Consider the following 922,746-nt stretch of genomic DNA (forward strand, 5'->3'; position numbering starts at 1 on the left):
ATGTAAGGTAAAGCGTAATCATCTGTAGTTTGTGAATCGTTAACAGAGAAGTTTGTATGTCTCATATTTAAAGGTTCTAAAATATGTTCTGTAGTGTATTGCTCCCACGTTTGATTTGTAATGTTTTCAACAATGTAGCTAATTGTTGCATACATTAAGTTGTTATATAGAAATGCAGTCCGGAACGGTGCATCAAGTGGTAAATGTTTTATTTTTTCAACGAGATCTTTTCGAGATAAGGAAGAACTGTACCAAAGAGCCTCATGACGACTCACTCCAGTTCGATGAGAAGCTAAATCCCGTCCTGTAACTTGTGAGCTAGCAAGTAGTTCAGATAAAGTAAAGTTAGGTATATAAGACGGGACAGGAGCATCCCAATTAAACTTTTTTTGCTGTGCTAACAAGCTTAATGAAAGTGTACCAAACGCTTTCGTTGAGGAACCGATTGCGAATCGAGTATTCGGTGTAACAGCCTCTTTTGTTTCCATATTACGATAGCCGAAACCTTCTGAAAGAATAACTTCACCGTCTTTTATAACAGCGACAGCAACACCAGGAACATTTAAATCCTTCATCATTTTTTCAACCGTGGTTTGTAAAGAAGTCATAACAGGTGTTTCAATTTTAGACATATTTCTAACCTCCAAATATAAATTTTGATCTACCGCACTATACTTTCGGTAATAGAAAATGAAAACCTTTTAAAATATGGAAAGTTAATAATTTTGTAAGAATTAGCATAAGAAATTTTATTAATTAAGATTATTAAATTTACCATTTTTCATGTTATGATAAATTCCATATACGATTGAAAGAAGGTTTTCCTACATATGAAACATGCTGAAAATGAATACTTAAATTTATGCCGCCATGTAATGGAACATGGTACGAAGAAAGAAGATCGTACAGGGACAGGAACTGTATCTGTATTTGGATATCAAATGCGTTTTGATTTGAGCAAAGGATTTCCTTTATTAACGACAAAAAGAGTACCATTTCGCCTTGTAGCAAGTGAACTACTTTGGTTTATGAAAGGTGATACAAATATTCGCTATTTATTGCAGCATAATAATAACATTTGGAATGAATGGGCGTTTAAGAGCTGGGTAGAAAGTGATGAGTATACTGGTCCTGACATGACTGATTTTGGTCTTCGCTCACAACAAGATGAAGAATTTAAAGTACAGTACGATGAGCAAATGGAATTGTTTAAAAAGAACGTTTTAGAAGATGATGAGTTCTCAAATAAATATGGTTATTTAGGAGACGTTTACGGTAAACAATGGCGTGCTTGGAAAACGACAGCTGGTGAGACACTTGATCAATTAAAAGATGTAATTGAAATGATTAAAAAAACACCAGACTCACGTCGTTTAATCGTTTCTGCTTGGAATCCTGAAGACGTACCGAGTATGGCATTACCGCCTTGTCATACATTATTCCAATTTTATGTAGCGGACGGAAAACTTTCTTGTCAGCTATATCAAAGAAGTGGTGACATATTCCTTGGAATTCCATTTAACATCGCAAGTTATTCACTACTAACACATTTAATTGCACATGAATGTGGTCTTGAAGTAGGAGAATTTGTTCATACAATTGGAGATGCACACATTTATACAAATCATTTTGAACAAGTAGAAAAGCAATTGGCACGTGAACCACGTCCATTCCCGAAACTTACATTAAATCCAGATGTGAAATCTGTGTTTGATTTTGAAATGGAAGATTTAACGATTGAAGGATACGATCCGCATCCAGCAATTAAAGCACCGGTTGCAGTATAATTGTAGAGGAGATGAAAAAATGATTGTTTCATTTATGGTCGCGATGGACGAAAATAGAGTAATTGGTAAAGATAATAATTTACCTTGGCGTTTACCGAGTGAATTACAATACGTGAAGAAAACAACGATGGGCCACCCGCTTATTATGGGAAGAAAGAACTATGAAGCGATTGGTAGACCACTGCCTGGAAGACGTAATATTATTGTAACTCGTAATGAAGGGTATCATGTTGAAGGCTGTGAAGTTGTTCATTCTGTAGAAGAAGTATTTGAACTATGTAAAAATGAAGAAGAGATTTTTATTTTTGGCGGAGCGCAAATTTACGATCTCTTTTTACCTTATGTAGACAAGTTATATATAACAAAAATCCATTATGCATTTGAAGGAGATACATTCTTCCCAGAAATGGATATGACAAATTGGAAAGAGATTTTTGTAGAAAAAGGTTTAACGGATGAAAAAAACCCGTATACGTATTATTACCATGTATATGAGAAGCAACAATAATAAAAAAGATTGATGTGAGAATTCACATCAATCTTTTTATTTATATTCACCAATATAAGTTTATAGATGAGATTCGATAGTGCTATAATGATAGGTAGCATGTAAAAATGCTAAAATTTTCAAAAGTACTAATATAGAAAGAGGAGGAGAATCGATTGAGAAAGATATGGGGGATTCTTTTTCTTTGCTTAACATTCATGTTAGTTGGATGTGGTAAAGAAGAAAAACCACAAGAAGCGTTTGATACATATGTAAAAGCGTGGAATAAACAAAAATTTGCAGATATGTATGATCAACTATCAAAAAATGCAAAAAAAGATATTTCAAAGAAAGAGTTTACTGAGAAATATGAAAAAATTTATTCTGGTATCGAAGTGAAAGACTTAAAGGTAGAAACAGGGGAAGTAAAAGAAGATAAAAAAGATGAAGGTCCTGTTCCTTTTAAAGTAAGCATGGATACAGTTGGTGGTAAAATCACATTTGGTCATGAAGCAAAAATGGTAAAAGAAAAAGATGGAGATAAAGAATCTTGGAAAATAGATTGGACTCCTGATTTTATTTTCCCTGGCATGACGAAAGATAGTAAAGTGCGTATGCAGACAACACAGCCAAAACGTGGTGAAATATACGATCGTAATGGAAAAGGTCTTGCAACGAATGGGAAAGCTTCTGAAATCGGATTGATTCCTGAAAAGTTAGGCGATACTGCTCCGCAAACGAAAGAAACAGTAGCGAAGTTATTAAATACGTCTGTAGAAGAAATTGATCAAAAATTAGCTGCTAAATGGGTAAAACCAGGGTATCTCGTACCAATTGGAATTTTGCCTGAAGGGGCAACACAAAATACGTACATTGATTTACCAGGTGTTTCAACAAAACCTGTAAATGTTCGTACATATCCGCTAGGGGAAGCGGCAGCTCATCTGACTGGTTATATTGGAAAGGTAAATGCTGAAGATTTAAAAACGCTACAAAAGAAAGGCTATCAAGCTGATGACCCAGTTGGTAAAGCTGGCTTAGAGCAAGTATTAGAGGAAAAGCTACGCGGTAAAAAAGGTGGCCGTGTCTTTGTAGAAGATGCGCAAGGAAAAGAAATTAAAAATTTAGCAAAAACAGATGCTGTTGATGGAGAAAATGTAACTTTAACTATTGACAGTGTTGTTCAAGAAAAAACGTATAATGAAATGAAGGGCGAAGCTGGTTCAAGTGCAGCAATTAATCCGAAAAGTGGAGAAACAATTGCACTAGTAAGTAGTCCAGCATATGATCCTAATATAATTGCACGAGGGACATCGAAGGCACAACGCGAAGCTTGGAATAATGATCCGAAAAAACCAATGACAAATCGCTTTACACAATTGTCGGTACCAGGTTCTGTATTTAAACCTATTACAGCTGCAATTGGTCTTGAAACGAAAACGATTGATCCAAAAGAAGAGTTGAAAATTGAAGGATTAAAATGGACAAAAGATTCTTCTTGGGGTAATTACTATGTAACGCGTGTGAAAGATGCAAATCCGATTGATTTTGATAAGGCGATGAAATACTCGGATAATATTTACTTCGCACAAGAAGCTTTAAAAATCGGAAAAGACAAGTTTATGAGTGAAGCGAAAAAATTCGGATTCGATGAGAAACTACCAATTGAATATGGATTCCCTGCTTCTAAAATTGCAAATGACGGCATTAAAAATGATATTCAAATGGCAGATACGGGATATGGACAAGGACAAGTATTAATGACTCCTCTTCATTTAGCTTTAACGTATGCGCCGATTGTAAATGATGGAACGATTCCGTCACCGTATATTATTAAAACAGATAAACAACCAAAAGCTTGGAAAGAAAATGTAATTTCTAAAGGAAATCAGGATATATTAAAAACTGCAATGACGAAAGTAATTAATGATCCAGATGGTACAGGGAAAATTGCTAAAATTGATGGTATGACTCTTGCTGGAAAAACAGGTACAGCGGAATTAAAAGTATCAAAAGAGGCCGAAGGAAAAGAACTAGGTTGGTTCGCTGCATTTGATTTAAATTCACCAGATATGGTCATTACAATGATGATTGAAGATGTAAAAGGTAGAGGCGGGAGTAATATTCCAGCTGAAAAAGTAAAACATGTATTTCAAAAATAATATGTAATAGAAGGCTATCTCTATAAGTTGTAGAGGTAGCCTTTTTATACGAAAGAATTCTTAATATCTGTATACTAAATTTTAAGGAAACAAAGTAAATCATTAACTTACGAAAAAAAAGTAGCTATTTTTTATTGACATTGATTAAAACTTTTTGTATTATACTTACATAATGTAAGTTATTAACTTTTAAAAAACAAATCTTGAATTAAAGATAAAGAGAAAAAAGGGAGAGAATACAATGACAAAAGTACTATTTATCACAGCAAATCCAAATTCAGCAGAAGGTTCTTTCGGAATGGCAGTAGGGGAGGCTTTCATCGAAGCTTATAAAAACGAACATCCACAAGACGAAGTTGTAACAATTGATTTATTCAACACTACAGTACCAGCAATTGATGCAGATGTATTTGCTGCTTGGGGTAAATTTGCAGCAGGTGAAGGCTTTGAAGCTTTAACTGAAGTTCAACAACAAAAAGTAGCAGCAATGAACACAAACTTAGAAACATTTATGAATGCAGATCGTTATGTATTCGTAACTCCAATGTGGAACTTTAGCTATCCACCAGTAGTAAAAGCATACTTAGATAACGTAGCAATCGCAGGTAAAACATTCAAATATACTGAAAATGGTCCAGTCGGCTTATTAGAAGGTAAAAAAGCACTTCACATTCAAGCAACAGGTGGCGTATATTCTGAAGGAGCATACGCAGCTGTAGACTTCGGTCGCAATCACTTAAAGACTGTATTAGGATTTGTCGGTGTGAATGATACTGAATATATTGCAGTTGAAGGTATGAATGCAAACCCTGAAAAAGCACAAGAAATTAAAGAAGCAGCAATTGCTAATGCTCGTGAATTAGCAAAACGTTTCTAATATAGAATGCTTAAAAAGTCCGAACACTTGCTGTTTGGACTTTTTTTCTTCTTTTTCCTTCGTTTGTCTAGTATAATGAAGGTCGGAATGATAATAGGTGGGGGTTCTGTATGATTCAAACGTTTTTTAAAATCTTTTATTTAATTTTAATCGTAATTGCGATTACACCGAGAATGTGGCGTCTTAAAAGACAAGTAAATACGATGGCGCCAAAAGAAAAAGACAATGCTGTGTATAAAACGACAAATTGGTTTGGTAAGAAAATGGTACGTGTAGCTGGAGGGGCAGTAGAAGTGAAAGGACTTGAAAATGTTCCGAAAGACAAGCCAGTACTAGTTGTAAGTAATCACCAAAGTAATATGGATATCCCTGTTTTACTAGGTTACTTAAATAAACCAATTGGATTCGTTTCAAAGGCAGAGATTAAAAAGTTCCCAGTTGTACCAACTTGGATGGAACTTATGAATTGCGTATTTATGGATCGTAGCGATCGTCGTCAATCTCTTCAAGCGATTAAAGATGGAATTGAACTATTAAAGAATGGACATTCTATCGTAATTTTCCCTGAAGGAACGAGAAGTAAGGGCGGCGAAGTTGGAGAGTTTAAGGCTGGTAGTTTTCATCTTGCAGTAAAGTCAGGTGTAGCAATTTTACCTGTAACGTTAGATGGTACATATAAGATGTTTGAAGCGAATGGAAATCGTATGAAGCCAGCTCATGCAACAGTAACAATTTCTAAGCCGATTACACCTGAAGACTATGCGAATATGGATATTAAAGAATTAACGAAGCATACACAGGAAGTTATCGCATCACAATTACATAAGTAATAAAAAAGGATTCAGCTTATAGTAAGCTGAATCCTTTTTTATTATGCTGTAGGTAAGACATAAAAGAGTACACAGAAGAACATCATCGCACTACCACCTAAAACGAACAGGTGCCATATGGCATGGTTGAAAGGTAGCTTTTCCCAAAGGAAGAATATAGCTCCGACAGAATATAAAATTCCACCTGCTAAAAGTAGTGAAAAACCATGTCCAGTTAGATTTTCATAAAGTGGTTTAATGGCAACGATTATGAGCCAACCCATAATGATGTAACATAAAGTTGAAGCCTTTATAAAGCGACGTACAAAGAAAATTTTGAAGACGATACCTCCGATTGCTAGTGTCCATATTATAGCAAGCAACGTCCATCCTAATGGGCCACGAAGTGTAATAAGTAGAAAAGGAGTATACGTGCCAGCAATCAATAAGTAAATGGCTGAATGATCTAAAATAGTAAATATTTTTTCTACTTTAGGATGATGAATGCTATGTAGCAATGTTGAAAACAAGTACAGTAAGAACATGCTTACACCATAAACAGTAAATGCAACTACAGCTGATGCGGTACCGTGCTTAGAAGCATGAATAATCAATATGATTAAGGCAGGGATGCTTAAAATGGCACCGATACCATGTGTAATTGCATTTGCAATTTCTTCTTTTACAAATTGGGTCATTCGTGTCATTTTTTCAGTCATAATGCAAATCCTTTCTACTATCATAAAATAATATGTCATTTCCCTTACCATATCATACACAAGAGCAATAGAAAATGAAATTTGTATAATTGATTATATTTTTGAATTTTTTTGACAAAAGACAATGGATTTGTTGACGTTTTCAAACTTTTTTGACAAAATAAAATTATGTAATAGTAGGACAAGGAAACTACTAATAAAGGGGATGGGGAAATGTTTTCAAATATTGGCTTTCCAGGGTTAATTTTAATTTTAGTAGCAGTACTCATTTTATTTGGACCTAAAAAATTGCCGGAAATCGGGAAGGCTTTAGGGGAAACGTTAAAAGAGTTTAAAAAATCAACGAAAGAATTGACAGATGATGCATTTCAAGAGAAGGAAAAGAAAGAAAAAATGTAGTGTATTTTCCTTGTAATGGATAAATAAAGTGTGGTGAACGAGATGGAAGATCGGGAAATGAGCGTAGTAGAACATATTGTTGAGCTTCGAAAAAGAGTAATATATACGGTGTTATCCTTTGTACTATTTTTAATTATTGGATTTACTTTTACAAAGGATATTTATTTTTGGCTTGTAAAAGATTTACCAATGAAATTAACTGTTCTCGGTCCAAGTGATGTATTGTGGATTTTTTTCTCGATTGCTACAGTATTTGCTATCGTTTGTACAATTCCTTTTGCTGCTATACAAATTTGGTTATTTGTAAAACCGGGTTTACATCCAAATGAACAAAAGATGACAATAATGTATATACCGGTATTGTCTATATTATTTCTCGCAGGTTTATGTTTTGGATATTTCATTGTAATGCCGTTTCTATTTCACTTTTTAACTACGATAGGTAATGAAATGTTTAATACGATGTTTACGACAGAAAAGTATTTTCATTTTGTACTTAATTTAACAGTTCCATTTGCTGTGATTTTTGAATTGCCAGTCGTTGTAATGTTTTTAACTAGTATTGGAATACTTACGGCGGAATTTTTAATAAAAATAAGAAGGTATGCTTACGTAGCATTAATTATCATTGCATCTTGTATATCACCGCCAGACTTTTTATCTCATAGTTTAGTTGCAGTGCCGCTTATTTGTATTTATGAAGTAAGTATTGCGTTATCAAAGGTTGTTAGTAAGAGGAAAAAGAAAAGAGAAGAAATGCAGTCGAAAAGTGCCTCGTTATAAAGGCACTTTTTTATTTATTTGTTATACTATAGCTATAAACGTATACAATATATAGAAGAAAAAAATTATAGAATCTCCAAAATTTAGACAAACTTTGCGCTTTTATAAGCTTATACTAAATGTATTAAACAATTGATGGATAATGAGATTCCCGTCTCAGAGATATTTAGGACGGGAAGGTGAATTAGGTGGAGATGAATAGAGTATAAATCTTCTAGCCATAAGGATTACAGAAATCATATAAGTCTGATTTTACTCCACTTTAAACAACGTGTTACAGCGCAAAGTAGAGGAAGTTCAAAAATCCAATGAAAAAGAGGATTGATATTGTGATTACGAAAAGTTTTTATTTCACTCATTCAACAGGGGATTGCATTAAAATATTCGAAATCCCTGTCCTACAGGCACAGCATCCATTATCGTTTCTAATTCAGTCTCGTCTTCAATTATTTATTGCAAAAATTCAAAAACAAAAACACCCAAGATTTTCGTATTCTTTCCGTGAATATTTACAAAATTGTTTGAAGTGGAATGATTATTTAAATGTATATAAAACAAATACCCTTGAAAAAAATGCATGATACGAAGTACGGACAGGGTTAGTAAACTCTGTCTTTTTCATTTTAGATATGAAAATATAATTAATTTGATGAAATTTCGTTCCAAATTGTTGAAAGCAATGGGAATACTAGTATAATAACAAGGAGAGCGTATTGGAAAGGGAAGAAGTATAGTATGCAAAAAATTAAAATTGTAACAGATTCAACGGCAGATTTATCACAAGACGTAATCGAAAAGTATGACATTCATGTTTTACCATTATCAATCTCTGTAAATGGACAAACATATTTAGATCGCGTTGATTTACAACCTGACGAATTTATTGAAGAAATGATTAAATCAGAGGAATTACCAAAAACATCACAACCAGCTATGGGTACATTTGTAGAAATGTATGACAAGCTAGGGGAAGATGGAAGCGAAGTCCTTTCTATCCATATGACAAGTGGAATGAGCGGTACTGTAGCAACTGCAAATAGCGCTGCATCAATGACTGATACAAAAGTAACAGTTGTTGATTCTCAATTTATTACACATGCTTTAGCATATCAAGTAATTGAAGCTGCAAAAATGGCAAATGACGGACGCTCACTAGAAGAAATTTTAAAACGTGTAGATGAAGTAAGAAAGAATACTCGTTTATATGTAGTAGTGGATACATTAGAAAACTTAGTGAAGGGTGGACGTATCGGTAAAGGAAAAGCGTTTATCGGTTCGCTACTTAATATAAAGCCAATTGCTAGTCTTGAAGAAGGTGTTTATAATCCTGTAACGAAAGTTCGTAGCCAAGGCCAAATTGTAAAAACATTAGCTAAGTTATTTGAGCAAGATACGGCTGGAAAAGTCGTAAAAGCTGTTGCAATTCCGCATGCGAAAGCAATTCCTTTAGCTGAAAGTATGAAAGCGGCGGTTGAAAAAGTGAGTGGATTTGCTCAATCAGAAATTTTCTATACAACGCCTATTATTAGTACTCATACAGGTCCGGGCGCAATCGGATTTATGTATTTAGCAGAGTAATAAAAAAGCTACTTGAAAATATATTTCAAGTAGCTTTTTTATGTAAATAGAAAGTAAGAAATAAGAAGAGCTACACAGGCACTACCGCTAATGATATAGCGAGTCTGTAAATATTCATTCATAGAAAACACCCTTTATCCCGCTATTTGCGGACAGTAAAACTCTCTACCTCAAATTTAGCTGGAGCAAAGAGGTTAGGTAGCGGGCTGCCCGTAAAAGCTTGATTGGTGAAGGCAAATAATCAGTGGGGATGAAGAAATCCCACTAATTAAAGTTTCACTATAGGATTTTCTATATTATATGTTGGATATAGAAAATCAGTCATTACGTTACACATGTAAAGTTTCAATTTTTTCGTTTATTTGCTTATCATTTGTTGCGTTACTATAAATAAAAGTTTGACCTAAAAAGAGTACATGCAGTTGTTCCCACGGTAACATGCGCAAATTCCAATTATTTCGAAGTCTAGTTATTGCTTCACGAGGTGTTTCATCGGCGAGTGCAAAAGCTCCGTAATGCATTGGTATAAAATGTGTAGCGTTTAAATCTAAATAAGCTTGCACGGCCTCTTCAGGTGAAACATGAGATACTTTCATAAACCATTCTGGTTCATAAGCGCCAATGGGCATAAGAGCAATATCAATTAAAAAGCGTTCACCAATTTCTTTGAAACCTTGGAAATAGCCACTGTCGCCACAAAAATATATGGTTTCCATAGTCGTTTCATTATCAATAATCCATCCGCCCCAGTGAGACGTATTCATATCAAATAAGAATCTTCTCGTCCAGTGCTGAGCAGGTACGAAGTGAAAAGAAACTTCGTTAATTATCGTACTTTCCCACCATTTATACTCTTCTACATGTTTAAATTTCTTACGAGTAAATAATTTTTTTAATCCAATAGGTACAAGATATAGAACATCATCATTCAACTGACGAAGAGTTGAAAAATCTAAATGATCATAATGACCATGTGAAATAAGGACAATATCAATTTTAGGTAGTGCTTCTATAGAGAGTCCAGGTTCTGTAAGTCTTGGAACTAGCTTTAATTTATTAGCCCATACTGGATCTGTTAATATATTAAGTCCATTCGTTTGGATAAGAAAAGTGGAATGCCCAATCCATGTGATAGTCGTTTTTTCAACATTACTTTGCAAAAATGCACTTTGTTTAACGGGTGATTGTTCTACTAAGAAAGAAAAATCTTTTTTGTTTTGCTTTCGTTCTTTACGCCAGCGTAAAAAAGAGCGAATTGATTTTTTTGTACTAACATTATCCATATTTTCATAGCGCTTTGCCATGAACATCACCTCATTTAAAATCGTTGTATTTGTATTGTACCGAAATGTTGTTAAGGAATACAGTGTAAAACATGGATTAATGTTTAAGGAATTGTTAAAAAATAGGGAGAGGTATTTACAAAAGTAACAATAAAATTAGTTTTATCACTTTTATTTAGAGAAATAATAGTAAAAAAATATATTTTGTCTAGTAATTCGCTTGAAATAAAGAAGTAACATACGTAAATTCGTACGATTTCGTGAACAAATGTAGTAAACAATTTTCTCGTAGTGTTAACTTTTGTTATTATAAACATAACCTATTTAAATTTAGGATAGAGAAAAGAGGTTTATAAATGAAGCGTTATCAAAAAATAATTGGTCTTATGGTTGTATTTTGTCTCTTTGTACTTGCTGGATGTAGTGAATCAGGTTCAAAGCTTCGTAAACCATTAAATTGGGATTTAGAAACCTTCCAATTTACAAATCAAGATGGAAAGCAATTTGGTACAAAAGATTTAAAAGGGAAAGTTTGGGTTGCAGATTTTATGTTCACAAATTGTCAGACAGTTTGTCCACCAATGACTGCAAATATGGCCAAGCTTCAAAAGATGGCAAAAGAAGAGAAATTAGACGTTCAGTTTGTTTCATTTAGTGTAGATCCAGACCTTGATAAGCCAGAAAATCTGAAAGCTTTTATTCAAAAGTTTACAGAGGATACTAGTAACTGGAATTTATTAACGGGGTATTCGTTAGAAGATATTACAAAGTTTTCAAAAGATAATTTCCAATCACTTGTAGATAAGCCGGAGAACGGTCAGGTCATGCATGGTACATCATTTTATTTAATTGATCAAAACGGAAAAGTAATGAAAAAGTATAGTGGCATTAGTAATACGCCATACGAAGACATTATACGTGATATGAAGCGATTAGTGGGTTAAAAATAAGGGTGCATAGCACCCTTATTTTTTTGCATTAGTCTATTGATAAAATGTCATGTTGCTGGGGAAGTTTCGGCGCCCGAATTTCTAATACGCCGTTTTGATAAGAAGCTTTTGCCGCTTTTTTATTAATTGAATACGGCAATTTAATCAATCTTGATGCTTCTGAAATGGAACGTTCTCGGCGATAATAGTTATGGGATGTTTGTTCTTCTTCCTCTTCAAGTATCTCTTCTTTTACAGAGACTTTTAAGTATTCACTTTGTATTTCAATTTGGATTTGTTCTTTTTGTATACCTGGTAGTTCAGCTGTAACAACGAGTTCTTCACCAACTTCATATAAATCTACAGGGAATGTTAATAAACGGTTTCCTTTTTGGAAAAAATGATTTAAATCAGCGATTACATTGCGAAGAGGTGTTTGCTCGAAGAAATCATCAATTTGCTTTAAGTAATTACGAACCGGTGGGCGAGAAGAATCTTTTTTTTCTTCACTCATGGTATTCCCTCCTAGAAATCAATTTGCAATATCATATGACAAAAGCGGAGAAAGGTGAGTGCCTAGTTTTCATGTTTTCATAAAAAATTGTTAAAAATGTGAAATGGAGTGATTTTTTTATAGTTTTTGGTCGCCATATTCAGTTGATTATGCTAGTATAAATAGGGTTGATATAGTAGTATAGAGACAGAATGAAAACTGAAAGAGGGTAAGAAGTATGTGTGGTTTTGTAGGATGTTTATGTGAAAACCCTAGAGAGTTTTCAGAAACAGAAAAACATCAATTTGAAAATATGAACACGATGATTTTCCACCGTGGTCCAGATGACGAAGGATATTTTCGTGATGAACATGTACAATTTGGCTTCCGCCGTTTAAGCATCATTGACTTAGAGGCAGGACATCAGCCGCTAACTTATGAAAATGATCGATATGTAATTATTTTTAATGGTGAAATTTACAACTATGTAGAATTACGTGAAATGTTACTTGAAAAAGGTGCAACGTTTGCAACGCAATCTGATACAGAAGTTATCATTGCATTGTATGCACATATGAAAGAAAAATGTGTAGACTACCTTCGTGGTATGTTTGCATTTATGATTTGGGATCGTGAAGAAAAGAAACTTTTCGGTGCACGTGACCACTTCGGTATTAAACCTTTATACATCGCACAACAAGGTGATACTACATTCTTCGCATCTGAGAAGAAAAGTATTATGCATGTGATGGAAGATAAAGGCGTTAATCCAACGTCACTACAACATTACTTTACGTACCAATATGGTCCAGAGCCAGAAACTTTAACAATTGATGTTAATAAAATCGAGCCTGGTCATTATTTCGTAAAAGAAATCGGTAAAGAGATGGAAATCCATCGCTACTGGAAACCTTATTTCAATGCTTCAAGTGCAACGAAAGAGGAGCATATCCAAGCAATTCGTGATGTGTTATATGATTCAGTAAAAGTGCATATGCGTAGTGATGTACCAGTAGGTTCATTCTTATCTGGTGGTATCGATTCATCTATCATCGCTTCTATCGCAAGAGAAATGAATCCAAATCTTTTAACATTCTCTGTTGGTTTTGAGCAACGTGGTTTCAGTGAAGTTGATGTTGCGAAAGAAACTGCTGAGAAATTAGGCGTTAAAAACCATAACGTATTCATTTCAGCGAAAGAATTTATGGATGAGTTCCCAAAAATCATTTGGCATATGGATGATCCTTTAGCTGATCCAGCAGCTGTACCATTGTACTTCGTTGCGAAAGAAGCACGTAAACATGTAACAGTTGTTCTTTCTGGTGAAGGCGCAGACGAGCTATTTGGTGGTTATAACATTTACCGTGAGCCAAACTCACTAAAAATGTTCTCTTACATTCCTAGCCCAGGTAAGAGCGTTCTAAAAGCATTAAGTGGTGCTCTTAAAGAAGGATTTAAAGGTAAGAGCTTCCTAGAGCGTGGATGTACACCAATTGAAGAGCGTTACTATGGAAATGCTAAAATCTTCCGTGAAGAAGAAAAAGCTGAATTAATGAAGTATTACAATGAAAGTGTTAACTATATGGATATCACGAAACCATTGTATAACGAGATTAAAGATTATGATGATGTAAGTAAAATGCAGTACATTGACATGTTCACATGGCTACGCGGTGACATTTTATTAAAAGCTGATAAAATGACAATGGCAAACTCATTAGAACTTCGTGTACCGTTCTTAGATAAAGAAGTATTCGATGTTGCATCTAAAATTCCAACTGAATTTAAGATTGCTAACGGAACTACGAAAGCTATTTTACGTGAAGCAGCACGCGGAATCGTTCCAGATCACGTATTAGATCGTAAAAAACTTGGATTCCCAGTACCAATTCGTCACTGGTTAAAAGACGAAATGCATGATTGGGCTATAAATATTATAAACGAAAGTAAGACAGAGCATTTAATCGACAAACAGTATGTATTAAACTTACTGGAAGCACATTGTGCAGATAAAGGCGATTATAGCCGTAAAATTTGGACTGTACTTGCGTTTATGGTATGGCACCAAATTTATGTTGAGCATAAATACGATACGAATAAGTTCCATGAAGAAACAAAACGTGCGTATAGCTTAGTTTAATTAGAAAAACCTTAAGATCGCATACGGTCTTAAGGTTTTTTTCATAAATAGGAAGTATTATTGATACAATAATAGTAAAAGGATGGACAACATATGATTACGTTTGAGAAAGTTACTGTAGAAAATGAAAGCGTTGTTAAAGAAATGTTTAAATCGCATAGTTTAGGTGAGAAAAAGGTACAGTACTGTGTGAAAGTTGATGATACATATATTGGTGTAATAGATTATAGTGTACAAGAGGAACGGGCTGTTTTATCACAGCTAATTATTCATTTTGATTACCAAGGTTACGGTTATGGTACAAATACGTATTTTACATTTGAAGAAATGATGAAACAAAGAAATGTGAAAGAAATAAAAGTGCTACAAGAGAAATTAACAGAAAAGGCGAAGTCTTTCATAGAGAGTTTTGGTTTTGCTTCAGAAGATGAAGAGTATGTAAAGAAAATATAACGATGATTATTTATGCGATACAATAAATATAAGGCAGGTGGATGTATGACGATGACTTCTGGTCTTGTATTAATTGGAGGGTGCTTTATAGTAGCAGAATTATGTCATATAATCATTCGGAAAAGAATGAGTAAGAAAAAAAAGCCGTATGAATTACAATACATCCCTGTCTTTTTCATTATGTTTTGTATGCTTAGTACATTACAAAATTTAATGAACTTTCCACCACTTGTAAATGTTTTTTTAAAGTTTGGTTTACTTTATAGTGGTGTTGGAATAGCACTTTTATTTATTTTATTTTGCATACGTTATGTTCACTATCAATCGTATATATTTATTTTAAATTGGTTAAAGCAAGATGATAGAAACCGCCTTACATAAGGCGGTTTTTTTATTTGCAATTGTAACAGAACCTGTACATTTCACATAAAATAGGACGAGTAGAAATGCAAACATATTACAAGAAAGGGGCGGGGCAATAAAATGAAACTTGTTATAGACGCAGGGCACGGTGGATATGATTCTGGTGCTGTTGGTAATGGTTTAGTAGAAAAAAACTTAACACTTCAAATTGCTAGACGCGTTCGAGACATTTTAACGGTAAATTACCCAATTACAATTAAAATGACACGTGATAGTGATGTGTTTATTTCTTTATCTGAACGTGCTAATATTGCTAATGCTTTCAGTGCGGATTATTTTATTTCATTTCATATTAATAGCGGCGGGGGTACAGGTTTTGAAAGTTATATTTATAATGCGTTATCCAATAGCAGCACTGCATATGCAAAGCAACAAAAAATGCATACAGCTGTCAATCCTGTATTAACAAAATATGGTCTTCGTGATCGAGGAGCAAAAAAAGAAAATTATGCGGTATTAAGAGAAACCACAATGGATGCAATTTTAACTGAGACTGCTTTTATTGATACAGCGTTTGATGCAAATTTATTAAAAAATCCACAATTTATTGAAGATCTAAGTCAAGCGTATGCAAATGGAATAGCAGCTATTTTTGGAGTAGCTCCAAATCCACAACCCCCTAACCCACAACCGACACCTCAAACGAAGGGAATCGCTTATATTCTTGGGAAAAATGTAAATTTAAGAAATGGTCCATCAACTTCTTCCTCAGTTATTCGTCAATTAAATTCTCCAGAATCTTACGTTGTATATCAGGAAAGTAACGGATGGCTAGATTTGGGGAATGGGCAATGGGTGTATAATGATCCTTCGTACATTAATTTTGTAAAGACAAGCAATAGTGATGGAAGCCCGATTGGGGTTGCATATATACAAGGGATGAATGTAAATTTAAGAAGTGGTCCATCAACTACATCTGCAGTTATCCGCCAATTAAATTCTCCAGAATCTTATTTAGTATATATAAATGAAAATGGTTGGTTAAACCTTGGTGGAAATCAGTGGGTATATAATGACCCAGCGTATATTAAATATACTCAATATTAGGAATTAAAATGATAATGCAATATGGATGCGTATCCTTGTTATGTATAACAAGGATACGCATTTTAATAACAACATTTATTTTCATACTTATGCACTATGTTTTAAAAAGAAACATTAGAAAAGCGGATAGAATCTAAATAGTATATATTAAAAAAGTTTTCTTATATACATTGACAATGTATATAAGATACATTAATCTTTAAATGTTAATGATAATCGATTTCATCTAGGGAGGACATATGATACATACTAAAAAACTAATTATGTTCTGCATTATGATACTCATGGTTGTAATTGCAGGATGTAGTAAAGAAGAGAAAAAAGAAAATAATATATCAGCGAAAGCAAAAGATTCATATACGGTAAAGCATGCAATGGGTGAAACGACAGTAAATGGTACACCTAAAAAAGTTGTTGTTTTAACAAATGAAGGCGCAGAGGCTCTCCTAGCTGTGGGCGTAACGCCAGTGGGGACTACGAAACCACGTGCTGGTGATGAATGGTATCCTCATTTAGCGAAAGAGTTAAAAAACACGGAAGTTGTAGGAACTGAACGTGATATTAATTTAGAGGCTGTAATGAAGCTTAAGCCAGATTTAATTATCGGAAATAAAATGCGTCATGAAAAAATATATGATCAGCTAAAAGAAATCGCACCAACTGTTTATGCAGAAACATTACGCGGTGATTGGAAAGAAAACTTTACACTTTATACAAAAGCTGTAAATAAAGAAAAAGAAGGGCAAAAAGCTCTTGATGATTATAAAAAACGCATTGAAGGAATGAAAGAGAAGTTAGGCGATAAATTGAATTCTAAAGTTTCTATTATTCGTTTCGTGCCAGGTGATGTTCGTATTTATCAAAAAAACTCATTCTCGGGTGTTGTTTTAAATGATATTGGATTTAAACGACCACCATTACAAGATAAAGATGATTTTGCGATAAAAGGAATTACAAAAGAGCAGATTCCAAATATGGACGGAGACTACTTATTCTATTTCACGTCTGATAAAGATGTAGATAAGAATAATGAAGGAAATTCGTTAGCGAAGGAATGGACAGAAGATCCACTCTTTAAGCAACTACAGGCTTCTAAAAATAATAAAGTATTCCAAGTAGATGAAGTGATTTGGAATACAGCAGGTGGTATTGCAGCTGCAAATCTTATGTTAGATGATATTGAAAAATATTTTCTGAAGTAAATGAATAGTCGAGTGCATCCCTTTAAATAAGTGATGCACTTTTTTGTTTGTTAAAATACAGAAAATTCCTTCTTTTGAGTGTAGATAAGTTGTACAATTAAAACAATCATGTGATAAAGGAGTGGGGAAGAATGAAAGCTACTCATAAAGATTGGATTTTATTTAACGGAAGAATTGTAAATACGAAGGAAGAACAGCCGATGATTCCATTAGAGGAGAGAGGCTTTCAATTTGGTGATGGTATATACGAGGTATTCAGACTATATGACGGGAAGCCACATTTATTAGATTTACATTTAGAACGATTCTTTAACTCTATGGCAGAAATAAAACTAATTCCACCATTTACGAAGGAAGAATTAGTAGAAGAGTTATATCAAATGATTGAAAAAAATCAGTTTCAAGAAGATGGGAATGTATATTTACAAATATCAAGAGGTACACAACCGCGCAATCATGTATATGAATCAGATTTACAACCGACATATTTTGCAAATCTTGTTTCGTTCCCAAGACCAGTTGCTTCAATGGAGGCAGGGATTAAGGTGACAGTAGAAGAGGACATCAGGTGGAAGTTTTGCCATATAAAATCTTTAAATTTGCTTCCTAATATCATGATCAAAAACAAAATAAATGAACAAGGGTATCAAGAAGCAATATTAGTACGAGATGGTATTGTGACCGAAGGGTGTCATTCCAATTTCTTTATCGTGAAGAATAATAAGTTGATTACACATCCAGCGGATTATTTCATTTTACATGGTATTACACGTCACTACGTAATTACATTAGCGAAAGAGTTACATATCGATGTAGAGGAACGAGAGTTTTCATTACAAGAAGTATATGACGCTGAGGAGTGCTTTTTTACAGCGACGCCACTTGAAATATTCCCAGTCGTTCAAATTGGTGATGAACAGTTCGGGGCTGGTGAAAGAGGACCAATTACGAAAAAACTACAAGCTGCATACGAAGAGAGTATTCGTTTGTTTAAAGTGACAAATTAATCATGAAGAAAAAAGCTGGTATTCTTCCGGCTTTTTTTCATGATATAATTCAAGCATAGGACAAGTTTTGAAAACGCTGTAAAAAGGGGATTTAATATATGAATTATGAAGATTTTAAAGAAGTAATTCACGGAAGACGAAGTGTTAGAAAGTTTACAGATCAAGAAGTATCTACTAATGATATAAAAGAAATAATTGATTGTGCTCGTTACGCACCGAGTGATACGAATTCACAAACGTGGGAATTCTTAGTTATCATGAATCGAGAGAAGATTAAAGAAATTGAACAAATGACATGGGATGCATTACATAAACTTGCGGCAAAAGCAGCAGAAAATGGAGAAGAGAAAGCAGGGAAATTACTTACACGTTCTTTCGGACCATATGCAACAGCTTTCTCGGAGGCACCAGTATTAATTGTATGTTTGGCAACACCATATGAATCAAAGTTCCGTGAAAAGATATTTGATCCAATTGCTTTTGTTCCAGATTCCGTTTGGGAAGAAGAAGGCATTAAGAGTAGCTGTTTAGCGGCACAAAACTTAATGTTAGCTGCACATGCAAAGGGACTTGGTACTTGTCCAATGACAGGGCCAGTATTGCTAGCTCAAGATGAACTGCGCCAATATTTACAAATTGCGCCTGAAAAACAAATAAATATGGTTATTTCACTCGGATTTCCGAAAGATAAACCGAAGAAACTTCCAAGAAAAGAAGTAGATGAGATTACAACGTTTGTTTTTTAATTGCTGTATAGAAAAGACATTGAACTAACAATGTCTTTTTATTTTTGAGGGTATGTAATTCATATGTTGGGCTAAAATGATAGATAAGAGGGAATTACTATTTATTTCATAAAAAAAATTAATGTTCTATTAAGGAAAGTATGATACATTAATCGTGAGCAAGATTCTATTTGTTCATGAAAGTGTTGAAAGTAGTCTCAAAATTTAAAAGTTATTTTTGTATAATAAATTATAATGAAGTTACAGGGGGATGAATTTTGAAAAAATTCATAATCACTGGATTGTCTGTATTGTTATTAGTTGGTTGCGGTGCTCCACAGGAAAAAGAGGACGCGCAATCAAAACAGGAAGAACAAGTTGTAAACGCAAGTGATGAGAATATGGTTGTATTTCCTGAAGGAGCAATGTCAATTGGAGAAGGGAAAGTAAAAGTTATTACTCCAGATGGTACTTCTGAAAACGGCAATATACCGACTGTATTCATCAAAAAGGATACGTTAATTCAGCAAGTTGAATTAGAACTTTCTAATTTTCAAAGTGATAAAGAAACATTCGTATTTGTAGATCAAATGTATACAGATAAACATCAAGTAACTAGTACAACGCAGACAACAGTGCAGTTAAAAGAAAAAACGCTGGAAACAGGTAGTCATACAATTACTGCAGTTCAGTATGAAAACAATGACCCGAAAGGAAAGGTTATTAGTTTTAATCAAGCAACATTTGAGACAAAACCTGCGTCTTAACAAGAATAAAAAGTACATTACTCAAAAAGTAGTGTGCTTTTTTGTTTGGACTAGAGTGTGCAAGAGTGAATAACTTATTTCATTTTCTAATACGATTAAATAGGAAGTAATCACTTGTTACTACTATGACAGAGAAAGAGGTTGAAGATGTGAATCGGTGTATTCGTATCGTCTTGATTAGTATGATGATGGCAGTATTTTGGTTTACGATACAAGAGATGATTCAAGCTACGCTCAATTATCAAATTCATGACTTATCAATAGGAGCTATTTGTTTTACCATTGTTTATCTATTATATCCCGCACTAACGGGCAGTAAGACCTTACCTTAAAACTCGGTATAGGTGAGGAGATTAGGTGGGAGATCAACTGCCTGTAAATGCACGATTGATGAGGGCTGATAATCATTGGAGATGAACAAACTCTCCAATGATTAAAGTTTCACTTTATGATAAACTCGGATTAAGGTGAGTTTTGCAAGAAAAATGTAGGTATTTCATTTGAAATGTCGAATAGTACATACGATGTCGTAATAACAAATTTTCTATTGTTTACTGTGAAACAGGAGAAGGAGAGATAGTAATGAAACGAGCTCTTATAAATATTGATTATACATATGATTTTGTAGCTGAGAAAGGCGCTTTAACATGCGGGAAACCAGGACAGGAAATTGAGAAGGAAATTGTACATATAACGAAGCAATATATTGAAAATGGAGATTACGTTGTCTTTGCTATTGATAAACATGAAGAAAATGATGTATATCATCCAGAATCAAAGTTATTCCCGCCTCATAATATAGCTGGTACAAATGGAAGAGATTTGTTTGGTGAATTACAAGATGTGTACGAAACATATAAAAATGCAGAGAATGTATATTACATGGATAAAACACGGTATAGTGCATTTGCAGGAACAGACTTAGAGATGAAGCTAAGAGAAAGAGGAATAGCAGAAGTTCATCTTGTAGGTGTTTGTACTGATATTTGTGTTCTTCATACAGCAGTAGATGCTTATAATAAAGGGTTTAAAATTGTAGTTTTTGAAAAGGCGGTTGCATCTTTTAATGCACAAGGGCATGAATATGCACTTGGACATTTTAAGTCATGCCTACATGCAGAAGTGAAGTGAAAAAAGAGGCCTTTAAAAAAGGTCTCTTTTATTTGTCCTTGTTCATTGAAAACAGCTACCGCAACGCCTAATAAATTGAGTGGTCTTGATCCGACAACTTCTCTAATTTCTTCGATATACCCCATTGTAGGTAACCTCATTAAGGAAAAATAAGAGCATATAAACTATTCGTTATTATATAAATATATTCCTCTTTATAAATGTAAGAGATGTCAAATATCTCATGTGTTTTATTTGGTAAAATATACATCAAAAAAGGTCAAACAAAAACTTTGACCTTTTTTGACCAAATGTTATAATAAAGGCAGAAAGAGATAATCTTTCATTCATAAATAATAAGGAGGAAAAAATATGCGTAATTTATTTCCAGAGATAACAAAACGTCAAAATGGTATTTTTGATTTTGGGCCTTCTTTATTAGAAGGGATGACAGATGCTTTCTTTAAGCCACTGAACATGGATACTTTTAAAGTAGATGTTCATGAGCAATCTGATAAATATACTGTGAAAGCAGATTTACCAGGTTTTCAAAAAGAAAACATTCAAGTTGATTTTGAACAAGATGTATTAACGATTCAAGCAACTAATCATAATGAAGTAGAAGAAAAAAATGAGAATGGCACATATATTCGTAAAGAACGTTCTATAGGTTCTGTAACTCGACGCTTTAGTTTTAAACAAGTTGAGGAAGAAAATGTTAGAGCAAATTATAAAGATGGCGTACTGACAATTGAATTGCCAAAATTGAAAGAAGAAAAAAGTAGTAAGACAACAATTAATATCGAATAAAAGAGCTGATAAATTCAGCTCTTTTTTTACGTAGTTAATGAATAAGTGAGTTGAAATCGTAATGAGATGAATAAAGTTTTAACGTATAAAAAAATTTCACGATTTGCTCCCCCTTAGGTTATTAAAAAGGGTATATTTAAAGGGAAAGGAAAAAGAACAGCTAGACATACTGTTTAAAGTGAATTAGTAATAGAGTCAAAATACATAGTAAGGGTAGCGGCATTTTAGATTAGGATAATAGATTTTTCTGGAACAAACTTAGGCGATTATGAATTTTTTAATTAGTAAGGAAGTGGTTAAATGAGCTTATTAACGTATACGGAAGAATTTTTTAATTATGTAAGAGAGTTTTTACTTTTAAGATTTTTACTATTTGCTTTAGTTTTAATCATTATTTCTTTTGTAATAAACCGTATTATTGATTGGTTTTTTAGGAAATCAAGCTTTTTTGATGAAGAGATAGAGCAGACGATTCAAAGTGTAATTCGATCTATTTTTAGATATATCATTATCATCAGTCTTATCATATATTTAATTAGCCAATTTGTAGATATAAAAAGTATTATTGCAGGTGCAGGGATAGCTGGAGTTGTCATCGGTTTTGCTGCACAACAGATGCTAAAAGATGTTATATTAGGCTTTGCAAGATTAGCGGACAAAGAGTTTCGGGTTGGTGATTTTGTAACTTTTAACGGAACAAATTCAGGAACTATTGAAGAGATTAGTATTCGTTTTATGCAAATTCGTGAATGGTCAGGAAAACTACTTACCATCCCGCACGGAGAGATTAGAACGATACAAAATTTTAATAAAGGATGGATGCGTGTAATTGAACGCATCACGGTAAGTTATCAGGAAGATCCAACAAGAGTGAAGGAATTGTTAGAAGAAGTATGTGTTATATGCAATGAAAAATTGAATCAAACTCTTTATAGAGTAGAGGATGAGGCTGTTGAACCATTTAAATACGTCGGTGTTACAGACTTAAATCCTAACTTGAAATATGTTGGCTATGAATTTTGTATTACAGGTTTAATAAAGCCAGAAGATTATTTTGAAACTTCTAGACAAGTAAGATTTGAATTAATGTCTATGTTCCATAAAAATCAAGTGCAAATGCCAGCAGCGAATATGGTTGTTACTACTGAAGGTTTACAGCATATCCATGGTGGACAATCTTTATCGGACAGCTAAAGTAGAATCGTTTGTTAACAAAAATTCTGCTTCCAACATTGGATAGAATAACAATAATAAAATGATTGATATAAAGAAAGGGCTGAAGGAATTCGGTTCTTTTTTTATTTATAGAATTTAGAAATTTCTTAATGTTATAATTGTAGTTGGTGATGAGAATGAACTTTGAAGAAAAAGAGATGCGTCGTTTAGAAGCATTAAAAGAAATTGCTGAATTATTAAATGAAGCAACAAACTTACAGGATATGTTAGAAAAAGTGTTGCATACATTGTTACAAGTAATGAATTTACAAACAGGGTGGATATTCTTTATTGATGAAAGTGGAAAGCACAGTATGCTTGTAGACGAAAATTTACCAGAGGCTCTTACGTGGCAAAAGAAGAAGCCGATGTGTGAAGGAAACTGTTGGTGTGTAGAACGTTTTGTGAATGGGAGATTGGAAAAAGCGACTAATATTATTGAATGTAAGCGAATAGAAGATGCAATTGAATGTAATTGGGGAGAGACAGAAGATGTTACACATCATGCGACAATTCCGCTTAGGTCTGGATCAGAAAAATTTGGTCTACTAAATGTGGCTGCACCTCATAAGACTCATTTTTCTGAGGAAGAGTTAGCATTATTAGAATCAATTGCATTTCAAATTGGAACGACAATACAACGTATTCAATTAGTTGAGAAAGAACGTAAATATGTAGTGGTAGCGGAAAGAAATCGACTTGCACGTGATTTACATGATTCAGTAAAACAATTGTTATTTTCTATTATGCTAACAGCGAAAGGTACTCTGAATATGACGCAAGATAGAGAATTGCAAGAGATGTTAAGTTATATTGGGGAATTATCACAAGAAGCATTACAAGAGATGACGCTATTAATTTGGCAATTAAGACCTGAAGGATTGGAGAAAGGATTAGCAGAAGCAATTCAAAATTACGGGAAGTTATTAGGAGTTCAAGTGGAAGTTCGAATTGATGGGATGGTTTCAATGGGGGATGAAATAGAAGAAGTTTTATGGCGTATTAGCCAAGAGGCGCTACATAATTGTAAAAAGCATGCTTCGTGTGAAAAGGTACATATTCTTTTGAAAATAGAAAATAACCAGTTACATTTTTACATAGAAGACAATGGAATAGGATTTATACAAGAACAAGTAAGGGAATCAGCACTTGGCCTGAAAAGTATGAAGGAACGTATTCAGTTAATGAAGGGATCGTTTCAAATTATAACAGAGCTGAAAAAGGGTACAAAAATAGAAATTCAATTGCCGATTTGAAGGGGAGAATAAGGTTGAAGATTAAACTGCTACTAGTTGAGGATCATCATATCGTTCGAAGAGGACTTGTATTCTTTTTGAAAACGAGAGAAGAATTTGAAATTATTGGGGAAGCGGAAAATGGCGAAGAGGCATTACATTTCGTGCAAAAAGAAAGACCAGATGTCGTACTAATGGATGTATCGATGCCGAAAATGGATGGAATTGAGGCAACAAAACGTCTAAAGCAATATGATGAGACAATAAAGGTACTTATATTAAGTAGTTTTTCAGAGCAAGATTATGTTATACCAGCACTTGAAGCTGGAGCAGATGGTTATCAATTAAAAGAAGTACAACCTGAGCAACTTGTCGCTTCTATTATTGCAGTACATCAAGGAAATGCGAATTTTCACCCGAAAGTAACACCTGCATTAATGGGGCGTTCTGCAGTAAAGAAGGAAGTAGAAAATCCTTTTTCAATGTTAACGAAAAGAGAGCAAGAGGTACTTCGCGAAATTGCGAAAGGAAGAAGCAACAAGGAGATTGCAGCAGAACTTCATATTACAGAACAAACTGTGAAAACACACGTTTCAAACGTTTTAGCTAAATTGGAAGTGGATGATCGTACGCAAGCCGCATTATACGCAGTGAAACATGGAGAGAATTATTCATAAGCATGAATAATTCTGTTATATCGTATGACAGAATACATAGGAGCAATTAAAAATTATAGTAATCCCTAATATAGGTTTTTCTTCTTTCGATAATTAGGTACAATAAAGTGAAACTCTAATCAGTGGAGGACCATCCCCACTGATGATTAGTTCAACTAATCGGTTTTTACAGGATAAAGCTACGATGGAAGGGGAGGATATGCTATGCCTGGTACAAGAAGTGGGATTGGAAAGATTCAGGCTTCGTTAAATGGTTTATCACCGAAATTGCGAAGTATTGCCGAACATATTTTGAAACATCCACAAGATGTTGTACATAAATCTATTACAGAATTAGCTGAAGTTACGAATAGTTCCGAAGCTACGATATTCCGCTTATGTAAAAACCTTGGTTTGCAAGGTTTTCAAGATTTAAAGATTACATTAGCTCGTGAAATTGTACATACACCGATGCAAAATATCCATGAAGAGGTATCAGCAGAAGATAGTATGGTAACTGTTGCTAAAAAAGTTTTTCATTCGCATATTACAGGACTGCAAGATACTTTACATTTGCTTAATGAAACGGCACTTGAGCAGGCTGTACGAGCCTTACAAGAAGCAAGTCGAATTGAGTTTTATGGAAATGGTGGCTCTGGTATTATTGCAATGGATGCGTATCATAAGTTTATGAGAACGGGTATTTCTTGTATCGCTCATACTGATTCGCATTTTCAAATTATGGGGGCAGGTTTACTCTCGGAAAATTCAGTTGTTATTGGTATTTCTCATTCTGGTAGCAATAAAGGATTACTTGAAGCGTTAGAAGTAGCGAAAGCAAGAGGAGCCAAAATTATTGCGATTACGAGCTATAAGAAATCAGCATTAAGTCAACTTGCTGATATAACGTTATATACATCAACACGTGAGACTGAATTCCGCACAGAAGCAAGTTCATCACGATTAGCACAGTTAAGCTTATTAGATACTTTGTATGTAGGGTTGTCGTTGCAGCGACAAGAGGAAACTCTAAAAAATTTACAAAGTATACGTGAAACGATTTCGATGAAGCGAATATAAAAAAAGCTCTTCAAATGAAGAGCTTTCAGACTGTAGACAAACTATTTTTGGAGAGTTCAAATGCTAAAAATAGTTTGTTTCTTATTTTAGGGATAATTTATCCAATGGAATTTATATGTAGTGCTTTCTATACTATAATTTACTATAAGTGAGGAAGGTGTCTTATGAAAATATCTGTTTATGTTGCAAGTGCATTTAGCAAGGATCATAAAGGCGGAAATAAAGCAGGAGTGGTATTTATTGAGAATACATTGACCACTACTCAAAAAATGGAAATAGCCAAACAACTGGGCTATGCGGAAACCGCATTTATATCAGAATCTGAAATTGCTGATTATAAATTTGAGTATTTTACACCAAAAGAAGAAGTTGATTTATGTGGTCATGCCACAATTGGCTCTTTCGCGATACTGATGCATTTAAATAAACTTTTCAGGAATCGCTATACGATTGAAACGAACAGCGGTGTTCTTACTATTACTATAAAAGATGACATCATATTCATGGAACAAAATAAACCGATATTCTATGATGTTGTATCTCCAAACGAGTTCATCGACTGTTTTGATAGTAAAGATATAGAAAATAAATACCCAATTCAAATTGTCTCCACGGGCTTAAAAGATATTTTAATTCCTATAAAAAGCGAAACACAATTACATGCACTGCAACCTAATTTTGAAAAAATTAAAGAAATCAGCAAGTATTATAATGTTGTCGGGATGCATCTATATACTTTTAATGACAATCGAATTATATGCAGAAATTTTGCTCCGCTATACGACATCAATGAAGAAGCAGCGACTGGAACTTCGAACGGTGCATTAGCTTGCTACCTTTATGAACAGGACTACTTGAAAAAAGAAGTCTATGTATTTGAACAAGGTTATTCTTTACACTCGCCTTCTGAAATATTAGTTAAATTAGCAACCAATAGCAAAAATAAAATAGAAAAAGTTTATGTTGGTGGCAAAGGATATTACTGTGAAACTAAGTGTTTACATGTAGAAAATATTGAGTGAAGAGCTTTTTTATCGGTGAGAAGTTTGTTAATTTATTTTGTTTTAGAAATATGTGACTTACTTATAGTCAATGATAAACTCTCATTTTTAAAAATTTAAAATAAAGACCGATTTGTGTAATAATTCAAATATTGTTCATAATTTCACAAGTTGTTTATGAAGTGTCATGTTATGATGAAGATGTAATGATGATTGAACACTTAAATTTGGTAGAATAACTAGCCAAAGTAGTGAAGAAAGTAGTTGTGAGATAAACTCATTAAAATGCTAAAACACTAAAGGGGAGATCACATATGAAAGCAGTAGTGGTTAATAAAAACAGCAAAGCAAACATCGAAGTGATTGACAAAGAATTACGTCCGTTACACTCAGGTGAAGCGTTAGTAGATGTAGAGTATTGTGGAGTTTGCCACACTGATTTACACGTTGCGAATCATGATTTTGGTAACACTGATGGCCGTATTCTTGGTCATGAGGGTGTAGGTATTGTTACGAAAATAGCTGATGATGTTACTTCACTAAAGATAGGTGACCGTGTAAGTATTGCATGGATGTTCCAATCTTGTGGACGTTGTGAATATTGCGTAACTGGTAGAGAAACATTTTGCCGTGAAGTTAAAAACGCTGGTTATTCAGTGGATGGTGGTATGGCTGAACAATGTATCGTTACAGCTGATTATGCGGTAAAAGTACCAGAAGGATTAGATCCTGCTCAAGCATCATCAATTACTTGTGCTGGTGTAACTACATATAAAGCTATTAAAGTATCAGATATTAAACCTAGTCAACCTATTGTAATCTATGGCTGCGGTGGATTAGGTAACTTAGCTATCCAATATGCTAAAAATGTATTTGGTGCAAAGGTAATCGCAGTAGATATTAATGACGACAAATTAGCCTTAGCGAAAGAAGTTGGTGCTGATATGACTATCAATCCAATTTCTCAAGGTCCTGCTGATAAAATTGTGCAAGAGGAGTTTGGTGGCGCTTATGCTGCGGTAGTAACAGCAGTCTCTAAAGTAGCCTTTAACTCAGCAGTTGATGCAGTACGTGCTTGCGGTAAAGTAGTTGCAGTAGGGCTACCAGTAGAAACAATGGACTTAAACATCCCACGACTTGTACTGGATGGAATTGAAGTAGTTGGTTCTCTAGTTGGTACTCGTAAAGATTTGGAAGAGGCGTTTATGTTCGGGGCAGAAGGAAAAGTAGTGCCGGTTGTTCAAACTTGTTCTCTAGATAAAGTACAAAATGTATTCGAAGAAATGGAACAAGGTAGAATTCAAGGGCGTATGGTAATTGATTTTAAAAAACATAATTGTGATTGCAAATAATTCACTTTAAATATAAAAAGCATGAGTCTAGCAAATACATGTAAAAAAGTTAGACAGCATAAGAAGATGATCCCTGTATTTAATAGGAATCATCTTCTTTATTTTCTATAATATCAATGCCAATTAATACTTGATTAATGAGAAATGATTAAAGGTTTACTTTATTTGCAAACGAAAAGGAATCTTTATGTTTAACGAATTTTTTATGATCTGGAACGTTTTGAATTGCTACAATTTGCGAATCTCTTGCTTTCAGTGCATCTTGAATCCCGATGGTCATAAGCTTAATAAATAGAATCGTAATAAAGAATGAAGCGAGAGTATAAAAAATAATCCACCATGAAAGATTCATTTCATTACGATTTAATCCAATAAGACCTGCCCAATCATTAGATAGAGAAACAGGTTTGAGCACTCCGTCATAGAGTTCACGCATTTGTATGCCGCCAATTACAATGTTAAGCAACGCTAAATGGATAACGAGTATGAGTGTTTGGACGATATGTTCCATAAATAATACAAATAAGCGGTCAAGTAATAAGACTCGTAAGTGTTTTTTTATAATATGAAAACGACTAGCCCCCAGTAATTGTGAACTTAAGATGTAATCTTGTTTCATAAATTCATCAACTTCTGAGGATATGTATAAAGAAAGTGTAGGCAGAGCGACGAAAATAAGTACGAGTACTTGATAAAACGTAAATGAAATATTTGGATCTACCCCATCAGCATTTGATGTGATTATAATATTAACGGGCGTGATGAGTATGAATGCGATAAATAGAGTTGGAATATAATAAAAAACTTCTGAGCATGACTGGAAAAATCTCTTGAGTTTTGGAGCAAATAAACTTAAGAGGATTCCTATACATGTTCCGCATAAAATTCGAAAGAAGCTAATTGCCATGGCCAATAAAATAGTGAATTTTGCTCCTTCTACAATTTGTAAGAAAACAGACTCTCCAAAACGATCAGATCCAAAAGGTGGAATTAACGATGGCGGAAAGGGGGCCTTTCCAAGTAATTCGTTATTGTCATTGTAAAGTAACTGAGGAGGTTTTGGGATGTTATCTTTAAAGAACCAACTATAAATAAAACTAGCTGAAATAAGTATGAATAGATAAGTAAAGCCGATTAAAAAGAGTTTTGATTTCCAAATAGATTTCATAATGATACTCCTTTCAATTGCTTTTTCCATCTATTCATCATGAATGAGACTATTTGGAAAATGGCGTAAAATGGTAAAACAATCATAACAAGTGTGATAAATGCAGCTGGAGGTGAAACAAACGCCTTATTAAATAAAAATTGAATAATGCCTTCCATATTAAAAACAAATTCTAAAATGAATAAATTAGAAAGTAAGAAAACAAAAATCGTTTTTAAATGGTGGAAGAAGTGGATAGATATATTTTTGAATAAATGAATGCATAGTATATAACTTGATGAAAGGCCTTTTCCATATGCAACCTCTACGTAATGTTTTCCTTGCTCTTCTTTTATGTATAACACCATCATCCGAAACATTTGTAATGTAGGTAAGACAGCTAATGATAAAATAGGGAGTAAATAAGCTCGATTTTCATTAAAAGAAATAATAGTGACAGGAGATTCCCCAAATTTCTGAAGTACCCATATGAAAAATATTTGCAAACAAATCATCATCATCATATCAGGGACAGCTTCTAATATGAACACAATTCGGTTTATCCATTTTTTTATATAATCTTTTGCTAAAAAATAAAAAAATGCCATGCTAGATGATAAAAAGAGAGCAAGAAAAAAGGCTAAAAATAATATAGTAAATGAATATAGGTAAGGTTCTAAAACAGTTGGAAATAATGGTGTTTTTTTGAAATGGCCAAGCTTCGGGTCTGATCCTATAATCACTAATGATTCAGGGGAAAAAACCTGTTTTAACATAGTAACGGTCTGATTAAAAAAATAAATTGGTTGAAAGGTAAATCCTTGTTGAGTGATAAATAAATAAGGTAAATTTAATAATAGTAAGAGTGATAAAAGAATTGATGAAAGCTTAATTGTGAATTGAGATATTTTATTTAACATTAAATCCCTCCGACATCTTTTTACAACATTATACAATAAATTTCGTGTTATTGTTTTTATTTTTCTGAAAAATAAAAATACTTTTCGGTTTTATAGTATGCAAGATATATTTACAAGGTAAAAAAGTGATAGTAGGGGGGCCACGCTCTATGTTTATCAAGATAAAAGACTAGTGAACCTAAAACAATAAATAAGAGCAAAATGCACAGAATTCTCATTCTGCGGTTAGTTACTTTTCTTGGCTTGATGGTGATGTTACGTGACCGCTAAAAATGAATATTGCTTTTCAACTCTTTCTTCAAGCAAATAAGTAGAACGTATGGAGGACTATGTATGTGTTGTTAATGAGAGGAAAGAGTGTATTGCGTAACGAATATAACGTAATTTTACCCCATGGAAAAGCTAAATGTAGTATATAAGTGAAATGGAATGAGGGGATTTATTTTTTGATATGAAAAAAATTTTCTTTTTATAACTTGATAAATGAAAAAATATTTTATATACTAATTCATGTAAACGGTTTACTAAATCGTATTTTGCTAGAAATGAAGGGAAGATTCGCATGGAAACAAGGGGGAGAGTAATCGGGATTGATATCGGTACCACAAGTACAAAAACGGTTGTGTTCACAGAAAAAGGAAAAGTCATTGCATCACATGCAATCGATTACCCAATTATTCAACCGAATGTAGGATGGGCTGAGCAAGATCCTGATGTAATATGTGCCGCTGTATACAAAAGTGTAAGCGTTGCCATTGAAAAAGGTAATGTATTACCAGAAGATATTTCTTCAATCGGTATTAGTACAGCTATGCACGCATTAATTGCAGTAGATGAAAATGGTGCGCCATTAACGCGTTCTATCATTTGGGCAGATAATCGAAGTACGAAGCAATCAGAAAAATTATTACAACAAATGAATGGGCATGAAATTTATAGACGTACAGGTACACCGATTCATCCGATGTCACCACTTTCTAAATTGTTATGGATGAAAGAAGAGGAACCAGAGTTATATACAAGTGCCTATAAATTCATTTCCATTAAAGAGTATGTGATTTACCAATTATTTTCACGCTACGTAGTTGATTATTCGATTGCTTCTGCTACGGGGTTATTTAATTTAGAAACATTAAACTGGGATAAAGATGTTTTAACTATGTTACATATGTCACCAGAAAAATTATCAACCCCTGTACCAACTACATATATTTTATCAGGTATGAAGCCAGAATTAGCACAGGAGATGGGGATAAGTGCAGAAACACCAATTGTCATCGGAGCAAGTGATGGGGTTCTTGCAAATGTAGGAGTTGGTGCGATATCACCGGGTGCGGCTGCAATTACGATTGGAACGAGTGGTGCGGTTCGAACAATCTCATCAAATATAAATACAGATGAGAAAGGGAGAACGTTTTGTTACGCATTAACAGATGAGCACTGGGTAATCGGTGGTCCAACGAATAACGGCGGAATATTACTGAGATGGTTACGTGATGAATTTGGTAGTCCAGAGCAAGAAGTAGCAAGAAAGCTCGGCATTGATCCTTATGATTTATTAATTAAATATGCAGAAAGCGTACCAGCTGGAGCGGATGGGCTATTGTTCTTACCTTTCTTATCTGGAGAACGCGCACCTTACTGGAATGCAAATGCTCGTGGTACATTCTTTGGAATCAATCTTCAGCATAAGCGAGAACATTTTATACGTGCAGTGATGGAAGGTGTTTGTATGAGTGTATATTCAGTAGCACTCGCAATCAGGGATTGTACAGGGCCACTTACTGAAATACGAGTTTCAGGAGGGTTTGCAAAATCTGCATTTTGGAGACAAATGTTGTCCGATATGATGGGAAAAGAATTGCTTGTACCTGAAAGTCATGAAGCATCTGCGCTTGGGGCAGCGGCAGTCGCTTTATATGCTGTAGGAAAAATTGATTCTCTTGAAGAGGTAAAGGATTGGATTGATATTGTCCACCACCATGTACCGAATAAAGAAAATACGGCTATATATTTAGAAATGTTTTATATGTATGAACGACTTTACAATCGCTTGAAAGAAGAATTTGATTGTATAGCTGCTTTCCAACGTAAAAAATAGGGGGATTGGGAGAAATGGTAGTTGGGATCGTACTAGCGGCAGTTGTCATACTACTTTTACTTATTACGGTAGTAAAATGGCATCCATTTGTCGCATTAATTTTAACAGCAATTGGTGTAGGATTAGCAATGGGAATGCCTTTAATTGGAACTTCACCAAAAGATCCAGGAATTATTGATTCTATTAAACTAGGACTTGGTAATACGTTAGGATTTTTAGCAATAGTTTTAGCACTAGGAACGATGCTTGGAAAAATGATGGCCGAATCTGGTGGTGCTGAACGTATCGCTAACACATTAATTAATCGTTTTGGGAAGAAACGAGTTCACTGGGCGATGATGTTCGTTGCATTTTTAGTAGGGATTCCGGTATTTTTCCAAGTTGGATTTGTACTATTAATTCCGTTAGTATTTACAATTGCATTAGAAACAGGGGTATCACTTATTACAATCGGTATCCCGCTAGTAGCAGGACTATCCGTTGTGCACGGACTAGTGCCGCCGCATCCAGCGGCAATGGCGGCAGTTGGTATTTTTAAAGCAGATGTAGGGAAGACAATTTTATATGCATTAATTGTCGGACTTCCAACTGCAATTATTTCAGGTCCACTTTACGGGAAATGGATTGGTGCTCGTATACATAAGGAAGTACCATTAGATATAGCGGAGCAATTTATTGAAAAAGATAATAAAAAAGAGCTTCCAAGCTTTGGGAATACATTGTTTACAATTTTACTTCCAGTATTTCTTATGCTGGGTGCATCAATAGCGGAAGTTGCATTAAATAAAACAAGTCAACTAGCACAAGTATTACACTTTATTGGAGATCCGATTGTCGCTTTATTAATTGCAACCATTTACTCTTTCTTTAGTCTTGGATATGCAAAAGGTTTCTCAAAAGATAAAGTGTTACAATTTACAAATGATTGCCTTGGACCTATTGCAAACATATTGTTAGTTATTGGTGCAGGCGGCGCATTTAATAAAGTACTATTAGATTCTGGAATTGGAACGACAATTGCAGATATGGCGAAAGAATCACATATTTCACCGATATTATTAGGGTGGGGAATTGCGGCACTTATTCGAATTGCAACTGGATCGGCAACTGTTTCTATGATGACAGCAGCTGGTATTGTTGCGCCGATTGCAGCAAGCACACCAGGTGTAAATGTTGAATTATTAGCACTTGCAACTGGTGCAGGGTCATTAATTTTATCACACGTGAATGATTCAGGATTTTGGATGATTAAAGAGTATTTCGGAATGACTGTGAAAGAAACATTATTAACATGGACTGCAATGGAGACTATATTATCTGTAGTAGCACTTGGGCTAATTTCGATATTAAATATATTTGTATAGAATAGGAGATTGATTAATATGAAACTAGGTTTAATTGGATTAGGAAAAATGGGATTCCCATTAGCTGAACACTTATATGAAGACAAGCATGAAGTAGTTGTATACGATGTAAATAAAGAGCTTGTTGAAAAGGCAGGAAAACTAGGAATTACTGCACGTCATACATTAAAAGAAATGATCGCTGAACTAGAAGCTCCTCGTACAATTTGGGTAATGGTGCCTGCAGGAGAAGTTGTAGAGTCAGTACTAAAAGATGTTTATCCGTTATTAGATGAAGGTGATATCGTTATTGAAGGCGGAAATTCATTCTATAAAGATACGTTACGCCGTGCTGAAGAAGCAAAAAGCTTCGGATTACATTATGTAGATATCGGTACATCAGGCGGTGTAGAAGGAGCTAGATACGGTGCTTGCTTAATGGTTGGTGGAGAAAAAGAAATTTACGACCAATTAGAACCTTTATTTAAAGATTTAGCAGTAGAAAATGGCTATTCTTATGCTGGCCGTGTTGGTAGTGGTCATTTCTTAAAAATGGTTCATAACGGTATTGAGTACGGCATGATGCAAGCAATCGCTGAAGGATTTGAAGTACTAGATAAGAGTGACTTTGATTTCAATTATGAAGATGTTGCAAAAGTATGGGCGAATGGATCAGTTATCCGTGGTTGGTTAATGGACTTAACTGAAAAAGCATTTGCAGAAGATCCGAAACTAGATGGCATTAAAGGTGTAATGAACTCTTCAGGAGAAGGAAAATGGACTGTTGAAACTGCACTTGAACTTCAAGCTGCAGCACCAGTAATCGCTATGTCATTATTTATGCGCTATCGTTCTCAGGAAGATGATACATTCCATGGAAAAGTAGTTTCAGCACTACGTAATCAGTTCGGTGGACATGAAGTTGTGAAAAAATAAGGATGTTTTTGAAAAGAAACTTGTGCATAAGCGCAAGTTTCTTTTTTATAGTTTAAGAAACTACTAATTTAAAAATACCAATCAATCATCGTTTTTTTGTCACAAATGACAATAACCTCCTCTTAGACTTTGAAATGTACGGATTCCCGCATTATGTTTTTTTGTATTGATTGTATCAAATATAAAGCGCTGCATGAAATATATCTCAACATAAAAGTAAGAATAAATAAAATGAAGTTTTCATAAATAGTAAAAGGGTGCTTATGTCATCAGTATAGCTAAGAAATGTTGTTACATATGAGAAGAGCGTGTTAATAAAATATGAGGTGGTTAAATGGGAAATGAGCAAGTGAAGTCTGTAAAGGAAGAAAAAAAGTTATGTCTTTGTATGATCGTCAAAAATGAGTCTAGAATTATGGAAAGATGTTTAAATGCAACAAAATCAGTTGTAGACTTTGTTTCTATTTGTGATACTGGATCGACGGATAATACGCCTGAAATTATTGAAAATTGGTGTAAGGAAAATGAGATACCTGGGACGGTTCATCATGAGCCGTTTAAAAACTTTGGTTATAACAGAAGCTTAGCTGTTTCGTTAGCGCAAAAAACATACCCAGAAGCAGATTATTTATTAATATTAGATGCGGATATGATTTTAGAGGTTGATCCGAATTTCGATAAAACGAGCTTAACGGAAGATCATTATCTTACATTACAATATGATGTTCATATTAAATATTGGCTTACACGTCTTTTGAAAGCTTCTTTACCATGGAAATCTGTCGGTGTTACTCATGAGTATTGGGATATAGATCGTTCAAAAGTTGGAGCGAATTACAATACGAGGGTAGCTCGGTTAGAGACTCTTGTCGTGAATGATCCCGGAGATGGCGGGAGCAAAGCTGATAAATTTGAAAGAGATGAGAGGTTGTTGTTACAAGGAATAAACGACCCAGAAACAACGCCAGATTTGCATATAAGATATTTATTTTATTTAGCTCAGACTTATTTTCATTTAAGTCAATTTGAGAATTCAATTAAATGGTATAAAAAACGAGTGGAAGCAGGAGGATGGGTTGAAGAGGTATTCTATTCGTTATTGCGAATAGGATTTTGTTATGAGCAGTTAGCAAATCGTTCAGCAAATAAACAAAATGAAGTGACAGATGCTGATGAAAAAGAAACTGTTAAAGGGCAAGAAGAGCAATATTTAGCATTAGCTGTTTTTTATTTTCAAAAAGCTTGGGAATATAGACCAACCCGGGCTGAACCATTATACCAACTTGCAAGGTTGTATCGATTACGATCTCAAAACAATATTGCTTTGATGTATGCTCTGCAAGGGAAGGAAATTCCTTTTCCAAAGGATGATCTACTATTTGTAGATTATCATGTGTATGATTACTTATTTGACTATGAAATTTCTATTAGTGCTTTCTATATACCTCATAAAAAACATTTAGGGGCGGTGTCGCAAAAGTATTTGGAATCGATAAAAGAAAAGATTCCATTTCATATAGCAAATATAGTAGAGAATAATGCGAAATTTTATTAAATACATTTTCGATTAAAGGAGTAGTGGAGTAATCATGGAATTAATGCGATGGGCGATTGAACTAGGAGAATCGGTGCATGGAAATACGTATGAAGAAATGATGCCACTACTAGACTATTATTATGATCGTGATCATTTAAAAGCGTATTGTATCGCAAATCTTCTTTTAAACATGGATGTATTAGATGAGGACCGGGAAAGAATCGAATTAAGAAGATGCATTGCTGCTTATTATGCTGGATTATATAAAGTAGCAAGAAAACATGCAAATGAGTTGGTACTTAAACATCCAGATGTAGATTTATATAAAAATAATTTAAGATTAATGGAAGTTTATTTGAATAAAGAATATGATTATTGTCTTTTTATATGCCCAAAGACATACGGTAGTTTCATAGATGTTGCGCGAGCTTTAAAGTGGCGGTTGGAGCAGGAGGGAAATACAGTAATTATATCAGAAACAATACTGGAAAATGTAAAGAATACAGTTGTTTTTGGAGCACATACATACGCATATAACCCGAACCTTCTTCCGAAAGATGCAATTGTTTATAATTTAGAACAGCTATACGAAGGAAGTCCATATGCGCACCCCCTTTATTTAATATTATTAAAAGATAGAGTGATTTGGGATTATAGTAAACAAAATATAGAATGGCTTAAACAAAAAGGGGTAGGAAAAGAAATAAAACATGTAGAAATGAACTACGCTCCAACTTTGGAAATAAAAAAAGATGCGTTTGAAGATGAGATTATTGAAGATATTGATATTCTGTTTATAGGTGCTCTTAATCCGAGGCGACAAGCTATTTTTGATCATCTAAAAGCGATTGCCCCGAATTTAAATATAGTTTTTAAAAATAATGCGTGGGGAATTGTTAGAAATGAATTGATTGCTAGAGCTAAAATTATATTAAATATTCATTTTTATTTATCAGGAATTCTTGAAACACCTCGCGTGTCTTATGCAGTCGCAAATAAGAAATTTATTATTTCCGAAAATAGTAATCCAGAAGATGAGGTAGAGTGGCCAGGAATTGTGTTTACTCCGTACGAAAAAATAATTGAAAACGTAATGAAATATATAGAATTACCAGAAGAACGGAAAAGATTAGCGGAAAAAGCATATAATCATTTTGAAGCAAATGAAAGTTTAGGTACATTGAGCATGAGAGATGAAACAAAGTAATTGTACGAAACTCATACGAAAGTATGAGTTCTTTTTTGTTTATCATACTATTTTATGAAACAAGTTAACTCTTTATATTGTATTTTGTATAGAAATTTCTGATAATATATAAGTAGAACTTGAAAACAAAGGGGAGAAATAATCATGAAACTAGTCGTTATTAACGGTACACCAAGAAAATTTGGTAGAACTCGCGTGGTGGCAAAATATATTGCGGATCAATTTGAAGGGGAATTATATGATTTAGCAATTGAGGAGTTACCTTTATACAATGGAGAAGAGTCACAACGTGATTTAGAGGCAGTGAAAAAATTAAAAACGTTAGTGAAAGCTGCGGATGGGGTTGTATTATGTACACCAGAATATCATAATGCGATGAGTGGTGCGCTGAAAAACTCTTTAGATTACTTAAGTAGTAGTGAATTTATTCATAAACCAGTTGCATTGTTAGCGGTTGCTGGTGGCGGTAAAGGTGGAATAAATGCATTAAACAGCATGCGAACTGTCGCTAGAGGTGTTTATGCAAATGCAATCCCAAAACAAGTTGTGCTTGATGGATTACATGTGCAAGATGGTGAACTTGGGGAAGATGCAAAACCATTAATTCATGATGTAGTTAAAGAATTGAAAGCATATATGAGCGTATATAAAGAGGTGAAAAAACAACTAGGAGTGGAGTGATATGTCCTCACTTTATCATGATTCTCGCTTGTATTACGTTCTAGGAGCCAATAGTCTATCTGCTATTGGTTCCGGAATTGTTATGATAACGATTCCTTGGCTGTTAATTAAAGAGAGTGGAGGAGAGACAACATTTGGTTATGTTTCTATCATTGCAACCCTCATTATGTTTTTATTAACACCATTCATTGGGCAAAGTATTGATCGTTTTTCAAGAAAATCTTTATTGCTATGTAACGAAGGAATCGGAATAGCCGTAATCGGAATAATGGTTATATGGGGATTTGCTGGGCAACCTTATCATTCTATTCACTATATTCTTATTTATATAGCCGGATCATTCTACTATTTATTATTTTATCCTACAATATTTGCGTTCAACCAAGAGATATTTCAAGCAGAACATTATAAAAGTTTAAGTGGAACGATGGAAATACAAGGACAGTTAACACAAGTTATTTCTGGAGCGGCCGCGAGCTTCTTAATTGAAATTGTATCTTTGAAGTGGATTTTGTTAGTAGACATGTTAACTTTTGCTGGAGCATTTTTTCTTTTCTTATGTATACCGTACGTAAAGAAAAAAGAAGTGAAAAGAAAAATAACATTTAAGAAGCAATTGTTTGAAGGAATTCACTTTATGAAAAAACGTCCTAAGCTCTTTTGGTTCTTACTGGCCACTTATATGCCGTTTATAGGTGTTATGATGGCAAATTATTTAATACCAGTTTATATTTCGGATATACTTAAAGCCAATGCCTCTGTATACGCAATAGAGGGGATGATGTACGGTGTCGGAGCGGTTGTTGCAGGAATCTGTATTCCACTCATAATGAAATATGTAAAAACAGAAGTTTCAATCGTTATGACGATGTTCATTTATGTAATTTCAATTACCGCAATGATTATTGAACCTTCCGTAATTTTCTTATATGGACTTGCAATTTTTCAAGCAGTTGGAAATGCGGGTACAAGAGTGGCGAGAAATGTATTGATGATGGAGGAAATTCCAAACGAAGTAATGGGACGTGTAGACAGCTTATTTCGCTTAATTGGTACTGGAATACGAATTGTATTATTAATGCTGTTTACAGCGGGTGTATCTAAAGCCGGAGTAATGCTTCCATTTTACGTATTAAGCTGCATATTGATCTTCTCATTAGGAATCGCTATTTATTATGTACTATCACAACGTAAAGTAGCGGCGAATGTTTCTAATAAATCAATCGTTTAAAAAACACTTCTGCCGCCCTTTCTTTTTCTGTATAATAAAAAGAAAGGGAGTGCAAACTTATTTATGAACAAATGGATCTTTCTTATCATTTTATTATTACCGCCACTATATATCATTTATATGACGTTTCGAATGAACAAAGTTGCTCGTGAAAAGTTGAGCTATCACTCTCCGTACGTTCTTATACTGGGTGCAAAGTTATTTGGAGATAGACCGTCTTTATCTCTTCAAAATCGTTTGGATGTAGCGTTGGAGTATTTATTTTCCCATCCTGAAGCGAAAGTAATTGTTTCAGGTGGTCAAGGAGAAGATGAAGATATACCGGAAGCTCACAGCATGAGAAACTATTTAATGGTACACGGTATAGATGAGAGTCGTATTTTAATAGAAGATCAATCTACAAATACGTATGAAAACTTAAAGTTTAGTATGGATTTATATAATGTGAAACATGCGGTAGTTGTAAGTAATACGTATCATTTATATCGAACGAAAATAATTGCAAAGCGTTTAGGCATGAAGATGGAGGCACTAGCTGCTGAAACACCAATTCGTTCTAAGAGAAAAATGTATGTTCGCGAATATGCTGCTATAATGAAAACAATATTGTTCGACCGTTAGAGCTCAAATGTGAGCTCTTTTTTAATTTAAAAGCGTATCATTTGAAATGAATGCCATATTCCATCAAAATAAAGGAAACAACAGTAAAGGAGTTGTATTTGTGATTCAATTTAATCATGTGTCAAAATCGTATGAAGATGGCACGAAAGCAGTGGATTCATTGCATTTAGAAATTAAAAAGGGAGAATTTTTTGTTCTCATCGGTCCGAGTGGTTGCGGGAAAACAACGACAATGAAGATGATTAATCGTTTAATCGAAACGACTGAAGGATCGATTTTAATCGATGGAAAAGATATTCAACAATATAATATAAACGAATTACGTTGGGATATAGGATACGTGTTGCAACAGATTGCTTTGTTTCCTCATATGACAATTGCTGAAAATATTGCAGTTGTTCCTGAAATGAGGCAATGGAGCAAAAAAGAAATTAAAGCACGCGTCGATGACTTGTTACATATGGTTGGATTAGATCCGGATATTTATCGAAATCGTATGCCTGATGAATTGTCAGGAGGACAAAAACAACGTGTCGGTGTCGTGCGAGCATTAGCTGCAAACCCGAAAATCATTCTTATGGATGAACCATTTAGTGCGTTAGATCCATTAAGTAGGGAACAGCTTCAGAAGGATATTGTACAGTTGCAAAAAAAGATTCAAAAAACAATCGTATTCGTAACACATGATATGCAAGAAGCATTATCACTTGGAGATCGCATTTGTATTATGAAAGAAGGAAAAGTTGTTCAACTAGATACACCAGAAGGAATTATACATAATCCGAAAAATGAATTTGTAGAGGAATTCATTGGAAATCGTGGGCGAACTTGGTATGAGGGGAAAAGTATAGCAGATGTATTGCCACTTGATCAAAGTGTGCAATTAGAAGGGCAGGCGCTATCATTACATTCTTCCTTACAAGAAGCACTAGTTCGTGTGCGTGATGAAGAGGTCGTTCCAGTTGAAGAAAACGGTCAATATATTGGAGCGTTAACAAGTCGTCATATTGTCAATTACATTGTTGAACAAATGAAGGAAAGAGGCTAAACAGTGACTAATTTTATACAAACGTTCCAAGAACGAAAAATAGAATTACTAACTGCATTAAGTGAGCATTTACAAATATCGCTTATTTCATTATTTTTTGCAGTAATTATAGCAGTGCCACTTGGCATCTTATTAACAAGAAAAGAACGAATGGCTGAATTTATAATAGGAACTTCTGCAGTAATGCAGACAGTGCCATCACTTGCATTGCTTGGACTCTTAATTCCGTTAGTAGGAATCGGAAAACTTCCAGCGATTATCGCATTAGTTGTGTATGCACTATTACCTATTTTACGAAATACATATACAGGAATAAGGGAATTAGATGAATCTCTAATAGAAGCCGCGAAAGCTATGGGGATGAATAGTTGGAGAAGATTGTGGAAGGTAGAACTTCCTCTTGCATTGCCTATTATTATGGCCGGTATTCGTACAGCGATGGTATTAATTGTTGGAACGGCTACATTAGCAGCTCTCATTGGTGCTGGTGGGCTCGGTAAGCTTATATTATTAGGTATAGATCGAAATGATCATGCACTTATCATTTTAGGGGCCGTACCAGCCGCGTTACTCGCTTTATTCTTTGATATAGTACTTCGCATACTTGAACGACCGAAACGCTCTTCTAAGCGTGTTATATTGACGATATGTATTGTTTGTATAATGATTGCTTCTCCATTTCTTTGGAGTACCGAAAAGAAAGATATTGTTATTGCGGGCAAACTTGGATCAGAACCTGAAATTTTAATTCAAATGTATAAGCAGCTTATTGAACAAGATACAGATTTACACGTACAATTAAAACCAGGTCTTGGGAAAACAGCATTTGTATTTGAAGCGTTGAAATCAGGGGAAGTAGATATATACCCAGAATTTTCAGGAACAGCTTTATCTACTTTCGTGAAAGAAGAACCAAAGAGTACAAATCGTGATGAAGTATATGAGCAGGCTCGCGTTGGAATGGAAAAGAAATATAATATGATTATGTTGAAGCCAATGGAGTATAACAATACATATGCACTAGCCATGCCGAAAAAAATAGCAGATCAAAAGAATATAAATACAATTTCTGATTTAGGGAATGTTGCGCAGGAAGCCAAAGTAGGATTTACATTGGAATTTGCTGATCGTGAAGATGGTTATAAAGGAATGCAAAAATTATATAACTATAAGTTCTCGAATGTTAAAACGATGGAGCCGAAGCTGCGTTATAGCGCAATTGAATCTGGAGATGTTAACGTAATTGATGCATATTCAACAGATAGTGAATTGGAGCAATACGGACTGAAAGTGCTAAAAGATGATAAAGGGTTATTCCCACCTTATCAAGGAGCACCATTATTAAGAAAAGAAACGTTACAGAAATATCCTGAACTTGAAAAGGTATTAAATAAATTATCTGGAAAGATTACAGATGAAGAAATGCGAAAAATGAATTATGAAGTTAACGTAAATGGTAAAAGTAGTGAAGAAGTCGCAAAACAATTTTTACAAAAAGAGAATTTACTTCGTTAAATTTACAAGAAATATACAAATTTATATGTTTGAAATGACCGTTCATTACAAAATGAGCGGTTTTTTTGTGCATACTTATACATTTTTTCAAAAAAGTATTCCATTTTTGCTCATTTTCTTTTAGAATAAGTAATGTTTTCCTGAAAAAATATAAGAGAAACGTCTATTAGAGAAAAAGGTGACTTTAATAGTTGAACGAACATAACACCTAGAATGACAGATGGGGTGGTACAAATAGAAAAGAAGTTAGGATTTTTTCCATTAATCGCATTAGTAGTTGGAACAATGGTTGGTGGCGGTGTTTTTAGTTTACCGCATGATTTAGCAGTAGGAGCAAACAGTGGTGCAATAATAATTGGCTGGTGTATTACAGCGATGGGAATGATTCCCCTTGCGCTCGTATATCAAACGTTAGCAAGACAAAAACCGGAACTTGAAGGTGGAATTTATAGTTATGCACGTGCTGGTTTTGGTGAATATATTGGATTTAATAGTGCTTGGGGATATTGGCTAGCAGGAATCTTAGGTAATGTCGCAACAATTATGTTACTGTTTAGTACATTAGGTTATTTCTTTCCAATTTTCAAAGGAGGAAATAATGTTGCGTCTATCGTTGGGGCATCACTTTTATTATGGACACTTCATTTTCTAATTTTATTTGGGATCCGTGAAGCTTCTATTATGAATGTTATCGCAACAATAGGGAAGTTAGTTCCAATCGTTTTATTTATTGTTGTAATGGTAACAGCCTTTCGCTGGGACACATTTACACATGATTTTTGGGGAGAAGGAACGATCTCACTTTCCGCTATACTTGGTCAAGTGAAAAATACAATGCTTGTAACACTTTGGGTTTTCATTGGAGTTGAAGGAGCGGTTGTATTATCTGGAAGAGCGAAGAATAGTCGAGATGTTGGTAAGGCAACAGTATTGGGACTTATTTTAGTAATGTCCATTTATATTTTAATTTCTGTCCTGTCAATGGGAGCTATGACAAGAGGCGAACTTTCTGTGTTAGAAACTCCGTCAATGGGACATGTATTAGAGCACGTTGTTGGTCCATGGGGTGCAGTTGCGATTAACATCGGATTAGTTGCTTCACTTGTCGGTACATTAATTGGCTGGTTTTTACTTGTTTCTGAAATTTCTCATGTAGCAGGAAAAGATGGCGTATTTCCGAAAGTCTTTACGAAAACAAATAAAAAGCAAACACCGCACATGGCATTATGGATTTCAAATGGTGTTGCCCAAATTATATTTATCATCGTTTTGTTTTCGGAATCAACATATCAAATTATGTATTTCATTGCATCAACATCAATTTTATTACCATATTTATTATCAGCGTTATTCCAATTTAAATTAGTCATTACAAACGAGCTAAAAGACGCAAAATTAAAAAACGGAGCGTTGGCTTTAATTGCTTCTATTTACTCTGTATGGCTTCTTTATGCAGCTGGTTTAAAGAATTTACTACTCGTTTCAATTGTGTATGGAATTGGAATTATTGTTTACACGTTTGCAAGAAAAGAACAAGGGAACCGTTGCTTTGTAGGTGCAGAGAAGTATGTGATGTGGGCAATTATTGTTGCGGCTATCACATCCATATATATGTTATTAACTGGAAATATAAAAATGTAAAAAGTCCTTTTCATTTAAAGGGCTTTTTTCTTTGTTTAGAGAATATTTACTACATAAGATATTCAGGAGGGATGAGAATGGAAGAAAAAGAACAGTTGTCTAGAATAATTGATTTAGCTAGTGAGTTAAGGAAAGTATTAGTACAAGAATCTTTTTTTAATCATCATCCTGAACTAAGAGGAGTCATTGAAAATTTAGCAAGTTCTGTTGAAAATTTGGCGGAATTACAAATAAGTAAAGATGAAAACGCTGAAGATCGATTACGTTACGTACTTGCGAAAATGAAAATTGCTCATAATGCAATTTTACAGGAGAAAAAAGCATTTCCTTCTCATTAATATAAGTTTTTATTTTGAACCTGGCGGATAACGTCAGGTTTTTTATTTCTAGTTTTTCGTTTCTTTCATACACTAAGAATAGTATGAAAAAAGAAGGTGACTAAGGTGAAATTACATAAAGCTCTTCAGCCAAGTTTTATAAAACGAATGTACTATATGAGATTTTTAGGGAAATTTACAAAAGCTGAGAAAGAGAAGAGTGGAGAGAATTTCTTTGTACAATGCTTATCGCCAATACCATTCACTTTACAGGAACAATTTACAAATGAACCATATGTATTTGAAGGGTTATGTAGCAATAAAAAGAATGAAAAAATCTTTTCGGAATTAAAGAAGAGAAAATTAGAAAAGCAACTAGTAATGTTTCGTCTTTATTATGAAAGAGGAAATGTATACGTGGAGTTAATATGTACAGAAGAACCGAAAGAAATAGCAAGCAGCTATAAAATGATTCCGGCACCTAAAGTTACAAATAATAAAAAAAGAGAATCTTTAGAACGAAAACTTAGCAACGGTTATTTATCATTTCTTATGCCAAAATTTCCGAAAGACTTTGAGCCTCCCGAATTATTGTGGCACGATGGAAGACTTTACGGAAACATATCCCTAAAGCCATCAATTAGCTCAATCGCCTATTTTGAACAGAAACGTGAATGTAAATATATAAACTGCAGTGACTGGCCGAAGTATGTAGAAATAGCGGTAGAAGATCAATTATATTTTGTAAGTGATTATGTGTATGAGCAATTAAAAAAACGAATGCATGAAGAAGGTAAGCTAGTTGAAGTAGAGGATATAAAAGTACAAAAAGATGAATGGGAATGGGATGAGCGTGAATCGTCTTTTTTACAGTATGTACAAAGTATGGTGCATAATAAAGGGTTATATTTGGATGAAACGGATATTTATAATTTTCATATAAGTGTAAAAACAAATATGTTAACGATTCTTGGTGGTATACCGGGCATTGGGAAATCACGTTTTGTGCAAACTTATGCAGAAGCATTAGGGTTACAGTATGGGGAAGAGTTGGTTTGGATTCCGATTTCGCCATCGTATCAAGAACCACATGATTTACTTGGTTACCTTCATCCAAATGGTACTTTTATTGAAAGTGAAACGAAGTTAGTTAGGACGTTAATGAAGGCGAAAGAAAATCCAAATCAACTGTATATAATCGTTTTTGATGAAATGAACATGTCTCATATTGAGCATTGGTTTACTCCGTTTCTATCTGTTCTTGAACTTGAAACAAAAAATCGTATTTTAAACTTGTATGAGGGTGTACAGGACATAGAGAATTCAATTCCATCAACAATTGAAATTGGAGAAAATATTATATTTGTAGGTACTGTGAATTTTGATGAAACAACAAAAGAGCTCTCTGATCGATTATTAGATCGAACGAACCTAATAACGTTACAGAAAATTCCGTTTTGTGAGATGGACATGGAACAGGGGAAAGTCGTATTACATCCACCTTTGAAAGTAACAGCGGGAGAATTTCGGATAAATTGGATGAGAAATAAAGCGATGATTGAAGTGTTTTCTGAAGAAGAATTAGAGCTATTAGATAAGTTGCATGTCGTATTGTCATCACATGACGCGTCTAAGGGAATTTCTTTCCGATGTGCAAATGCAATTGCGACTTATTTGCAAAACATACCGTTCCAAAATAACCATACCTATATGATCAGTAGAGAAGAGGGGTTTGATCTACAAATAAAGCAGCGTGTATTGACGAAAATCAGAGGGACCGAAATGATGGTTGGGCCTTTACTTTCTGAAGAAGCAAAAAGGGGGGCGACCTTAGTACCTCTTTTGCAATCTGCACTTGCAAACAGAGTATCTACATTTGAACACTCTTTAGCATATATACGAGAAAAACGTAGAGAACTGGAGCTGTATGGATATGCAAAATGAAGGGCGTTACGAAACAAAAATCGTTGATACGAATGAAACGCTCCCTTTTGTATTAAAGTTAATCATTGGAAATGAGGGGAAAGGAGATTATATTTTATTAAATCGTCTTTGTACATCTACTACAGCATTAGTTCAATGTATTTATAAAGTACAAGAATTAAAACCAATAAGATTGCAGTACAATTATGAAATTCCAATGAATATTACTTTTATATGGAATAAAGTATATGAGGGACAGAAAAATATAAAAGAGGCTCAATATGAAATAAATGAAAAAAAACAAAGAGTATTAATATATGAACATGGGAAAACAGAATTCTTTTATCCATGGCGCTGTGGTTTATACCATTTTGAAGTGCGTATAGAAGATACAACGTATTATGGCGCATTTCAAATCGTACCGAAAAACTTTTTTGATGATCAATTTGAAATGATTCAAGACTATGTGAAGTCAATTTTAAATGAGTTGATTTTGGATAGAGGTTACTATAAAAAGACCTTCTCTGCACTTAGCGATATTGAGGATTCTTCTTATTTAGTGTTACTTAGAAAGTTACCCCAAAAAATGAAAATGATAAAGCAAATCTTTAAGAAAATAGAATCAAGCTCAAAATTTATAAATGAATATAAATGGGAAGGAAAAGAGCGAAGGCCAACAAGAAAAGGAACTATAGTGGCAGAACGAAAACCTTATGCCAAACATTATAATCGTAAGTTTATGGAACAAAAAAATAGTAAGGAAAATGCATTTCTTAAATATAAAGCGATGCAATTTTATCATTATTTAATTGAAGCAAAAAGTTTTTTACGTCAAACAATTGAAATCTTAGAAAGAGAAAAAAAGAAAAAATCAGAAGAGTTTCAAGCCGTAAAAACGATTATACAAACAATTGAGCGTAATGGATCGGTAACTGATAGAGAGAAGCAAAAATATAAAAATATACATTTACTAAAAGAAGCCGATTTACGAAAGAGCTCAATGAAAATACAAGAATATAAAATATTGGCGCATATTGTGCGTGAAAATGTACAATACTTTCAAATGTTAATGCATTCTTCGTTTTGGAGGGAAGTTACTGAAACAAGTAACATGAACTTACATGATTTACCGATACCACATCAACAATTACTACATCATTTAGAAGTACTCCCGCAATATACGGATCAATCTCCATCGTTATTATTTGTTTATAAGCCAACGTTTTTAGTGTATGAATATTACGCTTTTTTTATCGTTATTTCAATTTTAGAGCAAATTGGTTTTGAAGCTAGAAACTCTATCCGTGAACAAATACAAGAACATTTTTATGTAGATGGATTACAAGATGGAACGACAGTAGTTTTAGAACGAGATGATATAAAGGTGCATGTTGCATTTAATGACTTAATTGAAACACATCCTCTTATTGCATTAAGTAAAGGTAGTAATTTTTACAATGGTGAGGATACGAAGAAGCCAGATATTCGCTTAGACTGTTATGTAAAAGAAGATGGGAAATACGTATATAAATCTTCTATTATTATTGAAGTGAAGTATAGTCCAATGTACAATATTTTTCAGCACGTCGGAAATACGAAAGCAACTGAGCAAATGTATAAGTACTGGTCTATAAAGTATGTAGAAGAACAGGATGGAAAGCGAGTCTATTATCGAAGGTCAATTTATGAAGTCATTTGTGTATATCCAGGAAGCCATATGCATAGTAAAAAAATTGAGTCTGGATGCGGTGTTTTCTTGCAGTTATATCCATATAAGACGAAACAAGGGGAAGAGAAATTAGCTGGAAAACATGGGATGGTACAAATTTTTGAAAAATGGTTAAAAAGCATTAAGAAGTAAAAGAAATCCTTTTTCATAAAGGATTTCTTTAGATTAAGAAGAATTATATGCTGTATGGAAAGAAACATAATGTAATTTAGATTTGAAAAGTGATACAAATGTGTTATTAAAAGGAATGTGAGCGCGTGATAAAAGTCGATTAAATTGGAATCTAATTCATTTTGCAGAATATAATAAGTCATAAATATTTTTAGTTGCATACGAAGATTTGTTCTTATATGATAGATAGTGAAAGCGTTATCAAAAACAGAGCGACGATGGGAAAGGCGGTTAAATATGTTCCAGCGTGTTCAAACAAAGGAAGAACATTTTGGGTTCGAGCAACTATGGGGAGATTTTTGTGAAGAAAGAAACTTAATGTTCGTAGAACGTAATTTAAATCCATCACGATTTTTATTAATAGAAGATGAACATCCTATTGGTACAGTGGAATGTATTAAGTATACGGTACCTGAACAATCAAATTCTGAGTTTTTCTATCCGTTTTCTAAAAATGATTTAGTAAAAGATTTGAAGAATGTATATGAAATAGGCAAGTTAAGTATTTCGAAAACGTCTCGTGGGAGAGGACATTTCAAAAGGCTAACAGCTATTTTATTTATACATGCGTTAGAAACAAAAGCTGAATGGTACATTGCAGCAGTAACAAAAAGAATGTATATGTATTTACTTACACTTGGTTTTCCAATTGAGCCAATAGATAATCCATTTCAGTTTCATGATACTTTACAAGGTGTACCAGTAAGAATTCATGCTCGAAAAGGGGTTACGCATTTGTATTCTTTAAAAGAATTTCGTGATGTGATTCAAGGGAATGCTCATGCACAGGCATTAATTGCAGAATACAGTAAAAATATTATGTTAACGAAATAAAGCGAAGTGAATATGTATAATAAAGAGAATAATATTTGTATAGGATATAACTCTTCATTAAAAAAGACCCTTATTATTTTAATAAGGGTCTAAAAATTATAATCCAAATATACTAAAAATCATTTTGCGGCGCTTCGGTTTCTTTTCTCGTTCATATGTTGGTTTTGAATCAGGAGTAATATAAATGGGTTCTTCTTTCGTTAGGGCAGCTTCTAACTTTTGAATTCGCTCTAACATTTCCTCCATTTCACGACGGTGTTGTAAAAGTTGGTACGTGACGACATCATTTGCCTTATCTTGCATTTGTTCTTCCATTCGATCAAGTCTTCTCGTAATAGTGTTTAATTGATCAGCTAATTGCTCAAAATCATTGGGTAATATGTTTTGAACAATTGTATTAACTTGAGTTTTTAATTCCTCAACTTCATTTGAGGAAGCCTTTTGAGTAGATTGAGAATTTTGAGATTGCTCTATTTGAAATCGATGGTGTTCTAACATTTGATCGACATCCTCTTGTGTGAAAATAAAGTGGCCATATTTGTTTTTCTCTATCGTAAGATTTAATTGTTGTGCGATCCGGACAACAGCCTTTGGGCTAACACCTAATTTCTTTGCGATAAATGGTGTTTTATATTCCAAAATAATCCCTCCTATATATATCCTGTTGAATGATTTCGAGCTATGAAGTAAGTTCCCTTCTAGTGCGACAAAAGAAGTGTGGAATCGGCAAAGAAAGTGTTTTTTCACGAAATTGAGTTGAGAAGAATAGTTCGTTTAAATAAAAATGTTTTATCGTAACATTTAGAATAATTTGACGAGTGTAAATGAATTAGATTATCATAATGATAAATATCTTTTTTATGTATGCATATAATATATAAAAAGGTGGTTGCTAATGTAGAATTTTGTTAGAGTATTAGAATGCTTACTTCACTTGAATAAAATTAAGTAGGAGGTGGCTTCCTTGCTTACAAAGTAAGTAAGGAAAAGTATTTGGACATATATAGTATAAGTATAGTGATTGTTTTAATTGCTTTAACGGCATTTTTCGTTGCAGCAGAATTTGCAATTGTTAAAGTGAGAAGTTCACGAATTGACTATTTAATTGCAGAAGGAAATAATCGTGCAACATCGGTCAAAACAGTCATTACAAACTTAGACGAATATTTATCTGCTTGTCAGCTGGGAATTACTGTTACAGCTTTAGGAATTGGGTGGTTTGGTAAACCTGCGTTAAAGCAAATGTTTGATACGCTTTTTGCAAATTGGAATATCTCTACTCAACTAGCAGACATTTTTGCTGTAATTTTAGTGTTTTTGTTAATTACTTTTTTACATGTTGTAATAGGTGAATTGGCCCCAAAAACATTTGCAATTCAAAAATCTGAACAAGTGAGTTTACTTGTTTCTAAGCCGTTAATTTTCTTTTATCGTATTGCATTCCCATTCATTTGGCTATTAAATGGTTCAGCTCGAATCATTACGAAGCTGCTAGGGCTGAAACCGCCGAAGGGACATGATGAGGTTCATTCAGAAGAAGAATTACGGTTGTTAGTTTCAGAAAGTTATAAAAATGGTGAGATTAATCAATCTGAATATAAATATGTGAATAAAATTTTTGAATTTGATGATCGCATTGCAAAAGAAATAATGGTACCTCGAACTGAAATGAATATTATAAGTAAAGAGATGCCTGCTGAAGAAGCTTTGCAAAAAATGTCTCGTGAAAAATATACAAGGTATCCAGTTGTTGATGGCGACAAAGACCACGTAATAGGTTTTGTGAATTTTAAAGATATTTTTACTGAATTTGTACAACATAAAGCTGTTAATAAGAAGACAGTAGAGCAATATATGAGACCAATTATTTTAGTTATCGATTCTATTCCAATTCATGATTTGTTTTTAAAAATGCAAAAAGAAAGAACGCATATTGCTATATTGATAGATGAATATGGTGGAACATCTGGACTTGTTACTGTTGAAGATATTCTGGAAGAAATTGTTGGAGATATTCAGGATGAGTTTGATACGGATGAGCAGCCAGAAATTCAAAAGGTTAGTGAAACGAAGACGATACTAGAGGGAAAAGTACTTGTTAGTGAAGTGAATATGTTATTTGGTTTAGGGATTGATGATGATGGTGTTGATACAATCGGTGGTTGGATTTTAACGAAGAATATAGAGATTGCTGAAGAGGATTCCATTGAAATTGAAAATTATAAGTTTTGTGTGAAAGAATTAGATGGACATTATATAAAAAGATTAGAAGTTACAAAGATAGTAGAATCGATTGTTATTTTAGAAGATGAAAAACAAATTTCGTTACAAGAGCAAATTAGCTCGTAAACTCTGCTATATAGCAGAGTTTTTTTGAGCATAATGTTTTTTGAGGGATAAGGGCTATGATACAATGACATAAGTCAAACCTTTCACTAGGTGAAGTATTGTTGTATACATATATTTGGAAGGAGAAGAAGTATGAAAAAGCATTTATATATAAATGGAGATTGGAAATCTGTAAACACGTATAAACCATTATATGCACCATATTCTGAAGAAACATTAGCGGAAATTGCACAAGGCACGGAAGAAGATGTAAAAGAGGCTGTTACCGCTGCAAAAAATGCAATGACAAAAATGAATACATTATCTGCATATGATCGTGCGACTATTTTAGAGAAAGTTGCACAAAAAATGGATGAAAGAAGAGAAGAATTTGCAGAGATTATTGCAAAAGAAGCTGCAAAACCAATACGTGCTGCAAGGGGAGAAGTAGATCGTACTGTTCAAACATACAAATTTGCAGCTGAAGAAGCGAAGCGTATATATGGTGAGACATTGCCATTAGACGCCGCACCTGGTGCAGATGGGCGTATTGCATATACAATCCGAAAGCCGATTGGGGTTATAGGGGCTATTACACCATTTAATTTCCCATTAAATTTAGTAGCGCATAAAGTTGGACCAGCAATCGCTGCCGGAAATACAGTTGTATTAAAGCCAGCTGATCAAACGCCATTATCATCTTATGCATTAGTTGAGTTATTTGAAGAGGCAGGATTGCCAAATGGAGCTTTAAATATCATTTCTGGTCCTGGCTCCACGGTTGGTGAGGCAATCGTCAAAAATGATTACGTTGCTTCTATTACTTTTACCGGAAGTCCAAAAGTTGGAATCGGAATAAAACAAAAGGCTGGGCTAAAACGAGTTACGTTAGAACTAGGCTCAAATGCTGCTGTTATCATTGATGAAGATGTAGAGTTAACAGATGAAATAATTGAACGTGTAAAATGGGGAGCATTTGTTAATAATGGGCAAGTTTGTATTTCAGTACAACGTGTTTTTGTACATGAAACGAAAATGCATGAATTTCTTTCGAAGCTAAAGAAAGCGATGGAATCAGTTGTTGTTGGTGATCCACTGCTTGAGGAAACGGATGTATCAGCTTTAATTTCAAAAAGAGATGTAGAGCGAATTGATATGTGGGTTCAAGAAGCAATTAAGGAAGGAGCAACTGTTTTATGCGGTGGTAAGAAGCGGGATGCACGAATTTTTGAACCGACTGTATTAAAAAATGTTCCAAATCATGTATCTGTGCAGTGCCAAGAAGTATTCGGTCCACTCATGACAGTAAATACATTTAAAGAATTTGATGAAGCGATTGAGCAAGTAAATAATTCGCGTTACGGCTTACAGGCAGGAGTATTTACAAATAATTTATTTAAAGCAATGCGTGCAATTGATGAGCTAGAGGTTGGTGGTGTCATGATTAATGATATTCCAACGTTCAGAGTAGATCATATGCCTTATGGTGGCGTGAAAGAAAGTGGCACGGGGCGTGAAGGAATTAAATATGCAATAGAAGAAATGACAGAAATGAAATTAGTATGTATTAAAAAATAAAGTAGAAAAACTTAAAACTTGCACTAAAAAACGAGTAGGAAATGTTTACGATTCCATACTCGTTTTTTACGCTTCTAGTAACTATTTAATTAAGTGTAACTTTTACTTCATTTCTTGTTTGAAAATAGTATCTTCTACATAAATTTGTTCTTTATCTACAGCAGTAGCATGAGTTAATACTAAACCGATTGGTGTTTTTGTATCTTTATTTTGAACAATTGTAAAAGGAACATTTTTTTCGTTTGCTAATTTAATGTATTTTGATAAATGTGGGTAAGCAATGCCACCATTTAGGAGGAGTTGTAATGATTGAGAAGGGCGCATGCTACCCGCCACTTCAGAGTATACATTACTTTGCATTACTTGACCGATCGTTAAAGCGATTTCCACACGCTCACGTAATGTAGTTAAATACATATTACGTTCTTCTGGTTTGTTTTGCTTTTGGCCGTAAATGCCTTCTTGGAGATAATCTTCCACATTTTTATTTACCATATTTTTCACACCTTTCATTTTCTATTGTACGCAAGAATTAAAAATGATGCAAAAAAAGTCGTTTTGACTACGGAAATAATGAAAATATGTGAAGGAAAAAGGGGATTTGCATACAATTAGTTAAATAAGAAAGAAAAAATAATTTTATCAACAGAAATTAACAAAATGTGACAAAAATCTATTAACGAATCGTATTTTTTGTGTTAATATTCAAAATATAAAGGGTATTCGTCGTATGGAAATGGAGGGAATGGAGGTTTTTCCAATCGATAAGGATATTAAAGAAATATTTTGTTCACACTTGAAAAACAATAGGCACCAATTCGTAGAGAACTGGAAAAACAAAATGATAATTTCCGAAAAAGATCCATTTAAACTAGAAGTAGTTCAAAATGGAGAGGATTTACTAGAGTTAATTATCGAACTTACTATGGAAGATAAAGATATAAATTATCTTCAACCGTTATGTGAGAAAATTGCTATTGAACGTGCTGGAGCAGATGCGAATATTGGAGATTTTGTTTATAACGCAAACGTGGGAAGAAATGAACTTTTCGAAGCGATGTGTGAATTAGATGTTAGCGCTCGTGAGTTGAAACCAATTATGGCAAAAATACATACTTGTTTTGACAAATTAATTTATTATACCGTTTTAAAATACTCGGAAATTATATCGAAGAATTTAGAGGAAAAACAGCAATATATTAACGAAACACATAAAGAAAGACTGACGATTTTAGGACAAATGTCAGCTAGTTTTGTACATGAATTTCGTAATCCGCTTACTTCCATTATGGGGTTTGTCAAATTATTAAAGGCAGATCATCCGAGTTTATCGTATTTAGATATTATTTCGCATGAATTAGATCAATTAAATTTTCGTATTTCGCAATTTTTACTCGTATCAAAAAAAGAAATGTGGAATGAATCGGAACGGTTTTGGCTTAATGACTTGTTTCAAGACATTATACAATTCTTATATCCGAGTTTGGTCAATGCGAATGTTTTGATTGAAAAGAATTTACCGTATCCAATTCCGCTTGTTGGTTATCGGAGTGAAGTGAGACAAGTATTTTTAAACATATTAATGAATTCAATTGATGCTCTTGAATCAATGAAAGAAGAACGAAAAATTATCATTGATGTATTTGAAGAAGATCAAGCTATTCGAATTGTGATAAAAAATAATGGACCAATGATTCCAGCTGAAAATGTAGAAACGATTTTTGAACCATTTGTAACTACTAAAAAGTTAGGAACTGGTATTGGATTATTTGTATGTAAACAAATTGTGGAAAAACATAATGGATCCATTATGTGTCGATCAGATAACGATTGGACAGAATTTCAAATTGCATTTCAAAAATAAACAGTCTACACCAAATGAATGGTGTAGACTGTTTTAATTTGTGAGTATAACGGCTTCTAATTTAGGATCTTTAGTTGAATAACCTACTATTGAAATTGTATAAATAACATTTGGTTCAACATTGAATTTCGGTATAGTCAATAAAACGTTTTTATTATCTGCGAGTGAAATTTCAATATCTGCTGTACCAGGGCTAACTTGCAAAAAATCGGTTATTTGTTTAAAGAGTACATTTTCAAATAAATGATCTCCATCTTTTAAATCTACATTTACAACAGGGGTATCTGGAGAGAAATGTGCAAAGCGTATTTTTGCTTGACCAGCTGGTAAATGTGTATTATCAAGTATAGGTTGTAATTGTAGGTGATTATCACTATTTATTGCAGCAAGAGTATAAGTATGATTTCCCATTATTGGTACCAACGCTGAAAAGATTGGAGTTTCATTTCCGACAGGAACAATATCTATACGGTATTTACCTTGCACTAATGATAAATAAGGGCTGAATTGCTTAAATGAAATATTTTTAATAACCTTTTGTCCGTTTACTAAAATGTCAACCGCCGGTATATTTGGATCGGCATGAAAAATTCTTATATGTGATGGTAAAGCAGCTTCTTGTGAGTCTCTTGTTTCATACGCCTGTACAAGTTTTGATAGTGCATCGTAATATTTCATATATAATTCTATATATTTTTTAGGGTTACGAAACTGATAGTAACGTGCGAGCTGTTCGTATTGCGTAACTTCTTGTCCATATTTTTCGATTTCAGATTGAGACATGAACATTCCTCCTTTGTCATCATTAAAACTATATGCGAAGCAAGAAAGCGGTTATGCAAAAAAAATGATTTTATAAAGGGAAAATTAAAAAGTGACAACAAATATGTTTTCATAAAGAGGTGCTGGTGCTTACGAGAATTTCACAGAGTAAAGCAGTACATATGACTGTACGAAAGTAAAATAAATGCCAAATTGAAAGTGCATTTCAATTAACATATTGAATACATGTCCAAAAATCGCTAGAAAACTAGGGATTTTTTTAATTATAGGCAAATACACATACAAAGTGATAATTGTCCTACATAAATTATAAAGGAAAGATACTTTGAATCTGAGGAAAGGAGTGCCACTTCGGGATAGGGATATCCCGATAGTAATTGTGAATGAAGTTATGAAAAGGTTTTGTGTTATAGACTGTAGGATGAATTTGTAAACTTCATTTTTCTATTTATTTTAGCAATTGACAGTATTAACCCATAAGAGAGCGTCATGACGAACTGATTAGTGTGGTTAATCGGTTCTTTTTTTATAGTTTAAAAATGAAAAGTTTACATAATGAATAGGAATCTGAATTGATTAGTAAGGTGGGTGTCGAAATTTGTTTTAAAATATGCAATTTAAAGTAGGATAATAGGAAGGAGTTTAACGGGAGTTCCGTCGAAGTGTACAGAATGTCGGTATTTAAGGACAGTTGGCATTATGCTATAAAAACATTTGGTGATGCAGTCATTTCATATAAAAAGGAGGGTCATTTGGGCGTATAGAAAAGGGTTGGTCTTCGGTTTTTTAGTTCTGAATTTTCTGTTTTGTAAAATTTTTTAAGCACTCATTTGTATATTTTATAATAGTTTTTTGATAAATTCACTGCTTTTGCAGAGGATTCTTTTTTATGAAAGAAACGTCAATTTTCTTCATATATATATACAAATTGGAGAAATGGGGGAGCGCTATGCGCGATTACTTAATTAAACCACTTGTTGGTCAGCCGTATCCAATGATTTCACATGGAAAAGGTGTTTATTTGTATGATCAAAATGGCAATAAATATTTTGATGGTTCGTCAGGAGCAATTACGGCAGGTATTGGGCATGGCGTAAAGGAGATTGCAGACGTTATTAAAAAGCAAGCTGAGGAGATTGCTTTCGTTTATAGATCACAGTTTACGAGTGAACCAGCTGAAAAATTAGCGAAGAAGTTAAGTGATTTAAGTGTAGGAGATTTGAACTGGAGTTTTTTTGTAAATAGTGGTACGGAAGCGAATGAAACAGCTATGAAAATTGCAATTCAGCATTTTCAAGAGCGAGGTATTCAAGGGAAACATAAAATTTTATCAAGATGGATGAGTTATCACGGTATTACGATGGGTGCTTTATCAATGTCTGGGCATCCACTACGTAGACAACGTTTCGTATCTATTTTGGAAGATTATCCGACTATACCAGCTCCATATTGTTTCAGATGTCCTGTTCAAAAGGTATATCCAACTTGTCAGCTGGCATGTGCGACTGAACTAGAAAGATCAATTGAAAGAATTGGTGCAGAGCATATTGCTGCTTTTATTGCTGAGCCGATTATCGGAGCAGCTGGAGGCGCGGTTGTTCCGCCGAAAGACTATTATAAAGTCATTAAAGATATTTGTAATCATTACGATATTTTATTTATTGCGGATGAAGTAATGACTGGGCTTGGTCGTACTGGAGCATGGTTTGCGATGGAGCATTGGGGCGTAGAACCGGATATTATGACACTTGGTAAAGGGTTAGGAGCGGGATATACACCGATGGCAGCGACAGTTGTAAGTGATCGTGTTATGGAACCAATATTACGTGGATCACGTTCAGTAATGAGCGGTCATACGTTAAGTGCAAATCCATTGTCTGCAGCAACGGCTTTAGCTGTTATTGAATATATGGAGAAACATAATCTTCCTGAGAAAACAGCAGAAAAGGGAGAGTATTTAATAAAAGGCTTACAGAAAGTTCAGCAACAATCGACAATCATTGCTGATGTGCGCGGAAAAGGGTTGCTAATCGGAGTAGAATTGCAACCGTTTACAAAAGCGTCGGAGCTTATTTCAGTTGCAGCTAAAAACGGCCTGCTTTTATATCAAGCAGTTTCAGGGCAAGCAGGAAAAGAAGATAGTGCGCTGCTTGTAGCACCGCCAATGACAACTACATATTCCGAGTTAGATGAATTACTTTCAATTTTCTCTAAAAGTGTGGAAGAGATGATGCAAAAAGGAGGGCATAGTATCGCATGACAACTATTACAAATACATTCGGTAAATTAAAAGAAATTGAGGAAGTAATTTCTTTGTTCCATGATGATATGACATTAATGTTTGGGGGATTTGGAGGGATTGGATCCCCTCCATCTTTAATACAGGCAATTTTAGAAAAAGGCGTTACAAATTTAAATTTGATTGGAAATGACACTGGATTTCCTGATGTAGGTATCGGTCGTCTTGTTACAAATGAAAGAGTTAAATCAATAATTACTTCTCACATTGGCTCCAATCCAAATGCAGGAAGGCAACTAAACGAGGGAAGATTACAAATTGAGTTTTCTCCGCAGGGAACATTAGCAGAGCGTATTCGCGCTGGTGGCGTTGGTCTTGGTGGTGTTTTAGTTGATGTTGGTGTTGATACGATTGTGGAAGAGGGAAAACGAACAGTTGAAATGAATGGTAAGACCTACTTAGTTGAAACAGCATTAACTGCTGAAGTTTCAATTGTATATGCAAAAAAGGCAGATCCGTTTGGTAACCTTGTATTTGACAAAAGTGCACGAAATATGAATCCTCACGTAGCGATGGCTGGGGATATAACAATTGTAGAAGCGGAAGAAATAGTCCCGCTTGGAAGTTTAGATCCAGAGGAAATTGTCGTTCCAGGTGTTTTCGTAAATTATATTGTACCGTCGGAAGGAGTGAACTGGAAATGGGTATGGGCGTAGAAGTGAGGGATAAGATTGCTAGGCGTGCGGCGAAAGAAATACAAAATGGTATGATTGTAAATTTAGGTATTGGCATACCATCGCTTGTACCAAATCATTTGCCTGACGATATAAATGTTATGTTTCATGCGGAAAATGGAATCGTGGGTATGGGACCAACGCCAAGTAAAGGGAATGAAGACGAAAATTTGTGTAATGCAGCAGGTTTACCAACTTCTCTTATAACAGGAGCGAGTTATTTCGATAGCTGCACAGCGTTTGGGATGATTCGAAAAGGTTTGCTAGACATAACGATTCTTGGTTCATTACAAGTAAGTGAAAAAGGCGATTTAGCAAACTGGATTGTACCTGGAAAACGTGTTCCAGGTATTGGTGGAGCAATGGATTTAGCACAAAAAGCGAAGCGGGTCGTTGTTGTGATGAATCATGTTGATAAGTACGGAAATGCAAAAATTGTTTCAGAGTGTACATTGCCATTAACTTCAAAGAAATGTGTAGATTTAATTATTACTGATATGGCAGTCATGGAGGTAACTCCGAGTGGACTTATATTACAAGAATTAATGAGCCCATACACAGTAGAAGATGTAAAACGACATACAGAAGCTGATTTTCAAATTAGTTCTAACTTACTAGTAATTGAATGAAGGGAGATGTAATATATGGAGCAATTAAAAAAGCAAGTTTGTGATTATATTGAGAGCCATGAAGAGGAAAGTGTGAAATTTTTAAAACGATTAATTCAAGAAAAGAGCGTATCTGGTGATGAAAGCGGTGCGCAGGCAATTGTGATTGAAAAATTACGTGAATTAGGTTTAGATCTCGATATATGGGAGCCCTCCTTTTCTAAAATGAAAGATCATCCTTATTTTGTATCACCCCGTACAAGTTTTTCAGATAGCCCAAATATTGTAGCAACTTTAAAAGGAAGTGGCGACGGGAAATCTATGATATTAAATGGGCATATTGATGTAGTTCCAGAAGGGGATGTGAACCAGTGGGAACATCACCCTTATAGCGGTGAGAAAATAGGGAATCGTATATATGGCCGTGGAACGACGGATATGAAGGGCGGAAATGTCGCACTTATGCTTGCGATGGAAGCGATCATTGAATCTAGTATTGAATTAAAAGGAGACATCTATTTTCAAAGTGTAATAGAAGAGGAAAGTGGCGGAGCAGGGACATTAGCAACTATATTACGAGGATATAAAGCAGATGGTGTCATTATTCCAGAGCCTACTAATATGAAGTTTTTCCCGAAACAACAAGGTTCCATGTGGTTTCGTCTACGTGTAAAAGGGAAAGCTGCACACGGTGGAACGCGCTATGAAGGGGTTAGTGCAATTGAAAAAAGCATGTTTGTTATAGAACATGTAAGAAAGCTAGAGGAGAAAAGAAATAGTCGAATTACAGATCCGTTATTTAAAGGAATTCCAATTCCAATTCCAATTAACATTGGCAAAATTGAAGGAGGGAGTTGGCCAAGTTCTGTTCCCGATGAATTAATTTTAGAAGGAAGATGCGGTGTTGCGCCGAATGAGACTATAGAGGCGGCAAAAGAAGAGTTTGAGAATTGGATTGTTGAATTAAATGATGTGGACAATTGGTTTGTTGAAAATCCGGTAGAAGTAGAATGGTTTGGAGCGAGATGGGTTCCTGGTGAATTAGAAGAAAATCATGAACTCATTACAACACTTCATCATAACTTTGTTGAAATCGAAGGGAACGAACCAATTATTGAAGCATCTCCGTGGGGGACTGATGGAGGTTTATTTACACAAATTGCAAACGTACCAACAATAGTATTTGGTCCAGGAGAGACGAAAGTAGCACACTATCCAAACGAATATATAGAAGTTGATAAAATGATAGCTGCCGCAAAAATTATTGCATGTACATTACTAGATTGGTGTGAGGTGAAAAAATGAAATACTATGAATCTTTTAGAGAACAGACGAATTGTTATACAGTAGAAGGCGTTTTAGATTATTTTAATAAACGTATCCGGGTAGATCACTATACAGGAAATGTTGAAAGTATTATACAGACAATTGACGAACTAGCAGAGAAACATTCTTTCACTAAATGTATTATTAAAGGAAAGGGAGAGCATGTTTCAACATGGCTCTCTTTCGGTTTTTTGTTGGAAGCAACGATACCTCATTATTTTCAAGGACACGATGCATACTTTTTTGTGAAATATAATAATGATGAAAGACGAAATAGTATGCATTGGACTGAGGAAGATACTATATTAAGCGGTGTAAAAGGAAAAGAAATAAAAGAAAAAGTAGTTCCAGAGAAATTTTTGCTGAGAAAAGCGACTGAAGAAGATGCAGAAGAATTAGCAACTGTCTTCGGAAAAGTATTTGAAGTGTATCCGACACCTTTAAATGAAGCGAGTTATGTATTACAGACGATGAAAGAAGACGATACAATTTACTACGTGTATGAATTTGAGGGAAAAATTATTAGTACAGCATCTGCAGAAATGAATATAAAGGAAGGGAATGCAGAATTAACGAATTGTGCTACTTTACCTGAATATCGTAAACATGGATTTATGAAAAGTTTACTAATTAAATTAGAGGAAGAGCTTCGAGAAAGATCTATTTTCTGCTCCTATACAATTGCTCGATCCCTTTCTTTCGGAATGAATGCTGCCTTTCATCAATTAGGCTATACGTATACAGGAAGACTGGCGAATAATTGCTACATTTTCGATAAGTTGGAAGATATGAATATATGGGTGAAAGATCTATCTAGTTATTCGAAAGCAGTAAAACTTCTGTCTCAAAATTTGGTTGTAAAGCAAAACAGTTAGGTGGAGCTGGGTGTTCGAAAAGCTGTACTAATTAGAGTTTCGAGTTATCTAATTAAAATATAAAATTGGTCAAAATTATAGAACGGAATCGTCATGCTTACAATCGCACATAGGTGTGCCGAAAATTCGGCATGTAATTGCCGGATTTTCGGCAAGAGGGGGGATGACATTGCTAGCAGTTTCGACACAAGAAGTCATTGAAGCGATTTTGGGCAGTATTGATGAGGCTATACACGCTGTAGATGAAAATGGAATTACAATATTTTATAATTCTGTAGCTGCAAAACACGATGGATCCAAGATTGAAAAAGTGTTAGGGAAACATCTCTTAGAAGCGTTCCCGTCTTTATCAAGGGAAACGAGTACATTGATGAAAGTACTAGATACAAAAAAACCTATCGTACATCAGGTACAACATTATCAAAATTTAAATGGTGAAGATGTTTGTACAGTAAATACGACGTTACCTATTTTTATAGATGGGAATATTGCTGGGGCTGTTGAAATTGCAAAGGATTACTCTACAATTCAAAAACTTACTGACACAATTGTTGACTTACAGTCGAAAATAAAGCGATCATCTAGAAAAAAAGTGATTAAAAAGCACGCTGCATTTGAGACGATAGTGACAAATGATACGCGGTTTAAACAGACGAAAGAGTTAGCACAAAAAGTAGCACCAACAGACGCGAATGTTTTAATATATGGTGAAACAGGAACAGGAAAAGAACTGTTCGTACAAGCAATTCATGAAGCTTCTAAAAGAAAAAACAAGCCATTTATTGCACAAAACTGTGCAGCTTTACCAGAGTCGCTATTAGAAAGTTTATTGTTTGGAACGACAAAAGGAAGCTATACGGGAGCGATTGAAAGAGCTGGGCTATTTGAACTTGTTGATGGTGGTACATTATTTTTAGATGAACTGAATTCAATGCCACTTGATTTGCAGGCAAAAATGTTACGAGTGTTAGAAGATGGAGTCATTAGAAGAATTGGTGATAATAAGACGAGAAAAGTAGATGTTCGTGTTATTACCGCAATGAACCAGCCTCCAGAAATATGTTTACGAGAGAATAAAATTCGCACTGATTTATATTATCGCTTAAACGTATTTTCATTATATATCCCACCGCTTCGTGAAAGAACTGAGGATGTACTATTATTAGCATCTTATTTTTTGAAAGAATATAATAAAAGTTATAAAAAAGGTGTACTTCAAATTGATGAGGAAGCGAAAGATAGACTGCAAGCTTATCAGTGGCCTGGAAATGTCCGGGAGTTAAAACATACGATTGAACATGCTGTTATTATTGCAGAAGGGAATACATTGACAGCCAATTGTTTACCACGTACATTCCGGAAAGAGAAGTTTTCGAAGAAGAAGGGTATAATGCCACTTAGAGAAGCACTTCATCAAACAGAAAAAGAATTAATAGATCAAGCGTTGATTGAAACGGAAGGGAATATATTACAAGCCGCAAAAATGTTGGGTATCCCTCGTCAAACGCTTCAATATAAACTGAGCAAGTACGACAAAACCGCCGAATAATCGGCGGTTTTTGTGTGTTTGCACCAATAAAAGAGCGTTTACATATATAAAAAGTAATGAATATGATGTTAAGTATTGATTTCATACAACGCTTAAAAATATTTTTTCGCTTATGTAATAGGGTTCTCCGCACATTTACTTATCAACAATGTAAAGTTGGCATAACTATTGCTTATATAAAGGATGAGCGTATAAAAAGGGGGAATAGCAATGTTACATGATGTATACAAACCAAATCGTCACTGGAAGGATATCGAATTATGGAAAGATGTTACTGAAGAGCAATGGAATGATTGGGTTTGGCAATTAACGAATACGATCAAAACGTTAGATGACTTAAGAAAAGTGATTAACTTAACACCTGAAGAAGAAGAGGGCGTTAAAATTTCAACGAAAACGATCCCGTTAAACATTACACCGTACTATGCTTGGCTAATGAATCCTGATGATCCACGCTGTCCGATTCGGATGCAATCAGTACCGATTTCGGAAGAGTTATATAAAACAAAATATGATTTAGAAGACCCACTTCACGAAGACGAAGATTCACCAGTTCCAGGGCTAACACATCGTTATCCGGACCGTGTACTATTCTTAGTAACAAATCAATGTTCTATGTATTGTCGTTACTGTACACGTCGTCGTTTTAGTGGACAAATTGGAATGGGTGTACCGAAGAAACAATTAGATGATGCAATTGCTTATATTCGTGAAACGCCACAAGTACGAGATGTATTAATCTCCGGTGGTGACGGACTTCTAATTAACGATAAAATTTTAGAATATGTATTAAAAAATTTACGAGAGATTCCGCATGTTGAGATTATTCGTATCGGAACGAGAGCACCAGTAGTATTCCCACAACGTATTACAGAAAACTTATGTAACATTATTAAAAAATACCATCCAGTATGGTTAAATACACATTTCAATACATCTATTGAAATTACTGAAGAATCGAAAAAGGCATGTGAAATGTTAGCGAATGCTGGTGTTCCAGTCGGAAACCAAGCAGTAATTTTAGCTGGTATTAACGACAGCGTTCCAATTATGAAAAAACTTATGCATGACTTAGTAAAAATCCGTGTACGTCCATACTACATTTATCAATGTGACTTATCTGAAGGTATCGGTCACTTCCGTGCACCAGTATCTAAAGGTCTTGAAATTATTGAAGGTTTACGTGGACACACATCTGGTTATGCTGTTCCGACATTCGTTGTTGATGCGCCAGGCGGAGGCGGTAAAATTGCACTTCAACCAAACTATTTAATCTCACAAAGTGCAGATAAAGTTGTACTTCGTAACTTTGAAGGTGTTATTACAACGTATCCAGAGCCAGAGAGCTATATTCCAGGAAGAGCGGAAGGATACTTTAAAGAGATTTATCCGAACTACGAAGAAAAACGTTCAGATGTTGGTATCGCAGGTCTTATGAGCGATAAGAAATTTAACCTCGTTCCAGACGACTTACAGCGTATGAACCGTCGTAAAGACTACGAAGATAATGATACTCATGCATCTTTAAAAGATAAACGTGATAAGCGCGATCAATTAAAAGATAAAAAATATCAAGCACAAATGGCTAAGTTAGAAGAAAACGACAAAAAAACTGAGGGTGATGCAGTATGAATTGTATGTGGTGTGACAGTACAGAAGCGAAAGAAAGCTTGAATACTGTATATTGGGAATTACCAGATGGTACGAAAGCCATTGAAATCCAAGAGACACCATGTATTTCTTGTTCCTCGTGTGGGATGGACTATCAATCAGACCATACAGTAAAAGAAATTGAAGATCAATTATTCTTAATTTACACGAAAGATTTACCAAAACAACTAACATATGAAGAATTAATGGGAAGACCGCGTCTATTAAAAAGAAATTATTTCGACTTTTAACCAGCTTTTATGCTGGTTTTTTTCTTTTTTGCCTTGTATAATGTACCCAAGTTAGAAAGGTAGGGAATATTTTTGAAAAAGACATTTTACCATTATATGATGAAGCATCGTGCAGCTTTATTTAGAAATGAAATTTCAGATTTAGCAGAGGCGATGTATGATGATTTAAGTTTTCCGAAGCAATCTGAAGACTATGATGAAATTAGTTCATACTTAGAGTTGAGCGGAATGCTAGAAAGTATGTCTATATTTGATGAAGCCTGGGATTTATACATACAAGATAGATAAAAACTATTTGAAAACATACAGAATACATTACTTTATTTAAAGTGAAGTATTCTGTATGTTTTTTTATTATGAAATTTGTTGATTTGAAGCTAGTCTAGTTACTAGCTTTTGTTTGAGTGTAATGTAAATTTTATAAGATTATATTTTTTATTGAAAAAATTTATGAATATAAGCTTCTGTGATAAGCGTTTTTATGTAGGTTGCATATACTGATATCAAAATCACGACGTCAAAAAAAGGAGAGATAGAGATGGCAAGAAAAAAACAACCTAAATACAATGTAGGGGACATAGTCGTGATTACGCTATATGGAACCGTTGGGAAAATCACAAATATGAAGGTTTTAGATGGAGTTTATGTATACGAAGTCAATAATCACGATGGATTTTACGTAGAGCAAACATTGCAGCACGTTACAGAGCAAGATATGAAAAAGGGCGATACGGAGTGGATTGAATTAAATTATAATTTCACGTTTGGTGATCTTGTGCAAGTAACTGGATATGATAAAGATGTTTTCCGTATTGTTGGTTTTCGTACAGAAGTATGGAGATATAAGAATGACGCATGGGAAGATACAATTTATGAATTGTCACGGATTACGGATGGTGAATGGTTAGAAGCGGATGAATCAGATTTAACGTTACTAGCCAATGCTCAAACGGCAAATGCAATTTTGAAGAAAATGAAACAAGATAAAGCAGGTATGAATAAATTGGATTTAGGAAAGTTAAAGTCAATTAACAACTCGAAAAAAGTGAGTGTTAAGACGAATCGTCAAGAAATCATTGATGGATTACTTGACATTTATAACGATTATCAATTATTGTTCGATACATTTAAAGATGAAGAATATAAAATTGTAATGGATGTTGTTCATAATTATTTAGTTAAATTGACAGAGAAAAAGTAGTTAACTAGAAAGAGAGAATAAATTGAACAACAACATATGCAGTATAAGGTATGCCTACAACTATTAAAAAAATAAAAAGCCACTTTATAAGAGAGTCTGCCCATTGATCTTCATGCATGAACTCTTCTTTTGTTTGTCCTACTTCATATTGATTTTCCATTATTATTTCCCCCTTTGAATAGCTTGTACTACAATCGTATGCATCTCGTCCAAAGCTTATGACCTATAAAAAAATAAAATCTATTTTTCTAATCTCATATACATAATTTTGAGATTTTTTCATAAAACAGAAATAAAGGAGTGATGCTCATGAAGGAAATTGAAGTCGTGATTGATACGGAAGAGATTGCGGAGTTTTTTTATGAGCAACTAATTGAAAGAGGGTACGTCCCAAAACGAGAAGAAATTGAAGATCTCGCAGATATTACATTTGAGTATTTATTAGAGAAATGCATGATTGATGAAGTTTTTGATGAAGAGGATGAATGAAAGTAACGACGGGCATAACTCGTCGTTTTTTACTCTTTACAAACCTGTCACAAATATAGTCAATAATTATTGATATAATGAAAAGGAAATTTTACTCAAGAGGTGAAGGAATGTTCAAAAAAATTATTGATTCTTTATTAGGAAAGAAAAAATATCGTTCGTATTCAAGTAGTGATTATCGTCGTAGAGGGCGCTCGTATTCAAGTAGCGATTATAAACGACGTTCATCTGGTTATGGACATCAACATTATAAAAGAAAACGTAAAAGCCGTAGCTTCTTTTCAAGTAGCTGATGAAATGGCGTCGTGTACTAGCATTATTTGATAGACCACTGCGAAAAAATACAATTGTTGCAGAGCGTTATAAAATTGAATCAGTAATTGGAATGGGCAGTTATGGGGTTACATATGTCGTTAATGATTTACAAATAAATAGATATAAAGTCTTAAAACAATTAAGACAAAGTAAACAAAGATATGAGTCTGGTAGAAAATCATTTGAACAAGAGAAAATGATTTTACAAACATTAAATCATCATGCAATTCCTAGTCTATATGATCATTTCCTATGGGAGAAAAAGAGCTTCTTTGTGATGGAGTACATGCCTGGTAAAAATTTTGAAGATTATATTTTCATAGATGGGTATGTATATACAGAACGTGAAGTTTTTGAAATTTTATATGAAATATTAGAAATTGTATCGGTGTTTCATAGTGAAGGCATTATTCATCGAGATTTACGCATTCCAAACATATTAATGAAAGAAAATCAAATTAGTATTATTGATTTTGGATTGGCTAAATGGAAAGGTGAGGATGATGAGCGAGTTACAACTTACGAAGGTGAACAAGCTTTGATGCGAGAAGTTCAATTTCGTAGCGACTTTTATGCGCTCGGTCATTTCTCATTATTTTTATTATATGCAGGATATGAATCTAATGAAAAACAGGAAAAACCATGGTACGAAGAATTAACTTTGGAACATTATAATCGCGAAATGCTTATGCGAATGTTACAAATAAAAACGCCGTACTATGAGAATGTACAAGATTTAAAACAAGATGTAGCTTCTGCTTTAGAAAGGATGGAGACTCCATGTTTCAAAAGTTTTTAGCAAGCGTTGGTATTGGAAGTGCAAAGGTAGATACTGTTCTTGAAAAAGATGAGTATATTGTTGGGGAAGAAATAGTTGGAAAGGTTCATATAACTGGAGGTTCAATTAGCCAACAAATTGAAAGCATTTACTTAACATTATCGACGTCGTATGTACGAGAAGTGGATGATAAAAAAGTAACAGCAACATATGATTTAGAGCGAGTACGCTTAACCGAACCTTTTTCTGTAAAACCGAATGAAACAGTTGACATTCCATTTTCTTTTCCAATGCCAATTGAAGCACCACTTACACTTGGTATGAAAACGGTTTGGATTCATACAGGTCTTGATATTAAACGTAGTATAGACCCAAGTGACCGCGACTACGTTCAAGTGTTACCTAATGCATTATTAAGTAGTGTTTTAGATAGTGTAAATGAATTAGGGTTTAAAGCACGTCATATAGAATGTGAAGAATTACCGCACCGATTACGTAAACAAGTTCCATTCGCACAAGAATTTGAGTTTATTCCGGTTTCTGGAGAGTACTACGGCAGATTAGATGAATTAGAATTATTAATTTTGCCACGTGCATACGACCGATTAGAAATAATTATGGAAGTAGATAGAAAATCACGTGGATTAGCTGGTTTATTCGCTGAGGCACTTGATCTTGATGAGAAGGTTATTCGCTTCACTGTAACAAGAGAAGATATCCCTGAGATGAAGCAAAAAATTAATAATTATATTTTTAAATAAACTATGCATAAAAAAGAAATGGAGAGGAAAACTAAAACAACCGCTCCATTTTTTTGCATAGTGAGGTTATGTATGTGAAACGATATCGACATTTATACTTGCTAAGTTTTACGTTACTCATTTGTTTTGTCGTATTATCACTTTCGTATCATACCGCTTGTATTGAGAACTTTGACAATATAGTCGCACATTTTATTCAAAGCTTTCGAAACGATTATTTGACGACCTATTTTACTTGGGTGTCTTTTATCGGTTCCAAAAGAATATATTTTCCATTACTCATTATTCTTGTAATGTATTTTCTCGTTAGAAAAAAGTTGCTTAGTGCGTTACTTCTAACAATTAATTACTACGGATCTCGTTATTTAAACAGTATGCTTAAACTATGGTACGAACGAGCAAGACCTGATGTCACGCAGCTTGTTACTGCAACTGGATATAGTTTTCCGAGCGGTCATACGATGAATGCTACTGCTTTTTTAGGATTTATTGCATACGTCACAATTACTGAAGAGCGTATTTCGTTGCATAAAAAATTGTTAATTATTCTTATAGCAAGCTTTGTTGTATTATCTATTTCAGTTAGCCGAATATATCTTGGCGTGCACTATCCATCTGACATATTAGCAGGATGGGCAGCTGGTGGTAGCTGGCTCGTTTTATGTGTTATATTCCATAAAACGTTCATAAAAAAAGAACCTATGTCATAATAGGTTCTTTTTTCATTGGCTCAACATGAATGTGTGCATGGTAAATTCCAAACTTTTTGCGAAGCATAGCTTCGATGTTGTCGGTAATACAGTGACTTTCTCCAACATCCATGCGAGCATCTACTTCAATTGTAATATCAACGTACGTTTGATTCCCATACATACGTGCTCTAATATCTACAATGTTTTCCACACCGCCAATATGCTCAATAGCATCAGCGTATTCTTCCATTTTATCAGGATCAATTCCATCTGTAAGCATATGAGAAGATTCTACGAAAATCTCCCATGCAGTTTTACAAATAATAAGACCGACAATTAAAGCGGCAATAGGGTCTAAAATAGGCATTTGGAACTGAGAACCGACAATACCTACTACGGTACCAATACTTACGAGTGCATCTGATAAATTATCCTTTGCAGCGGCTTCTAATGATTTACTTTTTGTTCGTGCTGCAATTTTTTTCGTATACAAATACACGCAGTACATAACGACAGCAGAAAATAAAGCAACCCATGCAGCGAGTATATTAGGCGCTGCTTGTTTCGGATTTAAGAAAGATTGAATGGCACTAATAACAACTTCTAATCCGACTGTTGCCATAATGAAGGACGCAACAAGTGATGCGATTTGTTCGGCCCGCGAATGCCCATACGGATGATCTGGGTCACGAGGTTTACGAGATATTTTTAGACCAATTAATATCGCTAAAGAAGCACCGATATCCGTTAAGTTATTTAAACCGTCAGCACGTAATGCGCTAGAGAGGGTAATATAACTGATGATGATTTTCATAGAGGATAAAAATATGTAGGCCATAATGCTGACAATAGCACCTTTATCAGCTTCTTTATGAGAAAGAGTATCCATTTTAATCACTCACCTTTCTTTAAAGGAATTTCTTTCTATAAATAGAGTATCAAACGAAAGTCGTGTGGGTCTATACAAACATTGTTGACGTTTTATAGCTTTTTAAGAAGGGGATAACAAAGTTTCGTGAAGGAAAAATATGTTGAAAAGTACAAAGTTAGGGTGTGAACCTAATTAGAGTTTATTTACTAAAGAGATAGGAGGGTAGATGGATGAGGAAACGAGTACTTTTCTTACTACGTATTATTCTTATCATGACAAGGTGTAATTCATTAAACGATGAAAAACGTCAAAAGATAATTATGAAAACAGATGAAAGCCCTCTGAAAAATATTTTCCAGAGGGCTTTCAACTTAGTATGCTTCTAAAAACTCAGTAACTTGCTCTTCAGTTTTTGCATTAGCACTATGTAAGTGGCCTAGCTTCTCACCGTTTTGGTATACAAGTAAACTTGGAATACCCATTACTTGATACTCTTCAGCGATACTTGGAAACTCATCTTTATTAATAGAATACCATTCAAATTTATTGAACTCTTCCATTACATCTCCGATAAAGTTGTCCATACGTACGCAATCTGGGCACCATGTAGTAAAGAACTTAACAACTACTGGCTCCTCGCTTGCGATGATGTCTTTGAATTCTTGTTCTGTTTTAATTTCTTTCATAAGTAAAACTCCTTTCAATATCACACGAATTTATATGCAAAATTCGTATTTGCAAACATGTTGCAAACTTATTATTTGTTTTTTAGTTTTGTAGTTCGTTCACACTTATAAAATTGTATGTAACATGACTGCGCTACTAAGTGTGAAAATAACGGAACCTCACTTTTCTTTATAAGCTTTTTCCAGGATTGTGTCAAACTTTTGAATTTTATACAGAAATTAAAGAAGCCCAAACTTTGATTGAGTATGGGCAGAGTGACTAAAATTAATTGCTTATTAATTTCGAATAAATATTTAAATCGATAAGCTTTCCAGCTGATTTTTCGCTTTTTCTCAGAGTACCTTCAAAAGTAAAGTTTAATTTTTCTAATACTTTTATGGAATTTACATTTGCTGGTTTAACTTTTACAAAAATTGAATTAGGTTAGAAATTATATGGTTGTAATGGGAATTGAGGGATATGAATAAAAAAATTGTATCCCGCATTACCGGGCAGTAAGACCCCCACTGATTAAAGTTTCACTTTATTAGGGATTTGCCTTAAACATTTATTACAGTCAAGAATATTTATAATAATATGAACTAAAAAAGGTCCAATTTTTGTAATGTTGGAGGGGAGTATTGTGGACATAACTCAAAGCGTGGCAAGAATAGTGGTTAATGGGAAAGACCTTTCTTTCACTTCAGTTCAAACCTCTGCATGGAATCATGGACCTGTAAATGATTTAATCATTACGACGAATCAGAGGGTGAATGAGCTTTTTCAATTCATGTGGTCACAAGTACCGGTTACGATGTCGATATATTTTCTTCAAGGGGCGGATTTACTTAGGTTCGTTAGGGTTGCTGGAATCGATGAGCGTGTAACAGGAGAATATGTATATCATTTCATTTGGTAATAAGAAGAATTCAAAGTAGTCTAGCAGCTACTGTTTTATTTTGTCATTTGAATATAAGCGAGCGGACTAGCTTATAGTACCTACTGAAATAAAGAATCATAATATAATTTGTAATAAATTATACGGAAGTGAGTTGAAGATCATGTTTTATTCATATTTTAATTCTGAAGCTGGCATGCGACCAGCGTATGGTACGTCTATAACATATAGTGGAGCACAAAGTACAGTCCAAGCTATTCAACAAGCATTGCAAATGCAACAACAAATGCAAATGCAGCAGCAAGGAGTACAACCATATTACTCATCCGTAGAGTATTTTTACCCAGTACATCATGTTACACCGTACGGAAGTTCTTTTCTTACTATTCCATATGGAACTATATACAACTTATAACTAGTAAGGAATGAAGTGGTGTATATAAATAAGGGTGCAGATTAATAGCACCCTTATGAATAAGAAAAATAGCTAGTCCAAACCTTATAAATCAATCTTACATAATATGTAGTAATAAATTTGAAAGGGGAATTAGTATGTCTTGTTATTACTACTGTAAGTATTGTAAGGAGTATAAAAAGAAGCATCATGATTGTTGTAAGAACACTAGTAAGTGTCATGATAATAAGGACAATCTTGTTAGAGCATCGGCATTTAGAGCTAGAAATACTGTGAATCAAAATGTTCCTGCTAATACTTTTGTGAAAGTGTTATTTCAAAATGAACAATTTGATTTAGCGAATGAGTATAATCCAGCAACATCTATTTTTACGCCGAAGACTAAAGGTGTATATTCTATTATTGGAACGATTGGTTTCTTTCCAAACGATCCAACTTTAAATTATAGAGCGCGTGTAGAAATTCGTGTGAATGGAAACGCAGCGATAGCTATAGATAATGACTTTTTTGGTCCAATAAGTTTTGGAAATGTCGTAAGTGTTTCGACGATTGTTCAATTGAATGCAGGGGATGAAGTTGAGATTTATGCACAAAGTAGTATAGATGGGGTTTTAAGTCCTTTAGAAGATGGGGCACATTTTGAAGCAGCAAGATTTCCTTCTCCAATTAAATAAAACAGACTATTAAATGCTTTTTAGTAGGTTTAGTTAATCCCCTTACCAAATGGTGGGGGATTATTATTGTTTTTCTAAAATATATAAGTAAATAGGTAAAGCGTAGTTTAATTTGTAGGGGCTTCAACCTTCTTCAGATAATAAACAGAATAATAAGTAACATGCTTGTGAAAACTCATTGTTAGTAAGTTTACTAGTTTTCTTATAGAACAAGAAAGACGGAATACATAAAAGATCGTATCATTACGTTTTTTCTTTACTATATAGAAATTATATATTGAACATAGATTTGTGTAGGGAATGCTAATACACTGAAAAGAATAGCGTAAAGGCGATTACACTATATAAAAACAAAATCAATCCTAAGATGAGTAGTATCGGATGCAGCTTGAACATATTTGACCTCCTTGAGTATATAAAGAATTTTAATATATTGTTGGCCAATTTAGAAGGGGGACGGTTACATAAAAAAAGAGCATACATAATAAGTACGCTCCAAAGAAAGATAGGTTTTATGAGTGGATAATCTCCATACGATAATATATGTTCTTTTAATAAAAACGTGTAAAAAATCAATGAATTATCAATGGAATATCATAAAATGAGTAATTTTAGTCTAGGAATGCAGTTATTTTCTTTCTCAGTTATTTTTAGGTAACAAAGTTGTGAAAATCGTGCATTATGCGGACTAACAACGGGATAACGATCGTACTTCAGTTACATATTTCTTAAAGTCTGGATATTGCGTGATAGTTTGACATTTAGGGGTGCATAGTTGATTAATTATAGACACATTTGTAATTACTTCGTTACAAGGACCGAAAAATGTAACTTTTAGTTTTGAATTTGGTGGAATTTTAAACACGATAGGTTTTTTTTCCATGAAATCAGCTCCTAATATTGAGTATTATAATTTAAAGGATATAGAGTCGTATTAGTATAATATGAAATTTCAGTGGATTTGCTTATAATAAAGAATTTCATAGTAGTAAAAGTGCTTAAAGATGTAAAGGGGAAATTGAGAATGTGAAATAAAATGTTTAATTAATATAACTAATGCATTTTTTAGTTTGTTACATATTATGTTAGTAAGAATGGTATAAGGAGGTAGTATAAAATATTGGAAGAAAATGTACAAGTTCAGCTTTCGCCACCTTGGATCACAAATTTTAATGAATTAAAAAATTCAACATTTGACTTAATAATATATAGAAAATGAGTAGTGATTTTTATTAACTGAAAGGGAATTGATACTGGAAGTTTTAAGTTAATAATATAAGAGGATTTTTTCTAATATCTATAAAAATGTTCAATACCTAAATTGATAGGATGAGACTACATAACAAATAGTAAGGTATATTTCGAATATGAGAATATTTTTTGTGACATACATGTTAAAGCTAATAGAAATATTTCTGAAAGAGAATATATTTTGAAAAACGGTAAAGATTCTTTTTATTTATATTATAGATAGCTAGTTTTAGAGAGAGGAGGCTTACAATAAAACTAGCTATGAATAGGACATTCAAAAGGAGCTGGAATGTATGGGGTATATTGTAGATATTTCAAAATGGAATGGAACTATCAATTGGGATATTGCAGCATCTCAGCTAGATTTAGTGATTGCTAGAGTTCAAGATGGCTCTAATACGGTGGATTTTATGTATCAAAATTATGTTAGTGAAATGAAAAAGCATAGTATCCCATTCGGTAATTATGCTTTTTGTCGTTTTATATCTATTGCTGATGCAAAGAAAGAGGCACAAGATTTTTGGAATCGTGGTGATCAATCTGCTAAGTTTTGGGTAGCGGACGTAGAAGTTCAAACGATGGTAGATATGCAAGGCGGGACACAGGCATTTATTGATGAATTACGCCGTTTAGGTGCGGAAAAAGTAGGATTATATGTAGGGCATCACACGTATCTATCATTTGGAGCACGTAATATTGAAGCTGATTTCGTATGGATCCCTCGTTATGGAGGGAATAAGCCAGCATATCCATGCGATATGTGGCAATATACGGATTCAGGGAATGTTCCTGGGATTGGGAAATGTGATCTGAATCGATTAGTAGGAAATAAGTCACTTTCTTGGTTTATAAATTCGAACAAAGCAAATCAATCTAACATAGTGTATACACAGCAACCGAATGGCATTGGTATTGCAGTTTCGAAATATCCTGATGGATATGGAATAAATTTATATGAAAACCCCATGAATCCTCAATTTACAGGTACACTCACTCAAAAAATTCCATATTTAATCTTAGCAGGTTATTGGGGAGGCAGTGAGCAAGATATGATTTGTTTAGGGAACGATAAGCAGTGGGTATATTTAAAACATTTTAATGTGAAATGGTTTTATGCAACTTCAAAATATCCTGTCGGTTACGGAGTAAATTATTATGAAGAGCCTGAATGTATGAATTATAAAGGAAACATAGATGGATCGACATCTTTTCGAGTGTGGGGTAGAGTGGGAAATGCGGTAGATATCGGACAGAATAGTTGGATACCTGAAAAACATGTAATTATTAAGCAACTATAGAAGCTATATTTTTTTGAGAATTATATAAAGAGCCTTCTTACTATGCATAGTAAGAAGGCTCTTTATATTTAAAAATGAAAATACATGATACATAGTCAACTCATATGAAATGAATTACATGTAGAAAACACACTGTTTTCACAATGACTGTGTATAGTTAATTTGCATAATGATAAAAGTGAGGTATTTGAATTGAAAAAGAAGAAAATATTTATTGGAACAATTATTTCATGCATGATGCTAGCATTATCTGCATGTGGTTCCTCAGACAACGTAGTAACATCAAAAGTAGGAAATGTTACAGAGAAAGAATTAAGTAAAGAATTACGACAACAATATGGAGAAAGTACTTTATATCAAATGATGTTAAGTAAGGCATTGCTAGATAAATATAAAGTTTCAGATGAGGAAGCAAAAAAGAAAGTAGAAGAAGCAAAAGATAAAATGGGTGAAAACTTTAAATCGACTTTAGAACAACTTGGGTTGAAAAATGAAGATGAATTAAAAGAAAAAATGAAGCCAGAAATTGCATTTGAGAAAGCAATTAAAGCAACAGTTACAGATAAAGATGTGAAAGATAACTATAAACCAGAAATGAAAGTAAGTCACATTTTAGTGAAAGATGAAAAAACGGCTAAAGAAATAAAGGAGAAAGTAAATAATGGTGAAGATTTTGCTGCCTTAGCAAAACAGTATTCAGAAGATACTGGTTCAAAGGAACAGGGCGGGGAAATATCTGGTTTTGCCCCTGGACAAACAGTGAAAGAATTTGAGGAAGCTGCGTATAAATTAGATGCAGGCCAAGTAAGTGAGCCGGTTAAAACAACTTACGGTTACCATATTATTAAAGTGACGGATAAAAAAGAATTGAAGCCATTTGATGAAGTAAAGGATAAAATTCGTAAAGATATAGAACAACAAAGACTACAAGATACGACAGGTAAATGGAAACAACAAGTAGTCAATGATTTATTGAAAGATGCTGATATTAAAGTGAATAATAAAGAATTTAAAGATACATTTAAATTTCTAGAAAAGAAATAATGACTGTAATCATAATTAGAAAAGGGAACTCATATAGAGTTCCCTTTTTCTAATTAGTGTGTGAGTTATAAATAGATAGTAAGACAATACAATATTACATTTAAATATTAAGAATTACAATGGAAAATTATGGATTATAATTATTTCAACGAAAGTGGATATTCTACGGTTTTCATTATGCAAGTTTATTACATATATTTACTCTTTAATAATGGATATCGAACATAATTTAAAAAATAATACATATAATGTTTTTGAATAAATATTTAACATGGATAATTAGTAAAAAGCTGAGCATTCGATTGGAAAGGATGTTCTTTTTTATATGAAAATTTTAGGATAAAGAATGAATCGTTTTAAACGCGTCATTTACCACATCAATAAATTAAGGTGGTGGAGAATATATGAAAGTAATCTTTCAAGGAGAGGGCGGCGCGAAAATTTTTGAGTCATATGATGAAAATGTAAGTGATTTATTAGCTATATTAAAAGAAACGAAAGGGATTAAAATCGGGATGGTTGAGTATAAAGTGTTAAAGTACGAACTTAATTATTTTCGTCATCCGAAAAAAGCGGATACAGAGAGAGAGTTACATATAATAGTACAACATAAGTATATGTAATAAAATATAATAATAAAAATCATTGATTCAGTTTTGTAAAGTTCCATAGAGTATGTAAGAAAAGAGAGTGTTGTAAATGCTCTCTTTTCTTATGCTTTGTGAGTTCGTTCATCATAGTATATGTTTTCAGTTATAGATGGTTAATAAACGATAAAAATTTAAAACTTTTTCGTTTAGGCAGGGATTTTATATTTAAGTAAATAAATATACTATGAAGTATTTTTTATACGAATACTGGAGGAGTATAAAATGAGTTTAGCAAGTTACATAGGTTGTAATGTAGAAATTCCGTTAACGGATTCAGATTCTAATGATTTAATTGTTTTTGGACCGTGTTTTTCAGATGAAAGTATGCTTGAAATTGCACAAGAGTATCAATTCCAAACAAATTACACATATGAGGTTTCAACTAGTTGGGGGAATTGAACTTGTCGAGTGGCAAAATGTAAAGGAAAAAAAGAAGCGAAAGAAAAACTTTTAACTTTATGGAAGGTTATTTGGAAGATAGAGACTATTTCGAATTATTTAGTTGTTGGGTTGGTGATGAAGATAAGGAACGAGTAGGGGAATTGAACTTAAAAATAAAACATTTTAATATAGATGAATTATGTATTCCAGAAAGAACATTAGTTAGGATAGAAAAATAAGCTTTGAAATATTTTTTAGAAAAAGGCGATTTCACTTTGGGTGAAGTCGCCTTTTAGTTGTTATATGCATGTTATATAAGAAATGAGAAGTTTATTTGATAAAGGAAAAAAGTATGGAGATAAATAAAATTATGTTTTTTGTTAAGAAATAATAAGTATGGCTCTTCTCAAAAGAACGTAAGTTCGTGTATAATAGGAACGAATGTTCTTTTAAGAAGTAACCTAATTATAGTTTAGAAGTAAATTCGAGTTTAGTAAGTATTAAAAATAACTAAGGGATAGTATGGCTAAATAAATGTATAAATGATCAAGGAGATAAAAAATGAACGATGTAAAGATACAAAAAGAAGAAAGAGAGTGGGTTCCGTTTACAGTAATGTCCGAACAACTTTTAAATATGAGAAAGATTATTGGAGAGAAATTAAAAGTACAAAAACCGCTTTTAACAAATGAAGCAAAAGAGAGAATTTCTGATAAATTATTAACGTCATTATTGTCTGAGAAAGAAATATTGGTAACATATTTTGAAGATGGTTACATACTAACAAGCTACATGACTGTTGTACATATCAATCCGGTAAAACAAATTGTAATTTGTACAGACGCCTTTTATAAAACTTACGTATTTAACGCTATGGATATTATTGAAATAACGTAAAAGAAGCTGAGTATTAAATGGCAGCTTCTTTTATTTCTGATTTATGAGACAAATAATACAAGAAAAAGCAGCTAGCTTCGTGCTAGCTGCTGAGCCCCAGGGAAAGGGAGAAAAAGATAGGTTACTCCAAAATCGACAAGAGCTGTCAAACAGCCTGATTATAGTATAGACAAATTAAAATTTTCTATACAGAAAGTTGAACATAAGATTAGGCTGTACCCACTTGGTTTTGATCTGCAAGGTCAGAATCAAATGTATTGGTCGCGCTAACACCGCTAAAAGTATTAACAACAAAACCAACGTTTGATGCGCCGGAACCATTATAAGCTTTCGTATTTTCTTTCGGAGATACGTTGTAGAAATCACCTAAGTTAAATGATCCATTGCTATTTTGTACAACTAAATTTCCTACAACTGATGGCATAATTTTCACCTGCTTTATAATAAGTTGTTAACATTACTATATGGAGTTATAGTCCAGATGGTTCATACAATAAAAATTGTGGAATAGTAAAACGTTTGGAGCGTGGATTTCAATAAAAGTGTGTTAAAATTAATATAATAAAGTTGAGTAATTTTTTGAAAAAATTTGTATAATTGATATATATGAAAATAAAGGAGGCAAAATGTAATGAAAGATATTATGAAAAAAGTTGATTTAACAGATGCCAAATCAAGTAATCTTGTTGCATTAATTTATAGTAATGAAGTTATATTAGTTGAAGACGCATTTTGTCCAAATGAAATAAAATTAAAGTTTAATGAAATTGCAATTTTATCTGCAATTAAAACAGCCCATATTGCGAAAGTGTCTATTAGGAAAGAACTTGAAGCGCTTTTTCATGATACGGGTGTTATATTAGTGAAACAAAATGTTGATTATGGTAGTAGCCAATCTATTACCATGCATTTTGAGCAATTTAAAAAATTGCAAGATGAGATTGAACATTTAAATAAAAGTATGTAATAAAGCAGCTAAATAAAGGTTCTATCATAAAGGTGGAATGTGTTGTGTTGAAAAAGTGGTTTAAAAATTATTTGGGTGAATCGCATTGTAAACATAAATATATTTTTATTAAGATGCAGGATAATGAGGATTTTAAAAAAGGTACATTAGGTGTAGTTTATATTTACCGGTGTGAGAAATGTGGAAAAGAGAAGTTTAAATGTAAAAACAATAATGAAATAAACAATGAATTTTTAGATATATAGCAAAAAGTAACCATGATGGTTACTTTTTTTACTTATGTATGCAATATCAAAACCATTACTAAAGTATGAGTTGAGTTGATACTATAGTAAATCGCTGAATAAAAATGAAGAGAGTAAGATATAGGGAAGGAGGATGAGAGAAATGAAGCGAAAAGAAATTAGTAAATCTGTAATTATTACAGGTGTGACACAAGGGTTAGGACGTACGATGGTTGATCGATTTCATGAATTAGGGTGGAACATATATGGTTGTGGACGTTCAAAAGATAAAATTGAAGAACTAAAAAAACAGTACAGTAAAATACATGATTTCCAAGTAATTGATGTTTCAGATTCTCAGCAAGTTAATAACTGGGCAAATTATATATTTAATAGACATACGGCTCCCAATCTGATAATAAATAATGCATCGATTGTAAATCAAAATGCACAACTTTGGAAAATTACGGCTCAAGAATTCGAAAATGTAATGAATGTAAACGTGAATGGTGTAGTAAATGTAATAAGAGCGTTTGTTCCCGCAATGGTAGCTAGGAAAGAAGGAATTATCATTAATATGAGTTCTAGTTGGGGGAGAGAAGGTGAAGCTGAGCTTGCGCCATATTGTGCCTCGAAATTTGCAATTGAGGGTATCACTAAATCTATGGCCCTGGAATTACCCCATGGCATGGCTGTAGTTGCTTTAGATCCTGGAGGGAGTATTAGTACTCCAATGCTGAAGTCATGTGCGCCACAATATATAAATGAATCGCCTACACCTGAAACTTGGTCACATAAAGCAATTGAATATATATTGAATATAACAATAGATAAAAATGGAGATTCATTGACATGCCCAGCATGCGTATAAAAAGCACCTTTAAGGTGCTTTTTATATTAGTAGCACATTATATCATTCACAAAATTACATCTGAAAAATAAAATAAAAGATTAAGGGTGAGATTTGTTTGTTTTGAAAGCTTTAGAAAATATTTGAATAGGTGATAAAAATGAATCCAAGCAGTTTAAAAGTGACAGGGGCATGGTTTCAAGTGGGAGGGAATCTTACAGCTGCTATTGGAACGACAAGAGGATTTATTGGAGAAGAGAAAGTTGAATCGGATCTTGTTATTGTAGGAAGCTCATTACAAGCCCTCGGATATATATTACAAATCATTGCGAGCAAGTATGATGATGGGGAAGAAAAAAGAGAAAATCAAAATATAGGCTTAGAGAATCAAAGTAAATTACTTGATCAGATAGGAATTGAGTTATTAGCATTAGGCAATATATCAAATGTAATAGGAACATATTTTAATATAAATGAACAATTGAAAGAAAATGATTATCTTATCATTACAGGGAACAGTTTACAATCGATCGGTGCTTTTTTAGGAGTAGAAGCAGCTTTGGTGGATATAAATGTATTACAGAAAATTATTATACTGGGTAACTCCATGCAAAGTTTAGGGGCTGGATTACAAGCGTATCAAGGTGTTTTAAATGTATTGAAAGATGAGAGAGAAAATGAAGATAGTATTTTTGATAAGAGGGATGAGAGAATCATTGCACTCATTGGTATTTGGATACAAGCGATAGGAACGTTAATTTCTGCAATTGGAGTAACTGCAATAGAGGAAGAAAATAGGCTAGAAAACAATAAAAAGTCTGAAATACTTATATAAATAGAAGGAGATACATTGATTTTAGAGGCAGGTTAAGATTAAAATGGTAGTAGGTTTTTTTGCGTATATTTTGAAAAGTGATATATAAAATACAAAATAAGGAGTTTTCAAGGGATGATGTATTTATTAGCAATTCTTCTTCCACCTGTTGCTGTATTATTTTGTGGAAAACCAATTCAGGCAATCATAAATTTCATATTAACATTAATATTTTGGGTTCCAGGAGTTATACACGCAATTCTTGTAGTGCATGATAAAAAAGCTGATCGGCGTTTGAAAAAACAAATTCAAGCATATGATGAAATTAATAAGAGAAATCGAAGATAATTCATCTGCCAAATGTTTTTAAAAGAAAGGAGGATTAACCTCCTTTCTTTTTTAGTGGGTGTTAAGTTTAAATTTTTGTGTGGCGGAAAGAATTTTTAATGTAAGTATTATGATAATAACTTTTAGATTGTGCATGTAATAGGCCAGTATAAATGCTTTCTGGTACATTAAAGAAATCATACATACCATGCTTTAATTGGATTCGCAAAATCATAGAAAAAGGATTATAACCAACAGCAACTATATTTTTTGAGGTAACCGGAGATAGCTTCATTATTATGCAACTCCTTATTTTTCATTTTTAATAATTCTTTGTAGGTAACGGTATTGTGGTGTTGAAATCTTTATAATTAAAGAGGTATTATACCTATATTCAATATATTTAATATTGGTTATACGTAATTATAAGTAAGTTCACACGAAGTTCATATCGATATGCTATTTTTATTTCACCTTTGATTTATTAATAAGAAAATATTGACCATTTGAAAAAAAGGTATATTATTTATACGAGGTAATAAAAATTCACTTCTTTCATTATTATGCTAAAAGGGGCAGCATTATTAGAAAATTAGAAGTGAAAATAGCATGTATAAGAGCCATTCTAAAATTTGTAATCTGTGAATTGGGAAAATATTGAATGCTCCAGGTCAGTACACTTTCTTGCCTAAACGTATTTACGAAAGTGACCTCAATATTTTAAATTAAATCAACGGGAGAATTGAAAGGCAGGAGAAAGTAACATGTCAGAAAATTATCGTTCTCGCGAGGAGCGACGACAAGTTAAAAAGAAAAAACAACCAGCTTCTAAAACACAAAAACCAAAAGGTAAAACATCATTTTTCCGCAAGTTTTTAATTACTTGTTTATTACTTGGTATTGTAGGTTTAGTGGCGGGGGTTGCTACCTTTTTCGTAATGATTAAGGACGCACCAAAACTGGAAAAAGCAAAACTTGTTAATCCGTTATCCTCAAAAATTTATGATAAAAACGGGGATTTGGTATATGAATATGGAAAAGAAAAAAGGACGAATGTTACGTATGATCAAATACCTAAATTAGTAGAAAATGCATTTTTAGCGACAGAAGATTCACGTTTTTATGAGCATAGCGGAGTAGACTTTAAAGGTACTGCCCGTGCTGTTTTAGTGAGCCTTAAAGGAGATTATGGCTCTCAAGGTGGAAGTACGATAACGCAGCAAGTTATTAAAAACTACTTCTTATCAATGGACAAAACACCAAAGCGTAAGGCGCAAGAAATATATTTAGCTTATAAGCTAGAACAACAGTATTCAAAACATGAAATATTAGAGATGTACTTAAATAAAATTAATTTAGGTAATCGTTCATATGGTATCGCAACAGCAGCACAAAACTACTATGGTAAAGAATTGAAGGACTTAACATTACCAGAAGTTGCGATGCTTGCAGGTTTACCGAAAGCACCGAATAACTATGATCCAACGAAAAAAGAAAATGTTCAAAAAGCAACAGAAAGAAGAAATGTTGTTCTAAGTTTAATGAACCGACATGGATATATAACAAAACAGGAAATGGAAGAAGCATCAAAAGTTGACGTAGAAAAGGGGCTTAAGCCTGCAGCTCAACTACAAACAATGCCATACCCTGCATTTATGGATGCAGTTGTGAAAGAAGTAGAAAAAGAATTGCCAGATGCTAATATTGGTTCTGACGGTTTAGAAATTTATACAACGTTAGATCCGAAAGCACAGAAACTTGCTGATAATATTTTAAATAATAATATCATTGATTATCCAAACGATAAATTCCAAGGTGCATTCACATTTATGGATACGAAAACAGGAGAAGTTCGTGCTATAGGTAGTGGCCGTGGAGAAAATAAAGCTGTATTTAAAGGGCATAATATGGCAATTGAATTAGATCGTGCAGCTGGTTCAACGATGAAGCCAATTTTCGACTATGCTCCTGCAATTGAATATTTAAAATGGGCTACGTATCATCAAATCGATGACTCTCCATTTAAGTATTCAACGGGTCAAGAAGTTCGAAATGCAGATAGAAGTCATATGGGTCCAATTACGATGCGTGAAGCATTAAAAATGTCGCGTAATATTCCTGCAATTAAAACTGCAAAAGAAGTAGGGATTAGTAAATCAAAAGAATTCTCTGAGAAACTAGGTATTACATTTAATACAGCACCGACAGAATCGACAGCGATTGGTACAAATGAAGTATCGCCAACTGAAATAGCGGGTGCTTATGCGGCATTTGGTAATGAAGGTAAATATACGAAACCGCATTTTGTTAAGAAAGTCGTTTATCCAGACGGTAAGTCACAAAGTTTTGGACAAAAACCAAAACAAGTTATGACAGATTCTACCGCATACATGATTACTGATATGCTTCGTTCTGTAGTTACATCAGGTACTGGTACATCGGCAAATGTAGGCTCTTTAGATGTAGCTGGTAAAACGGGTACGACAAACTATTCATCAAAGCAATTAGCTCAATATAAAATTCCAGAAAGTGCAACTCGTGATAGTTGGTTTGCTGGATATACACCGCAATATACGATGGCAGTATGGACTGGGTATATGAAAGATGGTAAAGACGAGTATATTAGTAGTAAAAATACGAAAATTGCACAGTTAATCTTTAAAGAAATGATGAGCGAAATGGCTACAGATAAATCACGCTTTAAAATGCCAAGTAGCGTTATTCAAGAAGGTAGTGAGCTACGTATAAAAGGTGAAAAACGTGATTCATCGCCAAATACTAGCGTACCGGATACAACGGAGCAACCAAAACAAGATCAACAGCAAAAAACTGAAGAAGAGAAAAAGCAAGAAGAATTAAAGAAACAAGAAGAACTGAAAAAACAAGAAGAACAAAAGAAACAAGAGGAACTTAAGAAGCAAGAAGAACAAAAGAAACTAGAAGAGCAAAAGAAACAAGAAGAACAAAATAATGGAAATGGCCAAGGAACGACACCTCCAGCAAATAACGGAGGAGGTCAAGGAAATACGACACCTCCAGCAAATAATGGAGGAGGTCAAGGAAATACGACACCTCCAGCAAATAATGGAGGAGGTCAAGGAAATACGACACCTCCAGCAAATAACGGAGGAGGTCAAGGAAATACGACACCTCCGGCAAATAATGGAGGAGGTCAAGGAAATACAACTCCACCAGCGACCACACCACCAGAGACTGGCGGTAATGCAGGAGAGACCCCTGCTAATAATGGGCAATAAGAAAAATTTATAAAAAATATTAAAAAGCACTTAAGATTTGTGAAAATTACAATCTTAAGTGCTTTTTTCGTTTAAATGTAGTAGCTATGAAATGATGTGTTTTAAATGTTAAACGTACCATAAAAATTTTGAAAATAAATTGATGGGAAATGATAAAAGACTTGAGCCTGAGGTAGTGGAGCGTGGCTAGGATGATAAAAGGTAGTGCTACTTGGATGGGCACCATGATGCCAAAATGAAGGGGTAGCTTGACCTGGTGATTGGTATTGTTGCCAAATTGCTGGAAGTTCAATGCCGACATCGGAACTTGCTGTATGAACGGCGGGGGCATGTATTTCGGGTATCGAAGGAACCGCGACAGTTACTCTTGATGATAATACCCACATAAAATAATCACTCCTAAGTTGTGATAATAAATTAGTATATTCTTTTCACACGTATAAAGGTACATATATAGGACTTTCGTTTAAAATATGCGTACAAAGTCTTAAGACTAATGTAAGCTGATGGTGGACTATTTAATATGAAAAGATACGTCTATTTGCGGAGGGAAAAGAGATAAAAAAAATATACAATGAGGGTGTTAATCGTAATATTTTACGAGTGTATGGAGGTATTTTTATGGAACGATTATGGACGAAATCATTTATTCAAATGACTTTCGCAATGTTATTTTTATTTACAGGATTTTATTTACTTGTTCCAACGCTCCCGCTCTTTATTAAAGAGATAGGTGGCAATGAATCGCAAGTTGGACTTATGATGGGGATGTTTACAATAGCTGCTGTTGTAATACGACCGATTATTGGAGGAATGTTAGATCAATATGGTAGAAGATCCTTTATTATTTTCGGACTCATCTTTTTTGGCTTAACGATGTACTCCTATAATATAGCATCGACTATTGTCCTTTTAGCTGTTTTACGTGTTATTCACGGAGTAACATGGGCTGTTTCTACAACAGCTGTTGGAACAGCAATAACGGATATTATTCCAGATTCACGCCGCGGTGAAGGTATGGGTTGGTATGGGATGGCGATGACAATTGCAATGGCGATTGGACCTATGATTGGATTATGGGTTGTGCAAAATTATTCATTTGATGGTCTATTTTTATTAGCGACGTTGTTATCTTTTATGGCAGTTGTATTATCATTAATAACGAAGATCCCATTTACGCCACAAAAAGAAAAAGGGAAAATTCAGCTATTTGAGAAATCCGTATTAACAATCACGATTGTAGTATTCTTTTTATCGTTTGCATATGGAGGAATAACAACCTTTTTACCGTTATTTGCATCATCAATTCATGTAAACCCGGGAACTTTCTTTCTTGTATATGCAATTGCATTAACAATTGTAAGACCAATTTCAGGGAAACTATTAGATAAGTATGGAGAAGTATTCATCATACTTCCAGCATTATGTATTACTATTTTAGCTATAGTTGTTTTAACTATCTCAAATGGTTTGATAGGTGTAATTATCGCAGCAACATTATACGGTATTGGATTTGGTTCAGCGCAGCCAGCTTTGCAAGCGGCAATGCTTACAATTGTCGATCCGAGTAAAAGAGGAGTTGCAAATGCTTCATTTTTTACAGCGTTTGATTTAGGAATCGGGTTAGGTGCTATTTTACTTGGAGTTGTTTCACAAATGTTTGGTTATCGTATTTTATTTTCAGGGAGTGCAATTTCAGCATTGATAGCCTTAATTATTTTCGTCTTCTTTGTAAAACAACGATTAGGAAAAAAAGAGTTTGCGTAAACTGGAGGAATAAAGATGAGAATTTCAATTGATCGTAAAGCTCTGCAATGGTTCCAGGAAGAATTACGTATAAAGCACGGTGAATCTGTACGTTTTACTGTAAGGTACGGAGGGGATAGTTCAATTCAGCCCGGATATTCTTTAGGGGTTGTTGCTGAGAAACCTGATGGCGAAATAGTGTCAGTTGAGAAGGAAGGTATTATATTTTTTGTAGATTCTGATGATCTTTGGTATTTTCAAAACTATGATTTATTTGTAAGTTATCATGAGGAAATGGAAGAAATTCAATTTAATTATGTAAAATAATAACTTTATTAAAAATGAATAAGTTTTATATAAAAATTATATTTAAGAGATAGTGAAATAAATATCATATAGTAACGAGCTGTATTTATGTACAGCTCGTTTTTTCTATTTCTCAAATAAAATTAGAATAATTGTATATTTGGCGGTGTTATATGAAAAATCTTTATATTTTGTTTTTGAAAATACGCAAAGAAGTCTATCCTTTCTTTATAAAATATAAGAATTATTTTCAAAAAATTGTATTGTTACAGTAAGAAAAGTGTAGGAAACTTATCATTATAAAATAAATTGAAATCTTCTAAAAACTCTGATACATTGAAATAGAAATGTAGTTTCACAATATTGTAAAGGCTTACAGTTATGTGCACGAAGATCTATTAGGATTGGAGGAAATAATGATGAAAGCTGAAGAGAAATTTTCCCCGGGATTAGATGGTATAGTGGCAGCGGAGACGAAAATCTCGTTTCTTGACACAGTAAAAGGTGAAATTGTAATTCAAGGGTATGACTTAATCGAACTCTCAAAAACAAAAGAGTATTTAGACATTGTGCACCTTTTATTGGAGGAACATCTACCGAATGAAGATGAAAAAGCAACACTTGAAAAGAAATTAAAAGAAGAATATGCAGTACCAGAAGGTGTATTCAACGTACTAAAGGCATTGCCTAAAGAGACGCATCCCATGGATGGATTACGTACAGGTGTGTCAGCGTTAGCTGGTTACGATAATGATATCGAAAACCGCTCGTTAGAAGTGAATAAAAGCCGAGGGTACAAGCTGTTAAGTAAAGTGCCAAACATTGTAGCAAATAGCTATCATATTTTAAATAATGAGGAGCCAATTGAACCTCTTAAAGAATTATCTTATAGTGCGAATTTCTTCTATATGTTAACTGGTAAAAAACCAACTGAACTTGAGGAAAAGATCTTTGATCGTTCCCTTGTTTTATATAGTGAGCATGAAATGCCAAACTCTACATTTACAGCTCGCGTTATTGCATCAACACAATCAGATTTATACGGCGCTCTAACAGGTGCAGTTGCATCTTTAAAAGGAAGTTTACATGGCGGTGCAAATGAAGCGGTTATGTACATGCTTTTAGAAGCTGGTAATGTTGAGAAATTTGAAGAGTTATTACAGAAGAAACTATATAACAAAGAAAAAATTATGGGCTTTGGACACCGTGTTTATATGAAGAAGATGGATCCAAGAGCACTTATGATGAAGGAAGCTTTAAAACAGTTATGTGATGTAAAAGGTGATTATACACTATATGAAATGTGTGAAGCTGGAGAAAAGATTATGGAAAAAGAAAAAGGAATTTATCCAAATCTTGATTATTATGCAGCTCCAGTATATTGGATGCTAGGTATTCCAATTCAACTTTACACACCAATCTTCTTTAGCTCTAGAACAGTGGGGTTATGTGCGCACGTTATTGAGCAACATGCAAATAATCGTTTGTTCCGTCCACGTGTAAATTATATTGGCGAGCGACATGTACTTAGTAAATAAGAACAACTGGGGAGTTGTTAGCGCCGCCCGCCAGATGGGTGTTTGACCGACACCCATCATTAATAATAACGAATTTTCGACAGAAAGGGAAGAATAGCATGATTAAAACAAATGAAATTAAGCAAAAAGATGCATTATTAGAAGAGATTACCGATTATGTATTAAATAAAGAGGTTACTAGTGCAGAAGCATTCAGTACAGCTCGTTACGTATTACTTGATACACTTGGATGTGGAATTTTAGCACTGCAATATCCAGAATGTACGAAATTACTAGGACCAGTTGTACCAGGAACAATCGTGCCAAATGGTACACGTGTACCAGGTACGTCTTATGTACTAGATCCAGTAAAAGGCGCATTTAATATCGGATGTATGATCCGTTGGTTAGACTATAACGATACTTGGCTTGCAGCAGAGTGGGGACATCCATCTGATAACCTAGGCGGAATTTTAGCAGTTGCAGATTATATTAGCCGTGTTCGTATTTCAGAAGGAAAAGAAGCTTTAAAAGTACGTGAAGTATTAGAAATGATGATTAAAGCACATGAAATTCAAGGCGTGCTTGCTTTAGAAAACAGCTTAAACAGAGTTGGTCTTGACCATGTATTATATGTAAAAGTAGCAACAACTGCAGTAGTTGCGAAAATGCTTGGCGGAACACGTGAAGAAATCTTTAATGCATTATCACATGCGTGGGTTGATAATTCTAGTCTTCGTACATATCGTCATGCTCCAAATACGGGCTCACGTAAATCATGGGCTGCAGGTGACGCAACGAGCCGCGGTGTTCATCTTGCAATGACTGCTCTAAAAGGTGAAATGGGTTATCCAACAGCATTATCTGCGCCAGGATGGGGATTCCAAGATGTATTATTCAATAAACAAGAATTAAAATTAGCAAGACCACTAGAGTCATATGTAATGGAAAATGTATTATTTAAAGTGTCATATCCAGCAGAATTCCATGCACAAACGGCTGCAGAATGTGCAGTGAAGTTGCATCCGGAAATTAAAGAGAGATTAGATGAAATTGACCGTATTACAATTACAACTCATGAATCAGCAATTCGTATTATTGATAAAGAAGGTCCATTAAATAACCCAGCTGATCGTGATCATTGCTTACAATACATTACGGCAATTGGTTTATTAAAAGGAGATATCGTTGCAGACGATTATGAAGATGCAGTAGCAAACGATCCACGTGTAGATGAATTACGTAATAAGATGGTTGTTGTTGAAAACAAACAGTACAGTTTAGATTACCTTGACCCGAACAAGCGCTCAATCGCCAACGCTGTTCAAGTTCACTTTAAAGATGGCACAGTAACAGAAAATGTGGAATGTGAATATCCACTTGGTCACCGCTTCCGTAGAGACGAAGCAATTCCAAAAGTTGTTCAAAAATTCACTGCAAATATGGCAGGTCATTATTCTAGTAAGCAACAAGAACAAATTCATGAAGTTTGTTTAAATGAAGAAAAACTAGAAAATATGAATGTAAACGAATTTGTAGATCTATTCTTAATTTAATAATAGGGGGAATTTAGAATGGCTTGGGTTGTGAAAAAGCAGTCAACACAAGAGGAGCTTGCGAATCGATTCCGAGCTTTAGTAGAAGCAAATGAAATTTTGCAAATTCCAGGTGCTCATGATGCAATGGCAGCTCTTGTTGCAAAAAATACAGGTTTTTCAGCTCTTTATTTATCAGGAGCTGCTTATACTGCAAGTAAAGGCTTACCAGATTTAGGTATCGTGACGTCTACTGAAGTGGCTGAGAGAGCAAGAGATTTAGTAAGAGCTACAGACTTACCTGTTCTTGTTGACATTGATACAGGATTTGGTGGTGTACTAAATGTGGCGAGAACAGCTGTAGAAATGGTGGAAGCGAAAGTAGCAGCTGTCCAAATTGAAGATCAGCAATTACCAAAAAAATGTGGACATTTAAATGGTAAGAAACTTGTTACTACAGAAGAATTGGTTCAAAAAATTAAAGCGATTAAAGAAGTTGCACCGAGCTTATACATTGTAGCACGTACTGATGCTCGCGGCGTTGAAGGATTAGATGAAGCAATTGAAAGAGCAAATGCATATGTAAAAGCAGGTGCAGACGCAATTTTCCCTGAAGCGCTTCAATCAGAGGAAGAATTCCGTCTATTTAATAGTAAGGTAAATGCACCTTTGCTTGCGAATATGACTGAATTCGGAAAAACTCCATATTATAGTGCAGAGGAATTTGCGAATATGGGCTTCCAAATGGTTATTTATCCTGTAACTTCACTTCGCGTTGCAGCGAAAGCATATGAAAATGTGTTTGCTTTAATTAAAGAAACAGGTTCTCAAAAAGATGCACTTTCTAATATGCAAACGAGAAGTGAATTATACGAAACAATTTCATATCATGACTTTGAAGAGTTAGATACTGGTATTGCAAAAACAGTATTATCAGAAGATCAATAGATAAAGCAGCGAAGGCGATGAAAATACATCTTTGGCAAAATAAAATGCTTGATGTGAAAAATCATCGCCTTCTATTTTCAAAAAAGATATTCCACTCATCGTAGACGAGCATAAGCAAAAAGCTATGAAAGCCGAATGATAGGGGGATACATATGGAGAAAACGAAGTTACCATGGGATGAATTTTTTTCACTTAATAAAGATATAAATCATACTTACTTTACACCAGAAGATTTTTCAGGTGATGAAGATTTGATCGCAAAAACGACAGAACAATTCGTTAAACAAGAAATTGTTCCACAAATGGAGAATATTGAACAACATAACTATAAAGTTTCTCGTCAATTATTTGAGAAAGCTGGGGAACTTGGATTATTAGGCATTGAGGTACCAGAAGATTATGGCGGGTTCGAGTTAGGAAAGGCTGTCTCAGGTCTTGTAGCAGAGAAAATGGGTTACGCTGGTGCGTTTAGCGTTTCTTTTAATATACACGCTGGTGTCGGTACATTGCCTTACATATATTATGGAACGAAAGAGCAAAAAGAAAAATATTTACCGAAAATCGCATCGGGAGAATGGATTGGGGCTTATGCTTTAACGGAGCCAAATGCTGGTTCGGATGCATTAAGTGCAAAAACAAGCGCCGTATTGAATGAAGAGGGAACAGCTTGGAAGTTAAATGGTGAGAAGCAATGGATTACAAATGCTCATATGGCAGATGTATACGTTGTTTTTGCGAAGACAAATAAAGGAATGACAGCGTTTATTGTCGAAAGAACATGTGAAGGTGTATCTATTGGATTAGAAGAAAAGAAAATGGGGATTAAAGGTTCTTCAACAGCGACTCTTATTTTAGAAGATGTTGTCATCCCTGCTGAAAATGTTTTAGGGGAAGTTGGGAAAGGGCATCACGTAGCCCTTAATATTCTTAACTTTGCTAGACTTAAACTTGCTTTTGGAAATATTGGAACAGCAAAACAAGCAATTGGTTTGTCGGTTCAATATGGAAAAGAGCGAAAACAGTTCCAAACGGAATTAGTAGACTTTACGATGATTCAAGAGAAAATTGCAAATATGATTATTGCTACATATGGAGCCGAAAGTGCAGCTTATCGTACAGCAGGTGTAATCGATGAAGCAATTCATGAGAGCGATGAAGATCTTATGAAGAAAATGTCCCAATTTGCAATTGAATGTGCACTGAATAAAGTAAATGCTTCTGAAACACTTGCTTATATCGTAGATGAAGCTGTACAAATTCATGGTGGTTACGGTTATATGCAAGAGTATGAGGTAGAACGATTATATCGTGATGCAAGAATTAGTCGTATTTTTGAAGGAACGAACGAAATTAATAGATTAACAGTTGCTAAAATGTTAATGAAGCAAATCGAACAATTAGAAGACACTGAAGTAGAAAGTGATGTAGCAAATGTAGAAAGAAACCATCGTTACATTTTATTAGCGAAAAAATTGTTGAAACAATCTTTGAAAACGCTCTCTAAAACTCCAGGTCTAAAAATTGACCAAGAACAAGAATATTCACGTGTAATATCAAATATGTTGACGGACGTGTACATCATGGAATCAGCGTTTTTACGTACGAGAAAAGCAGTACGTAAAAATGGAGAGGAAAAAGAACGTACGAAGCAACTCATAACGGATGTTATTTGTGAAGAAGGATACCGTAAAGTAGAAGAAGCGGCGATTTCTGTACTTTCAGCAGCTGTCACAGAAGAACAAGATAGAAATGTGATTTTAGCTGAAATCCGTCAATTATTAGTACCTTTATACACGAACGTATTTACGAAGAAGAGAGAAATTGCGAAAGCTATTATAAATCGTGGGAAATATATTGTGTAAATAGGAGGAAAGCGATATGAAAAAGATTGGTTTTATCGGTTTAGGTAACATGGGTCTTCCAATGTCAAAAAATCTAGTTAAATCAGGTTACACAGTATATGGCGTGGACTTAAATAAAGAGGCGGAAGCGTCCTTTGAAAAAGAAGGCGGAATTATCGGTCTATCAATCTCAAAACTAGCAGAAACATGTGATGTAGTTTTTACAAGTTTACCTTCACCTCGCGCTGTTGAAGCGGTATATTTTGGAGCAGAAGGATTATTTGAAAATGGTCACTCGAATATAGTTTTCATTGATACAAGTACGGTATCGCCGCAGTTAAACAAACAATTAGAGGAAGCTGCAAAGGAAAAGAAAGTAGACTTTTTAGCAGCACCTGTGAGCGGTGGTGTAATCGGAGCCGAAAACCGAACATTAACGTTTATGGTTGGTGGATCAAAAGAAGTATATGAGAAAACGGAATCTATCATGGGCGTACTAGGCGCGAACATTTTCCACGTTAGTGAGCAGATTGATAGTGGTACAACTGTTAAGTTAATTAATAACTTATTAATTGGTTTTTATACAGCTGGTGTGAGTGAAGCTTTAACATTAGCGAAAAAGAACAATATGGATTTAGATAAAATGTTTGATATTTTAAATGTAAGTTACGGTCAAAGTAGAATTTATGAACGTAATTATAAAAGTTTTATAGCACCTGAAAACTACGAGCCAGGATTTACTGTGAACTTATTGAAGAAAGATTTAGGATTTGCAGTTGACTTAGCTAAGGAAAGCGAACTCCATTTACCGGTAAGCGAAATGTTATTAAACGTATATGACGAAGCGAGTCAAGCTGGATATGGTGAAAACGATATGGCTGCTTTATATAAGAAAGTTAGCGAGCAATTAATTTCTAATCAAAAATAAATTATACAAAGGAGAGAATACAATGATTACAACTGAAATTAAACGAGTAAAAAATCACATTAACGGTGAGTGGGTTGAATCGACAGGTACGGAAGTAGAAGCAGTTCCAAATCCAGCGACTGGAAAAATTATCGCTTACGTTCCACTATCTCCAAAAGAAGATGTTGAAAAAGCTGTTGAAGCGGCAAAAGCAGCATTCGAAACATGGTCTAAAGTACCAGTTCCAAATCGTTCAAGAAATTTATATAAATATTTACAGCTATTACAAGAAAATAAAGATGAGCTTGCAAAAATCATTACGCTAGAAAATGGTAAGACGCTAACGGATGCAACAGGTGAAGTACAGCGTGGTATTGAAGCGGTAGAACTTGCAACATCTACGCCAAATTTAATGATGGGTCAAGCACTTCCGAATATCGCTAGCGGAATTGATGGATCGATTTGGCGCTACCCAATCGGAGTTGTTGCTGGTATTACGCCGTTTAACTTCCCGATGATGATTCCGTTATGGATGTTCCCACTTGCAATTGCTTGCGGTAATACATTCGTATTAAAAACATCTGAAAGAACGCCACTTTTAGCGGAGCGACTTGTAGAATTATTCTATGAAGCAGGTTTCCCAAAAGGCGTATTAAATTTAGTACAAGGCGGAAAAGATGTTGTAAATAGCATTTTAGAAAATAAAGATATTCAGGCTGTTTCGTTCGTTGGCTCTGAGCCGGTAGCCCGTTACGTATATGAAACAGGTACGAAACACGGAAAACGTGTACAAGCGTTAGCAGGTGCGAAAAACCATGCGATTGTAATGCCAGATTGCAATCTTGAGAAAACAGTACAAGGTGTAATTGGATCTGCATTTGCAAGTAGTGGAGAGCGCTGCATGGCATGCTCAGTAGTAGCAGTAGTGGATGAAATTGCTGATGAATTCATTGATGTATTAGTAGCAGAAACGAAAAAATTAAAAGTAGGCGATGGCTTTAACGAAGAGAACTATGTTGGACCATTAATCCGTGAATCTCATAAAGAGCGCGTTTTAGGCTACATTAATAGCGGTGTAGCAGATGGGGCAACTTTATTAGTAGATGGCCGTAAAATTAATGAAGAAGTTGGAGAAGGTTACTTTGTAGGTGCGACAATCTTTGATGGCGTGAATCAAGAAATGAAAATTTGGCAAGATGAGATTTTTGCTCCAGTATTAAGCATTGTACGAGTTAAAGATTTAGAAGAAGGTATTAAACTAACAAATCAATCTAAATTTGCAAATGGTGCAGTTATTTATACGTCAAACGGTAAACATGCACAAACGTTCCGTGATAATATCGATGCTGGTATGATCGGTGTAAACGTAAATGTTCCAGCACCAATGGCATTCTTCGCATTTGCAGGAAATAAAGCGTCATTCTTTGGTGATTTAGGTACAAATGGTACAGATGGCGTTCAATTCTATACACGTAAAAAAGTTGTAACTGAGCGCTGGTTTTAATATAAAATAAACAGCCAAATTAGTTATTATATGAAAACCACCACTATTAATAGTGGTGGTTTTCATCTTGTTAATTACTTTTTTCAAAAGCAAGTTTAATACCAAAACCAATTAAGACGACTCCCGTTAACCCTTGAATATAACGCTGCGTCTTCGGTTTTTTCATAAAAGCACTAATTTTATCAATTAAAAATATATAAAAAGCGAACCAAATGGCTGTTAAAACGAGGTAAGTAAGGCCCATTACGAGTAGTTGGATAAACGTATTATGATTTGGATTTAAAAATTGCGGTAAAAACGTTAAAAAGAATACTGCAACTTTAGGGTTTAATAAATTCGTAAGAAACCCTTGTCGAAAGCAAGAGGTGTGTTCATCTTCATTATTCAAAGATATATCGTTCGTATCAATGCCTTCTTTATTTCTTACTGCTAAAAGGGCTTTAATACCAATATAAATTAAATATAGAGCCCCAACGTACTTGAAAATAGAAAATAAAAGAGCTGACTTTACAATAAGTGCAGAAAGACCAATTACAGCAGCTAAAGTATGAATTAATAGTGCAATACATGTACCAAACACTGTTTTCACTCCACCGACTTTACCAGCAACCAATGTATTTTTCGTAGCCATTGCTGTATCTGGACCAGGTAAAATGATAAGGCAAATAGACATAATGATGAAAAGAAGATAATTTTCTATCATAGCCGCCCCTCCTTTTTATTTTTAGAATATTTGATTAAAATCAGTGTAGCACAAAAATGGATTTAATAAAATTAAATTTTGTTAAAAATAATTAAATAAAAAAGGCTATATAGTAGCTGTAATTACACTACTATATAGCTTCGATTTTATCCCGCTATTTGCGGGTAGTAAGATTTTCACCGCACAAGATTTAGCTGAAGCAAAGAAGTTAGGTAGGGGATGAACAAAACATCCCCTCATGACAATTTCATTTTATGCATTAAGTAAGTTAAAGAAACGATTCACATCTTCTTCTGAAACGTCACTTAACTGTCTATATTTATAATTCGGATTTTGATCTTTATCAACGACAACGGAGCGTACTCCCTCGAAGAAATCTTCATGTCTCATGAAATTTTTAGCAAGTATAAGGTCCGTAGCGAAACATTCTTCAACGGATTTATCTTTTCCATCAATAAACTGTTTTAATGTTACTTTTAGTGAAATAGGGGATTTTGATAACAGTGTTTCTTTCGTTTTTAGAGCAAAGGAACTTTCATCTTTCTCCAATGAATGGATGATTTCTTCAATTGTATCGAAAGCAAAATGTGAATTGATTACTTCTAATGAAGGAGCGAGCTCGCTTTCTAAGTTTGGAGCAGTTGCAAATGTACGAATAACTTCTTTTAAATTAGTATGTACATCATCTTCTTTATGCCAATTTACACTTTCAAGTTCAGTAAGAAACTCTGGTAATGAATCAGATGTCATAAAGTAATCAGCAGCATTAATAAATAATACGTCAGAAGCTTTTAAAATAGATGCTGTTAAAGCAACGAATCGTCCTGTATATCCAGGCGCTTTATTTAAGAAATATGCAGCTCCGACGTCTGGGAAGAAGCCAATATTCATCTCTGGCATTGCCCATTTCGTACGCTCAGTTACAATGCGATACTTCGCACCATTTGTAAGACCGACACCACCGCCCATTACAATTCCATCTAAACAAGCAATAATCGGTTTTGTATATTGATAAATATATGTATCAATTTCATACTCTTCTTCAAAAAAACGTTCTGCATGTTGCAATGCCACTTCATTGGAACGCGCTTCATAAAGAGTTTTAATGTCGCCTCCTGCACAAAAACCTTTTGTGCCAGCTCCTTTTAACACGATAAGTGCAATACGCTCATCGTGTTCCCACTCTTTAAGTTTTTGTCCGATAGGTTGTAACATGTCATAAGATAAAGAATTAAGTGCTTTTGGACGGTTTAAAGTAATTGTCGCAACGCCGTTTTCACTAACAGAAAATAAAACTTGTTCAGTCATAATGCATCCTCCCTTACATATCTTCTTATTCTTAATTCTTGATATGTACTGAAATGTCCTTTATAAATTTTGTCAAAAGTTGACGGTAAATATTAATTTGGTCACTGCATATTTTGACGAGTTATCTTTGCAGGATTTCAGAGACTGAGGGGGAATATTACAACATTACTGTAAGTGTAATTATTTGAAGTTATAATGATAAAAGCGCTATTATATAGGTGTGAATTGTTCATTATCAATTCTAAAAGAGTGTTTGAAGAAAAAATAAATCGTACAATTGTAATAAAAAATTTTACACTGAATTAGAAATAGAGAAAGGAGAAATCGGAATGCCAGGACCTTTACTATTGTCGGTTATTATTTTGTCTTTTTTAATGATAGGAATAACGCAGTATTTTCATCATACAGATACGACAGAAGAAGTGAAGGATAAAGTACGTCTCGTATTTCCGATTTTTATAATATCTATTTCATTCTGTATTTTATTAAATAAAGATGGCTACATTGTCGCAGTGTTCTCATTTTTCGTCGCAATCGTCTTAATTACCGTTTTATATTATGTAATGAAAGACTTTATACAAAAATAAAGATGTCATAATAGGCATTTTTATTTTGGGGAAAATATAAAATTTCACATACCGTATTTTATATAAAATACATAAAGCATATAACAATAGAAAAGTGTGTACTTTGCTGTGTATGTACTTGTCAATCTTGCATAGCCACTATACTATTAAAATGTAGAGATTATAAAAAGGGGTTGTATCTATCATGAAATTTGAGATGCACACAAAAATTATTTCAAATGAAAAAGAAGTAAGATTACATATTGAAGAAAATATATTTCAATTAATATTGGATGGTTATCACTTATTTACAGTTCAAGAAATATTGCCTTTATATAAATCAAATGAAGAAAGAATTGGAAGTGCAACGATATTGAAGCTAGAGTGGGAGAACGGAAAAACTACAATAAACTATCAACTCGTTTCACTAAAATCAGTAAATTAAAAGGAGTAGAAAAATATGAAGTTATTTCATACAGCGGATTGGCATTTAGGGAAGCTTGTTCATGGCGTGTATATGACTGAAGACCAAAAGATTGTATTAGATCAGTTTGTACAGGCTGTTGAAGAAGAAAAACCAGATGCTGTAATTATTGCAGGGGATTTATATGACCGAGCAATTCCACCTACAGAAGCAGTAGACTTATTAAATGATGTGCTGCAAAAAATAGTTATTGATTTGCAAACACCAGTTATTGCAGTAGCTGGTAATCATGATAGTCCGGATCGTATCCATTTTGGAAGTAGTTTAATGAAAAAACAGGGATTACATATTGCAGGTCAATTTCAATTCCCGTATGAACCTGTCGTACTAAATGATGAATATGGAGAGGTTCACTTCCATCTAATACCGTATGCAGACCCAAGCATAGTAAGGCACGTGTTGAAAAATGAAGACGTACGTTCTCATGATGATGCGATGCGCATTTTTATGAATGAGCTCTCTGAAACGATGGATAAAGAAGCTAGACATGTATTTGTTGGACATGCATTTGTAACTTCTTCAGGAGAAGCGGAGGAGAATACAAGTGATGCAGAAAGACCACTTTCAATTGGTGGTGCTGAATATGTAAATAGTCATTATTTTGATAAGTTTCATTACACAGCGCTTGGACATTTACATCAAGCGCATTTCGTACGTAATGAGACGATTCGATATTCAGGTTCACCACTTGCCTATTCAATTTCTGAAGAGAAACATAAAAAAGGTTATTACATTGTAGAACTGAATGAAACTGGTGAAGTAGCAATTGAAAAAAGGTTACTTTCACCACGTCGTAAAATGCGAACAGTAGAAGCGAAAATAGATGAATTATTACAGCACCCAGTAAGTGAAGATTACGTATTTGTAAAATTATTAGACGAAAACCCTGTCTTACAGCCAATGGAGAAAATACGATCTGTATATCCAAATGCAATGCACGTTGAAAGAGCGATGCAAAGACGAGAACTCACAGATACAAATGAAGTAACTGTTTCAAGACATAAAACGGATGATTTATCTCTTTTAAAGGCTTTCTATAAAGAAATGAAGGGGTTAGATTTATCAGAAGAGAAAGAACGCCTATTTATAGATGTATTACAAACAGTGCAAGAACGGGAAGGTGAACGAGGATGAGACCGATTCAGCTTATTATGACAGCATTCGGGCCATATAAACAGAAAGAAATAATCGATTTTGAAGATCTTGGAGAACATCGTATTTTCGCTATTTCTGGGAATACAGGAGCTGGAAAAACAACGATTTTTGATGCGATTTGTTATGTGTTATATGGTGAGGCTAGTGGAGAAGAACGTAGTGATACGAGCATGCTTCGAAGTCAATTTGCTGATGATAATGTTTATACAAGTGTTGAATTAACCTTTCAGTTAAAAGGGAAACGCTATGAAATAAAACGACAACTTGGACATAAAAAACAAGGGAATAAGACTATTACAGGACATGCAGTAGAATTATATGAAGTTATTGATGGAGAAAACGTTCCAGCCGTCGATCGTTTTCATGTAACAGACGTAAACAAAAAAGTGGAAGATTTAATTGGGTTAAGTAAACATCAATTTAGCCAAATTGTTATGTTACCCCAAGGGGAATTCCGAAAACTATTAACATCTGAGACGGAAAACAAAGAAGAGATTTTACGTCGTATTTTTAAAACGGATCGTTATAAATTAATGCGTGAGTTACTTGATCAAAAGAGAAAACAATGGAAAGACGTCTTACAAGAAAAACAAAAAGAGAGAGAGCTCTATTTCCGTAATGTTTTTAAATTACCAATCCGTGATGGAGCATTATTAGAGACATTAGTGGCACAAGAACATGTAAATACGCATCAAGTAGTAGAAGCGTTAGAACAAGAAACAACCGTGTATAAGGCAGAGGTTGAGCAATTACAAGTAGAACAAGATGTTCAAACGAAGCAATTAAAGGATGCAGAAACACGTTTTCATGCAGCAAAATCTGTAAATGAGAAATTTATAGATTTACAACAAAAGAATGAGAAATATAACACTTTACAAGAGAACCGTGCAGCAATTGAAAGGAAAGAAAAATTCTTTAAACGTGCGGAACAAGCAAAGCACTTATTACCATTTGAACAATGGTATGAAGAAGCGATGGAAAATGAGCAGAGAGCTGAAAGTTTGTTAAAACAGATAATCGTCAAACAAGAACAGATAATGAATAGCTTTGAACTTGCTCAGGAGAAGTATGAAGTAGTAAAGAATAAAGAAGCTGAACGAGAAGAGGCTAAAAAACTTGTTCAAAGATTAAAAGAGTTACAAGCGATTATTGAATCATTAGCTGAGAGAAAGCTGAATTTACAAAATGCCGAAATTCAAATAGGGAAATTAAAAGAAAGTATGCAAAAGTTAGATCAACAACTAGAAGAGCATACAAACCAAAAACAGAGAATGTCTGATGAATTGCAGCAATTAGAACAAGCACTTGAGCAATATGTAGCTAAAGTGGAAGAACTAACGAATATGCGAGAAGATGCAAAAGTTTTAAAACAAGCATATGATGTTTGGCAAGAAAAACAAAAATTCGAGCAAGAAAAAGAAGTGGCAAATAATAAAATGCAAGTGGCAGTTCGTGCATATGAAAACATGGAGCGCCGCTGGTTAAGTGAACAAGCTGGTATATTAGCTCTTCATTTACATGACGGTGAATCTTGTCCGGTATGTGGTAGTACGAGTCATCCACAAAAAGCTACAGAGCAAAGTAATGCGATCGATGAAAAAGAGTTAAACGATTTAAGAGATAAGAAGAACATTGCTGAAAAATTCCATGTGCAAGTAGAGGAGAAATGGAATTTCTATCGACTACAATATGAACAAGTGATAGAAGAAGTTGTGAAGCGCGGCTACAATTCGGAAAAATTAGCTGAAACATATAGTGCACTTGTTCAAAAAGGAAAACAATTAGCTGCAGATGTTAATACGTTAAAAGCAAGTGAAGAAACACGTAAGCAGATTGCTGCGAACATGAAAAGCGTAGAAGAAAAAATAGAAGAACTTCAGAAACAAAAACGAGAATTGGAAACAATGCAGCACCGTACAGAAATGGAGTGTATGCAACTTCGTACGTCATATGAACATGATAAACGAAATATTCCAGAAAACTTACAAACAGTACAAGCTTGGAAAGCACAGTTTGACCAAGCTATGCAGGAACTTAGGTTAATGGAGGACGAATGGAAGAAAGTGCAGGAAGCGTATCAGCATTGGCAAAATGAAAATATACGTATTCAAGCAGAACAAAAAGGTGCTTCTAATCAATTTGAAAGTGCAAAATTAAAGAAAGAAGAGACTTTCGCACGCTTTATGAAAGAGCTAGAACAAAGCGGGTTTACAGATGAATTCACGTATAAAAAAGCCAAATTAAGCGATCCCGAGATGGAGATGTTACAAAAAGAAATTCAAGGTTATTATTCATCGCTTGAAGTGCTTGCAAAACAAATTGAAGAGTTAAACTCAGAATTAAAAGATAAAGAGTATATGGATATTACATCTTTAGGTGAACACATAAAAGAACTAGAAATTAATCTCGATATCATTAAAGAAAAACGTCAACGTGCGCAAAATGCGGTAACATATATTTCTGATTTACATGAAAACATTAGACGTATTGACGAACAAATTCACGAGGAAGAAAAAGCCTTCCAAGAACTTGTTGATTTATATGAAGTAATGAAAGGTGATAACGAAAGTCGTATATCATTTGAACGTTACATCTTAATTGAGTATTTAGAACAAATTGTTCAAATCGCAAACGAACGACTACGTAAATTATCAAATGGACAATTTTATTTAAAACGAAGTGAGCGAGTTGAAAAAAGAAACCGTCAAAGTGGATTAGGTTTAGATGTGTACGATGCATACACTGGCCAAACACGCGATGTAAAAACACTATCCGGTGGAGAGAAATTTAACGCATCACTTTGCCTAGCGCTAGGAATGGCAGATGTCATTCAAGCATATGAAGGCGGTATTTCCATCGAAACGATGTTCATCGATGAAGGGTTCGGTTCATTAGATGAAGAATCGTTAACGAAAGCGGTAGATGCCTTAATTGACTTACAAAAATCAGGCCGATTTATCGGTGTCATCTCACACGTTCAAGAGCTGAAAAACGCAATGCCAGCTGTATTAGAAGTAACGAAGCAGAAGGATGGGTGTAGTCAGACTAGGTTTGTGGTGAAGTAAGCTTAGAAAATGGAGTAGGGAATCTACCGATACTTTTAGTGTCATATGTATGAATAATAAAACGTCGTCTCTTCATATTGGAGGCGACGTTTTATTTTATAAAATATCTATGAATTATCTGTAGAAGGCGGCGTATTCTCCAAACGATTATAAGTTTTAAAGGCTGAAATTGCTGAGATAACCCCGCCTACTAAAAATAAAGCGGATCCTCCAACTAAGATGATACGACTGACATATGTTTCCCGTGCTTCTTCGACTTCTTCTTGTAACGCTGTAGGCATATGAATCCCCCTTTATAAAAGTTGTTTTATAAATAGTATATACAAACGCCTAAAATGTGTTAAAATAACTGATGATTTTATGCAGTGGGTAATTAGATGAGTAGGATGCGAGTGGCTAAGTAAATCTTCATCATAAATTTATGTGAACTTCACATAGAGCACATATTAACATTGTATTATGTATATGTACCAAATAAATAAATAAAGTGAATGTAAGTTCTGTTTTCAAAAATTTAAAATCCTTTTATTTCTATATAAAAGTTTTAATCAAGGGTTTTAAAAAATTTGGAAATAGATCTTATGAATATGGAATTCATATAAAAGGGGAATGTCTTATGACAACATATACGAGTGAAATGAGAAAAACTTTAGTTTCAGAAGAAGATGTAGATATTTTAAAAATTATGGCGCATCCAATCCGACTGCAAATTGTAAATGAATTAAGTACGAGAAAAACTTGTAATGTAACACAATTAACAGAGTTACTGAATATTCCGCAATCTACTGTTTCACAACATTTATCAAAAATGAAGGGTAAAGTGTTACGAGCAGAGAGAAGAGGTTTAGAAATTTATTATCATATTAACAATTTAAAAGCGAGTAAGATTGTTAATGTTTTAGGGTATATAAACTAGTGAAATATTTTTATATAAAATAGCCCCTGCTGTTGAGCAGGGGCTATTTTGTGTTGTTTTATGTATTTGTATTTAAAACTTTATAGTTTTTATGATTTACAATTGTTCGATCAAATTCAAAAGTACCACCGCTTACATTTGTAATTTCAACTAAGACCGATTCAGTATAAAGTTTTAATACAGATCCTGTAATCTTTAAATTATTTCGTTGAAAAAGTATAGTATCCCCTACGTTTGCTTTCATAGTACCTCCTCATTAAAGACAGAAATATTTTTTTATTATATATATTAAACCACGGATAGATATATTAGTGAATATTTAGTTTTATTTATTGGAAAAAAATTTGTGATTTTATAAAAAATAAGGTGGATTGAAGTATAAAAAATTTTTCTATTGTATTTAATCAGTAGTTTTTTGTATTTCATCCTTCGTTTTTTGTAACTGATTCCATGTTTTTGACGCTCTATCTTGTAAGTGCTTACATAAACAAAAACATCTTATACAATGAAGGTGTCAAATCAAAAGAGGTGACCAAAATGAACATAAAAAAAGTAAATTTAGCGAATAGCATTGAAATAGAAAGAGGAGGCGGAAAGGTATGAAAAAATCAACTATTAATCCATGGCTTGTTGTCCTTGGCACAGTTATAGTACAAATGGGGCTTGGGACGATATATACATGGAGTTTATTCAATCAGCCTTTAGTTAGTAAATATGGTTGGAGTCTTAACGCTGTTGCGATAACTTTCTCAATTACTAGTCTTTCTTTAGCATTTTCAACTTTATTTGCGAGTAAATTGCAAGAAAAATGGGGACTTCGTAAACTTATTATGATAGCTGGATTAGCATTAGGACTAGGATTAATACTTAGTTCACAAGCATCCTCACTAATATTACTTTATGTACTAGCGGGAGTTGTTGTAGGTTATGCAGATGGTACAGCATATATCACTTCACTATCAAATTTAATAAAGTGGTTTCCAGAGCGTAAAGGTTTAATTGCTGGTATTTCTGTCTCTGCATATGGTTCAGGTAGCTTAATCTTTAAATACGTTAACGCACAGTTGATTGAATCAGTTGGTGTATCCCAAGCATTTATATACTGGGGTTTAATTGTTACAGCTATGATTGTAATTGGTGCTTGTTTAATCCATCAAGCTGCAGATCAAGGAGCAGTTCATGAAACAAAAACTGAGGAATACACAACGAAAGAAATGTTAGGCACAAAACAAGTATACTTATTATTTATCATGTTATTTACATCATGTATGAGTGGCTTATACTTAATTGGTATGGTAAAAGACATTGGTGTTCAACTTGTAGGACTTAGCGCAGCAACAGCAGCTAATGCGGTTGCTATGGTTGCAATCTTCAATACATTAGGTCGTATCATTTTAGGACCGTTATCGGATAAAATTGGGCGTTTAAAAATCGTTACTGGTACTTTTGTTGTTATGGCGAGTTCAGTCTTAGTTCTAAGTTTTGTAGATTTAAATTATGGTATTTACTTCGTATGTGTAGCAAGTGTAGCGTTTTGCTTTGGTGGAAATATCACTATTTTCCCAGCTATTGTTGGTGATTTCTTCGGTATGAAAAACCATAGTAAGAACTACGGAATTGTGTATCAAGGATTTGGATTTGGGGCGCTTGCAGGTTCCTTTATCGGTGCACTTCTAGGTGGATTCAAACCAACGTTCATGGTAATAGGTGTATTATGTGTCGTGTCATTCATTATCGCAATTTTAATTCAAGCACCTAAGCAGAAAAAAGAAAAAGAAGAAGAGTATCGCAGCGTAGCATAAGTATATAAATCTTCTATAACAATATGATTACGAAAAAGCATCCTATTCTATTAATTAGGATGCTTTTTTTATGAGTTATTTTAACAAGGTTAAATTACTTTTATGATTTTCATAGATGTAAAAGTGAGTGAAATGCCTATTTGGATTATATTGAAATACAATAAATTGATACATCGTATTCGAAATATATATTAAATCTTAAATGACAAAAAAGACATTCATTAGTATTTGTAAGATATATTTTCAGAAAAATATTGAGAAAATATATCCTTGAGTTTTTCATAAAGCATTGTAAATGAACGTATCTCTAGTTTAGTTTCTTCAATTTTAAAAAGAGGACTTTGAATTTTATTTATAATATAAGTACTTTTAATGCGTTTACATATGATTTTATTAAGAAGCATTAAAATGGTTTATCTGAAAAATAAAAAAAGATTGACAAGTTTATTGAGAAACATTATCATTTCGGTGTAAGATGGTAAATGAAAAACATTATCAATAAAATGGATTTTAAAGTAATGCGCACTTGACCAATTAGTTTAGTAAGTGTATTATTTTTTACAACGCAACTGATAATGAAAATCAATATCATCGGTGTTACTTAATGAAATTAATGTTTATGTGAAAGGATAGAGAAAATGAACTTAGGGGAATTTGATGGGAAAACAGTTTTAGTAACAGGTGCAGCACAAGGCATAGGCAGTGTCGTTGCCAAAATGTTTTTAGAAAGAGGAGCCACAGTTATTGCGGTTGATCAAAATGAAGAGGGGTTAAATGTACTCTTAAATCAAAATGAATTAAACAATACACGTATGAAAACGTTTCGTTTAGATGTGAGTGATAGCGCCGCTGTTGAAGACATGGTAAATCATATTGCAAATGAAATAGCGCCAATAGATATTTTAATAAATGTTGCAGGGGTTTTACGTATGGGACCAATTCATTCGTTAAGTGATGAAGATTGGAATAAAACATTCTCTGTAAATACGACAGGGGTTTTCAATATGTCCCGAGCGGTAAGTAAAAATATGATGTTAAGAAAATCGGGGGCAATTGTTACAGTCGGTTCAAATGCGGCAAATACGCCAAGAATGGAGATGGCTGCGTATGCTGCGTCAAAGGCCGCAACGACGATGTTTATGAAATGTTTAGGACTAGAGCTTGCGGCATACAATATACGCTGCAACTTAGTTTCTCCAGGTTCTACTGAAACTGAGATGCAAAGATTACTATGGGCTGATGAGAATGGAGCTAAAAATATAATTGCTGGTTCTCAAAATACATATAGACTCGGAATTCCATTACAAAAAATTGCACAACCTTCAGAAGTTGCTGAAGCAGTGTTATTTTTAGCCTCAGATAGAGCAAGTCATATTACAATGCACAATTTATGTGTTGATGGCGGTGCTACGTTAGGAGTTTAATAAAAATTCAGGAGGTTATTATATTATGAATGAACATATAGCTGTAAAGGAATTGTCAGAAAAACTTTTAGAAGATTATAAGACTGAATCTTCATTCTTTTTCGCTTCACCAACTCGAACGATATTAGCAGAAGGAGAGTTTACTACAGTAAAGCATCGTGAAATTGAAAGTTTCCCAGAGCTTGTGCAAGCGACATTAAGTAATGCGAAACAAGCTGGAAATCCAAATCCTATCGTTGTGGGTGCTTTGCCATTTGATCGTAGAAAAGAAGTCCAACTCATCGTACCAGAATATAGCAGAATTTCTGAGCGTTTACAATTGGATACAACAAATCAGCTTGAAACAAATGAGAATGTAACATTTGAAATGACACCAGTGCCAGACCCTGAAGTTTATATGAATGGTGTGAAGCAAGGAATTGAAAAAATACAGGACGGTGATTTAAAGAAAATCGTTCTATCCAGATCGTTAGATGTTAAATCTTCCGAAAAGATTGATAAGCAAAAACTTCTGCGAGAATTAGCAGAGCATAATAAGCATGGTTATACATTTGCTGTAAATTTACCGAAAGATGAAAAAGAGAACAGTAAGACGCTAATTGGAGCAAGCCCTGAATTACTTGTTTCACGTAATGGTATGCAAGTTATTTCTAACCCGTTAGCTGGTTCAAGGCCACGTAGTGAGGACCCAGTAGAAGATAAAAGAAGAGCAGAGGAATTACTTTCTTCGCCAAAAGATTTACATGAACATGCGGTAGTAGTTGAAGCGGTTGCCGCTGCACTTCGTCCGTATTGTCATACATTACATGTTCCAGAAAAGCCATCAGTTATTCATAGTGAAGCGATGTGGCATTTGTCTACAGAAGTGAAAGGTGAACTTAAGGATCCAAATACTTCTTCTTTACAATTAGCAATTGCCCTTCATCCTACGCCAGCAGTTTGCGGAACTCCGATGGAAAAAGCAAGAGAAGCTATACAGCATATTGAGCCATTTGACCGCGAGTTCTTTACAGGAATGCTAGGATGGAGCGATTTAAATGGAGATGGAGAATGGATTGTTACAATTCGTTGTGCTGAAGTACAAGAAAATACACTTCGTTTATATGCAGGAGCTGGAGTTGTTGCTGAGTCAAAACCAGAAGATGAGTTAGCAGAAACATCAGCTAAGTTCCAAACAATGCTAAAAGCTTTAGGGTTAAGAGATAGTTCACTTAATGAAAAATAGGGGGAAGAAAGAATGCTAGTAGGTTATACAGAATGGCCAAAAGAATTTGCCGATCGTTACCGAGAAGCAGGATGTTGGCTTGGTGAAACATTTGGAGGAGTGTTAAGAGAGCGGGCTGAGAAATATGGAGATCGAATCGCGGTTGTAAGTGGTAAGAAGCATATAACATATAGTGAACTTAATAAAAAGGTAGATCGTTTAGCAGCAGGTTTACTGAATTTAGGAATAAAGAAAGAGGACAGAGTTGTAATCCAGTTACCTAACATTATCGAGTTTTTCGAAATATGTTTTGCACTATTTCGAATTGGAGCGCTTCCTGTCTTTGCACTACCTTCACATCGAAGCAGTGAAATTAGTTATTTTTGTGAGTTTGGCGAGGCGAGCGCTTACGTTATTTCAGATAAGGCTCTCGGTTTTGATTATCGAAAATTAGCAAGAGAAGTGAAAGAGAAAGTGCCAACGTTACAACATGTAATTGTAGTGGGAGAAGAAGAAGAGTTTGTGAACATAAATGATCTGTATATGGATCCCGTCTCATTACCAGAAGTTCAGCCAAGTGATGTTGCATTTCTCCAATTATCAGGAGGCACAACAGGTCTTTCTAAATTAATTCCTAGAACACATGATGACTATATTTATAGTTTACGTGTTAGCGCTGAAATTTGTAATTTGAATGCAGAAAGCGTCTATATGGCAGTTCTTCCAGTAGCACACAATTACCCAATGAGTTCTCCAGGGACATTTGGAACTTTCTATGCGGGTGGAAAAGTGGTATTGGCAACTGGTGGTAGTCCAGATGAGGCCTTTGCTCTTATCGAAAAAGAAAAAGTTACAATTACAGCGCTCGTTCCGCCATTAGCAATGATTTGGCTTGATGCTGCATCTTCTCGTAATGCCGATTTATCAAGCCTAGAGATTATTCAAGTAGGTGGTGCTAAGTTTAGCGCTGAGGTTGCAAAACGTATACGTCCTACATTTGGATGTACGTTACAGCAAGTGTTCGGTATGGCGGAAGGATTAGTGAACTATACAAGATTAGATGATCCGGAAGAATTTATTATTTATACACAAGGTAGACCAATGTCTGCACTCGATGAAGTACGAGTTGTTGATGAAAATGACAACGATGTACAACCTGGCGAAGTAGGTAGTTTATTAACAAGAGGTCCATATACAATTCGTGGTTACTATAAAGCCGAAGAGCATAATGCACGATCATTTACAAAGGATGGATTTTATCGCACAGGTGATCTTGTAAAAGTAAATGAACAAGGATACATCATTGTAGAAGGAAGAGATAAAGATCAAATTAACCGCGGTGGTGAGAAAGTTGCTGCGGAAGAAGTTGAAAATCATCTATTAGCACACGATGCGGTCCATGACGTAGCAATTGTATCTATGCCTGACGATTATTTAGGTGAACGCACCTGTGCTTTTGTTATAGCTCGCGGACAAGTTCCAGCAGTAAGTGAATTAAAAATGTTTTTAAGAGAACGTGGTATAGCGGCTTATAAAATTCCAGATCGAATTGAATTTATTGAAGCATTCCCGCAAACAGGAGTCGGAAAAGTCAGCAAAAAAGAACTACGTAAAGTCATTGCTGAAAAGCTTATTACAGTAAAACAATAATAAAAACCGGAAGGAAGTGATTAGATGGCTATCCCATCTATTTCAGTATATAAAATGCCAATTGAATCAGAACTACCAAAAAATAAAGTGAATTGGACACCAGATCCGAAACGTGCAGTACTTTTAATTCATGACATGCAAGAATATTTTCTTGATGCATATAGCGATAAAGAATCACCAAAAGTAGAACTTATTTCAAATATTAAAATGATAAGAGAAAAATGTAAGGAACTTGGTATACCAGTTGTTTATACAGCACAACCTGGTGGGCAAACGTTAGAACAACGAGGTTTATTACAAGACTTTTGGGGTGACGGTATACCTGCTGGACCAGATAAAAAGAAAATTGTTGATGAACTTACTCCTGATGAGGATGATATATTCCTCACAAAATGGAGATATAGTGCATTTAAAAAGACAAATCTATTAGAAATTTTAAATGAACAAGGAAAAGATCAACTCATTATTTGCGGTATTTATGCGCATATTGGCTGTCTTTTAACAGCTTGTGAAGCATTTATGGATGGTATAGAGCCGTTCTTTGTAGCAGATGCAGTTGCTGATTTTTCACTAGAGCATCATAAACAAGCATTGGAGTATGCATCTAATAGATGTGCAGTAACGACATCAACAAACCTACTGTTAAACGATTTACAAAGTGTAAAAGATGATGAGAGTGAAGGAATCACTATACAGGAAGTGCATGAACTAGTTGCACAACTACTTCGTGAGCCAGTAGAGAGTATTGATATTGATGAGGACTTATTAAATAGAGGGCTTGATTCGGTCAGAATTATGAGTTTAGTAGAGAAGTGGCGTCGTGAAGGGAAAGAAATCACTTTTGCACATTTAGCAGAACGTCCAACTGTTGCAGGTTGGTACAGTTTACTATCTTCACAAACAGCACAGGTGCTGTAACAAATAGACTACATAATAAAGGGGTAGTAAAGAATGCCTAACAGTCAAAAGATTCGTCATTCGTTATCATCTGCGCAGTCTGGTATGTGGTTTGCGCAACAATTAGATCCGCTTAATCCGATATATAATACTGGGGAATATGTAGAAATAAACGGGAATATTCATCAAGACATTTTTGAATTAGCTGTACGTAAAGTTGTAATGGAAGCAGAAGCACTTCACGTTCGCTTCGAAGAGGATGAAATTGGCCCATGGCAAGTTATTGAAGAATCACAGTTTCATATGCATTTTATTGACGTTCGTAAAGAAGAAAATCCTGAAGAAGCTGCTAAAGTATGGATGAAAAATGATTTATCTATGCCAGTCGATTTGAAAAAAGATACATTATTTACTGAAGCACTTATTCAAGTTGAAAATAATCGTTTCTTTTGGTATCAGCGCATCCATCACATTGTGATGGATGGCTATGGATTTTCACTTCTTAGCCAAAAAGTGGCGAATGAGTATACATCACTTATAGAAGAAACAAACAAGAATGAAAAGCCGTTTGGTTCTCTTGCAAAAGTTGTGCAAGAAGATATTGAGTATCGTGAGTCTAAACAATTTCAGGAAAATCGTACTTTTTGGTTAGAAAAGTTTGCAGATGCCCCAGAAGTTGTAAGTTTGGCAGAACGAGCACCGAGAACATCAAATGGATTTTCACGAGAAACAGCTTATTTATCTAGTTCTAGCACGAAAACTTTACTAGAAGATATCAATATTTCGTTAACAAGTTGGCCGGAATTCATTGTCGCTGTAACAAGTATTTATATGCATAAATTAACAGGTGAAAATGATATTGTTTTAGGTTTACCGATGATGGGACGTTTAGGTTCTGTATCTATTCATACACCAAGTATGGTAATGAATTTAGTTCCACTTCGTATTACAGTAACTCCAAATATAACTCTTGCGGAATTATTGCAGCAAGTTTCTAAAGAAATCCGAGATGTACGTCGCCATTATAAATACCGTCATGAGGAATTAAGAAGAGATTTAAAGTTACTAGGTGAAAATCAAAGGTTGTTTGGACCGTTAGTGAATGTTATGCCTTTTGATTACGGGCTTAATTTTGCTGGAAATCGTGGTATTACGCATAACTTATCAGCAGGACCTGTAGATGATTTATCGATAAATGTATATAAACGTTTTGATCAAAATGAGCTAATGATTCATTTTGATGCGAATCCCGAAGTATATAATGGCGCAGAGCTAGCATTGCATAAAGAAAGATTTATGAATCTATTTGAATTAGTAATAAATAATTATGAGAAAAACGAGTCGATTGGAAAAATAAACATTACTCTGCCTGAAGAAAATCATAAAGTTTTATTGGAATGGAATGAAACGAAGGAAGACGATGAGTTAATCAGTTTACCTATATCATTTGAAAAACAAGTGCAAAAAAATCCAAATAAACTAGCGATTACTTGTGACGGTGTAATCCTTACGTATAAAGAGCTAAATGAACGAGCGAATGAACTAGCACATTATTTAGTAGAAGAAGGAATACGACCAAATCAGTTTGTAGCTTTAGTATTCCCTAGATCAATAGAAATGGTAGTTAGTATGCTAGCAGTCTTAAAGGCTGGTGCAGCGTATTTACCAATAGATCCAGAATACCCAGCAGATAGAGTTAATTATATAGTAAATGATGCAAAACCAGTTTGTATCATAACACATTCATCTGTTTCATCTAAGTTAGTTATAGAAAATGATATGAAAAAAATTGTATTAGATGACGAAGAAACGAAACTAGCGTTACATACATATTCTCGTATGAATATAGCATGTAAGAATGATGCATCACTTTTAAACCCAGCCTATACAATATATACTTCAGGCTCAACAGGAAACCCAAAAGGTGTAATTGTTCCTATGAGAGGTTTAAGTAACTTTTTAATGGCTATGCAACAAAAGTTTTCATTAAATGAAAATGATCATTTATTAGCAGTTACAACGTTTGCGTTTGATATTTCTGCTCTAGAAATTTATTTACCTCTTATTAGTGGTGCAAGTTTAACAATTGCGCAAAAAGAAGACATACAAGAGTCATCAGCATTAACGACACTTTTACAAGAAGAAAGAGTGACAATTATGCAGGCTACACCGACGCTTTGGCAGGCGTTAGTAACTGATTATCCAGAGAAGCTACAAGGGCTAAATATACTTGTTGGTGGTGAAGCTCTTCCAGCGCATTTAGCAAATAAATTAAAAGAATTAGGTTGTTCAATAACTAATTTATATGGACCAACTGAAACGACGATTTGGTCTACTTTCATGAACATTGATGAAGGTGAAAAGGGTATACCTCCTATTGGAAAGCCAATTTCCAATACAGAAGTGTATGTATTGGATGCAGGGTTACAACCAGTTCCACCTGAAGTTATTGGGGAATTATATATTGCAGGGGAGGGACTTGCAAGCGGATATTTAGGAAAACCTGAGTTAACAGCTGAACGGTTTGTTGCAAATCCTTATGGAGAATCAGGGAAGCGCATGTACCGTACAGGAGATCTTGTGAAATGGCGTAGTGATGGTGCGTTAGAGTACATTAGCCGCGCAGATCATCAAATTAAAATTCGTGGATTCCGAATTGAATTAGCTGAAATTGAAACGGTATTACAACGACATGAAAATATTCAACAAGCGGTAGTAATGGTACGAGAAGATCGTCCAAATGATAAACGCATCATTGCGTATATCGTTGCAGAAGAAAAGGAACCGATTAATCTTTCAGAAATTCGTTCTTATGTTTCAGAAAGTTTAGCGAATTATATGATACCATCGGCATTTGTTGTGCTAGAAGAATTACCATTAACGCCAAATGGTAAGGTTGACAGAAAGAAATTACCTGCTCCTGATTTTAATGGAATGCACAATGAGAGAGTTGCTAGAAATCCGAAAGAAGAAATATTATGTGATTTATTTGCAGAAGTACTTGGTGTTTCTCGAATTAGCATTGATGATAATTTCTTTGAAATGGGTGGACATTCACTTCTCGCATCTCGTTTAATGGCAAGGATTCGTGAAACGTTAAGTGTGGAATTAGGAATCGGGAAACTATTTGAATCACCAACTGTTGCCGAACTGGCGAAACAATTAAACGATGCAAAAAGTGCAAGACCAGCTATTCAGAAAGCAAGTAGGCCAAATGAAGCTCCACTTTCATTTGCACAGCGCAGGTTATGGTTCTTAAATTGTTTAGAAGGTCCAAGTCCTACTTATAATATTCCGCTAGTCATTCGTATGAATGGAATATTGAATCGGGAAGCATTACAAGGTGCTTTTTATGATGTAGTTGAGAAACATGAAACACTTAGAACAATTTTCCCTAACGTATTAGGTAGTTCCTATCAGAGAATTTTAGATATGGAAAACTTAAATCTAGAAATGGTTATAACTAATACATGTAAAGATGAATTAGAAAGTGTACTTTCAGAGGCGGTAAGATATAGCTTTAACCTCGATTTTGAGCCGGCAGTTCGTTTACAACTTTTTACAGTGAGTGAAAACGAACATGTATTATTAATTTTATTACATCATATTGTAGGTGATGGCTGGTCATTACAGCCGTTAACGAGAGATTTTACAGTGGCGTATAAAGCACGATGTCAAGGTGACAGAGTTCAGCTGGAGACACTACCAGTTCAATACGCGGATTATGCACTTTGGCAACAGCAATTGCTAGGTGATGAAACGACACCAGAGAGTCTTATTTCAACACAATTAGATTTTTGGAAAGAAGAACTTAAAGGTTTACCAGACCAAATGGAGTTACCTACAGATTTCCAGCGTCCAATTGAGACGAGTTACCGCGGGGAAACAATTCATTTTCATATAGATGAAGGTATGCATAGTAGGTTAGTAGAGCTTGCACGTAAAAATGGAGTTAGTTTGTTTATGGTATTGCAAGCAGGGCTTAGTGCACTATTTACAAGATTAGGTGCAGGCACTGATATACCAATTGGAAGTCCGATTGCTGGAAGAAATGATGATGTACTTTCAGATATTGTTGGTTTATTTGTAAATACATTAGTGTTACGTACAAATACGTCAGGAGATCCAAGTTTTAAAGAATTATTAAATAGAGTGAAGCAGGTAAATCTTGCAGCTTATGAAAATCAAGATGTTCCATTTGAAAGGCTTGTTGAAGTGTTAAATCCAGTACGTACTCGAAACAGCCACCCGTTGTTTCAAGTTATGTTAGCTTTTCAAAATACACCAGAAGCAACGTTTCATGTACCAGGTTTAGAAGCGAGCCTTGAAATTCAAAGCGTCGGTTCTGCAAAATTTGATTTAACATTTGAAATTAGTGAGAGTAACGGGGTTGATGGTACTCCGAACGGTTTACATGGATTACTAGAGTTTAGTACCGATTTATATAAACGTGAAACGGTTCAAAAACTAATAGAACGATTCATTTTGTTATTAGATGATGCAGCTACAAATCCGGATCAATCAATTGGCAGATTAGAAATATTAACTGTAGCAGAGAAAAATACAGTGTTAGAAAAGTGGAATGGTGGTTTTCAAATTGCACCAGAAATGACATTGCCACAATTGTTTGAAAAGCAGGTTCATATAAATCCAAATTCTATTGCTGTTGTCTTTGAAGATAAGAAATTAACTTATGAAGAGTTAAATAGAAAAGCAAATAAAATAGCTCGATTCCTAATAGCAAAAGGGATTGGTCCTGATCAACTCGTTGCTTTAGCGATGCCAAGATCATTAAACATGGTTGTAAGCTTATTAGCTGTTCTTAAAGCTGGTGCTGGATATCTTCCGTTAGATCCAGATTACCCAGCAGACCGCATTTCATTTATGCTACACGATGCGAAACCAACATGTGTTTTAACGAATTCAGAAGTGGAAATTGAATGTGATGAGGCACTAAAAGTTTTAGTTGATGATGTAAAAGTAATAGCAGAAGTTGAGAAATATAGTGAAGAAAATATTGATGAAGTGGAACGCATTAAGCCATTATCTCCATTACATATTGCTTACGTTATTTATACGTCAGGCTCAACGGGTAGACCGAAAGGCGTTATGATACCTCATCAAAATGTAGTAAGACTTTTAGGAGCAACTGATCATTGGTTCCAGTTTGACGGAAACGATGTTTGGACGATGTTCCATTCATACGCTTTTGATTTCTCTGTTTGGGAAATTTGGGGACCTTTATTATACGGAGGGCGTTTAGTTGTAGTGCCACATACTGTAAGTCGCTCACCGAAAGAATTTTTACAGCTTCTTGTTAAAGAAAAGGTTACGGTTTTAAATCAAACTCCATCAGCGTTCTATCAATTGATGCAAGCAGATCGTGAAAATGAAGAGATTGGCCAAAAATTATCTTTACGATATGTTGTTTTTGGAGGAGAAGCACTTGAGCTAAGTCGCTTAGAAGATTGGTATAGTCGACATCCTTATAACGCACCAAAGCTTATTAATATGTACGGTATTACGGAGACGACAGTACATGTTAGTTATATTGAATTAGATGAAACTATCGTCTCTTTACGAGCAAATAGTTTAATTGGGTGCAGTATACCTGACCTTAAAGTGTATGTGTTAGACAACTATTTACAACCAGTGCCACCTGGAGTAGTTGGAGAAATGTATGTTGCAGGTGCAGGGCTTGCGCGTGGATATTTAGGAAGAGCAGGATTAACGGCTGAACGCTTTATCGCAGATCCATTTGGCAAGCCAGGTACAAGAATGTATCGTACAGGAGACTTAGCTCGCTGGCGTAAAGATGGGACGCTAGATTATATAGGACGTGCAGATCATCAAATCAAAATTCGTGGGTTCCGAATTGAATTAGGAGAAATAGAAGCAGTCATAATGAAGCACCCTAAAGTTGAGCAAGTAGCCGTTATTGTACGGGAAGATCAACCAGGGGATAAACGGTTAGTTTCTTATATCGTTGCATCAAATAATGAAGCGATTGATACGAATGAAATGCGTCAGTTTGCTAGTGGTAGTTTACCAGATTATATGGTTCCATACGCTTTTGTAGTAGTAAATGAGTTACCTTTAACTCCAAACGGTAAATTAGATAGAAAGGCATTGCCAGCTCCAGAATTTATCGCATCATCTTCTAGTCGTGGTCCAAGAACACCGCAAGAAGAAATGTTATGTGACTTGTTTACAGAAGTGCTAAGTGTACCTCAAATTGGAATTGATGACGGATTCTTTGATCTTGGTGGCCATTCACTCCTTGCAGTGCAGCTTATGAGCCGCATGAAAGAGGCGCTTGGAGTGGAACTAAATATTGGCACTTTATTTGCAGCACCGACTGTTGCAGGGTTAGCTGAAAGACTTGAGATGGGGAATGGTCAAAGTGCACTTGATGTGTTGCTTCCATTACGAGCAAGCGGGGATCAATTACCACTATTTTGTGTACATCCAGCAGGTGGATTAAGTTGGTGCTATGCAGGACTTATGAAATCTTTAGGAACAGATTATCCAATCTATGGTGTACAAGCACGTGGTATCGCTAAAAATGAAGAACTTCCAAAAAGTTTAGAGGAGATGGCGGCGGATTACTTGAAACACGTTCGTGAAGTACAGCCTCATGGACCATATCGTTTATTAGGTTGGTCGCTTGGAGGAAATGTTGTGCATGCAATGGCAGCGCAATTACAAAATGAAGGGGAAGAAGTAGAATTACTCGTTATGCTTGATTCTTATCCTGGACACTTCTTACCGAATACGGAAGCGCCTACTGAAGAGGAAGCGTTAATCGCATTACTTGCTTTAGGCGGATATGACCCAGATAACATGGATGGTAAACCACTTACAATGGAAAGTGCAGTTGAAATCCTTCGTAAAGATGGAAGTGCATTAGCAAGTCTTGAAGAAGAGACTATATTGAACTTGAAAGAAACATATGTAAATTCAGTAGGGTTGTTAGGGAAATATGTACCGAAAGTTTATAACGGAGATATCTTATTCTTTAGATCTACTGTTATACCAGACTGGTTTGATCCTATTTCTCCAAATACGTGGCTAAATTATTTAGATGGGCAAATTGTGCAGCACGATATTGATTGTAGACATAAAGATCTATGTCAGCCAGGTCCACTTACGGAAATTGGACAAGTATTAGCGAAATATTTGCAGAATAAGAAAGGGGTAAGTAGAGTATGACGAATCCATTTGACAATGATAATTACACATATAAAGTATTAATAAATGAGGAGGGCCAGTATTCTCTCTGGCCTGCTTTTCTCGATGTACCTATTGGCTGGAATGTCGTATATGAAGAAGCTAGTAGGCAGAGCTGCTTAGAATATGTTGAATATAACTGGAAAGATTTGAATCCACAAGGTAATCAAGTTCGCGAAAAAACATTAGTAGGAAAACGATAATGGAAGAAAAACTAAATCCAAAAGTAGTTGTAAGTATCGTTTATATAACTGCGATGTTTATGGCTGCGATGGACGCAACGATTGTAAATGTAGCACTGCAAACGATAAGTAGAGAACTACAAGTACCTCCATCTGCAATGGGGACGGTGAATGTTGGATATTTAGTTAGTTTAGCTGTTTTCCTCCCGATTTCTGGTTGGTTAGGAGATCGTTTTGGTACGAAAAGAGTATTTTTAATTGCTCTTTTCGTATTTACAATTGCATCTGCTTTATGCGGAATGGCTAACGATATTACTTCATTGAATATTTTCCGTATTATTCAAGGTGCTGGCGGAGGGCTTTTAACACCGGTTGGAATGGCGATGTTATTTCGAACATTTTCACCAGAGGAAAGACCGAAGATTTCCCGGTTCATTATACTTCCAATTGCTGTAGCACCAGCAATTGGTCCTATCATCGGTGGTTTCTTTGTAGATCAAATGTCTTGGCGTTGGGCATTTTATATTAATCTACCGTTTGGAATCGTTGCATTGCTATTTGGACTTCTATTTTTAGCAGAACATGTTGAAAAATCAGCTGGTCGCTTTGATTCGCTCGGCTTTATTTTATCAGCACCAGGATTTGCGATGCTCATATATGCACTCAGCCAGGGACCATCAAAAGGGTGGATTTCTCCAGAAATTATGAGTACTGGGATAGCTGGGGTTGTATTCATTACATTGTTTATAATTGTAGAACTGAAAGTAAAGCAACCGATGTTAGATTTACGCTTATTAAAAGAACCAGTCTTTAGAAAGATGAGCATTATATCATTATTTTCATCAGCTGGTTTATTAGGAATGTTATTTGTTTTTCCTCTTATGTATCAAAATGTGATAGGAGTTTCTGCACTGGAATCAGGACTTACGACATTTCCAGAGGCGATTGGATTAATGATTTCTTCACAAATTGTACCATGGTCATATAAGAAATTAGGAGCTCGAAAGGTAATTTCTATTGGATTAATATGTACGGCGGTTATATTTGTTTTATTGAGTTTTGTAAATCACGATACGAATCCGTGGCAAATCCGGGCATTATTGTTTGGTATCGGTATTTTCTTAGGTCAATCTGTCGGTGCGGTTCAATTTTCTGCCTTTAACAATATCACGCCGCCTTCTATGGGGAGAGCGACTACTATATTCAATGTGCAAAATCGACTAGGTTCAGCAATAGGAGTAGCGGTTTTAGCTAGTATACTAGCTGGTTTTGGAGGTAATAACGTTCAATCCGATTTTTTACCATATCAAGCAGCATTAATTGGGTCAGCAATATTTTTGCTCATAGCACTACTATTTTCTTTACGTATTTCCGATAAAGAGGTAATGTCAAAGAAGAAAGAAAAAACATTATCTGTATTAGAAAAAGAGAAAGTACTTGTCAATGAATAACAATATACGTATGCTTTTTTATGAAAATTGATATTCGTTGAATAAAGGAGAGTTTACATGATAGAAAGTAAAGTTGTAGATTCTGTTCCAACTTTGAATGAGAATGATTGTCAAATATGGTGGGCAAGAATTTCGGATTTACAATCATGGCATTACAATTTACTAAATGATATAGAGCGAGAGAAAGCAAATTCGTATCATCATTCGGCAGATCGAGCTCGTTTTATAATAGGTTGCGTAATAAGTAGATTAGTTCTCGGCAAGATACTTTCTATGTCACCAGTCCAAGTACCAATTGATCGAATGTGCTCAGTATGTAAATTGCAGCATGGAAGACCACAATTACCAGAAGGTATGCCGCAATTATCCGTTTCGCATTCAGGTGAGTGGGTTGTCGTTGCATTTACAAAATCTGCACCTGTTGGCATAGATGTAGAACAAATGAATCCAAGTATAGATGTTATGAAAATGGCAGAAGGTGTATTAACAGACATTGAAATAGCGCAAGTTATGAAACTGCCAAATGAACAGAAAATAGAAGGTTTTTTAACATATTGGACTCGAAAAGAAGCGGTGCTGAAAGCGACAGGTGAAGGACTAATGATTCCACCAGTACATATTACAGTATCAGCTCCAAATGATCCTCCAAACTTGTTGGTTTTTAAGGATAGACAAGAGTTAGCAAGTAATACAATGATGGAAGATGTAAGGCCTAGTTTAGATTATAGGGCTTCTGTTGCAATATTCAGTAAGGAAGTGACTGAAATTACGCAATTAGACGCGGCAGCAATTTTAAATCTTAAATAAAAAAATTACAGAAGAGGTGTTCCTCATGTTAGTAGCGGAAAATAGAAAGAATGAATTCACTTATAATGTACAAGCAATTAAAAATATTTTATTTTCTGGAGATACATCATCCATTCATGCTTTAGAAAAGCTTTTAAATGATACAGTTCAGTTTGATGTTCTTGAACAAGAGGCACTTGGTAGACAGTACATTCCGAAAGAAGCAAAGAATTTCTTTGATAAAGATGGAACATTTCTTTACCGTGTATCTAATGTTAGTTATAAAGGAAAGGTGTTATCTGAAAATCTAATTTTTGCAGACACTTCGTTTTTACCGGACGCAATAAAGAGTGAATTAGAGAGTGGAAATATTCCTGTTGAAAAGCTTATAGAAAAGATGGAAGTAAGAAGAAACGTATTATATGAAGGATATCAGCCATCTGGAAATATTATTGAATTGTTTAATGGATGTTCTGTTACAGCGAATGTGTATCCAACTAGAAAGTATCAAATTGTAAGTAACTGCAAATGTGTATTTTATATTTGTGAAGTGTATCATGCAGAGAATATAAAGCAATTGCTTAAATAAAAACAAGAAACCAGCCTATAAAATGGCTGGTTTCTTGTTTTTATTTAACAGCTTCTTTTAATTCTTTACCCGCTTTAAATGCAGGAACTTTACCAGCGGCGATTTGAATTTCTTCGCCAGTTTGCGGATTACGTCCTGTACGAGCAGATCTTTCGCGTACTTCAAAAGTTCCAAACCCGATTAGTTGAACTTTATCTCCAGATTGTAATGCATTAGCAATTGTGTCAAATACGGATTGTACAGCTGCAGAAGCGTCCTTTTGAGAAATATCAGCTGATTGGGCTACGTTTTTAATTAATTCTGTTTTGTTCATGTTTTCACCTCATAAAAAAATTTTTGGAATGAATGTTTTAGTATAATAGATAGTAAAGATAAAGCTATCACTATGATTAGAAAGAATACTATATAATTATGTTAATTTCGTTGCAAGAGACTGAATCCCTTCTATTATTTAGGGATTAATTAAGAATCGATGCATATAAAAAGCTTTAATATGAGGATGAGGGGGAGTATACGAATGATTTTTCGTGAAAAAAATGAGAAGGAAAGTATTTTAATTCGTCAACATGATCATGGTTTTTTAGCTGGAGAGATTGCAAAGCATATAAAAGAAGACTTTTTTGAAGATAAAACATATTTAAAAGAAACAGTTGATGCAATATATGAGCATGACAGAGGATGGATAGAGCTTGATAAAGTACCAATTTTGAATGATGCTAAAAATATTCCATATACATTTATGGATTGTCCAAGCCCATTACGTTTTGTTTTTTATACGATTGGATTGAATGAAATTGAAAATTCTAATCCATACGGGGCATTGCTTTGTAGTAAACATTTTTTATCATTTCCACTAAACGAGGAAGATGAAGAGATGATGTCATTTTATAAACATGAATTAGAACGACAAAAAAGAATTTTGAAAACGTTAACAAAGAAACAGTTTGCGATGTTCGATAAGCATTATAGATTATTAAAGTTTTGTGATGAACTTTCTTTATACGTATGTATGAATAAGCCTGGTGTCAAAAAGAAAGATGAAATTGACTTATTTAAAGATGGTTTTGAAGGAACAGAAATGTTTAATAGTAAAGAGGAGAAACTTATTCAAGCTGAATGGGTGGACGAGGAAACAATTCGGATTACACCATTTCCATTTCAAACAGAATTTTATACGTATGTAAAATATAAAACGATAAATAAGCATGAAATGAAAGAAAAAGGGATTGCAAAGGCTGATAGAGAATCAGAAATGAAGAAACAAACCATTCGTTTCATACAATAAGGAGGTAATATAAATTGAAAGATTATATATTAAAACAGTGTGATTACCATGCTTGGGCTAATACTAGATTATTCAATCGATTAAAAGAGTTACCAAACTATGAGACAATTTTTAATGAGCAGATACAGAGTGTATTCCCATCCATTAAGGATACTTTTGTGCATATTTATATTACAGATCAAGTGTGGTTACATATATTGCATGGTAAAAGTATGAATGAAGCAATACAAGACCGAGAAGATTTACGAAAACAAATTGAAACTAAATCGTTACATGAATTAGAAAAAATGTTTGAAAACATGGCAAATCAATATAAAGAGTTTTTAATTACAATACAAGATGTGAATGCTGTATTTGTTATTGAGAATCCATACGTAGGGAAATTAGAAACTTCGATTTTAGAATTAGTGCAACATGTCGTAAATCATGGTACATATCATAGAGGAAATATAACAGCGATGATCCGTCAACTTGGTCATTCATCGACAATGATGGATTTTGTACTGTATTTACATATGGTTAAAAAGCAGGGAGAGTAATATAGTTTGTAAGAAGGAGAGGCTTTAATTATAGAAGTCTCTCCTTCTATTTTATTCTGCATTCATGGTAGATCGACTAATTAAAGTTTTCTTAAGAAGCTTTATTTTCTTGTAATTGCTTAGCGTATTGTACAGCCTTATATGCATTGACTCTACCGTTTTTCCAGTACGTACCTGTACCACTAATTTTATCAGTAGTAGACTCAATAATTTGGCGGATTTGCGTATTGCTATATCCTTGATTTGCTAAAAGAGCTGCGACTCCTGCAACATGAGGTGTTGCCATAGATGTACCACTTAATGATTGATACGTGCTTCCTTTATATGTTGAATATATATTTGAACCTGGTGCTGCAACATCTACCCAGCTACCATAAGTAGAGAATGAAGATTTTCTATCTGATTGATCTGTAGAAGCAACTGCAATTACTTCGCTGTAATAAGCAGGGTAATTAGCTTTTGTATTTCCAGCATTTCCAGCAGCTGCAACTATAACAGAGCCTTTATTCCATGCATATTGAACGGCTTGTTGTAATGCAGTACCACCATTTGGAGCTCCTAAACTTAAACTAATTACTTTTGCACCCGAATCAGCAGCTTCTCGAATACCTTGCGCTACAGCATCAAGAGTACCACTTCCTTGATTATCTAATACGCGGACAGCATAAATTGAAGTTTGTGGGGCAACACCAGCAATTCCGACGCTGTTATTCGTAAGTGCTCCAGTAATTCCAGCGCAATGTGTACCATGACCATTACCATCATCAGATGTATTGTCGTTATCAACATAATCATGCCCGTAAATTACTTTCGAAGCCAGATCAGGGTGTGAGCCTTGAACCCCTGTATCAATAATAGCTACTTTTACACCAGGATCACTTCGTTGGCTATCCCAAGCTTGTGGAGCTTGAATCTTTTGTAACCCGTATTGATTATTAAAATATGGGTCGTTTGGAGTCCAAAAGGCGTGAACGTAATAATTCGGTTCTGCATATTCCACATCTGGATTATTTTTATAGCTCTTTATTTTTTCTTTTACAGTACCTTTTGAAAATTGTACGACTTCAAAACCTAACTTATCATCTTTAGATAAGACATTAGCTCCGACAGATTTATGAAAAGATTGCACATTACTTAAAGATGCATTTTGTTTGAACTTAACGATTAATTGGTTAGGAACGTAATCAGTAGATGATGTTTCAGCGCTTGAAGTATTCGTGTTAAAGAAGAAACCACCAATGATAAATGACAAAACAGATAGGAAAACGATGATTTTGTTTTTCAAAAGATTTTTCCTCCCTTTTCTTGGATGAGTTTTTCAGTGACACCTTAATGTCACATTCCTTTTCAACTATATAGTTAGACCATACGATTTATGACATTTATGTGAAAAACTTTTGAAGGAATAAAAAGGAGTAAATATTGATATAAATATATTTTTAATGATAGTAATTAAGTAAAAGAGGGGATGAAAAAAGGAACGCTCATCATGTATGAGTCATTCCTTTTTTCATAGATTAACTTGCCTGTTTTTTATTATTTTCTTTCAATTTCTCTGCTTGTAAAAAGCGATTCGTTTCAGCAACAACAATACTACTTAATCCAATTAGACCAATCAAGTTTGGAATTGCCATAAGTCCATTTGCAATATCAGCAAATGTCCATACGATTCCTAGCTTTAAATTAGCACCAATTGCAATCATAACAATAAAGATTGCTTTATAATATTTAACTGCACTTTCTCCGAATAAATAAGCTACACATTTTTCCCCATAATACGACCAGCCTAAAATAGTAGAGTAGGCAAATAAAATAATTGCGATACCGAGAATCATACTACCAGCAGTACCAAATACAGATTGGAATGCAAGTGTTGTAGCTTCAACGCCAGTTTTACCAGATCTCCAAGCACCTGTAGTAATTAATACTAGTCCTGTAATTGTACATACAATAAACGTATCTAGAAAAGTACCAGTCATTGAAACTAAAGCTTGCTTTGCAGGCGAATCAGTTTTTGCCGCCGCCGCGGCAATAGGGGCACTCCCTAAACCAGCTTCGTTCGCAAATACACCACGCGCCATTCCGATTTGGATAGCTGATGCAACTGTTGCCCCAATAAAACCACCAGCAGCTGCTGTACCATTAAATGCACCAGAAAAAATAAGTGAAAATGCTTCTGGAATTTGGTCGTAGTGATAGAAAATAATTATAAGACCAGCAATTATATAAAAAAAAGCTTTAATAGGAACGACATATCCCGTCACTTTCCCAATTTTTTTTACACCGCCTAAAATAACAATTGCGATTAAAAATGACATTACTATACCAGTTAAAGCAGGAGGGAAAGAGAAATTAATTCGCATTGCCTCTGCAACTGAGTTAGATTGCACCATATTACCAATACCGAAAGAAGCAGTTGTGCCGAATATAGCGAATAATACTGCCAGCCATTTCTTACCTAAACCACGCTCTAAATAATACATTGGTCCACCTGAATATTCACCATTTTCATTACTAACACGGTATTTTACTGCAAGTATTGCCTCGGCATACTTTGTTGCCATACCGAATAAAGCGGTAATCCACATCCAAAATATTGCACCAGGACCACCAATTGTAACCGCTGTTGCAACACCGGCTATATTTCCCATACCAATCGTTGCGGCCATAGCTGTCATGAGTGCTTGGAAGTGACTAATATCTCCAGAAGAAGAGGTATCTTCTGATTTTTTAAATGCTAGTTTGTGAGCGTATAATAGTTTACTAAACTGTAAACCTTTTAAACGCACTGTGAGAATAATACCTGTTCCAACGAGTAGCAACAAAGTTGGTAATCCCCACACGTATTGATTCATTTGTTCTAATACTTTACTTACTGTCTCCATCTTTATTCTCCTTTATTTAGAAAAAATAAAAACCACTTCAAGTAAATGAAATGGTCTCTGGAGAAACAAGGGATAGAAAAATAAACCGATACAAATCGGCATTTTCTTTCGCTTGTCTCTGTCCTTTTACCTGAGAGATTATCCGCTATAGTAGCGGATTTGCTCCTTCGGTGCTCGTTTTCCTCCACGCTCTATGAAAGCGAGAGGGAGTCTCTCCAGAGATTCGTCCCCATGCAGTTCTACTTGTAACCAAGACCTGAGAGTTTCAAAGCTGGTATAACAACTTTTTGCCCCGTCGGTAGATCAATAGACCTTCTCCTGAATGGTTCATCCGAATTATAAAATTTATAAACACATTGATTGTAAATCAATAAAAACATTATAGACATACAAATTGTGAATTGCAATCATTTTTTATTTTAAAATAGTAAATAGTTTTATTTTTTTGTAAGTCCTAATTTATCTTCAACTTCATTTAAAGTAGATAAAGCGATGACAATATGTTGATCCGCAAGTCCTAAAGCTTGTTTTGTTTTTTCAATAGTTTCATCGGTTGGAGTAGAGTTATTTGCTCCATCTATAATTAAATTTGCTGCATTTTTCATAAAATTTGATGCGAATTTAAACTGAGTTGTGAACTGAAGTAGTTGTTTTTGTATATCTATATCTGTTATGTTTTCTTCAATTTTAAGCGTGTCTATTTCGTTCATAATTGTTTCGTACTGCTTGGAAACAGCACTCATTGTAACTAATAGTTTATTTCGATCTACTGAATCTCCATTCGTGTTAATCTCTTCCCAGGCAGGTAACCAATCTTTTTCGATGATGTCATTATAATGAGTAGTCAATTCATTAATTTTAGGTTGTAATTTAGTTTTGAAAGTTTTTGTCTCCGCTGTTTCTACAGTTGCTTTTTCGTGGTTATTTTTAACATTAGTAACGTAGAAAATTGTACCAAAAATGATGAAAATAGAAATAATAACTGTCCATTTAGTAAAAAGTAATTTCTGCAATATGTAACGCCTCCAAAATTTAAAAACTTATAATTATAATATATAATAATGATGTTGTTTTAAGTAGAGAAAATAGGTTAGAAATGATTTAAAATATATCTTTTCTATACATAAATAATTAAAGTTAGTAAAATGATGAAAGTTATATGTGAGAAAAGAGGGTTTTTAGTGAAAATGAATAGAAGAAAACTAGTTTCAAGTATTTCAATGGCTATGTTATTAGTTGGTGTAGTTGCATTCATATTTATGAATAAAGAATCTAAAATTAAAGATTTTCCAGTGCCAATGTCAGCAATCCATATTAACGATGATAAGGAAGAGGACTATCAATATATAAGTGTAATGCCAATTACAAAGGCGAGTGGATGGGAGAACTTAGGGGAAAACGGGCATACTGTTAGTTTTAAAAAAGGGGAGCGGAAGGTAACGGTATTACATTATCCAGGAGAAATTACGTATTATTTATTTGAGAAAAAGATGAATAAGGGAGATTAGCTAAAGATGTAATTCATTAAGAGTTACATCTTTTTCGTTCTGAATTATTTGAAATTAAATTCGATAGATGTTTTGATAGATGTAGTGATAAATATGATTAGTTCTATATGTCTATAAAGAGTATTAGGGTGATTATAAAAATATTATGCGAACTAATTATTGTGAGAAGAAGATAAATTATATGCTAAAGGGGGAATTAAAAATGCTACTAAAAACAATCTACTGTAAGGTGGAAGAAGAGAAAAAGGAATTGTTTTCAAATGCGCAAGGAAAATGGCGTGATATACGGCACCTAGATGGTTTTCATGGACAATTTGGTGGATGGTATGAAGATGAGGCATGTGTATTTACTTTATGGGAAGATAGAAGTACATATCAATCATTTATGAATGGTGCTCACGATACAATTTATTTAAATAGTAATCAAGAGGATACGTTTCTTTCATGTGAAATTGAATTATTTCAAACGTTGTATGATATAACTGATACGCATTTGAAAGACGTTTTTACAGAAGGATCATTCGTAAGAGTTGCTATATGTGATGTAAAGATGGAAAAGGAAAATCATTTTTTACATAAGCAAGAAACAATTTGGAATAAAGGAATGGAAAAAGCAAAAGGAATGTTAGGTGGAGTAGTTGGGAAGTCTTTAAAAAATAAAAATCGTTACATAGTGTTAACGTATTGGAAAGATGAAAAGACGCATCAACATTATGTGGAAGAGATTTTCCCAGGTTTATATAAATTAGCTAATATTCATGAAGAGATAGAAGAGATAAAAGGAAAACAAGCTGTATGTAAGGAAGAATGGCTTGTATATTAAACGCTGAAAAAGTGCATAAATGAATGTATAATAAAGATATTTTCTTATAAACAAGTAATTAATAGAAGACGTTATATACCCTTTCATGTTAATATATTTAAGTTATAATAGGAGGCTTACCCTTTTGTATTGTACGGTAGAAGCAGTGTGAGCTTGAAATTTTTTTTAGAAAAGGATGTGCCTAATTTGCGTATCAATAAATTTATTAGTGAAGCTGGAAAAGCGTCTCGACGTGGAGCGGATAAACTAATTAATGAGAGAAGAGTAATTATTAACGGTAAGGTTGCAAAAATTGGTGACCAAGTGAACCCAGGTGATGATGTACGAGTAAATGGAGAGCAGCTTCGAATTGCTCGAGATCACGTATATATCGCTTTAAATAAACCAGTAGGTATTACATGTACGAGTGAAAAAGCTGTAAAAGGTAATATTATCGATTTAGTGAACCATCCTTTACGAATTAGTCACATTGGACGTCTTGATAAAGACTCAGACGGTTTAATTTTGTTAACGAATGATGGTGATATTGTTAATGAAATTTTACGTGCTGAAAACAAACATGAGAAAGAATATATCGTTTCAGTAGATAAGCCAATTACACCTGATTTCTTAGAGAAAATGGCAGCGGGTGTTAAAATTTTAGGAACAAAAACGCTTCCTTGTGAGGTTACACAGTTATCAAAATATGAGTTCCAAATTATTTTAACACAAGGGCTAAATCGTCAAATTCGCCGTATGTGTGAAGCTTTAGGTTATCAAGTATACACGTTAAAACGTACGAGAATTATGAATATCGAATTGAATAATTTACCAGTTGGGCAGTGGAGAGATTTAACGAAGAAAGAGAAAAGACGTCTATTTGCAGACTTAAATTACGAACCACAAGATTGGTAAAATTGTGAAGTGAAACCAAAAAAAATTGGTTTCACTTTTTTAAATTAAATAAATAATTTTTTTAAACACTTGCAAAAATAAAATGAATAAGATATATTAAATAACAATAAATGGATGTTTTACAAAAAGCAAAGAAAAGGACACGAGTTATTTTACCCGGTTATACAGAGAAGGAAGGAAAGCTGAGAACTTCCTAACGCAGAAAAATAACTTACCACCTTAGAGCTGCACTAGGGAAATGAAGTATCTAGTGCCGTGTAAACGACGTTACCGTAAATGAAGCCATTGTATATTTACAATGGGAATCTGGGTGGAACCACGGGTAAAAGCACGCTCGTCCCTATTTTAGGGATGAGTGTGCTTTTTATTATGAAATGGAGAGATGAAAAATGAAAGAACAAATGATTGAAATTAAATTTCCAGATGGTAGCGTTAAAGAATTTGTAAATGGAGTTACTTTAGAAGAAATTGCTGGATCCATTAGCAGTAGTTTGAAAAAGAAAGCAGTCGCGGGGAAAGTAAATGATGGATTATATGATTTACGCCGAAATATTGAAGAAAATGCGGAAGTGGAAATCATTACTATAGATTCAAATGAAGGGGTAGAAATTGCAAGACACTCCGCGGCACATATTTTAGCGCAAGCTGTAAAAAGATTGTATGGTGATATAAATCTTGGAGTAGGACCTGTTATTGAAAATGGATTTTATTATGATATGGATCTTCCAAGTAGTGTAAACATAGAAGATTTACGAAAAATCGAAAAAGAAATGAAAAAGATCATAAATGAAAATATAAAGATAGAACGAGTTGAGGTTTCTCGAGAAGAAGCAGCTAAACTGTTTCAAGAAATGAACGACCGCTTGAAATTAGAACTTTTAGAAGCAATTCCTAGTGGGGAAAGTGTAACACTATATAAACAAGGTGAATTTGTAGATTTATGTAGAGGACCACATTTACCATCTACAGGTTATTTGAAAGCATTTCAATTAACTCACGTTTCCGGTGCATATTGGCGAGGTGATAGTAATAACCAAGTGCTTCAGCGCATATATGGTGTTGCATTCTCTTCTCAAAAAGAATTAGAAGAGTATTTACATTTCGTTGAAGAAGCAGCAAAAAGAAATCATCGTAAGTTAGGCAGTGAGCTTGAGTTATTTATGTTTTCTGAAGAGGCTCCGGGAATGCCGTTTTATTTACCGAAAGGACAAATGATTCGTAACGAATTGGAAGCATTTTTAAGAGAAATTCAAAAAGAGTATAAGTATCAAGAAGTACGCACTCCGTTCATGATGAACCAAGAAGTATGGGAGAGATCAGGGCACTGGGGACATTATAAAGATAATATGTATTTCTCTGAAGTAGATAATAAAAGTTTTGCATTAAAACCGATGAACTGCCCAGGGCACATGCTTATGTTTAAAAATAAATTGCATTCTTATCGTGAATTACCGATTCGTATGTGTGAATTTGGTCAAGTACATCGTCATGAATTTAGTGGTGCGTTAAACGGATTATTAAGAGTACGTACTTTCTGCCAAGATGATGCACATTTATTTGTAACTCCAAAACAAATTGAAGATGAAATTAAATCAGTAATGGCGCAAATTGATTACGTATATAAAACTTTTGGATTCGAATATGAAGTAGAGCTTTCTACTCGTCCAGAAGATTCAATGGGTGATGATAAATTATGGGAGCAAGCAGAAGCGGCATTAGAAAATGTATTACAATCGCTAAATTATAAATATAGACTAAATGAAGGTGACGGTGCATTTTACGGGCCGAAAATTGATTTTCATATTAAAGATGCTTTAAATAGAAGCCACCAGTGCGGAACAATCCAGCTTGATTTCCAAATGCCAGAGAAATTTGATTTAAATTATATAGATGAAAATAATGAAAAGAAAAGACCAGTTGTTATTCACAGGGCAGTTTTAGGGTCATTAGATCGCTTCTTAGCAATATTAATTGAGCACTTTGGAGGTGCGTTCCCGGCATGGGTGGCACCAGTTCAAGTGAAAGTAATTCCAGTTTCAAATGCAGTACATGAACAATATGCCAATGAGATTGCACATAAATTAGCACAAGCTGGAGTTCGTGTTAAACAAGATGCACGAGATGAAAAATTAGGATATAAAATAAGAGAAGCACAAATGCAAAAAGTACCGTATGTTCTTGTTATTGGTGATAAGGAAATGGAAAACGGAGCTGTAAATGTACGTAAATATGGGGAAGAGAAGTCAGAAGTTATTGCGCTAGACGTATTTGTGGCAACTATTGAAGAGGAAATAAAGAATAGAAAATATTGATTGTAAAGAAAACACACTATTAGCAATTAGTGTGTTTTCTTTTTTATCTTACAAAAATGTAAGGTAAATGTAAGCGAAATCGAGGGAACGAGTTGTAGAAAAATGAGAATATGAAGTAGGAAAAAGGTTCATGTTACAGGTGTAACTCTTCTTGAATGAATAATTAAAAAATTCTTAAGAATTCACATGACAAAATAATAAGAAATATGTGAGAAATTAATTTTATACAAAAGGGATGGAGTGAAAGAGATGTCAACAAATGTAGTTACTGTAGAAAGTGTAGAAAAAACGTATGGGAAAAGAAATGAGAATCAGTCAAAAGCATTAAGGGGTGTATCGTTAAGTATTAAAGAAGGAGAATTTGTCGGGATCATGGGACCTTCTGGGTCTGGAAAAACGACTTTACTTAATGTGATAAGTACACTTGACCAAGCGACAGGTGGTAGTGTGACGATAGCTGGTACAAATATTACTTCTATGAAGGGCAATGCGTTATCTGATTTTCGCTCTCAAAAATTAGGTTTCATTTTTCAAGATTTTAATCTTCTAGAAAACTTATCAATTTATGAAAATATAGCTTTACCACTTTCTTTGCAAGGCGTACCGTCAAGTGAGATTACTGGAAAGGTAAATGACGTTGCGAAGAAATTAGGCATCACCGAAATTTTAACAAAATATCCGACGGCTGTTTCTGGAGGACAAAAGCAAAGAACAGCGGCGGCAAGAGCTTTAGTACATAATCCAGCAATTGTATTAGCAGATGAACCGACAGGTGCGCTTGATAGTAAAAACGCAAAAAGTTTATTAGAAGCGATGCAAGATTTACATGAAAATCACAATGTAAGTATTTTGATGGTTACACACGATGCATTTAGTGCAAGTTATTGTGAGCGTATTTTATTTATTCAAGATGGTCTTCTTTATAAAGAATTAAACCGTCAAGGTACTCGAGAGAATTTCTATCAAGACATTTTAGGTGTGCTCGCTCATATGGGCTCAGCTGCTGAGTCTAAGTAGGGGGTGAAACTATGTTATTTAAATTATCACGTCATAGTATGAAAAAGATGTTAAAAGATTATATGGTTTTACTTATTGGCCTCGTTATTAGTATTAGTATTTTCTACATGTTCCAAACGATGGCGATGAATAGTGAATTTACAAAAGATAATAGTCTAATTAGTAGTATAAGGCTCGTCTTTTGGGTAGGTGCAATACTATTATCTTTCATTACTGTATTTTATATTATATATGCCAACTCTTTCTTGCTCACATTAAGAAGAAAAGAACTCGGTATGTACATGATGCTTGGTGCAAAAAAGAAAAAAGTAGCACAGTTATTATTTATTGAAACATTCGGTATGGGTATTGTCAGTATTATTATCGGTATTTTAGTAGGGATGTTACTTGCAAGTGTAGCAGGAAACTTTTTAATGAATGGAATGGAAATTTCAGCAAAAGGTAGTTATGCATCTGTATACACACCAGCAATTTTAGTCACAGTTATTTTCTTCTTAATACTATTTTTCATTACTGGCTTAATGAACAGTGTCCGCTTGTTACGTAAAACTGAATTAGAGTTAATTCGTGAAGATGAAACACTAGATGAAGTGAAGAAAAGTAAAACTCGCATTATAATAATGACAGTACTTGGTGTATTACTAGTAAGTACAGGGTACTATTTTATGATCAATGTAAAAATATATGCTGAATTAGGTTTTATTATAGCAACCATCGTTACAACACTTGGAACATATTTTATCTTTAGTTCATTACTTCCATTTTTTGTGATGAAAATTAAGGGGAATAAAAAACGAAATGAAACTGGTCTAAATAGTTTTACATATGCACAGCTACGCTTTCGAGTAAATAGTTTATCGAGAGTATTAGGTACTGTAGCAATGTTAATTGCATTAGGCGCAGGTGCGATGACGGCAGGTATGGCGTTCCAAAAAAATGTAGGTATTATGACGGACTTTTCTCGTGTATATGATGTTGTAATTCATGATCCGAATGATCAAGATAAAGCTGCCTTGAAAGAAATGGAAATTGTTGAAGAAAGCAAGTACAAATATAAAGTAGATGGAGAAGCGGTTTATTATTTACGTAACGACTTAACTGCGAAACCGCCACTTGTTTCAGACCATTTTGATACAAAAACTTTAAAAGAGCCTGTTCGCAAACGTGTGACTGAACCTTTAACTGAACCTGTATATTCAGCTTTAGAGGCTCCTGAATTAGCAGAATTCCCTCATATGCCAAAGGATTGGGAAGACGCAGTTGTAAGAGAGATACAAATTACGCATAATCAATTTAGCGGAAAACCAGTAAGAATTGCAGACGAAGAGCATTATAAAGGGATTCAAGGAACAGAACATACTGTAACATTAGCAAAAGTAGATGATATGAAAAAATATAAACCGTTATTGATCGAAATAGACAAGAGACAAAAAGCACAAATTGAAAAAGCAACAGGTGAAAAGGTAGACTTATTTACGAAAATGACAATTTATCAGTTTATGAACAGCTTCATGAGCGGAACAATGTTTATGGGATTTTTCCTCGGAATTGCGTTTTTAGCAATGATGGCAAGTTCCCTTATGTTCAAAATATTAACAGGTGCTTCTCGCGACGTACGCCGTTATGAAATGTTACGAAAAATTGGTGTGAGACGCAGTATGTTAACGAAAAGTATATATAAAGAAATTTCATATTTATTTATCTTCCCAGCGATCATTGGCATTTCCCACGTATTAGTAGGGCTTAACTTATTCAGCTTTATATTAGTTGACCCGTTTGTAAAAGTATGGGTGCCAATAGGAATCTTCTTAGTCATTTATTTCATGTATTACTGGATAACTGTTCAACTTTATAAAGGTATGGTAATGCCGAAAGAAGAGGTAGCTAAATAGTTTATGAAAAGAGTCCTTGTGTTGAAAGCAAGGGCTCTTTTCTATGTGTTTTTATAAAAATGTGTATGCGAGATGTTTTCAAATCTTTCTGTAATGAATATAACTTGTTAGACGTAATTCGTTATAACGTTGGATTATCACATTCTCAAACTGTCTTATTAGAAAAGGATTAAAAAAATCCATTGCCTACTAAGGTGATTGAAATGAAGCTACCGTTTTATTGCCTTATGGGGAAATATGACTATAACACTTCATTCCATGCAGCAAAAACATATTTTGATAAGATAGAAGCAGATCAAAAACAATTTATTACTTTTGAGAAATCAGCTCATTATCCACAATTTGAAGAGAAAGAAAAATTCTATAAGTGGATGTGCGATACATTCATAAAATAAAGTATATCCGAACTTTAGAGAATTGAAATAGTTAGCGAGATGTATAAAGATTTTTAGATGCATAGTATTACATAGTATTAACTGAAGCGAAATTAAATAAAAAGACTCTTGATAAAAAATAAGAGTCTTAAGTACAACCAACTATGAATGACTTTTCTTTTTATAAAGAGATACAAAAATAAAAAAAGATAGCTGAAGACAAATTGTTTTCAGCTATCTTTTTTCGTTTAAAGTGGAGGTAAATCAATCTTACCTTCTTCAAATAATTCTTTTATCATATGCTTCGTATAACCAGCGGCTTGACCAAATGTGATTTTTGCTGGCATTGGTGCTTCGTTAGCATCTACAACTACATCAATAATACACGGTTTATTTTGTTTTACTGCATTTTCGAAAGCGGGAAGGAGTTCATCTAAATTCTCAACACGGTATCCAATACCTCCACACGCCTCTGCATATTTTGCAAAATCAGGGTTCGTTAAATCTGTTTCGAATTCGATATTACCCATGACTTCTTGCTCGAATTTAATCATCGCAATTTTATTATTGTTTAATACGACGACAACGATTGGTAATTTATATTTTACAGCTGTTACGAAGTCATTCATCGTCATTCCAAATCCGCCATCACCACAAACTGCAAATACTTGTTTATCCGGGAATGCAATTTTTCCAGCAAGAGCACCAGGTAAACCGCAACCAAGTGTTGCGAGCCAGCTAGAAATGACAAATTGCTGGTTTGTCATACGGAAGTGTCTTGCGGTCCATACTGTTACATTTCCAACATCGACTGATAGAATTGCGTCATCATGTGCTACTTGCTGCAGAGCATGCATAACGCGTTGTGGTTTAATTGGAATGGAAGAGTCTTCTTCTTGATCGTGTAATTTATCTTCCCACTTTTTCATCATTTCTTGGTGCTGTTCTAAGAAGGAATGATCTGTGTGTTCTTCAACATTTTCAATTAACCATCGTAATGTTTTATCAGCATCACCAGCTAAACCAATATCTGTCGCATAACGTTTCCCAATTTGGGCAGGATCTGTATCGATATGAATTGTTTTTGCTTTTTCAGGTAAGAAGCCGGTGAACGGATAAGAAGTACCGACCATAATTAAAGTATCTGCATGCTTCATTGCTTCATAAGAAGGTTTCGTTCCAATTAATCCCAATCCACCAATACAAAGAGGGTGTTCATCAGGAATAATTCCTTTAGCTGGTAATGTAAGTACGATTGGAGCACCAATTTGTTCTGCCAATGCAAGTAAAGATTCTCTCGCATGTTTTGTTCCTTTTCCAGCTAAAATCACAGGCTTTTTCGCTTCATTTATTGCGAGTTTCGCTGCATCTAAATCTTCTTTTTGTGGAAACAACTCAGGCAAAGTAAAAGAAGTATTTGTAACACGGGCACCATTTTTCACTTCAAATTTCGGGACATCATCTGGAATAGTAAGAACGGATACACCTTTTTTCGTATAAGCCATTCGAATTGCTTGATTCACTACGGCAGGTAGTTGCTCTGCTGACATAATACGCTGGTTATAAACCGCAACATCATCAAACATTCTTTCTAAATTTACTTCTTGGAAAAAGTCCGTTCCAAGTAAATCGGTTTCTACTTGACCTGAAATTGCTAGAACAGGGGCTTTATCGAGTTTCGCATCATATAAACCATTTAATAAATGAATAGCACCAGGTCCTGCAATTGCCATACAAACGCCAAGTTTTCCTGTTAATTTCGCATAGGCAGCCGCTGCTAATGCACCAGCTTCTTCATGGCGAACTTGAATGAATTTAATTTTATCTTGTTTTTTTCTTAAAGCTTCAATGATAGAATTAATGGAATCTCCAGGCATACCGTATATGTGCTCTACTCCCCAATCAATTAATAAATCAACTAATGCTTCACCTGCTGTTTTCCCAAACATAATTGTTCCTCCTTATAATAGGTAGATAACATTATGTTTTGAATAAAAAGGAAAAATATACAAGTAAGAAATTTATCTAGTTATTTGTAATCCAAGAATCAGTGTGGGAGGAACAAAAGCTTCGCTTTAGCAACTTTAAAGATGACCAGCGAATAAAGTGAACACTGTTATTAGTAAAAAACCACTAGTTGCCCACATTAGAAATGTAAGGAAAGAGAGCTGTTTCTTAGCTTTCCAAAGCATTTCATGAATTGTGACATATCCAAGTGAACCAATAGCACTTCCCATAATGAGGCCTTGCAGGTGAAGAGCTTTTCCTTCCATCAAAATGCCAAAAACTGTGCCAGTACCGAGAATAAGAGAAAGTAATAAAGTCGTTAATAAAAAGGAAATATATTTATGTTTTGTAAAAAGAAATGGAATAATTAAAGCTAATCCTTCTGGAATATGGTGAACGACGATTGCTATTAAAAAGGGAATGGCAGAGTCATTATGATTTATAAAAGCTGTACCTAACGCAAATCCACTCGGTATATTATGAATAAATATAGCGAAAGAGAGAAAAAGAAAGGTTTGCCATGCTTGTTGATCTTTTTTATGTATCATTGGATGGTGACAATAGTTATCTAATAAGCCCATAACTAAAATACCGATAGCTATACCAAGTATAGGTCCAATCATTTCATAGCTTGAAAATGTTTCAGGAATAATTTCAAGTGACAATAACCCAAACAAAATACCGCCACATAATGCGTATAAACGATGCATCTTTTCTTCAATGAGTTGGCGTGTTGCTACTCCAACAGCACCGCCTAATAGTAATCCACCGAACGAAAAAAATGTTACAATCATTGGGATCCATAAACGTTCCATAGTACCACACTCCAATTCTATTCCCTTATTTTTAGCTTACGAAAAGAAAAGTTAGATTAGTCCAAGTAATTGTGTTTGAGTATAGAGAAAAAAGTAGTGATTCGTTATAATCTATATATTAAACTTAAGTGAGGAAATGAAAAGGGGAATTGGTTATGCAACAAATTAAAAAAATAGGAAACTCATTTTGGTATATGACACCTGTTTCTGAAACAGATAGACCTATATTAGGAATGGTTGTTGGAAAAGAAAAAACGTTAATGATCGATGCAGGGAATTCAGAAGAACATGCACAATTATTTTTAGAAATGTTAAAAGAACAAAATGTATCAAATCCTGATTTTGTAGCACTAACGCATTGGCATTGGGATCATATTTTTGGATTATCTGTATTACGGAATGCATTAACTATTTCGCACGCTGAAACGAAAAAAGAAATGCAGACAATAGTATCTTATGAATGGACAGATGAAGCGTTGGATGCACGCGTAAAAGAGGGTACTGAAATTGAATTTTGTGCGGATTGCATCAAGAAAGAGTTTGAAGAAAAAGCGAGAAATATTAACATTATTCCTCCGGCCTTAACGTTCCAGGATCAAATGGAATTAGATCTTGGTGAGGTGACATGCGTGTTAAAACATGTGGGCGGAGATCATGCACATGATTCAGTTGTTATGTACATAAAAGAAGAAAAGATATTATTTTTAGGGGACTGTATATATGCAGATATTTTTTCCTCGAAGTGGAACTATACGACGAAAAGAACGTTTGCATTAATAGATGAATTAGAAAAATTTGATGCTGAGACATATATTCTTTCTCATGGGACAGCTATAAATCGAGAAGAGTTTTTACAAGAAATTCATTTGCTAAAAACAGTAGGAACATATACAGAAGCTCATAAAGGCGATGAAGAGAAGATAAAGGCAGCGTATAAACAAGAGCTAGATAGAGAATTAAATGAAGATGAGTTAGAAACAATAACGTATTTTGTCAATGGTTATGAAATGAATAATCTGTAAGACACTACATTAATCAAATATAATTAAATTGCACAAAAAGAGTATTGAAATTTAATTCAATACTCTTTTTAATAGTTAAATATCTAGTTACAACCAATTTTTAAAATTGGGGCTCGTTATCTGAAGTTATATCACTTTATAGGGGTTCAGATAGCAGCTTTCTTTGCTAATTCAGTAATATATTCAAAGAAAACATCATGTTTTACATCATAAACGACATTTACAGGTCGTCCATCAGTAGTTTCTTCTGTACGTCCTTGGCTTGGTCCGTATGTATGAACGATACTATTAATCGTTTCAGTTTTTGCAAGGCTAGTGTTTCCGACAAAAGCGGTAGTTAGTACATCCCATAAATAGTAAGTAGAGTTCGTTGAGAAGTGAACGAGAGGAGGGACCATTGCATAGCATTGACCAAGGAAATCCATACCAATATACTTTCGTTCTTTTGCCCATTGTTCACGTATGTTTATAGTTAACGGAACTTGGTTTGTACTTTCTAGTGTCACTAAGTCGATTTTAATTTTTGCATCCCATACACGAGCCACTGCTTCAGGGTCCCAAAACGAATTCCACTCAGCTGTTCCATCATGCTCTGGTTCATGTACATTGCCAGCTTTAAGAAATGTACCACCCATCCAAACAAGGCGTTCAATTTGATCTTCGATTATGGGAGCTTCATATAATGCACGAGCAAGGTCAGTTAGGGGCCCAGTAAATAATAAAGTTGTTTTTTCTTCCGTTTGTAGAAGCGTTTCTATTAAATGATGATGCGCAGGTTTTGCCGTCACGGGTGTTACAACTTTTCCAGACTCATTTAAAATTGGTAAAGCATCTACATAAAATGCATGCATCCGCCAGTCTTTCGGAAACGGGTTTTGCCCGCGAGAGTTTGAAGCGGCTACGGCAAAATTACCTTTGCCGAAGCGATCGATAATTTTACGACTGGCAGACATTGCGGGTTCTAAATAGCAGTCTGCTGGGATAACAGATACCCCCGTAAGTTCAATGTTTTCCATTTGAAGTAATAAAAATAATGAAATTAAATCATCTACGCCGCCATCATGATTGAAGTACACTTTTTTCTTCATTGTAATCTCCATCCTATATGATTTAGTTAGAAATTAAATATGAATTGAGGAAAAGTCATCAATAATTTCCACCACTTCAATTTCTCCATTAATCAGTAGCTCAGGAAGCTCATTTCTAATATTTCCTTTCCAATACTCTCTAGCTTGTTCGATTTTTTGAGAAAAAGGAATTCCATCTTCTTTCGGTAAAAGATTCCCGTCACCTTCAAAAGAACTTCCGATCACTCGTAGTTTAACAATCTGTAAAACTTCTCGATTGTAAGAATCAAATAGCGCTCTCCATTTCAAAGCATCCTCATAGCTTTTAGCAGCATATAAGCAAGATAATCTGGAAGGGTATTCAGGGAATTCTTGTAGTCTAACCATTTCTACAATTGTTTCTCTAACTGCTCTAATTGTTTGATCCATATAACTCATAACTACTTTAGTATTTTCATTATTTATATGTAATTCGTTATTTTTATAGTGTTTATTTAAAATTTGTATGCCATCTTCACCACTAGCATTTAATTGTTCTCTTTCAAAAAAGAAGTGATATAGAGTATTGTGTTGATTTTTGTTAAAAGGAATGATTTGTCCGATATGCATTTTTTTCCTTGTTACGATGTGATATGCGTAAAATTCTGCTTCATTCATGGTTGTCCTCCTAGTAATAATGTAATGAAATGTTAAATTTAGTAATTCAACATTGCGATATATATAACCTCTATAAGTAAAAGTGAGAATTAGAGTAGAAAGGAAAAAATATGAAAGCGTTTTAAATTTGTTCACAAAATGTTCACTTACGAAGGGGTTTCCAATGTCGATATAATGACAAAGACTCAAAGAGAAAGGATGATGAAATTTGCCAACAACAAGAAAGGAAAACCTCCAATTTGGCATGATGATGTGCCTTGGGATGGTTATCGTAATGACGTTTTACAATTTACTAATGAATGAAACAGGAGGACCAATTTATATTAAAGAGATTGCATTAGAACTATTAATTGGCTTTATTATTGCACTATTAATTGAAATATGTATCGTTGGACCTTGTGCGAAAAAAATTGTATTCATATTGCCATTTGATAAATCTAAAAAAATAAATATTATCGTTGCAATGGCGACAACTATGGTAATTGGAATGGTGTTCTTTATGTCATTTTTCGGTATGGCTATGATGTATTTACATGGTGGACTACAAGGAGATTCATTTGTTTCCATTTATTTTTCGATTTTTATTAAAAATTTCATAATGGCATATCCATTACAATTAATTATTATGGGACCGCTTGTACGTTTCTTATTTGCAAAGTTTGTTATGAAAAAGAAATCTTTTAATGTAGCGTAATTTTTATTTATAAAACATTATATATAAATAATAAAAAATAAACACATCTCGCATTTTTGAGGTGTGTTTTTTTGTTCATTCCAAGTTATTTTCATAGTGATGTGACATTTGTCCTTTTGCCATTATAGGATGATGGTTTTTAATTAAGTCAGAAATAAAGGATGAGGAGATGATTTTTTGAAAGGTATTATATTTGCTGTTTTTGCGGGGATATTTATAACACTTCAAGGAACCTTTAATGCGAAACTTAGTTCACATATCGGTATATGGTCGACGAGTATTATAACCCATTTAATTGGATTTATTATTGCAACAACTGTATTTTTGTTAAAGAAAGAAGAGAAAATAACGGATTTAAAGAGTGTGAAAAAAATATATTTAACAGCGGGTGCATTTGGTGGATTCATTATTTGTGCAGAAACTATGGCGATATATGCACTAGGAGTTACATTGACAGCTGGCACACTTATGGTTGCTCAATTGTTAACGGCAACAGTTATTGAAATGAAAGGACTGTTTCATATAAAAAAGATACAGATGGAGAGATATCATATTGTGGGAACAATAATAATGATTATAGGTATTGTTGTATTTAATATGTAAATGAAAGGAGAAATGAATATGGAGGATAGATCAGGTTTAATTACGCATTATTTGAAAACCAATAAAACGCTCGAGGTTTTTTCAGAAATAGATACAGCTTATTTTCAATTAAATCACTTTGAAAAAGGCGAGCTCATTTGCAATATAGATGACGAAATGGATCGTTTATATTTTGTTGTTAAAGGTAAAGTAAAAGTTTACACGATTACATCTGAAGGGAAGAAACTAATTCTTCGCTTTATCAATCCATTGGCCATTGTTGGTGATATTGAATTAATTCAAAATAGCAAAGCGCATAATGTCGTTGAAGCTTGTTCAGATGTTGTAGCAATCTCTATTTCTAATACGGTTATTAGAAACAAGTTATTACATGATCCTATATTTATGAAGTTCTTGCTTGAAAACATTGCGAACACGTTAAAAATATCGACTCGTTTTACTGCTCTTAATTTACTTTATCCTGTAGAAGTACGTGTAGCTAGTTATTTGCTTTCAATTTCAACAGATAGTAACGGGAATATGTATAAAGAGGATTTGGATGCAACTTCGGTAACGAGTATTGCGGATTTTATAGGGGTAAGTTATAGGCACATAATACGGGTATTACAAAGATTTTATAATGAAAAATTAATTGAAAAGAGTAATGGAGTTATTGTAATTAAAGATTTTTGTAGAATGAAGGAAGTCGCTAAAGATAATATATATGAGCAATGAAAGGGAGGGGTAGATTTTGATTGGATTTAGTTTAGCTATATTAGCAGGAATATTAATTAGCTTACAATCTGTTTTTAATGCAAAAGTAAATGAAAATGTAGGACAGTGGTTAACGACTACATGTGTCCTTGGAATAGGTCTCATTAGTTCTATTCTATTTTATATCATTACAGAAAACAGTATTAACATTAAAGTGTATACTACAAATTATTTGTTTTATGTAAGTGGACTGTTTGGCATCGGGTTAATTATTTGCATAATGGGTGCAATAAAGAGCTTAGGTCCAGCATATACAGTGCTAATTAGTCTTATTACTCAATTGGTTGTTGCGTTATGCATTGATACATTTGGATTATTTGGAATGGAGAGTATTCCATTACAAGTAAATAAATTAGTTGGTATAGGTTTATTAATTGTGGGAGTAGGAATTTTTAAAAATCTATTTTTGAATAAGAAAGCTATTCATATAAATGAGGATAGTGTCTAAAGGATATAAAGGGGAAAAGTGTGAATGGTCAGAACTTATACATTTAGATAGTAATAAGTGAGCGATGAGGAGAGAGGATAAATGAATCAGTTAATGTTGCAAGATGGTGTACACTATTTGAAAATCAATGGGGTATTGCATTGGTGTAAAGTTGCAGGGGCAGCTCATAATACAGTTCCTCTCATTATTGTACATGGTGGTCCAGGTGGCAATCATTATGTATTCGAAAGAACACTTGGGTTGAGGTTAGAAGAAAATATGACTGTTGTTTATTATGAACAAAGAGGATGTGGTAGAAGTGAGGCACCACAAGATGACGGTGAGTACTCAATCAATACTCTAGTCGAAGATTTAGAGGAATTAAGAAAGCAATTACATGTAGAGAAGATAAATTTGTTAGGATATTCTTTTGGTGGACAACTTTGTTTAGAGTATGCTTTGAAATATCCGAAAAATGTTGAACAAATGGTATTACAAGCACCATCGTTAGATGATTTAAATGATATGTATACTGTGCAGATAGAAGGTTTTCTACAAGTAACGAAAGGAGAAATGAAAGAAGAAATATTGATAATAAGTAAGTCAGAAATTCCTTTAAAAGAAAGGTATAATCAAGTTTGGAGTATAGTTGATACAAAAGCTGTAGATCGATTATTGTTTAAAAATGAAGAATTTGCAAAGCTAAATCGGAGTCTTTGGGAGGAAAGTCAGTTAAGTAATACAGGGAAGATGAGCAAAGTTATTTTTGGAACAAAATCATCTTTACCGCTTATTGAGCGTATTAAAGGTTTAGAAATTGATACGTGTGTCATAGTTGGAGCGCATGACTATAACACGGGTGTAGGAATGAGTTATAGAATAACGAGACAATTGAAAAATGGTAAACTTGTTATATTTGAAAATAGTGGACATTTCCCAGATATCGAGGAGACGGATAAAGTATGTGAAACAATTATTGAGTTTTTGGAATAAAAGGGGGATATTAAGGTCGAACCGAATTAATAGAGTTGAATTGGTTATTGGGATATTAAATCATGTAATATGCTAATTGTTTACTTGTAATTGAGGAAGAATCAATTAGTGTATTTGGAAAATAAGTAAAAAAGACCTCGTAAGGTGGAGGTCTTCTTGATTTATTATTTAATATTTTGAACTTATATGAACTGAAGTAGAAGAGTATGATAAGCAATTTCAGGGAACGAGAATATAACCGAATATAAAATATTACTAAACGTATATAACTAATGAATACAATGTCTTTTTCAGTTATTAAGTTGTAAATCATTTTATGATAAAATCTTTTACATAATTTAATAAAGGGGTAGTTTTCAATGGGTTATTTCTCAAATGGTTTATTAGTTTTGTTTGTGCTAATCGTATGCAGTTGTATATTTTTTGGTTGATAATATAATGAGAGTCTTATATAAAAGAAGTTATCTTAAGTGAGATAACTTCTTTTTATTTTATGTTGAGAAGGAATTCTATCTTTCTTATTGAAGTTTGTTCTAGTTATTTTTACATCGATCAGATTTGTGTAATGGGAATTTTATGAAATATAAACAAGCCAGAGAATAGGGAGTATTGACATGGAAAATAGTATACGCTACACAAGTGAACATCCTACAGATTTTAATGGATTATTATCCTTATACGAATCTTTAGAATGGAATTCTCTTAAATTAACGGTTAACGAGTTAGAACGAATGTGTAAGCAAAGTTAGTATGCAATTTATGTTTTTGATGATAAGAGGTTAGTAGGGATGGGGCGTGTCATATCAGATGGAGTCATAACAGGCATTATTTGTGGAGTTGGTGTATTGCCAAAATATCAGTCTAGTGGCATCGGAAAAGAAATAGTGGAACGATTAATCCAGCACTGTGAACAAAGCAAGGTTATTCCACAACTTATGTGTGTAGAAAAATTGCAATCTTACTATGAATGTATAGGGTTTGAGGCATTCTCTATTGGGATGACAAAACATATTATAAGATAGAGGCGCTTTATTCCGCTATTTGCCGGGCAGTAATACCCCACTGATTAAAGTTTCACTTTATATTTTCAGTTTACTCGTACATATTTTCAAACTTCAACATAAAGGAGAATGGCTGTATGGAAATTGCTAAAGGGATAGAAATGTTACAACTTGAATTTCAAGAATTTGTTATTCATCCAATTCTTTTATGGGATGATGAAATGGCAGTATTAATAGATACGGGTTTCCCAGGACAAATTAAAGATATACAAGTAGAGATGGAAAAGGTTGGGGTATCATTTGATAAGTTAAAAGTCGTGATTTTGACGCATCAGGATATTGATCATATAGGTAGTCTTCCGGAGTTGTTGCAGCGCTGTCGAAGTAATATTAAAGTTTATGCGCACGAACTAGATAAGCCATATATCGAGGGGGATTTACCTTTATTGAAGGACGGAAATATAGAGAACCGACCAAAAGGAAAAGTGAGTGATACTGTGATTGACGGGCAAGAACTTCCGTATTGCGGTGGAATACTAATTCTTCATACTCCAGGGCATACTCCGGGTCATATTAGTTTATATTTGAAACAAAGTAAAATTCTTATTGCAGGAGACTCTATGTATAGTGTGAATGGGATGTTAGGAGGAATTCACGCCCCAACAACTATAAATATTAAGGAAGCACAGCAGTCTTTGAAGAAGTATTTAAATTTACATATTGAATCTGTAGTTTGTTACCATGGGGGATTTAGTAAGGGGAATATAAATGTTCAACTTCAAAATTTGTAAAAGTTAAAGTGAAATTTTTTGTTAAACAGCATTGAAGTATAATCTGATTATTAGTATATAAATAAATTATAAAAGAGCATGTTTGAAAAAAATCAAACATGCTCTTTTATTAAAGCAAATCAGTTTAATATGAATGACCTAATCCGTTCCAATAAAAAGAAACGATTTCTTGTGATAATTCATCTATATTTGCAAGAATAGGATTGTGATTTTCATCTTTAAAATTCCCAATTGATAATAAAGATACGAAAGCATGAGCCGCAAATTTAGCGTTTCCTTTTGGGATTTCTCCGATGTGCATCGCATTATCGAGTGCTTTTTCTAGTACTTCATACATATTATCTTCAGCATTTTTTAATTCTTTCAATTGTTCTTCAGATAACGACAGTTTTGCATCTTTCATAAAATTTTTCATATCAATATCCATCGTTGCGTGTAAGTAAACTTTAGCGAAGTCTAATAATCTTTCTTCTAACGTTTTGTTTGTAGAGAGTATTTGAGACATATTCTCACGTATACGTACCATCATTTCGATCATAGTAGCAGTAAATAAATCGGCTTTTGTTGAATAGTAATAGTAGACAGTTGCTTTCGTAACACCACAAACTTTTGCGACCTCATCCATAGAAACGACTTGATAATTTTGTGTAAGAAATAAGCGGGTTGCTACTTCTAAAATGGTTTCTTTTGTAGATTTTGTATTTTTATTTTGACGCGGCCTTCCGAGAGGACGTTGTTTTTGTTCCAAATACATTCGCTCCTGACATTTATGATTGAGATAATTATAACATAATTTTCAATCATTCTTGATTAATTAACCGACCAGTATATATAATTAATAATGGAGGAAAAAAGGAAGGTGGGTTTTTATGAAAAAGCACCCGTTACATATGTTAGGGAGGCTTGTGGCAGGGAAAAATACGCAATGGATCACTTTATCGGTGTGGATTCTTATTACATTATTACTTTCATTTACGTTACCACAAGTAAACAGTACGAAAGAACCGAATCCGAAAAATTTACCTGAAACAGCTATGTCACAGCAAGCGGAAGCGCTTATGAAAAAAGAGTTTCCGAATAATGCAGGGAATCCGTTGTTAGTAGTATGGTATAGAGATGGTGGATTACAGTCACAGGATTATAAACTCATACAAGATGTTTATAAAGAGTTAAAATCTAGTCCTTTAAAAGAACAATCAACGTTACCACCATTTGATACAATCCCAGAGCAAGTATTATTAAAAAGTGCGTCAAAAGATGGTACATCATTTGTTACACCGGTATTTTTTAATAAATCTGCTGGTACGGATATATTAAAAGGAAATCTTGAAGAGTTTAGAAAAATAGTGAATAGTAAGGTGGATGAAGATCCATTTAAACAAAAAATAAGTGAATCTGGTTTACATGTTCGATTATCAGGACCTGTAGGTATTCAAACGGATGCAGTTAGTTTATTTAGTCAAGCAGATGTGAAATTGTTAGTGGCTACTGTACTACTAGTGTTAGTTTTGTTAATTTTACTGTATCGTTCACCAATTTTAGCGATTTTACCTATACTTGTTGTTGGCTTTGCATACGGTATTATTAGTCCTACACTCGGTTTTTTAGCTGATCACGGATGGATTAAAGTAGATGCCCAAGCGATATCAATTATGACAGTATTATTGTTTGGCGCTGGAACGGACTATTGTCTATTTTTAATTTCGAGATATAGAGAGTACTTGTTAGAAGAAGAAAGTAAATATAAAGCATTGCAACTTGCGATTAAAGCATCTGGCGGTGCAATAATAATGAGTGCGTTAACTGTTGTACTTGGATTAGGAACATTACTACTTGCTCATTATGGTGCCTTTCATCGATTTGCAGTACCATTTAGTGTTGCTGTATTTATAATGGGAATCGCGGCTTTAACAATTTTACCAGCACTATTATTAATTTTCGGTAGAATTGCATTTTTCCCGTTTATACCGAGAACAACTTCAATGAATGAGGAGTTTGCAAGAAAGAAAAAGAGGGCTGTAAAAGTTAAAAAATCAAAAGGCTCCTTTAGTAAAAAACTTGGAGATATTGTAGTACGAAGACCATGGACAATAATTATGCTAACTGTATTTGTATTAGGCGGATTGGCTTCATTCGTACCACGTATTCAATACACATATGACTTATTAGAGTCGTTTCCAAAGGATATGCCTTCTCGTGAAGGGTTTACGTTAATTAGTGATCATTTCTCAGCTGGTGAACTAGCACCAATAAAAGTTGTTGTTGATACGAAAGGCAAAGAGCTTCCTATTAAACAAGAACTAGAGAAATTTTCTTTCGTAAATACAGTGAAAGAGCCAAAAGAGGGAAAAGAAAATAAGCAAATACAAATGTATGAAGTTTCTTTAGCGGAAAATCCATACTCAATTGAAGCGTTAGATCAAATTCCTAAATTGAAAAGTAGTATAGAAAAAGTATTAAAAGGTGCTGGGATTAGTAATGCTAAAGATCAATTGTGGATTGGTGGGGAAACAGCTTCATTATATGATACAAAGCAAATTACGGAACGTGATGAATCAGTAATTATTCCAGTAATGATTAGCATTATCGCTTTACTATTACTTGTCTACTTACGATCGGTTGTTGCGATGATTTATTTAATTGTAACTGTCGTTTTATCATTCTTCTCAGCGTTAGGAGCAGGATGGATATTACTTCATTACGGTATGGGTGCGCCGGCCATTCAAGGTGCGATACCGTTGTACGCATTCGTATTTTTAGTTGCTTTAGGTGAAGATTATAATATCTTTATGGTTTCAGAAATATGGAAAAACAGAAAGACACAAAATCACTTGGATGCAGTAAAAAATGGTGTAATACAAACAGGTAGTGTTATTACATCGGCTGGTTTAATTTTAGCAGGAACTTTTGCAGTGTTAGGTACACTTCCAATTCAAGTATTAGTTCAATTTGGTATTGTAACTGCAATTGGCGTATTACTAGATACGTTTATCGTAAGACCGTTACTTGTACCCGCGATTACAGTAGTTTTAGGCCGATTTGCTTTTTGGCCAGGTAAACTTTCAAGAAAGAGTGAAGAAATACAAAAGGTGGATGCATAGTTAAAAAAGCCAAGGATATTTTCCTTGGCTTTTTTCAATGTAGTTAATTAATTTTTTGAAGTCAAATCATCAGATGCAGCGTGATCAGCATCTTCAATTGTTGTTTCGGGCATTCCGTATAAGCCGTTCATTGCTTGTTCTTCGATAGTAAGATTTGCAGTATTATTATTTTGAATAGATGTAGTGTTTTCAGTAACATTTTCTTTTTTATTCATATTTTTGTTATTCATGTATGTATCCTCCAAATTTCATTTGATTTATCTATAGTATGTGGATGGATTTCCAGAAATATGTGAATTGATTCTTACATATGTTATATAATTAAATGAATAATTAGGGTGAATTGTAAACTGTTAGGAGTGAACAAGTATGGTGAGAGCAAGGGAATTAGCCTTCTAAAATAAAAAGAAAATTTTAGGAGGCTATTAGAATGAAGTTTCATGTAATTGATAGAGAAGATTGGAATAGAGAGCGGTATTTTGAGCATTATTTAAAGTTGAACTGTACATTTAGTATGACTGTGAATGTTGATATCACGATGTTATTAGAGGAAGTATATCAAAAGGGAATAAAATTTTATCCCGTTTTTATATATTTAATTTCTAGAGTAGTAAATAATCATAAAAAATTTCGAACATGTTTTAACGATGAAGGAGTTTTAGGCTATTGGGAGGAAATGATACCGAGTTATACAATCTTTCATAAAGATGATAAGTCTTTTTCAAGTATATGGACGGATTATTCAAGTGATTTCCGCACTTTCTATAAAAATTATGAAGACGATATGAGATGCTATGCTAGTGTTCATGGTCTTTTCACGAAAGAAAATATTCCTCCTAATGTATTTCCGATTTCTAGCATACCTTGGACTAGTTTTACTGGATTTAATCTTAATATTAATAATGATGAAAATTTTCTATTGCCAATTATAACTTGTGGGAAATATTTTAACGAAGGAAATAAGGTTATGCTACCAGTTTCATTGCAAGTACATCATTCGGTTTGTGATGGATATGATGCGAGTCAATTTATAGAAGATTTACAGCAGTTAAGTAACACTTGCAACGATTGGCTTAAGTAATATCTAATTTTTAATTATATAAAGTGAAACTTTAATCAGTGGGGTGTCAGCCCCGCTGATTATTAGCCCAACCCCCACCTAACTTCTTTGCTTTCGCTGAATTTTGAGATGGGGGTCTTACTGCCCGGCAAATAGCGGAATAAAATTGAAAATGAATAAAAGAAGAGACCATGTTGATATTACATGGTCTCTTCTTTTATTCATTAATACTAAGTAATTGTGGAAAATATAGGGTGATTTGTAGTTTAATAGTAAAGAGAGTGATTAGTATTAATTTTCTTTGTTTTTAAAATTTTAAGTATGTAAATGTTTAACAGGGGGGAATAAAGTGAAATTCGTAAGCATTGAAAAAGATGAAATCTTAATTGGGGATATGGCAAAATTGTATTGTAAAGTATTTGAGAAAATAAATTTCAATGAAATAATCGAGCGAATGAATAGGCATATAGAATATACAGGTTTTAAAGGTATAGTAGCAATAAATGATGAAAATGAAGTAGTTGGCTTTACTTATGGTTATCGCTCAATGGAGGGACAGTACTATAATCAATTAATGAGAGAAGCGTTACATCTAGAGCAAGTAGACGAATGGTTACAAGATTGTTTTGAATTTGTAGAGTTAGCAGTCCACCCACAATATCAAAATGAAGGTCTTGGAACGAAATTACATAATGAATTACTAGAAGGGATTCCAAATAGAACGAGTGTTTTAACAACACAAATAAACAATGAAAAAGCACGTTCGTTATATGAAAGATTAGATTGGATAAATATATTGGAGCCATTTCATCCAAGTACAAATGATGTTCCATATGTAATAATGGGAAAAGCATTAAAAATAAAAGTGAATTGATAATTATGGCATTCACAAAAATGGTTGGTTTGTAATAATGAAGGGGAAAACGAAAATGACGAGAATATCTATAGAAAAAGCTACAATTTTAGATGCTGAGAAATTAACAGAAATAATGAAAAGAACATTTGATGCAGAAGCAAAACAATGGCTATACGGCCAAGATGATGTCATTGATTATAACATTCAACCGCCAGGGTATTCTTCAGTTGAAATGATGGAATATTCCATTGAAGAATTGGATTCTTTCAAAGTTGTAATGGATAAAGAAATAATTGGAGGGATAATAGTTACGATTTCTGGTAAGTCGTACGGTCGAATTGATCGTATTTTTGTAGATCCTGTTTATCAAGGAAAAGGAATTGGATCACATGTTATGAAATTAATAGAAAAGGAATATCCAAACATAAAGATTTGGGATCTCGAAACATCTAGTAGACAAATTAATAATCATCACTTTTATAAAAAGATGGGCTACCAAATGATTTTTGAATCGGAAGATGAGTATTGTTACGTGAAAAGAATAAAAACAAGCTCAAACAAAGAGAGTGTAGTTACAAATAAAGATATGAAAAATAGTCAATACGAAAACTGTAATTTAGCGAATACAGGGTATTATCAAGTGAATTTAAAAAACAGTTCATTTGTTGGTAGCAATATAATAAATATGAATATGAGTAATTGTAATGTAAGTCAATCAAAGTTTAGAAATATAAATTTTAGATGGTCATCATATGCAGATTTAAATCTTTCTGGCAGTAAATTTAATTTGGTGACTTTAGGTGGAGTGCAATTTAAAAATACAAGTCTCGGAGATGAGAAGGAACCTATTGTATTCGATAAATGTGATTTGGAAGGCAGCACTATAAGTAATAGTAATCTGAAAAATATTGAAATAGAAAATTGTAATATAGTCGGCATGAAACTAAATGGTATTCCAATTGAAAATTTGCTTAATTTATATAACGAGGCGAAAAGTTAACCAAATCCATATAGTTGTTAATCTTTTTGGAAATTAAGTATTATATCGAAATAATTATGTAAAAATGACATAAAGAAATACGAGTGAGAAGGTCATTCATACACGTTTCTAGAATACACACAAACAAATATATTGTTATTTATATGGAGGAGAGAAAGATGGGGATCAACGTTAGAGCAGTAGAAATACAAGATGCTAGAGCAATTCATCGTATATGTATACAGGATGACGTTTTACCGTATATGGTTTTCTTACCTAGCATGCGTGTAGAAGCTATGGAAAATAGAATTCGAAATTTAGCACCAAATCAATTTGAATTTGTTGCAGAATATGATGGAGAAGTTGTTGGATTTGTAGGTTTAACACAAAGTCCGGGCCGAAGATCTCATTCAGGCGATTTATTCATTGGGGTAGACAGTGAATATCATAATAAAGGAATTGGGAAAGCACTTCTTATGAAGATGCTTGATCTGGCTGATAATTGGTTAATGTTAGAGAGAGTAGAACTAGGTGTGTTAGAAACGAATCCAAAAGCAAAAGCTTTATATGAAAAATTTGGATTTGTAGAAGAGGGAGTAAAGATAGGAAATTTGAAAGCTCACGGAAAGTTTATTAATGAAATTATGATGAGTCGTTTTAGACCGAATGGTTTAATTGTACATAATGAATAGTTAAAAGCATGACAGTATACTGTCATGCTTTTTCATTAGAATTTGGCTGTAATAAAAATAATACTAAACCAATAAAAATAACGGTAATTCCTAGTCCTTGTTGTAAAGAAATAGTCTCATGTAATATAAAGTACGCTAGCATACAAGTGCCAATTGTTTCACCTAAAATACTCATTGAAATTACAGTAGCACTCATCCATTTTAATAACCAATTAAAAATGGTTTGTCCTAAAATTGTAGCAATGAAAGCTAATCCAATAAAGCACAACCAAGTTTGTGTAGAGTAATGGATGAAAGATTCTTGTTGCATGAAAGCAAATATGCTAAGAAAGCCAGCACTACTTCCATAACTAATTACCGAATATGGTATAAGTGACAAATCTTTACGAACGTGTTGGCTAATGAAAAAATAAGCAGTAATGATACCGGCAGCGATAAATGCTAAAATATCTCCATATAAAGCTTCTCCACTAATTTTGAAATCTTGCCAGCCAATGATGATACTACCTGAAATAGCGATGAGGCAACCAATAACCGCTCCTTTCGTAAATCTCTCCTTAAATAAAAAATAACCACCAATCATTGAGAACAAAGGTTGTAACGTTACGATAACTGTAGAGCTTGCTACAGAAGTATATTGTAATGATTCAAACCATAGTACATAATGTGCAGCTAAAAATAGCCCAGATGTGAATCCGAATGTCCATTGTTTTTTCGTTAAAGTTTTTAGCTCATTTCGACTATTTTTATTAAATAGTAATAACGGTAACAGGATCAGTGTGGCAAAGAATAATCGGTAAAAAGCAATGATTGTCGCAGGAGCATCTGCCAATTTTACAAAAATTGCTGAAGTTGATAAGGCGAATACACCAAAAAATAAGATGAAATATGAAAGAATAGGTGATTTCAAAGTTTGTCCCTCCGATAGAATGTTTATTATAATAAACTTAATGCGATATAATGTACAAAAGTAAGTATATAAGTCCCGGAGATAATAAGAAAGGATTATTTGCCTTTGTTTAGTATGTCAGCACAAAGACAATGAAATATGCATTATGATGGACGAAAGGAAGTTTTACTATGATACATGATAGGCTTGGACAAACAGTATTAAGTTATCGTAAGAAAAATAATATGACAATTCGTGAATTTGCTGATTATGCAGGGATTAGTACATCACTAATTAGCCAAATTGAAAGAGGACATGCTAATCCTTCTTTAAATGTTTTGGAGTTAATTGCAAAAGCATTAAATGTACCGCTGTTTACACTTTTTATTAATGATATCGATACAGATTCGCTCATTTCTAAGAAAAAAGATCGAAAAAAAGTATATCGGGAAAACAATGATCACATTGTATATGATGTATTAACACCTGATTTTATGAAAGCACGTATTGAAATGTTAATGATGGATTTAAATAAACAAGCAAACACAACAGAAAGTCATTATTCCCATGAAGATAAGGAAGAGATTGCTGTTATTATGAAAGGGGAAGTGTACGTAGAATTGGAGGGAAAAGAATATTTTTTAGAAGAAGGCGATGTTGTACGTATTCCACCAAATGTGAAGCATCGATTTTTGAATAAAAGTGATGAATCGAATCACATTTTATTTGTACTGACACCATCTTTAGGATGAAAATATAGTGATTTTAACTAGAGGAGAAAGAAAATGGAAAACAAAAGTATTTTAAAAGGCGGCCTTTCAATTATTTCTCAATGTAAAAAAGAAACAAATGATATTTGGCATGCGCATTTTGGAGCAGCTGCAATTGCCAGTTATTTTAATCATATAAAGAGAGCTCCAAATTATAAAGATATAACATTAGAAAAATTATTCATTCTTAATGAACGTCAATAATCTGTAAAAGAAAGCTTAATCTAGTTTCTTTTTTTGTTAGTAGTATATTATTTTTTCAAATATGTAAGATTTTACATGCGTATTTTACTTTTACTAATTATGTAAGTAGGCTATACTGAAATACATACATTTTATTTTTGGAGAGATGTAAAACGACATGGAACTAGCGAAATTGGAAAAAGTAATTGAAATAAAAAAAGAAGAACTTTTATATTTAGTATCGGATTATGGAATTCAACATGAAAAAGTATTGGCATTGAGTCAAGAACTAGACAAATTAATCAATTACTTTATGTTTTTAAAATAAAGAGAACTATGACGTGGTTTGTATATGTTATAGTTCTTTTTTATTAGGTAATTTGAAAATATATTCAAATATATTGTCTAATTTCTTACAGAATGCGCAACTTGCTAGTCGAATATAAGGACTTTTGGTTATAATAAAAAGGAATTATTAATTGTATCGGTTAGGAGCGCAGCACATATGAAAACAGTTGTTGTTATCGGTGGAGGTATAACGGGACTTTCTACTATGTTTTATTTAGAAAAATTAAAAAAGGATTATAATATCGATTTAAATTTTATTCTTATTGAGAAAGAAGAGTATTTAGGTGGTAAAATCCATAGTGTGGAAGAAAAGGATTTCATTATGGAGTCAGGAGCGGATTCAATCGTTGCTCGTAATGAATATGTTATGCCACTTGTAAAAGATTTAAATTTAGAAGATGAAATGGTATATAATGAAACGGGTATTTCTTACATATATTCTGAAAACATGTTACATCCGATTCCTTCTGATACTATATTTGGGATACCGATGAGCGCCCAGTCTTTGTTTAGCAGTACGCTAGTCTCAACGAAAGGGAAAATCGTAGCTTTAAAAGATTTCATAACGAAAAATAAAGAGTTTACGGAAGATACATCACTTGCTCTATTTTTAGAAAGTTTCTTAGGGAAAGAGTTAGTGGAAAGACAAATTGCTCCTGTACTTTCAGGCGTATATTCTGGTAAGTTGAATGAGCTTACAATGGCATCTACATTACCGTATTTACTGGATTATAAAAATAAGTATGGAAGTATTATTAAAGGTTTTGAAGAGAATAAAAAACAATTTCAATCAGCAGGAAATAAAAAATTCGTATCATTTAAAGGTGGACTATCTACGATAATTAATCGCTTAGAAGAAGTGCTCACTGAAACTGTCGTAAAAAAAGGTGCTATAACGACGGCTGTAAGTAAACAAGAAGATCGATATGAGATTTCTTTTGTAAATCATGAAACAATACAAGCTGATTATGTTGTTTTAGCAGCTCCGCATGATATAGCACAAACTTTATTACAGTCTAATGAGTTAAATGAGCAGTTTAATACATTTAAAAACTCATCTCTTATAAGTATTTACTTAGGATTTGACATACTAGATGAACAACTACCAGCTGACGGCACAGGGTTTATTGTAACGGAAAACAGTGATTTACATTGTGATGCTTGTACATGGACAAGTCGAAAGTGGAAACATACATCGGGTAAACAAAAATTATTAGTAAGAATGTTTTATAAGAGCACCAATCCGGTATATGAAACAATCAAAAATTATAGTGAAGAAGAATTAGTACGAGTAGCTTTATATGATATTGAAAAGAGTCTCGGAATTAAAGGTGAGCCAGAAGTAGTCGAAGTTACAAATTGGAAAGATTTAATGCCGAAATATCATTTAGAACATAATCAAGCGGTTCAAGCATTGCAAGAAAAAATGACGAATCTTTATCCAAATGTATATTTAGCTGGTGCCTCATATTATGGTGTCGGAATTGGTGCGTGTATTGGAAATGGAAAGAATATAGCCAATGAAATAATGGCTACATTAAATAAATAATACTGTAGAATAAATAAAAACTGTTCCTTCAGCAAAATGGAGGAACAGTTTTTATTTATTTTATTTGAATGGAAATTGTATTGTTTTTTACATTGTTTTCTTTTATTGTTAATGTTATTTCTCCAGACTCTTTAAATGAATACGGTGATAGTTGATAAATATCTTTTATATCATGTTTTTCTTGTAATTTATTTACCGGTATTGATACGATATTTGGCTTCCATGTTTCTTGTTTTCCTGAAGGATATTCTATAAGTATTACCGGATTTTTTAACTGTATTGTTTTCCAAGAGACGAAATATAGTTGTACTTCTGTATCTTTTTTTAATAATTCTTCGGAGAAATAACCGAATTCGCCTACATTACCGAAAACAGTATAGTTTTGATTTTTTAATTTAATATCTAAATAACTAGGTTGATATGTTACCGCATGATAAGTTCCATATGAAAGTGAGAGTATGGCAGCGATTAAAATACCGATTGAAAATGTCCTAAAGCTATTACCTTTAAAGCTAGTCATCATGAATGAGTTTGGTGTGAATTTTTTTGCGAATAAAAAAATAAGTAATATGAGTAAGAGGGATAAGCCGATGAATATATACATAGGAAATCTTCACCTCCACAATAAAATAATATATTAACTATATTTTACCATAAATGTATGGGGTAGGTTGGTTGTTTAGAAGGAGAAAATGAAGAAACAATTTCTTTACAGTTCTTGATAATTTAAAATTCGATTTATGGAAATTATAGCGTCATGTTTGAGGTGCAATCAGAAGGTATCTAATTCGTGTATATAGAATTAAGAGAGAATGTGCCATTAGAAATGTTTGATTTATGGAACAATAAGGACTTTACTAATTATACATATTTTTTCTGATATAATGAATGAGTAGAGAGAAAGGAGTGATCCTATGGCATTTCCTATACTAGAAACAGAACGCTTACGTTTAGTTGAAATAGAACAATCTTATTGTCAAAAAATATATGAAATCTTTTCATTGGATGAAGTGACGTGTTACTACGGTATGAATTCTTTTACGGAGTTTGGACAAGCTTCACGTATGATTGAATCTTTTTCAAAAAATTACTTTGAGAAAAAGGCAATACGATGGGGAATTGTGTTAAAAGAAACGAACGTTTTAATAGGAACAATTGGACTAAACAATTTACAATTATGGAGTAAACGATCTGAGATTGGATATGATCTGCATCCTCGCTATTGGGGAAATGGTTATGCTTCAGAAGCAGCTGGAGAAATTATTAATTATGGATTTAAAGATTTAGGTTTGTTTAGAATTGGAGCTATTACATATCCTGAAAATGTTACTTCTTGTAGAATGTTATCTAAAATTGGCTTCCAAAAGGAAGGGCTATTGCGCGGATATATTCATCAAGGAAATAAGCAACACGATGCATTATTGTATTCTATAGTGCGAACTGATGTTGAGGACATAAATTTATAATAAAAAAAACCTCTTAATTAAAAGAGGTTTTTTTATTATAAATTAACCTAATTTAGGTAATAAACGTTCTCCGCTTTTCATGCTACTTTTACATAAAGGGCATTTAGGCTCTTCTTCAAATGAAAAGTTCTTTCTCATCCATCCTAAACAATCCTCTGATTCACATTCCCAAACAGGGGTTTGTTCTGGTGGTACTTCTGCTACATCGTTCTTTCGATTGCGATACATGTAACCACTCCTTTTATGTAAAAAATTTTAGTTATATATTAAAAAGGTTGTTAACCTTGCTGGTAACAACCTTTTTATTGTTTGAATTATAGCTTTACAACGTTTTTAGCTTGAGGTCCGCGGTTACCTTCTTCAACTTCAAAGCTAACTTCTTGACCTTCGTCAAGAGACTTGAAGCCGTCGCCAGTGATAGCTGAGAAGTGAACGAATACATCGTTACCGTCTGCAACTTCGATGAAACCGAAACCTTTTTCGCTGTTAAACCATTTTACTTTACCTGTTAATGTCATGGTAATGCCTCCTAAAAGTAGAAAAATTACAATATGATCGGCCTTATTTGAATGAAAATAAAATTTCACATATTATCAAAAACCCATAAGGAGTACAAACTGTCCCCAATTGATACTTGATAATATGCAAAGAAAATATAGTGTTAAATTGACCTTAATTACTATCTTACAACAAATGGTGGGAAATAGCAAGTGCTGGTAATACCACTGAGTAATCTGGGTGATAATAGTAAAGGCACAAAGGCACCTCTTTTATTTATATATTATTCCTAATTGGGATTTATGCAAAATCATGTAAGAAAAACTTAGAGTAAATATTAATAATATATTTTTCGTGGTAAAATATGGTTGGTTACTGTTGGTAGTTAAATATTATAAAAGGAGAAAAGAAAGTGAAAAATAATTCATTTATAATAATTGAAGCAGCAAAAGCAGGGAGAAAAAAGGTCCATCCAGTCTTTGCTGTAATATTAGCCATTATATTTTTGACTTTAGGCGAACTTTTTATGTTATTTATGTTATTTTTACCGAAAGCTGAAACGATATTCATGAAAGGTATTTATGACAATGTTAGAATGGTGTTAACGTTTGGCGGAGCTATATTTATTTTATTTATATGGGTTCGTTTTGTAGAAAAAAGACCTTTTTCATCCATTGGCTTTTGGAAAGAGAAATGGATGAGAAAGTATTTAAAAGGTGCGTTAATAGGGTTTTTATTTATTTCAACGCCAGTTATTCTACTATTATTAATGGGGAGTGTGAAATTGCAAGTACAACATATTACCTCAACAGTGATAGTAGGAATAGTAGGATCTCTAGTTGCATTTTTAATACAAGGGGCAACGGAAGAAATTATTGTACGAGGTTGGTTATTCCCGGTTCTTTCTGTTAGAAGTCGTATATGGGTTGGAATAATTGTAACTTCATTTTTATTTGGATTTCTTCATCTACTTAATCCAGGAATTACAATATTATCTATATCGAATATAATATTAGTGGGTGTTTTCGCAGCTTTATATGTATTGAAAGAAGACGGTCTGTGGGGAATATGTGCATGGCACTCAATTTGGAACTGGGCTCAATATAATGTATATGGTTTTGCAGTTAGTGGCACAACTGTATATTCTACTCCAATTTTTAAGTCTATAACAAATGGACCAGAAACATTGCATGGAGGCACGTTCGGAATTGAAGGTAGTATCATTACAACAATCATGCTCACTGTCGCTTCAATTGTTTTATGGAGAAAGTTATGGGGAAGAAAAGCGAAACAACGAAATTTTAGTTAATGAAAGAGGGAGAAACTATGGGGATAATAGCATTTGAGGGAGCAAGCGCTGTTGGTAAAAGTACCACGTGCCGTGAATTAGAAAAGAATTATGGTGCTTATATAATACCTGAAGTGAATTCTTTATTTGAAAGGCCAAAAAATGAACATAGAACATGGTATTTTGAAAAACAAGTTGAGCGCTGGAATATAGCTGTTCAGAAGTCAAAGCAATATGAATTAGTAATACTCGATGGCGATATTTATCAGCCACTTAGTTATAATTGGTGTTTTCATTTTGATATATTTAATCAGCCATTATCTTTAATAGAAAATTTTTATAAAGAAAAGATGATAAATAGGGAAATTGGCTTTCCGGATCAATATTTTTATTTATATACGAACGATGAAGAACTTAGAAAGCGGAAAGTATCTGATGAGACGAAAAGAAGAAGAAACTTTGAAAAACATTTACATATATCAAAATCGTTTCAGCGTTATTATGAAAATTTAAATACTGTTACAGATGGGTATTGTAAATTAATTGAGGCAAAAAGTGTAAGAAATAATGAATTAGAAATAGTGAGAAACTCACAAAATTTGAACGTGTGTGAAGAAAGACGTTTTGATGTTTCGAAGTTAGATGCTATTACGAAGTGGTTAAAAGAAAATCGTGCATAAAGTAAAAACAACGAGTGTTGTAGAACGCGCTCGTTGTTTTTTTGTTTCTTTATAAATATAAAGGAAAAATTTGTAGAATATTTTCATTATTTAACAGAATAATCTTTCAATTTTAAAGAAAAAGAAATACAATATGAGGAAGTATATATAAATAATATGATAGGGGATGGGATGCGATATTTTGAATGAAGTAACAGTTTTTATATAAGAAATAATTAGGTAGTCAGAACGGAGATATTTGGGAGGAAACAAGCGAGATGAAAACATTTTTGAAAATAATAGGTGTTATAGCTGGTATGGCGGTAATTGGAGTAGGTTTAACATATGGTATGCTGCATTATTTAAATAATAGTAAACCAGCTGCGAAAAAGGCATCACCAGCTGCTCCAGCAGTAGAAGTATTAGCTGATAGTAACGTAAAAGCAGAAGATGCAAAGCTTTTAGAAAATGGAAATTATTCATTGCCGAATAGTGGTTTTAATAAAAATTTTAAATGGACAGATGAGAACATACAGACAGCATTACATGAAATGGCACATCAAAAAGCGAAAGCTGATCAAAAGTGGGGCTATATTTTTATTACACAAGAGCGGATTGAAAGCTTAATTGATATTGTAAAGAGTAATGATCTTGTACAGGGAAGTACATATGTAGAAATTTTAGAACGATGGAAACAAGGAAAATATGAAAAGGTTGATGGGGATCACAATAAGATTTGGAAATTACAAAGTGGGAATTTAGGAGAAGGAAAAGGAGTAATGTCGCAAGCTGAGCAAAAAGAATTAATTAATCAAGTGTTTATGAACAAAGGTACATATTCAGGTAGTAAATTAATTGCAGGTGGGGAACAGACTAATAAATAGTATACTAATTAATGAAAGAGAGTAATTGCTTATTAGGCAATTACTCTTTTTCTATGTACGTCTTAATATTTTAGTCTCGTTCAAGTAAGGAAAGGAACGATTGTAATACCGGGGAAATCCATCTAGATTTATGATAGATTACATAACTTTGAATAACTGTTGGAGTTTCGATAGGTTGAAAACATAGTTGTCCTTTTTGGCAACTTTCTTGTACAACGATATAAGGAAGAATTGAAATGCCTAACTCACACATAACGGATTGTTTAATGACTTCAACATTGGAAGTTTCAAATGTTTTAGCTGGAATATTTCCACTTTGACATAAAAAACGATCTACCATTGGCCTATAGCCGCAGCTTTGTTCTGTAAAAATGAACTGGGTGTCCTGTAATAACTGGAATGGATTTGTATGCGCAGAGGAATAAGCTGGTAAAATCCATCCAAATGTTTCATTACTAAAAGTACGCGTAATAAAATCATTATGTTCTATACTTTCTCCAATTATGAAGACAACGTCTGTTTCTCCTTCACGTAATTTTTGTAATGCTTGTTCATTTGTGTTTGTTTCAAGTACGATATTTACTTTCGGATTTTTCTGTTTGTAAGTACGTAATAATTGTGGTAATCGGTATACCGCTAATGATTCATTAGATGTAATACTTAATGTACCTTCTAAATAATCTGTATTTTGGGGGATTTCTCGCGCTTTTTCATATATTGAAAGTAATTCTAATGCATAAGGATGAAATTGATGACCTGCTTTTGTAAGTAGCACTTTTTTCCCTAACCGATCGAAAAGAGGAATATGTAAATCGTTCTCTAAAGCTTTCATATGTGCTGTAACAGTAGATTGCGCATAACCTAGCGCATGCGCAGCCTTAGAAAAATTACCATACTTCACAATGGCGCAAAATGTTTTAACATGTCTCATCTCCATAAGCAATCCCTCTTTTATTATCATGATTTGTGAATGATTATATCATGTATTTTAATTTTCCAAATGATTAAATTCTGTATAAAATGAAATTGTAGAAATATTCATTCAGGTGATATTGGAGGAGAAAAGATGAAAAAAAAGGGCTATCATGTAGCTGTTGTTGGGGCTACAGGTGCGGTAGGACAAAAAATTATTGAACTGTTAGAGAATGAAATGAAGTTTAATATAGTTGAAGTTACATTGCTTTCGTCAAAACGATCCGCCGGTAAGAAAGTAAGATTCAAAGGACGAGAGATAATTATAAAAGAGGCAAAAACAACTAGCTTTGAAGGTGTAGATATTGCCTTTTTTAGCGCTGGGGGAGAAGTATCTAGACAATTTGTAACTCATGCAGTTTCTAGTGGTGCGATTGTAATTGATAACACAAGTGAGTACCGAATGGCGCAAGATGTACCGCTCGTTGTTCCGGAAGTGAATGCGCATACTTTAAAGCAGCATAAAGGTATCATTGCAGTTCCAAATTGTTCAGCATTACAGATGGTAACAGCACTTCAGCCGATTCGAAAATCATTCGGTTTAGAAAGAATTATCGTTTCAACATATCAAGCCGTATCGGGTTCTGGTATTCATGCGATTCATGAATTACAAGAGCAGGCTAAGTCTATGCTTGCTGGTGAAGAAGTGAAAAGTAATATATTACCGGCGAAAAAAGATAAAAAACATTACCCAATAGCGTTTAATGTACTGCCTCAAGTAGATATATTTACAGACAATGATTTTACTTTTGAAGAAGTAAAAATGATTCAAGAAACGAAGAAAATATTAGAAGATGAAAACCTGAAAATGGCAGCTACTTGTGTACGTGTTCCAGTTGTATCAGGGCATTCAGAATCGGTTTATATAGAACTGGAAAAAGAAGCAACCGTTACGGAAATTAAGGAAGTATTAATGGATGCACCAGGTGTTATTTTGCAGGATAACCCTAGTAAACAGCTGTATCCAATGCCATTATATGCAGAAGGGAAAATAGATACATTTGTCGGAAGAATACGTAAAGATCCTGATATGCCAAACGGATTCCACCTCTGGATTGTTTCTGATAACCTATTAAAAGGTGCGGCTTGGAATTCAGTTCAAATCGCAGAGACTTTAGTAGAAAAGGGAATACTTTAATCTAGTTTGAAAAACCGGGGAATCGATAATCATTTTCCGGTTTTTATCCCGCTATTTGCTGGGCAGTAAGACCCCCACTGATTAAAGCTTCACTTTATTTAATAATTGTTTTCTTTATTTCGTCCAACTTTAATTTAAATTAGTCGTTATTGAATTTTTATAAATATCTACTTTATGTGCAGTGAAGCGTAAGGTTTTGGATTCTGCATGAATTGTTAGGTTAATAATAATCGATAACGGCATTTCGACCGTTTTCACAATATCTTCTATAGCAATATACTCATTTTCTGCTTCGTTATAATAAACAACAGAACGAATTACTGCCTCGTTATTTTCAATGTCAATTTCACACATCATAGGGAATTTTTCACCATTATGTAAGAATAGTTCGCCTAGTACGATTGAACCGTTTAGCTCATCTGTAAAATTAGTAGTTGCTGCTGGTTTTACCCATGTTTCGTCATGTTCTTCGTTTTCCTCTTCATCTATTGCCCATTCCCAAATGGGGTTTTGTTTTAGGTCTTCAATAGTTAATTCATCAATTGGTTTGCAATTGCTCATACATAAATTCTCCTTTTGCTTTGATAAATAAGTTTCTTAGTTTCATGAATTAGATGATTGCTTATAAGTGGGGACAATGTATTGTTTTTGTTTATCGGATGTCAAATCACTTTATTTTGGAACTCTATTATTACCATAATCTTAACAAGGCAATTATCAGTTAGCAAATAATCATTAGTTGAGAGTTTTGATGAGGTCTGATGTGAAGGAAAGATAGTGAAAAACAACAGGAATGAATAAAAGTTCTTTAGTACTATGTGGTATAATATGGTAGTGTAAAGAGTGCGTTTATACAGGAGGGATTACCAATGCTAAAAGTTATGTTACTATTTGTTCTTATCTTTTTTCTTGTCATTGCGATGTATATTGCTTATCAAAAGAGAAAAAAATCTGGGATAAAAGGATTGAAAAGTGCGTTAACTTCTATTTGCTTCTTTTCACTCGCAATTTTAAATATGTTTGCATATTGGTTTCACTTTGGCGGTGCTTTTACTTGGTTATTTTCAATTGTATTATTGCTAGTTGGTGCATATTTTACTAAATATATTCCAATATCTAAAAAGGTACATTAAAATCTATAAGAGTTTAATATAATGTTTACTTTGTTTTGAAAAGAGATTATCCTATGAAACGGTTTCATAGGATAATCTCTTTTGTTTAGTTTTGGAAAGAACGTACTGTGCTTTTTAGTTGTTCAATAAATTCTTGAGTTGCAGCACACATATATTTATCTTTTCTATAAATTAACCCTATTTCAATTGTTGGAGTAGGGTTTTCTATTTTAATAGCTTGAATGTTATTATTTTGTAAAAAGTCTATATATGGTTTGGGTAACACTGTAATTCCCATTCCTTTGGAAACCATTTGGATTAAAGATTCCATCGTGCTAATTTCTAAAATTGGTCTTGGTTTAAAGTTGAATTTTTGACAATGAGATGTAATTAGTTCGGTTAAAAAGAAATTTTTAGGTAAAAGAATTAAAGGATAGTTCTGTAATTCAGCAATAGATACATGATTACGTTCAGCTAATCGATGACCAGTGGGCACGACTAATGTAAGATCGCTTTTGTATAGAGGGATAGAGATAATCTCTTTATCTTGCACCGGGAGAAATGTAATTCCAATATCTAGTTCGTTTCGTAATAATTTTTCACGAATATCTCTTGTGCGAAGCCCTAATACAGAAAGCTCTATATTGGGATATAAATTATTGAAATTTAAAATAGCTGGTGGTAGTAAATAATTTACGACGGTTAACAAAGCCCCTATTGTTAAGGAACCTTGCTGTAATCCGTTTAGATCTTGAATAGCTGAACGAGCTTGTTCGACTTCATGAAAAATGGTTTTACTATGTGATAATAAAATCTTCCCTGCTTCAGTTAAAGATATTTTTTTACCAATTCGATCGAAAAGTGGCATTCCTACTTCATGCTCTAATGCACGTATTTGTTGACTTAGAGAAGGCTGTGAAATATTTAATTTCTCAGCTGCTTTTGTGAAATGTAATTCTTTTGAAACAGCTAAAAAGTATTCAAGTTGTCGTAATTCGATTGGAATCACCTCAAGTATAATAATAGGTTATACCTATCATTATTATATAAATAATTGAATTGAACAATGATTTTAAAGGTTTTATAATCATCTTTATATAGCAGAGAGGGTTGTAAAAATTAATTGAGAGAAAATACATGTAACACCTTTAAAGGAGGAAATAGAATGGCTAATGAATATCAATTATTATCTTTAAATATAGGATTACCAAAAGAGGTTACATACGGTGGAAAGGTAGTTCATACAGGCATAAATAAGAAACAAGTAAAGGAACCGGTATATTTATCCTTTGTAAAATTTAATGGGGATGGACAAGCTGACTTAGTTCATCATGGAGGAGTAGATAAAGCAGTTTGTGTTTATACTGGTGATCACTATCCATACTGGGAAAAAGAATTGAATCAAGATCTTGTATATGGGGCTTTCGGAGAAAATATAACAGTTAGTGGTATGAGCGAAGAGGATGTTTGTATTGGTGATACATTTGAGCTAGGACAGGCAATCGTACAGGTAACACAACCAAGGCAACCTTGTTTTAAATTAGCAAAAAAATATAATATTCCAAAGTTACCACTATATTTTCAAGAAACAGGATATACAGGATTTTATTTTCGTGTATTAAAAGAAGGATGGGTATCATCAGTCGACACCTTAAAAAGACTACAGTCTGATCCAAAAGGTGTTTCAGTAGCATTCGCTAACCGTATTATGCATAAGGAAAAACAAAATATTGAAGGGGTAAAAAGGATATTAGAAGTAAATGCACTTTCAAATAGTTGGAGAAAGTCTTTTGAAAAGCGTATAAGTGGAGAAGAAATTAATACGAAGGAAAGACTTGAAGGGATAAAAGAATAAAAATATTTTATTATAAATAGTGTATTTCTATTAGTAAAAGCTAATTAGAAAGCGCTATTTTTATAAAATAAACTAATTAATATCCGAAAATCTTAATATTTTTTTATTCGACTTATTTTCAAATAGTCGAAACATAAAATTAATTAGACTTTTTTTTATGTTTTATGATAGTATATTGATTGGTAAGACCTCTATTTTTAAGAGTAGGTCATATAAGTATATCTAATTTAATGGAATTTAACATTTGGAGGTACAACATGGGGAATGTTGAAAAATTGGCAAGTCTTCTAATAGAAGAACCGAAAAGAGAGCAGTTATTTCCTTTATTTGAAGAAGTGTTTGGAATTACAACTCAAACATTGAATGATTTTTCGGATAAAGGATATTGGGATGATACATATAAAGCTTTATCATTTTTACAAGAAGATAAAGTGATTGCAAATGTTGCGGCATTTTCACTCCCATTATTAATTAATGGTGAAAAAATAAATGCGGCGGGTATTCAATCAGTAATGACACACCCTAATTTCCGTAGACAAGGGCTAATGACACAATTAATGAGTAAAATGATAGAAGAAATTGATAAGAAATGTGAATGTGCATTATTGTTTACGGAAAAACCTGAACTATATACAGCATTTGGATTTAAAGTTGTGCAGGAATATTTGATGACTATACCATATGATAAAAATATTAATAATAACCATTCACTACTTAAAAAGTTAGATTTCTATAATATAGAGAATAGACAGTTAATACATGAAACTATTGATAGTAGCCAAAGACTTTCAAATAGTTTTTCAACTTTAAACTTCCATCCTTCATTTTATTTGAATATGTATGATTCGGAATGGAATGAGAAATTGTATTATTCAGAGAAACTAGATGCTCTAATCGTTTATGAAGTAGACAATGAAAAGTTGAAATTATTTGGAGTATTTGCGCCAGTACTTCCGGTTTTAGATGAATTATGTGGAGAAATCAATGAAAGGTTTACGGAAATCGAATTTTATTTTTCACCGGATCAATTAGGGGTTGAGGATGTACAGTTTACAGAATTACAGTCTAGCAAGTATTTAATGGTTCGAAGTGATAAAGAGTTAGATTTTAAAGGTTATAAATTCCCAGTATTAGCGGAGTTTTAAATATTTGTATAAAGGTTTTATTATGGAGGAACTATGAATATATCATATATACCTAAACATGTTGAGCAGCTCACTATAATGAATGTCCCTGAATATTATAAAATTAATGACAAGCAGGCGTTTATTGTCCGTTCGAAAGCAGAAACAGATTTTTGGCTTAAAACACATTATGGTTTTGAAGTCATGAATGGTCATGTATTTTATAATGAAATGATGACAGACTTTCAAGCTGAAGTACAATTGTGTATGAATCCAAATTCAAAATACGATCAAGCAGGTCTTTTTGTTATGATTTCGGAAAAGTGTTGGTTGAAAACTTCATTAGAGTATATTCCAGATGGCCCTTCTCATTTAGGAGCTGTCGTAACGAATAATGGATATTCTGACTGGTCAACGCAAGATTATCCAACTGAAGCAGCTAAGCAACAACTTTGTTTTCGAATTATTCGAAAACGCGGTGATTATACAATATATGTGAAAAAGAGCCATCAATGGGAACAAATAAGAATCGCTCATTTAATGGAGGATATAGGGAATGAGCCTATTAAAATAGGTTTTTACACGTGTAGTCCTTCTAAAAATAAGGGATTTGAGACTGAGTTTTTAAATTTTACAATTGAAGAAATATAGATGAAAAAACCGTATTCTTTTCATTAAGAATGCGGTTTTTGTATTTACATAATATAAAGCACATTTATTGACCAGAAAGTCATTAATACTTATCATTTAATAATGTTAAATATTAATTTGCATAATATAATAAAAGTAATGAAGAAATTACAAAAAATATCAATTAAATAAGGAGGGATATGAATTATTCAGTGGTAATTTCATGGGAAAAGGAGATTATGTATGAAATCATTTCGTAAGTTATTACAGTATTTAAAACCATACATGTTCTTCGCTATTATTGGACCGCTATTTATGGTACTTGAGGTTGCGATGGACTTAATTCAACCGACTATTATGCAACATATCATTGATGTTGGGATTGCAAATCGGGATTTAAATTATGTAATAAAAATGGGGCTTCTTATGATAGGAGCAGCAGCACTCGGTTTAGTTGGAGGGCTTGGGTGTATGATGTATTCTACAAAAGCAGCTGTTAATTTCGCTACTGACATACGAAAAGATGTGTTTGCGAAAATAGAAACATTTTCTAGTAATAATCGTGATTCATTTGGAACAGGTAAATTATTAACGATCGTGACGAATGATATCACTTCCATTCAATCAGCAATGACAATGACATTACGTGTTCTCGTTCGTGGTCCGCTGTTATTTATGGGAAGTATAATTATTGTTTTTGTAACAGCAAGAGAGTTATTTCCAATATTACTTGTAGTTGTTCCGATTTTATTACTTGCGATTATTTTAATTGCAAGCAAAGCAAGTGGTACATTTAAAAAGGTGCAAGAGGCATTGGACAAAGTGAATACAAAGTTACAAGAAAATTTATCTGGTGTACGTGTTATAAAAGCGTATGTAAGACAAAAATATGAAATCGCTCAATTCGGAAGTGTAAATACAAATTTAACGAAGATAAATATTCGAGCTGTGCAACTTATTTCTTTAATGATGCCAATCATTATGCTAGTTGTAAGTGGCGGGATTGTCGCAACATTATGGATTGGTGGAGAAAAAGTATTCAATGGAACGCTTCAAGTAGGAGCGATTTTGGCATTTATTAATTACTTGAATATCATTTTAATGTCACTTATGTCGATTAGCATGGTATTTATTCAAATTGCGCGAGCTTTTCCATCTGCGGATCGTGTACAGCAAGTGTTAAATACCGAGGTTGATATTATAAGCGCAGCTAATGCAATCGAACCTGAGAAAATCGAGGGGAATATCGAATTTAAAAATGTTAGTTATAGCTATACGAAAAATAATGAATACGTTTTAAAAGATATTTCGTTTAGCATACAAAAAGGTGAAAAAGTAGGGATTATTGGATCAACTGGAAGTGGTAAATCTACCTTAGCGAAACTGTTACCACGTCTATATGATGTGGATCAAGGTGAAATATGTATAGATGGAATAGATGTTAAAACATATGATTTGCAAAAACTCCGTGCTTCAATAGGGTTTGTACCTCAGAAGGCTTTGTTGTTCTCAGGTAGTATAGAAGAGAATTTACGTTATGGTAAAGAAAATGCAACACATGATGAGCTGGAAGTAGCAGCTGCATCAGCTTGTGCGACTGAGTTTATTAATAAGCTGGAAGAATCTTATCAATATAATTTAACACAAGGTGCGACAAATCTATCAGGTGGACAAAAACAACGTGTATCAATTGCAAGGGCACTTGTGAGAAAACCACCGATTCTCATATTAGATGATTCTACATCAGCAGTTGATGCAAAATCAGAGGCTACTATTCAAACAGCTTTAAAAACAAAATATAAAGGCACAACGACTTTATTAATTGCGTCTAAAATTTCTTCCATAATGGATGCGGATAAAATACTTGTATTAGATAATGGTGAATTAGTTGGCAATGGTACACATGAACAATTGTTAGAACGAAGTGAGGTTTATCAGGAAATTTATCTTTCCCAAGGTGGTAATTTGCATAAAGAAGGTGGGGAAGAACATGCGTAATTTTCAAGGGCAATTTGCTAATAAAGGTGGACGAAACACACCAAAGATGGGAAAAGCTAAAAATGCCCAAGGAACTGTAATGCGGATATGGAACTATATGGGCTATCAAAAAGCTGCTCTAATGTTTGTTATATTTCTAGTCGTTGTTACTACTTTACTTGGATTATTAGGTCCCTATTTTATGGGAGTCATTATAGATCAATATATTGTACCGAAAGATTTAAGTGGTACAGCAAGAATGTGTATGTTACTTATCGCGATTTACGGTGTAACTGTACTTTTAACATGGTTACAAACATTTGTCATGATTAACGTTGCATTAAAAACAATTCAAAAAATACGACAAGATATTTTTGAGAAAATCCAAACGCTTTCTTTACGGTTCTTTGATGTGCGTTCTCAAGGTGATTTAATGAGCCGTGTGACAAATGATATAGATAATTTGAACCAAGCTTTGACACAAAGTGTTGTACAAATTATTTCATCAGCGCTAACTTTTATAGGTGTAACGATTGCGATGTTCGCCTTAAATTGGATTTTAGCAATTGTAACTTTAATTACAGTACCTATTATGTTTTACGTTACAAAAAAACTAGTTGCATATAGTGGTAAAAACTTTGCGAAGCGTCAAAAAGATTTAGGTGAATTAAATGGATTTATTGAGGAAGCAATTACAGGTGCGGATGTTACGACGTTGTATGGAAAAGAAAAAGAAACTGTACAAAATTTCAATAAAATTAATGAACAGCTAAGAGTTTCAGCTACGAAGGCTGATACATTTTCAGCTTTTATTTTTCCAAGTATGAACTTTATTAATAACTTAGGTATGGGGCTTGTCATTGGGACTGGATCAGTTATGGTCTTAAACGGAATGACAACAGTAGGTGTTATTGCGGCTTTTATTAATTATTCTCGTCAATTCTCAAGACCGTTAAGTCAATTTGCGACTTTAATGAATACAATTCAAGCGGCAGTTGCTGGTGGAGAACGTGTTTTTGAGATTATGGATGAGGTACCAGAAATTCAAAATAAAAAAGACGCATTTGTTGTACAAAATTTACAAGGGCATGTTGCACTTGAGAATGTTTCATTTGGCTATGCAGAGAATAAAACGATTTTAAAAGAAGTGAGTCTTAAAGCGCAGCCAGGAGAGACAATTGCTTTAGTTGGCCCGACTGGATCAGGGAAAACAACAATCATTAATTTGTTAACTCGCTTTTACGATATACAGCAAGGACAAATTCATATTGATGGAAAAGATATAAAAGATTATGATATTAATTCTTTACGAAGTAAAATAGGAGTAGTTTTACAGGATACGTATTTATTTGCTGGTTCGATTATGGATAATATCCGTTATGGACGCTTAGATGCTACTGATGAAGAAGTTATCACTGCAGCTAAGGCAGCATCTGCACATTCTTTTATTAAGCATTTGCCAAATCAATATGAAACAGAAATTGCTTCAGAAGGATCGAATTTAAGTCAAGGACAAAAACAACTTCTTGCGATTGCACGAGCAATTTTAGCAGATGCAGATATATTAATTCTCGATGAAGCGACATCTAATATTGACACAAGAACAGAATTACAAATACAAGCAGGGCTAAATAATTTAATGAGAGGTCGCACAAGTTTTGTGATCGCTCACCGACTTAAAACAATTGAAAAAGCAGATCAAATCCTTGTTATAAAGGATGGAAGAATTTTAGAAAGAGGGAATCATGAGTCTCTTATGGAAGATAGAGGGTTTTATTTTGATCTGTATACGAGTCAGTTTAAAATTTAATAAAAAAAATGAGGTTTCTCTAGAAAAGAGAAGCCTCATTTTTTTATTTGTAAACTTTATGAATTACTTTTCTAACCAAATTAATTATCCGACCTGAAAAATACTTATACTTGCAGATACATTTGTTAAAGAGCCACCATCACTATTTGAGAGAGTGATAGTACCTGCTGAAGAGGTGTTATTTATTAAAGTCAATGTTGAAGGAACAACTGTTACGGTAAAAGCAGCAGTACCTTGATTTATTGTATGTGGTGACCCCGTACCAAAACGTCCACCTGAAATTGGTGTACCATTTAGTTGGAGGGAGAATTGGTTTTCGCGAGAAGCTTGTAATTGAAACTCTGCTACATATGTTCCTAGTGTATTAATTATAATATTTCCAGTACCTGTGATGTGGCTAAGGGCAGTTCCTGTTATAGGTCCATTTGTGTTAAAAGTAACACTACTTCCTACTGCAATTGATTGGTTAGTAGTATCAAAAACATATAGATAGTTTGTTAATCCTACACTAGCCGCCCCGGTAGGCCCAGTAGAACCAGTAGAACCAGTAGGCCCGGTGGAACCAGTGAAGCCAGTAGGCCCGATGGAACCGGTAGCTCCAGTAGTCCCAGTGGAACCAGTGGAACCAGTAGGTCCAGTAGGTCCAGTGGAACCGGTAGCCCCGGTAGCTCCAGTAGCCCCAGTGGAGCCAGTAAGTCCAGTAGCCCCGGTAGCCCCGGTAGCCCCGGTAGCTCCAGTAGCCCCAGTAGCCCCGGTAGTCCCAGTGGAGCCAGTAAGTCCAGTGGAACCGGTAGCCCCGGTAGCTCCAGTAGCCCCGGTAGCTCCAGTAGCCCCGGTAGCCCCGGTAGTCCCAGTGGAGCCAGTAGGTCCAGTGGAACCGGTAGCTCCAGTAGCCCCGGTAGCTCCAGTAGCCCCGGTAGCTCCAGTAGGTCCGGTAGAGCCGGTAGTCCCAGTGGAACCGGTAGCTCCAGTAGCCCCGGTAGCTCCAGTGGAACCGGTAGCCCCGGTAGTCCCAGTAGGTCCAGTGGAACCGGTAGCTCCAGTAGGTCCGGTAGAGCCAGTAGCCCCGGTAGTCCCAGTGGAACCAGTAGAGCCAGTAGAGCCAGTAGCCCCAGTAGAGCCAGTAAGTCCAGTGGAACCGGTAGCCCCGGTAGCTCCAGTAGCCCCGGTAGCCCCGGTAGTCCCAGTAGTCCCAGTGGAACCGGTAGCTCCAGTAGGTCCGGTAGAGCCAGTAGCCCCGGTAGCCCCGGTAGCTCCAGTGGAACCGGTAGCCCCGGTAGCTCCAGTAGCCCCAGTAGGAGAATGTGGGAGAATAATACGGTTAATATCTAAAAGTGAAAAGTTAATGAACATATCTTTGTTTTGATAATCTATCGAAATCACCTCACTAGCATGTTTAAAGAAATAGTAAAGTAATAATTTTTATAGGTATTTCATTTCTATATTATTAATGCAACTTATTTTGGAAACAGTAAATAGCTATTATGACTATAGGGTATTAATTTTTAACCTAAATTTTAATAAAACCTTTATTAAAGATAAAGAGCGCTTTTAAAGGCGCTCTGAGACAAGTTTCATGTTGAAAAAGGGAATGGAGGATATTATGTGCATACTGTTTTAGAATGTTGTAAATTTTTAATTAAAAATAAAAGGATCTTATAAAAATTTAAAATTTGTATTATTAGATAGTCACCATACAATAAAATATGCTTGTTTGATATAAATGTGTGTCAAATTTACCAAAATATATTTTGGCATGCATAAGAAAATTAAAATACTTTATTAGTAAATAATAGCGGCTTCAGTGACAGATGGTAGAAAGAGTTTATGTGGTATTGTAATAATTTCAAGCGCAATTTGCGCTGAATATAGGAGTATTTGAGTTAAATCTAAAGCGAGTGTTAAAAGTATTATGAAGCTTGTAAGAATTACAAAACTACCCCAAAAGAAACTTTTTGAAGTGTTGCGGAAATCTTTTATTAAGGAAAAGAAAGAAAAAGATGCGGTAACAATAAGAATGAAAATTTTATACTTATCAGACATTATAACCCTCCCAAAGAACAGTAATTTATATTATACTGTATTTTTCAATATTATTATAAAAAGGTTTTAAAGTGAATAATAAGAAAAAAATAAAGCCATAACTTAAGACATTAGTTTAGGTTCTATTGTTTGAATACTTTGTTTTAGAAGGTATATAATCTGAAATTGAAAATTTTCCAAATGAATTGCCATTTTTTATTTCTAATCCAACATCAGGTACTCAATGAAATGGTATGAAAGATTATAGGCTGGTGATACGACATTAAATAAGAGGAATTTGCGCGCAGCAAGAGTCCTAGCTCAGATTTCTACTAGAGAAAAATATTTAGTTGGAGTTGATATGTTAATAAAAAACGGATAGATGTGGAAACTAAATATTCATGACATTAAGGATAAAGGTCAGGAAATATAATTTGGTATTCTGGGAATAACCGGAGGTCCGTAGTTAAAGTTGCATAGAATTTGTATTTTGTTTCTAATTTTTCAATTGTTGTTAAGTGATGAGAACCTAGTCCACGCTGTACACTATGTTGAGAAAGAGTCGGCCCAATTTGTAATTTTCGTTTTTTCATTGCATCGTTCCATGGACTATAAAAAAATTTAAAAATAAAAGCAGGTTCCATGTAAATGCTATAAGGATAATGCGAACCATGTCTCCCGACTCTATAGTTCCCGTGCGAATTATTGTGAATTAATCTACCGTTAAGATATAGTTGGTTTGGATTAGGTTGAATTATTATGCCGTGATAACGTTGTTTAACAAGCGGAGAGCTATATCTTGGATTAGTGTAGCCATGAGTCGGTTCGTCAATCATCATAATCATTCTTATTGAAAACATATTGCCACCCATAGTGCTAAGTGATTTGAAAAATTGTTCTTTATTATAACAGCACAGGAATTCTGTCGTATTCAATACCATTTTCCATCCTGTAATTTCTCTTTCAATTTCCATAACTTCTTGATCAACTAAATAAGCATCAAATTCGAGTGATTTTGAGTTTCGTATTTCCCAATTAGGAGCGAATGTTTTACAGATTTCAACTGAACGATCAGTGGATCCACGATTAATAAGAATGCCATGATCAAATAGCTTTGTATGGTGCATTAACCACCATGGAAGTAAATATTCTTCATTGTAAAAATGAGAAATTAAAGTAGTCTTAATCAAAATCACCTCCGTATTTAACCTGCTTCTTATTTAATATGATATGGAAGGAAACCTATTGTTAGAAGGTTTCCTCTTAAAAGTTTTAAACCACATAGGGTATGTGGATGGATTAGTATATAAAGTAGTCTGATTGATAAAGAGTGGTATTAAAAAGTACAAAATCTAAAATGAGCATCGAATTAGTGTATAACGATTGAAACGGCACTGAAAACTAATAAAACAGCCATAATGATGTTGAATAATTGGTTATGTTTTACTAATATTTTTTGGAATATTGAACCAAATAAACTCCAACTAAATGTACTTAGTAAACCGACTATACCTAGAAATAATGAGAAAAGCAGAAAACTTGAATATGAATTGTAGTAGGGGAGTATGAAAGTCGATACTACAGTCAGTCCGAATAATATCCCTTTAGGATTAACGAATTGAAGAGAAATCCCCACAGTGAATAAGTTTTTATTATCTTTTTCAACGGGATTCGTACTGCTTTTACTAGTAAGTATTTTAATAGCTAAATATAACATATACGCTACACCTAAAATTTTTAAAGGGAATTCGATTATGGGTAAGATATTAAGTAGTACAACATTAAAGAAACTACATAAAGAAGTGAGGATGAAAAAACCAAAAGCTACTCCGAAGCAAAAGTTTATGCTTCTCTTTAATCCATGTTGATTTGCGTATGTCATAGCTAAGAAATTGTTAGGACCAGGTGTGAAGCTACTTATAAATACAAATAACAAAAAAGAAAATATAGGCATTTGAACCCCCCTAATTATTTTTGTATGTTATAATGACCGAAAAGAACAATATAACGTGTGCTTTTTATTATACATAACGGTCGTTATATTGTATATAGTGTGGGAGTGTTTTTTATGGAAGAAATTCAACTTATACTAGCGAAAAATTTAAAAACTATAAGAGAAAAAGAAAAATTAAGTTTGGAAAAAGTTTCCCAATTAACAGGTGTGAGTAAAACGATGATTGGACAAATTGAAAGAGGAGAATCAAGCCCGACACTAACAACAATATGGAAAATTGCAAATGGCTTGAAAGTTTCTTTTACCTCTTTAATCAACAATCCTCAGCCTGATACGAAAGTGATTTTAAGAAAAGATATTCAAGCATTGTCTGAAGACAATGGAAAATATAAAGTGTATCCTTCTTTTCCTTTTCAAGATGATAGACATTTTGAAATGTATACAGTAGAAATAGAAACAGAAGGGAAATTAAGTTCAGAAGGGCATAAAGAAGGCGCAGAAGAATTTATTACGGTATTTGAAGGTGAATTGACAGTAGAAGTGAATAACTGTCAATATACATTAAATAGTGGAGATTCAATTCGTTTTAAGGCCGATAGATCACACTCTTATTATAATTTAGGGGAATCTTTGACTCGATTAAGCATGACAATTTATTATCCAACTGTATAAGTTTACATTTATAGTAACAAAAGATAAAACCATCTTTAAGAGATGGTTTTTATTTTTTATTACTCACAAAAAAAGACACTCATCTGAGTGTCAACATAGTATTGCTCTCGCGTATAGGATTGGAGTACGTTTCTCAAATACGTATTGAGATGGTTCGTAAAAAAGAAACTGTCTTCATATTTAATGTAACATCGGTGGAAGTCAGTGTAAATTGATAATATATATACGGAAAATTTAGTATAGATAGTTTCTACTATGAATATAGTGCAATTTGTTCTTTAATGCGCCATCACTTTTATGAAATAATTGGGAGGTTCTTATCATGACAGACTTAGTATTTAATAATGTTTATTAGAAAAAGAATGAATCATTTTTAAATCGATTCGTATAATTGTTAGAGAGGCACCTGTTGAACCACCTCCAACCAAATTAACGATGTATAATACGCCGAATAATTGAAGTGAAATTGTAGTATCGGCAATTAAATTATTGTTATAATTTGAAGTTGATATAGCGGGAGAAAAAATAGAACCAGGAAGTGGAGTAGAAGCGTTTAATAGTGTTTTGTTCCAGCGAGTAGAGCAGTTGTCGTATTAACTTGATAGGTTAAATGATATCTTCTGGTTACAGGAATTGTAAATATATCGTTTGAGGCGTTAACTGTAAAATTACCGAGGCTTTGGTTATTAGAAAGAGGAATATTAGTTCCGCCTAATATCACAGTGATGGGATCACCTAATGTATTATTAGCGAACATAGAGTTTGTTGTAACTATTGACCCAGTATTTCTGGTAGGTTCAGTAAGTCTGTATGGAAGAATAATTTCAAGAGCCATTGATACTAGTTTTTCTATTCTTTTTTCATTTTTATCTTGAGTATAAATTACCTCATTTTTAAATTAGAATGCAATAAGTTTCGTGTTTTTGGAATGGGACTATCATTTTATTATATTAATAGGAGTTATAGCAACGGTAAAATGTTTAATAACTGTATGAATCATTTGGAAAGAAAAAAGAATAGTTATGAAAGCATTTCTTAATAATAGACTCATACTTATGTAAGTTAATTAAAAATATGTGGAATGAGGAATTAAATTGAAGCGGAATGATAAATTATCAATAAATAAAGGTAAGATAGAACCTGAGAATATTGGACCTACATTTTCAGCTCTTCCACCAATATATATTCCAACAGGAGCAACAGGAGCAACAGGAGCAACAGGAGCAACAGGAGCAACAGGAGCAACGGGAGTAACAGGAACAACGGGAGTAACGGGAGCAACAGGAGCAACAGGAGCAACAGGAGCAACGGGGGCAACAGGAATAACAGGAGCAACGGGAGCAACAGGAATAACAGGAATAACGGGAGTAACGGGAGCAACAGGAACAACGGGAGCAACAGGAACAACGGGAGCAACGGGAGTAACAGGAGTAACAGGAGCAACGGGTGTAACGGGAGCAACGGGAGTAACAGGAACAACGGGAGTAACGGGAGCAACAGGAACAACGGGAGCAACAGGAGCAACAGGAGCAACGGGAGCAACAGGAGCAACGGGGGCAACAGGAATAACAGGAGCAACGGGAGCAACAGGAGCAACAGGAGCAACGGGAGCAACGGGAGCAACAGGAATAACAGGAATAACGGGAGCAACGGGAGCAACAGGAGCAACGGGAGCAACAGGAGCAACGGGAGCAACGGGAGCAACGGGAGTAACAGGAGCAACGGGTGTAACAGGAACAACGGGAGTAACTGGAGCAACAGGAACAACGGGAGCAACAGGAGCAACAGGAATAACGGGAGTAACAGGTCCTACTGGGGGGATTGGCCCTATAACAACAACTAATTTGCTATATTACACTTTTTCAGATGGAGAGAAACTTATATATACAGATGCAGATGGCATAGCTCAATATGGTACAACGAATATACTATCACCTACTGAGGTTTCATATGTAAATTTGTTTATCAATGGAATTCTGCAACCACAACCATTCTATGAAGTTAGTACTGGTAAACTAACTTTATTGGATAACCAACCACCATCGCAAGGTTCTTCAATTATTTTACAATTTATTATTATTAATTAAAAAAGACAGATTCTTAATGTGAAAAGGAATCTGTCTTTTTTGTTCTGAATTACATTCGGTAACATTAAGTGACGATAAATTCAATTGTAATTGGAATTCCGCCGTCTAATGCATCCCCACCAGGAATTGTAATAGCACCAGTAGGACCAGTAGTAACACTGGAGTTCACGCTTGGTTGAAGAATACCGTTCACATATAAGTTGTAATACGTGAAAGTCGGAAAAGCGGTTGCAGTAGTACCCGCATCGTTTAAACAAGCTGTGGCAGCAATTGCAAAAGCTGCACCTGTACCTGTGCCGGCTCCTAGTGTAGATGTAAATCTTCTAGATGCCATAAATGGTTGAATGATAGGCAATTAATTTTCACTCCTTACAATATTTTATTAGAACGAAGTATAAAATAACTTGTCCACTATATTGTATGAGAGTTTTTTATAATAGAAACGGCTTCACCTTTATAAGGTGAGCCCAATTTTAGTAAGGAAATGTTCTTTATTTATATGAAAAAATGATGTTGTTACTTGCGGAATATATGTAAATCGTAAATTCGGTTTTTGTATTCAAATTAAAATGTGTCTTTGAACCTAAGAGATAAACGTGGAAAAATAAAATAAACTCTTAAGTTTAGGTATTTAATCTAAGCAGTCAATTATTAAAAACATATAATTAATATGTGAGTCATGAACATAATTAAATGACGTTTTCAAGTTTGATTATCATTCATGTTTCCTATTTTAAGAGAAACATATAACTCAACTACATTTTTCAATGGCATCTTTTATAGTACTTAGAATAGGAAAACACTCAACTATAAGAAAAGTAAGGAGGAAATAAATGAAACATAATGATTGTTTTGATCATAATAACTGCAATCCGATTGTTTTTTCAGCAGATTGTTGTAAAAATCCACAGTCAGTTCCTATTACTAGGGAACAATTAAGTCAATTAATTACTTTACTAAACTCATTAGTATCAGCTATTTCAGCATTTTTTGCAAATCCAAGTAATGCAAACAGATTAGTGTTACTCGATTTATTTAATCAATTTTTAATTTTCTTAAATTCCTTATTACCTTCCCCAGAAGTTAATTTTTTGAAACAATTAACTCAAAGTATTATAGTTTTATTACAATCTCCAGCACCTAATTTAGGACAATTGTCAACATTATTGCAACAATTTTATAGCGCCCTTGCACAATTCTTCTTCGCTTTAGATCTTATCCCTATATCCTGCAACTCAAATGTTGATTCTGCAACTTTACAACTTCTTTTTAATTTATTAATTCAATTAATCAATGCTACTCCAGGGGCGACAGGTCCAACAGGTCCAACAGGTCCAACGGGCCCAGCAGGAACCGGAGCAGGGCCAACGGGAGCAACAGGAGCAACAGGAGCAACAGGTCCAACAGGCCCAACAGGAGCGACAGGTCCAGCAGGTACTGGTGGAGCAACAGGAGTAACAGGAGCAACAGGAGTAACAGGAGCAACAGGGGCAACAGGTCCAACAGGGGCAACAGGTCCAACAGGGGCAACAGGAGCAACAGGAGCAACAGGAGCAACAGGAGCAACAGGAGCAACAGGAGCAACAGGTCCAACAGGGGCAACGGGCTTAACAGGAGCAACTGGTGCAGCTGGTGGCGGAGCTATTATTCCATTTGCTTCAGGTACAACACCATCTGCGTTAGTTAACGCGTTAGTAGCTAATACAGGAACTCTTCTTGGATTTGGATTTAGTCAGCCTGGTGTAGCATTAACAGGTGGAACTAGTATCACATTAGCATTAGGTATAGGTGATTATGCATTTGTAGCACCACGTGCAGGAACTATCACGTCATTAGCAGGTTTCTTTAGTGCAACAGCTGCATTAGCTCCAATATCACCTGTTCAAGTGCAAATACAAATATTAACTGCACCTGCAGCAAGCAATACGTTTACAGTACAAGGCGCACCTCTTTTATTAACACCAGCATTTGCCGCAATAGCGATTGGTTCTACAGCATCAGGTATCATAGCTGAAGCTATTCCAGTAGCTGCTGGAGATAAAATACTACTGTATGTTTCATTAACAGCAGCAAGTCCAATAGCTGCAGTTGCTGGATTTGTAAGTGCAGGTATTAATATCGTTTAATTTGTTACAATGTTTAGTAGGAAATTAAACAGGGGTTTGTATATAGTCCTTCCTAGTAAATTTAGGAAGGACTATATTTTTTGGGGAAATAAGTAATAAATCAATTGAACAATTACTCTTTGTTAAGTTCGTATAAAAAAGTATAATTTACCCTTTCTCATTTTAGTAATAAGTTATGTAACTTTAAAAATTTCCGGTCAGTAAAAAAAGATGAATTCTTTTAAAAAAGAATTCATCCATAAAATAAACTATTTATTTTTATTACAGTTACATCCTTTTTTCTTTACATAGCCTTGCTCGGCTAATTCTCTTTGCGATTGGGAATTGGAAGATTGAGAATTGGAAGATTGAGAGGATGCTGAAGAGCTACTATTTTTATTATAAGAGTAGTTTTTTCGATAGTTATAATTACTCATAGTACTATCACCTCCAATTTAATATATAAATATTATATGTATGTACACTATCAATTGTTACTATTTTTAATAGGAAGAGAAGATACAATAAAAAAATCTCCTCGGTATTTTCCTAGGAGATAAATGATGATTCTTTTGAAAATTTACAAATTAATAGCCCCAGTAAAGAGGAAAGTAATAAGAATCTTGGTGATACAGATTATGTTGTTGAGCGAGGGGCTGGGTTGGATAATTTTTCATTTCACGGTTTTGATTGCAGTTTGCCGGAGGACCAATTACAGTAGTTGATTGAATAGGGGAAACCGCTTGTTTCCATTGTTGTTCATTGAGGCAGTAAGTATGGGCCATCATATGAGCTGGAGTTAACCTTAAAATGTCAGAACCGAAAATAACTTCTGGAGTTGGAGCATTGAAAATAGCTAATAAATGAGTATTATCTGCTGTAGCAATTTCGTAATGCCACCACGCTTGTGGAATGTTGGCAACTTGCCCGGGTTTTATCGGTAAGTTTAATATTTGATTCGTAAATGGATTAAGTAAAGAAACAACAGCAGACCCTGAAATACAATAAACAAGTTCAGCTGCATTTTGATGAATATGTGGTTCTACAACATTTCCTGTACTTAAATAAATATCTAATAAAGAAGTATTTTCTAAAGTATTTAATTGTTTAATACCAAGTACATTTATATAATTTTGGGCATCTTTCCGAAAAAAATTACTTTTATTTACATCATAAGTAAAATTGGTTGTGGGGGAGGTATAGTCGATGTTGGCAGTCAATTGTATTACCCGCCTTTCTATAGGTAAGTTAGGTTACAAAATTAGGATATGTGTCTAGTCTTTGTTTTGTGCTGTTGTCGGTAGCTTAATAAATTCACTTATTCCATAAAGAATAAGGTGTTAAGACCAAACTATATTCGTATTCCCATTCATACTTTGGATTGATGGAAAAAAGTAATGAAAATGTTAATTTAAAATTACATCAATCATTTATAAGGAGTGAATGTTCATGTCATTTAGTGAAATGATTAGAAATGAAGTACTCAGCTGGGCGGGTGTTTCTGAAAAACCGCATCGATTTGGTGGTATTGAAATAAATTATGGCAAGAAAGAACTTGGCCATCTTCATGGTGATAAATTAGCTGATTTACCATTTCCGAAGTTAAAGCGAGATGAATTAGTGAAGCAAGGCTTGGTAAAACCACATCACGTATTACCTGAATCAGGATGGATCAGTTATTATTTAAAGAGTGAAGAGGATATTCCATTTGCAATTGAGTTATTTCGTATGCAATATGATCGAATTAAAAAGTAATGAAATAAAGTAGGATAATAAAAATTTATTTTTATGTCACATCCCTCCTTAATCGTTCGTCTTGTATGTAGAACGATTAAGGAGGGATTTTATTATGAATACATTTGATATAGCAATTGTTGGCGGTGGGCTTGCTGGATTAACAGCATCTATATATTTAGCGAAAGCTGGAAGGAAAGTGATTGTATTAGAAAAGTCCAGTCAATTCGGTGGCCGAGGGATGACTACAAATAAAAATGGAATCTGCATGAATCTTGGTGCACATGCTTTATATAGAGGCGGGGCAGCGTTTATAACTTTTAATGAGCTTGGTATGACTCTTCCAGGTGGAATACCATCTACAAAAGCACATGGAATATGGAAAGGGGATATATTCACTATCCCAACAGATTTTTACTCAATTTTATCAACACCACTACTTTCTTGGTCTGCAAAAGTACAATTCTCACGTCTTATGATTCGTTTAGGAAATTTAGATGTAGGAGAAGTTCCGAAAATGAGTCTAACTACATGGGCAGAAAATGAAATAAAAGATCCAATGGTTCGCAATATATTTTATGCGCTATGCCGAACAACAACATATACGTTTGTTCTTTGGGATTGCACAACGATTGACAGAAGAGTACACTGTTGATTTCAAAATGGTCAATGGTATACCAGGAGTTATAGTTACAATAAACAATAAAGTAACTTATGTTCTTTCGTTTGCATTTGAGGATGAGAAAATTTCAAATATTTATATGATGGTTAACCCTGAAAAACTTATGCATTTAAATGTAAAAATATAAAAAAGCGCATTTCTTCAGAAATGCGTTTTTTATTATTTTTCCAACATTTCAAGAGGTACATCTTTTTCGCCAGCTACCTCAAATTTAATTTCCCCGTCTTCTTCATAAATACGTGTAATAATCGGTATAGTAATCATTAATTTTTTATGCTGCTTTCGTTTTCGAGCAGCATCTAAGCTAATCACGTTCATTTGTAAGCATCCTTTCTTCTGGAAATATATAAACAAAGAAAATGCGTCCGAAAAGGGCGCTTAATTGAATTTGAAATACCGATTCATTTAAATGGGGTTTATATAATTTAATAACTGCAATTTTAATATGAAATAATATGAATGGAATAATTGCACGTAGAAATTAACTTTACCAAAAAACGAAACAATATGCTATAAAAAAATTCAAATCTTTGTCATATAATAGGAAAAAGGTCTTTGTTTCGCATATAATGAAAGTAGACGGGCAGCAAGAGCTTTTTCATCATATTGCTTTGGAAAGGCGATGAAAAAAATGGATACGTTAGATTCATTATTATTTCAACTTGAACAATATGGAGAAGAGCATGATCGAAATAAAAAAACACGGGAAGAAAAATTACGGAATATTACTCGTGAGATGGGGCAATTTTTATCAATTTTAGTAAAAGGGTGTAGCGCAAAAAACATTTTAGAAATCGGAACTTCTAATGGCTATTCTACATTGTGGTTAGCTAATGCGGTAGAAGAAACAAATGGAAATGTAACAACTGTAGAGCTTTCTTCAGAACGAGTTGGAGAGGCACTTGTCAATTTTGAAAAGGCAAACCTTTTACAAAGGATTGATGTTCATAATCAAGAAGCAGGGGCATTTTTAGATGCGCAATTAGATCATTCATTTGATTTTATTTTCCTAGATTCAGAGCGTACGCAATACATGTGGTGGCTTGAGCATATAAAACGCATTTTACAACCAAAGGGTTTTCTTGTTGTTGATAACGCAACCTCTCATGCAAATGAATTAGCCGAGTTTAAAAAAATGATAGAAGAAGATGAAATGTTTGAAACGGTGTTATTGGCATTTCAAAATGGAGCATTCGTAGCGCGCAAGAAGAAATAGGAGTGAGCGCAATATAATTATCACATTGAAAAAGGGTGTATGTCAAAAGATTGAGTACAGAAGGATAGGAGAACATAATTTATAGTAACATACGAAGAATCCGCCTTCAGCATGTCGTTCTCTAGGTCTTAAGTCTGAGGAAAATTATGTTGTTTACAGGTATACTTATAGTAAGAAACAGGGAATGACTGCATAAACAGGCATTTCTAAAAAAATCGATTTCAAGCAATCAGAATGTATATGAAATACGATATAATAGATGAAATATAGTGCATATAAATTCGCACATATAAATAAAGGAGCGATTTTGTTGACTGAACTCGAGAAAAAAGAACCTGTATCGATCGTGAAAGATAATAATGTAGAAGTAGTGGTTGATACAGTTATAAAAGATGCAGAATTAGAGGAACTGAATAAAGAAGCTGATCTTTATGTACAAAAGTTAAATAGCGAGCAAAATACAGATTTATCAAAAGTATTGTCTCAGCTAGGAGATTTAGGAGATAAAGAGCAACAAGCAGCAGGACAAACGTTGTCAGCATTAAAACGTCCTGTAACAGCGATGATGAATGGAAAGAACGAAGAAATTCCAAATACATTGTTAGAATTACGAAAAGTGGTATCAGAACTTGATCCGAATTCATTAAAAGCAAGTGGTATGAAGAAAATTATGTTTAAAGTATTCAAGAAAAATCCACTTGAAACATACGTGCATAAATATCAATCTATAGATAAGCAAATTGAGGAGATTATAAGATCCCTTCTAATTGGTCGTGACAACTTACAAGAAGATACAGTTGGTCTTGAAATGCTTAAAGAGCAATCGCATGATAAAATTCACGCTCTTGATAAGCAAGTATACTTAGGGAAAAAACTTGCTGGCATGCTGGAAACTGAGAAACAAAATCCAGAACGTCAAAGAGATATTCCATTAATTAACGATGCGTTAGAAAAGATACTTGTACGTACACGTAATATGCAGCAAGCGAAAAGTGTTTTATTACAATCTATCGCATCTGTAGACATTATTAAGAAAAATAATGAAAAGTTAACAGAGGCAATTCGTAATGCAATTACGATGACGCAAAACGTTGTAACGGTTTCAGCTGCTATTCAGTTAGCGTTAACAAATCAACGGAAAACAATCGATGCAGTGAATGCGACAAATGAAGCAATTGAATCGATGGTATTAAGTAATTCTCAAGCGTTAAAACAAAATACAGAAGAAACGACAAAATTGCTTGAAAACCCTGCTATTAGCATGGATAAATTACGTGAATCATTCCAAAATGTGTTCGCTGCAATTGAAGCATCTGAAAAATCGTCAGAACGTATTATCGAGTCAAGTAAGAAGTTCGTTATTGAACTAGACACATTTAATGATGAGATGAAGCAGAAACTCATTCAGCGTCCAAGGAAATAACGGATTATTAGAGGAGGTGAACAAATGAGTTTCATTCAAACAGTATTATTACTACTCGGTACATTGCTTTTAATAGCATTTACTGTCGTTGTTTTAGTCGTATATTTCGGACGGAAGCTGTATTTTTCATGGACGAAGCCATATAAAAGAGCGCAAGATTCTTTAGACAAGTTATCAAACAAATCAATACCGTTTCTACAAGAATTTACACAACATCCACTGTTTTATCGCTGGATTCGCACTGAAGGAAAGAAAGAACAAAATACATTAAATACTCTATTTTGTGCATCAGGTCAACGTACGAGAGAACAAGTCTTCTCGATGTTACCGAAAGAAAAGCAGAAAAAAGTGCATGTAATGGCAAAAACTACGAAAAAGCTTACGAATGAAGATATTGATGTAGCTGCGATGAAAGTGAAAGATTTCTTAAGACAAGAGACACAGCAAACTGTAAAACCGACAGACTTATCATTTTACAAATTGTATTTTTATGACCGTTATCCAGACGCATTAAATACAATTCAAGCGTATAAACGCTCAATAAATCCTTCATTACAAAGAACGGTTGATGATATTACAATTTCAGTATTGAATGCACTTCCGTACTATCAAGAGCAACGCATGTTTGAACAACAACATAAACTTGAAACGTTCTTAATGAAAGATTTAACGGCCATGTTATCGTTGGTAGTACAATTACCACCTTCACAAAGACCAGAGAAAGAAGAAGAACTGAAAATCTACTTGGAAAATTTCCAAAAAGAAATGGAAGTAGTAGAGCGAGATATTCGCGACTCAATTGATCACGATTTAAATGTGAAGATGAGAGCAGCGACTGAGAAGTTTAAGAATAAATAACAAAAAGCGCCTTAAAAGCTAAGTATCACAGCTTTAGGGCGCTTTTTGTTATGAGATTTTATTTTGCACTAACGGTAGTATGACTAGAAGCCACACTTTCATTATGCAATCGATCAACTGCAGTTACGACATACGTATACGTTTCTCCAGAAATAGCGGTTTTATCTACATAAATTTCTCCAAGTGTTGTTTTTCTTACAGTAGTAAGTAAATTTTTCGGATTTTGTATATCCACTTCATTTTTCCCATTCGCGCGGTAAATAGCGTAATAAGTAGAATCATTATCTCTATTGTCAATGATACCGATTGCAATACCTTCATCTCTTGGAATGGCACCTTTTAAAGTCGGTTGTTTTGGTGGATCATGATCAAGCCAAGGCATAGGCGGAATTAATGCAGGATATTTATATATGTCTTTTGAGAGTCTATCTTTAGCTCCAAGTGGATTGTTATTAATATCTTTTAAGCTAAAATGCATACTACCTTTTATTTCAGGATATAGCCGGTTTAATGCAATTTGTCTTGGATATTCTTCTGGATCAGACCAAGCAGGGACGGAGTTATTATTAATTTTATAGGCCGCTTGACCGATGTATAGGTGAATCGGTTTGTTATTTGTTTCTTTAACCCACCAATCTACTAATATGTCATATGCAGCTGGGGTGAAACCTATATTCCAATATATTTGCGGTGTAATGTAGTCAATATATCCTTTTTGTATCCACTCACGTGTGTCAGCATAAAGGTCATCATAGTTTCTTTGGCCTGCGGTTGTGTTAGAGCCAGTCGGATCGTCAGCTATATTTCTCCATACGCCGAACGGACTAATGCCAAACTTTACATATGATTTTTCTTGTTTTATAGCAGTATTTAAATCTTTTACAAGTTCATTTACATTGTTACGTCGCCAATCTTCTATATTTGTAAATCTACCGTTATTATATGTTTCGTACGTTTTCTGATCTGGAAATTCTTCACCGGCTACTTTATATGGATAAAAATAATCATCCATATGCAGCGCATCAATATCGTAATTTTGCACGATTTCTAAAGCACCTTCTGTTATAAATTTTTTCACTTCTGGAATACCGGGATTGTAATATAACTTTCCGCCATAAGGGACAACCCAATTGGGATGTTGCCTTGCAGGGTGATTATTTGATAATCGATTTATATCGGTGTGATTCATCGTTATTCGGTATGGGTTAATCCAAGCGTGGAATTCTATATTTCTTTTATGAGTTTCTTCAATCATAAATGCAAGCGGGTCATAACCAGGATCTTTTCCTTGTGTTCCTGTAATGTATTCAGACCAAGGACCGTAATTTGAAGGATAGAAAGCATCAGCGGTTGGTTTAACTTGTACAACAACTGCATTCATACCAGTGCTTTTTACATCGTCTAATAATCTTATAAATTCTTGTTTCTGTTTTTCAATGGGTAAGCCAGTTTTTGAGGGCCAATCAATATTCAGAACAGATGCAATCCATACAGCACGTAATTCATGTTTTTTGTATGCAGTATTTACTTCAGCATAAGTAGAGTGAGGGGGAATGAAAGAGAAAGGGATGAACAAGATGACGATACAACATATCATTAATAAACGTTTAACGATCATTTATACGCCTCCCTATCATATGATTATTTAAAATAATATAGGAGGCGAGGTTGACTTTGCAATAGAGAAAATTGCATATTGAAACATTAATTTAATAGGAAAAATATTTTTAATGAAATTTACTTTCATTATAACTAAATTCATTTACTACTTCATATGCTTGTTAGTAAAGTGAAACTTCCTTTCATTTGAAGGGTAATAAATTATAAGTATAGGAGGATTAATAAATGAAAGTTTTGTTCGTCTGTTCTGGAGGAATGTCCAGTGCAATTGTTGTAAACGCTTTAAAAAAAGAAGCGGAGAAAAATGGTGTGAACATGGAAGTGCATGCAATTGGAACGAATGAGGTAGAGGAAGAAGTAAAGAATGGCTGGGATGTCGTAATGGTGGCACCTCAAATAAGACACCGATTTGACTCTGTAAAAAAATTTGCAGAGGAGGAATCTATTCCGTGTGGCATCATTCCACCGCAAGCATACACGCCACTTGGAGGCCCGACTTTATTAAAAACTGTAAATGAATTAATTAGTTAGGAGGAAGCGTTATGAATAAGTTTGTCACGTTTCTTGATAAAAACTTATCTGGCCCGATGGCAAGGCTTTCTGAGCAGAGGCATCTACAAGCAATCCGTGATGGAGTTATTTCGGCGTTACCATTTATTATAGTAGGAAGCTTTTTTTTAATAGTAGCATTTCCACCACTGCCGAAAGATAGTTTCATATCGGTTTGGGCATTAAAGAATCAAACAAGTATATTGATACCATATCGTTTAACTATGTTTATTATGTCCTTATATATAGCATTTGGAATAGGATATAATTTAGCGAAAAGTTATAAATTAGATGCTTTATCAGGAGCACAGCTTGCGGTATGTTCACTACTTTTAACATTAACGCCTGAGTTAATTGATAAAAAAGGATTCATGCTTCCGATGACAAATCTTGGAGGTCATGGATTATTTGTGACGATGATCGTCTCTATTTTATCAGTTGAGATTTTAAGGTTTTGTAAGAAGAATAACGTAACGATAAAAATGCCAGAACAAGTACCACCGTCAGTATCACGTTCATTTGAAGCACTTATACCTGCAGCATTCGTTATTATTATGATGAGTCTTATTACAGTCGTTTTTAAAGTTGATTTACATTACGTTGTAGATAAACTAGCCGCACCGTTAGTAAAAGCTGGTGATAGTTACTTTGGCGTTATTATACCTGTATTTTTAATTACGTTTTTCTGGTCTTTCGGGATACACGGAGTATCAGTTGTAGGTACTGTGGCAAGGCCACTTTGGGATGTGTATTTAGGAAAGAACGGTGAAGCTGTAGCAAGTGGAGCGAGTCATTTTCCGTTTATTGCACCAGAACCGTTTTATCAATGGTTTATTTGGATTGGTGGTTCGGGTGCAACGTTAGGGCTTGTGTTAGCTATGATTATATTTGGTCGATCAAAATATTCAAAAGCATTATCGAGAACATGTATTGTCCCTGGGATTTTTAATATAAATGAACCGGTTATATTCGGTTTGCCGATTGTATTAAATCCAATTTTAATTATTCCTTTCGTCATTACCCCGTTAGTAACAGCTACTATAGCGTATGCTGCAACCGCAATGGGATTTGTAACACCAACGCATATTATGCCGCCATGGACATTACCTGCTCCAATTGGTGCATATTTAGCAACAGGTGGAGATTGGCGTGCGATTGTATTAGTTTTTATAAATATAACAATATCGTTCCTTATTTATTTACCATTCTTTAAAATGTACGACAAAAATATGCTTGAAATCGAAAAGAATGGTGACGGAGAGTCGGTTAATCCTTAATCTACATGCTGTTATTTTGAGTGATAGACTTTTTGTCTATCACTTCTTTCACATTAAAACTAGAAAGGGGGAAATAGAATGAATATAAAATTTAGTTATAAAGGTGTGTTTTTATTACTATTTGGAGTAATTTGTGCAAATTTACTTTTTGTCCCTTTATTAGGCATGCTAAATTTATCACAAATGCATAGTATTTGGCTCGTTACAAGTATTGCGGCAAGCGTTTTGCTTACGGTAGTTGTTTCTTTCATTGATGGATCGTTTGCATCGAAAGCTCAGTTGTTTTTTAGATTTATATTGTTTTCGATTGGTTGTACGTTGGTTACTTACATGATTGTTTTTTAGTAAATAGGAGGTCATGCATGTTATGTATGTTGCAGGGGTAATGTCCGGTACTTCGTTAGACGGAATAGATGTAGCACTCGTTCATATAGATGGAAGCGGTGTAGATTCTAAAGTTGAACTCATCCATTTTACTACTGTGCCATTTTGTAATGATATGAAAAATGATATCCAGCAGGCATTATCAATAGAAAATTCAAATGTACAACTTATATGCAGTTTGAATTTTAAACTCGGTTTACGCTTCGCAAACGCTGTAAAGGAAGTTTGTAAAGAGGCCAATTTTCCTTTGAGACAATTAGATTTAATTGGTTCTCACGGACAAACGATTTATCATCAGCCACAGCAAGATGGAGGTATGATTCCTTCTACATTACAAATTGGAGAACCAGCAATTATAGCGTATGAAACGAATACGACGGTTATTTCTAATTTTCGAACGATGGACATGGCAGCTGGAGGACAAGGAGCACCACTTGTACCATATTCAGAGATTATTTTATATCGTCACCAAACTAAAAATAGACTACTACAAAATATCGGCGGGATTGGTAATGTGACTGTAATACCAAGTCAACTAAGTGAGAAAAGCGTTATAGCATTTGATACAGGTCCAGGTAATATGGTAATGGATGAAGTATGTCAAAGGTTATTTCAGTTGTCATATGATCAAAATGGTAACATTGCAAAACAAGGAGTAGTTGTAGAAGAGGTTTTGACATATTGTATGAATCATCCATTTTTGAAAATGAATCCACCGAAATCAACTGGTAGAGAACAGTTTGGAGAAGAATTTGTCAGTGAGTTATTAAAGCGGTTTGAAAAGCATAGTAAAGAAAATATATTGACGACTGTCACAAGGTTTACAGCAAGTTCAATTGTTTATCATTATAAGGAGTTTATTCTGCCGTATTATGAAATCGATGAGGTAATTCTAGGTGGTGGCGGAAGTTATAATGATACACTTGTAGAAATGATACGGCATGGATTGAAAGAAGAAAAATGTGCATTATTCCTTCAAGAAGATATAGGCTATTCTTCAGAAGCGAAGGAAGCAATCGCCTTTGCCATTTTAGCAAATGAAACATATCATCGTAATCCAAGTAATGTGCCGAGCGCAACAGGTGCTAAGAATTCCGTAATTTTAGGGAATATAACATTCCCTCCATACGCAGATGAAAATGAGGCGAACATATGAAGTATATGATTGGAGTAGATGGCGGGGGAACGAAGACAGAGGCAATTGCATTTGATCAAGATGGAAATGAAGTTGTAAGAGGTACGAGCAGATTTGGAAATGTATTAATAGATTTTGACCAGGCACTTTTGCATATTATGGAAGCAATTAATCAATGCCAGAAGAGTTTAATGAATGAGCATTGCGTTTGTATTTGTTTAGGATTAGCTGGTATAAGCGGAGGGAATACAAATGAATTAACATTACGTTTAAAAAAGAAATACGGAACAAAAATTGAAATTTTTAATGATGCAATGATCGCGCATGCAGCTGCTTTAAAAGGTAAGGAGGGAATATTAACTATAGGTGGTACAGGTGCAATTTGTATCGGAAAGAAAGGGGAAGTATATCAGTATAGCGGTGGATGGGGACATATTTTAGGAGATGAGGGGAGCGGATATTGGATTGCATTACAAGCTTTAAAGAGAATGGCAATTCAGTTCGATCAAGGAATCAGTCTTTGTCCATTGAGTTTGAACATTCAAAGGCAGTTTCAACTTTTGACACCGTCTCATATAAAAAGCTTAGTATATACTTCTTCTAAAGATAAAATTGCAGCAATCGCGCCATTAGTTATTCAGGAAGCGAGAAATGGCAATGATGATGCGTATGAAATTATGATGCAAGCTGGAAAGGAATTGGCAAGGATTACAGTAAGTGTTTATAACAAGTTGAACTTTAAGCACTCAACGCCAATTGCAGTAAGTGGCAGTATATTGCGTTTAGTTCCTGAAATATTTGCTGTATTTAAGAAATGCTGTGAAGATAGTATGAAAGAAATTACATTCGTATCACAAGCAGAAATGGCAGTGAAAGGAACATATTATTTAATGAGGGATATATATTTTTAAAAATAGTGTATGAGAATTTTTGTATGATTTGTAAAAATATGATGTTAAAATGTATAAAGGGATGTATGTTAAAAACGTACAATATACGTAATAATTGAATATTGTATATGTAATCCCATGTAGAAAGTGAATGATTACATGATTAATAGTATGCAGTTTTTATATTTGGTGGCTTCTTATTTAATTGGAAACATATTGACCGCTTATATAGTAACAAAATTGAGACATAACGTTGATATTAGGGATGAAGGAAGCGGAAATCCTGGCGCAAGAAATATGGGGCGCGTATATGGAAAAGGGTATTTCATCGCTACATTTTTAGGGGATGCGATTAAAGGGGCAATCGTTGTTGCTGTAGCAAAATATCTTTTTGAAGATCCTACATTCGTAATGTTAACATTATTGTCCGTTATTATTGGACATATTTACCCAGTTTTATTTAAAGGCAAGGGCGGTAAAGGTATTTCAACATTTATAGGAGGACTAATCGCATTTGATTATTTGATAGCGCTTACCCTCTTAGGCATTTTTATTGTATTTTATTTAATATTTAAAGGGTTTACGAAGCCAGGACTAATTACAATTGCTTGTTTACCAATTTGTATGATTCTTTATTCTTATTCTATTGTTACCACTATATTAAGTGGAATGATTATTGTACTTATTCTATATGTGAATCGAGAATAAAATGAATGTTTAATAAGTGGGGATAATCTCCACTTATCATTTTTTATTAAATAGATAAAGGAGATAAGGCATGGGGTTAATTTATAAAGTTGCTGATCAAGATTGGGAATTTGAAAGTATACATAAATTAAATTATAAAACTTTTGTGGAAGAGATACCACAACATGAAGAAACGAAAGACCGGTTTCGTATAGATCGGTTTCATAAAGAAAATACATATTTAATTTGTTTAGATGAGGATAGATTAGTAGGTATGGTCGCAGTGCGGGGAAAACGACCATTCTCGTTAGATTATAAAATCTCAAATTTAGATGTTTATTTGCAAGAGCATGGAGAAAAAATGTATGAAATTCGTTTACTTTCAGTAGAACGTGAATATAGAAATGGAAGAGCGTTGTTAGGATTAATTCGTTTTCTACATCGTTATTTGCTTCTAAATGGATATGAATTAGCACTCATTTCTGCAACAACACGTGAACTAGCTTTATATGAGCAAATGGGATTCAAATCTTTCCATACGTTAGTTGGTACAGAAGAAGCAGCCTTCCAGCCAATGTATGTTACCCCTGCTATGTTTGAAGAGTCGAGTGTTGGGGGGATTATGACGAAAGAATATACGTTTTTACCTGGTCCAGTAGATATTGAAGAGAACGTTCGAAAGGCATTTTCTACGCGGCCTATTTCGCATCGCTCTAAGTCATTTCAAGTGATGATGGACAATGTGAAAAAACGGTTACTTTATATGACAAAAGCAAAACATGTACAGCTTATGTTAGGAACAGGGACGTTAGCAAATGATGCGATTGCTTTACAGTTACGTTCTTTAAAAGGGAAAGGACTAGTATTAACAAATGGGGAATTTGGTAATAGATTAGTTGGACATGCAAAACGAGCACAGTTACATTTTGATACGTATAAAAAGGAAATGGGAGATCCATTTATTTATACCGAATTAGAAGAAATCATGACAACTGGAAATTATGAATGGATTTGGTTTGTTCATCATGAAACATCTACTGGAATGTTAAACGATTTAAACGAGCTAAATACTCTTTGTAACGAGAATCAAATAAAACTATGTGTAGATTGCATAAGCTCAATTGGAGCAATACCATTAGACTTGAAGGATGTGTATTTTGCGAGTGGTGTTAGCGGTAAAGCGATTAAATCATATACAGGAATTTCTTTCGTTTTTTATAACCACATTGTAAAAATAAACGAGGCTGTGCCAGCCTATATGGACATTGGCATGTATGAAGAAAATGAAAGCATTCCATACTCACAATCATGGAATTTAATTTATGCATTGCAAGAAGCGTTGAAGAGATTTGAAGATGAAAAGGTATTTGTAAAAATTAAAGAGACATACGAATATGTTGAAGAAGTTATTACTGATATGGGCTTAAAGCTTGTTTCACCTAAAGAACATGCCGCGCCAATTATACTTACTATTGTATTAAGCGAAGACCATTCTTCTAAAGTAGTAGGCGATGCATTAGCATTACAAGGATACATCGTTCATTATGAGTCATCTTATTTACAAAAGAATAATTGGATCCAAATTGCATGTTTAAATCATTATAAAGAACGCGATATGAAGAGGATGTTAAATTGTTTGCAAATGTGTTTATTTCAGAGTGGGGTACATATATAAAGATTTTTTCTTTTCGTATAAAGGAGCTACGACTTACGAAAACTTAGAAATAGAACTTTGGAAGAGGTGTCAGTATGATAACTAGAAAACTACCATTACATATAGACGATATTAAAAAAGCTCACAAGATTCTAGATAGAAATGCTCGTAAAACGCCATTAGTAAAATCTTTTTATTTGACTAGTAAAACGGGCGGAGAAATACATTTGAAATTAGAAAATATGCAATTAACGGGTTCTTTTAAATTTCGTGGCGCATTTAATAAAATGTCACGGCTCACGGATCAAGAAAAAGAAAGAGGTGTAATCGCATGTTCAGCAGGTAATCATGCACAAGGAGTTGCATTATCTGCTCATTTACTCGGTATTAAGAGTAAAATTGTTATGCCAATTTCTGCACCTCAGGCAAAAGTTGAAGCAACAAAAGGATATGGATCTGAAGTGATTTTACATGGTGAAACCTTTGATGATGCAAAGGTAAAATGTGAAGAAATTATAAGGGAAACAGGTGAAACATACTTACATCCATATGATGATGTAGAGGTAATGGCTGGTCAAGGTACAATTGGATTAGACATTCTTGATGATATGTGGGATGTAGATACTGTCATTGTACCAATAGGTGGAGGCGGAATTATTTCTGGTATTTCTGTAGCATTAAAATCTTTTAATCCATCCATTAATATAATTGGTGTCCAAGCAGATAATGTTCATGGAATGAAGGCATCTTACGATAAAGGCGCAATCGTAGAACATTATGAGGCCCCTACTATTGCAGATGGTTGCGCAGTTAAAATACCAGGAAAATTAACATTTGAAATTGTAAAAGAATTAGTAGATGATATTGTAACTGTATCAGAAAAAGAGCTGGAAGTAGCGATGAAAGATTTATTACAACGTGGGAAAGCTGTTGTAGAAGGTGCAGGTGCATTAGCAACTGCTGCACTTCTTGCGGGAAAAGTTGATAGTTATATAAAAGGGAAAAAAGTAGTGGCTGTTATATCTGGTGGGAACGTGGACTTACAGCGCATATCAAGTGTATGTGAGCACTTTTTTGTCGCTAATGAAGTGAAATAGTTTTATGAAAGAAGAGCTAAGAGAAATGATCTTAGCTCTTACTTTTTGTCTACCATTTACTGTAAGTAGCAATAAACTTGCAGAATTTGCTGTCTAATGAATTGTTTTATTTAAGCGCCTATTTTTACACATATCTTTAATGTTACAATAATTATTTCAATATTGTCGAAACGTAAGCAGAAATTTAATATAATAGTTTTAATGTGCTAATGAGCGGTGAGGAGGGCAGGTCATGAATAAAGAAGAACAGGTCATGAACGGTTTCAGGGAATTATATAATAAGCTGGTTTGGCTTAATAAAGATAAGATGGAAGAAGGTCTTAAAGGGTTTAAGTCTTCTGAAGTCCACTGTATTGAATATATTGAAAACAATGCAGATTCTAACGTGACACAACTCGCAGAGGCTTTTTATGTGACTCGCGGTGCTATAAGTAGAATGACTAAGAAGCTCATACAAAAAGGCCTTGTTGAAAGTTACCAAAAGTCAGAAAATAAGAAAGAAATTTATTTTAAGCTTACCGAACAAGGGAAAGAAATTTATAAAATCCATGAAAATCTGCACAAAGAGTTTCAAGAGCGGGATAAAGCTGTATTTGAGCAAGTAACTGAAGAAGAATTCGACAGTATAATTAGCTTTGTGGAAAAGTATAGTAGACATTTGGATGCAGAAATAAAGAAACAAGGTATACATATTAAATCGTAATACATTTTAATAATAAAATGGCAGCCTTACTCTAATATGAGAATAGGCTGCTTTTTTATTATTTCATCTTTGTTGACTAATCAACAAAACAGGGTTATCATTTTGTTGACAAAGCAACAAAACATTTTAAGGAGAGAAGTTAAATGTCTATATTTAGATCACAAAATGAAAGGGAAACTGAAAAAAGCATAGATAAACATGCGTTACTATTCGGACTTATTTCTGTATTTCTTTGTGGTATAGGTTTCAGTATCATCATGCCTGTAGTCCCATTCTTAGTACAGCCATATACAAGTAATCCGGAAGAACAAGCATTAGTTGTTACACTACTAACTTCCGTATATGCGGCCTGTGTGTTTTTAGCTGCTCCAGCACTCGGGGGTTTAAGCGATAAGTATGGCCGTCGTCCATTACTTTTAATATGCTTATTTGGTTCTGCAATTGGGTACTTAGTTTTTGGCATAGGAGGAGCTTTATGGGTATTATTTGCTGGACGCATAATAGAAGGTATAACAGGTGGGAGCATAAGTACTATCTTCGCATATTTTGCAGACATCATTCCGAAAGAGCAGAGAACGAAATACTTTGGATGGGTGAGTGCAGTTGTAGGTGCGGGAACTATTATTGGACCAACTCTTGGGGGGTTACTTGCAAAGTTTGGTCATTCTGTACCTTTATACTTTGGAGCGTTCATAACTTTATTAAATGTTTTATATGGTATGAAATACATGCCTGAGAGTCTTGACAAAAATAACAGGTTAAAAGAGATTACTTTTGTAAGGTTAAATCCTTTTGCACAGCTAGCAAATATACTTTCCATGAAAAATTTAAAATGGTTACTTATCTCAGCGTTTTTACTTTGGATACCTAACGGATCTTTACAAGCAATTTTCACGCAATTTACAATAGATACTTTCAGTTGGAAACCTGCATTAATCGGACTTATGTTTTCAATTTTGGGCTTTCAAGACATTGTTTCACAAAGTTTTATCATGCCAAAGCTTTTAATCAAGCTTAGTGATAAACAAATAGCAATTCTTGGGATGGTTTCGGAGATTATAGGATACAGTTTTATTGCAGCATCAGCTGTATTTTCACTCTCTCCACTACTTATCGTTGGAATGCTAATGTTTGGTTTTGGGGATTCAATTTTCGGGCCTTCATTCAACGGGATGCTTTCAAAGTCTGTCAGTTCTAATGAACAAGGAAGGATTCAAGGTGGAAGCCAATCTATTCAAGCTTTAGCAAGAATGATTGGTCCGATTATTGGAGGACAAATCTATGTATCACTTGGTCATGCCGCACCTGCTTTTATGGGTATGATTCTTATAGTAGCGGCAATAGCAGTTTTGTATAAGGGAACGTATGAAACTGTATAACAGATAGATATAAGAACAAATAAAAGGGAGTCAGAACTTAGGAACAAGTGCTGATTCCCTATTTGTTTACGGTTTGAGAGCTAAGAGAAATGCTTTTGTTTAGGAATTTATTCTGCTATGCTCTCATGGTGAAGGGTAATATTCAGTGAGGTGGAACTATTATTAATTACAGTTAGCCTTATTTGAAAGTAAAAAGGTAGGTAAATGACTAGATAATTTCATTATGCTTGTGCTGAAGTAAATAATGATTCCATCTTTACTTTGCTCTTCTCTCGAATTTCAGCATCTGCATGGCGCATCACATATTTATGCGCTACAGCGATTGCTAAAACATCAGCTAATAAGCCAATCCCAATAATAGCAGCTATATCTGGAATGAAATCGATTGTTAATACGTAATAAGATAAAGCGGCTAATATTATGAATTTTGCCTTAGTAGGTAATTCTTTCTTTTTCATTGTGTAGAATAAAATAATACTTTCATATACGCTAGATTTACCGAGGTTTACAGAGCTTTTTTTGAACTTTTTCCAAAGTGTCTGTTTCTCCATATGAACGCTCCTTTTACAAAAACATAGATTTTTTAAAAGGATGGACAAAGAAGTGAGAGATTAATCAATTTTATTGTTTTTCTTAATTATATATTTCCATAAAAATAGGGGATTACCTGTTTAAAATAATATAATGTGGATTATACAATGATTCACAGTGTTCCGTTACATAGTATATATATGTAAGATGTATGTGGATGATTTAGTTATTATTATGCATTTTATAAGCGGTATGGGGGAAGAAAAATGAAAATAATAGAACTGCCAATTGAATTCGAATTTAACGGGCAAAAACAATGTGTTTATCCAAGTTTAATTATAGTACATAATGAATTAACGTTAGTCGATACAGGATATCCAAGTTTTTTACCTTTAATTGAAAATGCAATATTAAAACATGGATATGAGATGAAAAACTTAAAAAATATAATTATTACTCATTATGATGATGATCATATAGGGTCTGTATACGATTTTAAAGTGAAATATCCTCAAATTAATGTTATTGCTAGTGAAATTGAATCTAACTATATTAGTGGTGATATAAAATCAGAGAGGTTAGTTCAAGCTGAAGAAATGTTAGAACGTATGCCAAATGAAGAAAAAGAATTTGGTAAATGGTTTATACAACAGTTAAAAAATATAAAACATATTTCCGTCGATGAAAAAGTGCATGATGGTCAAATGATTTTGAATAATGAATGTCAAATAGTAGCGACGCCAGGACATACTTCGGGGCATATTTCATTATATTTTCCGAATTTAGATTGTGTAATTACGGGAGATGCGGCTGTTCAAGAGAATCGTGAGTTAGTAATAGCTAATCCGAATTTTTGTTTGGATATAGAAAAAGCGAAACAGTCTTTAAACAGGATTAAAAGTTTTAAAGCAGCAGAGTATTATTGCTATCATGGAGGAAAGCTTACTGTATAAATTAATGAAAATCGGTCTTTCCTAAATCGAAAAGATTGGTTTTTAGTTCATATATTTTGCGATTTCAACCAAATCAGTAACATTATATTTCGGTAAAATTGAAATATATATGTAAAGAAGAATATATATAATTTGAGCAAGAGTATAGGGGGGAGAAGATGGGTTCGTTATTTGATGTAATAGCAGATATCATTTTATTTTATCCTCGAAATGACATGAAATTGAAACATCATATCGCAAAATTAAGTGAATTAGAGTGGTTTCGAAATCTACATGAAGATCTGAAGTATACAAGTTTAATTTGGAGTAATAGAAAAATTAAAAGGTATATTTTGACTTCTATAAATATGGAAGCATTAATAAAATCTGAGAAAAAGCAAAAAGAATTTGTTCATCTAGTACAGGATGAATATAAAAAAAGAAGATAAGAATTTTTTTATTTTTCATATTTGGCGAAACAAATGGTACAATGAAAGCTAATGTGAAAAATAAGGAAAAGAAGTGGTCTATTTGAAAAATTTTTTAGAATTAGGAATTAGTGAAACTTTTAATCATACATTACGTGAAAATGGAATTACAGAAGCAACACCAATTCAAGAGCAGGCAATTCCTGTTATTATGTCTGGTAAAGATATTATTGGGCAGGCAAAAACAGGCACGGGTAAAACGTTAGCATTCGTGTTACCGATTTTAGAAAAAATCGATTCAGAGTCTAGTGATGTTCAGGCTTTAATTGTTGCACCAACAAGGGAACTAGCCCTGCAAATTACAACTGAAATTAAAAAAATGCTTGTTCAAAGAGAAGATATTAATGTACTAGCGATTTATGGTGGGCAAGATGTAGCACAACAATTGAGAAAATTAAAAGGTAATACACATATTGTTGTTGCAACACCAGGACGATTATTAGATCATATACGCCGTGAAACAATTGATTTAAGTAATCTTTCAACGATTGTACTAGATGAAGCGGATCAAATGCTTTATTTTGGTTTCTTATATGATATTGAAGATATTTTAGATGAGACACCAGGTAGTAAACAAACGATGTTATTCTCAGCAACGATGCCAAAAGATATTAAAAAATTGGCGAAGCGTTATATGGATGAACCGCAAATGATTCAAGTACAAAGTGAAGAAGTAACGGTTGATACAATTGAGCAGCGTGTCATTGAGACGACAGACCGTGCAAAGCCAGATGCACTTCGTTTTGTTATGGATCGTGATCAGCCATTTTTAGCTGTTATTTTCTGCCGTACAAAACTTAGAGTAAGTAAACTGTATGATAATTTAAAAGGACTAGGTTATAATTGTGCTGAACTTCATGGTGATATACCTCAAGCGAAACGTGAAAGAGTTATGAAGAGTTTCCGCGAAGCTAAAATTCAGTACTTAATCGCAACGGATGTAGCAGCTCGTGGACTTGATGTAGATGGTGTAACGCACGTATTTAACTTTGACATCCCTGAAGATGTAGAAAGTTATATTCACCGTATTGGCCGAACAGGACGTGCAGGTGGATCAGGTCTTGCAATTACGTTCGTTGCAGCGAAAGATGAAAAACATTTAGAAGAAATTGAAAAAACGCTTGGTGCACCAATACAAAGAGAAATAATCGAACAACCGAAGATAAAACGTGTAGATGAAAACGGAAAACCGGTACCAAAGCCGGCTCCGAAGAAATCAGGTCAAAATCGTCAAAGAGATAGCCGCGAAGGTTCAAGAAGTGAATCAAGACGTGATTCAAGAAATAGCTCAAGAAGTGATTCAAGAAATAGTTCGAGAAATAGTTCTAGAAATGAAAATAACCGATCATTTAATAAGCCAAGTAATAAAAAAGGTAGTACAAAGCAAGGTCAGCAAAGACGTGGCCGTTAAATAGTTATAATTGTAAAAGAGTCGCAAAATATTGTGGCTCTTTTTTGTTTGTATACAACAAGGATGATGGCAAGAAAAAAACAAAATTTCATTCACCGCATTTGAAATTTATAAAGGGAATTTTATAGTCCAAAACCATTAGTGCAAGGGTATTACTATCATTCAGCAGAACACTTTGGTTAAAAGAAAAGGTATTGAAGCGAGCGAGTATTTTCATTATACATTCCGCAATTATTGAAATAGAACAAGAGAAGTTTATGAAGGATTAAACTCGTATTGGTGTACGATCGTTGGAAACTGGAAAACTAATTTGTTAGTTTTGATCGATGAGGAACTCGAGAAGCACCACTGCCATCCTTATGGGGAAATTGCTTACGACGACGATGAAGGTAATGTAGTGATAATATGCGAAATAAGAAAAAGGACTAGCAGTCGTACCTGCCGTCCTTTAATAGGAGAAAAAGTAATCTTGTTTAGAACTACGCATAAACAGAAAATCTGCTTGTAATTAGTTTTACCCTAAATATACGTGTCTATACAAAAAAGGGATAAGTAAAAGATACTTATCCCCGGAAGGGAAATCCCAAGCACCAAAATGGCTCGTATTGGTCTGCAGGTTCAAAAGTAGTATATGTAAAACGAAAAATCTCATACAAAAAGCAGACAACGATTTTGGTTGTCTGCCAGTGAGTTCAATGAGTTAGCTAATTGTGATAATTTGCATCCCCATTGCGAGAAGAGTGAAGCTGCTAGTTCAAACAGCTTGTTGGTATTATTTTCGATTTCTTAAAAAATATACAGAGAAAGTAGATAAGTGAAGAACCTACCTGTTTTTGCTGTAACAAAAGAAAGAGGTATTAGCCGTGGACACGGCGGCTTGAAAATAGTATGTATTTTTATTTGGAAAATATTCACGGGGTGAAGAAACGTGGAATGTTTGATAAAGGTGTTTGTGAAATTAATCAGCTAATTAGTAAAACAAAATAGTTATTTGGAAGAAAAGGAAAATGAATATGAGATGAATTGAAGCTGTTGAAGAATTACTTGAAGTGATGAAAGAATGCTTTTGGAACGGAACATCTTTAAAGGGTGAAGCTAATGATTTTAATATTGTATCTTGGCTGATTGAAGAAGCGACGCGTAAAACAAAATAAAGATTTCATTTTGTAGCAATAGAGAATAGATATGTGTACTTATTGGGGGAAAGTAGATAAAGAGTTCTTTAAGAGGCAAGAACCGGAACAAAATAAAAGAGCGGCTAGCAAAAGCTAACTACTCAATACAAGGAGATACAGAGAAGACTACTTTAAATGAATGTTGGCATACAGCCCACATTCAGTATTGACCGAATATTTATTTTAAATTCAATTTATTTAAAGTAAACATCCCAACAGATAAAATGGTTGCGCCTGCTACAGAACCTAGCCAGTCTCTCCAGCCTAATGTATTTAAAGATGCATCTGTTAAATCCGTAATTAAGAAGATAGCAAACATTAATACACCAAATGCTAAGCATCCCCAAAATGTTTGCAAATATTTAATCATCTTCTTTCGGAACTTGCTCATATAAATCACCCTTATTAATAATTTATATTTTTATAAATAAATTATCACATATACAAAAATTAAAAGTGCGAAATATGCAATATTACATATTGGAACTCAACAAAATACTCCATTGATAAGTACATAGATCGAACGGAGGCATCGTTCTTTTCCTAAAATGAAAGGTGACGATAAGAAACATGAGATACGTTTTAAACAAATTGAGCGGACGTTAAAAAATAAAAATTTATAAAGGAAATAGAAAGTATGGTGTTGTATATGTACGATAATAGGAAACTTTTTGCAAACTAAACATATAATTTTAATAGACCGACAGTCGGTCTGATGGGAAGGAGAACTTGAATGCGAATTGTAAAGGAGTATGAGGAGCGTAGAAAGGAAATTTTAGAAACAGCTGAGCGTTTGTTTCTTACGAAAGGTTATACGAAAACAACCGTGAATGATATTTTAAAAGAAATTGGTATAGCAAAGGGGACGTTTTATCATTATTTTAAGTCGAAGGAGGAAGTAATGGATGAAATCATTATGAGGATTATTAAAGAGGATGTCACTAAGGCGAAAAGGATTGTCTCCAATCCCGATATCCCCGTTTTAGATAAGTTATTTAAAATTTTAATGGAACAATCACCAAAATCAGGAGATGTCAAAGAAAAAATGATTGAACAATTCCATCAACCAAATAATGCAGAAATGCATCAGAAAAGTTTAGTGCAATCCATTATACATTTATCTCCTGTATTAACGGAAGTTTTAGAGCAAGGAATAGAAGAAGGCATATTTTCTACTCCATACCCACAAGAAACAATTGAATTATTACTCTCTTCAGCACAAGTCATATTTGATGATGGTTTATTCCAGTGGAAACCGGAAGAAATGATGAGAAGAGCTAAGGCTTATATTAAAATGATGGAAGTATCTGTTGGAGCGAAAGAAGGGTCCTTTGATTATATGATCGAGGTTTTAATGAAACAGAAATAGCTTTTTTCTGTTTGGGTGTTATAGACCGGCAGTCGGTCTAGACTAAATGAAGGATGTGATGAAGATGCCAGCAAGTATTCAATCTTCCTTGAAAGATTTTCACTTAATGGTAAGTGGTCAAATTATTACTATTTTAGGTTCAACACTATTACGTTTTGCACTGTCTTTATATGTGCTAGATATAACAGAACGTGCCGATATATTTGCAGGGTTATATGCCATAACGAGTATCCCGTTTTTGTTAGCTCCTCTTGGCGGAGCGATAGCAGATCGTTTCAACCGCCGTAATGTAATGGTCATTTTGGATTTTATAAACGCTGCTATTGTATTAAGTTTTATAGTTTTGTTATTAACTGAATCGGTATCTATTTTATTGATTGGAGCAATTATGTTTTTACTAGCAGTCATTAGTGCAATGTACTCACCAGTTGTTATGGCAAGTATTCCGCAATTAGTTCCAGAGAAAAAGTTAGAACAAGCAAACGGTATCATAAATGGTGTGCAAGCATTATCTAATATAGTTGCACCTGTACTAGGAGGAATATTATATGGCATAATTGGTTTGAAAATGCTCGTAATAACAAGTTGTCTTGCTTTCTTTTTATCTGCAATTTTAGAAATGTTTATTACAATACCTTTTATAAAAAGAGCGCAAGAAAGCCATATCATACCGACAATTGTAAAAGATATGAAAAAAGGTTTTCTTTATGTTTTAAAGCAACCTTTTATTTTGAAGGCTATGTTACTTGCAGCTTTACTAAACTTAATTTTGACACCGTTATTTGTTGTTGGAGGACCTATTATGTTACGAGTAACTATGCAGAGTAGCGATACGATGTATGGAATTGGAATGGGATTAATTGATTTTGCAACCATATTAGGGGCATTGTCAATCGGTTTCTTTGCTAAAAAGTTACAGATGAAAACATTATATAATTGGATGCTTATCATAGCTTTATTAGTAATGCCAGTGGCACTATCAGTTACACCGTTTATTCTTAATTTAGGATACTATCCACCATTTATCCTCTTTATACTTTCTTCTCTTCTAATCGCAATGATTATGACAATTGTATCCATTTATGTGATTACTGTAGTCCAAAAGAAAACACCAAATGAAAATCTAGGAAAAGTGATGGCATTTATAACAGCGGTATCTCAATGTATGGCACCAATTGGGCAAGTCGTATATGGTTTTATGTTTGAAGGATTCAGTACGAAAATTTATTTACCTATATTTGCTATTAGTTTCATAATGATAATAATAGCGGTGGTGACGAAGAAAATATTAAGAAATGAAGGGAACTAGCTTCATATGCTTAGAGTATTAGCGAAACCCAATCCTAATCAATTCTTCATCATTTATTTCAATTACGAATCTATATTCTTTGTCTAATAGCCAGTAATAAAAACTGACTGCATCAACGTCAACTAGTGATTGGAATACTTTATCAAGATTTGTACTTACTACAGGGATTTCATAGTTATCCCATATTATAAAAATCTGTTCGTCAAAATCTAGTTGGTTTGCTCTAATAAGGGAAATTAGTTGTTCTTTGTTCGAAGCTATGAATTGATTATCTATCTGTTCCCAATCTATTCTTCCCGAGACAGTTATAGGAAATGAATTCATTAAAATAGTAGCAATTTGCTGGCTTTTTTCTTGGGAGAAAATGAGAGTTTCGTTTCCTAGGGATTCAAGGCATTCACTAAACAAAGGGTTTGTGTCATTGTTGTTTTTGGTTTTCAGTGCTCTTAACTTTTGTCGCAATTTCCATTGTCTTGACGATCTATCATCCATTTTTAACATTCCTTATACAATTATTTAAGAATGAGTATAGCACATAAGGGAAGTCTTTATGAAAAGGAACTTTTTAAATATAAATTAAATAAAAGCGTTATTTGAAAAAAAAGCCTTTTAAGGAAAGATAAGAGGCCATCAAAAAATATAACAACATGAAAATTTTATATTATGTATATACAATTTAAAGAGTTAGTGGAAATAATAAAATGTATAAAATTCTTATAAAAAAGCCCTAGGATTAGGAGATCTAGGGCTTCCTCTGTTGGTATATCTCACACGACATTATAAAAAGAAAAGAACTTAATGAAGATAACACATGAATGTTTCGTAAATGTATCAAAAAAGTGAACAAAAGCGTTATTTTAAGGACCATGATATATCATCAAGGGCTTTATAAATATAACTATACATTCGGTAAAAGAGATATTTTGGATTGTATTTTTGTTTCCAGTTCATAATAATCACCTCTCATACAAATAGTTTAATTATATTATAAGGTTATTAAAGAGAATGTTAAGAAAACTTGATATGAATTAAGGTGAATTTAAACAAACTAGTAATTGTAATTAAAAAGCAGTTAGCTTTTGCTAGCTGCTTCACTCACTGGGAGTTTTTTTATGTAATTTAGATAAAGAAACTAGCTATTAAAAATATTGCTTCTATCAAAATTAGAGAATCAACTAAAATCAAGAACTGTTTTTTCTGTAGCTTTTGAAATTCCTTTATTAATCTAAAAACTGCACTTATTCCGAAACAGATGTATAACAAAATCATTATTATTTTTAGTATTACTAACATTCCTAATATAATTAATTAAGTATCAGAAAATATATCCATGTAAGTTTTTAACAAAAACCTTATTTAAATAGAAAATGCCAGCTGAAATGTCAAGGGTGTATCAGCTGGCACTGAAATAGATATTAAATTTTAATATTAGGTTTTTTAGTTCGTACTTTTGTTCTTATTTCTAGAAGAGATTGTACCAAATATTGCTCCGGACATTGCTCCGATCAAAGTCATAAAAATTGCACTCCATACTGCAAATGACATAATTACACCTCCTAATAATAAAATGCTGCAACTATGTTTTTATTATATATGAATTTTAGTATGTTAAGTGGGGGAAAAGTTAGAAAATTAAACAAAACCGTTAATTAAATTAAAAAAAGAGCCCCGCGATAATGGCTGCAAGGCTTCATAAGGTCGAGTTATGTCGTACTCACAAGGGATTTTAACATGAATGTTGTGGTAAACATACTGGTAAATGTATCTAATTTATTTAGAGCATTTATTTTAAACCAAAACGCTATTTGATAAGTATATGTAAAAAAAGAGCGCCTTGTAAAGGCACTCTTTGCAAAGTCTTTTGTCTACTGTCGTGTTTTTATATTTACAATTCAGTAGCTTTGAAAGTTCGTTATTTTTAACAAAAATTTAATTTTATGGAAATGAAAACCCTAGTTTCCTAGGGTAATGGTATAACAGCCAAATATATTTTATTCTTTTATATCGTAACTTAATTTTACGTTAAAAACATCAGGTAAGTGTAACCAATTGCAGAAAATAAAAGAGCAGCCAGCAAAAGCTAACTGCTTGGTTCTCCAAGGGGAAAGGAGAAAGGTTAGGGATTTCATTAAATGAGTTTTGGCTATTGCCTATCTATATTATTAACGGAATATTGAGTTTTATTCACGAAGAACGATGTTTAACTTAATGCATAGCCAACAATCAAAGTTAGTGTTAAAAACACTGATAATACCAATGTTAGTAAGACTGTTGCTACACTTCTAAGCATCGTAATCCAATTATTCATCTTAGAAAATCCTATGATGTCTGCAAAAAAGTTCCTATTGCTAAAACTAGTAATATAAACAAAGGGTGAATGTGTAATAAATCCGTGAAAAATTTGAATAGTTCAAGTGAAATTTCAAAATATAAACGGAATAGCCCAACGCAAACTAAAGAACAAATAAAGGATCATAGATTGATGTTATGCTTCATAGCTTTTTCCTATGTTATCAAAATAGTTTTACTCAATTTTAATGGAAAATAAAAGAAAAAGATAGCGGTTATAAATTAAAATGAATTTTTTAACAAAATAGATCCTTTGAATAGAAAGTGAAGTTAGGAGAATAGCTAATTTAAAGAAAGGAAAAATTAGAAAAGCTATCATGCGTCGTGCAAAGGCCGTAGAGAAATACCAAGTCGATAAAGTTTGGAGAGGTGTTTTTGTAAAAGCTGGAATAATAATGGTACTTGTAATTATGATTGCAGAAGTTGATCATAGATATGGATTTTATAAGGGAAGCAAGAAAGCTAAAAGTAGAGTAGGAGGTGTGTAATTTGAAAAAAATTTTAGAAGTAAAGCAATTAAATAAAAAATACTCAATAGATGGAAATAGAAATTTCGAATTACTAAAAAATATAGCTTTAAAGATAAATGAAGGAGAGTGTGTATCGTTCATGAGAGCTTCTGGCTCAGGAAAATCGACGTTATTATATAATATTAGTGGAATGGATCAAATGTCATCAGGAAGTGTGAAAGTGAATAGTAAAGAAATATCATGTATGAAAGAAGAGGCGTTAGCAAAAATATACCTTAACGAAATTGACTTTATTTTTCAGCAAAGTATTCTTCTTAAGTGACTCATGTTGTAAAGGTAGCAGCGAAAACAGAAAGAGTTCTTTTTTTGCAGACTGAGAAATTGTTAGTGAAATACGGATGGGGAAATATGAACATGATTATTTGAAAGTACGGGAAGAGAAATTGCTAAAATGGCAAGATGTACTTGGATTTTAAAGAAAAAACTCCTATTGAATGTAGGAGTTTTTCTTTGTTTGAAAGTTCAAAAAGATATATAATAATTTTCTGACTATTAATTTGTGGAGGGGTATTAATGAAAAAATGAAACGTTACACACACAAGAAGACATTTTAAAAATGCTTGATTCATTATTAAGACCTGCAGAACCATTTTGGAATGAATTTTATGAGAATAGAGAAAAGGATGTTCCGTTTTTTGGAAATGTCCCAGATGAGAACCTAGTTTCGTATATACAAAAAGAGAGAGTTTCAAAAGGGAAAGTATTAGAACTTGGGTGTGGTCCAGGTAGAAATGCCATTTATTTAGCGACTCAAGGATTTGATGTAACAGCAGTGGATTTATCTGTAGAAGGCATTAATTGGGCTAAAGAAAGGGCATTGGCAAAAGAGGTAGCAATTCATTTTATTTGTGATTCAATTTTTAATTTAGAGGTTCAAAACGAATTTGATTTTGTATACGATTCGGGCTGTTTGCATCACATTCCACCGCATAGAAGAATAAATTATGTGGATTTAATTAAAAACTCATTAAAATCGGGTGGTTATTTCGGATTAACATGTTTTGCGGCAGGTGATTTAGATGAGCGAAATGGATCGGAAATAACAGATTGGGACGTATATAGAGGGTGGAGTCTACAAGGTGGTCTTGCATACTCGGAAGAAAAGTTAAGAGAGATATTTAAAGAATTTGAGGTAATTGAGATTAGAAGAATGAAACAAATGAAACAACCGAAAGAAATGTTTGGAGAATCATTTCTTTGGACAGCATTATTTAAGAAGAAATAATAAAGTAGATAATTGACAAACTCATCGTTTTTATAGACAATATATTAAAAGGAACGTACGTTTGGTTTTGTTGACGTATGTTTTACATAAATACATAACAAGGGGCTGTCTCCATATGAGTAACGCAAATCAAAAAATTACTACGTTTTTAATGTTTGAGGGCAAAGCTGAGGAAGCAATGAATTTTTATACGTCACTATTTGATCAATCAGAAATTGTAAGTATTTCTCGCTACGATGAAAATGGACCTGGTAAAGAGGGAACTGTAATTCATGCAACTTTTACGCTAAATGGCCAAGAGTTTATGTGTATTGATAGTTATGTAAATCATAATTTTACATTCACTCCAGCTATGTCTCTTTATGTAACTTGTGAGACAGAAGAAGAAATTGAAACGGTCTTTCATAAACTAGCGCAGGATGGAGCGATTCTTATGCCTTTAGGTTCTTATCCGTTTAGTAAAAAGTTTGGCTGGTTAAATGATAAGTATGGTGTATCTTGGCAGTTAACTCTTGCTGAATAAAAAAGAAAAAGCGTAGCTTATTTGTTTGTAAAAGATGTTCATCTTGTATGGAATGAAGTTTCTAGGGTTTTAAAGAATAAAGGTGTTCTTATTGCTGGATTTACAAATCCGTTACTATGGATTTTTGATGATAACCAAGAGCAAAAAGGTATTCTGGATGTTAAACATTCAATTCCTTCATCAACATTGGATTATTTACCAGAGGATGAAGTTCAAGATTACATCGATTCAAATCAAACAATAGAATATGCGCATACTTTAGAAGACCAAATCCAAGGCCAAATTGATGCTGGTTTTGCTATAACAGGTTTTTATGAGGATGATTTTGGTGGAACAAGGATATTAGATAAGCATATTAAAACATTTATTGCGACAAAAGCTATAAAATTAAAGATGGATTAAGAATTTTTGCTTGTCGCACGGGGCGTTAGTCGAAGAAGGCTCTTAAAATAGAAAAGGATGGTACTTTCCATCCTTTTCCTTATGTATTTTGAGTGTCGAAACTATTCTCAAAACAAGTTTTACACTACTAGTTGTATAATTAGGTTATGCTTTTATATTAAGAATTTTGCTGACCGAATCTTTTCCCGAGTTTAGCTAACAATTCAGGTTGATCGCTTTGGCTCATTATAACTTCAATAAAGATAAGTTGATTCTTATTAAAAATTATATTTGCTAAGGTTTCTGCTAATTCTGCTTCATTTTCTACTTTAAAGGTTAGACTTTTTTCTTCTGATCCAAATATCATTGATAGTTTATTGTAATCCCACATCTGTATGTCATTATAAGGTTGGTTTTGTCCGTGAATGGCACGTTCAACAGTGTATCCGTTGTTATTGATTAAAAATATAATCGGTTTTAAATTTTGACGTAGTATAGTTGATAACTCTTGGGCAGTTACTTGGAAAGAACCATCACCAATAATTAAAATGTTGCGCCGTGATAAATTGGCGAGCTGTGTACCAAGTAGAGCGGGCAGTGTATATCCGATAGATCCCCATAATGGTTGTCCTACATATGCAGTGTCATTAGGTAGAGGGATAGCAGCACTACCAAAGAAAGGTGTTCCTTGCTCTACAATTAAGACGTCGTTTTCTTGTAAGAAATGGTACATTTGCTGCCAAAAACGTTTTTGTGTGACCATTTGTGCTTTTGGATTGAACTCTTCAGTAAAAGGTGATGATTCTAAAATAAATGGCTTAACGTCAAGGGTATCTTTATTACGATGCTCAATTGAATCACTTAAATGTTGTAAAACATCCTGCATTACAACTGGACCGTATTTTTTATCTATAATTTTCACAGTGTAGGGATGGATTTCTATAACTTGTTCTTTTGTAAAACCTTGTGTGAAGCCGCCTGTAATAGTATCAGTTAACTTCACACCAATACTAATAATACAATCAGATTCATCAATTCTTTTTCGCAAGTACGGAGAACTTACATCACCAGTATAAACACCTATAAATTGAGGGTGTTTTTCTGGGAATATTCCTTTTCCCATACTGAACGTCGCGATGGGAAACCCAGTTTTTTCTACGAATTGATGTAAACTTTCTTTAGCATGAAATCGATCTACTTCAAAATCAGCTAAAATAACAGGTTTTTTGGCACTATTTATTTTTGAAATGGCATGTAGAAGCATTTTATTTAATGCTTCTTTATTACTTAAAATAGGTTTATTTATAATAGGTTCTGTCGGTTTATTAATTGGTTTATTATACACATCAATCGGCAAATTAATATGAACAGGGCGTTTTTCATTCCAACATGCACGTAAAACACGGTCAATTTCCTCAGCAGCATGCTCAGGTGTTACATTTGTTTGTGCTATAGTGATTTCTCGATACATATTGGAAAAGTGATCGAACTTTCCATCTCCTAACGTATGATGGACGATTGCTCCATTTTCCATTACTTTTGTTGGTGGCGTACCTGTAATTTTTATAACTGGCACGTTTTCCGCATATGAGCCAGCAATACCGTTAATAGCGCTTAATTCTCCAACACCGAAAGTAGTAATAAGAGCGGCGATTCCTTTTATGCGAGCGTACCCATCTGCTGCATATGCAGCATTTAATTCATTACAATTGCCAATCCATTTTAAACTTTTATGTGCTATCACATCATCTAAAAAGGCAAGATTATAATCACCAGGAACCCCAAATATATGTTCAATTCCTAATTCGTGTAGTCTATCCAATAAATATGTACTTACAGTATATTGTTTTTTCAAATGAATCATCTCCTAATTATGCAATGAATGTTTCAATAGACTAAAGAAGTTCTAATGCGTTGATTAAAATATTCATTACTAGATTGTGGTATAATTTACATACAGGGGGAAAGTAGATGACACAACATAAAGAAGAACAGATGAATGAGGCATTAGCATTATTTTATTTTGCATATAAAACATTTACTGAAAAGCCAGATGAAATTATAAAAGAATATGGCATTCAACGAGTACATCATCGAATTTTATTTTTTATCGCACGTTTTCCAGGGATAAGTGTAAATGAGTTATTATCACTATTAGAAATAAGTAAACAAGCTCTCCACGGGCCGCTACGTCAACTTGTGGAAAAGGGCTTAATTGAGAGTAATGAAGCTATGCATGATCGACGTGTGAAACAGTTGTCTTTAACAGAAAAAGGTACAGACTTAGAGAAAAAACTGAGTGATGTACAAAGACAACAAATGGGTGCTATTTTTTCAAAATTTGGTGAATCATGTGAGGACAATTGGCACCAAGTTATGAATGAAATGGCAAATAGCCGATCAGGTTTTGATGCTTGGATATCGAAACGTGAAATACCAGTCGATCAAAAATAATGAAAAAACTTCTGTTTTTATCGTTTGAAAAAGAGCAAATTTTATCCATACATTTGGCAACTATGATTTGGTCATAGAGTGAATGGATAAAAAGATACATTACTAGATACTTTATACGTGTACGCAATGGAACAATAAAATTCACATTTCCGAAAGGGGAATTATAATGATAAAACTTGTACTTATTCGTCACGGACAAAGCTTATGGAATCTTGAAAATCGCTTTACTGGATGGACAGATGTTGATCTATCAGAGAATGGATTAAGTGAAGCGAGAGAAGCAGGAGCAATATTAAAGAAAAACGGATATACTTTTGATGTGGCTTATACATCTGTATTAAAACGCGCAATTCGGACGTTATGGATTGTACTTCATGAGATGGATCTTACTTGGGTTCCAATACATAAATCTTGGAAGCTAAATGAAAGACATTATGGTGCATTGCAAGGGCTGAATAAAGATGAAACTGCTCAAAAGTATGGTGAGGAGCAAGTTCATATTTGGAGAAGAAGTGTTGATGTAAGACCACCGGCTCTTACTGAAGACGATCCTCGATATGAAGCGACTGATCCAAGATATAAAACACTCAAAAAAGGTGAATTTCCATTAACTGAATGTTTAGAGGATACGGAGAAGAGAGTACTTGCTTATTGGCATTCAGAAATTGCGCCGACATTAAAAAGTGGTAATAAAGTAATTATTTCATCACACGGTAACACAATTCGCTCGCTAGTAAAATATTTAGACAACCTTTCAAGTGATGGTGTAGTTTCATTAAATATTCCAACTAGCATTCCGCTTGTTTATGAATTAGACGAAAACTTACGTCCGATTCGTCATTATTATTTAAGTATGGATGGAGAAGTACCTGAAGGGGAAATTCCGAAACATATTTCTTTTTAATACGAAAATTTGAAATGAATGCTTGTCTACATATACAATATAGACTCATGGTAAAGTGAAATTTTAATCAGTGGGGTCTTACTGCCCACAAATAGCAGGATAAAAGACGTGGTACCTTCTAATATATATGCGATGTAGCTAATTTTAGAAGCTTGTCCACGTCTTTTGTCATAAAGAGAGCAGCTTGCGCATGTAATGATATCGTGAGTAGTTTTTGAATGGAGGGTGATGTGATTAATGATCTCTAACATTCGAATTGGCTTATTTGTTTTAGCGATTGTCTTTGTAGTCCTTGTTTTCTTTTATTGGAAAAATGAAGAGTTGTACGAGGAGAAGAAGCAACGTATTAGAAAGACTTGGTATGGTTTGTTTATCATATCTGTCACCGTGTATTTCATGATAAAAGGAATCGATTTAACCCTCTGGAAAAATCTTTTAATGTTTACTGCAATGGTTATTTTTGTTGATATTGCGTTCATTTTAACGCCTAATATTTCAGAAATATGGGGTGCAAAATTTAGCGATATTGGCAAGACAGTTCAATCCATAAAACGATCATTAATTGCATCTAAAGCAAGAGGAGAAATATACACGACAATTATTCAAAATGTTAATCCAGCAGTATTCGGTACGATGGAATGGCATACGGAAGAGGAATATACAAAGAGCTTAAATGCATTTTTAGATTCATATGGGGAAAAGATTGGCGCGAAAATTGTTGTTTTTGAAGCTGCGAAGGAATTAAATACAAACTTTCGTGGTATTCGCTCACAATTTAGTATTATCGTCCCGTTAGAACATATCGAGCAATTGAATGAGCAGAAAGCGGTGCAAGTAGAAAATGTCGGGATTATACCAGCAAAAATAGTAAGTGACGTTTTCATTGTTATTGATGGAAAGAAAAATAACCTGCAAGATCGGGATTTTGAAAATGTATATAATTTAACAATACATCATAGTTATTTTAGTAAATAAGGACAGAATCTTTTTCTGTCCTTTTCTTCTATACATAAATTAAAAACAAAATCCGACAAAGTTGAATAAAATTGGACAATCATTCCTACACTAGCATGTAGAGGTGATTGTAGTGGTAAAAGATTATGACAATGATTTTTTTAAAGAAAATAACGAAGATACAACAGATTTCTCTTTAATAAAAGGGGATACGTTGCAGCAAGTAGAAGAATTAGAAGAAGAATTAAAAAGAAAATCATAAGTGTACACTCTTTCTACATTTGCTATATAATATAAATAAAAGGTTGTATCTTTTTGAAAAGGGGGAGAAGAGATGGCTGAAGTCAATGTACAAAAGTCTTCGTTTTTTAAAGAAAAAAAAGAAGAAACCAATACAGATTTCTCTCTTGTGAAAGGTGCATTAACGGAGAATATAAATCGGTTAGAGAAACTGATGAATAATAGTAGTTCAAAATATATACAGGTGAAAAGAACAAAAGAAAATGCATAGAGCATTTTCTTTTGTTTTTTATTTAATAGTAAACTTATCTTTTACTTTTTTAGGTAAATCTGTTTTCTGAATCTCTTCATAGGACTTTACTTCAATTGATGATATTTCATTGTTGCTATTATCATCTTGATCTACATAAAGGCGTAAAAACGCGTCTTTATTTAATTTATGATTGTTTTCTTTTTTTGTACTTCTAAATGTAATTTGTTTTTTGACGCCATCTTCATCATATGCGGACAGCGTATAGTTTCGTAAGTTTCTATGATCTACTTTTTCGATAGTTCCTTCGCCTTTTATCTGCATGTAATATACATCTTTACCAATTCTATTTAGTGACGCTCTCTCACAGCCAATAGTAAAACTAAAAAATAATAAACATAGTGTAATAATTGCTAAAAACTTTTTCATTTTCTTTATCTCCTTTAATGTGTTTCTTTAAAAAGTATACGACTATTATTAAATGAGAAAAATCGATGTAGATTACAACGCCCTTACAATGTTGTAAGAGTGTTGTACATAAAATGAACAATAAAAGTTAAAAGAAAGATAAAATAATGAATCATGGTATAATGATATGAGACTTACATATTATTTTTTCATTTTGAGAGGAGCTTGAAAAATGTATTCTACTTTAGAACAATTAACAAAGCACCCTGTATTTTTTCATTTTGCAGAAATTTCAAAGATTCCTAGAGGATCAGGTAATGAAAAGGAAATTAGTGATTATTTAGTGGGCTTTGCAAAAGAGCGTAACTTAGAAGTCATTCAAGATGAAGCATTAAATGTCATTATTAAAAAAGAAGCAACAGCTGGTTATGAAAATGTACCAGCTATTATTATTCAAGGTCATATGGATATGGTTTGCGAAAAAAATCAAGCAACAGTACATGATTTTGAAAAAGATCCAATTGAATTACGAATCATTGGGGACATGTTATATGCAAATCAAACAACTTTAGGTGCTGATAATGGTATTGCAGTTGCGTATGCATTAGCTTTATTAGATTCAAAAGAAATTCCGCATCCAGCACTTGAAGTCGTTATCACTACTGAAGAAGAAACGACAATGGGCGGAGCTTTTGCTATTGATCCAAATCATTTTGAAGGAAAGATATTTATAAATATTGATTCTGAAGAAGATCATAAATTACTTGTAAGTAGTGCAGGTGGTGCGAAAGCTGTTGAAACAATTCAAGTAATTTGGGATGAAACGCCAGCGAATATGGATGCATACCGTATATATGTTGGTGGTCTAAAAGGCGGCCATTCTGGTATGGAAATTGATAAACAACGCGGTAATGCGAACAAAGTATTAGGACGAGTATTACGTGATTTATCAGTACATACGGAGTTTTACATAAGTGAAGTTCACGGCGGATTAAAAACGAATGCAATTCCGCGTGAAAGTGTAGCTACAATTTTAATTCGTACAGAAGATGTAGGACAAGTAGAAGAAAAACTAGAATCATGGACACGTGTATTACAAGAAGAAATGCGTGCTGTTGATCCAGATGTTCATGTTACACTGACAAAATTGGATGAAAAAGTTGAAAAAGTATTTGCTAAAGAGACACAAAAGCAGCTTATTTCATCATTATTCTTAATTCCAAATGGCATTCAAAGTATGAGCATGGATATTAAAGGTCTTGTAGAAAGTTCAACAAATTTAGGCGTTATTGAAACGTTGCAAGATGAAATTAAATTACGTAACGAAGTGCGAAGTTCTGTAAGTAGTTTAAAACAACATGTTGCAGAAGAAATCAAATATATTGCTGAATTAGTTGGTGCTACATTTGAAATAGAGTCAGAGTATCCAGAATGGCCATACAATCCAAACTCACAAATTCGTAATTTATTTGAAAAAGTACATCAAGAAAAATACAATAAAGAAATTGAAATCTTCGCTGTACATGCGGGGATTGAGTGTAGCGCATTCGTTCAAAAGATGCCTGAGTTAGATGCAATTTCATTCGGACCAGACATTTTCAACGTCCACACTCCAGATGAACATATCAGTATCTCTTCTGTAGTGAATAACTGGGGATTCTTCATTGATGTAATGAAGGGTACGAAAGAATTAGCTAAGTAATAACAACGAAATAAAAAGGAGTCTATAAAAATTTATAGGCTCCTTTTTTGTATTGGAATTTATCCCACTATTTGCCGGGCAGCTCGATTGGTTCAACTAATAATCAGTGGGGGATGAATAAAACCACTACTGATTAAAGTTTCACTTTATGAGAAGTCATTTTTCGTTAGTATGTAATATTAAGCTTGAACAATTAATAAGGATGAATTGTTGATGTTTTTTAGTACTGATAAAGGGGTGGAGAAATGAAGGGAAGAAATCATTTTATTGTTTGTATGTTTTTATTGTTTTTCACATTTAGTTTTATTGGTGTTCAGAAAATAATAGCAGAAGAAGTTGAATTTTCAGGAACAACAGCTCCATTGAATATAAATGTTAGAGAGGCAAAAAGTTTAAATGCAAATATTGTAGATGTGATTCCCGGAAATACAAAAGTATCTTTTAAAGGATGGGAGTATGGTGAAGCGGTTAAAGATTACTGGACAGGAAATTTAGATAATCGTTGGTTTTATTATTTTAAAGATGGAAAAAAAGTATATGTAACGTCAGCGTATATTAATGGAAATCCCCCAAGTACACCAACAGACCGTAAATTATCTGTACCTAACATATTACAAGAAAGATCAAATTGGTGTTGGGCAGGCACTTCGGTTTCGGTTTTAAATTATTTTGGGAAAACTCCTTCACAAGATCAGTACGTTAGGTATGTTAAGGGTGGATCATATAATAATCCTGCAACTTCACGTGAAATACAATATGGATTATCGGGATATGGTGTTAGCTCAGCTATAAGTTCTGGAGCAAAATCTTATGATTGGTTCAAAAGTCAAATTAATAGTAATCAGCCGATGATTGCACTCATTATGTGGCAAAATGGAGCTAACATCGGACACTTTCTAGTACTTGATGGATTTTATAAAGGGACAAATGGAACAGATTATATAACATACATGGACCCTTGGTATGGTGATCATTATAATCATAATTTCAGTACGTTCCATAACAATAATAATTTTTGGTGGAGTGAAACTGTTTATAATATCCATGCAAACTAATAATATTAAAAGCGGGGGTTCATAAATGGGAAAACTACTTAAGCTTGTGATACTGTGCATGTGCTTAATGACCGTTATTATTTTCGCTAGTAAAATTAGTTATGCATCAAAAAATAAAAGTGAATCAGTACAATCGATCGCATTAAAAGATTATCAATATAGTAAGGGAAGTTCTTCTGAAAATTTAAGTTTTGAAAAAATAACAACATCTCCATTTTCGTTACCAATCTATGAAACAATTCCAGCACAGCAAATTTTAAATAGCTCTGAATTTAAGAATTTACTATTACCAACAAATGAAAAGCTGTGGTTTATTATGAAGGGTGAGCAGCCAGAAGGACTAATTGTTGCGAATGATACTGAACCGATTCGAACGGGCGGAGAAAATAGAAGTAAAGATTTATATGGATTATATAAAGCAATAAAAAATAATACAAATGAAACAAAAGATATTAGTTATTTCGAATTTGAAGGGCAAGGAATATTGGTAGTAAATCAAAATAATGATCAAGAAATATACCTTAGTAAAGGTGCCGCTGCCATATTAAAACTTCCTGCTGGTCAAAAAGTATTGAGCAGTGAAGTAATACAGAAAATGAAAGAGAGAATTGTAACTGGTTTTGAATAGTGGTAATATCTGATTTTTTTTGTTTATACAAGGTTGAATAGGGAACAGGATCAATGGTAGCATTAGGGCATCTTTACTGTTTGAAACCTAATAGTGTATATAAAAAGGTTAGAGAAGTTAATTCTCTAACCTTTTTATATTAATGTCTGAAATTTAAAAAGTGATGGAGTAAACCAAATAATAAAAGTTTGTCTGCTCTTCTATTTTTATTTGCAATTTAAACTCGTTATATTCAGCTATCTATTGTACAACCTTTTTACATAGCTGAATTTTTTTATTTGAAAATAAGGGTGCATCTATAAAACCATAATGATAAACTAAAATACCTAATTCCACTCTAGAATTAATATGCCATTTTTCTTTAATATGATTAATTATCGTTGAAATTCTTCGAGGGGTAACATATATTTTTTTTGAAATTTCTGCATCTGTGTATCCTTTTGCTACATAAATAGCCACTTCTAACTCTCTTTCGGTCAACATTCTTTTCATAAAATACGCTCCTTCGAAATTATTTATATAAAAATCAAAAGAAACTATTAAAAGAAATAAAGGTGAAAAATCATATTTATTTTAATCCGGCTATTTGCGGGTAGTAAGACTCCGACCTCAAAATTTAGATGTGGCAAAGAAGTCGGACTCCCTGTAAAAGCCTGCCTGGGGTGGACTAATAATCAGTGGGGGTGAATAAAACGCACATTGATTATTAGTGAACCATATTTTAATAATTTCTCGTATTGTGATACAAGTTTGTAAAAGAAACTATAAATCCATATAATTAGTAATTGTAACTATATCAATTTTACATTACATTAAAAGTTGGAAAATATTCTTATACTCATAAAGTGTTACATTTGAGGGAGGAAAGATGGAATTCTACAATCTTGGTATTATTATTAAAGAACTTAGAAAGAAAAAAACATGTCACAATCTGAATTATGTCATGGAATATGTTCACAAAGTCAAATTAGTAAGATAGAAAAAGGTATTATTTATCCATCTAGCATATTGTTGTATCAATTATCTGAAAGACTTGGTATTGATCCAAATTATATATTCGCACTAACCAAAAATAAAAAAATAAAATATATTGAAAATGTAAAATGTGTAATGAGAGATTGTGTAAAACAAAAACAATATAATGAGCTTTATGAAATAGTGAAAAAAGAGAAAAATGATAATAATTTCCAATCAAAAGAGGATAAACAATTTTTATTATGGCATGAAGCGATTGCTATATATTATGTAAATGGAGCAACAAGTAATGCTTTTGACATTTTAAATAGAGCACTAAAACAAACCTTAAGTAGTACTAACTTTTTATCAGAAAAAGAAATAAGCATAATGAATTCAATTGCTATAATACATGCAGAAAATGAAGAGTATGAGAAAAGTATAAATATATTAAAACAAAGTTTAATTAATTTTAATAAGATAGAATTTCCTAGAGAAAAAGAAATCAAATTAAGACTCATTCATACGTTAACAAAATGTTTACACCTTGCAAATCAATATGAAGAAGCAATAAAGTATAGTGAAATAGGTATAAAATTAGCCATAAATATGAATACTTTATACTTATTAGGTGAATTGTTTTTTGAAAAAGGTGCAATTTTATTGAAAGTTCAGCACTCTAATGAAGTTGGTTTAACAGACATAAAAAAAGCATTATTTATATTTGAACTAACTGAAAGAAAACAATATATAAAAATGATCAAGGAAAAATATATTAAAAATCAAGAATAAACAAGAAAGAATTTTAACATAAACTATTCCTAATTGTTATTTATTTCTAAAAAAAGTACTGTAATACGAACTATTCCTAATTGTTGTTTATTGCTAAAATGAATACCGTAATATTAGATAAATATAAAGGGTGGCATTTTATGAAATCAAGAGGAATTACTCGTAAAGCAGATAGTATGGGGCGTATTGTTATTCCAATGGAAATAAGACGGAGTTTAGGAATTGTAGAAAAAGATTCTCTTGAAATGTTTATAGAAGAGGATCAGATTATTTTACGAAAATATCAATCTCCAAGAGCTTGTGCACTTACAGGAGATATTTCAGACAGCAATATTTCGTTAGCGAATGGGAAGATTATCGTAAGTCCAAACGGGATGGAACTGTTAATAAAGAAGTTACAGCAATATCTTTTAAAGTAAAAGATAAGTAAGAACTTTAAAATAGAATATACTTGGAAAAAGTCCTCTATTCATTTAGGGGGCTTTTTTATTGTTATCAATAAAATTGAGAGGCCGTAGTTGGTTCAATGGAATACGGATTACCTTATAAATAGTCTGACTATTTTTTATAAAAAAACTATTTATTTACATTTTTTGTTTCGTGTTATATTTTTAATGTTAACATAGTTGTATTGAAAATTCTGATTTTAAAATTAGGAAAACTTTAGAAAATGAAATACTCTTACTTGAATTGAAAATCATATAAACATAGTTTGAAAGTAAAGTATGAAAATGAATCAGATTTTCAAATTAAATTTGCCAAATCAATGGAGGCTCGTGGGGGAAATGTAACTAAGAAGAAATCTCTTATACTCCATGTTTTTTATTTGTAAATCGGTAATTCTAATAGCTCTGACGAAAAGTAAAGGAGTAAAAAAGAAGTGGATAGTTTGTTTAATAGAAGATAGGGTGTAAAAAATAAAACAACGGAGGTTTTATAATGAATAAAGGAATACTGCAGATTACAGAAATTGAAGAAATTACCATTCCGAATCTATTGAAGGATAAAATGAAGAATCTGATAGAAAATGAATTAAAAACTCATAATCCTTATACTTGTGATCAAGAAATAGCAGCATATTTTTCAAAAGAGTGGCTTAATTGTTTGATTGACTATTCAAAGAAAACTCCGAATTCAGACATGAAAAATCTACTACATATGATAAAAATAGCGAATTGTGGTGGGAACGTACCGCCTATCCTTATTAAAAATACTCCATGTGATCCTATAGAAACACTATTACCTGGGGAAAATCGCAGAGGTTTTAATTATGGTGAAGACGAACACGATAGAATGAAAAAATATTTTTATGCAGAATGGGTCACATGGCTTTTTGCCACACTTTTTAATTATGATGCTTTAATTCACCCATCCGAACATGCAGGGAAAAATAGATTTCATCTCATTTCACCTTTAAACAACGATGAAGTTTTGCGAAATGTCGGTGCAAGCACCGGTGGCGGGAACTTTTATCAACATAACGATGCCACAGTGTATACAGATATGAAAGACCAATCAGATATTGAAGCAAGATTGAAAACATTCAATACGAATTTAGAAATTGTATCAAATAGACTTAATAAATCCGTGGAACGAATAGTGTCTGAAATTACTTGTGGAAAATTTACTAGAGTTGATGCTCTTTTATTAAAAGGAGTGTTAAATTTAAAAACTCAAACTCATATTGGAACGCCAAAATTACTTCAAAAGCATCTTGAAGAAAATTTCTTCAGTAAAGATGACATATTGGCGATAAGTAAAATGCCTATTGCTCATATCGCAGGAATGGCTGATGGTGAAATATCGGGATTTGTAGGGGAAATAAACCAAATTATATTTTTAGATGATAATGGTGATATTATTGCAACTTGTTTAAATGGAGCAGAGAATAGATTGATTTATGTAGGAGAAAGTGAAGAAGAAAAATTGAAATTTGACATGTTTTTAGAACTCTTACGAACAACGCCTACTTATAAGGTTCCACTTACATCTGAAGATTTATTAATTATCCCAAATTCATACTATGGTAAACAAACAAATGTAACTCATGGTAGAGAAAGGTTATCTGAGGAAGAATATAAAATCCCGATTGGAAATAATAAATACGGAAGAAGAATTGTTTGCAGGCAATACGTTTCCAGCCGATTACGTGATCAGAAAGAAAGTTACTTTAAAGATTTAATTAACTAGTTTAAAGAGAGGAGGGAAGATGGGGAGGTTTGGGGTATAATAGCTCAAGCCTTCCCATATTCTTTGTATGGATTTTACTATTGAATTACTCATACTACTATTTTTAGTAGCTGTATTAGCAGGATGGATAGATACGATTGCTGGAGGCGGTGGTATGATAACTATCCCGATAATGTTATTAGTAGGTATGTCTCCTTCTGTAGCGATAGCAACTAATAAACTGCAAGGGAGTAGCGGAACTCTCATGGCAACAGTGTTTTTTATTAAGAAGAAAGAAATTAATCTTAAAGAAATGCGTTTGTCCATCTTAATGACCTTTTTTGGATCAGTTTTCGGTGGATGGCTTGTTTTACAGATACGAGCAGAATATCTAATTATGATATTACCTTTTTTACTTGTTTTTATTGGCATTTATTTTCTATTATCTCCAAATATAGCAAACGAAGATCGACCGAGAAAAATAAGTATGTTGTTGTTTGCGTTAACAGTGGCTCCGTTACTGGGATTTTATGATGGTTTCTTCGGCCCAGGAACAGGTAGTTTAATTGCTTTAGCATTCATTCTTTTATGTGGATATAGTGCTACACGGGCGACTGCAAATGCTAAGATTTTGAACTTTACAAGTAATTTCGCTGCTTTGTTGTATTTTATTATTTTTGGCCAAATCGATTGGACAATTGGATTGATTATGATGCTTGGTCAAATAATAGGATCATATATTGGGGCAAAGATGGTGCTTACAAAAGGGACGGCATTAATACGACCAATAGTGGTTATTGTTTGCTTTGTCATGGCAATTAAGATTTTTTTACAAAATATGAACTAAATGTAATCAATATATTATTTGTATTAAAGTTAGAGTGTTTTCATGTTCCTATTGCAGTATTACGCTGTTTAAGATGTGTTCAAAATTACACAATTGGACTAGTGTAATGTATTGCGTTATGCTTTTTTATAGTATAAAAGAAAGGCTTGAAGATAATGATTCGTCGTTTGAGAAAGCTAAAAAATGTAGCAGTCGTAGTAAGCTTCTAAGTAAATAGCAATATATATAATACTTAGAAGCGAGGAATAAAGTTATGAAGCATCCATTATTTAATCATTGGTCAGAAACAAAGTATATAAAAGATATAGTAACAAATCCACTCATTGAAGTAGGAGAGTACTCCTATTATTCAGGCTATTATAGTCATCAAAATTTTGAAGATGGCTGTGTAAGGTATTTGTGGGGAGATGCTAAGTCCCAAGCACTGTTCAATCCAATTGAACAGATGGGATGGCACCTTGACAAACTCATTATTGGGAATTATGTTTGCATAGCAAGCGGGGTAGTCATTTTAATGGGTGGTAATCATAATCATCACTCAGAATGGATTACAGTATATCCATTCGCTGAGCAAATTAAACAATCATATGAACCTAAGGGAGATACAGTCATTAAAAGTGATGCTTGGATTGGAATGAATGCTATAATAATGCCTGGCGTTACTATTGGTGAAGGTGCAATTGTTGCTGCAGGATCAGTCGTAAGTAAAGATGTTCCGCCGTATACAATAGTTGGTGGAAATCCTGCTAAGGAAATAAAGAAACGATTCACTGATACAGAAATAAACATGTTAATGGAAATGCGTTGGTTTGATTGGGATAGGAAATTGATTGAGAAGGCAATTCCGCTGTTATCTAGTCCATCCATCGAACCATTATTTGCTTTTTATAAAAATGAAGTGAAAAATAAATAAATCAGTTAGAAAAACTACATCCAGTATAGGGTGTAGTTTTTATTTTTTGTAAATGTGGAACAAATGTATTATTTAGATTGTCTATTAACTGTAATCCTAAAAAAATATGAAAGTGTGAATCATTTTGAAAAATATAAGGGGATTAAAAATAAGGATATGTGTGGGAATACAAAGTATTAGCGCACCTAAAAATGTCGGATGAGATGGTCTATATGAAAGCGATTCTAACGTTTTATATGTATATACAATTTGAGAACACTTTCTATTTTTTTGCGGGATTATGTTAGAATAACGCTTTTTTTAAGTACAAAGAAATTGGAGGTAACAGAAGTGAAAGGTATGTTTTGCAATAGAGTTATTGCAATAGTAACAGTGCTTACAATATTTTGTAGCATGGTCGTTACAATTGGAAAAGCAGCAGCGGAAACAGATCCTGCTATAGACGTTGAAGCAGGGTCAGCAATTTTAATAGAAGCAAATTCTGGAAAAATTTTATATGAAAAAAATGCAGATGAATCATTGGCAATTGCTAGTATGACAAAAATGATGAGCGAATACTTAGTTCATGAAGCGGTGGATAAAGGAAAACTTAAATGGGATCAAAAAGTTAAAATCTCTGAATATGCACATAAGATTTCGCAAGATCGTTCACTATCAAATGTTCCATTAGAAAATGGTGGCTCTTATACGGTAAAAGAGTTATATGAGGCAATGGCAATTTACTCTGCAAATGGTGCAACAATTGCTTTAGTTGAACAGATTGCTGGTAAAGAGGTCAATTTTGTAAAAATGATGAACGATAAGTCAAAAGAGTTTGGTATGAAAGATTATAAGTTTGTAAACTCTACTGGCTTAACAAATCAAGATTTAAAAGGATATCATCTAGAAGGGACAACTCTAGAAGAGAAAAATAAAATGTCTGCAAGGGATTGTGCAATTTTAGCACAACGTCTTATTCAAGATTTCCCCCAAATATTAAATACAGCAAAAATTCCTAAAAAAACATTCCAAGAGGGTGGTAAATATCCAATTGATATGGCGAACTTTAACTGGATGTTAAAAGGCTTAATTAAGCAATATGAAGGTGTAGATGGTTTGAAAACAGGAACGACTCCAGAAGCGGGAGATTGTTTCACTGGTACAGTAGAAAGAAATGGTATGCGACTAATTTCTGTAGTGATAAAAGCAAAATCTCATACGGCACGTTTTGATGAAACAAAGAAATTATACGATTATGGATTTGCGAATTTTGAAGTGAAGAATGTCTACGGAAAAGATTCAGTAATAAAAGGACATGAAACAGTTCGAGTGGCAAATGCAAAAGACAAAGATGTAGTAGTTCAAACGAAGCAAGCTGTTTCACTTCCAATGCCGAAGGGCAATAAAGACATTTATAAAAAAGAATTTAAAGTATCGAATAGGGAACAAGAAGCGCCTATTAAAAAAGGTGTAACAATTAGTAAAATGATTATCTCGTCTAAAGATAATACAGATCCTGGGTTCTTATCAGGTAATTCATTACAAATAGACCTTGTAACAAAATCTGATGTGGAACAAGCAAATTGGCTTACACGTTTTATACGTAAAACAGGATCTTTTTTTAGTGGTATGTGGGATCGTACGATTGATATAGTAAAAAGCTAATTTTATAGGATACAACTAAATATTAGTTTGAAACAAAAGGTTTCAAAGCACTATAGATTCTTATGTGGATAGCTTGGAATGTCAGGGTGTAATTTTTTCTTCTTACTTTGTGCATTGCAATGACACTACTTTTTTCTATAGTTTCGTATCATGTAATCGAAAAGAAATGTATCAACTGGGCAAAACAAATAACAACAATTTTTTTGAAAAAAAGTATAATTCCTAGGGAGATTTTATTTCTTTAGTAAATATACGAATATGACCGATTCCTTAGTATACTTGGGAATCGGTCAATTTTGGATTCTAAATGTAAATATAGTAAAGTGGAATATAATTGAAATCGAAAACCACTTAGAAATAACAATTACGGTGTGAGCTATTGTATAGTATAGATATGTTTAAAAATAAAGGGGGAATACATATGTGGAAGCGATTTGTAGCAATTGGTGATAGTTTTACAGAGGGGATAGGGGATGAAGTTGAGGGAATTGCATTAAAAAGCTGGGTAGATCATTTTGTTCAACTGTGTGAAAACGATATAGAATATGCCAATTTTGCAAAGCGTGGGTTAGTAACTGAAGAAATTCGCTTGCAGCAATTGGAAAAGGCGTTAACTTTTAATCCAGATTTGGTTAGTCTCATTGCAGGGGCAAACGATGTTTTAAAAGGACGTTGGAATCATGATGCATATAAGAACGATGTGGAATTTATGATAGATACATTAAGTAAAGCAGGGGCTGATATTATTATAGCAAACCTTCCAGATTTTACAGTTAGGCTCCCTTTTGCTTCTGAAAAAAAACAAGTAATAAAAGAACAATTATTAGAGGCAAATGAAGTTATACATTCACTGAGCAGAGAGTATAAGCTTCATCATGTTGATTTTTGGAATCATCATTTAGTTAACGACAATACGCTTTGGTCTAAGGATTTAATTCATCCAAACTCAAAAGGATATGTAAAAGTTGCTGAATTAATTTTTAGTAGTTTGCCTGTACAGAAGACAAAATAATAGTTTGCAATGTAACGAATATGATATTAAGTGTATGAAGCTATGTTTTTTAGTAAATGGAAAGAACTAAACATTTAGCAAACAAAGCGTTTCTACGATATATTTCTACAGTAGTGCACAAATACAGAATCACAAAGAAAGATCACTTATGGAAATAGGTGGTCTTTAAATGTTTTTATAACTAAATTAGTATATACTGTATTACTAACAGTTTCGTACTACAAAAAAATTAAGTTCTCTTATAGAAAAACTGATATTATCTTAAAATATAATAACATGTTCAAATCATATTTTAGGTATGTATCCTAATTGTGAATGATGTGTAATTTTTTTGAAGTATAAATATCCAATAAATAAAATAGGTAGTAGGTGCAGAAGTATTAATACTATATTATTTAATTCTTGTTATGAGTACATTAGTGATTAGTAATATTATATTTTTATTATCAACTTTAGTTATTGGAATTAATTTGAATAGAAAATATGTAGGATAGGGAAAGGTACATATACTTTAATGTATATGTACCTTTTTATTTAGTAGGATTTATAGTCTCTATAAACTATTATATTAATAAAATTAAAAAACTTTATTCTTAATATTCCTATGGTTAAAGCTATCTATAAAATGAAAATATAACCAAATAATAGTTTTGTTATGATTTGTGGATTTGGTTTTTTATCCGAATTTTCTGATTCAAATATTTCAACTTTATGAATATAGTAGGTGAAATATTTGTGTGATAGTATTTGAGATAGAAAAAAGCCAACTTTAAAAAGGATGTGAATTGAATGTGCAAACGACTGTAAAGGGTTATATTAAGGCAACGTTTAGCTGTTATTAGTGTAAGGTAAAGATATATTTTGTAACAGTTGATATAAAAATGAAGAAATAGGTACGCTTTCGCTTGTCTGACTATTTTAAATATATGAAAAATAAGAGCGGTTTGAGTTTTGACGAAGTTAAATTCTAGGTGAGATGTCAATAATGATTAATTAAGTTTAATAAAGAGGTACCTTATACGCAAAAGCGTTTATATTAGTAACCTAAGGAGCTTGCTTTTATGAAAACTACTGATTCAAAAGGCCTATTAGGAAATAGGGTTTATTTACAAGTTTTCTCTGCCTATTCATTGCTTATGCTTGGTGTTTTTATTGATATGTTAGCGATTATGACTATAGTTGGGTTTGAATGGGAAGTAGATCCTACTATGATTGGATTGATTCCTGTTGCATATGCACTTCCTGGAATTATTTTTGGCTCATGGGCAGGTGTTATTGCAGATCGTTTTAGAAAAATTCCAATTATGATGTTCTGTAATCTAATGGTTGGTCTAATAACAATTGCTCTTTTATTTGTACAAGATATCCACTGGCTCTTAGTGGCATTAATGATTCGTTCCATTTTTATTGTTTTCTATTATCCTGCACAGCAAACACTAACAAGACAGATTGTATCCCCGGACTTGCTTACTAAAGCAGTAAGTATCAACGGAATAGTAGAGCAGGGTACAAAGATAGTAGGCCCACTTATAGGGGGCATGTTGTTGAGCTGGTTTCAACCAGAGTTCTGCCTCATTATAAGAGCTATAAGTTGTTTATTAGCTACTTTAGTTTTGATACCCACAATAAAATTTAAAGAAACTATATCGAAAGAATTTGTTGAAAAGCAAAAACAAAGTACTTGGACCGCTTGGGTACAAGGGTGGGGTTATGTGTTATCTAATCGGATAATATTATCAACCATGATTTTCGTTACAATAGCCATGGCGGTATTACAATTAGTAGACTCACAATTCCCAACTTTATTTAAGAGCTTATTCCCACATGATAAAAGTAAAATGGGATATATCATTTCTATTATTGGTCTTGGCGGAATACTTGGTGCATTACTAACTCAGAAATTAAAACAATTTCAATATGGCTGGGTAGTATGTGGAGGTATGGTTTTAATGGGAATTGGTTTTGGGGGGATTGGTTTGATAACGCCCGGTACGGTCTTCGTTTTAGCCTATTTAATTAGTTTTATCGCTGGTATCGGAAGTGGGCTGATGCTTGTATCTAATCAAGTCATTTTACAAATAGAATCGGATCAAGATCAAGTAGGAAGAGTATTTGGTATACAAAGCAGTTTAACAAACGCAGTTCTAATTATTTCTCCTGCTATGAGTGGTCCATTAGTGCATTTGTTTGGAGTAACTCAACTCTATGTTTATGGAGGGATTGGGCTTGTTATTATTGGAGTAATTGGAGTTTCACTGCAGAAATATTTATGGGCTAAACATAAACACGAACCTATAAGAGCAAATAATTTTTGAAGGGAAGATTTTTATGACCAATGAGGAATGTTATCCATTAAGCCATCCGCAGCGAAGAATATGGTATACAGAAGTTATTCATTCTGATAAAGGAATATGTAATTTAAGATTTTTATTTAAACTTCATCGAAAAATGAACTATTCAAAATTAAACCAAGTTGTGAATCGCGTTATCAGTGAAAATGACGGTCTGTGCATTAGGTTAAAAGAAAATGGGCATCAAGAACCTAAACAATATTTTATTAAACATGAAGAACAAGAATTTGAGTTTTTTGATTTCAGTAATGTGGAGAATACAAATTTGCTTGAGGAATGGATTGAGCAGAAAACAAAAGAAACGTTTACATTATTTAATTCGAATTTATACTATTTCGCTTTAATAAAATTAAACGATAATGAATGTGCGGTCTTTGGAAATGTTCATCATATTATTATGGATGGTTTATCAATTCAAATATTTACTGAGCAGATTGCAAAATATTATTATGACATGCATAACGAGAATGAGGAAGGCGAAATTAAAAATTCATATGTTCAATTTCTGACTAATGAACAAACATACTTGAATAGTAGTCGTTTTCAAAAAGATCAAAAATTCTGGTTAGAGGAATTTAAAACACTGCCATCTGTGACCGGGTTGAAGCCTTATAATACGTACCAAGTTAGTACCAAAGCATCACGTGAGACGTTTATATTAACGGAGCATTTGAAGAGAAAGATAGAAAAATTTTCTGAAGATTACAAATTTAGTTTATACACCCTTTTTGTTGCTGCTTTCTCGTTGTCCATGTATCGGTGGACCTCATCGCTTGATATTGGTTTAGGAATGGCTTACGGCAACCGTATGACTAAAATGGAACGAAAATTGATTGGAATGATGGTGAGTACAGTTCCTTTAAGAATGGATATTGATCCAGAAGAAGAAGTACTTTCATTTATTAGTAGGGTGTCCAGAAAACAAAGTAAATCATTAAGACACCAGAAATATCCATTTGATTTGTTATTAAAGCAGATTAATAAAGAGAATAACAGTAATGTGAGACTTTTCGGAACTACGATTGATTATAGGGATCGTGATGAAAGTGGTGACTCACTATGGATTCCAAACCGTGAAGAAGTACAAGATTTTGCAGTGCATATTGAAAATCTAATTGATATAGACTCTTTACATGTACATATTGATTATCGTGAGGAGCTATTTTCTAAGGAAGAGATAGAACGATTCTTTAACGTTATGCTAGTGATACTGGAAAATATTTTTGAAAACCCAAAGCAGAAGGTGGCTGAAATAGAAATCATTTCTGAGGAGGATAAAAGAAAAAGTTTAGTTGAGTTCAACAATCCTAAACTGGATGTCCCGCCTCAAGTAACTATTCATGAAATGTTCGAACGGCAAGCGATGATTTATCCAAATGCTATTGCAGTTACGTATGAAAAAGAAAAAATTACTTATAAGGAGCTTAATGAACGTGCAAACCAGTTAGCTCATTATCTGCAGAAAAAAGGAGTAGGACCTGATACTTTAGTTGGACTGTGCGTTGAACGTTCCCACGAGATGATTGTAGGTATTTTAGGGATTTTGAAGGCTGGTGGGGCTTATGTCCCACTTGATCCAACATATCCAGAGCAACGACTTCAATATATTTTAGAAGATGCTAGCATTCAGTTATTCGTAACGCAAGAAAGTTTAAAAGAATTGAACTGGTTACCAGAAAATGTTGAGTCGATTTGCCTGGATCGTGATCAAGATGAGATTGGGAAAGAAAGTAAGACTTTGCCGGTTTCTGGTGTCGGTCCCCAAAATCTGGCATATGTAATCTATACTTCGGGATCAACGGGAAATCCAAAGGGCGTTATGATAGAGCATCACAATGTCATTCGGTTATTTAAATCGACGGATTGTTGGTATCAGTTTAATGAAAAAGATACTTGGACGCTTTTTCATTCGTATGCATTTGATTTCTCAGTATGGGAAATTTGGGGAGCATTATTATATGGTGGAAAATTAGTTGTTGTTCCGTACTGGATTAGTCGATCACCTAAGGATTTTTATCAATTATTAGTGGAGGAAGAAGTCACAGTTCTAAATCAGACACCTTCCGCATTTCGACAATTAATACAAGTGTGTGAACAAGAAGATGAGAATAAAAATTTGCAGCTGCGTTATGTCATATTTGGCGGAGAAGCGTTAGAACCTACTAGCTTGTTACCGTGGTTTCAAAGGTATGGGGAGAAAAACCCACAGTTAATTAATATGTATGGAATTACAGAAACTACAGTTCATGTTACATATTATCCAATTACTTTAGATGATGTGCAGCAGGCTTCAAGAAGTAATATTGGAAAGCGGATTCCCGATTTAGAAGTGTATATACTAGACGCTTATCAACAACCTGTTCCTATAGGTGTTGATGGTGAACTTTATATTGGCGGAGCAGGGCTTGCACGTGGGTATTTAAATAGACCTGAATTAACAGCAGAGCGTTTTATATCTCATCCATTTAGTAGTGATCTGAAAGCAAGATTATACCGGACAGGAGACTTAGCGAGGTATTTGCCAGATGGGAATCTAGATTATCGTGGAAGAATTGATCATCAGGTTAAAATACGTGGTTTCCGAATTGAGATTGGGGAAATTGAGTCTACTTTACATACATATGCATATGTAAAAGAGGTAGTTGTAATTGTAAGAGAAGATCAGCCAGGCGATAAACGATTAGTAGCATATGTTGTAGGAGATGGAAATGTAGATGCGTGGAGAGAGTATCTTAAAGCGAAACTACCAAGTTATATGGTTCCTTCGGGATTTGTGGCGATGGAAGCTATTCCACTTACAGCTAACGGTAAAGTTGATCGTGAGGCCTTACCTATGCCGGAGGAAACGCAGATTAATAGTGAATGTGTTGGCCCTCGGAATAGTAACGAACAGATACTAACTACCATTTGGAAGAGAGTATTAGGTGTTAAAAAGGTGGGAATCTATGATAATTTCTTTGAAATTGGTGGCGACTCGATTCTCAGTATTCAAATCATATCTCAAGCAAGTCAAGTGGGGTTAAAACTTACTCCAAAGCAAATGTTTGAATGCCCAACTATCGCTGAGCTGGCACAAGTGGCTATAGAAACGCAGGGAGTACAAGCGGAGCAGGGAATTGTGATAGGTGATGTGCCTCTTACTCCAATTCAGTGCTGGTTCTTCGAGCAAGAACATCCACATACAGAGCATTGGAATCAATCAATGCTTTTAAAAGTAAAAGAAAGATTGGATGTGAAATTACTAGAGGGAGCGATATTAAATTTACTGAAACATCATGATGCTTTACGTTTCCGGTACGAACAGTTACCAAACGGAACGTGGAGGCAGAGAAATGAAGGGACTGATGAGCTGTCAGTACTCCATGTTGTAAAACGGAATCAAGTTAATGAAAAAGAGTGGAATAAAATAATACAAGAAGAGATGAATATTCATCAAGCTAGTTTCAATTTAATTACTGGTCCGTTAATGAAAGTAGTGTACTTTGAAGATAACTTGATTGAAAATGATCGAATATTCTGGGTGATACATCATTTAGTAGTAGATGGAGTGTCATGGAGGATTCTATTGGAAGATTTACAGGTGGTATATAACCAGATGAAACAAGGTCAAGAAATTCGCTTACCTGCGAAAAGTACATCTTTTAAAGAATGGTCTGAACGACTTCAGACATACAGTGATTCGGGTATTTCAAAAGAAGTAAAGGATTATTGGAATGAACAAGTAGAAAAAGAAACGATGAAAATTCCAATGGACTATCCAATACAAGAAACGACAGAAGAATCGATTGATCAAGTGACGAGGACTTTAGGAATAGAAGAAACACAAGCATTGTTTCACGAAGTTCTAGTCACTCATAAGACAAGGATTGATGAGGTACTATTAACGGCATTAGGACAAGCTATCGTCGATTGTACAAATCAGCAAACCGTTTCTATTCATCTAGAAGGACACGGGAGAGAAGAGATGATTGAAGGTATTGATTTATCAAGGACAGTGGGCTGGTTCACGAGTATTTATCCCGTTCATCTCAATTTTCAAGGAACTCAGACACCTATTGAAGGGTTAAAGGCAGTCAAAGAGCAATTGCGTCGAATCCCAAATCGCGGAGTTGACTATGGTATTTTACGTTACTTGAATAAAGGATTACTTCCGTTTTATCAGCAAAAGCCTTCAATAAGCTTTAACTATTTGGGCCAATTTGATCAGGTGTTTTCAAGGGACTCTTTGTTTATGCAAGAGACAGGATTTACATTTTTAGATCATGCTCCAGATTCCAAACCATCTCATCTAATTGATGTTATCGGAATGGTGAAAGATGAAAAGTTACATTTTATTTGGATGTATAGTAGGGAACAGTTTTCTAAATTAAAAATTCAAGTGATAGCAGATGGTATGTTGAGGCATCTTCGTCAACTTATAAATAAACCAACAACAGAGTCTGCTTTTACGGTATCAGATTTTGCTGATGCAGAGGATCTTACGGAAGAAAGCTTGAGCAAAGTATTACTTAAATTAACAAAGAAGAGGGTGTAAAAATGGGAGACGTTATTGATATATATGGTTTATCACCTTTGCAAAAAGGAATACTGTTTCATACTTTATACGATCAAGATGATGAACATTCTTTTTCCTATATTGTACAAGTAGGTTTCTTGCTCGGGGGGCAATTGGATGTTGATACTTTTGAAAAGGCTTGGGAATATGTTATTAATCGACATGAGGTTTTACGTTCAGTATTTGTATGGGAGGAAGTAGAAAAGCCACTACAAGCGGTTTACCAACGTCTTCCTTTTACTATTCATCAAGAGGATTGGAGCACCTATCCACATGAGGAAAGGGTGAAGAAATTACAACAGTTTTTGAATGTAGATCGTAGAAAAGGATTTTTATTGGATGAAGCACCATTGATGAGAGTCACTGCGATTAAAGAAGCAAAAGAGGAAACGAGAATTATTTGGACACATCATCATATTTTGCTAGATGGATGGAGTGTGTCATTGGTCTTTAGTGAAGTGATGGAAGTTTATCTCAAGATGATAAAGGGAGAATTATTGACTCTTCCTAAATCTCTTCCTTATAAAAAATATATCCAGTGGATAAATAAACAAGATCAAAGTCAAGCAGAGGAATTTTGGAAAGAAGAATTAAAAGGGTTCTATGCACCTACGCCATTAGCAATGGAAAGAAAGGATCAAGGACAAGAGAAGGGCTATGGAGAGTGTGTTTATCAAGTATCTGAGAAACTTACTGAGAAGTTACAAGAGTGGGTACGAAATAGTCGATTAACGTTGAATACGTTAGTACAAGGTGCATGGGCTTATTTGATGAGTAGGTATAGCGGTGACAGTGACGTCGTATTTGGCGTAACTAGCGCTGGACGTCCTACTGATTTAATGGGAGCAGAGAATATGGTGGGGCTATTTATTAACACATTACCTACCAGAATTCGATTAACGGATAATACATCAGTAGTAGATTGGCTTCGTAAAATACAAATGAAAGAAATGGAACGAAGACAGTATGAGTATAATTCGTTGATAGATATTCAAGGCTGGAGTGAGGTTCCGCGAAATAGCTCCTTATTCCATACCTTGTATGTGTTTGAAAATTATCCAATTCAAGGTGAGAGAAATGATGATTTAAGATTACTAGATGTTACAAGCACGGAACAAACAAATTATCCTTTAACACTCATTGTAATGCCCGGTAAGAAAATTACTTTAAAGTTGATGTATGATCGAAGCTATTTTAATGAAGAAACAATAAATCTGATTCAGAATCACTTATTGCAAATATTAATTCAGATGACGAAGAGCCTAGATTCAAAACTATTTGAAATTACTCATTTAACAGAAGAAGAACAGATACAGTTACTAGAGGAATGGAATCATACTCAATTTAATTATTCGGCTGAAGGCATGATTCATACGATGTTTGAGGAGCAAGTTAAAAAAACACCGGAAGCAATCGCGGCTAGTTACGAAAATGAACAAATTACCTATAAAGAGTTGGAGAAGCGTGCAAATCAGCTAGCTCATTATCTACAAAAGCATGGTGTAGGCCCAGAGTCTCTAGTTGGAGTATATATGGAACGTTCATTACAAATGATGATAGCGTTATTAGGTATTCTAAAATCAGGAGCAGCGTATGTTCCACTTGACCCTACTTATCCAGAGAGTCGACTTCGATATATATTAGAGGATGCTGGAATCGAAGTACTAGTGACGGAAGAGGATTCTAAAAATTTGTTTGTATCTGAAAATATAGAAACGATTTGTATGAATAAAGATTACACTGCAATTGAAAAAGAAGAATCAACCCCATGTATAAGTGGTGTAACAGGAGAAAATTTAGCGTATGTTATGTATACTTCAGGATCTACAGGGAATCCAAAGGGAGTAATGATTGAGCATCATTCAGTAATTAATTATCTAGAATGGATGCAACATAAATATCCGCTTTCTGAAAAGGATGTGGTCTTGCAGAAAACGCCATTCTCATTTGATGTCTCTGTTTGGGAATTGTTTTGGGGCATTCACGTTGGTGCAAGTGTATCTTTCCTACCTCCAGGTGGAGAAAAAGATCCTTCTATTATAGCTGAAGTGATTAAACAACATCAGGTTACTATAGTTCAATTTGTACCTTCGATGTTATCTGTTTTCTTAGACCACTTCAATCATATTGAATTGAACATGAATTGTTCGTCCGTACGCCATGTATTTTCTGGTGGAGAAGAACTAAGTTCAGGGTTGGTTAGACGATTTCAACAGAAATGGAATTATAGTGGACAAGTGAAATTAACCAACTTTTATGGGCCAACTGAAGCCACTATTTATGTGAATGCATTTGATATTCAGCCTAATCAAGAATTTGTTTCTATTGGGCAGCCAATACAGAACACGCAATTATATGTATTAGACCAAAATCAACGCTTGCAATCAATAGGAATTGAGGGTGAGTTATATATTGGTGGTGCTGGTTTAGCACGTGGATACTTAAATCGTCCGAATCTTACTGCTGAAAAATTCGTTTCGCATCCATATCGATTTGGGGAACGACTATATCGAACAGGAGATTCAGTAAGATATTTAACTGATGGGAATTTAGAATTTATAGGTAGAATGGACCACCAAGTCAAAATGCGTGGTTTTAGGATTGAATTAGGAGAAATTGAAGCGACTTTAGAAAAATGTTCGTTTATTAAAGAGGCTGTCGTATTAGTTAGAGAAGATCGTCCAGGTGATCAACGATTGGTTGCATATGTAATAAGCGATGGAAATACCGAGGAGTGGAGAGAGTATTTACAAAAACAATTACCAAATCATATGATTCCAGCGCACTTTATAGATTTAGAACACTTCCCGCTTACTCCAAATGGGAAAATTGACCGAAAGGCCTTGCCAGCACCTGATGAGCAAGCTATTGAAGATTTAAATGTGCTACCTCGGACGCCATCGGAAGAGCTTATTGCCTCGGTTTGGAGTCAAGTGTTAGGAACAGAAAATATTGGCATTCAGGATTCCTTCTTTGAACGTGGTGGGCACTCACTACTTGCTACTCAAATTGTCTCTAGATTGCAAGAAATGTTCCAAATTAAAATTCCATTACGTGAACTTTTCAAGCACGATACAGTGGAAGCATTGGCGAAACGAGTGGATCAGTTACGAAAAGAAGATAAAAAACGAGAGGTTGCTCCTCTTGTACCTATGAAACGAGAAGAAGTTATCCCACTTTCCTATGCGCAGAAACGTCTATGGTTTATTGATCAATTAATGCCAAATAGTGCTATGTACAATATTCATGCAGCGTGTCGCTTAACAGGTGAATGGTCAATTGAAGCATTGGAGGTCGGATGGAATCAATTGTTGGAGCGTCATGAATCATTAAGGACGACAATTCTAGAACAAGAGGGTGAACCTTTTCAACAAGTTCAATCTCATGTGTTCAGGCATATTCCTCAAACGAATCTAACAGATCTTTCTTTGGAAGATAGGGAAAGAGAAATGAAACGCCTTATTCAAAACGAGGCGGAGGAACCATTTCATTTTGGACAAGGTCCTCTGATTCGAACACGAATATTGAAAGTGGACAGGGAAGAATGGGTTCTCATTTGTACGATGCATCATATTATTTCAGATGGATGGTCAATGGGAATCTTACTTGAAGAATGGATGGCTTTTTATGAAGGAGCACTAACCGGAAAACCAGTGGAATTGAAGGAGTTATCTATCCAATATGCAGATTTTGTTATGTGGCAGAAGGAATGGCAAAAAGAGGAGAGTTTGAATCAGCATCTTCAATATTGGAAGGAAGAATTATCTGGGGAACTACCGGTTTTACAATTACCGATGGATCGTCCTCGACCTGCAGTTCAAACCCATCGTGGTGCAAGTCAGTCCTTAATAGTGGCGAATTCCTTACAGGAAAAGCTCAAAGATTTAAGTTTGCAAGAAGGATGCACTTTATTTATGACATTGATGGCAGCGTATCAAAGCTTCCTTTCTCGTTATACAGGACAGGACGACATTATAGTTGGAAGCCCCATCGCTAATCGAAATGTGAAAGAGATTGAGGGATTAATAGGATTCTTTGCAAATACGTTAGTTTATCGAGCTGATTTCAGTGGAAATCCGACGTTCCAAGAACTATTGTCGCAGATAAGAAAAAAAGCACTAAAAGCATACGAGTATCAGGACATCCCATTTGAGAAAGTGGTAGAATCCGTAAAACCTGAACGGAATACAAGTCATTCACCAATATTCCAAACTATGTTTACTTTACAGAATACGAAACAAGAGTTTCTTCAGCTATCCGAAAGACAAATGGAACTCATGGAAAGCCATGTTTCTGTTGCCAAATTTGATTTGAGTTTATTTGCTTCTGAGACGGAAGAAGGATTATCACTAACCTTTGAATATAATACTGATTTGTTTAATGATACAACCATTAAACGTATGGTAAATCATTTTGAACATTGGTTAAATCAAATTGCCTCTTATCCAAAATGTTTATTATCAGAATTGAATATGTTATCGAAAGTGGAATATAAGCAACTACTAGAGGAATGGAATGAATCAGCCGTTATAGATATAGAAGATAGTACGATTCATACAATGTTTGAAGAACAAGTGGAAAAAACACCAGAAGCAATTGCAGTAGTGTGCGAAGATGAAGAACTAACATATCGAGAGTTGGACGAACGCTCGAATCAGTTGGCACATTATTTACAAAAAAATGGTGTAACATGCGAAACATTGGTTGGGATTTGCGTTACACGTTCATCCGAGATGATTGTCGGTCTCTTAGGAATTATGAAGGCGGGAGGAGCATATGTCCCAATTGATCCAGCGTATCCGGAAAGTCGACTGCAGTACATTTTAGAAGATGCTCAAATAAAGGTACTGGTGACACAGGAAAAGTTACAACAAAAAATGGTTATACCTACATTCGTTAACGTCATTTGTATTGATCGTAATCGAGCAGAAATAGAACAAGAAGTTACTACGGTATGCACGAGTGAAGTGACGGGTGATAACTTAGCCTATATTATCTATACTTCAGGTTCCACGGGAAATCCAAAGGGAGTAATGATTGAGCACAGGAATACAGTAACAATGATTCATTGGGCGCATCATACGTATTCTCGAAAGGAATTAGCGGGAGTATTAGCTTCAACTTCACTATCTTTTGATTTATCCGTTTTTGAAGTATTTGTTCCCTTAACGATGGGTGGTAAGGTGATTGTCGCTGAAAATGCTCTACATCTAGACAAGTTGTCTACCAAAGGTGTGACTTTGGTTAATACTGTGCCATCGGCAGCAAAGGAACTGGTTCGAGCAAAAACAATTCCTTCTTCAGTAAAGGTAATGAATTTGGCTGGAGAACCGTTACCATATCCGCTTGTTCAAGATTTATACGAGAGAAGTACGATTGAGAAGGTGTTCAACTTATATGGACCGTCTGAAGATACTACGTATTCCACGTATCTGGAATTAGAAAAGGGTGTCATGCATAGGGTACCACCAATTGGTAAACCAATCTTCAATACAGAAGTATATGTATTGAGTGCTGAACAAAAAATGGTTCCAATTGGTGTAGTTGGTGAGTTGTACATTGGTGGATCAGGGTTAGCACGTGGATATTTAAAACGCCCTGACTTAACGAAAAATCGATTTATACCGCATCCGTTTAAAGAAGACGAGCGAGTATACCGGACTGGAGATCTAGTAAGGTATTTGCCGGATGGAAATTTGGAGTATGTTGGACGAATTGATCATCAGGTGAAAATTCGTGGGTTCCGGATTGAACTAGGAGAAATCGAAGCGGTATTACAAAAGCATACATTAGTTAACGAAGCTATTGTGATGGTGCGGGAAGATTATCCTGGCGATCCACGTTTGATTGCCTATGTTGTAGGAGACGGTGATTCTCAAAAGTGGCGTGATTATCTCAAGGACCAACTACCAAATTATATGATTCCATCCTATTTTGTTGGATTAAATGCATTTCCACTCACTCCTAATGGAAAAATTGATAGGAAGGCTTTACCAGCACCAGAGAAGCAGGAGATAGCGAGTTGTTATATTGCTCCTCGTACGTCTACGGAAAAAACAATTGTTTCGATATGGCATGAAGTTTTAGGCATGGAAAACATCGGAATTCAAGATTCGTTTTTTGAAATTGGTGGACATTCATTACTTGCTACGCAAGCTGTTTCCAATCTTAAAGAGGCTTTTGGAATCGAGATACCATTGCATGATTTATTTATGTTTCATACGGTGCAGCAATTGGCAGAACAGATTGATCAATTGCTCGATAACAAAAATCAAGAAATGCAGAATGATAGTAAGGAGAATATAAGCCTTCAAGATTATATTCAAAAAGAAGCAGAAGTGAGTAATGATGAAGAATTACTGGAACTGCTTAAGCAATTAGAAGAGTTATCAGAGGAAGAAGCACAAGGGATATTTGAGAGTAATTTGATTGAGGAAGGGGTAAAAAAATGAGAAGTGATTTACTTGCAAAGCTGAGTTCACTTTCTCCTGAGAAGAGAGCATGGCTTCAGAAGCAAATGCAAAAAAAGGAGAATAAAGAAGCACTCCCGTTGTCTTATGCACAACAACGTTTGTGGTTTATGGACAGATTTAACCCAAACAGTTCTTTATATAATATTCCAACCGTATGGCATCTAAAAGGAAATTGGATACCTGAAGCATTAGAGAAGGGATTCAATCGACTCATTGAACGTCATGAATCATTACGAACTGTTTTTAAAGAAATAGGAGAACAGCCTGTGCAACAAATTGTCGAATTCCTTCCTAGAGCATTACCTGTAAGGGATTACTCTCAACTTCCTCTAGAAGTAAAAGAAAAAGAGGTAGATAGTTTAATTGCGAGAGAAGCGCAAGAACCATTTGATTTAATGAATGGTCCTTTAATTCGTAATCAGCTTGTTCAATTAGAGAAGGATGAATGGTTATTACTGTGTACGATGCATCATATTATTTCTGATGCTTGGTCCATTGGTATATTCATGAATGAATTCCTTGCTTTCTATGAAGAAGAAACGGGCGGAAATCCTGCTAAATTAAGTTCATTATCTATTCAATATGCAGACTTTGCGAAGTGGCAAAAGGGGTGGTTGCAAGGTGATGTGCTAAATCGTCAGCTTACGTATTGGCAGGAAGAATTGTCTGGTGAGCTTCCTATCTTACAACTGCCAGTGGATCGACCTCGACCGGTTAAGCAGACTTACTCTGGGGCTGCGCATCATGTGATTTTTCCTTATAAATTGCTCAGTCAATTGAAGGATATAAGTCGACAAGAAGGATCTACTTTATTTATGACTTTAATGGCCGCATACCAGAGCTTTCTTGCTCGTTATACGGGACAAAAAGATATTCTAGTTGGTAGCCCGATTGCAAATCGGAACCATAAGGGAGTAGAAGGGTTAATTGGTTTCTTTGTTAATACGTTGGTTTATCGATCAGATTTGAGTGGCACCCCTACTTTTCGGGAGATTTTGAACCAAACAAAGAAAAAGGCGTTAAAAGCTTACGAATATCAAGATATACCATTTGAAAAAGTGGTAGAAGCTGTGCAACCTGAACGAAGCATGAGTCATTCTCCTATATTTCAGACCATGTTTACGCTACAGAATATAAAACAAGAACGACTAGATTTGCCTGATAGAAGTATTGAAATGGTAGAAAGTAATATGTCTATTGCTAAATTTGATTTGAGCTTAACTGCCTATGAAGTGGAAGAAGGTCTATTCGTCTCATTTGAATACAACACGGATTTATTTGATAGTAGTACCATTGCACGTATGGCAGGACATTTTGAGAACTGGCTAAATGAAATCACGTATCATCCAGATGAATCATATACAAAGCTGTCAATGTTATCGGATACTGAGCAAAAACAACTCCTAGAAGAATGGAATGATACGGACGTAGTTTATGGTCATGATTGTATGATTCATGAGCTATTTGAGCAGCAAGTTGCACGGACACCTGACGCAGTGGCGGTAGTTTATGAGGGTGGAAAGCTAACGTATCAAGAACTAAATGAAAAATCGAATCAATTGGCACATTTTCTACAAAAACGAGGTATCGGACCTGAATCATTGGTTGGTATATGTATTGAACGTTCTCCTGATATGATTATCGGTCTCTTTGGGATTTTGAAGGCAGGTGGGGCTTATGTCCCACTGGACCCAAGTTATCCTGAAAACCGCCTGAGATATATTTTGGAGAATTCACAAATTCAAGTGCTGTTAACAAAAGAGGCACTACAGGACTGGTTACCTAAAGATATTCAAGCAATTTGTTTAGACCGGGATCAAGTGATGATTTCTAAAGAGAGTAATTTAGCTCCGGTAAGTGGAGTAACAGCAAATAACTTAGCCTATATTATATACACTTCGGGTTCGACGGGAAATCCAAAGGGGGTAATGATTGAACATCATTCCGTTATCAACCGCCTACAGTGGATGCAGAAAAAATACCCATTGTCCGAGGAGGATACAATCCTACAAAAGACACCGTTTTCATTTGATGTTTCTGTATGGGAATTATTTTGGTGGTCATTTGTAGGAGCACGTGTTTGTTTACTTCCACCAGGAGGAGAGAAAGATCCTGCGGTGATTGAGGAGTATATTGAACGATATCGCGTGTCCACCATACACTTTGTTCCGTCGATGTTATCTACTTTCTTAGATTATATGGAACTATATAATTCGAAAAGGGATGTATCGTCTTTAATTCAAGTTTTTACTAGTGGAGAAGCGTTAAACACTGAGCATGTTCGCCGGTTTAAGGGGATCTTTTACAATGTTCAGCAAACAAAGTTAATTAACTTGTATGGTCCTACTGAAGCGACTGTGGATGTGACTTATTACGATTGTGATTTAGAAAAAGAAGCAATGATTATTCCGATTGGTCGTCCAATTGATAATACAGAGTTGTATGTGTTAGATCAATATCAACAAGTGGTCCCGATTGGTGTGGCAGGGGAACTTTACCTTGGAGGAGTAGGATTGGCACGTGGCTACTTCAATCGACCGGATTTAACTACTGAACGTTTTATTCCGCATCCTTTTAAGGACGGGGAACGATTATATCGAACGGGTGACTTGGTGAGATATATGAATGATCGTAACTTAGAATATATTGGAAGAATAGATAACCAAGTTAAAATTAGAGGATTCCGAATTGAATTGGGAGAAATTGAAGCAGCTTTACATGATCACTCATCTGTAAAAGAGGCAGTCGTGTTGGTGAAGGAAGAACGACCAGGAGATAAGCAGTTAGTAGCTTATGTAGTGGGTGAAGGGGATGCTGGAGAATGGCGTGAATATCTCAAGAAGCAATTACCACATTATATGGTTCCGGCATACTTTTTCCAAATTGAAGGTATGCCACTCACTCCAAATGGTAAAGTGAATCGGAAAGCATTATTGGAATTAGAAGAACAGTTCATAAGTGAAGATATTACTTCATCACGAACACCAGTGGAGGAGCTCATCGTTTCCGTTTGGAGCCAAGTGTTAGGAATAAAAAATATTAGTGTTCAGGATTCCTTTTTTGAAATCGGTGGTCATTCACTACTAGCTACTCAAGTAGTGTCACGTTTACAGAGAATTTTTCAAATCGAATTACCAGTACGTGAACTATTTGAATATACAACGGTGGAGTCACTGGCAAAGCGATTAGAACAGTTACGTAAAGGAGATAAAAAACGAGAGATTCCGCCACTAATACCAATGAAACGAGGAGAAGCTATTCCACTATCTTATGCCCAACAACGTTTATGGTTTATTGATCAATTTACACCTAATAGTGCCCTTTACAATATGCCAATGGTATGCCGTCTTACAGGGAATTGGCTACTTGAAGCATTGGAAACGGGATGGAATCAACTAATAGAACGTCATGAATCACTGCGGACGGTCTTTCAAGAGGTGAATGGTCAACCCGTACAGCAAATTGAACCGTATGCTTTTCAATCAATTCCGAAAACGGATTTAACTATGCTTTCTTCTGAAGATCAAGAAGAAGAAGTTAAACGTTTAATTCAACAAGAAACAGAAGTACCATTTGATTTAACAGAGGGTCCATTAATCAGGACAAGTATTTTGCACGTGGGAGAGGAAGAATGGATACTCCTTTGTACTCTACATCATATCATTTCAGATGGATGGTCAATGGGAATCCTACTTGAAGAATGGATGGCATTTTATGAGAAAGTAACGGATGGAAAGGTAGCGGAACTTGAACCATTACCGGTTCAATATGCCGACTTTGCTCAGTGGCAAAAAGGATGGTTAAAGGAGGAGGTGCTTGATCAACAACTCCAATATTGGAGGGAAGAATTGTCTGGGGAGCTTCCTGTACTCCAACTTCCTGTGGATCGCCCGCGTCTCGCAATACAAACTCATCACGGGTCGACATACACTATGGTTCTGCCAAGCACGCTACATGATAAATTGAATGAACTTAGTCGAAAAGAAGGGGCTACGCTCTTCATGACGCTTTTAGCTGCATATCAAAGCTTTCTATCTCGTTATACGGGACAAGAAGATATTCTGGTCGGAAGCCCAATTGCGAATCGGAATTATAGAGAAATTGAAGGACTAATTGGTTTCTTCGCTAACACGCTGGTTTATCGAGCTAATTTGAGTGGTAGACCGACATTTCAAGATGTACTGTATCAGGTTCGTCAAAAGGCATTGAAGGCGTATGAATATCAAGATATTCCATTTGAAAAAATTGTAGAAGTTGTGCAACCGGAGCGAAGTACAAGTCATTCGCCAATTTTCCAGACTATGTTCATCTTGCAAAATATGAAACAAGAGTTACCGGTGTTATCTAGTAGAAGTATTGAAATGATAGAAAGCCATATTCCAATTGCAAAGTTTGATTTAAGTGTAATGGCAGTTGAGACGGAAGAGGGATTACTTTTTACTTTTGAGTACAATAAGGATTTATTCAATGCTACTACTATTGAACGGATGGCAGGACACTTTGAGAAATGGCTACATGAAGTTTCTCATCGCCCACAAAATCCGTTGCATGACCTGAGCATGCTATCAGAAACCGAGCGTACTTTGTTATTAGAAACATGGAATGACACTGTAATGGAAATGTCTCATCAGGGTCTTATTTGCGACAAATTTGAGGAGCAAGTAGCAAGGCGTCCTGATGCGATTGCGATAGTTGATCAAACAAAACAGTGGACTTATGGTGAATTGGATACACAAGCAAATCAGTTGGCAAATGTTTTACAGCGAAAGGGAGTAGCCCCAGAGTCAGTGGTAGGGGTTTATCTTCCGAGATCAGCTGAGCTGATGGTAAGTTTACTAGGCATTTTAAAAGCTGGTGGAGCTTATGTCGTTTTAGATCCGTTGTATCCAAAATCAAGGTTAGAATACATGATTGAAGATGCAGGAATTCAATTTGTAGTGACGGCGGAAGGACAAGACGGACATTTCGCACACGTCGAAATGGTGAGGTTAGAAGAATTAACGGTGGAAAGCGTAATCGCACCTACACGTCAAATAAATCCAGAGAACTTAGCCTATATTGTTTATACCTCTGGTTCTACAGGAAAACCGAAGGGTGTAATGGTTGAATATCGCTCATTAATGAATATGGTTTATTGGCATCAGGAAGTTTATCATATTTCAGCAGAGGATCGTGCGACTCAGATTGCAGGGGTTGCTTTTGATTCGGCTGTCCAGGAGATCTGGCCGTATCTAACTGCTGGCGCAGCACTCTACTTGTCAACAGAGGAACTGAGAATTAATCCAGAAGCACTAAGGGACTGGCTCATTGATTCACGAATAACAGCTAGCTTTGCACCTACGCCTATTCTGGAAAGGCTCTTGAAATTATCTTGGCCAGATAAAACGGATCTTCGTTTTATCATTACTGGTGGGGATCAATTAACGCAGTACCCATCTAACGATATTCCTTTTGCGGTAATTAATCAGTATGGTCCATCGGAAAATACCGTTGTTACCACAGATTGTTATGTACCTGTAGGAGTGACAACAGGTACGCCATCGATTGGTCGACCGATTGCAAATACAGAAGTTTATGTGTTAGATTCTCATCTTCAGCTAGTACCAATTGGCGTAATTGGAGATCTCTATATTGGAGGGAAGAGTCTTGCACGTGGATATGCTAATCGTCCGGATCTTACAAAGGAAAAATTTATTCCACATCCTTTCAAGTCAGGAGAACGTCTCTATTATACAGGAGACAAAGCAAGTTATCTTTCTGATGGTAATCTCCAGTTCCATGGACGTATAGATGACCAAGTAAAAATTCGTGGTTTCCGGATTGAATTGGGAGAAATAGAAGCTGTTTTGCAGGCACATTCTTCTGTGAAAGAAGCAGTTGTATTGGTACGAGAGGATAATCAAGGTGATAAGAGATTAGTAGCTTATGTAGTTGGTGAAGGAAGTGTCCATGAATGGCGAGAACATCTACAAACACATTTACCAAATTACATGGTTCCAACAAACTTTATTGAGATGGAATTTTTATCACTTACACCGAATGGAAAACTTGATTTGAAGGCATTGCCTATACTTAGTGAACAATCCGCTGAAAATACTGTATACCCAAGAACTCCGCTGGAAGAACTTATCGCTTCAGTGTGGAGTCAAGTGCTAGGAATAGGAGACATTGGTGTTCAGGATTCTTTCTTTGAGCTTGGTGGTCACTCTCTACTTGCTACACAAGTGGTCTCACGCTTACAGGAAGTCTTTCAAATCAAATTGCCAGTACGTGAACTGTTCGAATATTCAACGATCGAGGCATTAGCGAAACGAATGGATCAGTTACGTAAGGGGAATGAAAAACGAGAAATTCCACCATTGGTGCCGATGGAACGTGGAAATAATATTCCACTATCTTATGCCCAACAGCGCTTATGGTTTATTGATCAATTTGCACCTAATAGTGCACTTTATAATATGCCAATGGTATGCCGTCTTACAGGGAATTGGTTACCTGAGGCATTGGAGTTGGGATGGAATCAGTTGATAGAGCGTCATGAATCTTTGCGGACTGTATTTTATGAAGAGGATGGCCATCCTGTGCAGCAGATTCAACCGTACGTTTTCCGTCCGCTTCTGCAAATGGACTTAACTAAGCTTTCATTAGAGGAGCGAGAAAGAAAGTTGGAGCAATGGATTCAAACTGAAGTCGAATCTCCATTTGATTTAGAACAAGGGCCATTATTCCGTGGGAAACTCATAAGAATTTCAGAAGAAGAATGGGTTCTTCTGTGTAATATGCATCATATTATCTCGGATGGGTGGTCGATGGAAATCTTGCTTCAAGAATGGATGGCATTTTATGAGAATGCGATTGGTGAAAAACAAGCAGAGCTGCAACCACTACCAGTTCAATATGCCGATTTTGCTCAGTGGCAAAGAGACTGGTTGAAAGATGAAGTACTATATCAACAGCTTGCATATTGGAAGGAAGAATTATCTGGTGAGTTACCAGTCTTAATGTTGCCAATGGATCGTCCGCGTCCGCCAGTGCAAACCCATCATGGATTAACTCATAATGTTTTGTTGTCACGCTCATTACTGGATAAATTAAACGAACTAAGTCGTCAAGAAGGGGCCACACTTTTCATGACCTTATTGGCATCGTATCAAAGTTTCCTTGCTCGTTATACGGGACAAACGGATATTATTGTTGGTAGCCCAATTGCAAATCGAAATTATCAAGAAATTGAGGGGCTAATTGGTTTCTTTGTCAACACTTTGGTTTATCGAGCTGATTTAAGTAATGCACCGGCATTTCAAGAGTTGTTATCTCAAGTACGGATAAAAGCATTGAAGGCGTATGAGTATCAAGATGTTCCGTTTGAGAAAATTGTAGAGGTTATCCAACCTGAACGAAATACAAGCCATTCTCCGATTTTTCAAACCATGTTTACTTTGCAAAATACGGGACAGAAGCTACCAGAACTACATGGAAGAAATATAGAAGTAATGGAAAGTAATGCTCCGATCGCTAAGTTTGATTTAAGTTTAACTGCTGCAGAAGTGGAAGAGGGTTTATTACTTACTTTTGTTTATAGAACTGATTTATTTGACAGCTTAACTATTGAATCCATGGCTGAACATTTTGGGAACTGGTTGAATGTAATCGTGGAGAATCCTGATAAATCATTAGCTAAGTTGCCTATATTATCAGGATTACAGCAAAAACAGTTGGAGGAGTGGAATAATAATACTGTAGCATATCCACAGGAAAGTACGATTCATCAGCTGTTTGAAGAGCGAGTAAATCGTACACCTGATGCGGTAGCAGTGGTAGATGAAAAACAGCAGTTAACATATCGAGAGCTGAATGAAAAAGCTAATCAATTGGCCCACTATCTTCAGCAATGTGGGATTGGGACTGAATCATTAGTTGGAATTTGCTTTGAGCGTTCAGTTGAGATGATTGTTAGTATTATGGGGATCTGGAAGGCTGGAGCAGCCTATGTTCCATTGGATCCATCATATCCAGAAAGTCGCCTACGATATATTTTGGAGGACACTGGAATTCAAGTATTAGTTACGAACGAGTCATTGGAAGATTGGATACCTAAAGAAATCAAGATAGTTTGTCTAGACAGGGATCAAATAATGATTTCACAAGAAAGCATTCTTTCACCAAAATGTGAAGTAACAGGAGAAGACTTAGCGTATGTTATCTATACTTCAGGATCAACGGGGAATCCAAAGGGTGTCTCGATACAGCATCATTCTGTACTAAACTTGTCGTATGGTTTACAAAAAGAGGTTTTCGAACATGAGATACCATCTAACATGCATGTCGGTTTAAATGCGTCAATTGCCTTTGATGCATCTATCCAGCAATTACAAATGCTGCTTTATGGTTCAAGTTTGTATATTATTCCAAGCGAAGTACGAAGTGATCCGGAGCAGTTTGTAGCTTATATTAGGGAGAACAAGTTAGAAATCTTTGATATAACACCTTCATTGCTTCAATTACTTATAGATGTCGGATTGTTAGAAACGTGCGATGGCGTTCATGTTCCAAGTAAGGTACTGGTTGGTGGTGAAGCAATTATGCCGTCATTATGGGAACAGCTAGTAGAGACTGATAAAATCCAGTTTTATAATGTATATGGTCCTACAGAATGTACGGTTGATGCAACATGCTATCATATCAAGAAAGATAGTAAGAGAGTAACAATTGGACGTCCATTGCCTAACATCCAAACTTATGTATTAGATAGAAATAGGTTGCCAGTTCCAGTTGGTGTAATGGGGGAACTTTATATCGGAGGAGCAGGTCTAGCAAGGGGGTACTTGAATCGTCCAGAGTTAACATCCGAACGATTTATTTCTCATCCATTCAAAGAAGGCGAGAGGTTATATAGAACAGGTGATCTTGTGAGATATCTTCCTGATGGTAATATAGACTACTTAGGAAGAATGGATAATCAAGTGAAGATTAGAGGATTTCGAATTGAACTTGGAGAGATTGAGTCGACTTTACAAGAGCATGACTTAGTAAAAGAGGCAGTTGTAATGGTTAGGGAAAATCAGTCGGGAGATAAGAGGCTGGTAGCTTATGTAGTGGGCGAAGGCAGTTTAGAAGAATGGCGAGAGTATCTTAAAACAAAACTGCCAATCCATATGATACCTTCCTACTTTGTCGAAATGAAAGAATTACCGCTAACCATAAATGGAAAGATTGATCGGAAATCGTTACCTATACCAGATTATCAAGGAACACAAGAAGGATACGTGGCCCCAAGAAATGAACGTGAACATAAGCTTTCTATCATTTGGGAACGTGTGCTAGGTTCAAAACGTATTGGTATGAATGATAACTTCTTTGAAATTGGTGGAGATTCAATTCTTAGCATTCAGATTGTCTCGCGCGCGAAGCAAGTTGGTTTACAATTGACACCAAAACAAATATTTGAACACCAAACAATTGCTGAGTTGGCGCAAGTAGTCAAAGAAGAACAAGGTGTACAAGCTGAACAGGGAATTATAACTGGAGAGACGATACTTACACCTATTCAGCAAAGGTTTTTTGCACAAAATCATCCTAACCCACATCATTGGAATCAATCCATGTTCTTTAGAACGAAAGAGAAATTGGACATAGGATCACTGGAAAAGGCGGCAGGTAACCTTCTACTTCATCATGATGCTCTGCGTTTAAGATATGAACGTTTACCTAATGGGGTTTGGAAACAGTGGAATGAAGGAATAGAAGAACAATTGATGCTTACTGTCATTTCATTAGACGAAGTGCCGGAAGCTGATTGGCATCAGGTTATTCAAAAAGAGATTAATATTGCACAAGAAAGTTTGAATTTACATGATGGTCCGCTAATGAGAATGGTGTATTTTGATGAAGGTGAGCACGCTGGCCGATTATTTTGGACAATTCATCATTTAGCCGTGGATGGTGTTTCTTGGCGAATTTTATTGGAAGATTTGCAAACAGCATATACGCAAGTAGTCCAAGGGCAGAAAATTCAATTACCTATGAAGAGTACATCTTTTAAAGAATGGTCGGAGAAATTACATCATTACGCTGAAACTGGCCTATCAAAAGAAGTGCTACATTACTGGGAGGAGCAGGCTGAACAAGACGTAGTTAAATTGCCGGTAGATGGTACTATAAGTAATCCAGTAAGCGCAGTAACTGAGGAAATTACTGTGGTGTTAAATGAGAATGAGACCCGTATGTTATTGCAAGAGACTTTAAGCACTCACCGTGTCCAAATCAATGAAGTATTATTAGCAGCATTAGTACAAGCTACGGCAGCATGTACGGGGCAGCCGATATTGAGCGTAGATTTAGAGGGACATGGTCGAGAAGAGATTATTGAAGATGTTGATTTATCGAGAACTGTGGGATGGTTTACAAGTATTTACCCAGTTCATTTAAATATTACTAGTGCTAATACGCCAATTGAAGCATTAAAAGCAGTTAAAGAACAAGTTCGCAAAATTCCTAATAAGGGTGTTGATTATGGGGTGTTGCGTTACATGAACGCAACAATGTGTGAGCAATTAAGCTCCCAATATACACCGTCTATTAGTTTTAACTATCTTGGACAATTTGACCAAATGTTTTCTAGCGATGCAATGTTTATTCCGGAGAACGAATTTAAGCGTTTAGATCATGCTGCCGGTTCCAAGCGATCGCATGTAATTGATGTAATTGGGGTTGTAACGGATGGAAAACTTCAATTCACTTGGGTATACAATGTTGGACAATTTGCCAAATCAACGATTCAAAGTATTGCACAGAATATGCTATATCAACTGAGTACATTGATTCAATTTTCAGATAGAGAATCTGCACTGACCATTTCGGATTTTGCAATGGCTAATCTTAGCCAAGAAGGTTTGACAAATGTACTAAACAAAATGCATCGCGGAAAGAACAATCAGATTACTGATTTATATCCACTATCACCTTTGCAAGAAGGTATGATTTTCCACACATTGCATGACCAAGGGGATGAACATGTTGCACCGTATATAGTGCAATTGAGTTTTATGATTCGAGGAAAAATGAATATTCCTACATTTGAGCAGGCGTGGAAATCTGTAATTCAGCGGCATGAAATTTTTCGTACAGCATTTGTATGGGACGAAATTGAAGAACCTGTACAAGTGGTGTATGAAAATATCCCATTTAAAGTGAATAAAGAAGACTGGCGTACAATGACAAGTGAAGAGATAGAGGAAAAAAGAAAAGTCTTTTTGGCATTAGATCGAAAACAAGCCTTCCAATTTGATGAAGCACCATTGATGCGGGTAACAGTCATTCAAGAAGGTGAGGAAGAATATCGGATTGTTTGGACCCATCACCATATTTTACTGGATGGATGGAGTTTACCATTAGTATTTAATGAATTACTTACAGTCTATCAGAAGAGAATGAATGGAGAAGCTGTGAAGTTACCTAAGTCCTCACCATATAAGAAATATATCCAATGGTTAAGAGAGCAAGATAAGGAGCAGGCGGAACAATTCTGGAGAGAGAAGCTAAAAGGTTTTACTGCGCCAACTTTGCTGGGCTTAGAAAGTAAAGAGGAAGAAAAAGGTTACACAGAGAAGGTTACGTATTTATCAGAAGAGCAGACTCAAGCGTTACAAGGATGGGCGAAACGCAATAAACTTACTTTGAGTACAGTAATTCAAGGTGCATGGGCATATCTCATGAGCCGATATAGTGGAGAAAATGACATTGTTTTTGGTGTAACAAGCTCAGGGCGTTCTACGGAGATTATTGATGTTGAAAACATCGTAGGTCCTTTCATTACAACGTCACCGACGCGAATTCAATTGATGGATGATATAAAATTAATAGATTGGTTGCAGAAGATACAAGAGGAAGAGATAGAAAGAAGACAATATGAGTATGCTTCTTTGACAGAGATTCAGGGGTGGAGTGAAGTTCCTAGAGGAATACCGCTATTCAATAGTTTATATGTGTTTGAAAATTATCCAGTGAAAGAGGAGTCTTCAGAAAATCTGGAAATTGGTGAATTGGAAGGGGTAGAACAAACCCACTACCCATTAGGGTTAGCTGTAGTTCCAGGAATCCAGTTATCGTTAAAGTTAATGTATGACCGTAGTAAGTTTAATAGAGTAACCATTGAACGAATGCTGGGTCATTTACACAAAGTGTTAATGCAAATGCTCAAAAACATTGATCAAAATCTATCGGAGCTAGTATATATTACGGAAGCTGAACAAAGAAAGCTATTGGAAGAATGGAATAATAATACTATATCCTATCCACGTGAGAATGCAATCCATCAACTATTCGAAGAGCAAGTAAATCGTACGCCTGACGCGTTGGCAGTGGTAGATGAAAAACAGCAACTAACATATCGAGAGCTGAATGAAAGAGCTAATCAATTAGCCCATCATTTACAGAAATGTGGAATTGGGACAGAGTCATTAGTTGGCCTTTGCTTTGAGCGTTCAGTTGAGATGGTTGTTGGTCTCATGGGAATTTGGAAGGCTGGAGCAGCCTATGTTCCATTAGATCCATCGAATCCGGAAAGCCGCCTACAATATATTTTAGAAGACACAGGAATTAAAGTGTTAGTTACAAATGAAGTATTACTAGGCTGGATTCCTAAAGACATTAAGACAGTTTGCCTAGATAGGGACCAAGCAATGCTTTCTCAAGAAAGCAAACTTTCACCAATATGTGAGGTAACAGGGGAAAACTTAGCGTATGTTATCTACACTTCTGGTTCGACAGGGAATCCAAAGGGAGCTTTAGTACAGCACCATTCTGTAATAAACCTATCATATGGTTTACAAAAAGAAGTTTTCTCACATGAGATACCTAGTAATATGCGCGTTGGTTTGAATGCATCAATTGCCTTTGATGTATCTATTCAGCAATTACAAATGCTGCTTTATGGTTCAAGTTTATATATTATTCCAAGTGAAGTTCGCACTAATCCAGAACAATTTGTGTCCTATATTAGGGAGAATAAATTGGAAATGTTTGATATGACACCTTCATTACTTCAATTACTAATAGATGGAGGATTGCTAGAAATAAGTGCTGATGTTCATGTACCAAGCAAGATATTGGTCGGTGGTGAAGCAATCATGCCGTCATTATGGGAACAGCTAGTAGAGACTGAAAAGATTGATTTTTATAACGTATACGGTCCTACAGAATGTACGGTTGATGCAACATGCTATCATATCAAAAAAGATAGTAAGAGAGTAACAATTGGACGTCCGTTGCCGAACGTTCAAACTTATGTATTGGATAAAAATTTGTTACCTGTTCCAGTTGGTGTAACAGGTGAGCTATATATTGGGGGTGCAGGTATAGCGAGAGAATACTTGAATCGCCCAGAATTAACAGCAGAGCGATTCATCTGTCATCCATTTAATGAAGAAGAGCGTTTATATCGTACGGGAGATTTGGTTCGTTATTTACCTGATGGTAATTTAGATTACTTGAGAAGAATTGATAATCAAGTGAAAATTAGGGGCTTTCGTATTGAACTTGAAGAGATTGAAGCGAGTATAGAGAGGCATCCATTGGTAAAAGAAGCAGTAGTTTTGGCAACAGAGGATAAATTAGGAGAGCAGAGATTGGTTGCTTATGTAGTTGGAGATGGTAGTATGCATGAGTGGCGTGAGTATCTCAAGACACAAGTACCAAATTATATGGTTCCCGCACACTTTATTAAGGTAGACGAGATTCCTCTTACAACGAATGGCAAAGTTGATCGAAAGGCATTGAACAATTTAACTATTCATAGAGAAAATAACTTCTCTACACCAATCATTCCAAGGGATGAAATTGAATATCAGTTGATTAAAATCTGGCAGGATGTGTTACAGATAGAAGATGTCTATGTAAATGATGATTTCTTTAATAGAGGAGGACACTCTCTCCTTGTAATTAAATTAGTTTCAAAAATTAGGGAGAAGTTTGGAAAAGAGATTAAGGTTTCAACATTGATTAAGAATCCAACATTGGAAGGAATCGCATGCCTTATTCGTGATAAGCATGATATGACGAAATCAGTAGCAGCGCTAGTTCCACTACAAGAATCAGAAAAAAGCCCTTTCTTCTGTGTTCATCCGTTTATGGGGAATGTATTCTGTTATATTCAACTAGCAAGATTACTTAAGAACCATTGTTCATTTTATGGTTTACAGAATCCTCTTATAGAAAAGGAAGAAATTGATGAATTGACCTTGCCGGAACTAATTCAACTTTACATTGAAGAAATCAAACGTGTTCAGCCAGAAGGCCCATATCGTCTTGGAGGATGGTCTTTAGGCGGTGCAATTGCTTATGAAATCGCAACTGTGCTAAAGAATCAAGGTGAGGAAGTTGAGTTGTTGATACTAATGGATACTAAAGTACCTTCAGAGCAAGATCGTAAAACAAGGGAGGATATGCTCTCATATATATCTGAACATTTCATTCCTAGAGATCTTACTGAGCAGGAAGAAGGGCTCGTTCATAAGCAAGATATGCTTGTGGAGCGATTAATTATGGAAGGAGTACTCCCGCCTGATGCAAATCTTATGAATTTGAAGCAAGTTATCAATGCTCATAGGAAATGCCTGAACTTAATGGCAGAGAATGATTTGATACCATACTTTGGAGAAGTTATCTACTTTAGTGCTGAGGAAGGAAAAGAGTTGTTTACAGATTGGGGACCTTTATTAAAAGGAAGAGTAAATAGGTATTCAGTCCCTGGATCACATGAGGAAATAGTAGACTTCCCCGCAGTTGAAAAGATAGCTAAGTACCTATTAAATGAATTTGAAGGGATAAAAGAAACATCCCTTTCATTAACTGAAAAGTAGAGAGTGCAAAAGATGCAACGCTATGAATGAAAAGGGGAGACCAATAACTGCAAATAAAGTGTAGGCAATAATGAATATATCAAGAGTATTAATTTTTAAGAGGATAATGGAAAATTTACTTGATAGAGACATAGAAACCTATATGAGTTGCTCATAGAATGATGTAAATCCTCTCTATTTTTTGTAATAGAAACTAATGCTTTGATGATATTATTGAGGAAAGGTGTATATTTTCATTGATATGTAAATATGCACCTTTTCTATTGTATTTGCAATTTAATAAAGTTAATTTGAATTTATGTAACGCACATATATGAAGCCATCTTTAAAAAAAGGAAGTGATTTATCATACACATTCAAGCTGTGAAAATACCAAAGAATATTGAAAGTCATTTGTTTAAGCAACTTAGTAACTTGGTTTCAAATGAGAAGAAAGAACGAATGAAGCGTTTATTAAACTCATGCGACGTTAATAGGACACTGATAGGGGATTTACTAATCCGATCTCTAATCTGCCAAAAGTATAAAATTAATAATGAAGAAATTAGATTTAAATATAATGAGTATGGAAAACCTTTTGTTGAAAATTTTTCTGACTTTCATTTTAATCTGTCACATTCAGGAGAATGGGTGGTTTGTACTACTGCTAATTTTAATGTGGGTATTGATATAGAAAAGGTTTCAGAGATAGAGGCGCTTAAATTAGCAAAAGAATTTTTTTCAGCGGATGAATTTTATGATATATCTAATATGAATTCTGATGAACAAATTAACTATTTTTATGATTTATGGACATTAAAAGAAAGCTATATAAAAACGATTGGAAAAGGGCTTTATACCCAATTAAATTCATTCTCTATAAAAAAAGAATCACGAGCTTTAATTTTATACAAGAATATACCTAAGAATTTTTACTTTAAACAGTATAACATTGATCCAAATTATAAGTTATCTGCTTGTGCAACAAGGGATGAATTTCCGCAAGAGATAATAATTAAAGACATTTATGCAATTTTCCAAAAAATATACAAATTTGAAAGTAAGGAGAAAATCAATGCAGAAGACTAAACTTTTTTGCTTTCCACATGCTGGAGGATCTGCTTTTAGTTACGCAAAATGGAAAAATTACTTTAATCCATATATTGAGGTAGTTCCGATAGAGTTAGCTGGTAGAGGATATAGAATTGAAGAAAACTTGTACCAAAGTATGGAAGAGGCAGTAAATGATGTCTACAATAAAATAGTTATGCAGATAGATGATTCGCCCTACATTCTATTCGGGCATAGCATGGGAAGTTTGATCGCCTATGAAGTAGCCAGAAAAATAAAAGATTCTAAAAACGTATCGCCTGAATTTCTTGTTTTGTCCGGTAGAAATCATCCAAATAGTAAAATAAAAAATATCAGACATAATCTTTCTAATGAGCAATTTAAAAGAGAAGTTATTGCAATGGGAGGTACACCATCTGGGGTACTGCAATCAGAAGAATTAATGGAGATTTTTCTCCCTATTCTAAGAGCAGATTTTAAAATCGTTGAGACGTATATTCATGACAAAAATACACAACCATGTGATATTGATTTTCTTATATTTAATGGGGAAAATGATGAATTTACTACATATGATCAAGTAATAAAATGGGAACGATACACAAGTAAAACGTGTACTTTTCATTCTTTTGAAGGTAATCATTTCTTTCTAAATGAAAATATTGAAGAAATAGCAAATAGTATTAAAAGAAAGTTAGATTCTAAAAGATTATCAAATAGTTTTTAGTTTTTTAAGTATACTCATAGCTAACAAAGAAAAATATGAAAGATGAAAAATACAGGCATTGCTGAAATTTTATTGAATATATGCATAGAATCCTAAACGAACTGTTTAAAGGCAGAGACTCTAAGCAAAATGTATATGAATTAACTTTAGTTTAAGTTGGCTTTACCTATAATACCATTTAGAGTCTTTATTATACTTAGTACAAAGTACATAACAGTTAGGGATGCTGTATGTAAAGCTAATGAATATGTGAAGTGAAAAGGTCGACTCTTATAATTATGAGTGGGCCTTTTGGTTTTATGGATATCAAATTAGTGAGCAACATTTCAAAGCGTATCTTGTGATATAACTAAGTAGATTTTTTTAAACAAGGGGATGATGAGATGAATAAATTGAAGGGGAAAATTGCATTAGTAACAGGGGCTAGTAGAGGGATAGGTCGAAGTATTGCCTTACATTTGGCACAGGCTGGTGCGTTAGTCGTTGTTCACTTTAGTAAAAGAAAAGAAGAAGCAGAAAGTGTAGTGGATAAAATTAAAAAAGATGGCGGTTCCGCATTTGCGATTCGTGCAGACTTAAGTACTTTTAATGGCATTAATAAATTGTATTCAATGATGGATCAATCTCTTCAAAAATATATAGGTGATACTACATTTGATATCCTTGTAAACAACGCTGGAATTGGGCAGGTGTTAACGATAGAGGAATCTACGTTTGAAATATATGTAATGTTTAGATACCTAAAGGAGTCTACGTTTTTTAGTAGGGTCTTTCTAGCTAATGATAAGGTACCAGCAAATAAACTATTTTGTCTAATTGACAAATAGAAAGTTTACATAACGTTTTTCTGGTAAATAATTATGAGTCAAATAGTGTGATCAATTAAGTTATTTAGTCCTAAATCATAAGATTTTAATACAAAATACTATAATTTGATTAATAATAGTAGTGAAAAAATATTAAATATATCTAAGTTTTAAAGCGAATATTAGAAACCGGTGTACCGCATTCTTATTTCAATAGCACATATGCAAGTATTAAAGTCCAGAACTCATCTGGTAGCGTTATGTACAATAAGGAAATTATGGGAAATAGACAACAAAATGCTGAAACGCAAACAGTACCTGTAAAAGAGGGAGATTATATAGAATTTACTCATATAGGAGGGGAAGCAGCAAAGGAAAAAACACGCGCGACTTTAACTAACCTTGAGAATGGAAAACAGGAATATATCGGAAAGAAAAGAACATATGGGGTTACATCTACAGGATTAATAAGACAATAAACGTATAAAAAAGTTGGGGAAATCCCCAACTTTTTTATACGTTTTAGTCAAGAAGATTCCTTCTTCAAGGAATGCGAAGTGAGTAGGTAGAGGTAAATTGGCTTCGAATAAGGTATGACAGGAAGCTTTATCAATAAGTATGCAAATATTTAAAAAACTAATTTTTATACAAAAAGTGTATACTTACGACAAAAAAATTTACCTTAACCAACAATTTTTCTTTTAGTAAATTTAAGGTGTGTAATTAATATACATTTTTCGAGGAAAACGCAGAATTCTGTCAAATTATCTTCATTTACATGACTGTGAACGTGGTATAAAAATGAAGCATATCCAAAATTATTAAAGGGGCTGAAAAAATGATTAAAAAACTTATTATTGGTTCTGTTGTTTTAGGAACAGCAATAGGAGTAAGTAAACCTACATTTGCTTCAACAAATTATTCTCCATCACAGTTTCAAGATAGGGGAGATGCCCAAGTTCAATCAATACCATCGCCATGGCAGTATTTAGGGCAAACCTCTAGGGAACTTCAAATTAAAACTAAGGATCCAAAAGTGCTTGCTTTTGAATTAGCAAAAGAAGCTCTATTTTACGAAGATGAATTAGTGGATGTGTGTTTTGCAATCTTAAGAGAAAATGTAGATGTAGTATATTGGACAAGTAAGGAATGGGCTAGATTTGAAGTAGGAAATTACGAGTTTAAACATGAAATGAAAATTTATAGAGATAAAGAACGTCAGCAATTAATTACTTCAATAGAATCATAAAAAAAGAAGCTATCTTTAGTAAGATATGCATCCAATAATGTAGACAGGAAAAGAGAGCACATAAAACTGTTGCGATATTGGAAAGTAAACTAAAAAAACAAGTATAATTACTTGTTTTTTTAGTTACAGTAATTATTTAGAAGGCTTAGCTTGTATATGTTCACATATATTTATTGGATAACCATAATCCTCTCTATACTATGATTGGGATACAAAAGCTAGAAAGGTATCAATCCATTTATTCTTAAATTGAATTACCATTCCTCCGTCATGGTAGGTTTCGTTATATTTTGAAAAAACACTTCACAAACAATATGTATTACTTTATGGGAACATTATTAAATTTGAACGATATTAACAATGCTTTGTTGATAATTAGCTAAAAAAGTATTGTACGATTAAATGTATTGTGTTACATTTGTGTTACAAGTTTGTTGCGAAATGTTATAATTATTTCTATATCATTTCCTTTTGTTTCCTTAATGTTACGAAAGGTATAGATGTTTTATGTGTATAGGAGTGTGTGTAGTAAAGAGTCTGAGTTGAAAATACGTGCACACTTTAAATTTCCTTTCTGTCTGAATGAAGAAGACTACCAACTAATTAAAGGGTTCAAAGTAACAACTTTAAATAAAATGTGCTTCCTTTCCCACACACAATTGAGTACATATTTAAAGTACAGCCTAGTTGCTACACTGACTCTTGTACATATAAACATTAAGGTGAAATAGAGATAAGGATTTATTACATAATAAGCATTACTTAGCTAAACGTAAAAATATTATCTGTGCATTTTTATGAAATGTTAAAATGTCTAGATGATATTTTTTGAAGATTTCTTGGATGTGTTTATGAATAACAATTTCTAATACTTAATGATTCTCTACTACTGCAATATCCAATAATTTATGTAATAGGATTTATAAGGTGTATGTACATTCACTTATATAGGGAAAATGAGGTTTTTCATATGAAGTATAGTTATAAAGTGTTTATATTTATTTGGACAATTATTTTATTGTTTTTTCTACTTTATTATGGTTACAGTGAAATTTCTGATACCAAGAAAGTGCCAGTTATAACAATCAAAAAATAGAAGTAAAGAATATTGAGAAAACCAAATGAGATAAAAATAGATACAGTAGAAAGGCTACTACAGGAAGTAATTAATCGTACGAAGTTAGATGAAATATTGAAAAGAAAAAAATTAATGGAAAATATGTTGATTGCTGCTTGGGGAGAAAATTATAAATATCACAATCGGTATAAAGATATTCATGAGTTATTCAGAGGTTACCATTTACACTGCCTTAGGAAAAAAGGATGTGTTACCGAGACACCCTTTATATTTAAGTAACGATTCAAGCTAATAGATTACATAAAACCAGAGCGGATTGTACATCGTCTTATTCGAACTATAAGAAACCATGAACGAACAAGTAAAGCGGGACTTACAGCAAACTGTAATGGTGAAACAGGAGGAGACGCATGGGTGTGGTTTTCAATTTGTCATGAAGAACATCCCGTTGCTGAATCCATCGCTTGCTTATTTTGTATCAATAAACTTATAGAAGACTATCATAAAGAGGTATGTATATTTTTTCCGAGATGCAGATGCATTTGCGAAGTAGAGAGGTGAAAAAATGCTTGTAAAATATCCACGAACATTGCATGTTCCTTGGTCGATAGGGGTAACAAGTGATGACCGTATTCTACAAAATATGGACGGATTTGAAACTCAAGAAGTGGTCGTACTAGAAAAGTTAGATGGTGAAAATGTGTATGCTTGTCATGGCATTCACTACACAGCACTGACGTCCTATTTTTATGTCTTTTCAATATAGAATGAGAAAAATGAATGTTTATCGTGGGATGCAGCAGTTGCATGGTGTAAAAAGTTAGGCCTTGCACACGTTCCAGTGTTATATCGTGGCCCCTATAATGAAAAGGTAATTCGTTTGTGCTACAACGGTACTTCACTCTTTGGAGGGATTCAGGAGGGGTATGTACTTAGATTAACGGATGCGTTTCACTATAATGATTTTTCAAAATCCATAGGGGCATTTGTTCGAAAAGACCATGTGCAAACCAATCAGCACTGGATGACACAAGCGGTTATCCAAAATAAATTAGCAAAATAAAAACACGCAATTCCAAATGGAACTGCGTGTTTTTTCTTTTTTTAGCATCATTTGACGTTCATGTATGGTTACTCTTATTAGAGAATATGTCCCCTAACCACGGAAAACTATTAATTTATTAGTTTTTATTCGTAACTTTTAAAGTATCTAATACGACTTTAGTTGTGTCTGCAATAAGCTTATCATCATATTCTGCATCTTCTTTATCATGATTAGAAAGGATGGCAAGAACAATTGGCTTTTTATTTGGTGGCCAAATAATTGCAATATCATTCCTTGTTCCATAAGATCCTGCGCCTGTTTTATCAGCTACTTCCCATCCTTTTGGTACGCCCGCACGAATCAACTTATCTCCAGTCGTATTTCTCTTCATCCAATCTACTAATAATTCACGTTTCTCTGTTGGAAGTGCAGATCCTAATGTAAATGATTGAAGTGTCTTAGCGATCGCTTCTGGTGTACTGGTATCGCGCGTTTCTCCAGGATGTACTTCATTTAATTCAGGTTCAAATCGTTCAGATTTAGTAACCGTATCTCCCGTTTCTCTCAAGATTTTTTCAAATGCGGATGGACCACCTAACTTTTTAAGAATTAAATTATGTGCCGTACTGTCACTATATCGAACAGAAGCATCTGCAAGTTCTTTTAACGTCATTCCTGTATACACATGCTTTTCTGTAATTGGATTATAATTAGAAAGGTCTTCACGCGTATACGTAATCCCTTCATCAAGAGCTTCTATTGAGTTCTGACGTAAAAGAGCTCCCGCTGCTAATGATTTAGATGTAGAGGCAAATGCAAAACGATCATTTGAATGATAAGCAATAGTTTGATTTGTACCTGTATCCAGAGCATAAATACCAAGCTTAGCATTATATTCTTTTTCAAGCTTAGCAAAAGAATCATGACCTGTATTTTCTTGTTTAATTTGCTTTATTTGTTTTGTTTGCTTAGGTGGTCCAGATGGAGTATTACTATTAGAACACCCTATTAGTGTTACACATGAAAGTAATACGACAGGTACAATCTTTTTGTAGGTAAAGAACTTGTTTAAAACGTACATGAATTTTCAACCTCTTTCAACGATATATGGATTTTGTTTTGGTATTTTAAATACAGATGTTAATTAAAGCGGGTGTTGGATACCGATACTTCTGAAGTTGAATTTTAACAGGCTAAGCAGAACCAAAGCGTTTATATGAATGAACAGTTGCTGTTTAGGGTGTTTCTTTTTTTATAGTTTACCTGTGAAAGTATTAAACTCGTAACATTTAAATGAAGTATCTCAATACACACTTTTTTACATCACTTTACTTTGGGGAATAATAAGTCCTTTCATATTTTTAGGGATACACATAATAGACACTCTAAGTAATAAATTTGTTCCATTTTAACTTGGTAAATGGTAAAGAAAATACAATGAATTGTAAATGAAATCTGTACGGGAATCTAGTACCGTATAGTACAGTGCATATGAAAAACTCCTCAATGCTATCTCTCAAAAAATAATAATTCTCGGCTTTATAGACTGTATTTTCAAAAATATTGCGAACTTGTAAGAAAAATGAAAGGTAATTCAATATGAGATAAACAACCTTACTACAATGAAAAACAGAATCATTATTAAAATCATGAGATACGATATCAAGTTATTTGCGTGTTTAATACATTTGACCAAATATTCCAGTTTTAATAGGAAAAGTCAAAATGTAGACAAGTATCTTCTATCAAATCTCATTCTTAGTGTGTACATTTGGAGGGAATTTCTCATATGAAATTAGTAAAAGTAAAAGATCTTAGTTAGGAGAAAGATGAGAATGCTAACAAATTCTATGGGAAGGTGAAGAAAGAAGGTAGCGGAGGTCTATTCATTAAGAGTAAGCTTGAGGAGATTATATCAGCTAAGTTACTCTTTAGCGACACAGTTAATCCTGAGGGGGATGAGACAATTACAAAAGAACAGCAAGTTGAATTTCACTTCTAAGAGGGGGCAGACGCCTCTCTTTTTTTATGTCGCAAATAGCATTAATTCGTTAAGTAATTTATATGAGATTATCTTAAATAAGTTAGTTAAGAAAGAAAAATAAAAGTGAGTAACAAGATAAAAATATACAGGTACGTAAAAAATAAGGAAGTTGTATTTGCAAGTGTTTTAGTTGGGTGTGATATCAACCGTATGGGTAAAGATGAATATTACGTTCAAATTAATATGGATGGAAAAGGAGGAGTTTCAAAATCTATGGATGGTAAAGTGATGGGAAAGGAGTATGAATATACATTATCGGGTTTTGATAAGGAAGGTAAAGAAAAAGAGTTAGAATTTATCGCACAAAAGAATCTTCGTAAAGAAGCATTCCTACGTGTATATCATTTAGATAAAAAGGTGTAACAGCTTGGGAGGAAGTGCTGGAAGACGGGATCCCTAAGAAAGCAAAAAAACTAGGTGTGAAATAATCAGTTATTTGTGATGGTGGATTCTCCTAGGTGGAGGGTTCGCCGTTTTTTATTATATGTTATGTTGTGGTTTTTATATAAAGCATATTGAAAAGATGGATTAAATCTTCTGGAATGATGTCTCCATAATTAATAACTTGTACAATAACCTTTCAATTATCACTAAATCCATTCATATCAACAAGTTGTCCCATATATCCCTTTGTAGCAATATCTTTTAAAGTACGCTAAAAAATACTCTTTATTTTATCTTTATCTTATCTTTACCTTATCTTTAAATTTTTATATTAAACTTGAAACCTTAAAGTATTGATGTATGAGTCTAAAAGGGTGGGAGATAGATGTTCATTACATAGTTTATATATAACCAATTACCTTTGAAAAATTGCATTTCTTATACGAGGAGGAATATATGAAGGATACAAGTAAAAAACAAATTATAAAAGTGTTCCTTATTAGTATTTTAGGCTTAGGAACAATACTTGGAATGCTATATTTTAATCATAAAACCAATATTCAACAAAATAAAGCGCTAGCCACCGAAAAACGTGTATTGCAATATGAATCTACCTTGAAGAAAGAATTAGAAAAATATAATTTAGGAGAGAAAACAGCAGTTTTATTAGGAATTATGTACCAAGAGAGTAGAGGTGAGGGAAACGATCCTATGCAGTCATCCGAATCACTTGGATTAAAGCCAAATGAAATTCAAGAGACAAGCTTGAGCATTGAACAAGGGGTAAAACACTTTGCTAAAATGTACAAATATGGAACGGACAAGGATGTTAGCATGGATACAATTATTCAAAGCTATAATATGGGGCCAGGTTATATTGATTTTGTTGCTAGTCAAGAAGTTAAACAACACTCGGAGGATTCAGCCAAAAAGTTTTCTAAGATGAAAGTTGATCAAAATCCAGCGATGTATACTTGTGGTGGAAATAAAAATAATTTTAGGTATCCATATTGTTATGGTGATTTCAAATATGCCACAAAGGTAAATGAAAAAACAAAACTTATTGAAGAACTTCTTCGAAATGTACATAGCGCTTCTAAATAAGTTGCAGAATGAAATATAATGATACCGTCAGTTAATAATAATAATAGCTAAGAAAAAACTACTTCCTTTCTTAATTCACATAATTTTCAAAAATAAATCCTGTGGATGTTAATATTTGTTATATAATATATTTGTCAAAGCATTACCCCTAAAGTTTCTACGGTCAATCTGTAAGATAGTTTGTTTGGCTCGTATATTCACCTTAAACTAAAAAGAACTTGTAGAGAGTCCTACAAGTTCTTTTTGTTTTAAGGGTTAAATGTGGATTTCAAATATAGTTGCAATTTTTTGAGGGGGAAAAGTAAATGTTTATAAAAACAGAAAGATTATTAATACGGAAATTTGAGTTCAAAGATTGGCAAGCTGTTCATGAGTATACATCAGATATCAATGTTATGAAATACATACCTGAAGGGGTTTTTACTGAAGAAAATACAAGAAACTTTGTGAATGAAAACATTGGTGAAAACGCTAAGAACTTTCCTGTAGTATTAATTGATAAAGATATTCTGATTGGTCATATAGTTTTTCATAAATATTTTGGTGAGCATACATATGAGATTGGTTGGGTGTTCAATCCTAAATATTTCAATAAAGGATATGCTTCTGAAGCAGCACAAGCTACATTGGAATATGGCTTTAAGGAAATGAAATTACATAGGATTATAGCTACATGTCAACCACAAAATACCCCATCATATCGAGTAATGGAGAAGATTGGAATGAGAAGAGAAGGCTATTTCAGGAAGTGTATACCACATGGGAATGAATGGTGGGATGAATATTATTACGCTATTTTAGAAGAAGAGTAGTGTTTCAGAATGCATCATTTAAATTGACACTCTTATTCCTAAATAGGCAAGTTGACTATCTTTATTGGGGATTCTTGCTACTAAAGGCGAAGTTTATTTTCAGTATCGCTGACGTGCAAAACTTTGTATAATCTGATCTTATCTCTAAATCACAACTGTTACCCCATCACCATCAAGTTAAAGTTTCATTTTATTTTGCTAACTTGATCGTGATGTGACGTAACCTTAATTATTTAAAAATTTTAAAAAGGCCCCTTAGTCATGTTAAAGGGACCTTGATCACGCAAATGATCTGTAAACCAATTCATTTTATATATATAGATCATTTGTATAATAATTTTTATAAATAATTGCTAAATAGTGAATTTACATAAATGCTTTTAGTAGTTCTTGAATTAATGGGATTGCTCCACCTATAAATTTTAAAACTGCCATTGCGATTTCCATATTATTCTCTCCTCTTTTTCGTATTAAGATGTAATAAATCTTTATAACCTTATTATAGTAAGCGCTTACAATTATAACAATACATTTTCGTATGCAATATTGCATATTTATACATTAGATCTCTATTATTCATTTTTTAATGGTACTATAGCGAGGTGAGAGTCTTTAAGGGTTCTGCTTAATAGGAGGAAATATGGAAAGAGTGCAAGCGATTTACAGTAATCAAAAATTTAAGAGTTGGGTTAAACAGGTATTAGCTGTAGGAGGAGTAATAGGGTGCTGTTATTTGGTGTTATATGTTTTCTGTTTCTTAGTTATCATGTAAATAGTATACAACTAAACTAGTAGAGTCTTGCCTAGAAAGGTAAGGCTCTTTTATTGTAGTACCTGGAGATGAGCAAACTACATACAATATCTCTCAGGTTTTTCAGATCACTTTGTACGGTTTCTTGTTTAGAACACTAATTCCTAGCATTGAAAACAGAATTCTATGGATAAAAAATATGTTTTTACTAGATACATATTAAAAAGACAAGCATAAATTATATTAGATTTTGACAAAGTCTTTTTGATTTCGAAAAGGATTTAAATCTTACTTATAGATTTGATTCCTTTTTATATAATATAATCCTTATATTGATACGTAAATATAATACAGTAATAATGATTTAAAAGCAAGAATTTTAGTAGCGGTACATTCACACATCCATCAACTTAAGATTTTAAAGTAGCTCTTAAACAAAAAAATTCTTTTTTTAATTAATTAATAGTAAACAAGAAAGATTGGCAAATTAACAACTAAAGAGATTTATTCAGGTAAAATCTATCAAAAGGTCCTTTACAAAATTTATACATAATTCAATTACAAAATAATGTAAAAATTATTCATTTTTGTAAAATAAATTCATTGACACTTGTGTATATAAGTAACTATACTCGTTACATCAAATTGGATGCGTGTTAATACGATTTCATTATTATGACAAACATGTAAATATAAAAATAGAAAATCTCAATTTGATAAATACAATGGTAGAGGTGTTTATTTTAATGAAGCACAAATTAATTGCAACAGGTATCCTTGCAGGAGCTATATTATCCTATTCTTCTAATATTTTAGCAGATACTCATAAATTCCCTGATGTTCCTACATGGGCTGATAAATCCGTTAATTATTTAGTTGATAAACAGGTATTAAATGGTTATCCAGATGGAACTTTTGGTTCAAATGACTCATTAGACAGAGCTTCGGCTACAAAAATTATGACAAAAGTTTTAGGTATACAAATTGATCCTAATGCAAAACCATCTTTTACAGATTCACAAAACCACTGGGCTACTCCTTATATTGCTGCTGCTGAAAAAGCTGGGATTGTTAAAGGTGAAGGTAATGGAATCTTCAATCCATCCGGAAAAGTAACTCGCGCTGCTATGGCTACGATGCTAGTAAATGCATATAAACTACAAAGCACACCAAATCATAATGATCAGGTTAGATTTGAAGATTTAAAAGGGCATTGGGGAGAAAAATATGCCAATATTTTAATAGATTTAAAAATCTCTAATGGTACCGAGAACGGTTGGCAACCAAATAGATTTATAACACGTGCTGAAGCTGCTCAACTTACTGCAAAAACAGATATGTTACAACAAAATTTAAACGATGAAAAAGAGGTTATTACTGCTACCTCATATGAAGATTTAAATTTAACAGTGGCTTCGAAAATTACAGCTCAAGAGATTGATAGTTTTATTGCGAAATATCACTCGGATAGTCCTTTAGTTGGACATGGGCAAGATTTTATCAATGCGCAAAATCAATATGGCGTGAGTGCTCATTATTTAGCAGCGCATGCGATTTTAGAATCTGGATACGGAAAATCAGAAATCGCATATCAAAAACATAATCTATTCGGTCTACGTGCATATGATGGAGATCCGTTTAAATATGCAAAATATTTACCAAGCTACGGGGATAGCATTGCTTATAACGCTAATTATGTACGAGAAAGATATTTAGAAGAAAGTGGTATGTATTATAACGGCCCAACATTAACTGGCATGAATGTGAAATATGCATCAGATAAAGGCTGGGCTAAGAAAATTGCGGGTATTATGGAACGTATTAAACCGTTTCATGTAGAAGACTATACATATGCAAAAAAATTACCAAAGAATCCTGAAACATTAGATGTCGACGCGTTATCGAATGAAATTCCATATAAAATGTATGCAGACGGTTCAAGCTCAAATGTTGTATCATCAGCTGCTTACTACCAGGTACCTTATCCATTTAATTTAAAAATTAAAAGTAGACCAGATGTAGCTGTCGAGGAGAATAAAGTTGGTACAGTAACCCCTGGAACAACCATCTTTATTTATCGTGAAGATCCAAATGGATGGGTAGAATTCTCTTTTGAAGCTAATGGAGAAAAATATTGGACATTAAAAAATAAATTAAGTATGTAATTAAAAAGATCTATTTCATTAGTTTTAATCGTTTAGATTTTAATCTCATATAATTGGGAGACAAGTTTTTTAATTTCTTAAAATAAAATTAAGTATACAAGAAAAGTTAGAGAATTATTTTCTCTAACTTTTCTTCGCTAGTATTTGAAATTAAAAAGATGGTGGAGTTACCCCAAATATAACAGTGACTTTGTTTAAAGAAGTGTTTTCCCATTTATGCTTTGTATAAGGTGGGATTTTAACACTATCACCTGTATTGAGAAGTAAAACCTCATCATTTAGATATAGTTTTACTTGTCCCTCCATAATAAATGCTATTTCTTCCCCTTTATGTGCCACAGGCTCCATAGATGAAGCAGTTTCAGGGAACAGATTCATTAAAGCCAATTCTAGTGCTCCATCTAAATTAGGAGATAATAACTCATATGAAACATTGCCGCTTTCAGGAAAAGTTATTTTTTTCCTTTGGTTAGCTCTTACAACTAATTCTTCTGTATTGGTATCCTCTAAGAAAAAGTTAAACAATGGAATATTTAGTGCTACAGAAATTAATTTTAGTGTTTGTAATGAAGGATTTGTGATTCCTTTTTCAATCTGACTTAACATGGAAGGTGTTATATCAGCTAACTCTGCTAAACGTTTACTGGTTAATCCGGCCCCTTTTCTAAATGCCCTAATTTTGTGACCAACATTAATATCGTTCATATATGTAATCCCCTTTAAATAAGTAAATAAAATTAAATTATTATTAATTTTATTTACTTATACTTAATATATTGTTAATATATACTTAATTATAATAAATTATTATTAATTTTAAAACATCATATGTACATATGGCAGCAGCTGCGAAAAAATGGGAAAAAGATTTAATTAGAAACAAAGGGGTTACTATTTTTAAATATACAGCGGGCTATAGTAAAGCAGTAGAAGAAGGAAGAATACAAGTTAATAAGAATCAAATGTGCTATTTGATTGACGATGAAAAATCAAAGCATTTATTTTAAGGTTATGCAGTAGCTGATACTCGTCTGAATAATTGATATACAAATAAAAGTTGGTGAATGGCATCCTCTATTTGTATATCTACCATGTGGAATAGGATTTGGTGGAGTTTCATTCAGTTTAAAAATTATGGTATGTGATCATGTACATGTAATTTTTGCTGGGCCTACCCATTCTCCGTATATGCTATTAGGTATGATGACCGGATTATATGATGGGATTTCCATACAAGATTTTTAATGAAAAGGAATCTAATAAGTAAAGGACAACTTAAGAGTAGACTTCAATGCTGTATTGTAAAATTTTTAAGGAAGTGAAAATAGTATGAAATCAGCTTTAAATAGTATTATGATCTCTTCGATTCTTGCAGTAGGAGGGATCATTGCGCTTTTGTTTAATTTAATGGGGGATCAAGATTGGATCTGGAATTGGGTAGGGCTATTACTGGCATATCTATCTTTGGGCATTTTAATCGGTTTATATAATAAAACTGTGGATCACAAAACATTTCCTAAAATACTAAAAAGAACTTTGTTTATTTCCTTTAATGCTACTATATTAGGGATAATAATAGGGGTAACATACCAACTATTAGGAAAGTGGAATCTTACTATAATGATGTATTATTGGTTGATAATTTTATTACTACATTTAATTACTATAATAACATTAGTCATCCTAGTATTTGAAAACCGTAATAGTAAAAATTATAGCTTACTATATAGTTTTATTATAATTTTAAACATTGTCCTTACCTTAGGACCAGTATTATTTCCAGTAGTTCTGACTATTATAGGAAATGCCATGAACGCTAGTGCAGGGCACTAATTTTCACCTATACAGATTATTATTAAGATAGAAAGAAGATTATAATATGAAAATTAAGCTTAAGAAAAAGAGAATTATAAGTGTATTGTTGGCTATTACTTTAGTAGCAATAGGGTATTACGTGTTTCAATCTATTACGAATCCTAAGCTGGTAAATGCGGAAGAGGCAAATAGTGTTCAGCAAGTGAGCAGTCTACCTAAAAATGAATTAAAAAAATTGATACCTAATCGTTTTGATGGTAAAGAAAGAAAAGTTGCATATTTAACTTTTGATGATGGACCTGGAAAATATACAGCTAATCTATTAGATGTACTAAAGAAAAATGATGTGAAAGCAACATTCTTTTTAATTGGCGATAATGTGAAAAGGTTCCTAGATTTAGTGAAACGAGAGCATGTAGAAAACAATTATGTGGGCATGCATAGTATGACACATGATTTTAAAAAGCTATACACCAATCAGGAATATGTGAAGGAAATGAAAGAAGATCAATCTTTAATTAGAAATGTTATTGGATACACACCGAAATTAACACGTCCACCATATGGATCAATGCCTGGCTTAAATGAATCACTTCGAAATGAAGTGGTAGGAAATAATTTGAAAGTATGGGATTGGACAATTGATTCTTTAGATTGGAAATACAATAAATTACCCGTTGATGTAGCAGCTGCAAAGATTGTTCAAAATGTCTTAGCAGGTGCGACGTCTTCAAAGGAAATTGTTTTAATGCACGATATTCATCCACAATCTGTCGCGGCAGTTCCAGCAATTATAAAAGGGTTAAAAGAAAAAGGGTACGAATTTGAAGCTTATGATGAGAACAATCATTTTCCAATAAACTTTTGGCATGATAATCGTATATAAAGAGATATATTAGTTAAAAGAAAATCAGAATGGAATAAGCAATTCATATAGGGTTTAAATATTTGTAAGAGCGTGTTTAGATAGATGAAAACACGCTCTTTTTACTGAACTATTTTATTGTAGATTTAAGTATAGGCTTTCTAATTTTAGAAAAATTTATATGATTTTTTCATTCATTTCTACATAAGCGTTGGATATTTCGTATGTTTGGCCAGAATGAAAAGAGTTTATTAAACCATTCATTATTCACGTTCTTCTTCATATATTTGTACCACAATTATTTTTTTGTTGTTAAAACTAGTTTTTAAGAAGCATATGTTTTAGCAACTGCAGAAATTCTGTATCACTTTTATCATTTTTTATATAATCCTGTTCGTAGTTAAAAATCATTCGTACTAACATAAAAGCTGTAAGCGGTAATGGTACCTTATGCAAAGCTCCTTGCTGATAACCTTTTTCGAGCAAATTACTTATCATGTTAATTGCTTCTTCTTCAGATTGTTTAAAACAAGTTGTAATTTCAGGTGAATGGTACTCTTTATATTCTTGAAAGAGTGTAGAAACAAACGGATCTTGATGATATTCTAGGCTGATATAATGAAGAATTTTTTGTATTCGAAGTAAAACATCTTTTTCTTCTTTATATAAATTAAATAATTGTGAGCGTTTGAGCTGAATATGACGCATATAGCAGTCACATAATATTTCAGTTTTATCTGTATAGTAATAATAAATAGTACCTTTACCAACTTTAGCTGTCTTTGCAATTTCATCAACCGTTGTGTTACGGACACCACGCGTAGAGAACAGTATTGTGGCAGATTGAATGATTTTCATTTTTTTATTTTCTTTTTCTAATTTGATCATTGTCTACACCCTATCCTTGAAATATTTAGCGAAGTTTTCTATCTTTACATTCTGTATTAGTTCATTTGTAATTTTGTAACTCCTAATAGAAAGTCCTCTATTTGCTTCTTATAGAATAACATACACCATTCTTATTTCTAGTATATAACTATAATAGAATGCAACTGTATCACTTAAGATAAAAATGAAAGTTTAAGGTAATAATTTTTTAATCGGACGATGATTTCTTTCTTGATTGAATTATTTGATTTTTTATTCAATTCATTTTATTATATAAACATGACTAAAAGATGTTTTTAGTCGGATTTTTTTACGGAAAACCGACTGATATTCAATTTTAGTCGGTTTCTATACTATTTGAGAGAAGGTAGACACTATGTGTGGAATTGTAGGGTGGATAGACTGGTCTAAAGACCTGTCTAATGAACAAGAAACGTTAAAAAAAATGACAGATGCTATCATTCACCGAGGACCTGACGCAGAGGGGCATTGGTTTTCAAAACGAGCGGCATTAGGTCATCGACGTCTCATCGTCATTGATCCTGAAGGTGGCCTTCAACCTATGCTCTATAAAGATGGAAATGATATGATTGGCCTTACGTTCAATGGAGAAATTTATAACTATCAAGAATTACGTAAAGAACTTGAGGAGAAAGGTCATAAATTTCAGACCAAGTCGGATACAGAGGTATTACTACATGCTTACTTAGAATGGCAAGAAGATTGTGTTCAACATCTAAATGGGATTTTTGCTTTTGGTATTTGGGATGAAAGATTTGGGAAATTGATGCTTGGTCGTGATCATCTAGGTGTGAAGCCTTTATTTTTTGCTCAAAGGGGAAGCGCAATTCTTTTTGGTTCAGAGTTAAAAGTTTTACTTTCGCATCCATTTGTAGATGCAGAGGTAGATAAAGAAGGACTTTCTGAAATATTCTGCCTTGGACCAACACGTACTCCTGGTCATGCTATTTTCAAGGATATACATGAAGTGCGTGCTGGCCATTATATGACGTTTACCTCTAATGGCTCGACTACGACACAGTATTGGAAACTTGAAAGTAAAAAACATGTAGATGATATTGATACAACAGTCGAGACAATCCGCTCCATTTTACAAGATACGGTTAAACGGCAGTTAATTGCTGATAAACCAGTGGTATCTATGCTTTCCGGAGGTTTAGATTCCAGTGGTTTAACAGGTTTAGCAGGAAATGAATTTGGGAATAAAGGGGAACGCCTTCATACATATTCCCTGAATTTCATCAATGATGAAAAAGACTTTGAGCAAGACTTCCTTCGTTTTGATCGTGATGAACCTTGGGTGAAACGTGTGGCTGAATATGTAGGAACAAAGCATCATTCTATAGAGTTAGGATCAGATAGTTTAATAGAGTATTTATTAACTCCAATGCGAGCGCGTGATCTACCTGGAGTTGGAGAACTGGAAACGTCTCTTTATTTGCTATTTAAGGAAATGAAAAAAGACGCAACAGTTGCACTTTCAGGCGAATCCGCAGATGAAGTATTCTCAGGATATCCATGGTTCCATCAAGAGAAGTTTCTAGATGCAGAGATATTCCCTTGGAGTGTTAATTTATGGTATAGTACAGAAATTTTATCAGAGGATTTTAAAGCGAAGATTAGCCCTGAAAAATATCAAAAACAAAAATTTGAAGATGCAGTTGCTGAGGTTCCCTTTTTAGAAGGTGAAAGTGATCTGCAAATGAAGCAACGTCAAATGTCTTACATGTTTATTACACGTTTCTTGCCATTTATGCTAGAACGAAAAGATCGCACAAGTATGATGAATGGCTTTGAAGTACGAGTTCCATTTTGCGATTACCGGCTTGTAGAATACCTATGGAATGTCCCATTCGAAATGAAAAGCATAGACAATATTGAAAAAGGTATTTTACGTAGAGCTTTTGAAAATGTACTTCCAGAGGATGTACGTTATCGCAAAAAAAGTGCATATCCAAGCACTAAGGATGCCTCTTATCTACAAGGTATTAGTGATTGGATGTTACATGTGTTGAACAATCCTGAATCACCTATTTTGCCATTAATTAATGTAGAAAGAGTTCGTGCTATTGCAGAAGGAAAAGACGAAGTAATTTCAGGTAATGATGCACGAGGTATAATAGATTATTTACTTCAAGTTAATAGTTGGCTAGAGGAATATAATATTAAATTAATATGGTAGATGTAATTTTCAAATAAAGAGAATAGCTGAAACATCAATGACCTAAGTGAACCGCACCTCCAATGTATTAGATAGTTATCTAATAATTGGAGATGTGGTTTTATTATTTTGATTTGCAATAACCCTAATCAGTTAGTTAATTAGAATCAAATAAGAAACATAGAAATAGGGGTAATAATATGAATTGGAGGTTCCTTCCTGAGAATAGGGAGTCTCTTTAATCTCGCTACCGATAATTAAATAATATGTTAATTAGATTTGATTATTGTATGCATCGCCTTTTCTTCAATAAATATTAAGTGATAAACTTCATATATAGTATATAAGGAGATTATCTCATGGGTTATTTGTAAATATTAGATGGGGAGTATTTGACACATACATAACCTAAAGATTTAGATGAAATTAATATAGATAAGTATTTACTACGATTGCCTTCCTATTTTTCTTAGAATTTTTTTAGTGAATCAAAATTTAAATTGCGTATACATCTTTTGTACTAGTAGACCTAAGTCTAAAAGTATGTACAATTACACCATTTGACTAATGGGTAAACTTCACAAACTGATATATACTAGTATTGTGTCTTGCCTTTTTAGGTGTAGTACACAGCCGGTGATTGGCTAGTGGATGTTCTTCCATTTTGCCAGTGCCGGTTTTTTGTTGGATAATAGAGAAAATGAAGTTTTTATAAGGAAAGAAGGGGTTGTTTTGAAAGATGTAAATTCTATCTTTATGAGAGAAAAGATTGCTAGTTTTTATCTTTATTTTATTTCTTTTCTTGGTTTGGTTACTATAACTATATCTTTACTTGAAATTAAAATCCCTTCTCATCTAACAATACTAATATTGTTGTTACTTTTTATGGGGATTGCAGAGTATTTTCCTGTAAGATTTTGGAGAGGAACTAGTTCGCTTACCTTTCCGATAATTTACGCTATGAGTTGGCAGTTTGGAATCCATATAACTATTGTTGCTATTGTACTTGTGACGCTAATTATTCACCTGCATCGTCGTTCACCGATACAAAGAATGTTATTTAATAGTACTCAACATGCACTTAGTTTGATCTTTGCCAAATGGTTTTCAGACAAATGTATGTCCTTAATAATTAATAAGATAGGTATGTCAGTTCTGTATGAGAATTTAATATCTTTGTTATTATTTTGCATGTTTTTTTGTTTTTTCAACAATCGCTTTTACGATTTGTTAATGATACTTCTTCCGCAGCCATATTCAATTTATCAATGGTATAAAAAAACTATTACGGTATTTCTTTGCGAAACTTTTGGTTTCTCTTATGCGGCACTGATGCATGTACTAATTAGTACATATAGTGTGGAAGTAAACGAAGTTACAGTGCTGTTTTTCTTTTTTCCACTTGTAGCAACTTCCGTTATTAGTTCTTTTTCTGTACGGATAAGGATGGAGAAAGAACGATTATATGAGTTATTTCTTATTACGACCGAAATTAGTCGAGGATTAACTGGAGGAAACTTGAAGCATATTAAACAAGCACTTAAAGGTTTTTTTGGCATACAAGCATATGTAATATGGACAAAAGATGATGGAAACTGGAATATTCTATTAAAAGATGGGAAAGTTCGCCCTGATATTTCTGATCATTTAGAAAATTACGATGCGTTTGAGGGACTTTCTAAAAATCTTGTATTTAATGATTGGAAAATTGGTACGGCTCCTGGAGATGAAATATTTGAAAGTGTCATACGCTCACTTGTATATTTTCCTCTTATTGTTAATGATGAACTAGTCGGAATGTTTGTTGCAGGGAAAAGTAGAAATGCGGGCTTCTTTCCAGAAGATGTACAGTCGTTAGCTACATTTTCTAACCAATTAGCTAACGTAGTTAAAACAAGGATATTAATTTCTGAACAGGAAAAAAGAATGATTTTAGAAGAAAGAAATAGGATTGCTCGAGAAATTCACGATGGTATTGCGCAAACATTAGCCGGGGTGATATTCCAACTAGAATCCGCGCAGAAAAAATACCGTGATAAACCAAAAGATATGCAGCAAGTAGTAGAGAAAAGCATAAAAGATTTAAGAGGAAGCCTAGGAGAAGTTCGCTATTCTATTTATGCTTTAAAACCATATCCGACACAACAATTGGGACTTAAGCAGGCGATAGCAAGTAAAATAAAATCTTTAAGACAAGAATATGAACTAGACATTACATATCATGAAAGAGGTCATGCACGTGCGCTTAGTTTTTCAAAAGAAAGAGTTATATTTGATACATTACAAGAGAGTTTGCAAAACATTGTAAAACATGCACAGGCAAAAAAGGCTGATGTTTTACTCAGCTATCAAAGTGAACACGTGCTTTTAAGGGTTAAGGATAACGGAGTTGGCTTTTCACTATTTGAGTCTATGGTTAAAACGAAGAATGAGCCACATTATGGTATATTACATATGAATGAACAAGCTGACCAATTAGGGGCTACTTTACAGATTGATAGTTCTGTAGGAAAAGGGACAGAAATTACACTGTTAATTCCAGATTCACAAACAAGGGGTGCGTAAAATGATTAAAATATTAGTAGTAGATGATCATGCTTTTTTACGGGATGCAATTCGGAGCATACTAGAGGATGAATCTGATATGAAAGTGGTTGGAGAAGCTAGCTCTGGGGATGGAGTATTGGGAAAAGTAGAAGAATGCCGACCAGATTGTATTTTGATGGATATTAATCTTCCAGAGAAAAATGGGATTGAAGCTACAGAGTTAGTGAAAAAAAAATATCCGAGTTGCCGTGTACTTGTGTTTACAATGTATGAACATGACGAGTATTTAATGGATGCACTCCAGGCCGGTGCTGATGGTTATTTATTGAAGGATTCATCATCAGATCAGGTAGTAGCAGCAATTCGAATGTTATATCGAGGCGATTCAGTCATTCATCCGCGTATGACTAAAAAATTAATTACATATCATCAGCAAAAAATGAAAGTAGAATCAAATGAAAATGAACTGACGGAACGTGAAAAGGAAATTCTCTTTGAACTAGTAAAAGGACTTAGTAATAAAGAAATTGCTGAAGTTTTATATATTAGTGATAAAACAGTTAAAATTCACATCAATAAAATTTTTAAAAAGCTAAATGTGAAAAGTCGATCGCAAGCAGTGATTTATGCAGTCCGAAATCAATTAGTTCCGCTAGATTAAATAAGAAATCTATCAAAGAACTATCGTGTCGCTTTATTCTGTATTACAAAGAATAAAGGACAAGGTAGTTCTTTTGTACTATGTAGGCATAGAATCCTTAGAGAAAAGATACTCCTTTTGTTTAATTTTCAGAATAATCAAAATGTGAAATAATAAAAATAGAATTACATTTTAATCTTGTTAATAATTCATTTTGTGAAAATCTTTTGTTGGAAATAAATGACGGAGGGCTCTTATAGAAAGAGTAAAGTGAGTGGTTAGCTATGTGAGGTATGGGGATGGTAGTAGTGTTGGAAATCTTTCATGATACAAAAGATTAAGATTAATAGAGTTTCCAATGCTACATGGGAATTTAAGAATCAATTTGTTTCAAAAAATAATATTAATAATGGGGAGATGTAATATGAAACGAGGGAAATTTGGAAAGATTCTTATTGGAACGTTAACAGTTGGAATGTTATTGTCTCAAGGAATTCCATATAACGTATTAGCGGAAGAGGTAAATACATCTACTTTAACTGGAATTGATGATGCAAATGCTATCTTAAAAGGTCTTACAAAGGAACAACGTAATGCCTTAAAAACGTTAGATACAAAACCAGGTTTTGTTATTTCGCCAGGTATCAATACAACAAGTCCTAATAATGTGAATGTGATTATAGAATTTAAGCAAGCGCCTAGCAAAATAGAGGTATTAAAACAAGCGGCTAAAGGGAAAAAATTAGCTCTTTCAAATGCGGAACAAAAGGTAGAGGCATCACATAAAGGATTTAAAGCAGAGCTTGAGCAGCTTCAAAAGAATAAAGAGAAAGGGACAAATGTAAAATCTGCAAAAATAACAAGAGAATATAAGAATGCTTTTAATGGTGTAGCGATTTCTTTACCAGCAAATATGATCGAAGACTTAGTTCGTACCGGTATCGTTAAGCGCGTATGGGAAGATCATGAGGTTAAAATTGATTTGCCGAAAGAAACAACTAAGACTGTTGTTGAACCGAAAATGGCGGATAGTGTACCGCAAATTGGTGTGGACAAGCTGCATGATGAAAAAATAACAGGGAAAGGAATTAAGGTAGGTGTACTGGACACAGGTATTGATTACAACCACCCGGATTTGAAAGATGCATATAAAGGATATCGTGCAAAACAAGGTGAAGATCCAAGTAAAATAGATCCGAACTCCATAAAAGGATGGGACTTTGTTAATAATGATGCAGATCCAATGGAGACAACGTATAAGGATTGGCAAAATTCTGGAGGATATCCAGAGATTTATGAGGGGAGTGCATATTATACATCCCATGGTACGCATGTAGCTGGGACAATTGCTGCAGACAAACAGAATAGTGTGGATTATGCAGTGAAGGGTGTTGCTCCAGATGTAGATTTATATTCATATCGCGTATTAGGCCCATATGGAAGTGGACAAACAAGCGGTATTCTTGCTGCGATTGATAAAGCAGTGAAAGACAATATGGATGTTATCAATTTATCACTAGGTGCGTCTATTAATGATCCTTTATATCCTACTTCTGTCGCAGTGAACAATGCGATGTTAGCTGGTGTTGTTACAGTTGTAGCAGCAGGTAATAGTGGTCCGGAAGAAGGTACCATTGGATCACCTAGTGCAGCGGCACTTCCGATTACAGTTGGAGCCAGTAACGCTGCAATGAAAATCCCAACGTTTTCCGTCGATGCAGGTGATTTACATGTGGATAAGATGATGCTACTTGGAAAAAGCTTTACTGATAAGATTGAAGATTTGAAAGGTCAATCCGTATCAGTTGTATATGCAGGGCTCGGGAAATCAGATGATTTTACAGGAAAAGATGTAAAAGGAAAATTAGCTCTTATCCAACGCGGTGAGATTACATTTGATGAGAAAATTAAGCATGCTAAGGAAGCAGGCGCAAAGGCGGTAATCGTATATAACAATGTAGATGGTGAAATTACAAGTTATCTTGGGGAAAGTACTGCATCTATTCCATCGTTCCGCTTAACAAAAGTAGATGGTGAGAAATTACAAGCAAAAGCTGTACAAGGAGATGTGTCGTTAGCGTTTGGGGAACTAAGTAATATAAAAACAGAGGGAGATCACTTAGCTGATTTCAGCTCCCGTGGTCCTGCAACTAAGACAGATGATATTAAGCCAGATATTGTAGCACCAGGTGTGTCTATTTTCTCAACTGTTCCTGAATATATTAATGATCCAAAAGATGGAGAAAATTATCCGATAGCGTATGGACGTATGTCAGGTACCTCTATGGCAACTCCTCATACTACAGGGGTAGCGGCACTCATTTTACAAGAACATCCAAATTATAGTCCATTTGAAGTAAAAGAAGCACTCATGAATACCGCAGTTGACTTAAAAGAAGAGCGTTCTGTATTTGAGGTGGGCTCAGGACGAATTGATGCATACCGTGCAGTTCATGCAGATACATCAATCGAGGTTGTTGATAAAACATCAAACGTTGTAGGTGATGAAGAAGTAGAAATTGAAGAAAAAACAGGTTCTATTGCATTTGGGTATAAAAATCAAATTGAAAATGGGCCTATTAAAGATAGTCGAAAAGTTTTAATTAAGAACAGCAGTAAAACAGATGGGAAAGAGTTTAAATTAGAGGTGAAATTTTCACCTACAAGTGTAGGTGTGCAAGATGCAGCGAAGAATGGTGTGAAGCTAAACGTACCAGATTCTATTAAAGTAGCTCCTGGTGCATCAGAGGAAATTAGCCCTGAAATTACCATTCCAGAAAACGCTGAATTTGGTAGATATGAGGGCTATATTCATATTTCAAATAAAAACAATGAAAAAGAAGTATATCAAGTACCATTTGCAGTTAAATTCACAGAAAAAGGGATTGCGTCTGTAGATTTACTGAGAGATGCAATGGCAACAGATGCTTCTAAATTCCATCCATTTATGGAAAGACCAAGTTCGCCGTTGACATTTAAATTAAATAGTCCTCTCGAAACCATTGATGCAATTGTAAAGGACCGAACGACAGGGAAGGCATTAGGAGTCGTTGGTACACTTAATGCAAGTAGTCTAACACCGAATGTTGAATATATGATGTTTTCTGGTATGGGAGGGTATGTACTTCCATTCACAGGAGATCCAGCTCATCCAATTGCGGATAAACCTGTTATGTTGCCTGATGGAGATTACGAATTGAACTTCGTTGGATATGATAAAGAAGGAAAATCTTATACAAAAGGCGATAGCATTATCATTGATAATGTAATACCTGAAATGAAATTTAAGGATGTACAACCTGGTATACACGAAGTCAATGATTCTATGTTTAAAGAAGAAGACGGCCAGCGTGCATTATGGGTGCATGGTAATATTTATGATTCTACAGTAGATGCATTAAAGGCAAAAGGCTTGCAATATGATCAAAAAGCGAATCAAATTGTATATTATCAAAACTCAGCCTTCCCATCAGGATGGTTGAATACAATTCAAGCAAATGGTGATTTTAAATTTGGAGTACTTCCAGAGGAAATAAATGAGCCGTTAAATTTAAAATTATTTGGATATGATCTTGCAACTGCAGGGAATATGGCAACTGGATATAAAGATTACGTCTTTGTAAAAGAAGGGACAGAATACGCTGTTCCAAGTTATGACAAAGATAAAATCAAATTAGGAGAGAAAATTACATTAACTTTGAATCTTAATAATGTAAAACAGCTTATGTCAGGTACATTTGAAATTCCTTATTACAAGCAGCTATTTAAATTTACAGATGTGAAACCAAATCCAGCACTTACGGAATATGTAGAACAACATGGATTGAACCTTAAATTAGAAGATCCGAAGATAAGTGAAGCAGGAGCTTGGGAAAACAAGGTGAAAGTTGGCGCATCATTGGAGGGAAAAGAATTTAAAGGATTAGATGGAGATAAACCATTTTTAGATGTTACATTCGAGATGACGAACGATGAATACTTTAATGGTTTGACTGCATTTGGAGTAGATAAGTTCTCTTATACAAAAGTTGGTGCATCAGAAGGCATTGAGATTCCCGCGTTTAAAGATAAATCTTTTGCTATTGTTTCGAAACATTCAACGGTTACAGGATATATTGGCCCGGAAGCTTTCTTGAATGAAGAGGGGTATTTAGGTAAGAAAGACTATACAAAACTAGGAGCAAAAGTGTACGCAGTTGGCAAGGATGGAAAGAAATATACAGGAACGATTGGTGATAACGGACAATTTGAAATTCATAGTGTTCCAGTAAGCGATAAAGAATATGATATTTTCGTAGAAATGCCAGGTCATTTAAATAGTAAATTAACAACAAAAATAGGGAAAATGCAGGATGGAGAATTAGTGGGACAAAACTTTAGAGCTGACATGGATGATAACCTTGCAGGTGATGTAAACGGCGATAAAATGGTAGATATTCAAGATGCTAGAATAGCAGCTTTATCGTATGGAAAAGGAAAAGTATCTGTAAAAGATGGAGATATAAATCAAGATGGTGTTGTAGATGAAACGGATGTTCGTTTAATTGAGAAAAACTTCTTGAAAAAGGGCCCAGATGCTAAAGGAAACGAGAAACCGAAAGAAAATGTAGGGCCAGTGACGTTAGAGAAAATTTTACGCTCTATCGGTTTAGAACCAAAAAAATAAGTGGACAAACTTCTAGAGTAAATAAAGGCATCAGACAATGGATATTAAATGAAATGGATTGGTTAACAAATGACCGGTAATGATTTACGGTAACATTACCGGTCATTTTAAGAGTCATAGTCGTTTGGGTACATGAAGTAACTAGTTTAAAGTAAGTTCGCTTTCATTATGGGACAAGGAAGTTGCTTAATTATTATTGTTGTTTGTGGGATGGAAATAAGGTTTGTAGTTTAAACTTTAACAATAGGGGGACTTGTGAAATGGGTATGAAGAAAAAACTTGGTATGGGTGTTGTAACTGCAGTGCTTGGCTTATCCTTAATTGGCGGGGGAACATATGCATATTTTAGTGATAAGGAAGTATCACAAAACACGTTTGCAGCGGGTACTTTAGATTTGAGTGTGAATCCAGAAGTTGTTATTAATGTCGACAATCTGAAACCAGGTGATGAAATGGAACGTGGTTTTCAATTAGTAAACAAAGGAACCTTAGCAATAGGAGATGTGAAACTCCTGACAGATTACAGTGTAATCGATGCGAAAGGGGATAATGGAAATGCTGATTTTGGTGATCATATCCGTGTTGATTTCTTGTGGAACTTGGATAAAAATGAGGTTCCAATTTGGTCTACTACATTATCTGAATTAAAGGTAGCTACGCAAAATGGAAATATTCCTAATCTTGTAAAGAACGGTATTGTAGATCGAGAAGGAAATGGACTTGCTCCAGGTGATGATGATACATTTTATGTAATGTTTACATTCGTAGATAACGGTGAAGAACAAAATGTATTTCAAGGAGATGCGTTGAAATTAAATTGGACTTTTAACTCCATGCAAGCAAGCGGTGAAGAAAAGTAAGTGTAATAATTTGTATACTATATGTGTGAGACATATAGTATACAAATGAAGGCGTTTATCCTCAATGGTAAAACTCCTTATAAAAATATGGGTGAAAAACTTGATGATGATTTCCCTTTTAAAACACATCGTAAACATATTTTGCGATGTGTTTTGTTGTAAGTTGGAGAGTACAGAAATATTAAATGATTATCCAGCTTTTGAGATACTTTGAGGGAATTTAGCACCTTACGCTAGCTTAGCAGCTTTCCTGTCCCCTTTATCCCCAAGAAGACGTAATCCAGTTATGATGAGCATACATCCTCATACGCGAAATTGAAAGTAACAACTAGTGCATGCTCACAAAACTTTTCATCCTATGGCAGAGAAGTTCTAGAAAATCAAGAACACCCTGCAGAGAATAAGCTGAGGGACTTACTGGCTCATGTAAAAGAGAAGTATATGAAAGTGAAGGGCTAAATTTTAAAATTCTAAAAAGGGTGAATGGATGATGTTAGGGATAGGGTTGATTGTATTAAGTATTTTACTTGTCAGCATTGTATTTTTACCATGATGCTTTATTCCAAGTGAGACAGAAAACATGTAGTATTTTTATTCGTAATCATCCAAAAAAGAAAGAGGGATATTTGTTACAATCACGGCATTGTAGAAGAAATAGAATAAAAGAGGAAAATATATACTGTTACAAATTAATATTCCATGTGTTTTTTGAACATACATTACTTATCTTTAATGTATATATTGAATATATAAATATATTGTGTTATGATGTGAATTAGAAACTCGCGTGTTTCAAATACAACATTTTTATCTTTTTGATGACCTCTTATCTTTCCGTAAGAGGTCCTTTTTTTATCCCTCCGTATTGTATAGCCGCTAAAATACTATGAAAAGATACTAGAGACTACTACACTGTGATATCCTCTAGTATTTTTTCTTTATCTATATTATCTATTGTTAGGTAAACGACGAATTAGTACTTTTTGTATAATTTTCACAAAATAACTTTGAATCATTATTTATTTCAATATAAAGTAATGAAAGAACATATTTGACTATCGTCTTTAATTTTTCCGACAGCAAGCAAAGTTAGCATGTTTAATGCATAATCAGACGCCTGTAAATGAGCATTACTATTTAAATTTTTACCAGAGAGTAATTTAGTTAATTAGTAGAAAAAGGAAGGGGCCTATTTGGCTCCTTCCTTTTTCTCATACATACATAACGCTTGTTGACAACTTATGAAATAATAGCATTCATCGCTATTAAAATATAACATTAAAAGCAATTAATTAGATATGTAATTTTGCATATATTGTACTATTTCATGAATAGGAACAAAACTATTTATTCCTTTCTGTATGGAGACAAATAGATTTAGGTTTACTTAGGGTAAGAAGACCTGATCATTGATTGCTGGTTAAACCATATTTCTACGTATTTGAAACAAATTATTTCACTGAATTGTATGTTAAAGAGAGTGCGGGATTTATGAAATGTAGATTATTCCTTGATTTCTTACTCGTGATTTTACTTGGACATCGGAAAAGAAGTTACGTTATATACGATTTCAAAAGGGGATATTATTCAGTGCATCCAAAGATGCACTCCGTTTCCTGTTTCCTATCCTACTAAATTACCATTCCAAGCAAATTTCTTCTCTTTCAAACAATTCATCCATTGAATAAAGATAATTCAGCCATACGTATCGGAGGACATGAAACTTTCTTAATACCATTTGGAATATATTTCAATATACTTCCGATACTATAACAGATCGAAAATTTCTTTATTGGAGGTATATAATGGCATATCCATTTCGTAACTTAGTATTTGAAGGTGGCGGGGTAAAGGGAAGCGCTTATATAGGTGCCATCCGTGCACTAAATGAAGAAGGGATTTTACCAGAAATACAACGATTTGGAGGGACTTCAGCAGGAGCGATTACTGCATTACTTTTAGGTCTTTCCATTCCATTCGCAGATCTTGTAAAAATCCACAAAGACATGAATTTCAAAGCGTTTAAAGATGATGATTTTTCGATTGTACAAGATAACATTCGTTTGTTTTTTGATGGTTTTGGTATCTATAAAGGGGATTTCTTCACTGAGTGGGTAGGAAAGATCGTTGAAAAGTGGACAGGGAGTAAGGACACAACTTTTCAGCAGTTGTATGACAAAACAGGAAAAGACGTGTTTTTCCAAGGAACGAACGTTTCTACACACCAGCTTCGTACGTTTTCTCGCGAAACGACACCTGATGTCCCGTTAGTAGTTGCTGTGCGGATTTCGATGTCCATCCCATTCTTTTTTAAATCTGTGGAATGGGATAAAGATTATTATGTAGACGGAGGTGTACTCGATAACTACCCAATTCGTTTATTTGATCGGAAAAGTTTTGTGAATAAAGAAGAACACTTCACGACCACAGATACGATTGACGAGGTTAATAAACTGATAAGCAATATAGAGGATCATTCTATACTAAGAAGCTTACACACGAAATACAATGCATCTTTCTTTGATCCTACAGATGAAATTGTCTACAACAAAGAAACACTTGGTTTCCGTTTAGAATCTCAGGCGGAGGTTGCCATGTTAAAACATATCGCAACCTCAACAGAACATCATATTGGCCATTCTCTTATTCATTTTGCATGGAATTTGTCTCAAACCATGATCAAAGGTCATGAGAGCGGAAAAACCACCAAAGAAGATGCTGCCCGCACTGTATTTATTAATACATTCTTTACGTCGTCGTTTAATTTTGATATCACAGAAGAAGAAAAGAAAACACTCATGAATTCAGGTTATACTTCTACTAAAGACTATCTACATCAGTTTAATACGTCTGAAGTAAAATTGTTTAATCGACCATAAAGCCGAGTGCAATGCACTTGGCTTTTTTTTATCGTCCTGTAAATTCTTTTTTTAGTAGCTAATAAAAATTTAGATAGACTATGCATAGAACAAGAGAGAGGAGATAACAGAAAGTAATAAATATAAGTTTTGATGACTTCTTATTTTGTAAAACTAGGGTGTAGAAAGGGTGAAACAGGTGGAAGAAAAACGAATTATGATTTATACAATTTTTCGGCTAACACAGTACAAAAGAGAAGCCTAAAACGGTGGATAGGAATGTATCAAAAAATGAATAGAGTAGCAAGGCGGATTTATTGTGAAAGTAGGGATTTTCCTTTTTCTTTCTACTGATAATAAAGCGTTATGTAGACTGGGAATGTATAAGGTATTCATTGCTATTCCTTCAAAATGCTGATGTTACATCATATTAAAATAACCTCTAATTTAAGTATTGAAATTCTCTAGATCTCGATGTATTATATTCTTGTATTTTCTCACTTTGCTAAGCCTAGAAAACATCATCACTTCTGAAAGAACTCGAACTCCAGCGGGTTCTTTGAATTTACTTGAACTTATTTTGAATCATTGTATTATATTTCCGAGTCTTACTCATATAAATCATTATCAGGAGAATCTGCAAATTTGCAGGTTCTTTTTTATTTTATTGAAAGTAAAATTTTAGCCAGTCGTTTATTTTCATATTGTTGGTTTTTATACGTGTTTGGTAAAAATCAATGAGTTGCAAAAAAATACTATGCTGAAATCTAGTTCGGTATAGCAATGTGCATATAAAAGATCCCACTTTGCTATATCCCCTAAAAAGAGTCATAAAAATCTATATTTTTTTAATTCAGTTGCATACTACAAAACTTCTTTTAAAAGAAATGTATGTACATACACATTATATTTTGTTCCATAACTCTCTAACTTTCGTTCACGATAGTCTGTTAAGTACAGGATTATTGGCGGGTGGTGCAATAGGTGCAGAAGATGTGAAAACAAATGAAAAAGTACAAGTTGCTGTTGCAGGTAAAGAGGGAAATATAACGTATAAAGAAATTGATAAAGCAGAATCTCCATTGTTATTTGGAATGTATCCTTTATGTTAAGATCCTAATAAGAAGTTAGTTTTTTTGATAATTAATATTTATACAAAATGTATAATTAATATACTAAAACGTTTTTAAATTTTATAATGTATTCCTTTTCATATGAATGAATTATTTATTGCAACAGGTTTCCCGTTCAAAATAAGATGTTCAAACAAAAGACAATATAAGTATCTTTATAATGATTTTTCAATATAATCAATGTGTTTATGAAAGGAACTCTGTGTTATTTTTGCTTTTTTACTAACTAATACAGCTTCAAACAAAGGACACAATTGCTACATACTAAGTGTAATTTATTACCTATTCAAAATTCTGTCTATTCAATCTTTCTAAAAATAAAAAAAGATTAAACTTATAAATATACAAGTTATAATGAGGGCGTCGAGACACAATTTATTACCTCTAGAGAAAATATCAAACCTCGTTTTGGATTAAAAATTCTAAAGAACTTGCCAGTAATTTTTTAAAATTGGACATACTGATATGATTACTATACGGAGGATAGCAGATTAGAAGGGAAGTTTATTCAACTCAATAAAGAAAGCGTTATCAAACAAAACTTGTTTTGAATCGATCATTCTAATAACTTAGATTCAACTACAGCTAAAAATAATAAATTATGGGGGTGCTTATATGAACATGAATGTAGCATCTATTAAAGAAAAAAAGATTGTTAAATACAAAAGTTGTTTTGATGTGATTGGGCCCATAATGATAGGCCCTTCAAGTTCACATACTGCAGGTGCTTTGGCTATTGGAACAGTTGCTAATAAATTATTTCAAGGTCTTCCCAAAAAAGTTGTGGTAAAGTATTATGAATCATTTGCTGAAACCCATAAAGGTCACGGAACTGATTTTGCAATTATTGCTGGTATATTAGGCTTAGCTGCTGATGACAGCAAAGTGCCAGATGCTATTAAAATAGCAGAGTCTAAGGGAATTGACATTACCTTTATTGAACAATTGGGTAATAGTCCTGCTGGTCATCCAAATACGGCAGATGTATATGCAGAGGATGAAAGTCGAAGTATTAGAGTAATGGGTATTTCGGTCGGTGGTGGGTTGATTGAAGTCAAAAATGTTGAAATTGATGGATTTAGCTTAAATCTGCAGGGGCCATTGCCAGTTGTTATTGCGATTTCAGAAAGAGCTGACTTTGAATTTGTTTTACGCAGGATCTTTAAACAATATGATGTGGAAATTAACAACTTTCATAGTTTGGAAGATAAAACAAAATATTTATATGCATTCGCTTTGGATTCGATATTGCCAGGTAATGCTCAGAAGGAATTAGGAGATTTAAGCAATATAGCTAATCTTATTATTCTTTAGTCACATTAAGGAGTGAAAAATATGTATATGGCCATAAAAGAAATTGTGGATGCAGCTAATAAAAGCCAAAAGCAAATTTATGAATTAGCAATCGAACAGGAAATCAAACAAACTAAAACTTCTTATGAAGAAGTATGGAGTAAAATGGAACGAAATTTAGCGACTATGCAACATGCAATAAATAAAAGTATCGAGGGCGACGGTGTATTTTCTCCAACAGGTTTGACCGGAGGGGATGCTGTAAAAATTAAAAACTATCGAGAAAATAGGAAAACTCTTTCTGGAGATTTGATGGTGTTAGGGATTCAAAGTGCTATCGGTGTTAATGAAGTAAATGCTGCATTAGGAGCTATTTGTGCAACTCCAACAGCAGGTGCGAGTGGGACGATTCCGGGAGTCCTATTTAGTATTAAAGATACGTTGCAGTTAAGTCATGAAGATATGATTCATTTTCTATTCACTTCAGCGTTATTTGGAACGATAGTCGCAAACAACGCTTGTATTTCAGGAGCGTATGGAGGATGTCAAGCTGAAGTAGGAAGTGCCTCAGCGATGGCGGCTGCAGCTGCGGTAGAAGCTGCGGGTGGAACGCCACAGCAATCTTCTGAAGCTTTTTCGATTGCATTACAAAATTTACTCGGTTTAGTTTGTGATCCGGTCGCTGGTTTGGTAGAAATTCCTTGTGTAAAGAGAAACGCCATTGGAACGGCAAATGCTTTAGCAGCAGCGGACATCGCATTAGCTGGCGTAAACAATCTCATCAATGCTGACGAAGTGATTGAAGCCATGTATAGAGTTGGAAGACAGATGCCTCGCGAATTAAGAGAGACAGGTTTAGGTGGTATTGCAGCTACACCTACAGGAATTTCCATTAAAAATAAAATCTTTGGGGAGAAACAATCAAATCAATAAGTTATCGAATATATTGTGAAGTTTTTAACAATCTTTACTCTATTGTTCGCCTAAGGATGTCTGTATATTGGGGGAGTTATCAATAAAATATACTACTATATAATTAAAATATTTTATAAGTGGTAACAAACCCTTCAGGTTGATGCTTCGCTAATTTTTTGATTTTTATTAACCTAGAAGGGGGATATTCGTTGTGGGGCACTATATAAGCTATTCATTTTTCAAGAACGGTCTATATTCCTATATCTTAAAAAGAGAATTAAGAATAGGACACAAGGAGGAATTATTATATGGATGGGAATACTGCAAAAAACATAGAATTTCAAGCTGATAACACTGCAGTAAAAAATGAGAAATATCTAGACCCTAAAAAGTGGCATAAACAGGATACTACCTGGGCATTGAGCCTTTTTGGAACAGCAATTGGAGCAGGAGTACTCTTTTTACCGATTAATGCAGGTTCAGGTGGTTTATTATCATTGCTGTTAATTACCATACTTGCATATCCTGTTATGTATTATTCACATAGGGCGCTTGCTAAAATGATTTACGCTTCGAACTCTGCCGATGAGGGGATTACAGGTACAATAAGAGAGTATTTTGGAAATAAGGCAAGTATCATTTTTAATCTTGTATATTTTGTCTCCATTTATACGATCGTGCTGATGTACTCGGTCGCACTTACAAATACCGCTAGTAGCTTTATCGTGCATCAATTGCACATGTCGGAGCCTCCAAGGTCCATTTTATCGCTTGTTTTAGTACTCGGTCTTATCGCTATACTAAATTTTGGTCAAGATATAACTGTAAAGATCATGAGCATGCTAGTGTATCCTTTTATAGCTTCTCTACTTTTTATCGCAATATCTTTGATTCCACAGTGGAATACGTCAATGTTTAGTTTTTCAGCTGTTTCTACTGCTTCAACAGGAACAGGATATTTAGGAACGATATGGATGATACTTCCAATTATAGTATTCTCGTTTAATCATTCGCCTATGATTTCGTCATTTGTTATGAAACAGAGAGCTACGTATGGAATAGATGCTACTGATGCTAAATGTGCTCAAATACAAAAAGTTTGTTATATTATGACATTCGTAGTTGTTATGTTCTTTGTTTGGAGCAGTACCTTAAGTCTGACTCCAAATGATCTTAAGGTGGCAAAAGAACAGAACTTGTCAATCCTATCATATCTTGCTAATGAGCTTAATTCGCCAGTAATCACTATTGCAGCTCCTATCATTGCATTTGTGGCTATTACAAAGTCTTTCCTTGGTCATTATATAGGAGCGTATGAGGTAATGCGTGACATGATTATCAAGTCCAGTAAAAAACGTGGGAAAGATATAGGAGAAAAAACAGTTAAGACAATGATTCTTACTTTTGTCGTATTAACATGCTGGTATGTTGCTTATACAAATCCAAGTATTCTTGGAATCATTGATGCCCTTAGCGGTCCGCTAGTTGCTGCTATCTTATGTATACTACCAATGTATGCAATCCATAAAGTATCAGTACTTGCTAAATATAAAGGGAAATCTAGCAATGTATTTGTCATTATTATAGGTATTCTTACTGTCCTAGCAAGTATTAAGTCATTATTCTAATCCACTATTGTTAGTATCGATGCAAAAACCGTGGGATATGGAAAAAGAAAGATTCTTAAGGGAACTGAATTCTATATTGTTAAACTAAAGAAATCATGGTTTTGGACAAACTCCTCACATTGGAGAGTTTGTCTTTTTTTATTATATGCATAACTTTTATCATTTTAGCCAAGAAGACCCCTTTCTCAAGGAACGCGAAATAAGTAGGTGGGAGATGAATTGGCTAAAATGATAAATTGGTGACCCAGTATGTAGAAGTAAAAAAGGGGAAAACTATTGTATAATTATCGATAATTTAGGGGGCGCCAAATGAAGCATAATAAAGAAGTAACACTTGGGGATTACGTTCAATTTTCATATCGTAAAAATCCTAATTTGCAATTAATGGGATTTGTGGTGAATGTTTTACAAAATACAATTGTTGTAGATATTGCGGAAAGAATGGATATCGAGGTAGATGATTTTAGGCAAGTTGTAAAGCATGGTTATTATAATAAAGTGGTTCATAAGCAAATAAAGAATAGTGTTTCATAAAAAGTGCTCCTATATATATAAATTTAGGAGCACTTTTTATGGAGAGAATTTTCGCAAAGATTTTTTTGTCTGAGGTATAAAATTTTCATAAGAAAATACGTTTTGAAGATATTTTCTTATTTGTTAATTAATAATTTTTTCAATCTTTATAGCTGTTATGGATTTAAAATATTATTCATAAAAATTTCACATAATTTTATTAAAAAGAAAAATACTAATACTTGTTTTAATACTTTACTTCGAGTCATTAAAACAAATTTACTAACTACGAAACAAGGAGGCATCACTGTGGACATTCGTGAAGGATTAATTCCAACAGCTTTAGGTACAGCAGTGACAGCAGCAGGTTATGCTCTTAAACAAACTCGTGGAACTAATAAAATGATTGCAAATACAGTATTTGGTTTTGGTTTAGCACACGTCGTTTTAGGTGTAATCGATCTTGTTGAACATCGTCGTTAGAACGAAAGGCAAGCATTGATATATGCTTGCCTTTTTGGGAGTACATTTATTATTCATTTTTCAAAATATGTTTGTATGACGTAATCATTATCAATGTAATTAAATAGTTACACTACAAGGAAATTAGAAAGTAAAACTGTGAGCATTGAATTTTATGAAATGAGATGGTGATGGAATGGAATTTTCTTCTGAAAGTAATACGTATCATGCTGGTGACATTGTTTATATTTTTTACCGAAATCCTCATACTCAAGACGTAGCTAACATACAAGCTGCAGCAGTTGTAAATAATCCTGAAAGACCTAATGAATTAGCACTATTTCTTTACGAAACGTATTATCCACTAACAAATGAGATGGCTATATATGCTACCGAAGATGAGGCAAACCAAGCTTACACTTACTATTATGGTGATATTTCAGAGGGGATGTTAGAATGAATAAGCCATTTATGCCTAAGCTCGTATATTTTGAACCGAAAGCATTGGATTATCCTTTGGGGAAAGAGCTGTTTGAGAAGTTTTCAAAGATGGATGTTGAAATTCGACATACTACTTCCCATAATCAAGTAAGAGATTTGCCAGGGGATAACGATTTTCAAAGGTATCGAGTAGCAAAATCCACGCTGGTTGTTGGTGTTAGAAAAACACTGAAATTCGATACTTCCAAGCCTTCAGCAGAGTATGCAATTCCTTTTGCGACGGGATGTATGGGACATTGTCATTATTGTTATTTACAAACAACGATGGGAAGTAAGCCTTATATACGAACGTATGTAAATGTTGAAGAAATTTTAGATGCTGCTGATAAATACATGAAAGAGCGTGCACCTGAAGTAACAAGATTTGAAGCGTCGTGTACTTCAGATATTGTAGGAATCGATTATTTAACGCATACCCTTAAACGGGCCATTGAGCATTTTGGAGAATCTGAATATGGGAAATTGAGATTTGTTACGAAATTCCACCATGTAGATCATTTACTTGATGCTAAACATAACGGAAAAACAAGATTTCGCTTTAGTGTAAACGCTGATTATGTGATTAAAAACTTTGAACCAGGAACTTCTCCCTTAGCTAAACGAATTGAGGCAGCAGGAAAAGTAGCTAGAGCTGGATATCCTCTTGGTTTCATTGTAGCTCCTATTTACCTGCATGAAGGCTGGAAGGAAGGATACTATCATATGTTTGAACGCCTAAATGCTGAATTACCTCTTGATGCACGGGATGATATTACATTTGAATTTATTCAACATCGTTTTACAAAGCCAGCTAAGAGAGTAATTGAAAAAAACTACCCGATGACAAAACTAGAATTAGATGAAGAGAAAAGAAGGTATAAATGGGGGAAATATGGAATCGGAAAATACATTTATCAAAAAGAAGAAGAAGAGGATATAAAAAACTATCTGTATTCCTATATGAAACAGTTCTTTCCTAATGCAAAACTAGAATATTTTACATAAAAGAAACGAACAAAATTCATTATATCATCAATCTAAAAAATTACTCACTCAAAAAAGTGATATTGGTCAACAATTCGCTAATAAATCATTTGAAAAATTTATATACGAAAGTCTTTTATGTAAAAATATGTTTCATTATGAACTGAATCCCAACAGTTAAACAGAAAAATACAGCGGTTGTATGAATATAAGTCCGGTATTGTACCGGGCTCATTCTTTTTAACGTTGCATCAATTCTTTTGTGAACATATTAATTTGAACATGTTTAAAAACGAATCATCTTTTGACAATGGTATTAGCGCTTTAGAAAGAACTTTCATAAAAAATGGTACTAATAATCCCTCCAAGTATTACTCCCATAGTAGAATCTAATAACAAAAATCTAATTGTTTAATTAGTAATTCTAATCTACCATTTTTTGCTGTACTATCAACTAAAGAAACAGTAAATGGTTGTTGAAACATATTAGAAAATCGAGCAATTAAAGACATAATATTATATTTAGCAAAAGCCGATGCAACTAAAGCTAATTTCGCCCCAACAAGTTGAACTCCATATCCTAAAACTTCTATAGAAGTCATAAGCATTAAAAATAAAAAGATACAAATTACTTTAAAAGTAATAAACTCCATAATCATACCTCTTAAGTTTCTATAAATACATAACTCAATAATTATATTAAAAACATTCAATATTTTCATTAAAATATAAATCAATTTCTATTTTATAATCAAAAACTATACTCCTTTATTTTGAATGATGGCATCACCTTTTATTAGAATTGTCCCTTGGTTTAGCAAATGTTTTTTTGTAAATAATATATTTGTTAAACCATTAATTAAGGGGGACTAGTATGCCGCAGGATCGAAAAGAAGAAGTGCAAAACGATACATATGAAGGAAAAGAGGTTATGCCAGATAATCCACAATATCTACCGCGTCACGTGCAAATGGAGCTGCCTCCCGAATTTTCTATAAATCCTCTTTTTGCCCGCAAAGGAGAATCAGTCGTTCCGCGCTTTCACATGCCTGATGAAGGCATGTTACCAGAAACAGCGTATCAAATCGTCCATGATGAAATGACTCTTGATGGCAATGCACGCTTGAATCTTGCAACATTCGTTAGTACATGGATGGAACCTACCGCAGAGCACTTATATGCTAAATCATTTGATAAGAACATGATTGATAAGGACGAATATCCACAGACAGCTGAAATTGAGGAGCGGTGTGTCCGCATTTTAGCCAACCTCTGGCATTCCCCCAGCCCCCTTACAACTATGGGCGTTTCAACAACTGGATCGTCGGAAGCCTGTATGCTCGGGGGGCTTGCGTTAAAGAGACGCTGGCAAAATGCACGAAAAAGAGAGGGTAAGCCGGTGGATCGGCCTAATATTGTGTTTAGTTCTGCTGTTCAAGTCGTTTGGGAAAAATTTGCGAACTATTGGGAGGTTGAACCACGCTATGTGAAGGCTAGCCCTGAGCATCCCCGATTAAATCCTCAAGGGGTCCTTGCAGCCGTGGATGAAAATACGATTGGTGTGGTACCGATTCTCGGTGAGACTTATACCGGACTTTACGAACCGGTTGCCGCCATTGCAAAAGCGCTGGACGATTTACAGGAGAGAACGGGACTGGACATTCCTATGCATGTAGATGCGGCTTCGGGCGGATTTATAGCACCGTTTCTTCAACCAGATTTAGTCTGGGATTTTCAGTTGCCGAGGGTGAAGTCCATCAATGTATCCGGACATAAATATGGATTAGTCTACCCTGGCTTGGGTTGGATAATTTGGCGGGAAGCTGATGATCTCCCTGATGATTTAATCTTCCGCGTCTCCTATTTAGGCGGAAACATGCCGACTTTTGCCTTGAATTTTTCACGTCCTGGCGCACAAGTGCTTCTACAATATTACAATTACCTGCGTTTGGGGAAAAGTGGGTACTATGATGTCCAAAGGGCTTCTCAAAAGGTCGCTCTTTTTCTTAGCAAGGCAATTCAGGAGATGGAACCGTTCGAACTTTTGTCCGATGGTTCGGATATTCCGGTTTTCGCTTGGCAACTGAAAAAAGGTTACACATTAAACTGGAACCTTTATGATTTATCTCGACAATTGCGTGTGTTCGGCTGGCAAGTACCCGCATATCCATTGCCTCCAGACCTAGAAGCAGTGACGATTATGCGCGTTGTGGTTCGAAACGGGTTTTCTATGGATCTCGCGCATTTATTTTTGAGGAACCTCAAACAGGCCGTTGCCTTTCTGGATTCCTTGGATGGACCTATGCCACATGATACGAAATGTGATAATGGGTTTCATCACTAATTGGGGAGCAGCTCTCGTCGTCGTTAAGTTGAGCTCAACACCCATAACTTTTCGAGCTATCGACTGGGAAGAGGTACAGAAAAGCTGATGGTTTCAACCAAGGGATACATGATGATAGGTGATGAACAAATTGATGCCTGAGGGCTTTACAATATCAAATCATACGCCCAGTTTTCAGAAATCTATTGGCTTTTCTTCTGGTTTCGAAAGACACAATTCAAATCTGTTGAAGAGTTAAAGAAATTTGTAGCTAGTATTTCCTTTTTGGGGGTACCATTACCTGCTTTAGGAGTTACTCCACCATTACATTGGATTTTAGCGGATAAATGGGGTGAATCTATTGTATTAGAATCGACAAGGAGTAGTGACTAATAGTCCTGAGTTTAATTGGCATTTACAAAATTTAAGACAATATATAGGTCTTAAATCGCAGCCATGCGAGGGGGATATACCATTAAGTGCTTTTGGACAAGGTTCAGGTTCAATGGGACTTAATGGAGATTTCACCCTACTATCAAGGTTTATACGGGCAGCGTATGGTAAATAAAATATTCAGGGTATAGATAACGAAGAAGAGGGTATATCGGTCATTTTTCGTATTTTGTAAAATTGTGAGGTTCCAAAAGGAGGAGTAATAACGGAAGAAGATACATTAGATAATACTATTTATACAAGCGCAACGTGCATGGAGTCTGGTACATATTATTACTATATCTATGATTGTAGATAAATTATTGCCCTTCGTTATTAGTAACAGGATAGCTGCTTAACGATAAAAATGAATTTGCCAATTTTCTTGCAAAATGTAACGGGTGCTCCACCGATTGGATATGAATATACATAATTAAGGGATTCATGTATAACCAGTGATTATGTAAAGCACTGACAATAATTCCTTGTTGTACAATTGATTTCATAAATGCAGGGATCTCTTCTTGTAGAACCGCGATTTCTCCTAAATTTAATGCATTGCCATTTTGATCCAATGATTCAAAACTTACTCCGACGGGAACTACATAGGCACTTGGTTTTCCTTGAACCAGGACCTTAAAATTGCGGTGAAAAGACACCGAACAACCACCTTGATTTATTTTACTCTTTCCTTTAAGAATTGCAGCAAATTGATCAGAAATGAAATTTAAATTAGACATAAGTTCAATTCCTTTCTCGTGCTAAATTTATTCATTTAGAAATTTAATTTAAAAAATGTAGTTCCTTCTTTTAAAGAAAAGAACTACTTATAAACAACTTTTCTCTAAAATAAACAGGCCGATATGTGCAATTTGTACCCTGTTTATTTTAGAAGAAATATAAATGCTATTTCCCAACAAACATAACTTAATGAACCCTTTCTATATATCATTATAAAGAACTCATAAAGTAGGCAATTGTACATCTTTATTTTATGTAGGTTAGATAAATATGTGCCTTAATAAGTCTGTGCTTTCTTTATGAAATTCTTATTGGTAATTAAACAATAAATTTAATATATTTTAATGATTGTATAGGGTAAAACTTAATTTGTTTTTTCATTGAGACTATTCGTTTTTTCCATATTTCATATGGGAGTAAAGCACAAATTATTAATCCTATTGTTCCTAAAAGTAGCTTTGTTAATTGAGCATCAACAAAATGTCTACTGTTATAACCGTAATGTTGGACAGCGACAATGGATGGAGGTTCTTCTGCTACGCTATATTTAGGAGGAAAGGTTATAAATTCACCGTCTACATTATCCCATGAAGATCGTTATTTACCGAACGCTTGGGTGGTAACAGCAAACCAAAAACAAAAAATAAAGATGACAATTGATGGGAGAAAAATAGATACCAAAACATCAGATGAATTTGATGCGAACATTTCAACGAATTTATGAATTATTAAAAATAGAACAAATACATGATTTTTATCTCGTTAGTTGGAAAATTAAAATTATTTTTTAAAATTAGAAATTATTATTTCATATTCATGATTTGCACAATATCAAACGAGAGTGATGAGGATTCCAAATTTACGGAATTCTTATCACTCTTTTTTAGTTTTTTGTAAATATGGAACAATATCCTTACTTTCACTGTCTATTAAGCGTTAAAACATTTTTTATTAAATAAATTAAGAAAGGAATCATCATTTTTAACTAAGGGAGAAGATTGAATTGAAAAAATTATGGATGCTGCTTTTCGTTTGTTTCGCGGTTATGTTGGTAGGATGTAATAAAAACGAACCGCCAAAACAAGCATTTGAAGAATATATCAATTTATGGAATGATAGAAAATTTACAAATATGTATGATCATTTATCAGATCATGCAAAAAAATCAATTTCTAAAAAAGAATTCACAGAAAAATATCAAAAAATCTATGAGGGGATTGGAGCTAAGAATTTAAAAGTTAAAATGAAAGGAGAGAATACGAAAGATAAAGAGCTTTTTCTTTTTGAAGTTAAGATGGATACCGATGTAGGATCAGTTTCATTCATCCATGAAGCAAAACTTGTGAAAGATAAAGAGTCTTGGAAAATAGATTGGACGCCAGACTTCATTTTTCCAGGAATGAAAAAAGATTACAAAGTACGTATGCAAATAGAGCAAGGAAAACGCGGAGAAATATATGATCGAAATGGAAAAGGGCTTGCAACGAATGGTAAAGCGACTGAGGTTGGAATTATTCCAGAGAAACTAGGCGAAACAGCAGCGCAAACGAAAGAAATAGTAGCACAATTACTTGATATGTCTATAGAAGAGGTCGAACAAAAGCTCACAGCAAAATGGATAAAACCAGACTCCTTTGTACCAATTGGTATTTTAAAAGAGGGAACCAGACAGAATGATTATATTGAATTAGAAGGAGTTTCATCTCACCCAGTAAATATTCGTACGTATCCATTAGGTGAAGCAGCGGCACACTTAACTGGATACATAGGAAAGGTGAATGCGGAGGAGTTAAAATCACTTCAAAAACAAGGTTATCAAGCAGATGATTTAGTAGGTAAGACCGGTTTAGAGAAAGTGTTAGAAAATAAATTGCGTGGTGAAAAGGGTGGACGCGTATTTATAGAAGATGAGAAGGGGAAAGAGATTAAAAACGTAGCAAAAAAAGAAGCAAAAGAAGGAGAAAATGTTACGTTAACAATTGATGCTGCAATTCAAGAAAAAATCTTTAATGAGATGAAAACTGAAGCAGGGTCTAGTGCAGCGGTCAATCCTAAAACAGGTGAAACAATCGCACTTGTAAGTAGCCCTGCTTATAATCCAAATATAATAGTTAGAGGAGCATCGAAAGCCCAACGAGAAGCATGGAGTAACGACTCGAAACTACCAATGACGAATCGCTTTACACAAGCATTTGTACCAGGTTCCGTATTTAAAACGATCACAGGTGCAATTGGTTTGGAAACAAACACAATAAATCCGAAGGAAGAATTTAAAATTCAAGGATTGAAGTGGACAAAAGATTCGTCTTGGGGAAATTACTATGTAACGCGTGTAAAGGATGCAAGTCCAATTGATTTTGATAAGGCAATGAAGTACTCTGATAATATTTATTTTGCTCAACAAGCTTTGAAAATGGGAAAAGATCAGTATGTAAATGAATTTAAAAAGTACGGATTTCATGAAAAATTACCAATCGAATACGAATTTCCTATTTCAATTATTGCAAAAGATGGGATAAAAAATGATATTCAACTAGCAGACACGGGTTATGGACAAGGACAAGTATTAATGACGCCACTTCATTTAGCATTAACATATGCACCGATTGTGAATGAAGGGAATATTCCGTCGCCACACCTTTTAAAAGAAGCAAAAGTAGCGGGGAATTGGAAAGAAAATGTGATTTCTAAAAAGAATCAAGAGATATTAAAGAGTGAATTAATTAAAGTCATTAATGACCCTGATGGCGCGGGGAGAATTGCAAAGGTTAATGGTGTAACGCTTGCTGGTAAAACTGGTACAGCAGAACTGAAAGAGTCGAAAGAAGCAGACGGAAAAGAACTGGGATGGTTCGCAGCTTTCGATGCAAATGCGCCAGACATGATTGTTACAATGATGATTGAAGATGTAAAAGGAAGAGGAGGAAGTAACGTTCCAGGTGAAAAAATAAAACATGTATTTCAGAAATAATACTTAATTATAAGGTGAATTTTTCACTACATTTATTATATGTTTGCTTCACTCAAAGATATAAATTGGGGGAAATATAGAACAATTAAATTTCAAAAAAGCATTCTTTCTAATCGAGAATGCTTTTTTGCTGTCATTCTAGAAAAGTTGACATTGTTAATGGTAAATAGAAGGGAATAGCAAATTGAAATGGACAAGTAGAGTGTTACGTTAAATTCAAAAAATAGATTATTGTGAGTGGATTTTTATCATTGTATGCTTTACTTGTTTTTTAGTAGTATTATTCTGCCTGAAAAAAGATAAACAATGGAACAAATGAAACTTGTATTTTGTCTATATATTGAAACCATAATAAAAAAGTGAGGGCAGTTTTATGTTTATTCAAATAAGTTTGAGGTGTGGAAATGGAACAGACGTTTATTGAAAAGTGTAATCATGATGAGCTGGACTATGTTATAAAAGAATATTGGCAAGATGTATGGAATTATTCATTTATTATTACGAAAGATCCACACTTATCAGATGATATCACGCAAGATGTATTTATAAAGGTGTTTAAAAATTGGAATTCATTTCGAAAGGAGTCATCTATTAAAACGTGGATTTTAAAAATCACAAGAAATACGGCAATAAACTATTTGAAATCCTCCTATTTTAAAAGGATATCTTTAATAGGATTTTTTAGTGACGATAAGCAATCCTTGTCAGCAGAACAAGAATTTTTTAAGCAAGAAGAAATGAATGATGTGTGGAAGGTGGTATTAGAACTACCTAAAAAGCACCGTGAAATAATTATATTGGATGCAAAATATGAATTATCTTATGAAGAAATGGCTGAAACATTAGGAGTATCCATTGGAACTGTAAAATCGAGATTAAGTAGAGCGAGAAGTAAGGTTTCAAAATTAATAGGGGAGGGTAGTAGTGATGAACAATAAACAAAATCCTGACTGGTATAGAAAAATAAAAAAAGGCCCAATGGAGAATCGTAAAGATGAAGAAGAATTTATTTCTAAAATAAAGCAGTCTATATATGAAAATAATGAAGTGGATTTTGAAAAACATAAAAGACCATTTCGTAAAAAAGCATTACCTATTGTAGTTGTTTTGGTTTGTACAATGTTATTTTTCATTGTTCAACAACCTTGGGTTGATGATAATAAATCGCCGGTACAAAGTAGTACTCAAATTAAGCCTAAAACAAAAGATGAGTCTGCTCAAGATCCATCATTAAAACAATTTATGAATGAACTATATCAAAGTACGAACTCAAAAAATGAAAATAACTTGTACAAAGCGTTAAATGATGAAGTTCTATTTAAAGGAAAGAGTTATAGGAAGGATGAACTGAAGTTTGATGAAGATATCTTTCATGAGTTGCAAGTCGCCCTTACAATGGGAGGAGAGTTTGCAAAAGATACAAAGCAAGTATATAAAGTACCAAGTGGATTGACAGAAAGTAACCAACCAAACCAAGCGCATTTTATATATGCAACTGTTACTGGAAATAAAACGAAAATTTTAGCTGAACCAAAGCGAGAATCACAAGTTTTATATGAAGTATCTAATGAAATGGTAAAAGCTTGGATTCCAGAAAAAGTACAGAATAATGGATATATAAAAATATCTACAATTAACGGTAATACTGGATATGTACAGAAAGAGTATGTTTTAACTGATATTAAATATTCATTTATGTTCGAAAAGAATAATGAAGGTATATGGAAAATAATAAATATAGATTCTATATGGTAAAAGAGGAAGGTTCATTAAAGTGAACCTTCCTCTTTATTTTTATTTTCGTTTTGAAGAGTATTCCAGTACTCTAAAATTTCTGATGTAACGAGAGCGGCAATGTTTTTTTCTGAATTACTACCAGGGATAACGACAGAAACGGCAATTTGTGGATCTTCCGTAGGAGCATACGCAATGAAAAGAGAGTGATTTATCATTCTTGCTTGCTCATTTGGAAAACCTGTAATACCTGTTTTACCTGCGACGTCAAAGGGCAACTTTTTAATTTCCTCTATATTTTGACTCATCCCACCTTGCACGACACTCCAAAAGTTCATCGGGTAACGATTTGAACTTTCTAAAATGGGCTTAAACTTTTTGGTTTCCTTACCATTTTGACCAATAATCGCACTTACGATTTGAGGTTTATATTTGTCGCCTTTACTTGCCAAAGTTGCTGCATATTGAGCGAGTTGAAGAGGAGTATGCACTTCATTTCCTCCCCAAGAGGCATTTAATAAAGCTGAAATCCCATTTTCAAATTTATTAGATGGATGGAATTCATATTGTCCGTCTTCTTCAAAGGGTAAATCAATCCCAGTTTTAGAACGTAGGCCGAATTGCATTAAATAATCTGTCCATATATGTGCCACTTTTTCTATATTTCCATTATTTTGGTTGAATAAGGGCAGAGCTACTTTTGCTGTCATAAATGTGTTAGATGAATTAATGATAGCCTGCCTCGGTGTAATCTCCCCTGTTGGTGTTCCAGGCGCATTCGTAATGTTATTTTGATTATCATACTGAAAAGTACCTTTATCTAAATAAGTATCTTCTGGTTGGAAAAGCTTTTCATTTAATCCAATTAAAATAGTGAGTGGTTTTATAGTAGAAGCCATATTTACATATGATTCACCATACTTTAATTTTTGAATTGCTTTATTTTGCGAAAGAGATTTAATGTTTTCTTTTCTAGAAGATACATGTGTATTTAATATATTTGGATTAAAAGCTACCGAGTTGGCCATAGTTAAAATTGCGCCAGTTTTTGCATCGCTCACTATAGCATAACCAGCTTTAGCATCAGGTGTTTTCTTAATTTGAGATTTTAATGCTTCTTCTGCCTTTTGCTGCAACTCAGAGTCTAAAGCTAGCCGCACATCTTTTCCTTTTTGTACTTTTTGAATGTTCCATAAGAACTTTTTATTATTCAATTTAAAAATAAGAGTTTTGCCTGGTTTTCCTTTTAAATCATTTTCATATTGCAGCTCAATCCCGCTTTTTCCAACAGCCATATGCTTGGACTTAAGGTCATTTTCTACATACCCAATTACTTGTGAACCAATTTCGTGTTTAGGGTAATATCGAATCCATTCATCTTTAATTATTACATTATTGGGTTTGTTTTTGTTTATGAATGCAAGTTCATTCTCATTTATATCAGAGTATAACGGTATATCATTCATAGTCTTCTTTTTACAAGATTGTTGTAATTGAGATTTTATGTTCTCTGTAGAAATATCATGTTGAAACTCGCTTGAAAATTGGTTAAAAAAAGCTAATGTGTTTGATGTATCTTGTTTCGATAGCTTTTCATCATTAGAAGTGCAATATAGAGACTTAACTTTCTTATTTGTAGCTAGCATTACACCATTTTTATCAAAAATCTTTCCTCTTTCAGCTGAAGAAGTTGCGATAGTAATTGAAATGAAGTTGATTTTTAATAAAATTAGTAAAATCAAACCTACAATAGAAAGAACCGCAAAAAATCTCCATCTTCTTGTATGTAACATATAACCCTCCCTTATGTAGCCTATTTCATCTTATATTTAATTATTTTTTTTGTAAATGTGGAACAACTTTATTGTTTAGGTTGTCTATTAAGTATTACAGCATGAAGAAAGGAATAATTAGCATGAAAATTTACTAGCAAGTTTATATGTAAGTTTAATAAGAGTTATTATACAGTTTAGCACTTCTAATGCAAGTGGCAAAAAAAATAGAGAGAAAACAAGAAGGGAGAGTTATTAATTCCGTAGCTAAACGAAAAGGAATGGTTGCTTACAAGGATTAAGCAAAAAATTGAGGCGATATTTATAACCGATTATCGGTATCTAATATATAAGGAATGCTTTTAGTATTTGTAGCAATTCCTGAAAGGATTAAATGGAGGATTTATGAAAGGACAAAAAGGCAAGAAGCAGAAGACATATATATCTATTCGATTAAATATAATGTTCCTTTGCATATTTGTACTATTCTCAGCTATTATTATGCAGCTAGGAAAGGTACAAATCGTTGAGGGAGAGGCTTATAAGAACCAAGTGGAAAGTAGTCAAAATGCAATAACTAGTATTCCAGTTCCACGTGGACAAATTTTAGATCGAGAAGGGAAAACAGTTGTTAATAATAAATCTCTTCGCACAATTACGTATACAAGGGTGAAGGGAATTACGAGTGAAGATATTTTAAAAACAGCAAAAGACTTGGCGAAAGTACTTGAAATGCCTGAACAAGATATAAATAAATTAACAGATATCGATAAAAAAGATTTTTGGATGCAGTTGAATTTGAAACGTGCGGAGACAAAGATTACTAAGAAAGATATAGAAAAGTTTAAAGAAAAGGGTATAGAGGGAAAAGAGTTAGATAAAAAAATAGAAGACTTAAGACGAGGTCGTGTTACAGAGGTAGAATTAGCAGAATTAACAGCACAAGATTTAAAGGTGTTAGCTATTAAAAGTAAAATGAGTTCAGGTTATCAACTAACACCACAAATTATTAAAAAAGATGTAACAGATGAAGAGTATGCGCGGATAAGTGAAAACCTTGCGAATTTTCCAGGAGTAGATGCAACTGTTGATTGGGAACGTAATTATGTAAATGGTAATTTATTTCGTTCTGTATTAGGAAATATTACGAGTAGTGAAGAAGGATTACCGAAAGAAAATTTAGATTCTTATTTAGTACGTGGATATAACCGTAATGATCGTGTTGGAAAAAGTTATATTGAACAACGATATGAAGATGTATTACACGGCACAAAAGAAGAAGTGAAAAATATTACTGATAAATCAGGAAACATTGTTAGCACAGAAATAATCTCTAAAGGAAAAAGTGGTAATAGTTTAACATTAACGATTGATATGGAATTACAAAAGAAAGTGGAAGAAAGTATAGAGAAAAACTTGAGAGCTTTTAAGAGTTCAGAGCCACTGCTCGATCGAGCTTTTGTTGTCATGACGAATCCAAATAACGGACAAATTTTATCAATGGCAGGCAAAAAGATTGTAGAAAAAGAAGGAAGAATAGAGGTTGAGGATTTGGCATTAGGTAACATGACAACTTCGTATGAGCTAGGGTCAGCTGTAAAAGGTGCTACTTTATTAACTGGATATGAGACAGGGGCAATACATCCAGGAGATCAATTTTATGACGCGCCGATGAAATTTAAAGGTACACAAGCTAAGAAATCGTGGAATGTATCCGGATTTGGTAATATTAATGATTTACGGGCTTTACAAGTATCTTCGAATGTATACATGTTCCAAACAGCTTTAAAAATTGCGGGAGTCAATTACGTACCAAATGGCTCATTGGATATTAAACAAGGAGCATTTGATACGATGCGCTATTATTTCAAGCAATTTGGTTTAGGTGTCCCAACAGGTATTGATTTACCGAATGAAATAATTGGACAAACGAGAAAAGTAGATAGTCAACCTGGGTTTTTACTAGATTTTTCTATCGGTCAGTATGATACGTATACGCCGTTGCAATTAGCGCAATATATTTCAACGATTGCGAATGGTGGTTATAGAATGCAACCTCAAATTGTACAAGAAATACGAGAACAATCAATAAAAGAAGAGGTTGGCAAAGTTATACGTTCCATAGAGCCTGTCGTATTAAATCGAATTGATATGAAGAAAGAACATATTGATCGGATAAAAGAAGGGTTTAGATGGGTATTCCAAGAAGGTGATGGAACTGGCGTGAAATATTTCAAAAACGCGCCATATAAACCAGCAGGAAAGACAGGAACAGCCCAAACTGTATATGGTGGAGATGACCCGATTGGTAGAAATGCAAAAGGAGAACGTATGGAATGCTACAACTTAACGTTAGTTGGATATGCTCCATATGATAATCCAGAAGTAGCATTTTCCGTAGTAGTTCCATGGCTTCATGATGATAAAAATGGAATTAATTCTATAATTGGAAAGGAAGTATTAGATGTATACTTTGATTTAAAACAGCAACGTATACATGGTGAAGCTACTAGTACAGGTAGTTCTAAGCAAAATTAGAGTACTTTTCTCAGGGAAGAGACCCTGTTCATATAAAGCCATTTATAAGTAAAAAAATGAAATATGAAATAAGAGATAGAGGCGTCGTAGCTACTATCTCTTATTTTGTTAATAACTCTCATACTAGCTATAAATTTTTTTCAGTTTATGGAACAAATTTGGTTCGGTGATTGTCTATTATGTGTACATATAAAAAGGTGCTAAAAATTTGGAAGGAATGATGATTTTGAAAAATAAGAGGATGCTAAAAATAGGAATATGCGTTGGTATATTAGGTTTAAGTCTTACAAGCCTAGAAGCTTTTACAGGAGGGGCACTGCAAGTTGAAGCGAAAGAAAAGACTGGTCAAGTGAAACATAAAAATCAGGCAACGCATAAAGAGTTCTCTCAACTTGAGAAAAAATTTGATGCTCGATTAGGTGTATATGCGATTGATACTGGTACAAATCAAACAATCTCTTATCGACCTAACGAAAGATTTGCCTTCGCATCAACCTACAAGGCTTTAGCCGCGGGAGTATTACTACAGCAAAACTCAATTGATTCATTAAATGAAGTAATCACATATACGAAAGAAGACTTAGTGGATTATTCACCTGTTACAGAGAAACATGTAGATACTGGAATGAAACTAGGAGAAATTGCTGAGGCTGCTGTTCGTTCAAGTGATAATACTGCAGGGAACATTTTATTTAATAAAATAGGTGGACCTAAAGGATATGAAAAAGCGCTTAGGCAGATGGGGGATCGGATTACTATGTCTGATCGCTTTGAAACAGAATTAAACGAAGCTATTCCAGGAGACATTCGTGACACTAGTACAGCGAAAGCAATTGCTACGAATCTTAAAGCTTTTACGGTCGGAAATGCACTTCCTGCTGAAAAACGTAAAATTCTTACAGAGTGGATGAAAGGAAATGCTACAGGTGACAAACTTATTCGTGCAGGCGTACCAACTGACTGGGTAGTTGGAGATAAATCAGGTGCTGGCAGTTACGGGATAAGAAATGATATTGCTATCGTTTGGCCTCCAAATAGAGCACCAATTATCATCGCAATTTTATCTAGTAAAGATGAGAAAGAGGCAACCTATGATAATCAACTCATTGCAGAGGCAACTAAAGTTATAGTTAAGGCTCTTAAATAGTATTTTAGTTTTCGCATTTTTAACATGAAAGTATTAAAAGTATAAAGTTAGAAAACGACTCTTTTCTTGTGATAAGAGTCGTTTTTGTATTCTTATTATTAAAAAGGTAAAAGTAAAAATATAACGAATATATATGACATATCTCATACGAAATTTCATGTACTGTATTATTTTATTAATTTAAATAAATTTCAAGAAAGTATAATATAATTCAGTTAGCATATAGAAGTGTTTGATGAGAATGTAAAGGAGAAAATATGAAAAAGAAAATTAATAGAATTGTAATGATTATTTGTATATTAGTAGGTTTTACAATCTTTTTATATTTACAGAACAATTTAATAAGTATAACTGAGGTTAAAATAACCTCTAGTAAAATACCATCCTCTTTTAAAGGGTATAAAATTCTACAAATTTCAGACTTACACAATAAAAAATTTGGCGATAATCAAGATGTGTTAATTCAAAAAATAAAAAGTATAGACCCAGATATTATTGCGATTACGGGTGATTTAATTGACAGTAAATCATACGATGCAGAAGTGAGTATGCAATTAATACAAGAAATGGTAAAGAAGTATCCTGTATATTTTGTGACAGGAAACCATGAACAATGGTCTGGAAAGTATAACAGTTTAGAAAAAGAGTTGAAGAAATATGGTGTCAATGTTTTAAGGAATGAACATGTAGGCATTCGAAAGGGTGAGCAAGAAATAAACTTGCTAGGTATTGATGATCCAGAGTTTGTTACTGGAAACCGTGATGAAGGAAATATTATAATAGATGAAATTAAAAAAACAAAAATTGAAATGCAGCCAGATAGATATAATGTATTATTATCCCATAGGCCTGAATTTATAAAGGAATATACGAATGAGAGGTTGGATTTGGTTTTATCGGGACATGCTCATGGAGGACAAGTTAGATTGCCATTTATCGGTGGATTAGTTGCTCCAAATCAAGGTGTTTTACCTAAATATACAGCAGGTTTATATGTAGAACAAAATACATCAATGGTAGTGAGTAGAGGATTAGGAAATAGTATCATTCCGCAAAGAATTTTGAATAGGCCAGAGATTGTAGTCGTGCAGTTAAATTAAGCTGTACGATTTTTTTATACAAAAGTGAGTAAAGAGATTTTATGTATTTTGCAGGAGTTAACATTACAATTTTGTTAAAAATTTTCTACGTTACATAAAGTAACAAAATTTGACCCTGATTGTTTGTTATAGTGTAAATAATCAAAAAACTTAAAATTTGTCGAGTGAAAATTGTGATAAGTAATTCATGTAAAAAACTTAAAGGGGTGTACACATGCATAAAGAATATGAAATTGAAGAATACACGGCGATTGAGGAACAAATACATTATTATTGTAAATGTTTATTAGTAAGTCATCCTGATCAAATAATAAAGTATTTAGAAAAAAGGTTAGAAAAATATGCAGAAACATTACAATATGCACATTTATATCCTGACACAGTTATTTTACCGTTACAGCAATTAGTTATTGAATATTCTTTAGATGTTGCTAGAATTCGGAAGTATATGAATTTAAAAACGTAAAGTGAAATTTATAGTTTAAATGAAACAGAGTCGACTTTAGGAAATGAAATTCTAATGTCGACTCTGTTTCATTGTTTAATATCGTTGATTGAACATACATACTAATCAATGAAGTTTGACATATAATTAAGCAAGGGTAAAATAAATGTGAGTACTCACTCATTTTATTGGAAAAGGAGGATGAAACGTGCAACAACCTTCCATTATTTTACGGACTGTATCAAAAAGTTTTGGGAAAAAAGAAGTGTTACACAATCTTTCATTGCAAGTTGAAAAAGCAGAAATTTTTGGTTTTGTTGGACCTTCTGGATCGGGGAAAACAACGCTCATTAAAATGATTGCAGGTATTAATGAGGCAACGAAAGGTGAAGTGCTTGTTAATAATACTAATATGCCTAATTTAAATGAAATGAAAAGAATTGGTTATATGGCCCAGGCGGATGCATTATACGAAGAATTGTCAGCATATGAAAATGCAGATTTTATAGCAACGATGTATGGACTAAAGGGAAAACGTAAAAAGACAAGAATTGCAGAGGTTTTTGAACTTGTACAATTGTCACAGTATATGAAAAAGCAAGTACAACAATTTTCAGGTGGAATGAAAAAACGCTTATCATTAGCAATAGCGCTCCTTCACGAACCAGAAATATTAATTTTAGATGAGCCTACAGTGGGGATAGATCCGCTTCTTAGAAAAACGATTTGGGAAAAATTTTATGATCTTAAAAAGAAAGGCACAACGATTATTGTAACGACGCACATTATGGATGAAGCTGAATTTTGTGAGCGTCTAGGGTTAATTAGAGAAGGGAAACTAGTTGCGGTTGGAACAACTGAAGAATTGAAAAAACGCGTGTCATCTGGACGGATTGAAGATGTCTTTTTGCTAGAAGAGGTGGTGCCATCATGAGAGTTACTGGTGTAATTATACGTATTATTCGTCAATTTTTTCGAGATAAGCGTTCGTTAGCAATGATGTTTGGAGCGCCGATGTTATTACTTTGGCTTTTGTCACTAGTGTTTACACAGAAAGACTATATACCGCAAATTGCTGTTGTTGATATGCCCGCTCAAATAGTAAAAGTGATGAAAAATCAAGAAGCGTCAATTTATGAATACAGTAAGGAAAAGGCGATTTCTGAGTTGGAAAAACAAAAGGTAGATGCAGTATTTCGAATAGAGAATGGAAAAATGAAACTTCTGTTGGAAGGTAGTGATTCGTCAAAAAATCGTGCTGTACTTCAAGTATTGCAAAAAAGCACAGAGAAGAATGATGTATCGATTATGAAACCTGAAGTAAATTATTTACATGGCTCTAAAGACTTTACGATGTTTGATGGGCTTGGTCCTGTATTAATTGGTTTCTTTACATTTTTCTTTGTATTTATATTATCAGGTGTATCTTTCGTAAGAGAACGTTTAAGTGGTACGCTAGAAAGGTTATTATCCACCCCAGTAAGAAGATGGGAAATAGTCGCAGGTTATATTATTGGTTTTGGAATCTTTGCCTTTATACAATCCATTATTATCGTAAGCTTTTCCGTTTATATTTTAGATTTATACGTAGCTGGCTCCATATGGCTAACGCTACTTATTACATGTATGCTCTCTTTAACTGCACTAACATTAGGTACGTTTTTATCGGCATACGCAAATAATGAATTTCAAATGATTCAATTTATACCGCTTGTTATTGTGCCACAAATCTTCTTTTCTGGATTGTTTCCAATGGAATCTATGAATAAGTGGCTACAAATGTTAGGGAAAGTATTTCCACTCACATACGGCGCTGACGCAATGAGACAAGTGATGATTCGGAATCAAGGGTTTACAGAGATTGCATTAGATCTTACTGTATTATTACTTTTTTCACTATTATTTGCAGTAGGAAATGTATTTGCTTTAAAGAAACATCGCAAAATATAATAATGACAAAAAGGAGCTTTATAAATGCAGAAGGATTGGCTGGAGGAATTAATAGCTGCAACTAATACGGATAAACGAAATGAACGTCAAATGCGAATATTAGAGGCGGCTGTTGATATGTTTGGAGAAAAAGGATACGCTTCAACTTCAACAAGTGAAATTGCAAAGCGTGCTGGTGTAGCGGAAGGAACCATCTTCCGCTACTATAAGACGAAAAAAGATTTATTACTAGCGGTCGTAATGCCAACTTTAACTAAGTTCGTTGCACCATTTTTCGTACAAACCTTTGCAAAAGAAATATTTAAATCAGAGTATGAATCGTATGAAGGACTTTTAAGAGTTGTAATTCATAATAGATTTAAATTTGCTCAAAAACACTTTCCTATGATAAAAATATTAATTCAAGAAGTACCATTTCAACCAGAACTAAAAAATGAAATACAGCAATTAGTAGAAACAGAACTGTTTTCACATTTCAAAAAGTTGATTGTGAAATTTCAAGAAGAAGGAGAGATTATTGAGATACCACCATCTTCCGTACTACGTCTTACTTTATCAGCTGTATTAGGTTTATTATTAACACGATTTTTATTATTGCCTGAAGAAAAATGGGATGATGAAGCGGAAATTGAAAATACGATTCAATTTATATTGTATGGATTAACTCCACGAATTTAATCGTCGAAGTGTGAATTACATATATTACTTTTTAAGTAAAAATAAATCGCCTTTAAAAAGGCGATTTATTTTCGTTATATATTTTTGATAAATAAGTACTTGTTTATTAAAAACATTCTAAATCAGCGTGTTTCTTTGTCTCTTCTTCTAAGACCTAATAATCCTGCTAGTCCTAATAAACCAAGCCAAGCCCAATTATTATTTCTATCACGATTATCATTTAAATCATTTGTTGTATTTACATTTCGAGTTCTTACATCATTATTAACTCTGTCTAAATTATTGTCATTTACTCGAGTTGAAATATCAGTGTTATTCACTCTATTCATATTATTTCCATCGTATTCAGCTTGCGCAGATGTACCTAAAAACATAATAGAGAGTGCTAAAACACTTAAAATAGATGATAATTTCTTTTTCATAACAATTCCCTCCTTTCTTAATCATTAATTTCTCCGGAGCATCTGTGTATTATTCATTTCACAATATCTAAACCAGTATAATAGGGCGCACATTTATTGAAAATAGAGTTGAATGATTGTTAATATATTATTGGATATATATTTCTCATAAAAATAAATGAATCAAACTTTGCTTAAAATGTTAATCTTAGTACAATTTATAGTATACGGACTAGCACTAAGGAGGTAATGAGATGCGGCAATTTGCAAAACCTACAATCGTCGTAAGTAAATGTTTAGAATTTGATGCTTGTCGATATAATGGAGAGATGATTCCAGATGTAACAATACGAAATTTGCAGCCATTTGTTACATTTATACCTGTTTGTCCAGAAGTGGAGATTGGATTGGGAACTCCTCGTGAAACGATACGAATTGTAGAAGAAAATGGTGAGAACAGACTTGTGCAACCGTCGACACGAGAAGATGTAACTGAAAAAATGGAGCAGTTTTCAAATGACTTTTTACAAACGATATCGGATGTGGATGGTTTTATTTTAAAGAATCGTTCACCAAGTTGTGGTACGCGTGATGTGAAAATTTATTCTGGTTTTGAAAAAGCGCCAGCAAAGGGAAAAGGATCGGGCTTATTTGGCGGAGCAGTAGTAAAAAAATTTTCGCATCTTCCTATTGAAGAGGAAGGCAGATTGTCGAATTTTATTATTAGAGAGCATTTCTTTACAAGACTATTTACAATCGCATATTACAAAATGATTAAACATAATAAAAATATGAAAGACCTTGTATCGTTTCAGTCGGACAATAAATATTTATTTATGGCATATAATCAAGTGAAACAAAAGGAATTAGGGCGTATAATTGCAAATCACAAAAATGAAAAGATTGAAGTTGTATTTGAAAACTATGAGAAGACTTTATATGAATTATTTATGCGCACCCCCCGCTATACATCGAATGTAAATGTATGCGAGCACATTTTTGGATACTTTAAAACAAAGCTAAAAAAACAAGAAAAAGATCATTTTATAGAACTGTTACAAAAGTATGCAGAAAAGAAAATACCACTTAGTAGTTTACTTACAATTTTAAAATCATGGGCCATTCGATTTGATGAAAAGTATTTATTAAGACAAACGTATTTCGAACCATACCCTGAAGCATTAGTAGAAATTTCTGATTCGGGAAAAGGTAGAGATTATTAAACAATAAATTACATAATTCGACACAAAATCTCCTATGTTGTTGTAGAACAATGTAGGAATTTTTTTGTGCATTAGTACAGAATCTGTTTTAAAATTAAGTTATGACAGAATTATAGCAATTGTCTAACTAATATTCTTGTCTTTTAAGTTGTTATGTTTGTAGTAGAAACTCGCACGCTGTCGAAACTCAATATTCGATAAGGGGTGTGTAGCGGAATGGAATTTACTCTAACTCGCGAAAAACAAATGATTAAAGAAATGGTACGTGACTTTGCTGAAAAGGAAATCGCACCGAAAGCTGTATATTATGACAAAACTGCAGAGTTTCCATATGAAACATTTCAAAAAATGGGCGAACTAGGATTATTAGGCATCCCATTCCCAGAAGAGTATGGAGGTTCAGGTGGCGATACTGTATCGTATGCGTTAGCAGTTGAAGAAATTGGTCGCGCTTGTGGTGGCACTGGTTTAAGCTATGCTGCAACAATTTCATTAGGTGCTTCTCCAATTTATTATTTCGGTACAGAAGAACAAAAACAAAAGTATTTAGTTCCAATGGCGTCAGGTAAAACATTAGGTGCCTTCGGATTAACGGAGCCGAATGCTGGATCAGATGCAGGTGGTACTCAAACGAAAGCGGTACTAGATGGCGATGAGTATGTAATCAGTGGTGAGAAGTGTTGGATTACAAACGCAGAGTATGCAAATACCATTATTGTAACCGCTGTCAACGGTGTTGAAGAGAATGGTAGAAAACGCATTTCAGCATTTATCGTACCTACTACGAGTGAAGGATTAACGATTTCTAGTCCTTACGATAAAATGGGCGTTCGCGCTTCTAATACTTGTGAAATCGTACTTGATGGTGTTCGTGTACCGAAAGAAAATATTCTTGGTGATGTAAATAAAGGTTTTAAACAATTTTTATATACACTTGATGGAGGACGTATTTCAATCGCAGCATTGGCAGTTGGTATTGCGCAATCAGCCTTTGAACGTGCATTGCAATATGCGAAAGAACGTCAACAATTTGGAAAGTCAATCTCTAATTTCCAAGCGATTCAATTTAAATTAGCTGATATGGCGACTGAAGTAGAGCTAGCACGCAATTTAGTACATAAAGCAGCTTGGTTAAAAGATAACGATAAACCTTTCGGTAAAGAAGCGGCAATGGCAAAACTATTTGCATCGGAAGCGGCAAGCCGTATTGCGAATCAAGCAGTACAGATTCATGGTGGATATGGCTATATGCGTGAATATGAAGTTGAACGACATATTCGTGATGCGAAACTATTAGAAATTGGTGAAGGAACTTCTGAAATTCAACGTCTCGTAATTGCTAGACATTTAGGATGTAGATAAAAGGGAGGAATCACTATGTTTCAAAAAATATTAATTGCGAATCGCGGGGAAATCGCTGTTCGTATTATGAAAACTTGTCAAAAACTTGGCATTCGCACTGTTGCTATTTATTCTGAAGCAGATGAAAATGCCCTTCATGTGAAAATGGCAAATGAAGCTTACTTAGTAGGTGGACCGCGTGTCCAAGAAAGCTATTTAAACCTTGAAAAAATTATTGAAATAGCTAAGAAGACAAATGCAGAAGCAATTCATCCGGGTTATGGTTTATTATCAGAGAATCCGTCTTTTCCGGTTCGCTGCAAAGAAGAAGGAATCGTATTTATCGGTCCTTCAGAAGAAATCATTACGAAGATGGGAAGTAAAATCGAATCACGTATCGCAATGCAAGCAGCAGATGTCCCAGTAGTCCCAGGTATTACTACAAATATTGAAACTGCTGAAGAAGCAATTGAAATTGCAAAACAAATTGGTTATCCATTAATGCTTAAGGCATCCGCAGGCGGCGGAGGCATTGGTATGCAGTTGATGGAAACTGAGCAAACGCTCACCAAAGCGTTTGAAAGTAATAAAACGAGAGCGCAAAACTTCTTCGGTAACGGAGAAATGTATTTAGAGCGATATATAGCAGACGCGCATCATATTGAAATTCAGCTTTTAGCAGATACACATGGTAACACAGTGTATTTATGGGAGCGTGAATGTTCGGTACAGCGCCGAAATCAAAAAGTAATCGAAGAAGCACCTTCACCATTTTTAGATGAAGGTACACGAAAGGCGATGGGAGAAGTTGCTGTACAAGCTGCCAAAGCACTTGGTTATACAAATGCAGGTACAGTTGAGTTTCTTGTAGATGATCAGAAGAACTTCTATTTCTTAGAGATGAATACGAGATTACAAGTAGAGCATCCAGTGACAGAAGAAATTACGGGATTAGACCTTGTAGAACAACAACTTCTGATTGCAAGTGGAGAGAAACTATCATTTACTCAGGATGATGTAAAACGTAGTGGTCATGCCATTGAAGCTCGTATTTATGCAGAGGATCCGAAAACATTCTTCCCGTCACCTGGGAAAATTACAGATTTAACATTACCGTCAAATGTACGGATTGATCACTTCTTAGAAAATCATGTAACGATTACACCTTTCTATGATCCAATGATTGCGAAAGTCATTGCACATGGCGAGACTCGTGAAGAAGCAATTTCAAAATTACATGATGCTCTAGAGGAATTAAAAGTAGAAGGTATTAAAACGAACACACCAATGCTACTGCAAGTTTTGGAAGACGAAGTGTTCAAAGAGGGTATTTATACAACAGGCTTTGTAACGAAACAACTCGTTAAAAAATAAGATTTAACAATATTAAGGGGGAAAAAATGATGACGAAAGTATACGCATCGATGGCAGGAAACGTTTGGAAGATTGTTGTAGGAGTAGGAGATACAGTAGAGGAAGAGCAGGATGTCGTCATTTTGGAATCTATGAAAATGGAAATTCCAATCATTTCAGAAGAAGCTGGCACAGTTATGAAAATTAATGTGCAAGAAGGCGATTTTGTAAATGAAGGAGATGTATTATTAGAAATTGAATAGGGAGATATAGGGGGAAGCGAATTGAAACTACCTAATTTTGCTGTCATTAAAGAAGTCGGGCCACGTGATGGCTTACAAAATGAAAAAAAGATTGTTGGCACAAAAGATAAAGTAAAATGGATTCAACTACTTACAGAAGCAGGATTGTCGTATGTTGAAGTTTCCTCATTCGTTCACCCAAAATGGGTCCCTGCATTAGCGGATGCAAATGATGTATTTTCTGAGCTGAAAAGGGATCCAAATGTTACATATGCTGCGCTTGTTCCGAATCAAAATGGTTTGGAACGAGCTTTTTTGCAAAATGTAGATGAGGTGAATGTTTTTTTATCAGCAAGTGAATCTCATAATAAAAGTAATATTAATAAATCGATTAAAGAAGCATTAGTTGTAATTGAAGATATAACAAAACAGGCATTATTCGAAGGGAAAAAGGTAAGAGGCTATGTTTCTACTGTATTTGGATGTCCTTATGAAGGGGATATAAGTGTCGCAGCAGTTGACGAATTATGTAATCAACTATTTTCATACGGCATTTATGAAGTTTCTCTTGGGGATACAATCGGTGTAGCGAATCCATTACAAGTAGAACAAGTATTAGAACATCTATTAAAGAAGTATGATGCTTCGCAGTTTGCCATGCATTTTCATAATACGTATGGAATGGCTCTAGCGAATGTAGTTAAATCATTAGAATACGGTATTACAACGTTTGATAGTTCTTGTGGTGGACTCGGGGGCTGCCCTTATGCACCAGGAGCATCAGGTAATGTTGCCACTGATGACCTAGTACATATGCTCCATAAATTAGGAGTCCAAACGAATATAGACGAAGAAAAGTTATTGAGAGCTAGTCAATTTATTCAAAGTAAGTTGAATATCCAATTACCGAGTCATGTGTATAGAGCGCTTCAACATAAAACGATAAGTAGGTGAGAAGATGCTACAATTACAAAACATTTCAGTTGATTATGTAACACCTCACGTAGTAAAGATTTCGTTAAATCGTGCAAGACAAGCAAACTCATTATCTTTGGCATTATTAGATGAACTACAAACGATATTAACTCAAATAAGTGAAGATTCAAACGCACGTGTAGTTATTTTGACTGGTGCTGGTGAAAAAGCATTTTGTGCTGGTGCAGATTTAAAAGAGCGTGCCGGTATGAATGAAGAACAAGTTCGCCATGCTGTTAGTATGATTCGCACTACTATGGAGATGGTTGAACAATTACCACAGCCAGTTATTGCTGCTATAAATGGAATTGCACTTGGTGGTGGTACGGAATTAAGTTTAGCTTGTGATTTTAGAATTGCTGCTGAATCTGCAAGTCTTGGTCTTACTGAAACGACACTTGCAATTATACCAGGAGCAGGTGGTACACAGCGCTTACCGAGATTAATTGGTGTTGGTAGAGCGAAAGAATTAATTTATACAGGTAGACGTATTTCAGCGCAAGAAGCAAAAGAATACGGTTTAGTAGAATTTGTTGTACCAGCTAATTTACTTGAAGAGAAAGCGATTGAAATAGCAGAGAAAATTGCTAGTAATGGACCTATTGCTGTTCGATTAGCAAAAGAGGCAATTTCAAATGGTATTCAAGTTGATTTACATACCGGATTACAAATGGAAAAACAAGCGTATGAAGGTGTAATCCATACGAAAGATCGAATAGAAGGATTACAGGCATTCAAAGAAAAACGCAAACCGATGTATAAGGGGGAGTAAATATGTTAGACCAAAAACAACAATCTAATTCATTTGAAGAACGAGTTGAAACAATTAAACAAGGCGGGGCACCGAAATATCATGAGCAAAATAAAGCAAAAGGAAAATTATTCGTTCGAGATCGTTTAGCGCTTCTATTTGATAATGGCGAATATGTAGAAGATGCATTATTTGCTAACTGTGAACAAACAGGCTTACCTGCGGATGGCGTTGTAACGGCAACGGGTAAAATACATGGTCGTACTGCGTGTGTAATGGCCAATGATTCTACTGTAAAAGCTGGATCATGGGGATCACGCACAGTTGAAAAGATTTTACGTATTCAAGAAACAGCTGAAAAACTACGTGTTCCGTTATTTTATTTAGTTGACTCTGCTGGAGCGCGTATTACAGATCAAGTAGAAATGTTCCCAGGGCGCCGCGGTGCAGGAAGAATCTTCTATAATCAAGTGAAGTTATCAGGTAAAGTTCCTCAAGTATGCTTGTTATTTGGACCTTCTGCAGCTGGTGGTGCGTATATTCCAGCCTTTTGTGACGTTGTAATGATGGTAGAAGGAAATGCATCTATGTATTTAGGATCTCCTCGTATGGCTGAGATGGTTATCGGTGAGAAGGTAACTTTAGAAGAGATGGGCGGAGCTCGTATGCATTGCTCTGTATCAGGATGCGGAGATGTTTTATGTAAGACAGAAGAAGATGCGATTAAACAAGCAAGACAATACATTTCATATTTTCCAAATAACTACTTAGAAAAGACTCCATTGGTTACACCTCAAGAACCGAAACAATTCGATAAAACGTTAGAACAAATCATTCCAGAAAATCAAAATGCTCCTTTCAATATGAAAGATCTCATTAATAGAGTTATTGATGAAGGTTCATTCTATGAAGTAAAAAAATTATTTGCTCAAGAGCTAATTACAGGCTTAGCACGTATTGATGGTAAGCCAGTTGGTATTATTGCAAATCAGCCGCGTATGAAGGGCGGCGTATTATTCCATGATTCAGCTGATAAAGCTGCTAAGTTTATTAATTTATGCGACGCATATCATATTCCATTATTATTCCTTGCGGATGTACCAGGATTTATGATCGGTACAAAAGTAGAGCGTGCTGGTATTATTCGCCACGGTGCAAAAATGATTTCTGCAATGAGTGAAGCGACTGTACCGAAGATTTCTATCGTTGTTCGTAAAGCATATGGCGCTGGTTTATATGCGATGGCAGGTCCAGCATTTGAACCAGATTGCTGTCTGGCATTACCGACAGCTTCTATTGCGGTAATGGGTCCAGAAGCTGCGGTTAATGCTGTATATGCAAATAAAATTGCAGCTTTACCAGAAGAAGAGCGTGCTAGCTTCATTGCTGAAAAACGTGAAGAGTATAAGAAAGATATTGATATATACCACTTAGCATCAGAGATGGTGATTGATGGTATTGTTCATCCAAACAATTTACGTGAAGAGTTAAAAGGACGTTTCGAAATGTATATGAGTAAATATCAAGTATTCACAGATCGTAAACATCCTGTATATCCAGTTTAAAAGCCCTATTTAGGGCTTTCTTGCTCAAAAAGTTAAGGAGGGGAAAACATTGAAACAAGCAGTTTGGTTTCCAACAGAAGAGTACAAGGAAAAAACACGTTTATATGGTTGGATGAAATCATTGGGATATGAAGACTATGAAATTTTTTATAATAAATCTATTGAGGAAACAGCTTGGTTTTGGGGAGAGGCAGAAAAAGCAGTAGGCTATCAATGGATGAAACCTTATACAGAAGTGTTAGATTTAGAAAATGGTACACCGTTTGCACAGTGGTATAATGGCGGAACATGTAACGTTGTAGAATCAGCTTTATCCCGCTGGCTTGCGGATGAAGAGACGAGAATACAGCCAGCACTTCAGTACGAAGGGGAAAATGGAACTTCAAAATCATTTACATATGAAGAGCTTGACAACTGGGTAAGCCGTGTTGCAAATGGTTTGAAACACGCGGGTATTGAGAAAGGTGACCGTGTAACAATTTATATGCCGATGATTCCAGAAACAGTTGTTGCGATGCTAGCTGTAATGAAAATCGGAGCAATTATTTCACCAATATTCTCAGGCTTTGCGTCTGATGCAGTTATGACACGTGTGCAAGCGGCAGGTTCAAAAATGATTATTACCGCAGATGGATTTTCACGTCGCGGTAAAATTGTTTCTTTAAAAGATGAAGTAGATAAAGCTTGTGAACATTGCCCAACTGTTGAAAAAGTTGTTATCGTTCGTCATGCAGGAAATGATTTTACACCACATAACTATGACTTTTCGTGGAGTACGCTAGAAAAAGAAAAACCATTCATACATGCAGAGGAAATGCAAAGTGATGATCCATTGATGCTCATTTATACATCAGGAACGACTGGTAAGCCGAAAGGAACAGTACACACGCATGCAGGATTTCCTTTGAAAGCAGCTTTTGATGCAGGATTTGGAATGAATATTAAACAAGGTGATCGTGTATTATGGGTAACTGATATGGGCTGGATGATGGGGCCGTTTCTATTATTCGGTTCACTCATTAATGGAGCAACGATGGTTATGTACGAAGGTGTTCCAGACTTCCCAGAAGCAGACCGGTTATGGGAGACAGTTGATAAATATGAGATTACTCATCTAGGTATTTCGCCAACGTTAATCCGAGCATTAATGGCAAAAGGTGATGAGTATGTCAATAAACATTCTTTAAAGAGTTTGGAAGTATTCGCATCAACAGGAGAACCTTGGAATCCTGATCCATGGATGTGGCTGTTTGAAACAGTTGGAAAAGGAAATGTTCCAATCTGTAACTACTCAGGTGGAACTGAAATTTCTGGTGGGATTTTCGGTAATGTTCTTATTAAGCCAATCGCACCGATTAGTTTTAACGCATCTTTACCAGGAATGGCAGCTGTCGTACTGGATGATCAAGGTAAACCAATTCGAGATGAAGTCGGAGAATTATGCTTAGAGAAACCTTGGGTAGGTATGACGAAAAGCTTCTGGGAAGATGATGAACGTTACGTGAACACATATTGGTCACGTTTTGAAAATAAATGGGTCCACGGTGACTGGGTCATTTACGATGGTGAACAATATATCATCACAGGGCGTTCAGACGATACGTTAAATATTGCAGGTAAACGTATTGGACCTGCTGAATATGAATCTATTCTTGTGAAACATAACGATGTAATTGAAGCTGCTGCAATTGGTGTACCTGACGAAGTAAAAGGTGAAGTTTGTCATTGTTTTGTAGTATTAAGAGATCATGTAACATTCACAGGAGAATTAAAGAAAGAATTAATGAGTTTAGTAAACTCTCATATTGGAAAAGCGTTGTGTCCTAAAGACATCCACGTTGTAGAAGATTTACCGAAAACACGTAATTCTAAAGTAATGCGCCGTGTTATTAAAGCAGCTTACTTAGGAAAAGAATTAGGTGATTTGTCTTCACTTGTAAATCCTGAAGTAGTTCCGTTTATTCAGGGGTTACAGTCTAGTAAATTATAAAGTTAGAAAGGATCTCTGTATAAATAGAGATCCTTTTTTATGTTTATAAAAAGAAAAGAAGTGAATTTGATGAAGAAGAAAAATTCTACTATTAGTGTTAAGTATGTCTGTTTTATAGTTTTTATTAAAATACGATACTGTGGCATGTTTATTCATTGGAGTAATTAAATTTTGTTAAGGATGAAATTCAATAAAAGCGTTATTTTAATAGGCTGTTACGAAATTTAATTTGAAAGGCACATCCAAATGATAAAAAAAGAGCGCTATAAAATCAGTGCTCTTTTTATTAGAAATTGCTTAGTTCTTAAAAATAAAATCATTACGGACAATTCACAATGGTAATAATGACGCTAGCCATTGTTCCAGGAGAATCAAGAAGTGAAGCAGTAACGGTTACTGTTCCAGGCCCATTAGCGGCTAGAAATACAGCGGTAAAGTTACCTGAGGCATTGGTAATGACAGCAAGAGGAACCATGAAAGCAAGAGATGGGTTACTAAACGAAAAACTGACCACTACCCCTGGAGTAGGAATACCGTTTACTAATACTTGACCCGAAAAAAATAAAGTATTATTTCCTTGAGTGGATACACATGCTGTAGTTTCGTTAGAAGTCAAGGTAATAGATGCAGGTCCAGCAGGAAGATTAAATCCAGTTGGTCCAGTTGGTCCAGTTGGTCCAGTTGGTCCAGTTGGTCCAGTTGGTCCAGTTGATCCAGTTGGTCCAGTTGGTCCAGTTGATCCAGTTGATCCAGTTGATCCGGTTGGTCCAGTTGGTCCGGTTGATCCGGTTGGCCCAGTCGGTCCAGTTGATCCGGTTAATCCAGTAGCTCCTGTAGAACCGGTGGGACCGGTAGGGAATTGAAAAGGTTGAACAGTTGGAAGTGTAGGTCCAATAGAACCGGGATTAAGTGCAGCAAAAGATAAAAACTCGTCCATTATTTATCACCTCTAAAAATCGTATTACTAATAGTAAATGTAATGATAGAGCAAAGTGAAACGGACAAGCGGTTTTATTTTAACAAATTAAACAAAGTAGTTATATGATAGAAAGAGAGATTAGTATGATTCCTTTAGAAATTAAATATAAAAAGGCGATTATCTTCAAATCGCCTTTTAGGTAATGCCGTGTAATTTTATTCAGTTATTTGAAATATAGTTTCATTCGGTTTGGAAAATCCATACAGTTTCCTTGCGAATTTTAAAATTTCTTCTTCACTACTTGTTAAAGCCTTGACATCCTTGTTAAGGGAATGACCATCCTTCTTTACAGAAGATAATTTTTGTTGTTCCGTATTAAGTGTGATTTGTTTTTCTTTAATCATTTCTTGTTGGTTATTCAGAGAATATTGAAGGACAAAAATTATAGGTAATATAAAAGCCAAAGTAGTTATAATACGGCGTCTTGTTTTTTTTATACTACCTTGTTGGGTATTAGGATTCACTTGCTGTGAGGGTATATTAGGATTTGATTGGTGTGATGATACTTTTGGGATGTTTCCCATTAAAATGCCTCCATTACTGATTGTCGAATTTAAACCGTTTAATAGTATTATAAATGTTCAATAAGGATTTTAGAAGATATTTTAATATAGGTGAGTTTTGTAAAGTTTAAACAAAATCTTTATTTAAATAAAAGAAACCCCGCTTGTCTCTGGGGTTTCTGAAGGCAATGAAAGTACTCGACTAATTAAAGATTCCATGAATTTTTTGCTGAAAATACTGGTGAATTCGTCTGAAGTAATGAGGGCATCTAAAGCTTTATACGTACGTGAAGTAATTAAAAATCGATTTATAAGAGTTAGCTTGTTTTTTCTTAATAGCCCACCTAATCAGTAAATACATATGTCTGTTGAAATCTTTACGTGTTCATTGATAAAAAGCTGATTATATTCATTCAGCTTTTTGTATAATACATTCTAGTATTTATCGGTTCCAAAAGACATATTCTTTCCTTTAAGTTGGCATCGAAAATATTACCAATTTTTCCTTTTACAATGGCAACAAATAAAGAAACATTTACAACGACACTTATTTCGTTTAGAACTCCAATCGTCATCACAATGACACTTTTCTTTAGATTTCCACCAATCATCATTACAATGCTTTTTCTGAGAACTCCAATTATCATCACAATGATGTTTTTCTTTAGATTTCCACCAATCATCACAACAATGCTTTTTCTGAGAACTCCAGCAATCATTTTTCCAGGACATTTATTTCTACCTCCTTTCAATAGTGTTCATATTATTCTATGTTTTAATAAAAAAATTGCTTGTTTATTAACCTACTATTTTATCTTTATATGATAGAGTGTCTTCTACTCGATATAGAATTCATACAAACTATGCTAATTTTTAAGAGAAAGTGGAGAGAACTACTACTAGTTATGGTATTTTTCAATAAACACTTGTTGAAGAAAATGTTCTGATTACAAATAATATCTTATTTTCGAGTACGCTTTTTAAATGTATATTTCACAATGAAAAATGGGAAATCCACAAATAAAGTCTATGTATATGTGAGTTAATGGGAAAATCTAGTGTGTTTTTAAGGGGCGTCTTATTTAAAAGAAAAAAGGTTTGTTTTAGAAAGTGGTGTCTAAACATTAAATGGAGTAGGACTAAATTCACGGCCGCTCATTAAAAAGCTTTTAATTAGGAGAAGTCTGTTTTTATAATGAATAATGAAAAGAAAGTTTGGTACAATTGTTTGTTTTTTTCTTTTTATGTGTTTGCCTCGTACCCTTTTAAGCTAGTGGACATACTTTACTAATAGAAAGGATTAGGGGGTGAGGTATTGGGTTCTCGATTTAATAATTGTAAAAAGAAGTGTACATGTAAACAAGATGATTGTTGGGAAGTATTCGAAGAGTGTAAAAAAGAACAGCATGAGAAATGTGATAATTCTTGTGTACAAGGAATTAGAGATGAACTTAAGAAATTAATTAATCGAACAGTTCAAATTAATACAGAGGGACGTACTTATGTAGGTATTGTTTCGTCTGTAAGTTGTGATGTAGTTAGGCTTGCGGCTATTCCTGGATCGGTTGGAGTAATTATTTCCATTTGCAAAATTGAAGCAATTTTCCCACCGGTTACAACGGTTACTGCTGACTTTGATTTTAATGGTATTGATGTAGCAAACAAAGCATAATTATGCTGCTTTTTTGTAAAGCCATTCACATGAATGGCTTTATTTTAATTTTATATAAAAGGAGAATATATTCTTTATATAGAAATAAGTTTGAGGTTATAAAGCATGATGTACGAAAGGAGCAAGGAAGTGATTAAACTAGAAAGCTTTAAGAAATCTGATTTTAAACAATTAATAAATTGGATTAATTCCGAAGAATTTCTAATACAATGGTCAGGAAATGCATTCACATTTCCTTTAGACGAACAGCAATTAGAGAAGTATATAGAAAGTGCAAATACACTCGCTTTCAAAGTGGTAGATGAAGAGACTTCAGACGTTATTGGACATATTTCGCTTGGGCAAATAGATAATATTAATAAGTCCGCTAGAATTGGAAAAGTATTAGTTGGTAATACGAAGATGAGAGGACGTTCTATAGGAAAACATATGATGAAAGCAGTACTTCATATTGCTTTTGACGAATTAAAACTACATAGAGTAACTCTTGGTGTGTATGATTTTAATACATCGGCCATTTCATGTTACGAAAAAATAGGGTTTGTAAAAGAAGGCTTATTAAGAGAGTCAAAAAGAGTAGGAGAAACGTATTGGAATTTATGGGAAATGAGTATGTTAGAATATGAATGGAAGAAGTAGCAACGATAGTAATTTATAATTATATTATGTTAACAAAGGGGTTTGGTGGGTATAGTGGATAATAAAACAAAAATAATTTCAATTGCAGCTGTTTCGGGGGGAGGTAAAACTACAATTACAGAAAGATTAAAGCATAAGTTTAAAAACTCAAAAGCTCTATATTTTGATAGTTACACATTTGATAAATCTCCTGCTGATATTTGTAAATGGATTGATGATGGGGCGAATTACGACGAGTGGGTATTAACACCATTAATTCATGATATTGAGCAACTTATACAAAATAATACCTTAGACTATATTATTGTAGACTATCCTTTTGCATACTTAAATAGTGAGATGCGAAAATTCATTGATGTAACTATATTTATTGATACGCCTTTAGATATTGCGATGGCTAGAAGGATTTTGCGAGATTTTAAGGAAGGTACAATAGATGAAATACATAATGATTTGGAACATTACATGACATATGCGAGAAAAGCTTATTTAGAGGCAATTCATACTGTTAAGCCGAATTCAGATATCATATTGGATGGTTCTTTATCTGTAAGTGAAATAATTAATCACGCTGTAGAGGAACTTGGCCGAAGAGAAGTGATTGTCAATGGTTAAATGTATAGAGGAATATATACAAGTTGCTGATTTTAAAATGTATACGAAAATATTCCAAGGAAAGAAGCAGCAGCCTGTTATTATATTGGAATCAGGCTATGGTGATTATTCGAAGGCATGGAATCAAACTGCTGAAGAACTGACGGAATATGGTACGGTACTTACATACGATCGGGCTGGATTAGGCAAAAGCGGGAAGAGTTCCAAGAAACGTATTAGTTCTGAAATGGTAAAAGATTTGAGAACATGCTTAAATCTTTTACAACTGAAGCCACCTTATATTTTTGTAGGACATTCTTTTGGTGGTATAAATGCACGTTTATTTACTGATTTTTATCCTGAAGATATGTTGGGAATAGTTTTGGTTGATTCGACACCAGAAAATTATAAAGAAGCATTTTTGCCAATCATGTCTCCAGAATTTCAAGAAGCTTACTATAAACAATTTGTACATGAAAGTTCTTATGAAGAGTTTATGTTTAGTCTGGGTGAAGCAGATAAATATTGTCAGTCGACGAGAGATATTCCACTCGTCGTGTTAGCTGCTGGTAAAAAAGCTTTTTATTCGCAAGATGCACAAATAAAATGGTTACAATTGCAAGAAGAATTATTAAGATTATCAAACAAAAATAAACTAATAATTGCAGAACAAAGTGGTCATTATATTCAAAAAGATGAGCCACATTATATAACAGATGCTGTTAGGTGGATAATTGAAGTAAGAGAGAGATAAATGTGTACACTTTATTTCAATATAATTGGCAAGTAAGAGATGATTGGTTTAAGTGGTGTGAACAACTTTCAGAGGAAGATTTACTTTGCAAACTGGTGGTATTTTAGAAACATTATTTCATATTGTAGATGTAGAGTATAGTTGGATTAGTGCTCTTCAAGGATAAGAAGATAGAGAACAGCAATTTAAAGATTATCAATCGATTCAAAAAGTGAAAGCGTTATTTAATTTATATAAACGAGAACTTGAAGTTTTTTTGCAGTCATAATTATCTAGCCTAGAATGCTAGCACACTTAAAATAAGCCGTATAAAAAGTTAATCATTGTGTGCTTTGATTATATAATGTCGGCGAAATAAATAGTGTGAAGGACAGCTATCTTAACAAGTGTTTCCTGTAACGTTCATATACTTTAATTTTTTATAATTAATTAAATTTGAATTTTGTTTGTTGTTAAGAAAAGGTGAGAAGAAAATAAAAAAAGAGGGCTAATGCCCTCTTTTTCTTTTAATTTGGTAATTAATCACAGATTGGTATCCCAAGCACTCTTAGAGCTAATGCTACTTGAAGGGAAATCTCTAATCTAGCAATTTCAATACCAGCTACTGAAAGAACTAAAAAAGGTTGTCCGTTTACAAATACAACGCAACTATCCATAGTTAAACCTCCTTTCTAGTAATTTACTATAGTATATGAGTAGAACTTTAAAATGTAATAGTTCAATTGTTGGATTTAATAGAATTAATAGATTAACCCATTTAAACTAAACAAACGAACACAACGAAAGGAAACAGAGATGGATGTATGCCTCAAAAAACATAGGTTTTAAGACATGTAATGGGATATGAAATTCATCATATTGGTCAGCTGTCTGTATGGGCGAGGAAGTTAAACTTGCAACCAGTTTCAGCAAATTTGAAGAGGATGATAGAATTAAAAACCGACTTGCATCTTAAGCGCAAGTCGGTTTTATATATATAAGAAGATTTCTTAATTGAAATCCTCGGATTTTTTCTGACGTATATGTAAAAACATTAAGGTGGTAATGATTAAAAAAATCATTATAGTTTGTATAATTAAATTTTTAAACTGAAGCAATATTGTCCAAGATGTAAGGGCGTCTTTAAAAGCTTGGAGTGCAGAGTACGAGGAAGGATCAAAACCATACTGTAGCAACTTTTTTGTTTCAATAAATGAAATGTTTTCTTCATCTGCATCTAATATTACTGAAATTAGTCTAGTATCTCCAAGTTTTGCTGTACTGACAAAGCTATAATTACCGTTAGTTGAAAAACTAGTTTGTAAGCCATCAACACCTTGAAGTTTAATGTTTTCATTAAGGGAATATATCATTTTATTCGTATTGAAAACCTGGGAATCTTTGAAGGTAAATTGGTAAGAGGTTAGTTTCGTAATATTCAATACATCTGGAAAATCTTTTACTAATTTTGCTGCTAGTTTAGCTGCGTCTATCGCTGTTGTAGTTGATTGTTTATCTGTATCATTATTAATTCCAGTAGAGTTTAGAAATGGAGATGGTTGTAATAACTTTAGTTCTTTTGCTTTTTTATTCATTAATACTGTAAAGTTATCTTCATTTCCAGCAATGTGTTCTGCTAGAGCGAGTGCAGAACGATTATTCCCTGCCAGTAGCAATGCATGAAGTAAATCACGAACCGTTGTTTTATCATTCGATGTTACTTGTATAGGGCTTGTTTCTACTCGGAAAACTTCGTTACTTATTTGTACTAAGTCATCTAACTGTATTTTTCTATCATTTAGTTGCTCCAATACGATATATTCTGTCATTAATTTAGATAAAGCAGCTGATTGTACCGGAGTTTCTTCATTTTTTTTATAAACAATTTCACCTGAATTAGCATTTATTAAAATAGCTGATTTAGCTTGAATAATCGGACCATTTACATAAAGATAAAAATATAAAACGATAAGTGCGGTAATAAAAAAAGATAATAATAAAATAGCGAATTTCTTTAAGAATTGCATAAGCGATCCTCCTATTATGACATCAATACTAGTATTGTAAAAAGGAATGCTTAATTAGGAAGAAAGAAAAGGTAAAGAATTTCTAAAGAATTATAAAGGATTATTAAATTTTGGGTATTAATGGAAAAAGTTCAATTTCTTATATGATAAGAAATTGAACTTTTTATTTATAATATTAACATTTGTATGGGAGTAGTTTTACAGTGAATGTTGTTTTTTCATCATCACTATATACTTCAATTGTTCCTTTATGCAATTCGACTATACTTTTTGCAATAGCTAATCCAAGTCCAGATCCACCAGTGTTTGTAGAGCGAGATTTCTCAACGCGATAAAAACGTTCAAAAATATGAGGTAAATCCGTACTAGGAATAGGTTGTCCGTAATTTGTTATATCAATTGTAATCATATTATTGCTTTCATAAGCAGTAAGGTCAATATAGCGACCTTCGCTTCCATAAGCGATAGCGTTTATAATAAGATTTTCAAACACACGCACTAATTTTTCACCATCAGCTAATACCATGAGCTTTTGAGATGGGAAAGAAGGTCGACATTCTATATTTGCTTCTTGAAATTGTATACGGAATTGAACAGTTAATTGCCCAAGTAACTCTACTATGTCAATAGGGACAGAATACAAGCTTAACTCTTTATTTTGAACACGTGTATATTCGAACAAGTCATTCATTAATGCATTAAGACGAGTTACTTTATCGTAAATGACTTGAATATAGTATCGCAATTCTACTTCATCTCTATAATTATCATGATGGATTAAATTTACGTATCCAACTATAGAAGTAAGGGGAGTGCGTAAGTCATGTGATACATTTGTAATAAGTTCACTTTTTGCTTGTTCCGCTTGTCTTTCTTCATCAATGGAGACTTTTAATTGTTCAACAATTTCATTGACCCCGATTGCTAATTCTTCTAGATAATTATGATTTACAATAGAAACTTTATGATTGAAGTTTCCATTTGCAATATAACGAATTTCTTCTATCATTTTTTTAATACAAGTTTCATAGTAAAGTTTTTTCTCGTGACGATAAAAAATGTAAAGATAGGATGAAAAAATAGAAAATAAAAACAAATAAGATACAATCATCATCCATAACGATTCTTTAATCCCTTTATACTTTTCATAACCAAAAATTCGAATGAATTCTTTACCGAGTTCAGTTAGAGTAAGTGAACTCTCAATTACACTCGTAACGAGGCGATAAATAATTAATTCAGTAATAGGCGTGAGTGTGATAGCTAATAAGAGCCAAAAAATAAGTTTCCATTTAGGGATATCTTTTAATATATCAAATGCTTCATTTCTCAATTTTATAGCCAACTCCCCAAACAGTGTGAATAAATTTTTCTCCATTTATTACTGTTTCAAGTTTATCCCGTAAGTTGCTAATATGGACCATTACAGTCTTATTTGAACCGTAACCATCTTCATTCCAAACGCGTTCAAAAATTTCTTCTGAACTAAATACTCTTCCTGTATTACTTGCAAGCAAATATAAAATATCGAATTCAATAGAGGTTAGTTTAATATACTCTCCATTTACTTTAACAGTATGATTATGTTTGTGTATTTCAACAGAGCGAATACGAATAATACCATCTTCATTCTTTTGCGAAGTAGCGTTTTGGAAAGATGATCTTCGTAATAAAGCTTTCACTCTTGCTACTAATTCTAATGGATTGAATGGCTTGATCATATAATCATCGGCACCTGTCATAAGACCTAATATTTTATCCATATCTTCTGCTTTTGCACTAAGCATTAGAATTGGTACAGTATTATTTTCACGCACTTCCTGACAAACTTCTAAACCGTTTCGCTTTGGCATCATAATATCCAAAATCATAAGGTCAACTTCATATGTAGAAACCTTTTGCAATGCTTCATCACCATCATAAGCTTTATAAATGTTATAGCCTTCATTTCGCAAATAAACAGCAAGTAATTCAACAATTTCTTTATCATCATCAATAATTAATATGTTTTTATTCATTGTGTAGTTCCTTTCCTTACAAATCATCAACATTACTATAATATCAAACATTTATGTACTTGTAGCGATGATTCTGTATAAAATTTCATGTAACGTATTAAAAAGGAGTAAAAAGATTAATAACGAATATAAAATAACGAGGATATTTAGATTCTACATTATAATGAAAGTTAGTTATAAGGGGGATTTTCTATGTTATGTAATGATATATATTCATTTACTCCAACTGGAAAAATAGAAAATGATATTAAAGCTTTTCTACTAAAATATAATAAAGAGTTTACATATAAACATTCAATTCGTGTGGCAAATGAGGCAAAAAAGATTGCAGAAAAGTTTCACGTAGATAAAGAAAAAGCAGCAATTGCAGGATATTTACATGATATTAGTGGCATTTTTCCGAACGAGGAGCGGATTGCAGTTGCTGAAGAATTTGGTGTAGAAATAGTGGAAGCAGAAAGAAAGTTTCCTATGATCATTCATCAAAAACTATCGAGAGTAATCGCAAAAGAAATATTTAAAGTAGAAGATGAAGAGATTTTAAATGCAATTTGTTGCCACACAACGTTGCGTAAACATGCAACGAAGATGGATTTAGTATTATTTGTTGCAGATAAAATAGAATGGGATCAAAAAGGGACACCACCATATTTAATAGAAATAAAAAAAGGATTGGAAAAATCTTTGGAAAAAGCAGCTTTTGTATATATTTCATATTTGTGGGAAAGGAAAGATACATTGAAAGTTATACATCCATGGCTAGAAGAAGCATACTGGGATTTAAAAGGAATTGTACAGTAGAAAGGACAAGGAAATGCAATTAAAAGAATATGTGAATCAAACATTTCCAGGAGTTACATTAGTACCCTACTTATATTCTTAGTGGGAAAATCATTTACATTTTGATTTTGGAAAAGATAAATATCAAATTGTAGAAGGAACCGACGATTTAAATATGGAATACTTTTCTCAACTATATACATATAATAAATTCTTATTTGAAGACATATTTTCAAAAGAAGATGTAGTGTTTGTAGTGACAAATGTTTATAGATTTAAAAAGGAAAACATAAAAACTCCACAGAAAATAAATGTATACAATAAATATATTAAGAAAAGAGATTTAAGATTTCATATAAGACAAGAAACGTTACCGTTTCTATTTGAAGATGAAGAAGCAGATTTATATTGTACATATCAATTTTCTTTAAAATGTCTTGCGGAAGGTATTAAGTATAAATTGCTTATACAAGCTGCTAATTATGAGGATTTCTCTGCTCTGTATCCTCGATTTGGACGAAAAAAGAAATTTCTTATCCAAATGTATTTCTCATAAATGCAACGAAAGATATTGTCATGTTTATGTATGATGATAGAGGAAGTGAAGTAATTGGGAAGAATAAAGAAATAATACGAGATTTATATAAGAAATATAAAGAATGGATTCTAGATTATGAATGAGAAAGTATAGATAACTCATTTAAATGACAATAGGGGAAGTGAAGCGTGTAATGAAACGTATTGCAATTGTCTCTGCATGGGAACCAGAACTGACGTATTTGCATCAACATTATCCAAGTGAACGTGTTGAAAAAAGAGCAGCTTGGGAATTTCATTTTCATACTATTAATGAGCTGGAAATTATATCAGTTGTTACTGGTGTCGGTAAAGTAAGCTGCGCTAGTTGTGTACAATTGTTAATTAGTGAGTTTCAGCCAGATGAGTTGTTTATGACAGGAATATGCGGAAGTTTATCAAACAAGGTGAAAAACGGTCATATTGTAGTCGCACTAAACGCAATACAACATGATGTTACTGCTGCTGGTTCAGGAGAAGATGTTTTTAATTTATATAACGGTAGAACAGCACCTATTGAAACAACAAAATCACTTGTAAGAAGAATAAAAAAATACGATCGTATGATCCGATACATTTCGGTACATTTTTATCAGGAGATCAACGTATTCGTAGTTCAGAAATGAGATATTTACTCCATACCGTATATGGAGCATTGGCAGTTGATCAAGAAGTAGCAGCTTTCGCCTATGTATGCCAAATAAATAAAAAACCATTTCTCTGTTTAAAAGCTGCTTCAGATCAAGCAAATGATAAAACGAAAGAAGAACAAAAAATCTTTAAAATGCTAGCATGTGAAAGAGCATGTGAGCATTTAATTGCTTTTTTACGTGTTTATGAGGTTAATGTAGTAAATAATAGATAGTTTGTTATAAAACAAATCAATAGTGAGTTATATGTAGGGAAATGTCCGCTCATTTCAAATTAAGAGCTGAAATTTATAATAGATGGAATATATTATATGGGTACACGTTGAGTTTAATATAAGCAGTTGGAGGGCAATTTTATATGATTCAATATAAAAGGTGTAGTGAAGTAAATATTGATTTAGTATATGAAGCTTTTAAAGATGGATTTTCAGATTACATTATTAAGATGGAGGTTTCAAAAGAGGATTTTATACAACGTTTTTTGGGACCAGAAGGTAATTTGCTAGAACATTCTTTTCTTGCTTTAGAAGAAGGCAAATCTGTTGGCGTAATACTAGGTGGCATAAAGGATTATGAAAGTATAAAGACTATGCGCTGCGGAACATTAGCGGTTCATCCTAATTACCGCGGTATTGGTGTGAGTCAAAAATTATTTGAACTGCATAAAGAAGAGGCGATTCAACATGGATGTAAGCAACTTTTTCTCGAAGTCATTGTAGGAAACGACCGAGCGATTCATTTTTATAATAAGTTGGGCTATGAAAAAGTGTACGATCTTTCTTATTATAATTTAAATGATTTGACTAAAATAAAGAATAAAGTTTGTAAGGATATTGAAGTAAAACAATTAGAATTTCCAACTTTTAAAGATGAAATTCAGAAATGGTTAAACTTCCATATAAATTGGCAAAATGATATTGATTATATCAAAAAAACAAATAATGTATTTTATGGTGCATATGTTGATAATGACTTAAAAGGCTCTCTATGCGTAACTGAACAAGGTAAAATTAGTTTTATTTTCGTAGACAAAGGTTATAGAAATATTGGTGTTGGGATGAAATTATTACAAGTAGCAAGAGAAGAATTAAATTTATCAAGTTTATCAATTGGGTTTCCTAACAATAATTTATTAGAGGGTTTTTTAAGAAATGTGGATTTGAAAAGAATTCTTTAGCGCAATATGAAATGTATTTATTACTCTAAGAGCGGAAAGATTTATTCTTTTCGTTTTTTATTTTGCTGTTATGTTGGTAAATGCTCCGCAATTATAATTTATAATGAGAGGGATTTTGTTTATCCTTAAGTTATTTTTTTAATTGTCAATTTCTTGCTAATAATTTTCTTTGTATAATATTCTAATTTTATGTAGAATAGATACGATGGGAGGGGATGAAATGAATAATGGATTAAAGTTTAAGATTTTTGAATTGCATTGTCTCGTTCAAAAGACTTATTCTGATATTAAAATAGCATGTGATATTGCTATTTATCAAGAAAACACTTCTAAATATTTAATTTCATTAGGATTTTTAAATAAATCATATATGACTTATATAGAAGCAAAAAGATTCTATCGCGAAAATGAAGAGCTTGTAAGTGTAGAATTTGATAATTTTTTTGATATGTATGATAAATTAGAAAATGAATTAAAACAAGTTATTTCAACTGAAGATAAAAATCCTTCATCGCTACATAACAGATTTGATCAGTTTCAGCAGAAAGTTGAAAATATAAATGACCTAATAAAAGTATTGCAAAATGCTCGTTAATGAATGCTTTTTTCTTTTTTGTATAGAAATTATGTATTAAAAACATTTTAGGGATATTATATATTGAAGAGGTGGCTTTTGTAGATTACAAAAGTCATCTTTTTATGTTAGGAATAGATTGTATACATTTTAGCAGTTTCATATAAATAATAGAAATTTATACGAGGTAAATACCATGGGAAATAAAAAAGAAATAGCTATAGTTGCATTAACAACAGGATTTGTTTTAACAAGTGTAACACCATATGGAGTAGGTCATGCAGAGGAACCTGGTCAAATGCAAGTTGAAATTCAAGAGGATTCGTTCCGTACAGGTGATCTTACACAACCATCAAAAAAGGCGCCAGAGAATGTAGTGAAAGATGCACTTAAGGAAAATACGGAGCATGCTTTGTCTCCAAAACAAGTTAGTGCAGAAACAGGAGTAGATTACAAGGTTCTTCAAAAACGTGGTTCTTATGATGGAACTACACTTGTGCGCATGCAACAAATATATGAAGGAAAAGAAGTGTATGGCCACCAGTTAACTGCTCACGTAGATAAAAAAGGTATTATTAAAAGCATTTCAGGAGCTAGCGCACAAAATTTAACACAAGAAGATTTAAAGAAACCTATTAATTTATCAAAAGAAGAAGCGAAACAATATATTTATAAAAAGTACGGAAACGACATTAAATTTATTTCTGAACCAGAAGTTAAGGCGGTTATTTTTGTTGATGAAAATCATGGGCAGGCTAGCAATGCATATCAAGTTACATTTGCTGCTACAACACCAAATTATGTATCTGGAACTTATTTAGTGAATGCTCATAATGGCGATATATTAAAAGATATGGTACAAGAATCAAGTTTGAAAATAAGTGAAGAGTATGTTGAATCCGTTAAGGAAAATAAAACTAGCAATTTCACATCATTAACTGGAACAGGAAAAGATGATTTAGGCGTAACTCGTACATTTGGTATTTCTAAACAGACCAGTGGGAATTATGCGCTTGCTGATTACACAAGAGGGCAAGGAATTGAGACATATGATGTAAATTATAGAGATATTACAAATGAAGAAAGTTATTATCCTGGCATACTAGCAACTAGCGCTTCAACAACATTTAATGATCCAAAGGCGGTAAGCGCTCATTTCTTAGCAACAAAGGTATATGATTTTTATAAAGAAAAATATAATCGTAATAGTTTTGATAATAAAGGAAAAAAAGTACTTTCAGTTGTACATGCATGGGATTCTGGAGGAACAAATGATCCTGAAAATTGGGAGAATGCATTTAGTACTAATATTAATAACATCAGTATGCTTTTATATGGAGATCCTATGGTAAAAGCGTTCGATATAGCCGGTCATGAATTTACACACGCAGTTACATCAAGTGAATCTAACCTTGAATTCTCAGGAGAATCTGGGGCAATTAACGAGGCATTATCGGATATTATGGGAACGGCTATAGAGAAATACATAAATAATGGGGAATTTAACTGGACAATAGGAGAGCAAACTGGATCGACTTTTCGTAATATGAAAAATCCAACTGCAATTAATTTTTCAGAAGGACTACCGTATCCCGATGATTATAGTAAATATAATGATTTAAATGGAGAGGATTATGGAGGCGTTCATTTTAACTCAAGTATTATTAATAAAGTTGCGTATTTAATTGCACAAGGTGGTACTCATAACGGTGTAAATGTAAATGGTATTGGTGAAGATAAAATGTTTGATATTTTCTATTATGCAAATACTGATGAATTAAACATGACTTCTAATTTCTCTGAATTGAAATTGGCATGCCTTAAAGTGGCAACTAATAAATATGGAACGAGCTCAATTGAAGTTCAAGCAGTCCAAAATGCTTTTGATGCTGCAAAAATTACCGGAACAGTGAAAGAAAACGAAAAAACAGCAGAAAACCAAGCTCCAGAGTTAACTGTGCCGTTTACGATTACACTACGTGTAGGTGATACGTTTGATCCAATGAGAAATGTAAAAGCTGTTGATAAAGAAGATGGTGATTTAACAAATAAAGTAAAGCATAAAGGCGATGTAGATACTTCAAAACCAGGTACATACATTGTGGAATACTTGGTCGTTGATTCCCAAGGGAGAACTACAACGGCTACACAGACTGTAATTGTAGAGGGAAATGGAGAAATATTAGATTTAGAACCTAAATTAACAGTGCCTGTTGGAGCGACAATTCATGTAGGAGATTCATTCGATCCAATGATAAAAGTAAAAGCTATTGATAAAGAAGACGGTGATCTTACTTCTAAAGTAAAAATTGCTGGTGGAGTAGATACATCTAAAGTCGGTACTTACGTATTAACGTACACGGTTACAGATTCTAAAGGTCATGAAGTAACGGCGAAACAAACTGTAACGGTTAAAGTTAGAGAAGAAGTTACAAATGAAAAACCAATACTAAAAGTACCTGCTACAACTTCAATTACTGAGGGTGATCAATTTGATCCGTTGGTAGGGGTATCAGCTACTGATAAAGAGGACGGTGACCTTACTTCTAAAATAGCGTATGAAGGAACTATAGATACAACTAAAGCTGGTACTTATGAAATAATATATAGTGTCAAAGATTCCATGGGTAATGACGTAAATACAATACAAAAAGTATTAGTGAAAGATAAGGAAACTAGCAAAGCTAATGGCCTTGCTAATAAGGCAAATAAGAGTAATATCTCTAACAACAGTAATAGCGATAAAAAAGAATATACATATAAGGAGCTTCCAAAGACGGGTGTAAGTACAACTAACAGTGCAGCAATCGGCATATTGATGATTATTACAGGCACAGTACTCACTTTTGTTCGCAAATTTAGAAAGATACAAAAATAATAGTAGGGATTATTCGTTTGAAGAAAAGAGTTCATTATTCAAAAGAAATAAAGTAGAAAGTAAGTAAAACAAAATATGGATTTTTTACTTAATAAGATTTTAGTAGTTAAGCGGTGCATTTGGCTTCTATAAAAATTTGTAGTTGGATCATGTTCTGTCTACAAAACTACATTACATAAAAAACACGTTACTATTCTCATTAAAATAAAAGAATAGTAACGTGTTTTTTGGTTTGGAAAAAGCATAAATCCTATAGTTCATGAATCTGGGAGTGCTTCTAATCTGCCATTGATGAGTTACTGAAAACATTTTGTTTTAATGGGAGTTTCACTCTAAATGACAACATGAGATTTTCGATATTTACCAGGTGTTTCATTGGTGAATTTTTTGAAAATTTTAGTGAAATAACTTTGATCGCTAAAATTAAGCGAAGCACATATGTCTGATAAAGGATAGGTGGTGAAAGTTAATAATTTCTTTGCTTCTTCGATTCGTTCACGTTGAATGTACTCAATTAATGAAATACCGACTTCTTTTTTAAATAATATAGATAAATAATCTGAATTCACATTTGCAAATTTAGCAAGTTGTTTAACAGATATTGGATTGTAAATATTTTTAAAAATGTAGTTTTTACAAATAGCAATAGTCTGTGAATATTGCTGCGTTTTTTGTGCCTTTACACGGTCTGCAAAGGTACAAAAAGCATTTTTTAATAAATCCCAAACAGATTCTTTGTCTTTTAAATCTTCTGTTCTTTGAATATGCAAATCATAAATTTTGTAAGCAATCCCAGATGGAAGTCCCCCTTTTATCGCATATCTAGTAGCGAGCGTGATGGATGAAATACAAATGTTTTTATGACGTCTTAATTGATGGAATGAAGATAAAGATGAAAGAGTCTCTTGCTGGAATTCGTAATAATATTTGAGTACGGTTTCTTTATCCCCGTCTTCTATAGAACTAAGTAGTTGCTGCTCTATATATAAATTATGATAAATGGATTCTTCTTTTTGCATTGAAATATATACATCTTCGTTTAAGATGCTGCTATGACTTATATGAAGTGAGTCACTGTTATTTGAAAAGGTGCTTACATCTGAATTTTTTTTATAGAGAATGTTATAGAACAATATCGCTATATTTACAAAGAAATTTTGATCTTTGACTGACAATGAAAAATAATGGTCTCTTGTTCTTTTATAATTTGGAATAAAATTAAGGTTACTATCCGCTTTACTTGTAGAAAAATTTACATGTGTCAAGGGCCCAATAATAACAGTACCGTTCACCATATAATCGCTCTTTATGTGAATTAAAATAAAGTGCCCTAGATATTCGTGAGTTCTGAAGATGGGGGAATTATATGTATCATTTCTCTGAAAAAGCATATGTAACTGTTCTATTTTTGATGTATATAACGAATGTGAATCATTTTTGGATTTAAATTCTAAAAGAATATTTTTGTTACAATCTAAAAAACAAACTGGAATTTCGAAAGATTGAAAAAACATATTGCAAATGTACTCTATCTCAACTAGACTGAGTTTTTTAGTCATATTCTTCCTCCTTACAGTTATGCGTAATAGTTAAATAAACATATATTCCTTTTTCATAAGTAGATACGGAAAACCTTTATCAATAAAAAATATAAATAAAAGTTATAAACTTCTAAGAATAATACCATAATTTAACATGAATAGCACATATTATTTGAATATACAGGTAATAGTTTTGGACAGTAACGTAAAATATGAATCGTCACACTTATTTGTTGGTTATTACTTATATGTATTAAAAAATGATTAAGATTGGATTTTAAATAGGGATAGGAAGTGAGATATGAATAGATTGACAGTAAGTGACTAGTCGAAATTAGCAGTGAAAGCTATTATGTAACAAATGTAATGATTCTTGAAATAGGGATATACGTGTAATTTAGGGGAGAAAATTACATATATCATGTGGAGAGACAACGTAATAATAGAAGATAAGAAAAGTGAATAAGTGATTGTAAACAATGGATTGTTGGACGACTATGTTTTATGTTATTCGTTTAAATCTGATACTTGGCACACTATTGCTTTTAAGAAGGTAATAGTAATAAAGAAATTTTTAAAATGATAGAAGTAGTAAAGGGGATAAGAGAAATGAAAAAAATATTTAGTGTGCTTTTAGTGTTATTCTTAACATTTTCTACATGGTCTAGTGTATTAGTAAAGGCAGATTCACCATCTAAAGGTACTTTAACGATTCATAAGTATGAACAAGAAAAAGATGGAGCGCAGGGACTAGAAGGTGACGGTTCTGCAAATCAAGAGGTGCCAAAAGATGTGAAACCATTAAAAGGTGTAACGTTTGAAGTGAAAAGGGTTGCTTCTTTTGAAAAAATTTCAAACGATGGGAAAATCGTAAAAGAAGACGTGAAACCTGTAATGGGAGCCACTCCAAATCAAGTAGTAACAGATGATAACGGACAAGCTGTATTAAAAGATCTTCCGCTAGGACGTTATGAGGTGAAAGAAGTGGCAGGACCTCCACATGTTAATCTAAATCCCAATACGTATACAGTGGATATCCCATTAACGAATAAAGAGGGTAAGGTGCTAAACTATGATGTTCACATGTATCCCAAAAATGAGATTAAACGTGGTGCAGTGGATTTAATAAAAACTGGTGTAAATGAAAAAGCATTAGCAGGTGCAGTATTCTCTTTATTTAAAAAAGATGGTACAGAAGTGAAAAAAGAGTTAGTAACAGATGCTAATGGTCATATTCGCGTGCAAGGATTGGAGTATGGTGAATACTATTTCCAAGAAACAAAAGCTCCGAAAGGCTACGTAATAGATCCAACTAAACGTGAGTTTTTTGTTAAGAACTCCGGAACAATTAATGAAGATGGAACTATTACTTCTGGTACAGTAGTTAAAATAGAAGTGAAAAACAATGAAGAACCAACAATTGATAAAAAAATTAACGGAAAATTGGAAGCGTTACCGATAAATCCGTTAACTAATTATAATTATGATATTAAAACATTAATTCCAGAAGACATTAAGGAATACAAAAAATATGTGGTAACAGATACTTTGGATAATCGTTTAGTGATTCAAGGAAAGCCAATCGTGAAAATTGATGGAGCAGAAGTAAATGCAAACGTTGTTGAGGTAGCTATAGAAGGTCAAAAAGTAACAGCTACAGTAAAAGATTTCACAAAATTAGATGGTAAAAAAGAATTTCATTTGCAAATTAAATCCCAAGTAAAAGAAGGAGTACCATCTGGTTCGGAAATTTTAAATACAGCAAAAATACATTTTACAAATAAAAATGATGTAATTGGAGAAAAGGAATCTAAACCTGTAGTTGTTATTCCGACAACTGGAATAATTGAGTTAACAAAAATTGATAGTGCTAATAAGAATAAATTAAAAGGTGCAGAGTTTGTACTTAAAGATAATAATGGAAAAATAGTTGTCGTAGCAGGAAAAGAAGTAACAGGTGTATCAGATGAAAATGGTGTTATTAAATGGTCTAACATTCCATATGGAGACTATCAAATTTTTGAAACGAAAGCACCAACATATACAAAAGAAGATGGTACAAAAGCATCTTATCAATTATTAAAAGACCCCATTGATGTAAAGATTAGTGAAAATAATCAAACGGTTAAATTGACGATTGAAAATAATAAAAGTGGATGGATTCTTCCGGTAACGGGTGGCATAGGAACGACTCTTTTTACTGTAATAGGCCTTACGTTAATGCTTACAGCGGCATTTGTTTTCTTTAGAAAAAAGTTTGCTAGAAATTAAGATTTTAGGAACATGTAACTATGGGAAAAGGGGAGAAGCAAAATGCTTCCCTCTTTTCGATATTTAAGCATATACAGAGGTGGAAATATGAAACGAAATCTTGTTTTGGGGGGTATTTTTTTATTTGGATTAGGTATTTTTTTATATCCTACTATTAGTAATTGGTTGGCGACTCGTGCACATTATTCTGAGATTAGCTCTTACGATAAGAAGATTAAAGCATTACAAAAGAAAGAAGTCGAACGTAGGGAAAAAGAAGCAGCCGAATATAATAAACAAGTTCAAATTTCTGCGAAAACATTTACAGATCCATTTTCTGAAAAAAAAAGTAATCATCAAGCGTATGCTGATGTGTTAAATTTAGGAGATGTAATGGGGTATATTGAAATATCGAAAATTAATATAAAACTGCCAATCTACCAAGGGACCTCTGAGGAAGTATTGGGTCGCGGGATAGGTCATTTAGATTTTTCTTCGCTCCCGGTAGGTGGAGAAAGTACGCATACTATTTTAACAGGGCATCGTGGTTTACCATCAGCAAAATTATTTACAGATTTAGATAAGTTGAGCAAAGGAGATCTTTTTTATATTCATTCTTTAGACAAAGTTCTTGCTTATAAAGTAGATCAAATTAAAGTAGTGTTACCACATGAAACGGACGATCTACAAATTGTAGAAAATAAAGATTATACAACTTTAATTACGTGTACGCCTTATGGAGTAAACACCAATAGATTGCTAGTTCGAGGTGAGCGCGTGGAGTTAAACGAGAAAGAAAAACAAAAAGTGAGTACAGAGATATTTATATTTAATAAGTGGACTGTAATAGTTCCAATCCTATTGTTATGTGTGTTTCTAGTCGTAATTTATAAGAAAAGGTTAACTAGATAGAATGTATTTATTTATGTATTTATTTATCCTGCATTAATGGACAGTGGGACCGGAAATTCAGAGATAAGTAAAGAAGGTATGTAGGGAATGAAGTAAATCCTCATTGATAAATATGTCATTTTATTCGACTATAGAAAAAATACGGTAAAGGTGGGAACAAAGGAATTGAGGCTACGATTCAAGCTGGTAAGTATTCATTTTATTGTTTTGTTAATGTTAAGTGTAAGTTTTGTCGTATATGTACCAAAAGAAGTATATGGATCCACGACAAACTTAGAAGGTCTAGGTGATATATCGCGTTATAATGCAGTTGTCTTTGGTAACCATAAAGCAATAGGTGGCGACATTGAAGGAGCAATTGCAGTTCAAGGTGATATGGATGCATCGGGGTATACGATTGTAGGTGCTGCAGCGGGAACATCTAATATAGTAGGTGAAAAATGGGGTGATGAGGGATATCCGTCCTTGTTATTGTCTGGAAAATTTAAGAAATCAAGAGAAGAATCTTTTATCATTCAAAACGGAATAGTCGTAATGACAAAAGAGAGTGATCCAGATCGCATCATACAATCCTCTTATGATCGTATCGTTTATAAAGAAAAACTAGAAATTGACGCGAAATTTAATGAATTTCGCAATATAGTGAACCAAGTCAGTAAAAATGCAGGTCAATATAAAACGAATACCCCAATTCCAAATATGAGTCATGGAATCGGAAAAGATATAAACAATCCTAATATTTATGTTTCATCAGAATTGACAGGGAAAATTAATTTAGATATAAGAGATGTATTTTTGCCCAATGCTAAGGACAAAGATTTTATTGTAATGTATTCAGATGCAATAGAGGTTACATTTAAAAATGGGTCTATTCTATATGACACGAACAATATTGGAAAGGCTACAGATATAGTTCCTACATCACAACCATATTCGCCTAATTCCCCGTTTACTGAGCTATATGGGAAAATGATTTGGGTTTTTCCAAATGCGAAAAAAATTACAACAGAGGGATATGGTGTAGTTGGGAGTGTGTTTGCTCCCAATGCTGTATTAGAAACAAAAGGCGGTTCGATTAATGGACAAGCATTTGTTGGTGCGGTACAACAAACTGGTGGATTTGAGTTTCACAATTTCAAATTTAACTGGAAACATTGGAACAAGCCTAGTACAGGAAAAGTAAAAATAAAAAAGGTTGATAGTAATAATGATAATAAAAAATTGGTGGGAGCAAAGTTTAAAATTGAAGATTTAAATGGGAAAATAGTTGGAGAACTAGTAACAAATGAAGAAGGAGAAGCGATATCAAAAGACTTACCAATAGGAAACTATACTTTAGTGGAAAAAGAAGCACCTAAAGGTTACGAATTATCAAAAGATAAAATAGCTGTAAAAGTAGAGAAAGATGCAGAAGTAGAAATTAAAATAGGAAATAAGAAATTGCCAGATCCAATGGGAAAAATGAAGCTTGTGAAAGTAGACATAAGTGATAAAAATAAAAAGCTAGCAGGAGCAAAGTTTAAAATTGAAGATTTAAATGGGAAAATAGTTGGAGAACTAGTAACAAATGAAGAAGGAGAAGTAATATCAAAAGACTTACCAATAGGAAACTATACCTTAGTGGAAGTAGAAGCACCTAAAGGTTACGAATTATTAAAAGATAAAATAACTGTAAAAATAGAAAAAGATGCAGAAGTAGAAATTAAAATAGAAAATAAGAAATTGCCAGATCCGACTGGGCAATTTGAAATTGAAAAAGTTGATGATAAGGATAGTGAATTAAAGCTAAAAGGCGCTGTATTTCAAGTGTTAGATAAAGAAGGGAAAGAACTTAGTAGATTAATAACGGATGAAAAAGGAAAGGTAATTTCCAACCAATTAGCAATTGGAAAGTATACGATTAAAGAAATAAAAGCACCGAACGGATACATGTTACTTAGAGATCCAATAGAAATAGAAATTACAGAAGCAGTAAAGACACAAAAAATAACAGTGAAAAATGCGAAGAATAATTGGGTAATTCCTAATACTGGTGGGAGCGGAACAACAATTTTTTACGTAATTGGTATTATGCTAATGTTTGGTGTGCTATATTTCTGTAAGAAAAATCGTATATTATGAACTAATTTTATAGAGTTAGACAGATTGTTGCGTTAGAGAGTTTTTAGGGCATGAGTTCGGTATTGTACTGGACTCATGTTACTACATTTGTTGAAGGAGGAAGGATAATAGTAAACATAGAATATATTAATGAATTAAAATGTTTAAGAGGTGAACATGGTGGCAATAAAACAAGACGAAATTAAAGTAGTTGTCGGAGCTGGAGTGTTTAATAATAATCCAGGCTGGATTCAAACGCAAGAAGATGAACTTAACTTACTAGATAAAGCTACGTGGGAAGAAAGATTTGAATACAACTCTATTTCAGCTATTTTAGCTGAGCATGTATGGGAACACCTTACTTTTGAAGAAGGTGTAAGAGCAGCTGAAATTTATTATGAATTTTTAAAACCATCTGGTCATATTCGGTGCGGAGTCCCTGATGCATTCTTTCAGGATGAGGTATATCAAAATATAGTTCAAATAGGGGGACCCGGTCCGAAAGATCATCCAGCAGCAAGTCATAAAATCGTTCATAATTATAAAACATTAACGAAAATGTTTGAAACTGCTGGATTCGAGGTAGTTTTACTTGAATACTGTGATGAAAATGGTCAGTTTTATTACAACGAATGGGATGCAAACGACGGTGTTATTTTCCGTTCGAAAAGGTATGATTCTAGAAATAAAGGCGATAAGCTTGGTTTTCCATCGCTAATTGTCGATGCGATTAAGCGCTAATCATTCAACAAAAAAGGAGTTAATCCTATGATTTCATAAGTCGCAAATGCGGCTTTTTTATTTGTACGTAAATCTATATTTAATTTTCAATACTATATAACTCGATTTAGAAAATATTTAAGTTTTTCTCAGCACCATTCACTTTAAATTAACACTTCGTTGACATAAATATTTATTTTATATTTATATTCGTGTAAAATGAAATGAGAACATACATTCTATATAAGGAGGCAATCAAAATGATAGCTGAAATTGGGAAACTAAATGATGGATATATTGTGAAATTTGAACGCCAATTTCCATATACGGCAGAAGAAGTTTGGTCTGTATTAACAGAAAACAGTAAGCTGAAAAAATGGATGTCCAATTTACAGATTGAAAGCCTTAAAACGGGTGGAATAATAAAGTTCGACATGATGAACGGTTCATTCATAAACATTGATATTTTAGAGTGTCAAGTAAACTCAGTACTTGAATTTACTTGGGATAAAGATCGTGTCCGATTTGAAATACATAAAGAGGAAAATGGTACCCTTTTATTCCTTAAAGAGTACATTCATGAATTAACAGATCATACACCGAGAGATATAGCTGGTTGGCATATTTGTTTAAATCTTTTTTCTTACGTTTTAGAAGGAGAAGAGAAAGAATTTTCTAAAGATGAATGGCAACAGTGGTTTGAAATATACAAGGATAAGATTCATGAAGTGAGAGGATAATTGCATAATAGGTAATATTCATTATGTAATTATTATATTTTAAAAATGCTTTTGTGAATAAATAAGAATAGAGGTTAATATGAAAGTAAATCAATTAATTGCTAATAACATAAATAAATTAGATGCAACTATACCGTTTAATAAATCGTTTGGAATTGCTGGGTTATCTGGATCGGGTAAAACAACTTTTTGCCAAACAATTGGTGAAGAGTCAAAAAAACGATTAGTTTCTTTATTACCAAAGGCTGAATATCAATATTTATTTCCTAACATTATGGAAACAAATTTTAGTGCTATTAAGATGGAAGAAATGCCATTAGTACTTTTTCTAGGAAAATCATCGATTTCGTCTAATCCGCGTTCAACGATTGGTACTCATACTGGTGTTTTTACAGAGGTTCGGGAAAAACTTGCTGAAGTATTTAATCTTTCTCCAGAGGTCTTTTCATTTAATAATCAATTAGGCTGGTGTACTGGTTGTAAAGGCCGTGGTACTACAAAAAATGTTGAGTGTAAAAAATGTAAGGGAAAACGTTATAGTGAAGAAATTGAACAATATGAAATTGATTTGTTGGAAAAGCCACATTCAATCTCAAATATTAATGATTTAAGTGTTGAATCTATTCTTTCACTAGCAAAAGAATTAAATATTAGTGAGGAAAAACAGCATATACTGCAAAATATTATTAATATGAACATTGGTTATTTAACATTAAATCGAATTATGGGTACGTTGTCAGGTGGGGAGTTAACACGACTTTATCTGGCTGAATTCATGGCAGTAAGTGAAAATGCTGTAATTATTATTGATGAGATTTCAGTTGGACTTGATCATGAAACATTATTACAAATTTCGGAAGAGATTAAACGATTAGGGTGTAAAAATCAAATTTGGCTTATTGATCATTCAGATACGGTACTAGATACAACTGATGAGCAATTGTTCTTTGGACCTGGTAGCGGAAAATATGGCGGGAAAATTGTGAAAGAATCACCAAGACCAAAGTCAATACTGTGGGAGCGAAATAAAGAAATACCAACAGAATATTATACATTCTATGATTTATATTGCCGTAATATCCAAATGGCGGAGTTTCAAATTCCTAAAAACAGGCTTGTAACGGTTACAGGAGAATCGGGATGTGGAAAATCTACACTTGTCAACGAATGTCTAGCTACAGATTTTTTAAAACGATATCCAAAAGATAAATTAGTTATGGTAGGACAAGACCGAAATCAATCAATTACAAGTCGATCAACTGTAGCAACTTTCCTAGATATTAAAAAGAAACTCACAAAGTATAGTGAAGACATTGATGATATTTTTGAGCGCTCGATTGAGGATATTATTGATGAACTTCCAAATGAAGATATCGCTTATAAACGTTTGAGCTTACTAATTAAATTAGGGCTTGGCTATTTAACATTAGAGAGAAAAACACAAACATTATCGACAGGTGAGTTTCAATGTGTTCATTTAGTTTCGGAATTATTTGCAAACACTAGAAATCCACATACATTATTCATTTTTGATGAGCCTTCAAAAGGTTTATCACAAAATATTTTAAATCAATTTATCGATAGTATTAGAGGTATTCTGCAAGATGAATCAGTTTCTATCATTATGATTGAGCATAATCGTTACATGTTAGAAAGCTCTGATTATATAGTTGATTTTGGAAAAAGGCAGAATGAATCTGTAGAGCATTTGGATGTTGTTAATCATGAGGATTACTATCGTCAAAAAAGTAATGTGAATAGCACAGAGAAAATAAATATCTCTTCAATGCTTAAGCAGAAAAAAGGAGTTCACTATTTAGAAGAAAATCATATTAACTATTTTAAAAATGCCGAAAATGTTTATAAGGGCGGTATTTTAAAAAGTTTATCATCAATGGCTAGGTTAATTTATGGTGAATATGAATCTGATACAATCGCACCTGTTATTGCTATTGATCTTGAAAGACATTTATATAGTCAATATAGTTTCTTATATGAGATTGGTGGATTAATTAATCATATTGTAGCTGCTCATCCAATTAATAAAGATACGAGAAGTTTTGATTTCTATTCACAGGACAATCATTGTCCATCTTGTTCTGGACGTCTTCAAATTGAAGTTTTTGATAAAGATATTGCCATTCAAGATAAAAGTGTTCCATTTTGGGATGGGCTATTCGATCAAGAAATCATGAAGGTATTAAAATTTTATCAGCATGAAAAAATAGAATTTCTATTCGAAGAAATAAAAAATGAGCTTGGTCACGATTTGTCAAAGAGCTATAATGATATGTCAGAAGAAGAAAAGCATACGTTTTGGTACGGATATTTTGAAAAATCATTTTATGATAAAAAAGGAAAGACACGCAGAACATGGGTAGGGTTTAATACAATTATTGGTGGATATATTGTTATTTCAAAAGCACCTATTAAAGAAGAAATTAAGAGTTCAAAAAAAATGATGAAATGTCCAATTTGTGAGGGGACGGTTTTAAATCATCATAAACCACTTAAATTTGGTAACGTAGATATTCGTGAAATAATCAATCAGCCTATTAATAAAGTATTGAAAATAGTTGGTGATTTACCGGCACTTGTTAAATTGAAGTCTATTGTTGGTGGCGATATGGTATTGACGGAAGATGTTTCTTTATTGCCAAGAAAAGCACAAGTTGCATTGAAAATGTTTGAATTAGAACAAGCAAGCTTTTCAAACTATGAAATGGTGTTACAAAATGTCTTACCATTCTGGAGCGAAATAAAAGGAAATATCGAATCCATTAGTGTTAATAATCAGGTAACTGTTTGTGATTTCCCTAATGTTTATGAAACGAGAGAAACCATTATAGATAAGTATTTCACAAATGGTAAATATAAAAAACTTACGTATGTATACGAAGCGTTTGGATACAAAAAATTAGTTACCCAAATTAATAAAATTAAAAAAAGTAATCCATGTCCATTTTGTAAAGGTAAGAAAGTGATAACCGAAGATAATCTACATGATGGTGTCTTTAAACTAACAATTCCATGTGTAACTTGTAATGCAAGTGGTATTAATGACGAAGGGTTAAAAGAAGTTGTCGAGGGCGTGGATGTACAAACGTGGTTAACTGGAAAAGTAAGTGATGTTGTGAATGAAAGCTTATTAACAGAAGCTGTTGGACAAATACCCATTTTCAATCGCATACGTGAGTTGGATAAACGAGATATGATGGCGGTTTATGAATGTCTTGAGAGTAATCAGTAAATTTTATTAATATATGTTTTATTAACATAAATTAATAAAACATATATTCTTTATAATGTATATATTAGCGCAGTATGATTAATACAAGGTAATGAAAGAAGATCCAATTTCTTAATATCAAAATTAAGAAATTGGATCTTTTAGTATTTTTATGTCTCCATACAATATTTTTCAATAAGAAAAGAAGTAATATGAAGGAGAGATACAAAACAAATAGTGATAAACGATTAATATATTATGTAATTATTATATTATAAAAACGAAAATTAAGGTTTAAAATGGTTCGTAAGTGATATGTTTTTGTTTATTAATCTATTTTTCATTGTCTGATTTTTTAAATTTAACAGAAATATATACTTGAATGAAGTATATATTTCTGTTAAATTTATCCTATGGATAGAACAAGTTTAATTAAAGGTCATTTAGAAATGTGTGTATTATCTATTTTGTCGAAAAAGAAAAGTTATGGTTATGAGATTATGAAAGAACTTGAAATAAACAATTTAAAATTGAAAGGAGTAGGAAGTATTTATCCTATTTTAACTAAGTTGAAAAATCAAGAGTGGGTTAACACTTATCAAGAGGTAACAGACAGTGGTAAAGTGAGGATTTATTATGAAATTAATGAAAATGGGAAAATACGTCTTGAGAAGAAAATTAATGAGTGGTTAGAATTGCAATTGGACATTCAAACATTATTAAAAAGTGGTTTGAAAGGAGACCTTCTGAAATGAGGAATAAATTGATAGGTAAAGAAAAGCAATTTTTAAGAGACGTACTTAAGGAATTAAAGCAATACGATATTAGTTTAGAAGAAAGGGAAAATATTAAGAGACAAATATTAGAACATATTCAAGAGTGTCATGAACATGGTGAAGACAGTATAGATGATTTAGGTACCCCTCAATTATTTGTTAAAGATTTTATAGAAATAAATGAAATTGATTTACAAGTTAAAATGAAACAACTTCAAAATGAAAAAGGAAAATTCAACACATTTATCTTACGTGGCATATTCATCGCAATTATTACTTACCTCATCTCGCAAACTACATTTTCAATATTTTTAACTGAATCATTTAATTCAACTAATAGCAAAAATACATTTAATTATAATATTTTATATCGCATATCAGAGAATCAATGGTGGAACGTTTTATTAATAATGATTAGCTTTATGCTCTCTGTAGTAGTGTTTATTAGCTTAGTAAGTTATAAAAAAAGAAAGCTATCTAAAGTATAATGAAGAAAACTATCTATAAACTATTTCAAATCTATATTCTTTGTAATGTAATAGTATTATGTATCATTTATCCAAAAGCATATGCTCAGCAAGATATTAAAGCTACTTTAGATAAGTATATTGAAAAATTTATAAAGGAACAGAATATTCCAGGGGCTGCTGTTGCAATTGTACATAATAAAGATGTATTCTTCACTAAAACGTGGGGGATTACTGGGGAATCTGAAAAAAAAATAACTAGTAAAACACCATTTGCAATCGGCTCAATAAGCAAATCTTTAACAGCTTTAGCTATAGTAAAATTAATAGAAGACAAAAAGATAAAATTAGAGGATTCAGTTCAACAACATCTTCCTTGGTTTAAACTAAAAGATTCTCAAATATCCTCATCTATAACAATCCAACACCTTTTAACTCATACAAGCGGAATAAACACATATGAAGGCTTATTAATATCAGATAAGCAATCCAAAAGTTCTACAGCATTAAAAGAAAATGTAATGAGACTTTCAAATGTAAAATTAACTGCTCTACCAGGAGAAAAATATCAATATAGTAATGCGAATTATATTGTTTTAGGTGCACTTATTGAGGAAATTACAAATGATACATATTCCTCATATATGGAAAAACATGTTTTTCAGCTATTAAATATGAATGGTGCGGCAGCAAGTAAAGAAACTGCATATGAAAAAGGCTATTTAACAGGTTATCAGTCATGGTTTGGCATACCAAGAAAAAGTGTAGTATCCTATGATAATGCCGGGGCACCGTATGGTTATATTACCGCAAATTTGGAAGATATGATTCAATTTATTATGTTTTTGAATCGACAAGAAGATACTCAATTTTTAAAGAAAGAAAACATCGACCTTTATCTTACACCACTTTATAACATAAATTCAGAAAAAAGCTATGGTTTTGGATTAAGAACAACAAGTATAAATGAAAGCGAAACGATGATTTGGCATTCAGGATCAACGCCCGATGCTCGTACAGAAATATTTACTTTAAATAAAAGTGGCTGGGGTGGTGTGATTTTAACAAATAAAAATCATGTATTAGAAGAACCAGCACTTTCAGTATTAAAAAAGGGGATTATTAATATTTTGAATGAAGAAGAACCGGTTGATCCCCATAAAAGCATACCATTTACACAAATTGTTATGTCTACAGTTATACTCGCGCTTTTCATTTCATCAATTATGTTAATTAAAAAATATAAACATAAGGAAACTGTAAAAAAATTAACTTGGTTATTCGTAGGGGCTCTATTCCTACTATTATCTATTATTTTCATCCCACTTCTTACTTATTGTACAAGCTCACCATGGCGTACGATAAAAATATTTGCGGCAGATGTAGGTTTACTTACAAGTATTATAGTAATTTTATTAGCTGTGAACGGATTATTATCAATCTTTATAGGCATAAGACAGAAGAGTATATAAGGGTAAATAATTAAAGAAATATAATTCAAACGTTATAAACAGTTGACCCTCACACAATGTCATTGTTTAAGATAAAGTTGAGCTTCAAAGTAGATGTAACTTATAGGAGGAAATCATGTTTAAAATAGGGGATTTTTCAAAACTATCTTCCATTAGTATACGAATGTTGAGACACTACGATAAAGTGGAATTACTACAACCAGTAAAAGTCGATGAGCAGAGTGGATATCGATTTTATTCAGCAGACCAATTAAAAAAAGTAAATCAAATTCAAACGTTAAAAGCTATGGGGTTTAATATTGCTACTATTAAAGAAATAATAGAATGCGATAATATAGATACCATAAAAGAGAAATTTTTTAATCGTAGTGCTCAAGTTAAAGAAGACATGAATAACCTCCAAAAACAATTCCGTCTCCTCGAAGACTCAATGAAAATGATGAGAGAGGATGTTGTTGAGATGAATTATCATGTTTCAATAAAAGAAATTCGAGAAAGAACTGTAGCTAGTGTTAGAAAGATTATTCCATCGTATAATTGCGAAGGTGATTTATGGAGTATATTGATGCAAGAAATTCAAATAGGAAATATTAGTATTGACCATCCAAGTTATAGTATTGCGGTTTTCCATGATAGTGAATACAAAGAAAATGATGTAGATATAGAAATACAGCTAAGTATTCTTGGTAAGCACGAAAATACAAAAGACGTTGCATTTAAAAAGATTGAATCAACTCATGTAGCTTCCATAACAGTTAATGGAAGTTATGAACAGATGACAGCTGTAAATGAAGCTGCGGCAAAATGGATTGAGACAGAAGGTTACGAATTAGCAGGCCCAATGTTTAATATTTATCATGTGAGCCCAGCGATGGAATCGGATCCTAATAAGTGGGTTACAGAAGTTTGTTATCCAATAAACAAATAAGTAATAAAAAAAGGCATGTTTTATGCCTTTTTTATTTTATTAATATCTCAAAATATATAAATCTTCCTCTTTACAGTTTTCGTATCGGACTATATAAGGCAATAAAGACTTCAATTATTTTAGTAAAAGCAGCTAAAGCAAATATAAATACAGGATTGTAGGCTGAAATAATTCCACCTACTAATGCCCCCAATGGCATAGATAATCGTGTAAGTACACGAGAAAAACCTAAAACACGTCCTTGCAAATTGGATGGAACAGTTTCCTGCCGAATTGATGTAACAATCGTATTCCATGTGATATTACATGTCATCGCGATTCCGAAAGCAATTCCGGGAGCAAGCCAATATGTACTCCACAAAGCAAATGTTAACCCAAGCGCTCCTAAAAATAGGAGTAAAGGAATAAGTACACCACGTCGAAATTTCTTTTCTAAAGGAACGGCAATTAAGCTTCCTAAAAGCCCACCTATTCCTATTAAAGTATAATTATAGCCACTTTGTGCGGAGGTAAGATTTAATGTCGATAATAAATAATACATAAGTACACCTAAAACAGCACTTGCTCCAAAGTTACCTACCATAGCTTGAAGTGACAAAGCTATATTTAACCGATCATTTTTGAGCCATTTAAATCCATCAAACAAATCATTTAGTACATTTTGCAATGTTTTTTTATCAGTATTCTTTTTATTTAAGTTTTTCATAGAAGGTAATATAATCACAGCAATTAATGTAGCAATAAATGAAAGAACATTAATCCAAAGTACTTGAAAGCCGCCAATAAAAGATATGAAAAGCCCAGCTATGATTGGACCAAACAAACTAGCCAATTGATTAACCATTTGATATAAAGAATTAGCCTTCGTTAATGATGCACCTGCGATGTGTGGAATGACTGTAACTGTTGTTACATCAAAAAGCATGGACATAACTGCTAAGATAAAAGTAATTACGTATAAATGCCAGACTTCTAATATATGTAATGCATGTAAAATTGGTACGAGACTTACTAAAATAATATTGGTGATATCTGCCATCCAAAGTAACTTTTTTCGATCATATCGATCAACTAGTACACCAACTAAAGGGCCAAATAAAACGATTGGCAATACGTTAACAGCAAATAAAGAACTCATAATTACAGCTGAACCAGTTAATTGATAGGCAATCCAAGGCAGTGCAAAAGTATATAGTGAATCCCCGATTCGTGAAATGAGTAAACCAAAAATAAAAATCTTGTATTCTTTTGAAAAAGTTGTCTTGACAGTTAATCTTTGTTCTTGTACAAATTTCACAATTGTATGACCTCCCTTTTTTATAGAGGAACTTGAAAATAATCCGTCCAATACGTATTAAATATAGAATTCTGTAAGAAGTTGTTGAATCCTACCTTTATAAGGTTAATTTTATATAAAAGTGTAGGGAATAGAAATTAGGACGGCTTTTATTGGATGAGGCGGAATGATTCGAGAACAAAAAGGATTGCTAGATAAAGAGTTAATCTTACGACCTTTTCCACAACTTTTGTTTTAGCAGAACTAATAAAAGAGAATCCTATATTACTTCAGCAATGTTTAAATTAGCAACAAAAGCCACTGTAATAAGGGGCTTTTGTTGCTAATAATTTAATGATATGTGTACCCTCCATCTGGAAATAATACATTACCCGTAGTAAAACTATTTTGCATTAAATATAGAACAGTATGTGCAATTCCATTATTATGGCCAGGCCTTTTTACAAGAGAAAGAGATTTATAAGATTCATAAGCATTATCAAGAAATACCACCTAAAGTAGAATATAGCTTAACTGAACATGGAAAAACAGTCAGTACTGTTTTGGATAGTATGTGTAGTTGGGGAAGAAGACATTTAGAACATATAGTTAAAGATAAACTATAAAATTGTTATGTAAACTTAATGTACTGCGAAGTGAAATGTTGTTTTAATAATTTTTATTTTATAACATATAATTAAACAGTGTTGCAGGTTATATTACATATTTAATTTATTTTTACAAAAGGGAAGTTATAAGGTGAATGAATTAGAGTACAAAAACTTTTATGATAGAGTAGGAAGATTAAATGGATGGGATTTTAGTAAAATAAAATGTGAAACTGTAGGAGATATATGGGACTTTTATGGGGAAGTGAAAAAAAGATGTAAACCATCAGCCACTCTACTTGATGTTGGTACAGGCGGAGGGGAAAATATACTTAATATAGCATCTTCGGCTAAATTGTTAATTGGAATTGATAATTCTAACGGTATGATTGAAACGGCACATTCTAACTTGAAAAAATCAGGTGTACAAAATGTTGAGTTTCTTCAAATGGGTTCTGAAGCTTTAACATTTCCACATGCCCATTTTGATATTGCTTCAAGTTGTCATGCTCCGTTTCTAGCATCTGAGTTAGCAAAAGTAATGAAACGAGGTGCTTTTTTCTTAACGCAACAAGTAAGTGAGAATGATAAATTAAACCTGAAAGAAGCATTTGGCAGAGGACAATGCTTAGGTGAACGAGATGGCACTTTAAAAGAAAAGTATATGGATGAACTTATTAGTGCAGGATTTGATCTCGTGCAAGTACGTGAATATGATGTTACTGATTATTACAATACGCCTGAAGATCTCATTTTCTTATTAAAACATACGCCTATTATTCCTAGATTTGGAGAAGAGGAAGAGGATTTTACTATTTTACAAAAGTTCATTGACACGAATAGTTCTGAAAAAGGGATTCATACAAATTCAAAAAGATTTATGATTATCGCTGTTAAATTATAATATATTTTAGCGTAAAAGCTGCTTTTCATTTAAAGAAAAGCAGCTTTTTGTGTGGAAAAGAATACAGGAAATACTTGAAAATAATAGAAATAAATAAAGTGTAAATCATAATATGGAGGATAAATGTTTTGAAACGTTACTATATTAGCAATGAAAAAATAAATGTACATATTACTGAATGGGGGAATAATGACAAGCCCGTTATCTTTTGTTTACATGGATTAGGTAGTACGAGTTTAAGTTTTATAGAAATTGCTGAGGAATTAAAAGAAGAGTATAGATTTATCTCCGTTGATGCACCTGGACATGGTAAAACACCGCCATTTGAAAGAACAGAAGATTATGAGATGCAGAATTTAGCAAATTGGTTAAATGAAATAATAAATGAATTGAGAATCGAATACTTCTATTTTCTATCACATTCATGGGGAAGTTTTGTAGCGTTATTTTATTTGTTACATCATTCAGAAAAAGTACAAGGAAGTATTCTTATTGATGGTGGATATCAAACAAAAAGGCTTCAAGAAAAAACGTTGGAAGAAGAAATTGCTTATTATGAAAAGGACTTTGATGAATACGTTTTTAATAATTGGGACGAATTTTTCAAAAGTGAAAAAGAAGCTTATACTAGGTGGTCTTCATTGTTAGAAGTTGCTGTAAAGGACCTAGGGATCGAAATGGATAACAAAGTATGGTGGCATGCCAGGGGGAATACAGCTAGTAATATAATAAGAGGTATGCATAAAGATGAAACGATAGATATATATGAGAAGCTGCCGGCTAATATTGTATTACTCCGAGCTACAGTTCCACAAGTTTGGGCGGATTATAGAGATAAGACAGTAAATGTTTTCAAAGAGAAAACGGACAGTATAGTAAAAGTAATTCCTGATACTACACACATGTTGCACTGGGATAAACCAGAAATTGTTATAGCAGAAATAAAAAATAATTGGAGCTAACATATTCATACTAAAGTTGTAGTTTCTATATGAAAAATCCATCCTTCCGTTTGATTTTATCTATTTATAAGTGTAATACAATACGAATAGATAATAAGAAATGAGGGGGAATGTAAAGTGATTACACATATATCAGATATAAAACTACAAACGGTTTCCATAGAAGGGGTAAAACAAGTTTATAAGGACATATTATCTTTTCCAATAAAAAAAGAAACAGCATCCTTCATTCAATTTGAAGTAACACCTTATACAACAATTAGTTTTCAAGAAGTGTATGAACCAATTGCACCTGCACATGTTGCTTTTGAAATCCCATATTCAAAATTTCATGAAACAGCAAGATGGCTTGAGGAGTCTGGATTACTCATTGCGAAATGGAAAGATGGTCATATAATTGATGAAGAGGATGGTCGATTCAATTTATACTTTAAAGACGGAGATGGAAATCTACTCGAAATTATCGCGCATAGTTATGTTAAAGAAGATGTATTAGTACCGCAGTCACCTTTAAACATTTTATATGTAAGGGAAATTGGTCTTCCTGTTAAAAGTGTACCTATTTTTAGGGAATGGCTGAAATCAAATCTAAATATGAAAACGATGGAAGACGGGGATATTTTTAACTTTGTAGTTGGTGGCACTGCTTATGTCGTCGCAACTTGGTGGCAGCGACCTTGGATTCCAATCGCGATGAAAGCTCTATCACCGAAAGTACACGTTTCTTTCGGAACACCAGACGTCGCATTTTTACAGCGAATCCAAAATAACTTTAAGAAAAATGGTGTATCATTTGAATATAAATGTAATGAAGTATCATTTATTGAGCAAGGATATACATTTTCAATTGTGCATACATCAGAGTTTCATTCTGATATTCCTAAACAATTAAACTTACCGCTTTCTATTTAAGGATGGAAAGCGGTAAGTTTTTTGTATATTCGTGAAGAAGGTTTTAGCTAGGATTATAGTGAATTTAAAGAGAGGTATAAGGTGTTATTTTAATTTATGTTAAGGGGAGAAATGAAGTGGTTTTAGGTAATCCAATTGCAAAAGGGAATACAGCAGAAATTTATTTAACTGATGATAAGGTTGTAAAATTATTTAAAGATTACCTCCCAGATACAGAGTCTATGAATGAAGCAAAAAAACAAAAATATGCTTATTCATGCGGGCTGCCAGTTCCAAACGTATTTGAAGTGACAAAGATACACGATAGACAGGCAATTATTATGGAATACGTAAAAGGGGACAGTGTTGGTGATCTCCTACTTAATAATTTAAATGAGGCAGAGCGTTATATCGGACTTTGTGTTAATGAGCAAAAAAAGATCCATGCTATACGTGTGAATACAGATGAAATGGAGTTAATGAGGAAAAGGTTAGAGCGTCAAATTAAATCTGTACATAATTTGGATGAAAGCAAAAAGAAGAATATATTACAAAAATTAGATTCTATTACATTTGATTTTAGGCTATGTCATGGAGATTTCCATCCATTTAATTTGATTTTGAGTAAGGAAGAGAAAGTGAAAGTTATAGACTGGGTAGATGCAAGTTCAGGTGATATTCGCGCAGATGTATTTCGAACATATTTGTTGTACTCACAAGCTTCGGTAGAATTAGCTGAGATGTATTTACATATATATTGCAGTCGTACCGGCTTATCAAGAGATGAAGTTTTTCAATGGGCTCCTATTATTATTGCAGCTAGATTTTCTGAAAAAGTATCACCGCAAAAAGAAGTGTATTTGAAAAGATTATTGAATCAGTATTTATAAGTCATAAAAAAGGCTGTCAGCAAATTAATAAATGCTGTTGTTTAACCAAAGTTTCCTTGTAGTTAAACAACAGCGTTCTTAAATATTGATATAGGTATTCTTATTTTCGATCTTCATCCTATAAAGGTTCATAATCCGTACTTGTTCCTCCTTTAATTTAATAAATAATGGAAACTTGTCTATCATCTCTTTTGGTAGTTCATTTTCCTCTTGGTAGCCTTCAAATAGTGCTTCTGTAATAGAATGTTCATAGTCAACGATATTCCCATTTCCAGCAAATGAATATTCTATCGCACTATAAATAGGAACGGCTAAATTGAATATGTAAAAATGTTTTTGGAATGAATCCAAGAGAATATCAACTTAACAAAATGTCTATTCAATCATTTCTTAAACTAAATTTAAATAAAGAAGGGGCGTTTAATATGAATATTTCTAGAAAAATAGAGGTTGAACAGTTGCGAAATAGGAAGAGTGAGCTATTTGATAAAGAGGTACTTAACATATTAAATGGTCAAGTTATGTATGAAGAATTTAAAAATAAAAAGCTAATGGGTGATTCTGATTATGCACCATTTAATGAGGCGATGTGTGTGAACCCTGCTACTACACAAGTTTTTGATGAGGACTTTATTAAAACAAGAGCGGAAGGACATAACAGTTCAGTAGAAAGTTATATAAAAAAGGTTATAGATCCGTTAGAAAACCTTTTTACGAAAAAGTATAAATGTATTGTTCTATGGTTTGGTGAAGATATGTTTTGCCAAATGAACCTACTTACCATACTTTCTCACCTTGAACAGTCTGCTTATGAAGGGAAGGTATACTTAAATAGCTTTAGAGAGGATGAATTTAAAGTAAATCAAATTGAACTTGAATTGGGGAATTACTCTTCTATATACAATGAAGTATTAGTAAACCATAAAAAGACCTCCCATAAGGTACCACCTGTAATGTATCAGGCTATAGACTTATTTTTAGAAATGTTAACAGAAGATAATGCAGTAATGAAATTCATTTCTAAAAATAAAGATTTATCAACTCAAGAATTATTAAAGAAGTTGTTTCATCTTTTTCCTACAATCGGATATGGAGATACTCAGTACATAGAACTGATTAATAAAATAAAGAAGAAAACTACACCTAAAATATAGATGTAGTTTTCTTCTTATATTTGTTCAAGTAATTCTAATTCTTTTTCTACAAATAGCATTAGTTCTTTAATTGTTTCACCAGAAAAATCAAAACGAATACCGGCTGCATTATACACTTCTTTTATAGGTTGCGAGCTTCCTAGTGATAATGCCTTTTTATAATTTTCTAGTGCTTGCTTAGGATCCTCTTTATATTGTTTATACATTTGTAATGCACCAAGTTGGGCGATCGCATATTCAATATAATAAAATGGTACTTCAAAAATATGGAGTACAGGTAACCAACTCGTTGCTATCCAGTTTTCATAGCCATCAATATGTATGACGCTAGACTGAAAATGTTTTTGAAGTTGCAAGTATTTTTCATTTCTTTCTTCAGAAGTATGACTTGGATTTTCATACAGCCAGTGTTGAAATTGATCAACAATAAGCATGACAGGTAAATATGAAATAACATCTTTAAAGAAGTTAATTTTTGCTTGTTTTAAATCTTTTTTGTCTGTATAGAAGGTATCCCAATAATTAAGCGAGAATAATTCCATTGTCATACTGGCTAGTTCAGCTGTTTCAGCTGGAATTTCTATATACTGTCGTAATTTTAATGGTTTTATGAGTTCGTTATGAATGCTATGACCCATTTCATGTATAAAAGTGATAATATCATCTTGTGTATAATTTAAGTTCATAAAAATAAAAGATAATTGTGAAGCTGGTAAGTACTCACAAAAGCCACCAGCTGCTTTTCCTTTGCGGCTTGTTAAATCAAGACAATCGTGTTTATACATTTGATTTAAAAGTGCTGAAAATTCAACATCTAGTTTATTAAAGATATGAGTGCTCTTTTCAATTAAATCATTTTCATCTGCAATAGGTTTAAGCACTTTTTGATCTGGAGTTACAGCTGATACATCCCACGGGCGAAGCGTATCAACTTGCAGTTTTTCTTTTTTCTCTAGCATTATTTTATCTTTAAGAGGCACAACATACTTACGTATGGATTCGGCTAGTTCATAGCAATCTTTCGCTGAATAATCAAAACGCTCGTATTTTTTGAACATATAATCGCGATAATTCTCTAGTTGAATATTTTTTGCTTTTTGATGGCGAATTTCAATTAATTGATTTAATATGTTTTGGAGTTCTTTTTCAACAGATAAAAATTGTTCAGAAATAATAGTTTTTGCCTTTTTACGGATGTCACGATTCGAATCTTGTAAATAGGATTGTAATTCTGTTATCGTTTTTTCTTCTCCGTCCCAAATTCCACTTAATCCTCCAGTGATTTCAAAGTACTCTGTGACTAATTTGTCTTCCTGTATTTCTAATTCGATATTTTCCTCACAAAATAACTTTTGAGCATTTTTTATTTTTGCATCTAACAAACCATATACGTTAGAATCTAATTCCATTCGAAAAGGTGACTCTAAATATTTATTATCCAATAAATTTTGGTACCGCTTTAAAAGAGGCTTTACAAATTGTTGATCATGTTCAAAAGTTCCCTTTATTTCTTCATCATCCGTATTACATTGAAAGGCGATGTAATGTGATCTTAATTGTTCTTCGATTTCCCAAATTACTTTTGACTGCTCTTTTAACCAATTTTCAAGGTCTAGTTTTGAAGAAATCATCTTATTTAATAAAGTCGAAAGAGTTTTTTCCAATTGTAGTACATTACTAATATCAATCGTATTTACACGTTGCATTATATATCCCTCACTTTTTATTTATTCATAGAGATATTCTATTTATTAATTGTAATTCCCTTGTTAAGTGGGGAAAATGTGAAATAATGTTAAATTTAATAATTATAGAAGGTATTTATATGTGAAAGTAAAAGTTTATCGTAAATGAAAATTTACGGAGGGAAGTGCAATGAAAAGAGGAAAGAAGTTGATTGTATTTTTATTTTCAATTGCTGTATTGTGTGCTTGTGAGCCTGAAATGGAAGAATCTAAAAGTGAAGATTCTATAGTTATGGGTATTGTTACAGCGACAGTCAAGGAGGAATCTTTTTTTAGTGCTGCTATAAGAGATGAAAAAGAAAGGATAGTAGATTTAGAGATTGCTGATAGCGAAAATGCTAACGAAATAAAAAAAGAAATTAATAAAAGATTGCAAATTCAAGGCATTATGTCCTATAAAGTAAATATATCTCAAAGAAACCAGGAGATTGTAAATGCAGAACAAAGATGGCAGTTAGTTTTTGGACAGATATTTGATGACGTATTCAGAAAGAATGGATATGAAGGGTTTGGTATTCAGCAAATAAATTATAAAAAGAATCAACCTGCTACCATTGATATAAAAACTAAGATTAGCGATGGTGAAGTAAGGGCGAGAGAACTTGGACAGAAAATAGAAAAAGAAGTTGAAGGGGTACTTAAAACAGAAGCAGTAAAGAAATGGATTGAAAATGATTCATACGCTATTGGGATTTACGATATAGATGATCGGAAAATTAACTAATTGAGGAATGAATGCTATATGAATATAAAATCGATATAATTAAATAGAAAATTGCTGAAGGAGGTGTAATATGTATAAGTATTTACATATTTTAAACGACATAGAAAATATGATTCAAAATGGAGAAATAAATGAAGGAAAGAAATTACCGTCTATACGGTCACTCGTTACGCAATATGAATGTAATAAGGCGACAGTTATACGTGCGCTTCATGAATTAGAAAAGCGTCATATTATATATTCTGTCCCTCAAAGTGGATATTACGTTGTTAAGAAATCTGGGAGTACCATAGAAAATAACGAGATAATTGATTTTGCTTCCTCAGCACCAGATCCAGATGTTTTCCCATATTTAGATTTTCAACATTGTATTAATAAGGCTATTGATACGTATAAAAATGATTTGTTTGTATATGGAACGCCGAAAGGGTTACCATCTTTAATACCAGTTATTCAAAAACAACTAGCAAATTATCAAGTCTTTACAAAAGAAGAAAATATTTTTATAACGTCAGGTGTTCAGCAGGCACTTGCTATATTAACTTCCATACCATTTCCGAATGGAAATGAAACTGTATTAATTGAACAGCCAACATATCATCTATATATTGATTATCTAGAAATAAATAAAGTTCCTGTAATCGGTATTAGACGTACGAATGAAGGTATCGATTTGAATGAATTGGAGCAAATATTTCAAACTGGAAAAATAAAATTCTTCTATACGATACCGAGATATCATCATCCGCTTGGAACGTCTTATTCTAAAGATGAGAAAGAAAAAATCACACTATTGGCTAAGAAATACAATGTATTTATAGTGGAAGATGATTATTTAGCAGATTTAGAAACTGATTCAAAAGCAGATCCGTTATATAGCTTGGATAATTGTAGTTATGTCATATATTTGAAAAGTTATTCGAAGATTATTTTTCCAGGTTTACGGGTTGGAGTTGCGGTCATCCCACGATCCATTGCAACTGCTTTCTATACATACAAAAAAATACTAGATATTGATAGTCCGATGATTTCTCAAGCGGCTTTAGAAATTTATATAAAGAGCGGTATGTTTGAACGTCATAAAAGTAAAATTAATTCTTCCTACTACAATAGATCAATAAAACTAGCAGAAACATTAGAAAAAGTGCAAAATGAAAATTCATCATTATTTACATATAATAGACAAAACACACTTGGAATACACACTTGTTTAGAAATGCAGAAAAACATAGTTACAGAAACACTTATACAAAAATTAGGTGAAATTCAAATAAGTGTCGATACTATTGATAAGAATTATATGAGGGATTTTCCTAAAGAAAAACTATTAAAATTAAATGTTTCGAATGTAAAAGAAGATAAGATTGAAGAAGGTATTCGTAAAGTAATTGAGGAAATCAAGCAATCAAGACAGTTGGATTTTCAGTTTAGAAAAGAATAATTTGAATTAGGAGGTTTGTTGTGAGATTGTTTTACAATTAGTTACTCCAGATGGAGAAGCCTATATGAGGAAATATGATAGGAAGCATATACCAGAGGTTATAAAGCTGAATTATAAAAGTTGAATAAAATGAAACGATTACGGAGAAAAGTAGCAGTTGTGGCCGGAGCAACTATATATGTAACTGAATAACTATATGTTTTTTAAGAGCACTCTTAGCAAAAAGTGCTCTTTTTCATTAATGTAAATATTTACTTAGCATCTTTTTAAAATGATTTTTATCATAATTTACATATTGCGTAGCTGTATTTCGTATTGAATCTCCCGCGTAAAATCTTTCGTACAATTCGTGTCTAGATCCTAATGGGCTTCCGATGATATCCCAGGCTAACTTAAATAATTTTGTACGTTGTTCGGCATCTATATTCGTTCCATTAAAGTATTTTTTCAATAAATCAGCTATCGGACTCTGGAAGTCATTCGAGCTCGAAGGAAGTTGAATGAACCCACCTGCTCCAATTAATTGTAAAATTTCTATTGCACGGGGATAATATTTGGAACCAAGATTCCTTGCAGTTTCAATATATTTAAAGTTCGGCAAATAAGTTTTTGTTTCATTTGTAGTACCTTCAACTTCTGCAGCAATTAAAAGTGCGCGAATTGTTTCGATTTGCATAATTAATTCCCCAAGCTTCTCTTGAACATGCAAATAAGTAGTAGCACCAATCGATTCAGCAATTTCATAAGCAATTGCAGTTATAAATTCTAGCTTTACTACTAATCGTACAATTGCTTGGTGATAAGCTAAACTACTAGAAGCTATATCTGACTTTATTGCCCATAACGCTTCAGGGTTGTTATATAGTAAGACACGTTCCCATGGTACAAATACATTATCAAAGATTAATAGTGCATCCATTTCATCGTACTGTGAGCTAAGAGGGGAATCAACTGTAATTGAATGTGTATTCGCAAATGGTTCTCTACAAACCATATGTAATCCAGGAGAATTGGCTGCCACAATGAGAAAGTGAGCTAAATCTTTTTGAGTATCAGTCAGTTTTGCTAATGGATAGATTAATAAATCATTTGAATAAGGAGAAGCAGTACCAATCATTTTAGCACCACTTAAATAAATTCCGTCAGAAGTTTTCTTCGTAACTCTTAGTAATCCTAAGTCATTTGTATTCAACATTGATTCTGTAGATCGATTTATTTGTGGATCACGTTGAACTACGCTTAAGAACAAGTGATTATCTCTCGCTTCTTCATAATAAGATGTAATTTTATCTGGAAACTGTACATCGAATTTTTTATAAAAATATTTTGATACGTACCAGCCGGTAAGTCTCGATCTTGCGTAATCAGATAGTCTACTCATTACACCGTCTGTAGCATAACTCCACGTTTCAAAAGCGGTTCTCCTCATTAATAATTCGTTATAGGAATTCGGAATTAAAAAGGCTGTATGGACAAATTCTTTCGTTTTTGGGCTAACATATCCAACAGAATCTCTTCGTATTGGATCATCAAACAATGAAAATAAATTAGAAATGGTACTTAATGTTCCTGCAAAATGTTTGTCTGTAGTTACATCTACTTTTCGTCCATAGAGCCAAACGTTACGACCATCTTGTAAGCTCTTTATATAGTAATCTTTCAAATTTTGCATATTTCCTCCTTCTAAAGACTATTCATATATTTGGACATCTTTTAATGGTGGGGAATATACGTGGAAAGTTATTACTGCCGAATCTGTTATACATTTTATGCACAGTATCTTTTTTTACTGTGAAAATATTTCCCTCTGTAAACTCTTCAATCCGCTCGCTATTATTTTCGTACGTTATATTTTGTAGCGTACCATTGACTATTAGTATACATCCTACAGATATTCCGTGATCGTGCACAAAAGTCTTTGCTTTGCTGGGGAAATTTAATACTAAAATCTCTACAAATTCAGACTGATAGATAACGTTCCGTCCGTATTCAAGATTAACTGGTGAAGTAATAAAAGGAGATATTTTATGAAGTGAAATATTTAATGATTGAATAGCGTGTATTAAATTGACCGTATCGTAGTTACATAGGTTATTAAACGTTTTTTTGTATGTTATGAATCAATTGCATGTAAAACTTCCTCCTAAGCATGTACAGTAAAAGAAAACCTAATCTAATATTATATAGAGCGTATTGAATTACATAATATTGTATTGAAACATTTCCAAAAAGTTACTTCTTTTACTTAGGAAGTTCATTTAATTTGAAAATTTCGTTAATTATTTCCGTTAAAATGATATGCTTGAACTATATATTTTTTATCCCGCTAAATCCCGACTGGTGAGGGCTGATAATCAGTGGAGGATGAACAAACCCCCCACTGATTAAAGTTTCACTTTATTGGAAAGGTGATGAAATAAATGGCAGTTCTTTTAGTAGAAAATCTATATCAAATGTCTATTGTTTTACTGATTTTATGTTCATTTTGTTTTTATAGATATTTAAAGAAAATAAAAAGGGAAAGAAAGCTTACAGGTTTTGAAATTACGATGTATATCGTGACACAACTTGCGTATTTCATTTGGGCGGCAACAACTTTTCTTAAAATGTTATCAGAATAATAATACTGTTAAACAATAGTGAAATAGAATAGGTTATCTATATTTTTCTAATAAAGAAAAAAGGGGGAGTATTTATAACTTCTACATTTAAAAGATTGGTTTTTAAGTGTTCTGATTTTGAATATTAAGTTTCCTTCTTTTTAATTAGAAATTATGAGCATCTTCTGATTTTAAAGACATCGATTATATTTGGATGAGATTACACATTCGTAATCTCTTATATTGTCTCTACCCCAATAATATACTTATTGAGAAGGGCAGAGATAAGTTTGTATTTAAGACTGATGGTTGGCTAGTTAGAATGACCGATTGAGATTCTTTTAGTTTACTCATTATAAGGAAAAGCTTTAAGATTCTGCATTAAATATATAATATTCGGATTCACTATGTTGGTTGTAATATGAGATTTTAATAAATCCTTGATAAAAGAGCACATTTTTATATGTGCTCCATCCCATTTAATTAGCGTGTATATTCTGAATATATAAATTCAAGAAATTATATATTTTAAAGTGGCGTAAAGGGGTATTTGTATATGGTAAAATCTGTTTTAAATATGTCTTCAACTAATTGAGTAGTTTCGGCGTCATAAAAACTATCATATGTTGGGAGCCGTGGAAATAAGGGGTCTATTATGTTAGCGTCTGCGTAGTCCCCTTTAAAAATAGCATAGTCGTTCTGATGGTGCCATGATTTTTCCAATAAATCTAAAGGAGATTTTTTTAATCTATATTGATCTTCTAGTTTCGCGATTTCCTTAGAATAGTTTTCTAGGTAGATATAATTAGTTACAAAACGTTCTTCATCTTGTATATATTGTGGAGCATAGTGCGGGTTTATTATGTCTGAATTAGAATCAAAAGATTTTAAATAATATAGATAAAGTTTAAAGGAGATTTTCTTATTACAATTCTCATCCCTGTACAGAAATTGACGAATAGGTCTCCATTCCGGATGTTCTATATGGGGTGGTGAAAGGAGTGATAAGAAAGAACTGACAGCTCGTTTATAAGGGTTTCTAACAAGTTTGTACGCGTGTTTTTGTTTAAGCCTTAATTCTGTAGCTACTTGTATATAGTAAAAAAAAGAATTTTTGTATATATCATACTCGTAGTTATGAATAAACGGATCGTAATTAATCGCTTCTTCATATAATCCAATTTGATAAAAGAACCAATTTGCTAGTGAAGTGCAGCCACTTTTTTGGCTCCAGAATAAAATTAACGGAAATTCATCGTGGAAGTGTGGCATACGTCCATGTTTAATCATAAAGTTATAAATATCCGTCATTGTCATATACAACCACCCTCTGTTTTCTTTTATCATTATTTATTACTATATGAAGTAGGCATTTAATATATGAAAATTGGCAATGATGCGGATTATACGTTTTTTTATTTAAACGTTAATTGAAAATAAAAAAAGAGTGTACAAATGAGGAGGTTCTGAGAAAAAAATAGGTTTTATTAGTGTTTAATTACTATATAGTGTAGCTCTGTATTGCGTAAGTGTATAAATATGAATATTCATAAATCCTTGTCACCTCCAGGGATATTGGGATTTTAATTCACATTTACATGAAAATGAATACACAGATTAAATAATTGTCACATACCTCACAAATGTTTCGTCACATTTATGATTACTAAATGAGGAGGAACATATATGAAAATATTTGTAGCAGGTGCAACTGGTGTAATAGGACGTTCTTTATTACCACTGTTAATAAAAAATGGGCACACGGTGTTTGCGATGATCCGTACTACTTCGCAAGTAGAAGCAATGAAAAAGGTTGGTGCCATACCAGTAATAGCTGATGTATTTAATAGAGAGGCTGTATTTTCTGTATTAGAAGAAACAAATCCCGATATAGTTATTCATCAATTAACGTCATTGTCATCATGGAATTTTGAGGATAATGCAAAAATTAGAACAAAAGGCACTCGTAACCTTGTCGATGCAGCTAAAAATGTAGGGGTACAGAAAATAATCGCTCAAAGTATTTCATGGGCGTATGAACCAGGGGATATATTTGCGACTGAAAAAGATTCACTACATATTACTGCTTCCGCGCCTCGGCAAGTCACTGTTAATGGCATATTAAAATTAGAAGAAGCTGTTACTGAGTTACCTGAATCGGTTATACTTCGTTATGGCACATTATATGGACCAGGAACATGGTATGCGGAAAACGGATTAATAGCAAATCAAGTTCGTAATAATGAGATTATCGCATCAGACGGGATAAGCTCGTTTATACATGTCGAAGATGCTGCAAGAGCTACTATGCTAGCCCTTAATTGGCCTTCAGGAATCGTAAATATTGTAGATAATTATCCAGCAACTAGTAAAGAATGGTTACCAATATATGCAGCAGGGATAGGGGCACCTAAGCCTAAAGTTCAAGATGGGAAAAATAGTTGGGAAAGAGGAGCTTCCAATAATAAGGCACGTAAAGAGTATGGTTGGATACCTTTATTTCCATCATGGTCTGAAGGATTTAACAACTTAATAGGTAAGTAAAACACAACTTTAATGGGAATGATAGTAAAATACACCATTAAAGGATTGGGTTATTATGAATATAATTTGGGAAAGTATTATATTAACTTTTACTGGAATAATTGTCTTGAAAATGACAGGTAGTGCATCTGTCAGCCAAATGACAAGAGCTGAAATCATTATAGTTGTATCAATCGGCCGTATTATTGTAGAACCTGTATTAAGTAGAAAAGTAGTCCCATCTATATTTGCGGCCATCATATTTGCAAGCATACTACTTATTATTCATTTCTTTGAATTGAAATCAAAGAAGGTGGAACAATTTCTAAATGGAAGTAGCATTATAATTGTTGAAAACGGAGAGATTGTAAAAGAGAATTTGATGCAGGCAAAAATGTCGGAGCAACAACTATATATGCAATTAAGAGAAAAAGGGATCCATGATGTAAAGAGTTTACAGCAAGTTACAGCGGAACCGAATGGGCGTATTGGTTATCGATTAATAAAAGAAGCAGAACCAATAACTTTAGAAATGTTAGAAAAAGTATTAGATCGGTACAATATAAAAAGATAATTTCTTATGTGAAATGCCAATATACAATTGAATTATTGGCATTTTTTATTTTTTCTAAATGTAAAAGTTAATATTTAGAATAGATATTCAGCCAATCTTTAAATTAGATATAGGCTTATTAATATGCTATATTCAATGGAGCTATAGTGACTGTGGTGAAAAAAGCAGCGTTAAAATGAATAGGTCTTTCATGTGATATTAAACATGAGATAAGAATAAGGAGATAGAAACATAATGGAATTTTGGGAATCAAGTTTTATTGAAAAACAAACGATGTGGGGATTGGAACCTACAGAATCTGCAATTTTGACAAAAGATTTTTTTATTGAAAAGAACGTTAAGGATATATTAGTTCCGGGTATTGGTTATGGAAGAAATGCAAAGGTTTTTATCGATAATGGTATAAATGTAACAGGTATTGAAATTTCGAAAACAGCGATCGATTTAGCAAGAGAAAACGGACTAGAAGATGTTAGTATGTATCACGGTTCAGTAAACGAAATGCCTTTTGATAATAAACTGTATGATGGGATATTTAGTCATGCACTTCTTCATTTGTTGAATGGACAGGAAAGAGAGAATTTTATTGAAGATTGTTATAATCAGTTAAAACCAGGCGGATATATGGTTTTTACAACTGTTTCTAAAAAAGCTCCCATGTACGGAAAAGGAAAACAGTTGGATAAAGATTATTATGAGATAATGGAAGGTGTAAAAATGTTCTTCTATGATTCTGAATCTATAAAAAAAGATTTTAATCAATATGGATTAGTACAAGTTTCGGAAATTGATGAACCAAATAAGAACATGGCAAATAAACCTCCAATTAATTTTTTAACGATAAAATGTAAGAGAGAACTATAATTAAAAGTTATTAAGAATTATTAAAGATGTTTATATATTGATTATGCACAAATAAAAAGGACAAGCATATAATAGAAGTACCTATTAACTTTAAGTAACCTTAACTTTCTTTAATAGGATATCTCAAAATCCCCAAAAAGAGCACTTGCGGAAACAAGTGCTCTTTTATTTGGAATTTTAAACCATAAATGTTGAATAAAATGTTAAACTGAAAAGAGCAATTTTTGTAATTAAAACTGTAGTATATGAATGGAGTGTTATTGAATGCAAACAAGAAAAGCCTATCTATATGTATTTGACACGATGTCTGATTGGGAGTACGGACATTTAATTGCTGAACTTAATACAGGGAGATATTTTAAAAAAGATGTAGCGCCTTTTAAAGTAGTCACAGTTGGAATAAATAAAGAAATGGTTATTTCAATGGGGGGCTTGAATATAAAGCCGGATATTTCCCTAGATGAATGTATCCTTGAGAGTAACGATCTATTAATTTTACCTGGAGGGAATACTTGGAGTGAAGAAATACATAAACCTATTTTGCAAAAAGTTGATGAGGCTTTAAAACTTGGTACAATTGTGGCTGCCATTTGCGGTGCAACTATAGGTCTTGCAAATTACGGTTACTTGGATTCTATAAATCACACAAGCAATAGTTTAGAGTATATGAAAATGATTTGTCCTACTTATAAAGGAGAAAATTTTTATAAAGAGGGACCTGTATCATCCAGTGAAAACCTTATTACCGCATCGGGTGTAGCTCCTCTAGAATTTGCCATGGAGGTATTGAGAAAATTAGATGTATTTGCGCCAGATACACTTCATTCATGGTATAAATTGAATGAGACTCATGAAGCGGAATATTTCTTCCAGTTAATGAATTCAATTAATAGCTGATTAGTATTTCGAATGAAAATTATATTTTAGATGATACGAAAACTAATAACGAAATAATATTATGAAGATAAAAGGTAAGGGTATTCCTATGAATATATGAGAAAATATCCTTACCTTTTATAGTATTATTTCTGAAAGGCAAAAGTAATAGCATTTGTTTTTAATTGAATGTGTCTTTCATTACGAACTATATTATAAGCTAATTCTTTTATTTCAACTTTTATTTCTTTCCATCCTTTATAAATGCTTTTTAATAGACGTATCATTTCTTCGGTTGGGAGATTAATTTCAATTAAAGCTTCTAATTCTTCATTCGTTTTTAAATCAATTTCTTGTATGTTAGAGTTAATAATCAAACAATTAATACCACTGTTTTTTGTCCCTTTTTTCATAGAATGAAGCACGTTTTTAAAATCTTTTTCTGATTTGACATGTTCTAAACTTGATACTGCAACGATATAATCATAAGCGTTAGAGTCAATATGATAGTTTTCAATTGCTGCTTGTTCTGTTTTTATAACCTCGAATACATCATGTTCTTTACTATAAATTTTTAGCTTTGTTAAAGCGGAATTAAGTAAATCAACACATGTAACAGTGCCGCTAGTATTTCTTATCTTTTGTGCAATTGGAATGCTATTTCTACCGACGCCAGAGCCAAGATCAAGTACTTGTAAGTTGTTTTGTCCTTCAAAGTGATCCATCAAGTCCATAACTGTTTTAACCGGTTTGTACAGCCAAGAGCCAATTTCAAATAGTTTATATTGTTCATAGCAAAGGTCGTGATATTTCTTTTCTTCTTGTCTTATGTAATCGATACGGTTCACATTGTTTCAGCTCCAATATTTTTATTGCAAAATGAATAGGTGGGACAGCCTTTAACATTTGTTTGAATTCGAAAAATACCACCAGCATGTGGATACTCTTTTAATTCGTCATCAGTCATTCTTGTTCTGGCTGTTGTAATATATAAATCTGTTAAATTAGGCCCTCCAAATGTACATGATGTTACATATAAAGCTGGAATTGGAATGCTTAATATTTTTTCTCCAGTAGAGGGATTCCATCTAGTTATTTTTGAACCTCCCCAATGTGCAATCCATAAACAGCCGTCTTCGTCAATTGTCATACCATCAGGTAGACCATCATTTTCAGAGAAAATGATTACATCAATTGGATTATGAATGTCTCCAGTACGTATATTATATTGATAGCGAACCACTTTTTTAGTAGGTGTATCTATAAAGTAAAAGTATGTATGATCAGGTGACCAAGCAATTCCATTTGATGTATTTACATGTGAAACTTTTTTCTCTACACTACACTTAAATTATGATGTAAACAATACAAGGAACCTGCAGCATTCATACCGTATGTATCTGTAGAACCTGCCCAGAAACGACCAGCTGGATCACATTTTCCATCATTGAAACGATTTTCTATTAAATGTGGTTCAGGGTCAAAAATATGTGTCAGTTTTTCTGTATTTACATTAATAGAATAAAAACCGTTTTCCATAGCTAAGAGTAGTGTATCCTCTAAATATGGAACAACACAGCCGATTTGTTGATTGAGTGCAATTACTCGGTTCGTATTAGCGGTAGGATTGTATATGCATAATTTTCTCTCCGTAATATCAACCCAATATAAAAGTTGCTTTTTTTCATTCCAACATGGTCCTTCAGCTAAACTTGCTTTAGCATCTAAAACTAATTCTATATTACTGAACAAGATGTTCACCTCGCGTTATAAGATATTAATATAATTCGATAAGAATAGAGGTAAACCTTTTAGTCAAAGGATATTAAAATTTATGCTGTAGAAAAATGACCTTCTCACAAGTGATTAAAAAAGTGTATAAACAAGGAGAGGAAAATGCATATGATGTTTTATGAGATTGTTTGCTTTTCTTGTAAGAATATATTTCGTGTTTACGAAGGCAGTGAAAAATATAAGCGATTTAAAGAAAAACCAAACGGGGCATATTGTTGTGATGAGTGTAGTCATAAAATTCAATTAGAAGCGATAAAGAATTTTTTTAGGTAATTAAACTAAAATTCCGGAAATCATAACTTAATTTTTATTTAGAAGATTTTTTAAGAATAATGTCTAAATATAGAATGTAAATAAAGATGAAGTATACACAAAACAATTCGTTTAATCGATAAGTATATATTATGAAAATTGAGTTAGAAATAAAAACGGCAAGCTAGAATTCGCTTGCCGTTTTTTTATAGTTTTGTATGTATTTGTATACCTTTTGCTTTTTCTTTTTCGTTCTTTACGCGTACAATTAAATTATAAGATCCAGATTTTGGTACTTCAAAAGAAAGTAAACCTTCTTTTTGAGAAGTGACTTCTTCTTCGTAAATGATCTTATCGCGTTTAGTGATTTGTAATAAAATTGTACCCTCTTCAACGGTTGCATCAAAAGGAAATTGTACATTTCCTTGTTCAGTTTTGATCGTTTGTACATCGTAATACCCTTTCAGGGAGCCAATGTTTAAAGTTGTTTCGCCGTTTTTTTGAACCTTGGTGACTTTTACTGCTGTATTACCACATGCGCTTAATAATACAACAAGAGTTAGAATGAGAAATAAACGTAGTAATTTCATAGTGATCCCCTTTTTATCATTATAAAATTTTTCCAATGCGTAAATTAGTTTATCATTTTTTTATAAACAAATATATACATTAAAACTAAAAATTGTTATTTAGTGATAACCTCTTATATACCATTTGGTTTCTATTAGTCTAAGAAACTTCAGTACATGTTGAATATTCGATTAATAAAATGTTATAGGAGTTAAATATTTTATCTTACTATTAGATTACTTGAATGAAAAGAAAACACCGAAAGTATATATAAAAGCAGGTACTTTCGGTGTTTTCTTTTTTACTATCGTGAATACATTTTTGGACATTCATCACCACTTGGTTCATAAAAACAATGGCTTTTAAACTGTCCTACAAATGGCTGATTATACCATTCAGGTGGACAAGCTCCAACTGGACGGAAATACCAAAGAGCCCATCGTGCAGGCCAGCGCCATTCACCTTGTAAAACTTTTCGTGCAATTTCTTTTTCTGATTCACGAGCGCGTTGATAAAAATATCCATATTGTACTGCTTCAAATCCGCCGGGGCTTTGATATACAGCGTCGCGTACGGTACGGAGTTGTTTAAAATCTAAGCAATCACAAAATACACGGTTTACTACAACGCATCCAACTAACTCCTCACCTTGGCGACCTTCGCCTTCAGCTTCAGCACGAATTAAACGAGCTAGTAAATCAACATCACTTTCGTTGTATGGAATAAGGGGCATAGTGATACCACCTTTCTGTTATAGTAAAGAGTGTATGTTATAAAACAATCTGCGTGCTTTTTTACATAAAAATAACATTTAATTTTAAGAGGAGCTTGTATAAAAAGAGCTAATTAGTAATAGTAGATAAATATAAAAGGGAGAGGTATTATGTATCGAATTCATAAAGACCATATCATTTACTCAATGTCACCAGAAACTAAGCCTTGTATGGAAGTGGAAATTGGGAGCAGTCTTGTATTTGAAACATATGATTGCTTTGAAAATCAAATCGATTCTGAAGATGTTGTGTTTCAAGAATTAGATTGGAACCGAATTAATCCAGCGACTGGACCTGTATATGTTAAAGGAGCAGAACCTGGCGATATATTAGCCGTAACGATTGAAAAGATTAAAATTGCAGAGCAGGGCGTTTTAACTACAGGTGCAAACCTTGGTGTAATAGGGAATGAGTTAAATGAAAATACAGTGAAAATTGTCCCAATACATAATGAACATGTTTTGTTTTCAAGTGAACTACAAATCCCGATTAATCCAATGATTGGGGTAATTGGTATTGCACCGAAAGAAGAGAGCATTTCATGTGGCACACCGCATGATCACGGCGGGAATATGGACTGTAAAGAAATTAAAGAAGGAACAACATTACTACTACCAGTTAATGTCCCAGGAGCACTATTAGCGTTAGGTGATTTACACGCAGCAATGGGGGATGGTGAAATTGGGGTTAGTGGAGTAGAGGTTGCTGGTGAGGTAACTGTAACAGTTCAAATTATAAAAGGGAAAAAATGGCCACTACCAATGGCTATTCAAAAAGAAAAAGTAATGACGATTGCTTCAGAAAAATTGCTAGATGATGCAGCAAATCGTGCTGTACGTAATATGGTGACATTTTTACATGAAGAATTAGCAATGTCTAAAGCTGATGCAACGCTTTTATTATCGGCAGCAGGTAATTTAAAAGTTTGCCAAGTTGTGGATCCGTTGAAAACGGCGCGTATGGAATTAGGGATGGATTATGTGGAGAAACTAGGATTTACTTTTAGTAAATTTCATATTAAATAGATAAGGGACGAAAAAGGATACTTTTGTATAAAAGCATCCTTTTTTAATTTACGGATTTTGTGAAAAGAGGTAGTATTTATTTTATATAAGTATATTTGAGATTGTGGATTAAAAAGGAGTTCAATAATGGTCAAAATTATGATTGTAGAAGACGATATGAAAATTGCAGAACTATTATCAAAACATGTTGCGAAATATGGTTATCAAGGAGTTATTGTATCGGACTTTCAAAATGTATTAGACATTTTTTTAGATGAACAACCAGAGTTAGTTTTATTAGATATTAATTTACCGAGTTTTGATGGGTACTTTTGGTGTCGTCAAATTCGCGGTGTTTCTACATGTCCGATACTATTCATTTCGGCTCGTGAAGGTACGATGGATCAAGTTATGGCGTTAGAAAATGGTGGCGATGATTTTATTCCGAAGCCTTTTCATTATGAAGTTGTAGTGGCGAAAATTCGTAGTCATTTAAGACGTGCATATGGAGATTATGCACCGAAACTAGAAGAGCGAATGATTGAGCAACAAGGCCTTTGTTTATATCCTGAAAGACTTGTATTGAAACTTAGAAACGAAGAGATTGATATAACGAGAAACGAAGCTATTTTATTAGAGACATTAATGAAAAATTATCCGCGTGTTGTGAGTAGGGAAGTGTTGTTAAATAAATTATGGGATAGCGAATCTTATGTTGATGATAATACATTAAGTGTAAATACAACACGTGTGCGTAAAAAGTTACAAACGTTACATATAGAAGGTGCGATTGAAACGATTCGTAGTGTTGGATATAGATTGCATATTACTTGGGATACTGGTATAGAAAAATGATAAGGTTGTTTATACGTGATCATATACCACTTATTTGCTTTACTATAATTCAACTACTAGCTATATTTCTCGTATATTGGTTTGATGGGCATAATCATATTACAACGGCGTTATATGCAATGTTTCTAGGGGCTTTCTTTATGGGAAGTTATTTAGTGTTTCGATATTTTACACATCGTTCTTTTTATGAGCGCTTAGCAAACCCGATGCAATCTTTGGATGAATCTGTTCAAAAATCTGATTTTGCAGCTGTATCGGCTGCTCTTCAAGAACTACTTGAGGTGCAATATCGACATTATCAAAATCAGCTGCAAATGCAAGAGAGAAAAAATAATGACCATTTAACCTTTATGAATCAGTGGATTCATCAAATGAAAACACCTTTATCTGTAATAGAATTAATTACACAGGATGAAGTAGATTCACGTTTTGAAAGTATAAATGAGGAAACTGATCGATTAAAAAAGGGATTAGAAATGGCTCTGTATGTCGCACGTTTAGAAGCATTTACACAAGATTTTTATGTAGAAAGAGTACAACTACATAAAATAGTGAATGATTCGGTACATGAGCATAAACGGTTCTTTATCCGGAATTTTGTATATCCAGAGCTTGAAATTGATAAGGACATTACTGTAGAAAGTGATGCGAAATGGTTACAATTTTTAATTGGACAAATACTATCGAATGCGATTAAATATTCATCAGGTAGTAGAGAAAAGATTAAAGTGAAAGCTTGTAAGGAAGGTAATACCGTTATACTTGAAATTGCTGATAATGGCGTAGGTATACCGAAGCAAGATTTACCAAGAGTCTTCAAACCTTTCTTTACAGGAGAAAACGGTAGAGATTTTAAAGAATCAACAGGAATGGGGCTATATCTCGTATATGAAATTACGAAGCAATTAGGACATAGTGTAGAAATCCATTCAGAAGTTGATAAAGGTACGGTAGTACGAGTAATATTTTTTAATGTGTAAAAAGTGATCAAGGCTAAAGAACGTTGGAGATAAGTTTTTTAGCCTTGTTTTGTATTTTTTTAAAAGTTTTCATATGAATAAATGATACAAATTAGTAAAAATTAAAGATATGAGCACATGAAATTGTAAAAATAAACTTGAAGAAAAATAATTGCTTTTGAAGTACAAATAATAATATTTACGCATACAGTATTATCATGGTACAATATGGTTATTAATGACAGAAAGGAATGATGGGTGGACGATGATTAACTAATCTTATTTTTAAATGTTGAAATTCAATAAATTTCAATTTCTAAAAAATAGGATTAGTCTGCCCAATTTCCATAGAACGGTATTGCTATTTATGTTACGTAATAGCTTATTTGGGTGTAAATATTTTAACGACTAATCCTGCCAAATTTATTTGGGAGGATTTTTTTATTCTCCCTTAATGAAAGGGATCGGTATTATGAAAGAACTATTAAAATTAAATGATGTTTATGTTGAAATAAAAGAAAATATGTTGTTAGAGAAAATGAATGTGACAGTAAAACAAGGGGATGTTATCGGATTAATTGGTAAAAACGGTGCTGGTAAATCAACGTTACTTCAATTAATAAATGGAAAGATTGAGCCTTCAAAAGGGATTGTTGAATGGCAGCAAATGAATATGACAACCGCATATGTTGAGCAAGAAATAGAATCTTTTATTAGTAATGATGTAATTGCAAAAGAAGCAGAACTTCTTGCGAAATGGGGCGTGCCAACGAACGATTTTCATACTTTAAGTGGTGGTGAAAAGCTGAAAATTCGATTAGCAAAAGGATTTGCTGAAAATCCTAATGTCTTAATATTAGACGAACCGACAAATCATTTAGATGAGATCAGTACGGGATTTCTCATTAAACAAATAAAAAACATGAAAGGTACAGTTATCGTTGTATCGCATGATCGATATTTTTTAGATGTTGTCGCAACAAAAATATGGTCAATTGAGGACAAAAAATTAATTGAGCATAGTGGTAATTATACGAGCTACATGAAAGCACGTGAGCAAAAAAGAAAGTCGCAGCAGCGTGAATATGAAAAACAACAAAAAAAGATAGAACAAGTAGAAACACATATAAAAGAATTGAGTTCATGGTCACAAAAGGCACACGCGCAGTCTACAAAACAAGAAGGTGTGAAAGAATTCTATCGTGTAAAAGCGAAGCGAATGGATGCACAAGTGAAGTCAAAACGAAAACGACTTGAAAAAGAGCTGGAGAAAACGAAAGTAGAACGTGTGAAAGAAGAGTATTCAGTTGAGTTTTCTATTCAAGCGAACAAAAAAGTAGGAAAACGCTTTTTAGAAGTAAAGCAATTAAAAAAAGACTTTCATGGGAAAGTATTATTTGAAAACGTTAATTTTACAATTCAGCACGGTGAGAAAGTTGCGATTGTTGGACCAAACGGTAGTGGGAAAACAACATTACTGAAGATGATTATGGGAACGGAAACTGCTGAAGGAGAAATATGGATTTCACCTTCAGCAAACATCGGCTATTTAACACAAGAAGTTTTTGATTTACCGCTTGATAAAACACCAGAAAATTTATTTTTTAAAGAGACGTTTGAAGAAAGAGGAAAAGTCCAAAATTTAATGAAACATTTAGGATTCCAAGCGTCTCAATGGAAAGAGCCGATTGAGCATATGAGTATGGGAGAAAGAGTAAAGTGTAAGCTAATGGCTTATATTTTAGATGAAAAAGATGTACTCATTTTAGACGAACCGACGAATCACTTGGATCTACCTTCACGTGAACAACTTGAAAATACATTAGCTGAGTATAACGGAACATTAGTAATTGTATCTCACGATCGATATTTTCTGGAGAAAACAACTAACACAAAACTCGTGTTTTCAAACAATACGATACAAAAGCAGCTAGAAGAACCTACTAAAACAAGAGATGATATTGAAGAGCTACGTTTAACGTTAGAAACAGAGAGACAAGAAGTATTAGGAAAATTAAGCTTTTTAACTTCTAAAGACAAAGAATATAAAGCACTGGATGAACGGTTTATTGAACTTACGAAGCAGATTAAGGAGCTATAACGTAAATAAGGGGGATTAACATGGGAGAAGAGAGATTCACTAAGTTATTTAAAATAGATTGTGGAGATATATACTTGCAAGAGTTTACGGTCAAAGATGCAGAGAGTATTTATAAAATAGCAAATCAACCGGAAATAGCAAAATTTTTACCAGACTGGAAATCAACGAAAGAACAAAGGGTGGATTGGATTGCAGATTATGAAATACCAGCAAACAAAGCATTTCTTGATGCAGTGAAAACTACGAATAACATAGATAATCAGATGTTAAAGCTAGGAATATTTAAGAAAGCTACAAATGAACTCATTGGATGGTGCTGCACAGGTATGAAAGAAGAACTCCCTTCACCAAACAGAGAGATAATGTATGCTATCTCAAATGAATATCAAAATCATGGCTATGCTACAAAAGCGACTAAAGGTTTAATTGACTATTTGTTTAAAGAAACAAATTTAAATGTCCTTAACGCAATTGCTTTAATTAACAATGTAGCATCAAATAAAGTTATTGAAAAATGCGGGTTTATTTATAAGAGCCAACAGAGGATAGAAAATCAAATATATAATCATTATATATTGAGAAAATCTGAGTGGATAAAAATATAACGTTTGGTAGTAAAAGACCGATAGCAATCGGTCTTTTCTCATTTATATAATAAAGATTTATTATACATTATATTTCCTACTACTATACAATTATTATAAGATAGTTATGCGTTAATTTTAGTTTGAAATAATTATGTTGTCAGTTTTTTTAGAAATCTTACAAGCGTGTAAGGTAAATGAAAGATGAATCAATATGAGCTGTAAGACAATTCATTTACACTCTATAGTGAGCAGTGGAAATGAAGGGAGAATATACATGGAAATTTTACATGCAAAAAGTATTAGTAAAGTATATAAAGGGAAAGTACCTTATAAAGCATTAGTAGATATTGATTTATCAATTCAAGAAGGTGAATTTGTAGGAATTATGGGTCCATCAGGTAGCGGAAAAACAACGTTATTGAATATGGTATCTACTATTGATTCTCCATCATCGGGAGAAATATTTATTAATGGCACAAACCCTTTTCAATTATCATCAGAAGAATTAGCGTTATTCCGCAGAAAACAATTAGGATTTGTTTTTCAATCATTTAATCTTCTTAGCACACTTACTGTAAAAGAAAACATCGTATTGCCGATGACTTTAGATGGTGTTTCCGTGCAAGAAATGAACAAGCGATTGGAAGAGATTGCAGAGAAGTTAAATATTACAGATATCTTGAATAAAAGAACGTTTGAAATATCAGGGGGACAAGCTCAAAGAACAGCAATCGCTCGTGCGATCGTTCATAAGCCGCAATTATTACTTGCAGATGAACCAACAGGGAACTTGGACTCTAAATCTTCAAATGATGTAATGGAGATGCTTGATACTCTTAATAAAGAAGAAAAAGCAACGATGATGTTAGTTACACATGATCCGTATGCTGCGAGTTTTTGCAGTAGAGTAGTATTTATTAAAGATGGTCAACTATATAACGAAATTTATTGTGGTGAAAGCAGACAAGCCTTTTATCAAAAGATTATGGATGTTCTTTCTTTGTTAGGAGGGAAAAGGCATGACTTTTCGTCAGTTCGCATTTAATAATATTTTTCGTAATAAGCGTACATATGCTGCCCATTTTTTAAGTAGTACATTTTCTATTATGGTTTTCTTTACGTATGCTCTTTTATTATTTCATCCTGATTTACAAGGGGAATTAAAATCAACAAGTGCAACAATGAGTGCATATGGTACGATGGGATTTACAATTTCGCAAGGTTTGATTTTTGTATTTTCATTTTTCTTTATTTTATATTCAGTTAGTTCATTTTTAAAAACTCGTAAGAAAGAATTTGGCATATTAATGATGCAAGGTATGTCAATGAGACAGTTTAAGAAATTATTATTAATTGAAAATATGTTGATTGGACTTGGTTCAATTTGTATAGGGATTTTCATTGGACTCATATTTTCTAAACTAGTTTTATTGATAAGCGCAAGTGTATTAATGATTAATAATGGTTTGCCTTTTTATACACCAGTGAAGGCTGTATTATTAACAGTTATCACTTTTCTTTTCTTATTTTTCATTGTTTCACTATTTACATTTAAAATGGTAAAAATAACGGAACTTGTGGAACTTATTCGAGCAGAGGAAAAACCAAAACCTGAACCGAAATCTTCAATTTTATTATCACTGCTTTCTTTAATTAGTATAGGATATGGATATTTCTCAGTATTTCGCTTTATTTCAAGTTCCAGTTTTACTACACTTGGAATGGGTGTCTTACTAGTAATTATAGGAACGTACTTTTTATATACACAGTGTAGCGTTTATATATTACATCTTGCTAAAAGGAGAGAATCTTTCTTTTTAAAAAGAACAAATATATTAACGTTTTCTGAATTAATTTACCGTATGAAAGATAATGCAACGATGTTTTTTATTGTATCTATTATTTCAGCAGTTGCATTTACAGCTATTGGGACAACAGCTGCTATTGGTAATAGAAATTTAGTGTGGATGACAAACCCATATACATTTCTGTATGAAAGCTCTGAAAACAATAAATTGGTAGATAAACATCTCTCTATTATAAAAAAACATCTCTTGGATGCAAATATTCCGTATCGAATGGCTTCATCTTCAAGTAAATTTACAGAAAGTAACGTAAATGTATTGAAATTAAGTGAATATAACGAACTTACGAGAGCACTCGGGTACCAACATGAAACGATTGAAAAAGAAGATGAAATTTTACTAATCCCTGGGAGGGTGTCACAAAAGCAAGAATTTAAAAATGGTGACTATAAAAAAAATATTGAAGTCATTCAAGGAGATTGGACAAAGACATTTCGTGTGAAGAAAACTGTAGAGAATTTAGTTTTACCACATGATTCTAGTAGTATTTATATTGCTGTTCAAGATCATGTGTATGATGAAATTCCTCTGACGAGTAATCCAGAGGATGAAGATATTCAACATCGTACTTACGGATTTGTTGTAGATGATTGGATAAGAACGAAAGAGATTTCAAATCAATTAAAAAGTATATTCGATAAAGATCTTAGGGACAGTGATTTCTACTTTGAAGCTTTAACATTAAACTTGTTGGAGGCAAAGCAAAAGAATGGTTTATTACTTATGGCAAGTGTTTTAGTCGGAATCGTTTTCTTTACATTTGCTGCTAGTTTTATTTATTTCCGATTATATACTGATTTGGACCGTGATCAACAACAATATAAAATGATTTCGAAAATGGGATTAAGTAAACAAGAGTTAAAAAAAGTTGTAACGAGACAGTTATTATTAATGTTCTTCTTACCGATTGCTGTTGCGGTGATTCATACTGTAGTAGCGTATACGGCACTGCAACAATTAGTTAGTTTTTCTATTTTAAATAGCTCGATTTTTATTTTAATTTCATTTATATGTATACAAGTTTTATATTTCTTTATTACTCGTTGGCGTTACCTACAAAAGCTTTATAAGACTATGGAGCAATAAAGGATATGAACTAATAAAATTACAGAAAAGCATGTAAAAAATGATATGAATTATGAAAGGAACCGAGATGAAAAGAACTTTAACTATTTTTATGTTAACTATAATACTTTTAATAAGCTTTAGTTCATGCTCTAAAAAGGATAACTCATTTCCTGCAAACGGTGTATTAATTATTGGAGATGAAAATAATATTTCACCAATTATTAATCGTTATCAGGAAATTACGAAAGAAAATGAAGTGTTTTCTGTGAAAAAAGGTGAAGTTGGAAATGGACATGTATTAATTTTAAATGAATCTACAGCACTAGCACTGATTAAAGAAAAAATTTTTCATAAACGAGGTAATGGCTCCATTTATATTTTAGATACGTTACCAAAATTCCCAAAAGAAGGATCACTATTGTTTACAAATGAAGACGAAAAGACTATGAAAAGTATTAAAATAGAAGGAAATGAGATTCCTGTTACATACGATAGTGACACTTGGATAGGAAACACTCGTAAATATCCAACGCAATCGTATGTGATTGTAGCAAAAAATAGCGTATATAAGGAAATAAAAGCAAATGAAACGAAAATGCACCTTCTTCAATTAAAGAAATCTCTAGGTGATGAAAGACCTAAAATGTCGACAGATAATACAATGGTTAATGAAAATGTCAAAGTAAAAAAGCTAATTAAAGGTTTGGAAGGAGAAGTATCTTTTCAATTTGTAACGATTGGCGAAAAACCTTAAAAAAGAGTTCGGAGTTGATAAAAATTTCATCAGCTTCGAACTCTTTTTAGTTTATAGACAAATCAATTATTATGCTTTACATTACTTCATTTAATCGAGTCTCGTTTGTTTCCTCAATCCCATTTGAATTTTGAACTGAATTATTTTGGGCTTCTTTTTCTTTACGAGCCTTTTGTAGCATTTCAAGGATGATCCATAAGGGAACACCTTTATCCTTTAACATCTTCCATAAATCTAATTCATTAAATTTATGCTCAGGCTGTTTCATTCCTTTTTCAGATAAACGAATATCAAACTTGATAGGATCATTTATTTTCTTACTTTCAAGTTTAGTAGAAGAGATAGTATTATGCTCAAGATTAGATGGAGTTATTTTAGTAGGTTGAGACAATGTATGAATATTTGATCCGATTTGCATGATTTTTCCTCCTTTTCAAGCAATGAGATTAGTTTTCTTATGGTTTTTAAATCTTTTTAACATGAGGCAACTATATCTAATTATAAATTCAAATAAACAGATTTACAAGTTGTATTGTAAAAAGTAAATATTTACTTGAATTAATATTTATCAACATTTGTATATGTTTTCTATATATACAACGTATATAAAATACTTTACATTATGTTTAAGTTGTTAAAGTATTCTGTTAATTTTTTAAAAAAGAAACATGTAAACGTTTTATTAGGGGGAGAAAGTATGGGGAAGTTATTTTTAAAAATATGTTTTTTCGCATTAGTGACCGTATGTTCATTCGCAGCGAAAATATCATACGCTGAAGAGAGGCAACAAAATAATTATCCAATCATATTGGTGAATGGATTTGCTGGATGGGGTAGAGAAGAAATGCTTGGCGTAAAATATTGGGGTGGTGTTCATGATATACAGGAAGATTTGAAACGCAATGGTTATACGGTACATACCGCAGCTGTTGGACCTGTTTCTAGTAACTGGGATCGTGCATGTGAATTGTATGCACAAATTAGCGGTGGGACAGTAGACTATGGTGCCGTACATGCTGAGAAACATGGACATAATCGTTTTGGCAGAACTTATAGTGGTTTTGCGCCGAATTGGAGTGAAACAAATAAAGTTCATTTAGTTGGACATAGCATGGGTGGACAAACGATTAGAACATTAGTACAGCTATTAAAAGAAGGTAGTTTTGAAGAAAAGAATTATGTGAAAAATCACCCAGACATCAAAATATCACCACTATTTGAAGGCGGAAAATCATATGTTCATAGTGTTACAACATTAGCAACCCCTCACAACGGTACAACACTTGCGGATGGTAGTCTTCTGCTACCGTTCGTTAAAGATTTACTCATTACAGCTGCAAGCTTTGGAGGAAACAATAATTTATCATTATATGATTTTAAATTGGATCAATGGGGTATAAAGAAAAATGCTGGAGAGTCATTTTTCCAATATAGTAATCGTATTCTAAATAGTTCACTTTGGAAAAATACAAAAGATATAAGTCAATGGGATTTAAGTACAGATGGTGCAAAGGAGTTAAATAATTGGGTAAAGACGCAACCAGATGTGTATTATTTATCCTATAGTGGACATGCATCACAAGCAGCACCTATAACAGGTTTACATTTACCGCATATTACGATGAATAAAGTGTTGATGGGGAATGCATTTTTCTTAGGTTCTTATGCGAGATATGAAGAAAACCGTCCGTTAGTTGATACTTCTTGGTGGCAAAATGATGGTGTAGTAAATACGAATTCTATGATTGCACCATCTTCTAATGTTGCTGTAAATAATAATGGGTCATTACAGATTGGAAAATGGAATCATATCGAAACGAAAGCGAATTGGGATCATCTCGATATGGTAGGATTAAGTGTTTCAGACTCATTAGGTTTTTCTAGCATTCAAGAGTTTTATAGAACAATTGCTGAAAAGCTATCACGTTTACCGAAATAGGTAATAATAAAGCGCTCTCGATGGAATTCGAGAGCGCTTTATATTATATTGAAAGAGGGATTTGGTAGAAAAATATGGGGGGATATTATGAAAATTCAAGTTGTATTATCAGGATACGGAACAGTAGGCAGAGAGTTTATAAAATTATTAAATGAAAAATATTCATATATATATGAAACATATGGGATTCAATTAGTTGTAAGTGGCGTATTAGGGAGAAATATTGCAATACATAATGAAGACGGCTTATCACTTCATCATTTATTGATGTATGGTGGCGGTACCGCTGCAATTGAAAAATATTTAGAGTATCATCCGAAGGAACGTGCAACAACTAGCATAAGTGGTACTGTATTGGTAGAATCAACAGTTACAAATCTTAAAGATGGAAATCCAGGGAAACAATATATGAAACAAGCGATTGAGAAACAGATGGATATAGTAGCAATTTCTAAAGGGGCGCTCGTTACAAACTGGAGAGAAATAAATGAAGCAGCAAGAGGCGCCAATGTACGAATTCGATATAGCGGTGCAACAGCCGCTGCATTACCGACCCTAGATATCGGACAATTTAGTTTAGCCGGTTGCAGTATTGAAAAAATAGAAGGAATATTAAATGGAACAACTAATTATATTCTTACGAAAATGTATGAGGAAGATATGACATTTGAAGAAGCACTGAAAGAAGCACAAGATAAAGGAATTGCTGAGACAAACCCTATATTAGATATAAGTGGTTCAGATAGTGCGTGTAAATTGTTACTTTTGACAAACAGCTTAATGAAAACAGAGAAAACACTTACTGATATACATATAAAAGGAATCGAGCACGTTACAAAACAGCAAATTAGAAATGCTAAGGAACAACATAAAATTATTAAATTAATAGCATCAACATATAAGGATGAGGGTGGCAATGTGAATTTAAATGTTGAACCGTGCGAAATAGAAAAAGATCATCCGTTAGCAAAAGTAAATGGGACCGAAAAAGGAATTACGTTCTTTACAGATACGATGGGACAAGTTACTACAATTGGTGGGGCTTCTAATCCACGAGGCGCTGCAGCTGCAGCTTTAAAAGATGTGATTAACTTATATCGAAAAGATTTGTAAGACCGTACCGCCCTTTATAAAAAATACATATGTCGTGGACCTTTTGAGAATGAAATAAATATGAAAAAATGATTGCAGGGGGTAAGGAATTGTTTAAGGATTTTAAAGTTGTTAAAGATCGTCCCGTTTATATTCAATTGAAAGATTATTTGAAGAAGATGATTATGAAAGGGCATTTGCTCGGGGATCAAAAAATCCCATCAACAAGGGAACTAAGTGAATTACTAAGTGTGAGTAGAAACACTGTACTCGCTGCTTATGCAGATTTAGAACAAGAAGGACTCATTTATGCAGTTAAAGGAAAAGGGAACTTTGTTGCGAAGGTGGATATATCTAACACTTCGTCTGTTGAAATAAATTGGAAAAATAAACTTAATACAGTGACCGCATTAGCGGATGAATTAGATTTAATGAAACATGGTGTTCGTTGGGAAAAGGGAATGATTGTCTTTAATAGTATAGCCCCGGATGAGAAGCTATTTGATGTTGAAAATTTCAAAAGAGCTTTTCTTACTCGTATGTCCATTGAAGGAGACATCGTATTGAACTACGGATATGCAAAGGGATATAGACCGTTAATGAATTATTTACTTCATTACATGGAAATGAAAGGTGTAGACATTTCGAATAAAGATATTCTAATTACAAATGGATTTACAGAAGGATTGGATATTGTACTCTCTTCTTTATCAAAAAAATCTGGTCGTGTCATTTGTGAGAATCCAACTCACCACGCTGCACTAAAGCTGTTCCGTTTACATGGACTTGAAGTTCATGGGATTGATATGCATGAGGATGGTATTGATACGAATGAAGTTGAAAAAAGTTTGCGTGAAAAAGATTTTGATTTTGCTTATTTAATTCCTTCTTATCATAATCCAACCGGTATTGTTACGAGTTCAGAGAAAAGAACGGAATTGATGAGGTTATTCTCAAAATACAACGTTCCTATTATAGAGGACGGATTTAATGAAGAATTACGTTATTCAGGTTCACATTTAGCTCCATTATTAACTTTTGCGGGAGCTGGCAATAATGTGATTTATATTAGTAGCTTTTCAAAGGTACTTTTCCCTGGTTTACGTGTAGGCTGGATTATTGCAGATAAAGAGCTGATTCATTATTTAGAAAGCGTAAAAAGAGCAAGAACGATTCACACATCTACGCTAGATCAAGCTGTTCTGTTTCAATATTTACATGAGGGATATTTTGAGAAATATTTAAAAAAGGCAAGATCTGTTTATAAGAAAAAATATGAGTTAGCTGTCGGGGCATGTAACCAGTACATTCATTTCAAAAGAATGACTGGAGATGGTGGACTTCATTTATTTATAGAACTAGAAGAGCATATGAATGCCCGCACACTTTTACAAAAGTGTTATGAGAAAGGCGTTACGTTTTCACCTGGAGATGTTTTTTACTCTGATGGAGAAGGAGCGAACACTTTCCGATTAGGGTTTTCGCGCTTGAAAGAAGAAGAAATAGTTCGGGGAATTAAAATAATTGGTGATACATTAAAAAATGAAATTTGGAGTTGAGAAAATGAAAATCGGTGTTATTATGGGCGGGGTATCGTCTGAAAAACAAGTTTCAATTATGACGGGGAATGAAATGATTGCTCATTTAGATAAAAATAAGTATGAAATAGTTCCAATTACATTAAATGAAAAAGTGGATTTAATTGAAAAAGCGAAAGACATTGATTTTGCGTTGCTCGCGTTACACGGAAAATACGGAGAAGATGGGACAGTTCAAGGAACACTGGAGAGTTTAGGGATTCCTTATAGCGGAAGTAATATGTTATCTAGCAGTATATGTATGGATAAAAATATTTCGAAAAAGATTTTACGTTATGAAGGTGTAGAAACACCAGATTGGATTGAACTTACAAAAATGGAGGATCTAAATCTTGATGAGTTAGATAAGTTAGGATTTCCATTAGTAGTAAAACCAAACTCTGGCGGATCGAGTGTCGGAGTGAAAATCGTTTATAATAAAAATGAATTGATCTCAATGCTAGAAACTGTATTCGAATGGGATTCTGAAGTAGTAATTGAGAAGTATATAAAAGGTGATGAAATTACATGTTCAATTCTGGATGGAAAACAGTTACCTATAGTTTCAATTCGACATGCAGCCGAGTTCTTTGACTACAATGCAAAATATGATGATACTAGTACAGTTGAGGAAGTTATCGAACTTCCAGCAGAAATTAATGAACGTGTAAATAAAGCGTCACTTGCTTGTTATAAAGCATTAAAATGTAGTGTTTATGCAAGAGTTGATATGATGGTGAAGGACGGAATTCCATATGTAATGGAAATTAATACATTACCAGGGATGACACAATCAAGTTTATTGCCAAAAAGTGCAGAAGCGGCGGGAATTAGTTATAGCGAACTATTAGATATGATTATTGAAACATCATTAAAAGTTAGAAAAGAAGAAGGGTTTTAAGGGAATTATATAACTAATTTTTTGACAGTTTCACGAAGTATGCTATGATGAATACATTATAAAAACAAAATATTTATCCACTAGGGGGGCCTTTTATAGGCTGAGATCAAATGTGATTTTGAGACTCTTAGTACCTGATCTGGTTAATGCCAGCGTAGGGAAGTGGGAAAGACGTTGCTATTTAATGAGTAAATAAATACTGTCGATTTCACTTTCTTTACGCCTGTAAAGAAAGTTTTTTTATTTTACAGCTTTAATAATTGTGGATAAATACTTATATTTTATACATTATTGGAGGGATTTAAATGACTTTTTCACAATCGTTACGTAAAGAAGTAGATTCAATTTGGGAAGCGAGTTTTAACCATCCTTTTGTAAAAAAACTTGGTGAAGGAACGTTAGATTTAGCTAGTTTTCGTTATTATGTGCTTCAAGATTCATATTATTTGAGCCATTTTGCTAGAGTACAAACTTTAGGAGCTGCGAAAGCTCTTGAATTAGAGACGACAGCTCGTATGGCACATCATGCTCAAAATACATATGAGGCAGAGTTATCTTTACATGAGAATTTTGCGAAGAAATTAGGGATAACAAAAGAAGAAAAAGATAATTTTATTCCTGCGCCAACTGCATATGCGTATACTTCACATATGTATCGTGCTGGGTATGAAGGGCATTTAGGAGATATCATTGCAGCAATTTTACCTTGCTATTGGTTGTATTATGAAATTGGCGAACGCTTAAAAGAGTGCCAGCCGGAAGAGCCAATTTATAACGAATGGATTTCTGCTTATGGATCTGATTGGTTCCGTACGCTAGTTGAAGAACAAATTACACGTTTAGATACTATCGCTGAAAAAGTAACAGAGGCAGATCGCAAACGTATGAAACAGCATTTTATTATTAGCAGTCGATATGAATATTCATTTTGGGAAATGGCTTATACATTAGAAAAGTGGCCAGTGGATACAGACGTAAAAGACGTAATTGGATAAAGAATAGAAGTAATGTTATAGATAGGTATGGATCATACCTATCTATATATTTTTTCTTGTCAAATTTGCGAAAAGTCATTAGTGCTACGGAAATGGCGAAATAGAATATCGATAATTTAGCTCATTTACTTGTCTACGCATTAACTGGATAAACTTCTGTCACATTTATTTTACAATCAAAGAACGTAAATGTTGGTGGTATGAAGTTAAATAAGAAAAGAAACCCGAGCTGTTAGCTGTAACGGAGTTGTTTTTTCTTTGCAGGAATTTCTAAATTATCATGGAGTGTTGTTAATACGATATGCAAATATGCATATCGTATTTTTTTGAGTTCTTTATGTGTTAAAATTAGATATAGAGATATGGAAATATAAAGAAGCAAAAGCAGGAATATCCAATGAATTTTGAGAGGTGTTATATGTTTACAAATAAGAAATTAATTCGATTTGGTTTATCGTTGTTTGTATTTTTAGGGATAATTAATTTTACAATCAGCTATTTCCAAACATATCTTGAAACAGCAGCAGATATTAAATGGGTAATTCCAGAAATTTGGAAAACTATTTTGCTAGATGTTCCTCAAGGGATACTTGTTCTTTTAGGCGCAATTGCTTTATATGATTTCACAAAAGAGGCATCAAAAAAAGACGCATCAATCTAAATGTGTCTTTTTTCAATTAGCAATTTCATATAGAGATTTGCTGGAGAAATAGAATGAAAAGCCCTAATTAGGGCTTTTTTTTGTTGGAATTTCTTAACCGTCATAGAAATCGGTCACTTGGAGGTGTTATAGCGAAAGCCATTTACAGTACAGAAAAATCTAAGCAGCAGACGGAAATATATAGGATATGGCATCATAATTGTTGAGAAATTAATTGAACTTAGTAAGTATGAAGATATGACGCTAGAATTCATATTTTTTAATTTTTATTTATCCCGCTATTTGCCGGGCAGTAAGCCCCCCACCTCAAAATTCAGCGGAAGCAAAGAAGTTAGGTAGGGGATGAACAAAACCCCACTGATTAAAGTTTCACTTTATAAAAATGAGCCCATAGTAAAAATAGGTATATGAACAAGGTGCATCATCTAGTGATAAGTCATACTTTGTTGGTGTACGTATTGAACTTAGTTTATAGCGCTATTTCTACTTAGATGTAACGAACAGGAATATAGGGAAGTATCGATGAGGTTGTATTTTATAAACGGAGGTTATGAAAATGAATCAGTTTCAACAAGAACTACAAGCGTTAAGCCTTAATGATTACCGGTCTGGAAATATTGTCTATTGGGACCAGCAAAACCAATATCCATATTACTATATTGAAGATGCTGCTCGTCGCTGTGGCGGTTGTGGTCGTTGTGGCGGTTGTGGTGGAGGTCGTTGTGGCGGCTTCCGTTGTGGTGGCTTCCGTTGTATTGGTTGCTTCGGTTGTTTTGGTTGCGGAGGCTGTGGCGGTTGTGGAGGCTGTGGTGGTTGCTCTAACTGTTTTGATGGTTTTACTGATACTACCGGTACTATTGTAACGTATGAATATTGATAACATCTATCTTGCTAGTTGCGGGCAGTAACATCCCCAAAAAAATTCAGCGAGAGCAAAGAGAAGTTAGGTGGAGGACTGCCCATAAAAGCCCGATTGGTGAGAGCTGATTAAAGTTTCACTTTATCAATTAAAAAACATTAGTTATATGTACGTGCCGACAAAGAATATAGCCATTATTAATGGATATATTCAATCATTCAAGTGAAAGAGTAACAATAAGATATATAGATGTAATCAAGATGTGATGGATAAAGCAATGACTAGATTTAAAATCTAATCATTGTTTTTTTCTTATGGTTTTATCATTAAATATCTGTCTAGTTTGGGCATTGCTTCCTTCTAGCTAATGATTTTATTACAACCGTGTAAGGTTAATGTAATGTTAATCGATAGTAAAATAAGTTGCTTAAGTGTATTTTAAATAAGATTAAAAAGTACTGTTTATCTACAAAATAATAGGGTAAATACTATGTAATTAGGAAGTGTATGAATATGGTTGAACTAAAATCTATTTTCCATTCGTATAAACTAAAGAGAAAAATAGCTAAAGATTTATACGGAAAAAGAGATGAATTATCACTGTTATTAAATGAATTTAATAATATGAAATGTACAGTAACATCTGAAAAGAAGAAAAATAATATATTATCTCGTTTGCAACTAATTTATCAAAATATGAAATCGGATAAGCAGTACCCTCTAGCAGTTGCTTTTGATAGTAAATTATTGGAGCGATTAGAAAAAGAATCTGTACATACTATTGAGGATGGTGTAACATGTCTACATTTAATGTTAGATATGAATTATGAGAAGATAAAACAATATGGTTCGGGTACAAGTAGGTCATTCGTTCCATTATCGCAGTCTTCTATTTGTCTTGCTGATTGTATTTGTTTAACAGGATTTGTAGTAGGTTTACTAGGAACAATTTCATTTGGAGGATTACTGTTATCTATATGTTCAATTACATAACGCTTAATATTTGTAAAGAGAGCGCCGATTTAAGGTGTTCTTTTTTAGTTTTTTGTAAATTTTTTGTAAATGATAAGTACAATATACCAAGTGAATTGTATAATTCAAATGTATTGAAATATAAATGTAAGGGGGTGCTGTATATGATAATTACTTTTAATTTTTAAAAGAGTCATTTTGATAATATTTTGTTTAGATAAATAGTTTTTACTTTTCTTTTAAATACTTCGTTTAAATGGATTAGATTAAGTAACTATTGTTCTAGCTTTTTGATAATCAAGACAATCGAAGAAAGGAATCATTTTATGAAAAAATTAAGGCTGCTAACATTTGAAAATATAGTAGAACCCCTTTTAAATGAAGAGGTATCATTTATATACTTTCCTATTGAATGGCTGGACATCGTAGAGATACATTATAAGACGTTTTTATTAACGAGTAAGTTGAAACGTTTGAATGAAAGATTATATGATATGTTTTCGGATATATTGTTTATTCAGCATAATCCATACGTATTAAATGAAAATATACCATGGATTGTATCAAAAGAACCGATTAAACAAGAGCAACTCGATTATATTTTTCAAAGTTGGTATGAGATTATTCATGATTGGAAGCCAAATAGATTAGTAGAACCACCAAAATATGAATGGCAATCCGATTTGATTTCTAATTTGCCAGTACTACATGATAATGAAACGTATTCTAAGTGGGTACCCGCTTTAATCTCACATATTTTTTGTGAGCGTCCTATATATTTAGAAAATACAAATGAAGAAGAAATCTATTTTTCTCCTCTTAGATCACAAAATATTTGTGAGGCGATGTCAGAGCCGATAAAAGATGAAAAAACACAAGATTTTTTCTCCTATGTATATCGATTCCAATGCATAACCCGTGGTGGTGAGAACGCTCCATTATTAAATATTTCAATAGGGATTCGGAGATTTTATCAAGAATATAAGATGATAGGTCAAACAAACCTTGATATGACAACGTTTGTTTGACTTTTTTTGATGAAATGCAAACATTTTGCAAACATAGGTTATCCAAAGATACTTTTACCGAAGTTTTTAACTGCTTCTTCCTGCATATTCGGTAAAACATGAGAATAAACACTTAATGTCATTGAAATATCTGTATGACCTAATCTCTCACTGATGATTTTAGGGTTAACTCCTTGTTTCAATAGTATAGTTGCGTGTGTATGTCTTAAATCATGGAATTTAATTTCTTTTATACCTACTTTGTGTGTCGCCCTAATGAAACTTTTTCTGAAATGTGCTCTTTTTATGATTCTTCCAAACTCATCACAATTTATTAAATCTTGATCTAGATAAGCAGAACCAAATCTTAATTTCTCTTTATTAATTAAAGTCTTATGTTTTTTTAAGGCTACTATTGTTTCATTAGGTACAGGAATTGTGCGTTTTGACGAATTTGTTTTTGCAGTTTTTTTGATTTTATTGTCATGACCAGATGTTTGATTTATTGTAACGGTATGTTTTTCAAAATCAATGTCCTGCCATCGTAACCCTAGAACTTCTCCCAGGCGCATACCTGTAGTTATTGCAAGTAGATACCCAATGTGATATCGTGATTCTTGTGAATGAGCTAAAAATTTTTTTACTTCTTCCTCTGTCCAAGTCTGGATAGGGTTTTTTTCTTTTTTAGGTATCTCAGCAAAATCTGCTGGATTTCGAGAAATAATATTTTGTTTTACAGCTAGATTTAAAGCACTTTTTAAAATTCTATGCATAAGCAGAATGGAGTTATTTGTAATTCCTTTATCTATTGCAGTCTTATAGCATTTTTGAATGTGCATAACATTTAATTTATGAAGTGCGACCATTCCTATACTTGGTATAACATGTTGGTTGATAAATGCCCTATAGCCAGCAAAGGTACTCTTTTGTATACTCATACTTTTAATTTCTAGCCAATGATTTAGGTAATCTTTTAGCGTAACTTTAGATGGCGCTATAAAAGTTCCTTCATTCAACTCTGTAATTTTCTTTGCCACATCAGCCTGTGCTTCTTTTTTTGTCTTATACCCAGAAAACCACTTCTGTCTTCTTTTTCCTGTCTCTGGATCAGGCCCGATATCAATAACAATACAATACTTATTTCCTCTTTTTCGAATATGTCCTTTCACTTAAAACACTCCTTCATTTGTTTTGAATCATGTTGTATAAGTCTAGTTGTAATTTTGCTGCTATGAAAATTACATGTTTGGACATATCAGCGATGGGTATATTTTACCATATAAAAATGAATTCAGTTATAGTGTAGGGTTTTCATTTGCTGTTAAACAATAGTGAAATGTCTATTCCTGTTATAAATGCAATATTGCATATTTTTTTAGGAAGTCTAAAAAACAAGGAGTATATTAATATTTTTAACTTTCTCAAGTATTTTCAGAATATGAGAGAATGGATGTTTGGGTTATTTGTGATAGAATATTCTTAATAATATAATTTGACGGAACGAAAAAGACCCATAGCGTGTGTAATTGTGCTGGGAACACTTTTACACCGTTTGCCCTAATTGTAGTAGGGAAAACATTTGCCATGAGCCTTTCAGTTACGACTATGCGTAACATATACGGCTAGTATAACACAACTTTTAGATGTAATTCATCATTAAGGTGCGTTTTCATGATAGGGAAGTGTGTCTTGTTCCAATAAGGGGGACAAAACATGTGGAAAGCTCTAAATCAAATTGAAAAAGAGTTATGTGCAGCTGGGATAAGAAAAAATAAACTAGCAAATTATTGGGGAGTTAAGCCAAGTACTGTTACAAAAGTTTTTAAAGGTAACACAGACATGAGTTTTGGCTTTCTTTCTAAGACAGTCATCCTATTAAACAAAGGCATACAGGTTCAAGAAAATTTATTAAAAGATTATATATATATAACGAAACCAAAATCAGAAAACTTACGTGAGGCAATGGAGGATTTAGCTTTAAGGGGAAAGTTTAATCTATTAATTAATATTATCAATAGTGAATCACAATCAAAGGTAGCAGAAAATAGAGAATTTGCTAATGTGTATAGAATTATATATAGAAGATATATAGGTGAGATTGATGCTACACAGTACCATAAGGCATTAAGCCTGGAAAGTAAATCAATAAGAACATCAGAGATGGAAGTGTTAATTGAAATTTTATTATGTCAAGCGCAATATCAATCGGGTAATTTTACTTCTTTAAATGAGCGATTAAAATCTCTTGAAATAAAAATAAATAAAATAAGTAATAGGTATATTCGAGAATGTTATAAATTACGATATAAAGAAGCCATTGCCGTTACTTCGTTGCAGGGTGGTGAAGTCAGTGAAGCAAGGCATTTTAGCATGGAACTATTAGATGATCTTGAATGGGATAACTTTTTTTCTTTTCCAAAAGTAAATGCATATTTAAAGTTAGGTGAATCTTATATTTTTTCAGCGAATGAATATGAGAAGGCAAAATATTATTTGGAAAAGACTCTTGAAGTGATAGGGGATAGTAAGATTAATGGAATTGAGAGAAAAAGAAAAATGGTGCAACATACATTATCATTTCTAAAGATTCATCATGATAAAGGAATTAGTAGCTTAGATGTTGTCCATTCAGGTGAATTAGCATATTTAAGGATTAAACAAGGTAAGAAGATTGAAGCGAGAAAACTATTAAATCAATTAAAAGAGAAGAATGGAAGATTAACAGACATACAGACTGCATATTTAGGTTTAACATATGAAGGTACTAAAAAAGAAGAATTAATGAAACGTTCTCTTTTGATGTGTCAAAAATCAGGGAATATATTTTATTCGAATTTACCAAAAATACACTTGGGTTTAATTTGAATAATTGGTATAATTGTCTTCAGAAAGAGGTGAAATAATGAAAAAAATAATTACAATCATTCCTGCGCTATTAATAGCTGCTACATTATTCATTAACACTGATTCTATAAAAGAAAAGCCTAGTACAAATAATTCAAAACCTACAATTCAACACATGATGGTTGACCCTGGTGGCGGCTGGTAAAATACATAATAAAGGTTTATATATATTACAAATGACATCGTCTTAATTGACGATGTCATTTGTAGTTTTAGGAGAAATTTCTTTTTTTACTGAAAGAAGAAAAAAGAAATTATTGTAAAAAAATACAAAAATAAAAAGAGGGAGATCGAAGAAGATGAAGAGCAAAGAAGGGGAAGTTAATCTAATTAAACAAGCTTTATTACTTTTGCAAGAAGAAGATAATCCAAAAGAGAAATTATTTTCTATTTGTTTGAGTGAATCAAAAAAAGAAAAAGTTATGTAAAAAAGACTATCTAACTTTCTTGGATAGTCTTTTTACACTACATATTTCCTTTAGATTTCTCGTAGTTCACAAACATCTCTAATTGCTCTAATGCTTTTTTTCGTTGTTCTTCAGGTAAGTCATTAATGATTTGAAGAATTTCGTGTGCTTCTTTTGTTAACTGTAAGTCTTCGCCCGCTGTTAAATCTGGTGAATCAGATAAACCTAACAAATAATCTGTTGTTACTTTTAAATAATTTGCTATCTTCTGAAGTGTACGTGTACCGGGTGCTTTTTTTCCCTCGACATAATTATAAACAGAAACATGACTAACACCAATTGCATCAGCTAACTGTTGTTGGGTGATGCTCTTCTTTTCAATTAATGATTTCAATCTCTCATGACTAAACATAATAAAAAACACCCCAAGTTTATTTTATATGAAATTATTTTTTCTTAATTACTATTATGGTGCACACTGTCATTATATATTAACTATCAGTTAAGTGAAAAGGTAATTTTTTTTGAAAAAAGTTTTGGGAAACACTTGAACTTAACTTTAGGTTAAGTTATTATGTAATTAACAACAAAAACGGAAGAGAGGAGTTGTTTATGAAAACTCTAAAGCAGCTACGTGTAGAACAGGGATATACATGTAAGGAAGTAGCTGAAGCCGTGGGTATTACTGAAGTTTATTATTGGTATATAGAAAACGGGAAGCGTCGACCTTATTATGATTTAATTGTGAAAATTGCTGAGTTTTTTAAAGTGAAGTTAGATGCAATTAAAATTTTTTGTCCATAACTTAACCTTAAGTTAAGTTATGGTTGGTTAAGTGGATTAGAAAGGAGCAAAACAAAATGGGATTAGATCAAATCATTAAAGAGTCAATCCGCGAAGTTGTTCGCGAAGAAATTCAAGCAGCTTTAGCTTCATTCCAACAACAATCACAACCAAACAAGGTAATGAGAGTGAAAGAAGCAGCTGCTTACCTCAATATAGCAGTTTGTAGAATGTATGAATTAGCAAATCACCCACATTTTCCAGTGATCAGGGAAGGACGTAAATTACTTTTCTTGCAAAAGGATTTAGAAGCTTGGCTTGAAGCACAAAAGGAGGTGATTTAGTGGAAGATACAACCTCATTAGCTATATTAGCGATATTAATTGCATGTGGTTCATGTTTGTTTTACATAACTTATGAGCCGATAAAACAATGGGCTTGGAGTGATGTGAAGCAAAGTAAAAAGACCCATGGCACTGGGTCCTTTTCAAAAAATAAGTTGTTATAAGTATACCACGGAAAGTAGGGAGATAGCACATTGGTTTTATGAAAAGGAGTGAAAACTATGAACAACAAGGTATTACAAATAGGGCAAATAAATTTTCGTGGCAATGTTATAGATCATGGATGGTTTAAAACACTTACATTAGATAATGGTAAACCTAATATTGTTGCAATTACTATTTTAGGAGAAATTGTTTATTGGTATAAACCTACTGAAGTAAGAAGTGAAGAATCTAGTCAAGTTCAATATAAACAAAAGTTTAAGGCAGACACGCTTCAAAAGAGCTATCAACAATTAGCCGATTCATTTGGATTTACAAAAAGACAAGTAAAAGAAGCATGTGACTTTCTGAAAGAACGTGGACTTATAAAAATTGAATTTAGGACGATTCTTGTTAACGGAACTAGGTGTAATAACGTTATGTATGTTGAACCTGTACCTGAAATGATTCAGAAAATATCCATTATGTACTGGGGAAATGATAACCCTCCTACACTGAAAAGTAATAGCCCTGTTACTTTAGAAAGTAAGTGGGTCTTACATTCTAAAGTAATACCCTTCTACGATAAAACGGAAGAGTCTCTTACACTAGAACGTAAGACAAATACAGAGATTACTACAAATATTACTACAAATATAAATGATGATGATGCTACTTCATCTCAGAAATTAATTGATCAAGAATTTAAAATTAGTTACAACTTTTTACTTGAAAAGGGAATTCCTTTAAGTGAAATTGCAATTCAAGAATTAGGCGAGTTTTGCGATAGATTCAGTAATGAATTAGTTATTCACGCTGTTAATAAAGCAATTGATGAAAATGTACCAAAGTGGAGATATATTCGCAGTATTTTAAGTAGTTGGGAAAAGGAAAAAGTAAAAACATTAAATGATGTTGCTGCTTTAGATACTCGATTTGAAATGAGTAAGAAAAACAACAAACGTACTGGTAAAGGTTATTCCAAACGAACAGAAGTTGTACCGGATTGGTTACGCAAACAAGAAGAACAAGAGCCAATACAGCAGCCACAGCAAACTCAAAGCGATGATCTTGAAAATAATAAGAAACGTTTGGATGAGATTCTAAATAAATATAAAAATACTAAAGGAGAGTAAGGTATGAAAAACACAGGTGTTGCAAGAAAAGTGGACGAGCTAGGTCGTGTAGTAATTCCAGTAGAGTTACGCAGAACTTTAGGTATTACCGAAGGAATCGCACTAGATTTTCATGTCGATGGTAAAAACATTGTTTTAAGAAAACATGAAAAGTCATGCTTTGTCACGGGGGAAGTTTCTGAAACCAACATAGAGTTGCTAGGTGGCAGAATGTTTTTAAGCAAGGAAGGGGTAATTGAATTACTGGATCTTATTCAGAAGAGTGGGATGGCACATGCCTAAGCAACTAAACATTTTCGATGTAGAGCCAGCAATTTGTGAGTTCGATGTAATGAAGGCAAATGTAAAAAGAGGAATGGGACGCGTTACATATGCAGATGTACGTGTCCAAGTTCCAAGAAATGCAAAGGGTACGGATGAATTACCACGCACAACTAAACAAGATGATCGCTATGACATCTTTGAACAATATGTAATGGCAATATGGAGATTCCAACGAGCTTTAGATAAATTTTTTAATTGGGATACAGCTGAAGAATTGTGTAAGGCAGCAAGGGATAAAAAAGAAATAATTCCGGTACGGATTTACTTAGGAAGTGGATTTAAGCCTGATGTTGTCGAATACATGCGGTAGTAAAAGGGAGAGGAACATATGAGAAAAATAGAAATTGATGTTAGCAGCAACAAACTTTTAATAGTTAAGGATGGAAATGTTACAGCATTCAATCCACCGGGAAGTGGGTTTGGTGAGCAAGTGGCGGTTTGGATAAACGGTAAGGTTGATCGTGTGGATACTAAGTTTACTGAAAAGATAAAATAATCGTTTTTAGAAAGTAGGTTCGCTTATGAGTGTAGCAAGAAATCATGAAGCGATGAAGGAATCACGGTTAAAAATATACATCGCTTTAGAAGAAGCTAACTTCATTTGGGATGAAAGAGATGTAGTACGTTTTCGTGAAATGTGGAGTCAAGGTATGAGCTTGCCGAAGATGGCAAAAACGTTAAGGAGACACCAAGCGGAAGTTGCGCTTCTTGTAATAGATCAAGCTGATAAGTATTTAATTGAAAATCGTCCGATAGGATTAGGGATTTGCTAAATAGGAAGGGGAAATCAAAATGAACATTATGGAAAATGGTGTATTAGAAGCAACTAAATTAATGAGTGAAGCAAAAAATGAGGAACAAGTTATAAATGAAGCTACAGTTTTACAGATTGCAAGTATCTTATCGATTGATGAATTAAATGATTATCAGGAAGCAACTTTACGAACTTGGAATAACAAAACTGATTTTGGAGGACGAGTTTCGAATGCAGCTTTAGGACTTACAGGCGAAGCTGATGAAGTTGCCGATATTGTAAAAAAAGCAATTTATCATGGACATGGTTTCCAACCATCGCATTGTCCAAGAGAAGAGGACGGAAACACTTATAAATTAGCCTTAGAGCTTGGAGATATTCTGTATTATTTATCAATTATGGCGCACGAACTGGGATATACGTTACAAGATATTGCTGAAATGAATATTGCAAAATTAGCTAAAAGATATCCTGATGGTTTTAGTCGAGAAGCAAGTCAAACACGTGTAGGTGTAAAGTAAGACCAAATTTGAATTTTATTAAGAAATGGGGAATCAAAGTGAAAGATGTAAAGATAGACATCATTTGTGGAAGTTTACGTATTTTTGTAGATGGAACTGTTATTGGGAATGTATCTGACGAGATTGGAAAAGTGGTTACAGAAAATTTATTAATAAATTTGAATCAAGCTGGAGCTATTAACCTAACTATTGAAAACTGAACAAAAGCGTTATTTTAAAATTAAAGAGCGCCCAAGGGAGCGCTCTTCGATCAAGACAATATTGAAAAATACTCGGTAATATATGTAATCTTTTTAGCTTTGTGAGATTAATCAAAAGTTTTTCGACTTGTTTTTGGATGGTATTACATTTTGTTCTATTTTTTCATAAAGATTAAGTAATTGTTTGATGAATGTAATTTTCGGTGTTAACCAATATGAAAATAGTGCTGAAATAATTCCTATTAAAGATCCTGTTATGACATCGAAAGGATAATGAACTCCTACCCAAATACGAGAAATAGCTACGCAGAATGCAAGCACAAGCCATAACAATCTAGCCTTTTTACGAACAAGCCAGAATGAAAAACAAATTGAAAAAAATAGAATCGTATGGTCGCTAGGAAATGAATTATCTACTGCATGATCGACAAGTTTATTAACATTAGGTAAAACTGCAAATGGTTGATAATTCAAGTGCAATTTTCCTGCTAACTTTCCAATAATTTCAGCAGTTAAGAAAGCAGCCATTGCTTGAATAATCATCATTTTATTTTTTCTAGATTGAGTAAACCAATAAGCCATAATAATTAAACCTAAAAAATACACCATATATTCCGCCAAAAATACCATAGTTGAGTTTAGGGATGAATATTGCTTCCCTAAATCATTGATAGCTCGAAAAGCATCAATATTTAATTGAGAAAAAGACATTTTTAAATCGCTCCTTATTGTGTGTCTATAACTTTATTATGTGAAAAATTTTTAAATTGAGGCTTAACAGTCTCTTAATTAATTCTTAACAATTCTTGTTTGTATATAAGGAAAATTATAGTAGAGAGTTTATAGTGAAAAAATTGATTTTAGTGACATTAGTATTACAAAACTGTAAGGATTAGCTCATTAAAGATTTTTAATAAAATAGTTATTTGATTAAAGAAAAAACATGCACAAAAATTGCGCATGTATAATAAAAAGCTATGTCTTGTCTATGTAAATATATGCTTAACTAATATAAACCGTGAGTATGTTTGAGGAAAATTTTTATTTACAAATATAAAGAGCGCGTTTTAAGGCGCTCCATGACCAAACTAAAATTGAAAAAAGAATACCACATGATATTTTATGTGTGTTCTTAATAAATGTGCAGTTTAAAAAATCTTTCTTTTGCACAACAAAGCAGCTAGTTAATAAAACTAACTGCTTGTTGTACAAAAGAAACGCTGCGCTTACAGAAATAGTTTGTAACTTTAAGTTACAAAAATAGTATGAACAGAGTTAAAAATGTTATTCAGAAATGAAAAGAATAAAAAAGAACACCATGCATAAGTGCTCTTTAAGATAGGAGGTAACACTTTGAGCTGGATGTTTAGGTTGAAATTATATGATGTAGAAAAGAAATAAGAACCTAATCTTAATATTAATGCAATATAAAAAAGCAGCTAGCAAAGGCCAACTGCTATAAGAACATTACATCCACGAATTTAAGGAGTATAAATATTTCGTGAGTTTTGTATAGTATGGACAAAAATATTAGGTTTATGTAATGAAAATTAAAATGGAGCGGTTAATTGCATTAGCTGCTCCATTCGATACAATCTGGGTAAGAAGCAGATTGTATTGTGATTAGTATTAGCAGAATATTGAATTTTATTCAGCTCTTTAACAAAATCCTTATTTGAAAATTAAAGAACGCCTTGGAAGAAAGGCCTTCTACGACTAAGGAGTTTATCGAAAATGATTCATAATGAGATGATCATGGTTATTGTATGTACGTTTCTAATGTATGTGAAGTCTCTATATTTCATAACAACGGTAAAAGAGCACGCATATAAGCATGCTCTTTGACAAGAAAGGTAGATTTCTATAAGTGGATGCCTCCATACACCAATATATGCTTGTCCAGTTAAAAGGTGAAAATTTTTAATAAAATAGTTACTTTATAACTCCAAATAAAAGAATCCGTTCGTTACAAACGGATTCTTCCCACAAGGTCTGCAAGAAATTCAAGGTAACTGGACCAGAGCAACCTGTGAAATTCCTTGTGATAATACTGTATGCAAATGAATCAAAATGGTTAATGGAAACTAAACAAAAACTTATTTTAAAGTTAAAGAGCGCCTTGTAGAGCGCTCCTTATGCCTAATTATAAATACTTATGTTCGATCTTAGATTAATTTCTTACTTGGAGAAATTAAATGCTCTTAAACAAAGTTTAGATAGACAATCGAGCCCATAATTACAATATAAAATACCGCACAAAAGAAGATTAAAATGTATTTTAATGTCTTGTTCATATTAGTACCGTCCTAAAAGAGGGTTATTTGGATTTTAATATCGTATGTAAAAAAGTGCATTTATACAAGGGAAGGGTAGCTAGCAAAAGTAAAACAAAATCTTTATTTAAAAACTAAAGTGCGCTTTTTAAAGCGTTCCTTAAGAAAAATAAAAAAGAATACCTCATGATACTGTATGTATTTTTTTAGGAATGTGAGGATTTAAAACAAAATCGTTATTTGAGAGAAAGGAGAATGGAAATGTCCTTAGTGGGGAATTTGAAAGAACTCCAAGAAAAAGTCATTGATGAAAAGGTATTGGAATTTGCAGAGGAAATGGAATACGTAATAATCGAAAGTGCTGCAATTGGATATTCAGGTTATAGATATCAAATTCATAAAGAAAATCCAGACAAGCATATTCTGCACTCAAAACCATTCACGGAAAAGTTACAAGAATTAATGGATGGTGTGAAAGTTGAATTTAAGGTAGAAGAAAAGAAAAACATTTTAGGTGGATCTTATTACGAACATTACATCCGTTTTAGTTGGAATGACTAATTTCTTAATAAAAACGCTATTTTAAATAAAAGAACAGCTAGTGAAATCTAACTGCTCAGTTCTTTGAAAAATAAGAATTAGAATTTGTGTTTAAAATGGTTTGCATCAATTAACGAAATTGCTGTAGAGAGATTAATAAATCTTTATGAATACGCAATAATGTTTGAACATCATCTTCTTGAAGTTGTTGTAGTGCTAATTCCATTGCTTTGTAGGAAGTAGAGTTTTCAATGGATTTTTTCGATGCTTCTTGTCCTTGGTTTGTTACCTTTAATTTTATTTCTCTACGATCTTCATCTGATTGTTTTCGCTCGATGAGCTGTAGATTAACTAATTCATCTACATTCACACTCACTGTACTTTTAGGAACTGAAAGACGTTCTGAAATCTCTTTAAGAGTAACATTAGGGAGTGCATAAATTGTATTTAAGATACCCATTTGTTGTACTGTTAATCCTAAACTGGAGGCGTTTTGATGTGTGAACTTTATAATTTCTTTGTTTATTGTTACAAATGATTGGACAACTTCTCCTGCTTGTTTGAAACTTTGATTTTTTAAACTCATAATAATCGTCCCTTTTCTTTTTTAATTTAGTTTAACATAGAATAGTTCACCAATGAACTATTTATCTCTAAATTAATTTAGAAAAGAAATCAATACACGTTATTAATAGAAAACTTAATAAAAATTTCATTTTGTCACAAATAACAGAGCAGTTAGCCCAGTCTAACTGCTCGATACAAAGGTAATAATCTAGATGCATAGATATTATATGCTGAATTATTGATTTTATTCAAGGAGGAATTAAGTAAAGATTTTTTAGGAAATAGGAGTAGGAACAAAATAGAAGAGCAGCTAGCAAAAGCTAACTGCTTGTTGAAAAAAGAATCCAACCCAGGTTATTTACTGACAGAGTTTCAGGAAACAAATGATTAAATTAATCTAACTTTTCAATTACAATTGAAGCATTTACATTTGTTTGTGTTCCACCTGCCAAAGTCTGCAAAGTAACCGCAGCAGCGGAAGTATGATTATTAAGGGTAATAATATCACCTGCTGCTAAAGTGAGAATTGTTTGCCCATTGTTTTGTTGAGTACCTGCACCTGATCCATAAATGGAGTTGGTAACGGGAGCCCCATTTAAAAAGAGGGCAAATTGATTAGGTTCAACTCCTGATACAGAAAAAGAAATTTTATAATCTCCAGCATTAATAACTGTCATCTGAGAAGTTCCGAGCGTATGAGTAAAACCGGATGTGATTCTACCGTGTGAATTAAAAAGAATAGGTGCTTCTAAGGCAACAACTTGAGCTGCTGTATTGAAAACATAAGCATACTGGGATAAGCCAGATACTGTAAGACCGGCAGGCCCAGTAGGTCCGGTAGCTCCAGCGGTTCCTGGTAATCCAGTAGGCCCAGGAATGCCTTGGATGCCTTGGATACCTTGAAGCCCAGTTGGGCCAGTCGGGCCGATAGGTCCAATAAGTCCTGGATTACCTTGAATACCTTGGATACCCTGAATTCCAGTTGCCCCAGTTATTCCAGTGGGTCCAATAGGACCAATAGGCCCTGGATCACCTTGAATCCCCTGAATCCCTTGACTTCCTTGAGGTCCAGTTGGGCCAGGAATGCCTTGGATGCCTTGGATACCTTGAAGTCCGGTTGGTCCTGGTGACCCAGTTGGTCCAGTTGGGCCAGTCACTCCGGTTGGTCCTGGTGGTCCCCCGGAAGGTCCAGTCGGGCCCGTTGGTCCTGGCGGTCCCCCGGAAGGGCCGGTAGGTCCAACAGCTCCAGAAGGCCCAGTTGGACCTACAGAACCAGGAATGCCAGGAATCCCTTGGGGTCCGGTCGGGCCAGGAATCCCTTGAATGCCTTGAATGCCAGGAATCCCTTGAATACCAGGAATCCCTTGAATTCCAGTGACCCCCGTTATTCCAGTGGGTCCAATAGGGCCTTGAATGCCAGGAATGCCTTGGGTGCCTTGGATACCTTGAATTCCAGAAGGTCCAGTTGGACCAATAGATCCAGAAATCCCAGGAATCCCTTGAGGTCCAGAAATACCTTGAGGTCCAGTAGGTCCCAGGTTACCTTGAATTCCAGTAGGTCCGGTAGGTCCCCGAGGTCCCCCGGAAGGTCCGGTAGCTCCAGTAGGTCCCGAAGGTCCAGTAGCACCGGTTAATCCAGTAGGCCCTATTTGAGGTAAAGGAAAGGGTATGTGACAACAATGCTTTTTAAATTTACTCATTTTTACACCTCCCTTATAAATTAACTATCAATTTATATTTATACTTTAACAACTTATGAGTAAACAGACACAGGGGTGTAAGGAAAAAACCTATGAAAATTACATAATAGGTTTTAAGAGCAAGCCTCTAATTTAAATTCCATACCAAAAAGAGCACCATATCTAAGTGCTCTTCTGACCAAGACTTATTGTAAACCTATGACTTGTGAGTGTTCTCGAAATTAAGATATAATTCAAAAATTATTTAGTGCAGGGGATATTAAAAAAGAGCGCTTCGGAAAGCGCCCTTCTGTAACGACTATCCATTCTAAAAAGAAATGATGCAATATATCATATGAAATTATGTGAATTTAGTTGTGTGTATTTTGTATAAAAATTTCATTTTGTAGAGATAAGGAAACTAAAAAGAGCACCATGCATCAGTGCTCTTTAAGATAGGAGGTAACACTTTGAGCTGGATGTTTAGGTTAAAATTATATGATGTAGAAAAGAAATAAGACCTAAATTTTATTATTAACTCAATATAAAAGAGCAATTAGCTTTTGCTAATTGCTCGGCCCAAGGTAATAGACATAGAGTGGGTATTAGTAAAATTGGCTATTCACGAGCCTGTTTACAGTGTAACCAAGATTTTTAAATGTATTCCCTCTTTAAAAACCTTATTCAAACATTGTTATTTAAAGAGGGAGTGGAGTAATGAAAAAGAATACTTTCCCTTTATACATGAGTTGATTTTTTAATTCTCAATAATATATGAGTGCTAAGACAAAAATGTGTAATTAAAAGAGCAGCTAGCATAAGCTAATTGCTCTCCGAAAAAAAACGTTAAGAAGGAAGTTCAGAACTCAAGTGTATTTATAGTATGGACAAGGTTTAGGGATTTATTCAAGGGGGGGATGGATAATGTGCATTTATTGAGAAAACGCGGTTAAAGAATTCTTTAAGAAGCAAGAGTCGGAACGCAATAAAAAAGCAGTTAGCAAAAGCTAACTGCATAGTGAATAAGAAGAGCCTAATGGTCATTCGTATTCAACCTTGGTGTATCTATATTGTTAACATATTTTAGAAATTTATTCAATAAAAGAGCAGCTAGCAAAAGCTAACTGCTTGGCTGGTTCTCCGTGGGGATCGGAGAAAGGTTAGGGATTCATTAAATGAGTTCAGGCTATTGCCTAACTACATTATTGACGGAATGTTTATTAAATAATCATAGTGGTAATTTATGGTTTGTTTTAATTTAAGGCTGGTTCAAAAAAAGTGATGTACCAACAAAATATAAAATTATTAAAAGGAAAATTGCTATGAAAATGTCAAAAAATCTTTTTCATCAGTAAGACCTTCTTTATGAAGAATATTAACATTTATCTAGAATTTGAACAAAATAATCCTTTTAAAGCAAAGCAAACAGAATATAGTCCGGCTAGAAAACTAGAGGGCACCAATTCATTAAAGCAGCAATGAAAGCTGTTTTAAGAATAGGTGTCCTTTTTATTTTGAAAAGGGAGATGTGGAAGGATGAAGGTACTAAAAGACCAATTACGCGAGTGGAAAAAGCAGTCCAAGCAAGGAAAGAAGAAAAACAAGAAAAAACAAAAAGAGAAATTAAGTACTCGTGAAATTGAGGATTTAATGGGGATGCATAGACCTTGTTATGAACGTAGACGTGGAGCTTTAAGACAAAAGTAATTAAAAAAATATAAAGGAGTGGTCTTACATGACTAAACAATTATCTTTCTTACCAAAAATTGATAGAACAGCGACACAAGAGGAATTAGAAGGTGTGTTGGAAAGCGTACGTATACATAGACAATTTGGGATGATGCGTAAAGAAATGAAAGTCACTCCTTCTTATGATATACGTGAGCACGGTCCTACACATGCAGTTGGTAAACCGTTAGAAGATGTTGCTATAGCAAATATTCAACAAAGCAAACGAGAAGAGTGGCTTGAAAGAATGTCAGTACGCATTGATCAGTTTCTAAATCGATTAGGAAATGGACGTGCTGGAAGTATCCAAAGAGATATTATTTATAGACGTTATTTAGAAGAAGAGGACGTATGTGATTACATGGTTTATAACGAAATAGGGATGTCAGAGCGCACTTATCGACGTTGGAAGTCTAAAGCGTTTTATAAACTTGCTTTTGCACTTGGATTAGAAGTTTATGAGACAGAAGAAACGGGAGGTAATGAATAATGAATTTCGTTCAACCGATACGTGATCCAGAGCAAATACAACAAATTAAAGAGTATTTAAAAGAAAAGAGTGAGCGTAATTATATCTTGTTTTTAATGGGAATCAATACAGGTTTACGTATAAGTGACATTCTAAAATTGAAGGTTGGGGATTTAAAGGGAAGTCATATTTCCATACGTGAAATGAAGACAGGGAAGCAGAAACGTATCCAAATTACTGCAGCACTAAGAAGAGAGCTAAGATGGTACATCGAAGGTATGGCAGATTATGAATATCTAATTAAGAGTAGGCAAGGAAGGAATCGACCTATTGGAAGAAGTATGGCGTATAAAATACTTAGCAGTACAGCAGCAGTGTTTGGATTAGATGAGATTGGAACGCATACACTACGTAAGACATTCGGATACCACATGTACCTACAGACAAAGAACATTGCTTTGCTAATGGAGATATTCAATCATTCTAGCGAACGTGTAACATTAAGATATATAGGAGTAAACCAAGATGTAATGGATAAAGCAATGAGTAAATTTAAAATATAAGGCTATTAAATTAAATGGAATATTTTATCAAATTAGTGCGGAATATTAAGATAATAAATTTTTATACTTCTTTTGCATAAATTATTGATTTTTGTATTGATATCTCTGTATTTAGAACTTTATCATTTATACCCAATCGATAAATATACGCAATTCAAGAAAAATGTAATATTTTGTAATATTTTATATATTTACTCTTTTGTTGGTAATCCCTAAACTGTGAGTTGTAAAGGGAAATAAGCCTTTCAAAAATTAAATATGGAGGGATTTTAAAATGAAAAAGATGAAAAAATTTGTAGGAATCGCACTAGTTGCCACAATTGGATTAGGTGGTTTAAGCATGTTAACATCAACAAATGTAAGTGCAGCGGAATTGGAGAAGCCTATTTCTAATGTTCAAACTCTTGCTGGTGCAGTTATTCTTGATGAAGGAGAATTTTCTTTTCCTAATAATGGGACAAGTCAAGATATAACGTATAATATTAAAAGTAGCATGGGGGATGAAGTTAATTTTTGGTTAGACAATACGGTATTAAATACTGACTTGCAATTCAAAGTGTATACACCAAATGGGAAAACACTGTCCCCTTCTAAGGTTTATGCTTCAGGAGCTGTTAACTACAAATTAAATGTAGATTTAAACTCTTATGGATATGGAAAATATAAAGTGAAAATCTTTTCTCCTTCAGACACAAGAGGTGGAGAGTACGGATGGAAAGTTAGAGTTTTCTAATAGTAATAGAATATTTACAAATTAAATATCTTGAGCAATAGAGAAAAGCACAAAATCTATGAAAATAGATTTGTGCTTTTTCTTTTGTAAATCTTTAAAAATAATATTCATATAAATGCACTTAATCAAATCGTAGTAATTGTGTAACTCGAAATATAAAACGTTACAAAGTTAATGATATAAAGAGGTTGAAAGATTTAAGCGGTTAAACAAAATATAAGATATGGATAACTCATGAGAGAGAAATACATAAGAGTAAGGTATAGTTAGAAGGGTTAAAATAAGTGGCAGAGTTATGACCGCTTTTTGGCAGTAAATGTGCCGGTTGTTTTGGATTTATCATGATATATTTGTATTGTGAGAAATGGTGGAAATAGGGCTTGCAAAGATAGATTTATAAATCTAAGCGATTCTAAATTGAAATATTTAAAGAAATGAAATTCGTTACACACTTCAATAGTGCTGATTGAATGAGTCAGTTTATTCAGAGGAGTTTTTGAAATTTTCTTGTTAGTCAAATTCTGTTCAAGAGCAGTTTTAGAAAAAAGCATTAAGAGATGGAAAGAAGTATGGAATTACATTTTTTATAAGTTGGCTAATGTAACTAATTAATTGCAGGAACTGTATTTCTTTAGGAAATAAAAGAGGATTAAAAACATGCGATTAGTTTTGAATGAATTGAATGAATTTTTCGAAAAAAATTTAATGAACAATATTTAAAGAGAATTTGGATAAATTTATTTGAATCGGGGATTGTATGTGTGAGGTGATAAAATGAAAATTAAAACGGAAACATTGGATGAAAACTTAAACAAGGTTGTGAAGGAATATGATTTAAACGAACTCGAAGCAGATAAGGAAGGGGTAATAAAAGACGAAGCTGATAATTGCCCACAAAAAACAATAGCTTCAATTGATTTACCAGATGGTGTTAAGGTGAGTTTAAATGGCGTTAAAGTTCTAATGAAGCGATATAGGCTTTATGCTCAAGTTTGTTATCCTTTAAATTTAGAGCAAGCATTAATTGACGCGGCAAATGAATGTTTTGATACAGGTGTGAAAGCTGCAATTGTAGCAGCGGGAGCAAGCTTATTAACTCCGGCAAGTTTGGAAGGGGCAGTTCCTGCAGCAGCTAGTGCCTTTGAGGCAGCATTTGTAGCTTGTATGGGTGACAAATTAAGCAATGAAATTAGTTTTAAAGTAGACTTCGAAAGTCATCGTGTTTAAATCAATAATAATTCATTAAAGTAGTAAAACTATTAAATATTAAATATTAAATATTAAATATTAAATATTAAATATTAAATATTAAATGTTAAATGTTGTTTTTGTAAAATTAATATATTTGATGATTATAATATTAACAATGTATCAAAGTAATAACTATAATCAAGATATATATGAAATTCATTGTAAGGAGGATTTATATGTTAAATATTACAGGTATTAAATTTAATGACATTCAGTTTGATCAAGAAGGCAGAGCGGTATTTGTACAACCAGGTGCTAGTGAACAAATTAAGGAGGCACTGGGAATGCTTAAAGAAACAAAGGAAGAAGGGTTACCGAAAGTAAAAGTGAAAATTGAGGTTGAATTAGGCTGAGTAGATATTGTGGAGGTAACTTTTATTAACTGTTTAGTAAGATATTCGAAAGGTCGATAAAAATCGGCCTTTTCTATTTTATTTAGTAATACATTCAATCGATAATAGAAGGAGTAGAAGAGTAATGTTTGAAATGATACGAAAAAACATTCGTGATTTGAATGAAGATAACAACCTTGAGGATAGTAAATTGGAGAGGCAAATTAATTCCGCTAATTTTCTACCTATCAGTTTTCTTAAATTTGGTGTAGAAAGATCTAAACCAGTAGTTTGTATTCAACTAACTAACGGAGGCGCTACGGGTTTCTTAGTATCTAATGATTTATTGCTCACAAATCATCATGTTTTACCTAGTGTCACAGAAGCTGAGCAAGCTAAAGCTATATTTAATTTTCAAAATGATATTAATGGTAACCCTGAACCTATAGATGTTTACACGTTAAATCCAAAAAGCTTTTTTTATACGAATATAGAATTAGACTATTCTTTAGTGCGTGTAAACAAGAAAGAACCAACCGAATTGAATAATTTAAATGAGAATCAGCAAGTGGTTCCAGGGATAAGATGGGGATATATTCCTTTAATTGCTCAAAAGGAAATAACAATTGGTTCGTTTGTAAATATCATACAGCATCCAGAAATAAGAAGAAAAGAAGTAGTTATTCAGGATAACGGTTTAGATGGTATACAAGGTTATAAAATTAAGTACAATACAGATACACTTTTGGGATCTTCCGGTTCACCAGCCTTTAATAACAAATGGGAGCTTTTAGCGCTGCATCATGCAGGAGGCGATCAGGATAGAAATGGTATGTGGATAAATAACGAAGGTATAGTTGTGTCACATATAGTCAATGATTTGATTGAAGCTTCTGGTAAAGGAGAATTTGATAAAAATATATTGTTCGAATTAGGTATAATTGGAATAAAGAAATGTACGATAGTGGGGAATCAGGATGATGATTTAAGGATAGAGTGTGAATTAGTTTGATGAATAGAGCATAAAAGGAAGATATTTATTATGTTTATTTAATAACAATAAATTTTTGTGAACAATGATATCAGATGATTAGGAAAAATGTGAGACTTTATGTGCCATATATGAAAAGAAATAGCACTCATGACGGGTGCTATTTCTTTTTAAATAGAGTTTTAGTGAGCGATGGTAATAAGGCGATTCATAAAGAATTAAACCCTTCTTTTTTATACGGTTAAAAGAAAAGTATTTTGCTTGGAAATTAAGGCGGTGGGTAAAGAAGGAAAAATGTAATTATCAGAAAGGAATGAGGTAGATGGAACGAATTAAACTGGAGGAGGCAATTATTCTTAATGCTATTGATGAAGAACAATGAATACGAAGGAAAGATCATTTATTTAGACCGCGACAGACCTAATGAATATATTTACTTTGAAAATAAACAATTCAAAGAGATGGCGGAATACATCGAAGAACATTATGGGTATGAAGGTGCAATGTGAGATGTAATAAAACAAAGTAATAACTTCAATGTTCTTCTAGAATTCTTAGAAGAGGATGGAGTTTATTATGAGATTGAAGATAAGGAGTGAGGATAATTGGATAGCGTTTTAAATAGTAAGATTTCTGCACTTGATCTTATACCTATTGATAAGAAATCATATATCAAATACCTTAAGTCACATGAGAAAGCGTACAAGAAGGCTGGGATTGATATTAAACGATTCAAGTATTACAAACTATATGGACAGAAACCTATGTTTTATTCTGTAGAATATCTCATGCAAACACCAATAAAAAATTTATTGGAAAGAGATAAAGGTAATAAGGAATGTTTGGTAAAGACAAATGAAAGAGTATAAAACAAAACAACAGAAGCGCAAGTTCTATGACAGTGGTGAGTGGAAGAGTATACGTGAGCAAGTAAAGAAGCGTGATAACTATGAGTGCCAGGAATGTAAACGAAACGGTCGAGTACAAACAGACACCAATGAATACAGTGAGAGTGCAAAGCGTAAGAAGATACAGTTGGTTGTCCATCATATCAAAGAGCTTGAACATCATCCAGAACTTGCATTAGAAATAGGTAACTTAGAAACAGTCTGTGTGGATTGCCATAATAAAGAACATGGAAGAGTGTTTGTAAAAAAGATAAACAAATGGGAAAACGATGAAAAGTGGTAAAAATGGTTCGATAATAATACCCCCCTTTAAAATATTTCATCAAAAATTGCTCTAAGGGGCACCGGAGGAGGGGGTTAACTGTCAGGTTTTTTTCGATTTTACGCACGTAAGGGGGTGGGTAGATGGCTGTTAGTATTGTGAGATTAAAAGAACAGCTTATGAATAGTATTGATATTACAGATTTAGTCGAAGTTGAAAAGGTAGAAAGATATATTGATCTTGTAAAAGCATTTAGAAAAATAAATAAAACTATTAATAAAGAAGGCGAGTCTGTAACGATAAAAAACGGTTCTCAAGTTTTTGTTAAAGCCCACCCTCTTATAAGTGAGAGGAATAAAATTAACAGTTCATTAATTGCTTTGGGAAGAGATATAAAACTTTCTCCTAAAGTTGGTGCTTCTAATTCGGGTTACAGTCCAAGTGATTTAGTATGATTAGGCAAAAATATGTAGATGAATACAATGAACTTTATAGAAGTGGTAAAGTAAAGTTCAATAATGAAAGAGAACTGTTAATTGAATACCTGGAAAAATACGTTTTAAACAGAGACGACTTGTATTTTGATGATGAAATGATCGAGAAGTGTATCCGCTTTGGTGAAAAGTGGTACTTTCCATTACAATCATTTCAAAAATTCTTAATAGCATTCGTCTTTTTATTTTATAAGAAAAATGGCCGTGTATTTTATCGTAAATTCTTGTGGATGCTTGGCCGTGGCGGCGGTAAAAATGGTTTAATGACAGTTATTCTTCACTTTTTAATAAGCGAATTACATGGAATTCCTGAATATAACATTTCCGTTGTTGCAAACAGTGAAGAGCAAGCAAAAACAAGTCCAGATGAAATTCATAAATGTATTAAAAGAAATGAAGTTTTACAAAGAGCTTTTAAAACAACATTAACACAAACCATTTCGAAATCGACTGGAAGTGTAGTGAAGTTTAGAACATCAAACGGAGACACAAAAGATGGTCTTCGCGATGGCGCTGTAATGTTTGATGAAGTCCATCAATATGAAAGCAATAAAGATGTCCGTGTTCACATCAGTGGTTTGGGAAAAAAGAAAAATCCGCGTGAGTTTTACATTGGTACAGATGGATATGTAAGAGATGGATTCTTAGATAAATTAAAAGAAAAGGCAATGAAAGTTTTAAAGGGTGAAGCCCGTCCGAATGCGCTGTTCCCTTTCATCTGTAAATTAAATGATGAAAAAGAAGTTGATGAAATCGATAATTGGGAAATGGCGAATCCAATGTTATCTCAGCCGTTAAGTGAGTATGCTGAAGGCTTACTTGAAACAATAAAAGAAGAGTATGAGGATTTAGAGGACGATCCAAGTAACCGAGAAGAGTTCATGACAAAGCGAATGAACTTACCTGTTACAAATTTAGAACGGTCCGTTGCAAAATGGTCAGAAATTCTTGCTACAAATCGTCCTTTTCCTGATTTATATGCTCAAGAATGCATAGGGGCGTTAGACTTTGCAAGTATTCGGGACTTTGCAGCATGTGGTCTTTTATTTAGACAAAATGGGGAATACATTTTTAAAACTCATTCCTTCGTACGAAAAGAATTTGTTGATATCTATTACGGATATTCTAAAAAAGCAGGCGAGTTCAAGAAACAAAAATTCGCTCCAATTAAAGAGTGGGAAGAGCAAGGATTATTAACAGTTGTTGATGAACCGACTATTAATCCTCAACACATTGTTGATTGGTTTGTAGAAATGCGAGAACAATATGGGATTAAAAAAATTATAGCGGATAACTTCCGTATGGAAGCAATAAGACCACTATTAGTAGCAGAAGGGTTTGAAATAGAAGTTATACGAAACCCAAAAGCAATTCATAGTTTGTTAGCTCCACGTATTGAAATGGCGTTTGCAAATAAACAAATTATTTTTGAGGATAATCCACTAATGCGTTGGTATACGCAAAATGTGTTGGTTGTTATCAAAGCTGATGGAAATAAAATATACGAAAAGAAAGAGCCTGTTCGTCGAAAAACAGATGGATTTCAGTGTTTTGTTCATGCTCTTTATCGGGCGGATGAGATACAAGAAGCTACTGATTTTGTTATAGGCAATATTAAATTCTAATAAAGGGGGTGATGATAATTGGATGGATCAGTGATGTATTAAACAAAAACAAGGAAATTAAATTTATGTTTGATGTAGATATGTTCATTGATACAGCGAACAGAGTCCACATGAAGCGATTAGCTATTGATACTTGTATATCTTTATTAGGGAGAACAATTAGTCAATCAGAATTTAGGGTGAAAAATGGTGAAGAGTTCGAAAAAAACGAACTATATTATCGGTTAAATGTTAGGCCGAATAAAAACATGACAGCAAGTACATTTTGGGAAATATTCATTCGAAAGCTTGTTTATGATAATGAATGTTTAGCTATTCAAGCTGATGATGGCGATTTACTTATTGCTGATGACTTTGAACATAACGAATATGCTGTGTTTGAAGATACCTTTACGAATGTCACAGTAAAAGATTATCAGTTTAAGAGAAGTTTTAAACAAAGTGAAGTTATCCATTTGAAATATCGAAATGATAAGTTATCACCACTTATCGATGGACTATTTGCTGATTATGGGGACTTATTCGGAAGAATTTTAAGTTCTCAGAAACGAAAAAATCAAATTCGTGGCGTAGTTGATATGGATATGATCGGTGCTAAAACACAAGAACAAGTGGATAAGTTACAGAAATTCATAGATGACATGTATCAAGCAATTGGTAAGAAAGATATTGCTATTGTTCCGCAGCAAAAAGGAATTGAGTACAAAGAAGTTTATAATGGATCTGCTAATGGCCCTAGTGTGGAAGAAATAAATAAAGTTACAAATGGTTTTTTAAATCAAGTAGCAATGGCAATGGGGATACCTACAGCTTTAATCTATGGTGAAATGGCTGATGTAGAAAAACAAACTAAAAACTACATGCTTTTCACAGTGAAACCTTTGCTGAAAAAGATTTCTGATGAAGCTAACGTTAAATTTTTTGAAAAAGAAGAGTATCTTTTAGGTAAAAAAATTGAAGTTAAAGCTGTATCTTATCAAAGTATATTTGATCTCGCTACAAGTATTGATAAACTCATTTCTTCAAGTGCATTTACAGGAAATGAAATTCGATTAGAAGTAGGATATGAAATTTCAGATGATCCTAATTTAAATACACATCATATTACGAAAAACTATACGAAATTAACTGAATCTGAAGGAGGTGAGAAACAAAATGACGGTGAAAATTGACGTTAAAGGCCCAATCATTTCAAATGATGAAGCGTGGATTTATGATTGGTTTGAAATGGATGCTGCAAGCCCAGGTAAGATTTCTAAAGCGCTTGAAGATGCAAATGGCGATGACTTAGTTGTATCAATTAATAGTCCTGGTGGTTATGTACACGAAGGTTCAGAGATTTACACAGCGTTGAAAAATTATCCCGGTCATGTGGAAGTTCAAATTGTTGGTTTGGCTGCAAGTGCGGCTTCTGTTATTGCAATGGCTGCTGATAAAGTCCGAATTTCTCCAACTGCACAAATCATGATTCATAACGCTTCAATGTGGAATGGTGGAGATCATCGCGATATGTCAAAGGCTGCCGAAATGCTAAAAACAACAGATCGAGCAATTGTAAACGCCTATGTCATTAAAAGCGGTAAATCAGAAAAAGAACTACTTAATATGATGGCTGAAGAAACGTGGATGGGTCCACAACAAGCGTTAGAAAATAATTTTGTGGATGAAATTATGTTTATGGATAATCAGGTAAAAATGACAGCTTCAGCTTCTACTGCTGCCATGCTTCCACAGAAAGTAATCGATGGCTTTAGAAATGGAACCATGAACAAAGGCCAAGGGATTACAAAAGAAGATTTAAATGCAGCATTATCAGGTTTGAAAAATAAAATTCTGAATGATTTACAAACAAATACAAATCCAAAAGAGCCTATTCAAAAACCTGTTCATACAAAACAGAATTTGAGTACGCTCTTTTTAAATTTAGGAGGAAAATAAAATATGGTTATTAAGTTTAATAATTTCGAAGAGAAAAAACTAGCTTTTGCAAAAGCAACACAGGATGGTACCGCAGAAGAACAATCAGTAGCATTAAACTCCATGATTGAAGCACTTGCTACAGATGTACGAGCAGATATTTTAAATCAAGTGAATGAATCAATGGTAGATCGTTCTATTATGCAATCTCGCGGTGCTAATGTACTAACAAGTGAAGAAATGAAGTTCTTTAATGCCGTTGTTGAAGAGGGTGGTTTTAAATCTACTGAGACTTTGCCTAAAACAACACAAGAGAGAATTTTTGATGATTTAGTTCAAGGTCATCCGTTGCTAGAGCATATCGGTTTAGAGAATTTAGGAGCCGTGACAGAATTTATTTATGGAGATCCAGAGGGTGCAGCTGTATGGGGACCGTTATTTGGTGATATTAAAGGACAATTAAATGCTACATTCCGAAAAGAGTCAATTACTCAACTGAAATTAACAGCATTTATTCCATTAGCGAATGATATGTTGAAGCTTGGTCCAGTATGGGTAGAACGATATGTTCGTACTATGATTACAGAAGCGATGTCAGTAGGTTTAGAACGTGGTTTTGTAGTAGGGACAGGTAAAGAAGAACCAATTGGGTTATTAAAAGATCCTAGCGGAAGTGTAGTGAATGGAGTATATCCAGATAAAAAGCCAGCAGGAACTTTAACGTTTGAACCAGGTCGTAAAACAATTAATGAATTAAAAGGCGTGGTTAAATTATTGGCTAAAAAATTAAATCCTGATGGTAAAACAGATGCAGATAGACCTAAAAATATTGCTGGTAAAGTAGTTATGGTAACAAATCCATTCGATACTTTTGATATTCAAGCAAATGCTACAACTCAAAATGCGGCAGGTGTATATGTAACGAGCTTACCTTTTAATCCAATCCCAACAGAATCTGTATTTGTACCTCAAGGACAAGTGGTGTTCTTTGTTAAAGGGGAGTACATTGCAGCGATGGGTGGAACGGAGCCAATCCAAAAGTATAATGAAACACTCGCTTTAGAAGATGCGACACTTTATATTGCCAAACAACACGCTACAGGTAAGCCGAAGGATAAATACACTTCACAAGTTTATACATTGAAACTTGAAGAAGTAAAGCCACCGACACAAGGATGATGTGAATGGATACAGTAATTTCAGATGTAACTATACAGGAGTTTAAAGAGAGGATGCATTTAGGTGATGAGGAAGATGATAACCTAAAGCGCATCCTTTCTACGTCTAACAAGGCATTACTTAGGGTTTGTGGGAATTATGATTTAAATAAAGACGAGGAGTTCAAAGAATTAGTCTTTGAACGTTCTCGTTATGTTTATAACGATGCATTAGAGTATTTTGACAAGAATTTTTTAAGCCAAATTAATAGTTTAGGTATCGATAAAGCATTAGAAGAAATTAAATTGGACGGTGATTAATATGCGTCCTTTTCAGTACAAGAAACCACTGAATACAGGCGATTGTAGAAATCGAATTATCATTGAACAACCTGAAGTAATAAAAGATGAATTAAATCAAGAAGTTGAACCAGGTAATTGGCAAGAAGTAAAAAAAGCATGGGCAATGATAAAAACGGTAAAAGGTTCGGAGTACATTGAAGCTTCAGCATCACAATCTACACGAATTTATCGGTTTGTGATGCCTTATACAACAGGTATTACAGAATTAATGCGAATCAATATGAAAGGTCGTATCTTTGACATTATCGAACCGCCAATGAATGATGATGAAATGTATCAAACATTGACTATTATTGCAAAGGAGCATGTTTAATATGAATGATTTTGCGAGCGAACTTGCTAGAGAATTGCAAAGATATGCAAATGTTGTGGAAGAAGAGTTAATGATAGCAGAAGAAGAAGTAGCTGATGTCGCTGTAGAAAAATTAAGGCAAGGCAGCCCTAAAAAAACAGGTGCTTACCGTAAAGGGTGGCGTAAAAAAAAAGAAGGTAATGGTTTTGTCGTTCACAATACAAAAGGTCAATTAACACATCTTTTAGAAAAGGGACACGCAAAAGTGGGTGGTGGCCGTGTACCAGCACAAGTTCATATCCTTCCAGTTGAACAGTATGTCATTGATGAGTTGCCAAGACGTATTGAAAGGGTGATTCAACAATGACATTAGGTGCATTAACAAAAATTCTTGAAGCTACAGGTTATCCTGTGGCTTATTCGCATTTCACAGCAACGCCGACCAAGCCAGTTCCAGCGCCACCTTATATATGTTTCCTTGTGGATGGATCAGCAAATTTAATGGCTGATAACAAGGTGTATCACAAGATAGACGATGCAAATATTGAGCTTTATACAACTAAAAAAGACTTAGTTGCAGAAGCCAAACTTGAAAAAGTCCTAGACAATCATGATATTTCTTATGACTCGTATGAGACTTTTATTGAATCTGAAAAAATGTATCAAAAAATATATGAAACGAGGTTGATATAAATGAATGAAAACAAAGTAGCGTTTGGTCTGAAAAATGTCCATTATGCACTCTATGACATTAAAGATGGTGTAGTTACATTCAGTACACCGATCCGATTACCAGGTGCGGTTGAATTAACATTTGATCCACGAGGGGATTTAATTGAGTTCTATGCAGATGACATGCTTTACTACGCAGCAAGTAATAACCAAGGGTATGATGGCACTTTATCAATCGCTCATATTCCCGAGCAATTTGCAATTGATGCATTAGGTGAGGAATTAGACGAAGAAGATGGTGTGTTAAATGAATTAGCCGATGCAAAAGGAAAATCATTTGCATTATTGTTTGAATTCGATGGTGATGTAAGAGCGACTCGACACGTTATGTTTAACTGTTCAGCAAGTCGTCCAACACTTGCATCTAAAACGAAAACAAATTCAGCGGAGCCAAATACAAATGAGCTTAAATTTGTATCAAGCCCTATTGATATTAATGGAAAACGTATGGTTAAAACGAAAACTACCACTAAATCAAAACAAGAAATCTATGATAATTGGTACAAAAAAGTTTATACAAAAGTACCTGCATTACCAAAAGGGGCGTAAGTGAATGGAAAAGAAAATTACAATAGATGGAAAACAAGTCAGATTAAAAGCTACAGCAGCAACAGTCAAACGTTATAAGGCTCAATTTAAACGTAATTTATTTGCAGATTTGATGGGTTTAGGGGCAATTAGTACGTTAACTTCACCAGATGGCTCACAACAACCTCTTGATATGTCTAATGTTGATTTAAGCAATGTGGATTTTGAACTTATTTATGATTTAACTTGGTTATATGCTAAAACCGCTGATCCAAATATTCCTGATCCTATGACGTGGCTAGATGAATTTGAAGAATTCCCGATTGAAGAAATTATGCCAGAAGTCATGGAATTAGTTCAGGTCACAATGGGTGCAAAAAAAAAATAAAGAAAAATAATGGAGAGCAAGGGACATTCAGTGATGAGGAATTTACTACTGAATTGTTTCTTGCTCTTTGTTATAAAGCGAAATTAACAAGCTGGGATTTAGAAGATATGACAATCGGTGATTGCTTTGATTACATTGCTGAATTTGCTGAGCTAGAGAATCCAGATAAAGAAAAAGTTAGAAAAGCAAATCAAAAAGACTTCGATTCATTCTAAGAAAGGGGTGAGAAAATGGCAGGGAGAATTAAAGGGATTACGATAGAAATTGGTGGTAATACTCAGCCGTTACAAAATGCTTTAAAAGATGTAAATAAACAAAGTGATGCTTTGGCTAAAGAATTAAAAGATGTCGAGCGTTTGTTAAAATTTGACCCTGGGAATATTGAGGCACTTTCTCAAAAACAAAAATTACTTACACAACAAATAGAAAATACAACGCAAAAGCTAGATAAATTGAAAGCAGCGGAACAACAAGTACAAGCTCAATTCCAAAACGGTAAAATTTCTGAAGAACAGTATCGAGCATTTAGGCGTGAGATTGAATTTACAGAAGGGTCACTTAATGGTCTTAAAAATAAACTAGGAAACATGAAAGCTGAGCAGGAGAATGTAGCGAGTTCCACAAGGCAATTAGAAACATTGTTTAGAGCTACAGGAAAAAGCGTTGATGATTTTGCAGGAGCATTAGGGAATCGTCTTGTGAATGCAATTCGGAATGGAACAGCTACAAGTCGTCAGTTAGAACAAGCGATTGGGATTATTGGGCGCGAAGCATTAGGTACAGAAGCTGATATTGAAAAATTACAAAGAGCCCTTCGATCTGTGGATGCTGGAAACTCCATACGGCAAGTACAAAATGAGTTAAGAGAATTACAACAAGAAGCTGGTAGAACCGAGAAGAAATTTGAAGGACTACAAGTAGGATTAGAAAACGTTATTGGTGGATTAGCAGCTGGTGGCGGAATTGCAACAGCTATTGAAAAAGCGATAGATATGTCAAAATTAAAAACAAAGATCGATATCACATTTGATGTTCCGGAGTCCTCTAAAAAATCAGTAGAGGAAGCTATTAGAGGTGTTACCGCTTATGGTGTTGATGCAGAAGCGTCTTTAGAAGGAGTCCGTAGGCAATGGGCTTTAAATAAAGATATAAGTGATGAAGCAAATGCAGCAATCGTTAGGGGAGCGGCAGCCATTTCAGCTTCTTATGAAGGGATAGATTTTACAGAATTAATTCAAGAAACATATGAAATAGGAAATGAATTAGGAATAACACAAGATAGTGCTCTTGGTATGGTTGATGCGTTGTTAAAAATGGGATTTCCACCAGAACAGCTAGATATCATTGCTGAATATGGTAGTCAGCTAACTCGTGCAGGCTTTAAAGCTGAGGAAGTTCAAGCAATTATGGAAGCAGGCGTTGAAACAGGTAGTTGGAATATTGATAATCTCTTAGACGGACTGAAAGAAGGTAGGATTCAATTAACCGAATTCGCACAAGGGGCTGATAAGGCTTTAAAAGAAGCGCTTGACGGTTCTGGTATTGCAACTGAACAAATAGAAAAATGGGGAGCATCTGTGGCTAAAGGCGGAAGAGATGGCGCCGCAGCGATGGTAGAAGTAGCTAAAGCTATTGACGGAATAGAAGACCCGGTTAAGAAAAATCAAGTTGGGGTTAAAGTTCTAGCCACTATGTTTGAAGACCAAGGGCAAAATCTAACTAACACTTTAATAAGGGCTTCAGAAAAAACTGTAGACTTACAGAAGAATCAAGATAACTTAAATGAATCTGTTAAAAAATTAGATGCAAACCCAGCTGTAAAGTTCCAAAAAGCCATGGGTGATTTGCAAATGGCTCTTGAACCTATACTAGGAGTAATTGCTGATGTTGTTGCTAGTATTGCTGATTGGATTTCTAATAATCCAGAATTAGCAGCGACATTAGCAGCTGTTGCAACGGCTATTGGGGTAATTTCAGGAGCACTTATGGCAATTGCACCAATAGTTGTAGCTGTCATGGGTGTATTTGAAATCGGAGCCGCCGCCGCACTAGGCATAGTTGCCATAGTTCCTATTATCATAGCAGCTATAGTTGCTCTAGGAATTGCCATTTATCAAAATTGGGATTCTATAAAACAGTGGACTATAGATACATGGAATTCTATTAAGGAATATTTAATAGAGCTTTGGGATGGGATAGTTCAATCCTCTAGTGAAGCTTGGAGTTCTTTCTTAGAAACAATACATTCATTCTTTGATCCAATAGGGCAATTTTTTAGCGATTTATGGACAGGGATAGGTGAAATATGTAGTAGTACATGGAATTCTATTGTTGAATTCTTTTCAGGAGCTTGGGCCTCATTCACTGAAATGATGCATAGTTTCTTTGATCCAATAGGTGAATTCTTTAGTAGTTTGTGGTCAGGTATTGTGGAAACGGCGTCTTCTTGGTGGACTTCTTTAGTTACAACAGCTTCAGAATTGTGGGGAACACTCGTACAAGCTTGGCAGGAAACGTGGAATACTGTACTTACGGTCTTAGACCCTATCATTTCATTGATTTCTGCGGTCCTTGAGGCTGGTTGGTTATTAATCCAAGCAGGGGTACAAATTGCGTGGGCAGCGATAAGTCAGTATATTATTCAACCAATCCAAGAAGCTTACAATTGGGTGAGTAAACAAATCGGCGAATTGGTTACATGGCTTGGTACACAATGGGAAATTGCAAAAGCCGTGGCCCAAGTGGCATGGGGATTACTTAAGCAATATATTATTCAGCCAGTCCAGGAAGCTTGGAGCACAACAAAAGAAAAATTCAGTGATTTGATTTCTTGGTTAAGCTCACAGTGGGAACTTGCTAAATCGTATACTCTTATGGCTTGGAATTTGGTTAAACAGTATGTAATTCAACCTGTTCAAGACTTATGGAATACAACCAAGCAAAAACTTGGTGAATTAGCAAATTGGATATTAAGCAACTGGGAATCTATAAAATCTTATACACTTACAGCTTGGAATTTAGTGAAGCAATATGTTATTCAGCCAGTAACAGACGCTTATAATCAGGCAAAGCAAAAATTTACTGATTTATATAATTCAGCTAGAGAAAAATTCGATTCTGTAAAGAGTGCAGCACAAGAAAAATTTGAAGCAGCAAAACGATTTATTATTGATCCAATACGAGATGCGGTTGGAAAAGTAGAAGAGTTTGTCAGTAAGATAAAGGGATTCTTTGAAAATCTGAAATTGAAAATCCCTAAGCCTGAAATGCCACCTCTTCCACATTTCAGCTTACAAACTAGTACAAAAAATATTTTAGGAAAAGATATTACATTCCCTTCTGGACTCAATATAGATTGGCGTGCAAAAGGTGGTATCTTCACTAAACCGACTATCTTTGGAATGAATGGCGGAAACTTGCAAGGTGCAGGAGAAGCCGGAAAAGAAGCGGTTTTACCATTGAATAAAAAGACACTTGGAGATATTGGTGCAGGAATTGTGGCGGCCATGCCACGACAACAATTTGTTATGCCGGGAGAAATAAATCAACTAATGGTTGACATGAGCCGTATGATGGCTAGTTCTGTGAGTCAATTATCAGGATTAAAGAGTGTCATGAGTGGTGTGTATGGAAGCATGTCAAATAGTAGACAAGCTATGGCAAGCAGCGTATCAAATCAAGTGATTAATTACGGATCTGGTTCATCTTCTAGTGGCGGAGTCATTCCAATGCTTGGTGGAGATTTAGTTATTGAAGTGCCTGTTAATTTAGAAGGAAGAGACGTGGCACGCGGTACTTATCGCTATACAACCGAATATCAAGAAAGAGAAGCAAAAAGAAACTCAGACTTTTAGGTTTGGGTTTCTTTTATTTTATAAAGAATTGGGGTAACTGTATGAGTTCTTTTACATTTAACGACATACGCAAAGATTTTGTTCAAATAGAAAAGGGATGGAAAAGACCAGCGTGGGCGCCGTTAAAACGGAAATTTCTAAGTGTTCCAGGTTATCCAGGTGCAAGATTATTAACGACAGAAACTGAAATGCGAGTTTTACCTGTTCCGGTCGGAATTATTGTTCCTGATGGATCTGACCTAGAAACATTAAAAGAAGAAATAGCAGGGTGGTTAATTACAGAAAAACCTGTTGAATTAGTCTTTGATGTAACACCTGATAGGACATACCTGGCAGTTATTGATGAAGATTTTGATCCTGAAGATTTCGTTACTTTAGGTAAAGGTAGTTTGAACTTTGTTTGTCCAATGCCGTATAAGTTAGGGAATGAGAAAACGGTTGATTTTAAAAAAGATGTTAGTGGGTTAGTTGCTAATGTCCAAAACAAAGGCTCGGTACATTCAAATCCGATTATTGAAATTGATATTAAAAAACAACATACTTTTTTAGATGTATGGTTTGAAGAAAAATATGCAAAGGAGTCGGATTATTTCCGTATTGGAATGCCATTAAAATTGGAGCAATTGCCTGTAGAAAGAAATCAACGTCTTATATGGGATGAAATGTCCACAACTGTAGGATGGAGTAAGGTTAGTTCTATGGAAGACGGTAATCCAGTTGGTGAAATGAAAACAGATAGTTACCAATTCTATTGTTCGGACTATGGATCGGGTAATGGATGGCATGGTGCAGCTGTTAAGAAGAGTATCCCTGGTGGGCCAGTACAAGATTTTATTATGCAAGCCCACGTTACATGTAAAAGTAAAACGATCAATGAAATGGGACGAGTTGAGATAGCGATACTCGATGAAAACAGCAAAGTTCTTTCAAAAATTGCCATGAATGACCTCTATTGGCAAGCTGAACAAAATTTTGGAACGATGGTAATTGGATATGATAATAAGCCTGGAAAAACAGGTTTAATTTATGAGAGTGGTGATTATCCAAATACATGGAATCAGTATTATGGTAGGTTGTGGATCGCTAGAACCGGTAATGATTGGGAAGCTTATATTTCAAAATTTCTTCCTGGAACAGAAAAAGATGATTCAGAACGCTTTGCAAGGTGGACCGATAAAGACAATAAACATATGGAAAAAGCAGCTCAAATACAGATTAGTATCATGCAGTGGCAAGATGTTCCGCCAGTAGAAGCGATGACAGTTTCTGATTTAAAATTTTGGAAAGTGAATTTAAATAATCAAAATACACCGCCTTATATAGTCGATGTTGGTGACAAAGTCGTGATTGATACAGAAAACAGTCGTGTCAGTATTGAAGGGAAAAACGCTATTAACATAAAAGATATTTTTAGTAATTTTCCTGTTATCAATAAAGGTACGAATAAACTTGAAATTATTCCTTCTGATATAGGAAAAGCAAAGGTTAAATATAGGGAGCGATTTAGATGAGAACACCAAGTGGGATACTTCATGTTGTTGATTTTCAAACAGAACAAATTGTTTCCACTATCCAATCTAAAGATTATTGGGATGATAAACGGCATTGGGAAATCAAAAACAATATTGATAAGTTTGATTTTACAACGGCTGATGGTACAGAACAAGCAGCTACACTCATGCAACAAAACTTAGTATTAAAAGAGGTGCGTAGCGGTGTTATTGTACCGTATGTAATTACTGAAGCTGAAAAAGTTTCTAATGATAGATCCGTAATTACTTATGCATCTGGTGAGTGGATTTTATTAACAAAAGCAGGTGTTATCAATCCTCAACGAATTGAAGGGAAAACGGTCAATGAGTTTATTGACATAGCTTTAACAGGGACAAAGTGGAAACGAGGTCGTACAGAATACTCTGGTTTTCATACAATGACTATCAATGAACCTATCGATCCGCTTAAATTATTAAAGGATATCGCTTCTCTTTTTGATTTGGAAATTGTGTATCGTGCTGAGGTTATTGGTAATCAATTCGTTGGTCGTTATGTGGATATGGTTAAGAAGCGAGGTCGAGAAATAGGTAAAGAAGTAACTCTTGGTAAAGATTTAATGGGGATCAAACGTATTGAAAACTCTCAAAATATCTGTACAGCGCTTATAGGGTTCGTTAAAGGTGAAGGAGATAAAATAATTACAGTTGAGAGTATTAATAATGGTTTGCCGTACATCGTAGATAATGATGCGTTCCAGCGCTGGAATGAAAAAGGAAAGCATAAATTCGGATTCTATACTCCAGAGACAGAAGAAGATATAACTCCAGGCCGTTTAATGACTCTTATGAAAACAGAGATGAAAAAACGTGTAAACACATCTGTTTCTTATGAAGTTGAAGCACAATCAATTGGTCGTGTGTTTGGATTGGGACATGAGTTAATTAATGAAGGAGATACAATCCGAATTAAAGATACTGGATTTACACCCAAGTTATACCTTGAAGCACGAGCAATCGCTGGCGATGAGTCATTTAAAGATCCGATGCAAGATAAATATGTATTTGGTGATTACCGTGAAATTGTTGATCCAAACGAGGAATTACGTAAGCTCTATAATAAAGTCCTGGCTTCATTAGGTAGTAAACAAGAAATTTTAGATCAGCTAGATAAATTGGTTAAAGAGACTGCTGAAAAAGCAAATGATGCTCAAAAAGAATCTGAATCTGCTAAGAAAATTGCTGAAAAGGTCCAGGAAAACCTAAAAAATAATACGGTAAATATTATTGAAGCTAAAAATCCACCAATTGATAATTTTATAGTAGGTAAAACATTATGGCGAGATATTAGTAACGGTAAACCTGGTATTTTAAAAGTGTGGAACGGTAAAGGTTGGGAGCTTCTTATTCCTGACGTGGAATCAATTAAAAAAGATACACTGGAGCAGGTTAATAAAGATATTCAGCTCACAAAAGAAGAATTAAACAAAAAAGTGGAAGAAGCGCAAAGTGAAACCAATGGACAATTCAAGGAAGTTAAAAATAGTCTTCAAGAAGTTTCGCAAACTATTAAAAATGTACAAAACTCTCAAGGTGAAATTAATAGAACTGTTTCTGAATTAAAACAAACTAACGAGGGCTTTACTAAATCTATTGAATCGTTAACAAAAAAAGATGGTGAAATCACTGAAAAATTAAATACAGTGGTAGAGACTGCTGAAGTTAAGAAAAAGACAATCTCTGAGGTGCAGCAAACAACTAATAATCTAAAGAAAACCACAACTGAAATTACAGAAAAAGCTGGCCAGACTAGTGAGAAGTTGGAGAGCGTAGAAAAAACACAAACCTCTTTTAATGAACGTGTTAACACTGTAGAAAAGAATGCAGAAGGAACAACTGCAAGCGTTAAGAAATTACAGGAAACACAAACTGAGCAAGGGAAAACATTAACTCAGGCTGCTACAACCATACAGCAACAATCTGAAGAATTGAAACTAGCAATGAAAAAGAAAGATGTTGAGGATTATGTTGGTGGTTTAGGTACTGTCAACGAGTTGCGTGATGCTGATTTTAAGTTAGGGCAAAAATATTGGTTTTGGAATAGTGGTAATGGAGCTACTGGTTCTGTTGATACGAATTTAAAATACAAAGGTATGAATACATTTGCAATTACCGTTACTGGCCAGACTCAAGATCGTTGGTGGGGACTTACAAGTCAATTCATTGAGTGTCAGGTTAACGAAGATTTTGTTGCATCGGGTTATTTCAATACTGATGGGAAAACACCTATTGATAGTGGCGGTGCATTTATTGAAATTGAATGGTGGACTACTGATAAAAAAACTCGTATTAAAACAGCTAGAACGAATATCAAGGTTGTAAATCATACATGGGTTCGTGCTGTATGTACAGATAAAGCACCAGCCAATGCAGCGTTTGTGAGATGGCGTTATTACGTTACAAGAAATGGGCGTTTATGGTGTGCTGCACCTATGTTACAACGTGGCACTATAGCTACAGAATCTTGGTTACACCCGAAAGATCAAACGGATGTTGATAAAATGATAGAGGATATCGCTAATAGAGTAGCAACTGAAGATTACACTAAAAAAGTAACTGAATTAGAAAGAAGTATTAGTGCTACTGAAAAAGGCGTTTCAATCATCTCTGGAAAACAAGAAACGTTTATAAATGAGACTTATAATGCCTATGTAAAGAAAACGGAATCTAGGTTAGAAGTGTTAGATGAAGGGATCTTAGCACAAATTTTAAAAGACGGTATCATTACTTCTATCAATATGTCACCTGGTAAGATTACAATCGACGCTGAGAAACTGAATATTAATGCCGATACAATGGTCAAATGGTTAACAGCAAAAGGCATTGACACAAATCTTATTAGAATTGATGGTGATAAGATAACCATTGATAAAGATGGTGTAACTGTTAAAATGCTAGATTTCCTATTCCAAGACGAATGGGGCACAAAAACAACTGCGGTATCAAGACGAAACCTAATAGCAGATCCAGACTTTTCTAGTGTTACAAAGAAAAATATCGGACATAACGATTATTATGGATTTGAAGGTGGATATGGTCTTACTTGGAAGTCATGGGGAAATGTCGTAATAGAAAAGAATACACATATATTTGACTACGAGCAAATGGTGAATGCTGCAAGGGTAGATATGTATAACTATCCAGAAGCAATCGTGAATAATGGTATACATCCTGGTAACGAATATACAGCATCCGCACACTTTAGAACTGCCATGATAAATGGCGTGCGAAAGACAGGAAAACCGAGAATACACGTGTGTTGCGTTAAATTCCGAGACAACGTTAGTTACGACATATTGAGTGAACAAAAGATGGACTTCCCTGAGCCGTCTACATTTTACGGAGAAATCAGAAGGTATTCTTTTACTTTCAAAGTCCCGACAAACTATATTCCACAAGAACACGCATTGATTATTAAAGTTTGTTCTGGAAATGCTGACATGAGACAAGGGACAGCGATTTGTGTAAGTGGTGTAACGTTATACAGTGGCAAATATGCATCTATGTATAATTGGGATCGTGCTGCAGCAGAAAGAGCAGATGGTATTCAGCCGTTTAACGCACTTGCTGTAGGTGGTGTGAATAACAATATATCTCCAGCACCAGACGGACAAACGTTTGATATAAGTACTGAAAAAGAAGTTAAAATCTTTAGGAATATACGAGCAATGCAGGGAGTTAACTTAGGTGGCGGTGGATTCCAACAATGGGGGCATATTCGTTTTACAGACGGTAATGCTGGAGCTGGTTTTTATACAAGTACTCCAAGTGGTTGGAAATTTAACGCACTTGGATAGAAAGGAGAAATAAGAATGAATGAGAATCAAATGATGCCACTTCAAGCAGGTGAAGGCTTTCCTTTTGTGGGGAGGCTGGTGGATGCAGAGCGCACAGAGACAGGGATTTTTGTTCAAATACCTGCTGATATGTTAAGTAATGCAGGTCTTCTAAAAGGTGTTAGCAGGGTTGAAGTATGGAGAGAAATGGATGGGACCGTAAAGTTTCGGATTGCTACGCTGTGTGAAATATGTAAACGCGGAGCTCGTTTGTATCCACTAGATATGGGATTTGCGAAAAAGAACATTTGTTTAGAGTGCTATGCATCACTTACAGGTAAATATCCATCTCAAGAACCGCCAACACCAACTAATGAAAATAACATACAAAAAGAGCAGCCATAAGCTGTTTTTTATTTTGTGCAAAATACGACTTTTATAACAAAAGAGGGACAAATAACTGTCTCTCTTTTTTATTTTGAAATGAGGTGGTCAAAGTGGAAGGGTTACAAGAAGTAAGAAGCGATGTTCAAGAAATAAAGCAAGATATTAAGGACATTCGTTTAGAGATTAAAAGTTTAGAAATGCGGACAACAGGTAACGAGAAAGACATTATCAATATCAACAAACAGCTAGATAAAATCAGCGCCAATACTACCTGGATTTTGCGACTTATAGTTGGCGGAATTGTTGGTGGCATTCTCACTTTCTTAATGAAAGGAGGTGGTATGTAATGTTTGAAATTACTGTAATGTTTGAAATTACTGTAATGATTGGAATTGTAGTTGGTCTTTCACAAATTGGAAAAACAATTGGATTACAAACAAAATATGTTCCGTTATTAAATGTAACGCTTGGTATTGTGCTAGGCGTTTTATTTTTTGGCGGAGATATCAAAACAAATGTATTTCAAGGAATCATCATTGGACTGTCAGCAAGTGGATTATTTGACCACACAAAAATTATGAAAAAGGATGTTGATGCTAAATGAAAAAGACAATGAAACATATTACCTCGTTCCTTATGATTCTAGTACTTGCTTGTTCTTTTGCTACAAGTGCTTTTGCTGATAGAATGCTTATTATTCCTGATTTACCAAAACAACCATACCGTTATGGTGTAGGTGCTTATGAGGGCGTTGTAGCACATTCTACAGCAACTCCAGAAGCTCCAGCTATTAACATTCAAAAATATGAGTCTAGAACATGGAGAAATGCATTTGTTCACTATGCAGTCGATTGGGATGAAATGATCCAAATTGCTGATAAAAAATACATTGCTTATGGCGGGGGGCCTGCTGCTAATAAACGATTTGTACATGTAGAGTTATGCGAAACAGCGGACTATACAAAATTCAAACGCAGCTATGACAAATACGTTGAGTTACTAGCTAAAATCTTACGTGACCGTAGTTTATCTGTAGAAAAAGGATTGTGGACACATAGCGATGTAACTCATTACCTTGGCGGTACGGATCATGAAGATCCAATTGATTACTTAAAGTCTCATGGCGTTTCAGAAGCTCAATTTAGAGCAGATGTACAACGAGCATACAATAATTCTAGTGTAGATGTTTCTGTTCCTGAGAAGCCATCTAAACCATCGGAAGTACCAACAGCAGTAACAGACGGTATCGCCTATATAGAAGGTTACAACGTTAACTTACGTAAAGGACCAGGTACAAGCTATTCTAAGATTCGTCAGTTGAACAAACCAGAATCTTATATTGTGTGGGATGAAAAAGACGGGTGGTTAAATCTTGGTGGAGATCAGTGGATTAAGAACGATCCATCTTATGTGAAGTTTAATAAGAAAAGTACAGTAGATTCTTCTATAGTTGGAAAGCGTGTTGTTTCAAAAGTTAACAATCTACGTTTCTATGATACTCCATCTTGGCAGGATAAAGATGTGGCTGGTTCTGTAGATGCAGGATTAGGATTTACAATTGATGCGAAAGTAAATGCAAATGGTTCACCGCAATATAAAGTACACAATAGCAAAGGAAAAACATACTATGTAACAGCAAGTGAAGCCTATGTGTATGTGAAGTGAAAACAACAGCCGTCCTATTGGACGGCTGTTGTTTTAAAATTAAATATATGAATTTATATAATTTCTAGCATGAAAGTTATAATTTTGTATATTTTGTTCAATTGGTGGTATAAATCTGTAAGCAAATTGTTTTGGAAAACTCATTCTTGCTACTGTAGGATTTGGATTTCCAATTCTTCTGAAAGTGCCATTAACATCAATATAATATTGTGTAATATCAGAAGCATAAAAAGTTTCTAAAGATATAGGTGCTTTTGCCATTGGATTATGGAATACAAATAAACCATCTGTTAAGGCTTCTGGTGATTCTGGAGTAATTAGAGTTCTTTTATATGGTTCAACTTCATCATTAAAATCTCTATATAGGTTGAATACTAGATTGTCAGTATATGATGAATTATTCGAACATACTGTAGCATCTAATTTCCCTATAGTAGTTGTAGTTGAAAAGATAATTGCTGATACTTCGGAATAACTCTCATCTAAAAATATACCTAAGGGAAGTTCTTTATTAGTTCCATTTTTAAGTATACTTTCTTTGGAAATAAAATCATTTTGTTCTGGAACAAAATAAAGGCCGAATAACAAGGCCAAAATTCCAAAAATATAATCTCTTCCATAATCAACTTGAGCGTAAGAACTTAATGCAATTACATATGGATTATCTGGAGATACCCAGTCACGATTCTTATAAGTATCATTATATTTCTTTTTTTTGTCCCAAATTGAACTTCCGTAACGAGTAATCGCCTCTTTAAGTTCGTAATCAAAATTAGGTTGAAGCATAGGAGGAACAAACAGATTTAAAAAATTGGATTCATTTCTCGTTTCTTCGTTAACACCCCCTTTCTTTATATTTGCAGTTGTCGCTTCCACCAAAATATTAGTGGGTCTGGATTTTAAAATGAAATCAGGCATAGCATGACTGAAATCTATTTCGTATCCCATTTCCTTAAATACTCTATAAAGATATATTTCCCAAAAAGCCGAATGGTAGGTAGTTTGGAATTCCTTTACTATTTTATTATCCCTATCTTCGAACCCCTCAAACCACTTCTCTAACTGTTCTTTTTGATTTATAAGGGAGGGTGTCTCCTTCAAATATAAGAATTTTGGATGTAATTCTTTTTTTAAATTAAGTTCTTCAAAAAGCTTTAGATTCATAATATTCACCACTCTCATTATAATTATATATGAATGTATTATAAATGGATTGTTTGTAAATATCACGTAGGATTGAATGAAATGATATTTCTAGTTAATAGTCACTAATTCATCAAATTTATATTTAGTATTCAAAGCAAAATCATCTGTGCAGTACACAGTTTTTGTAATCGGCGTAATATGTAATAAATTTATGTACATGTAGTGTACCATGTTTCCACCTTTAATCTACTGTGTACTCCCAGGATGATACCTCAATGATCGTAATGTATTACAATCATTTGTGAAGGAATATTTTTAAGTAATAAAATTCAGCTCAAAGAAATTGTTATGAGACTAAAAAATTGGGTGCATTAGCTAGTTGTTTTTTGTTTATGGTAATATTTATGATATTATTTTACTTGTATGAAAAAGAACAAAGGAGAGATTGGAATTGATTGCTAGTGAAAAATCAGAAATGGAAAGTGTAAGTATAAGTGCACCCGAGAAAAAAGACCCTCCTAAGTATAAACAAAGTGCTAACGTACTTTTTAATTTTATGAAACAACTAGAATATTTAAAAATGAACCTCAAAAACAAGGCGTTTTTACCTAGATATTATGAAGAAAATGTGTCCTCATATGGTATCGGAATTGATAAATTAGCTTTTCCTATGACTTGCTTTTGTGATATCCATTTGCAAAGAATAGATCCACATGTTGATTTCTATGGAACTTTTGGAATAGGACTAGAAAAAAGATGGGGAGTAGCTGCAGGTGTACAGCCTATCCAATATGCAAATATGAATGCTCCATTATTAAAAAGTTTTTCGGAACTTTTTAATAAATCAATTGAGGAATTAGATCAAAGTCATCCAGAACTAGAAATTTATCAAAACTACATATTAACACATCTTCTTTATTTAAAGCCTTTAATTGGAGATATGTTACGATATGACAAATACGAATCACGTAATTTTCATGATGAAAAAGAATGGCGCTTTGTTCCCTTTATAGCTCCGGATGATGACTTGGATTTGTTGATTCCATCATCTTTATTATCCACAAATGTATACAATGTATATTCTAGTGGGATTGCTCAGCGTAAAGACTTATGGTTATCATATGAATATAAAGATATTAGGTATTTAATAGTGGAAACAAATAATGATAGAGTAGATCTTATCCAATTTATCAATGATGAACTAGACGGTATTGAGTCTATTGAAAAAACATTATTAATCTCAAAAATAATTGTTTGGGAAGAAATGAAGGAGGATTTATAATAATATGTTTGCTAATTTCAAAAAAGCTTTTAAAAAAGATGAGAGTGATACCAAAATTCCTAAAGCTATATTAGATGCTATGAGTAATAGTTTACCTTCGGGACTTAAGTATGAACAAATAGATAAAGGATATTGTACTATTGTTCCAGAGCAGGGAGAATTAAAATTTAAATTTGATAAATTGAAAATCAAAATCCCTCAAAATATTAAATTAACAACAGCAGACGAACTAACTGAATTTTTATATCGTACACAACAGGTAGTAGAAACTGAATCAGATGTTGTAACTATAAACGGTAATCAAATAAAGTTATCAGATGTTGTAAAACATCCATTTAAAGAGAAACCCCTTGAAGCGGACAGTAAATTTGTAATACAACCTCAATCATTTGGAGAGCCCTTTCCGTTAAAAATAGAACACGAGAATGGGCATATAGCTAAAGAGTTTTTAATCGAAAGAAAACCATTAGCTGATATGCACAAAAGTTTATTTAAATCGATTAATGAAGATGTATTAGAAATAACCTACACAGTCGATGAACAGCATCATCACTTAAAATTTAATGTGAATATTGACTTAAAGAAAGCAAAAACAGTTGTGGAAATTATTGAAGCTTTTAAAATATATATAGCTTTTATTGAAGGGAAAATCAAAATAGGGGGTATGTTACTAAACCCGGTACCTATTGAGAAGGAAAGAGAAGCTGCAGGTGCGGCTTTAGATTACTGGAAAACAGTGCAAGCTGTAGCTGAAAAACTTAATGTTCAATTTAAATTGGATGAAGGTAAAGATGCTGTAAACGCGGAATGGATTGCTAAGTTATATCGATCATTTGTTGAAAACAAAGCATATAAGCAACGTGGTGCAGTGACTAGCTTTATAACAGATTCTAAAGGTGATTGGGATGAAAAAGAACTTTTGGAAAAAGATGCTATGGCACTTCAATATACACTAAACGAAGAAATTAAAGTATATGGTGTAGAAATTCCGTTGTATAGTGCAGTAGCTTTACTAAACTGTAAAATTGAAAGTGTTTTACCAGTGGAAGGATCGGATAGTAAATATGAATTTAAAGTTATTCCAGCGGATGAGAAAGGTATTTATCAAGCTGTTCGACATTTTAATACGAAAGAAGATTTCGATGAAGTCTTTAAAGATATGAGCGAAGTATTAGAAGAGTTATCCAAGGCTGACGAACTTTAATAAAATGTAAGCGTCTGTTACAACCGAAAAAGCATTATCTGTTTAGATAATGCTTTTTTGATATAGAATGCGAATTTATTTATATTAAATATTTTTAATATTTAGATAAAACGAAAAATCTCTTTCGTAATTCATCTTTTAGCTCCACAATTCGGGCAAAACCATCTCTTGTTTATGAAACGCTGGCTATAGAAATATAATAGGAATATTCATTTAAAATAAAGAAGCCGATTCCGTAATAGAACTAGCTTGTTTATTCACTTAGAATTCATCATATGAATGAAATTATCACTACCAATTAATTCAATGCTTTTATTCGCAGTGGATTACCTTGCGTCCTTATAGAAGTTACTCTGTTTAAAGAAAAGAAACTGGAAGAGTTAGCATCTAATTGAGAGGTATTTGTAAAAGTGTATGTAATAGAAAAATATAAAAAAGTGCTAACAAGTTTGCAAACGAACTTGCTAACACCAATACGAAATAGACATAAAATATCGCTAATATGTCACCTTCAATAATAGCCATAATCAATTAGAACACACTAATACCAAGGAATCATAAAAACATTCTTAATATCAAGAATATAATCATCCAGATATTCCTTTACTTTTAAGACGGAAACGAGGCATGATATTGATTTCTACCTCAGAGTTTGCGTCAAATAATAAAAAAATACGGTTTGTAAAACTAAAAATACAACAAGCTACAACCGGTATGAAATGGATTAAAATATTTAGAAATTTAAAAGATGATTTTCAAATAGGGGGAGAGGTGGATTTAGACCATATTCTCCAATATCCGAAAGATTATATTGTAGGGGAAAATAAAAGGGTGTTATTTCCATACAATGAGAGAATTTATAAAGTTCAAGGTACTAAAATAGAACCGGGTATAAAAGTAAAGGAAAGAGAGTATTTATTTAAAGAATTTCAGCGTAAATTCTCTTATTTCACAATACTTCCAGAATGTAAAAAGGTAGCAACAAATAACAAAAATGAATTATTTCCTTTATTTGCACCAAAAGGATTAGAGACATTAACATTAGAGGTTTGGTCTGAAAATATAGTGCTGGAAATAGAACAAGCATTACTTGATAGTGAAATTATTTTGACTAAAGTTGGTGAAAATACTTATGTATTGAATACAGATTTTCCAGTGTTATTAAAGGTTGTGAGATACAATATTGAAAAGGTGTTACAAAATCCATATAAAATGCAATATTGCCAAAAATATAAAACAAATCTTGTAGATGATGTTACGAAAGCTGTCTATGCTACCGCGGGCGAGCGCAGTGATGCGACATTAGCATTAATCGCATTGAAAAATTGTGATGGACGAGAAAAAATTGATCCAAAACAAATCATTAGAGAGGGATTTGCACGAGCAAACCGTATTTCAACATTTATTAATTTATTTATAGGCCAAAGTGTATCGCGTAAAACAATTGTAAATAGTGTTTTTAGTTTATTAGAGCAAAAAGGATTTTTGAAGCGTAGTTGGAATAAGATAAATTTACCTTGTATATATGTTAATTTATCAATTGAACGAATATCGAAATTTGATTTCTTACCTATTCTTTCAAAAATAAAAGGAAAAGAAATTTTATATAAATTATATGGGAATACAGAATGGCAAACGATTGATTACGTATTATTAAATATAAATAAACATAATGCATTTTTACCACAACCATCAAAGAGAAATGATATGGGAGCTCTTTTTAAACAATATGTTTCCGAAACATTAATGGAAATTGTAAAATATGCAAAAGAACAAAATGAACAAGTTTACTTCATTGTAGATGCAAATTTGAGAAGGTATTGGATAAAAAAGTTACAAAATAAAGAAATTAATACAGATATTTTACCTGATATTGTTCCAGAGGTGTTAAAGGTTCCAAATTTAAATATTATTAGAATAAATACAGGTTTTGATGTACCAAGTTACGGTCTAATAGAATGTGATGATGCTCTAGATAGCATTGGCTTATATGCAGATCAAAAAGGGATGTATTATAGCACTGGTGAATATTCACTTAATTGTAGTGGGATTTTTCAGCGATATATACTTGAAATTCTACCATTAGGTGTAAAACCTGTAGAAAGGGATTATATCGCTAAAATGATACATTACATGTGCTGTAATTCTAGTATGCTTTCGAAAAAGAATGTACACATGACATATTCCATGCATATGGAAAAGGTAATAAAGAGTTATATTACTGACATAGATGCAAGAGAGTTTAAAGAATTTGATGATGAATTGGATGTAGATGTAGTAAAAGTAGAAAAGAAAGATTCAATTATTCTACTTTAAATACTAGTAAACAAATCCTGCTCGTTATATCGATCAGGATTTGTCATTTTTTCATGTAAATAAGGATATCCTTTGTCAAGTATCTTTTCGTTTACATATTTACTTTATGTGCAGACAGGATTAATATGTTTTTTAGAAATACAAAAACTATTTCATATGGAAAAACGATTTTTATTAATTGAAAAAATTTGAAAGGAATGGGGAATTGTGAAGAAATTAGATGTGCTCTTAATGCTACTGAGCGGCCTCTTTCCAATTGCAGGACTTACAAAGCAAATCCCTCTAGAACAATCTATATATATTGGAGGGCTTTTATTTTTTACTAGTTTCGGTAGTTATTTTGCTAAAAAGATGTATTCACGTATATGCAGTTGGATAGCGTATGCGCCATTTATAACATTACTGTTAGTTATTTGGCATCAAGATATTTCAACAAGCTCAATCATAGCAAATGCGAAAATTGCTGCATGTGTCGCGTTAATTCCATGTTTATTCCGTTTTCGTACATATGGACTTACTTTGGGCTTATTCTCATTATGGGCCGCTTTACTATGGGATATAAAAGAAGTACAGTCGTTAGTCATACTTGAACGCATAACGAGTTTAATGACAAGCCATTATGTATATATATTACTATTAATTGGAGGACTTGTAATAGGAGGATTACTTGCGATGTTCATTCACCGCAAAGAGAAAGATAATAATAAAGAAAATATAAATCTACTTGGACCAAAAAAGAAACGCAAAAGATTATCATTTAAGATTCGTCTTCCAAGATTACCGAAATTAAAGATGAAACTATTTAAGTTTGGTGGGAAAGAATCTAAAAGTAAAATGCCAGAAAAAATCCATGAATATAAGTACGAAGAACCAGTTGCAACATATGAAATGACAGAGAAAATAGATCCATACAAAGAAAATGCAGTTCAAGGTCAAACAAGGATGGAACGCCGAAGAAATAGGTATAATGCATAATGAAGTTTAATAACCCCGTAATGACTTATCTTAATATTGATAAATCATTACGGTTTTTTTATGTAATGAAATGAAGGTTGCTATTGCGGAGGGGAATAGCATATTTTATAGATAGGAACTAAAATAAGGGGAGGATAAAATGCTTATCATTACATATATATCTGCTTGCATATTATTCTTAGTTAGCTTTTTACATGTATATTGGGCTTTCGGAGGTAATTGGGGGACAAATAGTGTTATTCCAACTAAATCAGGGGAAAAGGCGTTTACACCTCGCGCCCGAATGACATTGTTCATTGCATTATTATTAAGTATGGCAGCAATAATTTTGTTGCAACAAGCAAATATTGTTCATTTTGCAGTTCCTAATGTTATTATTCAAGTCGGTTCCTGGATTTGTATGATTGTCTTTTCTATTAGAGTGATTGGTGAGTTTAACTATTTTGGTATCTTTAAACGACAAAAAGATACGCACTTTGCAAGAATGGATACCGGTTTATATATTCCACTTTGTGCATTTTTATCTGTATCTTTCTTATTAGCAATAATTTTGTGAGTGAATAATAGTAGTTTCTTTTCTCAACATATATGTAAACGTGAGAAATCTAAGAGTAAATAAAAAGGATGTAAGCGCCTTCTTGTCGAAATGTAAATTATTATGAAAGGCGGTGACACTATGAAGTATGTAAAAGTTAGTATGAATGGTGGAAGTGAACATAAATTCTCAATGACTTTAGATCGGTTTAAAGAACTTATTACTACAGAGAATGGGATATTAGAAAATAAATTAGTATGTATTGAAAATGTAATGATTAATCCTACTAATATATCTTCTGTAGTTGAAAAAATTGGTGTACCGGCTAAGTTTATGGAAGCTTAAAATGTTAGATAAAAAACATCCATTAGGGATGTTTTTTAATTTATAAATATGATAATCGTACAGTAAATATTTGAGTAGATTTTATAGCAATGACTATGCATATATTAAGTACCTGAACATGGTTCTTAATACATGCACGAAATAATAAGTACAAGCATATAGTATTAAGTAGGACAAAATCTTCGTGTCCTACTTAATACTCAGAAAAAACCTCTAATCACATAAGAGCATCCAATTGCAGGGTGCTCTTATTTTTTATGAAAATCTACTACGAGTCTTATTTTATAGTAGGATGCAATAATAAAGGGCTATTTTGAAATAGTGTTCTTTAGCCTTTAATGTTAAATTTATCTTTAACGTTAATAAATATTAAAAATAATATGATAGCAGAAATTAAGTTAGATAAGTAGAAATTTTGATGAAACAGTAGTTCGAAGATGACATAGAAAGTAATGAATAAGGCAATAGCAGGTAGTATGCAAATAAATATAAATCTCCAATTTTTTAAGTAATGTTTATAATTAGTAAGTACTTTCTCCATAAATATAGCTCCTATATTTTTGTTTTTATATAATTATACATTTAGATACAAAGATTTTCAAAGTAAAATATTTAGCAATTCAAAAATATAAGGAGAGCTTTTGTTGAAAATCCAGATTGCTGTAGCAATCTGGATTTGACTTTAAAGAACTATACTAAAATGATACACTATAATCTACGTTATTTTTGAAATGAATAGAGGGATTTGTGTGATAGATAAAATTAAAAATGCTGTAGAGGATATGTACGAAGATGAGGCTAAAGATTTACTTCAAAGTATTCTCATACAGTTAAACTTATTAGAAGAAAACTACAGTGAAGATACAATTAAAAATTTGATGGATATTCCGAAACAATTAACGAGTAATCCTACTTATAAAAGGAATGTAAAAGAAAGTACGCACGTACATATTGCTTTTGATGATTCAACGGCTGGTTGCTTAAAATATATGTTAAGTCAAGAAGAATTATTTGAAGAGAGTGTTGTTGCTTTTTCGGAATTCTTTTCAATTGGACCGATATATAGGTTGCATACGAATGAGGGGCAACTAGCAAGACAGAAGTGGTTAATAAATAACTTAACTGCTTATGATAGTTATTTTGAAGAAGAATATTTATCAAGATTTATAGCAACTATAGAAGAACTACATACTATTCCTGTTGAAACGCCTATTACAATTTGGAAGGCTGATAATGCACATGAACATGTAGGCCTAAGTTTTGTAATGGCACAATTAAAGGATAAGAAAAACATTCGAGTTATTAATACGTCTGAAGCAAGTAGAGAAATATTAAAACAAGAGTATGATATTCGTGGAACGGGAGAATTACCACCTGAAAGTTTAGCTCTATTCCAAAAAAGTTTTATAAAGCTACCTTATTTAACTGAAGAGAAGCGCATGAAGTTTGAAAATGAGTGGGATAGATTATCGGAAAGCATAGAATGTTTAAGAGTTTGGAAAGAAAATGAAGTGCATTCTGTACAGGAAGATTATTTTGATCAATTTATAATTGAATGCGCGAAAAGTGTGGGTGCTGATCGAGAGTTCCTTAAAGCTCCTAGAGTAATTGGTGAAGCACTTGGTCTTGTTGAACAGTTAGTTGGAGATACTTTCTTAGAATATCGCTTGAAACAATTAATTAAACAAGAAGTATTTGAATTTGAAGGTTCGTTAGATGAAATGCGTTTTTATAGTGTGAAGTTAAGGAAATAATAAACACATTCTATTTTTGAAAGGCTCGTATTTTTAATAATACGAGCTTTTTAAGTTGAATTTGGGCTATACATAAGCTTCCCAGAGAGGGCATATCACATATGAATGGTAAAGGTAATGAATGAAAAGAAGGTGATTTGTTAATATGTATAACCAACAAAATTATCCATATGATCAAGCGATGTATTATAATCCACATGACTACGGGTATGAACCTACAAATGAAGTGAGAGATATTGAACAAGAAGATTACAGACCAGATGATGCAGAAGATGCTCCAACGTCACCACCTCCGTCACAAGCGCCGTCGTTACCGTCTACATTTGCTTCTCCAGCACAACCAGGTAATATGAAATCATGGATGTGTAACTGTCTAGGAAGATGGGGCTATTTACGTTTACATCGTCCTGGTCCTTTCGGAAGAGATTTATGGTTCTTCCCGACTGAAGTGAGAAGAAATGGAGTGTCAGGTTACACGTGGCAAGGTGGTCGTCGTCGTAAAGTAAGTTATCGCTATCAACAAATTAGTAATTTTATGTGCTTCGCATAAAGAGAAGTGGGAGAGTGAAACGATTTTACTCTCTCACTTTTTTATTTTTCAATATACGAAGTAAGATTTTGATTAAAAATTTACAATTTTCACGTTTTTATTAGAGTATAATGCATATGTTGGGTTGATTTTCAAAAACAAATGAGAGTGAGGGAATACAATGTCAATGAAAAACAAAGTTGGGTTAAGCATAGAGGATGGCATTAATTTAGCTTCAGCTCAGTTTAAAGAAGATGCGTATGAAATTTATAAAGAATCGCGAAAAAAACAACCTATATTATTTGTAAACCAAGTTGAAATCGGTAAAGAATGGCTCATTACTAGATATGAAGATGCTCTGCCACTTTTAAAAGATAATCGTTTAAAAAAAGATTGGACAAATGTGTTTTCTCAAGATATAAAGAACATGTATCTTTCCGTTGATAATAGTGACCACTTAACAACGCATATGCTAAATTCAGATCCACCTAACCACAGTCGTTTACGATCTTTAGTTCAAAAAGCTTTTACACCGAAGATGATTGCACAATTAGACAAAAGAATTGAGAGAATAGCAGATGATTTGATAAGTGATATAGAGCGAAAAGGTACATTAAATCTTGTGGATGATTATTCATTTCCATTACCGATTATTGTAATAAGTGAGATGCTCGGTATTCCAAAAGAAGATCAAGCGAAATTTAGAATTTGGTCTCATGCTGTTATTGCATCACCAGAAACACCTGAAGAAATAAAAGAGACCGAAAAACAACTATCTGAGTTTATTACATATCTTCAATATTTAGTTGATATTAAACGAAAAGAGCCAAAAGAAGACTTAGTGAGTGCTTTAATACTTGCAGAGAGTGAAGGGCATAAACTTAGCGCTCGGGAACTATATTCAATGATAATGCTATTAATTGTAGCAGGACACGAGACGACAGTGAATTTAATTACAAATACGGTATTAGCACTTCTTGAAAATCCAAATCAATTACAGTTATTAAAAGATAATCCAAAACTAATTGATTCGGCTATTGAGGAAGGATTGCGTTATTATTCTCCAGTTGAGGTTACAACTGCAAGATGGGCAGCGGAACCTTTTCAAATTCACGACCGAACAATCGAAAAAGGAGATATGGTTGTCATTGCCTTAGCTTCTGCAAATCGTGATGAAACTGTATTTGAAAACCCAGAAGTATTCGATATTACTCGGGAAAATAATCGTCATATTGCCTTTGGTCATGGTAGCCATTTCTGTTTAGGCGCTCCACTTGCGAGGTTAGAAGCAAAGATTGCTATTACTACTTTGTTTAATCGAATGCCTGAACTACAAATAAAAGGGAATCGTGAAGAAATTAAATGGCAAGGTAACTATTTAATGCGTTCTTTAGAGGAATTGCCTTTAACTTTCTAGAATAGTTAAAAGGAGACATGCATACATCGAAAATGATTTACATAGAGTATGTATGTGTTATTTAAATTCGAAACGGAAGGGTGAAAACATCCCAATGATCAACTAATTCTATTTGTAAGAGATCTTCGTTAAAAAACGAAATATTCTTCTGAATAGGGTTAGTCTGTACATTTATAGAAAAGGGATGTATTTCGCTCTGCGAATATATAGTCTTTTTATATGATTTGTGCTGCCTCCTGTTCAGAACATGAAATAGGAGGCTTTTTTATGTCGACAAATGTAGTAACGAAACAAAACAATGGGGTATCACAAGTATTAAAAAATCGGTTTGTTCAAGGGATTTTAGCATCAGCATTATTTTTACAAATAGGAATATGGGTTCGAAACTTTGCGGTATTACTATATGTAATGGAAATGACAAAAGGTGATGCTTTTGCTATTTCGATGATTTCAGTTGCTGAATTCACTCCAATTTTTATTTTTTCATTTATTGGCGGTACTTTTGCTGATAGGTGGAAGCCAAAGAAGACAATGATATGGTGTGAAACGTTAAGTTCCATTTCAGTATTCGCTGTATTAATTACGCTTATGTTTGGAACGTGGAAAATTGTGTTTTTTGTGACACTCATCTCTGCAATCCTTTCACAGTTTTCACAACCATCTGGAATGAAGTTGTTTAAACAACATTTATCAACGGAACAAATTCAATTAGCAATGTCTATATATCAAACGATATTTGCAATATTTATGGTATTAGGACCAATACTAGGGACATTTATCTTTCATAGTTTTGGAATTTATATTTCAATCATCATAACAGGTATTTCGTTTTTACTTGCGGCAGTTGTATTGTTATTCCTTCCGAAAGATCTTGAAAACGACGTAGAAAAGAAGGATATCACTCTGTTGCAGGAGATGAAGGATGGTATTAAGTATGTCAAAAAGAAAAAAGCATTAACTTTGCTAGGGCTTTGTTTTATGGCTGCAGGACTAGGTATAGGATTAATTCAGCCATTAGGTATATTTATTGTGACTGAGCAGTTAGGATTATCAAAAGAGAGTTTACAGTGGCTACTAACAGTAAATGGTGCGGGAATGATTGTTGGCGGAGCATTAGCAATGGTATTTGCGAAAAACGTTGCTCCGCAAAAGATGTTAATTATCGGTATGCTTGGTCAAGCAATTGGTATTGGCATTATAGGATATTCTACAAATTTATGGGTGACACTTACAGCGCAGCTTTTTAGTGGTTTAGCTCTTCCTTGTATCCAAATTGGTATTAATACGCTTATTATTCAAAATAGCGATACCGATTTTATAGGTCGTGTAAATGGTATTTTAAGTCCGCTTTTTACCGGTTCAATGGTAGTAACGATGAGTATAGCTGGCTCATTAAAAGAGATGTTTTCATTAAGTATGATGTATGAAGGGACGGCTTTACTTTTTATAATTGGATTATTGTTTATTTTACCTATATACAATTTAAAGCCAGTAATAGCGGTAGAAAGTGAAATAAGTGGTAAAGGAAGTGCTATACAAAATGAATCCTAATCCAAATGTTAAATACCCTATTGAAGGCAATCAAAACGTTCAATTTATAAAAAATATAATAACAAAACCTAATATACTTGTTGGTGACTATTCTTATTATGATGCGAAAGATGGAGAAACATTTGAAGATCGAGTATTACATCATTATGAATTTCTTGGAGATCGCCTTACTATTGGAAAGTTTTGTTGTATTGCATCTGGAGTTAACTTTATTATGAACGGAGCCAATCATCGGATGGATGGATTTTCGGCATATCCATTTAATATATTTGGAAATGGGTGGGAGAAGTATACACCTAGTTTGTCTGATTTACCTTATAAAGGTGATACAGTTATAGGAAATGACGTTTGGATTGGTATGGATACAACAATTATGCCCGGAATAAAAATAGGGGATGGTGCAATCATTGCAGCTAAATCTGTTGTGACTAGAGACGTCGCACCATATACAATTGTTGGTGGAAACCCTGCAAATAAAATAAAAGAGAGATTTTCAAATGAAATAATTCAAGAATTATTGCAAATTCAATGGTGGCATTTTGATATTGAAAAAATAACTGGAAATATTGATGCTATTGTACGCGGAGATATTGAACAATTAAGAAAGCTAAAAAGGGAATGAAAAATGGATGACAAATAGTATCATACCTCCGAATTTTGTTAATGATAATAGAACAAGGAGGTGTGATACTATGGCACAAGACGTTTTATGTGAAGTAAACAACTGTAAATTTTGGGCGAACGGTAATAAATGTAGTGCAGAGGCAATTTACGTAGTAAGTCATAAAGGTAAACATGCATCTACAACGGAAGAAACAGATTGCAAAACATTTGATCCAGAAGTGTAAATTCTTTAAGGGTAGCCAAATCGTGGTTGCCCTTTTATTAATGATAGTATTGATAATAAATATCATTTTCATTCATTAATTTTAGCTTTTTTTGTTATTTTTTCATATTTTCTTCATAAGTGATGTAATCCAACTCAATTCATGTTCAATTCGTGATTTACTAAATTCAATGACTTCAGTAATAAAGGCTGAGGTAACCTCTAGAGACTGAATAGCGGTAAGTTGACTATGTAGTACGTTTTGACGTACAGTCAAAATCTCTTTTCTAGCTTCATATTCAAGTTTTTCAAATAGCGCGATACGAACAAGAAATTCTGCATTATTTGTCGCAAGTTTTTCGGGAAACTCTCGTAACATTTCAGAAAAAATTTCTTCTCCTGTTTCTGTTATATCGTACATATTTCGGTTTGGTTTTCCAACTTGTTTATGTATTTTTTTCGTTATAGCACCCATATTTTCAAAGCGCCGAAGGGCAGGGTAAAGCATGTTGTGATTTAATTCAAAATTCTCACCTAAACGATTTTGAACATTTTTTTTGATTTCATATCCATGTTTTGGTCCGGTCGTTAATTCTGCTAGTAGTAAAATATCAACGTACATAAAAATCCCCCTTATATATTTCTCAAGTTCTCTAATGAAAAATCCCCTTTAGTATATGTTAAAATAACATATGATAGTTTATACAACTTTGAACTGCCGACCTATCACTTTTATTGTAAAAGAAAAGGGAGGAAAGAACTATGGCTTCACCTGAAAATGTTATTTTAGTTCATGAAATTTCAAAGCTGAAAACAAAAGAAGAATTATGGAATCCATATGAATGGTATCGTTTGATGAGGGATAATCACCCAGTTCATTATGATGAAGAGCAGGATGTATGGAATGTTTTTTTATATGATGATGTAAATCGTGTTTTATCAGATTATCGCTTATTTTCAAGTAGAAGGGAGCGCAGACAATTCTCAATCCCTCCTTTAGAAACTAGAATAAATATAAACTCTACAGATCCACCAGAACATCGCAATGTACGTTCCATTGTTTCTAAGGCATTTACTCCAAGAAGTTTAGAACAGTGGAAACCTCGAATACAGGCTATCGCAGATGAACTTGTACAACATATCGAAAAATGTAGTGAAGTTAATATCGTTGAACAGTTTGCTGCACCTTTACCTGTTACCGTTATTTCTGATTTATTAGGAGTCCCAACAACAGATCGTAAAAAAATTAAAGAATGGTCTGATATTTTATTTATGCCGTATAGTAAAGAAAAGTTTAATGATCTGGATGCTGAGAAAGGGATAGCATTAAATGAATTCAAAGCATACCTTCTACCGATTGTTCAGGAAAAGAGATATCATTTAACCGATGATATCATTTCTGATTTAATTCGAGCTGAATATGAAGGCGAAAGATTAACCGATGAAGAAATTGTAACCTTTTCATTAGGTTTACTAGCAGCTGGGAATGAAACCACTACAAATTTAATTATTAATAGCTTTTATTGCTTTTTAGTAGATTCACCTGGAATTTATGAAGAGTTAAGAAAAGAACCTAACTTAATTTCAAAAGCGATTGAGGAAGTATTACGCTATCGCTTTCCTGTTACATTAGCCCGGAGGATTACAGAGGATACAAATATATTTGGTTCTTTAATGAAAAAGGATCAGATGATTGTTGCGTGGGTTAGTGCAGCGAATTTAGACGAGAAAAAATTTTCACAAGCCTCTCAATTTAATGTACATCGAACAGGAAATGAAAAGCATTTAACCTTTGGGAAAGGTCCTCACTTTTGCTTAGGAGCACCACTTGCACGTTTAGAGGCTGAGATTGCATTAACTACCTTTATAAATGCTTTTGAAAAAATAGAGCTATCTCCATCTTTCTGTTTAGAAAAATGTATATTGGAAAATGAACAAACATTAAAATACTTACCTATTCGATTGAAAGCTAAATAAAAATCTTAACAAGGTGCATACATTTGCATCTTGTTTTTTGTTTCTCAATTGTGAGTTTTCGGTAATCACCTTAATATGGAATTGTATAAAACGTAGAGGAGGATTCTTATGTTGACTTGTAATGGAAGTAAATCATTTCAAAAGTTTATTAAAGGTGTTACAGATCTTATGGAAAACGGTTTATTTGAAGAAGAAATAGTGTGTGGCATTGAAAAGTTACTAGAAGAACTTTTAGAAAAGAAAACATGGCTTCCGTTAGATAAACAGAAGGCCAATTTGACTCAATATGCACGACATTTATTGTATGAAGATCCGCTCAAACGTTTTGAAGTACTAGCTCTCGTATGGAAAGATGGACAATCTACACCTTTACATGATCATGACGGCACATGGGGAGTAGAAGGCGTTTTTTCAGGAAGGATTATGGTGCAGAACTTTATACAAACGAAACAACTTGGAAATTCACTTGTTTATTTAACACATACAGGAAATCTTTATTTGGGAGAAGGAGAAACAGATAAAGTAATTCCACCAGCGGATTGTCATATTCTTGAAATTAGCAAAAATGAAAGCGTTATTACGATTCATGTCTATGGAAAACGGTTAGAAAAGTTTAAAGTATATATACCAACTGAAGAAAAAAATGTGTACATGTGTGAGACAAAATACATTAGTTATAATTCATAGTTTAAAATCCAAAGCTTTTTTAAAAAGAAAAGCTTTGGATTTTATTTTTAATTATTTCTTGACCTGAAACGCTTTTCATAAATTATAAATAAGAAGTACCTCACGAGGATTGTATGAAAACGATACCTAATAATTAATTAGAACTCGTGTATTTATAGAAAGTGGTGAAGAAATAATGAAATTAATCGCAATTGATTTAGATGGAACTCTTCTTTCGGGGAATAAAATGATAAGTAAAGAAAATGCAGAAGCAATTCGAACATGTCAAGAAGCTGGCCATGTTGTAGCAATTTGTACAGGACGTTCAATTGTTGACATTGAGCGATTATTGTTAGAAGTTGATTTAGAGTGTCCAATCATTGCGGAAAATGGTGCTCTTATATATAAAGATAAAAAAATGATGAAGAGATATCCAATTCAAAATATGCAGGCACTTGAAATTGTAGAATATCTTGAAGAGAATGGTTTATATTATCAGCTCTATACTGATAAAGGTGTGTATGTACCGGATTATGGAGTAGAGAGTGTACGTAATGAAATTGAGCATGTGAAGAATTCAAAAGAAAATTTCGACTTGAAAGAGTTAGAAACAATCGCAGCATTATATCTTGAGCATACAGCGTTTCATAGTGCGGAAAGTTGTAAACCAATTGTAGAAACAGATATACATGTGCATAAACTATTACCATTTTCTTATGAAATTGAGAAATTAAAAAAACTCAAAGAAACATTTCTTCATAATACAGATTTAGCAATTACATCTTCATATTGGCACAATTTAGAGATTAATCATCGAGATGCTCAAAAAGGGAATGGATTATATACTTTAGCAGAACATCTTAATATTCCGGTTGAAAACACTGTAGCGATAGGTGATGGGCTAAACGATGTTTCTATGATGGAAAAAGCGAACATATCAATTGCAATGGGGAATGCAGTAGAAGAAATAAAAGCAATGTGTAAATACGAAACGTTATCAAATGAAGAACATGGTGTGGCACATGCTTTATATAAATATGTAATGTAATTAAAAAAGAAAAAAGAATCCAAATGGATTCTTTTTTCTTTTTTATTAGGGGTAAGGTATTCTATGAGATTCATAGAAGCCTTATTACATTTTATTATATAGAATATATTGGAATAAATGTTTATATTTTTCATAAAAATTGTGAATATTTTATGAACTTTATACTTATTGCATGTTTATACCGCTATTAGTAACGTGTATGACTCTCAAGTGAAAATTCAGTGAATGTAAGGAGGAATTCAAGTTACTAGACAATAAGTGAGGAATCAACGAAATATATACTAATTAAAGGTATATTCAGTATATATATTCTTTTCTTATTTTAATTGAAAAATAAAATTTGTTCGAATAATTATTCTACAGCTATATACCTACACTAGCTTTCTTCGTATAATGGAGAAGTATGAATTTTAGATTTGTATTAATTTTACATATTGAGGTGAAAAAGGAATGAATTCGCGGCTAATGGAACTTATTGATGTGAGTACAATAGAAACCATGGCAGAACAATTTTATAAATTAACTAATATATCACATCAACTTCTTGATGCTGAAAAAGAATGTGTTTTTTCATTCGGAATGAATGAGATAAAAAAGAGTAAACTTCCAAAGATTGAAATCCCCATTTTCTTATACAATCAACATTTAGGATCTTTTGTTGTATGGTCCAAAAAAAGTGAAATTTTCAGTTGTCAAAAATACTTTGAAATGCTCTCAAGTTTAATTTTAGATGGCGCAATAAAAGTATTTCAAAGTAAAAGTACAACGTTGCTTTCTCGGAAAGAGGAGGAACTACATACGATTTTACAAAACATGCCTGTTATGGTCGATGCGCTTGATTATAATGGAGATTTTGTTTTGTGGAATCGAGAATGTGAAATTGTAACAGGTTATACCGCTGAAGAAATAATTGGAAATCCAAATGCACTGCAATTATTGTATCCTGATTATAATTATCGCCATCAAATACAAAAGAAATTTTTAACTTGTGGAAAAAATTTCAGAGATTGGGAAATGCACTTAACATGTAAAAATGGTGAAATCAAAACAATAATGTGGTCGAATATATCAGAACAGTTTCCTGTAACAGGATATAGTTATTGGGCTGTTGGTGTAGATATTACACATTTAAAAGCGATAGAAGAGCAGTTAAAACAACAAACATCTGAACTGGAATTAATTTTTAAAGCTTTACCAGATTTATGTTTCTTAACAGAAGATGATGGCACGATTATAGATTACAAGGCAGGATCTCCTACAAAGTTTTACGTACCCGCAGAAGCTTTTATGGGAAAAAAGTTTTACGAAGTATTACCATCTTCAGTAGCACAGCAGTTTCAGGAAGCCATTAATCAAGTGAAGGAAAAAGGAACGAATGTAATTGTAGAATATCCACTCACACTTAATGGAAGTATTGATTTCTTTGAGGCTAGGTGCTTACCATTATTACATGATAAAATTATGATTATTGTACGCGATATTACAGAGAGAAAAAAGACAGAAGAATTGCTAAATAAATCAGATACGCTTGCAGCAATTGGTCAATTAGCAGCTGGCGTGGCTCATGAAGTAAGAAATCCTTTAACTGTAATTAAAGGTTTTATACAGTTATTTCAAATTAATAAAGAAGATCAAGAAAAATATTTTGATCTTATGCTCTCTGAAATTGAAAGGATAGAAGCGATCCTGCAAGAATTTCTGGCAATTGCTAAAACAGATGAGATAAATACAGAAAAGAAAAATATTTATCAAATTTTTAAAAATGTCGTATCGTTAATGAATACAAAAGCAATTATGACAAATATTCAAGTTGAACTATTTACGGATGACAAAGATATAATTATTGAATGCTCAGAAAATCAATTGAAACAAGTATTTATTAATATTTTGCAAAATTCAATCGAAGCTATGCCAAATGGTGGGGAAATTTCAATTCACATAAAAGAAATAAATGATGATGGTGTCATCATTCATGTAATAGATGAAGGAATAGGAATACCTGAAGAAAGAATTAAGAGATTAGGTGAACCTTTTTATAGTACGAAAGAAAAAGGGACTGGTATTGGATTAATGTTAAGTTATAAAATTATTGAAAGTCATCAAGGGACAATTAGTATCATGAGCGAGGTTGGTGTCGGGACAACAGTAACTATTTACTTACCGAAAGTACTAAGTAAACAATCTCTTTCTAATTGTGACGACAAATGTATAGCAATACGCACTAGTAGTAATTCTTAAATCAATTAATACCCAATAACAAAGCGATTAGTGAAAACTAAGCTTTTTGTTATTGGGTATTTTTTATATTTAATTTAGTAAACTTTACCTTTTCTTTACCTTTGTTTTAATTTCTATTAAGTTTTAAACATTATATTAATATTTGTACAAAGCAATGTATAGAAATTGTACATTACTTTTAATATAGAAATGTGATTATTATTTGAAATATTGTAAGGAGGAGATTATGACAAGGTGAAAAAGCAAGAGAAGAAAAGTGGTAGAGTAGTACCTCTCCGGTTAAATATTTTATTCCTTTGTGTATTTTTATTATTCTCTGGCATTATTATTCAGTTAGGGAAAGTGCAAATTTTTGATGGAGAAACATATAAAAATGAATTAGAGAAGAGAGAAAATGCAACCGTGGGCCTTTCTGTACCACGTGGGAAAATATTTGATCGTGAAGGAAATCCAGTAGTTGATAATAAGTCTTTACGTACGATTACATATACAAAGGTGAAAGGTGTAAAACAAGAAGAAATATTAAAATCAGCAAGACAACTTGCAGATATTATTGAAATGCCACAAGAAGATATAGATAAGTTAACTGAGACTGATAAGAAAGACTTTTGGATGCAATTGAATCCAGAACTGGCTCAAGACTTAGTATCAAAAAAAGAAATAGATAAGTTCCGAGATAAGGATATTACCGGAAAAGAGCTAGACAAAAAAATAGAAGATTTAAAAAGGAAACGCGTTACAGATAAAAATCTTCAAGAACTAACGGCTAAAGATATAGAAGTGTTAGCTATTAAAAGTAAAATGACCTCAGGTTTTCAAATGGCACCTCAAATTATTAAAAAGGACGTTAGTGAACAGGAATATGCGGTGATTAGTGAAAATTTAGCGAACCTTCCAGGAGTAGACGCATCAGTTGATTGGGAGAGAATCTATGTAAATGATGGATTATTCCGTTCTGTCCTTGGTAACGTTTCAAATGCTGATGAAGGATTGCCACGTGAACGATTAGATTATTATTTAGTGCGTGATTATAGCCGAAATGATAGGGTCGGCAAAAGTTATATCGAACAGCAATACGAAGATGTACTTCATGGTACAAAAAAAGAAGTAAGAAGCATTGCTGATAAACAAGGAAATACTATTAGAACGGAAACGGTTTCGGAAGGAAAAAGCGGTAAAAATTTAACTTTAACAATAGATATGGAATTGCAAAAAAAAGTAGAGGAGAGCATAGAAAAAATATTAAAACAATATAAAGGATCAGAATCAATGTTAGACCGTGCTTTCGTAGTGATGATGAATCCTAAAAATGGCCAAGTATTATCAATGGCTGGGAAAAGGCTTGTAGAAAAAGACGGGAAAATGGAAGTAGAAGATTATGCTTTAGGCACGCTGACAAGTTCATATGAGCTTGGATCAACGGTTAAAGGTGCGACAGTGTTAACAGGGTTTGAAACAAATGCAATAACTCCTGGAACACATTTTTATGATGCACCTATGAAGTTTAAAGGAACTAAGGAAAAGAAGTCTTGGAAAAATTTTGGTGATATAGACGATCTAAGAGCGTTACAAGTTTCTTCAAACGTTTATATGTTTAATATAGCATTAAAAATTGCTGGCGTGGATTATGTAAAAAATAGTTCACTAGATATTAAACAAGAATATTTTGATAAAATGAGGTATTATTTCAGGCAATTTGGACTAGGTGTACAAACTGGTATTGATTTACCAAATGAAACTGCAGGGCAAATTGGAAAAAAAGATAATCAGCCTGGTTTCTTATTAGATTATTCTATTGGGCAATATGATACGTATACACCACTTCAGCTTGCACAATATATTTCGACTATCGCAAATGGAGGATATCGAATGAAACCACAAATTGTTCAAGAGATTAGAGAACAAACCGTTCAAAAAGATGAGGTTGGTAAAGTAGTACAATCAATAGAACCCGTTGTTTTAAATAGAATCGATATGAAACAAGAATATATTAATCAAGTAAAAGAAGGATTTAGAAAAGTATTTCAAGAAGGAGATGGAACAGGAGTAAGAGCGTTCCAAAAAGCACCATATAAACCAGCTGGTAAAACAGGGACCGCACAAACTGTATATGGTGGAGAAAATGCAATTGGGCGAAATGCGAAAGGCGATCGTAGAGAATGTTATAACTTAACATTAGCTGGATATGCGCCATATGATGATCCAGAAGTAGCATTTTCTGTTGTAGTACCGTGGGTTGAAAATGATAAATCGGGCATTAACTCCGATATTGGAAAAGAAGTTTTAGATGCTTATTTTGATTTGAAAAATAAGCGGTTAACTGGTGAAGCGCCAAAAACAGATGCCTCTAAAGAGAATTAAAATGTACGAAACGTCTCTAGCATTCCTGTAAACTAGAGGCGTTTTTATCTGGGGATAGATTAGAAATGAGGTATATATGAAGCTGTTTATTCTAAAATATTGGAGGAACATATGTAGCTACATATTAATTATAATAGGGGTTATTTTTATTAATAAGTCCTTTTTATTTTGTATGGTAGAAGGAATTTCGATGCAACCTACTTTGAATGAAAAAGATTATATACTTGTTAATAAGGTAAATGTCTGTTTATCGTCTTTTCATCATGGAGATGTTGTCATTATAAAAAAAGAAGACGAGCCTACTTACTATGTGAAACGAATTATTGGATTATCGGGGGATAATATACAACTAAAAAAGGATGAGGTATTTATTAACGGTAAAAAGCGTGATGAGTCGTATATACATTTAGATATGTCACAAGTATCCAATCGTTTTTCAAATTTTAGAGAAATAAAAGTTCCTACGCATAAATTATTTGTGTTAGGTGATAATCGTAATCATAGTAAAGATAGTAGGAATACACTTGGACTTATTGATGAGTCAAATATAATAGGTAAAGTAGAAATGGTATTTTATCCATTTGATCATATAAAATGGATAAAATAATTCTATTAACTATTCACGTTTTATAAAATCAATCATATATTAATAGCATAGGACAAGCAGAAAAGCTTGTTCTAACCTCACAGAACACTCCTTATCATGGTTAGGCATCTACATAGGTAGATGCTTTTTTTATGTTGATGACTGAAAATTATTTATCAATATAATGTAGCAAGCATATTAGGACTATTAGGGGAAGATTACTTGTACAAATAACAGTATGCTTAATTAAAACAATGAAATGTAAGGAGTGAGGAATAAGTGCTAAATATTTTAGTGGTTAATTTTCCAGCAGAGGGACATGTAAACCCTACATTAAATTTAGTAAAAGCTTTTACTAAACGAGGGGATAACGTACATTATATTACAACGGCAAACTTTAAGGATAGAATTGAAGATTTAGGAGCTACTGTACATATTCATCCGGATCTATTAAAAGAGATTTCTATTGATGCTGAAACCTCATCTGGGTTAAATGCTTTCTTTCATGTGCATGTTCAAACTTCTTTATATATATTAGAAATTACGAAACAATTATGTGAAAGTATAAATTTTGATTTCGTAATTTATGATATATTTGGCGCAGGAGAGTTAGTAAAGGAGTATTTACAAGTTCCAGGTGTAGTGTCCTCACCTATATTTTTAATTCCGCCAGAATTTTTGAAGACATTACCTTTTCATCCAAATGCAGATATGCCATTCCAACCAGAGGAAATCTCTGAAAAATTACTAAATCAGATGGAACATAAATTTGGAGTAAAACCAAAGAATAATCTTCAATTTATGAATAATAAGGGTGATGTTTGTCTCGTATACACAAGTCGCTATTTCCAACCTAATAACGAATCGTTCGGAGAAAATAACATTTTTATTGGACCGAGTATTTCAAAGCGTAAAACAAATATAAAGTTTCCACTGGAATCACTTAAAGAAAAGAAAGTTATTTATATTTCAATGGGAACACTGCTTGAAGGACTCGAACCATTCTTTAATACTTGTATTGATACTTTTTCAGATTTTGATGGGATAGTTGTAATGGCAATTGGTGATAGAAATGATATTTCTAAAATTAAGAAAGCACCAGATAATTTTATAATTGCTCCATACGTACCTCAATCAGAAATATTAAATGAAGCAGATGTTTTTATTACACATGGCGGTATGAATAGCGTACACGATGCCATTCATTATAATGTCCCATTTGTAATAATACCGCATGATAAAGACCAGCCAATGATAGCGCAAAGATTAACTGAGCTTGAAGCGGCACATAGACTATTGAAAGAACATGTTAATGTGCACACTTTAAAAGAGGCCGTAACAGATGTTCTTTCAAATGAAAAGTATAAACATGGTATAAGAAAACTTAATGATAGCTTTTTAGAATGTGGTGGTTCAAAAGAAGCAATTGCAGTTATTGAATCTCTTTTAAATAAAGTAAAACTTTAATCGGTAGGGATTTTACTACCCATAAATAGCGGGATAAATAGTCGTAACTGTATACAAGCATAGAGGTTCTCACCTTTATGCTTGTATATTCTTATCCAGCAAATTGCACAGCAGTATTTGCGTGTAAAAAAGCAGTATCAAAAACGGGAACAGTAAGATCATTTTGGGAGATAAGTAAAGGTATTTCAGTACAGCCTAATAATATACCTTCAGCGCCGTTTTGAATTAATGATTTTGTAATTTGCAATAACTTTTCTTTAGATGTTTCTGAAATGATCCCTCTACTTAATTCATCTAATATGACATGGTGGATAAAGGTTCTTTCCTCTTCATTTGGGATAATTGTCTCAATGTTATATTTCGCTAATCGTGATTTATAGAAATCTTGCTCCATCGTTTGTTTTGTTCCTAATAGTCCGATACGTTTTATACTCTGTTCTACTATTTCTTTAGCACTTACATCACCAATGTGAAGAAGCGGGATAGATATTGCTTGTTCTACTTCCTCGGCAAATAGATGTACGGTATTTGAACACATTAATAAACATTCAGCCCCAGATTTTTCAACTTTCTTTGCAACTGTAACTAGTTCATTTTTCACTTCTTCGTATTGATGATTTTGTAATAAAGTAGTTACTTCACCAAAGTCCATACTATATAAAACTAACTTTGCATTTTGATCGTATTGAGAGAGTGTAAGTGTATTAATATGTTTATAGTATAATGATGTAGATTCCCAACTTAATCCTCCAATCAAACCAATAACTTTCATAATGCATTCCTCCCGAAACGATTTTGAATTTATTATTTCATAATTCCGATAAGAATACAATGATTTAAATGATCTATTTAACAAAAAAATAAAAATAGTAAGAAAAGTGTTGAAATTTACATTCTTTAGTGCCATAATACGAATTACAAATTAATACTTATCCAGAGAGGTGGAGGGAACGGCCCTAAGAAACCTCAGCAACCCCTATGCAATTTTATAGGAAGGTGCTAATTCCGCAGAGGACACGATGTGTTTTTTGAAAGATAAGAGGATTCTTGAACGTGAAAGAAAATGACCTCTTATGTAAGAGGTCATTTTTTTGTTGTATAGAAAGGGAGTGTCGATGCATAATTCATTTTTAAATTAAATATAGAGTAATAAAAGTTGACTAATATGAGAGGGGAATTGTCATGAACAAATTATCAACAAAGTTAGTAGTAGCAATCGGTATTGGAGCAGCATTATACGGGATATTAGGACTTTGGGGATTTTCTATTGCACCGAATACATTTATTAAACCAGCATTAGCTATATTAACTGTTTTTGGAGCATTATTTGGTCCAGTGGCAGGACTGTTAATCGGACTTATCGGTCATACCGTAACAGATACGATTGCTGGCTGGGGTATTTGGTGGGGCTGGGTTATTAGTTCAGGTATTATTGGTTTTTCAATGGGGCTTATTCAAAAAAGAGTTGGTTTTAGTGTGAAAAACGGGTCATTTAACAAGGGGGATATTTCTTATTTAGCAATTACTGGGCTAGTTGGTATTGTCATTGCTATTATATTTGCTGGGGCATTCGATATTATTGTGATGGGAGAACCATTTGACAAAATTGTTATACAAGTATTAGGAGCAACAATTTCCGATGTCATCGTTTTCTTAGTACTTGGATTGCCACTTACAATTGGTTTGGCGAAATCCAATAAGAAACATACACATTTAAAAATTGAAAAGTAGGGATGTTAACATGCAACCAATTATTTCGTTTGAACAATTCACCTTTCAATATGGGTATGCTGTGCAGCCTACTTTAAGTGATATTACCTTTCATATATACCCTGGGGAAAAAGTGCTAATTGCTGGACGAAGTGGCTCAGGAAAGTCGACATTAGCTCATTGTATAAATGGGCTAATCCCATTTTCTTACGAAGGGAATAGTACAGGTAACGTTTTAATTGCCGGTAAAGACCCGAGGGAAGGAAGTATTTTTGAACAAAGTAAACAGGTAGGAACAATTTTGCAAGATCAAGATGCTCAATTTATTGGTCTGACAGTAGAAGAAGATGTAGCTTTTTATTTAGAAAATGAATGTGTAAAGCAAGATGACATGAAAAAGATTGTTTCGGACTCATTAAGAAAGGTGAAGATGCATACGTTTCATAAACAAAGTCCACATGAATTATCAGGAGGTCAAAAGCAAACAGTTTCTCTAGCGGGTTTATTAACAACAAATGCGGATATATTATTGTTCGATGAACCGTTAGCTAATTTAGATCCACTAAGCGCCTTACATACGATAAAACTTATGAAAGATATACATGAACAATATAATAAAACGATTGTTATTATCGAACATAGAATAGAAGAAATTTTAAACCTGGATTTAGACAAAGTTATATTAATTGATGAAGGTAAAGTCATTGCGATAGGAACACCAAAAGAAATCTTAGCGTCAAATATATTACCACGTATCGGCTTAAGAGAGCCTATTTACATCGAAGCATTAAAGAGATTACATTTTGATAGTAATAATGACGTAATATATCCAATGGAAAACCTTCAAAAAGAAAAGGTAAGCAATGTTATAAAAGAGTGGATGGAGAAACAAGTCATATTAAAAGGGAATACTAAAAACAAGGAATTACTTAAAGTGGAGAATTTATCATTTTCATACTCTAATAAACAAAAAGTATTAGAAAATGTAAACCTTTCAATATATGAAGGAGAAATTGTGGCACTGTTAGGACATAATGGAGCAGGGAAATCAACATTAGCTCATAGTCTTATAGGCATAAACAAAATGAAAAATGGGAAAATCTTGTTAAAAGGTGAAGATATTAGTTCTTGGTCTATTCGTAAACGTGGGGAAATCATATCTTACGTGATGCAAAATCCAAATCATATGATTACACAGCCTACTGTTTTTGAAGAAGTTTCATTTACATTAACATTACATAATTTTTCTAAGGAAGAAATTAAGAATAGAGTAGAAGGAACTTTAAAAATTTGTGGTTTATATCCATTTCGTAATTGGCCAATTCAAGCACTAAGCTATGGGCAAAAAAAGAGATTAACAATCGCATCTGTATTAACAACAAATCCTAAACTTATCATATTAGATGAACCGACAGCGGGACAAGATTATTATCACTATAAACAATTTATGGCTTTTATTAAAAACCTAGCTAAAAAGGGAATTTCATTTGTTTTTATCACTCACGATATGAATCTCGCGCTAGAATATACAGACCGTGCAGTAGTTCTACATGAAGGGAAAATTATTGCGGATAATACAGTGTTTGATGTATTAGGCGATCAAGAAACGTTACAAAGAGCCAACTTAAGAGAGAGTTCTTTAACCAAGCTTGTTAAATTTAGTGGGATTGCATGTCCAGAAAAATTTATGGAGCTTTATTTAGACAGTAATAGGAGGGAGGAAGGTGCATAGTACATATTTTCATCGTATGGATGGGGTAGTGAAATTGTTTTTATTTATTTTTTGTATGACGCTTACTTTTTTGTTTTTTGATTTTCGGGTGTTGCTAATATTATTTATTATTGGGTGTATCGGGCTCAGCATTGCTAAAATTCCATTTCGTAAAATTTTAATTGTTTTTAGTGTCATATTTACATTTAGTTTATTAAACTCTGTCATGATTTTATTGATTACACCAACTCATGGATCTGAATTAACTGAATCATATACCGCGTTTTTACATGTCGGATATGCAACGATTACATATGAAACATTATTTTATGCAGCTACACTTTCATTAAAGTATTTTACGTTATTACCATTTACACTTCTTTTTATTTACACGACAGATCCAAGTGAATTTGTAAGTAACTTAAGTAAACTTGGTATTCATTATAAGATTACTTATGCAATAAATATTGCACTACGTTATATTCCTGACATCCAGTCTGAGTATAAAATTATTAAACACGCGCAAGAAGCGAGAGGAGTGGCTTTTGAAAAAGGAGAAGCAAGTTTATGGGTTCGTATGAAGAACCGTGTTTTAATTTTCTGGCCACTAATCATTCATTCTCTAGAAAGAATAGATACGGTTTCAAATGCAATGGATTTAAGAGGATTTGGAAAGAAGGATAAACGTACATGGTTTTATACAAGTAAGGCGAAACGTGAAGATTTCATCGCTTTATTTGCCGGTATTTTCATATTTATTGTTGCGGTATATTTAAAATTAAACGTATTTCAAAACTTTTGGTATCCATTTTAAAGCACTCTTTAAACGAGTGCTTTTACTTATTTTTATGTAGACATGCTCAAAAAAGGGATATACACATAATGTATAATACGAACCAGTTAAAATGATCAACTACCTATTAGTTTTCAAACCAAAAGGAGGAGAAAATATGAGTTACGGTGGTTCTTGTGGTTTTGGTGGAGGTTTCGCTTTATTAGTTGTGTTATTCATTCTATTAATAATTGTAGGATGCAGCTGCTGGGGCGGAGGATACTAATTTTTAATTAGTCTTCACAAATGTAAACTAAAAAACATTGAAGATACTTATGTATCGAAACAAATAAAAAAGGAGCGACTATGCTCCTTTTTTATTTGTTTTAATGCGTATTCTTACTATATTTCGGGAACGTAATCGTTAAAGTCGTTCCTTTACTAACGATACTTCTGATTTTTAAACTTCCATGCATCGTCTCAATAATCTTAACAGCAACCATTGTACCTAAACCGGTTCCTTTTGTTTTTGTACTAAAATACGGTTCACCGAATCGATGTATTTGCTCCTGTGACATTCCAACTCCGCTATCTTCAATTCGTATTTCAACTTTACTATTATTGATAGATGAGGAAATATTTAAGGTACCACCATTAGGCATTGCTTCAATACTGTTTTTGATTAAGTTTAAAAAACATTGTTGAAAGTGCTGTTTATTACCAACAATGGTTGCCTCAGAAAAATCCTGTGTAATATGTATCGTATTCATATTACACAATGGCAATATCATATTAATAACTCGATTTAACTCTTGTTTTACTGAAATTTGATCTAGTTTTTCTGGAGCAGGTTTGGCAAACGTTAAGTAATCATCGATAATTTCTTGGGCACGATTTAACTCTTCAAGTATATGTTTAATATATTCGTCTCTTGATTCAGGAGTTAAATTTTGTGTTTTTAAAAGCTGTGTAAATCCTTTTACAACCGTTAAGGGATTCCTTACTTCGTGCGATATACTTGCAGCGAGTTGGCTAACAATCTCCATTTTTTCCATTTTAATTAATTTTGGGCGCATTAATACAGCATCTTTAATAACTTCATTTATATAAACAATAAATAACATTAAAGTAGTCGGTAATACCATGAAATAAATAATATACAAATTATTCACTTCAAAATCTGATAAGGTTAATACAATTAAAGTTGTAAATATTGCTAGGAAAAAGGTTAAAAACATGGAAAAAGCTACTTTAAGTTTTCTATTATATGTATTAAATTTTGAAGATGCGAGTGCTGTAACGATGAACATTATTCCGTAAACAACAACTGTCAGCATGTTAAAGCCATAAAATAAAAATCTCGTAATTAATAAAATTGTAAACAATATGATACCGACAGGGAATCCACCATAAAGCGTACCTATTATGACCGGAATTTGTCTTAAATCATGAATACAACTTTCATCCATATAGATAGGGTATCGCATACATAAAATAAGCGGGATACTAGAACAAAGGGTAATCAGTAGTATTTTATATTTCTTTAAATAGTGCCGGCTATCATATATGAAATAAAAAACAAATATACTACATAAAATGTATAGAAGATTATTTAATACGTTTTGATTAATATAAACAAAGTCCATAATATTTGCCTCGTTATTCTGAATTTACTTAACATATGTATTATACATAATAACATATGTTAAAGTGAATAAACCTTGTTAATACAAGATTAGTTTGGCTTTTTGTTATAAAATGCAAACATTCTACAAACGTTAGCTATCCAAGGATATTTTTACCAAAATTTTTTACTCCTTCTTCCTGCATGTTCGGTAAAACATGAGAATAAATCCTAAGAGTTAATGAAATGTCTGTATGACCTAATCTCTCACTGATAATTTTAGGATTAACTCCTTGTTTCAATAGTATAGTTGCGTGTGGATGTCTTAAATTACGAGTTTTAATTTTTTTCACTGCTGCATTTTTTATTTCCTTATAAAACTTTTCCCTGAAAGCATTTCTGCATAACCCCCCACCTGATTTATTACAATTAATTAAATCTAAATCTTGATAAGCAGAACTGATTGGTAATAAGAAACGTTTACATGAGATTCTAAATAAATATAAAAATACTAAAGGAAAGTAAGGTATGAAAAAACAGGTGTTTCAAGAAAAGTGGACGAGCTAGGTCGTGTAGTAATTCTAGTAAGAGTTTATTTGGGAAGTGGCTTTTAAAACGGATGTTGTTGAGTACATGTGGTAGTAAAAGGTAGATGGACATATGAACAAAGTAGAAATTGATGTTAGTAGCAACAAACTTTTAATAGTTTAGGACGAAAATGTAACAGTAGTCAATCCACCAATGAGCGGATTTGGTGAGCAAGTTGCGGTTTAGATAAAGGGTAAGGTTGATTGTGTAGATACTAAGTTTACTGAAAAGATAAAATGATTATTTTTAGAAAGATACCCAGACGGATTTAGTCGAGAAGCTAGTCAAAATCGCGTAGATGTGAAGTGAAAATCGTAAAAAAAGAGTCATGAGTGGAAAGGCTCATAGCTCTTTGTATAAGGGTAATGGTTTTATAGGTAAATATTATTATTAAATTCTAAAAAATTCAATGTTAGTAAATTAATTGGTATGTGATTTGGGTTTTATAGAAAGAGAGCAGCTAACAACAGCTAGCTGCTCTGCAGGTTCTGTAAGACAAAACAGAAAAGAATATTAACAGAATATAAAGGTTTATCCTGGTTGTTTGAACGTAGTTAAAGAAAGAATATCACATACTATCAATGTTAATAAAAACTATCTGTGGCTTTCACTTCTTTATTTTATTCACAAATAGTTCCAGTAGCTATTCCGGTTGGAGCGACACCTACTGGGACATTAGTGATAACAGTATTCGTAGCAATATCAATAACGGAAACAGTATTACTAGCTTGATTTGTAACATATGCTCGAGTGCCATCAGGTATGATGGTTACTTGATCAGGGGATAAACCAACAGAAATTGTATCAATCACAGTATTTGTCGCCACATTTATTACCGATACATTATTGCTAACTTTATTTACAACGTAAATAAGGTTTCCACCCGGTGTAATATCTATGCCAACAGGTTCGGTACCTACGTTAATTGTATTAATAACTGCATTGGTAGCGGTGTTAATAACAGAAACCGTATTGCTGTTTTGATTCGTGACATACGCACGAGTACCATCTAGTGTAAACACGATTATTCTAGGACGAATACCAACAGGGATGGTAGCAATAACTGTGTTGGTAGCAGTATTAATGACAGAAATTGTGTTGCTTAATTCGTTTGCAACATATGCAAAGGCACCATTTGGGGAAACAGTAATCCCTTGTGGAGCGATGCCAACAGGAATAGTATTAATAACTGTGTTTGTTGCCGCATTAATGACAGAAACCGTATTATTACCATGATTTCCAACATAAACAGTTGTGTTATTTGGAGAAACAGCTACACCTATTGGATTAGTTCCAACAGGAATGGTAGCGATAACAGTATTCGTAGCAGTATCAATAACGGAAACGGTATTAGAAAAAATATTAGTAACATAAGCACGAGCTCCATTTGGTGAAACTGTTACTTCAAGTGGTGCATTACCTACAGTAATTGTATCAACTACTATATTTGTTCCGGTGTTAATTACAGATACTGTATCATTTGTAGGGTCATCTATGAGTCCTGCATTTGTAGCATATACTAGGAAATTACATGTAGGTCCGGTTGGCCCGGTAGGTCCGGTCGGTCCAGTAGGCCCCGGTGGACAATCACAATCTCCAGTAGGTCCTGGTGGTCCTTCAGGTCCTTGAATACCTTGCACACCTTGAGGTCCAGTAGGTCCCGGTGGTCCTTCCGGCCCTTGAATACCTGACACACCTTGAGGTCCAGTGGTTCCCGGTGGTCCTTCCGGCCCTTGAATACCTGGCACACCCTGAGGTCCAGTGGATCCTTCCGGCCCTTCAGGTCCTTGAATTCCTTGTACACCTTGAGGTCCAGTGGGTCCCGGTGGTCCGGGAATTCCCATTCCGGTCCCTGAACCAGTAGGTCCCGGTGGTCCCGGAGGCCCTTGAATCCCTTGTACGCCTTGAAGTCCTTGAGGTCCCGGTGGTCCTTCCGGCCCCTGAATCCCTGGCACGCCTTGAGGTCCTTCCGGTCCTTCCGGCCCTTCCGGTCCCTGAATCCCTGGCACACCTTGAGGTCCTTCCGGTCCTTCTGGTCCTTCCGGCCCCTGAATTCCTTGCACACCTTGAGAACCCTGAGCGCCTCTAGGTCCAGGAAATCCTCTAGGTCCAGTGGCTCCAGTCGGCCCCGGTATTCCGATGTTACTTAATAGCGAACTATTTAAGATTCCTTGTAAAATTAAGTTGAATGTTTGCTGTAATAAGGGGTCCGATATATTTGAACAACTTATAAGTGAAGACAAGCTTTGGAATAGAAATTGGAATAATGCTGAGATTTGAGTGAGGGATGCAGTAGGTAAGGAATTAATTAATTGATTTATAGTTCTTATAACTAAATTTCTATTTGGTGTATTTGGTTGTACTGTTATTAATAAATCATTTAATGCCTGTAATGCTGATTGGAGTATTTGTATAGTTGTTGGATTTGGTGTTGTGAAAAAAGAAAGGATGGCTTGATTTAATTGATTTATTATTTGTAATAATTCTTGTTGTTGAGAATTCGAGAAAAAAACAGGTGTACAGCAATTACTTTGATCACAAGCGGATATAGAAATAAAGCAGGGTTGCTGAAATTTATCACACGAATTTTTGGAATTTGATTTTCGATTATATCTCATAAATACCTCCTTTTAAAAATTGAATATTAAGTAATTTTCGGCAAATTATTAGCAACTGAGTTTGTAGGTATATGTTTAATGTGAAATGTTTTTTCCTTCAAAGTATATGCCAATAAAATAGAGGTGTTCATATGGGATATATAACCAATACTTGGTTGTTAGGAGGATGTTGTAATCATAGGAAAGAAAATGAAGGTTACAAAGTTTATAGGCAAGCGATTGTATTTTAAAAAAGCGTTATTGTAATAAAATTTGAAGTTTATTAAAAAGAAGGAATGAAGGAAGATGTAAAAGATTTTGAAAGATCCATAAAAAAGAATTCAGTAAAACTCTGAATTCTTTTACACGTATTTTTATTTGTTAATCCATTTAGAAATAATAGGAATTTGTTGTGCCTATTAAAATATGTACTGTTGGTAATTATAACATGAAAATGGATTGTAATAGAATAATGCATAAAAAAGAACAAGTAATAAATTAAACAAAAGCTTTATTTTATTAGAGATAAATAGGTGACTCAGCAATTGTGCTAGCCGAGTCACCTAGTACTATGGAACCAAATAATGTTCTTTTTCTATATGTAGTTATGTGGAGTTCTTAGAGGCTAGCCCAATAGACAGTTAAGGGATAAATAAAATCATTTTAGAGAGTTTTACATTTTATTATGTTAATGCTACAACAGCAAGAGTTAAGCCCAATGTATTTAATGTATTAGAATATGGTCCTACATTAACAGTAAGAGTACTTGTTATACCTAAAGGTGTAGTGAAAATAGCGGGTGCTGATACAGAAGTGAATCCTGCAGTATATCCCAGAGAAGTACCAGAGCCAATGATTGGATTATTATTAAGATACATAGTGATACCTGCCGAATTACCTCCTGGTTGAATGATAACTTGCACTTCATAGATTGCCAAATAGGTTCTTCCACCTTCAAGTAAAACAGTTGTTGGTGGTGTGAATGAGATTGCCGTACCATTAGAATTTACCACGGTATCTAGTGGAATCGCAGAATTTACCGATACTATTGATGGGGTAGTTTGAACAACATTTAAACTGTTAGCCGTGGGGGATGGACAAGTGCAAGGTTTGTGAATGTTAGAGTTATTATCATTTTGGTAATTCACAAATAATCAAGCTCCTTTGCGTAAGATAATTTTTTATCCTATATAAAACGTAGCTTTTTTGTATCTAAGTGATTTTTAATAAGTTTTTAAAGATAAGTCGAATATTGTTGGTCAGTTAACTTTTAAAAGTATTTGATACTCTGGAATTTAAAAGTGCATCTGATAAATATATATGAATGTTTTTTAAGGACATTACTGTAAGTTAGGAAACATAATAAAATAGTTATTTTGTTAAATAAAAAAACATGCATAAAAATTGTGCATGTTTAAAAAAGTTATGTCTTGTCTATGTAAATATATGCTTAACTAATATATACCGTGTGTATGTTTGAACAAAATGGTTATTTATTAACAAATATAAAGAGCGCTTTTTAAGATGCTCCATGACCAAGATGTGTATCGATAAGGATACCAAAAGATTAATAATGAGATGATCATGATTATTGTATGTACATTTCTAATGAATGTGAAATCTTTAAATGCAATCAAAAAGAGCACGCATATAAGCATGCTCTTGGACAAGAAAGGTAGATTTCTATGAGTGGATATCTCCATACAATACTATATGCTTGTCCAGTTAAAAGGTGAAAAGTTTTAATGAAATCTTTATTTTATTAATTTGTAGGTTGATACAGTTCCCCAAACGAAAAGAACCAAGTAAAAAAGTCTTTGTAGTAGACCTGCAGGTAAGGGGAAAAGAAAAACAAGTGAGATAATGATTGTTATTACTATTAAGTTTAGTAAGCAGAAATATGTCCATTTTCTAGTTTTTTTAAGATTCTTTGCAAAAATAAATAGTCCTGGAAATACAGTAAGCATACCTATCCAAACTAGAATAGAATGTCCAATTAGGTTTACATCTGCAGGAATTAATCCTGAGACTATAGTGGAAACTCCTATTATAATTATAAAAAATGTTGCTATTTTATTAATTTTTGTTTTTTCTAGATGTTGTGAAATATATAGTACTCCAATACAAAATGTTATTCCATTAAGAATAAAGAGTAAATTCATCCAAAAGTGATTAGGGGAGCATATTTCATAAGGAGCTATTTCGTAGGTGAATTCTCCACAGGTTGTTACACCTAGATCACTCATTGCATGATGCAAATAGTTATAAGATGCTGTAGAAGTGAAAATAAAGAAAGGTTCAATTAAAAAGTATAGGCAAGTTGCAATCCAACTAAATAAGCCAATCCTATTTGATATATACATTAGATGCCTCCTTTGAAAAAGGTATATTTCCATTGTAGGTGGTTGCATTATCAAAAGTGAAAAATTTCAAGTTGAGAGTCGATAACCATTTTTAATAATATAGGGTTTTCTAGACAAATGTGTTTAGCGGAAAGACGTGTGAAAAATGGATGGGGTATAACTTAACAAAATCGTTATTTGAGAAAAAGGGATTAGTTTAGTTTTGATTCTGCTAATCCTCAACCAATTATAAAAAGCAGGCCGAATATGAGAGGGTAAAAAATACACGAAATTATTATACTAGTTATAACGACTTTTTTTGATGTACCTTTTGGAGCGAAAATAATTAAAACCAGTGATACAAATATTAAATAAATTAAATTACTATCACTATAAAAGGTAAAAAATACGATAATAGTTAACAAATTTGAAATGAAACCGAATTATTTTCTCATTACTTTAGCCTTTCTTGGAAAAATAAATAATCCAGATTATACCATGAATGAATAAGGTTTAAGTAAAATTTTAACAAAAACGTTATTTGAATAAAAAGAAGTTAGATAAGGATGAAGAATAGTCATCTCTTATGCTGGGGAGCTTAACGGATATCTAAATGAATTAAGGATGAGTATATGTTGAAAAGAAAAGTGGTTAGTTTGTTTTTTGGAATTACTATGGTAGTTTTATTTTTAAATCCGTTAGATACCAAAGCGTTTAATATTGATAATCAAGAGTTTTATGATTCTTATAATACTTTATTAGCACCATATGCAAGTCAAGTTATCAGAAGGAAGCTTGGACCAGATCATCAGTATAGTTTGACGGACACAAAAATTATAAAAATTGAACGTTTCCCAGAAGAAAACTTTAATTTTATTGTTACAGTTCAATATAAAACTTATATAGGAGCTCATAACCCTCCGAATGGCATAGAAACTATTACTTTTAATATAAATCCAAGTGGAGTAAAGGTTATAAATTTTGTTCATAAAGATGCTTAAAGAAGAAGTAATATTGTTCGTACATTGATGGAAAGGATATTTGAACTAAAAAATGTTATAAAAATTTCATTTTGTAGAAATAAAGAAACTAAAAAAAGAGCACCATGCATCAGTGCCCTTTCAGATAGGAGGTAACACTTTGAGTTGGATACTTAAAAAGTATATGGTATAGAAGAGAAATACGACCTAAAATTTATTATCAACTCAATACAAAAGAGCAGTTAACGAAGGTTAACCGCTCAGTCCTCAGAGAAAGGAAAAAGAACATTACAGATGTCAATGTGAATTCAAGCTGTATCAGCCCATTTATAGTATCGGACATAATTAAAAATTTTATTCGGATAAACTAAAAAAAGACAGCTAGCAAAAGCTAACTATCCTGGTGAATAAGAAGAACGAAATGGTCATTCGTATTCAACCTTGGTGTACTTATATTGTTAACACTTTTTAGAAATTTATTCAATAAAAGAGCGGTTAGCCCAGCCTAACTGCTCCATACAGAGGTAATAATCTAGATGCATAGATATTATATGCCAAATTATTTATTTTATTCGAGACGGATTAAAGAATTTGTCCTTATTAGTGAAATATAGTTAAAGAATCTCTTTAAGAAACAGAAGCAGTAACCAAATAAAAGAGCAGCTAGCAAGAGCTAACTGCTCAACCCTCGACCAAGAGAGCTAGAGTGGGAAGGATTTAAAGCTGACTTTTTACAGTCCTATATAGTATCGGTGAAATATAGAATTTTATTCGTGTGAAACATAAAAAGAGCAGCTAGTAAAAACTAGCTACTCAGCCTTCGGGTATGAAGGGAAATCAGAAACTGTATATACATTATTAACGGAATATTGGGTTTTATTCAGGAGTTAGAGGGAAATGAATAAATTTAGACTGTTCCAACTTGGTTTTGGTCTGCAACATCAGAATCAAATGTGTTTGTTGCACTAACACCGTTAAATGTATTGAGAACAAAAGCAACGTTAGATGAACCTGAACCATTATAAGCTTTTGTATTTTCTTTTGGAGAAACGTTATAAAAATCACCTAAGTTGAAAGAACCGTTACTATTTTGCACAACCATATTTCCGACAATAGATGGCATAGCTTTCACCTTCTTTCCTAGGAAGCATTTAAATTAGTATATGGTGTATGCGTCTAGTGGTTCATCTGAAACTGAGAATTTTGAAATGAAGTTTGATTGGAAATCTAATAAAATAATCCTTTTGAAATTATATAGGTACAATTCACATTTGAGCCGCTTTTTGAATGTAAGAAGGTATTAAATTAATAAAAACGCCTAAAATGGAAAAAACTGTTTTATAAGAAGGAGTGAGAGGATTGGATAATTTAAAGAAAAAGAAACTAAAAAAAGCAATTGCTCGTCGGACAAAGGTTATACAAAAATATGAGAAAGACAGAATAGATAAAGCTTGGAGGAATCTTTTTATACAGACAAGTATAATGAAATAAATATAGTCCGGCTAGAAAACTAGAGGACACCAATTCATTAAAGCAGCAATTCAAGTTGTTTTAATGAATTGGTGTCCTTTTTATTTTGGAAGGGGGAGATAGGAAAATATGAGGGCACTACAAGACTAATTACGTGAGTGGAAAAAGCAATTGAATCAAACAAGAAAGAAAAAAAGATATAGAGTTCAAGTAGTTGTGAGATAAATTGAAAATAGAAATTGATAAGTAAAAAGATAAATAATTAAACATGCGGATGTATTGAATGCAAATGAAATAAAAATTAAATAGGTATATTTTTAATTTTTAAGTTAAGTATAGAGAAGAAATGAATTATCTAGATATTAAGAAAGGATGGATTTTTACAATGAGTTCAAATGAATCAAATTTCAGTTTTACCAGTAACAAAGATATTGTAAAGTACCTTAATGTAAGAAAAGACCCTGTTGATTTAAGAGACAAAATGTTTCGGAGTTACTTGTTTAGTAATGAGGCGGATTTGCCAACGCAAGTCGATCTTCGTCCTAAAATGTCAGGTATAGTAAATCAATGGAATATAGGTTCTTGTACGGCAAATGCAATTGTTTCAGGGTTACGAGAATATCTATTATTACAATCAGGTCGTCCATTTACTTGCTTATCTCGTTTGTTTTTATATTATCATGAACGAGAAATAGAAGGACATATTCAGGAAGATAGTGGAGCGAATGTTCGTGATGGTATGGGGGTTCTTAAAAATATTGGGGTATGCCCTGAAGAGGATTTTCCTTATACCGAGAATTTTAGAGATAAGCCATCACCAAAGGCTGAATCAGATGCTGCACTTTATAAAATTGGAACCTACCATCGTATTCAAGATTTATCGGGATTAAAGGCTGCACTTGCTCATGGATTAGTTGCTGTACTTGGATTTGCTGTACCAAAATCTTTTATGTCAGAAGAAGTGAAAAAGACTGGTATAGTTCCAGTATCAGGAACAGATGATGTAATTGTTGAAGATGGTCAACCAGCGGGACATGCTGTTTGTGCTGTTGGATATGACGATGATAAGCAAACGGTTATTATTCGCAACAGCTGGGGAGAAGACTGGGGAGATAAAGGATATTGTTATTTCCCATATGAATTATTTAAAAATGGAATTGTGCAAGATATGTGGACAGGTCGTTAATTAGAAAAGTGATGGAAGTATGGAAACTACAAAACACGTTATACGTGTTACGGGTAGCATAAAAGAGCTTGAAAAAGATGTAGAAATAAAAGGTGTAATGCATTATCATCTATTAATTAATGATATATCAGTTTTACATACAAGTGGTGCAGAGGTATCGTATAAAGATTATGTACAAGCTATGAAGCAGCATGTGATTTCTTTTGGTAACTATGCATTCTGTCGTTTCTGAAAATGATGCACGCGTAGAAGCCCGTGATTTCTGGAACTGTGGTGACAAGAGTGCAACAGTTTGGGTGGCTGATGTAGAAGTGAAAACAATGGATGATATGCGAGCAGGTACACAGGCTTTTATCGATGAATTATGTAAATTAGGTGCTAAGAAAGTCGGTTTATATGTTGATCATCATATGTATGCACCTTTTGGTTGTGAAATATTTAAACAAAAAAGTGTTAGCAAGTTTGCAAACGAACTTGCTAACACTCATACAAAATAGACATAAATTATCGCTGATATGTCTTCCTTAATAATAGCCATAATCAATTAGAACACACTAATATGAAATGCTCATAAAATCATTCTTGATATACATGATAATAGTATAAACTCTATATTTCTTTTAATAATTTAGGGTTATATCTTTTCTGCATTAGACGCTTTTAACCACGCTTCGTAGAATTCTGTAACTGATGCATACCGTTCTGCCCGATTGTCATTTACAGCACGATACGCTACCTCATATAATTCCTTACTTGCTTCCCATTTTATAAAAGAACGATCTTTTTCACCGCCTAAGAGTGAGAAAGCCATTGCTCCCATATTAAATACATTTGTTCTTTCATCAATTATTGCGTTTAGTTCAAATTCCTCTGGTGACATAAAACGGGAGGAACCCCATAGCCGGCCCATTTTATTTATGTAAGGTTTCTTACTGTATAAATCTATATCACAAATTTTTGTTTCGTTTGTATTAAAATTATATAAAATACTACCGTCATAAAAATCTATCGCTACATAATTTTTCTTTTCTACATAAGTATGGAAAGAAAAAATGGAATGTAAGGAATGATGAACTCGTTCTATAGCAGATAAATGTCTAAATTTATAAAATGGAGAGTTTGGATTTTTATATTTCTCAGGAGGTGGGAAGCGCCAATGCGAATGAAGACATTCACCATCAAACCAATCGAAAATTAATACATATCCAGATTGAACTGGAAAATGATCAATTAATCTTATGAGCGATTCATGCTTTAAATCTTCATAAATAGTAACTGAATTTTTTAGCCTTTCAATAGCATCACCCGTTGTTCCTTCATATGCAATTGTTTGTGCTCCTGCGTATTTGATAAATTTCTTATGCCCATCTTTTTCTACACCAAAACTTATATTACCTGAATCTTGCTGGTCAAAAACTGCAAATACGGTACCTAATTTAATAAGCCAATCAAAATTATGATGTTCTTTTAATTGGAATATTACACTATTTAACTGAACTTCGACGGAATTATCTTTCATAGATTACCTCACATTTAATATAATTAAGTTGTACATTCCACTATTCGACATATTTTATGGGAATCCTATGCTAACAACATAAAATTTTATAAATATACTGATAAATACTTATAGAGAGGTGAGTACAATGGACCAACAAATTGTTATTAAACCGTATCAAAAAGACTGGGTTGAAGAGTATATAAAAGAAGAAGAGAAATTCTGTTCCTTGTTAGGACAAGGAATAATCGCTGTTGAACATATAGGGAGCACAGCAGTAGAAGGATTAGGAGCTAAACCTCTTATTGATATGATGATTGGCGTAACAGACTTACAAATTACTGAAAACTGGATTGAAGTTCTATCGGAAATTGGATATGAGTATGTTCCAAAAGATGCAACCAATTGGCGTTTTTTTAGAAAGGGAAAATGGAGAGCAGGTACTCATCATTTGCATGTTTATATTTATAATAGTGACGAGTGGAGAAACAATATTTTATTTCGTGACTTTCTAATAAGCCATGAATGGGCACGTAAAGAATATAGAGAATTAAAAGAGATGCTTGCTATTACATATGCTTTTGATCGTGTTTCATATACAAAGGCAAATGCACCGTTTATTCAAAACATAATAAAGTTAGCTGAAAAAAATCAATAATAATTGTCAGTGATATTGAAATTCTCATTTTATTTTAATCTTTCTCTCATGTTCTTTTCTTTTTTATTTGATAGACTGCTTGTTACAAAGCTTTTGTGAGTAAGGAGATTAAATAAAATGGAGAAGATATTAAGAAATAAATATTTTCGTGTGTGTGTTAAAATTATGGGCATTACTATTATTATTTGTAGTGTATTGATGCTATTTATTAATGTTATATACGGCAATGTTTTGAATGTAAAATGGTTAAATAAAAAATTAGGCTCTTTTGGTGAATATGGGGCTATTATCGCTGCTTCATTATGGTTTTTACGCCATATATGGGTGTTTTTAAAGAAGAAAAATATACAAGGATTTAAAAAAGTTAAAGAAGTGTATCTATTTGCAAAAAAGTTTCATGTATTAATTGGATACGCTATAATAGCTGTTGCAATTACTCATGGTGTTTACTTTTTTATAAAAGGGAGTCCTCATATTTTACTCATATACAGTGGCATATTTTCTCTATTAGCCTTAATCGCACTAGGGGTTGTTGGGTTTTATTTACAGAAAATAAATAAGAAAGAAAAATTTATGATGTATAGAAAAGTGCATCAAATCATTGTAATTATATTTGGAATAGGATTATTTATTCATTTAATTGTCTAGGAGGAACTACCGTTGCAACATATTTTAATTATTGAGGATGAGGAAAGTTTAGCAGATTTTCTAGAATTAGAACTAAAATATGAAGGGTATAAAGTAGATATACAACTAGATGGAAGAAAAGGGTTAAGCGCAGCACTTGAAAAGAATTACGATCTCATTTTGCTTGATTTAATGCTGCCTGGATTAAATGGACTAGAGGTATGTCGTCGACTAAGAGCGACTAAAAATACACCTATTATTATGCTGACTGCTCGTGATAGTATTATGGACCGTGTGACAGGTTTAGATAGTGGAGCGGATGATTATCTTCCGAAACCATTTGCAATTGAAGAACTGTTAGCACGTATGAGAGTGATATTTAGAAGAGAAGAACATATTGAAAACAAGCAGGTTTCATTTCTTACATTCAAAGATTTGCAGCTTCAGATTGAATCTCGAACTATAACTAAAGGAAATGAAGAAATTGAACTTACAAATAAAGAATTCGAGTTATTGCTTATGTTTATGAAAAATATTAATCGCGTACTTACTCGTGATGTTTTACTGGACCAAGTATGGGGATATGATGCAATTGTTGAGACAAATATCGTTGATGTATATGTTCGTTATTTGCGAAACAAGTTACATAGTGTAGATAAGGAGGAGTATATCCAAACAGTCCGTGGTGCGGGATATATAATGAAATGATAAAAAATATTATGTTTCGAATTCGAAATCTACCTATAAAGTGGAAACTAACACTTTGGTCCACTACACTAGTATTTATTTTGTTCATCTTATATAGTGCTTTGCAGTTTATTGTAATCAATAAGTGGACTATAGATTATGAACAGAAACAAATAAATAGGCAAGTGACGGAAATAGCGGCATATTTCCAAGATAAAAATGATACCCTTTCGAGTAAAACATTTGAAAACAGTAAAGATTTTCTAAACAATATGATTGATAAGCATCAAATGATTCGTATTATTGACATGGATGGGGGGCCGATTATTACTGTTTCACGAGATTTTAATGAAACGTGGATAAAGCCGAAACAGGTTATAAAAGATGAGTCATTTATAAAAAGGCATTTAGAAGATCGAATATTAGTTAAGCGCATACCAATTAAAACGAAAGAGTTTACTGGCACTATTGAACTTACGAAAAACCTAGAGACATTTGATTATTTATTAAAAGTTATTTTAGTGGTAATGCTTATTGCTGGAATATTTGGATTGATATTTAGTTTTTTAGGTGGGATTCTTATAACGAAGAAACTATTATCAAGTGTTCAAAATATAACAGATACGATGAAACGTATTAAAAAGAATGGACTAAATGAACGGGTTCCAGTACGAGAAAATAATGATGAGCTTGCAAAATTATCATTTCTCTTTAACGAGATGATGGATGAAGTAGAAACTTCTTTTGCACAACAGAAACAGTTTGTCGAAGACGCATCTCATGAACTAAGAACACCGTTAACAATTATTCATGGTCACTTAGCGATGTTAAACCGATGGGGGAAAAATGATCCAGCAGTATTAGATAAATCTCTTCAATCTAGTTTAAAGGAAGTAGATCGTTTAAATAAATTAGTTTCAGAATTGCTTGAACTATCAAGAGCTGAATCTGAACAAATGTATCCAATAGCAGCTGAGCCAGTCCATGTAAATAGCGTATTAAAACATGTTACACAAAACTTTATAGTAATTCAAAGTGATTTTCAATTTGATATGAAATTCGGGGATGACGAGGCTTATGTTTCAATGCCATCATCTTACTTAGAACAAATTATTATTATCATAATGGATAATGCAGTTAAGTATACAAAAGAGGTTAATAAATATATTTGCATAGAATCCAGTTTACAATCAGGGAAAGTTACAATTCGTGTAATAGATCATGGAACGGGAATACCTGAAACCGATTTACCATTTGTTCTTAATCGGTTTTACCGAGTTGACAAAGCGAGAAGTCGAAAACAAGGTGGAAACGGACTAGGTTTGTCTATTGCAAAACGACTTGTAGAAAAATATAAAGGAGCTATTAAAATAGAGAGTAAAGAAAATGAAGAAACAATCGTTACGATTACATTACCATGTATAATAAAATAAGCCTTCAAAGAAGGGGTGCGTTTTGCATTCCTTCTTTTTTTACGATCAAATCATTTTGTTTATTTCGAAATTTCTAGTACATTAAAATTATTAAGGGGGAATAATAATGAAAGCTATCGTACATCAATATAAAACTGGGTTTGACGGTGTAGAATATAAAATATCACCTGAGAGAGCACTTAATGATGGGGAAGTTAAAGTGAAATTAAAATCAGCAGGCTTAAATCATCGGGATTTATTTATTATGAATAATAGAAAAGAAATGCAATTACCTTTAATCTTAGGATCAGATGGTGCAGGTATTGTTACGGAAATTGGAAACGGTGTTTCTGATAACATATTACATACAGAAGTTATTATTAATCCTAGTATTGGATGGGAACATGCTACTGAAGTACCGGAGTTACCGGAAGTGCTAGGTGGGCCGAAAGATGGAACGTTTGCTGAATATGTAATTGTACCAGTTGAAAATGTTGTAGAAAAGCCGTCATATCTTACTTGGGAAGAATCAGGTGTTTTATCTTTATCCGCATTAACTGCATATAGAGCGCTTTTTACTAAAGGTAGATTGAAGCGCGGCGAACACGTTTTAATTCCGGGAATAGGCGGTGGTGTTGCTACATTTGCCATGTTATTCGCGAAAGCAATTGGCGCAAAAGTGAGTGTTACTTCAAGGGTAGAGAATAAAATGGAACTTGCTGCAAAATATGGTGCAGATATTTCTTTTCATAGTGCCGGAAATTGGGAAGAGAGCTTACAAGGTGAAAAAGTAGATTTAATAATAGATAGTATAGGTCCAGCAACTTTTTTGAAATATTTTGATGTATTAAAACCAAACGGAAGAATCGTGAATTTTGGTGCAAGCTCAGGAGATAAAATTGAATTACCATTACGCGCGCTATTTTACAATCAAATTGATATTATGGGAACATCCATGGGTAGCCGTGAGGAATTTAATGAGATGATAAAGTTTATAGAAAAACATCAAATTAAACCAATTATTGATAAAGTTTACTCGTTAGAAGAAGCAATTCGAGCACTAAGCCGTATGGAACATGGAGAACAATTTGGAAATATTGTACTTCAAATGAATTAAAAAATATGATTTTACAATTAGTATATTTAAATGAACATGTTATGTATTCCAAACATGAAAAAAATACGAATCGCCTTATTATAAAGGTTTACGAACTTTATACATAAATAGCGTATAAAATTTGTTTTATAATTGTCACATGAGTAATAGTAAAATGAGAATTAGATGAGAAAAGTTTAAGCCCATTTTCATAATGGTATTGTATACTGTGTAAATCAAGAACACTTGTAAGTAGGGAGAGAGTATTATGAATTACACAGTATTTCAGTGGTTTAATAATTTTGCTGATTCATCCAAACTATTAGATACGATAATGGTTGCAATTACAAATAGCGCTGCATACGTAGCCATTTTATTTATGCTTATCTTATGGTTTAATAATGGAAAGAAAGAGAATGCAATTAGAAAACAATATACAGTTTTATATACGACGCTTTCGGTTATTATTGCATTAGTAGTAAATGTTCTTATACATGCGGTATATTACCATCCGCGTCCGTTCGTATCACATGATGTACATCAATTAGTACCACATGCAGCAGATTCATCATTTGTTAGTGATCATTCTGTACTTGTATTTTCAATCGCCTTCGTATTTATTCTTAGAGGAGAAAAACTGAAATATATCGCGCTATTATGGGCAGTGTTAGTCGGTATATCACGTATGTATGTAGGTGTTCATTATCCTTTAGATATACTTGGTGCAGCTTTCATAACACTTGTTACGAGCGGTTTAGTAATGCAAAGTACACGTATGTTTGAACCAATAGCGAAATTCGTATTCAAAATGTATGCATTAGTAGCGAGACGAATTCCTTTCTTAGCAAAATATAACCATATCGCATAATTTTCTTATAAAAAGTTCCCCTTTGGAAATCCAGAGGGGAACTTTTTATAGTAAATAAGAAAAGAGTTTAGAGTGCTATGCAATCAAGTTTTGGTGAAGTTAATATTCAGAAATTTCACGCACCGTATTTTAATGAAATAAAACAAAAACAAAAAATAACAATAGTTAGTTTCGTATTGTTTTAAAGGAATTAAAAAGAAAACTTCGAAACATATAGTATCGTAAACAAAAACTACAAATTATAAAACGCATCTTCGTACGAATCCATTCCAAAAGAGAGGAGATAAGTATGCAAAAACTTCAAACGAATAAAGGCGCTCGATATATGATGATTGCTTTTATTGTTTTGTTTCTTATTATGATTTTGCGTATAGTCTATATTCAGGCAGTAGGAGTCGTGCATAATGTAAATGTAAAGGATCTAGCGGATGAACAACATAATAAAAAAGGTATTTTAGAAGCGAATCGTGGTACTATCTATGACCAAACCGGAAAGGTGTTAGTACAAGATTCTACAACATATCGAGTTGTTGTTAATTTAAAAGGAAAAGATAAAGTGAAAAATAAAGATGAAACCGCACAACAATTAGCCGATGCGCTTGAAATTGATAAAGAAGAAGTATTAAAAAACTTTCATGAAGGGCGTACGCAAGTTGAAATTGGGAAAATTGGTCGGAACTTATCTAGGGAAAAGAAGGAAAAAATTAATGATTTAAAAATACCAGGTGTATCTTTTATGTCGGAAAAAGCAAGAGTGTATCCGAATGAAGACTTTGCATCCTATATACTGGGTTTTGCTAGACCAGATGATAAAGGGAATACGGAAGGGAAGTTTGGGCTTGAAAAGAGTTTGGATAAATATTTGCGCTCGACAAACGGGAATATAGAATATGTGGGTACACGAAGGGGGATTCCGCTTACAAATGATATAGGTAAAGTAGAACCTGCTAAAAATGGGAATAATGTGTATTTAACGCTTGATAAACAAATTAATAGCTTTTTAGAAGAAGCGATGAACAAAGCACAAGAGCATTATGATCCTTCTATGTTAATTGGAATTATTGCTGATCCAAAAACAGGAAAGGTTTTAGCGATGGCTAGTAAACCTAGTTACAATCCTAATGTAGGTGATATCGAATACTTTTTAAATGATCCGATTGCAAATGCATATGAACCAGGTTCAACTATGAAAGTTTTTACGTTAGCAGCTGCCATTAATGAAGGTGTATATAACGGAAAAGAATATTTTCAATCTGGAAAATATTCCGTTGGTTCCTCTGATATAAAAGATCATAATGGTGGATTTGGATGGGGATCAATTACATTTGATGAAGGTTTTGAAAGATCATCAAACGTAGCTTTTTCTATTTTAGAAGATCAGTTACTGAAACCAAATAAATTTAAGCAATATATGAATAAATTTGGTTTCAGTCAAAAAACAGGAATAGATTTACCTGGAGAAAGTAAAAATACTTTATTATTAAATACGCAAATTCAACAGGTTACAACTTCTTTCGGTCAAGGTTCTACAGTAACTCCGATTCAATTAATCCAAGCGGCTACTGCTATAGCAAATGACGGGAAAATGATGCAACCATATATCGTTGATAAAGTTGTAAATCCAACAAACAAAGAAGTTATTATGGAAAATCAACCGAAAGAAATTGGGAATCCGATAAAAAAAGTAACAGCGGACAAGGTTAGAAGCTTAATGGAGCGTGTTATAACATCTTCAAAAGGAACTGGTACAATGTATAAAGTGGATGGTTATCCAATTGGAGGTAAGACAGGAACAGCACAAATCCCGAATCCTGAAAACGGCCGATATATGGAAGGGAAAGAGAATTACATTTTCTCCTTTTTAGGAATGGCTCCAATTGATGATCCGGAGTTAATCGTATACTTAGCTATTAAGCAGCCAAAGTTAAAAGGAGATGAGTATGGAGCTCAACCTCTTGCTGAAATATTTAAACCTGTTATAAAAAACAGCCTTGAATATTTAAAGGTGAAACCGTATACCGAAAAACAAATAGCTGATGCAGCGAAACAATCTCAATTAAAAGTACAAAATTATGTAAATCAATCGATGGGTACAGCAGAGAAAAGTGTAGAAAAAGAGAAGCTACAGCCGGTAATTTTAGGAGAAGGAAAAATAATAAAACAATATCCACAGTCTGGCGAGGTAATGAGTGAAGGTGATCGTATATTTTTATTAGGGAATAACGCACAAATGCCAAATGTAAAAGGTTGGTCCATGCGTGATGTTATGTATTTCTCTAAGCTTTTGAAATTAGATTTGAAAACTTCTGGTACAGGTTATGTAACGAGCCAAAGTATTGAAAAAGGACAAGATTTACATGAAGGAGATACACTAGAACTAGAATTAGAACCGCCGTTACAACCGTTAACAGAGGCGAATACGAATTAATTCAGGTATTTGGAAGGAGCTAGATGCAAATGGCTCTTTCTTTAGAGCTGTAAGTAATTTCACGCACCGTAATTTTCAGAAAAAACAATAAATAAATGAATTAATAGAGACACGTTATTAAATATCTGATTGTTTTTTATTTACAGTTAAAAATAATTGTGATAATATGGAAAAAATCAAATGCAGTGAAGAGAAGAGTAAATAAAATGAATTTTTTACAGAGAGCTCCATTTAGCTGAAAAGGAGTAAAAATTCTTTATTGAACCAAGCCTCTGAGCAGCGCATCGGAACCTATTATTAGGGGATGGTGTGACGGGAGCTCCCGTTATAGAGCTATGGTATAAGCATGAGTTAGAATGCAGTACCTGATAAGGTTAATATGGTGACATATTAACAAACTAGGGTGGCACCGCGATGATAAATCTCGTCCCTAAGATTAAAAGTCTTGGGGGTGGGATTTTTTTATTGTTTTAAAACAATTTTGAAAGCGGGGGCCAAAAATGAAAAACTTTCTTAAAGATTGGAAATATCCTTTATTACTACTGTCCGGTGTTGGTATTGCGAATTTAGGGGCATGGATTTACTTAATAGCACTGAATGTACTTGTCTATAATATGGGTGGCTCAGCCTTAGCTGTTGCTGCTTTATATGTAATAAAACCATTAGCCACTTTATTTACAAACGCTTGGTCTGGGAGTATGATTGATCGTTTAAATAAACGGAAGTTAATGATTCACCTCGATATATATCGTGCGTTATTTATCGCTATTTTACCTTTACTTCCGTCACTTTGGATTGTTTATGTATTTGTATTCTTTATAAGTATGGCCAGTGCAATTTATGAGCCAACTGCTATGACGTATATGACGAAATTAATTCCAGTAGAACAAAGACAACGTTTCAACTCATTACGTAGTTTAATAGGATCTGGTGCATTTTTAATTGGTCCAGCGATAGCAGGGGTTTTATTAATTGCGAGTACACCAGAGATTGCTATATATATAAATGCTATAGCATTTCTCTTATCAGGATTCATTACATTACTTTTACCTAATCTTGATAAGAAAGAAGCTTCGGATACAACAAGTAATACATTATCTCTTACAGTATTAAAAAAAGATTGGAACACTGTTATAAATTTTAGTAGAAAACATGTGTATGTCGTATGCGTGTACTTCTTATTTCAAAGTATGTTCGTATTAGCAACCGCTACTGATTCACTTGAACTATCGTTTGCGAAAGAGGTATTACTACTAACAGATAGTGAATACGGTTTTCTAGTTAGTATAGCTGGTGCAGGATTTATTTTAGGTGCCATAACAAATACAATTTTGTCAAAGAAATTAGCACCTTCACTTCTAATTGGAATAGGATCATTATTTATTGCAATTGGTTATTTAATTTATGCTTTTTCAAATGTATTTTTAATAGCTGCTATTGGATTCTTTATTTTATCTTTTTCAATGGCATATGCAAATACAGGATTTCATACATTTTACCAAAATAATATCCCTGTTCATATGATGGGACGGATCGGGAGTATATATGGACTTGTTATTGCGATAGTAACAATCTTTGTTACAATATTATCTGGTGTTGCGACTCAGTTCATTTCTATACAACTTGTAGTTATTGTAGGTTCATTGATCATGTTATTTATTACTATCGTCTTGTGTGTGTTTACTTTATTCCCATCACAATCTAAGTTGTATTCTACTGAATCAATAAAGTGAAACTTTAATCAGGGAGCATCCCCCCACTGATTATCAGCCCTCACCAATCGAGCTTTTACGGGCAGCAGGGTCCCCACTTAACTTCTTTGCTTTCGCTGAATTTTGAGATGGGGGTCTTACTGTCCACAAATAGCGGGATAAATTCGAAATGAACTTTGTGTTCTTATTAACAATTTATCGTATTTAATAAAAGGGTTCTTTCCCCTTTATATGGAAAAATCAATAAGGGGAAAGAACAATACCGAAAGATAAGGGTGGTTGTCGTGATAAAAACAAAAGATGAAATTGATAAAATTGTAAAAGAAATAAAAAAGAAAATAGATTTCTCTGGAGTAGTTTTAGTAAAAAAAGAAAAAGACTTAGGCTATGAAAAAGCTTTGGGTTACGCAAACCAAAGTGAATGTATAAACAATACGATACAAACAAGATTTGGCATTGCCTCAGGATGTAAAATTTTCACTGCAATTGGCATCTGTCAACTTGTTGAAAAAGGTTTTATTTCTTTTCATACAAAATTAAAAGATTGTCTAGAGATAAAATTTTCAAACTTCGATGAAGATATTACAATACATCAACTACTAACGCATAGCGCTGGTATACCAGATTATTTTGATGAAAGTATTATGGATAACTTCGAAGATCTTTGGAAACAAACACCTATGTATCTATTAAAGAGTTTAAAAGACTTTTTACCATTATTCCAAAAAAGTAATATGATGTTTGCACCTGGAACTAAGTTTCACTACAACAATGCAGGTTTTATCATACTTGGATTAATAATAGAAGAACAGACGGGACTTAAATTTACGGAGTATATAGAAAAGAACATTTTTAATCCGATTGGCATGAATGATTCTGGCTATTTTTCGTTAGATAGATTACCAAGACATACAGCTCTAGGATATATAAAGGACGAAACCAACCAAAATTGGAGAACAAACGCCTACTCTATACCGATAAAAGGAGGAGCTGATGGAGGTGCATATGTTACTGCACCAGACATGCTGAAATTTTGGGCAGCCCTATTTAATAATGAAATTTTAGGAAAGGAATATACAAAATTACTTTTAACTCCTCACATTCAAGTAAATGATAAACAGTCCTACGGCTATGGAATATGGATTGAAACACGAGAAAACAAGGTATTCAAATATCATGTAATGGGATATGATCCAGGCGTCAGTTTTCGCTCGGCTATATATCCAGAATTAGGAATAACTTTAGTTATTACGTCGAATAAAGGGGCAGGACCTGAAAAATTAATGACAGAAATAGAAAGAGCTTTTTAATTATATGGATTTAAAAGAAGAGATACGAAAATAATTTAAACGGGTTCATGATTGTTTCTGTTTTGAAAAATATTTTAGTTAACGAGGAACCCTTTATTTATTAAATAAGGGTTTTTTGTAATTCTGTACAATTATATATAATTATATGGATTTTTAAATTAGAAAACATTACTATATAGTTGTAAATTTTTATTATTAATTCATATGAAAGGATGTGTTAACAATTTGTATATGATTAACGGTAGTGTGTTTATTATTTTAGGAGTTATTTGTTATTTAATTGTACGTGGAATATTAATTGGTACCAAAAATACAAAACATGTAATTTGGTGGAAAGAAATAATAAGTTTTTTATTTGTGATCTACATTTGTATGGTTGTTGCAGTAACTTTATTCCCTTTACCAATCGGTTTTCCTTTTAATATTGAAAATCTGAATCGCTCGGTCAATATAATACCATTTGCATCAATTATTAAAGACATCAATCAAATTGGTAGTGCTTATGATGGAGATACCCTATTTATGATTGGTCTAATTGTAAGAAATGTAGGCGGGAATATTTTATTATTAATGCCTTTAGGATTTTTAGCACCAATCCTATGGGATAAATATAAGAAATTCAAAAATACAATTTTATTAGGATTTTCTATATCAGCTAGTATTGAATTGCTACAATTAATTGAGTCTTTATTTAGTGGAGTGGGACGTATTACTGATATTGATGATGTGATCTGTAATGTTATAGGTTCTATTGTTGGATATTGTATTTATATTATCTTTTTAAAAGCTATTAATAAATTTAACATTCGAGTGTTGGGTAAAGCTAATTCTAAAGGTGTGGAATTAGTTGATAAATAGGAGTTTAAACGAGTTATTAAAGGCGTACGAGTAAAAAGTACGTCTTTTTATTTTTATAAATAATGCTTAAGGCTGATGAGAAATCACATTTTCCATCTTACACTTGAAAGTAGCTATGGTATTTCAAGTATGGAATGAAAAGAGGAGAATATAATCTTTAAAGATAAACAAGTTTATAGGAGGATTCTAAATGGATATTTTACTTGTTATTCTTATTATTGTTTTGATGCAAAGTAAAGAACGAAAAGTGAAAATAAACCGTATTTGGCTCATTCCGGCTTTGTTGTGTTTTGTAACAGTTCAATCCATTATTCATATGGGACAAATAACTTTGCTGCAAGGACTACTGTTTGTTGTAATGCTTGGAATTGGCTTATGTCTTGGGATTATACGGGGAAGAGCTTTAACATTTCGATTAGATAGTGAAACAGGTCATGTACTACGAAAAGGAAATTGGGTAAGTACAATAATCCTTCTTGTTATTTTAGGAGCAAAAATTATGATTAAACAAAGTATGTTTTCGGGTAGTACGCACCAGACATTAATGGTTGTAACAAATGCCTTTTTATGTATTACATTAGGCACTGTGATTAGTAGACGTTATTATATTTGGAAAAAATATAATGAATTAACACAAAAAGCGTAAATACATTTATCCCTTGTTTAACATTGCTAAGAACGGTAATACTAATTAACATTGAACTTTTACAACAAGGGATGATAATATGATATACATTTACACAGATTTTGGTGGAACACATACTACCTCACTAGCTGCAGCGTATCATTTAAATAAATTACCAACGGATCGCAAGTTAACGAAAGAAGAAATTTTGAATGTAGATTACTTTAATAAATTGAAAACAGAAGATATGGGAAAAATTATTTTTCATGGCATAGATGAACATGGTCATCCTGTATATACGATTGGATGCGGCGCATCAAAAGTGGTTGTACCAGCGATGAAGCATTTAGGAGAAATCTTGCAAAAACATTATCAAAGTCATGAAAAGATTATTTTTTCTAATACATCACCAACCGTACCTTTACCAATGACTTTCGGTGGGCTGTTTTCTAGAAGGTTCCATATCGATTTTATTGGCGTACCGTTACTCGTATGGGGAGCAAAAATTTGCTGTGATAATATACAAAGGCTTGTTAGTTATACAAAAGAAGCTGGCCGATTAACGAATGATTATGTTGTAATTTTAGATAATGAAACTTTTAAATAGTATATGATAAAAAGAAAATCGAGCAAATTCCTTGATTTTCTTTTTTATTTGTGAAATAGACAAGAAATAGTCACATTTAATATACATCTACTATAGTCAAAACAATAAAGTCCTGTTACTATTACAGGGATATTCTCTTTTCATAACATAAATATATAGAAAAATTAGAAAAGAGGAATTGAATTAAGGGAGGAACAACATGAAGCGTGTTGCTTGGATTACTGATAGTACAACTGCGAATTTTAAAACAGAAGGAGATAACTTTGTTATCCCAATCGAAGTTATTATTGATGGAATTTCGTACAAAGATTGTGAAGAAGGTGTACGTGAAAGGGTTTATAATGCGTTAAACGAAGGTAAAACAGTCACTACTTCACAACCTAATATTGGGGAAATGGTAGAGTTATTTACAAAATGCAAAGAAGAATATGAAGAAGGATTTGCAGTTGCTATTAGCGGAAAAGTAAGTGGAACCTATCAAAATATGAAGTTAGCTGCAGAAATGGCAGGTTTTCCATTAACGGTATTAGACAGTGAAACAACAAGTTATCCAATGGATGAACTAATTAGAAAAGCGAAATCGTTATACAATGATGGTATGACTTTACAAGATATACACAAAACATTAGTAGATGAAAAAAGAAGACCTTTTCATGTATTCCCAAAGAGTTTAAAAGGTCTATATGCAAGTGGCCGTGTAAAGGGTATGCAATTTTTACTTGGAAGTTTATTAAGTGTTAACTTAATATTAGAAGTAAAAGGTGGAGAGCTTTTACTTGAAAAGAAAGTTCGTAAAATCCAAAAATGTCGAGAATATATTAAAAATGAACTTGAAAAAGAATTACCAAAAGTACTTCATATGTTCCATGCTAATGATAAAGCTGGAGCGGAAGAATGGATTGCAGATATTAGACAAGCATTCCCTGAAATGGATTTCAAATTATATCCATTACCAATTTCATTTGCGGTTCATGCAGGTGAAGGAACAATAGCAATTAGTTATTAAAGAAAAACCCGTGAATAATTCACGGGTTTTTCTTTAATTAAAATTAAATTGGATCCCGGCATATCTCCAGCGAGCTTAGAAATCGATGGTTCCCCTTAACCTAGCAGTAATTGAAAGACTTGTACTATGGAATCTACAAAATATCCGTATTCTTTTCTTTGTACAAACTATAGGTATACTTTGCATTCTCGGATAAGATCTGATCCATGAAAGCTTTGAACATATACAAGACAATCCCCTTTGGATGCTATTTATTATTACTTTGGTCGTATCGGCTTATCTATCCATGAGCATTAGTACAAGGGAGGGTTTATTATTAGGTTTTATCTAAATTTGAAATAAAGTCGCGACGTTTTGCCCCTTTGAATCAGTTTATCTAAAAGGATGTTTTTATAGTGAAAAGAAGATCTGCACTGTAAGGCGAATTAAGGAACTGCTGGGTAGCAATAAAGTTTCTCCACTAAAGGGCCCATTTAATGAAATAAGGCTTATGAACAAAATGAATTTCTACCATTCGATTAAATCCCGAAAACTGAGGCTGTACTTAGGCACCATTTTATGGTTAATAAAATAATATCAGGTTGATAATGTTTCCACTTGAATAGATTTTGCTTTTCCACACTTAACATGTCTTTTTTTAGAGTACTAGTATCAGTATGTCCAAGTATGGGGAGGTACTGCAGATATTTTGAAGGTTTGCACCAGAACCTAAAATCTTTTCTTTTATCTTCATAAAATCAATTCTTGATAGGCATGTGATGGGACCCCAATAAGGTTGTTTAAAAGTCGGCTTGGAGATATTTTTAAATATGTTTAACATCCAAACTAAGCCAAGGTAATTAAAAATGAAAGTGTCCTATTAATATTAAAAAAACACCTAATCCCATTCTCTTGCTATATTTTTAGTTAACTCACTTGACTATAACGCAACGTCATAGTGCATAATTTTAACTATATTAAATAAGGAGTGAAAGAAATGAATATAAAATCATTACGGTCAGATAGAATATACCGAAAAATTTTACAAGCTCCAAAAGAGGAAAAGGTTGAGTTATACAGGAAAGAAATGTTGGCTCCGTTTATGGGGAAATGGGAAATTCAATATGTTCCTTTTAAAGCTGAGGAGCCAAATGGTTTTGATGTTATTACATTGAATAATATAATGAGCATTTCTCCTAATCAGATTACAAATGAGATTACACCAGAACTAGAATTGATTTCGTCAGATTCTTTTTGGTCTGAGTGTAAAGAAGCTGTTAGGAAAAGCCTTCATTTATTTAGAGAGTATGATGTGAACCTTCGTGTATCTGATTACGTATTCACGATTCTATTAGGGAATCCCAATAGTCCTTCATTAATGTTAAATGAAGGGTATAGTGGTGATGGAGGTATTCCTGGTTATATTTTGTGTACATTTTTGCCAAATGAATACACAATCCCTCGAATGAAAGCTGCTTTAGCACATGAATGTAATCATAATGTTCGATATCAATTTATTCAGTGGGACCATACTGTTACTTTAGGTGAATTAATTGTTAGTGAAGGTTTAGCAGAAAATTTTGCTACTTCTATTTTTGGGGAAGATCTACTCGGACCTTGGGTATCGAAAACAACTATGGAAATGCTTAATAGACGTATCAAACCCGTGCTCAAGGATCAATTACAATTAACAGGATTTGATAAAATTGCACCGTATCTTTATGGTGATGAATTAGCAAAACTTCAAAACTATATACCAGTCGATATGCCTTATGCTGCTGGTTATGCCTGTGGATACTATTTAATTAAATACTATTTAGAAAAAACAGGTAAAAATATCTTTGAAGCCACAATAACTCCTGCCAATCAAATACTAGATGAAATAAAGGAATTTTGGGATGAAGAAACAATTTTTAACGGTTAAAGATATTGTGCAAATTACAGGCATAACAAAAAGAACCTTACAATACTATGATAAAATAAATTTATTAAAGCCAATTTACTTAACGGAAAATGGTTATCGACTCTATGATAAGAACAGTTTAGCAAGACTTCAAATGATACTATTTTTTAAAGAAATGGACTTTTCTCTAAAGGAAATTGCGGAAGTTTTGAAACTTACAAGAGAAGAACAGCTACAATTATTAAAAAAGCATAACCAAACTTTGTTGTTAAAAAAACAACATTTAGAAACAGTTATTACTGCGGTGGATGAGTATGTATCAGGAAAGGATATCTACAATTTAAATATTTTTAATAATTCATCTATTTTGCCATTACAAGAACAATATGCTCATGAAGCGAAATTCATCTATGGAGAAACAGAAAAATACAAAGAATTTGAGGAGAAACTGAAAGAACTCTCTCCTAGTGAAAAAGCGGACTTATTTCACGAATTCGAACAAAAAATGGAAAGGGTGTTTAGAAAAATTGCTTCCTATATTAATCAATCACCTACTTCCGATGAAGTACAGCAATTAATTGTAGAGTGGAAAAGTTATCTCGAACAATCTATTGTATGTGATTCTGAAATGTTGACATGTATTGCAAATACGTATAAATTTGATAATCGATTTAAAAATTATATAAATCAATTTAGTAATGAAGACTTAGCTGAATTTTTATATGACGCTATTATACATTATATCAATCAAAAGAAGTATTAATGTCGTACTTTTATAATAGGGGTCACCTTACATAGCCATTAACTTAAGAACAGAATTAAAAAAGGCTTTCGTTTACCAAAATAAAAGCATTTAAAAAAGGAGTATTTTCTTATAAATGTGCATGATAAATAAGCCCTGGCTAGTTCTAAAAATTATACAGTTTTTTGCCCTCTTAATACAGTATACTCGTAAACAACACCTAAAATATTCTCATATGGGTGAGTTTTTCGTCCGTTTTAGCTAGAAATATGTCCATAAACTGTGTATATAAATCATGGAGGGTAGTTCAAAATCTAGAACCAGGATTTGTATCACAAATAAAGGATATTTTCGGGAAAAATTCACAAACTCCATTGTGAACTGTTTGTTATGTTAGAGTTTCTTTAAGTTCCTTTTATGAAAAACTGTATTTTACAAATACTACAAGTTCATTTAGGGCAAATAATAATGGAAAATCGCCGTTGTATAATCAATTTATTATGAGCATGCAAGGAGGCTTGTTAGGAGTGAAAATAAGCGAACTAGCACGATTGACCAATGTCAGCATACGATCCATCCGGCATTATGACAATAAAGGACTTCTAAACGCCGATAGGTTGGAGAACGATTACCGGGATTTCGACGAATCGGCCATAGAACGAGTCAAAGCGATTCAGTTATACTTGAAGCTTGGATTAACAGCAGATGAGATTAAAGTATTGTTCAAGAGCGAAGCGGCAAATCCTGACGAATATCAATATTGCGAAGAGATGCTGGAAACGTATGAAAAAAAGCTAAGTAATGTGAATTATCAAATCGAAGCACTTCATGGATTAAAGAGATTACTGGAGAGGCAAATCGCTTTAACGATTAGGAAAAAGAGAACTGTTTAATGTAGAAATGGTCCCGAGCATGATAAATTGCTCCGGGGCCATTTTTGTTTGTGTTGACATTGACACTAGTGTAATCCTTTATGATTTACTTAATTTCACCTGAAAGGGGTTTTTTCATTGGAAAGTAATAGCCAAAATGAGAAAAATGGTTCTGAAGCTACAAACGCGGTTGGGAACCGAAAATCAGTAACAGTCATAGGGTTAGGGCCGATGGGTCAGGCGATGGCAGACGTTTTTCTGGAATACGGGTACTCGTTGACCGTGTGGAACCGGACTTCAAGTAAAGCAGACCAGCTTGTAGCAAAAGGAGCCATCAGGGTGTCCACGGTCAACGAGGCGTTAGCTGCTAACGAGTTGGTAATCCTTAGCCTTACAGATTACAATGTGATGTACTCTATTCTTGAACCCGTCTCTGAGAACTTATTCGGTAAGGTGCTCGTTAACTTGAGTTCGGATACTCCGGAGAAAGCTCGTAAGGCGGCTAAATGGTTGGAAGACCGTGGAGCCTGGCATATTACTGGAGGGGTGCAAGTTCCACCGTCAGGCATAGGTAAGTCGGAATCTTACACATACTATAGTGGTGATCGAGTGGCCTTCGAGGCTCACAGGGAGACCTTGAAAGTGTTAACAAGTACCGATTACCGGGGCGAGGACCCCGGATTAGCCATGCTATACTATCAGATACAGATGGATATATTCTGGACAGCAATGCTAAGTTACCTACATGCTCTTGCAATCGCTAACGCAAACGGCATTACGGCGGAGCAATTCCTACCATACGCTTCGGCGATGATGTCGTCACTCCCGAAATTCGTAGAGTTCTATACCCCGCGTCTCGACGAGGGGGAGCACCCTGGTGACGTGGACAGACTCGCAATGGGCTTGGCGAGCGTTGAGCACGTTGTTCATACTACCCAAGAAGCCGGCATCGACATCGCTTTGCCAGCAACTGTTTTGGAAGTCTTCAGGCGCGGCATGAAGACTGGTCATGCCAGTGATAGCTTCACCAGCCTCATTGAAACCTTCAAAAATTCCGATATTCGTTCATAACAAGAATTACGTGGAAACTGTTTCATTGTACATGTCTTATGAAAATAAATGTATCTTTGAAGCCGAGATGAAATCGGCAAAACGAATCTATACTCGTAGTAACTCCTTATATGTTCAAGGCGGTGTAGAAAACAAAACAATCGAGGTAAAATTTAAGCCACATTTTACTATTCAAATAGAGGTATTCCAGATATAGTAAATAAGAAAACACCTTACATACTATAAGGTGTTTTTACACCAAAGATGCCCATATGGGCGTCTTTGGTACCTCTTAACATGACTTGAATAGCGTTTATTTGAGGTCATTAGGTAGTAAGAGATGGATAGACTATCTTAAACGAAAAATGTTGATTAGTTCTTATTTATTATACATCATTATATATTGATTTAAACATTAAATATTGCATGTTTAAATCAATGCTCAGCAAATCCTAAGCAAATTTACAATTTTTAATGTCAACACTACAAACTTGACATGTTTATTAAGAAAGAGTGAGGATGAGAATTATAACACTTATCCGATATATTCAGGTGATATTAGAATTGGATTTATTTTTAAGGGGGATGTTTAATGAAACCGGAAATAATTATTAGAAATTTCTTTAAAGAAGTGCGTTCAGGGAGTAATCCGGATTTTTCAAATCGATATATGGCAGATAAAGTATTGGCACATCAAGTTATATCTGAAGAGGAACAAACAGTATACAGATCGCCAAAAGATTATGCTGAGCATGTAAGAGAGATGATAGGAATATATGGAAACTTTTCATTAGAAATTCAAGAATTATTAGTACAAGATAGTAAAGTATATGTACGCTGGAAGCAAGTAGGTACACACATAGGAGAAATAGATGGGTATGAACCTACAGGCCTCCCTATAATTCAAATAGCAAGTGCAGTGTATAGAATAGAAAACGGGAAAATTTCAGAGTATTGGATTCAAATTGATAGATCAGGAATTCAAAATCAATTAGAGTACAATAAGAATATTCAATAAATTATCTTTAAGAATAATAGAAAAAAGCATAAAAACAAGATTTTTAAAACGATTATTTTTGTTACATAAAGGATACAAATCAATGTACTTTTTTACTGAAAGATTCATTCAAATTAATAAAAGAGAGCATGTTTTAATAAATCTTTTAAAATATGCTCTCTTTTATTGTTTCTATGTGTACTGATATCAGTTTGGTGTAACATTATTATATAGTAACAAGAAATATAGGCATCTGTTTATGAACTAAAAAAATAGCAACAATGGTTCATAGGGTTTAAATTCGCTATACGCTAGCTAATAATGAAAATAATAGAATCAATTTGTAATGTGTATTTCGTTTTACACTGTAAATCATTCATATTGAGTAATAGAATTGCAGAAATATATAATAGAATATTCACACTAATATTTATACAGCTACAATCTATTTACATATAAAATTATTAGGATTATATTGACAATGAAAGAAAAAACAATAGATGGAAGGGGATGTTTTTTATGTTTAAAAAAGCAGCACTAGGGATTTCATCGTTAGCAATTACAGCGTTCGTCGGATTAGGAATGGCAACAGAAGCTTCAGCTGGACCAGCAGCACCACTTACTTCACTAAACGTCGTACAAGTAGAGTCTGAGCTAGGCGGGGTAGAAACAATTAATCAGAACAGCTTCAGCACATCGCGTAACCACGGGGGAAAATATTTATATATTACAACGAAAGAATTGGGCTATGGCCAAAACCCATTTGCTAAAATGAATGGTTCTAATGTAAAAAGTATTGATTCCACTATAATTGGCGGAAGACCAATCGTTGGCTGGTATTATAAATGGGATGCTTCTGGACACCAACAAGGAACTTTTGAGTACCAAAAGACATCTATAAATGCACCATTTAATACAATGCGTACATCGATTTATATCCAATAATTTTGAAAGCGTTCGCACATATAGAATAGTAAAAAAGGTACTTCTAGGAGTACCTTTTTTTGATTTGAATCACGTTCATCTATATTTACAATCCTAATTTCACAGCAAGAATACTTCCCATAAAACAAAATCCTTAAACGTCTATAAAATTAATATGAACGCGTAGTACAAGTCTTAAAGTACGTAACTTTACATATTTCAACTCAATGAAAAAGGAAGAAACTGCAGTACTTACGCCGCAGTTTTTAATTCATACATGAATTCACAGTTTTTAGATATATAGACATAAACGTACTACCTGCTACTCTTTTTTAAATTCAAGATTAAAAAAGGAGTAGCTAAACTTATATAAGCTTAGCTTAATGGGTATGTGGCGGAACTTTAAAATTAATTACATCTTTTTCATAGCATAAATAATTTTGTATAGGGAGATGAAAGGATTTTTTAAAATAATAAAGAAGTATGTATAAACAAATATATAAATGGTAGTGATTAGGATGAAAATCAGTAAGTTTGCAGAAGTAAATAATGTAAGTGTAGATACGATTAGACATTATATGGACCTCGGACTCGTTATTCCCGAGAAAAAAGGAAGTCACTATTTTTTTGACGAGTATTGTCAAAAGGATATAGAACTTATATTAGAGTACAAATGGCTAGGGTTTAGCTTGTATGAAATTAAAGAACTGTTTCTTTATAAAAATTTAGGGAAATCCTTAGGCTATGAAAAGGATAATTTTTATCAATCTTTATTTAAAGTAAAATATGAAAAGATTGAACAAGAAATAAAAACTTTAGAGGAACGAAAATGCAAATTAAAGGAAGCGTTACATAATTTATCTATAGAAACTGAAATTTCGAGTTCAATTTTAGGGATAGATTTAAAAGTACTTCATTTATTTAAATGTGTTAAGTGTAACGGAAATTTAATTCTTGAAGATGGCATTATTAATAAGAATCAAATTATTGAGGGAAAGTTAATTTGTAATTGTGGTGAAGAATACACGATTATTTCAGGGGTTTTAACAGCTGGTAACTCAGTGAAAGCGTATGAAAAGAAATCACTTGAAGATTCTATTTCGGATTATATTCATGAAACTGATACTGCTTTTTTGGAAAATGTTCAAAGAGGAGGAGAATGGGCGAAAAAGAAACTAATGCAATTAGATTTAAATGAAAAAATACTACTTGATTTAGGGTCTGGTATTGGGTTCTTTTTACGAAATATTTATGAAGAACTACCGGAAGAGTGTTTATATATTGCTGTTGATCGAGATTTGAATAAACTTTTACTTTTAAAAGATGTAATTGAGAGAAGAAATGTGAAAAGAAATATTGTATTTATCTGTGCCGATTTTCTAAACATACCTATTCAGAATTATTCTATTGATATTGTAATTGATCAATCAGGTACAAGTAATTATAGTTTTGAACATGAGGAGTTCTTATTGTGCGAATTAAATTCTCTTTTTAAACACAATAGTTATTTATTAAGTTCGTTTATTTTATTTAATAAATTTAGTATAAATAGCCAAATTGCACCTAGACTCAGAGAGAATTTTACATCTGTAAAAGTAACGAAAGAAATCCAAAGTTTACAGTTTCAATCGATTGATGAAAGTACTTCAAATTATTTGATACGAGGGGGAAAGTACGAGGATTTCTTTGTTCAAGGAGAAGAAATTTATACATATTCATTTTTCGGAAAAAGATGGGGTTAACCCCGTCATAAAAAGTCCGTTTTTATAACGGGACTATTTATGACGATTCCTATCTATACTTTTTACGATGAAAAGAAAAAGAGAATGTTAATCTAAATGTTTAGCACTCACTGGACAGTCTCTTGTCGGTGTATGTCTAGTAAGAGAAAAGATAGCCAAACCTAAAGATAATAAAACTAAAGATCCACCAACCCAGGCCATATTGGCGACATTATGTACTTGTTTTAAAGCTATACCTCCAACTGCAGAGCCGAGTGAAATTCCTATTTGTAGGGCTGAATTATTAAAACTTTGCTGTATATCTGACGTATCCGGGGCAGTTTGGATTAAATAACTTTGTTGAGGTGGTGCAAGCCCCCAACTCAATGCAGCCCAAACTATCATAACAGGAATAAATAGGATAATAGAAACTGCAGTAAACGGTAATATAAATAAGATTAGAGCAAATAGAGTAATAACTATCAAAATACTTTTTTGAGCGCCTATTTTATCTGATAATACACCGCCAAACGCACCGCCACTTACTGCAGCTATACCAAACACTAAATAAAATATGCTAATCCAATAAGGGCTTAGGTGAAACTTATTTTCTAAAAAAGGAGTAAAATAAGCATATAGAGTATAGTGTCCTGCTAACATAAACATGGTAGCTAGATGGGCAGATCCTAGTTTAAGACTACAAACGGCCTTTAATTGGATAGATAAAGGAGTTCGGTTTTCCTCTCCAGGTATTTTATCTGAAAATACTGAAATTAAGATAATAGACCCCAATGATAAAATAGCTATACATAAAAAAATAATTCTCCAGCCAAATGTGTTTGCAATTAATATGCCTAGTGGTACTCCTAGTACAAGTGAAGAGCTAATACCCATATAAATTAATCCTAATGCTTTTGCTCGATAAGCGGGATTAACAATTTTAGCTGCAATTGTTAGGGAAAGTACTACAACTAAAGCAGTACTCATAGCAGTTAAAATTCTTGCTATCATCATAAAAGTAAAGCTCGGACTAAAATAAGTAAGTAGATTACCAATTAGAAAAATGTAAAGTGAAATAATATATAATTTTTTTCTTTCCACTTTACTTGTGAAAATCAATAATACAGGACCTGCTATTGCATAAGTAAAGGCGAAAATTGTAATTAATTGACCAGCGGAACTTAATGAAACATTAAAATCTTTAGCGATGTCTGGCAATATTCCTCCAACGATAAGCTCTACAAGACCTACCGCTATCGTTGCTAAAGCTAATATAAATACTTTGAAATTCATTTTTTGTAATCCCTTCTCGTCATTATTTACCTTAGAACAAAAAAACTCCTGACTACAAACGCTATAATACGCATTTTGTAGTCAGGAGTTTTTGGTTCCTGGTAGAGACCCCCAAGCCATATTCTTGGAGTTATACATGATTCTCATATGTAATTAATCAATGTAATAGAAGATACCATATTACTTTTTATATTTCAATAAAAAATTAGCATTTGTACATGTGATCTTATTAATTATTTTATTTTTTATCGTTGTAGGATGCACTAATATCTTCAGTTGATGTGCACGGGGTTAACCCCATCTTTTTTCATTTCTTTGTAGTAATTTTTAAACACAGTGTATTGATATTGGGTTAACCCGAGAATTTACACTTTATGTAATACAAAGAAAAGTGAGGGGAAAGTGATGGGAAGTTTACGATTACATATAGAAAATAAAAAAAGAAACCAAGAACTAAGAAATATTTGTTTATATTCAATTGCAAAAACAGTATCACTATTCGGTAGCTCTATTTATAGTTTTGCATTAGGATTGTATGTTTTACAAATAACCGGATCTGCGTTAAATTTTGCGATTACGCTCATATTAGGAACGATTCCAATGATTGTTATGAATCCATTTGCCGGTGTCATTGCTGATAAGGTTGATAAAAAGAAACTCGTCGTTTGCATGGATGTATTAAGCGGGTGCTTATTAATAACTGTTTATATATTAAGCAACTATTATGGATTAAACTTATTCATTATTTATACTACTACCCTTCTTATGACAGTATTTACAACGTTTTTTGGAATAGGATTAGAGGCCGTAAAACCGAATATGGTTACTAAAGAACGGTTAATGAGTATTAATTCTATAAGTAAAATTATCGATTCTATATCTTTAATTTTAGGGCCTATGTTAGGGGGCATTGTTTTTGCAATCTTGGATATAAAAACTTTTATCATTATTAACGGTATTTCATTTATCCTTTCGGCTATATCCATATTGTTTATAAACTTTAAATTGTGCGAGCAAAACATAAATGAGGAATGTTCAATTAGAGAAATTAATTTTATTGAAGATATAAAGGAGGGATACTCTTACTTATTGGAGCGGAAAAGCTTAAAAAATACTTTTAGTATTTTAATTTCTCTTAATTTCTTTTTAGGCTTTGCTGTAACCGTTCCGTTGCCATACATTATTAACACAGTTCTCAATCTTAATTCTAAGCAATTTGGTATGATTCAAGGGACTTTTCCGATAGGTATGATAGTTGGTGCAATATTAGTAAAAAAGATAACTGATTGTTTTTCTTATTCTTATCTATTGAAAAAAATAAGTTTTATGTTGGCAATTTTTATGATAGTTTCAGGAATACCTGTTTTATTTAAACCTATTGTAGTAAATAATTTGGTATATGTTACTACGTATTGCATGATTATGTTCTTTTTAGGATTTATGATAGCACAAATTGATATTCCTTTAATGTATTTCATGCAAAATGAGATTCCTGAAGAATATAGAGGAAGAGTTCTTAGTATTGGATTAAGCTTAGGTAAAATAATGCAGCCAATAGCACTTGCAATATCAGGACTGTTATTAAATTTCATTCCAGCCTACACGCTTCCCATTGCAGGAGGGATTGTATTTTTTACTTTGAATAAAATTTTAGCAAATAAGTTAAATTTAGAAATTCATTCAAAAGATTATAGTGTTTAACGTAACTTAAAAAGCGCAGGATCAGCATCCTGCGCTTTTCTATCGTAATTCAGCTGTTTTTCTAATAACAATCTTATCAATATCATCTTTTTCATCACCAATAAATAACCCGCGCTCTTTTAAATACGCTTCAAAATATAAATCTGCTTCTGCACGTTCATCATACGGTTTTACAGATAAAACGAAACCTAATTTGTTTTGTTCTTCTAAATGAGAAGTGGAGATGTAAGCCGGTACATTGTGGCGTAAAAAGAGTTCTTTAACCGGAATAATCATATCTTTCATTAATTTCGTTAACATACCCATTTCAAACTCGAAATTAAAGCGATCTATACTACATAAATCAGCGAATACTACACCAATAAAACCTGTATTAAATACTTCTTGATATTCTACTTCTTCATCATTACCGTAAAAATTCTTTTCGATTAAATAATTTACAAAATAAGCAATACCATCACTTTGTTCAAATGGTTTCGTTGAAAGAACAAAGCCGATTTTCTTTTGTTTATGTAAATACACACATGACATGTATGCTGAAATGTTATGTTCTTTAAATAGAGAACTTGTTGCCCCAGAGAGGCCATCAAGTACGTGATGAACAATTTGAAGTTTTTTACGAGCGAAATAATAGGATTTCTTTTGTAACTCCAATGTATCAATAAAGACAGAGCCGATAAAGCCTGTATTTGAAATGATAGGTGTTTGCTTTTTTCTTCCTCTGCGCTTTGCTTGAGCCATTGTAAAAATCATCCCTTCATGTACAATTAAAATAAAAAGAACGTTTGTTCGTGTATTTATATTTTACTATTAAAACGCTATAAAGTAAAGGGTTTTTGACGAAAAAAACAACAAAAAAGACACCTGTAAAGGGTGCCTTAAACGCTGTAGGGAAGAGGGTTCATCCCTACAATTTATATTATGATACAGAAACAATCTCTTCTGTATCTTCTACATCTAAATGACAGTCCATAGTACGAACATCTTGATCTTCATGACTTCCGAAATAAATAGTAATTTTCATATGTATCGCTCCTTTATTCTAGGAATACCTAAAATAATTACTAGTAATGTTAATATTTATTATATACCACTTTTTTCATTCCGACAACGTTATATCATTTTTAATTCTTTCAGAGCGTATAGAGTGATTTATAGAGATATTTTTATAGAAATAGTTACATTTCGTATATGTTATATTTAATACTGAACGATTTGAATACGAGTTTTTATGAAAGGAGAAAAAAGAATGAATTATAAACAGTTATTAATAGATAACTTCACATATAAAATGTCATATATTGCGCGTCATGTACATGGAATGAATGTAAAAGAAACGAAGGACTACATTGCTGTAGATTGTGGTTTACCTGCAGATACATTTAATATCATTACTTTACTAAACAATGATGTAACGGAAGACATTGAGAAATTATATAAAGTGATAAACAACTATAATAAAAAGAAGTTTCCAATGTGTGTTTGGTTTTGGGATAATAGCTATGAACAGGCTATAAAAAACGAATTAATAAAACTTGGCTTAAAAGAAGCAGAACAAAATATTGCGATGGTAGCAGACTTAAAGACAATTCAACCAACAATAAAAATGCCAGAAGGTTTTACGATACAAAGAGCATCTTCGTTAGGACAAATTAAAAAGTTTGGGGAAACTTTAGCTAATCTATTTGGTACATCAGAGGAAGGTATACATGTGCAAACATTTTATAATGAAACTGCTTCTTTCGATTTATGGAATAGTGAAAATATGAAACTATATTTAGGGATTTTTAAAGATGAAGTCGTATCTGTTGGTTCATTAGTATGTACAAAAGATAGTATTGGTATTTATGATATAGCAACTAAAGAAGAAATGCGAGGGCAAGGATTTGGCTCCACTATGTTTAATTACTTGCTGCAAGAAGCAAAACAATTGAAAGTTTCTCAATGCGTATTACAAGCTTCACCTGATGGGATTAATATTTATAAAAAGGCTGGTTTTCAATCTGTTGGACAAATGACTGTATTTGAAAATCGACATTTAATTGAATAAATTATTCGATCCAAATTGCTTTCATGTAGGAGTTAATACATCATTATGAAAAAGATATATATCATTACAATCATTTGCACCATTATATTACTAGGTACTTTCGTTTTACATAAAGTAGATGAACGTAAGTACACGAAAGCTATTAATCAAGCAAATCATATAAAAAACATTGCACATAGAGGCGCTTCTGCGTATGCGCCGGAACATACAATAGCAGCGTATAAATTAGGACAACAATTAAAAGGAGATTATATAGAAATTGATCTTCAAATGACAAAAGACGGACATTTAGTAGCTATGCATGATGAAACAGTAAACCGCACTACAAATGGTACGGGTCTAGTTAAGGAACATACATTAGAAGAAATAAAGAAACTTAATGCAGGTTCTTTTTTCAATGAAAAGCATCCAAGTTTAGCAAAGAAAGACTTTGAAGATGCTAAAGTCCCAACACTAGAAGAAATTATTGAAACGTTCGGGAATGGTGCAAACTATTATATTGAAACAAAATCACCAGATGAATACGCTGGTATGGAAGAGAAGCTATTAGAAATTATAAAGCACTACGAAATAAGTGATAACGTTATTATTCAATCATTTAGTGAAGACAGTCTGCAAAAAATTCATAGTTTAGATGTTACTTTACCGCTAGTACAATTACTACCTTACAAAAAGTCAGTTCAATTAACTGAATTAGAGATAAAAAAGTATAAAACATACTGCATCGGTCTTGGGATGAACTATAAATATATTGATTCCGCTTATGTAAAGAGAATAAAGAAACACGGATTAGAAGTTCATCCATTTACTGTAGATAATGAAAAAGATATGAAAAAGTTACTTTTATGGGGCGTTGATGGGATGTTTACGAATTACCCGGATCGTTTACATTCGTTATTACAATCTTAAACTATAATGGTGTAATTATCACTGAACCAATAAAACAAGTACCCACAAGTATACAAAGATGGTTTTTGGTCCCAATGGTAACATCATTGAATGCATAAAGCCGATATTGAAATGAAATTTGAAAAAGAATCCAATACTGTTATTGGATTCTTCTTATTTAGCGCTAAGTGACTAACTTAAAGCAATACGATCTTGAATTTATAAATAAAATATTACATTGAGTATGATTTTTCATAATAATCATCAGAAAGTAACGAAAATGTAATGAAGTTTAACTACGCTTTTTATATTTTTTTGATACACTGGCTACGAGAGGAATACCGATTAATGTAGGTAAAAACCAAAACCATATAGGCGGCAATAAATTAATTAAGGGAATATGAATACCGACATTTACTAAAAGTGCAGTAACAGCACCGATATAAGAGCCTAACATACCTCTAATATGGTGGTGAAGCCAATTCTTCCAACGTTTTTTTCGTGCGAGGTATCCATAAATCGCAAATGAATAAGAGAAAATTGCTACATAAAATAAATATGCGATTTTATCCCAGTTTATAACGGATAATATAATGGCAGTAACGGTGATCACAACATAGGATGCATGATATATTTCACCCCATTCCGTATGTTTTCCTTTCTTCTTTTGAGCAACCATCGCTACAATACCGGTGATTAAACATATCGTTCCAAATAATATGTGGATGGCTAAAAGAACGTTGAAAATGCTCATAATAATTCCTCCTTTTTTTATTTTTATAGTATTGCAGTATAGGAGAAAAGTTGAAACATATTGTTTATTCGCCTTAATATATTGAAATAAAGGTACTTCTAGAACAAGTTTAAACGGACAAATTTTTCTTGAGTTTAGTGAGACACGTATTACGTGAAATGAAGGAGAGACTTCCATGTTTACATCTATTACATATTTACAATCAGGGAATGACAAGCAACAAAAGGTATATGATGTTTTGAACAAACTAAATATTATGGAGGATTTAGCTTTATATAATCCCGTTCTTTGCGGGACAATCCCGATAAGAATTGATACTCCTCAATCTGACTTAGATATTGTAATGGAAGTATATAACTTTGATGTTTTTGAGCAAGAAATGAGATCTTTATATGGTTCTTATAGAGGGTTCAACATAAAAAAGAAAAAAATGAAAGGTACTGAATCGATAAAGGTGAATTTTGAATTCGAAGGTTTTGAATTTGAATTATTTGCTCAACCTAAGCCAGTGCGTAATCAAAATGCATATAGACATATGATAGTGGAGCACATGTTATTAATGCAGCATCCTCATATAAGGGAAGAAGTTATTCACTTAAAGGAACAAGGTTTAAAAACAGAACCTGCTTTTGCTCAAGTATTAAATATTGACGGAGATCCTTATGAAGAACTTATTTTATTAGGGCAGGAAATGAAATTGTGGTAAATAAAATACGTAAAAAAATCCTCCAAAAACAAAAGAGGATTTTTTTATGCCGTTAACTTCCGAATTAATTCACTGAGCAATTTAATTCCGTTAGTCATTTGTTCTGGAGAAGCATATCCATATGATAAACGAATGTACTGATCTGATTCTTCTTCATAAATACGTCCCGGGTTTAAAAGAATTCCTTTTGATAGTGCCTCTGAAAATAGTTTTTTCATCGGAATGTTATGTACAACCTTTAGCCATATAAAAAATCCACCACTAGGAATATCCCACGATGCAATATCTGCACAATATTTATTTAAAGCTCGTATCATTATTTGTCTTCGTTTTTTCAGGTGCATTCTTACGTTTGCTACATGTTCTTCATAAAAACCTTCATTTATCCATTCAGCAGCTACTCTTTGAGATAAAGAGCTTGATCCATAGTCTGTTTGCATTTTTATATCTGACAATCTATCAATAACAGGTTCTGGTCCAATTATCCATCCAATTCTAAGTCCAGGGCTAAGTGTTTTAGAGAGACTACCAATATATAATACATGTCCATGTTTATCTATTGACTTTAAAGGAGCTGGAGGTGATTCATCAATCCATAACTCTCGGTAAATATCATCCTCGATGATAGGCAACTGCTCTTTTTTACATATTTTTAATATTTCTTTTCTTCGCTCTTTGGACATCAATATCCCCGTTGGATTTTGAAAACAAGGGATTGAATATAAAATATTATTCTTTTGACTATATTTAATTCGTTTTAACAAGTCGTTAGGTAAAATACCGTGATGATCCATTGATATACCGGATAAGTTTATATTTGCTGATTGAAAAACATGAAGTGAATATAAGTAAGAAGGTTGTTCAAGTAAAACAGTTGATTTTCTATGTAAAAGACCAATTGATATTAATTGTAATGCTTGGAGTGCACCCGAGACTATTAATATAGAACCCGGTGATGCATGTATTCCAAATGATTTTACGTATTTGCTTATTGCTTCACGTAACGGATAAAAACCTTTTTGTTCTTCGTATCCGAAATAATCTAATTCCTCACTGACGTTTTTTATTATAGATTGCATAGTTTCGAGCGGAAAAAGATGAGGTGCAAGTTCACCTTTACTAAGATGGATAAGCGTTTTATTTGCTTCTGCTTCATTTATTTCTCGCACCATTAACTTACTTGGTTTATGAATACCGGCCTTTACATATTCACTCCAATCAGGCGGGGGATTAGTTGCTAATAATGACCATGTATTATTTGTTACAATTGTTCCTGCTCCGATTTGTCCTTGAATTAAACCATCTGCCATAAGTTCATCTAGCGCAGTTATTACAGTACTTCGATTTACATGAAATAATTTTGCTAACTGCCGCTGACTAGGGATTTTACTTCCAATTGGCCATTCTCCGTTTTCAATTTTTTCTTTCATATAGTCTATTATCTGCCGATATTTGGGCACTTTTTTATCGTTTGTCATATAAAAAACTCCCTCGTTTATTTAAAAGATTCAAAGTGGTTGGTTTTTCCGATAAATAACTGGTTGAAGACATTGTATCAACTATTAAATATGATGAAAAGAAATAATTGGTAATTTAAAAATGGTTGGTTTATTAGGGAGGGAGAGAAAACATGCATAATAAAAAATGGGATTTACGCATTATATGTGCTCACGCTTTTACAATTCTTATATGGGGAACTGCTTTTCCGGCAATTCGTATGGGGCTTGAATCTTATACGCCTGAACACCTTACTTTACTACGCTTATTAATCGCTTCATTTATACTTTTGTTATTTTCATTTATATACAAACTACGACTACCGGATTTAAAGGATATCCCAGCATTTTTTATATTTGGTGCTTTAGGGTTTACTATTTATCACATCGCATTAAACTACGGCGAAAAAACAGTAAATGCTGGATCTGCAAGTTTAATAATTTCAGTCACTCCAATAGTGACGGCAATTCTTGCTTCTGTTTTTTTGAATGAAAAAATGAAATTAAATGGCTGGATCGGTGGTGTAATGAGTTTTGCAGGAATTGCCTTAATTTCATTTAGCCAAGGCGACGCTATTCAATTAAATAGCGGGGGGTTATTTATATTATTAGCGGCGATTTCAGAAAGTCTATTTTTTGTTTTCCAAACATCTTACTTAAAAAAATACGGTTTCTTACCATTTACCATATATACAATTTTTTCTAGTACTGTATGTATGCTTATTTTCTTACCCGGAGTTTATCAAGAAATATTAGCAGCTCCTCTTGAAGTTAACTTGAGTGTTATATATTTAGGTGTCTTTCCAACAGTACTCCCGTATATTGCATTGGCCTATATTATATCTCGTGCTGGTGCTTCTGAAGCAACAAGCTCTCTATATTTAACGCCAATAACTGCGTGTTTCATTGCTTGGATATGGTTAGGAGAAGTGCCAACTTTAGTTTCGATAATTGGCGGCGGAATTACTATACTTGGAATTGTGATTGCTCATATACCAGTATTAAGAAAAGAAAAACATAGGAATTTAGTAAATAATCAATCCGTATAATGTAATTCAATAATGATTTTATGATACTTTTTTATATAGTTTCTTTCTTATGTTGATAAATATAATATTTTGTATTTCAGTTAAATATTGTATGTTACATTTTATGTAGTAAGCATTTTAAAAGGAGCTGACAACATAATGAATGGAAAAAGAAAAATTTTCACATGTATTTCTATTGTAGGAATCGGACTAGCTAGTTTTTCTAATTCTAGTTTCGCAGCAAGTGTAACGGACAATTCAGTACAAAATTCTATTCCCGTAGTTAATCAACAAGTAGCTGCTGCAAAGGAAATGAAACCATTTCCGCAGCAAGTTAATTATGCAGGTGTTATAAAACCGAATCATGTTACACAGGAAAGTTTAAATGCTTCTGTAAGAAGTTACTACGATAATTGGAAAAAGAAATATTTGAAAAATGATTTATCTTCTTTACCTGGTGGTTATTATGTAAAAGGAGAGATTACAGGTGATGCTGATGGGTTTAAGCCACTTGGAACTTCAGAAGGTCAAGGGTATGGGATGATAATTACAGTATTAATGGCTGGTTATGATTCGAATGCTCAAAAAATCTATGACGGTTTATTTAAAACAGCAAGAACTTTTAAAAGTTCTCAAAATCCTAATTTAATGGGATGGGTTGTCGCAGATAGTAAAAAAGCACAAGGTCATTTTGATTCTGCTACTGATGGAGATTTAGATATTGCGTATTCTCTTCTTCTTGCTCATAAGCAGTGGGGATCTAATGGAACAGTTAATTATTTGAAAGAAGCACAAGACATGATTACAAAAGGTATTAAAGCTAGTAATGTTACAAATAATAACCGACTAAATTTAGGAGATTGGGATTCTAAAAGTTCACTTGATACGAGACCATCTGATTGGATGATGTCACACCTTAGAGCATTTTATGAATTTACAGGTGATAAAACTTGGCTTACTGTTATTAATAATTTGTACGATGTTTATACGCAATTTAGTAATACATACTCTCCAAATACAGGACTTATTTCAGATTTCGTTGTAAAAAACCCACCACAACCCGCACCTAAAGACTTCTTAGATGAGTCAGAATATACAAATGCATATTATTACAATGCTAGTCGGGTACCATTGAGAATTGTAATGGACTATGCGATGTACGGCGAGAAAAGAAGTAAAGTCATTTCTGATAAAGTTTCTTCGTGGATTCAAAATAAAACGAATGGAAATCCTTCTAAAATTGTGGATGGTTATCAATTAAATGGATCTAATATTGGTAGTTATTCAACTGCTGTATTTGTTTCACCGTTTATTGCTGCAAGTATAACAAGTAGCAATAATCAAAAGTGGGTAAATAGCGGTTGGGATTGGATGAAGAATAAGAGAGAAAGTTATTTTAGTGATAGTTATAATTTATTAACTATGTTATTTATTACAGGAAATTGGTGGAAACCTGTACCTGATGATACAAAAATACAAAATCAAATAAATGATGCAATTTATGAAGGATACGATAATTAATTAAATTTGAGAATGGTTACTCAAGAAAGGAATTAGCATACGCTAGTTCCTTTTTAATATTTTGTAAAACATTATCCATTCTAAAATTTGCATAGATATACTTGCTTTTTTCATATACATAGTTACTAATGACTCAATTTTTTCGTGAGAGGAGCGTATTTCTTGGAAAAAGTATTATTTTTCGGAGACCCAGGTATTGATGACTCATTTGCCATTATGTATGGCTTACTGCATCCCGAAATTGAAATTGTCGGTATTGTAACTGGATACGGAAATGTTGAGCATATACATGCTGCACATAATGCAGCGTATATTTTGCAGTTAGCAAATAGACAAGACATTCCTGTCATTAGTGGTGCAACAAAACCACTTACAGAAGAAATTACTACGTACTATCCTGAAATTCACGGAGCAGAAGGATTAGGGCCTATCCATGTTCCAGAAAATGTATTATCTATTCCAATATATAATTTCGGCAGTATTGCTGCGATTCTTATAAAGTACGGAAAAGATTTGACAATTGTTGATGTAGGAAGATCTACCTCGTTAGCAATTGCTTTTAATTTATGGAATGATTTAATGCTAAATGTAAAAGGAATCTATTTCATGGGTGGTGTTTTTTTAGAAGTAGGAAACGTTACGCCGTTAGCAGAGGCAAATGTGTATGGAGATCCTATAGCAAGTAAAATTGTTTTCCATCAAGCAAAGAATTTATTAATATTCCCTTTAAATGTAACAAACAAAGCTGTGTTAACACCAAATGTGTTTGACTATATTCAAGCTAATTCAAAGAATCCATTCCATACGATAATGAAACCAATGTATGATTACTATTTTTCTGCATACCAAAAACTTAATCCATCTATCGAAGGGCCATTGCTTCATGATGTGGTTGCTATAAGTGGATTAGTTAACCAAAGTTTTTTTGAATTTGCGCATCGTACAGTGAATGTAGATACATACGGAGATACGAAAGGACAAACATTTGCTGATTTTCGCCCTAACTCTAAATCTGAAGGAGCCCGTATAGCTTTAGAAATAGATGCAGAAAAATTCATTCAAGATTTTATAAAAATTATGTTATAAGTCGTTGTCGAAAAAGGGAATTATTTCGCTACGTTGAATATAAACATACATCCTCTATATAAGGGAGCTTACAATATTGAATGTCCAGTTAAAGGTTGTTACGAGAGAAAATTGGGAAGAAGCATTAAAACTACAAGTTAAAGAAAATCAGTTGAAATTTGTTCCATCCGTAGCAGTTTCGCTTGCTAAAGTATATATAAAACCAGATGGTGACAATGTAGAGTACATACCACTCGCTATATACGATGGTGACCTTATGGTTGGTTTTGTTATGCATGCTGTTGTAAGAGAGACATCAGATATGTATTGGATTAACGGATTTATTATTGATCAATCGCAGCAAGGTAATGGTTATGGAAAAGCAGCATTACAAGAAAGTATTAATATAATAAAAAATACTTTTAAATCGTGTAAAGAAATTAGATTAACAGTACATAAAGATAATATCTCTGCAAAGAAACTATATGAACGATATGGTTTCATATCATTAGGACAGGAGTATGATGGTGAGCAAGTATATCGTTTATTTGTTTAACTATTATGAAGTAAAGGTGTGAAATGAAATATGCAATTTACTGAATTGAAAATTGAAGTATTCATTCCTGAAGAATATATTGAAACATTAAGGGATGAATTAAATAAAATTGGAGCATGTAAAACGGGCGAATATGACCATTGTCTTTCCTATAGTTCAGTGAAAGGATATTGGAGACCTTTAGACGAGGCATCTCCTTTTAATGGAGAAATTGGTCGAATATGCGAAGGGCAAGAATGTAAAGTTGAAATAAAGTGTAAACGAGAACTTGTAAAAGATGCTCTTGAAGTTATTAATGATATGCATCCGTATGAAACACCTATGATTTATATTATACCAATACTAAATGACTATTTTGAGCAACTATACATTGAATAACTAGGAGGAATATCAATTGAAAAGTAAATTCCATCATATTGTACGAGCAGTCATGATAAAAGATGAAAAATTATTAGTTGCTGAATATATTGGCCATCATTATTTTTTACCTGGTGGCCATGTTGAAATTGGAGAATCAGTAGAGAATGCATTAATAAGAGAGTTAAGAGAAGAACTTGGAGTAAACTGTAGTATACAACAATTTTTAGGAGTCATAGAAAATCAATGGCAAGATAAAGAAGTGCTCCATCATGAAATTAATCACATTTTTGAAGTAGAGTCACAAGATTTACATACGGACTTAACACCGAAATCGAGCGAGTCTCATTTAGCATTTCACTGGATAGATTATAATAAAGAAGCCTTAAATCATTATGAAATCATGCCAATGCCTTTAGTGAAGGAATTACTAGAAAGAAAGTTAAGTGATGAACTACTAAATTGTTGGATTAGTAATTTTTAAATCACTTTATTTATAGTAAATACGTCCATCGAATAAATATAAAGAAAATAGGCTGAAAAACAAGGTACATCACCTAGTGTAAGTTCATATTTTGTTGATGTACGCATTTAGTCTATAGTCTTGTTTCTATTTTGTTTACAAAAATATATAAACTTTAACGTTTGGGCGAAATTTATATTTATAAATGGAGGGGTTCGTAATGAATCAGTTTCAACATGAATTACAAACATTAAACCTTAATGATTATCAAACTGGTAATGTTGTGTATTGGGATCAACAACAAAGCCAATATCCATATTATTACATCCAAGACGATGCACGTCGTTGTGGCGGATGCGGAGGTTGTGGTGGACGCTGTGGCGGTTGCGGCGGTGGCAGATGTGGTGGTTGCGTAGGTTGTGCCGGATGTTTTGGTTGCTTTAATTGCTGGAACTGGTGGATTATTTAAATATAGTACATCATTAATATTTTATATGAAAGAAAGGTGTAAATACTGTTTATACTTTTCTTTCATGCTGTAATTTTGATGTGTATTAAGGGGGATTTATTTGTATACATATGATAAGTTGATTTCTTGGGTAGAGGATATAAAAGAAAAAAATCATAGTTCTGCTACAGCAATTTGTATTATAAAAAATAATAAAGTCGTATTAGAGCATTATAGCGGTTATCACTCAAATACATCGACTAATAAAAAAGTAACCGCATCTTCGCAGTTCAACGTTGCTTCTGCTAGAAAAAGTTATTTAGGATTAATGATAGCGTATGCGCTTTACGAGGGGAAAATAAACTCTATTGATGATGAAGCGATAAAATATTTTAAAGACTTTAATCCTGCATTTCTTGGTAAAACAACGATAAGACATTTAGTAACACATTCGCACGGATTAGAAGAAATGAATGACGGGACAATTTTTCGTGAATTTGAACCGGGACAAGCATGGGCATATAGAGATATTAATGTAAGAATGATGACACGTCTTATTTATCAGCTATATAACAAAAGTTTTCCTGAATTGTTAAAGGAGCGTGTTTTTAAGCCTGCTAATTTTCAAGAAACAGGTTGGAGAGTTCAGCGAGATGAAAATTTAGTTGACGTTGTTAATAATCCAAATGAAGACGCGACTAGTGAAATTGGTACGGTAGATGACGGTACTGAAAAAAATCTGTTTGTCTCAGCTAGAGAATTTGCTTATTGGGGCAATCTTCATTTAAATCAAGGTGTGATAAACGGTAAGCAAATTGTTCCAAAAGAAGTTATAAAAATCGCTACGAGTTTGCAGAGTCCAACATATGTAAATAAAGAGCTACCACAAAATGGCTTGTTTTGGTTCGTTCAAAATGAACCTGCACAATTAAGCGAACTTGGTGAACGTGTTCCAAAAGGGTCATATCAAATATTAGGGATTACTGGACCGACTATTTTAGTAATACCTGAATATAATGTAGTTGTTGCAAAAATGTATAACAAAAGATATAACTACGGCGGTGATAATTACTTATATTATTTACGTGAATTTAGTAATTTAGTCGCTGATACATTTAGTAACGGTAATAGGGCATAATTACTCCTATAACAAAAAGGAGTGATTGTAAGTGAAAGATAAAGTGAACAAAAATAAAAAACAAAATATAAAAGATGTAAATACAGAGCAAAATGCAATTTATAGCGATCCTAAAGATGCAGCTAATATGCAAACTGTACCGCAGCCGAAGGATTTTGATGAAATCGAATATTAATTTTTCATCCGACTATATGATGAATGAAAAATACGTCTTAAGTCTCATCACATATAAGAAATTATTTGATAACATATATACATAAGCATTCGAAAATGGCTTATCTTAACAAAGCTTTCTTTAGAAACATCTGATATAACCTGCAAAAGACACTTCTTTATGAAGTGTCTTTTTGTGTATATGAACTTAATTACCATTTTCCGTACAGTATCTTGCAATTTACGATGGATATACTAACTGTGAAAATCTATGTCAAGATAAAAGAAGGGGACAGTTAGTATGAAACAAACTTCTATAAATCCGTTACTAATTGTTCTAGGTACAATCATTGTTCAAATTGGCCTTGGAACAATTTATACATGGAGTTTATTTAATCAACCCCTTGTAAGTAAGTTTGGATGGAATCTTAATTCAGTAGCGATAACTTTCTCTATAACAAGTTTTTCTTTATCATTCTCAACTTTATTTGCAGCAAAATTGCAGAAAAAATTAGGACTTCGGAAACTTATTGCTACTGCAGGAATTGTTTTAGGACTCGGCTTAATACTTAGTTCACAAGTTTCTTCCTTACCACTATTATATTTATTAGCTGGTGTTGTTGTTGGTTATGCGGATGGAACAGCTTATATTACATCACTATCTAATTTAATTAAATGGTTTCCAAATCGGAAAGGGCTTATTTCAGGTATATCTGTATCAGCGTATGGAATGGGCAGCTTAATCTTTAGATATATAAACGGAAATCTTATCGATAACCTTGGTGTATCACAAGCATTCTTATATTGGGGTATTATCGTGTTACTTTTAGTGTTAATCGGATCGTTCTTCTTACGTGAGGCAATTGTAAGTAATGCTGTAACTGAAACATTGCACAATGACTATACTCCGCGTGAAATGATGCGAACGAAACAAGTATATCTGCTATTTTTTATGTTATTCACCTCGTGTATGGGTGGTTTGTATTTAATCAGTATGGTAAAAGATATCGGTGTACAACTCGTTGGACTTAGCGCAGCAACCGCTGCAAACGCCGTTGCTATGATTGCAATTTTTAATACAGTAGGTAGAATTATTCTTGGGACGTTATCAGATAAAATCGGCCGAATGAAAATTGTCTCTGCAACGTTTATTATTATAGGATTGTCAGTCTTTACTTTAAGTTTTATTCCGCTAAATTACGGAATCTATTTTGCTTGTGTAGCAAGTGTCGCCTTTTGCTTCGGCGGTAATATAACTATATTCCCAGCTATTGTCGGAGATTTCTTTGGATTAAAAAACCATAGTACAAATTACGGGATTGTCTACCAAGGTTTCGGATTTGGTGCGCTTGCAGGATCATTTATTGGAGCGATACTCGGGGGATTTCAACCAACTTTCATTATAATCGGTGTTTTAAGTGTTATTTCCTTCATTATTTCAATATTAATCCGCCCACCAAATGTAGAAAAGAAAAAGGAACTAAAACATTTACATCGGAAAGTAGCTTAATTTTAAAAAGAGTCCTCATGTTAGGGCTCTTTTTTATTCCATTAACTTTGCTTCTTTACGAACTTATTAAAGACAGGACAATTTCATTATAAAATTGAATAGATAAGTAAAAAGGAGCGTGACACTTAAAATGAAAATAGTACAGCAGTGGGTACAAGAAGATAGTGATTACATAAGAGAGAAAGTAATTGAATACAATCAAAAATATCTTGCAGATGAAGAAAAAACACCTTCAGAAAAGGTTAGTTTCATAGTAAGAAATGAAAAAGAAGAAATAGTAGGTGGGGTAACAGCAATAACTTTTTGGCACCATGTACACGTTGACTTTCTATGGGTTTCTGAAGAATATAGGCATGAAGGTTACGGAAGCAAGTTAATAAAGCTTATTGAAGAATTTGCAATTGAAAAAGGGTGTAGGTTAATTAATTTAGATACTTTTAGTTTCCAAGCACCTGATTTTTATAAGAAACATGGATATAAAGTAATTGGAGTAAGTGAAGATCATCCGAAAGGACATAATCATTATTATTTAGAAAAACGGTTAAAAAGTATATAGAATTTGTTAACGTTAGTATTTGAAATACAAATGCAATAAGGGCGAGGTTATTATTAATTTCAGTATTAATTGAATCAATTTTTATACTAAAACTGCAAGAACGTACTTTGGATAATCTTCCTAAGGTACGTTCTTTTTTTATATCAGTAGCCTATTCTTATTAACTCCAACAATAGCGGTAAAGGCAAGACTTAACTAACTTATATATATTAAAAGGAGTTAATGGTAGAATGAATAGAAGGCAGAAAATTCCTTTTATTTAAAATAGAGGAGGTACATATGAAAAAAGTTAATGTTACATACGCGATTTTGTACGATAAAACTAATGAAAAGATCTTAATGGTAAAAAACAAAGGGGAAAATGGTTCTTATTATACATTACCAGGTGGCGCAGTTAAACTAGGAGAAACATTAGAAGAAGCAGTAATTCGAGAAGTAAAAGAAGAAACAGGGTTACATATAAACGTAAACGGGATTTGTTCTATCAGTGAAGCCTTTTTCGAGGAAAGAGATCATCATGCAATTTTCTTTAATTTTCTAGGCGAAATAATCGGCGGGGAGACATATATATCAAGGCCAAAAGAAATCGAAGAGATTACTTGGATGGAATTACATATAGCAGCACCGTATTTACGCATACCAGAACATTTACTATATTTATTACAAAAGAAAGAAACAGTACCTTATTTTTTTAACGGAACAATCGTTCATCAATCTTCATAAAAATATTATCTCATGTAAGGCGGGGGAAACATGGAGTTTATCGTTAATCACAAACAATTCACTCAAGCACTTTCAGAAGTCAACAAAGCAATATCAACAAAATCTTTAATTCCTATATTATCTGGTATAAAAATAACTGCAGATCAATCTGGAATTACTTTAATTGCAAGTAACTCAAATATTTTTATTGAAAAATTCATTCCTGTTTCAATTGAAGACGAAAAGATTGCAACTATTTTAAAGGTAGGAACTATTGTTGTACCTGCAAAGTATTTCATTGAAATAATAAAGAAAATGCCAAGTGATATCGCAATAAAAAGTAAGAATGAGCAAACTATTAAGATACAATCAGAAGAAATCACATTAAGTTTAAATGGATTTCCTGCAGATGAGTTTCCGAATGTACCGCTTATAGACAATCATGCAGAAATCAAGGTAGAGACAGAGCAATTGATTGAAGTATTTAAACAAACAGTCTTTGCGGTAGCAAAAAATGAATCTAGACCTGTTCTTACTGGGGTGCATATAGAGTTATCTAATAATAAGTTAATTTGCGCTGCAACTGACTCACATAGACTAGCGATACGCGAAACATTACTTTCCTCAGATGTAAAAGCAAATTGTATTGTACCAAGCGCAACCATTAGTGAACTTCTAAAATTAATGAACAGCAATTCGGAATTCGTATATATCTACCTTTCAGAGAATCATATTATATTTACGCTCGGAACAACTACATTATATTCAAGACTAATTGAAGGGAAATATCCTAATATTTCTAACCTTATTCCAAATGATTTTAAAACGATTATTAACGTAGATAGAAAAAAGATATTACAAGGTGTAGACCGATCAAGTTTATTAGCAAGTGAATGGGCTAATAACAATGTTAACTTAGAAATCATAAACGAATCCACAATTAAAATTTCTTCAAACGCTTCTCAAATTGGGAAAATATCTGAAACGCAACAAATAGATGCGATTCAAGGTGAAAAACAATTAAATATATCTTTCGATGGGCGTTTTATGGTTGATGCTTTAAGAGCAATAAAAGAAGAAACGATTACTTTAAGTTTTGGAGGTTCTATGCGACCGATATTGATTGAAGCAGGAGAGCAATCTGCAGCAGTACATCTTATATCGCCAGTAAGAGCTTATTAAGGATAGAGGAAGGGATTAATAGACAAAGCAGCAATGGTAATCTGAAATACAAAGCAAAATAATAATAACCTGAATATAAAAGCCATAGATTAATCGATATGGGGTGAGTACGATGAAGAAAATAATTGTTTTACTCATGGGTATAGTTTTAATTATTTTTGCTTTTTATCAATACAACAAAAAAGACTATGCAGCTAAAAGTACTAACTTGTATGTAGAAAACTTTAAAGGGGAAAATGATTCAATAAAAATACAATCTGCTATTAATAAAGCAGAGTCTAGTAAAATTAAAACTGTATTGCTTGATGATAAAAAGTATAAAATTACGTCACCAATCATTGTTAAAAAAGGTGTGAAATTATTATTTGGTTACGGATCCCACTTTGTAGTTGAGGGAAACTTTAGAGTTTTAGAACTAGAGAAAAACGCATCCATTGAAGGAGCGTATATAGCTATTGACGATCCTAAATTTAACTCTGAAGTTATTTATTTAGACGGTAAAAATAAATATTATAACACTTGGAACAAAACACAAATAAAAGATATAAATATTATCAATTGGACGGAAACGAATAAAGGTACCGGAATTTCTTTATACTCTGCTGGAAAAGAAAATGAAATTTCGTTTGTTAACTTCGAAAATATTAAAGTTGTAGGAATGGAAACTGGACTGAAATTAGTAGCGAAAAAACCGAGCACCGGACAAGCTTGGATAAATGCCAATCGTTTTATGAACTTTTCTTTAGAAGACTGTGTAAATATGATTTATATGGATAGTCAAGTAACTACGCCAAATGAAATTAGTGGGAATCAATTTACAAACCTTCAAATACAGCCTTCAAATAAAACAAAAAGCATTATACAGGTAAGTGGTCAACATAATGAATTTCATGGGATGGTGTGGGATTTAAATAAAATAAAACATGAAAACGAACTCATTGAACTGACTGATAAGAGTATGAATACAGTGGTTGAAATGTCCAGTGTACCAGCAAATAGAGTATTAGATAGTGGGAGATCCAATATAGTGAAATAAGTTTAAATACAGAAAAAAGAGCGAATTCTTTATAAGAGGATTCGCTCTTTTTATATTTTAAAATTAAATTTCCTTCCACCAAGCGGATAAAGGATAGTCTGTAGATTTTAACGTAATAGATTCGCCAATTTGTGGCGTTGTAATTTTAACTCCTAAACGGTTAGCTTCTTTCGTAACACGTTCTATCGGGTCACTCCATTCGTGTAATGCTAACGTAAAAGCACCCCAATGAATCGGAAGAAGTAATTCTCCTTTAACATCAATATGAGCTTGTACCGTTTCTTCAGGCAACATATGATAGCAGACCATCTCGGATCATATTGCCCGCATTCCATTAATGTAAGATCGAATGGACCGTATTTATCACCAATTTCCTTAAAGTGAGGGGCATAACCGCTATCACCACTAAAGAAAATTTTAGTCTCTTGACCAAGAATAAGCCATGAACACCATAATGAACGATCTCTATCTGTCATACCACGTCCAGAGAAATGCCTTGCAGGCGCACATACTAACTTAATATTATCAAACGTAATTTCGTCCCACCAATTATGCTCACTAATTTTACTAGGTGAAACACCCCATTTAATAAGATATTGTGCAACTCCAGTTGGAACATAAAAGTGTTTTGCGCGATTTTTTAACTGCATAATACTTTTGTAATTCAAATGATCATAGTGATTATGAGAAATGATAATCGCATCAATTTCTTGAAGGTCATCACGTTCTAAAGAAAAAGCACCACTATAACGCTTACTATTAAACAAGGGAAATGGGGAAGAGGCATCTCCAAACATCGGGTCTAATAACAGTTTTTTACCTTCTATTTTCAAAAGAGAAGCAGAATGGCCAAACCATGTAACACTCTCTAACGCTTCATTATCTTTATTTGATAAAACAACAGGCAAATCCTTTATAGGACGCAGCTTTGATTTTATTTTAAAGTAATCCGTCATTAAACTTATAATATCTTTCGGTTTAAAACTCATATCAGTATGAATTTGATTTGTATATTTCTTATTCATTCGTTCTCCTTTTTACGATTAACAATTTACGTATGTTGTTATTGTAGCTATTTGTAGTTTAAACTATATTATTTTACCTTTCATCTAAAATGCCTTGTATTTCATAAATCCGTCAAATTCATTATTTGTATCTATAAAGTACAAATCGCATAGCAGCAGCTAAGACAAATATTAAGTACATGTAAATTGTTTTTATTTAGTAAATTCCTTCTTATATGCAACAATTATGAACATACATGGAATCATGCCATGTAAATCATTAAATATTAAATTTCCATTCGTGCCTGAAGAATATTTACATCATTTTGTTCGTGGATATTTTGATGGGGATGGTTACGTCAAGTATGAAACGTATACAGTAAGCTTTGTAGGAGGATCATATAGCTTTATGAATTCTTTAAATCAGGTACTACAAAATCACAATTTACCAGCCGATTTACTAAATCAAAATAAACATTATCGCGTCATTTTAACCGGGAGAAAATCAATACAACTATTTTCAAATTGGATTTATAAAGACAAAGATATTTATTTGCATAGAAAATATGAAGAATTTCAGAAAGAAAGTCTAAGTCTAGATCAATTAAAAGATCGAAACCTAAAAAGAACCCAAGCTGCTGTTAAGCAGAGAAAACAAAATTTCCTTAAGGAATATATGAAAAATAAATGTATCGCTAAAACTTGTTCCATTTTAGAAATAAAGGAACCAACTTTTAAAAGTTGGTTGAAAAATGATAATCAATTTAAAAAAGACTATGAAAGAATTCATTCATTATAAAAATACAAAAAACCTTAGTATATCTATGCTAAGGTTTTTAATTTGAGATTATTAGAGGATACTTATTTTCGTTTATAGAAGTTAGTAAATACATAAATCTTACAATGAATTTACTAGTAAGGGAGGGGTTATGAAGTGTTTACTAATAATATTCCGGAGAATATATTACATACAGCTTATGAAGCTAAAATGATTTTCTCTGGAGATAATTCGCCATCTATAAAAATAAAAGGAACGAAACTTCAATATTTACTTGTAATGCTTCATCTTGGATCAGTAAAGATTTAGTCTTATTGTTTAATGAAAACGATAAATCTTTAAAAGAATACTTTGCCAGCAGCAGATACTCAAAAGAAATTACTTATGAAGAGTTTTTTATCTGGTGGTATCACTTTTTCTATACAAAAGTAACTGAAGAATTAATAAAACAAGGTGTAATTATAACAAGCACAAAAAAAATCAAACGTACATAATCCATCAATAACTTTAAATTAAAGTGCTAATACACTTTTACAAATGTAGCAGCTAAATCGATAAATAATTATTAGTAAATAGAGGATAATCTGAAATCAAAACCTAACATTAAGAAAATGAAATGTTTAAAGGGGAGAAGAGCCTTGCAAAAGAAATTTATCAATCCAGAAACGATGCCACCAACTTTTGGATACTCGCATGTAGTCGAAGTTACAAACGCTAAACGAACAATTTACATATCTGGACAAGTAGCGATTAACACTGACGGTCAAATAGTTGGAATTGACGATTTAGCTACACAAACGCGACAAGTATTCGAAAATATTAAAAGTGCATTGGAAACTTCGGAATTAAAATTTAATGATGTAGTCAAATTAACATTTTTCTTAACAGATATTTCTCAAATGGCCATTGTGAGAAATATTCGAGATCAATACATTGACACTAATAATCCACCAGCAAGTTCAGCTGTAGAAGTTAGAAAGTTAATTAACGATAACTTATTAATTGAAATCGAAGCAATCGCTGTAGCAAACTAGTTATAAAAAAATATTCGTCATCATAATACAATTCGTTTAAAATGAACAGATTAAACGAATTGTATTTTTATTATTTAAAATCTAATTTATATCCGAAAATATTATTATCAATGGCTAATAAAGCGAATAAATACATAACCAATCACACATTACTAATTCGGTGGAAAAGGGGATCATAATAAACACAACTAAAACTTAGTAAGTTTATTACTTTTTTACAGTTAACATAATATATATTATAGGCAGTTAAAGAAACAAAGCGATATCAGGTATCAAAAACCAAGTAAACTATACTTAATGAGACGAATCAGAGATTTTTAGTGAGATTCACATGAAATCTTATATAAACAAATTTCTTCAGTTTTTATCGTTTTTATTTGTTATAAATTCATCACAGCAAATCTTAATCAATAATCACTTAAGATTTAACGAATTAAAAACATTTTTGATTGGCAAGAAATTTTTATACAGAAAAATTATTTCTATACAAAATATAAATTAATAATTATATTTTGTATTTTCCTTAATGAATTGATTGCTATTTGCACACGTTTTACAACTTCACATTATTTGTTGTTATTTCTGTTATTTAGGCTTGACTTTCATTACACTCATTGTTTTTTTATTCTAGTTAACATAACACTTATTTTTAAAATAAAAAAATCCTCCTCACTTTATGTCCTTGATCTTTACATAAATCATCATACAGTTCGCCTAATTCTGTATTATTTTCTTCATCAACAATTTCTTCCCAATCAATGTTATCACTAAAAATCATTTCAAATCTATAATCTCTTGGTGTTACTGGTTGATAAGCTAACTCAAAATTCAGTTTTGCTGCTTCAGGTATGATAAAGTCTTCTAATTCTAAAGTGTTTAAATAACTAAAATCAGTAATTACCTTATTTAAATCTTCTATAATTGTAGAATGATAAATAATTCGAAAGTCTTTTTGGATTGTTGGATGATCAAAATCTGCTCCATAAAGCTCATCATCAGCACTTACGAAAAACTGTAACATTCCCTTTTGAGGCATATATTCAACATGCGGAATTTCTTCAAAGTTTAACTGCGCAAGTAGCATCATAGGTTGTCCATTTGAGTCTTTAGGATGCTCTTGATCTATAGGTAAATACGGATAACCACCAAACTTACTCTCAAAAAGTGTTGTCTCTGCTAATGTTCCAGACACTTTAACATACGGTTTTATACTTTCTTCTAAAATACTACGATACTGCTCTAGTTCTGTCGGAATTTGAAGTTGATACGTATTCTTCATCACATTTGCCTCCCTTTAGTAATGAATTGAAAATGCCTTACTTAATTATATAGCAAGAAATAGCTTTGTGAAAAATTGTTAAAAGTCCGTTTTCACCCTCGTTTTTTGCGCACTTGGTGGACAAAGTAAATTGTGTTCTAAAACCTTTTTATTAATAGTTCGAATTAAATCCGCTGCTTCTGCCGCATTTGTATTTTCTTTTAGTCTTTCTTTTAAATCGTCAATTTCTTTTGAAAGCTCAATCCACCTTGGTAAAACATGATTATTTGCTAAAGTTCTATAAAGTTGTTTTTCAGGATTGTAAGAAAGATCTTTATCGAGATTAAGAGGTTTACCTTTACCAGGTAAATTATCAAAAGCTCCTTTCTGTTCTGCTTGTTTAACGATAGAACTAATATGATCCTCATACGTATACGACCAAACTTTCTCATCTTTTACTAAAATCTCTTGCTTTTTTAGTTTTTTATCTAGTTCTTCTTGATTCATAGCTTCTCTCTCCTTTTTATTTTTTAGTGTCGTTTTTGTAAAATTCAATGCCCTTAATCCTTCGAATAGCTTTTCTCGCCACCACACGCTATCATGACCGCCTTGAAACTCTTCATAAGTAATTTGGTATTCCTTTTCTTTTAAAGCTTTATACAGACGTCTATTAGCCGTTAAAAGAGGTTTGTTTTCAAGTTCTCCTACTGCTATGTAAGAATAGAGATGAGTCGCATTAGAATCTATTGATTAAATTTGATTTTCAATCCAAGGAATTGCATTTTCATAATCATCTTTTTTCCAATGTACGGATCCAGACATTGACAACACATTTCCGAAAACATGTGGATTTTGAAGTGTTGCATAAAAAGCTGCTAAGCCACCAAGACTGAAACCAGCAATTGTTGTATGTTTTGCTTCTTGATGCACACCACGGAAGTAATTCCTCCTTGAAAAATGCATTCATTTTATCATTATAAGTTAGCTCTTCTAATCGATCGACAGGATCTATAGCAACAGCAATACAAGATGGGATTTCATTTTTGTAAATTAAATAATTAAGTGTTTTTGCGATTGGAAGGTTATGAATGAATTCCCATCAAATACAATGAGAAGTTCTTGAAGATGTGAAGTGTGAGAATAATCATGAGGCGTATAAATATGAATTTTACGTGTGTTATTTAAAATCGAACTATAAAAAGAATATGTTTCAATCTTTCCGGATGGATAATCATTTGAAGGAAAACGACTGCTATACTGCACGTCCATACCTATTTTTAACACAGACGCTTTATTGGTACCTTCTCCATCACCTCTCTTTCTCCTTTGTAGTATTCTATATGTAGTTTTTTCATTAGAATTTCTATATAAAAGTAGTCGTAAGTTATGTGTTTAGAGAAGTTATTGATTAGAAAGATGATCAATTGCTTGAATAGAAAGTTCCAATGATTTTATTCTTCTTTCTAACAGTGTTCTTTGAGGACTCCCAAGCTTTGACTTAACATAAATCTTTTCAATTGATGGCAACAAACCAATTAGAACATTTCGAGCGTCTGCTAAATCCTCTTGGGTGTAATGATGGGTTTCTTGATTCCAAATACTTTCTAACATAGCTAAGCCGATACTAGCTGCTTTGAGTCTTTTTTTCACTAATGTAGTATTTGCACCTTTTTGAGTCATCTGAGATAGTGCATTTTCAAGTTTACGGATTGTTGACTGTAAAGACTGTATAGATTCTACTTTATCTACATTTGATACGTTTTCCATATTAAACCTGTCCCTTCTTCGTTTCTAAATTAGTTTTCTTGATATTTGATAATACCATTTAGAAACGAATTTTACTCGAAATATTTGAGTTGGACATGAATTGAAAGGAAAACAGCTAACAAGCTTCTATCTCCTCCCTCTTACATATTCTATATGTACTTCTTTTTTCTCGTTAAAATACCTACATGGACAAGGTGTTAATATTGTATATTTTATGAACAAAAAACGTACAAACAGCATCACTTGTACGTTTTAATTTTTATTCAGTAAGATAATAAAGTAATAGCTTACGGGTCTTTTCATAATTCATGAAATCTCTATATAAAATGGGATAATTCATAATCTCTGTTTCTAGAAAACAATATTGCGGAAACCACTCAAAAAACGATTTTCTTAGCCACTTAATTTGATTAAACACAATCTCCTGTTCATTATTATTAAGCACGTAACTTAAAGTACCTGCTGTATGCATCCAATAATAATTTAAATCAGCGCTTATACAATCATCTTCTGTAAACGTATTATTAAAATCTTTTCTTATGAATGTCACAATTCGGAAACGGTTTATACAGTAGACTAGGCATGTTCTGCAATTCATTAAAAATAACCTTTTTACCTACCACTCCTTTATTTCTCTAGCCAATTTAATAAGTTTTCATAATGATATTGAGCATCGATATACCCAAGATTATATAAATTAACGAGCTTTTCCTTATTTCTTTCTATTCCGCTTATAGGAAGCTGTACACTGGGTTGAATTACATAAAAATTATCTTTTTGTTCTTCTTGATTCATATAAGATATCGTCTCGTTATAAAAACGATAATGGTCTACTAAATTCTCTGCGATTTTTGGATATTTTCTATATAGAATTTTAGCTAGACCAGAAAATTTATTTCGCTGCTTCTCGTATCCTTCTGGCTTTGTCATAATTACAACGTTCTTTTCATAACCATCAGTTTGAGCTTTTAAAACTGGTATAGGATCTATAATTCCTCCATCTAGTAATTTTCGATTATCATATTCTACAGCAGGTGCTATAAACGGCACAGAGCTGGATGCACGGATGATTTTTAAAATATCATTTCCATGTTCTTTTTTATTATAATAAACAGCTTGTCCTGATTCGCAATCAGTCGTCCCTATAACAAATTGTTCATTACAGTTTAAGAAAGTTTGAAAATCAAATGGAACAATTTTATTAGGTACTTCATCAAATAAAAAGTCCATTCCAAATAATTCACGTTTTCGAATTAAATTTCGATAAGATATATACCTGTAATCTGATACTAGCTCTGTATTTACTTTCTTATTTCTCCCTTGTTGACGCGACAAATAGGTTGCTCCCATACAGGCTCCAGCTGATACGCCGACTACATATGGAAAGAATAAGTTCTTTTCCATGAAATATTCGAGTACACCTGCAGTATATAAACCTTTCATTCCTCCGCCCTCTAATACTAAACCGATATTCTTCATTCTATATCCCTCTGCTTCTTTTTTCTTAATTTCATATTAGCATAAGATTTTAAGATGAGGTTATATAAACTAATTACAACAATAACCAGAAACTACTAAAGTAATGTGATAATATCTTTGTGAGTAACATGTTACAATATAAGTAATTCATTCCACATATATTAAAGGAGGAATTTAATATGGGTTTATTTAGCGGTATTTTAGGAAATGCATCAAATACGAGTTCTGAAAGTGTAGAACGTGATTTAGAGAAGATTATGCTAGACGATGAAAAAGTAGAGCATGCTTATAAATTAATTCGTGATCTAATCGTATTTACAAATCGTCGTCTTATATTAGTAGATAAACAAGGAGTAACTGGCAAAAAAACAGAATACCATTCTATTCCTTATAAAAGTATTACACAATATAGCATCGAAACGGCTGGGCATTTTGATTTAGATGCAGAACTTAAAATTTGGGTGTCTAGTATGGAGGAACCAATTACGAAAGAATTTAAAGGTGACGATAGTATTTTAAGCATTCAAAAAGCGCTAGTAACCTTTACGACAAAGTAGTGGTTTTTGTATCTTTATTCATTTTCAAAATTACTAACCCGAGTATTTTGGAAGAACATACATTATTTTTGTATATTTAATCTAAAATAACATAAAAAGGTAAAGCGTATTTTAAATGCTTTACCTTTCTTTTTTGTAATAAACAAGTGTAGTTTTATCATTTAATTTCTTTATTACTTCTGTTCTTTTATACCCCATTTTCTCGTATAGAAAACAATTTCTTTCTTCTTCTAAAATCGTAGCAAGTTCAAAACTTCGTGCTTCTGGAAACATTTCTTCAATTAAAATAAGTACCTTCTGAGCAATTCCTTTCCCTTGATAGATTGGATGAATAAACATTGGACTAATCCAAAATTTATAAGGTAGTTCTTTTGCGGATATACATATCGCTCCAACAAGTTTCGAATCTATTATCACCTTATAAAAATTACTGCTGGGATTATTTATTCTAAAAATAGTTTTTTCAATAGTTTCATTTGCTGGATTTGTTTCATAGTCTTTATATTTATGTAATAAAGAGCTAAATGAGTCTATTTGCATTTGAAATATAACTTCTGCATCAGTTTCTGTCACCTTTTCTAATATAATCTCCATGTTACCAATTTAGACGCTTTCTTAAAGAAGTAATATGAGCGGTATGGTGACGACCATGCCATGCATATAGTCCTATTGCAACAGCAAGTTTTGTTTCACCAGTTTCAGGATGGTTAAATGTCTTTTCTAAATCTTCAATTTCTAGAGAATATAAAAGATTAACCCATCTTTTATGTAATGAATCTAGCATTACTAGTGAAACATCTACCGGTAATTTTGAATCAGGTAACTCTGCCCACTTCTCTTCTTTATACGGCTTAATAGTTGGATTCTTTTCTGTCAGTGCTAATTTAAAGCGTATGTAGCTATTCATATGGCTATCAACGACGTGATGAACTACTTGACGTACAGTCCAACCTCCAACGCGATATGGTGTATCTAACTGCTTCTGATCTAAATCTTTAATTGCCTTTGTTAGTTCATTAGGTAAATCTTCAATTTCTTGAATCCATGTATCAATCATTTCTTCAGTTATAGGACGTTTGTATGTAAATTGGCCAATTGGATAACGTAAATCATTCATGAATAAGTCCTCCTTATTATAAGTGCGAAGTATTTCTCCAAATATAGTGTACAAACTTCACATGTTCTCCATTTAATTCTACAGATGTTATATCTGATTCGTTTTGATAAGAAGAAAATCCGCTTTTTTCTAGTACAATTTGTGATGCGAGATTATTAGTCGTTGTTTTAGCATGAACTTCAGTAATTTCATTATTTTTCGCTACATCTAAAATTAATTTTACGGCTGCTGTTGCAACTCCTTTTTTAGTGAATTTTTCTCCGACACGATACCCGAGCGAACTAATTCGAGTTTCCGTATCTATATCTACTAAATTGATTCGCCCTACAATTTCTTTTTCTTCATTACGAATTAAATAAAAATAAGAATCTCCATCTGCCTGTTCTATTAATAAATCGTCTAGTAGTTTTTGGAAATATTCAAATTCAAAATATTTCGAGCCACGATTTGGTACCATTGTTTCAAAAAAAGATTTATTTGTAAGTTCAAACGTAAATAAATCCTTAGCATCTTGTTTCTTTAGTTGCTCTATGTATATTTCCATCCCGTATTCTCCTTCTTGATTTACTAACTGTTATACATTCTTTTTTAATCAATTATATTCCTGCTATTTCTTTCGATTAAGTAATACAGATAGTAGCACTTTCGGATGAAAGAGATGAAATGGACTACGAATTAAATTCATCACTCGTACTAACCGAATATAAACATCAGAATTACTTGCGGATAGTCGATATATTTGCTTCGTATACCATAGTTGAAATTTTTGTTTTGTAGTTAATTCTCTCTTTAGTTGCGGGTGACGTGATATTTCTGTTGTTGTCATATCCCAAGGAGTTTCTATTATAGTAGCTGCCTTTTTATAAAATTGTTGTGTAAATGTTTTATCAAGTTGTTTTCTATCTTGCAAAAGTAATTGTAATTGGTGAGCCTCCATAGCAGCAACTGATACGCCTTGGCCGAAAACGGGATCAAAACGACATTGCGCATCTCCAATAACTAATAATCCTTCTGGTACATTATTCACTAAATCAAATCGCCGGCGTACTTGATAAGGAATTTTGTATGTCTTTATATCAGTAATTCCCTCAGCCTTATTTAAGAAGTCTGTAACATTAGAAATTGATAGATTTTCAGCAAAATCATAAAACTCATCATCTGTTTGTGGTGCTTTCTCATTTGCGTATCCACTAAAAGTAACAAAATAACGATTATCTTCTATCGTTTGAATAAGAACGCCATAAGGGTTATCAGGGAAACTAGGAGACATTAGCATATTACAACAGTCTAACTCCTCATTTTCTTTAAGTTTGAACATTTTCGTTGCGTAAAATAAATCAATACGAACTTTCTCTTCTTGTACTTTAATTTCGTATTCTCGTAGCCACTCTATACTTTTTGAGCCAAATCCACTCGCATCAACTACAAGATCCGCATGAACTTCTTCTTGTGTGTTTGTCTCTAAATATTTAACTTTTACTCCACACACTTTGTTAAGCTTTGCATCTACCAATAACCCTTTAACTAATGTTTCATATTTAATAGTAATATTTGAAATTTGATGTATTCGTTTTTGAATATGCCATTCTAGCAAAGGACGACTTTGTTGAATCATATGTACTTCCCCTATGAACGGTTGTTTCCATAGACCGAATTGATGCCATTTCAAATCACGCGTAAAGTTGTTTATAATACTACCCGCTTCTATTAATTCGTTCGTAATATTAGGAAACAATTCTTCAATTGCGTTTTCTCCACCTTTTAATAACACGTGAGGATGATTACTTTGTGGAACTCTTTTTCTCGAAGACTTTCCATCCCATCTTTCACCAGCTTCTATAATGATTACTTCTTTAAAAGAAGTTGATAATGCTTTTGCTGCAAACTTTCCTGCCATACTTCCACCAATAACGATAGCCTTATTAAACATATTTTCCCCCTTAATAAAAAGAGATCCTGCCTTGTATGAATGAAACAGGATCTTAAACTAATTAACTTCTTTATCATTATACTTAAAATACATCAGTAAATTGCAACATTAAAATTAAAATACCTAATCCCCATACGTAATACGCGAATACTTTTAAGGAGTGACGTTTTAAATATTGAATCATCCATGAAACGGCTATGTATCCAAAAAACGCTGCTGATAACGTTCCGACAATTAAAGATGTACTAGAAATAGATTCTGCTTTCCCTTGAAAAACGTCTACAAATTGCAAAATGATAGCTCCAACGATGGCTGGTGTCGATAGTAAAAAAGAAAAGTAAGCAGCAGTTTCACGGTCTAATTTTCTCCATAATGCAGCGACAATTGTCATTCCAGAACGGGAAATGGCTGGAAAAATAGCAGCAGCTTGAAATGAACCGATAATTAATGCGTCTTTATATGTTATGTCATCCATTTTTTTACGACCATTCTTTTGTTTATCTGCCATGTAGAGAAAGAATCCGGTCACTAAAAACTCCCAACCGATCGTGATTCCTGTTTTTGAAATATCTTCAAAGAAGTCTTTAAACAATAAACCAATTACAACTGCGGGTATTGTCCCAACGATAAGTAATAACATGAGCTTTGAAAATGGGTTTTTAATTAAATATATAAATTCTTTTTTGTAATAAATAAAAACCGCAAGTAAAGTCCCAATATGCAGCATCGTATCTAAAAATAAGCCAGCCTCATCTAATCGGAACAAATGCCTTCCTAAATAAAGATGTCCGGTACTACTGATTGGTAAAAATTCTGTTAAACCTTGAATTATACCTAGTATGAAAGCTTCTAACCAATTCATGATGGTCTCCTTTCTCTTTTGCTTGTACCAATATATGAGGGTTAAATTTTCGATATGAAAAAAACTATATTTCTCTATGAATTTACTTTTTATTTATGGATATATATGTAAAGAGGGTTAAGGAGGGTTATTATGTGGAAGCACACAAAATTCGGTAATGTATTACTTTGGGTGGGCCCTATCCTTGTATTTTTAGGACTATGTATGACAAATGTTATTTCAGATATTCCTTTCTTTGAGGGAAAACATAAAACGGTTGGTATTGTACTTATATTTATAGGTGTAATCTGTTTTGTTGCTGCTAATCATTTGAAAAAAGGAGAAAGATATGAAGAATAAATCTAAATAAAAAACAATCCTTGCATATTAGCTAGGATTGCTTTTTATTAATGTTGATTATTTGTAGAATACTTTATCAACGTTATATTTCGCTTTGTATTCATTAATGATATATGTTTCGTAAATTTCTCTTTCTGTTGGATCTTCTACGATACATGCATCAATGCGGTATACTTCATCACGGTGATTTTTAATTGGTGAAACATTATCTTCAAAATGCTTCTTAATACGTTGTCTAATTTTACGAGCTTTACCTACGAAAAGAAGTTCGTCATTAATATTGTAAAACATAAAAATGCCGCCTTTATCTCTAGGGAACAAGTGGAAATCGATAAATCCATTAATTGGAGTAATGATTGGCTCGTCTCCTTTAATAACTTGTTTACGTTCAGTAATTGAAACATCAGCTTCAGGAATATTAATTTTAATCAAGTTCATTCACGTCCTCTTTTATTATAAAGATAAATAATAGCATACATAAGTAAGAAAAGCTATGTTCAGAGGCATATTTCATTTTATAATTCAAATATTATAGGTGTATCATGTGAACTTTTCTTCCAAATCATATGATCACTGGATTCTCCCCAGTAATCTTTCAATACATAGCTAGGTTTTCCAAACTTTTTCATCCATATACTTTGCGCATTTTTATATCCACTATCTAAACAATATTCTGTTATCCCTCTACTAAGTAATGTAAGAAACATTGTATGTAGTAATAAACTCCCTATTCCCTTTCTTTGATACTCCGGAAGTATGAATACAGTTCCTATTTCATACAAATTTTTAAGTACACCACCTGTACAACTATTAATCAATGTACTTGCTGGACCGATTTCGATTGTTCCAATGATTTTATCGTTACTTGTATCAATTGCTAATAAAAAGTAACGACTTTCTCCGTTACTATCAAAGTCACTTTTCAAATACTGCTTTTTTGAGTTAATTTCATTTTCTATGTCATCTAATAATTGTGACAATCCTTCATTTTTGTATGTATTCGTAATAACTATACGGAAAAATAAATATAGTTCATCTACATCATTCAAATTCGGTCTTCTAACTGCAACGTTAGTCATGAATTCAATCTCCAATCCTCATTATGCCATTGTCAATACAACACTTTATATAATCTATTCATCATTATTCTGCAAAAACCTGCATAAATCCAACAGTATAGAAAGCTCATTATAAATATTGATAAAATAATTTTTATATCCATAGTTGTATGAACAGCAGGACCAAGTACCGGAAAGTGGAAAACATCGAGAACGATCATAATACCTATAAGTAGACAAGTTGCTGAAAAAGAAACAATCCAAATTCTCCTCTTTAATTTTAAAAAGGATACTCCTAAGGCTAGACCTAATAAGCCTGTAGTAAAAGGAAAGACAATTAGTTCACTGGGCTCAATAATAAATAATAGAAAAATAGTAAGAATATAAGAAAGTATTCCCTCACGAATAGAATAGAAAATAGCAAAAAAAATCGGTAATGTCGAAAATGGACTAATGAGCAAACCTATACCAGGAACTAAGTTCCCAGCTGCTTGAAACATGGTGGCCAATGCACTCATCAAAGCTGTAAGTACTAACTTATTCGCAAGGGACAATTTTCTTTTATGAACAAAGCTCGTATCATGTTCTATCATCAGTTGATACCAATAACGTACAAACCAATTCATTAAAATACCCCCTAAAGATACCACATTCATTACTTTCTATATTATTCATACACTTATGGTTTATGAGTTGCTTTCTACTAGTTATAAATCACTATATAATAGATACTTATAGATTGAAGATTTTTAGGGGGACAAGTCAAGTTGTGCGTTTTGGAAGCAGAATAAACTCTTTATGTTTTTAAACTGAGAATTTATATCGTATCAAGGAATAATTTCAAAAATGGTACCTTTGTTAAAATCAGTTACTTTCATAGAACTGTAAACTCCTAAATATAATTTAGTTTGATCCGAATTTGTTCCTAAACTCATATAATAAGCTGGTTGCGTACCAAAATCATAATTGGTTTCAATAGCATGAAAGTCAGCATGTTTACCGTCTGTACCTGCTCTAGTATAGGCTAAAACACCCTTAATTGGAGACTGAGATTCTCCTTTCTTGGCAAGGTCAGTAAAAACAACGCTACCTGTTAAATTTGGAATTGCATTTCCCATATATGGCTGAACTCCTGTAAGTGAAGTTCCTCCAAACTTATCTGTTCTAGAATCTTTATGAAAATAACTAAGTAGAGGCAGAATACGCTTCACTGAAGTTTGTATTGTTTCATCATAATAAACCATTGTTCTCTCATCCAAAGTCTGATTCTCAGAACAATGTCGTATAAAAGAAGTAGGCAAATCCCCTTCCCATCCTCGCCAACCAAAATTGATAAACCCATTTTGATTGAGAGTTAACCTCATAAAATGCATTTGAACAAGTTCTGTTACCGGTATAGGTTTATATTGAACAAATGAAAAAATAGACTCTACAATATCTTGTCCGACATTTCCGGTGTATTTGATATATTGATTATAAAACCTTTGAAATGAAATGCCGGTTATATTACGTACTCCTTTTGCAATTACTGTAAGTGTTTCTTGTATAGATAAAGGAAGTTCATTAAAGCGTGTAACTACAGGAGGGTTATTTATAAATGTATTTTTACTTACATCGATTTCAATTATTTTTCCTGCTATTTCTAAATCATCTTGGCTTAAATTAAATGGATCATAACCTGATCCGCCATCTCCATTTGTAAAAACAAGTTTTCCAGTCTCAGGTGAAAAGTTTAAACTATTGACTCCGTTATGATTAAAAAATGGTCTTCTTACATTCAGTAATGTTCGTCGTTTTTGAGCTTGACCATTAGATTGTAAAGTCCATTCTTCCACTGTATCAATGTGATCATATTGCGTATTTCTATTAAACCACTTTAAATTTAACGTTTTAGGGTCACAAGGATTCGGTTTAAATTGCTCAGAAAATGCACCTGGCCCTTGAGTTCCAGCTACTGAATAATGAAGATAAAATAACCCATTTTGATAAAATTGTGGATGGAACGCAAGTCCAAGCAATCCGCGTTCATCATAACCGCTACTAGAAACACCTTCTTCAAATGTACCTAATTTAATAATTAGGTGACGAATATCTAAAAATGTCTTTATAACTCCGTCCCCTATGTAAAAAATCTCCCCTAATTGAGTTGCGATAAATAGTCTTTCGGTCGATTCACCTGGAAGTATCGTTGTTTTCAATACAGTTGGTAAATTTACGTTATGAACAATGGGTCGTAAACTAACTTTAACTTTTGTCAATTAACTGTACACCCCTTTTTCTTCTTTTTTATAGAAGAATATGATTAGAGTAGTTCTGTTAGTATCAAATAAGTCGCATTCCTTTTTATTACAATTTTGTATATAATATAATTATAAATAATCTGGGGGACGAACTATGATAATCGTACTACAAATCATCTTACCACTGATTTTCACAGTCTATTTATTTACCCTCTATCGTAAAGGGACGTATGGATCAGCTTCATTTCTTTTAGCAGTCATGATAGGAATTTTCGGTTTAGAGAATATTTTTCAGCATGCTAGTCTAACAGATCATGCTATTTATCCATATTGGGGCAGTTTGAAGGCTGTTGTTATCGTTTTATCAGTCGTATTTCTATTTAAAAAAGGTGGTTTAACAGAAAAATATTGATTTTTAATGCGTTACATATTTTCTTGTTAAATTGCTTTTATTTTATAAAAGAAGAAATATTTATGTAAAAACACGAAGGGATGTGTTACATATGTCTATAAATATTATTTCAATAGTATCTATCATAATATGGATTGTGTTAATTACAGAACTTATAAAACCTTCAAAAGAACAGAATGGACGAAAAATAGTAACTTTAGTAACTGCTGGTTCCGCATCAACACTTATTTTGACGGTTTCATTTATTCAAAATGTCCCGTTTTGGAATTGATAGTGATATAACTAACAAAAATATGTATAAATAAAAAGATTAGGATTTACTCCTAATCTTTTTATTTTTTGAGGTAACACCATATGCCCAGCAAGCTAAGGTCTTGAAATAGCCCCTAAACAAAATTTGAAATTTTTCTAAAGTTATTTATGTGAATTTAACTCGTTTTCAGGAACATATATGGTCCTTTTATAATTTGAAGTTCTTTTTAAGCTTCTTATATTTTCTATACGAACGCCTAACAATGTTTAACATAAAATACGGTATTTTAACCGGGAAAGGCAATTTATATATGAAAGGAAAATAAAAGGTGAAATATGCCTTTTCTAGATCTCTCCACTTACTATCTTCTTTTGTTTTTAAGAAATCAGATACATCGACTACATATCCCCTTCCTTTTTCCATCATCACATTTTTCCCGTGAACATCACAAGGAGTTAACCCTTGTTCCCTCGCATACTCTAAAGCCTCATTAATATCAAGTATTACTTGCTTAGGAATTTTAATACCCTTATGAATAGCATCGTATAAGGTAATTTCTTTTAAACGTTTCAATACTATGAAATTTCCCCCTTTATATATAAGCTTTGAATAAGAAGGATGATCTCCAATTCTTCGGTATACTTCTGACTCTTTTTCAATTCCTTCTCCTTCTCGCACGTAAACTTTCACTACCCAATCTTTGTATTCTTTGTGCATGAATACTGCGGCATAATTACCTGTTCCTAAACACTTCCAAAGTCTAGGAATATCTTTAACTACTACAGGCTCGAATTCATCCTCACTTCTTATACTTACCTCTTTTAATAATTCGTCATTTATCAATCCCACAAAACTATTTATACTCATCATTCCCACTCCGGTTTTGCTAAAAGGGGGCCTACCCACATTTTAACGAAAATATACACTAAGCGAATTTTAGCATAAAACGAGTCAGCTTTCTTCCTAAAATAAAAAGCTGACTCGTTTTATTTGAACTGTTGAATACTTAATATTTATTCCGTTATTCATAGCCAAAAACCGTACGATATAAAAATATTTCTAACTATTTTCATTTTTTCAGAGGCAACTGTATAGGGCTTTTCTTAGTGCAAGTTCTCTTCGTTCATTACCCATGTCAAATCTATAAAACATTGTTTAGAAGTGTAGCAAGGGTTTGTTAATGGTTCAATTCTTCTTCCACAACTATTTTTGTTAGCAAAAACTTTTATTGTTTTAATAGTCTTTTGTTTAATTCCCACAATGCTGTTTTGTTGCTATCCCATTTCAAAAGCGTTACTGCTTCCTCAAAGCATAACCATTTATAATTAAAGTGTTCTTTAGATAATGATATGTTTTTTGTAGGGACTTTAACTCCAAAAGAAAATTCTTTTATTACATAAACCTCTTCTCCCCAAAGGAATCCTCTAACTACATCCTCTACTGGTAGTGAAGACACAGAATCTAATTGTATATATGGACATTCTCTTGTAATACCAGCCTCTTCAAACGCTTCCCGTTTTGCTGATTCAATAGGAATCTCACCGACTTCTCCGCCACCAGCTATTCCTTGCCAATAACTATAATCACTTCGGTTGAAAATAGCATATTGAATGGAATCAGTAGTTTTTATATAAGGAAATATCAATACTTGATATGGCGCTCTCATTGCTTAAGCTCCTCTCAAAAATAAGTTTTAAATAAATATAAATAAAGAGCCGACATCACAATTCGACATTATTAATGCAGGTTTATAATGTCGGCCTTCTATTTTTAAAGAATTTTATTTTTCATAAACAGGCTTACTCTTAACAGAGGGAAAACTGCTTATTCCTTGTCGAATTTGTTTAGCATGGTTCTTCCTAAATGTTAGCAGTACCCTATATTATTCAATTGCGCCAGCAACATCATAATCATTTAAATCTAACTCAATTGGTTGTCCCAGCGCTAATTTAGCAAGTTCCGCTCCTAAGTATGGACCAGCTGTTAAACCCGAAGCTCCTAATCCATTCGCAACGAGAATTCCTTCAAAGTTAGGTAGTGGTCCGATAACAGGTAAGAATCCTGGTGTGAATGGTCTGAATCCAACTCTCGTTTCAAGCATTGTAGCATTTTCTAAGCCAGGTGCAACTGCTAATGCCTTATGGAATACTTCATGTAAACCACCTGCTGTTACACGATGATCGAAACCAGTATCATTCTCATGTGTTGCACCAATTACGACATGCCCATTGTCAAACGTTAAAATATATTGATCGTTCGGTGGCATAACAACTGGCATATTTTCTGTTGCTGTATTCTCGATTTGCAGATGAACAATTTGTCCTTTTTGGAATGTAACTAAGAAATTAATTCCTAATGGATTCAAGATTTCATTCGCCCATGCGCCTGCAGTTACAATAACCTTTTCTGCTAAAATTGTTTCATCGTTTACTGTAACTCCCGTAATATGATTTCCTTCACGGACTAATATAGCATCGCCTTTTATTAAAGTTGCACCATGTTTTTTCGCAGCACTTATTAATGCATTGCGTAATAATCTTCCATTTACTCGTGCAGCACCACTAATATGAACAGAACTATATTCGTCTGATAATGCTGGAAATAATTTTTTTGTTTCTTCAGCTGATAAGCGAGTGATTTCACCAATCTCTGGGGCATCTTCACGTCGTTTATAAGCTCGCTCTTCCATTTGATCTAACTTTTTCTCGTCAGTATGTAAACTAATTGCACCTACACGATTATATCCTGTGTCAGTTTCACCGTCTTCTTCTAATTGCTGAATTAACGAAGAATAGTAACGTGCACCGCCTTTAACAATTTTATACCATGCTTTATTACGACGCTGCGATAGCCATGGACATACAATACCTGCTCCTGCATCAGTTGCTTGTCCTAATTGTTGGCGATCCACGATAGTAACATTCGCACCTGCCTTAGCAAGATGATAAGCAGTAGACGCTCCTAAAATTCCAGATCCAACTACAATATACGATTTCATTTCAAACACCTTTTCTCTTTTGCTAATTATATAAATATAAGAACATTCCTTAGTATAATGGAAGGAATGCTTTTTTCAATGTACTCATCACAATTAATTGTTGCAGCATTGTGACTTTCTTAATCATTATTTTTTCTTCTTACGGAATAATTCAATTGTTTTATAGCCTTGTGAAAGGATCTCTATCATTTTCTCTAGACGTTTTTCACGTGTTTTTTCTTGTTTTACAGAAAAAAGATTACGTGCCCAATCTTTCTGATATCCAGGCGTTAAACTTTGATAAAACTTAAGTTCATTCGGATGATTAGCTAATAATGCTTCAACATCTTTAATTCGATCTGCATAATCGGCAACACATTGACTCATAGCAGATGTTTTCGTTGTTTTTTTCTTCTCGCGTTTTAAACCTACAACAGTAAAGACTTCATCCATACTTACCATTCGTGCAAATTTAATGTCGCTTTCTCCCACATAACCATCTTCTCCAACGTTTAATGCCGGAAACATCTCATCACGGTGAATAAACGTACTATAACGAGCATTACCTTTTTTCGGATATGCGAAGAATACGTAACCTTTTTCAATTAGTAATTCTTCATTACTAATAATAAAATTCGTTTGTTTCACCATTTCATCAAGCGTTTCTACAAATATAAAGATAGCATCGTGTTCTTTTGAGAATGCAGTTTCTTTACCTGTAAACATGTCATAATCACTTGGTTCGTTAATAACGACCATATTTGTATACTTATTAAGTTTCAATTTATCAATAACTGACATAATAATCTTCCTTTACATTCAAAATTCATTGTACATACTTTTTCGTACTGTTCTAGTGTATTATATGTATTAAGAAAATCAAACTTTAAATCGTATTATTCTGCTGCAAAAGAACATAATTCTTTACTAGATGGGGTGGTTTTATGCCATATGTAATTCGAGATGAAGGGCTAGTTTTACAAGGGGATGATGGAAAAGAACCAATTTTTCATACATATGAAGAAGCTGAGAAAACATTAAAAACACTAACTATACCGCAGTTTCCGAAACATATTAGAAGAAAACCATTTACACCAAAAATAATAAAGATAGCCGCTTCTGAATAAGAACCGTCTATCTTTATTATTCATAACTTAATAGCAAATAAAGTATATAAAAACTCTTTATATTGATCTTCTGTAATTTCATGCTTAGTTTTTTCCCCACGAATAGCTTCAGTTAAACTTGTATTCGTTAATGAAATATGACCGGAGTTCGTCAACTTTACTGCAATTGGTCCTTTATTAAAAATAGACTTCTCATCTTCTATCACTCTTCTTTGAACATCGTTTACTATTATCTCATCAATATTATGTTTATAAAAAGCATGACAAACTTTCCATTCTCCATCAGTATCTATTCTTTCTAAAACATAATTTCCCTTACTCGTATCTTTTCGTCTCACCCGGTACGAACCATTTTTTGAAGAAACAGACTTACCAGTAAAAGGTACAGGAACAAGAGGTACTAACGAAGCTATACCTACATCAATTAAATACTGTACATTATCATAAGTTAAAATAATTGTTATATGGCCATCCTCAAGTGCCCATGCATTTATATCGTTTTTATAAACCGTACCTAATGCCAGTTGTACATCATAGCCACAGTCTCTTAAGAAATAGTAAAAAAGAGTATTTAATTCGTAGCAAAGTCCACCACGGGAACTAGTTAAAATTTTCTCTCGTAAGTTTTCCAGAGAGATTTGATTCGTATTTCGTGCTATAACATCTAAATTCTCAAATGGTATAGTGTGTGCAAATGAAAAGAGTATAGTAGGTAATTCTTCAAACGTTACTTCATTACGTTTTTTAAGATTTAATCTTGTGAAAAGCTGATTTTGTAAACTTGTCATAATTAGCACCCCTTAAAAATTTATAAGTTTAAATAATATATGCTGATTGTAAATTTTAAGGGGCACTGTAACAATGTACATTTCATTTAACTGTACCGGTACAAAAATTACGATTCACAAGGTAAATTAATAGAAGGCGTCATTACAAATGTCTTTTCTGTAATTACTTCTTTTTGGGGAAAATCAAAAGCTACGAATATAAATTTAATAGTTTATCTATAGGCAAATTATTAATATCACTTAAATCAACAAAATAGTGAAGTTGCCACGTTTGGCTCCTTTTAGCTTGATTGCTAACAGTGGTATCCCAAACAGGATAAATTCTCATTGCCATTTTCCCTGTTTGACTTTGTGTTCTCAATATTTTTTCTTTAAGAAGAATCTCTTTAGGAAAAATAAATTGTCCTAGTTTATTATCAGCAATACAAGTGATTACTAATAAATCAGGAGCAGCTTCATAAGAGAAAGCTCTATTTCGCATATTTTCATCTTTCTCCCAAAAAGAAACAAATTGACCAATTTTATTAGGAGTAACTTTTGATTTTCTAAAACGAATGGTTTTGTTATTTAAGTGGAATAAACATCCTGCATATTCTGCGTTTTGCTTTTCTTCTTTTAGATTCGTAATCATTAAATTGTTAGGTTTGTAAACTATATTGTTTAAATCTCGGATCGTATCATTAAAATTGTTCAAGAAAACTCCCCCTTTATTCATCTCTTAGTTTACCACAAACATCAGTTCTTCTATATCGTATATAATCATGAACTAAGTGAAATGGGGGAATTTAGCAGGATATAATTATTACTTTAATGTACTTAGTTTTTCAATTGCTTGTTGTTCAGTTGCTAAGTAAAAAATGTCATTCCCTTTATTACATTCATAAATAAAATCCTTTAAGCTTTTACTAGTATACATAGAGAAATCTCCAACAATAGCAATCTTTACCTTGTAGTTTATAAATTTTTGAAGGATATCGCCCGCAAGCCGTGTTTTTAGATCAAAGAAATCTTCACTTATTAAAGATTTATGGATAATAATATGTTTCGCATCTACCTCATATTGAACTGTTGCCATAGTATCTAATGCAGACTGAACATCCGATATTAATACCTTATCGTTCCTAATGACCGCAATATTGATTCCATCGATTACTACTTTCTTTATTTCCATAGTCCCACCCCTTTATAATTTATACAGTATGAGTAAAATTGTTTTACAAAATTTCGTATTAATCATAGATTAAATTAGCTTCAGCTATTAAAATGGCCTCTATTTTTTGTTGTAAATATATATTTTTTTATTACCAATACGGTCAATGAAATTAATGATAGTTTCTCTTTTTTTATATTTTTGAATATATATATGGAATTACTTTTACTTGTTATAAAAATATTGTGGAGTAACATAACTTAACAAACTATCCAAAGTGTTAATCTCGGCATATGGTTGTATTTTGGTAGTATTCTTGATTTTCTGAGGGTTAAACCACACACCTTTTATATTTGCATTTTGAGGACCAGCAATATCCTTTTCTAAGTCATCCCCAACAAATAAAGTATTTTCCGGTTGTAAATTTAGCTTATCTAATGCTAGTTCGAATATACGTTTATCAGGTTTACTAAATCCCACTTCTTCAGAAATAATGATTGTTTCAAAATACCTATTTAAATTCGTGTTAAATATTTTAGCTTTTTGCCTCTGAGTTGAGCCATTTGTTATAATTCCAACTTTAAAGTGCTTCTTTATTTGATTTAAGAAATGAATAGTATTTTGGTCTATTGAAAAACATCTAGGGAAATTATTATTCCAAAAATCTTGGATGTAATTGCGTGGCAATCTATACCTTGGCGTGAATTCATCAAACAATGATTCTAAAACTGTCGTTTTATTACTTATGCCATATTCTCTTTTATCGTATTCTTTGAATTTCTGTAACATGTTGCTTTTAGCCGCACCATCTACATTTTCATAACACTTTTCTAAAACAATTAAAAATAATGCCTCTACTGCTTTATCCCTATCAAGTAATGTATCATCTAAATCAAACAGCATCGCTTTATAACCCATCAAATAATTTCACAACCTTTCTCGCATGATTTAAATAATCCTTAGTTCACACCTTAATCGTTTACTAAATTAGCAAAAAACTCTAAAGTTTGTGAAGTACACTCTATAATTTCGCTAGCTTTTTTTATATTGAAATTCATTTCCGTTTCCCCTTCTAGTAAGTAGCGAAAGTATATGTTCACACAGTTTAAGAAATCACATGCAGTTCCCAATATTATACATTGGTTTTTTAGAAATATAAATCGTTCAGCTTTTCATACGATAAGTTTTTTCAAGCATACAATTATTTTTTCATAAAAAGGAATATGGCTAATCATATTTTTTGGAGAATACACATTCTTGAAAATGAAGCTAATACGTTAAACGTCCTATGAAGTTCCTATTGTATCTCCACATAAACTCCAGATAGTACGGCTATAATGACTACCAGAGGTGATATTATGAAAAACTATCATATTCTCGTGGTAGAGGACGATCAAGAAATTCAGGAATTAATTAAACAATTTTTAATGACGCAGCATTATACAGTGATAGTCGCTTCAGATGGACTAGAGGGTATGACACAATTTAATAAGCAATCATTTGATTTAATTCTTCTAGATGTCATGATGCCCAATCTTAATGGGTTTGAAGTTTCTAAAATGATTCGAAGTCAGTCAAACGTACCAATTATTATGCTAACTGCGTTGGAAGAAGAGGAAGATCAAATGAAAGGATTCGACCTTGGGATCGATGATTATATAACAAAGCCCTTTTCATTTCATGTTTTGATTAGACGAGTCGAAGCTGTACTTAGAAGAAGTTATGATAAAAATGTAAATAATCATTTGATATTTAAAGAAGTGCGTATTGATGTGGATGCATATAGAGTATATGTAAATGACGTTGAAATTATATTAACGACAAAAGAGTTTGAAATTCTACAACTACTATTTCAAAATGAGAGAAAAGTACTCACAAGAGAAAATATCGTAGAGAAAGTCTGGGGTTACGATTATTTTGGAGAAACACGAATAATTGATACACATATTAAAAACCTACGCAAAAAATTAGCTATCCCTTATATTAAAACAATAAAGGGTATTGGTTATAAAATTGATGAATAGTATTGTGAAACTCATGAAAATGAAGCAAATTACTTATAAACTCTTTATGACTACATCTCTCATTTTATTATCCTTTGCAGTATTGATTTATTTAACTTTATACTTCTTTCTCCCTACGTTTTATGAGCAATATAAAACAGATCAACTTCAAACAGGGATAAACGAAATCATTGATAAGTCTAAAAATCTTACGTTTCAAGATGCGATACCACTTTTTGATGAATACGCCAAAAAAAATAATGCGATGCTTTATCTTCAAAATAAAGAAGGAGTAATTATTTACTCTCCTTCATTTTCTTTTATTCAAAGTGGTACGCAAAAAACAGTAGTTACTAAAGCAACACGATTCGAGAATGCAAGTACCCTCAGCAATTCATATAATGTTACGAAACCAATTCAATTCCAAGATGGTAGTTTAACGCTTATAGTGTTTGCTACATTTCAACCGATTGATGAAGCTTCACAGGTTTTAGTACGCTTTCTCCCCTATATTAGTATCATTGTGCTCGTTATTGGTATAGGGAGTGCTTATTTTTATTCCAGGTTTATTACAAAGCCACTTATTTATATTAATGAAGGTGCACAAAAGATGGCAAATTTAGATTTCTCCGAAAAAATTGAGGTTCGCTCTACAGATGAGTTAGGAGAATTATCTAATAGTTTGAATGACATGTCTATTAACTTACAACAAGCTATGTTTGATTTAAAAAAAGCAAATGAACAATTAAAAAATGATATTGAAAAAGAAAGAGAAATAGAAACAAAACGCAGAGAGTTTTTTGCGATTGTAGCACATGAATTAAAGTCCCCTCTTACTGTAATGAAAGGATACTTAGAAGGAATGATATACAATATTGGCCCTTATCAAAATCGCGATCAATATTTAAAGAAGAATCATCAAATTATTGAAAGTATGGAACAATTAGTTCGTGAAATTTTAAGCGTATCGAAATTAGAACAACACACCTTCAAACTAAAAGTAGAGAAAGTTAATCTTTCAAAATTAATAGGTACAATTACAAAAGATCTCGAATTTTTTGCTTCTCAAAAAAACATCGAAATAATAAAAGAAATTGATTTTGACCTTTCTATTTATACAGATTGTGCTCTTTTAGAAAAAGCATGTAAAAATATTATACACAATGCGGTTATGTATTCACCACATAATGAAAAAGTCTATATAAAGTTAAGTGAGGATTCGAAACAAGGTCAAATCAAAATGCAAATTATAAATACAGGTGTCAATATTAAAGATGAAGATTTACAACAAATTTTCAAACCATTTTATCGAATTGAAAAATCAAGAAATCGAAATACTGGAGGAAATGGTTTGGGGCTATATATTGTTAAACAAATTCTTGAAACACTAGATATAAAGTATTCAATGAAAAATATGGAACATAGTGTGCAATTTTGCATGAGTATTCCATTATCTAAACATAAAAACAAACAAACTCTCCTTTAAATAGGACGAGTTTGTTTGTTTTTATAGTAAGTATAAACTTATTAACAGGTTTTTCATTTGATGATATGTATGTTCTTAGAGCTGCTTTTGATAAGCAATCTATGCAAGATCTTCTTGGGAATTTAATAGTTGTTCGCCAATCTACCCTGCATTTACTTAGAAGCTTAGATAAAGAAGCTTGGTCACAAAGAGGAAATGCGAATAATTCTGAAGTTACAGTTCGTGCATTAGCATACATTATTGCTGGTCATGAGCTTCATCATCTTCAAATTATAAAAGAACGTTACCTTGGTTCTGATTTATATCCAGCAACTTAATATTTGAAGAAAATGAGTCCTATTTATGTAGTGCTCTTTTTCAGTATTTATAACGAATTAGTGCTTAGAACCATGGCAATTAAATGCATTTATTTATAAAATTCACCACATAATATTTATGCTATCCCTTCTTATTCTGTACATAATTTTCTTTAGGCTGATATACTATAAACGCAATAGTTCTGGAAAGGTGATGATAGTATGTATGAACAACAAAATAATAGAGATAGAGATCAAAAAATGATGTTTTCTATGCAAGGAGTTCCCACAAATAAAATTAACATGCATCAATTACCTAAATGGATTAGAATTTTTGGCTATTGTGCGTTTGGTTGGATAATAGTATTTAGTTTAATTATGATTGTAGGTTTAATTCTGCAATAACTATACAGAGTAGGTAAACGGGACGATATTTAGGTCATACATCTAGGTAATGTCCCGTTTTTTATGTGTGATTATCCCATGATATAGGTAACCAATTATAATAAAAAGAACCTGTAGAATATCCTACAAGTTCTTTTTATTATATTATTAAAACGGGAACAACAAACTATTGTAACATTCAGTACAGGGAGACCATTTTGATTATGGCTTGATTTTATTATAAATCAAATATAAGCTTTTGAAAGGTCTAGATTTTGAAAATTATGTGAATTAAAAAGCTACGACGTTTATATTAGATTTCATTTACGACCAACTTCTTCTTACTTAAATACACTGCACGATCTGATTTTTTAGCAACCTCCTGTGAGTGCGTCACAACAATAATGCATTTATTCTCTTTATGTGCAAGTTCTTGAAATAGTTCTATTATATCCATTGCAGTTTCCTCGTCGAGGTTTCCTGTCGGCTCATCTGCAATCAGTAAATCAACATTACAAGATAGTGCTCGAGCAATTGCTACACGCTGTTGTTGTCCGCCGCTTAGTTGCAGGACGTTTCGTTTCGCTTCAACTTCTGTGAGTCCTACCCTTTCTAACAATTCTAATGCTCTTGCTGTTTTATTTTGCACTTTAACACCCGTAATTTCCATTGCTGTTAAGACATTTTGAAGAGCTGTCATATAGGTTATCAAATTATAAGATTGGAAAATTACAGATACATTTTGATTACGGTATCGATCCAAACCAATTTTTCTAATATCTTTACCATTATACAGTACATAACCATTTTTAGGGACATCCAGTCCACAACCTAAGCTCAGAGTTGTGGTTTTACCAGATCCAGATGGTCCTAAAATCGTGTAGAAATGTCCTTTTTGAAAAGAAAAGTTAACATTATCTAGTATCGCTACATTTTTCCCATTACTTTCATAATAATAATCCAAATTTTTAAACTGTAAAATCGTCTCCATATTAAGCCTCCTCATTCATCTTTTAAAAGAATTTGTTTTGGGTTTAAACGTAGAATAGATAATGATGGAAGAAGCGTTGCTATTATAGCGATAGCCAGTCCAATTCCACCCATTTTCCCTACATCTTCTCCTGTTACACTTACATCAATTTTATCAATTGGATCTTCTTTTTGATTTTGTAGAGTACCACCAGATCCAGCCATCATTACAGTACCATGTTGCGAAGTATCTGTTTCTTCGCTTGCAGTAGCAATTTCATTCGAAAGTAAATTATCCCCGATATATTGAGAAACTTTAGCTCCTGTTGTTATGGATAATCCAAATGCTAAAATAGCGACACACACTACTTCTACTACGAATTGCGCTATCAGTTTCCACTTTTTCTCTCCAATAGACAATAGAATTCCCATTTCTTTACGACGTCCTTTAATTGATAGCATAATGATTAATCCTAAAATAATTGCACCTGCAATCGATACAATATAAATAATCATTTGAGAAGTCGAAGAGATATTTTCGATAGGACCAATCATTTGCTTGTACAATGAATCATGCGCATCTAATTTATAATAATTAAAATCAATGTTAGATTTTTTTGCTTCTTTTTTAAATGCATCAATATATTGTGGATCATTCAAGAAATACACGACTTGACCACTACTTATACCTTGGTCTACTTCTAATTTTTTCATAGTTGAATGCGGCATATATAGTTTATTAGCTGGATCCATAATAGGAGGAGCCTGTTGACCCATTGCTTGCTCATTTGTTTCGTAAATGCCGATAATTTCAACCTCAAGAGTTTCCTTCTTATCCCCTGATTGTACTTTAACTTTGTCTCCTACTTTCAAATTGTTTAATTCCGCTAATCGTTTTTCCATTAAAGCTACATTCTGATCCTTCATTTGCTCTGTTATTGGTTTTCCATCAATGATTTTACTTTTTCCGTTTTTAAAGCTTTCTTGTAATGCAGTCTTGCGAACTCCCTCAATCATAAAAGAAGCATTTATATCTATTTCTGTACCAGAGCTTGAACCGCCTCGCGCAGCCGTCATTCCCACTTTACCTTTTCCTTCTTCTTCTCCTTCTGAAGCTCCTACTAGTTTAAGTCCATCAGAAATACCGAAAGTGTTAGCTATGTAATTATAATCTTTTACATACTTGGACTTCGCTAATTGATCTGTTTCTTTTGCATCGAGCTGCGGCGGATTTGGCATTTCTCCAGTTTCCTTAGCTTTTTGACCTATTTTGTCGAAATCAAGACTTAAAGTAACATCTGCACCAAGTTTTTTTCTTGCAGCATCCGCTGCTTTTTTTGATGCATTTTGGATTGTGAAACCTGAAAGAACCAAATTTGTAACAATCAGAAAAACTGCCATCAAAATTAATGATGTTCCTATCCTTTTTTTCATACTGAGAATTGCTCGTTTCATAAAATTCATTTTTCTTACCTCCTTGATAACTTGTATTCTATATAGGTTATCTAGAGTTTATATGGAGCTAATCGGTAGTTTAACTAGAGATATAAGGAGTTTATGTGTAGTTATTCATTTACCTGTTCAAGAAAAACTAGAACACAAATTCAAAAATGCAGTCGTTTTTGAATATTGGTAAGGAGTTAGTCAATTTAAGAGACTTATAGAAAAGAGAGGTTAAGCTTAATTTAATGTATATAATACAATAAATATAGAGAAGCTATTTGTGAATATCTAGATGGAAATTGTTAAGTTCCTCATAGAAATTACATCTTTTAATAAGAAAAGAAAAACAAGTTAACATTCTTCTTAAATTTTAATATAAATTATTTATAGTTTTATTTTATTGCACGATTTATAATATAATATGCAAATTTATCACCTATTTTTATAATTCAAGCACCTACTATTAGGAAAAGAGAATATTTCCTAATTAATTTAAAACATAAATTTTGTCTATGTTTTAAACAATATGTATTTTGGAGGAGGTTAATTTGATTTTTTCAAAACTCATTGATCGGTACGCCTTATATGATTTACACAAAAAAAGAAGTGTAGCGTTTCAGTTTACTTCCCTTTCTAACACTTCATTAAATATAAAGAACATAGAATCTTTTTATAAAGTAAAACCATCACATTTTCATTTTGACATTAAGCATTCAAAGCAGGAAAATGAATACATGATTGGGCAATTCAACTATAAAAGTTCGGTTCAATCCGGTGATTCACACAACGACTCTGTAACTGGGGAATTATTCTTACATGAAAATGAAAATGCACCTCATGTTATCTTTGTTCACGGTTGGAGAATGGATTCTAACGAACGTGTGAAAAAAATATTCCACGATCATATGACCAGCCTGAAGTGGAATATGTATTATTTCACTCTACCCTATCATTTTGAAAGAAAACCCGATCAATCCTTATTCAGTGGAGAGTATATGGTAAGTGCAAATATTGAACGAACATTACAAGCAACTAGACAAGCGGTAGCTGATTTACGAGCTTTGATTAAATGGATTAAAGCAAATAAAAAGGGGCCCCTCATTCTAATAGGAATTAGTTTAGGCGGATTTATTACTAACTTAACCTCTCTTGTTGAAGAAGAAATTGATGTGTTAGCATCCATTTTCTATGCAAATCGACTTTCTTATTCGATTTGGAATACAACTCCAGGTAAATTTATTAGAGAAGACTTGGAACATCATGGTGTTACGTATGATGATTTAATAGATTATTGGAAAATCACTGAACCGAGTCAAGCATTGCCAAAAGTAAAAAAAGAAAATATTTTATTAATTTCAGGTAAGCATGATCTATATGTGCATTCTGAGGATACAGACTACTTGTGGGAATCTTGGGAAAGACCTCCACGATATATTTATAAATGTGGGCATGCCGGGATCGTTCTTAAACGTAAAAAAATTGCAACTGATACTATTGATTTTATTCAAAATCGATTGAACTCCCCACACTTATCCAATGTCATGCCTTAAATCGCGAGATTACTAAGTACAAAATCTTATACTTATATTGTTATATTTTTTACTAGTCACCTTTGTAAACCTTAGCCCCAAGCCTTACACGATTGAAAATGAAATAAAATAAATAAGGAACTAATTTACCATATGGAAAAACATTGCTCAGCATTTTCACCAGTGGTCCCTGTATATGCAATATTACATACAAAAATCTTTATGTATTACGTTATTAATTTAAAAATAAATTATTCATCCATAAATCTATACCATCCGTATTTACAGTTATGGATACCCTAATTACATATGAAAAAGAGAGAAGAACATTGGCTAGTTCTTCTCTCTTTGTTTATTTTTAAGATAACTATCTATAAAATTTTGCTTTTCATAATTCTTCATGAGTCTAGAAAAGAATCTAATCCTTTTCTAGACTCAAAAATAAATTTTTCTAATGTACATAATTACAACGACATTAAACCACTTTGCTCTTAAATCCACTACTTGTATTATTGATTGCATGAAACTCCTTCTTGAGAAAGGTTTTAATTTCCGAATATTCTGTTGACCGTTATAACATATCCAATTTACAATTTAATTGTGGTGTTCTTTCACAATTAAACTACTTAGAATACACTTCATTTATTTGAAAACAATTACAAATAGAGGTGCTAAAATGAAAACTAGAGTAAATCCAGAATTATTACAAGGATTAGAGATGTTTCCGGATCTCGATTTACGCCCAGAAAATTTGCAATCAATCAGAGAAGGAATAGCTCAAATGAGACCACCTACCGTTGTTGATGACTCTCTTTCTTTAACAGATAAAGTCATTGTTGGGCCTGATGATAATCCGTTACCATTACGAATTTATCGTCCAAAATCAAATCATGAATCTTTACCTGTCTTATTATGGATACATGGTGGAGGTTATATCTTAGGGTCTATAGATGATAACGATGATATTTGTATGAGGTTTGCAAAAGAAGCTAGCTGTGTGGTCGTGTCTGTAGACTACCGCTTAGCACCTGAACACCCTTACCCAGCACCAATTGAGGATTGTTATTCAGCTTTAAAATGGATTGCTGATAATGCAAAGTCATTAAACATTGATTCGAATCGAATTGGGCTTGCAGGAGTAAGCGCTGGCGGTGGACTAACAGCAGCATTATCATTATTAGCACGAGATCGAAAATATCCTTCAATTTGTTTACAAATGCCACTATATCCAATGATTGATGACAGAAATGATACACCTTCAGCGAATGAAATTAAAGAGGGATTTGTTTGGAACCAAAAGGCAAATGAAGCTGGCTGGAAAATGTATTTAGGAGAAATGTATGGAACGGATCAAATCCCTGCCTATGCAGCACCTTCTCGAGCTGAGGATTATAGTGACTTACCGTATACTTACACATTTGTTGGTCAATTAGATCCATTCCGCAGCGAAACATTAACCTATGTAAGCAAACTAGCACAAGCTGGTGTTGATGTGGAGTTTCATTTATATCCAAATGCCTATCACTGGTTTGAAGGGTTAAATCCAAATGCCGATGTATCTATTTATGCTGTGAACGAAATAGTACAAGCAATAAAGACTGGTTTCAAACGAGTATCCAAGGTTGAGGCTTAATCCCATTACAAGAGAAACACTTATAAATAGTATATATGTATTTATCATTTAAATATAATAGCCGATTCTAAATAAGAATCGGCTATTAATATGTAAAATCCGCCTAATATATCAAGGTTGAGAAACAGATATAAGATGTTTAGGCGATGTGTTTATTTCCTCTGCTAATGCTTTTATGTTCATCATGATTTGAAGTATTTCTTCTTTTGTTGTTCTTGGGTTAATAGAGCAAAGTCGAATTACTACTTTTTCTTTTAATTTAGTCGTACTTAGCATAGCAAATCCTCTTTGATTAATTTCTTCCACCAATTTTTTGTTTATTTCATGAATTGTATCTGTAGATGTTAGCTCACATGGAATATAACGAAAAGTAACAATTCCTAATTGGGCAGGTGTTACTACTTCCCAATCTTTTTCTTTCCTTAAAAACTCTTCAACTTGTTCAGCTAGCATAATGCCATGATCAATTGCCTCACGAAAAGCTGTAACTCCGAATGCTTTAAAAGAAAGCCATACCTTTAATGCTCTAAATCTACGAGAAAGTTCAATTCCACGCTCCCCAAAATTCACTTTTTCTTCTATATTAGTTTCTGTATCCTTAATATACTCTGGGATCATACGGAATGTTTCACTTAAATATTGGCTATTTCGAATAAGTATACAACCAACATCATAAGGCTGAAAAAGCCATTTATGCGGGTCTAACGTTAAAGAATCGGCACGATGAATTCCACTTAATAACTCCCTTCCTTTTTCACTGAGAATTGCTGCAGCCCCATAAGCCCCATCCACGTGTAGCCATATATCTTCATCACCACATACATCAGCCAATTCATCGAGGGAGTCCACCGCTCCGCAATTCGTTGTCCCTGCATTAGCAATAACACAGAATGGTTTTTTCCCTTTTAATCGATCTTCTTTTATTTGTTTTCTTAAAGTACTAACTGAAATTTTTAAGTCTTCATCTGTCTCAATTCGGCAAATTTGATGCTGTTTAAAACCTAATACTTTAAGTGCTCGATCTACAGAAAAATGAGTTTGGTTAGAAAAATAAACAATCGCATTTTCTATGTCATTATTCAGCTTGACCTGTCTCGCTACAGTAAGTGCAGTCAAATTAGCCATGGAACCACCACTGACAAATAGTCCTTCAGCTGAATCAGGGAATCCTAGCATTGATTTTAACCAGTTAATTGTCGTTAATTCAATTTGTTCGGCACCTGCACCTACTATCCAAGCTGTAGGAAATACATTAAACCCACTTGCTAAAAAATCTGCTAATACACCAACATAATTATTAGGACCTGGCACAAAAGCCATAAAATGAGGATGATCCACATGAGTAATTTGATTAAACACATTGTTATTAAGAAAATGAAGTAATTCTTTTGGATTAGATCCGTTTTCCGGAATCGTTTCAATTAGCTTGTCTCTAAAAATATTACTATCAATCGTTTCTGAAACTGGTTTACTTTTTAAATGATTCATATGATCAACAATCAAGTCAACCGCTTGATATCCTAACTGACGCATCTCTTCGGCTGATAACTGTAATTTTTTTGTCATTTGATTTACTCCTATTCTATTTAAAAAGGCGAGTTCTTGCTCGCCTTTTCATTTTTTATAATTTGTAATCACAAATTGTTTGTATTGGATTTTGAAGAATCGTGTTGATTAACCCATGGATGTGATTTAATATTTCCTGTATTTTCTCTGCTTCATATACGGTTTGATCATATCCAAACTTTATTGTAAGTCTTTCTTCAGGGAAGCACATAATTCCATACTTTACATGTGGCTCATCAACAACTTCGTAATCCGTGATAGCAAAATGTCTGTTTTCATTTGAAGAAAAGATTGCTGGATTAGTTGGATAGTTTTCAAAAACCCAAAGATGGTCAGTCAACTCAGTTTTTAATTCACTTTGCTTTTGTATATCAACAAATGAATAGTATGCATACTCATTACATTTCAATGTCTCTAGTTGTACCTTTTGCAGGAAGTCCACAAAAGATTGCGTTTCTGTCCATGCTAATCGGATAGGCAAAACATTTGTGAACAGACCGAACATATTTTCAATTCCTTCTACTTCGGGAGGTCTGACTGATACTAGATTAGGCAATACTACTTCTCTCGTTCCGTTGAATTTGCCAAGCAATATTCCCCATACAGCTAGTAATGCCGTATTCATAGTTATATTATTTTTAGTTACAAATGTCTGTAACTGATCAGTCAAATCCTTGTCTAATGTTAAATCCATAAAAGTGAAGTTTAACCCTTCACTTTTAGATGGGACTTTCTTTTTAGGAATACTAATTTTCTGATTGTATCCTGATAAATAATCTCGCCAAAAATGACGTGCTTTCTCATGATCTTGTGCCAAAGTCCAATCTATAAATGTTTCAAAAGGTTTTACCATGGGTAACCCCGCCGTAGTTCCGGCATTTGTAGTTTCGTAGAGCTGGAATAATTCGTCTATCAAAATGCTGACGCTCCAACCATCACATAATAGATGATGGGAACTCCAAATTACTTTATGCTCGTTATTACCTAGTTGGAATATACAGAGACGTGTCATAAGTTCATCATTTTTAAATCCTCGACTTAAATTTTCATTCATCCACTGTTTTAGGAATTCTTGCTGTTCTTGTTTCGTCATCTCAATCAAGTTTTTTATTTCTGAATTTATTTGAACATCATATAGAACAGCTTGCCAAGGTTTTGCTTGTTCATCTTGCACAATTATTGTTCTTAAAGAATCATGACGATCAACTAATTGTTGGAAACACTGAATAAAGAGTTTAATATCCAGCTCCCCCTCAAGTGCCCAAATTGTTTGTTCAAAATATGCATTTGTATCAGGTTCATTCGTAGCATGCTCATAAATAACTTCCTGGAAAGGTGCTAACGGGTAAATACGTTCTATTTTTATATCCGGCATTTTTTCTTGTATTTTGTTAAGTGTATGTTGATTAAGTTGTTTATCTTTAACATTTAGTAATGTAGCTTTATTATCGTTCATTATGTTTACATCATTTGTTTGTGAACTTGAAAACTGGTCTAGCTTTTTAACAAATTGAACCATGTCCCTTAATATAGGAAATGAAAATATATTTTTTGGTTCAAGCTCGAATCCTTGTCGATACAGTCTGACGGACACTTGAATCGCTTTTATCGAATCTCCACCTAAGGCGAAGAAATGATCATTTACTCCAACTTGATCTATTTTGAGTACTTCTTGCCAAATACTAGTTAATATTTTTTCCATTTCAGTTTTTGGGGCAATAAATACTTCATTTTTTTGTTTCTCCGGAGTAGGTAGCGCTTTTCTATCTAATTTCCCGTTTGGAGTCAGGGGTAATTGGTCCAAATAAACAAAATAAGAAGGAATCATATAATCTGGCAAGTGATCTCGCAAATGCTTTCGTAGTTCTGTTGTACTAATATTTTGCTCAGTTACCACATATGCAACTAAAAATTTTATTCCGTTCTCATCTGTTTGATCAATTACGACAGCATGTTCGACTTGTTTATAAGTTAGAAGACAATGAGAGATTTCTTCTAACTCTACTCGATATCCCTGAATTTTCACTTGGTAATCTTGGCGGCCTAAAAATTCAATATATCCCTCAGAATGCATTTTTCCACAATCTCCTGTTTTATATATAAGACCAAAATCAGGATGTGACACAAACGCTTCATTTGTTTTCTTTTCATCATTTAAATATCCTTTAGCAAGGCCCACTCCCCCGATATATAAATCTCCAATTACACCAACAGGGCACATTTTCTTTTCATAGTTCAACACATAATACGTTTGGTTTGCCAAGGGCATCCCGTATGGAATACTATTCCAATGTGATTCCACCTGTTTGACCGGATAATAAATTGACCAAATCGATGCTTCTGTTGCCCCTCCTAGTGAGACTACTTCTGCAATCGGAAAATGTCGTTTTATTTTTTCTGGTAAAGAAAGCGGAATCCAATCTCCACTATGTAAAACTAAACGTAAAGAAGGATATTCAAAATGAGAACCTACTTGCTCCAATGCCAAATCCATGATTGCAGGCACTGTATTCCAAATTGTAATCCCTCTACGTTCGACAGTGCGGATTAATTCTTGCATGTCTCTCGGATCACGAATCATTACTAACATTGCACCTGTGCTTAAAGCTCCGAAAATATCGTATACAGATAGGTCAAAACACATGGAAGAGATACCAATAATACGATCATCTTCATTCACCTCATATTTTTGATTTATGTCTTGAATAGTATTTGTAACCGCTTGGTGAGTAATAATTACTCCTTTTGGTTTTCCTGTACTTCCTGAAGTGTATATAATATAGGCAATATCTTCTGGACCAGCAATAGCGGGCATATCTTCTGTTGTATAAAATGACAAATGATTTTCTTCATAAAGACTAGGTTCTAATAAAAGCTTGCATGAGCTATTTTTTAAAATATATGTTTGGCGATCTAAAGGATGATCGGGATCAATCGGAACATAAGCGGCACCTGATTTTAAAATACCTAACATATTAACAATTGTGTCAACTCGCCTTTTTGCTAAAAGACCCACTTTGTCACCTAGACCAATACCTTGCTCTTTTAAGAAGTGGGCAATTTGATTAGAACGTTTATGAAGTTCCGAGTATGTTAACCATTCTTGTTCAAATACCACCGCTACTTCATCCGGCGTACGTTTTACTTGGTCTGTAAATAATTGATACAGAGTAGTTGAAGGTATTTTTTTTGTTGTTTCATTGTATTGCTTAATTAGAGTTTGATCCGATTCTTTCATATGCAAAGATGTTATATCGCTTTGTTTCACCAATTGTTCCAATAAGTCAACAAATTGGGAAAACATTGCTTCTATTACATCAACATCAAACAACTCTTCAACATAGTTCCAGCTAATTAATAACTCTCCATTTTTTTCAATTACTACATTATCCAAATACACTTGTGGAGTCCGAGCATGAATATAGCGAAGAGAACCAAGTTGTTCCCAAGAGAAAGCACCTGCACCTGCTAACATCGAGGTGAAAACGATTGGCATAACTGCTTTTGGCGTCATTTGATGATATCGAGTAAAATCTCGAATAAAGTTAACTCCATCGTAATGACGATGTTCAAGGCCATCTAATAAAGTAGCTTGCGTTTCTTTTACTCTAGTAAAGAAAGTTTGCTCTGGTTTTACATCAACATCCAATAAAATAAGTGATGTGAAATCTCCAACAATCTGTTCTACTTCATCATGAACAGGATAACGGTTAAATACAGTCAAGTTAATTGCTAATCGACGTTGATTACTCCAATATGCCAACACATCACCATATATTGTACAAAGTAGAGCGGAAGGCGTTACCTCTTTCTCTTGTGCTAACTTTCGTAGCTTTGTCCATTTTTTATTATCCAGGATTTTTGTAAGTGATTGGAATTTAGGAGTAGCAATCTCTGCTGGATCCTTTTTTAACAGCAAAGAAGGTGCAAATGGAAAGTCAGGAAGCTTACTTGTCCAATAATCTTTTGCTGTTTTATATTCTTCGCTTTGTTCCATTTCATCATAGATAAACATATAATCTTGAAAATCAAAAGATAAAGATTCTAATTTTTGATTTGGTTTATAATAATAATGCAACAAATCCTGTCCAACAATGTTCATGCTTGCTCCGTCCATTAATAAAGCATCGTATCGAAAACATAATAAATACGTGTCTTCTTTTAAAAGAAAAGCTTTCAATTCAAACAAAGGCCATTGCCCCAAAGGGAATACATGGTTAGTCATTCGAGAACGCTCTTCTTGTAAGCGAGCATGTTGATTCCTATCATCTAAATCTATGAGACTCACTATTTCAATCTCGTAATCAGGAACGCTTTGTAATATTTGCTGTTTTCCCTCTGGTAAAATTACAGCTCGCAACATTGGATGACGATGAATTACCTTTTGAAAACTTTTTGAAAGACGATTGATATCCAATGCTGTTTCATATTCAAAATATGTTTGAGGGGAAATACCACTTAATTCAAACTGTGAATTCCGTCCTATCATATACGCGGTCTGAACTTCTGTTAAGGAAAATGGCTTAGACAAATCTTTAACATGAGTTGGTCTACTTTCAAGGTTTTCCTCTTTATGCTCTAGCTTTACACAAGAACTCAGTTGAGCGATTGTGGGGTGCTTAAAAAAATCTGTTGTACTTATTTTTAAGCCGTCTTTTCTTAATAAATTAATTACCTGAAGTGCTTTAATAGATTCTCCTTTTAATGCAAAAAAATTATCATGAATACCGATTCCCTCGATCTCCATAACTTTTTCCCATGCACGCACTAATTTTTGTTCAATTTCATTGCGCGGAGCAACGTATGGAATTGATACATAATCTGTTTGTGTTATATCCAACAATCTTTTTCTATCCACTTTTCCATTTGGATTCAATGGAATCTCTTCTACCTGAATCATTTTTTCAGGAATCATAAACTCAGGTAATTTATCACTTAAATATTTTCTGATTTCACCAAAAGACACCTTGTTATCCGATACATAGTAGGCAGCTAATAATTTCCTATTTCCATACACTTGATCAACAACGATAGCCTGGTTTATTTCTGGATATTCCCTTAATTGAGTTTCGATTTCTCTTAATTCAATCCGATACCCCCGAATTTTCACTTGATGATCCATTCTACCTAAATATTCAAGTTCTCCATTAGGCAACCAACGAACGAGATCACCTGTATGATACATCATTTCCCCTGCCGCAAAAGGACTCGGTACAAACTTTTCATCTGTCAGTTTATTTTTACCAAGATACCCTCGTGCTACCGCTACGCCAGCAATGCAGAGTTCACCGGGAATTCCAAATGGTTTTAATTGGCCATACTTATTCAATATATAGGAATGATAATTCGGGTTAGGTTTGCCAATCGTAACTTCTTTGGAAGTGCTCAACTCTTTTACTGTTGCGCAAATGGTTGTTTCTGTGGGACCATAAATATTTAAAATTGTTGCTTCACTGATACAACGAATTTTTTCAACCAAATCAATGGAAAATGATTCTCCTGCTAATAAAATAGATTTTAAATCTTTTAGAAAAATCGCCCCTTCTGGATCACTCAAAATCACTTCCATTCGCGATGGCGTTGATTCCCATAAATCCACCTTATGTTTTTTGACCAAATGAGCCAATTCTTTTGTTGCAAACTGGTCCTCTGTAGCAATTACTACTTTTGAACCTTGCGTTAAAGGAAGACATATTTCTAACAAGGAAATATCAAAAGATACACTAGCAAGAAACAAGAATGATTGATTAGCTTTTACTTTTTCTCTCATTACATTTAAAAAATGAACTAGCGATTTTTGTTCTATCATTACCCCTTTTGGATTTCCTGTCGATCCTGATGTGTAAATAACATAAGCTAAATCATTAGGATTATGTTCTCGTACTAAATTACTTTCTTCACCTTGAAAAAGATATTCTTTATCAAGATACAGTACTTCACCTGCAAATTGTGGCAATACTTCCTCTGTTCGCTTACTAAGTAAATATTTTGCTTGACTATCTTGTAACATATATTCAATTCGTTCAGTTGGGTAGTTAGGGTCTATTGGTAAATAGGCTGCTCCTGCTTTTAAAATCCCCATCATACCAATAATCATTTCTAATGACCGATCTACCATAACGCCAATAATACTTTCTTTTGAAACACCTTTACTTTGAAGAATAGAAGCCAATTGATTCGCTTTCTTATTCAATTCTCTATATGTCAAAGATTGATCATTACAAACAACAGCAATTTGATCTGGAGTTTTTAATACTTGCGCTTCAAACAAATCTTGAAATGATTGAAACAAGTCTATGCCCGTTTGAAAAGCATTCAATCCTTCTAACAACTCTTTTTCTTCTTCTGCAATAATACAAATATCTTTCAATGCCAAATTCGGATTTTGTAAAACTTGCTTTAAAACATAACAATACGAATTGGCAAACTGTTGCAAAGAAGAGAATGAACGGGACTTACAAGAAATTTGAAATTCAAATTCATTATGTATTTCATTCCATTTTCTTCGTATCCATAGGGCTAAATTATTCTCTGCGTATTCTTCTAGCGAATTTTCATTATGTAATCCTTCCATCCCGATTACAATTTGAAAAGGAGTTAAATTGTGTTTAACTAATAATTCAGAGAGCGGATACTCCTGATTTTCATACCCGAATAAAGTCGTTTGTTCAATCTCATTTACTAATTGTTTAAAGGTGTGATGCGGATGGATTTCACTTCCTAAAGGAATCAACTTATTAAGATTCTCACTTTGTTCAAGATTCTTTTCAATTATAGGAATACCAATAGTAATTCTTTCTTGATCTGTATAATGTGCCAAACAAACCCTTAAAGCGGCTTGAAACCAGCTAAATAATAATAAATCTTGAGACTTACTTATTTTTTGTATACTTTTACTAAATTCTACATTCACTATGACTTGAACGTACTCACAAGGTGTTTCTTTATTTAGTTGGTAATCGCTATTAAATTTAAATACAGAAAAATCGAGAATCTCGGAAGATAATTGCTCCTTCCAAAACGCTTCTACTTCTTTATTTTCATGAATTGAACTTCGATCTTTAATGTGCATTTTTATCTTTATCCCCCTAATATTCATTTCTTCTACTCGTTAATTTTTAAGCCAACTTCAAGCCCATGGAGAAACACTTGATGATTATCCAAACATAAAAATTGCTGAATATCTTCAAATTTCATATGACCAACTGAACAAACCCCTAAATTTAATGTCTCAGCAACCATATTTAAGGTAGCAGTGATAATGCCTGACTCAATACAAGCAAATAAATATCCATCTGAACCGTATTTCGGGATGGAAGCGTTCGCATTATAAACCAAATAAACTGAGAAGGCAGATTGAGTAAATAAATCCTGATTAATTAACTCATGATCACTTTTGATTACTTGATCAATGTTGTTTACAATCACAAGACTATTTTTTGATGGGTTATAATAATAAAATCCAGCTTTCATATCCTCTATACGTTTTGGTTTTACATAAACAAAGATATCAATGGGATAGAGCCCGCCTGCACTTGCGTAATGATAGTATATTTTTTCTTCCCTAACCTGTTTTAGAGTTGATAAGAATCGGGAAAATTCCGAAAAACTAATATGTTTTTCCATATCAAATTGACGACAAGACCTACGTTCCTTGATTATAGTAGGTAGCTCATTTGTTGTTTCAAGTTGAATTTCGGTCGACCGTGCAGCAACGTGCGTGCGATTTAATTGTTCACTCATATACTTATCTAACTTTTCTTTAGAAAAGCGAATCTGGTTGCTATATGGATTTGAAAAAATCTTTTCTTGTGAAGAAAATACTTCTCTTGGGTGTAATATATTACTTACTAACACACGATTTTTTATCATGAGCTCTATGTTTTTTTGTGTCTCTTCTACATTTCCTAACGAAAAGCGCTCTACTAGTTCACTAATTTTCACACCTTTTTGAGCCATAAAATAAAAATCTGGAAACCACTCAGACAGAATACCTGTAAATCTCATTTCCCCTATCAAAACTTCATTATGCAACTTCTCCCAATGCTTAATCGGAGACCAGTAATAAATTTTCTCGCTCATATAACCCTCCATAAACGTTTAACTTATTTTTGAAATGCAATTTTCTAATTTACAAAAATTTTTTCGGATTCTGCTCCTTGTCTCATAGTGATTATAAATACATGCACTTTAACGAAACTTGAAAATAATGAAATAACTTTTTCTTCATTAAAATTTTTTATTTCATCATAAAAAATGATTTCTTTTTGGATATTTCACATCCTTTCCCATAGTAATCCTATAAGGTATAAACCATTTATAACATTGAGAATATTCATGTATTTCCAATGTGAAATTATTGTAATGGATTGGAGAGCGGTTGAATATAGTTATTAAATCAAATAATGTTGAGAAAGTTTTATTTATTATATCGATAAAATTTTATGATGTAATTTATTACAAATAGATTAAGAAAAGAGTTTTAAATTTTTCTTAATCAGTTAGTGTGAAAATATCACATACTATTACATACAATCGAGTTACTTACATTTCATATTCAAAATAGAGAAAAGACACCTTGAATGGTGTCTTTTCTCTATTTTAATTCCATATACTTTTTACGCCTTTGTTATTTTTAAACGATTTGTAGGAATTAATACAACTCGAACATCTAGTTCGTTATATGTGCGAATATATAATAAACATTATATGAATTACGAATGGATTTCAGGTAATTTTATAAATAAACTCAAAGATATCTTCTCCTCCTACTGTCACAAAAGAAATAATCTATTGCTTATTTCTTTTATTAAATTGTAATATAATTACAGTATGTGAAATTATATTACATTAACTTTAAAAACGAAGTGAGAATAATCTTCACTTCGCTTTTTTTATTTGCAATCCTTGTTAAATTTGCTCAATGCAGTATTTATTTCCACATTCTTCGCTTTTATTTAATCGGTTTCTCTGTTTTTAAGACAAATGAACTTAATGCAGGAACTTTAATTTTATTGTCATGGACAACATAAAGTGGTGTACTTCCCGCCTGCTTCCCATCTACTAGTACTTTCCAAGGACCTTTCGATGGAAGTGTTATTTCAACAGCTTCTCTATTTGCATTGTGAGCCACTGTAAAGTATTCATTTTTATTCCCCTCTATTGTATAAGCTACAGTATTTTTCGGAGCATCAATAAATGATACGTGTGTTTTTATTTGCTCTGCAGATGTCATTCGAAAAGCTGAGTACTTTTTGCGTAATTCTATTAAACCCTTCATATAATCTACTTCATTATTAAACGTTGCACGGCGCAGCCAATCCATCTGGTTAATTGAATCTGGAGATTTGTAACTATTATGATCACCGTATTTCGTCCGCATAAACTCTTGCCCTGCATGTAAAAATGGAATCCCTTGTGATGTTAATAAAATTGAAGAAGACAATTTGTGCATTTGTTTTCGCATTTCTTCACTGTCACCTGGATTAGTTAACTCAAGTTTATCCCATAATGTATGATTGTCATGTGCTTCCACATAAGTTAATACCTGTTCAGGATCTTGATAGGTAGACGAATTTGTATCATAGTCAATACCTGCTGTAATGCCTTTTTTAATACGATCTTCCATGTTTTGCTTTCCATTTACAAAACCATTTTCCTTTTCCTCAAATACACTACCTTTCAACCCATCACGTATATTATCGTTAAAATGAGCAATCCCTTTCATTTTCTCTGCATTTTTTTGATTTGCTTTCAACTCAGCTGCAAGAGGTGTATTTAAATCCCATCCTTCTCCGTGTAGTATAATAGAAGGGTCAATTTGATTAACAGCTTTACGTATTTCATTCATCGTTTCATAATCATGAATACCCATTAAATCAAAACGGAATCCATCTAAATTGTATTCTTTTGCCCAATATGTTACGGAATCTATCATAAATTTCCTCATCATTTTTCTTTCTGAAGCAGTATCATTTCCTACTCCAGTTCCATTTGCAAATGTTCCATCTTCATTGTAACGATAATAATAACCTGGAACTAACTTATGAAAATTAGATTCAGCAGCATTATACATATGGTTATATACTACATCCATCACTACTCGAAGATTATTATCATGTAGTGTTTGAACCATTTGCTTTAATTCAGTTATTCGAACAGTTGGCTCATAAGGATTTGTAGAATAGGAGCCTTCTGGAACGTTGAAATTTTTAGGATCATATCCCCAGTTATATTGCGGTTCATTTAAAGTCTCTTCATTTACTGAAGCATAATCAAATATCGGTAAAAACTGAACGTGAGTAACACCAAGCTCCTTTATATGATCAAGTCCTGTTTTTACACCTCCTGGCCCTTTTGTTCCTTTTTCTGTTACACCTAAATACTTCCCTTTCTGTTTAATACCACTTTCAGGTTGAATGGAAAGATCGCGTACATGTAACTCATAAATAATAGCATCTTCCGGATTTTTAAATTTTGGCTTTTTGTTTGCTTTCCATTTTTTCGGATTTGTTTCTTCTAAATTAACGACTGCACCTTTATCGCCATTTACAGAAGCAGCACGCACATATGGATCAACCGCTTCAGCCCACTTATCACCAATTTTGACCTTATACGTATAAAAGAGCCCTTTTTGGTTCCCCTTTAGTTCTGCTGTCCAAGTTCCCTTTTCACCTTGTTGCATGTTTATTTCAGCACCTATTTTATCGTTCCAGTTTTTATATGTAACTAACTTCGCTTCGCTTGCAGTAGGAGCCCATAAACGGAACTTTGTATGTTGCGGAGTATATGTATTTCCTAAATCGTTGCCACCATAATAAAATAAATTATCAAATTCTTCGCTACGAATGACTTTACCAATTTCAGTATTCGTATCAGCTAAGTTTTCAATTTTAACTTTGTATGTTTGTTTTAAATCAATTTTCTGTTCCGTAATTATTTTAACCTTATTAGTAATATCTCCACTGTTTGTATCATAAGGAGTAATATTTTTAATTTTAATGCCTTCAATTTCAATTTTCTTTTCCTTAATATGAAACGGGACATTAGTCGTTACAGTAATTTCATTGAAACTATCAATAGTTGCTTTTTGAATTGAGAGATCCGATGAAGGCTTAGAGTTATATACTTTTTCATCACCCGAAAGAATCCATACTTCAGCACGACCGTCCTTTATATTTTCAATCCAACGATCCCCACCATCTTTTTCCCATTCATTTGTTCGAACTATAAATCCTACACGATTATAGTCACCGTCTATTTTTATCTTAGCGTATTTTCCAAATTCATCTTCACCAGTAAATTCATAAGATGTACCATTTGCATTTTCTCCCCATAACCAAAGATTCCAGTCTTTTGTATTTCCAAGCTTTTCTTTGTAATGAATGATAATTTCAGTTGTTTTCGAATTTGAAACTGCCTTCACACTCTGAAAAGAGAAAACAGATGATAACATAACGATTAAAGTAAGTAATAAAACTGTTTTGTTAATTAATCTTTTTGTAATTTGCACCACATACACCCTTTCTTCAAATATTACTAACGATTTATTATGCTTTCACTGAATAACACTGCTTAAATTAATCTAGAAATCTCTTTTACTTCACCTCCATATTGACTATTTTCACGTATGTATTTCAATGACCTTTTTATTACGAAAACGTTTGCATTAATACTTAAAAAAATAGATTTGTTAATGCCTTCATATGTTTGTAAATGCTAAAAGATCAGGGAAATCATTTTAAAGCAATCGTTTGTTATCGCTTTCATTTTATAGACTTTCTATCAAGAGGTCAATATATTATTAATTTTCTGTTTTTATACACTTTAAACCTTATTTATTTGTCGCTACTTCTTAAAGAGAAAGCGCCTCATTATTGCTTAGTCAGTTTATTTTCAATAATACATTGCTACGTAAAAAAACAGCTAATATCCTTAAAATGACATTAGCTGTTTTTCATAATGTATTAATATATGAATGAGAACTATATTTCTAAATTACTTAATTTTTGCTGCATCAAATGCTTTTTGAACTGCTTGAACTTCAGCTGTATTCGCACCATATTTATTAGTTGCCACTCGAATACATGCTGATCTCAATTCTTTGAAATTAGAAGTCATGTTTAACTCATCTGTATTTGCATAATAGAAAATATCAAACATTTTATCTTCACCAATTCCTTTAACAGTTACTCCGTTATGAGTTCCGCCTTTCGCAATGAGATACGCAACTTTATTAATAATACTTGAATTAAAATGAACACCGCCTTGATCCCATCCATTAAAATCGTTAAATTCACTGTAATCATCTGGATAAGGTACTCCAAGTGAAGATGGAACAGAAGCTGGGTTTTCCATATCACGGAAAACAGATCCCGTTTGTTCTCCCATTGTCCAGTTGAATTTTCCATTATTTACGTATTTCTCAATAGATGTTCCCATAATATCAGATAATGCCTCATTAATCGCACCGGATTCTCCGTAATATTCAAGATTAGATTCGCTAGAAGTAACAGCGTGTGTAAATTCATGTCCAGCTACGTCATATGCTTTAACAATAGGATCGCCATATACAAGCATACTTCCATTATTAGCACTTAATGCATTCTGCCAATTTTTCGGATCATTCGTCTCTTCAGAATCCCAAGCGTGTACAACTGAAACTACTTTTTGTCCTTTATTATCAAAGCTATTACGCTTGTATTTATCTTTATAAAAATCAAATACTTTTGTTGCTAAGTAATGAGCACTTACTGCTTTCGGATCGTTAAATGTTGCCGAAGTACTAGTCGCTAATGTACCAGGATAATAGCTTTCTTCTTTAGTAATATCTCTGTAATTCACATCATATGTTTCAATGCCTTGCCCTCTTGTATAATCAGCAAGAGCATATTTGCCATTACTTTGTTTAGAGATACCAAATGAACGAGAAATACCTAAATCATCTTTTCCTGTTCCAGTTAATGATGTAAGACTGCTTTGTTTACTTTTCTTTAAAGCTCCAACTAGTTTGTCACTGGCTTTTAAGTTAGATTCTTGTACCATATTTTTTAACATATCACCATTTTGTGCATTTACTAAATAAGTACCAGAAACATAGTTTGGTGTTGCAGCTTCAAAGGTAACTTGGTATGCATTTTTAGCTTGTCCATTATTTTCATCAACAAAAATAACCTCTTTAACTTCCGGCTCAGAAATAAACTTGAGATCGTTTCCGTACTTCGTATAAATAAATTGTTTTGCTTCATCTTTTGATAGATTAATAGGTTTTTTCAATTCTTCTTGTTTTAAATTTTGTGCGCTATCACCTGAAACACTTTTAATAACACCATTATTATCTACGTGTGCAGTTAATTGATGTCCATATACTTCTTTTCCTTCGTATGTTTGTTGCATACGCACAAGTGTAGTTCCATCATACGAACCACGTTTTTGAAGAACTTTATAATCTACTCCTGCTTCTCCATTGACTTGTTTTTGGGACAGAGCTTGCTCTGTTTTCTCCTTAAGTGCATCCTTTACTACATTTTCTGGTGCCTTTTGTGACGGTTGTGTAAGTTCACCCGAACGGAACGATTCCTCTTGAATTTGGACTTGTAGTTGATCTGTTTCCTCTGCATGACCTACGCCATATGGTGCCACAGCTGTTAAAGCTAATCCTGTTGTTAATGCTACCTTAGTTAATGTCTTTTTGTTTTTCATTATTTCACCTCGTATAATTTTTGAAATAGAAAGCTTGTACAAAGTATACTGTCTATTTCTGTCGGAAAAAAGAGAAAATACGAAATTTATGTAACATTATGCAAAATTACATAAATTGTGGTCAATATTATAAATAATGAACGGAACACATATGTACATTAATTTGAATAAAAGAGAATCCTTATAGACGCTCATCCAATTGGTTAGTTATTAATTATCTATATTCATTCTAATAAAAGTATACTTACATCTAAATAACAACATAAAAACCCACTCTTTACTATTGTAAGAGTGGGTTTCATACTATTAAAATAACAATCACTATAAGAAACCTTATAATTTATATTTTTTTAGTAATCCTATTAAGTTTTTTATAAAATTCACCTTTTGTCTTTGCATGATTAAACTCATTTGGATTAATATTTGCTTTTTGTGAGAGTGCTACAATTTCTTCTTTTGAAATTGAGTCTTTCGTATTTATAGATGCTATATTTGTGTATTTTCCGTCTTCTGTTTTTGGAATTTCTAAAATCCCTTTATTCACGAGATCAACTACAGCCTTATGCTCTGAAGAATGTAAATCTACACCAGTAATTTTCCAATTACGCATAACTTTTGGAGTGTATACACCATTCTTTACCTCTTTTAAATATGTAATAGCAAGGTTACGAATGGTTCCGCCTGTTTCTCCAAATGCATTCTCTTGTTTAGATGACCAAATTTGTTCAAACTTACGCCCCTCTAAAGCTCCCCCTTTTGCCTGAAGAGCCTCCATTCTATATGCATTCATTCCCAGCGTCATAACATCGCTCGTTTTGATTGGTTTGTTTGTACGAATAGAGCGTAAATTTGTAATTCTACTTCCATATGGTTTTGTTAAGTCAATTTCGTATTTTACGCCTCCAAAGAAATCGTTCGTACTGTATTTAGATGCACGGCGGGTTTTATCAAAGCTAACGGTTACATCTCCGGCACGAGATGAGTTAAAATATCCTGCTGCCCATTCCATATAGTCTTTTAAATCTTTTCCAGAAATCTTATATACTGTAATTTCTCCCAAGGCATATTGGTAATTGTACGCAATATCTTTTTTCTTAATAGGACCTATATCCAAACGGGCATAATCATTATCAATTTGATGGGCTACTACATCTGCTTTACTGTAGTAGAGCATGACTTCATGAAAGAAATCTGATAAAGGTGTTTCTTGAATCTGAACACTTGGAATACCCTTTATTTCATTTTCAGGAACAAGATTTCTACCCTTTAATTGAGCGACTACAACATTTGCATCTCCTCTCGCATATTCGTGAAAAGGTGTTAATGTTTCTTCAAGTGTAGGATCAGATAATATCGTTGTTCCATCAGCATTTTTTACAGGTATAGCGGTAGCAGTTTTATTTTTTAAAGTCAACTTCCCATCTTGCTTTGTAAAAGTAAGGTCAATACGTGAAATATGCGTTCCATATTTATCTGGTTCTGTAATAATTACGCCATTTACAACTTCTTTTTTTACAAGTTTATGCATGTGAGCCGCAAAAATAGCGCTTAGTTCCGGACAAGCATTTGCAATATCTTGAACACCAGTACCAGGGATACCATTCTCATTTTCTAATCCCATATGCATAACTCCTACCATTACATCTACTTTACCTTCTAATTCCTTAATTGCCTTTTTCGTCTCTTCTACCGGATTTTTCACCACTAAACCATCTAAGTGATCTGTCCCTTTTTCAAAATCACTAATCATTGGTGTATTCATACCAATAATCCCAACTTTAATTCCACCTTTTTCTACAATTGTATATGCAGGAAGAAAGCGCTCTCCATTTTCCTTATAAATATTTCCTGCTAACGTTTTTCCCTTATATTGCTCACTAACTTTTTTCAATGTATCTAATCCAAAATTGAATTCATGATTTCCAAATGCCCAGGCGTCATATCCCATTGTATTCATCGCTACCATCATTGGCGATTGTGGTTTATCGTTGAATAATTCTACTGAGTTTCCTTGAATTGTATCCCCAGCATCTACTAATATGGTATTTAGATTTTCTTGACGGACCTTCTTTATAACCGTATAAAGCTGCGTCAAACTTCCACTCATATTTGCTCCATCAAGCGCATAATCCCAAGGCATAAATCTACCATGAATATCTGCAGTACCTAACAATGTGATATTAACTTCAGATTCCTCAGCCTTAGAGATAGGTGGTTTGACTATTACTGCTGTTCCAAGCAGTAATAGAATTACAAAGTAACATACATAGTTCTTCCATTTCATTTTTTGCATACTAATAATATTTCTCCCCTTTTTGTACTTTCATAAAGTTGCTTGAACTTTAAAAATGTAACTTATTATTCAGGAAACTTCAACTACAAAAGATAATTTTGAAGGTGGTTCTGTTGCAAAATAAAGAGAATAAATTGCATACATCTCCTAACAGAATTGTATTTTATCGTTTCCTGACAGAATACCCCTTCCTTAAGCGTGTGAAGAGTACTTTCAAAATAAGGACATATCATTCATCATCATAAAATCATTATTTCAATTTACTAAAATTCGCATATAAAATATGTTATGATGATTATTTTTTTGAATTTCATTGTCGAAGTATTTCCTTCTCAATGAAAATACTTCCAAAAAAATAACCCCGCTCTTCATTTAAGACGGGGTTACACTTATACAGAAAATCGGATAGTTTCATATTTTCTTAAGCTTATTGGTTACTTTCAACTAATTTCATTCTATTTTTGTTTTCTTCTGAATCAATATGAATCAACCGTTTTCCCTGTTTATAATACGCATCAATAAATAGGGAATGATTTTTACTTTTCAATTTCACAAAGTAATTTTATCTCTTTTATTTGTGAAATATGACGCTGTTCATGTAAATAAATCAGTTCTATCCACTGATCAAGGGATAATTCTCCAAGAGCTGGATGCATCACTGCTTTTTTCGCTAATATAGACTCATCTTCTATTGTACTCAGGAAACGCATCAATTCTTTTCTTGATTCGTTTAGCATATTGAGCATTTGCTCCACTTCAAATGGTTCTATACTTGGTTCAATCATTTCTGGAGCTATAAACTTTTTCGTTCTATCTAATAAAATAGTGTGAATTTCTTTACGCTCATTTTGGGTACTATCTAACTTTTTTAATCCTGATGAAATAACTGTTATAACTCTCTCATCTAATAAAACTAAATGATGACAAACTTGTGCAATACTCCATTTATCCTTATCTGGTTTCCTATTAAATTGAGCATCACTCAACAAATTAATTTCCTCAACTAATTGATCTCTCGTTTCATAAAACTTGTCATTTACAAATGTATCCATGTGGATTCTCCTTTCATTGCAACCTACATACTTAAATTCCTACGCTAGAAATATTATCTTCAAAAAAAGTTTTTCTTTCACTACTATTCCAATTTCATTTTAAAGCTACAAATGAAATTATTTGTTTTTTATATCTTTTTAATTGGCACAAATAAATTAACCTTTAACTTTCCGTCTAGATCTTCAGCAACATTATTTAAGCAAAACTCTAAATTATCTCTATCATAATCTGCATCATACTCACTATTTGGTAGCCACTCTGCATACATGTATTGATACGCTTCACTTAATTTATGAGGTTCATCATAGAACTGGTATAGACCATATGTACCTCCATCTAATCTTTTAAATTGCACATCATGATGCTTTTCTTTATCGAAGTTTTCAGGAATCGTAACACATGCATCATGCCGGCACTTATGACTTGCAACAAGTTCAGGATTATCTAATGATATTCCGATAAATGATTGCTCTGGTGGATAAAGTTTATTTTCAATTGACCAATTCAGTAACTTTCCCCAGTGATCTTGTGGTTCAAAGTAGCTACCAGTTCGTCTTATATATGCTACTTGTAATGGTGGGAATTTTTTTATAAAAACTTTCATTTACATCTTCTCCCCTATAAATATGTACACTGTTTATTTAGCTTTCTTTAAATATTTATTCCTTCTTAAATAAAAAGAATCCTCTAATCACATGAATTTTAATTGAAATACAATTGATTACTATTACTACTACTAAAGTAGTATGTACTTTCATACTTTTATTTGATTTTAAATTCTTTTTAAATCGATATATTAATTGTAAGAAAATAAAAAGGTGGAGGATTTTAATTGATTAAAGGAATATACGAAGCGCATTTACCAGTATAATGTCCTATCAATTTATCATTAAATAAATGTAAAAAATGACCCTATTTATTCATTTTTAATGCGTATGTATGTACATTTGTTAATTTATTCGATATATTATGGGTATTGAATGATTACGTGAAGTGTATAGGTCGCTTATATAACACCTTATATTTTTATATCCGTGAAAACTACAAAGTGTATGAAAATCCATTTGTCAAATGAATTTAGTGCGGAAGGAGGTTTGTGGTTACTTCATAGGGTATAATAATCAGTTTTTTACTGATAAAAATATAGGAGGCGACATAATGTTTCGTACGATTTCAAATTTCATGAGAGTAGCTGAGATAAGAAGGAAAATCCTTTTTACACTAGCGATGTTAATCGTTTTTCGAATTGGCACGTTTATTCCAGTTCCTCATACTAACGCAGAGGTATTAAAAGTACAAGATCAAGCTAACGTTCTAGGTATGTTAAACGTATTTGGCGGAGGAGCATTGCAACACTTCTCAATCTTTGCTGTAGGTATTACACCATATATTACAGCTTCCATCATAGTACAGTTACTACAAATGGATGTTATACCTAAATTTTCGGAATGGGCAAAGCAAGGAGAAATGGGCCGTAAGAAATCAGCTCAATTCACTCGATACTTTACAATCATTCTCGCATTCATACAGGCCATCGGAATGTCTTATGGCTTTAATAATATAGCAGGTGGACAATTAATAACAGATCAAAGCTGGACTACATACTTATTTATTGCGACAGTTTTAACTGCAGGTACTGCATTTTTACTTTGGTTAGGCGAACAAATTACCGCTAACGGAGTTGGTAATGGTATTTCGATGATTATCTTCGCAGGTCTCGTTGCCGCCATTCCAAATGTTGCAAATCAAATTTATTTACAACAATTCCAAAATGCTGGCGATCAGCTATTTATGCACATAATAAAAATTGTTTTAATTGGACTCGTAATTTTAGCGATAGTTGTTGGTGTTATTTACATTCAACAAGCTGTACGTAAAATACCGATCCAATATGCAAAAGCTGTTTCAGGAAACAATCAATATCAAGGAGCAAAAAACACTCATTTACCGCTTAAAGTAAATAGTGCTGGTGTTATACCAGTTATCTTTGCTTCTGCATTTTTAATGACGCCGCGTACAATTGCGCAGCTCTTCCCTGATTCAAGCGTATCAAAATGGTTAGTTGCAAATCTTGATTTCGCACATCCAATTGGAATGACACTTTATATCGGTCTTATCGTTGCTTTCACATACTTCTACGCATTTATTCAGGTAAATCCTGAACAAATGGCTGAGAATTTGAAAAAGCAAAATGGATATGTTCCTGGTATTCGTCCTGGTAAAGCAACTGAACAATATGTAACTAAAATTCTATACCGTTTAACATTTATCGGTGCAATTTTCTTAGGTGCTATTTCTATATTACCGCTCGTATTCACGAAAATTGCTACGTTACCACCTTCTGCTCAAATTGGTGGTACAAGCTTACTTATCATTGTCGGTGTAGCACTAGAAACTATGAAGACGTTAGAAAGCCAGCTTGTAAAACGTCATTATAAAGGCTTTATTAAAAAAGTGAATTAATTATCAAAAACACAGTTGGTTATTTTTTCAACTGTGTTTTTGATTTTATCAGTCCTGTAATATACAGGGCTATTGCTTTATTAAACTACATCTCCTTCTCTAATAACCGCCCTTTTTTGAAATAAGTCCGTAGTGTTGAACGATTGGCCAAAAATACACCAATCAATATAAGACAAGCCCCCATTCCCATTGTAGGATTTAAAGGTTCTCCTAAAATGATATATCCCACAATTATTGCAATTAATGGTGATACATATAACCATGTCGATGGAAATACTGGATTTGTTTTTGATAAGAGCCAGTAATATAATCCGTGTCCACCAATCGATCCGATAAATATGAGATATAAAATAGGCCATTGCACACTCCATGAAGTTAATACGGTTACATTTGGTTGTTCTACAATAATAGATGCGATTAGTAGTAAAATCCCTCCATAAAACATTTGAATACCGTTAATAAGAAATGGTGATACATTTGATAAATCTGACAGTATTTCTTTCGAACGAATAGAGCCTATTCCGTAAAATAACTCCCCTATAACTAACACAATACAAGCAATACTCCATATGAAACTTACTTGTTGATGCATTCCTGGTAAAGAAACAAATATAACACCTGCTAGTGCAATAACTAAAGCAACGAGTTGTTCCTTTTGTAATTTCTCCCTATTCCTCTTTGCTTGTATTAATAAAATCATCATTGGTCCCGTAGCAGAAAGAACAGCAGCTAATCCCGAAGAAATATATTGTTCTGACCAATATAAACTTGCGAATGTCATAAATGTTAAACAAAATCCAGCATACATAATGCGTTTTGAAAATATATGTGGCATAATTTCTTTTCGCTTTAATTTAAAAATAATCATAAGGATTATGCCCGCTAAAAAGAAGCGAATTCCTGCTGAAAACAACGGTGGCGCCCCTGCTTCAATTCCAATTTTTATCGTTAAAAATGTTGTCCCGAAAATAATACATACTAAAATGTAATTAAAAATGACCATTTTGCTTCCTCCTTTTTACTCTTAGAATGAGTATAGAGGCTATGGTGTATAACAGTGTATCGGTACATATAACAGTTACTTCAAGTTGTAGTTGATTCCCTATATATTTTTCGCTTTAATTAAGTTAAAAAGAAAAATAGGTGAACCTATGAAAATTGTATTGCGTAAAGAAACAAACATACCGTATTACAAGCAAATATATATGCAAATTGTTGACAGAATACAAAGTGGTATGCTTTCACATGGTGAATCTCTTCCTTCTTTACGTTGTATGGCCACAGATTTACAAATCAATGTATTAACAGTTCGTAAAGCGTATAAACAGTTAGAAACGAAAGGGTATATACGCATCGAACAAGGAAAAGGTGCTTACATATATAAACGGGTAAAGAAAGATTTCAAACCAATTCCGTATAAATGGCAACAAATGAAAACGATTAATGTTATGCGTTCTCAATATGCAATGAATAAGCACCGTAAATATTATAATTTTTCACAAGCAATTCTGTATCCTCGTCTGTTACCAAATCCATTTTTGGCAGATGAAATGCATAAATTGCTGGATAAAAATCCGATGTTGTTAGCAACTTATGGGCCAGTTCAAGGCGATTATGAATTGCGAGTTGAAATAGCAAATTACTTAAATGAACACCAGAAATTAGTGACAGACCCATCTCAATTATTAATTACAAGCGGCGCACAACAAGGAATTGATTTAATTGCTCAAACATTATTAAAACCTGGAGATATTGTATTAGTAGAAAGTCCATGTTACAGTGCTGCGCTTGATATTTTCATCAATAAAGGTGTTCAAATCATTCCCGTTTCTCTTGATAATCATGGAGTTCGCTCCGACTTAATTGATGATATTTGTCAAAGTAAAAATCCCGTTTTATTGTATACGAATCCCACCTTCCAGAATCCGACAGGTACAGTAATGAGTAAAGAACGAAGAATGGAACTTATAGAACTATCGGAGTTATATCAATTTTTTATTATTGAAGATGATTCTTTCGGAGAAATATATTTTGAGGATGCTATAATCCCGCCCCCAATCAAAAGTTTTGATAAGGATGGCCACGTAATATATATAAAAGGATTTAGTAAAACGTTAGCACCAGGACTGCGTATCGCGGCACTTATTGCCGATGGTCCTATTTTTGAATGGCTATATGCAGTAAAAGGTTCAATGGATATCGGTAGTCCTTTATTAACACAGAAGGCACTTCTACCGTTTTTACGTGCAGAACGTATGAAAAACCATTTAGAAAAATTACGTACAGCTTTACAAATGAGACGTGATTTAACAATTGATATATTATCGCCATTAAAAGAACTACACTTTGAAATACCAAATGGAGGTTTTAATTTATGGGTGACACTACCTGATTCGATAGATCCCTTTACCTTATTACAAAAAGCAAATGAAGTAGATGTCTCTTTTTTACCAGGAACAGCTTGTCTATTAAATTACGAAACAAATGATAACCAATTAAGAATTAGCTATTCAATGTTAAACGAGAAAGATATGGAAATTGGATTAGAAAAATTACACGATACAATACGAAACAGTATTTGTTAGAAGTAATATCACAATAGCTAACAATAAATAATACTCGAAAATGAAAATGTATAGTATGGGATATTATTTATTGTTGAGCTTTTTCGTTATTCTGAACAACCGGTTTTAAAACTTGTCTTTCTTTTAATTCTTCAACAATACCATATTGATCAATAACAATTGCTTTCATTTCCTCTCCTCCTTGCTGTTTATTTTAATAACATACAATTATTTCTCAAAATTTTTTGCCTTGAATTAACATATAATTATTTTTGGGGGTAATTATGCAAGAAGCATTATAAAGTGAAACTTTAATCAACCCTCGCCAATCGGGTTTTTTCGGGAAGTTGGTCCCCTCCCAACTTCTTTACTTTCCCTGAATTTTAAGATGGGACTCTTACTGCCCAGCAAATAGCGGGATGAATTCCACCACGAATCTTACACACATCTTAGAATCATCCAAAACTGTTTTATTGATCAAATTCAAAAGAAATGGGGCTAACTATATGAGTGAAAAGATGTTTAAAATAAACGGAATTGATATATGTACAGAAAGCTTTGGAAACCCTAAGAACCCTGCTATTTTATTAATTATGGGTGCTACATGTTCCATGGTTTATTGGGATGAAGAGTTTTGTGAGCTGTTGGCTAGTACGGGGAAGTTTGTTATTCGCTTTGATAACCGTGATGTTGGGCGCTCTGTTGCCTATGAACCTAGAACTTCCAATTACACAGTAACAGATATGGCTGAAGATGCAATTGGAGTACTAGATGCTTATCATATTGATAAAGCTCACCTATTTGGCATGTCATTAGGTGGTATGATTGCTCAAATTGCCGCTGTAAAACATCCCGAAAGAATTTTGACGCTAACTTTACTAGCGACTAGTGTAATAGGATCTGATGACAATACTCGCGATTTACCTCCAATGGATGAAAGGATTTTAACACATCATGTAAATGGCACAAGTATAGATTGGGCAAATAAAAATGATGTGGCAGAGTATTTAGTTTCAGGATCTCGTCTATTATGTGGATCAGAACGAATATTTGATGAAAATAGAGTTTATAAACAAGTAAAACAAGAAATAGAACGCGCAAACAATTTATTAAGTATGTTTAATCACGCTTTACTTCAAGGTGATGATGCATATGAAGGTGTACTTCAATCCATACAAGCACCTACATTAGTTATTCACGGAACAGACGATACAGCACTACCATTTGAACATGGCCTCGCACTAATTAATGAAATTCCAAACTCAGTACTATTAACCCTTAAAGGGGCAGGCCATGAAAACCATCCAGATGACTGGGAAAGCATAATTAATGCTGTTTCTAAACATACATCTAAAATTTAGATAAATAACTAATGGAAGGGTCACAAATTGTATTGTGCCCCTTCCATTTACAAACAAAACCCCATCACTGTATTCGTATGTATAGTGATGGGGACTTCTTATATTTTTCTATGTTTAAAAAAATGGACAATCTAATTGATCAACAGATTCCCATAATTTTTTTTTTGCATTTTCAGTGGATGTATTTGTGTCTAGTGTCATGTTTTTAAAAGGGTTTACTTCGACTTTTAATAAGGATGAAGGCTCCACATATAATGAGAAAACATGGCTGCTTGGTAAAGCTTTAGAAACGTCAATATCTCCTACTTGTTTAAATAGTTGCTGCGCAGCAAAGAAGAAGAAATTAGTTGGATTTGATTGTTTATTCAGCCACGCAAGCATTTCAGGTGATACCGATTTATGAATATTGATTTTTACTCGATCACCACGTTTATATCGCCTAGATCGCATACTTCCACCAACTAACTTATCGTTAAGTTTGTAAATCCTAACTCTTTTTGCTTATGCTCTCTATATTTTGGCGAACAAGTATAGACTAATAATCCTCGTGCATTTGTAAATAACGGATTATCTACAAAGATTACATTTTTGAGTCGTCCTTTTTGCTTTAAAATCATTTTTAAACTGTTTTTAATAATTACTGCACCCCCGCCATAAATAAACACGTATGGATCGTCTTTCATATCATCAATTTTATTTATAATATCTGTTGCAACACGCGCTGCTAAACCTAATAGCGCTGGCTGTGATTCCTCAACTAATAATGTATTTCTCGGATGCTTATCATTTAAATAAATTTGATTGAATTCTGTAATGCTATCAATCGTTTTAGTTGGATACTTCCGGTTCCATCTCGTAATGATTTGTAGTAACGTCTCTTTTACACCATAAGATAAACCTTTACTTAGTTGCGGACGGAAATTCACCCCTAATGAAACGACTTCTTCTGTCGTCCCTGCGCCAATATCAAAAGAGAGTAGAGTTTTATCTACAAAATCAATTTCAGAAACTTGATTTTGCTCACATTCTATTTTATGTTTCACAACATTTCCTTCTTCATCGTATACAATGCCCCACGTCCCAGAAGCACCCTCAGGTAGGCATTTACAATACTCAATTGAAACATTAATTGTCACATCGCGTCCGTTCGGATAATGGAAAATAACCTTATGATTTCCCATATAACGTTTTGCATTTTCAGCAGCTATTTCTTGTGTAATAAGCTGCATAGGAAGAGCGACAGATAAATCATAACGAATATTAATATGGCTAGAAGTTGGACTTTGACGCATAGCGCTTACCGCCAAACCTGATAGTATTGTAATAACCATTAACTCATCCGTTGACTTATTTGATTTCTTCTCTACCTCAGTACCTTTTAATTGATCTTGAATGACTTTTTCTCCAACGATGTATCGTACATTATTTAGCATTAACGATGGCGAACTTATAGTCACATCAATGTGGTTTTCTAATTCAGATAATGAAACATCTACCTCATCTAAGAGTCCTGTAGGCTCACCTATATATAAAGAATAAATACTCGGAATAAAAATAGGGTCTTGCCCTTTCACCATTAACTTCAAACCGTTGTTTCCTGCATCTGCACCAGCTTTTAAAAGTATAGACATAACTACCCCCTAAATTAATCTGACATCCCTTCCAAATATATGCGAGCCCATTCTTTTACATTCAAATGTATTGTAATTTTTTATTTATCATAGAACTAAAATATTACATACTTACATATTTCGTGTAAAAAGTATTTGACATGATACTTTTCCAATTTTATACTTATATTTGTAAAGAGTTTTTTACAATCGAGGGGGCAATTATTTATTGAATACTAAAAAAACTATTTTTATAATCATTGTTTTAGCATTAATTGCAATACTAGTACATGGCACATATAAATACATAACTGAAGGTTCTATTTTGGGCGGTACGATTTTTGCTATTTCGTTAATACTTAGTAATTTAATTAATTACATTACTTGGGGAGATCCCCACGGTGTATCAGAAGAAAGTCAAGATGAAATGGGACAACAAATTACATATAAAAGCTTTAAAATTGCATATTTTGTGCTTGTAATTGTAATGTTCCTTATATTAATCTTCTCTGAAGGATTTTCTATGGGGGCTAATTTAGATGGAGTAAAAAACCTCCCTCTGTTCATCGCAATTTGCTCTTCCTTCTTTATTTATCCTATTGTCGAACTCGTAGTTGCAAAACAATATAAATAAAAAGATGAGGTTTTCTACATGTAGAAAACCTCATCTTTTTATATTTACATACCCTCTACAATTGCTTTTAATTTGTTCACAGTCCGCCAATTCCTAACTGTAGCTGGTGTATGTAACTTCTGAAACTGGTTCATTAATTTAGAATTTCGAATGCTATTTTTGAAAAACAAATAAACGACTTTCTCATCTATATAGCAATCTTCAAGTTCACTTTTAAATATAAGCAATTGACTACTCTCTTCTTCAGAAAGTACATTCGCTAAAAAAGCAACATGAACACTTTCTCCTTCTAACAATGAATGAACTTCATACGGACATTGCTTAATAATATTTATAAATTCATCATGTGTTCTTAGCATGACTGGAACATCGAAATCAAATTCATTTTTTATTTCCGTTTGTATTCGGTCTTTTAGAAAGTTTATATCTTCCTCAGATTCGAACACGATATTACCACTTTGTATATACGTTTTCACTTGTTTTAACCCTATTGATTCAAACACTCGTTTTAACTCAGCCATTTTGATTACTTTATGTCCACCGACATTGATTCCTCTTAGTAATGCAATATAAAGTGTCATACTATTCCCCCCACAATAAAATGAACTTATCAATTGAATCGATTTCCCCACTCATATTTCTCGGATATTTGTTTTAATTCTTCTAACATATCATGAATAGATAATACCTCAAATAAAATAATATACTCACTTGAAAAATGGTGATGATAATGATTTGGTTTATAATCTTTTAAATCATTTTTATAACTCCAAGTTGAGATATTAAAAAATTCACAAACTAACACTGTAAGAAAAACTGCAATCCCAGTTTTAATCACTCTTCCCCCAACGATATTCCATTTTCTATCTTGATTTATTTTTTATATCCTTCATTTCTATTTCATTATATATATATATATAATGTATATTATTAAAATAAAAAAACCTACTACATGAATATTCAAGAGTAAGTTTTCTATCTCATTATTTCATTATAGACAAATGCATTATTATTTGTTGGCCTATTGGTCCCATTCTTCTAAAACCTTTATCTTGGAAGCCGACTTTTGCATATAAATTTTGTGCAGGAATATTTCTTTCATTCACAGCAAGTACAACTTCATTTTTTATTGGAAAATAACGTTTTACAAACTCTTCTAATAATAACAATGACTTTTTAGCGAATCCTTTTCTTTGTCTATTGTGATTAATAGAAAATGATGTTAAAAGTAAAGCATCCTCATTATCTGTGAACTCCTTTACTCTATCTCCCGTTTCCAATGCAAAAAGACCCACCGGTACCCCATTGTAATCTAAAATAACAATCACATTTTTTGTACGATCACTTTTTGCTTTCTCCAGTAATGCGCTTGGATCTGATGTAAACTGAACTTGTTCACTTGGTAAAGTAAATGTTTGTATAACTTCTTTATATTTCTCCTTATACGGAACTAATTGAATTTCCCCTGTGTGTATGTTCATGCTAAACTCTCCCATTTTTTAGCTTATTAACTTATACCTTGCTGTGCTTTTGAATGCACTCTTCCATCTAAAAAGGTAATTTCAACAAATGAATTTGGATTGTTCCCTTTCCAAGCAAAAATTTGTTTAATTTGTGTAGAATGTTCTACCCCTTCTTCTATAAGTAAATCTCCTTCAAAACCAATTAAATCTTTCACTTCTGTATAAGTCATCCCTTCATTTATACTCGAAAAATGATTTATATTGATAGACTCTTTCTGTTGCCTTTCCATCACAGTAGAAGAAGTTGCTGTTTGATTTTTCACTTCTTTTCTCTGTTCACACGCTGTCATACTGAAACCTAAGCATAAACCAAACAATATACATGCGCTTTTTTTCATCATAACAGTTGTCCCTCCCATCATAATTAAACCATATTTTTCCTTAAAAATAAACTGAATATTTAATATTATATTTAAAAACCTCGTACAATTAAGTACGAGGCTAATTTCATTTATTCAAATGATTATTTGATTGATCATTCTGTTCTTTTCTTAACTCTTGTTCTTCATCTTTTGGTAATTGTTTATCATTATCCTTAATTGGATTCGTTTCTCTATTTTCTATCATATCATTTGGAACTTGTGGCATTACTCGGCCCACAATAGCGGCTAATTCATCTAGTATACCTTCACCTGTTTTTCCTTTTTTAATTTGCTTTCCAATTTGTTTGAGCCGTTCATACGTATCAACATCTGCTACAACGACTGCATTAGCACCGTCAGGGTCATTTTTTAAACTTTCTGCAACAGAGTATTTAATTGATTCAACTCGAGTTCGATCAAGTTTTGCTTTTACATCAATACCTACAATAGCATATTTTCCAACAACGACCGCGGTTGCATCATTCACACCTGGCACACTTGCCGCTAAAGATGCTAAATGATCTGCTGCTTTTTCATTTGGCTTATTTGATTTATTCGTATAATTAACATTTTTCATTGAAACATTTTTTTGTTCCGGTTTTTCGTTTGGATTGTCTTTTTTTCCAATACTGCATCCAGTTATAACGAAGCAAAGCATCAATATATATATTAGAGTTTTCATTATTTTCACCACTTCACTATTAAGGTTTAATCATAAATTTTTTCAACAGCTTGCATTTTCTTTACCTTTTCCTCGGCCCCGCTATTAGCATTAATGAATATTTGGTACGTATCTTTTCCTAAAGTGCCTACAAATTCATAGCAAAGCACTTCATTATGCAAATCATTGACTACTAAAGCTTTACGTTCTTCCATGACTTTTACATCCGGATTGATTTTCTTTCTTGCTTCTGCTGCAGTTAGCTTTGCCGATGGAACTGTTCGCTTTTGATGTGACGCTAAATATTCTTTTGCGGAGAACCCAACGATAGAACCATCATCTAAAGCAATTTTCATTTGGATTGCTTCTGGATAAATTCGTACTCCATTTTCATTTACTACATACGTAAATACACCAACATTATCATATTGAGAGCTATCATAAAGCTCCATATTATTAAACTTATGGTCCTTTAAAAATTTCAAACCTTTACTACCTGCATCGTTTAAACTAACTTTCTGTTCTTTAATTTCCCGGTTATTCATAACCCAAATTGGATATCCGCCTTTTCCGGTAATATCCATATAGAACTCGTTGTTCGTTGCTTCATCTTTAATTTTCACACTATAGAAGGATTCTTTCGCACCTTTTCCGCTTTTCTCAACATCTACTTTTTCATTTCCTTTTAAATTCAAAAACGATTTGGCAATTTTCGCCGCTTCATCTTTAGAAATTGCCTTTCCTTCCGCTTCAAATCCGCCTTTTTTATTTTTTTGCGCACTTGTAAAGGTCGGTCCGAAGTTTGTAGAAGAATATGATGTTACGTTTTTCTCTACAGTTTTCAATCCATCAATAATTGTGTTATCTGCTGGATCGCGATTTGATGCAAGTGCCATTTCTACATCCATCCAGCGTAAATTATTTTTCAAAACAAGATGTTGTACTTTTCTTAGTTCATCTTGTATATTTCCTGCATTTGAATATAAAGTTTGCAACGTTTTATATTCTTGCTCATTTAACGGTTCTTTTTCTAAATCACGAATGGCTGCACGGTAACTAAAATCACCGATATTCGCTAAAAATTCTTCCGTTTTATTAAATGGCATTAATGTTAAAGGAAGTTGCCCTACATCTGAGCGAGCTTCAGATGTTAAACGCCATACATCCGCTAATGCAGGTGATAAAGATGATCGTGAATTCATCGCAAGTGTTGTGCCAATTTTATCGTGTAATAAATCGACTTCGTATGCTAAATCATGGAATGCACGTTGATAGCTATTTTCCGCTCGAATTAAAACTGCATTTTTCTCTTGGTGCTCTTTATAGCCCCAATAGCCTGTTCCTACTACACCGACTGTTAATAATACAATGATAATACCTCGTAACATTGTCCCACCTCCGCTCTATTTACAGAAAATATGTTTACCGATTTTTTTAATTTGTGGACGAGTCCAAATCCATTTACTAGTCGCGGTATCTGGATTGAAATAATATAAAGCATTTCCTGTTGGATCCCATCCGTTAATCGCATCTAAAACTGCTTTTTTTGCTGTTTCATTTGGCGTTAAATATATTTGCCCATCGGCTACCGCTGTAAATGCTCTAGGCTCAAAGATTACACCTGAAACAGTATTTGGGAATGACGCACTTGTAACACGGTTCAAAATGACAGCAGCTACTGCAACTTGTCCTAAATATGGTTCACCGCGTGATTCTCCGTATACTGCGTTTGCCATAAGCTGAATATCATTTTGAGAATAACCGTTCGGAACATTTGTCCCTTTATTTTGAGGTGGTTTATTCTCTTGTGCAGTGCCACCGCTATTTCCTTTATTCGTTGTCGTCCCTTTATTAGCAGTTGACTTGTCATACTTCGTTGCCTTCACGAGCATTTGCTTCGTTTTAGCTCCAGCTAAACCATCAACGGGTAATCCGAATTTCTCTTGAAAATTCCGAAGTGCCCAATATGTACCCCATCCGAAAACACCATCCACTTTTCCCGTATAAAACCCGTTATATTTCAAACGAGATTGCAGTTCAATGACATCTTCGCCAGATGCTCCTCTTTGAATAACTTGATTAGAAAAAGCTTCTACATTCTTTAATTGTATACTACTGACCATTAAAGACAGTCCTATGAACGCAAGTAAAACTGCTATTTTAAAAATAGCTTTTTGGCGCATAATTTTCCCTCCTTAATTACGGAAATGATTTCTTGGTTATGTTTTGTAAAAGCCTCGCTTTTATGTAAAGAAGACAAAAAAATCCAAACTAATATCGTTGAAAAAATATGTAAACAATATAAAAAAGGATAAAAGGAGTTCATCATGAAAAAATTGTTAAAACGTGTCGCACTTGTCATTCTGTTCCTAACAACATGTTCAAATATATATACAGGCTCATCAATTGTTCATGCGCAGCCGCCGTATGCCAAATGGGGTAAACTTGCCGTAGAAAAGACGAAAGAACAATACCCAAAAGCAGAAATTATTGACTATCTTCATATAGGTAGAAAACCAAAAACAGTTCAAATAACTGTTGAAAAATTTAAATTGTGGTTACGTGAGAACGGAAAAGAATACGGTGTTTTTGTTGATGTAGAATTTGAAACGAAGACGGAGAAATTTATAAAGTTGTCGTTTCAGAAGACGAGTAGATAAAGTGAAACCTTAATCAGTGGGGGTTTTGTTCATCTCCCACTAATCATCAGCCCTCACCAATCGGACTTTTACGGGCAGCCCGACAAATAGCTGGATAAAGTGAAACCCCCACTGTTAAAAACAGACACAGTGGGGTTCTGGCATTTCTAAAATTCTTTTCTAAAGTTTCGATTCCCTAAAAATCTTACCAATATACAAATAGCACCAATTACAACTGCTATCCCTATACTGTATAAAAGTACTTTACCATATCCACCTATTCTCGGATCTAAAAACGGATATGGATACCAATTCACGATTGGACCACGTATTAAGCTATATACAACGTAAAAAAACGGGAATAAAAGCCAACTTGCAGCTTGTTTCCAAGTGATTTTCTTAATAGGTGGATTTAAAATCCAATCTAAAAGCATTGTAATCGGCATGATATAATGTAGCACAGTATTTACCCATGGTATTGCCGTTTGAAGTGACTCTTCTAACCCTCTTAGTAACAAAAAATAAACGAGTCCTGTCGTAAGTATATATACCGTCGCCGCACCACGAAGTATACTAAACTGCTCTGAGCGACCAAATGTAGCTGTTCCGATACTACTTAAAAGGAGAATACATGCAACTAAAATGTTACTTTCGATAGTAAAGAAACTAAAAAAGTTAACTGGATTGAACGGTTTCACTTGTGCCCTGATTATGAATTGCGTAATAATGGCGCTACATACTAGAAGACTTAAACAGAATCTAAATAAAGATAAGATTTTTTCATCCTTCATACATTCCCTCCTTTTCTTATATATAATTAGAATTTCCCTGTACATGCTCAATAAATAGTTTTAATGGAACGAGCCCACGTTTTGGCATATGACTACTTATAATAGCTACTACTTCTAACTGAGGAATGATAACGATGTATTGTCCGCCGTATCCCATAGCGAAATATATACAATACGGTATGTGAAATCTTTCGGTATGTAATACCCACCAGTGATATCCATATGCGCCGACATGTTCATATGTTTCAAAATGCGCCCTACTTGACTCTTCTAACCATTTCGCTGATACAATTTCTTTTTCATTCCAATATCCATTTTGCAAACATAATTTTCCTAATTTTAATAAATCGGTAGATTTCATTTTCATACCGAAGCCGCCGACATATATACCCTGCGGATCTTGTTGCCACTCGTATTCGTTAATTTCTAATGGATTAAATAAATATTTCTTTGCAAACCGCTCTGTCGACATTCCAGTAGCTTCTTGAATAATATAGCTCAGTAAATGAGAAGAACCTGAATTATAATTCATTTTTGTAGCAGGTTCTTCAATTATTGGCTTTTCTAATATGTACTGTACCCAGTTCTGTGATTCTACAAAGTCATTTGGGAATACTACTCCATTCCCAAACTCTTTCCAGTCCTCACCAGTAGTCATTGTTAATAAGTGATATAGTGTTAAATTATGTTTTCCCCTAGGTACATTTTCAATCCACTCTGTGATCGGTGTATGTATATCATTTATATAGCCCTTATCAACTGCAATACCAATTAATAAAGATACGATACTTTTTGTAATCGAATTTATTTTATATAAGTTATTTGCACATTCGGGTGTTTTATAATACTCAGTTGTTAATTGTCCTTTTTGATAAACAAGAAATGTATTCACTTTTTTCTTTTCGAATTTATTTTCTAGTTGCTTGAAATCCAAAAACTTTACCTCCATTTAAATAGTTAATCCATTTATTATATCTTGTTCCTTCATTTTAAACATAATTGTGCTCAAATAAAAATAAACCTGTCAGCCATAATGAACTGACAGGTTTATTTTTATAATTTCGTACGAACATTCCAAAGCTCTGGGAAGAATTGTTGATCAAGTACTCGCTTTAAATAAGAAACACCGGAGGATCCACCTGTACCCATTTTATGTCCAATAATTCTTTCTACTGTTTTCATATGACGGAAACGCCATTGTTGTAGCCAGTCTTCAATATCAATCAATTTTTCAGCAAGCTGATATAAATTCCAATATTTTTTCACATCCGCATACACTTCTAACCATGCTGCTTCTACTGTTGCATCTTCTTCATAAGGCTGCGTAATATCACGGTTTAACACATCTTTATGAATAGGGAATCCTTCTTTTACTAATGCTTGAATCGCGACATCATATAGACTTGGTGCATGTAGCGCTTTATGAAGTCGTGCATGTAATTCTGGATCCTTTTCATAAATTTTTAATGCATGTGGCGTTTTATAGCCAAGTGCATACTCAATCATACGATATTGATACGATTGAAAACCTGAAGCTTGACCGAGTGAATCACGAAACTCAATATATTCTGATGGTGTTAATGTCGCAAGAATATCCCAAGATTGAATAATTTGAGACTGAATTTTTGATACACGTGCTAACATTTTAAAAGCTGGTTGTAATTTATCTTGTTTAATAGATTCAATCGCCGCATTTAGCTCATGTAAAATGAGCTTCATCCAAAGCTCACTTGCTTGGTGAATAACGATAAATAACATTTCATCATGATGGTCTGATAATCTTTTTTGAGAAGATAGTAAACTATCTAATTGTAAATATTCCCCATACGTCATATTCTCTTTAAAATCCGTATGAATCCCTTTTTCCATAATTACTTTTTCATTTTCTTTCATATTAGCCAAACGCCCCTTTTATATGATTCTACTTATATTGGTCTAATAACGGCTCGAACTGGACTTCCATCCGCATCAGTTAATGCAAGTGGTAATGCAATCAATTCATAATCACCGTCTGCTACATGATCTAGTACGACATTTTCTAAAATATGAATTCCATGTTTAAATAATTGATGATGCGCTGCTAATTCTTTATCATCTAGCGGATCAACTGATGGGACATCTACTCCGATTAAACGAATACCTTTCTCCGAAAGAAAAGGTGCTATGTCTGCACGTAAATGAGGGATCACATCTGGAAATTCTTCAGCTTTTCCATGTGAAGATGTACGTAATAATAATCGTTCTACACCTTCTAAATGAAAGCTTTCTAATTCCTTTTTCCCGATGCTTTCAAGATTAGAAACGTCAATAATCCGTGCTGGGCCAACATAAACTTGAACATCTAAATCCAATACTTTCTTTCCATCATTATCAAAATGAAATGGTGCATCAATATGAGTGCCTGTATGAATACTCATCGTTAACTTTCCAACATTTACCGAGCCACTTTCTTCTTTTGACCATGAAACTTCATATGAGAACGGTGTGTCTCCTGGCCACGTTGCAATATCATTATTTAGCGGTTGTGAAATATCAATCCACTCTGATGTTTTCATGCTTATGCCACAACCTCTCGCTTATTTTCAAACTGTTTATACTCTTCTTCTTTCATAATTTTCTTTAATATTTGTACAGATTTCCACACTTCTTCATATGTGTTATATAAAGCGACCGGCGCCAGTCTTACTCCATTAGGTGCTCGGAAATCAGGGATAACTCCATTTGCTTTTAGCGCTTTACAAATACGTGCTGCTTCTGCATGTTCTAAATATATGTGCCCGCCACGTTTTTCATCCTCTAATGGATTTCCAATTGTAAATCCGAAATCTTTTAATTCGTGATCAATTAAATTCAGCATATATCTTGTAATATGTAAAGATTTTTCGCGTAAACGTTCAATACCAGCATCTTTAAACATTTCAAGAGAACCAATTAAAGGTGCTGTACTTAATACGTGCGGTGTACCAATTTGATAAGCACCTGCATGATCGGCAGCTGTTAATGTATGCTCCATATCAAACTGTTTATCTTTTCTAGAACTAAACCATCCAGACAATCCTGGCAGTCTATTAAAATGTTTACTATTTACATAAAGGCCTGCAACACTACCCGGTCCTGCATTTAAATATTTATAATTGCACCAAACAGCAAAATCGACATCCCAATCTTTGAAATGATGCGGAATAGATCCTATTGAATGGCATAAATCAAATCCAATGTGAATGCCGCGTTTATGAGCTTCCGTTGTTAAACTTTTCATATCAAGAATTTGACCACTTCTATATAAAACAGAAGGTAATAAAATTAAAGCGATATCATCTTCCATCGCATGGATAATATCTTCTTCAGAAAGTGTTCTACCATCTCGGCTTTTCACTCTTACTAAATGCTCCTCTGGGTCTAATCCTTTTAAACGAATTTGACTTTGAAGTGCATAAATATCTGATGGGAAAGTCAATTCATCCGCAAGTATTTTTGTACGTATTCCTTTCGTCTCATAAAACGTCGCAATAACTTGGTGTATATTCGCAGTTGTGGAACCGGTTACAATAGTTTCTTCCGGTAAAGCTCCAATAAGAGGGGCTGTAAGTTTACCTAATTTCTCTGAAAGGAAAAACCACGGATGCTCACCTTCTGTCCAGCCGTCAATACCATACTCTTTCCACGAATCTAGCAACGTAAGTAATGATTTCTCTGCTCTTTTTGAAAGTAGCCCTAATGAGTTTCCATCTAAATATATAGTACCTTCTTTTTTATAGAATTCAGTTTGAAAATCTTTCAGTTCATCATGTTTATCACATTCAAGCGCATACTCATAAGTTGGTTGAAATGGTTCTTTATACATGGTGTCACCTTCTCTTAATTTTCTTTTTATTCTAACTAATTGAAATATATCACCTTAATTGATACAACGTCAATGATATTATGTCAGTTGACTTTATATATGAACTTCTTTTACAATACAATTATATTTTCAGATATTTCAGTATAAAGAGGTGATTCTTTGAAAAACAGTACCCTTTCATCAAGAAAACACCGCTCCTTAGAAACGAAGAAGAAACTATTACACTCTGGTTACACTATTTTTATACGTAACGGATTTCAAAAAACGACAATTACACAAATTATTAAACATGCAGAAACCGGATATGGTACAGCATATGTATACTTCAAAAACAAAGATGATCTCCTAATTAGTTTAATGGAAGATGTTATGAATCGTTTTTATAATATCGCTGAACGCTCTTTTTCTCCACAAACAAAAGAGGAAGCACGTATAATGATCCAAAATCAAGTTAGAGCATTCCTGCAATTAGCAGATGAAGAACGCGCTATTTTGCAAGTTGTAGAGGAAGCGATAGGATTATCAAGAGAAATACGGCAAAAATGGGATGAGATTCGGGAACGTTTTATAACAAGCATTAAACAGGATATTACTTACTCTCAAGAAAGTGGATTAGCACAACCTAATTTAAATAAAGAGATTGTAGCACGCGGTTGGTTCGCGATGAATGAATCGTTTCTTTGGACTATTATGCAAAATGACAAAAAGATTAACTTAGAGGAAATTGTGTATACGTTAACGGAGATGTATACGACCGGGTTATATAAATAGCACACCTTCAATAAATAAGGTGTGCTATTTTACATCTATAAAAATATATTATCCGGGTATGGTAGTGCTAAAGGAGGCTTTTCAGAAAATGAGAAATATTGTAGTTTTAAAGATTCACCATCTATCGATTTCAGTTTTCCACTAGTAATTTCACATTCAAACACAACAACAATATATTCTACTTGATCGCCATTCGGATATATATGACGGAACCTTTCCCCTCCAAATACCCCTTTTTGTTTTTTTACTTGCACTTTCAAACCCGTTTCTTCCCACACTTCACGAACTACCGCTTCTTCTGGAGTTTCTCCAGGCTCAATTGCTCCAGCCGGCAAACTCCAATATTCTCCGCCAGGATATTGAAATAAGAGTTCTCCCTGCTCGTTTTTAATAACTGCAGCTACACTTGGCATAAATATTAGTTCATGTCCTAATTGCTCCCGGATTTTTTTATAATATAGCGACATCGACATATAATTCTCTCCCACTCCATTAATGAATAACTGTATTTTCTGACATATATTCTATAATAATACCAATAACAATTTCTATATAGAAAGGATAAGAAAATGACCCAAGTACAACTAGTAAATAGCTTTCTATCATTTTTAGGAACGACAAAACAGCCTACTAGCTTAAAGTTTTTAAATGAGCTTATTAAAGCTCATCAAGAAAAAGTAAAAGAACCAATACACTTATCAAATATGAAAGAACTTATTTCAAGGTCTAACGATTGGCATACATCTCCTGTATTAAAGAAAATTCAGATTTTCGGTTATATCGATGGTATTCCAACTTCTATTAATGATAATGTTTTAAAACGATATTTCCAAGGTAAGAAAAGAGAACAAATCATTACATCTTCTGAACTTAATTATTGGATAACAGAAAGATTTTGTGTTGATAAAGAAATATATGAAAGAGCTATTGAGATTTTCAATGAAAAATCTTCAAATAGAATATTACAAACAAGTTCTTTAATATCTTTAGGCTGAGGTAAATAGCTAGTTGAAGGAGCAATTTCAAAATTAAAGCTTATATGTCCACATCCAGTTAGCCACATATAGTGACATTTCAACTCTTCATCGAACATATATTTCACAATATCTATAAATAATAAATCTCCTGCGTATTGCAACAGAAACTCCATATTCGAGCTACAAGTATAATAATTGTCATCGTCATCAAGATTTTTTATATTATATTCCGCCAAATCCCATAAAAAATCTTCTTTTAATATATTTTTAATTTTTTCAACAATGCTTATCCCCCCGAATTTTCCCAAGAATAACTCTCTAATCTACTTAAAATAATTTCAGTAAATTCTTCAGCAATGTCCTTAGAAATCTCACCACGATTTCCAATAATATCCCAAGCAATATTAATTGAAGTCCATCTCATCAATGAATTCTTTTCAAATTTTAAAAACTCTATTATTTCCTCCTCTTTCATTTCACTTAGAATTGCTTTTAATTCACTTTCTTCTAATTTACTTCTTTGATCATAATCAGTTTGATTTAGTATTTTTACATATTCCTTACTTTCTTGATAAAAAGCAATCTTTACTTGTTCTGGTGATAAATCCGCTAATAGTTTTTCAATTTCTTCAGCGCCTATTTCTTTACCTTTATTTATACATTTGAAATAACATCCCATTTTAACTTTTCATTAATTTCACTCATAAGTTGGGGTATTACTACTTCACCATATTTTTTAAAACATTCATGAGTTCCTTCGTAATTTTAAAATAAAGTTTGATTAAAAATATCGTGTTAACCCGTATTCTATGGTCAATAAAAAGAATCCATTTTGAAAAAGATTGATCAAAATGGATTCTTATCCAGCAGGTTTATGTTTTGGTTTTATAAAAAAGTTTGATCATTTTCTATCAATGAAAACAATTAATTGACTATTTTTATTATGAAGAGGTCGGAGCAGGAAATTCATCAATTTTGATACGAAGTAAACTATAAGGTTTCTGTCGTAAGTCTTTTCCATAATGAAATCTAGGCTGTCGATGTAATTGGTTCACAATGACATACAAATATTGATCCGGACCAATTGAAAAAGTATCCGGCCACAAAATTCTCGGATCATGTGCGATAGCTTCCATTATGCCATTTGGCAATATCTTACGGATACTGTTGTTTTCATAATCTCCAGCATAAACAGCTCCCTTTGCATCGGTGATCATTCCATCAGACGCACCTTTTTCTCCCCAATACTCCACATGATAAGGTAAATTCAGGTCCGGTATCGTTCTGTCTCTCAAGGCTTCTGTTGAGATCGAGAACAAATGCCGACTGGTTAGTGGAGCAAAAAATAATATCTTTCCATCGGGAGAAATCGCAAGACTATCAGACGCCAACCTAAATGGAGAAGTTGAACCGTCTTTGTTTCGATTCATTAAAATTTGACCTTCTACTTTCGGTAAAAAATAGGGATCGGGTGAAGTTGAATTTGCTCCATTTAACCGTCTAAACGCGTTTCCATTTGATAAATCTACGACGATAATAGCTCCTGGTCCTCTTGAAGAAGAATCCGTTATATAGGCATAACCTGCTTTTCCAACACGAAAATCAAAACGGACATCATTCAGATAAGTTGTAGGCAGGACAACATCTTCTGTAAAGGTATATACTTTTCTTATTGTATTGGTTTCTAAATCAACAGCGACTAATTTTGCCCCCCCTTTAATAGGTTCAGAAAAATTGGGTGCCGCTGTATCTAATATCCAAAGCGTTCCCCTTCCATCAGCAACTACACTTTGGACACTGATGAAAGTCATTGGGATATTCTCGGGATTAACCAAATTGGTTTGTAAATTAGGATAAGGCTGCAATTTATCCTCAAAAATTTCCGCCACCGTAAATTTAACATCGTCTCCCCATTTCGGAAAGCAAATGAAAATACGACCGGTTTCTGAAACAGTAACACCTGTAGGCATAGCCCCATAAAATGCATAAACTAGTTCTAAATTACCGAAATATTTTTCACTAGGTAACATAGGTTTCATAATATCCTCCTCAAGCATTCAAATGGGATATCTCCTATATATGATTTATATTTTTTCTAGTGCATGTTTCTTAATAAGTTTTTCTATACGAAAAGATGATTGAATTGATTGTTTTCGAAATTTAATAAGTCTGTCAGAAGAAAGGAAACATTTTAATTTAAAGGTCTCCAGATGAAGTAGAATTCAATTAGCAGGTAGCTAAGTTCAACATTCCCGAATCAACGTTAAGCTAGTATAAAAAATGGGGAAATATCCCCCTTTAAATTTGTGAAAAAATGTACTTAAGCTAAACTGCCCGTTAGTTTAAGTGTAACACTTCACAAACAATCTATTGAGTATTCTTATTATTCCTGTTTCCTCAACAATCTGGCCCTTTAATTGAACAATACAACTGAAATTTAAGGGGCAAAAGAAAAATCTTATATTAATACAGGGTTTTATCAATCTTTTTTATAAATTATCAAACTTTATTTTAAATCAATACCACACTTTATTCCATGTTCCATGAGTGACTAACGGGTGCTTTGAACAAGAAAATAAAGGTGAGTACATATTATACATGACTAATATGCGCTCACCTTTATTTTTTTAGGATTTTTAGCTTTTAGGTCTTGATAATAATTTTTAGTGGTTTTATTAACAATTTATATTTAGTAAAATTGCTTTTTATGAATTTAATATAAGTCCAAAGAATTTCCTGGTCAATATAATAACGTATATCAGCACACTTTTTCTTTATTCAGTCTACTTACAATTCCAACTATAAATTTATATTCAATCCTCCTCTTCTTAGTTTTTTTAAACCCTTCTTTCGTATCAAAAATAAAACACGTTTTCCGAAACCAAATTCGTACATATAAAGACTCAAAATAAATAGGTTTTATAATTCCTCGTTCCTCAAATTCAGTTCCATCTTTATTTTCAGTTTCTGTTCGAACGAACCACCTATTTCCGAAGCCAATTTCAATATACTTCACATAAGTCCCCCTTTCGGAAATTAATTTCTAACTGTTCTATTATTTCCCCGGTAAGCGCACATTCCGACAGAACATGAGCCCACAAAGAAAAAGTAGATTGCAAAAATCTACTTTATAACTTATATTTTTGCATTCGTTTATAAAATGTACTACGGGGTACATTTAATAGTTTTGCAGCTAACGAAACATTTCCATTTGTCTTTTGTAATGCTTCAATCATGCTATCACGCTGTATTTTTTTACGAAAATTCAATGTATGTTCTGTTTTATTTTCAACTTGTAACTCAAGTTGTTGTTGATTTCCCCTCATTGTTTGCAGCAAAAAAGCGACTTGTTTTTCGCATATTTCCCGTCCTTGCGACAAAATGTAAATGCGTTCTAATACATTTACTAGTTCCCGAATATTTCCGGGCCATGTATGTTGTAAAAATTGATTGTATATACTCTTTGGAAATACAACATTCCAATTCTTCCGTTCGCAAAAGTGTTGTATAAAATATGGGATATCCTCTTTTCTTTCTATTAACGATGGAACATATAACGGATAAACGTGCAAACGATAATATAAATCTTGACGGAATTTCCCTTCTTCTACTAACCGTAGTAAATCTTTATGTGTGGCAGTAATAATACGAATATTTACTGGTACCAATTTTGAACTCCCAATTGGAGTTATTGTGCGTTCTTGTAAAACACGCAATAATGCTACTTGCATCTCTGGTGGTACTTCACCAATTTCATCTAAAAATAATGTTCCTCCGTTTGCTTGTTCAAATTTCCCTTTATATCCTTGACGTCGCGCACCTGTAAATGCACCTTCAGCATAACCGAACAATTCACTTTCCATTAATTCTTTAGGCAAAGAACCGCAGTTAACAGCTATAAAGGGCCCGTCTTTTCTTGGACTATTTTCATGAATCGCTCTCGCGACATATTCCTTTCCTACTCCTGTCTCACCACATACATACACACTAGCATCAGTCGGTGAAACAAGCTTAATTTCTTCTAGTGTGTGTTGAAATGCTCTGCTTGTCCCGGTAACTCCTGAAAAAGTAATCCCTTTTATAAATGTGAGAGCAGAATATGTATTCATTTGTTTATTTTCCTTTAAATACATACATTTCCCAATCATTCTTTCATTACTATATACTGGTATCTCTAATTTAGTTTCCAATCCATGGTGCATTAACTCTTCAAGTTTCATTCTTGACCAATTATTTATTCGTTCACGAACGCTCTTACTCGCAGAAACGATAACATCACGATGATTACAAATAACTACTTGTTCATCACTATCAATGACATCTAAAAAACGATGGATTAAGTGTAATTCATTTTGATGAACTCTTATGCTACATTCACGTTCTATCGCATGTGCAATTGAAGTTACCATACCGAGCATATATGGATGCGAAAATTCAATTGGACACGAGAAATCTAGAACACCAATTAATTTCCCATCATCATTATGAATGGGAGCAGCCGCACAACTCCAGCTATGAGATGCCACGGTGTAATGTTCAGTACCACTTATCATAATAGCTTCTTCAATTTCTAGCGCTGTTCCAATTGCATTTGTGCCAACAGCTGATTCCGTCCATTTTACACCTTCAATAAAATTAATATGTTTCGCTCGCTTTAACGTTTGTTTATTTCCACTTAACGATAGAACATAACCATCTGGATCGATTAATAATGCCATCATTTGTAGTTCATCAATGGTTTTTCTCATATTTTGTATTTGAGGTAATGCGATATCAAGGAAAATTTCACTCTTTTTCTTTTGTTCTTGAAAAATGTTAGAAGACAAAATTTTCTGACCTTTATTCATATGAGGATTAACATTAGCCTGTTTACATCGATGCCACGATTCTGAAATTCTTTGATTTATGCGATTTGAATCAAGAACACCTTCATTAACAAACTTTTTCCATGTATGTAAGTAAAACGGTGAAGCTAACATTGTATCATCTCCCTTTTAATTGTTTTGGAGATTTATAAAACATACTTTTATTATAAAACTGAATAAAAGCGTTTTCAATACAACTAGCAAGACGACACAAATATGTTAATAATTTGAATATCTTAATGCACTTCTTTATTCTTTTTTAGTAGCACTATATTTTGTATAATGGACGCAAAGAAAATACATAACCAAAACCACTTTTGTGGATTACCATTTATAAAGAAAACAATCACGGCTATTGCAAATAAAATAGTGGATGCTAAACTAAAATATAATTTTGTTTTAATTTCTCTTATCCCTCACCCCTCTGCTACTTTACAGTACATACTAACTCTTCATTTTTCATCTCTACTATGTACTCCTGTAAAACATATTCTTTCCCGCCATGGTTTTCATACCATTCATGTATTCCTTTAATATGCCTCTCGTCACTTCTAATTTTCGATTCTATTTCATTATACTGTTCATAACTATCATATTCCCATATGGCAAATACTTCAGACGTACCATTCTTATTATCTTTCATCCAGCGTCCTATTAGCCTAGAACCATGCTTTAATTGATTAGGTAAGTTCGTGTGATTGAAATGATCATTAAATACTTCTATGAATTCATTTTTCACTACATAGTACTTCCTTCTGTAAAACATACTTCTTCACCTCTTTCATGAAAAGTATTAGTAAATCTTCCCATCACTACCGTATTATAATACTTTCCATCCGATAGTCTTTTGTCATTTTTCAAAATGCCTTCTACTTCAAAACCTAATTTTTTATAAAGATGAATAGCTTTCTCGTTTGTCTCTAATACTTGTAAAGATATTTTATTTACTGCATTTTCGTCAGCCCATTTAATAGATTGTTGTAATAGGCTCTTCCCCATTCTATATCCCCAAAACTCTTTTAAAATACAAACGCCAAACTCCACTTTATGAGATAATCTCTTAAAATTTGATCCTTCACATCTTGAAAATCCAACAATTCGATTGTGCACTTCTACAACTAAAAAGAGATTCTTCGTTTCTTCACTATCTGTTTTTATTATTTTTTGAAACCCTAGGTCATCTATAAATCCCTCTCCAGCATCTCTATCCATATTTTCAGTTTCTCCATCAATCTGAACTCTAATTTTCGATAACTGCTCAGCATCTTTTTCAGCTGCAGAACGAATTGTATAAGTTAATCCATTTATATGATACTCTTGCTCTTTTACAATCATGTCAAACTCCTTTCAAATCAATATAATGGCGCTATTACAACTTGTTTACCTTGTTTCTCAAATTCCTGAACAGTTTCTTTACTAGCCTCTTCGTCAGTTATAATAAGGTCAATTTCTTTTAGAGACTCTCCTCTTATAAAACAATCTATTCCAAGTTTATTATGCGGAGCTAAACAAATATTTCTTCTAGCAATTTCACTTACTCTTTTACTAAAATAAGCAACTTCAGGTGTTGCAGTACTAATACCTTGTAATGAAATGCCTCCACCTGTAGAGAAATAAAGATCAATAGAAAATCTACTTATCAATTCAGAGGCAAATGTATCAGTAATATTTCCTGAAGGCTTTACTTTTCCACCAATTAAATATGTATCGATGTTCTTATATTCTCTTAGATGACCAGCTATTTCTATAGAATTCGTAATAACCGTAAATGATACTTCCGGTAAATATTTCAGCATCGCATTATGAATGGAAGCCCCGCCAATAAAAATAGAATCATCTTCTTGTATATAAGATGCCGCAACTTTTGCAATTGTGTTCTCATATATTGAGCTATCACTATAACGTTTAGCTGGTTCCGCAGCTAAGTTCCTCACTCGCGTAAGTTCAATTGCACCTCCGTGCGTTCTTTTTAATAAACCATCCTTTTCCATAATAGACAAATCTCTTCTTATAGAATCAATAGACATTTCAAATCTTTCCGCAAGTTCCTTTGCGATTACTCTTCCATCTGTATTAAGTAGTTCTAAGATTCTCTCTCGACGTTCTTCAGTAAACATGTTATCACCACCGTTATTGAAGATTCAGAAACTTAAACTTTATTTTAATTATATGTATGCCTCTTCTGTTTTACAATATTTTCAGTTCTTATTTATTCCGTTTTATACAGTCTTCTCCCGCTTTCTATCCCATTAATTTGCCAACCGAATAAATGTATATCTGTATATTACGCAAAAATACTTTCATTTACCTTCCTGTTGATGTAAAATTATTCCTATGTTTTACTTTTTAATACAGAAAGGGATTACTATGAAATCATTAATCAAAACGACATGTACAGCATTATTATTTACTGGAATATTAACAGGATGTAATAGCAATACTACATCAAAACAAGAAAAGAGCGCTCTCGAAAAGAATGCAATGCACTATGGAGAAATAGTTAAAAACGAATACTATAGAGCGACAGTTGAAAATGCAAAGTTTGAAAAAATAGACAAAGAGCGACGCCTTACTACTCGTGTTATGATTAATAATGTTCGGGACGATGGACAAACTATTGATCTTTCGGAAATAAAATATTTCATACAAGATGAAAAAACTGGTCAGAAATATGAAGGTGAAGCTCATCCGATAGATGACGAGCACTATAAAAATGTTCCACACGAATTCTCTTTAACTACTGACGTTGTGTTTGAACTGAAAACTTCACCAAAAGATTTAAATAATATGTATTTATACATAGATAGCAAAGCAGCGCCGTTAACAGATACATATTGGAAGCTTGATAATTTAGTATCTAAATAGAAAGACCAGTCTTACATGACTGGTCTTTTACATTCATACATTTAACTTTCATTAACACTTATATTCATTTTCTAATAACAACTTGAATAACATCAGCTAAACCAGTGTGCCCTTTCCCTTCAATTCGCTCTTGTTCGCCATTAAAGAAATGAATTACCTTATGTTCTTCACACCAAGTAAGGATATCAATTGGATTATACAGCATATCAACATCTTTTGGTCCACCAGTACTATAGTTTATTTGTTTTTTTGAGTAAACTTCAAACATAATTAAACCACCAGGCTTTATCGTTTGTATCATTTTACCTAATATCATTTTTTTATAATTATCATGAAAATGTCCAAATACCATAATTGCTGCATCATATTCATTTTCTGGCAAACTATCAGCTAATAAATCTACTTTTTTTGTATGCACGTTTACGTTATGCTTCTCTGCCAATTTTTTTGTCTTCTCTAATCCATCTTCCGAATAATCAATAGCTGTTACTTCGTTCCCTTGTCTTGCTAGAAATACAGCATTTCTACCTTCTCCCTCCGCGAAAGCTATTACTTTATTGTGATTTGCTAAACGAAATGCTTGTTCTTTAATAAATGTATTAGGTTCTTCCCCGTAAAAATATTCATCTGATTTATATCGATCATTCCAAAATTTAGTCATCATCTTCTCTCCTTCTTCATATCATTTTCTAACTACAATTAAAGATATCAAAGAGTCTTTTTATCCTTAATTAATTTAAAAATAAAAGCAGATTAAAAATCCACTTTTATTTTTTTCGCAAGATCTACGATTTTTTGATTTCGTAACTCTTCTTCCATTTTCTCTTCTGCTGCGAGCATTACTTCATTAATTAAACATCCAGGTTTGTCATGTAAACAACATTCAAACAATGATGTTTTACCTTCAATTGCATGTATAATATCTAAAAATGAAATATCTTCCCAATTCTTACTAAGTGAGTAACCGCCCTTTGGACCAGATGATGAATGTATCATCCCTTCCTTCGTCAACTTAGTTAGTATTTTAGACAAGTACGTTGGTGAAACATTTTGCATTTCTGCTAATTGGTGAACACTAACTAACTTATTTGGTGTAGCCTTTGCCAGAAAAAGCATTGTATGAAGAGCATAATTTGTAGCTTTAGAATATTTCATAATACAGCTCCTATTGTAGACTTCATGTATCTACAATAACTTTATTTTTTTATTATGTCAAACGTTTGTAATACTCCATACAACATTATTTCTTCACAAGTAATACATCTGCCGCGCAAATCGTCACTTCTCTAAATGGAGAGTCAAATAAAACACCTAGTTCAAAACCATCTTCAGTAAGAGCTATTTCATGATATAACCACCAAGCATTTTCAAAGCTTTCCGGCATAGAACACTTTGTTACTCCTATAAAGGTTACTTCAAGTTTATCAAATTCACTAAAAGTACCACTGCAATCTAATACGATAGACAAAATATCTTCTGATTCTCTCTTTACTACTTTAATTACACTATCGTGTAGTGATGTCTTGTGTAACTGAGCGACATTTGACGGAAGTTTTTTCTCAATGGAATTAAAATATTCTACGTATAATTGATCTAATTGTGCCACTCTTTTCTCATAATCTGTTGTCCACTTTTGCATACGTTTTTTCAGTTCACCTGATGGGTATTCTGAATTAATTGTGATGTTTTGTATAATTGAGTATATCGATTCAGGAAGGAATTTTAATAAATCTATTTTCCTTTCCTCTATTTCTTCCTTTAAACTTTGTATATCCATTTCTGACCATTCTTTTATAGACTCTATAAAACTTACAAATTCTAAAACTTGCATTTTTTTATACCAATCTCTTGTAAAATATTTCAATGACACCTCTCCTAAAACATTTTTAAATCCAGTAAAAACAATATATCCACTTATTATATCATTCCAATAACTATTTTTTCTAAAGAAAAAATGTAAAACTGTAAATATTCCGCCTATTTTTTCTAAAACTTCAGAATATTTACAAAAGTATAAAATTAGAATACATTTTAGCTGTACAAGATTCACCTGTACAAAAATTCAAACAAAAAGGGATGGTTATATGTTGAAGAAATTAGTAGCAGGAACATTAGTAGCGGGTTTTGCATTAACTGGAGGACTAGGTGTGGTAAGTGCTGAAGAAAAAAGCAACACAATTAAGTCATTTGATTATTTAAAAGTGGATGAACAAAATGTTAATTCATTTGCAAAATTAAATGATCAGGATAAGAAAAATATCCAAATTACTATGGTATTACCAGAGCAAAATGAAAATGGGGATTGGCTAGCTTATGGTTTTACTAGTCGTGAAACATTAGATGCGTATATTGAAAAGGATAAAAAAGCAATTAAAAATAAAATTAATCCTTTAGGTAGCGGTGCTGGTAGTACTGATTTTTATGAACATAAAGATAAAGGTGGCCAATACATTTACTGGAGCAGCGGATTTAAAAACTTACCGTCTAGCTGGAATGACAGAATTTCTTCTGTAAGTACAGCGTCACCTTCTGCAAGTTATTCAACGACACTTTGGGAGCACACTTCAACACAAGGATATGGAAAAGGCGTTTTATTTAAACACGCTGATTGGTACGGTAAAACTGCTAATTTAGCTGCTGATTGGAACGATATTACTTCAGCGATTGAAATTAAATAGTAATAAGACATTTAATTTCTTCTATAAAAATTCAAACCACTATTCTCTCTTTCATTTAGAGAATAGTGGTTTATCATATTTCTATTTAAGCATGTACAGCATGTCCTACTGCTTGCATTAACGCTTCATGAATCGCCTCAGATAAAGTTGGATGTGCTGCAATATAATCTCTCATTATATCAGCGGTAACTTCTGTATGAATCATTACAGTTCCTTGTCCAATAAGTTCAGTGGCATGAGGACCAATAATAGAAATCCCTACAATTTCTTGGTATTTAGGTTCCACAATGACTTTTACTTTACCCATTTGTTCGCCAATAATAAGCGCTTTTCCGTTTACTGTAAAAGGAAATTCTCCAATTTGCATGTCACCGTACTGCTCTCTTGCATCTTTTTCTGTTAAACCGACACTAGCAATTTCTGGAGCTGTATAAATACAGCGAGGTACAGCATGGTAGTTTACTTTTACATCTTCTCCACTCGCGTGTAATGCTGCCGTAGTTCCTTCATGGAAGGCAACGTGAGCAAGCTGAATTCCACCGATCACATCACCAGCTGCGTAAATATGTGATACGTTCGTTTGCATATGTTCGTTCACAGCAATCCCTTTATTTGAAAACTGAACCCCTGCTTTTTCTAAATCTAATTGTTGTACACGTGGTTTTCGGCCGACAGAAATGAGAACATATTCCGGGTTAGCTTCTTGGATACTACCTTCATATTCAAATGAAGCTTGCTTCTTATAATTATTTAATCCTTTTAAAGCAGCTCCTGTAAATATTTCTACGCCATCACTTTCTAATTTCTCTCTTAAAATATGTGCGATATCTTCATCTTCACCTGGTAATAATTGCGGTGCCATTTCAACAATCGTAACTTTTGTCCCAAGGCGACTATAAATACTTGCAAACTCACATCCTATTACACCACCGCCAACGATTAACAATGAAGATGGTACACTCTCAAGAGACATCGCATGGCTACTATTTAAAATCCATTTTCCATCAAACGGAGCGAATGGTAATTCTGTAGGTTCGGAACCAGCTGCGATAATAAACCTCTCTCCATCCACTACTTCTTCTTTATTTCCTTGTACAACTCGCACACGATGATCCGTTTCGAATTTCGCTTTTCCTTTTACAACTTTAATTTTATTTTTCTTCATTAAATATTGTATTCCTTGGACGAGTTGCATTACGATTTGTGATTTCCTTGCCTGTATTTGATCCCAATCAATTGATATACTTCCTGTATTAAGCGTAACCCCATAATCATTCGCTTTTCTCACAATGTCATGCACTTCTGCACTTTCTAACAATGATTTCGTCGGCATACACCCAACATTTAAACACGTTCCGCCAAGGTCAGCTTCATCAATAAGAGTGACCTCTTTTCCATTTTGAGCCGCGGTAATTGCCGCTACATATCCAGCTGGTCCGCCTCCAATTACAACTAATTTACTCATTCTCTCACCTTCTCTTTATAAAAGAATTGTTATAGGTTCTTCTAAATAATATTTAATTGTGCGTAAAAATGCAGCTGCTGGTGCACCGTCTAGTACACGATGATCGAATGTTAAACTTAAAGGTAACATACTACCTTTTTTAAATTTTTTCCCTTTATATACAGGAACATGTTCAATTGCGCCAATACCTAAAATACCAGTCTCAGGTGTATTTAATACAGGTGTGAAATATTCAATACCAAAGCTACCTAAATTACTAATTGTAAATGTCGTTCCGTGCATATCATCACTACTTAAGCTACCTGCTCGCGCCTTTTGTGCCATATCCTTAATCTCTTTAGACAACTCTACTAAAGATAAATTATTTGCAAAGCGAATAGCTGGAACGACTAATCCTTTTTCTAATGCGACTGCTATGCCTAAATGCACATGTTCAAATTGATGAATGGCATCATCTATATAAGCGCTGTTCATTTCTTTATGCTCTCTAAGCGCTAATACAACAGCACGAGAAACGAAATCCGTAATGGTTAGTTTGTTTTCGTATCGTTTTTGCACAACTTCCGCTATGTCTTTATGTAATGCAACTAAATCTGTAACATCTACTTTCATCGTTAACGTTAATTGCGCACTATTTTGTAAGCTTGCATGCATACGACTCGCAATTGCTTTTCTCATACCAGTAACAGGAACGACTGTACTTTCTTCTTGTTCAGGTACTTCTGGATTTGCTACTCTTTCTTCTAGCGCCTTTAATACATCTGCCTTTGTAATCCTTCCGCCAGGACCTGTACCAACTAATGCCTTGATATCCAGATTTTCAGACTTTGCAATTTTCTTCGCTACAGGTGAAATTTTAATTCTTTGCTTCGCTACTTCTTTCCCATTTGGTTCTTGATTTTGTACTTCTATATTAGATGTTTTTTCTTCTACCACATGTGTGCTTTCCTGCATTTCTACTTTTTCATTTGGTTTACCGATGTAGCAAATTACAGTACCAGGCGGCACTCCTACATCTTCACTTACAGCTATATCAAGTACCGTACCATCAGCTGGCGCTTCAATTTCCGTTTCAATTTTTTCTGAATTAATACTAGCAATTAGTTCTCCTTTTGCTACATTATCGCCTGCTTTAATATTCCAGCTCGTAATAATACCTTCTTTCATCGCCATACCTAACTTCGGCATTACAACTTCTACAGCCATGTGTCTCTCTCCCTTCTCATCGTTTTATTACACATGTAATAAAGATTGGTCTCCAATCATTTCTGATACAGTTTCAATTACTTTTTCTGGCGTTGGCAAATACAACTTTTCAAGTGGTGGTGAGAACGGAACAGGTGTATGTGGTGCTGTAATTCGTTTAATAGGTGCATCTAACAAATCAAAACCTTTATCCGCTACAATTGCCGCAATATCTGTTGCGATACTACATCTTGGATTCGCTTCGTCAATAACGATAAGACGATTTGTTTTTTCAACAGATGATAAAATAGTATCTTCATCAAGCGGTGATAAAGATCGTGGATCAATTACTTCTACTTCAAGCCCCTTTTTCGATAATTGCTTTGCAGCTGCAAGTGCTGTATGAACTTGTTTTCCGATTGCGACAATTGTTACATCAGAACCTTCTCGTTTAATATCTGCTTTTCCTAAAGAAATTGTATAATACCCTTCCGGCACTTCACCTTTCATATTGTAAAGTGTTTTATCTTCAAAGAAGATTACCGGGTCGTCATCTTCAATTGCCGCTAATAATAAGCCTTTTGCGTCATATGGAGTAGAAGGAACGACAACTTTTATACCTGGAATGCTCGTAAATAAGGCATACAAACTTTGTGAATGTTGTGCAGCTGCGCTAAAACCTGCACCGTGCATCGTACGTACCGTAACTGGCACTTTCGCTTTACCACCAAACATATAGCGGAATTTTGCACCTTGGTTTAATACTTGATCAAGACAACTACCAATAAAATCATTAAACATTAACTCAGCTATCGGACGTAACCCAGTTGCAGCAGCTGCCATCGCAGCTCCCATATAACCCGCTTCAGAAATTGGTGTATCCAATATACGATTTCGGCCAAACTCTTGTACAAGTCCTTTCGTAACACCAAGAACACCACCCCAAGCTTCATCATCTTGCAGATGATCAACTTGTGCACCGCCTGCAACATCTTCACCTATTAAAATTACATTTTCATCACGACGCATTGAGATTTTCATCGCTTCATTAATTGCAGTTGACATACTTACTGTTCTAGTCATAATTTTTCACCCTCCTCTTATTTGTAAGAAACGTATACATCTTTTAATAATTCTTCATCGTCTGGGTATGGACTATTTTCACTAAATTCAATGGATCTTTGTACTGCATCATCTACTGCTTTTTCCATATCAACAAGTTCAGATTCCGTTAATAAACCTTCATGAATTAAATGCTTACGGAAATTCACAATCGCATCTTTTTCATTTAAATGTTCTTCTTTTTCTTCTGATGTTTTATATGTTTGCGCTTCACCTTCAAAATGACCGTAATTACGATATGTCATACATTCAATAATTGTTGGACCATCACCATTACGCGCACGTTCCACTGCTTCCGCAGCAGTTTTATATACAGCTAGAAGATCTTTTCCATCTACTTGAACGCCTGGAATATTATAAGCTTTTGCACGATCCGCAATAGAATCACAACTTGAAGCATATTCAAATGTAGTTGCTTCACCGTAACCGTTATTTTCTGCAATAAAAATAACTGGTAACTTCCAAATCGCCGCTAAATTAACCCCTTCATGGAATGTTCCTTCATTATTTGCTCCGTCACCGAAGAAACAAACACTTACATCTTTTGTTCCTTTATATTTAGCTGTCAATGCTGAACCGCAAGCAAGTGGGAAACCCCCGCCTACAATGCCATTAGCACCAAGCATTCCTTTATCTAAATCCGCAATATGCATGGAACCGCCTTTACCTTTACATAATCCTGTCGCTTTCCCGAAAAGTTCAGCCATCATACCATTTAAATCACAACCTTTTGCGATACAATGTCCATGACCTCTATGTGTACTTGTAATACTGTCACTATCCGTTAAGTGGGCACATACACCAACTGCTACCGCTTCTTCACCTGCGTATAAATGAACGAAACCTGGCAAAACGCCTTGTGCGAACAATTCATGTACCTTATCTTCAAACTTACGAATCTCTAACATTTTTTCATACATCCAACGAGCTTGTTCTTTCGTAATTTCATTCCCTTTACTTTCAGTTGTTTTTAACATGTCCAGCCCTCCTATTTTCTTGATCATCTTTTATATTGCAAGTACCGTGCCAAATTCTAATCCTTGATTTAATAGGTTTTCTCTTTTCTTTCATAATAAAAAAGTGGACAAAATGAGACATCTGTCTCGTTTTGTCCACTTTTGTTCACCTAATTTGAGAACTATTATTTTATTCATTATCAAAGCTCCGCTGTAATTTTCGGATGTAAATAATTTGGCCAATATGATATGCATTATGAGTTGTTACATTCGCTAACACTTCCCACCACTTTACAGAAACAGGAAATCCTACTACATCACTTTCAACCTTTTCTTCATTTATAAGATTTTGCCATTGTAACAGTTTTTCTAGTAGTTTTTCCCGTAATTCATCGAAAGTTTGATTATCTGAAAGCATAAAACTTTTGTTATTATCTCCTATAGAGGGTACTGCATTAACATTTGATTCTTTATACCTAGTTTGCCACGTAGAGTTCCAATACAGTAAATGTTGTACGATTTCAGCTATACTATTACTCTCTTCATTCGGTTTCCAGAAAGCTTCCCTCTCAGATAAATCCTTAACTGCATCTGAAAATGGCATATACCAACTGGGATCATTTGCATTTGCTAATAACTGATCTGCTAATACATCTTTCACATGGACCATTTTTCTTCCCTCCTGTTAAAAAGATTCATTTCATGACAATACTCACTTCTCTAAATACGCTGAGTTTGTAAGATTTCCTCTTTTTAAGCATAACCCCATACATATGCACATAAAGAAACCGAAAGCACCTAATACATAAGCTAATGCATAACCACTTCTCTCAATAACCCAGCCCGCAATTTCAGGTCCAATCATTTGCCCAACTGCATAGAAAACAGATATAAAACTAATTGCCATTGAGACATATTTCGGAGATACTTGCTTTGAAGCTGCAACTTGAATTAATAATAGTATACCTCCGAGGCTAGAACCCCAAATAATTGCCGACACGATAAAACCAGTTATATTTCCAAATATAATTGGAGCCATATCACCTATAATAGCTAATAAAAGCGCACTACATAAACTCTTCTTTATACCAATTCGATCCGAAATAAATCCCCAGACAGATGCTCCTACGATTGAAAAGATGCCAGCAATTGCATAAACAGTCCCCGAAATTGATGCTGAGATACCACTATCAATCATAAAACTAGTTTGATATAAATTTGGAATTAAATATACAACACCAACAATAAAATACATCCATGCAATGATATATAGTTCTTTCGTTTTCCATAAAAACGATTTATTACTCATTTTTTGCTCATCTTCAGTAACTTCTGGATTTTTCAAAACAACTGAAGCGGCAAATACAATGATACATGTAATAACTCCAAACAAAAACCATGCACCACGCCAACTATACTCAGGAAATGTGCGCACTACATAAGGAACAATTATTCCACTAAATAGCATACCTATACCTGCACCGCTTAATAACAGTCCCATTACAGTTCCTCTTTTGTCTGGAAACCACCCTACCGTTATTGACATGAGTGGTGTATATACAAGAGCACTACCAGCTCCAGCACATAGCATACAAAAAGCAACTATCCAAAACGAAGAAACAAACGCTAATCCCATTAAGCTTATAACGACGAACCAACTGCCTATTAATAAAACTGATTTTGCGCCAAAACGGATAGTAAATATTCCAGATGTTCCTACAGTTAATAAATAACCTAAAAAAAGTATGGTTCCTAGCATACCTGATTGAGCCGTAGATAAGTGAAGTCCTTCCTGCATAAATGGCAGTATAATTCCATATGCCATACGGGCGAAACCAGTTGTTGTTATAATAAGAAAGATTCCTATTAATACAAATATCCAAAAATGACTTTCATTCCGCTCTTTCATTTAAATTCCTCCATAAAAAATTATTTCCAATTGGATGTTGATTGTAATTATAATGATTATGACAAAATACAACTACCAAATGGTGGAGGAGTTTACGGTATAACGGATTTTTAATACATACGCAAAATTTCAGAAGGTTTCATTCCATATTTCTTTTTAAATGACTCTGAAAAATGACTAATATTATTGTATCCAACAGCAACTGCCGTTTCGGTCACATTACTAGTTCCCGAACGCAATAAAAGCATTGCTCTTTCCATTCGCTGTTCTCTTAAATATGCAAATGTGGACGTGCCAAATAATTCTTTAAAACCAATTTTTAATTTATAATTATTTAATCCTACTATTTTAGCTAATTCTAATAATGATGGGGGTGACTCCATTCTTTGAAGTAAAATTTCTTCAGCTTGTTTTATTTTATTTAAATCCTTTTTGGATAATTGGCTCCTTTTATTTGCATCACGATCATTCAGTAATACTTTCCCAAAGTATATAGAAAGCAATTCGAGCGCTTTACTTTCTATTTCGAGTTGATTAATACGATCCTTTTGGGGATTCTCTAACATTCTCTTAATAATATTAGATGTTAGGGCATCAATGGGGGTTTGAAACTTTTTAAAAGATTGATTTCCTATTATAGTATGAAAATCATGACTTTTTTCAATAGCACAATTTAGCATGAAATGATTAAACAACTGTACAGGAATTCCAATTGCTAATGAATATAGTGGAGTTTCTTTTTCATATTCAAATAGAACTTCAAAGTCATTCATAAAATATAAATAGCTATTCCCAGCCATTAATTTATTTGTAGAGTAACCAACTTGTACTTCCCCGGATCCTTGTAAACAAAAATTAAGTTCCACCATTGCTGCATCCGATGCAAATTGAATGCGATGGTTTTTATGAAACTGGTAATTTGATAGCACTATTTCCATTCCAGAAAACGAGCTCCACCTTCGCACTTCACCCATACCTATTGTTTTTGGCACATACATATATCTTTCTTCTACAACTTGTAACCCATGAAAATATTTACTAAAAATATCATGAAAACTGTTAGTCTTCATGAAATCCACACTCCTTTTATATACAAATTACAATCAATTGATAATCATTTTCAATTATAACAAATATCTTTATACAATAAATAGCTTTTACCTTTATATCTCGTTATGATAAAAGAAAAAGAAAGCGAGCCGACAATGAATAAAAAAATTGCAATTATTACTGGGGCTTCAAGTGGATTCGGCCTATTAGCAACGCTTGAACTTGCGAAAAAAGACTATTTAGTCATTGCTACAATGCGAAACCTAGAAAAACAAGGAACCTTACTATCTCAAGTTACTGAACTCAACTTACAGCAAAATATAAAAGTTCAACAATTAGATGTAACAGATCAAAATTCTATACATAACTTTCAATTATATATAAAAGAAATAAACAGAGTAGACCTACTTATTAATAACGCAGGATATGCAAATGGGGGCTTTGTAGAAGAAATTCCAGTAGAGGAATACCGCAAACAATTTGAAACGAACCTATTTGGGGCTATATCAATTACTCAGCTTGTCTTACCGTATATGAGAAAACAAAGAAGTGGAAAAATCATTAATATTAGCAGCATTAGCGGCCAAGTTGGATTCCCTGGTTTATCTCCTTATGTATCTTCAAAATATGCATTAGAAGGCTGGAGTGAATCACTTCGCTTAGAAGTAAAACCTTTCGGAATAGATGTTGCTTTAATTGAACCAGGTTCTTATAACACAAACATATGGGAGGTTGGGAAACAACTCGCTGAAAACCAATCTGATACAACATCTCCTTACAAAGAGTATATGGATAAAATACAAAAACATATTAATAGCGGCAGTGATACATTTGGTAATCCGATAGATGTTGCTAATAAAATTGTAGAAATTGCTGAATCTAAGCGTACAAATTTACGATATCCAATCGGTAAAGGTGTGAAATTTATGATCTTTGCGAAGAAGATTCTTCCTTGGAGATTGTGGGAATATCTTGTTTTGAGAAGCTTTAAGAAAATGTAATAAACTTTTTGAAAACTTTTTTGAAAACTATTTTGAAAACTTTTTTGAAAACTATTTTGAAAACTATTTTGAAAGGGATGCTAATTAAATGTTAGGTTTACCGTATGGGAAAGTGTTTTTAGTGCCGTGGACTGAAGAATGGGAAATTGAGTTTATGAAAGAGAAACAACTCATTGAGGAACAAATTGGCGAACATATTTTAGCGATACACCATATTGGTAGTACTTCTATTCCATATTTAAGTGCAAAGCCAATTATTGATATAGCAATTGAATTAGAAAATTATACGGACGGTATACATTGTATTAAAAAGTTAGAACTACTAAACTATAAATATAGAAAAGAAGTATTACCCGAAAGATACTATTTTAATAAAGGTGAACCAAGAACTCATCAAATTCATATGTATGAACAAGGGAATACATATTTAATAGAACAATTACAATTTCGTGATTACTTAATAGACAATAAAACTGCACGCATGCAGTATGAACAGTTAAAGATTCAACTTTCACAAGCTAATCCTACTGATAAACATAAGTATGCAGAGGATAAAACTAATTTCATTACATCTATATTAACTAAAATAAATGCTTAAATAAACAAGAAACCATTTAGTAGTAAATGGTTTCTTGTTTATTAGTTATTTCATTATTTGTACTATCAAATTTTTATTATACAGCAGGTGGAAAGAAGTAAAATAGTATCGAAGTCATAAAAATAAACGTGAATACCCCAATTACCGAAAATATATATTCTTTCGACTCTCTATCATACTTCCATTCCATCAATGCTCTTAAGATTAACGTCCCACCTAAATAAGTAAAAATGACATAAGCAATATTAATACTTTCAAATTTAAAGATAAACATAAAGCTAGTTATTAAATAAATAAAAAGTAGTCCTATTTCCAATTTTTTATGTAAACTATTTACATGTTTTTTATATCCCCAAAAACCACCCTTGGGCATATTCAATTTTTTTCTTAAAAACTTATCGAGAAAATAGACAGCTATACAAAAAACAATAGTTATAATCCCAAAAGTAGAACCTCCCATTTTCACCCCTCCTATTATTTCATTTAATTACTTGAAATAAATTGGACTATATTACGGTTATCCCCTTCTAAATAACTTATGATGCCTTCAGGATATGTCGGCTTCTCCTGTAATTCCTCTAGACTTTTCCAAATTAATATAATATCCTCATGCTCTTTATGCCTTATTTCATTTGTAATGATTTTTTCAACAGTCCCCCAATGTATCAATGTACAATGATGACCTTTTTCGTTGTCCCACTCAAAAATGTGTTCATTTACAATTGCTAACTCTTGAACATCAACTTTCAAATCGTATTCTTCTATTAACTCTCGAATTATTGCTTCTTTTGACGTTTCACCAAATTCAATAGAGCCACCTGGAAAACGATAAAATGATTCATTTTCATCGCATTGTACAAGTACTTTAGAATGATCTTCATTTAAAATCATTGCTTCAGCACGTAATTTAGGATTTTTCATTTTGTCTCCCCATTCATTCCACATATGATTAAATCCAATAGGTATAAAAGAAAAAATTAAGAATAATTCCTGTTATTACTAATAGCGGAACCGTTCCTAAAGAAATGACATATTCCCTCGATTCTTTATCAAATTTCCACTCCATAAATGATTGAAAGCAGTATAAAGTTATTAAAAATAAAATGGGTAAATTACTAATATAAACGGGATTTAAAGTAGCACATATCATCGTAAAAATTATATAAGAAATAATAAGAGCCCTAGTGCCCCATTTATGAAAGTTGTTTACATATTTACTATTCCAGTCTGTTTGTTTCGGTATATTTAGTTTTTTCCTCACTACTTTTTCAAAAACAACTAAGGATATAATCCATACTATTAATAAAATTCCTTTAACCCAAAACAGTGATGTTTCCTCCTTTACCTTTTCTCCGGCTGATCACTCGGATACGTAGCATTCCTTTTATTTTCTACGTCCCAACTAATAATTGTCGCACTATCACGTCCCAACTGATGATGCACGTGTTCTAAAACATTGTGAATATTTTCTTTAAGTGTTTTATCATTTCTGTTCATAGCATTATACAAATTTACAGGTATTTCATATCGGCGTTCCCCGCATTCTAATACTCCATCTGTCACCATTACAATTCGGTTCTTTCCAGTACGTAATTCACGAATACCTGATGAATAGCAAGGAACAGGTAAATCAAATGTGTTTACATTTCCAATCCATTCGTAAAAATGACGTTGATTTAATGCATATTGTCCTAACTTATGTAACTCTTCATGAAATACATACACTAAACAATCACCGATAGAAAGCCACCATATACAATTTTCTTTCCTTACACATAGTAAGCAAGCTGTTTCACCTTTAATTTTTTTGCACTTTTCCTTAAATGAAGATGCCTGAAAAATTGTCAGTATATGATTTTCAACAGATTGAAACACTGTATTAATTGGTTCATTCAAAATTACTTTTATATTTTCATATTCTTTTTCGATTGTATTTACTACTAAATCAACACTTTCTGCACTATTATGTCCATCTAATATAGCTGCAAATTCCCATTCGCCATTTGACCAAACTAATGCACCATCTTCATTCTTTTTCGCTCCAGCACTTATATTCCCACCATATTTACCAAGTACAATATCACCATATTGTTTAACTGAAATTTCTCCTAAACACATTTCTATATTTCCAACCCATGAATATTGTGTATTATTTTTTGTATGCATACTCATTTACCATATACTTTCGTATTCTTTCACATAGTTTTTTTATTTTCTCTTCGTCACCATATGGTGCGCCAGTCCATTTCGCTATCTCGGTTGGTGACCAAAACTCTTTTGGTGTATTCGGATAACGCGGAATAATGTGCATATGCATATGTGGTACACCATTTCCTGAAACAAAAGTATAAATATGCTCTGCACCTTCGCTTTCTTTTAGCGCTTTACTTACTCTACTTGTTATAAGTCCGAACGCTTTCGCTTCTTCATCTGTTAGTTCAGCAAGGCCAGGTACATGTCTTTTTATATCTATCATTACATAACCCAGGTATGTTTCTTCACTATCCCAGTGGACATGTCCAACGTAAACGAGTTCATCTTCGTAAATAGCTCCACCTGGAACTATAATATTTCCTATATGTTTTTTGCAAATGAAACAGTTTTGTTCTATTTGATTGTTTGTTGACATATCCATCACCTTCCTTTTCATATATAATATCACAAAAAAAGGAAAAACAGGTTTAGTATTCCGAATTTTCATTCTTTTGATACAACAATTTTTGAAATGAATTTACATCTCATTATTTCTTCAAAAACGCAATCCCAATTATAATCCCAATCACAATTCCGATTACTAAATTATTTGTAAAGTGCCCTTGAAATACACCAATTACAACTCCTATACCGACACCTATTGCCAAAGCATCATTTCTTTTTTTATTTTTAGCCAAAATTACATCTCCTCCCATCATTTCTCCCTAAATAACATACATTTACTTGAATGTATTAATATAAGGACTATCTCGCTTAAATATTTCCAAAAAATGTACTGTAACTTCACATATAATATTTTCCATTTTCTGTACATACTCCTTTTATATTGGAAAATTTTCAAGTAACTATTAATTATACATAGGCATTTACTATAAGAAAGCTTCGTAATTTATTGAAGGAGGAACGATTCAAATGTATCCTCATTGGAATCCAAATATAAATCAACAGTATGTTTATTCCCCTCATCCCGCAAGGAATACATTGCATCATGATTCACAATATATGATGCAGCGTATTGCAAGTCTTGAAAATCAATTAACTAAATTAATCTCATTAATCGAGGAAAATAATCAATTAATTAAATCAATGGAACAACAAAAAACCAAGTTTGTGCGCCAGCTGGAGGTTCTGTTATCGTTCGTATGTGATCTGGATGCAATAAAAAACACACTTTGTATTATAAAAGTGTGTTTTTTATTCATTATTTTCTTTTCGTATGGAACCCTTGTGTAATTCGATCTAATATAATTGCGATTACTACGATAGCTAATCCAGCTTCAAATCCCATTCCGATATTAACTTGTGTTACAGAGCGATATACATCAACTCCAAGTCCTGGAGCTCCTACAAGTGATGCTGTTACAACCATCGATAACGAAAGCATAATGCTTTGGTTCACACCAGCCATAATCGTTCCGGTTGCAAGTGGTAATTGTACTTTAAATAGTTTTTGTGATGCTGTGGATCCAAATGCATTCGCTGCTTCAATTAAATCTTCTGGAACTTGTCTAATTCCTAAGTCAGTAAAACGAATTGTCGGTGGCATTGCAAAGATTACTGATGCAATAATTCCAGGTACTACACCTACTCCGAAAAATGTAATCGCTGGAATAAGGTATACGAATGCAGGCATTGTTTGCATAAAATCTAATGTTGGTTTTAAAAATTTTGAGAAACGTTCATTTTGAGATGCTAATATACCAATTGGAATTCCGACAATAATTGAAATAATAACAGACGTAAGTACGAGTGCCAATGTTTGCATCGTTTGTGCCCAGTAGTTAATATTCAAAATAAATAATAATCCAATAAGCGTAAAAATGACTAAAGATAATTTCCTCGTTGTGTACCAAATGAGGAAACATAAGATAATAATCATCAATATGGCGGGTATTATTGTTAAAAAATTAGTGAGTAAATCAACAAATCCGCCAATAATATAAGAGAATCCTCGGAATAAGCCTTCAAAGTGCTCATATAAACTTGCAACAAATGAGTCGACCCATTCCCCTAATGGAATCCGCGGTCTACTATTCATCGTCTTTCACCTCTTCCTCAATGTTTCCTGCAAGAGCTTGAATGACACTTTCGCGTTTAATAATTCCTCTTAGCCTTTTCTTCTCATCGATTACTGGTAACGGATATTTCATCTCTGCCATTTTTGCATATGTCTCTTCCAGTAAAGTATCCAAATACACATGCGGAATATCATTAAGTAATAAATCAGCAATCGGCCACTGTTTTTGTACTGCTTTACTCGCATCATCCGCAGTTAATATACCTAAAAACTCATACTTTTTGTTTACAACATATACAGTTGAAACACCTGCATTCCTCATAATTTGAAGGGCTACACGAGGTCCACGATCAATTAATAAAGTTTCTGGTCGTTTTAAAATAGACTCCGCCGTAATTACTTTTCCTAAATTCACATCCGCAACAAACTTTTCTACAAATTCATTAGCGGGGCTCATCATAATTTCTTCTGGTGTTCCAATTTGGACGATTTCTCCATCTTTCATTAATGCGATACGATCTCCAATTCGAAGCGCTTCGTCTAAATCATGCGTAATAAATATAATCGTTTTTTCCATTTTATCTTGTAACTCTAACAATTCATCTTGCATTTCTTTTCGAATAAGTGGATCTAATGCACTGAATGACTCGTCCATTAGTAATACATCTGGATTATTCGTTAGTGCCCTTGCGATTCCAACGCGCTGTTGCATACCACCACTAAGTTGACTTGGGTAATTATCTTTATGATGATCGAGTCCTACTAACTGTAGCGATTCTAACGCTTTTTTCTCTCGCTCTTCAACCGGAACTCCTTGTATTTCTAAACCATATGCAACATTTTGTATAACTGTACGATGCGGAAATAGAGCGAATTTCTGAAATACCATACTCATTTTCGTTCTTCTTACTCTCCGTAACTCTTCTTTTCCCATCGTTGCGATGTCTTCACCATCTATGTATATATGACCTGCAGTTGGTTTAATCAATTGATTTAACATACGAACTAGCGTAGATTTCCCGCTACCAGACAAACCCATAATAACGAAAATCTCTCCAGAGTAAACTTCAAACGTTGCTTTTTTCACCCCAACGTTCATTCCTGTCTCTTTTAAAATTTCCGATTTACTTTTTCCTTCTTTTAATAAGGAAAGGGCCCTTTGCGGATGTTTCCCGAATACTTTTGTTACGTTTTCAACACGCACCTTTGTATTATCCATGTCACTACTCCTTTTCTACCCATCTATTCACATAGTGTTGCGATTTTACAAAGAAATATTACATAAAAATGACATTCATAAGATTTCTTTAAAATTCTCGTTTCCGTTCATAATAAGAATGCTTACTTATACATTTATTTTATAAGGCAAACGTTACTTAGGAGGTTTTCGATGCGAAAGAAAATTTGGTTTATATGCCTTGCATTATTTATTACTATGATTTTCACTTCATGTAATGCAACAAATGCAAATTCGAAAGGAAAAATTAAACTTGGTGTAACAAGTTGGAAAGAAAATATTGCAACCGCAAACATGTGGAAAGTTTTATTAGAAGAAAAAGGCTACAAAGTTGAGCTCATGTATTTAGAAAAAGCCGCAATTTGGACTGGTGTCGCTCGTGGTGATGTTGATGCGAATTTAGAAGTATGGCTACCAGTTACAGATAAACCGCTAAACGATCGTTATAAAGATGATATTGTCTTAAAATCAAAATGGTACGAAGGTACTGGACTAGGTTTAGTCGTCCCTTCTTATATGAAAAACATAAACAGTATCGAAGATTTAAATGCTCATAAAGATGAACTAGAGAATAAAATTGTCGGTATCGAACCCGGTAGTAGTCTTATGAATTTAACGAATAAAGCAATGAAAGAATATGATATAAAACTAAAACTTGTCCAATCCTCTGAAGCTGCGATGATGAGTGAACTAAAGAAAGCATATACGAAAAAGAAACCAATCGCTGTTACGCTTTGGAATCCGCATTGGGGCTTTTCAGAATTTGACTTAAAATATTTAAAAGACCCTAAGAAAGTATATGGTGAAAAAGATGACATTTATTACTCTGTTCGTAAAGGTTTCGAAAAAGACCATCCGGATATCATAAAATACTTTGACAAATGGAAGATGAACGATGAACAGCTTGGTACATTAATGGTCGAGTTAAATAAAACGAAAGATCCCGAAGAAGCGGCGCGAAAATGGATTAAGAAGAATCAAGCGCTAGTTGATGAATGGATAAAAGATTAATAAAAATAGGCTAGAGGGTTAGCATATCCTCTAGCCTGTTTTTAACTTATTTTTTCGTAACAACGTTATCTACAATCCCATATGCCTTCGCTTCTTCTGCAGTCATAAAATAATCTCTTTCTGTATCATGTGCTACTCTTTCAATCGGTTGCCCCGTTTTTTCTGCAATCATTTTATTAATATCATGCTTTAACTTTAATATTCTTTTCGCAGTTATTTCAATTTCTGTTGCTTGCCCTTGTGCACCACCAAGCGGCTGATGAATCATAATTTCACTGTTAGGGAGAGCAAACCGTTTTCCTTTTGCTCCTGATAATAATAACAATGCACCGAATGATGCCGCAAAGCCCATGCATAGCGTTTGCACATCTGGTTTAATTAAATTCATCGTATCTAATATTGCAAAACCTGCTGTCGTTGAACCGCCAGGGCTATTGATGTATAAGAATATATCTTTTTCTGCATCTTCTGCTTCTAAAAATAATAATTGCGCTACGACACTACTCGCTACTTGATCATTAATTTCTGAGCCGATAATAATAATGCGGTCTTTTAATAACCTTGAATATATATCATAGGAACGTTCTCCTAATTTTGTTTGTTCTACTACATATGGAATTGCATTCATTTTAAATCCCTCCAATACTTGTTATGCTGCGTAAAGCATATAACTGTAGGAAGAAGGGTTTTTCACATTAAATAATAAGACTGGCTGTTTAGATGGTAATTTAGTAAAATCTATTGTCGGAAGAAGCTTCGTTAATAATTCTGGTCTTTCCTCACGAATAGATGTTACAACAACTTCAATATCCTCTGTGAATTCGACTATCTCAATCCCTTCTTCACTTACAGTTTTCAGCCTATTTCTACTCCGAAATAAAGAAGCTTTCACTGCACCTTCTGATACAGAACACACTTTAGCAATATCAGCGATACTATATTGAAAAACATCTTTTAATAATAAAATTGCGGATTGCTGTACATTTAATGAAGACAATACTTTCCCTACCATTTCATGCAAATCTGCAATGTTCTCATGTGGTTCTTCAAAAGTGATTTGTCCTCTTATTTTTTCATGAACAGACTTAGACTTCATCTGATCTAACCAACGATTTCTTGCTATTTTATAGACGAGTGTCATACAAATATCTTTATTTCTATATTTTCGAAGCACTTTACACACTGTTTCTTGGGCGAGATCTTCCCCATCCCATTTGTTTTTCGTTAAAAAAGTACAGTATCTTTTTAACTCTCCATATTGTTCAATTAAAAAGTTTATATTTGAATGATTCATATCGATATGATTCTTTAAAACATGAGTTACTTTTGTGCACAAAATAACCACTCCTTTTCAGCGCTTACTTAATAAACGATTCAACATTAAAAAAAGTTACGGGGATATAAAAAAATAATGTTTATGTTCAATAATTCGCGGTCATAAATATGTTATGTACAATTTTACGTGAGGAGGAACAAATTTGCCAAAATTAACAATTGAAGGTGCGGGAACTTTTGATGTGAAAGAAGGAACAAAGTTAGTATTAGCAATTGAAGATAGCGGTGTCAACATTCTTCATCGTTGCGGCGGGAATGCACGTTGTACAACTTGTAGAGTAGAAATACTAGCAGGTGATTTCTGTGAAGCGAGTGCGAATGAGAAACATGCAATGACGGAAAAAGGAATTGAAGATCATTTACGATTATCTTGTCAAATACGTGTACATAAAGATATAGTCGTTCGTCCGGTACTTACAGTTGAAAATTCAGGTCTTGATGCTGGGCCACGCCCGGCGGAGTAAAGTGATGAATTTAAAACAGCTCGCTGGCGAATATGCTGCTAACTTTGTAAATGATGGCATGAAAATTGGGCTTGGTACAGGTTCTACTGTATATTGGACAATACAAAAATTAGGTGAACGTGTAAAAGAAGGATTATCATTTCAAGCTGTACCAACATCAAAGGAAACTGAAGCATTAGCACAGCAACTAAATATCCCCCTAATTTCGTTAAACGACGTACAAAGCCTTGATCTTACAATTGATGGAGCGGATGAAATTGATTCAAATTTACAACTTATAAAAGGCGGTGGTGGTGCATTACTTCGTGAAAAAATCGTTGCCTCTTCCTCTAAAGAACTAATTATCATTGCTGATGAATCGAAATTTGTAACACATTTAGGTAATTTTCCATTACCTGTTGAAATCATCCCTTTTTCATGGAAACAAACCGAAAATAAAATTCAGTCTTTAGGGTGTCAAACCACATTACGTTTGAAAAATGATGAAACTTATATAACCGATAACAATAACCTGATTATCGATTGTATATTCCCTAATCATATTTCTAATCCTGCCCATTTACACACCCAATTAAAAATGATTACTGGTGTAGTTGAAACAGGGTTGTTTATAAGTATGACGAGTACAGCAATTATTGGTACTAAAAATGGGATAAAGAAATTGTAATAAAAGCTAACTTTTTAAAGTTGGCTTTTTAGTATGTTCTTCTTCTCTTAATAGTGCTTTATTATGATATACTAGGAAAACGCAAACTGATTACACTAGAAAGGACTGAACATTTTGCAATCCAAACTTATAACAGAACTTGCTGATTTAGAAACTGCCTTTCATATTCGAAAAGAAGTATTTGTAAAAGAACAAGGTGTCCCTCTTGCAGATGAATTCGATACATTCGATGAAATCGGAGAGCAATGTAAACATATTTTAGTTTATTATCATGAACTTCCTGTAGGCACAGGTCGTATACGATTTGTTGATGGTGTCGGAAAATTAGAACGTATTTGTATTTTAAAAGATTATCGTACATACGGATTAGGTAAAGTCATCATTCAAACGTTAGAAGAACTTGCTCGTAACGAACAAGTTATGAAAGTGAAACTACACGGTCAAACACAAGCTGAAGGATTTTATAAAAAATTAGACTATGAAACTTCTTCTGATATATTTATGGAAGATGGCATTCCGCACATACTTATGACGAAAATGTTATCATAATAAAAAGGGTAGTATATGAATCTTATGTATTCATACACTACCCTTTTTTATTAATAGAAAAGTGAATTCTCAAGATTACCTTTTGCATCAAAGCCCATCATCTCTTAGTTCATACCTAAGTAAAGCTTACACTGTTTTCCATAATGATAATGCATAAATCCAGTTTGGATCACCATTTCCTTGATAACTCTGGACTGCTTCATATACTTTTCCTTCGTGTAAAACTCTATCTCCCTTTTTATATGCTTTTTTTGCATCCCACGCTTCATATGAAGCGCTTTCGGTTTTTGTAGTAATTGTGAATATATCACTCTGTACGGATTCATTTCCAGCTACATCAACAGCTTTCACTACATATTTATAAGTAGTATTAGCGAGCAGATTTTTATCCAAATAAGAAGTTGTATTGGATGTTGCAATCTTTTTCATTGATCCTTCTGTTTCTCTATAAATATCATAATGGTCTACACCAATATTATCGTCAGATGGACTCCACATTAAATCCACACTTGACGCTGTCGTTCCCATACTATGTAATCCTTTTGGTTGTGTTGGTGCTTCTGTATCAGGAGTCTCAACTGTCGTTTTTACTGTAAGCGCTGTACTTTCTGTCGATACATTGCCAGCTGCGTCAATTGCTTTTACAGTATAAGAGTATTCTGTACTTGGTTGTAACTTCTTATCAATAAAATGAGTCCCTGGTACTGTATCAATCATCTCTCCGTTACGGAAGATTTGATATCCTTTTACCCCTACATTATCCGTAGAAGCGTTCCATGTTAGTTCTACACTATTCGCTGTTACTTTTTGCGTCTGAAGTCCATTTGGAATACTTGGTGCTTCTATGTCTGGTTTCACATCATTAATAAGATTAACATCAATTACATTATAGAATGCATTTGCTGTATCAGCTACATCCCATACTGCTAAAATCACATGATATCCACTACGATCAGTAGGTACATTGATTTTATGAGTTAAATTATTTGAAGCTGCAGAACCATCATGTTGTACAGTTCCAATTGGTTCGAAATCTGCTCTTGTTAGCGCTTTATTTGGATTCCATCCTTTTTTAGTAATATAGTAATGCCACTTACTCGTTAAGTGAGGCGCAGTATACTTCCAAGTAAATGTATTTTCCCCACCAGTGATTGTATTTTTAAACCAACGATTTGCTGTTTGTTGATCTAAAATACCACCAAATTTTCCGCCTGCTGAAGCAATTTGTCCATCTACTGGACCACCTTGTGGGAACCCTTTTGGAGCTTCTAAACTTTGTGGTTCATACATAACACTTCCACAGTTTACATTTAGCGCACCATAAGTTGGACTACATAAAGCGGATCGGCTACCGGGCTTTTCAACAAAACCGTGCGCATAAGCATTTTGAGGAATAAGTGTCGTACTAATAATTCCAGCTGTTAATGCTACAACTCCTAAACTTTTTTTGTTCATTTTCATATTTTGTAGTTGTTTTAAAAATCGATTATTCATGTTCATGTCCCCTTCTTGTTATACTTTGTAGTGGAATGTGGGCTTTGATGTAAAAGAATAACAAGAGACAAACTTGTACCGATGTATGTGTTAATTATGCATACACCGCAGTGAAAATATATTTTTTCCTTGTGAAATATTTCACTTTATGAATATATCATGACATAGAACTCGCCTAAGCATGTGCAGAAGTTGTGCAGAAACAGTGAAATTATTACTAACATATAAAACCACATCCTGAAATCATAAATTAAAACTTTAATTAGTTGGGGTTTTACGGTCGGTTAATACGGGATAAAATAAAAGTGTGCAGCAGAAATTGTAGACTTAGTTCTCAAAATTCACATTTAGTATTTTCATTTTTTCCATTTAAACAATTCTTCTCTTCCTACAACAGAAAAGTGTCTATATCATTTAATATAGACACTTTTTTCATGTATAACTTTATATTTATTACTGACCTACAAATGTAAAAATTTCATCAACAGCTTCCTTATATCCACCCGATGTTCGGAATGATTCCTTCAAATTCAAAGCAGCCTCTTTATATGAAGGGTTATTTAAAATTAACTCCACACTTTCACGCAATTTCTCCACGGTTAATTCATTCATATGTAATTGAACTCCTGCTCCAAGACTCTCCACTTGCTTTGCAATTGCTGGCTGATCTGCACTTTGCGGTATTACAACGAGCGGAACCCCGTTATATAATCCTTCATGCGTACTGTTCATCCCGCCGTGTGTAATAAATAGTTTCGTATAAGTAAGCAGTTCGGTTTGAGGCACATAGTTTTTCACAATGAAGTTTTTAGGGATTTCGCCTAGATCACTTATTTTTGTTTTATTACCAATAGACATAACAATTGTATGCTCACTATTCTCAAAGGCCTTCATACACAGTTTATAAAAGTCAATCGCTTCATTAAAAACAGTACCTAATGAAATATAAATCGGACTTTTTTCTTCAATTGAAGTAAAATCAACGTCTCTGTTTTTCATTTGTGCAGAGATAGATGGTCCTACAAATTTATATGTTTCATCAAACGTATCACCAAAAGGCTGAAACTCCTTAATTGTATACACAATAGTAAGAGGTGCAGGATTACAGAAAACTTCATACGATGATTTTATTTCAACACCATATTTTTCAGCAATTCCCTTCGTTAAGTTTTGAAAATCATTCTGTATTTTATCATGAATTTCTACTGGGATATTTTTTGACAGATGACCTAACATTTGCTCAAAGGATTTTTCATCCTGCGCAAAAGATGTGCATGAATTTATGGCTGGAAGTTTAAGAATTTGAGCAATTAAATGGCCACAACCAAACATAGAATCATGAATCATGTAATCAAAATGTTCACCTTCAATTTGTTCTAGAACGCTAGATATTACAATATCCGCTGTATGTAGAAGGCCGTTTATTCTTTCCTGTAAATAATTTCTGCCTCCAGATAGAAACGCTTTTATAAATTTTTGATCATCAATCGTTCGTACAGTAGCACCTGTCTTCTCAATCCGATCCCTGAAAGCTTCTATTGAAAAATAAACGACCTCTTCACCACGAGAAATCAATTCTTCTACAACTTGTAAAGTTGGATTTATATGTCCTTCTGATCCAGCGTTAATAAATAAAACACGCGCCATAATAAACACTCCTTACGTTAAATCGTTTCTATGTTGGCAAGAGTACGGATTTTCTCCATACTCTTTTCTTAGTTGTTCGTAGCATGTTCCTACTAAATTGACCTAGCGAGTCTAAAACCGAGATCATCTATATGAAATGTAGGATGGCTTCGACGACGACAAGTAGCGCCGCACCCTCTCGCTGTTTCAGCCCAACTACCACCACGAAAAATGCGATATGATCCGTACACTGTTTCATCATACAAATCATAACACCATTCCCAAACGTTCCCTAGCATATCATAAAGTCCCCATGCATTCGGTTCTTTTTGGCCAACGTCATGAATCTCTCCATTTGAATTTTCATTATACCACGCTATATCATGAAGTTTCCCGTATGTATATCCGGTTGTACTTGCTTTACATGCATATTGCCACTCTGCCTCACATGGTAATCGGTAGCCATTTGAATCTAAATTACATTTCACAATTTGACCACCATCACTAATAGAATAATATTCTTTTAATCCCGCTTTTTTTGAAAGTACATTACAAAACGCAATGGCATCGTTCCATGAAATATTGACAACTGGTTTATGATTTTTATCAAAATTATTTAATGGACTATTTGTAATAGCATCATATAGTTCCATTGTTACAGCATACTTCGCAAGAAGAAATGGTTGAATTTGCACTAGCCATTCTTTTTTTATTCGATCATCTCTTAATACTACCTCTCCAGCTGGAATATTTACCATTAATGAATCGATTGTTTGAATTAAATCATTAGTCATTTTCTATTCCTCCAAACGTTCATTTTATATGAATTTATAGTCATATACTCATTACAAAATACAATTTTCAAAAAGCGTTAAATTTTTCATAATAAAAAACGATTAGTTTAATTAAACTAATCGGTAAGATCCAAAAAGAATTGTTGTGTCACATTGTATTATTATATGTGCTCTAAAAATTTCCGAACCTCATTTGGAGATTTTAAAACAATAACCTTTTTCTCTTCGGACAATTGCTCTAACCCTTTTAAAATTGTAGGTCGTTTAGCATTAGGATATTTCCATATCCATTTAAAAAATTGCAAATCAAATCTTTCTTCACATCCCGCGCCCATATCTGGTCTTGTTTTATTCCGGTATTTTACAATTCTTTTAAACGCACGATAAATACAAATTGTTCTATGAATATCAAGGAAGATAATTGTATCAGCTGCATTCAGTCTGATATCCATCGTCCCGCCATAATTCCCATCAATAATCCACTTCTCATCTTTAATTAAGTTATTTTGAACTGCTATTTGTTCTTCTCTCGGAACACCTTCCCAATTCGGTTTCCAAAATAATGCATCAAGATGATGCACCTTAATATTTAATTTATTTCCTAACTGCCTTGCTAATGTAGATTTTCCTGAACCACCAGAACCAATTAATATTATTTTTTTCATACCTTTACGATACATTCTATAACTTCTTCAATAGCTTCCTTATTAGCAAAAATCCAGAAGAACATTTCTTCATTTAACTTTAATAAATCTGGTAACTGGACAAAATAAGCAATAAAGATAATTTGAATTGAAAGCATAACATACCAAATAGCTTTTAGTTCTTCTTTCGTTAAATCATTTTGTTTATAATAACCTTCAAAGACTTTGCTAACGATATGTAACCATTTCCCTCTTAATCTTTCATTACTAAATAGCTCGCTTAATACACTTGTACAGCAATAACATAAATCAAATATTTTTACATTATTTTCTAAAATCTCAAAATCTATAAACCCTTCCAGTTTATCATCTTTAAAGATTACATTTGATAGATGCATATCACGATGAATAATTTGTCTCGGTAATGAATGGACCGTTTCCTTGAAAGCTGCGTGCATTCGCTCCATCTTTTGAATTACCTCTCGATGAACATACTCATTCTTTTCTAAAATCGGTATAGCCCATTCAAATACCATCTTATATAAATCTCTTTTTATTAACTCATGGTCACTATTCACCGAATGTAATGCTTTGTGCAGATTAGCTATTTCTTCTCCAATTGTACTTGCTAGCCTTTCCAGCTTATTCGTATCTTTTATTTCTAAAACACTTCCGGCAACATACTCATATAAGCAATAATATTTTTCTTTATATAATACATATTGTTCATCATTTTCTGTCTTTACTACTCTCTGTACTTTAATTCCCTTTTCATACAGTTGCTTCAAAACATCGAATTCAACTAGAAGTTGCTTTATCGATCCCGTTCTCTTTAAAATGTACTCTTTATTCTTGCATAAAACCTTCGCTACTTTTGGTTGCATTACAGTAGCTGTGACATGTTCATTTCGAAACCAAAGCTTTGCAATTTCCAGTGCTTGTTCCATTTACAAATACCCCTTTTACAATTCTTATTTCTTCCGAAAAATAACCTCACACAGTATTCCCACTCCAACACCAATTGTATAAGCCACTACATCACTCCACAAAAAACCGTATCCCAACACGAGTCCCCCCAAAGTCGTTGCACGAATGCTATCTATCCATTCCGCATGATACAATTGGCTCGCTTCAATCCCGTAGCAAAACATTAAACTAATAAAAGCCAACTTCTTCGTCTCTGTTTTAGGAAACAAAAATCCAAAGCCAGTGAAAATCATTAATGCCCATAATGCATCACCTAAATAATCATTTAATAGATGTGGTAGTGCAAAAGCAAACTTTCTTGAGCTAAGACCTAAAATAATAACAACTATAGTAAATAGTGCATATACTACTCTATTTCGTTTCGTATTCATTTTAAAGTCTCCTAATATGTAATGTAAAACTGTAAATAGCTAGTAAAACAAAGTTATTTTACTAGCTATTTATTGATTGCTTTTATGATAAGAAAATGTGGATTCATATTTAAATAATGATATGATTTTTCGCTTACTTCTTTCATTTTTTCAATTGCCTTCGGTTCCACTATCTCTTCTAATACAAAATAATTTGTAGTTTCATTTAGTATGTCTTGTAATGATCTTCTAAAAAACTTGACTTCAATAGTAATATTCGGTTTAACCCAAGTATCTATTAATAACTGTTTTTCAAAATAATTTTCACATGGAAACTTTGTGAAATCCATAAAAGGATGATGAATAGAATAAATAAGTTCTCCACCTGGCTTCAATACACGACGAAATTCTTGAAATACTTGATTCCAATTTTCTATATAATGAAGAGTTAATGAACTTACAATCACATCATACGTATTATCTTCAAATGGCAATGTTTCTTGCAGATCATGACAAAGGAACGTCGCTTCTTCTCCTATATTTTCTTTTGCTGCTTTTACCATTTCAGGACTTACATCAATTGCTGTAACATTTGCTCCTCTTCCTATGAATTGAGAAGTATACCATCCAGCTGCACATCCAGCATCTAATATCTTTTTTCCTTCTAGTTCCTTTGGAATAAGCTCCATCATCGCCGGTCTTTCATAATAACTGTTATATGGATTTGCGAAATCTAGATTTTCTTTATATGTACTCGCTAATTTATCATACGTATCTTTAATCGAATCTTTCATTACACACACTCCTAATACATATTAATCCATTAACTCCTGCTGCTTTTTCTTTGAAAATGATTGTAGTACTAAATCATACGACCAATCAATCATTTTATTAATTTGCTCCTGCTCTATACCCTTATGAATATAAACGGTATTCCAATGTTTTTTATTCATATGATACCCTGGAATAATTGTTTCTGGATAATCTTCTCTTATTCTTAATGCGACTTCTGGATCACACTTTAATGTAATCGCAGCCTTTTCACCTTCTTCATGATTTACTATCGCAAATATTTTATTATTAAGCCTCATACATGTTGCACTCCAGCCATCTGGAGAATCTTCTGTCGCTTTTCTTTTCGATAAACAGTACGCTCTTGTTGCATTCATTTTAATTGGCACCTCTTATTCTTTCCCTGTTTGATTACGATGCATCACAATTTGCTTCGTTGCTTGAAATTGCTGCTCACCGTAAAACTTTATTAGCTTCTCTCCGCAAAATAGACTAACAATATTAATATGAGATATTTCTCGAAGTAATATTGTAAGCATTTTCTCTCCAATACCTTTATTTCTTACATTCTCATGTACGACAACATCTTCAATGTATGCTCGAAAAACACCATCAGAAACGACTCTAGCAAATCCAACTAATTCATTTTCTTCCCATACTCCAATGGCTATACTATTCTTTAACATTTTTTCAATATCGACTTCTTTTCTTTCTGGCCACCAACCGACAGAATCATAAAGCTTCTTAATTTTTTCTGCACAGATTGGTTGTTCTTGTTGCAATTTATACGTGTACATATGCTTTCTCCCATCAATCAGTATACATAATATTATTATAATCTCTTTTCAAAAAAGTGCTGACTATGACCTTTTGGATGATCTTCAACGATACCATACTCTCGGTAACCGTGCTTTTTATAAAATTCTGGCGCTTGAAAACTAAATGAATCTAGCAATATTAATCTGCACCCTTTTTCCTTCGCAATTTCTTCAATTTTATGTAACAGTTGACTACCATAACCGTCATGACGAACTGATTTATCAACCCATAAAAAGTCGATATGAAGATGATAAAAATACATCGTACCTGTTACACCACCAAATATTTTTCCTTCTTCATTTTTTACTACGAGGCTTACTTTTTCCATCGGCTGTTTTACTTCATCTGTTAAGATGGACATATTATATTGAATGACTTTATTTTTAATGTATTCTCCTTCAATACGTGTACCGTTCTCTATATGTTTCATATACATTGCTTCCTTTCAACTTAGTAAGCTACATTTTATTTTTCCCCTTTAAAATACTAATCAAAACGAATCCACCATATGTAACAAAGCATGAAAAGCCAATTATCCCTGGTACAGAGACATAGCCTACCCTTATGTAATTTATAACTGCAAAACAAGCGATAGACAATAAAATAGATGGCCAAAATATAACAGCTATTTTTCTTCGCCCTCGTTTCGATGTACTTTCTTTCTCTTCAGAAACACGTGTGCCAAAAAGCAATACAATACAAATAAGGATCGCTGCAAAGTAAATTGTATCTAATGACAAATTGTGATCATATAGGGCGATTCCAACTTCAAGAGCAATAATCGTTAAAATTAAAATAATGATTGTTAAAGTCTTTAAGTTTCTTTTCAATCGCTCACTCCTAGCATGCTTTCACTATATTCTTTGTATATGTACTTTAAAACTACTGCAAAAGCTTCATCTACCTCTTTATTTTCACGGCGATTCGGTAAATCTTTTCCCCCAATCACATAAAGAAGTGGGAATTCGTTAAACATTCCTATAATACCAATATTTATTGTAGCTGTGAGTAATCCACCTGTCATATGAGTTATATGATAATATGGAATTTCTTCATACTCTCCTTGCTGTCTTACCATGCCGCTAATAATTGGTTCCCATAATTCTGGTTCTGATTTATAACCTTGAAAGGTTTGTATGAAAAGGGCAAGAACTTCACTTAATTCTCCAACATTTTTCTCATCTCTAGCATTCTCTTGTATATGAATTTTTGAAAAGTACGTTTGTGCGTACATTTTCACAGCATCCCATCCACCACAGTGCATTACAACTGACTGTGCAACGTAACTATCATGACAAGCAATCATTACCTCTACCGCTTGACTAAGTGTTAAAGAAGTTCTTCCTTGTAAATGCGGATATAACTGCGCACTATCTTCATGTGGATTAAATTTAATGTAATGAAGTATATCATTCCAATTATGTTTATTTTCCTTCACCATTTGCGTTACTACAAATCCAATGACTAATTTTGCTGCTGATGCTAACGGAATATTTAATTCACTATTATACGAAGCAACTATACGATTATTTTTTGTAGAATAAATTGCGATTCCCACATAATTAGATTGTACCTCTTTTATTTTATTTATAACAGTTTCCATTTCTATCCCTCTTTTTATATCGTTATATTAACTTCTAATATTTCAACATTGAATGTAAAAAAACCTTTTCATTAGCTATTAAAATAAGAAAAAGGTAGCATGAATTTTTTCTTGCTACCGAAAAATATTTATTCTTCTATAGGATTTTCAGGACCGTTAAGTTCCAGCTGATAAAAAGCTAAATCTAGCCATTTATTAAACTTATAACCAGCTTTTTTTATTGTTCCTGCATGAACAAATCCATAGTTTTGATGCAAGGCAATACTTTTCTCATTCTCTGCATCAATTCCAGCAATTAAGGTCATATACCCTCTTTCCTTTGCAATTTTGATTAATTCTTTCATTAATGAAGACCCAATGCCATTTTTTCTATATGCCTTATCTACATACACAGAATGTTCAACTGAATATTTATAAGCAGGCCACGCTCTAAATGGGCCGAATGTCGCAAATCCTACTACTTTATTATCTAATTCATATACGATAATTGGATACTCTTCAGCCTTTTTTTGTTCATACCAATCTATTCTATTTTCAAGGGTTACAGGTTTATACGCATATACAGCTGTTGTATAAAGTATCGCATCGTTATAAATATCTAAAATGTATGCTAAATCTTTTTTCGTTGCTTCCCTTATCATTATTTTCTTCCTTTCATCATGTTCACCTTATTTTACTATCTTTTTAATAGTTTTATTTTATCGAAATTTCCGATTTTTATCTACATACGAATACTAGCTTTTCGGAAACCATCAAATATATTTATTGCAGCAGATAACATGTAGAAGAAAATTCCTCCCCCAATGAGCCACGTTTTAAACTCCTCTGAGGAAATAGTAAATGCATTTGCCAAATACGTAATAAACCCTGCGTTAAATACATGTGGATTTACTACAATTACAATGAATACTATCGTCCCAGCTATTTGAAGAATAGCATTCCCAATCGCCAATCTTTGCGTCCATTGTCCCTGCACTAATTTATAAAGGGATATACATATTTCAAAAACGATCATAATTACAACGATTGGCCAGTACTGCAATAAAACATCTTGATTAAAAGTTGGCGAGACAAACTTCAGTCCATTTGCCGTACCGTTATATACGCCAACAAGATAATTCGCATAAAAGTAAAGTGTAGCCCAAACTGCTGTCCACATTAAACCTCCAAAAACTTCAAACTTCGAGATTGCTTTTTTCTTTGGGATATACGAGATGTTTTTCAAATCATCTGGTGTCCATTTTTTTAAACTTGTCGTCAACGGCTCGATACCTTTGTCTTTATCTGTTCTTTCTAAAATAACAAACACAACTGTCAACCAGAAAAATACATGGAGGCCCACTTCAAAAATTCCCCCAATGCCTTTACCTATCAATTGTAAAATAACATTTAATACCGCTTGATCACCACTATAGCCTATAAAATTTTCTGCAACCATTGATATGAGTGCAATGACAGCTGCGATTGGTATAATCATTTTTAACAACGTTGTATATACATCAAAATAACGTGGTCCAATTAAATGCATCGGTCTATCCAAATAACCATTAGCCAATGAAACCGGACTCCCCAATTTTTCGAGAACGCTCTTTACATCTTTCTCATTATAATCTTCAGGTAACATATCATCTATAGTTGACCTTAGTTCAAGTGTAATATCTTCACGATTTTTTTCAGGTAATCTCTTCGCAACCTCTTGGATATAGAGATCAATTAAATTCATTCTCTTCCTCCTCCTTTAATAAGTTATAAAGTTCTTTCGAATCCTTTATCCATTCTTTTTTCAACTGCAAAAATATTTCTAATCCATAATCACTTAAAACATAATACTTACGAGGTCTACTCTCCGTTTTATCCCAACTACTCGTCACTAATTCCTGCTTTTCTAATCGGCGAAGTAGTGGATATAAAGTACTTTGATCAATTGTAACCCCTGATTGCTCTAATAACTGGACAAGTGAATATCCGTACTGCGGCGTTCTTAATTGACTTAAAACAGCTAACGTTAATGTCCCTCTTCTTAACTCAGTAATTAACGAATTTAATAAAGTATCCATTCACTCACCTCATTTCCATTACTATATGTCATACAGTATGTGTTTTATACTATGTATCGTACAGTATTAATGTGACAAAAACTATAATTTTTTACCAAAAAACAGATAATGAACAGCGCAAATTATATGATTTGTGCTTTTTTAGCTAAGTTATATATAACACTCTATAAGGTAACAACCTTAACTACTAATTTTGAAGTTCCAGTAATGCTATATTAAGTTACAAATATCGTATACATATGATGTGAACATAACATCTCACTATAGGAAGCTATAAAAACGGTGAATTACCATGCTTGAATAATTCCCGTTTTCAGCACCTAATCAACGTTATTTCCTTCATAAACTTCATCTTGTTCAAAATCTTTATTTTTGTTTGGTTTATTAGAGAAAAATAAAAAAACAATTAAATTAGGTTAATTGTTTTTCAAATACAAAATCTTTATTTTTTTAAATAACCTATGATATTCGAAAAGACAAATTCTCCAAATGCAAGTGGTATATAAATAAACCATAACTTTAATATTGCCTTTGTTTCTTTGTGATCAGAATCCCCCATTAAAACCAACCCTATCCTTTTTCTTCTAATATTTTCATTTTAATTCCAATAACAAGGAAATTATACCATTTATTAATGTTTTAGTCTATTTTTTCTGAAAATTAAATAAATAAAATTCTTGTATTCCCTCAATATTCAGATAAACATAATAACTTTTTTACGTTTCATCTTCAAAGTCAATAATGACTCCTGTTAGAACCGCTACATTACCAATCGATTGGATCCCGTGACCAATAAAATCTACCTTAAATTCTTCCTACTTTAATTTATGTAATGATATAATAACACTAAATTTTCAACACGTGCTTAATAGATTGGGGACTTATAATGGATAAACCTCTCACTGCATTACAAACTATTATTATACATATGAATACAACTGAGCATTGGCATGATTTTATTTGTTACTGTCAGCATCGCGAAGCGGGACTTCGAAAATTAGCTTTTAAACATTTAGAGACATTTATTACAAATGCAAAGAAATGGGAATCAAAAGATCAAGAAGAGTTTGCCATTTCGCTGTTTACTATTTTAGATGTATTAAACGAAAAAGATGAGGTCTTAACTTTCTCACTAAATAGTTTTCTAATTGACATTCTATATAGATGGACAGAAAACAACCCATTTGATTCAAGACCTTTTAGATGGATAGGAATTTATATGGACTCTAGCAATAAAGAAGACGATTTAGAAAAATCCCTTCGAAAAGCGATTGAATTAGGTGGTGATACCGAACAAGAAGCCATGATATACCTAGTTTCTAATTACATCAATACTTTAGAATTTGGTACACATGAATTCCCTTCAGGTTATTGCGGAGATTTAAGTGAATGTATAGAAAAACTTCCCTATATGCTTCAATTAATTGATAGAATTCAGAATAAGAACATAAAGGAGCAAAACATTGGGCAAATACAAGAACAACTACACCTTATTCTAGATTGGTTAAAACATACACAAATTCCAGTAGATGCCGTTCGTGTACGGGAAAAAGAACAAACTAAGGAATTAGAAAAGGTCATTGTATATTATTTACACAACAGCTCAAGTCGTTAATTCATCGTGTACAGAGATAATAAAGTTGTTTAAAAAACGCCAGTCATGTTATTCAACAATCGGGCTATATAACGGAATAAATCCTTGTAAAAATTAAAAATATTTGAAATAATCGTCATTAAGTTGAAGTAGAGCGATTGCAGAAAAAGGTGATACGACTTTTTCTTACTTAATAATTGCACGATAGTTAAAAAATTCAACTAATTATATTCCGAAAGGGTGTGTGTAGTATCTTATCAACTAATGTTTTTACTTATAAATCTAAGGATGGAAAAACAATAATAATTAGAGAAGCTAAAGAACGGGATGCAGAAAGAATACTAGATTCTGCTTCAAAAGCTTTAATAAACGCTCCATACATGCTAAGTACGGTTGAGGATGTAAAAAAGGTGCGTATCGATGCTATTCAAAAAACGTTAAAAGCTTATCATGAAAATCCAAATTATGTACAGTTTATTGCTGAAGTTGATGGTAAGTTAGTCGGTGCAATAGATTTTAAGAACGGAAACAAAGAAAAAATTAGTCATCAAGGGGCTTTTGCGATGACCATACTACCCGAATATCGAAATTATGGTATTGGAAGAGCTCTTCTAGAAACGTTAATCAATTGGGCTAAAAATAACAGTAAGATTGAAAAAGTTTGTCTTGAGGTAATGGAAGATAATCTAGGTGCAATCCAGTTATATAAGAATCTAGGCTTCTTTGAAGAGGGTAGAAAAGCAAAGGGTGTAAAATTGGATGGTAGCTATCAAGATTTAATATTAATGGCTTTATTCGTTTAAAATTGAACATTAATTTCAATATAAAAAGAGGGTCTTCATAGTCATCTCCCTGTTAAGTAGACAGTAATAGAAACCCTCTTTTTATATTTATCCCACATTAGCTTGCAGTAAAACTCCCCACTGATTATAGTTTCACTTTATTTTAATCCTTTAATTAAAGGTGACGCTTCCCCACTATGGAAAATCCATAGGTCATGAAGTGATCTCGTACATCCAACATATAGTAACTTTGCATCATGTTTTGTGTCTTTGTAATGTTCTTCATCCACATCAATTAAAAGCACCGCATCAAATTCTAAACCTTTCGCTAAATAGACAGGTACTACTGATATACCACCTTCATATTTACTTTGGTTTGCTTCAATTACGTTTACCGTTAATCCTGCATTTGTTAATTCCACATATATATCACGGCATTCATCTTCTGTTCTTCCGATTACCGCAATTGTTTTCACATCTGCATTTTGCAAATGTTTTACCGTCTTCACAATTTCAGTAAATTGATTTTCCGCATGAATTACTTTCACATCTTCTCCACTGCGGAAGACTGGTGTTGCGAGTCCTACTGGGATTTCTGCATTTTTAATTATTTCATTTGCAAATTCAATAATTTCTTTTGTAGAACGATAACTTCTTGTCAATTCATAATAACCGGTTTCTTGGAATACTTCCTTAAAAGCATTCCAATCTTCAATTCCTTGGTAATCATAAATCGCTTGCGATAAATCACCTAATATAGTGAAAGAATTACCTAATGTAATTTCTTTTAATACATAAACTTGGAAAGGCGAAAAATCTTGCGCTTCATCAATAACAACGTGATGAAACTTCTGCCCGATTTCAATCCCTGTTATACGATGATGTATGTATATTAAAGCTGGTAAATCTTCTACATACACTTCTTTTTTACGACAACTCTTTTCTGTTTCTTTAACAAGTTCTTCAGGTAATACCTCGAGTATTTCTTTACTTTTTACTATTGAACTATACAGTGAAAGAGCACTCATTTTCGGCCAAAACTTCATATATGCGTTCAGTCTCTTAGTCGCTTCTTTTTTAAGTAATTTTTTCTCGTTTGTTTCCCCGAATTTTTTAAGTTCAATTTCAATCCAGCGCTTCATTCGTCCTACTAATCGTTCTCTTCTTTTCTGTAAAGGATAATGTTTATATTCAACTTGCATCCATTTTTTAATATCTTCTACTGGAATAATCGCTCTATCCCACGCCTCAAAATCTTTTGTCGGAACTAACTCATTTTCAAATTGGATCATTCTCTCTTCAATAAACGTCTTAAATTCCAACGTACCCTTTAATTTACCTAGCATTATCTTCTTTTCATCACGATTAATTGAAAATGCTTCTTTCAATTTTTCTTCTGTCTGCTTTAGTTTCACTGAATCATCTAACGTACGTAATGCCCAATCCAGAAACGTTGTTTGACTAATATTCCCTACACCTAATTCAGGAAGTACACTCGAAATGTAGTCTAAAAACAGACTATTCGGCGCAAATACGATCATTCTTTCTGCTTCTAGTTGTTCACGATATTCATAAATTAAAAAAGCAAGGCGATGTAAAGCAATTGTTGTCTTTCCGCTCCCTGCAACCCCTTGAATAAGTAATGGTAAATTTCTTTCCGCTCGAATAATATCATTTTGTTCCGATTGAATCGTTGAAACAATATCCTTTAGCTTATTATCTTTATTCTCACCTAATCGATATAGAAGAAAATCATCGGCATGCGATACATCTTCATTTCCTTTTACATATGTATCAACAACACGTTCAAGTTCTCTTTTTCGAATGGAAATGTTTCGTTTTAAATACACATCACCTTCTACTAACCCATCTGGTGATTGATAAAATGCTAATTCTTCTCCACCGGTAAATGAATAAAACATACTTGCGACAGGCGCCCGCCAATCAATAATTATTGGCTTCATCGTGTCCACATCCGAAACCCCTACTTTTCCGATATAAATCGGCATAACTTCTTCTTTTCCATCTTCCTGAAAATCTACCCTTCCAAAGTACGGCTCTTGCACACCAATACGTAAGTTTTGTCTATTAGACTCCCTCATACTTTCAAGAATTTGCTCTTTAAAATCTTCTCCATAATAAACCGGGGTTTTTTCAAGCTTATCCAATTGCTCATCCATCGTATGTAAAGTATCCTTCATTTTTTGTAACTCATCTTCAAATATGTTGCTCATTTCGACGATTCCCTCCTGTCCGTTCTAATTTTTCAGTCGAAGTATCATTGTATTAAAAACCCAATCATAAAGTCAATAGTTTCCGTTTAAATTTTCCGAAAAAACTTACTTTTCATCTTTCTAATTTAAAAAGAATATGCAACATCTAAATCACACAAATACACATATAGTATAGTGATGCATACAAAAGATACTACTTTCTATTTGTCTCCTATTTAATTTATCTATTAACAAATATTGTAAAAATTAAAAACTTTAATCAATGGGCGTTTTACTGCCCACAAATAGTAGGATAAATAAAAGTAAAGGAGGCTCTTCGAATGAATATTTTTAATATTTTGAATCCATCTCAAGATTAAATATGCTTTTATCTGGCTGTATCCTTATGGTTTGTTGGTCAATTATGTATGTTGAAATATATAGACTTACAAAATCCGTCTGGCCATGTGTTATCATGCATGCGATCGAGGATGCTGTTTCTACTGTTTTAGTTACAATAACAGGGATTATTACTCTTACAAACAGTAGTGATTTTTGGTTAAATCCTACTAGCGGGGTCGCTGCTACTGTTTTATTTCTCGGAATTGGAATCGTACTAAGAACTATAAGAATAGAAAGAGAACGACAATTATTCACACAATAAAAAGCAGATAATGAATTCGTCATTATCTGCTTTCCAATTTTTAAAACTACCTTATTATATTTTTTGATACATAAGCCAGTCACCAGAGTCTATCACTTTCTTTAACATCTTTTTATTCTGAGCGATATACACATATGCCTCAATTTCCCTATCAGCAACATATACTGTTTGCGTGATTCGATCATATAAATCAGTCTCCGCATTACCTGTATATTCTTCTAGTTCATCTAACTTACACAATATCTCATCATTTACTACATAAACTTCTCCATACACCTGTTCTTCAATCGAATAAGTCATGGCCGGATATCCTTCATTCGTATCAAATAATTTTCCATATGTCCAAGCTCTGTCTGCGATGCATGTTGCACCTTGCATATAATGAGCATTCGTTTGTCCTCTTCTTAATGTGCCATAAACGAACACATGATACATAAATTCTTATCCCCTTTATATGTCTCTACTTTCTTATTTGTAAATAAGCACGAATCATAAAGTAACTCACTTCATTCGGAAGCTGTTCTTTAATAGATTTCAGCCCACCCTCTGCATTTTGAACGGCAGTTTCAATAAGAGATTCATACTCTGCTGGAACAAAGCTTTGCCAATCTACTTCCATTCCATCCTCATAGCAGCGAATTAAATGGTTTTCAATTGTTTGTCTTGATAAGTTACGTTCTTTTGCAATCTCATTCAAATCAATACCTTGTTTATACATTTCATATGTTTCTAAATGAGAATTTGCGGATGCTTTTCCTGACTTTTTACGCTCTGAAACTACTTCTGTCTTAATCGTTTCAGCATAATTTGGATTTTCCTCAATAAAATGCTGAACTGCTTGTAAGAAGTGCGAGCCATATTTCACAAGTTTGTGTTCTCCGATACCTTTTACCGTCAACAATTCAGAATCATTTTGCGGCATTTTCACACACATATCTTTTAATGTTTGGTCAGAGAAAATAACGAACGGAGGTACACCTTCTCCTTGTGCAATTTCTTTACGTACTTCACGAAGCACTTCAAATAAAGGATGGTCTTGAACAATTTGTCTTGTCTCTACTCGTTCTTTTCGTAAAACATTCTCTTTACCAAGTAATACTTCTTTCCCTTTTTCAGTTACTTTTAACGTCGGATAAGTGCCATGTTCAACTGCAATTAACTCGTCTGAAATTAAAAACTCAATAAACTCACTGACCTCTTTTACACTACGGTTCGATAAAAGCCCATACGTTGGTAAAGTATGAAAATTAAATTCAATAACTTTCTTATTCTTCGACCCAGTTAATACTTGCGCTATCATTTGCTTTCCAAAGCGTTGGTTCGTTCTAATCATGCATGATAAAACCATTTGTGATTCTCTTGTCACATCGATGCTCTCGCGATTGTCTGTACAATTACCACAGCGTCCACAATCTTCTTTCGGTTCTTCTCCAAAGTATTGCAAAATGAATGATTGTAAACATTGTTCTGTATGACAGTAATCGGTCATATTTTGCAATTTTTCAAGTTCATTTGAAAAACGTGATTCTCCAGTTGATTGATCAATTAAAAAACGCTGTACTTGTACATCTTGAGAAGAATATAACAATATACATGTACTATCTAATCCGTCACGACCAGCACGTCCTGCTTCTTGATAGTAACTTTCCATATTTTTTGGAAGCTGATAATGAATTACGTAACGAATATTCGATTTATCAATACCCATCCCGAATGCAGATGTTGCTACCATTACACTTACTTCATCTCGTAAAAAGAGTTCTTGTTGCTCATTTCGATCACTATCACTCATACCAGCATGATATTTTGATACAGAAACACCTGCCTTCATCAAATCTTCATATAACTGATCGACTACTTTTCTAGTAGCTGCATATATAATCCCGGATTCCTTTTGATTTTGACGAATATAATCCGCCAAATATGCATTTCGATCTTGCCCTTTAATGACAGAAAACGATAAGTTCTCACGCTCAAACGTTGTCATAATTGTATTTTCTTGATTAATTTCAAGTGTGTTACAAATATCATCACGTACTTGCGGTGTTGCTGTTGCTGTTAATGCTAATACGAGCGGCTTTTCTGGAAGATAATCTAATATGCGATGTATATGTAAATAACTTGGACGGAAATCATGTCCCCACTGTGAAATACAGTGTGCTTCATCAATCGCAATCATAGGGATTTTCATATCAATAAGTTGATCAACAAACTCCATCGAATCAAGACGCTCAGGCGCCACATAAAGTAACTTGTAATGTCCTTGTTTCGCTAATTGAATTCGCTGATTTGCTTCTGCAATAGATATAGAACTATTAATATATGTAGCTGAAATGCCATTCTGTACCAATGTATCTACTTGATCCTTCATAAGTGATATTAGAGGCGATATAACCAACGTCGTTCCTTCAAATACTAATGCCGGAATTTGATAACAAATCGACTTACCGCCACCCGTTGGCATAATACAAACCGTATCTTTCCCATCTAGTACATTTTTAATTGTTTCATCTTGTCCTCTTCGAAACGAAGAATAACCAAAGTAGGACGCTAAAAGTTCTTGTGCTTTAGTAAACAAAAAAGAGTCACCCGCTTTTCTTTATCTTTCATCTACTTCTATTATATCAATCACTTATGCGACTTGAAAGGGATGATTAGATGCTTATTGTTTTTTCATTATTCTATGTTTCTTCACTTATTTAATATGAATTAGCATCATTATTTTATATGTTTTACAACATTTATAACGTAAATCCAGTACACAAGAAGAAAGAGTTTCAATTTAAATGTTCATTTTATTTCCCTTTCTTGAATACTACTAATCGTATACATATAAATTCAGGAGGTTACTATATGAAACATCGTAATATGAGTTCCATCAAGGCAAAAACGAAAACACAAAAACTCCAATTCTCTAATAATGATGCGTGGAAATATGAATCATACTATAAGTACCAGCCATTATTCTCTTATAAAAAGCTTTTTAATTTTCTTTCTCAACTTTTTAGACGTTAATATATGTGCAAAAAATATATCATTCACAGAATTTTTCTCAATATTAAATGTATAGACTTACTACAATTCAGTTGTTACCATATATAATAATCTGTTGGATAAACCCCTTAAGTTGACCTGCTTATATTAGCAGGTCTTTTTCATGATTACATACTTCTGTGTACCTCGATCTCACTTCCAAGTCTTTTCTCCATTTTATAACCATATTTAGATCCCAACAATTAATGATAATCATAAATTGTTGGGATTTAAATTGTTCACATATAATTATGCAATTCTTCTTTCTCAATACACAAAACACATTTTACTTGTTACTATAAAAGTACTCCAGATGAGTTTTTTGCTCATCGACATTATCTAGTTATTGGGGCCTGCCGCGGGAAGCAGGTCCCTTTGACTGTATGAAGGTCCCAATTTCATTTGGACACATTTACCAGGTTTTTTTAAAAGAATTTTATGATAACATTACGTAGTCGAGTCCGACATCTCGGCAATACCCTTTTGAGGGTCTGCAACTTCCCTTACAGACCCTCTTTTACTTTATATTCAATTTATTCATATATACCACAACACCATTCATTGAATTTCTCCATTTCAAATTCCCTAAAAATAATCTAGGACACGTAACTAAAAATAAATCTTCATCATACTTTGAGTTATACATGTTCAAAGGAGTGTTACTATTTATGTATTCTTATTGGCAATCGTATTACTCCCCCTACCATAACCCTTATGTAAACTATGATTTATCCGTACGGAACTACCGAATTAGTAAAAATGAGAATTTTTTAAAAGGGTATATGCGTTCTTTATGGGAACAACACGTCGCTTGGACGAGATTGGCTATTATAAGTATAGTATTTAATTTACCAGATGTTAATGTTACTGTTGGACGACTTCTACAAAACGCAACACATATGGGACTATCACTTGAACCATTTTACGGTGAGGATGCAGTGAAAAAATATAGTGCATTAATTAAAGATCACTTAGTAATTGCAGCGGATCTTGTTAAAGCCGCAAAAGCTGGTAATCAAAATGCAGCGGCCGCTATAGAGAAAAAATGGTACGCTAATGGTGACGCAATTATTGAATTCCTTAACAGAATCAACCCATATATAGATAAAGAAGAATTTAGAAAAATGTTTTATGAACATTTAGCACTAACGAAAGCAGAAGCACTTGCCTTCCTAAATAAAGATTATGAAGCAGGAGTAAAACTTTACGATAAAATTGAAAAAGAAGCATTAGAAATGGCTGACATGATAACAAACGCAATCGTAAAACAATTCCCGCAAGTATTTCAATAAAGTGAAACTTTAATCAGTGAGGGGTTTGTTCATCCCCCACTGATTATCAGCTCTCACCAATCGGCTTATTTAGTTTTCTCTCCATGATATTTCACCTCTCCTCTTTACATTTAGCTTATATCGATATATTTTATTAATATCCGTTTTTTATAGGAGGAAATAGTTTGATTAACGCGATTGGTCTCGTTTTTATACTTACAAATAAACACGAGAAAAAAAAGAAAGTTTACTTAAATGAAAAATTTGCACTAATAGATATTATTGATTCTAAAGAAGTATTTGATGATGAAGGGAATCCTTTAGTAGAACTAACATGTAAATACAGTATATATTTAGATGAAAAATATTACTGTAAATCTCTCGATGATTATACCGGACAAGTCTTTCCTTTCTTAAGTGCAAAAATAGGAAAAGGTCTTCTAAGAAACTTAAACTATTACTTTTCTTACGTTGATGCCTATGATAAGAAACCACCAGTTAAAGAAATAAGACCACTTATGAAACAAGTAACTAACAGATAGCCAAAAATACCAAAAAAAGAAAGCATCTAACCCTGGATGTTTTCTTTTTTATTAAAAACTCATTAACTTTCATCCTCTTCTAAAAGTATGTATCCAAGCATATTTTAAATTAAAAACATTGGAGGATTAGAGTGAATGAAATACTCAGAAACAATTATAAGCAAACGACTTCGAATACTTAAAATGACGGGTATGTTTTTCATGCTAGTGTTAATAGCATGGATTGGCTATACAAAATTACTTTATGAAAACGGCTTTCTTCAAGAAAAAAAGAATTCAGTAGAAGTAATGAACACTAGCATTACAGGAGAAATAGAGCAGCTTTTTCATATAAACTTGCAAGGTTATCGAAAAACAAGCCTTGATGCTGTTATAGAAGCCAGTAAAACCGATCCAAGTGAACTATCCTTAATTGAACTAGTCAACAAATCCTGCTCGCGAGATTGCATAGGTGAACCAGTTACATATGTAAACTCAAACAATGGATATATCTTTTATAAGGAATCTAATGGAACTAATGTAGCTATAACGGTTAAAAAGAAAGACACATGGGTAATTGTAAAGAAATCTGTTCAAGATGGAATATAATCACCCAAAAAAAGAGTACGCATCGTACTCTTTTTTATTATTAATACCCTTCCTCTTCATGCCTACAATGGCATTTCGCTTTTGTTTTACAATGACATTTTTCACACTCACACTTCGGTTTCTCTTTGCAACAACACTCGTGAAAATCATTGCGCTTACATCTACATCTCCCAAACATTAAATCATCCCAAAATTTATTACAATCTTGAAAATGTCCACAATGACAAGTATTTCTCATAAATATGCTTCCTCCTTGATAGAATTCATCATATTCTATGTTTGAAAGTATACAAAGGCTTGTTTATTAGTCTATTTTCTCCATATTATAAGTAGAGTTAAAAGATTAAATAAAAATAAAAACCGTCACATGACGGCTCTTATTTTTGCAAACTACTCTTTTGTATAAAAATATTTAATTCCTTTCATATCTAACCAAGCAGTTGCTTTGTCCAGTTCGTTCCCTTGACGATAATCTGTTTCGAAATACACAAGCCCTTGGTTATCTCCACGAGATATTATTTTAGAAGTATATCCAAGCTTATCCATCATTTGAATCATGTCAGAAATTAAATTTACACCAAATTCATAAGTAACTACTTTGCTATATTTATTCACTATAATTCCAACCCCTTCTTGTTTTTTTATCGGCTCAACAATTTGATTTGTAAACCAAGCTAACGGCTTATTTCCAATCAGCTTATTTAAATCACACTTGCCGATACCAGCCACATTGCCTGTCTCTGTGTATTGCCAAATATCACATGGATACGCCGGTTTGTTACCACCATAACGAGGAATCCATACAAAATCACAATTGACATTTTCCATTCCAAATGGAGCATACATATGATGAGCAATATATAAACCGACTTTCTTAGCTCCTAATCTGCGTAATTCATCAATAAAAGCTTGTGCACCCGCTCTCATATCGTTCATTGTTCTTACTTCTACGTCAGCTACCCAAACTGTTGCATTTTTATCACCACGGTTCCAAAAGTCTCTTGCTTCTATCCGTGCATCCTCTACTGAAACGAAACGACAGAACGCATAATTACCAAACGGAATATTCCTTGCTTTCATTGCTTGTACATAATTTTTATATAAAGGATCTACATAGTTTGAACCATCTTGCACACGTGCAATTACGAAATCTAATTGTGGTGCTGCGATATCCCAGTTAATGTCGCCATTCCATTTCGAAATATCTACAATATAACCCATTATTTAACATCTCCTTTTTCATTATTATATTCAAAGCTTGTTTTTTTGTTATTATCAACTAATAAATAGTATGAGAGGTATTATATTATTGGGTAATAATTTAAAATTCGGCTTATGTATTGAGAAAACAAAATATTATTACGGGTTTAATAAGTAAAGATTTACAAAACTCTAAACTATATAAAGTGAAACGATAATTAGTAGGAGGCTACGAGCAGTGTAATTCCCACCTAATTTCTTAGCTTCATCCGAATTTTGAGGTAAGAATTTTACTTCCCGCAAATAGCTTGATAAATAAAACCACCTTTCTGACAGGTGGTTTTGTGTACTAATTTACATATAAATTGTCCATATTTTTATAGTTACTTAATATACTTGTTAACTAAAAATAAGACAATTTTTAGTTTTTAATCAAACCAATTTTCGTTTTATCTCACGTACTCATAGTACCATTTACGTGCATCTAACCAAGCTGTAAATTTATCGATATTCCCGGACGGATAGCCATTCGTTATAGCATAACCAATGCCATCTTTTTGAACGACAATTTGTCCATCAATACCCGCATCAACCATAGCTTGAGCCAAATCTTGTAAATTACTAAATGCTACACCACCAGTTTTTACTTTGAGCAAATCCGCTGCACCTCCTCCAGTTTGTCCTGTAAGAGCAAATACAATAGAATTAGCGATTTTATCAACATTCCATTTTGCCATGTCGGATTCATTATCAATAAACCCTAATTCAATAAGAATAGCCGGTGCCTTCGTTCCATTTAATACCGCTAAATCTGTACGTTGTTTCGCACCTCGATCACGCCATCCAATATCTTTTGCTAGTTGAGCTGAGATTTTAGCCGCCAAATCTTTCTGATCATAATATAAAACCTCAACACCCTGTCCATTTCCATCACTTGCATTAAGATGAAAAGAAATAACTAAATCCACAGCATGGGAATTGCTATTCCGAATGATATTATTTAAATTTTGTGATTGAGTTGCCCCTACCTCGTCCGTATCGTCATAAACCGTGTGTCCTAGGGCTCTTAACTTAGCCGCCACGGCATCTTTAACTTGCCTATCTAGAACGTGTTCTTTCCGATTCCCGAAATTAGCACCTTGAACAATACTATTGTGTCCTCCGTGCAAACTATATCTAGCCATTATTCATCAACATCTCCTTTCTTAATATCTTATTCAAAACTTGTCTTATTGCTATTCCCACTTACAATCTTAACTGTGCCCATACGTCCTATATTTTCTAAAAGTGATGCAATTTGTTTTCGATATAAAAAAGCTATCGCTTCATAAATCGAATGATTTATTCTCTAAATTACTTTTACATGAATGACGACACGAACAAAAAAGCATCACCCTTTCGGCGATGCCTAAAAACTCTATTTTACTTTTCAGCTCCCTAAATAAATAGAGTTTAAAATCACTGAAACTACACCTATATTTCCTCCCTTTCCTTCACAGCTTCTTTCAACCTCTGCAACATATACCCAATTCCTTTACACCCCTCTAGCGGATATGTAATCATTTCTTCTGGATATAACTTTGTCACTACTTTTTTATGCTTCTTCCCTGCTAGTAAGACGATTTCGTCAAACTGTAGTAAACTTTTATCTACCATCTGTTTTTGTAATTGCTCTATACTTATTACCTCATCGCTTTTTGAATCAAATGCAAGATCATAGTTTTCTAATACAATATCACTTGGTCTTAAAAATCCATGTTTCGCTGATAATATAACCCAGTTTTCGAAAAACATAGTTGCGTACGCCTGACATGCTTTTCCGAACGGACTAATATATACATCTTTTGCTTCCATCGGTCCGTAGTCTGAATGTTTATCCCAAATTTTCTTTTTTCCGCATGGAATTATACATAGCCTTTTCATATATATTTCTACTCCCTTTACTTTGGTAAATAAAATTCGTTATTTTGTACATTTTTTTCTCGAGATACTATATAATAATTCTGAAAGTTAAAATTACACATTTTACCATATGCGTACTATAGATTACTCTCATTGCAAATATTATAATACCATAAAAAATTTTTCATTTTTTCTTCAAAATAATGAAACTAAATTATAATGCAAGTATGTATTAATAAAACAATAAAGGAGGTTCATAAAAATGAAAAATATTATTCCTGCACTATTAGTCTATTTTATCGTTTGCGTTATTTCCGTTATCATCCCAGCATCTGAAGGCTATAATTATGTCGGCTGGAAGTTATTTGTTGGGCAAGTGTATGCGATACCTATTTTCTTCATTACTACGATAATCACATTTTATATAAACAAGAAAAAATCTTACGAATAAACGATTATAAGGATAGCTAACGCTATCCTTATTTTAATTCGTTAATCAAAACTTTATATCCTTTCTTCTAAAAAGTTAAACGCAACATCTGTATTTCAGCGTTTAAACGCAGTTCCTCCGAAATCCAGCTCTCTAATTTTGAAACAGATGCAATATTTTTTCAAAAAGCCCCTGTAATTTACTTTTCAATACTTCCATATCATTAAGCATACACAATGCGACTGTTTAAAAGTTAAAAATTTCTGCTTATTATAAATAAAAAAGGACAAGTAGCCAATCTGACTACTTGTCCTTACTGTTCATCTGTACGCAATACGATTAAGCTTGGAATGCTTCTGTTAATACTGGTACGATTTGTTTTTTACGAGATACAACACCTTTTAAAGTAGCTATATTGTTTTCTAGTGATACGTTGTATGCTTTCTCAACAACGTTTGCTGCTTTACCGATCGCAAGACCGACAGAATCGTTAGTTAAGATATCAGTTACAACGAATAAGAATAGGTCTAAACCTTTTTCTTCTACTACTGCAGAAATTACTTTTTCAAGTTCCGCTTGGTGTACAAGAACGTCGTTTGTATCAACAGCGTTTACTTGTGCGATTTCAACTTTCGCATTACCCATTTGGAATTCTTTAGCATCAAGAGAGATTAATTGCTCCATTGTTTTTCCGCTTAAGTCAGCACCAGCTTTTAACATTTCTAAGCCGTAGTTATCTGCATCTACACCAGCGATTTCCGCTAATTCACGAGCAGCTGCTACATCTTGTTCTGTGCAAGTTGGAGATTTGAATAGTAAAGAATCTGAAATGATTGCAGATAACATTAAACCTGCAACTTCTTTACGAATTGTTACGCCATTTTCTTTGTACATTTTGTTTAAGATTGTAGCTGTACAGCCAACTGGCTCACAACGATAGTATATAGGATCGCTTGTTTCAAAGTTAGCAATACGGTGATGGTCAATAACTTCTAACACACGAACTGATTCGATATCGTTAGCACTTTGTTGACGCTCGTTATGGTCAACTAAAATAACGTTGTCCACTTCGCTTGCTACTGTCTCAACAAAACGCGGTCCTTCTACTTTAAAATAGTCTAACGCAAATTGAGTTTCACCGCTGATTTCGCCTAAACGTACAGGCTCAGCATTCATTCCTAATTCTTTTTTCAATTCTGCATAAGCAATTGCAGAACAAATTGCATCTGTATCTGGGTTTTTATGCCCGAAAACTAGTACTTTTTCCATGTTTTCCACCTCTTCATGAAAAGGATATCTTAAAGAAGCAAATATGACAATATTTAAAGCATATTTTTTTATAAATAATTGCACTTTCTTCTATATTTTTCATCATTTTCATAAAAAAAATCATCTAAAATGAATTAGATGATCGAAATGTATGTTTCAATTAAAATAGTGTAGGAGCTTGCACTACATTGTTAAAAGCGAAATTTGAGGATAAGCCATTATTCAAAAGGTTTACATCTATAACTTGATAAAACGCATTTCCAGTGTCTGCAATTTCCCAAACAGCTAAAATAAGATGGTATCCACTACGGTCAGTTGGTACATTTGCTTCGTGCGTTACTGTTGTCCCTGGTCTAGCTCCACCGTCATTTTTTACATAGAATGGCACTAAATCTAAATCTGATCGCGTCAAAGGTTTATTGGGATTCCAACCTTTTTTCGTAATATAGTATTTCCACTCTTTCGTACTATGAGGAGCCGTTAGTTTCCACTTGAATGTATTCGTCCCGCCATTTAACGTAACTTTCTTCCACCTATCTACAGTTTGAACATCTAAAGCGGGAAAATGACCAGCCCCTGCAATTTGTCCATCAGAAGGTCCTAGTTGCGGAAATCCACCTATCCCTTCTACGCTTTGAGGTTCATATTGAATCGGTCCACAATTTACATTTACCCCTTGCTTACATAAATAAGATCGGCTCGCTGGTGATTCTACATATCCATGAGCTGAAGCCTTTTCTGAAAATCCAAATGTTAATAATCCCGTAAGTAATACGCCACCACTTAAAATAACTTTCTTCATCTTTTGTAAACTATTCTTTTTCATTCTTTCATCCCCTTCCCATAATAAAGCGAAAATAACTATAGTTGGCTAGTCATCTTCTCTACATTTATTATAAGACGAGAATCATTACTAAAAGAACCCTCTAAAAACTTTCTCAAATTCATTTAGTGCGTTAATTAGATTATAATTAACTATTTTAACACCGCCAGAAAAATATAGACGGTGTTAAAAATAGTCGTTTATTATTCACTTACTAATAATTAAGCACTCTCCCCGTTTGATTATAACTTAAATGTTTTTATAATAAAGAACCGTAGCATCTAACTTTCCATTCGGAGAAATTGCATACCCTGGTATTGTTCCAACTTCTTGGTAGTCTAGTGATTTGTACAATTTATTGGAAGGATCTCCTTCTCTAGTATCTAATACTAAAAGAGACCTGTTTTCTTGCTTTGCTCGTTCCTCTGCTTTTTGCATAAGCGATCGTCCAATACCGTTTCGTCTAAAGTTTGGATGAGTCATTAATTTGCAAATCTCAGCTCTATGAATTCCGTTAGGCTTAGTAACTAATTGTAATTGAATACTCCCTGCTACTTCGTTGTTTATTTTAGCCACATACAATATCACTTCTGGCGCTAATACTGTTTGCCAATACTTTGTTGCATCTTTTTGTTCCAGTGGAGGCAAAAAACCAATTGATGCCCCATCATTTACAACCATTTTCAAAAGTTTCGAAAGTTCTTCTATATCATTTTCTAGTTTCTTAATTTCTTCAATTACTAAATTTCGCATTACTTTTCCCCCTTTTGTTTCATTGTAACAATTTTTAAAGAAGGAATAATGAAATAATAAGAGGAATTTATAGTTAAGATATGATTTTTTGTGAAAGGATAACGATATGAAATATATATTAGATAGAACGTACGCAAAAGAATTACTCGAATGGGCATATGAACAAAACCCGGGCCCTTGGTTTGAACATTCACTACATGTTGCTCATGCAACTGAAAACATAATTATAGAACTTATAAAAAAAGGGTACAAGCTAGATGCTGACATAGCATATAACGCTGCCCTTTTGCATGATATCGGAAGATACAAAGGTTTTACCAAATCGGTCATTCATTCCTATGATGGTTATATATATATGAATGATTTAGGGTATACAGGAAACGCTGTTATTTGTGTGACACACTCATTCCCATGCAAAAATGAACATATAGATATCGCAGCAGAATGGAGTCTCGTTCCTGACCATATGAGAAGCCGATTAGTTGAAATATTAAATGAACATTGTAACTACGACTTATACAATAAAGTAATTACTCTTTGCGACGCTCTTGCTGATGCGGATGGCTTTACTACGCTGGAAAGAAGATTAATTTCTGTTGGTTTGCGTCATGGTACAACATCTCATACATCTTTACATTGGAAAGGGTTTTATGCGATTAAGAAAGAATTAGAAGCTTTAATCGGTAAGAGTATATACACAGTTCTTCCTGATGTAGAAAAATCTATTTATGAAGATATAGAATATTAAATTGAGAACGATAAAATTTGTATGTATGTTTCTAAAAGACTCTTTCAAAAGTGGAGGGATTTCTTATTAGTAAAATAGGATTTGACTTGATAAACCTTGAGAGGACTTTTGATTTTGGGTACGAAGATATAAAAGAGATTTCTATGAGATGTAAATTTTCTAACTGTTCACATACAAATGAACCAAACTGCGCGGTTAAAAGAGCTATCTCTGACGGTGCTCTTTCTGAAGAAGTAGTTAACAGTTACTATAGAGATTTTAATGAGGCACATTATGTTTCTAAACAGAAAAATAAAACAAAAGCCATTGATTATATGAAGCAATTGAAGCTTTTTAAAAAATCTTAAAATTAAATAAATAGTTGTTATTTCTCATTCCTACTAAATTTAAAATTCTCCCATTATTGTATAACCATAAATTGAACCCATCCTAGATAATTTTTATACTCAAATTTAATTTCACATAAAAAACGTTTTAAACATAAAGTTTAAAACGTTTTTTTATTCAATGCTTTTGATTTTTCAGTTCTGTTAAACACTCTTGCACTAAAGTTACCGCTTGACTCATCGCAGCTCCGCCAGCAAATGCTGCTGAAACACCACATGCTTCTAGAATCTCTTTATCCGAACATCCTTGATCAAGACAACCTTTTGTATGATAAATTGTACAATACTCATCTTGCGTTGCTAAACTAATTCCTAATGCAATAAGTTGTTTTTCTCTTTTTGTTAAAACACCCTCTTGAAAACAAGCTTGCGTGAACGCATTATATGTCTCAGCGATTTCAGGAATTTGATTTGTAAAACTACCTATACCTTCTTTATAATGATGTAGAATATCATTTATCGAACTATGTTGCTCATGTTCCATCTTATTCCCTCCAGTCATATTATCCATACTTATTGTAGTATGTGATGAAATGGAGGCAATATACCTTCTTTTAAATTAAGAATTTTCAGTTAATTTAAGTTATAATTTTAAATTATCATCGACAATAACTTTTTCTCTAGAACTTTTTCTTTCAACCTCTTTACTTCTTTCTTCCCAAAATGTTAATCCTTCAATCCCCACATTTTTAGGATTAAATACTGGATCTTTCCCTTCTTTTTTCTGCGTTTCATAATCTTTTAACACTTTTAATGCGGTTTTACTTAAAAGTAAGATTGCGATTAAGTTTAACCATGCCATACTACCGATTCCTAAATCTCCAAGGTTCCATAAAAGCGACGCTGATTCAACGCTACCGATGTAAACCATAATTAAAAATCCAAATTTTAAAACTGGTTTTAACCAGCCATACTTCAGTTGACGATCTAAATAAGTAAGTGTTGTTTCAGCGATATAGTAATAAGCGAGTAGCGTTGTAAATGCAAAAAAGAAAATCGCAATTGAAATAAATATTGGACCAAACCCTGTTATCACAGTTTCAACTGCTTGTTGTGTATAAATTGGACCAGCTTCCACATTTCCTATGTTTTGTACAATAGCGGTTTTCCCTTCAGGTATAACATTATACATACCTGTTATTAAAATCATAAGAGCTGTCGCTGTACATACGACAATTGTATCGATATATACGGAAAATGCTTGAACTAATCCTTGTTTTGCAGGATGCGATACTTCAGCAGCCGCCGAACTATACGTCGCTTCTCCGACACCAGCAACGTTTGAAAATACAGCGCGTTTTACGCCCCATGCAATAGCTGCACCAACAATTCCACCAAACATTTCATTTACACCAAATGCACTAGAGAAAATTAAAGCAAACATCCTTGGAATCTCCGTTACATTCGCAATTAATATGATACATGTAACAATTACATAACCAATTGCCATAAATGGAACAAGCATTTGAGAAACGCCAGCAATTCTCTTTACACCACCAAAAATAATTGCTGCTAGTAACACGACTAAAAATATACCAGTTATATATTTGCTAATACCATTAGAGTTTTCAAATCCAACTGCGATACTACTAGATTGAATACCTGGTAATAACACGCCATATGAAAGTGTTACAACTACTGCTACAATGACTGCAAACCATTTCATTTTCAAACCTTTCTCAATGAAATATGGAGTACCGCCGCGATATTCATTCCCTACTTTACTTTTGTATACTTGAGATAATGTTGATTCTACAAACGCGCTCGCTGCCCCTAACAAAGCCATTACCCACATCCAAAATACAGCTCCAGGACCGCCGAAAGCAATTGCTGTCGCTACCCCTGCAATATTACCAATTCCAACTCTTCCTGATAAGGCTAAACAAAATGCCTGAAAAGATGATATTCCCGTCTCTGAACTCTTTCCTTCAAATAATAGTTTAATCATCTCTTTAAAATAACGGATTTGCAAAAAGCGTGTTGCAATCGTGAAATATACGCCTGCCCCTAATGCAAAAACAACTAAACCGATACTCCACACTTGCCCTACTAACCATTCTACTAAATTCTCCATCCAAATCCCCCTTATCATTCTTTGGAAAAGCAATTTTGTATATAAAAAAAAACGGACAACTATTATCAAACTTTCTAGTTGTCCGCATCTTTCATTATTTCATCCCTCAATTTTTATCAGTAAAACGCCCTATTACTTTATATTTACCCAAACACTTTTCACTTCTGTATAATTATCAAGCGCATATGAACCTAATTCGCGGCCAATACCAGATTGTTTATATCCACCAAATGGTGTAGCTGCATTTTCTAAGTTATAATCATTAATCCACACTGTTCCTGCTTTTAATTTATTTGCTACTTGATGACCCGTTTTGATATTTTGCGTCCATACACCCGCAGCAAGGCCATAGGATGAGTTGTTCGCTCGTTCAATTACTTCTTCTGTCGAATCAAATGGAAGTACGACAACAACTGGTCCAAATATTTCTTCCTTAACGATTGTCATATTGTCTGTAACATCTGTGAATATAGTTGGCTTAACGAAATAACCTTTTTCAAGCGCACGTTCGCCACCAGCCGCAACTGTAGCACCTTCTTTCTTCCCTTGCTCAATGTAATTTAACACACGCTCTTGTTGTTTCTTAGATACGAGTGGACCCATTTCCGTTCCTTTCTCCATACCTGCTCCAAGTTTTACGTTGTTCGCCATTTTCACAAGTGCATCTACTACCGTTTCATAATGTTTACGATGAACAAACACACGTGATCCTGCGCTACAATTTTGACCGTGATTATACATAATACCTTGGAATGCACCATTAATCGCTTTTTCCAAGTCCGCATCTTCTAAAATGATATTTGGTGATTTTCCGCCAAGCTCTAACGTTACATGCTTAATCATTTCTGCAGATTGACGCATAATATACTTTCCTGTAACAGTAGATCCTGTAAAAGCAACTTTATCAATGTCATGATGATTTACAATTGCAGCCCCTGCTTCAGGACCAAAGCCTGGTACAAAGTTTACAACGCCGTTTGGAAATCCAGCCTCTTTAAAGAGTTTCGCTGTATATAGTAAAGATAAAGGCGTTTGCTCTGCTGGCTTTAATACAATCGTACAACCTGTCGCCAGTGCAGCTCCCATTTTCCAAGAAGACATAACAAGCGGAAAATTCCACGGAATAATTTGTCCTACAACACCAACAGGTTCATGTCTCGTATAATTCAAGTAATCTTTTGAAATCGGGATTGTTTGCCCAATAATTTTTGTAGCCCATCCTGCGTAATAACGATAATTTTCTACAGTCGCTGAAATATCATCATCAAGTGCTACTTGATATGGCTTTCCATTATCTAAAGCTTCTAGTTGCGCTAATTCTTCTCTATGTTCTTCAATTAAATCTGCTAATTTATAAATAAGATGCGCTCTTTCAGCAGTAGTCATTTCTGCCCACGGGCCAGATTCAAATGCAGATCTTGCCGCTTTTACTGCAGCATCAATATCCTCTTCTTGCGCTTCACATACGACTGCTAGAACCTCTTCTGTTGCTGGATTGTACGTTTCAAACGTCTTTCCGCCAATAGCAGAAACAAATTCGCCATTAATAAACATTTTAATTTCTTCATTTAAAAACGCTTCCACTTTTGGTTTCAGCTCAATATTTGTCTTTAACATTATGTTCTCCTCCTTATCTAAACAGCTGCACGAGCTGCAATATTTGATAAAATCGTTTGAAGCTTTTGATCTTCTTCTACAGTTAACCCTAGTCTTGGATAGCGAGAAGGTCCTCCCGCTTGCCCATGTAATTCCATAGAACGTTTAACGATTTGAACATATTTCCCTGATCCTTCAAGAAACTCGCAAAGTGGTAAAATAGCATCGTTTATTTCCCACGCCTTTTCTAATTCACCATTTTGAAAATGCTCATACATTTTTGTAACGAGACCGGGAACAATATTTCCTGCTACTGAAACCCATCCCGAGGCACCAACTAAATATGATTCCATAACTAAATCTTCAGAACCACAGAAGACTTGGAAAGCCCCTTCACTTTGTCTTACTAAATCTCTCGCTTTTCGAATATCTCCGCTAGATTCTTTAATATGTGTAACATTTCCACACTCTTTTCCAATACGGAGCATTAGCTCTGTACTCATATCAACACCAGAAGTAAATGGATTATTGTATAACATAATTGGTATATTTACAGAGTTTGAGATTTCTTTAAAATGAAAATAAATCTCCTCTTCCTTCGGTTTACAATAGTAAGAGTTTATAATTAATACACAATCCGCTCCGTGCGCTTCTGCATGTTTCGTATATTCAATTGTTTCTTTCGTCGTCTCTGCTGCAGTTCCAACAATAACTGGAATACGGCCATCAATTTCTTTCAACACGGTTGCTACCATTTTAAATCGTTCTTCTTTTGATAAACTTACAAATTCTCCTGTACTTCCATTAATGATGATACCTGCAACGTTTTGTTCGATAAAGTAATTTACATTTTGCTTTACCCCATCCCAATTAATTTCCTGAAATTCATCCATCGGTGTTATTAATACTGGAAATGCTCCTTTAATTTTTTGCATATTTATCTCTCCCTATCACATTTTATTTTAATAAGAAACCTGACGGAAACGGATCCGTAGGGTCTAATAGAAATGTCTGCATCCCTGTAATAAACCCTCTACTTTCAAAACGGAAAATGTATCCTAGTTCCTCCTTCTTCACTTTCTCCACAGTTATAAAACTATTAAATATACTTTCATTTTTAAAAGGTTTATCCGCCATATAATCATTTTTAAATAACGCATGAACATAGGAAACAATAGTAGAAACAAAACCTGGCGAACGTACGATAAAGTTATCTTCATGAAATGTAATCGATTTTATATGGTTCTTTTCTTTTTGCGAAGGATCTACTAAAATAAGCCTTTTTATTAGCGACTGTTTTTGTATAGTCTGTAGTGTAGCTTCTCCCCATCTTTTCAATTCAGAAATGTTTTCCATGCGAATTTCTGGCGAATACGCACCTTTCTCTACAACTGCATATACTTTATCTGCTTGTATGAGAGAATAACTTACATTACCAACCTGTAAATTTCCCTCAATCATATAGCATAGTTTGCTTTCAAACGAAACCGATATAACTTCATCATTCTCTACATACGCATGAACTAAAAATATTCCAGATAACGTTTCAATTTTGTATTGATTGGACTCTCTCTTTTTTAAATAACCACTTTCGAGTAACATCGTTATTACTGCAACAATGCCTCCATAATGAAGCGGAATCGAACCTTCATGATTAAAAAATAATACAGCTGCATCCACTTCATTATGGATAGATGGAACGACAATACACCCATTCAAACCGATAAAACCACGTGGTTCATTTAATAAAAGCTTCATCTCTTCTGCTAATTCACCTGAAAATTGTTCATTTAATTGCTCCAAACTGTAGTAGTATTTGCATGGTACATCTTTCATTACACGAAATGTCTCGCCATTTACATGTACGTCTACTGCTGTATACATTTTTTGAATGTTCATTTTATATCCTCCGTTTCATGTTCCATCGGCGGAATTAGCAAAAATCCTTCTTTAAGTGGATCCATTTCATTGTAAAAAAATCTATGCATACCCATAAGCCAAGCTGATCCCGTAATTTTCGTTATGACAGCTTCAATATTTTCAACATGTGTCGTATCCATGACATATCCTTTAAATAAAGAACCAACGATACTCTCATGAATGAACTCTTCACCAATTTCGATTTCTTTCTGAGCGTATAATACAGCTAGCTTCGCAGATGTTCCTGTACCGCATGGAGATCGATCTATTCCGCCTGGTGGTACAACAACTGTATTTTTCACATGCGCACATTCATGAGTAGGATCTGTATAAAATTCAACATGTGTTAATCCTCTTATAAACGAATACTCTGGATGAGTGATTTCAAACTTCTCATTAATTGTGTTCCTTATATGAATCGCCTTATCGATGATTGTAGATGCATTTTCTGGTACTAATTCTAGACCTACTGATTTCGCATCAATAATGGCATAAAAATTCCCTCCATACGCAATATCAGCCTCTATAGTTCCAATGTCTTTCACTTGTACAGTAATATTTTTCAATAAAAAAGCTGGTATGTTACAGAAAGATACTTCTTTTGCTTTTCCATCTTGAACAGCAATATCTACTTCAACTAAGCCAGCCGGTGTATCTAGTTTTAAAGAAGTAATCGGTTCAACTACCGGAATTAAACCTGATTCAACTAACGCTGTACATACACCGATTGTATCGTGACCACACATCGGTAAATATCCACCTGTCTCTATGTATATAACACCTATATCAGCCTCAGGATGACACGGGTCTGTTAATAATGCTCCTGACATTACATCATGACCACGCGGTTCATTCATTAACAATTTTCGAATCCAATCATACTCCTTTTTCATATGTAACATCTTCTCTGCCATCGTCTCTCCAATCAACTTTGGAAGTCCACTAATTAATGTCCTCGTTGGATTCCCACCTGTGTGTGTATCAATCGTCGTAAAGACTCTTTGTGACCTCATCCGTTTAACACCCTTTCTGTAAAACGACTCAAACGAAGTGGTTCAATAGGAATAATTGTCTCTTTTTCATTTAATAACTCTTCAATTACTTTTCCAGTAACTGCTGCAAGACTAATCCCATCACCTTCATGTCCAGCGGCAATGAAATAATTCGGAATATGTTCCACTCGTGAAATAATCGGTAAATGATCTTCTGTCCACGGACGTAAACCAGCGTAAGAACGAATTACCATCATATCTGCCATTTTCGGATAAAAACGAATTGCTCTATTTGCGATACATTTAATGACTTCATTATTTATCCTCGTATGAAATCCTACAAATTCACGACTACTACCAATTAAGAAATTTTGACTTTCAGTAGGCTCAAATACGAGCGCAACCCCGTATTTTTCAGTTAAAGCATCCACTTTTCGTTTTCCGCCAAATTTAGAAATTAAATAACCGAATTCCATTACTTTACGGCATCCTACGTGTTGTTGCCTTGAAGCTACAATAATATGCCCTTTTCTCGGTTCAATTGGTATATTTATATTTAACATCTGACCAATCTTAGGAGCCCACACACCGGCTGCATTTACAACTTGTTGTGCTGTAAAAGTTCCATTCGTAGTTTCTACAACAAATGAACCATCCGTCTCTATTTCCATACTCTTTACTTCCGTCTGCTTAAAAGCTTTTGCGCCAAACTTTTGTGCCTCTGACAGAAGCGAGAAAGCAAGGAGATATGGATTCACAGTTGAATCCGTCGCACATTCTAAACCGCCTAATAAATCATCAGCAAAAAAAGGCGACTCTTCCCTTATATCTTTCCTATCAAGCATTCGAAACGGTAATCCAGCTTCTTTTTGCCGATTTACCCATTGCTGCGCAGCTTCCATCTCTTCGTCTGACTCACATACGAGAATACTTCCTGGTGCTCTATATTCAAATGAATGCTCTAATTCTTCACTTAAATCAGTTACTAATTTTTGACTTACTAAAGACATTTGACTATCAAATCCCGGGTCTTTATCAATGGCCAAAATATTCCCATCACACCGTGAAGACGTCCCGCTGACAAATTCCCCTTTTTCAATGATTGTTACGTCTCTTCCGTATTTTGAAGTGTAATAAGCGATAGAACACCCTATTATTCCACCACCTATAATTAAAACGTCGCAGTGCCTCATAATATACTCCTCCTTTCCTAGCCTCTCACTTTCTTTTATGCAATTGACGTGCCAATTCTGTACATATACAATTTTTATAAATAATATTTTTATTTGTAAAAATATTTTAAATTTATAGTAAATAGGTGTATTATTTTTTTATCACTGTCAAAATTTTTATACATAACAGGAGGACATTATGGAATTTTCATTTCCGACTATACAAGAATTTTTGGAAAGCGTTTTAATCAATCATACATGTAGCCTTGATCGCATTAAGAAAATAAACGAAAGGTTTTATTACCTCCCTTCTACTACAGAAGAATATAATTGCGCAATTATTTATGTAGATGACTCATTCACTGCATTAATTGACGCTTTTTCTTATGAATTAGCTGTTATCATCCTTAACGAAAACGATGAGCCGATATGCTGTATAACTTCTCAGCAAATGATTCCATTTCTTTATAAGTCCTACAATGAACTACAGTCATTTTATGACACTGTAATACAAACAACTGACTCTTCTGTTACAGTAATTGATAGTAAAGAATGTGTTCGAACTTGGACAGATGGTGCTGAAAAAATATTTTCAGTCAACCATAATGAGATTATTGGGCAACCGATTACTCGTTTTTTTGATTATAAAGACTTGGAAATTTTACAATCTTTACATGATGGAAAAAGCATAGTCGCTCAGTTCCATCAGCCTCGTCCCGATTTATTTGTATTAATTAATTCAAATCCAGTTTATTGTAATGATGAAATTATAGGAGCAGTCGTTTCAGAAACAGATGTTACAAATCAAGTCGCTTTAAATGAAAAACTATTTAATATGTCACATGAAATGCACCGTTTAGAACAAGAAGTGGCAAAGTATAAAGATGAATCCGATCCATTCCTTGCGATGAATGGGAAAAGTCCTGTTATACAAAGAACGATACAATTAGCTAGAAAAGTTTGTTCGGTGAAATCAACTGTTTTAATACTTGGGGAAAGCGGAGTTGGAAAAGAAGTATTTGCGAAAGCAATTCATGAAGCAAGTGAAGCAGCGAAGGCGCCTTTCATTTCGATTAACTGCGGGGCAATTCCAGAAGCATTATTTGAAAGTGAATTATTCGGTTACGAGCGTGGGGCGTTTTCTGGAGCAAATAGTAAAGGAAAAAAAGGTAAAATTGAACTCGCGCAAGGCGGTACTTTATTTCTTGATGAAATAGGTGAAATGCCACTTGATATGCAAGTAAAACTGTTACGTGTACTGCAAGAGCGAAAGTATTACCGAGTTGGTGGTGAAAAAGAAATTAATATTGATTTCCGTATTATCGCTGCTACAAATCGTGATTTACAAGAAGAAATGAGAAAAGGAACTTTCCGAGAAGATTTATATTACCGCTTAAATGTAGTTAGCTTGCAGATTCCACCGCTGCGCGAAAGACGCGAGGATATTATTGAATTAACCTATTCTTTCTTAAACGATTTTTCAATCAACTATAACAGACCAATTCGTGACTTACCTTCAAGCATTATGCATGAACTGCTTCATTACAATTGGCCAGGTAATATTCGCGAACTTCGAAACGTTGTTGAACGGCTTGTGGTATTCGCAACAGACGGAATTATAAAACAAGAATATTTACCATTTCATACGACTGAAACTTTAGACAACCATACAGCCCATTCCCTATTACTCAGCAACAATAATACAATCCTTTCTTTACAAGAAGAGATGGATGAGCATGAGAAAAAAGTTATTGAAAGGGCTTTACGAATTTTAAATGGGAATAAATTAGAATGCGCAAAACAACTTGGTGTAACAAGGGCTACTTTATATAACCGTTTAAAGAAACTTGGACTTCAATAAAGAATCAGTATGCACCGATCAGGCATTTACAGATAGCCCTCTTCTCCTCTATATTGGCATGATTTTTGCATATATAATTTGCGAAAACCGAACTAGAGGAGGAATACACATGACAAATAAAAACAACTTAATCGTTTGTCGTTGTGAAGAGGTTACATATGGGCAACTTCAATCGACAATTGCTGAATATAACTGCTCGGCAAGAGAATTAAAACTAAGAACACGTGCTGGCATGGGATTTTGCGGTGGTCGCACATGCAGAATAATGATAGATCGAATGATTGAAAATGCGAACCCTGACGTAACTCTTAATGAACTACCGTTAAAATATCAACCACCAATACGTGCAGTTACTTTTGGATCGGTAGGTGAAAGTAAATGAGTAGAATTACACATCACCCTATTTTAGGCACTTTACAAAGTAGTAAGCGTATTACCTTTCAATTTAACGGTCATCAATACGAAGCATATGAACATGAAACGATAGCTGCTGCCCTGTTAGCAAATGGAATACGGACATTAAGAGTTCATGAAGATAGCGGAACACCGCGAGGTATTTATTGTAATATCGGGCACTGTTCCGAATGCCGCATGACAGTAAATAATCAAACAAATGTACGCGCATGCTTAACTGTTGTAGAAGAAAACATGGTTGTTGAAAGCGGGAAACAGCATCCGAATATCGTGAGAGAGATGGTGAAAAAACGATGAGTGATGTAATTATTATTGGTGCAGGGCCAGCGGGATTATCTGCTTCTATTTCTTGTGCTCGTTTCGGACTAAAAGTGCTCGTTATTGATGAATTTATGAAGCCGGGCGGGAGATTGTTAGGACAGTTGCATCAAGAGCCTACTGGAGAATGGTGGAACGGAATAAAAGAATCGAAGCGACTTCATGAAGAAGCAGCATCACTTTCAGTACATATCAGGTGCGGTGTTTCGGTCTATAATTTAGATAGAGATGAAAACAATTGGTTTGTACATACTAATATCGGTACGTTAGAAGCACCTTTCGTACTACTTGCTACTGGAGCTGCGGAATATTCTATTCCCCTTCCTGGCTGGACACTTCCAGGAGTGATGTCAATTGGAGCAGCTCAAGTTATGACAAATGTTCATCGCGTGCAAGTTGGAAAAAAAGGAATCATTATTGGTGCTAACATTTTGTCTTTCGCCATTTTAAGTGAATTGCAATTAGCGGGAATTACAGTAGATCATATTGTACTCCCTGAAAAAAGCGAGTTAAGTCAAAAAGCTGGTGAACCTGAAGAAGTTTTAAACTCTCTTTTAAATGCAGCACATCTCGCTCCTTCTGCTATTTTGCGAATAGGTAGCCACTTTATGAAATATGATTGGGTTCGAAAAGCTGGATTAACATTCTATCCAAACAGCGGAATGAAAATAAACGGAACGCCACTTCACCTTCGGAAAGCAGCTCTTGAAATTATCGGAACAGATCAAGTTGAAGGTGTACGTGTTGCTAATATTGACTCTAAAGGAAATGTTATTACTGGATCAGAGAAAATATATGAAGCAGATTTTGTTTGTATTGCCGGGGGATTATACCCACTTGCCGAACTTGCAGCTGTAGCTGGTTGTCCCTTCCATTACATTTCAGAATTAGGTGGACACGTTCCTCTCCATTCCGAAACAATGGAAACTCCTCTTCCTGGTTTATTTGTAGCTGGCAATATTACAGGCATTGAAAGCGGAAAAATTGCGATGGCGCAAGGAACAGTTGCAGGTCTATCTATTGCTAAATATGCAAGCAAAAAACGTGATATAGTCGACCAACAATTATCTCACGCCATTCAAAACGTTCACTTTATTCGTCAGAAAGCTGCAATTCAGTTTAATCCGATGGTAGATATCGGTAGACGAAAGATGAATGAAATTTGGCGTGATTACTCTTCTACATATGCACATACTAAAAAGAGCTGCTGAGATTATTCTCAACAGCTCTTTTCTCTATTCATCTGAGTTATTAAATTTCGCTAATGCGTAAATGCCTTCTTCATCATCTAATTCAAGTTGTAATCTCGCTGCGAATGGATTGACATTATATTCTCTGTCAAGCAATAAACGTAAAGCTTCGATTAAGTTTGCTTGAATTAAAATTTGCTGGCGACCATTTACCTCTACTTCCGCAGAGAAACCGTAGTCGTCATCATACATGAGTTCAACTAATACTTCTTCTGGACCCACTTGTCTTTTTTCAGCGATATATATACAAAGCGCATTTATAAGCTCTTGTTCAGAAATTTTTATTGTTTCCATGCTACTTCATCTGCCTTCTTCTTACGTTGGTCTTTGAAGTATTTAAATGCACGAACTGCTAACATTACGATACCAGCCATTACTAACATATTTACCATAAACGCTAATACAGAACCAAGAGCTCCCATATTTGCAAATAAGCTACCCATTAGTAAACCACCAAGACCACCTAGTAATAAACCTTTCATAAAGCTTCCTTTATTACTTTTTGGTGCCGTGTTTGTTGCTTTCGTTTTTGAATCTGGAGTCGTTTTTTGAGAATTTACATTTGAGTCTTTTTTGTTTAAATCAACTTTTGACTTTTGACCTGAACTTGGTGTAAATGATTTTTTACCAGATTTGTAACTTTTCGCTGCTGCATGATCTACGAACATAAAGCTACTAGCCCCAAAGATAACCATGAATGCTGTCATTACTGCTACAAGTTTTTTCAACATATTATATCCATTCTCCTTTTATATAGATATATGTGAAATCTATCTTTCTAGTAAATTCAGAATGATAGATTTGTTTTTAAGAACATTTTAAAGGTTCTTATGAACTTATTATATGAACTTTTGTCGAAATATGCAAGTATTATTTACTTTCAACAGTTTGGTCACAAAGGAAAAATTAAGCAAAACAGAATTGACTTTAAATGCAACAAAACATATTATAAGTTCATAAGAACTTTTTATTATTTTGGAGGTGAAAAGATGGAAACATTTCATCTCACACGAAACGAAATGGCTACCCTTCTTCTATCACTAAGAGGATGGAATACGAAAAAGCCTCTCGGTATTTTACAAGAAGCTTGGGCAAAGTCACATAAAAAAGATATTGAAAGCGGACAAAGCGTTACAGCTTTTATTACTACCGCACTTTCACCTATTTTTGAAAAGCTGATTAAAATTGACGATACTGATGTCGGTTTTTCATTAAATGAAATAGTTGCGCTTGGCAATCAGATTGAAAACACAAGTTTCTCTGTAACTGCTATGCAAAACTGGGTGAAACGAGATATAAAAGAAATGATTGGCTCTCCTCAAAAAGGGAAAAAATATTCAATTGAACAAGCAGCCTTACTATTTATTGTCGAAGATTTAAAAACAGCACTTGATTTTGAATCCATTCGTAAGCTATTACGCCTTATTGTAAATGATCCAGCTGATCGAAGTGATGATTTAATCAATCCTGTTCATTTATATGTAGCATACTCTTCTTTATTTGAAGAACTCAATCAAGGAAATTGCTTACAATTAAATGCAACAGATACCGTTCATACAATTGAAAACATCGTAAAAGAAAAAGCTGATAAAATCGCAAGTAAGTTCGATCAAATTAATAACGAACAACGCGAAGCAATTCGTAACGCTATTATTATTGCGACCCTTTCTGTACATACCGCTTATGTACAAATGTTAGCAAAGCGTTACGTAACAGCAACTTTATTTTTACAGAACTTAGATGTGAAGCCTTAAAAAATAGGAGCAGAAATGCTTCTATTTTTTTATGAGAAATTTTTAATAATCTTTTCATTAACCCTTCATGAAAACGTGGCTTATATACTTTACTATAATACTTATGAGAGACATAAAAGAATTGAAATAGCAATCCCCTATGCAAATAAGGTATAATCTACATATGGTGAACCTTTTATGCGATTAAATAAAAGGTTCTTATAATCAAAAATTCATAAACTAGAAGGTGCAACAATGTTAAGTAGTTTTATTCATTCAGTATTAACGTTTTTTGAAGGATTAGGTTATTGGGGCATTATGCTTGGACTTATGATTGAGATTATCCCAAGTGAAATTGTCCTTGCTTATGCAGGATACTTAGTATTCAATGGAAGTATCTCATTTATAGGCGCAGTTGTATTCGGTACAATTGGCGGTGTTATTGCCCAAATCTTTATTTATTGGCTTGGACGATATGGTGGACGCCCTATATTAGAACGTTATGGAAAATATATTTTCATACATAAAAAGCAAATAGACGCTGCAGAAGATTGGTTTAATCGTTACGGAACTGGTGTCATTTTTACAGCACGCTTCATTCCAGTAGTGCGTCATGCGATTTCAATTCCTGCTGGTATTACAAAAATGCCTTTACTACGTTTCACTACACTAACAGCACTTGCGATTATCCCTTGGTCTATTATTTTCATTTATTTAGGTGAAAAGCTAGGTGAAAATTGGGAAAATATTAACGATATTGCTGGTCCGTATGTGAAATCATTCGCAATTGGTGGCGTCGTACTTATACTTTTATACTTCGTTATAAAAAAATGGACAAAAAAGCGTAAAAATCTTGCTTAAGAATATAAAAAAGCCGCTATAAATTCAGAATTATAGCGGTTTTTTATTTATATTAATCTTCAGGAATTATATAACACCTTTCCATCTACATTTACATGGATAAGCAACCATTCAATCATTTCTTTCGTATATTATCTCAAAAAGGAGTGATTCCCCTATGCATTGGCAGCAAAAAATACCATACTTAATCGGACGCCCTATCGGTATTTCCTTCATAAATGGGCAAGGAACTTCTGGTGTATTATGTTCAGCTCATGATGGTCAATTATATGTGTATGAATACCTTATCAAGCCCAGTTCGCAATGAAACATTATGATTATAGACATATTCAAGATATACATGCATTCCCAAATTGTCCTCACCAAAATCCTCTATACTAAAAAAAATCGGAACGGCTCATAGCCATTCCGATTTCTATACTTTATTTCTCAGAATTAAATTTTTGCACTGCTTCATCAAAATAAATCCAACCTTTCCAGCCTAAATGAATCGTATCTTTTAAGAAATACTTATCATATTCATGACCAGAGAAATCAACTACTGGATATCCTGCTTTCTCAACCTGCTCTCGAACTTTTTTATAATACACTTCACGGCGTTCTTTCGGGAAGCCAGTATAATCATACCAAGGCCCATTTACAGGTACAGAAATAAAGAGTGGTTTGACATTTTTCTCTTTAAATAAATCTAAAATAATTTGTAAATCATCGTATTCTGGTGATTCATCATATGTTTCATTTGCTCTAAAGTTTTTTAAACCTTTTAGTTTTTTCTTCAGATTATTCTTATGATAATACGGATTTTCAATTCCGAATGTATTTGTAGTAGACTCTGCTTCCCCTTCTTGTTCTGCGTGTTTACGTGCGTCTTCCCAAGAAATTGAACGAAGTCCGATATTTGTTTTCTCTTTCATCGGTTCGATTTTAAATAAAGAGTTAAATAAATCTCTATGATCTAAAATATTTCGATGCATATAAGCAAGTGGTTTAACTAAACCTGCTTTTATGTTATGTTTCGTATCATTATATACAATACCTTCTAATGAATTTTTTAATATATCATCTTCTTGAACAACTTTATAATCTAATAGCCGTTTCGCGATTTGCTTCTTCATTCCTGGATTTATCTCATCATTAAAAATAAAATGATATGCTTGTTGTTTGGAGAAATTATTAGTGAAATCCCCTTGTGATACACCAGTCTTTGTAAACCATTGTGGTGAAAGAACAAACACTACTTTTTTACCTTCTAATTCATCCATAGTAGATGTCATATTTAAAATATGAGCTAAACTTTGTGTACCACCAGTTCCAATTAAAAACGGTGTAAAACCAGCTGGATTTACTTTGAAATAATTAGACGGATGATATGCATCCATTCGTAAAAATTCTGATGAACCGTACATCGGTAAATACTGTGAATTCTCTAACATTTTTTGCTGTAAGAAAACACTTTGTAATTTCTCTTTTTGTAAAGAAGTTGCCGCATCTTCTACCTTCTTATCACTAATAAGCGATACTAAACTTTTCGATGGGATTAGAATGATAATGAAAAAAAGCACACACGCTAAAATTATAGGACCAAAAGCATGCTTCATTTTCATCTTCTGTCCCTCTTTCTATCGTTATTAAATTGTAACCCTTGTTTTTGACACGTCATCTTTTCTCTCCTTTGTCTCTATACATGTTCCATTCTATTTATCTATTATATACATGTATGTATTTCCTTCCTTGTTCTATTAAGCCCTATATAAATAGCGCAAGAAAATGTTTCCATAGAAACATGTTAATTATACAAGATTCTACATAAATTTCACACTGGAATTTTAGTAATAATTTTATTTTTTAACAATGAAAAAATATATGAAATGTCTAGAATTCTTTGGATGATGTATGGAGTTCAAAATATGATAATAAGCGCCCGCTATGATCAACTTCATGAGTATATATAAACCCGAGCTTTCGTAAAAGTTTTTTCGAGCTCTCATTTGCTACTTTAACTCTAGCAATTATTCTTGTTACATTCAAAGTCTCTATTGCATATTTAATGGAAGCCTCTGCTGCTTCTAATGCATACCCATTCCTCCAATGTTCTGGGTCAAGAAGATACATAATTTCTATTTCACCTGTTTCATCTACCTTTCTTAAACCACAATGTCCTAAAAGCTTTCCTGTTTCACTATTAAATAACAACCATACCCCGAAGTCATACTGTTCCCAATGTAAGATAAGTTGCCCAATATAATCATTTGTTTCTTCCTTCGACATTCCTCTTGATTTAGCCAGCCATTTGCCAACAGTATCTTTTTTTAATATGTTATAAAACTGATCAATATCTTCTACAATTGGTTTCCTCATAAATAATCTTTTTGTATAAATTACTTTCTCTTCTTCAAACATAGACATCATTTTCCCTCCAAATACTGTTTACAGACTAATAAATTATACCATGAACTATTTTTCTAACTTTAAATAAGAAAAAACAGACTATCACATACGTGAAGTCTGTTTCCCCATTCTTTTATTTTTGTAAATCTGCCCATTTTAAACTTGTAGCTGGACCAAATTGATGTACATATAAATCTTTCACATATGGTTTTTGTAAGTAAGATAATCCACGCTGGAATACCGGTGCAATTACTGCATCATCAAGTAGCATTTTTTCAGCATCTTGCATTGCTTTCCAGCGAGCCTTTTCATCATTACCTAATTCTGTTTTAATCTTCTTAATTAATGCATCATATTCTGGATTTGCATATTCTGTATTATTAACACTGCTTCCAGAAAGGAATACTTCTAAGTAAGTCATTGGATCTGGATAATCTGGTAACCAGCGTGATAACGACATTTCATATTCTTTCTTCTTCTCAAGTGCTAATTTTTGCGTATGCGGCTGTAATTTCACATTCACTTTTAATCCTGGTAAGTTTTTCTCAAGCTGCTCTTTAATGTACTCTCCAACTTTTTTAAAGTTTTCTAAGTCATAATTTAATAATTCTAAAGTCACTTCATTTGTACCTGTCTCTTGTTTTGCTTTCTCCCAATATTCCTTCGCCTGTTTTACATTTGTCTTATTAAACTCACCAGACGTACTTCTAAAATCTTTCTTATCTGGGCCCTTTAAAAATCCTTTTGGTACGTAATAGTTCGCTGCAACCGATCCATCATTTAAAAATGAATCTGCGAGTCCCTTCTTATCAAAAACTGTACTTAGCGCAAGACGTGCATTTTTATTTTTAAGAATCGGTACATTTTCATTAAATCGGAAGAAGTACATAACTGGATCTGTATATTGTTTTAGCTCTTTATTATTTTTATATTTATCTACGAATTCTGTAGAAATAACAGCTCTATCAACTTTATCTGTTTCATATAAATTTACCGCAGTTGAAATTTCTTTTACAATTTGATAGTTTACTTCATCTAACTTTACTTCTTTTTTATCCCAATACTTATCGTTTTTCTTCATTGTAAAGCTAGCTTCATGCTTCCACTCTGATAATGTAAACGGTCCATTATATACCGCTTTATTTGCTTCTAATCCATATTTATCACCTTGCTCTTTCGCATATTTTTCGTTAATTGGATAGAAGGATGGTAAAATTAATAATTTCGTAAAATACGGTACAGGATGTTCTAGCTCTACGACGAATGTTTTATCATCCTTCGCTTTTACTCCTAATTCATCTAGACCTAGTTGTTTTTTATTTATCTTCTCAGCATTTTTTACATCGTACGCAATGTATGCATATTGAGAAGCTGTATCTGGATTAATCAATTGCTTCCAAGCGTATACGTAATCATGGGCGGTTACTGGATCTCCGTTAGACCATTTCGCATCACGCAATTGGAATGTATATGTCTTTCCATCTTTACTCACTTCATATTTTTGTGCGCCGGCTTCAATTTCTTCATCATTTTTCGATAGACGAAATAGTCCTTCCATTACGTTATTCAAAACGTTAAACGAGACTGCATCTGTTACTTTCCCTGAATTTAACGACGGAATTTCACCCGTTTCTAGTAACTGTAATACTTTCTTCTCATCTTTCGGCTTTGTTGCAGTTTTTTCTTTTGCGCAGCCAACTAAAAATGAAGAAACTAATAGAGTACTAACTAATGAGTAACGAACAACTTTTTTCATTTAAAAACCCCCTCTATTTTTAAGGTAAGTAACGACGAGCACCAGCGTATTCTTCTATATATCCTGGTGTATTTAGCGGTATAATCTCTACCGATCTTTCAGCTCTTGGTGAGTGAATCATATTGCCATCACCAATATACATTGCGACGTGATGGACACTACCTTTCCCTTGATCATGTGCAAAGAAAATTAAATCTCCTTTTTGTAGATTTTCTTTATCAACTGCAACTCCTGCTCTTGATTGCGGTCCAGAATCTCGCGGAATTGTAATGCCGTGCGATTTATAGATCGTATGCGTGAAGCCAGAGCAATCAAATCCAAAACCACTTGTACCAGCCCATATATACGGTAATCCTAAAAACATTTTCCCTGTGTTAATTAAATCATCGGCCGCCGGAGTTGGAATATCAGTTTGAGATTGGTAAACTGTTCCATCATTTTTACGTATCCATGCTTTTTGCCCATTTGGCAACAATACACGGTATGAAATTGTGTCTTCACTTAATAGCGGCAGTCTTGTATTATAACTGACTTCAAGTGATTTATGTTTTTCAGAAGGGTTTATATATAAAATCGCTGTTGGTTTGGTTATTAAGACAAAAGGTTCATTTGTTTTATCTGCAAATTCTTGATTATATGTTAATTGTTTTTCAGGCATCCAGCCCGGATAACCTTCTTCATTTCGGGGTGTTGGCTGTCCATGCACTAATACCTTCACCCATTCGCCTTTCTTATCAATAACAGTTACTTCTTGACCGAGTAACGCTTGTGTTTCTAATTTATTTGCATTTGTTAACCATAGTTTCTCGTCAAGTGTCATTGATTTCGTCCATTTCCATAGATCCACTGGATTTGTTGTACTCGGTGTATCGATTGGCCTTAATGAATCAGGTACTGTCCATAACGTTGCAGCAGATACATCTATAAATGCTTTATTATCCTTCTTTTCTTCAGCATTTGCCGATGTAAACGATGAAAATATAAATAAAGTTGTTAAAAATGCAGTTCCTACTTTTTTCATATTTATCCCCCTTAAAAGATAGTTTACTAGTCTCTTCTCCTAAGACTTACTATTCACTGTCGATTGAAGGTTTACCTTTGATCCAGAATAAGTCATTCCTTCTGGCTCTTCCATTAACCAAAGCGGTGCATCAAGATCAAAATAATGAATATTAGGATGCGCTGCCGCTAAATGCGCAACAGCACTAACGGAAAGTGAAGATTCCATCATGCTGCCCACCATACACTTCACACCAGCTGTTTCTGCGATATCTGCAATACGCCATGCTTCACGTATACCACCACATTTCATTAATTTAATATTAATGAAGTCTGCATATCTTCCTTGAACGAGCTTTAATGCGTCACTTGCTGAAAATATACTTTCATCGGCCATAATTGGCGTTTGCACACGATCTTTGACATACTTTAACCCATCCCAATCTTTCGCGTGTACTGGTTGTTCAATAAATTCTATATTTAAATTACGATTTTCCATCTCTTGAATAATAGAGACCGCTTCTTTTGGACTCCAACCTTGATTCGCATCTAAACGTAATATCGTATTTCTTGGTACCACATTTCGAATTGCCTCAATACGTTCCAAATCTAAATGCGCCTCTTTACCCACTTTAATCTTTAATGTTTGAAATCCTTTTTCTATATGTTTCTTCGCTTCTTTTGCCATTAATACAGGCTCATCCACACTCACTGTAATATCGGTATGAATTTCTTTCTTCCCGCCTAACAATGCATATAACGGCACATTTTGATATTGGCAATATACATCATATAAAGCGATATCTACCGCTGCTTTGGCACTTGAATTTCCAATACAACTCATTTGAATGCCCTGTAGTAACTGCTGAAACTGAATGATATTTTGACCAATTAAACATGAACGCATCGGTCCTAAAATCGCTTCTTCCATTCCGCTAGTGAAATCCCCCGTAATAACTGGCGTTGCGGCTGCAGCCCCCTTACCAATCACTCCTTCGTCTGTATGAATATAAACATCTATACTTTCAATTTCTGTTACAGTACGAAGCGCGGTTTTAAACGGTGTATGCAGTTTTACACGTCTACGATTTACTTTTACATCTGTAATTTTCATTTTGTTCATCCTTTCATTCTCCAATGAAGTGAAATTTTAATCTACCGGAGATTTATACCCACGGATTATTAGGTAAACCTATTGGGCATTTACTCTTCTATCTCTCTACTTTGTTTTCGTTCACTTTTGATGTAGGACGATAATGTGAAATAAAAAAATCCAGCCATAAGAATGATTCTTACGGCTGGATTTTGTCTATGATTGAGTAGACAAAGCAGCAATCTGATTATATTTTTTCTGTGCATCTTTTAGCGCTACAAGTAACGCTTTTTGAGAAGAACCGAAATATCGGTTCTTTACTTCCATTACTAACGCCGGGTCATTTATATTTTTATGTAGAAATAAATATTTAACAAATTGAGATGTTAATGCAATTGTCGCTGAGCAGTCTGCATCTACAATTTCCCCTGTATCCTTAACAAGTATAAATGCTACGAAATAGCTTTTAAACTTTTCAGTAATGGGATTATTTTGAGGTGCTTTCGCATCCCCTACGATATAAATTGTATTTGAGGCGTACACAGCTATCTTCCTTTCTTATACGAGGATAACGGGTTTCTTAATAGTCGTATGAGCGAGGAACTCAACGTTGATTAAAAAATGTATCCGCTTACCTTGTATTATAATATAATTGACAGAATTTTAACAACATTTATTTTAGTGCATATTCCATATTTATGAAAATAGCTTAAACTCTTCATTTCTACAATATGTGATTGTTCCTTGTACCATGACATTCATACATAAAAAACTGCACCCCCAATTGTTAGACGGTGTCTAACAATTGGGGGTGCAGTTCAATGGCTAACTGTTTTTATTACTTTGGCATCACAAATATAGTTTCATTTGACTTAGAAAATTGATACTCTTTTCTCGCTAACTTCAAAATTTCTTCCTCATCGTCTGTTAAATTTTCTATGTTAGTCTTTAAAGAATCTTTATCTTTCTTTAAAGATACTAATTGCTTCTTTTGATCCGTAATCGTATCTTTCTTTTTATCAATTACTTCTTGTTGTTTCGTTAAAATATATTGAACATATAGAGTAGTTGCCGCAATAAAAAGGACCATTAAAATAAGTCGCCTTAACTTCTTTTTATTTATCCTACGCTTGTCACTAGGTTGTGATAATTGCTCTGGTATATTAGGAACATTTACTCGCTCGAGTTTCCTCATTCAAATCCCCCTAACCCATATTTTTCACTACCATCGGCACGTTTTCTTACTAAACTAAATTCTATTCTTATAAAATAAACTCCTTCACAAAAATATCCCATAAATTAACCAATTAAAGATAGCATTCGACGACATTTCCATATTTACACCGATTTTTTTTATACATGCTGCTATAAAATAGTAGTTTCTGTAATTCTTTTTCTACTATTGTAGAAGAGTTTTTTCACACACAAAATTCCTTCCCCACATATCCATGTTATAACATGCTTACAAGGAGGGGGAATATGCATTACCGCACATTAGGTAAAACTGGAATAACTGTTTCTGAAATAGGTTTTGGCGCATGGGCAATCGGTGGTGATGAATGGGGACCTGTTAACGATAAACAATCTATAACCGCTATAAAAAAAGCAATTGAGTGTGGTGTGAATTTTATTGATACTGCGGATGTGTATGGTTTAGGACATAGTGAAAAGTTGGTAGCTACCGCGATTAAAGGACATCGTAATGATATTATCCTATCAACGAAAGGTGGTTTAATCGGACATCACTACGACCCTAATGGAGTTCCTGTATATGATACTCCCGAAAAAATCATCGCCGTATTCGAAACAAGTTTACAACGTCTTCAAACAGATTATATTGATCTTTATTTTTGTCATATTTGGTGGCATAATCGTAGAGAAACAGAAGCATTTCTACGTGCATTTGACATATTAAAACGTGATGGCAAAGTAAGAGCAGTCGGTGTTTCGACTCATGATTTACAATACATTCATCATTTCAATAACAACAACGAAATTGATATCGTACAACTTGATTACAATATATTAAATCGAAAACCAGAAAAAGATATATTACCATTCTTACAAGAGAAAAATCTAGGAGCTGTTATTCGTGGTCCATTAAAAATGGGCATTTTAACTGGAAAATTCACAAATAAAACAATTTTTCCAGATGGAGATTTACGCAAAGATTGGCCAAATGAAACTTGGTTTCAAGAAGACTTACAAACCGTAGAGAAACTTCGGCTGCTCTCAAATAAAAATCAGACCCTAGGGCAACTTGCACTTCGCTATGTACTCTCTCATCCGGCAGTAAGTGTTGTAATTCCTGGTGCAAAAACAGGAACACAAGCACAAGAAAATGCAAATGCATCTGTTCGCCCTATTTTGAGTGATGAAGAGCTTAACTATATTCATTCAATATAAAAAGCCCAATCCGGGCTTTTTAATTTGGCAAACTAATATCATACTCCATTCGCTTCGCTGTGTCCTCCGCAACATGCACACCTAACAAGTTTTTCACAATATGAAATGCCATATTAATTCCAGCTGAAATTCCGGCAGATGTTATAATATGTCCTTCATCTACAAACTTTACATTTTCTATAACTTCAACATTTTGAAACTCATTTTTAAACTTTTCAATACTAGCCCAATGTGTTGTTGCTTTTAAACCTTCCAGTAAACCTGCTTTCGCCAGTAATAGCGCTCCTGTACAAACTGAAGTCATCAGCTTTACTTCTTTCATTTGTTGGCGAATCCATTTTATTACTATTTCATTTTTTATTTCATATTTTCTAGCACCTAGCCCACCCGGAATTATTAAAATATCCACTGGTGGTAAATTTTCAATACTATAATCTGGCTGTACCTTCAATCCATTCCTTGCTGTAATCATTTCCCCATTCTCGCTAACTGTATAAACAGTAAATGTTTTTTCTTCATTCACCTCAGTTACAGAAAAAACTTCAAATGGCCCTGCAAAGTCTAACACTTCTACTTCATTAAATAAAAATATACCAACACTCCATTTATTCATCATAAGTTCACTTCCTGTTTCAAATGATGTAAAAGGTGATTATATCCTTTTTCTAATGCAATATCATACGCTGTTTTCCCATCATTTTTCTTAATCATCTTATTAGCTCCATTTTTAAGGAGCAACATAATTATTTCTTCATTTCCTAATAATGCTGCTTCGTGGAGTCCTGTCCAGCCACCACTTTGCATAATATTTACATCTGATCCTTTTTCAATTAAGAAAGCGACAAGTTCACTTTGCTTGTTCGCAATTGCCGCTTGCAAAGGTGTATTTTCATTTTCATTTTTCGCTCTACTATGTATATCTGCACCGCTTTCTAAAAGAAAACTCGCTATTTCTTTCTGTCCAAAATAAGCTGCTAAATGAAGTGGTGTCCAGCCATCTTCACTACATTCGTTAACAATACTTGGACTCGCCTTTATAAACTTCACTACTTTTTCCTTATTACCACTTATAACAGCTTGTGCTATTGATTGTAAATGCTCCATAATAATCTCCCATCCTTCAAAATATTTAAGCATCTCCTTCTACATGTTCTATTAATTATTATATTTTCCTTTTAAAATCTTAAGTTTACATAATAATATTATATATATTACTTTTTTGTGCTTAATGCTGAATAGCAATAATGTTAAAAATACTGCCTTTAAACAATGAAGACCATAATTTCATTAGAGTTACTGAAAAAGCAAGCAAAAAACTATACACATAGTTTTCATCATATTTGTTCATTTGCATAAAATAAAACAGGTAATGTCTATTCTGCTATTCATGCTTTCAACATATCAAATAATATTATTCCAATAAAAAAACAATCCCTTTTTAAAATGGATTGTTTTTTTATTTCTTTTTTATACTGTTTATTTCATTTTTGTATTTTCAATGATGAAATAATTACATTTACAAAAATGAAACGCTACTATCTTAACCCCTCTTATAGTAATTTTTTCGTTTGAAAACAAAAAACACACTTCCACCTTACGATTGAAAAAACATATGTAAAAGTCTCTAAAACAGCTGCCTTATCATACTAATCTATAGCAGTTCTGTCTTCTTCCCTTACCCGTTTCCTTTAACACATACGATTTTAAAACTAGCGCCGTTAATGAATCTGTTAATGTTTTATATGATAAATTTGATAATGCCAATAGATCGTTCGTATATAGCATTCTATGCTTCTCTAATAATAATAGTACTAATCGTTCAGACGGTTTTAATGCCCCATCACTTTCTAGTATAAAGTCTATATTTTTCATTTCTCTAATTATTACTCCTTATATCAAAAAATACTTTAGACGCTTATTTAATATAAAAATAATACATAACAAAATTATAAATATATTAAAATAGCACCATCTAAAAACACTATTATACTATAACATAGAAGTAGTGTTTCCCCAAATAGGAAATGCTTTTTTATATCGCTTATAAGATTCTTGCAAACCTACATAATATTTTGTACCATTACCCACCAAGTTTTCTTCTAATTTCGCTGCTCATCCTGATGTATTTGTAATCAATGAAGTTCTTCTAAATTTATAAACAAATAAAAAACGGTTCGTCTATCATGCCCTAAACATGAATGACAACCGTTTTCCAGCTTCTTCTTAATTAACATGTTCTATCTTAAATATTTCTTGCAATATGCGGCTTACTGTAATGACTTGTTCCACCGCCACCAACTACTACTTTACCGCCTTTTTCGAAAATTAATAATTTACTTGAACCATCTGCAAGAAGCACTATTACTTCAGCATTATTACTTGTTGCTACATAAATTACATAACCACTCTTTGATATACAAGTTTCCCAATTCGAATCAAATTCTGATCTTACTACACGATTTGAATACACTTGATTTTCAATTCTATCTTGTTCTACGTTTTCCAAATTGATTCCTCCCACTTCACTAAAATAGCATTTATAGGAAAATAACAGCCCTATATAAAATAGTAGCCGACTTTAACATAAATAGTATATGTAATTAGTAGGAGAATGCTTGGACAACGAAAACGAAATAGACTTCAAAAATTTCACAATTGAAACTTCTCTTTAATCATTTCCGCTACTTCTTTTGCACTCAAATACGTGTTATTAATTTTTATATACTCTTCTTTTTCAATTTCACCATGAAGAGAGTTTAATCTATGCTTTTTCATCGTTTCTTTCAAATTATTTTCAGACCACTCAATATCTCTTTTTTTCGGTTTATGTTCTAATCTATTCGGGCTTTTATTTCGTTCTAATCTTTCATCTAATTCCGCTTCCAGCTCTACAAAATGCACTGTCCCACCTTTTGATTCAAAAATACTTTCTACATGATGTATATAATCCCAATCCGCTTGGAGGTCAAATGCCCATATATACGTAAAAATCATTCCAGATAAATCACTTTTAGATACTTCTTCAAATATTTCATTACGAAATAAACTTACTAGTCTTTTTGCTTCTTTCGTACTGTAATCAAAAATTGGACTTACTAAATCAATTGTCATGTGGTTATGAAAAAGTTTTAAACCGGTTAATGTTGCTAATTCTTGCCCCACTGTCATTTTTCCAACTGCTTGTGGGCCAAATATTAATATAAGTTTCATTTATTTCCCTCCAATCTTTCTCTATAAACCATTACATAAAATAAAAAATAAGGCAGCCGATTTTAAATCGATTGCCTTATTTTTTATTCATAGTTTTAGTTCTATTCTTTTCGCACAGCTTCAAAAGTAATCATTTGATTTGCATTTGACGGTTCTTTTTCATAATCATATTCAGCAGAGCACGTAATATTAGAGAAACCTATACTTTCTAAAAGAAGTTTAAACTCTTCTATTCCATACCAGCGCAGCGCAAAGCGTTGTAGTTCTGTTTGTACTAACTGTCCTTTACTCCACTTTTCATATTTCAAATATGATACAGTAACTTGGTTCAGCCAATCTATTTCAATTGATTTATTTTCTAATGTGATTCCGTCTCCACTCGGCAAAGAGAAAGTCGATGTATGAATTTCCCCAGTCTTCCAGTCATGCGGAAGCATAATATCTACGATTAATCGTCCATCTGGATTAAGATGTTCATAAAAACATTTCAATGCATTTATAGAATCCACACGATTTTAAAGAGCTTACTTTAGTAAACTCTTTAGAAAAAATATTTATTTCACAATCGGCAATGTCACTTCACTTAATTTCACTGTAAGTTTCGTGCCAGCTTTCGGTCTAATTGTATAATCATAATCACTTGCAATTAAAACAACTCCGATTTGATGCCCCGCTTTAAATACATAATCATCTGGCTGCATGTCCCATGTAAATGTATAATCTTTGCCCGGTTGAATCGCTGTTGAATTTTCTATACTCTTTAAGTTTTGTGGATCCATCCAGCCTCTCGTTACGATTTCCGGCTTCGCTCCTCCATAGTCAACAAGTAATGCTGTTAAATTTGATACAGATCGATCAATATTTCCTGTAATTGAAATCTTTGGTGTACCACTTATACGCGTATCTTTTTGCAGTACAGGCATTGTATATACTAATCGATTTGCTACTTCTAATTCTGGGTTTGCTACTAATTGGTTTGATTTCATTTGTGCATCATCTAAGAATGAGAAAACTTTATTAGCCGCTCCCATACTTAATGGTAAATTGACTGATTTATTACTTAAATACATACGGATTTTTGAAGGTACAGCCGCTAGATCTGGCCAATTTTTTATCTTTTGCCACGTTTTATTTTCTCGTTGCACATCAACCATTGGTTCATCCATAATTCCATTTTCAATTCCGTACAACCAATAATCTAACCATTTATTTTGTGTTTGCTGCCAGTTATTACTTGATGTCCCACCATGACCACCTTGGTGTAGCCACATTTTACGCGGAACATTATTTTCTCCAAGTGCTTCCCACCATTGCGCGAACTGTTTTGTTTTAACATTCCAATCGTTTAAACCATGAACAACAAATACACTCGCTTTTACATTTTTAGCATCTTTTACATAGTTACGTTTATCCCAAAAATCATTATAATTACCTGTTTTTCGGTCTTGTCCAGCCGTTAACTCTTTTATAACTTGTCCGCAAACTTCAGGGTTTTCCCTTGTCAGTACTGCTTCTGCCATATTATCTGTATCTTCCCCTTGATATCCGCCTGGAGCAATGACTGCACCATTTGCACGATAATAATCATACCAACTACTAATTGCTGCGATTGGAATAATTGTTTTTAAACCTTCGACTCCAGTAGTCGCAACAGCATTTGGTAAAGTACCATTATAGGAAACTCCAGTCATACCTACATTTCCTGTAGACCAATTTGCCTGAACTTCCTCACCCTGTTCTGTAAATGCTTTCGCGCGACCGTTTACCCAATCAATAACAGATTTTGTCCCGAGTATCTCTTGTTCATCTCCAGTTGTAGGGCATCCATCTGATTTTCCAGTACCGATACTTTCGCCTAGAATAACTGCATAACCTCTTGGCACGTAATAGTTCCCATACGAACCAAGATTAACCGCTCCATACGGTTTTCCTTCATACGCATACAATTCTTCATCTACATTATATACAGGAACATCTTTTAATCCAGATCGATATGGACTCATTTCATAAATAACAGGAACTTTCACATTCGGATCTGTCTTTGGACGCATAACTTTTATCGATACTCTGTCTTTCTTACCGTCTCGATCACTATCAACTTCTGTCTCTACATATAAATTTTCGATAATAGCTTCATCGAGAGAATAAATCGGTTTTGTCATCCCATTTTCTAATTCAATTTTTGTACTTTTAGTCTCTTCCTTCTTCTCAGCATGCACATCCATAGTAAAGCTAGGTATAATTGTTGCAGATAGCATTGCTGACAGTGTAATTGCCATTTTCTTTTTACTCAAAATGTTCCCTCCCCTTATTCGTTCTCTTTTACTATATAACAAAATAACTGAAAATTCAGTTTTATTTTATATAAAAGTTGAGAAACTCAAAGATTTCTTATTAAGTAAAATTTAATGCAGGTATGAAAGTATTTTCCCACTTCCTCCTTCTTTATAAAGTGAAACTTTAATCAGCCCTCACCAATTGGGCGTTTAGGATCAGCAGGGCCACTTCTTTGCTTTCGCTGAATTTTGAGGTGGGGTCTTACTGCCCGGCAAATAGCGGGATAAATAGAGAAAAAGACAACCGATATTTCTATCGCTTGCCTTACATTCCATTTATTATTTTTCTAACTCTTTAAAGGTATCTTTCAAGTCTTTATCAGATACCTTTATATCTGCATTTTTAAGCAGTTCTCTAGTAACTTGTTGATGGAATTGAGGATCTTGTATACGTTGCTGTTCTAATTCTTTACGAATATTCTCTTTCTCTTCCTCATACGGTTTAAGCTCTTTTTTATCCGTTAGCTTAATAATATGATATCCGAAAGAAGATTTAACAGGTTCACTCAATTGACCAACTTCTAACTTATACGCAGCATCCTCAAATTCTTTCACCATCATACCAGGTCCAAATTCAGATAGTTCCCCACCTTTTTCTTTAGAACCTGGATCCTCTGAATATTGTTTAGCCAATGCCGCGAAATCTTCGCCACTATTTAATTTTTCTTTAATTTCTTTTGCTGTCTTTTCATCTTTTACTAAAATATGGCTAACTTGAAGCTTTGGCTTATAATGATCTTTAATATCTTTTTCCGTTACGGTTGCTTTAATAGCTTTTTCAAAAGCAAAAGTAAGCTTTAATTTCTCTTTCAACTGATCTTCATTTTTCACACCATTGGATTCCATATATGTATTAAAATTATCGCCCATCTTGTCTTTTAATTCTTTTAGTTGTTTCGTTACCTCTTCATCCGTAACTTTATATTTATCATTTAATACTTTTTCTACTACCATTTCAGATAAATTCTGTTTACCGTAGTTTTCTTTTAATTTTTTGTTAAAATCACTTTCTGAAATGCTTCCTGATTTTGTCGTTACAATATTATCTGATGAACCACATGCAGATAAAGATAACGTCATACCCATTAAAATGCTACCAATTACTAATTTCTTTCTTTTCAAATCTGAATACCTCACTTCATTAAATTCAAATATAACTATTTAAATATAACGTTTTCCTGTGAACTTCACGTGAATTTAATGAAAGTAGAACATTTGCTAATTCTCCATTTAATACATCAATTTTGAAAATTATGGTGATTCATCCTGTATCGCTAATCTCTAAAGCTGCAAAAAGGACTAATATTTTCATTAGTCCTTTTTCACATTTATATAAAATTGAATTTCTCCATCTATAGAGGAAACTCCATATTCAAAACCATGCCTTTCTAAAATACTTTTCACTATCGCTAAACCTAATCCTGTACCTGATTTTTCTTTACTACGAGAAGATTCTAGTACATAAAAAGGCTCCCAAATTTTCTCGATATCCTTAATTTTATCCGTAGGAATGCCATTTTTTATTTGGAAATATATACTTTTATTTCTATCTTCTAATGTAATTATTATGTTTTGATTTGCTGTATATTTTATCGCATTAGAAATTAAATTTTGAAACACCATTCTCATTTTATTTAAATCTGCATAAACGATTGTATCGCCCGCATTACAATTTACTTGCAAGTTAATTTCTTTCGAATCCAGTTCAATCTGATGCTTATCTAATATACTCTGGACCAGTGGTTCAATGGGGAATTCTTCTTTTTGTAAAATATCTCTTTCTAGTTTAGAAAATCGTAATAATTCTTCAATTAAGTTTGATATTTGATCTGTTTGTTTAATAATTGTATCTACATAAGTCCCATCATCTAATCCATCTTTAATCCCCATAGAGTATGCTTTTACTAATGCGATCGGTGTCTTTAATTCATGCGTTACATCACCCATAAATCGTTTTAAATGTTCATTACGATAAGTTAAGTCTTGATGTGCTTCATGTAGTTTTTCACTCATGATATTAATACTATTGGCCAACTCTCCTATTTCATCATTCGTTTTCACTTTCGTTCTTTTAAACTGCAAATGTGAAATATCCTGAGCTACATCACTTAACTCTTTCAGTGGTGTCGTTATTATTTTTGAAAGTATCCACACAAGTAAAATAATAAGAAGGAGCGAGAAACATACGATGTATAAGTAAAATGTATTTAACGTATTTATAATTTCATTTGAATTCGCAATGGAAGTCCCAATTAAAATTATCGTATCATCTTTCGCAATATATTTAGCAAAAAAACTCGCTTTTACCTTTCCTTGATCGTACAGTTTATTCGATTGCCCTTCCGTCTTCACTTTCATAACTTCGTCTTTCGTAATCCAAAGCTTATTTAACGTTACTTTCTTTTTCGTAAGTTGCATGCGTAACGCGTCGTTCATAGCATCTTCTGACTGATTAATTGGCGTATACGCAATTGTAACATTATTTTCACTTTCAATTGTATGAATAACATCTTCTAAATCATTGACTGGCGCATTTTGTATTTGAGTTGTAAATTCATTTAAGTTTTCACGTGTTTTATAAATATTATATTTCGGCAGGAGAAAGTTAATTAATAATAAAGAAATTGTAAATATAAGAATAACGGTTAAAGAAATGCTGAGAAATAGCTTTTTCCCAAGTTTATTCACTTTGTTCCTCCAAACTATAACCCAGCCCACGATGCGTCTTAATAATATTTTCTCCAATTTTTTTACGCAGCCTTCTTACATGTGTATCAACCGTTCTCTCTTCTCCAAAATAGTCAAATCCCCATACAATGTCTAACAATTTTTTACGAGTTAAAATAGTTCCTTTATGATTTAAAAAGCATTTTATTAATTCGAGCTCTGTTTTTGTAATTTCTAACTCTATATCATTTTTATATACTTTATTTTTGGCGAAATTTATCTTTACATCTTGTACTTGAATAATATCATCATGCTGAATAAGTTTTTTCGCTCGTGTAATTAGTACTCCTGGATGAAATGGTTTTTTTACGTACTCATCTGCCCCACTTTGAAGCGCTGCTAATTCATCTTCACTTTCACTTTTCGCCGTAAGCATTAATACTTTTACGCTTGAATTCTTTTTTATTTCCTGACAGACAGTAATACCACTATGTTTCGGCATCATCCAATCCAAAATAGCTAAATCAATTTTTTCATCATAAAATATTTGAAGTGCTTCCTCTCCGTCTTTCGCTAATAATACTTCAAAGCCTTCTTTTTCAAAATAAGCTTTTAAAATCCTTAACATATCTTGTTCGTCATCTGCAATTAAAACTTTCATATTTTTTCCTCCATTGCTTTTAAACAAAAACCAATTGTATCATACAACATCTTTGTTACATGAATGTGACAGAAAAATATTTAAAGCTTTTGAGGGGATAGTAATGGTGAGGTGTTGTACTATGATAAAAAAAATCGGGGTCATTTCTCTTCTTCTATTTCTATTATCAACAAATGCGTTCGCAAATACAAATCAACAAATTGAAGTATTTGATTGTCAAAAAGAAATGGTCATTCAAAAACAATCTTTAGATCCAGTAATCCAAAAAGAAGCAGTTCAATACGCTAAATCAATTACTGGTCCATTTAAAAACTTAAATGTCGTTCCAAAAGATGGCTATATGATAAAAATCCCTTTATCTAAGCCGGTTTCTATTACTAATCAATGGTTACACACTACAATAGACGAAGTACTTATACTACTCCCACTAAAAGAAAAGCCTTATATTATGCTTTATGATGATGAAAATAATCCGCATTTTTATTATGTAAAAGGTAAACCAGGATTATTATTGAAACAAATGAAGGTTAAAACATAATTGACTGAAAAGGAGTCACCTTATAAGCTAAATTTTAAAAGCTAAGGTGCTCTTTTTTATAATAACAATTTAGTAAATGAAATTATAAAAGTTGTCTTTTAATATAAGGATCGCAACTTCATATATCAGCGATTTTTAAGATATATCGATTTACCAACAAAAAAACTGTTCGTAGCTATTATTTGGATAGCAATCTCTATAATACTTTGTAGTGACTCGATCCCTTATATAATCCCCCTTTTACAAATCCATTCGCAGTATAAAACACATCACCTTGCTTCGTGTCAGTATGTAAAACAATCACTTCAAAATATTTTTCCGCATGACATAATAGTTGGTTTAATAATAAGTTCCCTAACCCTATACGCCGATAATCCCTTGAAATATAAAATCTCCTTAACCGCCCAATCTTATTGTCTTTTGTGTACGGATCCTCATTTAAACCTCCAACTCCAATTAACATATCACCTTGGAAAACACCATATAAACATTCTCCAGTTTTATTGAATACATTTATTTTGTTTTTATATTCATTTATTAGCCTTATAAGGAAATTAAAACCTTCTTCTTCACTTTCTTGAACGAGATGACTGAATTCATATTCCATTAAATTTTCTATTTGTTGAATATGTATATCTTTCAAGTCCATTCCCCCTAAGTATGAAAATACATAAAAATGCTCGAGAATCTTTTATTCTGAGCATTTTTATGGTTGTTACTTTATGTAATTTATAGCGTGCGTATTCTTCACTTCATATGTAAATCGATAATACAGTTGATTAATTTTATTATGAAAATATAAGAGCCTTGCTACAATCTAGTGTGTGATAAGGCTCTTTAAAGTTGTTTAATTCTTATCGAATTAAAGCATGTGTTTGTTTAAGTGTATACATTCACCATTTATAAATTCTCTCAAATATACTATCAGTTTATATATTTCTCATTCTTCTCTAACAGGTTCAAAATAAATTGTAATTTGTTAATCGATATGCTTGTGTAACCACTGTTCAAATATCTTTAACTGTTCTTCGGTATGAAAGTAATGTTCACCCGTCTCCATAACTTCTAATTCACAACGATGTTTTTCTGTAAAATAGTTAATAGTTTCAAGTTCACACAGTTCATCCTTGGCTCCGTACAAAATATATGTATCTATATTCCATGTATTAATCGGATGTTCTTTTACATAGCATAAATAATCCCAATGTAACTTTTGACCAATAGGTGTCTCTATAGTCATTTCTTTTTGCAAAAGCTCTGGTGTTACATTAAACCATTTCATCATATTTTCGATAATTCGTTCCATATTAACTACTGGTGATAAAAATAATGCCTTTTCTACCATATCATTTTGATAAGCTAAAAGGCTAAAATACGCTCCCATACTACATGCAAACACGTTTATTTCTTTCCAATGTTCTTTTGCATAATTCATAATTATAGATAATTCACTAACACAAATCTGTACTTTGCAAGGCGTATTATCATCTTTTCTTTCTCCATGCTCAGGTAAATCAAAGCTTAATACTTGATAACCTTTTTGTTTGGCTTCTTCAGCTAATATTTGAATAATTGTATCTTCCTTATTTGACATATTTCCATGTACTGCAATAAAAATTTTATCACTCTTATCTCCCCATAAAACCGCAGGAATATTACTAATTTTAAAATTATTTTTAATCATATTCCCTCCATAAACTAAGACATATAGGACTTGGCAAAAAACGCACACACTTTATTTACCTCTGTACAGCAGGTAATATCCCCTTCAACTCCATTAAATCATCTATTACTACATCAGCCTGAGCAAGTTCATCTTCTTGCGCAAAATCAAAATTACACCCAATTGCAAGTAAACCGTTGTCTTTCGCTGCATTTATATCAGATAGCCGGTCACCAACTACCGCTGCCTCTTTTATATCATATTTGTTCATAATACTTTTAACTAAGTCACCTTTATTTAGCGATTGTATTTGTTCAATACTAAACGTTTCAATCACCCACTTGTCTAAAGCATAATAAGTTACGATTGCTCGTAAATATTCTTTCAAACCATTACTAGCAATGTAAATGGAACAATTATTTTCTTTTATATATGTAAATATTTCTTTTACATTTGGATATAAAGCGCCTTTTCCGCTTTTTATGTTTTCAATAAGTCTATCTAAAAAATATGCATCTGTTTGTTCTCTTATTTCAATAGAATGGTCCGGTAATAAAGCTTCCCAAACTTTCGGTAACGGCACACCCATAATTTCTCTATATTTATCAATTGGTGTTACTGTATCCCATAATTGTAATGATCTTAAGTGATCAAAAGTATCATCTAATGATAATTCTAAAATTTTATCTGTTTGAAATAACGTACCATCCATATCAAAAATTAATGCTTGTAACATTCCTATCTCTCCTTTTGGACTATGGTTTTACCAGATATATTTTTAAGCATCTCAATAATAATTTCTGAGCAATAATTCGCAGCAGTTTTCGCGAAGTCATCATAAGAAATTTGAGCTTCATCATTTGCGCTGTCAGAAATACATCTTATAATGAGAAACGGTATATCATTTATATAGGCAACATGTCCAATTGCTGCCCCTTCCATTTCTGTACAATGAGGTGCGTATTCGTCTATTAATTTCGCCTTTAACTTTGAATCTTCAACAAAACATTCACCGCTGACAATTCTTCCTTCATGAACTGCAATCTGTAAACTACTACTAATACAAGCTTTACGTGCTAACTCTACCAATTCCTTACTTGCAATAAATTCCTCTTGGAACGGAAATAAGTTTTTCATTTGAGTTTTACTTACATCATGATGAGTAACATTCGTTGAAATAACTATATCGCCGACTTTTACATCTGAATGTAATCCGCCAGCAACGCCCGTATTAATGATAGAGTCTACATCAAATTTATGAATTAATGTTTGCGCGCATGCAGCTGCATTTACTTTCCCTACACCAGAACGTGTAATAATTACTTCTGTTCCCATGAATTCTCCAATATAAAAAGGCATTCCCGCTATTGTCTGTTCCTCTTGTATAACTAGTTTTTCTAAAAGTAAATCTATTTCAATTTGCATTGCTCCGATAATGCCGATTCTGTTTATGTATGTAGTCCCCTTTATTAATTAATCCCTTTAATCCGCTCAGACATAACCGATAATAAAAATTTCGGAAGTACAAGTTGTCGCTTTAATCTTTTCGGCTGTGAGAGTAACCTATACAGCCATTCAGTTCCAGTATCCCTCATTATTTTTGGTGCTCTTTTTACAGTACCAGATATTATATCAATCATGCCTCCGATACCAATAGATAGCGGAACGTTTAATGTTTGTATGTTTTCATAGATGAACTCTTCTTGTTTTGGTGAACCTAGTCCTACGAGTAGTAAATGCGGCTTGAACTGCTTAATTTTCATTTTTATTTCCTCTATTTCTTCACCATTTACAAATCCATGCTGTCCTTTAAATTGTGCTCCTGGGAACTGCTCATTTAATTTTTCTAATGCCTTTTTATTACTTTCTGGCGCAGCTCCAAAAAGAAAGACACGATATTCATTGTCGTTACAATATTTTATTAAATCGTGAGTTAAATCCGCCCCAGTAACACGTTCTTTCAAACTTCCTTTTAATATTTTCGAGCCAATTATGACACCAATCCCATCCGCTGTTATTAAATCCGCAGATAGTAACATCTTTTTAAACTCCTTTGATTTTTCCGTATTTTCCTTTGCAGACATAACAATTTCAGGATTTGCAGTTACTACAAACCTTGGTTTCTCTTGTTGTTCATGTAGCCAACCTTTTAATAAACTTATAGCTTTTGCATATTCTAAAGTTGAAAAAGGTATACCTTTTATAAACTGCTGATCCACTGTACTCTCCCCTTACATAAGCTGCAAATATTCATCAATGTCTTTAGAAATTTGAATAAAAGCTTTATTCCAAAATTCATAATTTCTTATATCTATTTCAAAATGTTTTTTCATAAGCTCCTCTACTGGAGCCTTTCCTGTTTCTCGTAAGAACTCTTTATATTTCGAATGAAAAGTACTTTTACCTTCTTGAGCTATTTCTAATAAGCTAAAACTTACTAAATATCCAAATGTGTATGGATAATTGTAAAAAGGAACATCTGCTATATAAAATTGAATATATTTCATCCATACAAACGGCTGGTATTCACTTAAAGCTTTTCCATAAGCTTCTTTTTGTGCAATTATAGATAATTTCTCAATTTCATCAGCACTTAAAGGACCCTCTTTACATTTTTCATAAAATGTTTTTTCAAACTGATACGATGCTCGTATTGCCATTACATAATTAAAACTATTTCTTATTTTCCAGCTAAGTAATGACTTTTTCGTATCTTTACTATCCGTTGTTTCAATTAGATAATTTAAGAGTACCGTTTCAAAGAAAATAGATGCTGATTCAGCCGTACTCATTGGCAAATAATCATCTAAAAAAGACGTAGATTGTTCAAAACTCATATTATAAAAGTGCCAAGCATGTCCTAATTCATGAGCGAGCACTCTTACACTATCTATACTCCCATCATAACGAATGGAAATTCTCGATTCTTTCTCACTGAAAAATGGAGCACAAAACCCACCTGGTGGTTTATTCTCTCTCGGTTCAGCATCTACCCAACCACTTTCTATCGCATTACGTGCAAATTCTGCTAATTCTTCATCAATATTCTTACATGCATCATAAACGTTTTGTATTGCTACTGAAAAAGGAATCATGATCTCATTACTTTCCTTTACCGTCATAAGTTCATGCCATGTAATTGAAGCTTTTCCTTTCTTATACACGTTTAAAGCACTTACTAATTTATCAAGGTTTTCTTCTGTCGCATTCCACATTTGGAATAATACAGTTTCTGAAATGCCATTCGCATGAAAAGATTGTGTTAAAATCTCTCTATCTTCTATTTCATTACTCTTTGCATTACGCAATCTCCCTATTTGATTTAATACAGTAGCAAAGATTTCTTTTTCCTTATGTAAAGTACTTGTAAGTAACTCGAATACTTCTAATCTTTCCTTTTCATTATCACTATTCATTGCAATAGTATTTGCTTGTCCAAAGGATAATTGTTTATTATTGTGCTCTATTTCTATCCTATCCCGTAATTGTATGTACATATTTTCCCAAGCATTAAGCTCATCTTTTATTAACTTAGTATTATCTGAAGTTTCCACTTCATTATGTTTTATTACTTGCTGTAATTCATTTTTTAGTTCCTTCACTTTCACGGTCAATTTAGTAAGGTCAGATGGTACACTTTCTTCAACTGATCTACAGTACAAATAGTATTCTGTTTTCTCAATAGCTTGTATTAGCTTTGAAAGAACCTCTACATCTTTTGTTACAAAATATTTCTCTTTCAACTCCAAAATTGGAAATAGAATATCCTCATTCAAATACAAGCGATTTAAATCCCATCTAGCAATTTCTTGCATTTTTATAGTCGCCTCCTATTTTTACAAATAGTTACAGATATTTCTCCCCACACAATTATATATGAAATGGCAAAATTTTGATATCTTCAAATATTTAAATTCCTACAAATACATTCTTATTTATACTCTTTTCTTCTACCATTAAGTATCATTCCACATATAAAAAATACTCCCTCTACAAGAGAGCAATTCATATAGGAAAACTTCAAAGATTTTATCTTCACCAATACCATATCGACCGGTAATCACAGATTAAAGAAAAAAGGATTGATCAAATGATCAATCCTTTACTCTACTTCATTTAAGAAAAATAACGTTATAACGCCAGGTCCTGTATGTGCTCCGATTGCTGCACCAATTGTATTTACGATAAATACTTCACAACCGAATCTTTCCGTAATTAATGATTTTAATGCTTCCGCTGTTTCTAAGTCATCACCATGAGTGATACCGATCGTTTGACCTTTAAGGTCTTTACCACGCTCTTCCATAATATCAACAATTCGGCTTAATACTTTCTTTTTCCCTCTTACCTTTTCAAGTGGTACAAGTTTTCCTTCTTCCACGTTTAAGATAGGCTTAATGTTTAGTAAACCACCGATAAAACCAGCTACTTTACTTAAACGTCCACCTCTAACAAGGTACTGTAAGTCAGCTACAGTGAAGATGTGCTCCATATGGTTCATTAGAAAAGCGACACGGTTTAAAATATCTTCTTTTGATGCGCCGTCTTTTGCCATTTTAGCAGCTTCTAAAACGACAAGACCTTGACCAAGCGAAGCACATTTTGTATCAATAATTTCTAAATCTAAATCTGCATATGTTTCTTTTACTTCCTCTTTAATGACAACTGATGATTGATATGTACCAGACAGTTCAGATGAAAAAGCTAAATATATACAAGGATTACCTTCTTTTGCATAAGAAACAAATTTTTCTTGGAAAGTTTCAAGTGAAGGCAATGATGTTCTATAAACAGCGCCTTCTCTCATTTTTTGTAATAATGTAACTGACTCTAATGTTACTCCATCTAAATACTCTGTTTCTGCTTCATCATATACACGGAGTGGAATTAAATCAATATCATATGCTTGCAGCAATTCTACTGGTAAATCCGCCGCACTATCCGTAATGATTTTAACACTCATTTTTAAACCTCTATTCTGTTATAAATATAAAATAATAAAATAAAAATAGTACTTTTAAATTATATACGTAAAACTTAAATGAAGAAAGGAAAACACTTTATATTGTATGCACTATTCTTCAAAACTTGAACTATTAATGAAAATGATTCTATTTTAAACACCTTTTTCTTATTATTTTTCTATAACACGAGTAATTTTATAAGTATTTTGTATCCGTATATTTTACTTCTTTAACTTAATATTAACTTTTCAAATTCATACTGTTTAAAATTGAAAAGCCAAATCCAATAAAGGAAATGGCTTTTCAATTTTCATAAAATAACCAAACTTTATTTTCCATCACATTGTTTGTTTACATTCATACTTTGGTGATGTTGAATATTAGTCCAGTTATGATAAATATTTATAGCCTGTACTATAATTAAAACAGTGAATATTTACCTGTAAGATGCACTATATCTAAATAAGGTTAAACATTTTATAAAATATTTAATTTTACTAGTAAAGCTAATAAAATTTGGAGAAGAATTTGAACATTTACTGCTATGTCTGTATCTGTAGTCGTAACTGTAACATTTCTAGAATTTCTAATAACAGTTTCTTGTTTATTAATTTGTTTAATAGATGATTTTTGAAACAATTCTTGTGCTACACGGTCAGCTTTTTCACTATCTGCTATAGAAATACTTATTATAACCACGATAGCTGCTTGTAATGCAGCTTGAATAGATAACGCAGCTTTTGTATCTGTAGTAGTAACTTCTACATCTGCTGAATCAACTATTGTAATAGATTCTTCAGAAATTTGGTAAGTTTTACTTTCTTGTGCTGCAGCTTCTGAAACGGTAGCATTTTTAAAAGATGGATGAGGATTTGAGGAGTCTAATGCACTCCACCTTTTATTTTCATCTGAATGACATGTTTTTTTCATACATTCACCCCCTTTCAATCTAAATAATTATTAACTTGTGATTGTATTTCAGAAACAATACTTTTAATTTGCTGCTTTTTTTCTGGCGATAAATTTTTTAGTTTTTCTTCATTTATCCCATGCCTATTAAAAATATCTGAGAGTAAAAGGTCTATAATTATATTCTTTTGATCCTTATCAAACTTAAAGGAAGAAAATTTATTTAAATCATCCATTTACAATATTCACTCCTATCAGTTTTCTATAAAAATTTAGATTAACTACCAGCATTATATGTATTTAAATAAAAAATGCTTGGACAAGTAACTTAATCTTTTATTTTCACGGCTTTTTACTAATAAAATCAAAAAGCTGTCTTCTAATACGAAGACAGCTTTCCTTTACTTCACATATATAAGTTTTATTCACTGTTAAATAATAGGTTCACCTTTGTTATTGTGTAGTTTTCCACACTTAATTTCCCATCAATCTTGAATATTAATTCAGTCATAATGAGAAAGTCCAAGCTTGTACCACATATTACAACAAAAAATATTTACTTAGAGTGAACCCTTATAGCTAAATATAAATAGGATAGACACTTTATAAAATGTTTAGTTTAACTAGTAACGCTAATAAAATTTGAAGAAGAATTTGAATATTCACTGCAATATCTGTATCAGTAGTTGTTACGGTTACGTTTCTGGAATTTTTAATAAATGTTTTTTGTCTATTAATTTGTTTAATAGATGATTTTTGAAACAATTCTTGTGTTATTTTATCTGCCTTTTCACTATCTGCTATAGAAATACTTACTACAACCACAATAGCTGCTTGTAACGCGGCTTGGATAGATAGTGCAGCTTTTGTATCTGTAGTAGTAACTTGTACATCTGCTGAATCTACTATTTCAATATATTCCTCAGAAACTTGATCGATTTCATCTGTTTGTATAGCTTCTTCTAAAAAATTTGCATTTTTACTAAATGAATAAGAATTTACTGATTCGGAATCCTGTTTTTTTGGTTCAGAACCCCGATTTAATGGATCACGTTTTTTCTTTCTTCTACAAACTTCACAATCACACATAAAATCACCCCTTTTAGTCTAAAAAATTAGCAATATAAAAATATTGGCTAACTACTAGCATTTTATGTATTTTCAAAAAAATTGTTTGGACAAGTAACTGAATTTATATTTTATTTCTAATTCTTTTTTGTAATAACAAAAAGCTGCCTTCTAATAAGAAGACAACCCTCTTTTATTTCACATTTATATAAAAGACCCATACTTAAATACATTTAACTTCATATGATATATTGCATCCTTTCTTTTTAGAATAAGTAGTCGTTACTGAAGGGCACTTTTCGAAGTGCTCTTATCTTTAATCCCCCTCTTTTTCAGGAAGAATTTTTTTTACTAAATCCTAATATGATTTGTATCACTAGGGCTGGCGATTACCACATTTCCTTAATAGCTTCAATGAATACAGTAGCTACTAATTAAAATAACCCTATGATTTTCTCTACACTTAAACAATCTTGCGTTACCGAACACATAAACTAATTTTTATTTTGACTATGTAACACTAAATTCACAAGATTATTATCCTATGTTTGGTGAAGCCATCATTTCAATGCCAGCAATCCCAAACTTTTAACTAATAACTTAAACAAATGTGCTATCTCAAGGTTCTTTTGATATAGTATCTTATGTTCTATATAATGAAGAGAGCGCTAGTATTTCCAAGGAGGATGTATATGAGTATTCAATTGGCTACATCTAACGATTTAGAATGGGTTAATAATCAATATGACTCAATAGGATTTGTACGGAGTGATTTAAAGAGAGATAAAGTTGCAATTATTACATATAACAACGAGTATGCAGGCGTTGGCCGATTAGTCCAAATAGATGAAGATACTTTAGAAATGGGCGGAATTTTTATTCTGCCTCAATTTAGAGGGCTACAATTAGCTGGTGAGCTTGTTTTATTTTTAGTAGAAACTGCAAAAAAATCACAAATACAAAATGTATATTGTCTTCCTTTTGAGGAATTAGAAAACTTTTATAAGAAATATGGATATACTGAAGTCAATACTACGAAAGAAGCAGTCCATCCAATCATTCTAAAAAAATATAATTGGTGTTTGGAGAATTACGATAAACACGTTCTACTCTTCAAATTGTAAATGTAATAAAAAAATATATTCTCAATCGTTTTTCTATCAGTACTCCTAATGGGAGCTAAGGATTAATCAAAGATATTTTATCTCTCCTTTTATAAATGGCTGATTAAAACTCAATGTTCTGTCAATACTATAGGTAACATGATTGTATTTCTCCATTCCCCCTTGGAGAAGAGCAGTTAGCTTTTGCTAACTGCTCTTTTATTTTTTCAAAAAGTCACATAAATATCTTTAATTCCAAACATTCAAAAGATAAAATGTGATAAAATTGTTATGAAGATATTTACCAACTAATACATGCGCCCTAGACTTACGTACTAGGGCGCATGTATTTTTTAGTATGTAACTCCTTCACTCATCTATTATCTACAAAATAAGTATCATATGCCTTATCAAATTCATATCCTAACTTTTCTGCTAGTTTAGCAGATGTAGTATTCGCTGCGTCCCAGTTTGGATACTTTCCATTTTCTAAGCAATCCAATATAATAGCTGCACTAACTACAGTTGCCAAGCCCTCTCTTCTATGATTGTGATCAGTCGCAACTTCAATTTCAATCCCATCATTATAAATACTATAGGAGGATGCACCGCATACAACTTCTCCATTATATAAAATGCTATAACCTATACCACGGTTTATATAATCTTCTATCGAATGAAATTGACTTGTAAAATCTTCAGATATCTTATGTAATTTGGGGCTATTTGCGATATGCTCATCTATTCTTCTTAACTCATATTCTTTTGGAAGTGCTGATATAAAAGATTGTAATTTTGAACGATTAAAAACTTCTGGATTTCGTTTGAATTTATAACGTAAAAACTTATCTATTTTTCTTTCATGGAATGTTTCTAAGCGTTGTTTCCACTCTTCACTATTTACGATAACTAAAATTCTTTTTGGAATATTACGTAATAACTCTTCTGTTTCTTTCGTATTTGGGTCTCCAGCGTAAAATGTAAAAATTCCTACCGTAACTTGTGCTACTGTTGGATTTTCAAGATCATTTACCCAAGCAGTACCCATATGCCCTTGTAAATAAGAAAGTAAAACAACGTTATTGAAATCCTCAAACATAGAAACTAGTTTTTTTCTTGTATGTATATTCGCTTCATATATCATTTACATTCCCGCCTTCTTTAGAATCAACCACTCTTAACATTTTCATGAGCGCTCCATAATTCGTATTCATATACACACCCACCTGTTCATCATAAAAGCAATTGACTATTAAATTGAAACTTCGAATATTTATAAAATATCAGTAAACATAAAATGATTATAACATCTACTAACTATGAAATGATCAACCTATAAAATAAGTCAACAATAAATATATTTCTTACTCGTTAACAAATGGCTTAAAGGATCAACATAATTAATTATGTAACAACCCTCAACAATAGTTTGAGGGTTCATTTAAATACATGTATTATAACTCATTTTTATAAATAAAAGATTCCGTCTCACCGTTCTTATATACTTTAGTCAATTTAACAACTGACTTGTACGTATTATCGTCATCCTCTATCATTTTTTCATCTCTTCTATTTCGGCATCACCAGTTCCGCCCTCTATTTTTAAACAGTTCGAAATGGCAAGGTATCCGCTTGATGCCAATATAAAAATAAAAATCGTATCAGGAAAATTAATAAATAATAATCCGTAGTTTAAAGGGTCTCCAGCTGGATGTGATAAAAGTAATCGAAAACCTACCAAAACCTACCAGTTCAGGTACTTGAACAAAATCTCTAGAAACTCTCGGTTCACAACCCACTTACACTCCATCCCTTCTCTATATAGAATTGCTACTACATACATATAGGAAGAAAATAAGAAAAGCTTGGACAATATAACTTTAACGTAACATTATCGTTACCTACTCGTACATTTATATGGAAATCACACCAATTTTGAGTAAGGACACATAATTTTTACTATAAATACATATAACAATTTCATCTTTCATAAAAAAAACGTTATAATGAGGTGTAGCCTCTACGATTACGTTATAAAGGAGATTAAAATTATGGCTAAAATTAAAGTGTACCAAGCAAAAGAAGAAAATATGGATGCAGTAAAAAATATCATTGATGTTGAGGAACAAAACCCAACTACTGAAAATTTACAAAATCTATATGCGTGTGTATTAGATACTGAAGATATGGCATTGCCTGAATCATATATTGAAGAAGATATCTTAATTGATTCTATTGAAGTTATGGTTAACGCTTCTCAAAGCAAAGTAAGAGACTTAGGCGCATACGATGTAATCGAAGTTCAAAACAAAGGCAAGAAAACGCAAATTTTATTACTTGCAGACGAAGAATACGAAATTATCGAAGGCTAATCTAACACCGTACATACGAAAAATCTCCTTTCCAATTGGAAAGGAGATTTTTCATTACGCTTTTGATGTTTCACTCTTTTTATTCATTTGTTCTTTCTTAATTACCATACGCTCATTTCCCATAAAGAAAATGAATATGAATGCTAATCCAGCTGGTACCAATGCCCACATGAATGTTTGAACAATTGAACTAGAAAGAGCGTCAATAATCTTATCTAATATTTGCGGAGGGATTTGAGATCTTGCCGATTCTGATAAAATGGCTCTTGAATCCCCTAATTTTGTATTCATTCCCCCGCTCATCCCTTTAAATGCTTCTTCTAATTGATCTTGGAAACCTGTTCTTTGGATCATTCCGAAGATTGTAATACCTAGTGTCATTCCTAATGAACGAATGAAGTTACTCGTTGAAGTCGCAGATCCACGCTGTTCCATACCGAAGTTATGAATTGAAGCCATACTTAGTACAGAGAATGAGAAACCTACTCCAAATCCGATAATAATCATATAAACCGTTAATAATGCACGACTTGTTTCTGGCGTTAATGTACTTAATAAGAATAATCCGATTAACATAATAACAGCAGAAATAATCATAATGTTTCGGTAGCTCAGCTTAGTCGTTAAAAATCCACCTAACTGCGCTGTTACGACTGATCCTAGCATCATAGGTAAAAGTAATAATCCTGAGTTTGTTGCAGTCCCGCCGTATACACCTTGAATGAATAACGGAATGTAAACAGTTGCTGACATAAATGCAGCACCGTAACATAATGCAATAATTGTACTCATTCCGAATAAGCGCTGCTTAAACATCTCAAATGAAATAATTGGTTCTTCTACTTTTCGTTCAATAAAAATGAATGCGATGATTAAAATAGCGAATCCACCAAATAAACTTAAAATAAAGCTAGAATCCCAATCATATTTTTGTCCGCCTAGTTCAAGCGCAAACATTAAAGAAACTACTGCACCAACTAAAGTAATTGCGCCAAACCAATCAATCTTTTGCTTTCTATGAACGCGTGATTCTTTATAAAAGAATGTAATAAAAATAAGTGCTAAAATGCCAAGTGGTAAGTTAATATAAAATACCCAGTGCCAGCTAATATAATCGGTAATATATGCGCCAAGTAATGGCCCGAAAATACTAGATAATCCAAATACAGCTCCGAATAAACCACCCATTTTCCCGCGTTTTTCAGGTGGAAAAATATCAAAAACGATAGTAAACGCGATCGGCACTAATGCCCCGCCGCCAATACCTTGAATGGCACGATAAATACCTAACTGTGTAATATTTTCAGCAGTACCACAAAGTGCCGAACCAATCATAAAGACAATTAAACCGAAAATAAAGAATCTCTTTCTACCATACATATCTGATAGCTTACCGAAAATAGGCATGCCTGCCATTTCTGCGACCATATAGGCAGAAACGACCCATACAAAGTTTTCGAGGCCTCCTAAGTCACCAACGATTGTTCCCATCGCCGTTACGACAATGGTATTATCCATCGATGCCATTAAAATACCTAGCAATAAGCCCGCCACAACAAAGCCGAGCTTATTATTCTTCTCAACCATATCTCTTGCTCTCCCTCATACTACTTATATTTGTTTATGTTCTTTTACGACTGCATTACCTTTTTGATTAAAACTAGTATGATATTCTACAACACTAATTTCACATCCAGGACCAATTGTGACGTTGTTGCCTCTTACAACTTCAGCAATCGTATGTTCTAAATAGATATCATCTCCTTCAACAATTGAAGTTTGGAGGTTTCCAGCATGACTAGTAAAAGGAATAAATCTCGCTTTTTTACGAACGGTAATTTTTTTACCACCAATTTCTCTTACCTTACTGCCTTCATAACGAAGTGAGATTTGAATATTTTCAGCATTAAGTAATCCATCACTTTCAAGACCACCAGTTAATGATAAATCTTCTACTTCAATATCTCCCTTTACATTTAAAGCACCTTTTACATCTACGAAATCACCTGAAAACTTTCCTTCAATATCTATCATACCTCTAACTTTTGTTTTTTCAATATGAGCATCACCATGAATTTGTGTATTACCATATACTTTTACATATTCCGCATCTACATTTCCTTGTACTTCGTTATCTCCATACACGACATAGTTTTTCACTTTCACATTACCGCGTACATCACTCGTTCCGTACGTTTTAAACTCATTGCAACTCATATCATTCGTAATTGTTCCTTCACCGCGAATCTTCACTTTATTATAATCTCCGCCTGCTGAATTACCAGAACCATTTACTGTGAGACTATGTGGATGTTCCATACTGATTTCTCCCTTCCGTTAAACCTGCTTAATTTCTTTTACATTTGCATTTTTATCAACAGTAAGAACACCGGTATATTCAATCAGTTCAATCTCACAGTTTGCTCCTACTGTAACATTGTTTCCTCTTACCGTTCTTATGTGAGCATAATCAATATCGATATTGTCACCTTCTAATAGTTCAGCTTCTAACTGCAAGCCAAATACTGTTTTAAATAGCCTACTAAATGTACCTGATCTATGTCTTACTTTAATCGTTTGACCACCAATTTCTTTCGCTCGACATGTACCGTGAATATTTATATTAATTTCATCTGCGCTTAATAAACCACCGATTGTAAATTGTCCTTCTGAAGAAAAAGTATCCACTTCACAATTACCGTCAATTGTAGCTTGACCATTGACTTTAAATTCTTCACCAGTGACATTTCCACCTATCGTACCTTTTCCTGCAATTTTCAAACTGTTTGCTTTTACATTTTGCGTAATTGTTGCTTTTCCATCAATTCGCATCGTTTCAGCTTGAACTGTGCCATCAACTTTACCAGATCCGCTAATTCGTGCACTGCTACTTTTCAAATCGCCAGTAACTGCACCGTAACCGTTACATTCAAATTGCTCACATTCAACATTTCCATTCACAGTTCCTTTTCCGTTTAATTGCACTTTATGAAACTCGCCACCATTCGATGAACCGTAACCATTTATAATCAAATTATCTGTACGCATACTTTCTCCTCCACTACAACAATTTAGTTTTTAATGCTTCGGTATATTTCATAATCGCTTCGCGTAAAACGATTTTGGTGCCTTTTTCAAAAATTAAATCGTCCACGTTTGAAACTAATAAACATGTAGAAATCCCTAACTTTCGGACAATAATTAAGTCACAAGTTTTATGTTTAATTGCTTCATAATTTTCACGTAAAACTTGCAAGACCATTTTTCCTTCTTCTAAACTAATCTCTCCTGATTGCAGTAATTCTTCTAACATGTACACATAAAGAATATCTACAAATTGAAACTCTGCTCTTTTATTCGTTTGTTCTATGAAAAATTGTAAAACTGGTTCTGATGCAATCCCCTTGCATAAAATGTCTTCCTTTGTTAAAAGAATGTCTCTCACACTCGGCGAAAACATGTTCGCTAGTTCATCAAGTGATAAATCCTCTTTCATCGTTTGGATTTTATCGATACGCTCTAATATCTTTTCTTTCGGAAAAAATGTCTCTTGACCTGTAAACGTTGATTTTCGTACAAACCAATCTTCCGGAATTAAATTTTTTCTTTTCCACCTATATAACTGTCCGTATGAAATACCAGTTAGTTCTAATAAATCTTTTTTTGAAATTAAATCTGTACTCAACTGTATAACACTCCTTCCTGATAACAATGTAACATAACACTGTTACGCTGTAAATAGACTTTTATCACAAGTAGCGTAACAATGTGTAAAACAAACCTATTCCTACATACAAAAAAGGCTCTTACACACCTTATGAAAATGTGAAAAAGCCCTTATATATCAAGACTTAAACCAAATATTATAAAAATCAATCCAACCTTGTGAATTAATCATTATATTTTGAACTTTTTCATGTGTACTTACCTCTTGTTTATTACGATATAAAGGAATAATATGAATTTGACGTAACAAAGTATCCTCGATATCGCGTAACAGTGTAACTCTTTTCTCTAATTCTTCTTGTCTAAAATAAGGAGACAACTTTTCATGAAAGTCCATGCTGCTTTGTCCATGAATAAAACTATTTTTTGTAAGAAACATATATAATAGACTATCTTCTATTCGTTCACTAATTGTAGCACTATCATGCATCATATCGGCCTTTTGTATCGTACTTACTTCCAATAGCTCTTCTATATCAAGAAAATTATTTTCTACACGAATCCCGTATTTCGCACACTCTTTTTGTATCCACTGTGCATCTTCAACATGATCTCGTCCTGTAAATGTGTAGAGTTGTAGCACTTCATTATGATAAGTACTCCTTTTAATTAAACTTTCTACATCTTCCTCAATCTCTACAATGCTTTCACCTGCTAATATTAGTTTTTTTGCCACTTCTCCACGTTCTCCGCCGAGTTCTTGAACGATTGTATAACCATGAATGATGTTATATAACGCTTTCCGAAATAACGCATCTTGCATTGGTCCTTCTTTCGTAAGATTACATGTTATATATGTCACGTTCGACTCAAGCCGAGACAATTCTTTATTATGTTTTTCTTTATCTTTATACTGCGCCTTTACTAAAACATCGTATGTACTTACACCTTGTTCTACATTCCACAACTCAATACGATCTAAAAAAGGTCTTTCACGAAAATATAAAGGATGTCCTTCTAAAATGAACAGATTTTCATTACTTTTATATAATTGAAAAGGCCCTGTTCCAATTAGCTCTCCTGCTTCATCTTCATTCACGATAGAACACTGTTCTGCACTTAGCATATGTAAAAACATTCGATTTTCCGTATGTAATTGAATTTCGAAAACGTAGTCATCCACTGAACGGATATTTTCAACGTGTTGTAACATCCATGCGTGTGCATTATTTTCCAGCTTCATAAATCGATTCAACGAGTATATAACATCATGTGCAGTAAGTTGTTTTCCATTATGAAAGTGAACTCCTTTTCGTAAGTAAAACGTCCATATTTTTTCAGCGTCATTATATTCCCAGTGAAATGCAAGTCTTGGCTCTATAATGTTTGTATTACCGTCTACATACACGAGTGTGTCGAATATATGTTTTACCATATGGCATTCTGAACGCATTGTAGCGTATACAGGATCTAATGTGATATCTAAATTCATTTGTACTTGCAACCGGAGTACATCTCTTCTCCCTTCAGATGTCATTTCAACCTTATGACCAAATATTGAATCCACCCAGGAGTGATATTCTCCCTTTACCGATGGAAAATGTGAGCTATAGCGTTCCACAAATATGCTTCCGCTTTTCACATCCCCTTTTTTCGTTATTTCTTTTCCTCTATCTAAAATTAAAGACATCGGGTGCTTTTGAAATATTAATTTAGAACGATTTCCTCTGCCGCGACCTGGAAACCACTTGATCCAATTTAACTCATCTAATTTTTTTATAATTAATTTACTATTGCGCTCTGTACAAAATAATGTACCAGATATATTTTGCACTGTTACTTCCAATCGTTCTCCCTCTTTTTTTCCTTTTCCATAAGCAATCCATAGTTCAATGTATTGATCTAAAATAAACATCATACTCCCCCTAAAAGGTGAAAAATCCTCCCTATAGTCTCTACCCTTTTTCCAACTCTCCTTTCATCTTATCATTTCAATATAGAAAGGAGGAATTAATATTGAATTATCTCTTACTTCGTTACAATAAACCTATTTTTATTAGATTGTGTGGTGAATTATTAACCCGAACGACTGAATCTATGTTAGCTCTCATTATGATTATTTACGTCAATAAAATGTTAAACGGCAATGTAATAATAACTATGCTAATTTTCGGATTACAGCCACTTTCAGACATTTTATTTACACTTATTGCTGGAGGAATTACTGATAAATATGGCCGAAAAAAGATTATGTTACTCGGATTATTACTACAAGGTGTTGCAATCGGCAGTTTCGTTTTCGCTCAATCTGTTTTTATATTTGCACTGTTATATGTCATTAATGGTATTGGCCGTTCCTTATACATTCCAGCTCAGCGTGCACAAATTGCTGATTTAACAAAACAAGAGCAGCAAGCAGAAATTTTTGCTCTCCTACAAACGATGGGAGCAATTGGATCCGTAGTCGGCCCTTTAATCGGTGCATGTTTTTATAATACTCACCCAGAATATTTATTTATCGTGCAAAGTGTAACCCTTACGATATATGCCGTTGTTGTTTGGACCCAGCTCCCAGAAACCGTTCCACCTATGAGTAAGTCGAAACAAACAGTTGAGGCAAGTTCACCAAAGCAATTTATTTTTAAACATTATGCCATATTCGGTCTTATGGTTTCTACACTTCCTATTAGCTTTTTTTATGCACAAACTGAGACGAATTATCGTATTTTTGCAGAACATGTATTTCCTAATCTCGTATTCATACTCGCATTTATTTCAACATGCAAAGCCATTTTGGAAATCATACTACAAATCTTCCTCGTAAAATGGTCTGAACGATTTTCTATGGCGAAAATCATCCTTATTTCTTACGCCTGCTATACAATAGCTGCAGTTGGCTTTAGTTATTCAACGACGATATTGTCGTTATTCTTCACCTTACTCTTTTTAGTCATTGGAGAAAGTATTGCTCTAAACCACTTATTACGATTCGTTTCAGAAATTGCACCTCACAATAAACGTGGTTTATATTTTTCAATTTACGGTATACACTGGGATATATCTCGAACGTGCGGACCAGTTATTGGTGCAGTTTTATTAAGTAAGTTAAATGGAAGTATGCTGTTTTATATTTGTGCTAGTTTCTTATTAATTGGAGGTATTGTTCAAGCACTGTTTGTTCAAAATTTAGAACGTAAAAAAATCATGAACCAGCCTACACATAATTTATAGGTTACTACTTTTTCAGTAGATCAATATTTCTTATTGGATGAATATTAAAAAACAAAAGTGAAGTATTTCGCGTATGAAAGTATGTTTTATATGGCAGGAGACGTTCCTTATTTACAACTAAAAACACCTCACTTAAGGAAAGTGAGGTGTTTTTGAAATCACTTAATTTCTTATCCTGCCATTTTATTAATACTATCCTCTGGTGAAAATACAGAAATATGATCTACCTTACCAGTCGATTTTGGAATGACAAATTTCAGCTCATACTGGTTATTTACTTTGTATACATATATTTTATCTTCACCATTCTCTTTAACTGAAGATGGTTTTCCTAATGCTTTTTCAATTTCTTGTAATGTAATCAATTTTAGTTCTGCATGATATGAGCGTACATCAAAAACTTGTGACCCTTTATTAAATCCGAAAACAATATTTTTATTTGTAAAAGTTGCGTACATTCCGTTCCCTGCATATTCGGTTTTATTTGCTTTCCCCCACGCTTTTTCAATTTCTTCAATATCCCCTGTATGGGCTCCAAATGGTACATTAGGTACTTTTCCTTCTTTTGCGAGTTCAAACAAATCTTTAACGTGGTTAATTGATTTTTGATTAAGTGTTCTATTTTTCGAATCTGGGTCAGGCGATGGTTTTGTTGTTTTTTCATTGCTTGGTTTTGCTTCAGGATTTTTCTGTTCTTCTGAAAAATTACTTTGTTCATTTTTATTATTTTCCGAGGTTGGATTTGTTTCCTTTTTTTCGTCTGTCCCTTTACATGCGACTAGCGCAAACATACATGTAAACACCAAAAATAACATAACTATTTTTAAATATATTTTCATCATTTTTACCCCCTATTGCATCTTATTCATTTCGTTAACCAACCCATTACATTACTTTTCAAATTATGTTTGTTCCAAAAAGTCAGTGCTTCACTCTCTCCAAAAGCTTGTACAAAACATATTACAAAAGCTGTTTCTAAAAAGTAACCAAGTCTGTTATATCCGAAGTAACTACCTCTTGATAAACGAAACCATTTTCATCTCCTTATTTAAACCTTCTCTTCTCAATGATAATATCCTCTATCTATAACTTAAAACATGCTCTCACAACAGCTCCTTGAAACAAAAAAAAAACAGTAGGAAGTGATTACTCTTTTCCTACTGATTGAAATAAAATTATACGGTAAATCTTAGCTTCTTAAAAAATGTAGCGATAGTATTTTTTACAGTTTCAAAATTATAAGCAAACGTGTTATCTCCACTTAATAATGAAATACATGTTAAACCTGCAGCTTTAATAAAAGCTTTTACATCTACAAGCATAGAATTAGCCTCCATGAATTTAATTACAATCATTATAACAGGTGTTTTACGATGCTAACATGAAAGTAATAAATAAATTTCTATTATTAATTTATCCCGCTATTTGCCGGGCAGTAAGATCCCCACCTCAAAATTCAGCGGAAACAAAGAAGTTAGGTGGGGGCCCTGCTGTCCGTAAAAGCCCGATTGGTGAGGGCTGATAATCAGTGGGGATGAACAAAACCCCCACTGATTAAAGTTTCACTTTATTTAGCTCACAGTACACCATTCCAATGTCATATAAAAAAGCTGCCCAAAAAGGGCAGCTTCAAATATGTATATTACACTTCGATTGATTTACCATCTTCAACAATATGATAAAGTAAATGCGCTAAATGATGAATTGGACCGTATTCTTCCTCTTCCTCATCTGTTTCACCTTGGAACTCAAGATCGTTTAAGTACAGTGCTAAAAATTGATAGTATAGTTTTAAATCAAATCCGTAGCACGCAGTTGGCTCTTCATGATCACCTTCGTATTGTAACATTAAGTATTGATCGTTTCCTTCTGCATCTTCTGCGTCAAAGAATACGAAGAATCCAACGTTTGTATCTAAATCAAATAGATGACGAGTGCCTTTTTCTGTTGCTTTGTTGAAGTCCTCTTCACTTAATTTATGTACTGTTGTCGCTTTAGCATTATCTTCTTGATGGAAATTTACTGTAAATGTTTTCAATGCTGACACCTCCTGATTGTATAATACTAGCATAACATATAAAAAGGACTGCTTACAAATGTAAACAGCCCTTACATTCATTTTCGCATTGCTCGTAATAAGAAGCTTACGATGAAAATCAAAATGATCGCACCGATTAAAGCTGGAATAATTGCATATCCGCCAATGACTGGACCAAAACTACCAAGTAATTTCGAACCAACCCAAGAACCGATAATACCAGCAATAATATTACCAATTACACCACCAGGTACGTCCTTTCCAGTAATTAAGCTCGCAAGCCATCCTAATATACCACCGACGATTAAAGACCAAATCATATAATAACCTCCTTTGCATTTCACCAATCAAAATATAATTAGAAACAATTGCTTACCATTAGTTATGTGACATTTTTCATAAGTTATTCATGTTGTTCAACTTTAAGATTTTTGAGAATAATACACACAGATTAAACCTTTTTTTGAACTAACGATTTATCCGACTTGTTATTACACACATTAAGGACAATCTGGCTTCAATATTGTTCGCATAAACTCTTCTTTAAAAGCTGCATAGTTAAAACCAACAGCAATTCTTTGAATCGGCCGATTATCAAACCTTGTTGGCTCAGCTATTTTTCTAAAGTCTGCTACACTTTGGCCCCTAGTCACATCATTTGTCGTACTAATCCACACTGCCGATTTTTTATATTCGAAAATACTGTCATCTATAAACGAGATAAACGGTAGTAAATCGTGTATAGGACTTCCACCAATACCCGGATATTCTTTTTTATAGAAGTTCTCATAATAAAAATCAATCATTGGTTTAATGAGTTTCGCCTGTCCAGTTCCTTGTTTATCTATTATATTGGCCATTTCAGGCGTAATAAGCGCGCCCTGTGTTACATTTAACGGGTATATGCTAGCGTTTTTCGCATATTTCATAACAATATTTGCTGCAATTGGATCACCATAAAAATTCGCTTCAGATACTGGTGTAACATTACCTGGAAATAGGAAAGCGCCGCCCATTATATAATACGAACAAATACGATCCATTATATTTGGATACAATAAAAATAACGTAGCAAGCGTCGTTAGTCTCCCTGTCGCCACAATTATAATATCTTCTGGACAAGGTTCGATTAATTTGATTAATTCACAAAAATTTTCTCGTTTACAAATTCTCATCTCAGGTGGAATAATAGGACCTAAACCGTGATCCCCGTGGATTTCAGGGAAAAACAAAGGCTCTTCAGCTGTCATCGGTCTACTCGCACCTTCAATAATTTTCACTTGTGTAGCATAGTACCTTTCTAAAAAATAAACATTTTCCGTAACGATATCTCGTGATACATTCCCGTACTCAGCAACAATACCTAGAATATCTAATTTACATGTTTTATTTGCATAAATTAACGCTACGGCGTCATCAATACCAAAGTCTCCAAAAAAGATAATTTTCTTATTAACTATTCTCACCCCTCTTGAGCATAATCTACTATTATTATTATGTGAAAAAGACAAGGCGGTGAAACAGCGCAAACTAAAAAAGCCGCCTATTTATTGGCGACTTCAATCTTTTTATAAGACAAATATGCAAGTACATTTTTACTTGAATCGTATTTCGGGTTATTTCCTTTTCTCGGCTCTCTCATATGTGTCTTTTCAAATCCAGGAATGTCTGGCATTTTCCCCATAAATTCAAGCATTTCTTCCTCAGTACCTTCAATGCGTACACGAATCATTATAACTATTCCTCAATTCTCAGTTTCTCTGTACTAAGTATATCGTACTTCAGAAAGACTGCAACACATTTATCTTTTTAACGTTATACTTTTTTTACATATAAACATAGCCATTTCAGTATAGAACGATTCTACTTTATTATTTTTAAATTGAATATTAAAATATTCCTTCATTTCGTTTGGTGCTTTCATCATACATTCTGTTAATTTTTCACGCTTTTGTAAAGGGACATCCATCATATTACACCACCAGTCAAAATCAAACTTCTTATCAAAAGTAAGACATGACTGCATTTGCAAACCATTTTTTTCTAATAAAGTAAGCCATTCTGTCTTTTTTAGAGCTCGTTCATGACTTGGGTCACGCTTTTTTTCTATAAAATTATAAAATGTATCATATTCATTATTTTCTGGCGAAACATTATCTATTAAGATGAATAATCCATTATCCTCCAACGTACGATTTACTTCATAAATAAATTGAGCCGGACTCGTAAAATGATGGGCTGCACTCCGGCATGTAATTGTATCAAAAAAATGGTCTGCAAATGGTAAATTCTCTGCATTTCCTGCTACAAAAGATACATTTTCATGACCATTCTGCTTTATAAAAACTTTTGCTTTTTCTAACATCTGTTCTGTTAAATCAAGTGCAACTACTTCTTCAAACATAGGTGCTAACATATTTGCCACATGCCCGCCACCAGTAGCAACATCAAGAAGACGATTATTATGACGAGACTCAACTTGTTGAACTACATATTGTAAATCCAGTCCTTTAGCATGTATTTTACTATTTACATATTTATCTGCATTGCTGCCAAACTGTTTTTTCACAAGCTCTTCTTTACTCATATTATCATCTTCTTTCTATTGTTATTTACATATACGACTCATATAATTATTACAATTCTCTTAATGTATTTTCAAATCCTCTTTTCATCTCACTTCTTATCATATTTACCTTTCATTAAAATAATATAATTTTGCATTTTATTATTAAACAAAAAAAAGGCTATGGGAACTTCCCCCCTAACCTGAATAAATATTTACTACATTTTTATTTCTTCGTATATATCTATATAATATAAATCCTCTTTCAACTTCATAATAACATCTACTTCGTTATAAGTAGCCTCACGAGCATGTAAACCAAATTGATCCATACCAATCCATATCCACCCAGGTGTAAGATATAAAACATCTATATTAAAATAATCTAACTTAGTAAGCTCCGATGTAATAAATTTATCTTTATTAGCGATTTGTTTATCTATTAAACCGTATTCTTTCCCATTTTCAAATAGCGATATAAATTTCCCTACAATCGGATGTTCACGAACAATAAAATGATATTCTTTTTCCTCTATATTTACCACAATCAAACGAGAAACAGATAAATCAGGCCCTGAATTCGACATATTTGTTTATTCACCTCCTTATATAGGCTTCTTAAATATGATAACAAATGAATATTCAAATTAAGTTAATATAATGTAAAAAATAAAAAAGCTGATTTCCCTTTAGAAATCAGCCTTTATAATTTGATCAACTTTATTCTTTTACAAATTATTATAATGTTTCTTTTTCCTCATCATTTCCAGAAACTAAATTTCCTATAGCATCTGCTGTTACTTCCACTACAAATTCACAAATACCAGCCACAACTTCTCCAATTATTTCATCCATCTTTTTACCCCCTTATTTTATGTAACCTATTTGCATTATAGAAGAAACTGGTAAATACAAACTATCGAAAAAGGTGACATAAACCTTACAGAATTGTAAGCTCTTTCATTTCTTTACTTATCCCCTTTGAAACTCCAAGTATTTTTAGCAGACATATAGGCCATCATAATATGAAGCAAGTAATAATCTAGTGTCAGGAGGCGTTTAATATGTATTACGTAAAATTAATTAAAGGTCAATCTTTCTACGCTTTTGATCATCGTTTCTTAGTGTCTGAAGAAGAAGAGGTTTCAGAGAAAATTTATAATTACTTGCGACGTAATGAATTTTTTGAAGTACGTAAAGAAGAATATTCTGCTTAATTACAAAAAGCATTAAGAAAAATATCATCTTATTGTGATATATTCTTAATGCTTTTATGTGAATTTCTTCTTTTCAATAATTATTGTTGACTCTATTAAATAATCCAGTATTTGTCCAAGCTAATTCTTCACTATTTTCATATTCTAGTATATGAGGAGGTGAAGAATATGACTCATATCATTGATTACCAAGCTACTCAGCCTATAAGTAAAACTGGTGAAACAACTTTTGCAATCCCAGCTTCTCCAAATAAAGCAATTTTAGCAAATTTAAAATTGAGAATTTCAAGTAGAGATTCACGAAATAATCGAGTAGAATTAATCGCTACAATTGGTGTAGAAGGTATAACTGAGACTTCACAAGTTTTATTCCGAATTTTCCGTGATAACATTGAAATTTTTAATGCACAAGTAGGTATTGAATCTACAGATTCTGAACAATTCTACGTACAAACATTTCAAGCTATAGATCAAAACGTTAGCAGTGGAACACACGAATATTCATTAACTGTTGAAAACCTTACTAGTGGTGCAAGCGCAGAAGTTGTTGGCCCATTATCTTTTAGCGCTTTAGCTATTGGACAAGAGCGTAAATGTTGCTAAGTGAATCTAATATTTAATTTTGTACTTGAGAAAAGCGAGGCGTAGTTATACGTTCTTGCTTTTTTATATGTATCCTTACTTTCTATTAGCTTTAATCATAAATTTTTTACGTTTTGATTCACTTATTTCATCAATTAACACATCAAATTTTTGACAAATCAAAAAGATTGAAATCCAATTATGAAACACGTAATATAGACTCTGACTCTAAAAAAGTTCGTATGAAAATAGTGCATAAATAAGGAGGTTTTATATACGAGTTTTTCATTTTTAAAAGACGGAGAGGTTTTATGTTATGTGGCGTAATAAAAACGTTTGGATTGTTCTAATTGGGGAGTTTATTGCAGGTCTAGGATTATGGCTTGGTATTCTTGGCAACCTTGAATTTATGCAAAAATATGTCCCTTCTGATTTCATGAAATCAGTTATATTATTTATCGGACTATTAGCCGGTGTTCTAGTTGGACCTATGGCTGGCCGTGTCATCGATCAGTATGAAAAGAAAAAAGTTCTTCTTTACGCTGGGTTTGGTCGAGTTTTAAGTGTTATTTTCATGTTTTTTGCTATTCAATTTGAAAGTATCGCATTTATGATCGCATTTATGGTTGCTCTTCAAATTTCAGCAGCATTTTATTTCCCTGCATTACAATCTGTAATTCCACTCATCGTACGTGAGCATGAGTTATTACAAATGAACGGTGTACATATGAATGTTGGTACAATTGCTCGTATTGCAGGCACTTCACTAGGTGGAATTCTTTTAGTTGTGATGAGTTTACAGTACATGTATGCCTTCTCAATGGCAGCATACGCCTTATTATTCCTCTCGACTTTCTTCCTACAATTCGAAGACAAGAAATCAACAACACCAAGTAAACAAGCTGCAAAAGATAATAGCTTTATGGAAGTATTTCGTATTTTAAAAGGAATTCCTATTGCTTTTACAGCACTTATATTAAGTATCATCCCTCTATTATTTATAGCTGGGTTTAATTTAATGGTTATTAACATTAGCGAAATGCAACATGATCCTACGATTAAAGGGTTCATATATACAATTGAAGGTGTCGCATTTATGTTAGGTGCCTTCGTAATTAAACGTCTATCTGATCATTTCAAACCTGAAAAATTACTATATTTCTTCGCAGTTTGTACTGCTTTTGCACATCTGTCATTGTTCTTTAGCGATATAAAATGGATGGCTCTTACATCATTTGGTTTGTTTGGGTTTAGTGTTGGCTGCTTCTTCCCTATTATGTCGACGATTTTCCAAACGAAAGTGGAAAAAAGTTATCACGGTCGCCTCTTCTCATTCCGTAATATGTTTGAGAGGGTTATGTTCCAAATCGTCTTACTTGGCACAGGCTTCTTCTTAGATACAATTGGGTTACAATATATGGTTCTCATCTTTGGAGTCGTTTCATTATTGATTATTTCTATTTCCCTTTCTAAGCAGAAACATTATGAAAAACAGCATTCGCAATCTGCAAATTTATAAAATAAACAAAGAAGTATGGGTCTAATATTGAATCCATACTTCTTTGTTTTATAATACGCCTATTTATTACGTTTATTGAAATTACCTAAAGGAGTATCCCCCTTTTATTTCGAATAGATTATAAAAAGTACTCTTTATAAAAGGAGTGGTAAAATGTCTGATGGCATCGAAGTATTTATTGTCCTGCTCTTTGCAATTGCTCTGTTTAGCATCCTAAACTTTTTAGCCATTTCCTTATCTGGACATAGTTTTAAAAAAAGAATCGTGGCAGGTTTCATATTTTTACTACTGACTCCCATTATCTTTTTGACTATCGCAACATTTGCTTCTATATTCGATAAAGCAGGATTTGGCGCAGGTACGTTAGCCTTTATGACCGCAAGCGTATATATATTAAATGGAATAGTGATTCTGCTTTCCTCTTTATTTATCCTCAAAAAAGACATAACATAGGCTATAGTACTAGCATGAATCTGACTTTACACTAGATTCATGCTTATTTAATTTCTCCTAAATTTTTATATGAAATTAAATAATTCTTTAAAAAAATTTAAACTTTATTTATTATAATATCCCTATCGTATTCGCACGTTTATTCAAATTTAAAAGAAAGGAGCACAAAATGAAAAAGGTTCTACTTACAATTCCTATACTAATCATCCTACTTAGTGGATGCAGCAATAACGATATATACGGTTCTTGGGAAGTCGTTGACAATAAAAAAGGTGAATGCCCTGTATATTATAAATTTGAAACAGTTGTCAAAAAAGAAAATAAAGAGGAAATTGTGCAAAATTTAGTAGAAATGCAAACAACAAAGAATAAAGACGATTTATATAAAGGCTCATTTGTCAAAAATTCTAATGTATATCACATTGATTATGGTAATTCATTTACATCGGACCAAACTTTAAAAGTTGCCGACGGTACATTAAATGTATACTTTTTGACAGCCGAAAAATTATGCACATATAAAAAGAAATGATTACATTTCAGAGGAGACGCAGAAAATATTTTCTGCGTTATTTCACTTTAGAAATCATCCACAAAAATAGCCCTTGTTTTCGTATTCTTTTTCATTCAAAACATGAGAAATATACTTAATAAAAACTAGAAAATATCTTAAGTTATATAAAATGAATCCTATAATAGACATTTCAATTAACACATCTACGCTATTTACATCGTTACTTTTCAAAATAGGCTAATCCTCCCTCTAAATTTGTCAATCGTTTTAATTTTCATAAAAAAATGATAAAATGTAAACATGTGTTTTCAGAATAATTAAAAACGCAGAATGAAAGCACTGTTTTTAGGAGGGGTTTTGATGACTTACACGTTAGCAACTAGAATGAAAGCATTCCAATCTTCTATATTTAGTGAATTAGGAGCCTATAAAAAAGAAAAAATTGCAGCAGGTCATAACATGATTGATTTGAGCATCGGAAATCCTGATATGCCGCCCGCTGATTTTGTAAGAGAAACAATGGTACATACAGCGAGTGAAAAAGAGAGCTATGGGTATACATTATCAGGTATTCAAGAATTTCACGAAGCTGTAACTGAATATTACAACAACACTCATAACGTTTTATTAAATGCGGATAAAGAAGTTTTATTATTAATGGGTTCACAAGACGGGCTCGTTCATTTACCTATGGTTTATGCAAATCCAGGTGATATTATATTAGTTCCTGATCCAGGATATACAGCTTATGAAACAGGTATTCAAATGGCTGGTGCAACATCTTACTACATGCCTTTAAAGAAAGAGAATGATTTCTTACCAGACTTAGAAGTCATCCCTGAAGAAATTGCCGATCAAGCGAAGATGATGATTTTAAACTTCCCAGGGAATCCCGTTCCAGCAATGGCTCATGAAGATTTCTTTAAAGAAGTAATCGCATTCGCGAAAAAGCATAATATTATCGTTGTCCATGATTTTGCTTATGCTGAATTTTATTTCGATGGTAATAAGCCAATTAGCTTTCTCTCTGTACCTGGTGCTAAAGAAGTTGGTGTAGAAATCAATTCTTTGTCAAAAAGTTATAGTTTAGCAGGTAGCCGTATTGGATATATGATTGGAAACGAAGAAATTGTTCGTGCACTTACTCAATTTAAATCTAATACCGATTACGGTGTATTTTTACCAATTCAAAAAGCGGCATCTGTAGCACTAAGAAATGGCGCTGCATTTTGTGAGAAAAACCGCGATATTTATCAAGAACGGAGAGATACTTTAGTCGATGGATTCCGAACATTTGGCTGGAATGTCGATAAGCCAGCTGGTAGTATGTTTGTCTGGGCTGAAATTCCACAAGGATGGACTTCTCTAGACTTCGCTTATGCATTAATGGATCGTGCGAATGTCGTTGTTACACCTGGTCATGCATTTGGACCTCATGGAGAAGGCTTCGTACGTATTGCACTCGTTCAAGATAAAGAAGTATTGCAACAAGTTGTTGAAAATATTAGAAATAGCGGCATTTTCGTCCTTGAAAAAGTAGATGAATTAGTTAAAAATTAGTTCCCACTCCCCTGCTTAACTTTAGCAGGGGTATTATTAATTGGAGGTACTTTCATATGCATATTAAAGACACTCTTCCCCATCGTTATCCATTTTTAATGATTGATAAAGTAACAAATGTAAAACAAGGTGAATCCGTTACAGGATATAAACTCATTACAAATAACGAATGGTTTATAAATGATAGTCAAAAACATATGCCTCATATGTTAATTGTAGAATCACTTGCCCAGCTTAGTGCATTTGTACATACAAGTGATTCTGAAGGACTAGGATTTCTCTCCTCTTTAGATGGAGTTGAATTCCACGGAAAAGCATATCCCGGTGATAAACTTGATTTACATTATGAGCTAACGCGCAATCGCCGAGGTTTTATTCTTGGTAAAGGTATTGCAACTGTAAACGACCAGCCTATTGTAACTATAGAAAAACTATTAATATATCAAGCAGATTAAAGTGTTCCTTATATCAGTTGGAAATATCTATTCTCAACCAATTAAGTAAATAGGAAAACATATTACGTAGTTAGGAGCAGGAAAATGGAACGTACTATCGGTATCGATGCTGGAGGCACATTAACGAAAATAGCTTATTTTAACGAAAAAAAGCTATTAACTTTTGAAAAATTTTATTCACATGAACAACATAAAATAATAGATTGGATTAAAAACAACAATGGCATAAAACAAATATGTATTACGGGTGGTAAATCGAAACTATTACAGCATCTGCTTACAGGTTCATATAAAATAATAGAGCTAAACGAATTTGAATCTACTCTTGCAGGTGTCCAATACATATTAAAAGAAGAAAAACACACTATAAACAATTTTATTTTAACCAATATCGGTACAGGTACTTCTATCCATTATGTTTATAATGAACAATATATTCGCGCTGGTGGAACCGGAGTTGGCGGTGGGACTATTATGGGACTTTCAAAATTGTTAACAAATATAGATCATTTTGAAGATGTAATTCCTCTAACAAAAGTAGGATCTAGAAAAGAACTAGATATTACGGTTGGAGATATTTATGGTGGTATTCTCTCACCTATTGATAATAGCTTAACTGCTAGCAATTTTGGTAAAGCCGCTATTTCAGAATCGAAATATAATAGCTCAGACATACTTGCTACTATACAAGGACTTGTCGGTGAAGTCGTTACTGCATTAAGCCTTCAATTCGCTGAAACAAAAAACATTAAACATATTATTTATATTGGTTCGACTTTATGTAATAACGTACAACTTCAACATATTATAAGTAGCTACACCGAATATCAAAATAAAACACCAATCTTTTTACAAGATGGTGGTAATAGCGGTGCAATTGGTGCATTACTTCATGCTACGAAATAAAAAGCTGACTTTTGTCAGCTTTTTAAAAATGGCACTTCAAATTCAATAATTGATTCCCCGTTCTCTTCAATTCGCTCCACGCTTATTCTATCAATCACACAATTTAACTTCCCATGAAAACTAGGAATCTCCTTCACTACTTCAGCAGCTAATTTGGCACTTTCTTTTCTTCCGACTGTTACATGCGGGATGTACGGAATGTCTTCTTTCAAAAATTGTAATAAAGGTCCTGTATACAGCCTATCATGTAGTTCTTCTATTTGTTTTCTTCCTCTATCAACTTCTAAAAACAAATAGTTTCCTACGCTAGTGATACGATTTGCAAACTCAATTTCAATTTTGCCTCCCCCTTTTGATACATTAAAAATATGAGATTTTAATTCATCATTTGAAATATTACTCTTAAACGGGAATACGATTGTTATATGCGGTGGAATTAATCCAAATAAAGGATCATGTTTATGTCTAATGTTCTCTATTTTATCGATGGACATGTTGTTTAGAAAAAGTAAAATTGTACGCATTTTTATCCCCTCAACTTTTCCTCATTATAATATGTATCATATTCTATGACAGCCTGCCCTTCAACAACTTGTTTTGCTTACCTATAAAAATAAAAAAACTTCTCAAATGAGAAGTTTTCATATAGCATGATTATTATTTTCCCGCCAAACTTTCCTAAACTTTATATAACAAGCAATTCTCCATGGAATAATATACGAGACAGCAACAACGTAAAATAATAAACCAATCGTTTGTTGATCTAAATCAACGATAAATTGTCTTGAACCATATCTTAAAACGACAAGTGCAATAAAAGTAATTAAAAAAGCTGCACTTTTTTTCGTATAAATATTCCCATCATCTCTTCGCTCATAATTTGTTAGTGCTATAAGTGGTACAGAGAAAAGAATCCCAATAAATGCTGCTATAGCCACTTGTAGTACAGCTGGATGTACGGGACCTAAAAACCATACAATACCTGGTGTTAAAAATAGTAATGGCCATAAAATACGTTTTCCCGATCCCTTTATTGGCTTATACATGGAGCGATAACGACGCCAAAATATTAGTAGTGCAATGCATAAAAAAACGGTTATTAATGAAGAAGTATCTCCCATTCACTCTTCCTTCTCCCCTAAAATAATTGTATTTAAATTGTATCTTCAAACGAAACCTTACGAATAAATAGAGCGCTAATTACAATATATATGCAAATAAGAACTATCGAAACTAATATGAAATTAGGTATTTCTAGTAACATTTTACTATTAATAAACACCAACTCTTTTATACCTATCCCTGCATACATTGTACTCGCCAATCCGAATAAAACTATTATACTAAAGGCCAATCCGAACCAATTAAATCTTTTCTGAACAATAGTTGTTGATTGGAATAAACAAGCTAATGTACTATAAAATATGAATTGTACAAAGAATTGTTCAATTGCAGATGCTCCTAAATTTACATGTTCTGTTTTATAAAATGTATCCTGTAAAAACAAAGCTTGAAGACATGAAAACAATGCTGATTGCAATAAATTAAAACATATTGAACCAATCAAAAATTGCAACCTAGTGACACCAAACGAGACGACTGTAGGAAAAATATCAAGTTGAATAAGAAACACGCTTATCACAATAAACATTACGATTACAATTGATGAATTATTGAAAATATCATGTAAAAATGCTACCTTTATTCCCTTTAAATCAGTTGCAGTCATTGTCCCTTTTATAAGTAATGCCACAGTCCAAAAGATAAGAATGGCTTTATACTGATATTTTATATGTAACTTCAACTGCTTCATTAACATCGTCATTTTATTTCACCCCCAGTTATATGAATAAATAGTTTTTGTAATGTAATTCTATCAATTGATAACCCTTCTTTTTCAAGAGAGTAATAATCTTCATTAGAAAGTTCTTCCCATATAACAGAAATCCTCTTATTTCCATAAACTTCTCGATTTATTACTTTTTTATTGATTGAAAACTCATCCACTTTATCTTTTTTTCCTGAAATAATATGACCTTGTCGTAATAAATCTTCCACTGATGATTGAACAACAAGTGCACCTTCTTTTATGATGATTACATCTTCAATAACATGAGTTACTTCTTCTACTAAATGTGTTGATAATATAATTGTTCGTGGATGCTCACCGTAATCTTCTAGTAGTAGACTATAAAATAATTCACGGTGTGCTGCGTCTAAACCTGTAGTTGGTTCATCAAAAATAGTAATAGGTGCTCTACTTGCTAATCCTTGAATGATTCCGACAACAGTTTGCATTCCGTGTGATAATTTATGATATTTTTCTTTCAAATTAAGTTGAAATTTCCTAGCAAGTTCTTCAGCAAACTTTTGATCCCAGTTTTTATAAAACATGTTACATAAATTAAAAATCTCTTTAACTTTATTATTTAGATATGCAGCTTCTTTCACTTTAACAAAACAAATATTTTGCATCGCTTTACTATTCTCAAAAACATGTTCACCAAATATTGATATGCTTCCACTACTTGAAGTAATTTGACCTGCAAGTAAATTTAATAGTGTCGTTTTCCCTGCTCCGTTCCTTCCAAGCAAACCATATATTTTATGCTCTTCCAATGAAATCGTTACTTCATTTACAGCTATTTTCTTTTTATATTTTTTCGTTACATCTTTCGTTTCAAGTGCAATCATCCCTCTTTCCCCTCCTTCGTAATCTTTTGAATCATATCCATCAATTCATTTTTTGATATTTCTAGTACTTTCGCTTCTTCCCACACTTTAGGTAAATATTCAGTCATAAAAGTATTTTGTCTTTTTTTTAGTACGACTTCTTTCGCTCCCTTTGCAACAAACATTCCGATCCCTCTCTTTTTATATAAAATCCCCTCATCTACTAATACATTCACCCCTTTAGCTGCAGTAGCCGGATTTATTTGTAACATCTTCGCAAATTGATTTGTCGATGGAACTTGTTCTTCTTCAAGCAATATGTCTTTTAAAATATCAGATTCAATCGTTTCTGCAATTTGTAAGTATATTAATTTATTTTGCTCCAGAGTAGGTTTCACACTTTCACCACCTTAGGTTCATAGGTTCATTACTTATGTAATTAACCATATCACATAAAAATGTTTTTTTCCATAAATTTCTTTTACAAAAAAGAGAATCATTCGTTTAAGAATGACTCTCTTTCTAAAATTTCGAAGTTTCAACTCTTGTTCTCAAATTCTTTTCATTTATACCATTTTGACAAAAGTTAAATTGTTGTCCCTTTATTGACTTTGTACGATCTACTATTTGCCCTAAATGATAACTTGTATGCTCCACTAAATGTAATAAACTATGAAGATCAATATGCCTTTTTTCTTCCCATACTTGTATATATACTTTTCCCCACTCATCAAATATTTCTTCAACAGTTTTTAACAAAGTTTCGGAGCTTAAATGTTTTATTGGAAAATATTCTTCAATTCCATTTTCAAAAACTATATTGGGACCCTTATAACGCCTTGTATTTCTCTGTAAATGTTCACAAATATGTAGTACGATTCCACCAATTGAATTAACAGCGGTCTCTTGTTTCCACAAATCTTCTTCACTAACGAGCCTAATTGCCTGTACTAACTTAGGTAAATAATGATCCTGCATTCTATGATAAGAAATTTTGTATACTAACTCCATCTTCTCCCCTCCATTATTTCAACTGGCTCACTGGATATTTAGCAAATAAAGATTTCCGAAAATCTTTATCTTCCACAAGCATTTTAATTTTTTCTTCATTGCCGTTAAAGAACTTTATAACTTTATTTTTATCCCATATATCTTTTTCTTTTGGAAAATCATCGAATATTCTATGCAAAATTGATAACATTTCTTCCCTCGTTATCTTAAAGTTTTTATTCTCTACCTGAAACTCATAACTTTTTGCATTTGGCACTAAAATCACTAAATATATAGCATTAAAGAAAAAATTCTTCTTCATCGTATCCTTCTCATCAAACCAATACGTCTCAATCATTTCTTCTGTAAGAGCCCCACTTTCTTTTGCGCCATAGTTCACTTTTATATTTTCATTTTCTAAACTTATACTTTGAACTGTTCCACCACCGGGTAAATGATTAACAATTGCAACCACATCTGAATTATTACCAACGTATGTCCCAGTATATTTCTTAAAATCATCTGACCTAATATCATATATATCTTTTATTCTTTCTCCATTAGAACAAGCCGCAATGAATAAAAAAATTGTTAGCATAACGATCATGTTATGATGCATATATTTCATTTAGCATCCCCCATTTTTATCGATATTTCGTTAATTACAATATTTACTTTCAAATCCCTTTTAAATATACGCATTTTAATCAAAATTAAAAATTTTCATTTTTTATGTTTACAATTATCCATTAATTGTATATACTTACTAACGTAAGAAAAAAATTCTAAAAGGAGGTCGAAGGAAATGATGAAATTACAATTACATGCATTAACTTTAGCGTTAACTGCACCTGTGTTTTCTGGACAATTAAATATGAATTCGACCACCCTAATGGAGAATTGAAAATCGTACTTTATTTCATTTAATTCATAAATTCGCCACAGGAGGCCGTATACTTTCCTGTGGCTTTTTCACGCCCAGCCATAGGAGAACTGTATCTTCCTGTGGTTTTTTTGCGCGATTTTTTAGTCTCTTACATTATTTTTCTAAGAAAGGAGCAACATTCAATGACTATTAGCGTATTGTTTTTAAGTATTACGATTCAAAGAAATATAATTTCCAAAGATGAAATTCTTCATAATGAGCAAATTGAAAAAGCTATGAATGATGTTAAGGAGCGCCAAGCACTTTACTGTGATCGCCTGTAATTCCTTTTCGAAAGGAGGAATTCATTTATGACTTTTCATATTTTCTTTTTTACGACTGTACTTCAAAAAAATATTTTATCTGAAACTGAAATCAATCGTAAACAACAGTTAAAACAACTGACTGATAAAATAACTGACATTAAAAGTTCATACTACACTCAAATGTATTAAAAATATATTTTAAAGGGGTAATATATTCATGAAATTTAAAGCATTCTTTTTAACAATCACCATTCAAAAACGTAAACTTTCACAGAAAGAGATTTTACGTGAGCAACACATCCAAAATATTATGGACGAAGTAAAAGAACGCCAATCTTCTTATTACACTCGTCTTTTCTAAAACACTTATAAAGGGGCAATTATTTTATGAAATTTAAAGTATTCTTTTTAACCATTACCATTCAAAAAAATAAATTTTCTGAGTCTGAAATGCTTCATGAACGACAAATTAATCAGGCTATGGATTCTGTAAAAGAAAGACAAAGTCATTACTGTAGTCATCTGTAATTCCAATTCGAAAGGAGGAATTCACATATGAAGTTTCACCTATTCTTTTTAACGATTACGATTCAAAAAGAAACAATATCTCAAAATGAATTAAAACAAGAAAGACAATATAAACAAGTTATTGATGAAATTCGAGATCGTAGAAGCAAATACTACACTCACCTTTAATCGTTTAACTATATAGAATTGAAAGGAGTCGATTATGATGATGATAGCACGCTGTAAGGAAATGATTTGGATAGTTCAGAGGGATTCCACATAGTTTTATAGAGCTTATATCACACAAGTTCATCGCTGAATTTGATGTATAAAAAATATATAATAAAATCAAATCAACCCGCTTTTAATTATTTTTTTATAAACAAAAGATACACCACTTAAAAAGAGGTGTATCTTTCTCAGGTTTTACTATTTCCGATTACTTCTCTTCGTTTTAAACAATCTCACTAAGTTTGAAACAACTGTTTTTGTTACTGCATAAACTGGTACTGCTAAAATCATTCCGATGATTCCAGCAAAGTTACCTACCCCTAAAATTAGGATAATAATTGTTAATGGGTGGATGTTTAATTTCGAGCTCATAATACGTGGTGAAATAATATTACTTTCAAACTGTTGTACAATTGTTACGATAATAATTACGTATAAGGCTTGCATCGGAGATACGAACAGTCCTACAATAACAGCTGGTGCTGCTCCGATAAATGGACCTAAGTTAGGAATGATGTTTGTAAATGCTGCAATAATTCCTAAAACGAAAGCGTACGGTAAATCGATAATTAAATAACCGATAAAAGTAAACGCACCTACAAATATACAAACGAGCGCTTGCCCTTGAATATATGCAGATAATGTTTCGTTCGTTTCCTTAATGATACGAAGCCCCTCTTCACGGTAAGACTCTGGTAATAAACTTACCGCTTTTCCTGGAAAGGCATGTCCATCTTTAAACATGTAAAATAAAATGAACGGTACAGTAAATACAACTAATGCAACGTTCGTGATGATACCAAATAAAGCCGTTGCACTCGACGTAATTGTATTTGGTATATCTTTTAAGTATTCAATCGCATTTTTTTCAATTGTTTCAATGGAAACGTAGTTTTGTGTAGATAACCATTCAAACAACCTATGATGTGATAATTCTTGTATGTATACTTTTCCCTCTTTTATGTAGCCTGGCATATTTTTTACTAAGTCCATTAGCTGTTGTGAAATCGTAGGAACAACTACTCCAACGCCAACCGCAGTTAATGTTATGATAAAAAGATATAACAGCAATATCGCTAAATTTCTAGGTACTTTTTTATTCTCCAAAAAGATTAATACAGGATTAAATATGAAGTATAAAAAAAGCGCGATTAAGATTGGGAAAAATAATGTTGATATGAAGATACCAATCGGTTGAAATAAAAATGATATTTTTGTGCAAATAAATATGATTCCTACAACCATTAGCACTTCTAATGTCCAAAAGTGCACTTTTGATTTCAAAAAAATGGCCTCCTTTAAACTAGCACTTCTCTTCATTGTACCAAAATAAGTATGAATTTCACATAATATTTTCCTTTACAATATTCCAAAATACCAATAAATACACTACAATGAGATTACATACAAATTTGCAGGTAAAGGTGATAAAAATGACACAATGCATCATTTGCAGAAAAGATACGAAAGAACTTAGTGAACAATATGTCATTCCAGAAATATTATGTGGATATTATTTCACAAACTCAATTTGTGATACTTGTCATGAACAAATGACAACAAATATTGATCGTCCTTTAATTAGGCATAAATTGAGTCAATTTAAGATTGAACAAATGAAAAGACAAATTGATTCCCCACTCTATACGAATGAGCACGGTGAGGAACTTGCAGCTGCTGAGACTGATGTTGTCGAAGTAAGCGACGAAATTCTTTATTCTAATGCATTAATTATGAAACTATGTAAAAAGCACGATATTTCCTTACATAATGAAATTTGGAAAGAGGAACGTGTAACGAAAGTAGCCAGTTCTATTCAACGTGAATTGCTATTGGATAACCGTAAATATAAAATGAGTATATTAAAAATGGCTTATACATTCGCTGTACAAACAGTTGATGGCTACTTTGAAGATCAAGATGCGATTGATATCTCTACCATTCTCTCAAATGCAGATTTCGTGGAACTAAAAGAAAAAAGCATTGTACGTGATTTAAGCAAAAGTTCTTTATGGAATACGCTAAATACAAGTAGTGAAAATCATTACTTTATTTTACTTAGCGATAAAGACGGGCTGTTTTGCTTCATTCGTTTGTTTGACATTTTTGATGTTGTCGTTCATTTATCAGAAAAAAGATTTGACCTTCCATCACCCATTGTCGGTGTAAATAATGTGAATACACAGAAATTTTATGTCCAAAGTTTAAAACAGTATATGGATGGGCTGTTTAAAGAAAAAGCACCTACTATATAACAGAGACCAGAACATACGGTCTCCTTTCTTGATGAAAAGACACTGTGTTATAATGAGTATGAAAAGAACAATACAATCACATAAACCAATTATAAATTGTATATAAATAAAAAAGACTAGTGTGCGGCTACACACTAGTCCACGTAACTTAGCAGATTGGATTGTTCATTTATCCTATTTGTTTCTTACAAACAAAACAACCCACATTCTATAGGCATAGGTGGGTTGTTATTTTTTGAGCTTGTCTATTAAAACGACGACGAACGTTAACAATGCAACGAGAAACAGTCCACCCTGCAGTAGCAACGCTATTTCACTCACGTATTATCACCCCCCTCCTACTCGGAGAAGTGATAATTGAACAACCAACCGCACCTTAAGTTACCCTTTAATTTTACCATATTTTCTAATAATTTACGATGAAAACCCGCAAGCGAATAACTTGCGGGTTTTTTATCCCGTGTTAACAGCCAGTAAACAAAATGGAGCAATAAATAAGTGAAACTTTATTTCTCACTATTTTTTTAATGCATATGCATCAGCAATCATTTCACCAACAATTTTAGTTTCTTCTTTCTTCTCGTCTTTCAATAATGGGAATAACAATTCTGCCACTTCATACGCTTCTTCTAAATGCGGATATCCTGATAAAACAAACGTATCAATTCCTAACGATTCATATTCTTTTATCCTTTTTGCTACTGTATGCGGATCGCCTACAAGTGCAGTACCTGCCCCACCTCTTACAAGTCCGATTCCAGCCCATAAATTAGGGCTTATCTCTAACGACTCTCTCGTACCTTTATTTAAATGGGTCATCCGTTTTTGACCAACCGAATCATATCTTGCAAATGTCTTTTGAGCAAGCTCAATTGTTTCATTATCCACATATTGAATTAAACGTTCTGCCTCTTCCCATGCTTCTTCTTCTGTTTCTCTTACAATTACGTGTAATCTAATGCCAAATCGCACTGTACGCCCCTTCTCTTCTGCAAGTTTTCTTACTTCTTCTATTTTCTCTTTCACTTGCTCTGGCGGCTCTCCCCACGTTAAATATACATCACTATGTTCAGCTGCTACTTCTTTTCCAGCAGCTGACGATCCTCCGAAATATATAGGAGGATATGGTATTTGAACTGGTGGGAATACAACTTTACTATCTGTAACTTTAATATGTTTTCCTTCTAAAGAGATCGTTTCACCTTGCAATGTCGATTTCCAAACTTTTAAAAATTCATCCGCTGCTTCATATCTTTCATCATGATCAAGATATAATCCATCTCCTTGTAGTTCAACTGGATCTCCTCCAGCTACTACATTAATAAGCAGCCTCCCATGTGAAATTCTATCAAATGTAGATGCCATCCTCGCTGCAACTGTAGGGGACATTAGTCCTGGTCTCACTGCTACTAAAAATTTTAGTTTTTCTGTTTCAGCAGCAAGAGCTGAAGCTAACACCCAAGGGTCTTCACATCCTTGACCAGTTGGAAGTAAAACACCCGTATATCCTAAATAATCAGCTGCCGCAGCAACTTGCTTATAATAACCATATTCAGCTGCTCTTCCTCGTTTTGTCGTTCCTAAATATCGACCATCTCCATAAGCCGGAATAAACCATAATAATTCCATACCTTTACACACCCCTTATTTATTTTGAATCGTATACTAACACATTCTATATAAATTACCCCTAATAATTTATATGTTAATTCCCTGTCTCACCTTTAAAGTTATCTCGCCATCTTAAAAACTTCACTTCTAGTAAACGTACTAGAGAGTCAGAAAACTTCCCAACAAATGCAAATATAATTATGCCGACAAATACGATATCTGTATTTGAAAATTGCCTTGCATCCATAATCATATAGCCAATACCTTCTGTAGACCCCATAAGTTCTGCTACTACTAAACTCACCCACGCAACACCTAACGATAACCTTGCTCCTAGTAAAAGGTTAGGCAATGCAGCTGGTAAAATTAGTTTCGTGATTAATTTTCTTTTACTAAACTCTAACACTCTCGCAACATCAAATAACTTTGAATCCACACCTCTAATACCTAAAAATGCGTTTACGTATAAAGGAAAAAATGCACCATCTGCAATTAATAACACTTTTGATGTTTCACCAAAACCGAACCATAATACGAAAAGCGGCGCAACAGCTAAATGAGGTACAGTTCTTAACATTTGCACAGATGGGTCTAAATATTGCTCACTTCTCGTTGAAAATCCAACAATCGTTCCTAAAATGATTCCTAAGCCCCCACCAATAAAGAAACCAGCCGCAGCTCTGAATACACTAATACTTAAATGGCCGAATAACTCTCCTGTTTTAATAAGCTCTTGGAAAGCTAGAAAAATATCTAATGGTGTTGGTAAAACTGTTTTAGAAACAAGACCGAATACGCCAGCCAACTGCCAAATTATTAATATAATAACCGGTATAGTAATCGCCCTTACTAAAACTTTTACATTTAACTTTCGTACCTTCTTTATGCCATTTTTCTTAATCGTTATACTCGCTGGTTTCATAACAGCTTTCGTATTTTCCACTTTACAAAACCTCTTTTCACTTCGCTTTCAATGCTTTTTCTACGAAAGAATTATCTACAACTTTTTCCGTCTTAATTTCTTTCTTTATAGAACCGAGCTTATATTGAAAATCCGCAGTCTTTTGTTGTTCTGCTATTATTTCCTTAGTTACCGGAACTAAAATTGGTTTGTCGTGATTAAACACTTCTTTTACAATCTCTGCATCTATCTTTTTTACAGAAGTGTATACTTTTATTGCTTCATCTAAGTTAGCATCTTGCCATACACGTGCTTTCTCATAAACTTTGAGGAATTTCTCAACTAATTCTGGATGTTCTTTCGCAAATTTTGTCCTCGTAATTAAAAATTCTGGTGAAGAGACATTTAATGTTTCACCGTCTGCAATCACCTTCGCACCTTTATTTAACGTATGTAATGATATGAAAGGGTCCCAAATCGCCCATGCATCTACTGATCCTGATTCGAATGCAGGCTGCGCTTCATCTGGTTGTAATTGAATGACATTTACATCTTTTGCATCAATACCTTCTTTATCAAGTGCTCGATATAATAAATTAAAGGCACTACTTCCTTTTGCTACTGCAATTTTTTTACCTTTTAAATCTTTTACACTCGCAATCTTACTATCTTTTTGAACGAGAATTCCAGTTCCTTTTCTCGCATAACTTGTATTGGCGATTTCGGTAAATCCAATACCTGCTGCTTGCGCTGAAATGACTGGAGAATTCCCTACTTCACCAAAGTCTAACCGGTTTGATGCGATTGCTTCAAAATAAGGAGGTCCACTTTGGAACTCTGTCCATTTCACTTTAACTCCTTCTTTTTTAAACTCCTCTTCAAACCATCCCTTTTTCTTTGCTAGTAATAGCGGGCTTAATCCTTGTTGTATACCAATTTGTATTGTTACATCTTCTTTCTTACTACTTGCTGTACTTTTTTCACATCCTAACAAACATACTGATATAGCTAAAGCAAAAGAAAGAATTTTTAATTTTTTATACATATAAAATCACCCTTTTCCTATATACTTGTTTGAATCAACCCTCCATATTCAAACTGCTGTAATACTTTCGTTCGAAGTTGTTGGAACGATTGAGAAGTTTTATTTCGCGGATAAGGCAAATTATTTTCAATCACTTTATGTATTTTCCCTGGTTTTGCACTCATAATGATGATTCGGTTTGAAAGATATATCGCTTCGTCTATATCATGTGTAACGAATATCATTGTTGTTTTCTTCTGCTCCCAAATATTTAGCAATACTTCTTGTAAATGACTTCGAGTAAAAGCATCCAGCGCTCCAAAAGGTTCATCAAGTAATAATACATTCGGATCTCTTAATAACGCTCTCGCTATCGCAACACGTTGTGACATCCCGCCTGAAATCTCTTTCGGATACGATTTTTCAAAGCTATCTAACCGAACGATTTCAACCCATTCTCTCACCTTATCTTTCACATACTTATCTTTTAACGACAAATCTGCCGCTATATTTTCTTCAACTGTTAACCATGGAAAAAGCCTATGTTCTTGAAAAATAAAACCTTGTTTCTTACTCGGTTTTAAGATAGGATCCCCGTCAATAACAACTTCCCCTTCAAAATCATTATCTAGACCGGCAACAATTTTTAGTAATGTACTTTTTCCGCACCCACTCGGACCAATTACTGTAACAAAATCCCCTTTCTCTAATTGAAAATTAATATTCTCTAATACTTGAACAGTACCAGTTTGTTTCAAAAAATATTTTGATACCCCATCAATTGAAACAGTCATTTCTTCTCCTCCTTAAAATGATTCATATAAATGAACAGATTCAGTATTTGTGCAATAAAAAAACCAAAGGCATTTTATCAACAGATAAAATGCCTTTGGTTTCTCCAATCAGCAATACGTTATGGAATTAAGTACATATTATACAAATATTTCCGATAAGTCAACTAGGTTTTATCAAAACATACATATGATTCGTTTGAATATTTTTACTGTTGTTTATTTGAACGATATCATTTACTTACTATTTTTTCTGATTTTTAATCCACTGTAACCAATAAGAAAACTCACACGCTAAATGCATTTGATGGGATTTAATAACTAAGCGACGAAATTTCTACAAAAAAAAGAGTAATTTCAAGAAATATGCTACTAACCTTAGATTTATTAAAAAAGTTAGATCATATAACTTGAGACTACTCATTCCCATTCAAAATATTTATGTAATTAAATTTTATTTCCTCTGCACCCTGGCTGTCTCCAAAACTATTGGTGGCAGCTCTTTTTGAATGATTTCTTTTAATCCATAAAGAGCTTTCCTCACGTAACCACCTTCGAAATTCCCTAATGGTTCTGGTAATTCATCTTCATCCAATATGAAGTATTCTCCATTTGGAAGTACCATAATATCGATGATTAAATCTTCAAAGGAAACCACTTCATCTTTTATTTGTGTGTTTTTTACAATATTAAAATAGGAACCTAAATACTTTCCTTTTATATCTCTCCATACGTATAAATTGTACGGACGATCTTTCCAGTAATATGCGATTGTATAACTTCCTTTTGGGATTGTTAACTTAGTATCATTTGCAGTCATTGTAAATGAATACTGCACCTCGTGAAATAAAACGATACTTTGTGATTGCTTTTCAAGTAATAAGCAATTGTGATCTACTATTGTTGAGTTATACCGGATTTTTCTTTCTATAATTTCAATTTTCGATGTAAGTAACTTATTCATTATTTTGTTTCCCCTTATGCTAGTTCTATCCTCAATTATATCCATTTATGTAGTGATAAAGAAGTGTATAGTTTTTTATATAATGATTTATAAAAGTATATAATAAAAACTCCTTCTTATTTAGAAAGAGTTTTTCACTATCCATGTTTCATATTTTTTCACTTCTAACGGAAGCTCATTTGTTTTTATGTAACTAACAGCACTATTACTCATGTTTTAACTTTTCCTTAACCGCATCATAAAATTTTCGTTCTTCATCAACATTTAAGTAAACACGACTTACTGTTTTAGAAAAGCCGTATAACAACTGCGCTTTCACTGGCTCTTTTAATGTTATTTCAAAAGTAGCAGGTTCTTTTATGAACTCCATAACAGTTGCATCCAATACCTGTTTCCTTTCTTTTGCCGTTAGCAATTCACCCTTGTAGAACGCAATATTATCAATTTGTGTAAATGGCATAACAATTTTCTTTCCTAATCCGATTTGAATGACTACTTGTTCTTCTGTTACGACAAGGGGATTTTTGCGCATCGCTTGTATTTCAGCTATAAAATAAATCATCGCGTATACATTTAAAATAAGTAAAATCCATGCTATTACTGGATTCCACTGATGTAGTAAATAATGAAAACCAATGCTTTCAATTATTGTTGCATGAATAATCATGATATACACACCTATAGCACCAGTCTTTTTATGATATGAGTATACAGATTTACCTGTTGGTACTTTTTCACGCCACGATAAAAACGCATAATAGATTAACTTACACTCTGTTAGAATGACATCTACTAACTTACTTCTTTTCATAGTAGCGTCAAACGCTGCATCAATTGCATAAGAAAAGGAATAATTTTCTCTTCTATATTCTTTATATTTTTTTATTATTTTAGGAAGCACTCTAACAATTTTATAGAGAAGGAATAATTCTAGACCTACAAATGCAATTTCAGCCGCAACAATAATATAAGAGATGAATGAAAAAGCTTGTAAATAGTCACTTGGAATAATAAATCTCGCAAAAATATAACCAGCTATTACAACAGGAACTATATACGTTAACGAGTATCTTTTTCGAATAATGAAGAAATACGTGATGATTGGAATGACAAACATGCAATCTAATAATGACCCAAGCACAACTTCTTTCGGCGCAACTGGTACAATTGGAAGGGCATACAATAAATAGTTTGGTAGCATAATTAAAAAGACGAGTCCAATCCAAACACCTTTTCGCCTTCGTGATAGTGTAACCTCCATACGTTCACTCCTTTATTTAAAAACCTCATTTAAATGGTCTTTATAAAATGAAATGGCACGTTCAAATTCTTTTACTTCCTCTACTTTCACGACAGTTTCAAGTAATAATTTCATCGCTGATTCGTGATCGTTTACGTTATATTTTGCTAATGATAAAAATACTTTCATCGGAGCGTTCTCTGGGAATTTTTTCACCCCAGCTTCTAATACTGTAATTGCCTTTTCATATTCCCCTATACAACGATATGTACTTCCTAAACCAATATAAGCACCGCAAAGCGATTCGCCATCAAGTCCATTTGCGATTGCCTGCTCATAATACGGAACTGCTTCTGTTTCTAGCCCCATTACATCATGTATCCACGCACACTGATACAGTACTTCTGCATCCTTTGTAAAGTTTGTTAATCCTATAAGCATCTCTTTAGACTGCGCATATTTCTTTTCGTTTCTAAGTTTAATAGCTTGCTTTAATAAATGTTCCATAGAATCCACTCCTCACCAATTATTCTGTGTATAGCTCTTGATTGGTATACGCTTCACATTCGTGTAAAAGTAAAATTCCCACCAATTAAAGTTTCGCTTACTTATTACTATGCGGATTCATTCTCATCTAAAAACTTAATTTTAAAAAGCAGTGACACTATTACATAATAACTCTAAGCTTTTGACAATTTCTTTCGCTGTTTCATCTTTCCCATTACACAACTTCCCTTTACCATCCTGTCCAATTACATAATGCACAGCTCCGCGCGAATATAAAGAATGTGGTGAATTCGCAATCATTACATTCGCCCTTGCTTCTTTCATTCTATTTTTTGCTCTTTCAAACAGTTCTTCTTCATTTAAATCACTTTCAAGTTTAAAACCAACAAGTACTGTTTCTGGGTCCCATTCTTTTATTTGTTTTAATACTTTTGGAGCCTTTTGAAAGTGAATAATCGGTGCTATATCACTTGAAATTTTTCCGTTCATATTAAGAACATTACCATCTTGATCACAAATTTTCTCCACAATCCAATCTGATCCAGCCGCTGCCATAATGACTGCATCAATCTTTTCATGTGATATGATACTTTTCATTTTATCTTGTAAATCAACGATTCCTTCAAATGGATGTAATTCTAACCCTCTATGTACATCACTCGGTTTCTCCGCAAAATAACCGTGTAAATATATAACATGTGCCCCTTTAGCTAGAAGTTCTTCTGCGATTATCCTTCCGATTGTACCTTTGGCCATATTCGTATGCCCGCGTACTTGATCCCATTTTTCTAGACAACCACCGCTCGTAATTAATACCTTTTTCCCCTTCATTGTAACCATCCCTTACTAATTTTTCTTACGAAACCATTCTGTTCCAAAGTCAACTATATCACGCTGTTTCATTAGACGACACGTTGCATTCCCTATCTTCCCATTTTTTACAGTTCCTTTTCGCTCAAACTCCACACCAATTTCTACAAACTTCTCAGATTCGTAATCCATTTCAAAAAACTCTTTCCACACTCTTTCACCGTTTTCTATAATAGGTGCTCCTACTTGTATTAACTCACATGCACCAGAACGCACCTCGGATAAATGAACAGACGTATTGGAATCATATCCAACACCAATTAATAATACGTACCCGTCTAAATCATATATTTTTCTTAATGGAGATTCTTCTCCAAAGCTCATTGATAACGAATGGTTCATTGTTATTTCTACTGCATGTTTTCCCCATGCAGCAAAACTTCCTAACGGATGATTACTACGTACTACATTCGGATATGTACGAAAACATTCAACTATTTCACCCATTCCCCTTGTTGGGGTTATACGTGAATCAAATGCTGGGACGTTATCTCGGATAATTTGCCACCAGTCTTCCGGTACAGGTGGTCTTGACCAATGTTTCGGATCGGACAAATCCGAAGATTGCGTTGGCATTATTATCGTTCCTTCTTCCGTAACAACTTTCATTAATGCTTCTACTACAGCAACCGCACCACCAGATATCCACCCGATAGAACTTAGTGATGAATGAACGATAATTGTCATTCCTTTTTCGACTCCTAATGCTTTTAAATCTTTTGTTATTGTTTCGATTGTATTTGGAAATTGTGTACTTGCTACTATTTCATTCATTTTCATATTGGTTCCCCCACTAGCTACGTAAATTTAAACTTTTATATAAATATATTATCATATTTTTCTTAATTTTTAACTTAATCATTTTTCACATCTATAAAAAATAGTAATATTATTACACAAAAAATATTTGAATTATAATATTCAGATTTAAAACACAAAAAGAAAGTGAAGATTTTACATCCAACCATAAAAAGCTGTTTTATACATAGACGAAAGAGCTCATCACAAATGATGAGCTCTTTGTTTACTTTATCCTTCAATTGTAACCCCAGTAAACATTGATAAGTTTCCCGTTATTTTCTCACCTACACGTAAAAATAAGCCTGCTGCTCTTCCGCTTATACAGTGAGAGCCAATTAATAGTTTACCAGTATATGGACCATCCCATGTGTCAATGGTATAGTCAGGCATTTCTATGTATTGCTGGTATATCTTCCTTTGTTCAAAGTAATACTCTGTTTTATCTTCAGCTAATAATTCATCATTTTCGTATATAGATACTCCGCCACCTTCACGACCAAATACAGGTTTGGAAACGTATGATTCATGTCTTTCTAGAAATCGCTTATTTGAAAAATATGTTGGTAGAAAGTATTTATAAATAATGTCTTGCTCTTCTTCTGTAAAGAAAACACTTTCTTCATAAAGCTTCCAAATTAGTGCGAGTACACTTTTGTTTTGCATAACAAATGCGGCTGGCGGATTAATAATTTTCACTCTTTCTTGCGCAATATGATCTAAAAATTGTAAACCAATCCTTTTTCCATTCTTATCAACGTCCGTTACTAAATACTCTATTGGATACAGTCTATATAAATATTTTATTTTTTCTCCACTCGGCGTATATATACCATCTTCCGCAACGACAATGTCTTGTATTCCTACATAGTCCGTTGACTGATTTAAGCAATACGTTCTTAAAAACTGAACCGTTTGACTATCTTCATCGTGCCAATCATAACTAGTAAAATATATCGTCTCTTCAGGGCCTATATGATAGTCATGTTTAATTTGTTCCCATGCCTGCACAATATGCTCTTCTATATGGTTTGGGTGATTTACATCATGATAACGGCATAACACTTCATTTGCGACAGACGGTTCTAAATAGCCTGTTGGCGTATCACAATTTACTTCTATTAATTTTATATCGTCACCATTTACGATAAAATCAAACCTTGTAAAATATGAAAATAAACCATTATGTTTCATTCTCGCCATTTCCCACGCTTCAGCTGGGAATCCAAGTTTTTGAAAATCTTCTGTCGTATTTACAATATATTGATACGTTCTATATAACACATACATGATTTCTTCTGTCGCTTTTGAGATAGCAGTATAAGTTTTTGCTGGCATGCGATACATCCCTGTTGCCATATATTGATTCCATTCTTCATTCTCTAACAGACTAGGCCAAGTGAAACCATTCCTACTAGCCTCTTCTGCAAGTGAAAACCATACTTTCATATACTCTTCTTGCTCTCGTTCTGTATACATTACTCCATTACCCTTTCGTTTTAGGATCCTGCTGGCGCTTTTGCGTTTCCAATTCCACTTGAACCAGAGTTTACTTTCGGTGTTTGCGTAGTAGATGATTTTGGCGTATTTGTATCTGGTGTTACTTTATTGGATGGATTTGGCTGCTGTTTATTTAAATCTACTTTATTGGAAGTATTATTGTTACCGTTAGAACCACCAGTATAACCACCGCTACTACCGCCACCTGTTCTACGCTCATCTTTTTCACGATATGGAATAACATTATTTGCATACGGTTTCTTCATTAAATTTGGTTTTGCTGTATAATTCATATTTGAAGTTCTACTCGCTAATAAATATCCTGCTACAAATGGAAGTATCGGTAAATGAGAGTTTTCATGATAAGATGAAAATGACGGATTATTTTCCTTGCATAACTCATCTTTCTCTACATTTTCATTGGTTGGGGCTTTATCATCACAATTTAATGTTTCTTGTTCATTTCTTTGTTTTGCACCATCTGTTTTAACAGCTGTACTTTCTTGCTGAGCAGTTTCTTCTTCATAATCACCACAACCTGTTAATAAAAAAGATGACACCCCTATTGAAGTAGCTATTTTTATAAACTTACTTTTATCCATTCTCACTTGTTATACACCCATCTTCTTTTATCTATATTTTTCCAGATACCTATATTATATAATGAAATTATTATTTTTTTCAAACTATATTCAATATGTACAATTGTATATTTTCATGCTATTTTTCCATGTAACAATGAAATCTTTCTATCCCTGGATATTTTTCTCCTAAACTTTTAACTTGAAAACCAATTCTTTTATAAAATTCTACCGCCCCATCGTCTGTCTCTGCTTCTATATAAGTCAATTGATATATCCTTACCACTTCTTTAATCATTTGCAGTGCAATTCCTTTTTGACGATAATCTGGAGCCACTGCTATATGACATACTCGTGCTTTAGTTGCTCCGATTACTTCAATACCTAGACAAGCTTTTTCTTCATATTTGTACAAAGTCCCTTTATTACTTTGATAAAATAATACTGCTTTCTTTAAGCTTATTTCATTTGGACCGACGGCATATTGTAGCACATTTAATATTGAATCTTTTTCAATTTGTTCAACGCGATGTAAATTCATATTTTCATCCCTTTCTATGAAAAAAAGACTAACTCTTAATAAAAAGAGCTAATCTCATTACGCCGTTATTTTTTCTTCTTTTTTTACAACGACAGCCACATAACTATGAAGTATCATTCCAATAATAACGAGACTCATACCAATCCAAGATAATGATGACGGAATTGGTGCAGATAACCAGATCAGCTCTCCTACTAGCGCAAATAAAACTTCACCAGACTGCGTCGCTTCCACTGTTGCTAATTTTTGCGGATCATCTTTCACAAGATCTGTTGCAAAGAAAAATAATACTGTCGCGATTAACCCAGAGCTAACTGCTACAATAAAACATTGAAAAACTTGGCTACTTGACGGTAATCCGCCTGTTGATACTTCGTAACCAGATAATAAAAACCAAAATGGTAAACTTGCTAATGTCATACCGAGTACTCGCTGAAATACATCTAATTCCCCTTTACAAACTTGCATCATTTTTCTATTTCCAAGAGGATACGCAAATGCTGCAATAAGTACAGGAACTACACATAAAACGGTTTCACGAATACCTAATGAAGAAGCATGTTCTGCTTGCATGAGAACAACACCGAATAAAATAATGCCCGACATAACTAATTCCTTCATCGGAAGTTTTTTATGTAGTGGATCCACCGCAAAAAATGGTGTTAACAAAATCCCTGCAACGATTGTAATTTGCCATGTTGATGCAACAAGCCAACCTGGTCCGAACGCTCCAGCAAAACTAAGCGGTGCATAAAAGAGACCAAATCCAACGATACTCCACACTAACCATTCTTTCGGATTGTTTTTCATATATTGAAAGAGTTGCTTTAAGTTCCCTCTATACATAACAATAAGTAATAGCATTGGAACCATAAAATAATACCGTAATGATGCACTCCAAATCCAGCTTCCACCTTCTAAGTCCATTGCCCGGTTTAAAACAAAGGTAAAGGCAAAGAAAAATGATGCCAATATCCCTATAACAATTGCTTTCATTGTAAAACCCCTTGTATTTAATTTTTTATCTCTATGACATATATTTTAGTATACGCGATGAAAAATCTACATACAAACTTACATTTCACTTTGGGATGATGAAGGAATTGTAGTAGATTTACATGGGAATAAAGTGCATTGGTATGAAATCGAGGCCATTACATATCAAAATTTTCAAGGGTCAAAATCTACTTTAATCTCGACCCACTATACTCACCATGAAAATATACACATCCGCTATAAAAGATGGCTACCAACTATTGCACATTCAATTTACTGGTTTTCTATTGAGAAACCAAAAGATTATCATAAAAATTTAATGATAGCTTGGGAAGAAAAGCGAACGAATAAAAACAAACGCCTCCTTTAATTATTATTTAGGGGCGTTCGTTCATTCAAAAATTAAAGAATATGTAGTTTATATTCTCTGTATAATTTCCTCAAACGACTGATATGAGCTTGATGATACCAATTATGATCTGCTATATGCCATATTCACCATCTTATTGTCGCAGTTTCGCCTTTTTCATACAAAACTTCCTCTCTTAAAAGAACAACACCATATGTTCATCATCACTATACACACCATTCATTTTTATAGCCCTTTTTTCAATTCCGTATGTTTTAAATCCCATTGATTCATATAATCGTTTGGCTGGTTCGTTCGTTGACACAACCCCTAAATTCAATTGCTCTAGCTTCATCTCTTTTGCCCTTTCAATTGCTTTACGTATTAAATCACGTGCAAGACCACTTCTTCGATTTTCAGTATCTACATACATTGCAACGATATGTCCTTTATGCTTATATGCGTCTTTTTCTTCTGTTAATAAAGTAACAACCCCAACTAAACGATTTTCATTATTAAAAGCACCAAATGTAAAACTACTATTGGATGAAAGATTACTAGCAACTCGTTCAAGAGGGTTTTCTTGACGTACTGCTTCTTCATAAGTCGTTATAAATGCTTCTGGATTTACTTGTAATGCTTGTAAACGTAACTCCCAATATTGTTTTGCATCCGCTTTTGTAAGTAATCGAATCATTTTATCTTCCCCTTTTTAATTTACATAATATTTTTATAGGCTACTTTTTTGATTCATACTCTTCTTTTAATATACTGTAACGATTGCGATGAATGAACTTCCCCTGTCTCAATCGATCATTTCTCATTAACCCTTCGCATACAAATCCGGCACTTTCATAACTCTTTTTAGCTTTTGTATTATCTTCATCTACACGTAACCAAATTTTCTCCAATTCAAGCTGAGAAAAACCTATTTGTAACATGCTGTTTAGAGCTGCCATTCCAAATCCTTTACCCCAATAGTCTTTATTTCCAATCGCAATTCCTAGTTCAGCATTTTTATTTGTTTTATCAAAATTTTTAAGGTCTACCCATCCAATATGTATACCTGCCTCAGTAACGATTGCCCTTTGTTCATAACCATTTTTTCGGCTTATACAAGCTTCAATCCAGTTTCTCGTATCTCCACGAGTGAACGGAGGATATTGATCTGGTACAACTAAATGGTTTGTTACATCTCTATCTAATAACCATTGATAGCGATCTTCTACATCATCTAGTGTCAATTCTCTTAATTGAACATATGGTACATTCATTTTTCTCGCCCATTTTTATTTACCAATAGAAAATCCTTCGAACACTCTTCCACCATACTGTTCTAACGTCTTTTCTATAAAATGAATTAATTCATTTTTCTCTCCCGTTTTATAAAAATGATCAAAAGCGGCTACAAATTTGTTTGCATATTGCTCATCATATCTTCTTAGCACTCTAATAAACCATTTTGAACTCCCAAGCCACTTACCATTTACTCTTAATACATATTCATGTACTAAATCCGCTAATAAATTAGCGATAAACAATTCTTCTTCTCTTTTTGTTGCACCAATAAAGTCATCTAAAGTATCCGTAATAAAATATCGCTTCTGCTTAATCGTTTCTTCGGTCCATTTAGCTGGTCCTTTATGTAGTAAATCATTCGCTTCTTTTTTTAATTTCTCAACAATTTCCTTTTCCCCTTTTAATGCAATCCCTTCCGAAACTAATTGTGGTAACGACGGTCTCCCTCGATCACAATCCATTTTGAAAAAGGTTTTATATGTTTCAAAATTATGAACAAACACCTCAACAGGCCATCCATTACTATAGAAAGATTCCCTATAGCAAGAAGTTAAACTTTGGTCAACTATTACAATATCAAGGTCAGATGTTTTCGTCGCTTCTCCTCGTGCAACGCTTCCGCCGAGTAAAGCTACATCACAATTCGAAAATTGTAATGTAATTATGTTTTGTGCTGCGTCAATTGCTTTCATAACCGATCCTCTTTTCTTATTTCACTTTCTTTTTTTCAGCTCTTTCTCTCGCTTTTTTTATATAGCTTTCTGCATCTGGTGTTTTACATGATGTTGCACCGTGATCAACCTCTACTTTTCCAATTTCACGTGCAATTTCAATCGCTTGTCGCTCTAAGTCTTCATTACGAATTCCTATTGCGATTAAAGCACTATTCATCGCTTCTTTTTTTCTATTTTTTTCATTATGTATATTTTCTTTAATCTCTTCTAAGTACGGAGAGAAGAAATCATCATGTAACGTTTTATTTTTAATCGCTATATTTGCTAATAAAGACCAGCCAGCTCTTCCAATCCATTCATCATTAGACTTTGTCCACTCTTCCATTCTTTCTATTGCAATTGGCGAAGTACATATAGATGTCATAAGAACATCCATCAAACAGTAATAATCAACATCCTGAATCCAACTATTAAGCTGTTCTGTCGTTATTTTTTTCGGATCTAAAATATAAGTTGCTAATGTCATTGCGTCCATATTTTTCGTTTCCCACAATCCAACTGCTAAATCATGATCTTTTTTTATCTTCTTTTTTAACAATTTTAAATTCGCAAAACTAACTCCAAATAACGGCTCTTTCGCTCCGTGGTTTTTATACGTTTTTCGATTTTGTTCTGTTCCATATTCCTCTAGTTGCTGCATTACTTCCTCAAGTAACATATACCCACCTCTTTATCTTTTATGTTGACTGTATATATGTATGTACGATATATTCTACATTACTTTTTGGTTTTCCTATATTTATTTTTAAAATACGGTATGTGAAATTTTTAAACATTGCACAGCTACACCATCAAAAAACTATACATGTTAAACATACAGTTTTTTGATGGTATCAATTTTCCGTAGAATAAGATATAAACTACGAAAGAACTTTTAATGAGATGTGTATTTCCAACATGTTTAGAAAACTCTTTAAAATGGTTTACTATCATACTTTTATACCTCCTTCATAAATTATGTTTACTACATTTATTCTTAGCCAAAATACTTTCTACATTTTAATAACTCTCTCAATAAGATTTTCTTATATAAAAATCCCTACAAACGCTGTAGGGATTTATGTCTAAATCATTTTGCTACACTCTATTTCATATGAAAATAGTTTCCTTATTCAGATGCATTCATAAGCACAATTCTCCAACCATCTGGATCCTCTATTGTGGTTCCTTTCTCTATCCAATACGGGTTTTCTGGTTCCACCTCATGATAGCCCATATTACTTAATCGATTCACTATCTTTTCAATTTCATCTTTATTAGGCATATAAAAAACTAGTAAATTATCTTTTGTCGGTGCCGGACATGGACTTCCATTAACATGTGTAGTAAACTCCAAATGATACTCTTCATCTGGTAATCCAAACATAACCCCGTCATATCCTTCGTGATTGTGAAATTCCCCTATACGTTTTAGTCCTAATCCTGTTTCATAAAAACTGATCACTTCTTCAAATTTATCTGTTGGTCTTGCAATTCTAAATTGAACCCAATTCTTCATGCAAATCTCCTCCTTTTCATTTTCCAAAGCTTTATAGTAATTAGTATAGGTTAGATATATTCCCTTTAACATCCCTCATTAGTGTGAGCTTCCTAAGTTGAAAGACCTATTAGTTAATAAACAATAGGACTTTAGTATAAATTGCTATTTTGCATTGTTTCTAATGTTATCCATGACTGCCCAATTGGATTAACATATGGCCTTTCCTCATTACAAATTTTACAGTGAGAAGGTGCTTCTTCATTTTCGGGATACTGTACTCCACATGTAGTGCAAATATAATTATTCATATTCCCGCTCCTTTTTTCATATAATTGTTTCTTTACCAATATTTTAATAAAAATCAAAAATATTCGAATCAATATTTGGAACGAAAACGAAGTGATACGAAAGTATGATTTGGTGATTGAAAGTTTAAATAATAAAGTTTAAATTCATTCTATTTTTCAAAACTGCAATTGATATAAAATCTTGCATACTTTTGGGTAAACTTTTTTACAAGTGTAAAAAAGTTTCTTTGCATTTCCCTACCTATAATTGCTAATATAGTAGAGTAGAACTTTTATAGAGAGAAGGAAAATTATGCACAATGGAATTCGAATGACAACTTTAGTAAAAAGGGCTATGTTAGTTTGTGCGGGAGTATTATTCACATACGAAGCGGCTTTTGGATCAGTACATACTGCTTTAGCTAGTACAGAGGATGAAGCAAAATCTGTTCAACTTGTAAGTGAGATTCAAACATCTCTTGCTCCGAAAGAAGCTCCAAAACATTATAACGGGCAAGTTAGAAAAGTCGCTTATTTAACATTTGATGACGGTCCTGGAAAATACACAGCTGAGCTTTTAGATATGTTAAAGAAAGAAAATGCAAAAGCAACATTTTTCCTAATTGGTTCAAACGTAAAAGCTTTCCCTGATCTTGTAAAACGCGAAGATGCTGAAGGCCACTACGTTGGGATGCACAGTATGACTCATAACTACAAAAAACTTTACACTGAAGGTCATTACGTAGATGAAATGAAGGAAGACCAAGGCTTAATCGCTGGTGTTTTAGGTAAATCACCAGTATTAACTCGTCCAGCTTACGGCTCTATGCCAGGATTAAACGAAGGTCTTCGCAACAAAGTTGTAGACAATGGCTTAAAAGTTTGGGATTGGACAATTGATTCTTTAGACTGGAAATATAACAAAATGCAAGTTGATGCTGCATCAGCTAAAATTGTAGAAAACGTTCTAGCTCATTCTACAAATCCAACAGAAGTTATCCTTATGCATGATATTCATCCACAATCAGTAAAAGCAGTACCTGGAATTATTAAAGGACTGAAAGAAAAAGGATATGAATTAGAAGCATATAATGAGAACGAACACTTCCCATTAAACTTCTGGCATGATAATCGTATGTAATGAAAAGACTTGATCCCCTCTAGTAGGTTATCAAGTCTTTTTTATCGTTTTTAGAATTTCCTTATAGAGAAAACCTATACACGCTTGCACCATATCAACATTATACGTCCCTTCCCTTTTATCAAATAAATTTAACTTTGAAATATCACATGCTATCTTTAATCTAGTTTAAATAAGTAGATGTTATATAATCGTATTTATAGTGCAAACTGAAGAAACTTGGAATCAATTTAAGAAAGAAACGCGATAAGTAAAAAACTACAAAAGCGACTTATTCAAAATAAAAACATACATATCAGAATACAGTCAAAAAAGGATTGAATATACAATTTCAATCCTTTTTTATATTATCAACACTTTAGCACATATTACTCTTAAGGAGTGATATGTATATGGATTTTCTTTCACCTGAATATTTGTCTGCCTTGCTTGCCATTATTGTAATCGATTTAGTGTTAGCCGGAGATAATGCCATCGTAATTGGATTAGCAGCAAGAAGATTACCGAAAGACCAACAAAAGAAAGTTATCATTTGGGGAACCATTGGAGCAATCGCTATTAGGGCTCTCGCTACCTTAGTTGTCGTTTGGTTATTAAAAATACCTGGATTACTCCTAATTGGTGGTGTACTTCTTATTTGGATCGCTTACAAGCTGATCGCTGAGGGCAAAAATCATGATATTAAAGCCGAAGAAGGATTTTGGTCTGCTATTAAAACCATTATTATTGCTGATGCGTTAATGGGCATTGATAATGTACTCGCTGTTGCAGGAGCTGCCCATGGTAACTTTTCTTTAGTAATCATCGGATTATTAGTGTCTATTCCAGTAGTCGTATGGGGCAGTACATTAATTTTAAAATGGGTGGATCGTTTTCCTGTCATCATTACGATCGGAGCAGCCGTTTTAGCTTATACTGCCGCGAAAATGATTGTAGATGAGAAATGGTTCGCTGGATTTTTCGAAAGTAACCCTTTCGTTAAATGGGCATTTATCATTATTATCATCGTCGGTGTAGTTTTCTTCGGAAAGGCAAAACAAAAAGCAACAGCTGGTTCTGTCTCATAATGATGGTATATTTACAAATAAAAGGCGCTATTCATATGAATAGCGCCTTTTATTATTTATTTAGCTTCCCCTTCCGGAGTCGTTTTTACCTTCGTTTTGTTTTTATCACGGTTGTTATAGTTATACTTCGAACGATCTACTGGAGTGAATCCTTCCGGTGTGTAGAATCGTAATAAGTCACCATTTACGACTTGGTCAGAGTATTTTAGTGAGTTTTGAACCATTTGTTCATTTTTCTTTATTTCATCTGTAAATTCTACAGGTTTTCCAGTAGTTGTATCATAGTATTTGCCGTTTAGTGCAGTAACTGTTGGGCTTACGTAGTTACCGTTACGGAACGCAACGACTTGTTTATGATCTGGTGATAATAAATCAGAACCGAATTGAACATAATTCTTTGTATCTGTACCTAGTAAGTGTAATAGCGTTGGAAGAACGTCAATTTCACCACCGTATTGATGTTGTACGCCACCTTTCACTCCTGGTACACGAACGATTAATGGTACACGTTGTAACTGTGCATTTTCAAATGAGTTCATTTCTTTACCCATTACTTTTGACATTGCTGCATTATGATTATCTGAAATACCGTAATGGTCTCCGTACATAACAATAATTGAGTTATCATATAAACCAGATTGTTTCAAGTAATCGATGAAGCCTTTTACAGATTCATCTAAATAGCGTGCTGTTTGGAAGTACGTATCTACTGATGAATCACCTGTTGTTGCTGGTTCAATCGTTGCTTCTGCCTTATCGATTGGATAAGGGAAATGGTTCGATAACGTAATAAACTTTGTATAGAACGGTTGTTTCAACGTTTGTAATAACGGAATAGATTCATTAAAGAACGGTTTATCTTTTAATCCGTAGTTTACTACGTCTTTTTCATTCATATCGTAGTATGACGCATCAAAGAATTTATTAAAACCAAATGATTTATAAATATCGTCACGGTTCCAGAATGTTTTGTAGTTACCGTGGAATACTGCTGATGTGTATCCTTGTTGTCCTAAAATAGCTGGTGCTGATTGATACGTATTATGAGATTTCGTTGTAAAGACAGAACCTTGCGGTAAGCCAAACATTGAATTCTCTAACATAAACTCCGCATCAGATGTTTTCCCTTGTCCTGTTTGATGGAAGAAGTTATCAAAGTATAGTGTATTCGCATCTTTTGTAAATGAGTTTAAGAACGGTGTAACTTCTTGACCATTTAATTTGTAATCAATTAAGAAGTTTTGGAATGACTCTAAATGAATGTAAATTACGTTCATTCCCTTTCCTTTACCGAAATACTCAGGATTTGGACTTGCATAAGTTGATGTTAAATAATTTCGTACTTCTGTCATATTATCGCCATCCGCTAATGCTCGTTCTGTCGATGCTTTCGCACTTTGAATTCCATCATAAATTGTGTAGTTGTATGCACCTAAATATTTCACAATATAATTACGGTCAAACGTTCTTGTTAATAATTCAGGACGGTCAGACTCTGCAAGACCTAAGTTAACACTGAATAATAAAATACCTACTACAAATACTAGAGATAATTTATGCTTCGCAACACGAATTGGTTTTGGATTTGCAAATTTTGTTGCGACTAACACAATTAATATAATCGTGTCTAAGAAGTATAATGGATCATAAAGATGTAGCAACGCAAGAATACTACCACCTAAATCTCCAAAGTTATTCGTTTGTGTTAATGTCGGGAACGTAATAAAGTCACTGAAAAAGCGATAGTATACTACGTTTGCGTATAAAAGAATCGACAATAACAAATTAATGATAATTAACCAAATATAAGATCGTTTCCCTTTTGCAAATAATGCAAGTCCTAAAAATAGAACTGCTGAACTAAGCGGGTTAAAAAACAGCAAGAATTTTTGGATTGTGTTTGAAATTCCTAAATTGAATTCCGTTACATAAGCTGCATATGTTTTGAGCCACAATAAAATAACGGCAAACAGAAAGAATCCAAAATGATTGCTTAACACACTTTTGCTCTTTAATAAGAACTGTTTCATTTCTCCACCTCTTTTGATCATCCAAGGCTTATTTTTTATAAGTCTGTCTCTCTATTCAAATTTTCTTCTTCAAATAGATTATCTTTATTTAACTATATGAAGAATATTAGTAATTATAATTTGAAGCTAGTATTTATTCAACTATTTCTTTCTAGACATTTTGACCTTGGTTTCTATTTAACAAAATAAATTTGTAACATTTCCTGTTTTCTCCCAAGATTCATCCACTAATTATGACACCCCATACTATATACCTTTATAAACTCATTCGCAAACTATTCTATCTCCAAATTTGGTACATATTTCACATGACAAAATAATACGATTTGATTATATTACTCCACTTACATTTCCCTTCTTCAACTAACTCTTTAAATCTTAAAGTCATTACATCCCTTCCATACATGAAAGAATTCTCCTGTTCATTAATATTATATTTGAATAATTATTCATTTGACCGACCAGCGATGTTACGTTTTCTCGACAAAAAAACTCGCTCTAAAAAGAACGAGTTTTTTCATTATATATTATTGACCTTTGTACATTGCATCTACTTGTTTTTGAAGTTCCTCATTTTCTAAGAACTCATCATAAGTAGCCTCTTTATCGATTACACCGTTTGGTGTTACTTCGATAATGCGGTTTGCAATTGTTTGCACGAACTGATGGTCATGAGATGTGAATAAGATTGTACCTTTGAATGCAATTAAACCGTTGTTTAATGCTGTGATTGACTCAAGGTCTAAGTGGTTCGTTGGATCGTCAAGTGTGATTACGTTCGCACCACTTAACATCATTTTAGATAACATACAACGAACTTTTTCGCCTCCAGATAATACAGAAACGTTCTTCTTAACTTCTTCACCTGAGAATAACATACGGCCTAAGAAACCACGTAAGAAGCTTTCAGACTCATCTTGTGGAGAGAATTGACGTAACCATTCAACTAAGTTGTAATCACTGTTCTCAAAGTACTTAGAGTTATCTCTTGGGAAGTAAGATTGAGAGGTTGTAACACCCCATTTGAATGAACCGCTATCCGGCTCCATTTCACCCATAAGAATTTTAAATAATGTTGTCATCGCAATATCGTTACGGCCGATAAATGCAACTTTATCACCTTTATTTAAAGTGAAGTACACATTATCTAACACTTTTTCACCATCAATTGTTTTAGAAAGACCTTCAACAGTTAATAAGTCATTTCCTACTTCACGCTCAGGTGTGAAGCCAACGAATGGGTAACGACGTGATGACGGTCTAATATCATCTAATGTAATTTTGTCTAATAATTTTTTACGAGAAGTTGCTTGTTTCGCTTTAGAAGCGTTTGAACTAAAGCGTGCAATGAAGTTTTGTAACTCTTTTACTTTCTCTTCTTTTTTCTTATTAGCATCTTGTGTTAATTTTAAAGCTAATTGGCTTGACTCATACCAGAAGTCATAGTTACCAACATAAAGTTGAATTTTACCGAAATCAAGGTCAGCCATGTGCGTACATACTTTATTTAAGAAGTGACGGTCATGGGATACTACGATAACTGTGTTTTCAAAGTTCATTAAGAAGTTTTCTAACCATTGAATCGCTTTTAAGTCCAAGTGGTTGGTAGGCTCATCTAATAATAGAATGTCAGGTTGACCGAATAAAGCTTGAGCAAGTAATACTTTTACTTTCTCTGCCCCAGTTAATTCTGACAATTTCTTATCATGAAGGTCTTCACCAATACCTAAACCTTTAAGAAGAATTGCAGCTTCTGACTCAGCTTCCCAACCGTTAAGCTCAGCGAACTCACCTTCAAGTTCAGCAGCGCGCATTCCATCTTCATCACTAAAGTCTTCTTTCATGTAAATAGCATTTTTCTCTTGCATTACTTTGTAAAGTTGCGTGTGACCCATAATTACTGTTTCTAATACTGGGAACTCTTCATATTCGAAGTGGTTCTGTTTTAATACTGCTAGACGCTCACCTGGCGTAATATGTATGTCACCTGTTGATGGTTCAATTTCTCCAGATAAAATCTTTAGGAATGTAGATTTACCAGCACCGTTTGCTCCGATCAAACCGTAGCAGTTACCTGGCGTGAATTTTATGTTAACATCTTCAAATAATTTGCGATCCGCGAAACGCAAACTAACGTTACTTACTGTAATCATTTGTGTCCTCCTACTAATACCGCTTATTTCAGCGTTTTCTCACCGATTGTCTTAAAAAATCGCATATTACGACTCAATTATTGTAGACTATAGCTATTATATAGTAGAAGCTGGATGAATAGCAACGGTTGATTACCTTTCTACAATGAAATCGGATAGTTTTTGTCCCTTCCCCTAGCTATTGTATGTATATCATCGACCTCTTTCTCACATAACCTTTCACTGCTCATTCTGTAATATATCGGATTCATTTTCATCTGAAATATTATATACCGAAAAAACTGTAGAGAAATCATTCCCTACAGTCTCTTCTTATTTCGTATTTATTATTTTCTCTTTGTAACTCTTCATTTTACTCGTTAACCCTATTAACGCCGGTAATAATATCGGCATCACAATTAAAGCTAATAGAAGAAGTGCAACGCCAACTACTGATGCAACTTGTATAAGTGTTAATACACCTGATGGAATTAATGCTGCAAATGTCCCGCCTAAAATTAGCGCCGCTGATAATACAACTCCTCCTATATGACGAGATGCAGTTACAATTTTCGTTACCGAATCCCCTTCTATCTCGTTATAGCGCATCATTACGAAAATACTATAATCCACTCCTAAAGCGACAATCATAATGAAGCTAAAGAATGGAACATTCCAGCTTAATGAATCTACATGTAATACATGTGCACTAATTTGTTCGCTTATACCGAGTGATGCGAAGTACGCTAATAGTAATGAGCCAATAATAAATATTGTGTTTAGTAATGAGCGTGTAATTACGATTAATACAATCGCAATTCCAATTAACATAATTGTAGCTGTACGTAAGAAATCTTGCCCTGTTACTTCTTTTAAATCAACGTTTCTAGCTGTTGTTCCGCCAATTGCTGTTTTCGCATCATGTAATTCCGTTCCCTTTACAGTGCCATCGATTGTTTTATTGATTTCTTGAATAATTGGCATCGCTTCTTTTGAATACGGATTTACATCTAAAATGATAGTCATTTTAGCAATTTTTCTATCCTGTGACATGTACGTGTTCAATGCTTTTTGGAAATCCTCTCCCTCTAGCACTTCTTTTGGAATATAAAACTTCTCAGAGCTCTTCGATTCATTGAGCTCCCCTAAATATTTTTGTGCGTCATGCAGGCCATTACTTACTTTTCCAAGCCCTTCTGTACTTTTAGATAAACCGGATTGTAATTGCCCCATCTTTTCTTGCAGGTCTTTAAGGCCCGTTAAAAGTTGTCCTTGCCCATCGTTTATTTTCGTTAATCCAGATTGTAACTCAACTGATTTATTTGCAATTTGTTTTGAACCTGAAGAACCTTCATTTAATCCATTTTTAAGATCGGCTGCTCCCTTTTGTAACTTATTAACTCCATTGCTCATTTCTTTTAAGCCGTTATCCACTTTCAGTAACGATTGATTCGCTTCTTTAAATGAACTCATCGCCGTTTTGTGCTGTGTTGCTAATTGATTTAATTCATTTGAAAGTACGCTTAATTTCTTTTGAGCCTCTTTAGCAATTCCTATCGTTTGTTGTATGTTTGGATCATTCGCTAATTCTGGTTTCGTTTGAACGAAATTGGTCATTAACATTTCAATTTGTTCATATCCCTTTTTCGCACCATCAATCGCTTGAAAAATACTTCCGAAGAATTGATTGTAAGAGTTTAAACCTTTTTCTAACTGTGCATAACCAGCATGCAGCTGCGACGTTGCATTAGATAGAACATTTATATTTTCGTTTACTGAAGCTAAACCACTCTCAATTTGCTGTGCTCCTTGTGCACCGTCGTTTATGCCATTTGATAATTGATGTAAAGCTGTTCCTAATGCTGATACCCCGTTTTTCGCCTCGTTCGTTCCATCAATTAATTTTTGAACATTCGCAAGACTATTTGAATCATTACTTCCCATTTTATTTTTCGCATCTGTTAATCCATCATTAATTTCCTTTATGCCACCATCGGCATCTCCTAATCCTGTATTCAATTCTCCCGCTTGCTTATTTAAATATAATTCTTTTATCTTCTCACCAGTTGGACGTGTTGGTGCATATACTTCTGACACACCTTTAACTTTCGAAATTTTATCAGTTAATTCGTCTAAAATTTGTAGAGAAGTTCCTTCATCCAGCTTTTTATCAGATTGAATGACTAATGTACTCGGTGAAGAGAAACCAGGCGGAAAATGATCCTCTATTACGTTAATACCCATCTTGGATTCATACTTATTATCCACTTCAAATAAATCATTGTAATTAAGTGTATTAGAGTATTTTAATACGAAAGGAATCGATATTACGAATACGATGATTAAAGCGACAAATGGCCTTGCTACTGAGTTTTTCGCAAAGAATCCCCATAAGCGACTATCCTCATGACCTTTAAATGTTTTAACTGGATAAAACATTCCTTTTCCTAAAAGCACCATGAAAAATGGATTTAAAGTCGTTAATACGAGTAATAATACTAAAACACCAATTGCTACCGCTGAAGTCGATTGATATAATTTAAAACTTGCTAAAGCAAGTGATGCAAAACCAATTAGCACCGCTATTCCGCTATATAATACAGTTTTACCTGCTGATTTGAATGTTTCTTTCGTAGCTAAAAATGCATTTTCTTGTTTACTTAATTCTTCTTTAAACCTCGTATATAATAAAATGTTATAATCTGTTCCTACCCCAAACAGGACGACGACTACGAACACTTGTGTAAAGTTTGAGAATGGAAAATTAAATTGATCTACAAGCTGGGCAATAATCCCCATTGAAACTAAATACGATATACCAACTGTAAGAAGAGAAACAATTGGAACAACTGGTGAACGGAATACGAGGATTAATACTACAAGAATGAAAATGATTGAAATAACTTCTGTCTTTTTCACTCCCTCTTGAGAGGATTTAAGAAAATCACCCGCTATTAAGTCACTTCCTGTTAAATACGTTTTTACCCCTTTCGTTTGCACTTTTTCATGAAGATTATTTGAAACTTTTGATATTTCACCATGTTTTTTATCTATCGATATTTGCGTTAAAATAGTCGTATTATCTTTAGAAACTAATTGTTTCTCCAAGTCTTTATTGTCTAAATGTGAAACAACTTCCTTAATTCCTAATTGCTCTTTTTCATTTTGCAGGGCGTTGATTGTTTTTGTTATTTCCTTTTTTTGTTCATCTGTTAAAGCTGCCTTATTGCCACTATTAAAAACGGCTATAATTTCATACTTTTCAACCCCTTCTTTATCCATCTCTTTCATCATCTTGTCAGCAATACTGCTTTGCTTTGTATTAGGGATTGTAATTTTCCCTTTTTCTTTCACTAATTGATCCATATTAGGCATCGTTACGACCATTGTAATAGTAATAACTATCCATAATAGAAAAGATAAACTTCTCCAACTTTTTAACTTGCTCATTTGAATCATCTCCCGTTTTGAAAGTTTCACGTTAGTAACGGAATGAACGTTCATTCCTATTGTTCTATTACATTATTTTGTAAATTCTATTAAACTAGTCTTTCCGGAATGAATGTTCATTTCCTTAGTTACACAAACATCCTTTCCTACTCTCATTTTTTAAATCTATTTAGGAATGAATATTCATTCCTTTCCTTATAAAGCTATAGAATCAAATGATTCTAATAGCGTTCCAAGAGCTTTCTTCTAATTCTTTTACTAACTCTTTCGAGTATTCTAATTGCCCTGTTGCAATTACTTTCGTTAATTTTTCTAGCGGTTGATATACAATAATAATTAAAGCAACTGGAGGCAATGGACGAAGAAAACCTTTTGCGATTCCATCTTCAATAATATTCATAAAGAAGCCTATAAAATCATCAAATATTTTCTTACTCTGTTCATCAAGAAAATAACTATCACAGTGAGAATTTGTAAATAAAAAAGCATCTACATTGTTTCTCGCAAATTCAAATAAACGGTTGTACGTATGACTAAACTGTTCACGAATATTTGCTTCAACAGGAAAATCTGTTTTTATTATTTCAGAAAGCTGTAACATACTTTTTGAAAATAATGAGTTAACAAGTGCCTCTTTATTTTCAAAATAGCGATAAATAGTACCCGCACCGACTTTTGCCTTTTCAGCGATCATTGGAATTGTCGTACCATCGTAACCACGCTCTGCAAAAAGTTGCATCGCAGCATCAAAAATATCCTCTTGTTTGTTTTTAGCCATTTTTTCCACCTCTATTTCCAGGAATGAAAATTCATTCCGTTTTTAATTATAAATTACATGGATTAAAAGTCAAGTACGTGACAAAGTATAGTTACGTTTTAGTGAAAAAATTATATCAACGATTATTAGAATATATCAGCGCAAGTCTAATTATATCAGCGATTTTCAGAATATATCGGCGCATCTCCAATTATATCAGCGATTTTCAGGATATATCGACTTACCGACAACCAAAGAGAAAGCTGTCCCAAAAATTGTTTTTGGGCAGCCCAATTTTCTATTGAAAACTTAAAAGAAATCATAAATAAATGCTTCTCGTACCGGAACTATTTTCTCAAACGCTTGTATTTCCTCTTCACTTCCGCTAATTAATTCTAATTCATTCAGTTGTAACGGACGTTTATAGCCGAACATTATTGTAGATAACTCGTTTATATCCAGTTTGATGCCTTTATCTATTGTTTTTTCTTTTATTATTGTTATTTCATGATTTGCAAGTCTCACTGTTATGTTATTCCACGGAGCAAATGCGTCTGTAATGTTTAGGATCACTTCTTGCTGTACATTGCTCCAATTCAACTCATATTGTTTTAAGAACTGCTCTACATCTACAATTCTTCCCATAAAATATGGTTTTATTTCTGTCTTCACGCGCGGCTCTTGCAATGAATATAATAACGGTTCGCTTTCACTTACTGTCATTTCAATTTCTTTAATCATAGAATCATGCTGACAAATAAAGTTCCACAGACCATTTCGTGCTTCATTATGCAGTGGTACAAATTCTTCTACTGTCATTTTATAGTTTTCTATTTTGTATAACATGTAACCTGCTGCCTTTTTATTTTCATCATAGTAAATCGCTAATGTTAAATCATCATAAACCGCTTGTAACCACCAGTTCTTCTCTCGAACTAACATACATGAAAAACGTTCTGCAAATGCTTCATAGAGCTTCTCGACTTCTTCTGGATGATTTTCTTTATTAAAACGTTTCACAGTACCATTTACTTGTTTTTTCATCACTAAATCGCTCTTACTTATATGACATTTGAGTAGATTCGCACAAAGTTCCCAGCCGTATTTACGGTAAAACGAAACAGCAAATGGATGTAACATAGAGACTGTAAAGCCATCTTTTTTCATTGTTTGAAGTGAATGTTGAAGTAGCTCTTTTACATACCCACTTCTTCTGTACTCTGGATACGTCGCTACTCCTGCAACGCCACCCATTTTAAATTTTTCTTTACCTATGTAAATATGAAACGGGATGAGGTGTAGTTTTGCAGCTAAGTCTTCCCCTTCCATAATGCCGTATATTTCATGACTTTCCTTCATTTTTGTAAGTTGCTGCTGTAATCGTTCCTCATCTACTTTATATTGAAAAGCGTATTCTGATAAACGTAATGCTTCTCTAAACTGATCTTCTTTTAATTGTATGACATTCATATAATTCTCCTCCATTCTCTGTTTGAATTGTATCATAATTCTTACTATTATAGTTCGATAAGTGAAATTACAAGGACGTTTTAACAAAAAAAGCAGATACATCACGTATCTGCTTTCCACCCTTTTTATTTAGCTAACTTTTGAAGTTCGTCAAAGAATGTAGGATATGATACACCTACTGCTTCTGCATCTTCAATAATTGTTTTTCCTTCTGCCAAACAGCCAGCAATTGCAAGCATCATTCCGATACGGTGATCACCATAACTATTTACTGTATTGCCTTTTAGAGCTGATTTTCCGTAAATGATCATACCGTCATCAGTTGCTTCTATGCGAGCTCCTAGTTTCGTTAACTCAGCAACGACTGTATCAATACGGTTTGTTTCTTTTACTTTTAATTCGTGTGCATCTTTAATTACTGTAATTCCTTCTGCTTGCGTTGCCGCTAATGCGATTACAGGAATCTCATCGATTAATCTAGGGATAATATCTCCGCCAATTTCAATTCCTTTTAATGAAGATGTTTCGATTGTAATATTTGCAGCTGGTTCTGATGCCTCTTCGTTAATTAGATCTACAGTGAACGTAGCACCCATTTTTTCTAAAACATCAATAATACCTGTACGGGTTGGATTCATTCCTACATTTTGTAATACTAGTTTACTATTTGGGATGATTGCACCTGCTACTAAGAAAAACGCTGCTGATGATACGTCACCTGGCACTTGAATGTCTGTTGCTGTTAATTTTTGTCCACCTGACAGCTTCACTGTTTTCCCTTCGCGAGTTACTTTAACACCAAATGCTTCAAGCATTCTTTCCGTATGGTCGCGTGAAATATGTGGTTCTGTAACAACTGTTACACCTTCTGCACGAAGACCTGCAAGTAAAATAGCCGACTTTACTTGTGCACTTGCAACAGGAGAAATATATTCAATTGCTTTTAAATCTCCGCCACGTATTGTTAACGGTGTAAATGTTCCTTCTTCTCGGCCGTCTATGTTTGCGCCCATTTGTTTTAATGGGTTTGTTACACGCTTCATCGGTCTTTTTGCGATAGATTCATCACCTTGTACGCAAGAGAAAAATGGTGTGTTAGCTAATATACCTGACATTAATCGGATTGTTGTACCAGAATTACCAACATCTAATACAGCTTTCGGTTCTTGTAAACCTTCTAATCCTTTACCAACTACAGTAACCTCATCACCGTTTTGCGTAATTTCTACTCCCATTTCTTTAAAACATGAAATCGTACTTAAACAGTCTGCACCGGGCAAGAAACCTTTAATTGTTGTTTTCCCTTCTGCAATAGAACCGAACATAACAGCACGGTGTGAAATGGATTTATCACCTGGGATTGTAATATTACCATTCAATCCGTTATTAACGGGTTGTATTGTTCTTTCTTTCACGTTTTTCACCTTCTCATTTAAATTGTTTCATAAGTTTGGTATTCTTCTTCTCCAAGCGCTAGCTTTGCTTTCATACGATCTTCTTCCCTTTGGAAGCTAATACGTAATACCCCAAGCAGTCCTTCACGCGCTTCTAATATTTGCAAGTTCGTAATACTAATTTCCTCGCGCGCTAAAATACTCGTAATATGAGCCAATGCCCCCACCTTATCTAATACATCGACGTATAAGTCGTGATAGGCAGGAATTGCCCCTCTCTTTCTTACTGGTAAAGAATCACGGTATTCTTTCGCATCTGCAAAATAGTTTTGAATCTCGCCTGCATCTCCGGTAGAAACTGTTTTATATAAATCTTCCATTTCAGAGATCCACTCTTTTAATAATACCATTAAATGCTCTCGATTTTGCTTTACAATATCACTCCACATTTTTGGACTACTAGATGCGATACGTGTAATGTCTTTGAAACCTCCAGCAGCTAGTTGATGAATGAGCGGATTATCTCCTGCATGTTTCTCAACTTGCTTTACTAAACCTGCTGCGATAAGGTGCGGAAAATGACTAACGATTCCTGTTACATAATCATGTTCTTCCGTATTTAAAACAAGAAAATGTGACCCTGTTCCTTTTAACCATACTTTAAGGTCTTCCACTTGTTTATTTGGCACGTGATTCATCGGTGTTAAAATGTAAAATGCATTTTCAAACAAATGTGCCTTTGCACTTTCAACTCCCGTTTTATGAGAACCCGCCATCGGATGTCCACCAATGAAAGAAACATCCTTTGAAAATAAAGCTTCCGCTTCGTTCATAATAGACCCTTTTGTACTACCAACATCAGTCACTATAACATCTTCTCGTAAACGGAATGACGCAAGTTTGTGTAATAGCTTCTTCGTTTCTTCAACTGGAGAAGCAAAAACAATTAAATGTGCCTCTTCACATGCACGCTGTAAATCAACTCCTATTTCATCTACTACGTGTAATTCTTTTGCACGCTCTACTTGCTCTTTAAATATATCGTACCCTGTTATCGTTACATCGTGCTCTTTCTTAATTGCTAATGCGAGAGAGCCTCCTATTAAACCTGTTCCAATTAATACTACCTTTTTACGCATTTGCCTCATCTCGAGACTTATTTTTTTTATTTTCAAAGTGTTGTTTTAACACTGAAATCACCCCTTCATTTTGCTCCCTTGTTCCAACTGTAATACGGACACCATTCGGGAACGGACGAATAATAAATCCTGCATGTGCACAAGCTTCATAAATCTCTCCAGCATTATCTACCGGTAAGAAGATGAAATTAGTTTGTGACGAATAAAATGGTATACCGTTTTCCTTACAGAAACTCTCGTATTGCTGTAACCCTTCTGTATTCATGTGAACTATTTCTTTAATAAACTCGTCATCACCAAAAGCAATCGTCGCTGCTTTTTGCGCTAATGAAGATACGTTAAATGGTAAACGTACGACATTTAATTTCTCAATTAGCTCTTCCTGTCCGATCGCATATCCAACGCGGAAAGAAGCTAATCCGTATGCTTTAGAAAACGTTCTAAGTACAAGAATGTTTTTATGTTTTTCTAAAAGCGGTAATGTCTCAGGGAAATCTTTTGCTGTTACGTATTCATAGTACGCTTCATCAATGACAATTAACGTATTTTCACTAATGTCTTCAATAAATTGAGTTAATTTTTGCTCATTCACATATGTGCCCGTCGGGTTGTTCGGATTACAAATCCATACGATTTTCGTATTATTATTTACCGCTGACGAAATTTCGTCTAAATCGTATACACCTTTATTTAAAGGAATTTCTTTCACTTCACAGCCTTCAATAATCGCATGATGGCGGTACTGCGGGAATGTTGCACCTGCTGTTACAATGTTATCTCCCGCTCGTAATACGGCGCGGCTTATCATTTGAATGATTTCATCTAAACCACTACCACAAAGTACTTGTTCCATTTGCACATGCAACTTATCTGCGATTGTTTGACGGAGCGTTGTAGCACCTCCGTCAGGATATAAAGCATGTTCCAACCAAGAGTTTTGCAACTCTTCTAAAACTCTCGGTGAACAACCAAATGGATTTTCATTCGATGCTAATTTCACAAACAAATGATCTCCGTACACTTCTTTCATTTGTTCTGGTGATTTACCTGGTTTATATGGTTGTAATGATGATAGTTGATCTTTTACTTGCACGTTAAACCCACCTTTTTATTAAAATTCTTTTGCGTAGTTATTGTGTTGCATAATGTTTTGTTTTAATAATTCCATACGATCTTTTCCGAATTGTTCGACTAGTGCATCTGCAAGTTCCCATGCCACAACAGATTCAGCTACTACACCCGCTGCTGGTACTGCGCAACTATCAGATCTTTCAATACTCGCTTGGAATGCTTCTTTCGTATCAATATCAACGCTTGCTAACGGTTTGTATAAAGTAGGAATTGGCTTCATCACGCCTCTTACGATAATTGGCATACCTGTTGTCATACCACCTTCTAAACCGCCGGCATTATTCGTTTTTCTCGTGTATCCTTTTTTTTCATCCCACAGAATTTCATCATGCACTTTGCTTCCTGGTTGTCGTGCCGCTTCAAAACCTACGCCGATTTCAGCACCTTTAAATGCATTTATACTCATAATTGCACCAGCAAGTTTTGCATCTAATTTACGATCGTAATGAACGTAACTACCAACGCCAATCGGCATACCTTCTGCAATGACTTCCACAATACCACCGATTGAATCTCCACTACTTTTTGCGTTGTCAATCGCATTCATCATTTCTTGCTCTACTTCTTTATCTAAACATCGAACTGGTGAGTTTTCAGTAATTGTTTGAATTTCTTCAATTGATAAGTTTGAAATATGTTTTGCTTTTACTCCACCAATTTCAAGAACATGTCCTGCAATTCCCACGCCTAATTCGCTTAAAATTTGTTTTGCAACTGCACCAGCAGCTACACGAACTGTCGTTTCTCTTGCAGATGACCGCTCTAATACGTTTCTTATATCACGATGACCATATTTAATTGCTCCATTTAAATCTGCATGTCCGGGACGTGGTTTTGTAATTGTACGTTTCATGTCTTTACTTTCTTTTTCCGAAATTGGCTCTGCACCCATTACTTTCGTCCAATGTTTGAAATCATCATTTTTTACAATTAACGTAATCGGTGATCCAAGTGTCATCCCGTGACGAACACCACTTACAATTTCAACTGTATCTGTTTCAATTTGCATACGTCTTCCGCGTCCATGACCTTTTTGTCTTCTTAATAATTCTTTATTAATATGTTCCGCCGTAAGTGTCAAACCTGCTGGTACACCTTCTAAAATAACTGTTAACTGCGGTCCATGTGATTCTCCAGCTGTAATGTATCTCATTTCTCTTGCCCCTTTACTATTTTTTTGTACAAAAAAGTCCCTACTGAGCGCTCAGTAGGGACGATGTTTATCGCGGTACCACCCTAGTTGTAGACTTCTTTCGTCTACCTCTCTTCTTCTTTAACGATCGTTCGACCGTCTTACCCTCCAAAAGTTGTCGGGAAAGATGCTCCAAGGCTGTAATTCATGCTTACCTTTGTACTGATTCACACCGACCATCAGCTCTCTTTAACAGTGAGATAAGCACTACTGTTTCCTCTTCAATGCATATATGATATGGAATTAAGATAATTTATTTTTGAAACCTTTTAACTCATCCATGAATCTATGGAATTCTGGAATGTCCATTTGTTGTGCAGAATCTGATAATGCAACTGCTGGATCTGGATGAACTTCAGCCATTACTGCATCTGCGCCAATTGCAAGTGCCGCTTTCGCTGTTGGTAATAATAAATCTCTGCGTCCAGTTGAATGTGTTACATCAACGATAACTGGTAAATGTGTTTCTTTCTTTAAAATTGGTACTGCAGAAATGTCTAATGTGTTACGTGTTGCTCTTTCGTATGTGCGGATACCGCGCTCACAAAGAATAATTTGATCGTTACCTTGCGCAATGATGTATTCCGCTGCGTTAATGAACTCATCAATTGTTGCTGCTAATCCACGTTTTAATAATACTGGTTTGTTAACTTTACCTACAGCTCGTAATAAATCGAAGTTTTGCATGTTACGTGCGCCAACTTGAATTACATCAACGTAGTCTAATGCCATTTCAACATCGTTCGGATTTAAAATTTCACTAATAATTGCTAAGTCAAACTCGTCTGCTACTTGACGTAAAATTTGAAGTCCTTCTACTCCTAAACCTTGGAAATCATATGGAGAAGTTCTCGGTTTGAATGCACCACCGCGCATTAATTTTAAGCCTTGGTCTTTCATCGCTTGCCCTACTTGACGAACTTGTTCTAAACTTTCTACTGCACAAGGTCCCATGATGAACGTTTGTGTTCCGTTTCCAATCAATTCACCTTTTACATCAACAATTGTATTTTCTTGTTTCTTTTTACGTGATACTAGTAACGCTTTACGGTTATCATCTTCTTGTAACTCTAAGCTTGCTTTGAAAATCGTTTTGAAAATATGTTGAACTGTTGATGTTTCGAATGGTCCTTCGTTATGCTCTGCAATCATATCAAGTACTTCACGCTCACGTACTGGATCAAAGCGTTTCGTGCCTTGTACTTGCTTTTGCTCTCCAATTTTTTGAACAATTTCACCACGTTTGTTTAAAAGGTGTAATAGTTGTAAGTTAATTTCATCTACCTGTTTACGTAATTGATCTAATTCATGATTTGCCATTTGGAAATCCTCCTCTAATGTTTTAAAAGTATAGTAAGAGAATAAAAAATTCTCTATTTTCTGAACTGACTAATTATACAAATTTATAGTGGGATCGATACCTCTTCTTATTTTAAACTAATAATTCGTACAAAGACATGAACTACTAGTTAAAAACCCACTTTTTTGTACAAAAAAGCCCTACTGATTCAATCAGTAGGGACGATATTTATCGCGGTACCACCCTAGTTGTAGACTTCTTTCGTCTACCTCTCTTCATTGTTAACGATCATCTGACCGTCTTTCCCTTCATAAAGACAATACTATCTTTACTACGAAAAAGATGCTCCAGGACTGTAATTCGCTCTTGTTTATGTACTGGTTTGCACCAACCACCAGCTCTCTGTTACAGGGAAACAACAACTACTGCTTTTCCTTTCAATGCATGACTATTTAATTTTCAAGTTGAACCACTAAAATACAAAAAGTCCCTACTGAATAAATCAGTAGGGACGATATTTATCGCGGTACCACCCTAGTTGTAGACTAACTTTCCGTCTACCTCTCTTCACTGTTAACGATCAATTGACCGCTTTTTCCTCATAAAGACAAACTATCTTTATTACGAAAAAGATGCTCCAAGACTGTAATTCATGATTATCCCTGTACTGGTTCACACCAACCACCAGCTCTCTGTTACAGTAAGACTAACCACTACTGTGATCTCTTCATTGCACTTTGTTTATTCAAATGTTTTTGAAATTGAATAAGTATGATTCGTATTATAGAACGCTTTTCAAAACACTGTCAACAACTTTTTATATATTTTTTAAAATTCCACTTTCGTCCTATAATTCTTTTTGTAAATCACCCATTACAATTCCTATGCGAATTATTTCATTTTCTAGTAAATGTAAAACATATTCCTCTACTTCATACTGAACTAATAATTCTTTTATTTGTATGATTTCTTTTTCAAATAAAACGGCTTCGTGACATGTTTGTAGTAAAATAAAAAACACATTTGCAAACATTTCTTTATGCGCTTTCATACTTTCTTTTTTATGAAGCATTTCAATCAATAACCGCTTCATTTCCTCACCTGTACATTTACCATGTACACTTGAAAATGCACGAGACATAATACATAATCCTTTTTCTAATATTTCATCCATGTATAAAATAATACGTAAAAGCATCACATATTCTCTCGCAGTTATCTCACCCATTTTTGGTCGTTCTCGCAAAAATACACTGAGCCAAGCTGTCCAAAACTTTTGTTGTTCTTTTACACTTAATGTTTTGACGTAATAGCATAAAAACTGCATAAACTTAATTTTATTTTCTTCATTTTCTAGTATGAGTAACGGGTATAACCAATTTGTTTTTTGCTCCCAATATAGTACACATTTAATAAATACAAAGCTAAGCCACTTCAAGAAAGCTTCTCTCGTATGCGGATGTAACACTTCCAAATGTTCTATCGCATACTTAATAAATCGCTTCATTTCTGTAAATAAAGGTAAATTTATTTGCGTGTAACATAAGCCGGCCCATGCATATTCCGTAATCTCGTTTTGTTTTTTTAAATCTAAGTATGGTAACAAATATTTTCGGCACCATTGTTTTTCAATATGATATAGAAATGTAATATCTGCTATTAAACGAGCAAACATAAAGTTTGTTCGTTCCGAATTAACTCTTACTTGTTCTTCAAATAAAAATAAATATTCATATACATTACGATCGTATAAATGATCATATGATAACAACTTTAATAATACAGCCGTCATTTTTCCAACTGGATGCTGAATTGATTCATTATAAAAATCTTGTTTCCCAAGCTTAAAGTCTGTATCACTCTTCATAACTTGAGGGAACACTGAAAAAGCAAATCGTTTTACAACACGTATACTATTCTCTTCTAACTCTTCTAGTCGATTACTAATTTCATATAGAAAACTACTAATTAACCAATGAAAAGCAGTATTTCTAACAAATTTCTGCAATAGCGGAATAATTTTTTGGATTTGCTCATTCGTCAATCCTCGATTATTTCGCCATTCTCTAATACAAACAAACCATACTTCATTACTTATTTCTTGCACTCCTACTAATTGGTATGCAAATGAAATACTCCACTCTGTGTTTAATTTACATGCTTTTGATAACATCTCTAAAAAATGGCGTTGTTCAAAAACACCATCTTGCGAAAATTGCTGAACTTGCTTCATAATTTCAACATCTTTCAGCTGCAATAATCCGTCAGCAGTTACATTACAAGTAATGCTTTCTGCTGTATCCTCTTTCTTTTGTACACTGTATCGTTCAGAATGAAAATGAGGATGCTTTTGCTTCATTAACTCATACCCATTTGCCGTAGATGGGCTATTTGAATCACACTTGAATAATAAGTCTAATACGAGATATGCATCAAATACCCTCTCTTCTGTAAGATGCTTTATTACAGTTCGAGTGACTTCTTCTTTTGTTTTTTCTAAACAATATGCATAATGCCTTTTTAAAAGTTGAAAAACTTCGTGTTTATAAGTGAAATCTAAAAGAAGTCCTTCATGTAACAACCATTTCATTTTGTCATCTACACGAACAAAAATATTTTTATTCATCGCATCAATTGCAATTCGCTTTTGAAGTACACTATTTGCTTCTATCATTTCTGTAATATAATAATCCGCTTTTTTCTCATTGTTTTCGCATAAATAAGTTAGACACTCTTTTACAATTCGTATTAAAAATGCAAGATCATTTTGATGAAACTCTTTCTCTACATTTTCCTTATTTCTTTTTTTCAGTGCCGTTTGTCTTAACGACAACATTCTCAATTTTTCTAATCCAATCATCATAATTGGAACAGCATAATAAGCGATATATGGCCTCATCTTTTCGTTCCAAATTTGCTCCACATGAGAAAATGTAGATACTGGTAAGCGACTCGATTCCTCGAGTTCTATTGATTCTTGCGTATCATTCCCCCATTTTCTTACACGTTTCAACTTCAGTTTTCCGTCTAAAATAAAAGTTAGTAACAATAAGGCAATTTCTTTATGCTCAGGAAAAGAACATTTTTGCAGTAACTTAGAAATCTTTTCTATAGAGCTACTATCTTTTTCAGCTGTTTCTAATAAAAGGAGTGTCCACCTTGCAAACAACAGCGGGTCCATCTTACTCTTCGTTTCGTTTAAGTAGTTACAAATTGTTCTCCATAATAACGGTGATATTTTAGAATAGTTTTTATAAATTAATTGAAATAATTCTTTCTGATGACTAAAAAGAAATTGTTCCACTAACCATTCTGCAAGTAATTCATCTACTTCATTATAGTTTGGCGTAAGCATAAACAAATTTTGTAATTTACCTTCTGCTTCTAACCATTCGACCCATTCATAATCATGAGCAAATTCCACAAAGTAACGTACTGTTTCAATTTTTTTAATCGATTGCTTTATGTATGATAATTGTTCCTGTTCTACTGACGGGGGAACCGTTACAATATCCCGAATACGCATTCTTTTCGTAATATAATTATCACCCATTAATTCAGCCCAGCGTTTTACTGCTTTTACGAGGGGTTGATGGTTATTCACCTTATTCGGATACACAATTGGTCTTATCCCTAAATGTTCCCAATGGTACGTATTTTCTCCTTGTGCGACAAAAGCAAATCGTCTTGTACTTGGTGGTAAACCAGTTGCTAAATATTTCATTACTGGGTCATTATGACTATATCCAATGAATAAAACGGTGTAATTTGAGAATAGATCAACTAAAAATCTTCTCGCCCACCCTTCCGTTAAGTAAGCCCTTCCAAAATCACCATCTGTTAAAATTAAAGCCTCTTTCTCCTGTTCTACATTACCATGTATATAAGCAAGACCTTTAAAAGCTCTCCCAGTCGGTAAAGCTGGAGCGTAATAAACATTGATATCTCTATTTATTTCTTTAATTGCTGTTGTAAAATGTTGATCAAAATTTGTTGTTACAATGCGGATATCTGTATCTAAAGGAAATAGCCTTGGAATTGCATAATGCAATGGATTCGGTTTTGATTTCTCTATATGAACAAGATCTCTTGCGACTTGATGTACATCTTTTGTTTTCGCAATTTTACCAAGATAATAATCATGTGGTTCTGTTATTTCACGTTTTTCGACATATAACGTTTTTGCAATTTCATCAACTAAATCATCAAAATTCGGTAAGTTTGATTTCCCTTTCATAGAAACTCCCGCTCCAACAAATAATACTAACTTTCCTTGCTCAAGGTGATCAATTAACTCATCTGGAATTTCTACTTCTGAAGTAATCCACATCCTGGATTCCCCCTTACCTAAAAATGTCATACACTCTCATTTTACTATAACATTTTTTCGTTGTTTTTATAATATTTAGACTAAATTCCGAACATGAAAAAGTTTTATGTAAATAAATCCGTTACAATGTATGAACTCCAGAATTTATTGAAAAACTATGTATAAATCGGAGGTGTAAATTTTGAATGATTTCACAGTAGTGCTTATCAAGTTTATATCGTGCATTATCGCATTTAGCATTGGGCTTGCTTTATTTTTCCCTGCAACGTTTGTTCAAATTATTTCATTCAGTCTCTTTGTTACAATCGTATCCTACATGTTCGTTGATAAAATCATTTTAAATCGAATTGGCAATACTGGTGCCATTATGTCGGATTTCTTATTAACATATTTAAGCGTATGGATTTTCGGTAATATTTTATTAGACAACTATATGCAAATTGCATGGGGCAGTATCCTTTCTGCCATCGTCTTCACTTTATCTGAAGTAATCGTTCATCGCTTCTCTAACTCTCATACAAGGCACAACAATGATAACATTCGTATTAATCGCCGCTTTGCATATGGTACAGAGTTTGCTGAAGAACAAAATATATTGGATAAAGATAAAAAAAAGTAACGTTTTAATGCAGGAGCGCCCTTTTTAATTATGTGGTGCTCCTTTTTTTATTTTTTCATTATGGTACGTGAAATTATATAAGTGATTATTTCAAAATACCGACCTACTAACAATATTTGACGCTATTTTTTCTAATAAAAAACTGCCTCTTATTTAGAGGCAGCCACTTTTAAGTCTTTTACTGCAACAACATCCGCAAACGCTCCCAATACTGCGTTATGATGTTTCACAATATCTTCAGCACGTAACACTTCTGTATTAAATGTACTATGTGCATCACTCACTAACGTTACTTTATATCCTTCACTACATGCTCTGCGCGTTGTCGTATCTACACAATACTCTGTTTGCATTCCCGAAAGAATAACGTGTTCAATTCCTTTCTCTTGTAACACTTCGCTTAAGTTTGTATTATGGAATGAATCTGGAGTCGTCTTTTCAACTATATGATCTCCTTCTTGCGGAGCGATGGCCGCATGGATTCGCCATCCATCCGTACCTTTTTCTAACGGATGATCTTTAGGACCGTTATGTTGGATATAAATAACTGGAATATCATTTGAACGACATTCCCTAATAAGCTCTTGCAATGTTTGTAAAAACTTTCCCCCATTATGTACTGGCATTCCAGCTGTATACATACCCGCTTGCACATCAATTACGATTAATGCTTTTTTCATTTCACACATCCCCCTTTGTTTGTATAAGCCATTATTATTGTTTATATTCCATCATCCAACAATCTTCTAATTTCCCCTCATGCAACTCATGTTCCTTTAAAATCTTTACTTTTTTAAATCCACTTTTTTCATAACACTTTATTGCTCGTTCATTATTTACTTTCGGATCCATTGCAATTGCTTCTGCTCCCATTTCACCCATAATATATGTAATTGCTGCCTGAACGAGTTTTGTTCCAATTCCCTTTCCCCAATAGGCTGGTTCACCGATAAATTGATCCATACCCCATACATTTTGTGATTCTTTATAGCCATATAACGCTTTCCACTCTGAATCCACTGGGTACATTTGTATGTAACCAATCGGAATGTTATCAAATTCTATTAAACATCTTTTTTCATTACTGTTTGGACTATGTATAAAATGATCAAGCACCTTTTCTACAGATTGCGGATTATCTCGTCCTTCGTAATACCGCAGGACTGCTGGGTCCATTAACCATTTAGAAATGATAGATGCATCATCTTCCATTACGTATCTAATCAATAAACCTTCTTTTTGAAAAAGCATATTCTACCTCTATTATTCCTTTATATTTTTTCTTGCTGTTACATCTTTCATTGCACCTACTAATGCATATGGTAGTAATGTAATCGCAAAAAATGCTGTAAATACGTTAAATTGCGGGATTGTATAGAGTGTGAACCATTCAGTGAAAAATTGAGAATTTAATATTCTATTAAAAAACTCTCCGCCTGGCCTAAAGTTTGGTACCCACCCAGTTATTTCACACAAAATAAACAGTAACTGAACAATAAAAAATGCCCCTAGATAACGAAACTTACCCCCCTCCTTAAATATCCATCATATTGATTATACACTTTCCTCACTTTATTTGTTAAAATTTTCTATATAATTAATACTGTTGGGGGAATACATTATGTCTAATCCTATATTTACATCCACTTTAATCATTCTTAGAGGAAACTCCGCAAGTGGTAAAACAACGATTGCAAAACAACTACAAGAACATTTCGGACAAGGGACACTTTTAGTATCACAGGATGTTGTACGTAGAGATATGCTTAGAGTACACGACACAATGGGTAATTTATCACATGATTTACTATTTGAAATTACGAAGTACGGAAAAGGAAAATGTGAATTTGTTATTTTAGAAGGTATATTGAACAGTCATAGGTATGGTGAGATGTTAGAAGAATTAATTCGTTATTTTGATGAAAATGCATTTGCATATTACTTTGATTTATCATTAGAGGAAACTATTAGACGACATAACACAAGGGACAAACGACACGAATTTGGTGAAGATTCCCTACAAAAATGGTATAATCCGCACGATACTATTAAGGTTGCCAGAGAAACTATTTTTACAGATAACTTTACGCAAAAAGATATATTTGATGCAATTCTTAATGATGTTGCGATCAAAAAACAAGCCTAACATATTATGTTAGGCTTGTTATGTATTTTGTATTTCAGTTTTTATAATTGAACAATCTATACATAAATAATAGTATATATTCATTTCCCCAAACTGGAAATTAACTACTGAAATAAGTCCACGTTCCTCAATATCTTGAGTAATTGTAGCAACATATTTCATCTCTTTCGCACAAGTTGGACACGCCAAATCCTTTGGAAGATCATCATATAACGGTACCCCTAATAATCTACATACATATTCAGAACCGAACAAGTCAAAAGCTTCCCAGTAACTATCTTCATCTGTAGGTATATCTTCATTTTTCATATTTATAAGCTTTACCGTTGTTTTTGGTAATAAAACTGGTAACTTATATTCCTCTTCCATTATCCATTCTTCTGTATTTTGCTGCTGTATGATTTGAACAGTTTTCCCTCCATCACTTAACTGAAAATATTGCGGTTCCCATACCATCGCGCAGTTTAAACATGAAACGAATGGTAAAATATTTAGTTCATTACTTTTAAGTTCAGCAAGTCTCCCATCTTTTAAATCAAAACAGAGAATTTGATGCATCTTTTCACCGCATAACTTACATACTGGCAAATTACAATCTTGACCGCCAAAATAATGATTATATGAACCTCTTCCTTCAATTACTCTATACCCTTTCCTTTCTTTGCAATGTGCACCATATAATTCTGTTGTCATATTCTATCCTCGCCTTTTATAAGAATGATTCACAAAATGATAATAATTAAGACTAAAAAACATCGTCTTCCTGAATAGTTTCCATAATAAATTCTTTTAAACTCGGAGATATTTCTTCCATTTCGTCATCCGCGTGATACCAAATGTATATTTCATCATCCATTTTTCCATTATTTATTTTAAAGCACAATTTATCCCCTGAACCATCGTCACCAATTATGATAAGGTTTTCTGGCATATACTCATCTCTCATGTCAACATTTTGTCTAACTATATCATCCCAAGTTTTCGTTACATTTCTATTATCTTTAATCGGATATAGTATCCATTCCCCTATTTCAGCATTATTAACTAATTTAATAAGATCCCTATATTGATTTGGGAAAGCAGCACCTAACTTTTCTTCAGTTTCTTTTATTTGCAGCTCCAATACACCTTGTTTCTTTGTTTCAATATATTCTCTTACTTCTTTCATGAAATACACCTATCCTTTGAACTTAATTACACTATTATGAGTGAAAGTGTTTAGTAAACGATTTGATCCAATTTATACATTTCATTATACGTTAATCCTTCGTTTTCAACATACTACTCTTCTCTACTTCTCAATAAACTTCTGTTCTACTTCCTTACCTCATTCTTAATAGTTTTATTTTCTAAACATCATACAATTTTTATGTTTTGTTACAGGTTTAGTAATAAGCCATTTAAAAATCCTATTATCCTTCTACTAAAAAAATAAAAGCCAGCCTCAATAAAGAGAACTGACTTCTATTTGGATAATTATTGTTACTATAAAATTTTCACTTTAACAGTTTGTCTTCCCCAATTCATAGCTTTACTTTTTGAACCCATTAAAACATCAATACGATTACCTTTAATTGCACTTCCAGTATCACCAGCGATAGCTTCTCCATAGCCTTCTACCCATACTTTAGATCCTAATGGGATTACTTTCGGGTCAACTGCGATAATTCTCATATTCGGATTTGCCGTTAAATCATGCCCCATCGCAGTTAAAACGCGTCCACCATATGTACCATTTTCACTTGGATCAGCAGTATACGCTGTCGCTACTACCGTTAATTCACGTTTAGCAGACTGTATGTTGTTTTTAGATGCTTCTTTCGCTCTCTCTTCTTCTTTAGCTTTTGCTATTTCTCTTGCTTTTTCTTCTTCTTTAGTTTTTGCTATTTCTCTTGCTTTTTCTTCTTCTTTAGTTTTTGCTATTTCTCTTGCCTTCTCTTCTTCTTTAGCTTTTGCTATTTCTCTTGCCTTCTCTTCTTCTTTAGCTTTTGCTATTTCTCTTGCTTTTTCTTCTTCTTTAGCTTTTACTATTTCTTGCGCTTTCGGTTCTTCTTTGACTTTTGCCTCTTCTTTAGGCTTTACTATTTCTTGCGCTTTCGGTTCTTCTTTGACTTTTGCCTCTTCTTTAGGCTTTACTATTTCTTGCGCTTTTACTTCTTCTTTGACTTTTGCTTCTTCTTTAGGCTTTACTATTTCTTGCACTTTCGGTTCTTCTTTAACTTTTACTTCTTCTTTGACTTTTACCTCTTCTTTAGGCTTTACTATTTCTTGCGCTTTCTCTTCTTTTTTAACTTTTACTTCTTCTTTGACTTTTAACTCTTCTTTAGGCTTTACTATTTCTTGTGCTTTCGTTGTTTCTTTCGCTTTTGCTACTTTCTGCGTCTTTACTTCTTTCTTTTCTTTAACTGATTTTTGTACTTTCGCTACTTGCTTCGTTTTCTCTTCAGTTTTCTTTTCAGTTGGTGCTGTACTTGATAGGAAAGAAACGTTTGCATAAGCAGTTTTTCCTTTATACTCAAATTGCAGCCATCCGTCTTTTACTTGATGCGTTGATTCAATTACATCATCTTTTTTTAGTCTGCCAAGAATTTCTGAATCCGTGTTTGCTTCAGTGCGTACATTTAACAAATTCGCCGTTACATGATATACATCTTTTGTAAACTCCGAACTTACAAACACTTCTTTACCATTCAACTCAATTTTTGACCAGCCATCTTCGGTATTTATGACTTTTAACTCTTGCCCATTCTTTACTTTTTCGACCACTTTTGATTCTGTAGTCGGTTTTTCACGTACGTTAAGTACATCTGCTGTTACAATTGTTTCTGCGGTAGCAGTTGTGGTAAACGCCCCCAATCCAAAAACAGTTGCTGTTGCTGCGCCAATTACTTTTTTCATATTAGCCTCCATTAAATTTTTTTGAATTTTACCAAATGCCTTCGTAAAATTGTATAATCTTACATAATATCAAAACATTTGCAACAGTATATTAATATTGTTTAATATACTGTTATTAAAACTCCTTACTCCAATACTATCAAATTCTCATTTCTAATTCTATATATTATAAATCTCCTTATCTTTTATAAAAGCTCCATGCCCTTCTTCACACTAAATAGTTGTAGCAATTCCCGCCAAAAATAAACTTACGATTGCTAAAATTTGAGTAGCGACTATAGCCCCTCTTAAATGAAACTTATAATCTTTATATCCTTTCATACCTTCCGTACTAGGAATCACAACAAACCTTGGAGTAATCCAGCAAAAAATTAGCCAATCAATTATAAGTAAATCTACTAAATTGAAAATCATTAAAATACCAAAAGTGTGTAAATAGGCATCCATATACATTAATTTTTCATGCTTATGTAGTATATATGTAGAAATGAAAGGAGTACCGAAAAGAATAGTATTATATAAAATATTAAAATAAATGGTTTGCTTTTTTTCATGAATCGATTTTGGAAAAACTACTTTTTGAATATCTTTCGGATAATCAGTTAATGAAAGTCGAGGATTATAATATAAGGACCCTAAAATCATTACAGATAGTACAATAGACATGATGACACCAACGTACATCATTTGCTCAAATTGATTCATATACTGTATTCACCCTTTTCTGTAATTACTATGATGGTCATTCACTTAATTACATATTGTATGTACGTACATAATCAAAAATTAACAACTAGCTTTAATAGCAAAGCAAAATTGTTGCAATGCAAATGCAAATTTAATACAGTGGAAGCCTAATTGATACAGATAGGATTGGTGAAACCTATGAAAATTGAACATATCGCAATTTGGGTAAATGACTTAGAATGTATGCGTGATTTTTATATAAAATACTTTAATGGTAAAGCAAACTCGTTATACCATAATGAAATGAAACAATTTGAATCTTATTTTATTACGTTCGAATCTGGAGCAAGGCTTGAACTTATGCGTAAAAAAGGGGTTGAAAATAAGCCTAATTTAAACATAACTGGCTATGCTCATATGGCTTTTTCTGTCGGTAGTGAAGAACGAGTGAATGAACTGACAAAGGTGATAAAAGATGCTGGTTATCCTTTATTAAATGGACCACGTTTTACTGGAGATGGCTATTATGAAAGTGTAATAGGTGATCCAGAAGGCAATCAAATAGAAATTACGATTTAACTTACCCTTTTTTACCACCTCCATATTTTCCCACGGATTAGGCGGTGCTGTTGCTGAGGTGCCAAATGAGGCAACTGCTTACTTTTACCGAAAAGCACTATCAAACATGTCAATATTCGCTACTTGGGAGCAACCAGAAGGTGCCGCTGGAAGTATTCGATGGGTTGAAGACTTCCGCTTAGCGATGCTTCCATTTACAAAAAGTGTCTACGTTAATACGCCTGACCTATCCATTAAAAATTGGCCAGATGCATACTTCAGTTGCAACTTTGACCGATTAATGGAAGTAAAAGCGAAATATGATTCGAAAAATATTTTTAACTTTCCGCAAAGTATTCCGCTTTTTCAAACTATATATTACACCTAATATATTAAAATATAAAACATCCATTTTTTAAATGGGTGTTTTATAAATAAAGTTTACATAATATAATTATTGGTTAATTCTTTTACTAAATATCTATTCAACAATCCAAAGTAACACTTTCTCAAACTCTTTTTTGGACAACATACTTTCGTTTATATAGCCATTCTTTTAATTGTACTTCATCCAAAGCTCCGTTCCCCTCTCATGATCCTTCACACTATATTCGCTCGTTTTTCACAAAAGGTTCATTTTACATGAAAATTTATTTATTACAATAAAAATATAAGGTATATTTTTATGAAAAGGAGGAATTCAAGAATGAATACAGAGGATAAAATTTACGCTGAAAAAGTGTTAAAAAATCTCTTTATCGGATCACAAGTTGATGGATTACAATTTGGTATTTCTTCAGGCGCTATAAAGATTCAATTTACAAACTTTCACGACTCCGTTGATTATGACGAGCAATTATATATCAATATCGAATCAAAATGGTGTTTATTTAATAAACCTCAAAAAAGATACCCATTAAATGAAGATGAATTTGAAGTTTATTCTGAGGAAGAAGAATATGAAAGAATATTTAAGATAAGAAGACAAAAAGTTACCGATATACAACTTGACTTAGAAAGCCCTCATTTAATTATTACATTAGATAGTGGACAAATTATTTTTTTAAATGGTTTTCATGATTATTATGAATGTTGGCAAGCTGGTGTCCTATGTGAGCAATGGCTTGTAGTCGCTGCACCTGGGAATGAAATCGCCACTTGGGCTCCTGATGCGTTTATCGATAAGTAAACTGTCTTCACGAAGAAGAAACGAAGATATTTTATGAAGTACTATACTAATGAACTACATAATCATTTCTATTACACGTAAACAAAATGACCATTTTGCTTTAATAGAACTCACTTTATTAAAGTTGAAAGGATGATAATGATGGCATGTGTCCATGATTTTGGAATAATTGACGAATTTAATTCTCAAAAAAGTTACAATGATTATACACCAGAGAAATATCATTGTATTTCTGTTAATGATGATATTATCAGTAGTTTAAATCAAAATTTATCAATTATGAAAACTTACTTTCATACAGTCAAAAATCAGGAATACGGTTTAGCTTATTGTGGTATTACAATTATCCCTCCTGAATCTTTAGCAATTTTCTATGAAACAGTTACATCTTCAAAGTTCTTCAGAAAATCTGATGAGCTGAATGAGTTAGCTTCAAAAATTGTACAAGCTACAGCAGAACAGAAGTACATGATCCATTATGGGGTTTAAATGTAATTCAAAAAATGCTTAGGATTTCTCCGAAGCATTTTTTGTATGTTACTAATACATTTATTCCTTAACCATTTAGTCAATGCTTGAGCCTATGGTCCCTTCTTTTACAAGTGAGGGCGCCCCTATTAATCTAAATAAGCGTCTCATTTCCAATCTTCCAGCTAAACCATCTCCCATGCCCTTCTGTTTCTCCAACCGTTTCACGATATTCGTTTCCGTTAATATAATAATCAATATGAAGGTCACGATCCCACATGTTGTTATACAGGTGGAATACATCACGTTTTGCGCCAATTTCTTGTATTTGTTTTTCTAACTTATGTTTTACTTGTTCTTGTATTTGATTTGCGACGTGTGTATGGAAAATACAAATAACAGCTTCTTCACTTATTTGTTCAATAATAGATGATAATAGCTCTACACCGTCTCCTTCTATTAATTGGACAGATTCATTTTTCACTAAAGATGCAGCTTGATCAAACATCTCAAACCTTTCTTTATGCTCTGGCCAAATTAAAGCACGTAACCATAAATAATCTTCCTCATTATGTAAATCATTCACATGTAAGTCCAGTCCGATTCTTTCTACGACAGATGGGCTTTCTTTTAGAAAATGCGGCACATTCTCCCCTCTTATTTCAGAAGTTACATGCACATTTGAATCTATATTTCCGTACATTTCATCCGTCCCGTACGAATAACGATATTGGTCCCAGAACAGTTGCAACCCAGAACTTGTCCCAATTTCAATTAACGCTAACGGCTTCTTCACTTTGTTAAATATGTAGCAGAAACTTGGGTATAAGTATGCGCACCGTCTTACTTCATTTGTTTGAACGAGTTTCGTTTGTAACAAAGTAATGATTTCTTCTCGGTACTCTTTACAGAAATCTTTAAAATGATTAAAAGCTTTATCTAAATTTGTATCAGCATTTTCAACTAAACTACTATAATACGTTTTTAAATGATGTTCTTTCCCTGCTAGCAATAAATAATGTACTGCACCTAATAGTAAGTTTGGGACTGGTTGACCTACCTGAGCATAGGACGATAGTGTAAGTACTTCCTCATCTTCAGCAATTTTCATTGATAAATATTCATATAAATCACTTGACCCTTTACATTCCTTTATTGAAAAGTTTCGAAATAAGTTTGAAATTTGTTCTTTTGTACACATTAGAGTCCCTCCTTTTTATTTTTCAGAATAATCTTACCATTACAGAAAGAATAATCCCATAAAAAGGTACTCGATTTAGTCACTTAAGGATACGTAAGCTTTTTCGAGATAATTTCAAACTGTAATTTTTTTCTATTTACCACCTTAAAAGAGCTTGTTAAATAAGATTTTTAGCGAATAAAACGTTAAATAGTTTAAAATTATCAGATAACACTAGATATTTTAGTCTATTAATTATTATAATAGAGTATGAGATGGTTATATAATTGAGACAAAAAAGGTATACACCTAGGTGGGGCCTAGGCGGTGTTTCTCTTTTACGGCTTAGACATAGAAAACACCTACACTTTTTTGCCAATATAGGGGATGGAGAGATTATCATGAGCAACATGCAGCAAAAAACAGACGTTATCTTAATTGGTGCAGGAATTATGAGTGCAACGTTAGGCTCATTACTAAAAGAATTAGCACCAGAATGGGAAATTAAAGTTTTTGAAAAACTCGCAAGTGCCGGGGAAGAAAGCTCTAACGAATGGAATAATGCAGGTACAGGGCATTCTGCGCTATGCGAACTGAACTATACTTCCGAAAAAGCTGACGGATCTATAGATATTAGTAAGGCTGTAAAAGTGAATGAGCAATTCCAGCTTTCAAGACAATTTTGGGCATATCTTGTAAAGAGCAAATTAATTCGTAATCCACAAGATTTTATTATGCCACTACCTCATATGAGTTTAGTACAAGGGGAAAAAAATGTTGAGTTTCTAAAAAACCGTTTTGAAGCGCTTTCAAAAAATCCACTGTTTCAAGGAATGGAATTTTCTGATGCTCCTGAAACATTAAAAAAATGGCTTCCACTCATTATGGAAGGTCGCACATCTAATGAACCGATGGCGGCAACGAAGATTGACTCTGGAACAGATGTTAACTTCGGTGCATTAACACGTATGTTGTTTGATTACTTAAAAACAAAAAATGTCGAGCTAAACTACAAGCATAGTGTCGAAAATATTAAGCGCACGAAAAATGGTTTGTGGGAAGTAAAAGTACACGATATGAATAGTGGTAAAATTGAGCATCATACTGCTAAATTCGTCTTTATTGGCGGCGGTGGCGGTAGCCTACCTCTACTTCAAAAGACTGGTATCCCTGAATCAAAGCATATCGGTGGCTTCCCAGTAAGTGGACTATTTATGGTATGTAAAAACCAAAAAGTTGTAGAGCAGCATCATGCGAAAGTGTACGGTAAAGCTAAAGTTGGCGCTCCGCCAATGTCTGTACCTCATCTAGATACGAGATATATAGACAATAAAAAAGCTTTACTGTTTGGACCATTCGCAGGCTTCTCACCTAAATTCTTAAAAACTGGCTCAAATCTTGACTTAATCGGTTCTGTAAAACCGAATAATGTCTTAACGATGTTAGCCGCTGGTGTAAAAGAAATGGGACTTACAAAATACTTAATTCAGCAAGTTATGTTATCACATGAAAAACGTATGGAAGAATTACGCGAATTCATTCCGAACGCGAAAAGTGAAGATTGGGATATTGTAGTTGCTGGACAACGTGTACAAGTAATTAAAGATACTGATGCTGGCGGTAAAGGAACACTTCAATTTGGTACAGAAGTAGTAAGTGCAGCTGACGGCTCAATCGCCGCATTACTAGGCGCATCACCAGGTGCTTCTACTGCTGTTCACGTCATGCTCGAAGTATTAGAAAAATGTTTCCCAAGCCGCATGGTAGAATGGGAAGAAAAAATAAAAGAAATGATTCCTTCATATGGCATTTCACTAACTGAAAATCCAAGATTGTTCCAAGACCTTCACACTTCTACTGGTCGTACACTTGGATTAAACGAAAAAGAAACTGTTCATAATTAATGCAGAAATAAAAAAACGTCCGATATATTCGGACGTTTTTTTGTCTACTAAAAATTATACTTATCAATATTATCTTTCGTAAATACAACTCGTTCTGGTAATACGATAATTCCGTTCCCTTCTGCCTCATAATCATATCCTTGAATGGAGTTTGGCTCTACTTTCACTTTTCCAATTCCTTTTACTTCGAAGCTATCCCCTACTTTTAACTTCTTCCCTTTTACAACAATTTCATTTGCTACATACGTTGCGAGAGCACCTTGTTGTTTTACATCCCATAAACCAAATTGTTGTACTGTTCCTCGTTTTACATAATCACGCATAACGTTCGGTGTAGAAAATCCAGTTACCACTACTTTTTTATCCATTTTTAAGTTTTCAGCTGCCTGCGCCATTGCTGGGAGTGCTGTTGCATCTGGACAAATAACTGCGTTAATATCTGGATACGTTTTTAATATGTTCTCCCCTACGGATAAAGATTTTTGTGCATTATTTTCACCGTACTGCGTCGTTACAATTTCCCAGTTCGGATATTTCTTTTTAATAATTTCTTTCGCTTTCGTTACCCATTGGTTTTGATCCGTTACTGTCGGGCTAGAATAAAAGAATGCTACTTTTCCTTTATCTCCAATTTGCTTAGAAGTCATTTCTATTAATAAGTTAGCAAGTTGGTCTGGTGTTCCTTGGCTTATATAAAAAGAACGATCTTTCGGATTCACATCAGAATCCCATGTTAAGACGGTCATTCCTTTTTTCTTAGCACGTTGTAGTGATTGCGATAAACCATCAACTGATGTAGAGGAAACCATAAGTGCATCATAGTTTTGGTTAATAAAATTATTTATATACTTTACTTGCCCTGATACACTCGCTTCAGACGGCCCATCATATTTCACTTGTACGCCTAGCTTCTCTCCCATCTCCTTTGCTCCTTCACCTCCCGATGTGAAGAAACCAACTCCTGTTAATTTCGGAATAAATGCAAATTTCACATCATCAGCCTTTTTCTTATCTGCCGTTTGGCTAGAACACGCAATTAAACCGATTAAACAAATACATACAATCAATACAATCCCTAGTTTTCTCTTCATGACATTTCCCCCTTATGCAAACTCTGTCTTTTCCCCGCTAAAAATTGATGTAATTTGAAATGTCTCATAATAACTGAAAGAATAAGGATAATACCTATTACTACATTGGATTGTTCATTTGTTAAACCCGTCATTTGCAAGCCATACTGCATGAGCCCAATGAAAATACTCGCCAGTACAGTACCGAAAATACTTCCTTTTCCACCTGTAATAAGTGTCCCGCCTAATACAACTGCTGTAATAATTGGTAATATTGTTTCGCTTCCTATATCAGCACGTGCAGAACCGAAATATGCAGTTAAGAAAGCTCCTCCTAATCCACCTCCTAACCCAGAAAGTATGTAAGCAATGATTACTACTTTCTTCGTCTTAATCCCGGTGTATTTTGCTGCATTTTCATTCGCGCCTGTTAATTTTACGTGGCGCCCATATATCGTTCGGTGAAACAAAATCGTGCATACAATTGTTAATAAAATAAGTAGCCATAATAAATTGGGTATTCCTATAAAACTACCATTTGCTAGTTGTACATAAGTATCAGGTAAGCCGCTTATCCCTTCATATCCAGAAGCACCTGCCCCTCCTGAAATGACGAGTGCAATTCCTCCGTATAAAAACATCGTTCCGAGTGTAACGACTAGTGGTTCTACATCTGTCAATTTTATAATAAGCCCATTTAAAGCTCCTGCTAAGCAACTGACTATAAGTGCCATTATTACTGCTAGTAAAATATGAATTCCATTCATCCAAAACACACCAATTAAAATCGAGGTTAGCCCCATAATTGATCCTACAGATACGTCAATTCCTCCTGTTACAATAACGAAAGTCATTGGAATTGCCGCGATTGCTATGAATAGAAAATCATTTGTACTAAAAAGGAGATTACTAATATTTAAGAAATTGCTGTTTATAAAACTAAAGAGAATGAATTCTATAAGAAGTAATATGATTAACACACCTTCCCATCTGTAAAAATACTTCATAGATTCATTCTCCTTTCTGCTTTCCACTTCTTCATGACGCTATCTAATATGATAATAAGTAATAGTAAAAAACCTGAAATAGCATTATTCCAAAATGCTGGTATTTTTAAAAAGATAAGTGAACTGCTTATCACTTCTAAAAACAATGCTCCTAGTGCAGCTCCAAATATAGAACCTGTTCCTCCTTTTAGATGAATTCCTCCTAGCACAGCAGCTGCAATCACCTGTAGTTCCATTCCTGTACCAGTTTGATTTGGAACGAACCCGATATTCATAACAAATATGCAACCAGCGAGCGCAGCGCTTATGCCTGAAATCATAAACGCATATATCTTCACTTTATTAACAGGTATACCAATAAGCCTCGCGCCATCTTCATTATCACCTACCGCATAAAAGTATCTTCCCAATGGCACTTCTCTTAAAAAAAAGTATAGTAGTAGTAAAATAATAAGAACGAACCATACAGTTATAGGTAAACCAAGAATGATGATAGATGACAGCTGCTTAAAATCGTTTGGAATATCTTCAATCCACTTCCCGCCTGTGAAAATTAACATTGCACCTCTAACAATTCCTAACATGCCTAATGTCATAATAATGGCTGGTACCCGAAACTTCGCAACTCCAATACCATTTACGAAACCGATAATGGCCCCAAGTATAATAGCTACAAATATCGACAAGAATGCACTATACCCATTCGTTAACATCATTCCGCAAACTGCTGCACTTAATCCCATGCTTGAACCAACTGATACATCTATATTTTTCGTAAATAAGACGAACGATTGACCGATTGCTAGCACGACTAAAATAACGCTTGATTTCATCAGTAAAGATAACGAGGTAAATTGAATAAAACTAGGGTTTATCATCCCTACAATAGCTATATAAATTAGTAGTAACATTATGATAGACGTTTCGTGCATTTTATACATACGTTTCATTCCGTTACACCTCCGTATGCAAGGCGTGTAACTTCATTCACACTCAGTTGTTCTTTTTCCATATGAGAAACAAATCGCCCATTTCTCATTACATATACACGGTTTACTAATTGGATAATTTCTTCAACATCTGAAGAGATTAATAAAATTGCGAGTCCTTCCCTTTTCATTTTTTTTATCGTCTCATACACTTCAAGCCTTGCTTTCGCATCAATTCCGCGAGTCGGCTCATCAAGAATAATAATTTTAGGATTACATGCAAGATACTTCGCAAGCACGACCTTCTGCTGATTACCTCCTGATAAAGATGCCAATTCTTTATTCATATTCTGTACAACAATTCGGAACTGTTCTATAAACGAATTAACTAAAGCGCTTTCTTTTTCTTGATTTATAAAAAAGCGATTATTTTGATATAAACTTGCTGCTGCAATATTTTCTTTAACAGAAGCAATTGAGAAAATTCCATTCCTCGCCCTATCCTCTGGCACATAAACTAGTCCTTCGTCTAGCCTTTTATGCAAAGAACACGTATCAATTGATTTTCCCCCCAATAAGATAGACCCTGATTTTATAGTTTTCAATCCAAATATCGCTTCTGCTAATTCCGTTCTGCCAGATCCTATAATGCCAGCAACACCTACAACCTCACCCGCATGTACAGTGAATGATATATTTTCGAATGCGTGACCATTTATATCAACTACTTCTAATATTTTTTTCGTCTTTGCTGTCTCTTGAACTACTTCTATTTTCTCTTTCTGTTTATATCCTTTTGGCAATAGTCCCTCCATCAGCATGTCATATGTATAGTCACATACATCACCTTGGCTTACAACCATTCCATCACGTAGTATTGCTACTTTGTTGGCAATTTCAAAGATTTCTGGAAAACGATGCGTAATATAAATCATCCCAATTCCTTTTTCTTGTAAACTTTTCATCAACACAAAAAGACTCTTAATTTCGTGTGTTGTTAATGTCGATGTTGGCTCATCTAGAATAAGAATCTCAGCTTCTCTTATTAATCCTCTAACGATTTCTACTAACTGTTGTTGCGCAATAGATAACGATTCTCCCTGTTCATTAAGATCAATATCCCAACTTAAACTGTCAATTAATTGCTGAACTTTTACTTTAAGCTTCTTTCTATTCCCCTTTAATCCAATACATATATTTTCTTCAATGGTCATATGCGGAAAAATGAGCGGTTCTTGTGGTATTAAATAAATCCCTTCTTGGTGTGCTTCTTTTGGATTTGCAAACTGCTGTCTCTTTCCTTTCACATACATTTCTCCACTATCATACGAATATAACCCCGTTAATATTTTCATTAATGTCGATTTCCCGGCGCCATTTCCACCAACTAAAGCGTATATATCACCATGCTCTACTTGTAAGTTCACTTCCTTTAGCACAAGTTGATTCGAAAACGCCTTACTCATTTTCTTCACTTGTAATAAGGGCACATTCTCCACATGATGTCACCTGCCTTTACCCAGAACATTTTTTGAGAAAATGATTATTTGTTCTACTTGTTTTGTAGCATTGTATATTCCTTTTTTTATATCTAGAACACTTTTTTCTACGTACTATTAATCGTTTCAACTGGAATAAACAAAATATATGGTACATATGTTTAAGCTGTGGTCAATTGTTGAAAGGGATGAAGAGTATGACTCAGCTGAACTTTGAAGAAAATTTATTAACTAAAGTAGCTTGGTACTATTATAAAGACCAATTAACACAACAGGAGATCGCGTCACTTCTTCATATTTCAAGAAATAAAGTCGTCCGGTTATTAGATAAAGCGCGGAGTGAAGGTATCGTTACATTTCACGTAAAAGGGACTGGTTTGCACTGTTTAAGTATTGAGCGTGACCTAATGAAAAAATTCCACTTAAAAGATGCTTTTATTATCCCTACCCCAGTAAACAATTATCACGCTTCTCTCGGAAAAGCTGCTGCACAATATTTAGAAACTCATCTCCAGCAAGGCGATTTACTCGGTATTGGCTGGGGAGAAACAATTAGCAAAATGCTAGAAAACATTCATTTTGAAAGTTCTATCAACCTTTCAATCGTAACGCTAACAGGCGGGGTAAATCACTATCTCCCGAGAAAACAAAACTATTTACACTACATGCAAGGCGAACTTCACATTATCCCTACGCCGTTTCTAGCGTCTACAACCGAAATGGCACAAAGTATTCTATCAGAACCGAGTGTAAAAGATATGCTTCAAGTCGCTTCACTTGCTCATACGGCTGTTGTCGGTATTGGGGGATTATCTCAAGACGCTACGATTGTAAAAGAAGAAAAATTAACACTACGTGAGATGACATATATTCGTAGTCAAAACGGTGCTGGCGATATTTTAGGACAATTTTATAATACAAATGGCGATTTATTAGAGCTCTCGCATCACAATCGTCTAATTGGCACGCCCCTCTCTATTTTGCGCAATATGAAGCATGTCGTCGGTGTTGCTGGAGGTACTGAAAAGATAGATGCAATTTATGGTGCCTTAAAAGGAAAGTTTATTCATTCATTAATTACCGATGAGGAAACTGCCCTCTCCTTATTACGAAAGGATGGTGATTGTTAATGTCCCATTTATTAGCTTTTGATGCTGGTACAGGGAGCATTCGAGCAGTTCTTTTTGATTTACATGGTAATCAAATTGCAGTAAGTCAAAAAGAATGGATTCACAAATCTGACCTTCGTTATCCAGGCTCTATGAACTTTGATGTAGTAGAAAATTGGAAGCTAGTACAAGAATGTACGAAAGAGGTGCTTCAAAAAAGCAACACTCCTGCCTCTTCTATTCTTGCTATTAGCGCTACAAGTATGCGAGAAGGATTTGTTTTATATGATCAAGATGGGCAAGAAATATGGGCGTGTGCAAATGTTGATGGGCGCGCATCCGTCGAAGTTAGTGAATTAAAAGAAATTCGGTCACATCTTGAAAAAGATTTATATACAAAGTCTGGTCAAACTTTTTCATTAGGTGCTTTACCACGCCTACTCTGGATAAAAAAACATGAACCCGACGTCTATAATAATATTTACTCTTTTACAATGTTAAACGATTGGATTTTATATAAACTAAGCGGCGTACTACAAATTGATCCCTCAAACGGATGCACGTCAGGTATTTTTGACTTACAAAATAGAGTGTGGGATAACGATGTCGCTAAGGAGTGCGGTCTATCTTTGCCATTTTCACCAACAGTAAATGAAGCTGGTACAGTAATTGGCAACGTTACAAAAGAGTGTGCAGCATTAACTGGATTACGTGAAGGGATTCCTGTCGTCGCCGGGGGTGGAGATGCTCAAATGGCATCGCTCGGAACAGGAATCGTGAAACCAAATCAAACGTTAATATGCGGGGGTAGCTTTTGGCAACAAGAAGTGAATGTTACTGAGCCAATAACAGATCCACATGCTGCGATTCGAGTAAATTGTCACGTCGTTCCGAACCTATGGCAATATGAAACAATCGCCTTTTTCCCAGGTCTCGTTATGCGCTGGTTTCGAGACGCTTTTTGCCAAGAAGAAAAGAAACTTGCTGATAAACTCGGTGTAGATGCTTATGAATTACTAGAAGAACAAGCGAAAGACGTACCTGTCGGTTCACATGGCATTATCCCTACTTTTTCAAACGTTATGAACTACATTTCTTGGCGTCATGCCGCACCTTCTTTTTTAAATTTAAGTTTAGACGCTGACAAATGCGGAAAAAAAGAACTGTTTCGTGCTATTGAAGAAAATGCAGCCTTCATTACACTTGGAAACTTAAAATTAATAAAAAATCTAACTGGCACATTCCCTTCTGAAGTTATTTTTGCTGGCGGTGCCGCTAAAGGAAAACTATGGCCACAAATTCTATCAGACGTACTCGGTATTCCTGTAAAAGTACCTGTTGTGAAAGAAGCAGCTGCTTTAGGAACTGCGATTGCTGCTGGAGTTGGTGCTGGCATATATTCATCTATGGAAGAAACTGCCGAAGAGTTTGTACAGTGGGAGCAAACATTCGAACCAGTTACTGAAAATCACGAACTATATAAAGAGTTCTATGAAACATGGAAAACTGTATATGACAGTCAGCTCGCTTTAGCTGATAAAGGGCTCACCTCACATATGTGGATTGCGCCTGGTGCACTGTAACACATTACATAAAGGAGTGAACTGTATGTTAAAAGCGAATGAAAATGACTTCTCCTATCGCTTCGGTGATAACGGGCCGAAATATTTAATACAAGGTCCAAATATTGATCTTGGCCTTGTTGTCATTCAACCGGGCCAGGAGTTTCAAAACCATTATCATACGACGTGCGAAGAGGTCTTTTATGCATTAGAAGGTGAAATAGATTTCTATGTGAATAATGAAAGAGTTCCAATTAAACAAGGTGATGTCCTGCAAGTTCGTCCTCATGAATCTCACTATCTTATTAACCATTCTGACAAACCTTTTAAAGCTGTTTTTATTAAGTCACCACATTTACCAAATAAAGATACTGTACAAACGGAAAATCCAACATTAACGAAGGAGTGATTTGGAATGACTTGGGGATTTAAAAATCGATTAAATACAATTTTACCTGATGGCAGAGCGGTAATGTTAGCAATAGATCACGGTTATTTCTTAGGACCAATTCACGGACTAGAACAACCACTTGAAACAGTTAAAAACTTACTTCCTTACACGGATTCTCTCTTTTTAACGCGTGGTGTACTTAGCTCCTGTATTCCTGAAAACTGCAGCACACCGATGGTTATGCGTGTATCTGGCGGTGCTACTGTCGTCGGTAAAGATTTAGCGAATGAAACAATTGTTACACCTGTAAAAGAAGCAGTGAAGCAAAACGCAATTGGCGTTGGCGTTTCTGTTTTTGTCGGATCAGACTATGAAACACAAACTGTTACAAATCTCGCAAATGTAGTCTCTGAAGCTCACGATTACGGCCTACCTGTACTCGGCATTACCGCAGTCGCAAAAGAATTACAAAAACGTGAAGCTCGCTTTCTAGCACTTGCTTCCCGCGTATGTGTTGAAATGGGTGCTGATATTATTAAAACGTATTACTGTGAAGGATTCGAAAAAATAACGAGCACATGCCCTGCCCCAGTCGTCATCGCGGGTGGCCCAAAACTAGATTCAATTGAAGACGCATTAAACATTACGTACAATGCGCTGCAAGAAGGCGCAATTGGAGTAGATATGGGCCGAAACATATGGCAATCCGAGCACCCAGCTGCGATGATTCAAGCGATACATGGCATTGTGAAAAATGGATTGAATGTGAAAGAGGCACTTGAACTTTATGATGATGTGAAGAATTAATGTGAAAAGACAGACTATTTATTAGTCTGTCTTTTTTACTTTACAGTGAAACTTTCTTAATCCGTCTTCTAATATGATACATACTTAAATTCTATACACCTTCAAATGATTACTCTAGATGATTACTATTAAGCTTTGAAACTTTCTTACCTTCTCTATAATCAAGACAAGACACTTCAATTAATAAGCCATTAAATACTGTAAAATAAAAACCATAACTACTACCTCGCATCAAATAAGGTTCCTTGTCTATTTCAATGCCGCCGGCTACTAAACGATTATACGCTTGATCCACTTCACTTGATGTATCCACTAAAAAACCAATATGAAAAGCTTCCGGATACGTAACTTCCTTATTCCCTTTAAATGCTTTTGGATCACTTAGTACAAGTATAAAACCACTCTCATCACTCATGACTACAAGTGCTTTCCCTTTTTGCTCCAAAAATTGAAAATCAAAAAATGTTTCAAAGAAATGTCTCGCTTCCGATAAATCATCAACACATAAATTTAAATGATTCAGCTTCATGTACTCATCTCCTTTTAAACTGAGGGTATATGGATTCATTTTTTTCATAACACTTAAATATGTAAGGGAAAATATTCAAGCGTTCCGTCTAAGACTATGCTTTATAAGTCTAATATTTTTTTCTATAGCCTAGAACGTTTTTTAAATGAATGAAAGATTTCCTATCATTCCCATCCCCCCAGTAATAAAAAAGAGGATACATGTTTGCTTCTACAACATGTATCCTCTGCTTGTATATTACAACTGTTGATAAGCCGATTTCGATGATTTCACATAATAAACCGCATGATCCACATTAATAATATGATCTGGTTTTGGTTTACCACGGCCCGCTCTATGTCCAGCTAAGTGTTCTTCACTTGTTTCCCAGTTTTTCCATGCTTCTTCCGATTCCCAGCGAATCATTACGACAACTTCTTCGTCGCCGCGTCTTACTTTTTTCACGAGAACACTTAAATCGATGAAGCCTTCAAATTTTTCAATAATACCTTCTCCAGTGAAACGTTCTACAACTATATTTGATGTACCTTCTTTTACTGTAAATGTTTTCGTTTCGATAAACATTTATTCCACTCCCTCTTTGTTATACGAATACTAGTATTCTTCTATTATAATTGATTATGATAATTATTTTCAATTGTAAAGTTTTAATTTTTTGAATTATGCTGATTTCTTTTCTATCGCCTCATCTAAAAATTTGAAATATGGAAGTAACATCCCTATTAAAGATGTAACACATATAACTGCACCGATAATTACATATAGCGCTCTTACTCCCCACATTTCACTCAATATTCCCCCTACTAACACACCTAATGGCATAGCGGATCGTATGAAAAATAAACGCACTGAAAATACTTGTCCTATCATATTATTTGGGACGATTTGTTGGCATATTGTTGTGTTATGAACATTGAAAAATGCAATACAAATCCCTGCTATTACTTCAATTAGTATTGCAATGATAATACTATGATTGAACCCTAGCGAAATGTATGTGAGTCCCCCTATAAACAATCCCCCAAGCATAAGTATACGCCGGCTTTTATATGTTACTTTTCCGACTAATACTGAGCCAATTACGTAGCCAAGTGGAAAACCTGCCATAAAATAGCCGTACTCTGCATATCCCGCTAACAGCTCGTCTTTTATATAAGGAAGATTTGTGACCATCGTTACCCCTACTCCAAACTGCACGAAAGTAAGAAATATACCGAGCCAAACGATGATTGGTTTTGTAAAAAAATATGTAAAACCTTGAAGAAATTGTTCTAGCCACGTTTTTCGTATATCTGTTGTAGTTCTCTTTTCTTTTATATAAAGTAAGAAAGCACCACTAACAAATAGACAAATACATACGAAAGATAATGTAAGTTCTGTTCCAATGAAATGAATGACTACTCCGCCTAATACTGGCGCAAGAAACATCATGAGACGAGTCATTCCATCAATATACGCATTTGCGTCTTGAAGTTGTCCTTGACTTACAATGCTCGGTGTAATTGCTTGACTTGCAGGTGTATAAAGAGGTGTAATAAGTCCCACTACAATTTGAACAACATAAATGTGCCAAACTTCTATACTACCTGTAACTAGCATCACCAAAGGTAATAAGAATACGGACGCCCGTATCCATTGTGAAAAAATCATAATCCACTTCCGGCTCCATTTATCAATAAATGGGCCACTTATTAATTGCAGTATGAGTGATGGGATGAAATATAATAGCCACATACTACTTAAAGCCATTTCCGATCCTGTTAACTCATATACTAGAATTGAATTACATAACGTTCCGAAAGCCCCTCCTAATTCAGAGATTGCACTACCAATCCACATAAAAAAGAACGAACGATTTTTCAATATATTTTTCAATTTCACACACCAACTTTTCTTTTATATTCCTCCCTTTATGTACATTCTCGTTGTTAATTATCTATTCAAAAACATATCTAATTCTTTCGCTAAAGACTGTACTGCTTTCTTTCTTAATACATATTTTCCGTCATGTATATCAACTAACTTCGCTGCACGTAACAATTTCAAATGATGGTGTACAGTCGATTTACCAAGCTGTAATCTTTCCGTTATTTCCTGTAATGTACGTTCTTTTTCAAATAACATTTTTACAATTCGCAATCTCGCCTCATCCCCAAGAGCCTTATGTTTTTGAACTAAAAAATAATTCGGTTCATACGGATCTTCAGGATGAATGCTTTCATTCGCAACTGGATAATGAAATACTTTCGTATCATCAATATCCGCTTCAATATTCCACGGTCTGTACGTCATTTGCGGAATAAGAAGTACGTGATGAACACTTGGCTCTGGCATATAGTTCACTCCGCCAGTCGCCCACTCGACAAACTCTTCCGGCTTCATCTTTTTATTCATTTCATTTTTCGCTTCATAATCTCGTTTTAATATAGAAAGTATTTGTTCTTCCTCTCTTTTAATAACACTCTCATACCAACCTGTCATAACAGCGATTAAATGCGATTTCAGCACTTGTACATCTACATTACATATAAAGCTAATATAAGTAGAAAAAAACTGATGATTATCTGTTAGTTCCTTTAGTTCGTGTATTGCACATACAACTCCCGTTGCAGCTAAACGTCTTTTCTCTTCATACTTCTCTCCTAAAAACGGTAAACATATAAATTTCAAATCTTCTTCTGAAAATGAATCAATTTTAAAATTAAACTGCGATAAATCTTGAAAATCCTCTTCATACAATAACTGGAGTAATGCTTTCCACGTATTATGTTCTTCTACAAACTGTAAGTGTTCTCTCATTTCTTCTGTTAATGCTTTCTTAATTTCTTCCCATTCACTTTGAGTTTTTTCAAGAGTATCAATTAACCTTTTATGAGTAATCGCTGCAATGCCAAGTGCACATTCGAAAAGTATCGAATATTTCACCTGAACGTTGTATGTTTCCCTTTTTCTGCTCGTTATGTGATAGACCTCCATTTTTATCCCCTCCTTGTTTGCTATATAACACATTCTATTTTTATCGAATTTTACCTTCTATATTTTTAGAACCGTTTTGCAACTTAAAAAAAACTTTAATCAATGAGCAAACAGAAAAAGGTTTATACTCTTTTCATTCTGACTCAATGAAAGCCTTGATTATTAAATATCATATTAAAAATGAGATTTTTTAATGGCTCAATTATACGTTGTATTTCACTCTCTTGTTCAACTATAGAGAAGGTTTATTAAAGAGAAAAGCGAACGCTTCAAGTACATGATGCCTTACAATCTTCATTAACCGCCCTTCAAGAAGCAGAACTAGATCAACTAAGTCCTTCTCTACCAGTTTGGCAACAATATATGAATATCCTTTTGCATGATGCTTATCATACAGGACAAATTATACAGCTTCGGAAACTTCAAGGTTCATGGCCAACTCACCGTTCTTATTTATAAAGTGAAATTTTAATCAGCTCTTACCAATCGGGATTTTGCGGGCAGCCCATCCCCACTTCACTTCTTTGCTTTCCCTCAATTTTGAGGTAAAAGTCTTACTGCCCGTTAATCCGGGATAAACGATGTTTAAAATCGCATACGTTTAATATCCAACAAAACAATTGAAAACAACTAATTGTTCGATAATTACTGCGATTGCTCAAAATAAAGCAAATTAAAATACATTGATTCCTAACATAACTTACATGCTTCATAACTTCTAATCATAATCCAAATTTGGAAGAATAGATGCTTTTTTATATACAAATAATAAGCCTCAAGGAGTTGTTGACATGCATTTCATATTGAATATGTTAGGGATTTTCGTTGTCATATTAATCGTTTTCTTATGTTCGCCTAATAAAAAACATATAAAATGGAGACCAATTGTAATTCTCATCCTATTGGAGCTTTTTATTACATGGTTTATGTTAGGCACAAAGCTCGGCAGTATTATCATTAATAAAATTGCGTCATTTTTCAGTTGGCTACTAGCGTGTGCGAATGAAGGTATTCGATTTGCATTTCCTTCAGCTATGGAAAGTCAGCACATTGACTTCTTCTTTAGTGCGTTACTTCCTATCATTTTTGTTATTACTTTTTTCGATATTCTTTCTTATTTCGGAATCTTAACTTGGATTATTGATAAAGTAGGTGCAGTTATTTCAAAGATTTCTCGTTTACCAAAGTTAGAAAGTTTCTTTTCGATTCAAATGATGTTTTTAGGAAACACCGAAGCACTTGCGGTTGTTCGTGATCAATTATCTGTGTTAAAAGAAAATCGATTATTAACTTTTGGAATTATGAGTATGAGTAGCGTTAGCGGATCCATTCTTGGTGCTTATTTATCAATGGTTCCAGCAACATATATTTTCAGCGCAATCCCATTAAACTGTATTAACGCATTAATTTTAGCCAATGTATTAAATCCTGTGGAAGTTTCGAAAGAAGAAGACGTTGTTTACACACCTTCAAAACATGAAAAAAAGGATTTCTTTTCTACTATTTCAAACAGTATGTTAGTTGGGATGAATATGGTTATCGTTATTTTAGCTATGGTAATTGGTTATGTAGCTTTAACAGCATGTTTAAATGGGATTTTAGGATTTTTTGTAACGGGGTTAACAATTCAAAAAATCTTCTCCATTATCTTTAGTCCTTTTGCATTTTTACTCGGTTTATCAGGCAGTGATGCTATGTATGTAGCTGAATTAATGGGGATCAAAATAACGACGAATGAATTTGTTGCAATGATGGATTTAAAATCAAACTTAAAGTCGCTACAACCGCATACGGTTGCGGTTGCAACGACATTTCTAGCTTCTTTTGCTAACTTTAGTACAGTAGGTATGATTTACGGAACTTACAATTCATTATTTGGCGGAGAAAAATCATCAGTCATCGGTAAAAATGTTTGGAAGCTTCTTGTTAGCGGGATGGCTGTTTCTTTATTAAGTGCTATGCTCGTTGGGCTATTTGTATGGTAAATAATTTTTATAATAAAAGACACCCAAGCCAATTGAGTGTCTTTTATTATTATTTTCGAATTTGCCCATTTCCACGAATCACATATTTTGTAGAAGTTAATGCTGGAAGCCCCATTGGTCCTCTTACGTGTAACTTTTGTGTACTGATACCAATTTCCGCTCCGAATCCAAATTCGGATCCATCTGTAAAACGAGTCGATGCATTATGATAAAGTGCCGCGGCATCTACAGAAGTAAAAAACTTGCTGACGTTTTCCTCGTTTTCAGTAATAATCGCTTCAGAATGCATAGATCCATACGTATTTATATGATGAATCGCTTCTTCAACAGTGGAAACCACTTTCACTGCTAGTGTGAGAGATAAAAACTCAGTTTCCCAGTCTTCTTCTGTCGCAAGTAAGATAGAAGGATCAATCGCCACTGCTTTATTATCACCACGTAGCTCCACTCCTCTTTCCTTCAAGGAAGAAAACAACTCGCTACCATATTGCTCTGCCCAATTCTCATGAAGTACAATCGTCTCAATTGCATTACATACAGATGGACGCTGCGTTTTTGCGTTTATAATAATATTAAACGCCATTTGTTTATCTGCTGTTTCATCAATGAATATATGACAATTTCCCGCACCTGTTTCAAGTACTGGAACAGACGCTTCTCTCACTACTGTATCAATTAATTGTTTACCGCCTCTTGGTATAAGAACATCCAAGTACTCGTTCAATGTAAACAACTGTTTTGCACTATCTCTCGTTGTATCTTCTATGAGCTGTACACTTTCTGAAGGCAAGCTAGTTTGCTTAAGCGCCCGGTGAATAACGCTAACGATAGCTTTGTTAGAATGTATAGCAGAAGAACTACCACGTAGTATTACTGCGTTTCCTGTTTTTAAACAAATTGTAGCAGCATCAACAGTTACATTCGGTCTTGCCTCATAAATCATTCCGACAACACCAAGTGGTACGCGCATCTCCTGAATAGATAGTCCATTTGGTCGTTCCCATGCACTTACACATTCTCCAATAGGATCACGTAATTCAATTAACTGCTTAATACCCTCTGTCATATCAACAATTCGTTGTTCATTCAGCAAAAGGCGATCAAGGAGTGAATGAGAAAATCCTTTCTCCTTACCTTCTTCAATATCCCGTTTGTTTTCTTCTAAAATATAAGCTGTTTCTACTATCAGCTGATTAGCAATTGCAGCAAGTGCTTCATTTTTTTGATCTGTAGTTTTAAGCACAAGTTCTCTAGCAACCTCTTTTGCTTTTATCCCCTTTGCCAACACTTCATTCATTTTTATTTCCTCCTTTTTAAAGTGAAACCCAATGATCCCTATGGATGACTTCATAACTATGTCTCTCGCCTCTTACTTGAATATCTTGGCTTTGCATACCTTTTACATCTCTTAGTTCCTCTGCACTATATGTGCATTGTCCTTTTCCTATTACGCGCCCTTGTTGCGTTACAACCTCTACAACTTCACCCACTTGGAAAAATCCTGATACATTCGTAACACCAGCTGGAAGTAAACTCTTCCCATGCTGAATGATGGCAGTAGCTGCCCCAGCATCTACTTCAATTTGTCCGCTAACAAGCGAATGCAAGGCAATCCATTGCTTGTTCATCTTCATTTCTTTTTGAGGAGCATTACCAACATACGTTCCATCACCCTTACCCTTCAAAACATCTACAAACTTTTCCTGTCCACGTCCTGTTCCGATAAATACACTCACACCAAGAGAGAGTGCTGTCTTTGCAGCATCGATTTTTGATTTCATACCGCCAGTCCCAAGTTTTGAGCCTGCATCTCCTGCAAGAGAAGAAATTTCTTCCGTAACTTCAGGAAGAAAATAATATTTTTTTGCATCCGCATTTTTCTGAGGATTTTTGTCATATAACCCGTTCACATCCGTAAAGATCATAAGCATATCCGCCGAAACAAGCCCGCTTACTAAAGCTGACAGCATATCATTATCACCGAACGTTAGCTCCTCTAAAGAGATGGAATCATTTTCATTAATAATTGGAAGAGCGGAACGGTTTAATAATTCTCCTAACGTAGCGTAAGCATTACTATATTGTTCTTTTCTAGAAAAATCACTTCTCGTCAGCAAAAGTTGTGCAGTAACGATGCCATATTTACGGAATTCCTCCGTGTACGCCTGCATTAACAAACTTTGTCCGACAGCTGCTGCAGCCTGTTTCCCTTTAATCGTTACAGGTCTGCTAGGATATCCTAGCGCTGAAAAACCTGCAGCGACGGCTCCAGATGTAATTAACACAACCTCGTGCCCATCTTCTTTCAACCGAGCCAATGCGGCAACGTGATCTGAAAGCTGTTCTGTAGAGATGCCTCCATGACTATCTGCCAAGGAACTACTCCCAATCTTTACAACAATTCGTTGTTTTTTCACTTTTTTATCCCCCAAGTCTAAAATCAAAGTTTTTTTATAAATTACACTTCATTCACTTTGTAACTATATCTATTCTCATCAATGCTGCACTGAAGTATTTAAGAGCAAAATAAAAATGACCGCTTCGCCCTTAATAAAATAAAAAGGACGAAACGGTCATTGTTCCGCGGTACCACCTTAATTGATATACATAGATATCCACTTGGTGCCTATAACGCGGGCGAACGCCTAAACTTTCATTTAAGACTCAGGGATAGGTTCGATATATTCTATACGAGGAATCTTTCAGCCGGTGAATTCCACTCTCTTTCGCAAGAAGACATATGTACTAATTCCCTTCAACGATTTTCAATCTAATTTTTTTATATTATGCGATATAGTTCGATTCGGTGTCAAGAGGTATTTTTAAAAATAAATAGAGCCACAAGTTATTTGTATGAAATTATCGCCCTACTGAATGAAAATACAAAATGATATAAGTTTAACTCATATTCATAAACATAAAACCTTACATTATAGTGTATATATTTACATAATGTCGAATATAATTAATTTTTGTCTTTTAGTGTTGCAAAAAGGAATATATTCTCTTAGAATGTTTCTTTATATTGCACAGGGATGTTATTCTTATTCTAAGAAAATAATATCAAACCGATATAATTGATTATAAAAGGAGCAAGATTGAGTTATTATGGATAAACAAATTGGATTCATCGGTTGCGGAAATATGGGAATGGCTATGATTGGCGGAATGATAAACAAAAATATAGTGTCTTCAAATCAAATTATTTGTTCAGATTTAAATACTGCTAATTTAAAAAATGCTAGTGAAAAATATGGGCTAACTACAACTACCGACAACAATAAAGTAGCTAAAAATGCTGATATTTTAATTTTATCAATCAAACCAGACCTATATTCATCAATAATTAATGAAATAAAAGAAGTAATCAAAAACGATGCTATCATCGTTACGATCGCTGCTGGAAAAAGTATTGAAAGTACTGAAAATGCCTTTAATAAAAAAGTAAAGGTTGTAAGAGTAATGCCTAATACTCCTGCTCTTGTTGGAGAAGGAATGTCTGCATTATGCCCTAATGAAATGGTTACAGAAAAAGATTTAGAAGATGTACTAAACATTTTCAATAGTTTTGGTCAAACAGAGATCGTAAGTGAAAAATTAATGGATGTTGTCACATCCGTAAGTGGTTCTTCACCAGCTTATGTATATATGATTATAGAAGCGATGGCAGATGCTGCTGTACTAGATGGTATGCCAAGAAATCAAGCATATAAATTCGCTGCTCAAGCTGTGTTAGGCTCTGCAAAAATGGTACTAGAAACAGGAATACATCCAGGTGAATTGAAAGATATGGTTTGTTCTCCTGGCGGAACGACAATAGAAGCTGTAGCGACATTAGAGGAAAAAGGATTACGAACAGCGATTATTTCAGCTATGCAGCGTTGTACGCAAAAGTCTGTTGAACTATCTGGTCAAACTAAAAAATAAAACTATAAAAGAGATTACGTTAGCTATGAATTCACATACTTTTAATTAAAAATTCACTACATGATAAACGGCCAAAATCATATAAAATTGAGCTTGGCCGTTCTACTTTTTAATTATATTAAAATAATTTGATTTGACTCTTCTTTAAAGGTTCTGTTTTATCCCTTACCTATTCCCTACTATGATTGTGTAATTTTATTAGAAACTAATAATTTTTCAATGCATTTCGGTAACATATCTAATAGTGTTTCAAATGCGTAGTTTACATCTAGACGTTCTGTCCATTGATGTGCATCTTTTCCTACCGGTCCCATATTTAATACTGGAACATCAAACTCTTCTAATTCCTGAAGCGGAATTGAATAGCCTTTATCCCATAATGGCATATTGTCTACAAGCGAACTCATTGAATCCAGTGGATACTGCAAGCCTACATAGCTTAAATCTGAAATCCCCCCAAAATAATTTTGGTTTTCAAATGTAATTTTATGATTGTAATGTGCATACTTTTCCATTTCTACAACTACCTCTTTTATTAAAGGATTGTTGCGTGAACTCACAGCTGGATAGTACGGCGGAGCGAAGAAAAGTACAATCATCGGTGCCTTTTCTTTACATAAAATCGCTAATTTATCTACTAAATCAATCGTTACCGCACGATCATCTTTATCTCCTCTATTTTTTATAATATTAGATTGAATATGATCTATTTTTTCTCGTCCATGTTGCTCAATTGCATATGTGATAAGCTCTTCATAAGTTAATACATTTACTTTGAGATTAGGTGGTATAAATGGATTATATTTAGAAAAACGATATGCATGTTTTTCATACGACTCTTCTATTTTCTCTGCTACTTTCGTTACTTTTTGACGTAACAATGAAACTACATCTGCCATTGATTTTTCTAATAAAAACAAATTAAATAATGTGACTGCACGATGCGGAATTTGTACAGAATAATCCTCTTTTAAGTCCCTTTGAAGTAAGTTAGTTGGTGGAGGACTCGCTTCCCCTTCTACAATATCACAAAGGTCTGTGTTTAACTCTAGTTCTGCTGTTATTAATGAAGCCATATAACTCCCATTTAACCCTGCAAAAGGTTCACCTACATGTGTCTCTTTTCCGTAGCAAAGAAAACCAGGTAACACTTTACCAATAGAGCCAGTGTAAATATACTTATTTTGGTCACCAGGATGTCTTGAAAACATAGGCTCTGAGTTTAAGACCGTTTTATAATCTAAATTATGCTCTCTTGCTAAATCTAATAGTCTCGGAACAGCGGCCCTCATCCCTACAGAATTCACTTCTTCATCTGGTACAGCCAATAAAAGAACATTCCCATCGAATCTTCCTTCACATGCTTGTTCAATCATTGCCATTTGTAATGCGAGGCCGCATTTCATGTCCATTGTTCCTCTACCAAACAGCCAATCTCCATGTTCTATATCTTCACGTACATGGTCTGGAAGTTCATCTTTATGAGAATAAAACATAGATGTTAACTTTTTAGGATTAAATGCATCTTCTTTCCACACTCCGTAATCTTGTACATCTACAACATCAAAGTGACTTACTAGAATTACAGTATTTTTTGTACTATCGCTTTTCTTTACTAGTGCTGTAACAAAATATCGTCCGTCCCCCGTCGGATTTTTTTGCACATGGTGCGGGTTTTCTTTGAAGTACTGTAAATCAGATAATTGCTCCACAACAAAGTCTGGCAATATCACTTCAGCCTCTGTACCTGTAATACTAGGAATTTCAACAAGACTGCTTAATAATTGAATCAATTGTTCTTTTGATTGCCACTTTGACATATAAATCCCCCTATTTTTCCGCATTATGAAAACGAATTCCAATATATGAATAAAAAATGACGACAGCTATCAAAATTATAGTTCTGATGTACTGCCGATTTTTATTGATATTTCATGAGCTGCTTGTTTTACCTTGCTAATAAGAAAAGATAGTCGATCATCATTAATACGATGACTAATTAACCCAACACTTAATGCTCCTACTACTTTATGATTAAATCCGATAATAGGTGCAGCTACTGAAGCTGTCCCTTCTGTTTTTTCACCATAACTGACAGCATATCCTTCATTTTTTATTTGCTTTATTTGATTAAGAAGAATTTGCTTTTGTTCTGGTAATGAAGGAAGTAAATACTCTACAATATGTTCCATTTCATTCGTTTTCATATTGGCAAGCATCGTTTTATTTGCAGCACCAATTGAAAGTGGAATTTGTTCTCCTAGATTATCGATAACCCGAATTTTTAAAGGACTATCAATTCTTTCAATGATAATAGAATGCGTTCCGTTTGGAATATTCAAATAGACACTTTCTTCCACTTCAGCAGCCAAACGTTTCATCACTTCTCTTGCAACAGATCTGTAGTCTACCTTCTCCAATTGACGTAACCCTATTTCCATCCACATTGGTCCAATTTTGTACTGTTTTGTCTCTGTAATTTGTGTAACTAACCCATGCTCCATTAGAGAGTTAAGTAATCTATGTACTGTACTAACCGGGAGATGTGTTCCATCAGCTATATCAGAAATAGCCCAATACTCTTTTTCATTTGTAGAATTCAATAATTTAATAATACTTATCGCTCGATCAATGGACTGTACCATAACTCGCCTCAACTTTACTCGTAATATGTTAGTATGCTTAATTAACTATCAATTTAGCAAACATTCGAAATGAAATCAATCTATTTATTTAATTTTCTAACAATAAAAATATATCACTAACAACGAATTGAAAACGCAAACAAAAAAATATTGACTTTTCTTTTTAATTATCTGAAAATTATAACAAGATTTCACATCACGGAATACATTCCATAATACGGAAAAACATCAAACTTTATTCTATCAACTACGAAAGTGAGGAAAACAATGGCGCAAGTAAACAATACAAACAATGAATTAAAACGTACGATGAAAAGTAGACACTTATTTATGATTGCACTCGGTGGTGTGATTGGAACGGGGTTATTTAACGGATCTGGCTTTATTATAAGTCAAGCTGGACCTGGTGGATCCGTACTTGCCTTTATGGCCGGTGGATTATTAATGTATTTCGTTATGCTATGTCTTGGTGAACTCGCTGTAGCCATGCCTGTTTCGGGTTCTTTCCAGGAATATGCCACTAAATTCATCAATCCTGCAACTGGCTTTACAATCGGATGGTTGTATTGGTTAAGCTGGGCGAATACGACCGGTCTTGAATTTACAACTGCCGGTATTACAATGCAGCGCTGGTTTCCTGATATTCCTGTTTGGGTTTGGTGTTTAATATTTGGCGTTACAATCTTTACTATTAACGCATTATCTGCTCGTAGTTATGCAGAAACAGAATTTTGGTTTTCAAGTATAAAAGTATCTGCCATTATAGCTTTTATAATTCTTGGTGGCGCCGCTATGTTCGGCTTTATTGATTTAAAAGGCGACGAACCAGCTCCACTTCTTTCAAATTTCGTAAATCATGGTGGTTTATTTCCGAATGGACTTGCAGCTATTCTATTAACAATGGTTACAGTCAATTATTCCTTCCAAGGTACAGAGCTTGTCGGAATCGCAGCAGGTGAAAGTGAAGATCCAGCAAAAACTTTACCTCGTTCTATTAGAAATATTATATGGCGCACAATGTTTTTCTTCGTCTTAGCAATCTTTGTTCTTGTTGCTTTAATTCCTTGGGAAGAAGCAGGACTCACAAAGAGCCCATTCGTTGCTGTTTTTGATAATATCGGTATTCCATATGCAGCTGATATTATGAACTTTGTTATTCTTACTGCTGTTCTTTCTGTTGCAAACTCAGGACTATACGCTGCTACTCGCATGCTTTGGTCTTTATCAAAAAACGAAATGGCTCCAGCATTTTTAAAGAAATTATCATCACGTGGGATTCCTCTCAACGCTTTAATCATGACAATAGCTATTTCTGCTTTTTCTCTTTTAACAAGCGTCGTAGCTGCTGAAACGGTTTACTTATGGTTAATTTCCATTTCTGGAGTCATTACCATTATTGTTTGGATGTCAATTTGTGTTTCTCAATTCTTTTTCCGCAAACACTATTTAGCTGAAGGTGGAAAATTAGACGACTTGAAGTTCAGAACTCCACTCTATCCCCTTGTACCAATTCTTGGTTTTGGATTGTATGGCATTATATTAGTAAGTCTTATCTTTATCCCAGATCAAAGACTAGGCATTTATTGTACTGTACCATTTATCATCTTTTGCTATACTTACTATCACTTTAAAGTTAAGAAAAGAATTGCAACTAACACTCAAAGTGAAACTAAAATTAGCGAAACTTCGTAATATTGTACGATACAAAAAAGACAACACGTGGCGTTTCACTTCATGTGTTGTCTTTTTTTATTATTTAAATATGAGTTCACCTGAATTTAATGGATTTTTCTCTTCTCCTACAAAAGTAGTAAAATTTTCATTTGAACTTGCTACCTCAGTTGGATTTATCGTATTTCAATTTCGATATAATAATAAATAGGTATATCAGATATAGCTGTACATTATTAGAACTACATTCATTACTCAACTGGTAGTTATCAAGAAAGAAAGGAATGATCATAATGATACAGAACATATACGAAACTCATTTACATGTAAGAAATTTAGAAAAAGCGATAAATTTCTATCAAAACAAGCTAGGATTAACCTTAGCAAGAAAACTCTCCAAAAGAAGAGTGGCTTTCTTTTGGGTCGGAGAAAATAAAAAACAAATGCTTGGACTATGGGAAGTAAATAATATCGAAGACTTTGAGCTGAGACATTTTGCTTTTGGTGTAAATTTAGAGTTTTTAATGACTTCTAAAGCGTGGTTAGAGGAGCGTGGAATAGAAGTGATAGGAAGTCAAGGAAAAGGAAATCAAGAGCCAATTGTCCAAAGGTGGATGCCCGCTGCAAGTGTATACTTTCTAGATTGTGATAGAAATAAATTAGAATTCATTTCTATGTTACATGACAATCCAGATGAATTAGAATATGCATCCTATTTAAGTGTATGGAATGCGGAACACCAAGAAAAATGAATGAAATTTCCGTTCAAGTCTTTTCTAATTTTTTAGATATACTGTTGTACGATCCCCCTTTTGCTATTAATTTTCGTCGGATTTATGAACAGTTATCGTAATGGAAAATTCATGATAACTCCACTTGTTAACATAATGCATTTATTGTTATCTTGTATTTGTACTTACGTACTAGCAATTCCTAATCTGCTTCCATTACAATTTGAAACATTTAATTTTTCTTCTTATCTGGCATCTAATCTTTAAACAAAAACTCCCCTTAAATCGAAAATGATTAAGGGGAATTTTATATACGATGCAATTATAGTTCAGATTTCACCCGAACAGAAACATTATTTTTAATTATATTTTTGACATCTTTAAAGCTAACAAAATTGTTACTTTTCTCATCCCAAAGACGGAAACGGAGTGAACGCAAGCTTGTAGCAAGCGTAATTGTTGGTACATTTTTTAAAGGAAGGGTATTGTTGTGTGCCTCTTCTAGTTTATAGTTAGGTACTCTTGGACTTAAATGGTGAACATGATGAAATCCAATATTACCCGTTAGAAATTGCAAAATTTTTGGAAGTTTATAAAAAGAACTTCCCTCCACTGCCGCTTTCACATATTCCCATTCTTTATCTTCTTCAAAATAAGAATCCTCGAATGTGTGCTGTACGTAAAACAGCCAAATCCCTATTGAACCTGCTATTAAAAATATAGAACCATGTACTAAAAGAAACGATTGCCATCCAATTGCCCAGCAAAGCATTCCTACAATAGCAACGATTAAAATATTCGTTAAATAAGTGTTCATACGTTCTTTTTTTCTAGCACCTTTTCGGTTAAATCTATTTTTAAGCAAGAAAACATAAATCGGGCCTAACCCAAACATAACGAATGGATTGCGATATAAACGATATGCTAAACGGAGTCTAAATGGTGCTGCTACATATTCATCTACTGTAAGCGTCCAAATATCCCCTGTACCCCTCTTATCCAAATTACCACTCGTAGCGTGGTGAATAGAATGCTCATGCCCCCACTGATCAAATGGGAATAATGTTAAAACCCCCATACACGTTCCAACTATTCTATTTGCACGTCGACTCTTAAAGAATGAATAATGGGTACAATCATGAAAAATAATGAAAATCCTTGTCATAAATCCAGCGGCTAACAGTGCTGGAACTAATGTTAACCAATAAGAAACTGACAAACTTTTATAAGCAAGGTACCATAAAATAATAAATGGCACGATTGTGTTGATCAGTTGCCAAACACTTTTTTTAATCGTTGATTTTTCAAAAGGAGCAACTTGTTTTTTTAAATTTTTAGTATTTTCTAAGGTCATTGTTCTAATTCCTTTCCTTTTTGTTGCTAATTCATATTATAGCACACTATTAGTATCAGGTGTTAAAAGTAGCTATAATAAATATTTTATACTATGAAAATCTCTTTTTTCTTACTCATTACTTACAAATTTCTTACGTCCAAAATAGCTTCTATAATTGGACAGACGGAGCATTTTATGTATCAAAGAAACTTCATATTTTTCCAATAAGTACATAAAAAACAGCGAGTTTTTTCACAAGAAGAAAAAAGCTGCAATCAGTCAGTTTCACCGACTTATCGCAGCTTCTCTTCTTTTTACCTTATTTTATCGATGAAGCCAAACTGCACCTGCAGACTTGTCTTCAGCTTGGCCTACCACTTCAAACTTCAGTCCTAGCTTCGGTAACTTACGTCCTGCATCAGGAATAACGCTGTTGATGTATTGCTTAGAATCATCAAATTTTGCCACTCCTGGTAATCCTTTATAATCAAAGATACCGCGTGTTGGTGAATTTACTTTCCATGCTGGTGTTTGATCAAATGAGAATGCCGCATCGGCAATTTGATAACGCGTACTGCTCTTCACAGTAGGTTGTCCGTTTAATGTCCCTACAATTGCCTCTGGATGAGAATCTACTACTCCTAAGAACCCTTCACCTGGATGAACGCCTACCCAGTTATCTGTAAAGCTTTGATCCGCATACCATACAACCATTCCTGTATTAAATACTGGGCCACGTGCATATTGTAACGCAGTGTCAGAACCAGCGTAATTTCTCCACTCTACATAGTAATTATGTTTTTTCTGTTCAAATCCGTTAGACACAGTAAAGCCTTTTAACGTCATTGCAGGCTGACCTTCTGCATCATCAGAGAAAACAACTTTTCCATCTACAGTTAAGGCTGCATTATCTAACGCAAATCCTTTATAAGCTACTGCAATATCTGTTAAGTACTCAAATTGCAGTTTTACTTTTTTTCCTTTGAATTGGCTTAAATCGTATGATTTATCAACCCACTTACCATCAGTTGTATCCGCGCCGCCTTTTATATCTTTTTCGCCCATTCTATCAATGCGTGTCTTCGTTCCATCTTCTGCAATCGCATATACGTCAAGGAAATCATACTTCGCTTCAAGTTCGTAAAATGCCTTATAATCGAACTTAGCATCCTTTGCATTTGTTAAGTCAAATACTGGTGTCTCAAGTGTTGTATGAATGTCATTTCCTTTTGTACTGTAATAGAACTTCTTACCAAACGCTGATTCGATATTTTTTATATCTTTGTCCGGCAAGTTAACACGAACAATTCCAGGTCGTTTAGATTTTGTAGTACTTTGATCTACATATGTTGCAACACCGATTCCTTTGCTAAGTTTGTCATAATCTACTTCAAGAATATTCGCCCAGTTCCCCTTCATATTCTTTTGGAAAAACTCTTTATTTTGTGGCGAGAAACTCGTTGGCTCTGTTCCTGCAATTTTTCCAGCCCAGCTACCACCACTCATAATAGACCATGACTCAACAGGTTCACCTTGTCCTGAGTACTTTGTATCATATTCATCTGGTAAGCCTAAATCATGGCCATACTCATGTGCAAACACACCAACTGCTCCGTCTTCAGGCTCGATTGTATAATCATATGCAGCCATCTTTCCGCCCCAGTTCGAAACAGAAGATTTCGTGCCATCAATTGCATATGGTTTTGAACCTAGTTTTGAACGATGTGACCAAATCGCATCATCTTTCAATTTACCGCCGCCAGCTTCTTGACCAACGCCAGCATGTACAACCATTAAATGATCAATAATGCCATCTGGCTCATTTTTATTTCCATCACCATCTTGATCGTATTGATCAAATTGGTCATAGTCTGCTAAATTGATTCCTTTTGCTACCGCTGCTTTTAATGCTTCTTTCACAAAATCTTTTGGTCCTAAAGGCCCCTTGTTATCATGCCCAGTACCCGCATCAGCACCATAATCTGATGCTTTTCCTGGAACAGTAAGCCATTCTGTTACAGTCCCATCAACTGTATAGCTACCACCAGATTGTTCTTCATAATATTGCTTAAATGTGTTAATTTTCGATCCATCAAATAAAGTAAATGGTTCATCACCAAATAACATTTTTTGATAATGTTCACGATTAAAGTCCTTAGAATACATGTATCCTGGCTCTTGATCAATATTGTTATGCTTAAAATCGCTAAATTCTACAAGTAAAACAAGTACTTTATCTTTTCGAACAGCTCCATTGTATTCTTCTTGCTTCGCTGATGTAGTAGGTACTTTTCCATTTAATTTCCCAGGGTTCAATGCTGCACCTTGTCCAGCTACTGGGCCTACTTCAGGCTGCTGCGCCTGTTCATTTTCCCTCATTTTTGCATCTTTTACTTTTTTCATAAAGTCAGAGGCTTCTTGCGTAAGACTATCTCCTGTTAAGATTTCTTTCCCAGGGTTTTCCCCTTTCTTTTTCTCAACATATTTTTCGACAGCCTTTGAAGTCTCAGCTTGTGATGCAGATTGATCAATTACCCCCCGTTGTTTTAGCGCTTCAGCCAAACGCTCCTCCGGTATTAAGTGCTCATCTATTGGTAGAGATGATGTTGGTGTCTCAGCATACGCTGCGTGACCTCCAAAAGCAAACGTACTACTTAGTACTGCTGCTGTTGTTAATACCGCTAATGGTTTTAATTTCTTTTTCTTTTTCTTTTTCTTTTTCAATGTATTTCCTCCCCAGTGTCTGCAAATTATCGTTTTTTGCCGATAACAACATAATATTCGTTATAATACGAATATTCAATCTTTTTCAACAAATAAAATGTTGAGAAATATTTTTTATGCAGGGTGAAATACATAAGATATAAAAACAAACAGACTCTTCTATAAATAACAGTGAACTTTTATATGTTCTTAGTTACAATCAAAATCCAGTAAATCTGGGATTCATACTTTTTTAATAAAAATAAGAATTAAATATTTTCTATACTATTTAATCTATGGATTACCATATTACTCACTATTCTCATTATTACAAGCTAATAGTGGTTCGTACATCATTATAGCGTGATTCTCTGTTACATATTGATCTTCTATTAACTGTTTCTGTTGATTATATACTTTACGTTGAATCACATTATGTCGTATATAACCGCCCCAGTATGCAGGTTGAATTGAGTGTTCTTTCTCATACACTTCATATTGATAAAGTTGCGGATAGACTGTTCTCCATTCACCAACTAAATGTTCATCTGTCATATAAAGGTGAAGTTGATACAGTTGGTCCGTTTCATTTTTAATTTGTAAATCCAAATAGTTATAGGAACAAGTCGTCCCACTCCCAAACGGTTGAGTGCGCCTAGAGTCAGGAAAGACATCAAAGCTATGACGATATCGTTCTGTTACTGTCAGTGGTGTATGTAAAGTCATCCAATATATTAAATTCGAAAGCTGACAAAGACCTCCTCCAATACCTGTTTGAAAAGATCCGTAATGTAATACCATACCTTCTACATACCCTTTTTTCCTCGTTGGCTTACCTATTAAACGCCAGTAAGAAAATGTTTCTCCCGGTCTAATGACGATACCATTTAGTTTTTTAACAGCAATTTTCAAATTAACAACCTTATTCTGTTGATACCACATATCTACATTTTTGAGCTTACGAAGTAATATCGTTCGGTGCTGAATTGCTGTACAAGGTAGCTTTTCTTGTTGGAACCTTTTTGCATATGTTTTTCCGTCTGCCAACCACTGAATGTACCTCTTTGTAGAGTAATACCACTTCCCTAGCATAATGCGATACTTAGACCGCTGTTTAGGACGTAAGTGCACTATATTCATTTTATTCCCTCTCTCTTTCTTCAAGTAAATTCTAATATATTTCTAATTCAATAAACTACAGTTTTCTTAGCTGCATAATAATTTCCGCAAAAAAACAATAAATTTACTCTAGTGGAGATTTTATTTTGATGATTGCTTTATAATTATATAAAACTGAGCTTCAATACAATAAATTGAAATAAACATATTATAAATATAACGGATAACCTTAAATAAAAAACAATGAACATTAAAGAAATTCTAAAGTATTAATATATTTTTCGTAAATATTAATTGATAACTCATTAGACTTTACTATATGTATAACTTCTTATTCTACAAAACGAAATTTTTTAATGTAAGAAAAAAATATAATTTCCCTTTAACATTTATACAAGCCTCATATGGAAAAATTCACAAAACAATTCGAACACTTATATTTAGAATAAACACAAAAAATTGCCACCAGTTAACTTAACTGGTTGGCAATTTTTTAACGAGAATGCTTTACAAATAGTTGAATTGCTTCTTCTGGTACATAGCACTTTCCATTACTCTCTACAATAATACTTCTTAATTCATACCCTTTACCATTGATACGAATTATATTTTTGTTACCAAATAATTGTGCTTCTACTTTATTATGTTTTACTACGAGTAACGGGTTTGCTCCTTCGGTTTTGTCGGCTGTTACAGTTGCACCGATTTTCTTAAAGGCTTGTTCACTCTCTAAAAATATTTTATTCGTTACTTCTTCTAAGTTAAAGCCCATCGCTTTCGCCATCGTCTTCGCAATGTCTGTATTTTGGATTAAGCCTTCTGGTTTTTGAGGTCCATAAGAATGTAAGAATACATCCTCACCTGTATGTCCTCCTGTCGTAAAGCCGATATTTGCACGATTAGCCAATAATGTAGTAAAAATTCGTCCTACATCCATTTTCTTTTTTGCCACTTTTAATTGTTCTTTTTCATCATGAGTTAGATTATCCAAACCGTATAGTTTAGCTACATCTTCTACATTTGATAAATCAGATTTCAGTTTATTTATAGTTCCTTCAAGTGTCATTTTCGCCTTTTTCAATGGATCAATGTATACAGAAACCGGTGTAGTATTGTATCCTTTTGTCGTATTCCTATTCCCTATAGAGATGCCGCTGTTACCATGATCAGTTAAAGCGATGAGCATCGTATCCCCATCTTTCTTCGCAAATTGTAACGCCTTTGCTACCGCTTCATCAAATGCCAATACATCACTAATCATCCCAATTGGATCATTAGCATGGGCTGCCCAATCAGGCTTACTACCTTCTACGAATAAAAAGAAGCCATCTTTATCTTTTGATAATGTTTGAATTGCTTTTTCTGTCATTTGAGAAAGTGTTGGTTGTTCTGGATTTGTTGCTATACGATCCATATCAAACGCAAGAGCATGATGTGAGAAAGAGCCCCAAATTTTATTAGATTTGGAGTTCAATAACGCATCTTTCGTTTCAACGAAATCGTATCCTTTGTCTTGAATCACCTTTACTAAATTTTCACCATCTTTTCGGATTCCATTACTTTTCATAGGTAACAGCGCCGCTTTTCCCCCGCCTAATACGACATCTATATTTTGATATACTTGCTGCTTCGCAATTACGTCAAAATGTTTGCGATTGACATGGTGAGCAGAGAATCCGGCCGGAGTAGCATGCTGAATTTCAGATGTAGCAACAATGCCAGTTGCACGACCAGTACATTTTGCGCCTTCTAATACGTTTGCGACCGGCCGTAACTTTTCTTCTTCTTTTATTGGCTGTAAGCTAGGCGAACTTACAATAGAAGGTAATATACCTACATATCCTGAATTCGATTTATTTCCAGTTGCTAAAGCTGTTGCTGCTGGCGCTGAGTCTGTAATAGCTGATTCCGCCGAAAACGTACGAACACCTCCTGTTACAATTTGATCTAACGTAAGCGGTGCCCCTTTATACCAGCGAGCCAATGTTGTCGCCGTTGAACTCGTTCCGTCCATAACCATCATAATTATATTTTTAGGCTGGTGTTCTACTTTTTTCACCTTAGCTTTGGCCGCATGATAATTCATCATACTTTCCGTACTTAATACGCTTACTATTATAGCTCCCACTAATAGTAACTTTTTCATCTTCACACCATAATTCAACATGATTGTTCCTCCATAAACTTTGCATTCATTTCAATACACCTTATTTCCTTTTCCATACCAAAACCTATATATGTTTTATTAGTTCCCAATTCTCATAAAGCTAACAATAGTTACTTTCTCTTTCTTTAATTAAATATCGATATGTATCATTTATCTTATAAAAAAGATTTAACATCCTTTTCATTAATTACTTGTTTAACAATAAATCCTCGATTAAAAGAAATAAAAATTTATTGTTAAACAATAAATTTCATGTTAAATTAATAAGATATTAAATAAATGAGGTGCTTTTTATGAAACAAGGATCCACACTCTTTTTAAAGACCGTTGTAATTCTAATCGGAATCCCCGTTCTTGCTATGTGCATTTTTTTAGTCCCTAAAATAGGAAATTTTGCCGCAGAATTATATCCAGATATTGCATATATTAAATATCTTGTATTTATCAATTTATACGCAACAGCAATACCTTATTACTTCGCACTGTACCAAACATTTAAGCTTTTAAACTATATTGATAAAAATAACGCATTCTCAGAGCTATCTGTTCAAGCTTTAAAAAATATTAAGTACAGCGCATTGGCAATTAGTGTATTATATGTATTAGGTATGCCACTTTTTTATCTCGTGGCAGAGAGAGATGATGCCCCTGGCATTATTATTATCGGAATGATTATGATTTTTTCTTCAATGGTAATCGCGGTCTTTGCTGCCGTTCTCCAAAGACTATTAAAAGATGCTATAGATATAAAATCAGAAAATGATTTAACGGTCTGAGGTGAATAATATGGCAATTATTATTAATATTGATGTAATGTTAGCAAAAAGAAAAATGAGTGTAACAGAACTTTCGGAGAAGGTTGGAATTACAATGGCTAACCTTTCTATCTTGAAAAATGGAAAAGCAAAAGCAGTCCGTTTTTCAACTTTAGAAGCAATATGTAAAGCATTAGAATGCCAACCGGGTGATATTTTAGAATATCAACCTGAAGATACCGAGTAAAAAGAGTCCTTCATATGAGTAATGGGTTCAGTGTAGGAAGAGAAAAATGCTAATAACCATTAGAAATAACAAACTAAAACGCTCAGAAGATATTCTGAGCGTTTTTATTTCCTTATTCAACTAAAGCACCAGTTAGTGTAAAAAGCTATTTCACCATTTGTATGGCTAACTTATCTTTTAACATTGACCTATATGAGTCAATTTCATATTTTGTATTATTGATTTTTTCTTTTTTCATTTTTAACATATCGAATATTTCTAATTCTAAATTCCTTCTAGCTTCAAGAACTTTTATCGCTCCTTCTATACCTGAATGGTTATGTTCTTTTCCATAGCCTTGGTTAGTGTAATAGTCAATAATTCCTGTGGACCATTCTGGAGTTCTTTCTTTTAACGCCTTCCTAAATGAAAATTCAAGATTATCTTGTTCTACATACAATAACATTGGATTTAAATTCTCTATGATTTTTGCAACTTTCATTATATAATTTATTATTTTTTCTTTTTGTTCACCATATTTAATCATCCCAATAGTTAATGGATTTTGTATGAAACAACATTCAAAGATATAAACCTTATTGTCTTCTAGAGCGGTTTCAGCAAAGTCATTCCATTTATCAGCAATTAATTCAACATTTTTATCGAATGGTAATTCGTATATATCATTTTTAGAAATAATGTTAAATAATTCGTCCGAAAACTGGTCACCAAACTCATTTTTTATCTTTCTGTATGGTAATAAATAATTGCTTCCTTTTTTTAGAACTTTCTTAAGGAGCACTTCTTTAAAATCCCCACTGTTAGATAATAATCTATCGAACTCAAATTTATTAAAACAAGATACACCATCATAGTCGGCTGGGTGGTTCAAATTTCCTTCTAAAAATAGTTCAACTTCAATTTTATTTTGGCTTAGAATTTCATTTATTAGCTTTGCAGTGGTTGATTTTCCAAATCCAGGTAACCCTTCTACTATTATTAGTTTTGTATTCATAGTTATAAATGCCTTCCTTCAAAGTATTTAACTAAGATTAAAAAAATCACTTACTCCACTGCAATCACCCCTTCAAAATATGATATTTACCATTTCCTTTGAAAAAACCTTCTTAAAGTAACCTGACTGTTAGTTTAAGAACATTTTTTCATAATCTCTACAACTATTTTAACATAAATTTTCCATTTATCTTTTTATTTAGAACACTATTTAACTATATAAAAGTGCTTAAACACTATAATAACAATAAAAAAAGGGTGCTAAATCATATGTGATTTACATCCCTAATTTGTGTGTTATTTTATATTTTCTCTCCCGTAACTGAACCCGATATCATACGAGAAGGACTCTTTTTATTACACATTACGGCGCAAAACTAATTTGACCAGTAAACAATAGGATAATTGCTATGATCCAAAATATAAAAAATGATGAGGACAGTATTAATGAAAGAATAGCAATTCCCTTCTTCTCTGTTCTTTTCGTCATTGTGATTATTGAAAGCATGATACCTACACCTGTCAGGGCAATTGTAATATAATCCCCAACTATATTACCTGCATTGGCTATCCTTGTTGGCGTTATAAAAACGAATAGAAAACACAAAATGCCGATGAGTAAAGATGCATAGCTTATTATACTGTACTTCTTTTTAGGAACTATTTCAGTTTTCATACTAACCCCACCCCTTCTATATAGCTATGAGTTCATATTAACATGAATAACCATAATTTAGTTAAAATAAACTGGCCACTTCCTTAATAAAGATGGACGATTATCCTTTAATCTCTAGTAATTATTATATACAGAAAATAAAGTGAAACTTTAATCAGTGGAGGTTTTGTTCACCCTCCACTGATTATTAGTTGAAGCAATCAGGCTGCCCGTTAATGCGGAATAAAATGAAAGAGTTCTAAAAAATAAAGACTGTACCTTTAAAATAAAAGATTCAGTCTTTATTAATAACTTCTTTTATAAAGAAAACTCTCTATCACTCACTACCTTAAAAAACTCCGAGTAATGTGATAAAGAATAATCCGCTACATCACAATTACCTTGAAACATACATGTTGAAATACCTAATTCTTTTGCAGGTAATAAATCTAATTCTCTATCTCCAATAGCTAAATCAATATTATGCTTTTTATGTAAATGATTATAAGCTAAAGAGTTGGGCTTTCGGGGAAAGCCATCGTCAATTGTAACCATATCTACAAAGTATTTTTCCCAGCCGTAATATTTTAAAATGTCCATAACTCCTGCCCTATGTTTATGGGTCATAATCACATTTTTATCTGCAAATTTCAAAACCTCTTCGACACCTGCAAAAGGTTTCATATCTTTTGGCGTGAATTTTCCCTTCAAAACTTTAATCTTTTCTTCCTGCTCGCATGAAATATTATAATACTGAATTGCATGAGAGTATGATATTTTTAAGTTTTTGTATATTTCTTGTTTTTCTACTGAGTCACCTAATATTTCAGAAAGCATTATTGTATATGCAGGATACGTATCAAATAACGTCCCATCAAAATCCCATAAAATATTCATTCTATTCACCTTCTATTTTCAAATCATTGGATGACTAAATCCGCCCTATCCCTCGGCAATTCCGTTTCTAAGTAATAATCCTCTGCTTTCCAATACCTATTTTCAAACTTTGAAAGGTTCTTCTGTGTCTCCTCACTCTCACGTAGAAACCTTGTCTCTCTTGGACAGTCCAAATAGACCATATAATGAAAGAAATATCTCCATTCTTTTCGCTGCAGAAAAACTCCTTCAATAACAATTACGCCTACAATAGGAATCTGTACTTTTTCCATTTCACATATATCTGTTTCTTCATGAAAAAAAGGTAATTTCAATTTTGTTTCGTGTTGTAGCTTTTGAAAAAATTTCTGCCTTAGCCATTCAATGTCCCATTGTAAATAATAATACTCGTACCATTCTTCATATCCAGTATGATATCGTTTATTACGCTCCACTATATGATCATCAATATGGAAAATATGAAACGGAATGCCTTCTTGTTTCATATTTTCTTTTAAATTGGCTACAAATGTTGTTTTTCCAGATCGACTTAAACCATCTATACCTAAAATGAATCTATTTTCCCTATGCTTCTTCATAATCGTTATAAGTTCGTTTGTACTCATTACTTCTTCCACTCTTCTTTTAATAAAGAATATAAAATGGTATCATGAGCAACTCCATTTTGAATCATATGTTTTCGAAGTAATCCTTCTTCTTGAAATCCTGCTTTACTTAATAATTTTTGAGAAGCTTTATTTTCTACATATACAACAGCAGCAACTCTAATAAGTTGCAATGTTTCAAACCCGTAAGTTAAAATTGCCTGTAACGCTTCCGTTGCATACCCTTGTCCCCAATATGTATCGTCTAATTCATAACCAATTTCAGCTCGTTTATGATGATTATTAATTAAATGAAATCCGCACGTTCCGATTAATTGGCCCGTCCCTTTTTTCTCGATTCCCCAGCGAAATACACTGCCCTCTTCATAACGATTTTTAAACGTTTGAATCGTTGTTTTCGCTTGCTCAATATTTTCAAAAGAATCCATTCCGAAATAACGTATAACTGATTCTTTCGAGAAATATTGGAACAGCGTTTCTGCATCTAATAGTGTAAGTTCTCTTAGTCGTAAACGTTCTGTTTCTAGTTTCGGAAATCCCATCTCTCTTTCTCCCTCTATTCTAATGAACTGCAAATTTCAATATAATTTCCATCTGGATCAGCAATGTAGGCAATTGTTTGTCCCCACGGCTTCACAATTGGTTCAACTAAAACCTTAATACCTTGCTCTCTAAATTGCTCAATCGTTTCTTGTACATTCTCAACAACGAATCCTAACTCGAAATGGGAAGACTGTAATTCACCTTCTGTAAGCGGTAGTCCTGTTAATTCTTTCACATCTTGCCGCGTATTCATCGCTAAAATGGTAGTTCCAGTATTAAATTCAATATATGTTCCGTGCTCTGCTTTTATAGGTAACTGTAAAATATCTTTATAGAACCTTAAACATGCCTCAAACTTTTCTACATATAAAATGATGTACTTCATTTTCAAATTCATTTTACATCCCCCTTTATATCCATCCCTAAAATTTCGACAAATGTCTCATAAAAACCTTGTTTCTTATAGTAACGAGCACAAAAAAATGAGGCCGATTTCTCGGCCCCCCAGCTTATTGGCATAAAACAGGAGATTTGGTTTGGACATAACCAGTTCGTACTTTTATTATATTTTATTTTTTCTGAATTTTAAATACATTAAACACCTATTTATATTGAGAAAGTTTTTTGCTTGCATAAAATTAAAGATTTTAAGAAATGATACAAATGGAGGTGTATACATATGGAACCAATGCTATGTCCAAGTTGTAAAACAAACCGTACCCGCTTTAATATTCTTGAGCAACAAGTAAAACCAGTCAAATTAAATCCACAAACTGGTCAAGTAGAAGAAGAATACACAAATGAAACGATGAATGCTTTTCATATGGCCTATCAAGGACCTACATACCGTGTCCAATGCGCTGTATGTGGGCTTGTTGAAAACCCAGAACAATTTATTAAACCTGCTCAAAATCAGTCTTTCTAATAAAAACATGATTATCCCTTATAGAAATAGATTTTTCTATAAGGGATTTTTTCGTTTAATAAGTTAATTAAAAATGGATTTCTTCCTTATTATATGTTAAACTTCGCACTATTTTTCTAATATTCAAAAAAGGGCAATACATCAAGTAATATTAATATTTAGGATTTCGGATCATTTTAACTAGTGGTTTATTATTAAGAATCATTTCTTATTCATTTATGATTTTTATTTGGTTATAAGATTTTAATACTTAACTAGTAGTTCTACACCTTAATTGCATAGTTTTTATTATGTAAAAAAGAGTGAGCAAATTACGTTTATATAGAAACAAAAGAAGTTGATCTCGGTTTTCCCTCTCATCAACTTCTTTTAAACTCCACTCTTTATTATAATATTTCACTTTTTAATTTTTTGATTTTCCAAGAGAGTCTTATAAAAAAGTACATCCACATACAACCTGAAAGACCTGTCGTAACTTTCGCCCACATTGGCAATCTTGATTCCATCGGGCTTAAAAATAGGTTATACATTGATGGTAATATACTTGCTGATATAATAACAAGGAATAGCAATAATTCATTTAGTTTTTGTATCCTCGTCTCTTTTTCTGAGTAAATATCAGGCAATTCATTAACCTCTTCTACCTCTTTACAAAAATAATTCCATCTTGTGAAACTTGTTACGCGTTTCCAACCTGACATTTCGTATATTTCGAAATACTCTTGTTGTTGTTCTTTCGAATCTCTATAAACCAATCTAAAATCAGCTTTGTATATTACATCTTTTGGCTCAGTTTTCTGAAACGTATACATTAAATTATATTTTTGTAATGCCCAACCTTGCTGATGCATCTTTCGTAAAAAAGCTTCTTCTTTTTCTAAATTCCATGCCGTAAAAAATTTAAATACCCTTTTTGTCTCCATCTTCCATTCACTCCCCTAATATACTATTTCCATTCCTTACAGATCTCTGCAATCTGTTATATTCTAGCTCTAACACTTCTCTCCCAAACGCCGTTAACTCATAGCACTTCTTTCTATCTGTAGAGGCAACTTCAACAATTAATTTTTCTTTAAGTAATTTCGTCGTATTCCCGTATAAAGTACCAGGACCGAGCTTTACTTCCCCATTTGTCATCTCTTCTACCATTTGCATAATTCCATATCCGTGCATTGGTTTCACTAGTGATAACAATATGTAATATGTCGCCTCAGTTAACGGAATATATTTTTGCGCCTTCCCATTCATTATAACTACCTCCAATACATCGCCTTATGATATATCGACTTACGATACATCGTATATCGATATTGTATAATCATATTCCAAAATATGCAAGAGTAATTTAATAATTAAATATCCATTTCTTTGAATTAAAAAACCATACAAATTTTCTGAATAATTTGTTAAAATATAGAAATATTAGCTCTTTTATAATGAAAGGAATGGTACATATGATAAATAAATTGAAAGAAAACATCGGATCTGTGTTTGTTGGGAAAGAAAATGTTATTGATCTACTGCTCGTTTCACTTCTTGCTGATGGACATGCACTACTCGAAGACGTGCCTGGTACTGGGAAAACGTTACTGGCGAAAACCATTTCCAAAAGTATTGGTGGTAGTTTTTCTCGCGTTCAATTCACCCCCGATGTACTTCCAAGTGATATAACAGGTATTGAATACTTCAACCCAAAAACAAGCGAATTCGAATTAAGAATTGGACCAGTTATGACAAACATTTTGCTGGCAGATGAAATTAACCGTGCAATGCCGAGAACGCAGTCGAGTTTGTTAGAAGCGATGGAAGAACGACAAGTGACGCTCGAAAAACAATCTACGCCTCTGCCGAAACCGTTCTTTGTTATTGCGACGCAAAACCCAATTGAATCACAAGGGACTTTCCCTCTTCCAGATGCACAGCTTGATCGCTTTTTAATGACGATTTCAATCGGTTATCCTACTCCTGAAGATGAGCTACAAATGATGCGACGTTTTCGGAACGATTTACCATTAGAAAGTGTCACATCTGTCATCTCATTAGAAGATATTTTAGAATCTCAAAAACGAGTAAAAGAAATATTTGTTTCGGAACCGTTAGAACATTACATTATTAAACTTGCTCATGCTACAAGAAATCATGATTATATCGCTAACGGTGTAAGCCCACGTGCCACATTAGCTTTAGTACGTGCTGTTCAAGCTTTAGCCTTTTTACATGGGAGAGAATATTGCACACCAGAAGATATACAATTGTTAGTTCCTTCTGTTTGGAATCACCGTATCGTCTTATCAATGGAAGGTGCCCTGCGTACGACAAAAAATGATATTATGAAAAGTATTTTAAAAGAAGTTGACGTACCTGTGGAGATTGAGCAAGCATGAATGGACAGCGTGTTGTAACTGTGCCTTTATTTTTTCAACTCCATATTATTCAACTAACCGTTCCAATCGCGTTACTTTTCACATTCTTTTTCCCGCAACGAATGCTTATGTTTCTCTTTTTCTTCTATTATATATTTGCGATTTTTATTTATAAATATGTCGCTTTCATAGAGAAGAAGTTTCAAATCATAAATGAGAAACAAACTACACGGCTTTTTCCTGAGGAATCTGGACAGTTTTTTATTCATTTAAAAAATGGAGCCAGCATACCGCTCGTTAATGGTGTTTGTTACTTTCATTTAAATTCGTCCCTTATACCGCATAAAGAGCAAGGCATTGAACAAATATCAAAAACATTATTCTCTTTCCCATTTTCACAACCTGCACATTCGGCACAAAAATGGGGTTTAACATTAACCGCAACGAAGCGTGGTGTGTTTCAAATTGAACAGTTTGAATGTGTATTAAAAGATCCATTTCATCTATTAACTGTACATTTACCTGTTTTTGATAAATTAAGGACTGAAATTATTGTGTATCCTTCTCCTAAAGAAGTAGCAGGTTTGCAAGAACTTCAGCAACTTTTGAATGGATTTTATCGAACGAATTTTTCTTTTTACAATGATGAAACATCTATTATCGGTGTAAAGCGATATGAGCGTGAGTCTTTCCGCTCTATTCATTGGAAGGCATCTGCTAAAATGCAACAATTACAAGCGAAGCAATATGAACCTGTAAAAAATTATAGTTGGACGATTTGTCTTTCTTTAGCTGCCGATCGTGGATTTGGTTGGAAAGATAATGTAGAAGAACTTATTTCATATGCAACATACATTTTCCAGTACACAACGAAGCACCACATTCCGTTTGAATTGTTTATTAGTGTATTAGCAGAAGGCGGTGCATTACATGTACCGTTAAATGAAGGACAAACACAATATGCAAAAGCTTTAGAAGAATTAGCCCGTATTTCAGATGATAGTACGTTACTTCCGAAACAAGGATTCCTTCATTATGTAAAGAGAAAGAGAGAACGATCGTCTACAATGATATACATTGGTTTACAAAGAAATGAACTCCCTCTTCTCTCGCAGCCAACGTTTCTCATTACTAGTGAAGGGATGGTGGAACCAGTTGAAAACTTGGCTATATCACATTCATGATTTCATTCTGCTCCTCCTGCTTTCATTATTAACAGAAAGAGATGAACTAATTAGTATTGCAATATTTTTAACAACAGGCTATATTGGAGTATTTCTTATTCATAAATTTATGCAGAAAAAAACAACAGGATTTGTAATACTTTTAGTTCTTCAAATCGTTCTTTTCTCTTTATTTTTACCTTTTTCTCTTTTTGGCACAATCATATTACCACTATTTTTCTTTATCGTACATGTGGTCGGATCTGGATATCCAGTTCAAAAATCTTTAGGTGGTATTGTATGGTTTGTCGTTTCAGCTATATTTTATGCACCCTTTCCACCGTTGTGGAAACTATTAATGTTAGCCTTGCATCTTATGATTACATTTTGGTTAACCGGGGCAAATCGCAAACAACAACTATTACGTTTTGCTTCTATCATTACGATTGGCTTAATGAGTATATTAATTGTTCAAGTATTTCCTTTCATTCGACTTATTTTTGGTTTTATAACGGAAGTAGTCGCATTAGGCGTCGGCTATGCTTTAATGCCATTAATTAAAGCAGCGGAATTAAAAGATACTGAAGATGTTTGGGCAAATAAAGGACATCTCTTAAAACCAAAAATTGAAGACGGAAAAAAATTTCCTGATTTTGATCCAATACTCATAAATAGCGCTACAATAATAGTCTGTACAGCTATCGCTATTTACGTCGTTTGGAAAATAGTAAAAAAACGAAAACATTTAAGTTTACCAAATATGCACGTCTTCGAATCTACTATCATTACTGATAAAGAAGGAATGAGCCAAAATCGTTTTAAACGAAATAAACCGCCACATAACGAAATTCGGAAGGAAATTTTTAAGCTAGAGAGTAAGTTAACCTCTCCTTTAAATAGAAAACGGGGAGAAACTGTTGAAACTTGGCTAGAAAGAATAAACGATGAAGAAGATGTAAATATTCAAAGTGATATTATTATAGATGCTTATAATACGGTGCGTTATTCAAATGGTAAAAGCATTGTACTTCTGCATGAATTTAAGGAAGAGGTTCATAAGCTTTATGCCTATCAGAAAAGTTTGAAGAAACGAAAGAAATAACGTAACAAAAAGACTCCTATATTCATAGGAGTCTTTTTATACTTCTACGTTGCTTTTTAAATGGAAGCATTCTTCCCTGCTTCAATTTCTAATGACTCTTCATGCCACCAAAGTGTTTCTTCAGGGTCTTCTTTAGCGATTAGGTGTGCTTCTTTTTTCGTTTCTACTGTAGGATATGAACCTTTTAGCGCACGCCCTGAAGTCGTAACGAATAGTACACTAAATACAACTAATCCAATAATACTTACACCTGCTAAATAAAATGCCGGTGCGAGCGGGTTACCAGTTGCATGAACTAAGTATGAACATACGAGCGGTGTTGTTCCACCGAATATCGATACAGAAATATTAAATGAGATCGAAAGTGCTCGATAACGTACATCAGTGAAAAAGAGTGATGGTAATAATGAAGGTAATGTTCCTTCATATACACTTAAGAAGAAACCTAGTACGAAAATACCTGCAAATATAGCTGCAATATGTCCGTTACCTATTAGTAAAAATGCTGGAATTGCAAATACAGTTAAACCAAGTAAACCAATTTGCACAACGCGTTTATTACCAATTTTATCACTTAATTTACCGAAATATAGTGCTAGTGGAATCATAAGTGCCATCGTAATAGAAATAATTAATAAGCCTGTTGTTTCTTCGACTTTAAGTACTTGAGTTAGATAAGAAGGAATATACGAAAGAATCATATAATTTGTAATATTAAAGAAGGCGACAATTACTGTGCTTAATAAGAAGTCTTTTTTGTGATATTTAATAATATCCATAAATGAAAATTGTTCATTGTCTTCAGATTCCTCTTGTGCTTTTTCCATCTCTTCAAAGATTGGAGATTCATCTAGATGACGGCGTAAGTATAAACCGACCAAACCAATTGGTGCAGCTATTAAGAACGGAATACGCCATCCCCAGCTGAGCATTTGCTCATCTGTTAACAATAACGTCAAAATGGTAACAATTACCGATGCAGCAATGTAACCTGAGAGTGTTCCAATTTCAAGACCACTACCGAGTATACCACGCTTTTTATCTGGAGAAGATTCTGCGATATAAACCATTGCTCCTGAATATTCGCCGCCTGTAGAGAAGCCTTGAATCATTCGGGCAACTAAAAGTAGTATTGGTGCCCATACACCAATTTGTTCATAGGTTGGTAGTAATGCGATGAATAATGTAGAAAGTGCCATTAAAATAATAGTAGTACTTAACACGATTTTTCGGCCGTACTTATCTCCTATTCTACCAAAGAATACACCTCCGATTGGTCGAACGAGAAAGGCTGCTGCAAATGTACCGAATGTAAGTACAAGTTGCAATCCACTATTATCAACACCTGAGAAGAATAATTGACTTAAAATTACCGCTAAATACGCGTATAATCCGAAGTCAAACCACTCCATTGCGTTCCCTATACCAGTAGCAATTACTGCTTTCCTGGCTTGTTTAGGATTGACAATATTAACGTCTTGAGGTTCAAAATTTAAATCATTATTTTGTTGCATATAATAAAACAGCTCCTTATTTAATTTAACTTCTTTAAGCACACCTTCTCTTATTGAATAAAATTAATTCGAAGCACTTAAGGAAAAACAACGTCTCCTTATCTGTTATTATTATTTCACATAATTAATTATTTGTCCAATTAAATGCTCTTTTTATATAAAATTAAACCCTGTTTAACTTGTTATAAAATGACGTTTAGCTTATATAATATATACCTTTACACTACAAATGAAACTTTCATTTATTTATATTTATAACGTTTTTATAATTGCTTCCTCTAACTTAGAAATCAGTAACTTTTACTTAAGATTTGCATATATTTAAAAAGTGAACTCATTAACTCGAATTCTGTTTTATTACATTTAACTATAATATTATTATAGTTTTAAAGGAGGCTCTTTTATGTTGGAAATAATACTTTTACTTACTACTGTTTCTTTTCTCTTCATTATTTCTGGATTTTTCATTACCTTAAAACAATATAAAGAAATAAAAAATATAAAGACTATATTAACTACAAAAAAAGAAAATGAGAAAACTACATCCGAAAACTCAATCCCTATGCAATTAGACCTTAGCGTTCTCAATAATTTACTCGCGTCTGGAATAAATAAAGGTTTCAATTCAAGTAATGAAAATTCTAAGTCTGATAAAACTAAATAGTCGTTACGTATATAATAAAATATATATCTCCTATTTTATCTAACCTTATTAATAACTACCTCTGATTAAAAAGGAGACTACTTATGTGTAAAAATCCGATTTCTATTATTATTCGTATACAGCATAACATAAAAGTTTTACCTGAAATTTTGAAAGCCTGTGAACAACTACAGCCTTTAGAAATTATCCTTACTATTAACGGATGTATCGATGATTCCATTGATATTGCACAATCTTACAATTGTAAAATTATCACATTAGAAGAACCGACAGAATCAAATAATTGTTATGTAATTGGTGCCAAAAAAGCAAAAGGTAAGTACCTCTTATTTTTAGATGCAAATTACAATATCCCCCCTTCCTTACTTAAACAATTTCTTCAACCATTACTAGATAAATCAGCTGACTTAGTATTAAACAATTTAGATGATTTTTTTTATCAAAAGCAAAAGCCAACTATAGAAATGATTTGGCAGCAAGTTACGAATCATTTCTTTCATCGTCCAGATTTACATGTTAACTCACTATTATTTCCTCCCTACGCGGTAACAAAGGAAATTCTTGAAGCAATTACTCCAGAAAGTTTATTAAATCCGATATTAGCACAAATGAAAATTATTAAAAATAATTTTCGCATTAGCAATCATTTTAAAATTTCTATACCGCAAATTCCCTCCTTCCCCTCAAAACAACTCATTCGTTATCACCTAGAAGCAATTGAAAATTGGGTAAATATATTACAAGATTCAAGAGGAAACCATACTGATAATAATCGAAGGCGGGATATTATTTTAGAACTTCAAAACGGCGAACAAAGAGCTATATCCAAAATAATTACAGGTAAAGAGTTTTATTCAAATACTTATGGAAATAAACAATTATCCATCATTATCCCTGTTCAAAATGAAGAAAAAACGATAGAATCTATCATTTTTGAGGTGCAGAAATTAAAACCTTTAGAAATCATCATTATTGTTAATGGATCAACAGATAAAACAGAGGAATTGGCGAAGAATTGCGGTGCAACAGTTATTACTTACAAAGAAGCACTCGGCATTGATACCGGACGTGCCGTTGGTGCATATTTTGCAAAAGGTGATATATTATTATTTATTGATGGTGATTTCTTAATTCCTAGTTCTGATTTATTACCATTTGTACAATCTGTTCAAAATGGAACCGATTTAGCTTTAAATAAATTAGAGCACTACTACATGTATCGTGTTCCTTATACTATCGTAACTGCATGTAAGCATGTTGTTAATTTAGCATGTAATCGAAAAGATTTAGGTATGGGCTCCACAACTGCTGTCCCTCATGCTTTTAGTCGAAAATGCATTGATACAATTGGGTTTGCTTCTCTTCTTTCACCAACCTTAAGTCAAGTTAAAACAATTTTAGCAGGATTGCATGTACAAAATGTTCATTCTATCGACGTTGACAAGATAAATCGAGTTCGACCAGAAAAACACTTCTCGCAGGAAGGCTACCTTTCATTAGCAACGCAACAAATCATTGGTGATCATATAGAAGCAATTTCTTACCTCATCGAACAAAAAAAGAAACACTGAATGCTTTTAATTGTATATTCTTACCACCAAATAATATATGAATTTATTTTAAATATATAGCAAAATAAAAAAGATGGTTGTAACCATCTTTTTTATTTTTACATTAGATCAAAAGAGAAGTAGCAGGCAGGCTTTTCATTTCTGTATCTTTCTTAAGAAGTTTGAAAATAGAGGCTTGTTAATGAAGAGTCAACACTTAAATCATCTTTTAGTGCAATTGAGAAACATGCAACTAATGGTAAAGTAATAACAATTGATCCACTAGGACTAATTACAATAGTAGGACTTGTCCCACATGTGCCTCCACAATCGACTACTGCATCAATTCCACTACCAGGGGTAATTGTAATTTTAAGACACACATCTAAACAAACATTATTCGTAGTACATGCCATAACTCTCCCTCCTTTCTTTTAACAATATATGCAGTAAATTAAATTCGGACACGACTCTCTTACTAAGTCTTATAAATTAGATGTTATTTTATTATTAACTGCATAGAAAATTAACGTTTTATTAAACTATCTAAATCAACTAAAAAACTCAAATCATCCTTTACTGAAATAGAAACACATATAATAAACGGTATTACATTAAAATTAGATAAACATTCATCATTGCACCTTACGAATATTTCTGCCCCACCATTTGGATTGACTTTAGTTTCTAAAGAAATATTAAAACAACTTTTATTGATGCAAGACAAAATATTCCCTTCTTTCTTATATCTAATATCTATTTATCCAAAATAAAAATACAACTTTATTTACCCTTTACCTTCCATACTTAAAATAAAAAAGATAAAAGCTTCTTCATATATAAAGAAGCCTTTACCTTTTAGTTACTTGTTCATTTACTATCAGTCAGTGAAACATGCTCTTCACTTGTACCTGAGCTAAAAATAATAAAAATTTTTGATTTTAGTTTCATTGCAATACTAAATATCGTCAAGTTGCATAAATGAAATGTTTAAGTTACTCATTCAATAGACAAATTTACCTTTTAAAATAAATCTTTAAAATCCTTATTCTTCAATAAATATGAAAGTCCTTCTAAATGATCCCCAGTAATTCTCAATACAGCTGGTGGATGTCCTATCGTCGCAAAATGCTCTTGTGGCCGAATACGATTTGGTTTCATTACATCTACAAAATGGACACATCCGACTTTATACCCTTCTAATATTGCCTTTACTTGTGCAACACACGCTGTGTGAAGAGTGTCCCAGCCAATTCCCTCTAAACATTTTCTACTAATAGCATGGGGAACAGCAATTGTAGATCCTACCCCTAAATCTTTACGGTTACAAGCAATATTCAACATATATTTATATAAACTTACAATATATAGAGGAAATCTAAGATTTAAATTTAAATCATTTAAAACCATATCAACACCATCCGCAACAGCTTGCGTTAACGGATGAAGATCTTTTGCTGGAATAGCAAAATCAGCATCAATAAAGAGAAGTATATCCCCTGTGGCTTCTTGTGCACCAATTGCCCGTCCTACATCATGCCCTAATCTTTCTTCATAAACAATTACTGTTGCCCCTGATTGCTTAGCGATTACTTCTGTCTGATCTGTTGACCCATTAATGACAACAATTATTTCTTTCGGTTCAATTTTTCTTGCCTCAAGAATAACTTCTTTAATCGTTGATTCTTCATTTTGTGCTGGTATAATAATTGATAACTGTTTTCCATTATAAATTGATGAATTCATTCCCCATCCTTTATGGAAACGTGAATAATTCTTTTGTTTTTTTAACTGCTCTATAATTTCTCTTTTTCTTCCTCCATCTGTATAGTTACCTCTATCATCTTTTCGTTGTAACCAACTCTCCAAAGCTTTTATATTTTCTTTAATCTCATATACTTCTAATTTAGTTAATTCATTTTTATAGAAAGAGGTTTCGTTTGCGGGCATATTATTCAAGGAGGTGTTAGTGATGGCTGACGAGGATTGTAGTCGCCACCCTTTCTCAATAAGAGTGACTTGGGACAGAATAGGGTTCTGCAAGATATCATATCCAATGTCTTCAATTGCTTTTTTAGTAATAGCATATGGCATAGATAACATCGAATCATATTTTAAATCCATACGCCCCAATACATCGTTTACTATTTTTCTATACACCATAGCAATACTTGGCCATTCTACTCTCATCTTTTCAAAACATACGGAGTCTATGTTATTTAAGATTACATCCTGTTCCTTTTTCAGTATCGGTTCTATAAATCGCTCTAATTCTACCGAAAAAATAACATCTTCCCCATCTAAAAATAAGACTACATCACCATTGGCGATTTTTGCCCCATGAACTGGTGCTTTCCGTTTACTTTTCTCCTCAATCACAACAACGTTACTTTCAACAAATGTTGGTATAGATTGTATCGCACTCATTCTATCATCAGCTACAATAATAATTTCTATTGGTTTTATATGCTGCACTTTATTTAAAATTTGATTCAATTTTGATTTTTCTTCTCCTAAAACTATAACGACTGATAGGTCCACTTCTTTTTGTTCTTCTTTTACAGTCTGATTAGGTTTTACTTTTTTTATATATTCAATTGTTTCACTCTTCCCTACAGCTGCATGCCCTGCTTTTTTATCAAAATATAAGTCAATTATAATTTGATTTACTTCCGTGTCTTTATCAAGTTGCTCTAATTCAGAAATAAATGGTAGTAAATGATTTTGCACATCAAATTCACACGCGAAATTTTGTAAAAAATAAATATTCGGTACATATTTAATGTGATTAAAAAATTTCACAACATTAATTCTTTCGCCAAATTTCTCCTCAATTTCTTCTCTTGATAAATTTGGATAAGACAAATCGAAAACTAGATTTATTGGTACAGGTATCCATTTTAATAAATTTGTTTGAGGATTATTAATTAAAGCTGTGGAGCCCTTAACGAATCCAGCTAAAATTAAAGACATAAATCCTCCCCCGGAACTGCCATAAAACAACACATTTTTCGAATCAACTTTTAACTTTACAAATACTATTTCTAAAATATTTGCTATATCTTGTAAATAAAATCTATTTAACTCTCCCTGTCCCCAGCCTAAAGATAATTTCCCAAGATATAACGTAGGGTCATTATAATATATAACAGTATCTTCAAATTCATCCATCCAAGAATGTCGATGAAAAATAGGTGGACCAATTGGCTGTTCTTGAAACCCACCTGCTCCGGATCCAAAAACAATAGTGTTAGAAGCATCGGGCTTAATACGAATTAAAAATTCATACGTTACTTTATCCCAATCAACCTTGAGTATAAATGGTTCTGTAATTTGAAAATCCATTTGCCATAATTGTTCATATGAAATGTTAATTTTTTTGTACTGGTCTAACAGTTTAATCACCCTTTCCATCTATTTCAAGATGTTCTATTAAGTAAGAGAGAGCTTCAACGTGATCACCAATTATTCTTAATACTGCCGGAGGATGTCCATTGTGACTTACATTCTCCATTAAACGAATTCTATTCGGTTTTACAACATCAACGTAATGTACACATTCTACTCTATACCCTTGTAATATAGCTTTTACTTGTGCAAGACTAGGGCATAGTAAGCTTTCCCAGCCTATTGCATCTAAACATGATCTACTCATAGCATGTGGAATTGCTACTAATGAGCCATTGCTTAATTCTGGACGATTATATGCTAAATTAAGCATATATTTTACGACGTCTACAACATAAAACGGAGGATGTAACATCGGATTCAAATCATTTAATGCTATGTCTACACCAGCTGAAACTGCTTTTGTAAAATGATGCAAATTACTTCCTGAAACACTAAAATCACCATCAATAAATAAAAGAATATCTCCTGTAGCTTCAAGCGCTCCAATAGCACGTCCAACATTATGACCAAGTCGTTCGTTATATTCAATAATAGTAACACCAAGTCTTTTAGCAATATTAGCCGTTTGATCTGTCGAACCATTTACAACGACAATTATTTCTAGTGGTTCTATTTTTCTCGCCTCAAGTATTACTTGTTCTATAGTCTCTTCTTCATTTTGTACTGGTATAATGACAGAAAGTTGTTTCCCGTTATAAATTGAAGAATGCATTCCCCAGCCTCGATGATACGAAGGATACTGCTTGCTTTCACCTAATCTTTGAATAATATCTCTTCTTTTTCCTGCATCAGTAAAACCTACTCTTCTTCCCTTTTTCTCTATCCATTTGGATATACCAATTAAATATTTTTCCACTTTCTCTTTTTCATTTTCTAATAATTCTTTTTTAAATAAATACCCTTCTTCTTCGAACATTTCATCTTTAGATAACGTTCTTATTGCACATTGATCGTTAATCCGCCACCCCTGATTCACAATCTTCATATAAGATAGAACGATATCTTCCATATAATTAAAGCCGATGTTTCCCACTACTTCCTTCGTAAGCGCATATGGTAACGAAAGTATTGAATTGCTTTTTAAATCTGGTCGACTTAAAATTTCATTTAACATTTTTCTCCATACAATATCCATATTTGGACATTTATCAACTTCTATAAATTTATCTATTTTGTTTAATACTACATCAGCCTGATTTGTAACGACTGGCTCAATAAAATTCTTCATTTCATTTGAAGATAATAAAAAATTACTATCTACAAATAACAATACATCTCCTTTTGCTGCCTTTACAGAAGCTTCATACCCATCATAATACGTACTATATTTATCCATCAAAACAATATGGCATTTATGTTTCTTTGCTATTTCATACAAATTACTTCTATCGTTAGGAACGAAAATTATAATTTCAAGAGGATTTAGCTTCCATATAGATTGAATTGACTCTTCTAATATTTGCTCTCTTTCACTATACAAAATAATAACCGTTAACGATTTCATTACACGCCCCCTTTACACATCATGTGACATAAAATATTAAGTATTACCATTTCCTGTGAATTCGCTACTTTATTAACATATTCAAAAGTGAATTATACTGTGTAAAAACAACCGTCTATTTTTGAAAATATAAGTTCTGCACTTACCTCTTTTCTCTTATCATTGTTTGTTACAACTCTCACCATTTAAAAATAAAAAAAGTCCTAATTTCTTTAGGACTCTTTTAAATAAACTTATCAATATTATTAATTTTATATACTACCTTTTTCCATGTTATACCGCGATCTTTTGTAGTAAATATTTCTTTTTTATTACACGCCCAACCTTTACGCCGATTAAAAAAATGCAAACAAAATACATTTTTTAATAATGGATTACTTGATACTTTGATCCATTTTGATCCTTTTTTTATTATTTGATATACACTTCCATTTTCACTATTTATAACCCAGCCATAATAGGAACTAAAAAACGAAACAGCCACTTTACTAGTATTTATTGTTTTATTTGAAATATGCCACGAATTCCCCTTATCAAATGAGTAATTCATTAAAAATACATCATCATTCTTTTTAGTTGGTATTACTAATAATTTATTTTTATAGATTGCTTTATAAGCCATAGCAGTCCCATTATTAATTCCTTCAAGACTTGGAATATCTTTTATAGGATGCCAACTTTCCCCACCATTTATTGTTTTAAATACCGTTGATGTTTCATAATGTTTTTGTAGTGAAATAAACCCAATTAGATCGTTTATAAATGTTATCCCTGAAATACTATCACTAATACTTATATTTTTTATTACTTTCCAAACTTTCCCTTTCGTTTTCAAATAGTATAAATTATGTTCAAATTTATTTGATGCAAGCTTTCTAGATAATACAATCCATATACTATCCATATTCGTAGCATGCAATTGTACTTGAACATCAGTCGATTTCTCCCAATCTTCTTCAACCGGTAAAATAAACTCACTCCATCTTTCTCCTCTATTAACTGTATAAAATATAGCTGGCAATAAATCGTCATTCTTTTTTGTTAAACCATATGCCCAAGAGCTTCGAGCGTTTATTGGATACCCAAATAATACAATTGAATTAAGAGGATTGACAATATCCCATTCTACTCCTCCGTTTCGAGTATATAAGATAGCCTGCTTTTTATTTGTATATTGAATACTAGCCCAACCATATTTATCCGTTCTCATTTGTAAAGAAGTAAATTGAATATCATTATTTTCCAATATATCACCTCATTCTTATTATTTATATATTCGTATGCTATTATTTTCAAAACGTTCTATCATTAGTTATTTAAACCACCCGCTTTATCTACTATCTTTATACTTACTTTCCCTTTTCTTCACCACTCAAATATAACGAAATTCCTTCTATTTTTCCGTTATCATATACAAACGACTATATTTTACAAAATTCAACTATAAAAAATGCACCCCAATTGTAAACTATCCCCAACAATTAGAGTGCACTTTATATAAAATATAGCTTTTAATTTTTAAGCACTTACTACAGTAGCAACCTTATCCATACAAGTAATAAATTGAGTAATAAATGTATCAATTTCTTCTTTTGTAATTATATATGGAGGAAGTAAACGGATAATATTCCCTTGTGTTACGTCAACTAATATCCCTTTTTCCATTAGCTCTACCTGTAATTTCTTCACATTTTCATTTGTATCATTTAAACTAATTCCAAACATCATACCAGCATGACGTACTTCCTGAATATAATAAGAGTTTTCTTTCTGAATTTCTTGTAATTTATCATTTAAATATAGTGACGTTTCATACGCTTCGTGCATTAAACCATCTTCAATCAATGTGTTTAATACCGTTAACCCTAAAGCCGTTCCCATTGATGAATGAGCAAACGTTGTCCCGTGATCTCCTGGTGAAAATACATCACATAACTTTTTGCCTACAATAATTCCTCCTAGCGGTATCCCGCCTCCTGCTCCTTTACCAATTTGAATAATATCTGGTGTAATATTAAAATTTTGATAAGCAAATAGTTTTCCCGTTCTACCCATACCACTTTGAACTTCATCAACGACAAGAAGTACATTATATTTTTCACATAAATATTGAACACCATGTAAATATTCACTTGATAAAGGATAAATTCCTCCACTTCCTAAAACAGGCTCTAGCATAATCGCAATTGGTTTTTCTTTAATAATAGTCTCCTCTAATTGGTCTATATTTTCGCGCTCTACTTCATATACAGGAATCGATGTTTTAGGGAAATTTTGATATACACTTTCTTGTCTCGTAAAATGAAGTGCCCCTAACGTACGCCCATGGAAACTATTCTTCAGCACTACAATTCCTTCACGTTCTTCATTCGTATTAGCTCTATATTTATCAATTAATTTCAAAGTTGTTTCTGTCGCTTCCGTACCAGAGTTTGTAAAAAAGACCTTTCCGTTTTTTAATGAGCAATCCACTAATTTCTTTGCATATTCAATCGCAACTGGATTTAAAAAATGAAACGGCAGATGCAACGATTTTGTAACTTGTTCCATTGTCGTTTGTACAATTTTCGGATGATTATACCCTAATACGTTCACTCCGACTCCAGAAAATAAGTCTACATACTCTTTACCATCTACATCATAAAGCTTGCACCTTTCTCCTCTTTCTATCGCAACCTTCGTACGACAATACGTAGACATCATATATTCTTTATCTAATTGAAACCAATCCGACATGTTAAATTCCTCCTATTTATTTTCCCTGTTTATTTCTGTTCATTCTCTATAAACTCATGTATAAATTCATTTTTCAGATTAAAATTTTAATAGTAATTTTCTTCACGATATTCATTTTTCCATAATTTCTTCTATTTCAACAGGTCCACTACATACACGTTTTTTTCATCTAGCGGTCTGTTACTACTTTGCATATCATACATAATCAAGATTATAAAATCATATTTAGTAACAATAGACGAAATAAATTTGGAGGCTATATCGATGAATGAAAACTATGATAAACAGGGGCAATCTTTACTAGGGAATCACTTTAATGAAAAAGGCGAACGTAATGAACAAGCTACCCTTCACTCACAAACAGTTGGTTCACGTGGACCTGTTCTAGAGCAAGATAGTGTACTTCACGAGACGTTACAAGAATTTATTCATGAAAAAATTTTAGAAAGACCTGTTCATGTAAAAGGATTTGGTGCGTTCGGTTATTTTCAAACGATATATTCGATGTCTGAACATACTAAATTAAGTTTTTTACAAAATTCTAATGAGAAAGTTCCTGTTATGGTGCGATTTTCGTTAGCTGTTAGTACGAAAGGAACACCGGATACTGCTAGAAATGTACGCGGTTTTTCTACAAAATTTTATACAAAAGAAGGCATTTTTGACCTTTTATGTAATCACATTCCTGTTTTTTCTGTCCGTGATCCGATGCGTTTCCCTGAAACGATTCAAGCATTATTACCTTCACCTAAAAATAACTTAATAGACCCTAATAGATTTTGGAATTTTGTCGCTAAAGCACCTGAATCTATTCATTTTGTTGTCCGTTTATACTCTAATAATGGTACGGCCAAAAGTCTTCGCCACATTCCAGGACATAGTGTTAATACATATGTATGGAGAAATGCGGAAGGTAATCGAAAGTATGTAAAGTATCATTGGTACCCGTTTGAAGGTGTACAGTACATTACTAGTAAAGAAGCAATTAAACTAGCTGCCGAAAATCCTGATTATAGCGGGAAAGATTTATATGATGCTATTGAAAATGGTAAACCAGTGGAGTATGGTTTATACGTCCAGCTCATGGATCCGAAAGATGAAGCGCACCTTTCTTATGATCCTTTAGATGACACAAAAGTATGGGATGAACAGACGTATCCTCTCCTACCAGTCGGGAAAATGGTATTAAATAAAAATCCTGAAAATTTTATGGAACAAGTAGAAAAAGTCGCATTCTCTCCTTCTAATTTACTGGATGGTGCAGAACTATCAGATGATAAAATGCTGCAAGGGCGCGCTAACATTTACAGTGATTCACAAAGAAGAAGAATTGGTCCAGAATTTCGCAAATTAACGATTAACCAGCAGCAAGATTGGACACCTGCTAATCAAATTACAACCGGTGAAGGAAGGTACGTTGAAGGTAAACTTGAAAGAGCTTCTATAACGAAACAGGATGACTTTACACAAGCTGGTGAATTTTATACGAAGTTACAGCCAATAGAAAAAGAACATCTCGCTGAAAACTTAGCTAGTGATTTGAAAGTTATATCCGATGATATTAGGGAGATCGTTTTGGGGTATTTCAATCAAGTATCAACTGATTTGAAAACAAGCATTGAGACAAAAATGAAAGAGCATTAAGAAGATTAAAACATGCTTTACGAATGAGAATTCAGATGTATATTAATTATTTTCTTATCAAAATCCAATGAGGTTATTTAATTTAAAAATATAAAGCCAACATATCCCTGTTCTATAATTAGAACAGGGATATGTTGAATTAGTTTAATGTTTAACATTACATACTTTATTTCGCTAAAAAATGTAATAAGTAGCCTTTCAAAACAAACTATAGTAAACTATTTTACTTGTACCGTATAATTCCCTGTTCCACCACCATACTTATATACACTTAAGTAATATTTCCCTGGCTTTGCATTATAATTTCCAAGCAATTTGTTCCCATCACGTTTTGTTGCATAAGCTACATAATTATTTAAATCTGATTCAGAATATAATACCCAGTTCAATCCAAGATTTTGTTCGTTCGTAACCGAAATTTGTAAATCTTTTTGATCCTTTACATCAATAACAAATTTATCCCCCTGATCTTGATCGCTCAAGGTTCCTCTTAACAAAATATTCAAAGATAGTGGGTTTGCTGTTTCAAATGAATTATTTGGTTCTTTTTCTACAGCCGTACCTTCTTCCGTATTCACTCCGCTAAACACAACATCATATTCAAATTGCCCAGCATTATTTACACGGTAATTTACAAAATAAGCAGTCAATGTTTTATATCCAGTCCACTCTTTTCCTGAAAGACGTTTCAACATATCATTCGTTGCTTCATTCATCACTTTCCAGTCCTCAACTTCTCCTTTAGCCGCACTTCCTGTATATGTCCCCTGTAGTGTAAATGTATTAAAGAATTGTGATTTATTCTTTGTTACTTTCACATCTTTTAATTTCGCTTCATTCGTAATATCTGACGTAACGTCCGAAAGCGATTTTGGATCATGCTGAGTTAAATACTCATCTGATACTTGTGGAATTGTATACTTATCACGATTATCAATAAGCATTTGCATATAAGATTGATATTCTTCATTTAACTTATTATCTTTGCTTAATGTAGCACGGTATTCATCGTAACTTGAAACATCATTTGCGCGAATTAAATCATGTACTTTATCGAACATTTCTGGGCGCTTATTATACATATATGATTGCAGTGCAAACGAATAATTATAAAAATCCCACGTTCCATATTTCGCATTTAATGTTTGTGATGCTGTATAACGTTTTGCAGGATCATTAGATAACCCACCAATTATACTTTTTCGTGGTACTACACTATCTAATCGCGTTGCACCTGCAAAGAACTCTGCATTCCCTTCTTCAAACCATGTTAAACGTTCATTTTGATACATTTCCCCTTGGCCCCATAATCCCTGAACTTCGTACCTTCCCTGTAAGTAGTGCGTAAATTCATGGCGGAACAATTCTTCCAGACTATAAATACTTTGCTCTGGTGTACGTTCATATGTAAAGAAAGTCCCTGTCCCTTCAATATAAATCCCACCATTATTCGTTTCATATCCGTACAGTTGACGATTAAATTGATACTCATCTGGGCTATTATAAATAACCATCGTTAACACATCATCAGCATGTCCACTTTCAAGTGGTTTATCGCTACCAACTGTACGATAAAATTGAGAACGCACCTCTTTTGCCGCCCAGTATAGACGTTTAATTTTCTCTTCGCTAACTTTATCCCCAGCTTTAAAGACAATTGCACCATCATCAAACGTATACGTTTTCGGTAAATATTTCTTTTTACCCTCTTCTCGAATTTGATCTAAATTTACAGTTTTTCCATTCGCATCTATTCCTCCATAATTTGTAGTAATTTGTTCTGCCGCAACAAAGTATTGCTCTCCTAAATATGGATAAATTCGCATTGCATCTGTAACAACTTGTTGTCCTTTTGTGGGCGTGCTATGAAGCTTGCCCAATCGGCCAGCATAGTAAATTCCATTATTAATTAACCATCCGTTTTTATTTGTTACTGTACCAAGTAGTGCAAAACGATTTATTTCATTAATAAAGTTATCGATATTTCGATACCACATCGTATCTTTTGGCTCTTTTCCAGTCGTGTACATATCCGTCTGAATATCAAAGTCAATTCCCTTCATCAACTCATATATAGCGTCTCCTTTTGTTCGGTCTTCAATGAAAGTTGCAAGATTATCGTTATATTGTTTAAAAATTTCACCTGCATATAAAACCGTTTCAACATCTGCTGATGCATTTCCAATTAATTTTCCATATGATGCAATTACTTTATTTTGTTCTGATGTACCAAGTTTGAAATTTGGATTTTTTGCAATTGTTTTTAAAGCTGGTAAACATTTATCATGGTAGCTACGCTCATTTAGTTTGCTTAATTCATCATGATAAAAACCTAAATAAAATGCTGCACGTAGAGCTTCTACTAATGTTTCAATTCCTTTTGAATCATCTTTCGTATAAGTTTGTCCTTGTTCTTCTAGTTTATTAATAATTGCTTGCATTCGACTATCATCTTGATAGAATTTAAGACTATCACTATTAAACTGAAATAATTCCGGAATTTGATACCATTTAATTGTCACAAGAAGATCAGTTAATTGTTTGTTATTTAATTGATTTAACTCAGCCATTGAATACTTTTTTTCTTCAGCTAACGGTTTAATATTATCGGTTGGTGCTAGTGGACGCTGCGATAAATCCGCTAATTTTAACCGTTTTGTAAAAGATGCATTTTCTTGTACTTTTGAAGAGTGTGCCAATTCATTAACAGATTTCTGTATTCCTACCGGCTCCATTTGTAATACGTTCTTCACGTTTTTCTCTTTTGTCTCTGCTTGAATTTGCAAACCATTACATGTTATTGTCACTAATCCAACACCAAGAATCCACTTAGAAATTTTCGAATATTTAACCATACCATTGCCCCCTAATAATTTAAAAGAAAATTCAGAACTTCAAAACCAAAAACCCACTTATTTGTATGTATTTACAGTTCCGCTATAAATACAACTATGATTAATAATGCAATAGTAGCTTGTTTTATACTATTACGAGTACAGATTCCTTACATACAATCTCCCTTCCTTACATGTAATACAAGCAAAAACCGTGCCAATCATATTTCTTATGAATAGCCAACATTCTTTTATAAATACTGTAGAATAAAATATACATAGGTGTTTCGGCAATGTATAAATCATTTGACACAAAATCTAATGTTTATGAAGAACAAATTCATTGAATGCTATAAGCTCATTAGCCAGTAAATAAATTTCAACTAACAACATCCCCAATTTTTAAATCTCTCAAACAAAGGTAAACAAACATATTCCATAAAGCTAATATGTTCGTTTACCTTTGTTATTTCATATCAACAGCAAAATATCGTTGAATAAAAACAGCATGAATAAGTATTTTGTTATTCATTTCTCTTTTTCATATAATCTTTTTCACATTGCAACGGCTTAAATTTCACTTTTTTCCCTTTCTTCTTTTTCGTTTTTATAACGAGCCATTCCCCTTTTTCAACGTCTAGTTTTAGGCGTTTCATTACATTGATATTATCTTTTTCTTTATAAAGTAAAAATGCTTCTTGCGCCCTCACAAATAGGCTGGGCTGTTCGCTAAATCCACCACTGTCATAAATTTTAGTTAGCGAAGTATAATAAGAATCATTTTCCTTTCCACCATACATCAAATGAGCAGCCTCCAGATCTCTTTTACTTACTTCCCAAAAACTATGTTCATCAATATTTAAATTAAATGTGGATTTAATGTCCTGTATTATATTCTTCACATACTTTTCATCTCTAACTTTTCTTTCTTCGAGACAATCCGAAGATAACTCTGGTGCATCTGATTGGGAATGTACAACGTGTTGTATCGATACACACAGAATAAATACGCTTAAAATGTAAAATATTTTTTTCATATTTACATATCACCTCAAATGATTTAGATACTATATCATTTGAGGCTTACAATATTCTTATGCTAATAATAAGAAAGATCCTATAAAATAAAATTTTTATAGGATCTTTCCTTTTAATATTGCTTTATCAAATTCACGGGCGGGGCAACTACCTTACTACTTTTCACATCATATAATCCTATAGGTGTTACTCGTATAAAAGGCAAGTGCGTCGCAGAAAAGAATAAAATTGTAAATGCTGGATCATCATACGCGTAGCCACGCTCTTGTAGTAATTTCACCATCTGTTTCTCTTCCTGTATTAATTCTCTCATTTTTAAATTAGACATAATCCCGAGCAATGGTAATGCTATTTCGTGTAACACTTCATTGTTTTCTACTATGACCATTCCACCACCGAGCTCTTTTACTCTACGAAAAGCTGTAAGCATATCTTCTTTTCTTTTTCCGATAAGAATGATGTCACCTGTACCAGAATAAGAGCTAGCAAGCCCACCTAGTTCTTTTGCAAAACCTTTGACAGCTATATTCACTTGCCAACTGCCATCACGAGCAATCATCATAAGGAAACATTCATCATGATCTGTGGACAATTCATCACAGTCTATATTGATTTCACTAGTGTATGGTTTTGTAATAACGTTATTTAATAAGTGTATCCCCGTTTTATTAGAGAAAATCATATCCTCTTTTTCTATTGACCAATCTAATGATAATTGAGTTACTTTATGTTTACTCCAGTCTATATGTAATGCCTCATGTGTATTTACACCGTCACGCTTCACCCATTTCCCCTTTGCAAGGACACTAATTGGTACTGGGTTTTCTTTACTTTCTAAAATATTGATATTAGCAATTCTACCTGTCGCAATCGAACCATGTACATGTTCCATATTATAATAACGAGCAATATTATAACTTGCCATATCGTATGCATCTATTACTGGCACTCCTTGTTTTATCGCGGTAGAAATCATAACGTTTGTCATTCCATTCTCATAAAACGAAGGATGTGAGCCGTCTGTTGTAAAAAAGAATCTATCAAACTGCTTTACGCCTAGTTCCAACAATTCTTTCAGTAAAACTTCTAAATCTGGGCGGATTGAAGAATTTCTTAGGGAAACAGTGTAACCTTGCATAAGACGAGTGAAAGCTTCCTGCCCTGTCATCGCTTCATGATCACAATCTGTACCTAACAGTTTTAACTTCGCTAAAGTCGTTTCAGATGCACCTGGAAAATGTCCTTCTACTTTCTTCTGCAATCGCTTCGTTTCCTGCATCCAAGTTAACATTTCATCATCGCCATGTAATAGTTTTGGCCACGCTGTTAGTTCGCCGCCTTGAAGAACTGCTTTATGCTTAAGCCATTCTATTATTTCTTCACGATTAAATAAAGTTTCCCCGTTTTGCAATTCAGTTTGTCCATCAAAACGACACCACCAATACATACTTGCTGGAATCTTTTCAAATTCATCTAATAAACGAAATGCTTCTTCACGCTTTAATGTGAAAAATAAAGTTAAATTATCATTAATAAAAGTTGTTGTCCCAAACTGCATCGCATGATTCGCTAAAGTTTCAGGATTATATAATTGATATGGATGTGCATGAGGTTCTATGTAACTTGGAACTACATACTTTCCATCACAATCAATGACTTCACATTCATGCAGTTGCACTGGCAGCTTTTCCCCTACATAAACAATCCGGTCATCATAGATCCAAATATTTGCTTGCATCCACTCGCGCATATAGGAATTTAAATAAGTTGCGTTCTTACATAAAATGTGCGGACTTCTTTTACCATCTATTACTTCAACATGCTCTCGTAATTGTTTATTACTCCATTTATAATGATTTTCTCCCATTGTATTCAACTCCAAATCAACTCATAATCATTTTGATTAAAACGAGAAATAATTAACTAACTAAAGTATTTTCCATTCATAACTCCCCTATTGGCGCCCCTATATCCTTTATTATATTTAATAATTTAAAAAATAACAATTTTCAGAACTGTATACCTTTTTTATCCAAAATAAAAAGAATGTCATGTAACTGACATCCTTTTTATTTTTATCGTAAGCATTAAGATTGATTTTCACTTTGAAATACACTTGATGCCATATCATAAATGCAACTACTGTCCATAGTTGCGAACTTAAAAAAGCACCTCTTTTAAATATAACTATAACAAAATTCCATTCACTTTCTTTTCATCTATTTATTAAATTCAATTTGCATCATTTTATTAAACTGCGGAACAATATCGACCCCACCTATAGAGTTGAGACTGATAGCCAATGTATGTTTGCCTCCAATTACTCCCCCAGCAAAAGTTGTAAATCCAGGAATTCCTCCTCCATGCCCCCAAACTGAAACACCGTTTGGAAGTTTAGTCTCATAGATTCCAAGACCGTATGCGTCACCAACCCCTTTTCCTTCTATAGGAATTGTAGTAAGCATTTCTTTTAGCTCGCGCTCCTTCAGTAACTTACCACCGAGTAAAGATGAAAAGAACTTATTTAAATCATCCGCATTAGAAATCATATCTCCAGCTGCATTAGCTAAACTCGGATTATAATAAGTAATATCTTTCAACTCGCCTGTTCCTTCCATTTTCACATATCCACGAGCATGATTCTTTCCTGGGATGACGGGTGAATTTCCTGGTAAAAACGTATTTGATAGGTCCAAAGGTTCAATAATTCGCTTTTCGATTTCTTCCGCATAACTATTTCCAGTTATTTTTTCAATAAGCATTCCTAGTATTACGTATCCTGTGTTTGAATACAACCAGTCTTTACCCGGCGAGAAATCTGGAGGCAGCGAAAGGCCTATTTTCACTATTTCTTCTGCTGTATACGTTTTTTTCGAATTCATTATGTCCGCGTCTTTTGACTTTAAGTATTCAGCGATACCACTCGTATGATTCAAAAGTTGTCGTATCGTAATTTGATTACCATCATACCCATTTCCTTGCACGAGACCCGGTAGCCACTTTTCAATTGGATCGTCAAGTTGTAAGCGATTTTCTCCTACTAATTGAAGAATAGTCGTGGCAGTAAACGACTTCGTCACACTACCAATCCGAAAGCGATAATCCGAATTCACCGGTTTCTTTGTACTTAAGTCCGCCACGCCAGCAGTAAAACTACTAGTTTTTCCGTTATTAGACGTCTTAGCTAATATTCCTACAGCACCAAGCTGTACTGTTTCCTGCATTACTTGTTTCCAGCCATTACGATTCTTTTGATCATGTACTTGTGACGAACTAGAAATATTTTGAGTTGACTCTGCAGTCACAGTAAAACCAGGTGTAAATAGAGCAGTACCCGCTAATAAAACTGCAAAACTTGCTAACTTAATTGAATTACATTTTTTCATAAGGCTTTCTCTCCTCCATTAATATCGGATTGATTCAAGCTATACTTTCATCCTATATGATAAATCTCTCTTTTTTCTTATCCATTCCTTACGAAATACTTACGTTTAAATTTAAATACGATAAACTGAGGAAGAGTTATGCATGCAAATAAAAAGAGAACATGTTTTCATTTTTTATGTAAACATGTTCTCTTAAACATTTAAAATTCTATATCAACTTTTCATCCTATTCTTTACACAACTAATTTATATTCCTTTTTACCAGCCCGCACTAGCATTCATACCATTTCCAATAATAGAAAGTAATAGCGGCCATAATACTGGTCCTAGTGTAAGAAATACATTTAGAAGTATGAGCATTCTATATCCAACGGTGAAATTGTGATTTTTACGATTAACAAATACTAAACTGATTAATGATATTATAGTTGTTAAAAATAATACTAACATTAGCAACCAATACCACACCATTAAACTAAGACTCCATGGTGTTAATAGCTCATGTATGATACAAAATGAGATTCCTAATACAGAAAAACTAAAACTAGTCACCGCTGTTTTTATAAGCCATTTATTTATTTTTTTATCGTATGTATTTTTACAATATAAATCTATTAAAGTATATAAAGATAAATATGCCATTAATACGCCTATCCAAGACAATAAGCAGTCTCCGTCCCCTTTGAATAATAAGAACAGCAACCAACACATACCTACTGCAGAAAAAACAAAGGAAATAAGTATGCTTTTTAATACCGATTTCATTACATTTTCACACCCTTAAAAAACCAAAAATTAATTATGATTTATAAAAATTAAGTATAGGTTAACATGTAATGAAGTATAAGTAAATAAAGTTAATTTTGTTTACCTATTTGAATACGGTTTCATATAAGAAAATAATTCATGTTAATCAAATTTCCATATAAAAAAGAAAAGGTGAATATTTATGTATCCACCTTCCCATCTCCCTCTACCCACTTCATTATTTCTTCCACATCTAAATCCGTATACGTCTTTTCACCATAACGAACAGACTCATATAACAAGATAATATCCCTTGTTCTACAAATTCTTTTTAACCATTGTTGCATCGTTTCATAGGACCTTCTCTGTTCATGAAATGGTAATGTTCTTTCCCATTCAACTAACGTTTTTCTTATCTTATCTGTCGGTAACGGCTGTTCTAACTGATGAATGACTTTTTCATTCTTTATGCTTCTTACCGCAGTTTGCTTTGTAATCAATTCTTTCTCCTGTACTATTTCTGTTTTCGTCAATTTTTTCCTAATATACTTGTAGATGGCATATATAATTGATATTGCAATTATCACATAAAAAGCTATAGTAATCCATATATTTGAAAGAACAGAAAGCACGTCACTCCATAGACTTTCTCTTTCGAAAGGTTGAAATTTTTTACCCGTTTTCGTTCTTATACCTGTATCTTCTACTTCTTCATATTCATCTTCATCTATTTTGGAATCATCGAAATTTTCACCTATACTAGTAAAGTCATAATTTCTTTCCGATATTGTCTTAGTCTTACTGAAAAAACGCTCTTTTACTATGTCCTGTACATACACAACACCTTGTGATAACGTTATCGCAGTTAGCGTCCCTGTTTTCGCTGTTGCACTCCAGTGGATGGAACGAAAATCTTCATTTTCATAAGACTTTACTCCCATTACTTTCGTTTCATCATATAAGGGTGAAGACATCGCTTTTCGAAATCCTCGTGACCATTCTTGTAATTCAGGAACTTGTATTTTCGGAACAGCTGGTAAGACTAAATAAGAGGGCGTATCAACTTGTTTATATGTTATATGGTTCGTTATAAATCCAAAGAGATCAGTAATAACAATTTCAACTTCTTCCCATTTCGCGATGCCTCTTTTTAACGCTACAGCTTGCAAATCAAATAAAACTGACTCCCTTCCTTTTAAATTAAAATTCATATAATAATTTGAACCTGTACTATAATTTTTGTTTATTTCATCATGATTCCAAGTTAGCTTATTTTCACATTTAAATCGAAATACGATATTAAGAATAGGAAATATCGACTTGTTTGAAATTTTCATTTTGCACATATTCGTTTCACCTATAAAAACATTCGAATTCCCTTGACTGTATTCCCATTCAACACGAGATACTTTACGTATATATACATGCATAGCACCTATTAAAATTACATATAAAAATACGAGAGATAAAAACAGTAGATTACTTGAAAATACACTTAAAATAACGGCTACAACTGACATAACCCCCATTACGAAAGGCTCCGCTAAAGGTGTATACGCAAGCTGTTGATTCATCGTACATTCTCCACTGGCACACTAATCGTATGAAGAATTTCTTTCATAATTTGTTCTTTCGTCGTTTTCATCTCTCCCTCAATCGTTAACGTTAAACGATGAGCACAAACGGATGCAGCGAGCGTCTTAATATCATCTGGCGTACAGTAATCTCTTTCATTTAATATTGCCCGTGCTTGAATTGCTCTCATAAATGCCAACGTTCCCCGAGGGCTTACACCAATTTCAATTAACTCATGGTTACGAGTTGCTTCAATAATTTCAAGGAGATAATCTTGCACATCATTCCCTACTAACACTTCTCTTGCACGCTTTTGCATCGTAATAATTTCTTCACTTGAAATAATAGAATGTAACGTTTCTAATGGATCATTCATTTGAAACCGATTCATCATTTCCTTTTCAGCTTCTCTCGTAGGATAACCTTGGCGTATTGTGAGTAAAAACCGGTCTAACTGAGCATCTGGTAACGGAAATGTGCCCGCTGATTCGAGTGGATTTTGCGTTGCTATAACTAAAAAAGGTTCTGGTAATGAATGTGTCTGTTTCGCAATTGTAACAGTACGCTCTTCCATAACCTCAAGTAACGAAGATTGTGTTCTCGGTACAGCTCGATTAATTTCATCCACTAATACGATATTTGCAAAAATGGGTCCTAACCTCGTTTTAAAATCCGATTCCTTCACATCAAAATATTCAAGGCCAATAACATCTCCAGGCAAAGTATCCGCTGTAAATTGTATTCTTTGAAATTTAGCGTCCACACTTTTAGCCAAGCTTTTCGCTAACGTTGTTTTTCCTGTTCCAGGTACATCTTCTAATAAAATATGTCCTCTTGCTATTAGAGCAATGGCTGCTAGTTCTATCGATTCGTCTTTTCCTATAATAACCTTCGAAATATTATTAGTAATTTTCTTTAATGTACTCATATAGTAATCTACCACCTTTTAATTATCTAAAAATTAAGAATATACTTTTTTTCCAAATTATAACATGTAATTCAAAGATGAAATAGAGTGAAAATGAATCTTTTATTTTTTCTTCATTGCACGCAAAAAAGCACCTATTGTCGTATATTGACAATGAGGTGCTTAACTCAATCCAACAGCCTTCTTTCCCTCTAATTTTTAGTAACAATACATCCTTTTTTCTCCCACGCATGCATTGTTTTCAATTAACTAGTAAAATGCATTCTAATATTACATATAATAAAAACCATTTCGATTTGTTCGTTATAGAACTTCCTCTACATCGACACTCTCTATCTTCACTTCATACATATTTGGGATGTTTGCTTCTTTTGGTACCCATGCATAATAATTTTGATCATTCTCTAAAATAAATTGAATTAACTTTGTTTCTGATCCATTCCAGAAATTTTTAAGATTATCGATGTAGTCCTCTAAATCTTCTTTATAGTCCAATTGTAATATATAATCTCTTACCGTCAGGGCAAACACAATTAAACTTCCTAATAGATTTTTTTGCTCATTTTCTTCTTCATACTCTTGTGGTAAGAACCACACTTGACCTATTCCTATCGTTTTTTTGTATTTCTCATAAAAACTACTATCATCCATATTCTCATAATCATGTATTAATTCATTGACCAATGAATGCCATTTTGGCGGAATAATATTTTCCAATGCAGGATTATGTTCAATTCCTTCTACTATATCCTCGATTTCTTCTGTCTCATCTTCATAGTGATATTCACTTAGGTCTATATGCTTGAATTTCATTTCATTTTTATAATGTGCCAAATCATATGGATAATGATTATTATCTTTTAAACTTGTATCATCAAGTCCGAGTATCTTTACTATTGCAGCTGTCTCAAAGCTCCAATACCCTACATATCCAGGTTCTTTGTGCGCATTTTTCCATTCATAATCATAATGGCCTCTAAACCATTCTTTCTCCATATACGTTTGTAATCTTTTAGACGCTTCTTTTTTATCTGTTTGTGCAAATTCTATAATCTCTCTCATTTTTGCATATGGATTTTCTTTATAATATCTATTCGTCATTTTTGTGTATCCGATATCACTAGCGCATAAGAGGAAATCGATTACTGCATCATTCACATTTTTTTTATCAACTATCTTTTTTAATCTTTCTATATTCTTTTTATCCGTTTCTAACAAAATTCCTAAGGAAATCATCCAAATCAGACTTAAATATCCAATTTCCCTACTTCCTGTATTCTCTAAATCATAAATTGCATTATGAAAATCTTCTTCTATTACACTAACATCTTCCCCTAAAGAATACTTTGCCCTAATATCCTCCATCTCATATCTAAAATTGGCTAGATATGTCCCTTCTATAATACTCTTATTATCTTTAGAATATCTTTGAATTCCATTTTTAGTATCTTCTTCTAAACTTTTAATATCTTCTCTATTTTCCTCTATAAACTCTTTATGATATTCAATTCCTTCTCTACACTTTTCTTCTATACATAAATAATCTCTCATACCATTCAATTCCTCCTAGCTTCTAAATTATGGCCATTCTCCAACGATGTTACCCTTTGCATCTATCTTAAATGTTTTAACCTTTCCACTACTATCAACTTTTGATAATACTCTTTCAACTTTACCTCTTTTCAAGGCTTTCGTAATCTGTTCAGCTAATACTTCATCTCCCTCAACAGCTTTTAATATTCTACTTTTTCCAGTTTCAGAACCTTTCAACCAATCATTTGACATTTGTCGTCCATCTTTAGTTTTCCTCAATTGTGAACTGCCAAACTTAGCCTCATCTATAACGTATTTGATCTTTGATTCTGCATTTGCATTTTCGTATAATCCATCAATCCCTTTTACTATTTTATCATTTATGCCTGATGGTGCACTTTTTCCGACTGGCTTTAAATCAAATCCAGCTTCTTTTAAACTTTGATTATTCAATAAATTGTCATTAGATTTTATTTCACCATAATTACCTTTTTTTGCTTTTTTTCATAATATTTTTCTTGGCTTCTACAACTTTTAATTGATGTTCATTTAAGTTTCTAGCAACATAATGCTCTCTGCTACTTTATCAACTTGAACCATACCCTAAATAAAAAGCACTTGTTGCCTTTAGTCGACAATCAAGTGCTATAAGTACATATTTCTGTTACAAGCGTAATTAAATATTTTTTGATTATTTTAATAATAATTATCTCTTTGTACTAATATTATTTTTTCGCATAGAGAATTTATTCATTTTTAAAATGAACCATGTCATAAGGATAATAAGAAATATCTTTTAATATACTATCATCTAATCCTAAAATTTTCATAATTGCTCCACTTTCAAAACTCCAATAACCAAAATATAATTTTTCTTAATGTTTATGGCATTCATACCATACCATATTATTATGCCCAACATACCATTGCCCTAACAAGTATTTTTTCATGAATTCACAAGATTTTGTATTATCATTACACAAAATAACATTAATCAGACTTTTAAATGGCTTTTCAAATAACCAGCTATATTTTCGAACTGTAATCACTTCTTAACAACTACTAATCTACCTCTATCATTTGTATCCCTTCTTTGGTTTCTGGACAATCATTAATGCTTCTTTTTAATACTCATCTTCAAATAAACAATTATATATAGTAACACCTGTTTCCTTTAACTCTAACGAAACATCCTCCACTTCAATACTTAACGTTTCTTTATCAAGATTCTTTATTCCGTTACTATCTAATAATTTTAAAATACTACTTCCTATTTTCTTAGATTCATCATTGTATGGCGAGGACTCTTCAACTAGCTCGATTGTACCATTAGTGTATCTATATCTTAAATATTTAACCACTGCATATGGCGCGATTGCCGAAATCATTAGCATTACACAATTAATTTCTGATTGCTTCCGAACATACTCACTGAATTCTACACTACCAAAACGAAATTTCACATCTAGTGGTAGAAGAATGTAAGAAAAACATGATGAATAACTAAAATCAGTAATATTATCAACGTTTATATTTGATATTTTATTAATTTCTCCATCCCAGAAATGTTTATCAACAAATTTCCCCAAAACATATTGGAAATCACCTTGTTTATATAATTTATTAACAACTTTTAGTATCTCATCACTCATAATTATTCTCCTTTATTGTACAGGGTATCCATGTATATTTCCTTTACCATCCATATGAACCTTTACCCTCGTTTCTCCATTTGGACCTATTGGTTTTCCAAAATCATGTACTCTAACACTTCCATCTGGCTTTACTGGTGTTCCTTTCACCCATGCTTCTTGTGTCTCTACTACTCCATTCTTCCCTGCTCCCCACTGCGATTTGGTTGAGACATTATTCCCATGACCAGGAACATGTTTACCTTGTTTTCCTGCATCAACTTTTGGAGCCCCTGAAACGCCAGCATCAACATGTCCTTGACTTGCTAGTTTATCATTTTTTCCAATGTTCCCTGCTACACTGGCTCCCTGGCCACCATCACCAGTGCCCTTACCTCCACCAGAAGACTGGATTCTTTGAAGAGTATCCTTAGCATTTTGAATCGATTTATCCCATACAAATCCACCATGTACAAAAAGACTAGCCCCAGCAGCTGTTGCTGCTATATCTAATGGAATAACAATTGGTGACGCTAATCCGCCAGTTCCTACTTCTGCGACGATAGTTAAGAAATTAGATCCACCTATGAGCGAAATAGCTTCAAACATTTCTACACTAGACCCGACTATTGATATAACATTTCCAGCCAACCTTCCAGCTTGGTAAGTTGTCTTACTTTCTAATTTATCATTCTCATGTGGTTGTAGTCCAAAAAAGTTTTCTAGTGCTGCATCACCAGCACCTTGAAAAAATTCGATAACTCCATGCAAAAATGATTGCGCATAAATGGCTGTTTTTTCATGCCATGATCTATTGTCTTCCTGTTCTTGTAAGTTCATTTCTTGTTTTTGCAAAGTAATTTCTTTCATCTCGTTTTTTCGAGCTGTTTCTTCTATAATCCCCTGAATCGAACTCACCCAATCCATATTCAATCCTTGTATACTAAACGTTCCACTCACAGGACTAAATCCTTTCTCGCTTTGCACTTCAGCGAGTCCGGCTGTGATGCTAGCCGCTAATTGGAGGGCGGTGCTGTAGTTGTTGCTGGACGGATGAATGATTGAATTCATTAAACACACTACTTACTTTACAGAACCATTCGTAAATACAAAAATAGTGGTAGTTGGATTCTCCAAACTACCACTATTTTTTAATTTTTCATTCATTAAATTCCGTATAAATTAGTTTTTTAACGTTACTCATGATGCGTAATATTTCGATATGTTCGTTATAGAACTTCCTCTACATCAACACTCTCTATCTTCACTTCATACATATTTGGGATATTTACTCCTTTTGGTACCCATGCATAATAATTTTGATCATTTTCTAATATAAATTGAACTAACTTTGTTTCTGAAACATTCCAGAAATTTTTAAGATTATCAATGTAGTCTTCTAAATCTTCTTTATAGTCCAGTTGTAATATATAATCTCTTACCGTCAGGGCAAACACAATTAAACTTCCTAATAGATTTTTTTGCTCATTTTCTTCTTCATACTCTTGTGGTAAAAACCATACTTGACCTATTCCTATCGTTTTTTTGTATTTTTCATAAAAACTACTATCATCCATATTCTCATAGTCATGTATTAATTCATTGACCAATGAATGCCATCTTGGCGGAATAATATTTTCCAATGTAGGATTATGTTCAATTCCTTCTACTATATCCTCGATTTCTTCTGTCTCATCTTCATAGTGATATTCACTTAGGTCTATATGCTTAAATTTCATTTCATTTTTATAATGTGCCAAATCATATGGATAATGGTTATTACCTTTTAAACTTGTATCATCAAGTTCGAGTATCTTTACTATTGCAGCTGTCTCAAAGCTCCAATACCCTACATATCCAGGTTCTTTATGCGCATTTTTCCATTCATAATCATAATGGCCTTTAAACCATTCTTTCTCCATGTACGTTTGTAATCTTTTAGATGCTTCTTTTTTATCTGTTTGTGCAAGTTCTATAATCTCTCTCGTTTTTGCATATGGATTTTCTTTATAATATCTATTCGTCACTTTTGTGTATCCGATATCACTAGCGCATAAGAGGAAATCAATTACTGCGTCGTTCACATTTTTTTTATCAACTATCTTTTTTAATCTTTCTATATTCTTTTTATCCGTCTCTAACAAAATTCCTAAAGAAATTATCCAAAGCATATATATATAACCCACTTTGCTAGCTCCTGTATGCTCTAAATCATCCATTGCATTATAAAAATATACTTCCATTGTGCTAATGTCTTCTCCTAAAGAATACATTGCTCTAATGTCGTTCATCTCATGTATAAAATTCCTTAAATATCTTCCTTCTATAATACTTATATTATCTTTAGGCTTTCTTTGTATACCATTCTTTTCATCTTCTTCTAAACTTCTAATCTCCTCTCTATTATCTTCAATAAACTTTTTATGGAGTTCTATTCCTTTTTTACATTTTTCTTCTATGCACATTTGATCTCTCATTCTATTTAATTCCTCCTAGCTTCTAAATTATGGCCATTCTCCAATATTGTTTCCTTCTTCATCTAACCTATATGTTTTTACGTTTCCACTACTATCGACTTTTGATAATACTCTTTCAACTTCACTATCTTCCAATGCATTCGCAATCTTTTCTGCTAATACTTCATCTCCATCAACAGCTTTCAATATTCTACTTTTTCCAGTTTCAGAACCGTTCAACCAATCATTTGACATTTGTCGTCCATCTTTAGTTTTCCCCAATTGTGAACTACCAAACTTAGCTTCATCAATAACATATTTAATATTTGAATTTGGATTTGCATTTTCGTATAATCCATCAATTCCTTTTACTATTTTATCATTTATACCTGTTGGTGCACTTTTTCCGACTGGCTTTAAATCAAATCCAGCTTCTTTTAAACTTTGATTATTCAATAAATTGTCACTAGATTTTATTTCACCATAATTACCTTTTTGCTTATTTGTAGCTGTTTTTGCATCAAAATTGTCTACATTTGTATTTTTGTTACTGCTAGGTTTACCCTTACCACCATCTTTAGACTTCGCAAACTTATAAAAAGCTTCTAATAATTCGCCTTGAGGTATTTTGGTTACAATAGTTCCACCAATACTAGAGAATGCATAGGAAGCCTCTCTCTTAAATGATTGTAACATTTCAAGCGTAGGCTTCAATTCTTTTGCTAATTTTACTGCGTTAGCAAATGTACTTACTCCACTTGATGCTTTTGCTCCTTTTGTGATATGGCCTACTTTATTTAGTGCCCTATCGCCTAATATTGTGGTAGCTATTTGTGTTAATCCATAGGTAGTCAATTCTGTACGACTCTCTGCATCTCCCTCTATCATATCTCGTTTTATTTTATTTGAAAATGCATGCCACATATTTTTTGCAGTTTCATCCAAATGGAAAAGTGCATAGGTTACATTAATAAAAGTTCCTATGTCCATATTACTTAAAGCTATTGCGGACTCGATTTCATCACCAATAGCTTTCCCCGATCCTCTTTGAATAGCTTCCCACATCTTTTTCGCTGTTTCAAACGTGCCAACTATACTGTCTGTCGCATCGTCCCAAGCATTTCTAACCGGAGATTTCTTCTCAATTATGTTATTTGTTTCTATATCTTTAATTGACTGATCATTTTTTCGAGCTGTTTCTTCTATAATCCCCTGAATCGAACTCACCCAATCCATATTCAACCCTTGTGTACTAAACGTACCACTCACAGGACTAAATCCTTTCCCACTTTGCACTTCAGCGAGTCCGGCTGTGATGCTAGCTGCTAATTGGAGAGCGGTGCTGTAGTTGTTGCTGGATGAATGATTAAATTCATATAAATGCTCTAGTTTTTCTTCCAGTTTTTTTCTCATTGCACCTAATACCGTTACAATTGCACCTACTCCGGGCATTGGTGTAAGTACTTCTATTGCTTCTATACTTGTAATCGATTGATTAATTCCCCTTATTTGTTCTCTTATTTCTTGTTCAATCACATCTGTCGAAGCAACTTTCGCTTGGAACTCATTTGGAAATGCTTCATTTTGGCGAATTAATTCTTCACATAAGCATATGATTCCTTGCGCTAATGGCCGAAATGTTTGGACAAGGTAGGCTTTTGCACTACTGTATGTTTGTCCTTGTAATACTGTGTCTATCGCAAATGCATCAATAGATTGAATGGCTTGTTCCATACTTTGAATCGTAGCATTACATATAGCGTTCATACTTTGAGTTTGACTTTGTACTTCTCCCAAATACATGTTTAAACTCATGTATTGGCCTCCCTTTGTAGTTGCTGCTGTTCATAGGAAAGGTCGTTTTCTTTCTCACTGAGATGCCGTTTTTCTTTAAGCAACGTCTCTTTTTCATTTTTTAATTCGAATGTAAGTTTTCTTTCATACTGTCCGATTTCTTGCCGCATATTCGTAAAAAGGTGAAACACTTCTTTGTCGCCGTGCCAAGTTTCTAGTATTCGGTTAAATAAACGATTACTTCTATTTTTCCATTCATGAAAACTAACCTCAGCTCGTTCTTGATTTTGCAGCGCAATTCGGTTTTCATTTTGTTCTTCAAATATAATTCGTAATTTTTGATTACATTGACTGATTCTCGTTTCAATTTCTTGACTCATCTTTTCTCCCTACCTTTTCCCCTTTACGTAGGTTGTTACATTATTGAAAAGTCTTTTGAAGTCCTGTATCCATTTTCTCAAATTCATTTGCTACGGAATGGATATTATCAATTGTTTGTTGAAAAGCAGTACAAAATTGTTTCGTGATCTGTAAATTTTGTTGATTTGCCTCTTGTGCTTGGAAGTTCACAGATAGTGTCGTACGCGTTGCCTTATTTATAGAGCGACTAGTAGCACTTTGCATTCTATCTGAAGCATTTCTCATTTTCGTTGCAAGTTGCGTTGCCGTATGCAAATTACTTTGAAATTCTCCCATTACTTACTCCCCTCTACCTTTTATTTACAAGAAAATTATACCACGGAAAAATATCCCAATAAACCGAATGTTCGAATTTAACATACAATTCAGCACTGTTACTGAGGATGCGAGCAACGCTTATCTATCAACATAACTGAGTCCAAAATGGATTCTACTTATACAAAAAAGATGACTTCAGCCATATGCTAAAGTCATCTTTTTCTACCTTATTATTTTACTAATTCTCCATTATAAGCTTTTATATTAAGCGGAGCAGTTAAAAATTGTGCTGCTTTACTAACGAAAGATGTGAAGTGTTCACTCGTATTATGGCTCGCAACTGCTGCTTCATCTTTCCATACTTCTACCATCGTATAAACACTTTCTTTTTCTGTATCTTTATATAAGTCATAAGATACATTTCCACTTTCTTCTCTTGAACCATGAATGAGTGGCTGAATTTCTTCTAAAAATGCTTGTTGTTTTGCTGGGTCTACTTGAAATATTGCGTGAATAATAATCATGGTGTTTCCCCTTTCATATTCCATATATTTCTATGACCTAATTAGATTACTTCCACTCAGCAACTTTGTCAATTGGAAGACGTACTGATTGGTAACCACTGTCAGCAGCTTTCCCGATTGAAATTAGCATTACTGGTACGTAGCGTTCTTTATCTAGTCCAAACGCTTCTGCGATTTGGTCTTTTTCAAATCCACCAATTGGACAAGTGTCATAACCGTGCGCACGAGCTGCTAGCATAAATTGCATCGCTACAAGACCACCGTCAATTAATACTGTATCTTTCATTACTTCTGGTGTAACCATAGAGAAGTAAGCTGAAAGTTTTTTCATTTGATCTTCTTTTACTTCTGCTGGCATAAGTCCACGCTCTACTGCTGTACCATAAATTTCTTCTGCGTTATCAAAGTTGTTTAAGTCACCAAATAAAGCGATCATTGCTGAAGATGTTTCTACTTGAGATTGATTGAATTTTGCAAGTGGCGCAAGTGTTGCTTTCGCTTCGTCACTTTCAATCACTACGAATCTCCATGGTTGCATGTTTACTGAAGATGGTGCAAGTGTTGCTTCTGTAAGAATTTCTGTCATTTCTTCTTTGCTAATTTTCACTGAAGGGTCGTACTTACGAATTGAACGACGTCCTGTTAAAATTTCGTTAAAATCATTTGTTTTTACTGAGTTAGTCATAGTTGTATTCTCCCTTTTTTATAATTCTTTTATATTTTCTTGAATGTGATTTAACATATTTAAAAGATTATCGCGTTCTTCCTCACTTAATCCTTTAAATGCAGATGCTGCAAAACGTTCTTTTTCCTCTTGAAATGCTTGAATTTTATTTCGTCCCTCTTCAGTAAGAGAAACTAACGTAATTCTGTTATCATCTGGATTTTTACGTCTTACAATCATTTCATTGGCCTCAAGCTGCTTTAAATGCCTTGTTATCGCAGCATTATCAATATTCACTTCTTGTTGAAGTGCTTTTTGACTAATTTCACCTACTTCATATAACTGAAGTATAAGCTCTAATCGAGACTGGCTCATACCCGTACACCCTTCAAATTTCGAACTTACTTCTTTATTTAGAAAGTGTAATTTATATAAAATAATCGCTTCTTTTGAGCATGAACTTGTCAAATTAACCCTCCTTTACAATCAAAATAAAAACATTTGATGTATCAATAGTTGATATGTCAATTAATATAATCTATATCGATTTAGAATGCAAGCATTTTGTTTTCATTTTATTTTTTCCAAATTAAGGCGCTTTGTAGCGTTACAAATAATGTTAATTGCACTATAATAATACTAATTTAAAGAACTGGAGAGTGATTGATAATGCGGCAATATACAAATAGAAATGAGGAATTGAAAATGGAAAATGAAATGAGGATATTCACAAATGACAACAATAAATATAGGGATTGTCGCGCACGTAGACGCTGGCAAGACGAGTTTGACTGAGCGTATTCTTTATGAAACGAATGTGATTAAAGAAATTGGCCGAGTAGATAGTGGTAATACACAAACTGACTCAATGGAATTAGAAAGACAACGCGGAATTACGATTAAAGCATCTGTCGTTTCTTTCTTTATTGATGCTGTAAAAGTAAATGTCATTGATACACCTGGACACGCTGATTTTATCGCTGAAGTGGAGCGATCATTCCGCGTTCTAGACGGTGCGATTTTAGTTATCTCTGCCGTTGAAGGTGTGCAAGCACAAACAAAAATTTTAATGCGAACATTACAGAAACTAAACATACCGACTATTTTATTCGTTAATAAAATTGATCGTAGTGGCGCAAACACTGAAAAAGTTATGAAACAAATAAAAGAGGTTCTTTCAAATGAAGCATTCCCCTTCTACTCTGTTCTAAACGAAGGAACGAAAGAAGCCCGGATCATTGAATACAAATCATATGACGATTGTATGGAACTGTTAGCACCATTTAATGAATCGTTACTTGAATCATATGTAAATAACGAAATAATACCGGACGCACTATTAAGAGAAAAACTAGAACAGCAAATACAGCAAGCGAATGTGTATCCAATCTTTTTCGGTTCAGCAATGACTGGTATGGGCGTAACAGAACTTCTTGAAAAACTTCCGGCTCTCATTCCAGCTCTTACATCGGCACAAGAGGAACCATTATCCGGTGTTGTTTTTAAAATTGAACGTGAACCTTCTGGAGAAAAGGTTGCTTATATAAGAGTTTTTTCAGGTAGCTTACATGTTAGAAAATATGTTAATATACAGCGCAGTAAGTCTCTATTCCATAAAGAAAAGATAAAAAAAATGTGCCTATTTCATAATGGAGATACCGTTCAAACTTCTACCGTTCCTAGCGGTGAGTTTTGTAAAGTGTGGGGGCTGAATGATATTAAAATTGGTGATATTATCGGTGAACGTACGGATTATATAAAAGATATTCACTTTGCCGAACCACAAATGGAAGCTGCCATTGATGCGGTACCTAAAGAGCAAATTCATAATTTATACGCTGTTCTTATGGAACTATGTGAAGAAGATCCGCTCATTAAAGTTTGGAAAGACGATGTTCATAATGAACTATATATTCGCCTTTTCGGTGAGGTACAAAAAGAAGTAATTGAAACAACACTTTATGAGAAATATAATTTGCAGGTTAATTTTTCAAATACGCGAGTTGTATGTATCGAGAAACCAATTGGCGTAGGCAATTCTGTTGAAGTAATGGGTGAAAAAGAGAATCCATTTTACGCAACAATCGGATTCAAAGTTGAACGTGGTGAACTTAATTGCGGTATAACATATAAATTAGGTGTTGAGCTTGGCTCACTACCTTTAGCATTTCATAAAGCGATTGAAGATACGGTATTTCAAACGTTAAAACAAGGATTATATGGGTGGGAAGTTACAGATATTATCGTCACGTTAACACATACTGGTTATGCTAGTCCTGTTACAACAGCGAGTGACTTTAGAAACTTAACACCGCTCGTTTTAATGGATGCTTTAAAACAAGCTGCAACATATGTATATGAACCAGTTAATGCGTTTGAATTAACTGTACCGGAGCAAGCAATTAGTACCGCAATGTATAAGCTCGCTGCCGTTCCAGCAACTTTTGCAGAGCCTATATTCAATAACAATTCTTATCAGTTAACAGGATCATTACCTGTTGCGAAAACAGAGAGTTTCAAACGAATACTACATTCATTTACAGAAGGAGAAGGCATATTTACAACGAAGCCAGCTGGTTTCACAAAACTTATGGCTCCCTTCCCTACTCGAAAACGTGTTGATTATAATCCGCTGAATCGTAAGGATTATTTACTTCATGTTTTGAAGGCTTATTAAAGTAAAAGAGGTGCAATTCGCACCTCTTTTGCATGTATTAATAGGTTAGTTTGTCCTAACAACTTCTTTAAGTTTTCCTATTATTTTCGCTATAGCCTCAATTGAATTTTCCGTTTCATATCCCCCAACATTTACAGAATGATTTGCATTTTTGACAACTTCAATCTGTAAATTCGTTTTATATAACTGATCAATTTGATCTGCATTGTATTGGTGATCTTTATCCCCAATAACTAAAAACCCTTCGTGTCGACTATGTAAGATAGAATCAAAAATTGTATCAAACGTCAGTAAAGGTGTAAGTAGTATCATTTTTGACTGCGCGAATTCTTCTCTCTTCATTAAATCATTTGCAATCGGAATTGTTCCGAGTGACTTCCCTAAAAACATAGTCTCGTTGTATTGCTCATCTTTTAATACTTCATTTATTACAGGATTAATATCATCCATCATTACTTTCGTTACTTCTTCCATTGGTTTATTCATTAATTGTCCATCATAAGAATAATGAATATGTACAACATCTATTTTATGTTCAAGCATTAACATCGTTGCGTAATAAAATAACGGCTTATCATAATTGTATCCTGAACCTGAAAACATAAAGCAAACGGTACTAGAGCCTTTTTCGATATATGTGTAATAAATTACTTTGTCATTTATATGTACCTCTTTTTTAGTTCCCTTCACCATTTTCCCCTCCGAATACATTTACTTTTGTAATACGATATGTTCTGTGTGAACTGATACATCCTTTACTTTCTCTTTTATAAATGCAGGCTGTAAGTTATATGTATGCAGTTCTTCTACTGGCACCCATCTAAACAAATACGTTCTACCCTCTTCTTCCAAAATATATTGATCCGTTCCACTCGCAGGTAACTCATGTAGCTCTACTTCATAATAAAAACTAATTTCATGAAACTTTCGCTCAGAAAGTGTAAAGAAATTTTCTACTGACCATATTAACCTTTTCCTTTTAATAGGAACACCTATCTCTTCCGCAAGCTCTCGTTTTAATGCATCTTCACTATTCTCTAGCATTTTTACTCTACCGCCGGGTACATACCAAAAATCTTCACCGTCACCTTGCAGAATGAGTATTTTATTATCATGTTTACAAATTGCTCCAACGCGGTAATTAAAACATGTTTCCTCAACTTTAAACGTAAGATCCATCCGTAACGCCCCCTTATATAAATATCGAATTATTACAAAACAATTATGTAATTACTGTACAAATAAGGTTACTAAATTTATCCACTCCATTCAATGGTTTTTGAATTTTCTAAACTATTATTTTTCATCATTACAAGTGTATATACATATGTTACAATCATATTGCACACTAGAAAACATTATAGGGGTACGGATGGAAACGTTATTAATCCAGCAAACTGAGAAATCAAATAAGTTTTGGAAAATCGTTGTGAAAGAAAAAGACTATGTTGTGTTTTACGGAAAAATTGGCACAGCTGGCAGTGTGAAAGCGAAAGAGTTTGAAACAGAAGAAGAATGTATGAAAGAAGCTAATAAACTAGTTGCTTCCAAACGTAAAAAAGGATATACAGACCCGTTGCCTGGGGAAGATTACATAAAAGAAAAAACGATAACAGAAGAAGAATTTTGGGAACTACTTAATCGTGCAAAAACGAAAGGTGAAGACCAAGAAGAACAAATAGAATGGCTTACTTCCCACCTTGCTAAACGTACAGTACATGAAATTGTAGCTTTTGATACGCATATGCATCGTCTTTTGAAAGATTCCTATACCTCCCGTTTATGGGCAGCAGCCTATATTATTATGGGTGGCTGTTCAGATGATACTTTCGATTACTTCCGCGGATGGTTATTATATCAAGGAAAAGAGACATACGAAGCTTGTATTGAAGATCCAGAACGATTAATTCCTGTATTAGAAAATTTGAGTGAGTATGACGTCCCAGAAATAGAAGAACTTTCTTTATATTTCGGTTTCACTGTATATGCAGAAAAAACTGGTGACGAAGATGATACTTACTTTACACTTTACCATGTCTTATCTAATGAAGAATTCGACGATGTAGATTTTGAATTTGACTGGAATGAAGACGATGAAGAAGGTTTAAAAAAGATGTTTCCTAAGCTATGGGAACTGTATGGAGAAGAACCGTTTGAGTGGTAGATTCATTATTCGTGAAAAAGTGCCTTGTTTCTTTAGTAACAAGGCACTTTTTTTGATACTATATTTAAATTATCATCTTTCCACTCTCCCACCACTCCATAAAAGTCTTTAAAGAAGGAGCAACCCACGTTCTACTATCATTTTCATGGTTCCATACATATATATCATCTCTTTGTACTTTTCCATTCAAAATGGAATAGCCAAACAAATCACCATTTCCCCCATCAGCAAAAAATAATAAACAGTCAAAAGGCATGTATAAATCTTTAAAATCAACTATATTTCTCATACTCATATTTTCAGTTTTAATTTTTGAAGCAGACCATATAAAGTCACCGTATTCACCTTCTATACCGTTTGTTTCCTGTAATAATTGATATAAATCATTCGGTAACTCCACATGTAAACATTTTTGTATATCAGTAAGTTCATCCTTCGTAGCTGGGTTTTTCAAGCTTAAATTTGATGAGATACTGTGAATGGTGTCTTTCCACATCACCTTTTCCTCCTTATGTGCAATCAAGCATATTCAAAGAACTCCGCTAAATTTATTGATACCATCTTTCTAACAATTCCTTCTCCCTCTCGCCTGAAATACCTGCTTTTAATTCCCATTCTTCCGTACTCTCCATCCACTCATACACATCTGTAACTGTCTCGTCTATTCTTCTAAAAGTAAGCCCTTCATTAACCGCACTTTCGATACAAATAGAAAACCCGCCTCTCCACGGCTTCGTCTCACCATCTAATGGGAAAGTTTCTGGAATCCACAAAGGCATTTCTGTCCAAGGCTGCACATTGTGTTCACTCATAAACGATTCGTCTACCCAAACAAATTCAGCATCGCTATTCGTAACTTTTTTACACGTATTTAATAGCTCTTCCATCGTCAATTCATCATTCGGACCTGTTATATTGAATGTACCTGCTTTATTATTTTCTGCCATGTTGAGTCCAAATCTCGCGACATCTTTTATATCAACTATCTGCACTGGACGATTTTTTCTTCCTGGAACTAACACGTTACCTCCTTTTGCTACACGCTGAATCCAGTATGGAAGTCGATCTGTATAATCGAACATTCCTGAAAGAAGTCCTGCTCTTACGTGTAAAACACGCCCCGGCCAATACTTCTCTGCTTCTTTTTCGCATAATACTTTCAGCGCACCATAATGCTCATAAGGAGATATTTCACCATTCTCTACAGTCTTTATTTGCTCTTCCGTCGGTTCAGGTTGTAATATATAGTCTTCTTTTATGTCATGCGGAATCCAATCTTTATATACGGAAAGGCTTGAGATGAATATATAGTGTTCAATATTATCTTTAAGCACTTCTCCAACATTCCTAATATGATGTGGAGAAAATCCACATGTGTCTATGACAACATCCCACGTTCGATTTTTTAAACTTGATACATCGTTATTTCTGTCACCGGTTAACTGCTCCACATTAGAAAAAATTTCTTTGTTTGTTCCTCGGTTAAATAACGTAATTTCATGCCCTCTCTGTAAAGCCTCATCTACAAATGCTCTTCCTAAAAATCGTGTACCGCCTAGAATTAGAATTTTCATGGTTCTCCCCCATTCGTGATTAATAACCCTTCCTAATGTTTAACGATTTTTTATTGAGGAAAGTTACGGGGAGCGTTTAAATTTTTCTACAAGTTCACCATTACTCTTTTAAAAGTATATACTCTTTGATTAATCTCCATCTATCCTTTGTTTCTGGCACAACTTCAGAAGCCATCACCACCACCAATTCCTTCTCTGGAATACAACAAATCATATTCCCACCATCACCCATAGCACAGTATGAAAAGATTCCATTTTCTTCTCGTAACCACCATAAGTAACCATATTGATTTTGGTTCATTTCTGTTGATTCTTTTATCCATGATTTTGATAGTATTTGTTTTCCATTATGAATACCTTCATTCAAATACAGCTGTCCAAACTTAGCTATATCCCTAACCGTTAACGTTAGTCCCCAGCCGCCCGTCGAAATGCCGTTTGGATCGTGAACCCATCCTTTCACATCTTCTCCGAATAAGTCATCGAATCCAAATGCTTTCATATTGTAGTTTGGAATTTCGCTCATGCCGAGTGGTTGAAATAAGTACTCATTCGCAAATTCACGTGCACTTTTCCCTGTTGCATTCGTAATCATTGCTGATACTACATGCGCTCCTGCAGATGAATATTTAAAAGCTCCAATCTCTCCACCGTTCCCCATTCTATGAAGTGTATACTGTACCCAGTCTGGTTGTGTACATAATTCTTCTAACGGTTCCTGCCAGTCTACAAAAGGGTATGGAGCTGTCATTGTAAGTAGGTGTCGCACTGTTACTTCAGATGACTTTACTTTATATTCAGGGAAAAACTCTATTACTTTTTGATCAACACTTTTTATATAGCCCTTATCTATACATATTCCAATTAGCGCAGAGATTATCGTTTTTGTAACTGACGCTACATGAAATGTATCATTTTGTCCGTAATCGTTATAATATTTTTCAAAAATAACATTACCTTTCCGCACTACTAACATACCATTCATATTTTCATATTCTTCTTTTATAATCTGATCTAACTTTTCAGCAGTTTTCATTATTCTTTCCCCTTTAACCTATGATTAAAAAGGTTCGATAGGTACATATATATCAACTATATGTTTATGCTTTGGATGCTGCTTTGGATTATTTCTATATACTTCAAAAGGATACGAGTCTCTCGGTTTATATCCGCTATTTGGCAGCCATTCACCGTATAAGAAATCCCATGCTCCTTTATATTCATCTTGGAATATTTCAAAATGTCCTACTGCATATTTTCCAGAAGGTATTACCATTATTCCAACGTCGTTCGTTTCTACTGTGGATTCATCTGAAATTGTTACACATAGACTTGTTCTTAAATGATGGTCCTCAGTAAATTCATGATGATCGTGGTAAATGGTTAATACTTTCGTATCCTCAAATACATGATAGTTTTTCTTCGCCGCGTAACGGAATAATTTTTCTATCATTTCTGGAAAAGCTATAGCTAACTCTTCATATGTACCTGTATGTCTTATGTATGCGACGTTTATATCGTCCGCTGTTACAATTTCAACATTTCCTCGAACCTTCTTACATTCATTGTATTGAGGAATTCCCCTTACGTCTTTGCAATTCTTGCTATTATCGTTTCGATATTGAGACGGACTTACACCGTAATGACTTTTAAATGTTCGGGAAAAAACTGCTGAATCTGTGAATCCGAAGTGATACGCAATATCTGTAATCGTCATGTCTGCGCGATATGTAAGTAGATGTGTTGCCCTTTCTAGTTTCAAGCGATTCACATACCGAGATAATGGCTCATCAACTATTCCTTTAAAAATCCGATGAAAATGATACTTCGAAAATCCTGCTATATCAGCTAGCTCTTCAATGGATAATGAACTGTCTATGTTTGATTCTATATAATCTTGAACCTTATGTATGCGTCTTACATACTCATTTCTACTCTGTTTATTCTCCATACTCTTTATCTCCTCACAACAAAAAGAACCATCCTAGAATACTTTTAGGACGGCTTTCTATTCGTAATAGATTCTTCCATATTCTATTGTTAAATCGATATAATTTCACTATATTTTTTAAATTGATGGTAATGTGGCAGTATCCCGATTTAATTGAAAGAAACAACTATTTTTTTATAGCCCTACGCAAATTAATAATATTATTGGGATTTAGCTCCCATTGTCTCATAAGTTCTTTTTGTCTTGTTTTTAAGTCTTCAAATGGTTCTTCCACTATGTCGATTTTATTAAATTTTCCTTCGAAAACTAAAGCATTTTTTATCTTTTTATATCCACCAAAACCTAAGTCATCATTTAGTAACCAGACTACTCTCTGTATTTTTGCGAATAAAATACCACCTGTACACATTGGACACGGTTCCAACGTGCTATAAATAGTAAACTTCTCATTTTTTATTTTTGCATCAAACATTGCTTCCCCTGCATTGCGAATAGCGTCTATCTCTGCGTGAGCTGTTATGTCTTTTTGTGGATGCACTCTATTTCTTCCTCTTGCAATGACATTATTATTTCCATCAACAATAACTGCTCCTACTGGATATGTGTTTTCTTTTAATGCCTTTTCTGCTTCTTCCAATGCCATCTCCAAAAAATATCTATCTCTTTCAAAATGCATATAAATCCCCTTCTTTTGATGAAATTATTTTACAGAAATTGCTTTTGACATCCCACTCACTTCTATCAAATTAACAAAATAAAAAAAGATATCATTATGTCTGCAACAACAGGGCAAGAATGGTGTTTTGATATAAACTTAATTTAATAGAATTTGTGATACAATCCAATCGCCATTAAGCTAAGAAAAACAAATACCCTAAAACGAGAAATTTTAAGGGATCATAAAATTTTCAAATTTTTAATTCTTGTTTTGACGTTTCTTTTGTATGCTCCCTATAACCCCAAATACAATCGCTACTGCTAAACATACGATTGAGAAAGTTTGTAATACGTTTGTCGAAAAATAGCCTACCCCTAACACTACTGCTAAAACGATTCCTGCTACTAACATTCTCCGTTGCTGCATATCCATGCAATCATTCCCCTTTTATCTACACATTTTTCAAAAATAAAACTCTACTCCCGCCATTCCCATCATAATTTGTATGTACCGATACACCCTCTACCTCATCATCCCCAGCCTCAATTCGAAAACCGATTTCTTGATGAAACTGTATCGACTTTTTATTAGTTGGTGACGTAATTGCTTTTACAACTTTACGATTATTTGCACGAGCGACATCAAAGAAATAAGAATACAATGTCGATGCGATTCCTCTTCTTCTATACTTCGGATTTACACCGATAAAATGAACGTATGCTTCATCTTTATATGTTTGTGAAAAAAATCCGCATAAGAAACCTAACGTTTCGCCCTCTTCTTCAATGATAAAACTCGTTTCTTGAAAGTGAACAAAAAACAGTTTTGGCAACATGGCAACCATGTCTCTCCCGCCCCACCATTCATTTAAAACTGAATGAATCTTTACATAATCTTCCCCTTGGATATTTCTTACTCGCATATGTTTCTCCCTCTCACTCACTTCATTTTTTCATAAATTTTAATGACTGTTTCTACTAATAGGATGAATACCCATATCCCGCAAAATACAAGAACAGACTGGAATATGGATCCAATTATCATAACACCAACTGTACCTGTTATTGAAAAAGATATTCCACCAAGCCCTGGATCTTGTATAAATGCTCCAGCAGAAAAAGCAGTTATAATTGATACTATTAAATAAATAACACTCGTTATTTTTAATATCTTTATAGAAAGATACGAGGTTTTTTCTTGTTCCACTTGTGATAATTCGATTTCCCCGCTCTCAATTCCTTTTTGCAAACAGTCTTCACATAGAAATTCTTCCTTAATTTTTTTACCACCGTGCATCGTACCTGTTATTTCTTTACATCTTGAACATTTTCGATTTATCATGTTGTTATCACTCCAATCTGTTAAGATTATACTTATACAATTCTACGTTTACCTTAATATTCCTTTTATGTATTTTATAGGGAAAGGTCGTGTTTTATGATTTCAAAACTCACATTTGGCTCTAAAAAAATTAACGTTCATTATACATTAAGGCCTAGTTGTTATGCGATTATTTTTCAATCATCTTCTTCAAAGATTGCTGTTATCCAAAAAGGAGACCGTTACTTTTTACCTGGTGGCGGTATGGAAGGTAATGAAACAAAAGAAGAATGTTTGCACCGTGAACTACTAGAGGAATTAGGATGGGCAATTAAAATTGATCAGTATATCGGTAATGCGGCTCGATATTTTTATGCAGAAAAGGAAGATATATATTATTTAAACGATGGATTTTTTTATATTGCGAATATGGTGCAGAAACAAACTGAAAACTGTGAGGAGGATCATGTTCTAAGGTGGATGTCTCCATTGCATGCTATAGAGCTTCTCATACACGATCATCAAAAATGGGCCGTTGAACAAGCGCTTTTATTACAAAAACAAAAAGGATCTCCTTCTATATGAAAGAGATCCTTTTTACTGTTAACTTACTTTTTTCAAATTGAGAGCTGGCTTTTTGATTCCACCTTTTTTTACAACATATAAACCGATGAAGATAATAAGCCCGCCAACTAGTTGCATCAAATTAATTTGCTCTCCAATGGTTACTGCCGCAAAGATCACTGCAAACAATGGCACAAGATACATATAAACCATTACTTTCGTTGAGCCTATTTTACTAATACCGACATACCACATTGCAAGTCCGAATATGGTCGCAAAGACGATTGAATATGCTAGTGATCCCCAGCTTGGCATATCTACTGGCCACGTTAGTGTGTTTACATTGAGTAAACAGTATATAACGAGAGGTACAATTCCAATTAAAGTAGACCATGATGTAACTCTCATTGCGGAGTATTTTGTAATGAGTGGTTGCGCTAAAATTGGATACCATCCCCACGCAATTGCTGCGACTAATCCAATTATATTTCCGAGCCACGCATACTCGTAAGTAGCTCCTCCTGTATGTCCTGTTAATAAAACGAATGCTGCACCAATAAAGGCTACGATTGAACCAATTTGTACTTTCATCGAAAAACGTTCTTGTTTGTGCAATACTGCTAATATCCCTGTAAAAATAGGTGACATTGCAATTAATAATGAAGCGTTCGTTGCTGAAGTATATTTCACAGATAGCATAAACATCGTTTGATACATTGTCGTTCCAACGATGCCGACTGCTACTAATCGTAACCAATCTTTTCTTTCAATACGTAATGAGCGTTCCATCATAAAAGTAATAAGTAATAATACCGGTGATGCTACTAAAAATCGTAAACTATTAAATTGAATGGATGACATATATGCCACGCCATACTTTCCTATTGTATAATTTGCTCCCCATACTAATGCAACAGATACTAGGAGCCATTCCATTTGCCATCGTTTCATCCGAATCTCCCCTTCCATATTTAGCATAGTAAAATTGGCTGGATATAACACCGTCCAATTGGCTGTTTTTTTACCCAGCCAATTTGTTATACTGAATGTATATAAGAGATGCGGAGGCGTTTGTATGGAATGGAAGCTAGATAGTGACAGTAAAATCCCTATTTATCAGCAAGTTGTTGACTTTATTGAAAAACGTATTACATACGGAGAACTTCCTCCAGGAAGCTTCCTACCTTCCGAACGAAAATTAGCTACACAGTTAAATGTAAACCGAAGTACAGTAACGACTGCTTATAACGAACTACGTGCTATGGGAATTGTAGAAAGTACGACTGGTAAAGGTACACGTGTAAGTACACATATGTGGGGCGTTTCTCCAACATTAACGCCGAACTGGAGAAATTTCGTAGAAGGCGGTACGTTCTTACCAAACTTACCGTTACTTCGCCATATTCGGGCAGAAGTACAACAAAATGAAAATATTATTGATTTCGCAAACGGAGAACTCGGTTGTAATCTCTACCCACACGATCAACTACAAACAATTTTACGAGAACAACCGTTAACACATTCATTAAGTTATGATCATCCACAAGGCTATCTTCCGCTGAGACAAGCGGTTGTAAAATATATGAGGGAATATTTAAAAGTTGAAGCAACTGAGCAATCCATTATGATTACATCTGGCGCACAGCAAGCACTTCACCTGATCGTACAATGTTTATTAAATCCAGGTGATGCTGTTGCTTTCGAAAGTCCTTCACACTGTTATTCCCTGCCTCTATTCCAATCAGCAGGTATTCGTATTTTCCCATTACCTGTCGATGAACATGGGATTAACCCAGATGATGTACAGGAGTTATATAGAAAACACCGTATTAAAATGATCTTTTTAAATCCAAATTTCCAAAACCCTACGGGAACGATGCTTCATCCAAACCGTAGAAAAAAACTATTATCACTTTGCGCAGATTTACGAATTGCAATTGTTGAAGATGATCCGTCCAGTTTACTTACGCTAGAAAAGAAACAACCTTGCCCTACTTTAAAATCGATTGATGAAAATGGAACAGTTATTTATGTACATTCTTTATCAAAAATGATTGCGCCAGGATTACGAGTCGGCTGGCTCGTCGCTCCGCAATCTGTAGTAGAAAGGTTATCCGACGCAAGGCATCAAATGGAATTAGGAATGAGTATTTTCCCGCAGTGGCTTATGCAGCAGTTTTTCGAAACTGTACCATTTCAGTCGCATATCGTACCGTTACGAAAACAACTAGCAGAAAAAAGAGACGTTATTGTTCGAGCTCTAAACGAGCAACTTCATGATAAAATCTCTTTTTCAAATCCGACCGGTGGAATATACATATGGGGAAAATTAAAAGAACCGATAAACGAAAAACAACTTATTATGCAAAGCTTAAAACAAGAAATTGCTTTTATGCCAGGTAGTATTTTCGGCGCGAAAGATGGTTATATTCGTTTATCTTATGGAAAAGTGGATATTGATCAAATTGAGGAAGGTATTTCTCGTTTGCGGGAGGCTATTTTGGTTTGTGAAAAATAAATTTACATAAAGCTCTATCGTTTGACAAAAGAAAAATCTACCATTATTATCAACACGAACCTAGTTACCCCGCATTAACGGGCAATAAAACTCCCAGCTCAAAATTCAGCTGTAACAAAGAAGTTATGTGGGAGATTAACTGCCCGTAAATGCCCGATTGGTTCAACTAATAATCAGTGGAGGGTGAATCCCCCCACTGATTAAAGTTTCACTTTATAGGAGTGGTAAAAATGAAAATTTACGTTGATGCAGATGCTTGTCCTGTAAAAGATGTAATTATTTTTGAAGCTACGAATGCAGAAATCCCTGTAACCCTCGTTACTAGCTTTTCTCATTACTCTAATGCTCAACAACCAAAAGGTGTGGAAACAATATATGTTGATTCCGGAGCAGATGCTGCAGATTACCGAATTATGCAGTTAGCAAAAAAAGAAGATTTAATCGTAACACAAGATTACGGTCTTGCTTCGCTCGCTTTAGCAAAAGGCTGTATCGTTCTACACCATAAAGGCTATAAGTATACGAATGATAACATTGAACAATTGTTACAAACACGATATTTAAGTGCAATGGTTCGAAAAAGTGGTAAACGTACAAAGGGACCGAAACCATTTACAGCAGAAGATAAAGAGAAATTTAGAGAGCTCTTTAAAAGTATGATCGCACTTTAAAAATGAATCGTCTATTTGCAAGGAAAACTTCGCAAAACAAAGAAGAGAATATCGTAATGAACATTCTCTTCTTGAGGTTTCCCCTTTAAAATGAAGGTAAATTATCTAAGTTATTTTCTTTTATTCCATCAGGTTCACTACGTATAATATCTCTGCCATACTTATGAAATACGTCCACATGAGCTAACTTCCCTGATTTTGCTTCACTAAGAGCAGTCATATAATCTAACTCTCTCCCGCTACTTGTTTTAAAAGCAATCAAATCACCTTCATCATTTTTACGAACAGCAACAATTTGTTCTGCTCCTGAAGTAACTTCCTGAGCTATTTCAAATTGAGCTTGCTCTTCCCCTTGATGTAAATAATCATTATATACTTTTTCAAAGTCTTTTTTGTCCATTAAACTCACCTCCAAAACATTTTATTAGTATGGTTGGGAGGTGTTGGTTTTATGTAATTTTCTGTTAGAAAAACGAATTTTTAATACCTACGCAACCCCTTCAAAGTCTCCAATATATCATCTGTAAAGGCTGTACTACCTTCTGTCTCTAAAGCTCTGAAATAAAAACTTCTTAAGAAAGTTCTAATATTTTGTACTAAAATAGCATGCTGCGGATGTCGGATGTCTTCAACAGTTGCTATACTATGTAACCAGTTGCTCCACTCTTCTTCAGTTAAAAGATTTTGGTTACGTAAAGACATAATTGGCTTTACTAATCTCTCATCTTCAAAGTGTACATATACGTAATCACTTAAGCGAACCTTCTGACGAACGGCAGCTAGTATTGCATATGAGAACTCACGATTTTGGATTGTACGCGCTAAAGCATCGAGCGCATCTGCTGCATGTGCAGTAGAGTGTGCCCAGCCTTTTCCTTCTACGTAACCTCTTACATCTTCTTCTAAATATACATATTCCAGCACTTGTTCTGCTACACTGTACAGTTGTTCTTCGGATAACAACGGTTCTCTTTCATGAACAGATAAAATAAGTGGTGGAATTAATACGGAGAATGCACGTTTAAATACAGAGTCTGTTCCCTTTTCACCAATTTTATAAAATAAATAATCAGGACTAATTGCTTGTAACATTAATCCTCTTAACTCTTTTTGTCTAAATACATCATTTGTAATCCATGTGTGAAGCGTACTATAAATTAAATCATCACGTAATTCAGCATCAGGTGATCCGATATAATCTAGCATCCACTGCGCATATGGATATGCATCTACGTCTTCTGGTACAGCATAATTATTATTTTTAATTTGTAGTAGTTCTTCTTTTAGTTCTAGTACTTCATTCATTCTATTCCCTGTCCCCTTTTTACGTTTTTTTATTGCCTTATCCCCCGTTTTTTACTTTCTAAAGTTAATTTAATTATACGAGAATTATAACTATAAATAAAAGGCTATACATATAATTTTGATTATGTATTACTTTCGCTCTTGAAATATAACTTCTGGATTTGCTAAATCACTATTCCGAAATACAACATCCGCATAACTTTTTGGGTTATGCTCATTTATATACATCTTACAAGCCGCGTGATACCTGTTTAAAAACATCTTCTCTGCTTCTTCATAACTTCCAAAAGCTTCAGTTTCCCGCTTAGCACCACGTTTTCTCGCAATCTCAAAATTTGTATCTACAAAGATTTTGTAATCAAATAAATGCGCAACGTCTTTTTTCAATAGAAACGTTCCATCTACTATTAATATCATATTTTTCGTGGCCAATAGCGGCTCATTATGTACAGGCATATCCGTTATTAAGTTATGAGAAATCGTTTCATATTGTAAATTCCCGTTAGGTCCTAAAGGCATTAATAATCTTTCTTTGAAAGCTGTATAATCGTGTGCATCTTCATAATACCCTCTTGCAGATTCTTTTCCTTTTGCATAGCGAATCACTCTTGGATTATGAAAATCATCAATGCTAGCGCGTGTTACTGGTAATTCTCGTTTTTTTATTTCTTCCGCTAGTTCGTTTGCAAATGTTGTTTTTCCTGAGGCTGTAATACCGCTTACTCCAACTCTTATTGGATGGGTTAAGTTTAGCTTTACAATATGATCTGCAATTTCTTTGATTCGTTGTTTTCGGTTCATGATATCTCCCTTTATAATTAGTTGACATAATATAATTATAGATAATAATTCATGTCACTATTTGTCAGTAAATTGATATCCTTTCTCGAATCGCTGATATCTCGAAAAAATCATTGATATATTTTAAGTTATGATAGATATATTTGAAAAATCGTTGATATATTATTAGCTTACTTTCCCTTAAACCCTCGATATAAAGCAGTCCGTAATTCTTGTTTGTATTCTTCAATTTCTGGCATTTCGAGTTCTTCTGCTAGTCTGATAGCTAATTCAATATCATACGGTACTCGTACAAGTTGAATAGAAAAGCTCGCTGCTTCTTTTTCATTGTAAGTCCCTTCAAATATTAAATAGGAAGCTTGCGTTATTTCAAGCGGGTTTCCTACGCTACCGGCATTACATAACGTTTTCCCTCTGAAATTTTGAACGAACGCTTGGTGAACGTCACCGTAACAAACGACATCTGGTTTTCTTTCCCCTTCTATATTTTCCGTCAGATCACTATTTTCGAACATACTAATACGTTCTTCTCTTGAAGCGTGTGGTTGAATTCTTTCATATAAACTTCTCGGTGAAGCGTGAAACATACGAATGAATTTCCCACTCATATAAAACTCGATTGAAAATGGTAAGTTTCTTAAATAGTCATTTTGTTCTTCCGATAATTGTTTTTGATGCCATTTCAATGCTTCAAATTCAGTCGGCTTTGTAATAAAATCATCCCAGTTTCCCATTACGACTACTTCACATTCTTTACGAATGATTTCAATTGCTTCACTGGAATGAGGTCCTTTTCCTACTAAATCTCCAAGGCAAATAATGCGCTCGATTCCTCTTAATTTAATATCATTCAACACGGATTCTAATGCTTGAATATTACCGTGAATATCTGAAATTACTGCTATTTTATCCATATAAATTACTCCTTTATTTATTAAATTCGCTTGATTGATACCATTTTGGAATATAAGATGAAAAATGATTATGATCTTCTAAAATTCCATTTAATCTTTCCTTCATATCATCTAATAAATATGGTGTGCTTCGGTTTGTCCATACGATATCAGCCGGGAATATCATTGCTGCATATAATGAGTACAGTTTCCAAAAATGTAGATCAGGTTCTCCTCCGCAATAACCGTGAACTTGTCCAATCGCAAATGGTTTGCTTATTCTTATAGTAAAAATCGCTACGTTATAAAAATCGTGTATTGGATCACCAAAATCATATCCACCAAAATCGATAACGATAAATTCCTTATTATGAATCATGCTATTTGCTGGATGGAAGTCATCATGTAAAAATCTTATTGGACGATTTCCCAATAAATCTTTATGATTTTCTACAAAGGTTAATACTGGCTTCAAATCCAGAAAATTCACCTCGTAATCTGTTAGTGCCTCTATGTATCTTTCGTATTTATTCCATCTAGATGTTTCCCATTTATTACTTGCACTTTCTCTTTCAATTGAGTGAATCCTCTTTAATACTTCCCCCGCTTTTCTTCCTGCCTTATACTGTTCTTCCACCGATAACTTCGTTAAACCTTCTTCACCATTTATACCTCGGGTCCATTCAAATACTTGAACACATTTATTTAATTTCTCAATTATTATGAAATGAATTAACTTGGGTGTTGGAATATGTAATGACTCTAATTGTTTCATATACGTATATTCTTCTTGTTTACGTTCAAAATGAACAGCATCACATACTTTTACAAAATAGGTTTCTTGATTCTTTAATTCAATTTTATACTTCTCTTCATGTGAAAAACCTTTTGAAATAGCTGTACACGTTGCAATACGAGGCCATTCTAGTATTCTCTCTATCTCTCTAAGCATTTCTTCCACAACGTTCACCTCTATTAATATATGTACAAACTACCTAGCACTTCATGCTCTCGTTTATTTCCACCTTTAAACTCTACTGCAAATGGATATTTACCATTCTTATTCAAATGTTCTAGTACTAGCCCTTCTCCAATCGGTTCACAAAACTGCACATGAATATCTCCAAATACTACACTTTGACACTCGGCATTCCATTTTTCATTTTTCACAACTGAGCTTGTAGATAGCTCCATTACTTCTTTCCATTTCCGTACTGTTTCTCGAACATTTTTTACTGCGTAATGAATCGTTTCAATTTGTTGCACTTTGTTTTTATGTTCAGTAATCGTCCCACTGTTACGTAAATCGTTTCTTCTTTCTTCGTCCGTTTCATTCCACTGTATAAAGAAAGGTAATTTCGGTCCGTTCTCTTCTTGCTTAACGAATAACATTTTCCATTCTAAAAGTCGGCCATCTTTTCTCATACGTTTCCCTTCAAATGGCCCTATCGTATGTAAGCCGTACTTATTAAAGTTAACTGCTAGCTCCTCAATTGCATCTGTTCGGATCGCGATTTGTAGCATTCCTTCTCCATTTTGTAGTTTCACCACTGTTTCTTGTACTAATGGATTTTCTGCTTCTTTTGCTTTTTCTTCATGTTGAACTGCTAAAAATTCTATATATGATAAATCAAAATAACTTAAACTATTCCAAGTACCCCAATTCGTATGCTCTCCGCCTAATACAGTATGAAATCCAAGTTCCTGCATTTGTTTTGCCGCTTCCTCCGGTGTACCATGAACTGTGTGAACGAGATGATCAAATCGTAACATGTCTTTCTCCCCTTTCTCTCCATCCTTTTATTGTATATTTTATTTTTCTTTCATTCAATTCAAAAACTTTAAAACCCAGTTGATTTATACGATTAATATGTATTATAATGAAACAAATTTAATTATTGCTGATTGGAAAAACCAAAGGCACTTTTCTCATACGGGAAAAGTGTCTTTTTCATTTATTATTACAGGGGGATTATTTATGCAGAAATTAATTGTCTTTGCTATTATTGGATTTTTCGCTCAATTGATCGATGGAGCACTCGGAATGGCGTATGGGGTAACGTCTACTTCACTATTATTAATGTTTGGTATTGCACCGGCTGTAGCTTCCGCATCGGTTCATTTAGCTGAAGTCGTTACAACTGCAGCTTCTGGCGCATCTCATATCAAATTTGGAAACGTTGATAAATATACAGTTTCCAGGCTTACATTACCTGGGGCAATCGGCGCATTTATTGGGGCATGTTTTTTAAGTAATTTGCCTGGAGATGTAATCAAACCGTACATTTCCGTATTTTTATTTACTTTAGGGGTTTATATTTTATTACGATTCATCATTCAAAAACAAATTGTCACTTCAAATAAGCGTATGTCTGCCAAACAACTTGTGCCGCTTGGTTTATTCGCTGGATTCGTTGATTCAACTGGTGGCGGTGGTTGGGGGCCGATTACAACACCTGTTCTTCTAGCAAGAGGAAATGAAGCTAGAAAAGTTATTGGATCTGTAGATACGAGTGAATTTCCTGTTTCACTCGCTGCAACAATCGGCTTCTTCATCTCACTTGGCTGGGAACAAGTAAGCTGGGTTTGGGTATTTGCCTTAATGCTCGGCGGTATTGTCGCAGCTCCAATTGCTGCATGGTTAGTCCGCATCGTTCCACCCCATTTACTTGGCGTATTAGTTGGTGGTCTTATTATATTTACAAATATACGTACACTGCTTACTACATTTAAAGTGGATCCAACTGTTATTTCACTTTCTTACGTTGCAGTTGGTCTTGTCGTTATTATTTCTATTTTCATTGCTGTTCGAAATCATTCCAATCGTCCTAACGCATCAACGGCTGAGTATCCAAATGATCAGAAGCAAATGCTACCATAACTATAAAAAAATACCGCTCAATTTAGAGCGGTATTTTTTATTTTTCTATTTTCCAATTAATCATCGTTTCTGTAGCATTTACTCTCTTCATATGTAACTTTTCTAAAACACGCATCGAACTATAGTTATCTAGGAGTGTCTCTGCAATTATTGTTTCTACCTCTCCTGTTTTGAAAGCCCAATCGATTAGTTCTCTTACAGCTTCTGTTGCATAGCCCTGATTCCAATATTTCTCAATAAATCCATAGCCTATTTCTACTGTTTGATTCTCGTTTGGTTTCCCTTTAAACCCAATATCACCTAAAACGCTATCATCTTCTTTCCGAAAAACATACCACGCTCCCCATGGTAATAAAGCCGCATCTTGTTTTACATTCTCTACATGCCCTACAATATGCGGACCGCTATTATATCCTTGCTCGTTAGCGACTTGAATCCTCTCTTCTGTACACGGCACTATATAGAGCCTTTTTGTTTCTAATTTCATTTTGATTTCCCCTTTTTGCTTAAACGTTACTCTAATTATAACAAATAATATGACTTTATTATGAATGTCGAATTATATTTTTCTGAATTTTCTTTTTATTTAGAGGGTTTTTCAATATTTTTTGCGAAACATTTGTATAACAATTTTTTCTTTGCTTATTGCTACATAATAGTAGGTTCGGGTGGAGTTTTGCAAGCGTTTCCTATACAATAACCGATATTTTTTGACTTTTCCTAACAAAATATCTTGCAATATATTCAGAAAGTCATTACAATTGCCATATATTAAAAATCTTAGCAATATATAAATCCTCATCAATCCGATGAGGTAGAGGTTGCGACTTTTAATAGTAAAACGGACGAGACACAGAGAATGTCACCGACTCCGTTTGAAAGGAAAAGTTGCCGAAGTTTATATTTCTTCTCTGGAAATATGAGCTGGGGCTGTCTCCGAAAGGAACAGAACTGTCACGTTTACAAAATTACCGTGTAAACGTGGGGTGCTATCTTAACGGAAGGGTATGATGGGGTGGTTATTTGTGAAACGTTCCGCCAAATTCCTTTGGCGGTTTTTTGTATTTTTCTCCCCCGCTCCTTCCTAACCTACAAGAAAAGGAGTGTTGAACATGAATAGCGCAACAAATCAATCTACCTCTAAAACGCAAACTACACAAGGACAAGGTGAATTAAAACGCGGATTAAAATCGCGTCACCTTACGATGATTTCTCTCGGCGGTACAATTGGTACCGGACTATTTCTTGCCAGCGGTGGTGTCATCCATTCAGCTGGTCCTGGCGGCGCATTAATTGCATACGCCGCAATTGGAATTATGGTTTACTTCTTAATGACAAGCTTAGCTGAACTCGCAGCTTACATGCCTGTTACTGGATCTTTTAGTACGTATGCAACAAAATTTGTTGATCCATCACTTGGCTTTGCACTTGGATGGAACTATTGGTATAACTGGGCGATTACGATCGCTGCTGAACTTGCAGCCGTAACATTAATTATGAAATTTTGGTTCCCAGATACCCCTTCTCTTATTTGGAGCGGATTATGTTTAGCTATTATTTTCCTTTTAAACTATTTATCTGTTAAAGGGTTTGGTGAATCTGAATATTGGTTCGCACTTATTAAAGTAGTTACAATTATTATCTTTTTAATTGTCGGCTTTATGATGATTTTCGGAATTATGGGGGGCGAAACTGTTGGATTCAAAAACTTCACTGTTGCAGATGCACCATTTAACGGCGGTATCATGGCAATTATCGGTGTATTTATGGCAGCTGGTTTCTCCTTCCAAGGAACTGAATTATTAGGAGTAGCTGCTGGTGAAACATCTGATCCAGAACGTAATATCCCAAAAGCAATTCGTTCAATCTTTTGGCGTATTCTTTTATTCTATATCCTTGCGATTCTCGTTATCGGTTTATTAATTCCTTATACAACTGAAAGTCTTGCTGCAAGTGATGTAACAGTAAGTCCATTTACACTTATTTTTGAAAAAGCGGGCGTTGCCTTTGCTGCCTCTGTTATGAACGCTGTTATTTTAACGGCAGTACTATCTGCTGGTAACTCTGGTATGTACGCATCAACTCGTATGCTTTGGGATTTAGCTCGCCAAGGAAAAGCACCAAAATTCTTAGGCAAATTAGATAGCCGCGGTGTACCTGTAAACGCATTAATCGTAACGTCAATTGTCGGTAGTATCGCTTTCATTGCTTCTTTATTCGGTGACGGTGTTGTATACATTTGGTTATTAAACGCATCTGGAATGTCTGGCTTTATCGCATGGGTTGGAATAGCAATTAGTCATTACCGTTTCCGTAAAGCATATACCGTACAAGGCAAAGATTTAAAAGACTTACCATATAGAGCAAAATGGTTCCCATTCGGTCCAATCTTCGCATTTACACTTTGTATCATCGTAATTTTAGGACAAAACTACGGCGCATTTATGGGTGAATCAATCGATTGGAACGGCGTACTCGTTTCTTACATCGGTTTACCACTCTTCTTAGTACTATGGTTAGGATATAAATTTACGAAAAAAACAAAAGTGATTCCACTTGATAAATGTGAACTAAAATAAAGTGAAACGAGCAAACAAATTTGTTTGCTCGTTTTTTATTGCAAACCTCTTTGCTTCCCTATTACTCCTGTTTTTGCCATAATAGAAGAAATATAATTAAAGGTTGGGATACAATGAACATTCGCATTACTGATGAAGCAAAAGCAGCTATACATAGATTAGAACGTAAAGACAAAAAGATCATTCGCATTAGAGGGACAATGACAAACTCTTGTAGTATTTTCGTTGATGTCGATTTAATTTGGGATACATATAACGCAGATGATGTTGTATATGAAGATGCAGATCTTATCGTACAAATGGATTCATTCACGAAAGACTACACTGGTGATACGGTGAAACTTGATTATAAGACGACAGGTTTTAGTATTACGACTCCGAGTGAGACTTTAGTTTATGGATTGTCGATTAAAAAATAAAAATTGTTTTCATTTGACCACTGAGGTGAAAAAATGGGTAAATATGTTCCGTTAAAATTTTTATTTAACGAAGAATTAGCAGAAAAAATGGCTGATTCTATTTGTAAACACGATCCTACTTTCTCTAAAAGAAACTTTGTATCTTCTGTAACATGTAAAGTTGAAAATTTAGAGTTAAAGCATCGTATTGAAGTAATTGCAGATGAATTACACAATGCTTTACAAAAAGATTTTAATGCAGCCATACATATATTACTGAAAACATTAGGACCAGAAAATACAACAGAAGTAGGCACATTTACATGTATGAAATAACGAAAAGGAATACTGCTGAATATGCCATTCGGCCTTTTCTTCAAACATACCATGAAGACACACTAGACATATTGCAACAGTGGATTTATGACGAAAACAGCCACATTAGAAGATTAGTTTCTGAAGGTACAAGACCAAGGCTTCCTTGGGCTAAAAAAATTGGAGCTCTAAAAGGTGACTTTAAGAACAATTTACAGCTTCTTGAACCTTTAATGAATGACCCTTCTAAATATGTTCAAAAATCTGTAGCCAATCATATGAACGATATTACGAAAGAAGATAAAGAACTCGTTTTTCAGTGGTTACAGCAATTACGTGATAAACAGCATCCTATTAATCCTTGGATTATAAAACATGGACTAAGAACAGTAATAAAAAGTGGTACTTTACCAAAAAATTTTTCTTTTTAAGTATTTTAAACAAAACCGCTTATGCTTCAAAAATGAAGCATAAGCGGTTTTCCTTTTGAATACAGAAATAACAAACATAAAAAGTACTTTAAATTTCTTCTTTATATCATTATTTTACTAACTCTTCTATGTTATTACTTTCCTTAATTTTTTCGGATGATAGCCAGAGTGAATAACTTGTTCCATCCTTGTTCCTTAAATATATGTTAAATTCCTTATTATATAGTTCTTCTTTAAGAATAGTGACTACCTTTCTCAAATCATCTATTACATATGGATCATTTCTATATTTTATCTCACTGTCATTGAAAACTAATGTCAATTCATACTCTAGACAATTGCCGTCTTTCGGGTGTGGACAAGTAATATCCTCAATTTCAAAACGATCATTTTGAATTTCATTTAACCTTACGCCTACTTTTGTTTCAGTTTGAACCAAATATGTCCAATAACCGCTTACTGTGTTTTTCATTGTTAAAAGCAGTTCTTCTTTCGTTATAGCTTTTTGCACATTTTGAAAAGGCAAGCCTATAGATTCACCATTATAATCCTCAATTTCAAGTGTTGTTATCTTTCTATTACTCTTCTGAATGAATTGGATTAGAGCATATAAACGATCTAATTCTTTTGATTCAAATTGACTGTAATCAATCTTGTCACTCGTTTTTAAAGTTAATAATAACTTATCCGTTGGTTTCTCCTCTATATCATCATCCACTATATATTGAAAAACATTTTTATTTTCAGGTTCCACGTAACCTAATTTTTTAATTTCTTCTAGCATTGGTTTAAATTTCTTATATTCCTCATATGTTTTTTTTCCGTATTGATATTCATCACCTTTTATTCTTGAATATAAGAAGCCATCTACCTCTACTCTAAATTGAATATTTTTGTTATTTTTTGCTTGAACAGTATGATATGTATGCCCCATATTCCCTTCGTTTATAGCACCCCAATGTGTTACAATCACATCAATTCCGTGCTTTTTTTTCACATATTTTTTCACCTGATCGTCATCTTTATAATTACACCCACTTAAACATAAGAAACATAACAATAGTAACATTACATTTTTCATTCTTTTCATATAGCACCTTGCCCTCTTTTCGCACAAACAAAATATTCCATATATATAGAATACTAAATCGCTGAATGTTTTCAAAGAATTAAAATATTTTTACACTCGGTATATATATCTATTTCTTTTATTAATGGCTCTAATAAGTTTTAATATTGATAATCGAATATAATAAAAAGAAACCTAAATTTAAGGTTTCCCATTTTTACCAACAATTTAAATTTTAATAGATATTTTTTAGCCAAGTAATAATTCGTAGTACCTGAAACGACTCAAACCAAGTAATGAAAAACAGGACAACAAAGAAAGAGATAAGTGATATGAATTTTAATCTTCCATCTTCACGTCTAGCAATCGCTATAATACTCAGAACCAATCCAATTAAAAAAGAAATATACCCTAATAGGATAATAGGCTCAGAATAGCTATCTATTATCCTATTTAATCCAAATAATAACATTCCAAAAGTCATCAAGGTTATTGAAAATACACTAAATTTTTTCATAATTCAACCTCCAATATAATTTTACTATTTTATGGAGAGAATAATTTTTTTATGCGTATGAATGAACAATTACACTATAAAAGTAGATAACTCAATTTATTTTTTCATTAAACAACTGCCTTCTTTTATACCCTCAAAGGATTTTCACTCAATTAACCCGAATATATAAATAACAATTCTCACAAGGAGTAACTTTATATGAATCTATTCGAGCACGAAACGTAAAACCGTTCCCCTTTCATAAGAGGTCCTCCTTTTTTCTTTTCTCACCATATCATTTACTTACAAAATAGGAGGATACAATTATGAAACGTGATCCATTATTTGTAACTTTATTAGAAAGTGCAAATACACATTTTAGCGGCTGGGATTTTTCTTTCATTTCAGAAACAGGTCGAATGAAGAGCGAGCCTTTATCGTGGTCATACGGCAGTACTGCTTTTCAGCTTATGCAACGTGCAGAATCAATGCTCGATATGGGTACTGGCGGCGGAGAGTTTTTATCTATGTTACAACCGTTCCCGTCAACTATATTCGCTACTGAGGGCTACGCTCCAAATGTGCCAATTGCTCGAAAGAAATTAGAGCCTTTAGGGGTTACCGTTGTAGAAGTGACCGATGATACCGCTTTGCCATTTCAAGATGGTCAATTTAATTTAATTATAAATCAACATGAATCGTATGCTGCTTCTGAGGTAAACAGAATTCTTTCTCCAAGTGGCGTTTTTCTTACACAACAAGTTGGCGGTCTTGATTGCGCGGAACTTAATGAGCAGTTTGGCTCACCACTAAATAGCGAATTTGCAAGTTGGTCTCTCGAAACCGCATGCAGTGAGTTAAAGGAAAATGGATTTACTACCTTAGATGCAAAAGAGGAATTCCCTTTCCAACGCTTTTATGACATTGGCGCTATCGTCTATTATTTAAAAGCGATTCCGTGGCAAATTCCTGATTTTACTGTTGAAAGGTATTGTGAGGAATTATATCGTATACATGAAATCATCTTACAAAAAGGTTATTTTGATGTGAAGCAACATCGTTTTATGATTAAGGCGATTTGTAGCTAACAAAAAGAGGTGGCAAAGCCACCTCCTTTTTGCTCTGTTTACATATGTTCTCTACTCTTTCATAATAAGAAAAGTTATATCATGCATATTACAATTATGACCAATGAATTGTATTTCTGAAACATATAATCACCTCGCATATATGATGAGAGCAAAAACGTGATTTTTCACTTTCCTCTTCTATTGAGAAATGAGTTGTTTTTCATATCGCTTGTTCGCATCATCTTCTGTCAAACATGCAGTTGTGTAATGAATAATATTCCGGTTATCATACGTAAACATATGTTCTAACTTATTTTCTTCTGTTAATACTGTCGGTAAGTATTTTGGTAAATTGCTAACTACTCCTCTATTATCACCATCTAATATCCAATCAATTTCTTTCCATTCTAATAGACCTTCAGCCGTACGTAATGGTGTATTCATTTGCATTCCATCTGGCAAATCAGCAACGAACACATACATTCCTTCACTAGCCTGGGGCTCATCTTTACCTTTAAAACCAACAGTCCCTTTATACGTTACACTTGAAAGTTCTATGCCCGTTTCCTCAAATGTTTCTCTAATTATTCCTTCGTATGGCGTTTCATTATCTTCTATTTTTCCTCCAACACCATTCCACATCCCCATATTCGGCTTTTTATTTCTATTTAATAGCAGTATTTTATCGCTTTTTCTAATAAAGCAAATTGTGTATTTGTACATACGATCATTTCCTTTCATTTTCCACATGAGTTATTTGGCTTATTTTCAAGTATCGACGAGTCTAAACATAAATTTTTCATATCATTTAATCCAAAAGGTTTTTTAAAGAAAATAAAGTGAAACTTTAATAAGTGGGGTTTTGCTCCTTTCCCACTTATTCTATTATTTTCATTTTTGAAAAAGGATAATATACAAATTCCACCTTGCCAATTATGTTATCTTCTTCAATATATCCTAAGCCATTTCGACTATCTCTACTTACTTCGCGGTTATCTCCCATTACAAATAACTTATTTGGCGGAATTTTTGTCTTTTGAAAGTTATAAAACACTTGTGTGTTGTTAAATAAATCTTTGTTTGTATATGGTTCTTCTTGCTTTTTATCGTTCACATATACCTTTCCGTTCGTTATGTTAATTACATCACCAGGAAGCCCTATTACACGTTTCACATAATATTTCGATTCATCCGCTTCCTTTATAATGACAATTTCTCCGTGTTGTAAATTAGAAAGACGTACTACTGCTTTATTTACAAATACGTAGTCTTCTTCATATAAAGTCGGCTGCATCGATTCCCCTTCCACCTTACATAAAGTAAAAGAATGGTAGCCTATGACTATCACCAATATAAATAGTATGTACTTTCCCCAGCCTCTCTTAATCTCCTTTTTCATATCCATTCCCACCTTATAAAGCGCTTTTTAACTCAAAAAATATATCACTGCACAATATATTTCCATGCAGTGATACTATTTTTACTGTGCCTTGTTCGGTTGTTCTACTGGAATTGAATTTGCATTTGATCTATTTGTTTTTAACTCAAAATACGCATCCAAAATTTCTTTACCAATCGCAGAATTAATTCCTGATTTATCATCATTCACCCATGGTACAACAACTGAAAAAGCTACTTCCGGATCAGCATCATATGGTGCATAACCGGCAAGAGTTAAATTATAACATTTTTTTCGGTTGTTGTTCTCATCTCTTCCAATATCACTTTCTCCACCATATACTGTCTCAGCTGTTCCTGTTTTTCCCGCTGGTTTATATGGTAGACCTTTAAACGTTCCGGTACCTGTTCCGTCAGCTTCTTGAAAAACTCTTCTAAATCCTTCTTTTACATGATTAATGTACGAAGTGTCCATATCCACTCTATTTAATACAACTGGTTCAATCGACCGAACGACTTTTCCTACATCCTCTGGTCTATTCGGTTGCTCTCTAACTTCTTGTACAATTTGTGGCTTCATTCGGTAACCGCCATTTGCAATGGTTGAAATATATTGTGCAAGCTGAAGCGGCGTATATGTATCATACTGTCCAATCGCGTAATCAAGTAAAAATCCGGGTATGTTATCAGTTCTACCTACTTGACCAATTGATTCATTTGGCAGGTCAATACCAGTCGACACACCTAGGCCAAATTGTCTAAAATAGTAGCGCATTTTATTAAATGTTTCTTGTTTAATATCTAATGGATTGTTTGGGACATAATTAATGCCTGCCATTTTTAAAGCCGTATTAAACATATAAACGTTCGATGACACTTGCAAAGCTCTTAAATCATCAATATCCCCAAATTCTTTCCACGATTTCTTCGGCTTAGAACTTCCTTTAAAATACATTGGTGCATCAAAGAAATGTGTATACGGCTTAATCGCTTCTGTTTGATATCCAGTTAATAAAGTAGCACCTTTTACAGTTGACCCTAACTCATAAGAACTTGTCATCGTTCCTAATGCATAATCTTCTATTTGCATACCGCCATCTTTATTTACAATTTTCTTTCCTGCCATTGATAAAATTTGACCGTTTTTCGGATTCATCATTACTACGAACGCACGATCCATCATCGGCTCTGCAGCATGAAAGGCTCGTAAATTCTTTTCAAGACTTCCCTCTACTCTTTTCTGTAAATCCATATCGACTGTTAACATCAAGTTATTTCCACTTTTTCCTTCAGTCACTTTTTCTGTTCGAACAATCTTCCCTGCTTTATCCATAATATTTTTAGACTGTTCTTTCGTTCCATGTAGTGCATCTTCGTATTGTTTTTCAATGTAACTTTTACCAATACGGTCGTTTCGATTATAATCACGAACTAAATAATAATCTAATTGTTCTCTTGGCAACCCTTCATTTTCATTAGAAACGCTACCTAGTATAGAGCGCAGTATTTTATCATTTGGGTATTCACGTTCCCAATCTACTGTCGTATCTACCCCCGGTAAACTTGCCAACCTTTCACTAACGACAGCATATTCATTTTCACTTACATCTTTTTTAACGATTTGCGGCGTCATTTTATATCCCGCATTCATTTTGCTTTTAATGGCTAGTACTTCTAGGTCTTCTTTTGAAAGTTCCCTTAATTCTTCTTGTGTAATTCTTTCCCTACGTAACTCTTCAACTTTTTTATCTAATTCTTTCCCTTCTATCTCCTGCTTTCTAAATTTACTCTCATCTTCTTTCGTTACTTTCGCTGCTGCCCGCTTTTCATTTAACTGCATCCAAAAATCCTTTTTATCTGTTTCTGTTAACTTGTCTATGTCCTCTTGCGACATTTCAATTAGCTTAGCTAAATCTCTTGCTACTTGTAAAACTTCTTTCGAGTCTACTCCTCTCATTTTCGTATATGTAACGGTTCGCAATGGTTTATTATTTACAATAACGTGACCTTGCCGATCAAACATTTTCCCTCTAGGAACGGGAGTGCTTACCGTTACATCTTCCTTTTTATTTACTTCATTTCTATACGTTTCTCCATCAATGATTTGTACTTTACCTAATTGAATTATAATAGCTGAAAATAAAAGAAAGACAATAAAAAATAGTACATTTAACCGAAATGGAATATGAGTCTTTTTCTTTTTGGATAGTTTTTTCTGCTCCTTTTTCTGTCTCATTTCGCTCCCTCGCTTCATTCTATTAACATTTGTACGCAAAGTCATTATGTATCAAATTTATTTATATGATATATATAGAATTTTATATTAATTATAAAAGAAATAAAAGATTTAATTTTCAGTTTTTTATTTTTATACCCTATTTATTACCATTCCCTTAATGCACAATAAAATGAATATTATTCTAAAAGAAAAATGGAGCAAATTTATTTTTATAAATTATAGAGATGTTGTTACTACATTATCAAAATGTTTTCATATTGCTTAATACAGCGATTACCCAAATAAAAAACTGAGGTATCTACCTCAGTTTTTTCGATAACTTATTTCATTAAAGATAACCCTTCAACAAACTCACCAATCTTATTTTGAAAAACAAAGTCAAAGTTATATTCTTGTCCTGTTAACTCTTCATTTACTAAAATAGTTGTTGCCCCTACTTCTCTCTTTGCGATTTCCGGAAATGAAGCGACAGGTTGTACTTTTAATGACGTTCCCATAACGAGAAGTACATCTGTTTCATATAAACGTTTCATCGCATTTTGATATTGAGGCAGTGTATCTCCGTATAAAACAACGTCTGGATTTAAAATGAAATTACACTTCTCACAGCGCGGCACTTCATGATCAATCATATACTGTAAATCATATCCCGCTTTACACTTCGGACAATGTGCTGTTTGAAGTGTTCCATGTAAATCAATGACATGTTTACTGCCACCTAATTGATGTAAACCGTCAATATTTTGCGTTAAAATCGTAATATCTTTCCCTTGTTCTTCTAGCTCAGCTAAAAAACGATGTCCACGATTTGGTTTATATTGATGGAACGTATTAATTTGAAAGATTTCTTTATAATGCTTCCAAAATTCTTTCGGACTTCGGTTATAGTACCCTCTTGATAAATACATCTCCACATTCGCATCAGCATACAATCCATTTGCTGAACGGAAATCTGGGATACCACTTTCCGTACTTGCACCAGCGCCTGTTAATACTGTAATTTTCTTCGCTTTTTCTAAAATTAAACGTACTTCTTCAAATTGTTGCACAAAAATCACCTCTATGTATTTTCCTATTCTTATTATACCAGTTGTTTACAGGAGGTGTTGTACAATTCATTTTACTTAATGCGTTGCGCCCCCAATCTCTACAATATCTACTTCAACTGTCATCGTTACTTCAATTGCCAATTCTATTCCCTTACTAATAGTAGAAAGTGACATACTCGGTTGCCCTGGATAATTACTCGCTTGTTCTGGTAAAAACGGAATATGAATGAATCCGCCTTTTATTTTCTTATCATGTTTCTCTAATTCATGCATAAGTCCATAGAATAAGTGATTACAAACGAATGTGCCTGCCGTCTGTGAAACAGATGACGGTATGCCCTCTTCGCGAAGTTTTTTTACGATTGCTTTCATCGGAAGTGTAGACCAATACGCAATCGCTCCTTCTTCTACAACCGGTACATCTACTGGCTGATTCCCTTCATTATCAGCAATTCTTGCATCATCAATATTAATTGCGACACGTTCTATCGTAATATCTGGTCTGCCCCCAGCTTGTCCGATACATATAATAATTTCCGGCGCTAGTTCTTCTATATACTCTTTTAATACGCTTATTGATTTATGAAATACAGTTGGTATTTGTTTGCTTATTATCTTGTATTCTCCAATTGTTTTTTCATGCAAACCTTTTGCTACTTCCCAAGCTGGATTGATACTTTCTCCGCCAAACGGATCAAACCCTGTTAATAATACTGTTTTCATAGTTTTATCCTCCTAATTAAAAACGATATACAAGGCCGTACATAATAAACATATTTATGATAAAAATTGAAAGAGCAATTGGTACTTGTGCTTTAATAACTGCATTTTTATCCTTTAGTTCTAAAAGCATTGCTGGTACAATATTAAAATTTGCTGCCATTGGCGTAAGCAGTGTTCCGCAATATCCAGCAAACATACCAAGCGCTGCCATAATCGCTGGGTTTCCGCCGTGCATTTGAACTATTAAAGGTAAGCCAATTCCGCCAGTAATAACAGCAAACGCTGCGAATGCATTTCCCATTACGACTGTAAATAGCATCATGCCTAAACAGTACGCCATAACAGCAACGAACGGATACTCTGTCGGTAACACTTGTCCGACTAAGTCTGAAACAACTTGTCCAACGCCAGACTTCGCGAATATACCGCCAAGTGCTGCTAACATTTGTGGTAAAATTACAGCCCAGCCAACAGCTTGTAATAGTCTGCTTCCTTCTTGAACAGGCGTTGTTATTTTTGATTTTGTAATACGCATCGCCGCGACGAATGCGAGTAATGCACCAAGCGCTAATGCAACTAATGTTACTTTATCTGGATCAACAAGAGAGACATTTCCCCATTTAATTTTCCCTAACGTCAACGTACCGATAATTGTAAAAATAGGAATTAATAGTGCAGGCATAAAAATTTTATTTTTTAATTTCTCAGCATGTTTTACACGTTCTTGTACTGGAACTTCTTTTTCCTCTGATTTTGTCACTTTATTTAGCGAGGCTAAAACGACCATAGCGAGCACGATACAGCCAACGTAAAACGAAGGAATTACATTTCCAAATAAAAATGTAACTGCAAACAATGCCCAAAATAAACTAGAACCGAATCTGTTTGGATGTTCACGATCGAATGCGATACGAACAGCGATAAAAGCAACAATTATCCCTAATACATAATAGATTGTATCCATTGTGATGATGTTCATATTAGATTGCCTCCTTCTCTTCTTTTCCTTCTGCCTTCATTGTTTTCTCTATATATTTATCAAACCTTCTAAATCTAATCCAGCTTACAATAAGTGCAGATATTGCTGTCGGAATGCCCCAAAGTGCCATATCCCATACACCGACATGCATACCTACTGAATCGAAGAATCCTTTCATTAATAAAATAGCACCAGTTGCGATGAAAATATCTTCTCCGAAAAACCAAGCTGTATTTTCCGCAGCAGCTGCGTTTGCTTTAATCTTTTCTCTTAATTTTTCAGGAAGTTTACCGTATTTACCTTGCGCAGCCCCTTCTGCCATCGGTGCAACGAGCGGCCTTACTGTTTGCGCATGCCCACCAATATTAAGCCCTAGTGCTGCTGATGATTCTCTTATCGTAAAATATGACATTAATACTCTTCCAGTTGTTGCTCCTTTTGATTTCGTTATAAGTGCTTCGGCTCTTTCTTTTAAACCGTAACGTTCTAAAATTCCGATTACCGGTAAAGTTAATATAATTGGCATAGACATATATCTATTTTCTATGAAAAATTTACCGAACATGCTGATCACATCATAAAAACTTAATCCTGAAACCATACCAGTAACAATACCTGCAACCATAACTACTAAAAGTGTATTTAATCTAAATAAAAAGCCCACTGCCACTAATAATATCCCGATTAATTTCACCAATTCCAACACTTCCCCTCATTTTTTATTTCGGTGCACATATAGAAATACCATTATGTCCGAATGTTCTGTATATTCTTTCTGCAAATTGCACTGCTTTTTCCCCATCACCGTGTAAACAAATCGTTTGCGCCTGAACTGCTACTTTCTCTCCATTGATCGAATTTACATGGCCTTCTTTCACCATTTGAAGTACTTGCTTTATCGCTTCGTCTTCATCTTTTATAAGCGCATTTTCTTCTGTACGGCTCGTTAATGTACCATCTTGCTTATACGTACGATCCGCAAAAGCCTCTTGTACGAGAGTTACATTGTATTTTTCTGCAGCCTGTATAAACGCCTCGCTATTTGCTAATCCGTAAAGTAATAGACTTGGATTTATATGATAAATTGCCTTTGCGATTGCATCTGCAATTTCCGGATTAGACGCCGCCATATTATATAAGGCACCGTGCGGCTTTACATGATGCATCTTCCCGCCAGCCACTTTTACAAACCCGTCTAATGCGCCGATTTGATATAAAACATAATCGTATACTTCACTTGCTGAAACATTCATGTTTCTTCTACCAAATCCAATTAAATCAGGAAATCCAGGATGCGCCCCTATTGCTACGTTATGCTCCAAAGCTTTTTCAACAGTTTGACGCATAATAGACGGATCACCCGCATGAAAACCGCAAGCAACGTTTATAGAGGAAACGAACGGAAGAATTTCATCATCATTCCCCATTTTATAAGCTCCAAAACTTTCTCCTAAATCACAGTTTAAATCGATTGTAGTCACAATGTATTCCTCCTAATTCCAGCTTCGTAAAGCGATGAATTTCTTTAATAGATTCATATTTACTTCCTGTTCTATGTACAATTGTTCCGCTTCTTCAAGCGTAATTTTCTCAAAAGAAACATAGTCCCCCGGCTTTAGCTGGGCAAGAAGAGGTAAATCTACTGAAATGATATTTCCCATTCTCGGATAGCCACCTGTCGTTTGCCTATCTGCCATTAATATAATCGGCTGTCCGCCATTAGGAACTTGAATGGTTCCAAATGTAACAGGACTCGATAAAATCTCTTTTTCTTCAATCCTATTTAAAACTTCTCCCTCAACCCTATAGCCCATACGGTCAGCATAATTAGATACCTTATACTCTTTCGTAAAAAATGCCTTTCTACTTTCTTCTGTAAATTGATCGTATTCAAAGTCAGCTATGACACGAAGCTTAGGATGTTTCTTATACTTTGGTAGTACGCTGTTGCTAATTACCCATTTCGTTTTTATTCGCTCATCTTTTTGTAAGTCTTGAATGAAACGATTCGCCATTTCTGAGTACGTACCAATTTGAAAACAATCTCCTTTTTTCAGCATTCTTCCTTCTATACCACCAATCGCAGCACGTATGTACGTACTTTTGCTTCCCAATGTACCCTCAATATGTATACCACCCGCAAAAGTCACATACGCTCTACAACCATTTTTCACTTTTCCAAAACAAAGCATACTACCTTCTTCCGCTAAAATGGGACGCCATAATGGGATACGTTCTCCATTTAACAACGGTTCCATATCAACCCCACCAATTGCGAGTAAAGTCGTTTTCTTTATTAACAATTTAGGACCTAAAATCGTCATTTCTAATCCTGCTTCATTCTCTTCATTACCGACTAACATATTGATGAGCCTAAGCGCATTTTTATCCATAGCACCCCCAACAGGTACACCAAACTGTTGATAATAAGATCGCCCTAAATCTTGGACTGTTGTAAACATTCCTGCATGCAAAACTTCTACATCCATTCTTTAGCCCCCTCAAGCGATACGTACTCTTCCTTCGTTATCGGGATAAATCGTAAATACATACCACTTTGAATATATGTTGGTATTTCTTCTTTCGGATTAAATAGAGTAATAGGTGTTCGGCCGATAATATTCCATCCACCTGGTGTTTCAAGCGGATAAATACCTGTTTGATTTCCGCCAATACCTACTGAACCAGGAGAGATTTGTAATCGTGGTGTTTCTTTTCTAGGTGTTTCTAATTCTTTTGATAGTCCTCCTAAATACGGGAACCCTGGTGTAAAACCAAGCATATATACAAAATATGTAGTTTCACTATGTATTCGAATCACATCTTCTACTTGTAAACCGTGATAATGCGCGACCTCTTCTAAATCAGGTCCATATTCTCCCCCGTAGCACACTGGTATAGAAATATGTTTCACATTCTGTTTTACTTCTTCTTTATAAGAATCACACAGCTCCTTTATATACTGGCGAACGTAATCATATGACCTTTCACTTCTCTCATTTCTCTTCCATACTTCGTATACATTGTAGTAAACAGCTAATGAAGTAAACGACGGAACACACTCAATCATTCCTGCAAACGGATGTTGCTGCAGTGCTTTAAATAACCGCTGTACTTTCTCATATATACCCATCTTAATTTCTTCACCAAATGTAACAATAATTGCTTGATCCCCTAACGCAGAAAATTTCATCCTACTCCCTCTTTCTATGCCAAAAAGCCGAGTTCTTTCGAAATGCGATGCGCTGTTTCTTTCACCTTCGCAATAAAATATGAAATGTTACTTTCGCTGTACTCAATTGCTAATCCTGAAATACTAATGCCTGCTACAACCGTTCCATCGCTCGCGAAAATGGGTGCTGCTATCGCGGCTGTATGATTTTCTAACTCAGAATAACTAATTGTGTAGCCTTCCTTTTTTGCCATTTGCAACACTTCTAACAATTGTTCCTTATCCACGATTGTTCCATCTGCAAACTGTTTTAAATCCACTTCCTCTATGTATCTCCGTTTCTCTTCCTCAGAGAAATACGATAGTAAAATTCTTGGACATGCACCAGCATAAAGCGGTGCTCTTCTTCCAACCGCCGTATACACGCGTACCGGCTGAACACCCTCCATCTTTTCAACGTAAATTGCGTCATTATCATCTTGAATTATTAAATTAACTGCCTGTCCTAAACTATCTCTAAGTTCTTTCATATAAGGAATTGCTATATTTCTTACTGATAATCGGTGTGAAACAAGTTGACCGAACCGTAAAAATACGACCCCTAAACGATATTTCCCCTTTTCATTTTTTTGTAAAAACGCCATCTCTTCTAACGAGCCAATTAAACGATAAACAGATGTTTTCGGCATATTTGTAAGCTGAACCATCTCAGTTAAACTTAGCTCTTCATGCTCATAAAACAACTCTAAAATATCCATTGTCTTAACTGCCGTTTTATTTATACTCATTCTATCTCCCTTTCGTTCCGAAAAACGGAACTTAAATTCCGTTTTTCGAAACAAACATATAATTTAAAATTATAAAATATTCTTTCAATTCAATCAATAGATTTTAAGCAAATAAAAAAGCATGGAAGAATATCTCTCCCATACTTCACTACACTTTATAACGCTCTTACTTGTTTCAACGGCCAGAAAACAGCTTGTCCTTTTCCAACAATTTCATCTTCTGAAATAAAGCCAAACATGCGACCATCCTTAGAAACTTCACGATTATCCCCTAAAACAAATACTTGGCCTTCTGGCACTTTCGTTTTCCCTGTGATTTGTTCTAACGTAAAGTCTGGAGTTAATACACGGCCTACTGCTTTTTCTTTAAACTGTTTTAAATATGGTTCTTCCATCGCTTTTCCGTTTACATATAAAACATCATTTTTATACTCAACTGTATCGCCTGGCAAACCAATTACTCGTTTTACTAAATCGTAACCTTCTTTTCCGTGGAAGACGATAATATCAAAGCGATCTAATCCACTTATACTATAACCAATCTTATTCACGAGAACTCGTTCGTTATTTTCTAAAGTGGGCATCATCGATTCACCTTGTACTAAAGAAGGTGTAAATAAAACACCGCGAATAATAGCAATTAATACAAGGGTAAACCCTATCGTTTTAGCCCATGAGAATAATTCTTTCTTCGTATTTTCCTTCATCGTTTCTCCTCTTTCTTAAGCACTTATTTTATTATTTCAACTAATTCTTGTACTAAATTAGGATCTATTTCAGAAAAACATGATTTTCCTTCTCTTACCGCTGTACCGACGTGAGCTTGCGAAATCCCAGTTTCATCTAGCAATCGCTTTATATTTTCTTTCGTCACGCCAGCTCCAGCTACAAGCTGAATTTGACCATCGCTTACCTTTTGCATTTCTGTAAGCACCGGAATATTCTCTACTATATTTCCTTGTCCACCTGAAGTTAAAACGTGAGTCACTTTATGAAACTTCTTTAAAGTTCTCATCGCTTCTACTGGATTTTCTATATCATCTATCGCACGGTGGTACGTTACATTTATTCCATCTACAACAGATAGTAAGTCCGCTAATTTCTCTTCATCCACTTCATTTCGTTCATTTAATACGCCTAATACTACACCAGCTGCTCCTAACTTCTGTGCAACTATAATATCTTCTTTCATCATTTCAATTTCTTCTTCCGTATATGTAAAAGACTTCGCATGCGGACGAATCATAACATGAATTGGTATACTTACCGCTTCTACCGCTTTTTTTATAAAAGCATAACTCGGTGTTAAACCACCTTCTGTATAAGATGAAATTAATTCAATCCGCTTCCCGCCAGCGCTTTCAATTCGTTTTACATCTTCTAAACATGTTGCAATAACCTCTAGCATGAGATGACCTCTTTTCGTGCTTTTTTCTTATTATAACATTAGTAAAAATAAGAAGCCTAGCTTTCTCCTTTAAAACTTAAAAAAGAAGAATGAAAAGAAAGATTTTTTTATTGGCAACAATTATTGGTAACATCCTATTATTCATGTACACTCCTACCATAATGAAAAAACCCGTCATTTTGACGGACTTTTCTAATTTCAAGCTTTTCTTTCCTCAGTTTTCATATCAATGCCTAATTGATCTTCCAATAACTTTACACCTTTCTTTGTAAGATGGACAGCCCGATTCTTATTCGTTTTTGTAATCCATTCCTGTTCAAAAAATAGTTTTGCTATTGCAGATCCTAACCAACCGGCAATATGGTAGCGTCGTTCACTCCAATCAAGGCAAGGTTTTGCAAATACCCTCCTTTTTGTATCTGCCCCATCAACATTTATTCCAAAATTCAGAAACCATTGCTTACCTTGTTCCGTTACAATGTATTCTCCATCCTCTAAAATTATAAATTGCCTATCTAGTAATTTTTCAGTTATCTCTACACCGAGTTTGCCTGCAAGATGATCATAACAAGTTCGAGCATAACGAATTTGTTTTAGTTGGCTTGATTGTTTTAAAGAGCGAACTTGAACTGTTGGTGCAATTGTCCCTAACTTTTCAAGCACTTCTGCAACTTCTTGATTAGCAAGTCGATAGTAACGATGTCTACCATGTTGTTCAACTGTAAGTAAATTCCCTTCTACTAATTTAGAAAGATGCGAACTAATTGTTGGATGTGACACTTTTGCCATATAAGCCAATTCACTAGCAGGTAGTGCCTGATTATTCATTAGACAATCTAATATGATTGCTCTTGTAGGTTCAGCAATTAGTTTAGCTATATATGAGATATTCGGATATACATTCATATTTCGATGATACCCTAACTATTAAATTGATACAATTATTTTAAGTTTAATAGTAAAGGAGAATGTATTATGGATGCAATTGATCTTAGTATATTAAATTTGAAAGAAACGAGAAGGCGCTCAGAAAAATTATGGAATTCTCTTCCTAATAATTTTCTTAATTGGAAGCCTGATCCTGAGGCTATGTCTTTTGGTGAGATGATTCGTCATGTATGGAGTTCAACTTTTTACTACCATATGATTATAAAAAACAACGGTTCAATAAACGACATACGTATCCCGTATGATGACGAGCCGATTACTTGTGTAAAAAAAGAAATTGAATTGGCACAATCATACTTTACTGACTTCATAGAATATGTTCAATCAATAAGCATAGCCGAGCTAGATTCAAGACTTATTGATAGAAGCGATGTTGGCTATCAACGATATTTAGGCGATATGCTATTACGAATTGCCTATCATGATGCGGTCCATGCAGGTCAATTTTTACAATATTTACGAATGGTAAACTTAGAAAGACCATTAATTTGGGATTAAATACGAAAAATGTTTATACAGCCTCCAAACTGGCATTACAATAAGAATTTTTCAACAAGAAACAATCACAAAACCATGATAATCATTTATATTAAAAACCTACATCTCAACTAAGTACTTCATACACATAAAAAGCACGGGTTTGATTACTAATCAAACCCGTGCTTTCAAAACAACTATAATATCCATAAACAATAAAATGTAAAATTTAAAAACTACGACCGAAACGCCGCATCCGCCAGCATAGACAATGTTGCATCATCCATCGGTGGATTATGCAGTCCTGCTCTGACGTTTAAATAGTAACGATGGAGCGGATTTTTTTCTGATAAACTTTTTGCTCCTACGATGCGCATCGATTTATCCACTATAGATATCGCCGCATTTGTTACAGCATATTTCACGGCTGCTAATTCTGCTTGCAGTGATAGTTTATCTTCTGCCTCATCGTACTTTTTCGCAATTTGATATAAAAAGACGCGAGCTTGCATAAGCTCGAGTTCTAATTCTCCAACTAATCTTCTAACATTCGGCAATAAACTAATAGAATGGTTTAAACTGTTTGGCTTGTATGATTCCGCAAATTGAACTGCATAATTTCTTGCTGATTGTGCAATTCCTAAATAACATGCTGGTATATGTAGCAACCAGCCAACACCCTTTTGTTTTACTTTCCCGCCTTTTATATCTGTAAAAAAGCGACTTTCTATCTCTACATTTTGTAAGACAAGGTCGTGGCTAGCAGTCCCTCGCATTGCAACGCTATCCCACGTTTCTTCAATAGATACACCGAGTGTATTTCTTGGAATAACAAACTCACCAACTTCTTCTTGGCCTTCCATACTTGCTGAAATAATAAAATAATCAAGTACTGGTGCCATCGTTGTAAAAGTTTTTCTTCCATTTATAACCCACTTCTCGCCTTGTTGAACCGCTATTGTTTCTGGTTTGCCGCCACGCGTCGGACTCCCTGTTTTCGGTTCTGTTGCTGCCCTGTTAAAGAGCGCACCATTACGTACTTCTTCGCAAAACCATTTGAACATCTCATCATTCCAAGAGCGATTTTCCGCTAGCTCTTTCACAATGCCAAGATGCCAGCCAATCGATAATGCAGTAGCTCCGCAGCCTTCCGCGATTTTCTCTTGAAATAAAACAAAGTCATATAAAGAAATCGCACTACCACCAAATTCCTTCGGTAACGTTAATTTCGTATATCCGATATCTTTCAAATCATTTATATTTTCATACGGAAATGATCCCAATTCACTTAGCTGATGCTCCCTTTCCATGAACTTCGGAATCAATTTATTTATTTGTGCAATAATGAAAGATTGTTCTTCTGTTTCAACAAATGAGAGTGCCATACTATAATCTCCTTTATGTTCGATTCATCAACCGCTCACTTTTTCATTATGATTATATGAAGCTACCTCTCTATTGTTTCACTATTCCGATAAAAATACAATGTTTTTGACTAATAAGAAAAGTTCCTATTTAAGGATAGGTTCTTTTCTTATGTTAATCTCCCTTCAATGCCTTTAATGGCAAAGAGGTTACATATCCAATATACGAGAATAATTCTTTAAAGAAGAATGGAATTTCTGTGTCTAACGTTTTATATGCTGATGTCGGCGTTGGTGAAGCATACGCTTCAATATTAATATGTTTTGCAATTCTCATTGCGCGTTTCATATGAAGTGGATCACTTACAATCGTGTATGTGCGTATTCCGTTCTCTATTCCAACTTGCTTCGCATTTTTTAAATTTTCTTCAGTGAAAAGGGATTTAGTTTCAATTAAAATATCTTCCTCTTTTACACCTTGTTTCATTGCATATACTCTTGCAGTACGTGCTTCCTCAAGTTCTGCCTCGAACTTTGTACCACCTGTAAAAATAATCTTTTTAATATTTCCGTTCTTATATAAAGAAATCGCATGATTAATTCTTTCTTTAAATACAGGAGATGGTTTTCCGTTCCACGAAGCTGCTCCTAGTACGATACCAGCATCCGTTTTCACGTCATCATTTGCTTTAAAACGATAACTCCAAATATCGTAAGCTGCATAACTTACATATAAAATAGCAGAACAAATCATTAGTAAAAATACTTGAAAGATTCGTCTTTTCTTACTCTTCTTATTTTCTTTCATTTGTAATTGCCTCCGTACATCATCCATACTTCTATAAAAAACATTTATATCAAATCGTTTTGTTTGAGTTTATTTAAAAGAAGGAACTTTACTTGTTATTTATGTATAAAAGGGTTTTCATTTAAAATTGAGGATTATCAATTCATTTTCATTTGCGGTTTTCATTACATTTTTTAAATTCATAAGTTTATTACCATACAACTACATTGTAACGAATTTTTTCTCAGAAGGGAACGATGAAACAAAAGGAATTAAAATAAAGTAGCATTTTGTAAGAAAAAAGGTATATTTTTCATGTCTCACGAACAATATACCTTTCAAAACACGAATTATAACTTTTCTTTATATAACTCTAATTTTTCTAACAATTGTTCTTTTACGCCTGGCCATTCACTCGAGATAATACTGTACACCACCGCATCTCTCACATAACCATTCGGTAATTTTCTTTCATTTCTAAGCACACCTTCTTTTACTGCGCCTAATCTTTCAATTGCTCGTTGTGCTTTTTCATTTCTTGCATCCGTCTTAATTTGCACTCTCAGCATATGCAGTTTTTCAAAAGCATACTGGAGAAGCATATACTTACACTCTGTATTTATACTCGTACGTTGTACACTCGGATGATACCACGTTTGCCCTAACTCAACTGTCTTATCTTCTACTGAAATATTATATAAACGTGTACTTCCTACAATCTTATTCGACTGTTGATCTACGGTTACGAAAGGTATTTGATTACCTCTTCCGTAGCCCTTTATCGCTTTTTGAACGTATTGTTGCATATCTTGCACACTATCCATTTTAGAGATTAAATACGCCCAAATATCCCGATTTCCTTCTACAATCGAAAACAAAGTTTCGACATCAGTATTATCCATTAACCGCAACTTTGCTCTTTCGTGAATAATTTCCATTTTTAAGCCCCCTTTGCTGTTACTATATCATAAGAATCAAAAACGTATTATAAGAATAAAAAAATATAACGAAAAGAATTCTTTTCAAATATATTCTTCTCGTATAAGGTAGGAAGACCCATCAGTAACCCTTAAAAAAATAATTTTTTGATAATTTCCAATAAATTCTATATAATGATAAACGGGAGGGGATAAAAAATGCTAGATCAAATTACTTGGGGAACGCCAGGCAGCTTATTATGCTTAGGGTTCTTTTTTGCGGGACTAGGAATCTTCTTAAGAAGCGTTACGTCGTATACGAAAAATAAATAAGAATATCCCGCTTTTAAACAAAAAAAGCCCTCTTTTTACAGACGGCTTCTTTTGTTTAACTTTATCTTATTAAAACTTCAAAGCAATAAATAAGCAATCGGCGTAATAATAAGTAACGTTAAAATCGTTCTCTGCACATATAAAATAATAAGTTCAGATACTTTTAACGGAATATCTGTTGATAATATACAAGGAATGGAAGCGGAGAAAAACAAAATAGATGATACGGAAACAACTGCAATAACAAACTTTGTCACAATTGGTGCACTTACTACTAATAATGACGGTAAAAACATTTCTGCAATACCAACTGATGCGGCTTTAGCGGCTAAGTCTGCTTCTGGTAATTGTAATAGCCATGTAAACGGATAGAAAATATAACTGATCCAATCAAATATTGGCGTAAACTTCGCTAAGACGATACCAATTAATCCTACTGACATAATGGATGGTAAAATTCCCATCGTCATAATAAATCCGTCTTTTAAATTTAATGCAATATTTTTCATAATGCTCGGTGCAGACTTTGATACTTCTAACGCATCTTCCCAAGCACATTCTAACATTTTCTCTTTATAAACAGGCTCTGGGAACCCTTCTTCTGTTACATATGTATCTGGTTTTCTACTAAGGGGCGGGATTCTTACGGTGATAGCAGTCACGATGAATGTTACAACAAGTGTAGTCCAAAAATAAACATTCCATAAATGCATAATATCTAATGTTTTTGCGATGATGATCATAAATGTAGCGGATACTGTAGAAAATCCTGTAGCGATAATCGCCGCTTCTTTTGTCGTATACTTTCCTTCTTTATACACGCGATTCGTAATAAGGAGAGCAAGCGAATAACTTCCAACGAAGGACGCAACTGCGTCGATTGCCGATCTCCCCGGCGTATTCCATAATGGCCTCATAATCGGCCGACAAAATGTACCGATAAATTCAAGCAATCCATATCCGACTAATAACGCTAAAAACGCCGAGCCAATTGGAACGAGCAAACTTACTGATATGACTAGCTTCTCATACAAAAACGGTCCAACATCTGGCGCAAAGAACCAAGCTGGTCCTACTTTTAAACAATATAATATGCCAAATACAACGCCAACTACTTTTAAAATAGAAAAACAAATGTCTACGATAGATGCATTCCATTTCTTCGTATAAAATGGATAAATCGCACCAATCGCCATAACGAACAATGCATAATAAGGTACTACGCCTGGAACCGAAGCCCTAATCCACGATACGATATGATCAATCATAATAGACGATGCACCGTTTATCGTAACAGGAACGAAAAACATAAACACTCCAACGAGACTAGCAAGTATAAACCGAAGAATAATCCCCTTCTCTCGCTCTGTCTTAATTACATTACTTTTTAATTCAATTTCACTCAAAATTCGACACCTCCTATTATCTAAATATTCTGTATAATTATGTTATATTCCTTCTTTCCATTTCTACTATTTAATCATATGAAAAAGCCTATTTTAAAATAGGCTTTTCTATTACCTCTCATAATCATCCACAATCACTTGAATGATACGATACGATTCTTCTGCTACTTTTTCATTACTATCCCTATTCGTATCATATGTAATTAACGCCTTCCAAAGTGCCCATCCTCTTGCTCTATTCCATGTTTCTTCATTCATACGTAACACTTCTTTAAATACGTTTCTGCTATTCTTATCAAAAAAAGTCCATGCCATCGCTGCATCACAAGCCGGATCCCCTACTCCTAAAATACCAAAATCAATTACGGCACAAAGCTTTCCCTCTTTAACGAGTAAATTCCCCGATGCTACATCTCCATGAACCCAAACTGGCTTACGGTCCCATGTTGAACTAAGTGCTACATTCCAAAGGTGCTTTAATAATGCCTCGTCAAAAACATCCTTATTATTTTCAATAGCAACTCTCGCCTCTTCATCATATACAGATATAAGTCCGCCTCGGTAAAAATTATGTGTTCCAGCTAAAGGTCCGTTACTCGCATTGATAGATTGCAATTCTACTAAAAAAGATCCTAAGTCCGCCGCAAATTCATTTAAATCCCGAACGTTTTGTTTCGTAACTGTTTCTCCCTCTATCCACTTATTAATAGACCAAGGCAATGGATACGCTTCAGACGGATTTCCTTTCGCAAGTGGGGTAGAAATCGGTAAAGAAAGCCCCTTACTTAATATAGGAAGCCAACTATTTTCTTTCTCTACTTGCGGTGCATATGCCGCATCACTTGGCAATCTTACACTCATCTCATACCCTAAGTGAAACGTCCTATTATCATGCCCACTAAACTTTACAGGTTTCACTTCTAAATGGGCCCATTCGGGAAACTGTTCCTGTATTAACTTTTCAACTAAACTTACGTTAATTGGATGCATTCACATTCTCCTTTTCTTTTGAAACTTACTAAGCCCATCCGTACTTCCAACATATTCAAAACCATTTTTCTTATAAAAATCATTTAACGTACGATTATGCCCCACGCAATCTAACTTCAAATACTCTTTGTCATGTTGCACATTCTCTTCTATCCACTGTAAAATCCATTCTCCAATTCCGTTCCCCTTATACTTCCGTTTCACCGCAAATCTATGAATATATAATGAATTAGAAACTTCCTCTTTACCAAAAATATGTTCATCCCATTCATTTTGTTTAGGAGAAACTGTAATCGTACCAACTATTTCATCTTCTTTCATAACAATATACGTATATTTCTCTCTTATACATTCTAGTATTTCAGCCGTAGCTTCCTCTCCTAAAAGATACTGCCACTGATCCACTTCTTTATATTGTAGCCATTGTGCTACTTCTTTTAATAAAAGGATAATACTATCACTTTCATTTTCAGTAGCAATTCGAATTGCATATTCTTTACTTATATTGCTCTCCATATTGCCTTTCCCCTTTCAAATTGCTACCATACTGACAAACGAGTCCTTCCATCATTTTCATCTGTAATATATTCTACATAAAATCCTTGATTCACTGCGTTTTCATACATCATTTCAATCTCTTCTTGGTTTTTCGCATAAATTTGTATATACTCACCATCCGCTACTAATACGACTACTTCACACTTACTCTCCTTAAATTCTTCAAATGTTGCAATTTCTCCTAGTACCTCTCCTTTTGGACATGCTTTTAGATCTAAAAATAAAAGATAATATATGTTATCTTTTATTAGCTTTTTTAATTCTGATCCTTCCATGATCTCGTTATCTTCTGAAAATAATTCTGGACCTAATTCATTCCCTATTATTATATAAGCTTCCTCCCTTCCCATGACTTGCCAATCAAATACAGTAATATCAATTGGCTTTAATACTTTCCAAAGTAAATTATCATATCCATCTAGAATATCTACTGTAATCCCTCTTTTCATATGCTTGCTCCTAACTTATTCATTTTCGTTTCATACATTATATATCAAATGTAATTACTATATTTTGTCGATACATATGTACATCATAAAAAACCGCTCCACTACTAGCGAAACGGTTTCCTTTTGCTTACATTTAAATATTTCATTCAATTGTTGCACTGCCTTTTAAAATAATTTCTAATATATGCACCACATTAGCCGTTCATTCTTAATGCTCACTTCGACTTTACAAAGTAATATAAAAACCATACTGCATGATTTTGTTCATCCGCAGCTATTCTCCGTAACAACTCTTTCAAATGTACATCCGATGTCTCATCTGAAATTTCCAAATAAAAATCTACTGTTTTTTGTTCATCTTGTATAGCAAACTCTAATCCTTGTAAATACGTATTTGGGCAGTCTTCAGTAATTTGTGGTTTCGGCTGCCTTCCAGTTAAGTTCGTATAAATTTGTACAAAGTTGTGGAAATGCTTTATTTCATCATTACGAATTTCAAGAATTTGTTTTTGTTCTACTTGATTTGGAGCCATATTCGCTAATTTTGCATAGCAGCTTATGGCGCTATACTCTCCATTTATAGCTTTTTCAATATCACTAATCAACTTATCATTTTGCCTATACCAATCATAATAATTTGAATTATACATCGTATCCCCCCATACTTTCGCTTACCATTTTATGCATTTAGAAATAGTAGGAGCCTGTGTATTTAACGGGACGGCTTTAGAATGAAAGAAAAGTTTGAGAAAAGGGTCTATTTTGCAAAGGAATTGCTTATGCATAAAATAATACTATTGTATACTGTTGCTATAAACTCTCGCGGGAGTTAAGAAAATAAATTCGCGAATCAACGATTGGTTCAACATGATGCGGTGCGAAGCTATTATGAGTTAAGTGACATAATTAGGAGGTTCCACTATGCCATCTTTATTTAAAACTATGGAGTTCCAGCTAAAAACCGAACGACTTGACCTGAGTATGTGGGAGGAATCCGATTCAGTTTGGATGAGGAAATTAATTGGCGAACGTGGTGTGGACATGCCGACCCTCGACTCCGTTCGTAAACGGCTTATTGAGATGCGTAAGAAGGCAGATGAAAATGGCATTTCCCTTCTCACTATTCGAAGAAGAGACGAAGGCGATTTCATCGGATACTGCGGCTTGATTATCGGTCGTTCCACACTTGAAGAGCCGGAGATTGCATACGAGTTGTTCCGCAGCGCTCATGGTAAAGGTTATGCGACTGAGGCGGCATCTGTTGTACTGGACGCGGCGATTGCTACTGGGCGCCAAAGACTTTGGTCGACTGTAGGTGCTTGGAATATCGCTTCCCTCCGGGTACTAGAAAAGATAGGATTTAAGCGTCATCACAGTACGTGGGATGACGAACGTGGTGAGATTGTCTGGAATGTACGTGACCTTTAGAAATCCCGACTTAATTCTAAACATAACACTTTTCAACAATTAGGTGTTTACATTGAGGAAAAGCCAGAAAAATTAACAAACTTTATTATCAGCAAATATTCATTCTTCAGCTTATAGATTTCATCAAAAAAAGCCGTTTCACTAATTAGTGAAACGGCTTTTTTTTAAGCGTTCAATTCTGTTTTATACCCTTTTACTGCACTACGTTTGAATGCAGTTGCTAATATAGTAACCATACTTACTATACCAATCCAAACGAGTACAGTAACAGGAGTATTCCAACTTAACCCTTTTCCGAAGAAGAAGATTTCTCTTAGGCCTTCAATCATAAATTTCATTGGTAACCATGAGTAAACCCAGTCTTGATAAAACGGAGACAACATCTCAGGTGCTAATGATAGTAACGGCGCCCCGAAGAATAGTAATAAAGCGAATAAACCGATTCCTTTTAGCCCAACCAATGAAAGTACCGCAGATATCATTAAGAAGAAACTAAAAGAAGTAATGGATAAGAATAGAGCTGTATCCGTGAAGTTCGAAATATTTAACCCTACCATCCCATCCGCAATCCATGTAAGACCAAATCCAATTACAAGTGTCGCAATAGCTCCTGTTACGATTTGGTTTACTTTTAACAGAAAGTTTTCTTTTCTTGAGCTTACTGGCATTTTACTAATCGCAATAAAAATAATCGCTGCACTAGCTAAACTTGCAATCCATAACGGCTGGAACAATGATATTGGTGAGTTACCGTTCGCACTATTTTTGCCGACCTCATTCATATTTTTCACGTTCTTTACAATAGGTGTTACTAATTTCGCAGCTTGATCTGTTGTTAATGTACCTCCTTTTTCCTTATATCCTTCTAATACTTGCGCGCGAACAGTATTGTTCATATTATCAACAATCGCCTGTAATATTTGTCCTGCCATAGTTGATGCAGCCGTATTCATTCCTTGATTAATATATATTTCTATCTCAGGTGAAGATGGCTGTGGTGTTCGTAACGACGCTTGTTTTGCGCTAAATTCTTTCGGGATGACTAATGCCGCGTAATACTCTTTATTGTTTAATCCCTTTTGAACGGCTTCTTTATTTTTTACTTCTACCCACTTCACTGCGGGTTCTTCCTCTGATTTCGCTGTTTTTTTCATGTTATCAACGATCGTTTGCCCCATATTCATTTTCGGTTGATTTGGAATTTCTACACCTTGATCCTCATTTACAATTGCAATTGGCAAGTTTTTCGGCTTTGGTTGAACAGTTGGAAATAACGTTAATGAAAAAATAAAAACAACAAGTAGTGCAATAACTGGTGATAACAATAAAAGTTTATTTTTAAACATTTTCTTTTCTCCTCCCTTAATTTGATCTATAATAACCAACAACGTGTTGTTTATTTATATTTTGAATTATATGTTCGAGTTGAACCTTATACAATAATCAAAAATCGTGAATGTGTTGGTTATAAGACACATTTTCTAAATGTGTTGAGTAAAATTAAGGAGGGATATGCTTTGCGCGATAATAATTTAGATTTGCGTGTTGTTCGTACAAAAACTGCCATACGAAATGCATTGGTGGAGCTAATTGAAGAAAAAGGTTTTGACGCCATTACAGTGAAAGATATTACAACGAAAGCAAACATTAATCGCGGTACTTTCTATGCGCACTATCAAGATAAATTTGATTTAATGACAAAATGCCAAGAAGACATTATGTACGAGTTTTCTAACATTGCTAAACAGAAATTCCCAGAAGTTATTGCTGACCTTGGATCAAATCCTTCTCCAACAATGCCATTTATACTTATCACTTCTATTCTTGCATTTCTAAATGAAAATAGTGATTTTATGAGAGCTGTACTAAGTCCGAAAGGAGATTTATCTTTCCAAACAAAACTGAAAGACTTTATGTGGAAAACATTATTTGAAGATACGAATGGTCCTCTCATTAATAAGGAGAATTTACTTGTTCCAAGCGAATACTTAACTTCTTATATGGCATCTGCGCATATAGGTGTCATCCAACAATGGTTAAATAATGGACAAAAAGAAACACCTGAGGAGATTGCTCGCTTTTTATCAACAATCGCAGTTCATGGACCTTTTTATGCGGCTGGCTTAAAGAAATAAGTCAGCTATATAATAAAAGAACATCCACTATAATAGCGGATGTTCTTTTATTTCATTACAACACTTCAATATACCCTTCTGTTCCATGTACCCGAATTCGTTGTCCGTCTTTTATTAATTTCGTAGCATTCTCTACTCCAACGACTGCCGGTAATCCATATTCACGTGCAATTACTGCTCCGTGCGTCATAAGTCCGCCAACTTCAGTGACTAACCCTTTTATAGACACAAACAATGGTGTCCAGCCCGGATCAGTAAAAGCTGTAACTAATATATCGCCCTCTTCTAAATTCGCTTCTTCCATGTTTAAAATAACGCGAGCTCTCCCCTCAATCACTCCTGAAGAAACAGGCAAACCTACAATCGCATCATCTGGGAGGTTTTCTCGTTTATATTTACCTGTAATGATTTCTCCATCAGACGTCATTATACGAGGAGGCGTTAGTTTTTCATATAATTTGTAATCATTTTTTTGTTTTTGTATCAGTTCGTAATCTAGTTTATTCGTGCAGACTACTTCGTGAAGTTCTTCAAAAGTTAAATAGTATATATCATCCACTTCACGAATGACACCGCTCTGCACAAGTTGCTCAGCTTCTTTCAGTAACGCTTGCTTATATATGAAATAACGATTAATCATACCGTATTTTGGATATTCACGATAGCCGATAAAATTACGGATATTACGAATCATTCGCTTCGTTTCTTCTACTTTTTGTTTTCCACCCGATAAGTGCTGTAATCGATCTACTAACTCTTCTTCTTTTTTCAAAGCTTCTTGCAGTCCTTCTTCAAATTTCCGCTTACTCGCACCATATTCAAAATCTCTTATATTATTTAAAATCATCGGGATAATTGTAGTTGGCTTTTCACTCCAGCGCGTTTTCGTAATATCTATTTCTCCGCTACATCTCATTCCGTATTTATTTAGAAAAGTTAGAATAGCATCTCGAGCTTCTTCTCCACCCTTAAACTGAACTAGTTCATTTAAAAAGCTATCATCTTCTACATGTTGTAAATACGTAATAACTTCTTTGTACGGCCGAATCACATCAGCGACATCCATTAATGCTAAACCCATTTCAGATGTAATATTATTTTGTACGGATTGAGAAAGCGTGTCTGCTGCATTTTTTTCACCTAACCATTGCTCCATCTTTTCATTTATCCATGTTGAAGCATTCATACCAGCCATAATGACAGCGATACTTTGCGGGTTAAACAATACTTTCTTTAATTGCTGAATATCTTCCAAAATAAAATCAAGTACGTCCACTCCTGATTTCAGTTGCATATTTTGTTTTAACTCTTCAAGTGATGCTTGACTATTCTGTATTAAATTTGTAACGATTGCCGGATCATTTTCAATTTCCGGTTGAGAATTTGCAGGTGGCACACTTTTACCAACACTCTTCCCTTTTTCATCATCTGGTAATAATTTAATAAAATTATCTCGCTTAACTATAGTCGTTAATGCATCTCTTACGAGTGGATCCGATTTTCCTAAAGTGTTTATTAAGTAATCTCTGCTAGCAGGTAAAGCTAATTGTTGCGTAGCATCGACAAATAACCTGCCTCCCGCTTTACGCATAGGGGCACTAGTTGTTAACAAGAAAAAAGATAACCCAAGTGGTTTCATCGCATCGGTCATCATTTGTTGGTGACCAACTGATATATACACGTGATTTTCCCCATCATTTACTTCTGGAATTGGATATAAAGTCGTAATCGGTCTGCTTTGGACTATATAAATTGTATCATCAACTAAGCACCATTCAATATCTTGCGGACAACCAAAATAAGCTTCGATTTGTCTTCCGATCTGTGCTAGTTGTAAAATTTGTTGTTCAGACAATGTTTGAAGTTTTTGCTGAACCGGATCAATCTGTTTCGTCTCTGTTCCGCCCTCTTTTACAGCATAAATAGCTATTTTTTTAGTCGCTATCATCGTTTCTGAAATTTCGCCTTCTTTTACTTTATAATTATCGGCAGAGACCAGACCCGATACTAATGCCTCACCAAGTCCAAAACTGGCATCAATTGATAACACCTTTCGGTTAGAAGTAATTGGATCAGCCGTAAATAAAATGCCCGAAGCCTCAGGGAAAACCATTTTTTGAACGACAACACATATAGAAACTTGATTATGTTCAAAACCATTTTGCATGCGGTACGTAACTGCTCGCTCTGTAAATAAAGACGCCCAGCACTTTCTTACATGCTGTAAAATCGCTTCTTCTCCGATAATATTTAAATACGTATCTTGTTGACCTGCAAATGAAGCATACGGTAAATCTTCAGCCGTCGCACTAGAACGCACGGCATACGCATGTTCATTTCCAAAACGTGAGAGATAATGAGCTACTGCTTCCACTACATCAGTAGGGATTTCTACTGCCATAATGACTTCTCTAATCTTCTTACTCATTTCACCAATTTGAGCACGCTCTTCCATTTTCAACTTTGTTAGCTGCTGCAACAAAGTTTGAAGCTCTTCATTTTGCTCGATAGCCTTTTCATATCCTACCGTTGTAACACAAAAACCTTCGGGTACTTGTAACCCTTGAACGCTTGATAACTCCCCTAAATTCAAACCTTTTCCACCGACGAGCGAAAGCTGCGTGTTTTCTATTTCCTGAAAATCGAGAACGAAAGAACTCATGTAACATCTCTCCTTACTATGCATGTGTTCTTGATTGTAGCAGGAGTCAATACGAATAAACAGTCTATTTCGAACTTGATTTACATGATATAATTAAGTTAGGAAGAGATAACTATTTTTATTTCTTCCCCTCTAATCCACTTCAATTACATCTCCAAACTTAAACATTCTTTGATTATGAAAAGCATCCGTACAAGTAATCGTCTTATTTAATGGATTTATATTAGCTACTGTTATGTAATTTTTATATAGATAGCCATTCTCTAAAATTTTTATAGTGTAATCCACTTTCAATAAAAGTCAAAAAAATATGTTCGTCAATTAAATCTTCACAAATATTTAATGCTTATAAATTAATATTCATCTCATATATAAGTTCTAAGAAATTTAGATAAAAAAGACATTATTTTTGATGATCTAAACTAATTGAAACTTTAATTAAATTATATATCTATAACAACATAGAGCAATGTCATAACGAATTGAAACCGAAAGTTTCTTAAAGTAGAAAATTCGGCTTCTTTTATATCGAAATTTGCTTAGCGTATATTTTCGTTAAAATGCGGGTAGTACCCCATCGCTATTGAGCTAAGCTCATACACCATCAATTATAGTAGAGGCTACGTGTAAAGAATTTAAAGACCCCTCAGGAATCAATGAATTCCTAAGGGGTTGCCTACGTGATATAACATATTTACAATTACGTTACGTTTAAAATACGTATCTTTTTCATTTACCTTATAACCACCCTATTTAAGTTTATAAGAACTATGCTTTTGAGATAAAAGTCATTACTTGTTTTATAAACTCGTAACCAAAATAACCACTAAATCCGAATAGGACTATTGCGGCAAATATAGATACTCTTTTAATAAAGGTTGGATTTAGAAAACGTCTAGTAAAATGAACAAAGCTTAATAAGATCATATCATGCATAAAGATACCTAATAAAATACCTACAGCTATTAATATAAATGTAGATGTACTTGCATTACCTAATGAAGAAACGAGAACCGGGCCAAAGACCCCTATCCAAAATACAATATTAGCCGGTGATATAGCAATCATAAAACCAGATAAATAAGCTGATAATAAAGATTTATTAGGATCTTCTCCATCTATGTTAACTTCCGACTTTGCTTCTTTAATGCTTTCTATTCCAATAAACATTAAAAATATAAAACCTAGGAGCCACATAACTGTTTCTACCCATGGATTGGTTAATACACTAGAGAACCCTAGATAAATCAGGACTATTAAAGATAAATCTACAGTCATTCCTCCTATACCTACAAACCAACCATGTACGAAACCATTTCTCATTCCTTGTTTAGTCATTTGGACTGTCATAGCACCTGCGGGTATTGCTAAAGATAAACCTAACAAAATATATGTGAAAAGTGTTATAATCATAAAAATTCTCCTATTATAAGTATTGTAATAATCAAACCCTTTTTCTTTTTCCTCGGGTTCAGCAAATAGAACTAGAGCACGGCGACTTTTCACATTACTTCTAGCAAGCATCAAAAACTCATAAGAAGATAAATGCCTAAAATCCCATAAGATCCTTTACATGTTCAGCATTCTTTTTAGATGTTAATTTTTCAAGTAATAAAAACGCAACATCAAAAGCTGTGCCTGGATTTGATGATGTAATAATATTTCCATCTTGTACAATTAAATCATTTTGTACTATTGCACCGAAATTCTTTAACTGCTCTTTTCGTTTACTCGTCGGATGACTGTATGTGGTAGCTTTTTTACCTACAAGAATTCCACTTTTTCCAAGCGTTAATGATGCAACACAAATACTGGCAATAGGCTTCTGCTTGGCATAAAAATGTTGAATAACATGTAAGAATTCTCTACTATATGCATCCCGATAAAAACCAGCCTCTTCAAATCCTCCTGGAATAGCTAGTGCATCAAATTCATCTAATTGAATATCATCAACCGTTTTTTCCGGTATGACAGTAAAATTCCAAGTACAAGTTAATTTATTCCGAAGACCAACTGTTACGACCTCGGTTGATCCATCTCCCTCCCATTTATTCCAGCCTAGTACATCTGTAAATACACTAGCTTCTACTGCTTCAAACCCGTCAGCTAATAATAATAAAATCTTTTTCATATCGTAAACCGCCTCCTTCTACCCTTATTTTATACAAGTATATAAGGTCGATAAATAAGTTTAACAAGGATATTTGATTGTTTTACTTTATTTTATAAAGAATTTAGGTTATTCTATTTTATAAAAAAAGGTTGGATAATTTATGGATCAAATTGATAAAAAAATCGTGGGACTATTACAGTCAAATGCAAAAATTTCAATGAAGGATTTAGCGGAAGCGGTTCACTTATCTTCCCCGTCAGTAACTGAGCGAGTACGAAAGTTAGAGGAACAACAAATTATTGAAGGTTACCATGCACATGTTTCTCTAAAAAAAATAAATCGTCCAATTTCTGCACTTATACTGTTTAAATCAACAAATTGTAAATCATTATCTAACTTTTGCTACAATCATCCAGATGTACTTGAGTGTTACAGAGTAGCAGGAGAAATTAGCTATATTGTCAAAATAGCAACACATTCTGTAGAAAGTTTAGAACAATTTATTGATGATTCAATGCAATATGGTACGCCATCAACGAATATTGTGTTATCTTCTTATGAAAAAAAGATAATTACTCCTTTTATTAGTGAAGAATAAAAATACTGGCATAATCAATTAACTATTGCTTATGCAGAAGGATAATTTTTGTATGTTATATTAAAAAATAAAGACGTTATATTTTTTTAAAAGGAGTGTAATTACAATGGATTTTTCTAATAAATCAGTGATCATAACAGGGGCTGGAAATGGAATCGGGAGAGGAATTGCTTTACACTATGCAGAAAAAGGGGCCAATGTTATTTTAGCAGATATAGACGAAAAAGCAGGTGCAAAAACAGTTACTAAGATGAAAGAACAGGGTAAAGAAGCACTTTTCGTACAAACAGATGTAAGGCTGGAAACAGATATTATTCGATTAATGGAAGTAGCTAATCAAACATACGGTCAGATAGATATTTTAATTAATAATGCAGGAAAAGAGTTATTCAAGTCTCCTTACGATATTTCGCTAGAAGAATGGGACGATGTAATAAGCACAAACCTAAGAAGCGTTTTCTTGGGTTCACGTGAAGCAGCAAAGTATATGCGTCATAACAAAGAAGGTGGATCTATCGTGAATATTGCCTCTACAAGGGCGATTATGTCTGAGCCAAATTCAGAATCTTATGCTGCCACAAAAGGTGGGATCGTTGCTATTACACATGCGCTCGCAGCCTCATTTAGCGAAGATAGGATTACCGTGAATGCTATTTCCCCAGGTTGGATTGAAACAGGAGATTATTCAAAATTAAGTAAAATTGATCATGAACAGCACCTATCAAAGCGTGTAGGAACACCAGATGATATTGCACGAGCCTGTCTGTATTTAACAGCCAGTGAAAATGATTTTGTTACAGGTATAAACCTTGTCGTAGACGGTGGAATGACGAGGAAAATGATGTATGAGGAATAGGCGGTAATCAATCAAGAAATACAGATTCGCTATCAATAAAGCCTACTTTATCCAAGGTGATTTACCGAATCATCATGTGAATTTGAAATACAATTGAACTGTTTATAAAAAAGATGAACCGGAATTTCCTATCTCTAATAAAGAAGGGATTTCCGTTTTTCTTTCGGATGAAACATGTGAAAATGAATAAAAACCATGAAGTACTCAATGCAAGGACACAAACTACACTAAGAGCGTTAGTTAGATAAAAAATAGAATATATCATATAGCTAGTAAGAGATATTAGTATCACTGAACGGGCTGTTAATAGCTATTGAAAAGCATAATTTAATCAATCTCAATTACATCACAAAACTTAAATATCCTTTGATTATGAAAAGCATGGGTACAAGTAATCGCCTCATTTAATGAATTTCTATTAGAAACTGTTCTGTATTCTTTATAAACCTACGTTAAAATATTCAGATGAACCTTTTATTAACTCATAACCCCTCCTCAAAAAATAGTAAAAACTACACTTGTGAAATCAATATTTTCTGTTTGCACTTTATATAAATTGATATGTCTCCACCTTAATTTTTATTTTTTGTAATCCCCACTAATTCTTTTCTCAAATCCCCCAAAATGGATTTGAGAAATTAGGGAACTATAATGTCGTATTGAAACATATTAAGGGGGATAAAAGGTGGACAAGGAAATGAATTATGGAAGTGATTACAAGTTTATTCCAGCAACTTCAATTGAAAGTGGTCATGGCATCGAAGTATTACCTGATTTATTTTGTTACACGATTCAAATCGTCAATATATGCTTTGTTGGAAATCCTAAGACCAATGATTTTGTTTTAGTTGATGCTGGAATGCCTAAATGTGCAAATGAAATTATCTCTATCGCTGAAGATCGATTTGGTACCAATAGTCGCCCAAAAGCAATTATTTTAACTCATGGGCATTTTGATCATGTTGGAGGAATAATTGAACTCATTAAATATTGGGGTGTTCCAGTCTATGCCCATCAAATGGAGATACCGTTTTTGACTGGACAACAAAGCTATCCAGAACCAGACCCTACAGTTGAAGGTGGTATGGTAGCGAAAATGTCTCCCCTGTTCCCTAATGAACCGATTGATTTAGGAAATAGCGTAAAAGCACTACCTACCGATGGAACTGTTCCCCATATGCCAGAGTTTAGATGGATTCATACATCAGGGCATACTCCTGGGCATATTTCATTATTCAGAGAGAAAGACCGAACTTTAATTGCTGGGGACGCTTTTGTTACAGTGAAACAGGAGTATCTGTATAAAGTAATAACTCAAGAACAGGAAATAAGCGGACCCCCTCGTTATTTAACAACAGACTGGAAAGCAGCTAAAGAATCAGTCATTAAATTAGAAGAATTAAAGCCTCTAGTCGCTATTACTGGACATGGGATACCAATGTCAGGTGAATTGCTATCAACAAGCCTCAAAACACTCGTTCAAGAATTTGATAAAATTGCTGTACCTGATTACGGAAAATATATAGATAAAAAGATGCATTAAATGCGGAAATACTTTGTTTATTTTTATATTAATGAATCAAAACACCAACGAATATTAAGTTTAATATGAAAAAACACTGTACTTAGGCAACATCTCTATTATAAGAATGGAACTACCCTTTATGAATAAAGCTCGATATTCCGCAAATACTATCCATAGTATAAGCCTGCTTCTTACCCAGGTCGTACTTCTTACCATTAAGGGGTGATTAAAACGGGTTACGCTATATAAAAGCATAATCCGTTTTTAATGAAATATTGTATTCCATATACGTTTAAACAATGGAGGAAAATGATGAAACATATTGTTGCCTTATTAATTAAATACACAGCGATAACTGCAGTATTGCTAATCATGCTCAGTATCTTTCAAGGCATTTCAATTCCTAGAGTATTACTAATTTCTCTTTTTCTTACGGGAGCTGCCTATTTAATCGGAGACCTCTTCATTTTACCTAAATACGGAAATATGATTGCTACAATGGCAGATTTCGGCTTAAGCTTTTTCGGAACTTGGTTACTAACATCCTTGTTTACTAATTTAGATGCTACTCGTAACATTGGACTTTCTTCATTTATAGCCGCTTTAATTATTGGTGGAACAGAAGTTTTCTTCCATATTTATATGAAGAGGCTAGTACTACGTAACGACGATGAATTAAAAAATCGCAATCATATTCATCATGATAAATATGCTATGGAAATATCAGATGAATATATAGATTCTTCCACAATAAATAAATCCAAGCTTGAGGATACATCTAAAAAATAAAAAAGTGGCCAATGCCACTTTTTTATTTTTGTTTATTAAGCTTGATCAGAATTTCTTACATGTAACGGAGGTGGAACTACCCACCCTTTTTTCTTACTTAAACGCAGCAGAGTTACACCTGCCTGCGCTTTTTTCATATGAAATTGTCCAAATAGCATCCCTACATCTTCTCGAAGACATTTTCCCATCACTTGACTACATGTCACAAGCCCAGCTGCTAATCCTGTAGAAACAGCTGCTGCTATTTCAACATCATTAATACGTGCCCCTGGGGGAATGTCTTCGATAGATGCAACTGGTCGTTCTGGAGGAGCAGGCGGTAAAGCGACCCCATTAATCTTTAAAAGAGCTTTTAATTCTTCTATTTCCGAATTCATATCATTTTCAATTAAGCCTTCTAAAAACTTCTTCAAGTCTTCATCACCTGTATGATTCATAAATACTTGATGGCTTGCAATCGCACCCTGTGCAGCAAGAAGATAGCTCCAAATGTCAAATACTTCACCGTAATGTAACGGTTCATTTTGAGGATTTCCACTTAATATACCCATTTTTAAATTCCTACCTTTCGAAAATATCATAATAAATATTGATTTCAATATTGAAATCAAATTTTTAAGTATGCTTTTTCCTGCAAAAGATTTTCTACTATGCATGGAAAACACCTTTCCAACACCGCGTGTTTATTGTTTAGGAAAGTAGTTTACAAATTAAATACTCAAAGATTATGAAAGAAGATTATCAATAATCTTTGAGTGAGTATCTGTTTAATATAAGGTTTTTTATTTTTATGAATACACAAAAGAAATTGATTTACATATTTGCTATATTTTAAGCCAATTTACTTAGCGGTTAGCTCTACCACCAAGTTGTTGTTCTGCCATTGCTACTAAACGTTTTGTAATTTCGCCACCAACAGATCCGTTTGCACGAGCTGTTGTATCTGCACCAAGTTGTACACCAAACTCTTGTGCAATTTCATATTTCATTTGATCAAGAGCTTGTTCAGCACCTCGAACTAACAATTCATTACGACTTCCACTATTATTGTTTGCCATCTTATTTCACCTCCGATGTTTTTAATATGCTACAAATTATGAAATAATAATTATCCTTTTTATGGAAATTAGATTATGAATAAAAATTGATTTTTTTCTTAAAGTAGGGCAAAACATATAAGAAAGAATAACTGATATAACATACTTTCATAACAACACTATGTATACTTCCTAATTCCCTTCAGTAAATAAAAGAAAGATTTCTATTTCACCAAGAGATTAAATAAAATTATGTTTTGAGACATAATCCAAAAGGAGATATGAGATGAAAGCTGTAACCTATCAAGGACCAAATCAAGTACAAGTTAAACAAGTTGATGATGCAAAGTTAGAGAAAAAAGATGATATTATTGTAAGAATTACTTCAACCGCTATTTGCGGTTCTGATTTACATTTATATCAAGGTAACATGCCCTTACCTCAAGGATACATTATCGGCCATGAACCAATGGGAATCGTTGAAGAAGTCGGGCCAGATGTCACTAAAGTGAAAAAAGGCGATCGTGTTGTCATCCCCTTCAACGTTTCTTGTGGACATTGTTTCTATTGCCAACATGAAATGGAAAGTCAATGTGATAACTCAAACCCTCATTACGATTCTGGTGGATACTTTGGTTATACGGAGAAATTTGGTAATCATCCAGGCGGACAAGCAGAATATTTAAAAGTTCCATTTGGCAATTTTACTCCATTTGTTATACCGGAATCATGCGAGCTTGAAGATGAATCCCTACTATTTTTATCAGATGTTTTACCTACAGCCTATTGGAGTGTAATAAACGCAGGCGTTAAGCCAGGTGATACTGTTATCGTCCTTGGTTGTGGACCTGTTGGATTAATGACACAAAAATTTGCTTGGATACAAGGCGCTAAACGTGTAATTGCAGTGGATTACTTAGATTATCGAATGAATTATGCAAAAAAGATTAACAACGTTGAGGTATTTGAGTTTACAAAATTTCCAGATATGGGAGAACATTTAAAGGAAATTACACATGGCGGTGCTGATGTAGTCATTGATTGCGTGGGAATGGATGGAAAAAAATCGCCACTAGAATTTCTGGAACAAAAATTGAAATTACAAGGCGGAACTCTCGGCCCTATTCAAATTGCTACGAAAGCTGTAAGAAAATATGGAACGGTTCAAATGACTGGCGTTTATGGTGGCAATTATAATGCATTTCCACTCGGAGCATTTTGGGTTAGAAATATTAATCTTAAAATGGGACAAGCACCTGTCATTCATTTTATGCCAGAACTATTTAAAAAAATAACAAATAAAGAATTTGATCCAAAAGAGATTATTACACACAAAATCCCCCTTGAAGAAGCAAGCTACGGTTATCAAATTTTTAATAATCGTGAAAATGATTGTATAAAAGTCATTCTGAAGCCTTGAAGCTACAATTCATTATTCTTAATGAAAAGATAAGATTACATTTCGTAATCTTATCTTTTTTTATTAAATGCTAAGTATCTATCCTCTATTTTCATCTCACATCTAAAATAGTTATTTTCAAAAATTTTGCATTTTGAGATAATAATTAATTGGTAAAAACATGAATTAAAGTATTAAGTAACCAAACAGCGGACACGATAACAATGTTAACTAACTTAAAAGAGGTGTACTTCATGTTTTATTATAAAGAAGAACTGATTAATATTATTAAGCCGGACAAGCCAGATCCAGCTGCCGCAAAAGTTTTACAAGAAATATTAGGTGGGCATTATGGCGAAATGCGTACAATGATGCAATACTTCTTCCAAAGCTCAAATTTTAGAGGGAAAGAGAAGCAATATCGTGATTTACTTCGAGGTGTTTTTTTAGAGGAAATAAGCCATGTAGAACTTGTACAACATACAATTAATCAACTATTAACTGGATCTGGTGAACCTACGCCAGGAAATGCTGGTATTGACACAGCACCACTTGATGAAGCGGTTAAACATGCAAATCCTCACCACTTTATTGTAGGTGCTCAAAGTTCATTGCCTGTTGATGCAGCTGGCAACCCATGGAATGGCTCTTGGGTATATAGTCATGGAAACTTAATTAGCGATTTATTAGATAACGTAGTACTTGAATCTACAGGTGTACTTCAAAAAACTAGAATTTATGAAATGAGTTCCAATCAAACTTTTAGAGAAACACTTGCATTTTTAATTGTACGTGATAATGCACATCAAAATGCTTTCGCAAAAGCTTTAGAGACATTGGGTGTTGAATGGGGGAAACTCTTCCCTGTGCCCAACTATGATATTAATAAATACCCAGAGTGCAGAAAGTATGTAGACATGGGATTTCATAACGCACAATTTAATTTTAGTTTAGATCCAACAAGAATGGGAGAAATATTCCAAGGTGAATCACCAAGTAGAAACAAAGGAACATTAGCAGTAACTGACCCGCCAAAAGGTTTTCCTGTACCAGAACTTCCTGAAATACCAAATGAGCATAGTCCTAGATTAAAAGATATGGGTCTTTAAGATCATTATGGCCAACTATTGATTCATGGTTGGTCATAGTTATTTATAAAGATTCATGTAAACTTGTTGTTAACATGATAGGATATTTTAATAAATCCTCTTTATTTAAAAGTGGTGTTGATCATATTTCTGCTCCTCTTAATATTGTTTCTATGAACCATTAAACGCCACTGTATACTTACTTATAATCTCCCTACCTCTATTCACGTATAACATCCCTATATTGTAAACAAAGAGGAGGGACTTGTCCCCCTCTTCTTTTAATTTTTCTTTAAAAGAATTGCTCCTGCAATCCCTGGGTGTGTCATTTCGAATGGATCTAGAATTAATTCTAAGTCCTCTTGTGACAATACACCATTTTTCACACAAAGTTCTCGAACGGATTGCCCTGTCGCGATTGCTTCTTTCGCAACGCGAGCTGCTGCTTCATAACCAATATGAGGGTTCACAGCTGTAATAATTCCTACACTTTTCTCAACATACTCTTTTAAGCGCTCTTCATTCGCTTCAATTCCTTTTAAGCAATTATCTGTAAAGGCACGGAAACCGTTATTCATAATGCTAATCGATTGCAGTAAGTTGAAAACAAGTACTGGTTCCATCACGTTTAATTCTAATTGTCCTGCTTCTGAAGCAAGGCAAATTGTATGATCATTACCTATTACTTGGAACGCAATTTGATTAATAACTTCTGGCATAACAGGGTTTACTTTCCCTGGCATAATAGATGAACCTGGTTGACGAGCTGGTAACATAATTTCCGCTAAGCCAACACGTGGACCTGATGCCATTAAGCGAAGGTCATTCGCGATTTTAGACATATTCATCATACATACTTTAAGTGCTGCAGATACTTCAGTATAAGCATCCGTATTTTGCGTCGCATCTACTAAATCTTCTGCACCAACAAGCGGTAGTTCACTAATTGCAGCTAAATGTTTTACAACTGCTTCAATATATTCTGGATCTGCATTTAAGCCTGTACCAACTGCAGTTGCCCCCATATTTACTTCATATAAATGTTGACGCGATTGTTGAATTCGTTTCATATCACGTTCAAGTACGCGAGAGTATGCTTTAAACTCTTGTCCAAGACGAATTGGCACCGCATCTTGTAAATGTGTACGCCCCATTTTAATAACATGGTCAAACTGTTCTGCTTTTAATTCAAATACATCATGCATATAACCCATCGTTTGTAATAATCCTTCTAATGCATTTAACGTCGCGATATGAATCGCCGTTGGGAATGCATCATTTGTTGATTGGGCCATATTTACATGGCTATTTGGACTAATATAATGATAGTCTCCCTTTTCCATTCCTAATAATTCAAGAGCACGATTGGCAATGACTTCATTTGCATTCATGTTCATTGAAGTACCTGCTCCGCCTTGGATTGGATCGACGATGAAATGATCGTGCCATTTTCCATCAAGAATTTCTTGAGCAGCTTCTGCGATCGCGCCACCCTTGTTCAATTCCAATCTTCCTACATCTGTATTAGCAAGCGCTGCTGCTTTTTTTACAATTGCGAACGCTCTAATTAAACTTTCATGAATTTTGTACCCTGTAATCGGGAAATTTTCAACAGCGCGTAAAGTCTGAATTCCGTAATATGCCTCAATAGGTAATTCCTTTCCTCCCAAAAAATCATTCTCCACTCGCACGTTCTTGTTTGTCATTGCCATTTTAATTTCTCCCCCATATTAAATGTAAAACCTAAATAAATCATATGAATTCATTACCAATCCTTATCAGATTTTATTGTTAAATCGTAGGCTAAAGGCTCTTCAATAATTTTTTTAATCTCTTCTAATTTATTAGTTTTCCCAAGCGCCCACATCAATTTTGCTATGATGGCTTCCGTATTCATATCTCCAGACAATATTACTTGATGTTGTGCCACTTTCCGTCCTACTTCATAGAGAAGTATGTCTTCTCCTTCTTCCAGGCATTGAGTAGTAATCACTACAGCAATCCCCATTTCAGTCAACTCTTGAATTTTCGAAAGCAAGTTCCTTCCTTCAAAAGGTAATCCACCGTTTCCAAAACTTTCAATAATAATTCCTTTATACAAATCTTTTAAGCAATCAAATATCTCTGGCTTTGTACCTGGATACAATTTCATAAGAAAAACATCCGTACATAAATTAGTATTTATTGAAAGTTCATTATGGGGGGACGTTGGCTTCCAATGATATTTCACTTCATCTTCATTTACCTCAGCAACATATGGATAATTCACACTTTCAAATGCATCATAACTTTTTGTTCGCATTTTAACTGCTCTCGTCCCAATAATCACCCTACTATCAAAAACAATAAACACACCGCCAACATCCTCACAGGCAAATCTAAGAGCATCAGCTACATTTTTCTTTGCATCTGTCTTTTTAAAACTAATAGGTACTTGTGAACCTGTTAAAACAACTGGTTTTCTTAAACCTTGAAGCATATAAGATAACGCGGAAGATGTATAAGCTAACGTATCCGTTCCATGTGTAATCACAAACCCGTCATAGTCATCATAGTGATTAAAAACAGCATTAGCTATTTCTTTCCAGTGCTCAGGTTGCATATTGGTACTATCAATATTCATTAAGATTTTGCAATCTATTTCTAAGTTTCGAGAAGACTTCGAAAAATAATTTAATAATTCCTCAACGGACAATCCTGGAACAAGCCCCTCATTCCCCTCCACAGATGCAATTGTCCCACCAGTTGCAAGTAATAAAATTTTCTTCATACACAACCCCTCCATAAAATAAACAACGATATATCGTTCGCGTAATGCGTATTTATATTTATCATTATAGAACTTAATTTGAATTAATCAAGATTTTGTATTCAATACGCGTACTTTTTTTCTATTCTTGATTCTTTTTCTATGTTATAATTAATTTAATAAAATTAGATGGGGTATGAGACGAATGCTGGAACGTTTATCTAAATTAAGAAAAAATCAAAAATGGTCCTTACAAGAGACAGCAGATCGACTTGGGATTGCGAAAAGCACCTATGCTGGTTATGAAAATGGTTATAGATTACCTTCATTACAATCTTTATCTAAAATAGCCGATTTATTTGATACATCTGTAGATTATATATTAGGTCGAATTGAACATTCACATCAAAACAAAGATGTAATTGATATTACAAGACTCCTAAACGATCCCGATTCAACACTTTTAGTAGATGGAGAAGCACTATCAACAGAAGAGATAATAGATTTTATTGCTTTTGTGAGAAGTAAACGAGAACTAAGTTCCAAGAGAATAGAAAATATTGAACCAACATGTAAAAGTTAATTCAATAAAAAACGAAGACACTGCACTCTTTAAACTTAGAAATACTTAGACAATTAATTTGTAAACGGTTTATATAATGGATTCTTAGCAGCTGGCCTCATTTGGGGACTTATACTTGGAAACAATCCCATTGGTTATATGATTCAATTATTTTTCATCATTTGTGTGGGGTAGCAGCTATTTTCTGAGGTCTCACATCCAATAAATCAATTATCATAAAACAAGGACTTCTCGCTATTTTAGCGTTGCTTGCCCTTTTATCTGTCATATAGAACTAAAGCTTTTCAATAAAGGAACTCCCTTTTGAAGAATACGCCATTCTTTCTGTAGATTTATAAGAAAGAATGGCGTTTTTGTATGTCTATTTCTGTATCGAGAGAATTTGAAAGTATAACAGAATTCAAACAAGAATTAGCAAAGTATATAAAGTACTATAATCATGAAAGAATCAAGGAAAAATAAAAGGGAATGAATCCGGTATTGTACTAGGCTCATTCCCTAGAGGCTACTTAACAAACCGACCTTTCTAACTTTCGGGGACACAGTCTAGTTGAAGTGCTACAAGCAACGAATTTACTATTTTAAAGTTAAGTGTTTAACCTTGAAGTATTTAATTCTTTTTTCCAGACAAAGCATACATTATATCTTGATGCTTTATTGTCCTCTTATAATTATGTGGTATCGGGAATTTGTTTCGTTGTTCTTTTATTATAATTATGATTACTATAAGTGATAAAGCTACAGGTATAAAAACGATTAACAAAGCATCTTAATGTTTATGAAATTCTTTGTTAATCGTTTCTCTTCTCCCTAATCTCCTGCGAGACTATATTTTTTATTAAAATTTCCCATATCTTATTTGATTTATTCTGTGACACCAGATTGGGTTACTTTTACATCAGCTGTTACACGAAAACGTAAATCTTTATAGGATTCTTCCCATTCTTGACTGTTCCATTTTCTTACGTGAGTTCTACCAAGCTTTCTAAGTCCTATAGGATCTGTGTCTTTTTTAATAAATCTCTTTATCAATGTAGTTGCTTTTTTTTCTATTTCTTTTTCCATAATTTTTTCTAATTTTTTTATTTCTTTAGGATTATCTAGATTTTTTGTTTTTGTAAATTCTTGAATTTCAGCTTTAACTTGAATATGAGCATTTACGAATGGATGCTTACTATTCCCCTCCATCTTATATTTTGTTCTAGCTTTTATATTCTCTATCGTAGCGTAAGTATTTGAAGAACCAGGTAGTTTGAATTGGTATGTACCTTGTTTAAAATTATCTGTCAACAATTTAAATACAAATAAATCTTTAGGGTTCACTTTATCAACCATTTTACATCTTTTAAAAAGTGCTATTCCATCTAACTCCAACACGTTACCTTTTTTAGATATTATCGGTAAATAGGAATCTCTCGCATCATCATTAAGTTGGTTTAAAAACATAAAAAAATTTGTTTTGGGCTGCGTTCCATTGTCCATATTTTGCTCCAGTAAAGAGGATAGATAGGAAGCAATTTCTTTTTCTTTAGAATAGTTCCCCTTTAATAGTGATTCCCCTTTTACATTTGTAATTGCTAAATAAATTGCATTTCCTACACTAGGATTTCGGTTCAAAGTCTCTAAAATTTCCTGCATTCCCTTTTCAATTATTTTTTCATTAAATATAATAACACGCAATTGCCCCAACTCTAGAGGTCCAGAAGATTTTTCGGATGCTCTTGCAAGAACTTCTCTACCAGTCTGGCCTGATGCTGAATAGATTTTTGTTTCACCTTCCCCGCCTCCTTTATAAGCTGAAATCGCAAAGGTTCCTTTTAGCTTACCTTCTGCTTCGGTATCATATGCCGCAACTTGAACTAAGTCAATGTCATCCACAATTTTCGTTTTAGCACAACCTATTAAGAAGACACTTAATATAAGGAAAAGTATCCATCGCTTCATGTTTATCTCCTTAACTTTATTTTAGCCGTTTGAATTAGCCATAGTACAGGTAGGTATACATATATATATACAAAGCCCATTTGACCTGTCCAAGTATTTAATAAGTTAATTTTATTACGATTATTCAAGAAAAATGATAAAACAAAGATGAATAGGATGATAACTGGCAAAACATATTTTTGCTTTATTCCCAGTGCCTCTTTTATACCACGACTTACTCCCCATAATGTAAAGGAAACATTGGGTAATATAAAAAAAGCCCAAACAGAAACAATAATGTATTCAAACCGCTCTATAAAGGGAAATTGTATAATTTTAATCATGCTTAAATATGCCCATATCGCACTCGCTAGTTGTTTTTCACTAAAAAATGCAAGAGTTAAAATCATAAGGTATGTGTAGACAATAGTCGTTACTAAATTTGCATAGTGCGCATATTTTTGAGACGTTTTTGCCTTTTTAATAAATGGGTAGTACAGCAATAACATTTCAAATCCAAAAAAACTAAACATATTTCCTTTCATTCCTTTCATAATTTCTAGGAATGAATGCTGTGCAATTGGAAATAAATTCTGGAAATCTGCATACTGCAAAGGATAAAAAAATGTGAAGATTAGAATGCTTGGGATAACGATTCCAAAGAAGCCGATTCCGGCAACTACACGAAATCCTCCAGTAACAATGTAATAACATAGACCCAAAAAAGCCCCTGCTATAACCCAAGATGAAATTGAAGGAAACATCCAAACATGTACTACTTCGATATAAGTATGTAGTGTTGTTGCACCTAACAATACAATATAGGATAAAAAAATGAAGTTGAGCAATCCACCAATCCATTTTCCAAGTACGTTTTGATTGATTGCAATGATGTCTCCATTACCCTGATTTAAAATCTGATATATGATCCAAATCATAACATTAACAGATATTCCAAAAAGTAGCGTGCTAATCCACGCATCATTTCCAACTAATTTTGCACTAATCCTTTCAAAACCAAGCATACCAACTCCCAACTGTATAGTAATAATTAAAAAAAATACCATATATGGCGAGACTTGATACTCAATTGGGATCTGTTTCATAATGCTCCTCCCTGTTAAATTCAATCATCAAAATCATTTCGTGATATGATTTTATTTTTCTCTACCTCTTCTGGATTAAAGCGAAAACGCTGTTTAGACCTTGAAAAAATAGGACGTCGAAACATCGCTGAGATTGGCATACGTATAATGCTGTCTTTCCAATCTGTAGGACGTGTAGGATAAAAAGGGAACAAATAAGGACGTCTTAATGATTCTGTACGTAATAAGCGTACTAAAAGGAAAGAACTTGTTAAAACAATTCCTAATAAGCCCAATAGGTGTGCAGATATTATAAAAGGAAAACGAATTACTCGAATTGTATTACCAATTCGATATATTGGTGCTGTAAATGAACTAAGAGCTGAAAGTGCAACAATGATAATAAGTACGTTACTTGTAAGACTTGCTTCTACCGATGCTTGTCCAATTACAATACCACCTACGATACCGACAGTTAAACCCACTTTAGTTGGTAAACGTGCCCCTGCTTCTCTCAGTAATTCAATCGTTATTTCTAAAAAAAGTGCTTCAATTAATGGAGGAAAAGGTACTTTACTTCTCGATATAATTAACGTTTCAAGAAGTTCTTTTGGGATAAGCTCGTAATGATATGTTAAGATCGAGACATATAATGGCGTCGTTAAGACAGAAAATATAAAAGCAAAAAGCCTTAATAGACGAAAAAAAGAGGCTATAATCCAAGGCATGGTGTAATCTTCTGTCGTAGAAAAAAAATCAATTAATGTTGTTGGAAGAGTGATGGCATAAGGCGAGCCATCTACAAAAAGTGCAATTTTCCCTTCTGCTAATACAGCTGCCACACGGTCCGGACGTTCTGTATTCAAAAATTGAGGGAATATAGAATTTGGGTTGTCTGCAATTAACTGCATCAAATAAGTACTATCCAAAACATGGTCTGTTTTTATTTGACTTACCCTTTTTATAATTTCTTGTAGATTTTGATCATTTACAATTCCCTCAATAAATACAATCGCAACAGTTGTGTTAGAGAGAGAGCCTACTTTCAATTCCTTCATTTGTAAATAAGGTGTTGGGAGCTTTCTACGTACTAAATTTAAATTTACATCTAAATCTTCGACAAATGCGATTTGCGGACCCACAATATTGTATTCAATTTCAGCTTTTGTAATATCCCTTTTTTCTTTCTTTGACACATTTACTAACAAACAATTTAGTTTATCTGTATCGAACTGAATAAGTATATAGCCATTTAAAATACTATCCTGAATATCTTCAATTTGATTTGTTATTTTTGAATTTTCAAAGGGTAAGACAGACCGAATATCTTGTAATGAATCGCAGCTCTTCTCTTTTATATAAGTTAAAACCTCTTCATGAAATATATTTACATCGATTAAGGTTCTAAAATATGAAATGACTATAGAGGATTTGTTTGAAGCGATCTCCAACGTTATAAAATCTTTAGATTTTTTTAGTAATTGCATTAATTCCTGCAAAGATTTTATAGAGTGAACAGGTACTTTTTCATGTGGTTTCAATTGATAATACCCTTCCTTTCAAAAAGAACCTATATATAGTTTTTAGAAATTTCTATTTTAAAAATGAGGGATATTTATATGTCAATATGCTCATTAAAAATAATGCCTTTTTAACTAACTTAACCAAAATTAGTTAAAAAATGTATTACAAGTAAAAATTTGAAATATCTCTAAGAAAAATTACAATATTAAAAACATCCTTTCTTTTGGTTCTAAAGAAAGGATGTTTTTATAACAGGCTTTTTCAAGTGTCTATTCTATAGGGTACATTTACCAGTGTTCTTCTCTTTATTATTTCATTAAGTAACATTAGCATTACATTTTGTATGGTTTCTTAAAAAATTTCAGTAAAAGAACATATTAATTTTGAAGTGTACAAATAGGGAGAGTGACTTCAACTGTAGTTCCCTTATTCACTTCACTCTCAATAAATACCTTTCCCTGATGTGTTTCAATGATTTTATAACAGATCATTAACCCTAAGCCAATCCCCTCTTCTTTAATACTATAAAAAGGTTCTCCGAGGTATGGTATACGTTCTTTTGGAATCCCACACCCTTGATCGATAAAACGAATACTTACTTGATTATTATCAAGTATATTTAATTGAATGAGAATTTCTCCTCCCATCGGCATAGATTCAATTGCATTTTTTAATATATTAACAAATACTTGCTTTAATTGATTTCCTTCACATGAAATCAATGGAATACCAGGGTTAAGATCGATTCTAATTTTTATATTATTCATCATTGCTTGAGGTTGTAGTAGCATTAAAACTTGATCCATTAGCACACTAATATCATTAGGTTTTATTTTTACCACCTGTGGTCTGGCTACCGCCATAAATTCAGTTGTAATACTCTCTATACGCTCAATCTCTGATGATACTATATTTATATAACCTTGATTATTTTCATTTTCCGTTGATTTTAGTAATTGCATGAACCCTTTCATTGTAGTTAATGGATTATTAATCTCATGAGCCATTACAGTCGCTAATTGTCCTACAACAGCAAGTTTTTCAGATTTTCGTAATAATTCTTCTGTTTTTAGCCGTTCAGTGATATCACGAGAAATACTTAGGAAAACTTTTTTACCATTTAAGTTAAAAACACGAACACTAAACTCAGTTGTTATTACTTTTCCTGTTGGAAAAACATATTCATCTTGCAAAGTGAAGGAAGTTTGTCCCTTTTCAATTTTTTCTAATAACCTTACGATTATTTGAGAATCTTGTGGTACTATATTTGAAAATGATAATGAGAGCAACTCTTCTCTACTATATCCAAATCTTCTACACCCAACAGGGTTTACCTCAATAAATCGACTTGGAGCATTATCTTCATTCAGCTCTACTACATATACCGCATCAGTTGCTTGTTCAATTAGTGCACGGTACTTCATTTCACTATCTCTTAATTGCTGGTGTAATCGATGTCGTTCTCTTTCTGCTTGTTTTCTTTCAGAGATGTCTCTACATATTGCTGATAAAGCTATCACATTTCCTCTTACATCTAGTATAGGAGAAACTGTCAGACTGACATCAAGAAGACTCCCATCGCTCCTTTGTCTAACAGTTTCTAATCTAGTAACCACAGATTCACCTGTTAGAATTTTCTGAATATTTTTAAGCGATTCTTCCATTAAAAAATCTGGTACACAAGGTAATCTCTTACCTATGATTTCTTGTGATGACCACCCAAATATCTTTTCATAAGCTTTATTCGCTTGTAAAATATGCCCTTCTCGATCAGAAATGGTAATAGCATCTAGATTGTGCTTTATAAATGATTCCAATAATTCTTTGGTAGCGCTTAATTCTGATTCTACCTTTTTCCTTTCGGTTATATCAACTGTAGAACCAACAACTTCAATAACTTGTCCATTTCGTTTAATCGGCCTAAGCGCAATAAGAATAATAGTTTTATCATTTGGCCAAGGTAATTCAAATATAATTTCTTTTCCTTCCCATGCCTGAAGATAGTACTTCATCAATTGTGGAACTAAATGTGGAGGAACAATAGAAGCATCAATAGTACGTAAGCTTTTTCCTACCACCTGTTCAGAATAAAATCCGTTTTGATAATAAAACTGTCCATCACATAAAGTGTGTATAAAGTGCTTACCCACTTTTTTAAATTTAAAAATTCCTCCTTGAAGCTCATGTACGGTATCTGCAAGTTCTTGCTTCGATTTTTTTAATTCTCGATTCATTTTAGATAAGTCCTGTGTTAAATAATACAATCTCTGGTAGGCTTCCATAAGAAATAGCCCAATTAAAAGTCCTAACGCTATATATAATAAGCCTCCTGTGTAAAGTAATGTAGTATTAAATAATACGCCAACTAACCACTTTATTCCAATAAAAACAGAAAAATATAACGATGCACTTTTAAAAGGATGTAGTTTTTTAAAATAAGTTTTAAAGGTAGAAAATAGAATCCCCATACCTAAATAAGCAATCACAGGAGGTTCCCAGTACCCTCCTGTGTAAAAGATACGCATTACAATTATGCTAATTAACGTAATCCAACCAGCAATACGACCAAAGTAAATAAAAGATAGAATAAGAGGAACAACTCGAAGATCGTAGGAAAATCCCATGTATGGAAAAGAAAAGAACATTAACGTAACTGCAATAATCCCTCCATAGAGCTTTTCAAAATATCGACTAGAATTAATTGTAAACACTTGAATAAATATTGCTGCGCTAACTAATAAAGAAAAAATAGAAAGGTTGATGAAATAATCTTTAATAATCATGTAATGTCCCTCCTTGCATTAAGTGTATTCGACAAAAAAACTAAAAATCCTACAAATTGTATAAACAGTTCAAATGCATAAATTTTAAACTAGGATAAAATCTAGAAAAGTAAATACGGAGCACAGCAGATGAGATATTTTAATGAAAAATAGTTCAAAAAAGATAATAGTAACCGTTGACTACTATTATCTTTTTTCTTTAATTTATCGTAATATGTCTGAAACTCTAAGGGACGTGGTATGTCATTTCATCAAACAATGATTATATGCTGAGTGATGAATATAGAAATTTCAGCAGTAATTTTTGAAAAATAACATAAAAAACAAAACTATCTTTAAAAATGGAAAAAAACTATATAAATGTCAACTAATCTATGTACAAAAACGTTCACTTAATTTTGCATAAAATCACTCAACTTAGGAAGCTAAGTAGTTCTTCAAGGTCGATAAGAACACCTGTAGATGCTTCAGGATAACTACATAATTGTATGAGTAATGTACTTGAAACCTTTCGGTAAAACCATACACATAAGACAACTAACCCCTTGGTTCAATATTTACTTTTTCGCTGAACAAATTCTTTTTCTTGAGCAAAATATTCTAGGATATAAGGAGATTTTTCAATTAACTTGTTGTCTAGTTTATTGTCCAGCTCCAATTACTTCGTTACTTTCAGATTCAGTTCATTATATTTTGTACTTTGTCTTTATACACAACATATTCTTTACCATCCACTACTGCTACTACCGCAAATTCATCATTTGGATTGAATGAAAGCCAATCAGCCCACATGTTAGTATTAGCCCCTCCACTCCACATATTATGAACAGTGTTTTTAGTTAAATTCATAACTTTATAAGACGCATTTGGCGCATTTGTTCCAGTCTTTATTTCAAAAGTGTATGCGTTATGAATTTTTTTATAAAAGTAGAAAACGTTTGATGGACGAAGCTGATTCAAAAAATCCTGTTCTTTTTTCTCTGCAATTTTTATCCCTTCTTGCAAAGTGACAACATCTGTTTTTAATGTTTTCCAACTGTTTTTCGCTGCATTCAAGCTAGGGGTTAAGAATTTATATTTATTTTGATCAGCTTTTTGATCAGCTTTATCAATATGTCCCAGTACACCCGAATATTGAGAATCTAAATCCTCCCATTGCGTAGACATATAAGTAAGAGCAGTGATAGCACTATCAAGCATACTATGCATATCACTAATATTATGAAATGCAACTCCAACTACACGATTCAATGTTATTTTATAATCTACAGTCTGACGCAATTTTTCTAATTCAGGTTCTAGCCAACCTAACTTACCTCTTGCATCACCTATCATTATGCCACCAGCAATCAAGGTTGGAATAAAGGGGATTTTCACCATGTCTAAGCCCTTAGATTCTATGTCTTTCTGATATTTTACTTGTCCTAAAAGGTCCTCTAGACGCTTTTGGTCAGCCTCCACATCAGCACCTTGGTTTTTTAAAATCGATTGCAATGTCTCTTTATGACTTCCAAATGTTCTAACATCTTCTCCAATAGCATTTTTTAATTGAATTAATTCTTCTATTAATGCTTTTGCAGACTTTTGATTTTGTTGAATTCCTCCCTGTAAATCTATAATCCCTTTTTTTAAAGTATCTCCATTTCCAGTATTGATCGCCTCTACTAATGTTTCATAATAATTTTCAAATTTTGTATCGTATTCTATAATGCCTGTCAATGTATCAAAAAGCTGTTTTTTTACTTGTGTATTCCATGTAACAGCATGTGCTCTTGCATTCTTTTGATCTTGTACAATTTTACTAGGTAAATCTGCATTTCCATTAATAGTTATTCCTTCAAAACTCACATCTGGATTATTAATTAGCAAATAAGAATATTCATTCATAGCTTTTGCAAATAAACCAGCATCTTGCAAAGCTTTTTTCATCTGTTCTTCATTTGCTGAAAGAGACATATTTTCAGTGTTCGTTTGTTCAATTTCAATTGCAAAAGTTTCTAGTGGTATGACTGCATAAGTAGTTGTTATAGTTAAAAATGCTGATACAGCGAGTAGTTTATGAGGGATTTTTTTCATCATTTCGTATTCCTCCTATATAAGGTATGGTTTCAAGTTCTAATCTTATTAAAAAGCGATGTCTTTCAAAATGAGTTCTACATCTTTTATCAGTATCGTTTGAACTTTCTTTAGCAGCCTTCAAATCATTAAGTATTAAAGAAAATGTATATAATCTGCTTCAAATTAACCGATTCTGTTGCAAATTTTAAAAAAGCAATTAAACTACAAGGTTATTTTTTATTCGAATCATACTTATATATAATTGAAAGGCGAAGTCTTTAATGAGACTCCGCCTTTCTGTTATATAAGGATTTATTAATTATTACTTTTCTGTTTAACAGTGTAATCATAGACTTTCTATGTTTTAGTTCACTTTACAACAGAATTAATATTTCCCTATTTTTGTGGAGTAACAGTTTCCACTTTTAATTCCTTTATTCCTTCTTTTAATGTAACAGCATCTGTTCGTAATGTTTTCCAACTGTCTTTCGCTGCATTTAAATTAGGTTTTAAGAATTTAAATTTATTTTGATCGGCTTTTTGAGCTGCATTCTCAATATGCCCTAGAACGCCCGAATATTGAGAATCTAAATCATGCCACTGCGTGGACATATAAGTAAGAGCGTTAATAGCATCATCAAGCGCCTTGTGCATTTCATTAATATTACTGTAAGCAACTCCAACTACACGATTTAAGGTTACTTTATAATCCACGGTCTGACGTAATTCTGCTAATAAAGGCTCTAACTTACCTAAATTATCCCTTGCTACTCCCACTATGATACCGCCAATTATTGGTAGACCCAAAATAGCACCCTTCATTACATTAAACCCATCAGATTCTAATTGTTTATAATAGTTTACTGATCCTAATACTTCTTCTAGACGCTTTTGATCGGCATCAACATCTGCACCTTGATTTTTTAAAATTGACTGCAAGAGCTCTTTATTACTTCCAAATGCTCTAACATCGTGTCCAATAGAGTCTCTTAATTTAGTTAATTCTTCTATTAGTTGTTGTGCATACTTTTGATTTTGTTGAATTTCACCTCGTAAATCTGTAATCCCTTCTTTTAAAGTTTCTCCATCCCCTGTATTAATCGCCTCTATCATTGTTTCATAATAATTATCAAATGTTGTATCGTATTCAACAATACCATTCAATGTATCTAAAAGCTGTTTTTTTACTTTCGTATCCCAAGTAACGGCATGTGCCCTTGCATTCTTTTGATCTTGTACGATTCTACCAGGTAAATCTACATACCCATTAATGGTAATTCCCTCAAAATTCACATCAGGATTCTTAATTAACATATAAGAATAGGCATTCATAGATTTTGCAAATAATCCAGCCTTTTGCAAGGTCTCTTTCATTCTCGCTTCATTTGCAGAAAGTGCTGTATCTTCATTGTTCGTTTGTTCAATTTCACTTGCAAAAGTTGTTACTGGTGAAACTACATTAGCAGTTGTAATAGTTAATAACGTCGATACAGCGAGTAATTTGTAAGGGATTTTTTTTATCATTTCATTTTCCTCCAATTTAGGTTTTAAATTTCAGTTCTACTCCTGTTTAAAAGCAATATCTTTTGAAATGAATTCTGCATCTTTATGAATATCATTCCAACTTTCTTTAGCGGCTTTTAAATCATCTGGTATTAAAGAGAATTTGTGGTCTTGCATAGAATCGATATTATCCAATAAATCTGTATAATTTGCACCCATTGTATTCCATTGCTTTTGAATATTTGTTAGAGACAATATCGCTTGATCTACAGTCTGGTATAAATATGCCAATGTTTCTTTCGCGTTAGTAAGCGAAAGAACTGCTTGATTAGCACGATCTGCTTTCATACTTAATTCTCCGATTTTGTTAGAAATTTCATTATAGGAGTCCATATGCTTAGATGCTGTGACACCAGCCGCTGTTCCTAGACCGATACCAGCTGCACCAAGAGCCGAGAGTCCACCAACAACAGCCGGTGTTGCTGTACCGCCAGTTACAACAATAACTACCGCTCCTCCAATAGCTGCAATAACTAAAATAGCTGCTCCCAATCCACCACCAATTGACCATGCTAATACATCATCAAAATGTTTTTTCTGAGTAGAACGAAGTTGCTCAATTTCAGCTTGAAGTTGTGGAATCGTTGCCTGTTGACCTGCTAATATTGCAGTTAATCCACCTTTCCCATCTGGACCACCAACATTATTTTTAAAATCTATAGAATTTTGATATAGTTTCCCTTTGAAGTCTTGTAGCATCTTAATCACATCTGTAACTTCTTTTGAATTTGTATTGATTGTAGTAATTAAATCATTTATACCCTCTTTTAAACCTGCCTTATCTTTCTTTTGTACAGTTTCTACTAATGTTTCGTAATAATTTTGAAATTGTTCATCGTAATTTACAATATTACGAGCAGTTTTTTGAATCTGTGGCTTCGCTGTATCTAACCAGTAATTCGCATTGATTCGTGACAGCTCTTGATTAAGGTGAATATTTTTGAGCAACTCTCCCCCCTCTGACCCTAAATCGATATTAGATAAATTTACATTTGGTTGCTTAATCATTGTTTTTGCGTATAAATCCATTACTAGAATATGAGAACCTGTTTCAGCCAATGCTTTCTTCAGTCCTTCGGGGCCTAATGCATAATTGCCTACTTTTTGTTCTTGAGCGGTCGTTTCTTGTGCAAATGCATGAATAGTGTTACCGGTAGTAGCAGTTATAACAGTTGCTAATGTAGCTAAAGTTAGTACTTTGAATGGAAATTTTTTCATGACTATTCTCCTTCTTTCGCTAAATGCTTATAATCTTTATGAATTCCCAAAAAACGCAATATTAAAATTTATATACTTGTTCTTCAAGGTAACTTATTACATTTTTTAATTGTCTTAATGTATCTTTTTGTGACTGCTCGTTAGTTGTATCAACATTAGTAGATAATTTTGTAATGCTATTTTTTATTAGATTTAAATCTTCTTTATAGCGCTTTAGTAGATCAAGTTCTACATCTACTTGATTTGCAAACGTATGCAAATCATTTTGTGTAAGAAGAAGCATTGATTTTTGTAAATCAGCTATTGATAATTTCGTTGTTAAATCATATATTTTTTGATTTTGTTTCTCTAAATCATCTAAATATGCTCGCTGTTCTGCTGTTAATTTATTTACTTCAGCAAAAACGCCAAATGTTTTCTTAATCTTTTCGGTATCAATGGCTTTCATCAGGTCATACTCTTGTGTTTTTGCTGCGGCTGCGGCTGCGGCTGCTATTTCACCTTGTTTGCTTTTCTCAATTGCTTCACGAGCTGCTTTTTTTGCTGATTCAATCTCTAGAGCAGTTTTACCTTGTTCTGTCGCTTCTTGCGCCGCTTTTTTCTCCGCTTCTAGAATAGAGTTGTTAATTTCTTTTCCTTTGTTATACGCTGCCACCCCTGCTTGAGCAGCCGGTTCAATAATTTCTTTTGAAAGACTATAAACTTCTTTGAATATAGCAAATCCCTGCTCATTTAAAGCTCCTGGTATTAATGCAATTTGTTGTAAATCATTTTGAATTGCTTTTTTGGTATTTAATATTTCATTTTTTAACTGATCTATTTTTCCTGTTCCATCTGTACTTAGTATGCCTTGCGCAGTTGCCACATCAGTATCAAAATCTTTTAATTTTTTATCAAGCTGTAATTTAAGATCTGTTAATTCATTGATTTGTCGTTGCGCATTTTCTTGATTCGTCATAGCCATTTCTTGAAGTACTTCAAGTCTATCCGAAAACCCTTCTCTATCTTCTTTATTGTCTACAAACGATTTTAATGTCGGGTAATAACTATTAAATTTTGTTACAAATCCTTTACTTTTTGAATTTAATAGAATTAACTGTGGATAGAGTTCCGATGACCATTCCTTCATATCTTGTTTGATTAGGAATTGATTGGTATTTAAAGCTGGGACTTCCTCTAGATGTACATTAGGACTCATTAAAGATTGATCAATATACGTTTGGACTAATTTAGAATGCGCACCTAATTTTCGTAATGATGAAGAAATATCCATGTTTTCTTGTTGAGTTTCTGCTTGAACGATTGGTGTTGCGAGAGTATTGATAGGAATAGTTGCTCCAGTTACAATGGATGTTATTAAAAATCCTGTCATTATTTTAGTTTTCATTCCGTACACTCCTTTACCATTGTTTTTATAACTTAATTCATATAACTTGTACGACCGCTCTCTTTGTAAACTGGATAAGAAGGAGAAATCTTTCAGATACGTTAATATCGTTGTTTTTTACTTCTAATAGGATGTAAGGATTTTATTTATCTCTCATTTCGATACTCTATTTTTTAAAATATAAATAACAAAAATTTATTAACTATATTTGAATCAGGCACCTTATGAGTAGTAAATTATTAATTCTTTCCTAAAGTTGCGGTTTAACTTACAGAATCGTGAGGATCAATAAACCAATGCTTACAGTTAATCTTGTCATAACATTGTTTAATTTCAATTTGATAATATCCTTCTTAGTTTTGTCAGCAAACTCCTTACTAGACAACAAAAGATGAAATTATACTGTACATTGCTTATACTTTTATTGCGGAATAACTTCACTTTTGTTATGCAGAAACTTAGAACACGTTTATTACCAATTTGATTCTTGACCTCTTGTAAATAAATTGACTATTTAGAAAATTATTAAAGACATAATGTTACTTATAACTTCACTATAATTCCTATTAGCGTAACCTTCTCCTTTCTGTCTGGTCATACCAGTTATGTTGTTCATTAAAACATTAAATTTTTAATGCGTAAATAGAAAAATTTTGTCGATTAAGCTCGATAATTCACTGTTAAATAAAAAAATGTCCCGAAAAAAATTATATAAATATAGTTATTCGTAAATTTCATTTCTGTAATTGGAATGATTACAAATTAATGTGTATACGGTTAAAAATAACTATTTTAGCTCAACCAAGAAATTTTATTTTAGAAAAAATACTTATAGAATAATATAATAGGTCTTTTTATACTTTTTTACCTTTATTTAGTTATGTATAATTGCATAAAATGTAGATATATTTAGTAATATATGTTATATTATTGATTTTTCACAAAAAATCCTAATATCATTATTAATAAATATCTAGTATGAAGATATTAGTCTATAAACTTATCTTCGTTATAAACATAGGTTTTAAATTACAAAAAAGCTACAAAGCTTCCTTGGAACACTTTGCAGCCTTCTGTCTTTTTATTTCCTTTAGCAAAATAACGGTTAGTGTATTTTTTCAAATTAACAATATGGTACAAAGATTTCCATTGAGCTTTTGCTCACATATGTGTTTATAAAGTCTTCAAGAGCTATTTGTTTGAGCTGACATCAGACTAGTTTATCTGATTCAGAACTATACCGATAAAGTGCAACTTTAATCAGTGGGGGTTTTGTTCATCCCCACTGATTATTAGCCCACACCAATCGGGCTTTTACGGGCAGCCCGCCCCCCACCTAACTTCTTTGCTTTCGCTGAATTTTTAGATGGAGGTCTTACTGCCCGGCAAATAGCGGGATAAATTCAGCACATGATTGTTATTAAAAAAATAGATATACTTTGTTTCTCCATTATTTTTCTAACTCCTAAAAATTGAAACTGTTCCGCTAACAAGATAATATCTGGTTAATCTCATACGTCTATTTGAATACAAGTTCTTTTTCTAGACAAATCACAAACTCTTTCTAGAGTAATAAGTCCAGTATTTTCATCTTTTGGGATACTTACACCCATGTTTAAGTCTTTACATTGGAGACAGCAAATAACAAGCTTATATTATTGTATATTTTTCACGGTACTGCCTAGGAGTCATGCTAGTGATTTTTTTGAAAACTCTTATAAAATAACTTTGGTCATTAAAGTTAAGCCAAGCACAGATATCTGATAACGAATAAGTAGTGAGGGTTAATAATTTCTTTGCTTCTTCCACTCGTTCCCTTTGAATATATTCGCTTAAAGTAATTCCCATTTCTTTTTTAAATAGTTTAGACAGATAAGTAGGCGTAATTTCTAAATGATTAGCAAGTTCATTCAGAGATATTCCATCGTAAACATTTTTATTAATATGTTTTATACATGTAGTAACCGCGTAAGAATACTTTTTTGCATTGTATTCTTTCACACGATCTGCAAAGGTACGTAAAGCGTCCCCTGATAATCGCTTTACAGATTCTACATTATCTAATTGTTCTAGGGTTTGTATATATAAAATACTATGGGCAAAAGCAATATCTGGTGGCAGATTTCCTTCTATTGCATATCGAGTGGCTAAGGTAATCGCAATAATTCCAAGGTTTTTTTGATTCCTGAGCGGATCCTCTACTAGCATAAGTTCAACATCTTCTTGCGAAACCGCATACATATACTGTATTAACTTTTTTTTATTTCCTTCTTTGATAGTCGAAAAGAAATCATTTACTAATGCCATATTGTGCGTTTTAGGTTTGTTTTGTCGACGTTTTAAAATATATAAATCAGGTTTCACATTTTTATTAGGAGTTTCCTCTAGTACTTTATTTTTTTCCAAGACAATATCTACATCTAACTTTTCATTGAAAATCATGTAATGTAATAAAATTCCCATATCAATTAATGTAGTTTTTTTAATCTCAGATAAACACTGATAATAGGCAAGTCTTTCTTGAATGTTATCATTTGATTTAAATTCTTTCTGAAATTTTATGATCATATCATCTGAATCTTTTGAATGTATAGTAGGACCGATTATAATAGTCCCTTTAATATCATCATGATTTTCTATATGAATTAGAACAAAATTTTCAAGATAGTTGTTGCTTCGAAAAAGTGGCAAGTTACAGGGATCGTTTTCTTGATAAATATCACTAAGATGTTCTTCTTTTGAAGAATAAAAAGGACTACAAACATTATCAGATGTAGAATGATATAAAATTTTTCTGTCTGCAGATAAAATATGTACAGGGGCATTAAATGCTTTATGTGCAAGATCACACAAGTGTTGTATATCGATAGAAGTATTCATTACATTCTCCTTTATAGATCCATAAAATATATTTTGTTATATATAATTCACGACAAATAATACTATAAAATATCAAATTAGTACAATTCACAACAAAATATTACTATATCTTTTTTATAAAAATCATATATTATTTAATTGTAGTTAGCATCTAAATATCAGAGTAGATAAGTAAAGGAAATACACTAAGTTCTTTTCTTAATTCTACAAAATATAATTATTGAACTTGAGAAAACAGTGAATTACTTCAAAATACAGTGGTAGTCAATGCGAGGACCAAGCTGGAAAAAGATTTAAAATAAAGCGAAAGTAACAGGAGATACTGTACCACCGCAAGAAACAACAGTCAAAGTTCCAATTCAATCATTTATACAAATTGAATTCAAAAAATAAATACTGCTAATTTAAATGTGAAACTGAAAAACTATTTTGCTCCAAATTTTAGAAAAAGATAATAAAGAAGTTGTGAAATTGGAAACAGATGAAAGCGATACGGCTATTTTTGAAGCACTATGCTTTGAAAAGTACAAGGTGGAGGAAATTCAAGTACTCAATTAAATATTTAATTGAGAGAAAGGTCTTTTCATCAACTAAAAATAAAAAACGAATGGAATATTCAAAAACATGACACTATATTACTGGTCGTAACAATAGTTTTACTTTCCACAAAAGAGGAAAAATATATAGACTTTACAAATACTAAGAATAGCAAACTAGATAGTTTTATTACCGCATCACATAAAGTGAAACTTTAATCAGTGGGGGTTTTGTTCATCCCCCACTGATTATTAGCTCTCACCAATCGGGCTTTTACGGGCAGCCCGCCCCCCACCTAACTTCTTTGCTTCCGCTGAATTTTGAGGTGGAGGTCTTACTGCCCGGCAAATAGCGGGATAAACTTATTATTAATTTCCAAATACAATAGTTGTTAATCAACAAAAAAACTTCAATAATTAAGGTGCACAGTAAATTGACCTCAAAACAGTAATTACTACAATATCAGTTTTTACTTATTCTATAAAAAAGAAATATCACTTAATAATTATTACTTTATATCAATTTAGACATAAAACATTTTATTATATCGGCTTAAGTATTATGAAATTAAAATTACAAATAACACCAAAACTCTTTTAAGGGCTCATACATCGTTCGTATCGGGTTGATTATCTTTTGATACCTATGTCATTAATACAACTAAAAAAGTTTATTGCAAAGGAATCTGAGAGGTTTTTTCAATTTCGAAATTTATTTTTTTGTAAATTAAAGGAAAAATAATCCATATATATATACGGCTTATTTTCTTAGTGTACTCTGTATTGACCTGTTAACTGTTTTTCAGCCATTCGAACTAAGCGTTTTGTAATCTCTCCACCGATCCGAACCATTTGCAGATGATGTGATGTATCAGGTCCCAGTGTGACTCCTAGTTCAAAAGCAATTTCATACTTCATTTGCTCAATAGTACTTGTAGTAGCAGAAATAAGAATTTCATTTGTATTACTTTCGCATCTTTGAATATTTATAAATAACATGTACCTAATTATGCTATTTATGCATAAGCAACCTAATTTATTCCAGTATTTTTATAGGAACCCTTTCCCTCCCCTTATTCCACCAATTAAATTTGAAACACAAATGTACATTGCATTTCAATATAACAATAAAAGCTACAAAAGCAACGAATTTACTATTTTAAAGTTAAGTGTTTAACCTTGAAGTACTTAAATTCTTTTTTCCAGATAAAGCATACATTATATCTTGATGTTTTATTGTCCTCTTATAATTATGTGGTATCGGGAATTTATTTCGGTGTTCTTTTATTATAATTAAAGTTTGAAGTTCTATGTTCAATACTTTTGCGAGGACATGATAGTTATATCCATTGTTTAACAGAGAAATTATGTCATAAAACATAGTTTTTCCACCCACTAATTTTACTAATTTATTCTTTAACTCATCCCCTTTTTCTTTAGCTTCATCAATTTCTAACAACATAGATTTTTTATTTGTCTGCTTAATGTATTGAGTATACAACTCTGGGAATTCTTTTTGTACTTCTTTGTTTAATACTGGTTTATATTTAATCATATAAGTAACTTGTAACAATGAGCGTTTTAACAAACTATCTTCAATGAGATACGCTACTTTATTAAATAAATGGACATATTCCTCAATATTGGAATAACTATTAAAATGAGCTAATACTCTACTTTTTATACTAAAAGCCTTGCCTACATAAATAATATTGTCATTATAATCTTTAATGAAATAAATACCACTGTCAGATTTTTTCAATTTATTATCTAATTCTTCTATACTCATAAAATGCAATTCACTCATACTTCTCTCTCCTTAGCAGTTTTAAATCGTAAAAAACAAGCAAGGTTTCTAAAAAAGTACTTAGCTGCCCTAGCATCTCTGATTTTATCTCTTGCTAAATGTCAAAAAACTGTTTCTATGTTCCTCAACTATCAATATGATTATTAATAAAATTTTCTATCGTTATTATCTCGCAATTTTATCATGTAATTTCGAGATCGTTTCCTCATTTAAATTACTGTGTTTTATCGAATAAAGGAAATATATTACTACCCCAATAGTAATCCAAATACTAAAGTACACCCATGTCCTTAACGGTAAATTTAGCATTAAAAACAAACAGCATACAATTGCAACGCATGGTAATACAGGTACAAAAGGTACCATAAATCCACGTTTTAAATTTGGGTGTGATTTACGTAGAATAATAACTGATAGACAAACTAACGCAAACGTCACCAAACTACCGATATTAACTAAATTAACTAATTCTTTCAAATCAATAAACCCAGCTATTATAGAGCTCCCTATTCCTGCCAATCCAGTTATAAAAGTGGGTGCTCCAGTTTTCTTATTAACTTTCGCAAATGATTTCGGTAACAATCCATCACGACTCATTGCAAAGAATACTCGTGTTGCCGCATACATATTGGAAAAAATAACAGCCATAAGGCCAATTACAGCACCTGCAGCAATTGCACCAGCGACTTTTCCTTGTCCTACAACTTCCATTACATAAGCCATCGCCTCAGGAACATTTAATTCTTTATAGGAAACCATTCCTGTCATAACAAGGCATACCATAACATAAATAATTGTACATATGATTAATGATGCAATAATACCGATCGGAAGATTACGTTTCGGATCTTTTACTTCTTCTGCTGAAGTTGCTAATATATCAAAACCCGTAAAAGCGAATAAAATAGCTGCTCCACCCGTAAAAACTCCACTTAAACCGTATGGTGCAATTGGTATCCAGTTCATTGGTTTTACATAGAATATACCAACCGTAATAAACAACAAAATCATTCCAATTTTAATCAATACCATTGTATTATTGATTCGTTTACTTTCCCTCGTACCACGGGATAACATCCATGCTAATATCAATGTAATGATTACTGCTGGTAGATTCACAATACCACCATGCGAAGGAATCGTTACTAGAGCTTTAGGTATCTCTAATCCAAATCCCTTTATTAAATTGTGGAAATAGCCTGTCCATCCAGCAGCGACAGCCGCTGTTGCCACGATATATATTAATAGCA

General features: G+C 33.5%; 877 protein-coding genes, 65 pseudogenes, 5 riboswitches and 6 other annotated features (2 of these 953 running past the window's edge). Of the genes and pseudogenes, 519 read left to right on the top strand and 423 right to left on the bottom strand.

The window, feature by feature from the left end; all coding sequences use genetic code 11:
• On the bottom strand, positions 1-632 hold the 5' end (the start) of the coding sequence (locus tag N2V80_RS10720; RefSeq protein WP_000034354.1) for a serine hydrolase. 826 nt of this gene lie to the left of the window's left edge; 632 of the gene's 1,458 nt are visible here — the first part of the coding sequence; the start codon lies at positions 630-632; its stop codon lies off the left edge, out of view.
• A gap of 198 nt (positions 633-830) precedes the next feature.
• Here N2V80_RS10720 and N2V80_RS10725 point away from each other — a divergent pair, with 198 nt between their 5' ends.
• The 5 genes from N2V80_RS10725 (at position 831) to N2V80_RS10745 (ending at position 6,143) form a co-directional block, all read left to right on the top strand.
• Positions 831-1,787, top strand: coding sequence for a thymidylate synthase (locus tag N2V80_RS10725; RefSeq protein ID WP_000679609.1), 957 nt, complete (start codon positions 831-833; stop codon positions 1,785-1,787).
• A gap of 19 nt (positions 1,788-1,806) precedes the next feature.
• Positions 1,807-2,295 carry a dihydrofolate reductase gene (locus tag N2V80_RS10730; RefSeq protein ID WP_000637207.1) on the top strand — a complete coding sequence of 163 codons (489 nt, stop codon included), beginning with the start codon at positions 1,807-1,809 and terminating at the stop codon, positions 2,293-2,295.
• A 155-nt stretch (positions 2,296-2,450) separates the two neighbouring features.
• Complete coding sequence (gene pbpC, locus N2V80_RS10735; RefSeq protein WP_001227250.1) at positions 2,451-4,436, top strand: penicillin-binding protein 3; 1,986 nt, start codon at positions 2,451-2,453, stop codon at positions 4,434-4,436.
• A gap of 241 nt (positions 4,437-4,677) precedes the next feature.
• Entirely contained in the window at positions 4,678-5,313 is a 636-nt protein-coding gene (locus tag N2V80_RS10740; RefSeq protein WP_000170025.1) for an FMN-dependent NADH-azoreductase, read from the top strand.
• Between the two features lie 110 nt (positions 5,314-5,423).
• Positions 5,424-6,143, top strand: coding sequence for a lysophospholipid acyltransferase family protein (locus N2V80_RS10745; protein WP_000616577.1), 720 nt, complete (start codon positions 5,424-5,426; stop codon positions 6,141-6,143).
• Positions 6,144-6,184: 41 nt separating this feature from the next.
• On the opposite strand, the gene trhA is transcribed toward N2V80_RS10745, so the two are convergent.
• Positions 6,185-6,841, bottom strand: a complete 657-nt coding sequence (gene trhA / locus N2V80_RS10750) for a PAQR family membrane homeostasis protein TrhA (RefSeq protein ID WP_000136889.1) — start codon at positions 6,839-6,841, stop codon at positions 6,185-6,187.
• Between the two features lie 213 nt (positions 6,842-7,054).
• On the opposite strand from trhA, the gene N2V80_RS10755 reads away from it, so the two are divergent.
• The 4 genes from N2V80_RS10755 to N2V80_RS10770 all read left to right on the top strand — a co-directional run bounded on the left by N2V80_RS10755 (position 7,055) and on the right by N2V80_RS10770 (position 9,601).
• Complete coding sequence (locus N2V80_RS10755) at positions 7,055-7,240, top strand: twin-arginine translocase TatA/TatE family subunit (RefSeq protein WP_000492443.1); 186 nt, start codon at positions 7,055-7,057, stop codon at positions 7,238-7,240.
• A gap of 42 nt (positions 7,241-7,282) precedes the next feature.
• The gene (gene tatC, locus N2V80_RS10760; RefSeq protein WP_000390120.1) at positions 7,283-8,023 is read left to right on the top strand and encodes a twin-arginine translocase subunit TatC; all 741 of its coding nucleotides are present in this window, start codon (positions 7,283-7,285) and stop codon (positions 8,021-8,023) included.
• A gap of 329 nt (positions 8,024-8,352) precedes the next feature.
• A complete protein-coding gene (locus tag N2V80_RS10765) occupies positions 8,353-8,604 on the top strand; it encodes a DUF2535 family protein (RefSeq protein WP_000629012.1) in 252 nt (83 codons plus the stop codon).
• A gap of 154 nt (positions 8,605-8,758) precedes the next feature.
• Positions 8,759-9,601: a DegV family protein gene (locus tag N2V80_RS10770; protein WP_001169472.1), complete on the top strand. Its 843-nt coding sequence runs from the start codon at positions 8,759-8,761 to the stop codon at positions 9,599-9,601.
• 329 nt (positions 9,602-9,930) lie between these two features.
• Here the strand turns inward: N2V80_RS10770 and N2V80_RS10775 are convergent, their stop codons facing one another.
• Positions 9,931-10,905: an MBL fold metallo-hydrolase gene (locus N2V80_RS10775; RefSeq protein WP_001129628.1), complete on the bottom strand. Its 975-nt coding sequence runs from the start codon at positions 10,903-10,905 to the stop codon at positions 9,931-9,933.
• 335 nt (positions 10,906-11,240) lie between these two features.
• On the opposite strand from N2V80_RS10775, the gene N2V80_RS10780 reads away from it, so the two are divergent.
• On the top strand, positions 11,241-11,828 hold the full coding sequence (locus N2V80_RS10780; RefSeq protein WP_000833335.1) for an SCO family protein: 588 nt from the start codon (positions 11,241-11,243) through the stop codon (positions 11,826-11,828).
• A gap of 34 nt (positions 11,829-11,862) precedes the next feature.
• Here the strand turns inward: N2V80_RS10780 and N2V80_RS10785 are convergent, their stop codons facing one another.
• Positions 11,863-12,327: an Hsp20/alpha crystallin family protein gene (locus N2V80_RS10785; protein ID WP_001288085.1), complete on the bottom strand. Its 465-nt coding sequence runs from the start codon at positions 12,325-12,327 to the stop codon at positions 11,863-11,865.
• Between the two features lie 217 nt (positions 12,328-12,544).
• On the opposite strand from N2V80_RS10785, the gene asnB (N2V80_RS10790) reads away from it, so the two are divergent.
• The 10 genes from asnB (N2V80_RS10790) to N2V80_RS10835 all read left to right on the top strand — a co-directional run bounded on the left by asnB (N2V80_RS10790) (position 12,545) and on the right by N2V80_RS10835 (position 21,201).
• Positions 12,545-14,446: an asparagine synthase (glutamine-hydrolyzing) gene (asnB, locus tag N2V80_RS10790; protein WP_000333816.1), complete on the top strand. Its 1,902-nt coding sequence runs from the start codon at positions 12,545-12,547 to the stop codon at positions 14,444-14,446.
• Positions 14,447-14,539: 93 nt separating this feature from the next.
• Positions 14,540-14,899, top strand: a complete 360-nt coding sequence (locus N2V80_RS10795; protein ID WP_000627522.1) for a GNAT family N-acetyltransferase — start codon at positions 14,540-14,542, stop codon at positions 14,897-14,899.
• Between the two features lie 51 nt (positions 14,900-14,950).
• Positions 14,951-15,280, top strand: coding sequence for a hypothetical protein (locus N2V80_RS10800; protein ID WP_000200459.1), 330 nt, complete (start codon positions 14,951-14,953; stop codon positions 15,278-15,280).
• A gap of 102 nt (positions 15,281-15,382) precedes the next feature.
• Positions 15,383-16,369, top strand: coding sequence for an N-acetylmuramoyl-L-alanine amidase (locus tag N2V80_RS10805; RefSeq protein ID WP_048567962.1), 987 nt, complete (start codon positions 15,383-15,385; stop codon positions 16,367-16,369).
• Positions 16,370-16,608: 239 nt separating this feature from the next.
• Complete coding sequence (locus N2V80_RS10810) at positions 16,609-17,571, top strand: ABC transporter substrate-binding protein (RefSeq protein ID WP_061655665.1); 963 nt, start codon at positions 16,609-16,611, stop codon at positions 17,569-17,571.
• 131 nt (positions 17,572-17,702) lie between these two features.
• Positions 17,703-18,578, top strand: coding sequence for a D-amino-acid transaminase (gene dat, locus N2V80_RS10815; protein WP_044584419.1), 876 nt, complete (start codon positions 17,703-17,705; stop codon positions 18,576-18,578).
• A gap of 98 nt (positions 18,579-18,676) precedes the next feature.
• Complete coding sequence (locus N2V80_RS10820; protein ID WP_001105283.1) at positions 18,677-19,324, top strand: nitroreductase family protein; 648 nt, start codon at positions 18,677-18,679, stop codon at positions 19,322-19,324.
• A 257-nt stretch (positions 19,325-19,581) separates the two neighbouring features.
• Positions 19,582-20,070, top strand: a complete 489-nt coding sequence (locus N2V80_RS10825; protein WP_000713496.1) for a hypothetical protein — start codon at positions 19,582-19,584, stop codon at positions 20,068-20,070.
• Positions 20,071-20,195: 125 nt separating this feature from the next.
• Positions 20,196-20,402 carry a hypothetical protein gene (locus N2V80_RS10830; RefSeq protein ID WP_000136534.1) on the top strand — a complete coding sequence of 69 codons (207 nt, stop codon included), beginning with the start codon at positions 20,196-20,198 and terminating at the stop codon, positions 20,400-20,402.
• Positions 20,403-20,652: 250 nt separating this feature from the next.
• Complete coding sequence (locus N2V80_RS10835; RefSeq protein ID WP_000816757.1) at positions 20,653-21,201, top strand: cysteine hydrolase family protein; 549 nt, start codon at positions 20,653-20,655, stop codon at positions 21,199-21,201.
• Positions 21,202-21,230: 29 nt separating this feature from the next.
• On the opposite strand, the pseudogene N2V80_RS10840 reads toward N2V80_RS10835, so the two are convergent.
• A pseudogene (locus N2V80_RS10840) lies at positions 21,231-21,326 on the bottom strand (DNA mismatch repair protein MutT); the annotation flags it as partial.
• A 226-nt stretch (positions 21,327-21,552) separates the two neighbouring features.
• Here N2V80_RS10840 and N2V80_RS10845 point away from each other — a divergent pair.
• The 7 genes from N2V80_RS10845 to adhP all read left to right on the top strand — a co-directional run bounded on the left by N2V80_RS10845 (position 21,553) and on the right by adhP (position 28,529).
• Entirely contained in the window at positions 21,553-21,990 is a 438-nt protein-coding gene (locus tag N2V80_RS10845) for an Hsp20/alpha crystallin family protein (RefSeq protein ID WP_001245053.1), read from the top strand.
• A gap of 300 nt (positions 21,991-22,290) precedes the next feature.
• On the top strand, positions 22,291-23,184 hold the full coding sequence (locus tag N2V80_RS10850; RefSeq protein WP_061656012.1) for a mechanosensitive ion channel family protein: 894 nt from the start codon (positions 22,291-22,293) through the stop codon (positions 23,182-23,184).
• 179 nt (positions 23,185-23,363) lie between these two features.
• Positions 23,364-24,461, top strand: a complete 1,098-nt coding sequence (casK, locus tag N2V80_RS10855) for a two-component system sensor histidine kinase CasK (RefSeq protein WP_170924154.1) — start codon at positions 23,364-23,366, stop codon at positions 24,459-24,461.
• Between the two features lie 14 nt (positions 24,462-24,475).
• Positions 24,476-25,117: a two-component system response regulator CasR gene (casR, locus tag N2V80_RS10860; protein WP_000694629.1), complete on the top strand. Its 642-nt coding sequence runs from the start codon at positions 24,476-24,478 to the stop codon at positions 25,115-25,117.
• A gap of 204 nt (positions 25,118-25,321) precedes the next feature.
• Positions 25,322-26,176: a MurR/RpiR family transcriptional regulator gene (locus tag N2V80_RS10865; RefSeq protein WP_001119646.1), complete on the top strand. Its 855-nt coding sequence runs from the start codon at positions 25,322-25,324 to the stop codon at positions 26,174-26,176.
• 164 nt (positions 26,177-26,340) lie between these two features.
• Complete coding sequence (locus N2V80_RS10870; protein ID WP_000704316.1) at positions 26,341-27,198, top strand: PhzF family phenazine biosynthesis protein; 858 nt, start codon at positions 26,341-26,343, stop codon at positions 27,196-27,198.
• 293 nt (positions 27,199-27,491) lie between these two features.
• Positions 27,492-28,529: an alcohol dehydrogenase AdhP gene (adhP, locus tag N2V80_RS10875; protein ID WP_000649109.1), complete on the top strand. Its 1,038-nt coding sequence runs from the start codon at positions 27,492-27,494 to the stop codon at positions 28,527-28,529.
• Positions 28,530-28,677: 148 nt separating this feature from the next.
• Here the strand turns inward: adhP and N2V80_RS10880 are convergent, their stop codons facing one another.
• Positions 28,678-29,697, bottom strand: a complete 1,020-nt coding sequence (locus N2V80_RS10880; RefSeq protein ID WP_000836555.1) for an ABC transporter permease — start codon at positions 29,695-29,697, stop codon at positions 28,678-28,680.
• Positions 29,694-30,596: an ABC transporter permease subunit gene (locus tag N2V80_RS10885; protein WP_003312013.1), complete on the bottom strand. Its 903-nt coding sequence runs from the start codon at positions 30,594-30,596 to the stop codon at positions 29,694-29,696. Before N2V80_RS10885 ends, N2V80_RS10880 begins: the two co-directional genes overlap by 4 nt.
• Before the next feature lie 562 nt (positions 30,597-31,158).
• On the opposite strand from N2V80_RS10885, the gene gntK reads away from it, so the two are divergent.
• The 3 genes from gntK to gnd are packed head-to-tail and all read left to right on the top strand — an operon-like array spanning position 31,159 to position 34,976.
• Complete coding sequence (gene gntK / locus N2V80_RS10890) at positions 31,159-32,697, top strand: gluconokinase (RefSeq protein ID WP_061654589.1); 1,539 nt, start codon at positions 31,159-31,161, stop codon at positions 32,695-32,697.
• A gap of 14 nt (positions 32,698-32,711) precedes the next feature.
• A complete protein-coding gene (locus N2V80_RS10895; RefSeq protein WP_000260202.1) occupies positions 32,712-34,061 on the top strand; it encodes a GntP family permease in 1,350 nt (449 codons plus the stop codon).
• An 18-nt stretch (positions 34,062-34,079) separates the two neighbouring features.
• A complete protein-coding gene (gene gnd, locus N2V80_RS10900; protein ID WP_000765995.1) occupies positions 34,080-34,976 on the top strand; it encodes a phosphogluconate dehydrogenase (NAD(+)-dependent, decarboxylating) in 897 nt (298 codons plus the stop codon).
• Positions 34,977-35,087: 111 nt separating this feature from the next.
• On the opposite strand, the pseudogene N2V80_RS10905 reads toward gnd, so the two are convergent.
• Positions 35,088-35,171: pseudogene (locus tag N2V80_RS10905) on the bottom strand (DUF2711 domain-containing protein); the annotation flags it as partial.
• A 139-nt stretch (positions 35,172-35,310) separates the two neighbouring features.
• On the opposite strand from N2V80_RS10905, the gene N2V80_RS10910 reads away from it, so the two are divergent.
• The 12 genes from N2V80_RS10910 (at position 35,311) to N2V80_RS10965 (ending at position 49,431) form a co-directional block, all read left to right on the top strand.
• Positions 35,311-36,531: a glycosyltransferase gene (locus N2V80_RS10910; protein ID WP_061654588.1), complete on the top strand. Its 1,221-nt coding sequence runs from the start codon at positions 35,311-35,313 to the stop codon at positions 36,529-36,531.
• 34 nt (positions 36,532-36,565) lie between these two features.
• Positions 36,566-37,720 carry a DNA-binding protein gene (locus tag N2V80_RS10915; protein WP_098560057.1) on the top strand — a complete coding sequence of 385 codons (1,155 nt, stop codon included), beginning with the start codon at positions 36,566-36,568 and terminating at the stop codon, positions 37,718-37,720.
• Positions 37,721-37,864: 144 nt separating this feature from the next.
• Positions 37,865-38,401, top strand: coding sequence for an NADPH-dependent FMN reductase (locus N2V80_RS10920; RefSeq protein WP_000780355.1), 537 nt, complete (start codon positions 37,865-37,867; stop codon positions 38,399-38,401).
• Position 38,402: 1 nt separating this feature from the next.
• The gene (locus N2V80_RS10925) at positions 38,403-39,632 is read left to right on the top strand and encodes an MFS transporter (protein WP_061655257.1); all 1,230 of its coding nucleotides are present in this window, start codon (positions 38,403-38,405) and stop codon (positions 39,630-39,632) included.
• Between the two features lie 63 nt (positions 39,633-39,695).
• Positions 39,696-40,253, top strand: a complete 558-nt coding sequence (locus N2V80_RS10930) for a YdcF family protein (RefSeq protein ID WP_001045713.1) — start codon at positions 39,696-39,698, stop codon at positions 40,251-40,253.
• 100 nt (positions 40,254-40,353) lie between these two features.
• The gene (locus N2V80_RS10935) at positions 40,354-41,301 is read left to right on the top strand and encodes an ABC transporter ATP-binding protein (RefSeq protein WP_016109908.1); all 948 of its coding nucleotides are present in this window, start codon (positions 40,354-40,356) and stop codon (positions 41,299-41,301) included.
• Between the two features lie 3 nt (positions 41,302-41,304).
• Positions 41,305-42,816: an ABC transporter permease/substrate-binding protein gene (locus tag N2V80_RS10940; RefSeq protein ID WP_000181015.1), complete on the top strand. Its 1,512-nt coding sequence runs from the start codon at positions 41,305-41,307 to the stop codon at positions 42,814-42,816.
• Positions 42,817-43,029: 213 nt separating this feature from the next.
• Positions 43,030-44,457: a basic amino acid/polyamine antiporter gene (locus tag N2V80_RS10945; RefSeq protein WP_000129444.1), complete on the top strand. Its 1,428-nt coding sequence runs from the start codon at positions 43,030-43,032 to the stop codon at positions 44,455-44,457.
• Between the two features lie 77 nt (positions 44,458-44,534).
• Positions 44,535-44,795, top strand: coding sequence for a hypothetical protein (locus N2V80_RS10950; protein WP_000391445.1), 261 nt, complete (start codon positions 44,535-44,537; stop codon positions 44,793-44,795).
• Between the two features lie 105 nt (positions 44,796-44,900).
• The gene (locus tag N2V80_RS10955; RefSeq protein ID WP_061139335.1) at positions 44,901-46,718 is read left to right on the top strand and encodes an AAA family ATPase; all 1,818 of its coding nucleotides are present in this window, start codon (positions 44,901-44,903) and stop codon (positions 46,716-46,718) included.
• A complete protein-coding gene (locus tag N2V80_RS10960; protein ID WP_001178734.1) occupies positions 46,708-48,558 on the top strand; it encodes a hypothetical protein in 1,851 nt (616 codons plus the stop codon). Before N2V80_RS10955 ends, N2V80_RS10960 begins: the two co-directional genes overlap by 11 nt.
• Before the next feature lie 276 nt (positions 48,559-48,834).
• Positions 48,835-49,431, top strand: coding sequence for a hypothetical protein (locus N2V80_RS10965; RefSeq protein ID WP_000487795.1), 597 nt, complete (start codon positions 48,835-48,837; stop codon positions 49,429-49,431).
• A gap of 96 nt (positions 49,432-49,527) precedes the next feature.
• Here the strand turns inward: N2V80_RS10965 and racA are convergent, their stop codons facing one another.
• Positions 49,528-50,070, bottom strand: a complete 543-nt coding sequence (gene racA, locus N2V80_RS10970; RefSeq protein WP_000456021.1) for a chromosome-anchoring protein RacA — start codon at positions 50,068-50,070, stop codon at positions 49,528-49,530.
• A 354-nt stretch (positions 50,071-50,424) separates the two neighbouring features.
• Between racA and N2V80_RS10975 the strand changes: the two genes are divergently transcribed.
• Positions 50,425-51,780 carry a hemolysin family protein gene (locus N2V80_RS10975; protein ID WP_001987328.1) on the top strand — a complete coding sequence of 452 codons (1,356 nt, stop codon included), beginning with the start codon at positions 50,425-50,427 and terminating at the stop codon, positions 51,778-51,780.
• A gap of 132 nt (positions 51,781-51,912) precedes the next feature.
• Entirely contained in the window at positions 51,913-53,337 is a 1,425-nt protein-coding gene (locus N2V80_RS10980) for an aldehyde dehydrogenase family protein (RefSeq protein ID WP_000716458.1), read from the top strand.
• A 102-nt stretch (positions 53,338-53,439) separates the two neighbouring features.
• Here the strand turns inward: N2V80_RS10980 and N2V80_RS10985 are convergent, their stop codons facing one another.
• Entirely contained in the window at positions 53,440-53,832 is a 393-nt protein-coding gene (locus tag N2V80_RS10985; RefSeq protein WP_000247557.1) for a YueI family protein, read from the bottom strand.
• Positions 53,833-54,067: 235 nt separating this feature from the next.
• Between N2V80_RS10985 and N2V80_RS10990 the strand changes: the two genes are divergently transcribed.
• The gene (locus N2V80_RS10990; protein WP_000425086.1) at positions 54,068-55,201 is read left to right on the top strand and encodes a BA2291 family sporulation histidine kinase; all 1,134 of its coding nucleotides are present in this window, start codon (positions 54,068-54,070) and stop codon (positions 55,199-55,201) included.
• Between the two features lie 33 nt (positions 55,202-55,234).
• On the opposite strand, the gene N2V80_RS10995 is transcribed toward N2V80_RS10990, so the two are convergent.
• The gene (locus tag N2V80_RS10995; RefSeq protein ID WP_000083284.1) at positions 55,235-55,984 is read right to left on the bottom strand and encodes a DUF4397 domain-containing protein; all 750 of its coding nucleotides are present in this window, start codon (positions 55,982-55,984) and stop codon (positions 55,235-55,237) included.
• Positions 55,985-56,933: 949 nt separating this feature from the next.
• On the opposite strand from N2V80_RS10995, the gene N2V80_RS11000 reads away from it, so the two are divergent.
• The 10 genes from N2V80_RS11000 to N2V80_RS11045 all read left to right on the top strand — a co-directional run bounded on the left by N2V80_RS11000 (position 56,934) and on the right by N2V80_RS11045 (position 66,417).
• Positions 56,934-58,244 (top strand): aspartate aminotransferase family protein, encoded by a 1,311-nt coding sequence (locus N2V80_RS11000; protein ID WP_001205879.1) that lies wholly within the window; start codon positions 56,934-56,936, stop codon positions 58,242-58,244.
• Positions 58,241-58,939, top strand: coding sequence for an acetate CoA-transferase subunit alpha (gene atoD / locus N2V80_RS11005; protein ID WP_000208102.1), 699 nt, complete (start codon positions 58,241-58,243; stop codon positions 58,937-58,939). Before N2V80_RS11000 ends, atoD begins: the two co-directional genes overlap by 4 nt.
• Positions 58,924-59,586 (top strand): CoA transferase subunit B, encoded by a 663-nt coding sequence (locus N2V80_RS11010; protein ID WP_061655256.1) that lies wholly within the window; start codon positions 58,924-58,926, stop codon positions 59,584-59,586. The genes atoD and N2V80_RS11010 overlap by 16 nt, the downstream gene beginning before the upstream one ends.
• Positions 59,587-59,601: 15 nt before the next feature.
• A complete protein-coding gene (locus tag N2V80_RS11015; RefSeq protein WP_000436691.1) occupies positions 59,602-60,870 on the top strand; it encodes a peptidase in 1,269 nt (422 codons plus the stop codon).
• Positions 60,867-61,766: a putative beta-lysine N-acetyltransferase gene (gene ablB / locus N2V80_RS11020; RefSeq protein WP_000878601.1), complete on the top strand. Its 900-nt coding sequence runs from the start codon at positions 60,867-60,869 to the stop codon at positions 61,764-61,766. The genes N2V80_RS11015 and ablB overlap by 4 nt, the downstream gene beginning before the upstream one ends.
• Before the next feature lie 163 nt (positions 61,767-61,929).
• Complete coding sequence (rocR, locus tag N2V80_RS11025; protein WP_011110073.1) at positions 61,930-63,315, top strand: arginine utilization transcriptional regulator RocR; 1,386 nt, start codon at positions 61,930-61,932, stop codon at positions 63,313-63,315.
• A 210-nt stretch (positions 63,316-63,525) separates the two neighbouring features.
• A complete protein-coding gene (ablA, locus tag N2V80_RS11030) occupies positions 63,526-64,947 on the top strand; it encodes a lysine 2,3-aminomutase (RefSeq protein WP_000902142.1) in 1,422 nt (473 codons plus the stop codon).
• Positions 64,944-65,216: a YokU family protein gene (locus N2V80_RS11035; RefSeq protein WP_000995763.1), complete on the top strand. Its 273-nt coding sequence runs from the start codon at positions 64,944-64,946 to the stop codon at positions 65,214-65,216. Before ablA ends, N2V80_RS11035 begins: the two co-directional genes overlap by 4 nt.
• 72 nt (positions 65,217-65,288) lie before the next feature.
• Positions 65,289-65,504: a YozE family protein gene (locus tag N2V80_RS11040; RefSeq protein ID WP_000750717.1), complete on the top strand. Its 216-nt coding sequence runs from the start codon at positions 65,289-65,291 to the stop codon at positions 65,502-65,504.
• Positions 65,505-65,754: 250 nt separating this feature from the next.
• Positions 65,755-66,417 (top strand): hypothetical protein, encoded by a 663-nt coding sequence (locus N2V80_RS11045; protein WP_000101499.1) that lies wholly within the window; start codon positions 65,755-65,757, stop codon positions 66,415-66,417.
• Positions 66,418-66,421: 4 nt separating this feature from the next.
• Here the strand turns inward: N2V80_RS11045 and N2V80_RS11050 are convergent, their stop codons facing one another.
• Positions 66,422-66,577 carry a DUF3930 family protein gene (locus N2V80_RS11050; RefSeq protein ID WP_000431486.1) on the bottom strand — a complete coding sequence of 52 codons (156 nt, stop codon included), beginning with the start codon at positions 66,575-66,577 and terminating at the stop codon, positions 66,422-66,424.
• A gap of 149 nt (positions 66,578-66,726) precedes the next feature.
• Between N2V80_RS11050 and N2V80_RS11055 the strand changes: the two genes are divergently transcribed.
• The 5 genes from N2V80_RS11055 (at position 66,727) to N2V80_RS11075 (ending at position 69,470) form a co-directional block, all read left to right on the top strand.
• Complete coding sequence (locus tag N2V80_RS11055; protein ID WP_000658451.1) at positions 66,727-66,906, top strand: YozD family protein; 180 nt, start codon at positions 66,727-66,729, stop codon at positions 66,904-66,906.
• A 110-nt stretch (positions 66,907-67,016) separates the two neighbouring features.
• Positions 67,017-67,199 carry a hypothetical protein gene (locus N2V80_RS11060; RefSeq protein WP_000473371.1) on the top strand — a complete coding sequence of 61 codons (183 nt, stop codon included), beginning with the start codon at positions 67,017-67,019 and terminating at the stop codon, positions 67,197-67,199.
• Entirely contained in the window at positions 67,199-68,020 is an 822-nt protein-coding gene (locus tag N2V80_RS11065) for a serine/threonine protein kinase (RefSeq protein ID WP_000872065.1), read from the top strand. Before N2V80_RS11060 ends, N2V80_RS11065 begins: the two co-directional genes overlap by 1 nt.
• On the top strand, positions 68,002-68,760 hold the full coding sequence (locus tag N2V80_RS11070) for a sporulation protein (RefSeq protein ID WP_000486612.1): 759 nt from the start codon (positions 68,002-68,004) through the stop codon (positions 68,758-68,760). Before N2V80_RS11065 ends, N2V80_RS11070 begins: the two co-directional genes overlap by 19 nt.
• A gap of 74 nt (positions 68,761-68,834) precedes the next feature.
• Positions 68,835-69,470 carry a phosphatase PAP2 family protein gene (locus N2V80_RS11075; protein WP_000833370.1) on the top strand — a complete coding sequence of 212 codons (636 nt, stop codon included), beginning with the start codon at positions 68,835-68,837 and terminating at the stop codon, positions 69,468-69,470.
• Here the strand turns inward: N2V80_RS11075 and N2V80_RS11080 are convergent.
• The 3 genes and pseudogenes from N2V80_RS11080 to N2V80_RS11090 all read right to left on the bottom strand — a co-directional run.
• Complete coding sequence (locus N2V80_RS11080; protein ID WP_000380380.1) at positions 69,460-70,341, bottom strand: cation diffusion facilitator family transporter; 882 nt, start codon at positions 70,339-70,341, stop codon at positions 69,460-69,462. The two genes, N2V80_RS11075 and N2V80_RS11080, sit on opposite strands and share 11 nt — an antisense overlap.
• Before the next feature lie 353 nt (positions 70,342-70,694).
• Positions 70,695-71,009, bottom strand: a complete 315-nt coding sequence (locus N2V80_RS11085) for a thioredoxin family protein (RefSeq protein ID WP_000658787.1) — start codon at positions 71,007-71,009, stop codon at positions 70,695-70,697.
• A gap of 265 nt (positions 71,010-71,274) precedes the next feature.
• Positions 71,275-71,430 (bottom strand): annotated as a pseudogene (locus N2V80_RS11090) (GNAT family N-acetyltransferase); the annotation flags it as partial.
• Between the two features lie 202 nt (positions 71,431-71,632).
• Here N2V80_RS11090 and N2V80_RS11095 point away from each other — a divergent pair.
• From N2V80_RS11095 to N2V80_RS11105, 3 genes are all read left to right on the top strand, one after another.
• Positions 71,633-71,908 (top strand): hypothetical protein, encoded by a 276-nt coding sequence (locus N2V80_RS11095; RefSeq protein ID WP_000355689.1) that lies wholly within the window; start codon positions 71,633-71,635, stop codon positions 71,906-71,908.
• Positions 71,909-72,050: 142 nt separating this feature from the next.
• Positions 72,051-72,302, top strand: a complete 252-nt coding sequence (locus N2V80_RS11100; protein WP_000500092.1) for a DUF3947 family protein — start codon at positions 72,051-72,053, stop codon at positions 72,300-72,302.
• Positions 72,303-72,439: 137 nt separating this feature from the next.
• Positions 72,440-72,976, top strand: a complete 537-nt coding sequence (locus N2V80_RS11105; RefSeq protein WP_002100961.1) for a C1q-like domain-containing protein — start codon at positions 72,440-72,442, stop codon at positions 72,974-72,976.
• A 688-nt stretch (positions 72,977-73,664) separates the two neighbouring features.
• On the opposite strand, the gene N2V80_RS11110 is transcribed toward N2V80_RS11105, so the two are convergent.
• Positions 73,665-73,859: a hypothetical protein gene (locus tag N2V80_RS11110; RefSeq protein WP_000412557.1), complete on the bottom strand. Its 195-nt coding sequence runs from the start codon at positions 73,857-73,859 to the stop codon at positions 73,665-73,667.
• A gap of 661 nt (positions 73,860-74,520) precedes the next feature.
• Here N2V80_RS11110 and N2V80_RS11115 point away from each other — a divergent pair.
• The 6 genes and pseudogenes from N2V80_RS11115 (at position 74,521) to N2V80_RS11140 (ending at position 78,497) form a co-directional block, all read left to right on the top strand.
• Positions 74,521-75,525, top strand: coding sequence for a glycoside hydrolase family 25 protein (locus N2V80_RS11115; RefSeq protein WP_061655255.1), 1,005 nt, complete (start codon positions 74,521-74,523; stop codon positions 75,523-75,525).
• Between the two features lie 192 nt (positions 75,526-75,717).
• A complete protein-coding gene (locus tag N2V80_RS11120) occupies positions 75,718-76,569 on the top strand; it encodes a peptidylprolyl isomerase PrsA (RefSeq protein WP_000727342.1) in 852 nt (283 codons plus the stop codon).
• 404 nt (positions 76,570-76,973) lie between these two features.
• Positions 76,974-77,192, top strand: coding sequence for a hypothetical protein (locus tag N2V80_RS11125; RefSeq protein WP_061655254.1), 219 nt, complete (start codon positions 76,974-76,976; stop codon positions 77,190-77,192).
• 249 nt (positions 77,193-77,441) lie between these two features.
• Positions 77,442-77,673, top strand: a pseudogene (locus N2V80_RS11130) (hypothetical protein).
• 4 nt (positions 77,674-77,677) lie between these two features.
• A complete protein-coding gene (locus tag N2V80_RS11135) occupies positions 77,678-77,839 on the top strand; it encodes a hypothetical protein (RefSeq protein ID WP_167754510.1) in 162 nt (53 codons plus the stop codon).
• 322 nt (positions 77,840-78,161) lie between these two features.
• On the top strand, positions 78,162-78,497 hold the full coding sequence (locus N2V80_RS11140; RefSeq protein ID WP_001999741.1) for a YolD-like family protein: 336 nt from the start codon (positions 78,162-78,164) through the stop codon (positions 78,495-78,497).
• A 208-nt stretch (positions 78,498-78,705) separates the two neighbouring features.
• Here the strand turns inward: N2V80_RS11140 and gerPF are convergent, their stop codons facing one another.
• Positions 78,706-78,921 (bottom strand): spore germination protein GerPF, encoded by a 216-nt coding sequence (gerPF, locus tag N2V80_RS11145; RefSeq protein WP_001141569.1) that lies wholly within the window; start codon positions 78,919-78,921, stop codon positions 78,706-78,708.
• A 207-nt stretch (positions 78,922-79,128) separates the two neighbouring features.
• Here gerPF and N2V80_RS11150 point away from each other — a divergent pair, with 207 nt between their 5' ends.
• The 5 genes from N2V80_RS11150 to N2V80_RS11170 all read left to right on the top strand — a co-directional run bounded on the left by N2V80_RS11150 (position 79,129) and on the right by N2V80_RS11170 (position 81,700).
• Positions 79,129-79,464 (top strand): hypothetical protein, encoded by a 336-nt coding sequence (locus tag N2V80_RS11150; RefSeq protein WP_000651907.1) that lies wholly within the window; start codon positions 79,129-79,131, stop codon positions 79,462-79,464.
• Positions 79,465-79,508: 44 nt separating this feature from the next.
• Entirely contained in the window at positions 79,509-79,709 is a 201-nt protein-coding gene (locus N2V80_RS11155) for a hypothetical protein (protein WP_061655253.1), read from the top strand.
• Positions 79,710-79,851: 142 nt separating this feature from the next.
• Positions 79,852-80,559 (top strand): SDR family oxidoreductase, encoded by a 708-nt coding sequence (locus tag N2V80_RS11160; RefSeq protein WP_061655252.1) that lies wholly within the window; start codon positions 79,852-79,854, stop codon positions 80,557-80,559.
• 139 nt (positions 80,560-80,698) lie between these two features.
• Positions 80,699-81,373: a DUF6944 family repetitive protein gene (locus N2V80_RS11165; protein ID WP_061655251.1), complete on the top strand. Its 675-nt coding sequence runs from the start codon at positions 80,699-80,701 to the stop codon at positions 81,371-81,373.
• A gap of 114 nt (positions 81,374-81,487) precedes the next feature.
• Positions 81,488-81,700, top strand: coding sequence for a YqaE/Pmp3 family membrane protein (locus N2V80_RS11170; protein WP_000990233.1), 213 nt, complete (start codon positions 81,488-81,490; stop codon positions 81,698-81,700).
• Between the two features lie 67 nt (positions 81,701-81,767).
• On the opposite strand, the gene N2V80_RS11175 is transcribed toward N2V80_RS11170, so the two are convergent.
• A complete protein-coding gene (locus N2V80_RS11175; protein ID WP_000777843.1) occupies positions 81,768-81,974 on the bottom strand; it encodes a KTSC domain-containing protein in 207 nt (68 codons plus the stop codon).
• 469 nt (positions 81,975-82,443) lie between these two features.
• On the opposite strand from N2V80_RS11175, the gene N2V80_RS11180 reads away from it, so the two are divergent.
• The gene (locus N2V80_RS11180; RefSeq protein ID WP_065704216.1) at positions 82,444-84,936 is read left to right on the top strand and encodes a PBP1A family penicillin-binding protein; all 2,493 of its coding nucleotides are present in this window, start codon (positions 82,444-82,446) and stop codon (positions 84,934-84,936) included.
• A gap of 101 nt (positions 84,937-85,037) precedes the next feature.
• On the opposite strand, the gene N2V80_RS11185 is transcribed toward N2V80_RS11180, so the two are convergent.
• Positions 85,038-85,322 carry a hypothetical protein gene (locus N2V80_RS11185; RefSeq protein WP_000270101.1) on the bottom strand — a complete coding sequence of 95 codons (285 nt, stop codon included), beginning with the start codon at positions 85,320-85,322 and terminating at the stop codon, positions 85,038-85,040.
• 235 nt (positions 85,323-85,557) lie between these two features.
• Between N2V80_RS11185 and N2V80_RS11190 the strand changes: the two genes are divergently transcribed.
• The 8 genes from N2V80_RS11190 to N2V80_RS11225 all read left to right on the top strand — a co-directional run bounded on the left by N2V80_RS11190 (position 85,558) and on the right by N2V80_RS11225 (position 95,240).
• A complete protein-coding gene (locus N2V80_RS11190; protein ID WP_000440662.1) occupies positions 85,558-86,703 on the top strand; it encodes an MFS transporter in 1,146 nt (381 codons plus the stop codon).
• Positions 86,704-86,718: 15 nt separating this feature from the next.
• Positions 86,719-87,009: a HesB/YadR/YfhF family protein gene (locus N2V80_RS11195; protein WP_001222842.1), complete on the top strand. Its 291-nt coding sequence runs from the start codon at positions 86,719-86,721 to the stop codon at positions 87,007-87,009.
• 395 nt (positions 87,010-87,404) lie between these two features.
• On the top strand, positions 87,405-88,526 hold the full coding sequence (gene mmgD, locus N2V80_RS11200) for a citrate synthase (protein WP_001987369.1): 1,122 nt from the start codon (positions 87,405-87,407) through the stop codon (positions 88,524-88,526).
• A 98-nt stretch (positions 88,527-88,624) separates the two neighbouring features.
• Positions 88,625-90,061, top strand: coding sequence for a 2-methylcitrate dehydratase (gene prpD / locus N2V80_RS11205; RefSeq protein ID WP_061655389.1), 1,437 nt, complete (start codon positions 88,625-88,627; stop codon positions 90,059-90,061).
• Positions 90,062-90,079: 18 nt separating this feature from the next.
• Positions 90,080-90,988 (top strand): methylisocitrate lyase, encoded by a 909-nt coding sequence (gene prpB, locus N2V80_RS11210; protein WP_000312639.1) that lies wholly within the window; start codon positions 90,080-90,082, stop codon positions 90,986-90,988.
• Positions 90,989-91,140: 152 nt separating this feature from the next.
• Positions 91,141-92,850 carry an acyl-CoA dehydrogenase family protein gene (locus N2V80_RS11215; protein ID WP_000415991.1) on the top strand — a complete coding sequence of 570 codons (1,710 nt, stop codon included), beginning with the start codon at positions 91,141-91,143 and terminating at the stop codon, positions 92,848-92,850.
• Positions 92,851-92,866: 16 nt separating this feature from the next.
• The gene (locus N2V80_RS11220) at positions 92,867-93,757 is read left to right on the top strand and encodes an NAD(P)-dependent oxidoreductase (RefSeq protein ID WP_000719408.1); all 891 of its coding nucleotides are present in this window, start codon (positions 92,867-92,869) and stop codon (positions 93,755-93,757) included.
• Between the two features lie 22 nt (positions 93,758-93,779).
• The gene (locus N2V80_RS11225; protein WP_000633347.1) at positions 93,780-95,240 is read left to right on the top strand and encodes a CoA-acylating methylmalonate-semialdehyde dehydrogenase; all 1,461 of its coding nucleotides are present in this window, start codon (positions 93,780-93,782) and stop codon (positions 95,238-95,240) included.
• Positions 95,241-95,310: 70 nt separating this feature from the next.
• Here N2V80_RS11225 and N2V80_RS11230 read toward each other — a convergent pair whose 3' ends face one another.
• Complete coding sequence (locus N2V80_RS11230; RefSeq protein WP_000572358.1) at positions 95,311-95,943, bottom strand: LysE family translocator; 633 nt, start codon at positions 95,941-95,943, stop codon at positions 95,311-95,313.
• 252 nt (positions 95,944-96,195) lie between these two features.
• Complete coding sequence (locus N2V80_RS11235) at positions 96,196-97,251, bottom strand: enoyl-CoA hydratase/isomerase family protein (protein WP_061655390.1); 1,056 nt, start codon at positions 97,249-97,251, stop codon at positions 96,196-96,198.
• Between the two features lie 329 nt (positions 97,252-97,580).
• Here N2V80_RS11235 and N2V80_RS11240 point away from each other — a divergent pair, with 329 nt between their 5' ends.
• The 4 genes from N2V80_RS11240 to N2V80_RS11255 all read left to right on the top strand — a co-directional run bounded on the left by N2V80_RS11240 (position 97,581) and on the right by N2V80_RS11255 (position 102,521).
• Positions 97,581-97,838: a hypothetical protein gene (locus tag N2V80_RS11240; protein WP_001119404.1), complete on the top strand. Its 258-nt coding sequence runs from the start codon at positions 97,581-97,583 to the stop codon at positions 97,836-97,838.
• A 184-nt stretch (positions 97,839-98,022) separates the two neighbouring features.
• Positions 98,023-98,262 (top strand): DUF2584 family protein, encoded by a 240-nt coding sequence (locus N2V80_RS11245; RefSeq protein ID WP_000667346.1) that lies wholly within the window; start codon positions 98,023-98,025, stop codon positions 98,260-98,262.
• Positions 98,263-98,277: 15 nt separating this feature from the next.
• Entirely contained in the window at positions 98,278-99,435 is a 1,158-nt protein-coding gene (locus tag N2V80_RS11250; RefSeq protein WP_000765150.1) for an exonuclease SbcCD subunit D, read from the top strand.
• On the top strand, positions 99,432-102,521 hold the full coding sequence (locus tag N2V80_RS11255) for an AAA family ATPase (RefSeq protein ID WP_061655391.1): 3,090 nt from the start codon (positions 99,432-99,434) through the stop codon (positions 102,519-102,521). The genes N2V80_RS11250 and N2V80_RS11255 overlap by 4 nt, the downstream gene beginning before the upstream one ends.
• Before the next feature lie 107 nt (positions 102,522-102,628).
• Here N2V80_RS11255 and N2V80_RS11260 read toward each other — a convergent pair whose 3' ends face one another.
• Positions 102,629-102,802 carry a hypothetical protein gene (locus N2V80_RS11260; RefSeq protein WP_001141667.1) on the bottom strand — a complete coding sequence of 58 codons (174 nt, stop codon included), beginning with the start codon at positions 102,800-102,802 and terminating at the stop codon, positions 102,629-102,631.
• A 335-nt stretch (positions 102,803-103,137) separates the two neighbouring features.
• On the opposite strand from N2V80_RS11260, the gene N2V80_RS11265 reads away from it, so the two are divergent.
• Positions 103,138-103,437, top strand: coding sequence for an ArsR/SmtB family transcription factor (locus N2V80_RS11265; protein WP_000214801.1), 300 nt, complete (start codon positions 103,138-103,140; stop codon positions 103,435-103,437).
• Between the two features lie 58 nt (positions 103,438-103,495).
• Here the strand turns inward: N2V80_RS11265 and N2V80_RS11270 are convergent, their stop codons facing one another.
• On the bottom strand, positions 103,496-103,681 hold the full coding sequence (locus N2V80_RS11270; protein ID WP_000646793.1) for a YkvS family protein: 186 nt from the start codon (positions 103,679-103,681) through the stop codon (positions 103,496-103,498).
• Positions 103,682-104,036: 355 nt separating this feature from the next.
• Between N2V80_RS11270 and N2V80_RS11275 the strand changes: the two genes are divergently transcribed.
• The 10 genes from N2V80_RS11275 to N2V80_RS11320 all read left to right on the top strand — a co-directional run bounded on the left by N2V80_RS11275 (position 104,037) and on the right by N2V80_RS11320 (position 120,652).
• Positions 104,037-105,239 (top strand): L-lactate MFS transporter, encoded by a 1,203-nt coding sequence (locus tag N2V80_RS11275; RefSeq protein WP_000749848.1) that lies wholly within the window; start codon positions 104,037-104,039, stop codon positions 105,237-105,239.
• Positions 105,240-105,877: 638 nt separating this feature from the next.
• A complete protein-coding gene (gene dhbA, locus N2V80_RS11280; RefSeq protein WP_001048430.1) occupies positions 105,878-106,663 on the top strand; it encodes a 2,3-dihydro-2,3-dihydroxybenzoate dehydrogenase in 786 nt (261 codons plus the stop codon).
• A gap of 25 nt (positions 106,664-106,688) precedes the next feature.
• A complete protein-coding gene (dhbC, locus tag N2V80_RS11285) occupies positions 106,689-107,888 on the top strand; it encodes an isochorismate synthase DhbC (RefSeq protein WP_001002075.1) in 1,200 nt (399 codons plus the stop codon).
• 12 nt (positions 107,889-107,900) lie between these two features.
• Positions 107,901-109,517, top strand: coding sequence for a (2,3-dihydroxybenzoyl)adenylate synthase (locus tag N2V80_RS11290; protein WP_000960118.1), 1,617 nt, complete (start codon positions 107,901-107,903; stop codon positions 109,515-109,517).
• A gap of 24 nt (positions 109,518-109,541) precedes the next feature.
• On the top strand, positions 109,542-110,435 hold the full coding sequence (locus N2V80_RS11295; protein WP_001007253.1) for an isochorismatase family protein: 894 nt from the start codon (positions 109,542-109,544) through the stop codon (positions 110,433-110,435).
• 33 nt (positions 110,436-110,468) lie between these two features.
• Positions 110,469-117,626, top strand: coding sequence for an amino acid adenylation domain-containing protein (locus N2V80_RS11300; protein WP_061655392.1), 7,158 nt, complete (start codon positions 110,469-110,471; stop codon positions 117,624-117,626).
• Positions 117,623-117,847, top strand: coding sequence for an MbtH family protein (locus N2V80_RS11305; RefSeq protein WP_061655393.1), 225 nt, complete (start codon positions 117,623-117,625; stop codon positions 117,845-117,847). Before N2V80_RS11300 ends, N2V80_RS11305 begins: the two co-directional genes overlap by 4 nt.
• A complete protein-coding gene (locus N2V80_RS11310) occupies positions 117,847-119,277 on the top strand; it encodes an MDR family MFS transporter (protein ID WP_061655394.1) in 1,431 nt (476 codons plus the stop codon). Before N2V80_RS11305 ends, N2V80_RS11310 begins: the two co-directional genes overlap by 1 nt.
• 57 nt (positions 119,278-119,334) lie before the next feature.
• On the top strand, positions 119,335-120,084 hold the full coding sequence (gene sfp / locus N2V80_RS11315) for a 4'-phosphopantetheinyl transferase Sfp (RefSeq protein WP_061655395.1): 750 nt from the start codon (positions 119,335-119,337) through the stop codon (positions 120,082-120,084).
• 25 nt (positions 120,085-120,109) lie between these two features.
• A complete protein-coding gene (locus N2V80_RS11320; RefSeq protein WP_061655396.1) occupies positions 120,110-120,652 on the top strand; it encodes a hypothetical protein in 543 nt (180 codons plus the stop codon).
• A 40-nt stretch (positions 120,653-120,692) separates the two neighbouring features.
• Here N2V80_RS11320 and N2V80_RS11325 read toward each other — a convergent pair whose 3' ends face one another.
• The gene (locus N2V80_RS11325) at positions 120,693-120,965 is read right to left on the bottom strand and encodes an HU family DNA-binding protein (RefSeq protein ID WP_001043905.1); all 273 of its coding nucleotides are present in this window, start codon (positions 120,963-120,965) and stop codon (positions 120,693-120,695) included.
• Positions 120,966-121,169: 204 nt separating this feature from the next.
• Here N2V80_RS11325 and N2V80_RS11330 point away from each other — a divergent pair, with 204 nt between their 5' ends.
• Positions 121,170-121,937, top strand: a complete 768-nt coding sequence (locus N2V80_RS11330) for a DUF3891 family protein (RefSeq protein WP_000577284.1) — start codon at positions 121,170-121,172, stop codon at positions 121,935-121,937.
• 14 nt (positions 121,938-121,951) lie between these two features.
• The gene (locus N2V80_RS11335) at positions 121,952-122,476 is read left to right on the top strand and encodes a DinB family protein (RefSeq protein ID WP_000656270.1); all 525 of its coding nucleotides are present in this window, start codon (positions 121,952-121,954) and stop codon (positions 122,474-122,476) included.
• Between the two features lie 91 nt (positions 122,477-122,567).
• Here N2V80_RS11335 and N2V80_RS11340 read toward each other — a convergent pair whose 3' ends face one another.
• The 3 genes from N2V80_RS11340 to N2V80_RS11350 form a co-directional block, all read right to left on the bottom strand.
• The gene (locus N2V80_RS11340; protein ID WP_000790937.1) at positions 122,568-123,761 is read right to left on the bottom strand and encodes a S8 family peptidase; all 1,194 of its coding nucleotides are present in this window, start codon (positions 123,759-123,761) and stop codon (positions 122,568-122,570) included.
• A gap of 232 nt (positions 123,762-123,993) precedes the next feature.
• Complete coding sequence (locus N2V80_RS11345; RefSeq protein ID WP_016109930.1) at positions 123,994-125,361, bottom strand: alanine/glycine:cation symporter family protein; 1,368 nt, start codon at positions 125,359-125,361, stop codon at positions 123,994-123,996.
• 108 nt (positions 125,362-125,469) lie between these two features.
• Positions 125,470-125,590: riboswitch (glycine riboswitch) on the bottom strand.
• Positions 125,591-125,798: 208 nt separating this feature from the next.
• Positions 125,799-126,374 carry a hypothetical protein gene (locus N2V80_RS11350; protein ID WP_061654764.1) on the bottom strand — a complete coding sequence of 192 codons (576 nt, stop codon included), beginning with the start codon at positions 126,372-126,374 and terminating at the stop codon, positions 125,799-125,801.
• A 132-nt stretch (positions 126,375-126,506) separates the two neighbouring features.
• Here N2V80_RS11350 and N2V80_RS11355 point away from each other — a divergent pair, with 132 nt between their 5' ends.
• The 7 genes and pseudogenes from N2V80_RS11355 to N2V80_RS11385 all read left to right on the top strand — a co-directional run.
• Positions 126,507-126,869 carry a hypothetical protein gene (locus N2V80_RS11355; RefSeq protein WP_058840413.1) on the top strand — a complete coding sequence of 121 codons (363 nt, stop codon included), beginning with the start codon at positions 126,507-126,509 and terminating at the stop codon, positions 126,867-126,869.
• Between the two features lie 202 nt (positions 126,870-127,071).
• Complete coding sequence (locus N2V80_RS11360; protein WP_061654763.1) at positions 127,072-127,692, top strand: YdbC family protein; 621 nt, start codon at positions 127,072-127,074, stop codon at positions 127,690-127,692.
• A gap of 186 nt (positions 127,693-127,878) precedes the next feature.
• Entirely contained in the window at positions 127,879-128,586 is a 708-nt protein-coding gene (gene rluF, locus N2V80_RS11365) for a 23S rRNA pseudouridine(2604) synthase RluF (protein ID WP_001222162.1), read from the top strand.
• Positions 128,587-128,708: 122 nt separating this feature from the next.
• Positions 128,709-128,931: a binding site (T-box leader), on the top strand.
• Between the two features lie 44 nt (positions 128,932-128,975).
• Complete coding sequence (gene thrS / locus N2V80_RS11370; protein WP_061655761.1) at positions 128,976-130,898, top strand: threonine--tRNA ligase; 1,923 nt, start codon at positions 128,976-128,978, stop codon at positions 130,896-130,898.
• Between the two features lie 249 nt (positions 130,899-131,147).
• A complete protein-coding gene (locus N2V80_RS11375; protein ID WP_000106426.1) occupies positions 131,148-131,915 on the top strand; it encodes an ABC transporter ATP-binding protein in 768 nt (255 codons plus the stop codon).
• Positions 131,916-131,926: 11 nt separating this feature from the next.
• Positions 131,927-133,807, top strand: a complete 1,881-nt coding sequence (locus tag N2V80_RS11380) for an FtsX-like permease family protein (protein WP_061655762.1) — start codon at positions 131,927-131,929, stop codon at positions 133,805-133,807.
• A 92-nt stretch (positions 133,808-133,899) separates the two neighbouring features.
• Positions 133,900-134,202, top strand: a pseudogene (locus tag N2V80_RS11385) (hypothetical protein); the annotation flags it as partial.
• Positions 134,203-134,429: 227 nt separating this feature from the next.
• On the opposite strand, the gene N2V80_RS11390 reads toward N2V80_RS11385, so the two are convergent.
• Both N2V80_RS11390 and N2V80_RS11395 read right to left on the bottom strand, forming a co-directional pair.
• On the bottom strand, positions 134,430-136,130 hold the full coding sequence (locus tag N2V80_RS11390; protein ID WP_000467239.1) for a pyruvate oxidase: 1,701 nt from the start codon (positions 136,128-136,130) through the stop codon (positions 134,430-134,432).
• Positions 136,131-136,265: 135 nt separating this feature from the next.
• Positions 136,266-137,003: a ZIP family metal transporter gene (locus N2V80_RS11395; protein WP_000440616.1), complete on the bottom strand. Its 738-nt coding sequence runs from the start codon at positions 137,001-137,003 to the stop codon at positions 136,266-136,268.
• Positions 137,004-137,158: 155 nt separating this feature from the next.
• Here N2V80_RS11395 and N2V80_RS11400 point away from each other — a divergent pair, with 155 nt between their 5' ends.
• Positions 137,159-138,025 (top strand): MBL fold metallo-hydrolase, encoded by an 867-nt coding sequence (locus N2V80_RS11400; protein ID WP_001184099.1) that lies wholly within the window; start codon positions 137,159-137,161, stop codon positions 138,023-138,025.
• A 146-nt stretch (positions 138,026-138,171) separates the two neighbouring features.
• Here the strand turns inward: N2V80_RS11400 and N2V80_RS11405 are convergent, their stop codons facing one another.
• Entirely contained in the window at positions 138,172-139,125 is a 954-nt protein-coding gene (locus N2V80_RS11405) for a nucleoside hydrolase (protein WP_002196477.1), read from the bottom strand.
• Between the two features lie 21 nt (positions 139,126-139,146).
• The gene (locus N2V80_RS11410; protein WP_001001048.1) at positions 139,147-139,749 is read right to left on the bottom strand and encodes a DUF2441 domain-containing protein; all 603 of its coding nucleotides are present in this window, start codon (positions 139,747-139,749) and stop codon (positions 139,147-139,149) included.
• Positions 139,750-139,957: 208 nt separating this feature from the next.
• Between N2V80_RS11410 and N2V80_RS11415 the strand changes: the two genes are divergently transcribed.
• The 7 genes and pseudogenes from N2V80_RS11415 to N2V80_RS11445 all read left to right on the top strand — a co-directional run bounded on the left by N2V80_RS11415 (position 139,958) and on the right by N2V80_RS11445 (position 145,011).
• Positions 139,958-140,443, top strand: coding sequence for a hypothetical protein (locus N2V80_RS11415; protein WP_002103059.1), 486 nt, complete (start codon positions 139,958-139,960; stop codon positions 140,441-140,443).
• 177 nt (positions 140,444-140,620) lie between these two features.
• Positions 140,621-141,046, top strand: coding sequence for a DMT family transporter (locus N2V80_RS11420; RefSeq protein WP_000676014.1), 426 nt, complete (start codon positions 140,621-140,623; stop codon positions 141,044-141,046).
• An 18-nt stretch (positions 141,047-141,064) separates the two neighbouring features.
• On the top strand, positions 141,065-141,760 hold the full coding sequence (locus N2V80_RS11425; RefSeq protein WP_061655763.1) for a Crp/Fnr family transcriptional regulator: 696 nt from the start codon (positions 141,065-141,067) through the stop codon (positions 141,758-141,760).
• Positions 141,761-141,776: 16 nt separating this feature from the next.
• Positions 141,777-142,247 (top strand): DMT family transporter, encoded by a 471-nt coding sequence (locus tag N2V80_RS11430; RefSeq protein ID WP_000579010.1) that lies wholly within the window; start codon positions 141,777-141,779, stop codon positions 142,245-142,247.
• A gap of 81 nt (positions 142,248-142,328) precedes the next feature.
• Positions 142,329-143,219, top strand: a complete 891-nt coding sequence (locus N2V80_RS11435; RefSeq protein WP_001072688.1) for an alpha/beta fold hydrolase — start codon at positions 142,329-142,331, stop codon at positions 143,217-143,219.
• A 614-nt stretch (positions 143,220-143,833) separates the two neighbouring features.
• A pseudogene (locus N2V80_RS11440) lies at positions 143,834-144,241 on the top strand (GNAT family N-acetyltransferase).
• Positions 144,242-144,357: 116 nt separating this feature from the next.
• Complete coding sequence (locus N2V80_RS11445; RefSeq protein ID WP_061655764.1) at positions 144,358-145,011, top strand: MBL fold metallo-hydrolase; 654 nt, start codon at positions 144,358-144,360, stop codon at positions 145,009-145,011.
• 124 nt (positions 145,012-145,135) lie between these two features.
• On the opposite strand, the gene N2V80_RS11450 is transcribed toward N2V80_RS11445, so the two are convergent.
• Positions 145,136-145,759, bottom strand: coding sequence for a TetR/AcrR family transcriptional regulator (locus tag N2V80_RS11450; protein WP_053564538.1), 624 nt, complete (start codon positions 145,757-145,759; stop codon positions 145,136-145,138).
• Positions 145,760-145,880: 121 nt separating this feature from the next.
• Here N2V80_RS11450 and N2V80_RS11455 point away from each other — a divergent pair, with 121 nt between their 5' ends.
• Complete coding sequence (locus N2V80_RS11455; RefSeq protein WP_061655765.1) at positions 145,881-148,112, top strand: MMPL family transporter; 2,232 nt, start codon at positions 145,881-145,883, stop codon at positions 148,110-148,112.
• Between the two features lie 47 nt (positions 148,113-148,159).
• Here the strand turns inward: N2V80_RS11455 and N2V80_RS11460 are convergent, their stop codons facing one another.
• Positions 148,160-148,342 (bottom strand): DUF4021 domain-containing protein, encoded by a 183-nt coding sequence (locus N2V80_RS11460; RefSeq protein WP_001060660.1) that lies wholly within the window; start codon positions 148,340-148,342, stop codon positions 148,160-148,162.
• 200 nt (positions 148,343-148,542) lie between these two features.
• Between N2V80_RS11460 and catA the strand changes: the two genes are divergently transcribed.
• The 4 genes from catA (at position 148,543) to N2V80_RS11480 (ending at position 151,699) form a co-directional block, all read left to right on the top strand.
• The gene (gene catA / locus N2V80_RS11465) at positions 148,543-149,193 is read left to right on the top strand and encodes a type A chloramphenicol O-acetyltransferase (RefSeq protein WP_000668544.1); all 651 of its coding nucleotides are present in this window, start codon (positions 148,543-148,545) and stop codon (positions 149,191-149,193) included.
• A 328-nt stretch (positions 149,194-149,521) separates the two neighbouring features.
• Positions 149,522-150,046 carry a GNAT family N-acetyltransferase gene (locus tag N2V80_RS11470; protein ID WP_000673963.1) on the top strand — a complete coding sequence of 175 codons (525 nt, stop codon included), beginning with the start codon at positions 149,522-149,524 and terminating at the stop codon, positions 150,044-150,046.
• Between the two features lie 37 nt (positions 150,047-150,083).
• Complete coding sequence (locus N2V80_RS11475) at positions 150,084-151,028, top strand: GNAT family N-acetyltransferase (RefSeq protein WP_002061342.1); 945 nt, start codon at positions 150,084-150,086, stop codon at positions 151,026-151,028.
• A gap of 158 nt (positions 151,029-151,186) precedes the next feature.
• Positions 151,187-151,699, top strand: a complete 513-nt coding sequence (locus tag N2V80_RS11480; RefSeq protein ID WP_000512617.1) for a GNAT family N-acetyltransferase — start codon at positions 151,187-151,189, stop codon at positions 151,697-151,699.
• Positions 151,700-151,721: 22 nt separating this feature from the next.
• On the opposite strand, the gene N2V80_RS11485 is transcribed toward N2V80_RS11480, so the two are convergent.
• The gene (locus N2V80_RS11485) at positions 151,722-152,609 is read right to left on the bottom strand and encodes a DMT family transporter (protein ID WP_000841812.1); all 888 of its coding nucleotides are present in this window, start codon (positions 152,607-152,609) and stop codon (positions 151,722-151,724) included.
• A gap of 170 nt (positions 152,610-152,779) precedes the next feature.
• Here N2V80_RS11485 and N2V80_RS11490 point away from each other — a divergent pair, with 170 nt between their 5' ends.
• From N2V80_RS11490 to N2V80_RS11505, 4 genes are all read left to right on the top strand, one after another.
• Positions 152,780-153,340, top strand: coding sequence for a helix-turn-helix domain-containing protein (locus N2V80_RS11490; RefSeq protein WP_000581029.1), 561 nt, complete (start codon positions 152,780-152,782; stop codon positions 153,338-153,340).
• Positions 153,341-153,373: 33 nt separating this feature from the next.
• Complete coding sequence (locus N2V80_RS11495) at positions 153,374-153,562, top strand: hypothetical protein (RefSeq protein ID WP_058839124.1); 189 nt, start codon at positions 153,374-153,376, stop codon at positions 153,560-153,562.
• 157 nt (positions 153,563-153,719) lie between these two features.
• Entirely contained in the window at positions 153,720-153,869 is a 150-nt protein-coding gene (locus tag N2V80_RS11500; protein WP_000417698.1) for an aspartyl-phosphate phosphatase Spo0E family protein, read from the top strand.
• Positions 153,870-154,046: 177 nt separating this feature from the next.
• A complete protein-coding gene (locus N2V80_RS11505) occupies positions 154,047-155,438 on the top strand; it encodes a protoporphyrinogen oxidase (RefSeq protein WP_000860344.1) in 1,392 nt (463 codons plus the stop codon).
• A 55-nt stretch (positions 155,439-155,493) separates the two neighbouring features.
• On the opposite strand, the gene N2V80_RS11510 is transcribed toward N2V80_RS11505, so the two are convergent.
• Positions 155,494-156,042: a hypothetical protein gene (locus tag N2V80_RS11510; protein ID WP_000275250.1), complete on the bottom strand. Its 549-nt coding sequence runs from the start codon at positions 156,040-156,042 to the stop codon at positions 155,494-155,496.
• A 310-nt stretch (positions 156,043-156,352) separates the two neighbouring features.
• On the opposite strand from N2V80_RS11510, the gene N2V80_RS11515 reads away from it, so the two are divergent.
• Positions 156,353-156,904 carry a GNAT family N-acetyltransferase gene (locus N2V80_RS11515; RefSeq protein WP_000885392.1) on the top strand — a complete coding sequence of 184 codons (552 nt, stop codon included), beginning with the start codon at positions 156,353-156,355 and terminating at the stop codon, positions 156,902-156,904.
• A gap of 42 nt (positions 156,905-156,946) precedes the next feature.
• Here the strand turns inward: N2V80_RS11515 and N2V80_RS11520 are convergent, their stop codons facing one another.
• Both N2V80_RS11520 and cspD read right to left on the bottom strand, forming a co-directional pair.
• Positions 156,947-157,132 carry a cold-shock protein gene (locus tag N2V80_RS11520; protein WP_000286203.1) on the bottom strand — a complete coding sequence of 62 codons (186 nt, stop codon included), beginning with the start codon at positions 157,130-157,132 and terminating at the stop codon, positions 156,947-156,949.
• Between the two features lie 86 nt (positions 157,133-157,218).
• Complete coding sequence (cspD, locus tag N2V80_RS11525) at positions 157,219-157,422, bottom strand: cold-shock protein CspD (RefSeq protein ID WP_000176366.1); 204 nt, start codon at positions 157,420-157,422, stop codon at positions 157,219-157,221.
• 392 nt (positions 157,423-157,814) lie between these two features.
• On the opposite strand from cspD, the gene N2V80_RS11530 reads away from it, so the two are divergent.
• The 3 genes from N2V80_RS11530 to N2V80_RS11540 all read left to right on the top strand — a co-directional run bounded on the left by N2V80_RS11530 (position 157,815) and on the right by N2V80_RS11540 (position 160,233).
• Positions 157,815-158,711, top strand: coding sequence for a CPBP family intramembrane glutamic endopeptidase (locus N2V80_RS11530; RefSeq protein ID WP_000794817.1), 897 nt, complete (start codon positions 157,815-157,817; stop codon positions 158,709-158,711).
• Positions 158,711-159,370 carry an AAA family ATPase gene (locus N2V80_RS11535; RefSeq protein ID WP_002005064.1) on the top strand — a complete coding sequence of 220 codons (660 nt, stop codon included), beginning with the start codon at positions 158,711-158,713 and terminating at the stop codon, positions 159,368-159,370. Before N2V80_RS11530 ends, N2V80_RS11535 begins: the two co-directional genes overlap by 1 nt.
• 257 nt (positions 159,371-159,627) lie before the next feature.
• Positions 159,628-160,233, top strand: a complete 606-nt coding sequence (locus N2V80_RS11540) for a PRK06770 family protein (RefSeq protein WP_000846983.1) — start codon at positions 159,628-159,630, stop codon at positions 160,231-160,233.
• A 70-nt stretch (positions 160,234-160,303) separates the two neighbouring features.
• Here the strand turns inward: N2V80_RS11540 and N2V80_RS11545 are convergent, their stop codons facing one another.
• The gene (locus tag N2V80_RS11545) at positions 160,304-161,170 is read right to left on the bottom strand and encodes a LysR family transcriptional regulator (RefSeq protein ID WP_000425905.1); all 867 of its coding nucleotides are present in this window, start codon (positions 161,168-161,170) and stop codon (positions 160,304-160,306) included.
• Between the two features lie 129 nt (positions 161,171-161,299).
• Between N2V80_RS11545 and N2V80_RS11550 the strand changes: the two genes are divergently transcribed.
• Positions 161,300-162,343: an aspartate-semialdehyde dehydrogenase gene (locus N2V80_RS11550; RefSeq protein ID WP_061654644.1), complete on the top strand. Its 1,044-nt coding sequence runs from the start codon at positions 161,300-161,302 to the stop codon at positions 162,341-162,343.
• Positions 162,344-162,472: 129 nt separating this feature from the next.
• On the opposite strand, the gene N2V80_RS11555 is transcribed toward N2V80_RS11550, so the two are convergent.
• Positions 162,473-162,904, bottom strand: a complete 432-nt coding sequence (locus N2V80_RS11555) for a hypothetical protein (protein WP_061654643.1) — start codon at positions 162,902-162,904, stop codon at positions 162,473-162,475.
• 308 nt (positions 162,905-163,212) lie between these two features.
• Between N2V80_RS11555 and N2V80_RS11560 the strand changes: the two genes are divergently transcribed.
• Complete coding sequence (locus N2V80_RS11560; protein WP_061654642.1) at positions 163,213-163,476, top strand: hypothetical protein; 264 nt, start codon at positions 163,213-163,215, stop codon at positions 163,474-163,476.
• A gap of 85 nt (positions 163,477-163,561) precedes the next feature.
• On the opposite strand, the gene N2V80_RS11565 is transcribed toward N2V80_RS11560, so the two are convergent.
• Positions 163,562-164,464, bottom strand: coding sequence for a LysR family transcriptional regulator (locus tag N2V80_RS11565; protein ID WP_061654641.1), 903 nt, complete (start codon positions 164,462-164,464; stop codon positions 163,562-163,564).
• A gap of 156 nt (positions 164,465-164,620) precedes the next feature.
• Between N2V80_RS11565 and N2V80_RS11570 the strand changes: the two genes are divergently transcribed.
• The 5 genes from N2V80_RS11570 to N2V80_RS11590 all read left to right on the top strand — a co-directional run bounded on the left by N2V80_RS11570 (position 164,621) and on the right by N2V80_RS11590 (position 170,851).
• Positions 164,621-165,310 carry an MOSC domain-containing protein gene (locus N2V80_RS11570; protein ID WP_001263003.1) on the top strand — a complete coding sequence of 230 codons (690 nt, stop codon included), beginning with the start codon at positions 164,621-164,623 and terminating at the stop codon, positions 165,308-165,310.
• 257 nt (positions 165,311-165,567) lie between these two features.
• Positions 165,568-166,455, top strand: coding sequence for a GNAT family N-acetyltransferase (locus tag N2V80_RS11575; RefSeq protein WP_000528676.1), 888 nt, complete (start codon positions 165,568-165,570; stop codon positions 166,453-166,455).
• Between the two features lie 33 nt (positions 166,456-166,488).
• Positions 166,489-167,085, top strand: coding sequence for a DUF1349 domain-containing protein (locus N2V80_RS11580; RefSeq protein ID WP_061654634.1), 597 nt, complete (start codon positions 166,489-166,491; stop codon positions 167,083-167,085).
• Between the two features lie 222 nt (positions 167,086-167,307).
• Positions 167,308-169,062 carry an ABC transporter ATP-binding protein gene (locus N2V80_RS11585; protein WP_000834789.1) on the top strand — a complete coding sequence of 585 codons (1,755 nt, stop codon included), beginning with the start codon at positions 167,308-167,310 and terminating at the stop codon, positions 169,060-169,062.
• Complete coding sequence (locus N2V80_RS11590; protein WP_001243556.1) at positions 169,055-170,851, top strand: ABC transporter ATP-binding protein; 1,797 nt, start codon at positions 169,055-169,057, stop codon at positions 170,849-170,851. The genes N2V80_RS11585 and N2V80_RS11590 overlap by 8 nt, the downstream gene beginning before the upstream one ends.
• Positions 170,852-170,935: 84 nt before the next feature.
• On the opposite strand, the pseudogene N2V80_RS30525 reads toward N2V80_RS11590, so the two are convergent.
• From N2V80_RS30525 to N2V80_RS11610, 4 genes and pseudogenes are all read right to left on the bottom strand, one after another.
• Positions 170,936-171,562, bottom strand: a pseudogene (locus N2V80_RS30525) (collagen-like protein); the annotation flags it as partial.
• A gap of 1,071 nt (positions 171,563-172,633) precedes the next feature.
• A complete protein-coding gene (locus N2V80_RS11600) occupies positions 172,634-172,894 on the bottom strand; it encodes a hypothetical protein (protein WP_001281135.1) in 261 nt (86 codons plus the stop codon).
• Positions 172,895-173,280: 386 nt separating this feature from the next.
• Positions 173,281-174,063, bottom strand: coding sequence for a glycosyltransferase family 2 protein (locus N2V80_RS11605; RefSeq protein ID WP_000598285.1), 783 nt, complete (start codon positions 174,061-174,063; stop codon positions 173,281-173,283).
• A 179-nt stretch (positions 174,064-174,242) separates the two neighbouring features.
• The gene (locus tag N2V80_RS11610) at positions 174,243-174,827 is read right to left on the bottom strand and encodes a LysE family translocator (RefSeq protein ID WP_001121281.1); all 585 of its coding nucleotides are present in this window, start codon (positions 174,825-174,827) and stop codon (positions 174,243-174,245) included.
• Between the two features lie 57 nt (positions 174,828-174,884).
• Here N2V80_RS11610 and N2V80_RS11615 point away from each other — a divergent pair, with 57 nt between their 5' ends.
• Positions 174,885-175,499, top strand: a complete 615-nt coding sequence (locus tag N2V80_RS11615) for a helix-turn-helix domain-containing protein (protein WP_002061360.1) — start codon at positions 174,885-174,887, stop codon at positions 175,497-175,499.
• A gap of 338 nt (positions 175,500-175,837) precedes the next feature.
• Here N2V80_RS11615 and N2V80_RS11620 read toward each other — a convergent pair.
• Positions 175,838-176,334, bottom strand: a pseudogene (locus N2V80_RS11620) (BclA C-terminal domain-containing protein).
• Between the two features lie 259 nt (positions 176,335-176,593).
• On the opposite strand from N2V80_RS11620, the gene N2V80_RS11625 reads away from it, so the two are divergent.
• Positions 176,594-177,586 (top strand): DUF4183 domain-containing protein, encoded by a 993-nt coding sequence (locus N2V80_RS11625; protein WP_340979854.1) that lies wholly within the window; start codon positions 176,594-176,596, stop codon positions 177,584-177,586.
• Positions 177,587-177,650: 64 nt separating this feature from the next.
• Here N2V80_RS11625 and N2V80_RS11630 read toward each other — a convergent pair whose 3' ends face one another.
• Positions 177,651-177,941, bottom strand: coding sequence for a DUF4183 domain-containing protein (locus N2V80_RS11630; RefSeq protein WP_001121647.1), 291 nt, complete (start codon positions 177,939-177,941; stop codon positions 177,651-177,653).
• A 478-nt stretch (positions 177,942-178,419) separates the two neighbouring features.
• Here N2V80_RS11630 and exsJ point away from each other — a divergent pair, with 478 nt between their 5' ends.
• Positions 178,420-179,712 carry an exosporium protein ExsJ gene (exsJ, locus tag N2V80_RS11635; RefSeq protein ID WP_061655650.1) on the top strand — a complete coding sequence of 431 codons (1,293 nt, stop codon included), beginning with the start codon at positions 178,420-178,422 and terminating at the stop codon, positions 179,710-179,712.
• A gap of 566 nt (positions 179,713-180,278) precedes the next feature.
• Here exsJ and N2V80_RS11640 read toward each other — a convergent pair.
• Complete coding sequence (locus tag N2V80_RS11640; RefSeq protein WP_000126333.1) at positions 180,279-180,911, bottom strand: cupin domain-containing protein; 633 nt, start codon at positions 180,909-180,911, stop codon at positions 180,279-180,281.
• A 229-nt stretch (positions 180,912-181,140) separates the two neighbouring features.
• Between N2V80_RS11640 and N2V80_RS11645 the strand changes: the two genes are divergently transcribed.
• The 3 genes and pseudogenes from N2V80_RS11645 to N2V80_RS11655 form a co-directional block, all read left to right on the top strand.
• Positions 181,141-181,446, top strand: a complete 306-nt coding sequence (locus N2V80_RS11645) for a luciferase domain-containing protein (protein WP_000010319.1) — start codon at positions 181,141-181,143, stop codon at positions 181,444-181,446.
• Between the two features lie 94 nt (positions 181,447-181,540).
• A pseudogene (locus N2V80_RS11650) lies at positions 181,541-182,035 on the top strand (FAD-dependent oxidoreductase); the annotation flags it as partial.
• A pseudogene (locus tag N2V80_RS11655) lies at positions 182,025-182,234 on the top strand (RNA polymerase sigma factor SigJ); the annotation flags it as partial. The pseudogenes N2V80_RS11650 and N2V80_RS11655, both read left to right, overlap by 11 nt.
• A gap of 32 nt (positions 182,235-182,266) precedes the next feature.
• Here N2V80_RS11655 and N2V80_RS11660 read toward each other — a convergent pair.
• Positions 182,267-182,425 (bottom strand): hypothetical protein, encoded by a 159-nt coding sequence (locus N2V80_RS11660; protein ID WP_001100984.1) that lies wholly within the window; start codon positions 182,423-182,425, stop codon positions 182,267-182,269.
• 304 nt (positions 182,426-182,729) lie between these two features.
• Here N2V80_RS11660 and N2V80_RS11665 point away from each other — a divergent pair, with 304 nt between their 5' ends.
• From N2V80_RS11665 to N2V80_RS11675, 3 genes are all read left to right on the top strand, one after another.
• Positions 182,730-183,323, top strand: coding sequence for an O-methyltransferase (locus tag N2V80_RS11665; RefSeq protein ID WP_002005067.1), 594 nt, complete (start codon positions 182,730-182,732; stop codon positions 183,321-183,323).
• 310 nt (positions 183,324-183,633) lie between these two features.
• Entirely contained in the window at positions 183,634-184,746 is a 1,113-nt protein-coding gene (locus tag N2V80_RS11670) for a toxic anion resistance protein (RefSeq protein WP_061655649.1), read from the top strand.
• A 24-nt stretch (positions 184,747-184,770) separates the two neighbouring features.
• Entirely contained in the window at positions 184,771-185,604 is an 834-nt protein-coding gene (locus tag N2V80_RS11675) for a DUF3974 domain-containing protein (protein WP_000008378.1), read from the top strand.
• A gap of 58 nt (positions 185,605-185,662) precedes the next feature.
• Here the strand turns inward: N2V80_RS11675 and N2V80_RS11680 are convergent, their stop codons facing one another.
• Entirely contained in the window at positions 185,663-187,222 is a 1,560-nt protein-coding gene (locus N2V80_RS11680) for a glycoside hydrolase family 10 protein (RefSeq protein WP_000636012.1), read from the bottom strand.
• A 227-nt stretch (positions 187,223-187,449) separates the two neighbouring features.
• On the opposite strand from N2V80_RS11680, the gene N2V80_RS11685 reads away from it, so the two are divergent.
• The 10 genes from N2V80_RS11685 to N2V80_RS11730 all read left to right on the top strand — a co-directional run bounded on the left by N2V80_RS11685 (position 187,450) and on the right by N2V80_RS11730 (position 196,979).
• Entirely contained in the window at positions 187,450-187,755 is a 306-nt protein-coding gene (locus N2V80_RS11685) for a PTS sugar transporter subunit IIB (protein ID WP_000865907.1), read from the top strand.
• 11 nt (positions 187,756-187,766) lie between these two features.
• Positions 187,767-189,050 carry a PTS sugar transporter subunit IIC gene (locus N2V80_RS11690; RefSeq protein WP_001032294.1) on the top strand — a complete coding sequence of 428 codons (1,284 nt, stop codon included), beginning with the start codon at positions 187,767-187,769 and terminating at the stop codon, positions 189,048-189,050.
• Between the two features lie 78 nt (positions 189,051-189,128).
• The gene (locus tag N2V80_RS11695) at positions 189,129-189,395 is read left to right on the top strand and encodes a hypothetical protein (RefSeq protein WP_001021966.1); all 267 of its coding nucleotides are present in this window, start codon (positions 189,129-189,131) and stop codon (positions 189,393-189,395) included.
• Between the two features lie 22 nt (positions 189,396-189,417).
• Positions 189,418-190,590 carry an anhydro-N-acetylmuramic acid kinase AnmK gene (gene anmK, locus N2V80_RS11700; protein ID WP_000289011.1) on the top strand — a complete coding sequence of 391 codons (1,173 nt, stop codon included), beginning with the start codon at positions 189,418-189,420 and terminating at the stop codon, positions 190,588-190,590.
• Complete coding sequence (locus N2V80_RS11705) at positions 190,587-191,480, top strand: BadF/BadG/BcrA/BcrD ATPase family protein (RefSeq protein ID WP_000876620.1); 894 nt, start codon at positions 190,587-190,589, stop codon at positions 191,478-191,480. Before anmK ends, N2V80_RS11705 begins: the two co-directional genes overlap by 4 nt.
• 138 nt (positions 191,481-191,618) lie before the next feature.
• Positions 191,619-192,167, top strand: coding sequence for a glycerol-3-phosphate 1-O-acyltransferase PlsY (plsY, locus tag N2V80_RS11710; protein ID WP_000610873.1), 549 nt, complete (start codon positions 191,619-191,621; stop codon positions 192,165-192,167).
• Positions 192,168-192,237: 70 nt separating this feature from the next.
• Complete coding sequence (locus N2V80_RS11715) at positions 192,238-193,821, top strand: aminotransferase class V-fold PLP-dependent enzyme (protein WP_000523046.1); 1,584 nt, start codon at positions 192,238-192,240, stop codon at positions 193,819-193,821.
• Between the two features lie 74 nt (positions 193,822-193,895).
• The gene (gene tdcB, locus N2V80_RS11720) at positions 193,896-194,897 is read left to right on the top strand and encodes a bifunctional threonine ammonia-lyase/L-serine ammonia-lyase TdcB (RefSeq protein ID WP_000632960.1); all 1,002 of its coding nucleotides are present in this window, start codon (positions 193,896-193,898) and stop codon (positions 194,895-194,897) included.
• 232 nt (positions 194,898-195,129) lie between these two features.
• Entirely contained in the window at positions 195,130-195,600 is a 471-nt protein-coding gene (locus tag N2V80_RS11725) for a MarR family transcriptional regulator (protein ID WP_001030901.1), read from the top strand.
• Between the two features lie 143 nt (positions 195,601-195,743).
• Positions 195,744-196,979, top strand: coding sequence for an MFS transporter (locus N2V80_RS11730; RefSeq protein ID WP_000021820.1), 1,236 nt, complete (start codon positions 195,744-195,746; stop codon positions 196,977-196,979).
• A gap of 221 nt (positions 196,980-197,200) precedes the next feature.
• Here the strand turns inward: N2V80_RS11730 and N2V80_RS11735 are convergent, their stop codons facing one another.
• Positions 197,201-197,530, bottom strand: a complete 330-nt coding sequence (locus tag N2V80_RS11735; RefSeq protein WP_000415084.1) for a YkvA family protein — start codon at positions 197,528-197,530, stop codon at positions 197,201-197,203.
• A gap of 246 nt (positions 197,531-197,776) precedes the next feature.
• Here N2V80_RS11735 and N2V80_RS11740 point away from each other — a divergent pair, with 246 nt between their 5' ends.
• The 3 genes from N2V80_RS11740 (at position 197,777) to N2V80_RS11750 (ending at position 200,341) form a co-directional block, all read left to right on the top strand.
• On the top strand, positions 197,777-198,463 hold the full coding sequence (locus tag N2V80_RS11740) for an MBL fold metallo-hydrolase (protein WP_000691169.1): 687 nt from the start codon (positions 197,777-197,779) through the stop codon (positions 198,461-198,463).
• Positions 198,464-198,621: 158 nt separating this feature from the next.
• A complete protein-coding gene (locus N2V80_RS11745) occupies positions 198,622-198,891 on the top strand; it encodes a hypothetical protein (protein WP_000535034.1) in 270 nt (89 codons plus the stop codon).
• A gap of 73 nt (positions 198,892-198,964) precedes the next feature.
• Positions 198,965-200,341, top strand: coding sequence for a DEAD/DEAH box helicase (locus N2V80_RS11750; protein WP_061654578.1), 1,377 nt, complete (start codon positions 198,965-198,967; stop codon positions 200,339-200,341).
• Between the two features lie 1,353 nt (positions 200,342-201,694).
• On the opposite strand, the gene N2V80_RS11755 is transcribed toward N2V80_RS11750, so the two are convergent.
• Entirely contained in the window at positions 201,695-201,907 is a 213-nt protein-coding gene (locus N2V80_RS11755) for a hypothetical protein (RefSeq protein ID WP_000033159.1), read from the bottom strand.
• A 342-nt stretch (positions 201,908-202,249) separates the two neighbouring features.
• On the opposite strand from N2V80_RS11755, the gene N2V80_RS11760 reads away from it, so the two are divergent.
• On the top strand, positions 202,250-202,885 hold the full coding sequence (locus tag N2V80_RS11760; RefSeq protein WP_001223580.1) for a TetR/AcrR family transcriptional regulator: 636 nt from the start codon (positions 202,250-202,252) through the stop codon (positions 202,883-202,885).
• 64 nt (positions 202,886-202,949) lie between these two features.
• Entirely contained in the window at positions 202,950-204,194 is a 1,245-nt protein-coding gene (locus N2V80_RS11765; RefSeq protein WP_001111710.1) for an MFS transporter, read from the top strand.
• Between the two features lie 18 nt (positions 204,195-204,212).
• On the opposite strand, the gene N2V80_RS11770 is transcribed toward N2V80_RS11765, so the two are convergent.
• The gene (locus N2V80_RS11770) at positions 204,213-204,686 is read right to left on the bottom strand and encodes a CDI toxin immunity protein (RefSeq protein WP_000342728.1); all 474 of its coding nucleotides are present in this window, start codon (positions 204,684-204,686) and stop codon (positions 204,213-204,215) included.
• A gap of 1,708 nt (positions 204,687-206,394) precedes the next feature.
• Positions 206,395-206,660, bottom strand: a pseudogene (locus tag N2V80_RS11775) (hypothetical protein).
• 185 nt (positions 206,661-206,845) lie between these two features.
• On the opposite strand from N2V80_RS11775, the gene N2V80_RS11780 reads away from it, so the two are divergent.
• The 5 genes and pseudogenes from N2V80_RS11780 to N2V80_RS11800 form a co-directional block, all read left to right on the top strand.
• The gene (locus tag N2V80_RS11780) at positions 206,846-207,031 is read left to right on the top strand and encodes a DUF3983 domain-containing protein (RefSeq protein ID WP_254905685.1); all 186 of its coding nucleotides are present in this window, start codon (positions 206,846-206,848) and stop codon (positions 207,029-207,031) included.
• 1 nt (position 207,032) lies between these two features.
• Positions 207,033-207,332 (top strand): annotated as a pseudogene (locus tag N2V80_RS11785) (ATP-binding cassette domain-containing protein); the annotation flags it as partial.
• A 297-nt stretch (positions 207,333-207,629) separates the two neighbouring features.
• Positions 207,630-208,298, top strand: coding sequence for a class I SAM-dependent methyltransferase (locus N2V80_RS11790; RefSeq protein ID WP_061655971.1), 669 nt, complete (start codon positions 207,630-207,632; stop codon positions 208,296-208,298).
• A gap of 115 nt (positions 208,299-208,413) precedes the next feature.
• Positions 208,414-208,821 (top strand): VOC family protein, encoded by a 408-nt coding sequence (locus N2V80_RS11795; RefSeq protein WP_000063589.1) that lies wholly within the window; start codon positions 208,414-208,416, stop codon positions 208,819-208,821.
• 12 nt (positions 208,822-208,833) lie between these two features.
• Positions 208,834-209,223: pseudogene (locus N2V80_RS11800) on the top strand (SAM-dependent methyltransferase); the annotation flags it as partial.
• Positions 209,224-209,380: 157 nt separating this feature from the next.
• Here the strand turns inward: N2V80_RS11800 and N2V80_RS11805 are convergent.
• Positions 209,381-211,066: an alpha-keto acid decarboxylase family protein gene (locus N2V80_RS11805; protein ID WP_061655972.1), complete on the bottom strand. Its 1,686-nt coding sequence runs from the start codon at positions 211,064-211,066 to the stop codon at positions 209,381-209,383.
• A gap of 107 nt (positions 211,067-211,173) precedes the next feature.
• Here N2V80_RS11805 and N2V80_RS11810 point away from each other — a divergent pair, with 107 nt between their 5' ends.
• The 5 genes from N2V80_RS11810 to spoIISB all read left to right on the top strand — a co-directional run bounded on the left by N2V80_RS11810 (position 211,174) and on the right by spoIISB (position 214,025).
• Entirely contained in the window at positions 211,174-211,656 is a 483-nt protein-coding gene (locus N2V80_RS11810; protein WP_000191888.1) for a MarR family winged helix-turn-helix transcriptional regulator, read from the top strand.
• Positions 211,657-211,822: 166 nt separating this feature from the next.
• The gene (gene gpmA, locus N2V80_RS11815) at positions 211,823-212,560 is read left to right on the top strand and encodes a 2,3-diphosphoglycerate-dependent phosphoglycerate mutase (RefSeq protein WP_000594152.1); all 738 of its coding nucleotides are present in this window, start codon (positions 211,823-211,825) and stop codon (positions 212,558-212,560) included.
• A gap of 237 nt (positions 212,561-212,797) precedes the next feature.
• The gene (locus N2V80_RS11820; protein WP_000624977.1) at positions 212,798-213,535 is read left to right on the top strand and encodes a type II toxin-antitoxin system SpoIISA family toxin; all 738 of its coding nucleotides are present in this window, start codon (positions 212,798-212,800) and stop codon (positions 213,533-213,535) included.
• 112 nt (positions 213,536-213,647) lie between these two features.
• Positions 213,648-213,776: a hypothetical protein gene (locus tag N2V80_RS11825; protein WP_000237820.1), complete on the top strand. Its 129-nt coding sequence runs from the start codon at positions 213,648-213,650 to the stop codon at positions 213,774-213,776.
• Positions 213,777-213,848: 72 nt separating this feature from the next.
• Positions 213,849-214,025 (top strand): stage II sporulation protein SB, encoded by a 177-nt coding sequence (spoIISB, locus tag N2V80_RS11830; RefSeq protein WP_000852632.1) that lies wholly within the window; start codon positions 213,849-213,851, stop codon positions 214,023-214,025.
• An 18-nt stretch (positions 214,026-214,043) separates the two neighbouring features.
• Here the strand turns inward: spoIISB and N2V80_RS11835 are convergent, their stop codons facing one another.
• Positions 214,044-214,433, bottom strand: coding sequence for a YxeA family protein (locus N2V80_RS11835; protein ID WP_000713867.1), 390 nt, complete (start codon positions 214,431-214,433; stop codon positions 214,044-214,046).
• 211 nt (positions 214,434-214,644) lie between these two features.
• Here N2V80_RS11835 and pepD point away from each other — a divergent pair, with 211 nt between their 5' ends.
• From pepD to N2V80_RS11850, 3 genes are all read left to right on the top strand, one after another.
• A complete protein-coding gene (gene pepD, locus N2V80_RS11840; RefSeq protein WP_000287515.1) occupies positions 214,645-216,114 on the top strand; it encodes a beta-Ala-His dipeptidase in 1,470 nt (489 codons plus the stop codon).
• Positions 216,115-216,359: 245 nt separating this feature from the next.
• Positions 216,360-217,169 carry a papain-like cysteine protease family protein gene (locus tag N2V80_RS11845; RefSeq protein WP_000678508.1) on the top strand — a complete coding sequence of 270 codons (810 nt, stop codon included), beginning with the start codon at positions 216,360-216,362 and terminating at the stop codon, positions 217,167-217,169.
• A gap of 25 nt (positions 217,170-217,194) precedes the next feature.
• Positions 217,195-217,797, top strand: coding sequence for a hypothetical protein (locus N2V80_RS11850; protein ID WP_000517260.1), 603 nt, complete (start codon positions 217,195-217,197; stop codon positions 217,795-217,797).
• Positions 217,798-218,037: 240 nt separating this feature from the next.
• On the opposite strand, the gene N2V80_RS11855 is transcribed toward N2V80_RS11850, so the two are convergent.
• Complete coding sequence (locus N2V80_RS11855; RefSeq protein ID WP_000827560.1) at positions 218,038-218,289, bottom strand: response regulator transcription factor; 252 nt, start codon at positions 218,287-218,289, stop codon at positions 218,038-218,040.
• Positions 218,290-218,665: 376 nt separating this feature from the next.
• On the opposite strand from N2V80_RS11855, the pseudogene N2V80_RS11860 reads away from it, so the two are divergent.
• The 17 genes and pseudogenes from N2V80_RS11860 (at position 218,666) to N2V80_RS11940 (ending at position 258,197) form a co-directional block, all read left to right on the top strand.
• Positions 218,666-219,543: pseudogene (locus N2V80_RS11860) on the top strand (helix-turn-helix domain-containing protein).
• Between the two features lie 140 nt (positions 219,544-219,683).
• Complete coding sequence (locus N2V80_RS11865) at positions 219,684-219,962, top strand: AbrB/MazE/SpoVT family DNA-binding domain-containing protein (RefSeq protein ID WP_000842216.1); 279 nt, start codon at positions 219,684-219,686, stop codon at positions 219,960-219,962.
• 520 nt (positions 219,963-220,482) lie between these two features.
• A complete protein-coding gene (locus N2V80_RS11870) occupies positions 220,483-221,733 on the top strand; it encodes a hypothetical protein (RefSeq protein ID WP_001032367.1) in 1,251 nt (416 codons plus the stop codon).
• Between the two features lie 67 nt (positions 221,734-221,800).
• Positions 221,801-222,559, top strand: coding sequence for a TSUP family transporter (locus N2V80_RS11875; RefSeq protein ID WP_000347986.1), 759 nt, complete (start codon positions 221,801-221,803; stop codon positions 222,557-222,559).
• 253 nt (positions 222,560-222,812) lie between these two features.
• Positions 222,813-223,472, top strand: a complete 660-nt coding sequence (locus N2V80_RS11880) for a CatB-related O-acetyltransferase (protein WP_000682538.1) — start codon at positions 222,813-222,815, stop codon at positions 223,470-223,472.
• Between the two features lie 330 nt (positions 223,473-223,802).
• Positions 223,803-225,116 (top strand): D-alanyl-D-alanine carboxypeptidase family protein, encoded by a 1,314-nt coding sequence (locus tag N2V80_RS11885; protein WP_000677706.1) that lies wholly within the window; start codon positions 223,803-223,805, stop codon positions 225,114-225,116.
• A gap of 92 nt (positions 225,117-225,208) precedes the next feature.
• Positions 225,209-225,361 (top strand): annotated as a pseudogene (locus N2V80_RS11890) (acyltransferase family protein); the annotation flags it as partial.
• A 176-nt stretch (positions 225,362-225,537) separates the two neighbouring features.
• Positions 225,538-226,128: an SGNH/GDSL hydrolase family protein gene (locus tag N2V80_RS11895; protein WP_061654579.1), complete on the top strand. Its 591-nt coding sequence runs from the start codon at positions 225,538-225,540 to the stop codon at positions 226,126-226,128.
• A 1,061-nt stretch (positions 226,129-227,189) separates the two neighbouring features.
• Complete coding sequence (locus N2V80_RS11900) at positions 227,190-228,443, top strand: MFS transporter (RefSeq protein ID WP_000858613.1); 1,254 nt, start codon at positions 227,190-227,192, stop codon at positions 228,441-228,443.
• 13 nt (positions 228,444-228,456) lie between these two features.
• Positions 228,457-233,013 carry a non-ribosomal peptide synthetase gene (locus tag N2V80_RS11905; RefSeq protein ID WP_061655513.1) on the top strand — a complete coding sequence of 1,519 codons (4,557 nt, stop codon included), beginning with the start codon at positions 228,457-228,459 and terminating at the stop codon, positions 233,011-233,013.
• Between the two features lie 2 nt (positions 233,014-233,015).
• On the top strand, positions 233,016-239,486 hold the full coding sequence (locus N2V80_RS11910; protein WP_000503037.1) for a non-ribosomal peptide synthetase: 6,471 nt from the start codon (positions 233,016-233,018) through the stop codon (positions 239,484-239,486).
• Positions 239,483-254,365, top strand: a complete 14,883-nt coding sequence (locus N2V80_RS11915) for a non-ribosomal peptide synthetase (RefSeq protein WP_061655512.1) — start codon at positions 239,483-239,485, stop codon at positions 254,363-254,365. The genes N2V80_RS11910 and N2V80_RS11915 overlap by 4 nt, the downstream gene beginning before the upstream one ends.
• A 363-nt stretch (positions 254,366-254,728) precedes the next feature.
• Positions 254,729-255,433 (top strand): 4'-phosphopantetheinyl transferase family protein, encoded by a 705-nt coding sequence (locus tag N2V80_RS11920; RefSeq protein WP_000701220.1) that lies wholly within the window; start codon positions 254,729-254,731, stop codon positions 255,431-255,433.
• Positions 255,420-256,142, top strand: a complete 723-nt coding sequence (locus N2V80_RS11925; protein WP_001172949.1) for a thioesterase II family protein — start codon at positions 255,420-255,422, stop codon at positions 256,140-256,142. The genes N2V80_RS11920 and N2V80_RS11925 overlap by 14 nt, the downstream gene beginning before the upstream one ends.
• Positions 256,143-256,525: 383 nt before the next feature.
• Positions 256,526-256,867, top strand: a pseudogene (locus N2V80_RS11930) (SDR family NAD(P)-dependent oxidoreductase); the annotation flags it as partial.
• A gap of 251 nt (positions 256,868-257,118) precedes the next feature.
• Positions 257,119-257,427 (top strand): annotated as a pseudogene (locus N2V80_RS11935) (putative mucin/carbohydrate-binding domain-containing protein); the annotation flags it as partial.
• Positions 257,428-257,786: 359 nt separating this feature from the next.
• Entirely contained in the window at positions 257,787-258,197 is a 411-nt protein-coding gene (locus tag N2V80_RS11940; RefSeq protein WP_061655511.1) for a hypothetical protein, read from the top strand.
• A 198-nt stretch (positions 258,198-258,395) separates the two neighbouring features.
• Here N2V80_RS11940 and N2V80_RS30530 read toward each other — a convergent pair.
• A pseudogene (locus N2V80_RS30530) lies at positions 258,396-258,482 on the bottom strand (DUF2278 domain-containing protein); the annotation flags it as partial.
• A gap of 1,142 nt (positions 258,483-259,624) precedes the next feature.
• Here N2V80_RS30530 and N2V80_RS11945 point away from each other — a divergent pair.
• Positions 259,625-259,768, top strand: coding sequence for a hypothetical protein (locus tag N2V80_RS11945; RefSeq protein ID WP_257152412.1), 144 nt, complete (start codon positions 259,625-259,627; stop codon positions 259,766-259,768).
• 150 nt (positions 259,769-259,918) lie between these two features.
• A pseudogene (locus N2V80_RS11950) lies at positions 259,919-260,338 on the top strand (RNA ligase family protein).
• A gap of 118 nt (positions 260,339-260,456) precedes the next feature.
• On the opposite strand, the gene blaIII reads toward N2V80_RS11950, so the two are convergent.
• The gene (gene blaIII / locus N2V80_RS11955) at positions 260,457-261,401 is read right to left on the bottom strand and encodes a class A beta-lactamase BlaIII (protein WP_000289423.1); all 945 of its coding nucleotides are present in this window, start codon (positions 261,399-261,401) and stop codon (positions 260,457-260,459) included.
• 1,038 nt (positions 261,402-262,439) lie between these two features.
• On the opposite strand from blaIII, the pseudogene N2V80_RS11960 reads away from it, so the two are divergent.
• The 3 genes and pseudogenes from N2V80_RS11960 to N2V80_RS11975 all read left to right on the top strand — a co-directional run bounded on the left by N2V80_RS11960 (position 262,440) and on the right by N2V80_RS11975 (position 264,664).
• Positions 262,440-262,792: pseudogene (locus N2V80_RS11960) on the top strand (YxeA family protein).
• Between the two features lie 412 nt (positions 262,793-263,204).
• Positions 263,205-263,852: a lysozyme family protein gene (locus N2V80_RS11970; protein WP_061654591.1), complete on the top strand. Its 648-nt coding sequence runs from the start codon at positions 263,205-263,207 to the stop codon at positions 263,850-263,852.
• A gap of 305 nt (positions 263,853-264,157) precedes the next feature.
• Positions 264,158-264,664: a GNAT family N-acetyltransferase gene (locus tag N2V80_RS11975; protein WP_000470144.1), complete on the top strand. Its 507-nt coding sequence runs from the start codon at positions 264,158-264,160 to the stop codon at positions 264,662-264,664.
• A 366-nt stretch (positions 264,665-265,030) separates the two neighbouring features.
• On the opposite strand, the gene N2V80_RS11980 is transcribed toward N2V80_RS11975, so the two are convergent.
• Positions 265,031-265,216 (bottom strand): hypothetical protein, encoded by a 186-nt coding sequence (locus N2V80_RS11980; RefSeq protein ID WP_001987408.1) that lies wholly within the window; start codon positions 265,214-265,216, stop codon positions 265,031-265,033.
• A 945-nt stretch (positions 265,217-266,161) separates the two neighbouring features.
• On the opposite strand from N2V80_RS11980, the gene N2V80_RS11985 reads away from it, so the two are divergent.
• Complete coding sequence (locus N2V80_RS11985) at positions 266,162-267,580, top strand: S-layer homology domain-containing protein (RefSeq protein ID WP_016090209.1); 1,419 nt, start codon at positions 266,162-266,164, stop codon at positions 267,578-267,580.
• Positions 267,581-267,730: 150 nt separating this feature from the next.
• Here N2V80_RS11985 and N2V80_RS11990 read toward each other — a convergent pair whose 3' ends face one another.
• Positions 267,731-268,285: a helix-turn-helix domain-containing protein gene (locus N2V80_RS11990; protein WP_000997924.1), complete on the bottom strand. Its 555-nt coding sequence runs from the start codon at positions 268,283-268,285 to the stop codon at positions 267,731-267,733.
• 131 nt (positions 268,286-268,416) lie between these two features.
• Between N2V80_RS11990 and N2V80_RS11995 the strand changes: the two genes are divergently transcribed.
• The 3 genes from N2V80_RS11995 (at position 268,417) to N2V80_RS12005 (ending at position 270,281) form a co-directional block, all read left to right on the top strand.
• Positions 268,417-268,587, top strand: a complete 171-nt coding sequence (locus N2V80_RS11995; RefSeq protein WP_002063312.1) for a hypothetical protein — start codon at positions 268,417-268,419, stop codon at positions 268,585-268,587.
• 322 nt (positions 268,588-268,909) lie between these two features.
• A complete protein-coding gene (locus N2V80_RS12000; protein WP_000833545.1) occupies positions 268,910-269,413 on the top strand; it encodes a DUF3902 family protein in 504 nt (167 codons plus the stop codon).
• Positions 269,414-269,459: 46 nt separating this feature from the next.
• Positions 269,460-270,281, top strand: a complete 822-nt coding sequence (locus N2V80_RS12005) for a peptidoglycan-N-acetylglucosamine deacetylase (protein WP_061655760.1) — start codon at positions 269,460-269,462, stop codon at positions 270,279-270,281.
• A gap of 297 nt (positions 270,282-270,578) precedes the next feature.
• Here N2V80_RS12005 and N2V80_RS12010 read toward each other — a convergent pair whose 3' ends face one another.
• Positions 270,579-271,148, bottom strand: a complete 570-nt coding sequence (locus N2V80_RS12010; protein WP_000593070.1) for a TetR/AcrR family transcriptional regulator — start codon at positions 271,146-271,148, stop codon at positions 270,579-270,581.
• A gap of 376 nt (positions 271,149-271,524) precedes the next feature.
• Between N2V80_RS12010 and asnB (N2V80_RS12015) the strand changes: the two genes are divergently transcribed.
• From asnB (N2V80_RS12015) to splB, 14 genes are all read left to right on the top strand, one after another.
• Complete coding sequence (gene asnB, locus N2V80_RS12015; protein ID WP_061139282.1) at positions 271,525-273,351, top strand: asparagine synthase (glutamine-hydrolyzing); 1,827 nt, start codon at positions 271,525-271,527, stop codon at positions 273,349-273,351.
• A 711-nt stretch (positions 273,352-274,062) separates the two neighbouring features.
• Positions 274,063-275,895 carry a GAF domain-containing sensor histidine kinase gene (locus N2V80_RS12020; protein ID WP_033667522.1) on the top strand — a complete coding sequence of 611 codons (1,833 nt, stop codon included), beginning with the start codon at positions 274,063-274,065 and terminating at the stop codon, positions 275,893-275,895.
• 1 nt (position 275,896) lies between these two features.
• On the top strand, positions 275,897-276,538 hold the full coding sequence (locus N2V80_RS12025; RefSeq protein ID WP_000590674.1) for a response regulator: 642 nt from the start codon (positions 275,897-275,899) through the stop codon (positions 276,536-276,538).
• A 403-nt stretch (positions 276,539-276,941) separates the two neighbouring features.
• The gene (locus N2V80_RS12030) at positions 276,942-281,183 is read left to right on the top strand and encodes a S8 family serine peptidase (RefSeq protein WP_000820234.1); all 4,242 of its coding nucleotides are present in this window, start codon (positions 276,942-276,944) and stop codon (positions 281,181-281,183) included.
• Positions 281,184-281,443: 260 nt separating this feature from the next.
• Entirely contained in the window at positions 281,444-282,043 is a 600-nt protein-coding gene (locus N2V80_RS12035; RefSeq protein ID WP_000525504.1) for a TasA family protein, read from the top strand.
• A 1,805-nt stretch (positions 282,044-283,848) separates the two neighbouring features.
• Positions 283,849-284,922 carry a patatin-like phospholipase family protein gene (locus tag N2V80_RS12040; RefSeq protein WP_000331136.1) on the top strand — a complete coding sequence of 358 codons (1,074 nt, stop codon included), beginning with the start codon at positions 283,849-283,851 and terminating at the stop codon, positions 284,920-284,922.
• A gap of 866 nt (positions 284,923-285,788) precedes the next feature.
• Positions 285,789-286,013, top strand: coding sequence for a hypothetical protein (locus tag N2V80_RS12045; protein ID WP_098878368.1), 225 nt, complete (start codon positions 285,789-285,791; stop codon positions 286,011-286,013).
• 636 nt (positions 286,014-286,649) lie between these two features.
• Positions 286,650-287,348: a serine dehydratase beta chain gene (locus tag N2V80_RS12050; protein WP_001056999.1), complete on the top strand. Its 699-nt coding sequence runs from the start codon at positions 286,650-286,652 to the stop codon at positions 287,346-287,348.
• 21 nt (positions 287,349-287,369) lie between these two features.
• Complete coding sequence (gene sdaAA, locus N2V80_RS12055; protein WP_000281779.1) at positions 287,370-288,260, top strand: L-serine ammonia-lyase, iron-sulfur-dependent, subunit alpha; 891 nt, start codon at positions 287,370-287,372, stop codon at positions 288,258-288,260.
• 290 nt (positions 288,261-288,550) lie between these two features.
• Positions 288,551-289,870, top strand: coding sequence for an aromatic amino acid transport family protein (locus N2V80_RS12060; protein WP_061654682.1), 1,320 nt, complete (start codon positions 288,551-288,553; stop codon positions 289,868-289,870).
• A gap of 309 nt (positions 289,871-290,179) precedes the next feature.
• Entirely contained in the window at positions 290,180-290,404 is a 225-nt protein-coding gene (locus tag N2V80_RS12065) for a DUF2187 domain-containing protein (RefSeq protein ID WP_000682217.1), read from the top strand.
• 288 nt (positions 290,405-290,692) lie between these two features.
• Positions 290,693-290,866 carry a hypothetical protein gene (locus tag N2V80_RS12070; protein ID WP_000354585.1) on the top strand — a complete coding sequence of 58 codons (174 nt, stop codon included), beginning with the start codon at positions 290,693-290,695 and terminating at the stop codon, positions 290,864-290,866.
• 175 nt (positions 290,867-291,041) lie between these two features.
• Entirely contained in the window at positions 291,042-291,305 is a 264-nt protein-coding gene (locus N2V80_RS12075; RefSeq protein ID WP_000396091.1) for a transcriptional regulator SplA, read from the top strand.
• A complete protein-coding gene (splB, locus tag N2V80_RS12080) occupies positions 291,302-292,330 on the top strand; it encodes a spore photoproduct lyase (RefSeq protein ID WP_001039641.1) in 1,029 nt (342 codons plus the stop codon). Before N2V80_RS12075 ends, splB begins: the two co-directional genes overlap by 4 nt.
• A 368-nt stretch (positions 292,331-292,698) precedes the next feature.
• On the opposite strand, the gene N2V80_RS12085 is transcribed toward splB, so the two are convergent.
• Entirely contained in the window at positions 292,699-292,962 is a 264-nt protein-coding gene (locus tag N2V80_RS12085) for a lipid II flippase family protein (protein ID WP_000394421.1), read from the bottom strand.
• Between the two features lie 221 nt (positions 292,963-293,183).
• Between N2V80_RS12085 and N2V80_RS12090 the strand changes: the two genes are divergently transcribed.
• Positions 293,184-294,653 (top strand): glutamate decarboxylase, encoded by a 1,470-nt coding sequence (locus tag N2V80_RS12090; RefSeq protein WP_061655404.1) that lies wholly within the window; start codon positions 293,184-293,186, stop codon positions 294,651-294,653.
• A 210-nt stretch (positions 294,654-294,863) separates the two neighbouring features.
• Positions 294,864-295,380 (top strand): annotated as a pseudogene (locus N2V80_RS12095) (linear amide C-N hydrolase); the annotation flags it as partial.
• 4 nt (positions 295,381-295,384) lie between these two features.
• Here N2V80_RS12095 and N2V80_RS12100 read toward each other — a convergent pair.
• The gene (locus N2V80_RS12100; protein ID WP_000067578.1) at positions 295,385-295,804 is read right to left on the bottom strand and encodes a DUF1259 domain-containing protein; all 420 of its coding nucleotides are present in this window, start codon (positions 295,802-295,804) and stop codon (positions 295,385-295,387) included.
• Positions 295,805-296,183: 379 nt separating this feature from the next.
• Positions 296,184-296,327 (bottom strand): annotated as a pseudogene (locus tag N2V80_RS12105) (cell division protein FtsW); the annotation flags it as partial.
• Between N2V80_RS12105 and N2V80_RS12110 the strand changes: the two are divergent.
• The 4 genes and pseudogenes from N2V80_RS12110 to N2V80_RS12125 all read left to right on the top strand — a co-directional run.
• Positions 296,323-296,529, top strand: a pseudogene (locus tag N2V80_RS12110) (phosphodiester glycosidase family protein); the annotation flags it as partial. The pseudogenes N2V80_RS12105 and N2V80_RS12110 overlap by 5 nt on opposite strands.
• A 279-nt stretch (positions 296,530-296,808) precedes the next feature.
• Entirely contained in the window at positions 296,809-298,776 is a 1,968-nt protein-coding gene (locus tag N2V80_RS12115; RefSeq protein WP_061655403.1) for a penicillin-binding transpeptidase domain-containing protein, read from the top strand.
• A 404-nt stretch (positions 298,777-299,180) separates the two neighbouring features.
• Positions 299,181-299,714 carry an RNA polymerase sigma factor gene (locus tag N2V80_RS12120; protein WP_061655402.1) on the top strand — a complete coding sequence of 178 codons (534 nt, stop codon included), beginning with the start codon at positions 299,181-299,183 and terminating at the stop codon, positions 299,712-299,714.
• The gene (locus tag N2V80_RS12125) at positions 299,704-300,531 is read left to right on the top strand and encodes an SH3 domain-containing protein (RefSeq protein WP_001060754.1); all 828 of its coding nucleotides are present in this window, start codon (positions 299,704-299,706) and stop codon (positions 300,529-300,531) included. Before N2V80_RS12120 ends, N2V80_RS12125 begins: the two co-directional genes overlap by 11 nt.
• A 14-nt stretch (positions 300,532-300,545) precedes the next feature.
• Here N2V80_RS12125 and N2V80_RS12130 read toward each other — a convergent pair whose 3' ends face one another.
• Positions 300,546-302,303, bottom strand: coding sequence for a peptidoglycan D,D-transpeptidase FtsI family protein (locus tag N2V80_RS12130; protein ID WP_061655401.1), 1,758 nt, complete (start codon positions 302,301-302,303; stop codon positions 300,546-300,548).
• Between the two features lie 384 nt (positions 302,304-302,687).
• Here N2V80_RS12130 and N2V80_RS12135 point away from each other — a divergent pair, with 384 nt between their 5' ends.
• The 7 genes from N2V80_RS12135 (at position 302,688) to N2V80_RS12165 (ending at position 310,140) form a co-directional block, all read left to right on the top strand.
• Positions 302,688-304,820 (top strand): peptidoglycan D,D-transpeptidase FtsI family protein, encoded by a 2,133-nt coding sequence (locus tag N2V80_RS12135; protein WP_000678283.1) that lies wholly within the window; start codon positions 302,688-302,690, stop codon positions 304,818-304,820.
• A gap of 220 nt (positions 304,821-305,040) precedes the next feature.
• The gene (gene bla, locus N2V80_RS12140) at positions 305,041-305,967 is read left to right on the top strand and encodes a class A beta-lactamase Bla1 (RefSeq protein WP_033667365.1); all 927 of its coding nucleotides are present in this window, start codon (positions 305,041-305,043) and stop codon (positions 305,965-305,967) included.
• Positions 305,968-306,224: 257 nt separating this feature from the next.
• Entirely contained in the window at positions 306,225-307,067 is an 843-nt protein-coding gene (locus tag N2V80_RS12145; protein ID WP_000727185.1) for a metallophosphoesterase, read from the top strand.
• Between the two features lie 214 nt (positions 307,068-307,281).
• Complete coding sequence (locus N2V80_RS12150) at positions 307,282-307,533, top strand: hypothetical protein (protein ID WP_000548621.1); 252 nt, start codon at positions 307,282-307,284, stop codon at positions 307,531-307,533.
• A gap of 187 nt (positions 307,534-307,720) precedes the next feature.
• Positions 307,721-308,446 (top strand): ABC transporter ATP-binding protein, encoded by a 726-nt coding sequence (locus N2V80_RS12155; protein WP_001187071.1) that lies wholly within the window; start codon positions 307,721-307,723, stop codon positions 308,444-308,446.
• A complete protein-coding gene (locus tag N2V80_RS12160; protein WP_001266728.1) occupies positions 308,443-309,462 on the top strand; it encodes an ABC transporter permease in 1,020 nt (339 codons plus the stop codon). The genes N2V80_RS12155 and N2V80_RS12160 overlap by 4 nt, the downstream gene beginning before the upstream one ends.
• Before the next feature lie 24 nt (positions 309,463-309,486).
• Positions 309,487-310,140, top strand: coding sequence for a TetR/AcrR family transcriptional regulator (locus tag N2V80_RS12165; protein ID WP_001168197.1), 654 nt, complete (start codon positions 309,487-309,489; stop codon positions 310,138-310,140).
• A 122-nt stretch (positions 310,141-310,262) separates the two neighbouring features.
• Here the strand turns inward: N2V80_RS12165 and N2V80_RS12170 are convergent, their stop codons facing one another.
• Entirely contained in the window at positions 310,263-310,562 is a 300-nt protein-coding gene (locus N2V80_RS12170) for a WGxxGxxG family protein (protein WP_000728151.1), read from the bottom strand.
• 233 nt (positions 310,563-310,795) lie between these two features.
• Between N2V80_RS12170 and N2V80_RS12175 the strand changes: the two genes are divergently transcribed.
• The 10 genes from N2V80_RS12175 (at position 310,796) to N2V80_RS12220 (ending at position 320,844) form a co-directional block, all read left to right on the top strand.
• Positions 310,796-311,764: a YbgA family protein gene (locus N2V80_RS12175; protein ID WP_001248645.1), complete on the top strand. Its 969-nt coding sequence runs from the start codon at positions 310,796-310,798 to the stop codon at positions 311,762-311,764.
• 216 nt (positions 311,765-311,980) lie between these two features.
• On the top strand, positions 311,981-313,126 hold the full coding sequence (locus tag N2V80_RS12180; RefSeq protein WP_000397282.1) for an acyl-CoA dehydrogenase: 1,146 nt from the start codon (positions 311,981-311,983) through the stop codon (positions 313,124-313,126).
• Positions 313,127-313,141: 15 nt separating this feature from the next.
• Positions 313,142-314,479: an acetyl-CoA carboxylase biotin carboxylase subunit gene (locus N2V80_RS12185; protein ID WP_000486742.1), complete on the top strand. Its 1,338-nt coding sequence runs from the start codon at positions 313,142-313,144 to the stop codon at positions 314,477-314,479.
• A gap of 26 nt (positions 314,480-314,505) precedes the next feature.
• Positions 314,506-314,721 (top strand): acetyl-CoA carboxylase biotin carboxyl carrier protein subunit, encoded by a 216-nt coding sequence (locus N2V80_RS12190; protein WP_001987345.1) that lies wholly within the window; start codon positions 314,506-314,508, stop codon positions 314,719-314,721.
• Between the two features lie 21 nt (positions 314,722-314,742).
• Positions 314,743-315,654: a hydroxymethylglutaryl-CoA lyase gene (gene mvaB / locus N2V80_RS12195; protein ID WP_000775433.1), complete on the top strand. Its 912-nt coding sequence runs from the start codon at positions 314,743-314,745 to the stop codon at positions 315,652-315,654.
• Between the two features lie 4 nt (positions 315,655-315,658).
• Positions 315,659-316,447, top strand: a complete 789-nt coding sequence (locus N2V80_RS12200; protein WP_000939793.1) for an enoyl-CoA hydratase — start codon at positions 315,659-315,661, stop codon at positions 316,445-316,447.
• 2 nt (positions 316,448-316,449) lie between these two features.
• Positions 316,450-317,991 (top strand): acyl-CoA carboxylase subunit beta, encoded by a 1,542-nt coding sequence (locus tag N2V80_RS12205; protein ID WP_000886742.1) that lies wholly within the window; start codon positions 316,450-316,452, stop codon positions 317,989-317,991.
• A gap of 49 nt (positions 317,992-318,040) precedes the next feature.
• A complete protein-coding gene (locus tag N2V80_RS12210; protein ID WP_000806459.1) occupies positions 318,041-319,981 on the top strand; it encodes an AMP-binding protein in 1,941 nt (646 codons plus the stop codon).
• Between the two features lie 335 nt (positions 319,982-320,316).
• The gene (locus N2V80_RS12215; protein WP_000236250.1) at positions 320,317-320,532 is read left to right on the top strand and encodes a hypothetical protein; all 216 of its coding nucleotides are present in this window, start codon (positions 320,317-320,319) and stop codon (positions 320,530-320,532) included.
• A 30-nt stretch (positions 320,533-320,562) separates the two neighbouring features.
• The gene (locus tag N2V80_RS12220; protein WP_061655400.1) at positions 320,563-320,844 is read left to right on the top strand and encodes a hypothetical protein; all 282 of its coding nucleotides are present in this window, start codon (positions 320,563-320,565) and stop codon (positions 320,842-320,844) included.
• A gap of 17 nt (positions 320,845-320,861) precedes the next feature.
• Here N2V80_RS12220 and N2V80_RS12225 read toward each other — a convergent pair.
• From N2V80_RS12225 to N2V80_RS12235, 3 genes and pseudogenes are all read right to left on the bottom strand, one after another.
• Positions 320,862-320,918 (bottom strand): annotated as a pseudogene (locus N2V80_RS12225) (exosporium leader peptide-containing protein); the annotation flags it as partial.
• Between the two features lie 197 nt (positions 320,919-321,115).
• Positions 321,116-321,484, bottom strand: coding sequence for an FtsB family cell division protein (locus tag N2V80_RS12230; protein WP_000526886.1), 369 nt, complete (start codon positions 321,482-321,484; stop codon positions 321,116-321,118).
• Positions 321,485-321,876: 392 nt separating this feature from the next.
• A complete protein-coding gene (locus N2V80_RS12235; protein ID WP_061655399.1) occupies positions 321,877-322,215 on the bottom strand; it encodes a hypothetical protein in 339 nt (112 codons plus the stop codon).
• A gap of 563 nt (positions 322,216-322,778) precedes the next feature.
• Between N2V80_RS12235 and N2V80_RS12240 the strand changes: the two genes are divergently transcribed.
• From N2V80_RS12240 to N2V80_RS12260, 5 genes and pseudogenes are all read left to right on the top strand, one after another.
• On the top strand, positions 322,779-323,135 hold the full coding sequence (locus tag N2V80_RS12240) for a hypothetical protein (RefSeq protein ID WP_061655398.1): 357 nt from the start codon (positions 322,779-322,781) through the stop codon (positions 323,133-323,135).
• 105 nt (positions 323,136-323,240) lie between these two features.
• A complete protein-coding gene (locus N2V80_RS12245) occupies positions 323,241-323,774 on the top strand; it encodes a GNAT family N-acetyltransferase (RefSeq protein ID WP_000990082.1) in 534 nt (177 codons plus the stop codon).
• 45 nt (positions 323,775-323,819) lie between these two features.
• The gene (locus N2V80_RS12250) at positions 323,820-324,389 is read left to right on the top strand and encodes an AAA family ATPase (RefSeq protein ID WP_000513265.1); all 570 of its coding nucleotides are present in this window, start codon (positions 323,820-323,822) and stop codon (positions 324,387-324,389) included.
• Positions 324,382-325,122 (top strand): alpha/beta fold hydrolase, encoded by a 741-nt coding sequence (locus N2V80_RS12255; RefSeq protein ID WP_000237653.1) that lies wholly within the window; start codon positions 324,382-324,384, stop codon positions 325,120-325,122. The genes N2V80_RS12250 and N2V80_RS12255 overlap by 8 nt, the downstream gene beginning before the upstream one ends.
• A gap of 2 nt (positions 325,123-325,124) precedes the next feature.
• Positions 325,125-325,384, top strand: a pseudogene (locus N2V80_RS12260) (DinB family protein); the annotation flags it as partial.
• 256 nt (positions 325,385-325,640) lie between these two features.
• Here N2V80_RS12260 and N2V80_RS12265 read toward each other — a convergent pair.
• On the bottom strand, positions 325,641-325,778 hold the full coding sequence (locus N2V80_RS12265; protein ID WP_000376554.1) for a DUF3956 domain-containing protein: 138 nt from the start codon (positions 325,776-325,778) through the stop codon (positions 325,641-325,643).
• 165 nt (positions 325,779-325,943) lie between these two features.
• On the opposite strand from N2V80_RS12265, the pseudogene N2V80_RS12270 reads away from it, so the two are divergent.
• A pseudogene (locus N2V80_RS12270) lies at positions 325,944-326,102 on the top strand (DinB family protein); the annotation flags it as partial.
• Between the two features lie 9 nt (positions 326,103-326,111).
• Here N2V80_RS12270 and N2V80_RS12275 read toward each other — a convergent pair.
• From N2V80_RS12275 to N2V80_RS12285, 3 genes are all read right to left on the bottom strand, one after another.
• Positions 326,112-327,128 (bottom strand): D-alanyl-D-alanine carboxypeptidase family protein, encoded by a 1,017-nt coding sequence (locus N2V80_RS12275; RefSeq protein WP_001160052.1) that lies wholly within the window; start codon positions 327,126-327,128, stop codon positions 326,112-326,114.
• Between the two features lie 175 nt (positions 327,129-327,303).
• The gene (locus tag N2V80_RS12280) at positions 327,304-328,461 is read right to left on the bottom strand and encodes a sensor histidine kinase (RefSeq protein ID WP_001243309.1); all 1,158 of its coding nucleotides are present in this window, start codon (positions 328,459-328,461) and stop codon (positions 327,304-327,306) included.
• The gene (locus N2V80_RS12285; protein ID WP_001038807.1) at positions 328,451-329,146 is read right to left on the bottom strand and encodes a response regulator transcription factor; all 696 of its coding nucleotides are present in this window, start codon (positions 329,144-329,146) and stop codon (positions 328,451-328,453) included. The genes N2V80_RS12280 and N2V80_RS12285 overlap by 11 nt, the downstream gene beginning before the upstream one ends.
• A gap of 192 nt (positions 329,147-329,338) precedes the next feature.
• Here N2V80_RS12285 and yqeK point away from each other — a divergent pair, with 192 nt between their 5' ends.
• From yqeK to N2V80_RS12315, 6 genes and pseudogenes are all read left to right on the top strand, one after another.
• Positions 329,339-329,947 (top strand): bis(5'-nucleosyl)-tetraphosphatase (symmetrical) YqeK, encoded by a 609-nt coding sequence (yqeK, locus tag N2V80_RS12290; protein ID WP_000882443.1) that lies wholly within the window; start codon positions 329,339-329,341, stop codon positions 329,945-329,947.
• Positions 329,948-329,960: 13 nt separating this feature from the next.
• Positions 329,961-330,607, top strand: a pseudogene (locus tag N2V80_RS12295) (DUF3885 domain-containing protein).
• 50 nt (positions 330,608-330,657) lie between these two features.
• A pseudogene (gene mtnN, locus N2V80_RS12300) lies at positions 330,658-331,367 on the top strand (5'-methylthioadenosine/S-adenosylhomocysteine nucleosidase).
• Positions 331,368-331,510: 143 nt separating this feature from the next.
• Positions 331,511-332,358 (top strand): annotated as a pseudogene (locus tag N2V80_RS12305) (GNAT family N-acetyltransferase).
• A 191-nt stretch (positions 332,359-332,549) separates the two neighbouring features.
• Positions 332,550-332,924 (top strand): hypothetical protein, encoded by a 375-nt coding sequence (locus tag N2V80_RS12310; RefSeq protein ID WP_001059023.1) that lies wholly within the window; start codon positions 332,550-332,552, stop codon positions 332,922-332,924.
• A gap of 175 nt (positions 332,925-333,099) precedes the next feature.
• On the top strand, positions 333,100-335,781 hold the full coding sequence (locus N2V80_RS12315) for a M4 family metallopeptidase (RefSeq protein WP_061654681.1): 2,682 nt from the start codon (positions 333,100-333,102) through the stop codon (positions 335,779-335,781).
• A 332-nt stretch (positions 335,782-336,113) separates the two neighbouring features.
• Here N2V80_RS12315 and N2V80_RS12320 read toward each other — a convergent pair whose 3' ends face one another.
• Positions 336,114-337,340, bottom strand: coding sequence for an AraC family transcriptional regulator (locus tag N2V80_RS12320; RefSeq protein WP_000162836.1), 1,227 nt, complete (start codon positions 337,338-337,340; stop codon positions 336,114-336,116).
• Between the two features lie 591 nt (positions 337,341-337,931).
• Between N2V80_RS12320 and N2V80_RS12325 the strand changes: the two genes are divergently transcribed.
• From N2V80_RS12325 to N2V80_RS12370, 10 genes are all read left to right on the top strand, one after another.
• On the top strand, positions 337,932-339,593 hold the full coding sequence (locus N2V80_RS12325) for an LPXTG cell wall anchor domain-containing protein (RefSeq protein WP_000719305.1): 1,662 nt from the start codon (positions 337,932-337,934) through the stop codon (positions 339,591-339,593).
• A gap of 87 nt (positions 339,594-339,680) precedes the next feature.
• Positions 339,681-340,484: a class C sortase gene (locus N2V80_RS12330; RefSeq protein ID WP_080451012.1), complete on the top strand. Its 804-nt coding sequence runs from the start codon at positions 339,681-339,683 to the stop codon at positions 340,482-340,484.
• A 165-nt stretch (positions 340,485-340,649) separates the two neighbouring features.
• A complete protein-coding gene (locus N2V80_RS12335) occupies positions 340,650-342,605 on the top strand; it encodes a SpaA isopeptide-forming pilin-related protein (protein ID WP_080451011.1) in 1,956 nt (651 codons plus the stop codon).
• Positions 342,606-342,761: 156 nt separating this feature from the next.
• Complete coding sequence (locus N2V80_RS12340) at positions 342,762-343,325, top strand: class I SAM-dependent methyltransferase (RefSeq protein WP_000225729.1); 564 nt, start codon at positions 342,762-342,764, stop codon at positions 343,323-343,325.
• Between the two features lie 239 nt (positions 343,326-343,564).
• Positions 343,565-344,044: an SRPBCC family protein gene (locus N2V80_RS12345; protein ID WP_000559838.1), complete on the top strand. Its 480-nt coding sequence runs from the start codon at positions 343,565-343,567 to the stop codon at positions 344,042-344,044.
• Between the two features lie 79 nt (positions 344,045-344,123).
• The gene (locus N2V80_RS12350) at positions 344,124-347,294 is read left to right on the top strand and encodes an ATP-binding cassette domain-containing protein (RefSeq protein WP_000867758.1); all 3,171 of its coding nucleotides are present in this window, start codon (positions 344,124-344,126) and stop codon (positions 347,292-347,294) included.
• Positions 347,295-347,686: 392 nt separating this feature from the next.
• Positions 347,687-348,028, top strand: a complete 342-nt coding sequence (locus N2V80_RS12355) for a PadR family transcriptional regulator (protein WP_000376286.1) — start codon at positions 347,687-347,689, stop codon at positions 348,026-348,028.
• The gene (locus N2V80_RS12360; protein WP_001244705.1) at positions 348,025-348,537 is read left to right on the top strand and encodes a hypothetical protein; all 513 of its coding nucleotides are present in this window, start codon (positions 348,025-348,027) and stop codon (positions 348,535-348,537) included. The genes N2V80_RS12355 and N2V80_RS12360 overlap by 4 nt, the downstream gene beginning before the upstream one ends.
• A complete protein-coding gene (locus N2V80_RS12365) occupies positions 348,537-349,988 on the top strand; it encodes a serine hydrolase domain-containing protein (protein ID WP_000751428.1) in 1,452 nt (483 codons plus the stop codon). The genes N2V80_RS12360 and N2V80_RS12365 overlap by 1 nt, the downstream gene beginning before the upstream one ends.
• A gap of 115 nt (positions 349,989-350,103) precedes the next feature.
• Positions 350,104-350,916 (top strand): MerR family transcriptional regulator, encoded by an 813-nt coding sequence (locus N2V80_RS12370; protein ID WP_061654635.1) that lies wholly within the window; start codon positions 350,104-350,106, stop codon positions 350,914-350,916.
• Between the two features lie 70 nt (positions 350,917-350,986).
• Here N2V80_RS12370 and N2V80_RS12375 read toward each other — a convergent pair whose 3' ends face one another.
• A complete protein-coding gene (locus N2V80_RS12375; protein ID WP_000673886.1) occupies positions 350,987-352,213 on the bottom strand; it encodes an MFS transporter in 1,227 nt (408 codons plus the stop codon).
• Positions 352,214-352,543: 330 nt separating this feature from the next.
• Positions 352,544-352,687: pseudogene (locus N2V80_RS12380) on the bottom strand (SDR family oxidoreductase); the annotation flags it as partial.
• On the opposite strand from N2V80_RS12380, the pseudogene N2V80_RS12385 reads away from it, so the two are divergent.
• The 5 genes and pseudogenes from N2V80_RS12385 to N2V80_RS12405 form a co-directional block, all read left to right on the top strand.
• Positions 352,684-352,818: pseudogene (locus N2V80_RS12385) on the top strand (winged helix-turn-helix transcriptional regulator); the annotation flags it as partial. The pseudogenes N2V80_RS12380 and N2V80_RS12385 sit on opposite strands and share 4 nt — an antisense overlap.
• Before the next feature lie 133 nt (positions 352,819-352,951).
• A complete protein-coding gene (locus N2V80_RS12390) occupies positions 352,952-353,704 on the top strand; it encodes a class I SAM-dependent methyltransferase (RefSeq protein ID WP_001003863.1) in 753 nt (250 codons plus the stop codon).
• Positions 353,705-353,832: 128 nt separating this feature from the next.
• On the top strand, positions 353,833-354,666 hold the full coding sequence (locus tag N2V80_RS12395) for an alpha/beta fold hydrolase (protein ID WP_061654675.1): 834 nt from the start codon (positions 353,833-353,835) through the stop codon (positions 354,664-354,666).
• Positions 354,667-354,783: 117 nt separating this feature from the next.
• Positions 354,784-355,578, top strand: coding sequence for a VOC family protein (locus tag N2V80_RS12400; RefSeq protein WP_000627936.1), 795 nt, complete (start codon positions 354,784-354,786; stop codon positions 355,576-355,578).
• A gap of 116 nt (positions 355,579-355,694) precedes the next feature.
• Positions 355,695-356,447, top strand: a complete 753-nt coding sequence (locus tag N2V80_RS12405) for an aminoglycoside phosphotransferase family protein (RefSeq protein WP_061654674.1) — start codon at positions 355,695-355,697, stop codon at positions 356,445-356,447.
• Between the two features lie 78 nt (positions 356,448-356,525).
• Here the strand turns inward: N2V80_RS12405 and N2V80_RS12410 are convergent, their stop codons facing one another.
• Entirely contained in the window at positions 356,526-356,798 is a 273-nt protein-coding gene (locus N2V80_RS12410; RefSeq protein WP_061654673.1) for a hypothetical protein, read from the bottom strand.
• On the opposite strand from N2V80_RS12410, the gene N2V80_RS12415 reads away from it, so the two are divergent.
• Positions 356,789-357,601, top strand: coding sequence for an AraC family transcriptional regulator (locus N2V80_RS12415; protein ID WP_253859287.1), 813 nt, complete (start codon positions 356,789-356,791; stop codon positions 357,599-357,601). The two genes, N2V80_RS12410 and N2V80_RS12415, sit on opposite strands and share 10 nt — an antisense overlap.
• Positions 357,602-357,615: 14 nt before the next feature.
• Here N2V80_RS12415 and N2V80_RS12420 read toward each other — a convergent pair whose 3' ends face one another.
• On the bottom strand, positions 357,616-359,307 hold the full coding sequence (locus N2V80_RS12420; RefSeq protein WP_061654676.1) for a M3 family oligoendopeptidase: 1,692 nt from the start codon (positions 359,305-359,307) through the stop codon (positions 357,616-357,618).
• A 169-nt stretch (positions 359,308-359,476) separates the two neighbouring features.
• Between N2V80_RS12420 and N2V80_RS12425 the strand changes: the two genes are divergently transcribed.
• The 3 genes and pseudogenes from N2V80_RS12425 to N2V80_RS12435 all read left to right on the top strand — a co-directional run.
• A complete protein-coding gene (locus tag N2V80_RS12425) occupies positions 359,477-360,070 on the top strand; it encodes a DUF4030 domain-containing protein (protein WP_061654798.1) in 594 nt (197 codons plus the stop codon).
• A gap of 70 nt (positions 360,071-360,140) precedes the next feature.
• Positions 360,141-361,511, top strand: a complete 1,371-nt coding sequence (locus tag N2V80_RS12430; protein ID WP_098559737.1) for an aminotransferase-like domain-containing protein — start codon at positions 360,141-360,143, stop codon at positions 361,509-361,511.
• A 13-nt stretch (positions 361,512-361,524) separates the two neighbouring features.
• Positions 361,525-361,635: pseudogene (locus tag N2V80_RS12435) on the top strand (carboxypeptidase regulatory-like domain-containing protein); the annotation flags it as partial.
• A gap of 114 nt (positions 361,636-361,749) precedes the next feature.
• On the opposite strand, the gene N2V80_RS12440 reads toward N2V80_RS12435, so the two are convergent.
• Together N2V80_RS12440 and N2V80_RS12445 are read right to left on the bottom strand one after the other, a co-directional pair.
• Positions 361,750-363,183, bottom strand: a complete 1,434-nt coding sequence (locus tag N2V80_RS12440; RefSeq protein WP_061654774.1) for a 4-hydroxyphenylacetate 3-hydroxylase family protein — start codon at positions 363,181-363,183, stop codon at positions 361,750-361,752.
• Positions 363,184-363,201: 18 nt separating this feature from the next.
• Positions 363,202-363,641 (bottom strand): annotated as a pseudogene (locus N2V80_RS12445) (cysteine dioxygenase).
• A 290-nt stretch (positions 363,642-363,931) separates the two neighbouring features.
• Between N2V80_RS12445 and N2V80_RS12450 the strand changes: the two are divergent.
• Entirely contained in the window at positions 363,932-364,132 is a 201-nt protein-coding gene (locus N2V80_RS12450; RefSeq protein WP_000279697.1) for a hypothetical protein, read from the top strand.
• A 507-nt stretch (positions 364,133-364,639) separates the two neighbouring features.
• On the opposite strand, the gene N2V80_RS12455 is transcribed toward N2V80_RS12450, so the two are convergent.
• Complete coding sequence (locus tag N2V80_RS12455; protein WP_061654712.1) at positions 364,640-365,428, bottom strand: sulfotransferase family 2 domain-containing protein; 789 nt, start codon at positions 365,426-365,428, stop codon at positions 364,640-364,642.
• Between the two features lie 369 nt (positions 365,429-365,797).
• On the opposite strand from N2V80_RS12455, the gene N2V80_RS12460 reads away from it, so the two are divergent.
• The 4 genes from N2V80_RS12460 (at position 365,798) to N2V80_RS12475 (ending at position 368,969) form a co-directional block, all read left to right on the top strand.
• Positions 365,798-366,655: an NAD-dependent epimerase/dehydratase family protein gene (locus tag N2V80_RS12460; RefSeq protein ID WP_061654713.1), complete on the top strand. Its 858-nt coding sequence runs from the start codon at positions 365,798-365,800 to the stop codon at positions 366,653-366,655.
• 55 nt (positions 366,656-366,710) lie between these two features.
• A complete protein-coding gene (locus N2V80_RS12465) occupies positions 366,711-367,208 on the top strand; it encodes a DUF421 domain-containing protein (protein ID WP_001021697.1) in 498 nt (165 codons plus the stop codon).
• Between the two features lie 234 nt (positions 367,209-367,442).
• Positions 367,443-368,072 carry a class I SAM-dependent methyltransferase gene (locus N2V80_RS12470; RefSeq protein WP_000397628.1) on the top strand — a complete coding sequence of 210 codons (630 nt, stop codon included), beginning with the start codon at positions 367,443-367,445 and terminating at the stop codon, positions 368,070-368,072.
• Positions 368,073-368,336: 264 nt separating this feature from the next.
• A complete protein-coding gene (locus N2V80_RS12475; protein WP_061654769.1) occupies positions 368,337-368,969 on the top strand; it encodes a type 1 glutamine amidotransferase family protein in 633 nt (210 codons plus the stop codon).
• A gap of 125 nt (positions 368,970-369,094) precedes the next feature.
• Here the strand turns inward: N2V80_RS12475 and N2V80_RS12480 are convergent, their stop codons facing one another.
• The gene (locus N2V80_RS12480; protein ID WP_061654768.1) at positions 369,095-369,796 is read right to left on the bottom strand and encodes a class I SAM-dependent methyltransferase; all 702 of its coding nucleotides are present in this window, start codon (positions 369,794-369,796) and stop codon (positions 369,095-369,097) included.
• Positions 369,793-370,700 (bottom strand): annotated as a pseudogene (locus N2V80_RS12485) (SMP-30/gluconolactonase/LRE family protein). Before N2V80_RS12485 ends, N2V80_RS12480 begins: the two are co-directional and overlap by 4 nt.
• A 144-nt stretch (positions 370,701-370,844) precedes the next feature.
• On the opposite strand from N2V80_RS12485, the gene N2V80_RS12490 reads away from it, so the two are divergent.
• Positions 370,845-371,015, top strand: a complete 171-nt coding sequence (locus tag N2V80_RS12490) for a DUF2197 domain-containing protein (RefSeq protein ID WP_000551047.1) — start codon at positions 370,845-370,847, stop codon at positions 371,013-371,015.
• 185 nt (positions 371,016-371,200) lie between these two features.
• On the opposite strand, the gene N2V80_RS12495 is transcribed toward N2V80_RS12490, so the two are convergent.
• Both N2V80_RS12495 and N2V80_RS12500 read right to left on the bottom strand, forming a co-directional pair.
• Entirely contained in the window at positions 371,201-371,584 is a 384-nt protein-coding gene (locus N2V80_RS12495) for a BA_1872 family lipoprotein (protein ID WP_061654850.1), read from the bottom strand.
• Positions 371,585-371,868: 284 nt separating this feature from the next.
• Positions 371,869-372,297, bottom strand: coding sequence for a cell wall hydrolase (locus N2V80_RS12500; RefSeq protein ID WP_001128398.1), 429 nt, complete (start codon positions 372,295-372,297; stop codon positions 371,869-371,871).
• A gap of 150 nt (positions 372,298-372,447) precedes the next feature.
• Here N2V80_RS12500 and N2V80_RS12505 point away from each other — a divergent pair, with 150 nt between their 5' ends.
• The 8 genes from N2V80_RS12505 (at position 372,448) to N2V80_RS12540 (ending at position 381,530) form a co-directional block, all read left to right on the top strand.
• Positions 372,448-373,362 carry an acetamidase/formamidase family protein gene (locus N2V80_RS12505; RefSeq protein ID WP_061654577.1) on the top strand — a complete coding sequence of 305 codons (915 nt, stop codon included), beginning with the start codon at positions 372,448-372,450 and terminating at the stop codon, positions 373,360-373,362.
• 126 nt (positions 373,363-373,488) lie between these two features.
• Positions 373,489-374,196 carry a response regulator transcription factor gene (locus N2V80_RS12510; protein WP_000238969.1) on the top strand — a complete coding sequence of 236 codons (708 nt, stop codon included), beginning with the start codon at positions 373,489-373,491 and terminating at the stop codon, positions 374,194-374,196.
• On the top strand, positions 374,193-375,176 hold the full coding sequence (locus N2V80_RS12515) for a sensor histidine kinase (protein ID WP_002103134.1): 984 nt from the start codon (positions 374,193-374,195) through the stop codon (positions 375,174-375,176). The genes N2V80_RS12510 and N2V80_RS12515 overlap by 4 nt, the downstream gene beginning before the upstream one ends.
• Before the next feature lie 451 nt (positions 375,177-375,627).
• On the top strand, positions 375,628-377,256 hold the full coding sequence (gene abc-f / locus N2V80_RS12520; protein WP_002103136.1) for a ribosomal protection-like ABC-F family protein: 1,629 nt from the start codon (positions 375,628-375,630) through the stop codon (positions 377,254-377,256).
• Between the two features lie 20 nt (positions 377,257-377,276).
• A complete protein-coding gene (locus N2V80_RS12525; RefSeq protein ID WP_061654576.1) occupies positions 377,277-377,861 on the top strand; it encodes a GNAT family N-acetyltransferase in 585 nt (194 codons plus the stop codon).
• A 256-nt stretch (positions 377,862-378,117) separates the two neighbouring features.
• Positions 378,118-378,888: an ABC transporter ATP-binding protein gene (locus N2V80_RS12530; RefSeq protein ID WP_000404277.1), complete on the top strand. Its 771-nt coding sequence runs from the start codon at positions 378,118-378,120 to the stop codon at positions 378,886-378,888.
• Entirely contained in the window at positions 378,863-380,794 is a 1,932-nt protein-coding gene (locus N2V80_RS12535) for an ABC transporter permease (RefSeq protein ID WP_048558494.1), read from the top strand. Before N2V80_RS12530 ends, N2V80_RS12535 begins: the two co-directional genes overlap by 26 nt.
• A 67-nt stretch (positions 380,795-380,861) precedes the next feature.
• A complete protein-coding gene (locus N2V80_RS12540) occupies positions 380,862-381,530 on the top strand; it encodes a lipoprotein BA_5634 family protein (protein WP_061655745.1) in 669 nt (222 codons plus the stop codon).
• A gap of 76 nt (positions 381,531-381,606) precedes the next feature.
• Here N2V80_RS12540 and N2V80_RS12545 read toward each other — a convergent pair whose 3' ends face one another.
• Positions 381,607-381,948 (bottom strand): DUF3914 domain-containing protein, encoded by a 342-nt coding sequence (locus N2V80_RS12545; RefSeq protein ID WP_061655746.1) that lies wholly within the window; start codon positions 381,946-381,948, stop codon positions 381,607-381,609.
• A gap of 279 nt (positions 381,949-382,227) precedes the next feature.
• Here N2V80_RS12545 and N2V80_RS12550 point away from each other — a divergent pair, with 279 nt between their 5' ends.
• From N2V80_RS12550 to N2V80_RS12595, 10 genes and pseudogenes are all read left to right on the top strand, one after another.
• Positions 382,228-383,469: an esterase/lipase family protein gene (locus N2V80_RS12550; protein ID WP_000517066.1), complete on the top strand. Its 1,242-nt coding sequence runs from the start codon at positions 382,228-382,230 to the stop codon at positions 383,467-383,469.
• Positions 383,470-383,556: 87 nt separating this feature from the next.
• The gene (locus N2V80_RS12555) at positions 383,557-384,582 is read left to right on the top strand and encodes a homoserine dehydrogenase (protein ID WP_061655747.1); all 1,026 of its coding nucleotides are present in this window, start codon (positions 383,557-383,559) and stop codon (positions 384,580-384,582) included.
• Positions 384,583-384,671: 89 nt separating this feature from the next.
• Positions 384,672-386,120 (top strand): MocR-like pyridoxine biosynthesis transcription factor PdxR, encoded by a 1,449-nt coding sequence (pdxR, locus tag N2V80_RS12560; protein WP_000471629.1) that lies wholly within the window; start codon positions 384,672-384,674, stop codon positions 386,118-386,120.
• 4 nt (positions 386,121-386,124) lie between these two features.
• On the top strand, positions 386,125-387,039 hold the full coding sequence (locus N2V80_RS12565) for a D-alanine--D-alanine ligase (protein WP_002063153.1): 915 nt from the start codon (positions 386,125-386,127) through the stop codon (positions 387,037-387,039).
• Between the two features lie 72 nt (positions 387,040-387,111).
• Positions 387,112-387,217: riboswitch (TPP riboswitch) on the top strand.
• 127 nt (positions 387,218-387,344) lie between these two features.
• Positions 387,345-388,034, top strand: coding sequence for a thiaminase II (gene tenA / locus N2V80_RS12570; protein WP_000144520.1), 690 nt, complete (start codon positions 387,345-387,347; stop codon positions 388,032-388,034).
• Positions 388,035-388,431: 397 nt separating this feature from the next.
• Positions 388,432-388,695, top strand: a complete 264-nt coding sequence (locus tag N2V80_RS12575) for a DUF3937 family protein (protein WP_002101034.1) — start codon at positions 388,432-388,434, stop codon at positions 388,693-388,695.
• Between the two features lie 556 nt (positions 388,696-389,251).
• On the top strand, positions 389,252-389,572 hold the full coding sequence (locus N2V80_RS12580; protein WP_001071364.1) for a heterocycloanthracin/sonorensin family bacteriocin: 321 nt from the start codon (positions 389,252-389,254) through the stop codon (positions 389,570-389,572).
• A 145-nt stretch (positions 389,573-389,717) separates the two neighbouring features.
• Positions 389,718-389,852 (top strand): annotated as a pseudogene (locus N2V80_RS12585) (site-specific integrase); the annotation flags it as partial.
• Between the two features lie 209 nt (positions 389,853-390,061).
• Complete coding sequence (locus N2V80_RS12590; RefSeq protein ID WP_002063155.1) at positions 390,062-390,547, top strand: hypothetical protein; 486 nt, start codon at positions 390,062-390,064, stop codon at positions 390,545-390,547.
• Between the two features lie 305 nt (positions 390,548-390,852).
• Positions 390,853-391,554 (top strand): pPIWI_RE module domain-containing protein, encoded by a 702-nt coding sequence (locus N2V80_RS12595; protein WP_000736187.1) that lies wholly within the window; start codon positions 390,853-390,855, stop codon positions 391,552-391,554.
• Between the two features lie 38 nt (positions 391,555-391,592).
• Here the strand turns inward: N2V80_RS12595 and N2V80_RS12600 are convergent, their stop codons facing one another.
• Entirely contained in the window at positions 391,593-392,702 is a 1,110-nt protein-coding gene (locus tag N2V80_RS12600; protein WP_061655748.1) for a site-specific integrase, read from the bottom strand.
• Between the two features lie 544 nt (positions 392,703-393,246).
• Between N2V80_RS12600 and N2V80_RS12605 the strand changes: the two genes are divergently transcribed.
• From N2V80_RS12605 to N2V80_RS12615, 3 genes are all read left to right on the top strand, one after another.
• Positions 393,247-394,398 carry an AimR family lysis-lysogeny pheromone receptor gene (locus N2V80_RS12605; RefSeq protein ID WP_061655749.1) on the top strand — a complete coding sequence of 384 codons (1,152 nt, stop codon included), beginning with the start codon at positions 393,247-393,249 and terminating at the stop codon, positions 394,396-394,398.
• A gap of 37 nt (positions 394,399-394,435) precedes the next feature.
• Positions 394,436-394,582, top strand: coding sequence for a hypothetical protein (locus N2V80_RS12610; protein ID WP_000720922.1), 147 nt, complete (start codon positions 394,436-394,438; stop codon positions 394,580-394,582).
• 154 nt (positions 394,583-394,736) lie between these two features.
• The gene (locus tag N2V80_RS12615) at positions 394,737-394,865 is read left to right on the top strand and encodes a hypothetical protein (protein WP_000836783.1); all 129 of its coding nucleotides are present in this window, start codon (positions 394,737-394,739) and stop codon (positions 394,863-394,865) included.
• Positions 394,866-394,902: 37 nt separating this feature from the next.
• Here N2V80_RS12615 and N2V80_RS12620 read toward each other — a convergent pair whose 3' ends face one another.
• Entirely contained in the window at positions 394,903-395,256 is a 354-nt protein-coding gene (locus tag N2V80_RS12620; RefSeq protein ID WP_000491236.1) for a helix-turn-helix domain-containing protein, read from the bottom strand.
• Between the two features lie 200 nt (positions 395,257-395,456).
• Between N2V80_RS12620 and N2V80_RS12625 the strand changes: the two genes are divergently transcribed.
• The 10 genes from N2V80_RS12625 to N2V80_RS12670 are packed head-to-tail and all read left to right on the top strand — an operon-like array spanning position 395,457 to position 399,047.
• On the top strand, positions 395,457-395,648 hold the full coding sequence (locus N2V80_RS12625) for a helix-turn-helix domain-containing protein (protein ID WP_000854268.1): 192 nt from the start codon (positions 395,457-395,459) through the stop codon (positions 395,646-395,648).
• 56 nt (positions 395,649-395,704) lie between these two features.
• A complete protein-coding gene (locus N2V80_RS12630; RefSeq protein WP_000522030.1) occupies positions 395,705-395,971 on the top strand; it encodes a helix-turn-helix domain-containing protein in 267 nt (88 codons plus the stop codon).
• Positions 395,971-396,135 carry a hypothetical protein gene (locus N2V80_RS12635; RefSeq protein WP_080450977.1) on the top strand — a complete coding sequence of 55 codons (165 nt, stop codon included), beginning with the start codon at positions 395,971-395,973 and terminating at the stop codon, positions 396,133-396,135. The genes N2V80_RS12630 and N2V80_RS12635 overlap by 1 nt, the downstream gene beginning before the upstream one ends.
• Before the next feature lie 57 nt (positions 396,136-396,192).
• A complete protein-coding gene (locus N2V80_RS12640) occupies positions 396,193-397,248 on the top strand; it encodes a DnaD domain-containing protein (RefSeq protein WP_061655750.1) in 1,056 nt (351 codons plus the stop codon).
• A 3-nt stretch (positions 397,249-397,251) separates the two neighbouring features.
• Entirely contained in the window at positions 397,252-397,530 is a 279-nt protein-coding gene (locus tag N2V80_RS12645; protein WP_061655751.1) for an AbrB/MazE/SpoVT family DNA-binding domain-containing protein, read from the top strand.
• Complete coding sequence (locus N2V80_RS12650) at positions 397,523-397,882, top strand: hypothetical protein (RefSeq protein WP_061655752.1); 360 nt, start codon at positions 397,523-397,525, stop codon at positions 397,880-397,882. Before N2V80_RS12645 ends, N2V80_RS12650 begins: the two co-directional genes overlap by 8 nt.
• 18 nt (positions 397,883-397,900) lie before the next feature.
• Entirely contained in the window at positions 397,901-398,068 is a 168-nt protein-coding gene (locus N2V80_RS12655) for a DUF3954 domain-containing protein (RefSeq protein WP_064774789.1), read from the top strand.
• 25 nt (positions 398,069-398,093) lie between these two features.
• Entirely contained in the window at positions 398,094-398,345 is a 252-nt protein-coding gene (locus N2V80_RS12660; RefSeq protein WP_061113076.1) for a hypothetical protein, read from the top strand.
• Positions 398,346-398,364: 19 nt separating this feature from the next.
• The gene (locus N2V80_RS12665) at positions 398,365-398,847 is read left to right on the top strand and encodes a nucleoside triphosphate pyrophosphohydrolase family protein (RefSeq protein WP_061655753.1); all 483 of its coding nucleotides are present in this window, start codon (positions 398,365-398,367) and stop codon (positions 398,845-398,847) included.
• A 38-nt stretch (positions 398,848-398,885) separates the two neighbouring features.
• On the top strand, positions 398,886-399,047 hold the full coding sequence (locus tag N2V80_RS12670) for a hypothetical protein (RefSeq protein WP_172793978.1): 162 nt from the start codon (positions 398,886-398,888) through the stop codon (positions 399,045-399,047).
• Positions 399,048-399,158: 111 nt separating this feature from the next.
• Here N2V80_RS12670 and N2V80_RS12675 read toward each other — a convergent pair whose 3' ends face one another.
• Positions 399,159-399,758: an undecaprenyl-diphosphatase gene (locus N2V80_RS12675; protein WP_061655754.1), complete on the bottom strand. Its 600-nt coding sequence runs from the start codon at positions 399,756-399,758 to the stop codon at positions 399,159-399,161.
• A 1,823-nt stretch (positions 399,759-401,581) separates the two neighbouring features.
• Here N2V80_RS12675 and N2V80_RS12680 point away from each other — a divergent pair.
• Positions 401,582-401,881 (top strand): hypothetical protein, encoded by a 300-nt coding sequence (locus N2V80_RS12680; RefSeq protein WP_000060546.1) that lies wholly within the window; start codon positions 401,582-401,584, stop codon positions 401,879-401,881.
• 109 nt (positions 401,882-401,990) lie between these two features.
• Here N2V80_RS12680 and N2V80_RS12685 read toward each other — a convergent pair whose 3' ends face one another.
• Both N2V80_RS12685 and N2V80_RS12690 read right to left on the bottom strand, forming a co-directional pair.
• Entirely contained in the window at positions 401,991-402,446 is a 456-nt protein-coding gene (locus tag N2V80_RS12685; protein ID WP_000053894.1) for a MarR family winged helix-turn-helix transcriptional regulator, read from the bottom strand.
• 373 nt (positions 402,447-402,819) lie between these two features.
• Positions 402,820-404,127, bottom strand: a complete 1,308-nt coding sequence (locus N2V80_RS12690) for a BclA C-terminal domain-containing protein (RefSeq protein WP_061654711.1) — start codon at positions 404,125-404,127, stop codon at positions 402,820-402,822.
• 1,515 nt (positions 404,128-405,642) lie between these two features.
• On the opposite strand from N2V80_RS12690, the gene N2V80_RS12695 reads away from it, so the two are divergent.
• The 29 genes from N2V80_RS12695 to N2V80_RS12835 all read left to right on the top strand — a co-directional run bounded on the left by N2V80_RS12695 (position 405,643) and on the right by N2V80_RS12835 (position 430,071).
• A complete protein-coding gene (locus tag N2V80_RS12695; RefSeq protein WP_016513937.1) occupies positions 405,643-405,813 on the top strand; it encodes a hypothetical protein in 171 nt (56 codons plus the stop codon).
• A gap of 28 nt (positions 405,814-405,841) precedes the next feature.
• Positions 405,842-406,324: an ArpU family phage packaging/lysis transcriptional regulator gene (locus N2V80_RS12700; RefSeq protein ID WP_061654586.1), complete on the top strand. Its 483-nt coding sequence runs from the start codon at positions 405,842-405,844 to the stop codon at positions 406,322-406,324.
• Positions 406,324-406,866, top strand: a complete 543-nt coding sequence (locus N2V80_RS12705; RefSeq protein WP_061654585.1) for a site-specific integrase — start codon at positions 406,324-406,326, stop codon at positions 406,864-406,866. Before N2V80_RS12700 ends, N2V80_RS12705 begins: the two co-directional genes overlap by 1 nt.
• 274 nt (positions 406,867-407,140) lie before the next feature.
• Positions 407,141-407,599 carry a hypothetical protein gene (locus N2V80_RS12710; protein WP_061654584.1) on the top strand — a complete coding sequence of 153 codons (459 nt, stop codon included), beginning with the start codon at positions 407,141-407,143 and terminating at the stop codon, positions 407,597-407,599.
• Positions 407,600-408,373: 774 nt separating this feature from the next.
• Entirely contained in the window at positions 408,374-408,826 is a 453-nt protein-coding gene (locus N2V80_RS12715; protein WP_061654583.1) for a hypothetical protein, read from the top strand.
• A 200-nt stretch (positions 408,827-409,026) separates the two neighbouring features.
• A complete protein-coding gene (locus tag N2V80_RS12720) occupies positions 409,027-409,203 on the top strand; it encodes a hypothetical protein (RefSeq protein WP_154695856.1) in 177 nt (58 codons plus the stop codon).
• Between the two features lie 124 nt (positions 409,204-409,327).
• Entirely contained in the window at positions 409,328-410,194 is an 867-nt protein-coding gene (locus tag N2V80_RS12725) for a trypsin-like serine peptidase (RefSeq protein ID WP_061654582.1), read from the top strand.
• A 338-nt stretch (positions 410,195-410,532) separates the two neighbouring features.
• Positions 410,533-410,682, top strand: coding sequence for a hypothetical protein (locus N2V80_RS12730; protein ID WP_154695855.1), 150 nt, complete (start codon positions 410,533-410,535; stop codon positions 410,680-410,682).
• A gap of 96 nt (positions 410,683-410,778) precedes the next feature.
• Positions 410,779-411,042, top strand: coding sequence for a hypothetical protein (locus tag N2V80_RS12735; RefSeq protein WP_061654581.1), 264 nt, complete (start codon positions 410,779-410,781; stop codon positions 411,040-411,042).
• Positions 411,029-411,364: an HNH endonuclease gene (locus N2V80_RS12740; RefSeq protein ID WP_061654580.1), complete on the top strand. Its 336-nt coding sequence runs from the start codon at positions 411,029-411,031 to the stop codon at positions 411,362-411,364. The genes N2V80_RS12735 and N2V80_RS12740 overlap by 14 nt, the downstream gene beginning before the upstream one ends.
• Positions 411,365-411,486: 122 nt before the next feature.
• The gene (locus tag N2V80_RS12745) at positions 411,487-411,798 is read left to right on the top strand and encodes a P27 family phage terminase small subunit (protein ID WP_000301142.1); all 312 of its coding nucleotides are present in this window, start codon (positions 411,487-411,489) and stop codon (positions 411,796-411,798) included.
• Entirely contained in the window at positions 411,795-413,462 is a 1,668-nt protein-coding gene (locus N2V80_RS12750) for a terminase TerL endonuclease subunit (protein ID WP_340979943.1), read from the top strand. Before N2V80_RS12745 ends, N2V80_RS12750 begins: the two co-directional genes overlap by 4 nt.
• 11 nt (positions 413,463-413,473) lie before the next feature.
• Complete coding sequence (locus N2V80_RS12755; protein WP_061654370.1) at positions 413,474-414,634, top strand: phage portal protein; 1,161 nt, start codon at positions 413,474-413,476, stop codon at positions 414,632-414,634.
• Entirely contained in the window at positions 414,618-415,400 is a 783-nt protein-coding gene (locus N2V80_RS12760; RefSeq protein ID WP_061654368.1) for a head maturation protease, ClpP-related, read from the top strand. Before N2V80_RS12755 ends, N2V80_RS12760 begins: the two co-directional genes overlap by 17 nt.
• 3 nt (positions 415,401-415,403) lie before the next feature.
• A complete protein-coding gene (locus N2V80_RS12765) occupies positions 415,404-416,558 on the top strand; it encodes a phage major capsid protein (RefSeq protein ID WP_061654366.1) in 1,155 nt (384 codons plus the stop codon).
• Between the two features lie 5 nt (positions 416,559-416,563).
• Complete coding sequence (locus N2V80_RS12770) at positions 416,564-416,857, top strand: hypothetical protein (protein ID WP_000381900.1); 294 nt, start codon at positions 416,564-416,566, stop codon at positions 416,855-416,857.
• Between the two features lies 1 nt (position 416,858).
• Entirely contained in the window at positions 416,859-417,212 is a 354-nt protein-coding gene (locus tag N2V80_RS12775) for a phage head closure protein (RefSeq protein ID WP_061654364.1), read from the top strand.
• 1 nt (position 417,213) lies between these two features.
• Positions 417,214-417,558 (top strand): HK97 gp10 family phage protein, encoded by a 345-nt coding sequence (locus N2V80_RS12780; RefSeq protein WP_000997571.1) that lies wholly within the window; start codon positions 417,214-417,216, stop codon positions 417,556-417,558.
• Entirely contained in the window at positions 417,555-417,884 is a 330-nt protein-coding gene (locus N2V80_RS12785) for a hypothetical protein (protein ID WP_061654362.1), read from the top strand. The genes N2V80_RS12780 and N2V80_RS12785 overlap by 4 nt, the downstream gene beginning before the upstream one ends.
• The gene (locus N2V80_RS12790) at positions 417,885-418,472 is read left to right on the top strand and encodes a major tail protein (protein ID WP_001004911.1); all 588 of its coding nucleotides are present in this window, start codon (positions 417,885-417,887) and stop codon (positions 418,470-418,472) included.
• 4 nt (positions 418,473-418,476) lie between these two features.
• On the top strand, positions 418,477-418,839 hold the full coding sequence (locus tag N2V80_RS12795; RefSeq protein WP_061654360.1) for a hypothetical protein: 363 nt from the start codon (positions 418,477-418,479) through the stop codon (positions 418,837-418,839).
• 53 nt (positions 418,840-418,892) lie between these two features.
• Positions 418,893-419,054 (top strand): hypothetical protein, encoded by a 162-nt coding sequence (locus tag N2V80_RS12800; RefSeq protein WP_000477709.1) that lies wholly within the window; start codon positions 418,893-418,895, stop codon positions 419,052-419,054.
• Between the two features lie 15 nt (positions 419,055-419,069).
• Entirely contained in the window at positions 419,070-422,693 is a 3,624-nt protein-coding gene (locus tag N2V80_RS12805; protein ID WP_061654358.1) for a hypothetical protein, read from the top strand.
• Positions 422,694-422,734: 41 nt separating this feature from the next.
• Entirely contained in the window at positions 422,735-424,204 is a 1,470-nt protein-coding gene (locus N2V80_RS12810; RefSeq protein WP_061654356.1) for a distal tail protein Dit, read from the top strand.
• Positions 424,201-428,040: a phage tail spike protein gene (locus N2V80_RS12815; RefSeq protein ID WP_061654354.1), complete on the top strand. Its 3,840-nt coding sequence runs from the start codon at positions 424,201-424,203 to the stop codon at positions 428,038-428,040. Before N2V80_RS12810 ends, N2V80_RS12815 begins: the two co-directional genes overlap by 4 nt.
• A gap of 15 nt (positions 428,041-428,055) precedes the next feature.
• Positions 428,056-428,424: a hypothetical protein gene (locus tag N2V80_RS12820; protein ID WP_061654353.1), complete on the top strand. Its 369-nt coding sequence runs from the start codon at positions 428,056-428,058 to the stop codon at positions 428,422-428,424.
• Between the two features lie 92 nt (positions 428,425-428,516).
• Complete coding sequence (locus N2V80_RS12825; RefSeq protein WP_000398738.1) at positions 428,517-428,753, top strand: hemolysin XhlA family protein; 237 nt, start codon at positions 428,517-428,519, stop codon at positions 428,751-428,753.
• Positions 428,754-428,770: 17 nt separating this feature from the next.
• Positions 428,771-429,010, top strand: coding sequence for a hypothetical protein (locus N2V80_RS12830; RefSeq protein WP_061654521.1), 240 nt, complete (start codon positions 428,771-428,773; stop codon positions 429,008-429,010).
• A complete protein-coding gene (locus N2V80_RS12835) occupies positions 429,007-430,071 on the top strand; it encodes an N-acetylmuramoyl-L-alanine amidase (protein ID WP_061654352.1) in 1,065 nt (354 codons plus the stop codon). Before N2V80_RS12830 ends, N2V80_RS12835 begins: the two co-directional genes overlap by 4 nt.
• 39 nt (positions 430,072-430,110) lie before the next feature.
• Here the strand turns inward: N2V80_RS12835 and N2V80_RS12840 are convergent, their stop codons facing one another.
• Both N2V80_RS12840 and N2V80_RS12845 read right to left on the bottom strand, forming a co-directional pair.
• Positions 430,111-431,235, bottom strand: a complete 1,125-nt coding sequence (locus N2V80_RS12840) for a hypothetical protein (RefSeq protein ID WP_061654351.1) — start codon at positions 431,233-431,235, stop codon at positions 430,111-430,113.
• A gap of 90 nt (positions 431,236-431,325) precedes the next feature.
• A pseudogene (locus N2V80_RS12845) lies at positions 431,326-431,448 on the bottom strand (YolD-like family protein); the annotation flags it as partial.
• A gap of 220 nt (positions 431,449-431,668) precedes the next feature.
• Between N2V80_RS12845 and N2V80_RS12850 the strand changes: the two are divergent.
• The 6 genes from N2V80_RS12850 to N2V80_RS12875 all read left to right on the top strand — a co-directional run bounded on the left by N2V80_RS12850 (position 431,669) and on the right by N2V80_RS12875 (position 437,874).
• On the top strand, positions 431,669-432,499 hold the full coding sequence (locus N2V80_RS12850; RefSeq protein WP_061654350.1) for an abortive infection system antitoxin AbiGi family protein: 831 nt from the start codon (positions 431,669-431,671) through the stop codon (positions 432,497-432,499).
• Between the two features lie 4 nt (positions 432,500-432,503).
• Complete coding sequence (locus N2V80_RS12855; protein ID WP_061654349.1) at positions 432,504-433,703, top strand: abortive infection system toxin AbiGii family protein; 1,200 nt, start codon at positions 432,504-432,506, stop codon at positions 433,701-433,703.
• Positions 433,704-434,336: 633 nt separating this feature from the next.
• Entirely contained in the window at positions 434,337-436,019 is a 1,683-nt protein-coding gene (locus N2V80_RS12860; protein ID WP_340979958.1) for an RNaseH domain-containing protein, read from the top strand.
• A 207-nt stretch (positions 436,020-436,226) separates the two neighbouring features.
• Entirely contained in the window at positions 436,227-436,994 is a 768-nt protein-coding gene (locus N2V80_RS12865) for a DUF3959 family protein (RefSeq protein WP_000732183.1), read from the top strand.
• Positions 436,995-437,133: 139 nt separating this feature from the next.
• A complete protein-coding gene (locus N2V80_RS12870) occupies positions 437,134-437,550 on the top strand; it encodes a DUF3995 domain-containing protein (protein ID WP_061654765.1) in 417 nt (138 codons plus the stop codon).
• A gap of 120 nt (positions 437,551-437,670) precedes the next feature.
• On the top strand, positions 437,671-437,874 hold the full coding sequence (locus N2V80_RS12875; RefSeq protein WP_000878372.1) for a hypothetical protein: 204 nt from the start codon (positions 437,671-437,673) through the stop codon (positions 437,872-437,874).
• A gap of 328 nt (positions 437,875-438,202) precedes the next feature.
• Here N2V80_RS12875 and N2V80_RS12880 read toward each other — a convergent pair whose 3' ends face one another.
• The gene (locus tag N2V80_RS12880) at positions 438,203-438,415 is read right to left on the bottom strand and encodes a hypothetical protein (RefSeq protein WP_000416825.1); all 213 of its coding nucleotides are present in this window, start codon (positions 438,413-438,415) and stop codon (positions 438,203-438,205) included.
• A gap of 208 nt (positions 438,416-438,623) precedes the next feature.
• Here N2V80_RS12880 and N2V80_RS12885 point away from each other — a divergent pair, with 208 nt between their 5' ends.
• The 6 genes from N2V80_RS12885 to N2V80_RS12910 all read left to right on the top strand — a co-directional run bounded on the left by N2V80_RS12885 (position 438,624) and on the right by N2V80_RS12910 (position 443,973).
• Entirely contained in the window at positions 438,624-439,628 is a 1,005-nt protein-coding gene (locus N2V80_RS12885) for a DUF1835 domain-containing protein (RefSeq protein WP_000565689.1), read from the top strand.
• A gap of 145 nt (positions 439,629-439,773) precedes the next feature.
• Positions 439,774-440,178, top strand: a complete 405-nt coding sequence (locus N2V80_RS12890) for a hypothetical protein (RefSeq protein ID WP_000282680.1) — start codon at positions 439,774-439,776, stop codon at positions 440,176-440,178.
• Between the two features lie 160 nt (positions 440,179-440,338).
• Entirely contained in the window at positions 440,339-441,574 is a 1,236-nt protein-coding gene (locus tag N2V80_RS12895; protein WP_000062127.1) for a cytochrome P450 family protein, read from the top strand.
• Positions 441,575-441,841: 267 nt separating this feature from the next.
• On the top strand, positions 441,842-443,125 hold the full coding sequence (locus tag N2V80_RS12900) for an MFS transporter (RefSeq protein WP_061656039.1): 1,284 nt from the start codon (positions 441,842-441,844) through the stop codon (positions 443,123-443,125).
• Positions 443,115-443,747 carry a Vat family streptogramin A O-acetyltransferase gene (locus tag N2V80_RS12905; RefSeq protein ID WP_061656040.1) on the top strand — a complete coding sequence of 211 codons (633 nt, stop codon included), beginning with the start codon at positions 443,115-443,117 and terminating at the stop codon, positions 443,745-443,747. Before N2V80_RS12900 ends, N2V80_RS12905 begins: the two co-directional genes overlap by 11 nt.
• Before the next feature lie 70 nt (positions 443,748-443,817).
• Entirely contained in the window at positions 443,818-443,973 is a 156-nt protein-coding gene (locus N2V80_RS12910; protein ID WP_000046095.1) for a DUF1540 domain-containing protein, read from the top strand.
• A gap of 102 nt (positions 443,974-444,075) precedes the next feature.
• Here the strand turns inward: N2V80_RS12910 and N2V80_RS12915 are convergent, their stop codons facing one another.
• Positions 444,076-444,573 carry a PadR family transcriptional regulator gene (locus tag N2V80_RS12915; protein WP_000289122.1) on the bottom strand — a complete coding sequence of 166 codons (498 nt, stop codon included), beginning with the start codon at positions 444,571-444,573 and terminating at the stop codon, positions 444,076-444,078.
• 140 nt (positions 444,574-444,713) lie between these two features.
• Here N2V80_RS12915 and N2V80_RS12920 point away from each other — a divergent pair, with 140 nt between their 5' ends.
• From N2V80_RS12920 to N2V80_RS12950, 7 genes are all read left to right on the top strand, one after another.
• Entirely contained in the window at positions 444,714-445,928 is a 1,215-nt protein-coding gene (locus tag N2V80_RS12920) for a cytochrome P450 (RefSeq protein ID WP_000168014.1), read from the top strand.
• Positions 445,929-446,036: 108 nt separating this feature from the next.
• Entirely contained in the window at positions 446,037-446,615 is a 579-nt protein-coding gene (locus tag N2V80_RS12925; protein ID WP_000954437.1) for a cysteine dioxygenase family protein, read from the top strand.
• 175 nt (positions 446,616-446,790) lie between these two features.
• Complete coding sequence (locus N2V80_RS12930; RefSeq protein WP_000766385.1) at positions 446,791-447,642, top strand: Cof-type HAD-IIB family hydrolase; 852 nt, start codon at positions 446,791-446,793, stop codon at positions 447,640-447,642.
• A gap of 450 nt (positions 447,643-448,092) precedes the next feature.
• Entirely contained in the window at positions 448,093-449,880 is a 1,788-nt protein-coding gene (locus tag N2V80_RS12935) for a PAS domain-containing sensor histidine kinase (protein WP_016110062.1), read from the top strand.
• Between the two features lie 234 nt (positions 449,881-450,114).
• A complete protein-coding gene (locus N2V80_RS12940) occupies positions 450,115-452,241 on the top strand; it encodes a peptidoglycan D,D-transpeptidase FtsI family protein (protein WP_000743767.1) in 2,127 nt (708 codons plus the stop codon).
• A 76-nt stretch (positions 452,242-452,317) separates the two neighbouring features.
• Positions 452,318-452,848, top strand: a complete 531-nt coding sequence (gene lepB / locus N2V80_RS12945) for a signal peptidase I (RefSeq protein ID WP_000765192.1) — start codon at positions 452,318-452,320, stop codon at positions 452,846-452,848.
• 258 nt (positions 452,849-453,106) lie between these two features.
• The gene (locus tag N2V80_RS12950) at positions 453,107-454,294 is read left to right on the top strand and encodes a macrolide family glycosyltransferase (RefSeq protein ID WP_000932165.1); all 1,188 of its coding nucleotides are present in this window, start codon (positions 453,107-453,109) and stop codon (positions 454,292-454,294) included.
• A 91-nt stretch (positions 454,295-454,385) separates the two neighbouring features.
• On the opposite strand, the gene N2V80_RS12955 is transcribed toward N2V80_RS12950, so the two are convergent.
• The gene (locus N2V80_RS12955) at positions 454,386-455,066 is read right to left on the bottom strand and encodes an aspartate/glutamate racemase family protein (protein ID WP_000864392.1); all 681 of its coding nucleotides are present in this window, start codon (positions 455,064-455,066) and stop codon (positions 454,386-454,388) included.
• Positions 455,067-455,220: 154 nt separating this feature from the next.
• A riboswitch (SAM riboswitch) is annotated at positions 455,221-455,336 on the top strand.
• A 140-nt stretch (positions 455,337-455,476) separates the two neighbouring features.
• Between N2V80_RS12955 and N2V80_RS12960 the strand changes: the two genes are divergently transcribed.
• From N2V80_RS12960 to N2V80_RS12975, 4 genes are all read left to right on the top strand, one after another.
• Entirely contained in the window at positions 455,477-456,025 is a 549-nt protein-coding gene (locus tag N2V80_RS12960) for an ECF-type riboflavin transporter substrate-binding protein (protein WP_001038210.1), read from the top strand.
• Positions 456,026-456,035: 10 nt separating this feature from the next.
• On the top strand, positions 456,036-457,736 hold the full coding sequence (locus tag N2V80_RS12965; RefSeq protein ID WP_061655860.1) for an ABC transporter ATP-binding protein: 1,701 nt from the start codon (positions 456,036-456,038) through the stop codon (positions 457,734-457,736).
• A complete protein-coding gene (locus N2V80_RS12970) occupies positions 457,729-458,529 on the top strand; it encodes an energy-coupling factor transporter transmembrane component T family protein (RefSeq protein WP_000556377.1) in 801 nt (266 codons plus the stop codon). The genes N2V80_RS12965 and N2V80_RS12970 overlap by 8 nt, the downstream gene beginning before the upstream one ends.
• A gap of 136 nt (positions 458,530-458,665) precedes the next feature.
• Positions 458,666-458,773, top strand: coding sequence for a YjcZ family sporulation protein (locus N2V80_RS12975; protein ID WP_000120182.1), 108 nt, complete (start codon positions 458,666-458,668; stop codon positions 458,771-458,773).
• Between the two features lie 100 nt (positions 458,774-458,873).
• Here N2V80_RS12975 and N2V80_RS12980 read toward each other — a convergent pair whose 3' ends face one another.
• Both N2V80_RS12980 and N2V80_RS12985 read right to left on the bottom strand, forming a co-directional pair.
• A complete protein-coding gene (locus tag N2V80_RS12980) occupies positions 458,874-460,133 on the bottom strand; it encodes a LytS/YhcK type 5TM receptor domain-containing protein (protein WP_061655859.1) in 1,260 nt (419 codons plus the stop codon).
• Positions 460,134-460,269: 136 nt separating this feature from the next.
• Positions 460,270-460,575, bottom strand: a pseudogene (locus N2V80_RS12985) (tyrosine-type recombinase/integrase); the annotation flags it as partial.
• Positions 460,576-460,771: 196 nt separating this feature from the next.
• On the opposite strand from N2V80_RS12985, the pseudogene N2V80_RS12990 reads away from it, so the two are divergent.
• Positions 460,772-460,885 (top strand): annotated as a pseudogene (locus N2V80_RS12990) (DUF3954 domain-containing protein).
• Positions 460,886-461,319: 434 nt separating this feature from the next.
• Here the strand turns inward: N2V80_RS12990 and N2V80_RS12995 are convergent.
• The 3 genes from N2V80_RS12995 to N2V80_RS13005 form a co-directional block, all read right to left on the bottom strand.
• Positions 461,320-463,317, bottom strand: a complete 1,998-nt coding sequence (locus tag N2V80_RS12995) for a YVTN family beta-propeller repeat protein (RefSeq protein ID WP_061655857.1) — start codon at positions 463,315-463,317, stop codon at positions 461,320-461,322.
• A 662-nt stretch (positions 463,318-463,979) separates the two neighbouring features.
• Positions 463,980-464,444 carry a hypothetical protein gene (locus N2V80_RS13000; protein ID WP_001109248.1) on the bottom strand — a complete coding sequence of 155 codons (465 nt, stop codon included), beginning with the start codon at positions 464,442-464,444 and terminating at the stop codon, positions 463,980-463,982.
• Between the two features lie 606 nt (positions 464,445-465,050).
• Positions 465,051-465,659: a DUF998 domain-containing protein gene (locus N2V80_RS13005; RefSeq protein ID WP_000275962.1), complete on the bottom strand. Its 609-nt coding sequence runs from the start codon at positions 465,657-465,659 to the stop codon at positions 465,051-465,053.
• A gap of 611 nt (positions 465,660-466,270) precedes the next feature.
• Here N2V80_RS13005 and N2V80_RS13010 point away from each other — a divergent pair.
• Entirely contained in the window at positions 466,271-466,639 is a 369-nt protein-coding gene (locus N2V80_RS13010; RefSeq protein WP_098559575.1) for a DUF3888 domain-containing protein, read from the top strand.
• Between the two features lie 886 nt (positions 466,640-467,525).
• On the opposite strand, the gene N2V80_RS13015 is transcribed toward N2V80_RS13010, so the two are convergent.
• Entirely contained in the window at positions 467,526-467,741 is a 216-nt protein-coding gene (locus N2V80_RS13015) for a spore germination protein (protein WP_001139345.1), read from the bottom strand.
• A 236-nt stretch (positions 467,742-467,977) separates the two neighbouring features.
• On the opposite strand from N2V80_RS13015, the gene N2V80_RS13020 reads away from it, so the two are divergent.
• The 3 genes and pseudogenes from N2V80_RS13020 to N2V80_RS13030 form a co-directional block, all read left to right on the top strand.
• A complete protein-coding gene (locus N2V80_RS13020) occupies positions 467,978-468,109 on the top strand; it encodes a DUF3983 domain-containing protein (protein ID WP_000369348.1) in 132 nt (43 codons plus the stop codon).
• A gap of 364 nt (positions 468,110-468,473) precedes the next feature.
• Positions 468,474-469,274, top strand: coding sequence for a C1 family peptidase (locus tag N2V80_RS13025; protein ID WP_000097509.1), 801 nt, complete (start codon positions 468,474-468,476; stop codon positions 469,272-469,274).
• A gap of 160 nt (positions 469,275-469,434) precedes the next feature.
• A pseudogene (locus N2V80_RS13030) lies at positions 469,435-469,702 on the top strand (GH25 family lysozyme); the annotation flags it as partial.
• A 206-nt stretch (positions 469,703-469,908) separates the two neighbouring features.
• On the opposite strand, the gene N2V80_RS13035 reads toward N2V80_RS13030, so the two are convergent.
• Entirely contained in the window at positions 469,909-470,793 is an 885-nt protein-coding gene (locus tag N2V80_RS13035; RefSeq protein ID WP_061655664.1) for a protein kinase domain-containing protein, read from the bottom strand.
• Between the two features lie 127 nt (positions 470,794-470,920).
• Between N2V80_RS13035 and N2V80_RS13040 the strand changes: the two genes are divergently transcribed.
• From N2V80_RS13040 to N2V80_RS13105, 14 genes and pseudogenes are all read left to right on the top strand, one after another.
• Positions 470,921-471,430: a GrpB family protein gene (locus N2V80_RS13040; RefSeq protein WP_061655663.1), complete on the top strand. Its 510-nt coding sequence runs from the start codon at positions 470,921-470,923 to the stop codon at positions 471,428-471,430.
• A gap of 117 nt (positions 471,431-471,547) precedes the next feature.
• A complete protein-coding gene (locus N2V80_RS13045; RefSeq protein ID WP_000411453.1) occupies positions 471,548-472,078 on the top strand; it encodes a hypothetical protein in 531 nt (176 codons plus the stop codon).
• Positions 472,079-472,090: 12 nt separating this feature from the next.
• Positions 472,091-472,765 carry a response regulator transcription factor gene (locus N2V80_RS13050; RefSeq protein ID WP_001163828.1) on the top strand — a complete coding sequence of 225 codons (675 nt, stop codon included), beginning with the start codon at positions 472,091-472,093 and terminating at the stop codon, positions 472,763-472,765.
• On the top strand, positions 472,762-474,177 hold the full coding sequence (locus N2V80_RS13055) for a HAMP domain-containing sensor histidine kinase (protein WP_000594473.1): 1,416 nt from the start codon (positions 472,762-472,764) through the stop codon (positions 474,175-474,177). The genes N2V80_RS13050 and N2V80_RS13055 overlap by 4 nt, the downstream gene beginning before the upstream one ends.
• 106 nt (positions 474,178-474,283) lie before the next feature.
• Positions 474,284-475,273 carry a zinc-binding dehydrogenase gene (locus N2V80_RS13060; RefSeq protein WP_000644550.1) on the top strand — a complete coding sequence of 330 codons (990 nt, stop codon included), beginning with the start codon at positions 474,284-474,286 and terminating at the stop codon, positions 475,271-475,273.
• 247 nt (positions 475,274-475,520) lie between these two features.
• A complete protein-coding gene (locus tag N2V80_RS13065) occupies positions 475,521-476,120 on the top strand; it encodes an undecaprenyl-diphosphatase (RefSeq protein WP_001110118.1) in 600 nt (199 codons plus the stop codon).
• 289 nt (positions 476,121-476,409) lie between these two features.
• On the top strand, positions 476,410-478,548 hold the full coding sequence (locus tag N2V80_RS13070; RefSeq protein ID WP_061655662.1) for a penicillin-binding protein: 2,139 nt from the start codon (positions 476,410-476,412) through the stop codon (positions 478,546-478,548).
• 176 nt (positions 478,549-478,724) lie between these two features.
• Positions 478,725-478,983, top strand: a binding site (T-box leader).
• A gap of 65 nt (positions 478,984-479,048) precedes the next feature.
• Positions 479,049-480,281: an MFS transporter gene (locus N2V80_RS13075; RefSeq protein ID WP_061655661.1), complete on the top strand. Its 1,233-nt coding sequence runs from the start codon at positions 479,049-479,051 to the stop codon at positions 480,279-480,281.
• A gap of 263 nt (positions 480,282-480,544) precedes the next feature.
• Positions 480,545-481,570: a serine hydrolase domain-containing protein gene (locus N2V80_RS13080; RefSeq protein WP_061655660.1), complete on the top strand. Its 1,026-nt coding sequence runs from the start codon at positions 480,545-480,547 to the stop codon at positions 481,568-481,570.
• A gap of 13 nt (positions 481,571-481,583) precedes the next feature.
• Positions 481,584-481,652, top strand: a pseudogene (locus tag N2V80_RS13085) (GNAT family N-acetyltransferase); the annotation flags it as partial.
• A gap of 143 nt (positions 481,653-481,795) precedes the next feature.
• Entirely contained in the window at positions 481,796-482,428 is a 633-nt protein-coding gene (locus N2V80_RS13090) for a VanZ family protein (RefSeq protein WP_000281849.1), read from the top strand.
• Between the two features lie 190 nt (positions 482,429-482,618).
• On the top strand, positions 482,619-483,074 hold the full coding sequence (locus N2V80_RS13095; protein ID WP_000353706.1) for a DUF1453 family protein: 456 nt from the start codon (positions 482,619-482,621) through the stop codon (positions 483,072-483,074).
• A gap of 79 nt (positions 483,075-483,153) precedes the next feature.
• On the top strand, positions 483,154-483,660 hold the full coding sequence (locus N2V80_RS13100; RefSeq protein WP_000639421.1) for a DUF3189 family protein: 507 nt from the start codon (positions 483,154-483,156) through the stop codon (positions 483,658-483,660).
• Positions 483,661-483,859: 199 nt separating this feature from the next.
• The gene (locus N2V80_RS13105; RefSeq protein ID WP_000831921.1) at positions 483,860-484,666 is read left to right on the top strand and encodes a DegV family protein; all 807 of its coding nucleotides are present in this window, start codon (positions 483,860-483,862) and stop codon (positions 484,664-484,666) included.
• 513 nt (positions 484,667-485,179) lie between these two features.
• Here N2V80_RS13105 and N2V80_RS13110 read toward each other — a convergent pair.
• A pseudogene (locus tag N2V80_RS13110) lies at positions 485,180-485,286 on the bottom strand (IS6 family transposase); the annotation flags it as partial.
• Between the two features lie 356 nt (positions 485,287-485,642).
• Between N2V80_RS13110 and N2V80_RS13115 the strand changes: the two are divergent.
• The 8 genes and pseudogenes from N2V80_RS13115 to N2V80_RS13150 all read left to right on the top strand — a co-directional run bounded on the left by N2V80_RS13115 (position 485,643) and on the right by N2V80_RS13150 (position 492,875).
• Positions 485,643-486,569, top strand: a complete 927-nt coding sequence (locus N2V80_RS13115; protein WP_001022649.1) for a DUF2268 domain-containing protein — start codon at positions 485,643-485,645, stop codon at positions 486,567-486,569.
• A complete protein-coding gene (locus N2V80_RS13120; RefSeq protein ID WP_000743883.1) occupies positions 486,544-487,311 on the top strand; it encodes a MerR family transcriptional regulator in 768 nt (255 codons plus the stop codon). The genes N2V80_RS13115 and N2V80_RS13120 overlap by 26 nt, the downstream gene beginning before the upstream one ends.
• 506 nt (positions 487,312-487,817) lie before the next feature.
• On the top strand, positions 487,818-488,183 hold the full coding sequence (locus N2V80_RS13125) for a MerR family transcriptional regulator (RefSeq protein ID WP_000703056.1): 366 nt from the start codon (positions 487,818-487,820) through the stop codon (positions 488,181-488,183).
• 117 nt (positions 488,184-488,300) lie between these two features.
• On the top strand, positions 488,301-489,233 hold the full coding sequence (locus tag N2V80_RS13130) for an NAD(P)-dependent oxidoreductase (RefSeq protein WP_061655659.1): 933 nt from the start codon (positions 488,301-488,303) through the stop codon (positions 489,231-489,233).
• Between the two features lie 7 nt (positions 489,234-489,240).
• A pseudogene (locus N2V80_RS13135) lies at positions 489,241-489,429 on the top strand (hypothetical protein); the annotation flags it as partial.
• Between the two features lie 375 nt (positions 489,430-489,804).
• Complete coding sequence (locus tag N2V80_RS13140) at positions 489,805-490,230, top strand: ester cyclase (protein ID WP_000801679.1); 426 nt, start codon at positions 489,805-489,807, stop codon at positions 490,228-490,230.
• Positions 490,231-490,728: 498 nt separating this feature from the next.
• On the top strand, positions 490,729-491,154 hold the full coding sequence (locus N2V80_RS13145; RefSeq protein WP_061654632.1) for a DUF4879 domain-containing protein: 426 nt from the start codon (positions 490,729-490,731) through the stop codon (positions 491,152-491,154).
• A gap of 497 nt (positions 491,155-491,651) precedes the next feature.
• The gene (locus N2V80_RS13150) at positions 491,652-492,875 is read left to right on the top strand and encodes a MerR family transcriptional regulator (protein ID WP_061654631.1); all 1,224 of its coding nucleotides are present in this window, start codon (positions 491,652-491,654) and stop codon (positions 492,873-492,875) included.
• Between the two features lie 87 nt (positions 492,876-492,962).
• Here N2V80_RS13150 and N2V80_RS13155 read toward each other — a convergent pair whose 3' ends face one another.
• Entirely contained in the window at positions 492,963-494,147 is a 1,185-nt protein-coding gene (locus tag N2V80_RS13155) for an MFS transporter (protein WP_061654630.1), read from the bottom strand.
• A 58-nt stretch (positions 494,148-494,205) separates the two neighbouring features.
• A riboswitch (purine riboswitch) is annotated at positions 494,206-494,305 on the bottom strand.
• Between the two features lie 247 nt (positions 494,306-494,552).
• On the opposite strand from N2V80_RS13155, the gene N2V80_RS13160 reads away from it, so the two are divergent.
• Positions 494,553-495,848: an MFS transporter gene (locus N2V80_RS13160; protein ID WP_000535170.1), complete on the top strand. Its 1,296-nt coding sequence runs from the start codon at positions 494,553-494,555 to the stop codon at positions 495,846-495,848.
• A gap of 39 nt (positions 495,849-495,887) precedes the next feature.
• Here N2V80_RS13160 and N2V80_RS13165 read toward each other — a convergent pair whose 3' ends face one another.
• Entirely contained in the window at positions 495,888-496,601 is a 714-nt protein-coding gene (locus tag N2V80_RS13165) for a hypothetical protein (protein WP_154695858.1), read from the bottom strand.
• A gap of 496 nt (positions 496,602-497,097) precedes the next feature.
• On the opposite strand from N2V80_RS13165, the gene N2V80_RS13170 reads away from it, so the two are divergent.
• Together N2V80_RS13170 and N2V80_RS13175 are read left to right on the top strand one after the other, a co-directional pair.
• Positions 497,098-497,898 carry a GNAT family N-acetyltransferase gene (locus N2V80_RS13170; RefSeq protein WP_061654668.1) on the top strand — a complete coding sequence of 267 codons (801 nt, stop codon included), beginning with the start codon at positions 497,098-497,100 and terminating at the stop codon, positions 497,896-497,898.
• 45 nt (positions 497,899-497,943) lie between these two features.
• Positions 497,944-498,807, top strand: a complete 864-nt coding sequence (locus N2V80_RS13175; protein WP_061654669.1) for a glycerophosphodiester phosphodiesterase — start codon at positions 497,944-497,946, stop codon at positions 498,805-498,807.
• 271 nt (positions 498,808-499,078) lie between these two features.
• Here the strand turns inward: N2V80_RS13175 and N2V80_RS13180 are convergent, their stop codons facing one another.
• Entirely contained in the window at positions 499,079-499,540 is a 462-nt protein-coding gene (locus N2V80_RS13180; RefSeq protein WP_000021774.1) for a DUF2306 domain-containing protein, read from the bottom strand.
• A 175-nt stretch (positions 499,541-499,715) separates the two neighbouring features.
• Here N2V80_RS13180 and N2V80_RS13185 point away from each other — a divergent pair, with 175 nt between their 5' ends.
• Entirely contained in the window at positions 499,716-500,246 is a 531-nt protein-coding gene (locus tag N2V80_RS13185) for a DUF4269 domain-containing protein (RefSeq protein WP_000495176.1), read from the top strand.
• Between the two features lie 44 nt (positions 500,247-500,290).
• Here the strand turns inward: N2V80_RS13185 and norG are convergent, their stop codons facing one another.
• Positions 500,291-501,724 carry an efflux pump transcription regulator NorG gene (norG, locus tag N2V80_RS13190; protein WP_061654670.1) on the bottom strand — a complete coding sequence of 478 codons (1,434 nt, stop codon included), beginning with the start codon at positions 501,722-501,724 and terminating at the stop codon, positions 500,291-500,293.
• A gap of 152 nt (positions 501,725-501,876) precedes the next feature.
• Here norG and N2V80_RS13195 point away from each other — a divergent pair, with 152 nt between their 5' ends.
• The 14 genes from N2V80_RS13195 to N2V80_RS13260 all read left to right on the top strand — a co-directional run bounded on the left by N2V80_RS13195 (position 501,877) and on the right by N2V80_RS13260 (position 513,457).
• The gene (locus N2V80_RS13195) at positions 501,877-502,791 is read left to right on the top strand and encodes a DMT family transporter (protein WP_061654671.1); all 915 of its coding nucleotides are present in this window, start codon (positions 501,877-501,879) and stop codon (positions 502,789-502,791) included.
• A gap of 138 nt (positions 502,792-502,929) precedes the next feature.
• Positions 502,930-504,291 carry a glycosyl hydrolase family 8 gene (locus tag N2V80_RS13200; protein WP_053513066.1) on the top strand — a complete coding sequence of 454 codons (1,362 nt, stop codon included), beginning with the start codon at positions 502,930-502,932 and terminating at the stop codon, positions 504,289-504,291.
• A gap of 162 nt (positions 504,292-504,453) precedes the next feature.
• Positions 504,454-505,377: a nucleoside hydrolase gene (locus N2V80_RS13205; protein ID WP_000416779.1), complete on the top strand. Its 924-nt coding sequence runs from the start codon at positions 504,454-504,456 to the stop codon at positions 505,375-505,377.
• A 76-nt stretch (positions 505,378-505,453) separates the two neighbouring features.
• Positions 505,454-505,912, top strand: coding sequence for a GNAT family N-acetyltransferase (locus N2V80_RS13210; RefSeq protein ID WP_001102682.1), 459 nt, complete (start codon positions 505,454-505,456; stop codon positions 505,910-505,912).
• Between the two features lie 30 nt (positions 505,913-505,942).
• Positions 505,943-506,290: a divalent cation tolerance protein CutA gene (gene cutA / locus N2V80_RS13215; protein ID WP_001160775.1), complete on the top strand. Its 348-nt coding sequence runs from the start codon at positions 505,943-505,945 to the stop codon at positions 506,288-506,290.
• Positions 506,291-506,306: 16 nt separating this feature from the next.
• A complete protein-coding gene (locus N2V80_RS13220; RefSeq protein ID WP_000836836.1) occupies positions 506,307-506,753 on the top strand; it encodes an NUDIX domain-containing protein in 447 nt (148 codons plus the stop codon).
• Between the two features lie 199 nt (positions 506,754-506,952).
• Complete coding sequence (locus N2V80_RS13225) at positions 506,953-507,201, top strand: heterocycloanthracin/sonorensin family bacteriocin (RefSeq protein WP_061656030.1); 249 nt, start codon at positions 506,953-506,955, stop codon at positions 507,199-507,201.
• Between the two features lie 100 nt (positions 507,202-507,301).
• A complete protein-coding gene (locus N2V80_RS13230) occupies positions 507,302-508,318 on the top strand; it encodes a serine hydrolase domain-containing protein (protein ID WP_061656029.1) in 1,017 nt (338 codons plus the stop codon).
• A 31-nt stretch (positions 508,319-508,349) separates the two neighbouring features.
• Positions 508,350-508,493: a hypothetical protein gene (locus N2V80_RS13235; RefSeq protein ID WP_000653680.1), complete on the top strand. Its 144-nt coding sequence runs from the start codon at positions 508,350-508,352 to the stop codon at positions 508,491-508,493.
• Positions 508,494-508,772: 279 nt separating this feature from the next.
• On the top strand, positions 508,773-509,981 hold the full coding sequence (locus tag N2V80_RS13240; protein ID WP_000815136.1) for an L-lactate MFS transporter: 1,209 nt from the start codon (positions 508,773-508,775) through the stop codon (positions 509,979-509,981).
• Positions 509,982-510,111: 130 nt separating this feature from the next.
• On the top strand, positions 510,112-510,537 hold the full coding sequence (locus N2V80_RS13245; protein ID WP_000706906.1) for a GNAT family N-acetyltransferase: 426 nt from the start codon (positions 510,112-510,114) through the stop codon (positions 510,535-510,537).
• Positions 510,538-510,816: 279 nt separating this feature from the next.
• Positions 510,817-511,260 carry an NUDIX hydrolase gene (locus tag N2V80_RS13250; protein WP_000757608.1) on the top strand — a complete coding sequence of 148 codons (444 nt, stop codon included), beginning with the start codon at positions 510,817-510,819 and terminating at the stop codon, positions 511,258-511,260.
• Between the two features lie 30 nt (positions 511,261-511,290).
• Positions 511,291-512,421 (top strand): DNA polymerase III subunit beta, encoded by a 1,131-nt coding sequence (dnaN, locus tag N2V80_RS13255; RefSeq protein ID WP_340979991.1) that lies wholly within the window; start codon positions 511,291-511,293, stop codon positions 512,419-512,421.
• A 112-nt stretch (positions 512,422-512,533) separates the two neighbouring features.
• Positions 512,534-513,457: a hypothetical protein gene (locus N2V80_RS13260; RefSeq protein WP_061654574.1), complete on the top strand. Its 924-nt coding sequence runs from the start codon at positions 512,534-512,536 to the stop codon at positions 513,455-513,457.
• 63 nt (positions 513,458-513,520) lie between these two features.
• Here N2V80_RS13260 and N2V80_RS13265 read toward each other — a convergent pair.
• Positions 513,521-514,482, bottom strand: a pseudogene (locus tag N2V80_RS13265) (MBL fold metallo-hydrolase).
• A gap of 223 nt (positions 514,483-514,705) precedes the next feature.
• Here N2V80_RS13265 and N2V80_RS13270 point away from each other — a divergent pair.
• From N2V80_RS13270 to N2V80_RS13285, 4 genes and pseudogenes are all read left to right on the top strand, one after another.
• Positions 514,706-515,260 (top strand): annotated as a pseudogene (locus N2V80_RS13270) (LAGLIDADG family homing endonuclease); the annotation flags it as partial.
• A 135-nt stretch (positions 515,261-515,395) separates the two neighbouring features.
• Complete coding sequence (locus N2V80_RS13275) at positions 515,396-515,548, top strand: hypothetical protein (RefSeq protein WP_002005131.1); 153 nt, start codon at positions 515,396-515,398, stop codon at positions 515,546-515,548.
• Positions 515,533-515,744: pseudogene (locus N2V80_RS13280) on the top strand (hypothetical protein); the annotation flags it as partial. The gene N2V80_RS13275 and the pseudogene N2V80_RS13280, both read left to right, overlap by 16 nt.
• A 133-nt stretch (positions 515,745-515,877) precedes the next feature.
• Positions 515,878-516,273: a RidA family protein gene (locus tag N2V80_RS13285; RefSeq protein ID WP_001169714.1), complete on the top strand. Its 396-nt coding sequence runs from the start codon at positions 515,878-515,880 to the stop codon at positions 516,271-516,273.
• A gap of 670 nt (positions 516,274-516,943) precedes the next feature.
• On the opposite strand, the pseudogene N2V80_RS13290 reads toward N2V80_RS13285, so the two are convergent.
• The 6 genes and pseudogenes from N2V80_RS13290 to N2V80_RS13315 form a co-directional block, all read right to left on the bottom strand.
• Positions 516,944-517,552: pseudogene (locus tag N2V80_RS13290) on the bottom strand (YwqG family protein); the annotation flags it as partial.
• Between the two features lie 78 nt (positions 517,553-517,630).
• Positions 517,631-518,038, bottom strand: a complete 408-nt coding sequence (locus N2V80_RS13295; RefSeq protein WP_033667379.1) for a DnaJ family domain-containing protein — start codon at positions 518,036-518,038, stop codon at positions 517,631-517,633.
• Positions 518,039-518,062: 24 nt separating this feature from the next.
• Positions 518,063-518,839 (bottom strand): annotated as a pseudogene (locus N2V80_RS13300) (alpha/beta hydrolase); the annotation flags it as partial.
• Positions 518,840-518,932: 93 nt separating this feature from the next.
• Positions 518,933-519,298: a hypothetical protein gene (locus N2V80_RS13305; protein WP_000432685.1), complete on the bottom strand. Its 366-nt coding sequence runs from the start codon at positions 519,296-519,298 to the stop codon at positions 518,933-518,935.
• 259 nt (positions 519,299-519,557) lie between these two features.
• A pseudogene (locus tag N2V80_RS13310) lies at positions 519,558-519,882 on the bottom strand (YxiJ-like family protein).
• Between the two features lie 43 nt (positions 519,883-519,925).
• Positions 519,926-520,777 (bottom strand): patatin-like phospholipase family protein, encoded by an 852-nt coding sequence (locus N2V80_RS13315; protein ID WP_000789287.1) that lies wholly within the window; start codon positions 520,775-520,777, stop codon positions 519,926-519,928.
• A gap of 179 nt (positions 520,778-520,956) precedes the next feature.
• Here N2V80_RS13315 and N2V80_RS13320 point away from each other — a divergent pair, with 179 nt between their 5' ends.
• A complete protein-coding gene (locus N2V80_RS13320) occupies positions 520,957-521,334 on the top strand; it encodes a PH domain-containing protein (RefSeq protein WP_000522476.1) in 378 nt (125 codons plus the stop codon).
• A 120-nt stretch (positions 521,335-521,454) separates the two neighbouring features.
• Here N2V80_RS13320 and N2V80_RS13325 read toward each other — a convergent pair whose 3' ends face one another.
• The 5 genes from N2V80_RS13325 to N2V80_RS13345 all read right to left on the bottom strand — a co-directional run bounded on the left by N2V80_RS13325 (position 521,455) and on the right by N2V80_RS13345 (position 525,243).
• Positions 521,455-521,928: a GNAT family N-acetyltransferase gene (locus N2V80_RS13325; RefSeq protein WP_002005126.1), complete on the bottom strand. Its 474-nt coding sequence runs from the start codon at positions 521,926-521,928 to the stop codon at positions 521,455-521,457.
• A 1-nt stretch (position 521,929) separates the two neighbouring features.
• Entirely contained in the window at positions 521,930-522,451 is a 522-nt protein-coding gene (locus N2V80_RS13330; RefSeq protein WP_000999070.1) for a YfiT family bacillithiol transferase, read from the bottom strand.
• Between the two features lie 16 nt (positions 522,452-522,467).
• Entirely contained in the window at positions 522,468-522,995 is a 528-nt protein-coding gene (locus N2V80_RS13335) for a GNAT family N-acetyltransferase (protein ID WP_000409242.1), read from the bottom strand.
• Between the two features lie 63 nt (positions 522,996-523,058).
• Positions 523,059-524,381: an FAD-dependent oxidoreductase gene (locus N2V80_RS13340; protein WP_000482050.1), complete on the bottom strand. Its 1,323-nt coding sequence runs from the start codon at positions 524,379-524,381 to the stop codon at positions 523,059-523,061.
• 82 nt (positions 524,382-524,463) lie between these two features.
• Positions 524,464-525,243 (bottom strand): undecaprenyl-diphosphate phosphatase, encoded by a 780-nt coding sequence (locus tag N2V80_RS13345; RefSeq protein WP_001104298.1) that lies wholly within the window; start codon positions 525,241-525,243, stop codon positions 524,464-524,466.
• A 132-nt stretch (positions 525,244-525,375) separates the two neighbouring features.
• Between N2V80_RS13345 and N2V80_RS13350 the strand changes: the two genes are divergently transcribed.
• Positions 525,376-525,582: a hypothetical protein gene (locus N2V80_RS13350; protein WP_000265477.1), complete on the top strand. Its 207-nt coding sequence runs from the start codon at positions 525,376-525,378 to the stop codon at positions 525,580-525,582.
• 57 nt (positions 525,583-525,639) lie between these two features.
• Here N2V80_RS13350 and N2V80_RS13355 read toward each other — a convergent pair whose 3' ends face one another.
• From N2V80_RS13355 to N2V80_RS13370, 4 genes are all read right to left on the bottom strand, one after another.
• Entirely contained in the window at positions 525,640-526,020 is a 381-nt protein-coding gene (locus N2V80_RS13355; RefSeq protein ID WP_001048941.1) for a nucleotide excision repair endonuclease, read from the bottom strand.
• 77 nt (positions 526,021-526,097) lie between these two features.
• On the bottom strand, positions 526,098-526,661 hold the full coding sequence (locus N2V80_RS13360; RefSeq protein WP_061655925.1) for a GNAT family N-acetyltransferase: 564 nt from the start codon (positions 526,659-526,661) through the stop codon (positions 526,098-526,100).
• 32 nt (positions 526,662-526,693) lie between these two features.
• Positions 526,694-527,266, bottom strand: a complete 573-nt coding sequence (locus tag N2V80_RS13365) for a hypothetical protein (protein WP_001103993.1) — start codon at positions 527,264-527,266, stop codon at positions 526,694-526,696.
• Positions 527,267-527,467: 201 nt separating this feature from the next.
• On the bottom strand, positions 527,468-528,898 hold the full coding sequence (locus N2V80_RS13370) for a PQQ-dependent sugar dehydrogenase (protein WP_061655926.1): 1,431 nt from the start codon (positions 528,896-528,898) through the stop codon (positions 527,468-527,470).
• 136 nt (positions 528,899-529,034) lie between these two features.
• Here N2V80_RS13370 and N2V80_RS13375 point away from each other — a divergent pair, with 136 nt between their 5' ends.
• Both N2V80_RS13375 and N2V80_RS13380 read left to right on the top strand, forming a co-directional pair.
• Positions 529,035-529,292 (top strand): hypothetical protein, encoded by a 258-nt coding sequence (locus tag N2V80_RS13375; RefSeq protein WP_000587708.1) that lies wholly within the window; start codon positions 529,035-529,037, stop codon positions 529,290-529,292.
• A 91-nt stretch (positions 529,293-529,383) separates the two neighbouring features.
• Positions 529,384-529,563 carry a hypothetical protein gene (locus N2V80_RS13380; protein WP_000026326.1) on the top strand — a complete coding sequence of 60 codons (180 nt, stop codon included), beginning with the start codon at positions 529,384-529,386 and terminating at the stop codon, positions 529,561-529,563.
• 189 nt (positions 529,564-529,752) lie between these two features.
• Here the strand turns inward: N2V80_RS13380 and N2V80_RS13385 are convergent, their stop codons facing one another.
• The 4 genes from N2V80_RS13385 to N2V80_RS13400 all read right to left on the bottom strand — a co-directional run bounded on the left by N2V80_RS13385 (position 529,753) and on the right by N2V80_RS13400 (position 533,323).
• Complete coding sequence (locus N2V80_RS13385) at positions 529,753-530,412, bottom strand: serine/threonine protein kinase (protein WP_061655927.1); 660 nt, start codon at positions 530,410-530,412, stop codon at positions 529,753-529,755.
• A gap of 358 nt (positions 530,413-530,770) precedes the next feature.
• The gene (locus N2V80_RS13390; RefSeq protein WP_001202618.1) at positions 530,771-531,211 is read right to left on the bottom strand and encodes an NUDIX hydrolase; all 441 of its coding nucleotides are present in this window, start codon (positions 531,209-531,211) and stop codon (positions 530,771-530,773) included.
• 216 nt (positions 531,212-531,427) lie between these two features.
• Positions 531,428-532,543 (bottom strand): NAD(P)/FAD-dependent oxidoreductase, encoded by a 1,116-nt coding sequence (locus N2V80_RS13395; protein WP_000844389.1) that lies wholly within the window; start codon positions 532,541-532,543, stop codon positions 531,428-531,430.
• Between the two features lie 126 nt (positions 532,544-532,669).
• The gene (locus tag N2V80_RS13400) at positions 532,670-533,323 is read right to left on the bottom strand and encodes a YdeI/OmpD-associated family protein (protein WP_061655928.1); all 654 of its coding nucleotides are present in this window, start codon (positions 533,321-533,323) and stop codon (positions 532,670-532,672) included.
• Positions 533,324-533,466: 143 nt separating this feature from the next.
• Here N2V80_RS13400 and N2V80_RS13405 point away from each other — a divergent pair, with 143 nt between their 5' ends.
• Positions 533,467-533,649, top strand: a complete 183-nt coding sequence (locus tag N2V80_RS13405; protein WP_001147161.1) for a hypothetical protein — start codon at positions 533,467-533,469, stop codon at positions 533,647-533,649.
• A 20-nt stretch (positions 533,650-533,669) separates the two neighbouring features.
• Here N2V80_RS13405 and N2V80_RS13410 read toward each other — a convergent pair whose 3' ends face one another.
• The 4 genes from N2V80_RS13410 to N2V80_RS13425 form a co-directional block, all read right to left on the bottom strand.
• Positions 533,670-534,437: an arylamine N-acetyltransferase family protein gene (locus N2V80_RS13410; RefSeq protein WP_000202805.1), complete on the bottom strand. Its 768-nt coding sequence runs from the start codon at positions 534,435-534,437 to the stop codon at positions 533,670-533,672.
• A 190-nt stretch (positions 534,438-534,627) separates the two neighbouring features.
• Positions 534,628-535,131 carry a MepB family protein gene (locus tag N2V80_RS13415; protein WP_001058767.1) on the bottom strand — a complete coding sequence of 168 codons (504 nt, stop codon included), beginning with the start codon at positions 535,129-535,131 and terminating at the stop codon, positions 534,628-534,630.
• Between the two features lie 108 nt (positions 535,132-535,239).
• The gene (locus tag N2V80_RS13420) at positions 535,240-535,608 is read right to left on the bottom strand and encodes a DUF4180 domain-containing protein (protein ID WP_000403464.1); all 369 of its coding nucleotides are present in this window, start codon (positions 535,606-535,608) and stop codon (positions 535,240-535,242) included.
• Between the two features lie 204 nt (positions 535,609-535,812).
• Positions 535,813-536,505, bottom strand: coding sequence for an HAD family hydrolase (locus N2V80_RS13425; RefSeq protein WP_000540714.1), 693 nt, complete (start codon positions 536,503-536,505; stop codon positions 535,813-535,815).
• A gap of 440 nt (positions 536,506-536,945) precedes the next feature.
• On the opposite strand from N2V80_RS13425, the gene N2V80_RS13430 reads away from it, so the two are divergent.
• The 4 genes and pseudogenes from N2V80_RS13430 (at position 536,946) to N2V80_RS13445 (ending at position 539,777) form a co-directional block, all read left to right on the top strand.
• Positions 536,946-537,611: a response regulator transcription factor gene (locus N2V80_RS13430; RefSeq protein WP_000800726.1), complete on the top strand. Its 666-nt coding sequence runs from the start codon at positions 536,946-536,948 to the stop codon at positions 537,609-537,611.
• Positions 537,604-539,076, top strand: a complete 1,473-nt coding sequence (locus N2V80_RS13435; RefSeq protein WP_001084897.1) for a sensor histidine kinase — start codon at positions 537,604-537,606, stop codon at positions 539,074-539,076. Before N2V80_RS13430 ends, N2V80_RS13435 begins: the two co-directional genes overlap by 8 nt.
• Before the next feature lie 41 nt (positions 539,077-539,117).
• A pseudogene (locus N2V80_RS13440) lies at positions 539,118-539,393 on the top strand (DinB family protein); the annotation flags it as partial.
• A gap of 201 nt (positions 539,394-539,594) precedes the next feature.
• Positions 539,595-539,777 carry a hypothetical protein gene (locus N2V80_RS13445; RefSeq protein ID WP_000273232.1) on the top strand — a complete coding sequence of 61 codons (183 nt, stop codon included), beginning with the start codon at positions 539,595-539,597 and terminating at the stop codon, positions 539,775-539,777.
• Positions 539,778-540,069: 292 nt separating this feature from the next.
• On the opposite strand, the gene N2V80_RS13450 is transcribed toward N2V80_RS13445, so the two are convergent.
• Together N2V80_RS13450 and N2V80_RS13455 are read right to left on the bottom strand one after the other, a co-directional pair.
• Positions 540,070-540,747 carry an ABC transporter ATP-binding protein gene (locus N2V80_RS13450; protein WP_000447855.1) on the bottom strand — a complete coding sequence of 226 codons (678 nt, stop codon included), beginning with the start codon at positions 540,745-540,747 and terminating at the stop codon, positions 540,070-540,072.
• Positions 540,748-540,758: 11 nt separating this feature from the next.
• Positions 540,759-542,189: an ABC transporter permease gene (locus N2V80_RS13455; RefSeq protein ID WP_061654590.1), complete on the bottom strand. Its 1,431-nt coding sequence runs from the start codon at positions 542,187-542,189 to the stop codon at positions 540,759-540,761.
• 527 nt (positions 542,190-542,716) lie between these two features.
• Here N2V80_RS13455 and N2V80_RS13460 point away from each other — a divergent pair.
• Positions 542,717-543,718: an alpha/beta hydrolase gene (locus N2V80_RS13460; RefSeq protein WP_061655548.1), complete on the top strand. Its 1,002-nt coding sequence runs from the start codon at positions 542,717-542,719 to the stop codon at positions 543,716-543,718.
• Between the two features lie 655 nt (positions 543,719-544,373).
• Entirely contained in the window at positions 544,374-545,330 is a 957-nt protein-coding gene (locus N2V80_RS13465; RefSeq protein WP_061655549.1) for an alpha/beta hydrolase, read from the top strand.
• A gap of 111 nt (positions 545,331-545,441) precedes the next feature.
• Here the strand turns inward: N2V80_RS13465 and N2V80_RS13470 are convergent, their stop codons facing one another.
• The 8 genes from N2V80_RS13470 to N2V80_RS13505 all read right to left on the bottom strand — a co-directional run bounded on the left by N2V80_RS13470 (position 545,442) and on the right by N2V80_RS13505 (position 564,547).
• On the bottom strand, positions 545,442-546,896 hold the full coding sequence (locus N2V80_RS13470; protein WP_061655550.1) for a pyridoxal phosphate-dependent decarboxylase family protein: 1,455 nt from the start codon (positions 546,894-546,896) through the stop codon (positions 545,442-545,444).
• Positions 546,897-546,951: 55 nt separating this feature from the next.
• On the bottom strand, positions 546,952-553,968 hold the full coding sequence (locus N2V80_RS13475) for a non-ribosomal peptide synthetase (RefSeq protein WP_061655551.1): 7,017 nt from the start codon (positions 553,966-553,968) through the stop codon (positions 546,952-546,954).
• Between the two features lie 32 nt (positions 553,969-554,000).
• Positions 554,001-554,978, bottom strand: a complete 978-nt coding sequence (locus tag N2V80_RS13480; protein WP_033667158.1) for a SagB/ThcOx family dehydrogenase — start codon at positions 554,976-554,978, stop codon at positions 554,001-554,003.
• 871 nt (positions 554,979-555,849) lie between these two features.
• Positions 555,850-558,408: a type I pullulanase gene (gene pulA, locus N2V80_RS13485; RefSeq protein ID WP_061655552.1), complete on the bottom strand. Its 2,559-nt coding sequence runs from the start codon at positions 558,406-558,408 to the stop codon at positions 555,850-555,852.
• 485 nt (positions 558,409-558,893) lie between these two features.
• Positions 558,894-560,597, bottom strand: a complete 1,704-nt coding sequence (locus N2V80_RS13490; protein WP_000791453.1) for a M4 family metallopeptidase — start codon at positions 560,595-560,597, stop codon at positions 558,894-558,896.
• A 340-nt stretch (positions 560,598-560,937) separates the two neighbouring features.
• Positions 560,938-562,890: a bifunctional metallophosphatase/5'-nucleotidase gene (locus tag N2V80_RS13495; protein ID WP_061655553.1), complete on the bottom strand. Its 1,953-nt coding sequence runs from the start codon at positions 562,888-562,890 to the stop codon at positions 560,938-560,940.
• Positions 562,891-563,426: 536 nt separating this feature from the next.
• A complete protein-coding gene (locus tag N2V80_RS13500; RefSeq protein WP_000379370.1) occupies positions 563,427-563,942 on the bottom strand; it encodes a DinB family protein in 516 nt (171 codons plus the stop codon).
• Positions 563,943-564,070: 128 nt separating this feature from the next.
• Entirely contained in the window at positions 564,071-564,547 is a 477-nt protein-coding gene (locus N2V80_RS13505) for an AraC family transcriptional regulator (protein ID WP_061655554.1), read from the bottom strand.
• Positions 564,548-565,101: 554 nt separating this feature from the next.
• Here N2V80_RS13505 and secY point away from each other — a divergent pair.
• Complete coding sequence (gene secY, locus N2V80_RS13510) at positions 565,102-566,406, top strand: preprotein translocase subunit SecY (protein WP_048567620.1); 1,305 nt, start codon at positions 565,102-565,104, stop codon at positions 566,404-566,406.
• A gap of 85 nt (positions 566,407-566,491) precedes the next feature.
• Here the strand turns inward: secY and N2V80_RS13515 are convergent, their stop codons facing one another.
• Positions 566,492-567,409, bottom strand: coding sequence for a DMT family transporter (locus N2V80_RS13515; protein ID WP_000234333.1), 918 nt, complete (start codon positions 567,407-567,409; stop codon positions 566,492-566,494).
• A gap of 148 nt (positions 567,410-567,557) precedes the next feature.
• On the opposite strand from N2V80_RS13515, the gene pdxR (N2V80_RS13520) reads away from it, so the two are divergent.
• On the top strand, positions 567,558-568,991 hold the full coding sequence (gene pdxR / locus N2V80_RS13520; RefSeq protein ID WP_000706791.1) for a MocR-like pyridoxine biosynthesis transcription factor PdxR: 1,434 nt from the start codon (positions 567,558-567,560) through the stop codon (positions 568,989-568,991).
• 485 nt (positions 568,992-569,476) lie between these two features.
• Positions 569,477-570,331, top strand: coding sequence for an alpha/beta fold hydrolase (locus N2V80_RS13525; protein ID WP_001291320.1), 855 nt, complete (start codon positions 569,477-569,479; stop codon positions 570,329-570,331).
• Positions 570,332-570,445: 114 nt separating this feature from the next.
• Here N2V80_RS13525 and N2V80_RS13530 read toward each other — a convergent pair whose 3' ends face one another.
• Together N2V80_RS13530 and N2V80_RS13535 are read right to left on the bottom strand one after the other, a co-directional pair.
• Positions 570,446-570,781 (bottom strand): hypothetical protein, encoded by a 336-nt coding sequence (locus tag N2V80_RS13530; protein ID WP_001257760.1) that lies wholly within the window; start codon positions 570,779-570,781, stop codon positions 570,446-570,448.
• A gap of 11 nt (positions 570,782-570,792) precedes the next feature.
• Positions 570,793-571,962, bottom strand: a complete 1,170-nt coding sequence (locus tag N2V80_RS13535; protein ID WP_000025622.1) for a ParM/StbA family protein — start codon at positions 571,960-571,962, stop codon at positions 570,793-570,795.
• Between the two features lie 208 nt (positions 571,963-572,170).
• Here N2V80_RS13535 and N2V80_RS13540 point away from each other — a divergent pair, with 208 nt between their 5' ends.
• Positions 572,171-572,575 carry a hypothetical protein gene (locus N2V80_RS13540; RefSeq protein ID WP_001093143.1) on the top strand — a complete coding sequence of 135 codons (405 nt, stop codon included), beginning with the start codon at positions 572,171-572,173 and terminating at the stop codon, positions 572,573-572,575.
• Between the two features lie 44 nt (positions 572,576-572,619).
• Here the strand turns inward: N2V80_RS13540 and N2V80_RS13545 are convergent, their stop codons facing one another.
• The 6 genes from N2V80_RS13545 to sleB form a co-directional block, all read right to left on the bottom strand.
• Positions 572,620-573,156, bottom strand: coding sequence for a DUF1697 domain-containing protein (locus N2V80_RS13545; RefSeq protein WP_000177395.1), 537 nt, complete (start codon positions 573,154-573,156; stop codon positions 572,620-572,622).
• Between the two features lie 402 nt (positions 573,157-573,558).
• Positions 573,559-574,071: a GNAT family N-acetyltransferase gene (locus N2V80_RS13555; protein WP_002061531.1), complete on the bottom strand. Its 513-nt coding sequence runs from the start codon at positions 574,069-574,071 to the stop codon at positions 573,559-573,561.
• Between the two features lie 11 nt (positions 574,072-574,082).
• Positions 574,083-574,439 (bottom strand): hypothetical protein, encoded by a 357-nt coding sequence (locus N2V80_RS13560; RefSeq protein ID WP_000976435.1) that lies wholly within the window; start codon positions 574,437-574,439, stop codon positions 574,083-574,085.
• Between the two features lie 106 nt (positions 574,440-574,545).
• Complete coding sequence (locus tag N2V80_RS13565; protein ID WP_000854054.1) at positions 574,546-575,142, bottom strand: YhcN/YlaJ family sporulation lipoprotein; 597 nt, start codon at positions 575,140-575,142, stop codon at positions 574,546-574,548.
• Between the two features lie 26 nt (positions 575,143-575,168).
• A complete protein-coding gene (ypeB, locus tag N2V80_RS13570; protein ID WP_000943727.1) occupies positions 575,169-576,509 on the bottom strand; it encodes a germination protein YpeB in 1,341 nt (446 codons plus the stop codon).
• 15 nt (positions 576,510-576,524) lie between these two features.
• Complete coding sequence (gene sleB, locus N2V80_RS13575) at positions 576,525-577,304, bottom strand: spore cortex-lytic enzyme (protein ID WP_001249053.1); 780 nt, start codon at positions 577,302-577,304, stop codon at positions 576,525-576,527.
• Positions 577,305-577,448: 144 nt separating this feature from the next.
• Between sleB and N2V80_RS13580 the strand changes: the two genes are divergently transcribed.
• The gene (locus N2V80_RS13580) at positions 577,449-577,781 is read left to right on the top strand and encodes a DUF3889 domain-containing protein (protein WP_000734903.1); all 333 of its coding nucleotides are present in this window, start codon (positions 577,449-577,451) and stop codon (positions 577,779-577,781) included.
• 146 nt (positions 577,782-577,927) lie between these two features.
• Here N2V80_RS13580 and N2V80_RS13585 read toward each other — a convergent pair whose 3' ends face one another.
• From N2V80_RS13585 to kynU, 5 genes are all read right to left on the bottom strand, one after another.
• Positions 577,928-578,551 (bottom strand): Pr6Pr family membrane protein, encoded by a 624-nt coding sequence (locus N2V80_RS13585; RefSeq protein ID WP_000650952.1) that lies wholly within the window; start codon positions 578,549-578,551, stop codon positions 577,928-577,930.
• Between the two features lie 16 nt (positions 578,552-578,567).
• Positions 578,568-579,485, bottom strand: coding sequence for a serine hydrolase domain-containing protein (locus N2V80_RS13590; protein WP_061654645.1), 918 nt, complete (start codon positions 579,483-579,485; stop codon positions 578,568-578,570).
• Positions 579,486-579,604: 119 nt separating this feature from the next.
• Complete coding sequence (kynA, locus tag N2V80_RS13595) at positions 579,605-580,444, bottom strand: tryptophan 2,3-dioxygenase (protein ID WP_000661957.1); 840 nt, start codon at positions 580,442-580,444, stop codon at positions 579,605-579,607.
• A gap of 32 nt (positions 580,445-580,476) precedes the next feature.
• Positions 580,477-581,106, bottom strand: coding sequence for an arylformamidase (gene kynB / locus N2V80_RS13600; RefSeq protein ID WP_000858061.1), 630 nt, complete (start codon positions 581,104-581,106; stop codon positions 580,477-580,479).
• 2 nt (positions 581,107-581,108) lie between these two features.
• Positions 581,109-582,395 (bottom strand): kynureninase, encoded by a 1,287-nt coding sequence (gene kynU / locus N2V80_RS13605; RefSeq protein WP_061655922.1) that lies wholly within the window; start codon positions 582,393-582,395, stop codon positions 581,109-581,111.
• Positions 582,396-582,554: 159 nt separating this feature from the next.
• On the opposite strand from kynU, the gene N2V80_RS13610 reads away from it, so the two are divergent.
• Positions 582,555-583,166, top strand: a complete 612-nt coding sequence (locus N2V80_RS13610) for a TetR/AcrR family transcriptional regulator (protein WP_000798551.1) — start codon at positions 582,555-582,557, stop codon at positions 583,164-583,166.
• Between the two features lie 35 nt (positions 583,167-583,201).
• On the opposite strand, the gene N2V80_RS13615 is transcribed toward N2V80_RS13610, so the two are convergent.
• Positions 583,202-583,639, bottom strand: coding sequence for an NUDIX hydrolase (locus tag N2V80_RS13615; protein WP_000062929.1), 438 nt, complete (start codon positions 583,637-583,639; stop codon positions 583,202-583,204).
• A 96-nt stretch (positions 583,640-583,735) separates the two neighbouring features.
• On the opposite strand from N2V80_RS13615, the gene N2V80_RS13620 reads away from it, so the two are divergent.
• Entirely contained in the window at positions 583,736-584,161 is a 426-nt protein-coding gene (locus N2V80_RS13620) for a hypothetical protein (RefSeq protein ID WP_000195532.1), read from the top strand.
• Positions 584,162-584,429: 268 nt separating this feature from the next.
• Here N2V80_RS13620 and N2V80_RS13625 read toward each other — a convergent pair whose 3' ends face one another.
• The 7 genes from N2V80_RS13625 to N2V80_RS13655 form a co-directional block, all read right to left on the bottom strand.
• On the bottom strand, positions 584,430-584,822 hold the full coding sequence (locus N2V80_RS13625; protein ID WP_000501980.1) for a hypothetical protein: 393 nt from the start codon (positions 584,820-584,822) through the stop codon (positions 584,430-584,432).
• A gap of 262 nt (positions 584,823-585,084) precedes the next feature.
• Positions 585,085-586,182 (bottom strand): L-dopachrome tautomerase-related protein, encoded by a 1,098-nt coding sequence (locus tag N2V80_RS13630; protein ID WP_061655924.1) that lies wholly within the window; start codon positions 586,180-586,182, stop codon positions 585,085-585,087.
• 719 nt (positions 586,183-586,901) lie between these two features.
• Positions 586,902-587,159 carry a DUF3977 family protein gene (locus N2V80_RS13635; RefSeq protein ID WP_000873827.1) on the bottom strand — a complete coding sequence of 86 codons (258 nt, stop codon included), beginning with the start codon at positions 587,157-587,159 and terminating at the stop codon, positions 586,902-586,904.
• A gap of 112 nt (positions 587,160-587,271) precedes the next feature.
• On the bottom strand, positions 587,272-589,122 hold the full coding sequence (locus tag N2V80_RS13640) for a sigma-54-dependent Fis family transcriptional regulator (RefSeq protein WP_061655921.1): 1,851 nt from the start codon (positions 589,120-589,122) through the stop codon (positions 587,272-587,274).
• A gap of 313 nt (positions 589,123-589,435) precedes the next feature.
• Positions 589,436-589,774 carry an NIPSNAP family protein gene (locus N2V80_RS13645; protein ID WP_000499983.1) on the bottom strand — a complete coding sequence of 113 codons (339 nt, stop codon included), beginning with the start codon at positions 589,772-589,774 and terminating at the stop codon, positions 589,436-589,438.
• Positions 589,747-590,343 carry a GNAT family N-acetyltransferase gene (locus N2V80_RS13650; RefSeq protein ID WP_000635686.1) on the bottom strand — a complete coding sequence of 199 codons (597 nt, stop codon included), beginning with the start codon at positions 590,341-590,343 and terminating at the stop codon, positions 589,747-589,749. The genes N2V80_RS13645 and N2V80_RS13650 overlap by 28 nt, the downstream gene beginning before the upstream one ends.
• Positions 590,344-590,360: 17 nt before the next feature.
• A complete protein-coding gene (locus N2V80_RS13655; RefSeq protein ID WP_000493658.1) occupies positions 590,361-591,125 on the bottom strand; it encodes a DeoR/GlpR family DNA-binding transcription regulator in 765 nt (254 codons plus the stop codon).
• 250 nt (positions 591,126-591,375) lie between these two features.
• Here N2V80_RS13655 and N2V80_RS13660 point away from each other — a divergent pair, with 250 nt between their 5' ends.
• The gene (locus N2V80_RS13660; protein WP_000838469.1) at positions 591,376-591,873 is read left to right on the top strand and encodes a hypothetical protein; all 498 of its coding nucleotides are present in this window, start codon (positions 591,376-591,378) and stop codon (positions 591,871-591,873) included.
• A gap of 64 nt (positions 591,874-591,937) precedes the next feature.
• On the opposite strand, the gene N2V80_RS13665 is transcribed toward N2V80_RS13660, so the two are convergent.
• The 3 genes from N2V80_RS13665 to N2V80_RS13675 form a co-directional block, all read right to left on the bottom strand.
• Positions 591,938-592,537 carry a class I SAM-dependent methyltransferase gene (locus N2V80_RS13665; protein ID WP_061655920.1) on the bottom strand — a complete coding sequence of 200 codons (600 nt, stop codon included), beginning with the start codon at positions 592,535-592,537 and terminating at the stop codon, positions 591,938-591,940.
• An 89-nt stretch (positions 592,538-592,626) separates the two neighbouring features.
• Entirely contained in the window at positions 592,627-593,028 is a 402-nt protein-coding gene (locus N2V80_RS13670) for an Rrf2 family transcriptional regulator (protein ID WP_000877650.1), read from the bottom strand.
• Positions 593,029-593,113: 85 nt separating this feature from the next.
• Complete coding sequence (locus tag N2V80_RS13675; protein WP_061655923.1) at positions 593,114-593,737, bottom strand: DUF4085 domain-containing protein; 624 nt, start codon at positions 593,735-593,737, stop codon at positions 593,114-593,116.
• Positions 593,738-593,957: 220 nt separating this feature from the next.
• On the opposite strand from N2V80_RS13675, the gene N2V80_RS13680 reads away from it, so the two are divergent.
• Positions 593,958-594,551, top strand: a complete 594-nt coding sequence (locus N2V80_RS13680; protein ID WP_061656032.1) for a hypothetical protein — start codon at positions 593,958-593,960, stop codon at positions 594,549-594,551.
• 85 nt (positions 594,552-594,636) lie between these two features.
• Here N2V80_RS13680 and lpdA read toward each other — a convergent pair whose 3' ends face one another.
• The 7 genes from lpdA to N2V80_RS13715 all read right to left on the bottom strand — a co-directional run bounded on the left by lpdA (position 594,637) and on the right by N2V80_RS13715 (position 602,258).
• Complete coding sequence (gene lpdA, locus N2V80_RS13685; RefSeq protein ID WP_061656033.1) at positions 594,637-596,016, bottom strand: dihydrolipoyl dehydrogenase; 1,380 nt, start codon at positions 596,014-596,016, stop codon at positions 594,637-594,639.
• A 15-nt stretch (positions 596,017-596,031) separates the two neighbouring features.
• Positions 596,032-597,222: a dihydrolipoamide acetyltransferase family protein gene (locus N2V80_RS13690; RefSeq protein WP_061656034.1), complete on the bottom strand. Its 1,191-nt coding sequence runs from the start codon at positions 597,220-597,222 to the stop codon at positions 596,032-596,034.
• A 27-nt stretch (positions 597,223-597,249) separates the two neighbouring features.
• Positions 597,250-598,284 carry an acetoin:2,6-dichlorophenolindophenol oxidoreductase subunit beta gene (gene acoB / locus N2V80_RS13695; RefSeq protein WP_000198907.1) on the bottom strand — a complete coding sequence of 345 codons (1,035 nt, stop codon included), beginning with the start codon at positions 598,282-598,284 and terminating at the stop codon, positions 597,250-597,252.
• A 17-nt stretch (positions 598,285-598,301) separates the two neighbouring features.
• Positions 598,302-599,300, bottom strand: a complete 999-nt coding sequence (gene acoA, locus N2V80_RS13700) for an acetoin:2,6-dichlorophenolindophenol oxidoreductase subunit alpha (protein ID WP_061656035.1) — start codon at positions 599,298-599,300, stop codon at positions 598,302-598,304.
• Positions 599,301-599,469: 169 nt separating this feature from the next.
• Entirely contained in the window at positions 599,470-599,949 is a 480-nt protein-coding gene (locus N2V80_RS13705) for a DinB family protein (RefSeq protein WP_061656036.1), read from the bottom strand.
• A gap of 42 nt (positions 599,950-599,991) precedes the next feature.
• The gene (locus tag N2V80_RS13710) at positions 599,992-601,188 is read right to left on the bottom strand and encodes an MFS transporter (RefSeq protein WP_061656037.1); all 1,197 of its coding nucleotides are present in this window, start codon (positions 601,186-601,188) and stop codon (positions 599,992-599,994) included.
• A gap of 110 nt (positions 601,189-601,298) precedes the next feature.
• Positions 601,299-602,258 (bottom strand): helix-turn-helix domain-containing protein, encoded by a 960-nt coding sequence (locus tag N2V80_RS13715; protein WP_061656038.1) that lies wholly within the window; start codon positions 602,256-602,258, stop codon positions 601,299-601,301.
• 135 nt (positions 602,259-602,393) lie between these two features.
• Between N2V80_RS13715 and N2V80_RS13720 the strand changes: the two genes are divergently transcribed.
• Entirely contained in the window at positions 602,394-603,239 is an 846-nt protein-coding gene (locus N2V80_RS13720) for an oxidoreductase (RefSeq protein ID WP_061654820.1), read from the top strand.
• Positions 603,240-603,327: 88 nt separating this feature from the next.
• Entirely contained in the window at positions 603,328-603,837 is a 510-nt protein-coding gene (locus N2V80_RS13725) for a GrpB family protein (RefSeq protein ID WP_000901213.1), read from the top strand.
• A 76-nt stretch (positions 603,838-603,913) separates the two neighbouring features.
• Here N2V80_RS13725 and N2V80_RS13730 read toward each other — a convergent pair whose 3' ends face one another.
• From N2V80_RS13730 to N2V80_RS13755, 6 genes are all read right to left on the bottom strand, one after another.
• Positions 603,914-604,297 carry a DUF4181 domain-containing protein gene (locus N2V80_RS13730; protein ID WP_061655770.1) on the bottom strand — a complete coding sequence of 128 codons (384 nt, stop codon included), beginning with the start codon at positions 604,295-604,297 and terminating at the stop codon, positions 603,914-603,916.
• A 23-nt stretch (positions 604,298-604,320) separates the two neighbouring features.
• Entirely contained in the window at positions 604,321-604,758 is a 438-nt protein-coding gene (locus N2V80_RS13735; protein ID WP_000795350.1) for an NUDIX domain-containing protein, read from the bottom strand.
• A gap of 28 nt (positions 604,759-604,786) precedes the next feature.
• On the bottom strand, positions 604,787-605,125 hold the full coding sequence (locus N2V80_RS13740) for a DUF4181 domain-containing protein (protein WP_074628857.1): 339 nt from the start codon (positions 605,123-605,125) through the stop codon (positions 604,787-604,789).
• 53 nt (positions 605,126-605,178) lie between these two features.
• Positions 605,179-606,003 carry a PP2C family serine/threonine-protein phosphatase gene (locus N2V80_RS13745; RefSeq protein ID WP_000556970.1) on the bottom strand — a complete coding sequence of 275 codons (825 nt, stop codon included), beginning with the start codon at positions 606,001-606,003 and terminating at the stop codon, positions 605,179-605,181.
• Positions 605,987-606,487 (bottom strand): HIT family protein, encoded by a 501-nt coding sequence (locus tag N2V80_RS13750; protein WP_003284488.1) that lies wholly within the window; start codon positions 606,485-606,487, stop codon positions 605,987-605,989. The genes N2V80_RS13745 and N2V80_RS13750 overlap by 17 nt, the downstream gene beginning before the upstream one ends.
• Positions 606,488-606,578: 91 nt before the next feature.
• Entirely contained in the window at positions 606,579-606,746 is a 168-nt protein-coding gene (locus N2V80_RS13755) for a hypothetical protein (protein WP_000508470.1), read from the bottom strand.
• A 217-nt stretch (positions 606,747-606,963) separates the two neighbouring features.
• Here N2V80_RS13755 and N2V80_RS13760 point away from each other — a divergent pair.
• Positions 606,964-607,199: pseudogene (locus N2V80_RS13760) on the top strand (hypothetical protein).
• 53 nt (positions 607,200-607,252) lie between these two features.
• Here the strand turns inward: N2V80_RS13760 and N2V80_RS13765 are convergent.
• Together N2V80_RS13765 and N2V80_RS13770 are read right to left on the bottom strand one after the other, a co-directional pair.
• A complete protein-coding gene (locus N2V80_RS13765) occupies positions 607,253-608,089 on the bottom strand; it encodes an ABC transporter permease (RefSeq protein ID WP_061655771.1) in 837 nt (278 codons plus the stop codon).
• Positions 608,082-609,287: a quaternary amine ABC transporter ATP-binding protein gene (locus N2V80_RS13770; RefSeq protein WP_000370606.1), complete on the bottom strand. Its 1,206-nt coding sequence runs from the start codon at positions 609,285-609,287 to the stop codon at positions 608,082-608,084. The genes N2V80_RS13765 and N2V80_RS13770 overlap by 8 nt, the downstream gene beginning before the upstream one ends.
• A 171-nt stretch (positions 609,288-609,458) precedes the next feature.
• Here N2V80_RS13770 and N2V80_RS13775 point away from each other — a divergent pair, with 171 nt between their 5' ends.
• Positions 609,459-610,316: a glycine betaine ABC transporter substrate-binding protein gene (locus N2V80_RS13775; RefSeq protein WP_001227619.1), complete on the top strand. Its 858-nt coding sequence runs from the start codon at positions 609,459-609,461 to the stop codon at positions 610,314-610,316.
• Between the two features lie 46 nt (positions 610,317-610,362).
• Here N2V80_RS13775 and clpP read toward each other — a convergent pair whose 3' ends face one another.
• Positions 610,363-610,944 carry an ATP-dependent Clp endopeptidase proteolytic subunit ClpP gene (gene clpP, locus N2V80_RS13780; protein ID WP_000991611.1) on the bottom strand — a complete coding sequence of 194 codons (582 nt, stop codon included), beginning with the start codon at positions 610,942-610,944 and terminating at the stop codon, positions 610,363-610,365.
• Between the two features lie 21 nt (positions 610,945-610,965).
• Positions 610,966-611,652 (bottom strand): RNA polymerase subunit sigma-70, encoded by a 687-nt coding sequence (locus tag N2V80_RS13785; RefSeq protein WP_000337520.1) that lies wholly within the window; start codon positions 611,650-611,652, stop codon positions 610,966-610,968.
• 142 nt (positions 611,653-611,794) lie between these two features.
• Between N2V80_RS13785 and N2V80_RS13790 the strand changes: the two genes are divergently transcribed.
• The 3 genes from N2V80_RS13790 (at position 611,795) to N2V80_RS13800 (ending at position 613,331) form a co-directional block, all read left to right on the top strand.
• The gene (locus tag N2V80_RS13790) at positions 611,795-612,115 is read left to right on the top strand and encodes a 2Fe-2S iron-sulfur cluster-binding protein (protein WP_061655772.1); all 321 of its coding nucleotides are present in this window, start codon (positions 611,795-611,797) and stop codon (positions 612,113-612,115) included.
• Positions 612,116-612,119: 4 nt separating this feature from the next.
• Positions 612,120-612,782, top strand: coding sequence for a ribose 5-phosphate isomerase A (rpiA, locus tag N2V80_RS13795; RefSeq protein ID WP_001049986.1), 663 nt, complete (start codon positions 612,120-612,122; stop codon positions 612,780-612,782).
• A 114-nt stretch (positions 612,783-612,896) separates the two neighbouring features.
• Entirely contained in the window at positions 612,897-613,331 is a 435-nt protein-coding gene (locus N2V80_RS13800; RefSeq protein WP_061655773.1) for a GNAT family N-acetyltransferase, read from the top strand.
• Between the two features lie 126 nt (positions 613,332-613,457).
• Here the strand turns inward: N2V80_RS13800 and N2V80_RS13805 are convergent, their stop codons facing one another.
• The 15 genes from N2V80_RS13805 to N2V80_RS13875 all read right to left on the bottom strand — a co-directional run bounded on the left by N2V80_RS13805 (position 613,458) and on the right by N2V80_RS13875 (position 624,497).
• On the bottom strand, positions 613,458-614,825 hold the full coding sequence (locus tag N2V80_RS13805; RefSeq protein WP_001065164.1) for a lytic polysaccharide monooxygenase: 1,368 nt from the start codon (positions 614,823-614,825) through the stop codon (positions 613,458-613,460).
• Positions 614,826-615,278: 453 nt separating this feature from the next.
• Entirely contained in the window at positions 615,279-616,472 is a 1,194-nt protein-coding gene (locus tag N2V80_RS13810) for a macrolide family glycosyltransferase (protein WP_000124885.1), read from the bottom strand.
• 92 nt (positions 616,473-616,564) lie between these two features.
• The gene (locus tag N2V80_RS13815; protein WP_000180359.1) at positions 616,565-617,245 is read right to left on the bottom strand and encodes a formylglycine-generating enzyme family protein; all 681 of its coding nucleotides are present in this window, start codon (positions 617,243-617,245) and stop codon (positions 616,565-616,567) included.
• Between the two features lie 161 nt (positions 617,246-617,406).
• Entirely contained in the window at positions 617,407-617,910 is a 504-nt protein-coding gene (locus N2V80_RS13820; RefSeq protein ID WP_000720552.1) for a DNA topology modulation protein, read from the bottom strand.
• A complete protein-coding gene (locus N2V80_RS13825; protein ID WP_000434098.1) occupies positions 617,907-618,836 on the bottom strand; it encodes a phosphotransferase enzyme family protein in 930 nt (309 codons plus the stop codon). Before N2V80_RS13825 ends, N2V80_RS13820 begins: the two co-directional genes overlap by 4 nt.
• Before the next feature lie 24 nt (positions 618,837-618,860).
• Positions 618,861-619,247, bottom strand: a complete 387-nt coding sequence (locus N2V80_RS13830; RefSeq protein WP_001093461.1) for a ribosomal maturation YjgA family protein — start codon at positions 619,245-619,247, stop codon at positions 618,861-618,863.
• Between the two features lie 65 nt (positions 619,248-619,312).
• Positions 619,313-620,020, bottom strand: coding sequence for a class I SAM-dependent methyltransferase (locus tag N2V80_RS13835; RefSeq protein ID WP_000655256.1), 708 nt, complete (start codon positions 620,018-620,020; stop codon positions 619,313-619,315).
• Between the two features lie 21 nt (positions 620,021-620,041).
• Positions 620,042-620,395, bottom strand: coding sequence for an MmcQ/YjbR family DNA-binding protein (locus tag N2V80_RS13840; RefSeq protein ID WP_000994622.1), 354 nt, complete (start codon positions 620,393-620,395; stop codon positions 620,042-620,044).
• A gap of 15 nt (positions 620,396-620,410) precedes the next feature.
• A complete protein-coding gene (locus tag N2V80_RS13845) occupies positions 620,411-620,815 on the bottom strand; it encodes a GNAT family N-acetyltransferase (RefSeq protein WP_000288970.1) in 405 nt (134 codons plus the stop codon).
• A 35-nt stretch (positions 620,816-620,850) separates the two neighbouring features.
• Positions 620,851-621,267, bottom strand: coding sequence for a GNAT family N-acetyltransferase (locus tag N2V80_RS13850; protein ID WP_000680418.1), 417 nt, complete (start codon positions 621,265-621,267; stop codon positions 620,851-620,853).
• Positions 621,268-621,295: 28 nt separating this feature from the next.
• The gene (locus tag N2V80_RS13855) at positions 621,296-621,667 is read right to left on the bottom strand and encodes a hypothetical protein (RefSeq protein WP_000827981.1); all 372 of its coding nucleotides are present in this window, start codon (positions 621,665-621,667) and stop codon (positions 621,296-621,298) included.
• Complete coding sequence (locus N2V80_RS13860; RefSeq protein ID WP_061655774.1) at positions 621,664-622,440, bottom strand: serine hydrolase; 777 nt, start codon at positions 622,438-622,440, stop codon at positions 621,664-621,666. Before N2V80_RS13860 ends, N2V80_RS13855 begins: the two co-directional genes overlap by 4 nt.
• 128 nt (positions 622,441-622,568) lie before the next feature.
• Complete coding sequence (locus N2V80_RS13865; RefSeq protein ID WP_061655930.1) at positions 622,569-623,081, bottom strand: GNAT family N-acetyltransferase; 513 nt, start codon at positions 623,079-623,081, stop codon at positions 622,569-622,571.
• An 80-nt stretch (positions 623,082-623,161) separates the two neighbouring features.
• A complete protein-coding gene (locus N2V80_RS13870) occupies positions 623,162-624,163 on the bottom strand; it encodes an HAAS signaling domain-containing protein (RefSeq protein ID WP_001048881.1) in 1,002 nt (333 codons plus the stop codon).
• Entirely contained in the window at positions 624,150-624,497 is a 348-nt protein-coding gene (locus N2V80_RS13875) for a PadR family transcriptional regulator (protein WP_000380301.1), read from the bottom strand. The genes N2V80_RS13870 and N2V80_RS13875 overlap by 14 nt, the downstream gene beginning before the upstream one ends.
• 886 nt (positions 624,498-625,383) lie before the next feature.
• On the opposite strand from N2V80_RS13875, the gene N2V80_RS13880 reads away from it, so the two are divergent.
• Entirely contained in the window at positions 625,384-626,112 is a 729-nt protein-coding gene (locus N2V80_RS13880; RefSeq protein WP_000360495.1) for a hypothetical protein, read from the top strand.
• Between the two features lie 221 nt (positions 626,113-626,333).
• Entirely contained in the window at positions 626,334-626,894 is a 561-nt protein-coding gene (locus tag N2V80_RS13885; RefSeq protein WP_000337114.1) for a GNAT family N-acetyltransferase, read from the top strand.
• A gap of 137 nt (positions 626,895-627,031) precedes the next feature.
• Here the strand turns inward: N2V80_RS13885 and N2V80_RS13890 are convergent, their stop codons facing one another.
• Entirely contained in the window at positions 627,032-629,107 is a 2,076-nt protein-coding gene (locus N2V80_RS13890) for a HelD family protein (RefSeq protein ID WP_061655929.1), read from the bottom strand.
• A 334-nt stretch (positions 629,108-629,441) separates the two neighbouring features.
• Here N2V80_RS13890 and N2V80_RS13895 point away from each other — a divergent pair.
• Positions 629,442-629,750 (top strand): annotated as a pseudogene (locus N2V80_RS13895) (CPBP family intramembrane glutamate endopeptidase); the annotation flags it as partial.
• A gap of 54 nt (positions 629,751-629,804) precedes the next feature.
• Here the strand turns inward: N2V80_RS13895 and N2V80_RS13900 are convergent.
• Both N2V80_RS13900 and recQ read right to left on the bottom strand, forming a co-directional pair.
• Positions 629,805-630,185, bottom strand: coding sequence for a gamma-glutamylcyclotransferase family protein (locus N2V80_RS13900; protein ID WP_000274915.1), 381 nt, complete (start codon positions 630,183-630,185; stop codon positions 629,805-629,807).
• A 25-nt stretch (positions 630,186-630,210) separates the two neighbouring features.
• Entirely contained in the window at positions 630,211-632,328 is a 2,118-nt protein-coding gene (recQ, locus tag N2V80_RS13905) for a DNA helicase RecQ (RefSeq protein WP_000494270.1), read from the bottom strand.
• Between the two features lie 275 nt (positions 632,329-632,603).
• On the opposite strand from recQ, the gene N2V80_RS13910 reads away from it, so the two are divergent.
• The 4 genes from N2V80_RS13910 (at position 632,604) to N2V80_RS13925 (ending at position 635,184) form a co-directional block, all read left to right on the top strand.
• Positions 632,604-632,765, top strand: coding sequence for a hypothetical protein (locus N2V80_RS13910; protein ID WP_000682739.1), 162 nt, complete (start codon positions 632,604-632,606; stop codon positions 632,763-632,765).
• Positions 632,766-633,451: 686 nt separating this feature from the next.
• The gene (locus tag N2V80_RS13915) at positions 633,452-634,075 is read left to right on the top strand and encodes a hypothetical protein (protein ID WP_000287725.1); all 624 of its coding nucleotides are present in this window, start codon (positions 633,452-633,454) and stop codon (positions 634,073-634,075) included.
• Positions 634,076-634,239: 164 nt separating this feature from the next.
• Positions 634,240-634,596, top strand: coding sequence for a hypothetical protein (locus N2V80_RS13920; protein ID WP_000606231.1), 357 nt, complete (start codon positions 634,240-634,242; stop codon positions 634,594-634,596).
• 135 nt (positions 634,597-634,731) lie between these two features.
• Positions 634,732-635,184, top strand: coding sequence for a hypothetical protein (locus tag N2V80_RS13925; RefSeq protein WP_000877572.1), 453 nt, complete (start codon positions 634,732-634,734; stop codon positions 635,182-635,184).
• On the opposite strand, the gene N2V80_RS13930 is transcribed toward N2V80_RS13925, so the two are convergent.
• From N2V80_RS13930 to N2V80_RS13945, 4 genes are all read right to left on the bottom strand, one after another.
• Positions 635,185-635,358: a hypothetical protein gene (locus N2V80_RS13930; protein WP_000503011.1), complete on the bottom strand. Its 174-nt coding sequence runs from the start codon at positions 635,356-635,358 to the stop codon at positions 635,185-635,187.
• A 216-nt stretch (positions 635,359-635,574) separates the two neighbouring features.
• The gene (locus N2V80_RS13935) at positions 635,575-636,405 is read right to left on the bottom strand and encodes a GH25 family lysozyme (protein WP_000540614.1); all 831 of its coding nucleotides are present in this window, start codon (positions 636,403-636,405) and stop codon (positions 635,575-635,577) included.
• Between the two features lie 428 nt (positions 636,406-636,833).
• Positions 636,834-637,568, bottom strand: coding sequence for an N-acetylmuramoyl-L-alanine amidase (locus N2V80_RS13940; RefSeq protein ID WP_000135278.1), 735 nt, complete (start codon positions 637,566-637,568; stop codon positions 636,834-636,836).
• A gap of 289 nt (positions 637,569-637,857) precedes the next feature.
• On the bottom strand, positions 637,858-638,307 hold the full coding sequence (locus tag N2V80_RS13945; protein ID WP_000824873.1) for a DUF6884 domain-containing protein: 450 nt from the start codon (positions 638,305-638,307) through the stop codon (positions 637,858-637,860).
• 241 nt (positions 638,308-638,548) lie between these two features.
• Here N2V80_RS13945 and N2V80_RS13950 point away from each other — a divergent pair, with 241 nt between their 5' ends.
• On the top strand, positions 638,549-638,737 hold the full coding sequence (locus tag N2V80_RS13950; protein WP_000789486.1) for a DUF4017 family protein: 189 nt from the start codon (positions 638,549-638,551) through the stop codon (positions 638,735-638,737).
• 318 nt (positions 638,738-639,055) lie between these two features.
• Here N2V80_RS13950 and ppaC read toward each other — a convergent pair whose 3' ends face one another.
• The 3 genes from ppaC to N2V80_RS13965 all read right to left on the bottom strand — a co-directional run bounded on the left by ppaC (position 639,056) and on the right by N2V80_RS13965 (position 641,561).
• Positions 639,056-639,985, bottom strand: coding sequence for a manganese-dependent inorganic pyrophosphatase (gene ppaC, locus N2V80_RS13955; protein ID WP_000416864.1), 930 nt, complete (start codon positions 639,983-639,985; stop codon positions 639,056-639,058).
• A 160-nt stretch (positions 639,986-640,145) separates the two neighbouring features.
• Positions 640,146-640,811, bottom strand: coding sequence for a lytic polysaccharide monooxygenase (locus tag N2V80_RS13960; RefSeq protein WP_000742279.1), 666 nt, complete (start codon positions 640,809-640,811; stop codon positions 640,146-640,148).
• Positions 640,812-641,057: 246 nt separating this feature from the next.
• Positions 641,058-641,561, bottom strand: a complete 504-nt coding sequence (locus tag N2V80_RS13965; protein ID WP_001245250.1) for a GNAT family N-acetyltransferase — start codon at positions 641,559-641,561, stop codon at positions 641,058-641,060.
• 106 nt (positions 641,562-641,667) lie between these two features.
• Here N2V80_RS13965 and N2V80_RS13970 point away from each other — a divergent pair, with 106 nt between their 5' ends.
• Together N2V80_RS13970 and N2V80_RS13975 are read left to right on the top strand one after the other, a co-directional pair.
• A complete protein-coding gene (locus N2V80_RS13970) occupies positions 641,668-642,309 on the top strand; it encodes an HD domain-containing protein (RefSeq protein WP_061655775.1) in 642 nt (213 codons plus the stop codon).
• Positions 642,310-642,359: 50 nt separating this feature from the next.
• Positions 642,360-642,656: a hypothetical protein gene (locus N2V80_RS13975; RefSeq protein WP_231130265.1), complete on the top strand. Its 297-nt coding sequence runs from the start codon at positions 642,360-642,362 to the stop codon at positions 642,654-642,656.
• A 157-nt stretch (positions 642,657-642,813) separates the two neighbouring features.
• Here N2V80_RS13975 and N2V80_RS13980 read toward each other — a convergent pair whose 3' ends face one another.
• The 7 genes from N2V80_RS13980 to N2V80_RS14010 form a co-directional block, all read right to left on the bottom strand.
• The gene (locus N2V80_RS13980; protein ID WP_002196593.1) at positions 642,814-643,206 is read right to left on the bottom strand and encodes a carboxymuconolactone decarboxylase family protein; all 393 of its coding nucleotides are present in this window, start codon (positions 643,204-643,206) and stop codon (positions 642,814-642,816) included.
• Positions 643,207-643,278: 72 nt separating this feature from the next.
• The gene (locus N2V80_RS13985; protein WP_000429521.1) at positions 643,279-644,769 is read right to left on the bottom strand and encodes an alanine/glycine:cation symporter family protein; all 1,491 of its coding nucleotides are present in this window, start codon (positions 644,767-644,769) and stop codon (positions 643,279-643,281) included.
• Positions 644,770-644,901: 132 nt separating this feature from the next.
• Positions 644,902-646,386: an aldehyde dehydrogenase family protein gene (locus N2V80_RS13990; RefSeq protein WP_000920986.1), complete on the bottom strand. Its 1,485-nt coding sequence runs from the start codon at positions 646,384-646,386 to the stop codon at positions 644,902-644,904.
• 17 nt (positions 646,387-646,403) lie between these two features.
• Positions 646,404-647,300, bottom strand: coding sequence for a 4-hydroxy-tetrahydrodipicolinate synthase (dapA, locus tag N2V80_RS13995; RefSeq protein ID WP_001169464.1), 897 nt, complete (start codon positions 647,298-647,300; stop codon positions 646,404-646,406).
• A gap of 22 nt (positions 647,301-647,322) precedes the next feature.
• Positions 647,323-648,264 carry a proline racemase family protein gene (locus tag N2V80_RS14000; RefSeq protein WP_061655776.1) on the bottom strand — a complete coding sequence of 314 codons (942 nt, stop codon included), beginning with the start codon at positions 648,262-648,264 and terminating at the stop codon, positions 647,323-647,325.
• The gene (locus tag N2V80_RS14005; RefSeq protein WP_001257544.1) at positions 648,261-649,298 is read right to left on the bottom strand and encodes a proline racemase family protein; all 1,038 of its coding nucleotides are present in this window, start codon (positions 649,296-649,298) and stop codon (positions 648,261-648,263) included. Before N2V80_RS14005 ends, N2V80_RS14000 begins: the two co-directional genes overlap by 4 nt.
• Positions 649,295-650,470, bottom strand: coding sequence for an NAD(P)/FAD-dependent oxidoreductase (locus N2V80_RS14010; protein WP_001215242.1), 1,176 nt, complete (start codon positions 650,468-650,470; stop codon positions 649,295-649,297). The genes N2V80_RS14005 and N2V80_RS14010 overlap by 4 nt, the downstream gene beginning before the upstream one ends.
• Positions 650,471-650,648: 178 nt before the next feature.
• Here N2V80_RS14010 and N2V80_RS14015 point away from each other — a divergent pair, with 178 nt between their 5' ends.
• The 4 genes from N2V80_RS14015 (at position 650,649) to N2V80_RS14030 (ending at position 654,253) form a co-directional block, all read left to right on the top strand.
• Positions 650,649-652,310, top strand: a complete 1,662-nt coding sequence (locus N2V80_RS14015; protein WP_000395824.1) for a sigma-54 interaction domain-containing protein — start codon at positions 650,649-650,651, stop codon at positions 652,308-652,310.
• Between the two features lie 109 nt (positions 652,311-652,419).
• Positions 652,420-652,692 (top strand): (2Fe-2S)-binding protein, encoded by a 273-nt coding sequence (locus tag N2V80_RS14020; protein ID WP_000182619.1) that lies wholly within the window; start codon positions 652,420-652,422, stop codon positions 652,690-652,692.
• Complete coding sequence (locus tag N2V80_RS14025) at positions 652,689-653,021, top strand: (2Fe-2S)-binding protein (protein ID WP_000087074.1); 333 nt, start codon at positions 652,689-652,691, stop codon at positions 653,019-653,021. The genes N2V80_RS14020 and N2V80_RS14025 overlap by 4 nt, the downstream gene beginning before the upstream one ends.
• Positions 653,018-654,253 carry an NAD(P)/FAD-dependent oxidoreductase gene (locus N2V80_RS14030; RefSeq protein WP_001286100.1) on the top strand — a complete coding sequence of 412 codons (1,236 nt, stop codon included), beginning with the start codon at positions 653,018-653,020 and terminating at the stop codon, positions 654,251-654,253. Before N2V80_RS14025 ends, N2V80_RS14030 begins: the two co-directional genes overlap by 4 nt.
• A gap of 24 nt (positions 654,254-654,277) precedes the next feature.
• On the opposite strand, the gene N2V80_RS14035 is transcribed toward N2V80_RS14030, so the two are convergent.
• Together N2V80_RS14035 and N2V80_RS14040 are read right to left on the bottom strand one after the other, a co-directional pair.
• A complete protein-coding gene (locus N2V80_RS14035) occupies positions 654,278-654,586 on the bottom strand; it encodes a YxcD family protein (RefSeq protein WP_000447747.1) in 309 nt (102 codons plus the stop codon).
• A complete protein-coding gene (locus tag N2V80_RS14040; RefSeq protein WP_000914478.1) occupies positions 654,574-655,023 on the bottom strand; it encodes a hypothetical protein in 450 nt (149 codons plus the stop codon). Before N2V80_RS14040 ends, N2V80_RS14035 begins: the two co-directional genes overlap by 13 nt.
• A 258-nt stretch (positions 655,024-655,281) precedes the next feature.
• Between N2V80_RS14040 and N2V80_RS14045 the strand changes: the two genes are divergently transcribed.
• From N2V80_RS14045 to N2V80_RS14055, 3 genes and pseudogenes are all read left to right on the top strand, one after another.
• Complete coding sequence (locus N2V80_RS14045) at positions 655,282-656,046, top strand: DUF1836 domain-containing protein (RefSeq protein WP_000447231.1); 765 nt, start codon at positions 655,282-655,284, stop codon at positions 656,044-656,046.
• 234 nt (positions 656,047-656,280) lie between these two features.
• Positions 656,281-656,886: a DedA family protein gene (locus tag N2V80_RS14050; RefSeq protein ID WP_000952913.1), complete on the top strand. Its 606-nt coding sequence runs from the start codon at positions 656,281-656,283 to the stop codon at positions 656,884-656,886.
• Positions 656,887-657,043: 157 nt separating this feature from the next.
• Positions 657,044-657,267, top strand: a pseudogene (locus N2V80_RS14055) (hypothetical protein).
• A 41-nt stretch (positions 657,268-657,308) separates the two neighbouring features.
• Here the strand turns inward: N2V80_RS14055 and dltD are convergent.
• The 7 genes from dltD to N2V80_RS14090 form a co-directional block, all read right to left on the bottom strand.
• Positions 657,309-658,490: a D-alanyl-lipoteichoic acid biosynthesis protein DltD gene (gene dltD, locus N2V80_RS14060; RefSeq protein ID WP_061655632.1), complete on the bottom strand. Its 1,182-nt coding sequence runs from the start codon at positions 658,488-658,490 to the stop codon at positions 657,309-657,311.
• 268 nt (positions 658,491-658,758) lie between these two features.
• Positions 658,759-659,292, bottom strand: coding sequence for a GNAT family N-acetyltransferase (locus N2V80_RS14065; protein WP_000061613.1), 534 nt, complete (start codon positions 659,290-659,292; stop codon positions 658,759-658,761).
• A gap of 115 nt (positions 659,293-659,407) precedes the next feature.
• Positions 659,408-661,030 (bottom strand): peptide ABC transporter substrate-binding protein, encoded by a 1,623-nt coding sequence (locus N2V80_RS14070; RefSeq protein ID WP_000758254.1) that lies wholly within the window; start codon positions 661,028-661,030, stop codon positions 659,408-659,410.
• Positions 661,031-661,049: 19 nt separating this feature from the next.
• Complete coding sequence (locus N2V80_RS14075; protein WP_000755430.1) at positions 661,050-662,051, bottom strand: C40 family peptidase; 1,002 nt, start codon at positions 662,049-662,051, stop codon at positions 661,050-661,052.
• Between the two features lie 39 nt (positions 662,052-662,090).
• Entirely contained in the window at positions 662,091-663,152 is a 1,062-nt protein-coding gene (locus N2V80_RS14080) for a dipeptide epimerase (protein ID WP_001038458.1), read from the bottom strand.
• A gap of 186 nt (positions 663,153-663,338) precedes the next feature.
• Positions 663,339-663,665 (bottom strand): DUF3870 domain-containing protein, encoded by a 327-nt coding sequence (locus N2V80_RS14085; protein ID WP_000271312.1) that lies wholly within the window; start codon positions 663,663-663,665, stop codon positions 663,339-663,341.
• Positions 663,666-663,960: 295 nt separating this feature from the next.
• Positions 663,961-664,317 (bottom strand): FtsB family cell division protein, encoded by a 357-nt coding sequence (locus N2V80_RS14090; RefSeq protein ID WP_001228371.1) that lies wholly within the window; start codon positions 664,315-664,317, stop codon positions 663,961-663,963.
• Positions 664,318-664,601: 284 nt separating this feature from the next.
• On the opposite strand from N2V80_RS14090, the gene N2V80_RS14095 reads away from it, so the two are divergent.
• Positions 664,602-665,528, top strand: a complete 927-nt coding sequence (locus tag N2V80_RS14095) for an aldo/keto reductase (protein WP_000559359.1) — start codon at positions 664,602-664,604, stop codon at positions 665,526-665,528.
• Between the two features lie 19 nt (positions 665,529-665,547).
• Here the strand turns inward: N2V80_RS14095 and N2V80_RS14100 are convergent, their stop codons facing one another.
• The 10 genes and pseudogenes from N2V80_RS14100 to N2V80_RS14145 form a co-directional block, all read right to left on the bottom strand.
• A complete protein-coding gene (locus tag N2V80_RS14100; protein ID WP_000981432.1) occupies positions 665,548-666,144 on the bottom strand; it encodes a DJ-1/PfpI family protein in 597 nt (198 codons plus the stop codon).
• On the bottom strand, positions 666,141-666,632 hold the full coding sequence (locus tag N2V80_RS14105; RefSeq protein WP_000400681.1) for an ankyrin repeat domain-containing protein: 492 nt from the start codon (positions 666,630-666,632) through the stop codon (positions 666,141-666,143). The genes N2V80_RS14100 and N2V80_RS14105 overlap by 4 nt, the downstream gene beginning before the upstream one ends.
• A gap of 537 nt (positions 666,633-667,169) precedes the next feature.
• Positions 667,170-667,400, bottom strand: a complete 231-nt coding sequence (locus N2V80_RS14110; RefSeq protein ID WP_000789038.1) for a hypothetical protein — start codon at positions 667,398-667,400, stop codon at positions 667,170-667,172.
• A 370-nt stretch (positions 667,401-667,770) separates the two neighbouring features.
• Positions 667,771-668,034 carry a hypothetical protein gene (locus N2V80_RS14115; protein ID WP_000432429.1) on the bottom strand — a complete coding sequence of 88 codons (264 nt, stop codon included), beginning with the start codon at positions 668,032-668,034 and terminating at the stop codon, positions 667,771-667,773.
• Between the two features lie 143 nt (positions 668,035-668,177).
• Entirely contained in the window at positions 668,178-668,738 is a 561-nt protein-coding gene (locus N2V80_RS14120; RefSeq protein WP_000767061.1) for an AAA family ATPase, read from the bottom strand.
• Positions 668,739-668,839: 101 nt separating this feature from the next.
• Positions 668,840-669,253 (bottom strand): annotated as a pseudogene (locus N2V80_RS14125) (class I SAM-dependent methyltransferase); the annotation flags it as partial.
• A 39-nt stretch (positions 669,254-669,292) separates the two neighbouring features.
• Positions 669,293-671,032, bottom strand: a complete 1,740-nt coding sequence (locus tag N2V80_RS14130) for a Xaa-Pro dipeptidyl-peptidase (RefSeq protein ID WP_061655631.1) — start codon at positions 671,030-671,032, stop codon at positions 669,293-669,295.
• A gap of 321 nt (positions 671,033-671,353) precedes the next feature.
• Positions 671,354-672,196 carry a peptidylprolyl isomerase PrsA gene (locus N2V80_RS14135; RefSeq protein ID WP_002103226.1) on the bottom strand — a complete coding sequence of 281 codons (843 nt, stop codon included), beginning with the start codon at positions 672,194-672,196 and terminating at the stop codon, positions 671,354-671,356.
• A gap of 189 nt (positions 672,197-672,385) precedes the next feature.
• Complete coding sequence (locus N2V80_RS14140) at positions 672,386-673,762, bottom strand: sensor histidine kinase (RefSeq protein ID WP_061655630.1); 1,377 nt, start codon at positions 673,760-673,762, stop codon at positions 672,386-672,388.
• Positions 673,755-674,402 (bottom strand): response regulator transcription factor, encoded by a 648-nt coding sequence (locus N2V80_RS14145; protein WP_000865979.1) that lies wholly within the window; start codon positions 674,400-674,402, stop codon positions 673,755-673,757. Before N2V80_RS14145 ends, N2V80_RS14140 begins: the two co-directional genes overlap by 8 nt.
• Before the next feature lie 121 nt (positions 674,403-674,523).
• On the opposite strand from N2V80_RS14145, the gene N2V80_RS14150 reads away from it, so the two are divergent.
• Positions 674,524-674,940 (top strand): hypothetical protein, encoded by a 417-nt coding sequence (locus tag N2V80_RS14150; protein WP_000591772.1) that lies wholly within the window; start codon positions 674,524-674,526, stop codon positions 674,938-674,940.
• A 196-nt stretch (positions 674,941-675,136) separates the two neighbouring features.
• Here the strand turns inward: N2V80_RS14150 and N2V80_RS14155 are convergent, their stop codons facing one another.
• The 10 genes from N2V80_RS14155 to N2V80_RS14200 all read right to left on the bottom strand — a co-directional run bounded on the left by N2V80_RS14155 (position 675,137) and on the right by N2V80_RS14200 (position 683,565).
• Positions 675,137-675,589 (bottom strand): GNAT family N-acetyltransferase, encoded by a 453-nt coding sequence (locus N2V80_RS14155; RefSeq protein ID WP_080450962.1) that lies wholly within the window; start codon positions 675,587-675,589, stop codon positions 675,137-675,139.
• Between the two features lie 330 nt (positions 675,590-675,919).
• Positions 675,920-676,624, bottom strand: a complete 705-nt coding sequence (locus N2V80_RS14160) for an alpha/beta hydrolase (protein ID WP_061655629.1) — start codon at positions 676,622-676,624, stop codon at positions 675,920-675,922.
• Positions 676,625-676,679: 55 nt separating this feature from the next.
• Entirely contained in the window at positions 676,680-677,339 is a 660-nt protein-coding gene (locus N2V80_RS14165) for an HAD hydrolase-like protein (RefSeq protein ID WP_000938413.1), read from the bottom strand.
• A 2-nt stretch (positions 677,340-677,341) separates the two neighbouring features.
• Positions 677,342-678,055, bottom strand: coding sequence for a 5'-methylthioadenosine/adenosylhomocysteine nucleosidase (locus N2V80_RS14170; protein WP_001079723.1), 714 nt, complete (start codon positions 678,053-678,055; stop codon positions 677,342-677,344).
• Between the two features lie 17 nt (positions 678,056-678,072).
• Positions 678,073-678,822: a WecB/TagA/CpsF family glycosyltransferase gene (locus N2V80_RS14175; protein ID WP_000372653.1), complete on the bottom strand. Its 750-nt coding sequence runs from the start codon at positions 678,820-678,822 to the stop codon at positions 678,073-678,075.
• Positions 678,823-678,834: 12 nt separating this feature from the next.
• Positions 678,835-680,418: a M3 family metallopeptidase gene (locus N2V80_RS14180; RefSeq protein WP_001155357.1), complete on the bottom strand. Its 1,584-nt coding sequence runs from the start codon at positions 680,416-680,418 to the stop codon at positions 678,835-678,837.
• 287 nt (positions 680,419-680,705) lie between these two features.
• Entirely contained in the window at positions 680,706-681,566 is an 861-nt protein-coding gene (locus N2V80_RS14185) for a DegV family protein (RefSeq protein ID WP_000111645.1), read from the bottom strand.
• 478 nt (positions 681,567-682,044) lie between these two features.
• On the bottom strand, positions 682,045-682,497 hold the full coding sequence (locus N2V80_RS14190; protein ID WP_000750486.1) for a spore coat protein: 453 nt from the start codon (positions 682,495-682,497) through the stop codon (positions 682,045-682,047).
• A 14-nt stretch (positions 682,498-682,511) separates the two neighbouring features.
• Positions 682,512-682,712, bottom strand: coding sequence for a spore coat protein W (locus N2V80_RS14195; protein ID WP_000342253.1), 201 nt, complete (start codon positions 682,710-682,712; stop codon positions 682,512-682,514).
• Between the two features lie 367 nt (positions 682,713-683,079).
• Entirely contained in the window at positions 683,080-683,565 is a 486-nt protein-coding gene (locus tag N2V80_RS14200; RefSeq protein ID WP_000332786.1) for a spore coat protein, read from the bottom strand.
• A 671-nt stretch (positions 683,566-684,236) separates the two neighbouring features.
• On the opposite strand from N2V80_RS14200, the gene N2V80_RS14205 reads away from it, so the two are divergent.
• The gene (locus N2V80_RS14205) at positions 684,237-684,668 is read left to right on the top strand and encodes a GNAT family N-acetyltransferase (RefSeq protein WP_061655658.1); all 432 of its coding nucleotides are present in this window, start codon (positions 684,237-684,239) and stop codon (positions 684,666-684,668) included.
• A gap of 352 nt (positions 684,669-685,020) precedes the next feature.
• On the opposite strand, the gene N2V80_RS14210 is transcribed toward N2V80_RS14205, so the two are convergent.
• A complete protein-coding gene (locus tag N2V80_RS14210) occupies positions 685,021-685,791 on the bottom strand; it encodes a GNAT family N-acetyltransferase (protein ID WP_061655657.1) in 771 nt (256 codons plus the stop codon).
• 310 nt (positions 685,792-686,101) lie between these two features.
• Positions 686,102-686,437, bottom strand: a pseudogene (locus tag N2V80_RS14215) (BC_2878 family exosporium-associated protein); the annotation flags it as partial.
• A 261-nt stretch (positions 686,438-686,698) separates the two neighbouring features.
• On the opposite strand from N2V80_RS14215, the gene N2V80_RS14220 reads away from it, so the two are divergent.
• On the top strand, positions 686,699-687,019 hold the full coding sequence (locus N2V80_RS14220; protein ID WP_001062731.1) for a hypothetical protein: 321 nt from the start codon (positions 686,699-686,701) through the stop codon (positions 687,017-687,019).
• A gap of 54 nt (positions 687,020-687,073) precedes the next feature.
• On the opposite strand, the gene N2V80_RS14225 is transcribed toward N2V80_RS14220, so the two are convergent.
• The 5 genes from N2V80_RS14225 to N2V80_RS14245 form a co-directional block, all read right to left on the bottom strand.
• Positions 687,074-688,606, bottom strand: coding sequence for an MDR family MFS transporter (locus N2V80_RS14225; RefSeq protein WP_000229618.1), 1,533 nt, complete (start codon positions 688,604-688,606; stop codon positions 687,074-687,076).
• Between the two features lie 24 nt (positions 688,607-688,630).
• Entirely contained in the window at positions 688,631-689,338 is a 708-nt protein-coding gene (locus N2V80_RS14230; RefSeq protein ID WP_000400908.1) for a polymer-forming cytoskeletal protein, read from the bottom strand.
• Between the two features lie 18 nt (positions 689,339-689,356).
• Complete coding sequence (locus N2V80_RS14235) at positions 689,357-690,067, bottom strand: bactofilin family protein (RefSeq protein WP_001258385.1); 711 nt, start codon at positions 690,065-690,067, stop codon at positions 689,357-689,359.
• A 13-nt stretch (positions 690,068-690,080) separates the two neighbouring features.
• The gene (locus N2V80_RS14240; RefSeq protein WP_061655656.1) at positions 690,081-690,704 is read right to left on the bottom strand and encodes a YhbD family protein; all 624 of its coding nucleotides are present in this window, start codon (positions 690,702-690,704) and stop codon (positions 690,081-690,083) included.
• Between the two features lie 159 nt (positions 690,705-690,863).
• On the bottom strand, positions 690,864-692,600 hold the full coding sequence (locus N2V80_RS14245; protein ID WP_000470207.1) for an ABC transporter substrate-binding protein: 1,737 nt from the start codon (positions 692,598-692,600) through the stop codon (positions 690,864-690,866).
• Between the two features lie 101 nt (positions 692,601-692,701).
• On the opposite strand from N2V80_RS14245, the gene N2V80_RS14250 reads away from it, so the two are divergent.
• Positions 692,702-693,916: an MDR family MFS transporter gene (locus N2V80_RS14250; protein WP_044584561.1), complete on the top strand. Its 1,215-nt coding sequence runs from the start codon at positions 692,702-692,704 to the stop codon at positions 693,914-693,916.
• A gap of 170 nt (positions 693,917-694,086) precedes the next feature.
• On the opposite strand, the gene N2V80_RS14255 is transcribed toward N2V80_RS14250, so the two are convergent.
• The 9 genes and pseudogenes from N2V80_RS14255 to N2V80_RS14295 all read right to left on the bottom strand — a co-directional run bounded on the left by N2V80_RS14255 (position 694,087) and on the right by N2V80_RS14295 (position 699,107).
• Complete coding sequence (locus tag N2V80_RS14255; protein WP_002098287.1) at positions 694,087-694,758, bottom strand: YjgB family protein; 672 nt, start codon at positions 694,756-694,758, stop codon at positions 694,087-694,089.
• A 23-nt stretch (positions 694,759-694,781) separates the two neighbouring features.
• A pseudogene (locus N2V80_RS14260) lies at positions 694,782-694,952 on the bottom strand (aminopeptidase); the annotation flags it as partial.
• A gap of 139 nt (positions 694,953-695,091) precedes the next feature.
• Positions 695,092-695,238 carry a hypothetical protein gene (locus tag N2V80_RS14265; protein ID WP_000959545.1) on the bottom strand — a complete coding sequence of 49 codons (147 nt, stop codon included), beginning with the start codon at positions 695,236-695,238 and terminating at the stop codon, positions 695,092-695,094.
• A 320-nt stretch (positions 695,239-695,558) separates the two neighbouring features.
• Positions 695,559-695,954 carry a hypothetical protein gene (locus N2V80_RS14270; RefSeq protein WP_000847587.1) on the bottom strand — a complete coding sequence of 132 codons (396 nt, stop codon included), beginning with the start codon at positions 695,952-695,954 and terminating at the stop codon, positions 695,559-695,561.
• Between the two features lie 77 nt (positions 695,955-696,031).
• Positions 696,032-696,274, bottom strand: coding sequence for a GlsB/YeaQ/YmgE family stress response membrane protein (locus N2V80_RS14275; protein ID WP_000638306.1), 243 nt, complete (start codon positions 696,272-696,274; stop codon positions 696,032-696,034).
• A 180-nt stretch (positions 696,275-696,454) separates the two neighbouring features.
• Positions 696,455-697,420 carry a nucleoside hydrolase gene (locus N2V80_RS14280; RefSeq protein ID WP_001223680.1) on the bottom strand — a complete coding sequence of 322 codons (966 nt, stop codon included), beginning with the start codon at positions 697,418-697,420 and terminating at the stop codon, positions 696,455-696,457.
• Between the two features lie 77 nt (positions 697,421-697,497).
• Entirely contained in the window at positions 697,498-697,686 is a 189-nt protein-coding gene (locus N2V80_RS14285; RefSeq protein ID WP_000621885.1) for a DUF3970 family protein, read from the bottom strand.
• A 69-nt stretch (positions 697,687-697,755) separates the two neighbouring features.
• The gene (locus N2V80_RS14290; RefSeq protein ID WP_061655655.1) at positions 697,756-698,541 is read right to left on the bottom strand and encodes a class I SAM-dependent methyltransferase; all 786 of its coding nucleotides are present in this window, start codon (positions 698,539-698,541) and stop codon (positions 697,756-697,758) included.
• 197 nt (positions 698,542-698,738) lie between these two features.
• On the bottom strand, positions 698,739-699,107 hold the full coding sequence (locus N2V80_RS14295; protein ID WP_000071478.1) for a hypothetical protein: 369 nt from the start codon (positions 699,105-699,107) through the stop codon (positions 698,739-698,741).
• A gap of 477 nt (positions 699,108-699,584) precedes the next feature.
• Between N2V80_RS14295 and N2V80_RS14300 the strand changes: the two genes are divergently transcribed.
• The 8 genes from N2V80_RS14300 (at position 699,585) to coaW (ending at position 705,726) form a co-directional block, all read left to right on the top strand.
• Positions 699,585-699,737, top strand: coding sequence for a YqbF domain-containing protein (locus N2V80_RS14300; RefSeq protein ID WP_000291905.1), 153 nt, complete (start codon positions 699,585-699,587; stop codon positions 699,735-699,737).
• A 168-nt stretch (positions 699,738-699,905) separates the two neighbouring features.
• Entirely contained in the window at positions 699,906-700,340 is a 435-nt protein-coding gene (gene exsC, locus N2V80_RS14305) for an exosporium protein ExsC (protein WP_000148797.1), read from the top strand.
• Between the two features lie 295 nt (positions 700,341-700,635).
• Entirely contained in the window at positions 700,636-701,838 is a 1,203-nt protein-coding gene (locus N2V80_RS14310; RefSeq protein ID WP_000269261.1) for an MFS transporter, read from the top strand.
• A gap of 153 nt (positions 701,839-701,991) precedes the next feature.
• Positions 701,992-702,291, top strand: coding sequence for a hypothetical protein (locus tag N2V80_RS14315; protein ID WP_001279464.1), 300 nt, complete (start codon positions 701,992-701,994; stop codon positions 702,289-702,291).
• Between the two features lie 169 nt (positions 702,292-702,460).
• Positions 702,461-702,823 carry a hypothetical protein gene (locus tag N2V80_RS14320; RefSeq protein WP_000757017.1) on the top strand — a complete coding sequence of 121 codons (363 nt, stop codon included), beginning with the start codon at positions 702,461-702,463 and terminating at the stop codon, positions 702,821-702,823.
• 342 nt (positions 702,824-703,165) lie between these two features.
• Positions 703,166-704,365 carry an LL-diaminopimelate aminotransferase gene (locus tag N2V80_RS14325; protein ID WP_000222700.1) on the top strand — a complete coding sequence of 400 codons (1,200 nt, stop codon included), beginning with the start codon at positions 703,166-703,168 and terminating at the stop codon, positions 704,363-704,365.
• A 56-nt stretch (positions 704,366-704,421) separates the two neighbouring features.
• The gene (locus N2V80_RS14330) at positions 704,422-704,820 is read left to right on the top strand and encodes a 3-hydroxyacyl-ACP dehydratase FabZ family protein (RefSeq protein WP_000547659.1); all 399 of its coding nucleotides are present in this window, start codon (positions 704,422-704,424) and stop codon (positions 704,818-704,820) included.
• 84 nt (positions 704,821-704,904) lie between these two features.
• Entirely contained in the window at positions 704,905-705,726 is an 822-nt protein-coding gene (gene coaW, locus N2V80_RS14335) for a type II pantothenate kinase (protein ID WP_000442493.1), read from the top strand.
• A gap of 14 nt (positions 705,727-705,740) precedes the next feature.
• Here the strand turns inward: coaW and N2V80_RS14340 are convergent, their stop codons facing one another.
• The 7 genes from N2V80_RS14340 to N2V80_RS14370 form a co-directional block, all read right to left on the bottom strand.
• The gene (locus N2V80_RS14340) at positions 705,741-706,250 is read right to left on the bottom strand and encodes a 2'-5' RNA ligase family protein (protein ID WP_044584563.1); all 510 of its coding nucleotides are present in this window, start codon (positions 706,248-706,250) and stop codon (positions 705,741-705,743) included.
• Between the two features lie 117 nt (positions 706,251-706,367).
• Entirely contained in the window at positions 706,368-706,847 is a 480-nt protein-coding gene (locus N2V80_RS14345; protein ID WP_000502975.1) for a CcdC family protein, read from the bottom strand.
• 32 nt (positions 706,848-706,879) lie between these two features.
• The gene (locus tag N2V80_RS14350; RefSeq protein ID WP_000178179.1) at positions 706,880-707,551 is read right to left on the bottom strand and encodes a DUF4052 family protein; all 672 of its coding nucleotides are present in this window, start codon (positions 707,549-707,551) and stop codon (positions 706,880-706,882) included.
• Positions 707,548-708,420 (bottom strand): ATP-binding cassette domain-containing protein, encoded by an 873-nt coding sequence (locus N2V80_RS14355; RefSeq protein WP_000560916.1) that lies wholly within the window; start codon positions 708,418-708,420, stop codon positions 707,548-707,550. Before N2V80_RS14355 ends, N2V80_RS14350 begins: the two co-directional genes overlap by 4 nt.
• The gene (locus N2V80_RS14360) at positions 708,417-708,797 is read right to left on the bottom strand and encodes a GntR family transcriptional regulator (protein WP_000805199.1); all 381 of its coding nucleotides are present in this window, start codon (positions 708,795-708,797) and stop codon (positions 708,417-708,419) included. The genes N2V80_RS14355 and N2V80_RS14360 overlap by 4 nt, the downstream gene beginning before the upstream one ends.
• A 124-nt stretch (positions 708,798-708,921) precedes the next feature.
• Positions 708,922-709,410, bottom strand: coding sequence for a hypothetical protein (locus tag N2V80_RS14365; RefSeq protein ID WP_048567574.1), 489 nt, complete (start codon positions 709,408-709,410; stop codon positions 708,922-708,924).
• 13 nt (positions 709,411-709,423) lie between these two features.
• Positions 709,424-710,017: a DUF4825 domain-containing protein gene (locus N2V80_RS14370; RefSeq protein WP_000876536.1), complete on the bottom strand. Its 594-nt coding sequence runs from the start codon at positions 710,015-710,017 to the stop codon at positions 709,424-709,426.
• A gap of 440 nt (positions 710,018-710,457) precedes the next feature.
• Here N2V80_RS14370 and N2V80_RS14375 point away from each other — a divergent pair, with 440 nt between their 5' ends.
• Genes N2V80_RS14375 through N2V80_RS14395 form a run of 5 tightly spaced genes read left to right on the top strand, consistent with a single transcriptional unit; the run spans position 710,458 to position 711,276 of the window.
• On the top strand, positions 710,458-710,598 hold the full coding sequence (locus tag N2V80_RS14375) for a YrzI family small protein (RefSeq protein ID WP_000156177.1): 141 nt from the start codon (positions 710,458-710,460) through the stop codon (positions 710,596-710,598).
• Positions 710,599-710,625: 27 nt separating this feature from the next.
• A complete protein-coding gene (locus tag N2V80_RS14380) occupies positions 710,626-710,769 on the top strand; it encodes a YrzI family small protein (protein WP_000142714.1) in 144 nt (47 codons plus the stop codon).
• Positions 710,770-710,797: 28 nt separating this feature from the next.
• On the top strand, positions 710,798-710,941 hold the full coding sequence (locus N2V80_RS14385; protein ID WP_000668963.1) for a YrzI family small protein: 144 nt from the start codon (positions 710,798-710,800) through the stop codon (positions 710,939-710,941).
• A 26-nt stretch (positions 710,942-710,967) separates the two neighbouring features.
• Complete coding sequence (locus N2V80_RS14390) at positions 710,968-711,108, top strand: YrzI family small protein (RefSeq protein ID WP_000669805.1); 141 nt, start codon at positions 710,968-710,970, stop codon at positions 711,106-711,108.
• Between the two features lie 27 nt (positions 711,109-711,135).
• A complete protein-coding gene (locus tag N2V80_RS14395) occupies positions 711,136-711,276 on the top strand; it encodes a YrzI family small protein (protein ID WP_000668497.1) in 141 nt (46 codons plus the stop codon).
• 240 nt (positions 711,277-711,516) lie between these two features.
• On the opposite strand, the gene N2V80_RS14400 is transcribed toward N2V80_RS14395, so the two are convergent.
• Positions 711,517-712,602, bottom strand: coding sequence for an AI-2E family transporter (locus tag N2V80_RS14400; RefSeq protein ID WP_000837892.1), 1,086 nt, complete (start codon positions 712,600-712,602; stop codon positions 711,517-711,519).
• A gap of 149 nt (positions 712,603-712,751) precedes the next feature.
• Here N2V80_RS14400 and N2V80_RS14405 point away from each other — a divergent pair, with 149 nt between their 5' ends.
• Complete coding sequence (locus N2V80_RS14405) at positions 712,752-713,573, top strand: HNH endonuclease (RefSeq protein WP_000189710.1); 822 nt, start codon at positions 712,752-712,754, stop codon at positions 713,571-713,573.
• Between the two features lie 228 nt (positions 713,574-713,801).
• On the opposite strand, the gene N2V80_RS14410 is transcribed toward N2V80_RS14405, so the two are convergent.
• From N2V80_RS14410 to N2V80_RS14505, 20 genes and pseudogenes are all read right to left on the bottom strand, one after another.
• Entirely contained in the window at positions 713,802-713,894 is a 93-nt protein-coding gene (locus N2V80_RS14410) for a putative holin-like toxin (protein WP_001289320.1), read from the bottom strand.
• 195 nt (positions 713,895-714,089) lie between these two features.
• Complete coding sequence (gene ssuD, locus N2V80_RS14415; protein WP_061655876.1) at positions 714,090-715,202, bottom strand: FMNH2-dependent alkanesulfonate monooxygenase; 1,113 nt, start codon at positions 715,200-715,202, stop codon at positions 714,090-714,092.
• 76 nt (positions 715,203-715,278) lie between these two features.
• Entirely contained in the window at positions 715,279-716,127 is an 849-nt protein-coding gene (locus N2V80_RS14420; protein ID WP_000432134.1) for an ABC transporter permease, read from the bottom strand.
• A gap of 16 nt (positions 716,128-716,143) precedes the next feature.
• Complete coding sequence (locus tag N2V80_RS14425) at positions 716,144-717,130, bottom strand: aliphatic sulfonate ABC transporter substrate-binding protein (protein WP_000277087.1); 987 nt, start codon at positions 717,128-717,130, stop codon at positions 716,144-716,146.
• Between the two features lie 17 nt (positions 717,131-717,147).
• Positions 717,148-717,903 (bottom strand): ABC transporter ATP-binding protein, encoded by a 756-nt coding sequence (locus N2V80_RS14430; protein ID WP_000218580.1) that lies wholly within the window; start codon positions 717,901-717,903, stop codon positions 717,148-717,150.
• 451 nt (positions 717,904-718,354) lie between these two features.
• Positions 718,355-718,864 carry a DUF402 domain-containing protein gene (locus N2V80_RS14435; RefSeq protein ID WP_001037878.1) on the bottom strand — a complete coding sequence of 170 codons (510 nt, stop codon included), beginning with the start codon at positions 718,862-718,864 and terminating at the stop codon, positions 718,355-718,357.
• A gap of 205 nt (positions 718,865-719,069) precedes the next feature.
• Positions 719,070-720,125 carry a hypothetical protein gene (locus N2V80_RS14440; RefSeq protein WP_000454145.1) on the bottom strand — a complete coding sequence of 352 codons (1,056 nt, stop codon included), beginning with the start codon at positions 720,123-720,125 and terminating at the stop codon, positions 719,070-719,072.
• Positions 720,126-720,137: 12 nt separating this feature from the next.
• Positions 720,138-720,611, bottom strand: coding sequence for a tetratricopeptide repeat protein (locus N2V80_RS14445; protein WP_000400636.1), 474 nt, complete (start codon positions 720,609-720,611; stop codon positions 720,138-720,140).
• A 141-nt stretch (positions 720,612-720,752) separates the two neighbouring features.
• Entirely contained in the window at positions 720,753-721,442 is a 690-nt protein-coding gene (locus tag N2V80_RS14450) for a phosphopantothenoylcysteine decarboxylase domain-containing protein (protein ID WP_061655875.1), read from the bottom strand.
• 15 nt (positions 721,443-721,457) lie between these two features.
• A complete protein-coding gene (locus N2V80_RS14455; protein ID WP_000783344.1) occupies positions 721,458-722,261 on the bottom strand; it encodes an aminoglycoside N(3)-acetyltransferase in 804 nt (267 codons plus the stop codon).
• Between the two features lie 249 nt (positions 722,262-722,510).
• Complete coding sequence (locus tag N2V80_RS14460) at positions 722,511-723,758, bottom strand: glutathionylspermidine synthase family protein (RefSeq protein WP_000287883.1); 1,248 nt, start codon at positions 723,756-723,758, stop codon at positions 722,511-722,513.
• Between the two features lie 20 nt (positions 723,759-723,778).
• On the bottom strand, positions 723,779-724,387 hold the full coding sequence (locus N2V80_RS14465) for a hypothetical protein (RefSeq protein ID WP_001242170.1): 609 nt from the start codon (positions 724,385-724,387) through the stop codon (positions 723,779-723,781).
• Positions 724,388-724,499: 112 nt separating this feature from the next.
• Positions 724,500-724,901, bottom strand: a complete 402-nt coding sequence (locus N2V80_RS14470; protein WP_053514303.1) for a GNAT family N-acetyltransferase — start codon at positions 724,899-724,901, stop codon at positions 724,500-724,502.
• Between the two features lie 57 nt (positions 724,902-724,958).
• The gene (locus tag N2V80_RS14475) at positions 724,959-725,897 is read right to left on the bottom strand and encodes a DMT family transporter (protein ID WP_000644587.1); all 939 of its coding nucleotides are present in this window, start codon (positions 725,895-725,897) and stop codon (positions 724,959-724,961) included.
• 402 nt (positions 725,898-726,299) lie between these two features.
• Positions 726,300-726,446, bottom strand: a pseudogene (locus tag N2V80_RS14480) (DinB family protein); the annotation flags it as partial.
• A complete protein-coding gene (locus tag N2V80_RS14485; RefSeq protein ID WP_000620317.1) occupies positions 726,443-726,943 on the bottom strand; it encodes a GNAT family N-acetyltransferase in 501 nt (166 codons plus the stop codon). The gene N2V80_RS14485 and the pseudogene N2V80_RS14480, both read right to left, overlap by 4 nt.
• 40 nt (positions 726,944-726,983) lie before the next feature.
• Positions 726,984-727,520 carry a GNAT family N-acetyltransferase gene (locus tag N2V80_RS14490; RefSeq protein ID WP_061655646.1) on the bottom strand — a complete coding sequence of 179 codons (537 nt, stop codon included), beginning with the start codon at positions 727,518-727,520 and terminating at the stop codon, positions 726,984-726,986.
• A 15-nt stretch (positions 727,521-727,535) separates the two neighbouring features.
• Complete coding sequence (locus N2V80_RS14495; protein ID WP_000643682.1) at positions 727,536-728,237, bottom strand: nucleotidyltransferase domain-containing protein; 702 nt, start codon at positions 728,235-728,237, stop codon at positions 727,536-727,538.
• Between the two features lie 16 nt (positions 728,238-728,253).
• Positions 728,254-728,937, bottom strand: coding sequence for a DNA alkylation repair protein (locus tag N2V80_RS14500; protein ID WP_000923455.1), 684 nt, complete (start codon positions 728,935-728,937; stop codon positions 728,254-728,256).
• A gap of 450 nt (positions 728,938-729,387) precedes the next feature.
• Complete coding sequence (locus N2V80_RS14505; RefSeq protein ID WP_000800670.1) at positions 729,388-729,777, bottom strand: VOC family protein; 390 nt, start codon at positions 729,775-729,777, stop codon at positions 729,388-729,390.
• Between the two features lie 582 nt (positions 729,778-730,359).
• Here N2V80_RS14505 and N2V80_RS14510 point away from each other — a divergent pair.
• Together N2V80_RS14510 and N2V80_RS14515 are read left to right on the top strand one after the other, a co-directional pair.
• Positions 730,360-731,187: a peptidoglycan-N-acetylglucosamine deacetylase gene (locus N2V80_RS14510; protein ID WP_000551444.1), complete on the top strand. Its 828-nt coding sequence runs from the start codon at positions 730,360-730,362 to the stop codon at positions 731,185-731,187.
• Positions 731,188-731,579: 392 nt separating this feature from the next.
• A complete protein-coding gene (locus N2V80_RS14515) occupies positions 731,580-732,254 on the top strand; it encodes a TerC family protein (protein WP_048567567.1) in 675 nt (224 codons plus the stop codon).
• Positions 732,255-732,310: 56 nt separating this feature from the next.
• On the opposite strand, the gene N2V80_RS14520 is transcribed toward N2V80_RS14515, so the two are convergent.
• The 11 genes from N2V80_RS14520 to N2V80_RS14570 all read right to left on the bottom strand — a co-directional run bounded on the left by N2V80_RS14520 (position 732,311) and on the right by N2V80_RS14570 (position 752,579).
• Positions 732,311-734,284, bottom strand: coding sequence for an LTA synthase family protein (locus tag N2V80_RS14520; RefSeq protein WP_000808774.1), 1,974 nt, complete (start codon positions 734,282-734,284; stop codon positions 732,311-732,313).
• 527 nt (positions 734,285-734,811) lie between these two features.
• Positions 734,812-736,437 carry an ABC-F family ATP-binding cassette domain-containing protein gene (locus N2V80_RS14525; RefSeq protein WP_000633864.1) on the bottom strand — a complete coding sequence of 542 codons (1,626 nt, stop codon included), beginning with the start codon at positions 736,435-736,437 and terminating at the stop codon, positions 734,812-734,814.
• A 312-nt stretch (positions 736,438-736,749) separates the two neighbouring features.
• On the bottom strand, positions 736,750-739,866 hold the full coding sequence (locus N2V80_RS14530) for an MMPL family transporter (protein ID WP_061655647.1): 3,117 nt from the start codon (positions 739,864-739,866) through the stop codon (positions 736,750-736,752).
• A gap of 211 nt (positions 739,867-740,077) precedes the next feature.
• Complete coding sequence (locus N2V80_RS14535) at positions 740,078-740,644, bottom strand: TetR/AcrR family transcriptional regulator (protein WP_001107303.1); 567 nt, start codon at positions 740,642-740,644, stop codon at positions 740,078-740,080.
• Positions 740,645-740,932: 288 nt separating this feature from the next.
• Entirely contained in the window at positions 740,933-742,093 is a 1,161-nt protein-coding gene (locus N2V80_RS14540) for a GNAT family N-acetyltransferase (protein WP_001100934.1), read from the bottom strand.
• A 125-nt stretch (positions 742,094-742,218) separates the two neighbouring features.
• Complete coding sequence (gene aroA, locus N2V80_RS14545) at positions 742,219-743,508, bottom strand: 3-phosphoshikimate 1-carboxyvinyltransferase (protein ID WP_000664634.1); 1,290 nt, start codon at positions 743,506-743,508, stop codon at positions 742,219-742,221.
• 17 nt (positions 743,509-743,525) lie between these two features.
• A complete protein-coding gene (tyrA, locus tag N2V80_RS14550) occupies positions 743,526-744,626 on the bottom strand; it encodes a prephenate dehydrogenase (RefSeq protein WP_001228131.1) in 1,101 nt (366 codons plus the stop codon).
• A complete protein-coding gene (hisC, locus tag N2V80_RS14555) occupies positions 744,619-745,719 on the bottom strand; it encodes a histidinol-phosphate transaminase (RefSeq protein ID WP_001197238.1) in 1,101 nt (366 codons plus the stop codon). Before hisC ends, tyrA begins: the two co-directional genes overlap by 8 nt.
• Positions 745,720-745,737: 18 nt before the next feature.
• On the bottom strand, positions 745,738-746,910 hold the full coding sequence (gene aroC, locus N2V80_RS14560) for a chorismate synthase (RefSeq protein ID WP_001269429.1): 1,173 nt from the start codon (positions 746,908-746,910) through the stop codon (positions 745,738-745,740).
• A 53-nt stretch (positions 746,911-746,963) separates the two neighbouring features.
• Positions 746,964-747,183 (bottom strand) — a binding site (T-box leader).
• A 9-nt stretch (positions 747,184-747,192) separates the two neighbouring features.
• Complete coding sequence (locus N2V80_RS14565; RefSeq protein ID WP_001273575.1) at positions 747,193-748,269, bottom strand: bifunctional 3-deoxy-7-phosphoheptulonate synthase/chorismate mutase; 1,077 nt, start codon at positions 748,267-748,269, stop codon at positions 747,193-747,195.
• A 194-nt stretch (positions 748,270-748,463) separates the two neighbouring features.
• Positions 748,464-748,699: a binding site (T-box leader), on the bottom strand.
• Between the two features lie 54 nt (positions 748,700-748,753).
• Positions 748,754-748,989, bottom strand: a binding site (T-box leader).
• 107 nt (positions 748,990-749,096) lie between these two features.
• Positions 749,097-752,579: a DUF4020 domain-containing protein gene (locus N2V80_RS14570; protein WP_065703850.1), complete on the bottom strand. Its 3,483-nt coding sequence runs from the start codon at positions 752,577-752,579 to the stop codon at positions 749,097-749,099.
• A gap of 181 nt (positions 752,580-752,760) precedes the next feature.
• On the opposite strand from N2V80_RS14570, the gene N2V80_RS14575 reads away from it, so the two are divergent.
• Entirely contained in the window at positions 752,761-753,198 is a 438-nt protein-coding gene (locus N2V80_RS14575) for a YndM family protein (protein WP_000997702.1), read from the top strand.
• A gap of 149 nt (positions 753,199-753,347) precedes the next feature.
• On the opposite strand, the gene N2V80_RS14580 is transcribed toward N2V80_RS14575, so the two are convergent.
• From N2V80_RS14580 to N2V80_RS14590, 3 genes are read right to left on the bottom strand one after another with little or no spacing between them, the layout of a single operon-like run.
• Positions 753,348-753,878 carry a cysteine hydrolase family protein gene (locus N2V80_RS14580; RefSeq protein WP_000709536.1) on the bottom strand — a complete coding sequence of 177 codons (531 nt, stop codon included), beginning with the start codon at positions 753,876-753,878 and terminating at the stop codon, positions 753,348-753,350.
• Positions 753,879-753,912: 34 nt separating this feature from the next.
• Positions 753,913-754,449 (bottom strand): GNAT family N-acetyltransferase, encoded by a 537-nt coding sequence (locus tag N2V80_RS14585; protein WP_000898764.1) that lies wholly within the window; start codon positions 754,447-754,449, stop codon positions 753,913-753,915.
• A gap of 12 nt (positions 754,450-754,461) precedes the next feature.
• Positions 754,462-754,740 carry a YfzA family protein gene (locus N2V80_RS14590; protein ID WP_033667163.1) on the bottom strand — a complete coding sequence of 93 codons (279 nt, stop codon included), beginning with the start codon at positions 754,738-754,740 and terminating at the stop codon, positions 754,462-754,464.
• A 79-nt stretch (positions 754,741-754,819) separates the two neighbouring features.
• Between N2V80_RS14590 and N2V80_RS14595 the strand changes: the two genes are divergently transcribed.
• Positions 754,820-755,344 (top strand): kinase, encoded by a 525-nt coding sequence (locus N2V80_RS14595; protein ID WP_000070080.1) that lies wholly within the window; start codon positions 754,820-754,822, stop codon positions 755,342-755,344.
• A gap of 18 nt (positions 755,345-755,362) precedes the next feature.
• Here N2V80_RS14595 and N2V80_RS14600 read toward each other — a convergent pair whose 3' ends face one another.
• The 4 genes from N2V80_RS14600 to N2V80_RS14615 all read right to left on the bottom strand — a co-directional run bounded on the left by N2V80_RS14600 (position 755,363) and on the right by N2V80_RS14615 (position 758,947).
• Positions 755,363-756,037 (bottom strand): hypothetical protein, encoded by a 675-nt coding sequence (locus tag N2V80_RS14600; protein ID WP_000206086.1) that lies wholly within the window; start codon positions 756,035-756,037, stop codon positions 755,363-755,365.
• A 52-nt stretch (positions 756,038-756,089) separates the two neighbouring features.
• On the bottom strand, positions 756,090-756,512 hold the full coding sequence (locus N2V80_RS14605; RefSeq protein ID WP_000665936.1) for an SMI1/KNR4 family protein: 423 nt from the start codon (positions 756,510-756,512) through the stop codon (positions 756,090-756,092).
• Between the two features lie 317 nt (positions 756,513-756,829).
• A complete protein-coding gene (gene entB / locus N2V80_RS14610; protein WP_340980033.1) occupies positions 756,830-758,242 on the bottom strand; it encodes a cell wall-binding protein EntB in 1,413 nt (470 codons plus the stop codon).
• 213 nt (positions 758,243-758,455) lie between these two features.
• Positions 758,456-758,947, bottom strand: coding sequence for a hypothetical protein (locus N2V80_RS14615; RefSeq protein WP_001071234.1), 492 nt, complete (start codon positions 758,945-758,947; stop codon positions 758,456-758,458).
• A 180-nt stretch (positions 758,948-759,127) separates the two neighbouring features.
• Between N2V80_RS14615 and N2V80_RS14620 the strand changes: the two genes are divergently transcribed.
• The 4 genes from N2V80_RS14620 (at position 759,128) to N2V80_RS14635 (ending at position 761,165) form a co-directional block, all read left to right on the top strand.
• Entirely contained in the window at positions 759,128-759,508 is a 381-nt protein-coding gene (locus tag N2V80_RS14620; RefSeq protein WP_000687533.1) for a VOC family protein, read from the top strand.
• A 58-nt stretch (positions 759,509-759,566) separates the two neighbouring features.
• Positions 759,567-759,875 carry a BBE domain-containing protein gene (locus N2V80_RS14625; protein ID WP_061655469.1) on the top strand — a complete coding sequence of 103 codons (309 nt, stop codon included), beginning with the start codon at positions 759,567-759,569 and terminating at the stop codon, positions 759,873-759,875.
• 318 nt (positions 759,876-760,193) lie between these two features.
• Complete coding sequence (locus tag N2V80_RS14630) at positions 760,194-760,676, top strand: hypothetical protein (protein ID WP_001090921.1); 483 nt, start codon at positions 760,194-760,196, stop codon at positions 760,674-760,676.
• Between the two features lie 138 nt (positions 760,677-760,814).
• Positions 760,815-761,165 (top strand): hypothetical protein, encoded by a 351-nt coding sequence (locus N2V80_RS14635; RefSeq protein ID WP_002061671.1) that lies wholly within the window; start codon positions 760,815-760,817, stop codon positions 761,163-761,165.
• A gap of 133 nt (positions 761,166-761,298) precedes the next feature.
• Here N2V80_RS14635 and N2V80_RS14640 read toward each other — a convergent pair whose 3' ends face one another.
• Positions 761,299-762,345: a DUF2332 domain-containing protein gene (locus N2V80_RS14640; protein WP_000337436.1), complete on the bottom strand. Its 1,047-nt coding sequence runs from the start codon at positions 762,343-762,345 to the stop codon at positions 761,299-761,301.
• Positions 762,346-762,725: 380 nt separating this feature from the next.
• Between N2V80_RS14640 and N2V80_RS14645 the strand changes: the two genes are divergently transcribed.
• Entirely contained in the window at positions 762,726-764,228 is a 1,503-nt protein-coding gene (locus N2V80_RS14645) for a malate:quinone oxidoreductase (RefSeq protein ID WP_000069138.1), read from the top strand.
• 47 nt (positions 764,229-764,275) lie between these two features.
• Here the strand turns inward: N2V80_RS14645 and lsrB are convergent, their stop codons facing one another.
• Genes lsrB through N2V80_RS14665 form a run of 4 tightly spaced genes read right to left on the bottom strand, consistent with a single transcriptional unit; the run spans position 764,276 to position 768,733 of the window.
• A complete protein-coding gene (gene lsrB, locus N2V80_RS14650) occupies positions 764,276-765,319 on the bottom strand; it encodes an autoinducer 2 ABC transporter substrate-binding protein LsrB (RefSeq protein WP_000823656.1) in 1,044 nt (347 codons plus the stop codon).
• A complete protein-coding gene (locus N2V80_RS14655) occupies positions 765,316-766,305 on the bottom strand; it encodes an ABC transporter permease (protein WP_000873530.1) in 990 nt (329 codons plus the stop codon). The genes lsrB and N2V80_RS14655 overlap by 4 nt, the downstream gene beginning before the upstream one ends.
• On the bottom strand, positions 766,302-767,255 hold the full coding sequence (locus N2V80_RS14660) for an ABC transporter permease subunit (RefSeq protein ID WP_000827684.1): 954 nt from the start codon (positions 767,253-767,255) through the stop codon (positions 766,302-766,304). Before N2V80_RS14660 ends, N2V80_RS14655 begins: the two co-directional genes overlap by 4 nt.
• Positions 767,252-768,733, bottom strand: coding sequence for a sugar ABC transporter ATP-binding protein (locus N2V80_RS14665; RefSeq protein WP_000432630.1), 1,482 nt, complete (start codon positions 768,731-768,733; stop codon positions 767,252-767,254). Before N2V80_RS14665 ends, N2V80_RS14660 begins: the two co-directional genes overlap by 4 nt.
• A gap of 197 nt (positions 768,734-768,930) precedes the next feature.
• Between N2V80_RS14665 and N2V80_RS14670 the strand changes: the two genes are divergently transcribed.
• From N2V80_RS14670 to lsrF, 4 genes are read left to right on the top strand one after another with little or no spacing between them, the layout of a single operon-like run.
• The gene (locus N2V80_RS14670) at positions 768,931-769,863 is read left to right on the top strand and encodes a sugar-binding transcriptional regulator (protein ID WP_000192709.1); all 933 of its coding nucleotides are present in this window, start codon (positions 768,931-768,933) and stop codon (positions 769,861-769,863) included.
• Positions 769,863-771,425: an autoinducer-2 kinase gene (gene lsrK, locus N2V80_RS14675; RefSeq protein ID WP_000018815.1), complete on the top strand. Its 1,563-nt coding sequence runs from the start codon at positions 769,863-769,865 to the stop codon at positions 771,423-771,425. Before N2V80_RS14670 ends, lsrK begins: the two co-directional genes overlap by 1 nt.
• A gap of 25 nt (positions 771,426-771,450) precedes the next feature.
• On the top strand, positions 771,451-771,813 hold the full coding sequence (locus N2V80_RS14680) for a cupin domain-containing protein (RefSeq protein WP_000909986.1): 363 nt from the start codon (positions 771,451-771,453) through the stop codon (positions 771,811-771,813).
• Positions 771,814-771,819: 6 nt separating this feature from the next.
• Complete coding sequence (lsrF, locus tag N2V80_RS14685; protein WP_000219782.1) at positions 771,820-772,602, top strand: 3-hydroxy-5-phosphonooxypentane-2,4-dione thiolase; 783 nt, start codon at positions 771,820-771,822, stop codon at positions 772,600-772,602.
• 109 nt (positions 772,603-772,711) lie between these two features.
• Here the strand turns inward: lsrF and N2V80_RS14690 are convergent, their stop codons facing one another.
• From N2V80_RS14690 to N2V80_RS14705, 4 genes are all read right to left on the bottom strand, one after another.
• Positions 772,712-773,131: a VOC family protein gene (locus N2V80_RS14690; protein WP_000773085.1), complete on the bottom strand. Its 420-nt coding sequence runs from the start codon at positions 773,129-773,131 to the stop codon at positions 772,712-772,714.
• A gap of 237 nt (positions 773,132-773,368) precedes the next feature.
• On the bottom strand, positions 773,369-773,695 hold the full coding sequence (gene hmoA / locus N2V80_RS14695) for a heme-degrading monooxygenase HmoA (RefSeq protein ID WP_000469497.1): 327 nt from the start codon (positions 773,693-773,695) through the stop codon (positions 773,369-773,371).
• A 96-nt stretch (positions 773,696-773,791) separates the two neighbouring features.
• Complete coding sequence (locus N2V80_RS14700) at positions 773,792-775,012, bottom strand: MFS transporter (RefSeq protein ID WP_080450943.1); 1,221 nt, start codon at positions 775,010-775,012, stop codon at positions 773,792-773,794.
• A 51-nt stretch (positions 775,013-775,063) separates the two neighbouring features.
• The gene (locus tag N2V80_RS14705) at positions 775,064-776,107 is read right to left on the bottom strand and encodes an ArsR/SmtB family transcription factor (protein WP_000454579.1); all 1,044 of its coding nucleotides are present in this window, start codon (positions 776,105-776,107) and stop codon (positions 775,064-775,066) included.
• A gap of 258 nt (positions 776,108-776,365) precedes the next feature.
• Here N2V80_RS14705 and N2V80_RS14710 point away from each other — a divergent pair.
• Positions 776,366-776,566: pseudogene (locus N2V80_RS14710) on the top strand (DinB family protein); the annotation flags it as partial.
• 332 nt (positions 776,567-776,898) lie between these two features.
• On the top strand, positions 776,899-778,092 hold the full coding sequence (locus N2V80_RS14715) for a NupC/NupG family nucleoside CNT transporter (RefSeq protein ID WP_000545484.1): 1,194 nt from the start codon (positions 776,899-776,901) through the stop codon (positions 778,090-778,092).
• Positions 778,093-778,141: 49 nt separating this feature from the next.
• On the opposite strand, the gene N2V80_RS14720 is transcribed toward N2V80_RS14715, so the two are convergent.
• On the bottom strand, positions 778,142-779,389 hold the full coding sequence (locus tag N2V80_RS14720; RefSeq protein ID WP_001006620.1) for a glutamate-5-semialdehyde dehydrogenase: 1,248 nt from the start codon (positions 779,387-779,389) through the stop codon (positions 778,142-778,144).
• Positions 779,390-779,405: 16 nt separating this feature from the next.
• The gene (gene proB, locus N2V80_RS14725) at positions 779,406-780,509 is read right to left on the bottom strand and encodes a glutamate 5-kinase (RefSeq protein ID WP_000744736.1); all 1,104 of its coding nucleotides are present in this window, start codon (positions 780,507-780,509) and stop codon (positions 779,406-779,408) included.
• Between the two features lie 140 nt (positions 780,510-780,649).
• Positions 780,650-780,860: a binding site (T-box leader), on the bottom strand.
• A gap of 340 nt (positions 780,861-781,200) precedes the next feature.
• Here proB and proC point away from each other — a divergent pair.
• A complete protein-coding gene (proC, locus tag N2V80_RS14730) occupies positions 781,201-782,019 on the top strand; it encodes a pyrroline-5-carboxylate reductase (protein ID WP_000360729.1) in 819 nt (272 codons plus the stop codon).
• A 179-nt stretch (positions 782,020-782,198) separates the two neighbouring features.
• Here proC and N2V80_RS14735 read toward each other — a convergent pair whose 3' ends face one another.
• Both N2V80_RS14735 and N2V80_RS14740 read right to left on the bottom strand, forming a co-directional pair.
• The gene (locus N2V80_RS14735; RefSeq protein ID WP_139847915.1) at positions 782,199-783,863 is read right to left on the bottom strand and encodes a M20/M25/M40 family metallo-hydrolase; all 1,665 of its coding nucleotides are present in this window, start codon (positions 783,861-783,863) and stop codon (positions 782,199-782,201) included.
• Between the two features lie 51 nt (positions 783,864-783,914).
• On the bottom strand, positions 783,915-784,664 hold the full coding sequence (locus N2V80_RS14740) for an IclR family transcriptional regulator (protein ID WP_061655471.1): 750 nt from the start codon (positions 784,662-784,664) through the stop codon (positions 783,915-783,917).
• 267 nt (positions 784,665-784,931) lie between these two features.
• Here N2V80_RS14740 and N2V80_RS14745 point away from each other — a divergent pair, with 267 nt between their 5' ends.
• Positions 784,932-786,356 carry an amino acid permease gene (locus tag N2V80_RS14745; RefSeq protein WP_000079967.1) on the top strand — a complete coding sequence of 475 codons (1,425 nt, stop codon included), beginning with the start codon at positions 784,932-784,934 and terminating at the stop codon, positions 786,354-786,356.
• 272 nt (positions 786,357-786,628) lie between these two features.
• Positions 786,629-787,087 carry a VOC family protein gene (locus tag N2V80_RS14750; protein ID WP_000615639.1) on the top strand — a complete coding sequence of 153 codons (459 nt, stop codon included), beginning with the start codon at positions 786,629-786,631 and terminating at the stop codon, positions 787,085-787,087.
• Between the two features lie 301 nt (positions 787,088-787,388).
• Here the strand turns inward: N2V80_RS14750 and N2V80_RS14755 are convergent, their stop codons facing one another.
• The 4 genes from N2V80_RS14755 to N2V80_RS14770 form a co-directional block, all read right to left on the bottom strand.
• Positions 787,389-788,420 carry a fatty acid desaturase gene (locus N2V80_RS14755; protein ID WP_000171499.1) on the bottom strand — a complete coding sequence of 344 codons (1,032 nt, stop codon included), beginning with the start codon at positions 788,418-788,420 and terminating at the stop codon, positions 787,389-787,391.
• A gap of 306 nt (positions 788,421-788,726) precedes the next feature.
• The gene (locus N2V80_RS14760) at positions 788,727-791,126 is read right to left on the bottom strand and encodes an immune inhibitor A domain-containing protein (RefSeq protein WP_061655472.1); all 2,400 of its coding nucleotides are present in this window, start codon (positions 791,124-791,126) and stop codon (positions 788,727-788,729) included.
• Positions 791,127-791,414: 288 nt separating this feature from the next.
• Complete coding sequence (locus N2V80_RS14765; RefSeq protein ID WP_061655473.1) at positions 791,415-792,245, bottom strand: VanW family protein; 831 nt, start codon at positions 792,243-792,245, stop codon at positions 791,415-791,417.
• 472 nt (positions 792,246-792,717) lie between these two features.
• Complete coding sequence (locus tag N2V80_RS14770) at positions 792,718-794,391, bottom strand: alkaline phosphatase (protein WP_000935923.1); 1,674 nt, start codon at positions 794,389-794,391, stop codon at positions 792,718-792,720.
• Between the two features lie 293 nt (positions 794,392-794,684).
• On the opposite strand from N2V80_RS14770, the gene N2V80_RS14775 reads away from it, so the two are divergent.
• Both N2V80_RS14775 and N2V80_RS14780 read left to right on the top strand, forming a co-directional pair.
• The gene (locus N2V80_RS14775) at positions 794,685-795,167 is read left to right on the top strand and encodes a DUF2975 domain-containing protein (RefSeq protein WP_000809119.1); all 483 of its coding nucleotides are present in this window, start codon (positions 794,685-794,687) and stop codon (positions 795,165-795,167) included.
• A 10-nt stretch (positions 795,168-795,177) separates the two neighbouring features.
• A complete protein-coding gene (locus N2V80_RS14780; RefSeq protein ID WP_000974619.1) occupies positions 795,178-795,393 on the top strand; it encodes a helix-turn-helix domain-containing protein in 216 nt (71 codons plus the stop codon).
• A 145-nt stretch (positions 795,394-795,538) separates the two neighbouring features.
• Here N2V80_RS14780 and N2V80_RS14785 read toward each other — a convergent pair whose 3' ends face one another.
• From N2V80_RS14785 to N2V80_RS14810, 6 genes are all read right to left on the bottom strand, one after another.
• The gene (locus tag N2V80_RS14785; protein WP_001093189.1) at positions 795,539-796,387 is read right to left on the bottom strand and encodes a hypothetical protein; all 849 of its coding nucleotides are present in this window, start codon (positions 796,385-796,387) and stop codon (positions 795,539-795,541) included.
• 363 nt (positions 796,388-796,750) lie between these two features.
• Positions 796,751-797,062: a hypothetical protein gene (locus N2V80_RS14790; protein WP_000845547.1), complete on the bottom strand. Its 312-nt coding sequence runs from the start codon at positions 797,060-797,062 to the stop codon at positions 796,751-796,753.
• A 297-nt stretch (positions 797,063-797,359) separates the two neighbouring features.
• Positions 797,360-797,938, bottom strand: a complete 579-nt coding sequence (locus N2V80_RS14795; RefSeq protein ID WP_001024221.1) for an HAD-IA family hydrolase — start codon at positions 797,936-797,938, stop codon at positions 797,360-797,362.
• Positions 797,939-797,961: 23 nt separating this feature from the next.
• Positions 797,962-798,543 carry a kinase gene (locus N2V80_RS14800; protein WP_061655973.1) on the bottom strand — a complete coding sequence of 194 codons (582 nt, stop codon included), beginning with the start codon at positions 798,541-798,543 and terminating at the stop codon, positions 797,962-797,964.
• Complete coding sequence (locus tag N2V80_RS14805) at positions 798,543-799,085, bottom strand: GNAT family N-acetyltransferase (protein ID WP_000506676.1); 543 nt, start codon at positions 799,083-799,085, stop codon at positions 798,543-798,545. The genes N2V80_RS14800 and N2V80_RS14805 overlap by 1 nt, the downstream gene beginning before the upstream one ends.
• Positions 799,086-799,099: 14 nt before the next feature.
• On the bottom strand, positions 799,100-799,483 hold the full coding sequence (locus tag N2V80_RS14810) for a VOC family protein (protein ID WP_061655974.1): 384 nt from the start codon (positions 799,481-799,483) through the stop codon (positions 799,100-799,102).
• A gap of 282 nt (positions 799,484-799,765) precedes the next feature.
• On the opposite strand from N2V80_RS14810, the gene N2V80_RS14815 reads away from it, so the two are divergent.
• Positions 799,766-800,011 carry a hypothetical protein gene (locus tag N2V80_RS14815; protein WP_000433609.1) on the top strand — a complete coding sequence of 82 codons (246 nt, stop codon included), beginning with the start codon at positions 799,766-799,768 and terminating at the stop codon, positions 800,009-800,011.
• Positions 800,012-800,397: 386 nt separating this feature from the next.
• Here the strand turns inward: N2V80_RS14815 and N2V80_RS14820 are convergent, their stop codons facing one another.
• Together N2V80_RS14820 and N2V80_RS14825 are read right to left on the bottom strand one after the other, a co-directional pair.
• The gene (locus N2V80_RS14820; protein ID WP_000448684.1) at positions 800,398-800,934 is read right to left on the bottom strand and encodes a DUF2812 domain-containing protein; all 537 of its coding nucleotides are present in this window, start codon (positions 800,932-800,934) and stop codon (positions 800,398-800,400) included.
• Between the two features lie 7 nt (positions 800,935-800,941).
• A complete protein-coding gene (locus N2V80_RS14825; RefSeq protein ID WP_001013433.1) occupies positions 800,942-801,259 on the bottom strand; it encodes a PadR family transcriptional regulator in 318 nt (105 codons plus the stop codon).
• Between the two features lie 206 nt (positions 801,260-801,465).
• Between N2V80_RS14825 and N2V80_RS14830 the strand changes: the two genes are divergently transcribed.
• The 3 genes from N2V80_RS14830 to N2V80_RS14840 are packed head-to-tail and all read left to right on the top strand — an operon-like array spanning position 801,466 to position 804,639.
• Positions 801,466-802,395, top strand: a complete 930-nt coding sequence (locus N2V80_RS14830) for an AAA family ATPase (protein WP_000608776.1) — start codon at positions 801,466-801,468, stop codon at positions 802,393-802,395.
• Entirely contained in the window at positions 802,392-803,558 is a 1,167-nt protein-coding gene (locus N2V80_RS14835; protein WP_001014390.1) for a DUF58 domain-containing protein, read from the top strand. The genes N2V80_RS14830 and N2V80_RS14835 overlap by 4 nt, the downstream gene beginning before the upstream one ends.
• Positions 803,530-804,639 carry a DUF4018 domain-containing protein gene (locus N2V80_RS14840; RefSeq protein ID WP_061655975.1) on the top strand — a complete coding sequence of 370 codons (1,110 nt, stop codon included), beginning with the start codon at positions 803,530-803,532 and terminating at the stop codon, positions 804,637-804,639. Before N2V80_RS14835 ends, N2V80_RS14840 begins: the two co-directional genes overlap by 29 nt.
• A 56-nt stretch (positions 804,640-804,695) precedes the next feature.
• On the opposite strand, the gene N2V80_RS14845 is transcribed toward N2V80_RS14840, so the two are convergent.
• Positions 804,696-806,153, bottom strand: coding sequence for an MFS transporter (locus tag N2V80_RS14845; RefSeq protein WP_001186925.1), 1,458 nt, complete (start codon positions 806,151-806,153; stop codon positions 804,696-804,698).
• Between the two features lie 403 nt (positions 806,154-806,556).
• Here N2V80_RS14845 and N2V80_RS14850 point away from each other — a divergent pair, with 403 nt between their 5' ends.
• Both N2V80_RS14850 and N2V80_RS14855 read left to right on the top strand, forming a co-directional pair.
• Positions 806,557-806,817, top strand: coding sequence for a hypothetical protein (locus tag N2V80_RS14850; protein ID WP_061655725.1), 261 nt, complete (start codon positions 806,557-806,559; stop codon positions 806,815-806,817).
• Positions 806,818-806,900: 83 nt separating this feature from the next.
• On the top strand, positions 806,901-808,388 hold the full coding sequence (locus tag N2V80_RS14855) for a glycosyltransferase family 2 protein (RefSeq protein ID WP_080450974.1): 1,488 nt from the start codon (positions 806,901-806,903) through the stop codon (positions 808,386-808,388).
• A gap of 152 nt (positions 808,389-808,540) precedes the next feature.
• Here N2V80_RS14855 and N2V80_RS14860 read toward each other — a convergent pair whose 3' ends face one another.
• The 6 genes from N2V80_RS14860 to N2V80_RS14885 all read right to left on the bottom strand — a co-directional run bounded on the left by N2V80_RS14860 (position 808,541) and on the right by N2V80_RS14885 (position 816,018).
• Positions 808,541-808,783, bottom strand: a complete 243-nt coding sequence (locus N2V80_RS14860) for a hypothetical protein (RefSeq protein ID WP_000752474.1) — start codon at positions 808,781-808,783, stop codon at positions 808,541-808,543.
• A gap of 110 nt (positions 808,784-808,893) precedes the next feature.
• The gene (locus N2V80_RS14865) at positions 808,894-809,094 is read right to left on the bottom strand and encodes a hypothetical protein (protein ID WP_002103272.1); all 201 of its coding nucleotides are present in this window, start codon (positions 809,092-809,094) and stop codon (positions 808,894-808,896) included.
• 296 nt (positions 809,095-809,390) lie between these two features.
• Complete coding sequence (locus N2V80_RS14870; protein ID WP_135238842.1) at positions 809,391-811,712, bottom strand: glycosyltransferase family 2 protein; 2,322 nt, start codon at positions 811,710-811,712, stop codon at positions 809,391-809,393.
• A gap of 52 nt (positions 811,713-811,764) precedes the next feature.
• On the bottom strand, positions 811,765-813,282 hold the full coding sequence (locus N2V80_RS14875; protein WP_000839300.1) for a glycosyltransferase family 2 protein: 1,518 nt from the start codon (positions 813,280-813,282) through the stop codon (positions 811,765-811,767).
• 223 nt (positions 813,283-813,505) lie between these two features.
• Complete coding sequence (locus N2V80_RS14880; RefSeq protein WP_000429612.1) at positions 813,506-814,528, bottom strand: hypothetical protein; 1,023 nt, start codon at positions 814,526-814,528, stop codon at positions 813,506-813,508.
• A gap of 272 nt (positions 814,529-814,800) precedes the next feature.
• A complete protein-coding gene (locus N2V80_RS14885; protein WP_061655724.1) occupies positions 814,801-816,018 on the bottom strand; it encodes an aspartate aminotransferase family protein in 1,218 nt (405 codons plus the stop codon).
• A 264-nt stretch (positions 816,019-816,282) separates the two neighbouring features.
• Here N2V80_RS14885 and N2V80_RS14890 point away from each other — a divergent pair, with 264 nt between their 5' ends.
• The gene (locus tag N2V80_RS14890) at positions 816,283-817,662 is read left to right on the top strand and encodes a catalase (RefSeq protein WP_061655723.1); all 1,380 of its coding nucleotides are present in this window, start codon (positions 816,283-816,285) and stop codon (positions 817,660-817,662) included.
• A gap of 218 nt (positions 817,663-817,880) precedes the next feature.
• Here the strand turns inward: N2V80_RS14890 and colA are convergent, their stop codons facing one another.
• The 20 genes and pseudogenes from colA to N2V80_RS14990 form a co-directional block, all read right to left on the bottom strand.
• On the bottom strand, positions 817,881-820,517 hold the full coding sequence (gene colA, locus N2V80_RS14895; protein ID WP_061655722.1) for a collagenase ColA: 2,637 nt from the start codon (positions 820,515-820,517) through the stop codon (positions 817,881-817,883).
• Between the two features lie 503 nt (positions 820,518-821,020).
• Complete coding sequence (locus tag N2V80_RS14900) at positions 821,021-821,533, bottom strand: hypothetical protein (protein ID WP_000719378.1); 513 nt, start codon at positions 821,531-821,533, stop codon at positions 821,021-821,023.
• 113 nt (positions 821,534-821,646) lie between these two features.
• Positions 821,647-823,401, bottom strand: coding sequence for an adenine deaminase (locus N2V80_RS14905; protein WP_061655721.1), 1,755 nt, complete (start codon positions 823,399-823,401; stop codon positions 821,647-821,649).
• A gap of 352 nt (positions 823,402-823,753) precedes the next feature.
• Positions 823,754-824,920, bottom strand: a complete 1,167-nt coding sequence (locus N2V80_RS14910) for a serine hydrolase domain-containing protein (RefSeq protein WP_000710637.1) — start codon at positions 824,918-824,920, stop codon at positions 823,754-823,756.
• A gap of 258 nt (positions 824,921-825,178) precedes the next feature.
• Complete coding sequence (locus N2V80_RS14915; RefSeq protein WP_061655720.1) at positions 825,179-825,685, bottom strand: DUF3902 family protein; 507 nt, start codon at positions 825,683-825,685, stop codon at positions 825,179-825,181.
• 182 nt (positions 825,686-825,867) lie between these two features.
• Positions 825,868-826,527: a signal peptidase II gene (locus tag N2V80_RS14920; protein WP_253859391.1), complete on the bottom strand. Its 660-nt coding sequence runs from the start codon at positions 826,525-826,527 to the stop codon at positions 825,868-825,870.
• A pseudogene (locus N2V80_RS14925) lies at positions 826,528-827,241 on the bottom strand (DUF58 domain-containing protein); the annotation flags it as partial.
• Positions 827,238-828,170 carry an AAA family ATPase gene (locus N2V80_RS14930; RefSeq protein WP_000105661.1) on the bottom strand — a complete coding sequence of 311 codons (933 nt, stop codon included), beginning with the start codon at positions 828,168-828,170 and terminating at the stop codon, positions 827,238-827,240. The gene N2V80_RS14930 and the pseudogene N2V80_RS14925, both read right to left, overlap by 4 nt.
• A gap of 303 nt (positions 828,171-828,473) precedes the next feature.
• Entirely contained in the window at positions 828,474-829,721 is a 1,248-nt protein-coding gene (locus N2V80_RS14935; protein WP_098559390.1) for a PoNi-like cognate immunity protein, read from the bottom strand.
• A gap of 27 nt (positions 829,722-829,748) precedes the next feature.
• Entirely contained in the window at positions 829,749-830,156 is a 408-nt protein-coding gene (locus N2V80_RS14940; RefSeq protein ID WP_061654718.1) for a hypothetical protein, read from the bottom strand.
• A 293-nt stretch (positions 830,157-830,449) separates the two neighbouring features.
• Positions 830,450-830,752: pseudogene (locus N2V80_RS14945) on the bottom strand (PoNe immunity protein domain-containing protein).
• 75 nt (positions 830,753-830,827) lie between these two features.
• Complete coding sequence (locus N2V80_RS14950) at positions 830,828-831,355, bottom strand: hypothetical protein (protein WP_001278747.1); 528 nt, start codon at positions 831,353-831,355, stop codon at positions 830,828-830,830.
• A 12-nt stretch (positions 831,356-831,367) separates the two neighbouring features.
• Positions 831,368-832,390 (bottom strand): annotated as a pseudogene (locus N2V80_RS14955) (hypothetical protein); the annotation flags it as partial.
• Positions 832,391-832,563: 173 nt separating this feature from the next.
• The gene (locus tag N2V80_RS14960) at positions 832,564-833,811 is read right to left on the bottom strand and encodes a PoNi-like cognate immunity protein (RefSeq protein WP_340980064.1); all 1,248 of its coding nucleotides are present in this window, start codon (positions 833,809-833,811) and stop codon (positions 832,564-832,566) included.
• Positions 833,812-833,838: 27 nt separating this feature from the next.
• Positions 833,839-835,605, bottom strand: coding sequence for a T7SS effector LXG polymorphic toxin (locus tag N2V80_RS14965; RefSeq protein WP_061655557.1), 1,767 nt, complete (start codon positions 835,603-835,605; stop codon positions 833,839-833,841).
• Positions 835,602-835,964 (bottom strand): DUF3958 family protein, encoded by a 363-nt coding sequence (locus N2V80_RS14970; protein WP_061655558.1) that lies wholly within the window; start codon positions 835,962-835,964, stop codon positions 835,602-835,604. Before N2V80_RS14970 ends, N2V80_RS14965 begins: the two co-directional genes overlap by 4 nt.
• A gap of 40 nt (positions 835,965-836,004) precedes the next feature.
• On the bottom strand, positions 836,005-836,280 hold the full coding sequence (locus tag N2V80_RS14975; protein WP_000503641.1) for a TIGR04197 family type VII secretion effector: 276 nt from the start codon (positions 836,278-836,280) through the stop codon (positions 836,005-836,007).
• Between the two features lie 212 nt (positions 836,281-836,492).
• The gene (locus N2V80_RS14980) at positions 836,493-836,786 is read right to left on the bottom strand and encodes a putative quinol monooxygenase (protein WP_000583805.1); all 294 of its coding nucleotides are present in this window, start codon (positions 836,784-836,786) and stop codon (positions 836,493-836,495) included.
• A gap of 46 nt (positions 836,787-836,832) precedes the next feature.
• Positions 836,833-837,471, bottom strand: a complete 639-nt coding sequence (locus N2V80_RS14985) for a nitroreductase family protein (protein ID WP_000185390.1) — start codon at positions 837,469-837,471, stop codon at positions 836,833-836,835.
• Positions 837,472-837,489: 18 nt separating this feature from the next.
• On the bottom strand, positions 837,490-837,918 hold the full coding sequence (locus tag N2V80_RS14990) for a MarR family winged helix-turn-helix transcriptional regulator (protein WP_000204172.1): 429 nt from the start codon (positions 837,916-837,918) through the stop codon (positions 837,490-837,492).
• Positions 837,919-838,183: 265 nt separating this feature from the next.
• Here N2V80_RS14990 and N2V80_RS14995 point away from each other — a divergent pair, with 265 nt between their 5' ends.
• Positions 838,184-840,127 carry an elongation factor G gene (locus N2V80_RS14995; protein ID WP_061655559.1) on the top strand — a complete coding sequence of 648 codons (1,944 nt, stop codon included), beginning with the start codon at positions 838,184-838,186 and terminating at the stop codon, positions 840,125-840,127.
• Positions 840,128-840,172: 45 nt separating this feature from the next.
• Here the strand turns inward: N2V80_RS14995 and N2V80_RS15000 are convergent, their stop codons facing one another.
• Positions 840,173-840,838 carry an alpha/beta hydrolase gene (locus N2V80_RS15000; protein ID WP_118043482.1) on the bottom strand — a complete coding sequence of 222 codons (666 nt, stop codon included), beginning with the start codon at positions 840,836-840,838 and terminating at the stop codon, positions 840,173-840,175.
• On the bottom strand, positions 840,839-841,306 hold the full coding sequence (locus tag N2V80_RS15005; protein WP_000366231.1) for an NUDIX hydrolase: 468 nt from the start codon (positions 841,304-841,306) through the stop codon (positions 840,839-840,841).
• A 193-nt stretch (positions 841,307-841,499) separates the two neighbouring features.
• On the opposite strand from N2V80_RS15005, the gene N2V80_RS15010 reads away from it, so the two are divergent.
• Positions 841,500-842,291 carry a DUF4240 domain-containing protein gene (locus tag N2V80_RS15010; RefSeq protein ID WP_000449121.1) on the top strand — a complete coding sequence of 264 codons (792 nt, stop codon included), beginning with the start codon at positions 841,500-841,502 and terminating at the stop codon, positions 842,289-842,291.
• A gap of 64 nt (positions 842,292-842,355) precedes the next feature.
• Here the strand turns inward: N2V80_RS15010 and N2V80_RS15015 are convergent, their stop codons facing one another.
• The 8 genes from N2V80_RS15015 to N2V80_RS15050 all read right to left on the bottom strand — a co-directional run bounded on the left by N2V80_RS15015 (position 842,356) and on the right by N2V80_RS15050 (position 847,815).
• Positions 842,356-842,787 (bottom strand): SMI1/KNR4 family protein, encoded by a 432-nt coding sequence (locus tag N2V80_RS15015; protein ID WP_000265342.1) that lies wholly within the window; start codon positions 842,785-842,787, stop codon positions 842,356-842,358.
• A gap of 52 nt (positions 842,788-842,839) precedes the next feature.
• A complete protein-coding gene (locus N2V80_RS15020; protein ID WP_000697695.1) occupies positions 842,840-843,865 on the bottom strand; it encodes an SDR family oxidoreductase in 1,026 nt (341 codons plus the stop codon).
• A 100-nt stretch (positions 843,866-843,965) separates the two neighbouring features.
• A complete protein-coding gene (locus N2V80_RS15025) occupies positions 843,966-844,901 on the bottom strand; it encodes a serine hydrolase domain-containing protein (protein ID WP_061655560.1) in 936 nt (311 codons plus the stop codon).
• Between the two features lie 24 nt (positions 844,902-844,925).
• Positions 844,926-845,816, bottom strand: coding sequence for an AraC family transcriptional regulator (locus tag N2V80_RS15030; RefSeq protein WP_000428666.1), 891 nt, complete (start codon positions 845,814-845,816; stop codon positions 844,926-844,928).
• Positions 845,817-845,982: 166 nt separating this feature from the next.
• A complete protein-coding gene (locus tag N2V80_RS15035) occupies positions 845,983-846,492 on the bottom strand; it encodes a nucleoside deaminase (protein ID WP_000545359.1) in 510 nt (169 codons plus the stop codon).
• Between the two features lie 240 nt (positions 846,493-846,732).
• Positions 846,733-846,906, bottom strand: a complete 174-nt coding sequence (locus N2V80_RS15040; RefSeq protein WP_000367555.1) for a hypothetical protein — start codon at positions 846,904-846,906, stop codon at positions 846,733-846,735.
• A gap of 19 nt (positions 846,907-846,925) precedes the next feature.
• On the bottom strand, positions 846,926-847,396 hold the full coding sequence (locus N2V80_RS15045) for a GNAT family N-acetyltransferase (protein WP_001266069.1): 471 nt from the start codon (positions 847,394-847,396) through the stop codon (positions 846,926-846,928).
• Between the two features lie 17 nt (positions 847,397-847,413).
• The gene (locus N2V80_RS15050; protein ID WP_000610500.1) at positions 847,414-847,815 is read right to left on the bottom strand and encodes a DUF3980 domain-containing protein; all 402 of its coding nucleotides are present in this window, start codon (positions 847,813-847,815) and stop codon (positions 847,414-847,416) included.
• 96 nt (positions 847,816-847,911) lie between these two features.
• On the opposite strand from N2V80_RS15050, the gene N2V80_RS15055 reads away from it, so the two are divergent.
• Positions 847,912-848,379: an NUDIX hydrolase gene (locus N2V80_RS15055; RefSeq protein ID WP_000623999.1), complete on the top strand. Its 468-nt coding sequence runs from the start codon at positions 847,912-847,914 to the stop codon at positions 848,377-848,379.
• 18 nt (positions 848,380-848,397) lie between these two features.
• On the opposite strand, the gene N2V80_RS15060 is transcribed toward N2V80_RS15055, so the two are convergent.
• On the bottom strand, positions 848,398-849,309 hold the full coding sequence (locus tag N2V80_RS15060) for a DMT family transporter (RefSeq protein ID WP_000832985.1): 912 nt from the start codon (positions 849,307-849,309) through the stop codon (positions 848,398-848,400).
• A 124-nt stretch (positions 849,310-849,433) separates the two neighbouring features.
• Between N2V80_RS15060 and pdxR (N2V80_RS15065) the strand changes: the two genes are divergently transcribed.
• Both pdxR (N2V80_RS15065) and N2V80_RS15070 read left to right on the top strand, forming a co-directional pair.
• Positions 849,434-850,876 carry a MocR-like pyridoxine biosynthesis transcription factor PdxR gene (pdxR, locus tag N2V80_RS15065; RefSeq protein ID WP_061655561.1) on the top strand — a complete coding sequence of 481 codons (1,443 nt, stop codon included), beginning with the start codon at positions 849,434-849,436 and terminating at the stop codon, positions 850,874-850,876.
• A gap of 230 nt (positions 850,877-851,106) precedes the next feature.
• On the top strand, positions 851,107-851,547 hold the full coding sequence (locus N2V80_RS15070) for a YaiI/YqxD family protein (RefSeq protein ID WP_000708769.1): 441 nt from the start codon (positions 851,107-851,109) through the stop codon (positions 851,545-851,547).
• An 85-nt stretch (positions 851,548-851,632) separates the two neighbouring features.
• On the opposite strand, the gene N2V80_RS15075 is transcribed toward N2V80_RS15070, so the two are convergent.
• From N2V80_RS15075 to N2V80_RS15100, 6 genes are all read right to left on the bottom strand, one after another.
• Positions 851,633-851,947, bottom strand: a complete 315-nt coding sequence (locus N2V80_RS15075) for a DUF3892 domain-containing protein (protein ID WP_000358163.1) — start codon at positions 851,945-851,947, stop codon at positions 851,633-851,635.
• An 80-nt stretch (positions 851,948-852,027) separates the two neighbouring features.
• Positions 852,028-852,852, bottom strand: a complete 825-nt coding sequence (locus N2V80_RS15080) for a DUF2785 domain-containing protein (protein WP_001006688.1) — start codon at positions 852,850-852,852, stop codon at positions 852,028-852,030.
• Positions 852,853-852,981: 129 nt separating this feature from the next.
• Positions 852,982-853,653, bottom strand: coding sequence for a P-loop NTPase fold protein (locus N2V80_RS15085; RefSeq protein WP_061655562.1), 672 nt, complete (start codon positions 853,651-853,653; stop codon positions 852,982-852,984).
• A gap of 170 nt (positions 853,654-853,823) precedes the next feature.
• On the bottom strand, positions 853,824-854,567 hold the full coding sequence (locus tag N2V80_RS15090; RefSeq protein ID WP_000357653.1) for a metallophosphoesterase family protein: 744 nt from the start codon (positions 854,565-854,567) through the stop codon (positions 853,824-853,826).
• A gap of 13 nt (positions 854,568-854,580) precedes the next feature.
• Positions 854,581-855,507 (bottom strand): aminoglycoside phosphotransferase family protein, encoded by a 927-nt coding sequence (locus N2V80_RS15095; protein WP_061139132.1) that lies wholly within the window; start codon positions 855,505-855,507, stop codon positions 854,581-854,583.
• 14 nt (positions 855,508-855,521) lie between these two features.
• Positions 855,522-856,319, bottom strand: a complete 798-nt coding sequence (locus N2V80_RS15100; RefSeq protein ID WP_000943370.1) for a VOC family protein — start codon at positions 856,317-856,319, stop codon at positions 855,522-855,524.
• Between the two features lie 205 nt (positions 856,320-856,524).
• On the opposite strand from N2V80_RS15100, the gene N2V80_RS15105 reads away from it, so the two are divergent.
• Positions 856,525-857,427, top strand: coding sequence for a sulfite exporter TauE/SafE family protein (locus N2V80_RS15105; RefSeq protein ID WP_061655563.1), 903 nt, complete (start codon positions 856,525-856,527; stop codon positions 857,425-857,427).
• 37 nt (positions 857,428-857,464) lie between these two features.
• Here N2V80_RS15105 and N2V80_RS15110 read toward each other — a convergent pair whose 3' ends face one another.
• Positions 857,465-857,914 (bottom strand): GNAT family N-acetyltransferase, encoded by a 450-nt coding sequence (locus N2V80_RS15110; RefSeq protein WP_016110242.1) that lies wholly within the window; start codon positions 857,912-857,914, stop codon positions 857,465-857,467.
• Between the two features lie 320 nt (positions 857,915-858,234).
• Positions 858,235-858,427: riboswitch (Lysine riboswitch) on the top strand.
• Between the two features lie 112 nt (positions 858,428-858,539).
• On the opposite strand from N2V80_RS15110, the gene N2V80_RS15115 reads away from it, so the two are divergent.
• From N2V80_RS15115 to N2V80_RS15125, 3 genes and pseudogenes are all read left to right on the top strand, one after another.
• Positions 858,540-860,006: an amino acid permease gene (locus tag N2V80_RS15115; protein ID WP_001083389.1), complete on the top strand. Its 1,467-nt coding sequence runs from the start codon at positions 858,540-858,542 to the stop codon at positions 860,004-860,006.
• Positions 860,007-860,119: 113 nt separating this feature from the next.
• Positions 860,120-860,425, top strand: coding sequence for an iron-sulfur cluster biosynthesis family protein (locus tag N2V80_RS15120; RefSeq protein WP_001026196.1), 306 nt, complete (start codon positions 860,120-860,122; stop codon positions 860,423-860,425).
• A 33-nt stretch (positions 860,426-860,458) separates the two neighbouring features.
• A pseudogene (locus N2V80_RS15125) lies at positions 860,459-861,150 on the top strand (DNA alkylation repair protein).
• Positions 861,151-861,259: 109 nt separating this feature from the next.
• On the opposite strand, the gene N2V80_RS15130 reads toward N2V80_RS15125, so the two are convergent.
• Positions 861,260-862,240: a hypothetical protein gene (locus N2V80_RS15130; RefSeq protein ID WP_000827147.1), complete on the bottom strand. Its 981-nt coding sequence runs from the start codon at positions 862,238-862,240 to the stop codon at positions 861,260-861,262.
• 214 nt (positions 862,241-862,454) lie between these two features.
• Positions 862,455-862,736: a hypothetical protein gene (locus N2V80_RS15135; protein ID WP_000714728.1), complete on the bottom strand. Its 282-nt coding sequence runs from the start codon at positions 862,734-862,736 to the stop codon at positions 862,455-862,457.
• A 305-nt stretch (positions 862,737-863,041) separates the two neighbouring features.
• Here N2V80_RS15135 and N2V80_RS15140 point away from each other — a divergent pair, with 305 nt between their 5' ends.
• The gene (locus N2V80_RS15140; RefSeq protein WP_061655633.1) at positions 863,042-863,803 is read left to right on the top strand and encodes a class I SAM-dependent methyltransferase; all 762 of its coding nucleotides are present in this window, start codon (positions 863,042-863,044) and stop codon (positions 863,801-863,803) included.
• Between the two features lie 180 nt (positions 863,804-863,983).
• Here N2V80_RS15140 and N2V80_RS15145 read toward each other — a convergent pair whose 3' ends face one another.
• The gene (locus N2V80_RS15145; RefSeq protein ID WP_000677958.1) at positions 863,984-864,526 is read right to left on the bottom strand and encodes an NUDIX hydrolase; all 543 of its coding nucleotides are present in this window, start codon (positions 864,524-864,526) and stop codon (positions 863,984-863,986) included.
• Between the two features lie 33 nt (positions 864,527-864,559).
• On the opposite strand from N2V80_RS15145, the pseudogene N2V80_RS15150 reads away from it, so the two are divergent.
• Positions 864,560-864,628, top strand: a pseudogene (locus tag N2V80_RS15150) (cephalosporin hydroxylase); the annotation flags it as partial.
• Positions 864,629-864,662: 34 nt separating this feature from the next.
• Here N2V80_RS15150 and lepB (N2V80_RS15155) read toward each other — a convergent pair.
• From lepB (N2V80_RS15155) to N2V80_RS15215, 13 genes are all read right to left on the bottom strand, one after another.
• Positions 864,663-865,184: a signal peptidase I gene (gene lepB / locus N2V80_RS15155; protein ID WP_001986493.1), complete on the bottom strand. Its 522-nt coding sequence runs from the start codon at positions 865,182-865,184 to the stop codon at positions 864,663-864,665.
• Between the two features lie 81 nt (positions 865,185-865,265).
• Entirely contained in the window at positions 865,266-867,419 is a 2,154-nt protein-coding gene (locus tag N2V80_RS15160) for a peptidoglycan D,D-transpeptidase FtsI family protein (protein ID WP_061655634.1), read from the bottom strand.
• A 323-nt stretch (positions 867,420-867,742) separates the two neighbouring features.
• A complete protein-coding gene (locus tag N2V80_RS15165) occupies positions 867,743-868,471 on the bottom strand; it encodes an NAD-dependent protein deacylase (protein WP_061655635.1) in 729 nt (242 codons plus the stop codon).
• Between the two features lie 75 nt (positions 868,472-868,546).
• Positions 868,547-869,194 carry a pyroglutamyl-peptidase I gene (gene pcp, locus N2V80_RS15170; protein ID WP_061655636.1) on the bottom strand — a complete coding sequence of 216 codons (648 nt, stop codon included), beginning with the start codon at positions 869,192-869,194 and terminating at the stop codon, positions 868,547-868,549.
• Between the two features lie 16 nt (positions 869,195-869,210).
• Complete coding sequence (locus tag N2V80_RS15175; RefSeq protein WP_001021658.1) at positions 869,211-870,173, bottom strand: DUF979 domain-containing protein; 963 nt, start codon at positions 870,171-870,173, stop codon at positions 869,211-869,213.
• 1 nt (position 870,174) lies between these two features.
• Positions 870,175-870,870 carry a DUF969 domain-containing protein gene (locus N2V80_RS15180; protein ID WP_000239809.1) on the bottom strand — a complete coding sequence of 232 codons (696 nt, stop codon included), beginning with the start codon at positions 870,868-870,870 and terminating at the stop codon, positions 870,175-870,177.
• Positions 870,871-870,892: 22 nt separating this feature from the next.
• On the bottom strand, positions 870,893-871,654 hold the full coding sequence (gene pxpA, locus N2V80_RS15185) for a 5-oxoprolinase subunit PxpA (RefSeq protein WP_000207311.1): 762 nt from the start codon (positions 871,652-871,654) through the stop codon (positions 870,893-870,895).
• Between the two features lie 12 nt (positions 871,655-871,666).
• The gene (locus N2V80_RS15190; RefSeq protein WP_061655637.1) at positions 871,667-872,662 is read right to left on the bottom strand and encodes a 5-oxoprolinase subunit C family protein; all 996 of its coding nucleotides are present in this window, start codon (positions 872,660-872,662) and stop codon (positions 871,667-871,669) included.
• Positions 872,653-873,366 (bottom strand): 5-oxoprolinase subunit PxpB, encoded by a 714-nt coding sequence (gene pxpB, locus N2V80_RS15195; RefSeq protein ID WP_061655638.1) that lies wholly within the window; start codon positions 873,364-873,366, stop codon positions 872,653-872,655. The genes N2V80_RS15190 and pxpB overlap by 10 nt, the downstream gene beginning before the upstream one ends.
• Before the next feature lie 14 nt (positions 873,367-873,380).
• On the bottom strand, positions 873,381-874,133 hold the full coding sequence (locus N2V80_RS15200; RefSeq protein ID WP_061655639.1) for an IclR family transcriptional regulator: 753 nt from the start codon (positions 874,131-874,133) through the stop codon (positions 873,381-873,383).
• A 155-nt stretch (positions 874,134-874,288) separates the two neighbouring features.
• Positions 874,289-874,840, bottom strand: a complete 552-nt coding sequence (gene lepB, locus N2V80_RS15205) for a signal peptidase I (protein WP_000662490.1) — start codon at positions 874,838-874,840, stop codon at positions 874,289-874,291.
• 23 nt (positions 874,841-874,863) lie between these two features.
• Positions 874,864-875,541, bottom strand: coding sequence for a copper homeostasis protein CutC (locus N2V80_RS15210; RefSeq protein WP_061655640.1), 678 nt, complete (start codon positions 875,539-875,541; stop codon positions 874,864-874,866).
• Between the two features lie 198 nt (positions 875,542-875,739).
• Positions 875,740-876,447, bottom strand: coding sequence for an ArsR/SmtB family transcription factor (locus tag N2V80_RS15215; protein ID WP_001103810.1), 708 nt, complete (start codon positions 876,445-876,447; stop codon positions 875,740-875,742).
• Positions 876,448-876,516: 69 nt separating this feature from the next.
• Here N2V80_RS15215 and N2V80_RS15220 point away from each other — a divergent pair, with 69 nt between their 5' ends.
• Positions 876,517-876,987, top strand: a complete 471-nt coding sequence (locus N2V80_RS15220) for a DinB family protein (protein ID WP_061655641.1) — start codon at positions 876,517-876,519, stop codon at positions 876,985-876,987.
• Positions 876,988-877,202: 215 nt separating this feature from the next.
• Here N2V80_RS15220 and N2V80_RS15225 read toward each other — a convergent pair whose 3' ends face one another.
• From N2V80_RS15225 to N2V80_RS15260, 8 genes are all read right to left on the bottom strand, one after another.
• The gene (locus tag N2V80_RS15225) at positions 877,203-878,351 is read right to left on the bottom strand and encodes an acyl-CoA dehydrogenase family protein (RefSeq protein ID WP_001218341.1); all 1,149 of its coding nucleotides are present in this window, start codon (positions 878,349-878,351) and stop codon (positions 877,203-877,205) included.
• Positions 878,352-878,505: 154 nt separating this feature from the next.
• On the bottom strand, positions 878,506-879,138 hold the full coding sequence (locus tag N2V80_RS15230; protein ID WP_000662216.1) for a YdcF family protein: 633 nt from the start codon (positions 879,136-879,138) through the stop codon (positions 878,506-878,508).
• A 329-nt stretch (positions 879,139-879,467) separates the two neighbouring features.
• Positions 879,468-880,055 (bottom strand): GNAT family N-acetyltransferase, encoded by a 588-nt coding sequence (locus tag N2V80_RS15235; protein ID WP_000402584.1) that lies wholly within the window; start codon positions 880,053-880,055, stop codon positions 879,468-879,470.
• A 389-nt stretch (positions 880,056-880,444) separates the two neighbouring features.
• Positions 880,445-881,773: a YjiH family protein gene (locus N2V80_RS15240; RefSeq protein WP_061655642.1), complete on the bottom strand. Its 1,329-nt coding sequence runs from the start codon at positions 881,771-881,773 to the stop codon at positions 880,445-880,447.
• Positions 881,774-881,884: 111 nt separating this feature from the next.
• A complete protein-coding gene (locus N2V80_RS15245; protein ID WP_061655643.1) occupies positions 881,885-882,763 on the bottom strand; it encodes an aminoglycoside phosphotransferase family protein in 879 nt (292 codons plus the stop codon).
• The gene (locus N2V80_RS15250) at positions 882,764-883,279 is read right to left on the bottom strand and encodes a GNAT family N-acetyltransferase (RefSeq protein ID WP_061655644.1); all 516 of its coding nucleotides are present in this window, start codon (positions 883,277-883,279) and stop codon (positions 882,764-882,766) included.
• Between the two features lie 23 nt (positions 883,280-883,302).
• Positions 883,303-883,770 carry a DUF2691 family protein gene (locus N2V80_RS15255; RefSeq protein ID WP_000820197.1) on the bottom strand — a complete coding sequence of 156 codons (468 nt, stop codon included), beginning with the start codon at positions 883,768-883,770 and terminating at the stop codon, positions 883,303-883,305.
• Between the two features lie 215 nt (positions 883,771-883,985).
• Complete coding sequence (locus N2V80_RS15260) at positions 883,986-884,420, bottom strand: ferritin-like domain-containing protein (RefSeq protein WP_000282831.1); 435 nt, start codon at positions 884,418-884,420, stop codon at positions 883,986-883,988.
• 271 nt (positions 884,421-884,691) lie between these two features.
• Between N2V80_RS15260 and N2V80_RS15265 the strand changes: the two genes are divergently transcribed.
• Positions 884,692-885,198 (top strand): GNAT family N-acetyltransferase, encoded by a 507-nt coding sequence (locus N2V80_RS15265; RefSeq protein WP_001139529.1) that lies wholly within the window; start codon positions 884,692-884,694, stop codon positions 885,196-885,198.
• A 164-nt stretch (positions 885,199-885,362) separates the two neighbouring features.
• Here the strand turns inward: N2V80_RS15265 and N2V80_RS15270 are convergent, their stop codons facing one another.
• The gene (locus tag N2V80_RS15270) at positions 885,363-886,544 is read right to left on the bottom strand and encodes a YhgE/Pip domain-containing protein (protein WP_000475859.1); all 1,182 of its coding nucleotides are present in this window, start codon (positions 886,542-886,544) and stop codon (positions 885,363-885,365) included.
• A 171-nt stretch (positions 886,545-886,715) separates the two neighbouring features.
• On the opposite strand from N2V80_RS15270, the gene N2V80_RS15275 reads away from it, so the two are divergent.
• The gene (locus tag N2V80_RS15275; protein WP_001205503.1) at positions 886,716-887,333 is read left to right on the top strand and encodes a TetR/AcrR family transcriptional regulator; all 618 of its coding nucleotides are present in this window, start codon (positions 886,716-886,718) and stop codon (positions 887,331-887,333) included.
• Between the two features lie 55 nt (positions 887,334-887,388).
• On the opposite strand, the gene ppsA is transcribed toward N2V80_RS15275, so the two are convergent.
• The 4 genes from ppsA to N2V80_RS15295 form a co-directional block, all read right to left on the bottom strand.
• Complete coding sequence (ppsA, locus tag N2V80_RS15280) at positions 887,389-889,995, bottom strand: phosphoenolpyruvate synthase (protein WP_061655645.1); 2,607 nt, start codon at positions 889,993-889,995, stop codon at positions 887,389-887,391.
• Between the two features lie 132 nt (positions 889,996-890,127).
• The gene (locus N2V80_RS15285; RefSeq protein WP_015382330.1) at positions 890,128-890,289 is read right to left on the bottom strand and encodes a YolD-like family protein; all 162 of its coding nucleotides are present in this window, start codon (positions 890,287-890,289) and stop codon (positions 890,128-890,130) included.
• Between the two features lie 474 nt (positions 890,290-890,763).
• The gene (locus N2V80_RS15290) at positions 890,764-891,408 is read right to left on the bottom strand and encodes a LysE family translocator (protein WP_000587494.1); all 645 of its coding nucleotides are present in this window, start codon (positions 891,406-891,408) and stop codon (positions 890,764-890,766) included.
• Positions 891,409-891,544: 136 nt separating this feature from the next.
• On the bottom strand, positions 891,545-892,126 hold the full coding sequence (locus tag N2V80_RS15295; protein ID WP_000722336.1) for a DJ-1/PfpI family protein: 582 nt from the start codon (positions 892,124-892,126) through the stop codon (positions 891,545-891,547).
• A gap of 142 nt (positions 892,127-892,268) precedes the next feature.
• Between N2V80_RS15295 and N2V80_RS15300 the strand changes: the two genes are divergently transcribed.
• From N2V80_RS15300 to N2V80_RS15315, 4 genes are all read left to right on the top strand, one after another.
• Complete coding sequence (locus tag N2V80_RS15300) at positions 892,269-892,706, top strand: Lrp/AsnC family transcriptional regulator (protein WP_000372089.1); 438 nt, start codon at positions 892,269-892,271, stop codon at positions 892,704-892,706.
• A 106-nt stretch (positions 892,707-892,812) separates the two neighbouring features.
• Positions 892,813-893,562: a glucose 1-dehydrogenase gene (locus N2V80_RS15305; protein WP_000347901.1), complete on the top strand. Its 750-nt coding sequence runs from the start codon at positions 892,813-892,815 to the stop codon at positions 893,560-893,562.
• A gap of 685 nt (positions 893,563-894,247) precedes the next feature.
• Positions 894,248-895,105, top strand: coding sequence for an MBL fold metallo-hydrolase (locus tag N2V80_RS15310; protein ID WP_061655879.1), 858 nt, complete (start codon positions 894,248-894,250; stop codon positions 895,103-895,105).
• Between the two features lie 294 nt (positions 895,106-895,399).
• A complete protein-coding gene (locus tag N2V80_RS15315; protein WP_000680670.1) occupies positions 895,400-895,876 on the top strand; it encodes a YndM family protein in 477 nt (158 codons plus the stop codon).
• Between the two features lie 35 nt (positions 895,877-895,911).
• On the opposite strand, the gene N2V80_RS15320 is transcribed toward N2V80_RS15315, so the two are convergent.
• Positions 895,912-896,427 carry a DUF3231 family protein gene (locus N2V80_RS15320; protein WP_001986359.1) on the bottom strand — a complete coding sequence of 172 codons (516 nt, stop codon included), beginning with the start codon at positions 896,425-896,427 and terminating at the stop codon, positions 895,912-895,914.
• Positions 896,428-896,721: 294 nt separating this feature from the next.
• Entirely contained in the window at positions 896,722-896,934 is a 213-nt protein-coding gene (sasP, locus tag N2V80_RS15325; RefSeq protein ID WP_000002840.1) for a small acid-soluble spore protein, SasP family, read from the bottom strand.
• Between the two features lie 265 nt (positions 896,935-897,199).
• Between sasP and N2V80_RS15330 the strand changes: the two genes are divergently transcribed.
• Together N2V80_RS15330 and N2V80_RS15335 are read left to right on the top strand one after the other, a co-directional pair.
• Positions 897,200-898,333, top strand: a complete 1,134-nt coding sequence (locus tag N2V80_RS15330) for a zinc-dependent alcohol dehydrogenase (protein ID WP_061655880.1) — start codon at positions 897,200-897,202, stop codon at positions 898,331-898,333.
• Between the two features lie 233 nt (positions 898,334-898,566).
• Entirely contained in the window at positions 898,567-899,421 is an 855-nt protein-coding gene (locus N2V80_RS15335) for a manganese catalase family protein (protein WP_000500353.1), read from the top strand.
• Positions 899,422-899,681: 260 nt separating this feature from the next.
• Here N2V80_RS15335 and aspA read toward each other — a convergent pair whose 3' ends face one another.
• Together aspA and ansA are read right to left on the bottom strand one after the other, a co-directional pair.
• The gene (aspA, locus tag N2V80_RS15340; RefSeq protein ID WP_065703755.1) at positions 899,682-901,112 is read right to left on the bottom strand and encodes an aspartate ammonia-lyase; all 1,431 of its coding nucleotides are present in this window, start codon (positions 901,110-901,112) and stop codon (positions 899,682-899,684) included.
• Positions 901,113-901,165: 53 nt separating this feature from the next.
• Positions 901,166-902,170 (bottom strand): asparaginase, encoded by a 1,005-nt coding sequence (gene ansA, locus N2V80_RS15345; RefSeq protein WP_061655840.1) that lies wholly within the window; start codon positions 902,168-902,170, stop codon positions 901,166-901,168.
• A gap of 184 nt (positions 902,171-902,354) precedes the next feature.
• On the opposite strand from ansA, the gene ansR reads away from it, so the two are divergent.
• The 3 genes and pseudogenes from ansR to N2V80_RS15360 all read left to right on the top strand — a co-directional run.
• Positions 902,355-902,732 carry an HTH-type transcriptional regulator AnsR gene (gene ansR, locus N2V80_RS15350; RefSeq protein WP_000893570.1) on the top strand — a complete coding sequence of 126 codons (378 nt, stop codon included), beginning with the start codon at positions 902,355-902,357 and terminating at the stop codon, positions 902,730-902,732.
• Between the two features lie 66 nt (positions 902,733-902,798).
• A pseudogene (locus tag N2V80_RS15355) lies at positions 902,799-903,004 on the top strand (DUF1304 domain-containing protein); the annotation flags it as partial.
• A gap of 103 nt (positions 903,005-903,107) precedes the next feature.
• Positions 903,108-903,194: pseudogene (locus N2V80_RS15360) on the top strand (IS3 family transposase); the annotation flags it as partial.
• Positions 903,195-903,319: 125 nt separating this feature from the next.
• Here N2V80_RS15360 and N2V80_RS15365 read toward each other — a convergent pair.
• The 10 genes and pseudogenes from N2V80_RS15365 to N2V80_RS15415 form a co-directional block, all read right to left on the bottom strand.
• Positions 903,320-903,450 (bottom strand): annotated as a pseudogene (locus N2V80_RS15365) (excinuclease ABC subunit C); the annotation flags it as partial.
• A gap of 146 nt (positions 903,451-903,596) precedes the next feature.
• The gene (locus tag N2V80_RS15370) at positions 903,597-904,676 is read right to left on the bottom strand and encodes a Ger(x)C family spore germination protein (RefSeq protein ID WP_000832860.1); all 1,080 of its coding nucleotides are present in this window, start codon (positions 904,674-904,676) and stop codon (positions 903,597-903,599) included.
• A gap of 2 nt (positions 904,677-904,678) precedes the next feature.
• Complete coding sequence (locus N2V80_RS15375; protein WP_000809694.1) at positions 904,679-905,761, bottom strand: GerAB/ArcD/ProY family transporter; 1,083 nt, start codon at positions 905,759-905,761, stop codon at positions 904,679-904,681.
• Between the two features lie 20 nt (positions 905,762-905,781).
• Positions 905,782-907,281, bottom strand: a complete 1,500-nt coding sequence (locus N2V80_RS15380) for a spore germination protein (protein WP_000802290.1) — start codon at positions 907,279-907,281, stop codon at positions 905,782-905,784.
• Between the two features lie 360 nt (positions 907,282-907,641).
• Positions 907,642-910,047 (bottom strand): PAS domain S-box protein, encoded by a 2,406-nt coding sequence (locus N2V80_RS15385; protein ID WP_061655839.1) that lies wholly within the window; start codon positions 910,045-910,047, stop codon positions 907,642-907,644.
• Between the two features lie 678 nt (positions 910,048-910,725).
• Positions 910,726-912,126 carry a hemolysin BL regulatory component HblB gene (gene hblB, locus N2V80_RS15395; protein WP_061139116.1) on the bottom strand — a complete coding sequence of 467 codons (1,401 nt, stop codon included), beginning with the start codon at positions 912,124-912,126 and terminating at the stop codon, positions 910,726-910,728.
• A 375-nt stretch (positions 912,127-912,501) separates the two neighbouring features.
• On the bottom strand, positions 912,502-913,629 hold the full coding sequence (gene hblA, locus N2V80_RS15400) for a hemolysin BL binding component B (protein WP_061655838.1): 1,128 nt from the start codon (positions 913,627-913,629) through the stop codon (positions 912,502-912,504).
• A gap of 36 nt (positions 913,630-913,665) precedes the next feature.
• Positions 913,666-914,886 (bottom strand): hemolytic enterotoxin HBL lytic component L1, encoded by a 1,221-nt coding sequence (hblD, locus tag N2V80_RS15405; RefSeq protein ID WP_061655837.1) that lies wholly within the window; start codon positions 914,884-914,886, stop codon positions 913,666-913,668.
• Positions 914,887-914,947: 61 nt separating this feature from the next.
• Positions 914,948-916,273, bottom strand: coding sequence for a hemolytic enterotoxin HBL lytic component L2 (gene hblC / locus N2V80_RS15410; protein WP_061655836.1), 1,326 nt, complete (start codon positions 916,271-916,273; stop codon positions 914,948-914,950).
• A gap of 1,650 nt (positions 916,274-917,923) precedes the next feature.
• The gene (locus N2V80_RS15415) at positions 917,924-919,153 is read right to left on the bottom strand and encodes a helix-turn-helix domain-containing protein (RefSeq protein WP_001097905.1); all 1,230 of its coding nucleotides are present in this window, start codon (positions 919,151-919,153) and stop codon (positions 917,924-917,926) included.
• 429 nt (positions 919,154-919,582) lie between these two features.
• Between N2V80_RS15415 and N2V80_RS15420 the strand changes: the two genes are divergently transcribed.
• Complete coding sequence (locus N2V80_RS15420) at positions 919,583-919,711, top strand: hypothetical protein (protein WP_000939299.1); 129 nt, start codon at positions 919,583-919,585, stop codon at positions 919,709-919,711.
• 746 nt (positions 919,712-920,457) lie between these two features.
• On the opposite strand, the gene N2V80_RS15425 is transcribed toward N2V80_RS15420, so the two are convergent.
• The 3 genes from N2V80_RS15425 to N2V80_RS15435 form a co-directional block, all read right to left on the bottom strand.
• Positions 920,458-920,688 carry an alpha/beta-type small acid-soluble spore protein gene (locus tag N2V80_RS15425; RefSeq protein ID WP_000897397.1) on the bottom strand — a complete coding sequence of 77 codons (231 nt, stop codon included), beginning with the start codon at positions 920,686-920,688 and terminating at the stop codon, positions 920,458-920,460.
• A 166-nt stretch (positions 920,689-920,854) separates the two neighbouring features.
• Positions 920,855-921,496 (bottom strand): excinuclease ABC subunit C, encoded by a 642-nt coding sequence (locus N2V80_RS15430; protein ID WP_001292158.1) that lies wholly within the window; start codon positions 921,494-921,496, stop codon positions 920,855-920,857.
• A gap of 165 nt (positions 921,497-921,661) precedes the next feature.
• A protein-coding gene (locus tag N2V80_RS15435) for an amino acid permease (protein WP_000067454.1) crosses the window boundary here: on the bottom strand, positions 921,662-922,746 show its 3' portion. 331 nt of this gene lie beyond the right edge of the window; 1,085 of the gene's 1,416 nt are visible here — the last part of the coding sequence; its start codon lies beyond the right edge, outside the window; the stop codon is at positions 921,662-921,664.

The organism is Bacillus sp. FSL W8-0640, assembly GCF_038007725.1.
In the GTDB taxonomy this organism is placed as follows: domain Bacteria; phylum Bacillota; class Bacilli; order Bacillales; family Bacillaceae_G; genus Bacillus_A; species Bacillus_A cereus.

Excerpts from the sequence above, each read along its gene's own strand:
- N2V80_RS10990 (WP_000425086.1), top strand. The coding sequence starts at position 54,068 with ATGGAAATGGAGGGAATGGAGGTTTTTCCAATCGATAAGGATATTAAA.
- N2V80_RS12085 (WP_000394421.1), bottom strand. The coding sequence starts at position 292,962 with ATGGAGTTTATTACTTTTAAAGTAATTTGTATCTTTTTATTTTTAATG.
- N2V80_RS12495 (WP_061654850.1), bottom strand. The coding sequence starts at position 371,584 with ATGAAATTACTACGTTTATTTCTCATTCTAACTCTTGTTGTATTATTA.
- N2V80_RS11835 (WP_000713867.1), bottom strand. The coding sequence starts at position 214,433 with ATGAAAAAGTTTTTAGCAATTATTACACTATGTTTATTATTTTTTAGT.
- N2V80_RS14600 (WP_000206086.1), bottom strand. The coding sequence starts at position 756,037 with ATGACAACAGAATTATATGGTGCACATTGCAAAGAAAGGAAAGGGTAT.
- N2V80_RS13630 (WP_061655924.1), bottom strand. The coding sequence starts at position 586,182 with ATGAAACCTATGTTACCTAGTGAAAAATATTTCGGTAATTTAGAACTA.
- N2V80_RS12700 (WP_061654586.1), top strand. The coding sequence starts at position 405,842 with ATGACTAAACAATTATCTTTCTTACCAAAAATTGATAGAACAGCGACA.
- N2V80_RS11190 (WP_000440662.1), top strand. The coding sequence starts at position 85,558 with ATGGAACGATTATGGACGAAATCATTTATTCAAATGACTTTCGCAATG.
- gerPF (WP_001141569.1), bottom strand. The coding sequence starts at position 78,921 with ATGCCATCAGTTGTAGGAAATTTAGTTGTACAAAATAGCAATGGATCA.
- N2V80_RS14370 (WP_000876536.1), bottom strand. The coding sequence starts at position 710,017 with ATGAAATATATGCATCATAACATGATCGTTATGCTAACAATTTTTTTA.
- N2V80_RS14340 (WP_044584563.1), bottom strand. The coding sequence starts at position 706,250 with ATGCGTACAATTTTACTTTTTCTAAACAACATGTCCATCGATAAAATA.
- N2V80_RS11000 (WP_001205879.1), top strand. The coding sequence starts at position 56,934 with ATGCGCGATTACTTAATTAAACCACTTGTTGGTCAGCCGTATCCAATG.
- N2V80_RS11115 (WP_061655255.1), top strand. The coding sequence starts at position 74,521 with ATGGGGTATATTGTAGATATTTCAAAATGGAATGGAACTATCAATTGG.
- pdxR (WP_000706791.1), top strand. The coding sequence starts at position 567,558 with ATGAAAATTGTATTGCGTAAAGAAACAAACATACCGTATTACAAGCAA.
- N2V80_RS12060 (WP_061654682.1), top strand. The coding sequence starts at position 288,551 with ATGGATGGGAATACTGCAAAAAACATAGAATTTCAAGCTGATAACACT.
- splB (WP_001039641.1), top strand. The coding sequence starts at position 291,302 with ATGAATAAGCCATTTATGCCTAAGCTCGTATATTTTGAACCGAAAGCA.
- N2V80_RS14160 (WP_061655629.1), bottom strand. The coding sequence starts at position 676,624 with ATGATTAAAAATAATTTTAAAATTAGTAATATTCCTGCGGTTTTATGG.
- kynA (WP_000661957.1), bottom strand. The coding sequence starts at position 580,444 with ATGAAAGAAAATGAAAAAGTAATTATGGAAAAAGGGATTCATACGGAT.
- N2V80_RS12510 (WP_000238969.1), top strand. The coding sequence starts at position 373,489 with ATGGTCAAAATTATGATTGTAGAAGACGATATGAAAATTGCAGAACTA.
- N2V80_RS13830 (WP_001093461.1), bottom strand. The coding sequence starts at position 619,247 with ATGAATACGAAACGAAATAGAGTAGTATATGCACTATTTACTATAGTT.
- N2V80_RS12420 (WP_061654676.1), bottom strand. The coding sequence starts at position 359,307 with ATGCAACGTGTAAATACGATTGATATTAGTAATGTACTACAATTGGAA.
- N2V80_RS13755 (WP_000508470.1), bottom strand. The coding sequence starts at position 606,746 with ATGGGAGGAGATGTAATTTTGGCTAAAAATAAAAAAAGAAATGATGCT.
- N2V80_RS12925 (WP_000954437.1), top strand. The coding sequence starts at position 446,037 with ATGTTGACTTGTAATGGAAGTAAATCATTTCAAAAGTTTATTAAAGGT.
- N2V80_RS14845 (WP_001186925.1), bottom strand. The coding sequence starts at position 806,153 with ATGCAACAAAATAATGATTTAAATTTTGAACCTCAAGACGTTAATATT.
- N2V80_RS10820 (WP_001105283.1), top strand. The coding sequence starts at position 18,677 with ATGAATTATGAAGATTTTAAAGAAGTAATTCACGGAAGACGAAGTGTT.
- N2V80_RS14345 (WP_000502975.1), bottom strand. The coding sequence starts at position 706,847 with ATGGGAGATACTTCTTCATTAATAACCGTTTTTTTATGCATTGCACTA.
- pxpB (WP_061655638.1), bottom strand. The coding sequence starts at position 873,366 with ATGAAATTTTCTGCGTTAGGGGATCAAGCAATTATTGTTACATTTGGT.
- N2V80_RS12815 (WP_061654354.1), top strand. The coding sequence starts at position 424,201 with ATGAGAACACCAAGTGGGATACTTCATGTTGTTGATTTTCAAACAGAA.
- clpP (WP_000991611.1), bottom strand. The coding sequence starts at position 610,944 with ATGAATGCAATTCCATATGTAGTAGAACAAACAAAATTAGGAGAACGT.
- N2V80_RS12660 (WP_061113076.1), top strand. The coding sequence starts at position 398,094 with ATGAGTGTAGCAAGAAATCATGAAGCGATGAAGGAATCACGGTTAAAA.
- hblB (WP_061139116.1), bottom strand. The coding sequence starts at position 912,126 with ATGATGAAAAAAATCCCTCATAAACTACTCGCTGTATCAGCATTTTTA.
- N2V80_RS14180 (WP_001155357.1), bottom strand. The coding sequence starts at position 680,418 with ATGCAAGAAATTGCTAGATGGGATTTAAATCGCTTGTATTTGAATGAG.
- N2V80_RS15225 (WP_001218341.1), bottom strand. The coding sequence starts at position 878,351 with ATGGCACTCTCATTTGTTGAAACAGAAGAACAATCTTTCATTATTGCA.
- N2V80_RS15050 (WP_000610500.1), bottom strand. The coding sequence starts at position 847,815 with ATGATAAATCGAAAATGTTCAAGATGTAAAGAAATAACAGGTACGATG.
- N2V80_RS11805 (WP_061655972.1), bottom strand. The coding sequence starts at position 211,066 with ATGATTCATTTGAAAAAACAATATACTGTAAGTACATATTTATTGGAT.
- N2V80_RS12830 (WP_061654521.1), top strand. The coding sequence starts at position 428,771 with ATGTTTGAAATTACTGTAATGATTGGAATTGTAGTTGGTCTTTCACAA.
- N2V80_RS13670 (WP_000877650.1), bottom strand. The coding sequence starts at position 593,028 with ATGAAATATTCTAAAGCTACAAATTATGCTCTTCATACAATGCTTTTT.
- N2V80_RS12615 (WP_000836783.1), top strand. The coding sequence starts at position 394,737 with ATGAAGAGCAAAGAAGGGGAAGTTAATCTAATTAAACAAGCTTTATTA.
- N2V80_RS12730 (WP_154695855.1), top strand. The coding sequence starts at position 410,533 with ATGCTATTGATGAAGAACAATGAATACGAAGGAAAGATCATTTATTTA.
- N2V80_RS11560 (WP_061654642.1), top strand. The coding sequence starts at position 163,213 with ATGCTAAAAGTTATGTTACTATTTGTTCTTATCTTTTTTCTTGTCATT.
- N2V80_RS11235 (WP_061655390.1), bottom strand. The coding sequence starts at position 97,251 with ATGACTGAACAAGTTTTATTTTCTGTTAGTGAAAACGGCGTTGCGACA.
- N2V80_RS12775 (WP_061654364.1), top strand. The coding sequence starts at position 416,859 with ATGCGTCCTTTTCAGTACAAGAAACCACTGAATACAGGCGATTGTAGA.
- N2V80_RS14810 (WP_061655974.1), bottom strand. The coding sequence starts at position 799,483 with ATGAATTTGAAAATGAAGTACATCATTTTATATGTAGAAAAGTTTGAG.
- N2V80_RS12430 (WP_098559737.1), top strand. The coding sequence starts at position 360,141 with ATGTATAAGTATTTACATATTTTAAACGACATAGAAAATATGATTCAA.
- N2V80_RS11150 (WP_000651907.1), top strand. The coding sequence starts at position 79,129 with ATGAAAGATATTATGAAAAAAGTTGATTTAACAGATGCCAAATCAAGT.
- N2V80_RS13530 (WP_001257760.1), bottom strand. The coding sequence starts at position 570,781 with ATGCGATCTAGGCGATATAAACGTGGTGATCGAGTAAAAATCAATATT.
- N2V80_RS14790 (WP_000845547.1), bottom strand. The coding sequence starts at position 797,062 with ATGAAAACTGAAATAGTTCCTAAAAAGAAGTACAGTATAATAAGCTAT.
- N2V80_RS12230 (WP_000526886.1), bottom strand. The coding sequence starts at position 321,484 with ATGGGAAACATCCCAAAAGTATCATCACACCAATCAAATCCTAATATA.
- N2V80_RS14205 (WP_061655658.1), top strand. The coding sequence starts at position 684,237 with ATGAGTATTCAATTGGCTACATCTAACGATTTAGAATGGGTTAATAAT.
- N2V80_RS13970 (WP_061655775.1), top strand. The coding sequence starts at position 641,668 with ATGAAATATATATTAGATAGAACGTACGCAAAAGAATTACTCGAATGG.
- N2V80_RS11495 (WP_058839124.1), top strand. The coding sequence starts at position 153,374 with ATGGAAAACAAAAGTATTTTAAAAGGCGGCCTTTCAATTATTTCTCAA.
- N2V80_RS11325 (WP_001043905.1), bottom strand. The coding sequence starts at position 120,965 with ATGAACAAAACAGAATTAATTAAAAACGTAGCCCAATCAGCTGATATT.
- N2V80_RS14070 (WP_000758254.1), bottom strand. The coding sequence starts at position 661,030 with ATGAAAAAAGTTGTTCGTTACTCATTAGTTAGTACTCTATTAGTTTCT.
- N2V80_RS13070 (WP_061655662.1), top strand. The coding sequence starts at position 476,410 with ATGCAAAAACTTCAAACGAATAAAGGCGCTCGATATATGATGATTGCT.
- N2V80_RS11160 (WP_061655252.1), top strand. The coding sequence starts at position 79,852 with ATGAAGCGAAAAGAAATTAGTAAATCTGTAATTATTACAGGTGTGACA.
- N2V80_RS12895 (WP_000062127.1), top strand. The coding sequence starts at position 440,339 with ATGTCAATGAAAAACAAAGTTGGGTTAAGCATAGAGGATGGCATTAAT.
- N2V80_RS10785 (WP_001288085.1), bottom strand. The coding sequence starts at position 12,327 with ATGAGTGAAGAAAAAAAAGATTCTTCTCGCCCACCGGTTCGTAATTAC.
- N2V80_RS13145 (WP_061654632.1), top strand. The coding sequence starts at position 490,729 with ATGTTTAAAAAAGCAGCACTAGGGATTTCATCGTTAGCAATTACAGCG.
- N2V80_RS11080 (WP_000380380.1), bottom strand. The coding sequence starts at position 70,341 with ATGGATACTCTTTCTCATAAAGAAGCTGATAAAGGTGCTATTGTCAGC.
- N2V80_RS15425 (WP_000897397.1), bottom strand. The coding sequence starts at position 920,688 with ATGTTATTTATAAATATTCAAAGATGCGAAAGTAATACAAATGAAATT.
- N2V80_RS12790 (WP_001004911.1), top strand. The coding sequence starts at position 417,885 with ATGAATGAAAACAAAGTAGCGTTTGGTCTGAAAAATGTCCATTATGCA.
- N2V80_RS15030 (WP_000428666.1), bottom strand. The coding sequence starts at position 845,816 with ATGGAGAATAAACAGAGTAGAAATGAGTATGTAAGACGCATACATAAG.
- N2V80_RS12000 (WP_000833545.1), top strand. The coding sequence starts at position 268,910 with ATGAAATCAGCTTTAAATAGTATTATGATCTCTTCGATTCTTGCAGTA.
- N2V80_RS13965 (WP_001245250.1), bottom strand. The coding sequence starts at position 641,561 with ATGCGAAATTTAGTAATTGAAGAAATTAAGAAACTAGAAAATGATATA.
- N2V80_RS14380 (WP_000142714.1), top strand. The coding sequence starts at position 710,626 with ATGACTTTTCATATTTTCTTTTTTACGACTGTACTTCAAAAAAATATT.
- rocR (WP_011110073.1), top strand. The coding sequence starts at position 61,930 with ATGACATTGCTAGCAGTTTCGACACAAGAAGTCATTGAAGCGATTTTG.
- N2V80_RS11610 (WP_001121281.1), bottom strand. The coding sequence starts at position 174,827 with ATGCCTATATTTTCTTTTTTGTTATTTGTATTTATAAGTAGCTTCACA.
- N2V80_RS13380 (WP_000026326.1), top strand. The coding sequence starts at position 529,384 with ATGTCTATAAATATTATTTCAATAGTATCTATCATAATATGGATTGTG.
- N2V80_RS10945 (WP_000129444.1), top strand. The coding sequence starts at position 43,030 with ATGACAGATGGGGTGGTACAAATAGAAAAGAAGTTAGGATTTTTTCCA.
- N2V80_RS12345 (WP_000559838.1), top strand. The coding sequence starts at position 343,565 with ATGATAGCTGAAATTGGGAAACTAAATGATGGATATATTGTGAAATTT.
- N2V80_RS11185 (WP_000270101.1), bottom strand. The coding sequence starts at position 85,322 with ATGTGGGTATTATCATCAAGAGTAACTGTCGCGGTTCCTTCGATACCC.
- proC (WP_000360729.1), top strand. The coding sequence starts at position 781,201 with ATGGATAAACAAATTGGATTCATCGGTTGCGGAAATATGGGAATGGCT.
- N2V80_RS12525 (WP_061654576.1), top strand. The coding sequence starts at position 377,277 with ATGGGAGAAGAGAGATTCACTAAGTTATTTAAAATAGATTGTGGAGAT.
- N2V80_RS11575 (WP_000528676.1), top strand. The coding sequence starts at position 165,568 with ATGGGGAATGTTGAAAAATTGGCAAGTCTTCTAATAGAAGAACCGAAA.
- N2V80_RS14980 (WP_000583805.1), bottom strand. The coding sequence starts at position 836,786 with ATGATTATTATTCACGCAATATTTCAAGTAGACCCAGCAAAACAACAA.
- N2V80_RS12065 (WP_000682217.1), top strand. The coding sequence starts at position 290,180 with ATGAAGCATAATAAAGAAGTAACACTTGGGGATTACGTTCAATTTTCA.
- N2V80_RS11715 (WP_000523046.1), top strand. The coding sequence starts at position 192,238 with ATGGGGTTAATTTATAAAGTTGCTGATCAAGATTGGGAATTTGAAAGT.
- prpD (WP_061655389.1), top strand. The coding sequence starts at position 88,625 with ATGATTAAAACAAATGAAATTAAGCAAAAAGATGCATTATTAGAAGAG.
- lepB (WP_000765192.1), top strand. The coding sequence starts at position 452,318 with ATGAAGCTGTTTATTCTAAAATATTGGAGGAACATATGTAGCTACATA.
- N2V80_RS14525 (WP_000633864.1), bottom strand. The coding sequence starts at position 736,437 with ATGATTACAGTAAGTAACGTTAGTTTGCGTTTCGCGGATCGCAAATTA.
- N2V80_RS12010 (WP_000593070.1), bottom strand. The coding sequence starts at position 271,148 with ATGATCAAATTAGAAAAAGAAAATAAAAAAATGAAAATCATTCAATCT.
- dhbA (WP_001048430.1), top strand. The coding sequence starts at position 105,878 with ATGAACTTAGGGGAATTTGATGGGAAAACAGTTTTAGTAACAGGTGCA.
- N2V80_RS11060 (WP_000473371.1), top strand. The coding sequence starts at position 67,017 with ATGTTCAAAAAAATTATTGATTCTTTATTAGGAAAGAAAAAATATCGT.
- N2V80_RS14255 (WP_002098287.1), bottom strand. The coding sequence starts at position 694,758 with ATGATGAAAATATATTTAAAAATAGTTATGTTATTTTTGGTGTTTACA.
- N2V80_RS14970 (WP_061655558.1), bottom strand. The coding sequence starts at position 835,964 with ATGAGTCAAGAAATTGAAACGAGAATCAGTCAATGTAATCAAAAATTA.
- N2V80_RS13770 (WP_000370606.1), bottom strand. The coding sequence starts at position 609,287 with ATGGATAATACAAAGGTGCGTGTTGAAAACGTAACAAAAGTATTCGGG.
- N2V80_RS14030 (WP_001286100.1), top strand. The coding sequence starts at position 653,018 with ATGAGTGATGTAATTATTATTGGTGCAGGGCCAGCGGGATTATCTGCT.
- N2V80_RS14075 (WP_000755430.1), bottom strand. The coding sequence starts at position 662,051 with ATGAAAAAAGTAGGAACTGCATTTTTAACAACTTTATTTATATTTTCA.
- N2V80_RS11035 (WP_000995763.1), top strand. The coding sequence starts at position 64,944 with ATGAATTGTATGTGGTGTGACAGTACAGAAGCGAAAGAAAGCTTGAAT.
- N2V80_RS14230 (WP_000400908.1), bottom strand. The coding sequence starts at position 689,338 with ATGGAACATCCACATAGTCTCACAGTAAATGGTTCTGGTAATTCAGCA.
- ypeB (WP_000943727.1), bottom strand. The coding sequence starts at position 576,509 with ATGTTACGAGGTATTATCATTGTATTATTAACAGTCGGTGTAGTAGGA.
- N2V80_RS15215 (WP_001103810.1), bottom strand. The coding sequence starts at position 876,447 with ATGAATGTATATCCGAATATCTCATATATAGCTAAACTAATTGCTGAA.
- adhP (WP_000649109.1), top strand. The coding sequence starts at position 27,492 with ATGAAAGCAGTAGTGGTTAATAAAAACAGCAAAGCAAACATCGAAGTG.
- N2V80_RS14635 (WP_002061671.1), top strand. The coding sequence starts at position 760,815 with ATGATGGCATGTGTCCATGATTTTGGAATAATTGACGAATTTAATTCT.
- N2V80_RS14285 (WP_000621885.1), bottom strand. The coding sequence starts at position 697,686 with ATGATTCGTGTACGCATTGAAGGTACTGAGGAAGAAATGCTTGAATTT.
- N2V80_RS11050 (WP_000431486.1), bottom strand. The coding sequence starts at position 66,577 with ATGGAAAATCAATATGAAGTAGGACAAACAAAAGAAGAGTTCATGCAT.
- ppsA (WP_061655645.1), bottom strand. The coding sequence starts at position 889,995 with ATGAGTTCTTTCGTTCTCGATTTTCAGGAAATAGAAAACACGCAGCTT.
- N2V80_RS13470 (WP_061655550.1), bottom strand. The coding sequence starts at position 546,896 with ATGACAAAAAAATTACAGTTATCAGCCGAAGAGATGCGTCAGTTAGGA.
- N2V80_RS15040 (WP_000367555.1), bottom strand. The coding sequence starts at position 846,906 with ATGGATATGCAGCAACGGAGAATGTTAGTAGCAGGAATCGTTTTAGCA.
- N2V80_RS14930 (WP_000105661.1), bottom strand. The coding sequence starts at position 828,170 with ATGAGTACATTAAAGAAAATTACTAATAATATTTCGAAGGTTATTATA.
- N2V80_RS11505 (WP_000860344.1), top strand. The coding sequence starts at position 154,047 with ATGAAAACAGTTGTTGTTATCGGTGGAGGTATAACGGGACTTTCTACT.
- N2V80_RS12720 (WP_154695856.1), top strand. The coding sequence starts at position 409,027 with ATGTTAAATATTACAGGTATTAAATTTAATGACATTCAGTTTGATCAA.
- N2V80_RS13810 (WP_000124885.1), bottom strand. The coding sequence starts at position 616,472 with ATGGCGCGTGTTTTATTTATTAACGCTGGATCAGAAGGACATATAAAT.
- N2V80_RS14275 (WP_000638306.1), bottom strand. The coding sequence starts at position 696,274 with ATGATTTGGTCTTTAATCGTCGGTGGTATATTAGGATGGCTTGCGAGC.
- lsrB (WP_000823656.1), bottom strand. The coding sequence starts at position 765,319 with ATGAAGAGAAAACTAGGGATTGTATTGATTGTATGTATTTGTTTAATC.
- ssuD (WP_061655876.1), bottom strand. The coding sequence starts at position 715,202 with ATGGAATTATTATGGTTTATTCCGGCTTATGGAGATGGTCGATATTTA.
- N2V80_RS12975 (WP_000120182.1), top strand. The coding sequence starts at position 458,666 with ATGAGTTACGGTGGTTCTTGTGGTTTTGGTGGAGGTTTCGCTTTATTA.
- N2V80_RS15005 (WP_000366231.1), bottom strand. The coding sequence starts at position 841,306 with ATGGATCTTACGTTTAAAGTTGAGGAAACATGTTTTAATTACCGCGTT.
- N2V80_RS13860 (WP_061655774.1), bottom strand. The coding sequence starts at position 622,440 with ATGGAAACTGTTATAAATAAAATAAAAGAGGTACAATCTAATTATGTG.
- N2V80_RS14890 (WP_061655723.1), top strand. The coding sequence starts at position 816,283 with ATGAATGAAAACTATGATAAACAGGGGCAATCTTTACTAGGGAATCAC.
- N2V80_RS13750 (WP_003284488.1), bottom strand. The coding sequence starts at position 606,487 with ATGAAAAGGAAGGTGATGGATATGTCAACAAACAATCAAATAGAACAA.
- N2V80_RS12100 (WP_000067578.1), bottom strand. The coding sequence starts at position 295,804 with ATGTCTAATTTAAATTTCATTTCTGATCAATTTGCTGCAATTCTTAAA.
- N2V80_RS13765 (WP_061655771.1), bottom strand. The coding sequence starts at position 608,089 with ATGAATAGTAGACCGCGGATTCCATTAGGGGAATGGGTCGACTCATTT.
- N2V80_RS13365 (WP_001103993.1), bottom strand. The coding sequence starts at position 527,266 with ATGAATTGGTTTGTACGTTATTGGTATCAACTGATGATAGAACATGAT.
- N2V80_RS12595 (WP_000736187.1), top strand. The coding sequence starts at position 390,853 with ATGAAAAAATTAAGGCTGCTAACATTTGAAAATATAGTAGAACCCCTT.
- N2V80_RS13915 (WP_000287725.1), top strand. The coding sequence starts at position 633,452 with ATGTATTCTTATTGGCAATCGTATTACTCCCCCTACCATAACCCTTAT.
- N2V80_RS11435 (WP_001072688.1), top strand. The coding sequence starts at position 142,329 with ATGAATCAGTTAATGTTGCAAGATGGTGTACACTATTTGAAAATCAAT.
- N2V80_RS12310 (WP_001059023.1), top strand. The coding sequence starts at position 332,550 with ATGAATAATGGATTAAAGTTTAAGATTTTTGAATTGCATTGTCTCGTT.
- N2V80_RS13535 (WP_000025622.1), bottom strand. The coding sequence starts at position 571,962 with ATGTCTATACTTTTAAAAGCTGGTGCAGATGCAGGAAACAACGGTTTG.
- N2V80_RS12875 (WP_000878372.1), top strand. The coding sequence starts at position 437,671 with ATGAAGTATGTAAAAGTTAGTATGAATGGTGGAAGTGAACATAAATTC.
- N2V80_RS13105 (WP_000831921.1), top strand. The coding sequence starts at position 483,860 with ATGAAGCGTGTTGCTTGGATTACTGATAGTACAACTGCGAATTTTAAA.
- N2V80_RS11895 (WP_061654579.1), top strand. The coding sequence starts at position 225,538 with ATGTGGAAGCGATTTGTAGCAATTGGTGATAGTTTTACAGAGGGGATA.
- N2V80_RS14015 (WP_000395824.1), top strand. The coding sequence starts at position 650,649 with ATGGAATTTTCATTTCCGACTATACAAGAATTTTTGGAAAGCGTTTTA.
- N2V80_RS10780 (WP_000833335.1), top strand. The coding sequence starts at position 11,241 with ATGAAGCGTTATCAAAAAATAATTGGTCTTATGGTTGTATTTTGTCTC.
- N2V80_RS14095 (WP_000559359.1), top strand. The coding sequence starts at position 664,602 with ATGCATTACCGCACATTAGGTAAAACTGGAATAACTGTTTCTGAAATA.
- N2V80_RS15370 (WP_000832860.1), bottom strand. The coding sequence starts at position 904,676 with ATGAAGCGATGGATACTTTTCCTTATATTAAGTGTCTTCTTAATAGGT.
- N2V80_RS15235 (WP_000402584.1), bottom strand. The coding sequence starts at position 880,055 with ATGGAAATTATTCACGAAAGAGCAAAGTTGCGGTTAATGGATAATACT.
- N2V80_RS12745 (WP_000301142.1), top strand. The coding sequence starts at position 411,487 with ATGGCTGTTAGTATTGTGAGATTAAAAGAACAGCTTATGAATAGTATT.
- N2V80_RS13940 (WP_000135278.1), bottom strand. The coding sequence starts at position 637,568 with ATGGCTAGATATAGTTTGCACGGAGGACACAATAGTATTGTTCAAGGT.
- N2V80_RS13100 (WP_000639421.1), top strand. The coding sequence starts at position 483,154 with ATGATATACATTTACACAGATTTTGGTGGAACACATACTACCTCACTA.
- asnB (WP_061139282.1), top strand. The coding sequence starts at position 271,525 with ATGTGTGGAATTGTAGGGTGGATAGACTGGTCTAAAGACCTGTCTAAT.
- N2V80_RS14770 (WP_000935923.1), bottom strand. The coding sequence starts at position 794,391 with ATGTTGAATTATGGTGTGAAGATGAAAAAGTTACTATTAGTGGGAGCT.
- N2V80_RS13775 (WP_001227619.1), top strand. The coding sequence starts at position 609,459 with ATGCGAAAGAAAATTTGGTTTATATGCCTTGCATTATTTATTACTATG.
- N2V80_RS12750 (WP_340979943.1), top strand. The coding sequence starts at position 411,795 with ATGATTAGGCAAAAATATGTAGATGAATACAATGAACTTTATAGAAGT.
- cspD (WP_000176366.1), bottom strand. The coding sequence starts at position 157,422 with ATGACATTAACAGGTAAAGTAAAATGGTTTAACAGCGAAAAAGGTTTC.
- N2V80_RS15025 (WP_061655560.1), bottom strand. The coding sequence starts at position 844,901 with ATGAAAACTGCTGAAAAGTTAGATCAGATTATAAAAGAAGAATATGAA.
- N2V80_RS15190 (WP_061655637.1), bottom strand. The coding sequence starts at position 872,662 with ATGGATGTAGAAGTTTTGCATGCAGGAATGTTTACAACAGTCCAAGAT.
- N2V80_RS11345 (WP_016109930.1), bottom strand. The coding sequence starts at position 125,361 with ATGGAGACAGTAAGTAAAGTATTAGAACAAATGAATCAATACGTGTGG.
- N2V80_RS11690 (WP_001032294.1), top strand. The coding sequence starts at position 187,767 with ATGAATAAGTTTGTCACGTTTCTTGATAAAAACTTATCTGGCCCGATG.
- N2V80_RS15320 (WP_001986359.1), bottom strand. The coding sequence starts at position 896,427 with ATGGGTATATTAAGTGGAAATCCTCAAAATGAACCGTTACATTACGGT.
- sfp (WP_061655395.1), top strand. The coding sequence starts at position 119,335 with ATGATAGAAAGTAAAGTTGTAGATTCTGTTCCAACTTTGAATGAGAAT.
- N2V80_RS14935 (WP_098559390.1), bottom strand. The coding sequence starts at position 829,721 with ATGAGAGATTATTTATGTATAGAAGAAAAGTGTAGAGAAGGAATTGAA.
- N2V80_RS11170 (WP_000990233.1), top strand. The coding sequence starts at position 81,488 with ATGATGTATTTATTAGCAATTCTTCTTCCACCTGTTGCTGTATTATTT.
- N2V80_RS12905 (WP_061656040.1), top strand. The coding sequence starts at position 443,115 with ATGAATCCTAATCCAAATGTTAAATACCCTATTGAAGGCAATCAAAAC.
- N2V80_RS13850 (WP_000680418.1), bottom strand. The coding sequence starts at position 621,267 with ATGAAACATATAGAGAACGGTACACGTATTGAAGGAGAATACATTAAA.
- N2V80_RS13200 (WP_053513066.1), top strand. The coding sequence starts at position 502,930 with ATGAATGGAAAAAGAAAAATTTTCACATGTATTTCTATTGTAGGAATC.
- N2V80_RS13060 (WP_000644550.1), top strand. The coding sequence starts at position 474,284 with ATGAAAGCTATCGTACATCAATATAAAACTGGGTTTGACGGTGTAGAA.
- gnd (WP_000765995.1), top strand. The coding sequence starts at position 34,080 with ATGAAACTAGGTTTAATTGGATTAGGAAAAATGGGATTCCCATTAGCT.
- N2V80_RS14715 (WP_000545484.1), top strand. The coding sequence starts at position 776,899 with ATGCATTTCATATTGAATATGTTAGGGATTTTCGTTGTCATATTAATC.
- N2V80_RS12215 (WP_000236250.1), top strand. The coding sequence starts at position 320,317 with ATGGTAATAATGACGCTAGCCATTGTTCCAGGAGAATCAAGAAGTGAA.
- N2V80_RS13095 (WP_000353706.1), top strand. The coding sequence starts at position 482,619 with ATGGATATTTTACTTGTTATTCTTATTATTGTTTTGATGCAAAGTAAA.
- N2V80_RS15270 (WP_000475859.1), bottom strand. The coding sequence starts at position 886,544 with ATGTTTAAAAATAAACTTTTATTGTTATCACCAGTTATTGCACTACTT.
- ablA (WP_000902142.1), top strand. The coding sequence starts at position 63,526 with ATGTTACATGATGTATACAAACCAAATCGTCACTGGAAGGATATCGAA.
- N2V80_RS15305 (WP_000347901.1), top strand. The coding sequence starts at position 892,813 with ATGGATTTTTCTAATAAATCAGTGATCATAACAGGGGCTGGAAATGGA.
- N2V80_RS13945 (WP_000824873.1), bottom strand. The coding sequence starts at position 638,307 with ATGAAAAGGCTATGTATAATTCCATGCGGAAAAAAGAAAATTTGGGAT.
- kynU (WP_061655922.1), bottom strand. The coding sequence starts at position 582,395 with ATGTATAAAGAACCATTTCAACCAACTTATGAGTATGCGCTTGAATGT.
- N2V80_RS12255 (WP_000237653.1), top strand. The coding sequence starts at position 324,382 with ATGGTTAAATGTATAGAGGAATATATACAAGTTGCTGATTTTAAAATG.
- N2V80_RS14735 (WP_139847915.1), bottom strand. The coding sequence starts at position 783,863 with ATGCGGAAAAATAGGGGGATTTATATGTCAAAGTGGCAATCAAAAGAA.
- N2V80_RS15415 (WP_001097905.1), bottom strand. The coding sequence starts at position 919,153 with ATGAATACTTCTATCGATATACAACACTTGTGTGATCTTGCACATAAA.
- N2V80_RS11790 (WP_061655971.1), top strand. The coding sequence starts at position 207,630 with ATGCTTGATTCATTATTAAGACCTGCAGAACCATTTTGGAATGAATTT.
- coaW (WP_000442493.1), top strand. The coding sequence starts at position 704,905 with ATGGAACGTACTATCGGTATCGATGCTGGAGGCACATTAACGAAAATA.
- N2V80_RS11125 (WP_061655254.1), top strand. The coding sequence starts at position 76,974 with ATGAAAGTAATCTTTCAAGGAGAGGGCGGCGCGAAAATTTTTGAGTCA.
- N2V80_RS11310 (WP_061655394.1), top strand. The coding sequence starts at position 117,847 with ATGGAAGAAAAACTAAATCCAAAAGTAGTTGTAAGTATCGTTTATATA.
- N2V80_RS10980 (WP_000716458.1), top strand. The coding sequence starts at position 51,913 with ATGAAAAAGCATTTATATATAAATGGAGATTGGAAATCTGTAAACACG.
- N2V80_RS14235 (WP_001258385.1), bottom strand. The coding sequence starts at position 690,067 with ATGCGTACAGATAATTTGATTATAAATGGTTACGGTTCATCGAATGGT.
- sasP (WP_000002840.1), bottom strand. The coding sequence starts at position 896,934 with ATGGCAAACAATAATAGTGGAAGTCGTAATGAATTGTTAGTTCGAGGT.
- N2V80_RS10960 (WP_001178734.1), top strand. The coding sequence starts at position 46,708 with ATGCAAAATGAAGGGCGTTACGAAACAAAAATCGTTGATACGAATGAA.
- N2V80_RS13445 (WP_000273232.1), top strand. The coding sequence starts at position 539,595 with ATGTATGAACAACAAAATAATAGAGATAGAGATCAAAAAATGATGTTT.
- N2V80_RS13985 (WP_000429521.1), bottom strand. The coding sequence starts at position 644,769 with ATGGAGAATTTAGTAGAATGGTTAGTAGGGCAAGTGTGGAGTATCGGT.
- N2V80_RS13425 (WP_000540714.1), bottom strand. The coding sequence starts at position 536,505 with ATGGGTTATAAAGCGATGCTGTTTGATTTAGATGATACATTACTTGAT.
- N2V80_RS13180 (WP_000021774.1), bottom strand. The coding sequence starts at position 499,540 with ATGAGCATTTTCAACGTTCTTTTAGCCATCCACATATTATTTGGAACG.
- dhbC (WP_001002075.1), top strand. The coding sequence starts at position 106,689 with ATGAATGAACATATAGCTGTAAAGGAATTGTCAGAAAAACTTTTAGAA.
- N2V80_RS14640 (WP_000337436.1), bottom strand. The coding sequence starts at position 762,345 with ATGTGTACAAAAGAACAAATTTCAAACTTATTTCGAAACTTTTCAATA.
- N2V80_RS11300 (WP_061655392.1), top strand. The coding sequence starts at position 110,469 with ATGCCTAACAGTCAAAAGATTCGTCATTCGTTATCATCTGCGCAGTCT.
- N2V80_RS11910 (WP_000503037.1), top strand. The coding sequence starts at position 233,016 with ATGGGAGACGTTATTGATATATATGGTTTATCACCTTTGCAAAAAGGA.
- N2V80_RS10830 (WP_000136534.1), top strand. The coding sequence starts at position 20,196 with ATGACAGAGAAAGAGGTTGAAGATGTGAATCGGTGTATTCGTATCGTC.
- N2V80_RS13910 (WP_000682739.1), top strand. The coding sequence starts at position 632,604 with ATGAAACATCGTAATATGAGTTCCATCAAGGCAAAAACGAAAACACAA.
- N2V80_RS13055 (WP_000594473.1), top strand. The coding sequence starts at position 472,762 with ATGATAAAAAATATTATGTTTCGAATTCGAAATCTACCTATAAAGTGG.
- ppaC (WP_000416864.1), bottom strand. The coding sequence starts at position 639,985 with ATGGAAAAAGTACTAGTTTTCGGGCATAAAAACCCAGATACAGATGCA.
- N2V80_RS12855 (WP_061654349.1), top strand. The coding sequence starts at position 432,504 with ATGTTTGCTAATTTCAAAAAAGCTTTTAAAAAAGATGAGAGTGATACC.
- N2V80_RS12915 (WP_000289122.1), bottom strand. The coding sequence starts at position 444,573 with ATGTACGTTGATATTTTACTACTAGCAGAATTAACGACCGGACCAAAA.
- N2V80_RS12550 (WP_000517066.1), top strand. The coding sequence starts at position 382,228 with ATGGGGAAGTTATTTTTAAAAATATGTTTTTTCGCATTAGTGACCGTA.
- N2V80_RS11535 (WP_002005064.1), top strand. The coding sequence starts at position 158,711 with ATGAAAGAGGGAGAAACTATGGGGATAATAGCATTTGAGGGAGCAAGC.
- N2V80_RS13870 (WP_001048881.1), bottom strand. The coding sequence starts at position 624,163 with ATGAATTTAATTGATCTCTATATCCAAGAGGTTGCGAAGAGATTACCT.
- N2V80_RS12980 (WP_061655859.1), bottom strand. The coding sequence starts at position 460,133 with ATGGACTTTGTTTATATTAATCAAAACGTATTAAATAATCTTCTATAC.
- N2V80_RS13715 (WP_061656038.1), bottom strand. The coding sequence starts at position 602,258 with ATGAAGACTAACAGTTTTCATGATATTTTTAGTAAATATTTTCATGGG.
- N2V80_RS12900 (WP_061656039.1), top strand. The coding sequence starts at position 441,842 with ATGTCGACAAATGTAGTAACGAAACAAAACAATGGGGTATCACAAGTA.
- N2V80_RS14570 (WP_065703850.1), bottom strand. The coding sequence starts at position 752,579 with ATGTGGATTACTTCAGAAGTAGAAATTCCAGATGAGTTAATTGATCAC.
- N2V80_RS12330 (WP_080451012.1), top strand. The coding sequence starts at position 339,681 with ATGAAACGAAATCTTGTTTTGGGGGGTATTTTTTTATTTGGATTAGGT.
- N2V80_RS12135 (WP_000678283.1), top strand. The coding sequence starts at position 302,688 with ATGAAAGGACAAAAAGGCAAGAAGCAGAAGACATATATATCTATTCGA.
- N2V80_RS12325 (WP_000719305.1), top strand. The coding sequence starts at position 337,932 with ATGAAAAAAATATTTAGTGTGCTTTTAGTGTTATTCTTAACATTTTCT.
- N2V80_RS13350 (WP_000265477.1), top strand. The coding sequence starts at position 525,376 with ATGTGGAAGCACACAAAATTCGGTAATGTATTACTTTGGGTGGGCCCT.
- N2V80_RS11900 (WP_000858613.1), top strand. The coding sequence starts at position 227,190 with ATGAAAACTACTGATTCAAAAGGCCTATTAGGAAATAGGGTTTATTTA.
- N2V80_RS13435 (WP_001084897.1), top strand. The coding sequence starts at position 537,604 with ATGAATAGTATTGTGAAACTCATGAAAATGAAGCAAATTACTTATAAA.
- N2V80_RS12490 (WP_000551047.1), top strand. The coding sequence starts at position 370,845 with ATGCATATGATGTTTTATGAGATTGTTTGCTTTTCTTGTAAGAATATA.
- N2V80_RS14450 (WP_061655875.1), bottom strand. The coding sequence starts at position 721,442 with ATGAAGGGGAAAAAGGTATTAATTACGAGCGGTGGTTGTCTAGAAAAA.
- tdcB (WP_000632960.1), top strand. The coding sequence starts at position 193,896 with ATGATAACTAGAAAACTACCATTACATATAGACGATATTAAAAAAGCT.
- N2V80_RS10895 (WP_000260202.1), top strand. The coding sequence starts at position 32,712 with ATGGTAGTTGGGATCGTACTAGCGGCAGTTGTCATACTACTTTTACTT.
- N2V80_RS12425 (WP_061654798.1), top strand. The coding sequence starts at position 359,477 with ATGAAAAGAGGAAAGAAGTTGATTGTATTTTTATTTTCAATTGCTGTA.
- N2V80_RS13705 (WP_061656036.1), bottom strand. The coding sequence starts at position 599,949 with ATGGTCCATGTGAAAGATGTATTAGCAGATCAGTTATTAGCAAATGCA.
- N2V80_RS11410 (WP_001001048.1), bottom strand. The coding sequence starts at position 139,749 with ATGAATGAAGCAGAATTTTACGCATATCACATCGTAACAAGGAAAAAA.
- N2V80_RS13880 (WP_000360495.1), top strand. The coding sequence starts at position 625,384 with ATGGATAAACCTCTCACTGCATTACAAACTATTATTATACATATGAAT.
- N2V80_RS15330 (WP_061655880.1), top strand. The coding sequence starts at position 897,200 with ATGAAAGCTGTAACCTATCAAGGACCAAATCAAGTACAAGTTAAACAA.
- N2V80_RS11180 (WP_065704216.1), top strand. The coding sequence starts at position 82,444 with ATGTCAGAAAATTATCGTTCTCGCGAGGAGCGACGACAAGTTAAAAAG.
- dapA (WP_001169464.1), bottom strand. The coding sequence starts at position 647,300 with ATGCAAAAAATTAAAGGAGCATTTCCAGTATTAATAACACCGATGGAT.
- N2V80_RS12370 (WP_061654635.1), top strand. The coding sequence starts at position 350,104 with ATGTTTAAAATAGGGGATTTTTCAAAACTATCTTCCATTAGTATACGA.
- N2V80_RS11645 (WP_000010319.1), top strand. The coding sequence starts at position 181,141 with ATGTCATTTAGTGAAATGATTAGAAATGAAGTACTCAGCTGGGCGGGT.
- N2V80_RS11550 (WP_061654644.1), top strand. The coding sequence starts at position 161,300 with ATGAAAAAAAAGGGCTATCATGTAGCTGTTGTTGGGGCTACAGGTGCG.
- N2V80_RS12880 (WP_000416825.1), bottom strand. The coding sequence starts at position 438,415 with ATGGAGAAAGTACTTACTAATTATAAACATTACTTAAAAAATTGGAGA.
- N2V80_RS12200 (WP_000939793.1), top strand. The coding sequence starts at position 315,659 with ATGCTACAATTACAAAACATTTCAGTTGATTATGTAACACCTCACGTA.
- N2V80_RS10725 (WP_000679609.1), top strand. The coding sequence starts at position 831 with ATGAAACATGCTGAAAATGAATACTTAAATTTATGCCGCCATGTAATG.
- N2V80_RS15090 (WP_000357653.1), bottom strand. The coding sequence starts at position 854,567 with ATGGATAAAATAGCAGTAATTTCAGATATTCACGGTAATATTCAAGCA.
- N2V80_RS12695 (WP_016513937.1), top strand. The coding sequence starts at position 405,643 with ATGAAGGTACTAAAAGACCAATTACGCGAGTGGAAAAAGCAGTCCAAG.
- N2V80_RS13045 (WP_000411453.1), top strand. The coding sequence starts at position 471,548 with ATGGAGAAGATATTAAGAAATAAATATTTTCGTGTGTGTGTTAAAATT.
- N2V80_RS12995 (WP_061655857.1), bottom strand. The coding sequence starts at position 463,317 with ATGAGATATAATCGAAAATCAAATTCCAAAAATTCGTGTGATAAATTT.
- N2V80_RS13400 (WP_061655928.1), bottom strand. The coding sequence starts at position 533,323 with ATGTCAGTTATTGATAAATTGAAACTTAATAAGTATACAAATATGGTC.
- N2V80_RS11015 (WP_000436691.1), top strand. The coding sequence starts at position 59,602 with ATGGAGCAATTAAAAAAGCAAGTTTGTGATTATATTGAGAGCCATGAA.
- ansR (WP_000893570.1), top strand. The coding sequence starts at position 902,355 with ATGCTGGAACGTTTATCTAAATTAAGAAAAAATCAAAAATGGTCCTTA.
- acoB (WP_000198907.1), bottom strand. The coding sequence starts at position 598,284 with ATGACTAGAACAGTAAGTATGTCAACTGCAATTAATGAAGCGATGAAA.
- N2V80_RS14915 (WP_061655720.1), bottom strand. The coding sequence starts at position 825,685 with ATGAAATCGGTATTAAAAAGCATACTTATTTCCTTTGTTTTTTCTGCA.
- N2V80_RS15130 (WP_000827147.1), bottom strand. The coding sequence starts at position 862,240 with ATGAAAAGAATGAAAAATGTAATGTTACTATTGTTATGTTTCTTATGT.
- N2V80_RS12630 (WP_000522030.1), top strand. The coding sequence starts at position 395,705 with ATGGGATTAGATCAAATCATTAAAGAGTCAATCCGCGAAGTTGTTCGC.
- N2V80_RS12545 (WP_061655746.1), bottom strand. The coding sequence starts at position 381,948 with ATGCAAATCGGATCAAATATTCATACATTGTCTCAACCTACTAAAATA.
- N2V80_RS14605 (WP_000665936.1), bottom strand. The coding sequence starts at position 756,512 with ATGAAAGAAGTAAGAGAATATATTGAAACAAAGAAACAAGGTGTATTG.
- N2V80_RS14540 (WP_001100934.1), bottom strand. The coding sequence starts at position 742,093 with ATGAATGTCATACAATTAAAAGAAGATCAGTTTAGAGAAGCATTACGT.
- N2V80_RS14655 (WP_000873530.1), bottom strand. The coding sequence starts at position 766,305 with ATGAAGTATTTTTACAGATGGGAAGGTGTGTTAATCATATTACTTCTT.
- N2V80_RS11225 (WP_000633347.1), top strand. The coding sequence starts at position 93,780 with ATGATTACAACTGAAATTAAACGAGTAAAAAATCACATTAACGGTGAG.
- N2V80_RS14455 (WP_000783344.1), bottom strand. The coding sequence starts at position 722,261 with ATGAAAATGAATGAAATAGTAGCAAGTACACAATTTCCAAATACAATC.
- N2V80_RS13990 (WP_000920986.1), bottom strand. The coding sequence starts at position 646,386 with ATGTTAAAGACAAATATTGAGCTGAAACCAAAAGTGGAAGCGTTTTTA.
- N2V80_RS14005 (WP_001257544.1), bottom strand. The coding sequence starts at position 649,298 with ATGAGGTCACAAAGAGTCTTTACGACGATTGATACACACACAGGTGGG.
- N2V80_RS12205 (WP_000886742.1), top strand. The coding sequence starts at position 316,450 with ATGTTAGACCAAAAACAACAATCTAATTCATTTGAAGAACGAGTTGAA.
- N2V80_RS11705 (WP_000876620.1), top strand. The coding sequence starts at position 190,587 with ATGAAGTATATGATTGGAGTAGATGGCGGGGGAACGAAGACAGAGGCA.
- aspA (WP_065703755.1), bottom strand. The coding sequence starts at position 901,112 with ATGGCAATGACAAACAAGAACGTGCGAGTGGAGAATGATTTTTTGGGA.
- N2V80_RS11195 (WP_001222842.1), top strand. The coding sequence starts at position 86,719 with ATGAGAATTTCAATTGATCGTAAAGCTCTGCAATGGTTCCAGGAAGAA.
- N2V80_RS10870 (WP_000704316.1), top strand. The coding sequence starts at position 26,341 with ATGAAAATATCTGTTTATGTTGCAAGTGCATTTAGCAAGGATCATAAA.
- sleB (WP_001249053.1), bottom strand. The coding sequence starts at position 577,304 with ATGCGCCAAAAAGCTATTTTTAAAATAGCAGTTTTACTTGCGTTCATA.
- N2V80_RS13155 (WP_061654630.1), bottom strand. The coding sequence starts at position 494,147 with ATGAATTTCAAAGTATTTATATTAGCTTTAGCAACGATAGCGGTAGGT.
- N2V80_RS12245 (WP_000990082.1), top strand. The coding sequence starts at position 323,241 with ATGATGTACGAAAGGAGCAAGGAAGTGATTAAACTAGAAAGCTTTAAG.
- N2V80_RS14765 (WP_061655473.1), bottom strand. The coding sequence starts at position 792,245 with ATGAATATAGTGCACTTACGTCCTAAACAGCGGTCTAAGTATCGCATT.
- N2V80_RS12450 (WP_000279697.1), top strand. The coding sequence starts at position 363,932 with ATGGCAGTTCTTTTAGTAGAAAATCTATATCAAATGTCTATTGTTTTA.
- N2V80_RS11255 (WP_061655391.1), top strand. The coding sequence starts at position 99,432 with ATGAGACCGATTCAGCTTATTATGACAGCATTCGGGCCATATAAACAG.
- N2V80_RS11770 (WP_000342728.1), bottom strand. The coding sequence starts at position 204,686 with ATGGATGATAGATCGTCAAGACAATGGAAATTGCGACAAAAGTTAAGA.
- N2V80_RS12755 (WP_061654370.1), top strand. The coding sequence starts at position 413,474 with ATGATAATTGGATGGATCAGTGATGTATTAAACAAAAACAAGGAAATT.
- N2V80_RS11765 (WP_001111710.1), top strand. The coding sequence starts at position 202,950 with ATGCCAGCAAGTATTCAATCTTCCTTGAAAGATTTTCACTTAATGGTA.
- N2V80_RS13480 (WP_033667158.1), bottom strand. The coding sequence starts at position 554,978 with ATGAGCGAGAAAATTTATTACTGGTCTCCGATTAAGCATTGGGAGAAG.
- N2V80_RS15255 (WP_000820197.1), bottom strand. The coding sequence starts at position 883,770 with ATGAAAAGAGGGATTACAGTAGATATTCTAGATGGATATGATAATTTA.
- N2V80_RS14430 (WP_000218580.1), bottom strand. The coding sequence starts at position 717,903 with ATGACTGTTTCAATTGATGGGGTATCAAAATATTTTTTGAAACAAACT.
- N2V80_RS11165 (WP_061655251.1), top strand. The coding sequence starts at position 80,699 with ATGAATCCAAGCAGTTTAAAAGTGACAGGGGCATGGTTTCAAGTGGGA.
- N2V80_RS15075 (WP_000358163.1), bottom strand. The coding sequence starts at position 851,947 with ATGGACAAAAAAGACTTTGAAAAAGTATATAATGATTATTTACATCAA.
- N2V80_RS12540 (WP_061655745.1), top strand. The coding sequence starts at position 380,862 with ATGAAAAGAACTTTAACTATTTTTATGTTAACTATAATACTTTTAATA.
- N2V80_RS14660 (WP_000827684.1), bottom strand. The coding sequence starts at position 767,255 with ATGAAACGTATGTATAAAATGCACGAAACGTCTATCATAATGTTACTA.
- N2V80_RS11265 (WP_000214801.1), top strand. The coding sequence starts at position 103,138 with ATGACAACATATACGAGTGAAATGAGAAAAACTTTAGTTTCAGAAGAA.
- catA (WP_000668544.1), top strand. The coding sequence starts at position 148,543 with ATGAAGTTTCATGTAATTGATAGAGAAGATTGGAATAGAGAGCGGTAT.
- N2V80_RS11395 (WP_000440616.1), bottom strand. The coding sequence starts at position 137,003 with ATGGAACGTTTATGGATCCCAATGATTGTAACATTTTTTTCGTTCGGT.
- N2V80_RS12910 (WP_000046095.1), top strand. The coding sequence starts at position 443,818 with ATGGCACAAGACGTTTTATGTGAAGTAAACAACTGTAAATTTTGGGCG.
- dltD (WP_061655632.1), bottom strand. The coding sequence starts at position 658,490 with ATGAAAATGAAGCATGCTTTTGGTCCTATAATTTTAGCGTGTGTGCTT.
- N2V80_RS12130 (WP_061655401.1), bottom strand. The coding sequence starts at position 302,303 with ATGTTACATACAAGAAGATGGAGATTTTTTGCGGTTCTTTCTATTGTA.
- N2V80_RS10865 (WP_001119646.1), top strand. The coding sequence starts at position 25,322 with ATGCCTGGTACAAGAAGTGGGATTGGAAAGATTCAGGCTTCGTTAAAT.
- N2V80_RS12765 (WP_061654366.1), top strand. The coding sequence starts at position 415,404 with ATGGTTATTAAGTTTAATAATTTCGAAGAGAAAAAACTAGCTTTTGCA.
- N2V80_RS14750 (WP_000615639.1), top strand. The coding sequence starts at position 786,629 with ATGATACAGAACATATACGAAACTCATTTACATGTAAGAAATTTAGAA.
- N2V80_RS15060 (WP_000832985.1), bottom strand. The coding sequence starts at position 849,309 with ATGAAACGATGGCAAATGGAATGGCTCCTAGTATCTGTTGCATTAGTA.
- N2V80_RS15295 (WP_000722336.1), bottom strand. The coding sequence starts at position 892,126 with ATGAAAAAGATTTTATTATTATTAGCTGACGGGTTTGAAGCAGTAGAA.
- N2V80_RS14165 (WP_000938413.1), bottom strand. The coding sequence starts at position 677,339 with ATGTTACAAGCATTAATTTTTGATATGGATGGTACGTTATTTCAAACA.
- N2V80_RS14105 (WP_000400681.1), bottom strand. The coding sequence starts at position 666,632 with ATGGAGCATTTACAATCAATAGCACAAGCTGTTATAAGTGGTAATAAG.
- lpdA (WP_061656033.1), bottom strand. The coding sequence starts at position 596,016 with ATGAGTAAATTAGTTGTAATTGGAGGCGGACCAGCTGGATATGTAGCG.
- N2V80_RS11275 (WP_000749848.1), top strand. The coding sequence starts at position 104,037 with ATGAAAAAATCAACTATTAATCCATGGCTTGTTGTCCTTGGCACAGTT.
- N2V80_RS12810 (WP_061654356.1), top strand. The coding sequence starts at position 422,735 with ATGAGTTCTTTTACATTTAACGACATACGCAAAGATTTTGTTCAAATA.
- N2V80_RS13900 (WP_000274915.1), bottom strand. The coding sequence starts at position 630,185 with ATGTATCATGTGTTCGTTTATGGCACATTAAGAAGAGGACAAACGAAT.
- N2V80_RS12500 (WP_001128398.1), bottom strand. The coding sequence starts at position 372,297 with ATGCCCCTTATTCCATACAACGAAAGTGATGTTGATTTACTAGCTCGT.
- N2V80_RS11110 (WP_000412557.1), bottom strand. The coding sequence starts at position 73,859 with ATGGAAAAAAAACCTATCGTGTTTAAAATTCCACCAAATTCAAAACTA.
- N2V80_RS14755 (WP_000171499.1), bottom strand. The coding sequence starts at position 788,420 with ATGACCTTAGAAAATACTAAAAATTTAAAAAAACAAGTTGCTCCTTTT.
- N2V80_RS12005 (WP_061655760.1), top strand. The coding sequence starts at position 269,460 with ATGAAAATTAAGCTTAAGAAAAAGAGAATTATAAGTGTATTGTTGGCT.
- N2V80_RS12050 (WP_001056999.1), top strand. The coding sequence starts at position 286,650 with ATGAACATGAATGTAGCATCTATTAAAGAAAAAAAGATTGTTAAATAC.
- N2V80_RS14620 (WP_000687533.1), top strand. The coding sequence starts at position 759,128 with ATGAAAATTGAACATATCGCAATTTGGGTAAATGACTTAGAATGTATG.
- N2V80_RS14110 (WP_000789038.1), bottom strand. The coding sequence starts at position 667,400 with ATGAAAAATATAGACTTTATACTAGAAAGTGATGGGGCATTAAAACCG.
- N2V80_RS11230 (WP_000572358.1), bottom strand. The coding sequence starts at position 95,943 with ATGATAGAAAATTATCTTCTTTTCATCATTATGTCTATTTGCCTTATC.
- N2V80_RS14440 (WP_000454145.1), bottom strand. The coding sequence starts at position 720,125 with ATGGAGGTTACACTATCACGAAGGCGAAAAGGTGTTTGGATTGGACTC.
- N2V80_RS12460 (WP_061654713.1), top strand. The coding sequence starts at position 365,798 with ATGAAAATATTTGTAGCAGGTGCAACTGGTGTAATAGGACGTTCTTTA.
- N2V80_RS10800 (WP_000200459.1), top strand. The coding sequence starts at position 14,951 with ATGACTTCTGGTCTTGTATTAATTGGAGGGTGCTTTATAGTAGCAGAA.
- N2V80_RS14245 (WP_000470207.1), bottom strand. The coding sequence starts at position 692,600 with ATGTTTATTTTAGATCAATACATTGAACTATGGATTGCTTATGGAAAA.
- N2V80_RS14870 (WP_135238842.1), bottom strand. The coding sequence starts at position 811,712 with ATGGATTTTCAAATTACAGAACCATTTATACTCAAGGTTGATTGGGAT.
- N2V80_RS14720 (WP_001006620.1), bottom strand. The coding sequence starts at position 779,389 with ATGAATGAAGTGTTGGCAAAGGGGATAAAAGCAAAAGAGGTTGCTAGA.
- N2V80_RS15105 (WP_061655563.1), top strand. The coding sequence starts at position 856,525 with ATGCAGAAATTAATTGTCTTTGCTATTATTGGATTTTTCGCTCAATTG.
- N2V80_RS12455 (WP_061654712.1), bottom strand. The coding sequence starts at position 365,428 with ATGACAATGACGGATATTTATAACTTTATGATTAAACATGGACGTATG.
- N2V80_RS15245 (WP_061655643.1), bottom strand. The coding sequence starts at position 882,763 with ATGCATCCAATTAACGTAAGTTTAGTTGAAAAGTTAATACAGGAACAG.
- N2V80_RS12150 (WP_000548621.1), top strand. The coding sequence starts at position 307,282 with ATGCATAAAGAATATGAAATTGAAGAATACACGGCGATTGAGGAACAA.
- N2V80_RS12120 (WP_061655402.1), top strand. The coding sequence starts at position 299,181 with ATGGAACAGACGTTTATTGAAAAGTGTAATCATGATGAGCTGGACTAT.
- N2V80_RS14975 (WP_000503641.1), bottom strand. The coding sequence starts at position 836,280 with ATGGGAGAATTTCAAAGTAATTTGCATACGGCAACGCAACTTGCAACG.
- N2V80_RS10910 (WP_061654588.1), top strand. The coding sequence starts at position 35,311 with ATGGGAAATGAGCAAGTGAAGTCTGTAAAGGAAGAAAAAAAGTTATGT.
- N2V80_RS13025 (WP_000097509.1), top strand. The coding sequence starts at position 468,474 with ATGAGTTCAAATGAATCAAATTTCAGTTTTACCAGTAACAAAGATATT.
- N2V80_RS12625 (WP_000854268.1), top strand. The coding sequence starts at position 395,457 with ATGAAAACTCTAAAGCAGCTACGTGTAGAACAGGGATATACATGTAAG.
- pdxR (WP_061655561.1), top strand. The coding sequence starts at position 849,434 with ATGGAATGGAAGCTAGATAGTGACAGTAAAATCCCTATTTATCAGCAA.
- N2V80_RS14405 (WP_000189710.1), top strand. The coding sequence starts at position 712,752 with ATGACACAATGCATCATTTGCAGAAAAGATACGAAAGAACTTAGTGAA.
- N2V80_RS14020 (WP_000182619.1), top strand. The coding sequence starts at position 652,420 with ATGACAAATAAAAACAACTTAATCGTTTGTCGTTGTGAAGAGGTTACA.
- gpmA (WP_000594152.1), top strand. The coding sequence starts at position 211,823 with ATGATAAAACTTGTACTTATTCGTCACGGACAAAGCTTATGGAATCTT.
- N2V80_RS14225 (WP_000229618.1), bottom strand. The coding sequence starts at position 688,606 with ATGGTTGAGAAGAATAATAAGCTCGGCTTTGTTGTGGCGGGCTTATTG.
- N2V80_RS13355 (WP_001048941.1), bottom strand. The coding sequence starts at position 526,020 with ATGAACTTGATTAAAATTAATATTCCTGAAGCTGATGTTTCAATTACT.
- N2V80_RS13150 (WP_061654631.1), top strand. The coding sequence starts at position 491,652 with ATGAAAATCAGTAAGTTTGCAGAAGTAAATAATGTAAGTGTAGATACG.
- N2V80_RS13185 (WP_000495176.1), top strand. The coding sequence starts at position 499,716 with ATGTTTACATCTATTACATATTTACAATCAGGGAATGACAAGCAACAA.
- N2V80_RS14595 (WP_000070080.1), top strand. The coding sequence starts at position 754,820 with ATGTCTAATCCTATATTTACATCCACTTTAATCATTCTTAGAGGAAAC.
- N2V80_RS13815 (WP_000180359.1), bottom strand. The coding sequence starts at position 617,245 with ATGACTAATGATTTAATTCAAACAATCGATTCATTAATGGTAAATATT.
- N2V80_RS12125 (WP_001060754.1), top strand. The coding sequence starts at position 299,704 with ATGAACAATAAACAAAATCCTGACTGGTATAGAAAAATAAAAAAAGGC.
- N2V80_RS10915 (WP_098560057.1), top strand. The coding sequence starts at position 36,566 with ATGGAATTAATGCGATGGGCGATTGAACTAGGAGAATCGGTGCATGGA.
- N2V80_RS10805 (WP_048567962.1), top strand. The coding sequence starts at position 15,383 with ATGAAACTTGTTATAGACGCAGGGCACGGTGGATATGATTCTGGTGCT.
- exsJ (WP_061655650.1), top strand. The coding sequence starts at position 178,420 with ATGAAACATAATGATTGTTTTGATCATAATAACTGCAATCCGATTGTT.
- N2V80_RS14025 (WP_000087074.1), top strand. The coding sequence starts at position 652,689 with ATGAGTAGAATTACACATCACCCTATTTTAGGCACTTTACAAAGTAGT.
- N2V80_RS14190 (WP_000750486.1), bottom strand. The coding sequence starts at position 682,497 with ATGAAAAAAACATGTCATTCAGATGAAAATAAAAGGTGGAGTGCATTA.
- N2V80_RS14310 (WP_000269261.1), top strand. The coding sequence starts at position 700,636 with ATGTGGCGTAATAAAAACGTTTGGATTGTTCTAATTGGGGAGTTTATT.
- N2V80_RS14485 (WP_000620317.1), bottom strand. The coding sequence starts at position 726,943 with ATGATTCGATTACTTACAAAAGCGGATGCAAAACAATATTGGGAGTTA.
- N2V80_RS14325 (WP_000222700.1), top strand. The coding sequence starts at position 703,166 with ATGACTTACACGTTAGCAACTAGAATGAAAGCATTCCAATCTTCTATA.
- N2V80_RS11405 (WP_002196477.1), bottom strand. The coding sequence starts at position 139,125 with ATGGAGATTACAATGAAGAAAAAAGTGTACTTCAATCATGATGGCGGC.
- N2V80_RS12530 (WP_000404277.1), top strand. The coding sequence starts at position 378,118 with ATGGAAATTTTACATGCAAAAAGTATTAGTAAAGTATATAAAGGGAAA.
- N2V80_RS10950 (WP_000391445.1), top strand. The coding sequence starts at position 44,535 with ATGGAAGAAAAAGAACAGTTGTCTAGAATAATTGATTTAGCTAGTGAG.
- N2V80_RS11870 (WP_001032367.1), top strand. The coding sequence starts at position 220,483 with ATGAATAAAGGAATACTGCAGATTACAGAAATTGAAGAAATTACCATT.
- N2V80_RS13175 (WP_061654669.1), top strand. The coding sequence starts at position 497,944 with ATGAAAAAGATATATATCATTACAATCATTTGCACCATTATATTACTA.
- N2V80_RS13680 (WP_061656032.1), top strand. The coding sequence starts at position 593,958 with ATGTTGAAGAAATTAGTAGCAGGAACATTAGTAGCGGGTTTTGCATTA.
- N2V80_RS14965 (WP_061655557.1), bottom strand. The coding sequence starts at position 835,605 with ATGAGTTTAAACATGTATTTGGGAGAAGTACAAAGTCAAACTCAAAGT.
- N2V80_RS11510 (WP_000275250.1), bottom strand. The coding sequence starts at position 156,042 with ATGTATATATTCATCGGCTTATCCCTCTTACTCATATTACTTATTTTT.
- N2V80_RS11520 (WP_000286203.1), bottom strand. The coding sequence starts at position 157,132 with ATGTATCGCAATCGAAAGAACGATGTAGCAGAAGTACCACCAGAACAA.
- N2V80_RS15035 (WP_000545359.1), bottom strand. The coding sequence starts at position 846,492 with ATGCATTTTGAAAGAGATAGATATTTTTTGGAGATGGCATTGGAAGAA.
- N2V80_RS12680 (WP_000060546.1), top strand. The coding sequence starts at position 401,582 with ATGTCCTTAGTGGGGAATTTGAAAGAACTCCAAGAAAAAGTCATTGAT.
- N2V80_RS14390 (WP_000669805.1), top strand. The coding sequence starts at position 710,968 with ATGAAATTTAAAGTATTCTTTTTAACCATTACCATTCAAAAAAATAAA.
- N2V80_RS10985 (WP_000247557.1), bottom strand. The coding sequence starts at position 53,832 with ATGGTAAATAAAAATGTGGAAGATTATCTCCAAGAAGGCATTTACGGC.
- N2V80_RS15055 (WP_000623999.1), top strand. The coding sequence starts at position 847,912 with ATGATTTCAAAACTCACATTTGGCTCTAAAAAAATTAACGTTCATTAT.
- N2V80_RS15115 (WP_001083389.1), top strand. The coding sequence starts at position 858,540 with ATGAATAGCGCAACAAATCAATCTACCTCTAAAACGCAAACTACACAA.
- N2V80_RS10845 (WP_001245053.1), top strand. The coding sequence starts at position 21,553 with ATGCGTAATTTATTTCCAGAGATAACAAAACGTCAAAATGGTATTTTT.
- N2V80_RS11540 (WP_000846983.1), top strand. The coding sequence starts at position 159,628 with ATGAAAACATTTTTGAAAATAATAGGTGTTATAGCTGGTATGGCGGTA.
- N2V80_RS13690 (WP_061656034.1), bottom strand. The coding sequence starts at position 597,222 with ATGGCTGTAGAAGTTGTAATGCCGAAGTTAGGTATGGCGATGAAAGAA.
- N2V80_RS11105 (WP_002100961.1), top strand. The coding sequence starts at position 72,440 with ATGTCTTGTTATTACTACTGTAAGTATTGTAAGGAGTATAAAAAGAAG.
- N2V80_RS12665 (WP_061655753.1), top strand. The coding sequence starts at position 398,365 with ATGAACATTATGGAAAATGGTGTATTAGAAGCAACTAAATTAATGAGT.
- kynB (WP_000858061.1), bottom strand. The coding sequence starts at position 581,106 with ATGAAAACATCAGAGTGGATTGATATTTCACAACCGCTAAATAATGAT.
- N2V80_RS14500 (WP_000923455.1), bottom strand. The coding sequence starts at position 728,937 with ATGTTACTTGAGGAAGTAATGCAGCAACTAGAGGAATATGGAACAGAA.
- N2V80_RS14155 (WP_080450962.1), bottom strand. The coding sequence starts at position 675,589 with ATGGACTTGAAAGATATACATATTCAACAAATAGAAAATTTAATGGAA.
- lsrF (WP_000219782.1), top strand. The coding sequence starts at position 771,820 with ATGACTTGGGGATTTAAAAATCGATTAAATACAATTTTACCTGATGGC.
- lsrK (WP_000018815.1), top strand. The coding sequence starts at position 769,863 with ATGTCCCATTTATTAGCTTTTGATGCTGGTACAGGGAGCATTCGAGCA.
- N2V80_RS12620 (WP_000491236.1), bottom strand. The coding sequence starts at position 395,256 with ATGTTTAGTCATGAGAGATTGAAATCATTAATTGAAAAGAAGAGCATC.
- N2V80_RS10850 (WP_061656012.1), top strand. The coding sequence starts at position 22,291 with ATGAGCTTATTAACGTATACGGAAGAATTTTTTAATTATGTAAGAGAG.
- N2V80_RS14210 (WP_061655657.1), bottom strand. The coding sequence starts at position 685,791 with ATGATATATGAAGCGAATATACATACAAGAAAAAAACTAGTTTCTATG.
- N2V80_RS11755 (WP_000033159.1), bottom strand. The coding sequence starts at position 201,907 with ATGAGCAAGTTCCGAAAGAAGATGATTAAATATTTGCAAACATTTTGG.
- N2V80_RS13660 (WP_000838469.1), top strand. The coding sequence starts at position 591,376 with ATGAAATCATTAATCAAAACGACATGTACAGCATTATTATTTACTGGA.
- N2V80_RS11585 (WP_000834789.1), top strand. The coding sequence starts at position 167,308 with ATGAAATCATTTCGTAAGTTATTACAGTATTTAAAACCATACATGTTC.
- N2V80_RS13950 (WP_000789486.1), top strand. The coding sequence starts at position 638,549 with ATGAAAAATATTATTCCTGCACTATTAGTCTATTTTATCGTTTGCGTT.
- N2V80_RS12035 (WP_000525504.1), top strand. The coding sequence starts at position 281,444 with ATGGGTATGAAGAAAAAACTTGGTATGGGTGTTGTAACTGCAGTGCTT.
- N2V80_RS12505 (WP_061654577.1), top strand. The coding sequence starts at position 372,448 with ATGTATCGAATTCATAAAGACCATATCATTTACTCAATGTCACCAGAA.
- N2V80_RS14995 (WP_061655559.1), top strand. The coding sequence starts at position 838,184 with ATGACAACAATAAATATAGGGATTGTCGCGCACGTAGACGCTGGCAAG.
- N2V80_RS11070 (WP_000486612.1), top strand. The coding sequence starts at position 68,002 with ATGTTTCAAAAGTTTTTAGCAAGCGTTGGTATTGGAAGTGCAAAGGTA.
- N2V80_RS15315 (WP_000680670.1), top strand. The coding sequence starts at position 895,400 with ATGAAACATATTGTTGCCTTATTAATTAAATACACAGCGATAACTGCA.
- N2V80_RS14295 (WP_000071478.1), bottom strand. The coding sequence starts at position 699,107 with ATGTCGAATTCAGGGCCTGATTTATCTGTTTCTCGTTTGATTGTGGTA.
- N2V80_RS13960 (WP_000742279.1), bottom strand. The coding sequence starts at position 640,811 with ATGAAAAAGAATAGTTTACAAAAGATGAAGAAAGTTATTTTAAGTGGT.
- N2V80_RS13065 (WP_001110118.1), top strand. The coding sequence starts at position 475,521 with ATGAATTACACAGTATTTCAGTGGTTTAATAATTTTGCTGATTCATCC.
- N2V80_RS11100 (WP_000500092.1), top strand. The coding sequence starts at position 72,051 with ATGTTTTATTCATATTTTAATTCTGAAGCTGGCATGCGACCAGCGTAT.
- N2V80_RS11480 (WP_000512617.1), top strand. The coding sequence starts at position 151,187 with ATGGGGATCAACGTTAGAGCAGTAGAAATACAAGATGCTAGAGCAATT.
- N2V80_RS11905 (WP_061655513.1), top strand. The coding sequence starts at position 228,457 with ATGACCAATGAGGAATGTTATCCATTAAGCCATCCGCAGCGAAGAATA.
- N2V80_RS13475 (WP_061655551.1), bottom strand. The coding sequence starts at position 553,968 with ATGCACATTAAAGATCGAAGTTCAATTCATGAAAATAAAGAAGTAGAA.
- N2V80_RS11940 (WP_061655511.1), top strand. The coding sequence starts at position 257,787 with ATGATTAAAAAACTTATTATTGGTTCTGTTGTTTTAGGAACAGCAATA.
- hmoA (WP_000469497.1), bottom strand. The coding sequence starts at position 773,695 with ATGTTTATCGAAACGAAAACATTTACAGTAAAAGAAGGTACATCAAAT.
- yqeK (WP_000882443.1), top strand. The coding sequence starts at position 329,339 with ATGTTATGTAATGATATATATTCATTTACTCCAACTGGAAAAATAGAA.
- N2V80_RS14805 (WP_000506676.1), bottom strand. The coding sequence starts at position 799,085 with ATGGGATTTCCGAAACTAGAAACAGAACGTTTACGACTAAGAGAACTT.
- N2V80_RS12645 (WP_061655751.1), top strand. The coding sequence starts at position 397,252 with ATGAAAAACACAGGTGTTGCAAGAAAAGTGGACGAGCTAGGTCGTGTA.
- N2V80_RS14670 (WP_000192709.1), top strand. The coding sequence starts at position 768,931 with ATGACTCAGCTGAACTTTGAAGAAAATTTATTAACTAAAGTAGCTTGG.
- N2V80_RS14530 (WP_061655647.1), bottom strand. The coding sequence starts at position 739,866 with ATGAGCAAGTTAAAAAGTTGGAGAAGTTTATCTTTTCTATTATGGATA.
- rpiA (WP_001049986.1), top strand. The coding sequence starts at position 612,120 with ATGAATTTAAAACAGCTCGCTGGCGAATATGCTGCTAACTTTGTAAAT.
- N2V80_RS13035 (WP_061655664.1), bottom strand. The coding sequence starts at position 470,793 with ATGAAAGATAATTCCGTCGAAGTTCAGTTAAATAGTGTAATATTCCAA.
- N2V80_RS10775 (WP_001129628.1), bottom strand. The coding sequence starts at position 10,905 with ATGGCAAAGCGCTATGAAAATATGGATAATGTTAGTACAAAAAAATCA.
- N2V80_RS11990 (WP_000997924.1), bottom strand. The coding sequence starts at position 268,285 with ATGAACGATATTAATGTTGGTCACAAAATTAGGGCATTTAGAAAAGGG.
- N2V80_RS10880 (WP_000836555.1), bottom strand. The coding sequence starts at position 29,697 with ATGAAATCTATTTGGAAATCAAAACTCTTTTTAATCGGCTTTACTTAT.
- N2V80_RS14780 (WP_000974619.1), top strand. The coding sequence starts at position 795,178 with ATGGCAATTATTATTAATATTGATGTAATGTTAGCAAAAAGAAAAATG.
- N2V80_RS12340 (WP_000225729.1), top strand. The coding sequence starts at position 342,762 with ATGGTGGCAATAAAACAAGACGAAATTAAAGTAGTTGTCGGAGCTGGA.
- N2V80_RS15045 (WP_001266069.1), bottom strand. The coding sequence starts at position 847,396 with ATGCGAGTAAGAAATATCCAAGGGGAAGATTATGTAAAGATTCATTCA.
- N2V80_RS11695 (WP_001021966.1), top strand. The coding sequence starts at position 189,129 with ATGAATATAAAATTTAGTTATAAAGGTGTGTTTTTATTACTATTTGGA.
- N2V80_RS14825 (WP_001013433.1), bottom strand. The coding sequence starts at position 801,259 with ATGAATGGGAAGGCGCAAAAATATATTCCGTTAACTGAGGCGACATAT.
- abc-f (WP_002103136.1), top strand. The coding sequence starts at position 375,628 with ATGAAAGAACTATTAAAATTAAATGATGTTTATGTTGAAATAAAAGAA.
- N2V80_RS15010 (WP_000449121.1), top strand. The coding sequence starts at position 841,500 with ATGGAAACGTTATTAATCCAGCAAACTGAGAAATCAAATAAGTTTTGG.
- N2V80_RS11475 (WP_002061342.1), top strand. The coding sequence starts at position 150,084 with ATGAAGGGGAAAACGAAAATGACGAGAATATCTATAGAAAAAGCTACA.
- N2V80_RS12870 (WP_061654765.1), top strand. The coding sequence starts at position 437,134 with ATGCTTATCATTACATATATATCTGCTTGCATATTATTCTTAGTTAGC.
- N2V80_RS11260 (WP_001141667.1), bottom strand. The coding sequence starts at position 102,802 with ATGCCTACAGCGTTACAAGAAGAAGTCGAAGAAGCACGGGAAACATAT.
- N2V80_RS13580 (WP_000734903.1), top strand. The coding sequence starts at position 577,449 with ATGAAAAAATTGTTAAAACGTGTCGCACTTGTCATTCTGTTCCTAACA.
- N2V80_RS12415 (WP_253859287.1), top strand. The coding sequence starts at position 356,789 with ATGAATCCAAGAGAATATCAACTTAACAAAATGTCTATTCAATCATTT.
- N2V80_RS14690 (WP_000773085.1), bottom strand. The coding sequence starts at position 773,131 with ATGAAGCTGAATCATTTAAATTTATGTGTTGATGATTTATCGGAAGCG.
- N2V80_RS11665 (WP_002005067.1), top strand. The coding sequence starts at position 182,730 with ATGAAAAAAATGGATACGTTAGATTCATTATTATTTCAACTTGAACAA.
- N2V80_RS15300 (WP_000372089.1), top strand. The coding sequence starts at position 892,269 with ATGGATCAAATTGATAAAAAAATCGTGGGACTATTACAGTCAAATGCA.
- N2V80_RS12075 (WP_000396091.1), top strand. The coding sequence starts at position 291,042 with ATGGAATTTTCTTCTGAAAGTAATACGTATCATGCTGGTGACATTGTT.
- N2V80_RS12605 (WP_061655749.1), top strand. The coding sequence starts at position 393,247 with ATGTGGAAAGCTCTAAATCAAATTGAAAAAGAGTTATGTGCAGCTGGG.
- N2V80_RS15265 (WP_001139529.1), top strand. The coding sequence starts at position 884,692 with ATGCCATCTTTATTTAAAACTATGGAGTTCCAGCTAAAAACCGAACGA.
- N2V80_RS10810 (WP_061655665.1), top strand. The coding sequence starts at position 16,609 with ATGATACATACTAAAAAACTAATTATGTTCTGCATTATGATACTCATG.
- N2V80_RS14000 (WP_061655776.1), bottom strand. The coding sequence starts at position 648,264 with ATGAACATTCAAAAAATGTATACAGCAGTAGACGTACATGTAAATGGC.
- N2V80_RS14090 (WP_001228371.1), bottom strand. The coding sequence starts at position 664,317 with ATGAGGAAACTCGAGCGAGTAAATGTTCCTAATATACCAGAGCAATTA.
- lepB (WP_001986493.1), bottom strand. The coding sequence starts at position 865,184 with ATGAAAAAGGAGATTAAGAGAGGCTGGGGAAAGTACATACTATTTATA.
- N2V80_RS11735 (WP_000415084.1), bottom strand. The coding sequence starts at position 197,530 with ATGGAGAAACAGACACTTTGGAAAAAGTTCAAAAAAAGCTCTGTAAAC.
- N2V80_RS15000 (WP_118043482.1), bottom strand. The coding sequence starts at position 840,838 with ATGTATTCGGAGGGGAAAATGGTGAAGGGAACTAAAAAAGAGGTACAT.
- N2V80_RS12805 (WP_061654358.1), top strand. The coding sequence starts at position 419,070 with ATGGCAGGGAGAATTAAAGGGATTACGATAGAAATTGGTGGTAATACT.
- N2V80_RS14100 (WP_000981432.1), bottom strand. The coding sequence starts at position 666,144 with ATGATGAATAAATGGAGTGTTGGTATATTTTTATTTAATGAAGTAGAA.
- atoD (WP_000208102.1), top strand. The coding sequence starts at position 58,241 with ATGACAACTATTACAAATACATTCGGTAAATTAAAAGAAATTGAGGAA.
- N2V80_RS13560 (WP_000976435.1), bottom strand. The coding sequence starts at position 574,439 with ATGATGAAAAAAAGCGCATGTATATTGTTTGGTTTATGCTTAGGTTTC.
- N2V80_RS15020 (WP_000697695.1), bottom strand. The coding sequence starts at position 843,865 with ATGAAAATTCTAATTCTAGGCGGTACACGATTTTTAGGAAGAGCATTT.
- N2V80_RS12365 (WP_000751428.1), top strand. The coding sequence starts at position 348,537 with ATGAAGAAAACTATCTATAAACTATTTCAAATCTATATTCTTTGTAAT.
- N2V80_RS12465 (WP_001021697.1), top strand. The coding sequence starts at position 366,711 with ATGAATATAATTTGGGAAAGTATTATATTAACTTTTACTGGAATAATT.
- N2V80_RS13005 (WP_000275962.1), bottom strand. The coding sequence starts at position 465,659 with ATGTATATATCAAATAGGATTGGCTTATTTAGTTGGATTGCAACTTGC.
- N2V80_RS12960 (WP_001038210.1), top strand. The coding sequence starts at position 455,477 with ATGAACAAATTATCAACAAAGTTAGTAGTAGCAATCGGTATTGGAGCA.
- N2V80_RS11360 (WP_061654763.1), top strand. The coding sequence starts at position 127,072 with ATGCTACTAAAAACAATCTACTGTAAGGTGGAAGAAGAGAAAAAGGAA.
- N2V80_RS12575 (WP_002101034.1), top strand. The coding sequence starts at position 388,432 with ATGAATTTTGAGAGGTGTTATATGTTTACAAATAAGAAATTAATTCGA.
- N2V80_RS11320 (WP_061655396.1), top strand. The coding sequence starts at position 120,110 with ATGTTAGTAGCGGAAAATAGAAAGAATGAATTCACTTATAATGTACAA.
- N2V80_RS11515 (WP_000885392.1), top strand. The coding sequence starts at position 156,353 with ATGGCATTTCCTATACTAGAAACAGAACGCTTACGTTTAGTTGAAATA.
- anmK (WP_000289011.1), top strand. The coding sequence starts at position 189,418 with ATGTATGTTGCAGGGGTAATGTCCGGTACTTCGTTAGACGGAATAGAT.
- N2V80_RS12590 (WP_002063155.1), top strand. The coding sequence starts at position 390,062 with ATGAATATGGTTGAACTAAAATCTATTTTCCATTCGTATAAACTAAAG.
- N2V80_RS13295 (WP_033667379.1), bottom strand. The coding sequence starts at position 518,038 with ATGAATCAAGAAGAACTAGATAAAAAACTAAAAAAGCAAGAGATTTTA.
- N2V80_RS11455 (WP_061655765.1), top strand. The coding sequence starts at position 145,881 with ATGAAAAAGCACCCGTTACATATGTTAGGGAGGCTTGTGGCAGGGAAA.
- N2V80_RS13345 (WP_001104298.1), bottom strand. The coding sequence starts at position 525,243 with ATGAATTGGTTAGAAGCTTTCATACTAGGTATAATTCAAGGTTTAACA.
- N2V80_RS12820 (WP_061654353.1), top strand. The coding sequence starts at position 428,056 with ATGAATGAGAATCAAATGATGCCACTTCAAGCAGGTGAAGGCTTTCCT.
- N2V80_RS14800 (WP_061655973.1), bottom strand. The coding sequence starts at position 798,543 with ATGAGTACAAACGAACTTATAACGATTATGAAGAAGCATAGGGAAAAT.
- N2V80_RS13820 (WP_000720552.1), bottom strand. The coding sequence starts at position 617,910 with ATGAAAAAAATAATATTAATTGGTTCTGGTGGTTCAGGAAAATCTACA.
- N2V80_RS13010 (WP_098559575.1), top strand. The coding sequence starts at position 466,271 with ATGTTGAAAAGAAAAGTGGTTAGTTTGTTTTTTGGAATTACTATGGTA.
- N2V80_RS11570 (WP_001263003.1), top strand. The coding sequence starts at position 164,621 with ATGGCTAATGAATATCAATTATTATCTTTAAATATAGGATTACCAAAA.
- N2V80_RS11985 (WP_016090209.1), top strand. The coding sequence starts at position 266,162 with ATGAAGCACAAATTAATTGCAACAGGTATCCTTGCAGGAGCTATATTA.
- pepD (WP_000287515.1), top strand. The coding sequence starts at position 214,645 with ATGTATTCTACTTTAGAACAATTAACAAAGCACCCTGTATTTTTTCAT.
- N2V80_RS12935 (WP_016110062.1), top strand. The coding sequence starts at position 448,093 with ATGAATTCGCGGCTAATGGAACTTATTGATGTGAGTACAATAGAAACC.
- N2V80_RS11425 (WP_061655763.1), top strand. The coding sequence starts at position 141,065 with ATGGAGGATAGATCAGGTTTAATTACGCATTATTTGAAAACCAATAAA.
- N2V80_RS14200 (WP_000332786.1), bottom strand. The coding sequence starts at position 683,565 with ATGTGTGATTGTGAAGTTTGTAGAAGAAAGAAAAAACGTGATCCATTA.
- N2V80_RS13320 (WP_000522476.1), top strand. The coding sequence starts at position 520,957 with ATGGGTTTATTTAGCGGTATTTTAGGAAATGCATCAAATACGAGTTCT.
- N2V80_RS14035 (WP_000447747.1), bottom strand. The coding sequence starts at position 654,586 with ATGGAAACAATAAAAATTTCTGAACAAGAGCTTATAAATGCGCTTTGT.
- N2V80_RS15375 (WP_000809694.1), bottom strand. The coding sequence starts at position 905,761 with ATGAAACAGATCCCAATTGAGTATCAAGTCTCGCCATATATGGTATTT.
- N2V80_RS10930 (WP_001045713.1), top strand. The coding sequence starts at position 39,696 with ATGAACAAATGGATCTTTCTTATCATTTTATTATTACCGCCACTATAT.
- N2V80_RS11995 (WP_002063312.1), top strand. The coding sequence starts at position 268,417 with ATGGCAGCAGCTGCGAAAAAATGGGAAAAAGATTTAATTAGAAACAAA.
- N2V80_RS14830 (WP_000608776.1), top strand. The coding sequence starts at position 801,466 with ATGATAAATAAATTGAAAGAAAACATCGGATCTGTGTTTGTTGGGAAA.
- N2V80_RS13405 (WP_001147161.1), top strand. The coding sequence starts at position 533,467 with ATGCCATATGTAATTCGAGATGAAGGGCTAGTTTTACAAGGGGATGAT.
- acoA (WP_061656035.1), bottom strand. The coding sequence starts at position 599,300 with ATGTTAAAAACAACTGAAAGTAAAGGGAATGAAATTACGAAAGAACAA.
- N2V80_RS14835 (WP_001014390.1), top strand. The coding sequence starts at position 802,392 with ATGAATGGACAGCGTGTTGTAACTGTGCCTTTATTTTTTCAACTCCAT.
- N2V80_RS14315 (WP_001279464.1), top strand. The coding sequence starts at position 701,992 with ATGTCTGATGGCATCGAAGTATTTATTGTCCTGCTCTTTGCAATTGCT.
- ansA (WP_061655840.1), bottom strand. The coding sequence starts at position 902,170 with ATGAAGAAAATTTTATTACTTGCAACTGGTGGGACAATTGCATCTGTG.
- N2V80_RS14385 (WP_000668963.1), top strand. The coding sequence starts at position 710,798 with ATGAAATTTAAAGCATTCTTTTTAACAATCACCATTCAAAAACGTAAA.
- N2V80_RS14785 (WP_001093189.1), bottom strand. The coding sequence starts at position 796,387 with ATGAATACAAAACTAATAATAGTAGAAGGGTTACCTGGATTTGGAAAA.
- N2V80_RS11295 (WP_001007253.1), top strand. The coding sequence starts at position 109,542 with ATGGCTATCCCATCTATTTCAGTATATAAAATGCCAATTGAATCAGAA.
- N2V80_RS13375 (WP_000587708.1), top strand. The coding sequence starts at position 529,035 with ATGATAATCGTACTACAAATCATCTTACCACTGATTTTCACAGTCTAT.
- hblD (WP_061655837.1), bottom strand. The coding sequence starts at position 914,886 with ATGAAAAAATTTCCATTCAAAGTACTAACTTTAGCTACATTAGCAACT.
- N2V80_RS14475 (WP_000644587.1), bottom strand. The coding sequence starts at position 725,897 with ATGAAAGCAATTGTTATAGGGATATTGGCATCATTTTTCTTTGCCTTT.
- N2V80_RS13465 (WP_061655549.1), top strand. The coding sequence starts at position 544,374 with ATGAAAACTAGAGTAAATCCAGAATTATTACAAGGATTAGAGATGTTT.
- N2V80_RS13525 (WP_001291320.1), top strand. The coding sequence starts at position 569,477 with ATGAGTGAAAAGATGTTTAAAATAAACGGAATTGATATATGTACAGAA.
- N2V80_RS13430 (WP_000800726.1), top strand. The coding sequence starts at position 536,946 with ATGAAAAACTATCATATTCTCGTGGTAGAGGACGATCAAGAAATTCAG.
- N2V80_RS13645 (WP_000499983.1), bottom strand. The coding sequence starts at position 589,774 with ATGTTTTACAGAAGGAAGTACTATGTAGTGAAAAATGAATTCATAGAA.
- N2V80_RS14775 (WP_000809119.1), top strand. The coding sequence starts at position 794,685 with ATGAAACAAGGATCCACACTCTTTTTAAAGACCGTTGTAATTCTAATC.
- N2V80_RS13340 (WP_000482050.1), bottom strand. The coding sequence starts at position 524,381 with ATGTTTAATAAGGCTATCGTTATTGGTGGAAGTATGGCAGGAAAGTTT.
- N2V80_RS14860 (WP_000752474.1), bottom strand. The coding sequence starts at position 808,783 with ATGGCATGTACTACGAATAATGTTTGTTTAGATGTGTGTCTTAAAATT.
- N2V80_RS14460 (WP_000287883.1), bottom strand. The coding sequence starts at position 723,758 with ATGTATACAGAACGAGAGCAAGAAGAGTATATGAAAGTATGGTTTTCA.
- N2V80_RS10770 (WP_001169472.1), top strand. The coding sequence starts at position 8,759 with ATGCAAAAAATTAAAATTGTAACAGATTCAACGGCAGATTTATCACAA.
- N2V80_RS13665 (WP_061655920.1), bottom strand. The coding sequence starts at position 592,537 with ATGATGACTAAATTTTGGAATGATCGATATAAATCAGATGAATATTTT.
- N2V80_RS15120 (WP_001026196.1), top strand. The coding sequence starts at position 860,120 with ATGAACATTCGCATTACTGATGAAGCAAAAGCAGCTATACATAGATTA.
- N2V80_RS12315 (WP_061654681.1), top strand. The coding sequence starts at position 333,100 with ATGGGAAATAAAAAAGAAATAGCTATAGTTGCATTAACAACAGGATTT.
- N2V80_RS11330 (WP_000577284.1), top strand. The coding sequence starts at position 121,170 with ATGATTTTTCGTGAAAAAAATGAGAAGGAAAGTATTTTAATTCGTCAA.
- N2V80_RS12760 (WP_061654368.1), top strand. The coding sequence starts at position 414,618 with ATGACGGTGAAAATTGACGTTAAAGGCCCAATCATTTCAAATGATGAA.
- N2V80_RS11375 (WP_000106426.1), top strand. The coding sequence starts at position 131,148 with ATGTCAACAAATGTAGTTACTGTAGAAAGTGTAGAAAAAACGTATGGG.
- N2V80_RS11500 (WP_000417698.1), top strand. The coding sequence starts at position 153,720 with ATGGAACTAGCGAAATTGGAAAAAGTAATTGAAATAAAAAAAGAAGAA.
- N2V80_RS15430 (WP_001292158.1), bottom strand. The coding sequence starts at position 921,496 with ATGAGTGAATTGCATTTTATGAGTATAGAAGAATTAGATAATAAATTG.
- N2V80_RS14510 (WP_000551444.1), top strand. The coding sequence starts at position 730,360 with ATGCACAATGGAATTCGAATGACAACTTTAGTAAAAAGGGCTATGTTA.
- N2V80_RS13625 (WP_000501980.1), bottom strand. The coding sequence starts at position 584,822 with ATGGGATGTTATTTCAAATGTATAAATAAAGGTAAAGAAATAGGCGCT.
- N2V80_RS12535 (WP_048558494.1), top strand. The coding sequence starts at position 378,863 with ATGACTTTTCGTCAGTTCGCATTTAATAATATTTTTCGTAATAAGCGT.
- N2V80_RS14875 (WP_000839300.1), bottom strand. The coding sequence starts at position 813,282 with ATGAAATCGTTAACGGTTATTATTTTGTATAGTGAAAGAGAGCAAATA.
- N2V80_RS11945 (WP_257152412.1), top strand. The coding sequence starts at position 259,625 with ATGAACGAACAAGTAAAGCGGGACTTACAGCAAACTGTAATGGTGAAA.
- N2V80_RS13455 (WP_061654590.1), bottom strand. The coding sequence starts at position 542,189 with ATGAATTTTATGAAACGAGCAATTCTCAGTATGAAAAAAAGGATAGGA.
- N2V80_RS14950 (WP_001278747.1), bottom strand. The coding sequence starts at position 831,355 with ATGAGTGATGAGATACTAAAAGTTGTTAATAAATTATATAAACAAGGT.
- N2V80_RS14080 (WP_001038458.1), bottom strand. The coding sequence starts at position 663,152 with ATGAACAAAATGAAAATTACAGATGTAAAAGTAAATCGTAGACGTGTA.
- N2V80_RS14850 (WP_061655725.1), top strand. The coding sequence starts at position 806,557 with ATGTTGGAAATAATACTTTTACTTACTACTGTTTCTTTTCTCTTCATT.
- N2V80_RS14425 (WP_000277087.1), bottom strand. The coding sequence starts at position 717,130 with ATGTATAAAAAATTAAAAATTCTTTCTTTTGCTTTAGCTATATCAGTA.
- N2V80_RS12175 (WP_001248645.1), top strand. The coding sequence starts at position 310,796 with ATGCGGCAATTTGCAAAACCTACAATCGTCGTAAGTAAATGTTTAGAA.
- N2V80_RS11725 (WP_001030901.1), top strand. The coding sequence starts at position 195,130 with ATGAATAAAGAAGAACAGGTCATGAACGGTTTCAGGGAATTATATAAT.
- N2V80_RS14320 (WP_000757017.1), top strand. The coding sequence starts at position 702,461 with ATGAAAAAGGTTCTACTTACAATTCCTATACTAATCATCCTACTTAGT.
- N2V80_RS13845 (WP_000288970.1), bottom strand. The coding sequence starts at position 620,815 with ATGTACACGTATAAATTGCAACAAGAACAACCAATCTGTGCAGAAAAA.
- N2V80_RS10995 (WP_000083284.1), bottom strand. The coding sequence starts at position 55,984 with ATGTCTCAATCTGAAATCGAAAAATATGGACAAGAAGTTACGCAATAC.
- N2V80_RS14490 (WP_061655646.1), bottom strand. The coding sequence starts at position 727,520 with ATGAATGTACCATATGTTCAATTAAGAGAATTGACACTAGATGATGTA.
- N2V80_RS11065 (WP_000872065.1), top strand. The coding sequence starts at position 67,199 with ATGAAATGGCGTCGTGTACTAGCATTATTTGATAGACCACTGCGAAAA.
- N2V80_RS11380 (WP_061655762.1), top strand. The coding sequence starts at position 131,927 with ATGTTATTTAAATTATCACGTCATAGTATGAAAAAGATGTTAAAAGAT.
- N2V80_RS14395 (WP_000668497.1), top strand. The coding sequence starts at position 711,136 with ATGAAGTTTCACCTATTCTTTTTAACGATTACGATTCAAAAAGAAACA.
- N2V80_RS11660 (WP_001100984.1), bottom strand. The coding sequence starts at position 182,425 with ATGAACGTGATTAGCTTAGATGCTGCTCGAAAACGAAAGCAGCATAAA.
- casK (WP_170924154.1), top strand. The coding sequence starts at position 23,364 with ATGCGTCGTTTAGAAGCATTAAAAGAAATTGCTGAATTATTAAATGAA.
- N2V80_RS14300 (WP_000291905.1), top strand. The coding sequence starts at position 699,585 with ATGTATTACGTAAAATTAATTAAAGGTCAATCTTTCTACGCTTTTGAT.
- N2V80_RS15160 (WP_061655634.1), bottom strand. The coding sequence starts at position 867,419 with ATGAGACAGAAAAAGGAGCAGAAAAAACTATCCAAAAAGAAAAAGACT.
- N2V80_RS11875 (WP_000347986.1), top strand. The coding sequence starts at position 221,801 with ATGGATTTTACTATTGAATTACTCATACTACTATTTTTAGTAGCTGTA.
- N2V80_RS12320 (WP_000162836.1), bottom strand. The coding sequence starts at position 337,340 with ATGACTAAAAAACTCAGTCTAGTTGAGATAGAGTACATTTGCAATATG.
- N2V80_RS12470 (WP_000397628.1), top strand. The coding sequence starts at position 367,443 with ATGGAATTTTGGGAATCAAGTTTTATTGAAAAACAAACGATGTGGGGA.
- thrS (WP_061655761.1), top strand. The coding sequence starts at position 128,976 with ATGAAAGAACAAATGATTGAAATTAAATTTCCAGATGGTAGCGTTAAA.
- N2V80_RS13500 (WP_000379370.1), bottom strand. The coding sequence starts at position 563,942 with ATGGATACATTTGTAAATGACAAGTTTTATGAAACGAGAGATCAATTA.
- N2V80_RS13925 (WP_000877572.1), top strand. The coding sequence starts at position 634,732 with ATGAAATACTCAGAAACAATTATAAGCAAACGACTTCGAATACTTAAA.
- N2V80_RS15210 (WP_061655640.1), bottom strand. The coding sequence starts at position 875,541 with ATGCTAGAGGTTATTGCAACATGTTTAGAAGATGTAAAACGAATTGAA.
- N2V80_RS13710 (WP_061656037.1), bottom strand. The coding sequence starts at position 601,188 with ATGAAAGAGCGGAATGAAAGTCATTTTTGGATATTTGTATTAATAGGA.
- N2V80_RS13420 (WP_000403464.1), bottom strand. The coding sequence starts at position 535,608 with ATGGAAATAAAGAAAGTAGTAATCGATGGAATCAATATTGCGGTCATT.
- N2V80_RS14355 (WP_000560916.1), bottom strand. The coding sequence starts at position 708,420 with ATGATTGCACTTGAAACGAAAGATGTAACGAAAAAATATAAAAAGAAA.
- N2V80_RS11290 (WP_000960118.1), top strand. The coding sequence starts at position 107,901 with ATGCTAGTAGGTTATACAGAATGGCCAAAAGAATTTGCCGATCGTTAC.
- prpB (WP_000312639.1), top strand. The coding sequence starts at position 90,080 with ATGGCTTGGGTTGTGAAAAAGCAGTCAACACAAGAGGAGCTTGCGAAT.
- N2V80_RS13840 (WP_000994622.1), bottom strand. The coding sequence starts at position 620,395 with ATGAATGCAACAAGAGCGTACTGTTTATCGAAAAGAAAAGCGACAGAA.
- N2V80_RS14365 (WP_048567574.1), bottom strand. The coding sequence starts at position 709,410 with ATGGAGTTAGTATACAAAATTTCTTATCATAGAATGCAGGATCATTAT.
- N2V80_RS13620 (WP_000195532.1), top strand. The coding sequence starts at position 583,736 with ATGACCCAAGTACAACTAGTAAATAGCTTTCTATCATTTTTAGGAACG.
- N2V80_RS11745 (WP_000535034.1), top strand. The coding sequence starts at position 198,622 with ATGGGTTCGTTATTTGATGTAATAGCAGATATCATTTTATTTTATCCT.
- ablB (WP_000878601.1), top strand. The coding sequence starts at position 60,867 with ATGAAATACTATGAATCTTTTAGAGAACAGACGAATTGTTATACAGTA.
- N2V80_RS13495 (WP_061655553.1), bottom strand. The coding sequence starts at position 562,890 with ATGCAAAAAATGAAATGGAAGAACTATGTATGTTACTTTGTAATTCTA.
- N2V80_RS11390 (WP_000467239.1), bottom strand. The coding sequence starts at position 136,130 with ATGTTTGGGAAAACAGCAGGTGAAGCATTAGTTGATTTATTAATTGAT.
- N2V80_RS13335 (WP_000409242.1), bottom strand. The coding sequence starts at position 522,995 with ATGGAAATATACATAGAGCAACTAAAGAAACAAGATGCTAAGGATTTA.
- N2V80_RS15335 (WP_000500353.1), top strand. The coding sequence starts at position 898,567 with ATGTTTTATTATAAAGAAGAACTGATTAATATTATTAAGCCGGACAAG.
- N2V80_RS12710 (WP_061654584.1), top strand. The coding sequence starts at position 407,141 with ATGAAAAAGATGAAAAAATTTGTAGGAATCGCACTAGTTGCCACAATT.
- N2V80_RS11760 (WP_001223580.1), top strand. The coding sequence starts at position 202,250 with ATGCGAATTGTAAAGGAGTATGAGGAGCGTAGAAAGGAAATTTTAGAA.
- N2V80_RS12770 (WP_000381900.1), top strand. The coding sequence starts at position 416,564 with ATGGATACAGTAATTTCAGATGTAACTATACAGGAGTTTAAAGAGAGG.
- N2V80_RS13225 (WP_061656030.1), top strand. The coding sequence starts at position 506,953 with ATGAATCAGTTTCAACATGAATTACAAACATTAAACCTTAATGATTAT.
- cutA (WP_001160775.1), top strand. The coding sequence starts at position 505,943 with ATGCAATTTACTGAATTGAAAATTGAAGTATTCATTCCTGAAGAATAT.
- N2V80_RS13450 (WP_000447855.1), bottom strand. The coding sequence starts at position 540,747 with ATGGAGACGATTTTACAGTTTAAAAATTTGGATTATTATTATGAAAGT.
- N2V80_RS11245 (WP_000667346.1), top strand. The coding sequence starts at position 98,023 with ATGAAATTTGAGATGCACACAAAAATTATTTCAAATGAAAAAGAAGTA.
- N2V80_RS15110 (WP_016110242.1), bottom strand. The coding sequence starts at position 857,914 with ATGAAATTAGAAACAAAAAGGCTCTATATAGTGCCGTGTACAGAAGAG.
- N2V80_RS11810 (WP_000191888.1), top strand. The coding sequence starts at position 211,174 with ATGACACAACATAAAGAAGAACAGATGAATGAGGCATTAGCATTATTT.
- N2V80_RS14630 (WP_001090921.1), top strand. The coding sequence starts at position 760,194 with ATGAATACAGAGGATAAAATTTACGCTGAAAAAGTGTTAAAAAATCTC.
- N2V80_RS11270 (WP_000646793.1), bottom strand. The coding sequence starts at position 103,681 with ATGAAAGCAAACGTAGGGGATACTATACTTTTTCAACGAAATAATTTA.
- N2V80_RS11215 (WP_000415991.1), top strand. The coding sequence starts at position 91,141 with ATGGAGAAAACGAAGTTACCATGGGATGAATTTTTTTCACTTAATAAA.
- N2V80_RS13505 (WP_061655554.1), bottom strand. The coding sequence starts at position 564,547 with ATGAAAGTTTTTATAAAAAAATTCCCACCATTACAAGTAGCATATATA.
- N2V80_RS11175 (WP_000777843.1), bottom strand. The coding sequence starts at position 81,974 with ATGAAGCTATCTCCGGTTACCTCAAAAAATATAGTTGCTGTTGGTTAT.
- N2V80_RS11055 (WP_000658451.1), top strand. The coding sequence starts at position 66,727 with ATGAAGGAAATTGAAGTCGTGATTGATACGGAAGAGATTGCGGAGTTT.
- N2V80_RS13260 (WP_061654574.1), top strand. The coding sequence starts at position 512,534 with ATGAAGAAAATAATTGTTTTACTCATGGGTATAGTTTTAATTATTTTT.
- N2V80_RS11555 (WP_061654643.1), bottom strand. The coding sequence starts at position 162,904 with ATGAGCAATTGCAAACCAATTGATGAATTAACTATTGAAGACCTAAAA.
- N2V80_RS10755 (WP_000492443.1), top strand. The coding sequence starts at position 7,055 with ATGTTTTCAAATATTGGCTTTCCAGGGTTAATTTTAATTTTAGTAGCA.
- N2V80_RS13410 (WP_000202805.1), bottom strand. The coding sequence starts at position 534,437 with ATGACAAGTTTACAAAATCAGCTTTTCACAAGATTAAATCTTAAAAAA.
- N2V80_RS14150 (WP_000591772.1), top strand. The coding sequence starts at position 674,524 with ATGATAAAAAAAATCGGGGTCATTTCTCTTCTTCTATTTCTATTATCA.
- N2V80_RS14050 (WP_000952913.1), top strand. The coding sequence starts at position 656,281 with ATGTTAAGTAGTTTTATTCATTCAGTATTAACGTTTTTTGAAGGATTA.
- N2V80_RS12045 (WP_098878368.1), top strand. The coding sequence starts at position 285,789 with ATGTATGTACATACACATTATATTTTGTTCCATAACTCTCTAACTTTC.
- N2V80_RS12655 (WP_064774789.1), top strand. The coding sequence starts at position 397,901 with ATGAGAAAAATAGAAATTGATGTTAGCAGCAACAAACTTTTAATAGTT.
- N2V80_RS13725 (WP_000901213.1), top strand. The coding sequence starts at position 603,328 with ATGTTAGGTTTACCGTATGGGAAAGTGTTTTTAGTGCCGTGGACTGAA.
- N2V80_RS12090 (WP_061655404.1), top strand. The coding sequence starts at position 293,184 with ATGCCGCAGGATCGAAAAGAAGAAGTGCAAAACGATACATATGAAGGA.
- N2V80_RS13980 (WP_002196593.1), bottom strand. The coding sequence starts at position 643,206 with ATGGATAATATGACTGGAGGGAATAAGATGGAACATGAGCAACATAGT.
- N2V80_RS14470 (WP_053514303.1), bottom strand. The coding sequence starts at position 724,901 with ATGAATTTACATCGCGTTGAACAAATTGAAAAAGATTCAATATTAAAT.
- N2V80_RS12955 (WP_000864392.1), bottom strand. The coding sequence starts at position 455,066 with ATGAAAGTTATTGGTTTGATTGGAGGATTAAGTTGGGAATCTACATCA.
- N2V80_RS12890 (WP_000282680.1), top strand. The coding sequence starts at position 439,774 with ATGTATAACCAACAAAATTATCCATATGATCAAGCGATGTATTATAAT.
- hblA (WP_061655838.1), bottom strand. The coding sequence starts at position 913,629 with ATGATAAAAAAAATCCCTTACAAATTACTCGCTGTATCGACGTTATTA.
- N2V80_RS11580 (WP_061654634.1), top strand. The coding sequence starts at position 166,489 with ATGAATATATCATATATACCTAAACATGTTGAGCAGCTCACTATAATG.
- N2V80_RS13745 (WP_000556970.1), bottom strand. The coding sequence starts at position 606,003 with ATGCATACAAAAAATAATACACAATATTCATGGGTTGGAAATATAGAA.
- spoIISB (WP_000852632.1), top strand. The coding sequence starts at position 213,849 with ATGGCTGAAGTCAATGTACAAAAGTCTTCGTTTTTTAAAGAAAAAAAA.
- N2V80_RS11975 (WP_000470144.1), top strand. The coding sequence starts at position 264,158 with ATGTTTATAAAAACAGAAAGATTATTAATACGGAAATTTGAGTTCAAA.
- tyrA (WP_001228131.1), bottom strand. The coding sequence starts at position 744,626 with ATGCGTAAAAAGGTAGTATTAATTGGAACAGGTTTAATAGGAGGCTCT.
- N2V80_RS14040 (WP_000914478.1), bottom strand. The coding sequence starts at position 655,023 with ATGTTGAAAAAACTTGTAGCAGTAATGACAGCATTCATGGTTATCTTT.
- N2V80_RS13935 (WP_000540614.1), bottom strand. The coding sequence starts at position 636,405 with ATGGGTTATATTGTAGATATTTCGAAATGGAATGGCGACATTAACTGG.
- N2V80_RS15140 (WP_061655633.1), top strand. The coding sequence starts at position 863,042 with ATGAAACGTGATCCATTATTTGTAACTTTATTAGAAAGTGCAAATACA.
- N2V80_RS14585 (WP_000898764.1), bottom strand. The coding sequence starts at position 754,449 with ATGCTTTTTCAAAAAGAAGGTTTATTGATTAGATACGTAATGGAAGAT.
- norG (WP_061654670.1), bottom strand. The coding sequence starts at position 501,724 with ATGACAAACGATAAAAAAGTGCCCAAATATCGGCAGATAATAGACTAT.
- N2V80_RS11850 (WP_000517260.1), top strand. The coding sequence starts at position 217,195 with ATGGGAAAACTACTTAAGCTTGTGATACTGTGCATGTGCTTAATGACC.
- N2V80_RS13650 (WP_000635686.1), bottom strand. The coding sequence starts at position 590,343 with ATGATTGTAAAAGAGCAAGAGTATCATATAAATGGATTAACTTATACA.
- N2V80_RS12555 (WP_061655747.1), top strand. The coding sequence starts at position 383,557 with ATGAAAATTCAAGTTGTATTATCAGGATACGGAACAGTAGGCAGAGAG.
- N2V80_RS13545 (WP_000177395.1), bottom strand. The coding sequence starts at position 573,156 with ATGACACTTTATATTGCATTACTAAGAGGAATCAATGTCGGTGGACAT.
- N2V80_RS12740 (WP_061654580.1), top strand. The coding sequence starts at position 411,029 with ATGAAAGAGTATAAAACAAAACAACAGAAGCGCAAGTTCTATGACAGT.
- N2V80_RS15015 (WP_000265342.1), bottom strand. The coding sequence starts at position 842,787 with ATGTGGAAAGACACCATTCACAGTATCTCATCAAATTTAAGCTTGAAA.
- N2V80_RS14290 (WP_061655655.1), bottom strand. The coding sequence starts at position 698,541 with ATGAGTAAAGAAGAGCTTGTGAAAAAACAGTTTGGCAGCAATGCAGAT.
- N2V80_RS12725 (WP_061654582.1), top strand. The coding sequence starts at position 409,328 with ATGTTTGAAATGATACGAAAAAACATTCGTGATTTGAATGAAGATAAC.
- N2V80_RS13385 (WP_061655927.1), bottom strand. The coding sequence starts at position 530,412 with ATGAGTATAAATAGTTTTGTGGGATTGATAAATGACGAATTATTAAAA.
- dat (WP_044584419.1), top strand. The coding sequence starts at position 17,703 with ATGAAAGCTACTCATAAAGATTGGATTTTATTTAACGGAAGAATTGTA.
- N2V80_RS14220 (WP_001062731.1), top strand. The coding sequence starts at position 686,699 with ATGGCTAAAATTAAAGTGTACCAAGCAAAAGAAGAAAATATGGATGCA.
- N2V80_RS13170 (WP_061654668.1), top strand. The coding sequence starts at position 497,098 with ATGAATTATAAACAGTTATTAATAGATAACTTCACATATAAAATGTCA.
- N2V80_RS12040 (WP_000331136.1), top strand. The coding sequence starts at position 283,849 with ATGGCATATCCATTTCGTAACTTAGTATTTGAAGGTGGCGGGGTAAAG.
- dnaN (WP_340979991.1), top strand. The coding sequence starts at position 511,291 with ATGGAGTTTATCGTTAATCACAAACAATTCACTCAAGCACTTTCAGAA.
- N2V80_RS12165 (WP_001168197.1), top strand. The coding sequence starts at position 309,487 with ATGCAGAAGGATTGGCTGGAGGAATTAATAGCTGCAACTAATACGGAT.
- N2V80_RS11820 (WP_000624977.1), top strand. The coding sequence starts at position 212,798 with ATGATCTCTAACATTCGAATTGGCTTATTTGTTTTAGCGATTGTCTTT.
- N2V80_RS11915 (WP_061655512.1), top strand. The coding sequence starts at position 239,483 with ATGAGAAGTGATTTACTTGCAAAGCTGAGTTCACTTTCTCCTGAGAAG.
- N2V80_RS13890 (WP_061655929.1), bottom strand. The coding sequence starts at position 629,107 with ATGAGCAACATATTTGAAGATGAGTTACAAAAAATGAAGGATACTTTA.
- N2V80_RS11680 (WP_000636012.1), bottom strand. The coding sequence starts at position 187,222 with ATGATCGTTAAACGTTTATTAATGATATGTTGTATCGTCATCTTGTTC.
- N2V80_RS14145 (WP_000865979.1), bottom strand. The coding sequence starts at position 674,402 with ATGAAAGTTTTAATTGCAGATGACGAACAAGATATGTTAAGGATTTTA.
- N2V80_RS13115 (WP_001022649.1), top strand. The coding sequence starts at position 485,643 with ATGAATATAAAATCATTACGGTCAGATAGAATATACCGAAAAATTTTA.
- N2V80_RS12930 (WP_000766385.1), top strand. The coding sequence starts at position 446,791 with ATGAAATTAATCGCAATTGATTTAGATGGAACTCTTCTTTCGGGGAAT.
- N2V80_RS11740 (WP_000691169.1), top strand. The coding sequence starts at position 197,777 with ATGAAAATAATAGAACTGCCAATTGAATTCGAATTTAACGGGCAAAAA.
- N2V80_RS12840 (WP_061654351.1), bottom strand. The coding sequence starts at position 431,235 with ATGAATCTAAAGCTTTTTGAAGAACTTAATTTAAAAAAAGAATTACAT.
- N2V80_RS15100 (WP_000943370.1), bottom strand. The coding sequence starts at position 856,319 with ATGTTACGATTTGATCATCTCGTTCACACAGTTCATGGTACACCGGAG.
- N2V80_RS14615 (WP_001071234.1), bottom strand. The coding sequence starts at position 758,947 with ATGAATCAATTTGAGCAAATGATGTACGTTGGTGTCATCATGTCTATT.
- N2V80_RS14795 (WP_001024221.1), bottom strand. The coding sequence starts at position 797,938 with ATGAATATTTTATGGGATTTTGATGGGACGTTATTTGATACGTATCCT.
- N2V80_RS15175 (WP_001021658.1), bottom strand. The coding sequence starts at position 870,173 with ATGAACATCATCACAATGGATACAATCTATTATGTATTAGGGATAATT.
- N2V80_RS14565 (WP_001273575.1), bottom strand. The coding sequence starts at position 748,269 with ATGGCAAATCATGAATTAGATCAATTACGTAAACAGGTAGATGAAATT.
- N2V80_RS14495 (WP_000643682.1), bottom strand. The coding sequence starts at position 728,237 with ATGAAAGCAATTGACGCAGCACAAAACATAATTACATTACAATTTTCG.
- N2V80_RS11795 (WP_000063589.1), top strand. The coding sequence starts at position 208,414 with ATGAGTAACGCAAATCAAAAAATTACTACGTTTTTAATGTTTGAGGGC.
- N2V80_RS10730 (WP_000637207.1), top strand. The coding sequence starts at position 1,807 with ATGATTGTTTCATTTATGGTCGCGATGGACGAAAATAGAGTAATTGGT.
- N2V80_RS14855 (WP_080450974.1), top strand. The coding sequence starts at position 806,901 with ATGTGTAAAAATCCGATTTCTATTATTATTCGTATACAGCATAACATA.
- N2V80_RS11925 (WP_001172949.1), top strand. The coding sequence starts at position 255,420 with ATGCAGAAGACTAAACTTTTTTGCTTTCCACATGCTGGAGGATCTGCT.
- N2V80_RS13240 (WP_000815136.1), top strand. The coding sequence starts at position 508,773 with ATGAAACAAACTTCTATAAATCCGTTACTAATTGTTCTAGGTACAATC.
- N2V80_RS12965 (WP_061655860.1), top strand. The coding sequence starts at position 456,036 with ATGCAACCAATTATTTCGTTTGAACAATTCACCTTTCAATATGGGTAT.
- N2V80_RS13075 (WP_061655661.1), top strand. The coding sequence starts at position 479,049 with ATGAAAAACTTTCTTAAAGATTGGAAATATCCTTTATTACTACTGTCC.
- mmgD (WP_001987369.1), top strand. The coding sequence starts at position 87,405 with ATGATGAAAGCTGAAGAGAAATTTTCCCCGGGATTAGATGGTATAGTG.
- N2V80_RS12185 (WP_000486742.1), top strand. The coding sequence starts at position 313,142 with ATGTTTCAAAAAATATTAATTGCGAATCGCGGGGAAATCGCTGTTCGT.
- N2V80_RS12030 (WP_000820234.1), top strand. The coding sequence starts at position 276,942 with ATGAAACGAGGGAAATTTGGAAAGATTCTTATTGGAACGTTAACAGTT.
- N2V80_RS11685 (WP_000865907.1), top strand. The coding sequence starts at position 187,450 with ATGAAAGTTTTGTTCGTCTGTTCTGGAGGAATGTCCAGTGCAATTGTT.
- N2V80_RS10920 (WP_000780355.1), top strand. The coding sequence starts at position 37,865 with ATGAAACTAGTCGTTATTAACGGTACACCAAGAAAATTTGGTAGAACT.
- N2V80_RS14505 (WP_000800670.1), bottom strand. The coding sequence starts at position 729,777 with ATGAAGAATTGGGTTCAATTTAGAATTGCAAGACCAACAGATAAATTT.
- tenA (WP_000144520.1), top strand. The coding sequence starts at position 387,345 with ATGACTTTTTCACAATCGTTACGTAAAGAAGTAGATTCAATTTGGGAA.
- N2V80_RS13640 (WP_061655921.1), bottom strand. The coding sequence starts at position 589,122 with ATGTTAGCTTCACCGTTTTACTTACATACATGGAAAAAGTTTGTTAAT.
- N2V80_RS12440 (WP_061654774.1), bottom strand. The coding sequence starts at position 363,183 with ATGCAAAATTTGAAAGATTACTATATAAAGAGCTTACAAGATGGTCGT.
- N2V80_RS12265 (WP_000376554.1), bottom strand. The coding sequence starts at position 325,778 with ATGGATAGTTGCGTTGTATTTGTAAACGGACAACCTTTTTTAGTTCTT.
- N2V80_RS14985 (WP_000185390.1), bottom strand. The coding sequence starts at position 837,471 with ATGACTAACTCAGTAAAAACAAATGATTTTAACGAAATTTTAACAGGA.
- N2V80_RS13040 (WP_061655663.1), top strand. The coding sequence starts at position 470,921 with ATGGACCAACAAATTGTTATTAAACCGTATCAAAAAGACTGGGTTGAA.
- N2V80_RS14885 (WP_061655724.1), bottom strand. The coding sequence starts at position 816,018 with ATGTCGGATTGGTTTCAATTAGATAAAGAATATATGATGTCTACGTAT.
- N2V80_RS13865 (WP_061655930.1), bottom strand. The coding sequence starts at position 623,081 with ATGATAAGGGAAGCAACGAAAAAAGATTTAGCATACATTTTAGATATT.
- N2V80_RS14820 (WP_000448684.1), bottom strand. The coding sequence starts at position 800,934 with ATGGAGACAAAAAGGGTATTTAAATTTTTTACGGCATGGAATTTAGAA.
- N2V80_RS14815 (WP_000433609.1), top strand. The coding sequence starts at position 799,766 with ATGGAACCAATGCTATGTCCAAGTTGTAAAACAAACCGTACCCGCTTT.
- N2V80_RS13390 (WP_001202618.1), bottom strand. The coding sequence starts at position 531,211 with ATGAGAGCGCCATATCAAGTATTGATATTTCCTTATATAAAAACTACT.
- N2V80_RS11490 (WP_000581029.1), top strand. The coding sequence starts at position 152,780 with ATGATACATGATAGGCTTGGACAAACAGTATTAAGTTATCGTAAGAAA.
- N2V80_RS11045 (WP_000101499.1), top strand. The coding sequence starts at position 65,755 with ATGGCAAGAAAAAAACAACCTAAATACAATGTAGGGGACATAGTCGTG.
- bla (WP_033667365.1), top strand. The coding sequence starts at position 305,041 with ATGATTTTGAAAAATAAGAGGATGCTAAAAATAGGAATATGCGTTGGT.
- N2V80_RS15070 (WP_000708769.1), top strand. The coding sequence starts at position 851,107 with ATGAAAATTTACGTTGATGCAGATGCTTGTCCTGTAAAAGATGTAATT.
- N2V80_RS12650 (WP_061655752.1), top strand. The coding sequence starts at position 397,523 with ATGCCTAAGCAACTAAACATTTTCGATGTAGAGCCAGCAATTTGTGAG.
- N2V80_RS13120 (WP_000743883.1), top strand. The coding sequence starts at position 486,544 with ATGAAGAAACAATTTTTAACGGTTAAAGATATTGTGCAAATTACAGGC.
- N2V80_RS13735 (WP_000795350.1), bottom strand. The coding sequence starts at position 604,758 with ATGAAAAATCCTAAATTACGTGCTGAAGCAATGATTTTAAATGAAGAT.
- N2V80_RS12580 (WP_001071364.1), top strand. The coding sequence starts at position 389,252 with ATGAATCAGTTTCAACAAGAACTACAAGCGTTAAGCCTTAATGATTAC.
- N2V80_RS14445 (WP_000400636.1), bottom strand. The coding sequence starts at position 720,611 with ATGGAACATTTATTAAAGCAAGCTATTAAACTTAGAAACGAAAAGAAA.
- N2V80_RS12180 (WP_000397282.1), top strand. The coding sequence starts at position 311,981 with ATGGAATTTACTCTAACTCGCGAAAAACAAATGATTAAAGAAATGGTA.
- N2V80_RS13160 (WP_000535170.1), top strand. The coding sequence starts at position 494,553 with ATGGGAAGTTTACGATTACATATAGAAAATAAAAAAAGAAACCAAGAA.
- N2V80_RS10745 (WP_000616577.1), top strand. The coding sequence starts at position 5,424 with ATGATTCAAACGTTTTTTAAAATCTTTTATTTAATTTTAATCGTAATT.
- N2V80_RS14535 (WP_001107303.1), bottom strand. The coding sequence starts at position 740,644 with ATGGCTAAAAACAAACAAGAGGATATTTTTGATGCTGCGATGCAACTT.
- N2V80_RS12785 (WP_061654362.1), top strand. The coding sequence starts at position 417,555 with ATGACATTAGGTGCATTAACAAAAATTCTTGAAGCTACAGGTTATCCT.
- N2V80_RS11355 (WP_058840413.1), top strand. The coding sequence starts at position 126,507 with ATGATGAAAGTTATATGTGAGAAAAGAGGGTTTTTAGTGAAAATGAAT.
- N2V80_RS12475 (WP_061654769.1), top strand. The coding sequence starts at position 368,337 with ATGCAAACAAGAAAAGCCTATCTATATGTATTTGACACGATGTCTGAT.
- trhA (WP_000136889.1), bottom strand. The coding sequence starts at position 6,841 with ATGACTGAAAAAATGACACGAATGACCCAATTTGTAAAAGAAGAAATT.
- N2V80_RS13360 (WP_061655925.1), bottom strand. The coding sequence starts at position 526,661 with ATGACTAACGTTGCAGTTAGAAGACCGAATTTGAATGATGTAGATGAA.
- N2V80_RS14740 (WP_061655471.1), bottom strand. The coding sequence starts at position 784,664 with ATGGTACAGTCCATTGATCGAGCGATAAGTATTATTAAATTATTGAAT.
- N2V80_RS14265 (WP_000959545.1), bottom strand. The coding sequence starts at position 695,238 with ATGCTTGTAGATGTAAAAGCTTTTATTAAAGCTGCAGGTTTAACATGT.
- N2V80_RS14520 (WP_000808774.1), bottom strand. The coding sequence starts at position 734,284 with ATGAAACAGTTCTTATTAAAGAGCAAAAGTGTGTTAAGCAATCATTTT.
- N2V80_RS14375 (WP_000156177.1), top strand. The coding sequence starts at position 710,458 with ATGACTATTAGCGTATTGTTTTTAAGTATTACGATTCAAAGAAATATA.
- N2V80_RS15145 (WP_000677958.1), bottom strand. The coding sequence starts at position 864,526 with ATGAAAGGAAATGATCGTATGTACAAATACACAATTTGCTTTATTAGA.
- N2V80_RS15085 (WP_061655562.1), bottom strand. The coding sequence starts at position 853,653 with ATGAACCGAAAACAACGAATCAAAGAAATTGCAGATCATATTGTAAAG.
- N2V80_RS15385 (WP_061655839.1), bottom strand. The coding sequence starts at position 910,047 with ATGATTATTAAAGATTATTTCATCAACCTTTCTATTTTTTCTTTATTA.
- N2V80_RS11845 (WP_000678508.1), top strand. The coding sequence starts at position 216,360 with ATGAAGGGAAGAAATCATTTTATTGTTTGTATGTTTTTATTGTTTTTC.
- exsC (WP_000148797.1), top strand. The coding sequence starts at position 699,906 with ATGACTCATATCATTGATTACCAAGCTACTCAGCCTATAAGTAAAACT.
- N2V80_RS12705 (WP_061654585.1), top strand. The coding sequence starts at position 406,324 with ATGAATTTCGTTCAACCGATACGTGATCCAGAGCAAATACAACAAATT.
- N2V80_RS13245 (WP_000706906.1), top strand. The coding sequence starts at position 510,112 with ATGAAAATAGTACAGCAGTGGGTACAAGAAGATAGTGATTACATAAGA.
- N2V80_RS11855 (WP_000827560.1), bottom strand. The coding sequence starts at position 218,289 with ATGAAAAGAATGTTGACCGAAAGAGAGTTAGAAGTGGCTATTTATGTA.
- N2V80_RS14645 (WP_000069138.1), top strand. The coding sequence starts at position 762,726 with ATGAGCAACATGCAGCAAAAAACAGACGTTATCTTAATTGGTGCAGGA.
- N2V80_RS10925 (WP_061655257.1), top strand. The coding sequence starts at position 38,403 with ATGTCCTCACTTTATCATGATTCTCGCTTGTATTACGTTCTAGGAGCC.
- N2V80_RS13325 (WP_002005126.1), bottom strand. The coding sequence starts at position 521,928 with ATGGAGATTATATTAGAAAAGGTGACAGAAACTGATGCAGAAGTTATA.
- N2V80_RS13250 (WP_000757608.1), top strand. The coding sequence starts at position 510,817 with ATGAAAAAAGTTAATGTTACATACGCGATTTTGTACGATAAAACTAAT.
- N2V80_RS14745 (WP_000079967.1), top strand. The coding sequence starts at position 784,932 with ATGGCGCAAGTAAACAATACAAACAATGAATTAAAACGTACGATGAAA.
- N2V80_RS12355 (WP_000376286.1), top strand. The coding sequence starts at position 347,687 with ATGGATAGAACAAGTTTAATTAAAGGTCATTTAGAAATGTGTGTATTA.
- N2V80_RS12350 (WP_000867758.1), top strand. The coding sequence starts at position 344,124 with ATGAAAGTAAATCAATTAATTGCTAATAACATAAATAAATTAGATGCA.
- N2V80_RS14350 (WP_000178179.1), bottom strand. The coding sequence starts at position 707,551 with ATGACGATGTTAATGAAGCAGTTGAAGTTACATATAAAATATCAGTAT.
- N2V80_RS12780 (WP_000997571.1), top strand. The coding sequence starts at position 417,214 with ATGAATGATTTTGCGAGCGAACTTGCTAGAGAATTGCAAAGATATGCA.
- N2V80_RS12360 (WP_001244705.1), top strand. The coding sequence starts at position 348,025 with ATGAGGAATAAATTGATAGGTAAAGAAAAGCAATTTTTAAGAGACGTA.
- sdaAA (WP_000281779.1), top strand. The coding sequence starts at position 287,370 with ATGTATATGGCCATAAAAGAAATTGTGGATGCAGCTAATAAAAGCCAA.
- N2V80_RS14960 (WP_340980064.1), bottom strand. The coding sequence starts at position 833,811 with ATGAGAGATCAAATGTGCATAGAAGAAAAATGTAAAAAAGGAATAGAA.
- N2V80_RS15220 (WP_061655641.1), top strand. The coding sequence starts at position 876,517 with ATGGATGCAATTGATCTTAGTATATTAAATTTGAAAGAAACGAGAAGG.
- N2V80_RS15230 (WP_000662216.1), bottom strand. The coding sequence starts at position 879,138 with ATGAAAGAAAATAAGAAGAGTAAGAAAAGACGAATCTTTCAAGTATTT.
- N2V80_RS14900 (WP_000719378.1), bottom strand. The coding sequence starts at position 821,533 with ATGAAAAAAATATTTTACATTTTAAGCGTATTTATTCTGTGTGTATCG.
- N2V80_RS10965 (WP_000487795.1), top strand. The coding sequence starts at position 48,835 with ATGTTCCAGCGTGTTCAAACAAAGGAAGAACATTTTGGGTTCGAGCAA.
- N2V80_RS12795 (WP_061654360.1), top strand. The coding sequence starts at position 418,477 with ATGGAAAAGAAAATTACAATAGATGGAAAACAAGTCAGATTAAAAGCT.
- N2V80_RS11460 (WP_001060660.1), bottom strand. The coding sequence starts at position 148,342 with ATGAATAACAAAAATATGAATAAAAAAGAAAATGTTACTGAAAACACT.
- N2V80_RS11305 (WP_061655393.1), top strand. The coding sequence starts at position 117,623 with ATGACGAATCCATTTGACAATGATAATTACACATATAAAGTATTAATA.
- N2V80_RS12565 (WP_002063153.1), top strand. The coding sequence starts at position 386,125 with ATGAAAATCGGTGTTATTATGGGCGGGGTATCGTCTGAAAAACAAGTT.
- N2V80_RS11980 (WP_001987408.1), bottom strand. The coding sequence starts at position 265,216 with ATGCAATATTGCATACGAAAATGTATTGTTATAATTGTAAGCGCTTAC.
- N2V80_RS11730 (WP_000021820.1), top strand. The coding sequence starts at position 195,744 with ATGTCTATATTTAGATCACAAAATGAAAGGGAAACTGAAAAAAGCATA.
- gntK (WP_061654589.1), top strand. The coding sequence starts at position 31,159 with ATGGAAACAAGGGGGAGAGTAATCGGGATTGATATCGGTACCACAAGT.
- N2V80_RS10795 (WP_000627522.1), top strand. The coding sequence starts at position 14,540 with ATGATTACGTTTGAGAAAGTTACTGTAGAAAATGAAAGCGTTGTTAAA.
- N2V80_RS12835 (WP_061654352.1), top strand. The coding sequence starts at position 429,007 with ATGAAAAAGACAATGAAACATATTACCTCGTTCCTTATGATTCTAGTA.
- lepB (WP_000662490.1), bottom strand. The coding sequence starts at position 874,840 with ATGAAGGAAAATACGAAGAAAGAATTATTCTCATGGGCTAAAACGATA.
- asnB (WP_000333816.1), top strand. The coding sequence starts at position 12,545 with ATGTGTGGTTTTGTAGGATGTTTATGTGAAAACCCTAGAGAGTTTTCA.
- N2V80_RS14195 (WP_000342253.1), bottom strand. The coding sequence starts at position 682,712 with ATGGATGATTTAAATAAATTTTCTTCCTTTAAGTTTGATAAGGATCAA.
- N2V80_RS13720 (WP_061654820.1), top strand. The coding sequence starts at position 602,394 with ATGAATAAAAAAATTGCAATTATTACTGGGGCTTCAAGTGGATTCGGC.
- N2V80_RS11590 (WP_001243556.1), top strand. The coding sequence starts at position 169,055 with ATGCGTAATTTTCAAGGGCAATTTGCTAATAAAGGTGGACGAAACACA.
- N2V80_RS12190 (WP_001987345.1), top strand. The coding sequence starts at position 314,506 with ATGATGACGAAAGTATACGCATCGATGGCAGGAAACGTTTGGAAGATT.
- N2V80_RS11970 (WP_061654591.1), top strand. The coding sequence starts at position 263,205 with ATGAAGGATACAAGTAAAAAACAAATTATAAAAGTGTTCCTTATTAGT.
- N2V80_RS13555 (WP_002061531.1), bottom strand. The coding sequence starts at position 574,071 with ATGGGAGAGTTTAGCATGAACATACACACAGGGGAAATTCAATTAGTT.
- N2V80_RS13315 (WP_000789287.1), bottom strand. The coding sequence starts at position 520,777 with ATGAAGAATATCGGTTTAGTATTAGAGGGCGGAGGAATGAAAGGTTTA.
- N2V80_RS11445 (WP_061655764.1), top strand. The coding sequence starts at position 144,358 with ATGGAAATTGCTAAAGGGATAGAAATGTTACAACTTGAATTTCAAGAA.
- N2V80_RS13805 (WP_001065164.1), bottom strand. The coding sequence starts at position 614,825 with ATGAATAATCGATTTTTAAAACAACTACAAAATATGAAAATGAACAAA.
- N2V80_RS12610 (WP_000720922.1), top strand. The coding sequence starts at position 394,436 with ATGAAAAAAATAATTACAATCATTCCTGCGCTATTAATAGCTGCTACA.
- N2V80_RS14045 (WP_000447231.1), top strand. The coding sequence starts at position 655,282 with ATGGAAACATTTCATCTCACACGAAACGAAATGGCTACCCTTCTTCTA.
- N2V80_RS11250 (WP_000765150.1), top strand. The coding sequence starts at position 98,278 with ATGAAGTTATTTCATACAGCGGATTGGCATTTAGGGAAGCTTGTTCAT.
- N2V80_RS13195 (WP_061654671.1), top strand. The coding sequence starts at position 501,877 with ATGCATAATAAAAAATGGGATTTACGCATTATATGTGCTCACGCTTTT.
- pcp (WP_061655636.1), bottom strand. The coding sequence starts at position 869,194 with ATGAAAACAGTATTATTAACAGGGTTTGATCCGTTTGGCGGAGAAAGT.
- N2V80_RS14580 (WP_000709536.1), bottom strand. The coding sequence starts at position 753,878 with ATGAAAAAAGCATTAATCGTAATTGATGTGCAAGCGGGTATGTATACA.
- hblC (WP_061655836.1), bottom strand. The coding sequence starts at position 916,273 with ATGAAAACTAAAATAATGACAGGATTTTTAATAACATCCATTGTAACT.
- N2V80_RS12285 (WP_001038807.1), bottom strand. The coding sequence starts at position 329,146 with ATGAATAAAAACATATTAATTATTGATGATGATAAAGAAATTGTTGAA.
- N2V80_RS13515 (WP_000234333.1), bottom strand. The coding sequence starts at position 567,409 with ATGGTCATTTTTAATTACATTTTAGTATGTATTATTTTCGGGACAACA.
- N2V80_RS12715 (WP_061654583.1), top strand. The coding sequence starts at position 408,374 with ATGAAAATTAAAACGGAAACATTGGATGAAAACTTAAACAAGGTTGTG.
- N2V80_RS15260 (WP_000282831.1), bottom strand. The coding sequence starts at position 884,420 with ATGTATAATTCAAATTATTATGATTGGTATAGGCAAAATGATAAGTTG.
- N2V80_RS10885 (WP_003312013.1), bottom strand. The coding sequence starts at position 30,596 with ATGTTAAATAAAATATCTCAATTCACAATTAAGCTTTCATCAATTCTT.
- N2V80_RS14705 (WP_000454579.1), bottom strand. The coding sequence starts at position 776,107 with ATGGAGGTCTATCACATAACGAGCAGAAAAAGGGAAACATACAACGTT.
- N2V80_RS11240 (WP_001119404.1), top strand. The coding sequence starts at position 97,581 with ATGCCAGGACCTTTACTATTGTCGGTTATTATTTTGTCTTTTTTAATG.
- aroC (WP_001269429.1), bottom strand. The coding sequence starts at position 746,910 with ATGAGATACATTACAGCTGGAGAATCACATGGACCGCAGTTAACAGTT.
- N2V80_RS12685 (WP_000053894.1), bottom strand. The coding sequence starts at position 402,446 with ATGAGTTTAAAAAATCAAAGTTTCAAACAAGCAGGAGAAGTTGTCCAA.
- N2V80_RS13330 (WP_000999070.1), bottom strand. The coding sequence starts at position 522,451 with ATGAATGATTTACGTTATCCAATTGGCCAATTTACATACAAACGTCCT.
- N2V80_RS11880 (WP_000682538.1), top strand. The coding sequence starts at position 222,813 with ATGAAGCATCCATTATTTAATCATTGGTCAGAAACAAAGTATATAAAA.
- N2V80_RS13615 (WP_000062929.1), bottom strand. The coding sequence starts at position 583,639 with ATGTCGATGTCGCTATATTATAAAAAAATCCGGGAGCAATTAGGACAT.
- N2V80_RS14065 (WP_000061613.1), bottom strand. The coding sequence starts at position 659,292 with ATGTCTATGTTTGAAGAAGAGAAAGTAATTTATACAAAAAGATTATTT.
- N2V80_RS11220 (WP_000719408.1), top strand. The coding sequence starts at position 92,867 with ATGAAAAAGATTGGTTTTATCGGTTTAGGTAACATGGGTCTTCCAATG.
- blaIII (WP_000289423.1), bottom strand. The coding sequence starts at position 261,401 with ATGTACGTTTTAAACAAGTTCTTTACCTACAAAAAGATTGTACCTGTC.
- N2V80_RS11865 (WP_000842216.1), top strand. The coding sequence starts at position 219,684 with ATGAAATCAAGAGGAATTACTCGTAAAGCAGATAGTATGGGGCGTATT.
- N2V80_RS12025 (WP_000590674.1), top strand. The coding sequence starts at position 275,897 with ATGATTAAAATATTAGTAGTAGATGATCATGCTTTTTTACGGGATGCA.
- N2V80_RS11010 (WP_061655256.1), top strand. The coding sequence starts at position 58,924 with ATGGGTATGGGCGTAGAAGTGAGGGATAAGATTGCTAGGCGTGCGGCG.
- N2V80_RS13730 (WP_061655770.1), bottom strand. The coding sequence starts at position 604,297 with ATGGGAGGTTCTACTTTTGGGATTATAACTATTGTTTTTTGTATAGCT.
- N2V80_RS14010 (WP_001215242.1), bottom strand. The coding sequence starts at position 650,470 with ATGAGGCACTGCGACGTTTTAATTATAGGTGGTGGAATAATAGGGTGT.
- N2V80_RS10740 (WP_000170025.1), top strand. The coding sequence starts at position 4,678 with ATGACAAAAGTACTATTTATCACAGCAAATCCAAATTCAGCAGAAGGT.
- N2V80_RS12515 (WP_002103134.1), top strand. The coding sequence starts at position 374,193 with ATGATAAGGTTGTTTATACGTGATCATATACCACTTATTTGCTTTACT.
- N2V80_RS12675 (WP_061655754.1), bottom strand. The coding sequence starts at position 399,758 with ATGTCTTTTTCTCAATTAAATATTGATGCTTTTCGAGCTATCAATGAT.
- N2V80_RS14905 (WP_061655721.1), bottom strand. The coding sequence starts at position 823,401 with ATGGGAGAAAATCATTATAAATGGAGTAATAAACAATTACGAGAGCAT.
- N2V80_RS10835 (WP_000816757.1), top strand. The coding sequence starts at position 20,653 with ATGAAACGAGCTCTTATAAATATTGATTATACATATGATTTTGTAGCT.
- plsY (WP_000610873.1), top strand. The coding sequence starts at position 191,619 with ATGATTAATAGTATGCAGTTTTTATATTTGGTGGCTTCTTATTTAATT.
- N2V80_RS12145 (WP_000727185.1), top strand. The coding sequence starts at position 306,225 with ATGAAAAAGAAAATTAATAGAATTGTAATGATTATTTGTATATTAGTA.
- N2V80_RS11085 (WP_000658787.1), bottom strand. The coding sequence starts at position 71,009 with ATGAAAGAAATTAAAACAGAACAAGAATTCAAAGACATCATCGCAAGC.
- N2V80_RS12275 (WP_001160052.1), bottom strand. The coding sequence starts at position 327,128 with ATGCAATTCTTAAAGAAATTCGCTATTTTATTATTATCTTTTTTTATT.
- N2V80_RS11545 (WP_000425905.1), bottom strand. The coding sequence starts at position 161,170 with ATGGAGATGAGACATGTTAAAACATTTTGCGCCATTGTGAAGTATGGT.
- N2V80_RS13875 (WP_000380301.1), bottom strand. The coding sequence starts at position 624,497 with ATGGATACTTTATTAAATTCGTTAATTACTGAGTTAAGAAGAGGGACA.
- colA (WP_061655722.1), bottom strand. The coding sequence starts at position 820,517 with ATGGTTAAATATTCGAAAATTTCTAAGTGGATTCTTGGTGTTGGATTA.
- N2V80_RS14435 (WP_001037878.1), bottom strand. The coding sequence starts at position 718,864 with ATGAATAAGTTACTTACATCGAAAATTGAAATTATAGAAAGAAAAATC.
- N2V80_RS14120 (WP_000767061.1), bottom strand. The coding sequence starts at position 668,738 with ATGAAACTTATATTAATATTTGGCCCACAAGCAGTTGGAAAAATGACA.
- N2V80_RS14515 (WP_048567567.1), top strand. The coding sequence starts at position 731,580 with ATGGATTTTCTTTCACCTGAATATTTGTCTGCCTTGCTTGCCATTATT.
- N2V80_RS13825 (WP_000434098.1), bottom strand. The coding sequence starts at position 618,836 with ATGGAACAAGCACTGGAAATTGCAAAGCTTTGGTTTCGAAATGAACAT.
- N2V80_RS15200 (WP_061655639.1), bottom strand. The coding sequence starts at position 874,133 with ATGAGTATAAATAAAACGGCAGTTAAGACAATGGATATTTTAGAGTTG.
- N2V80_RS12690 (WP_061654711.1), bottom strand. The coding sequence starts at position 404,127 with ATGAGTAAATTTAAAAAGCATTGTTGTCACATACCCTTTCCTTTACCT.
- N2V80_RS13585 (WP_000650952.1), bottom strand. The coding sequence starts at position 578,551 with ATGAAGGATGAAAAAATCTTATCTTTATTTAGATTCTGTTTAAGTCTT.
- N2V80_RS15290 (WP_000587494.1), bottom strand. The coding sequence starts at position 891,408 with ATGATTATAACACTTTTCACATATATTTTGTTAGGTTTATCTTTAGCA.
- N2V80_RS14680 (WP_000909986.1), top strand. The coding sequence starts at position 771,451 with ATGTTAAAAGCGAATGAAAATGACTTCTCCTATCGCTTCGGTGATAAC.
- N2V80_RS11675 (WP_000008378.1), top strand. The coding sequence starts at position 184,771 with ATGAGTTTCATTCAAACAGTATTATTACTACTCGGTACATTGCTTTTA.
- N2V80_RS14330 (WP_000547659.1), top strand. The coding sequence starts at position 704,422 with ATGCATATTAAAGACACTCTTCCCCATCGTTATCCATTTTTAATGATT.
- N2V80_RS13565 (WP_000854054.1), bottom strand. The coding sequence starts at position 575,142 with ATGAAAACTCTAATATATATATTGATGCTTTGCTTCGTTATAACTGGA.
- N2V80_RS13140 (WP_000801679.1), top strand. The coding sequence starts at position 489,805 with ATGAAACCGGAAATAATTATTAGAAATTTCTTTAAAGAAGTGCGTTCA.
- N2V80_RS12920 (WP_000168014.1), top strand. The coding sequence starts at position 444,714 with ATGGCTTCACCTGAAAATGTTATTTTAGTTCATGAAATTTCAAAGCTG.
- entB (WP_340980033.1), bottom strand. The coding sequence starts at position 758,242 with ATGAAAAAAGTAATTGGCGCAGCAACAGCAACTGTTTTTGGATTGGGG.
- N2V80_RS12640 (WP_061655750.1), top strand. The coding sequence starts at position 396,193 with ATGAACAACAAGGTATTACAAATAGGGCAAATAAATTTTCGTGGCAAT.
- N2V80_RS13165 (WP_154695858.1), bottom strand. The coding sequence starts at position 496,601 with ATGATTTTTACAATGGCTCAAGCAAAGCGCAGAGGAAGAAAAAAGCAA.
- N2V80_RS13395 (WP_000844389.1), bottom strand. The coding sequence starts at position 532,543 with ATGAAATCGTATATTGTAGTTGGATCTGGAATTTTAGGAGCGTCTACT.
- N2V80_RS14910 (WP_000710637.1), bottom strand. The coding sequence starts at position 824,920 with ATGAAAAAATGTAATTCAATTAAGTTAGCAAGTTTTGCAGTTTTATTA.
- secY (WP_048567620.1), top strand. The coding sequence starts at position 565,102 with ATGTTTCGTACGATTTCAAATTTCATGAGAGTAGCTGAGATAAGAAGG.
- N2V80_RS11600 (WP_001281135.1), bottom strand. The coding sequence starts at position 172,894 with ATGTCTGATAAGTATAAAATTTTCATTCTTATTGTTACCGCATCTTTT.
- N2V80_RS13490 (WP_000791453.1), bottom strand. The coding sequence starts at position 560,597 with ATGAAAAACAAAAAGACATTAACTAAGGTAGCATTAACAACAGGATTA.
- N2V80_RS13305 (WP_000432685.1), bottom strand. The coding sequence starts at position 519,298 with ATGGAAAACGTATCAAATGTAGATAAAGTAGAATCTATACAGTCTTTA.
- N2V80_RS12160 (WP_001266728.1), top strand. The coding sequence starts at position 308,443 with ATGAGAGTTACTGGTGTAATTATACGTATTATTCGTCAATTTTTTCGA.
- N2V80_RS11135 (WP_167754510.1), top strand. The coding sequence starts at position 77,678 with ATGGAAGGTTATTTGGAAGATAGAGACTATTTCGAATTATTTAGTTGT.
- tatC (WP_000390120.1), top strand. The coding sequence starts at position 7,283 with ATGGAAGATCGGGAAATGAGCGTAGTAGAACATATTGTTGAGCTTCGA.
- N2V80_RS14185 (WP_000111645.1), bottom strand. The coding sequence starts at position 681,566 with ATGAGTGTTAAAATCATTACGGATAGTGCGGCGGATTTACCAGTAGAA.
- N2V80_RS13015 (WP_001139345.1), bottom strand. The coding sequence starts at position 467,741 with ATGCCATCTATTGTCGGAAATATGGTTGTGCAAAATAGTAACGGTTCT.
- N2V80_RS15135 (WP_000714728.1), bottom strand. The coding sequence starts at position 862,736 with ATGAAAAAATTTAGTGTATTTTCAATAACCTTGATGACTTTTGGAATG.
- N2V80_RS13835 (WP_000655256.1), bottom strand. The coding sequence starts at position 620,020 with ATGAAAGATTCGATTAAAGATACGTATGATAAATTAGCGAGTACATAT.
- N2V80_RS12170 (WP_000728151.1), bottom strand. The coding sequence starts at position 310,562 with ATGAAAAAGAAATTATCATCTATTTTAAGTGTTTTAGCACTCTCTATT.
- N2V80_RS11400 (WP_001184099.1), top strand. The coding sequence starts at position 137,159 with ATGCAACAAATTAAAAAAATAGGAAACTCATTTTGGTATATGACACCT.
- N2V80_RS11140 (WP_001999741.1), top strand. The coding sequence starts at position 78,162 with ATGAACGATGTAAAGATACAAAAAGAAGAAAGAGAGTGGGTTCCGTTT.
- N2V80_RS15250 (WP_061655644.1), bottom strand. The coding sequence starts at position 883,279 with ATGGAGAGCAATATAAGTAAAGAATATGCAATTCGAATTGCTACTGAA.
- N2V80_RS13655 (WP_000493658.1), bottom strand. The coding sequence starts at position 591,125 with ATGTTTACTGAAGAACGTCGAGAGAGAATCTTAGAACTACTTAATACA.
- N2V80_RS15080 (WP_001006688.1), bottom strand. The coding sequence starts at position 852,852 with ATGAATGAAGTACTAGAACTAAAAGAAGAACTACTACAAATTAAAAAT.